The 922,746-nt window shown below is 72.2% G+C and carries 711 protein-coding genes, 1 tRNA gene, 3 rRNA genes, 25 pseudogenes and 3 riboswitches (1 of these 743 running past the window's edge); of the genes and pseudogenes, 370 read left to right on the plus strand and 370 right to left on the minus strand.

All coding sequences use genetic code 11. From position 1 onward, the window contains the following. Positions 1–60 precede the first annotated feature (60 nt). Positions 61–210, plus strand: a complete 150-nt coding sequence (locus BLW14_RS34050) for an SCO1431 family membrane protein (protein ID WP_107468448.1) — start codon at positions 61–63, stop codon at positions 208–210. Positions 211–274: 64 nt separating this feature from the next. Here the strand turns inward: BLW14_RS34050 and BLW14_RS27055 are convergent, their stop codons facing one another. Continuing rightward, the gene (locus BLW14_RS27055; RefSeq protein ID WP_093709755.1) at positions 275–1,549 is read right to left on the minus strand and encodes a glycoside hydrolase family 18 protein; all 1,275 of its coding nucleotides are present in this window, start codon (positions 1,547–1,549) and stop codon (positions 275–277) included. Between the two features lie 383 nt (positions 1,550–1,932). Here BLW14_RS27055 and BLW14_RS27060 point away from each other — a divergent pair, with 383 nt between their 5' ends. Beyond that, on the plus strand, positions 1,933–3,105 hold the full coding sequence (locus BLW14_RS27060) for an acyl-CoA dehydrogenase family protein (protein ID WP_093709756.1): 1,173 nt from the start codon (positions 1,933–1,935) through the stop codon (positions 3,103–3,105). A gap of 398 nt (positions 3,106–3,503) precedes the next feature. On the opposite strand, the gene BLW14_RS27070 is transcribed toward BLW14_RS27060, so the two are convergent. Further along, on the minus strand, positions 3,504–3,899 hold the full coding sequence (locus BLW14_RS27070; protein ID WP_093709757.1) for a hypothetical protein: 396 nt from the start codon (positions 3,897–3,899) through the stop codon (positions 3,504–3,506). A gap of 201 nt (positions 3,900–4,100) precedes the next feature. On the opposite strand from BLW14_RS27070, the gene BLW14_RS27075 reads away from it, so the two are divergent. From BLW14_RS27075 to fxsA, 4 genes are all read left to right on the plus strand, one after another. Then, positions 4,101–4,541, plus strand: a complete 441-nt coding sequence (locus BLW14_RS27075; protein WP_018103953.1) for an Lrp/AsnC family transcriptional regulator — start codon at positions 4,101–4,103, stop codon at positions 4,539–4,541. 139 nt (positions 4,542–4,680) lie between these two features. Continuing rightward, positions 4,681–6,282: an amidohydrolase gene (locus BLW14_RS27080; protein WP_093709758.1), complete on the plus strand. Its 1,602-nt coding sequence runs from the start codon at positions 4,681–4,683 to the stop codon at positions 6,280–6,282. 527 nt (positions 6,283–6,809) lie between these two features. Then, entirely contained in the window at positions 6,810–7,577 is a 768-nt protein-coding gene (locus BLW14_RS27085; RefSeq protein WP_018524286.1) for a polyprenol monophosphomannose synthase, read from the plus strand. A gap of 55 nt (positions 7,578–7,632) precedes the next feature. Further along, the gene (fxsA, locus tag BLW14_RS27090; RefSeq protein ID WP_093709759.1) at positions 7,633–8,214 is read left to right on the plus strand and encodes an FxsA family membrane protein; all 582 of its coding nucleotides are present in this window, start codon (positions 7,633–7,635) and stop codon (positions 8,212–8,214) included. A 181-nt stretch (positions 8,215–8,395) separates the two neighbouring features. Here fxsA and BLW14_RS27095 read toward each other — a convergent pair whose 3' ends face one another. From BLW14_RS27095 to BLW14_RS27110, 4 genes are all read right to left on the minus strand, one after another. Continuing rightward, positions 8,396–8,770, minus strand: coding sequence for an RNA polymerase-binding protein RbpA (locus BLW14_RS27095; protein WP_003959706.1), 375 nt, complete (start codon positions 8,768–8,770; stop codon positions 8,396–8,398). Positions 8,771–9,044: 274 nt separating this feature from the next. Continuing rightward, complete coding sequence (locus BLW14_RS27100; protein ID WP_093709760.1) at positions 9,045–10,430, minus strand: MFS transporter; 1,386 nt, start codon at positions 10,428–10,430, stop codon at positions 9,045–9,047. Positions 10,431–10,482: 52 nt separating this feature from the next. After that, positions 10,483–11,247 carry a glycerophosphodiester phosphodiesterase family protein gene (locus BLW14_RS27105; RefSeq protein ID WP_093709761.1) on the minus strand — a complete coding sequence of 255 codons (765 nt, stop codon included), beginning with the start codon at positions 11,245–11,247 and terminating at the stop codon, positions 10,483–10,485. Then, positions 11,244–11,906, minus strand: coding sequence for a membrane protein YczE (locus BLW14_RS27110; RefSeq protein ID WP_093709762.1), 663 nt, complete (start codon positions 11,904–11,906; stop codon positions 11,244–11,246). The genes BLW14_RS27105 and BLW14_RS27110 overlap by 4 nt, the downstream gene beginning before the upstream one ends. 102 nt (positions 11,907–12,008) lie before the next feature. Here BLW14_RS27110 and BLW14_RS27115 point away from each other — a divergent pair, with 102 nt between their 5' ends. Further along, positions 12,009–13,508, plus strand: a complete 1,500-nt coding sequence (locus BLW14_RS27115) for an SCO1417 family PLP biosynthesis transcription factor (protein WP_093709763.1) — start codon at positions 12,009–12,011, stop codon at positions 13,506–13,508. 236 nt (positions 13,509–13,744) lie between these two features. Here the strand turns inward: BLW14_RS27115 and BLW14_RS27120 are convergent, their stop codons facing one another. Together BLW14_RS27120 and BLW14_RS27125 are read right to left on the minus strand one after the other, a co-directional pair. Next, positions 13,745–15,361, minus strand: coding sequence for a hypothetical protein (locus BLW14_RS27120; RefSeq protein ID WP_093709764.1), 1,617 nt, complete (start codon positions 15,359–15,361; stop codon positions 13,745–13,747). Between the two features lie 44 nt (positions 15,362–15,405). Then, complete coding sequence (locus BLW14_RS27125; protein WP_018103962.1) at positions 15,406–15,600, minus strand: hypothetical protein; 195 nt, start codon at positions 15,598–15,600, stop codon at positions 15,406–15,408. A gap of 243 nt (positions 15,601–15,843) precedes the next feature. Here BLW14_RS27125 and BLW14_RS27130 point away from each other — a divergent pair, with 243 nt between their 5' ends. From BLW14_RS27130 to BLW14_RS27155, 6 genes are all read left to right on the plus strand, one after another. Beyond that, positions 15,844–16,236 carry an ankyrin repeat domain-containing protein gene (locus BLW14_RS27130; protein ID WP_093709765.1) on the plus strand — a complete coding sequence of 131 codons (393 nt, stop codon included), beginning with the start codon at positions 15,844–15,846 and terminating at the stop codon, positions 16,234–16,236. Between the two features lie 219 nt (positions 16,237–16,455). After that, positions 16,456–17,877, plus strand: coding sequence for a hypothetical protein (locus BLW14_RS27135; protein WP_093709766.1), 1,422 nt, complete (start codon positions 16,456–16,458; stop codon positions 17,875–17,877). A 177-nt stretch (positions 17,878–18,054) separates the two neighbouring features. Continuing rightward, complete coding sequence (locus tag BLW14_RS27140; RefSeq protein WP_093709767.1) at positions 18,055–21,684, plus strand: hydantoinase B/oxoprolinase family protein; 3,630 nt, start codon at positions 18,055–18,057, stop codon at positions 21,682–21,684. A 72-nt stretch (positions 21,685–21,756) separates the two neighbouring features. After that, on the plus strand, positions 21,757–23,283 hold the full coding sequence (locus BLW14_RS27145; RefSeq protein ID WP_093709768.1) for a hypothetical protein: 1,527 nt from the start codon (positions 21,757–21,759) through the stop codon (positions 23,281–23,283). Between the two features lie 73 nt (positions 23,284–23,356). Beyond that, on the plus strand, positions 23,357–24,280 hold the full coding sequence (locus BLW14_RS27150; RefSeq protein WP_093709769.1) for a hypothetical protein: 924 nt from the start codon (positions 23,357–23,359) through the stop codon (positions 24,278–24,280). 57 nt (positions 24,281–24,337) lie between these two features. Next, positions 24,338–29,080: a coiled-coil domain-containing protein gene (locus BLW14_RS27155; protein WP_093709770.1), complete on the plus strand. Its 4,743-nt coding sequence runs from the start codon at positions 24,338–24,340 to the stop codon at positions 29,078–29,080. A 50-nt stretch (positions 29,081–29,130) separates the two neighbouring features. Here the strand turns inward: BLW14_RS27155 and BLW14_RS27160 are convergent, their stop codons facing one another. Next, positions 29,131–29,595, minus strand: a complete 465-nt coding sequence (locus tag BLW14_RS27160; protein ID WP_371128092.1) for a hypothetical protein — start codon at positions 29,593–29,595, stop codon at positions 29,131–29,133. 399 nt (positions 29,596–29,994) lie between these two features. Between BLW14_RS27160 and BLW14_RS27165 the strand changes: the two genes are divergently transcribed. From BLW14_RS27165 to BLW14_RS27180, 4 genes are read left to right on the plus strand one after another with little or no spacing between them, the layout of a single operon-like run. Beyond that, on the plus strand, positions 29,995–32,760 hold the full coding sequence (locus tag BLW14_RS27165) for a sensor histidine kinase (RefSeq protein WP_177154110.1): 2,766 nt from the start codon (positions 29,995–29,997) through the stop codon (positions 32,758–32,760). After that, positions 32,757–33,200, plus strand: coding sequence for a roadblock/LC7 domain-containing protein (locus tag BLW14_RS27170; RefSeq protein WP_093709773.1), 444 nt, complete (start codon positions 32,757–32,759; stop codon positions 33,198–33,200). Before BLW14_RS27165 ends, BLW14_RS27170 begins: the two co-directional genes overlap by 4 nt. 9 nt (positions 33,201–33,209) lie before the next feature. Then, positions 33,210–33,632 carry a DUF742 domain-containing protein gene (locus BLW14_RS27175; RefSeq protein ID WP_093709774.1) on the plus strand — a complete coding sequence of 141 codons (423 nt, stop codon included), beginning with the start codon at positions 33,210–33,212 and terminating at the stop codon, positions 33,630–33,632. After that, a complete protein-coding gene (locus BLW14_RS27180) occupies positions 33,613–34,218 on the plus strand; it encodes a GTP-binding protein (protein ID WP_093709775.1) in 606 nt (201 codons plus the stop codon). The genes BLW14_RS27175 and BLW14_RS27180 overlap by 20 nt, the downstream gene beginning before the upstream one ends. Here BLW14_RS27180 and BLW14_RS27185 read toward each other — a convergent pair. Both BLW14_RS27185 and BLW14_RS27190 read right to left on the minus strand, forming a co-directional pair. Continuing rightward, on the minus strand, positions 34,215–34,565 hold the full coding sequence (locus BLW14_RS27185; protein WP_093709776.1) for an Mpo1-like protein: 351 nt from the start codon (positions 34,563–34,565) through the stop codon (positions 34,215–34,217). The genes BLW14_RS27180 and BLW14_RS27185 overlap by 4 nt on opposite strands. A gap of 122 nt (positions 34,566–34,687) precedes the next feature. Continuing rightward, positions 34,688–35,494: a M15 family metallopeptidase gene (locus BLW14_RS27190; protein WP_093709777.1), complete on the minus strand. Its 807-nt coding sequence runs from the start codon at positions 35,492–35,494 to the stop codon at positions 34,688–34,690. 57 nt (positions 35,495–35,551) lie between these two features. Here BLW14_RS27190 and BLW14_RS27195 point away from each other — a divergent pair, with 57 nt between their 5' ends. The 3 genes from BLW14_RS27195 (at position 35,552) to BLW14_RS27205 (ending at position 39,285) form a co-directional block, all read left to right on the plus strand. Next, complete coding sequence (locus BLW14_RS27195; protein ID WP_093709778.1) at positions 35,552–36,130, plus strand: NUDIX domain-containing protein; 579 nt, start codon at positions 35,552–35,554, stop codon at positions 36,128–36,130. A 190-nt stretch (positions 36,131–36,320) separates the two neighbouring features. Continuing rightward, entirely contained in the window at positions 36,321–38,297 is a 1,977-nt protein-coding gene (locus BLW14_RS27200) for an acetoacetate--CoA ligase (RefSeq protein ID WP_093709779.1), read from the plus strand. A gap of 40 nt (positions 38,298–38,337) precedes the next feature. Next, complete coding sequence (locus BLW14_RS27205; protein ID WP_093709780.1) at positions 38,338–39,285, plus strand: hypothetical protein; 948 nt, start codon at positions 38,338–38,340, stop codon at positions 39,283–39,285. Positions 39,286–39,353: 68 nt separating this feature from the next. Here the strand turns inward: BLW14_RS27205 and ptsP are convergent, their stop codons facing one another. Both ptsP and BLW14_RS27215 read right to left on the minus strand, forming a co-directional pair. After that, positions 39,354–41,024 (minus strand): phosphoenolpyruvate--protein phosphotransferase, encoded by a 1,671-nt coding sequence (ptsP, locus tag BLW14_RS27210; RefSeq protein WP_093709781.1) that lies wholly within the window; start codon positions 41,022–41,024, stop codon positions 39,354–39,356. Positions 41,025–41,103: 79 nt separating this feature from the next. Further along, positions 41,104–41,553, minus strand: coding sequence for a PTS sugar transporter subunit IIA (locus BLW14_RS27215; protein WP_093709782.1), 450 nt, complete (start codon positions 41,551–41,553; stop codon positions 41,104–41,106). 687 nt (positions 41,554–42,240) lie between these two features. Between BLW14_RS27215 and BLW14_RS27225 the strand changes: the two genes are divergently transcribed. The 13 genes from BLW14_RS27225 (at position 42,241) to BLW14_RS27285 (ending at position 57,518) form a co-directional block, all read left to right on the plus strand. Then, positions 42,241–43,766, plus strand: a 16S ribosomal RNA gene (locus BLW14_RS27225). Between the two features lie 305 nt (positions 43,767–44,071). Beyond that, positions 44,072–47,197 (plus strand): 23S ribosomal RNA (locus tag BLW14_RS27230). Positions 47,198–47,273: 76 nt separating this feature from the next. Next, a 5S ribosomal RNA gene (gene rrf, locus BLW14_RS27235) occupies positions 47,274–47,390 on the plus strand. Together the 16S, 23S and 5S rRNA genes form the textbook arrangement of a ribosomal RNA operon. A gap of 148 nt (positions 47,391–47,538) precedes the next feature. Beyond that, positions 47,539–48,147 (plus strand): cardiolipin synthase ClsA, encoded by a 609-nt coding sequence (locus tag BLW14_RS27240; RefSeq protein WP_093709783.1) that lies wholly within the window; start codon positions 47,539–47,541, stop codon positions 48,145–48,147. Positions 48,148–48,259: 112 nt separating this feature from the next. After that, entirely contained in the window at positions 48,260–50,755 is a 2,496-nt protein-coding gene (locus tag BLW14_RS27245; protein WP_093709784.1) for a mannose-1-phosphate guanyltransferase, read from the plus strand. Between the two features lie 127 nt (positions 50,756–50,882). Continuing rightward, entirely contained in the window at positions 50,883–51,785 is a 903-nt protein-coding gene (locus BLW14_RS27250) for a DUF881 domain-containing protein (protein ID WP_018522494.1), read from the plus strand. Then, positions 51,782–52,114, plus strand: coding sequence for a small basic family protein (locus tag BLW14_RS27255; RefSeq protein ID WP_018522495.1), 333 nt, complete (start codon positions 51,782–51,784; stop codon positions 52,112–52,114). The genes BLW14_RS27250 and BLW14_RS27255 overlap by 4 nt, the downstream gene beginning before the upstream one ends. A gap of 5 nt (positions 52,115–52,119) precedes the next feature. Next, the gene (locus tag BLW14_RS27260; protein WP_093709785.1) at positions 52,120–52,908 is read left to right on the plus strand and encodes a DUF881 domain-containing protein; all 789 of its coding nucleotides are present in this window, start codon (positions 52,120–52,122) and stop codon (positions 52,906–52,908) included. A gap of 82 nt (positions 52,909–52,990) precedes the next feature. Then, on the plus strand, positions 52,991–53,854 hold the full coding sequence (locus BLW14_RS27265; protein ID WP_239077934.1) for an FHA domain-containing protein: 864 nt from the start codon (positions 52,991–52,993) through the stop codon (positions 53,852–53,854). A 42-nt stretch (positions 53,855–53,896) separates the two neighbouring features. After that, on the plus strand, positions 53,897–54,637 hold the full coding sequence (locus BLW14_RS27270; RefSeq protein ID WP_093709787.1) for a transcriptional regulator FtsR: 741 nt from the start codon (positions 53,897–53,899) through the stop codon (positions 54,635–54,637). Positions 54,638–54,690: 53 nt separating this feature from the next. After that, positions 54,691–55,167, plus strand: a complete 477-nt coding sequence (locus tag BLW14_RS27275; RefSeq protein ID WP_026171779.1) for a bifunctional nuclease family protein — start codon at positions 54,691–54,693, stop codon at positions 55,165–55,167. A 166-nt stretch (positions 55,168–55,333) separates the two neighbouring features. Then, a complete protein-coding gene (locus BLW14_RS27280) occupies positions 55,334–55,951 on the plus strand; it encodes a MerR family transcriptional regulator (RefSeq protein ID WP_093709788.1) in 618 nt (205 codons plus the stop codon). A 91-nt stretch (positions 55,952–56,042) separates the two neighbouring features. Continuing rightward, a complete protein-coding gene (locus BLW14_RS27285; protein ID WP_093709789.1) occupies positions 56,043–57,518 on the plus strand; it encodes a DNA polymerase IV in 1,476 nt (491 codons plus the stop codon). Here BLW14_RS27285 and BLW14_RS27290 read toward each other — a convergent pair. Next, complete coding sequence (locus tag BLW14_RS27290) at positions 57,443–57,811, minus strand: PRC-barrel domain-containing protein (RefSeq protein WP_093709790.1); 369 nt, start codon at positions 57,809–57,811, stop codon at positions 57,443–57,445. The two genes, BLW14_RS27285 and BLW14_RS27290, sit on opposite strands and share 76 nt — an antisense overlap. A 116-nt stretch (positions 57,812–57,927) precedes the next feature. Continuing rightward, positions 57,928–58,025, plus strand: a riboswitch (glycine riboswitch). Positions 58,026–58,218: 193 nt separating this feature from the next. On the opposite strand from BLW14_RS27290, the gene gcvP reads away from it, so the two are divergent. Beyond that, positions 58,219–61,104, plus strand: a complete 2,886-nt coding sequence (gene gcvP, locus BLW14_RS27295; RefSeq protein ID WP_093709791.1) for an aminomethyl-transferring glycine dehydrogenase — start codon at positions 58,219–58,221, stop codon at positions 61,102–61,104. 124 nt (positions 61,105–61,228) lie between these two features. Here the strand turns inward: gcvP and BLW14_RS27300 are convergent, their stop codons facing one another. After that, the gene (locus BLW14_RS27300; protein WP_093709792.1) at positions 61,229–61,435 is read right to left on the minus strand and encodes a DUF5999 family protein; all 207 of its coding nucleotides are present in this window, start codon (positions 61,433–61,435) and stop codon (positions 61,229–61,231) included. Positions 61,436–61,758: 323 nt separating this feature from the next. Then, on the minus strand, positions 61,759–62,355 hold the full coding sequence (locus BLW14_RS27305) for a hypothetical protein (RefSeq protein ID WP_093709793.1): 597 nt from the start codon (positions 62,353–62,355) through the stop codon (positions 61,759–61,761). A gap of 480 nt (positions 62,356–62,835) precedes the next feature. On the opposite strand from BLW14_RS27305, the gene BLW14_RS27310 reads away from it, so the two are divergent. Next, positions 62,836–64,341, plus strand: coding sequence for a glutamate-cysteine ligase family protein (locus BLW14_RS27310; RefSeq protein ID WP_093709794.1), 1,506 nt, complete (start codon positions 62,836–62,838; stop codon positions 64,339–64,341). Positions 64,342–64,421: 80 nt separating this feature from the next. Here BLW14_RS27310 and BLW14_RS27315 read toward each other — a convergent pair whose 3' ends face one another. Continuing rightward, positions 64,422–66,209, minus strand: coding sequence for a substrate-binding domain-containing protein (locus BLW14_RS27315; RefSeq protein ID WP_177154111.1), 1,788 nt, complete (start codon positions 66,207–66,209; stop codon positions 64,422–64,424). 184 nt (positions 66,210–66,393) lie between these two features. Here BLW14_RS27315 and BLW14_RS27320 point away from each other — a divergent pair, with 184 nt between their 5' ends. Next, positions 66,394–67,173 (plus strand): CPBP family intramembrane glutamic endopeptidase, encoded by a 780-nt coding sequence (locus tag BLW14_RS27320; protein WP_093710858.1) that lies wholly within the window; start codon positions 66,394–66,396, stop codon positions 67,171–67,173. Between the two features lie 9 nt (positions 67,174–67,182). Here BLW14_RS27320 and BLW14_RS27325 read toward each other — a convergent pair whose 3' ends face one another. After that, positions 67,183–68,001: a PhzF family phenazine biosynthesis protein gene (locus tag BLW14_RS27325; protein WP_093709796.1), complete on the minus strand. Its 819-nt coding sequence runs from the start codon at positions 67,999–68,001 to the stop codon at positions 67,183–67,185. 130 nt (positions 68,002–68,131) lie between these two features. Here BLW14_RS27325 and BLW14_RS27330 point away from each other — a divergent pair, with 130 nt between their 5' ends. Together BLW14_RS27330 and BLW14_RS27335 are read left to right on the plus strand one after the other, a co-directional pair. Then, positions 68,132–68,800 carry a HEAT repeat domain-containing protein gene (locus tag BLW14_RS27330; protein WP_093709797.1) on the plus strand — a complete coding sequence of 223 codons (669 nt, stop codon included), beginning with the start codon at positions 68,132–68,134 and terminating at the stop codon, positions 68,798–68,800. Positions 68,801–68,806: 6 nt separating this feature from the next. Next, on the plus strand, positions 68,807–69,808 hold the full coding sequence (locus tag BLW14_RS27335; RefSeq protein ID WP_177154112.1) for a HEAT repeat domain-containing protein: 1,002 nt from the start codon (positions 68,807–68,809) through the stop codon (positions 69,806–69,808). Between the two features lie 13 nt (positions 69,809–69,821). Here the strand turns inward: BLW14_RS27335 and BLW14_RS27340 are convergent, their stop codons facing one another. After that, positions 69,822–70,244 (minus strand): nuclear transport factor 2 family protein, encoded by a 423-nt coding sequence (locus tag BLW14_RS27340; RefSeq protein ID WP_093709799.1) that lies wholly within the window; start codon positions 70,242–70,244, stop codon positions 69,822–69,824. An 84-nt stretch (positions 70,245–70,328) separates the two neighbouring features. Between BLW14_RS27340 and BLW14_RS27345 the strand changes: the two genes are divergently transcribed. After that, on the plus strand, positions 70,329–70,919 hold the full coding sequence (locus tag BLW14_RS27345) for a TetR/AcrR family transcriptional regulator (protein WP_093709800.1): 591 nt from the start codon (positions 70,329–70,331) through the stop codon (positions 70,917–70,919). Between the two features lie 11 nt (positions 70,920–70,930). Here the strand turns inward: BLW14_RS27345 and BLW14_RS27350 are convergent, their stop codons facing one another. Both BLW14_RS27350 and BLW14_RS27355 read right to left on the minus strand, forming a co-directional pair. Further along, positions 70,931–71,818: an aminoglycoside phosphotransferase family protein gene (locus BLW14_RS27350; RefSeq protein ID WP_093709801.1), complete on the minus strand. Its 888-nt coding sequence runs from the start codon at positions 71,816–71,818 to the stop codon at positions 70,931–70,933. 61 nt (positions 71,819–71,879) lie between these two features. Further along, a pseudogene (locus tag BLW14_RS27355) lies at positions 71,880–72,844 on the minus strand (DUF1152 domain-containing protein). Positions 72,845–73,019: 175 nt separating this feature from the next. Here BLW14_RS27355 and BLW14_RS27360 point away from each other — a divergent pair. Continuing rightward, on the plus strand, positions 73,020–73,634 hold the full coding sequence (locus tag BLW14_RS27360) for a PadR family transcriptional regulator (protein WP_093709802.1): 615 nt from the start codon (positions 73,020–73,022) through the stop codon (positions 73,632–73,634). An 85-nt stretch (positions 73,635–73,719) separates the two neighbouring features. On the opposite strand, the gene BLW14_RS27365 is transcribed toward BLW14_RS27360, so the two are convergent. After that, positions 73,720–73,920: a hypothetical protein gene (locus BLW14_RS27365; protein ID WP_093709803.1), complete on the minus strand. Its 201-nt coding sequence runs from the start codon at positions 73,918–73,920 to the stop codon at positions 73,720–73,722. Between the two features lie 158 nt (positions 73,921–74,078). Between BLW14_RS27365 and BLW14_RS27370 the strand changes: the two genes are divergently transcribed. After that, positions 74,079–75,083: an EamA family transporter gene (locus BLW14_RS27370; protein WP_093709804.1), complete on the plus strand. Its 1,005-nt coding sequence runs from the start codon at positions 74,079–74,081 to the stop codon at positions 75,081–75,083. Here BLW14_RS27370 and BLW14_RS27375 read toward each other — a convergent pair. After that, positions 75,065–75,760, minus strand: coding sequence for a pyridoxamine 5'-phosphate oxidase family protein (locus BLW14_RS27375; RefSeq protein ID WP_093709805.1), 696 nt, complete (start codon positions 75,758–75,760; stop codon positions 75,065–75,067). The genes BLW14_RS27370 and BLW14_RS27375 overlap by 19 nt on opposite strands. A gap of 35 nt (positions 75,761–75,795) precedes the next feature. Between BLW14_RS27375 and BLW14_RS27380 the strand changes: the two genes are divergently transcribed. Then, positions 75,796–77,127 carry an aminotransferase class I/II-fold pyridoxal phosphate-dependent enzyme gene (locus tag BLW14_RS27380; RefSeq protein WP_093709806.1) on the plus strand — a complete coding sequence of 444 codons (1,332 nt, stop codon included), beginning with the start codon at positions 75,796–75,798 and terminating at the stop codon, positions 77,125–77,127. A gap of 16 nt (positions 77,128–77,143) precedes the next feature. Here BLW14_RS27380 and BLW14_RS27385 read toward each other — a convergent pair whose 3' ends face one another. Next, on the minus strand, positions 77,144–78,130 hold the full coding sequence (locus BLW14_RS27385; protein WP_093709807.1) for a DMT family transporter: 987 nt from the start codon (positions 78,128–78,130) through the stop codon (positions 77,144–77,146). A 73-nt stretch (positions 78,131–78,203) separates the two neighbouring features. Here BLW14_RS27385 and BLW14_RS27390 point away from each other — a divergent pair, with 73 nt between their 5' ends. Beyond that, positions 78,204–79,118 (plus strand): LysR family transcriptional regulator, encoded by a 915-nt coding sequence (locus tag BLW14_RS27390; RefSeq protein ID WP_093709808.1) that lies wholly within the window; start codon positions 78,204–78,206, stop codon positions 79,116–79,118. A gap of 64 nt (positions 79,119–79,182) precedes the next feature. Here the strand turns inward: BLW14_RS27390 and BLW14_RS27395 are convergent, their stop codons facing one another. The 6 genes and pseudogenes from BLW14_RS27395 to BLW14_RS35305 all read right to left on the minus strand — a co-directional run. Next, positions 79,183–80,784, minus strand: coding sequence for an MDR family MFS transporter (locus tag BLW14_RS27395; RefSeq protein WP_093709809.1), 1,602 nt, complete (start codon positions 80,782–80,784; stop codon positions 79,183–79,185). A gap of 106 nt (positions 80,785–80,890) precedes the next feature. Next, positions 80,891–81,493 (minus strand): acyl-CoA-like ligand-binding transcription factor, encoded by a 603-nt coding sequence (locus BLW14_RS27400; protein ID WP_093709810.1) that lies wholly within the window; start codon positions 81,491–81,493, stop codon positions 80,891–80,893. 64 nt (positions 81,494–81,557) lie between these two features. Then, positions 81,558–82,526, minus strand: coding sequence for a DUF6215 domain-containing protein (locus BLW14_RS27405; RefSeq protein ID WP_093709811.1), 969 nt, complete (start codon positions 82,524–82,526; stop codon positions 81,558–81,560). A gap of 146 nt (positions 82,527–82,672) precedes the next feature. Further along, positions 82,673–82,810: pseudogene (locus tag BLW14_RS34615) on the minus strand (beta-galactosidase); the annotation flags it as partial. A 68-nt stretch (positions 82,811–82,878) separates the two neighbouring features. Beyond that, entirely contained in the window at positions 82,879–82,989 is a 111-nt protein-coding gene (locus BLW14_RS35300; RefSeq protein WP_371128132.1) for an RICIN domain-containing protein, read from the minus strand. A gap of 319 nt (positions 82,990–83,308) precedes the next feature. Then, a pseudogene (locus BLW14_RS35305) lies at positions 83,309–83,821 on the minus strand (cellulase family glycosylhydrolase); the annotation flags it as partial. Here BLW14_RS35305 and BLW14_RS35310 point away from each other — a divergent pair. Together BLW14_RS35310 and BLW14_RS27425 are read left to right on the plus strand one after the other, a co-directional pair. After that, a pseudogene (locus tag BLW14_RS35310) lies at positions 83,763–83,942 on the plus strand (Tat pathway signal sequence domain protein); the annotation flags it as partial. The pseudogenes BLW14_RS35305 and BLW14_RS35310 overlap by 59 nt on opposite strands. Before the next feature lie 153 nt (positions 83,943–84,095). After that, a complete protein-coding gene (locus tag BLW14_RS27425; RefSeq protein WP_256332886.1) occupies positions 84,096–85,202 on the plus strand; it encodes an aldose epimerase family protein in 1,107 nt (368 codons plus the stop codon). 64 nt (positions 85,203–85,266) lie between these two features. On the opposite strand, the gene mmsB is transcribed toward BLW14_RS27425, so the two are convergent. Genes mmsB through chvE form a run of 3 tightly spaced genes read right to left on the minus strand, consistent with a single transcriptional unit; the run spans position 85,267 to position 89,245 of the window. Next, a complete protein-coding gene (mmsB, locus tag BLW14_RS27430; RefSeq protein ID WP_093709814.1) occupies positions 85,267–86,514 on the minus strand; it encodes a multiple monosaccharide ABC transporter permease in 1,248 nt (415 codons plus the stop codon). Continuing rightward, complete coding sequence (gene mmsA / locus BLW14_RS27435; protein WP_093710859.1) at positions 86,511–88,082, minus strand: multiple monosaccharide ABC transporter ATP-binding protein; 1,572 nt, start codon at positions 88,080–88,082, stop codon at positions 86,511–86,513. Before mmsA ends, mmsB begins: the two co-directional genes overlap by 4 nt. A gap of 47 nt (positions 88,083–88,129) precedes the next feature. Continuing rightward, positions 88,130–89,245: a multiple monosaccharide ABC transporter substrate-binding protein gene (gene chvE, locus BLW14_RS27440; protein WP_093709815.1), complete on the minus strand. Its 1,116-nt coding sequence runs from the start codon at positions 89,243–89,245 to the stop codon at positions 88,130–88,132. Between the two features lie 312 nt (positions 89,246–89,557). Here chvE and araB point away from each other — a divergent pair, with 312 nt between their 5' ends. The 3 genes from araB to araD all read left to right on the plus strand — a co-directional run bounded on the left by araB (position 89,558) and on the right by araD (position 93,583). Then, a complete protein-coding gene (gene araB / locus BLW14_RS27445) occupies positions 89,558–91,264 on the plus strand; it encodes a ribulokinase (protein WP_093709816.1) in 1,707 nt (568 codons plus the stop codon). A 61-nt stretch (positions 91,265–91,325) separates the two neighbouring features. Then, complete coding sequence (gene araA, locus BLW14_RS27450) at positions 91,326–92,834, plus strand: L-arabinose isomerase (RefSeq protein WP_093709817.1); 1,509 nt, start codon at positions 91,326–91,328, stop codon at positions 92,832–92,834. Positions 92,835–92,869: 35 nt separating this feature from the next. After that, positions 92,870–93,583, plus strand: a complete 714-nt coding sequence (gene araD, locus BLW14_RS27455) for an L-ribulose-5-phosphate 4-epimerase AraD (RefSeq protein WP_177154113.1) — start codon at positions 92,870–92,872, stop codon at positions 93,581–93,583. A gap of 62 nt (positions 93,584–93,645) precedes the next feature. On the opposite strand, the pseudogene BLW14_RS27460 reads toward araD, so the two are convergent. From BLW14_RS27460 to BLW14_RS27470, 3 genes and pseudogenes are all read right to left on the minus strand, one after another. Then, positions 93,646–93,840 (minus strand): annotated as a pseudogene (locus BLW14_RS27460) (AbfB domain-containing protein); the annotation flags it as partial. A gap of 190 nt (positions 93,841–94,030) precedes the next feature. Beyond that, positions 94,031–94,876, minus strand: a pseudogene (locus tag BLW14_RS27465) (family 43 glycosylhydrolase); the annotation flags it as partial. A gap of 320 nt (positions 94,877–95,196) precedes the next feature. After that, the gene (locus BLW14_RS27470; RefSeq protein ID WP_093709819.1) at positions 95,197–96,297 is read right to left on the minus strand and encodes a LacI family DNA-binding transcriptional regulator; all 1,101 of its coding nucleotides are present in this window, start codon (positions 96,295–96,297) and stop codon (positions 95,197–95,199) included. A 266-nt stretch (positions 96,298–96,563) separates the two neighbouring features. On the opposite strand from BLW14_RS27470, the gene BLW14_RS27475 reads away from it, so the two are divergent. From BLW14_RS27475 to BLW14_RS27500, 6 genes and pseudogenes are all read left to right on the plus strand, one after another. Beyond that, positions 96,564–97,514: an ABC transporter substrate-binding protein gene (locus BLW14_RS27475; RefSeq protein WP_093709820.1), complete on the plus strand. Its 951-nt coding sequence runs from the start codon at positions 96,564–96,566 to the stop codon at positions 97,512–97,514. 67 nt (positions 97,515–97,581) lie between these two features. Beyond that, positions 97,582–99,129: a sugar ABC transporter ATP-binding protein gene (locus BLW14_RS27480; protein ID WP_093709821.1), complete on the plus strand. Its 1,548-nt coding sequence runs from the start codon at positions 97,582–97,584 to the stop codon at positions 99,127–99,129. Further along, entirely contained in the window at positions 99,126–100,133 is a 1,008-nt protein-coding gene (locus tag BLW14_RS27485) for an ABC transporter permease (protein ID WP_093709822.1), read from the plus strand. Before BLW14_RS27480 ends, BLW14_RS27485 begins: the two co-directional genes overlap by 4 nt. Further along, entirely contained in the window at positions 100,130–101,113 is a 984-nt protein-coding gene (gene yjfF, locus BLW14_RS27490; protein ID WP_093709823.1) for a galactofuranose ABC transporter, permease protein YjfF, read from the plus strand. Before BLW14_RS27485 ends, yjfF begins: the two co-directional genes overlap by 4 nt. 101 nt (positions 101,114–101,214) lie before the next feature. Then, positions 101,215–102,408: pseudogene (locus BLW14_RS27495) on the plus strand (LamG-like jellyroll fold domain-containing protein); the annotation flags it as partial. Between the two features lie 176 nt (positions 102,409–102,584). Next, on the plus strand, positions 102,585–102,914 hold the full coding sequence (locus BLW14_RS27500; protein WP_093709824.1) for a hypothetical protein: 330 nt from the start codon (positions 102,585–102,587) through the stop codon (positions 102,912–102,914). A 281-nt stretch (positions 102,915–103,195) separates the two neighbouring features. On the opposite strand, the gene BLW14_RS27510 is transcribed toward BLW14_RS27500, so the two are convergent. Further along, complete coding sequence (locus BLW14_RS27510) at positions 103,196–103,798, minus strand: TetR/AcrR family transcriptional regulator (RefSeq protein ID WP_093709825.1); 603 nt, start codon at positions 103,796–103,798, stop codon at positions 103,196–103,198. Between the two features lie 183 nt (positions 103,799–103,981). Here BLW14_RS27510 and BLW14_RS27515 point away from each other — a divergent pair, with 183 nt between their 5' ends. Both BLW14_RS27515 and BLW14_RS27520 read left to right on the plus strand, forming a co-directional pair. After that, positions 103,982–104,908, plus strand: a complete 927-nt coding sequence (locus BLW14_RS27515) for an acetoacetate decarboxylase family protein (protein ID WP_093709826.1) — start codon at positions 103,982–103,984, stop codon at positions 104,906–104,908. A 36-nt stretch (positions 104,909–104,944) separates the two neighbouring features. Beyond that, positions 104,945–106,540 carry a succinic semialdehyde dehydrogenase gene (locus tag BLW14_RS27520; RefSeq protein ID WP_093709827.1) on the plus strand — a complete coding sequence of 532 codons (1,596 nt, stop codon included), beginning with the start codon at positions 104,945–104,947 and terminating at the stop codon, positions 106,538–106,540. Between the two features lie 13 nt (positions 106,541–106,553). On the opposite strand, the gene BLW14_RS27525 is transcribed toward BLW14_RS27520, so the two are convergent. Beyond that, positions 106,554–107,525 carry an alpha/beta hydrolase gene (locus tag BLW14_RS27525; protein ID WP_093709828.1) on the minus strand — a complete coding sequence of 324 codons (972 nt, stop codon included), beginning with the start codon at positions 107,523–107,525 and terminating at the stop codon, positions 106,554–106,556. Between the two features lie 257 nt (positions 107,526–107,782). On the opposite strand from BLW14_RS27525, the gene BLW14_RS27530 reads away from it, so the two are divergent. From BLW14_RS27530 to BLW14_RS27540, 3 genes are all read left to right on the plus strand, one after another. Then, positions 107,783–108,499, plus strand: coding sequence for a type 1 glutamine amidotransferase domain-containing protein (locus tag BLW14_RS27530; RefSeq protein WP_093709829.1), 717 nt, complete (start codon positions 107,783–107,785; stop codon positions 108,497–108,499). 76 nt (positions 108,500–108,575) lie between these two features. Next, the gene (locus tag BLW14_RS27535) at positions 108,576–109,496 is read left to right on the plus strand and encodes an NAD-dependent epimerase/dehydratase family protein (RefSeq protein WP_093709830.1); all 921 of its coding nucleotides are present in this window, start codon (positions 108,576–108,578) and stop codon (positions 109,494–109,496) included. Positions 109,497–109,603: 107 nt separating this feature from the next. Further along, entirely contained in the window at positions 109,604–110,404 is an 801-nt protein-coding gene (locus BLW14_RS27540; RefSeq protein WP_093709831.1) for an SAM-dependent methyltransferase, read from the plus strand. Positions 110,405–110,480: 76 nt separating this feature from the next. On the opposite strand, the gene BLW14_RS27545 is transcribed toward BLW14_RS27540, so the two are convergent. The 12 genes from BLW14_RS27545 to eccD form a co-directional block, all read right to left on the minus strand. After that, positions 110,481–112,859 carry a glycoside hydrolase family 65 protein gene (locus BLW14_RS27545; RefSeq protein ID WP_093709832.1) on the minus strand — a complete coding sequence of 793 codons (2,379 nt, stop codon included), beginning with the start codon at positions 112,857–112,859 and terminating at the stop codon, positions 110,481–110,483. After that, entirely contained in the window at positions 112,856–113,596 is a 741-nt protein-coding gene (locus BLW14_RS27550) for a beta-phosphoglucomutase family hydrolase (protein ID WP_093709833.1), read from the minus strand. The genes BLW14_RS27545 and BLW14_RS27550 overlap by 4 nt, the downstream gene beginning before the upstream one ends. Before the next feature lie 92 nt (positions 113,597–113,688). Then, a complete protein-coding gene (locus BLW14_RS27555; RefSeq protein ID WP_093709834.1) occupies positions 113,689–114,795 on the minus strand; it encodes an RICIN domain-containing protein in 1,107 nt (368 codons plus the stop codon). Between the two features lie 91 nt (positions 114,796–114,886). Continuing rightward, positions 114,887–133,519 (minus strand): hypothetical protein, encoded by an 18,633-nt coding sequence (locus BLW14_RS27560; RefSeq protein WP_093709835.1) that lies wholly within the window; start codon positions 133,517–133,519, stop codon positions 114,887–114,889. Positions 133,520–133,537: 18 nt separating this feature from the next. Further along, positions 133,538–133,906 (minus strand): hypothetical protein, encoded by a 369-nt coding sequence (locus tag BLW14_RS27565; protein ID WP_093709836.1) that lies wholly within the window; start codon positions 133,904–133,906, stop codon positions 133,538–133,540. Positions 133,907–133,913: 7 nt separating this feature from the next. Continuing rightward, positions 133,914–134,363 (minus strand): YbaB/EbfC family nucleoid-associated protein, encoded by a 450-nt coding sequence (locus BLW14_RS27570; protein WP_093709837.1) that lies wholly within the window; start codon positions 134,361–134,363, stop codon positions 133,914–133,916. A gap of 47 nt (positions 134,364–134,410) precedes the next feature. Beyond that, on the minus strand, positions 134,411–137,929 hold the full coding sequence (locus BLW14_RS27575) for an AAWKG family protein (RefSeq protein WP_093709838.1): 3,519 nt from the start codon (positions 137,927–137,929) through the stop codon (positions 134,411–134,413). A gap of 61 nt (positions 137,930–137,990) precedes the next feature. After that, positions 137,991–138,437 carry a type VII secretion system-associated protein gene (locus BLW14_RS27580; RefSeq protein WP_093709839.1) on the minus strand — a complete coding sequence of 149 codons (447 nt, stop codon included), beginning with the start codon at positions 138,435–138,437 and terminating at the stop codon, positions 137,991–137,993. 116 nt (positions 138,438–138,553) lie between these two features. Beyond that, a complete protein-coding gene (locus tag BLW14_RS27585; protein WP_018522576.1) occupies positions 138,554–138,877 on the minus strand; it encodes a WXG100 family type VII secretion target in 324 nt (107 codons plus the stop codon). A gap of 85 nt (positions 138,878–138,962) precedes the next feature. Beyond that, positions 138,963–139,301: a hypothetical protein gene (locus tag BLW14_RS27590; protein ID WP_018522577.1), complete on the minus strand. Its 339-nt coding sequence runs from the start codon at positions 139,299–139,301 to the stop codon at positions 138,963–138,965. 155 nt (positions 139,302–139,456) lie between these two features. Beyond that, entirely contained in the window at positions 139,457–140,983 is a 1,527-nt protein-coding gene (gene eccB / locus BLW14_RS27595; RefSeq protein ID WP_093709840.1) for a type VII secretion protein EccB, read from the minus strand. Between the two features lie 53 nt (positions 140,984–141,036). Then, positions 141,037–142,437: a type VII secretion integral membrane protein EccD gene (eccD, locus tag BLW14_RS27600; protein ID WP_093709841.1), complete on the minus strand. Its 1,401-nt coding sequence runs from the start codon at positions 142,435–142,437 to the stop codon at positions 141,037–141,039. Between the two features lie 401 nt (positions 142,438–142,838). Between eccD and eccCa the strand changes: the two genes are divergently transcribed. Next, positions 142,839–146,774 carry a type VII secretion protein EccCa gene (gene eccCa, locus BLW14_RS27605; RefSeq protein WP_093709842.1) on the plus strand — a complete coding sequence of 1,312 codons (3,936 nt, stop codon included), beginning with the start codon at positions 142,839–142,841 and terminating at the stop codon, positions 146,772–146,774. Between the two features lie 35 nt (positions 146,775–146,809). On the opposite strand, the gene BLW14_RS27610 is transcribed toward eccCa, so the two are convergent. Next, positions 146,810–148,039, minus strand: a complete 1,230-nt coding sequence (locus tag BLW14_RS27610; RefSeq protein ID WP_093709843.1) for a S8 family serine peptidase — start codon at positions 148,037–148,039, stop codon at positions 146,810–146,812. After that, on the minus strand, positions 148,036–151,374 hold the full coding sequence (locus tag BLW14_RS27615) for a right-handed parallel beta-helix repeat-containing protein (RefSeq protein ID WP_093709844.1): 3,339 nt from the start codon (positions 151,372–151,374) through the stop codon (positions 148,036–148,038). The genes BLW14_RS27610 and BLW14_RS27615 overlap by 4 nt, the downstream gene beginning before the upstream one ends. 243 nt (positions 151,375–151,617) lie before the next feature. On the opposite strand from BLW14_RS27615, the gene BLW14_RS27620 reads away from it, so the two are divergent. From BLW14_RS27620 to BLW14_RS27655, 8 genes are all read left to right on the plus strand, one after another. Beyond that, the gene (locus BLW14_RS27620; protein ID WP_256332887.1) at positions 151,618–152,718 is read left to right on the plus strand and encodes a hypothetical protein; all 1,101 of its coding nucleotides are present in this window, start codon (positions 151,618–151,620) and stop codon (positions 152,716–152,718) included. Positions 152,719–152,892: 174 nt separating this feature from the next. Further along, positions 152,893–153,717, plus strand: coding sequence for a HipA family kinase (locus BLW14_RS27625; protein WP_177154114.1), 825 nt, complete (start codon positions 152,893–152,895; stop codon positions 153,715–153,717). Then, positions 153,714–154,097, plus strand: coding sequence for a DUF3037 domain-containing protein (locus tag BLW14_RS27630; protein ID WP_093709847.1), 384 nt, complete (start codon positions 153,714–153,716; stop codon positions 154,095–154,097). Before BLW14_RS27625 ends, BLW14_RS27630 begins: the two co-directional genes overlap by 4 nt. A gap of 216 nt (positions 154,098–154,313) precedes the next feature. After that, entirely contained in the window at positions 154,314–155,075 is a 762-nt protein-coding gene (gene fabG / locus BLW14_RS27635; protein WP_093709848.1) for a 3-oxoacyl-ACP reductase FabG, read from the plus strand. 20 nt (positions 155,076–155,095) lie between these two features. After that, positions 155,096–155,851 carry an SDR family oxidoreductase gene (locus tag BLW14_RS27640; protein WP_093709849.1) on the plus strand — a complete coding sequence of 252 codons (756 nt, stop codon included), beginning with the start codon at positions 155,096–155,098 and terminating at the stop codon, positions 155,849–155,851. Between the two features lie 117 nt (positions 155,852–155,968). Then, positions 155,969–157,555 (plus strand): ABC transporter substrate-binding protein, encoded by a 1,587-nt coding sequence (locus tag BLW14_RS27645; protein WP_093709850.1) that lies wholly within the window; start codon positions 155,969–155,971, stop codon positions 157,553–157,555. Between the two features lie 107 nt (positions 157,556–157,662). Beyond that, on the plus strand, positions 157,663–158,346 hold the full coding sequence (locus tag BLW14_RS27650) for a uracil-DNA glycosylase (protein WP_018522745.1): 684 nt from the start codon (positions 157,663–157,665) through the stop codon (positions 158,344–158,346). Between the two features lie 95 nt (positions 158,347–158,441). After that, positions 158,442–158,927, plus strand: a complete 486-nt coding sequence (locus tag BLW14_RS27655) for a hypothetical protein (protein ID WP_093709851.1) — start codon at positions 158,442–158,444, stop codon at positions 158,925–158,927. 33 nt (positions 158,928–158,960) lie between these two features. Here the strand turns inward: BLW14_RS27655 and BLW14_RS27660 are convergent, their stop codons facing one another. Next, positions 158,961–159,398, minus strand: coding sequence for a hypothetical protein (locus tag BLW14_RS27660; RefSeq protein ID WP_093709852.1), 438 nt, complete (start codon positions 159,396–159,398; stop codon positions 158,961–158,963). A gap of 133 nt (positions 159,399–159,531) precedes the next feature. Next, positions 159,532–160,119, minus strand: a complete 588-nt coding sequence (locus BLW14_RS27665; protein ID WP_093709853.1) for a TetR/AcrR family transcriptional regulator — start codon at positions 160,117–160,119, stop codon at positions 159,532–159,534. Between the two features lie 80 nt (positions 160,120–160,199). Between BLW14_RS27665 and BLW14_RS27670 the strand changes: the two genes are divergently transcribed. Further along, entirely contained in the window at positions 160,200–161,411 is a 1,212-nt protein-coding gene (locus BLW14_RS27670; RefSeq protein WP_093709854.1) for an FAD-dependent monooxygenase, read from the plus strand. A gap of 19 nt (positions 161,412–161,430) precedes the next feature. Next, a complete protein-coding gene (locus tag BLW14_RS27675; RefSeq protein ID WP_093709855.1) occupies positions 161,431–162,330 on the plus strand; it encodes a Gfo/Idh/MocA family protein in 900 nt (299 codons plus the stop codon). Positions 162,331–162,378: 48 nt separating this feature from the next. On the opposite strand, the gene lnt (BLW14_RS27680) is transcribed toward BLW14_RS27675, so the two are convergent. Together lnt (BLW14_RS27680) and BLW14_RS27685 are read right to left on the minus strand one after the other, a co-directional pair. Beyond that, on the minus strand, positions 162,379–163,956 hold the full coding sequence (lnt, locus tag BLW14_RS27680; protein ID WP_093709856.1) for an apolipoprotein N-acyltransferase: 1,578 nt from the start codon (positions 163,954–163,956) through the stop codon (positions 162,379–162,381). A 92-nt stretch (positions 163,957–164,048) separates the two neighbouring features. Next, positions 164,049–164,915 carry a universal stress protein gene (locus tag BLW14_RS27685; RefSeq protein WP_093709857.1) on the minus strand — a complete coding sequence of 289 codons (867 nt, stop codon included), beginning with the start codon at positions 164,913–164,915 and terminating at the stop codon, positions 164,049–164,051. Between the two features lie 146 nt (positions 164,916–165,061). Here BLW14_RS27685 and BLW14_RS27690 point away from each other — a divergent pair, with 146 nt between their 5' ends. Further along, positions 165,062–165,439 carry a hypothetical protein gene (locus BLW14_RS27690; RefSeq protein WP_177154115.1) on the plus strand — a complete coding sequence of 126 codons (378 nt, stop codon included), beginning with the start codon at positions 165,062–165,064 and terminating at the stop codon, positions 165,437–165,439. Between the two features lie 54 nt (positions 165,440–165,493). On the opposite strand, the pseudogene BLW14_RS27695 reads toward BLW14_RS27690, so the two are convergent. Beyond that, positions 165,494–165,625: pseudogene (locus tag BLW14_RS27695) on the minus strand (undecaprenyl-diphosphatase); the annotation flags it as partial. 638 nt (positions 165,626–166,263) lie between these two features. Between BLW14_RS27695 and BLW14_RS27700 the strand changes: the two are divergent. From BLW14_RS27700 to BLW14_RS35780, 5 genes are all read left to right on the plus strand, one after another. Next, positions 166,264–166,791 (plus strand): MauE/DoxX family redox-associated membrane protein, encoded by a 528-nt coding sequence (locus BLW14_RS27700; protein WP_093709860.1) that lies wholly within the window; start codon positions 166,264–166,266, stop codon positions 166,789–166,791. 5 nt (positions 166,792–166,796) lie between these two features. Continuing rightward, a complete protein-coding gene (locus BLW14_RS27705; protein ID WP_093709861.1) occupies positions 166,797–167,336 on the plus strand; it encodes a TlpA family protein disulfide reductase in 540 nt (179 codons plus the stop codon). Between the two features lie 199 nt (positions 167,337–167,535). Further along, positions 167,536–167,739 (plus strand): hypothetical protein, encoded by a 204-nt coding sequence (locus BLW14_RS27710; RefSeq protein WP_093709862.1) that lies wholly within the window; start codon positions 167,536–167,538, stop codon positions 167,737–167,739. Between the two features lie 362 nt (positions 167,740–168,101). Then, positions 168,102–169,964: an ABC transporter ATP-binding protein gene (locus BLW14_RS27715; RefSeq protein ID WP_093709863.1), complete on the plus strand. Its 1,863-nt coding sequence runs from the start codon at positions 168,102–168,104 to the stop codon at positions 169,962–169,964. A gap of 59 nt (positions 169,965–170,023) precedes the next feature. Next, positions 170,024–170,452, plus strand: coding sequence for a S26 family signal peptidase (locus BLW14_RS35780; RefSeq protein ID WP_371128133.1), 429 nt, complete (start codon positions 170,024–170,026; stop codon positions 170,450–170,452). A gap of 197 nt (positions 170,453–170,649) precedes the next feature. Here the strand turns inward: BLW14_RS35780 and BLW14_RS27725 are convergent, their stop codons facing one another. Together BLW14_RS27725 and BLW14_RS27730 are read right to left on the minus strand one after the other, a co-directional pair. After that, positions 170,650–171,522 carry an undecaprenyl-diphosphate phosphatase gene (locus tag BLW14_RS27725; RefSeq protein ID WP_093709865.1) on the minus strand — a complete coding sequence of 291 codons (873 nt, stop codon included), beginning with the start codon at positions 171,520–171,522 and terminating at the stop codon, positions 170,650–170,652. A 186-nt stretch (positions 171,523–171,708) separates the two neighbouring features. Continuing rightward, a complete protein-coding gene (locus BLW14_RS27730; protein ID WP_093709866.1) occupies positions 171,709–172,419 on the minus strand; it encodes a TVP38/TMEM64 family protein in 711 nt (236 codons plus the stop codon). A gap of 137 nt (positions 172,420–172,556) precedes the next feature. On the opposite strand from BLW14_RS27730, the gene BLW14_RS35315 reads away from it, so the two are divergent. From BLW14_RS35315 to BLW14_RS27740, 3 genes are all read left to right on the plus strand, one after another. Continuing rightward, positions 172,557–172,691 (plus strand): hypothetical protein, encoded by a 135-nt coding sequence (locus tag BLW14_RS35315; RefSeq protein WP_256332888.1) that lies wholly within the window; start codon positions 172,557–172,559, stop codon positions 172,689–172,691. Positions 172,692–172,782: 91 nt separating this feature from the next. Continuing rightward, positions 172,783–173,952: an elongation factor Tu gene (tuf, locus tag BLW14_RS27735; RefSeq protein ID WP_093709867.1), complete on the plus strand. Its 1,170-nt coding sequence runs from the start codon at positions 172,783–172,785 to the stop codon at positions 173,950–173,952. A 68-nt stretch (positions 173,953–174,020) separates the two neighbouring features. Then, the gene (locus tag BLW14_RS27740) at positions 174,021–174,866 is read left to right on the plus strand and encodes a spermidine synthase (RefSeq protein ID WP_093709868.1); all 846 of its coding nucleotides are present in this window, start codon (positions 174,021–174,023) and stop codon (positions 174,864–174,866) included. On the opposite strand, the gene BLW14_RS27745 is transcribed toward BLW14_RS27740, so the two are convergent. Beyond that, positions 174,828–176,141 carry an MFS transporter gene (locus BLW14_RS27745; protein ID WP_093709869.1) on the minus strand — a complete coding sequence of 438 codons (1,314 nt, stop codon included), beginning with the start codon at positions 176,139–176,141 and terminating at the stop codon, positions 174,828–174,830. The genes BLW14_RS27740 and BLW14_RS27745 overlap by 39 nt on opposite strands. 54 nt (positions 176,142–176,195) lie before the next feature. Beyond that, positions 176,196–177,287 (minus strand): DUF8017 domain-containing protein, encoded by a 1,092-nt coding sequence (locus BLW14_RS27750; protein WP_093709870.1) that lies wholly within the window; start codon positions 177,285–177,287, stop codon positions 176,196–176,198. A gap of 155 nt (positions 177,288–177,442) precedes the next feature. Here BLW14_RS27750 and BLW14_RS27755 point away from each other — a divergent pair, with 155 nt between their 5' ends. Then, positions 177,443–177,880, plus strand: a complete 438-nt coding sequence (locus BLW14_RS27755; protein WP_093709871.1) for a DUF4442 domain-containing protein — start codon at positions 177,443–177,445, stop codon at positions 177,878–177,880. Between the two features lie 147 nt (positions 177,881–178,027). Next, positions 178,028–178,690: a DedA family protein gene (locus BLW14_RS27760; protein WP_093709872.1), complete on the plus strand. Its 663-nt coding sequence runs from the start codon at positions 178,028–178,030 to the stop codon at positions 178,688–178,690. Between the two features lie 13 nt (positions 178,691–178,703). On the opposite strand, the gene BLW14_RS27765 is transcribed toward BLW14_RS27760, so the two are convergent. Then, entirely contained in the window at positions 178,704–179,234 is a 531-nt protein-coding gene (locus tag BLW14_RS27765) for a gamma carbonic anhydrase family protein (protein ID WP_093709873.1), read from the minus strand. 166 nt (positions 179,235–179,400) lie between these two features. Between BLW14_RS27765 and BLW14_RS27770 the strand changes: the two genes are divergently transcribed. Beyond that, the gene (locus tag BLW14_RS27770) at positions 179,401–180,138 is read left to right on the plus strand and encodes an acyltransferase (RefSeq protein WP_093710861.1); all 738 of its coding nucleotides are present in this window, start codon (positions 179,401–179,403) and stop codon (positions 180,136–180,138) included. Between the two features lie 14 nt (positions 180,139–180,152). On the opposite strand, the gene BLW14_RS27775 is transcribed toward BLW14_RS27770, so the two are convergent. Further along, on the minus strand, positions 180,153–181,019 hold the full coding sequence (locus BLW14_RS27775) for an EamA family transporter (protein ID WP_093710862.1): 867 nt from the start codon (positions 181,017–181,019) through the stop codon (positions 180,153–180,155). A 92-nt stretch (positions 181,020–181,111) separates the two neighbouring features. On the opposite strand from BLW14_RS27775, the gene BLW14_RS27780 reads away from it, so the two are divergent. Then, a complete protein-coding gene (locus tag BLW14_RS27780) occupies positions 181,112–181,684 on the plus strand; it encodes a helix-turn-helix domain-containing protein (protein WP_093709874.1) in 573 nt (190 codons plus the stop codon). A 43-nt stretch (positions 181,685–181,727) separates the two neighbouring features. Next, on the plus strand, positions 181,728–182,300 hold the full coding sequence (locus BLW14_RS27785; protein WP_093709875.1) for a YbaK/EbsC family protein: 573 nt from the start codon (positions 181,728–181,730) through the stop codon (positions 182,298–182,300). Here BLW14_RS27785 and BLW14_RS27790 read toward each other — a convergent pair. After that, a complete protein-coding gene (locus BLW14_RS27790) occupies positions 182,297–182,704 on the minus strand; it encodes a CoA-binding protein (RefSeq protein WP_093710863.1) in 408 nt (135 codons plus the stop codon). The two genes, BLW14_RS27785 and BLW14_RS27790, sit on opposite strands and share 4 nt — an antisense overlap. Positions 182,705–182,763: 59 nt before the next feature. On the opposite strand from BLW14_RS27790, the gene BLW14_RS27795 reads away from it, so the two are divergent. The 3 genes from BLW14_RS27795 to BLW14_RS27805 all read left to right on the plus strand — a co-directional run bounded on the left by BLW14_RS27795 (position 182,764) and on the right by BLW14_RS27805 (position 187,706). Further along, positions 182,764–183,390 (plus strand): YigZ family protein, encoded by a 627-nt coding sequence (locus BLW14_RS27795; RefSeq protein ID WP_093709876.1) that lies wholly within the window; start codon positions 182,764–182,766, stop codon positions 183,388–183,390. Between the two features lie 114 nt (positions 183,391–183,504). Beyond that, a complete protein-coding gene (locus tag BLW14_RS27800; RefSeq protein WP_093709877.1) occupies positions 183,505–184,671 on the plus strand; it encodes an exonuclease SbcCD subunit D in 1,167 nt (388 codons plus the stop codon). Further along, positions 184,668–187,706 carry an AAA family ATPase gene (locus BLW14_RS27805; protein WP_093709878.1) on the plus strand — a complete coding sequence of 1,013 codons (3,039 nt, stop codon included), beginning with the start codon at positions 184,668–184,670 and terminating at the stop codon, positions 187,704–187,706. The genes BLW14_RS27800 and BLW14_RS27805 overlap by 4 nt, the downstream gene beginning before the upstream one ends. Here BLW14_RS27805 and BLW14_RS27810 read toward each other — a convergent pair. Then, positions 187,696–188,142: an Lrp/AsnC family transcriptional regulator gene (locus tag BLW14_RS27810; protein WP_093709879.1), complete on the minus strand. Its 447-nt coding sequence runs from the start codon at positions 188,140–188,142 to the stop codon at positions 187,696–187,698. The two genes, BLW14_RS27805 and BLW14_RS27810, sit on opposite strands and share 11 nt — an antisense overlap. A 93-nt stretch (positions 188,143–188,235) precedes the next feature. On the opposite strand from BLW14_RS27810, the gene BLW14_RS27815 reads away from it, so the two are divergent. Continuing rightward, the gene (locus BLW14_RS27815; RefSeq protein WP_093709880.1) at positions 188,236–188,724 is read left to right on the plus strand and encodes a rhodanese-like domain-containing protein; all 489 of its coding nucleotides are present in this window, start codon (positions 188,236–188,238) and stop codon (positions 188,722–188,724) included. A 48-nt stretch (positions 188,725–188,772) separates the two neighbouring features. On the opposite strand, the gene BLW14_RS27820 is transcribed toward BLW14_RS27815, so the two are convergent. Both BLW14_RS27820 and BLW14_RS27825 read right to left on the minus strand, forming a co-directional pair. After that, on the minus strand, positions 188,773–190,458 hold the full coding sequence (locus tag BLW14_RS27820; protein ID WP_093710864.1) for a DUF885 domain-containing protein: 1,686 nt from the start codon (positions 190,456–190,458) through the stop codon (positions 188,773–188,775). 35 nt (positions 190,459–190,493) lie between these two features. Continuing rightward, positions 190,494–191,018: an Lrp/AsnC family transcriptional regulator gene (locus tag BLW14_RS27825; RefSeq protein ID WP_093709881.1), complete on the minus strand. Its 525-nt coding sequence runs from the start codon at positions 191,016–191,018 to the stop codon at positions 190,494–190,496. A 59-nt stretch (positions 191,019–191,077) separates the two neighbouring features. On the opposite strand from BLW14_RS27825, the gene BLW14_RS27830 reads away from it, so the two are divergent. Beyond that, positions 191,078–192,364, plus strand: coding sequence for a trans-sulfuration enzyme family protein (locus tag BLW14_RS27830; protein WP_093709882.1), 1,287 nt, complete (start codon positions 191,078–191,080; stop codon positions 192,362–192,364). Here BLW14_RS27830 and BLW14_RS27835 read toward each other — a convergent pair. The 4 genes from BLW14_RS27835 to BLW14_RS27850 form a co-directional block, all read right to left on the minus strand. Next, positions 192,255–193,685 carry a GNAT family N-acetyltransferase gene (locus BLW14_RS27835; RefSeq protein WP_256333025.1) on the minus strand — a complete coding sequence of 477 codons (1,431 nt, stop codon included), beginning with the start codon at positions 193,683–193,685 and terminating at the stop codon, positions 192,255–192,257. The two genes, BLW14_RS27830 and BLW14_RS27835, sit on opposite strands and share 110 nt — an antisense overlap. Positions 193,686–193,847: 162 nt before the next feature. Further along, complete coding sequence (locus BLW14_RS27840; RefSeq protein WP_093709884.1) at positions 193,848–196,505, minus strand: DUF7824 domain-containing protein; 2,658 nt, start codon at positions 196,503–196,505, stop codon at positions 193,848–193,850. Beyond that, positions 196,502–197,878, minus strand: coding sequence for an SWIM zinc finger family protein (locus BLW14_RS27845; protein WP_177154116.1), 1,377 nt, complete (start codon positions 197,876–197,878; stop codon positions 196,502–196,504). Before BLW14_RS27845 ends, BLW14_RS27840 begins: the two co-directional genes overlap by 4 nt. 46 nt (positions 197,879–197,924) lie before the next feature. After that, complete coding sequence (locus BLW14_RS27850; protein WP_177154117.1) at positions 197,925–199,370, minus strand: MocR-like pyridoxine biosynthesis transcription factor PdxR; 1,446 nt, start codon at positions 199,368–199,370, stop codon at positions 197,925–197,927. Between the two features lie 47 nt (positions 199,371–199,417). Here BLW14_RS27850 and BLW14_RS27855 point away from each other — a divergent pair. Then, positions 199,418–200,218 (plus strand): annotated as a pseudogene (locus BLW14_RS27855) (DMT family transporter); the annotation flags it as partial. A gap of 105 nt (positions 200,219–200,323) precedes the next feature. Here BLW14_RS27855 and BLW14_RS27860 read toward each other — a convergent pair. After that, positions 200,324–201,154 carry an alpha/beta fold hydrolase gene (locus BLW14_RS27860; RefSeq protein ID WP_093709886.1) on the minus strand — a complete coding sequence of 277 codons (831 nt, stop codon included), beginning with the start codon at positions 201,152–201,154 and terminating at the stop codon, positions 200,324–200,326. Positions 201,155–201,565: 411 nt separating this feature from the next. Here BLW14_RS27860 and BLW14_RS27865 point away from each other — a divergent pair, with 411 nt between their 5' ends. Beyond that, the gene (locus BLW14_RS27865; protein WP_093709887.1) at positions 201,566–202,333 is read left to right on the plus strand and encodes a GntR family transcriptional regulator; all 768 of its coding nucleotides are present in this window, start codon (positions 201,566–201,568) and stop codon (positions 202,331–202,333) included. Positions 202,334–202,639: 306 nt separating this feature from the next. Here BLW14_RS27865 and BLW14_RS27870 read toward each other — a convergent pair whose 3' ends face one another. The 3 genes from BLW14_RS27870 to BLW14_RS27880 form a co-directional block, all read right to left on the minus strand. Beyond that, positions 202,640–203,797: an ROK family protein gene (locus tag BLW14_RS27870; protein ID WP_093709888.1), complete on the minus strand. Its 1,158-nt coding sequence runs from the start codon at positions 203,795–203,797 to the stop codon at positions 202,640–202,642. Between the two features lie 99 nt (positions 203,798–203,896). Continuing rightward, positions 203,897–204,547 (minus strand): response regulator transcription factor, encoded by a 651-nt coding sequence (locus tag BLW14_RS27875; protein WP_093709889.1) that lies wholly within the window; start codon positions 204,545–204,547, stop codon positions 203,897–203,899. A gap of 4 nt (positions 204,548–204,551) precedes the next feature. Continuing rightward, positions 204,552–205,724, minus strand: coding sequence for a sensor histidine kinase (locus tag BLW14_RS27880; RefSeq protein ID WP_093709890.1), 1,173 nt, complete (start codon positions 205,722–205,724; stop codon positions 204,552–204,554). Between the two features lie 106 nt (positions 205,725–205,830). On the opposite strand from BLW14_RS27880, the gene BLW14_RS27885 reads away from it, so the two are divergent. Then, positions 205,831–206,754 (plus strand): ATP-binding cassette domain-containing protein, encoded by a 924-nt coding sequence (locus BLW14_RS27885; protein ID WP_093709891.1) that lies wholly within the window; start codon positions 205,831–205,833, stop codon positions 206,752–206,754. 2 nt (positions 206,755–206,756) lie between these two features. After that, positions 206,757–207,494 carry an ABC transporter permease gene (locus BLW14_RS27890; protein WP_093709892.1) on the plus strand — a complete coding sequence of 246 codons (738 nt, stop codon included), beginning with the start codon at positions 206,757–206,759 and terminating at the stop codon, positions 207,492–207,494. 445 nt (positions 207,495–207,939) lie between these two features. Here BLW14_RS27890 and BLW14_RS34620 read toward each other — a convergent pair whose 3' ends face one another. Then, complete coding sequence (locus BLW14_RS34620; protein WP_177154118.1) at positions 207,940–208,224, minus strand: type I phosphoribosyltransferase; 285 nt, start codon at positions 208,222–208,224, stop codon at positions 207,940–207,942. Between the two features lie 177 nt (positions 208,225–208,401). Between BLW14_RS34620 and BLW14_RS27900 the strand changes: the two genes are divergently transcribed. Beyond that, on the plus strand, positions 208,402–208,836 hold the full coding sequence (locus BLW14_RS27900; RefSeq protein ID WP_093709893.1) for a hypothetical protein: 435 nt from the start codon (positions 208,402–208,404) through the stop codon (positions 208,834–208,836). Positions 208,837–208,849: 13 nt separating this feature from the next. Here BLW14_RS27900 and mug read toward each other — a convergent pair whose 3' ends face one another. From mug to BLW14_RS27935, 7 genes are all read right to left on the minus strand, one after another. Continuing rightward, entirely contained in the window at positions 208,850–209,395 is a 546-nt protein-coding gene (gene mug, locus BLW14_RS27905; RefSeq protein ID WP_093709894.1) for a G/U mismatch-specific DNA glycosylase, read from the minus strand. A 31-nt stretch (positions 209,396–209,426) separates the two neighbouring features. Beyond that, positions 209,427–210,869 (minus strand): adenylosuccinate lyase, encoded by a 1,443-nt coding sequence (gene purB, locus BLW14_RS27910; RefSeq protein WP_177154119.1) that lies wholly within the window; start codon positions 210,867–210,869, stop codon positions 209,427–209,429. 84 nt (positions 210,870–210,953) lie between these two features. Then, positions 210,954–211,799: an SGNH/GDSL hydrolase family protein gene (locus BLW14_RS27915; RefSeq protein WP_093709896.1), complete on the minus strand. Its 846-nt coding sequence runs from the start codon at positions 211,797–211,799 to the stop codon at positions 210,954–210,956. A gap of 83 nt (positions 211,800–211,882) precedes the next feature. Further along, positions 211,883–212,902, minus strand: coding sequence for a hemolysin family protein (locus tag BLW14_RS27920; protein WP_018522790.1), 1,020 nt, complete (start codon positions 212,900–212,902; stop codon positions 211,883–211,885). Beyond that, positions 212,899–214,236 carry a hemolysin family protein gene (locus BLW14_RS27925; protein WP_093709897.1) on the minus strand — a complete coding sequence of 446 codons (1,338 nt, stop codon included), beginning with the start codon at positions 214,234–214,236 and terminating at the stop codon, positions 212,899–212,901. Before BLW14_RS27925 ends, BLW14_RS27920 begins: the two co-directional genes overlap by 4 nt. A 166-nt stretch (positions 214,237–214,402) precedes the next feature. Further along, positions 214,403–214,840, minus strand: coding sequence for a GNAT family N-acetyltransferase (locus BLW14_RS27930; RefSeq protein WP_093709898.1), 438 nt, complete (start codon positions 214,838–214,840; stop codon positions 214,403–214,405). A 102-nt stretch (positions 214,841–214,942) separates the two neighbouring features. After that, complete coding sequence (locus BLW14_RS27935) at positions 214,943–216,226, minus strand: cytochrome P450 (protein WP_093709899.1); 1,284 nt, start codon at positions 216,224–216,226, stop codon at positions 214,943–214,945. 239 nt (positions 216,227–216,465) lie between these two features. On the opposite strand from BLW14_RS27935, the gene BLW14_RS27945 reads away from it, so the two are divergent. Together BLW14_RS27945 and BLW14_RS27950 are read left to right on the plus strand one after the other, a co-directional pair. Beyond that, on the plus strand, positions 216,466–216,693 hold the full coding sequence (locus tag BLW14_RS27945) for a hypothetical protein (protein ID WP_026242932.1): 228 nt from the start codon (positions 216,466–216,468) through the stop codon (positions 216,691–216,693). Further along, positions 216,690–217,061, plus strand: coding sequence for a fic family toxin-antitoxin system, toxin component (locus BLW14_RS27950; protein ID WP_093709901.1), 372 nt, complete (start codon positions 216,690–216,692; stop codon positions 217,059–217,061). Before BLW14_RS27945 ends, BLW14_RS27950 begins: the two co-directional genes overlap by 4 nt. A gap of 52 nt (positions 217,062–217,113) precedes the next feature. Here BLW14_RS27950 and bioD read toward each other — a convergent pair whose 3' ends face one another. Genes bioD through bioB form a run of 3 tightly spaced genes read right to left on the minus strand, consistent with a single transcriptional unit; the run spans position 217,114 to position 220,327 of the window. Next, positions 217,114–217,803 carry a dethiobiotin synthase gene (gene bioD, locus BLW14_RS27955; protein ID WP_093709902.1) on the minus strand — a complete coding sequence of 230 codons (690 nt, stop codon included), beginning with the start codon at positions 217,801–217,803 and terminating at the stop codon, positions 217,114–217,116. A 3-nt stretch (positions 217,804–217,806) separates the two neighbouring features. Continuing rightward, complete coding sequence (locus BLW14_RS27960) at positions 217,807–219,111, minus strand: adenosylmethionine--8-amino-7-oxononanoate transaminase (RefSeq protein ID WP_093709903.1); 1,305 nt, start codon at positions 219,109–219,111, stop codon at positions 217,807–217,809. Then, a complete protein-coding gene (gene bioB / locus BLW14_RS27965; protein WP_093709904.1) occupies positions 219,104–220,327 on the minus strand; it encodes a biotin synthase BioB in 1,224 nt (407 codons plus the stop codon). The genes BLW14_RS27960 and bioB overlap by 8 nt, the downstream gene beginning before the upstream one ends. Before the next feature lie 142 nt (positions 220,328–220,469). Between bioB and BLW14_RS27970 the strand changes: the two genes are divergently transcribed. Beyond that, the gene (locus BLW14_RS27970; RefSeq protein ID WP_093709905.1) at positions 220,470–221,612 is read left to right on the plus strand and encodes an 8-amino-7-oxononanoate synthase; all 1,143 of its coding nucleotides are present in this window, start codon (positions 220,470–220,472) and stop codon (positions 221,610–221,612) included. A 13-nt stretch (positions 221,613–221,625) separates the two neighbouring features. Here the strand turns inward: BLW14_RS27970 and BLW14_RS27975 are convergent, their stop codons facing one another. Together BLW14_RS27975 and BLW14_RS27980 are read right to left on the minus strand one after the other, a co-directional pair. Next, positions 221,626–221,823: a DUF397 domain-containing protein gene (locus tag BLW14_RS27975; protein ID WP_026242933.1), complete on the minus strand. Its 198-nt coding sequence runs from the start codon at positions 221,821–221,823 to the stop codon at positions 221,626–221,628. Between the two features lie 25 nt (positions 221,824–221,848). Next, a complete protein-coding gene (locus BLW14_RS27980) occupies positions 221,849–222,709 on the minus strand; it encodes a helix-turn-helix domain-containing protein (RefSeq protein WP_093709906.1) in 861 nt (286 codons plus the stop codon). Between the two features lie 203 nt (positions 222,710–222,912). Here BLW14_RS27980 and BLW14_RS27985 point away from each other — a divergent pair, with 203 nt between their 5' ends. Further along, entirely contained in the window at positions 222,913–223,344 is a 432-nt protein-coding gene (locus tag BLW14_RS27985) for an ATP-binding protein (protein ID WP_093709907.1), read from the plus strand. A gap of 18 nt (positions 223,345–223,362) precedes the next feature. On the opposite strand, the gene BLW14_RS27990 is transcribed toward BLW14_RS27985, so the two are convergent. The 3 genes from BLW14_RS27990 to BLW14_RS28000 form a co-directional block, all read right to left on the minus strand. Beyond that, the gene (locus tag BLW14_RS27990; protein ID WP_093709908.1) at positions 223,363–223,836 is read right to left on the minus strand and encodes a C40 family peptidase; all 474 of its coding nucleotides are present in this window, start codon (positions 223,834–223,836) and stop codon (positions 223,363–223,365) included. Between the two features lie 3 nt (positions 223,837–223,839). After that, a riboswitch (cyclic di-AMP (ydaO/yuaA leader) is annotated at positions 223,840–224,036 on the minus strand. Between the two features lie 305 nt (positions 224,037–224,341). Then, positions 224,342–224,650: a hypothetical protein gene (locus BLW14_RS27995; protein ID WP_093710866.1), complete on the minus strand. Its 309-nt coding sequence runs from the start codon at positions 224,648–224,650 to the stop codon at positions 224,342–224,344. A gap of 7 nt (positions 224,651–224,657) precedes the next feature. Then, positions 224,658–225,293 carry an ATP-dependent Clp protease proteolytic subunit gene (locus BLW14_RS28000; RefSeq protein WP_093709909.1) on the minus strand — a complete coding sequence of 212 codons (636 nt, stop codon included), beginning with the start codon at positions 225,291–225,293 and terminating at the stop codon, positions 224,658–224,660. 96 nt (positions 225,294–225,389) lie between these two features. Between BLW14_RS28000 and BLW14_RS28005 the strand changes: the two genes are divergently transcribed. Then, positions 225,390–225,674 carry a type II toxin-antitoxin system Phd/YefM family antitoxin gene (locus BLW14_RS28005; protein ID WP_018522806.1) on the plus strand — a complete coding sequence of 95 codons (285 nt, stop codon included), beginning with the start codon at positions 225,390–225,392 and terminating at the stop codon, positions 225,672–225,674. Between the two features lie 74 nt (positions 225,675–225,748). On the opposite strand, the gene BLW14_RS28010 is transcribed toward BLW14_RS28005, so the two are convergent. Next, entirely contained in the window at positions 225,749–226,741 is a 993-nt protein-coding gene (locus BLW14_RS28010) for a hypothetical protein (protein WP_093709910.1), read from the minus strand. A 108-nt stretch (positions 226,742–226,849) separates the two neighbouring features. Here BLW14_RS28010 and BLW14_RS28015 point away from each other — a divergent pair, with 108 nt between their 5' ends. Then, positions 226,850–227,479 carry a TetR/AcrR family transcriptional regulator gene (locus tag BLW14_RS28015; protein WP_093709911.1) on the plus strand — a complete coding sequence of 210 codons (630 nt, stop codon included), beginning with the start codon at positions 226,850–226,852 and terminating at the stop codon, positions 227,477–227,479. A 35-nt stretch (positions 227,480–227,514) separates the two neighbouring features. Here the strand turns inward: BLW14_RS28015 and BLW14_RS28020 are convergent, their stop codons facing one another. The 11 genes from BLW14_RS28020 to BLW14_RS28065 all read right to left on the minus strand — a co-directional run bounded on the left by BLW14_RS28020 (position 227,515) and on the right by BLW14_RS28065 (position 243,428). After that, positions 227,515–228,564: an NAD-dependent epimerase/dehydratase family protein gene (locus tag BLW14_RS28020; RefSeq protein ID WP_093709912.1), complete on the minus strand. Its 1,050-nt coding sequence runs from the start codon at positions 228,562–228,564 to the stop codon at positions 227,515–227,517. Positions 228,565–228,607: 43 nt separating this feature from the next. Continuing rightward, positions 228,608–229,342 carry a lysophospholipid acyltransferase family protein gene (locus BLW14_RS28025; RefSeq protein ID WP_093709913.1) on the minus strand — a complete coding sequence of 245 codons (735 nt, stop codon included), beginning with the start codon at positions 229,340–229,342 and terminating at the stop codon, positions 228,608–228,610. 111 nt (positions 229,343–229,453) lie between these two features. Then, positions 229,454–231,055: a sigma-70 family RNA polymerase sigma factor gene (locus BLW14_RS28030; protein WP_093709914.1), complete on the minus strand. Its 1,602-nt coding sequence runs from the start codon at positions 231,053–231,055 to the stop codon at positions 229,454–229,456. A gap of 192 nt (positions 231,056–231,247) precedes the next feature. After that, the gene (locus BLW14_RS28035; RefSeq protein ID WP_093709915.1) at positions 231,248–233,377 is read right to left on the minus strand and encodes a glycoside hydrolase family 6 protein; all 2,130 of its coding nucleotides are present in this window, start codon (positions 233,375–233,377) and stop codon (positions 231,248–231,250) included. Between the two features lie 166 nt (positions 233,378–233,543). Then, positions 233,544–236,303 carry a glycoside hydrolase family 48 protein gene (locus tag BLW14_RS28040; protein ID WP_093709916.1) on the minus strand — a complete coding sequence of 920 codons (2,760 nt, stop codon included), beginning with the start codon at positions 236,301–236,303 and terminating at the stop codon, positions 233,544–233,546. Positions 236,304–236,472: 169 nt separating this feature from the next. Then, positions 236,473–238,020, minus strand: a complete 1,548-nt coding sequence (locus BLW14_RS28045; RefSeq protein WP_256332889.1) for an endo-1,4-beta-xylanase — start codon at positions 238,018–238,020, stop codon at positions 236,473–236,475. A 917-nt stretch (positions 238,021–238,937) separates the two neighbouring features. Next, a complete protein-coding gene (locus tag BLW14_RS34625) occupies positions 238,938–239,096 on the minus strand; it encodes a hypothetical protein (protein ID WP_177154120.1) in 159 nt (52 codons plus the stop codon). Between the two features lie 66 nt (positions 239,097–239,162). Beyond that, positions 239,163–240,113, minus strand: coding sequence for a cytochrome c oxidase assembly protein (locus tag BLW14_RS28050; RefSeq protein WP_093709918.1), 951 nt, complete (start codon positions 240,111–240,113; stop codon positions 239,163–239,165). 120 nt (positions 240,114–240,233) lie between these two features. Further along, a complete protein-coding gene (locus BLW14_RS28055) occupies positions 240,234–241,259 on the minus strand; it encodes a 6-phosphofructokinase (RefSeq protein ID WP_093709919.1) in 1,026 nt (341 codons plus the stop codon). A 167-nt stretch (positions 241,260–241,426) separates the two neighbouring features. Beyond that, entirely contained in the window at positions 241,427–242,155 is a 729-nt protein-coding gene (locus tag BLW14_RS28060) for a type 1 glutamine amidotransferase (protein ID WP_093709920.1), read from the minus strand. Between the two features lie 34 nt (positions 242,156–242,189). Further along, positions 242,190–243,428, minus strand: a complete 1,239-nt coding sequence (locus BLW14_RS28065) for a Mur ligase family protein (protein ID WP_093709921.1) — start codon at positions 243,426–243,428, stop codon at positions 242,190–242,192. A 391-nt stretch (positions 243,429–243,819) separates the two neighbouring features. On the opposite strand from BLW14_RS28065, the gene BLW14_RS28075 reads away from it, so the two are divergent. Further along, entirely contained in the window at positions 243,820–244,986 is a 1,167-nt protein-coding gene (locus tag BLW14_RS28075) for an alanine--tRNA ligase-related protein (RefSeq protein WP_093709922.1), read from the plus strand. 42 nt (positions 244,987–245,028) lie between these two features. On the opposite strand, the gene BLW14_RS28080 is transcribed toward BLW14_RS28075, so the two are convergent. Then, on the minus strand, positions 245,029–246,222 hold the full coding sequence (locus BLW14_RS28080; RefSeq protein ID WP_177154121.1) for a right-handed parallel beta-helix repeat-containing protein: 1,194 nt from the start codon (positions 246,220–246,222) through the stop codon (positions 245,029–245,031). Between the two features lie 147 nt (positions 246,223–246,369). Then, a pseudogene (locus BLW14_RS28085) lies at positions 246,370–247,047 on the minus strand (2-phosphosulfolactate phosphatase). Between the two features lie 169 nt (positions 247,048–247,216). Here BLW14_RS28085 and def point away from each other — a divergent pair. Continuing rightward, positions 247,217–247,762 (plus strand): peptide deformylase, encoded by a 546-nt coding sequence (gene def / locus BLW14_RS28090; protein WP_177154122.1) that lies wholly within the window; start codon positions 247,217–247,219, stop codon positions 247,760–247,762. Between the two features lie 7 nt (positions 247,763–247,769). Here the strand turns inward: def and BLW14_RS28095 are convergent, their stop codons facing one another. Next, positions 247,770–248,420, minus strand: a complete 651-nt coding sequence (locus tag BLW14_RS28095) for a TetR/AcrR family transcriptional regulator (RefSeq protein WP_093709925.1) — start codon at positions 248,418–248,420, stop codon at positions 247,770–247,772. A 170-nt stretch (positions 248,421–248,590) separates the two neighbouring features. Here BLW14_RS28095 and BLW14_RS28100 point away from each other — a divergent pair, with 170 nt between their 5' ends. Both BLW14_RS28100 and BLW14_RS28105 read left to right on the plus strand, forming a co-directional pair. Next, entirely contained in the window at positions 248,591–249,817 is a 1,227-nt protein-coding gene (locus tag BLW14_RS28100; protein WP_093710868.1) for an acyl-CoA dehydrogenase family protein, read from the plus strand. Positions 249,818–249,972: 155 nt separating this feature from the next. After that, complete coding sequence (locus BLW14_RS28105; RefSeq protein WP_093709926.1) at positions 249,973–250,371, plus strand: hypothetical protein; 399 nt, start codon at positions 249,973–249,975, stop codon at positions 250,369–250,371. Here BLW14_RS28105 and BLW14_RS28110 read toward each other — a convergent pair. Together BLW14_RS28110 and BLW14_RS28115 are read right to left on the minus strand one after the other, a co-directional pair. Then, a complete protein-coding gene (locus tag BLW14_RS28110) occupies positions 250,368–250,856 on the minus strand; it encodes a glutathione peroxidase (RefSeq protein WP_093709927.1) in 489 nt (162 codons plus the stop codon). The genes BLW14_RS28105 and BLW14_RS28110 overlap by 4 nt on opposite strands. 29 nt (positions 250,857–250,885) lie before the next feature. After that, positions 250,886–251,434: a GNAT family N-acetyltransferase gene (locus BLW14_RS28115; protein WP_093709928.1), complete on the minus strand. Its 549-nt coding sequence runs from the start codon at positions 251,432–251,434 to the stop codon at positions 250,886–250,888. Positions 251,435–251,665: 231 nt separating this feature from the next. Here BLW14_RS28115 and BLW14_RS28120 point away from each other — a divergent pair, with 231 nt between their 5' ends. After that, on the plus strand, positions 251,666–252,100 hold the full coding sequence (locus BLW14_RS28120) for a DUF7144 family membrane protein (protein WP_093709929.1): 435 nt from the start codon (positions 251,666–251,668) through the stop codon (positions 252,098–252,100). A gap of 7 nt (positions 252,101–252,107) precedes the next feature. On the opposite strand, the gene BLW14_RS28125 is transcribed toward BLW14_RS28120, so the two are convergent. The 3 genes from BLW14_RS28125 to BLW14_RS28135 form a co-directional block, all read right to left on the minus strand. After that, positions 252,108–253,859 (minus strand): cation:proton antiporter, encoded by a 1,752-nt coding sequence (locus BLW14_RS28125; protein ID WP_093709930.1) that lies wholly within the window; start codon positions 253,857–253,859, stop codon positions 252,108–252,110. Between the two features lie 158 nt (positions 253,860–254,017). Then, positions 254,018–254,653 carry a hypothetical protein gene (locus BLW14_RS28130; protein WP_093709931.1) on the minus strand — a complete coding sequence of 212 codons (636 nt, stop codon included), beginning with the start codon at positions 254,651–254,653 and terminating at the stop codon, positions 254,018–254,020. A gap of 84 nt (positions 254,654–254,737) precedes the next feature. Continuing rightward, positions 254,738–255,436: a hypothetical protein gene (locus BLW14_RS28135; RefSeq protein WP_093709932.1), complete on the minus strand. Its 699-nt coding sequence runs from the start codon at positions 255,434–255,436 to the stop codon at positions 254,738–254,740. A 68-nt stretch (positions 255,437–255,504) separates the two neighbouring features. Here BLW14_RS28135 and BLW14_RS28140 point away from each other — a divergent pair, with 68 nt between their 5' ends. Continuing rightward, the gene (locus tag BLW14_RS28140; RefSeq protein WP_093709933.1) at positions 255,505–255,717 is read left to right on the plus strand and encodes a DUF6011 domain-containing protein; all 213 of its coding nucleotides are present in this window, start codon (positions 255,505–255,507) and stop codon (positions 255,715–255,717) included. Between the two features lie 4 nt (positions 255,718–255,721). Here BLW14_RS28140 and BLW14_RS28145 read toward each other — a convergent pair whose 3' ends face one another. Both BLW14_RS28145 and BLW14_RS28150 read right to left on the minus strand, forming a co-directional pair. Continuing rightward, positions 255,722–256,606, minus strand: a complete 885-nt coding sequence (locus tag BLW14_RS28145) for an acyl-CoA thioesterase (RefSeq protein ID WP_093709934.1) — start codon at positions 256,604–256,606, stop codon at positions 255,722–255,724. A gap of 17 nt (positions 256,607–256,623) precedes the next feature. Further along, positions 256,624–259,137 carry a DEAD/DEAH box helicase gene (locus BLW14_RS28150; RefSeq protein ID WP_093709935.1) on the minus strand — a complete coding sequence of 838 codons (2,514 nt, stop codon included), beginning with the start codon at positions 259,135–259,137 and terminating at the stop codon, positions 256,624–256,626. A 169-nt stretch (positions 259,138–259,306) separates the two neighbouring features. Between BLW14_RS28150 and BLW14_RS28155 the strand changes: the two genes are divergently transcribed. After that, a complete protein-coding gene (locus tag BLW14_RS28155) occupies positions 259,307–260,098 on the plus strand; it encodes a metal-dependent hydrolase (protein ID WP_093709936.1) in 792 nt (263 codons plus the stop codon). 39 nt (positions 260,099–260,137) lie between these two features. Here BLW14_RS28155 and BLW14_RS28160 read toward each other — a convergent pair whose 3' ends face one another. Further along, positions 260,138–261,994 (minus strand): ABC transporter ATP-binding protein, encoded by a 1,857-nt coding sequence (locus BLW14_RS28160; RefSeq protein ID WP_256332890.1) that lies wholly within the window; start codon positions 261,992–261,994, stop codon positions 260,138–260,140. Further along, positions 261,991–263,814 (minus strand): ABC transporter transmembrane domain-containing protein, encoded by a 1,824-nt coding sequence (locus tag BLW14_RS28165; protein ID WP_093709937.1) that lies wholly within the window; start codon positions 263,812–263,814, stop codon positions 261,991–261,993. Before BLW14_RS28165 ends, BLW14_RS28160 begins: the two co-directional genes overlap by 4 nt. 292 nt (positions 263,815–264,106) lie before the next feature. Between BLW14_RS28165 and BLW14_RS28170 the strand changes: the two genes are divergently transcribed. Then, positions 264,107–264,826, plus strand: a complete 720-nt coding sequence (locus tag BLW14_RS28170) for a hypothetical protein (RefSeq protein ID WP_093709938.1) — start codon at positions 264,107–264,109, stop codon at positions 264,824–264,826. Between the two features lie 16 nt (positions 264,827–264,842). Here the strand turns inward: BLW14_RS28170 and BLW14_RS28175 are convergent, their stop codons facing one another. Together BLW14_RS28175 and BLW14_RS28180 are read right to left on the minus strand one after the other, a co-directional pair. After that, on the minus strand, positions 264,843–267,776 hold the full coding sequence (locus BLW14_RS28175; RefSeq protein WP_093709939.1) for an FAD-binding and (Fe-S)-binding domain-containing protein: 2,934 nt from the start codon (positions 267,774–267,776) through the stop codon (positions 264,843–264,845). 58 nt (positions 267,777–267,834) lie between these two features. Beyond that, positions 267,835–268,278 (minus strand): MarR family winged helix-turn-helix transcriptional regulator, encoded by a 444-nt coding sequence (locus tag BLW14_RS28180; protein WP_018522838.1) that lies wholly within the window; start codon positions 268,276–268,278, stop codon positions 267,835–267,837. Between the two features lie 189 nt (positions 268,279–268,467). Between BLW14_RS28180 and BLW14_RS28185 the strand changes: the two genes are divergently transcribed. Then, a complete protein-coding gene (locus tag BLW14_RS28185; RefSeq protein ID WP_093709940.1) occupies positions 268,468–270,273 on the plus strand; it encodes an ABC transporter ATP-binding protein in 1,806 nt (601 codons plus the stop codon). A 60-nt stretch (positions 270,274–270,333) separates the two neighbouring features. Then, the gene (gene mltG / locus BLW14_RS28190; RefSeq protein ID WP_093709941.1) at positions 270,334–271,206 is read left to right on the plus strand and encodes an endolytic transglycosylase MltG; all 873 of its coding nucleotides are present in this window, start codon (positions 270,334–270,336) and stop codon (positions 271,204–271,206) included. Positions 271,207–271,257: 51 nt separating this feature from the next. On the opposite strand, the gene BLW14_RS28195 is transcribed toward mltG, so the two are convergent. After that, positions 271,258–272,367 (minus strand): NAD(P)-binding domain-containing protein, encoded by a 1,110-nt coding sequence (locus BLW14_RS28195; protein WP_093709942.1) that lies wholly within the window; start codon positions 272,365–272,367, stop codon positions 271,258–271,260. Between the two features lie 103 nt (positions 272,368–272,470). On the opposite strand from BLW14_RS28195, the gene BLW14_RS28200 reads away from it, so the two are divergent. Beyond that, positions 272,471–272,893 carry a YjbQ family protein gene (locus BLW14_RS28200; RefSeq protein ID WP_093709943.1) on the plus strand — a complete coding sequence of 141 codons (423 nt, stop codon included), beginning with the start codon at positions 272,471–272,473 and terminating at the stop codon, positions 272,891–272,893. 226 nt (positions 272,894–273,119) lie between these two features. Here the strand turns inward: BLW14_RS28200 and BLW14_RS28205 are convergent, their stop codons facing one another. After that, a complete protein-coding gene (locus tag BLW14_RS28205; RefSeq protein WP_256332892.1) occupies positions 273,120–273,284 on the minus strand; it encodes a hypothetical protein in 165 nt (54 codons plus the stop codon). A gap of 103 nt (positions 273,285–273,387) precedes the next feature. Between BLW14_RS28205 and BLW14_RS35320 the strand changes: the two are divergent. Further along, a pseudogene (locus BLW14_RS35320) lies at positions 273,388–273,649 on the plus strand (alpha/beta hydrolase); the annotation flags it as partial. A 65-nt stretch (positions 273,650–273,714) separates the two neighbouring features. Here BLW14_RS35320 and BLW14_RS28215 read toward each other — a convergent pair. Then, positions 273,715–274,189 (minus strand): annotated as a pseudogene (locus BLW14_RS28215) (TetR/AcrR family transcriptional regulator C-terminal domain-containing protein); the annotation flags it as partial. Positions 274,190–274,210: 21 nt separating this feature from the next. On the opposite strand from BLW14_RS28215, the gene BLW14_RS35325 reads away from it, so the two are divergent. The 3 genes from BLW14_RS35325 to BLW14_RS28230 all read left to right on the plus strand — a co-directional run bounded on the left by BLW14_RS35325 (position 274,211) and on the right by BLW14_RS28230 (position 277,866). Further along, the gene (locus BLW14_RS35325) at positions 274,211–275,536 is read left to right on the plus strand and encodes an SDR family oxidoreductase (protein ID WP_256332893.1); all 1,326 of its coding nucleotides are present in this window, start codon (positions 274,211–274,213) and stop codon (positions 275,534–275,536) included. Positions 275,537–275,680: 144 nt separating this feature from the next. After that, positions 275,681–276,400 (plus strand): polyprenyl diphosphate synthase, encoded by a 720-nt coding sequence (gene uppS, locus BLW14_RS28225; RefSeq protein ID WP_093709944.1) that lies wholly within the window; start codon positions 275,681–275,683, stop codon positions 276,398–276,400. Continuing rightward, the gene (locus tag BLW14_RS28230) at positions 276,397–277,866 is read left to right on the plus strand and encodes an oxygenase MpaB family protein (RefSeq protein ID WP_093709945.1); all 1,470 of its coding nucleotides are present in this window, start codon (positions 276,397–276,399) and stop codon (positions 277,864–277,866) included. The genes uppS and BLW14_RS28230 overlap by 4 nt, the downstream gene beginning before the upstream one ends. Before the next feature lie 523 nt (positions 277,867–278,389). On the opposite strand, the gene BLW14_RS28235 is transcribed toward BLW14_RS28230, so the two are convergent. Then, positions 278,390–278,800 (minus strand): RrF2 family transcriptional regulator, encoded by a 411-nt coding sequence (locus BLW14_RS28235; protein WP_093709946.1) that lies wholly within the window; start codon positions 278,798–278,800, stop codon positions 278,390–278,392. Positions 278,801–279,418: 618 nt separating this feature from the next. On the opposite strand from BLW14_RS28235, the gene BLW14_RS28245 reads away from it, so the two are divergent. From BLW14_RS28245 to BLW14_RS28260, 4 genes are all read left to right on the plus strand, one after another. Continuing rightward, positions 279,419–279,619: a cold shock domain-containing protein gene (locus BLW14_RS28245; protein WP_093709947.1), complete on the plus strand. Its 201-nt coding sequence runs from the start codon at positions 279,419–279,421 to the stop codon at positions 279,617–279,619. A gap of 241 nt (positions 279,620–279,860) precedes the next feature. Next, complete coding sequence (locus BLW14_RS28250) at positions 279,861–281,372, plus strand: DEAD/DEAH box helicase (RefSeq protein ID WP_093709948.1); 1,512 nt, start codon at positions 279,861–279,863, stop codon at positions 281,370–281,372. Between the two features lie 46 nt (positions 281,373–281,418). Further along, the gene (locus BLW14_RS28255; protein WP_093709949.1) at positions 281,419–281,823 is read left to right on the plus strand and encodes a CBS domain-containing protein; all 405 of its coding nucleotides are present in this window, start codon (positions 281,419–281,421) and stop codon (positions 281,821–281,823) included. Between the two features lie 56 nt (positions 281,824–281,879). After that, complete coding sequence (locus BLW14_RS28260; RefSeq protein ID WP_093709950.1) at positions 281,880–282,191, plus strand: SCO5918 family protein; 312 nt, start codon at positions 281,880–281,882, stop codon at positions 282,189–282,191. A 103-nt stretch (positions 282,192–282,294) separates the two neighbouring features. Here the strand turns inward: BLW14_RS28260 and BLW14_RS28265 are convergent, their stop codons facing one another. The 5 genes and pseudogenes from BLW14_RS28265 to BLW14_RS35790 form a co-directional block, all read right to left on the minus strand. Then, positions 282,295–282,654, minus strand: coding sequence for a hypothetical protein (locus tag BLW14_RS28265; protein WP_093710870.1), 360 nt, complete (start codon positions 282,652–282,654; stop codon positions 282,295–282,297). A gap of 69 nt (positions 282,655–282,723) precedes the next feature. Further along, positions 282,724–283,313: pseudogene (locus tag BLW14_RS35785) on the minus strand (transposase); the annotation flags it as partial. 163 nt (positions 283,314–283,476) lie between these two features. Beyond that, a complete protein-coding gene (locus BLW14_RS28275) occupies positions 283,477–284,952 on the minus strand; it encodes a UDP-N-acetylmuramoyl-L-alanyl-D-glutamate--2,6-diaminopimelate ligase (RefSeq protein ID WP_093709951.1) in 1,476 nt (491 codons plus the stop codon). Between the two features lie 255 nt (positions 284,953–285,207). Beyond that, complete coding sequence (locus BLW14_RS34630) at positions 285,208–285,351, minus strand: hypothetical protein (RefSeq protein ID WP_177154123.1); 144 nt, start codon at positions 285,349–285,351, stop codon at positions 285,208–285,210. 946 nt (positions 285,352–286,297) lie between these two features. After that, positions 286,298–286,408 (minus strand): annotated as a pseudogene (locus BLW14_RS35790) (hypothetical protein); the annotation flags it as partial. Positions 286,409–286,473: 65 nt separating this feature from the next. On the opposite strand from BLW14_RS35790, the pseudogene BLW14_RS28285 reads away from it, so the two are divergent. Further along, a pseudogene (locus tag BLW14_RS28285) lies at positions 286,474–286,914 on the plus strand (DUF2399 domain-containing protein). A 158-nt stretch (positions 286,915–287,072) separates the two neighbouring features. On the opposite strand, the gene BLW14_RS28290 reads toward BLW14_RS28285, so the two are convergent. Together BLW14_RS28290 and BLW14_RS35795 are read right to left on the minus strand one after the other, a co-directional pair. After that, the gene (locus tag BLW14_RS28290; RefSeq protein ID WP_371128134.1) at positions 287,073–288,950 is read right to left on the minus strand and encodes a chitobiase/beta-hexosaminidase C-terminal domain-containing protein; all 1,878 of its coding nucleotides are present in this window, start codon (positions 288,948–288,950) and stop codon (positions 287,073–287,075) included. A 108-nt stretch (positions 288,951–289,058) separates the two neighbouring features. Further along, a pseudogene (locus tag BLW14_RS35795) lies at positions 289,059–289,427 on the minus strand (hypothetical protein); the annotation flags it as partial. A 1,090-nt stretch (positions 289,428–290,517) separates the two neighbouring features. Between BLW14_RS35795 and BLW14_RS28295 the strand changes: the two are divergent. From BLW14_RS28295 to BLW14_RS28315, 5 genes are all read left to right on the plus strand, one after another. Beyond that, entirely contained in the window at positions 290,518–290,922 is a 405-nt protein-coding gene (locus BLW14_RS28295; RefSeq protein ID WP_143052021.1) for an effector-associated constant component EACC1, read from the plus strand. A 130-nt stretch (positions 290,923–291,052) separates the two neighbouring features. Further along, positions 291,053–295,444 (plus strand): caspase, EACC1-associated type, encoded by a 4,392-nt coding sequence (locus BLW14_RS28300; RefSeq protein ID WP_177154125.1) that lies wholly within the window; start codon positions 291,053–291,055, stop codon positions 295,442–295,444. 291 nt (positions 295,445–295,735) lie between these two features. After that, positions 295,736–296,920, plus strand: a complete 1,185-nt coding sequence (locus BLW14_RS28305) for a threonine synthase (RefSeq protein WP_093709956.1) — start codon at positions 295,736–295,738, stop codon at positions 296,918–296,920. Continuing rightward, the gene (locus BLW14_RS28310; protein ID WP_093709957.1) at positions 296,917–297,579 is read left to right on the plus strand and encodes a helix-turn-helix transcriptional regulator; all 663 of its coding nucleotides are present in this window, start codon (positions 296,917–296,919) and stop codon (positions 297,577–297,579) included. Before BLW14_RS28305 ends, BLW14_RS28310 begins: the two co-directional genes overlap by 4 nt. Positions 297,580–297,632: 53 nt before the next feature. Next, positions 297,633–298,016, plus strand: coding sequence for a hypothetical protein (locus BLW14_RS28315; RefSeq protein ID WP_093709958.1), 384 nt, complete (start codon positions 297,633–297,635; stop codon positions 298,014–298,016). Positions 298,017–298,030: 14 nt separating this feature from the next. Here BLW14_RS28315 and BLW14_RS28320 read toward each other — a convergent pair whose 3' ends face one another. After that, a complete protein-coding gene (locus BLW14_RS28320) occupies positions 298,031–298,417 on the minus strand; it encodes an FKBP-type peptidyl-prolyl cis-trans isomerase (protein ID WP_093710871.1) in 387 nt (128 codons plus the stop codon). A gap of 315 nt (positions 298,418–298,732) precedes the next feature. Between BLW14_RS28320 and BLW14_RS28325 the strand changes: the two genes are divergently transcribed. Beyond that, entirely contained in the window at positions 298,733–299,566 is an 834-nt protein-coding gene (locus BLW14_RS28325; protein WP_093709959.1) for a PIG-L family deacetylase, read from the plus strand. 57 nt (positions 299,567–299,623) lie between these two features. Here BLW14_RS28325 and BLW14_RS28330 read toward each other — a convergent pair whose 3' ends face one another. From BLW14_RS28330 to BLW14_RS28365, 8 genes are all read right to left on the minus strand, one after another. Continuing rightward, complete coding sequence (locus tag BLW14_RS28330; RefSeq protein WP_093709960.1) at positions 299,624–301,132, minus strand: DUF4246 domain-containing protein; 1,509 nt, start codon at positions 301,130–301,132, stop codon at positions 299,624–299,626. Between the two features lie 76 nt (positions 301,133–301,208). Then, a complete protein-coding gene (locus BLW14_RS28335; protein ID WP_256332898.1) occupies positions 301,209–302,921 on the minus strand; it encodes a PP2C family protein-serine/threonine phosphatase in 1,713 nt (570 codons plus the stop codon). Positions 302,922–303,107: 186 nt separating this feature from the next. Then, positions 303,108–303,905: a triphosphoribosyl-dephospho-CoA synthase gene (locus tag BLW14_RS28340; RefSeq protein ID WP_093709962.1), complete on the minus strand. Its 798-nt coding sequence runs from the start codon at positions 303,903–303,905 to the stop codon at positions 303,108–303,110. A gap of 137 nt (positions 303,906–304,042) precedes the next feature. Beyond that, positions 304,043–305,758 (minus strand): allophanate hydrolase, encoded by a 1,716-nt coding sequence (gene atzF / locus BLW14_RS28345; protein ID WP_093709963.1) that lies wholly within the window; start codon positions 305,756–305,758, stop codon positions 304,043–304,045. Continuing rightward, positions 305,755–309,336, minus strand: coding sequence for an urea carboxylase (gene uca, locus BLW14_RS28350; RefSeq protein ID WP_093709964.1), 3,582 nt, complete (start codon positions 309,334–309,336; stop codon positions 305,755–305,757). Before uca ends, atzF begins: the two co-directional genes overlap by 4 nt. A 30-nt stretch (positions 309,337–309,366) precedes the next feature. After that, entirely contained in the window at positions 309,367–311,022 is a 1,656-nt protein-coding gene (locus BLW14_RS28355) for a purine-cytosine permease family protein (RefSeq protein WP_093709965.1), read from the minus strand. Between the two features lie 84 nt (positions 311,023–311,106). After that, positions 311,107–311,853 (minus strand): GntR family transcriptional regulator, encoded by a 747-nt coding sequence (locus BLW14_RS28360; RefSeq protein WP_093709966.1) that lies wholly within the window; start codon positions 311,851–311,853, stop codon positions 311,107–311,109. Positions 311,854–311,996: 143 nt separating this feature from the next. Further along, the gene (locus tag BLW14_RS28365; RefSeq protein WP_093709967.1) at positions 311,997–312,980 is read right to left on the minus strand and encodes a polysaccharide deacetylase family protein; all 984 of its coding nucleotides are present in this window, start codon (positions 312,978–312,980) and stop codon (positions 311,997–311,999) included. Between the two features lie 380 nt (positions 312,981–313,360). Between BLW14_RS28365 and BLW14_RS28370 the strand changes: the two genes are divergently transcribed. From BLW14_RS28370 to BLW14_RS28380, 3 genes are all read left to right on the plus strand, one after another. Beyond that, positions 313,361–314,536: a cellulose-binding domain-containing protein gene (locus BLW14_RS28370; protein ID WP_177154126.1), complete on the plus strand. Its 1,176-nt coding sequence runs from the start codon at positions 313,361–313,363 to the stop codon at positions 314,534–314,536. 159 nt (positions 314,537–314,695) lie between these two features. After that, positions 314,696–315,916, plus strand: coding sequence for a chitinase (locus BLW14_RS28375; RefSeq protein ID WP_177154127.1), 1,221 nt, complete (start codon positions 314,696–314,698; stop codon positions 315,914–315,916). 163 nt (positions 315,917–316,079) lie between these two features. Then, positions 316,080–318,287: a protein kinase domain-containing protein gene (locus tag BLW14_RS28380; RefSeq protein WP_093709970.1), complete on the plus strand. Its 2,208-nt coding sequence runs from the start codon at positions 316,080–316,082 to the stop codon at positions 318,285–318,287. 39 nt (positions 318,288–318,326) lie between these two features. Here BLW14_RS28380 and BLW14_RS28385 read toward each other — a convergent pair whose 3' ends face one another. After that, positions 318,327–319,058: an ABC transporter ATP-binding protein gene (locus BLW14_RS28385; RefSeq protein WP_093709971.1), complete on the minus strand. Its 732-nt coding sequence runs from the start codon at positions 319,056–319,058 to the stop codon at positions 318,327–318,329. 116 nt (positions 319,059–319,174) lie between these two features. On the opposite strand from BLW14_RS28385, the gene BLW14_RS28390 reads away from it, so the two are divergent. After that, entirely contained in the window at positions 319,175–319,789 is a 615-nt protein-coding gene (locus tag BLW14_RS28390; RefSeq protein WP_093709972.1) for a class I SAM-dependent methyltransferase, read from the plus strand. Here the strand turns inward: BLW14_RS28390 and BLW14_RS28395 are convergent. Further along, entirely contained in the window at positions 319,786–320,634 is an 849-nt protein-coding gene (locus BLW14_RS28395; RefSeq protein WP_093709973.1) for a hypothetical protein, read from the minus strand. The two genes, BLW14_RS28390 and BLW14_RS28395, sit on opposite strands and share 4 nt — an antisense overlap. Before the next feature lie 216 nt (positions 320,635–320,850). Between BLW14_RS28395 and katG the strand changes: the two genes are divergently transcribed. Further along, positions 320,851–323,082, plus strand: coding sequence for a catalase/peroxidase HPI (gene katG, locus BLW14_RS28400; protein WP_093709974.1), 2,232 nt, complete (start codon positions 320,851–320,853; stop codon positions 323,080–323,082). A gap of 58 nt (positions 323,083–323,140) precedes the next feature. Here the strand turns inward: katG and BLW14_RS28405 are convergent, their stop codons facing one another. The 5 genes from BLW14_RS28405 to BLW14_RS28425 form a co-directional block, all read right to left on the minus strand. Further along, entirely contained in the window at positions 323,141–326,446 is a 3,306-nt protein-coding gene (locus BLW14_RS28405; RefSeq protein WP_093709975.1) for a GH92 family glycosyl hydrolase, read from the minus strand. 256 nt (positions 326,447–326,702) lie between these two features. Beyond that, positions 326,703–328,913, minus strand: coding sequence for a HelD family protein (locus BLW14_RS28410; protein WP_093709976.1), 2,211 nt, complete (start codon positions 328,911–328,913; stop codon positions 326,703–326,705). A gap of 166 nt (positions 328,914–329,079) precedes the next feature. Beyond that, entirely contained in the window at positions 329,080–329,712 is a 633-nt protein-coding gene (locus BLW14_RS28415; protein WP_093709977.1) for an isochorismatase family protein, read from the minus strand. A 32-nt stretch (positions 329,713–329,744) separates the two neighbouring features. After that, positions 329,745–331,412, minus strand: a complete 1,668-nt coding sequence (locus BLW14_RS28420; RefSeq protein WP_093709978.1) for a (2,3-dihydroxybenzoyl)adenylate synthase — start codon at positions 331,410–331,412, stop codon at positions 329,745–329,747. Between the two features lie 56 nt (positions 331,413–331,468). Then, positions 331,469–332,305: a 2,3-dihydro-2,3-dihydroxybenzoate dehydrogenase gene (locus BLW14_RS28425; protein WP_093709979.1), complete on the minus strand. Its 837-nt coding sequence runs from the start codon at positions 332,303–332,305 to the stop codon at positions 331,469–331,471. 487 nt (positions 332,306–332,792) lie between these two features. Further along, positions 332,793–332,977: riboswitch (cyclic di-AMP (ydaO/yuaA leader) on the plus strand. Positions 332,978–332,980: 3 nt separating this feature from the next. On the opposite strand from BLW14_RS28425, the gene BLW14_RS28430 reads away from it, so the two are divergent. The 4 genes from BLW14_RS28430 to BLW14_RS28445 all read left to right on the plus strand — a co-directional run bounded on the left by BLW14_RS28430 (position 332,981) and on the right by BLW14_RS28445 (position 338,159). Then, positions 332,981–333,853 (plus strand): transglycosylase SLT domain-containing protein, encoded by an 873-nt coding sequence (locus BLW14_RS28430; RefSeq protein WP_093709980.1) that lies wholly within the window; start codon positions 332,981–332,983, stop codon positions 333,851–333,853. A gap of 163 nt (positions 333,854–334,016) precedes the next feature. After that, positions 334,017–334,205 (plus strand): antitoxin, encoded by a 189-nt coding sequence (locus BLW14_RS28435; protein ID WP_093709981.1) that lies wholly within the window; start codon positions 334,017–334,019, stop codon positions 334,203–334,205. A 136-nt stretch (positions 334,206–334,341) separates the two neighbouring features. Next, on the plus strand, positions 334,342–336,867 hold the full coding sequence (locus BLW14_RS28440) for a SpoIIE family protein phosphatase (RefSeq protein ID WP_177154128.1): 2,526 nt from the start codon (positions 334,342–334,344) through the stop codon (positions 336,865–336,867). Between the two features lie 77 nt (positions 336,868–336,944). Beyond that, positions 336,945–338,159, plus strand: coding sequence for a cytochrome P450 (locus BLW14_RS28445; RefSeq protein WP_093709982.1), 1,215 nt, complete (start codon positions 336,945–336,947; stop codon positions 338,157–338,159). Between the two features lie 72 nt (positions 338,160–338,231). Here the strand turns inward: BLW14_RS28445 and BLW14_RS28450 are convergent. The 13 genes and pseudogenes from BLW14_RS28450 to BLW14_RS28510 all read right to left on the minus strand — a co-directional run. After that, positions 338,232–341,279, minus strand: a pseudogene (locus BLW14_RS28450) (type I polyketide synthase); the annotation flags it as partial. Between the two features lie 33 nt (positions 341,280–341,312). Further along, entirely contained in the window at positions 341,313–352,859 is an 11,547-nt protein-coding gene (locus tag BLW14_RS28455) for a type I polyketide synthase (RefSeq protein WP_093709984.1), read from the minus strand. 28 nt (positions 352,860–352,887) lie between these two features. Next, positions 352,888–371,478 carry a type I polyketide synthase gene (locus BLW14_RS28460; RefSeq protein WP_093709985.1) on the minus strand — a complete coding sequence of 6,197 codons (18,591 nt, stop codon included), beginning with the start codon at positions 371,476–371,478 and terminating at the stop codon, positions 352,888–352,890. An 84-nt stretch (positions 371,479–371,562) separates the two neighbouring features. After that, positions 371,563–372,477 (minus strand): alpha/beta hydrolase, encoded by a 915-nt coding sequence (locus tag BLW14_RS28465; protein WP_093709986.1) that lies wholly within the window; start codon positions 372,475–372,477, stop codon positions 371,563–371,565. A gap of 2 nt (positions 372,478–372,479) precedes the next feature. After that, positions 372,480–372,674 carry a ferredoxin gene (locus tag BLW14_RS28470; protein ID WP_018522878.1) on the minus strand — a complete coding sequence of 65 codons (195 nt, stop codon included), beginning with the start codon at positions 372,672–372,674 and terminating at the stop codon, positions 372,480–372,482. Between the two features lie 43 nt (positions 372,675–372,717). Beyond that, positions 372,718–373,941, minus strand: coding sequence for a cytochrome P450 (locus BLW14_RS28475; protein WP_093709987.1), 1,224 nt, complete (start codon positions 373,939–373,941; stop codon positions 372,718–372,720). Further along, entirely contained in the window at positions 373,938–375,140 is a 1,203-nt protein-coding gene (locus tag BLW14_RS28480; protein ID WP_093709988.1) for an acyltransferase family protein, read from the minus strand. Before BLW14_RS28480 ends, BLW14_RS28475 begins: the two co-directional genes overlap by 4 nt. A gap of 65 nt (positions 375,141–375,205) precedes the next feature. After that, on the minus strand, positions 375,206–376,834 hold the full coding sequence (locus tag BLW14_RS28485) for a dipeptide ABC transporter ATP-binding protein (protein WP_093709989.1): 1,629 nt from the start codon (positions 376,832–376,834) through the stop codon (positions 375,206–375,208). Then, positions 376,831–377,703 (minus strand): ABC transporter permease, encoded by an 873-nt coding sequence (locus BLW14_RS28490; protein WP_093709990.1) that lies wholly within the window; start codon positions 377,701–377,703, stop codon positions 376,831–376,833. Before BLW14_RS28490 ends, BLW14_RS28485 begins: the two co-directional genes overlap by 4 nt. After that, positions 377,700–378,665 carry an ABC transporter permease gene (locus BLW14_RS28495; RefSeq protein WP_018522883.1) on the minus strand — a complete coding sequence of 322 codons (966 nt, stop codon included), beginning with the start codon at positions 378,663–378,665 and terminating at the stop codon, positions 377,700–377,702. The genes BLW14_RS28490 and BLW14_RS28495 overlap by 4 nt, the downstream gene beginning before the upstream one ends. After that, complete coding sequence (locus tag BLW14_RS28500) at positions 378,662–380,311, minus strand: ABC transporter substrate-binding protein (protein ID WP_093709991.1); 1,650 nt, start codon at positions 380,309–380,311, stop codon at positions 378,662–378,664. Before BLW14_RS28500 ends, BLW14_RS28495 begins: the two co-directional genes overlap by 4 nt. A 59-nt stretch (positions 380,312–380,370) precedes the next feature. Beyond that, complete coding sequence (locus BLW14_RS28505; RefSeq protein WP_093709992.1) at positions 380,371–381,414, minus strand: LLM class flavin-dependent oxidoreductase; 1,044 nt, start codon at positions 381,412–381,414, stop codon at positions 380,371–380,373. 87 nt (positions 381,415–381,501) lie between these two features. After that, complete coding sequence (locus BLW14_RS28510; protein ID WP_093709993.1) at positions 381,502–382,974, minus strand: DHA2 family efflux MFS transporter permease subunit; 1,473 nt, start codon at positions 382,972–382,974, stop codon at positions 381,502–381,504. A gap of 79 nt (positions 382,975–383,053) precedes the next feature. On the opposite strand from BLW14_RS28510, the gene BLW14_RS28515 reads away from it, so the two are divergent. Beyond that, a complete protein-coding gene (locus tag BLW14_RS28515) occupies positions 383,054–383,758 on the plus strand; it encodes a TetR/AcrR family transcriptional regulator (RefSeq protein WP_093709994.1) in 705 nt (234 codons plus the stop codon). Here BLW14_RS28515 and BLW14_RS28520 read toward each other — a convergent pair. Genes BLW14_RS28520 through BLW14_RS28555 form a run of 8 tightly spaced genes read right to left on the minus strand, consistent with a single transcriptional unit; the run spans position 383,748 to position 392,297 of the window. After that, complete coding sequence (locus BLW14_RS28520; protein ID WP_093709995.1) at positions 383,748–384,248, minus strand: flavin reductase family protein; 501 nt, start codon at positions 384,246–384,248, stop codon at positions 383,748–383,750. The two genes, BLW14_RS28515 and BLW14_RS28520, sit on opposite strands and share 11 nt — an antisense overlap. Next, positions 384,245–385,327 (minus strand): alpha/beta fold hydrolase, encoded by a 1,083-nt coding sequence (locus BLW14_RS28525; RefSeq protein WP_093709996.1) that lies wholly within the window; start codon positions 385,325–385,327, stop codon positions 384,245–384,247. Before BLW14_RS28525 ends, BLW14_RS28520 begins: the two co-directional genes overlap by 4 nt. Continuing rightward, a complete protein-coding gene (locus BLW14_RS28530) occupies positions 385,324–386,094 on the minus strand; it encodes a 2-oxo acid dehydrogenase subunit E2 (protein ID WP_093709997.1) in 771 nt (256 codons plus the stop codon). The genes BLW14_RS28525 and BLW14_RS28530 overlap by 4 nt, the downstream gene beginning before the upstream one ends. Further along, on the minus strand, positions 386,091–386,318 hold the full coding sequence (locus BLW14_RS28535; protein ID WP_093709998.1) for an acyl carrier protein: 228 nt from the start codon (positions 386,316–386,318) through the stop codon (positions 386,091–386,093). Before BLW14_RS28535 ends, BLW14_RS28530 begins: the two co-directional genes overlap by 4 nt. Continuing rightward, positions 386,315–388,180 (minus strand): HAD-IIIC family phosphatase, encoded by a 1,866-nt coding sequence (locus BLW14_RS28540; RefSeq protein ID WP_093709999.1) that lies wholly within the window; start codon positions 388,178–388,180, stop codon positions 386,315–386,317. The genes BLW14_RS28535 and BLW14_RS28540 overlap by 4 nt, the downstream gene beginning before the upstream one ends. 4 nt (positions 388,181–388,184) lie before the next feature. Beyond that, positions 388,185–389,216: a 3-oxoacyl-ACP synthase III family protein gene (locus BLW14_RS28545; RefSeq protein ID WP_093710000.1), complete on the minus strand. Its 1,032-nt coding sequence runs from the start codon at positions 389,214–389,216 to the stop codon at positions 388,185–388,187. Between the two features lie 32 nt (positions 389,217–389,248). Then, on the minus strand, positions 389,249–389,653 hold the full coding sequence (locus tag BLW14_RS28550) for an allene oxide cyclase barrel-like domain-containing protein (protein WP_018522894.1): 405 nt from the start codon (positions 389,651–389,653) through the stop codon (positions 389,249–389,251). Beyond that, positions 389,646–392,297, minus strand: a complete 2,652-nt coding sequence (locus tag BLW14_RS28555) for a DUF6531 domain-containing protein (RefSeq protein WP_093710001.1) — start codon at positions 392,295–392,297, stop codon at positions 389,646–389,648. Before BLW14_RS28555 ends, BLW14_RS28550 begins: the two co-directional genes overlap by 8 nt. Positions 392,298–392,541: 244 nt before the next feature. Here BLW14_RS28555 and BLW14_RS35635 point away from each other — a divergent pair, with 244 nt between their 5' ends. Beyond that, on the plus strand, positions 392,542–395,268 hold the full coding sequence (locus BLW14_RS35635; RefSeq protein ID WP_093710002.1) for a helix-turn-helix transcriptional regulator: 2,727 nt from the start codon (positions 392,542–392,544) through the stop codon (positions 395,266–395,268). On the opposite strand, the gene BLW14_RS28565 is transcribed toward BLW14_RS35635, so the two are convergent. From BLW14_RS28565 to BLW14_RS28580, 4 genes are read right to left on the minus strand one after another with little or no spacing between them, the layout of a single operon-like run. Beyond that, a complete protein-coding gene (locus tag BLW14_RS28565) occupies positions 395,205–395,915 on the minus strand; it encodes a 4'-phosphopantetheinyl transferase family protein (protein ID WP_371128094.1) in 711 nt (236 codons plus the stop codon). The two genes, BLW14_RS35635 and BLW14_RS28565, sit on opposite strands and share 64 nt — an antisense overlap. Beyond that, positions 395,912–396,775, minus strand: a complete 864-nt coding sequence (locus tag BLW14_RS28570) for a metallophosphoesterase family protein (protein WP_093710004.1) — start codon at positions 396,773–396,775, stop codon at positions 395,912–395,914. The genes BLW14_RS28565 and BLW14_RS28570 overlap by 4 nt, the downstream gene beginning before the upstream one ends. Then, positions 396,772–397,542, minus strand: a complete 771-nt coding sequence (locus BLW14_RS28575; protein ID WP_093710005.1) for a thioesterase II family protein — start codon at positions 397,540–397,542, stop codon at positions 396,772–396,774. The genes BLW14_RS28570 and BLW14_RS28575 overlap by 4 nt, the downstream gene beginning before the upstream one ends. A 1-nt stretch (position 397,543) precedes the next feature. Beyond that, complete coding sequence (locus BLW14_RS28580; RefSeq protein ID WP_093710006.1) at positions 397,544–398,317, minus strand: AfsR/SARP family transcriptional regulator; 774 nt, start codon at positions 398,315–398,317, stop codon at positions 397,544–397,546. A gap of 173 nt (positions 398,318–398,490) precedes the next feature. On the opposite strand from BLW14_RS28580, the gene BLW14_RS28585 reads away from it, so the two are divergent. Beyond that, positions 398,491–398,706 (plus strand): DUF6059 family protein, encoded by a 216-nt coding sequence (locus BLW14_RS28585; protein WP_093710007.1) that lies wholly within the window; start codon positions 398,491–398,493, stop codon positions 398,704–398,706. On the opposite strand, the gene BLW14_RS28590 is transcribed toward BLW14_RS28585, so the two are convergent. Continuing rightward, positions 398,707–400,029: a geranylgeranyl reductase family protein gene (locus BLW14_RS28590; RefSeq protein ID WP_093710008.1), complete on the minus strand. Its 1,323-nt coding sequence runs from the start codon at positions 400,027–400,029 to the stop codon at positions 398,707–398,709. It lies immediately after the preceding gene. A gap of 144 nt (positions 400,030–400,173) precedes the next feature. Further along, positions 400,174–400,659 (minus strand): potassium channel family protein, encoded by a 486-nt coding sequence (locus BLW14_RS28595; RefSeq protein WP_093710009.1) that lies wholly within the window; start codon positions 400,657–400,659, stop codon positions 400,174–400,176. Positions 400,660–400,952: 293 nt separating this feature from the next. Here BLW14_RS28595 and BLW14_RS28600 point away from each other — a divergent pair, with 293 nt between their 5' ends. Next, positions 400,953–403,610 carry a SpoIIE family protein phosphatase gene (locus BLW14_RS28600; RefSeq protein WP_093710010.1) on the plus strand — a complete coding sequence of 886 codons (2,658 nt, stop codon included), beginning with the start codon at positions 400,953–400,955 and terminating at the stop codon, positions 403,608–403,610. Between the two features lie 79 nt (positions 403,611–403,689). On the opposite strand, the gene BLW14_RS28605 is transcribed toward BLW14_RS28600, so the two are convergent. Continuing rightward, positions 403,690–405,876 (minus strand): discoidin domain-containing protein, encoded by a 2,187-nt coding sequence (locus BLW14_RS28605; protein WP_093710011.1) that lies wholly within the window; start codon positions 405,874–405,876, stop codon positions 403,690–403,692. A 456-nt stretch (positions 405,877–406,332) separates the two neighbouring features. On the opposite strand from BLW14_RS28605, the gene BLW14_RS28610 reads away from it, so the two are divergent. Further along, on the plus strand, positions 406,333–407,772 hold the full coding sequence (locus tag BLW14_RS28610; RefSeq protein ID WP_093710012.1) for a helix-turn-helix domain-containing protein: 1,440 nt from the start codon (positions 406,333–406,335) through the stop codon (positions 407,770–407,772). Between the two features lie 61 nt (positions 407,773–407,833). Here the strand turns inward: BLW14_RS28610 and BLW14_RS28615 are convergent, their stop codons facing one another. Continuing rightward, positions 407,834–411,316 (minus strand): M28 family peptidase, encoded by a 3,483-nt coding sequence (locus BLW14_RS28615; RefSeq protein ID WP_093710013.1) that lies wholly within the window; start codon positions 411,314–411,316, stop codon positions 407,834–407,836. A 219-nt stretch (positions 411,317–411,535) separates the two neighbouring features. On the opposite strand from BLW14_RS28615, the gene BLW14_RS28620 reads away from it, so the two are divergent. Together BLW14_RS28620 and BLW14_RS28625 are read left to right on the plus strand one after the other, a co-directional pair. Then, positions 411,536–412,456 carry an aldo/keto reductase gene (locus BLW14_RS28620; RefSeq protein ID WP_093710014.1) on the plus strand — a complete coding sequence of 307 codons (921 nt, stop codon included), beginning with the start codon at positions 411,536–411,538 and terminating at the stop codon, positions 412,454–412,456. After that, positions 412,453–413,445 (plus strand): aldo/keto reductase, encoded by a 993-nt coding sequence (locus BLW14_RS28625; protein WP_093710015.1) that lies wholly within the window; start codon positions 412,453–412,455, stop codon positions 413,443–413,445. The genes BLW14_RS28620 and BLW14_RS28625 overlap by 4 nt, the downstream gene beginning before the upstream one ends. A gap of 10 nt (positions 413,446–413,455) precedes the next feature. Here the strand turns inward: BLW14_RS28625 and BLW14_RS28630 are convergent, their stop codons facing one another. The 3 genes from BLW14_RS28630 to BLW14_RS28640 form a co-directional block, all read right to left on the minus strand. After that, on the minus strand, positions 413,456–414,616 hold the full coding sequence (locus tag BLW14_RS28630; RefSeq protein WP_256333029.1) for a serine/threonine-protein kinase: 1,161 nt from the start codon (positions 414,614–414,616) through the stop codon (positions 413,456–413,458). Positions 414,617–414,984: 368 nt separating this feature from the next. After that, entirely contained in the window at positions 414,985–415,467 is a 483-nt protein-coding gene (locus BLW14_RS28635; protein WP_093710017.1) for an Lrp/AsnC family transcriptional regulator, read from the minus strand. 141 nt (positions 415,468–415,608) lie between these two features. Further along, positions 415,609–416,199, minus strand: coding sequence for a lytic polysaccharide monooxygenase auxiliary activity family 9 protein (locus tag BLW14_RS28640; protein WP_093710018.1), 591 nt, complete (start codon positions 416,197–416,199; stop codon positions 415,609–415,611). A gap of 517 nt (positions 416,200–416,716) precedes the next feature. Between BLW14_RS28640 and BLW14_RS28645 the strand changes: the two genes are divergently transcribed. Beyond that, complete coding sequence (locus tag BLW14_RS28645; protein ID WP_093710019.1) at positions 416,717–418,225, plus strand: FUSC family protein; 1,509 nt, start codon at positions 416,717–416,719, stop codon at positions 418,223–418,225. Between the two features lie 120 nt (positions 418,226–418,345). After that, positions 418,346–419,392 carry a lactonase family protein gene (locus BLW14_RS28650; RefSeq protein WP_093710020.1) on the plus strand — a complete coding sequence of 349 codons (1,047 nt, stop codon included), beginning with the start codon at positions 418,346–418,348 and terminating at the stop codon, positions 419,390–419,392. Between the two features lie 72 nt (positions 419,393–419,464). On the opposite strand, the gene BLW14_RS28655 is transcribed toward BLW14_RS28650, so the two are convergent. Then, entirely contained in the window at positions 419,465–420,388 is a 924-nt protein-coding gene (locus tag BLW14_RS28655) for a sirohydrochlorin chelatase (RefSeq protein ID WP_093710021.1), read from the minus strand. A 138-nt stretch (positions 420,389–420,526) separates the two neighbouring features. Then, the gene (locus BLW14_RS28660; RefSeq protein ID WP_093710022.1) at positions 420,527–421,540 is read right to left on the minus strand and encodes an N-acetylglucosamine kinase; all 1,014 of its coding nucleotides are present in this window, start codon (positions 421,538–421,540) and stop codon (positions 420,527–420,529) included. An 85-nt stretch (positions 421,541–421,625) separates the two neighbouring features. Between BLW14_RS28660 and BLW14_RS28665 the strand changes: the two genes are divergently transcribed. After that, positions 421,626–422,303 (plus strand): uracil-DNA glycosylase, encoded by a 678-nt coding sequence (locus tag BLW14_RS28665; RefSeq protein WP_093710023.1) that lies wholly within the window; start codon positions 421,626–421,628, stop codon positions 422,301–422,303. 10 nt (positions 422,304–422,313) lie between these two features. Here the strand turns inward: BLW14_RS28665 and BLW14_RS28670 are convergent, their stop codons facing one another. Next, a complete protein-coding gene (locus BLW14_RS28670) occupies positions 422,314–423,402 on the minus strand; it encodes a WD40/YVTN/BNR-like repeat-containing protein (RefSeq protein WP_093710024.1) in 1,089 nt (362 codons plus the stop codon). A gap of 112 nt (positions 423,403–423,514) precedes the next feature. Beyond that, entirely contained in the window at positions 423,515–424,573 is a 1,059-nt protein-coding gene (locus BLW14_RS28675; protein WP_256332899.1) for a LacI family DNA-binding transcriptional regulator, read from the minus strand. A 214-nt stretch (positions 424,574–424,787) separates the two neighbouring features. Between BLW14_RS28675 and BLW14_RS28680 the strand changes: the two genes are divergently transcribed. From BLW14_RS28680 to BLW14_RS28725, 10 genes are all read left to right on the plus strand, one after another. Further along, the gene (locus BLW14_RS28680) at positions 424,788–426,035 is read left to right on the plus strand and encodes an extracellular solute-binding protein (RefSeq protein WP_093710025.1); all 1,248 of its coding nucleotides are present in this window, start codon (positions 424,788–424,790) and stop codon (positions 426,033–426,035) included. A gap of 2 nt (positions 426,036–426,037) precedes the next feature. After that, entirely contained in the window at positions 426,038–426,967 is a 930-nt protein-coding gene (locus tag BLW14_RS28685) for a carbohydrate ABC transporter permease (protein ID WP_093710026.1), read from the plus strand. Between the two features lie 4 nt (positions 426,968–426,971). Continuing rightward, positions 426,972–427,865, plus strand: coding sequence for a carbohydrate ABC transporter permease (locus BLW14_RS28690; protein WP_093710027.1), 894 nt, complete (start codon positions 426,972–426,974; stop codon positions 427,863–427,865). A 52-nt stretch (positions 427,866–427,917) separates the two neighbouring features. Further along, positions 427,918–430,332: a beta-xylosidase/alpha-l-arabinosidase gene (locus BLW14_RS28695; protein WP_093710028.1), complete on the plus strand. Its 2,415-nt coding sequence runs from the start codon at positions 427,918–427,920 to the stop codon at positions 430,330–430,332. Positions 430,333–430,483: 151 nt separating this feature from the next. Next, complete coding sequence (locus tag BLW14_RS28700) at positions 430,484–431,569, plus strand: endo-1,4-beta-xylanase (RefSeq protein WP_093710029.1); 1,086 nt, start codon at positions 430,484–430,486, stop codon at positions 431,567–431,569. Between the two features lie 20 nt (positions 431,570–431,589). After that, on the plus strand, positions 431,590–434,781 hold the full coding sequence (locus tag BLW14_RS28705) for a glycosyl hydrolase 115 family protein (protein ID WP_093710030.1): 3,192 nt from the start codon (positions 431,590–431,592) through the stop codon (positions 434,779–434,781). 36 nt (positions 434,782–434,817) lie between these two features. Continuing rightward, entirely contained in the window at positions 434,818–435,186 is a 369-nt protein-coding gene (locus BLW14_RS28710) for a hypothetical protein (RefSeq protein ID WP_093710031.1), read from the plus strand. Positions 435,187–435,288: 102 nt separating this feature from the next. Then, on the plus strand, positions 435,289–435,567 hold the full coding sequence (locus tag BLW14_RS28715) for a DUF1876 domain-containing protein (RefSeq protein WP_093710032.1): 279 nt from the start codon (positions 435,289–435,291) through the stop codon (positions 435,565–435,567). A 111-nt stretch (positions 435,568–435,678) separates the two neighbouring features. Further along, complete coding sequence (locus BLW14_RS28720; protein ID WP_093710033.1) at positions 435,679–436,776, plus strand: NADH:flavin oxidoreductase/NADH oxidase; 1,098 nt, start codon at positions 435,679–435,681, stop codon at positions 436,774–436,776. Positions 436,777–437,008: 232 nt separating this feature from the next. Continuing rightward, positions 437,009–440,284 (plus strand): LamG-like jellyroll fold domain-containing protein, encoded by a 3,276-nt coding sequence (locus BLW14_RS28725; protein WP_093710034.1) that lies wholly within the window; start codon positions 437,009–437,011, stop codon positions 440,282–440,284. A 95-nt stretch (positions 440,285–440,379) separates the two neighbouring features. On the opposite strand, the gene BLW14_RS28730 is transcribed toward BLW14_RS28725, so the two are convergent. Continuing rightward, the gene (locus BLW14_RS28730; protein ID WP_093710035.1) at positions 440,380–441,384 is read right to left on the minus strand and encodes a LacI family DNA-binding transcriptional regulator; all 1,005 of its coding nucleotides are present in this window, start codon (positions 441,382–441,384) and stop codon (positions 440,380–440,382) included. Positions 441,385–441,523: 139 nt separating this feature from the next. Here BLW14_RS28730 and BLW14_RS28735 point away from each other — a divergent pair, with 139 nt between their 5' ends. Further along, entirely contained in the window at positions 441,524–442,363 is an 840-nt protein-coding gene (locus BLW14_RS28735) for a phytanoyl-CoA dioxygenase family protein (RefSeq protein ID WP_093710036.1), read from the plus strand. A 47-nt stretch (positions 442,364–442,410) separates the two neighbouring features. On the opposite strand, the gene BLW14_RS28740 is transcribed toward BLW14_RS28735, so the two are convergent. Further along, positions 442,411–444,681: an AbfB domain-containing protein gene (locus BLW14_RS28740; protein WP_093710874.1), complete on the minus strand. Its 2,271-nt coding sequence runs from the start codon at positions 444,679–444,681 to the stop codon at positions 442,411–442,413. A 149-nt stretch (positions 444,682–444,830) separates the two neighbouring features. Next, the gene (locus tag BLW14_RS28745; protein WP_093710037.1) at positions 444,831–447,275 is read right to left on the minus strand and encodes an RICIN domain-containing protein; all 2,445 of its coding nucleotides are present in this window, start codon (positions 447,273–447,275) and stop codon (positions 444,831–444,833) included. A 511-nt stretch (positions 447,276–447,786) separates the two neighbouring features. On the opposite strand from BLW14_RS28745, the gene BLW14_RS28750 reads away from it, so the two are divergent. The 6 genes from BLW14_RS28750 (at position 447,787) to BLW14_RS28775 (ending at position 455,011) form a co-directional block, all read left to right on the plus strand. Further along, positions 447,787–448,875, plus strand: a complete 1,089-nt coding sequence (locus tag BLW14_RS28750; protein WP_093710038.1) for an ABC transporter substrate-binding protein — start codon at positions 447,787–447,789, stop codon at positions 448,873–448,875. 118 nt (positions 448,876–448,993) lie between these two features. Further along, positions 448,994–450,649 carry a sugar ABC transporter ATP-binding protein gene (locus tag BLW14_RS28755; protein ID WP_093710039.1) on the plus strand — a complete coding sequence of 552 codons (1,656 nt, stop codon included), beginning with the start codon at positions 448,994–448,996 and terminating at the stop codon, positions 450,647–450,649. After that, entirely contained in the window at positions 450,646–451,620 is a 975-nt protein-coding gene (locus BLW14_RS28760; protein ID WP_018520938.1) for an ABC transporter permease, read from the plus strand. The genes BLW14_RS28755 and BLW14_RS28760 overlap by 4 nt, the downstream gene beginning before the upstream one ends. Further along, positions 451,617–452,681, plus strand: a complete 1,065-nt coding sequence (locus BLW14_RS28765) for an ABC transporter permease (RefSeq protein ID WP_093710040.1) — start codon at positions 451,617–451,619, stop codon at positions 452,679–452,681. Before BLW14_RS28760 ends, BLW14_RS28765 begins: the two co-directional genes overlap by 4 nt. A 108-nt stretch (positions 452,682–452,789) precedes the next feature. Continuing rightward, complete coding sequence (locus tag BLW14_RS28770; RefSeq protein ID WP_093710041.1) at positions 452,790–453,824, plus strand: LacI family DNA-binding transcriptional regulator; 1,035 nt, start codon at positions 452,790–452,792, stop codon at positions 453,822–453,824. Positions 453,825–453,925: 101 nt separating this feature from the next. Beyond that, a complete protein-coding gene (locus tag BLW14_RS28775) occupies positions 453,926–455,011 on the plus strand; it encodes an aldose epimerase family protein (protein ID WP_093710042.1) in 1,086 nt (361 codons plus the stop codon). A gap of 12 nt (positions 455,012–455,023) precedes the next feature. Here the strand turns inward: BLW14_RS28775 and BLW14_RS28780 are convergent, their stop codons facing one another. Then, a complete protein-coding gene (locus BLW14_RS28780) occupies positions 455,024–455,608 on the minus strand; it encodes a YdeI/OmpD-associated family protein (protein WP_093710043.1) in 585 nt (194 codons plus the stop codon). Between the two features lie 135 nt (positions 455,609–455,743). On the opposite strand from BLW14_RS28780, the gene BLW14_RS28785 reads away from it, so the two are divergent. Beyond that, positions 455,744–456,127 (plus strand): ArsR/SmtB family transcription factor, encoded by a 384-nt coding sequence (locus BLW14_RS28785; RefSeq protein ID WP_093710044.1) that lies wholly within the window; start codon positions 455,744–455,746, stop codon positions 456,125–456,127. 139 nt (positions 456,128–456,266) lie between these two features. On the opposite strand, the gene BLW14_RS34275 is transcribed toward BLW14_RS28785, so the two are convergent. The 5 genes from BLW14_RS34275 to BLW14_RS28805 all read right to left on the minus strand — a co-directional run bounded on the left by BLW14_RS34275 (position 456,267) and on the right by BLW14_RS28805 (position 459,689). Continuing rightward, positions 456,267–456,446 (minus strand): hypothetical protein, encoded by a 180-nt coding sequence (locus tag BLW14_RS34275; RefSeq protein ID WP_132903726.1) that lies wholly within the window; start codon positions 456,444–456,446, stop codon positions 456,267–456,269. Between the two features lie 69 nt (positions 456,447–456,515). Continuing rightward, entirely contained in the window at positions 456,516–457,217 is a 702-nt protein-coding gene (locus BLW14_RS28790) for an HAD family hydrolase (RefSeq protein WP_093710045.1), read from the minus strand. A 77-nt stretch (positions 457,218–457,294) separates the two neighbouring features. Next, positions 457,295–457,987: a phosphatase PAP2 family protein gene (locus tag BLW14_RS28795; RefSeq protein WP_093710046.1), complete on the minus strand. Its 693-nt coding sequence runs from the start codon at positions 457,985–457,987 to the stop codon at positions 457,295–457,297. Positions 457,988–458,076: 89 nt separating this feature from the next. Continuing rightward, positions 458,077–459,012 carry a M56 family metallopeptidase gene (locus BLW14_RS28800; RefSeq protein WP_093710047.1) on the minus strand — a complete coding sequence of 312 codons (936 nt, stop codon included), beginning with the start codon at positions 459,010–459,012 and terminating at the stop codon, positions 458,077–458,079. An 86-nt stretch (positions 459,013–459,098) separates the two neighbouring features. Continuing rightward, a complete protein-coding gene (locus BLW14_RS28805; protein WP_093710048.1) occupies positions 459,099–459,689 on the minus strand; it encodes a DUF5134 domain-containing protein in 591 nt (196 codons plus the stop codon). Between the two features lie 233 nt (positions 459,690–459,922). Between BLW14_RS28805 and BLW14_RS28810 the strand changes: the two genes are divergently transcribed. Continuing rightward, positions 459,923–460,477: a GNAT family N-acetyltransferase gene (locus tag BLW14_RS28810; RefSeq protein ID WP_093710049.1), complete on the plus strand. Its 555-nt coding sequence runs from the start codon at positions 459,923–459,925 to the stop codon at positions 460,475–460,477. Between the two features lie 3 nt (positions 460,478–460,480). Here the strand turns inward: BLW14_RS28810 and BLW14_RS28815 are convergent, their stop codons facing one another. Further along, complete coding sequence (locus BLW14_RS28815) at positions 460,481–461,161, minus strand: glycerophosphodiester phosphodiesterase (protein ID WP_093710050.1); 681 nt, start codon at positions 461,159–461,161, stop codon at positions 460,481–460,483. A gap of 296 nt (positions 461,162–461,457) precedes the next feature. On the opposite strand from BLW14_RS28815, the pseudogene BLW14_RS28820 reads away from it, so the two are divergent. From BLW14_RS28820 to BLW14_RS28830, 3 genes and pseudogenes are all read left to right on the plus strand, one after another. Continuing rightward, positions 461,458–462,854, plus strand: a pseudogene (locus BLW14_RS28820) (DUF6421 family protein). A gap of 26 nt (positions 462,855–462,880) precedes the next feature. Next, a complete protein-coding gene (locus BLW14_RS28825; protein ID WP_093710051.1) occupies positions 462,881–463,648 on the plus strand; it encodes an SDR family NAD(P)-dependent oxidoreductase in 768 nt (255 codons plus the stop codon). Next, entirely contained in the window at positions 463,627–464,709 is a 1,083-nt protein-coding gene (locus BLW14_RS28830) for a threonine aldolase family protein (protein ID WP_093710052.1), read from the plus strand. The genes BLW14_RS28825 and BLW14_RS28830 overlap by 22 nt, the downstream gene beginning before the upstream one ends. Positions 464,710–464,766: 57 nt before the next feature. On the opposite strand, the gene BLW14_RS28835 is transcribed toward BLW14_RS28830, so the two are convergent. Beyond that, positions 464,767–465,489: a lysophospholipid acyltransferase family protein gene (locus tag BLW14_RS28835; RefSeq protein WP_073865251.1), complete on the minus strand. Its 723-nt coding sequence runs from the start codon at positions 465,487–465,489 to the stop codon at positions 464,767–464,769. A 219-nt stretch (positions 465,490–465,708) separates the two neighbouring features. Here BLW14_RS28835 and BLW14_RS28840 point away from each other — a divergent pair, with 219 nt between their 5' ends. The 5 genes from BLW14_RS28840 to BLW14_RS28860 all read left to right on the plus strand — a co-directional run bounded on the left by BLW14_RS28840 (position 465,709) and on the right by BLW14_RS28860 (position 470,217). After that, positions 465,709–466,035 carry a TlpA family protein disulfide reductase gene (locus tag BLW14_RS28840; protein WP_093710053.1) on the plus strand — a complete coding sequence of 109 codons (327 nt, stop codon included), beginning with the start codon at positions 465,709–465,711 and terminating at the stop codon, positions 466,033–466,035. 196 nt (positions 466,036–466,231) lie between these two features. Beyond that, on the plus strand, positions 466,232–466,738 hold the full coding sequence (locus BLW14_RS28845) for a flavin reductase family protein (protein WP_093710054.1): 507 nt from the start codon (positions 466,232–466,234) through the stop codon (positions 466,736–466,738). 202 nt (positions 466,739–466,940) lie between these two features. Next, a complete protein-coding gene (locus BLW14_RS28850; protein WP_093705338.1) occupies positions 466,941–467,726 on the plus strand; it encodes an electron transfer flavoprotein subunit beta/FixA family protein in 786 nt (261 codons plus the stop codon). Positions 467,727–467,783: 57 nt separating this feature from the next. Then, a complete protein-coding gene (locus BLW14_RS28855) occupies positions 467,784–468,746 on the plus strand; it encodes an electron transfer flavoprotein subunit alpha/FixB family protein (protein WP_093705340.1) in 963 nt (320 codons plus the stop codon). A gap of 172 nt (positions 468,747–468,918) precedes the next feature. After that, positions 468,919–470,217: a DUF6986 family protein gene (locus BLW14_RS28860; protein WP_093710055.1), complete on the plus strand. Its 1,299-nt coding sequence runs from the start codon at positions 468,919–468,921 to the stop codon at positions 470,215–470,217. 9 nt (positions 470,218–470,226) lie between these two features. Here the strand turns inward: BLW14_RS28860 and BLW14_RS28865 are convergent, their stop codons facing one another. Then, positions 470,227–471,255, minus strand: coding sequence for a LacI family DNA-binding transcriptional regulator (locus BLW14_RS28865; protein ID WP_093710056.1), 1,029 nt, complete (start codon positions 471,253–471,255; stop codon positions 470,227–470,229). 179 nt (positions 471,256–471,434) lie between these two features. Here BLW14_RS28865 and BLW14_RS28870 point away from each other — a divergent pair, with 179 nt between their 5' ends. Further along, positions 471,435–472,400 (plus strand): ROK family protein, encoded by a 966-nt coding sequence (locus tag BLW14_RS28870; RefSeq protein ID WP_093710057.1) that lies wholly within the window; start codon positions 471,435–471,437, stop codon positions 472,398–472,400. Between the two features lie 52 nt (positions 472,401–472,452). On the opposite strand, the gene BLW14_RS28875 is transcribed toward BLW14_RS28870, so the two are convergent. Next, positions 472,453–474,495: an NPCBM/NEW2 domain-containing protein gene (locus tag BLW14_RS28875; RefSeq protein ID WP_177154129.1), complete on the minus strand. Its 2,043-nt coding sequence runs from the start codon at positions 474,493–474,495 to the stop codon at positions 472,453–472,455. Positions 474,496–474,758: 263 nt separating this feature from the next. Here BLW14_RS28875 and BLW14_RS28880 point away from each other — a divergent pair, with 263 nt between their 5' ends. The 3 genes from BLW14_RS28880 to BLW14_RS28890 are packed head-to-tail and all read left to right on the plus strand — an operon-like array spanning position 474,759 to position 477,893. After that, positions 474,759–476,048 carry an ABC transporter substrate-binding protein gene (locus tag BLW14_RS28880; protein ID WP_093710876.1) on the plus strand — a complete coding sequence of 430 codons (1,290 nt, stop codon included), beginning with the start codon at positions 474,759–474,761 and terminating at the stop codon, positions 476,046–476,048. A 16-nt stretch (positions 476,049–476,064) separates the two neighbouring features. Then, on the plus strand, positions 476,065–476,979 hold the full coding sequence (locus BLW14_RS28885) for a carbohydrate ABC transporter permease (RefSeq protein ID WP_093710058.1): 915 nt from the start codon (positions 476,065–476,067) through the stop codon (positions 476,977–476,979). Continuing rightward, positions 476,976–477,893, plus strand: a complete 918-nt coding sequence (locus BLW14_RS28890) for a carbohydrate ABC transporter permease (protein ID WP_093710059.1) — start codon at positions 476,976–476,978, stop codon at positions 477,891–477,893. Before BLW14_RS28885 ends, BLW14_RS28890 begins: the two co-directional genes overlap by 4 nt. 44 nt (positions 477,894–477,937) lie before the next feature. Here the strand turns inward: BLW14_RS28890 and BLW14_RS28895 are convergent, their stop codons facing one another. Further along, positions 477,938–478,510: an excalibur calcium-binding domain-containing protein gene (locus tag BLW14_RS28895; protein ID WP_256332901.1), complete on the minus strand. Its 573-nt coding sequence runs from the start codon at positions 478,508–478,510 to the stop codon at positions 477,938–477,940. A gap of 166 nt (positions 478,511–478,676) precedes the next feature. Between BLW14_RS28895 and BLW14_RS28900 the strand changes: the two genes are divergently transcribed. After that, positions 478,677–478,943: a hypothetical protein gene (locus BLW14_RS28900; RefSeq protein WP_018520967.1), complete on the plus strand. Its 267-nt coding sequence runs from the start codon at positions 478,677–478,679 to the stop codon at positions 478,941–478,943. Between the two features lie 112 nt (positions 478,944–479,055). Further along, on the plus strand, positions 479,056–480,093 hold the full coding sequence (locus BLW14_RS28905) for an NUDIX hydrolase (RefSeq protein ID WP_093710061.1): 1,038 nt from the start codon (positions 479,056–479,058) through the stop codon (positions 480,091–480,093). Here the strand turns inward: BLW14_RS28905 and BLW14_RS28910 are convergent. Both BLW14_RS28910 and BLW14_RS28915 read right to left on the minus strand, forming a co-directional pair. Further along, on the minus strand, positions 480,052–480,762 hold the full coding sequence (locus tag BLW14_RS28910; RefSeq protein WP_093710062.1) for an MBL fold metallo-hydrolase: 711 nt from the start codon (positions 480,760–480,762) through the stop codon (positions 480,052–480,054). The two genes, BLW14_RS28905 and BLW14_RS28910, sit on opposite strands and share 42 nt — an antisense overlap. A 91-nt stretch (positions 480,763–480,853) precedes the next feature. Beyond that, complete coding sequence (locus BLW14_RS28915; RefSeq protein WP_093710063.1) at positions 480,854–482,218, minus strand: dipeptidase; 1,365 nt, start codon at positions 482,216–482,218, stop codon at positions 480,854–480,856. A 184-nt stretch (positions 482,219–482,402) separates the two neighbouring features. Here BLW14_RS28915 and BLW14_RS28920 point away from each other — a divergent pair, with 184 nt between their 5' ends. After that, a complete protein-coding gene (locus BLW14_RS28920; protein ID WP_093710877.1) occupies positions 482,403–483,617 on the plus strand; it encodes a geranylgeranyl reductase family protein in 1,215 nt (404 codons plus the stop codon). Positions 483,618–483,656: 39 nt separating this feature from the next. Here BLW14_RS28920 and BLW14_RS28925 read toward each other — a convergent pair whose 3' ends face one another. Beyond that, the gene (locus BLW14_RS28925) at positions 483,657–484,115 is read right to left on the minus strand and encodes a nitroreductase/quinone reductase family protein (RefSeq protein ID WP_093710064.1); all 459 of its coding nucleotides are present in this window, start codon (positions 484,113–484,115) and stop codon (positions 483,657–483,659) included. Positions 484,116–484,255: 140 nt separating this feature from the next. On the opposite strand from BLW14_RS28925, the gene BLW14_RS28930 reads away from it, so the two are divergent. Beyond that, positions 484,256–484,969 carry a TetR/AcrR family transcriptional regulator gene (locus tag BLW14_RS28930; protein WP_093710065.1) on the plus strand — a complete coding sequence of 238 codons (714 nt, stop codon included), beginning with the start codon at positions 484,256–484,258 and terminating at the stop codon, positions 484,967–484,969. Positions 484,970–485,031: 62 nt separating this feature from the next. Here BLW14_RS28930 and BLW14_RS28935 read toward each other — a convergent pair whose 3' ends face one another. From BLW14_RS28935 to BLW14_RS28945, 3 genes are all read right to left on the minus strand, one after another. Beyond that, positions 485,032–485,787, minus strand: coding sequence for a maleylpyruvate isomerase family mycothiol-dependent enzyme (locus BLW14_RS28935; protein ID WP_093710066.1), 756 nt, complete (start codon positions 485,785–485,787; stop codon positions 485,032–485,034). Positions 485,788–485,807: 20 nt separating this feature from the next. Beyond that, complete coding sequence (locus BLW14_RS28940; protein ID WP_093710067.1) at positions 485,808–486,179, minus strand: SCO4225 family membrane protein; 372 nt, start codon at positions 486,177–486,179, stop codon at positions 485,808–485,810. A 79-nt stretch (positions 486,180–486,258) separates the two neighbouring features. Then, positions 486,259–487,482, minus strand: a complete 1,224-nt coding sequence (locus BLW14_RS28945; RefSeq protein ID WP_177154130.1) for an MFS transporter — start codon at positions 487,480–487,482, stop codon at positions 486,259–486,261. Between the two features lie 144 nt (positions 487,483–487,626). On the opposite strand from BLW14_RS28945, the gene BLW14_RS28950 reads away from it, so the two are divergent. Continuing rightward, on the plus strand, positions 487,627–488,841 hold the full coding sequence (locus BLW14_RS28950; protein WP_018520977.1) for an ROK family protein: 1,215 nt from the start codon (positions 487,627–487,629) through the stop codon (positions 488,839–488,841). Positions 488,842–488,847: 6 nt separating this feature from the next. Here the strand turns inward: BLW14_RS28950 and BLW14_RS28955 are convergent, their stop codons facing one another. From BLW14_RS28955 to BLW14_RS28980, 6 genes are all read right to left on the minus strand, one after another. Continuing rightward, entirely contained in the window at positions 488,848–489,747 is a 900-nt protein-coding gene (locus BLW14_RS28955; protein WP_093710069.1) for a phosphotriesterase family protein, read from the minus strand. Then, positions 489,741–490,322, minus strand: a complete 582-nt coding sequence (locus BLW14_RS28960; RefSeq protein WP_093710070.1) for a DUF4865 family protein — start codon at positions 490,320–490,322, stop codon at positions 489,741–489,743. The genes BLW14_RS28955 and BLW14_RS28960 overlap by 7 nt, the downstream gene beginning before the upstream one ends. Before the next feature lie 10 nt (positions 490,323–490,332). Beyond that, on the minus strand, positions 490,333–490,731 hold the full coding sequence (locus BLW14_RS28965) for a (R)-mandelonitrile lyase (RefSeq protein ID WP_093710071.1): 399 nt from the start codon (positions 490,729–490,731) through the stop codon (positions 490,333–490,335). 29 nt (positions 490,732–490,760) lie between these two features. After that, the gene (locus BLW14_RS28970; RefSeq protein ID WP_256332903.1) at positions 490,761–491,321 is read right to left on the minus strand and encodes a TetR/AcrR family transcriptional regulator; all 561 of its coding nucleotides are present in this window, start codon (positions 491,319–491,321) and stop codon (positions 490,761–490,763) included. Between the two features lie 114 nt (positions 491,322–491,435). Next, the gene (locus BLW14_RS28975) at positions 491,436–491,954 is read right to left on the minus strand and encodes an ATP-binding protein (RefSeq protein ID WP_256332904.1); all 519 of its coding nucleotides are present in this window, start codon (positions 491,952–491,954) and stop codon (positions 491,436–491,438) included. A 186-nt stretch (positions 491,955–492,140) separates the two neighbouring features. After that, positions 492,141–492,482 (minus strand): hypothetical protein, encoded by a 342-nt coding sequence (locus tag BLW14_RS28980; RefSeq protein WP_093710074.1) that lies wholly within the window; start codon positions 492,480–492,482, stop codon positions 492,141–492,143. A gap of 227 nt (positions 492,483–492,709) precedes the next feature. On the opposite strand from BLW14_RS28980, the gene BLW14_RS28985 reads away from it, so the two are divergent. Further along, positions 492,710–493,846: an L-cysteine desulfhydrase Cds1 gene (locus tag BLW14_RS28985; RefSeq protein WP_093710075.1), complete on the plus strand. Its 1,137-nt coding sequence runs from the start codon at positions 492,710–492,712 to the stop codon at positions 493,844–493,846. 4 nt (positions 493,847–493,850) lie between these two features. On the opposite strand, the gene BLW14_RS28990 is transcribed toward BLW14_RS28985, so the two are convergent. Further along, positions 493,851–494,303, minus strand: coding sequence for an SRPBCC family protein (locus tag BLW14_RS28990; RefSeq protein WP_093710076.1), 453 nt, complete (start codon positions 494,301–494,303; stop codon positions 493,851–493,853). Positions 494,304–494,351: 48 nt separating this feature from the next. After that, positions 494,352–495,185, minus strand: coding sequence for a DeoR/GlpR family DNA-binding transcription regulator (locus BLW14_RS28995; RefSeq protein WP_093710077.1), 834 nt, complete (start codon positions 495,183–495,185; stop codon positions 494,352–494,354). A 182-nt stretch (positions 495,186–495,367) separates the two neighbouring features. Here BLW14_RS28995 and BLW14_RS29000 point away from each other — a divergent pair. After that, a pseudogene (locus BLW14_RS29000) lies at positions 495,368–497,736 on the plus strand (hypothetical protein); the annotation flags it as partial. On the opposite strand, the gene BLW14_RS29005 reads toward BLW14_RS29000, so the two are convergent. The 4 genes from BLW14_RS29005 to BLW14_RS29020 form a co-directional block, all read right to left on the minus strand. Further along, the gene (locus BLW14_RS29005) at positions 497,709–500,141 is read right to left on the minus strand and encodes a right-handed parallel beta-helix repeat-containing protein (RefSeq protein ID WP_093710078.1); all 2,433 of its coding nucleotides are present in this window, start codon (positions 500,139–500,141) and stop codon (positions 497,709–497,711) included. The pseudogene BLW14_RS29000 and the gene BLW14_RS29005 overlap by 28 nt on opposite strands. 189 nt (positions 500,142–500,330) lie before the next feature. Next, positions 500,331–500,927: an Rv1733c family protein gene (locus BLW14_RS29010; RefSeq protein ID WP_093710079.1), complete on the minus strand. Its 597-nt coding sequence runs from the start codon at positions 500,925–500,927 to the stop codon at positions 500,331–500,333. A 124-nt stretch (positions 500,928–501,051) separates the two neighbouring features. Beyond that, the gene (locus BLW14_RS29015) at positions 501,052–501,876 is read right to left on the minus strand and encodes an MOSC domain-containing protein (protein WP_093710080.1); all 825 of its coding nucleotides are present in this window, start codon (positions 501,874–501,876) and stop codon (positions 501,052–501,054) included. Between the two features lie 42 nt (positions 501,877–501,918). Further along, positions 501,919–502,395, minus strand: a complete 477-nt coding sequence (locus BLW14_RS29020) for a DUF6643 family protein (protein WP_093710081.1) — start codon at positions 502,393–502,395, stop codon at positions 501,919–501,921. 135 nt (positions 502,396–502,530) lie between these two features. On the opposite strand from BLW14_RS29020, the gene BLW14_RS29025 reads away from it, so the two are divergent. Together BLW14_RS29025 and BLW14_RS29030 are read left to right on the plus strand one after the other, a co-directional pair. Next, positions 502,531–503,205: a hypothetical protein gene (locus tag BLW14_RS29025; protein WP_256332905.1), complete on the plus strand. Its 675-nt coding sequence runs from the start codon at positions 502,531–502,533 to the stop codon at positions 503,203–503,205. A gap of 135 nt (positions 503,206–503,340) precedes the next feature. Further along, positions 503,341–504,660 carry a TerD family protein gene (locus BLW14_RS29030; RefSeq protein WP_093710083.1) on the plus strand — a complete coding sequence of 440 codons (1,320 nt, stop codon included), beginning with the start codon at positions 503,341–503,343 and terminating at the stop codon, positions 504,658–504,660. A 22-nt stretch (positions 504,661–504,682) separates the two neighbouring features. Here BLW14_RS29030 and BLW14_RS29035 read toward each other — a convergent pair whose 3' ends face one another. Further along, positions 504,683–505,855, minus strand: coding sequence for a glycosyltransferase (locus BLW14_RS29035; RefSeq protein WP_093710084.1), 1,173 nt, complete (start codon positions 505,853–505,855; stop codon positions 504,683–504,685). A gap of 58 nt (positions 505,856–505,913) precedes the next feature. On the opposite strand from BLW14_RS29035, the gene BLW14_RS29040 reads away from it, so the two are divergent. Beyond that, positions 505,914–506,696, plus strand: a complete 783-nt coding sequence (locus BLW14_RS29040; protein ID WP_093710878.1) for a glutamate racemase — start codon at positions 505,914–505,916, stop codon at positions 506,694–506,696. Between the two features lie 58 nt (positions 506,697–506,754). After that, positions 506,755–507,318 carry a hypothetical protein gene (locus BLW14_RS29045; RefSeq protein WP_026242879.1) on the plus strand — a complete coding sequence of 188 codons (564 nt, stop codon included), beginning with the start codon at positions 506,755–506,757 and terminating at the stop codon, positions 507,316–507,318. Here the strand turns inward: BLW14_RS29045 and BLW14_RS29050 are convergent. After that, positions 507,266–508,528 (minus strand): O-antigen ligase family protein, encoded by a 1,263-nt coding sequence (locus BLW14_RS29050; protein ID WP_256332906.1) that lies wholly within the window; start codon positions 508,526–508,528, stop codon positions 507,266–507,268. The two genes, BLW14_RS29045 and BLW14_RS29050, sit on opposite strands and share 53 nt — an antisense overlap. Before the next feature lie 194 nt (positions 508,529–508,722). On the opposite strand from BLW14_RS29050, the gene lnt (BLW14_RS29055) reads away from it, so the two are divergent. Together lnt (BLW14_RS29055) and BLW14_RS29060 are read left to right on the plus strand one after the other, a co-directional pair. Then, positions 508,723–510,318 carry an apolipoprotein N-acyltransferase gene (gene lnt / locus BLW14_RS29055; RefSeq protein ID WP_093710086.1) on the plus strand — a complete coding sequence of 532 codons (1,596 nt, stop codon included), beginning with the start codon at positions 508,723–508,725 and terminating at the stop codon, positions 510,316–510,318. Positions 510,319–510,347: 29 nt separating this feature from the next. Then, on the plus strand, positions 510,348–510,827 hold the full coding sequence (locus BLW14_RS29060; RefSeq protein ID WP_093710087.1) for an NUDIX hydrolase: 480 nt from the start codon (positions 510,348–510,350) through the stop codon (positions 510,825–510,827). A gap of 63 nt (positions 510,828–510,890) precedes the next feature. Here the strand turns inward: BLW14_RS29060 and BLW14_RS29065 are convergent, their stop codons facing one another. From BLW14_RS29065 to BLW14_RS29105, 10 genes are all read right to left on the minus strand, one after another. Then, positions 510,891–512,270 (minus strand): MFS transporter, encoded by a 1,380-nt coding sequence (locus BLW14_RS29065; protein WP_093710088.1) that lies wholly within the window; start codon positions 512,268–512,270, stop codon positions 510,891–510,893. 369 nt (positions 512,271–512,639) lie between these two features. After that, on the minus strand, positions 512,640–512,810 hold the full coding sequence (locus BLW14_RS34635) for a hypothetical protein (protein WP_177154131.1): 171 nt from the start codon (positions 512,808–512,810) through the stop codon (positions 512,640–512,642). Between the two features lie 256 nt (positions 512,811–513,066). Next, entirely contained in the window at positions 513,067–514,257 is a 1,191-nt protein-coding gene (locus BLW14_RS29075) for an alkaline phosphatase family protein (RefSeq protein ID WP_371128095.1), read from the minus strand. 35 nt (positions 514,258–514,292) lie between these two features. Beyond that, on the minus strand, positions 514,293–514,931 hold the full coding sequence (locus tag BLW14_RS29080; RefSeq protein WP_256332907.1) for an HAD family hydrolase: 639 nt from the start codon (positions 514,929–514,931) through the stop codon (positions 514,293–514,295). 62 nt (positions 514,932–514,993) lie between these two features. Further along, positions 514,994–515,938 carry a phosphotransferase gene (locus BLW14_RS29085; protein ID WP_093710091.1) on the minus strand — a complete coding sequence of 315 codons (945 nt, stop codon included), beginning with the start codon at positions 515,936–515,938 and terminating at the stop codon, positions 514,994–514,996. Positions 515,939–515,995: 57 nt separating this feature from the next. After that, a complete protein-coding gene (locus tag BLW14_RS29090) occupies positions 515,996–517,000 on the minus strand; it encodes an aldo/keto reductase (RefSeq protein ID WP_177154132.1) in 1,005 nt (334 codons plus the stop codon). Positions 517,001–517,035: 35 nt separating this feature from the next. Beyond that, entirely contained in the window at positions 517,036–517,731 is a 696-nt protein-coding gene (locus BLW14_RS34640) for a hypothetical protein (RefSeq protein WP_177154133.1), read from the minus strand. A gap of 43 nt (positions 517,732–517,774) precedes the next feature. Next, positions 517,775–518,437: a type 2 periplasmic-binding domain-containing protein gene (locus BLW14_RS29095; RefSeq protein ID WP_093710093.1), complete on the minus strand. Its 663-nt coding sequence runs from the start codon at positions 518,435–518,437 to the stop codon at positions 517,775–517,777. After that, positions 518,431–519,132, minus strand: a complete 702-nt coding sequence (locus BLW14_RS29100; RefSeq protein ID WP_177154134.1) for a MazG nucleotide pyrophosphohydrolase domain-containing protein — start codon at positions 519,130–519,132, stop codon at positions 518,431–518,433. The genes BLW14_RS29095 and BLW14_RS29100 overlap by 7 nt, the downstream gene beginning before the upstream one ends. 362 nt (positions 519,133–519,494) lie before the next feature. Next, positions 519,495–520,589: an AIR synthase-related protein gene (locus BLW14_RS29105; protein WP_093710095.1), complete on the minus strand. Its 1,095-nt coding sequence runs from the start codon at positions 520,587–520,589 to the stop codon at positions 519,495–519,497. A 577-nt stretch (positions 520,590–521,166) separates the two neighbouring features. Between BLW14_RS29105 and BLW14_RS29115 the strand changes: the two genes are divergently transcribed. After that, positions 521,167–521,394, plus strand: coding sequence for a hypothetical protein (locus tag BLW14_RS29115; protein WP_256332908.1), 228 nt, complete (start codon positions 521,167–521,169; stop codon positions 521,392–521,394). A gap of 1,068 nt (positions 521,395–522,462) precedes the next feature. Here the strand turns inward: BLW14_RS29115 and BLW14_RS29125 are convergent. Both BLW14_RS29125 and rsgA read right to left on the minus strand, forming a co-directional pair. After that, positions 522,463–522,971, minus strand: a pseudogene (locus BLW14_RS29125) (GNAT family N-acetyltransferase). 59 nt (positions 522,972–523,030) lie between these two features. Continuing rightward, positions 523,031–524,074, minus strand: coding sequence for a ribosome small subunit-dependent GTPase A (gene rsgA, locus BLW14_RS29130; protein ID WP_256332909.1), 1,044 nt, complete (start codon positions 524,072–524,074; stop codon positions 523,031–523,033). Between the two features lie 564 nt (positions 524,075–524,638). Here rsgA and BLW14_RS34645 point away from each other — a divergent pair. After that, on the plus strand, positions 524,639–524,803 hold the full coding sequence (locus BLW14_RS34645; protein WP_177154135.1) for a hypothetical protein: 165 nt from the start codon (positions 524,639–524,641) through the stop codon (positions 524,801–524,803). 181 nt (positions 524,804–524,984) lie between these two features. Here BLW14_RS34645 and BLW14_RS29135 read toward each other — a convergent pair whose 3' ends face one another. Next, the gene (locus BLW14_RS29135; RefSeq protein ID WP_093710099.1) at positions 524,985–525,956 is read right to left on the minus strand and encodes a LuxR C-terminal-related transcriptional regulator; all 972 of its coding nucleotides are present in this window, start codon (positions 525,954–525,956) and stop codon (positions 524,985–524,987) included. Positions 525,957–526,327: 371 nt separating this feature from the next. Here BLW14_RS29135 and BLW14_RS34650 point away from each other — a divergent pair, with 371 nt between their 5' ends. From BLW14_RS34650 to BLW14_RS29185, 11 genes are all read left to right on the plus strand, one after another. Continuing rightward, positions 526,328–526,498, plus strand: coding sequence for a hypothetical protein (locus BLW14_RS34650; protein ID WP_177154136.1), 171 nt, complete (start codon positions 526,328–526,330; stop codon positions 526,496–526,498). 7 nt (positions 526,499–526,505) lie between these two features. Further along, a complete protein-coding gene (locus tag BLW14_RS29140) occupies positions 526,506–526,805 on the plus strand; it encodes a hypothetical protein (RefSeq protein WP_093710100.1) in 300 nt (99 codons plus the stop codon). A gap of 294 nt (positions 526,806–527,099) precedes the next feature. After that, complete coding sequence (locus BLW14_RS29145; RefSeq protein ID WP_093710101.1) at positions 527,100–527,342, plus strand: MbtH family protein; 243 nt, start codon at positions 527,100–527,102, stop codon at positions 527,340–527,342. Continuing rightward, positions 527,339–535,438, plus strand: coding sequence for a non-ribosomal peptide synthetase (locus BLW14_RS29150; protein WP_093710102.1), 8,100 nt, complete (start codon positions 527,339–527,341; stop codon positions 535,436–535,438). Before BLW14_RS29145 ends, BLW14_RS29150 begins: the two co-directional genes overlap by 4 nt. 30 nt (positions 535,439–535,468) lie before the next feature. Beyond that, the gene (locus BLW14_RS29155) at positions 535,469–536,446 is read left to right on the plus strand and encodes a TauD/TfdA family dioxygenase (RefSeq protein ID WP_093710103.1); all 978 of its coding nucleotides are present in this window, start codon (positions 535,469–535,471) and stop codon (positions 536,444–536,446) included. 9 nt (positions 536,447–536,455) lie between these two features. Then, on the plus strand, positions 536,456–537,016 hold the full coding sequence (locus BLW14_RS34655; RefSeq protein ID WP_177154137.1) for a DUF6817 domain-containing protein: 561 nt from the start codon (positions 536,456–536,458) through the stop codon (positions 537,014–537,016). Positions 537,017–537,027: 11 nt separating this feature from the next. Continuing rightward, positions 537,028–540,699, plus strand: a complete 3,672-nt coding sequence (locus tag BLW14_RS29160; RefSeq protein WP_177154138.1) for an ATP-binding cassette domain-containing protein — start codon at positions 537,028–537,030, stop codon at positions 540,697–540,699. After that, a complete protein-coding gene (locus BLW14_RS29165) occupies positions 540,696–546,401 on the plus strand; it encodes a non-ribosomal peptide synthetase (protein WP_093710105.1) in 5,706 nt (1,901 codons plus the stop codon). Before BLW14_RS29160 ends, BLW14_RS29165 begins: the two co-directional genes overlap by 4 nt. Further along, the gene (locus tag BLW14_RS29170) at positions 546,398–553,699 is read left to right on the plus strand and encodes a hybrid non-ribosomal peptide synthetase/type I polyketide synthase (protein WP_093710106.1); all 7,302 of its coding nucleotides are present in this window, start codon (positions 546,398–546,400) and stop codon (positions 553,697–553,699) included. The genes BLW14_RS29165 and BLW14_RS29170 overlap by 4 nt, the downstream gene beginning before the upstream one ends. 25 nt (positions 553,700–553,724) lie before the next feature. Continuing rightward, positions 553,725–554,546 carry a thioesterase II family protein gene (locus tag BLW14_RS29175; protein ID WP_218137688.1) on the plus strand — a complete coding sequence of 274 codons (822 nt, stop codon included), beginning with the start codon at positions 553,725–553,727 and terminating at the stop codon, positions 554,544–554,546. Between the two features lie 196 nt (positions 554,547–554,742). Continuing rightward, the gene (locus tag BLW14_RS29185) at positions 554,743–555,237 is read left to right on the plus strand and encodes a cysteine dioxygenase (protein ID WP_093710108.1); all 495 of its coding nucleotides are present in this window, start codon (positions 554,743–554,745) and stop codon (positions 555,235–555,237) included. 540 nt (positions 555,238–555,777) lie between these two features. On the opposite strand, the gene BLW14_RS29190 is transcribed toward BLW14_RS29185, so the two are convergent. After that, positions 555,778–557,667 (minus strand): ABC transporter ATP-binding protein, encoded by a 1,890-nt coding sequence (locus BLW14_RS29190; RefSeq protein WP_177154139.1) that lies wholly within the window; start codon positions 557,665–557,667, stop codon positions 555,778–555,780. 238 nt (positions 557,668–557,905) lie between these two features. Between BLW14_RS29190 and BLW14_RS29195 the strand changes: the two genes are divergently transcribed. Beyond that, positions 557,906–559,864, plus strand: coding sequence for an acyl-CoA dehydrogenase family protein (locus BLW14_RS29195; RefSeq protein WP_093710109.1), 1,959 nt, complete (start codon positions 557,906–557,908; stop codon positions 559,862–559,864). 6 nt (positions 559,865–559,870) lie between these two features. Here BLW14_RS29195 and BLW14_RS29200 read toward each other — a convergent pair whose 3' ends face one another. After that, positions 559,871–560,692, minus strand: coding sequence for a class I SAM-dependent methyltransferase (locus BLW14_RS29200; protein WP_093710110.1), 822 nt, complete (start codon positions 560,690–560,692; stop codon positions 559,871–559,873). Between the two features lie 49 nt (positions 560,693–560,741). Between BLW14_RS29200 and BLW14_RS29205 the strand changes: the two genes are divergently transcribed. Together BLW14_RS29205 and BLW14_RS29210 are read left to right on the plus strand one after the other, a co-directional pair. After that, positions 560,742–561,338, plus strand: a complete 597-nt coding sequence (locus BLW14_RS29205) for a TetR/AcrR family transcriptional regulator (RefSeq protein ID WP_093710111.1) — start codon at positions 560,742–560,744, stop codon at positions 561,336–561,338. 110 nt (positions 561,339–561,448) lie between these two features. Then, complete coding sequence (locus BLW14_RS29210; protein WP_093710112.1) at positions 561,449–562,111, plus strand: lysophospholipid acyltransferase family protein; 663 nt, start codon at positions 561,449–561,451, stop codon at positions 562,109–562,111. A gap of 18 nt (positions 562,112–562,129) precedes the next feature. Here the strand turns inward: BLW14_RS29210 and dhbC are convergent, their stop codons facing one another. After that, positions 562,130–563,326: an isochorismate synthase DhbC gene (gene dhbC / locus BLW14_RS29215; RefSeq protein ID WP_093710113.1), complete on the minus strand. Its 1,197-nt coding sequence runs from the start codon at positions 563,324–563,326 to the stop codon at positions 562,130–562,132. Between the two features lie 581 nt (positions 563,327–563,907). Between dhbC and BLW14_RS29220 the strand changes: the two genes are divergently transcribed. From BLW14_RS29220 to BLW14_RS29255, 8 genes are all read left to right on the plus strand, one after another. Beyond that, positions 563,908–564,147, plus strand: coding sequence for a phosphopantetheine-binding protein (locus BLW14_RS29220; protein WP_093710114.1), 240 nt, complete (start codon positions 563,908–563,910; stop codon positions 564,145–564,147). After that, a complete protein-coding gene (locus tag BLW14_RS29225) occupies positions 564,144–565,043 on the plus strand; it encodes a siderophore-interacting protein (RefSeq protein ID WP_093710115.1) in 900 nt (299 codons plus the stop codon). Before BLW14_RS29220 ends, BLW14_RS29225 begins: the two co-directional genes overlap by 4 nt. Positions 565,044–565,140: 97 nt before the next feature. Next, positions 565,141–566,142: an ABC transporter substrate-binding protein gene (locus tag BLW14_RS29230; RefSeq protein WP_093710116.1), complete on the plus strand. Its 1,002-nt coding sequence runs from the start codon at positions 565,141–565,143 to the stop codon at positions 566,140–566,142. Beyond that, positions 566,139–567,164 carry a FecCD family ABC transporter permease gene (locus BLW14_RS29235; RefSeq protein WP_093710117.1) on the plus strand — a complete coding sequence of 342 codons (1,026 nt, stop codon included), beginning with the start codon at positions 566,139–566,141 and terminating at the stop codon, positions 567,162–567,164. The genes BLW14_RS29230 and BLW14_RS29235 overlap by 4 nt, the downstream gene beginning before the upstream one ends. Next, complete coding sequence (locus BLW14_RS29240; protein WP_093710118.1) at positions 567,161–568,156, plus strand: FecCD family ABC transporter permease; 996 nt, start codon at positions 567,161–567,163, stop codon at positions 568,154–568,156. The genes BLW14_RS29235 and BLW14_RS29240 overlap by 4 nt, the downstream gene beginning before the upstream one ends. Beyond that, positions 568,153–568,938 (plus strand): ABC transporter ATP-binding protein, encoded by a 786-nt coding sequence (locus tag BLW14_RS29245; RefSeq protein ID WP_093710119.1) that lies wholly within the window; start codon positions 568,153–568,155, stop codon positions 568,936–568,938. Before BLW14_RS29240 ends, BLW14_RS29245 begins: the two co-directional genes overlap by 4 nt. 1 nt (position 568,939) lies before the next feature. Beyond that, on the plus strand, positions 568,940–578,914 hold the full coding sequence (locus tag BLW14_RS29250; RefSeq protein WP_093710120.1) for a non-ribosomal peptide synthetase: 9,975 nt from the start codon (positions 568,940–568,942) through the stop codon (positions 578,912–578,914). Beyond that, on the plus strand, positions 578,911–580,311 hold the full coding sequence (locus tag BLW14_RS29255) for a DHA2 family efflux MFS transporter permease subunit (protein WP_093710121.1): 1,401 nt from the start codon (positions 578,911–578,913) through the stop codon (positions 580,309–580,311). Before BLW14_RS29250 ends, BLW14_RS29255 begins: the two co-directional genes overlap by 4 nt. Before the next feature lie 64 nt (positions 580,312–580,375). Here the strand turns inward: BLW14_RS29255 and BLW14_RS29260 are convergent, their stop codons facing one another. Next, entirely contained in the window at positions 580,376–581,323 is a 948-nt protein-coding gene (locus tag BLW14_RS29260) for a methionyl-tRNA formyltransferase (protein ID WP_093710122.1), read from the minus strand. 246 nt (positions 581,324–581,569) lie between these two features. On the opposite strand from BLW14_RS29260, the gene BLW14_RS29265 reads away from it, so the two are divergent. From BLW14_RS29265 to BLW14_RS29300, 8 genes are all read left to right on the plus strand, one after another. Beyond that, entirely contained in the window at positions 581,570–582,916 is a 1,347-nt protein-coding gene (locus BLW14_RS29265) for a lysine N(6)-hydroxylase/L-ornithine N(5)-oxygenase family protein (RefSeq protein ID WP_093710123.1), read from the plus strand. An 89-nt stretch (positions 582,917–583,005) separates the two neighbouring features. After that, a complete protein-coding gene (locus BLW14_RS29270) occupies positions 583,006–584,064 on the plus strand; it encodes a FecCD family ABC transporter permease (RefSeq protein ID WP_093710882.1) in 1,059 nt (352 codons plus the stop codon). Next, positions 584,061–585,122 carry a FecCD family ABC transporter permease gene (locus BLW14_RS29275; RefSeq protein ID WP_093710124.1) on the plus strand — a complete coding sequence of 354 codons (1,062 nt, stop codon included), beginning with the start codon at positions 584,061–584,063 and terminating at the stop codon, positions 585,120–585,122. The genes BLW14_RS29270 and BLW14_RS29275 overlap by 4 nt, the downstream gene beginning before the upstream one ends. A 38-nt stretch (positions 585,123–585,160) precedes the next feature. Continuing rightward, on the plus strand, positions 585,161–586,003 hold the full coding sequence (locus BLW14_RS29280) for an ABC transporter ATP-binding protein (RefSeq protein WP_093710125.1): 843 nt from the start codon (positions 585,161–585,163) through the stop codon (positions 586,001–586,003). Positions 586,004–586,114: 111 nt separating this feature from the next. Next, positions 586,115–587,173 (plus strand): iron-siderophore ABC transporter substrate-binding protein, encoded by a 1,059-nt coding sequence (locus BLW14_RS29285; protein WP_093710126.1) that lies wholly within the window; start codon positions 586,115–586,117, stop codon positions 587,171–587,173. A gap of 43 nt (positions 587,174–587,216) precedes the next feature. Further along, complete coding sequence (locus tag BLW14_RS29290; protein WP_093710127.1) at positions 587,217–589,022, plus strand: ABC transporter ATP-binding protein; 1,806 nt, start codon at positions 587,217–587,219, stop codon at positions 589,020–589,022. A 42-nt stretch (positions 589,023–589,064) separates the two neighbouring features. After that, positions 589,065–599,948, plus strand: a complete 10,884-nt coding sequence (locus BLW14_RS29295) for a non-ribosomal peptide synthetase (RefSeq protein WP_093710128.1) — start codon at positions 589,065–589,067, stop codon at positions 599,946–599,948. After that, entirely contained in the window at positions 599,935–601,635 is a 1,701-nt protein-coding gene (locus BLW14_RS29300; protein ID WP_093710129.1) for an ABC transporter ATP-binding protein, read from the plus strand. The genes BLW14_RS29295 and BLW14_RS29300 overlap by 14 nt, the downstream gene beginning before the upstream one ends. Here the strand turns inward: BLW14_RS29300 and BLW14_RS29305 are convergent. Beyond that, positions 601,565–602,776, minus strand: a complete 1,212-nt coding sequence (locus BLW14_RS29305; protein WP_256332910.1) for an alpha/beta hydrolase-fold protein — start codon at positions 602,774–602,776, stop codon at positions 601,565–601,567. The genes BLW14_RS29300 and BLW14_RS29305 overlap by 71 nt on opposite strands. A 103-nt stretch (positions 602,777–602,879) precedes the next feature. Between BLW14_RS29305 and BLW14_RS29310 the strand changes: the two genes are divergently transcribed. Then, a complete protein-coding gene (locus BLW14_RS29310) occupies positions 602,880–603,092 on the plus strand; it encodes an MbtH family protein (protein WP_018102801.1) in 213 nt (70 codons plus the stop codon). A gap of 74 nt (positions 603,093–603,166) precedes the next feature. Next, positions 603,167–603,697 carry a GNAT family N-acetyltransferase gene (locus tag BLW14_RS29315; protein ID WP_093710130.1) on the plus strand — a complete coding sequence of 177 codons (531 nt, stop codon included), beginning with the start codon at positions 603,167–603,169 and terminating at the stop codon, positions 603,695–603,697. A gap of 46 nt (positions 603,698–603,743) precedes the next feature. Here BLW14_RS29315 and argB read toward each other — a convergent pair whose 3' ends face one another. After that, the gene (argB, locus tag BLW14_RS29320; protein WP_093710131.1) at positions 603,744–604,586 is read right to left on the minus strand and encodes an acetylglutamate kinase; all 843 of its coding nucleotides are present in this window, start codon (positions 604,584–604,586) and stop codon (positions 603,744–603,746) included. Between the two features lie 97 nt (positions 604,587–604,683). Then, positions 604,684–608,058 carry a pyruvate carboxylase gene (locus BLW14_RS29325; protein ID WP_093710132.1) on the minus strand — a complete coding sequence of 1,125 codons (3,375 nt, stop codon included), beginning with the start codon at positions 608,056–608,058 and terminating at the stop codon, positions 604,684–604,686. A 265-nt stretch (positions 608,059–608,323) separates the two neighbouring features. Here BLW14_RS29325 and BLW14_RS29330 point away from each other — a divergent pair, with 265 nt between their 5' ends. Continuing rightward, positions 608,324–609,073 carry an IclR family transcriptional regulator gene (locus BLW14_RS29330; RefSeq protein WP_256332911.1) on the plus strand — a complete coding sequence of 250 codons (750 nt, stop codon included), beginning with the start codon at positions 608,324–608,326 and terminating at the stop codon, positions 609,071–609,073. 17 nt (positions 609,074–609,090) lie between these two features. Here the strand turns inward: BLW14_RS29330 and ligD are convergent, their stop codons facing one another. The 7 genes from ligD to BLW14_RS29365 form a co-directional block, all read right to left on the minus strand. Next, on the minus strand, positions 609,091–610,059 hold the full coding sequence (gene ligD, locus BLW14_RS29335) for a non-homologous end-joining DNA ligase (RefSeq protein ID WP_093710134.1): 969 nt from the start codon (positions 610,057–610,059) through the stop codon (positions 609,091–609,093). 46 nt (positions 610,060–610,105) lie between these two features. Further along, complete coding sequence (locus BLW14_RS29340) at positions 610,106–610,702, minus strand: hypothetical protein (protein ID WP_093710135.1); 597 nt, start codon at positions 610,700–610,702, stop codon at positions 610,106–610,108. Between the two features lie 2 nt (positions 610,703–610,704). Then, the gene (locus tag BLW14_RS29345; RefSeq protein ID WP_177154140.1) at positions 610,705–610,962 is read right to left on the minus strand and encodes a hypothetical protein; all 258 of its coding nucleotides are present in this window, start codon (positions 610,960–610,962) and stop codon (positions 610,705–610,707) included. A 157-nt stretch (positions 610,963–611,119) separates the two neighbouring features. Then, positions 611,120–611,752, minus strand: coding sequence for a class I SAM-dependent methyltransferase (locus BLW14_RS29350; RefSeq protein WP_177154141.1), 633 nt, complete (start codon positions 611,750–611,752; stop codon positions 611,120–611,122). Between the two features lie 46 nt (positions 611,753–611,798). Then, the gene (locus tag BLW14_RS29355) at positions 611,799–612,812 is read right to left on the minus strand and encodes an NAD(P)/FAD-dependent oxidoreductase (RefSeq protein WP_093710138.1); all 1,014 of its coding nucleotides are present in this window, start codon (positions 612,810–612,812) and stop codon (positions 611,799–611,801) included. After that, complete coding sequence (locus tag BLW14_RS29360) at positions 612,809–613,330, minus strand: isoprenylcysteine carboxyl methyltransferase family protein (RefSeq protein ID WP_093710139.1); 522 nt, start codon at positions 613,328–613,330, stop codon at positions 612,809–612,811. Before BLW14_RS29360 ends, BLW14_RS29355 begins: the two co-directional genes overlap by 4 nt. Positions 613,331–613,343: 13 nt before the next feature. Beyond that, entirely contained in the window at positions 613,344–614,399 is a 1,056-nt protein-coding gene (locus tag BLW14_RS29365; RefSeq protein ID WP_093710140.1) for a type III polyketide synthase, read from the minus strand. 99 nt (positions 614,400–614,498) lie between these two features. On the opposite strand from BLW14_RS29365, the gene BLW14_RS29370 reads away from it, so the two are divergent. Further along, entirely contained in the window at positions 614,499–615,362 is an 864-nt protein-coding gene (locus BLW14_RS29370) for a UbiA family prenyltransferase (RefSeq protein ID WP_093710141.1), read from the plus strand. Between the two features lie 13 nt (positions 615,363–615,375). On the opposite strand, the gene BLW14_RS29375 is transcribed toward BLW14_RS29370, so the two are convergent. Both BLW14_RS29375 and BLW14_RS34285 read right to left on the minus strand, forming a co-directional pair. After that, positions 615,376–616,110, minus strand: coding sequence for an SDR family NAD(P)-dependent oxidoreductase (locus tag BLW14_RS29375; protein ID WP_093710142.1), 735 nt, complete (start codon positions 616,108–616,110; stop codon positions 615,376–615,378). Between the two features lie 145 nt (positions 616,111–616,255). Continuing rightward, positions 616,256–616,438 carry a DUF6381 family protein gene (locus tag BLW14_RS34285; RefSeq protein ID WP_132902517.1) on the minus strand — a complete coding sequence of 61 codons (183 nt, stop codon included), beginning with the start codon at positions 616,436–616,438 and terminating at the stop codon, positions 616,256–616,258. 150 nt (positions 616,439–616,588) lie between these two features. Between BLW14_RS34285 and BLW14_RS29380 the strand changes: the two genes are divergently transcribed. Then, a complete protein-coding gene (locus BLW14_RS29380; protein WP_018524609.1) occupies positions 616,589–617,272 on the plus strand; it encodes a ribonuclease H family protein in 684 nt (227 codons plus the stop codon). 162 nt (positions 617,273–617,434) lie between these two features. Further along, the gene (locus tag BLW14_RS29385; RefSeq protein ID WP_093710143.1) at positions 617,435–618,157 is read left to right on the plus strand and encodes a CDP-alcohol phosphatidyltransferase family protein; all 723 of its coding nucleotides are present in this window, start codon (positions 617,435–617,437) and stop codon (positions 618,155–618,157) included. Here the strand turns inward: BLW14_RS29385 and BLW14_RS29390 are convergent. After that, the gene (locus tag BLW14_RS29390; protein WP_093710144.1) at positions 618,126–618,572 is read right to left on the minus strand and encodes an FAD synthase family protein; all 447 of its coding nucleotides are present in this window, start codon (positions 618,570–618,572) and stop codon (positions 618,126–618,128) included. The two genes, BLW14_RS29385 and BLW14_RS29390, sit on opposite strands and share 32 nt — an antisense overlap. Positions 618,573–618,725: 153 nt before the next feature. Here BLW14_RS29390 and BLW14_RS29395 point away from each other — a divergent pair, with 153 nt between their 5' ends. Genes BLW14_RS29395 through BLW14_RS29405 form a run of 3 tightly spaced genes read left to right on the plus strand, consistent with a single transcriptional unit; the run spans position 618,726 to position 622,971 of the window. Next, entirely contained in the window at positions 618,726–619,988 is a 1,263-nt protein-coding gene (locus tag BLW14_RS29395) for a glycosyltransferase (RefSeq protein WP_093710145.1), read from the plus strand. Beyond that, entirely contained in the window at positions 619,985–621,721 is a 1,737-nt protein-coding gene (locus BLW14_RS29400) for a P-loop NTPase family protein (RefSeq protein WP_093710146.1), read from the plus strand. The genes BLW14_RS29395 and BLW14_RS29400 overlap by 4 nt, the downstream gene beginning before the upstream one ends. Continuing rightward, positions 621,718–622,971: an MATE family efflux transporter gene (locus tag BLW14_RS29405; protein WP_093710147.1), complete on the plus strand. Its 1,254-nt coding sequence runs from the start codon at positions 621,718–621,720 to the stop codon at positions 622,969–622,971. Before BLW14_RS29400 ends, BLW14_RS29405 begins: the two co-directional genes overlap by 4 nt. Here BLW14_RS29405 and BLW14_RS29410 read toward each other — a convergent pair. Further along, complete coding sequence (locus BLW14_RS29410; protein ID WP_093710883.1) at positions 622,931–624,478, minus strand: hypothetical protein; 1,548 nt, start codon at positions 624,476–624,478, stop codon at positions 622,931–622,933. The two genes, BLW14_RS29405 and BLW14_RS29410, sit on opposite strands and share 41 nt — an antisense overlap. Before the next feature lie 109 nt (positions 624,479–624,587). Between BLW14_RS29410 and BLW14_RS29415 the strand changes: the two genes are divergently transcribed. Then, entirely contained in the window at positions 624,588–625,751 is a 1,164-nt protein-coding gene (locus tag BLW14_RS29415; RefSeq protein WP_093710148.1) for a glycosyltransferase, read from the plus strand. A 12-nt stretch (positions 625,752–625,763) separates the two neighbouring features. Here the strand turns inward: BLW14_RS29415 and BLW14_RS29420 are convergent, their stop codons facing one another. From BLW14_RS29420 to gmd, 4 genes are all read right to left on the minus strand, one after another. Beyond that, positions 625,764–626,603 carry a glycosyltransferase family 2 protein gene (locus BLW14_RS29420; RefSeq protein ID WP_093710149.1) on the minus strand — a complete coding sequence of 280 codons (840 nt, stop codon included), beginning with the start codon at positions 626,601–626,603 and terminating at the stop codon, positions 625,764–625,766. Beyond that, entirely contained in the window at positions 626,600–627,322 is a 723-nt protein-coding gene (locus BLW14_RS29425) for a hypothetical protein (protein WP_093710150.1), read from the minus strand. The genes BLW14_RS29420 and BLW14_RS29425 overlap by 4 nt, the downstream gene beginning before the upstream one ends. 3 nt (positions 627,323–627,325) lie before the next feature. Continuing rightward, positions 627,326–629,569, minus strand: coding sequence for a LamG domain-containing protein (locus BLW14_RS29430; protein WP_093710151.1), 2,244 nt, complete (start codon positions 629,567–629,569; stop codon positions 627,326–627,328). Positions 629,570–629,733: 164 nt separating this feature from the next. Then, positions 629,734–630,747 carry a GDP-mannose 4,6-dehydratase gene (gene gmd, locus BLW14_RS29435; RefSeq protein WP_018524598.1) on the minus strand — a complete coding sequence of 338 codons (1,014 nt, stop codon included), beginning with the start codon at positions 630,745–630,747 and terminating at the stop codon, positions 629,734–629,736. A 112-nt stretch (positions 630,748–630,859) separates the two neighbouring features. Between gmd and BLW14_RS29440 the strand changes: the two genes are divergently transcribed. Next, positions 630,860–631,837: a GDP-L-fucose synthase family protein gene (locus BLW14_RS29440; protein WP_093710152.1), complete on the plus strand. Its 978-nt coding sequence runs from the start codon at positions 630,860–630,862 to the stop codon at positions 631,835–631,837. Between the two features lie 93 nt (positions 631,838–631,930). On the opposite strand, the gene BLW14_RS29445 is transcribed toward BLW14_RS29440, so the two are convergent. After that, a complete protein-coding gene (locus tag BLW14_RS29445; protein WP_093710153.1) occupies positions 631,931–633,424 on the minus strand; it encodes a sugar transferase in 1,494 nt (497 codons plus the stop codon). A gap of 424 nt (positions 633,425–633,848) precedes the next feature. Here BLW14_RS29445 and BLW14_RS29450 point away from each other — a divergent pair, with 424 nt between their 5' ends. After that, complete coding sequence (locus tag BLW14_RS29450) at positions 633,849–635,108, plus strand: FAD-binding protein (RefSeq protein ID WP_093710154.1); 1,260 nt, start codon at positions 633,849–633,851, stop codon at positions 635,106–635,108. Between the two features lie 12 nt (positions 635,109–635,120). Here BLW14_RS29450 and BLW14_RS29455 read toward each other — a convergent pair whose 3' ends face one another. Beyond that, complete coding sequence (locus BLW14_RS29455; RefSeq protein ID WP_093710155.1) at positions 635,121–636,116, minus strand: MASE1 domain-containing protein; 996 nt, start codon at positions 636,114–636,116, stop codon at positions 635,121–635,123. A gap of 66 nt (positions 636,117–636,182) precedes the next feature. Next, the gene (locus tag BLW14_RS29460) at positions 636,183–637,016 is read right to left on the minus strand and encodes a PP2C family protein-serine/threonine phosphatase (protein ID WP_093710156.1); all 834 of its coding nucleotides are present in this window, start codon (positions 637,014–637,016) and stop codon (positions 636,183–636,185) included. Positions 637,017–637,246: 230 nt separating this feature from the next. Between BLW14_RS29460 and BLW14_RS29465 the strand changes: the two genes are divergently transcribed. From BLW14_RS29465 to BLW14_RS29475, 3 genes are all read left to right on the plus strand, one after another. Next, on the plus strand, positions 637,247–637,546 hold the full coding sequence (locus tag BLW14_RS29465) for a DUF1876 domain-containing protein (protein WP_093710884.1): 300 nt from the start codon (positions 637,247–637,249) through the stop codon (positions 637,544–637,546). A gap of 31 nt (positions 637,547–637,577) precedes the next feature. After that, positions 637,578–638,234: a DUF6629 family protein gene (locus BLW14_RS29470; RefSeq protein WP_093710157.1), complete on the plus strand. Its 657-nt coding sequence runs from the start codon at positions 637,578–637,580 to the stop codon at positions 638,232–638,234. 342 nt (positions 638,235–638,576) lie between these two features. After that, on the plus strand, positions 638,577–639,068 hold the full coding sequence (locus tag BLW14_RS29475) for a lamin tail domain-containing protein (RefSeq protein WP_093710158.1): 492 nt from the start codon (positions 638,577–638,579) through the stop codon (positions 639,066–639,068). A gap of 124 nt (positions 639,069–639,192) precedes the next feature. Here the strand turns inward: BLW14_RS29475 and BLW14_RS29480 are convergent, their stop codons facing one another. Next, positions 639,193–641,265 (minus strand): SpoIIE family protein phosphatase, encoded by a 2,073-nt coding sequence (locus BLW14_RS29480; RefSeq protein WP_093710159.1) that lies wholly within the window; start codon positions 641,263–641,265, stop codon positions 639,193–639,195. A 194-nt stretch (positions 641,266–641,459) separates the two neighbouring features. Here BLW14_RS29480 and BLW14_RS29485 point away from each other — a divergent pair, with 194 nt between their 5' ends. Next, positions 641,460–643,349, plus strand: a complete 1,890-nt coding sequence (locus BLW14_RS29485) for a rhamnogalacturonan lyase (protein ID WP_093710160.1) — start codon at positions 641,460–641,462, stop codon at positions 643,347–643,349. 52 nt (positions 643,350–643,401) lie between these two features. Here BLW14_RS29485 and pgm read toward each other — a convergent pair whose 3' ends face one another. Beyond that, the gene (pgm, locus tag BLW14_RS29490; RefSeq protein ID WP_093710161.1) at positions 643,402–645,042 is read right to left on the minus strand and encodes a phosphoglucomutase (alpha-D-glucose-1,6-bisphosphate-dependent); all 1,641 of its coding nucleotides are present in this window, start codon (positions 645,040–645,042) and stop codon (positions 643,402–643,404) included. Positions 645,043–645,088: 46 nt separating this feature from the next. Continuing rightward, positions 645,089–645,808 carry a 4'-phosphopantetheinyl transferase family protein gene (locus BLW14_RS29495; protein ID WP_256332912.1) on the minus strand — a complete coding sequence of 240 codons (720 nt, stop codon included), beginning with the start codon at positions 645,806–645,808 and terminating at the stop codon, positions 645,089–645,091. A gap of 171 nt (positions 645,809–645,979) precedes the next feature. On the opposite strand from BLW14_RS29495, the gene BLW14_RS29500 reads away from it, so the two are divergent. From BLW14_RS29500 to BLW14_RS35355, 16 genes and pseudogenes are all read left to right on the plus strand, one after another. Further along, positions 645,980–646,459, plus strand: coding sequence for a GNAT family N-acetyltransferase (locus BLW14_RS29500; protein ID WP_093710163.1), 480 nt, complete (start codon positions 645,980–645,982; stop codon positions 646,457–646,459). Positions 646,460–646,860: 401 nt separating this feature from the next. After that, positions 646,861–651,141 (plus strand): discoidin domain-containing protein, encoded by a 4,281-nt coding sequence (locus BLW14_RS29505; RefSeq protein ID WP_093710164.1) that lies wholly within the window; start codon positions 646,861–646,863, stop codon positions 651,139–651,141. Between the two features lie 214 nt (positions 651,142–651,355). Beyond that, complete coding sequence (locus BLW14_RS29510; RefSeq protein ID WP_093710165.1) at positions 651,356–652,780, plus strand: extracellular solute-binding protein; 1,425 nt, start codon at positions 651,356–651,358, stop codon at positions 652,778–652,780. Positions 652,781–652,871: 91 nt separating this feature from the next. Then, entirely contained in the window at positions 652,872–653,831 is a 960-nt protein-coding gene (locus BLW14_RS29515; RefSeq protein ID WP_018524582.1) for a carbohydrate ABC transporter permease, read from the plus strand. Between the two features lie 16 nt (positions 653,832–653,847). Further along, on the plus strand, positions 653,848–654,807 hold the full coding sequence (locus tag BLW14_RS29520; RefSeq protein ID WP_177154142.1) for a carbohydrate ABC transporter permease: 960 nt from the start codon (positions 653,848–653,850) through the stop codon (positions 654,805–654,807). A 108-nt stretch (positions 654,808–654,915) separates the two neighbouring features. Continuing rightward, a complete protein-coding gene (locus BLW14_RS29525) occupies positions 654,916–656,541 on the plus strand; it encodes a glycoside hydrolase family 13 protein (protein ID WP_093710166.1) in 1,626 nt (541 codons plus the stop codon). A 95-nt stretch (positions 656,542–656,636) separates the two neighbouring features. After that, the gene (locus BLW14_RS29530; protein ID WP_093710167.1) at positions 656,637–656,963 is read left to right on the plus strand and encodes a cupin domain-containing protein; all 327 of its coding nucleotides are present in this window, start codon (positions 656,637–656,639) and stop codon (positions 656,961–656,963) included. Positions 656,964–657,004: 41 nt separating this feature from the next. Beyond that, positions 657,005–657,631 carry a GNAT family N-acetyltransferase gene (locus BLW14_RS29535; RefSeq protein WP_093710168.1) on the plus strand — a complete coding sequence of 209 codons (627 nt, stop codon included), beginning with the start codon at positions 657,005–657,007 and terminating at the stop codon, positions 657,629–657,631. Positions 657,632–657,750: 119 nt separating this feature from the next. Continuing rightward, complete coding sequence (locus tag BLW14_RS29540; RefSeq protein ID WP_093710169.1) at positions 657,751–658,623, plus strand: substrate-binding domain-containing protein; 873 nt, start codon at positions 657,751–657,753, stop codon at positions 658,621–658,623. Between the two features lie 132 nt (positions 658,624–658,755). Beyond that, positions 658,756–659,688, plus strand: coding sequence for a carbohydrate kinase family protein (locus tag BLW14_RS29545; protein WP_093710170.1), 933 nt, complete (start codon positions 658,756–658,758; stop codon positions 659,686–659,688). Between the two features lie 77 nt (positions 659,689–659,765). Further along, complete coding sequence (locus BLW14_RS29550; protein ID WP_093710171.1) at positions 659,766–661,013, plus strand: beta-ketoacyl-[acyl-carrier-protein] synthase family protein; 1,248 nt, start codon at positions 659,766–659,768, stop codon at positions 661,011–661,013. Positions 661,014–661,064: 51 nt separating this feature from the next. Further along, positions 661,065–662,930, plus strand: coding sequence for an acyl-CoA dehydrogenase family protein (locus tag BLW14_RS29555; protein ID WP_093710172.1), 1,866 nt, complete (start codon positions 661,065–661,067; stop codon positions 662,928–662,930). Further along, complete coding sequence (locus tag BLW14_RS34660) at positions 662,927–663,082, plus strand: hypothetical protein (protein WP_177154143.1); 156 nt, start codon at positions 662,927–662,929, stop codon at positions 663,080–663,082. Before BLW14_RS29555 ends, BLW14_RS34660 begins: the two co-directional genes overlap by 4 nt. An 88-nt stretch (positions 663,083–663,170) precedes the next feature. Continuing rightward, positions 663,171–663,413, plus strand: a complete 243-nt coding sequence (locus tag BLW14_RS29560; protein WP_093710173.1) for an acyl carrier protein — start codon at positions 663,171–663,173, stop codon at positions 663,411–663,413. Beyond that, a complete protein-coding gene (locus tag BLW14_RS29565; RefSeq protein ID WP_093710174.1) occupies positions 663,410–664,633 on the plus strand; it encodes a beta-ketoacyl-[acyl-carrier-protein] synthase family protein in 1,224 nt (407 codons plus the stop codon). Before BLW14_RS29560 ends, BLW14_RS29565 begins: the two co-directional genes overlap by 4 nt. Positions 664,634–664,764: 131 nt before the next feature. Further along, positions 664,765–664,973: pseudogene (locus tag BLW14_RS35355) on the plus strand (ABC transporter ATP-binding protein); the annotation flags it as partial. A gap of 90 nt (positions 664,974–665,063) precedes the next feature. Here BLW14_RS35355 and BLW14_RS29570 read toward each other — a convergent pair. Then, the gene (locus BLW14_RS29570) at positions 665,064–666,071 is read right to left on the minus strand and encodes a PRC and DUF2382 domain-containing protein (RefSeq protein WP_093710175.1); all 1,008 of its coding nucleotides are present in this window, start codon (positions 666,069–666,071) and stop codon (positions 665,064–665,066) included. 390 nt (positions 666,072–666,461) lie between these two features. Between BLW14_RS29570 and BLW14_RS29575 the strand changes: the two genes are divergently transcribed. The 8 genes from BLW14_RS29575 (at position 666,462) to BLW14_RS29610 (ending at position 673,941) form a co-directional block, all read left to right on the plus strand. After that, positions 666,462–667,070, plus strand: coding sequence for an adenosylcobinamide amidohydrolase (locus BLW14_RS29575; RefSeq protein ID WP_093710176.1), 609 nt, complete (start codon positions 666,462–666,464; stop codon positions 667,068–667,070). A gap of 54 nt (positions 667,071–667,124) precedes the next feature. Next, complete coding sequence (locus BLW14_RS29580) at positions 667,125–668,030, plus strand: NAD(P)-dependent oxidoreductase (RefSeq protein WP_093710177.1); 906 nt, start codon at positions 667,125–667,127, stop codon at positions 668,028–668,030. A gap of 240 nt (positions 668,031–668,270) precedes the next feature. Continuing rightward, positions 668,271–669,188, plus strand: coding sequence for an NADP-dependent oxidoreductase (locus tag BLW14_RS29585; RefSeq protein WP_093710178.1), 918 nt, complete (start codon positions 668,271–668,273; stop codon positions 669,186–669,188). Continuing rightward, positions 669,185–669,934, plus strand: coding sequence for a GNAT family N-acetyltransferase (locus BLW14_RS29590; protein ID WP_093710179.1), 750 nt, complete (start codon positions 669,185–669,187; stop codon positions 669,932–669,934). Before BLW14_RS29585 ends, BLW14_RS29590 begins: the two co-directional genes overlap by 4 nt. Before the next feature lie 127 nt (positions 669,935–670,061). Continuing rightward, positions 670,062–671,279, plus strand: a complete 1,218-nt coding sequence (locus tag BLW14_RS29595; RefSeq protein ID WP_093710180.1) for a PP2C family protein-serine/threonine phosphatase — start codon at positions 670,062–670,064, stop codon at positions 671,277–671,279. Positions 671,280–671,359: 80 nt separating this feature from the next. After that, positions 671,360–672,037 (plus strand): TetR family transcriptional regulator, encoded by a 678-nt coding sequence (locus BLW14_RS29600; protein ID WP_093710886.1) that lies wholly within the window; start codon positions 671,360–671,362, stop codon positions 672,035–672,037. Beyond that, the gene (locus BLW14_RS29605) at positions 672,034–672,804 is read left to right on the plus strand and encodes an SDR family NAD(P)-dependent oxidoreductase (RefSeq protein ID WP_093710181.1); all 771 of its coding nucleotides are present in this window, start codon (positions 672,034–672,036) and stop codon (positions 672,802–672,804) included. Before BLW14_RS29600 ends, BLW14_RS29605 begins: the two co-directional genes overlap by 4 nt. Positions 672,805–672,900: 96 nt before the next feature. Beyond that, positions 672,901–673,941: an NAD(P)-dependent alcohol dehydrogenase gene (locus BLW14_RS29610; protein ID WP_093710182.1), complete on the plus strand. Its 1,041-nt coding sequence runs from the start codon at positions 672,901–672,903 to the stop codon at positions 673,939–673,941. Positions 673,942–673,980: 39 nt separating this feature from the next. Here BLW14_RS29610 and BLW14_RS29615 read toward each other — a convergent pair whose 3' ends face one another. From BLW14_RS29615 to dhaK, 4 genes are read right to left on the minus strand one after another with little or no spacing between them, the layout of a single operon-like run. Beyond that, on the minus strand, positions 673,981–674,472 hold the full coding sequence (locus tag BLW14_RS29615; RefSeq protein ID WP_093710183.1) for an NUDIX hydrolase: 492 nt from the start codon (positions 674,470–674,472) through the stop codon (positions 673,981–673,983). A 28-nt stretch (positions 674,473–674,500) separates the two neighbouring features. Then, positions 674,501–674,911, minus strand: a complete 411-nt coding sequence (locus BLW14_RS29620) for a PTS-dependent dihydroxyacetone kinase phosphotransferase subunit DhaM (protein ID WP_093710184.1) — start codon at positions 674,909–674,911, stop codon at positions 674,501–674,503. Beyond that, the gene (gene dhaL / locus BLW14_RS29625) at positions 674,908–675,522 is read right to left on the minus strand and encodes a dihydroxyacetone kinase subunit DhaL (protein WP_093710185.1); all 615 of its coding nucleotides are present in this window, start codon (positions 675,520–675,522) and stop codon (positions 674,908–674,910) included. The genes BLW14_RS29620 and dhaL (BLW14_RS29625) overlap by 4 nt, the downstream gene beginning before the upstream one ends. Positions 675,523–675,551: 29 nt before the next feature. Next, positions 675,552–676,538, minus strand: a complete 987-nt coding sequence (gene dhaK / locus BLW14_RS29630) for a dihydroxyacetone kinase subunit DhaK (RefSeq protein WP_177154144.1) — start codon at positions 676,536–676,538, stop codon at positions 675,552–675,554. 153 nt (positions 676,539–676,691) lie between these two features. Between dhaK and BLW14_RS29635 the strand changes: the two genes are divergently transcribed. Further along, on the plus strand, positions 676,692–677,237 hold the full coding sequence (locus tag BLW14_RS29635) for a DUF1697 domain-containing protein (protein ID WP_093710187.1): 546 nt from the start codon (positions 676,692–676,694) through the stop codon (positions 677,235–677,237). Positions 677,238–677,241: 4 nt separating this feature from the next. Here BLW14_RS29635 and BLW14_RS29640 read toward each other — a convergent pair whose 3' ends face one another. Continuing rightward, positions 677,242–677,637: a TOBE domain-containing protein gene (locus BLW14_RS29640; protein ID WP_093710188.1), complete on the minus strand. Its 396-nt coding sequence runs from the start codon at positions 677,635–677,637 to the stop codon at positions 677,242–677,244. 99 nt (positions 677,638–677,736) lie between these two features. Between BLW14_RS29640 and BLW14_RS29645 the strand changes: the two genes are divergently transcribed. The 6 genes from BLW14_RS29645 to BLW14_RS29670 all read left to right on the plus strand — a co-directional run bounded on the left by BLW14_RS29645 (position 677,737) and on the right by BLW14_RS29670 (position 686,367). Continuing rightward, positions 677,737–679,242 carry an MFS transporter gene (locus BLW14_RS29645; RefSeq protein WP_093710189.1) on the plus strand — a complete coding sequence of 502 codons (1,506 nt, stop codon included), beginning with the start codon at positions 677,737–677,739 and terminating at the stop codon, positions 679,240–679,242. A gap of 10 nt (positions 679,243–679,252) precedes the next feature. Continuing rightward, entirely contained in the window at positions 679,253–680,278 is a 1,026-nt protein-coding gene (locus tag BLW14_RS29650) for a glutathione S-transferase family protein (protein ID WP_093710190.1), read from the plus strand. 100 nt (positions 680,279–680,378) lie between these two features. Beyond that, positions 680,379–682,598, plus strand: coding sequence for an NADP-dependent isocitrate dehydrogenase (locus BLW14_RS29655; protein ID WP_093710191.1), 2,220 nt, complete (start codon positions 680,379–680,381; stop codon positions 682,596–682,598). A 178-nt stretch (positions 682,599–682,776) separates the two neighbouring features. After that, positions 682,777–684,507, plus strand: a complete 1,731-nt coding sequence (ctaD, locus tag BLW14_RS29660; RefSeq protein ID WP_093710192.1) for an aa3-type cytochrome oxidase subunit I — start codon at positions 682,777–682,779, stop codon at positions 684,505–684,507. Further along, entirely contained in the window at positions 684,504–684,872 is a 369-nt protein-coding gene (locus tag BLW14_RS29665; protein ID WP_093710193.1) for a hypothetical protein, read from the plus strand. The genes ctaD and BLW14_RS29665 overlap by 4 nt, the downstream gene beginning before the upstream one ends. Before the next feature lie 133 nt (positions 684,873–685,005). Beyond that, the gene (locus tag BLW14_RS29670; protein WP_093710194.1) at positions 685,006–686,367 is read left to right on the plus strand and encodes an NAD(P)/FAD-dependent oxidoreductase; all 1,362 of its coding nucleotides are present in this window, start codon (positions 685,006–685,008) and stop codon (positions 686,365–686,367) included. Positions 686,368–686,401: 34 nt separating this feature from the next. Here the strand turns inward: BLW14_RS29670 and meaB are convergent, their stop codons facing one another. Genes meaB through mutA form a run of 3 tightly spaced genes read right to left on the minus strand, consistent with a single transcriptional unit; the run spans position 686,402 to position 691,469 of the window. Next, a complete protein-coding gene (meaB, locus tag BLW14_RS29675; protein ID WP_093710195.1) occupies positions 686,402–687,400 on the minus strand; it encodes a methylmalonyl Co-A mutase-associated GTPase MeaB in 999 nt (332 codons plus the stop codon). A gap of 11 nt (positions 687,401–687,411) precedes the next feature. After that, a complete protein-coding gene (gene scpA / locus BLW14_RS29680; protein WP_093710196.1) occupies positions 687,412–689,613 on the minus strand; it encodes a methylmalonyl-CoA mutase in 2,202 nt (733 codons plus the stop codon). Beyond that, positions 689,613–691,469 carry a methylmalonyl-CoA mutase small subunit gene (gene mutA, locus BLW14_RS29685; protein ID WP_093710197.1) on the minus strand — a complete coding sequence of 619 codons (1,857 nt, stop codon included), beginning with the start codon at positions 691,467–691,469 and terminating at the stop codon, positions 689,613–689,615. The genes scpA and mutA overlap by 1 nt, the downstream gene beginning before the upstream one ends. A 194-nt stretch (positions 691,470–691,663) precedes the next feature. On the opposite strand from mutA, the gene BLW14_RS29690 reads away from it, so the two are divergent. From BLW14_RS29690 to BLW14_RS29700, 3 genes are all read left to right on the plus strand, one after another. Next, on the plus strand, positions 691,664–692,092 hold the full coding sequence (locus tag BLW14_RS29690) for a DUF1269 domain-containing protein (RefSeq protein ID WP_256332913.1): 429 nt from the start codon (positions 691,664–691,666) through the stop codon (positions 692,090–692,092). A 50-nt stretch (positions 692,093–692,142) separates the two neighbouring features. Next, positions 692,143–692,421: an SHOCT domain-containing protein gene (locus BLW14_RS29695; protein ID WP_093710887.1), complete on the plus strand. Its 279-nt coding sequence runs from the start codon at positions 692,143–692,145 to the stop codon at positions 692,419–692,421. A gap of 220 nt (positions 692,422–692,641) precedes the next feature. Beyond that, positions 692,642–693,445, plus strand: coding sequence for a tyrosine-protein phosphatase (locus tag BLW14_RS29700; RefSeq protein WP_093710199.1), 804 nt, complete (start codon positions 692,642–692,644; stop codon positions 693,443–693,445). A gap of 90 nt (positions 693,446–693,535) precedes the next feature. On the opposite strand, the gene BLW14_RS29705 is transcribed toward BLW14_RS29700, so the two are convergent. Together BLW14_RS29705 and BLW14_RS29710 are read right to left on the minus strand one after the other, a co-directional pair. Continuing rightward, complete coding sequence (locus BLW14_RS29705; protein WP_093710200.1) at positions 693,536–694,210, minus strand: hypothetical protein; 675 nt, start codon at positions 694,208–694,210, stop codon at positions 693,536–693,538. Then, complete coding sequence (locus tag BLW14_RS29710; protein WP_093710201.1) at positions 694,207–694,791, minus strand: hypothetical protein; 585 nt, start codon at positions 694,789–694,791, stop codon at positions 694,207–694,209. The genes BLW14_RS29705 and BLW14_RS29710 overlap by 4 nt, the downstream gene beginning before the upstream one ends. A gap of 217 nt (positions 694,792–695,008) precedes the next feature. Between BLW14_RS29710 and BLW14_RS29715 the strand changes: the two genes are divergently transcribed. Together BLW14_RS29715 and BLW14_RS29720 are read left to right on the plus strand one after the other, a co-directional pair. Then, positions 695,009–695,413, plus strand: coding sequence for a DnaJ family domain-containing protein (locus BLW14_RS29715; RefSeq protein WP_093710202.1), 405 nt, complete (start codon positions 695,009–695,011; stop codon positions 695,411–695,413). A gap of 45 nt (positions 695,414–695,458) precedes the next feature. Beyond that, on the plus strand, positions 695,459–695,950 hold the full coding sequence (locus BLW14_RS29720) for a GNAT family N-acetyltransferase (protein ID WP_256332915.1): 492 nt from the start codon (positions 695,459–695,461) through the stop codon (positions 695,948–695,950). 9 nt (positions 695,951–695,959) lie between these two features. On the opposite strand, the gene BLW14_RS29725 is transcribed toward BLW14_RS29720, so the two are convergent. Further along, positions 695,960–696,787 (minus strand): VOC family protein, encoded by an 828-nt coding sequence (locus tag BLW14_RS29725; RefSeq protein WP_093710204.1) that lies wholly within the window; start codon positions 696,785–696,787, stop codon positions 695,960–695,962. Between the two features lie 171 nt (positions 696,788–696,958). Continuing rightward, positions 696,959–697,291, minus strand: coding sequence for a DUF6479 family protein (locus BLW14_RS29730; RefSeq protein ID WP_093710205.1), 333 nt, complete (start codon positions 697,289–697,291; stop codon positions 696,959–696,961). Between the two features lie 207 nt (positions 697,292–697,498). Between BLW14_RS29730 and BLW14_RS29735 the strand changes: the two genes are divergently transcribed. From BLW14_RS29735 to BLW14_RS29765, 7 genes are all read left to right on the plus strand, one after another. After that, positions 697,499–697,891 carry a hypothetical protein gene (locus BLW14_RS29735; RefSeq protein ID WP_093710206.1) on the plus strand — a complete coding sequence of 131 codons (393 nt, stop codon included), beginning with the start codon at positions 697,499–697,501 and terminating at the stop codon, positions 697,889–697,891. Positions 697,892–697,984: 93 nt separating this feature from the next. Further along, on the plus strand, positions 697,985–698,557 hold the full coding sequence (locus BLW14_RS29740; protein WP_093710207.1) for a 2Fe-2S iron-sulfur cluster-binding protein: 573 nt from the start codon (positions 697,985–697,987) through the stop codon (positions 698,555–698,557). Next, positions 698,554–699,540, plus strand: a complete 987-nt coding sequence (locus BLW14_RS29745; protein ID WP_093710208.1) for an FAD binding domain-containing protein — start codon at positions 698,554–698,556, stop codon at positions 699,538–699,540. Before BLW14_RS29740 ends, BLW14_RS29745 begins: the two co-directional genes overlap by 4 nt. Positions 699,541–699,559: 19 nt before the next feature. Beyond that, positions 699,560–701,659 carry a xanthine dehydrogenase family protein molybdopterin-binding subunit gene (locus BLW14_RS29750; protein WP_093710209.1) on the plus strand — a complete coding sequence of 700 codons (2,100 nt, stop codon included), beginning with the start codon at positions 699,560–699,562 and terminating at the stop codon, positions 701,657–701,659. A 193-nt stretch (positions 701,660–701,852) separates the two neighbouring features. Next, a complete protein-coding gene (locus tag BLW14_RS29755) occupies positions 701,853–702,380 on the plus strand; it encodes an ATP-binding protein (RefSeq protein ID WP_093710210.1) in 528 nt (175 codons plus the stop codon). 199 nt (positions 702,381–702,579) lie between these two features. Then, positions 702,580–703,992 (plus strand): NADP-dependent succinic semialdehyde dehydrogenase, encoded by a 1,413-nt coding sequence (locus tag BLW14_RS29760; RefSeq protein ID WP_093710211.1) that lies wholly within the window; start codon positions 702,580–702,582, stop codon positions 703,990–703,992. Positions 703,993–704,035: 43 nt separating this feature from the next. After that, positions 704,036–706,420: a phosphoketolase family protein gene (locus BLW14_RS29765; protein ID WP_093710212.1), complete on the plus strand. Its 2,385-nt coding sequence runs from the start codon at positions 704,036–704,038 to the stop codon at positions 706,418–706,420. 67 nt (positions 706,421–706,487) lie between these two features. On the opposite strand, the gene BLW14_RS29770 is transcribed toward BLW14_RS29765, so the two are convergent. Then, the gene (locus tag BLW14_RS29770; protein WP_093710213.1) at positions 706,488–707,603 is read right to left on the minus strand and encodes a baeRF3 domain-containing protein; all 1,116 of its coding nucleotides are present in this window, start codon (positions 707,601–707,603) and stop codon (positions 706,488–706,490) included. 163 nt (positions 707,604–707,766) lie between these two features. On the opposite strand from BLW14_RS29770, the gene BLW14_RS29775 reads away from it, so the two are divergent. Continuing rightward, entirely contained in the window at positions 707,767–708,336 is a 570-nt protein-coding gene (locus BLW14_RS29775; RefSeq protein ID WP_177154145.1) for a hypothetical protein, read from the plus strand. 36 nt (positions 708,337–708,372) lie between these two features. Here BLW14_RS29775 and BLW14_RS29780 read toward each other — a convergent pair whose 3' ends face one another. Further along, positions 708,373–709,191 (minus strand): endonuclease I family protein, encoded by an 819-nt coding sequence (locus tag BLW14_RS29780; protein ID WP_093710214.1) that lies wholly within the window; start codon positions 709,189–709,191, stop codon positions 708,373–708,375. Positions 709,192–709,439: 248 nt separating this feature from the next. On the opposite strand from BLW14_RS29780, the gene BLW14_RS29785 reads away from it, so the two are divergent. Then, complete coding sequence (locus BLW14_RS29785; protein WP_093710215.1) at positions 709,440–709,640, plus strand: hypothetical protein; 201 nt, start codon at positions 709,440–709,442, stop codon at positions 709,638–709,640. A gap of 83 nt (positions 709,641–709,723) precedes the next feature. After that, positions 709,724–710,869, plus strand: a complete 1,146-nt coding sequence (locus tag BLW14_RS29790) for a methyltransferase (RefSeq protein WP_093710216.1) — start codon at positions 709,724–709,726, stop codon at positions 710,867–710,869. Between the two features lie 16 nt (positions 710,870–710,885). On the opposite strand, the gene BLW14_RS29795 is transcribed toward BLW14_RS29790, so the two are convergent. Both BLW14_RS29795 and BLW14_RS29800 read right to left on the minus strand, forming a co-directional pair. Then, the gene (locus tag BLW14_RS29795; protein WP_093710217.1) at positions 710,886–712,337 is read right to left on the minus strand and encodes an MFS transporter; all 1,452 of its coding nucleotides are present in this window, start codon (positions 712,335–712,337) and stop codon (positions 710,886–710,888) included. Further along, entirely contained in the window at positions 712,334–713,578 is a 1,245-nt protein-coding gene (locus BLW14_RS29800; protein ID WP_093710218.1) for a M20 metallopeptidase family protein, read from the minus strand. Before BLW14_RS29800 ends, BLW14_RS29795 begins: the two co-directional genes overlap by 4 nt. Before the next feature lie 102 nt (positions 713,579–713,680). Here BLW14_RS29800 and BLW14_RS29805 point away from each other — a divergent pair, with 102 nt between their 5' ends. From BLW14_RS29805 to BLW14_RS29820, 4 genes are all read left to right on the plus strand, one after another. Further along, on the plus strand, positions 713,681–714,745 hold the full coding sequence (locus BLW14_RS29805) for an Lrp/AsnC family transcriptional regulator (protein ID WP_093710219.1): 1,065 nt from the start codon (positions 713,681–713,683) through the stop codon (positions 714,743–714,745). 98 nt (positions 714,746–714,843) lie between these two features. Beyond that, positions 714,844–715,779 (plus strand): oxygenase MpaB family protein, encoded by a 936-nt coding sequence (locus tag BLW14_RS29810; RefSeq protein WP_093710220.1) that lies wholly within the window; start codon positions 714,844–714,846, stop codon positions 715,777–715,779. Beyond that, the gene (locus BLW14_RS29815; protein WP_093710221.1) at positions 715,761–717,833 is read left to right on the plus strand and encodes a serine/threonine-protein kinase; all 2,073 of its coding nucleotides are present in this window, start codon (positions 715,761–715,763) and stop codon (positions 717,831–717,833) included. Before BLW14_RS29810 ends, BLW14_RS29815 begins: the two co-directional genes overlap by 19 nt. Before the next feature lie 48 nt (positions 717,834–717,881). Continuing rightward, complete coding sequence (locus BLW14_RS29820) at positions 717,882–719,426, plus strand: phytoene desaturase family protein (RefSeq protein WP_093710222.1); 1,545 nt, start codon at positions 717,882–717,884, stop codon at positions 719,424–719,426. A gap of 25 nt (positions 719,427–719,451) precedes the next feature. On the opposite strand, the gene BLW14_RS29825 is transcribed toward BLW14_RS29820, so the two are convergent. From BLW14_RS29825 to BLW14_RS29840, 3 genes are all read right to left on the minus strand, one after another. Next, entirely contained in the window at positions 719,452–720,441 is a 990-nt protein-coding gene (locus BLW14_RS29825) for a hypothetical protein (protein ID WP_256332916.1), read from the minus strand. Positions 720,442–720,585: 144 nt separating this feature from the next. After that, the gene (locus BLW14_RS29835) at positions 720,586–722,415 is read right to left on the minus strand and encodes a serine hydrolase domain-containing protein (RefSeq protein ID WP_093710223.1); all 1,830 of its coding nucleotides are present in this window, start codon (positions 722,413–722,415) and stop codon (positions 720,586–720,588) included. 153 nt (positions 722,416–722,568) lie between these two features. After that, positions 722,569–724,989, minus strand: coding sequence for a penicillin acylase family protein (locus BLW14_RS29840; protein ID WP_177154147.1), 2,421 nt, complete (start codon positions 724,987–724,989; stop codon positions 722,569–722,571). Positions 724,990–725,146: 157 nt separating this feature from the next. On the opposite strand from BLW14_RS29840, the gene BLW14_RS29845 reads away from it, so the two are divergent. Beyond that, entirely contained in the window at positions 725,147–726,646 is a 1,500-nt protein-coding gene (locus BLW14_RS29845) for an acyl-CoA synthetase (RefSeq protein WP_093710225.1), read from the plus strand. Positions 726,647–726,651: 5 nt separating this feature from the next. On the opposite strand, the gene BLW14_RS29850 is transcribed toward BLW14_RS29845, so the two are convergent. Then, positions 726,652–727,443, minus strand: coding sequence for an SAM-dependent methyltransferase (locus tag BLW14_RS29850; RefSeq protein WP_093710226.1), 792 nt, complete (start codon positions 727,441–727,443; stop codon positions 726,652–726,654). A gap of 102 nt (positions 727,444–727,545) precedes the next feature. Beyond that, positions 727,546–728,829 carry a phenylacetate--CoA ligase PaaK gene (gene paaK, locus BLW14_RS29855; RefSeq protein WP_093710890.1) on the minus strand — a complete coding sequence of 428 codons (1,284 nt, stop codon included), beginning with the start codon at positions 728,827–728,829 and terminating at the stop codon, positions 727,546–727,548. Between the two features lie 183 nt (positions 728,830–729,012). Between paaK and BLW14_RS29860 the strand changes: the two genes are divergently transcribed. Beyond that, a complete protein-coding gene (locus BLW14_RS29860; RefSeq protein WP_093710227.1) occupies positions 729,013–730,533 on the plus strand; it encodes an alpha/beta fold hydrolase in 1,521 nt (506 codons plus the stop codon). An 18-nt stretch (positions 730,534–730,551) separates the two neighbouring features. On the opposite strand, the gene BLW14_RS29865 is transcribed toward BLW14_RS29860, so the two are convergent. After that, positions 730,552–732,189: an FAD-dependent oxidoreductase gene (locus BLW14_RS29865; RefSeq protein ID WP_093710228.1), complete on the minus strand. Its 1,638-nt coding sequence runs from the start codon at positions 732,187–732,189 to the stop codon at positions 730,552–730,554. A gap of 282 nt (positions 732,190–732,471) precedes the next feature. Between BLW14_RS29865 and BLW14_RS29870 the strand changes: the two genes are divergently transcribed. The 7 genes from BLW14_RS29870 (at position 732,472) to BLW14_RS29900 (ending at position 737,780) form a co-directional block, all read left to right on the plus strand. Further along, positions 732,472–733,593 carry a SchA/CurD-like domain-containing protein gene (locus tag BLW14_RS29870; protein WP_093710229.1) on the plus strand — a complete coding sequence of 374 codons (1,122 nt, stop codon included), beginning with the start codon at positions 732,472–732,474 and terminating at the stop codon, positions 733,591–733,593. A gap of 75 nt (positions 733,594–733,668) precedes the next feature. After that, positions 733,669–734,103 (plus strand): cupin domain-containing protein, encoded by a 435-nt coding sequence (locus BLW14_RS29875; protein ID WP_093710230.1) that lies wholly within the window; start codon positions 733,669–733,671, stop codon positions 734,101–734,103. Continuing rightward, a complete protein-coding gene (locus BLW14_RS29880) occupies positions 734,100–735,359 on the plus strand; it encodes a beta-ketoacyl-[acyl-carrier-protein] synthase family protein (protein ID WP_093710231.1) in 1,260 nt (419 codons plus the stop codon). Before BLW14_RS29875 ends, BLW14_RS29880 begins: the two co-directional genes overlap by 4 nt. After that, entirely contained in the window at positions 735,359–736,597 is a 1,239-nt protein-coding gene (locus BLW14_RS29885) for a beta-ketoacyl synthase N-terminal-like domain-containing protein (protein ID WP_093710232.1), read from the plus strand. Before BLW14_RS29880 ends, BLW14_RS29885 begins: the two co-directional genes overlap by 1 nt. A gap of 35 nt (positions 736,598–736,632) precedes the next feature. Further along, on the plus strand, positions 736,633–736,890 hold the full coding sequence (locus BLW14_RS29890) for an acyl carrier protein (protein ID WP_093710233.1): 258 nt from the start codon (positions 736,633–736,635) through the stop codon (positions 736,888–736,890). Position 736,891: 1 nt separating this feature from the next. Further along, positions 736,892–737,371 carry an SRPBCC family protein gene (locus BLW14_RS29895; RefSeq protein WP_093710234.1) on the plus strand — a complete coding sequence of 160 codons (480 nt, stop codon included), beginning with the start codon at positions 736,892–736,894 and terminating at the stop codon, positions 737,369–737,371. A gap of 76 nt (positions 737,372–737,447) precedes the next feature. Then, positions 737,448–737,780, plus strand: coding sequence for a TcmI family type II polyketide cyclase (locus BLW14_RS29900; protein ID WP_018524503.1), 333 nt, complete (start codon positions 737,448–737,450; stop codon positions 737,778–737,780). A gap of 75 nt (positions 737,781–737,855) precedes the next feature. Here BLW14_RS29900 and BLW14_RS29905 read toward each other — a convergent pair whose 3' ends face one another. Both BLW14_RS29905 and BLW14_RS29910 read right to left on the minus strand, forming a co-directional pair. Further along, positions 737,856–738,917, minus strand: a complete 1,062-nt coding sequence (locus BLW14_RS29905; protein WP_093710891.1) for a methyltransferase — start codon at positions 738,915–738,917, stop codon at positions 737,856–737,858. A 35-nt stretch (positions 738,918–738,952) separates the two neighbouring features. Beyond that, positions 738,953–740,026 (minus strand): right-handed parallel beta-helix repeat-containing protein, encoded by a 1,074-nt coding sequence (locus BLW14_RS29910; protein WP_093710235.1) that lies wholly within the window; start codon positions 740,024–740,026, stop codon positions 738,953–738,955. 117 nt (positions 740,027–740,143) lie between these two features. Between BLW14_RS29910 and BLW14_RS29915 the strand changes: the two genes are divergently transcribed. The 3 genes from BLW14_RS29915 (at position 740,144) to BLW14_RS29925 (ending at position 743,688) form a co-directional block, all read left to right on the plus strand. Further along, entirely contained in the window at positions 740,144–740,551 is a 408-nt protein-coding gene (locus BLW14_RS29915) for an ACT domain-containing protein (protein ID WP_093710236.1), read from the plus strand. 111 nt (positions 740,552–740,662) lie between these two features. Then, positions 740,663–741,163 carry a hypothetical protein gene (locus BLW14_RS29920; RefSeq protein ID WP_018524499.1) on the plus strand — a complete coding sequence of 167 codons (501 nt, stop codon included), beginning with the start codon at positions 740,663–740,665 and terminating at the stop codon, positions 741,161–741,163. A gap of 290 nt (positions 741,164–741,453) precedes the next feature. Continuing rightward, on the plus strand, positions 741,454–743,688 hold the full coding sequence (locus BLW14_RS29925) for a glycoside hydrolase family 95 protein (RefSeq protein ID WP_093710892.1): 2,235 nt from the start codon (positions 741,454–741,456) through the stop codon (positions 743,686–743,688). On the opposite strand, the gene BLW14_RS29930 is transcribed toward BLW14_RS29925, so the two are convergent. Further along, positions 743,664–745,877 (minus strand): terpene synthase family protein, encoded by a 2,214-nt coding sequence (locus tag BLW14_RS29930; RefSeq protein ID WP_093710237.1) that lies wholly within the window; start codon positions 745,875–745,877, stop codon positions 743,664–743,666. The two genes, BLW14_RS29925 and BLW14_RS29930, sit on opposite strands and share 25 nt — an antisense overlap. Positions 745,878–746,225: 348 nt before the next feature. Here BLW14_RS29930 and BLW14_RS29935 point away from each other — a divergent pair, with 348 nt between their 5' ends. Further along, positions 746,226–747,557, plus strand: coding sequence for an N-acetylmuramoyl-L-alanine amidase (locus BLW14_RS29935; RefSeq protein ID WP_093710238.1), 1,332 nt, complete (start codon positions 746,226–746,228; stop codon positions 747,555–747,557). Between the two features lie 84 nt (positions 747,558–747,641). Here BLW14_RS29935 and BLW14_RS29940 read toward each other — a convergent pair whose 3' ends face one another. Beyond that, positions 747,642–748,778, minus strand: coding sequence for an aminoglycoside phosphotransferase family protein (locus BLW14_RS29940; protein WP_093710239.1), 1,137 nt, complete (start codon positions 748,776–748,778; stop codon positions 747,642–747,644). A gap of 231 nt (positions 748,779–749,009) precedes the next feature. Here BLW14_RS29940 and BLW14_RS29945 point away from each other — a divergent pair, with 231 nt between their 5' ends. Continuing rightward, a complete protein-coding gene (locus BLW14_RS29945) occupies positions 749,010–750,506 on the plus strand; it encodes a DNA-binding protein NsdB (RefSeq protein WP_093710240.1) in 1,497 nt (498 codons plus the stop codon). Positions 750,507–750,587: 81 nt separating this feature from the next. Here the strand turns inward: BLW14_RS29945 and BLW14_RS29950 are convergent, their stop codons facing one another. Next, positions 750,588–752,024 carry a PP2C family protein-serine/threonine phosphatase gene (locus tag BLW14_RS29950; protein ID WP_093710241.1) on the minus strand — a complete coding sequence of 479 codons (1,437 nt, stop codon included), beginning with the start codon at positions 752,022–752,024 and terminating at the stop codon, positions 750,588–750,590. A 310-nt stretch (positions 752,025–752,334) separates the two neighbouring features. On the opposite strand from BLW14_RS29950, the gene rpmG reads away from it, so the two are divergent. Beyond that, entirely contained in the window at positions 752,335–752,499 is a 165-nt protein-coding gene (gene rpmG, locus BLW14_RS29955; RefSeq protein ID WP_093710242.1) for a 50S ribosomal protein L33, read from the plus strand. 77 nt (positions 752,500–752,576) lie between these two features. Beyond that, positions 752,577–752,840 carry a type B 50S ribosomal protein L31 gene (locus BLW14_RS29960; protein ID WP_018524491.1) on the plus strand — a complete coding sequence of 88 codons (264 nt, stop codon included), beginning with the start codon at positions 752,577–752,579 and terminating at the stop codon, positions 752,838–752,840. Between the two features lie 120 nt (positions 752,841–752,960). Here BLW14_RS29960 and BLW14_RS29965 read toward each other — a convergent pair whose 3' ends face one another. The 3 genes from BLW14_RS29965 to BLW14_RS29975 form a co-directional block, all read right to left on the minus strand. Next, entirely contained in the window at positions 752,961–753,620 is a 660-nt protein-coding gene (locus BLW14_RS29965; RefSeq protein ID WP_093710893.1) for a DUF1275 family protein, read from the minus strand. 23 nt (positions 753,621–753,643) lie between these two features. Beyond that, complete coding sequence (locus BLW14_RS29970) at positions 753,644–755,017, minus strand: cryptochrome/photolyase family protein (RefSeq protein ID WP_093710243.1); 1,374 nt, start codon at positions 755,015–755,017, stop codon at positions 753,644–753,646. 66 nt (positions 755,018–755,083) lie between these two features. Continuing rightward, positions 755,084–756,613, minus strand: coding sequence for an SDR family oxidoreductase (locus BLW14_RS29975; protein ID WP_093710244.1), 1,530 nt, complete (start codon positions 756,611–756,613; stop codon positions 755,084–755,086). A gap of 230 nt (positions 756,614–756,843) precedes the next feature. Here BLW14_RS29975 and BLW14_RS29980 point away from each other — a divergent pair, with 230 nt between their 5' ends. From BLW14_RS29980 to BLW14_RS30005, 6 genes are all read left to right on the plus strand, one after another. Continuing rightward, positions 756,844–757,392 carry a VanZ family protein gene (locus BLW14_RS29980; RefSeq protein WP_371128135.1) on the plus strand — a complete coding sequence of 183 codons (549 nt, stop codon included), beginning with the start codon at positions 756,844–756,846 and terminating at the stop codon, positions 757,390–757,392. 154 nt (positions 757,393–757,546) lie between these two features. Beyond that, a complete protein-coding gene (locus BLW14_RS29985; RefSeq protein WP_093710246.1) occupies positions 757,547–758,329 on the plus strand; it encodes a DUF4389 domain-containing protein in 783 nt (260 codons plus the stop codon). A 40-nt stretch (positions 758,330–758,369) separates the two neighbouring features. Next, positions 758,370–758,885, plus strand: coding sequence for a DinB family protein (locus BLW14_RS29990; RefSeq protein WP_093710247.1), 516 nt, complete (start codon positions 758,370–758,372; stop codon positions 758,883–758,885). A 79-nt stretch (positions 758,886–758,964) separates the two neighbouring features. Then, entirely contained in the window at positions 758,965–759,678 is a 714-nt protein-coding gene (locus tag BLW14_RS29995; RefSeq protein ID WP_093710248.1) for a DUF4230 domain-containing protein, read from the plus strand. A 115-nt stretch (positions 759,679–759,793) separates the two neighbouring features. Further along, on the plus strand, positions 759,794–760,240 hold the full coding sequence (locus BLW14_RS30000; protein ID WP_018524484.1) for a nitroreductase family deazaflavin-dependent oxidoreductase: 447 nt from the start codon (positions 759,794–759,796) through the stop codon (positions 760,238–760,240). A gap of 67 nt (positions 760,241–760,307) precedes the next feature. Further along, positions 760,308–760,712, plus strand: coding sequence for a DUF6221 family protein (locus BLW14_RS30005; protein WP_093710249.1), 405 nt, complete (start codon positions 760,308–760,310; stop codon positions 760,710–760,712). Positions 760,713–760,740: 28 nt separating this feature from the next. On the opposite strand, the gene BLW14_RS30010 is transcribed toward BLW14_RS30005, so the two are convergent. After that, positions 760,741–760,929 carry a DUF6381 family protein gene (locus BLW14_RS30010; RefSeq protein WP_026243223.1) on the minus strand — a complete coding sequence of 63 codons (189 nt, stop codon included), beginning with the start codon at positions 760,927–760,929 and terminating at the stop codon, positions 760,741–760,743. A 193-nt stretch (positions 760,930–761,122) separates the two neighbouring features. On the opposite strand from BLW14_RS30010, the gene BLW14_RS30015 reads away from it, so the two are divergent. The 3 genes from BLW14_RS30015 to BLW14_RS30025 all read left to right on the plus strand — a co-directional run bounded on the left by BLW14_RS30015 (position 761,123) and on the right by BLW14_RS30025 (position 764,231). Continuing rightward, positions 761,123–762,115: a GlxA family transcriptional regulator gene (locus tag BLW14_RS30015; protein WP_093710250.1), complete on the plus strand. Its 993-nt coding sequence runs from the start codon at positions 761,123–761,125 to the stop codon at positions 762,113–762,115. Between the two features lie 99 nt (positions 762,116–762,214). Next, entirely contained in the window at positions 762,215–762,838 is a 624-nt protein-coding gene (locus BLW14_RS30020) for a cysteine hydrolase family protein (RefSeq protein ID WP_093710251.1), read from the plus strand. Between the two features lie 214 nt (positions 762,839–763,052). Next, positions 763,053–764,231 carry an acyltransferase family protein gene (locus BLW14_RS30025; RefSeq protein WP_093710252.1) on the plus strand — a complete coding sequence of 393 codons (1,179 nt, stop codon included), beginning with the start codon at positions 763,053–763,055 and terminating at the stop codon, positions 764,229–764,231. A gap of 142 nt (positions 764,232–764,373) precedes the next feature. Here the strand turns inward: BLW14_RS30025 and BLW14_RS30030 are convergent, their stop codons facing one another. From BLW14_RS30030 to BLW14_RS30040, 3 genes are all read right to left on the minus strand, one after another. After that, complete coding sequence (locus BLW14_RS30030; RefSeq protein WP_093710894.1) at positions 764,374–766,545, minus strand: TerD family protein; 2,172 nt, start codon at positions 766,543–766,545, stop codon at positions 764,374–764,376. A gap of 70 nt (positions 766,546–766,615) precedes the next feature. After that, entirely contained in the window at positions 766,616–767,587 is a 972-nt protein-coding gene (locus tag BLW14_RS30035) for an aldo/keto reductase (protein WP_093710253.1), read from the minus strand. Between the two features lie 202 nt (positions 767,588–767,789). Beyond that, a complete protein-coding gene (locus BLW14_RS30040) occupies positions 767,790–768,515 on the minus strand; it encodes a DUF4232 domain-containing protein (protein WP_256332918.1) in 726 nt (241 codons plus the stop codon). Positions 768,516–768,805: 290 nt separating this feature from the next. Between BLW14_RS30040 and BLW14_RS30045 the strand changes: the two genes are divergently transcribed. Next, on the plus strand, positions 768,806–769,579 hold the full coding sequence (locus tag BLW14_RS30045) for a VOC family protein (protein WP_256332919.1): 774 nt from the start codon (positions 768,806–768,808) through the stop codon (positions 769,577–769,579). Positions 769,580–769,643: 64 nt separating this feature from the next. Here the strand turns inward: BLW14_RS30045 and BLW14_RS30050 are convergent, their stop codons facing one another. Continuing rightward, positions 769,644–770,414: a uracil-DNA glycosylase gene (locus tag BLW14_RS30050; RefSeq protein ID WP_093710256.1), complete on the minus strand. Its 771-nt coding sequence runs from the start codon at positions 770,412–770,414 to the stop codon at positions 769,644–769,646. A 147-nt stretch (positions 770,415–770,561) separates the two neighbouring features. Here BLW14_RS30050 and BLW14_RS30055 point away from each other — a divergent pair, with 147 nt between their 5' ends. Both BLW14_RS30055 and BLW14_RS30060 read left to right on the plus strand, forming a co-directional pair. Continuing rightward, positions 770,562–770,768, plus strand: coding sequence for a hypervirulence associated TUDOR domain-containing protein (locus tag BLW14_RS30055; RefSeq protein ID WP_093710257.1), 207 nt, complete (start codon positions 770,562–770,564; stop codon positions 770,766–770,768). A 13-nt stretch (positions 770,769–770,781) separates the two neighbouring features. After that, positions 770,782–771,306, plus strand: a complete 525-nt coding sequence (locus BLW14_RS30060; RefSeq protein WP_093710258.1) for a DUF488 domain-containing protein — start codon at positions 770,782–770,784, stop codon at positions 771,304–771,306. On the opposite strand, the gene sigJ is transcribed toward BLW14_RS30060, so the two are convergent. Next, a complete protein-coding gene (gene sigJ, locus BLW14_RS30065) occupies positions 771,288–772,253 on the minus strand; it encodes an RNA polymerase sigma factor SigJ (protein ID WP_093710259.1) in 966 nt (321 codons plus the stop codon). The genes BLW14_RS30060 and sigJ overlap by 19 nt on opposite strands. A 168-nt stretch (positions 772,254–772,421) precedes the next feature. On the opposite strand from sigJ, the gene BLW14_RS30070 reads away from it, so the two are divergent. Both BLW14_RS30070 and BLW14_RS30075 read left to right on the plus strand, forming a co-directional pair. Continuing rightward, a complete protein-coding gene (locus tag BLW14_RS30070) occupies positions 772,422–773,735 on the plus strand; it encodes an ATP-grasp domain-containing protein (RefSeq protein WP_093710260.1) in 1,314 nt (437 codons plus the stop codon). A 35-nt stretch (positions 773,736–773,770) separates the two neighbouring features. Next, positions 773,771–775,810 (plus strand): CocE/NonD family hydrolase, encoded by a 2,040-nt coding sequence (locus BLW14_RS30075; RefSeq protein WP_093710261.1) that lies wholly within the window; start codon positions 773,771–773,773, stop codon positions 775,808–775,810. Between the two features lie 9 nt (positions 775,811–775,819). Here BLW14_RS30075 and BLW14_RS30080 read toward each other — a convergent pair whose 3' ends face one another. From BLW14_RS30080 to BLW14_RS30090, 3 genes are all read right to left on the minus strand, one after another. Beyond that, positions 775,820–777,013: a PP2C family protein-serine/threonine phosphatase gene (locus tag BLW14_RS30080; protein WP_093710262.1), complete on the minus strand. Its 1,194-nt coding sequence runs from the start codon at positions 777,011–777,013 to the stop codon at positions 775,820–775,822. Between the two features lie 192 nt (positions 777,014–777,205). Beyond that, positions 777,206–777,559, minus strand: a complete 354-nt coding sequence (locus tag BLW14_RS30085) for a PRC-barrel domain-containing protein (protein ID WP_093710263.1) — start codon at positions 777,557–777,559, stop codon at positions 777,206–777,208. A gap of 145 nt (positions 777,560–777,704) precedes the next feature. Further along, positions 777,705–777,875, minus strand: a complete 171-nt coding sequence (locus tag BLW14_RS30090; protein WP_018550762.1) for a hypothetical protein — start codon at positions 777,873–777,875, stop codon at positions 777,705–777,707. A 222-nt stretch (positions 777,876–778,097) separates the two neighbouring features. On the opposite strand from BLW14_RS30090, the gene BLW14_RS30095 reads away from it, so the two are divergent. Next, on the plus strand, positions 778,098–778,700 hold the full coding sequence (locus tag BLW14_RS30095; RefSeq protein ID WP_093710264.1) for a flavodoxin family protein: 603 nt from the start codon (positions 778,098–778,100) through the stop codon (positions 778,698–778,700). Positions 778,701–778,862: 162 nt separating this feature from the next. Beyond that, positions 778,863–779,744 (plus strand): RNA polymerase sigma factor SigF, encoded by an 882-nt coding sequence (locus tag BLW14_RS30100; RefSeq protein WP_093710265.1) that lies wholly within the window; start codon positions 778,863–778,865, stop codon positions 779,742–779,744. A gap of 21 nt (positions 779,745–779,765) precedes the next feature. On the opposite strand, the gene BLW14_RS30105 is transcribed toward BLW14_RS30100, so the two are convergent. From BLW14_RS30105 to BLW14_RS30155, 11 genes are all read right to left on the minus strand, one after another. Beyond that, a complete protein-coding gene (locus BLW14_RS30105) occupies positions 779,766–780,218 on the minus strand; it encodes an Asp23/Gls24 family envelope stress response protein (protein WP_093710266.1) in 453 nt (150 codons plus the stop codon). Positions 780,219–780,362: 144 nt separating this feature from the next. Beyond that, entirely contained in the window at positions 780,363–780,641 is a 279-nt protein-coding gene (locus BLW14_RS30110; protein WP_093710267.1) for a gas vesicle protein K, read from the minus strand. Then, entirely contained in the window at positions 780,638–780,865 is a 228-nt protein-coding gene (locus BLW14_RS30115) for a gas vesicle protein (RefSeq protein ID WP_018524463.1), read from the minus strand. Before BLW14_RS30115 ends, BLW14_RS30110 begins: the two co-directional genes overlap by 4 nt. A 2-nt stretch (positions 780,866–780,867) precedes the next feature. Next, on the minus strand, positions 780,868–781,674 hold the full coding sequence (locus tag BLW14_RS30120) for a GvpL/GvpF family gas vesicle protein (RefSeq protein ID WP_093710268.1): 807 nt from the start codon (positions 781,672–781,674) through the stop codon (positions 780,868–780,870). Positions 781,675–781,693: 19 nt separating this feature from the next. Continuing rightward, positions 781,694–782,065: a gas vesicle protein gene (locus BLW14_RS30125; protein ID WP_093710269.1), complete on the minus strand. Its 372-nt coding sequence runs from the start codon at positions 782,063–782,065 to the stop codon at positions 781,694–781,696. Continuing rightward, positions 782,058–783,137 carry an SRPBCC family protein gene (locus BLW14_RS30130; RefSeq protein ID WP_093710270.1) on the minus strand — a complete coding sequence of 360 codons (1,080 nt, stop codon included), beginning with the start codon at positions 783,135–783,137 and terminating at the stop codon, positions 782,058–782,060. The genes BLW14_RS30125 and BLW14_RS30130 overlap by 8 nt, the downstream gene beginning before the upstream one ends. 6 nt (positions 783,138–783,143) lie before the next feature. Then, complete coding sequence (locus BLW14_RS30135) at positions 783,144–783,992, minus strand: histone protein (protein WP_093710895.1); 849 nt, start codon at positions 783,990–783,992, stop codon at positions 783,144–783,146. A 7-nt stretch (positions 783,993–783,999) separates the two neighbouring features. Then, complete coding sequence (locus tag BLW14_RS30140) at positions 784,000–784,254, minus strand: gas vesicle protein GvpG (protein ID WP_093710271.1); 255 nt, start codon at positions 784,252–784,254, stop codon at positions 784,000–784,002. A gap of 1 nt (position 784,255) precedes the next feature. Beyond that, complete coding sequence (locus tag BLW14_RS30145) at positions 784,256–785,005, minus strand: GvpL/GvpF family gas vesicle protein (protein ID WP_093710272.1); 750 nt, start codon at positions 785,003–785,005, stop codon at positions 784,256–784,258. Positions 785,006–785,008: 3 nt separating this feature from the next. Beyond that, positions 785,009–785,449 carry a gas vesicle structural protein GvpA gene (locus BLW14_RS30150; protein ID WP_093710273.1) on the minus strand — a complete coding sequence of 147 codons (441 nt, stop codon included), beginning with the start codon at positions 785,447–785,449 and terminating at the stop codon, positions 785,009–785,011. Between the two features lie 33 nt (positions 785,450–785,482). Next, complete coding sequence (locus BLW14_RS30155; protein WP_093710274.1) at positions 785,483–785,803, minus strand: gas vesicle protein GvpO; 321 nt, start codon at positions 785,801–785,803, stop codon at positions 785,483–785,485. A gap of 126 nt (positions 785,804–785,929) precedes the next feature. Here BLW14_RS30155 and BLW14_RS30160 point away from each other — a divergent pair, with 126 nt between their 5' ends. From BLW14_RS30160 to BLW14_RS30170, 3 genes are all read left to right on the plus strand, one after another. After that, complete coding sequence (locus BLW14_RS30160) at positions 785,930–786,607, plus strand: TetR/AcrR family transcriptional regulator (protein ID WP_093710275.1); 678 nt, start codon at positions 785,930–785,932, stop codon at positions 786,605–786,607. Beyond that, complete coding sequence (locus tag BLW14_RS30165; protein ID WP_093710276.1) at positions 786,604–787,974, plus strand: MFS transporter; 1,371 nt, start codon at positions 786,604–786,606, stop codon at positions 787,972–787,974. The genes BLW14_RS30160 and BLW14_RS30165 overlap by 4 nt, the downstream gene beginning before the upstream one ends. Positions 787,975–788,080: 106 nt before the next feature. Continuing rightward, positions 788,081–789,202, plus strand: a complete 1,122-nt coding sequence (locus tag BLW14_RS30170) for a lipid II:glycine glycyltransferase FemX (RefSeq protein WP_093710277.1) — start codon at positions 788,081–788,083, stop codon at positions 789,200–789,202. Positions 789,203–789,208: 6 nt separating this feature from the next. On the opposite strand, the gene BLW14_RS30175 is transcribed toward BLW14_RS30170, so the two are convergent. Next, positions 789,209–790,759 (minus strand): FAD-dependent oxidoreductase, encoded by a 1,551-nt coding sequence (locus BLW14_RS30175; RefSeq protein WP_093710278.1) that lies wholly within the window; start codon positions 790,757–790,759, stop codon positions 789,209–789,211. Between the two features lie 171 nt (positions 790,760–790,930). Between BLW14_RS30175 and BLW14_RS30180 the strand changes: the two genes are divergently transcribed. After that, positions 790,931–791,458, plus strand: a complete 528-nt coding sequence (locus BLW14_RS30180; protein WP_093710279.1) for a hypothetical protein — start codon at positions 790,931–790,933, stop codon at positions 791,456–791,458. Between the two features lie 22 nt (positions 791,459–791,480). Here BLW14_RS30180 and BLW14_RS30185 read toward each other — a convergent pair whose 3' ends face one another. Further along, positions 791,481–792,041 carry a hemerythrin domain-containing protein gene (locus BLW14_RS30185; protein WP_093710280.1) on the minus strand — a complete coding sequence of 187 codons (561 nt, stop codon included), beginning with the start codon at positions 792,039–792,041 and terminating at the stop codon, positions 791,481–791,483. 149 nt (positions 792,042–792,190) lie between these two features. Then, on the minus strand, positions 792,191–792,808 hold the full coding sequence (gene thpR / locus BLW14_RS30190; protein ID WP_093710281.1) for an RNA 2',3'-cyclic phosphodiesterase: 618 nt from the start codon (positions 792,806–792,808) through the stop codon (positions 792,191–792,193). Between the two features lie 558 nt (positions 792,809–793,366). Here thpR and BLW14_RS30195 point away from each other — a divergent pair. From BLW14_RS30195 to BLW14_RS30210, 4 genes are all read left to right on the plus strand, one after another. Continuing rightward, entirely contained in the window at positions 793,367–793,585 is a 219-nt protein-coding gene (locus tag BLW14_RS30195) for an MbtH family protein (RefSeq protein ID WP_026243230.1), read from the plus strand. Positions 793,586–793,985: 400 nt separating this feature from the next. Further along, positions 793,986–808,328 carry a non-ribosomal peptide synthetase gene (locus tag BLW14_RS30200; protein WP_093710282.1) on the plus strand — a complete coding sequence of 4,781 codons (14,343 nt, stop codon included), beginning with the start codon at positions 793,986–793,988 and terminating at the stop codon, positions 808,326–808,328. After that, positions 808,325–815,872, plus strand: a complete 7,548-nt coding sequence (locus BLW14_RS30205) for a non-ribosomal peptide synthetase (RefSeq protein ID WP_093710283.1) — start codon at positions 808,325–808,327, stop codon at positions 815,870–815,872. Before BLW14_RS30200 ends, BLW14_RS30205 begins: the two co-directional genes overlap by 4 nt. Before the next feature lie 107 nt (positions 815,873–815,979). After that, on the plus strand, positions 815,980–816,429 hold the full coding sequence (locus tag BLW14_RS30210; protein ID WP_093710284.1) for a spore-associated protein: 450 nt from the start codon (positions 815,980–815,982) through the stop codon (positions 816,427–816,429). A gap of 69 nt (positions 816,430–816,498) precedes the next feature. Here BLW14_RS30210 and BLW14_RS30215 read toward each other — a convergent pair whose 3' ends face one another. Together BLW14_RS30215 and BLW14_RS30220 are read right to left on the minus strand one after the other, a co-directional pair. Further along, positions 816,499–819,696, minus strand: a complete 3,198-nt coding sequence (locus tag BLW14_RS30215) for a TIM-barrel domain-containing protein (protein WP_093710285.1) — start codon at positions 819,694–819,696, stop codon at positions 816,499–816,501. A gap of 223 nt (positions 819,697–819,919) precedes the next feature. After that, a complete protein-coding gene (locus BLW14_RS30220) occupies positions 819,920–820,678 on the minus strand; it encodes a DUF1838 family protein (RefSeq protein WP_093710286.1) in 759 nt (252 codons plus the stop codon). Between the two features lie 216 nt (positions 820,679–820,894). On the opposite strand from BLW14_RS30220, the gene BLW14_RS30225 reads away from it, so the two are divergent. After that, positions 820,895–821,629, plus strand: a complete 735-nt coding sequence (locus BLW14_RS30225; RefSeq protein ID WP_093710287.1) for an esterase/lipase family protein — start codon at positions 820,895–820,897, stop codon at positions 821,627–821,629. Positions 821,630–821,686: 57 nt separating this feature from the next. Here BLW14_RS30225 and BLW14_RS30230 read toward each other — a convergent pair whose 3' ends face one another. Both BLW14_RS30230 and BLW14_RS30235 read right to left on the minus strand, forming a co-directional pair. Continuing rightward, positions 821,687–822,751 (minus strand): MFS transporter, encoded by a 1,065-nt coding sequence (locus tag BLW14_RS30230; protein ID WP_177154148.1) that lies wholly within the window; start codon positions 822,749–822,751, stop codon positions 821,687–821,689. Between the two features lie 250 nt (positions 822,752–823,001). Further along, positions 823,002–823,802: a GNAT family N-acetyltransferase gene (locus tag BLW14_RS30235; protein ID WP_093710288.1), complete on the minus strand. Its 801-nt coding sequence runs from the start codon at positions 823,800–823,802 to the stop codon at positions 823,002–823,004. 191 nt (positions 823,803–823,993) lie between these two features. On the opposite strand from BLW14_RS30235, the gene BLW14_RS30240 reads away from it, so the two are divergent. Beyond that, the gene (locus BLW14_RS30240) at positions 823,994–824,932 is read left to right on the plus strand and encodes an aldo/keto reductase (RefSeq protein ID WP_093710289.1); all 939 of its coding nucleotides are present in this window, start codon (positions 823,994–823,996) and stop codon (positions 824,930–824,932) included. On the opposite strand, the gene BLW14_RS30245 is transcribed toward BLW14_RS30240, so the two are convergent. Continuing rightward, complete coding sequence (locus tag BLW14_RS30245; protein WP_093710290.1) at positions 824,929–825,789, minus strand: helix-turn-helix transcriptional regulator; 861 nt, start codon at positions 825,787–825,789, stop codon at positions 824,929–824,931. The two genes, BLW14_RS30240 and BLW14_RS30245, sit on opposite strands and share 4 nt — an antisense overlap. Positions 825,790–825,928: 139 nt before the next feature. Between BLW14_RS30245 and BLW14_RS30250 the strand changes: the two genes are divergently transcribed. From BLW14_RS30250 to BLW14_RS30265, 4 genes are all read left to right on the plus strand, one after another. Beyond that, positions 825,929–826,708, plus strand: coding sequence for an NAD(P)H-dependent oxidoreductase (locus BLW14_RS30250; RefSeq protein WP_093710291.1), 780 nt, complete (start codon positions 825,929–825,931; stop codon positions 826,706–826,708). A 22-nt stretch (positions 826,709–826,730) separates the two neighbouring features. Then, positions 826,731–827,243 (plus strand): NUDIX hydrolase, encoded by a 513-nt coding sequence (locus BLW14_RS30255; RefSeq protein WP_177154149.1) that lies wholly within the window; start codon positions 826,731–826,733, stop codon positions 827,241–827,243. Positions 827,244–827,446: 203 nt separating this feature from the next. Further along, positions 827,447–828,271: an aldo/keto reductase gene (locus tag BLW14_RS30260; protein ID WP_093710292.1), complete on the plus strand. Its 825-nt coding sequence runs from the start codon at positions 827,447–827,449 to the stop codon at positions 828,269–828,271. 84 nt (positions 828,272–828,355) lie between these two features. Further along, on the plus strand, positions 828,356–829,150 hold the full coding sequence (locus BLW14_RS30265; protein ID WP_093710293.1) for an SDR family NAD(P)-dependent oxidoreductase: 795 nt from the start codon (positions 828,356–828,358) through the stop codon (positions 829,148–829,150). Between the two features lie 12 nt (positions 829,151–829,162). On the opposite strand, the gene BLW14_RS30270 is transcribed toward BLW14_RS30265, so the two are convergent. After that, positions 829,163–829,519, minus strand: coding sequence for a winged helix-turn-helix transcriptional regulator (locus BLW14_RS30270; protein WP_093710294.1), 357 nt, complete (start codon positions 829,517–829,519; stop codon positions 829,163–829,165). Between the two features lie 77 nt (positions 829,520–829,596). Between BLW14_RS30270 and BLW14_RS30275 the strand changes: the two genes are divergently transcribed. The 4 genes from BLW14_RS30275 to BLW14_RS30290 all read left to right on the plus strand — a co-directional run bounded on the left by BLW14_RS30275 (position 829,597) and on the right by BLW14_RS30290 (position 834,755). Beyond that, positions 829,597–830,250 carry an NADPH-dependent F420 reductase gene (locus tag BLW14_RS30275; RefSeq protein WP_093710295.1) on the plus strand — a complete coding sequence of 218 codons (654 nt, stop codon included), beginning with the start codon at positions 829,597–829,599 and terminating at the stop codon, positions 830,248–830,250. Between the two features lie 128 nt (positions 830,251–830,378). Further along, positions 830,379–831,827 (plus strand): glycoside hydrolase family 76 protein, encoded by a 1,449-nt coding sequence (locus BLW14_RS30280; protein WP_256332920.1) that lies wholly within the window; start codon positions 830,379–830,381, stop codon positions 831,825–831,827. Positions 831,828–831,902: 75 nt separating this feature from the next. Beyond that, positions 831,903–834,197, plus strand: a complete 2,295-nt coding sequence (locus tag BLW14_RS30285; protein WP_093710297.1) for an excinuclease ABC subunit UvrA — start codon at positions 831,903–831,905, stop codon at positions 834,195–834,197. Positions 834,198–834,251: 54 nt separating this feature from the next. Next, on the plus strand, positions 834,252–834,755 hold the full coding sequence (locus tag BLW14_RS30290) for a GNAT family N-acetyltransferase (RefSeq protein WP_093710298.1): 504 nt from the start codon (positions 834,252–834,254) through the stop codon (positions 834,753–834,755). A 3-nt stretch (positions 834,756–834,758) separates the two neighbouring features. Here BLW14_RS30290 and BLW14_RS30295 read toward each other — a convergent pair whose 3' ends face one another. The 4 genes from BLW14_RS30295 to BLW14_RS30310 are packed head-to-tail and all read right to left on the minus strand — an operon-like array spanning position 834,759 to position 838,954. Beyond that, complete coding sequence (locus tag BLW14_RS30295; protein ID WP_093710299.1) at positions 834,759–835,676, minus strand: SAM-dependent methyltransferase; 918 nt, start codon at positions 835,674–835,676, stop codon at positions 834,759–834,761. Beyond that, positions 835,673–836,785 carry an NAD(P)-dependent alcohol dehydrogenase gene (locus tag BLW14_RS30300; RefSeq protein ID WP_093710300.1) on the minus strand — a complete coding sequence of 371 codons (1,113 nt, stop codon included), beginning with the start codon at positions 836,783–836,785 and terminating at the stop codon, positions 835,673–835,675. Before BLW14_RS30300 ends, BLW14_RS30295 begins: the two co-directional genes overlap by 4 nt. Continuing rightward, the gene (locus tag BLW14_RS30305; RefSeq protein WP_093710301.1) at positions 836,782–838,191 is read right to left on the minus strand and encodes an aldehyde dehydrogenase family protein; all 1,410 of its coding nucleotides are present in this window, start codon (positions 838,189–838,191) and stop codon (positions 836,782–836,784) included. The genes BLW14_RS30300 and BLW14_RS30305 overlap by 4 nt, the downstream gene beginning before the upstream one ends. Before the next feature lie 7 nt (positions 838,192–838,198). Next, positions 838,199–838,954 carry a (5-formylfuran-3-yl)methyl phosphate synthase gene (locus BLW14_RS30310; RefSeq protein WP_093710897.1) on the minus strand — a complete coding sequence of 252 codons (756 nt, stop codon included), beginning with the start codon at positions 838,952–838,954 and terminating at the stop codon, positions 838,199–838,201. 173 nt (positions 838,955–839,127) lie between these two features. On the opposite strand from BLW14_RS30310, the gene BLW14_RS30315 reads away from it, so the two are divergent. Continuing rightward, entirely contained in the window at positions 839,128–839,415 is a 288-nt protein-coding gene (locus tag BLW14_RS30315) for a hypothetical protein (RefSeq protein ID WP_093710302.1), read from the plus strand. A gap of 94 nt (positions 839,416–839,509) precedes the next feature. On the opposite strand, the gene BLW14_RS30320 is transcribed toward BLW14_RS30315, so the two are convergent. After that, positions 839,510–841,408, minus strand: a complete 1,899-nt coding sequence (locus BLW14_RS30320; protein WP_093710303.1) for an RICIN domain-containing protein — start codon at positions 841,406–841,408, stop codon at positions 839,510–839,512. A gap of 228 nt (positions 841,409–841,636) precedes the next feature. On the opposite strand from BLW14_RS30320, the gene BLW14_RS30325 reads away from it, so the two are divergent. Together BLW14_RS30325 and BLW14_RS30330 are read left to right on the plus strand one after the other, a co-directional pair. Next, positions 841,637–842,290 carry a TetR/AcrR family transcriptional regulator gene (locus BLW14_RS30325; protein ID WP_305616345.1) on the plus strand — a complete coding sequence of 218 codons (654 nt, stop codon included), beginning with the start codon at positions 841,637–841,639 and terminating at the stop codon, positions 842,288–842,290. 198 nt (positions 842,291–842,488) lie between these two features. Further along, complete coding sequence (locus BLW14_RS30330) at positions 842,489–842,995, plus strand: hypothetical protein (RefSeq protein ID WP_093710305.1); 507 nt, start codon at positions 842,489–842,491, stop codon at positions 842,993–842,995. 70 nt (positions 842,996–843,065) lie between these two features. On the opposite strand, the gene BLW14_RS30335 is transcribed toward BLW14_RS30330, so the two are convergent. Both BLW14_RS30335 and BLW14_RS30340 read right to left on the minus strand, forming a co-directional pair. Then, positions 843,066–845,927: an AfsR/SARP family transcriptional regulator gene (locus BLW14_RS30335; RefSeq protein ID WP_256332921.1), complete on the minus strand. Its 2,862-nt coding sequence runs from the start codon at positions 845,925–845,927 to the stop codon at positions 843,066–843,068. 238 nt (positions 845,928–846,165) lie between these two features. Then, positions 846,166–846,843, minus strand: a complete 678-nt coding sequence (locus BLW14_RS30340; RefSeq protein ID WP_256332922.1) for a ScbR family autoregulator-binding transcription factor — start codon at positions 846,841–846,843, stop codon at positions 846,166–846,168. Positions 846,844–847,218: 375 nt separating this feature from the next. On the opposite strand from BLW14_RS30340, the gene BLW14_RS30345 reads away from it, so the two are divergent. Beyond that, a complete protein-coding gene (locus BLW14_RS30345) occupies positions 847,219–847,899 on the plus strand; it encodes an HAD family hydrolase (RefSeq protein WP_093710307.1) in 681 nt (226 codons plus the stop codon). A 20-nt stretch (positions 847,900–847,919) separates the two neighbouring features. Here the strand turns inward: BLW14_RS30345 and dhaL (BLW14_RS30350) are convergent, their stop codons facing one another. The 4 genes and pseudogenes from dhaL (BLW14_RS30350) to BLW14_RS30365 all read right to left on the minus strand — a co-directional run bounded on the left by dhaL (BLW14_RS30350) (position 847,920) and on the right by BLW14_RS30365 (position 851,784). Then, positions 847,920–848,582 (minus strand): dihydroxyacetone kinase subunit DhaL, encoded by a 663-nt coding sequence (gene dhaL / locus BLW14_RS30350; RefSeq protein WP_093710308.1) that lies wholly within the window; start codon positions 848,580–848,582, stop codon positions 847,920–847,922. A 38-nt stretch (positions 848,583–848,620) separates the two neighbouring features. Next, positions 848,621–849,619, minus strand: coding sequence for a dihydroxyacetone kinase subunit DhaK (locus tag BLW14_RS30355; RefSeq protein ID WP_093710309.1), 999 nt, complete (start codon positions 849,617–849,619; stop codon positions 848,621–848,623). Positions 849,620–849,982: 363 nt separating this feature from the next. After that, positions 849,983–851,315 (minus strand): annotated as a pseudogene (locus tag BLW14_RS30360) (MFS transporter); the annotation flags it as partial. A gap of 19 nt (positions 851,316–851,334) precedes the next feature. After that, positions 851,335–851,784, minus strand: a complete 450-nt coding sequence (locus BLW14_RS30365) for a MarR family winged helix-turn-helix transcriptional regulator (RefSeq protein ID WP_093710310.1) — start codon at positions 851,782–851,784, stop codon at positions 851,335–851,337. A gap of 104 nt (positions 851,785–851,888) precedes the next feature. On the opposite strand from BLW14_RS30365, the gene BLW14_RS30370 reads away from it, so the two are divergent. The 3 genes from BLW14_RS30370 to BLW14_RS30385 all read left to right on the plus strand — a co-directional run bounded on the left by BLW14_RS30370 (position 851,889) and on the right by BLW14_RS30385 (position 854,321). Further along, entirely contained in the window at positions 851,889–852,401 is a 513-nt protein-coding gene (locus tag BLW14_RS30370; protein ID WP_093710311.1) for an ArsR/SmtB family transcription factor, read from the plus strand. 42 nt (positions 852,402–852,443) lie between these two features. After that, positions 852,444–853,292: a M23 family metallopeptidase gene (locus BLW14_RS30375; RefSeq protein ID WP_093710312.1), complete on the plus strand. Its 849-nt coding sequence runs from the start codon at positions 852,444–852,446 to the stop codon at positions 853,290–853,292. 480 nt (positions 853,293–853,772) lie between these two features. After that, positions 853,773–854,321: a YciI family protein gene (locus tag BLW14_RS30385; protein WP_093710313.1), complete on the plus strand. Its 549-nt coding sequence runs from the start codon at positions 853,773–853,775 to the stop codon at positions 854,319–854,321. A 120-nt stretch (positions 854,322–854,441) separates the two neighbouring features. Here the strand turns inward: BLW14_RS30385 and BLW14_RS30390 are convergent, their stop codons facing one another. Continuing rightward, positions 854,442–855,911, minus strand: coding sequence for an MFS transporter (locus BLW14_RS30390; protein ID WP_093710314.1), 1,470 nt, complete (start codon positions 855,909–855,911; stop codon positions 854,442–854,444). A 157-nt stretch (positions 855,912–856,068) separates the two neighbouring features. On the opposite strand from BLW14_RS30390, the gene BLW14_RS30395 reads away from it, so the two are divergent. Beyond that, a complete protein-coding gene (locus BLW14_RS30395) occupies positions 856,069–856,716 on the plus strand; it encodes a TetR/AcrR family transcriptional regulator (RefSeq protein WP_093710899.1) in 648 nt (215 codons plus the stop codon). Positions 856,717–856,734: 18 nt separating this feature from the next. Here the strand turns inward: BLW14_RS30395 and BLW14_RS30400 are convergent, their stop codons facing one another. The 5 genes from BLW14_RS30400 to BLW14_RS30420 all read right to left on the minus strand — a co-directional run bounded on the left by BLW14_RS30400 (position 856,735) and on the right by BLW14_RS30420 (position 859,376). After that, positions 856,735–856,989, minus strand: a complete 255-nt coding sequence (locus BLW14_RS30400) for a DUF6332 family protein (protein WP_093710315.1) — start codon at positions 856,987–856,989, stop codon at positions 856,735–856,737. 98 nt (positions 856,990–857,087) lie between these two features. Next, entirely contained in the window at positions 857,088–857,549 is a 462-nt protein-coding gene (locus BLW14_RS30405) for an iron chaperone (protein WP_093710316.1), read from the minus strand. Between the two features lie 54 nt (positions 857,550–857,603). Then, the gene (locus BLW14_RS30410; protein WP_218137705.1) at positions 857,604–858,272 is read right to left on the minus strand and encodes a VOC family protein; all 669 of its coding nucleotides are present in this window, start codon (positions 858,270–858,272) and stop codon (positions 857,604–857,606) included. Further along, complete coding sequence (locus BLW14_RS30415; RefSeq protein WP_256332923.1) at positions 858,272–858,760, minus strand: helix-turn-helix transcriptional regulator; 489 nt, start codon at positions 858,758–858,760, stop codon at positions 858,272–858,274. Before BLW14_RS30415 ends, BLW14_RS30410 begins: the two co-directional genes overlap by 1 nt. Positions 858,761–858,836: 76 nt before the next feature. After that, positions 858,837–859,376 carry a CGNR zinc finger domain-containing protein gene (locus BLW14_RS30420; RefSeq protein ID WP_093710318.1) on the minus strand — a complete coding sequence of 180 codons (540 nt, stop codon included), beginning with the start codon at positions 859,374–859,376 and terminating at the stop codon, positions 858,837–858,839. A gap of 158 nt (positions 859,377–859,534) precedes the next feature. Between BLW14_RS30420 and BLW14_RS30425 the strand changes: the two genes are divergently transcribed. After that, on the plus strand, positions 859,535–860,815 hold the full coding sequence (locus BLW14_RS30425; RefSeq protein ID WP_093710319.1) for an MFS transporter: 1,281 nt from the start codon (positions 859,535–859,537) through the stop codon (positions 860,813–860,815). A gap of 133 nt (positions 860,816–860,948) precedes the next feature. Then, positions 860,949–861,413, plus strand: coding sequence for a hypothetical protein (locus BLW14_RS30430; RefSeq protein WP_093710320.1), 465 nt, complete (start codon positions 860,949–860,951; stop codon positions 861,411–861,413). Positions 861,414–861,549: 136 nt separating this feature from the next. Here the strand turns inward: BLW14_RS30430 and BLW14_RS30435 are convergent, their stop codons facing one another. Further along, positions 861,550–862,506, minus strand: a complete 957-nt coding sequence (locus tag BLW14_RS30435; protein ID WP_093710321.1) for a hypothetical protein — start codon at positions 862,504–862,506, stop codon at positions 861,550–861,552. Between the two features lie 131 nt (positions 862,507–862,637). Here BLW14_RS30435 and BLW14_RS30440 point away from each other — a divergent pair. Together BLW14_RS30440 and BLW14_RS30445 are read left to right on the plus strand one after the other, a co-directional pair. Beyond that, positions 862,638–863,003 (plus strand): annotated as a pseudogene (locus BLW14_RS30440) (hypothetical protein); the annotation flags it as partial. 89 nt (positions 863,004–863,092) lie between these two features. Next, on the plus strand, positions 863,093–863,812 hold the full coding sequence (locus BLW14_RS30445; RefSeq protein WP_093710322.1) for a ribonuclease FAU-1 family protein: 720 nt from the start codon (positions 863,093–863,095) through the stop codon (positions 863,810–863,812). Positions 863,813–863,870: 58 nt separating this feature from the next. Here the strand turns inward: BLW14_RS30445 and BLW14_RS30450 are convergent, their stop codons facing one another. Next, positions 863,871–864,707: a LysR family transcriptional regulator gene (locus BLW14_RS30450; protein WP_093710323.1), complete on the minus strand. Its 837-nt coding sequence runs from the start codon at positions 864,705–864,707 to the stop codon at positions 863,871–863,873. Between the two features lie 133 nt (positions 864,708–864,840). On the opposite strand from BLW14_RS30450, the gene BLW14_RS30455 reads away from it, so the two are divergent. Further along, on the plus strand, positions 864,841–865,200 hold the full coding sequence (locus BLW14_RS30455; RefSeq protein WP_093710324.1) for a DoxX family protein: 360 nt from the start codon (positions 864,841–864,843) through the stop codon (positions 865,198–865,200). 108 nt (positions 865,201–865,308) lie between these two features. On the opposite strand, the gene BLW14_RS30460 is transcribed toward BLW14_RS30455, so the two are convergent. Continuing rightward, a complete protein-coding gene (locus tag BLW14_RS30460) occupies positions 865,309–866,142 on the minus strand; it encodes a hypothetical protein (protein ID WP_093710325.1) in 834 nt (277 codons plus the stop codon). Beyond that, complete coding sequence (locus tag BLW14_RS30465; RefSeq protein ID WP_093710326.1) at positions 866,139–867,392, minus strand: glycosyltransferase family 4 protein; 1,254 nt, start codon at positions 867,390–867,392, stop codon at positions 866,139–866,141. Before BLW14_RS30465 ends, BLW14_RS30460 begins: the two co-directional genes overlap by 4 nt. 231 nt (positions 867,393–867,623) lie before the next feature. On the opposite strand from BLW14_RS30465, the gene BLW14_RS30470 reads away from it, so the two are divergent. Both BLW14_RS30470 and BLW14_RS30475 read left to right on the plus strand, forming a co-directional pair. Next, positions 867,624–868,025, plus strand: coding sequence for a DUF6153 family protein (locus BLW14_RS30470; RefSeq protein WP_093710327.1), 402 nt, complete (start codon positions 867,624–867,626; stop codon positions 868,023–868,025). 129 nt (positions 868,026–868,154) lie between these two features. Further along, the gene (locus BLW14_RS30475; RefSeq protein ID WP_093710328.1) at positions 868,155–868,820 is read left to right on the plus strand and encodes a DUF305 domain-containing protein; all 666 of its coding nucleotides are present in this window, start codon (positions 868,155–868,157) and stop codon (positions 868,818–868,820) included. Positions 868,821–868,864: 44 nt separating this feature from the next. Here BLW14_RS30475 and BLW14_RS30480 read toward each other — a convergent pair whose 3' ends face one another. From BLW14_RS30480 to BLW14_RS30505, 6 genes and pseudogenes are all read right to left on the minus strand, one after another. Further along, positions 868,865–869,932 carry a glycoside hydrolase family 43 protein gene (locus BLW14_RS30480; protein ID WP_093710329.1) on the minus strand — a complete coding sequence of 356 codons (1,068 nt, stop codon included), beginning with the start codon at positions 869,930–869,932 and terminating at the stop codon, positions 868,865–868,867. A 118-nt stretch (positions 869,933–870,050) separates the two neighbouring features. After that, positions 870,051–870,884: an ABC transporter ATP-binding protein gene (locus tag BLW14_RS30485; RefSeq protein WP_093710330.1), complete on the minus strand. Its 834-nt coding sequence runs from the start codon at positions 870,882–870,884 to the stop codon at positions 870,051–870,053. Then, entirely contained in the window at positions 870,881–871,960 is a 1,080-nt protein-coding gene (locus BLW14_RS30490; RefSeq protein ID WP_093710331.1) for a FecCD family ABC transporter permease, read from the minus strand. Before BLW14_RS30490 ends, BLW14_RS30485 begins: the two co-directional genes overlap by 4 nt. After that, positions 871,957–872,967, minus strand: coding sequence for a FecCD family ABC transporter permease (locus tag BLW14_RS30495; RefSeq protein WP_093710332.1), 1,011 nt, complete (start codon positions 872,965–872,967; stop codon positions 871,957–871,959). The genes BLW14_RS30490 and BLW14_RS30495 overlap by 4 nt, the downstream gene beginning before the upstream one ends. A 35-nt stretch (positions 872,968–873,002) precedes the next feature. Next, positions 873,003–874,046: an ABC transporter substrate-binding protein gene (locus tag BLW14_RS30500; protein WP_093710333.1), complete on the minus strand. Its 1,044-nt coding sequence runs from the start codon at positions 874,044–874,046 to the stop codon at positions 873,003–873,005. Between the two features lie 93 nt (positions 874,047–874,139). Next, positions 874,140–874,976: pseudogene (locus BLW14_RS30505) on the minus strand (ABC transporter permease). A 136-nt stretch (positions 874,977–875,112) separates the two neighbouring features. On the opposite strand from BLW14_RS30505, the gene BLW14_RS30510 reads away from it, so the two are divergent. After that, positions 875,113–875,943, plus strand: coding sequence for a hypothetical protein (locus tag BLW14_RS30510; protein ID WP_093710334.1), 831 nt, complete (start codon positions 875,113–875,115; stop codon positions 875,941–875,943). A gap of 31 nt (positions 875,944–875,974) precedes the next feature. On the opposite strand, the gene BLW14_RS30515 is transcribed toward BLW14_RS30510, so the two are convergent. From BLW14_RS30515 to BLW14_RS30525, 3 genes are all read right to left on the minus strand, one after another. Beyond that, entirely contained in the window at positions 875,975–876,697 is a 723-nt protein-coding gene (locus tag BLW14_RS30515; RefSeq protein ID WP_093710335.1) for a type 1 glutamine amidotransferase, read from the minus strand. Between the two features lie 116 nt (positions 876,698–876,813). Further along, on the minus strand, positions 876,814–879,114 hold the full coding sequence (locus BLW14_RS30520) for a hypothetical protein (RefSeq protein ID WP_093710336.1): 2,301 nt from the start codon (positions 879,112–879,114) through the stop codon (positions 876,814–876,816). Between the two features lie 3 nt (positions 879,115–879,117). Next, positions 879,118–879,189 (minus strand) — tRNA-Gln (locus tag BLW14_RS30525). Between the two features lie 226 nt (positions 879,190–879,415). Here BLW14_RS30525 and BLW14_RS30530 point away from each other — a divergent pair. Next, positions 879,416–880,015, plus strand: a complete 600-nt coding sequence (locus BLW14_RS30530) for a GOLPH3/VPS74 family protein (protein WP_093710337.1) — start codon at positions 879,416–879,418, stop codon at positions 880,013–880,015. A 16-nt stretch (positions 880,016–880,031) separates the two neighbouring features. On the opposite strand, the gene BLW14_RS30535 is transcribed toward BLW14_RS30530, so the two are convergent. From BLW14_RS30535 to BLW14_RS30560, 6 genes are all read right to left on the minus strand, one after another. After that, a complete protein-coding gene (locus tag BLW14_RS30535) occupies positions 880,032–880,283 on the minus strand; it encodes a helix-turn-helix domain-containing protein (protein ID WP_018524384.1) in 252 nt (83 codons plus the stop codon). Continuing rightward, on the minus strand, positions 880,283–880,783 hold the full coding sequence (locus tag BLW14_RS30540; protein WP_093710338.1) for a DUF2975 domain-containing protein: 501 nt from the start codon (positions 880,781–880,783) through the stop codon (positions 880,283–880,285). Before BLW14_RS30540 ends, BLW14_RS30535 begins: the two co-directional genes overlap by 1 nt. A gap of 68 nt (positions 880,784–880,851) precedes the next feature. Next, positions 880,852–881,358 (minus strand): mycothiol transferase, encoded by a 507-nt coding sequence (locus BLW14_RS30545; protein WP_177154151.1) that lies wholly within the window; start codon positions 881,356–881,358, stop codon positions 880,852–880,854. 8 nt (positions 881,359–881,366) lie between these two features. Then, the gene (locus BLW14_RS30550; protein ID WP_093710340.1) at positions 881,367–882,632 is read right to left on the minus strand and encodes an RNA polymerase sigma factor; all 1,266 of its coding nucleotides are present in this window, start codon (positions 882,630–882,632) and stop codon (positions 881,367–881,369) included. Between the two features lie 61 nt (positions 882,633–882,693). Continuing rightward, a complete protein-coding gene (locus BLW14_RS30555) occupies positions 882,694–883,095 on the minus strand; it encodes a YciI family protein (RefSeq protein WP_093710341.1) in 402 nt (133 codons plus the stop codon). Between the two features lie 218 nt (positions 883,096–883,313). Continuing rightward, positions 883,314–884,459 (minus strand): PP2C family protein-serine/threonine phosphatase, encoded by a 1,146-nt coding sequence (locus tag BLW14_RS30560; protein WP_093710342.1) that lies wholly within the window; start codon positions 884,457–884,459, stop codon positions 883,314–883,316. 273 nt (positions 884,460–884,732) lie between these two features. Between BLW14_RS30560 and BLW14_RS30565 the strand changes: the two genes are divergently transcribed. The 5 genes from BLW14_RS30565 to BLW14_RS30585 all read left to right on the plus strand — a co-directional run bounded on the left by BLW14_RS30565 (position 884,733) and on the right by BLW14_RS30585 (position 891,832). After that, a complete protein-coding gene (locus BLW14_RS30565; RefSeq protein WP_093710343.1) occupies positions 884,733–886,847 on the plus strand; it encodes a cellulose binding domain-containing protein in 2,115 nt (704 codons plus the stop codon). A gap of 233 nt (positions 886,848–887,080) precedes the next feature. Beyond that, the gene (locus BLW14_RS30570) at positions 887,081–888,331 is read left to right on the plus strand and encodes an NAD(P)/FAD-dependent oxidoreductase (RefSeq protein WP_093710344.1); all 1,251 of its coding nucleotides are present in this window, start codon (positions 887,081–887,083) and stop codon (positions 888,329–888,331) included. Continuing rightward, positions 888,328–889,551: a lycopene cyclase family protein gene (locus tag BLW14_RS30575; RefSeq protein ID WP_093710345.1), complete on the plus strand. Its 1,224-nt coding sequence runs from the start codon at positions 888,328–888,330 to the stop codon at positions 889,549–889,551. The genes BLW14_RS30570 and BLW14_RS30575 overlap by 4 nt, the downstream gene beginning before the upstream one ends. Then, on the plus strand, positions 889,548–890,282 hold the full coding sequence (locus BLW14_RS30580) for a methyltransferase domain-containing protein (RefSeq protein ID WP_093710346.1): 735 nt from the start codon (positions 889,548–889,550) through the stop codon (positions 890,280–890,282). The genes BLW14_RS30575 and BLW14_RS30580 overlap by 4 nt, the downstream gene beginning before the upstream one ends. After that, the gene (locus tag BLW14_RS30585; protein ID WP_093710347.1) at positions 890,279–891,832 is read left to right on the plus strand and encodes an FAD-dependent oxidoreductase; all 1,554 of its coding nucleotides are present in this window, start codon (positions 890,279–890,281) and stop codon (positions 891,830–891,832) included. Before BLW14_RS30580 ends, BLW14_RS30585 begins: the two co-directional genes overlap by 4 nt. A 2-nt stretch (positions 891,833–891,834) precedes the next feature. Here BLW14_RS30585 and BLW14_RS30590 read toward each other — a convergent pair whose 3' ends face one another. The 6 genes from BLW14_RS30590 to BLW14_RS30615 all read right to left on the minus strand — a co-directional run bounded on the left by BLW14_RS30590 (position 891,835) and on the right by BLW14_RS30615 (position 899,193). Beyond that, the gene (locus BLW14_RS30590; protein WP_093710348.1) at positions 891,835–892,845 is read right to left on the minus strand and encodes a Rieske (2Fe-2S) protein; all 1,011 of its coding nucleotides are present in this window, start codon (positions 892,843–892,845) and stop codon (positions 891,835–891,837) included. After that, positions 892,842–893,822 carry a phytoene/squalene synthase family protein gene (locus BLW14_RS30595; RefSeq protein ID WP_093710349.1) on the minus strand — a complete coding sequence of 327 codons (981 nt, stop codon included), beginning with the start codon at positions 893,820–893,822 and terminating at the stop codon, positions 892,842–892,844. The genes BLW14_RS30590 and BLW14_RS30595 overlap by 4 nt, the downstream gene beginning before the upstream one ends. Then, positions 893,809–895,362, minus strand: coding sequence for a phytoene desaturase family protein (crtI, locus tag BLW14_RS30600; RefSeq protein WP_093710350.1), 1,554 nt, complete (start codon positions 895,360–895,362; stop codon positions 893,809–893,811). The genes BLW14_RS30595 and crtI overlap by 14 nt, the downstream gene beginning before the upstream one ends. 120 nt (positions 895,363–895,482) lie before the next feature. Continuing rightward, positions 895,483–896,979, minus strand: coding sequence for a cryptochrome/photolyase family protein (locus tag BLW14_RS30605; RefSeq protein WP_093710351.1), 1,497 nt, complete (start codon positions 896,977–896,979; stop codon positions 895,483–895,485). Between the two features lie 139 nt (positions 896,980–897,118). Next, positions 897,119–898,141, minus strand: a complete 1,023-nt coding sequence (locus tag BLW14_RS30610) for a right-handed parallel beta-helix repeat-containing protein (RefSeq protein WP_093710352.1) — start codon at positions 898,139–898,141, stop codon at positions 897,119–897,121. A gap of 182 nt (positions 898,142–898,323) precedes the next feature. Continuing rightward, a complete protein-coding gene (locus BLW14_RS30615; RefSeq protein WP_093710353.1) occupies positions 898,324–899,193 on the minus strand; it encodes an alpha/beta hydrolase in 870 nt (289 codons plus the stop codon). A gap of 105 nt (positions 899,194–899,298) precedes the next feature. Between BLW14_RS30615 and BLW14_RS30620 the strand changes: the two genes are divergently transcribed. Both BLW14_RS30620 and BLW14_RS30625 read left to right on the plus strand, forming a co-directional pair. Next, positions 899,299–899,595, plus strand: coding sequence for a hypothetical protein (locus tag BLW14_RS30620; protein ID WP_093710354.1), 297 nt, complete (start codon positions 899,299–899,301; stop codon positions 899,593–899,595). Positions 899,596–899,639: 44 nt separating this feature from the next. Beyond that, on the plus strand, positions 899,640–900,359 hold the full coding sequence (locus BLW14_RS30625; RefSeq protein ID WP_093710355.1) for a 3-keto-5-aminohexanoate cleavage protein: 720 nt from the start codon (positions 899,640–899,642) through the stop codon (positions 900,357–900,359). Positions 900,360–900,394: 35 nt separating this feature from the next. On the opposite strand, the gene BLW14_RS30630 is transcribed toward BLW14_RS30625, so the two are convergent. Continuing rightward, positions 900,395–901,693, minus strand: a complete 1,299-nt coding sequence (locus BLW14_RS30630; protein ID WP_093710356.1) for an MFS transporter — start codon at positions 901,691–901,693, stop codon at positions 900,395–900,397. Beyond that, positions 901,693–902,301, minus strand: a complete 609-nt coding sequence (locus tag BLW14_RS30635) for a winged helix-turn-helix domain-containing protein (protein ID WP_093710901.1) — start codon at positions 902,299–902,301, stop codon at positions 901,693–901,695. Before BLW14_RS30635 ends, BLW14_RS30630 begins: the two co-directional genes overlap by 1 nt. A 184-nt stretch (positions 902,302–902,485) precedes the next feature. Here BLW14_RS30635 and BLW14_RS35360 point away from each other — a divergent pair, with 184 nt between their 5' ends. Both BLW14_RS35360 and BLW14_RS30640 read left to right on the plus strand, forming a co-directional pair. Continuing rightward, the gene (locus BLW14_RS35360) at positions 902,486–902,614 is read left to right on the plus strand and encodes an LPFR motif small protein (protein ID WP_256332924.1); all 129 of its coding nucleotides are present in this window, start codon (positions 902,486–902,488) and stop codon (positions 902,612–902,614) included. A gap of 73 nt (positions 902,615–902,687) precedes the next feature. Next, the gene (locus BLW14_RS30640; protein WP_093710357.1) at positions 902,688–903,299 is read left to right on the plus strand and encodes a TetR/AcrR family transcriptional regulator; all 612 of its coding nucleotides are present in this window, start codon (positions 902,688–902,690) and stop codon (positions 903,297–903,299) included. A 124-nt stretch (positions 903,300–903,423) separates the two neighbouring features. Here BLW14_RS30640 and BLW14_RS30645 read toward each other — a convergent pair whose 3' ends face one another. After that, entirely contained in the window at positions 903,424–904,149 is a 726-nt protein-coding gene (locus BLW14_RS30645; RefSeq protein WP_093710358.1) for an alpha/beta fold hydrolase, read from the minus strand. Positions 904,150–904,384: 235 nt separating this feature from the next. On the opposite strand from BLW14_RS30645, the gene BLW14_RS30650 reads away from it, so the two are divergent. After that, on the plus strand, positions 904,385–904,609 hold the full coding sequence (locus tag BLW14_RS30650; protein ID WP_093710359.1) for a hypothetical protein: 225 nt from the start codon (positions 904,385–904,387) through the stop codon (positions 904,607–904,609). A 24-nt stretch (positions 904,610–904,633) separates the two neighbouring features. On the opposite strand, the gene BLW14_RS30655 is transcribed toward BLW14_RS30650, so the two are convergent. Further along, entirely contained in the window at positions 904,634–905,329 is a 696-nt protein-coding gene (locus BLW14_RS30655) for a response regulator transcription factor (RefSeq protein ID WP_093710360.1), read from the minus strand. Continuing rightward, complete coding sequence (locus BLW14_RS30660) at positions 905,317–906,528, minus strand: sensor histidine kinase (RefSeq protein ID WP_093710361.1); 1,212 nt, start codon at positions 906,526–906,528, stop codon at positions 905,317–905,319. Before BLW14_RS30660 ends, BLW14_RS30655 begins: the two co-directional genes overlap by 13 nt. A gap of 222 nt (positions 906,529–906,750) precedes the next feature. On the opposite strand from BLW14_RS30660, the pseudogene BLW14_RS30665 reads away from it, so the two are divergent. Next, positions 906,751–907,258, plus strand: a pseudogene (locus BLW14_RS30665) (ABC transporter ATP-binding protein); the annotation flags it as partial. A gap of 606 nt (positions 907,259–907,864) precedes the next feature. Further along, positions 907,865–909,418 carry an alpha/beta hydrolase gene (locus tag BLW14_RS30670; RefSeq protein ID WP_093710362.1) on the plus strand — a complete coding sequence of 518 codons (1,554 nt, stop codon included), beginning with the start codon at positions 907,865–907,867 and terminating at the stop codon, positions 909,416–909,418. Between the two features lie 24 nt (positions 909,419–909,442). On the opposite strand, the gene BLW14_RS30675 is transcribed toward BLW14_RS30670, so the two are convergent. The 7 genes from BLW14_RS30675 to BLW14_RS30705 form a co-directional block, all read right to left on the minus strand. Continuing rightward, positions 909,443–909,838, minus strand: coding sequence for a Rid family hydrolase (locus BLW14_RS30675; protein WP_093710363.1), 396 nt, complete (start codon positions 909,836–909,838; stop codon positions 909,443–909,445). Positions 909,839–909,946: 108 nt separating this feature from the next. After that, complete coding sequence (locus BLW14_RS30680; RefSeq protein WP_093710364.1) at positions 909,947–912,964, minus strand: alpha-mannosidase; 3,018 nt, start codon at positions 912,962–912,964, stop codon at positions 909,947–909,949. A gap of 39 nt (positions 912,965–913,003) precedes the next feature. Next, the gene (locus BLW14_RS30685) at positions 913,004–915,070 is read right to left on the minus strand and encodes an endo-beta-N-acetylglucosaminidase (RefSeq protein ID WP_093710365.1); all 2,067 of its coding nucleotides are present in this window, start codon (positions 915,068–915,070) and stop codon (positions 913,004–913,006) included. Between the two features lie 55 nt (positions 915,071–915,125). Then, positions 915,126–916,382, minus strand: coding sequence for a glycoside hydrolase 5 family protein (locus BLW14_RS30690; protein ID WP_093710366.1), 1,257 nt, complete (start codon positions 916,380–916,382; stop codon positions 915,126–915,128). Between the two features lie 46 nt (positions 916,383–916,428). Next, on the minus strand, positions 916,429–917,289 hold the full coding sequence (locus BLW14_RS30695) for a carbohydrate ABC transporter permease (protein WP_093710367.1): 861 nt from the start codon (positions 917,287–917,289) through the stop codon (positions 916,429–916,431). After that, positions 917,286–918,203: a carbohydrate ABC transporter permease gene (locus BLW14_RS30700; RefSeq protein WP_093710368.1), complete on the minus strand. Its 918-nt coding sequence runs from the start codon at positions 918,201–918,203 to the stop codon at positions 917,286–917,288. The genes BLW14_RS30695 and BLW14_RS30700 overlap by 4 nt, the downstream gene beginning before the upstream one ends. A gap of 8 nt (positions 918,204–918,211) precedes the next feature. Next, a complete protein-coding gene (locus BLW14_RS30705) occupies positions 918,212–919,498 on the minus strand; it encodes an ABC transporter substrate-binding protein (RefSeq protein ID WP_093710369.1) in 1,287 nt (428 codons plus the stop codon). Between the two features lie 365 nt (positions 919,499–919,863). Between BLW14_RS30705 and BLW14_RS30710 the strand changes: the two genes are divergently transcribed. The 4 genes from BLW14_RS30710 to BLW14_RS30725 all read left to right on the plus strand — a co-directional run bounded on the left by BLW14_RS30710 (position 919,864) and on the right by BLW14_RS30725 (position 922,558). Next, entirely contained in the window at positions 919,864–920,898 is a 1,035-nt protein-coding gene (locus tag BLW14_RS30710) for a LacI family DNA-binding transcriptional regulator (protein ID WP_093710370.1), read from the plus strand. A gap of 153 nt (positions 920,899–921,051) precedes the next feature. Next, on the plus strand, positions 921,052–921,474 hold the full coding sequence (locus BLW14_RS30715; RefSeq protein WP_093710371.1) for a hypothetical protein: 423 nt from the start codon (positions 921,052–921,054) through the stop codon (positions 921,472–921,474). 96 nt (positions 921,475–921,570) lie between these two features. Then, a complete protein-coding gene (locus tag BLW14_RS30720; RefSeq protein ID WP_093710372.1) occupies positions 921,571–922,104 on the plus strand; it encodes a DUF7822 domain-containing protein in 534 nt (177 codons plus the stop codon). Positions 922,105–922,174: 70 nt separating this feature from the next. Continuing rightward, positions 922,175–922,558 (plus strand): hypothetical protein, encoded by a 384-nt coding sequence (locus BLW14_RS30725; RefSeq protein WP_093710373.1) that lies wholly within the window; start codon positions 922,175–922,177, stop codon positions 922,556–922,558. 37 nt (positions 922,559–922,595) lie between these two features. On the opposite strand, the gene BLW14_RS30730 is transcribed toward BLW14_RS30725, so the two are convergent. Next, positions 922,596–922,746 carry the end of a vWA domain-containing protein gene (locus BLW14_RS30730; protein WP_093710374.1) on the minus strand. 1,679 nt of this gene lie beyond the right edge of the window, so only the last 151 of its 1,830 coding nucleotides appear in the window; the start codon falls outside the window, past its right edge — the gene reads right to left on this strand; it ends in the stop codon at positions 922,596–922,598.

Consider the following 922,746-nt stretch of genomic DNA (forward strand, 5'->3'; position numbering starts at 1 on the left):
TGGTCGGGTCCCGGCCGGGTGCCGGGTACATCTTCTGCCCGGCCGACCGAACGAGATGCCATGAGCGCGACTGCCGCCACCCTCACCGCCGCCCGCCGCCGCGCCCGCACCGGTGGCCCCGACGACGGCCCCAAGCTCCTCGAGCACGTGATGGGCTGGACCCTCGTGGTCGTCGTCGCCATGCTCGTCACCCAGCTCGGCCTGCTCTAGGACGCAGGTGAGGGGCGGAGAGCCCGACCGGCTCCCCGCCCCTGGTCCTCATCGCGCCACCGGGTCAGTCGATCGCCTTGATCAGCTCGCCGTCGGTGGTGTCACCGCTCAGCTCCCAGAAGAAGGTGCCGCCCAGGCCCTGCTGGTTCTTGTACGCCATCTTGGTGCCGATGGTGGCGGGGGTGTCGTAGCTCCACCAGTTGGTGCCGCAGTGCGCGTACGCGGTGCCGGCGACGGTGCCGGTGGTGGGGCAGGTGTTCTTGAGGACCTTGTAGTCCTCGATGCCGGCCTCGTACGTGCCGGGGGCCGCGCCGGTGGCGGTGCCGCCGGGTGCGTCCTGCGTGACGCCGGTCCAGCCGCGGCCGTAGAAGCCGATGCCGAGCAGCAGCTTGGAGGCCGGGACGCCCTGGGCCTTCAGCTTGTCGATGGCCGCCTCGCTGTTGAAGCCCTCCTTGGGGATGCCCTCGTAGGAGGTGAGCGGCGAGTGCGGGGCGGTCGGGCCCTTCGCGTCCCAGGCGCCGAAGAAGTCGTACGTCATCGGGTTGTACCAGTCGACGTACTCCGCCGCGCCGCCGTAGTCGACGGCGTCCAGCTTGCCGCCGTCGGAGCCGTCCGCGCTGATCGCCGAGGTGACCAGGTTGTCGGTGCCGAACTTCGTACGCAGCGCCGACAGCAGGTTGCCGTAGGCGTCCCGGCCGCTGGTGTCACAGGTCGGGCCGCAGGCGTTGGGGTACTCCCAGTCGATGTCGATGCCGTCGAACACGTCGGCCCAGCGCGGGTCCTCGACCAGGTTGTAGCAGGAATCGGCGAACGCGGCCGGGTTCTTGGCGGCCTCACCGAAGCCGCCGGACCAGGTCCAGCCGCCGAACGACCAGATGACCTTCAGGCCGGGGTGCAGCTTCTTCAGCTTGCGCAACTGGTTGAAGTTGCCGCGCAGCTCCTGGTCCCAGGTGTCGGCGATGCCGTCGACCGACTGGTCGGCCGTGTACGCCTTCTCGTAGTCGGCGTACAAGTCGCCGACGGTGCACTTGCCGCCCTGGACGTTGCCGAAGGCGTAGTTGATGTGCGTGAGCTTGTCGGCCGAGCCGGAGGTCTCGATGTTCTTCACGTGGTAATCGCGGTCGTAGACACCCCATTCCGTGAAGTATCCGACCACCTTGTCACCGGCCGCTGTGGGGGCGGCGGGTGCTGCTGCCGGTGCGGCGGCCCGGGGCGCGGCGGGGGCCGCGCCGGCGGAGCCGGTGCCGGCGACGCCGAGCAGGGCTGCGCCCAGGGCGGCGGTACACGCGGCAGCGGCGACAGCCCGAAGCCGGGCTCCCGGGCGATGCAGTCCGGTCATGGTTGCTCCTCGTGGGGGAGGGGACGTGCCAGTGGACGACCGGCTTCCGGCGCTCGTACAGGGTTGGCATGAACGCGGAGAGCCGGTTCGCTGGAGACCGTAGGTGGACTAGACCAGTCGGGTCAATGGTTCGGACCAATATCGATGATCGCCGCGGCCCGGAAGCCCGTTGATCCGTATGTCCGGTCGACCGGTGACGGATACCGTCCGATCGGGCATACTCGACCCGCCACAGCCGCCTGCCTGCGCCTCTCGTAATCCGGGAGGGCAACATCGGCTGGGCAGCAGTGAATTCGGGCATCGCCCGGAGATCCCCCCGGCGGCGCCGCTCACACCCCGCGCGCGCGACCGCCGCAACGCCCGACAGGGAGGAGAGCGCCGTCATGTCCGACCGTGCCCCGCAGTGGGTCGAACGCCGACTGCCCACCGAGGAGTCCAGCCAGCTCGTCGACCTCGTGCGCGACATCGTCCAGCGGGAGATCGCGCCGCGGGCCGCCCAGGAGGAGGAAGCCGGCCACTTCCCCCGCGAGGTCTTCACCCTGCTCTCCGAGTCCGGTCTGCTCGGACTGCCCTACGACTCCGAACACGGCGGCGGCGACCAGCCGTACGAGGTCTACCTCCAGGTCCTCGAGGAGCTCAGCGCCGCCCGGCTCACCGTCGGCCTCGGCGTCAGCGTCCACTCCCTCGCCTGCCACGCGCTCGCCGGCTACGGCACCAAGGACCAGCGGACCGAACACCTCCCGGAGATGCTCTCCGGCGGCCTGCTCGGCGCCTACTGCCTCTCCGAGCCCGCCTCCGGCTCCGACGCCGCCTCACTGCGCACCAAGGCCGTCCGGGACGGCGACGACTGGGTCATCACCGGCACCAAGGCGTGGATCACGCACGGCGGCATCGCGGACTTCTACACCGTGCTGGCCCGCACCGGCGCCGAGGGCGCCCGCGGCATCACCGCCTTCCTCGTCCCCGGCGACGCCGCCGGGCTGAGCGCGGCCGTCCCCGAGAAGAAGATGGGCATGAAGGGCTCGCCCACCGCCCAGCTCCACTTCGACGGCGTACGCGTCCCCGACGCCCGGCGCATCGGCGACGAGGGCCAGGGCTTCGCCGTCGCCCTGTCCGCCCTCGACTCCGGTCGGCTCGGCATCGCCGCCTGCGCCATCGGGGTCGCCCAGGCCGCGCTGAACGAGGCCCTCGGCTACGCCACCGGCCGCGAGCAGTTCGGCCGCCCCATCGCGGACTTCCAGGGGCTGCGGTTCATGCTGGCCGATATGGCCACCCGGATCGAGGCCGGCCGCGCGCTCTACCTGGAGGCCGCCCGGCTGCGGGACGCCGGCCGTCCCTTCTCGCGCCAGGCCGCCATGGCCAAGCTCTTCTGCACGGACGCCGCGATGCAGGTGACCGTCGACGCCGTCCAGGTGCTCGGCGGCTACGGCTACACGCAGGACTTCCCCGTCGAACGCCTCATGCGCGAGGCCAAGGTGCTCCAGATCGTCGAGGGCACCAATCAGATCCAGCGGATGGTCATCGCCCGCCACCTCGCGGGCCCTGAGTCCCGCTGACCCGCAGCGGGCGCTCCGACCACACGGGTGTCGTCATGATCCGGTTCCAGTCCTGGTCATGGCGGCCCGGCAGCGTCCGGCCGGTGCTCTCCCAGTGCCGCAGCAGCGCACGGTAGATGGGCGGATCCGTCGAGTGGGGCACCGCGCGCGGAACCGAGCGCGGCGGTTCGGACTGCGAAGCCGGTACGGATCCGGACTGCGGAACCGATTCTTCGGCGGCCGGAGCGGCGAGACGGCGGCGACCGGGGCCGGCCGTGGGGTGCAGCAGCGTCATACCGGGCCAACGCCGGGGGGCGCGGCGGGGTCACTGCCTGTTTGATTCGGGCGCATGTTCACCCGCTTCTCCCCGGCTGCCGGGCCGCTCTCGCACCCCGGCCGCACGTTCGGGAGGGGGAGGTTCAGGCGGCCTCGCGCCGGACCTGGCGGGGCACCCGGATCGGGCGGGAACCCGCACCGCCGGCGTGCGAGAAGGGCTGCGTGCGCCAGTCGAGCCCCTGTGGGAGCGTCAGCAGCAGCGCGGTTTCCTGCTCCTGCGCACCGTCCGCCTCCGCGGGCCGGGCCCCGGCGGCACGCCCCGTACCGGGGCACACGGTGAGCACGAACGGATTCCACGGGGACGGGCACAGCGCGTGCTCCGGAAGCACGTCCTCGTCCGCGAGGAGTGCGATGGGCTGCGCGCAGTCCGGGCAGACGACCCGGTGCATTTCGAAGAAGTCGTACGCGTCGGGAGCGGCGTCGTCGAACGGATCAACAGGCTCCGGTTCGATGCGCGTGGTGAGCTTCAGGCTTGGCATGGGAATCCCCCCTCGGATGGGCCGTCAAGGCGCTGTGGCCCCGGCCACAGCAAGCACTTCCCGCCGCCGATCGGCCGTAACCGTTCCGTGTCCCACTACTGGCGCGTAAACCTGTGGTGTTGGTCACATGCCTGCCGCAGGTGTCGTCCCAAGGGCTGGGCAGCTGTGCCGGGAACGACTCAGGGCCATAGATTGATCCATATGGAGGAGCTGGACCGTCACATCGTGGAGTTGCTCGTCAAGGACGGGCGGATGAGCTACACCGACCTGGGCAAGGCCACCGGCCTGTCCACCTCGGCGGTTCATCAGCGCGTCCGCAGGCTGGAGCAGCGCGGGGTTATCCGGGGCTATGCCGCGGTCGTCGACCCCGAGGCGGTCGGCCTGCCGCTGACCGCGTTCATCTCGGTCAAGCCCTTCGACCCGAGCGCCCCGGACGACATCGCCGAACGCCTCGCCGGGGTCCCCGAACTGGAGGCGTGCCACAGCGTCGCCGGCGACGAGAACTACATCCTCAAGGTGCGCGTGGCCACCCCGCTGGAGCTGGAGAACCTGCTCACCCGCATCCGCTCCCTCGCGGGCGTCTCCACCCGCACCACGGTCGTGCTGTCGACCCCGTACGAGGCGCGCCCGCCGCAGATCTGAGGGGTGTCCGATGGGCCCCGCGACGCTGCGGGGACCCATCAGACACCCCCTCCAGGGGGGCGCGCACGGAGGGTGTGCGCGCAGGCGGGAGACTGGTGCCCATGACCGAGAGCACCGCCCCCAGAGCGAACACCGCACCGTGCTGCTGCGCGGTGGAGACGTCCACAGCCCCGCCGACCCCTTTGCCACCGCCATGGTGGTCGAACGCGGCCATGTCGCCTGGGTGGGCTCCGAGGGGGCCGCCGACGCCTTCGCGAGCGGCGTCGACGAGGTGATCGACCTCGAAGGGGCCCTGGTCACCCCCGCGTTCACCGACGCGCACGTCCACACCACGTCGACAGGCCTGGCCCTCACCGGACTCGACCTCTCCGGCGCCCGCACCCTGGGCGACGCCCTCGCGCGCGTCCGCGCCCACGTGACAGCCCACCCGGCCGGCAGGGTCGTCCTCGGCCACGGCTGGGACGCCACCCGCTGGCCCGAGCAGCGCCCGCCCTCGCGCGCCGAGCTCGACGAGGCGGCGGCCGGCCGGCCCGTCTACCTGCCCCGGATCGACGTGCACTCGGCGGCCGTCACCACCGCCCTGCTCGACCTCGTCCCCGGTGTCACCGCGATGGCCGGATACCACCCCGAGGGCCCGCTGACCGGCGCCGCCCACCACGCGGTCCGCGCGGCCGCCCACGGCGCCGTGGCGCCCGCACAGCGCGCCGAGGCCCAGCGGGCCGCGCTGCGCCACGCCGCCTCCCTGGGCATCGGTACCGTCCACGAGTGCGGAGGGCCCGACATCTCCGACGAGGAGGACTTCACCGGGCTCCTGAAGCTCGCCGCCGAGCAGCCCGGCCCCCGGGTCTTCGGCTACTGGGCCCAGCAGGTGGCCGACGAGAAGGACGCCCGGCGCATCCGCGAACTCGGCGCCGTGGGAGCGGCCGGCGACCTCTTCGTGGACGGTTCGCTCGGCTCGCACACCGCCTGCCTGCGCGAGCCGTACGCCGACGCCCCGCACACCGGCACCGCCCACCTGGACGCCGGGCAGATCGCGGCCCACGTCACCGCCTGCACCGAGGCCGGACTCCAGGCGGGCTTCCACGCCATCGGCGACGCCGCCCTCACGGCGGTCGTCGACGGCATCAGGACCGCGGCCGAGAAGGTGGGTCTCGCCCGGGTGCGCGCCGCCCGGCACCGCGTCGAGCACGCGGAGATGCTCACGCCCGAGACCGTGGCCGCCTTCGCCGAGCTGGGCCTCACCGCCTCCGTACAGCCCGCGTTCGACGCCGCGTGGGGCGGTGAGGAGGGCATGTACGCGCAGCGCCTCGGTGCCGGACGGGCCGCCACCCTCAACCCCTACGCGGCGCTCCTGCGGGCCGGTGTGCCCCTCGCCTTCGGCTCCGACAGCCCGGTGACCCCGCTGGACCCGTGGGGGACCGTACGGGCCGCCGCCTTCCACCGGACGCTCGAGCACCGCGTCTCCGTACGGGCCGGCTTCACCGCCCACACCCGGGGCGGCTGGCGGGCCGTGGGCCGGGACGACGCGGGGACCCTGGTGCCCGGCGCCCCGGCGGACTACGCGGTCTGGCGGACCGACGAGCTGGTGGTCCAGGCTCCGGACGACCGGGTCGCGCGCTGGTCGACCGATCCCCGGTCCGGGACGCCGGGGCTGCCCGACCTCAGCCCCGGCGCCGACCTGCCGGTGTGCCTGGGTACGGTCGTCCTCGGACAAACTGTCTACGTAAGGCCGAACGAGTGACGTGCGGGTGCGCCGCTCCGCCGATCGGAGGCGGTCCGGCTCTTCCGCCACCTGGGGATCTTCGGGACTGACCAGGCAATTTCGGTAATCGATGCAGGTCAGGCAACTATTGACAGAATGCGGCCATCGGCCGGTAGGTTCGGCCGAGTCCACCACAGGACGTCCGACCGGTGAAGCCTCCACGCAGTCGTCGAACGCCGCTGGGTCACGGGGTGGTGTGCCGCACCGGCGCACCACCACTGACAGCCAGGTTCAGCGCCCGCGCCTCGGGGGCGAGGGAAGGTTTCAGCCGGACGGAGGGTGCGACCCGGGTGGGGCCCGGACGTTCAGTAGACAACGGCTCTAGGTCGACCCGCAGCCAGCGGGTCCCAGGTCGGCCCGAAGGACACCGGGCCCCGATCCGCACTTCTGTCCCTGATTCCGCTCTTCTGTCCGCCGCGGCTCCCGCGCCACCTCCACCGGGTCGGCATTCCGCGCCGTCGCGCTCGATATGGTGTGCATCTGCGTACGGACGTGAGGGGCAGTAAGTGAACGACGGCGGTCAGCGGCGATTCGGCCCGCTCGGCAGTGTCTTGGTGATCATCCCGACCTTCAACGAGGCCGAGAACATCAAGCCGATCGTGAGCCGGGTGCGTGCTGCCGTCCCGGAGGCCCACATCCTGGTCGCCGACGACAACAGCCCCGACGGCACGGGCAAGCTCGCCGACGAGCTGGCCGCCGCCGACGACCACGTCCACGTCCTGCACCGCAAGGGCAAGGAAGGGCTCGGCGCGGCCTACCTCGCCGGCTTCCGCTGGGGCATGGAGCACGAGTACGGCGTCCTCGTCGAGATGGACGCCGACGGCTCGCACCAGCCCGAGGAGCTGCCCCGGCTCCTCACCGCGCTCAAGGGCGCGGACCTGGTCCTCGGCTCCCGCTGGGTGCCCGGCGGCCGGGTGGTGAACTGGCCCAAGTCCCGCGAGTTCATCTCGCGCGGCGGCAGCACGTACTCCCGGCTCATGCTGGGCCTGCGCACCCGTGACGTCACCGGCGGCTACCGCGCCTTCCGCACCGAGACCCTCAAGGGCATCGGCCTGGACGAGGTCGCCTCGCAGGGCTACTGCTTCCAGGTCGACCTGGCCCGCCGCGCGGTCGAGGCCGGCTTCCACGTCGTCGAGGTGCCGATCACCTTCGTGGACCGCGAGGTCGGCGACTCCAAGATGAGCAAGGACATTCTGGTCGAGGCGCTGTGGCGAGTGACCGCCTGGGGCGTCACCAGCCGGACGAACAAGGTGCTCGGCCGCCGCACCCCCTGAGCCTGCCCGTCACCCCCTTACGGCGTACGGACGCCTGGCCAGGCACACTGGGGGCATGACGACCGGCACACCGCCTCCGACCGCCCGCGAGCGCTCGCGCGCCCGGACCCTCGTACCCCTCGCCGTCGCCGCCTGGGCGGTGCTGGAGATCTGGCTGCTGATCCTGGTGGCGGACACGGCGGGCGGCCTGACCGTCGTGATCCTGCTGGCCGCCGGGATCGTCCTCGGCGCCGCGGTGATCAAGCGGGCCGGCCGCCGCGCGTTCCGCAATCTCACGGAGACGCTTCAGCGGATGCCGGGGCAGCCGGGCGCGGACGACTCCGCGCCCGCGGCTCCGGAAAGCAGCCGGGGCAACGGCTTCCTGATGCTCGGCGGGCTGCTGATCATGATCCCCGGCCTGATCTCGGACGTGGCCGGGCTGCTGCTCCTGGTGCCGCCGGTACGCACGGCGCTCAGCCGGTACGCGGAGCGCTCGCTGGACCGTCGCATGCGCGCCGCCGCGCCCGGCGGCTTCTCGGACGCCTTCCAGCAGGCCCGCATCCACCGCCCGGACGGCAAGGTGGTCCAGGGCGAGGTCATCCGCGACGACCCGCCCCGCGACCACCGGGGCCCGAACGACGAACCCCGCCCCCGCTGACGCCCTGACCGCTCAAGCCCGTCCGGCTCTTCCGCGGTCCCGTCCAGCCACATCAAGCCCGTCCGGCGACTGAGGACATCTTTGACCTCGGCCGGACGGGCCGCCACGACACGACAAAGCCGCGGGCCCGGCACGCTTACGTACCAAAACCCGCGGCTTGTCGCGGAACCGTGCTAGCCGGTCAAGCAGACTTCCTGCTGTCCCGGGGGTGCACAGCGATGTTCATCGCGCCGGAGCGCAGGACCGCCAGCCGCTCGGCCAGCACTTCCTCCAGCTCCTCGCGCGTACGCCGCTCCATGAGCATGTCCCAGTGCGTACGCGCAGGCTTGCCCTTCTTCTCCTCGGGGCCGTCCCCGTCCACCAGGAGTGCCTGGGCGCCACACGCCTTGCACTCCCACTCCGGCGGAATTTCCGCCTCTACCGAGAAGGGCATCTCGAATCGATGTCCGTTCTGGCATGCGTACTCCACCGCCTGGCGCGGGGCCAGATCGATGCCGCGGTCCGTCTCGTAGCTGGTAACCACGAGTCGCGTGCCGCGGAGAGCTCGCTCACTCATGAATCGTGCCTCCCGGGCTTGTCGCCCACAGGACAGGTGTCGCTGTCGTCGTCAATCGGTCAACGTCCGGTCGGCGGCAAAGATTCCCGTTGCCGGTCATGCGTCGCCCGTCGAACCGCTGATTTTCAGGTTTCCCAGGGTTCAAGTACCCGCCCATACCCGGTTTGTCACCTTTGACGGAAGTTGTCACCCAACGGTTCGCGAAGTTCCACTCGCCGTAGCGGTCACCCGGGGCAGGCCAAAGGCGTACACTACCGGCCTTTCACTTCAACGTCTAAATCCGCTCGGGTACGGGGTTTCCCGCCGCCACGACCGCCTCCCTGACCGGGACCCGGGCGAGCAGCACCGAACCGACGACGAAGAAGACCACCAGCGAGATGATCGCGTCGCGGTAGCTGCCGGTCAGCTGGTACGCGAGGCCGAACACCAGGGGCCCCAGCCAGCTCAGTCCCCGGTCGCTCATCTCGTACGCCGAGAAGTACTCGGCCTCCTTGCCGCGCGGCACCAGGTGCGAGAACAGCGAACGCGACAGCGCCTGGCTGCCGCCTAGCACCAGCCCGATCGCCGCCGCGAGCACGTAGAAGAAGACGGGAGAGCCGGCCGGCAGGAAGTACCCGGCGAGCAGGATCAGCGTCCATACGGCCAACGAGCCCAGGATCGTGTGCTTCGCGCCGTACACCCGGGCCATCCGGCCCATCGCCAGCGCCCCGGCGACCGCCAGCACCTGCACCAGCAGCACCGCCGTGATCAGCGTCGTCTGGCCGAGGCCCAGCTCCTCGGAGCCGTACACCGACGCCTGCGAGATCACCGTCTGTACGCCGTCGTTGTAGACGAGGTAGGCGAGCAGGAACGACAGGGTCAGCGGATGGCGCCGCATGTCGGCCAGCGTGGCACGCAGCTGCCGCCACCCCGAGCCGACCGCCCCCCGGCCGGGCGCACCCGCCGGGCCCCCGCCCCTCGTCACCGCGCGGTCGCGCAGCCGGAGCAGCGGGATGACCGTGAAGACGCCCCACCACAGGCCCGCCGACGCCAGACAGATCCGTACCGCCTGGGACTCCGACAGGCCGAAGGAGTCGTGGCCCGAGTAGAGGACCAGGTTGAGGACGAGGACCAGCGCCCCCGAGGTGTAGCCGAACGCCCAGCCCCGCGAGGAGACGTCGTCGCGCTCGTCCGGTTCGGCGATCTGCGGCAGGAACGCGTTGTAGAGCATCATCGCCACCGCCGTCGCCGCGTTCGCCACGATGAGCAGGAAGGCGCCGAGCAGATAGCGCTGACCGTCCAGGAAGAACATGGCCGTCGTCGCGGCCGCCCCGGTGTACGCGGCCGCCGCGAGGAGCGGTTTCTTGCGCCCCGTACGGTCGGCCGCCGCGCCCACGACGGGCATCAGGACGATCGCCAGGACGAGCGAGGCGGAGACCGAGTACGCGAACAGCGACCCGGCGCGGACCGGGATGCCGAGCGGGTGGACGAAGCCGTCGGGGTCCGCCGCGGCCTTCGCGACCGAGGTCAGATAGGGGCCGAGGAAGACCGTGATGACGCTCGTCGAGTAGACGGAGCACGCGAAGTCGTAGAAGTACCAGCCGCGCTGCTCCCTGCGCCGTTCGGCCGGGCCGTCCGTACCGTCGGCCCGTCCGGCGGTGTCTGCGGTCTCGGCCGTCATGCTGCCCCCTGGAGGTCTCCCCGTGCGGACGCCGCCCGGCCGGCGGGGCGGGTCAGACCCAGGCCCCGCGCTCGCTCAGCACCGTGCGCAGCGTCTCGATGTGATCGGTCATGATGCCATCCACACCGAGGTCCAGGAGCGCGGCCATCCGCTCCGGTTCGTTCACCGTCCACACGTGCACCTGGAGCCCCCGCGCGTGGGCCTCGCGGACGAAGCGCCGGTCGACGACCCGCACCCCGTTCTGGCTCTCCGGCACCTGCGCGCACACCGCCCCGGCCCGCAGCGGAGCCGGGACGCCGTACGAGCGCAGCCGCAGGCCGAGGATGCCGCGCACGCCGTACGAGGTGGCCAGGCGCGGGCCGGCCAGCCGGTGCGCCCTGGCGACCCGCGCCTCGGAGAACGAGCCGACGCACACCCGGTCCCAGGCGCCCGTCGCGCGGATCAGCTCCACCAGCGGCTCCAGGGCGGCCTCCGCCTTGATGTCCACGTTCCACCGGGCCTCCGGGAACGCCTCCAGCAGCTCTTCGAACAGCGGCAGCGGTTCGCGCCCCGCGACCCGGGCCCGGCCTATCTCGCTCCACGGCAGCTCCGCCAGGCGGCCCCCGGCGTCCGTCACCCGGTCGAGGGTGGCGTCGTGGAAGGCCACCAGCCGGCCGTCCGCCGAGGCGTGCACGTCGGTCTCGAAGTAGCGGTAGCCGGCGTCGGCGGCGCGGCGGAAGGCGGCCGCCGTGTTCTCGATGCCGTCCGCCGCGCCGCCCCGGTGGGCGAACGCGAGCGGAGCGGGGTGGTCCAGGTACGGGTGGCGTTCGGAAGTCACCGCCGCAGTATGGACTGCCGGGGCGTCGGGGTCCCGGCCGAGGTGCCCCCGTCCTCCGGGATCGCGAAGACGCGCAGGAAGACCTGGGCGAGCGGCCCGATGGCCAGCGCGTACAGGACCGTGCCGACGCCGAGCGAACCGCCCAGCACGAACCCGGTGACCACGACCGCGATCTCGATCGCCGTGCGCACCAGCCGGATCGACCGGCCGGTGCGCCGGTGCAGCCCGGTCATCAGGCCGTCCCGGGGGCCGGGGCCGAACCGGGCGCTGATGTAGAGGCCCGTCGCCACGCCGTTGAGGACGATCCCGGCCGCCATCACGCCGGCCCGCGCCACAAGGCCGTGGACCTCCGGGACCAGGGCGAGCGTGCCGTCCATCGCGATGCCCACGGCGAAGACGTTCGAGACCGTGCCCAGGCCCGGCCGCTGCCGCAGCGGGATCCAGAGCAGCAGCACGATCGCGCCGATGATGATGGAGACCACGCCGATGCTGATCCCGGTCCGCTCCGCGAGCCCCTGGTGCAGCACGCCCCACGGCTCCAGACCGAGGCCGGCGACGACCAGCAGGGCCGAACTCGCCCCGTACAGCGCGAGACCCGCGTACAGATGGACCAGCCGTCGGGTGAGGTGCGCCCGCTGCGGGACGAGGGTCTTGGACATGAGGTGCCCCCTGGAGTGGTGGTGTTGGACTGCTCCGTGTCACTCTGTGGCAGGCGATTGGTCGCCAACCATGGCCAATCCGAGGAAGGTGGACCGATTCTCATGGCGCAGTGGACTTCGGCGGTCGGGGCGGCCCAGCTGGCCCGGCAGCTCCAGGCCCAGCAGCAGCGGCCGGCCGGGCCCGGCAGCCGCCGCCCGCCCGCCTACCGCGCCCTTGCCGACGGTATCCGGCTGCTCGTCCTGGAGGGCCGGGTCGCCGTCGCCGCCCGGCTCCCGGCCGAACGCGAACTGGCCGTCGCCCTCGCCGTCAGCCGCACCACGGTCGCCGCCGCCTACGAGGCGCTGCGCGCCGAGGGCTTCCTGGAGTCCCGGCGCGGCGCCGGCAGCTGGACCGCCATCCCAGCCGGCAACCCGCTGCCCGCCCGCGGCCTGGAACCCCTGCCGCCCGAGGCCCTCGGCTCCATGATCGACCTGGGCTGCGCCTCGCTGCCCGCCCCCGAGCCGTGGCTGACCCGGGGCGTCCAGGGCGCCCTGGAGGAGCTGCCGCCGTACGCCCACACTCACGGCGACTACCCGGCCGGGCTTCCCGCCCTGCGGCAGATGATCGCCGACCGCTATACCGCCGGCGGCATCCCCACCATGCCCGAGCAGATCATGGTCACCACCGGTGCGATGGGCGCGATCGACGCCATCTGCCACCTCTTCGCCGGCCGCGGCGAGCGGATCGCGGTGGAGTCGCCGAGCTACGCCAACATTCTCCAGCTGATGCGGGAGGCGGGCGCCCGGCTGGTGCCGGTGGCCATGGAGGAGGGGCTCGGCGGCTGGGACCTGAACCGGTGGCGCCAGGTCCTGCGGGACGCCGCGCCCCGTCTGGGGTACGTCGTCGCGGACTTCCACAACCCCACCGGCGCGCTCGCCGACGAGGACCGCCGCCGGGCGCTGGTGGACGCCGCGCGCTCGGCCGGCACGGTCCTGGTCGTCGACGAGACGATGCGGGAGCTGCACCTCGACGAGGACGTGGCGATGCCGCGCCCGGTCTGCGCGTTCGACCCGGCCGGCTCCACGGTCCTGACCGTGGGCTCGGCCAGCAAGGCGTTCTGGGCGGGCATGCGGATCGGCTGGGTACGGGCCGCGCCGGACGTGATCCGCAGCCTGGTCGCCGCCCGCGCGTACGCCGACATGGGCACCCCGGTCCTCGAACAGCTGGCGGTGAACTGGCTGATGCGCACCGGCGGCTGGGCGGAAGCGGTGCGGCTGCGCCGGGAACAGGCCCGCGAGAACCGCGACGCGCTGGTCGCCGCTGTGCGCCGGGAGCTGCCCGAGTGGGAGTTCTCCGTGCCCGCCGGCGGGCTGACGCTCTGGGTGCGCACCGGCGGCCTCTCCGGCTCGCGGCTCGCGGTCGCCGGGGAAGGGGTCGGGGTGCGGGTGCCGTCCGGTCCCAGGTTCGGCGTGGACGGGGCCTTCGAGGGCTACGTACGGCTGCCGTTCACGGTCGGCGGCCCGGTGGCGGAGGAGGCGGCCCAGCGCCTGGCCCAGGCGGCCCGCCTGGTCGGCGCGGGCGCGGGGGCGGGCATGGAGGCGCCGCGCACATTCGTCGCCTGAGCGACGGAGGCACGGCCGTGGCGTGCCGACCCGGGGCGGGGTGGCGGCCTCCGGCCCGGTTCGTCCGCCGAACTGCCGGGCTCAAGGGTGCCGCCGTGGCGTGCAGCCCTTCCAGGGGTGGCCCCCGACGCGCGGCCGTGGCCGCGTCGCCCCGGCACGGGACGGCTGCGGCTCCGTCCCCGAATGGTGGCGGAGGGGGCGCCGCGCGCCGCCGGGCCCCCTCCGCCGTTCCCGTCTCAGTCGCTGAAGGCCACGGCCTCCACCCCGACGGGCGCGGCCACGGCTTCCGTCCCGACGGCCACCGTCTCCCTCTCCACCGGCGCCGGCTCCGGCGCCCCCGCCTCGACCGCCGTGCGCCGTTCCGGCAGCAGGCTGAGCACCGCCGCGCGCTGCGCCTCGCTGGTGGCGTCGTCGTACGGGTCGGGCGTGGCCGGGACCTGGAGGCGCAGGACCGCTCCCGCGCCGAACCGGGCGTAGCCGCGGCCGGGCGGGACGTCCGGGGGCGGGGTGGTGTGCGGGCCCGTACCGAGCACCGCCTCGATCTGCTCGGCGGAGCAGCGGCCGAGCACCACGCGGGCCCGGGTGTGCGTCCTGACGGTCTCGCCGAGGCCGTCGATGTGATCGAACGCCTCCGCCAGCACCACGACGACGTTGGCGGCCCGCCCGTGCCGCAGCGGGACCTGGAGCAGTTCCGGCACGCCGGGCGTTCCGTCACCGGCCGGCCGGGCCAGCGCGCTCGGGCGGTCCAGCAGGATCCACAGTGGCCGCGTGAGGTCCTCGGGGACGGGGTCGCCGGCCTGCCGGGCGCGGTTCGCCTCGATGAGCCGGCGTTCCGTCTCGTTGGCCGCCCACTCCAGGGTGGACAGGGCGCCGGCCGGGCCGCACTCGACGGCCAGGACGCCTTCGCGCCCGGTGAAGCAGGCGTACTCGCCCGTGCCGCTGCCCTCGACGATCAGGATGTCGCCGTGTTGGAGCGCCTGGAGGGCGACGGACCGCAGCAGTGAGGTGGTGCCACTGCCGGGCTGCCCCGCGACGAGCAGGTGGGGCTCGGTGGAGCGGGGGCCGGTGCGCCAGACGACGCCGGGAGCGTCCCGGGTGCCGGTGTCGTCGTTCACGGGGAGCGTGCGCTGCACGGCGTCCTCGTCCGTGAAGCCGAGGACGGTCTCCCCGGGGGCGGTGACGAAGCGCTGTGCGGTGAGCGAGGTGGGCAGGGCGTCGAGCACGCTCATCACGAGCCGGTTGCCCTCCTCGTCCCAGTCGAAGCGGTACTCCCGGCCGCGGCCCGACTTGGCGTGCAGCAGCTGTTCGATCCGGGCCCGGGACTCGGGCTCGCTGTCGGTGAAGTACGCGGGGTACGAGACCTGGAGGCGCGAGACGCGGCCGTCGCCGTCGAACTCGTAGCCGCTGAAGGCCTTCTCCCACTCGCCGCCGTGGCTGAACAGCGGGCTGGGGTCCTCGGCCGTGGAGAAGTACGGCACGAGCGCCTCGTACAGGGACCGCAGACGGGTGGTCTCCGCCTCGTCGGGTCCGGACTTGACGGGGGTGCGATCGCGTCCCGTCCATGCGGCTGCGCCCATCACCACGACGAGGGCCAGCAGCGGCCCGTACGGGATGAGCGCGACCACGAGTACGCAGGCCGCGACGAGGAACAGCGTGGGACCACGCCGGTCCTTGGGCGTCGCGGCCCACTTGTGCCGTCCTGCGCCGGCCAGCATCCGCAGGCCACGCGTGAGCGTGATCAGCGGATGGAGCACGTCGGTGGCGCTGTCGGCGGCCGTGCGCGCGATCTCCCGACTGCGGGTGATCGAGGCGCTGCCGCTGCTCAGAATGCGGGGGAGTGGTCGCCGGGCCACGTCTGTCTCCTGTGTCTCCTGAAGGCCGGTGCGGGGGCGGAGGGTCAGAACTTGATCCCGCCCAGGAGTCCGGCCAGGCTCGCTCCGCCCGCGGTGATGCTCGGTGCGATGGCGGTACCGGCCAGGTAGAAGCCGAACAGGGCGGTGACGAGGGCGTGCGACGCCTTGAGGCCGTCCTTCCTGAAGAACAGGAAGACGATGATGCCGAGGATGACGACGCCTGACATGGAAAGGATCATGAGTGGTTCTCCTGGTTGGGGGGACAGTCACCATGAGTCCTTCCAGGCTCACCCCAAGTATCCATAGGATAAAAGGCGCAATCGGGTGAAAAGGGTGATTATCCACTCGATCGGCGGACGTGGCGCCCGAACCGGATCACACGCCTGTGCGGGCAGTACCCTGTCGGTTCACTCGTACGGTTCCCGCCGTGCGTGTCCCCGTCGCCGGCAGCGGCGCGAACGGTCAAGGAAGGCGGTACCCCGATGAGCGAGACCCCCGATCCCGAGGTGGTCGAGCTGGCGTCCAAGGTGTTCGACCTGGCGCGCAGTGGCGACGGTGACGCCCTGGCCGCCTACGTGGACGCCGGGGTGCCCGTCAACCTCACCAACGACCGGGGCGACACACTCCTGATGCTCGCCGCCTACCACGGGCACGCCCCCGCGGTCACGGCCCTCGCCGCCCGCGGCGCCGACCCGGACCGGGCCAACGACCGGGGCCAGACGCCGCTCGCCGGAGCCGTCTTCAAGGGCGAGGAAGCGGTGGTGCGCGCCCTGCTCGACGCCGGGGCCGATCCGGCCGCCGGAACGCCCTCCGCGGTCGACACCGCACGCATGTTCGGCAAGGACGACCTGCTGGAACTCTTCGGCGCCCGCTGAACGGGTTCGCCGTAAATGTGGTCGCGGTGGCGAAATGGCTGGGTCATCATGACGTCGCGGGCCCGATCCGGGCCACCCGACGAGAGGCAGAGGAAGATGTTCTACACCAGGCGGAAGACGGCGGTCGGCGAATCATGTTGCTGCGCGGCCTAGTGCTTACCCGGCACATGGAACTGCACAGTCCCGGTTGCGTCGACAGCTTGATGTGAGGCCTTCCCCATGTTCGATCCGTTCATAGCGCCGAGCGGCACCCTGCTCGGCCTGCTGCAGAGGGGCCGCGGTGACGGCACGCTCCACGCGCTCGCCGCACCGCGCTCCGAGGCCCTGGCGGCTCTCCACCACTGCGTCCTGAGCGACCCCCGCCACGACTGGCAGGTGGAGAACCGCTCCCTCTACTACGCACGCCTCTACCTCGACCTCGACGGGGGCGTCGAGGAGATCGAGCGGCATCTGTCCGACCCCGAGGACCACCTCGACACGGACGACTCACGGACCGGCCTCGCCCTGTCCGTCCTCGGTCATCTCGCCGCCTACGGGCGCGACGACGCCCTCGCCGTGCTGCGGCGCTACGCCGCGACCGGCTCCAACTGGGCCTGGGCCCTCGACGAGCTGGCCCTGCGCGACGACGACGCCGGTCTGCGCTCCCTCGCCGAACCCGTGCTCGCCCGTTTCGCCGACGATGCCGAGGGACGCGCCGAGCTGGCTGCCACCGTGCGGGACGCCTACGAGCCCCGGCCCTGGCGCCTGTGGGCCGACGACCCGCGCGAGACCGTCGGCGCCCGCGTCCGGGCCGCCTCCGAACAGGGGTCCTTCGACCGCTGGCAGCGCCAGATGCGCCCCGGCGGCCCCCGGCCCGGCTGGAGCGTCCAGGCGGTCTTCGACTGGGCGCGCCAGGGGCTGGAGCGCGGCAGCCTGCTGCACGTGCCCGCCGCCCGCTGCCTCGCCGCAGTCGCCGGCCCCGAGGACCGGCCCGAGATCGTCGAGGCCGCCCGCAGCGGACCCGACGCCGCCCGCTGCGCCGCCCTCCACTACCTGGCCGCCGAGGTCCGCGACCCCGCCGTGCTCGACCTCATCGAGGCCGCCGCCACCGAACCCCGGGGCACCGTCGCCGACGCAGCCGTCACCGCCTTCGAGCGCATGTGCGGCGAGGACGCCGTGGAGCGCGCCCGCCGCTGGGCCCGCAGGCCCGACGCCCTCGGCGCCTCGGCCGCCGGAGTGCTCGCCGGACGCGGCGGACCGCAGGACGCCCCCGCCGTGCTCGGCGCCCTGCGCGACGCCGTACGCGGCGACGGCCCCGACGCACCCCGGCTGTGGCCACTCGTCGACGGCGCCGGCCGGCTGGGCATCGTCTGCGCCGCCCCCGTACTGCGCCACATCTACCGCGAGACGTCCTCCTCCCAGCTGCGTGGCCGCACCGCCCGCGCCCTGGCCGCCACGGACCCCTCCTTCGCCACCGGGTTCGCCGTCGAGTGCCTGTGGGACTGCGAGGAGACGACCCGCGAGATCGCCGCGCTCCACGCCGAGACCGGGGACCTGCGAGTGGCCGAACGTCTGCGCCGGCTGGCCGCCGACCCCGCCGAGGAGGCCGAGGTCCAGTCGGCGGTACGCAGCAGGATCGGCCCGGACGCCCCGGCGGTCTGAACCGCCGGACACCATTTCGTACGAGGGCCGTGGCAGGCCCGCAGGAGTGCAGCGCGTCGGGGGCGCGCCGCTCCGGCCCGCCCGGCATTCCACCGCCGGGCACCCGCACCACCGCTCCGCCCACACGCCGCCGCGCCCTGCTCCGTGATCACCGGACGGCGGGCCAGTATGGGGGGCATGACCGGGCGCTGGGAGTTCTGGATCGACCGTGGCGGCACCTTCACCGACGTGGTGGGACGGCGCCCCGACGGGCAGCTCGTCACCCGCAAACTCCTCTCGCACGACCCGGACCGCCACCGGGACGCCGCCGTCGCCGGAATCCGGCTGCTGCTCGGCCTCGCGCCGGGCGAACCGGTCCCCGCCGACCGCGTCGCCGCCGTCAAGATGGGCACCACCGTCGCCACCAACGCCCTGCTGGAGCGGCGCGGTGAACCGACCGTCCTGGTCGTCACCGAAGGGTTCCGGGACGCCCTGCGCATCGCGTACCAGAACCGTCCCCGCCTCTTCGACCGCCGCATCCTGCTCCCCGAAGCCGTGTACGACCGGGTCATCGAGGTTCCCGAGCGCATCGACGCCCACGGCCGCACCGTCACCCCGCTGGACCGGCAGGCCGTCGCCGCGCGGCTGCGCGAGGCCCGCGCCGACGGGCTGAGCAGCGCCGCCGTCGTCCTGATGCACGGCTACCGCCACCCCGCCCACGAGCAGGCGGTCGCCGCCGAGGCCGGGGCCGCCGGGTTCACGCAGATCAGCTGCTCCCACGAGGTCAGCCCGCTGATCAAGCTCGTCCCGCGCGGCGACACCACCGTCGTCGACGCCTACCTCTCACCGATCCTGCGCCGGTACGTCGACTCGGTCGCCGCCGAACTCCCCGGCATCCGCCTCATGTTCATGCAGTCCAACGGCGGGCTGCGCGAAGCCGCGCACTTCCGGGGCAAGGACGCGGTGCTCTCCGGGCCGGCCGGCGGGGTCGTCGGCATGGTCCGCACCTCCGGGCAGGCCGGCCACGACCGGGTCATCGGCTTCGACATGGGCGGCACCTCCACCGACGTCTCCCACTACGCGGGCGAGTTCGAACGCGAACTGGGCGCCGAGGTCGCCGGCGCGCGGATGCGGGTGCCGATGATGAACATCCACACCGTCGCGGCCGGCGGCGGCTCGGTCCTGCACTTCGACGGCCGGCGCTACCGGGTCGGCCCCGACTCCGCGGGCGCGGTGCCGGGACCCGCCTGCTACCGCCGTGGCGGGCCGCTGACCGTCACCGACGCCCAGGTCATGCTGGGCCGCATCCACCCGGCGCACTTCCCGGCCGTCTTCGGCCCGGACGGCGACCAGCCGCTCGACGCGGACATCGTGCGCGAGCGCTTCGAGGAGCTGGCCGAGGAGGTCGCCCGGGCCACCGGCACCAGGCGGACGGCGGCCGAGACCGCGGCCGGCTTCCTGGAGATCGCGGTCCTCGCCATGGCCGGCGCGGTCAAGAAGATCTCCGTGCAGCGCGGGCACGACATCACCCGCTACGCCCTCACCGGCTTCGGCGGGGCCGGCGGCCAGGCCGTCTGCGCCGTCGCCGACGCCCTCGGCATCGACACCGTCCTCGTACCGCCGCTGGCCGGTGTGCTGTCCGCGTACGGCATCGGGCTCGCCGACGCCACCGCGATGCGCGAGCAGTCCGTCGAGGCCGTCCTCGACACCGGCACCGAGACCCGGGTGCGGGAGCTCTGCGACGGACTCGCGGACCGTACGAGCGCCGGCCTGCGGGCCGACGGCGTGCCCGCCGACGCCGTCTCCACCCGCGCCCGTGTGCTGCTGCGGTACGAGGGCACCGACGCGAGCCTGCCCGTCGCCCTGGACACGGCCGACGCCATGACCGAGGCGTTCACCCGCGAGCACCGCGCCCGCTACGGCTTCACGGCCGACCGGCGGCTCGTCGTGGAGACCGTCTCCGTCGAGGCCACGGGCGCGGCCGGCGGCCACGCCGAGATCCGGCCGCCCGGTCGTGCCGGGGGCGCGGCCACCACCCCGCGCCCCCACGACACCGTGCGGATGTTCGCGGACGGCCGGTGGCAGGACGCCCCGCTCCACCGCAGGACCGACCTCCGGGTCACCGACACCGTCCCGGGGCCCGCCGTTGTCGCGGAGGCCGACGCCACGACCGTCGTCGACCCCGGCTGGCAGGCCGAACTCGCCGCCGGCGGGCACCTCGTCCTCACCCGGACCCGCCCGCGCCCGGCCCGGCAGGCCGTCGGCACCCGCGTCGACCCGGTGATGCTGGAGGTCTTCAACAACCTCTTCATGTCCATCGCCGAGCAGATGGGCGTGACCCTGGAGAACACGGCCCGCTCCGTCAACATCAAGGAGCGCCTCGACTTCTCCTGCGCGCTGTTCGACGCGGACGGCAACCTCATCGCCAACGCCCCCCACATCCCCGTGCACCTCGGCTCGATGGGCGAGTCCATCAAGGAGGTTCTGCGCCGCAACGCCGGCACCCTGCGCCCGGGCGACGTCTACGCCATCAACGACCCGTACCACGGCGGCACCCACCTGCCCGACGTCACCGTCGTGACACCGGTGTTCGACGAGAGCGGCGACGGACCGGTGCTGAAGTTCCTGGTGGCCTCGCGCGGCCACCACGCCGAGATCGGCGGCATCACCCCCGGCTCCATGCCCGCCTTCAGCCGCACCATCGACGAGGAGGGCGTCCTCTTCGACAACTGGCTCCTCGTACGCGACGGCGCCTTCCGCGAGGACGCCACGCGCGCACTCCTCACCACCGCCCCGTACCCCTCCCGCGACCCCGGCACCAACCTCGCCGACCTGCGCGCCCAGATCGCCGCCAACGAGAAGGGCATCGCCGAACTGCGCGCCATGACAGAGCAGTTCGGCACCGAGGCCGTCGACGCCTACATGGGCCACGTGCAGGACAACGCCGAGGAGTCGGTGCGCCGCATCATCGCCGGTCTCGATGACGGCCACTACCGGTACGAGACCGACAACGGCGCCGTGATCGAGGTGACCCTCACCGTCGACCGCGAGGCCCGCAGCGCGGTCATCGACTTCACCGGGACCTCGCCGCAGCAGCCGGGCAACTTCAACGCCCCGAAATCGGTGGTCACGGCCGCCGTGCTGTACGTCTTCCGCACCCTGGTCGCCGAGGACATCCCGCTGAACAGCGGCTGCCTGACCCCGCTGGAGATCCGCGTCCCGGAGGGCTCCATGCTCGCCCCCGCCCCGCCCGCCGCGACGGTCGCCGGCAACGTCGAGACCTCGCAGGCCGTCACCGGCGCGCTGTACGCGGCCCTCGGCGTCCAGGCCGAGGGCTCCGGGACCATGAACAACCTGACCCTCGGCAACGACCGGGTGCAGTACTACGAGACCGTGGCAAGTGGATCGGGCGCGGGCGAGGACTTCGACGGCACCGACGCCGTCCAGACCCACATGACCAACTCCCGCCTCACCGACCCCGAGATCCTGGAGTGGCGCTACCCGGTCCTGCTGGAGAGCTTCCGGGTGCGCGAGGGCAGCGGGGGAGCGGGCCGCCACCACGGCGGCCGCGGAGTGGAGCGCCGCATCCGCTTCCTCGAACCGGTCACCCTCGCCCTGCTCACCGGACACCGCCGCGTGCCCCCGTACGGCATGGCCGGCGGCGCACCCGGCGCGCTCGGCAGCCAGCACATCGAACGCGCCGACGGCGGCCGCACCGAGCTGGCCGGCTGCGACAGCGCGGACGCCGGAGCGGGTGACGTACTGGTGCTGCGCACGCCCGGGGGCGGGGGATACGGGGAGCCGGACGCGGACGACGCGGAGGCATGACCGGCTCCGCCGGGGGGTGGCCCTTCTGCGCCGTTTCGACCGTTGTCGGTGCGAGGACCTAATCTGTGCACCGTGACTTCGCCTGCCTACACGGACAACGCTGCGCCCCAGCTCAGCGCGGGGCCGCGGCCCGCACCGGGCCCGGCCGCCGACGAGGGGCTGTCCCGGCGGCTGCGCGCGCTCGCCTGTACGGCGCCGCTGCACGACCTGGACGTGCGCAAGGCGAACCTCGCCGGTGAGTACAGCGGATACGCGATGGCCGAGGTCGCCCTCGCGGCGATCGACCACGTCACGCTGAACATGGACTTCGACACCGGCGCGGACCACGACCAGATAGTGACCAGGCTCCTCCCGCGCGTCGCCGCCCAGGCCCCCTCCCGCCCGGCCGCAGAGCACGAACGGGTCGCCCGCTGGGTCCTGGAGAACCTGATCAACGTCGGCAGCGTGGACCGCGGCTTCCGCGCGGTCTACGGCACCTTCGGGCCCGACGGCGCCTACGTCCGCCGCGACTACGACTTCAAGCTGATCGAGGAGGTCCCCGGGCACGGCGGCAGCGTCTACCTCAGGGCCACCGACGAAGCGGTCAACGTCCTCGTCGGCGCCCTCGACACGGACGTCACCAGCGCCCAGATCGCCGCCGAGGTGAAGCTGGAGGTCCTCATCAGCCGGGGCAGGCTCGCCGACGCCCAGCTCGCCGCCGAGCAGGCCCGCTACCGGACCGTGCAGTACGCGGAGACGCTGCGCAAGACGCTCGACGCGACCCGGCGCAACGTCCGCGCGGTCGACTGGCTCAACGCCGTGCCCGACATGATCGCCGAGGCGCTCGACCACGTCGCCGACCGCTACCGCCACGAGAACGCGATCCTCACCAACATCCGCAAGGCCCGTGACGAGGCCGAGGACCCCGAGCACAAGCGCCGCGCCGCCGAGCTCGTCGACATCGTCAAGGACTGCATCCGCCGCCACACCCAGCTCCAGTCCCGGCTGCTCGAGGCCGGCCCGCTCTTCCGCGCCGAGCAGGACCGCCAGGCCTTCGCCGCGCCCGCCGCCCGCACCGGCCTCGACCTGTACGGGCAGCTCCTCGGCCCGCTGCTGCCGCTCCCCGTCGAAGAGGCGAGCCGTGCCACCGACGCCTTCTTCGCCCACGGCACGGGCCTGCGCACCCCGGTCTCCGTACGGGTGGGAGACCTGGTCGACCTGCTCCTCAGCCCGCCCCCGGCCCGCGAACACCTCGGCGCGGAGATGCCCGAGCCGGACCTGATCGCCACCCCGGACGACAGCCGCTTCAGCGAGGAGCAGCTGGCCGCCGCGATGGAGCTCCTCGACCTGGAGCACGACGCGCCGCGCCGCCTCTCCGGTCTCCTGGCCGACGCCCGCCGCCGCGACCCGGATCTGCCCTACCTGGTCGCCCTGCTCGCGGTGCACGCCGCGAGCCCCCCGGTCGGCACCGCCTACCGCCAGGGCGAGCGCCGCCTGCTGTTCTCCGTCGACGACGGCACCCCGCTCGACGACGCGGAGTTCGGCGGCGCCGACCTCATCGTGGGCACGGCCCTGCTCGACGCCGTCGGCATGGCGGCGGACCGCTCGGAGGCGCCGTGACGGCCCGGCCGCCCCGTCCCGGGCCCACCCGCAGCATCTTCCGCAGTACCTTCCGCACCGAGGAGCGAGTGTCGTGAGCGACCACCGCGCAGAGCACGCCGACGCGTGGGGCGAGGCCGCCGCAGACCGGCCCGCCTCCGCCCACGAGCCCGACCGGCCCGCGCCCGCGGCGGCCGCCGTCACCCCGGCGGACGCGGCCGACGCCGCCCGGCTCGTCGCCTTCGGCCTCCAGCCCAAGCTGCTGCCCGCCCGCGACGCCGAGTACGCCGAACTGCTGCGCCGCTACCGCGAGGACCCCGCCTTCGCCCGGCTCGCCGACGCCGTCGCGACCGGCCTCGGCCTGATCGTCCTGGAGGTCTCGCCCCGGGCCGGCATGGCCGTCACGGCGGGCGAGGACTCGGTGTTCGCCGTCCGCATGGGCGACTACGCGCGCCGCGCCTCGTCGGACAGCGCCGACCGCTTCCTGCACGGCCTCGCCCACCTCGCCGTCGCCGCCATGGCCTTCCCGCGCCCCGAGGACCTCGCCGACGACGCCTACATCGGCCGGATCACGGTCAACGGCGTCGACGCCTTCGTCCGCCAGGCCTGCAACCGCCTGGAGGAGCGCGCCGAGGAGCAGGGCGACAACACCGACCCGGCCAGCGACGCCCCGGGCCTGGAGGCCGGCTGGCGCGTCTACGCCCGGCGCAGCGCCACCGGCGCCACCAAGGACGCCCGCCGGCTCGCCGGCTCCACCACCGGCATCATCGGCAAGGCCGTCGCCTTCCTCACCGACTCCGGCTTCCTCCAGCGCACCGGCGACGACGCCGGAGGCACGTACCGCACCACCGCCCGCTACCAGCTCCAGGTACGCGACATGGCCGGCAGCGCCGCCATGGCCGAACTCCTCGACCTGGGCGTCGTCCCCGTCACCGACGGCAGCGCCACACTGCTGCCGCCACCGGACCCCGACGACCTGGAACTGGTGGCCGACGCGGGCCTGCCGTTCCACGGCTGACCGCCGCCCGTCACCGCCGTCTTCCCTCCGCTCCCCGAACGACGAGAGTCCGCCGCCATGTACGAGCTGTCCCGGGTCCGCCTCTACTCCATCGGACCGGCCGGCGCACGCTACGCCGACACCGTGCTCGACCTGCGCGGCGTCGGCGAGCCCGTGCCCCGTCCCGCTCCGGCGCAGGCGGAGTTCTTCGAGGACGAGCCGGTCGGCCCGCCGCGCAGGCCCGCGCCCGCCGGTGTCCTCTTCCTGGAGAACGGCGGCGGCAAGTCCGTCCTGCTGAAGCTGATCTTCTCGGTGATGCTCCCGGGCCACCGCAACACCCTCGGAGGCGCCAGCTCCGGCGTGCTGCGCAAGTTCCTGCTCGCCGACGACTGCGGGCACGTCGCGCTGGAGTGGCAGCACACGCTGACCGGCGAGTGCGTGGTCGTCGGCAAGGTCAGCGAGTGGCGCGGGCGCCAGGTCTCCAACGACCCCCGGAAGTTCGCCGAGGCGTGGTACTCGTTCCGGCCCGGCCCCGGGCTCGGCCTGGACTCGCTGCCCGTCGCGGAGTCCACCGCCGTCGGCCGCCCCGCCGAGGGCGTCTCCGGCGCCCGTGGCAGGCGCCGCACCATGAAGGGCTTCCGGGACGCGCTCACCGAGGCCGGGAAGTTCTACCAGCACCTCGACGTGCACTGGGAGGAGATCCACGACCGCTGGAACGAGCACCTCGGCGAACTGGGCCTCGACCCCGAACTCTTCCGCTATCAGCGCGAGATGAACGCCGACGAGGGCGAGGCGGCCGGCCTCTTCGCGGTCAAGAAGGACTCCGACTTCACCGACCTGCTGCTGCGCGCCGTCACCGACACCCGCGACACGGACGGCCTCGCCGACCTCGTCAGCGGCTTCGGCAACAAGCTCGGCCGCCGCGCCGAACTCACCGCCGAACGCGACTTCACCGCCGGCTCCGTCGACCTGCTCGGCCGCATCGTCGAGGCCGCCGGCACCCGCGCCCGCACCCGCGACATCCACGCCGGGGCCGAGCGCCGCACCCGCACCCTCGCTCGCCGGCTCTCCGCCCGGGCCGGTGAGGAGCGCGGCCGGGCCGCCGAGCTCGCCCAGCAGGTCACCGGCGCCGCCCACACCGTCACCGGTGCCGAGGAGACCCGCGGCCGCAGCTCCCTGATCGCCGCCGAACTCGCCTACCGGCACGCCTCGCTGGCCCTGACCGCCGCAGAGAAGAGCGCCGCCGCCCAGCGCCGCGAACTGGTGGACGCCCGCACCCTGCACTCCGCCTGGCAGGCCGCCGAAGCCGTCCTGCGCCACCGCGCCGCCGCCGACCGCTCCGCCCGCGTCGCCGCCGCGATCCTGGAGGCCGAGCGCGACGCCGCCCCCGCCCTCGCCGCCCGCGCGACCGCCGCCGCCGACCTCGTACGGGCCCTGCACACCGCCGCCGAGGCGGGGGAGAGCCGGGCCAACGAGGAGGAGGAGCGCTCCGACGCCCTGCAGAGCGCCGGCGAGGCCGCCCACCGGGACGCCACCACCGCCGCCACCGAGGCCCAGCGCGCCCGCAGCGAGGCCGGCCACCTGCGCCAGCGCCTGGCCGAGGTCGAGCAGGAGACCGCCGAAGCCGTCCGGGCCGGCTGGCTCGACGACACCGCGCCGCACGCCGACCCCGCCAGGGCCGCCCTCGCCGCCAACGACGCCGAACAGTCCGCCGTCGCCGCCTGGGACACCGCCCGCGAGGCCGCGGGAGCCGCCGCCGACCGGTCCCGCCAGGCCACCGCCGACGAGGGCCGCGCCGAACTGGCAGCGGCCCGCGCCGCCGACGCCGCCCGCGCCGCCGAGCAGGCGTACGAGGCCGAGCTGAGGGCCGCCGATGCGCTCGCCGCCGAACCCCGCCTCGCCGAACTCCTCGGCCTGCCCCTCACGGCAGGCGGCGTCCCCCGCCCCCGGCAGGGCGCCGCGCCCGGCACGGAGCCCGCTTCCGACGACCAGCAGTGGCCCGACGAGGGCACCGGTCCGGGACCCGCTGCCTCTGACGGACAGCCCCTCACCGCCGACGAGTTCGACCGTTCCGCCGACGAGCTGCGCGAGCTGCTCGACCAGAGCGTCACCACCGCCGAACGGCGCCTGTTCGAGCTGCGCACCGCAGCCGCCGACGACTCCCGGATCCTGGGCGCGCTCGGCGACGGCGGGCTCCTCCCGCCGAGCCCCGACGTCCTGGCCACCGTGGAGTACCTGGGCGAACAAGGCATCCCCGCCCTGCCCGGCTGGCGCTACCTCGCCCAGGCAGTCGACCCCGCCGACCACGCGGCCGTCCTCGCCGCCCGCCCCGAGCTCGTCGACGGCGTCGTCATCACCGACCCCGACGCGCACGCCCGCGCCCGCGACGTCCTCGGCGCCGCCGCCCTGCTGCCCCGGTCCGCCGTCGCCGTCGGCACCGCCGCCGCCCTCCTCGCCCCCGTGCCCGCCCCCGGCACCGGCGCGTCCGGCACCCCCGAGGACGTCTTCCTCGTCCCCCCGAACCCGGCCATGCACGACGAGCACGCCGCCGACGAGGAGCGCCAGGCGCTGCGCAGCCGGGCCGCCGCCCGCGACGAGGACATCCGGGTGCTCGCCGCCCGCCTCGGCGCCGACCGCGCGCTCGCCGCCCGCATCGGTTCCTGGCGCGCCGACTGCCCGCCCGGCATGCTCGCCGAGCTGGCCGAGGCCGCCACCACCGCCCGCACCGCCGCCGAAACCGCCGAGGCCGCTCTCGCCGAGGCCCGCACCGTCCGCGCCGAGGCCGACGAGGCCGCCACCGACACCGCCCGGGTCCGCGAGGAGCGCCAGGAGGCCGCCCAGCGCGCCCGCCGGGCCGCCGACGCGCTCGCCGGACTCGCCTTCCGGCTGCGCGAACGGGCCGGCTGGCAGGCAAAGCTGCGCGAACTGACCGACGAGGCGGGGGAGTCCGAGGCCCGCGCGACCGTCTTCCTGGAGCGCGCCCGGGCCGCCGACGAGGACCGCCGCGCCGCCCAGCGCGCCGCCGACGACGCCCGCCGCACCGCCCGCGCCCTGCGCGCCGAACGTGCCGAGATCGCCGGCGCCCCCGAACAGCTACCCGACCTCGGCGAGGACGCCCCGCGCCAAGCGCTGCCCGCACTGCGCGAGGCGTACCGGGCGGCCTCCCAGCTGTACGAGAAGGTGGGCGTCGGCGCCGACCTGCGCGCCGAACAGGCCCGCGCCGAGAGCGACGAGAGCGCCGCGCTCGCCGAGCTGGACCGCCTCACCAACAAGGTCCGCACCCGGGCCGCCCAGCTCCTGGAGGGCACCGACGGCGCCGACGGCCCGTCCCGGCAGGCCGCGGCCGCCCGCGCCGAATCCCTCGTCCAGCTCCTGGAGACCCGCGCGTCCGCCGCCAGCGAGCAGCTGGGCCGGCTGCGCGGCGAGGCCGAGCGCCTGGCGCCCGCCGACGGCGACAGCCTGCACACCGAGCTGCCCGACGACCAGGTGCCCGCCGACGCCGAACAGGCCCAGGCCCTCCTGCGCACCGCCACCGCCGAGCTGGCCGCCGCGACCGCCGCGCTGGACACCGCCCGGGCCGCCCACGCCGAGCTGCTGCACGCCCACCGCACGGCGGAGGACGCGGCGGGCGGCTTCGACGAGACCGCGGCCCTGCTGCGCGACCTCCTCAGGGACCACGGCGCCGAAGACGACCCGGAGGAGCCCGAGCCGTACCCGGGCAGCCTGGAGGAGGCCCGGCAGTCCGCCGCCGAGGCCCGCCGCTCGCTGCGCGGCTGCGCCGCCGACCTGTCCGCCGCCGAGGCGGCCGTCCGGGAGGCGAGCGACGTCCTCGTACGGCACGCCAACTCCACCCGCTACGAGCAGGTCCGCACCCCCGCCCGCCAGCAGATCCGCGAACTGCCCACCGCCGCCCTCCCCGAGCACGCGGAGAAGTGGGCCACCGCCTTCGCGCCCCGGCTGCGCGTCCTCACCGACGAGCTGGCCCAGCTGGAACGCAACCGCGACTCCATCGTCGACCGGCTGCGCGGCCTGGTGGAGTCCGCGCTCACCACGCTCCGCTCCGCACAGCGGCTCTCCCGGCTCCCCGAGGGCCTGGGGGAGTGGTCCGGGCAGGAGTTCCTCCGCATCCGCTTCGAGGAGCCGGACCAGGCCACCCTCACCGAACGGCTCGGCGAGGTCATCGACGAGGCGACCAGGGCGGCCCTCAAGAAGAACTCCGATCTGCGCCGGGACGGTATGTCCCTGCTCCTGCGCGGCGTGCAGGCGGCGCTGGAACCCAAGGGCATCGCGGTGGAGATCCTCAAGCCGGACGCCGTCCTGCGCGCCGAGCGCGTGCCCGTCGGACAGATGGGCGACGTCTTCTCCGGCGGACAGCTGCTCACCGCGGCGATCGCCCTGTACTGCACGATGGCCGCCCTGCGCAGCAACGACCGGGGCCGCGACCGCGCTCAGCACCGGCACGCGGGCACGCTCTTCCTGGACAACCCGATCGGCCGGGCCAACGCCACCTATCTGCTGGAGCTCCAGCGCGCGGTGGCCGACGCGCTCGGCGTGCAACTGCTCTACACGACGGGCCTGTTCGACACGACGGCGCTCGCGGAATTCCCGCTCGTCATCCGCCTGCGCAACGACGCGGACCTGCGGGCCGGGCTGAAGTACATCAGCGTCGAGGAGCACCTGCGCCCCGGGCTGCCGCAGCAGGACCCCGGCAGCGAGACGGTGCACGGCGAGATCACCGCGACCCGCATGTTCAAGCGGTCCGCCCCCGCCCCGCGGACACCGGACGCCTCCGAGACCATCGAGGAGACCCGGACCCCGTAGGGCCTGTCCGGCGGATCATGGCCGGGCAGGCTCTGACGCGACGGGCGCGGTCAGGCGCGCGAGAGGCGGCGGTCCGCGCCCCGGCGGCCTATCCGCGCCGCGTCCCGCTGCGCCGCGCGGGCCTCACGCCGCGCCCTGCGCCGTTCGCGCCTCAGGGCCCGCGCCGAGCTGCTGGGCTCGGAGACCACACCGTTGCGCTGATTCCACACCTGGCGGGTGACCCAGACGTCCAGCACCGCCCACGTCGCGACCACCGTGCTCGCCACCCCGCTCAGCACCATCGGGAAAGAGAGCCAGGACCCGGCCAGCGCGGTCAGGAACGCCACCATGGCCAGAATCATCGTCAACGACATGACGAGCACCGCCCGCACGGCCGCCGTACGCACCGGATCCGGCATGCGCCTGCGCGTCGCCGGCTCCTCCACCCACAGCTGCTGCCGGGGGACGTCCGCCCGCTCCCGGGCGCTCACATCCTCCGCCGGCTCCACCACGCCCTCACGCTCCTGTGTGTCCAAGGCCCTTCACTCCCACCGCTGTCCGACTTCAGGGTTGCTGCCCGGCATACACCCCTTCTACGCGGACCGTCCGTCCCGTCCGCCCGAGCGTGCCCCGTTGGTCCCCCTACCCCCGTACAGGCAGACGAATGGTCAGGGGTGAAGATTCCCCCCACCCGTCACGAAACGAAGAATTCCAGCCAACCGGGACGTGAAGGAACGTGCCACTCCTCAGGGTGTCTTCTGTCGCTTTCGTGAATTTCATCTCCCGGAATACCGGGACAAGCCATGGTCAACTCCCGGCAAGGCGGCCGAAAATCGTCCGGACATGCCTTCGAGTTGTCTGTGTGTCAGTAGTAGGCTCGCGCCGTTTGTTGACGAAACCCGTCCCCGCCCCACGGGGATGACCTGGGGGAGGCCATGCGCTTTCGCGGAAAGTCCATCCGCAGGAAGATCGTGGCGTTGCTCGTGGTGCCGCTCGTCTCGCTCACCGCTCTCTGGGGATTCGCCACCTATCTCACCGGGCGCGAGGCCGGGAAACTGCTGAGCGCGAGCACGGTCGTCGAGAAGGTGGGCCACCCCCTGGAGGACACCGTCCGGGTCATCCAGAACGAGCGCCGCCAGACCCTCGTCTTCCTCGCCGACCCGCGCGCGTCCGACGCCCAGCCCGTGCTGAACCGGCAGCGCGCCGCCACCGACCGGGTCGTGGCCCGGGTCCGCAGGAGCGCCGGTGAGAAGGACATCCGCGACGCGCTCGGCCCGACCGCCGAGACCCAGCTCACGTCGATAATCGGCGCCGTCGAAGGACTCGACGCCCTGCGCGAATCCGTCGACAAGCGCACCATCGGCCGGCTCAAGGCGATGGCCTACTACAACCGGCTCATAGACCCCTGCTACCGGTTCCTGACCGGCCTGCACACCATGGAGAGCGTCTCCATGGACCAGCAGGTCCGGGCACTCACCGGGATATCGCGCGCCCGCGAAATGCTCTCCCGGGAAGACGCCCTGGTCGCCTCCGGCCTCCTCGCCGGCCGGCTCACCGCACCGGAACTCCGCCAGATATCCGACCTCGTCGCCCAGCGCACCCTGCTGTACGAGACCAACCTCGACCTGCTCCCCGCCTCCGAACGACGGCGCGTCGAGCAGTACTGGCAGGGCCCGGACAGCGAACCGCTGCGCTCCGCCGAGGAGCGGATCATCGACCAGGGCCCCACCACCAGCCCGCGCACCGCCGACGCCGCCCGCTGGCAGGAAGTCGCCCCGGCCGCCCTGGACCGGCTGGCCAACGACTCCACGGAGATGAACAACCGCTTCCAGGACCGGGGCAAGCCCGCCGGCTACGGCATCCTCATCAAGGCGGGCATCGCCGGCGTCCTCGGCTTCCTGGCCCTCGTCGTCTCCGTCTTCGTCTCCGTACGCATCGGCCGCGAACTCGTCCGCGACCTCTCCCGGCTGCGCAAGGACGCCCACGAGGTGTCCGGCGTACGGCTGCCGAGCGTGATGCGCCGCCTCGCCGCGGGAGAACAGGTCGACGCGGAGACCGAGTCCCCGCACCTCCAGTACGAACGCGACGAGATCGGCCAGGTCGGCCAGGCCCTCAACACCCTCCAGCGCGCCGCCGTCGAAGCCGCCGTCAAACAGGCCGACATGCGCCGCGGCGTCTCCGAGGTCTTCGTCAACCTCGCCCGACGCAACCAGGTCCTGCTGCACCGCCAGCTCACGCTCCTGGACGCCATGGAGCGCCGCACCGAGAACACCGACGAACTCGCCGACCTCTTCCGCCTCGACCACCTCACCACCCGCATGCGCAGGCACGCCGAGGGCCTGGTCATCCTCTCCGGAGCGGCCCCCTCCCGGCAGTGGCGCAAGCCCATCCAGCTGATGGACGTGGTCCGCGCCGCCGTCGCCGAGGTCGAGGACTACGAACGCATCGAGGTCCGCCGGCTGCCCCGGATCGGCGTGGGCGGCCCCGCCGTCGCCGACCTCACCCACCTGATCGCCGAACTCCTCGAGAACGCCACGGTGTTCTCGCCGCCGCACACCGCGGTCCAGGTGCACGGCGAGCGCGTCGCCAACGGCTTCACCCTGGAGATCCACGACCGCGGCCTCGGCATGCCGCCGGACGTCCTGCTCGACGCCAACCTCCGGCTCGCCGAGACCCCCGAGTTCGAGCTGTCCGACACCGACCGCCTCGGCCTCTTCGTGGTCAGCCGGCTCGCCCAGCGGCAGAACGTCCGGGTGTCCCTCCAGACCTCCCCGTACGGCGGCACCACCGCGGTGGTGTTCATCCCCGCCGCGCTCCTCACCGACGCACCCGAGTCGCACGGCACCGGCTTCCGCCTCGACCGCAGGTCCGAGAAGGCCATCGCCAGCGGCAGGCCCGGCTCCGCCGCGGGCCGCCCCGAGGCCGACGACCACGTGCCGGGCCGCCCGAGCGGCCTCTCACCGGTGCCCACCGGACTGGCCGACCCCGCTCTGCTGGACGGCCCCGTCGAGCTGGAGAGCGACGAGCCGCTGGACTTCACCCGCGACCCGGTCCTCGAAGCGGTGGCGGGCCCGGGGCTCGACCCCGTGCTCGACGGCGTCGCCGACCTGGAGGACACCGAGAGCGAACGCGGCGGCATCTTCCGGGCCCGCGCGCTGCGCCGCGACGGGGACCGGGACCAGCACCAGCAGGCCGACGACGGCGTACGGGCGCTGCACCCCGAGGGCACCAGGCCGCTGCCCCGCCGGCGCCGCCCGCCGACCCTGGTCACCGACCGGGGCCGCCGGGTCGACGGACCGGGCCGCGCCCACCCCGGCTCCGAGGACCGCGAGCCGGTCCGCCCGGTGGACCGGCGCCGCCCCGCCGAGCCCCCGCAGCCCACCGGTCTCCGCGAACCCGGCGGGCCCACCGTGCCCGCACCGCGCACGCCCGAACCGGCCCCGGACACTGTGGGCGGACTGCCCCGCCGCGTCCGGCAGGCCAGCCTCGCCCCGCAACTGCGCGAGGGACCGGACAGCCGTACCGCGCGTCCCGCCCCGGTCGAGAGCGCCGACCACATGGAGCGGGACGCCGACGAGGTACGCAGCCGTATGGCCTCGCTCCAGCGCGGCTGGCAGCGAGGCCGCCAGCAGAACGCCGAGGACGTGACCGGCCACGGCGACACAGCACCAGGAACCACTCCGGGAAGGGACGGTCCATGACCGCACCGAACGCCGCAGCAACCGAATCCGCACGCCATGGGTCGGGCGAACTCAACTGGCTCCTCGACGAACTCGTCGCGCGCGTCGCCAGCATCCGCAAGGCGCTGGTGCTCTCCAGTGACGGCCTGCCCACCGGCGCGTCCAAGGACCTGACGCGGGAGGACAGCGAGCACCTGGCCGCCGTCGCCTCCGGTTTCCACAGCCTCGCCAAGGGCGTGGGCCGGCACTTCGACGCGGGCCGGGTCCGCCAGACCGTCGTCGAACTCGACGAGGCGTTCCTCTTCGTCACCGCGGCCGGCGACGGCAGCTGTCTCGCCGTACTCGCCGAGTCCGAATCGGACGTCGGGCAGGTGGCGTACGAGATGACGCTCATGGTCAAGCGCGTGGGCAGCCACCTGGCCAATGTGCCCCGGACGACCGGTCAGCCCTCCGGGGGGTGAGCGGACGCCATGAGCGCCGCATCGCCCGGCTCGCCGGAGACCCCGGAGAGGCCGCGGACCCCACGCTGGTACGACGACGACGCGGGGCCGGTCGTCCGGCCGTACGCGATGACCCGGGGGCGCACCGGCAGCGGGTCGCGCCACCGTCTCGACCTGATCGCGATCGTCGTGCCCGAGCCCGCGGCCGACGACCCGGACAGGGACCAGCTGCTCGCTCCGGAACACGTCGAGATCCTCGAACTCTGCGGCGAGTTCCCGCAGTCGATCGCCGAGCTGGCCTCGTCACTGGACCTCCCGGTGGGGGTGGTCCGGGTCCTGGTGGGCGACCTCGTCGACGAGGAGCTGGTGCACGTGACCCGTCCCGTTCCGCCGGCCGAGCTGCCGGACGTGAACATTCTCCGTGAGGTGATCAATGGCCTTCGGGCGCTCTAGCCGCAACAGGCGGCCCGTGGAGCCCGTCACCCTCAAGATCCTGGTGGCGGGCGGCTTCGGCGTGGGCAAGACGACGCTGGTGGGCGCGGTCAGTGAGATCAGGCCGCTGCGCACGGAGGAGACGCTGAGCGAGGCGGGGCGCCCGGTGGACGACCTGGACGGCGTCGAGGGGAAGACCACGACGACCGTCGCCATGGACTTCGGGCGGATCACCCTCCGCGAGGACCTCGTGCTGTACCTCTTCGGCACGCCGGGCCAGGATCGGTTCTGGTTCCTCTGGGACGAGCTGGCCCAGGGCGCGCTGGGAGCCGTGGTGCTCGCGGACACCCGGCGCCTGGCGGACTGCTTCGCGGCCGTCGACTACTTCGAGCGCCGCGAGATCCCGTTCGCCGTCGCCGTCAACTGCTTCGAGGGCACGGAACGTTTCCCCGAGGCGACGGTACGGGCCGCGCTCGACCTGGACCCGGGGGTGCCGCTCCTGATGTGCGACGCGCGGGACCGCCCGTCGGCCCGGGACGTGCTGGTGGCCGTCGTCGAACACGCGCTGGCCCGCGCGGACCGCCCGCGCGAGCCCGTGAACACCTAGCGGCCGTTCTCCGCGAGCCACTTCTCGGCGGTCTGCGCCAGCTCGTGGTCGCGTCCGGCCAGCATCATCCGGATCATCTGCGCGTCGCCGCGCAGCGACCAGGCGGGGTGCCCGAAGGTGGCCGGGTTGTTCTTCTCTATCAGGAAGTGCGCGGGCCAGGCCGTGCCGTACCCGACGAGCGGCAAGGCGGCCAGATACCGCTTGCGGCCGCGCGCCAGCCCGTACGCCGTGATGGCGAGGCCGGTCAGGGTGCCGGTGAGATGCACCCAGCGGGTCGCGGCCCGCGAGTGCATCGCGACGTAGTACGGCCAGAACTCTTCGTACGAGTCGAACGTCTGCTGTGACATACGGGCACCGTAATGGCTCACCCGGCAACCGGAAACGGCTGTACCGCGTCCGGAAAGGAGAACGGGCGGTCGGATCCCACGGGGGTGGTCCCGGCCGCCCGTTCCCCGCGCGGCGGGCCGGCTCAGTGCCCGGCCACCGACCTGCGGGCCACCGGGAAGTCGAAGTAGGTGCCGGGGAACGTCTCGGGCTGGAAGGTGTAGTGCCACCACTCCTCGGCGAGGTTCACGAAACCGGCCTCGGTGAGCGTCCTCTTGAGGAACTGCCGGTTGGCGCGCTGGACACCCAGGATGCGGGGATCATCCGTGTGCGAGAGCGTGTCGAAGCAGTCGAACCCCGTGCCCATGTCCACCGAGTTGTCGGGGAACCGCTCGCCCTTCGGCGCGTAGCACGGCGCCAGCCTCTCGCCCGGACTGTACGGCCTGGTCGGCAGGGCGGGCAGCCGTACCAGTGTCAGGTCCACCGTGCTGCCCCGGCTGTGCCCGGACTTCTCCGCGATGTAACCGTCAGCGAACAGCCGGGTCTTGTCGACCCGCGGGTAGAACTCGCCCTTCATCGTCTCGTCTTCGAGGTCCTTCGCCCACCGCACGAAGTGGTCGACGGCCCGCTGCGGGCGGTAGCAGTCGTACACCTTGAGCGAGTAGCCCTGCCGCAGCAGCCGGAGCTGGGCGCGGTGCAGGGCCTCGGCGGCCGGCCGGGTCAGGATGCAGAGGGACTGGCGGTAGCCGTCGACGGGTTCGCCCATGAAGTCGTGGACGGTGGGATAGCGCATCTCCTGGATGATCGTGGGATCCACCGAACGCAGCGGGACGAACTCGCCGGGTGCCTTGGGCTCGGGCTCCGCCCGCGCGACCGGCGCGGTGACGGTCACGGCGAGCAGGGCGGCGGCGGTGGCCGCCAGGACACGGAAAGCGGTCGCGATACCTGTCATGAGCACATCCTCCATCGCGAGGGGCCGCCCGGAAGGGGGATCAGGTACAGTCCGCGCGTGTCCGTCACCGGTTCCCCGCCCGGTCACCACGAGGACCGGTGGCCCCACGAGGAAACGGAGCAGCCCGTGAACCACTCCCACTGCGCCGCCTGCGGAGCCCCGTACACCGGCCTCCCCACCCCCGACGCCTGGCCCCGCACCTGCCCCGCCTGCGGCGAGACCGCCTACCGCAATCCGCTCCCGGTCGCCGTCGCCCTGCTCCCCGTCACCGACGGCGACACCACCGGCCTCGTCGTCATCACCCGCACCATCGAACCCGCACGCGGCGGCCTCGCCCTGCCCGGCGGCTTCATCGACCACGCCGAGGACTGGCAGCACGCCGTCGTACGCGAACTGCGCGAGGAAACCCGCGTCGAGGCCCGCCCCGAGGACGTCCGCCTCGCCGACGCCCTCAGCTCACCCGCCGGGCACCTGCTCCTCTTCGGACTCCTCCCCGAACGGCCCGCCGCGGCCCTCCCGCCGTCCGCGCCCACCGACGAGACCTCCGGCCACGCCCTCCTCACCGCCCCCGCCTCGCTCGCCTTCCCCCTCCACACCGAGGCCGTCCACCGCTGGTTTGCCGGCCGCTACCGCTGAACCCCCGCGCGCCGGACCCGCACCGGACGTGGCGGGAGCACATAACCGGACACGGAACCATGTACGGGCAACCCTGGTGCGAGAGACGATCACATGGCATCGTCCGTGACGTCGCCTCACGCGCACACCCCAGCACGTGCGCGCGACCTGCGCACACACCGCGTACCCGCTACAGCCAGGGAGCCGCCCCATGACCTCAGCAGCCGACGAAGCCCCCCTGTGGCAGCCCGGCCCCGACCGCATCGCGGCCGCCGCCGTCACCCGCTTCCAGAGCTGGGCCGCCGAACACCACGGCGCACCGGCCGAGGGCGGCTACGCCAGTCTGCACCGCTGGTCCGTCGACGAGCTGGACGCCTTCTGGCAGGCCGTCGCCGAGTGGTTCGACGTGCGCTTCTCCACCCCGTACGAGCAGGTGATCGGCGACCGCTCGATGCCCGGCGCCACCTGGTTCCCCGGCGCCACCCTCAACTACGCCGAACACGCGCTGCGCGCGGCCGAGGACTCCCTGCGCGCCGACGCGCCCGCACTCTTCCACGTCGACGAGACCCACACCCAGACCGCCACCTCCTGGTCCGAGCTCCGCCGCCAGGTCGGCTCCCTCGCCGCCGAACTGCGCGCACTCGGCGTCACCCCCGGCGACCGCGTCAGCGGCTACCTCCCCAACATCCCGCAGGCCGTTGTCGCCTTCCTCGCCACCGTCGCCGTCGGCGGCGTCTGGACCTCCTGCGCACCCGACTTCGGCGCCCGCAGCGTCCTCGACCGCTTCCAGCAGGTCGAACCCGTCGTCCTGTTCACCGTCGACGGCTACCGCTACGGCGGCAAGGAACACCACCGCGCCGACACCGTCGCCGAGCTCCGCCGCGAGCTGCCCACCCTGCGCGCCGTCGTGCACATCCCGCTGCTGGGCACCGAGGCCCCCGAAGGCGCCCTCGACTGGTCCGCCCTCGTCGCGGCCGACACCGAACCCGTCTTCGAACCGGTCGCGTTCGACCACCCGCTCTGGGTCCTTTACTCCTCGGGTACGACCGGCCTGCCGAAGGCCATCGTCCAGTCCCAGGGAGGCATCCTGCTCGAACACTTCAAGCAGGTCGGCCTCCACTGCGACCTCGGCCCCGAGGACCGCTTCTTCTGGTACACCTCGACCGGCTGGATGATGTGGAACTTCCTCGTCTCCGGCCTCCTCACCGGCACCACCCTCGTGCTTTACGACGGCAGCCCCGGCTACCCCGACGTCAGCGCCCAGTGGCGCGTCGCCGAACAGACCGGAGCCACCCTCTTCGGCACCTCCGCCGCCTACGTCATGGCCTGCCGCAAGGCCGGCGTCCACCCCGGGCGCGACTTCGACCTCTCCCGCGTCCAGTGCGTCGCCACCACCGGCTCCCCTCTCCCGCCCGACGGCTTCCGCTGGCTCCACGACGAGGTCGCCGACGACCTGTGGATCGCCTCCGTCAGCGGCGGCACCGACGTCTGCAGCTGCTTCGCCGGCGCGGTGCCCACCCTCCCCGTCCACATCGGCGAACTCCAGGCCGCCTGCCTCGGTACGGACCTCCAGGCATGGGACCCCGCGGGCGGACCGCTCACCGGCGAGGTCGGCGAACTCGTCGTCACCGAGCCGATGCCCTCCATGCCCGTCCGCTTCTGGAACGACCCCGACGGCAGCCGCTACCACGACAGCTACTTCGACGTGTACCCAGGCGTCTGGCGCCATGGCGACTGGATCACGATCACCGACCGCGGCTCCGTCGTCATCCACGGCCGCTCCGACTCCACCCTCAACCGGCAGGGCGTCCGCATGGGCTCCGCCGACATCTACGAGGCCGTCGAACGTCTCCCCGAGATCCGCGAGTCCCTCGTCATCGGCCTGGAGGAACCCGACGGCGGCTACTGGATGCCGCTCTTCGTCCACCTCGCCGAAGGCGCCACCCTCGACGACGCCCTCCGCGACAGCATCAAGAGCACCATCCGCGAGAACCTCTCCCCGCGCCACGTCCCGGACGAGGTCATCGAGGTCCCCGGCATCCCGCACACGCTCACCGGCAAGCGCATCGAGGTTCCGGTCAAGCGCCTGCTCCAGGGAACGGCCCTGGAAAAGGCCGTCAACCCCGGCTCGATCGACAACCTCGAACTCCTCCACTTCTACGAGAAGCTGGCCCGCGAACGCCGCTGACCGCGCCACTGTCAGTGCCCTTGATTACTCTGAGTGAGCAATGTTCGACAGCGCACTGGGGGAAATCATGGCGCAGGCCGGCAACAAGCGGACCACCGTCCACGGACGGACCGCCACCACCACCATGCGACGCACGCTGCGCCGCGAAGCACCCACCACCATCGGCCTGCTGACCGATGAACAGGACTTCGCGGCCATGCGGCGCTACCGCACCTTCACCTTCGACGACCACCGCGTCTACCTGGAGCAGGTGGAGGCCCTGCTCAAGGGACTCACCGCCCAGGGCGTGCACACGACGCTCGCCCTCTTCGACCCCGACGAGTACGCGCACTACTGCGCGGAGGCCGGGCTCGCCCCCGACACCCCGGCCGGCCGCAGCCGCTTCACCGCGGAGATCGCCGCCTGCGGAGCCACCGTCCCCTACGACGGACAGCCCCTCGACACCCTGATTCCGGTGCTCGTCGGCCGCGCGGTCCGCCGGGCCACCTGGGAGTACGCCACCATGCTCCTGGCCAGGCTCGGCGACTGCGCGGACTGCGGCCAGGACATCGGCCACGCTGCCTTCGACCGCGCCTCCCACCTCCTGGAACGGACCCTGGAGGCGGCCGGACCGGGCATCCACCACCTGGTCTGCAGCACCCCCACGGACCACGACCAGCTGCTCGCCGCCCTGCACACCGACCGGGCCACCGCGGGGGCGGTGCTGCTCGACTCCTCGGAGGGCGCCGAGTTCGTGAGCGTCCTCGCCGTCGGCATCGCCCTGGAGAGCCACGGCGGAGTCGTCCTGCGTACGAGCACACCGGGCGCCCCGGACCGGGTGCACGGCTGGCGGCTCAGCCGGGGCAGCCTCGCCCCGCTCACGGCGGGCGAGGTCTTCAGCGCCTACTGCACCGACGCCGACACGGGCGAACCCGTCGCCCCCGAATCCGGCGTGGAGTACTGCGCGGGCTTCGACATCGGAGCGGACGAACCGGAACAGCACCACTGACACGGCGAAGGGGCTCTCCGCCGGTCATCGGCGGAAAGCCCCTTCACCACTCGGCGTCCGGCGCCGGACTACTCGCCCGACAGCACCGCCTGCGCCGCCCGGCGCGCTTCCTCGGCGGAGTCCGCCGCACGCGCGGCCGACGCGGCCCGCTCGCACTGTGCGAGCGTGTACTTGGCCAGTGTGGCGCGCACATAGGGAATGGAGGCCGCACCCATCGACAGGGAGGTGACACCCAGACCGGTCAGCACACACGCGAGCAGCGGATCGGAGGCCGCCTCGCCGCACACACCGCAGCTCTTGCCCTCGGCCTTGGCTGCCTCGGCGGACAGCGCGACCAGATCGAGCAGCGCCGGCTGCCACGGGTCCTGGAGCCGGGAGACGGCACCCACCTGACGGTCGGCGGCGAAGGTGTACTGCGCCAGGTCGTTGGTGCCCAGCGACAGGAACTCCACCTCCTGGAGCACCGAGCGCGCCCGCAGCGCGGCGGACGGGATCTCGACCATCGCACCGAACTTCGCGTTCAGTCCGGCTTCGCGGCAGGCATCGGCGAAAGCCTTGGCGTCCGCGCGGTCGGCCACCATGGGCGCCATGACCTCAAGGTGGACGGGGAGCCCCTCGGCCGCCTTCGACAGGGCGCTCAACTGGGTACGCAGCACGTCCGGGTGGTCCAGCAGGCTCCGCAGCCCGCGCACGCCCAGCGCCGGGTTCGGCTCGTCGGCCGGGGTCAGGAAGTCGAGCGGCTTGTCCGCCCCGGCGTCCAGCACCCGCACCACGACACGGCCCTCGGGGAAGGCCTCCAGCACCGCGCGGTACGCGGCGACCTGCTTCTCCTCGGACGGCGCCTGCTTGCTGTCGTCCAGGAAGAGGAACTCGGTACGGAACAGGCCCACGCCCTCCGCACCAGCCTCGACGGCCGCCGGCACGTCGGCGGGACCGCCCACGTTGGCGAGGAGCGGCACCTTGTGGCCGTCCGACGTGGCACCGGGACCGGTCGCGGCGGACAGCGCGGCCTTGCGCGCGGCGGCGGCGCTCTCCAGCTCGGCCCGCTTCTCGGCGCTCGGCTCGACGAAGATCTCGCCGGTGCTGCCGTCCACGGCGATCATCGTGCCCTCGGCCAGCTCACCGGCGCCGGGCAGAGCCACCACGGCGGGCACACCGAGCGCCCGCGCCAGGATCGCGCTGTGACTGGTCGGCCCGCCCTCCTCGGTGACGAAGCCGAGGACCAGCGTGGGGTCCAGCAGCGCCGTGTCGGCGGGGGCGAGGTCCCGGGCGATCAGGACATAGGGCTCGTCGCTGTCCGGGACACCCGGCATCGGCACGCCGAGCAGGCGCGCCACGATGCGGTTGCGGACGTCGTCGAGGTCGGCGACACGGCCGGCCAGATATTCGCCGGCACCCGCGAGCAGGGCCCGGTACGAGGCGAACGCGTCGTACACACCGCGCTCGGCCGTGCTGCCGACGGCGATGCGGCGCTCGACGTCGGCCATGAGCTCGGGGTCCTGGGCCATCATGGCCTGGGCCTCCAGCACGTGCTGGGCCTCGCCACCGGCCAGGTTGCCGCGCGCGATGAGGTCGGCGGCCACTGCCTCCACGGCCTGCCGGGCCCGTCCCTGTTCGCGCTCGGCCTCCTCGGCCGGGATCTGCTTGGCCGGCGGTTCGAGCACCGCGGTGCCCATGTGCCGTACCTCGCCGATCGCCACACCGTGGCTCACCCCTACGCCTCGCAGCGTTGTCTCCATTTCACCCGTCTCCGGTCGTGCGGCGGCCGTTGCCTCCGCGGTGGTGGATATCCAGTCGGCTTTCACTGCGCCGATCGCGTTACTGCCAACCGAACAGCGTGTCGCCGACCGCCACGTCGCCGCTCTCCACGAGGTCGGAGAGGGAGTCGGCCGTCGCCTCCAGCGCCACGATCGGGCACACCGGGGACTTGCCCGCCTTCTCGACGGCGGAGGGGTCCCACCGGACGATGCCCTGGCCGCGGGTGACGGTGTCGCCCTTGCTCACGAGCAGCTCGAAGCCCTCGCCGTTGAGCTGGACCGTGTCGATGCCGAGGTGCGTCAGCACACCGTGGCCCTCGCTGTCGACGACGACGAACGCGTGGGGGTGGAGGGAGACGACGATCCCGTCGACCGGGGCGATGGCCTCCGAGGCCTCGCGCACGGGGTCGATGGCGGTGCCGGGACCGACCATCGCGCCGGCGAAGACGGGGTCGGGTACGGCAGCGAGCCCAATGGCACGTCCGGCAAGAGGGGACGTAACAGTGGTCATGGGGGGCCTCCCAGTGGAGCTTCGAAGGTGCCGCCGCGGCTGGACAGGAGGACGGCGTACTGCTCAGCAGAGTAAGTCATAAGAAGTCCCGGTTCCGCCCGAGTCCGGACGGTTCGAGGACCTAGGGGCGCACCGGAAACGGTTTGCCTCGACTCCCGGCAGCCTGTACTGTCGTACTCCTGCCTGGCCCCAACGCGACTTTGAGTCGGGGGTCGGCAGCGGCTTATTGAGCCCAAACCCTAACCCGAAATCGGGCACCCGCATGTCTGCGGGGGGCCGGTCAGGGAGAGTGAAAAGGTTTGATAGAGTCGGAGTCGCCGGAAAGGGAAACGCGAAAGCGAAGAACTGGAAAGCGAAAATCGCTTGACCCGCTTCGACCGGGAATCGGACACGAAAGAGTCTGATAGAGTCGGAAACGCAAGACCGAAGGGAAGCGCCCGGAGGAAAGCCCGAGAGGGTGAGTACAAAGGAAGCGTCCGTTCCTTGAGAACTCAACAGCGTGCCAAAAGTCAACGCCAGATATGTTGATACCCCGGCCTGCTACGGCAGGTTGGTGGTTCCTTTGAAAGTCCTGCGAAACCTTCGGGTTCGGCAGGCAAAAACACAGCGAGGACGCAGTGGACAACGGGTCTTATTCCGGCCTTGTTGTTCCGCTCTCGTGATGTGTTCCCCGATTACGGGAAAACATTCACGGAGAGTTTGATCCTGGCTCAGGACGAACGCTGGCGGCGTGCTTAACACATGCAAGTCGAACGATGAAGCCCTTCGGGGTGGATTAGTGGCGAACGGGTGAGTAACACGTGGGCAATCTGCCCTTCACTCTGGGACAAGCCCTGGAAACGGGGTCTAATACCGGATAATACTTTCCTCCTCCTGGAGGAAGGTTGAAAGCTCCGGCGGTGAAGGATGAGCCCGCGGCCTATCAGCTAGTTGGTGGGGTAATGGCCTACCAAGGCGACGACGGGTAGCCGGCCTGAGAGGGCGACCGGCCACACTGGGACTGAGACACGGCCCAGACTCCTACGGGAGGCAGCAGTGGGGAATATTGCACAATGGGCGAAAGCCTGATGCAGCGACGCCGCGTGAGGGATGACGGCCTTCGGGTTGTAAACCTCTTTCAGCAGGGAAGAAGCGAAAGTGACGGTACCTGCAGAAGAAGCGCCGGCTAACTACGTGCCAGCAGCCGCGGTAATACGTAGGGCGCAAGCGTTGTCCGGAATTATTGGGCGTAAAGAGCTCGTAGGCGGCTTGTCACGTCGGTTGTGAAAGCCCGGGGCTTAACCCCGGGTCTGCAGTCGATACGGGCAGGCTAGAGTGTGGTAGGGGAGATCGGAATTCCTGGTGTAGCGGTGAAATGCGCAGATATCAGGAGGAACACCGGTGGCGAAGGCGGATCTCTGGGCCATTACTGACGCTGAGGAGCGAAAGCGTGGGGAGCGAACAGGATTAGATACCCTGGTAGTCCACGCCGTAAACGTTGGGAACTAGGTGTTGGCGACATTCCACGTCGTCGGTGCCGCAGCTAACGCATTAAGTTCCCCGCCTGGGGAGTACGGCCGCAAGGCTAAAACTCAAAGGAATTGACGGGGGCCCGCACAAGCAGCGGAGCATGTGGCTTAATTCGACGCAACGCGAAGAACCTTACCAAGGCTTGACATACACCGGAAAGCATCAGAGATGGTGCCCCCCTTGTGGTCGGTGTACAGGTGGTGCATGGCTGTCGTCAGCTCGTGTCGTGAGATGTTGGGTTAAGTCCCGCAACGAGCGCAACCCTTGTTCTGTGTTGCCAGCATGCCCTTCGGGGTGATGGGGACTCACAGGAGACTGCCGGGGTCAACTCGGAGGAAGGTGGGGACGACGTCAAGTCATCATGCCCCTTATGTCTTGGGCTGCACACGTGCTACAATGGCCGGTACAATGAGCTGCGATGCCGCGAGGCGGAGCGAATCTCAAAAAGCCGGTCTCAGTTCGGATTGGGGTCTGCAACTCGACCCCATGAAGTCGGAGTTGCTAGTAATCGCAGATCAGCATTGCTGCGGTGAATACGTTCCCGGGCCTTGTACACACCGCCCGTCACGTCACGAAAGTCGGTAACACCCGAAGCCGGTGGCCCAACCCCTTGTGGGAGGGAGCTGTCGAAGGTGGGACTGGCGATTGGGACGAAGTCGTAACAAGGTAGCCGTACCGGAAGGTGCGGCTGGATCACCTCCTTTCTAAGGAGCACTTCTTACCGGGTTTTGCCCGGTCAGAGGCCAGAACACCGGCGAATGTCCGGTGCTGGTAGCTCATGGGTGGAACGTTGACTACTCGGCACGGCAAGTTGTTTGTCACTAGTACTGCTTCGGCGTGGAACGTGTAGGACAACTGGTCGGGTCGGGCACGCTGTTGGGTATCTGAAGGTACGGGCTCGTTTGAGTCTGTCCTTCGGTTGCCGGCCCCAGTGCACTCACCTGGTAAGGGTGGGGTGATGGGTGGCTGGTCGTTGTTTGAGAACTGCACAGTGGACGCGAGCATCTGTGGCCAAGTTTTTAAGGGCGCACGGTGGATGCCTTGGCACCAGGAACCGATGAAGGACGTGGGAGGCCACGATAGTCCCCGGGGAGTCGTCAACCAGACTTTGATCCGGGGGTTTCCGAATGGGGAAACCCGGCAGTCGTCATGGGCTGTCACCCGCTGCTGAACACATAGGCAGTGTGGAGGGAACGAGGGGAAGTGAAACATCTCAGTACCCTCAGGAAGAGAAAACAACCGTGATTCCGGGAGTAGTGGCGAGCGAAACTGGATCAGGCCAAACCGTATGCGTGTGATACCCGGCAGGGGTTGCGCATGCGGGGTTGTGGGATCTCTCTTTCACAGTCTGCCGGCTGTGAGACGAGTCAGAAACCGTTGATGTAGGCGAAGGACATGCGAAAGGTCCGGCGTAGAGGGTAAGACCCCCGTAGCTGAAACATCAGCGGCTTGTTTGAGAGACACCCAAGTAGCACGGGGCCCGAGAAATCCCGTGTGAATCTGGCGGGACCACCCGTTAAGCCTAAATATTCCCTGGTGACCGATAGCGGATAGTACCGTGAGGGAATGGTGAAAAGTACCGCGGGAGCGGAGTGAAATAGTACCTGAAACCGTGTGCCTACAAGCCGTGGGAGCGTCGCTGTGTGTGCTTGCACATGCAGTCGTGACTGCGTGCCTTTTGAAGAATGAGCCTGCGAGTTTGCGGTGTGTTGCGAGGTTAACCCGTGTGGGGAAGCCGTAGCGAAAGCGAGTCCGAATAGGGCGATTCAGTAGCGCGCTCAAGACCCGAAGCGGAGTGATCTAGCCATGGGCAGGTTGAAGCGGAGGTAAGACTTCGTGGAGGACCGAACCCACCAGGGTTGAAAACCTGGGGGATGACCTGTGGTTAGGGGTGAAAGGCCAATCAAACTCCGTGATAGCTGGTTCTCCCCGAAATGCATTTAGGTGCAGCGTCGTGTGTTTCTTGCCGGAGGTAGAGCACTGGATAGGCGATGGGCCCTACCGGGTTACTGACCTTAGCCAAACTCCGAATGCCGGTAAGTGAGAGCGCGGCAGTGAGACTGTGGGGGATAAGCTCCATGGTCGAGAGGGAAACAGCCCAGAGCATCGACTAAGGCCCCTAAGCGTACGCTAAGTGGGAAAGGATGTGGAGTCGCAGAGACAACCAGGAGGTTGGCTTAGAAGCAGCCACCCTTGAAAGAGTGCGTAATAGCTCACTGGTCAAGTGATTCCGCGCCGACAATGTAGCGGGGCTCAAGCGTACCGCCGAAGTCGTGTCATTCCAGCATGTACCCCCAACGGGGGCTGGGATGGGTAGGGGAGCGTCGTGTGCCGGGTGAAGCAGCCGCGGAAGCGAGTTGTGGACGGTTCACGAGTGAGAATGCAGGCATGAGTAGCGATACACACGTGAGAAACGTGTGCGCCGATTGACTAAGGGTTCCTGGGTCAAGCTGATCTGCCCAGGGTAAGTCGGGACCTAAGGCGAGGCCGACAGGCGTAGTCGATGGACAACCGGTTGATATTCCGGTACCCGCTTTGAAACGCCCAATACTGAATCAGGCGATGCTAAGTCCGTGAAGCCGGCCCGATCTCTTCGGAGTTGAGGGTAGTGGTGGAGCCGACGAACCAGACTTGTAGTAGGTAAGCGATGGGGTGACGCAGGAAGGTAGTCCAGCCCGGGCGGTGGTTGTCCCGGGGTAAGGGTGTAGGACGCACGGTAGGCAAATCCGTCGTGCATGTAAGTCTGAGACCTGATGCCGAGCCGATTGTGGTGAAGTGGATGATCCTATGCTGTCGAGAAAAGCCTCTAGCGAGTTTCATGGCGGCCCGTACCCTAAACCGACTCAGGTGGTCAGGTAGAGAATACCGAGGCGTTCGGGTGAACTATGGTTAAGGAACTCGGCAAAATGCCCCCGTAACTTCGGGAGAAGGGGGGCCATCACTGGTGATCCGATTTACTCGGTGAGCTGGGGGTGGCCGCAGAGACCAGCGAGAAGCGACTGTTTACTAAAAACACAGGTCCGTGCGAAGCCGTAAGGCGATGTATACGGACTGACGCCTGCCCGGTGCTGGAACGTTAAGGGGACCGGTTAGCTGCTCTTCGGGGTGGCGAAGCTGAGAACTTAAGCGCCAGTAAACGGCGGTGGTAACTATAACCATCCTAAGGTAGCGAAATTCCTTGTCGGGTAAGTTCCGACCTGCACGAATGGCGTAACGACTTCTCGACTGTCTCAACCATAGGCCCGGTGAAATTGCACTACGAGTAAAGATGCTCGTTTCGCGCAGCAGGACGGAAAGACCCCGGGACCTTTACTATAGTTTGATATTGGTGTTCGGTTCGGCTTGTGTAGGATAGGTGGGAGACTTTGAAGCGGCCACGCCAGTGGTTGTGGAGTCGTCGTTGAAATACCACTCTGGTCGTGCTGGATGTCTAACCTGGGTCCGTGATCCGGATCAGGGACAGTGTCTGATGGGTAGTTTAACTGGGGCGGTTGCCTCCTAAAGAGTAACGGAGGCGCCCAAAGGTTCCCTCAGCCTGGTTGGCAATCAGGTGTTGAGTGTAAGTGCACAAGGGAGCTTGACTGTGAGACCGACGGGTCGAGCAGGGACGAAAGTCGGGACTAGTGATCCGGCAGTGGCTTGTGGAAGCGCTGTCGCTCAACGGATAAAAGGTACCCCGGGGATAACAGGCTGATCTTCCCCAAGAGTCCATATCGACGGGATGGTTTGGCACCTCGATGTCGGCTCGTCGCATCCTGGGGCTGGAGTCGGTCCCAAGGGTTGGGCTGTTCGCCCATTAAAGCGGTACGCGAGCTGGGTTTAGAACGTCGTGAGACAGTTCGGTCCCTATCCGCTGTGCGCGTAGGAATATTGAGAAGGGCTGTCCCTAGTACGAGAGGACCGGGACGGACGAACCTCTGGTGTGCCAGTTGTTCTGCCAAGGGCATGGCTGGTTGGCTACGTTCGGAAAGGATAACCGCTGAAAGCATCTAAGCGGGAAGCCTGCTTCGAGATGAGTATTCCCACCCTCTTGAAGGGTTAAGGCTCCCAGTAGACGACTGGGTTGATAGGCCAGATGTGGAAGCCCGGTAACGGGTGGAGCTGACTGGTACTAATAGGCCGAGGGCTTGTCCTCAGTTGCTCGCGTCCACTGTGTTAGTTCTGAAATAACGAACAGCCGTGTTGTTGCCCGGTGTTCAAATTTCAAGTGTTTCGGTGGTCATTGCGTTAGGGAAACGCCCGGTTACATTTCGAACCCGGAAGCTAAGCCTTTCAGCGCCGATGGTACTGCAGGGGGGACCCTGTGGGAGAGTAGGACGCCGCCGAACTCCTTTTAGGAAGAGCCCCGTGCCCTTGTGGCACGGGGCTCTTTCGCGTTTCCCCGGGGTACCCCCCGACCCCTGTGCACCGTCGGCGAGGGCTGAGGGTAGGGTCAGGGGGCATCATTGGCACGTTCTTGACACAGGAGGCCCCCCGGTGGAGGTCCAGGAGACCCGCGTTCAGACGGACCGGGTACTCACCATCCCCAACATCCTCAGCATGGCGCGTCTCGTCGGCGTGCCTGTCTTCCTGTGGCTGATTCTCCGCCCCGAGTTCGGCGGGCCCAAGAGTGATAGCTGGGCGTTGCTGGTCCTGATGTTCAGCGGCGTCAGCGACTACCTCGACGGCAAGCTCGCACGCCGGTGGAACCAGATCAGCAGCCTCGGCCGGCTTCTCGACCCGGCCGCCGACCGGCTCTACATCCTTTCCACTCTCGTTGGACTCACCTGGCGCGAGATCCTGCCTCTCTGGCTCACCATCGCCCTCCTCGCCCGCGAGCTGATGCTCCTCGTGATGGTGGGAATCCTGCGCCGGCACGGCTATCCGCCGCCCCAGGTGAACTTCCTCGGCAAGGCGGCCACGTTCAACCTCATGTACGCATTCCCCTTGTTGCTGCTCAGCGACGGGCATGGTTGGCTGGCAGAGGTGGCCACTGTTTTCGGATGGGCGTTCGCAGGGTGGGGTACAACCCTCTATTGGTGGGCAGGAATCTTGTACGTGGTTCAGGTCCGCCGCCTCGTCAAGGCGGATGCAGTAGCCGATTGAGCTCGTTCATGTGGTGCCGTGCAGCGTTGCCGGCCCGCAGCTGATGTCACAGAAGCTGCCCTGACGGGTCAAGTCGGCTCGACCGTCGTCTCTCAAGGAGGACGTTTCCGACATGAAGGCCGTCGTGATGGCTGGCGGCGAAGGCACTCGTCTTCGCCCTATGACCTCGAGCATGCCCAAGCCGCTCCTGCCTGTGGCCAACCGGCCGATCATGGAGCATGTGCTCCGACTGCTGAAACGGCACGGGCTCAATGAGACGGTGGTGACCGTCCAATTCCTCGCCTCACTGGTGAAGAACTACTTCGGGGACGGCGAAGAGCTCGGTATGGAGCTCAGCTATGCAAACGAGGAGAAGCCACTCGGCACCGCTGGCAGCGTCAAGAATGCCGAAGAAGCACTGAAGGACGACACCTTCCTCGTCATTTCCGGTGACGCGCTCACCGACTTCGACCTCACGGATCTGATCGCCTTCCACAAGGAGAAGGGCGGCCTGGTCACCGTCTGCCTCACCCGCGTTCCCAATCCCCTCGAATTCGGGATCACGATCGTGGACGAGGAGGGCCAGGTCGAACGGTTCCTGGAGAAGCCCACCTGGGGCCAGGTCTTCTCGGACACCGTGAACACGGGCATTTACGTCATGGAGCCCGAGGTCTTCAACTACGTCGAGGCCGATGCCTCCGTCGACTGGTCCGGGGACGTCTTCCCGCAGTTGATGAAGGAGGGCAAGCCCATCTACGGCTACGTCGCCGAGGGCTACTGGGAGGACGTCGGCACGCACGAGAGCTACGTCAAGGCCCAGGCCGACGTCCTGGAGCGCAAGGTCGACGTGGAGATCGACGGTTTCGAGATCTCCCCGGGCGTCTGGGTGGCCGAGGGCGCCGAAGTGCACCCCGACGCCGTGCTGCGGGGGCCGTTGTACATCGGGGACTACGCCAAGGTCGAGGCCGGCGTGGAGATCCGCGAGCACACGGTCATCGGGTCCAACGTCGTCGTCAAGAGCGGCGCCTTCCTGCACAAGGCCGTGGTCCACGACAACGTGTACATCGGCGACCACAGCAACCTGCGCGGATGCGTGGTCGGCAAGAACACCGACATCATGCGCGCGTCCCGTATCGAGGACGGCGCCGTCATCGGCGACGAGTGCCTCGTCGGCGAGGAATCGATCATCCAGGGGAACGTCCGCGTCTACCCCTTCAAGACCATCGAGGCCGGCGCCTTCGTCAACACCTCGGTGATCTGGGAGTCGCGTGGCCAGGCCCACCTCTTCGGAGCGCGCGGTGTCTCCGGGATCCTGAACGTCGAGATCACCCCCGAGCTGGCCGTGAGGCTGGCCGGCGCGTACGCGACGACGCTCAAGAAGGGGTCCACCGTCACCACCGCCCGGGACCACTCCCGAGGCGCCCGGGCCCTCAAGCGCGCGGTGATCTCCGCGCTCCAGGCCAGTGCCATCGACGTACGGGACCTGGAGAACGTACCGCTGCCCGTCGCGCGACAGCAGACCGCGCGCGGGAGCGCCGGCGGGATCATGATCCGGACCTCTCAGGGCGTGCCCGACTCCGTCGACATCATGTTCTTCGACGAACGCGGGGCGGACCTCTCCCAGGCCCGGCAGCGGAAGCTGGACCGTGTCTACGCCAGGCAGGAATACAGGCGCGCCTTCCCGGGCGAGATCGGGGACATCTACTTCCCGTCCAGCGTCTTCGACTCGTACACCGGATCGCTCCTGCGCAACGTCGACACCACGGGGATCGCCGACGCCCAGCTCAAGGTCGTCGTCGATGCCTCCAACGGCAGCTCGGGGCTCGTGCTGCCGAGCCTCCTGGGGCGGCTGGGCGTGGACGCGCTCACCATCAACCCCGGGCTCGACGAATCCCGTCCGACCGAGACGGCCGAGGCCCGGCGCAACGGACTCGTGCGCCTCGGCGAGATCGTCTCCTCGGCGCGGGCGGCCTTCGGTGTCCGCTTCGACCCGGTGGGCGAGCGGCTCTCGCTGGTCGACGAGCGGGGCCGGATCGTGGAGGACGACCGGGCCCTGCTGGTCATGCTCGACCTCGTCGCCGCCGAGCGGCGCAGCGGGCGGGTGGCGCTGCCGGTGACCACCACCAGGGTCGCCGAGCAGGTCGCCGCGTACCACGGCACACAGGTCCAGTGGACGACGACGTCGCCCGACGACCTGACGCGGGTGGGGCGTGAGGAAGGCACCATCTTCGGTGGAGACGGCCGCGGCGGCTTCATCGTTCCCGAATTCGCCGGCGTCTTCGACGGAACGGCCGCGTTCGTGCGGCTCATCGGGCTCGTCGCCAGGACCCAGCTCACGCTGAGCCAGATCGACGCCCGGATCCCGCGCGCCCATGTCCTGCGCCGTGACCTCGCGACGCCCTGGGCCGTGAAGGGGCTCGTGATGCGCCGGGTCGTGGAGGCGGCCGGGGACCGGGACGTCGACACGACGGACGGAGTACGGGTCGTCGAGGCGGACGGGCGCTGGGTCATGGTCCTGCCGGACCCGGCGGAAGCCGTCACGCATCTGTGGGCCGAAGGGCCCGACGACGCCTCCGCCGAGGCACTGCTCGACGAGTGGGCGGCCGTCGTCGACAGCGCGGGCGACTGACGCGGAGCCGCCGGGGCGGGTGAGTGAGAGCTCGCCCCGGCGGCGCACCGGCCGCCCCTTCCCGCGGGCGGCCGGCATCGGTGGGGCCATTCGGCGTAAGCCGCCGCGACATGCGACGATGTGCGGCATGTCGCAGCAGCCCCCCGGTCGGAGCACGGCCCCGCCGCCCAAGCGCCCCGACGCGTCCATGTTGCTGCTGACCAACGTGATGGAGCACAGCCTGGACGACGGGTACGCCGAAGCGGCGGCCCGGCGCGAGGCCGACGGACGTGCCGGCATGCCCCGTACGCTCAAGGCCAAGCTCGGCTTCGCGGCCTGCCTGGTCCTGGCCGCCCTGGTCGTCACGCTCGGTGCGGCCCAGGCGCGGGTGACCGCGCCGGTGCTGGCCAAGGAGCGGCAGGAGCTCATCGACCGCATCGACGCGGAGACGGCGGCGGCCGACACCCTGGAGACCCAGGTGGAGGAGGTCCGCGACGACGTGAGCAGGCGCCAGCGCAAGGCCCTCCAGGAACACGGGGGCGACCAGGGCGAGCTGGTGGCGCTGCTCTCCGGGGCGACGCCCGTGCACGGCCCCGGGATCAAGGTCGTCGTCGACGACGCCGAGGACACCGACCAGGGCGGCGGCGGGCCTCGCGAGACCAGCGGCTTCTCCGACACCGGACGCGTCCGGGACCGGGACATGCAGCGCGTCGTCAACGGCCTGTGGGAGTCCGGTGCCGAGGCCATCTCGATCAACGGACAGCGGCTGACCGCCCTGTCGGCGATCCGGGCCGCGGGTGACGCCATACTGGTCGACAACAGACCGCTCGTGCCCCCGTACACGGTGCTCGCGGTGGGGGACGGCAAGAAGCTGGCCGCGGCCTTCAAGGACAGCGCCGACGGCCAGTACCTTCAGACGCTCAAGGACAGCTTCGACATCAGGACGGCCATCTCGGTCCAGGAGAAGCTGAACCTCCCGGCCGCCCCGAGCCTGATCGTACGGACAGCAGAGCCATACAAGGCCGCAGACACAGGGAAGGGCACATCGTGATCGCCGTACTGGGCCTCGTCGTGGGAGTCGTGGTCGGACTGTTGGTCCGGCCCGAAGTTCCGGCAATGGTCGAGCCCTATCTGCCCATCGCCGTCGTCGCCGCGCTCGACGCGGTCTTCGGCGGGCTGCGGGCCATGCTCGACGGGATCTTCGTCGACAAGGTCTTCGTGGTCTCGTTCCTCTCGAACGTGGTCGTGGCGGCGCTCATCGTCTTCCTGGGCGACAAGCTGGGCGTGGGCGCCCAGCTCTCCACGGGTGTGGTGGTCGTGCTGGGCATCCGGATCTTCTCCAACGCCGCCGCGATCCGCCGGCACGTCTTCCGGGCCTGATGCCGATGAGCAACGACACGTTCAACGACGGCGGCGAGCGTCCGGACCGCCCGCGGGCCGATGCTCCCGAGGAGCTCACCGGGCGGCAGCGGCTGATGGCCGGTATCTGGCCGCCCCGGGTGACCCGCGCCCAACTCATCGTCGCCCTGCTGCTGTTCGTCCTCGGACTGGGGCTCGCCATCCAGGTGCGGTCCAACAGCGACAACAGCGCCCTGCGCGGTGCCCGCCAGGAGGACCTGGTGCGCATCCTCGACGAGGTGGACGACCGCACCCAGCGGCTGGAGGACGAGAAGCAGCGCCTCGACGCCCAGCGCACGGAGCTGGAGAACAGCTCCGACCAGGCCGAGGAGGCCCGGAAGCAGACCGTCGAGAAGGAGCGTCAACTCGGCGTGCTCGCGGGCACCGTGGCGGCCCACGGCCCGGGCATCACGCTCACGGTCGACGACCCCGGAGGCGCCGTGCGGCCCGACATGCTGCTCGACGCGCTCCAGGAGCTCAGGGCGGCAGGGGCCGAGGCCGTCGAGGTCAACGGTGTACGCGTGGTGGCCAATACGTACTTCTCCGGTGACGGGGGAGCGGTCAAGGTCGACGGCAAGAAGATCTCCGCGCCGTACGTCTTCAAGGTCATCGGCAAGCCGCAGGATCTGGAACCGGCGCTGAACATCCCCGGGGGTGTGGTGCAGACGCTGGAGAAGGAGCAGGCCACGGTGCATGTGGCCCGCGCCGACGACATTGTCGTGGACGCCTTGCGACCGGCGGAGCGGCCTGACTACGCTCGGTCGTCGGGCCAGTGATCCCCCGGCGCCCGTGCGTCGGGGAACACGAGCGGACGGTTGCGGGGGGTCGCCGCATCGTAATCGTGGCGCGTGGTGGAAACTGTCGAGTGGATACGGACGTTGTGAAGATGTCCGGGTCGGCAGGTGTGTTCATTCAGGGTTCGTCCTGCCCCACGGGCGGGTCTGTTTCGGTCAAGGGGAATCGCCCGTGAAGTTGTTTGGGAAGTTGTTCGGCAAGAGCGCCCGCGATGAAGCCGCACGTCATCGCGCGCCGCGCCATGGTCAGCCCGACGAGCAGGGCGCGGAGCGCCCGCTCTTCCGCGACCAGGTGGCAGGCCAGGGGGGTGACTACCCGGGTGGTCCCGGCGCGTCGTCCGTTGACCCTGCCGGTCCCGGCGCAATAGGTTTCGGAGCCCCGAGCCAGGAGGCTTCGTCCATGCCGGTGTGTACGAGGTGCGGCCACCGCAACGCCGAGGCCAGCCGTTTCTGCTCCAACTGCGGCGCGCCGCTGCGGGGCGGGGTCCCGGAGCGCGCCTCGGAGACGACGTCGACCATCTCGATCTCCGGCCTGGAGGCGTACGAGGCGGAGGCGACCGGCCAGACGGCCGTGCCGTCGCTGTCACCCGAGGCGCAGGCCGCGGTCGATGCCCTGCCGCTCGGCTCGGCGCTCCTGGTGGTGCGGCGCGGGCCGAACTCCGGCAGCCGCTTCCTGCTGGACGGTGAGCTGACCACGGCCGGCCGTCACCCGCAGAGCGACATCTTCCTCGACGACGTGACGGTCTCGCGCCGGCACGTCGAGTTCCGTCGCAACGCCGACGGCAGCTTCACCGTCGGGGACGTCGGCAGCCTCAACGGCACCTACGTCAACCGTGAGCGGATCGACTCCGTCGCTCTGTCCAACGGCGACGAGGTGCAGATCGGCAAGTACCGGCTGGTCTTCTACGCGAGCCAGCGGGGCATCTGACCCGCCCCCGGACACCGTCCGGGGGGAACCCCAGGAAGGTCCATGCTGAGAACACCGAGCGGCGGTGCCGGCCACGGCACCGCCGCCGACGACCGGCCGATGAGCATCGGCACGGTCCTCCTGCAGCTGCGGGAGGAGTTCCCCGAGGTCACCATCTCCAAGATCCGCTTCCTGGAGGCCGAGGGGCTCGTCGAACCGCAGCGGACCCCGTCCGGCTACCGGAAGTTCGTCGCGGCGGATGTCGAGCGGCTCGCCCAGGTACTGCGGATGCAGCGGGACCACTACCTGCCGCTCAAGGTCATCCGCGAGCACCTGGACGCCCTCGCCCGCGGCGAGCCGGTCTCCCTGCCCTCCCAGGACGGTGAGGGCGGGGAGACGGAGGGCGAGGGGCCCGGTGTGCCGGGCCGAGCCACGGCCGCCCGCATCGGGCGTGCCGAGCTCCTCGTCGCCGCCGAGGTCACCGAGAGCGACCTCGACGACTGGGAGTCGTACGGCCTCGTCGCACCCGCGCCCGACGGCGGCTACGACGCCGAGATGGTGACCGTCGCCAGGCTTGTGGCGGATCTGGGGCGATTCGGTCTGGAACCTCGTCACCTGAGGGCCATGCGGGCGGCCGCCGACCGGGAGGCGGGACTCATCGAGCAGGTGGTCGCGCCGCTTCGCCGGCACCGGAATCCGCAGACCAGAGCCCATGCCGAGGCGACCGCGAGGGAGCTGGCCGAGCTCTCCGTACGGCTGCATTCCGCCCTCGTGCACACAGCTCTGCGGGTACGGATGCACTGAAGCCGGACCAGCCCGACTACCCAAACCTGCCGAGCACGTCCTAGGGTTGCTGTGTGAACGAGCTCGACGTTGTGGGTGTCCGGGTGGAAATGCCCTCCAACCAACCGATCGTGCTTCTGCGTGAAGTGGGAGGCGACCGGTACCTCCCGATTTGGATCGGTCCTGGCGAGGCGACCGCGATCGCCTTCGCCCAGCAGGGCATGGCTCCGGCCAGGCCGCTGACCCATGACCTCTTCAAGGACGTGCTCGAGGCCGTCGGCCAGGAGCTGACCGAGGTCCGTATCACGGACCTGCGTGAAGGGGTTTTCTACGCGGAGCTGGTCTTCGCCGGCGGTGTCGAGGTGAGCGCGCGGCCTTCGGACGCGATAGCGCTCGCCCTGCGCACGGGCACGCCGATCTACGGCAGTGACGGGGTGCTCGACGACGCGGGGATCGCCATCCCCGACGAGCAGGAGGACGAGGTGGAGAAGTTCCGCGAGTTCCTCGACCAGATCTCTCCGGAGGACTTCGGTACGAACAACAGCCAGTGACGTCGACGGGGCCATCATCGGCACAAACGATGAGCCTTTCCCCGTCAACGGTCACGCGAAACCACCCTCAGGGTGATTATCACTCGGCGTGCCGAGTGTGGCGATCGTTGACGCACCCCTGGTGACTGCCTACCTTCGAGTGGGCAGGTCAAGGACGGAGGTCGGCGTGAGAAGCAGCGGCGACGGTACGGCAGCGGGTGCGCCGTATTCGCAGCAGGGGAGTACGGCCGACCGAACCATGAGGCAGTCGGCCGCGCCGGCTGCGGTGGTGGGGGGCGGCGTGGCATCGGCCGACGACATCGGCTATCGCGGGCCCACGGCGTGCGCGGCGGCGGGTATCACTTACCGGCAGCTCGACTACTGGGCCCGCACCGGTCTCGTCGAGCCGAGCGTGCGACCGGCGTACGGGTCGGGTACCCAGCGGCTCTACAGCTTCCGGGACGTCGTCCTGCTGAAGATCGTTAAGCGGTTCCTCGACACCGGCGTGGCGCTCCAGAACATCCGGACGACGGTCCAGCACCTGCGGGCCCGCGGTTTCCAGGACCTGGAACGCATGACGCTGATGAGCGACGGCGCGACGGTCTACGAGTGCTCCTCGCCGGCCGAGGTCGTCGATCTGCTCCAGGGCGGTCAGGGCGTCTTCGGTATCGCGGTCGGCGTGGTCTGGCGGGACGTGGACGCCGCGCTGTCCCAGCTGCACGGGGAGCGCGTGGATACGGGGGAGACCCTCGTGGGGCACAACCCCGCCGACGAGCTCGCCCGGCGCCGCAACCGGGCCGTCTGAGCCGCCCGGAGCCCGCCCCGGGGCGTGAACCGCGGGCGGCAGGGCCGTGCGGCGGGGCGATTGTCAGTGCCGTAGGGCAGCATCGGCAGGTGTGAGAGCCGCGCCCACCATCCTCCATCTGGACATGGACGCCTTCTACGCCTCGGCGGAGCAGGCGGCGAAGCCCAGCCTGCGCGGCAAACCGGTCGTTGTGGGCGGTCTCGGGCCGCGCGGGGTGGTCGCGACCGCCTCGTACGAGGCACGGCGGTTCGGGGTGCACTCCGCCATGCCGATGGCGCAGGCCAGACGGCTGGCGCCGAATGCCGCGTATCTGGTGCCGCGCTTCGCGCTGTACCGGTCGGTGAGCGACCAGGTCATGGAGCTGCTGGGGCGGCTCTCCCCGCTGGTGGAACCGCTCAGTCTCGACGAGGCGTTCGTGGACCTCGAAGCGGGCGGCACGGCCGATGACACCGCCTCGGCCCTGGAGATCGGCCGGCAGCTGCGCGAGGCGATCGAGGCGGTCACCGGACTGAGCGGGTCCGTCGGGCTCGCCGGCTCCAAGATGCTCGCCAAGATCGCCTCCGAGGAGGCCAAGCCCGACGGGATACGCCTGATCGCCCCCGGAACCGAGCGGGAGCACCTGGCGCCCATGCCGGTGCGCACGCTGCCCGGTGTCGGCCCGGCCACCGCGGATCATCTGCGCCGCGCCGGAATGACGACCGTCGACGACCTCGCCGAGGCCGGTGAGGCCGAGCTGGTGCGGCTGCTGGGGAAGGCGCACGGCGCCTCGCTGCACCGGATGGCGAACGGCCTCGACGACCGGCCCGTGGTCGCGGAGCGCGACGCGAAATCCGTCTCGGTCGAGGACACCTTCGACATGGACCTGCATGACCGGGTCCGGGTGCGCACCGAGGTGGAGCGCCTGGCCGACCGGTGCGTCCAGCGGCTCAGGGGCGCCGGCCGCTCGGGGCGCACGGTGGTGCTGAAGGTGCGCCGGTACGACTTCTCCACGCTGACCCGCTCCGAGACGCTGCGCGGGCCCACGGACGACCCGGCGGTGGTCCGTGAAGCCGCCGCCCGGCTCCTGGAGTCCGTGGACACCACCGGGGGAGTACGCCTGCTGGGCGTCGGCGTCACCGGGCTCGCCGACTTCACCCAGGAGGACCTGTTCGCCCAGGCCGCCGGGGAGCGGGCGGCAGCGGTCCCGCCGGAGGATGCCGCCGAAGCACGGCCCCAGGACGACACAGGCGGCCATGAGGGGGCCGCCGAGCGCGAGGCGGGGCAACAGGGCCGGGGCAACGCGGAGCAGCTCGCGGCGCGGCGCTGGCCGGCCGGGCACGACGTGTGCCACGAGGTCCATGGGCACGGCTGGGTGCAGGGCAGCGGGGTCGGCCGGGTGACCGTGCGATTCGAGGAACCGGGGTCGCCTCCCGGGCGGGTGCGTACGTTCCGCGTCGACGACCCCGCGCTGCGGGCCGCCGAGCCCCTGCCGCTCGTCCGGGACGCGCCGGACTACTCCTCCTGGCCCGCCAGCCGGCCGAAGTCGCGGTCCGGGGCCGGTTCGCCGGGGGCGGCGTCCAGCCCGTAGTGCCGGTAGAGCTGGAGCTCCTGCTCCGGCGAGAGGTGGCGGCCCACGCCGAAGTCGGGCGCGTCCTTGATCAGCGCCCGGTCGAAGGGGACGCGCAGCGTGTCCTCGACGAACTCGCTCGGCTCCAGCGGGACGAAGGCGTCACGGCTGAAGAGGCCGGTGCGCACGGCAGCCCATTCGGGGACCCCGGTCGCGTCGTCGAGGTACACCTCGTCCACGGTTCCGATCTTGGTGCCCTTGCGGTCGAAGGCCTTGCGGCCGATCAGGCTGCGCGGGTCGATGTCGGTCTGCACGGTCCCTCCCACACTGGTCGCGGCTGGTCCACAGGGACTACAGAAGTGCAGTTCCGTGGTCTTGGCCACTCGAGAATTCCCGTCGTGTACCCCGCTGGTAGGCTGGCCATGGCTGCTGACCCCGTGCGGGAGAGTCGCCCGGAGCCGATCCGGACGACGCCGAAGGAGCAAATCCTCCCCGGAATCTCTCAGGCCCCCGTACCGCACGGACGAGGTCACTCTGGAAAGCAGGGCGGGTTGCGCGCGGCCGATGGGCCGGACGGAACCTCGCCCTCACCGACGGTGAAAGCCGGTGCCCGCGTGGCGCCGGTGAAGCTCTCAGGTTGAGATGACAGAGGGGGAGGCCGTACGGGCACCCGGCGCCGCGGTGCCCCTCGCAGGTCGTGACAGACCAGGAGGCCTCCACCATGACCCCCCGTCGCACCCCGCTCTCCCAGCTGGAACAGGGCATCCCCTTCGAGCAGCGCCACATCGGCCCGGACGCCGGGGCGCAGGCGAAGATGCTCGCCCAGGTCGGCTACGGATCGCTGGACGAGCTCACCGCGGCCGCCGTGCCCGACGTGATCAAGAGCGCCGAGGCGCTGAACCTGCCGGGGGCCCGGACCGAGGCCGAGGTGCTGGCCGAGCTGCGCCGGCTCGCCGACCGCAACCAGGTCCTCGCCCCGATGATCGGGCTCGGCTACTACGGCACGTTCACCCCGCCGGTGATCCTGCGCAACGTCATGGAGAATCCCGCCTGGTACACGGCCTACACGCCGTACCAGCCCGAGATCTCCCAGGGCCGCCTCGAGGCCCTCCTGAACTTCCAGACGATGGTCGCCGAGCTGACCGGCCTGCCCACCTCCGGCGCCTCGCTGCTCGACGAGGGCACCGCCGCCGCCGAGGCCATGGCGCTGGCCCGGCGCGTCGGCAAGGTCAAGAACGGCGTCTTCCTGGTCGACGCCGACGCCCTGCCGCAGACCGTCGCCGTCATCGAGACCCGCGCCGAGCCGACGGGCGTCGAGGTCGTCGTCGCCGACCTCACCGACGGCATCCCCGCCGAGGTCGCCGAGCGCGGGGTCTTCGGCGTACTGCTCCAGTACCCCGGCGCCTCCGGTGCCGTCCGGGACATCAAGCCCGTGATCGACCAGGCGCACGAGCTGGGCGCGATCGTCACCGTCGCCGCCGACCTGCTGGCCCTCACCCTGCTCACCTCGCCCGGCGACCTGGGCGCCGACATCGCCATCGGCACCACGCAGCGCTTCGGCGTGCCGATGGGCTTCGGCGGTCCGCACGCCGGCTACATGGCCGTCCGCGACAAGTTCGCGCGCAGCCTGCCCGGCCGCCTCGTCGGAGTTTCCGTGGACGCGGACGGCAACAAGGCGTACCGGCTGGCCCTCCAGACCCGCGAGCAGCACATCCGCCGCGAGAAGGCCACCAGCAACATCTGCACCGCGCAGGTGCTGCTCGCCGTCATGGCCGGCATGTACGCCGTCTACCACGGCCCCGAGGGCCTGCGCACGATCGCCCGGCGCACCCACCGCTACGCCGCGATCCTGGCCGAGGGCCTGCGCGCCGCCGGCGTGGACGTGGTGACCGGGTCCTACTTCGACACGCTGACCGTCCGCGTCCCCGGCAAGGCCGGCGAGGTCGTCGCCGACGCCCGCGAGCGCGGCGTGAACCTGCGTCTGGTCGACGCCGACACCGTCTCCCTCGCCTGCGACGAGACCACGACCCGGACGCAGGTCGCCGCCGTCTGGGCGGCCTTCGGCGCCGACGGGGACGTCGAGGCGCTGGACGCGACCGCCGAGGACGCGCTGCCCGAGGCACTGCTGCGCGACGACGCGATCCTGACCCACCCGGTCTTCCACCAGCACCGGTCCGAGACCGCGATGCTGCGTTACCTGCGCAAGCTCGCCGACCGTGACTACGCGCTGGACCGCGGCATGATCCCGCTCGGCTCCTGCACCATGAAGCTGAACGCGACCGCCGAGATGGAGTCGATCACCTGGCCCGAGTTCGGCGCGCTGCACCCGTTCGCCCCGGCCGAGCAGGCCCAGGGCTTCCTGACGCTCATCCGAGAGCTGGAGGAGCGGCTGGCGGAGGTCACCGGCTATGACGCGGTCTCCCTCCAGCCGAACGCCGGTTCGCAGGGCGAGTTCGCGGGGCTGCTGGCCGTCCGCGCGTACCACCGCGCCAACGGCGACGAGAACCGCACCGTCTGCCTGATCCCGTCCTCCGCGCACGGCACCAACGCGGCGAGCGCCGTGATGGCCGGCATGAAGGTGGTCGTCGTCAAGACCGCCGACGACGGCGAGGTCGACATCGAGGACCTGCGCGCCAAGATCGCGCAGCACCGCGACGAGCTGGCGGTGCTCATGATCACCTACCCGTCGACGCACGGCGTCTTCGAGGAGCACGTCGCCGACATCTGCGCCGAGGTGCACGACGCCGGCGGCCAGGTCTACGTCGACGGTGCCAACCTCAACGCGCTGGTGGGCCTCGCAAAGCCCGGCCGGTTCGGCGGCGACGTCTCGCACCTGAACCTGCACAAGACCTTCTGCATCCCGCACGGCGGCGGCGGCCCCGGCGTCGGCCCGGTCGGAGTGCGCGCGCACCTGGCGCCGTACCTGCCCAACCACCCGCTGCAGCCCGCCGCCGGTCCCGAGACCGGCGTGGGACCGATCTCGGCCGCCCCGTGGGGCTCCGCCGGCATCCTCCCGATCTCCTGGGCGTACGTACGCCTGATGGGCGGCGAGGGCCTGAAGCGAGCGACGCAGGTCGCCGTGCTCGCGGCCAACTACATCGCCAAGCGCCTGGAACCGCACTACCCGATCCTGTACAACGGCCCGGCCGGGCTGGTGGCGCACGAGTGCATCGTGGACCTGCGGCCCATCTCCAAGGCGACCGGCGTGAGCATCGACGACGTCGCCAAGCGGCTCATCGACTACGGCTTCCACTCGCCGACCATGTCGTTCCCGGTCGCCGGGACACTGATGATCGAACCGACCGAGAGCGAGGACCTCGCGGAACTCGACCGCTTCTGCGACACGATGATCGCCATCCGCGCCGAGATCGAGAAGGTCGCGTCGGGCGAGTGGAGCGCGGACGACAACCCGCTCGCCAACGCCCCGCACACCGCCGCCGCGCTCGGCGGGGAGTGGGAGCACGGCTACAGCCGCGAGGTGGCGGTCTTCCCGGCGGGCGTCTCGGCCGCCGACAAGTACTGGCCGCCGGTGCGCCGGATCGACGGTGCGTTCGGCGACCGCAATCTGGTCTGCTCGTGCCCGCCCCTGGACGAGTACGACAACTGATCCGGTGCGCGTGATCGAAGCGGTGTGACGCGGATACGCGTCGGGGCCGGTGCGGAGACTTCTCCGGGCCGGCCCCTTTCTTTTCCGTACGGGCCTTTCCGTACGGGCCTTTCCGTACGGCCGCTCAGGCGGCCTTCATCACCCGGCTCGCCGCCAGGGGCCTGTGCGGGGCGATGATCTTCCCGTCCGGGAGCAGCTCACCGGTGTCCTCGAAGAGCAGGACGCCGTTGCACAGCAGGCTCCAGCCCTGCTCCGGGTGGTGTGCCACCTGGCGGGCGGCCTCCCGGTCGGCGGAGTCGGCTGTCGGGCAGGGTGGCTGGTGCTGGCACATGGCTGGGTTCTTTCGCTGCGTCGAGTTGAGTGGCGTGCGGTGTGGCGCGGTGTTCATGACCGCCCCCGTATCAGTCGGTCGGATCCCAGTGTTGCCCTACGGGCCTCGATCCGCAGGGATTTCGCCGCAGTGCTTCCGCTCCTCCGCCGACGTGTCACCCGGGCGGAGGGCTCGACTCAACTGCACTGTCACTTCGGGTGGTTCGGGGTGGCCGGATGGGACTAGTCCGGATGGGCCGATCGCCCCATGCCGGTGAGCGCGCTGTGCCCCGTCGCCGGGCGAGGGCGACGGGGCACAGCGCGCTGCACGGACGGCCGGCCTCTTCAGGCGGGGGCGGGGGAGCCCAGCAGCGGGCCCGGGCCGGGCATGATGCGGGTGGTGATCACCGGCAGCAGGTCGGCCGCCCGGTGCGGGCGGTGGGACGCGAAGCCGGGCGGCGCGGGGGCCAGCGGCACCAGCAGGTCGGCCGGAGCGGGGGAACCGCAGGACGCGTCGGCCTCCGGGTCGCCGTGCAGCCACAGGGCCAGCATGTAGAGGTCGGGGATGGACAGCAGCCTCGGCTGGTAATGGCCGCCGACCCCCTCCGCCTGGCGCAGGGCCAGCTCCGTCGAGGCGATGTACGGGCCCTCGAAGAAGTGCGAGAAGGCCCAGCCGTCCGCGGTCAGCATGGTGTCCGCCGCCGCGACCGCCCGCTCCGTGCTGCGGATCTGGAAGCGCCAGGCGGCAAGCCGGGTGGCGGGGGCGATTCCGCCCGGGGCGAGGTCCAGCACATGGACGGGCAGCGGGTGTTCGGGGCTCAGCGGTCCGTGAGCGGACCGCAGGGCGGGCGTACGGGCCTCACGGACCGCGGTCGGTGAACCGAGCGCCGCGAGAACGCTGCGCAGCGCGGGCGCGGGGGCCGGGGGAACATGCAGCGGCATATTTGGGTCGCCTCTCACTTCGGAGACACGGTGGTGCGCGGGCGGGTGCAGACGGCGCTGTCGGCGTGCGGGGCCAGAGGAGGCCGGTGACTGAGCCGGTGCGTCAACTCTCTGCCTCGTCCGCGGAGTTTATACGACACGTGTTCACGCGGTGTTTCCACTAGCTGCCGCGGCTATCGCCGGCAAGGCGGTATCCGGACTTTATTATGCGGAGATCATGCTGATTCGGCGCGAGCGGCGCAGCCGCCGCCTCGGGTTTTTCCCGCACTGCGGTCGGCCGAAACCCATCGGGGCTTTACCGGCCGCCGTACGGGGAAACCGGCCGCTGCCTCATGCCGAGTGAATGTGCCCGGGGCCCCGGCGCTCAGATTAGCGGGTGTGCGCCCTCCGCGGGGCGTTACGGATCACGTCCTGCGGGCATTATCGATCGTGATGCGAGCGGCCCGGGCCGCGTGCTGGCCACTCGAGGAGGGACATTCGATGGGGGAGAAGGTCGTCGCGGGCGCCTTTGACCTGTCCGACCGCCAGAAGTACCGGAAGAAGCTGCACCAGTGCCTGGAGGCACTTTCCGGGCTGCTGTCGGAGCGACGGTTCGACCGGCCGCGCAACCTGATGGGCATGGAGATCGAACTGAATCTCACGGGCGCCGACGCCATGCCGAAGATGTTGAATGGGGAGGTACTGGAGCGCATCGCGAGTCACGATTTCCAGACGGAACTGGGGATGTTCAATCTGGAAGTGAACATAGTGCCCCACCACCTGTCGGGGCGCGTTCTGGATCAACTGGCCGAAGAGCTGAGGACCGGACTCGGATATGCCGACCGGAAGGCCGGTGAAGTCGATGCCGGGATCATGATGATCGGAATCCTTCCGACGCTCGGCCGTGACGACATGGTCCGGTCCAATCTCTCCGACGTCGACCGCTACGCCCTCCTGAACGATCAAATGGTGGCGGCCCGCGGCGAGGATTTCTCCCTCGATATCGAAGGCGTCGAGCGTCTGGTCGCCACCGCCGGATCGATCACCCCGGAGGCGGCCTGCACCTCGCTGCAACTGCACCTGCAGGTGACGCCGGAACGCTTCGCCGAAGTGTGGAACGCGGCGCAGGCCGTGGCCGCCGTCCAGGTGGCGCTGGGGGCCAACTCGCCGTTCCTGTTCGGCCGGGAGGTGTGGCGCGAGTCGCGGCCGCCGCTGTTCGAGCAGGCCACGGACACCCGGCCGCCCGAGCTGCGCAACCAGGGCGTGCGGCCGAGGACCTGGTTCGGGGAGAAATGGATCGGCTCGGTCGAGGAGCTCTTCGAGGAGAACCTCCGCTACTTCCCGCCGCTCCTGCCCATCTGCGACGAGGAGGAGCCGCTGCGCGTCCTCGCCGACGGCGGGGTCCCCCAGCTGAAGGAGCTGGTGCTGCACAACGGCACGGTCTACCGCTGGAACCGCCCGGTGTACGGGATCGCCGACGGCGTCCCGCACCTCCGTGTGGAGAACCGGGTGCTGCCCGCCGGCCCGACCGTCGCCGACGTCATCGCCAACACCGCGCTGTACTACGGCCTCGTCCGCGCCATGGCGGAGGAGTCGCGTCCGGTGTGGACCCGGATGCCGTTCTCCGCCGCCGCGGAGAACTTCGAGACCGCGTGCCGCCACGGCATCGACGCCGAGCTGCTGTGGCCGCGGCCCGGCCGCTCGGGCGGGCTGACCCGGGTGCCGGTGACGAAGCTGGTGCGCGACGAGTTGCTGCCGCTGGCCGCCGCCGGGCTCGACAGCTGGAACATCGAGCCCGCGGACCGGGACCACTACCTCGGCATCATCGAGGAGCGGTGCAAACGGCGGACGAACGGGGCCTCCTGGCAGGCGGACGCCTACCACCGGGCGCGCGAGGCGGGTCTGGACCGGGGCGCCGCCCTCGCCGCGATGACCCGGCGCTACGGCGAGCTGATGCAGGGCGGCGACCCGGTGCACAGCTGGCCCGCCGGCATCCCGGAGCCGTGACCGGGCCGGCGGCGCCACGCGCGTGAGCCCGCGGCACGGGTACGGGTACGGGGACGCCCCCGTACCCGTACCGCATCGTGTTACTGCTGGGCCGCGCGGACGCCCTGGCCGGCGGTCATCACGGCCTGGAGGATCACCGCCTGGATCTCGGCGGGGTCGTTCACCTGGTAGCCGCCGCCCCCGGTGACCTCGGCGATCTCGTCCAGTTCCTCGCTGTCCGCCTCGGGCCCGACCGCGATGGCCAGCAGCGGGACGGGGCGCGTCGGGTCGGCGAGCGACTTCAGCCGGGCGACGAGGTCGGAGCGCGAGATGGACCGGTCGTCCTGGTTCGAGCCGTCGGTGAGGATCACGACCGCGTTGAACTTGCCTTTCACATACGTGCGCTGCGCTTCCTTGTACGCGGCCAGCGCGGTGTCGTACAGACCGGTGGCGCCGTCCGGCACCGGTTGCAGTGCGGCGAACGCGGCGGCGAGCTTCTCCCGGTGGGTGCCGCCGCCCTTCGTGTCGTCACCGAGCCGGGCGGTCGTCACGAGCCGGCGGTAGTCCTTCTCGCCGTCGAGCCCGGTCGCGAACTCCCAGAGTCCGATCTCGTCGTTCGGAGTGAACTGGTTGAGTGCCTGGATCAGCGACGCCTTGGTGACGTCCATCCGGGACCGGTCGCGGCCCGGCACGATCGCGGCCATCGAGCCGGACGCGTCGACGACGGTGGTCAGCCGCGCGCTCTGGACCGTGATCGTCCACATGCCGAGCGTTTCCTGGAGCGTCCCGTCCGACGGAGCGGCCGGCTGGGGCGCGTCGTACGGCTGCGGGGATCTGCCACCGGCCGCGGCGACCAGCTTCTCGTCGGCCGCGCCGTCCGTGGTCCGGAAGCCGTGCTCCTTGAGGGTGTTCAGGGAGTCGTCCTCGAAGAGAAAGGTCATGAACCGCAGCGCGGCCCGGCCCTCCTCGGTGCTCCGGTGCTGGTTGTCGACCAGCGTGAACGGATAGTCGAGCAGGGGCGTGCCGTCCTCGGGATAGAACAGGTCGAGCTTCCCGTCGCCCGTCGACTCGGCGTTGTGGGCGAAGGCGGCCTGTTCGGAGAGCAGCACCGCGTGGTTGCGCGCCGGGTTGCCCTGCTCGGCGTCCGAGCCGTCCTGCGGCAGGGTCGCCACGACCTGGGTGTCGCCGTCCGACATCCGTTGGGCGAGCAGCTTCGCGGTGGCCGCGACCCGGGTGTCGCTGTCGCCGCCCTGCTTCGCCGAGGAGGCGCCGATGCTGGTGAGGGCCAGCAGGCCGGTGGCCGAGCGTCCGGGGTCGGCGGCCCCGAGACGTACCTGGTCGGACTCCATGGCCGCTCCCGTCAACCCGGCCCACGAGTACGTCTTCTTCGGCCAGCCGAGGCTCTTGGCGGCGGAGGGCACCGCGGCGAGTGCGACCGGCGAGGTGGCTATGGACTCGCCCGAGGTGATCGGGACGCCGTCCCCCTCGCCCTTGGCGCGGCCGATCCACAGATCGGAGTCGGGGAGCCATATCTGGTAGTCCGGCGTGGTGGTGCCGTTCGCGAGCGCGTCCGCGACCTTGTACGAGTCGCGGGCCACGACGTTCACGTCGAAGCAGCGGCCGTCGGAGCGCACCTCGTCCTCACGTGCCCGGTCGGCGACGGCACGTACGGCGGGGGCGATGTCCGGCGAGGCCATCATGGTCAGGTGGACCGCGCTCTCCTCGCACGACTTCGAGAACGGGAGCAAGCCGCCCTGGGCCGCGATGGCCGTTCCCCCCGCCACCGTGAGAACGAGCAGGGTGGCGATGACCACGGTACGGCGGCGGCGCGGTGGACGGTCCCCGCCTCCGGCCGCCGTGCGGTCATCGGGCAAGCTGTGACGTCCCATGTCGGTGGTGCCCCTCCTTGGAGATGTACAAGGAAAAGGGGGACCACACCATCGGCAATGGTGCTCGTCCCCCGGCCTGTCGCGCATGATCTTCGTACCTGCATTCGAGACCCTAGCGGGGCGGCGGGGGACTTGGGATGCGAATGCACAACTGAGAGCAGGTGTACAGGTGGAGGCGGGGTACGTGGCTGATTCCTTTCCCCAGGAGGCCGTGTCACGACGGATTCTCCGGTCCGAGACGGTGCTGGTGCTGGCGCTCTCGCTGGGGGCGAGCGGCGTGTCTGCCCTCATCAGTTTTGTCGGATCGCTGACGAAGCCAGGGGGTTTGAAGGATCAGGCGGCGACCCTCAACAGCTCGGCCGCCCCGGGTCGCCCCTGGCTTGATCTGGCCTGGCAGCTCTTCGGAATCGCGAGCGCGCTGGTGCCCGTCGCCCTGGTGGCGCACCTGCTCCTCAGGGAAGGGACGGGGCTGCGGGTCCTCGGCTTCGACCGCACCCGGCCGGGGCAGGACACCGCGCGCGGCGCGGCGGTCGCGGCGTGCATCGGCAGCGCCGGACTGGCGTTCTATCTGGTGGCCAGGGCCGCCGGGTTCAACCTCACCGTCGTCCCCGAATCACTGCCCGACGTGTGGTGGAAGTTCCCCGTCCTCATCCTGTCGGCCCTCCAGAACTCCGTACTGGAGGAAGTGATCGTCGTCGGGTACCTGCTGCGCCGGCTGGGGCAGTTGGGGTGGACACCGACGGCGGCGCTGGTGGCGAGTTCGGTGCTGCGCGGCTCGTACCACCTCTACCAGGGCATCGGCGGGTTCATCGGCAACATGGTGATGGGCGTCGTCTTCGTGCTGCTGTACCGGCGCTGGCAGCGCGTGGGCCCGCTGGTCGCGGCACACGCGCTGCTCGACATCGGCGCGTTCGTCGGGTACGCGCTGCTCGCCGGAAAGGTGGGCTGGCTGCCCACGCCGTGAGGCCGCGCCCTAAGGCGTGACGAGCAGTTCGCCGTCCAGGACCGTGACCGCGTGACCCGTCAGGAGGGTGCGCGCGCCGCGCAGCGAGGTCCGTACGAGGCCCGAACGGGCCGAGGTTTGGAGCCCGGTCAGCTCGTCGCGGCCGAGACGGGCCGACCAGAAGGGGGCCAGCGCGGTGTGGGCGCTGCCGGTCACCGGGTCCTCGTCGATGCCCACGGCGGGGAAGAAGCCCCGCGAGACGTAGTCGTACCCATGGCCGGGTTCCGCCGCCGCAGTGGCGATGACGCCGCGCCGGGAGAGGCCGGCCAGCGCCGCGAAGTCCGGGGCCAGGCCCCGTACGGCCGCCTCGTCCGTCAGCTCCACGAGCAGGTCCCCGACGTGCGGGCCGGTGTCGTGCACCGAAACGGGATCCGCGCCCAGGGCCTCGGCGAGACCGGCGGGAGCGGGTTCGGGGGTCAGCAGGGCGGTCGGGAAGTCCAGCGTCAGCGAGCCGTCCGCGTGGGCGGTCGACGTCAGCGTGCCGCAGCGGGCGGCAAAGCGGACGGTGCCGGTCGCCGCGCCGGTGGTGTGCAGGACATGGGCGGTGGCCAGCGTGGCGTGGCCGCACATGTCCACCTCGGCGACCGGGGTGAACCACCGCAGCGCCCAGTCCGCGTCGCCGCCGGGCGGCAGCGGGTGGGCGAACGCAGTCTCGGAGAGGTTCAGCTCGGCGGCGATCCCCTGAAGGAAGCCTTCCTCGGGGAAGCCCTCGGGGCCGAACAGCAGGACGCCCGCGGGGTTGCCGGTGAAGGGGCGGTGGGTGAACGCGTCGACGGTACGAATCCTCATGCGCCCGACCGTAGGCGCGGTGGGCGGCGGGGAACCAAGGCCAATCGCGGGTCGGTGGCCCCGAATCGTGCGGCGGCTTGACCTTGTCACGGTGGCAAGGTCTTCACTGGGCCGCGAGGAGGTGGTCCGGATGACCATGCCGAACGAGGACACGGCCATGACGCGCGCCCTGCGCGGGCTGGAGCACGATGACGCGTCGGTGCGGCTGCGCACCGCGATGGCGGTCGGCTCGGCGCCGGACGCGCGGCTCGTCGGCCGGCTCGTGGAACTGTGCGCGACCGAGCCCGACTTCTCCGTACGGGAGATGCTGACGTGGGCCATCACCCGGCATCCGCGCGAGCTGACCGTGCCCAGGCTCGTCGACGAGCTCCGCTCGGAGCGTACGCGGGCACGCAGCCAGGCCCTGCACACCCTGTCCAAGACCGGCGACCGGCGGGCATGGCCGGCGATCACCCGGGTGCTGCTGACCGACCCGGACGACGAGGTGGCGCGCACGGCCTGGCGGGCCGCGGTCGTCCTCGTCCCCGAGGGCGAGGAACCCGGGCTGGCCGATGTGCTCGCCGGACAGCTCGGGCGCGGCGGGCGCGAGACGCGGCTGAGCCTCAGCCGGGCGCTGATCGACCTCGGCGCGCCGGCCGGACCGGCGCTCTACGCCGCCGCCGCGCACCCCGAACCCCGCGTCCGGGAGCACGCGCTCGCCACCGAGGAGCTGCGGCGCGACCCGGACGCCGGGTTCGACCTCGCGATCGAGGAGGCGAAGCGGAGGGTCGCGCTCGGGGCGTACGGTCAGGAGGGGTGAGAGACGGTGTTGATCGGTGAGGTGGCGCGGCGGTCCGGGGTCAGCGCGCGCATGCTCAGGCACTACGAGTCGCTGGGGCTGGTGCGGCCCACGGGACGCAACGACGCCGGGTACCGCGAGTACTCCGGCGAGGACGTCCGGCGGATCTTCCACATCGAGAGCCTGCGGTCGCTCGGCCTGTCGCTGCGCGAGGTGGGGCGCGCCCTGGACGATCCCGGCTTCAGCCCGGCGGACCTCGTCGACGACCTCGTACGGCGGACCCGGGAGCGGATCGCGAGCGAGACGGAGCTGCTGACCCGGCTGAGCAGGATCGGGGCCGCGGAGCCGGAGGGCTGGGAGGAGGTCCTGCGTACCGTCGCCCTCCTCCAGGCCCTCGGGTCCAGCAGTCCCGGCACCCGCCAGCGGGCGGCGCTGTCCTCGGGCGGTGAGGCGCCGGTGCCGGTGGAGGCCCTGGTCGAGGCGGTGCTGAGCGAGCGGGATCCGAGCGTGGCCGGCGCTCTGCGGTGGGCGCTGGCCCGGGCGGGCGACGGGCTCGCGCTGCTGGCCGAGGGGCTGGACTCGCCCGTGGCGGAGGTCCGCGCCCGTGCGGTGCGGGCGGTCGCCGGGATTCCGGGCGAGGCGGCGAGCGCGTTGCTGCGGGAGGCTCTCGGGCACCCCGATGCCGCGGTGCGCCGGTACGCGGCTCCGGCGCTGGGGGCGCGCGGGGTGGCCGAGGCGGTCCCGACGCTGATCGACATGGTCGCCGAGGCGGTCCGGGACGTGGACGCGGCCGACGCGCTGGGTGTGCTGGCCGCCGAACCGGGGACGGCCGAGCGCATCGCCGCCGGACTCGTCGACCGCCTCGCCGACGGCACCCTCGACGCCGCCGCCCGCCGCCGCGTCACCCAGGCGCTCGCGGACATCCCGGGCCCGAAGGCGTCGCGCGCTCTCGCGGAACTCGCGCGGGACGGGGACCGGGGGGTGGCGGTGACAGCGGTGTACCTGCTCGGGCTGCGGGGCGAGGGGTGACGCCGGCTGGGCCTCAGCCTCTGGCGGCGGTGAGGGCGGCTGTGTCCATGTAGTCGCGGACGTGGGTGATCAGGCCGTCGCGGACCCGGACCACGAGCAGGCCCGGCACGGTGAAGGTGCCGCAGCCGGGGAGCCTGCCGACGACCACGTGCTCGGCGACGATCACCTCCGGGTCGGCCGTCTCGTACGAGGACACCGTTCTGACCTCGTCGATCCGTACAGGGCTCGCGCCCCAGACCGCGCCGTAGCCCGTGCGTACGGCCTCGCGGCCCTCGTAGCGCGGCGGAAAGCCGGGGGCCGTGAAGGGGAACTCGTGCAGCGCGTCGGGTGCGTACAGGTCGGCGAGATCGTCGGCGGACTTGTCGAGCATGGCGCGGTGGTAGGCGGCCAGGGCCTGGCGGGGGGTGCGGACAGCGGCGGTTTCCCGGTGGGGCATGGGACGGCTCCATTCGCTCAACGTCTGTTGAGCGTGACCGTAGGGCGGGGGAGGTTGTTCGGTCAACGGCTGTAGAGTCGCGGTGTGACCTCGCCTCGTCAGACCCGCGCCGACCGTCGCCGTGCCACCGAGGAGCGCATCCTCGACAAGGCGCGGGAGGAGTTCGCCGCCAGGGGGTTCGACCGGACCACCATCCGCGCCGTGGCGGGTGCGGCCGGTGTGGACCCGGCCCTGGTCATGCAGTACTTCGGCTCGAAGCGCGAGCTGTTCGGCCGGGCCGTGCAGACCTTCACCGCACCGGCGCCGGAGGCCGCGGACGCGGACGCGTTCGCCGACCGGATGCTGGCCACGCTGGGCCTGAAGCTGGGCGGTCTGCCCGAGGGGACGCTCGCGGTGCTGCGGTCCATGCTCACCGATCCGGCGGCCGCCGATCATGTGCGTACCGCGCTCGGCGGGCAGATCGCCGGTGCCGGTGCAGCCGTCCCCGCGCACGACGACCGCGAACTGCGCGCCGCCCTGGCCGTCACCACGCTGCTCGGGGTGACGATCGGTCACCAGCTCCTGGGGCTTCCCGCCTTGCGCGAGGCGTCGCCCGACCGCATCGCCGCGTTGCTGCGGCCCGCGCTCAACGCGCTGGCCGAGGCCGCGCCGGGGCCCGACGCCGCCGGAGCATGACCGGACCGGCCCTACTCCAGCAGGCGGTCCAGGGTCCGGCGGCCCAGCGCGCTCATCGTCGGGTTGCTCTCGGCGTAGTACCAGACGAGGCCCATCGCCTGTTCGAACGCCCAGGCCCGGCCGCGTTCCCATTCAAGGTCGTCGCAGGAGAGGGCGCGCCGGAGTACGTTCCGGGGCCCGGCATCCAGCAGGTGCCAGGCGCCCACCAGGTCCAGGGCGGGGTCGGCCGGGGCGAAGCCTCCGGTGTCGAGTACGCCGGCGAGGCGGCCGTCCGCGACCAGGACGTTGCCGGGGATCAGGTCGCCGTGGCTCATCACGTCGGGGCTCGTACGGGGCAGCTCGCGGAAGTCCTGCCACAGCCGGCGCAGGCGGTCCACGTCGAGCAGGCCCTCGCTCTCCCCGAAGCAGGTCGCCATCCAGCCGTCGTGGCCGGCGATCACACCGCCTCGGTTGTCGCCGTCGAACCGGCGTCCCCGTGTGTCGGCGCCCCGGAGACCCCCGATGAAGCCGGCCAGGTCCAGCGCGAAGGCGTCCGACGCGCCAGGGTCGGCGTCGAAGGCGTTCGTGCCCGGCAGCCAGGTCTGGACGGACCAGGGCATGGGGTAACCCGCGCCGGGGCGCCCCAGCGCGACGGGTTGCGGGACGGGGAACCGCGAAACCGCCGCCAGCTCCGCGGCCGCCCGGGCCTCCCGTTCCAGGGCCGCCAGCGCCTCGCCTGTGCCGGCCGGGCGCAGCGGGAAGCGCGCCGAGAGGTTGTCGCCGATGCGGAAGATGGCGTTGACCGTCCCGGTCGAGGTCAGGGGGCGGACCGCCTCGCCGCTCCACCGGGGGAACTGGTCCCGGATCAGGGCGGCGACGGTCCCGGTGCTCAGGTCGAGTTGGTCGGCGTGCATGGTCAGCCAGTATGGGGAGGCAGGAGCGAGGGGGCGACCGGGTTTCGCGGACGCCGGTTCAGGTACTTCAGTGCGGGAACGCCCTCGGCGGACGCTGTCGGGGCAGTGTGGTGCGGAACTCCTCGATCACGGAACTCACCTGCCGCGTCAGCGCGGTCCGTTCCAGCAGCCCGAGGTAAAGGTGGCGGCGGGCCGGTCCGGGCAGGTCCACACAGAAGTACAGCGCCATCAGCGGGTTGATGAACAGCTCGCTGTCCTTGGTCCTTTCCGTGAACCGGAGGTTGCCGAAGTCACCGCGCACGGCGGCGGCCACGGAACCGTTCACGATGCTCGGGTGGCTCGCGGTGTGGCGCTGGGCGTGCGCCACCGCGTCGAGGTACAGCGCGCCCTCCCGGCCCGACCCGAGCAGTGAGAACGCGCCGAGATAGGAGCCGTCCCGGTCCGGAGCGGCCAGGTTCTCCAGTACGAGCGAGTGGTTCACGCCGTGTACGCGTCCACCCCGAAGCCGAGGCAGGCCACCAGCCGGTGCGCGACCTCGTCCAGTCCGCTCACGGCGGCGAGGCTGGCCATGTCCTCCTCCGGGGTGCCGAGGCCGTGCTCGGCGCCGCGCATCAGGATGTCGGTGCCGCCGTCCACCACCACGATCGCGTCGACACCGCCGAGGTGCTCGATCACCGTCCGGTAGGCCGCCCGCAGCGGCCCGACCCCGATGCTCGGGAAGGCGTACACGGTCGACGGCAGATCCTGCGTCACGAGCCACTGGGCGAGCGTGCGTTCCGGGAAGTAGTCGCCGCGCACGGGGGTGTCGGGTCCGATGGCCGCGACGTCCTGGTCCACCCACACGTCGGGGTCCAGACCGTACAGGTCGGCGAAGGACAGGTTGGCGAGGTGTACCTCCTTGCCCGACGACCGCAGCGCGAGAGCGAGCGGCAGACCCGCGTACACGTCGAAACCGCCGCCCGCACCGGCGATGAGTACCCGTCGCGCGTCGCGCAGGCGAGTGAAGAATGCGGGTTCCCCCAGAGAAATCAGCGCATGACGCCAGCAAGGGGGCGGGGCGGCACCGGGGCGATCGGGCCTCATGAAAACGGTGACGGATCGGTGCGACGGCACAGGAGTTGTCATGCGACTGATCCCGATATATCGTTGAAGCATCGCGACAGTACAGCGATACCGTAAAGAGCAACGCAGGAAAAGGAGAACGGTCATGCGTTCACATGGATTCGAGCATGGACATGGACATGGCTACGGGCGTGGCCCGGGCGGTCCCGAGGGGCGACGTGGGGGATTCGAAGGGCAGCGGGCGGCGTTCGGGCCGTTCGGTCCGCCGTTCGGCGGAGGGCCGTTCGGTGGCGGGCGGAACCGTGGTGGCGGCCGGGGGAGGGCGCGGCGCGGTGACGTACGCGCCTCGATCCTGGCGCTGCTCAAGGACCGGCCGATGCACGGGTACGAGATGATCCAGGAGATCGGCGAGCGCAGCGGCGGGGCCTGGCGGCCCAGTCCCGGTTCGGTGTACCCGACCCTTCAGCTGCTGGAGGACGAGGGGCTGATCAGCAGCGAGAGCGAGGGCGGCAAGAAGCTGTTCACGCTCACCGACACCGGGCGCACCGAGGCGGAGACCGGGCCCGAGGCGCCCTGGGAAGAAGCCGGGCGCGGTGTCGACTGGGAGAGCATGAATGAGATCCGGCAGGCCGGGTTCGGTCTGATGGAGGCGTTCGGCCAGGTCTGGAAGACCGGCACGGCCGAGCAGCGCGAGAAGGCGCTCGCGGTCATCAACGACACACGCAAGAAGCTGTATCTCATTCTCGCCGACGAGCACTGAGCCCCGCCGTGGGCCCGGTGACAGCCGCAGAGAGAACCGGGAGGAGCCCGGCGGTTCAGGCCGCCGGGCTCCTCCCGTTCACGCCTCAGTTCTGATGGGCCTGTTCGGGGCCCGTCCGCCAGATCAGCGCCGCGTCGAAGCAGTCGGAGGCGCGCGGATGCGGTCCGTCGTCGTGGCAGTGGAACGCGGACCAGAACAGATCCGCCGGCAGCGCGTCGAGCGGTGCGTGGACCCGGTAGACGTAGTCGCGCCCGTCGAGTGCCGGCAGGGACACCAGCCAGCTCACCCCTGCCCCCTCCCGCCGCGCCGCGCACAACCGCTCACGTCTGTGGGACGTGTACGGGAGGGCCGTCGGTTGCCCCGGGTCCGGCTCGATGTGCGGGGCAGTGTGCCGACAGGTGTCACCGGGGTGACGCTCCTGACCGCAGCTGTCATGATGTGCCGATGCACGCGTCTCAGGGGAGAAGCGCCGGCCTGGGACTCGCCCTCGCCTCGGCCTTCGCATTCGGCGGTTCCGGAGTGGCGGCCAAGCCGCTCATCGAGGCTGGGCTCGACCCGCTCCACGTGGTGTGGCTGCGGGTGGCCGGCGCCGCGCTCCTCATGCTTCCCGTGGCCTGGCGCCACCGGGCGCTGGTGCGCGACCGGCCCGTGCTGCTGCTCGGCTTCGGGCTGCTCGCCGTCGCCGGTGTGCAGGCCTGCTACTTCGCCGCCATCTCCCGTATCCCGGTGGGCGTCGCGCTGCTGGTGGAATACCTGGCGCCGGCGCTCGTCCTCGGCTGGGTTCGCTTCGTCCAGCGACGGCCGGTCACCCGGGCGGCGGCCCTCGGGGTCGTCCTCGCCGTCGGCGGCCTGGCCTGCGTGGTCGAGGTGTGGGCCGGGCTCGGCTTCGACGTCGTGGGCCTGCTGCTCGCGCTCGGGGCCGCCTGCTGCCAGGTCGGCTACTTCGTCCTCTCCGACCAGGGCGGCGGCGAGGCGTCCCCGGGCGGCGCCGAACCCGCGCATCCGGTCGGCGTCATCGCGTACGGGCTGCTGATCGGCGCCCTCGTGCTCACCGTGATCGCCCGGCCGTGGGGCATGGACCGGTCGGTGCTCGGCGGCTCCACCGTCATGGACGGTACCGCGGTCCCGGCCTGGCTGCTGCTCGTCTGGATCGTGCTGCTGGCCACCGTCATCGCGTACGTCACCGGCGTGATCTCCGTACGGCTGCTGTCCCCGGCGGTCGCGGGCGTCGTCGCCTGCCTGGAGGCGGTCATTGCGACCGTGCTCGCCTGGGTGCTGCTCGGCGAGCACCTGGCCGCCCCGCAGCTCATCGGCGGGGCGCTCGTCCTGGCCGGCGCCCTGATCGCGCAGTCGGCCACGCCCCGGCCGCCGTCCGGCCCCGTGGCCTCGGGGACGGGCGCGCCGGACGCGGGACGGGCGGACGCCCGGAGTCAGGACGCCGTCAGGTAGGCGGGTACGTCGATCGACGGGTCCAGGTCGTCCGCCGGGACCGGCGTGGCGTACGCGGGGGCCACCGGGACGACGCCGGCCCAGTACGGCAGGCCGGTGTCTCGGGGGTCGTCGTTGGGCCCGCCCGTACGGATCTTCGCGGAGACCTCGCGCAGGTCGAGGCGGATGACGGCCGTGGCGGCCAGCTCCTTGCCGTCTGCCGGGCGCGAGTCCTCCGAGCGGCCCGGCACCACCTGGTCCACGATCGCGTCCAGGGCGATGCGCCGCTCCTCGGGGTCGGTGACCGGGTACGCGGTGCCGTGGACGACCACCGAACGGTAGTTGAGCGAGTGGTGGAAGGCGGAGCGGGCCAGTACCAGGCCGTCGACGTGCGTCACCGTCAGGCACACGGGCAGCCCCTCGTCGCCCCGCCCGGCCGACCGCAACGGCCGCGAACCGGTCGAGCCGTGGACGTAGAGCCGCTCGCCGACCCGGCCGAAGAGCGTCGGCAGCACGACCGGCGCGCCGTCGCGCACGAAGCCGAGGTGGCAGAGGTAGGCGTCGTCGAGTATCGAGTGGACCGTCTCGCGGTCGTACGCGGCCCGGTCGCGCGACCGGGTGGGGACCGTGCGGTCCGTCGGCTCGTAGCCGGAGGCGGCGTCCGGGGACATGGTCTGCTGGGGTGCGGTCTCCGGCATTGCGGACTCCATTGCACTAGTGCATACTGTCGTTTGTGCTAGGAGAGTATCGGATCAGTGGCCGGCGCGCACAGGAAATTGCCGCCAGCGTCGAGCGCGGGGTCGGTTCGGGAGAGCTGGCGCCGGGCGAAGTGCTGCCTCCCATGCGGGAGTTGGCCGTTCGGCTGGAGGTGAACCCCAACACCGTCGCGGCCGCCTACCGCATCCTGCGCGAGCGCGGGGTGATCGAGACCGCGGGCCGCCGGGGCAGCCGCATCAGGCCGCGCCCCGCGAGCACCGCGCGCGGTTCGATGCGGGTCGAGGCGCCGCCGGGCGTACGGGACCTGGGCGACGGCAGCCCGGACCCGGCGCTGCTGCCGCGCCTCGGCGAGGCCTTCGCGGCGGTCGCCGAGCGGTACGCGCGCGAGCCCGGCCTGTACGGGGAGGCCCCCGTCGACCCGGAGTTCGCCGCGCTGGCGCGCGCCGCCATGGACGCCGACGGGGTGCCCGCCGGGCCGGTGGCCGCGGCCTCGGGCTCGCTGGACGCGATCGAGCGCGTCTTCCTCGCCCATCTCAGGCCCGGTGACCTGGTCGCGGTCGAGGACCCCGGCTGGGGCGGGCTGCTCGACCTGGTGCCCGCCCTCGGCATGCGGCCGGTCTCCGTGGCGCTCGACGACGAGGGGCCGCTGCCCGACGCGCTGGAGGCGGCGCTCCTGGCGGGGGCTCGGGCCGTCGTCGTCACGGACCGGGCGCAGAACCCGACGGGCGCGGCCGTCTCCGAGGCACGCGCGGCGGAGCTGCGGGCCGTCCTCGCCGGGCACCGGGAGGTCCTGCTCATCGAGGACGACCACGGCCACGCCATCGTCGACCTGCCGGTGTACCCGCTGGCCGGGGTCACGGACCGCTGGGCGTTCGTCCGCTCGACGGCCAAGGCCTACGGGCCCGACCTGCGGGTCGCGGTGCTGACCGGGGACGCGGTGACCGTCGACCGGGTGTCCGGGCGGCAGCGGCTGGGGCCCGGCTGGGTGAGCCGGCTGCTCCAGCGGACCGTGGTGCACCTGTGGCGCACCGGCTCCGTGGACCCGCGTGAGGTGGCCCGGTCCTACGCCGGCCGCCGGGACGCCCTGGTGCGGGCGCTGGGGGAGCGGGGCGTCGGGGCGTACGGCCGCAGCGGGATGAACGTGTGGGTGCCGGTGAGCGACGAGACCGGGGCGGTGGCCGGGCTGTTGCAGGCGGGCTGGGCGGTGGCGCCCGGGGCCCGGTTCCGTATCGACGCGCCCCAGGCGATCCGGATCACGGTGTCCCCGCTCGCCGACGCCGACATCGGACCGCTGGCCGACGCGGTGGCCCGGGCGGCGGGTCCGGCGAGGCCGCTGAGCTACGGGTGAGGGCGGGCCGGACCGGTCACGCGCGCCGTCTGCTCTGGGTCAGGGCGGCGCCCGCCAGGACGATCAGCGCGCCGACCGGGGTGTTCCAGCTCAGCCGTTCGCCGAGCACGGCGACCCCGGCGGCGGTGGCGATGACCGGGATGAAGTAGGTGACCATCTGCGCGGTCGTCGGCCCGACCTCGTTGACCAGGCCGTACTGGAGCAGCACCGCGAGCCCCGTGCCCAGCGCCCCGAGCGCGACGACGGCCAGCGTGGGCAGAACGGGGAACCTGCCGGGGACGGTGGTGAACAGCGGAGTGACGACCGCGAGCTGCACGGTGCCCAGGAAGAGCTGGCTACCCGTGAGCGCGAGGGTCGAGGCGCCGCTGCCCGCCAGCGTGCGGCGCACGTAGATCCAGCCGACCGGGTAGCTGAGCGAGGCCAGCAGGGCCATGGCCGTACCGCTGAAGTCCAGGCCGGAGAAGCCCTGCCACGCGCCCAGCACCGTCAGGACGCCGAGGAAACCGAGCCCGAGTCCGGCGACGCGGCGCCGGGTCGGCCGGTCCTCCGAGAGGGCGACGAGCGAGAGCGCCATGCCCCACAGCGGCGAGGTCGCGTTGCAGATCCCCGCCAGTGTCGACGGGATGCTCAGCTCGGCGTAGGCGAACAGGGAGAACGGCAGGGCGTTGAGGAAGAACGCCGCCACGGCCAGATGGCCCCAGGTCCGCGCCGAGCGCGGCAGCCGCTCCCGCTTCACCACCATCACCACCGCCAGGACGGCGGTCCCCGACAGCAGCCGCCCGAGTGTCACCTGGAAGGGCGCGTAGGCGTCGGTCCCCACCTTGATCAACAGGAAGCTGAAGCCCCAGATGAGCGAGAGCGCCGCGAACCGCAGCCGCCAGTCGAGGGCCGGGCGGCGGGCGGCACCCGTGGCGGAAGCGGGGGCGGTGGCCGGAGCCTCGGGGGGTGCGGCCGGGGAGGCGGACGGCTCGGTGGCGGGTCTCGGTGCGGTCGGGGCGCTCATGAGGCCACGATGACCGCGTTCACCTCGTAGCACAAGTGAGATTTCGTGCGCTCGGTCGCGTAGCATCGCTTACATGTTGAACCTGGAGCGCCTGCGCACCCTGGATGCCCTGGCCAGGCTCGGTTCGGTCAGCGGCGCGGCCGAGGGGCTGCACGTCACGACGTCGGCCGTCTCGCAGCAGATGGCCAAGCTGGAGCGCGAGGTGGGCCAGCAGCTCCTCGCCAGGAACGGGCGCGGCGTGCGGCTCACCGACGCGGGGCGGCTGCTCGCCGACCACGCGGCGCGCATCCTCTCGCAAGTGGAGCTCGCCCAGTCCGACATCGAGGCCCAGCGCGGCGAGGTGGTGGGCGAGATCCGGCTCGGGGCGTTCCCGACGGCGGCGCGCGGCCTCTTCCCCGCGACGCTCCTGTCCCTGCGCGCCGGCCACCCCGAACTGCGGGTGCGCACGCTGGAGCTGGAGCCCGAGGCCGGCATCCGGGCGGTGCTCAGGGGCGACGTCGATCTGGCGGTGGTCCTCGACTGGAGCAACAAGCGGCTCCCGGTGCCCGGCGGACTGACCCGGGCCGAACTGCTCGACGACGCGCCGGACATCGCGATGCCCGCGTGCCATCCGCTCGCCGGCCGGTCCGAAGTGGACCTGGAGGAGTTCGCCGACGACGACTGGGTCTCCTGGCCCGAGGGCGAGTTCTGCTACGACTGGCTGATGTTCACGCTCCGCTCGAAGGGCATCGAACCCCGCATCGCGCACCTCGCGGGCGAGCACCACACCCAACTTGCCCTGATCGCGGCCGGGATGGGGGTGTGCGTGGCGCCCCGGCTCGGCCGGGGGCCGGTGCCCGACGGGGTGCGGCTGGTTCCCGTGCGCCAGAAGATGCGGCGGCACGTCCACGCGGTGTGGCGGACGGACGCGGACCGGCGGCCGTCGATCCGGGCGGCGGTCGCGGCCCTGCGCGAGGCGGGCCGGGAGCTGGACGAGCCCTTCGGGTGACTGGTGCGGGGGCTGGAACGCCGCTCCGGGGCCCGTCCGCCGTGGACGGGCCCCGGAGCGGGCGTCAGTGCGTGGGAGCCGCGGCGGGCTGAGCCGCCGCCGTCTCCTCCGCGAGGCGCTCCATGCCGCTCTGGGTGCGCAGCGGCTTCTCCTTGATGAACAGCACCGCGATCAGCGCCAGGAACGCGAAGGGGGCGCCGATCAGGAACACGTCGGCGGTGGCCACGCCGTACGCGTTCTCGACGATGACCCGGGCCGGCTCGGGAAGCTTGCTGAGCTCGGGGACACCGCCGCCGGTGCCGCCGCCGGCCGCACCGCCGAAGCCCTTCTCCAGCTCCTCGGCCACCCGGTGACCGAGGACGGCGCCGAGCGCGCTCGTACCGATGGCGCCGCCGAGGCTGCGGAAGAACGACAGGACCGAGGTGGCCGCGCCGAGTTCGGAGGCGGGGACGTCGTTCTGGGCGGCCAGCACGAGGTTCTGCATCAGCATGCCGACGCCGACGCCGAGGACCACCATGTAGACGCTGAGCAGGCCGAACGAGGAGTCGGCGCCGATCGTGGAGAGCAGTCCCATGCCCGCGGTCATGATGATGCCGCCCGCGATGAGGAAGCCCTTCCACTTGCCCCGGGCGGAGATGATCTGGCCGGCCACGGTCGTCGAGACCATCAGACCGAGGATCATCGGCAGGCTCATCAGGCCCGCGATCGTCGGGGACTTGCCCAGCGAGATCTGGAAGTACTGGGAGAGGAACACCGTGCCGCCGAACATGGCGACACCGACCAGCAGGCTCGCCACCGTCGTCAGCGCGACGGTGCGGTTGCGGAAGATGTCCAGCGGGATGATCGGCTCCGCGACCCGCGACTCGACCCACACCGCGGCGGCCAGGAGGACCACACCGGCGGAGACGAGTGCGGCGGTCTGCCAGGACGCCCAGTCGAAGCGGTTGCCCGCGAGGGTCACCCACAGCAGCAGCGAACTGACACCGCTCATGATCAGGACGGCGCCGACGTAGTCGATCCTCACCTCGCGGCGGATCGTGGGCAGCTTCAGGGTCAGCTGGAGCAGCACGATCGCGAGCAGCGCGAACGGTACGCCGATGAAGAAGCACCAGCGCCAGCCCAGCCAGGAGGTGTCCACCAGGACTCCGCCGATGAGCGGCCCGGCGACCGTGCCGACGGCGAAGACGGCGCCGAAGATGCCGGAGTAGCGGCCGAGTTCGCGCGGCGGGATGATCGCCGCCATCACGACCTGGGCGAGCGCGGTGAGACCGCCCGCGCCGATGCCCTGCACGACACGGCTGACGATGAGCAGCCCGACGCTGTGCGAGAAGCCCGCGACGAGCGAGCCGATGACGAACATCGACAGGGAGAGCTGGATGAGCAGCTTCTTGTCGTACAGGTCGGAGAGCTTCCCCCAGATCGGCACGGTCGCCGTCATGGCGAGGAGTTCGGCCGTGACGACCCACGTGTACGAGGACTGGGTGCCGTGCAGGTCGGCGATGATCCGGGGCAGGGCGTTGGAGACGACCGTGGAGGCCAGGATGGCCACGAACATGCCGGCCATCAGGCCCGACATGGCCTGGAGTATCTGGCGGCGCGTCATGCCGGACGCGGGCCCCTCGGTCGGACCGGCGGCGCCGGTTTCGGGTGTGACGGCAGCGGTCATCGGCTGACGTTCCTCATTCTCTGGTGACTGGCTCCGCGGTCGGTGGTGCCGCCGAGTGGTGGTGCGGGGTGGGGAGCGGGGCTCGGCGGGACGCGCCGGGCCCCGCTCAGGTCTTCAGGCCGGCGGCCAGCGACGCGAACGCCTCGCGGTACAGGCTCTGGAAGGTGCGGGTACGGCCCGTGGCCACCCAGACCTCGACCGCGGCCCGCACGGCGGCGACGGCCACGTGCGCTAGGAGCCGGGGATACAGGTCGGTGTCCGGGTCCCGGCCGAGGCGTTCGGCGACGACGGCGACCATGGCGGTCTCGTCGGCGCCCCGCGCGGCCAGGAAGTTCGGGAGCAGGGCCGGGCTCTTTTTCAGGACGGCCATCTGGAGCTCCCAGCGCTCGTGGTCCTCCTCGATGGAGGCGAGCTCCTGGGCGATGGCCTCGCTGAGGGCTTCGAGCGCGCTCAGGTGCTCCGGGGCGTTGAGCACGGCCCGGCGGGTCCGCTCGGCGTTCTCCTGGGCGGGGCGCGTGATCGCGTCCTCCAGGCACGGGAAGTAGTTGAAGAACGTGCGCACGGAGACGCCGACCGCGTCGGTGACCGCTTCCACGGTCACGTGCTCGAAGCCGCGGTCGGCGGCCATGCGCAGGGCCGCGCCGGCCAGGGCGTCACGCGTGGCGCGCTTCTTGCGTTCACGCAGCCCCAGGGGCGGATCGTCGCTCATGAAGGTGCATGCTATGCAATTTTGCAGGCTGGGCAAAATTCCGGAACGGTGCCTGCGGAAGGGCCTACCGGGAGGCCGGGAGCGTCGGGAGGATCTTCTCCACGATGCCGAGGATGACGTCGTCCCCGGGCAGGACCGCCCCGGACTCGCTCCACACGGTGAAGTCGAAGGTGCCGCCCGGGTCCTTCCGGTCGAGGGCCACGGTCAGCGTTCTCGCCAGGGGCCCTTCCATGGCGGGGCTGGTGGATCCTACGCCCCCGAAGCGGAACTGCATGAGGTGGTCCGAGGTGAAGACCGCTGGCCGGCCGAGGACCTTGCCCTCCCGGTGCTCCAGCGTCTGGGGCGCCAGCACCTTCGTGTAGAGGGCGATCGTCATGTGGTTGTACGTTGCCGAGAACTCCACGGTGTACGTGTCGAACTGGACCCGGGCCTCCGATTCGGGGACCTTGTCGGCGGTCAGGGACGCGGTGCCGCTGTTTCCGTACGCCACCAACGGTGTTTCACCGGGCGTGCCGAGGAGGGCCGCCAGGTCGGAGCGGTTGAGCGCCTTGCACAGGTCGCCGCCGGTGACCGCGCCCGGCGTCAGGGCGTACGCCTTCGGCAGCTTCTTCCCGGCGGCGTCGTCCGAGCAGGTGGCGGGCTGCCGTGAGGTGGCGGTGGCGTCCCCCGTGACGCGGGGAGCCAGCCACACCGCGCCCACGAGGGCCCCGACCAGGGCCAGGGCCAGGAAGACCTGCGCCGCGGTGTTGGGTTCCTTCTTCTGGGGCGCCGCCGGCCCGGCGCCGGGGCACGGCTGCGCCTGCGACGCCGGGCCGCCCGCCACCACCTTGCGGGCGTGCCAGGCATGGACCACCGTGCGGATGCGGTAGGCGGTGACGAGGAGGAGGGCCGCGCCGAGCCCCGCCATGATCCACCGGTTCTCGGGTTCGGTGACGGCGTTGAGCACCATGCCCGCGCCGAAGAGGGAACCGAAGAGGATCAAGAGAGGTTCGCGTACCCAGAAGGGAAGAACGCGGACGATGAGACCGAGCATCCGGTGATCTCAGCAGAGCGTGATCATTCCTGCTGTGACGGAGGCCATAATTCCGGGCAGGTTCGGACCTGGTGGTCGAATCGTGATCAGCCACCCGTCCGGCGCATCACGGCCACCCCTCTCGGCTTCAGCGTGAGGGCGCCCTGGTCGTTGGAGACGAAGTCGATCTCTTCCGCCCAGTCCGGGTAGTTCATGCCCCGGGTGGAGCCCATCACCATGAAGTTGGTGGTGACGGGGACGCCCGGTGAGAGCTCGCGCAGGATGTCCCGCTCGGCGCGCGGATGCACGGCCGGGCCCGGCCGGCGGGGCGCGGAGTAATCCGGTCCCGTCGGCCGGGCGGGCTGATGGGGCGTCAGGCAGTCAGCTTCCAGCGCTGGTTGTCCCTGCCCCAGCGGGAGTAGAGCTGGAGCTTCGAGGTGGCGCGGTCCACATCCAGGCAGAGTCCGGACTGCGCCCCGCGGATCGTGCCGTCGGAGTGGAACGTCCAGGCAGTCCTGGGTGCCGAGGCTGGTCAGGGCCGTGGTGGGCGAGCCGGAGCGGGTGCCCCAGGCGTACGCGAGGCGGTCGAGGCCCGTGGTGTTGTGGACGCGCAGGCGCGGGGCCGATGCGGTGCCCTCCAGGCGGTACAGCGCGTACCAGTCGTAGTCGGGCCGGTAGGTGTGCTTGCCGCCCAGGCCCGGCCAGTACACGCTGCCCTTGCCCAGCGAGTGGGCGATGTCGGTGGCGGCCCTCAGATACCGGACGAAGTTGTCCGTGCTCGCCGCGTCGTTGTAGTCGCGCCCGTCGTCCATCGGCGCGCCGAACTCGTCCAGCACCGTGCGCGCCCCGCAGGAGCCGATGCGGTTGTTGAACTCCGTGATCCACTCGTCGTACGTCTTGTACAGGTGCAGGGAGAGGCGCGTGCCCGTCAGGCGCTGGTCGGCGCAGACCGAGGTGACCTCGCCGTCGTAGCCGGAGCCGCTGACGACGATCCGGTCCCGGGGGACGGAGGGGTGGGCGGCGACCCAGGACGCGGCCACGTCGGCCCAGGCGGCGGCGGTGTAGCCGTGCGGCTCGTTCATGGGCTCGAAGTAGACGTGGGAGTCGGCGCCGTACTTTGCGACGACCGCGTTCCGCATCGCGTCGAGGGCCGCCGTGTTCACGACCATGCCGCCCGAGGAGGTCCCGTCCTCCCAGTAGGACAGGATGACGTCGAAGCCCAGGCCGGTCGCGGCGTCCACGGTGCCCGCGTAGGCGTCCTCGGGGGCGTGGCAGAAGACGGAGCTGCCCGTCGCGCCCAACTCCAGCCAGCGCACCAAGCTCGTCCTCGACAAGTACGACAACGCCTACAACGTGCTCTCCGTCATGTACCAGGAGAAGTCCACCGGCACCACACCGTCAGCCCTGCACGTGGTCGACTTCAAGCTGCCCGCCTGACGGGGGGCGCGTACGGCGGGGCCTGTCGATCACCGGATCGGGCGGGCCCCACCGTCTGTATATTGTTATCGCTCACGCAACTAACTCCCTCTTATAAGCAAGTCACTTGATGAGGGGTTGAGGGAGATTGAGTTAGCGCTCACAATGATAGGTGTGTATCAGTCCGAGAGAACTCCTCCGACCTCCTCCACGGCCCTCTTCGCCGGAGGCCCGCCCGTCTGCCGCCCCGACGCGTACTCCGGGCAGCGGTGGACCTTCGGCTTCCCCGGCGGGCTCGTGGCGGAGGTGCACACGCGCGGTGCCCGCCTCCACGGCCTCTGGGTGCCGGACCGGAACGGCGACATGGCCGACGTCGTCCTGGCGCCCGCCGACCCGGCCCAAACGGCCACCGCCGCCCGGTACTTCGGCGCCACCGTCGGCCGCTACGCCAACCGCATCGCGCGCGGCCGGTTCACCCTGGACGGCACGCCCCACCGGCTGACGACACAGGAGAACGGCCACTGCCTGCACGGCGGGACGGACGGGTTCGACAACAGGGTCTGGGAAGCCGAAAGCGTGCACACCCCCGACCGGACCGGGGTGCTCCTGCACCTCCGCAGCCCCGACGGCGACCAGGGCTTCCCCGGCAACCTGGACGTCACGGTGGGCATGCTCATCGGCCGGGGCGGCGACCTCACCTTCTCCTACGCGGCGTTCACCGACGCCGCCACCCCGGTCAGCCTGACCAACCACGCCTACTTCAACCTCGACGGCGAGGGCGTCGGTGACATCCTCGGCCACGAACTGGCCGTCGAGGCAACCCACTTCACGCCCGTCGGCCCGGACCTCATCCCGCGCGGCGACCATCTCCCCGTCACCGGCACACCGTTCGACCTGCGCAGGCCGCGCGTGATCGGCGAGGCGCTGACCCGGCCGGCTGAGCAACTCGACGTGACAGGCAACGGGTTCGACCACAACTTCGTACTGAAGGCGCGCCGGGACGACGAGCCGCGCACCGCCGCCGTCCTGTACGCCCCGGCCACGGGCCGCTCGCTGGAGGTGCTGACCACCGAACCCGGCCTCCAGGTCTACACCGGGGGACAGCTGGACGGAGCCGTCGTCGGCAAGGGTGGTACGCGCTACCGGGCGGGCGCCGGCATCGCGCTGGAGACCCAGCACTTCCCCGACTCGCCCAACCGCCCCGGCGACCCGTCCACCGTGCTGCGGCCCGGTGACGAGTACCGGTCGAGGACGGTCCTGCGGTTCGGCACCCGGGACTGAGGAGACATGGCTGTGCCCGCCGGTTCACCGAACCGGCGGGCACAGCCATGTCAGCAGCGGGTCGTCAGGCGCCCGCCCGCCGCTTGTTCCATACGTCGAAGCCGACCGCGGCCAGCAGCACCAGGCCCTTGATGACCTGCTGCCAGTCGGTGCCCACCCCGACCAGGTTCATGCCGTTGTTGAGCACACCGAGGACCAGGCCGCCGATGATGGCGCCCAGCACGGTGCCCACACCGCCGCTCATGGACGCGCCGCCGATGAACGCGGCGGCGATGGCCTCCAGTTCGAAGTTCACCCCCGCCTTCGGCGAGGCCGCGTTGAAGCGCGCAGCGAAGACGAGACCGGCCAGCGCGGCGAGCATCCCCATGTTGAGGAAGACCGCGAAGGTCACCTTCCGGTCCTTGACCCCGGACAACTTCGCGGCGGGCAGGTTGCCGCCGATCGCGTACACATGGCGCCCGATGACCGCGTTGCGCATCACGTAGCCGAAGCCGACCAGCAGCACGGCCAGGATGAGCAGGACCACGGGCGCGCCCTTGTAGCTGGCCAGCAGCAGCGTCGTGACGAGCACGGCGGCGACCAGGGCCGTCACCTTCAGCGCGAACAGGCCCGTGGGCAGGGTGTCCAGCGTGAACTCCCGTTGGCGCCGGCGGTCCCGCAGCTCCTGGAGCACGACGTACCCGGCCAGTCCGAGACCCAGCAGCAGGGTGATGTTGTGGTAGTTCGTCTCCGGCCCCACCTCGGGCAGGAAGCCGTTGGCGACCCGCTGCATGCCCTCCGGGAACGGACCGAGCGTCTGGCCCTTGAGGAAGATCTCCGTCAGCCCGCGGAACAGCAGCATCCCCGCGAGCGTCACGATGAACGACGGGATACCGACGTACGCGATGAAGAAACCCTGGAGCGCCCCGGCGACCGCCCCCAGCAGCAGCGTGAGGAGCACCGCGACCGGCCAGGCGAGATGGTGCTCGACCATCAGCACCGCCCCGACGCCCCCGACCAGGGCCATCAACGAGCCCACCGACAGGTCGATGTGCCCCGAGATGATGACGATCATCATGCCGATGGCGAGGATCAGGATGTAGCTGTTCTGCAGCACCAGGTTGGAGACGTTGCGCGGCAGCAGCAGGTCGCCTCCCGTCCAGATCTGGAACAGCAGCACGATCAGACCGAGCGCGAAGAGCATCCCGTACTGGCGCATGTTCCGCCGTACGCCGTCCAGGAGCACCCGGACCACCGGGGTTCCCGTCGGTGGTGCCCCGCCCTCGCCCGAGGGCGGAGTGGCCTTCGTGTGGGTGCTGACGTCGGTGCTCATGCGTGCTGTCCTTCGGTGGGGGCGGTGCCCGCGGTGGCCACCGGTGGTACGGGGGTGTCCTGGGTCATGTGCCGCATCAGGACTTCCTGGGTGGCGGCCTCGCGCGCGACCTCGCCGGTCAGCCGCCCGGCGGCCATGGTGTAGACGCGGTCGCACATGCCGAGCAGTTCGGGCAGCTCGGAGGAGATGAAGAGGATCGCCTTGCCCTCGGCGGCGAGCCGGTCGATCACGGTGTAGATCTCGAACTTGGCGCCCACGTCGACGCCGCGTGTGGGCTCGTCGAGGATGAGTACGTCGGGTCCGGTGAGGATCCACTTGCTGAGGACGACCTTCTGCTGGTTGCCGCCGGAGAGGCGGCCGACCGGTTCGAGGACGTTCGGCGTCTTGATGTTCATCGTCCGCCGGTACCGCTCGGCCACCTTGCGTTCCTCGTGGCCGTCGACGACTCCGCGCCGGGCGAGGTCGCCGAGCGAGGCGAGCGAGACGTTCCGGGCCACCGAGTCCCCGAGGTCGAGGCCGTAGTGCTTGCGGTCCTCGGTGACGTACGCGATGCCGTTCGCGACCGCCTCGGGGACCGTACGGGTGCGCACCTCGCGGCCGTCCTTGAGGACCGAGCCCCGCTCGTAGTGGCCGTAGGAGCGCCCGAAGACGCTCATCGCGAGTTCGGTCCGGCCGGCGCCCATCAGCCCGGCGATGCCGACGATCTCCCCGCGGCGGACCTGGAGCGAGACCCCGTCGACGACCCTGCGGCCGCGGTCGAGCGGGTGGCGCACCGTCCAGTCCCTGACCTCCAGGGCCGGGCGGGCGTCGGTCTCCCCGGTGTACGGCGTGCGGTCGGGGAAGCGGCTGTCGAGGTCCCGTCCCACCATGCCGCGGATGATGCGTTCCTCGGTGGTGCCCGGGTCGTTGACGTCCAGCGTCTCGATGGACCGCCCGTCGCGCAGGATGGTGACGGAGTCCGCGATCCGGGCGATCTCGTTCAGCTTGTGCGAGATGATGATCGAGGTGATGCCCTGGTCCTTCAGCTCCCGCATCAGCCGCAGCAGCTTGGCGCTGTCCTCGTCGTTGAGCGCCGCGGTGGGCTCGTCGAGGATCAGCAGCCGGACGTCCTTCGCCAGCGCCTTCGCGATCTCCACCAGCTGCTGCTTGCCCACCCCGATGTCGGCGACCCGGGTCTCCGGGTGGTCGTCGAGGCCGACGCGCTTGAGCAGCGCGGAGGCGCGGCGCAGCGACGCGCGCCAGTCGATGATCCCGCGCCGGGCCGGCTCGTTGCCGAGGAACACGTTCTCGGCGATCGACAGATGGGGGACCAGGGCGAGTTCCTGGTGGATGATGACGATGCCGCGCTGCTCGCTGGCCCGGATGTCCTTGAAGTGGCACGGTTCGCCGTCGAAGAGGATCTCGCCCTCGTACGAGCCGTGCGGGTGGACGCCGGAGAGCACCTTCATGAGCGTCGACTTGCCGGCGCCGTTCTCCCCGCACAGGGCGTGCACCTCGCCGCGCCGCACGGACAGGGTCACCTCGGAGAGCGCCTTGACGCCGGGGAACGTCTTGACGATGGAGCGCATTTCGAGGACCGGGCCGGGCGGGGCTGGGGACCCGGGCGCGGCGGAGGTCACCCGAGCTCCTTGGCGTTGATGTAGCCGGAGTCGACGAGGACCTTCCGGTAGTTCGACTTGTCGACGCTGACCGGGTTCAGCAGGTAGGCGGGCACGACCTTCTTGCCGTTGTTGTACGTCGAGTCGTCGTTGATCTCGGGCTTCTTGCCGTTCAGGACGGCGGTCACCATGTTGGCCGCGACCTCGGCCAGCGCGCGGGTGTCCTTGTAGACGGTCTGGGTCTGCTGGCCCGCGATGATCGACTTCACGGAGGCGACCTCCGCGTCCTGGCCGGTGACGACCGGCAGCGGCTTGGCCTTGCTCCCGTAGTCGTCGGACTTCAGCGCGGACAGGATGCCGATGGAGATCCCGTCGTACGGGGAGAGCACGGCGTCGACCCGTGCGGTGGAGTACGAGGAGGTCAGCAGGTCGTCCATGCGCTTCTGCGCGGTGCCGCCGTCCCAGCGGAGCGTGGTGACCTGGTTGAGCCGGGTCTGCTTGGAACGTACGACCAGCTGCTTCTTGTCGAAGTAGGGCTTCAGCACCTTCATGGCGCCGTTGAAGAAGTACTTCGTGTTGTTGTCGTCGTTGGACCCGGCGAACAGCTCGATGTTGAAGGGGCCCTTCTTCGCGCCGTCCTTCAGCCCCAGCTTGTCCACGATGTAGGTCGCCTGGAGCTCGCCGACCTTCTCGTTGTCGAAGGAGGCGTAGTAGTCGACGTGCGGGGAGCCCAGGATGAGCCGGTCGTACGAGATCACCGGGATGTCGGCGTCCGCCGCCTGCTGAAGGACGTTGGACAGGGCCTCGCCGTTGATGGCGGCCACGACCAGCGCGTCGACGCCCTGCGTGATCATGTTCTCGATCTGGGCGACCTGCTGGTCGGGGTCGTCCTCGCCGTACTGGAGCGTGGTGGCGAACCCGGCCTTCTTGAGGCTCGCCGTCATGTTCCTGCCGTCGGCGATCCACCGCTCGGAGGACTTGGTGGGCATGGCGATGCCGATGGTGACGTCCTTCTTGTCCTTCTTCTCCTGGCTTCCCCCTTCGCTGTCCTGTCCGCAGGCGGTGAGCAGCAGGGCGCAGCCGGTGGTCACCGCCACGAGGGCGGACGCGGCTCGGAAGTTCTTCTTGGGCATGACCTGGCAATCCCGTCGTCGCGGCGGCCTTGGTGGAGCTCGATTGTTAGCGCTCGCATCAGTGGGTTGCAAGGGGCGTCGACGTCTTTTCTTGCGCCGCCGCACGGCCGTAACCGGAGGAAAGGGAGGTAATCGTGGCGCACCTCGCACGTTCGACCTGTGGGTCGCGCTACGCGCGATGGCCGGTGGCGCCGCCGGGCCGGCCGGGAACGACAAAAGTGCACGCAACCCTTGCCTCCAGGGATTGTGAGCGCTAACAATCAACGGGGTTCCCTTGCTGCCCCGATCACCCCTGACGAGAGAGACCGCATCGTGACGCCACACGCCTCTTCCGACTCCGTCGACCCGCACCACCCCGAGGCCTGCACGGTCGGCGTGGACTTCGGCACCCTGTCCGGGCGCGCCGTGGTGGTCAGGGTCCGCGACGGCGCCGAACTCGGCTCGGCGGTCCACGACTACCGCCACGCCGTCATCGAGGACCGCCTCCCGCTCGCCGGCGTACCGCTGCCCCCCGACTGGGCGTTGCAGCACCCCGAGGACTGGCGCGACGTGCTCCGCACCGCGGTCCCGGCGGCAGTCACGGCCGCAGGCGTCGACCCGGCCCGCGTCATCGGCATCGCCACCGACTTCACCGCCTGCACCGTCCTGCCCACCACCGCCGAGGGCATTCCGCTCGCCCTGCTCCCCGAGTGGTCCGACCGCCCGCACGCCTGGCCGAAGCTGTGGAAGCACCACGCGGCCCAGGAGCAGGCCGACCGCATCAACGCCCTCGCGCACGACCGGGGCGAGAAGTGGATCAGCAGGTACGGCGGCCGGATCTCCTCCGAGTGGCAGTTCGCCAAGGCCCTCCAGGTGCTGGAGGAGGACCCCGAGGTCTACGCGGCCTGCGCACGCTGGATCGAGGCGGCCGACTGGATCGTCTGGCAGCTGACCGGCGCCGAGTCGCGCAACACCTGCACCGCCGGCTACAAGGGCATCCACCAGGACGGCGCCTACCCCTCGCCCGGCTACCTCGGCCGGCTCCACCCGGACTTCGCGGACTTCCCCGCCACCCGCCTGGAGCACCCGCTGTCGGCCCTGGGCTCGCGCGTCGGCGGCCTGAGCGGGCGCGCCGCCGCCTGGACCGGCCTGCCCGAGGGCATCGCCGTGGCCGCGGGCAACGTCGACGCGCACGTGGCCGCCCCCGCCGCCGGAGCCGTCGAGAACGGGCGGCTCCTCGCCATCATGGGCACCTCCACCTGCCACGTCCTCAACGGCGCCACCCTCGCCGACGTCCCCGGCATCTGCGGGGTCGTCGAGGGCGGCATCGTGGAGGGCGCCTACGGCTACGAGGCCGGGCAGAGCGCGGTCGGCGACATCTTCGCCTGGTGGCTCCGCCAGGGCGTGCCCGACGACTACCGCACCGAGGCCAGGGACGCCGGCGAGGACCTGCACCAGCTCCTGACCCGCAAGGCCACCGGCCGCCCGGTCGGGGCGCACGGACTGGTCGCCCTGGACTGGATGAACGGCAATCGCTCCACCCTCGTCGACCACCACCTCTCCGGCGTCATCGCGGGGCTCACCCTCGACACCCGCCCCGAGGACGTCTACCTGGCCCTGCTCGAATCAACCGCGTACGGCACCCGGGTCATCGTCGAGGCGTTCGAGGCCGGCGGGATTCCCGTGGAGGAGTTCATCGTCACCGGCGGGCTGAGGAAGAACGCCCTGCTCATGCAGATCTACGCCGACGTCCTGCGCCGCCCCGTCTCCCTCGGCACCTCCGAGCAGGGGCCCGCGCTCGGCTCGGCCATCCACGCCGCCGTGGCCGCGGGCGCGCACCCGGACGTCCGGACCGCCGCCGCCCGCATGGGGAGCGTCCGGCGGCACGCGTACACCCCCGACGCCGACCGGGCGGACGCCTACGACGCGCTGTTCGCCGAATACCGCGCCCTGCACGACCACTTCGGCACCGGCACGGACCTGCTCCTGCACCGGCTGCGGCGCATCCGCAACGCCGCGCGCACCGCGACGGCCGGCTGACCGTCAGGACACCCCCCGGGCCCAGACCTTTCCTTCCCGCACAACAAGGAGCACACCCGACATGACGCTCGCCCAGCCCGACCGCGAGATCTGGTTCCTCACCGGCAGCCAGTCCCTCTACGGGGACGAGACCCTGACCCAGGTCGCCGACCAGTCACGGGCCATCCACGACACCCTCGCGGACCAGCCGCAGATGACCGTGCGCCTCGTCTGGAAGCCGGTCCTCACCGACGCGGCCGCCATCCGCCGGGTCTGCCTGGAGGCGAACGCCGACGACCGCTGCGTAGGCCTCATCGCATGGATGCACACGTTCTCCCCGGCCAAGATGTGGATCTCCGGCCTCGACGCCCTGCGCAAACCGCTGCTGCACCTGCACACCCAGGCCAACCGTCAGCTGCCCTGGTCCACCATCGACATGGACTTCATGAACCTGAACCAGGCCGCCCACGGCGACCGCGAGTTCGGCTTCGTGCAGACCCGCCTCGGCGTCCCCCGCAAGACCGTCGCCGGCCACGTCACCACCCCCGAGGTCGTCGACCGCATCGCCGGCTGGGCACGAGCCGCCCTCGGCCGCGCCGAGCTGTCCGGCCTCAAGCTCGCCCGATTCGGCGACAACATGCGCGACGTCGCCGTCACCGAGGGCGACAAGGTCGAGGCCCAGCTGCGGTTCGGGGTCTCGGTCAACACCTACGGCGTCAACGACCTGGTCGCCGCGGTCGACACCGCCGACGAGGACACCGTCACCGCCCTCGTCAAGGAGTACCAGGACCTCTACGCCCTGGCCCCCGAACTGCGCCCCGGCGGCGAACGCCACGACTCCCTGCGCTACGCCGCCCGCATCGAGGCCGGGCTGCGCGCCTTCCTCACCGAGGGCGGCTTCCACGCCTTCACCACCAACTTCGAGGATCTCGGCGGACTGCGCCAGCTGCCCGGGCTCGCCGTGCAGCGCCTGATGGCCGACGGCTACGGCTTCGGCGGGGAGGGCGACTGGAAGACCTCGGTCCTGCTGCGCACCCTCAAGGCCATGGCACACGGGCTGCCGGGCGGCACCTCCTTCATGGAGGACTACACCTACGACCTGACGCCCGGCCAGGAACTCATCCTCGGCGCCCACATGCTGGAGGTGTGCCCCTCGCTCACCACGGCGGCCCCGTCCTGCGAGATCCACCCGCTCGGCATCGGCGGCCGGGAGGACCCGGTCCGGCTCGTCTTCGACGCGGCCCCCGGCCCCGCCGTCGTCATCGGGCTCGCCGACATGGGGGACCGGTTCCGCCTCGTCGCCAACCACATCGACGTCGTCACCCCGCCCGAGCCGCTGCCGAAGCTGCCCGTCGCCCGCGCCGTCTGGCGTCCCAGCCCCGACCTGCGTACCTCCACCGAGGCGTGGCTGACCGCGGGAGCACCGCACCACACCGTCCTGACCACCGCGCTCGGCGGCGAGGAGCTGGAGGACCTGGCGGAGATGCTGCGCACCGAACTCGTCGTCATCGACCAGGACACCACCATCCGCCGCTTCACCCGCGAACTGCGCTGGAACCAGGCCTACCACCGTCTGGCCCAGAGCCTGTGACCACCGCCGACACCCCCACCAGGACGGAGCCCACCGTGGCCGGGACCGTATCGAAAGAGCTGCGCCGGGAAGTGCTCGAAGCCAACCTCCGCATCCCCCGGGCCGGGCTCGCCACCCTCACCTGGGGCAACGTGAGCGGCGTCGACCGGGAGGCCGGGGTCTTCGTGATCAAGCCGTCGGGGGTCTCCTACGACGCGCTGGGTCCCGACGACCTCGTCGTCGTCTCACTGGCCGACGGGAGCGTCGTGGAGGGCCGGCTGCGTCCGTCCACCGACACCGAGACCCATCGCAGCCTCTACCTGGCGTTCCCCTCGATCGGCGGGGTGACCCACACCCACTCCACCCACGCCGTCGCCTTCGCCCAGGCCCGGCGCGCGATACCCGTGCTCGGCACGACCCACGCCGACACCTTCAACGGACCGGTCCCCGTCACGGCCGCCCTCACGCCCGAGCAGTGCGCCGAGGACTACGAGTACAACACCGGGCAGGTGATCGTGGACCTCCTGGAGGGCGACGACACCCGGGCGAGCGAGGTGCCCGGCGCCCTGGTCGCCCACCACGGCCCCTTCACCTGGGGCGCCGACGCCACCAAGTCCCTTGAGCACGCCATCATCTGCGAGGCCGTCGCGGAGATGGCCCTGCACACCATCGCCCTCGGCACGGTCGAACCCCCGCAGCACCTGCTGGACCGCCACTTCACCCGCAAGCACGGCCCGGGCGCCTACTACGGCAACCCCGGAGCCGCGTAACGCCGCACCGCACAACTCCCGTGCCCGGGCCCCGCACACCGTGTGCACGGCCCGGGCACCGGTCATTGCACGACGTCGAACGTGGCGTCGCCGTGCCCGGTGACGTCCGCGACGGGGTCGAGCCGCAGCTGGAACGCGTAGTGCCGGAGGTACCGCTCGGGTGCGTCGTACGACTGGAAGGACGACTGGGCGGTGTCGGCCAGCCCGGCGACCCGCCGGAACGTCGAGGACTGCGCGAAGGCGGCGGTGCCGTCGTTCAGGTACGCGCACGTTCATGGACGGACTCCTTTGCCGGATCGGCGGATGGTCCGCAGAGCAGGGCGGGGCGGCGGACCGGCGCGCTGTACGGCGCCGGTCCGGAGCTCGCGGATCTTTGGGGGCCTCGGGGGCCTCGGGGGCCTCGGGGGCCCAGAGCGTCGGCACGACCGGGTTGATGGAGCCGTCGGCGGCGAACGTCAGCCGGTCCAGAGCGACTTCACGGTTGGTCCCGTTGCCGGCCGGCACGGCGAAGCGGTGGTACGCGATGTACCAGGTGTCGGAGTCCGGTGCCTTGACGACGGAGTGGTGGCCGGTGCCCTTGATACCGTCCTCCAGCCGCTTGTGCAGGATGACGCCGCGCCGGGTGAACGGGCCGAGCGGGGACGTACCGGTGGCGTAGGCGACCTGGTAGTTCTCGTCCCGGGTGTCGTTCTCGGACCACATGAAGTAGTAGACGCCGTCGCGCTCGAACACGAACGACGCCTTGCGGTAGCCGCTGGGCGTGATCGTGCGCACGGCGGCCGGGTCGAACGAGGTCATGCCGGCGTTGAGCGGCACGACGTGGGCGGAGCCGTTGCCCCAGTAGAGGTAGGACCGCCCGTCGGTGTCGGTGAACACCATGGGGTCGATGGCCTGGCCCGCGTAGGAGCCGGACCTGATGAGCGGTTTGCCCGGCGCGTCGTGGAACGGGCCGGTGGGGGAGTCGGAGACGGCGACGCCGAGATGCTTCCCGGTGTCCGGTGGCGGCCCCACCGCTGAAGTACAGGTAGTAGCGGCCGTTCCTGGCCACCACGGCGGGCGCCAGGCCGAGTTGTCCGCCCAGGAGTTCTTGTCCTGGGTCCCGGAGGCCGACGTGACGGGGGCGATGCCGGCCAGGCCGTCGCCTGGCGGACGTACCGGCCCGGGAAGTTGAGCGACTCCAGCGAGTGGGCCCCGGTGGGCAGGGGCGGGGCGCGCCGCCCGGGCCGGTGAGGGCTGGAGGGTGGCGGCGAAGAGAGCCGGCAGAAGTGCGAGTACTCGTCCTCGGTGACGCATCGGTTCTCCTGATCTCGAAGGTGGGAGAGAGAACGCGTTCGATGGGATGCGAAAGCCGAGCTCACCAGCAGATCGTTAGCGATAACAGTTCTAGCAGGCGGAGATGTCCCCTGTGCCGGGTGGGCGTGGGGCATGGCGAGACCGGGGTGCGGCTGGCACCTCTTCCTTGCAACGCTGGGGAGGCGACGTGGAAGAGGGTTGGGGCGTGCGAGCCCGCCCAGGGGTGTACCCCGGGCCTCGGAGCCCCGTCAGTATGGAAGGATGTTCGCGCTCACATCAATACGCGCGGCACGGATTGATGTGAGCGCGGGTGGTACGGGTCAGTCGCCGAGGGGTGCCCGCACGCTCTCGCGCCGGACGAGCTCCGGGGTGATGACGGGCTGGGCGCCCTTCGTCTCGGCGCCGTTCATCAGGCCGAGCAGGAGGTCGAGCGTGGTGGTGGCCACCGCGCCGAAGTCCTGGCGCACGGTCGTCAGCGGCGGCGAGTAGTACGCCGACTCCGGCACGTCGTCGAAGCCGACGATGCTGACCTGCTCCGGGACGGAACGCCCCCGCTCGGTCATGGCCCGCAGGGCGCCGAGGGCCTGGTGGTCGTTGGCGGCGAACACAGCGGTGACCTCGGGCATCCGCGCCAGCATCTGCCCCGCGCGGTACCCGGAGGCGGCGGTCCAGTCGCCCGTGCTGATCGGCGGCACCTCCGCGCCGGCCTCCTGGAGCGCCCGGCGCCACCCCTGGATGCGGCCGGCCGCGTCGAACCAGTCCGGCGGGCCGGAGATGTGCCACACCGTCTCGTGGCCCGCCTCCAGCAGGTGCTTGGTGGCCTGGTGGGCGCCGTGCTCCTGGTCGACGGCCACCATCGGCGCGCCGCGCTCGGGGTCGCCGTCGATCGTGACCAGGGGGACCTCGGCGGGCACCCCGGCCAGCGCTTCGTCCGCCGAGGCCGTGGGCGCGATGACCACGATGCCGGCCACCCGCTCGTCGCGGTGGCGCTCGACGGCGGCGGTGATCGAGGCCGGGCCCAGCTCGGGCACCCGGTGCACGCTGACCGCGAAGCCCTGGCGGGCGGCGGCGATCTCGAATGCGGCGAGGAGCGAGGAGGGGCCGTAGAGCGTGGAGTTCTGGGCGATGACGCCGATCAGCTGGGACCGCCCGGTCACCAGGGCGCGCGCCGCGCGGTTGGGCCGGTAGCCCAGCTCCTTGACGGCCGCGAGCACCCTCAGGCGGGTCTGTTCACGCACGTTGGGGTGGCTGTTGAGCACCCGGGACACCGTCTGATGGGACACGCCCGCGAGCCGCGCGACATCGGTCATCGCGGGTTCCCGCACCACTGGACTCGTCGCCGTGGCGTCCTCCACACCCATCTCCTCCTGACGGTGACCTCCCCGCTCCGGCTGCCGGCCGGGGACACGGGTGATCCGCATTGAACGTTCAATCTACGCCCCGGCCGAGGTACGGCCCCGCGATGCGGTGGCCGTCGCCCGGTGCCCGTCCTGCGCAGACCCATAGTGAGCGCTAACACTCTGGACCACAACAAGTCCGTCCCGATGCCGAATTGTGGTTTCCCCAGGGGTTGACGCGGTAAATGTTAGCGCTCACTGTTGACGCCCGTGGCCCCCGATCGCACGAGGTCGGTGGCAGGGACGCACGGTTCACGATGGAGGACGACGCTGTGTTCAAGAAAATTGCCATGATCGGCTGCGCCCTGGCGCTGGCCACGCTGACGGCCTGCGGGAGCGGCGACGGCGGCGGGTCCAAGGGTTCCGGCGGCGACAAGCTGGTCATGGGTTTCGCCCAGGTGGGCGCGGAGAGCGGCTGGCGTACCGCCAACACCAAGTCGGTGCGCGAGTCCGCCAAGAGCGCCGGCATCGAGCTGAAGTTCTCCGACGCGCAGCAGAAGCAGGAGAACCAGATCAAGGCCATCCGCTCCTACATCCAGCAGAAGGTCGACGTGATCGCCTTCAGTCCGGTCGTCGAGACCGGCTGGGACGCCGTCCTGCTGGAGGCCAAGCGCGCGAAGATCCCGGTCATCCTCACGGACCGGGCCGTCGACTCCTCGGACACCTCGCTGTACAAGACCTTCCTCGGCTCCGACTTCGTCGAGGAGGGCCGCAAGGCCGGCAAGTGGCTGACCGAGAACACCGACGGCCCCGCCAAGGTCGCCGAGATCCAGGGCACCACCGGCGCCGCCCCGGCCATCGACCGGCAGAAGGGCTTCAAGGAGGCCATCGCCGGCAAGTCCGACATCAGGATCGTGGCCTCGCAGAGCGGTGACTTCACCCGGGCTGGCGGCAAGCAGGTCATGGAGGCGCTGCTGAAGTCGCACCCCGACATCAACGTCGTGTACGCCCACAACGACGACATGGGCCTCGGCGCCATCGAGGCGATCAAGGCGGCCGGCAAGAAGCCCGGCACCGACATCAAGATCATCACGGTGGATGCGGTCAAGGCCGGCATGCAGGCCCTGGCGGACGGCGAGATCAACTACATCGTCGAGTGCAACCCGCTCCTCGGCGACCAGCTGATGGACCTGGCGAAGAAGGTCGTCAAGGGCGAGAAGGTGCCGGAGCGCGTGGTCACCGAAGAGACCGCCTTCACCTCGGAGCAGGCGGCCAAGGTCCTCAAGGACCGGAAGTACTGACAGGCGCCGCGGCCCCGCCGCCGGGACGGGTGGCGGGGCCGCTCCCCCCTTGACGAAAGCACGGGTCATGACCGATTCCCCAGCGGCCGGCGACAGCCCGGTCGTCGACATGCGCGGCATCACCGTCGAGTTCGCCGGCATCAAGGCGCTCGCGGGCGTCGACTTCCGCCTGTTCCCCGGTGAGGTGCACGCCCTCATGGGCGAGAACGGCGCGGGCAAGTCCACCCTGATCAAGGCCCTCACCGGGGTCTACCGGCCGACGGCCGGAACCATCCGGCTGAAGGACGAGCCGGTCGAGTTCACCACCCCCGGCCAGGCGCAGGACGCCGGGATCAGCACCGTCTACCAGGAGGTCAACCTCTGCCCGAACCTGTCGGTGGCCGAGAACATCCTGCTCGGCCACGAACCGCGCAGGCTGGGCGCCATCGACGGCCGGGCCATGCGGGCACGCGCCGCGGAACTCCTGGCCCGGATCGGTCTGACCATCGACCCGGCATCCGTACTGAGCAGCCACTCCATCGCCGTGCAGCAACTGGTGGCGATAGCCCGTGCGCTGGTGGTGGACGCCCGGGTGCTCGTCCTGGACGAGCCGACCTCCAGCCTCGACAGCGACGAGGTCGAGGAGCTGTTCCGGATCGTCCGGGTGCTGCGCGACGAAGGCGTGGCGATCCTGTTCGTCTCGCACTTCCTCGACCAGGTCTACGAGCTGTCGGACCGGATGACCGTGCTGCGCAACGGCACGCTCGTGGGGGAGTACCTGCCCAGGGACCTCGACCGCATGGGCCTCGTGTCGGCGATGCTGGGCCGCGAGCTCGGCGTCCTCTCCGAGGTCGAGCGCCGCTTCGAGGAACGGGCACCGGGCAGCGCCCCGGTCCTGGTCGCCCGCGGCCTCGGCCGGACCGGCGCGATCGAGCCGTTCGACCTGGAGATCCACGAGGGCGAGGTCGTGGGCCTCGCCGGCCTGCTGGGCTCCGGCCGGACCGAGCTCGCCCGGCTGCTGTGCGGTGCCGACCGCGCCGACAAGGGCACACTCTCCGTCGACGGGGAGACGGTCCGGCCCCGGGGGCCGCGCTCGCTCATCGCCAAGGGCGTCGCCTTCTGCTCCGAGGACCGCAAGGCCGAGGGCGTCGTCGCCGACCTGAGCGTCCGCGACAACCTGATCCTCGCCACCCAGGCGTCCCGGGGCTGGGCGCGGCCCGTGCCCCGCCGCACCGCCGAGGCGATGGTCGCCGAGTACATCGAGCGCCTCGACATCCGCCCCGCCGACCCCGACGCCGTGATGGGGAACCTGTCGGGCGGCAACCAGCAGAAGGTGCTGCTGGCCCGCTGGCTCGTGACCCGGCCCCGGCTCCTCATCCTCGACGAGCCCACCCGCGGGATCGACGTCGGAGCCAAGGCACAGATTCAGAAGGTGGTCGCCGAACTGGCGGCCGAGGGCATGGCGGTGCTGTTCATCTCCGCCGAACTGGAGGAGGTGGTACGGGTGTCCGACCGGGTCGTGGTCCTGCGGGACCGGCACAAGGTGGCCGAGCTGTCCGGCGGGGACATCTCCGTGGACTCCGTCATGTCGGCCATCGCGGCCGACGCCCACGGCGAAGTGGCGGTGGCCTCGTGATCCGCGGACGTCTGCTCTGGCCGCTGATCGCACTCGCCGGCCTCATCCTGCTCAACGTCGTCTTCACGCACTCCTTCCTGGCACTGCGCATCCAGGACGGCCACCTGTACGGCAGCCTCGTCGACATCCTGCGCAACGGCGCCCCGACCATGCTCATCGCGGTGGGCATGACCCTGGTGATCGCCACCCGCGGCATCGACCTCTCCGTGGGCGCGGTCGCCGCCATCGCCGGGGCCATCGGCTGCACCTGGATCGCCGACGGCGGGGACGTCCCGACCGCGGTCCTCCTCGCCCTGGCCGTGTGCGTGCTGCTCGGGCTGTGGAACGGCTTCCTGGTCTCCGTACTCGGCATCCAGCCGATCATCGCCACCCTCGTCCTCATGACGGCCGGACGCGGCGGCGCGATGCTGCTCACGGAGGGTCAGATCGTCACCGTCGACAGTTCGGCGTACCGGCAGATCGGCGCGGGCTTCCTCGTCCTGCCGATCGCCATCCTGATCAGCCTCGCGGTCCTCGGCGGGGTCGCCCTGCTGACCCGCCGCACCGCCCTCGGGATGCTGATCGAGGCGGTGGGCGCCAACCCCGAGGCCAGCAAGCTGGCCGGTGTGCGCTCCCGCACGATCACCTGGACCGTGTACGTGTTCGCCGCGTTCTGCGCGGGCGTGGCCGGCCTGATGATCAGCTCCAACGTCAGCGCCGCGGACGCCAACAACGCGGGCCTGTGGATCGAGATGGACGCCATCCTGGCGGTCGTGATCGGCGGCACCTCGCTCGCCGGCGGCCGCTACTCCCTGGGCGGCACCCTCGTCGGCGCGCTCGTGATCCAGACCCTGACCACCACGGTCTACACCATCGGTGTGCCGACCAACGTGACCCTGCTGTTCAAGGCCGTCGTGGTGATCACCGTGTGCCTGCTCCAGTCACCGCGCACGGCGCGGATCATCGGCGGCCGGCGCAGGACCCCCGCAACCGCTCCCCGATCCCAGAAGGTGGCCGCCGGATGAGCACATCGGCCCTCGCGTCCCTACGACCGCGCCTTCCCCAGCGCTTCCTGCCCGTCGTCGCGACCCTCGTGGTGTTCGCGGTGACCTTCGGGGTCGGCTCGGTGCGCTACCAGGACTTCGCCTCCGGGCAGGTGGTGGCGAACCTCTTCATCGACAACGCCTTCCTCATCGTGCTCGCCGTGGGCATGACCTTCGTCATCCTCACCGGCGGCATCGACCTCTCCGTGGGCGCCGTCGCCGCGCTGTCCACCATGATCGCCGCGTCCACCCTCCGGGCGGGCTGGCCGCCCCTGCTGTCCGTACTCGCCGTCCTCGTGGCCGGAACGGTCCTCGGCCTGCTGATGGGCCTGGTCATCCACTACTTCGACGTGCAGCCGTTCATCGTCACCCTGGCGGGGATGTTCCTGGCCCGGGGGCTGTGCTTCCTCATCAGCGTCGAGTCGGTGTCCATCGACGACCCGGCCTTCCGCGACTTCGCCACCGGCACGATCGAACTGCCCGGCGACGTCACGGTCACCTACAGCGTGCTCGTCGCCCTGGCCGTGGTGGCCGCGGCGGTGTACGTCCTCCACCTCACCCGCTTCGGCCGCACGGTGTACGCGGTCGGCGGCAGCGAGACCTCGGCGCGGCTGATGGGGCTGCCCACCACGAGGGCCAAGGTGGGCGTCTACGCGGTGAGCGGCTTCTGCTCGGCCCTGGGCGGCCTGCTGTTCGCGCTGTACATGCTCTCCGGCTACGGCCTGCACGCGGTCGGCATGGAGCTGGACGTCATCGCCGCTGTCGTCATCGGCGGCACCCTGCTGGCCGGCGGGGTCGGCTATGTGGCCGGCTCGATGGCGGGCGTGCTGGTCCTCGGCACCGTACAGGCGCTGATCTCCTTCGAGGGCACCCTCAGCTCCTGGTGGACCAAGATCGTCATCGGCGCCCTGCTGCTGGCCTTCATCGTCCTCCAGCGCGTCATCGTGCGGCAGCCCCGGTAGTCCGTCCTGCGAGGACGCCCGTCCGTGAACACCGAGGAACTGCGCATCCGCCCCACCGGAGCACCACCCTCATCCGACGACGAGACGAGGAGCGCACACCCATGAGCCCAGCACCCTCCCGGCGCACCCTGCTGCAAGCAGCGGTGTTCACGGCGGCCGCACCCGCCATCGGTACCGCCCTCCCCACGCCGGCGGCCGCCGCACCCCTCGCGGCGGCCGCCCCGGCCATCCCGGTGCCGTCCGCCTGGACGGTCCGCCCCTTCGCCCTCCAGGACGTCGCACTCGGCACCGGACTCTTCGCCGAGAAGCGGCAGTTGATGCTCGACCACGCCCGCGGCTACGACGTGGACCGGCTGCTCCAGGTCTTCCGCGTCAACGCCGGCCTCGCCACCGGCGACGCCGTCGCACCCGGCGGCTGGGAAGGGCTGGACGGCGAGGCCAACGGCAACCTGCGCGGCCACTACACCGGCCACTTCCTCACCATGCTCTCCCAGGCGTACGCGAGCACCGGAGACACCGCGTACGCGGACAAGATCCGCACCGTGGTCGGCGCGCTGACCGACGTACACGAGGCGCTGAGCCGCGAGCCCCGCATGCTCGCCGTCCCCGGAAAGTTCGGCACCGGGCAAAACAACGTCCGCGGCTCCTACCAGTACGTGGACCTGCCCAAGACCGTCCTCGGCACCGGAGCCGCGCTCACCCTCTCCGCCTGGATCAGGCCCACCCACGCGGACAACTGGGCCCGGGTCGCCGACTTCGGCAACGACACCACCCGCTACCTGTACCTCGCGGCCCGCGACGCGAAGGGCCTTCCCCGGTTCGCGATCACCACCAACGGCCCGGCCGGCGAACAGTCGCTCACCGGAACCGCCGCGCTGCCCCTGAACCAGTGGAGCCACCTCGCCGTCACCCTCGGCGGCAACACCGGCACCCTGTACGTCAACGGCACGGCTGTCGCCCGCAACACCTCGATGAGCCTCGACCCGGCCGCCCTCGGCGCCCTCGCCGACCACTGGCTCGGCCGCTCCCACTTCGCCTCCGACCCCGTGTTCGCGGGCGCATTCGACGAGTTCAACCTCTGGTCCCGGGCGCTGACGGCGGCCGAGATCACCTCCCTCCAGTCCCGGCGCGCACCCGAAACCGCCGCCGGGCGGGGCAACCTCGCCTCGTACGACTTCTTCGAGACCACCGGCGGCACCTTCACCGACGCCTCGGGCCGGAACCTGCACGCCACCCTCCGTCGCACCTGGGGTGCCCCCAGCCATCCGGGCTTCCTCGCCGCCGCCCCGCCCACCACAAGGCCGGCACCAAACCCCGGCGCGGATCTGTCGCTGAGAGTTGACAGTTGTTGTCGGTGAGTGCGGACATCGTCTGTGGTTGGGTGGAGGGGTGTCGCTGAGATTTGAGCGGCGGTGCGGGCTTGCAGTGGAGGGGGCCGCGATGACGTCGCAGTCCAGGATCGAGGGGGACCATGACCAGACGTTGGTACACACCACTCGGCATCAATCTACTACTGGGCATACCAGCCATCGTGCCCATGCTGATGCTCTGGTTTCTGCTGTCGAACTGGCCGCTCGCCGGCATGGGGCTGACGACAAGAATTCCGAACAACGAGCATGACGACAGTCCGAATGCGGCACTTCTCTTCTTCGGCCCCATGATCGCTGCGAGCGCCGTCCTCTGGTGGATCGCCAACCGTCCTCTCGCCCGCCGAACTCAACTCACCGCACTCCGCTACTGGCTCCTCTCCTTCACGGGCATTCTCATCCCAACCGCCGTCGCCATCACAGTTTGGCCCTAACGCATCCATTACTGCTGTCAGCAGTCATCTGCAGAGCCAGGTGGGGTTAAACAACAAGTTCAGGGCGTGTCCGCAAAGTCCCGTCTGGCCCGCGACGCCTGGCACGCACTCTCGCCGCACCGGCCGAAATCCCAAGTACGTCCAGTACGAGGGATGTCGGCCGGCGCACCGAGGAGTGGGGTCTCCCCTGTTCGAGCGAAGCCGAGAACTTGGGGATGCACCGGACGTCGCAGGCCACGCCCTTCGGGCGTACGACGGGACTTTGCGGACACGCCCTGGCGTCAGCGGGTGTCGGCCGCCGCTTCGAGTGCGGGGGAGGCCGTGAACAGAGCCTGGACGGCGGCGGTCACCCGGGCGGCGACCACCTCGGGTGTGGAGGCGTCCAGCTTGCCGTCCAGGTGCAGGAACGCCAGTCCGTGGACCAGGGCCCACACCGTGGTCGACAGGGCCTCCGGGTCGGTGCCCGGGAAGGCGGCGCGCACGATGCCGCGCACGTACTCGGAGATGGCGGCCGTCGCGGCGACCCGCTCCTCGCTGGCCGGGTCGCACGGCTCGGCGAACATCGCCCGGAAGAGGGCCGGGTGCTCCAGGGCGAACCGCACGTAGGCGACGGCGACGGCCGCCATGTCGTCCGGCGTCGACGGGGCGGGGTGGGCTGCCGCCAGTGACCCGGCGAGTTCGCGGTACCCCTCCGCGGCGACCGCCGAGACGAGCGCCTCGCGGTCCGCGTAGTGGCGGTAGGGGGCCGTGGCCGAGACGCCGGCCCGGCGTGCGACCGCGCGCATGGACAGGGCCGCGCTGCCGTCCTCCTCCAGCAGCTCACGGGCCGCCCGCAGACAGGCGGCGCGCAGATCGCCGTGATGGTACGTGCTGGTCTGTGCCATGGGTCCTTCTCGGTCTTCCGGTGCGTCCACAGCGCGCAATCGATGTAAATGGTGCATACATCCTAGGTGATCCGGGCCCGGAAACGGAATGCCGGGCAGCTCGCTCCCTCCATTGTTGACGGTGCTCACATTGGGTCGTACGGTTATGTGTACGCCGCTTACATGAGAGTGAGGAGGACCGTCATGTCTCCGTCCGCCCCGCAGCAGGACACCGTGGCCGTCGACCTGGGAGGCCGCGAGGTCCTTGTGCCCCAGGGGGGCCTGTACGACAGCTACCGGATGAACCCCGACCTCGACCTGATCGCCCGGGACCCGCGCGTCGGCGGGGTGGACTTCTTCCGCAAGCTCCCCAAGATCCGGGTCGACTCACCGGTCGGGCCCACGCTCACCCCGAACTTCTACTACGCGATCTCGACCGCCCGGCTCACGATGGCGGCGTCGTCCCGCGCGATCCGCGACCGGCTGCCCGAAGAGCTGTCGCCGCTGGAGATCGTCCCCGGTCTCGGCCTGGTCTCGGTCATGTTCTTCCGCTACGACGTGTGCGACATCGACTTCTACACCGAGGCCGCCGTGGGGATCGCCGTGAAACCCGCGCGCCACGGCGGGCTCGGGTTCTTCGACCTCGTCTCCGGCCTGAAGAACGAGAGCCTCGATTCCTACGTCCTCTCCCTGCCGGTGAGTTCGGACATCGCCCAGGTCCGCGGCCACGACGGCTACGGCTTCCCCAAGTGGGTGACCGGTCTCGACGTCGACATCGACCGGACCCGGACGACCGCGCGCGTGGCCGACCCCTCCGGCGGAATCGACCTGTCCCTCACCGCGGACACCCCCGCCCAGAAGTCGTACCCGAGCGGCGAGCGCGTCGGCTCGCTGACCTCGTACACGACGATCGACGGCGCCTGGCACTCCACCCTGAACCAGACCAACGTGCTGAGCGCCGGCACGACGCGCAGTGCCCGTGGCATCGCCCTCCGCCTCGGCGAGGGCCGGATGTCCGACGACCTGCGGTCGCTGAGGCCCAAGCGGATCATCCAGTTCGACGTGATGACCGAGGGCCAGGCCGCCCTGCACATGCCGGTGCCCACCTCGGTCCGGAGCCGGCACAAGTAACCGGACCGGCCCACGCAACGAAGGAGCCCCCCCGCCATGGCCACCGCACAGGCCCGCCCCGCCACCGCCCGCGGACCCCGCCTCCCCGCGACGCTCACCCCGCACGTGCTCCAGCGCCTCGCCGGCCGCGTCTCGGCGGCGCCCGACGCCGCACGGGTCACCACCAGCGCCCCCTACACCGGCGTCCCCCTGGCCGACCTGCCCGTCTCCACCCCCGCGGACGTCGAGGACGCCTTCGCCCGCGCCCGGACGGCCCAGAAGACCTGGGCCGCCACCCCGGTCGCCGAGCGCGGGAAGATTCTGCTGCGCTACCACGACCTGGTCCTGGCCCGGCAGGAAGAGGTTCTCGACCTGATGCAGGCCGAGAACGGCAAGACCCGCCGCGACGCCTTCCTGGAAGTCGTCGACATCGGCATCGTCTCCCGCTACTACGCCCGGAACGCCGCCAAATACCTCGCCCCCAAGCGCCGGCGCGGCGCGTTCCCGCTGCTCACGCATGCCACGGAGGTGCGCCACCCCAAGGGCGTCGTCGCGGTCGTCTCGCCGTGGAACTACCCGCTGAGCATGGCCGCGAGCGACACCATCGCCGCTCTGGCGGCAGGCAACGCGGTCCTCCAGAAGCCCGACACCCAGACGGCGCTCACCGCGCTGTGGTCGATGGAGCTCATGTACGAGGCCGGGCTGCCCGAGAACGTCTGGCAGATGGTGACCGGCAGGGGGAGCTCCATCGGCGGCGCGCTGATGGACAACGCCGACTACATGATGTTCACCGGCTCCACCGCCACCGGACGGCAGATCGCGAGCGACGCCGGCAGGCGCCTGATCGGCGCGTCCCTGGAACTCGGCGGCAAGAACCCCATGATCGTCCTGGACGACGCCGACATCGAGAAGGCGGCCGCGGGCGCCGTCGCGGCCTGCTTCCCCTCCGCCGGACAGCTGTGCGTCTCCGTGGAGCGCCTTTACGTGGCCGATTCGGTCCGGGACCGCTTCCTCGACGCGTTCCTCGCCCGCACCCGGAAGCTCGCGATCGGTGCCGCGTACGACTACGGCGTCGACGTCGGGAGCCTCACCACGCCCGCCCAGCTGAAAACCGTCACCGAGCATGTCGACGACGCCGTCGCCAAGGGCGCCACCGTGCTCGCCGGGGGCAGGGCGCGCCCCGACCTCGGCCCGCTCTTCTACGAGCCGACCGTGCTCACCGACGTCACCCCGGACATGACCCTGCATTCCCACGAGACCTTCGGGCCGGTCGTCTCCGTCTACACCTTCCAGGACGTCGACGACGCCGTGGAGCAGGCGAACGCCACCGCGTACGGCCTCAATGCCAGCGTCTGGTCGCGCGACGGCAGGCGCGGCCGGGCCGTCGCCGCCCGCGTCCACGCCGGGACCGTCAACGTCAACGAGGCGTTCGCGGCCGCTTGGGGCAGCGTCGACGCCCCCATGGGCGGCATGGGCGACTCCGGACTCGGCCGCCGCCACGGGGCCGAGGGCATCCTCAAGTACACCGAACCCCAGACCATCGCCCACCAGCGCGTCCAGGGCTTCACCCCGCCGAGCCGCATCTCCCCCGAGACCTGGGCCGCACTCCTCACCGGAGCACTCAAGGCCCTCAAGGCGCTCGGTGTCCGCTGACGGGACCGCGCTGTCAGTTCCTGAGCGCGTCGGCGAGGAAGTCGACGGCGAGCTTGCGGGCCACGTTGGCGGCGCGGGTGTCGCGGAGGCTGTCCAGGAGAAGGAAGTCGTGGACCATGCCGGCGACCCGGACGGACGTGACGTCCACCCCCGCCTCGCGCAGCTTGTTGGCGTACTTCTCGCCCTCGTCCCGCAGGACGTCCGCCTCGTCGGTGATGACCAGCGTGGTGGGCAGCCCCTTCAGCTGGTCCAGGGAGGCCCGGAGCGGGGAGGCGTGGTGCTCGGCGCGCTGGGCGGGATCGGTGGTGTACGCGTCCCAGAACCACTTCATGCCGTCGCGGGTGAGGTAGTAGCCCTCGGCGAACTGGTGGTACGACGGGGTGTCGAAGTCGGCGTCCGCCACCGGGTACAGCAGGCACTGGGCCCGCAGATCGATGCCCCCGCGCTCCTTGTTCATCAGCGCGAAGACGGCGGACATGCAGCCCCCGACGGACTCACCGGTCACGGCGATCCGCGAGGTGTCGAGCCCGTGCTCGGCGCCGTGCTCCAGAACCCACCGGCCCACCGCGTAGTTCTGCTCGACCTGCGTGGGGTACCTGGCCTCCGGGGCCCGGTCGTAGACGGGGAAGACGCCCGCCGCGCCGGCCCCCACCGCGAGTTCACGGAAGAGCCTGTCGTGGGTCTTGTCGTCACCGAAGACCCAGCCCGCGCCGTGGATGTAGAACAGCACCGGCAGCGGCCCGGTGGTCCCCGCCGGGCGGATGATCCGGGTACGGACCGTGCCCCACTCGCCCGCGTCGACGTCGACCCACTCCTCGTCCACCTCGGGACGGGGCACGGATTCGTCGCTCTGCAGGCCGAGCAGGATGTCGCGGCCCTTCTCCGGAGGGACCTCGTAGATCCGCGGATGCGGGTCCGTGGCCTCGCACAGCTCCTTCGCGGCCGGTTCCAGATAGGGGGTGATCGGAGGAGGAAGGTCAGTCATGTCCGCTCCTTGTCAGGGGCACCGGGTGCCCGGCTCGTACGGCTGTCCCGACCGCGGCCCATGAGCCCCCGAGTGGGCGTCGACGGTCCGAACCTCATCGTTCGCCCCCCTCCGCCCCTCCGCAACCGGGCTGGAGCGGCCCGGACCGCGATGTGCCCCGTGGCGCTGCCCGGACCCCGGACAGATGATTGGTTCGTACCGATCACACCGTTTGAGCCGAATATTCAGAGAAATTCAGAGGCAGAAGGAGGCCCGTGGTGACCAGGGTGTTGTTCGTCGTGTCTGCGGCAGACCGCTGGACGTTGCGGGACGGGGAGGTGCATCCGTCGGGGTTCTGGGGCGAGGAACTCGCCGTGCCGCACAAGATCTTCTCCCGGGCCGGCTGGGAGATCACGATCGCGACCCCGGAAGGGAAGGTCCCGACCCTGGACCGGCTTTCCATGTCCAGGACCGCCGGGCGGCCCTCCAGGCTCCGCGAGGTCGCCGCGTACCTGGAATCCATCCGGGGCGAGCTGAACAGCCCCCGCTCCCTGAGCGACATCGACCCGGACGACTTCGACCTCGTCTTCTACCCCGGCGGACACGGCCCGATGGAGGACCTGTCGGTCGACCCCGTGTCCGGCGCGCTGCTGACCCGGGTGCTCGCCTCCGGCAAGCCGCTCGCGCTGCTGTGCCACGCACCGGCGGCAGCGTTCGCGGCACAGAACGCGGACGGGTCGTGGCCGTTCGAGGGCTACCGGATGACAGGCCTGTCCAACCTGGAGGAGAAGTTCAACAGCTTCGGCCGCAAGGCCGTCTGGCTGCTGGAGGACCGGCTCCGGGAGAGCGGAGCGAAGTACTCCAAGGCCCGCCTGCCGCTGCTGCCGTACGTCGTCGTGGACCGCAGCCTCTACACGGGGCAGAACCCCCCGTCGTCCGAACGCCTCGCGGAACGCCTCGTCGCCGACGTCGAAGCGGCGTCGAAGACCGGCTAGCGGCAGCCGCGCAACGCACACCCGGCGGCCCCGGACGGGCCCCGGCATCAAGAGACAAGAAAGAGTGACGCAACACATGCACGCAGTTCTGGGCGCCAACGGACCGATCGGCGAGGAGCTCACCCGTGAGCTGTACCGCACCTTCACGCGGGACATCCGGCTGGTCAGCCGCAAGCCCGCCAAGATCCACGACACCGATCAGCTCGTCCCGGCCGACCTGACGGACCCCGCGGCCACCGACCGCGCCGTCGAGGGCAGCGAGGTCGCCTACCTCACCGTGGGCCTGCCGATGGATTCGGCGCTGTGGGAGCGGCAGTTCCCCGCGATGATGCGCAACGTCATCGACTCCTGCGCGAAGTACGGCACCAAGCTCGTGTTCTTCGACAACACGTACATGTACCCCGGGACCACCACCCCGCAGACCGAGACGACCGGCTTCGAACCCAACGGCCGCAAGGGCCGGGTGCGTGCGCAGATCGCCACGATGCTGCTGGACGCGATGGCGGAGAAGTCCGTCGAGGCCGTCATCTGCCGCGCACCGGAGTTCTACGGGCCGGGCAGGACCAAGAGCCTCACCAACTCGCTCGTCTTCGACCGGATCAAGGCGGGGAAGCGGCCGCTCGTACCCGTCGGCGCGCACACGGCCCGCTCCCTGATCTGGACCCCGGACGCCAGTCGCGCCATGGCTCTGATCGGCAACACCCCGGACGCCTACGGCCAGACCTGGCACCTCCCGGTCGCCCCGGACCGCCTCACCTACGCCGATATGGTCGAGGTAGCCGGGGAGGTCACCGGCCGCCGGCTCCGGTACACGGTGCTGCCCGAGGCGCTCTTCCGGATCGGCGGGCGCTTTGTCGGCCAACTCGGCGAAGTGCAGGAGCTGTTGCCCCGCTATCGCGGCGACAACATTTTCGACACCACGAAGTTCGCGACCCGCTTCCCCGATTTTCCCGTCACCTCCTACCGCACGGGAATCACCGAGATCCTGGGCTCCTGAAGGGAGTTGCCCCATTTCGGGCTGGTGCGGATGTGGCCCGTGAGGAAACATGGGCCCGCGTGGCACGGAGTCGCACGTGCCACCTTCGTACGAAGTGAAGAGGGCCGATGACTGACGGGCAGGGCAACCAGGTGGCGGTGGACGGAATCGACACGGGCACACCGCATTCGGCGCGCGTGTGGAACTACTGGCTGGGCGGCAAGGACAACTACGAGGTGGACCGCCGCCTCGGGGCCACGATGGAGGAGTTGTACCCCCAGATCATCGAGATAGCGCGTGCCTCCCGGGCGTTCCAGGCGCGGGCCGTGCGCTATCTGGCCGCCGAGGCGGGCGTCCGGCAGTTCCTGGACCTCGGCACCGGCCTGCCGACGGCCAACGCCACCCACGAGGTCGCCCAGGGCGTCGATCCGGCGGCACGCATCGTGTACGTGGACAACGACCCGATCGTCCTCGCCCACGCCCGGGCCCTGCTGACGAGCCGGCCCGAGGGTGCCACGGACTACGTGCACGCGGACCTGACGGACGCGGAGACGGTCCTGCGCGAGGCCGCCCGCACCCTGGACCTCAGCCGCCCGGTGGCCGTGATGCTGCTCTCGACGCTGGGGCACGTGGCGGAGGCGGACGACGCCGCGGCCCTGCTCCGCGGCTACCTGGACGCGCTGCCCGCCGGCAGCCATCTGATGCTGTGCGACACCATCGAGACCCCGGAGACACGGGCCGCGTCCGACGAGTACGCCAGCGGCGGCGCCATGCCGTACATCTCGCGGCCCAAGGAGATCGTCGCGTCGTTCGCGGACGGGCTCGACCTGGTCGAGCCGGGCTTCGGCTCGATCAGCCACTGGCGCCCCGAGGAGCCGCTCACCGGGGCCCCGGTCGACCAGTGGGGCTTCGTGGCCGCCAAGCGGTAGCCGCCCCGGCCCGGGGTGGCCGGGCCCCCGGGCCGCTCGTGCGGCTGTCCGGGGAGCCCGGCCGATTGCCCCCGTCTCAGCCCTGCCCGGGGCCCGGCCGGTCGGCGTCGCCCGGACGGCGGTGCAGTGGCTGTTCGGGCGTGGGCCGCCGCTCCGGCGGGGAGATCGCGAGGGTGACGGGCTCCTCACCGTTCACGTGCGCCTCCGTGCCGTGGTGGTGGATCGTCAGCGGTTCACCGATCAGCAGGGAGTACGTCGCCTTGTCGGGCCCGATCTCCACCTGGAGGCACCGGCCGCGGAACTGGAGCCGGAAGGCAAGGCGGCTGAACTTCTCGGGCAGCCGGGGCGCGAAGCGCAGGCTGTCACCGTCCCGCCGGGTGCCGCCGAATCCGGCGACCAGAGCCATCCACGTACCGGCCAGCGAGGCGATGTGCAGTCCGTCGCGGGTGTTGTGCTCCAGGTCGGCCAGGTCCATCAGCGCGGCCTCGGCGGTGTAGTCGTAGGCCAGCCGCAGATGCCCGGTCCTGGCGGCGACGACGGCCTGGCAGCACGCCGACAGGGACGAGTCCCGTACGGTCAGCGGCTCGTAGTAGGCGAAGTTCGCGGCCAGCTGCTCCTCGTCGCAGTGGGCGTCGAACCAGGTGCCGCAGGTGTACATGGCCAGCACGAGGTCGGACTGCTTGATCACCTGCTTGCGGTAGATGTCGAAGTAGGGGAAGTGCAGCATCAACGGGTACTGGTCGGCACGTGTGCTCGCGAAATCCCAGCGCTGGTGGTGGGTGAAGCCGGCGTGCTGCTCGTGCACGCCGATCTCCTCGTTGTAGGGGATGTGCACGGCCTCGGCGGCGTCCCGCCAGGCGGCGCTCTCCTCCTCGTTCACACCCAGCCGGGCCGCCTCCTCCGGGTGGCGTTCGCACACGTCGGCCGCGGCGAGGAGGTTGGAGCGGGCCATGAGGTTGGTGTACGTGTTGTCGTCCACGACGGCGCTGTACTCGTCCGGCCCCGTGACGCCGTCGATGTGGAACACACCGTGCGGGTCGTGATGGCCCAGCGAGCGCCACAACCGCGCCGTCTCCACCAGGAGTTCCAGGACGGTCTCGCGTTCGAAGGCGGTGTCGCCGGTCACCGCCGCGTGGCGCACCGCGGCGTGCGCGATGTCGGCGGCCACGTGGAAGGCGGCGGTGCCGGCCGGCCAGTACGCGGAGCCCTCCGAGCCGTCGATGGTCCGCCACGGGAACGCGGCACCGCGCAGTCCGAGCTGGGTGGCCCGGTCCCGGGCGGCGGGCAGGGTGCCCTGGCGCCAGCGCAGCGCCTCGGCGACCGCCCTGGGCTCGGTGTAGGAGAGGAGGGGCAGCACGAACATCTCGGTGTCCCAGAAGGCGTGGCCGTCGTACCCGGAACCGGTCAGCCCCTTGGCCGGGATCGCCCGTTGTTCGGCGCGGGCACCGGCCTGGAGCACGTGGAAGAGAGCGAAGCGGACCGCCTGCTGGATCTCCTCGTCGCCGTGCACCTCGACGTCGGCACGGGCCCAGAAGTCATCGAGGTAGGCCCGCTGCTGGGCCACCAGTTCGTCCCAGCCGCCATGCGCGGCGGCAGCCAGCGCGGCCTCGACCTGATCGCTCATCGCGGGCCGGGAACGGGCCCCCGACCAGCCGTGGGCGACGGTCTTCTGCACCCGCAGCCGCTGTCCCGGGTCCAGGACGGAGGTGATGGTCAGACGCGCGACGTCCGTGTTGCTCTCGCTGCTGGTGGTGATGTCCCCCGGGGCGTCCACGACGTGGTCGGCGGCCACGGCGACCCTGAGGCCGCTGCGCCGCGTGCGGTGCACCAGGCGCAGCCGCGACCCGACGGCCTGGTCCTCCTCGGGCTCCAGCGGGGACTGCAACGCCTGGGCCGTCCGCGGGTCGCCGTCGGACGAGGGCAGGCTCTCGTTGGTGACCAGCTCCGACTGGATGACCACCCTGGTCCGGCTGTCGACGGGCTCCACCTCGTACTGCACGGCGGCGATGGCGCGCTGGGTGAGGGAGACGAGACGGGTGGAACGCACCCGGACGGTCGTACCGGCCGGGGAGGTCCACTCGCAGCTCCGCTCCAGCACGCCGCGCCTGAAGTCCAGGGTGCGCTCGTGCTTGCGGAGGCGCCCGTAGCGCAGGTCGAAGGGTTCGTCGTCGACGAGCAGCCGCAGCAGCTTGCCGTTGGTGACGTTGATGACGGTCTGGCCCGACTCGGGGTAGCCGTAGCCCGCCTCGGCGTAGGGCAGCGGGTGCAGTTCGTACACCCCGTTGAGGTAGCTGCCGGGCAGTCCGTGCGGTTCGCCCTCGTCGAGGTTGCCGCGCCAGCCGACATGCCCGTTGGACAGGGCGAAGACGGATTCGCTCTGCGCCAGGAGATCGAGGTCGAGAGCCGTCTCGCGCACGCGCCAGGGCTCCACGGTGTACGTCCGGTTGGTGATCACGCGCCGCCTCCGAGTTCGGCGAGGTCCTTGACGACACGGTCGGCGCCGTGGGCGTACAGCGCGTCGGTCTGCCCGACGCGGTCGACGCCGACGACGAAGCCGAAATGCCCGGACCTGCCCGCGTCCATGCCGGCCAGCGCGTCCTCGAAGACGGCGGCCCGGGACGGCTCGACGCCGAGGTCCCGGGCGGCGGCCAGGAAGGTGTCGGGGTGCGGTTTGCCCGGCAGTTTCCGTTCTCGGGCCACCACGCCGTCGATCCGTACGTCGAACAGCTGCTCGGCGGCGATGGAGTGCAGTACGTCGCGGGTGTTGGCGCTGGACGAGACGATCGCGGTGGCGAGCCCGGCGGCGCGGACCGCGTCGATGTAGTGCAGCGTGCCCTCGTACGGCTCCACACCGTCGGTACGGATCTTCTCCAGGAGGAGCTCGTTCTTGCGGTTGCCGACACCGTTGACGCTCCGCGTGTCCGGCGGGTCGTCGGGGGTGCCCTCGGGCAGTTCGATGCCCCGGGAGGCGAGGAAGGAGCGGACGCCGTCGGCCCGGGGGCGGCCGTCGACGAACTCGTCGTAGTCGGAGTCGGAGAAGGGGCGGAAGTCCGCTCCGTCCCGCTCGCGCAGGAAGGCGTCGAAGGTCGCCTTCCAGGCGGCGGCGTGTACCACCGCCGTTTTGGTGACCACCCCGTCGAGATCGAAGAGACAGGCCTGGATGCCTTCGGGAAGTCCGAGCTGTGTCGTCATGACCCCACAGTTCCCCGCCAGGGCGGGTCCGATCGGATGACACGCTGTGAGGTACGCCGCCTACCTGCCCGGACTCAGGCCCGTCGGCGCACTCAACGCCTGCTCCACTTCTGGTTGTCCCGGCCGTTGCAGTCCCAGAGCTGGAGGCGGGCGCCGCCGCCGGTCTGCGCGTTCTTCACGTCCACGCACTTGTTGGCCTGCGGGTTGACCAGGTCGTGGTCGGCGCTCAGCACGAACTGCTGGGCCGGGTTCCCGCTGCACCATGCGATCTGGATCACCGCGCCGTTGTCGTGCGAGCCCCAGGCAACGTCCATGCAGAGGCCCATCGAGCGGATGGTGCCGTCCGGGCGGAAGTCCCATTTCTGCCAGTTCTTGCCGGTGCAGTCGGCGATCTGGAGGGGGGAGCCGTCCGCCCCCTTGTGGGCCACCATTTCGATACAGCGGTTGGAGGCGTGGCCGAAGAGCGTGGTGCCCGGCGCAGCGGTCACCGTGGTGGTGACAGCGGGCTTCGGGGCCGTCTTCTTCTTCGGCTTTTGCGGCGTCTTCGACGGCTCCGGGTTCTTCGGTGCCTTCTGCGTGCTCCTCGGCACCGCCGGGCCCCCCGCCACGGCGTCCGTCTTCGGCTTGTGCTTCCCGTCGGCCTCCTTGCCCTTGCTCGCGGACGGCGACGGAGACGGTGACGACGGGGCCGGGTCGGCCGATCCGTAGACGCCGGGTGCCGCGCCGTCGCCCGAGTCGTTCAGCACCGTGCCCGCGTCGGCCACCCGGTCCGCCGGTCCGCCGCTCCCCGGCCCCGATCTGTCCAGTGCCCCCGACACCAGGAACGGCACCCCGACCAGCAGTGCCCCCGCGATGGCCGCACCGGCCAGCAGGCCCCGGGACGGACGGCCGGAGGGCCGGGGGGCCGCGGACTTGCCGCTGCCTGCAGTGTGGGCCTCGGGCTCGGCTTCCGCCTCGGCCTGAGCCTCCGCCGTGGCCGCCGGTTCGGTGTCCGGAGCCGCCTGCGCGGCCGCCGCGTCCGGTGCCTCCGGTGCGGGCGTGCTCTCCGGGGTGGCCGGCTCCGGCTCCGCGGTCTTCGCCGGTTCCGGAGACGCCGCTGCTGCCGGCGCTTCCGGAACCGACACCTCCGGCTCCGGTGTGGTCGGCGTCGCCGACTCGGCCGCCGCGGCCTGGTGCTGCGGTTCGTTCTTGCCGGACATGGTCTTCCTTTCGGGGTGGTGGTGCGGGGTCGGGCCGTGCCCGTGCTCAGCCGCCGGGAGGTGGTGGTGCGGGGTTGATCCGTACCTGTGGTCAGCCGCCGGGAGGGGCGGCCGAGAAACGGCGGCCGTCGAAGTACAGGTTCAGCGGCTCGCCCTCCTCCGGACCGAACGCGCGGACGCCGTCGCCGGGTCCGAGCACCCGCACCGGGCGTCCGGCCTCCCTGGCGACCAGCGCGGCCAGGGTCGCCACGTACGCCGGGGAGTCGGGGCGTGCCAGGACCAGCGCCAGGCGCGCGGCGTCGTCGAGCCCGGCCTCGTCCACGGTCAACCGGCCGCTCTGGAGGATCGACTGGGCGCGCAGCGCGTCCGTGAGGGCATCGATCCGGGCGAGATCGTCGATGCTCACCAGCGTCTCGCCCTCGGGGAGTTCGGCGTCCTCCGGAGCCCGGCGTGCCGCCACGTCCGTACGCGCCCACGCGCGCAGCGCGCCGTGCGGGTCGCGCGACCGGGTCCACGCCGGGGCATCGCCCGACGCTGTGAGCAGCCGGGAGAGCGAGGCCACGAAGGAGTCCGGACGCTCGCCCCGGGGGACGGGCGGCGGGCCGCCCGTGTCCTCGGCGTCCTCCTCGTCGCCGTCGTCCTCCGAGTCCGTGTCCGAGTCGTCGGAGTCCTCGTCGGACTCCTCCTCGATCCTGGGCGGCGCCGGCCGGCCCGTGCGGATCGGCCAGCCCGCCGGTGTACGGGCGAACGAGCCCGTCGGGAGCGGCACCGTGCCGTCGCCCGCCGCCGCGCGCTCCGCCTCCAGGAGGGTCACGAGGTCGGTCAGGCCGTTCTGCGCGTTGCGCTGCCGGTCCGCCTGGCGGGCCTGTTCGGCGAGGGCTTCGCCGACCCGGCGTTCGAGGCCGTTGACGCCCTGCTGGGCCGTGTCGAGTGCCGTGACCGCGGCGTCGTGGCGTTCGGTGGCCGCGGTCAGGGCATCGCGGGCCTCCCGGTCGGTCCACGACGCCGTCGCGGCCGTGTCACGGGCGCTGGCCAGCGCGGTGGCCGCGGCGCCCGCCGCGTCGCGGGCCATGTCACGGCGCCTGGCGGCGTCCTCGGCCGCGTGCCGGGCGGCGTCGGCGGCGCGCTCGGCCGCCCCGGCCGCCGTCCGGGCCGTCTCCAGCGCGGCGCGGGCACCGTCCCGGCGTACGGTGCGACGGGCGACAGACCCGCTGGAGCGGCCGGACCCGTGCGACCCGCCGGACCGATCCGACCCGCCGGAACCGCCGGACCTGGCACCGCCGCGCGAGGCCGCCTCGGCCACCGCCTCCCGCAGGCCGCGTTCCGTCGCCTCCAGATGCTCCCGCGCGGCGCGGACCGCCTCCTGGGCCTCCTCCGCCTCGCGGGTCGCCGCCGTCGCTCGGGCCCGGCGGTCCTGGGCGTCGGCCGTCAGCTCCGCGACGCGGGTGCGCCGTTCCCGGTCGGTGCGTTCGGCGGCGGTGACCGCGTGGTCGGCGGCCGTACGGGCGTCCCGGGCGTCGCGCGCGGCGGCCCGGGCGTCGTCCAGGTCCCGCCCCGCACGCGCCACCGGGGGGCGGGCCTCGTCCAGCGCCCGGCGCGCGCCGGGCAGTTCGGCCTGGAGCCCCGCCTCAGCGGCGCGGGCCGCCTCCTCCGCGTGCGCCGCCGCGTCCAGCGCCCCGACCTGTTCCCGGACTGCCGCCCAGCCGGCGCCGTCCTCCTCCGGGCCGGCCGGCTCCGGCTCGCCGTCGGCGTCGAAGCGGCGGAAGCGCACGCCCTCGTCGTCGCGCAGCGCCAGCTCCACCGGGCGGCGCAGCAGCGCTGCCGCGCCGGCGGCCGAGTACAGCGCGCGGGCCGTCTGCCCGGGGCCGCCGTCCACGGCCAGCCAGATCTGCACGCCCTCCACGGCCGCCCCGCCGTCCGCCCGGACGCCGTCCGCCAGCAGCGCCGGCAGGTCGCGCAGCGGCACCGTACGCCAGTCGCGCAGTACGGCGTCGGCGACGGCGTCGGCCGGGGCCCCCGCCGCGTGGGCGCGGGCGTCGGCGGCTTCCCGGACCAGGGCGGCACCGTCGAACGTCCCGGCGTCGGTGTGGGCACCGGTCACACCGAGGCCCAGCAGATCGCGCTCCAGGGGGCGCATCCGCACGGTGCCCGTCACGTACCGCACGCCGCCCGGGCCGTGCACGGTGATCAGCGCGTCGGCGAGGATCTCGTGGCTGCGGGTGCCGCGAGATCCCTCCGGGGCGCTGGTGTTGCCGTGCTTGAGCCAGTCCCGGCGGGTGCCGCTCACGGCGGCGCCGGGGCCGGGGGCCTGCGGCTGGCGGGCCAGCACCGGGACGGTGAAGTTGACGATGTGCCGGTTGTCGTCGGTGGCGGCGAGCCCGCCCTGTGCCGCGAGCCCGGCGGTGACGCCCGCCTGCGAGGAGGACGCCGCGCCGAACGTGCTCAGCCGCAGCCGGTCCACCGTCACATCCCCCGTGTCGGTGACCGGGCGCGGTCGGTACAGCTCCACCGTGAGACGGGGCGGGGTGCCCGGCGCGCCCTGGAGGGGGTAGGCGCCCGGCATCGTCGTTGTCGGCCCGGCCGGGCCGCGCGGGTGGTCCAGCGAAAGGGTGCCGGACTGGATCAGCTCGCCCATGCGCACGGCCGTGGCGTCCGCCGATCCGGAGGCGGTCAGGGAACGCCAGGAGCGGGTCAGCGCCGGGGCCACCTCGCCCAGCGCCGCGGCCAGTTCCGCCCCGCCGTCGAAGGCGTACACGGGGGCCGGGCCGTGCGGCACGAAGCGGTCCCCGGTCATCGCGGGCCGCGCGGTGTGCCGGGCCACCGGCAACGGCGCGGGGGCGGGGGCGGGGTCGCCGGTCTCGCTGCCGGTGAACCGCAGCGCGGCGGCGGTGTACACGGTGGTGGTCCGCGCCGGCCGGCCGCCGAACAGGTGCGCGATGCGGTCGGCGAGCGTGGCGTCCGCCTCGGTGAGGCTCAGCACGCCGTGCTGGAACAGGCTGCCCGGCAGGTCGAGCAGCCACTGCGCGGCCGGGGTCGACCGCACCTCGGCCACCACCCGGTACGGCACGCCCTCGAAGTCGGCGGCGTTGTCGGTGCGCTGCCAGAAGCGGTCCTCGGCGGAGCGGGTGACGCGCGCCGCGTTGCCGCGAGTCGTGTCGGCGCTGAGCAGCGCGCCCGCCCGGTCGGTGCGCGGGCCGCCGGTAGGCCGCGGGAAGCGCGACTGGAGCTGCACGAACCCGGCGTGCCGCACACTGCGCGCCGTCCGGTCGGTCACCGAGGAGGGCACGTGGCCGAGGAACTGCTCGATGCCCGAGCCCGCCGCCGCCGGATGCCCGCGCAGCGCACGCAGCGCGTGGTCGTCGGCGTCCGGCTCGGTGCGCAGCGTCACCTCGACCAACTGGGCGCCGCCGTAGCCGAGATAACGGAACCGGAAGCGCTGCACATGGCCGGGTCCGCGACCGGCGAGGGTGCGCAGGCCGGCCGTCGACGACAGGTCCGCGACACGGGTCGCCACGCCCGGCAGGTGCGAGGAGTGGCCGGGCCGGGTGATGCCGGGCGCCTCCTCCTCGATCAGTGCGAGGAGCCGCTGCCGCAGCACGTCGGGGCGCTGCACCGTGCGCGTCGCGTCGGTGAACTGATCCACCGCGAGCACGCTGCCCAGACCCACTTCGCGGGAGGCGGTGAAGCGGCGCGGCAGCGGCACCGAGCCGACCGTCGGGCCCGGTACGGCGAGACCGGCCACGCTCGCGAACCACGCGGCGTGGCGCCGGATCTGCGCCGGGGTGGCCAGGAACCGCACCCCGTCCGTCAGGTCCACCGCCACCGTCACCGCGCGGCCCTCGCCCTGCCCGAACGCGTTGCCGACGACGTTGCGGCGGCCCCGGCGGAACGTCACCAGCAGCGTCGCGTCGGCCGTGATCCGGTGCTGGGTGCCGCTCTCGGTGGCGGTCCGGTAGGCGGTCGTCGTGGAGCCCAGCGCCCGCGAACGCTCGCTCCGGGCGGTACGGGTGTAACGGCCCGACGGGTTCAGCGTGCTCGGCCGGGACGCCGGCGGCGTGCCCTGCTCCTGACCGGGGCGGTCGGCTCGGGTCACCAGGACGTCGTCGAAGTCGTTGCCCGCCGCCTGGTCGGCGGCCGGCGTCTGGCTCGACGACGTGTTGCGGACCGCGCGGAAGCCGCCCGCCCACTGCGAGGTGCCTGCCGCGCCGCGCTGCTGAGCCGCTCCGTCGGTGGCGCTCAGCCCGGTCTCGAAGTACTGCGCGAACCCGTCCGTCGCCCTGGGCCGCCGCAGCACGCCGCGGATCTCCACCGACAGCACCTCGTCCGAGGCGAGCCCCGGAAGGGTCAGGCCCTCCACCACGTAGGCGCCCTTGAACACCTGGTGCCCCCGGGCCAGCAGCGCCGCGGGGCTGCGCGCGGCCGACAGCATCTCCGCCGCCACCGTCGTCGGATCGGTGGCGGCCGCGCCCGCCAGCGACTCGCCCAGCGCCCGGCCGGCCCGCGCGACCGGACGCGGGGTGTGCCCGGCGACCGCGTCCCGCACGTCGTCCAGCAGACCGCGCGCCGGATGCCCCGGGTAGGTGTTGCCGAGCACCGCGCGGAACGCCGAGTCCAGCGCGGCGGACGCCTGGAACACCTCCATGATCGCGTCGTCCGGCAGCAGCACCGTGTCCGGCAGCGCGGCGCCGTCCTCGTCGGTCAGGTCGAGCAGGTCCCGGTCGGCGTCGGTGGCCGCGCGCAGCACCGGCGCCGGGGGAGCCGCCGGCACCGGCGCCCCGGCGGGAAGCGTGCGATGCGTCGGCACCGACAGGCGCAGCGTGCCCGGCACCCGGTCCGGCGGCGGGCCGGGCGGCTCGGCCGGCGGGGCACCGTGCGGCACGAACGGCACCGCCACCGTCTCGTGCGCGAAACGCACCGACGGTTGCTCACCGGGGCCCTCGTACAGGTCCAGCGCGAGATCGGCCGGCACCTCGAAGACCTCGCTGCGCTGCCCGGCCCCGCTCCCGATGAACAACTGGTCGTGCCCGACGCCCAGTTGCACGCTGTTGTCGTGCCGCACCTGGTTGCCGCGCACATAGTCGCCGCTGCCTCCCAGCGTCCACGACCCCTTCGGCAGCCCGAACGAACCGCCACCGCCGTACGAGAGCCCGTACGACGAACCGCGGTGGTCGGCGCCCGCCGCCGACAGCGACGCCACGCCCATGCCCTGCACGTCCGGCAGCACCCGGCTGTGCACGCTGTCGCCGTCGCCGCGCACCGCGCTGAGCACCAGCCGCACCCGCCGCGCCCCGGTCGCCGTCGGGATCTCCAGGAACAGGGAGTGGCCACCGTCCAGCATGGCGTCCGTGGCGGCCCGCTGCCCCACCTCCGAACGCCCCTGCTCGAACCGGCGCAGATTGTTCAACTGCGCCTGCACCAGAGCCTCGTCGGGCAGCACCCGGTTGCGTCCCGGTGTGTCGCCGGGCAGGAAACCCTCCCGCCGCAGCCAGTTCTCGGCGTGTACGAAGAGTGGCGCGGCGCCGTCCACGGCCAGCGGTGTCGCCGTCGTGCCGACCGACCGCAGGTGCTCCAGCTCCGCCGGCAGCCGCCGCAGCTCGTCCGCCGCCGGCGCGTGTCCGTTGGCGTCCTCGGCGGTCAGCAGCCGCAGGTGCATACCGCGCGGCCAGGCGTCCGGGGTGAACTCCCGCCGCCCGCCGCCCGGCAGGTGCAGGACCAGCGTGTGCCGTACCTCGGCGGGGGCCAGCAGATGGCTGCGGTTGGTGCGCACGGCGTGCATCAGCGCCGTACTGCCGCTCTGCGCCAGTTCCTCGTGCGTGCCCGCCTGCGCGGACACCCGCCCCAGCGCACCGCCGCCAGGCCGGTGCGAGGCGTTCGGATGCCCCTGCGACCGGTCCGCGGTGAGCGCCGGTCCGACGCTCCCGGACAGGGAGAGCCCGCTGCTGAACCGCGACTGCGAGTCCAGCTTGACCACCTGGGTCAGATGGCTCTCCAGGTTGATCTTCCCGGCCACGCTGCGCCGCAGCGGTTCGCCCACGACGACCTCGGTCCGCAACTGGAACATGCCCAGGGCGCGCCCCGAGGTGTCGAGCAGCACCGGCGAGAACACCCCCCGGTCCCGCTGCATGGGCAGGGTGCCCCGCAGCAGCGGCTCCGACAGGAACGTCTCCAGCTCCGCCGCCGAGTCCTCGTCCAGCGTGCTCAGTTCGGTGCCGAAGAAGCCCAGCGCCTCCGCGAGAAGCCGCTGCGGCTCGGCGACCGTGTCCACGCCCCACACCGGCAGGTCGTCCAGACCGGCCGCCTCCGGCAGCTCTTCCGCCTCGTCCCGCGCGAGGTGCTGCGGGAACCAGAACGTCACCGGCCCGTGCGCCTGCGGCGGCCCCCAGGTGACCGGCGGCGCCAGCCGTGGGGCGTCCACCCGCACCTCCCACGAGGCGGTGAAGTCGTACGGCTCCGAAGGCTCGTTGCTGCGCTGCGCCGACGTGGTCTGCACGACCGTCGTCACCGACGACGTCGAGGACAGCTGGTTCAGGGTCATCGCCAGCGTCAGCGCCACGTCGACACCGCGCACCGGGATGGCCCGTGTCACCGGGAAGAGGCCCGTCCACGGCAGCAGCAGGGTGCGGACCGTGCCCGACGCTTCAGCGGACACCGACTCCTGGGTGCCGATGCCGCGCCGCTCCACACGCACGTCCCGTTCGGCGCCCTCCGTCTGCCCGTACCGCGCCGACGCCACCGGGTCCGACAACCGCATCCGCACGTCCACGGTCCGGTCGCGGCCGTCCACCCGGACGGTGAACCGGAAGCCCAGACTGCCGCGCACATAGGGCAGGTTGAGTATCAGCTGCTCACCGCTCGCCACCGCCCGGAGCTGTTCCCGCACCGGGTGCGTGTCCGGGGCGTGCGCCAGCCCCAGGGCGCCCATCACCTGCTGGTGCAGCCCCTCCACCACCGCCGGTGGCAGCGGCTCCAGGTACACCAGGCCCACGTTTCCGTCCAGTTGGGCGCCGTAGGCGAGCACGTAGGTGGAGGACGGTGCGGGCACCGGCGCCCGTGAGGTGGGCCAGGCGGGGGCTTCGGTGGCCGGGACGGGAGTGGTGTCGGGATCCGTGGGGGTGTTGGTGACCGCGTCCGTGTGGTCGTGGAGGCGCGGCCCGGCGTCGGTGACGTTCTCGATGGTGGCGAGGTAGCGGTGGGGGAGGGAAGCGGGCGCGGGGGTGTCGATGGTGGCCATGAGGCCGTCGGTGCGGACGGCGGTGGCGTCGGGGTGGTTGCGGAAGAGGAAGTCGTTGTCGCGCTGTTCGTCGGGCAGGCCGAGGTAGTGCAGGAGTTCGTGGAGGAGCTGGCTGTCGGTGTGGTTGAGGTCGAGGTGGGTCTGGTCGGGCCGTGCGGGCTTGTCCGTGTGCGTGAGGGCGATGGCCTCCGGGTGCTCCGGGCTGTCGACGAGGTTGACGTTGACGTGGAGCTGGTCGCCCGAAGCGGGCAGGGCGTAGCCGGTGTTGAGGTGGTGGTCCACAAGTTGCCCGAGGCGTCGCGCGAGCCGGGCGGTGTGCTGGGGATCGGCCGCGTTGACGGGGAGGTTGAGGGTGTGGTCGCGTACCCATTGGCCGCTCGGGGCCTGGATACGGCGGATCTGGGCGCGGACGAGGGTGGTGGCGCCGGAGAGGAGTCCGGGCCGGGGGGCGTCGGCGGTGGGGTCGGCGTGGGGGTCGAAGCGTTCGGTGCGCAGGGTGGCGGGGCGTGCGTGGGGGCGGAGGTGGTGCCAGGTGTCGGGGTGCGCGGGCTCGGCGACGCGGGGTGCGGGCCGGTCGTCGCGGGGGCCGCGGCGGGGCGCGGGGCGGCGTCGTCCGGCGGGCCGGGTGCTGGGCGCGTCCTGCGGGCCGCGCGGCGCACTGGACGTCGGGATCGCGGTGAGCGGGGCCGCGTCGCTGGCCGTGTAGTGGTTCAGCCCCCAGTAGTGGACCTCCAGGACCCGGCCCGCGGTGGGTGAGCCGACGCGGGTCACCGTGCCGAGGCCGGTCGTGGGATCGGGCCGCAGCACCTCCACCGTGACGCCGAGGGTGTCGGCGAGCAGCGGCAGGAACATCTCGCCCTGGTCGCTCTGCCAGGCGCCGGACCAGTTCCGCACCGCGGCGAGGGCGTGGTTCAGCTCCTCGTCCGTGAAAGGGACGGTGCTCTCGGTGTAGGCGGAGTCGATGACCTGACGGAGCTGGGCGTCGTCCAGTTCGTCGAGGGAGGGCAGCCGGCCGGTGTCGCGGAGGTGGTTGAACATCTCGATGACCCCGGGGTCGGCCGGGCGGTCGGTCACCCCGTCCTCGGTCAGCGCGGCGTCGTAGCGCGTGTTGAGGTCGCTCAGCTCCTCGGGCCGGCGCACCCCGTCGATGCCGTAGCGCCTGGCCGTCGCGAGCAGCTGGGGCCGGTTCATGGCGGCCGTGGCCCGGGTGAAGCGCGGTGCCAGCGTCTGCCGGACCTGGCCCACCACGTCCTGCGGCAGCGGCCGTCCGCCCCGGTGTGCGTCCAGCAGCCGCTGTTCGGCTGCCGAACGGAGGTGGTCGGCGGCGATCAGCAGATGGTTGCGGGCCTGCCCGGCCGCGGGGGAGGTGTCGCCGCGGGCGGCCAGGCCCAGACCGGTGCGCACGTCGTCGGTACGTCCCAGCCAGGCGTACGTCTCCGGGGCCCGGGTGCTCAGCCCGGGCACCCGCTCGCGGACGCGCTGCGGGTCGGTGCCGATGAACGTGTAGAGGATGCAGCGGCCGTCGTCGATCGTGGGCACGGTGTTGCCGCGCGGCGCGCGCACCTGGAAGGGCTCGGAGAGGGGTGGCGGTGCCGCGGTCTCGGGGGCGGGGTCGGAATCCGGGTCGGGGTCGGGGTCTGGGTCGGTGTCGGCGGCGGATTCGGGGCGGGTGTCGCTGTGGGTGTCGCCGTCCTCGCCGTGCTCGGACGTGCCCTCGCTCTTGGGCGGGACCGAGGATGCCGGGTCCGGCACGGTGAGCGTGGTCTCCGCCTCGGACGGGTCGTCGCGGTCGTCGGAGCGCGCGTCCGAGGTGACCGAGGCGGTGGAGTCCGGCTCGGCGTCGGAATCGGTGTCGTCCCCGGTGGCGGGGGTGTTGCCGGTGGAGGGGCCGGACGTCCTGGGCAGCCCGGAACCCGGCGGGTGCGGGGGCATGGCGGACAAGGACGACCGCGAGGGCGGCACCGCCGCGGGCCCGTTCGCCAGGACGGGCCCCGCCGCCGCGGGCAGGGCGGTCTCCGCGGCGGCGCGCCGGGTGGCGGCGTCGTCGCGGCGGCCGAGGATGTCGTCCAGCGCGTGGTCGATCTCGCGGAGGCGCAGCTCGGCCCGGTCGTGCGACTCCTGCGCGTCCTGGCGGACCAGCTCGGTGTCGTCGGCGTGGCCGCGCGCCGCGTCGGCGTCGGAGCGCAGGGCGCGTGCGGTGCCGCGAAGGTCCGGGAGCTGCGCCCCGAGGTCCTTGAGAGCCGCCTCGTCCCCAGCCAGGGAGATCTCGGACTGCCGGAGGTTCGTGCGGTCGAGCGCCACCTTTTTGCGGACGCCGTCCAGCTCGGCGCCGAGCCGGGCGACCTCGGCGGTCGCGGCGTCGATGCGCTCGGTGAGCCGCGGATCGACGGCCGGGGGCGTCGCGGGGGCGGCCGGGGGTGTGGACGAGGTGCCGGTGTCCGTGGGCTTCGATGAGCTGCCGGGCCTGGTGTCCGGGGGCACGGACGAGGTGCCGGACCCGGTGTCCGTGGGTGTCGACGAGGTGCCGGTGTCCGTGGGCTTCGATGAGCTGCCGGTCCCGGTGTCCGCGGCCGGCGCTGCGGCGGCTTCGTTCAGGGCGTCGAGACGGGCCCGCGCTGCCTCCAGGTCGGCGTCGAGATTACTCTGCCGGCGCCCGCCCTCGGTGAGGGATTCCGTGAGCGCGTCGATGGTGCCGCGGTTGGTGGCGATGCCCGTGGTCAGCTTGTCGATCCGGCCTTCGAGGTCGCGGAGGTCCTGCTCGGCCGCGTCGGCCTCGGTCTCCGCCGTGCCGGCCGCCCGGTCGGCGTCGTCGGCCGTCGTCCGCGCGTCGTCCAGCGCCGTGACCGCGCCGCGCAGGCCGTCCACCGCGTCCGACCGCAGCTTCCGCATCTCGGTCTCGTCGGCGAGGGCCTGTACGTGGTCGCCGTGGGCGCGGTGCAGATCGTTCGCGATGGTCTCGAAGCCGGACCAGGCGCGGTCCAGTGCCGGATCGCCGAGGGGCAAAGTGCCCTCCGTGCCCGGCGCCCCGGCCGGGGTGGTCCTCAGGGCACCGTCCGGACCGAACGACCAGAAGCGCAGTCCCTCCGGGCCGCGCGTCACCAGCTCCACCGGATGCCCGGTCAGCCGGGCCGTACGGGACGACCCGTACAGCGCGAGGGCGAGCTGGGAGCCGTCCGGGTCCGCACCGGTCGCCAGCCAGAACTGGTACCCGTCGTCGTCCGGATCGACCCCGGCGACAAGGGCGTCCGGCAGGTCGCTCGGGGGTGTGGACGCCCACTGCCCCGGTGCCGCGCCGGTCTGCGAGGCCAGCAGCGCCGGCAGGTCGTACACACGCGGGAGTGGCCGGGGCGGGGTGATGCCGTGGCCCAGCGCGTCGCGCTCCTCGATGCGGAGGGTGGCCGTACCGGTGACGTGCCGCACCCCCTCGGGGCCGCTGACCTGGATGTGCACGTCCGCCTGGACCTCGTAGCCGCGGGTGCCGCGCCCCTCGGCCGGTGCGCTGGTGCTGCCGGTCTTGAGCCACTCGCGGCGCCCGCCGGAGACGTTGCCGCCGAAGTTGCCCGGGTCGATGGGCCGTTGCAGTACGGGCGGAGTGGCGCCGACCAAATTGCGGTCGGGGTCGTCGGCGCTCAGCACGAACGGCAGGGACAGGCCCAGGGCGGTGTCGTTGCCGGACACCGTGCCCGAGGTGTCGGTGACGATACGCAGCCGGTCCACGGCGATGTCGCTGCTATCGGTGACCACCCGGGGCCGGTACAGGGACACCGTCAGGGTGGGCCCCTCCGGGGTGTCCAGGAGCGGGAAGGCACCCGGCATCGTCGGCAGCATGCCGCCGACCTGACGCGGGTTGTCCAGGGCGATCGAACCGGCCTGGAGCAGCTCCCCGAGACGCACCGAGGCGTTCTCGTCCGAGGTGGACGCCGGCTGCGCGCGCCAGCCGCTGCCGGTGGCCGGCGCCACCTGGTCGAGAGCCGTGTAGAGCTGGTCCCAGGCGTTGAAGCCGTACACCGGGACGTTGCCGTTCGGGTGGAACAGCCCGTCGTCGCGCAGCGCGGGCTGCCCGTGCGGCGCCGGCCGCGGGTCGACCCGGGACACCGAGACGGGGACCGGCAGCGGGTTGCCGCCGCGCGGGTCGGCCGTCTCACCGCCCGCGAACCGCAGGCTGACGTGGGCCGGGACCCGGGTGCGGCCGCCGATCTCGCCGGCCAGGGTGCGGCTGATCCAGCTCCGGGTCGGCGAGTCGGCGTCGCTCCACGCGATGAATCCGCGCTGCACCAGCGCGCCCACCACGTTCGGCGGCCAGTCCGTGACCCAGGTGGAGCGGACGGTGGCGACCAGTTCGTAGTCCAGGCCGTCGAAGTCGGCGGCGTTGTCGGTGCGCAGCCAGAACCGGTCCTCGGCGGTCCGGCCCCGTTTGTCGGTCTTGACACTGGCCGACGTCCACTGGGGCGAGGGGCCGAGCCGGTCGGTGCGGTCGTCCGCGTCGGGCCGGGTGAACCGGGCCGTCGGATTGAAGGTGACCCGGTGCTGCCGGCTCACCGTGTTCGCGGTGGACCGGCCCGCCGGGGTCTGCGATGTCCAGCTCTCCAGCCCCGACTTGTCGCCGGGGACGGCGGTGCCGCGGCGCGCGCCCCGGCTGGCGGCGGTGGTCGTGGGCCGGGCCGAGAACGTCACCTCGACCAGCGCCGCGCCGCCGAACCGGTGGTGCCGGAAGCTGAACCGGGCCTGTCCGCCGCCACGCCCGATCAGCGCGCGCTTGCCCGCGGTGCTCGTCTGGTCGGCGATCAGGGTGGCGACGCCGGGCAGGTAGGAGGCGTGGCCGGGGGTCGTGACGCCGGGTGCGTACCGGTCCAGGAGGCCGCGCACCTCGTTCTGGAACCGCTGGCGCTGCGCGGTGCCCGGCCGGCCGGTCGGGCCCAGTTCGGTGACCGAGGTGACCGAGGCCAGGCCCAACGTGCCGTCCCGCACATAGCGGCTGGGCAGCGGCGGGCTCGCCAGGCCGGTGGGCGGCACGTCGGCGGGCAGCCCCTCGACGCCGCCCATCCACTGCCGGTCGCGGCGCAACTGGCTGTCGGTCATCAGGAATTGGAGGCCCTGCGGCACGTCCACGGCGAGCTGGACGGTCTGCCCGTTGGTGTAGCCGACGAAGTTCGCGAACGCGTTGCGGTGCCCGGAGCGGATGGTGATGACATAGGTGAGGTCGGCTGTGACCCGGTGCTGGATGCCCGTCTGGGTCGGTACTCGGTTGGTCGTCGTCGTACTGATCGAAGTATCGGACTTGTCGGCCTTGCGGTCGTACTGGTAGCGCAGGGACGGGTTGAAGCGGGACGGCTGCCGGGTCTCCGCCGTGCTGGGCTGCGGCGTGGAGGTGGCGCCGTCCTGCTGTGTGTTCGGCTCCGGGTCGGTGGCGGGGGCGGGCGACTTCGGGTTGTTCTGTGTTGCCGTGCCCGCCAGCCCGAACTGGTGCGTCTTGCCGAGGCCCTTGAGCTGCTGCGCCGAGTCGGCGGCGGCGACGTCCGACTCCATGTACTGGCTCGTGCCGGACGTCAGCCGCGGGTGGTGCGCGACGGCCTGGATCTCCACGGAGAGCTGCCCGTCGGCCCCGAGACCCGGCAGGGTCAGGCCCTCCACCACGTAGCTGCCGCCGAGTATCTGCTGGCCTCGCGCGACCAGCGAACCGGGCGAGAGCGCCGCGGTCCGGGACTCGGCGGCTACCGTGGTGGGATCGGCGAACGGGTCGCCGGTGAGCGAGCTGCCGACGAACCCGGTGAAGCGGCTCAGCAGCGAGGGCGCCGGGGTGGGGGAGACCGGGCCGGGGGCCGGAGCGGTGGCGCCGGAGGTGGGTGCCGCGCCGGTGACGATGCGCTGGAAGGCGTCCTGGAGGGCCGCCGAACCCCGCATCACGTCCACCAGGGCGTCGTCCGGGACCCGCACCACGTCCGGGCGCGGCCGCCCGGTGCCGTCCGTCAGGGCGAGCCGGTCCCGGTCGAGCCGCGAGACCGGGCGTACGGTGAACGGCTCGCCGGCCGGCTCCGGCGCCGGGGCGTCCAGGGTCCGGCCGTGCGGCACGCCCAGCCGGACGGTGCCCGGCACCCCCGCCGGCACGGTCCCCGGCGCGGACTCCAGGTCACCGGGCGGGTGCGGCCGGGGCTCCGGGGTGCCGAAGCGGACCCGTGGCCCGGGGGCCGTGCCCTCGTACAGATCGAGCGTGAGACGGGCCGGTACGTCGAACTCGTGGGCGTCCTGGCCCGAGCTGATGAAGAACTGGTCCTGCCCGACCGTCGACGAGGTGGTGTTGCCGAGCGAGGCGTTGCCGACGTACTGGTAGTCGCCGGTGCCGCTCAGCGTCCAGGAGCCGTTCGGCGTGGGAATACTGGGGCCGCCGCCGAAACCGAGGCCGCCGCTGTAGCTGTTGCCGAGTCTGCCGTTGCCGCCGGCCGTCGACGAGGACACGCTGATGACGGCGACGCCGGGGAGCACCCTCCTGTGTACGGGCGGCCGGTCCCGGTCCGCGGTCGCGCCGAGCACCAGCCGCACGCGACGCCGCCCCGTCGACGAGGGCGTCTCCAGGAACAGCGAGTGCCCGCCGTCCACCATGGAGTCCGTCGCGCCCCGCAGCCCCAGCCCGGAGCGCAGCTCCTGGAGTCGCCGCAGGTTGTTCAACTGCGCCTGCACCAACGTTTCGTCGGGCATCCGGCCCCGGCGCGGCGCGGTCGCGGGCGGTGGCAGGAAGCCCTGGTCGCGCAGCCAGGTCTCGGCCTCCGCGAACAGCGGGGCCGCGCCCTCCACACCGAGCGGCGCCGTCGACTGCCCGATCGAGCCGAGCGAGGCCAGCTCGGCGGGGAGCTGCCTGACCTCGGACTCGGCCGGCGTATGGCCCCGGGCGTCGTCCGCGCTGAGCATGCGCAGGTCGAGGCCGTGCTGCCAGGTTCCCGGCGTGTACGAGTCGGTGCTGCCGTCCGGCCGGATCAGGGTGACGGTGTACGAGACGTCGGCCTCGGTCAGCAGGTGGCTGCGGTTGGTGCGCAGCGCGTGCACGGAGGCCGCCGACGAACTGGTGCCGAACGCGTTCTGCGCGCCGAGCTGGAGGGTGCCCTTGCCGCTGAAACTTCCTCCGACGGAGCCGGTGGCGTCCGGGTGGTCCGGCCGCGTGTCACCGGTGAACGACGGGCCGATGCTGCCGGCGAGGGCGACACCGCTGTTGAACGTGGTGTTCTGGTCGTTCTTGACCGTGTTGACGAGATGGCTCTCCAGGTTGATCTTCGCGTCGATGCTCTTGGCGACCGGCGCGGTCGGCGTGACCCGCGCTTCCAGCCGCACCATGCCGACGGCCCGGCCGTTGCCGTCCGTCAGCACGGGCGAATACAGCCCGCCGTCGCGCTGCATCGGCAGTGTGCCGCGCAGCACCGGCTCGGAGAGGAAGTCGGCGAGCTGCGAGGAGGACGTGGCGTCGAGATCGGCGCGGAAGTGCGCCGCCGCGCCCTCGTACAGCCGCCGGGGGTTGAGCACCGAGTCCACGCCCCACAGCGGCAGGTCGTCCAGGGCGGCCGGGGCGGGCAGTTCCTGGGCGGGGTCGGCGTCCGCGTCCACCAGGTGCTGCGGGAACCAGGCGGTGACCGGCCCGTGCTGCCGCACCGGCGACCAGCCGACCGTGGGATCGCCGTCGGTGGCGTCGCCGTCGGTGGTCGGGGCGGTCGGCGCGGGAGCGTCCACGCGGACCTGCCAGTTGCCGTCGAAGTCGTAGGCCCGGGACGGCTCGGCGCTGCGCTGGGCGGTGGTGGTCTGCGTGACCTGGGTGACGGTGACGGAGCCGTCCGCCTGGTTGTGCGTGATGGTCGCGGACAGCGCCATGTCCAGCGAACGGACCGGGCCCGACGCGGTGATCGGCAGCGAACCCGTCCAGGGCACCGGGATGGTCGAGAACGTGCCGGACGGCTGCGCCGAGACGTTCTCCCGGGTCCCCTGGCCGCGCCGCTCCACGTGCTTGTCGGGGTCACTGGTGTCCAGCTCACCCTGGCGCGCGGACGGCCGCCCCCCGTCCAGGGCCAGCCGCACGTCCACGCTCCGGTCGGTGCCGTCGACGCGCAGCGTGACGCGGTGGCCGCCGAGGCTGCGCAGGTACGGCAGGTGCTGGGCCATCTGCGCCGCCGACAGCACGTCCCGCAACTGGGCGAGGACCGGGTCGTCGGGGCGCGGGGCCGGCCGGCCGAGGGCGGTGATCACTTGCCGGTGCACGGCATCCACCACATCCGGCGAGAACGGCTCCATCAGCACGAGCCCGACCTGCCCGTCGTGCCGCCGACCGTAGCCGCCGAGGTACGAGGGGCGGGGCCCGCGTCCACCGGTCGTCTCGGACTCCGGCTCGGGGTCCGGGTCCGGATCGGGCAGGGGAGCGGTGTCACCGTCCGCCGTGGTGAGCGTCAGCTCCGGTACCACCGGCGGGAGCGTCGCCTCCTCGGAGATGACGACGGGCGGGGGTGCGGTCGTGTCGTCCGGGACCGGCGCGGACGTGGTGCTGATCGGGACCATCGGCACGGCTTCGGAGTCCGAGGCCGGGTCGACGACGGGCGCGGTGGCGGACGTCGTGGCGGGCGGGACGACCGGTGCCGGCGGGTCCGCGCCGAGGTCGCCGGTGAGCGGGGCGGGCGGCGTCGAGGCTTCGCGGCGCTCGCCGTCGGGGCGCGGCCGGGGCGCGTCGGCGGGGTCGCCCACCAGCGTGCCGATGAGCTGGAGGTGCCGGGGCCGCAGCCCGCCCGCCCGGTAGCCGGGCGGCTCCGGCGAGGGAGCGGGCACGGGGACGCCGGTGACCGGGGGCGCGTTGCCCATCAGGCTTTCGTTGCCGCCGCGGTGCGGCGCGGCCGGGTCGAGGCCGCTCTCGTCGCGCAGGCCGAGCTGGTGGCCGATCTCGTGGGCCAGCGCCGAGTCGGAGATGTCCGCCGGCCATGAGTGGTGCGTGGTGGGCACGCCGTCCGCCGGGTCGGTCAGGGTGACGTCCAGGTGCGGCGTCCGGTCGGCGGCGGCCGGAACGACGGTGACGTGCAGCCGGCTGCCGTCGGGCAGGCGGTGGTCCGGGGTGTTGAACACCCTCCGCACACCCTCTTCGAGCCGCTGCCGCACCCCGTCGACCTCCGGGCCGAGCTGCGGGTCGCCCGTGACGCGGTAGGTGACGGTGAGATCGGTGACGGGCTCACCGTCATGCGTGAACTGCCGTACGTCGAAGGAGGAACGCACCACGTACTGCGTCGGCCTGCCGTCCGGACCCGTGGGCCGCGAGACCGGGTCCACCCACGTGTGACTCCGCGGCGTCGGCGTCGCCCCGTTCCGCGCCTCCCCGAAGCTGCCCGGCGCGGGGTGGGACGCCGGGGTGACGGGCGGCGTCGGGGTCAGGACCACCGGCTCCCGTATGCCGTCGGCCACGGGGTCGGGTGTGTCGTTCCGCGCGGGGTCCGTCGTCGAGTCCGAGGACGAGTCGTTCCGGGCGGGGTCCGTCGTCGAGTCCGAGGACGATGTGTGCACGGGCGTCGGACGGGGGGCGGGGCTGACGGCCGGTGCGTTGACGGGTATGCCGTCCGGGGCGGTTCCCTGGGGGACACCGTTCGGGGCGGTTCCCTGGGGGACACCGTTCGGCGGCGGTGCGGTGCTGCCGGTGACGATCGGCTTGGGCGCCTCGGTGACGGGGGCGTGGACGTCGGTGCCCCCGGTGCCGTCGGGATCGGTGATGTCGCTCCCGGCGATGCTGTCGGTGTCACTGAACACGGAGTCCGTGTCCGAGTCGCTCTCGGTGTCGGAGTCGGTGTCCACGCCGGTTCGGGCGTCCGTGTCCGTGTCGGTCGTCGTCGTGTCGTCGGACCGCGGCGAACTCCCCGGACGAGCCGTGCCGTTGCGTGTGTGCGGCTGCTGCTGCGCGGTGTGCACCGGAGGCGGATCGCTGGGCGCCGTCACCGGCGGGGCCGTCGTCGGCTTCTGGACCGCCGACGGATCGGTCGCCGGGTGAACGTCGGAGTCGGTGACCGTGACGTTCCCGTCGAGGTCCGGGACATCGCTGTGGACGTCCACCCCGTCGATCTTGACGGGCTTCACGTGCACGCCGTCGAAGTGCACGCCGGACGGACCGCCGGCGGTGACCTTGCCGCCGGTCACCTCCACGTCCAGGTCGGACGACTGGGTCGGAGGCCGCACGGTGACCGGCCCGTTCCGCCCGTCGCCCGTCGGGGACGGGCCCGGCGTCGGCACACCGTTGCCAGGACCCGGGGTGGCGCCCGGACCCGGGCCCTTGCCGTCGCCGCTGCCGGGGCGGGGAGCGTCGTCCGCCGTGGAGTCGTCCGGCGTGTCCGGGAGGTGCGCGGTGTTCACGGTCGGCGGCTTGGTGAAGTTGAACTTGTTGCCGAGGGCGGACGCCCCCTGCCCCAGGTGCCGTTCGCTGACCGCGCTCAGCCCGCCGCCCAGGAAGGTCATCGGGCCCTCGACGGGGAGGTGGAAGATCGCCGCCGTGGCGAGCTCGCCCAGTGCCTCCGCGCCGCCCTCGGTGAGGAAGTGACCGATGTCCTCACCGAGCTCGTGCTTGATCCTGTCCCCGAGGCCGGGGGGCGGGGTGGGGGGCGGTTTGGGCAGCGGGACCGGATTGGGCTTCGGCGTGGGGGTCGGCTCGGGGCCCGGCTTCGGCGTCGGCTTCGGGTCCGGCCGGTGGGAAGGCCCGTCGTTGAGGTGGTGGTCGTCGAACTTGTTGTTGTGGAACTTGTTGCCGTTGCCGTCGATGCTCTTGAACGGGTTGTTCCCGCTGCCCCAGAGGTTCTTGAAGTTCTTCTTCAGGTTCTTGAGGATGTCGTTGAGGAACCCGTGGAACAGCCCGGTGAACGCGCCGAAGACACCGTCCTGGACGATCTGCGACCAGTCGAAGCCGTCCGGCCGCCGCCCCTTGGGCGCGCCCAGCATCATCGCGAGGCGGACCGCGAACGTCGTGAACGCCTCTTCGATCATCTCGGAGAGGGTCGGCAGCAGGTGGGTGCGCTTCATCAGCCAGTCGAGCAGCGTGAGGATCGCCACCCGGCTGCGCGCCTTGGCGACCGCCGCCTGGCTGGAGGCCGAACCGCCGGTGAAGATGGACAGCGCCATGATGATGGCCAGTTCGATCAGCAGCCGGATCAGCTCGGCGATGATCTGCCACTTGGCCTCCATGATGTCCATGGAGGACTTGGTGCGCGCCTTCTCCAGGTCGTCGAGCTGGTCGGCGAAGTCCTTCAGGTAGTTCTTGCCGCCACTGTCCAGGAACAGGTGCATGGCCTTGACGTACTGGTTGCCCACCTGCGGCGGCAGCGAGCGCCCCACGCCACCCGCGGTCTGCTCGATCAGGTCCGACAGGTCCCGCACCCGCCGCCCCAGCCGCCCGTAGGGCCGGCCGTTGGCGAAGGCCATGTCCTCGTCGGCCTGCAGCATTTTCTCACCGATCAGCACGAACAACAGATTGTTCAGCTGCGGTGAAACCTGGATGCTCATGGGGCGCGGTCCGGTCCGTCAGTGCCTGCCGCCGCCGTGCGTGCCGCCGGAGACGTTGCTGTTGTCGATGTGGGACTCGTGGATCGCGTCGAGGTTGCCGCCCAGGGTGGTCAGGACGCTCTTCAGATTGGCGAGCGTGCCGTCGCCCACGCCGACGATGGCCTCGGTCAGGGCCTTGCCGGTGCTCACCGCGCCCTCCCGCTGCTTCTTCTCCTGCGGGACCATCGTCTTGGCGTAACTGTCGTCCTTGCCGGGCCAGTCGCTGGTCGCCGACACGTCGTGGAAGAACTCGTTGAACATGTCGACGGCGTAGTCACTGATCGCCTGGAGCTGCCGGGTGCCGCCGGTCAGGCCGGGGAAGTTGGCGTAGTACGCGTTTTCCGTCATCGTCTCCTCAGTCCTCCGGGTCTTCGCTGATCTCGTCACGGAGCCGGCCGGAGCCGCGGCGGCGGTCGCCCTTCGGGCCCTCCAGCACACCGGGCCCGAAGATCTTGTTCCAGTCCACGTCGAAGCCGGTGAGTTCGGGCGTCTCCGCGTTCGCGTGGGTGAAGGGCTCGAAGGTGGACATCACCCGCCGGGCCATCCGGGCTCGCGCCTCCTGCGCCGCCTCCAGCACGCTGGCAGCGAGCTGACCTGCGGGCATCGTACGGTACTTGTCGTCCAAGAAGGTCAGCGCGGTCATGTCGCCCTGGGCGGAGACGGTCACCTCCACCGAGCGGTCCGCGGAGCGCACCGTCGCTTCGGCGTGCGCCAGTTCGCTCTCGGCGCGCGCCACGGCGGCCTCGGTCTCCTCCAGTTCCGCCATCGCCTTGGCGAGCCGCTGTTCGATCGACTCACTGTTCACCGCGCACTCCCTCTCCGGTTCTCTCTTCCGTGGCCCGGCCCGCGTCCTCAGCGTCCGATGACCGCCGGGGCGCCGCCGTCGTCGGTGCCCCACACGTCGTCGTCCTCGGCCAGCCACGCCTCGCGGGCGCGGTCGCCGCTCTCCGTGGACGTGCCACCCTGGCCGGCGGCGCCGGGCCCGCCCACCGGGTACGGGGAACTGGAGGTGGTCGGCCGCGTGTACACGATCTCCTCGTCCTCGTCGACTCCCGCGGGCCGTCCGACGCGTCCGCCCCGTGCACCGCCGACCGGGTCGGTGAGGACGGCCCGGGTGCGTTCACTGGTGCCCTGGCCACCACCGCCCGCGCCGCCCATGCCGGGCATGCCGCCGCCCCCCATGCCCATCGGGTTGAGCGGGGTGCCGTTCGCGGATTGCGCCGCCGGGTTGCCGGCGAGCGCGGCGGCGCCGGGGTTGGCCGACCCCAGGGAGCCGCCGCCGTACGGGGTGCTGTCGTAGTCGTCGTAGTAGTCGTCGAGGCCGGCGTCCGGGCCGCCGGGCGCGTTCAGCGAGCCGCCCGGTCCATGGGTGTTCAGGCCGGACGTGTGGGTGAGCGGCGACGAGGTGTGCGGGCCGTCGAGGCCCTGGGTGTTGAGCCCGTCGGTGTCCGGACCGTTGTGGTTGAGGCTGTCGAGGTCCGGGATGCGGGTGTTGAGCGACGGGCCGTCGCCGTTCAGGTCGGTCGTGGTGGTGTGTCCGGCGGGGTCGGTGGTGGTGAGCTGCCCGGTGTCCGGGTTGAGGGTCTGCGTCGAGCCGTCGGGGAACTCCGTGGTGAGCGTGCCGTCGTCGTTCAGGGTCGTGGTGGACCCGTCCGGGTTGGTGAACGACTCACCGGGGTTGAGCTGGTGGGTGGTGACGTTGCCCGAGGGGTCGGTGACGGTGACCTGCCCGGTGTGCGGGTTGAGGGTCTCTGTCGAACCGTCCGGAAAGTGGGTGCTGACGGTGCCGTCCGGGTTGATCTGCGCCGTGGACCCGTCCGGTGTGGTGAAGGCGTTCGGGGCCGGATTCAGGTCGGTCGTGGTGGTGTGTCCGGCGGGGTCGGTGGTGGTGAGCTGGCCGGTGTCCGGGTTGAGGGTCTGCGTCGAGCCGTCGGGGAACTCCGTGGTGAGCGTGCCGTCGTCGTTCAGGGTCGTGGTGGACCCGTCCGGGTTGGTGAACGACTCACCGGGGTTGAGCTGGTGGGTGGTGACGTTGCCCGAGGGGTCGGTGACGGTGACCTGGCCGGTGTCCGGGTTCAGGGTTTCCAGCGAGCCGTCCGGGAACTCCGTGGTGAGCGTGCCGTCGCCGTTGAGCTGGGACGTGGAGCCGCCCGGGTTGGAGAAGGCGCCGTCGGTGGGGTTCAGCGTCGACTCGGACAGGCTGCCGTCCGGGTTGAGGGTCTCCACATGGCCGGTCTTCGGGTCGAGGGTCTGGCTCGAACCGTCCGGGAAGGTGGTGGTGAGCGTGCCGTCGTCGTTGAGCGTGGTGGTGGATCCGTCCGGGTTCAGCAGGCTGGTGCCCGGGTTGAGCTGCGAGGTCGACGTCACGCCCTTCGGGGAGGTGCTGGTGACCAGACCCGTACGCGGGTCGATGGTCTGCGTCGAGCCGTCGGGGAACTTCGTGGTCAGTGTGCCGTCGTCGTTGAGCTGGGTGCTGCCCCCGAGGGGGGTGTTCAGCAGCGACGAACCGCCCTTCCCGTCCTTGTCGCCGAGGCCGTCGGTGTTCAGGGCGTTGTTCAGCAGCGAGGTGACCGGAGGCACCGGTGCGGCCGGGTTCGGCCCTCCGAGCGGGGAGTCCGGGTCGCCGTTCAGGCCCAGGCCGTCGCCCGGACCGAGCCCGTCGCCCAGTCCGTTGTTCAGCCCGTCGTTGAGCGTGGTGAAGTTGTCGTTGATGCCGTCGCCGAGGTTGTTGACGCCGTCGCCCAGGCCGTTGAGACCGTCGCCGAGGCCGTTCAGGCTCTCGTTGAGCCCGTCGTTGATCCCGTTCAGGCTGTCGTTGAGCCCGTCGTTCAGCCCGTTCAGGTTGTCGTTGAGGCCGTCGTTGAGGTCCTTGAACCCGTCGCCGAGGCCGTTGAGGCTGTCGTTGAGCCCGTCATTGAGGTCCTTGAACCCGTCGCCCAGGTCGTTGAGGCTGTCGTTCAGCCCGTCGTTGAGGTCGTTGAGACCGTCACCGATCGTGTTGATGTTGTCGTTGAGGCCGTCGAGGTAGTCGTTCAGCTTGTCGTTGTTCGCATTGGCCTCGTCCTCCGCGATGTCGGCCTCCTCCTTGGCGAGGACCTCGGCCAGCGTCTCGGAGTTCTTGTCGGTGACCTCCTGGTCGAAGGCGTCCGTCACATCGGCCCACGCGGACTTCACGTTGCTGAGGGCGTCGATGGCCGGCTGCTTCAGCATCGAGTCGGCGTGGTCCGACCAGCTCTTGACGGCCGCGTCGGCGATTTTCTTCCAGGTGGTGTGCTGCGTGAGGTCGCCGTACGCGGAGGTCTGCTTGAACTCGGACGTGGTCGAGTAGGTCTTGTACGTGCCGCCGCCGCCGTAGCCACCGTAGTACTGGGTCTTCACGTTCACGTGCTGGATGTTGTCCCTGAGGACGAAGCCGGACACTTCGTCCAGCACCTTCACCAGGTGCCTGTGCGGGTCGTGCTTGCCGTCCTTGGCCCAGTTGTTCCACGCCGTCTGGAGGTCGGTGACGGCGTCCTTGAGCGCGGTCTGCGCGGCGGCCAGGGCGTCGCTCAGTTTCGACTTCGGGACGTAGCCGCCCACCGTGGTGTTCTTCGGGCTGTAGTCGCGACCGCCCAACTGGGATACGTATCCGTCGTAGTTGGTCTTCAACTCCTTCAGCAGGTGCCAGAAGAGGCTGGCCGCCTTTCCCTTCCACGCGGCCTGGTCCTCGCCGAGCGATTTCATCCATCCGTTGACGACGTCCGAGTGGTCCTTGAAGAACTGCATCGCCCGGTCGAAGGACTGACCCGTCTCCTCGAAGGACTTGAACTCGACAGCGTTGCCATCGAGGACCGACAGGTTGCTGAAGCTCCAGCCCTTGGTGGTGTGGTTGTTCAGCAGCTCGTCCAGAGCGAGTTTGCTGCCGGAGATGTACTGGGCCATCGGGCCGGAGTCCCACTGGACGTGCGAGTACGAGCCTTCGAACTCGCCGCCGCCGGAGATCGCCCCGTCCCCCCACAGGTCGGCGCGGCCGTCGTCGCCCACGCCCACGCCGATCATCACGATCCGCGCCTTCTTCAGGCTCACGCTGTTGTGCGCGCCGTCGCCGCCCGCGTCGTAGAAGGCCAGGTCGTAGTCCTCGCCCTTGCTCTTCTGGAACCCGCTGAGCGCCGTGTAGTCCTCGGTGGAGACCGCACGCATGGTCTGCCCGGAGATCTCCATCCGGAACAGCTTGAGGTCGGAGAAGTCGTCGCCGCTGTCGCTGCTGAGGGAGTTGAACAGGCTGGAGCGGGCCGGGATGGTGTAACCGGTGAAGTTGGTGATCGCCTGGGCGTAGTAGTCGTCCGGGTCGTAGGTGGGCGTTCCGGAAGTACTTTTGCCGTCGTCGGCCATGGCACGGACTCCGCTGCTGGGGCTGAGGGGGGTGGGGGAGAGGAGGACGCGGGGCCCGGCGTCAGCTGTCGGAGCCGGTGCCGCTCATGTCGTCGTCGACCGTGTCGAAGATGTCCATCAGCTTCTCGCCGTCGATCGAGGTCAGGCTGTCGCCCTGCGTCTTCAGCAGCGTGGTGATGGTCTCTTCGAGAGCGGACTCGATGTCGTCGAAGAGGACCTTCTGGCTCTTGAAGATGCCGTCCAGCGCGCCGCCCTGCGTCTTCAGCGCCTCGATCAGTGCCGAGCCGCCGGTCGGGTCCTCGCTGTCGCCGCCCCCCATAAGCCCGATGCGCAGCATCTTGGCGTCGCCCGACGCCGAGCCCTCACCGGTCTCCGCGACCAGGTTCTTCAGCGAGCGGACACCCGCGTTGTCCTTGCGGATGTTGAGCAGGTCGGTGATGAAGTCCCCGACATCGTTGTTCTTGAAGTTCTTGAGCGCCGTCGAGTCCAGATGGGTCAGGTCTGCCATGGGTGCCTCCGGTGGCGGGACGCGCCGGACCTGCGTGCGGCACGGCGACGGTACGGGGAGATGCCTCTACCGCGCCGACCGAGGGCGGACCGGTCGGCGCGGCCGTGACGGCCTGCTCAGCGGCCGATGGTCACCTCGGACCACATCTGGCTGAGCGAGTTCTCGCTGTACTTGTAGTTGCCGGAGATGTCGCTCAGGAGCTGCGCGTGCGAGGTGAGCAGCGTCTCCATGTTCTGCACCGCGCCGTCCCAGGCGGCCTGCTTCCGGCGGTACGTGTCGGCGTCGTTGCCGTACCAGGTCTTGGACAGCTCGCTGAGCTCTGCCTCAAGGTTGGACAGCGTCTGGGCGATCGCCTTGGTCTGCATCACCATGTCGTCTGCGGCGTTCGACATGTGGTTGTAGCTGACGTAGATGAAACCGTCGCTCAGGTTGTCTGCCACGGTCTGCCTCTTTCACACAGTGTTGAGGGTGGGGGGCTGCCTGTCCGGTAGGGCACCGGGGGCGTGGCGCCGATGAGGCGTCAGGTCATCCGGCCAGCTGATCGAAGGCCGACTGGGAGGCGTTGTACGCCTGGTTGATCGCGTCGTTCGACGAACCCTGGGTCTTGTTGTGCTCGACGAGGCTCTGGTTCAGCCGGTCGATGACGTCCTCGAGGTTCTTGAGGATGACGTTGCACTGGCCGTCCCACTGAGCGAGGAGCTGGCCGTACTGGCCGCCGTCGCTGCCCTGATAGCCGGAGCCCAGGGTGGACTTGGTGCCGTCGACGTCCTGGCGGATCTTCATGATCCCGCTGAAGGCCGATTCAAGGGCCTGGATGCCGTTCCGGGTTGATGACTCGCTTGACTGCTGGCCGTCTCCCGCCATCGTCCCACCTTTCGTGAGTCGGATCTTGGTACGAGCAACTTGAGCCTAAAGTGAGACAAGTTGAGAAGACAACAAGCTGAGGTAGATCTGAGGTTGGCGCTCGATATCTTTCCGGGTCATCACCCGACGGGAAACCTCTCCGGTGCCGGGGGAGTTCAGGAGTCGGAAGCGGCCTTTCCGGTACTCGAATCGGCCCCCCGGACACCCGGTGACGCGATGTCGGTCCGGCACTGCGTCGCGGGACCCGGCGCGGCCTTCTCCGCACCCGTGCCCGGGTTGGACCGCGCCGCGGCCTCCGTGCTCAGGTCAGGGCCGGTGGGCAGCAGCGACAGCAGCGTGGACGGCACCCGTACCGCATCGCCGTCGGAGTATCCGAGGGCGGCCAGCGCCTCCGCGTCCGCGACGCGGTACTTCACCCCGTCGTCGCCCACCAGGAACGTGGTGTTGCCGACCGTCGCGCCGGCCGCGCCCAGCACCCGCACCAACGTGCCGTGCCCCGGGCGCGTCACCACATGGTCCACCGCCACACAGGCCGGGACCAGTGCCGTGGGGTCGGCCGCGGCGTAGGGCGACAGCGCGACCTGGTCGATCCGCACCGATGTCACCCGTACCTCGCCGCCGTCCGGATCGACCCGGGTGCACGCCGCCTGCCCGGCGGGCAGCCGCAGCGCCGTCGGCGGGCTGTCCGGCAGCCCGGCCACCGACGGGTCGGTGCCCGCCGTGCCCGGCGCCTGGTGGGAGCGCAGATCGGAGACGCCGATGGCGACGGCTTCCGGGGACGCGCCGTCGTAGGCCTTCCTGCGGGTGTCCGGGTCGCCGAGCAGCAGCGCCGCCTGAGTGGCCGTGACCGCGTGCAGGCCGTCCGTCTGGAGCACGTAGTCCTGACTCACGGAGCCGGCCGTCATCCGGAACACCTGTCCGACCCGGGTCTTCCCGCCCGCCAGCGCCGGGCCCGCCCCGCCCCGGCCCGCGACCTTAGGGGTGGCCAGCTTCGGGCCGCTGACCAGAGCGTCCAGGAACGCCGCCGACACCGGACGGGGCGTCACCGCGCCGTACCCCAGCGACTCGGCCGCACCCGACCTCAGGTCCAGCTCCAGCCGGCTGCCCTGCCACATCAGGTACGTGCGGTCGTCCGGCCCCCGCACCACCAGCGCCGATCCCGCACCGACCGGCCGCGTCTCGACAGGGGCGCCCGGCACCAGGGTCGTCTCCTCGCCGTCGCCCGTGGAGCACACCTCCCACGCCGACGTCTCCAGGTCGCCCGGGCCCGGTACGCCGTCCGGGGCGCCGGTGATGCCGACCGGTGTGCCCACCGGGGTGCCCTTCAGCGACTTCGTGCCCACCGCCGTGGTGTCCAGGTCCGCGCCGCCGATCAGCAGCGCCGACGCGTAGTTGCGGACCGGCCGCAGCCGGCCGTCCGCGTACAGGTAGCGGGCGCCCGTGTCCTTGTTGACGATCAGGGTGTCGCCGCCGCGCCAGGCGTCGTTGCCGCCCGGCCGGAGCAGCCCGTACACGAATGCGCCGGCCGAGACGAGGATGGCGACGATGATGCCGATCAGCGCACCGCGGGTGGTGCGTCCCAGCGGGCTCTCCGGGGCGTCCGGATCGGCCAGCAGCATGCCCGAGGTCAGCCGCCCCATCATGAACGTGTGCGCTTGCACCTGGTCGCGCTTGGACCGCACGGTCGCCTCCTGCTCTCAGTGGTTCGTCGTCGTCACGGTGCCCGGCCGGCCCGTCATCCGTTCCAGCCGCGCAGGGCGCCGAAGACGCCCAGCAGCCAGAGGGTGAGCGGCAGCAGGGAGACCGCCAGAAGGGTGTGCAGCAGCTCGGCGGCCCGGCCCCAGTACGGCACCAGACGGCGGCCCGGCACCGTCCACACCGCGATGGTCAGCACCGTCGCGACCAGCAGCAGACCCACCACCAGGAGCACCCGTTCCACGCCGGTCAGCGCCAGGCCCCAGCCGAAAGCCAGCAGCAGCAGACCCCACGCGCCGGGCAGCACCAGCACCAGCCGCTGCGTGGTGTTCACCAGGCCCCGGCCGTGCAGGAGCAGCAGCAGCGAAAGAACCAGCGCGCACAGCAGCGCGGGCAGCGCGGGCCGGTGCGCGAGCGCCACCAGGCAGGCCGACGCCAGCACGCCCGTCGCCCCGTACAGCGCCGTCATCCACTCGCCGGCCAGCTCGGTGCGGACCGCGACATCGTTGCCGCGGTAGGGCTCGATACCCTCCTGGAGCTGCTGGGCGTTGGTCGGCAGCGCCGGCATCCGCATCCCCGCGAACCGGAACGACAGCGCCGGCACCAGACCGCCGAGCAGCACCGTCAGCATCGCCACCACGCCCGCCGCGGCGGCCGCCCGCAGGTCGAAGAGGGTCATCACCGCACCGCCCACCGCCGTTGCGAACGCGGTGAGCGCGGAAGCCAGGAAGAGCGGCGTGCGCACCGCGGTGGCCGCCAGCGCGAGTACCGCGCCGCCCGCCCAGGCCGCCGCCGCGCCCAACAGCCGCGCGCCGAGCACCTGGTGGGCCTGGGGCCCGCTCAGCTCGCCGCCCGGCACCAGCCAGCCCGCCAGTGCCAGAGCCGGAGCCGCCAGCAGACCGAGGACCGCGCCGGTCGCGCCGTCGTCGACCGCCCGGCTCGCCGAGGCCGCTCCGGCCAGCAGCAGCGCGCCGGCAGCGACGGCCGCGCCCGCGCGCAGCGTCACCGACGTACCCGGCCACGCCAGCAGCGCCAGGCCGGCCAGCACGGCCACCGCGACCAGGGCGCGCAGCAGGTGCCGAGCAGCTCCCTCGCTCCAGTCGTGCAGCCGGTCCCGGGTGACCGAGGCGATCCCGTCGACCAGGTCGTCGAGGCGCACCTCGGGCAGTGCTTCGGTGCGCGGTCGCAGATGCAGGACGTCGCCGTCGGTCAGCCCCAGCGCCGCCAGCGTCGCCTCCTCGTCCAGCGGCCGTCCGCCCAGGCGCTGGAGTATCCAGCCGTCGTGTTCGAGGCCGGTCTCCTCGATGTCCTCGCCCGCGTACCGCAGCACCGTCGGCAGCAGGTCGGCCACCGGCACGTCGGAGGGCACGGAGAGGTCGATGGTGCGGCCAGGGGCGCGCACGGTCAGGTGGCACAGGTCGGCCACGGAGGTGTCGGTCATACCGGGGCTCACGTCTCCTGAGCGTCGGAACGGAGGGCGTGGCGTGCGGTGTTGCAGGCCACTGAGGGGGAGGTGGCGCGAATGAGATGGACGACGGTCGAACGGTCGGGAGCGTGCGGAGGGAGGGGGTGACGTGGACTTACGGAGTTGACGGGGTGCACACTACTGTCACTCCCGGAGGCCGTCGTAACGGGAGCCCCCGGTAACGTGCACGGCACACATACCGGCCGGCCGCCCCAGGGCTCCGCCGTCCGTACGGCCTGCCCGTACCGCGCCCGTCGGCGTCGGCACCCGGACCGTGAGCCTCCTCCACGTGCCGCCGCGTGCGCGAAGACCACTAAGGAGCCCCAGCGTTGAGCGTGGTCCTGTTCCGTCGTCCGGCCCGTCGCCGCGGACCCGACATGCCGAGCGGCGAGCTGACCCTGCAGGAACCGCCGACCCTGATGGAGACCGTGCCGGACACGTCCGCGGTGTGGACGTACCTGCCGATGGCCATGATGTCGGTCTCCATGATGCTCATGTTCCTGCGCATGGGCGGCCAGGGGTCCGGCATCTTCATGTACATCGCGCTCGGCATGATGGTGCTCGCCGCCGCCGCGATGATGGTCGGTCAGGTCATGCGCAAGGCGGGCGACCGCAAGCAGCGGCTGCGCGGCGAGCGCCGTGACTACCTGCGCTACCTGGCGCAGAGCCGCCGCACCGTGCAGCGCACCGTCGTCGAGCAGCAACTGGCCCTGGCCTGGCGCCACCCCGAGCCCAACGTGCTGCGCTCCATGGTGCGTACCACCCGGCTGTGGGAACGTCGCACCAAGGACGTCGACTTCGCCGAGCTGCGCGTCGCCGTGGGCGACCAGCAGTTGGCCCTGCGGCTCAACCCCGTCTCCACCAAGCCCGTCGAGGACCTCGAACCGCTGTGCGCGCACGCCCTGCGCCGCTTCATCCGCGCCTACAGCACCGTGCCCGGCCAGCCCATCGCGCTCTACCTTCGCTCCTGGTCCCGGGTGCTGCTGCGCGGCGACCAGGACGCCGCGCGGGGCATGCTGCGCGCCGCGCTGAGCCAGCTCGCGGTCTTCCACCCGCCGGAGGAGGTGTGGATCGCGGTCTGCGCCGACGACGAGCACCGCGCCGAGTGGGAGTGGGTGAAGTGGCTCCCGCACAACCAGCACCCCCAGGAGACGGACGGCGCCGGACCGCTGCGCATGGTCGCCTCCGCCTTCACGGACCTGGAGAACCAGCTCGGCAGCGAGTTCTCCGAGCGGCCCGCCTTCGACCCGGACGCCGTGCCCGGCCGCGACGAGCCGCTCGTCGTGGTCGTCGTGGACGGTGCCACCGTCCCGGCCGGCCACCGCTTCGACGGCCCCGGCTACCGCAACGCCGTCGTCCTCGACCTCTCTGGCACCCTCACCTGGCGCCCCGGCCGCACCACCCTCCGCCTCGACGTCACCCCCGAGACCGTCGCCCTGGTGCGCACCGACCGCAGCCGCAAGGAGCAGACGACCGTCCTCGGCCGCCCCGACCAGGTCGGCCCGGTCGCCGCCGAGACCCTGGCCCGGCTGATATCCCCGTACCGGATGAGCCTCACCGCCGACGCGGTCGAGCCGCTCTCCGCCGACATGGAGCTCACCACCCTGCTCGGCATCCCCGACCTGCACCGCCTCGACCCCGCATCCCTGTGGCGGCGGCACAAGGGCTCCGCACGGCTGCGGGTGCCGGTCGCCGTCGGCGCGGACGGCCGCCCGGTGGAGCTGGACATCAAGGAGTCCGCGCAGGGAGGCATGGGCCCGCACGGCATGCTCATCGGCGCCACAGGCTCCGGCAAGTCCGAACTGCTGCGCACCCTCGTCCTCGGACTCGCCCTCACCAACTCCTCCGAGACGCTCAACTTCGTCCTCGTCGACTTCAAGGGCGGCGCCACCTTCCTCGGCCTGGACGAACTCCCGCACACCAGCGCCGTGATCACCAACCTCGCCGACGAGGCCGCCCTGGTCGAGCGCATGCAGGACGCCCTCCACGGCGAACTGCTGCGCCGCCAGGAACTGTTGCGCGCGGCCGGCAACTACACCTCCGCCCTGGAGTACGAGCGGGCGCGCGCCGGCGGCGCCGACCTCGCCCCGCTGCCCAGCCTCTTCGTCGTCGTCGACGAGTTCAGCGAACTGCTCGCAGCGCACAGGGAGTTCATGGAGCTGTTCGTGATGATCGGCCGCCTCGGCCGGTCCCTGGGCGTACACCTGCTGCTCGCCTCGCAGCGCTTGGACGAGGGCCGCATGCACCAGCTGGAGTCGCACCTGTCCTACCGGATCGGGCTGCGCACCTTCTCCGCGATGGAGTCCCGCGGAGTCCTCGGCGTCCCCGACGCCTACGAACTGCCCTCCCAGCCGGGCAGCGGCTTCCTCAAGAGCGGCGTCGAGGCGCTGACCCGGTTCCGCGCCGCCTACGTCTCCGGGCCCTACCGCCGTCGTGGCGGCGCCGTCGCCCAGGCCCGCGTCGCCAGCCAGATCGTGCCCTGGACCGCCGAGTACGTGGTGCCCCGCGCTCCCGCTCCGGCCACCGTCGAACCGGAGGCGGAGGAGACGGACGACAGTTCCAGCCTGCTGTCGGTCGCCCTGGACCGGCTGCGCGACGCGGGCCCGCCCGCCCATCGCGTGTGGCTGCCGCCGCTGGACGCCCCGTCCCCGCTCGACGTCCTGCTGCACGGCCTGACCGTCGACCCGGAGCGCGGACTGACGGCGCCGCGGTGGAACGGCACCGGCAAGCTGCGGGTCCCCGTCGGCCTCGTCGACAAGCCCTTCGATCAGCGCCGCGACCCCCTCGTCGTTGACCTCGCGGCGGCCGGCGGCCACGTAGCCGTCGCGGGCGGCTCGCAGAGCGGCAAGTCGACCGTGCTGCGCAGCCTCATCATGGGCCTCGCGCTCACCCACACCCCGCGCGAAGTGCAGTTCTACTGCCTCGACTTCGGTGGCGGCACGCTCTCTCAGCTCACCGGGCTGCCACACGTCGCCGGTGTCGCCGCCCGTCTCGACGCGGACCGGATCGGCCGCACCGTGGCCGAGGTCACCGCCGTGCTCACCCGTCGCGAGCAGTTCTTCCTGGAGCACGGCATCGACTCGATGGCCACCTACAGGCGCCGCCGCGCAGCCGGGGAGTTCCCCGACGAACCGCACGGCGACATCTTCCTGGTGATCGACGGCTGGTCCACGGTCCGGCAGAACTTCGACCAGTTCATCCCCACGTTCAACCAGATCGCCACCGGCGGCCTCAACTACGGCGTCCACCTGATCGTCGCGACCTCGCGCTGGCTGGAGCTGACCGCCCCGGTGCGCGACCAGGCCGCGACCCGCCTGGAACTCCGGCTCGGCGACACGATGGACTCCGTGGTCGACGTCCGCAAGGCCGCCGGCGTGCCCCGTACGCCTGGCCGGGGGCTCACCGTCGACGCCAAGCTGCACTTCCTCTCCGCGCTGCCCCGAGGCGACGGCTCCAGCGACCCGGAGACGCTGAGCGAGGGCGTCGGCGACCTGGTCGAGCGCATCGCCGCCGCCTGGCACGGGCCGCGCGCACCGCAGGTGCGGATGCTGCCGCACCGGCTGCCCGCCTCGGAGCTGCCCGAGCCGGAACTCGGCCAGGGCCGAAGCCTCAGGCTGCCCCTGGGCCAGGACGAGGAGGCGCTGGACACCGTCTGGCACGACTTCTCCCGCACCCCGCACCTCGTCGCCGTCGGCGACACCGAGAGCGGCAAGACCAACCTGCTGCGCGTGGTGGCGGACGCCATCGTCGCCCGCTACTCGCCGACCGAGGCCCGCATCCTCGTCGTCGACTACCGCCGTGACCTGGTGGAGGCGGTGCCCGAGGAGTACCGGCTCGGGCACGCCGTCTCCGTCGACGCCCTCAAGCAGCTCGTCGGCGGCTCCGCGAAGGCGCTGCGGACCCGGCTGCCCGGTCAGGAGATCACGCCGGCCCGGATGCGCAGCGCCGACTGGTGGACCGGCCCCCGGTTGTTCGTCCTCGTCGACGACTACGACATGGTCGGCGGCGGCACGGTGATGGACCACCCGTTCGCACCGCTCTTCGACCACCTCGCGCTCGGCCACGAACTGGGCCTGCACATCGTCGTCGTACGGTCCGCCACCGGCGCCGGACGCGGCCTCAACGACCAGCTGCTGCGACGCCTGGACGAGGTCAACACCCCGGGCGTCCTGATGTCGACACCGCCGTCCGAGGGGTACGTCTTCGGGAACGTGAAGCCGCGAGTGCTGCCACCGGGGCGCGCGCTGCACATCGTGCGGCGCAAGCCGGTACTGATCCAGACGGCGCTCGCGGGCGGGACGCAGGAGGCATAGGAGGCGTAGGAGGCCCTGGGGCCCCGCCGTCTCTCTCAGGGACGTCGGGCAGACGGCCGCCAGCCCGTGCGGCGGCCCCGGGGGATGATCACGGCGAGCCAGACGACCGTGACCACCACGGCCACGCCGGCCAGCGTCGGCCACATGGCGCGGCGCAGCGGCCCGGCCGCCCGGTCCTCCGGCATCCGCAGCGGGGCGGCCGACTCCTTGACCGCGGCCGGTCCCGCCGGCGCGTTCGCGGCGGTGGAGGCGGAGGCGAGGACCGCGGTGACGGCGGCGTACGGGTCGACCCGCGGCACGGCGTCCGGGTAGGCCGAGGACCGCAGCAGTGCGGCGGTCTGCCCGGCCGTCAGCTCCGGGTGCACCGACCGCACCAGCGCCGCCGCCCCCGCCACGTAACCGGCGGCCAGCGAGGCCCCCGAACCGATGTAGTGGCCGTTCTTCGACGGACCGATTCCGACCACGCCGTCACCGGGCGCCGCGAGCTGGGCGCTCCCGGTGGTGTACGAGCCGGCCGGCCGCTCACCCTTGACGTCCACGTCGAGTACGGACAGCACCCCGTCACTGGCGGCCGGGTAGTAGTCCCGGGCCGGTACCTCCTGGCCCACCCCGCCGGCCGGCGAGTCCGGCACGGCGGCGGCGACCAGCAGTACGTCCTTCTTCGCGGCCAGTCGTACGGCGGACCTCAGGGCGGCCGTGTCGCTCGGGAAGGCCGCCGACACGGTCACCACCTCGGCACCGGCCCCGACGGCGGCCTCGATGCCCGAGGCGACCCGGCCGGGGGTGGCCGCGCCGCGCTCGTCAGTCCCGCGCACCGCGACGATGGCCGACCGCCGGGCGACGCCCGCGAACTTCACGCCCATGTCCGACTGCGCGGCGATCAGCCCCGCCACGAAGGTGCCGTGCCCGACACAGTCCTTCCCGGCCGCGCCGACCGTCGTCACGCGGCCCTTCAGCGCGGGCGCCGAGGTCGAGACGCCGGTGTCCACCACGCCGACCTTGACCCCGGAGCCGGAGGCGAACTGCCAGGCCCGCCCCAGCTGCAGGCTGACCTGCTCCCACGGCACGGCGGTGGCCTGGCGCCCCGAACCCTCGGTGCAGTCGGCGTTGCCCGTCAGCTTCGTCCTGAGCACCGGCAGCTCCACCGTGTTCCCGCCGGCCGCCGCGGCGCTCAGGGCACCGGCACCGCTCAGAGCGGCCGTCACCAGCAGCGCCAGCGCACCGGCGGCGGGCCGGGACAGGTTCCTCCCGCGCATCGCCGTCAAACCCCCGCCCCGCCGGAGGCGGACGCCGACACCGCGTCGGGGAGGTCCTCCGGGAGCAGCAGCCGCAGATCGTCGAGGCTGGGCGCGGCCACTCGGCTGAGCCGGCCCGCCTGCCGGGTCATCATCCGCTCCAGCACCTGGCGTGCGGTGCGCGCGTTGCCGAACGACCGGTCGCGCGGCAGGGTGTCGAAGTGGTGCCGCAGCACCGAGCCGAGCCCGGTGCCGCACTCGTACCCGGCCTGCAACGCGTGCTGGCGGACGATGGTGACGAGCTCGTCGGACGTGTAGTCGGCGAACTCGATCTTCCGCGAGAACCGCGAGTGCAGGCCCGGGTTGGAGGCGAGGAAGCCCTCCATCTCGCTGGTGTAGCCGGCGACGATGACGACCACCTGGTCGCGGTGGTCCTCCATCAGCTTCAGCAGCGTGTCCACGGCCTCCCGGCCGAAGTCGGCGCCGGACGCCTCGCGCGGGGTCAGCGTGTACGCCTCGTCGATGAAGAGCACGCCGCCGAGCGCCCGCTCGAAGACCTCCTTGGTGAGCTGCGCGGTGTGGCCCACGTACCGCCCGACCATGTCGGCGCGGGACACCTCGACGAGCTGACCCCGCGGCAGCACGCCCAGGGAAACGAGGAGTTCGCCGTAGAGCCTGGCCACCGTCGTCTTGCCGGTGCCGGGCGGACCGGTGAAGACGAGGTGGTGGCTGAGGCGCGGCACCGGCAGCCCGGCGGCCTCCCGCTGCCGGGCCGTCGAGACCAGGTTGACCAGGTCGGTGACGTCCCGCTTGACCGCGGAGAGCCCGACCAGGGCGTCCAGGCGGCTGAGCGCGTCGTCCCCGGCGTCGGCGCCGTCCGGACCGGCCTCGGAGTCGCGGGCGGCCTCCTCGCTGATGTCCTGCGGCAGCAGCAGGGTGAGGTCCTCCTCGGTGACCTGGGCCTGCGAGGCCAGCCGTACGGCCTGCCGGTCCACCATCTCCTCGAAGACCTGCCGCGCCGCACGGCCGTTGCCGAATCCGGCGTCCTTCGGTATCCGGTCGAAGTGGGTCGCGAGCGCCTTGCGGGTCTCGTCGTTCAGCACGTACTGGTGGCGCCCGCACATGCTCTCCACGATCTCCACCAGCTCGGGGACCGAGTAGTTCTCGAACTCCACGGTCCGCGAGAACCGGGAGGCCAGGCCCGGGTTGGAGCCGAGGAAGCCGCGCATCTCACCGGAGTATCCGGCGACCACGACAACCACGTCGTCGCGGTGGTCCTCCATCAGCTTCAATAGCGTGTCCACCGCCTCCCGGCCGAAGTCGGCGCCCGAGCCGCGCGAGTCGGAGGTGAGCGCGTACGCCTCGTCGATGAAGAGCACGCCGCCCAGCGCCCGTTCGAAGGTCTCCGTGGTCTTGATGGCGGTACCGCCGATGACCTGCGCGACCAGATCGGCCCGGGAGACCTCGACCAGGTGCCCGGACCGCAGCGTCCCCAGCTCGGCCAGGATCGTGCCGTAGAGCCGCGCGACCGTCGTCTTTCCGGTGCCGGGCGGACCCGCGAAGACCAGGTGCCGGCTCATCGGCGGCGCGGACATGCCGAGTTGGGCGCGGCGCCGGGCGAGCTGGGTGAGGTTGACCAGCGTGCGGACCTGTTCCTTGACGTTGTCCAGGCCGATCAGGTTCTCCAGCGCGGCCATCGGGCCGTCCGGGCGGCCGGGACCGTCCGACTCGGGGACGGTGCCCGCCGGATCGGTGCCCTCGGCCTCGCCGTAACCCCAGGCGTCCCGGGCCTCGTTGCCGGTGCTGTTCAGGTTCTCCACCGCGAGCCGGCCGCTCGCCCTGGACTGGACGAGCCCGCCGCCCTTGTTCTCGCGCACGGTGCAGCCGACCACCGAGACCGGCGACTCGGTCTCCACCCGGATGCCGTCACGGCCGTTCCCCGCCGCCTCGCAGCCGTTGAGGTTGGCCCGGCCGCCCTCGCGGACCAGGAAGCCGTGGTCGGTCGCGGCGGCGGCCCGCACCCGGGTCGCCGTGAGCTCGCCGCCGTTGTCCACGACGACGCCGCAGCCGCCCGCCGACACCAGCTCGCCGTCGCGCAGCGCCGCCGTGCCCTCGCCGCCGATCTCCAGACCGGCGCCGCCGGGTCCGGTCACCTTCAGGCCCGCCAGATAGACGTTGCCGCCCGAGGCGACCGTCACTCCGGCGCCGCCCGGCGACTCCACCGAGCAGTCCTCCACCCGGCCGCGCCCGCCGTCGGTCACCGAGACGCCGGTGCCGCCCGTGCCGGTGATGCGGGCCCTGCGCAGCAGCGGGTTGGCGCCGCCCTTGACCACCACGCCGGTGCCCCTGACGTCCAGGATCTCCACGCGGTCCAGCTCGGCCGCCGAGTCCTCCTCCAGCAGCACGGCCTCGGCCTCGCCGTCCCGGACGGTCAGTGAGGTCAGGGTGGGCGAGGAGGAACCCGCCACCCGCAGCGCCGGTGCCTGGGCGCCGCTCAGCCAGCAGTCCTCGTACGTGCCCCGCGAACGGTCCGTGACGAACAGGCCGTTGCCCGCCGTGCGGGACGTGCGGCAACGGCGCAGCACCGGGTCGGCGCCGTGCGACACGATGATGCCCTGCCCCGTGGTGCCGTTGACCCGCACATCGTCGAGCTCGATCCGGGCGGCGCTGGTCAGGTGCGCGCCGATCGCGGTGTCGTGGATCACGGTCCGCAGCACCCGGACCGCGCTGCGCTCCTCCAGCGCCAGCGCGGGCTTGTCGGTCGAGGAGAGGTCGCAGTCCTCGACGGAGACCTGGGCGTCGCCGTTGGCCAGCAGGCCGTTGCCGCGCGCGTCGCGCACGGTGCAACCGCGTACCGTCGCCCTGCCGCGCTCGCCGATCACCACGCCGCTGGTGCCCAGGTGCTCGAAGGTGCACGACTCCAGCGAGCTCTCGCTGGCCGAGGTGACGACGACGCCCGCGCCGGTCCGGCTGGAGACCCGGCACTCGCGCATGGCCAACGAGCCGGAGTTGCGGGCGAGGACGGTGGCCCAGGACGCACCGGAGACGTCGCAGCCCTGCATCGCGACCTGCCCGTGCGAGGCGTCCACGACGGGTGCCTCCTCGTCCTGGCCCTGCACCACCAGATCGGTCAGCATCAACGCGTCGGCACGCAGCGACACCGCGGTCCCGGTGCGTGGCGCCAGGCGGACGCTGCCGCGTGACTGCTCGGCGACGATGGTCACGCGGGTGGTGACGACGAGGTTCTCCTCGTACGTCCCCGGGCGCACACTGAGCACCGCCCCTCCGCGCGCCCTGGCCAGGGCCTCTGAGATCGTCCGGGCGTCCCCGGTGCCCTCCGGACAGATCGTCAGTACCTGGCGCACTCCGCTGACCTCCTCGTATCGGCACCCATGGGTTGCGGTCGGCCCCATCATGCCTTCCTCCCACCTGCGATCCCACCCCGGTCCGGCCGCCGGGGCGACCGGGACGGTGAGCTCCGTGGTGCGGCGGAGGGCGGCGTACCGCGCATTACGGGATGTTCCGCAACACCCGTACCGGGGCCGGAATTTTCCCGGGACCCATTGTTCATTCCAGAGATATGACGTGCCCCCCACATGTGTGCGTGAATGAGAGCGCTCGCAGGGACGTACGACGAACTACGGGACGGATGGGGCCAGATGACGGACCGGACCGGAACGGCCGCGAAGGCGACGACCGAAGGGGCTGCGGCGGCCCGCGCTCCCTCCTCCGAGTCCGCCCCCGAGCCGGAGACGGCAGCCGGGACCGCCGCTGCCGGCACCGCCGCTCAGGAGGAGATTTCCGCCGGTACACGCCCGGCGCAGGCTCCGGACAAGGGGGACGGGACCTCGGCACCCGAGCCGGAGGCCGGGACGTCCGCTTCCGCCCCCGAGGCGGCGGCGGAGCCGGGAGCCGCCGAGCCGGGCGTCGCCGAGGCACTGGCCGCTTCGGCGTCCGAGGATCCCGAACCCGGCGCGGCCGCCCCGGCCGGGCGCCCGAGCCGCCCCCTCCTGGCGGGCGCCGCTCTGCTGGGCGCCGCACTGGTCGCCGTGCCGGTCCTCCTCATGAGCCGCCAAGGTGAGCCCGAGCGGCACGACACCGCCGTCGTCAACCAGGCGGGCACGCTGCTGGGCGGCGGGGAGCCGACGCGGGAGGGGGCGCAGGCGTACGCGTCGTCGAGCGCGTCGCCCTCGAAGCCGGCGAAGCCGAAGAAGACACCCACACCGAAGGAGGTCGTGCCGAAGCGGGCCCCGGTCGTGGCCCCCGTGACGCCGTCACCGTCCCCGACGAAGAAGCCCCCGCCCAAGCCGACCCCGAAGAAGGCCCCGAAGAAGACCCCGAAGCCCACCCCGAAACCGGTGAAGAAGCCGTCCCGGGCGGCGGACATCACGGTCACGGCCACCAGGGTGCTGCGGGCCGGCGAATCCATCGAGGCGAACAGGACGAGGCTGCGGATGCAGCGCGACGGCAACCTCGTCGTCTACGACGAGAACGACAAGCCCCGCTGGGCCACCATGACCTTCGGCAACAACTACCAGGCGGTCTTCCAGGCGGACGGCAACCTGGTCGTCTACACCGCCGACAGCCGCCCGGTCTGGGCCAGCAAGACCCAGGGCCACCGCGGCGCGATCCTGCGCCTCCAGAAGGACGGCAACCTGGTGATCTACTCGGGAGGCGCTCCGGTCTGGGCGTCGAAGACCCAGCACTGAACGCGCCGCCCGTCGTGCGGGCACACGTCCGCACGACGGTCCCGCCCCTCCGGCGGCGCCCCTCGACGGCGGTCACCCTCGGTTACGATGCTCACTTCATACCGGAGGGTGGCGGCGAGCGACGCCGTGCCACCGACGGTCCGCTCGGGCAGAAGAGATGGGTGGCCTGGGAAAGTGTTGCAAGAGGTTGTAGCGACCCGCTACGTCACGCCCCTGCGTGAAGGCGGCTCGCTCCCCGGGATCGTCGAGGCCGACGACCTCGGCACGTACGTCATGAAGTTCACCGGCGCGGGCCAGGGCCGCAAGACCCTCGTCGCGGAGGTGATCTGCGGGCAGCTCGGGCGGCGGCTCGGGCTGCGCGTGCCCGAGCTGGTGCAGATCCAGCTCGACCCGGTCATCGGCCTCGCCGAGCCCGACCAGGAGGTGCAGGAGCTCCTCAAGGCGAGCGGCGGGCTCAACCTCGGGATGGACTTCCTGCCCGGCTCGCTCGGCTTCGACGCCCTCGCGTACGAGGTCGACCCGTGCGAGGCCGGCCGGGTCGTCTGGTTCGACGCGCTGATCAACAACGTCGACCGGTCCTGGCGCAACCCCAACATGCTGGTCTGGCACGGCGACCTCTGGCTCATCGACCACGGCGCCACCATGATCTGGCACCACAACTGGCCCGGCGCCCAGGCGTCCGCCGCCAAGCCGTACAACGCCTCCGACCACGCGCTCGCCCCCTTCGGCCCCGACATCGCGTCGGCCGCGGCCGAGCTGGCCCCGCTGGTGACGCCCGAGCTGCTCGCCGAGGCGGCGGCCGACGTGCCCGACGAGTGGCTGGTGGACGAGCCGGGCTTCGACTCGACGGACCAGCTGCGCCGGGCGTACACGGACGCCCTGCTCGCCCGGGCAGCCACCATCCACGAGCGGATCATCATGGACGCGCCCACCCCCGACAAACCGTCCCAGGCCCCGGGCTGGATCACCGAGCGCCTCGCCCCGGGCGGCCGCGCATGAGCGAGCGCCATGTCTTCGAGTACGCGCTGCTGCGCGTCGTCCCCCGCGTCCAGCGCGGGGAGTGCTTCAACGCCGGGGTGGTCGTCTACTGCCGCGCCAAGGGCTTCGTGGCCGCACGCACCGAGCTCGACGAGACCAAGCTGAGGGTGCTGGACCCCGGCGCCGACGTGACCGGGGTCCGGGCAGCGCTGCACGCCGTCGAGGGCGTCTGCCGCGGCGGTACGGACGCGGGCCAGGCCGCCGGCGACGACGCGGGCCGCCGCTTCCGCTGGCTGATCGCGCCGCGCTCCACCGTCGTACAGCCGGGGCCCGTGCACAGCGGCCTGACCGCCGACCCCGAGGCCGAGGTGCAGCGGCTGCTCGACCTGCTGGTGCGCTGACGCCCGCGCCGGGCCGCCGTCCGAGCACCGCGTGACGGCGGCCCGGCGGAGTGTGACATGCGCCGCTGCGCCCGTGTGCCGTTGACACCGGGTGCCAGGGCTTCTAGCGTCACGTCTGCTGAAGGTACTAAGCGGTTGCTCAGCCATCGGGCCGGTTCTCTCCGGGAACACCCCGACGTCCGCTGAGCCGCTATCCAAGGGCGAGGAGAGCCAAGCATGTCCACCAGCGAGCAGCGCGTAGCCATCGTGACGGGAGCGGCCCGGGGCATCGGTGCCGCCACCGCGGTACGTCTGGCGGCCGAGGGCCGCGCCGTCGCCGTACTCGACCTCGACGAGGCGGCCTGCAAGGACACCGTCGAGAAGATCACCGCCGCCGGGGGCAAGGCGATCGCCGTCGGCTGCGACGTGTCGGACAGCGCCCAGGTGGAAGCCGCCGTCGCGCGGGTCGCCGCCGAGCTCGGCGCCCCGACCATCCTCGTCAACAACGCGGGCGTGCTCCGCGACAACCTGCTCTTCAAGATGAGCGAGTCCGACTGGGACATCGTGATGAACGTGCACCTCAAGGGCGCGTTCCTGATGGCCAAGGCCGTCCAGAAGCACATGGTGGACGCCAAGTTCGGCCGCATCGTGTCGCTGTCCTCCTCCTCGGCCCTCGGCAACCGCGGCCAGGCCAACTACGCGGCGGTCAAGGCGGGCCTCCAGGGCTTCACCAAGACCCTCGCCAAGGAGCTCGGCAAGTTCGGCATCACCGCCAACGCCGTCGCGCCCGGCTTCATCGTCACAGAGATGACCGCGCAGACCGCCGCCCGTGTCGGCATGGGCTTCGAGGAGTTCCAGGCGGCCGCCGCCACCCAGATCCCGGTCCAGCGCGTCGGCTTCCCCGACGACATCGCCAACGCCATCGCCTTCTTCACGGGCGACGCCGCCGGCTTCGTCTCCGGCCAGGTCATGTACGTCGCCGGCGGACCGCTCAACTGAACCGAAGGGCTGCGGACATCATGACTGTGCAGGACAGCGGCAAGGTCGCGCTGATCACCGGAGCGAGCCGGGGCATCGGCTACGGCATCGCGCAGGCGCTCGTCGAGCGCGGCGACCGGGTGTGCATCACCGGGCGGAACGAGGACGCCCTGAAGGAGGCCGTCGAGACGCTCGGGGCCGACCGGGTCATCGGCGTCGCCGGCAAGGCGCACGACGAGGCGCACCAGGCGACGGCCGTCGCCCGCACCATGGAGGCGTTCGGCCGGGTCGACTTCCTGGTCAACAACGCCGGGACCAACCCGGTCTTCGGGCCGATCGCGGAGCTCGACCTGAACGTCGCCCGCAAGGTCTTCGAGACCAACGTGGTCTCGGCGCTCGGCTTCGCCCAGCAGACCTGGAAGGCGTGGCAGAAGGAGAACGGCGGGGCGATCGTCAACATCGCCTCGGTGGCCGGCGTCTCCGCCTCGCCCTTCATCGGCGCGTACGGGATGAGCAAGGCGGCCATGGTCAACCTGACCCTCCAGCTGGCGCACGAGTTCGCGCCGGTGGTCCGGGTCAACTCGATCGCGCCGGCGGTCGTCAAGACCCGCTTCGCCCAGGCGCTGTACGAGGGCCGCGAGGAGGAGGCCGCGGCCGCCTACCCGCTCGGCAGGCTCGGGGTGCCGGAGGACATCGGCGGCGCCGCCGCCTTCCTCACCTCCGACCAGTCCGCCTGGATCACCGGCCAGACCCTGGTCGTCGACGGCGGCATCTTCCTGAATGCCGGAGTCGGCTGATCCGGCCTGGGCCGATATGGCCGCGAATGCCTCAAGTGCCCCGCCGGGTCTGCGGATTGACCTGGTGGGGCGCTGCGGTATGGTCTGCCGACCCACGGCTGATCGAGGAGCGTGCACGTGTTCTACCGGGCCAGTCTGCAAGCCGCTGCAGCCATTGCGTCCCTGTCCTTGCTGGCCGGTTGCGGGCTGCTGCCCGGCGACGGCTCGGAGGTGGACCAGAAGCTCGCCGTCGGGACGACCAGTGAGCCCTCGACCCTGGATCCCGCGGCCGCCTGGGACGGCTCCTGGGAGCTGATGCGCAACGTCTTCCAGACCCTGGTGAGCTTCCCCACCGGCAGTACGAAGCCCGAGCCGGACGCGGCGCAGGAGTGCAGGTTCACCGACCGCACCAGCACGGCCTACCGCTGCAAGCTCCGCAAGGGGCTGAAGTTCTCCAACGGCGACAAGCTCGACGCCGAGGCCGTGAAGTACTCCATCGACCGGATCTCGGAGATCGGCGTCAAGGGCGGCCCCGTCGGCATGCTCGGCTCGCTCGACCGGGTCGAGACCAAGGGCGACGACGTGGTCATCTTCAACCTGAAGAAGCCCGACGCCACCTTCCCGTTCGTGCTGGCCACCCCGGCCATGTCGCTGGTCGCGCCGAGCGCGTACTCCGAGCACAAGATCCGCGACGACGGCGGGGTCACCGGCTCCGGCCCCTACCTGCTCGACTCCTACAAGCAGGGCGACCGCTCCGAACTGGTGAAGAACCCCGACTACAAGGGGTTCGCGGACCGCAAGAACGACGCCGTCACCATCCGGTACTTCAAGGAGTCCGGCGCCATGGTGGACGCGCTCAAGAAGAACCGGATCGACGCGACCTACCGCGGTCTGTCCGCCGAGGACGTCGTCAGCATCGAGGACAGCAGCGACAGCGACAAGGACAGCGACCTCCAGGTCGTCGAGTCGACCGGCGCCGACATCCGCTTCCTGGTCTTCAACCCGGACGACCCGGCCGCCGGGAAACCCGCCGTCCGCCGGGCGATAGCCCAGCTGATCGACCGCGACGCGCTCGTCTCCAAGGTCTACAAGGGCACGTCCGAACCGCTGTACTCGATGGTCCCGAAGGGCATCGCCGGGCACGCCACCAGCTTCTTCGACACCTTCGGAAACCCCAGCAAGGACAAGGCCCGCCAGATCCTGGCCGACGCGCACATCACGACCCCCGTCGCCATGACCTTCTGGTACACGACCGACCGCTACGGATCCTCGACCGCGCCCGAGTTCGACGAGCTCAAGCGCCAGCTGGAGACGTCCGGGCTCTTCCGCATCACCTTGAAGCACCGGCCGTGGAAGACCTTCCAGGAGGGCTTCAACAAGGGGGAGTACCCCGTCTTCGGCCGCGGCTGGTTCCCGGACTTCCCGGACCCCGACAACTTCATCGCCCCGTTCGTGGGCAAGAACAGCGTCACGGGCATGCCGTACGTGAAGGACGAGATCACCAAGCAGCTGCTGCCGCTGTCCCGCAAGGAGAGCAACCGGGGCGCGGTCGGCAAGGAGTTCGAGCGGGCGCAGAAGATCCTGGTCGACGACGTGCGGCTGCTGCCGCTGTGGCAGGGCAAGCTGTACGTGGCCGCCGGCGACGACATCGGCGGCGGCGAGCGCGCCCTGGACCCGCAGACCGTCATGCAGATGTGGGAGCTGTACCGCAAGGCCAGCTGGTAGCACCACCGCGCGGGCGGGCCCCCCGCGGCCCGCTCGCGCACGGCGTTGTCAGTGGCGCCCGGTAGGTTCTGGGATCAAGAACGGATTGCCTACCGGAGGTTGTTCACGTGACCGTCACCGACCTGCTGCCCGAGTCCTGGCGCGGCGTCCTCGGCGAAGAGCTGGAGAAGCCGTACTTCAAGGAGCTCACCGAGTTCGTCGAGGAGGAGCGGTCCGCGGGACCGGTCTACCCGCCCCGGGAGCAGGTGTTCGCGGCCCTGGAAGCGACCCCGTACGACAAGGTGAAGGTCCTCGTCCTCGGGCAGGACCCCTACCACGGCGAGGGGCAGGGCCACGGCCTGTGCTTCTCCGTGCGCCCGGGCGTGAAGACCCCGCCCTCACTGCGCAACATCTACAAGGAGATGCAGGAGGAGCTGGGCCTGCCCGTCCCGGACAACGGCTACCTCATGCCGTGGGCCGAGCAGGGTGTTCTCCTGCTCAACGCCGTGCTCACCGTCCGCGCGGGCGAGGCCAATTCGCACAAGAACAAGGGCTGGGAGAAGGTCACCGACGCCGTCATCCGTGCCGTCGCCGCCCGCCCCGACCCGGCGGTCTTCGTCCTCTGGGGCAACTACGCGCAGAAGAAGCTCCCGCTGATCGACACCGAGCGCCATGTGGTGGTGAAGGGGGCGCACCCCTCGCCGCTCTCCGCGAAGAAGTTCTTCGGCTCCCGCCCGTTCACCCAGATAAACGAGGCCGTCGCCCAGCAGGGCCACCAGCCCATCGACTGGCGCATCCCCGACCTGGGCTGAGCCGTCCCCGAGCCTCCCCGCGTCCGCCCGCCCCGGCGGCTAGCGTCGGGTGCCGGGCCGGGCGGTTCGGACGGGACGGGTGCGAGGAGGCCGTGGTGACGGAGCAGCGGGAGGCGTCGGAGGACGTCTTCATGACCAGGATCGGCCAGGCGATCATGCTGCTGCACGGAGGGGACCGGGAGGAGGCCCGCAACCGCTTCACGGCGCTCTGGTCGGAGATCGGCGAGGACGGCGACGCCCTGCACCGGTGCACGCTGGCGCACTACATGGCCGATACGCAGGACGACCCCGCCGACGAGCTGGCCTGGGACCTGCGGGCCCTGACCGCAGCCCGGGCACTGACCGACGAGCGCGTCGCCGGGCACCGGGACGCGCTCGCGGTCCAGGCGTTCTACCCCTCGCTGCACCTCAACCTCGCCGCCGACTACGTGAAGCTCCAGCGCCCGGCGGCCGCCCGGGACCATCTGGAGCGGGCCCGGGCCGCCTCCGCGGTGCTGGCCGAAGACGGCACGGACGACGGGTACGGGGGAGGCGTCCGGGCGGCGATCGGCCGGCTGGAGCGGCGGCTGCGCGACTGGTGACGCGTGCTGGGGGCGCGCGTCACCGATTCCGCGTCACCGGCCGTAGGTACGGTCGCAGATACGGGACTGAGCGCTGCCCGCCGGCCAGTGGCCGTAGCCCCGGCCGAGGGCGCAGACCCCCGTCGCACCGCCGGGCGCGGGCAGCACCGGCGCGGGGGCGGCCGGGGCGATCCGGCGCGGCAGCGGAGCGGCCGGGGCGGGCTCGGGCCGCTGCCGCGGCCGGCTCGGCTCGGCGGGCCGCGCGGCCGGGGGCACCGTCGCCGGTCTGTGCGCGGCGGACGGCGACGCCGAAGGGGAGCGCTTCGCCTTCGGCGCGGCCTCCAGGGTGTCGTGGACGGGCGGCCCGGCGGTCTGCGGGGCCACGTCGTGCGCAGGCAGGCCGGCACCGGGGCGCGGCGGGGCGGCCGGCTGCGGCTGGACGGACACACACCCCGACAGGGCCGCGACCGCGAGGCAGGCCAGGAGTTTCACGGCGGTTCTCGTTCGTTGCACGTGATCAACTCTGCGGGGCCGGTGACCGGCCGGTGAGCCCGTACGCGGCAATTGGCCCGCACGAGTGACACCGGTCAGCGCCGTGCCCGGACCACCGGCCCCGGTGGGAGCGTCAGCGGCCCAGCATCCCGCGCAGCAGCTCCTCGAAACCGGTGCGCAGCTCCGCCTCGCCCGGTACGGAGCGGTGGTAGGAGCCGGCCGCGCACGAGAACATCAGCCCCTCGCACCAGGCGACCAGGGACAGCGCGTGCCGCTCCGGCTCGGGTGACCCGGCCGCCGTCATCAGCGCCACCAGCGGCGCGCGGAACTGCAGGCCCGTCGCGTCGAAGAACTCCCTCAGCTCGGGGCGCCGGGTGGCCTCCAGTGCCAGTTCGTACCGGCAGACGAGCAGGTCCGGGTGGTGCGTCAGATAGCGGTGCAGGGCCCGGGCCAGCGCCGCCACCAGCTCGTCGGTGCCGCCGCCCGCCGGGAGGCCGCCCGGGGCGAGGACCCGGGCCTCCCGCTCCGCCAGCCGCCGCACCGCCGCCTCCAGCAGGGACTGCCGGGTGCGGGCGTGGTTGGACGTCGAGCCCTGCGGCAGCCCGGCCCGTTCGTCGACCGCGCGATGGGTCAGGCCGCGCATGCCGCGTTCAGCGAGAAGCGCGAGCGCGGCGTCGGCGATCAGTTCGGCCCGGTCGGAGCCGGTGGGACGTGCGGCCATGGGGCCAACCTACCGTTGTAACTACAGGTGTAGTACGTTGGAGGTGTCACTACAGATGTAGTTTCGGTGGAGGGAAAGTCATGGACATGCCCCGTGCGGTCGTCATCGGCAGCGGGATCGGCGGCCTCACCGCCGCCCTGGCCCTGCACCGGTCGGGCTGGCAGGTCACCGTGCTGGAACGCGCGGAGTCGCTGGAGCCCGTCGGCGCAGGCATCGGCCTCGCCCCCAACGCCCAGCGCGCGCTCGACGTCGTCGGCCTCGGCGACGAGATCAGGTCCCTGGCCGCCTGGCAGGGCGAGGGCGGGATGCGCGCGCCGTCCGGCCGCTGGCTCTCGCGCACCGACGCCACCGCCGCCGCCGAACGGTTCGGCGGCCCGCTCGTCCTCCTGCACCGGTCCGTCCTCATCGACCGCATCGCCGCCCGGCTCCCCGCGTACGCCGTACGCACCGGCTGCCCGGGCCGGCTGATCGACCCGGGCACGGCGGGCGGCGCCCCCGCCGTCGTCGCCACACCGGCCGGAACGATCGCGGCCGAACTCGTCGTCGGCGCCGACGGCATCCACTCCGCCGTACGGACCGCGCTCTTCCCGGACGCCCCCGGCCCCACCTACGCCGGCTTCACCACCTGGCGCGTCGTCGTCCCGGCCCCGGACCGTCCGTTCCCGCCGCACGAGACCTGGGGACGCGGCGCGCTGTGGGGTACCCAGCCGCTCAAGGACGGCCGGATCTACGCGTACGCGGCGGCGACCGCCTCCGCCGGAGCACGGGCCGAGGACGAGAAGGCGGAGCTCCTGCGCCGCTTCGGCGACTGGCACGACCCGGTCCCGCAGATCATCGCCGCCACCGCACCGGAGGGCATCCTCCACAACGACGTGTACCGGATGGACCGTCCGCTGCCCGCCTTCCACCGGGGCCGCGCCGTGCTGGCCGGGGACTCCGCCCACGCCATGGCCCCCACCCTCGGCCAGGGCGGCAACCAGGCCATCGAGGACGGCATCGTCCTCGCCCACCATGTGGCGGCCGGCCGCGACCTGGGTGCGGGCCTCGCCGCGTACACCGCCGACCGGCTGCCGCGCACGGCCGCCGTCGTCCGCAAGGCCGACCGCGTCTCCCGGCTCATGAGCCTCAGCAGCACCCCGGCCGTCGCCGTGCGCGACTTCCTCATGTCGACGGTCTCCCGCCTCGGCCCCGGCCTCGTCCTGCGCACCTTCGACGGGATCGCCGACTGGTGCCCGCCGGGGGACACGTATGCTGCCGGGACGACGACGGAGGCGCCCGGCACACGGCGCTGACCAGCGAGAGGAACACCCTGTGAAGGTCGGCTGCATCGGGCTCGGGGACATCGCGCAGAAGGCGTACCTGCCGGTGCTCGGCAGCCTGCCGGGCATCGAGCTGCACCTCCAGACCCGCAACCCGGCCACCCTGGCCTCGGTCGCCGCCGCCCACCGCATCCCGGAGGAGCGCTGCCACCGGGACCTGGACTCGCTGCTCGCCCAGGGGCTCGACGCCGCCTTCGTGCACGCCGCGACCGCCGCCCACCCGGAGATCGTCGGCCGGCTGCTCGAAGCGGGCGTCGCCACGTACGTCGACAAGCCGCTCGCGTACACGCTGGAGGACTGTACCCGCCTGGTCCAGCTCGCCGAGGCGCGCTCCACCGGTCTCGCCGTCGGCTTCAACCGCCGGCTGGCCCCGGGGTACGCCCAGTGCGCCGAGCACCCGCGCGAGCTGATCCTCCTGCAGAAGCACCGGGTCGGGCTGCCCGAGGAGCCCCGGACCATGGTGTTCGACGACTTCATCCACGTCGTGGACACCCTGCGCTTCCTCGTGCCCGGCCCCGTCGAGCGCACCGTGGTGAGCGGCAGGCTCGTCGACGGTCTGCTGCACCACGTCGTGCTCCAGCTGTCCGGCGACGGCTTCACCGCCATCGGCGCGATGAACCGGCTCAGCGGCTCGGCCGAGGAGCGCCTCGAAGTCTCCGGCCAGGACTCCAAGCGCGAGGTGCTCAACCTCGCGGAGGTCGTCGACCACAAGGGCCGGCCCAGCGTGCGCCGTCGCGGCGACTGGGTGCCGGTGGCCCGTCAGCGCGGCATCGAGCAGGCCGTGCTGGCGTTCCTGGACGCCGTGCGCGAGGGCCGCCCGCTGAGTGCCCGCGACGCCCTGGAGACCCACGAACTCTGCGAGCGCGTCCTGCGCGAACTCGACGCCGCCTAGAGGCTCCGGCGGATCTTCGCGGGCCCGCGAAGATCCGCCGGACAGCCCCTAGGCAGCCGTCGCCGTCTCCATGGGCCGCGTACGCCTCCGGGCGCGCACGGCCCGGAAGCCCTCCGAGGCGCCGTACACGGCCAGCGCCCCCAGCGCCCCGTACACCGCCCAGTCGCCGAGCCGCACGTAGAGCGTCGTGCCCCGGGCCAGCGGTACCCCGTAGACCGCGGTGCCGCTGGTGTCCGTGCCGAGCCGGGGCCCCACCGCCTCGCCGTGCGGGCCGTACACCGCGCTCACGCCCGTGAGGGTGGCGTGCACCATCGGGCGGCCGCTCTCCGCCGCCCGCAGCGCGCCGAGCGAGGCGTGCTGGGCGGGCGCCCAGCCGTGCTGGAAGGACGACGTGGAGGACTGGGCGATCAGCAGCCCGGCCCCGTCCCGGACCAGCCGCCGGCTCATGTCGGGGAACGCGGACTCGAAGCAGACCAGCGGGCCGACGCGCAGGCCGTTCGCGCCGGGCACCCGCATCGTGACCGGACCCGTGCCGCGCAGCCGGTCCTCGCCCGCGGCGCGGCCCATCGAGGTCGCCCAGCCCAGGGCCGACCGGGCCGGGATGTACTCACCGAACGGCACGAGCCGCATCTTGTCGTACCGGTCCCCGGTGAGCCCGTCCGGCCCGATCAGCACGGCGCTCTTGAAGATGCCGGTCCGCCCCGCCGCGTCGGTCTGCCGGGCGTCCACGTTGACCAGGACGTCCGCGCCGACCGTCCGCGACAGCGCCGCGAGCCGGGCCGCGATCTCGGGCCGCCGGGCCGGATCCACGCCGACGCTGCTCTCGCCCCACACGATCAGGTCGACGTCCCGCCCGGCCAGCGACCGCGTCAGCTCCTCGCTGAGGGCGAACCTGCGCTGAATGCTGCCCGGACCCGCCACGATGCCCGGCTGCACGACCGCCACCCTGGCCGTGCCCGTCCGCTCGGGCTGCGGAGCCCACATCCAAGCTGCCCCGACCACGAGCGCCCCCACCAGGAGCGACACGGCGGCCGCGGCCCGCGCGGCGGAGTGCACCAGCAGCACGGTGAGCGCGGTGTTCACCGCCACCACCAGCAGGCTCACCAGCCACACCCCGCCCACCGAGGCCAGCCGCAGCGCCGGCTCCACCTGCCACTGGCTCGCCCCCAGCAGCCCCCAGGGGCCGCCCAGCGCCTCCCAGGACCGCACCAGCTCGATCATCAGCCAGCCGCACGGCACGAGGACCACCGCCGCCAGGGCCGACCGCCCGGTCACCGGCCCTCGCAGCAACCGGCCCACCAGCACGCCCCACGGCGCCCACAGCAGACCGAGCAGCGCCGCGAGGATCACGATGAACACGTGCAGGCTCGGCATCAGCCAGTGGTGCACGGCGATCATGTACCCGGTCCCGCCCAGCCAGGCGTCCCGCGCCGCCGCGCGCCCCGTACCGGCCGACCGGATCAGCAACAGCAGCGGCACCAGGCAGACATAGGCGAACCACCACAGCGAGGGCGCCGGGAAGGCCAGGGCCGGCAGCGCACCGGCCACCAGCGCGGCGGCCGCGCGCCCCGGCGTCCGCTCCAGCGTCCGTGCGCCCCGCCCGCGCCACCCGGCCCACGACCCCATGCCCCGCCTCCTCGCCCCACCCGCCGGCAGGTCCGTCCGCATCCGATCACGCTCTTCTTCCCCAGTGTGGACCGGCGGACGCGGCCCGGTCCTCAGCAGGGGACCACGGCCACCGGGCCCATCGCGTGCGTGAGCGTCGTGTGCGCCACCGGAGACAGCCCGAGCCCCAGCGACTCACCACCGCGCCGTCGCCCGATCACCGTCAGCGAAGCGGTCGCGGAGGCGGTCACCAGGGTGCGCGTCGCGGAACCGTTGACCGGCTCCTTCATCACCTCGACCTGCGGATAGGCCGCCCGCCAGCCGGCCGTCAGCTCCGCAAGCGACCGCTCGGCCGCGTCGGACGCCGCGTTCCGGTCGAAGACGGGCCCGCCTGACAGCATCGAGGAGAACATCGTCCAGCCGTGCACGATCCGGAGCCGGGCGCCCGGATGCGCCGCCGCCGTCTCGAAGGCGAAGTCCAGCACCCCTTCGCTGCTCTCGTCGGCGGCCACCCCGGCGACGATGTCCGGGAAGACCTCTCCCGTACCGCCGTCTGCTTCCTCGTCGTCGCGGCCCTCGTGCACGATCACCACGGGGCACTTCGCCATGGACGCCGTCGCCAGGCTGTTGGACCCCAGCATCAGGGAGCGGAACCCGCCGAGCCCCCGCGAGCCGAGCACCACCAGCGAGGCGTCCCGGCTCAGCGAGACCAGCGCCGCCGAGGGGAAGTCGAGCGGCGCGAGCGTCGTGGGCCGCAGCCCCGGAGCGGTCCCGGCGACCCGGCGCACGGCCGAGGCCAGCAGTTCGCCCGCCTCCCGCTCCTGCACTTCCTGGTCGGTGCGCCGGGCGAGCTGCCGCACGTGCACGATCAGCAGGGGAAGCTTCCGGGCGACCGCCTCACGGGCCGCCCAGTCCAACGCGTCCATGCTGTGCGAGGAGCCGTCGACCGCCGCGATCACGGGAAGCTCGGTGCCGCTCATGGGTTCCTCTCCGCCGGTCCGGACCTGCTCCGTACGCTACGGCCGTCGGGGCGCCGGTGCCGAGGCGGAAGCGGCCGTCCGGGCCCCGGCACGGCATACCGTCGCACGTCGTAGTACCTGTGGGCCGGGCCGCTTATGCTCACGGGATGGAGCAGAGCGAAGTGGTGAAGCGCGTGGTCGGCATCCTCACCGAGGCGGGGGAGATGCGCCGGCTGCTGGAGGAGAACCCCGACCGCGACGACGCCGACACCGACTCGACCGTGGTGACCGCCCTTCTCAACGAGACGATGCCGCGCATCGCGATCCCGGAGGACGCCACCGTCGAGGACGTGGTGGTCGTTGTCGGACGAGAGGTCGGCGGAGCGGTGGAACAGCTCGTGGGGGCGTTCACGCTGGCGTTCGCCATGCTGGCCCAGGTGCACGACTCGGGGCAGACGGACGTCACCTCGGCGGACGTGCTGCAGGACCTCGCCCTGCGCGCCGAACAGTTCGGCACCGAGGGCCCCGGCGACGCGGAGATCTGACGAAGAACGCCGCCCCCGGCCTCGGCCGGGGGCGGCGCCGCGAAAGCGGGCGGCTCAGCCCGCCGACTCGCCCGCGTGCGGGCTCAGCGCACCGGCGCCGACGAGGATGAACAGCAGCACGCCCAGCACGATCCGGTAGATCACGAACGGCATGAAGCTCTTCGTCGTGATGAACCTCATGCACCAGTTCAAGTCGCAGTCTGAGCGGCTCTGACCTGCTGTTTCCACCACTCATCAAGATTGAATGGGAAGCAGTGGATGATGGCACCTTCCCGCGCTCTCGCTCGCCGGCCATGAAGCGACCTCGTGGCCCATTCGGGTCCCCACGGCGATGCGACTGAGCTTCTCCAACCTCACGCTGACGCGTGGTGAAGACGAGAACGGCCCGGAAGATCGTGGCAGCCCCGGACAGGGCGGGTGACGCCCACAGCAGCCGTCCGAGCGGATCGGCGAGTACCGCGGGCTTCGTCGCGGCGCAAAGCCGTCCAACTGACGAACAATGCCGTCGAATTGGAAACAGCTCAGTCAATCCGCTTGCCCGCTACCTCAAGAAGGGCTCAAGTCCATTGGGGGGCGACTTGACGGCGTGTAGGTTCACTTCGTCGCCTCCGCCGGCAAAAAAATCGGGTGGAACGGGCGACTTTCATTGCGCTTGAAATCAGGGAGGAATTGCCGTCATGTCGGTAACCGTGCCTGAGATCGACCTCGCCCAGGGGCGACGAGACGTTCCAATTCATGGTCATGGCGACCGGTGGTCGCGACTCCCGGGAGCCGCCGACCAGCGCCTTCCTCTCGTCCCATAAGAAGAGGAAGGCGCTCGCCCGGTGAATTACGTCATCGCGGGACTTCAGTTGTCCCTCCTCGGCACATTGCTGGTCTCCGGTATCGGGAAGATTCGCGCCCCAAGGGACTCCCGGGTCATGGTGGAGGAGGTGTTGGGGCGTACGGCTCCAGGGCTACGGCGGTATGCACCGATCGGTGCGGGTGCGCTGATCGGTGCGGAGCTGGTCACGGCGATCGCCCTGATGCCCGGACTCCCTTTCCGTGGCTTCGGGTTCGCCACCGCACTGCTTCTCTTCTCGGCCTTCACCGGGGTGGCCGTCCACTCGTCCCGGTCCCGATTGAAGATCGTCTGCGCCTGCTTCGGGCGGGCCGCCTTCCCTCTCGGTGTCCGGCACGCCGTACGCAACGCCCTGCTCACCGCGCTGGCAGCCGGCGGCCTCGCTCTCGTGCTCACGACGGGTTCCGGCACAGGAGAGGTCGCCGGCCTGGCTCTCGCCGCAGCCTTCGCCCTCATCTTCACCGTGGTCATCACCTTCCTCGATGACATCGTCTCTCTCGTATCGGAGTAGCAGAAATGGTCTTTGTCGTCGTGGGCCTGGTCCTCGTCGGTGCTCTCGGTCTGCTCAACCTGGCCCTCTCCATCGCCATCGTGCGCCGATTGCGACGCCAGGAGGAACAACGCCGGGCCATCGCCCCCGACGCGTCCTCCGGCCCGGAAGTGGGCACGGCCGTCCCTGCGTTCACAGCCCCCACCCTCGGCGGCAAGGTGTTCGCTTCGGCATCACTGGCGGGCGGCACCGCGGCCCTGTCGTTCATCACCACCAGCTGCGGCGCCTGCGATGAATTCGTCTCCGAAATGCCGCAGTTCGCCGCGAAGACCGGCCTGGACGACTCCCGAATCGTTGTCGTCATCGCCGGCGAACAGGGCAAGGCCCGTCAGATGGCCGACCACCTGGACGGCCTCGCCACGGTCGTCTACGAGGCGGCTCCCGGTGACATCTCGTCCCTCTACTCGATCACGGCGACACCGACCACCGTGATCACGGACGCCCACCAGAACGTCACCGCCACGCACACCGGCACGAAGCCGCATCTTCAGGAACTTCCGGCGTAGTCGACGCCGGTTGCACGCGATGAGGAAGACAGAGGAGATCGCCGACGGAGACCAGCCCCACTCCGCTCGACAGACTGGCAACGGAGACCCGGACAGGCGCCGCATGCGCTACTACGACGGCTCCAAGGGGGACAGCGTTCGGGCCTCCTACGGTCCGAACCTGTGAAGTGTTCCATTCGACAGAAGGCGAGATCGATACATGAACCTGTTCACCCGGCTCGGCAACACCATCCTCGACCGGCTGGCTCCCGAGACGTCGGCAGCGGCGTCCTCGCCGTGCACCATCGGCTGCAGTGGCTACATGAAGCAGACGAAGTGCGTCGGGGCCACGCTGTACGTCCGCTGCTGCAAGCTGTTCGACAACTGCACTCCCTGGTACAGCTGCGGCCCGCAGTGCGCCTGATCTGAAGCAGCCCGTGCTTCACCGGAGATCGGCCCCACTCCGCTCGGTATTGCGGGCACCGAAGGTGTTCCGCTCGACAGAAGGCGAGATCGACACATGAACCTGTTCACCCGGCTCGGCAACACCATCCTGGACCGGCTGGCACCGGAGACATCAGCGACCGCGGCCTGGTCAGCGTGTACCTCCTGCGGCGAATGGCTCGCGCGCTACGAGTCGAAGTGTGTAGGCGCAACTCTGTATGCCCGCTGCTGCTCGCACTACAACTGCAGCGAATGGTTCAGCTGCGGTCCTCAGTGCGCCTGATCTGAAACGGCCCCCCCTCCCGCCGATCCGTCGGCGGGAGCGAGGGCGGAGGGATTCCTATGACCACCGTCGGAGGCTGGCGGGAGTTCCTCTCCCGCACGGTCAGCATCGTCGCTCTCACCTGGCGCGCCAGTCCGTGCGCCTTCCTCGTCTATCTCTTCTCCACCCTCGTCCAGGGACTGATACCCGCCGGTATCGCGCTTCAGCTGAAGTGGCTCCTCAACCAGATCGGCCAGGACCCCGCTCAGTCCGATCCGGGCCGCCCCGGTCCCCTCGGCCTCGTCATCGGCATGGCTGTGCTGGGACTGCTCGCCGGTGTGCTGCCCCTGACGACCCAGTACGTACGCTCACGACTCACGCGCAGTATCGCGATGCGCGTACAGAACGACCTGTTCTCCTCGGTGAACAGGTTCGACGGCATCGAGCGGTTCGAGTCCCCCCGCTTTCTCGACAGCATCCAGCTCGCCCAGCAGTCGGCGATCGGGGCACCGGAGGCGATCACCCAGTCCCTCTTCGGGCTGATCCAGAACACGCTCTCCGTGTCCAGTCTCCTCACGGTGCTCTACTTCATTTCCCCGACGATGACGGTCCTGACGGTGGCGGCCGCCCTTCCCGCGCTGGCCATTCAGCTCCACCTCAGCAAGCAGCGCGCGAAGATGGTGTGGACGATCAGCCCACGCAACCGGCGCCAGATCTTCTACCAAAGCCTGATGACCAACGTCTCCGCCATCAAGGAGACCAAGCTCTTCGGGATCGGCCCGTTCCTCCTCGACCGGATGAACCGCGAGACCCGCGCCATGAACGCAGCCGAGGAGCGGGTGGACCGCAAGGCGCTCCTCACTCAGGCTCCCCTCGCGCTTCTCGGCGCCGTGATCGCCGGCGCCGGCATGATCTGGATAGTCGACGCCTCGACATCCGGCGCCTTCAACGCCGGCGACATCACCGCCTTCATCACTACGATCGGTGGCGTCCAGGCCTCGCTCACCGCCACCGTCTCCATGGTGACGAGCTACCACCATGCACTGGTTCTCTACGGGCACTACGTGGAGGTGACCACGACCGCCCACGACCTGCCGGCCGCGGGCACCTCCGGCACCACCCCCGCGCTGGCACAACGCATCACGTTCGACGACGTCTGGTTCCGCTACGGCGAGGACGGACCGTGGGTGCTCCGCGGCGTCAGCTTCACCATCGAGCAGGGAAGCTCCCTCGCCCTCGTCGGGCTCAACGGAGCTGGGAAATCAACCCTCGTCAAGCTGCTCCTGCGCCTCTACGACCCGGAGAAGGGCTCCATCCGCTGGGACGGCACGGATCTGCGCGACCTTGATCTCCAGACCCTGCGCGACCGGATCAGCGCAGTCTTCCAGGACTTCGTCCGCTACGACCTCTCCGCCGCGGAGAACATCGGCATCGGAGACGTACAGCGACTGAACGACCAGTCCCGTGTCGAGGCATCGGCGAAGGAGGCCGGCATCCACAACCACCTCATAGGCCTCCCTCGCGGCTACCACACCCTGCTCTCCCGCACGTTCCCCGACATGGACGGCGACCCCGACGCGGACTTCGCGGGCGTCACACTCTCCGGCGGACAGTGGCAACGTCTCGCCCTGGCGCGTGCCCTCATGCGGGTCGGCCGGAACCTCCTCGTCCTGGACGAGCCCAGTTCGGGCATGGATCCGGCGGCGGAGCAACAGCTGCACGACCAGCTGAAGGTCTACCGGGAGGGGGCCACGAGCCTCCTCATCTCCCACCGCCTCGGTGTCCTCCGCGACGCGGACCGCATCATCGTTCTGGAGGACGGTCGCATCACAGAGTCCGGCTCTCACGACGAACTCATGCGGATCGACGGGGAGTACGCGAGACTCTTCAACATCCAGGCGGCGAACTACGCTGTTACCGGTGAATCCGGGGCAACGCTGTGAATACACGCATCCGACCCTGGCACCTGCTCGGAGTCGTCCCTGTGTCGGCGGCTGCCGCCGTGTGGTGGATCAAGCGTACTTACGTAGCCGTCAACGTCGTCGGAAACAGCATGGAACCTACGCTCCGCCCCGGCGCCCGGGTCATCGTCCGCAGGGGGGCCGGGCGCCTGAAGGCCAATGACCTGGTCGTCATCGCCGAGCCCGACCCCATCACCGGCTGGCCGCAGATCGGTCGCCCCGCGCCGAGAAGTCTGGACGAGTCGCCGTGGAACATCAAGCGGGCGGTGGGAATGCCCGGTGACCCCATGCCCGTCGGATCGTCGCAGCGAGGCCCCGTCCCTCCCGGTCACATCGCCGTCAAGGGCGACAGCGTTTACAGCAGCGACTCGCGGCAGTTCGGACCGTGCCCTCGAGACCAGATCCTGGGGCGGGTGGTGCGTGTCCTCCGGACCCGAGCTCCGCACAATTCAGCGCGGCCAGAGGCTTGATTGCGGGCCCGAGCTGGGGAAACCTGCCCGGACATGCGGGGAAGGCGTCTCCCTGGGCGGGGGTATCGGTGCTGGTCAGCGGGGTGCCGGAAACGAAGCTTGGCCGGCTGCCGGCCCGCTCCACCCTTTGCGCGGAAGGGCCCGCACGGCCGTGCGGGCCCTTCCGCGCTGGATAGCGCTACCTGTGCGGCCCGGTTTCAGCCGCCGGACTCGCCCGCGTGCGGGCTCAGCGCGCCCGCGCCGACGAGGATGAACAGCAGCACGCCCAGCACGATCCGGTAGATCACGAACGGCATGAAGCTCTTCGTCGTGATGAACTTCATGAACCACGCGATGACCGCGTACCCCACCCCGAACGCGATCACGGTCGCGAAGATCGTCGGGCCCCAGGACACATGTCCCTCGCCCGCGTCCTTCAGCTCGAAGACGCCCGAGGCGAGCACCGCGGGGATCGCGAGCAGGAACGAGTAACGCGCCGCCGCCTCCCGGGTGTAGCCCATCAGCAGACCGCCGCTGATCGTGGCGCCGGAGCGCGAGACGCCAGGGACCAGGGCCATCGCCTGGCAGAAGCCGTAGATCAGGCCGTCCTTGACGCCCAGTTCGCGCAGGGTCTTGCGCTGCTTCCCGGCGCGGTGCCGGCCGCCCGACTCGTCGCGGGCCGCCAGCCGGTCCGCGACGCCGAGCACGATGCCCATGACGATCAGCGTGGTCGCGATCAGCCGCAGGTCGCGGAAGGGGCCCTCGATCTGGTCCTGGAACGCCAGGCCGAGCACGCCGATCGGGATGGAGCCGACGATGACCAGCCAGCCCATCTTCGCGTCGTGGTCACCGCGCATCGAACGGTCCGTCAGCGACCTGAACCACGCCGAGACGATCCGGGCGATGTCCTTGCGGAAGTAGATGAGGACCGCGGCCTCCGTGCCGATCTGGGTGATCGCGGTGAAGGCCGCACCCGGGTCCTGCCAGTCGGCGAACGCCGCGGTGAGCCGCAGGTGCGCGCTGGAGGAGATCGGCAGGAACTCGGTCAGTCCCTGGACGAGTCCGAGGACGAACGATTCGAACCAGCTCATGGGGCTTGGGCCATCCCGGAGTACTCGTGCACCGGCCACCGGCGTCGGACGCCGGCGCGTGCGGGTTGCGGTCGTGCGAGGACAGGGCCGCGCCGGGCCCGGTCTCGTCTGTCGGTCGCGGGCAGCGTATCGCCCCCGGGTGAACAGCCGACGACAGCCCCCGCGCGGCCCGGCCGGTCGCGGTCCTCAGGCGCCCAGGCTGTGCCGGCGCCGCCAGGCCACGACCGCAGCCCCGGCGCCCGTCAGGACGATGAACCCCATCGCGGCGAGGAACGCGGGCGAGGTCGGCGAGGACGCCTCGCTGCCCGCCACCACGTAGGCGGCCGTGTTCGGGATCGACCCCAGGCCCGTCGCCACCAGGAACGGCGGATAGCCCATGCGGGAGACGGCGGCGCAGTAGTTGGCGGCGGCGAACGGAACCCCGGGGAAGAGCCGCAGCGCCAGCATCGAGCGGAAGCCGTGCCGGCTCAGCTGCCCGTCCGCGGCCCGCAGCCAGCGCCCGCGCACCAGCGTGCGCAGCGCGTCCTGGCCCAGGACCCGGCCGAGCATGAACGAGATCCCCGCGCCCAGCACCGTACCGCCGAGCGCCGCCGCGAGACCGGCCTGCGTGCCGAACAGCGCGCCCGCAGCGAGGTTCAGCAGCGGGCGCGGCACGAACGCCACCGTGCAGACGCCGTACGCGAGTCCGAAGAAGAGCGCCGCCGTCGAGCCGCCGCTCAGCTGACCGAGTCTTCCGGAGGTCAGCAGCTGCTGCGGTTCGAGCAGCAGCATGGCCGTCGCGGCGGCCACCAGGACGGCGACGAGCAGTGAGAGCCGGGACCACGGCGAGAGCAGCACCCGCGTGCAGCGCACGGCGAGGCCGGGGGAGGGCCGGGTGTCGGGGACGACGTCGAGCATTCGGGGAGAGTAACCGACAAACGTGTGTGATCGCCGTAATGCGCCCCCGCCGGCCTCCGGGGATCCGGCGCCCAATCCCCGTACGGCCCGCCGTAATTCGCTCGACGGGCCGACAGGCCGTCGGGGATGATCGGGCCATGTTCCGGTACGCCCTCCTCGCAGCGCCGTCCGCAGTCGCGGACGCGCCGAAGGCTGCCGTGACCACCCTCGCAGCAGTTGTCGCCGCAGCGCTCACCGCTGCCGCAGCGCCCGTCGGCGGCGCCCGAAGCTGACCCTCCCCCGGCTGTCCGGCGGACCCCGCGAGGGGAGGGTCGGCCGGGCCCCGGGGTCCCACGTCAAGCTTCGCATCCCAAGGAATGAACCATGCCCAAGACGGCATACGTGCGCACCAAGCCGCACCTCAACATCGGCACCATGGGTCACGTCGACCACGGCAAGACCACCCTGACCGCCGCCATCACGAAGGTCCTCAGCGACCGCGGCACCGGCACCTTCGTCCCCTTCGACCGCATCGACCGCGCGCCCGAGGAGGCGCAGCGCGGCATCACCATCAACATCGCGCACGTCGAGTACGAGACCGGCACCCGGCACTACGCGCACGTCGACATGCCCGGCCACGCCGACTACATCAAGAACATGGTCACGGGCGCCGCCCAGCTCGACGGGGCGATCCTCGTCGTCTCCGCGCTGGACGGGATCATGCCGCAGACCGCCGAGCACGTGCTGCTCGCCCGCCAGGTGGGCGTCGATCACATCGTGGTCGCGCTCAACAAGGCGGACGCGGGTGACCCCGAGCTGACCGACCTGGTCGAGCTCGAGGTGCGCGAGCTGCTGTCCGCGCACGGCTACGGCGGCGACACGGTGCCCGTCGTACGGGTGTCGGGGCTGCGGGCGCTGGAGGGCGACCCACGCTGGACAGGGGCCGTGGAGGCGCTGCTCGACGCCGTCGACACCTATGTACCGTTGCCGGTGCGCTACACCGACGCGCCGTTCCTGCTCCCGGTGGAGACCGTCCTGACCATCACCGGCCGGGGCACGGTCGTCACCGGCGCCGTGGAACGCGGCACGGTCCGGGTGGGCGACCGGGTGACGGTGCTCGGCGCGGACACCGACACGGTCGTCACCGGCCTGGAGACCTTCGGGAAGCCGATGGAGTCGGCCGAGGCCGGTGACAACGTCGCGCTGCTGCTGCGCGGCGTCGAGCGCGACCGCGTGCGCCGCGGCCATGTCGTCGCGGCGCCGGGCAGCGTCACCCCCAGCCGGCGCTTCACCGCGCAGGTGTACGTCCTGTCGGGGCGCGAGGGAGGCCGCACCACCCCGGTCGCCACCGGCTACCGGCCGCAGTTCTACATCCGCACGGCCGACGTGGTCGGCGACGTGGACCTCGGCGGGGCGGGGATCGCGCGGCCCGGGGAGACGGTGACCATGACCGTCGAGCTGGGCCGTGACATCCCGCTGGAGCCGGGCCTCGGCTTCGCGATCCGCGAGGGCGGCCGCACGGTCGGCGCGGGCACGGTCACGGAGCTGCTCTGAGCCGTACGAGGAAGGTGGGCCCGCCGCCCCGGACACCCGGGGCGGCGGGCCCACCGCACAATGGGGGAGTGAACGAGTCGATACCCGTCATCCGCGACGTGGACCACGGCACCGCACGCCTCCTCCCCGACGTGGACCGGGAACGCGCCTGGCTGCTCACGGTCGACGGCGCGCCGCAGTCCTACGTCGACCTGGACGCGCCCGAGCACCTGGAGTTCGAGTACGTCAGGCGGCTCGGCCATGTCGTGGACTGCGCGGCGGAACCGGGCGAGCCGCTGGACGTCCTGCACCTGGGCGGCGGCGGCCTCACGCTGCCCCGCTACGTCGCCGCCACCCGTCCCGGCTCCCGGCAGCAGGTCGCGGACGCGGACCGCGGGCTGCTCGGCCTCGTCGCCGAGCACCTGCCGCTGCCCGACGACGCCGGCATCACCGTGCACGCGGCGGACGCCCGCGCGCGGCTGGAGGAGACGGCCCCCGGCTCGCTGGACCTGCTGATCGCTGACGTCTTCGGCGGTTCCCGGGTTCCCGCACACCTCACCACCGTGCCCTACGCCCGGGCCGCGGCGCGGGCGCTGCGGCCGGACGGGATCTATGCCGCCAACCTCGCGGACGGGCCGCCCTTCGGCTTCCTGCGCTCGCAACTGGCCACGTTCGCCGCCGTCTTCGGCGAGCTGGCGCTGATCGCTGAGCCGGGCGTGCTGCGCGGCCGACGCTTCGGCAACGTGGTCCTCGTCGCCTCCCGCGCCCCGTTCGACATACGGGCCCTGGCCCGCCGGTGCGCGGGGGACGCGTTCGCGGCGCGGGTGGAGCACGGGGAGGCGCTGGAGGCGTTCGTCAACGGGGCCCGGCCGGTCGGCGACGAGGACGCGGTCCCCTCACCCGAGCCGCCCGACGGCGCCTTCAGCCTCGGCTGAGGTGGGCGGGACGAGCGGGGCGGCGGCCACCTCGACCGAATCGGACCTGCGGGTCAGGTTGCGTACGTCCGGCACGAACAGCACCGCACCCGTGACCAGCACGACCAGGCCCGCGCACCCCCAGAGCGCCTGGCTGCGCCCGACCAGCGACTCGACCGGTCCGGCGAGCGCTGTGGCGACGGGCACCATGGCCACCGAGCCGAACCAGTCGTAGGCGGAGACGCGCGACAGCTTCTCCTCGGGGATCTCCTGGTGCATGGCCGTCATCCAGGAGACGCCGAACACCTCGATCGCCGTACCGCTGACGAACATCACCACGCAGAGCGAGGTCGCGGAGAGCGGCACGGCGAGCCCGGCCGACGGCAGGGCGAGCGGGAAGACGCAGAGCGTTCCGGCCAGCAGCAGCCGGCGCGGCTTCCACCGCATCATCAGCAGCGCCCCGGCCAGGTTGCCGACGCCGAAAGCGGCGAGCGCGAAGCCCCAGGGGCGTGCGCCGCCGAGCGAGTCCCGGGCGACCAGCGGGCCGTAGACCGCCTCGGCCGCTCCGACGGCGGCGACCACCACGGAGAACTGGGCGACGACGGCCCACAGCCACGGCCGGCCGGTGAACTCCTTCCAGCCGTCCCGCAGGTCGGCGAGCAGCCCGCCCCCCGGCTCGCGCTCCGGGATGTGGCTGACGTCGAGGAAGGCGCGCAGGGCCCCGGCGACCGCGAAGGCCGCGGCGTCCACGGCGAGCACCCAGCCCGGGTCCATCGCCGCGATCATCGCGCCGCCGAGGGCGGCACCACCGATCGCCGCCCCCTGCGTGGACATCCGGAACAGGGCGAAGGCGCGGCTCGCCTGCTCGCCGCTGACGCTCGACATCAGCATGCCCTCGGCGGCCGGGCTGAAGAAGGCCTGCCCGGTGCCGCACAGCGCGGTGAGCAGCATCATCTGCCACAGCTGGGGATCGCCGGCCAGGACCAGCAGGGCGAAGAGGCCCTGCGAGACGCAGTTGAGGGTGTTGGCCGCGACCATCACCCGGTGACGGGGCAGCCGGTCCGCGATCGCCCCGCCGATCAGCAGGAAGAGCACCAGCGGCACGGTCCTTGCGGCCGCGACGAGACCGACGTCACCGCCGCCGCCGCCCGCCTGCAGAACCGCGAACGCCGCCGCGATCAGCGCGCCGTGGGTACCCAGGGCGGTGATGATCGAGGCGGCGGTCAGCAGCCTGTAGTTGCGGCCCGCCGGGACGGGTCGGGTGGAGCGGGAGGCGGGGGCGGCTGCGTCGGTCACCTTGGGACTATCGCGGTCCCGCCCCCGCCCGCGCAAATGGGTTCCCGCAGCGGCTCAGGACTCGGAGTCGGTGTCGGTGATCGGCACGGTGCGCACCGTGCTCAGGATCTTCTGGATCGTCGCGTCGGGCAGTTCGTCGTCGACCCCGGTGACGGCGTACAGCACCCAGGACGAGAACTCGCCCTTGGTGTTCTTGAACGTGAAGGCGTACGTCTTGCCGTCAGTGGTGCACTTCGACTTCTTCTTGACGTTGGGCGCCGTCGCGGTGACCAGGCTCCCGGTGAGCCCCGACTTGGTGGTGTACTGCTTGGCCTTGCTGATCTTGATGGACTTCTTCGGCATGTGCTGCGCGAACGCGGCCCATGCCCAGGTGCCCGCCTCGTTCCGGGCGTTCACATCGGCGTCCTTGGCGCCCTGCGCGCCCCGGGTGCCGGCGCCGGCCAGGCTGTAGTTCTCCTCGGTGCCGTCCTTGTCGGAGTCCTCCGAGCACCACTTGTCCTTGAGGTCGGCGGGCCCGGTGAAGCCGATGAGCGGCGAACCGTCGCCCTTCTTGTCGTCCTCGAAGTACGTGAGCACGCTGGGGGGCGAGACCTTCCAGTCGCCGGGCACGTCGAACTGCGTGCCCCACTTCGGGTTGGTGACGACCTTCCAGCCCGCGATCTGCGGCTTGGCCTCGTCGTCGCCGCCGCGCGGGTTGGCCTCGGAGACGGACGGGGACGGCTTGGCGGGCGCGGACGACTTCTTGTCGTCGGCGACGTTCTTGGAGTCCTTGTCGTCGTCCTTGTTCAGCACGATGACGCCGGTGACCGCGGCGGCCACCACGACCGCGGTCGCGGCCACGATCGCCACGACCGTCGTCTTCTTCTTGTTGCCGTCGCCGCCGCCGGGCTGCGGAGCGCCGGGAGGCCCGGGCACCGCGTACTGCGGGGCCGTCGGCTGCTGGTACGGGTTGGGCTGTCCATAGCCCCCCTGCCCGCCCTGCTGCGGGTAGCCGTACCCGGGCTGCTGGCCCGACGGCTGGCCCTGCTGCTGATATCCCGGCTGCTGATAGGGATTCGGCTGCTGGTAACCCGGCTGCTGGTACGGGTTCTGATTCTGGTCCTGCGGGTTCTGCTCGCCCCCGGGCGGCTGCTGTCCTGGCCACATGGCCAGTAACGATAGAGGGGCCCAGCCCTGCGTGCTACGGCCGCCCCCGTGTGCGAACGGTGAAGAGCGGGCGGCCGCCGGGCGGGGAGTGGCCGCCGAGGCATGGCCAAAGTCTCCTACTCGTGAGTAACATCTCGCCCATGAGCGCTGAACAGATGACCGCGGGCGAGATGCTCGCAGCGACGGTCCCCATGGTCCGGACCCTCAACCTCGAATTCCTGGAGTCCACCGCCGAGCGAGCGGTGATCCGCATGCCGGACCAGGCCGATTACCACAACCACGTCGGTGGACCCCATGCCGGAGCCATGTTCACGCTGGCGGAATCGGCGAGCGGCGCGATAGTCATCGCCGCGTTCGGCGACCAGCTGGGCCGGGCCGTGCCGCTCGCGGTGAGCGCCGAGATCGGCTACAAGAAGCTGGCCATGGGCGAGGTCACCGCCACCGCCGTGCTCGGCCGCCCCGCCGCCGAGGTCGTCGCCGAACTCGACGCGGGCGAGCGCCCCGAGTTCCCGGTGACCGTGGAGATCCGGCGCGGAGACGGCGCCGTGACCGGCGAGATGACCGTGGTCTGGACCCTGCGCCCCAACTCCTGACCCGTGCGACCGAAGGGCCGCCCCGCGCCGGCCGGTGCCGGGCGGCCCTTCGCGCTGTCCGGCCCGGCGGTGCTGAGGGTAGGCTTCCCGCGGTGCGCCGAGGAGTTGTCCGGCGGGCGACAGGACATCACACGTAAGGAAACGGCGTTGCACATCCAGGAGTGGCTGGAGACCGTCCCCGCGATCAGCGTGTACGTCCTGGTGGGCGTCGTCATCGGGCTGGAGAGCCTGGGCATCCCGCTGCCCGGCGAGATCGTCCTGATCAGCGCCGCGCTGCTGGCCGCGAGCCACGACGGCATCAACCCCTGGATCCTGGGGGCCTGCGCCACCGCCGGGGCCGTGATCGGCGACTCGATCGGTTACGCCATCGGCCGCAAGGGCGGACGGCCGCTACTGGCCTGGCTGGGCGGAAAGTTCCCCAAGCACTTCGGCGAGAGCCAGATCGCCATGGCCGAGCGCTCCTTCCAGAAGTGGGGCATGTGGGCCGTCTTCTTCGGCCGCTTCGTCGCGCTGCTGCGCATCTTCGCGGGGCCGCTGGCCGGTGTGCTGCACATGCCGTACTGGAAATTCCTCGTCGCCAACGTGCTCGGCGGGATCGCCTGGGCGGGCGGCACCACCGCCGTCATCTACTCGGTGGGCGTTGTCGCCGAGGCCTGGCTGAAGCGTTTCTCCTACCTCGGCCTGGCCATCGCGGTCCTGATCGGCCTCGCCTCGATGCTCGTGCTCAAGAACCGCGCCAAGAAGGCCGCCGCCGCGCACTCCGAGGCGGCCGCCGAGCCGGAACCGGGGACCGTGCCGGTCGCCGACTGAGCGGGGCTCCTTCTCAGCCCTCGCAGGCTTCGCGGTGGGCCTTGGCCAGCTCCACGTACCCCACCGCGTTGAAGCGGACGCCCTCCAGCTCCTCCTCGGTCAGCTGCCGCTTCACCTTTGCCGGGACGCCCGCGACCAGGGAGCCCGGCGGCACGCGCATCCCCTGCGGGACCAGGGCCTGCGCCGCGACCAGCGAGCCCGCGCCGATGTGGGCGCCGTTGAGGACGGTGGCCCCCATGCCGATCAGCACGTCGTCCTCGATGGTGCAGCCGTGCAGGACCGCGTTGTGCCCGACCGAGACGCGTTCGCCGACCCTCACCTCGAAGCCCGGGTCGACGTGGACGCTGCAGTTGTCCTGGATGTTGGAGTCCGCGCCGATGACGATCGGGCCGCAGTCCGCGCGCAGCACCGCCTGGTACCAGAGGCTGGAGCCCGCCGCCATGGTGACGTCGCCGATCGCGACGGAGGTCGGCGCGGTGAACGCGTCCGCGTCGATGGAGGGCTCCTTGCCGCCCATGCCCATGATCAGCGCCTGCTCCGCCATCGCGCGTTCCTCCGTGCTCCGGTGCCGTGGGTCGCGGGGGCCACGGTGACAGCCGGCCGTCCGCCGGGGAAACCGTATGCGACGCACCGTCGCCCCGGGACCGTTGGGGTGAAGATCACAGGCCGGGGCCGCCGCCCCTCCCATGGGCGCGGACTACCGTGAGCGCGTGCCCAAGAACCGAGACGCGTTCTCCTCCCTGACCGCTTGGCGGCGGCGCGTCCTGTCCGGGGCCGTCCACCGCTGCTGGCGCTGGGCGCGGGAGGCGGGCGCGGTCACCGCCGAGCACCCCGGGGGGCTGCGGTTCGCCCGGATCGGCGAGGGCACCCGGCTGGCGTTCCCGCAGGGCACGGTCTTCGGAGAGCCCTGGATCGAACTGGGCGGCCACTGCATCATCGGCGAGCAGGTGACGCTGACGGCGGGACTCATGCCGGACCTGGACCTCGGCCCCGAGCCGATCCTCACCCTGGGCGACGGGGTCGTGCTCGGCCGCGGCAGCCACGTCGTCGCCGACACCACGGTGACGATCGGCTCGGACACGTACTGCGGTCCGTACGTCTACATCACCTCGACCAACCACAGCTACGACGACCCGCACGAGCCGGTCGGCAAGCAGTGGCCCCGGATGCAGCCCGTGTCCATCGGCCCGGGCTGCTGGATCGGCACCGGCGCGGTGATCCTGCCCGGCGCACGCCTCGGCCGCAACGTGGTCGTCGCCGCCGGCGCGGTCGTCCGCGGCGAGGTCCCCGACCGCGCGGTCGTGGCCGGCGCGCCCGCCCGGGTCGTACGCAGCTGGCACCCCGACAAGGGCTGGCAGCCGCCCCTGCGCACACCGGCCCCGGTGCCGATTCCCGCGGGCGTCACCCCGGAACAGCTGCTGGCCGTCGCGGAGCTCGAAGAGAGCTGACCCGGCCCGCGCGCTCACCCGGTCGCCAGCAGCACCGTGCCCACCAGTGCGAGCCCGGCGCCCGCCGCCTGCACGCCCCGCAGCCGCTCCCTGAGGAAGCCGCGCGCCGCGAGGGCGGTCACCACCGGGTAGAGCGAGGCCAGCACGGCGGCCACGGTGATCGGGCCGTGCTGTGCGGCCATCGCGTACGTGCCGTTGGCCGCCACGTCCGCGAGCCCGACGAACGCCAGCGCCGGAAGAGCCGCCCGCACCGCCTCCGCGCCACCGTCCTCGGGCAGCGCCCGGCCGCCGCGCCGCACCGAGACGTACAGGGCGCCGCCGCCCACCGCGATATTCGTGAGTCGCTGCACGAACAGGGCCAGGAACAGCCCGGTCACCGTCGTCGACGCCTCGGCGATCAGCGTCATCACGGTCCCGAAGCCGAAAGCCGCCGCCATCGTCAGCAGGATCGCCCGCCGTTGCACCGGCGCTCCGCGCAGCTGCGGGCCGCCCGCCATCACGATGCCGGCGACGGCGACCGCGACCCCGGCGCCCTGGAGGAGGTCCGGGCGCTCCCCGGCGATCAGTCCGATGCCCACCGGCACGGCGACGCCGAGCGAACCGAGCGGCGAGACCACGCCCATCGGCCCGAGGGCGAGCGCCTTGTAGAAGCAGAGCATCGCCATCGGCCCCACGACCCCCGCCCCGACCGCGAACCAGAGCCGGGGGCTTGCCTCGCTCCAGCCGCCGGTGGCGGTCACGATCACCCCCAGCACCGTCGCCGCGATGATCTGCGAGACCACGACCACCGTGAGGGCGGGCGTGCGCCGGGTCAGCAGGCCGCCCCCGAAGTCGGCCAGTCCCCACAGGAGGCTCGTGGCCAGGGCGAACAACGCGGTCATCGGTGCCTCGCAGTACAGTTCGGCGAACGGGTGGGTACACCACACCGTAGTACAGGATGCTCGACGAGTTCATACAAAATATTGGACGGAACGTGACTGACCTCGATCAGCTGACCCAGTCCCTCGCGCGCAACCTCAAGCGCTGGCGCGGGGAGCGAGGCTTCACCCTGGACCAGTTGGCGGCCCGTGCCGGAGTCAGCCGCGGCATGATCATCCAGATCGAGCAGGCCCGCACCAACCCCAGTGTCGGCACCACGGTCAAGCTGGCCGACGCGCTCGGCGTCAGCATCACCACGCTCCTGGACTACGAACAGGGCTCCCCGGTCCGCCTGGTCCCCGCCGACCAGGCCGTACGCCTGTGGTCCAACGATGCGGGCAGCGCCACCAAGCTGCTGGTCGGCACGGAGGCCCGAGGCCCCCTCGAACTCTGGTCCTGGCGGCTGATGCCCGGCGACGGCAGCCGGTCCGACCCGCACCCGGAGGGCACGGTCGAACTGCTCCACGTCACCGCCGGCGCCCTCACGCTCGTCGTCGACGACATCTCGTACGCCGTCCCCGCCGGCACCTCCGCCACCTTCGAGGCGCACCACCCGCACGCCTACCGCAACGAGGGCGCCGAACCGGTCGAACTCACCATGGCCGTAAGCATTCCGCCCGTCAGATGAGACGCCGCACACCCCCGCGTACGGTGCTGTTAGCGTGACGCGCATGCGCGCACCCATCGGCTCCTTCGAGGACGCCCGCCCCGCCGTCGACCGTCAGGACCTGCTCACCGCACCGGTGGCCGAGGCGGTGCGCACCGGCTGGGGAGGCATCACCCCCGACCAGGTCCTGCACGTGGACACCGACCCGGAGATCGCCGACACCGCGGCCTTCGTCGCCCACCACGGAGCCGACCTGCTGAACCACTCGGCGAACTGCGTGGTCCTCTCCGGCAAGCGCGGCGGCGAGGCCACGCTCGGCGCCTGCGTCGTGCTGTCCCACTCCCGCGTGGACGTGAACGGCGTCGCCCGCAAGCACCTCGGCCTGCGCAAGGCGCGCTTCGCCTCGATGGACACGGCAGTCGGCGAGACCGGCATGGAGTACGGCGGCATCACGCCCGTCGGCCTGCCGGCCGCCTGGCCGCTGCTCATCGACTCCGCCGTCGTGGACGAGGAGTGGGTGCTGATCGGCAGCGGTTCACGCCGCGGCAAGCTGATCCTCACCGGCAAGGCGCTGGCCGCACTCCCGGGCGCGGTGGTGCTGGAGGGCCTGGGCGTACGCGCGCCGGAAGCCGCCTAGCCGAGCCGCGGGATCTCGATGGCCGGGCAGCGGTCCATCACCATGTCCAGCCCGGCCGCCCGGGTGCGCTCGTACGCCTCCTCGTCGACCACGCCGAGCTGGAACCAGACGGCCTTCGCCCCCGCGGCGACCGCCTCGTCGGCCACCGCACCGGCCAGGTCGCTGTTGACGAAGACATCCACCACGTCCACCGGGAACGGTATGTCCGCCAGCGAGGCGTACCCCTCCTCGCCGTGCACCCGTTCCGCCTTCGGATGCACCGGGACCACGCGCTTGCCGAAGCGCTGTAGCACCTCGGCGACCCCGTAGGCCGCGCGGCTGCGGTTGTCGGACAGCCCCACCACGGCCCAGGTGTCGCCGCTGTCTTCCAGAATCCTGCGGATCGTCTCCGTGTCTGCGTACATGATCCGCACAACCTGCGGCCCGCTCCGGCCATTCCCGCAGGTGCGCATAGGGTGGCGGGATGCAGGAGCAGTACCGGACCGTCGCCCGCGCGGGCGTCCACGAGAGCGAGATCAACCGGTCCCGCTTCCTCTGCGCGCTCGCCCCCGCGGCCACCGAGGAGGAGGCGCAGGAGTTCGTCGCCCGCGTCCGCAGGGAACACCCGACGGCCACGCACAACTGCTACGCGTACGTGATCGGCGCCGACGCCTCCGTACAGAAGGCCAGTGACGACGGCGAGCCCGGCGGCACCGCCGGAGTCCCCATGCTCCAGATGCTGACGCGCCGCGAGGTCTGCTACGTCGTCGCCGTCGTCACCCGCTACTACGGAGGTGTGAAGCTGGGCGCCGGCGGACTGATCCGGGCGTACGGGGGAGTGGTCGGCGAGGCCCTCGACGCCCTCGGCACCCGCACCCGCCGCCGCTTCCGGCTCGCCACCGTCACGGTCGGCCACCAGCGGGCGGGCAGGCTGGAGAACGAACTGCGGGCCACCGGACGGACCGTGCGCGAGGTCCGGTACGCGGCCGAGGTGACGATCGAGATCGCGCTGCCCGACGCCGACGTCGAGGAGTTCCGCCGCTGGCTGGCCGACGCCACGGCGGGCGAGGCGCGGGTGGAACTGGGCGGTGAGGCGTACGACGACGCGTGACGCGGGTGTCCGGAAGGTCCTTCGCGGACGTGCCCCGGGCCCCCGGCGTGATGGGACACTGTGGGACGTGAGGGCACAGGGGCGGAGGAAGCGCATGCGGACCGGAGCCGGGTCTTGAGGATTCTGCACACATCGGACTGGCACCTGGGCCGGTCGTTCCACCGGGTCCCCCTGCTCGACGCGCAGGCCGCCTACCTCGACCACCTGGTGGCGGCCGTCCACGATTACGAGGCCGACGCCGTCGTCGTGGCGGGTGACGTGTACGACAGGGCGGTGCCCCCGCTCAGCGCCGTGCGCCTCTTCGACGACGTCCTGCACCGGCTCGCCGACGCCGGAGTGCCCACGGTGATGATCTCCGGCAATCACGACTCGGCCCGCCGGCTCGGCGTCGGCGCCGGGCTCATCGGCCGGGCGGGCATCCATCTGCGGACCGACCCCGAGCACTGCGCCACCCCCGTCGTGCTCCCCGACGCACACGGCGACGTCGCGTTCTACGGGCTCCCGTACCTGGAACCCGCCCTGGTCAAGGACACCTTCAAGGCCGAGCGCGCCGGGCACGAGGCCGTACTGACCGCCGCCATGGACCGAGTCCGCGCCGACCTCGCCGGACGCCCCGATTCCACCCGGTCCGTCGTCCTCGCCCACGCCTTCGTCGCCGGCGGCGAGCCCAGCGACAGCGAACGCGACATCACCGTCGGCGGCGTCGCCGCGGTCCCGGCCGGCGTCTTCGACGGCGTCGACTACGTGGCCCTCGGCCACCTCCACGGCAGCCAGGCCGTCACCGACCGCGTCCGCTACTCGGGCTCACCGCTCGCGTACTCCTTCTCCGAGGCCACCCACCGCAAGACCATGTGGCTCATCGACCTGGACGCCTCGGGCGCCGTCACCGGCGAACGCGTCGACTGCCCGGTGCCGCGCCGCCTCGCCCGGCTGCGCGGCCGGCTCGACGACCTCCTCGACGACCCCGCGCTCGACCGCCACGAGGAAGCCTGGGTCGAGGCCACCCTCACCGACCCGGTCCGCCCCGCCGACCCCATGGCCCGGCTCACCGAACGCTTCCCGCACACCCTCAGCCTCGTATTCGAACCGGAGCGGGCACCCGACGACCCGGACGTCTCGTACGCCCGCCGGCTGCGCGGCCGCGACGACCAGAGCATCGCGGAGGACTTCGTGGCCCACGTACGCGGCGGCTCCGGGACCGACGAGCACGAACGGGCGGTGCTGCGCGGCGCCTTCGACCACGTACGCGTCGACGACGGCGTCCGCGAGGTGAACCGATGAGGCTCCACACCCTGCGCGTCACCGCGTTCGGCCCCTTCGGCGCCACCCAGGAAATCGACTTCGACGTCCTCTCCGCCGCCGGCCTCTTCCTGCTGCACGGACCGACCGGAGCCGGGAAGACCTCCGTCCTGGACGCCGTCTGCTACGCCCTGTACGGGGCGGTCCCCGGCGCCCGGCAGAGCCCCGGCACCTCGCTGCGCAGCGACCACGCTCCGGTGGACCTGCCGACCGAGGTCCAGCTGGACCTCACCGTCGGCGGACGCCGCCTGGAGATCACCCGGCGCCCGGCCCAGCCCCGCCCCAAGAAGCGCGGCGGCGGCCACACCACGGAGAAGGCCCAGACCTGGCTGCGCGAGTACGACCCGGAGGGCGGCTGGCGGGGGCTCAGCAAGTCGCACCAGGAGATCGGCGAGGAGATCACCCAGCTCGTCGGCATGAGCCGCGAGCAGTTCTGCCAGGTGGTCCTCCTGCCGCAGGGCGACTTCGCGCGCTTCCTGCGCGCCGACGCCGAAGCGCGCGGCCGGCTCCTCGGCCGCCTCTTCGACACCCGGCGCTTCGCGGCCGTCGAGGAACGCCTCGCCGAACTGCGCCGCACGGCCGAGGCGCAGGTCAAGGCCGGTGACGACCAGATCCTCGCCCTCGCCCAGCGCATCGCCCAGGCGGCCGGCCCCGCCGCCCGCGAGTGCCCGATGCCCGACGTCCAGCCCGGCGACCCCGGCCTCGCGGACGCGGTCCTCGACTGGGCCGCGACCGCCCGCAGCGGCGCCCGCGAACGGCTCGACATCGCCGCCTCCGTCCTGGCCACGGCGGAACACCGCCACGCCGCGGCCCGCCGCGTCCTGGACGACGAACGGGAACTCGCCGCTCTCCAGGAGCGGTACGCCGAGACCCGGCGCCGCGCCGACACCGTGGAGGCCGGCCGCGCCGCACACGAGGAGGCGCGCGAACGCCTCGCGCGCGCCCGCAAGGCGGACCTCGTCGGCCCGGCGCTCGACCTGCGCGAGGAGGCGGAGCGAGCGCACCGGCGGGCGAGTGAGGCCCGGGGCCGCGCCCGGGCACGGCTGCCCGAGACCCTGGCCGACGCGGGCGCCGAACAGCTCGCCGCCCTGGAGCACCGGCTCCGCGAGGAACTGGGCGGTCTCGAATCCGCGCGCCGGGCCGAGCAGCGCAGCGCCGAGATCGACGACGAACGCGCCGCCCTGGAGCGGCAGGCCCGCGCCGACGACGAACTCGTCCGCGACTCCGAGAGCTGGCTCGCAGGATGGGAGACCGCCCGCCGAGACCTCCAGGCCCGCCTCGACGCGGCGCTGGAAGCCGCGACCCGTACCGAACTGCTGGCCCGCCGCCTCGACCCGGCCCGCCGCCGCCTCGACGCGGCCCGCCGCCGGGACGCCCTGGCCGTCGACGTGACGGCCGCGGAGCAGCGGCTCGCCGACACCCGCGAACACGCCGTCTCCGCCCACGAACGCTGGCTCGACCTGCGGGAGCGCCGACTGCGCGACATCGCGGCCGAACTCGCCGGACAGCTCGCCGCCGGTGAACCCTGCGCGGTCTGCGGCGCGCCGGACCACCCGGCCCCGGCACGCCCCTCCGACGGCCACGTCGACCGGGCGACGGAGGAAGCGGCCGAACGCACCCACCGCGCGGCGGAGGAGGCCCGGGCGGAGGCGGACCAGGCCCTCGCGCTCGTCCGCGAACGCCACGCGAGGGCCGGCGCGGAGGCGGAGGGGACCGACGACGACAAGAGCGGCACCGCTCCCACCGTCGCCGCGCTCGCCGCCCTCGTGGACACCCTCTCCGGTGAGCACGCCGAGGCCTACCGCACCGCCGCGGGGGCGCATGCCGCCCGGGAGGCCCTGGCCGCCGCCGAGCGGGAGCAGCGGCGGCGCTCCGAGGAGCGGCAGCGGGCCGATCAGCGCGCCGCCGCACGCACCTCGCGGCGCGAGTCGCTGGACGGCGAACGGGCCTCGCTCGACGAGGTGCTGGACCGGGCGCGCGGCGGTTACGCCGGTGTCGCCGAGCACGCCGCAGTCCTTCAGCGACGGATCGCCCTGCTCGTCGAGGCGGCGGGCGCGGTGCGCGAGGAGGAGGCCGCGGCGGACCGGCTGAAGGAGGCCGACGACCGGCTCGCGGACGCCGCGTTCCGGGCCGGGTTCGAGACCCCGGAGGCAGCCGCCGCGACGCTGCTCGACGACGCGGGGCAGCGCACGCTCCAGCACCGGATCGACGCCTGGCAGGCCGAGGCCGCCGCGGTCGCGGACCGGCTCGCCGAGACCGCGGCCCGGGACGCCGCCGACCGACCGCCCGCCGCGCCGGACACGGCCCGGGAGGCGTTCGACCGGGCCGAGCGCGCGCTCCGGGAGGCAGCCGCCGGACTCGACGCCGCCCGGGAGCGCTGCGCCGAACTCGGCAGGCTCTCGCGCCGAGCGGCGGACGAGGTGCGCGGGCTGGGTCCGGTGCGCGAGGAGTACGAACGCGTCGCCCGGCTCGCCGGGCTCACCGCGGGCACCTCGGCGGACAACGCGCGCAAGATGCGGCTGGAGGCGTACGTGCTCGCGGCCAGGCTGGAGCAGGTCGCGGCGGCGGCCACCGCCCGCTTGCAGCGCATGTCCTCCGGCCGCTACCAGCTCGTCCACTCCGACGCCCGCACCGGAGGCCGCCGGGCGGGGCTCGGCCTGCACGTCATCGACGCCTGGACCGGCCGTGAGCGAGACACCGCCACGCTCTCCGGCGGCGAGACGTTCTTCGCCTCGCTCGCCCTGGCGCTCGGCCTCGCCGACGTCGTGACCGACGAGGCCGGAGGCGTACGGCTGGACACGCTGTTCATCGACGAGGGGTTCGGCAGCCTCGACGACCAGACGCTCGACGAGGTACTCGACGTGCTCGACTCGTTGCGCGAGCGGGACCGCAGCGTCGGCATCGTCAGCCATGTCGCGGACCTGCGCCGCCGTATCCCCATCCAGCTGGAGGTGGTGAAGGAGCGGCACGGGTCCGCGGTGCGGCTCCGCGCCGGGGCGGACGGGCTCAGCGACTGATCGGCCGTCCCGGCAGCGGCGAGGAGTAGACGACGCTGGTGGTGACGGACCCGAGCGCGCCGATCTTCCCGGAAACGGTCTCCAGATGACTCATGGAGCGCGCCGTCACCTTCAGCACGAAGCAGTCGTCACCGGTGACGTGATGGGCCTCCACGATCTCCGGCGTGGTGTCGAGCAGGTCGTGGAACGGCTTGTAGTTGCCGTTCGGATACCGCAGGCGTACGAAAGCGAGGATCGGCAGCCCGAGCCGTTCCGGATCGACCACGGCCGCGTACCCGCTGATGATCCCGGCCTCCTCCAGCCGGCGGACCCGCTCGGTCACGGCGCTCGGCGACATGGCCACCGCCCGCGCGAGCTCCGCGAACGAGGCGCGGCCCTCGCGCTGCAGCACATCGAGAATGCGCCAGTCGGTGGCGTCCGGGGAATAGTCGCTCATAGGGACAGAGAACCGGGGAATCCCCGGCGGATCAAGCTCGCTGCCGGGAATCCCGCCTTCCGGACCGGCGGCGCCGATCATAGATTTTCAGGCATGACCTCCCAGCCCGGCGCCCTTGCCGCCCACCCCGTCCTGAGCGTCCCGCCCGCCGAACCGGCCGCAGCGGCCGCCTACTTCGGCGCCTCGCTCGCCTTCCACGCCGACGTCTCGGACGTCGCGGCCGCCCTCGCCGGCGGAGGCGACCCCGGCTTCGTCCTGCTCGACTCCCGGTCCACCGAGTCCTGGGACCAGGGGCACATCCCGGGCGCCGTGCACCTGCCGACGGCGCTCATCGCCGAGCAGGCACCCCGGCTCCTCGATCCGGCCGTGCCGGTGGTCACGTACTGCTGGGGCCCCGGCTGCAACGGCGCCACTCGCGCCGCACTCGCCCTGGCCCGGCTCGGCTACCGGGTCAAGGAGATGCTGGGCGGCTTCGAGTACTGGGCGCGCGAGGGATTCCCGTACGAGACCTGGGAGGGCGAAGGGAAGCGCGCCGCCGACCCGCTGACCGCACCGGCCGGCACCGACGACTGCGGCTGCTGACGACGACCGGTCCCGGGGAGGGTTCCCCGGGACCGGCCGCCGGCGGACTCAGAGGTTCGACAGCTCCTCGACCAGATCGTCCAGACCCAGCGGGCCCTGCGACAGGGCCGCCATGTGCCACGCCTTGAGGTCGAACGCCTCCCCGTGCGCGGCGCGGGCGTTCTCCCGGCCCAGCAGCCAGGCGCGCTCGCCGAGCTTGTAGCCGATCGCCTGGCCCGGCATCGAGAGGTAGCGGGTCAGCTCGCTCTCCACGAAGTCGGCCGGCCGGCTGCTGTGCGTGCCGAAGAACTCCTGCGCCAGCTCCGGCGTCCACCGCTCACCCGGGTGGAACGGCGAATCGGCCGGGATCTCCAGGCCCACGTGCATGCCGATGTCCACGATCACCCGGCAGGCGCGCATCATCTGCGCGTCCAGATAACCGAGCCGGCGCTCCGGGTCGGGCAGGAAGCCCAGCTCGTCCATCAGCCGCTCCGCGTACAGCGCCCAGCCCTCGGCGTTGGCGCTGACGATGCCGACGGTCGCCTGGTAGCGCGACAGGCTCTCCGCCACGTGCACCCACTGGGCGAGCTGCAGGTGATGACCGGGAACGCCCTCGTGGTACCAGGTGGACACCAGGTCGTACACCGGGAAGCGGGTCTCGCCCATCGTCGGCAGCCAGGTGCGCCCGGGGCGCGAGAAGTCCTCGGACGGGCCCGTGTAGTACGGGGCGGCGGCGCCGCCGGGCGGGGCGATCCGGGACTCCACCCGGCGGACCCGCTCGGCCAGTTCGAAGTGCGTGCCGTCCAGCGCTTCGATGGCCTCGTCCATCAGCCCCTGGAGCCACGCCTGGACCTCGTCGACGCCTTCGATGTGCTCGCCGTGCACGTCGAGATGGGCGAGGGCCTCCCAGGGCCCCGCGCCCGGCAGCACCTTCCCGGCCTCGGTCTTCATCTCGGCGAGCAGCCGGTGGTACTCGGACCAGCCGTACGCGTACGCCTCGTCGAGATCCAGGTCGGTGCCGTTGAAGTAGCGCGACCAGCGGGCGTACCGCTCGCGGCCCACCGTGTCGGGCTCGCCCTCGATCCCGGGGGCGTAGACCTCGCGCATCCATCGCCGCAGTTCGTCCAGGGCGCCGGTGGCCTGCGCGGCGGCCTCGTCGAGCTCCGGACGCAGGCTGTCCGGGCCGCCGGCGGCGAAGTCCCCGAAGAAACCGTTGGTGCCGTCCCCGACCCACTCGTCGAGCTGCTCGATGAACGTGGCGGTGGGGCGCGGACCGCCGTACAGCTTGCGCTCCAGACCGAGCGCGAGCGACTCCTGGTAACCGGCCAGCGACGCCGGAACCGCGCGCAGCCGCTCGACCACCGCTGCCCAGTCCTCCTCCGTCTCGGTGGGCATCAGCGTGAAGGCCTGACGCACCGAGTGCGCCGGGGAGTGCAGGTTGGAGACGGCCCGCAGCCCCTCGTCCGCCTCGTGGACGGCGAGCTCGGCCGTCAGGCGCTCCCGCAGCAGCCGGCCGCAGCGGCGCTCGGCGTCGTCGGCCGCGCCGGGCAGCTGTTCAGCGGCGTCCAGCCTCGCGAGGGTGTCCCGGGCCAGCGCGGCCAGCTTCTCCTGGCCGGCGGGGGAGAAGTCGGGAAGGCGACGCGAGCTTGCCGCGACACCCAGATAGGTGCCGGAGATCGGGTCGAGTTCGATGAATGCGTCGACGTAGGCGTCGGCGACCTGACGCGGCAGTGCGCTGTTGGAAGAGTCTGACATGTGGACATCCTCGTACGCGAAGGGGCTCCACGTCACTATCGATCGGCGTGACGGACCTGACCCGGGACCGGACCGGCCGTCGTTCCGGGCCCGGCGGGGAGCAGCGGGCCGCACTCCCACTGCTGGAAGATCAGCCGTGTCTCCACCCGTGCCACCTCGCGGCGCGAGGTGAACTCGTCGAGCACGAGCCGCTGGAGATCCGCCGTGTCCGTCACGGCCACATGCACCAGATAGTCGTCCGGGCCGGTCAGGTGGAACAGGGCACGCGACTCCGGCAGCGACCGGATCCGCTCGACGAACGGCCCGATCAGCTCCCGGCGGTGCGGACGTACCTGTACGGAGAGCAGCGCTTCGAGCCCCCGCCCGAGCCGGGCCGGGTCCAGCCGCAGCTGATGCCCGAGGATGACGCCGGTGCGGCGCAGCCGGGTCACCCGGTCCAGGCACGTCGAGGGGGCGACGCCGACCTCGGCCGCCAGCTCCCGGTAGGTCGTCCGGGCGTCGTTCTGCAACAGCCGCAGAATGTGGAGATCGACCGTGTCGAGAGCGACGGAATCAGTCATTCGCCGAACGTAGCACGGGGTTTCGGCAGGCTGTTCCGGTGAGCGTTCAGAGTGCTGGCATGGACACCGAATCCGTGCTGCCGCCCTCGACGACAACCCAGTCCCGGGCGCTCGCCACCGAAGCCGTGCACGCCGGACGCGACGACCTCGCGGCCCTCGGCCTGCACGCCGCACCGATCGACCTGTCGACCACCTACCCCTCGTACGACTCCCGGGCGGAGGCGGAGCGGATCGACACGTTCGCCACCACCGGGGCACGGCTCGACGGGCCGCCCGTCTACGCCCGGCTCGACAACCCGACGACCGCCCGCTTCGAAACGGCACTGGCCCGGCTCGAAGGCACCGCGAGCGCCGTGTCGTTCGCCAGCGGCATGGCCGCTCTGACCGCCGTCCTGCTCGCCCGCGCGAGCGCGGGACTGCGCCACGTGGTCGCCGTGCGTCCGCTGTACGGATGCAGTGACCACCTGCTGGGCGCCGGGCTTCTCGGCACCGAGGTGACCTGGACCGACCCGGCGGGCATCGCGGAGGCGATCCGGCCCGACACGGGCCTGGTGATCGTGGAGACGCCCGCCAACCCGACGCTCGCCGAGATCGACATCAGGGCCGTCGCGCACTCCTGCGGATCGGTGCCGCTCCTCGTCGACAACACCTTCGCGACGCCCGTCCTCCAGCGCCCCGTCGAACACGGTGCGCGCATCGTGCTGCACAGTGCGACGAAGTACCTGGGCGGGCACGGTGACGTGATGGGCGGCGTCGTCGCCTGCGACGAAGAGTTCGCCGCCGTGCTGCGCCAGGTGCGCTTCGCCACCGGAGGCGTCCTGCACCCGATGGCCGGCTATCTGCTGCTGCGGGGCCTGTCCACCCTGCCGGTACGGGTCCGGGCCGCGTCCGCGAGCGCCGCCGAGCTCGCCCGCCGGCTCTCCGCCGACCCGCGCATCGCCCGCGTCCACTATCCGGAACTCGGCGGCGCCATGGTCTCGTTCGAAGTCTACGGCGACCCGCACCAGGTCGTCGCGGGCGTACGGTTGATCACTCCCGCCGTCAGCCTTGGCAGCGTCGACACACTCATCCAGCACCCGGCCTCCATCAGCCACCGCATCGTGGAAGAAGGAGACCGGCACGCGTCGGGCGTCGGTGACCGGCTGCTGCGCATGTCCGTCGGCCTGGAGGACGTCGAGGACCTGTGGGCCGACCTCTGCCAGGCGCTGAGCGGCGAGGAACCGGGACGCCGTGGGCTCAGCGCTCCGCCTGTTCGTACGGCGTCCGCGCCTGCGCCCGCGTCTGTGTCTGCGCCTGCGTCTCCGTTTGCGGGGCCCGTGCCGGGGCCGCGGCAAGGCGCGCGCTGATCACGAGCGTGCCCTCCTCGATCTGGTAGTCGAGCGGCAGCGAGAGCGCGCGCATGGCGGCGACCATGCCGGTGTTCGACGCCTGGGTGACGGCGTAGACGCTCTCGCAGCCGGCCTCGCCGGCCATCGCAACCAGGCGGGCCAGCAGTTCGGAGCCGATGCCGCGCCGCTGCCACTCGTCCTCGACGAGGAGGGCCACCTCGGTCTCGTCACCGTCCCAGAGCAGATGGCCGAGGGCGACCAGCCGTCCGGAGGCCGTCTGCACCGCCAGCGTGCGGCCGAAGCGCGGGCTCAGCAGGTGGTCCAGATAGCGGTCCGCGTCCCGGACCGGCCCGTGGTAGCGAAGCCGCAGCGTCTGCTCCGAGCAGCGCCCGTGCATGGCCACGGCCGCTTCGTGGTCGGTCCGGTCCGCCCGGCGCACGGTGATCTCGTTGCCCTCGGGCAGCGTCAGCACCTGCTCGCCACGGGGGACCCGGGGGCCGAGCCGGGCGTCGAGCTCCACCAGTGCGCGGGCACGCGCGAACTCCGTGGGCGTGAACGGGAGATAGGGCCGCTCGACGGTGATGACGCCCCCCGACGGATCGCGCAGCCGCATCACCGTCTCCTCCAGCACCCCTTCGACCGGGGCGCTCTCGCCGGTGGCGCGCCCGCTGACCGACACCGCCGGCAGCGAGTGGATCGTGCACCGGCCGAGCAGCTGGCGCAGGGCGAGGGGGAGTTCGGCGGCGTCGAGGGCGGTGCGGGTGGCGAGGCCGAGCACCCGCGTCGGGGCGTCGACCAGGTCGTGGGCGTCGGCCCGCTCGGTCCAGGTGGAGCTGCCGCCGGCGGCGGACACCGCGCGGGCCAGCTGCTGGGCAGGCAGCGAGGCGGGCACCCGCAGCAGGAACTCGTCGACCGTGCCCTGCGCCAGCGGGTGCGTCTGGAGCGTCAGGATGTCGATTCCGTGCCGGGCCAGCACGGTGCACAACGCGGCCAGGCTGCCCGGGGCGTCCCGCACGGTGGTCCTCATCCGCCACAGCACGGTGTCGCCGGGGACGCCGGACGGCCGGGCCTGCTCGCCGGACTCCACGTCCGCCTCGGTTCCCGAGGATTCGGGCAGCGGGGGCGGGGCGTGGCTGTGGCGCCGTGCCCACCACGTGTGGAACGCGGCGGTCGCAGTCAGCGCCACGGCGGAGGCGATGAGCAGGTACGGGCCGTCCGGCTGGTGCCCGATCAGGTTGGCGATCGCGTCGGCGACCGCCACCGCCGTGAAAAGCGCGGCGAGTTCGATCATGTCCCGCCGCCAGTGGTGGGGGCGACGGGCACTCTTCGCGGATGTCACATCAGTCATGAATCCACTGTGACCGTACCGTGTTGCCTGATCACGAACGCTTTGTGACCGATGGGTTAAAGGGCAATCGGGCTTACTGTCGTCGATTTCGAAGGCGTTGGGGGTGTGTTTCGAAGGGCGCCCCGGCGAACAGGCGCGAGCGCCGTGCGGGCCTCAGCCGGCCGCCACCCGGCACGCGGACTCTAGGCGTATCGCCTGTCGCACCAGCTGGGTCGTCCCGCCGCGTGCGGCCGTCTCCGCGAGGCCCGGCACCGGCCCGGTCGTCGGCGGGCCGCTGTGCTCCGCGCACTCCGCCGCCACGGCGAGCAGGTCGCTCAGGCCCCGGGGCGCCTTCTCCCGGGCCAGCAGTGCGGGCAGCACCGGTGCCAGGACGGACAGGACCGTCCCGTACGCCCCGGTCCCCGCCGCCGTCCGGGCCGAGTCCGCCAGCCGGTTGGACTTGACCGAGTTCTGTTCGAGCAGCACGTCCAGCTCGCCGCCGAGCAGCCCGGTATCCAGCCGTCCCCGCGCCGCCAGCACCAGGAGGGCGTCGACCGCCGCGAGCCGGTCCTCCGCGTGCCGGGCGCCCAGCCCGTAGGCCAGGGCGAGATGGATCGCCCCGGCGGCCGGGCCGCCGGTCTCGGCGAGCGCGGGCAGCAGCCAGGCGGTGCCCCGCTCTTCCTGGACGCACGCCGCGACGGAGGGCAGCAGCCAGGCCGCGAGCGTCTCGCCGTCCTCCGGGAGGGTGGCCGTCCACTGCGGGGACTCCGCTATCCAGCAGTAGCAGTTCTGGTTGCGGGGGGAGTGGGCGCTCCCGAGCCAGTGGAAGGGCCGCGGAAAACTCTGCCGGACGAGCGGGTTGTCCCTGGTGGTGAGCAGCACGCGCCGTGCCTTCACCGTCTGCCGCAGCCAGTCGCGGCCGATTTCGACGTCCGTGTCCACGTGGCGGGGGATCACGGCCGCCAATGGTTCGAAGGCCAGGAGCCAGGCGGCGAGGCGGTCGCCCTCCTCTGTGCCCAGCGCGGACGCCTCCTGTGCGGCCTCCTTCGCGTCCGTACGCCGGACCCGCAGGAGCGCCTGGGCGAAGTCCACCGGTCCGGCCCGCAGGCCCAGCGCCTGGTAGCCGCGCAGCCGTTCGACCAGGTCCCCCGCGTCGATGGTCCCCGTGTGCCAGGTGGGAGTTGCCAGCAGATACGGCAGCCGGCCGGACCGGACCTCGGCGGCCGCCTCCCACAGCCGGGCGTACAGGATGCCGTTGAGTGCGTCGTGGCAACAGCCGCCCGCCCCCGTCGGGCGGGCCTGCCCGTCGTGCACGCTCTGCCGCGATACCCGGCCCAGCAGGGACGCCACGACTACGTGCAGCCCGTAGTGGTTGCGGGACATCCGCCACTCCACCTCGCCCTTGGGCGCGGTGGCCCACCACTGTCCGGCGAGCGCGGGCTCCAGGGCCGCGACCAGCTCCTCCCGGTCCGTGCGGGCGCACCGGACGAGCCCGTCCAACGCCCGTTCGAACGCGGTGATGTCCTCTGCGTCAGGGCTGAGCAGAGCCGCCGTCACCTCCTCGGTCAGCTCGGCCACCGAGCCCGGCGGTGGTCCGAGCGGACGCGGGGCGGGCGGCGGCGGGAGGACCTCCTCGTACGCCACCTCCGGCTCGTCCTCCAACAGGTCACCGAACACGGCGCGTGCCGCCTCCCGGTGTACCGGGGCCAGCAGGCAGGCCATCCGGGCCGCCTCCTCCCGGACCTCGGGCGTCGCGGCGGGAAGGGCGCGCGCGGCCAGCTTGAGCGCCCGCTCCTGGGCATCGGTGTCCGGATGCCCGAAGCCGTCCGCGATCACCGGCAGCAGCTCCTCGGCCGCCGAAGGGTTCCGGCGCAGCACCTTGCCCAGCTGGATCAACTGGGCGCGCACCAGCTTCTTCTCTGTGCGGAAGAGTACGGCGCCGGACACCTCGGCCAGCTGCCGGACCGACAGCGCCCCCTGGGCGTCGAGCCGGGCCAGCACCTCCTGGGCGTGGCCGGCCACCGGGGAAGGACCGTCGGCCGCCATCGCCATCCACTCGGCGGCCCGTGCCGCCTCCTCCTCGGAGGTGGGGACGAGTCCCCGTACGACCAGCAGGCAGAAGCGGAGATCGATGGGCTTCCCGCCGCGCAGCAGCCGTGCGGTACACGCGTCGAGCAGGTCCGCGCGGTCGAGCAGGCCCTCCGCCGCCAGGGCGGTCAGCGCGGCCGGCCAGGAATTGGCGGGGAAGTTGCCGTCGACCCAGGCCACCACCGGAGGCAGCTCCGGCATCGTCAGGAGATGCGGCACGAGGACGTCGAGACGGGCGTCCGCCCGCAACACGTCGATCAGGGGCTTCTCGGACCCGGCCTGCCGGCGCGAGCTGTTGACCCGCTCCGCCCACGCCAGGACCATGCCGTCCGAGACAGGCAGCGGACAGCCCGCCCGGCGGGCCAGCTCCTCGACCAGCCGGTACTCCGCGTCCGACTCCACGGCGCGCGCGGCCAGCCGGCGGGCGAGATCGGCGAGCCAGTCCGGCTCGCGGTCGCCCAGCACCTCCAGGACCCATGGGTACGGCGAGTGAACCCAGTCCCGCATGTCCCTGCCGCCGAGCCACGTGGCGCAGCCCGCCGCCCCGGTGTGGCAGCCCGCACCGGCCACCAGGATCGCCTTGCGGACCCGGGTGCGCTCGCCCCAGCGCCAGCCCCGTGCCTCCTTGCGCAGGACCTTCAACTCGTCGAGGACGGTCTTGCGCCCGCCCCGGTCGAGCCGGGCCAGCAGGGGCCGGATGTCGTCCATGCGGCCCTCGCGGACCGCGTCCAGCAGTGTGTTCATCGCGCACCTCCGGCGACCTTCGCGCCACGGCGGACCATCCGGACCGCGAGGGCGTGCTTGCACGGGCCCCGGCGGCCCCGGTAGTCGGCCCACCACTGGCAGGTGCAGCTCAGCGTCCCCGACCGCTCGCGGACCTGGTACCGCCGGTCGCCCGAACGCACCGCCGCCACCTCGCCGTCCAGGACCACCGCGCCCTCCCGGGCCAGCCGGCGGGCCGCCACCAGCCGCGGGTTGTGCCGCTCGGCGCGGTCCGCGTCGTACGGCAGCTCGCGGTGGAAGTACGCCGCGTCCGCGAGGTCGTAGCCCACCCGCCCGGCCGTGCCCAGCCGGACCAGCGCGGCCCGGACCCGCTCCACCGGAAGGCCGGACTCCGCCGCCAGCCGGTCCGGCTCGATCCGCGGCTCCCACGCCAGCAGCACCGAGACCAGGTCCGCGTCGGCCGCGGCGTCGTTCGTGGCCAGCGCCTCCAGGACTCCGCCTTCTCCGGAGAACCCGCGCGAGGCGTCGGGCGACAGGGTCAGCGTGAGCCGCATCCCGGGCAGCACGACCTCCCAGGCGCTCGCGGTGGCCGCGCCGTCGGCCACCGGCCCGTACACGCGCAGCGCCGACGCGTACCGCAGGACGCGTTGCAGAGCGGCCAGCCGCTGAGGGCCGGGAAGGCAGACGGCACCGCGAACCGGGCGGGTCGTCGGCCGCAGCGTCTTCCCGGCCGGCACCACCCACTGCGCCCCACGCGTGGCCGACCCCGACGACGACCTGGGCAGCGACCTCAGGAACCGTACGGCCTCCGCCGCCGGGAGCTCCGCCCGCAGATCGAAGGAGGCGGACACCACCTGCGCCTCGGCGAAGCCCCGCAGCCAGCGGTCCGGCAGCGGCACCTTCTTCTCCACGACGGAACCAGCCGTCGTCGTGACCGCCATCTCCTGCGGGCCCACCCGCAGATGCAGCGGTTCGTCGCCGCCTATCCGCGAAAGCGCCTCGCGCAGCGGATTGTTCACGTCCACATTGGTGGTGCCGTGGCCCGTCCCGACACCCTCCAGGCCCTCGCTCAGCACGTCGAGCCGCGCGTACACCCCACAGCAACCGGAGAACGACTCGAAGCGCAGCCGGTCGCCGTTGCCCGTCACCACGGGGTCGAGCGAGGACAGCAGCGTCCGCTGGTAGTAGCGCGTGGCCGCGACGTCCGCCACGGCGAGCAGGCCCCGCGCGGCGATGTGCGGCGAGGCGAGGAAGCCCGCGAAGAAGCGCGGATGGGCCTCGGCACCGAGCGGAGTGGAGCCGCCGGCTGTCTCCAGGCCGAGCAGCCGCCCGGCCTGCGAGGAAGCCAGCGCGGAGGGACGTGAGTAGGCCAGGGCCTGCACGGTTCGGGTCATGGAAAAACCGTAGAACCCGCCACTGACAATCGGCCTCCGCCGCAGGTCAACTGGGTTTCCGGCCAAGGCCGGCGAGCGCGCGCACCCCACGCACGATGTCCGCCGGAGCCAGGTGCGCGTAACCGAGCACCAGCCGTACGCAGCCTTCCGCCGGCCGCGCGGTCCCGTACTCGCGCAGCAGGCGTACGGCGATCCCCGCACCGGCCGCACGTTCGGCGAACTCCGCCTCCGGGCCCCAGCCTTCGGGCAGCCGGGCGATGGCGTGCAGACCCGCCGCCACCCCGCTCACCTCGGAGCCGGGAACGTGCTCGGCGAGCGCCCGCGTCAGCACGTCGCGGCGCTCGCGGTACGCGCGCTGACAGCGCCTCAACTGACGGTCGTAACCACCGCCCGACACGAAGTCTGCGAGCACCGCCTGATCGAGCGCCGGATTCCCGAGGTCCATCGTCCGCTTCCGGTCGACGAGTTCGTCGGTCATCGACGCCGGCGCGATCAGCCAGCCCAGACGGAGCCCCGGAGCCAGCGACTTGCTCACGGAACCGGTGTAGGCGACGCGTTCCGGATCGAGGCCCTGGAGCGAGCCGACGGGCGCCCGGTCGTAGCGGAAGTCGCCGTCGTAGTCGTCCTCGACGACGAGCCCGCCCGTCTGGCGCGCCCACTCCAGGAGCCGGCTGCGCCGGGCGGCGGAGTACGCCACTCCGGTCGGGAACTGGTGGGCCGGGGTCGTCACCACGGCCCGCACACCGGAGCGCGCCAGCGGCTCGAGGGCCAGCCCTTCTTCGTCGAGCGGGACGGGGGCCGTCGCCACCCCGGCGGAAGCGAAGAGCGCCGTGTGCTCGGGGCTTCCCGGGTCCTCCACCCCGACCGTCCGGATCCCGCGCCCGTGCAGGACGAACCCGAGCAGGGTCGTCGCCTGCGCCACCCCGGAACAGACCAGCAGCCGCTCCGGATCGGCGACCACCCCGCGCCGCCGCGTCAGCAGCGCGGCCAGGGCGTCGCGCAACTCCGGCAGACCGCGCGGGTCCGGGTAGCCGAGCGCGCCGTGCGGCAGCCGGCCGAGCGCGGAACGGTGCGCGGCGGCCCAAGCGCTGCGCGGGAAGAGCGAAAGATCCGGCGTGCCCGGACGGAAGTCGACGCTGACACGACGGGCGCGCGGCGCCAGGTCCCGCGCACCGCCCGCCGCCGCCCGCGCGGACCCGCTCACCCAGGTCCCCGAGCCCCGTCCGCTGCGCAGATAGCTCTCGGCGGTCAACTGCTCGTACGCCTCGGTCACCAGGCCGCGCGAAACCCCGAGATCGGCGGCCAGTTCACGGCTGGCCGGCAGCCGGGTCCCCGGCGCCAGACGGCCCGAGCGGACGGCCTCGCGCAGCGCCGTCTGGAGCGCCCGGCCACGGCCACGTGCCGGAGCGGAGGCCACCGGCAACAGCAACTCCCAGGCCGCCGAGACGGACGCACGGCCCCCAGCGGGCGAATTGGTCCCCGAAGCTGTCATGGAAGTGGACCTTAATCCGGGCCACCGTGCTCCCTAGCGTCGGTCTCATGAACGTGACCTCTCTGCGCGGCCCCCTCCTCGCCGCCTTCGCCTGCGTCCTCGTCGGCGCCTCCTTCACCGCCAACAGCGTCCTCGGCGACTACCCGTACGCCGGCGGCCAGGCGCTGCGCTACGGCCTCGCGGCGCTGCTCCTGCTGCCCCTCATCCACCGGGAGGGCGAACCGCGCCCCACCGCCACCCTGCGCGGGCTCACCGGCCGCCAGTGGGGGCGGCTCGCGCTGCTCGCCGCCGTCGGCATGGTCGGCTTCAACCTCGCCGTCCTGACCGCCGAACGTTCCGCCGAACCCGCTGTCCCGGGCGTCTTCGTCGGCTGCGCCCCGATCGTCGTGGCGGTGCTCGTACCCCTGCTGGATGGACGGCGGCCGACGCGTCCCGTGCTGTACGCGGCGGCTCTGGTCGCCGGGGGCGCCTTCACGGTCCAGGGCTGGGGGCGCACCGACCTGGCCGGAATCCTGTGCTCCGTCGGGGCGCTGGCCGGTGAGGTGGGCTTCGCCGTCCTCGCGGTGCCCGTGCTGCGCCCGCTGGGCCCGAAGCTGCTGTCCGCGACGGTGTGCGCGATCGCGGCTGCCGAGTCGGCGGTGCTCGGCCTGGTGCTGGACGGCGGCGGCTTCCTGCGGATGCCGACGGGGGCCGAGACGCTGGCGCTGATCTGGCAGGCGGCCGTCGTGACGGTCATCGGGTTCGTCTGCTGGTACATGGGCATGCAGCGCATCGGCGCCGAGCGCGCCACCCTCTTCTCCGGCCTGATCCCGGTCTCCGCCGCGCTCACCGCCCCACTGGTGGGCACCGGCTCGTACGGTCTCGCCCAGGCTGCGGGCTCCTGCCTCGTCGGCGTCGGCGTGGCTATCGGTTCGGGAGTGCTGGGGCGGCGCGGCGAAGGCCCGGCGGCCGGTTCAGCGACTGGTGTCGAGGATGACCCGGGCCACCAGAGCGGGGTCGTCGTTCATCGGGACATGGCCGCAGCCGGGGAGCCGGACCAGCCGGGCGCCGGGCAGGGTCTGCTTCGCCCGGACGCCTTGGCGGCGCAGCAGCAGCCGGTCGCGGCCACCCCAGGCGATGGTTATCGGTAGCCCCGGTATGTCGTCGGTGAACAGCACGTTCCGGCCGACGGCCAGGGTCTGGTGGAAGCCCGTCGCCCCGCGCAGGGCCAGGGTCTCGGAGGCGGCCGCCGCGGGGGAGCGACGGCCGGGCCGGGCGTAGATGGTGCTGGTCAGCGCTGTCCGCCCGGTCGCCGTCCGGGACAGCCGTTCTATCAGGGGCAACGGCATCGACTCCGCGGCCAGCCGCATCGCGCGCAGCGTCCCGAACGCGTAGACCCGCTCGCGTTCGGTCCAGAAGCCGGCGGGGGAGAGCGCGGTCACCGAGCGGACCATCTTGGTGCGGCCCAGCTCCAGGGCGAGGAGCCCGCCGAGCGAATTGCCCGCGACGTGCGGACGGTCCACCCCGATCGCCTCGCAGAACCCGGTGAGCACCGGCGCCACGGTCGCCAGGTCGTACGGAACACCGTCCGGCAGCGCCGGGGAGGCGCCGAAACCGGGCAGGTCAACGGCGATGACCTCGCGTTCCACGGCGAGAATCGGTATCACCGGGTCCCAGGCCTGCCGGTGGTGGCCGATGCCGTGGAGCAGCAGCAGGGGCTCCCCGGAACCGCTGCGTTCGTACGCCACGGACACGGTCCGGGGCCCTCGGGGGGTGTCGACGCTGAACGAGACCGTGCTGGCCATGGCGGTGCTCCCGGTCGTTGCGACACGGGAGGCCGTGCCGGCAAGCGGCTAGACATTGCGTCAACAACAACTACCGCCAAGTAGCTTCCAGTTCAAGAGGCCCGTGCGCCTTCCTTGCCGGTGAACCCCCACCCGGTTCATTTCGTTCGATATGGCAGGTTATTTCCCTATTCGCGGTAATGGTTCCGTAGCTCCACGTATCTGCCCCGGTGTGGGGCTTTGTGCTGCCTTTGGCGCACCGGTCCGCGAACGTCCTGTGAACGCTGTGCGGCGCACCATCCATTCACAGGGTGCTCGGCGCAGGATTGGTCTTGACCAAGGGGGTCCGCCGTCCTATGGTCTCAACGTTAAGACAGGAACCTTTAATAAATAACGTCGCGGAAAAGCCGCTGGGCGATTGCGGAGGACAGGGTGGGGACCACGCAGCTGGAAACGGTGCAGGAGCCGAAGTACTGGCACCTCAAGACCGTGCTCAGTGAGGCACTCGACTCGGACTTTGCGGTGGGGGAGATCCTTCCCAACGAGCGTGAGCTCGCCGCCCGGTTCGGAGTCGCCCGGGCCACGCTCCGGCAGGCCCTGGAACAGCTCGAACTCGAAGGCCGGCTGCAGCGCCGCCGCGGCGTCGGCACCACGGTCGCCCCGCCGCGCGTCGGCGTGGCGGTATCCACGGCCCGCGACGACTGGAACGAGGGCGAGGCCGGCGAGGCATGGCAGCCGGTGGACTGCGAGAGCGCTTCCGCCCCGGCCGCCGTCGCCGCGACGCTCAACGTCGGTGCCGAGGAGCCCCTGCACATCGTGCGCCGCATCCGGACGACCCACGGCCAGGTGGTCGCCGCCGAGCTGCTCTACGTACCGGCGTCCTCGGTGCCCGACCTGTCCGGCATAGACGCCCCGTCCGGCGCGGCCCGCGCCCGCAATGTCGTGCGCGAACTGCACCGGCTCGGCCTCGACGGCCAGGACCGCTCCGTCGAGCTGGGCTCCGCCCGCGCCGACGACGCCAAGGAGCTGGACCGGCTCCCCGGCGCCCCCGTCCTCGTCGTCACCACCCGCTACCTCGCCGCGGGCGGCACGGCGGCGGTCTCGATCGCCACGTACCGGGCCGACACGTGCCGCCTCACCTTCGGCGACTCGGGCGACCTGGAGATCAGCCACCCTGCCGAGGAACGCCAGGCGTCCTGACCCGGAAGGCCACCGGGCGTGAGCGTCTCCACCTCGGGCCCTGCGGCCCGTCGCCCTGAGCGGCGGCCCATCGCACTGGCTGGGAGTCCCCACGGATCCGGCCCCTGGCCCCGCGGCCCGTCGCCCTGAGCGGCGGGCCATCGCCATACGCGCCCATCGCCATACGCGCCCATCGCCATACGCGCCCATCGCCATACGCGCCCATCGCCATACGCGCCCATCGCCATACGCGCCCATCGCCATACGCGCCCATCGCCATACGGGTCTGTCAGGCCCCGGACGTCGCCCCCTCACGGCCCGTCGCACTCAGCGGCGGGCCGTCACCGTTCCCTCGACGGCGAACAGCTGCTCCTCCACGTGATCGAGCGCGAGCCGCAGCGCACCGGTCGCCACCGCGGCCTCGCCGAGCAGCGACAGGGCCACCCGCGGGGGCCGCAGGCAATAGCGGGCCAGCTCACTCCGGAGCGGGTCCAGCACCCCGTCCAGCCCGGCCGCCCAGCCCCCGACCACCACCAGCTCGGGGTCCAGCGCCAGCACCAGCGCCGCCACGTCGTGGACCAGGCGCTGGATGAACCGCTCCACCGCGGCCTGCGCCTGCTCGTCCCCGTGCCGGGCCTTCGCGAAGACCGCCGCGACCGCGTGCTCGTCGAGCGGGTCCAATGGGGTGTCCGTCGTCGACAGCAAGTGCTCCGGCGTCACGTCCCGTCCGAGCAGGTGCAGCGCGCCGATCTCCCCGGCCGCGCCCCCGAACCCCCGGTGCAGCCGCCCGCCGATCAGGGAACCGGCTCCCGGACTCAGCCCCGCCAGCACGAACACGATGTCGTCGGACTCGGTGGCCGCGCCCTTCCAGTGCTCGGCGACCGCGGCCGCGTTGGCGTCGTTCTCCACGAGGACGGGGCAGCGGAACGAACGCCGCAGCCGCTCGCCCAGCGGTAGCCCCGTCCAGTCCGGCAACGCGGTGCCCAGCCGGACCGTGCCGTCGGCTTCCACGATGCCCGGACTGCCCACCCCCACCGCCCGCAGGCTGCTCCGGGCCACGCCGGTGCGACGCAGGACGTCCGCGACGACGGCTCGCACCCGGTCGAGCCGGTCGTCCGCGCCGGCGGTCTCCGACACCTCTCGCGAGCCGGCTCCGATGATCCGGCCGTCCAGCCCCGAGAGCAGCGCGGAGACACGGTGCGGGCCGATCTCGATGCCCAACAGGTGCCCGGCCTCGGCCCGGAAGCGGAAGCGCCGGGCCGGACGGCCCTGACGCCGGGCCTCGGGTCTGTCCGGGGCGCACTCGACGACCAGCCCCGCCTCGAAGAGCCCTTCCACGACGCCTTCGACCGTCGGGCGGGACAGGCCCGTGATGCGGGTCAGATCAGTGAGAGTCGAGGAGGACGCGCCCCGGAGGGCATGCAGTACCACCGCGGAATTGATCCGTCGCAGCAACGACGGGTCCCCACCGGTCAGCCGGCCCACGGTGTGTCCTCCCAGCTCGTGCGCATGTCAGGCGGATGGTACTCGCTGCTCAGGGGGAGGGCGACCGTGGGCCGCGGTGCTGTTCGCGAGCGCCCGCGATCAAGCCGGAGCGACGAACCCGGACTCGTAGGCGGCGATCACCGCCTGGGTGCGGTCACGAGCGCCCAACTTCGCGAGCACCGCGCTGACATGGGTCTTCACCGTCTCCACCCCCACCACGAGCTTGTCGGCGATCTCCGCATTGGTCAGGCCCCGGGCCATCAGCCGGAGCACCGTCGCCTCACGCTCGGTGAGCGCGGCCCGTTTCAGCGCCTCGCGCGCCTTGTTCGTACCGTACTCGGCGGCGAGCTGCCGGACCGCCGCAGGGAACAGCAGGGACTCACCCTCCGCCACCAGCCGTACCGCATGGACGATCTCGGCCGGCCGGGCTCGCTTGAGCAGAAAACCGTCCGCCCCCGCGCGGAGCGCCTCGTACACGTACTCGTCGTTCTCGAAAGTCGTCACCACCAGGATCTTCGGAGGTTCGGGCACGGTACGCAGCACTACCCGGGTGGCCTCTATGCCGTCCATGAGCGGCATGCGGACATCCATCGCCACCACATCGGGGCGCAGCTGCCGCACCAGGGGGATGACCGCTGCGCCGTCCCCCGCCTCACCCACCACCTCGATATCGGGCTGGGCCTCCAGGACCGCCCGCAGTCCCGCGCGGACCAGGGGCTCGTCGTCGACCAGAAGAACGGTTACCGGCATCGCGTCAGCCTATTCCGTGCAGCGGGAGGCTCGCGTGCACCGTCCACTCCCCGTCCGAGGGCCCTGTCCTGGCCCTTCCGCCCAGGAGAGCCGCGCGTTCCCGAATGCCCCGCAGTCCGCTTCCGCTGCCCGGCGCTCCGGGGGAACCCATGAGCGGATTGCTCACCTCCAACTCCAGCCGGCTGTCCGCGACCCGGATGCGGACGCGGACCGGGACCGCTCCCGAGTGCCGCAGGACGTTGGTGAGGGACTCCTGAAGGATGCGATAGCCCTCCCGGGACACCGGCCCCGGCACCAGCTCCAGCGGCCCGGTCACCTCGGCGTCGACCTCGGCACCGGACCCCCTAGCGGAATCGAGCAGCCGGTCGGCCTCGGTCAGTGACGGCCGCTTACCGGGCGGCGCGTCCGTCTCGCGCAGTACCCGCAGCACCCTTTCCAGATCGTCCAGGGCATCCCGACCCGTCTCCTCGATCACCGCCAAGGCCCTGCCGGTGAAGTCCGGGTCCTGGGCCGCCCTCGCCGCACCCGCCTGCACCACGGCCACGGTCAGCGCGTGCCCGATCGAGTCGTGCAGTTCGCGGGCGATCCGATTGCGTTCGAGGAGCTGCTCGGTGCGCTCCTCCAGTGCGGTCAGGCGCTGCACCGGTGTCGGACCGAGCAGCCACCGGGCTGCCGCGGTGATGATCTCGCCGCAGCTCACCACCACGGCGAACAGCATCACGACGGGTACGGGCGCCAGCACCGCGGCCCACCAGTGCGTCCCCAGCCCGACGGCGGACCCGGGCCCGGACGGTGCCGTGCCGAAGGAGGACCGGACGAGGTCGACGGTCGTCGTCGACAGCGTCACCGTGGCAAGGCCGGCCAGGCCCGCACCGAGCAGTCGTATCTCCAGCCAGAGAGCGGTCCTCCATCGCTCCGACCACGAGGTCGACGGAGCCACGGAGATGGAGGCGTCCGAAGCACCGCGTTCCGCGGGAGTGAGCAGCAACTGCGCCTGGATGCCCTCCGCGAGGCGCATTCCCGGTATCAGGCCGACCATCGCCGCGAGAACCATGGGCACCCAGGGCGTCTCCATCGAGATGAACAGCCACACGCTGACGACCGCGGCGGGCATAAGCAGATGCAGCCAGCGGGTGTATGTGACCGAGCGGGTCAACGGGCGAAGGAAGTGGTGCATGCCGTCATCGTGCCAGTGGGCGGGGCACGCCAACTCCCCGAGCGAGGGAGGTGATCCACACGCGCGGGGGAGGATAGGGGCCGGCCCCGGCGGCGAGGCTGAGGACATGACCAGCATCGATGTCCACGAGCTCACCAAGGACTACGGCGGCACCCGTGCCGTGGACCATCTCACCTTCCAGGTACGGCCGGGCCGTGTGACCGGCTTCCTCGGCCCCAACGGCGCCGGGAAGTCCACCACGATGCGGCTGTTGCTCGGCCTCGACCGTCCCACGAGCGGCACCGCGAAGATCGGCGGACAGTCGTACGCGGCACTGCCCGAACCGCTGCGGCACGTCGGGGCCCTGCTCGATCCGCAAGCCGCCCACGCGGCGCGGACGGCACGCGACCATCTGCTGGCCCTCGCCGTGAGCAACGGCCTCGGTGCTTCCCGGGTCGAAGAGGTGCTGGAGGAGACGGGTCTCGGGCCCGTAGGCGGGCGAAGGATCAGGACCTTCTCCCTCGGGATGCGCCAGCGCCTCGGTATAGCGGCGGCGCTGCTCGGGGACCCGGCGGTCGTCATGCTGGACGAGCCGTCGAACGGGCTGGATCCCGAAGGCATCATCTGGATCCGCGAACTGATGCGGAGACTCGCCCGCGAAGGGCGCACGGTGCTGGTCTCCAGCCACCTGATGAACGAGACGTCCTCGTTCGCTGACCATCTGATCGTTCTCGGGCAGGGGAGGCTCCTTGCGGATCTCCCGATGCGTGTCTTTCTGGAATCCCGCAGCCAGCCCCGAGCGAGGGTGCGTACGACCGAACCCGCCCGCCTCGGCGAGCTTCTGGCCCGTGAGGGGTACCGTGCCGCGCCGGGTGAGGACGGCCGATGGATGGTGGAGGACGTCAGAGCAGAGGAGATAGGCGCGATGGCAGCAAGGGAAGGCATTCCGATCGTGGAGCTGATGGACGAGCACACCACCCTGGAGCAGGCATACCTCGACCTCACCGCCGAAGCGACGGAGTTCGCGTCCGCCGGCCGACAGGAGGTCTGACCATGCCGGGCACCGCAGTTCTGCACTCGGAATGGATCAAGATCAGGTCGGTGCGATCCGTGTTCGGATCGCTGGCGGCCGTCCTTCTCGTGACGATGGCGATCACCGTGCTCACCGCCGCCACTGTCGGTCAGGCGGAGGCGGACGACGCCGACGCGGAGCTGCTCTTCGGGGCCTTCTACGCGCTGAACTTCGGCCAGATCGCCGCCATAAGCTTCGGCGCGACAGCGGTTTCGACCGAGTACGCCAACGGCGCGCTGCGCATGTCGCTCACCGCGGTCCCGGACCGCACTCGCTTCTTCGCGGCGAAGGTGTCCCTGATCGGCGCCGCAGGGCTGGCAGTAGGGATTGTCACAAGCTTCGGCGCGTTCCTCGTGGGCCAGCTGTTCATGGGGGAGTACGCGATAGGGCTGGGCGCACCGGGTGCACTGCGCGCGGCGTTCGGTGGTGGCGTCTACCTGGCGCTGATGGCCCTGTTCGCAGCAGGTCTGACGTTCCTGTTGCGAAGCGCGGTCGCTGTCCTCAGCGTGCTCATACCGTTCATCCTCATCGTCTCGTTCGTGGTCGGAGATGTCGCAGGCAGCGCGGCGGACTACCTGCCGGACCGAGCGGGGCAGTTGATCCTGCACCAGCACGCCGAGGGCAGCCTCGGCCCCTGGTCGGGGCTGGCAGTCACCGCGGCCTGGGCCGCTGCGGCGCTGCTCGCCGGCTGGTGGGCGCTGAAGCGCCGGGACGCCTAGGGCCCGACTTCGAACTCCCCTCGTCGCCCGTAGGGCGGCCTCCGAGTCGGCATAGCCTCAGACGACTGCCAACCTGCGCGGACGGCTTTGGGTAAAGCACGGATGCCCCGACGCCGCAGGCGGGTGCGGATGGCGCGTGAGGAATACGAGACGTTTTCCGTCCACCGAGTAACCAGCCAGGGGGCGAGGTGTCAGGACTGCCCATCCAAGCCGGAAGTTCGGCTGCAGTGACAATGCTGCGGGCGCCCAGGTCCGCCCGCCGGGCCGGCGCTGTCTGGTCAACGACGACGGAGCAGCCGACCCACTGCCCGCCGCATTCCTCGACCATCGACCGCACAGCCGATGCCTGGCTACCCGTTTCGATCCAGTGCTCGGCCAGCAGCAACCGGTCCGTCCGCAGGGCCTACCGTCATCCGCCGCAGACGCAACTCCTGGCGAGCACCCGTTAGTCGGGGTCACTGCACCTGGTGGCCTTTTTCCCGGGGCAGATCCCCTCGCCCTTGCGTACCGCGACGAAGCCGACGCCGAGCTCGACGGCAGATGCCGCGCCCAGCAGGAACCCCAGCGACTCAACGCCGCAGACGGCCGTGACGCCGTCCTCCCGGAACGGCTCAGCCAGTCCACGGACCACTGCGGCAAGAGCCTCGGGGGCGCGAAAGACCTGCCAGACATCAGCGTGACCACCCATCCATCGGAAGCGGTCAAGGATCAGGCCGCGTGCGTGAGACATCGCGATCGCGAGTCCGCGGACGAACTGGCAGCTCAGGCAACCGGATTCCCCGCTCGCAGAATCCCGATCCGGATGACAGGCTCCCACCGGGTTTGTTCGCAGGTACGAGATGGATGAAACCGTCTCAAAGTACGGAGCGCGGCTCCGATTGTCAGTGGCGGGAGGTTTACTGACGGCATGACCACCGCACATCACCTCCGCCTCATCGACGGGATGCGCACCCGAGATTTTCCCGCGGAACGTGTCCGGTCGGGTTCGGGAGTCAGCGGTCCCGGCTACCACATCGTGTATCTGCACCCGGACGACGTCTGGGAGGACGACGAGGCGGGCCGGCTTGAGAGGCGCGCTCAGTGCGTCGCGGACCACGAGGCGTTGGTCACGCTGCTCACCAGCCGCTGGGGCGAGCCGGAGCCGGTCAGTCTGTTCAGTGCCCGGGAGCGGATGGTGTCCGGGGAGGAGATACCCGCGCCATGGGCGGACACCGTCGCGGGGTGCGAGTATCTCCAGCTCTGGCACATCGAGGAGCGCTGGATGGCGTTGGTCCTCTGCCTGGAGGAGGGCGGCTCCGGCTGCGAGCTGAGTGTGGTGGTGACGGAGATGGACCCGCCCTGACCGGGACCGGGTGCTACGGGGTGCCGGCCTCCACGGCGGCGCGCAGCCGGGCGTACTCTTCGGCCATGGTCTGAGTGGTCCAGTGCGCGTTGAGGCCGCTGGGATTGGGCAGGGCCCATACGCGGGTTCCGCCGACCGTCCGCTCCTGGGGGCCGATCGCGGCCTTGCGGTCGCCGAAGGCCGTACGGTAGGCGGTGATGCCCACGACGGCCAGCCATTGCGGGCGCAGGCGCTCGACCTTGTCGTTGAGGATCCGCCCCCCGGCCCGGAATTCCTCGGCGGACAGCTCGTCGGCCCGGGCGGTGGCCCTGGCGACGACGTTGGTGATGCCGAGGCCGTGGTCGAGCAGCTCGGCCTGTTCGGCGGGGAGCAGCCGGCGAGGGGTGAAGCCCGACAGGTGGAGGACGGGCCAGAAGCGGTTGCCGGGAAAGGCGAAGTGGTGGCCCGTGGCGCCCGTCGTCAGGCTCGGATTGATCCCGCAGAACAGGACGCGCAGGCCACCCGCGGCCACGTCGGGAACAACGCGGTCACGGGCGGCCTGGAGCTCTTCGGGCGTCATCTGCCGGATGCGGATGCGGATGCGGTGGCCGTCAGAGGATGGAGCCCGGGGTGTACCTGGCGGCCTCGGGGTGCTGCTTGGTGATCTCCTCGATCCGCGCGACGAGCGCGGTGACCTGGTCGCCCGCGGCTCCGGTGAAGGAGAGCTTGTCGGCCATCAGCTCGTCCAGCTGGGCGCGGTCCAGTGGGATGCGCTCGTCGGCCGCGAGCTTGTCCAGCAGCTCATTGCGCTCCGTGCCCTGCTCGCGCATGGCCAGGGCGGAGGCGACGGCGTTCTCCTTGATGGCCTCGTGAGCGACCTCGCGGCCGACGCCGGCGCGTACCGCGCCCATCAGGACCTTGGTCGTCGCGAGGAAGGGGAGGTAGCGGTCCAGCTCGCGGGCCACGACGGCGGGGAAGGCGCCGAACTCGTCGAGCACGGTCAGGAACGTCTCGACCAGCCCGTCGAACGCGAAGAACGCGTCCGGCAGAGCCACCCGGCGGACCACCGAGCACGAGACGTCACCCTCGTTCCACTGGTCGCCGGCCAGCTCACCGGTCATCGACGCGTAGCCGCGCAGGATGACCATGAGGCCGTTGACGCGCTCGCAGGAGCGGGTGTTCATCTTGTGCGGCATCGCGGACGAGCCGACCTGGCCCGGCTTGAAGCCCTCGGTCACCAGCTCGTGGCCCGCCATCAGCCGGATGGTCTTCGCCACGGAGGAGGGCGCCGCGGCCAGCTGGACCAGCGCGGTCACCACGTCGTAGTCCAGCGACCGGGGGTAGACCTGACCGACCGAGGTGAAGGCGTGCGCGAAGCCCAGGTGGCCCGCGATGCGCTCTTCGAGCTCGGCCAGCTTCCCGGCGTCGCCGCCCAGCAGGTCCAGCATGTCCTGCGCCGTGCCGACCGGGCCCTTGATGCCGCGCAGCGGGTAGCGGCCGAGGAGGTCCTCCAGCCGGCCGTATGCCACCAGCAGCTCGTCGGCCGCGGTCGCGAAGCGCTTGCCGAGGGTGGTGGCCTGCGCGGCGACGTTGTGCGAGCGGCCGGCGACGACCAGCTCGCGGTACTCGGCGGCGAGCTTGCCGAGGCGGGCCAGGACGGCCACGGTGCGGTCGCGCATCAGCTCCAGGGAGAGCCGGGTCTGCAGCTGTTCGACGTTCTCGGTGAGGTCGCGGGAGGTCATGCCCTTGTGGACGTGCTCATGGCCGGCGAGGGCGTTGAACTCCTCGATCCGGGCCTTCACGTCGTGCCGGGTGACCTTCTCGCGCTCGGCGATCGAGGCCAGGTCGACCTGGTCGAGGACGCGCTCGTAATCGGCGAGGGCGGCGTCGGGCACCTCGATCCCGAGGTCCTTCTGGGCGCGCAGCACCGCCAGCCACAGCCGGCGTTCCAGCTTCACCTTCTGCTCGGGGGACCAGAGGACGGCCAGCTCCGTGGAGGCGTAGCGGCCGGCCAGGACATTGGGGATGCGAGGCTTCGCAGACACAGCAGTCACGTGTCCTGATTCTACTGGCGGTTTCTGCAGCTCAGCGCCGCGGTCCGGTTTGTGGGTTGCTACGAACCGGCGCGGAACCGCCCCTCAGCGGTCGCCGCTCTCCAACCGCCGCCACGAAGCCACCGGTGCCGCCACGCCGTCGCCCTCCGGGGTGACCCAGAAGGCCCGCCCCAGCTCGGCGTTGAACTGCGCCCCCGCCCGTCCGTCGCCCGAGGAGCGTCCCGTGAGCCGCCGGCCGATCCAGGGCAGCAGGTGGTGCCGGGCGAAGCGCACGTCCTCCACCCGCCGGGCGGCCCAGCGCGGGGGGACGGAGGCGGGCAGCGGGGCCTGCCAGTCGCTCTCCGGAGGCAGTCCCAGGGCCTGCCAGACCGCTTCGGCGACCCGGCGGTGCCCCTCGGCGGTCAGGTGCAGCCGGTCGACGTCCCACATGCGCTGGTCGCCCAGCGCCGGAGCGCCGTACAGGTCGACGACCACCGCGTCGTGCCGCGCCGCCAGGTCGTCGATCAGGGCGAACAGCTCCTCCATGCGAGGCCGGAACCGTTCCATCACCGGGCCGTTGCGGCCGGGACTGCGCATCAGCACCAGCTGCTTGCACGACGGCGCCAGGCGCTCCACCGCCTCCTCCAGGCGTCCGCGGACCACGCCCATGTCGCACTTGGGGCGCAGGGTGTCGTTGAGGCCGCCGACCAGCGTCACCACGTCCGCCCGCATGGCCGCCGCCACGTCCACCTGCTCGTCCACGATCTGGCCGATCAGCTTGCCGCGCACCGCGAGATTGGCGTACCGGAAGCCGGGCGTGCGGGCGGCGAGGCGGGAGGCGAGGACGTCGGCCCAGCCCCGGTACGAGCCGTCGGGCAGCAGGTCCGACATGCCCTCGGTGAACGAGTCGCCGACCGCGACGAGACTGGTGTATGAGGCATTGATTTCCATGGCGATGCGATCGTATCGCGGCGCCGTGCAAGGCCGGCGGGCAATGGGTGGCTCCGGGACGAGGCCCGGAGCCACCCATCGGTTCACCGGCTCTGGGGGCGCCCCACCAGTTCCCGGAGCACGTCCTCCATCGTCACCATGCCCGCCAGCCTGCCGTCCTCGTCGAGCACCGCCGCCAGGTGCGTACGGCTGCGCCGCAGCGCGGTCAGCGCGTCGTCGAGCGGCGTCGCCGCCCGGACCCGGGCGATGGGCCGCATCGAGGACACCGGGAACGGCATGTCGCGCGGGGTCACGTCGAGGGCGTCCTTCACATGGAGGTACCCGAGGATGCGCTGCTCGGCGTCCATCACCGGGAAGCGCGAGAATCCCGTCTCGTACGACAGCCGCTCCAGCTCCTCGGGCGTCGCCCCGACCCGGATGTACATCACCCGGTCCACCGGCAGCACCACGTCACGTACCGGCCGCCGCCCCAGCTCGAGGGCGTGGTGCAGCCGCTCGGCCGCCCGGTCGTCGACCAGACCGGCGTCGCCGGCGTCCTTCACCAGACGGGCCAGCTCGTCGTCCGAGAACGTCGCCGCCACCTCGTCCTTCGTCTCCACCCGCAACAGCTTCAGCAGCCCGTTGGCGAAGGCGTTGATCGCGAAGATCACCGGGCGCAGCGCCCGGGCCAGAGTCACCAGCGGAGGGCCGAGCAGCAGCGCGGACCGCACCGGCTCGGCCAGCGCGATGTTCTTCGGGACCATCTCGCCCAGCAGCATGTGCAGATAGGTCGCCACCGACAGCGCGATCACGAACGAGATCGGGTGGACCAGGCCGTGCGGCACGCCGACCGTGTCGAAGACGGGCTCCAGCAGATGCGCGATCGCGGGCTCGGCGACGATACCGAGGACCAGGGTGCACAGCGTGATGCCCAGCTGTGCCGCCGCGAGCAGCGCCGAGACGTGTTCGAGCCCCCAGATGACGCTGCGCGCCCGCCGGTTGCCTTCCTCGGCCTGGGGTTCGATCTGGCTGCGGCGCACCGAGATCAGGGCGAACTCGGCACCGACGAAGAAGGCGTTCACCACCAGCGTCAGCAGACCGATGAAGAGCTGTACGGCGGTCATCGCTCGTCCTCCGACGGCTGGTGGGAACCGGTCAGCGGGGCGTGCAGCAGGGCCCGGGCGGCGCGGCGCCCGGAGGCGTCCACCACGTCGAGCCGCCAGCCGGCCAGCTCGATCGAGTCGCCCACGGCCGGGATGCGGCCCACCTCCGTGGCGATGAGGCCCGCCAGGGTCTCGTAGGGGCCGTCCGGCACGCGCAGCCCGATCGCCTCCAGCTGGTCCGTGCGGGCGGCGCCATCGGCGGACCAAAGGACGCGTCCGTCGGCGTCCTCACCGGCCGGTGCGAGGTCCGGTGTCTCGTGCGGGTCGTGCTCGTCGCGCACCTCGCCGACGACCTCCTCGACGATGTCCTCCAGCGTCACGACGCCCGCCGTGCCGCCGTACTCGTCGATCACGACCGCCATGGCGAGCTTCCCGGACAGCCGGTCGAGCAGCCGGTCCACGGTCAGCGTCTCGGGGACGAGGACCGGTTCGCGAAGCATCTCGGACACCCGCTTGCGGGGCCGCTGCTCGGCGGGGATCGCCAGGACGTCCTTGATGTGGGCGACGCCCACGACGGTGTCGAGGCTGCCCCGGTAGACGGGGAAGCGGGAGAGGCCCGTGGCCCGGGTCGCGTTGGCGACGTCCTCGGCGGTCGCGCCGACCTCCAGGGCGGTGACCTGGACGCGCGGGGTCATCACGTTCTCCGCGGTGAGCTCCGGCAGGTTGAGCGTACGGACGAACAGCTCGGCGGTGTCCGCCTCCAGCGCGCCCGCCTTCGCGGAGTGCCTGGCGAGAGCCACCAGCTCCTGCGGGCTGCGCGCGGAGGCCAGCTCCTCGGCGGGTTCGAGCCCGAAGCGGCGCACGATCCGGTTGGCCGTGTTGTTGAGGTGGCTGATGAAGGGCCGGAAGACGGCCGTGAAGACGCGTTGCGGGGTGGCGACGGTCTTCGCCACCGCGAGCGGCGAGGAGATGGCCCAGTTCTTCGGGACCAGCTCGCCGACCACCATCAGGAACACCGTGGACAGGGCCGTACCGATGACGAGCGCGACGGACGACGCGACACCGGCGGACAGGCCGACGGCCTCGACCGGCCCCCGGATGAGCTTCGCGATGGACGGTTCGGAGAGCATGCCGACGACCAGATTGGTGACGGTGATGCCGAGCTGCGCGCCGGAGAGCTGGAAGGTGAGGCTGCGGACCGCCTTCATCGCGCTCGCGGCCCCGCGCTCGCCCTGCTCGACGGCCTTCTCCAGCTGGCCGCGTTCGACCGTGGTCAACGAGAACTCCGCCGCGACGAAGGCGCCGCAGGCGAGGGAGAGCAGTACCGCAACGAGCAGCAGAAGCACTTCGGTCATCGGTTCACCTCCGTCCCATGATCGGGCAGGGACTGGCGGACCGCGCGATCTCGGCGGCTTCGGCTACTGGGAGGCTCGCCCATGGGCGGACGCTCACACCTCTCGTCTGAAGGGGCAGGACTGAATCCTCATAGTAAAGGATCGGCAAAGTGGTGGGGGGGTCCGATCACTTCTCTGTGCCCGTCCGGAGGGGCTTCACCCACCTCCGCCAGTGGTTCTCGCGCTGGTAGCCGGCCGCCTGCCAGGTGTGGTGCGCGCGCTCGTTCTCCTCCAGGACCATGGCGTCCACCCGCCGTCCCCCCAGCTCGGCGAAGCGGCGCTCCGCAGCCTCCAGCAGCGCGGTCGCGATGCCCTTCCGGCGGTGCTCGGGGTGTACGGCCAGCCGGTACGCGGAGCACCGCCAGCCGTCGAAACCGGCGATGACGGTCCCCACGAGCGTCCCTTCCCGCTCCGCGAGCAGCAGAGCCCCCGGGTCGCGGTCGATGAGCCGGGCCACGCCGTCGTGGTCGTCGCTGATGCTCGTGCCTTCGGCCGCCGACCGCCAGAACCGCAGCACGGTGTCGATGTCGGAAAGGGCGGCGCCGCGTATGTCGAGATCACTCATGCGGTGAGCCAATCAGATGATCGTTTCCCGGTGCGAGCGGATTCCCGCCTGCTACGGGGAGAGCTCGGCGTCGTACAGGGCGGCACAGTCGTACGGCGCGGCTCAGCGCAGTCGTACGGGCAGTGCGTCGACGCCGTACACGATCGACAGCTTGCGGAAGGCCAGATCCTGCGGCGGGACGGCGAGCCGCATCTCGGGAAACCGCCTGACCAGGGCCGGAAAGGCGGAGCGCAGCTCCATCCGGGCCAGCTCCGCGCCTATGCAGCGATGGATGCCGTGGCCGAAGGCGAGATGCCCGGCCGGAGTGACCCGGTCCACGTCGAACCGCCCGTCGTCCGTGACGTACGCCGAATCCCGGTTGGCGCCGCTCAGCGAGCAGAGCACCATGTCGCCGCGCGGGATGACGACCCCGGCGATCTCGATGTCATCGCGGGCGAACCGGGGGAAGGCGATCTGCACGGCGGAGAGATAGCGCAGCACCTCCTCCACGAAGGGGGCCGTCACACCGTCGTCCGTACGCAGCCGCTCCGCCACCTCCGGATTGCGCAGCAGTACGAGGGAGCCGAGCGCGATCGTGCTGGCGGTCGTCTCGAAGCCGCCGGTGAGCACCCCGTCCGCCAGGCCCGCGAGTTCCTCGTCGTCGACGCTGTTCCCGTGCTCCCGCACGATCATGCCGAGCAGGCCGTCGCCGGGGCTGCGGCGCTGGGCCCGGACGACGCCCCGGAAGTAGTCGAGCGACGCCGACATGGCGCCGAACGGCGCAGTCGTCCCGGCGAACAGGTCGAAGCGGTCCATGGCGAGCTTCTGGAAGTCGTCGCGGTCCTCGTAGGGCACCCCGAGCAGTTCGCAGATCGTCAGGGAGGGCACGGGCAGCGCGAAGGCGTGCACCAGGTCGACCGGCCCCGGCGCAGCGGCCATCGCGTCCAGGCGCTCCGCGACGATCGCGTCGATCCTGGGCGTCAGGCGGCGCAGCCGGCGCATCGTGAATTCCGGGGTCAGGATGCGCCGCAGCCGCGTGTGCACGGGTGGATCGCTGAAGCCCAGTCCGCCGGGGCTGTGTTCGGCGACTATGCCCGCGTTGCCCGCCAGGTGCGCGAAGTCGGTGCTGAAGCCCTCGGTGGAGCCGAGTACCGCCTTCGATTCCTCGTACCCCGTGACCACCCAGGCGTCCATGCCGAAGGGCAGGGCCACCCTGGTCACCGGGGCGCTCGCCCGGACCTCGGCGAGCCGCCGGACCGGGTCGAGGCCCTCCCTGCGCAGCGGCATCAGCAGTTGCTCCGGGAGCAGTTTCATCGTGGAGGACCCGAGTCCGTGCTTCTGGATCCGCGCCAGGTAGCTGCGCCCGAGCCGGGCCGTGATGCGGGAACGGAACGTCGTCGTACTCAATGTCACTCCATGAGTCGTCGCGAGATCTGGTCGGTCGGCGTGCGGGGCGCCAGTACGTGGCCGACTGCGGTGACTTCGGCTACCTGAGCAGGAATTATGACCACGTGTTCGACCGTTGGGGGACCGGGGTGGGGAATACGGCCGCCATCCTCGGCCGCGGCGGGCGCGCGATGCCGACGGGGCACCCGCCCGCGCCCCACCTCTTGCCGGTGCTAGCGGTTGCGCGCTAGCGTGATGGGGTGCCCAAGACACAGCTGAACGTTCGAGTGGACGAGGCCACCGCGGAGGCCGCGAGGCAGCGCGCGCTCCAGAGGGGGATGAGCGTGAACCGCTACATAGAGGAGCTCGTCAAGCAGGACGCGGGCGAGGTGGGACACACCTTCGTCGAGGCCGCGGCGGACTTCATGAAGCAGTACGAATCGGTGTTCGCCGAGGAGTTCGGCACGGAGGGCAAAGGCACCCGTTGAACCTCCGGATCCAACTCTCCTGGCTTCTCATGGTCGCGGAGCACAAGACGCCCGGCGACCCGCAGGTGACCGACTGGGGCGCCCTGGTCGCGGCGGTCGCGCGCCAAGAGGCGGAGATCTTCGGCAGCCCCGTCTACAGCGATCCGCACTCCAGGGCCGCGGCCCTGCTGCAACTGCTCCTGCACGTCCCGGCGCTGGAGCGGTCCAACGCCATGTTCGCCTCCGCCGTCGCCTACGGGTACCTCGTCGCGTCCGGCATCAAGGTCATCACGTCGCCCGAGCAGGTGCGGGACCTCGCCCTGCTGGTGAAGCAGGGCGAGGCGGACGTCCGCGCCATCGCCGACGAACTGCGCCAGTGGAGCCTGTGACAGGAGCCGTGCCCGTCCGCCCGGCCGGATCATCTCGTACGGGCCCTGCCGCTCAGACCGGCGGCCGGTGCCCGCCCAGCGGTTCGGCCAGCCAGTCCACCGCCCGCGCACGGAAGTCCGCCGGTGCGAGCGATCCCGCGCCCTCGGGGACCATCCCGAGCAGCGGGGCACCCGCGGCCACCGGCAGATCCGCCACATTGCAGCGTGCCGCCAGGTCCGGTGCGGACGGCATGCTGCCGATGACCACGCCCAGGCAGTCCAGCCCCCGGGCCCGCAGCGCCTCCGCCGTCAGAGCCGTGGAGTTCAGCGTCCCCAGACCGGCCGGGGCGACGACCAGCACCGGGGCTGCCAGCAGCCGGGCCGCGTCCGCCAGGGTCGCGCCCTCTTCGTCGAACCGTACGAGCAGCCCGCCCGCGCCCTCGACCAGGACCAGGTCGTGGTCGGCGGCCAGCTTCTCGGCGGCCTCGGCCACCTCGTGCGGCCGTACCGGGCGCATGCCCGCCCGGCGGGCCGCCGTCGCGGGTGCCAACGGCTCAGGGAACCGCGCCAGTTCGACCGCCGTCACATGCGCGCCCGCCAGCCGCACCACCTCGGCCGCGTCGCCCGGCTCGCCCGGCTCCAGACCGGTCTGGGCCGGCTTGAGCACCGCGACGCGGCGGTCCGCGGCAGCCGCCGCCACGGCCGCGGTCACGATCGTCTTGCCGATCTCCGTGCCGGTACCGGTCACCACCAGAACGCTCATGTCTCAGCCCTCCCGCGCCGCAGCGCATACAGCGCGGCAGATCCGTGCCACGTCGTCGTCACCGGTCACATACGGCGGCATGGTGTAGACGAGGTCGCGGAACGGCCGCAGCCAAACCCCCTCGCGCACCGCCGCCGCGGTCGCCGCCGCCAGGTCCACCTCGTGGTCCAGCTGGACCACCCCGATCGCGCCGAGCACCCGCACATCGCGGACCCCGGGCAGCTCGCGCGCCGCCGCCAGGCCTTCGTTCAGCCCTGCCTCGATGCGCTTGACCTCCTGCTGCCAGTCCTGGCCGAGCAGCAGGTCGATGGAGGCGCAGGCCACCGATGCGGCGAGCGGGTTCCCCATGAACGTCGGACCGTGGGCGAGCACCGGCACCTCGCCGCGCGAGATGCCCTCGGCGACCTCGCTCGTGCACAGCGTCGCCGCCATCGTCAGATAGCCGCCGGTCAGCGCCTTGCCCACGCACATCACGTCGGGGGAGACCCCCGCGTGCTCGGCCGCGAACAGCTTCCCCGTACGGCCGAAGCCCGTGGCGATCTCGTCGAACACGAGCAGCACGCCGTACGCGTCGCACGCCTCGCGCAGCACGCGCAGATAGCCGGGGGAGTGGAAGCGCATCCCGCCGGCCCCCTGGACCACCGGCTCCACGATCACGGCCGCCAGTTCGTCCGCGTGGAGCCCGATCAGCTCGCGCAGATGCGCCGCGTACGCCGGGTCGGGCTCCGCCTCGTAACCGGCGGGCGGTTCACCGGCGAAGACCTGGCGGGGCAGGGCTCCCGACCACAGCTCGTGCATCCCGCCCTCGGGGTCGCACACCGACATCGGCTGCCAGGTGTCCCCGTGGTACCCGCCGCGCCAGGTCAGCAGCCGCTTCTTGGCGGGCCGCCCGGCCGAGCGCCAGTACTGCAGGCACATCTTCACGGCGACCTCGACCGACACGGAGCCCGAGTCGGCGAGGAAGACGTGGCGCAGCGGCTCCGGGGTGATCTCCACCAGCCGGGCCGCCAGCCGGACGGCGGGCTCGTGCGTGAGCCCGCCGAACATCACATGGCTCATCCGGTCCAGCTGGCCGCGGGCCGCCTCGTTCAGCACCGGGTGGTTGTAGCCGTGGACGGCGGACCACCAGGACGACATCCCGTCGACCAACTCGTGCTGCCCGTGGGCGGGTTCGGCGAGCCGCAGCCGGACCCCGGACGCGGACTCGACGACCAGCGGCTCCTGCCGGCCCGGCATCGGACCGTACGGATGCCAGACGTGCGCCCGGTCCAGGTCCCGGAGTACGGCGGGGGAGAGCGGCTCAGGCATTGGGGGCGAGATCCGTCCCCGCGCCACGGCGGCGGACCGCCACCAGATCCGTACGGGCACCCGGAACCTGGGTTTCCGGCGCCTCGGCGGCGGGAACGGCCTCCGCCTCCGGCGCCTCGCCGCACGGCCCGCAGCCGCCCTCGTGCGAACCGCAGCCCTCCGACTCCGTCACGCAGCCGCCCGCGTGCGAGCCGCAGCCGGCCACGGCGTCCGCGCGGTGCCGGGGGAGCGTGGTCGTACCCGCACCCTCGACCTCGAAACCGGCGTCCGCGATCATGTCCAGGTCCGCCTGGCCCGCCTGGCCCTCGCTGGTCAGGTAGTCGCCCAGGAAGATCGAGTTGACCAGGTTGAGGGCGAGCGGCTGCATCGAGCGCAGATGGACCTCGCGCCCGCCCGCGAGCCGCACCTCCACGTCCGGGCAGACGAACCGCACCATCGCCAGGATGCGCAGGCACCGCTGCGGCGTCAGGTTCCACTCCTTGGCGAGCGGCGTCCCCTCGAACGGGATCAGGAAGTTGACCGGCACCGAGTCCGGGTCCAGCTCGCGCAGCGAGAAAACCACGTCGACCAGGTCGGCGTCGCTCTCGCCCATGCCCGCGATCAGCCCGGAGCACGCGGAGAGACCGGCCGCCTGCGCCTGGTGCACGGTGTCGACACGGTCGGCGTAGGTGTGGGTGGTCGTGATCTCCCCGTACGTCCCCTCGGACGTGTTGAGGTTGTGGTTGTACGCGTCGGCGCCCGCCGTGCGCAGCCGGTCGGCCTGCCCCTCGGAGAGCAGACCGAGGCAGGCGCACACCTCGATGCCCTCGTTCTCCTCCTTGATGGCCTCGATGGTCTTCGAGACCCGGTCGACGTCCCGGTCCGTCGGGCCCCGGCCGCTGGCCACCAGGCAGACGCGCTTGGCGCCGCCGGCCACCCCGGCGGCGGCCGCCTTCGACGCCTCCTCGGGCTTCAGCCACGTGTACTTGAGGATCTCGGCCTTGGAGCCGAGCCGCTGCGAACAGTACGAGCAGTCCTCGGGGCAGAGCCCGGACTTCAGGTTCACCAGATAGTTGAGCTTCACCCGCCGCCCGAACCACTGACGGCGCACCTTGCCGGCCGCGGCCACCACGTCGAGCAGTTGGTCGTCCGGGGTCGCCAATACGGCGAGCGCTTCTTCACGGGTCGGCAGCTCGCGCCGCAGCCCCTTGTCCACCAGCGTGTTCAGGAGGTCCATGGCGACGATCCTGACGCACGGCACCGCCCGGAGCCAAGGAGGAACCGGACAACACAGCTCACGGGGGGTGTGTGCATTGCCACACCGTGTCTTCGTGTGACCGCGGTTAGGGTCTGTGGGCTGCCTACAAGAGGGATCGCCCATGCCCGCCACTCCGTTCGACTGGATCGACGACGAGGCGCGCCGGCGCGCGGACGCGGGGCTCGTCCGCAGGTTGCGGCCCCGGAACGCCGAAGCGGAGCCGCTGGACCTCGCGAGCAACGACTACCTCGGCCTGACCCGGCACCCCGAGGTGACCGCCGCCGCGGCCGACGCGGCGCGCCGGTGGGGCGGCGGGGCGACCGGCTCCCGTCTCGTCACGGGCTCGACCGCGCTTCACGCGGAGCTCGAAGGGGAACTCGCCGCGTTCTGCGGGTTCGAGGCCGCGCTCGTCCTGTCCTCCGGTTACGCCGCCAACCTCGCGGCGCTCACCGCGCTCACCGGGCGCGGCGCCCTCATCGCGTCGGACGCAGGCAACCACGCCTCCATCGTCGACGGCTGCCGGCTCTCCCGGGCGGAGACCGGCGTCGTCCCGCACGCCGACCCGGAGGCCTTTCGCAAGACGCTGCGCGGGCACGAGGGGCGGAAGCTGGCCGTCACCGACTCGGTGTTCTCCGTTGACGGCGACGCCGCACCGCTGGACGCACTGGCCGCCGTCTGCCGGGCGGAGAAGGCCGCGCTCCTCGTGGACGACGCGCACGGGCTCGGTGTGCTGGGCGACGGCGGACGCGGCGCGCTCGCCGCGGCCGGCCTCGCGGGCGACGAGGACGTGGTCGCCACGCTCACCCTCTCCAAGTCGCTGGGCAGCCAGGGCGGCGCGGTCCTCGGACCGGCCCGGGTCATCGAGCATCTGGTCAACACCGCCCGTACGTTCATCTTCGACACCGGACTCGCCCCCGCGGCCGCCGGCGCGGCCCTGGGCGCACTGCGGCTGCTGCGCCGCGAACCGGGACGCGCGCTCAGGGCGCGTGCGGTCGCCACCGCGCTGTACGAGGGGCTGACGGCGGCCGGGCTGATCGCGGTGCGGCCCGACGCGGCGGTCGTCTCGGTGCGGGCGCCCTCGCCCGAGGCCGCCGTCCGCTGGGCCTCCGACTGCCGTACGGCCGGGGTGGTGGTGGGGTGCTTCCGGCCGCCGTCCGTGCCCGACGGCATCTCCCGGCTGCGGCTCACCGCCCGCGGCGACCTGACGGACGAGCAGATCGCGCGGGCGGTGGCGACGGTGCGGCAGACCGCGCCCCGGAACTGAGGCGCGGCCCGTCTCAGCGTTTCAGGCCGGAGACGAAGGACGTCCAGGCCGGGGCGGAGAACTCCAGGGGTGTCCTGGCCACATCCTTGGAGTCGCGCACGGCCAGCAGCCGTCCGCTCCCCAGGGGCGCGGTCTCCACGCAGTTGTTCATCCCTGTGCTGCGGCTGCTGCGCCGCCACCGTAAGGCGTGCTGGGCGAGGCGATCGGGCATGACGCTTCCTCCGGGCGGTGGGGGGTCACCGATCGTCGCGGTCGATCGCGGCGATCAGGTCCAGCGTGTGCTCCGGCGACAGCGCGTGTGCCTGAAGGGTTCGGAAGGCCGAGCTGTACGCCGCAAGGTCTTCTTTCCGCTCCAGATAGAGGCTACTCGTCAAGTGGTCAAGAACGACCACGTCAAGGTCGGAAGCGGTCGGAAAGGAGAAGATGACGAAAGGGCTGGTGAGGCTCACATACCCGCCGACCGAGAACGGGAGCAACTGAAGTTGCACGTGGGGCAGTTGTGCCACCCGGGCGAGATGGCGCAGCTGCTCCCGCATCACCCTTCGGCCACCGACCTCCCGACGCACCACCGCCTCGTCGAGCACGGCGCTCAGCCGCAGCGGCGGATCGCTCCGCAGCACCCCCTGCCGGGCCAGCCGCACCTCCACCAGCGAGTCCAGCTGCCCTGAAGGCAGCCCGTCGAGCGAGGCCCGGGTCACCGCGCGGGCGTAGTCGGCCGTCTGCAACAGGCCCGGTACCACGGAGGTCTCCAGCGTGCGGGCGGTGCGCGCCTGCGACTCCAGGCTGATGAAGTCGCGGTACTGCGGCGGGATGAGACCCCGGTACGCGTGCCACCAGCCGGCCCCGCCCCCGCCCGCCGAACCGGCGAGCGCGCCCAGGACCTCGCGCAGCTTCGGATCGTCCATCCCGTACGCGTCCAGCAGCCGGTTCACGTCATCCGGCCGCACCCCGCTGACACCTGTCTCGATCCTGCTCACCTTCGACTGGTGCCAGCCGAGCAGTCCCGCGGCCTCCCGGCTGGTGAGCCCCGATGCCTGGCGCAGGCTCCGCAGCTCCTCGCCGAGCTTGCGGCGCCGCACCGCTGGACCGTGCTGCATCTGATGGCTCCCTCCACTGGCTGCCGAGGGGACAGTGTGGCGCCCGTGCGGGGCCGGGCGGGGAGAGTTCACCGGTTTGAGCGACAGATATATGCATATCTTGGTGGATCGCTGCCGCTGGGGGCAGCATCGGTGGCAATCTGGCGCGAAGCACAACCGGACCGCTCGGCGGTCCGGTACCGGGTGGGAAAGGACGGCTCGCCATGGCAGACCATCAGGAAGCACGTGTCACTCTGCCGAGCGAGCCGGTCTCGGTCTCCGCGGCCCGGAAGTACGTCGCCCGGGTGCTGGCGGAGTGGGGCCTGCCCGACGACGCGGAGACCGCCGACACCATGCGGCTCATCATCTCGGAGCTGGCCACCAACGCCGTCCTGCACACCTTCGGGCAGTCGCCCACCTTCACTGTGGACCTGCGCCTCGAACGGGACGAGCAGCTGCGCCTCGGCGTGACGGACAGCCACCCCCGCAGGCCGCAGCGGCTGCCCGCCGCCGTTCAGCAGGACAACGGGCGGGGCATGGTCATCATCCGCTCACTGGCCAAGGAGTACGGCGGCCGACTGACCGTCACACCCACCGCCGACGGCGGCAAGACCGTCTGGGTCGCGCTCCCGTGGCAGGTCCCGGTTCAGCCCTGAGGCCCGGACGGGCCCGCGTCAGTTCACCCGGCCGTACAGGACGCTCCTGGTCCAGATCTTCTCCAGGCGGACCACGGCGCCGGTCTTCGGCGAGTGCCAGATCTTTCCGCTGCCGGCGTAGATCCCCACATGGTAGACACTGCTCCCGGAATGGAAGAAGACCAGGTCACCTCGTTTCCGCTGCGAAGCCGAGATGTGCCTGGACCTGTTGTACTGCTGCTGGGCCGTCCGGGGGAGTTTCTTGCCGGCCTTCTTGAACGAGTAGAGCGTCAGGCCGGAACAGTCGAAGCTCCCGGGCCCGGTGGCGCCCCATCGATAGGGCGCTCCCTTCTTCGACGCCGCGATCTTCAGCGCCTTCATCGCATGGCCGGCGGCATGCGCCTCGGTCGCGGCACCGGGAACGAACAGCGTGCCGCCGACGGCGGCGAGAGTCATGACCGAGGCCGTCGTGGCCCGGGCGAGCAGAGACGGGACATGAACCTGCGCACTCATGCGCAACCCTTCGTCAGCCGCCTGTGAAGGATGACCTGTCGGGTTCGGGCTGGCGAAGTTGCCCGGCCGCGCGCGGCGGCTTCACCCCGAGGGACAGCCGGTGGTCCGGCGGTCCCGTAGTGCTCGGGTCCTCCACTCCTGCCGATCCACTCCTGTCGACCAGTCATCCGGACGGCGGCAGGACTCGGCGTCCGCCCGGACCGCCCCGCCGCGGTGGCGGGGGCTTGTCGTCCCAGGGATCTTGACTCACCTCGTGCCGGATTTCCGAGGTGAAACGGCCATAAGTGAAGATCGTCACTGATGGTCCGTTCAGGTGGACACGGGCCGTCCGGCCTCCCCGGCCCGCTCCCGGAGCCCTGCCGGTACCAGCGGTGTCGCGATGTAATCCGCCCCACGCGCATCAGGAAAAGGCAAATCGGACCGTCGCTCGTGAGAGGGAACGCCTACGCCGAACGAGCGAGGAAAACCTGTGCGCCCGTCGGGCGTGTCGTCGCGACCCGGTGCGTCAACTCGGGGGATCCGGCGGCAGGGTGACCCGCGCCGCCCGCCGCTCCCCGTCCAGCACCCGGAGCGCCCGGGCCAACGTGGTGCTGTGGATGCGGGTTTCGCCGCGCCGGTGCATCACCGCCAGCGCGTCCCGCAGCGCCGCCGCGTGCGAGGCGAGCGCCTGGGCGGCCCGCAGCGCCGTGTACGTGTCGTCGCCGCGCGCCGGGTTGATACGGCCCACCTGGTCGACGACGTGCAGATACAGGTCGATGAACTCGCTCTCGGCCCGGGTCAGCGCGGGCAGCGGCGGGAACTCCGGTGGCTGCACCACGGTTTCACCTAGCGGAGTGCGGCGGCACCGGGACGCGGCTCCGCACGACGTGGTCGACGATCCCGTGGGCCACGGCCCCTTCCGCGTCCAGGACCAGGTCGCGCTCGGTGTCCTCGGTGATCTGCTCGACGGAGCGCCCCGTGTGCCGGGCCAGCATGCCGGTCATGGTCCCGCGCATCCGGGTCAGTTCCCGCGCCTCGATCTCCAGGTCGGACGGCTGGCCCTGCACCGGATCGTCCAACGCGGGCTGGCTCAGCACCACGGTGGCGCCCGGCAGCATGTACCGCCGCCCCGGTGCGCCCGCGGCGAGCAGCACGGCCGCGCCGGCCCCCGCCCGGCCCAGGCAGTAGGTCTCCACCTCGCAGTTGAGGAACGCCATCGTGTCGTAGAGGGCCGTCATCGCGCCGAACGAGCCGCCCGGCGAGTTGATGTACAGCGAGACGGGCCGGTCCGGCGCGTCGTACTCCAGGTACATCAGCTGGGCGACCAGGTCGTTGGCGGCCGTCTCGTCGAGAGCCGTACCGAGGAGGACGATGCGGTCGGCCAGCAGCTTGGAGTACGGGTCGAGGGTGCGGGACCCCCGGGAGGTGCGTTCGGTGAACTCGGGCAGGACGTGACGGGCGACGACGGGACGGTACACGGCTGAGCCTCTCCTCCGGTCGCGCGGGCACAGCGGTGCACTCGCGCTCGCTTCCGTAAAAAATGTACAGGACGTACAGAAGGTTATGATGGGAGCATGGCCTACGAGATTCCGGTGACGCAAGCCCGGGCTGAACTCGCCGAACTGATCAACCGCGTCGTCTACGGCGGCGAGCGCGTCGTCGTCACGCGGCACGGCAAACCGCTCGTCGCCCTCGTTTCGGCCGCCGACCTCGAACGACTCGAAAAGGAGGAGGCCGCGGAGCAGGAGCATGTGATCAGCTCGGTGTCGTCGATCGGCTCCACCGCGTCCGCTCCCGGCGAACGGCAGCGTTTCGGCATCGCCGCCGAGCACCGCGGGCACCACGGCCGGGACGACTGAACCTCCGTACGCGGCGAAGCGCCCCCGTCCGTCGGGACGGGGGCGCTTCGCGTTGCTGTGCGGGTGTGCGCGGATCAACCGGCGAGTGCGGGCTCCCGTGCGGCCGCGGTCGGTGCGGTGTCCGGCGTGGCGGTCCTGCGGCGGCCGCCGATGAGGACGGCGGCCAGGCCGAGCACCGCCCACACGCCGAGCGTCAGGGCCGCGCCGCCCGCCGCGGCGCCGTCGAAGAAGGAGACCGACCGCAGCAGCGACCCGCTCGCCCCCGGCGGCAGCAGCTGGCCGATCGTGCCGATGGGCCGGGGGAGCAGCTCGGGTGCGCTGGTCACCCCGGAGAACGGGTTGCCCAGGAGCACCATGAGCAGGGCGCCGATGCCGATGCCAGGAGTCCCGATCAGGGCGGCGAGCCCCGCGACCGGTGCGCCGATGGCGAGCACGGTCAGGGCGATGGCCCCGGCCTCGCTCCACCAGTCGCCGGTGAGGGCGCCGAGCCAGCTGTCCGTGACCGCGGTGGCCAGGAGCCCCACCGCGACGGCCACGCCCAGCAGCGCGGCCCCGGCCCGTGCGCCGCGCAGCCGCAGCATGGTCACGGCCGCACCGGCGGCGACCCCCGCGATGGCCAGCGGCATGATGCTCGAACCGAGCACGGCGCCCCTGGGGTCGGCGGCGGGGGCGGCCACCACGTCCGTGACCGGTACCGCCGTGCCGGCCGGGGCTCCGGCGCTCACGGCCTCGTGCAGCAGCTGGGCGACCACGGGGCCGGCCGCGCTCGCCGTGAGCAGTGCGGGGCCCTTCTCGGAGACGACGACCGCGCCGTACACGGCCCGGTCCTCGATCGCGTCCCGGGCCGCGGCCTCGGAGTCGTAGCGGTGGATGTCGAAGGCGCCGTCGCGCTCCTCGAACCGCTGCTGGAGGCGGTCCGCGGCCGGCGCGGACCCGGCGATCCCGATGGGCAGGTCGCGCGGGGCCGTCCGGGCGGCGGGCCAGGCGAAGGCCCACAGGGCCAGGGTCACCACCACCGGCACCAGCAGGACGACCCCCACCATGCGGCGGTTCGGGGTCAGGGGCATGGGTCGTGCCTCGATTCAAAGAGAATGATCGTTCGTTTTATGACTCTGCCACTGTCGCCCCGCTGCCGCTTCCTTGTCAAGAATGAATGTTCGTTTTAAGTTGGGTGCATGGCCCGTGTATCCCAGGAGCACCTCGATGCCCGCCGTCGGCAGATCCTCGACGGCGCCGCGCGCTGCTTCGCCCGCGACGGCTTCCACGGCACCTCGATGCAGGACGTGCTGGGGGAGGCCGGCCTGTCGGCGGGCGCGGTCTACCGCTACTTCGGCGGCAAGGAGGACCTGATCGCGGCCATCGCCACCGAGGCCGTCGAGGGAGTGCGCCGGGCCTTCGAGGGGGCGGCGCGCGACACCCCCGTCCCCGCCCCGGACGTCCTCATCGGCAGGGTGTCGCGGGCGCTGTTCCAGGACGGAATGGAATCGGGGCGGGGCCTTGAACCCCGGGCGTACGCGGGGCTGATCATCCAGGTGTGGTCGGAGACCCTGCGCAGCGAGCGGCTGGCGGCCACCCTCGCCGAGGCGTTCGGCGGGCTGCGCGGGGCGTGGACCGAGCTGGTCGGGCTGTACCGGGAGGCCGGGGTGCTCCGCGCGGACGTGCCCGACGAGCACGTCGCCCGGGCCCTGATCGCGACCGCCCAGGGGTTCATCGCCCAGCTCGCCATGTTCGGCGACACCGGCCCGGAGGTTCTGGAGAACGGTCTGCGCGGGCTGATGTCGATGGACGCGGTGAAGGCGGGCTGACCGCGCCCGCCCCGGCTCACCGCGCCGACCCGGGCTCACCCCCTCCGGTCGTGCTCCGCCAGCCAGGCGTCCTCCGCCGCGTAGTCGAACAGGCTCGTGCCGTACGACCGCAGCATGGCCGGATACGCGTCCTCCCAGTCCCGCCCCGCCAGCTGCCCGGCGATCCACTCGACGGTCTCCGGCAGCGACTCGGCGTACCCCGTCACCGGCCGGTAGCCGAGTTCCCGCTCGGCCGCTGACATGTCGAACACGATGGGGTGCGGCGCACTCCAGGGCGTCGCGCCGACGCCCTCGGGGGACGGGTCGCCCGGCATCAGCACCGTCTCCGTGCTCCGGCCAAGGACCGCGTCCACCGCCTCACCGATCTCCGCGACCGTAGGCGCCTGCGGGTCGGCGGCGTTCAGCACCCGGGAACCGGGCACGGCGGCGGCCAGCCGGATCAGCTCCGCCAGGTTCGCCGAGTGCACCGGGTGGAAGCGCGAGGTCCCGCCGTACGCCAGCACGCGCCGGGGCCGGCCGTCCAGCGCCCGCTTCACGAAGTACAGCTCACGCGGTGAGCGGCAGTGCGGTCCGTGCACCGCGCCCGCCCGCAGCAGCGTGGCGGGCAGCGCGTCGCCGGCCGCCAGGAGATCGCGCTCCAGCCGGATCTTGCGCGCCGCGTACGTGTCCTCGCCCGGCGCCACGGTGGCCAGTGACTCCGGGATCGGCACCGGATAGCGGGGCTCCCCGCCCGGTTCGGCCTGGGTGTCGAAGCTGTGGCCCTTCTCGTCCTCGTACACCGCGCCGCTGGATACGACCACGGCCGAGCCGATCCTGTCGGCGAGCCCGGTCAGCTGCCGGGCGTGCTGCCGCCCGTACGCCACCATGTCGACCAGGACGTCGCATCCCGGCCCGAGCGCCGACGCGAGCGCGCCCTCCTCGTCGCGGTCCAGGGCCACCGCCCTGACCCCGTCGTCCCACGCCTCGTCACGGCCTCCGCCGCGCGAGGCCGCCGTCACCTCCCAGCCGTCCTCCGACAGCGCGCGCACAGCGGCCCGCCCTATCTGCCCCGTTGCTCCCAGTACCCATGCGTGTCCCCTGCTCATACCCCGAACGCTAGGCCCGGTCCGCACCCCTGACCAGCGCCGTTCACTGCTCGCGAATACGCTGTCGGCGTCGTCGGCCGGGGAACCGGCCCGGCTGCGTCTCCTGGGCCGCCTGCTTGGCCTTCACGGCGTACTCGTCGACGTACTCCTGACCGGAGAGCCGCAGGATCGCGTACATGATCTCGTCGGTCACCGCCCGGATGGCCGCCTTCTCGTTCTCCAGGCCCGCGTAGCGCGAGAAGTCCAGCGGTTCGCCGAAGCGGATGGTGACCGGCTTGATGCGGGGGAGCCTCCTGCCGGGCGGCTGGATCTCGAAGGTGCCGACCATCGCGCAGGGCACCACCGGCACCTGGGCCCGGATGGCCATGACCGCGACCCCCACCTTGCCCTTGTAGAGCCGCCCGTCGTGCGAGCGCGTCCCCTCCGGGTAGATGCCCAGCAACTCGCCCCGCTCCAGCACGCCGAGTCCCTCGCGGATCGCGGCCTGCCCGGCCTCCTTGCCCGACCGGTCCACCGGGATCTGGCCCGCGCTGCGGAAGAACGCGGCGGTCAGCCGGCCCTTGATGCCGGGGCCGGTGAAGTACTCCGCCTTGGCCAGGAAGGTGATGCGCCGCTTGATGATCGCGGGCATCAGGAAGTGGTCCGAGAACGACAGGTGGTTGCCCGCGACGATCGCGGCGCCGTCGTCCGGGATGTGCTCCGTGCCCTCGATGGCCGGGCGGAAGAGCAGCCGCAGCACCGGCCCGAGGACGACGTATTTGAGGACGTAGTAGAACACGGTCTCTCCCCGGTCTGCGGAATCAGCGGGTCGGTGGGAGAGACATATACCCCGTGGTCGCAAGGCGACGCCGCGACCCCGTACAGCGGCGCGCCCCGGGCGGTCCCGCGCTCACATCGCCGCACCGAAGTCCTGGGTCCACACGATGCCGCCCGGGCTGTCCTGTATGCCCACGCCCAGCTCCTTGAACGAGCAGTTCAGGATGTTCGCCCGGTGGCCGGGACTGTTCATCCAGGAGTTCATCACGTCGGCGGGCGTCCGCTGGCCCTTGGCTATGTTCTCCCCGTACGTGCTCCAGCGGTAGCCGGCGGCTGTGATCCGCTCGCCCGGGCCCGACCCGTCCTGCGAGGTGTGCGAGAAGTAGTCGTGCGCGGCCATGTCCTCGGAGTGCCGCTGGGCGGCGGTCGTCAGCTGGTCGTTGCCGGTCACCGGGGAGCAACCCTCCTTGGTCCGCTCGGTGTTGACGAGCGCCAGGACCTGGTCCGCGTCCGACGACGCGCTCGGCGTCGGCTGCGCCGGGGCCGGCCGGGTCACCGGGGCCGACTTCGGCGCGGGCGGCTGCTTGCTCGCGGCCGCGGTCTTCTTCGGCTTCGGCGCGGCCTTCCTCTTCTCGGCCTTCGGGCTCGCGCTCCTGCCGGGGGAGTGCGAGGGCGAGGCGGACGGCGTCGGCGACACCGACGACTCGGCCTGCGCGGCCGCGGTGGCGGGACCGGATGCCTCGGGGGCGGTCGCGACGGAGACCTCGTCGTCGCCGTCGCCCGTCGACAGGTGCACGGCGGCGCCACCCGTTCCCAGGACGCCCACCGCGAGGACGGACGCCACCACGGCGTTGCGCCGACGGCGCCGCTGCGCCTGGTCGCGCCGCAGCTCCGCCCGGCCGGGGCGGCCGGACGCGGCCAGGGGCGTCGTGGCCGCGACCTCGGTCAGCCGCGGCGCCCGGCCCGCCGCGGCCACCGCGAGCGGTACCAGCGCCAGCCCCACGAGCAGCCCCTCGGCCGGGATCAGGCCCGAGCCGAACCCCGAGCAGACGGTGCAGCCGCGCGCGTGCCGTGCGATGCGCTTGCGCCACAGCGGCGAGGGCGCCCCGTCCCACCCGATGAGGATGTCGTCGAGGAGCACGCACCGCGGCTGCGCGCCCAGCGCGCCCACCACCACGCGGGCGGTGTCCAGCTGCGCCTTCATCCGCTGCACGCGTACGGCGGTGTGCTCGGGGGACAGCTCCATCGCGGCGGCCACCTCGGCCCGCGTCAGCTCGCCCGCCGCCTCCAGCCACCACAGCGAGAGCAGCGCCCGGTCGTCCTCGTCCACCCACCGGGTCGCCTCGGCGACCTGTCGGCGCTGCCCGGACAGGCCGAGGCGCAGGATCGTCACGTCCACGAAGTCGGCTGCCGGGTCGACCCGGTCCTGGCCGTGTGCCATGGGCTCGACGGGTATGGCCGCGGACTGCCGGTCGCGCCAGTGTCCGCGTATCTCGTTCATCGCGATGGCCACCAGCCAGGAGCGGAAGCGCGCCGGATCACGCAGGCCGGGCAGTGCCCGCAGCATGCGCAGGACCGTCTCCTGGACGACGTCGTCCACGTCCGCGTGGCCGTTCAGCGCGCGCCCGACGATGTTGTAGAGCAGCGGCAGACAGGACGCGACGAGTTGGTCCTTGGCGCGGGCGTCCCCGGCCCGCGCCGCCTTGATCAACGCCCGTTCGCGGTCCTGGCCCATGCTGTGCTCACTCTTCCGGAGTCCTGTTCTGGCTTCACGCACACCTGGGAGATGCGGCCCGGCGGGGACCATAACAAAAACCCGTCGCTCATTTGTACGTAGTGATGCTCGGTAGCTGTACGTGAAAGGGGTCCGGCCCCGCCACGGAGGTGGCGGGGCCGGACGAGGTCACCGGATCGTCCGGCGGGTGTTTCAGGGCGCGGTGCCCCAGGAGAGCGTGCCTGCCGTGTACACGCCGACCTTCGACGCGTCCGCGTACGAGGTGCCCGTGCCGTGGCTGTAGTCGTCCGCCTCGTTGAAGTTGGACCAGTCGCTCTTGTTCAGCCGCAGCTGCATCTCACCGGTGGAGGCGCCGGCCGCGAGGCTGCCGCTGCCGAAGGAGACCTCCAGGTAGTGGCTGGCACCGGCCGCCGAACCGTTCGTCTTCACCGCCAGGCTCAGCTTTCCGCAGCCCAGGACCGCGTAGTCGCACGAGGTGCCGAAGGTGGAGGAGCCGGACTCGGGGGTGAACCAGTAGCGCAGCTTCACCGTGGACAGGTCCACCGCCGTGCTGCCGGTGTTGACCAGCTGGAGACCGAACCGGATCTGGTTGTCGGTCGCGGAGGAGTCGTTGTTCTTGTACTGGACCTTCAGCGCGCCCGTCCCGGTGCCACCGCCGGCGGATGTGGTGACGGAGAGGGCCGAGGAGGCCGCCGAGACGTTACCGGCCGCGTCCTTCGCCTTGACCGTGTAGCTGTAGGCGGTCGAGGCCGACAGACCCGAGTCCGTGTACGAGGTCGTGGTGGTCGATCCCACCTTGGTGCTGCCCCGGTACACGTCGTAGCCGGTCACCGCCTTGTTGTCGCTAGACGCGGTCCAGGACAGCGAGACGCTGCTGCTGGTCTTCGCCGTGGACGTCAGCCCCGTCGGCGCGGTCGGCGCCTGGGTGTCGTCGTCGCCACCGCCGGGGTTCTCGCCGCTGCCGTCGATCGGCGGGTAGGCGTTGCGCACCAGCTCCTGGAACTGCGCGGAGAACCAGTGACCGGCGACCGGTGCGTTCGGCAGCGCGCCGGACATGCTGTTGCCGTTGCGACCGTTACCGGTGTACGTGGGGTCGCACATCCGGTCGAAGCCCTTGCCCTCGTCGTTGTCCTCGGGCTCGCTGTTGCCGTCCGACTCCCCCGGGGGCTTCGCCCACACGTAGGCGTCGATCCCTGCCTCGGGGGCGGCGGTGGGCCGCTCGCCGATGCCGGCGCCGGTCTGGTTGCACCAGTTGCCGGCGTGGATACGCCGGTCGACACGGCCGCCGTTGACGTAGGCGTCCACACTGGTCAGCGGACCCGCGGAGGTGGGCCGGTCGGCGCCGCCCCAGCCGTTGCGGGCCGTGTCGATGAGCATGCCGATGTTGGAGTTGAAGCCCTGGCCCACCAGCTGGGTGCGCAGCGCCTGGGCGAACGTCAGCTCATCGGTGTAGTAGTTCCAGTCGATCCACTTGGACTGGCGCACCGTGGTGCCGTTCACCGAGTCGGTGATCTTGAAGTTCGGCTCCTTGAGAGCCGAGTAGTTGGCCGTGTTCACGATGAAGCCGGAGACATCGTTGACCGTGGCGCCCTCGGAGGTGGCTGCCTTCTTGAACTCCAGGCCTGCCGGGGCCATGTTGCTGTCCCAGCCCAGCCAGCCGTGGTGGGCGGCGTCGATGTAGTTGTAGACGTTGGGGATGGCACCCAGGGTGTGCAGGGCGTAGCCCACACCCTTCTCGTAGTTGCCATTCGCCTTCATCGTCGCGCAGTCCTCGGTCGAACCGGCCGTACCGCCCGCATTCGTGACGATGTTGGGCAGCGAGTCGGGCTCGATGATGGTGACGATGCGGAGGTCGGCGTACGCCGGGTCGGCGAGGATCTCGGAGATCGGGTCGATGTACTCGTCCTTGTACCGGTCGAGCTCCGTGGGGCCGAGCTCGCCGTGGGACGCCAGGGCGGCACAGTCGCGTCCCGGCAGGTCGTAGATGACGACCTGGAACAGGTTCGCGCCCTGGGCGAGGGCGGTGTCCAGGTGGTCGCGCAGGCTCCTCTTGCCTTCCGTGCCCTCGATGGCCGCGATGCGGTCCATCCACACGAAAGCGGGCGTGTTCGCGATGGCCGCGCCACCCGGCTCGGCTGCCGCCAAGGCGGACCAGTCCGGGTTCACGTACGCCTTGGCGCCCACGTAGGGGTTGTCGACCCGGGCCGCCGCGGCGTCGGCGGTGGTGGGGAGGGCCACCGCCAGGGCCGCGCCCATGGCCAGGGCGGAGGCTGCGGCCAGCCTCCCGCGCATCCGGTTCTTGATGGTGCCTCTGGTACTCATTGCGGCTCCGTGCTCCTCTCGTACGCCTGCGGAAACTCCCCGCAGACGGGTTCATGGGGGGTGCTGCCCGATGGCGGGTTCAGCGGGGTGAGTGGTAGACCCGCCATCGGGAGTGGGTGGGGCGACCGGCGCTCCGGCCGGTCACGGGGGAGGCGCCGAGCGTCTGCTACGGCTCGACTCCCCAGGCCAGCGCGCCGGCGACATAGGCGCCGACCTTGGTGGAGTCCGCGTAGGAGGTGTTGGTGGCCCGGCTGTAGTCGTTGCTCTCGTCGAAGTTCGACCAGTCGCTCTTGTTGAGCCGCAGCTGGATCTCACCGGTGGACGCGCCGGCGGCCAAGGTGCCCGCGCCGCCGGTGAAACCGACCTCCAGGTAGCGGTCGGCACCGGTCCTCGGGCTGGAGACGGCGACCACCGTGTGCGTGACGGTGGAGGAGCCGAGCGCGGCGTAGTCGCAGTACGTGCCGAAGGTGCTCGGTCCGCCGTCCGCTGTGAACCAGTACCGGACCTTGACCGTCGACAGGTCGACCGGCGCGCTGCCGGTGTTCACCACTTGCAGGCCCAGCCGGATCTGGTTGTCGGTCGCGGAGGAGTCGTTGTTCTTGTACTGCACCTTCACCGCGCCGGTGCCGGTCGAGCCGCCTGTCTTCGTCTTGGCGAGGACCGCGTCGGACAGCGCCGAGGTGTTGCCGCCCGCGTCCCGCGCCGCGACCGCGTAGGTGTACTCGGTGGCGGCGGCCAGCCCGGTGTCGGTGAACGTCCGCCCGGTCGCGTTGCCCGCCAGCACACCGTTTCGGTACACGTCGTAGCCGGTCACCGCGACGTTGTCGGTGGACGCCGACCAGGAGAGCGAGACGCTGTCCTTGGTGGTCGCGCTCACCGTGAGGCCGGCCGGTGCGGTCGGCGGTTCGGTGTCGCCGCCCGGCTCACCGCCGCCGCCCTCCACCAGCAGCTCCGCGTAGATCGCGAAGGCCAGGGCGAGCGCGGCCTGCGCCCAGAAGCGGTGGTACGTGAAGACGGGCGCGTCCCCGCCGTCCAGGTACGCCTGCACCTTCGGCCAGTCCGGGTCGTCCTTGTACCAGCTGCGGATCGAGATGAACGTCGAACCGGGCCTGACCGGGTCGCCGTTGGGCATGGTGCCCGACCAGCCGGACGGGATGTACACCTCGTCGTCGAACCGGTTGTAGTCCCGCCGGGTCTCCGGCACCGAGATGCCCTTGTCCGTGGTGTTCGTCGCCATCGCGTCCAGCAGCGCCTTCGCCAGCGCCGCCGCGTCCTCGTCACCCGACTTCGCGGCGTAGTAGGTGAGCGTCTTGACGTACGCGGCGCCCACGCCGACGTCGTTGGCGTAGTCCACCACCGAGACGTGCAGACCGGAGTTGTCCCCGGGCGAGGAGGCGTTCCAGGTGTCGGGCTCGCCGGTCCAGTTGAGGGTGGAGGGGAAGCGGAAGCTGCCGTCGGCGCCGATGGTCGTCTCGCTCGACGCCCACGCGACCCACTTCGAGAGGACGGCCTCGGCGGCCGCGTTGCCGGTCACGTAGTAGTAGGCGGCGACGCGCTCCATGCCCCAGGCCTGGAAGCCGAACCAGTTGTTGCTCGCCGGGTCGTGGTACACCGGCTGCCAGTCGTACGCCATCCCGTAGAACGTGGGCGTGCCGGCCGGGGGCGCGCTGTAGCTGCCCTCCCAGCTGTTGGTGCAGCCGCCGGCAAGGGCGCCCTCGCTGGACTGGAGCCAGGTCAGGAATTCAAGCTGCCGGGTCAGGCTCTTGGACCAGTCGGACCTGGCCGTCGCGGACTTGGGGGTGAGCGAGGGCACGTTGGACAGCGCATACGCGGCGAGCGGGTTCTGGTAGCCCTGGTGCGAGGCGCTGTCACCGATGCGCCAGGCCCAGCCACCCCCGCTGCCCGAAGACCCTCCCCAGGCGTAGTACCACGACAGCAGGTAGTGCTGGGAGTCCCTGCCGGAGGCGGCGGGGCAGGAGTTGGGATCGGTGCAGCTGCCGATGCGCTTGAAGTACTTGTCGAACATGGCGTAGCGGAGGTAGTCGCCCATCTTCGCGGCCTTCGCCACCGACGCTGCGACCTGGCTCTCCTTGCCCTGCTCCGAGGCCCAGCGGTACGCCCAGTAGGCCGCCTGCACCGCGCGGGCGTCGGCGTCCGGCGCGTTGGTGTACTTCCACTGCTTGGCGTAGCTGGAGTCCCCGACGAACAGGTCGAGATACCCGTTGGGCCCGCCGTATTTGAAGAGATCAGTGGTCGGCTGCGGCACCGTCTCCCATACCGACTCCTGCGCACCGCGCTGATAGGTGTTGATGAAGGAGGCGCCGGCGCCGGGCCCGGACTCGCCGCCGGTACCCGGCTTGTTGCCGTAGCCGTAGACGTTGTCCAGGTCCATCAGCCAGTGCATGCCGTACACGTCCATCGTCCCGTAGGAAGAGGCGAGTTCGGCCGAGAGCGGGTCACTGCCCACCGGCACCGAGCCGTTCATGGCGGAGGGGTAGCCGCTGGGGAGCGGGTGCTCGGCCGCGAAGGTCGCGGGTGCCGAGGGCTTGTAGGAGTCACTGGTGGGCTGGTCGGCGTGCTGCGGGATGATGGTCTTCTCCGCCACCGCCCAGGCCGCGTTGAACGGCGCCCAGTCACCCGTCACCCTGCCGTACGCCGCCTCCAGCCACATCCAGAAGCTGACGGCCTCCGATGTCGTCTGGTGGCCGTGGTCCGGCGCCTCGACCATCAGGGTCTCGACCGAGTGGTACGGGAGACCGTCCGGGCTGAAGTAGCCGTTGGCGGCGTCCTTGATCTTGCCGTACTGGGTGAGGAAGGCCTGGGTGTACGGGTCGTCGGCCGCGGCGGCCGTACGGGCCTTGGCGCCGGCCTGTGCCGAGGCAGGCCCGGCGACCGCGGTGCCCTGCGTCAGGCCGAGGGCCAGCACGCTGCCGCCGAGGGCACTGCTGAACGTTCTACGTGATATCGACACAAATCCTCCAGTGGCGGGTGTCGTCGAGGGGGAGGGGAGGAGGGGAAGCGGTGGGGACGGGGTGCGGCGGAAGTGCGGGGAGGGTTTACGCGGGGGAGCGGGGGCCTGAGCGGGGCCCCCGGGATCAGGGCGCGACGCCCCAGACCAGGTCGCCGCCGGAGTGGACGGTGATCTTCGAGGTGTCGGCGTACGTGGTGCCCGTGCCGTGGCTGTAGTCGTCCGACTCGTCGAAGTTCGACCAGTCGGTCTTGCTCAGGCGCAGCTGGATCTCACCGGTCGAGGCGCCCGGGGCGAGGGTGCCGCCCGTAAAGCCGACTTCGAGGTAGTGGTCGGCGCCGGCCTTCGGGGTGCCCGCAGCGACCACCCGGTGCGTGATCGTGGAGCAGCCGAGCGGAGACCAGTCGCACCAACTGCCGTACGTGGAAGCGCCGTTGTCACCCGAGAACCAGTAGCGGACGGTCACGGAGGACAGGTTGACCGCGGTGGTGCCGGTGTTCACGAGTTGGAGACCGGGCTTGATCTGGTTGTCGCCGGCCGAGGTGTCGTTGCTGCGGTACTGCACCTTCAGCGCTCCGGGGGTGGAGCCGTCGTCACCCCCGTCGTCACCGCCGTCCTCGGCCCCCAGTGCGGTGCGCACGGCGGCGTAGGCGGGCTTCGGCGAGAGGTTGTCGTCGTACAGGTTGGCCGCGCCCTCGCCCGGGAAGGTGCTCGGGACCCAGGAGTACTTGTCCGTGTAGTCCCAGACCGTGATGCCGACACAGCGCTCGACGGCGAGGCAGGCGTCGACCACCTGCGCGTAGTACGAGGACTGGGTGGCGAGCTTCGTGGCGTCAGCCGGAAGTTGCATGCGCACGTCAAGCTCGGTGACGGCGACGTCCAGGCCGAGATCCGCGAACCGCTGCATGTTCGCCTGCATCTGGTACGGGAATCCGTACTGGATCGCCAGGTGGGCCTGCATCCCGACCCCGTCGAGCGGCACACCCTCGTCGAGCAGGTCGCTCACCAGGTCGTACAGGGCGTCGCTCTTCGCGCCCTTGCCCTCGACGTTGTAGTCGTTGATGTAGAGCTTCGCGTCCGGGTCGGCGGCGTGGGCCGCGCGCAGGGCCTTGGCGATGTAGTCCTTGCCCATCGCGTTGTAGAACGGGCTTGTCCGGAAGGTCCCGTCCTCGTTGAACGGCTCGTTCACCACGTCCCACGCCGTGACCTCGCCGCGGTAGTGGGTGGTCTCCGCGGTGATGTGGTCGGTCATGGCCGTCTCCACCTGCGCGGCCGGCAGTGAGCCGACCCAGCCGGGCAGCTGGTTGTGCCAGACCAGCGTGTGGCCGCGCACGGTCTGGCCGTGCTGCTGGGCGAAGTCGGTGATCACATCACCCTTGGCGAAGTTGAACTGACCCCGGGTGGGCTCGGTGGTGTCCCACTTCATGGAGTTGCCCGGGGTGATCTGCCCGAACTCGGAGCCGAGTTTCGCCGCGTAGGCCGCGTCGGGGAGCTCGGGGTTGTCGGTGGCGGAGCCGAAATACCTGCCCTGGGCCGCGGCGAGCTCGTGCAGTGTGTCCTGCGGTGCGGCCGACGCCGGCCCGCCCGCCAGGCCGGTGGCCAGGGCGAGTGCGCCGACCACGAGGGCCGGGAGCCCCGGGGTGCGGCGGGGCCTACAACGCTTCACCAAGCTCATGACAAACGCCTTCCTCTGCCGGGCAGTGCGGGACATCACGGGGAGCGCGGCTGCGCCCCGTAACGCCCTTGCCGCACAACGGCGTTGGGGGAGAAGGGAGGGTGTGGAGTGTGCAAGTCTTGATTGTGGGAGCGCTCCCAAGGTGGCGTGGCGACAGGCACCTGTCAAGGGTTGAAGCGCAACTGGCTTACGGGCGTGTGAACGCGGCCATACGTCGAACGGTGGCGCCGCGTACCGCAGTTGACGGGCGGGTAACGACCTGCGGCCGGCTCCGCGGTGATGCCCGCCGACACCTTTGCGGGGCGTTCGCAATCGCATGCGCGGGGTCGCCGGTGCGGCCGTGAGTGGTGCTGCGACGCGCGTCCGCGTGGGCACCGAGGGTGACAAGTGGCGGGCCCCGCGGCAGCCCCGAGCGGTTTCGGTCAGGAAGGTGAAGGGGCAGGCGGCCGCACGCGGGACGCCGATCCCGGGGCACGTCGGATCACCCTGAGGGAACCGCTGAAACCGCGCGGCCATGGACGGCGCGTGACGAGAGGGGCGCCAGGGGTGGCAGGCGTACGCGGGGCGGTTACGACGTTCGCGCCGTACGCGAAGGTGTACACGTCAACCAGCGGTGAGCCCCCGCACAGGTCTGCCGACCCCCGTGCGACTGGGGGCGCGCCCGCCCTCATGCGCTCCGGCCGCCCCGAACAACGGGCTGAGAACCGGTCACCGTATGCAGTGGTTCACCCCGGCGCAATGTCACCGGGGCGTCGCGCGCCGGTCCCGGAACATGCCATGGGAGCGCTCCATGCAAGCGCTGGGGCTCACCCGGACAACCCGATTCTCCGCCCCCGGACAACAACCCCGACTCACGCGGCAGGGCAGGCCCGGCGATGCGGCGCCGTAAAGGGCGAGGGGCGGCCACCGGCCGCCCCTCATGTCTCCCGCGTGGCCGCCATACCGATCGTGATCAGCCCCAGCAGCACCCAGCCGAACCAGAGCCAGCCGTTGCTTCCCAGGGCCACCGTGTAGGCGGTCACCGCCACCAGGGCTCCGGCGGTGAGCATCCCCATCGTCTTCGTGTATCCGGACATGCGCGCACCCTCCTCGTCGGCCGCGCGGCCGCAAAGACCATCGTCACCCGAAAGGAGGGTCCGCCGCTACTGTCCGCGCGCCTGCAACGACGCGAGATACGCGTTGTAAGCCTGGAGCTCCTGGTCCCCGTCGCGGTCCGCGGCCCGGTCCGTGCGCTTCGCCGTGCGCTGTTCCGAGCGGTACCACTGGAACACCAGGGCCACCAGGACCACCACCGAGGGGATCTCGCTGAACGCCCACGCGATGCCGCCGGCGGCGCTCTGGTCGGACAGGGAGTCGATGCCGAGCGAGACCGGCGGGTTCTTGTACACCTCGACCATCGGCGTGGAGGCCATCATGAGCGCGATCCCGAAGAACGCGTGGAACGGCATCCCGGCGAACAGCTCCAGCATCCGCATCACATAGCCGGGCCGGTGCGGCCCCGGGTCCACGCCCATGATCGGCCAGAAGAAGAACAGGCCGACCGCCAGGAAGTGCACCATCATCACGAGGTGCCCGGTCGTCGAGCCCATCAGGTAGTCGAAGAGCGGAGTGAAGTACAGGCCGTAGAGGCTGGCGATGAACAGCGGGATCGTGAACGCGGGATGCGTGACGATCTTCATGTACCTGCTGTGCAGCAGCATCAGGAGCAGCTCGCGCGGCCCCTTCGTCCCGCGCGGCGCCACCGGCAGGGCACGCAGCGCGAGCGTCACGGGAGCGCCCAGCAACAGCAGGATCGGCGACAGCATACTGATCACCATGTGCTGCACCATGTGCACGCTGAACATGACCATGCCGTAGTCGTTGAGCCGGGTGCACATCACCAGCGCGATGGTCAGCACGCCCACGACGAACAGGACCGTGCGGCCCACCGGCCACTCGTCGCCGCGCCTGCGGAGCCGCAGCACCCCGTACCCGTACAACAGCACGGCGAGGACGCAGCCGACCAGGAAGAACGGGTCCGCGGAGAACTGCAGCCCGCGTCCCAGCGTGAACGGCGGCAGGTCCATGTCCATGCCGTGCCCGCTGTGATCCATCTGTTCACTCCCGATGGGAACGCCGGGACGTCCCCGTTTCGTGCTGGTTGTCCCGACCAGAGTAGAACCGCCCCCGGCCGCTGATGCGGCCGGGGGCGGTCTCGGGTCGGGGTGTCGCGCTCAGAGCACGCACTCCGCCTCGGCGTACCGGGCGGCGGGCACCGTCTTCAGCGTCTCCACCGCGTGCGCCAGCGGCACCAGCGTGATGTCCGTGCCGCGCAGCGCCGTCATCATGCCGAACTCGCCGCGGTGCGCCGCCTCCACCGCGTGCCAGCCGAAGCGGGTCGCGAGGACGCGGTCGTACGCGGTCGGCGTGCCGCCGCGCTGGACGTGCCCGAGGATCACCGGGCGGGCCTCCTTGCCGAGGCGCTGCTCCAGCTCGACGGAGAGCTGGGTCGCGACGCCCGTGAAGCGCTCGTGGCCGTAGACGTCCTTGGCGCCCGACTGGAACTCCATGGTGCCCTCGCGCGGCTTCGCGCCCTCCGCGACCACGACGATCGCGAACTTCTTGCCGGCCGAGAACCGCCGGCCCACGACCTCGGTCAGCTCGTCGATGTCGAACGGGCGCTCCGGGACTACGACGGCGTGCGCGCCGGCCGCCATGCCCGAGTGCAGGGCTATCCAGCCGGTGTGGCGGCCCATGACCTCGACGATCATCACGCGCTGGTGGGACTCGGCGGTGGTCTTCAGCCGGTCCAGCGCCTCGGTGGCGACACCGACGGCGGTGTCGAAGCCGAAGGTGACGTCGGTGGAGGCGATGTCGTTGTCGATGGTCTTCGGGACCCCGACGATCGGCAGCCCCGCCTCGGACAGCAGGTTCGCCGCCTTGAGGGTGCCCTCGCCGCCGATCGGGATGATCGCGTCGAGCCCGAGATCCTTGACGTGGCCCCGGGCCGTCTCGACGCCCCCGCGCAGGTGTGCCGGCTGGACCCGGGAGGAGCCGAGGATCGTACCGCCACGGGCCAGGATGCCGCCCACGGCGTCCAGGTCGAGCTTGCGGTAGTCGCACTCGAGGAGGCCCCGCCACCCGTCGTGGAAGCCGATGACCTCGTCGCCGTGGTCGACCACAGCGCGGTGGACGACGGACCGGATCACGGCATTGAGGCCGGGGCAGTCGCCGCCGGAGGTGAGCACACCAATTCGCATTGCCCGGGAAACCTTTGCAACGTGGGCCGACGACCGGACCACGTCGTCCGGTTGGATCCCCGCCACCCTACCGGCGCAGGGTGGCGGGACCGAACCCGGCGTCCGCCTGCTGGACGCCGCTCATCCGAGCCCTGCGCCACTCATCGGACAACCAGCGAAATGCCTGGTCAGGCGGGCTGTGTGGCCGCGGCGACGCGCTCCGCGCGCAGCGCCTCGTACCACCGGTCGTCGGTCGGCGGGAGCGCGTTCACGTCGAGGGCCAGCTTGAGCAGCAGGTCCGCGATCATGGGGTTCCGCGCCATCACCGGACCGTGCATGTACGTGCCGAACACGGTGTCGTTGTACGCGCCCTCGGTGCCGTCGCCCGTGCCGTTGCCCCGGCCGAACCGCACCCGGGCGAACGGCCGTGCCGTCGGGCCGAGATGCGTGACGCCCTGGTGGTTCTCGAACCCGGTCAGTGGCGGAAGGCCGAGCTGGGGGTCGATGTCCGCGAGCACGTCGCCGACGCACCGCGCCCCCTCGCCGCGGGTCGACACCACGTCCAGCAGACCGAGACCCTGCTCGCGCTCACCGAGGTCGTTGATGAACTCGTGGCCGAGGATCTGGTAGCCGGCGCAGACCGAGAAGATGATCGCGCCGTTGGACGCCGCCCGGCTGAGGCCGCCGTCGCGGCGCAGCCGCTCCGCCGCCAGCCGCTGCGGCCGGTCCTCGCCGCCGCCGATCAGATAGATGTCGCCCGACGTGGGCACCGGCTGGTCGCTGCGCACGTCGACGCGCGACACGTCCAGGCCGCGCTGACGGGCCCGGCGCTCCACCACGAGGGCGTTGCCCTGGTCGCCGTAGGTGCTCAGCAGGTCCGGGTAGACCCACACCAGCCGCAGGCTGTTGTTGCTCATGCTTCGTCCTCTCCGGAGGGGCCCGGGGCCGGGGTCAGTTGCCGACACGGCGGCGCAGATCCTGGAAGGCGGTGTAGTTGGCGATGACCTCGATGCGTCCGGGCGGTGCCTGCTGGACGGCCTCGTCGAGGTTCTCGCAGACCCGGAAGTCGAGTCCGGCCACTTCGAGGCGGACCGCGAGGTCCAGCTTGCGGTCGCCGAGCACGAAGATCGGGTGGCCCGCGAGCTGCGTGTAGTCCACGTCCCACAGCCACGAGGTGTCCGTGCCGTCCGCGCCGCGCGCGTTCACGGAGAGGATCACCGGGGTGGGCGGCGGGTCGATCAGCGAGAACGTCTCCAGCCAGCCCGCCGGGTTCTTCGCCAGCAGCAGCCGCAGCTCACGGCCGAGGAAGCCCACCACGTCGTAGCGGCCGGCGACGGCCTGCACCTGGTACATCCGCTCCAGCGCCACCTGCGGCGGCACCCCGAAGACGGCGGCGACGGCCGCCGAACTCGTGGCGTTGGCCTTGTTGGCGCGGCCCGGGAGCTGGAGGTGGATCGGCCACGCCGAACCGTGCGGGTCCAGAACGTAGTCGCCGTGCAGCACCCAGCTCGGCGGCGGACGGCGGAAACCGCACTCGCCGCAGAACCAGTCGTCCCCGGGGCGCTGCATGACACCGCCGCAGGACGGGCAGGACCAGGCGTCGTCCTTCCACGCCTGGCCGGCCGCGACCCACACCACATTGGGGGAGGAGGACGCCGCCCAGACGATCAGCGGGTCGTCGGCGTTGGCGACGATCACGGACTTCGAGCCGGACAGCCCCTCGCGCCACTTCTCGGCCAGCATCCGGGTCTCCGCGGCCCGGTCCAGCTGGTCGCGCGACAGGTTGAGCAGCGCGATCACCTTGGGCGTCGTGTCGCGGGCCACACCGGCGAGGTACTTCTCGTCGACCTCGATCACGCCGTACTGCGCGTCCGAGCCGCCGGCCAGCGCCGAGGTGATGCCCGCGGGCATGTTGGCGCCGAGTGCGTTCGAGACGACCGGGCCCGCGGCCCGCAGCGCCTCGGCGATCAGCCGTGTAGTGGTGGTCTTGCCGTTCGTCGCCGACACGAGGATCACGTCCAGGTGCTGCGCCAGCCGCCCGAGCAGGTCGGGGTCGAGCTTGAGCGCCACCCGGCCGCCGATCACCGATCCGCTGCCCCGCCCGGCCGCCCGCGACACCGCCGCAGCGGCCTTGCCCGCCGTCACGGCCAGCTTGGCCCGCGGCGACAACGGCTCCGTGTTGCCTGCCATCGTCCTAGATCCTCCTTGCATCGGTCCGCCGCCCAGCCTATCGATGTCCGGCACTATGACCGTACGGCGGCACCGTCCGGCACGTGGACATCCCGTGGAATGGAGGACGCGTGAGCGGGCCGTCGCGTTCTCCACGGGCTTCGCCGGCGTCGGAAATCCCGGTGCGCGGGCGGCCGGGGGAGCGTTACCTTCGACCCATGGACGTCAACGGCATCACCACCACCGCGACCGCGCGAGCGCCCCGCTCGCCGGTTGCCGCCGTCTGACTTTCCCTTCCCCCGGCGACCGGAAACGGTCCGTCGGTGGTGTCGCGGTGTTCTCGCCCGCGGCCGGGTGACTGAACGGTTCCGTTCTCCGGCGCCTCCCGCGATCACGCGAAGGAGCCGTCCCCATGGACACCGAACAGCTGGCCCGTACCTTCATCGAGTACTTCGAGGAGCGCGGCCACCGCCGCATCACCGGCTCCACCCTGCTGCCGCCGCCCGGCGACCCCGTGCTCTTCACCACATCCGGGATGCACCCGCTCACCCCGTACCTGGAGGGCCGGCCGCATCCGCTGGGCAGCAGGCTGGTCAACCGGCAGCGCTGTCTGCGCACCACCGACCTGGACGAGGTCGGCGACGCCACCCATCTGACCGTGTTCGAGATGCTCGGCAGCTGGTCGCTGGGCGACTACGAGGGGCCGCAGAGTCTGGAGTGGGGATACGGGCTGCTCACCGAGGGCCTGGGGATCGACCCCGGCCTGCTGCACGCCACGGTGTACGCCGGTGACGAGCACACCGAGCGGGACACCGCCTCGCTGCGGGTGTGGGAGCACCTCGGCGTGCCGGTGGAACCGACCGCGGAGGACAACTGGTGGTCCAACGGGCCGGTCGGGCCGTGCGGCCCCGACTCGGAGATCTTCCTGTGGAGCGGCGAGGGCCCGCCCGTGTCCACGCCCACGGGGGACGACCGCTGGGTGGAGATCTGGAACCACGTCACGATGAGCCACCGCAGGCTCGACGACGGCTCGCTCGTGCCGCTGCCGCAGCGCAATGTCGACACCGGGCTCGGTCTGGAGCGGCTGGCCTCGCTGCTCCAGGGCCGGCGGTCGGTGTTCGAGTGCGATGTCTTCGACCCCTGGCGCCGGCTCGTGCCGGCCCTCTGGCCGCTGGACGAGCCCTCGCTCCGGCTGGTCTGCGACCACCTGCGCTCCGCCGTGGTCATCCTCGGCGACGGGGTGCGCCCGGCCGCCAGCGGACGCGGGTACGTGCTGCGCCGCCTGCTGCGACGGGCCCTGACCGTGCTCCGGCGCGACGACCCCTCGCGCACCCTGGACGACCTGCCGCCCGAGCTCGTCCGGCACACCCTGGACCGCTTCCGGCAGGACGCCGACCCGGGCGAGGTGCTGCGGGTGCTGACCGGGGAGGAGAGCCGGTTCGTCCGGCTCCTGGAACGCGGGCGACAGGTGCTGGCCCGGCCCCGGTTCCGCGGGCCGCTGACCGAGGAGGACCTGCACTACCTCCACGACACCCACGGCCTGCCGCGCGACCTGATCACGAGCCTGCGCGAGGAGTGAGCCGGCAGCGGTGCCGGGGCCGCCCCGGCACCGCTGGAGGTGTTATGGAGTGACAACGTTCCCGCCGAAGGACACGACCAGGTGGCCGTCGGACGCGAACGACCAGGCGAGAGCGCCGGAGTAGGCGGAGCACCGGGAGCCGTTCGACCCGGACCAGAACTGGTTGGAGCCGTCGGCGTCCCCGACGGTCTTGTCGTTGGAGCCGTCGCCGCTGCGGCAGGAGGTGTTGGAGCGGAACACCGAAGTGCCCTTGTCGAAGGAGAAGTTGCGCTCCTCGTTGTCGATGCCGACGTTGTCGGACACGGTCATCGAGCCGGGGTTGCTGTTGTACGTGAAGCCGTGGTGACCGTTGTTGTAGGCGATGTTGCGCCGCACGACGTGGTCGACCTCGATGCCGTCGCCGCCGAGCTTGAAGCCGTTGCGGTCGCCGTCCTCGTTCACGGTCCCGTCCGAGAGGGTGCCGTTGTCGTAGCTGAGGGAGTCCTCGATCGTCACCGGTCCGATGGGGCCGGTGTCCTTCTTGGTGTACAGGTCCCAGCCGTCGTCGATGTTGTTGTGGGAGACGGTGTAGCGGAAGACGTTGCCGGGGCCCGCGGTGAGCTTGGCGGCGAACCCGTCGGCGTCCTCGCCGTCCGAGTCGGCGTTGTCGTGCGACTCGGAGCTGAGGACGAGGTTGTTCGCGGGCCACTCGTCGTCGGGGGTGCTGGAGGAGATCCGGGAGATCTGCAGGCCCGAGTCGTGGTTGAAGCGGGTCACGACGCGCTCGATGACGTTGTCGCTGCCGCCGACGAAGATGCCGTTGTCGCCGGCGTGCTCGACCGTGATGCCGTCGATGTGCCAGTAGTCGCCGTTCACGGCGAGCCCGCGGTTGGCCGGGTCCTCGCTCATCTCCGAGAAGTTCAGCACCGGCTTCTCGCCCGGGTAGGCGGCCATGGTGGTGCGGGCGCCCGATGTGCCGTCGTTGCCCGGCGGGATGGTGACCGTCTGCCCGTAGCGGTACGTGCCGCCGCGCAGGTAGATCGTCCCGCCGGCGCCCACCCGGCTGATCGCCGAGGCCAGCGTGGTGGGGTCCGATTCGCTGCCTGCCGCGTCGGTGGTGCCGTCCGGTGCCACGTACAGCGCGGCGGCCGTGATGGAAGCGTTTTCCTGACCGGGCGCGGCTTGCGCCGTGGCGCCCAGGGCGGTGAGAGATCCGGCCAGCAGGCCGATACATGCAAGAACAGGCTTGTGCTGCATCTTCGACTCCAGGTGGGGGGAGTGAACCGAACGGGGCTGCCGCCCGGCTTGGTGCAAGCGCTTTCCGTTGACCGTAGAGTGACAGCATGGGCACGTCAATGGTCATGCATGTGTTTGCTGATCCAGTATGTGAACGCCGGGATGGTCCTACGTGAAGGTGTGCGGGCGCAGCATCACGAGGGAGTCCTCCTGCGTCGCGACGATGGCGAAGGAGAACCGGTCAAGTTCGAGGCAGTAGCGCCACGTCCTCGGGGTGGGCCCCCGCGCGCACCCCCGTGCCAGCTCGGCAGCGGCGCGCGAATCGCCTGCCCGACGCAGAAATGGCTCCGCGTCCACCGCCTCCCCGGCCGCCCGGCGGGCGATGTACTGGGCGCACGCCAGGTCCTCCTCGGCGCGACCGTCCTCACCGGTGACCACGAAGGTGACGTCCCCGCCCGTGCGCTGCCGCAGCAGCCGCGCCGTCGCCTCCGCCACCACGAAGCCGGCGCACAGCACCAGGGGTGCGTCCTTCACCGCGAGGGCGCCGACCGTCCCCGCCGTGGTCTTCTGCACCACGGTCCGGCCGCTCGGGTCCCGCGAGCGCAGCTGCCCCGGCGAGTTGACCGCGTCGACCCCGGGCGCGGGGGCGCCGTCCTTGAGTGCCACCCAGTCAGGGTGACGGCTCTTGAGCGCCGGCGCCTCGTCCAGTGAGCCGGCGAGCACGATCTTCTCCGTGCCCCGGGCGAAGGCCCAGGCGGCCACGGTGCAAGCGCGCATGACATCGACGACGACCGCCACGGAGGGGGCCGCGGACAGCTCGGCGATACCGAGGAAGCGGGCGTCCATCCGACCATGGTCACCCCTGGCCGGTCGTGCCCGCCCGGAGAGTGGTGCGCATCATGCCGACGGCCCCGGAAAGGCCGCCCGGGTGACCGGGGCGACGGTGTTGACACAGGTCCGAGACCGGGAAGTCCGGCGTCTCCGGCGCCATCCCCCGGAACGTACGATGTCCGCCATGCGCAACCGCCCGATCCCCGGCAGCTCCGGAATCGTCCGCACCATGAGCCTGCTCGGCGACCCGGTCCTGCACGCGCCCTGTGAACCGGTCACCGACTTCGGTCCCTCGCTCGCCCGGCTCGTCGAGGACATGTACGCCACGATGTACGAGGCGCGGGGCGTCGGGCTCGCCGCCAACCAGATCGGTGTGGCCTCAAGGGTGTTCGTATTCGACTGCCCCGACGACGAGGACGTGCGCCACCTCGGGCACGTGGTCAACCCGGTCCTGGTCGAGGCGGACGGGATCACCGTGCGCGGGGCCGAGGGCTGCCTCTCGCTGCCGGGCCTGGAGGCCGGTACACCGCGTTACGACCACGCGGTCGTCGAGGGCGTCACGATGACGGGCGAGCCGGTCCGGATCGACGGCACCGGCTTCTTCGCCCGCTGCCTCCAGCACGAGTGCGACCACCTGGAGGGCCGGGTCTACACCGACCGGCTGACCGGGCTGCGCCGGGCCCGGGTGCTGCGCGTGGCCCGCCGGGCGCCCTGGGGGCGTACCGGCTGACGGGCCGTCAGAAGCCGGGGCCGTCCGCGCGGTCGCCCGCCTCGGCCAGCCTGCCCCAGAGGAGGTCGGCCAGGCTGCGGACCAACTGCTCGCGCGAGCAAGGGCGTTCGCCGAGCCACCAGTCGCCGGCCGCGTGCATCATGCCGACGATGCCGTGGCCCCAGATCCGGGCCATCGCCTCGCTGTCCGGGCCGAGGTCCACCCGCTCCGCGATGACGGTGGCCAGTTCCTCGCCCAGCCGGCGCAGCAGCGGTGCGGAGTGCCTGCCCACGTCGAAGCCCTGCTCGGGGGAAGGGGCCGCGTCGTCGGACGGGTGCATCAGGAAGCGGTACACCTGGGGGCGCGCCTCGATCGCGGCGAGGTAGGTGTCGAGCGTCGACTCGACCCGTGCGCGCCGGTCGGCGGGGGCGTCGAGCGCGGCGCGCAGGGCGCTCAGCAGCGCATCGGTGTGCCGCTTGGCGAGGGCGCGGTAGAGCCCGCCCTTGTCGCCGAAGTGCCGGTAGAGGATCGGCTTGGTGATCCCCGCCTCCGCCGCGATGGCGTTCATCGAGGCGCCGGGGCCGTCCCTGAGCACCACGCGGTCGGCGGCTTCCAGCAGCTCGCGGCGGCGCCCCTCGGCCGCGCTCCGCTGGCGCGCGGCCTGTCGTGTGGTCTCCATGTCGTCTCTCCCACCCCTGACCGTGCTGTCCGTCGTGCCTGCGCAACGTAACACCCTGTCCGGCGCGGTGCGGATGGCGTCTCATCCGGTTGACAGAGGCTACTTGCCAGTAACAGACTGTTGTTACCGCAAGTAACGAAGCGTTTCGACGACAGCACGTGGAGGGGAACATGGCCGAGTTCACGCTTGAGCTCAACGATGACCAGAAGCAGGTCCGTGACTGGCTCCACGGCTTCGCCGCGGACGTGATCCGGCCGGCCGCCTCCGAGTGGGACGAGCGTGAGGAAACGCCCTGGCCCGTCATCCAGGAGGCGGCGAAGGTCGGGATCTACTCCCTCGACTTCTACGCCCAGCAGTTCTTCGATCCTACGGGGCTCGGCATCCCGATGGCCATGGAAGAGCTGTTCTGGGGCGACGCGGGCATCGCCCTGTCCATCGTCGGTACGGGCCTGGCGGCCGTGGGCGTCCTCGCCAACGGCACCGAGGAGCAGATCGGCACCTGGATCCCGCAGATGTACGGGGACGCCGACGACGTGAAGGTCGCGGCCTTCTGCTCCTCCGAGCCCGACGCCGGCTCCGACGTCGCGTCGATGCGCACCCGCGCGGTCTACGACCAGGCCAAGGACGAGTGGGTGCTCAACGGCACCAAGACCTGGGCGACCAACGGCGGCATCGCCAACGTCCACGTGGTCGTCGCGGTCGTCGACCCCGAGCTCGGCTCCAAGGGGCACGCCTCCTTCATCGTCCCGCCGAACACCCCCGGCCTCTCCCAGGGCCAGAAGTTCAAGAAGCACGGCATCCGCGCCTCGCACACCGCCGAGGTCGTCCTGGAGGACGTGCGCGTTCCGGGGCACTGCCTGCTCGGCGGCAAGGACAAGCTGGACCAGCGCCTCGCCCGCGCCCGCGAGCGCGCCGCCACCGGTGGCGAGCGCGTGAAGAACGCGGCGATGGCCACCTTCGAGGCGTCCCGCCCGGCCGTCGGCGCCATGGCAGTCGGCACCGCCCGTGCCGCGTACGAGGTGGCGCTCGACTACGCCAAGACGCGGACCCAGTTCGGCCGTCCGATCATCGACAACCAGGGCATCGCCTTCCAGCTCGCCGACATGCGGACCCGGATCGACGCGGCCCGGCTGCTGGTCTGGCGCGCCTCCTGGATGGCCACCACCGGCAAGCCGTTCGAGTCGGCCGAGGGCTCCATGTCCAAGCTGTACGCGAGCGAGACGGCCAAGAAGGTCACCGCCCAGGCGGTCCAGATCCTCGGCGGCAACGGCTTCACCCGCGAGTACCCGGTGGAGCGCATGCACCGCGACGCCGCGATCTACACGATCTTCGAGGGCACCAGCGAGATCCAGCGGCTGGTCATCGCCCGCACCCTGTCCGGCATGCCCATCCGCTGACACCCCTGGCGGCCCGCACCCACGAGCGGCCCCCGGCCCCCGGTTCACCACCGGGGGCCGGGGGCCGCCCGCGTCCGCCGTCACGATGGTGTGCGCCTGCCATGTACCTGTAGATTCCCCGTGGAGATCGTGACCGGGACATGGAGGGGGCAGCGATGGTGGGGTCCGGTGCGGGACGGATCGCGGCAGTCGCCGCCACGGCGTTCGGGCTCGTCGTCACCGTACAGACGACGGCGTCCGCCGAGCCGCGGACGGTCGACGCGGTCTTCGGCGGCTACGGGGAGTGGAACGCCGATCCGTACGGCTCCGCCCCCGGGGACTCGATCCGCGCCTGCGACACCGAGGCCGACGGCTGGAGCGTCGAGGTGAAGCTCGACATAGACCGCGACGGCACCTGGGACCGCGTCGCGACCACCCGAGGCCACACCGCGCCCTACTGCACGCCGTGGAAGACCGGCAACATCAAGGAGGACACCCCCGTCCGCGTCCAGGTGACGAACGTGGGCGGAGATGCCACCTACCCCAAGGGCTCCCTGCTGCTGAGCCGCGCCTAGGCGGGCAGCTGGGCCTCGATCGCCGCGACCAGTTCCGGGGCGTCCGGCTCGGTGCGGGGGCGGATGCGGGCCACCGGCTCGCCCGCCGGGGAAATCAGGAACTTCTCGAAGTTCCACTGGACGTCCCCGGCCTCGCCGTCGGCGTCCGCGAGCCGGGTCAGCTCCACGTACAGCGGGTGCCTGCCCTCGCCGTTCACCTCGGTCTTCTCCAGCAGCGGGAAGCTCACTCCGTACGTCGTCGAGCAGAACGTCTCGATCTCCTCGGCGCTCCCCGGTTCCTGGCCGCCGAACTGGTTGCACGGCACACCGAGCACGGTGAGGCCGCGGTCCCCGTACTCCTTCTGGAGCCGCTCCAGACCTGCGTACTGCGGGGTCAGACCGCACTTCGATGCCACATTCACCACCAGCACCGCCCGGCCCCGGTAGTCGCCCAGCGACGTCGGCTCGCCGCCCAGGGTGCGCAGCGGAATGTCGTACAGCGTCATGGATGTCTCCTCATCGGTGTCTTCGGGGATCATTCTCGTCCCCGGCCGCCCTCCGGTACGAGACCGGCCGCCTTGTAGTAGAAGGTCGTCGGCTTCAGCACTCCGGCCGGGTCGGCCGCGTAGTCCGGGACGGACCCGCACTCCGTCCAGCCCGCCGCGCGGTACAGCCGCTCCGCCGGGCTGCCGCTCTCCGTGTCCAGGACCAGCAGCGTGACACCCTCCTCGGCCGCCGCGCGCTCGACCGCGGCCAGCAGCTCCCTGCCGAGACCGCGCCCGCGCGCCGACGGGCGGACCATCAGCTTGGCCACCTCCGCGCGGTGGCGGGCATTGGGCAGCGGGGCCCGCACCAGGCCGATCGTCCCCGCGATGCGTTCCCCGTCCCGGGCGATCCACACCTCCAGCTGCCCCGCCTCCACGGACGCGGCCCTGGCGCGCCACCACTCGGCGGCGGCGGCCCGGTCCAGCGGCGCGAGGAAGCCCACCGATGAGCCGCCCTCGACGGTCTCCACCAGCAGTGCGGCCAGCTCATCGGCGTAAGTGACCAGCTCGGGTCCGGACACCGGGACGATCTCGGTCATGGGGCAGTCCTTCCACGGGACGAGGGGGCGGCACCGGCGGGGGCCGTACGCCGGCCCGCGCGGAGAGCGGCGTGATCATAAGCCGCCGCCCACCGCGGGGGCGAGCGGCGCTCCCACGGCCCCCTGCCCGCCGTGGTGCCGGGCACGCACGCTCGTGCCACGCTGGAACCGGGACGCCCGGTGCGGCACACCGTTCCCGCCGGACGCCCGTTCCAACGAAGGAGGCCCGACATGGCCGGCACCGGCAGTGCAGCACAGACGACGCACGGCACCCACGGATCGCACCACCCCTTCAGAACGGGCTGGACCGCGTTCGCCGCGGTCCTGATGATCTTCGGCGGTGCGATGGCGATCCTCCAGGGGATCTCCGCCATCGCCAAGGACGACGTGTTCGTCGCCACGCGCAACTACGTCTTCCAGTTCAACCTGACCGGCTGGGGCTGGATCCATCTCATCCTCGGCATCGTCATCGTGATCGCGGGCTGCGCCCTGTTCACCGGCGCCTTCTGGGCCCGCGTGATCGGCGTGGTTCTCGCCGGTCTCGGCGCACTGGCCAACTTCGCGTGGCTGCCGCACTATCCGCTGTGGTCCATCGTGCTCATCGCCGTCGACGTCTTCATCATCTGGGCGCTCTGCACGGGCGGGGACAACCGCGCGAGGGGGTGAACGGGGCTCACGGCTCTCTCAGCAGCACGAGCGTGTCGCCCGGGACCGGCTCCGGGCGCTCGTTGTCCGTGACCGGCACGAGCCACCCCTGCGGACGTACCACGAACAGCACCTGCTCACGGGGCGCGGGCGGGCCGGCCGCCGGCCGCGTCACCACCCGCGCCCCGGCCGCGTGCTTCCTCGCGATCTCGGGCCGGGTGAGGCCCGCGCCGAACAAGGGCTCGCCCCCGGCGTACGGGGCCACTGCACCCTCGCTCGCCGCGGACGGCGCGAGACGGCGTACCGTCCCCTCGACGCTCTCGCGGAGAGTCAGCGAGGCCAGTGCGTTGAAGTCGTCCTCACCGGTGAGCAGCAGCACGTCGGTGATCCCTTCGAGCACCATGCCGATGCCCTCCGCCGAGGCCAGCAGCTCGCCGGGCGCCAGCTCCAGCCCGGCCGCCTCGATCCGCGCCCGCTCCTCGTCCGCGCCCGCCCACATCAGCACGTCGAGACCCGCCGTTCTCAGGGCGCATGCCAGGTCGACCGCCCAGGGCGCTCCGCCCACCAGCAGGGGCCGGGAGCGGGCGGACCGCAGTACCCCGAGCCGCCGCGCCACGGGAAACGCCGTCAGGCCGTAGAGCATCACCGTCGCGACGATCACCACGAAGGTCGCGGGCAGGATGCGCTCGGCACCGCCGATGTGGTGCGCGGCGAGTTCGGCCGAGAACGTGGAGGCGGTGGCCGCCGCGACGATGCCCCGGGGCGCCATCCAGCCGACGAACCACCGCTCCCGGACCGGCACATCGGTGCGGGCCGCCGCCAGGTGCGCGATCAGCGGCCTGGTCACCAGGACCAGCAGCGCGACCAGCGCCAGCGAGGGCAGCACCACGTGCCGCAGCGACGCCGGGGTCACCGTCGCCGAGATGGAGACGAACAGCAGCCCGATGATCAAGGAGACCAGCGTCTCGAAGAACGGCCGGCGCGTGGGCAGCTCCAGGCCCGGCAGGTTGGCCATGGCCATCCCCATGACCACGGCGGAGATCAGGCCCGTGTCGTCGCGCAGCGCGTCACAGGCGGCTGCCACGCCGATCACGGCCGCCAGTTGCACCGACGTCGCCAGCTCCTCGCCGATCCGCACCCGCCACAGCACCAGCCACAGCACCCCCGCGCCGACCGCGCCCGCCCCGACGCCCAGCGCCGCGCTGGCCAGGAAGTGCCCGAGGCCGCTGCCGAACCCCGGCCTGCTGCCCGCGAGGACCCCGTGGAAGACGAGTGCACCCAGAATCCCGCCTACCGGGTCGATCAGCGAGCCCTCCCAGACCAGGATCCGCTGCAAGCGCTCGGTGGGCCGTACGAAGGCGAGCAGCGGCCCGACCACCGTCGGCCCCGACACGACGAGGATCGCCGCGAGCATGACCGCCGCCTGCGCCGACATGTCCAGCACCGGTACGGCGAACAGGGCGGCGGACACGACCGTCAGCAGCGCTCCCAGCCACAGCAGCCGGATCACCACCCGCCGGTTGTGCCCCTTCAGCCGCTTCAGGTCCAGCCCCAGCCCGGCGTCGTACAGGATCACCGCGACCGCCAGCGACACCAGCGGCGAGAAGGAGGCCCCCAGCAGCCGTTGCGGATCGACGTCGTCGGTGAGCGCCCCGGCGGTGAACCCGGCCGGCAGCAGTACGAGCAGCGCCGGCACCCGCAACCGGCTCGCCAGCAACTGCGACCCGACCGCGAGGACCACGATCAGCCCGAGCCCCACGTACACCTGATCCGCCGTCATCGACCCGCCTCCTCCGGCGCACCCCGGGCGCCGGACGCGACCCGCACAGCAGCGCGCGTTCCAGCTTCCGTGCCGCGGGGCGGCGGAGGTGCGAGGGCTCGCGTCCCGGGCGTCCTCCGCGGCCCCGCATCCCCCGGACGGACCAGGCGGCGGCGCCCTCAGACCCCGGCGGCCCGCCCCTTCGGGTACCAGTGCGCTTCGGGCCAGTCGTACTCGTCGAACCCGTCAGGGGTCTGCCCGCAGGGCGCGTAGACGCTGATGAAGAGGGTCGTGGTCGAGTCGTTCCACTGGACGTCGACCAGGTCCCCGCCGTCGGGACTCTCGAAGCGGAAGCCCAGCTCACGGAAAGTCGCACCGGCACGATCACCCTCGTGCGTGAGCTTCCAGCCCTGCTTCGCCAGCCGGTCGCGCACGCGCCGCTGTGCCTCCCGGGCGGTCGGCTCGGGCACGCCGGGCACGCTCCAGTCGAGGCCGAAACTGTGGACGTCTGTGCGCGCCTCGTCGATGTGGGCGAGGCTGTCCAGTCCGCGGTAGTAGCAGCTGCCGGTGTCGATCCTGCCCGGAGTGGCGGCGTACGTCCCGGGCAGCGCGAAGCCGTCGTACACCCGGTCCGACCGGTCCTTGACCCGTCGTGCGACGGAATCGGGGTCGACGGATGGGTACGGCGCACCATGCCATGCCCAGTTCCCCGCCAGGGCGGCGCCGACGGCGAGGGCCACCGTCACCACGCCGACGACACTACGGAGGAGGGGCCGTGCGGGGGTACGGATGCCGCGTACCGGGGTCTTGAACATGCGGTCGACGCTATGTGCCGGGATGTGCGCGACGTATGAGTAGCCGTACCCATCCGGGCCCTGAGTGACCCCGGCCCCGGCCCGTCACTCCCGCTTGTCGTCCCACGGCATGCCCAGCCAGCTGTCGAACGACGTGATCAGGGCGACCAGCGCGGCAGCCAGGCGCTGGTCGACCCACGGGGCGTGTACGACGACCTCGCCGTCCGACCGGAACTCCAGCGGAACCTCACCGGCGGCGCGCCAGCGGATGCGCCGGGGGCCGCGCGGTACGTCGCCGCCGCCTCCCAGCAGGCTCCCCACCCCGATCGCCAGCCACAGGGGGAACAGCAGCCACCACACGTACCACCAGAAGATCCGGCCTTTGAGGCCGACGGCTTCCGGGCAGCCGGTCTGCGTGACCGTCCAGCGGGTCCGCAGGCCCTTGCCCGAACACGCCTTCTCGCGGACGACCGTGCCGAGAACCTCCCCGTGACCGCCCAGCACCTGGAACGCCGACACCCCGTCACCGGCCGCCGCCGTCACGACCGTTGCCAGCCGGGAACGGCGCTCCGGGTCGGCCCACAGGACGAACGAGCGGGCGCCGTTCTTGCGGGCCGCGAGGTACGCCGGTATGCCGCCCGGCGGCAGTTCGCGCTCCAGATGGGCCGGCGTCCGCGACTCACCGGCGGGTTCGTCCCTGACGGTGACGACGTGACTGAAGGGCGGGACGGGGGCCGTGACCGCCGCACCCTTCCGCGCCTTCTTCCCTGTCGCGACGGGACTCACTTTCAGGACGGTGGCCACCTGCGTACTCCTCCGTTGTGGTGATCGGGAAGTCGAACACTAGCCCCGCCGCCTGAGAGGATGACGGGGTGGAATCACCAGAAGCCGAGCCGCTGCCCGGCACCGCCGAGGCGACCGGCCCCCGCGTCGTGCGCTGCCGTCTGTGCGGCCGCCCGCTCACCGGCACGGAGTCCCGACGCACCGGCCTCGGCCCCACCTGCGACGCCCGACTGCACCCCGCGTCGCCGGACATCCGTCACCGGCGGCACGAGGTCGAGCAGGACGTCCTCCCCGGCACCTGAGCCGTTACGCGGACGCCGCGTCGCCCAGCCGCCGGAACAGGCCCTCCTGCACCACCGACACCAGCAGATTGCCCGCCCGGTCGTAGATCCGGCCGCGCGCCAGCCCCCGCCCGCCCGTCGCGACCGGCGACTCCTGGTCGTACAGGAACCACTCGTCCGCCCGGAACGGCCGGTGGAACCACATCGCGTGGTCCAGGGACGCCATGTCGAAGCCGCGCGGACCCCACAGCGGCTCCACCGGGATGCGGACCGCGTCCAGCAGCGTCATGTCGCTCGCGTACGTCAGCGCGCACGTGTGCACCAGCGGATCGTCGCCCAGCGGCCCCACCGCGCGCATCCACACCGCGCTGCGCGGATCCGCGTCCTTGATCTCGTCCCGCGTCCAGCGCAGCCGGTCCACGTACCGGATGTCGAACGGCTGACGCCGCGCCATCCGCTCCAGGGCCTCCGGCAGACCTCCCAGGTGCTCGCGCACCTCCTCGGCGACCGTCGGCAGCTCCTCCGGATCCGGCACCACCCGGGCCGGCGGCAGCTGGTGCTCGAAGCCCGCCTCCTCCGGCCGGTGGAACGACGCCGTCAGGTTGAAGATCGTCCGGCCCTGCTGGACCGCCGTCACCCGGCGGGTCGTGAACGACCTGCCGTCCCGGACGCGCTCCACGTCGTACACGATCGGCACGCCGGGACGGCCCGGCCGCAGGAAGTATGCGTGCAGCGAGTGCACCGGCCGGTCCCCGTCCGTGGTGCGACCCGCCGCCACCAGCGCCTGACCCGCGACCTGGCCGCCGAAGACCCGCTGAAGCGACTCGTCGGGGCTGCGGCCCCGGAAGATGTTGACCTCGATCCGCTCCAGGTCGAGCAGGTCGACCAGGCGCTCGGCCGGATTCGTCATGCCGTCGTTCTCCGCTCTCACAGCTGGCCCACGGACGTGACCCGCACGACCGCCCGGCCCTCCTCGTCCGACGCGGCGAGGTCGACCTCCGCGCTGATGCCCCAGTCATGGTCGCCGTTCGGGTCGGCGAACGTCTGCCGGACCCGCCACACACCGTGCGCCGCGTCCTCGTCGATCTTCAGCAGCTTCGGACCGCGGGCGTCGGGACCGGTGCCCAGCTCCTCGTACTCGTCCCAGTACGCGTCCATCGCCTCGCCCCACGCGTCCTCGTCCCAGCCCGCCTCCGCGTCCAGCTCGCCCAGGTCACGGACCCGGTCCAGCGCGGCCAGCTCCACCCGGCGGAACATCGCGTTGCGCACCAGCACCCGGAACGCGCGGGCGTTCGCCGTGACCGGCTTGACCTCGTCCGCCCGCTCCTGCGCCTGCTCGGCGGTCTCCACCTCGGGGTTGGCCAGCTGCTCCCACTCGTCCAGGAGACTGGAGTCGACCTGCCGGACCATCTCGCCCAGCCAGGCGATCAGATCCTCCAGGTCCTCGGACTTGAGGTCGTCCGGAATGGTGTGCTCCAGCGCCTTGTACGCACTCGCCAGATACCGCAGCACAATGCCCTCGGTGCGCGCCAGCTCGTAGTTCGAGGTGAACTCCGTGAACGTCATGGCCCGTTCGTACATGTCACGGATCACCGACTTCGGCGACACCGGATGGTCGCCCACCCACGGGTGGCTGCGCCGGTAGACGTCGTACGCGTGCCACAGCAGCTCGCTCAGCGGCTTCGGGTACGTCACCTCCTGGAGCAGCTCCATCCGCTCCTCGTACTCGATGCCGTCGGCCTTCATCTGCCCGACCGCCTCGCCGCGCGCCTTGTTCTGCTGCGCCGCCAGGATCTGGCGCGGGTCGTCGAGCGTCGACTCCACCACCGAGACCATGTCCAGCGCGTACGACGGCGAGTCCGGGTCCAGCAGCTCGAACGCGGCGAGCGCGAACGTCGACAGCGGCTGGTTCAGCGCGAAGTCCTGCTGGAGGTCGACGGTCAGCCGCACGATGCGGCCCTCCGCGTCCGGCTCGTCCAGCTGCTCCACCACACCGCCGTCCAGCAGCGACCGGTAGATCGCGATGGCCCGGCGGATGTGCCGCAGCTGCGCCCGGCGCGGCTCGTGGTTGTCCTCCAGCAGATGCCGCATCGCCTCGAAGGCGTTGCCCGGCCGGGCGATCACGGACAGCAGCATCGTGTGCGTGACCCGGAAACGCGAGGTCAGCGGCTCCGGATCGGACTGGATCAGCTTGTCGAACGTGGTCTCCGACCAGGCCACGAAGCCCTCGGGGGCCTTCTTGCGGACGACCTTCCGCTTCTTCTTCGGGTCGTCACCGGCCTTCTTGACCGCCTTCTCGTTCTCGATGACGTGCTCCGGGGCCTGTGCCACGACGAAGCCCGCCGTGTCGAACCCCGCCCGCCCCGCCCGGCCGGCGATCTGGTGGAACTCCCGCGCCCGCAGCGTCCGCACCCGGGTGCCGTCGTACTTGGTGAGCGCCGTGAACAGCACCGTCCGGATCGGTACGTTGACGCCGACGCCGAGCGTGTCCGTACCGCAGATCACCTTCAGCAGACCCGCCTGCGCCAGCTTCTCCACCAGCCTGCGGTACTTGGGCAGCATGCCCGCGTGATGCACGCCGATCCCGTGGCGCACGTACCGCGAGAGGTTCTGCCCGAACTTGGTGGTGAAGCGGAAGTTGCCGATCAGATCGGCGATCTTCTCCTTCTCCTCCTTCGTGCACATGTTGATGCTCATCAGCGACTGCGCCCGCTCCACGGCCGCCGCCTGCGTGAAGTGCACGATGTACACCGGCGACTGCCGGGTGTCCAGAAGCTCGGTGAGCGTCTCCGTGATCGGCGTCAGGCGGTACTCGTAGCTCAGCGGCACCGGACGCGTCGCCGAACGGATCACCGACGTCGGGCGGCCGGTGCGCCGGGTCAGGTCCTCCTCGAACATCCGGACGTCGCCGAGCGTCGCCGACATCAGGACGAACTGCGCCTGAGGCAGCTCCAGGATCGGGATCTGCCAGGCCCAGCCGCGGTCCTGCTCCGCGTAGAAGTGGAACTCGTCCATCACGACCTGGCCGATGTCCGCGTACTTCCCGTCGCGCAGCGCGATGGAGGCCAGCACCTCGGCGGTGCAGCAGATCACCGGGGCGTCGGCGTTGACCGAGGCGTCCCCGGTGAGCATGCCGACGTTCTCCGTGCCGAACAGCTTGCACAGGTCGAAGAACTTCTCCGAGACCAGCGCCTTGATGGGCGCGGTGTAGAAGGTGACCTTGTCCTGGGCCAGCGCCGTGAAGTGCGCACCCGCCGCGACCAGGCTCTTCCCGGACCCGGTGGGGGTCGACAGGATCACGTTGGCCCCCGACACCACCTCGATCAGCGCCTCCTCCTGAGCGGGGTAGAGGGTGATCCCCTGCGTCTCGGTCCAGGACGAGAAGGCCTCGAAGAGAGCGTCGGGATCGTCGGTCGGGGGCAGCTGATCGATAAGGGTCACGCCCCCATCTTGCCTGTCTTCCGCCCGGATGAGGGAACCGGACGACGGCCCGAAGATCACGGACGATACGCTGCCCTCTCAACTCGGCCACGCCGCAACGGCGCTGGCCGGATCACGCGCCCGGGCACCACCCGGGGCACACGGCGACACCTACGGGGGCTCGGCAGTCATGATGGGACCGGCACACTCTCTGTCAGGGGCAGCGGCCTGGCTGGGGGTGGGCGCCGCGGCGGCCGCGACCGGCTACACCATGCCGTGGCCCGTCCTCGTGGTCGGGGCCCTGATCAGCGCGGGTGCCGCGCTCGCCCCCGACCTCGACCACAAGTCGGCGACCATCTCGCGCGCCTTCGGCCCCCTCTCGCGCGGGGTGTGCGAGATCGTCGACAAGCTCTCGCACGCCGTCTACAAAGCCACCAAGCTGCGGGGCGACTCCAACCGCAACGGTGGCCACCGCACCCTCACCCACACCTGGGTATGGGCGGTGCTGATCGGGGCGGGCGCCTCGGCCATCGCGATCACCGGCGGCCGGTGGGGCGTCCTCGCCATCCTCTTCGTCCACCTCGTCCTCGCCGTCGAGGGGCTGCTCTGGCGCGCCGCCCGCGTCTCCAGCGACGTCCTGGTGTGGCTGCTCGGCGCGACCAGCGCGTGGATCCTCGCCGGCATCCTCGACAAGCCGGGCAACGGCGCGGACTGGCTGTTCACCGACCCCGGCCAGGAGTACCTGTGGCTCGGGCTGCCGATCGTGCTCGGCGCCCTCGTCCACGACATCGGCGACGCGCTGACCGTCTCGGGCTGCCCGATCCTGTGGCCGATCCCCCTGGGCCGCAAGCGCTGGTACCCGATCGGCCCGCCGAAGGTCATGCGCTTCAAGGCCGGCAGCTGGGTGGAGATCAAGGTGCTGATGCCGGTCTTCATGATCCTCGGCGGCGTGGGCGCGGCGGCCGCGATGAACGTCATCTGAACCGCCCGGGGGCCGGTGGACCGGCCCCCGGGCGCCGTGTCACCCGTGCCAGGACCGCCAGAGCGCCGCGTACGCACCGTCCGCCGCGACCAGCTCGTCATGGCTGCCCAGCTCACTGATCCGGCCCTGCTCGACCACGGCGATCACGTCCGCGTCGTGCGCGGTGTGCAGCCGGTGGGCGATGGCCACCACCGTACGGCCGTCCAGCACCCTGGCCAGCGACCGCTCCAGGTTGCGGGCCGCCCGGGGGTCGAGCAGCGAGGTCGCCTCGTCCAGGACCAGCGTGTGCGGATCGGCCAGGACCAGCCGGGCCAGCGCGATCTGCTGGGCCTGCGCCGGGGTGACCACCAGACCGCCCGAGCCGACGTCGGCGTCGAGCCCGTCCTCCAGCGCCCTCGCCCAGCCGTCCGCTTCGACCGCGGCGAGCGACGCCCACAGCTCCGCGTCCTCGGCGTCCGTACGGGCCAGCAGCAGGTTGTCCCGCAGCGAACCGACGAACACGTGGTGCTCCTGGTTGACCAGCGCCACGTGCGACCGCACCTGCTCCGTCGGCATCCGCGACAGTTCCGCGCCGCCGAGCGTGATCTCACCGGTCCTGGGCGCGTAGATCCCTGCCAGCAGCCGCCCCAGCGTCGACTTGCCCGCACCCGACGGGCCGACCAGCGCCAGCCGCGTACCCGGCGCGACGTCCAGCGACACCCGGTGCAGGACGTCGACCCCGTCCACGTACCCGAAACGAACCTCGTCCGCCCGCACGTCACGGCCGTCCGGAGCGACCTCGGCGTCGCCCGCGTCCGGCTCGATCTCCCGGACGCCCACCAGCCGCGCCAGCGACACCTGGGCCACCTGCAACTCGTCGTACCAGCGCAGGATCAGACCGATCGGGTCCACCATCATCTGCGCGAGCAGCGCACCCGTGGTGAGCTGGCCGACGGTCATCCACCCCTCGATGACGAACCAGCCGCCCAGCAGCAGGACCGCGCCGAGAATCGTCGCGTACGTGATGTTGATGACCGGGAAGAGCACCGTGCGCAGGAACAGCGTGTACCGCTCCCACGCGGTCCACTGCCTGACGCGCAGATCGGACAGGGCGACCCGGCGTGCCCCCAGCCGGTGCGCCTCCACGGTCCGCCCGGCGTCCACGGTCTCCGCCAGCACCGCCGCGACCGCCGCGTAACCGGCGGCCTCGGAACGGTACGCCGACGGCCCCCGGCGGAAGTACCAGCGGCAGCCGATGAGCAGCACGGGCAGTGCCACGACAACCGCGAGGGCCAGCGGGGGAGCGGTGACGGTGAGGGCGCCGACGAGCAGCCCCACCCACACCACGCCGATCGTCAGCTGCGGAACCGCCTCGCGCATGGCGTTGGCGAGGCGGTCGATGTCCGTGGTGATCCTGGACAGCAGATCGCCCGTACCGGCCCGCTCCAGTACCCCCGGAGGCAGCCGTACCGACCGGACGAGGAAGTCCTCGCGCAGGTCGGCGAGCATCTCCTCGCCCAGCATGGCGCTGCGCAGCCGCATCATCCGCGTGGCCGCCGTCTGCACGACGAGCGCCACCGCGAACACCACGGCGGTGCGCTCCAGATGCAGGTCGCGCACGCCGTCGGACAGGTCCTCGACGAGCCCGCCCAGCAGGTACGGGCCGACGATCGACGCGATCACCGCCAGCGTGTTGAGCAGGGTCACCAATACGAACGGCTTCCGGTGGCGCCGCAGCAGCTCCACGACGTACGCCCGTACGGTCGTGGGACCGGCGACCGGCAGGGTCGTCGCCGTCTCCGGGGCCGACGGGTCGTAGGCGGGCGGCTGGTGCGCGGGTGTACTCCGGGCCGTTGTCCCGTGGTCCGGTTTCTCGTGGGCCGGTGCGGCGACGCCGGTCACTGCCTCTCCTCTCATGCCCGTTCCTCGACTTCCTGGTTGGTTCCGATGCCCTCGCGCCGCTCGGGTGCGGCCGCGGGCGCCATCTCGTCGTCGGTGTCACGGGTGACGACCGCCCGGTAGCGCGCCTCGGAGCGCAGCAGTTCGCGGTGCGTGCCGACCGCCACGACCGTGCCCCCGTCCACCAGAGCCACCCGGTCGGCCAGGTCCAGCAGCAGGGGCGAGGACGAGAAGGCGACGGTTGTACGGTCCGTCCGCAGCGCCTTGACGCCCGCGGCGACCCGGGCCTCGGTGTGGGAGTCGACCGCGGAGGTGGGCTCGTCCAGGACGAGGGTCTCCGGGTCGGTCAGCAGCGACCGGGCCAGGGCGAGCCGCTGGCGCTGGCCGCCGGACAGGGACCGGCCGCGCTCGGTGATCCGGGTGTCCAGCGGCTCGCAGTCCGGGTCGGGGGACGCCTGGGCCAGCGCGGCCAGCACGTCGTCGCACTGCGCCGCGGTCAGGGCGGCCTCGGGCTCCACCCGCCCGGACGACGGCACGTCCAGCAGTTCGCGCAGGGTGCCCGAGAGCAGCACCGGGTCCTTGTCCTGGACCAGGACCACGGTCCTGGCGGCGGCCGGTTCCAGGTCGTCGAGCGGTACGCCGCCCAGCAGGACGGACGGCGGCTCGTAGGCATCGGCGTCGGCGTCGGGCTGGGCGTGGCCGCCGAGCCGTTCCGCCAGTCGGCCCGCCTCGTCGGGGTCGCCGCAGACCACGGCGGTGAACAGGCCCCGCGGGGCGAGCAGACCCGTGGCCGGGTCGTACAGGTCGCCCGACGGGGCGGTGGTGGCCGTGGCCTCCCGGGAGGTCCGGCGCAGCGACAGCACCCGTACGGCACGCTCGGCGGAGGGCCGCGAGAAGGAGTAGGCCTGCGCGATCTCCTCCACGTTCCGCAGGGGGAACAGCATCAGTGTCACCGCGCTGTACACCGTCACCAGCTGACCGACCTCGATCACGCCGTCCCGGGCGAGCGCGGCGCCGTGGATCACCAGGGCCAGCAGCAGGGCGCCCGGCAGCAGCACCTGGACCGCCGAGATCAGCGACCACATCCGGGCGCTGTGCACGGCGGCCTTGCGGACCTCCTGCGAAGCGCGCCGGTAGCGGTCCAGGAAGAGCTGCTCGCCGCCGATGCCGCGCAGGACGCGCAGCCCGGCCACGGTGTCGGAGGCGAGTTCGGTCGCCTTTCCGCCCTTCTCGCGCTGTACGTCGGCCCGTCGGGTGGCGCGGGGCAGCAACGGCAGCACGGACAGGGCGAGGAACGGCACGGCGATCGCCACGAGCATGCCCAGGGGCGGGAGATAGAGAAGGAGGCCGACGCTGATGATGACGAGAATCGCGGCGGCGGCCAGGAAGCGCGAAAGAGCCTCGACGAACCAGCCGATCTTCTCCACGTCACCGGTGGACACCGCCACCACCTCGCCCGCCGCGACCCTGCGCGTCAGGAGCGCACCCAGCTCCGCGGTCTTGCGGGCCAGCAGCTGCTGCACCCGGGCCGCGGCCGTGATCCAGTTGGTGACGGCGCTGCGGTGGACCATGGCGTCGCTCGCCGCGGTCAGCACGCCCAGCAGCGCGGTCAGCGCACCGGCCAGCGCGAGCCGGCCCCCGGACCGGTCGACGACCGCCTGGACGGCGAGCCCCACCGCGAGCGGGTAGCCCGCGATCGAGCACTGGTGCAGCAGCCCCCACAGAAGGGACTTGAGCTGGCCGCGGATCTGATTGCGGCCCAGCCAGATCAGGAAGCGGGGCCCCGAACGGACGTCGGGGTCGCCGGGGTCCGAATACGGAAGATCGCGAATGTGCATGACGTCCCAAAGGATCGGAAGACCGGGCCCGCGAGGCGCGGTGGAAGCGCGTCGGGGCAGCACTGGATCGCCTGCGGGGGTGCGCAGACGGGGGAACCAAACCGTGCAAGCCTCGCGTAGCGCCGGGGACGCGGCAAACGGTTTTATGCCGGGGGAGAGGACAGCCCGTACCGCCGCGGGAGAGCGGGCGGGTAAAGATTGGGCACGCTTTCGCCGGGCCGGCCCGGGGCGGGCGAGGGCGCACATCGCCGGGTGCGAGCATGGATGGATGCATATAGCCGGTGCGGTACGAGTGGTGGTCTCGGCGGCCGCCTGTGGTGTCCTGCTCACGACCCTGACCTCCTGCGGCGACGGGAACGAACCGCGGAAGGGCGGCGCCGACAGCTCGGCCGCCGCGGAAGGCGGCCGGTCGAAGGCCCCGACCACCGACCTGAAGCGCATCCCCGATGTGGGCGACCGGCTCCGGTCGAAGATCCCGGCCCGGTCCCGCCAGGTCGTCGCCGTCTACGGCGAGGGCAGGAACTCCCCGGACTCCACCGTCGTGCTCTACACCAAGTCCGGCTCCACCTGGGACAGGAAAGCCGCCTGGAAGGGCCACAACGGCAAGAAGGGCTGGACGGCCGACCACCACGAGGACGACAAGCGCAGCCCCGTCGGAGTCTTCACCCTCAGCGACGCGGCCGGCGTACTGCCCGACCCGGGCGCACGTCTCCCGTATACGCAGACCACCTCGATCCAGGCGCCGCACTACTGGGCGAAAGCCGCCTGGCACGACTTCGACTACGTCATCGCCATCGACTACAACCGCGTCAAAGGCACGCCGCCCAACGACCCGACGCGCCCGCAGGGCCGGTCCAAGGGCGGCAGCATCTGGCTGCACATGGACCACGGCAGCGGCACCTCGGCGTGCGTGAGCGTCTCGAAGCAGGCCATGGAACACATACTGCGCACCCTGGACCCGAAGCAGCACCCGGTCATCGTCATGGGTGACCGGGCCGACCTCCGCGCCTGAGGGAGGCGCCCGAGCCTCAGGCCGGGCCCGGGCGGGTCGCCCACTCCAGTTCCATCAGAGCCGAGTGGTACGAACGGCCCGTCGCCCGGTCCATGCCGATCTCGCACATCCGGTTGGCCGAGAGATACGCGTCGTACTCCCGGGGCCGCACCTCGGCCGCCTCCTTCGCGGTGGCGGACTCCGTCAGCTCCTTGTGCAGCATCCCGCGGTCGCCCGCGAATCCGCAGCACGCGGCGTCGTCAGGGATCACGGCCTCGTGCGCGCACGCCTCCGCGACGGCGCGCAACTGGGCGACATCGTCCAGGTGCTCCATGGAACAGGTCGGGTGCAGCACGGCGGCGTCCGACTTCCGGAGCACCGTCAGCGCCGGCAGCAGCTCGTCCGCCGCCCAGACCAGCGAGTCGACCACGGTCAGCTCGCGGTGCAACGCCCGGTTGTCCTCGGTGAGATACGGCACCACCTCATGGGCGATGCCCAGCGTGCAGGACGAGGCGTCGACGACCAGCGGCAGCTTCCCGCCGGCCGTCCAGCCCCAGGCGGCCTCCACGATCCGGTTCGCCATCACGGCGTTGCCGGAGTCGTACCCCTTGGAGTGCCAGATCGTGGCGCAGCAGGTCCCGTTGACGTCGTCCGGGATCCAGACGGGCTTCCCCGCCCGGGCCGAGACGGCGACCACGGCCTGCGGCAGGGACGGGCCGCGGTGACTGTCCGGGCTGCCGAAGATCCGGTTGACGCAGGCCGGGTAGTAGACCGCGCTCGCCCCCGCCCGGGAGGTGCGCGGCAGTTTGCGGGACGCGGCTCCGGGGATCTCCGCCAGCCACTCGGGGACCAGGTCGGGGCTCACCGCGCGGCGGGCGAGCCGGGTGACGCCCCGCAGCAGCCGGTCGTCGATCCGGCTCGCCGCAGCGACCGCGAGCCGCGCCGCCGTCTCCGCCTTGCCGAAGTGCTTGGCGGCGAGCGCGGCGATCCGCTCCTCGCGCGGCGTGTGCCGCTGGTGGCGGAAGTCCTTCATCATGGCGCCCGTGTCGATCCCGACCGGACAGGCGAGCTTGCAGGTGGAGTCACCGGCGCAGGTGTCCACCGCGTCGTAGCCGTAGGCGTCGACGAGACCCGTCTCGACGGGTGAGCCGTCCGGCTGCCGCATCATCTCCCGGCGCAGCACGATGCGCTGGCGCGGTGAGGTGGTCAGGTCGTGGCTGGGGCAGGTCGGTTCGCAGAAGCCGCACTCGATGCACGGGTCGGCGACCGCCTCGACCTTCGGGATGGTCTTCAGGCCGCGCAGGTGCGCCTTCGGGTCGCGGTCGAGGACGATCCGCGGGGCCAGGACCCCGTCGGGGTCGATGACCTGCTTCGTACGCCACATCAGCTCGGTCGCCCGCGGGCCCCACTCCAGTTCGAGGAAGGGGGCGATGTTGCGGCCCGTCGCGTGCTCCGCCTTGAGCGATCCGTCGAACCGCTCCACCGTCAGCCGGCAGAAGTCGTCCATGAAGGCGGCGTAGCGGTCGACGTCGGACGGGCGCGCCGCGTCGAAGGCCAGCAGGAAGTGGAGGTTGCCGTGCGCGGCGTGGCCGGCGACGGCGGCGTCGAAGCCGTGCTCCGCCTGGAGGGCCAGCAGCGCCTCGCAGGCGTCGGCCAGCCGGGACGGCGGGACGGCGAAGTCCTCCGTGATCAGCGTCGTGCCCGAGGGGCGGGAGCCGCCGACCGCGGTGACGAAGGCCTTGCGGGCCTTCCAGTAGCCGGAGATGGTGCCGGCGTCCCGGGTGAACTCGTTGGTCACCGAGGTGACGGGCCGGACCAGCTCCAGCTTCCGCACCACATCGGCCGCCGCCCGCTCGTACGCCTCCTGACCCTCCTCGTCCGGGGCCCGGAACTCCACCAGCAGCGCGGCGGTCTCCTTCGGCAGCCCGGCCCAGTCGGCGGGGACGCCCCGCACGCTGACGGAGGCGCGCAGGGTGTTGCCGTCCATCAGCTCCACGGCGATGGCGCCCGCCTCGTTGAACAGCGGCACGGCGGCGGCCGCGGCGGTCAGCGAGGGGAAGAACAGCAGCGCCGTGGAGATCCGGCGGTCGAGCGGCAGCGTGTCGAAGACGACCTCGGAAATGAAGCCGAACGTCCCCTCGGACCCGACCATGAGGCCGCGCAGGATCTCTACCGGGGTCGAACCGTCCAGGAACGCGTCGAGCCGGTAGCCGTTGGTGTTCTTGATCTCGTACTTGGCCCGGATGCGGGCGGTCAGCGCGGCATCGGCCTCGATCTCCGCCTTGAGCGCCAGCAGCCCCTCGCACAGGTGCGGCTCGGCCCGCGCCAGCTCCTCGTCGGCGGCCGGGTCGCCGGTGTCCACGACCGTGCCGCCGGGCAGCACGACGGTGAGCGAGGAGACGGTCCGGTACGAATTGCGGGTGGTGCCCGCCGTCATGCCGGAGGCGTTGTTGGCGACGACCCCGCCGATCGTGCACGCGATGGCGCTCGCCGGGTCGGGCCCGAGCAGCCGGCCGTACCGGGCGAGGGAGGCGTTGGCCCGTACGACCGTCGTCCCGGGGCGGATGCGGGCGCGGGCGCCGTCGTCCAGGACCTCGATGCCCGCCCAGTTCCGCCGGACGTCGACGAGGATGTCCTCACCCTGGGCCTGGCCGTTGAGGCTGGTGCCGGCGGCGCGGAAGACGACGTTGCGGCCCCTGCCGTGCGCGTACGACAGGATCGCGGAGATGTCGTCGATGTCCTCGGGGACGACGACCACCTGGGGCACGAACCGGTACGGGCTGGCGTCGGAGGCGTACTTCACCAGGTCGGAGATCTTCCAGAGCACCTTGTGCGCGCCGAGCAGGGCGGTCAGCTCGTCGCGCAGCGTCTCCGGAGTGCCCTTGGCCCGTGCGTCGGGGACGCGGTCGTGGGAGGGCGGGCGCACCGCCGCGGGGCGCAGGGTGTCGGGGTCCGGCTCCAGCAGCGGCATGGTGGTTCTCCTCGGCGGCTTGTCGGTCCGGCGGCCCGGCGCCGCTTCCCGTGCCCGGTCAGCAGCGGCGCTCCGGCATTCCGTTGACCAGGGCGGTGAGCAGGCCGCCGAGCACCTCGCGCTGGTCGGCGGTCAATGGAGCCAGGATCTCCTCCGCGGCCGCCCGGCGCGCGTCGCGCAGCGAGCGGAGCGTGGCGATGCCCTCGTCCGTGATCTCGATCCTGACCACCCTACGACTGTCCGGATCGGGGACGCGGCGCACCCTGCCACCGGCCTCCAGAGCGTCCACCAGCGTCGTCACGGCCCGCGGGACCACGTCGAGACGGTGCGCGAGATCCGCCATTCGGGGCGGTCCGTCGTAGTGCGCGACCGTGCGCAGCAGCCGGAACTGCGCCGGTGTGATGCCGATCGGCTCCAGCTGACGGCTCTGGATGCGCTGGAGCCTGCGCGTCAGCCGCAGCAGCTGTTCGGCGAGCACGCCGTCGGGGTCGGGGGAGTCCATGGGGGCAACACTATCAGGACTTGGTTCATTGTGAGTATGGGTAACAATGAGCTATGCTCTCATTCGGCTCGACTGCCAAGGTCGCGATTCCCGCGTACGGGCAGCCCTGCCCGTACGCCGTGCAGGCGCGCCCGCCACCCGCGGCCGCGCCCGTACGGCCCCGTCGCCGCACGCCCCACGAAGGAGCACATGAAACCCGACGAACCCACGTGGACACCGCCGCCCGATGACACGGCCCAGCCGCCCGCCGAGCTGCGCCGGATCCTCCGCCTCTTCCGCCCCTACCGCGGACGCCTCGCGATCGTCGGACTGCTCGTCGGCGCCTCGTCGCTGGTGTCGGTCGCCTCGCCGTTCCTGCTGCGCGAGATCCTGGACACCGCCCTCCCGCAGGGGCGGACCGGGCTGCTCACGCTGCTCGCCCTCGGCATGATCCTCACCGCCGTGATGAACAGCGTCTTCGGCGTGCTGCAGACCCTCATCTCCACCACCGTCGGCCAGCGCGTCATGCACGACCTGCGCACCGCCGTCTACGCGCAGCTCCAGCGGATGCCGCTCGCCTTCTTCACCCGGACCCGCACGGGCGAAGTGCAGTCCCGGATCGCCAACGACATCGGCGGCATGCAGGCCACCGTCACCTCGACGGCGACCTCCCTCGTCTCCAACCTCACCGCGGTCATCGCCACCGTCGTCGCCATGCTCGCGCTCGACTGGCGGCTCACCGTCGTCTCGCTGCTCCTGCTGCCGGTGTTCGTCTGGATCAGCCGCCGGGTCGGCCGCGAACGCAAGAAGATCACCACCCAGCGCCAGAAGCAGATGGCCGCCATGGCCGCCACCGTCACCGAGTCGCTCTCCGTCAGCGGCATTTTGCTCGGCCGCACCATGGGCCGTTCCGACTCGCTCACCCGGGGCTTCGCCGAGGAGTCCGAGCGGCTGGTCGACCTCGAAGTGCGCTCCAGCATGGCCGGCCGGTGGCGCATGTCGACGATCGGCATCGTCATGGCCGCCATGCCCGCCGTCATCTACTGGGCGGCCGGCATGGCCCTCCAGTCCGGCGGACCCGCCGTCTCGATCGGCACCCTGGTCGCGTTCGTCTCGCTCCAGCAGGGCCTTTTCCGCCCCGCCGTGAGCCTGCTCTCCACCGGCGTGCAGATGCAGACGTCGCTCGCGCTCTTCCAGCGGATCTTCGAGTACCTCGACCTCACCGTGGACATCACGGAGCCGGAGAAGCCGGTGCACCTGGACACGATCCGGGGCGAGGTCCGCTTCGAGAACGTCGACTTCAGCTACGACGAGAAGAGCGGCCCGACCCTCAGCGGCGTCGACGTGACCGTGCCCGCGGGAGCGGGACTGGCTGTCGTCGGCCCAACCGGCTCCGGCAAGTCCACCCTCAGCTACCTCGTGCCCCGGCTCTACGACGTGACCGGCGGCCGGGTGACCATCGACGGCATCGACGTGCGCGACCTCGACTTCGACACCCTCGCCCGGGCCGTCGGCGTCGTCTCGCAGGAGACGTACCTCTTCCATGCCTCGGTCGCCGAGAACCTGCGCTTCGCGAAGCCGGACGCGACCGACGAGGAGATCGAGGCGGCGGCCCGCGCGGCGCAGATCCACGACCACATCGCCTCGCTGCCCGACGGCTACGACACCCTCGTCGGTGAACGCGGATACCGCTTCTCCGGAGGTGAGAAGCAGCGCCTGGCCATCGCACGGACCATCCTGCGCGACCCGCCGGTGCTGATCCTCGACGAGGCGACGAGCGCCCTCGACACCCGTACCGAATTCGCCGTGCAGGAGGCCATCGACTCCCTCTCCGCCGGACGCACCACGATCACCATCGCCCACCGGCTCTCCACCGTCCGCGACGCCGACCAGATCGTCGTCCTGGACGGCGGCCGCACAGCGGAGCGCGGCACCCACGAAGAACTGCTTCAGCAGGACGGACGGTACGCGGCACTGGTCCGCCGGGACACCGAACTGACCCCGGTCGGCGGCTGATGACCGCCCGCCGGGAATGGCCTCCCCGGAGACGCGACCGGCGCGGGTTAGCGTGCCCGCATGGCGCACCAGACCCCGGAAACCCCGCCCTCGGTCACCCCGCCCCACCCCCGCCGCAGAACGCGCTTGACCCGGCGCGGCCGTCTGACGCTGCTCATCGGTGCCGTCCTCGTCCTCGGCGTGGCCGCAGCAGTGCTCGTCCCCCTGCTCACCAGGGGACCGAAGACCGAGGAGGCCGCCCGCCCGCTGGTCATCCCCGAGGGGTGGCGCGCGACCCAGGTCTACGCGGCCGTCGACAAGGCCCTCGGCGAGCCCGCCGGCACTACGGGAAAGGCCGCACCGGCGGCGGACCTGCCGCTCCCGGCCGGCGCGAAGGGGAACCCCGAGGGCTACCTCTACCCGGCGACGTACCCGGTCACCTCCGCGACCACCCCGAAGGGCCTGCTGCGCTATATGACCGACACGGCGGTCGAACGCTTCGGCGCGGACCACATCACCGCCGGCGCCCGGCGCAACGACGTGACCGTCTACCAGACGGTGACCATTGCCAGCATCGTCCAGGCCGAGGCGGACACCGAGGCGGACATGGGCAAGGTGGCCCGGGTCATCCACAACCGGCTCGACCGGGGCATGCCGCTCCAGATGGACTCCACCCTCAACTACGCGATGAACCGCAGCACGCTGGACACCAGCACGGGGGACACGAAACTCGACAGCCCGTACAACAGCTACGCCCACAAGGGCCTCCCGCCCACTCCGATCGGCAACCCGGGTGAGCAGGCGATGGCCGCGGCCATCAACCCCACCGCGGGCCCTTGGCTGTACTTCGTCACCGTGGCCCCGGGTGACACCCGCTTCACCGCCGACTACGCCGAACAACAACGCAACGTCGCGGAGTTCAACCGGAACCGACGGGGGACGGGGGAGGGGTAGACGGCCGCCGGCCACGGCATGCGGGCTGGGCGTACAGCCCCCGCTGGTACGTCAGACGTACGCGGATTCCTGGGTGAGCACCGGAACCGGCGCCCCGTCGCCCGACGCTTCCCTTCCCAGCAGCTCCACGATCTCCCGCACGGCGGCGCGCCCGGCTCTGTTGGCGCCGATGGTGCTGGCGGAGGGGCCGTAGCCGACGAGGTGGATGCGCGGGTCGCGTACGGCGCGGGTGCCCTCGACCCGGATGCCGCCGCCGCGCTCACGCAGCCGGAGCGGGGCGAGGTGGTCGATGGCCGCGCGGAAGCCGGTGGCCCAGAGGATGACGTCGGCCTCGATGCGGCGGCCGTTGTCCCAGACGACACCGGACGGCGTGATCCGGTCGAACATGGGCAGCCGGTCGAGCACCCCGGACTCGCGGGCGCGACGGATGGCGTCGTTGACGGGCAGCCCGGTCACACTCACCACGCTCTGCGGCGGCAGCCCCCGCCGGACCCGGTCCTCCACCATGGCCACGGCCGCCCGCCCCTGGTCCTCACCGAAGGGCCCTTCCCGGAAGACCGGCGGCCGGCGGGTGACCCAGTGGGTCTCCGCCGCCACCTCGGCGATCTCCATCAGATGCTGGGTGCCGGAGGCCCCGCCGCCGACGACGACCACCCGCTGCCCGGCGAACTCGGCCGGGCCCGGATAGCCGGCCGTGTGCAATTGCCGGCCCCGGAAGGTCTCCTGCCCCGGGTAGCGGGGCCAGAAGGGCCGGTCCCACGTCCCCGTGGCGTTGATCAGGGCACGCGTCGCGTACGTACCCTCGGAGGTCTCGACGAGCAGCCGGCCGCCCTCGCCCTCGCTTACGGCGCCGACCTCGACCGGCCGGTGCACACGCAGCCCGAAGGCGCGCTCGTACCGGTCGAAGTACGCGCCGATGACCTCGGACGAGGGCCGCGAGTCGTCCGCACCGGTCAGCCGCATACCCGGCAGCGCGTGCATGCCGTGCACCTTGCCGTACGTCAGCGACGGCCACCGGAACTGCCATGCGCCGCCGGGCGCCGGCGCGTGGTCGAGGACCACGAAGTCGCGGTCCGGCTCCAGGCCCACGCGTCGCAGGTGGTACGCCGCCGACAGCCCCGCCTGTCCGGCGCCGATCACCACGACGTCCACCGAGCGCATCCCGATATCGTTCACGCTTCTACCAACTAGGACGGCCCCTCAGAACTTCCCTCAAGCCGGTCGCTCAGCGGTTTCGGTCCCGGGCCACGGCAGGATGGGGCTCATGTCTTCTGCTTTCACCACCACGGTCCTGCAGATCACGACCGGTTCGACGGAGACCGTCACCGACCTGACACCGGACTGCGAACAGTTCCTCGCCCGGGCGGCCTCCGGCCGCGACGGCCTGCTCAACATCTTCGTCCCGCACGCCACCGCAGGCATCGCCGTCCTGGAAACCGGTGCGGGCAGCGACGACGACCTCCTCGCCACCCTCCACACCCTGCTCCCGGCCGACAACCGCTGGCAACACCGCCACGGCGCCCCCGGCCACGGCCGCGACCACGTACTCCCGGCCCTGGTACCCCCGCACGCGACACTCCCGGTGATCGCGGGCAGTCTGGAGCTGGGGACGTGGCAGTCGGTGTGCCTGGTGGACACGAATATCTCTAATCCCAACCGTCAAGTTCGGTTGAGCTTCCTGAGCTGATCGCACAGCTCCGCAGGCCATGCCGGGGCTACGAGGTGCGCGACGAGGGGAAACTGCTCGTCGCGTTCGGGCCTGAAGCTCGGCTTGGAGGGCTCGGGCTGTGAGCCCGAGCCCTCCAAGCCGCCGAAGAACGCGTGCTGAGGGACGGCGGACTGTCACGTGGCCGGATCCACGGTTCGGGTGAAGTAGCGGTGCCCGGTGGGGCCAAAGCTGCGCTCATCCATCGTCACTGCCCCGTGGCGGAAGCGTGTGCCTCGATTGCCGCGTCGGCAGCGGCCAGGTGATGTGTGACCGGGCCGAAGGAGACCAGGCCGCTGCCCGCGCCGGCGTACTCGGCTGCGACGCGGGCGAGTTCGTCCCGGGCGCGGCGTAGTACCGGCAGGTGTCCCACGGACGCTGCGGTTCGGGCGATTACTTACCACAGGGCTTCCTGGAACCGATGATCCGGGCGGCCAGTTCCGGATCGCCGGTCCTCTTCGTCACCTCGTCCTCCCCCCTCCGTCGTCGCCGACTACCGCGCCTCGGCCGGGGTGGACGTCGACCACGACACCACCGACATGGAGAACGGCAACAAGCCGGCCATGCCCGTCACCGTCCTCCAGCAGGACTGGGGAACCGCTCTCGGCTACCCCCCAGGGCCTCTGGAGCGCCTGGACCGACGACCTCCGCCACCAGACCGTCTCCCGCGGGCACTTCATGGCCGAAGAAGACCCCCAGCTGATCGCATCCGAGATCCGGGCCCTCACCGACCGCTGAACGAGCCCGCACGGCCACCCTTCGCCGCCCCAGGCTGAACAGAGAGAGGCGAAACGGTCGCCGTCTCAGGCGGCGTACCTGGCCGCCATCATCAGGACGGCCTCGTCGACGACCGCCTCGACGGCCGTCCCGTCCGGAGCCCAGTGGGCCAGGAGCAGGCGGGGCCCAGAAGACGTAGTTGGAGATCATGCCGAGGAACTGGGTCGCGGCCAGCTCCGGATCCTCCAGCCGGATCGTGCCCGCTTCGCGCTCCGCCTCCAGGTAGCGGCGCACCGAATCGAAGTAGGGCATCTTGCCGCGGTGGAACTGCCATTCGGCCAGTTCCGGGAAGCGCGGCAGCTCGGCGATGACGATCCGGAAGAGGTCGGTCATGCCTGGACGCGTGAGCAGGGCGGCGTAGCGCCGGCCGAACAGGGAGAGGCCGGCCCGGAGGTCGCCCGGGGGCGGGGCGTCCTCATCCCCGTCTCCCGCCTGCCAGGACGCGGTGACGATCGCGTCGAACAGCGCTGCCTTGGTCGGGAACTGCTTGAACAGAGTGGCATCAAGGCGGCGGCCCCCTCGATGCGCCGGCACGGCGGCGGCGTCATCGTCAACATCGCCTCCACCTCCGGCGTGGGCGGCACCGCGATGTACGCCCCCTATGTGGCCAGCAAGTGGGCCGTCCGGGGCCTCACCAAGACGGCCGCCCTGGAACTGGGCCGCGACCACATCCGCGTCAACGCCATCAACCCAGCGTCATCGCCACCCCGTTCATCACCGAACCCGCCGCAGGCAGCGACACTCCGATCTCCGACTTCCACTCGGCCGAGCCGTTCGCCATCCCCCGCCTGGGCGAGCTCGCAGACATCACCAGGCTCTGCTCTTCCTCACCTCCGACGAGGCTTCCTTCGCCACCGGCTCGGAGTTCGTCAACGACGGCGGTCTCCTCCTCGGCCCCGCACTCAAACACGAAGCCGCCTGACCTGTCTGTACCACCTGGCATTCACGAAAGGAGCGCCTCGGAGGCGGTCTTGGCAGAGTGAGGGTGAGCACGCTGGTCGGTGTTGCCGTGCGAATCGGTCCCGGTGCGGTTCGGGAGTCGGGTTGGCTGCGGGGAGAGGACCGGCGAATGACCCAGCTGGTGTAGAGAAGTCCTGCGGTACGGGCCTCGATGCGGTCGAACGACCCTGTGGCGGATGTGGCAAGTGCCTGCTCGGAGTGCGGCGGCTGGCGCGTGTGAAGCTGGCGACGCCTTCGTCTGAGCGCCAGGGCGAGAACGTGCTCACGGCCGCCGTCGGCGGGGCCCCACATCATCGGCTGGGCGGACGATCGGGAGGTCTCCGGCGGCCGGCCTGTACGACGCCGTGTGGTTTCCGGGACTGGTATGCCGAGCTGGGACGGGAGCTCACCGCTCTCGAGGCTGAGCCGTGGCGGGCGACGGGCATGATCCGGCGGCCGCCTGGCGAGACCGGTTGCGGGCCGTTGGTTCCGTGCTGCGGATGTACAGGCGTGAAAGGAGCTCCTGATCGACCTCGGCGTACGGCTGACGCTCTTCCGGCCCGCGCTCTCCTTCGCTGGGTGCCCGGGCTTCCTTCACCGCCCCGAGCAGGGCTGAGCTGGGTATGGCACCCGGCCGGCATCGACCGGTTGAGAGCGGCGGCGACGCTGCGCGCCTGCTCTCCAACGCCCCGCGGTTGGAGGAGGCCGCGGCCCGGAGACGGGGGCATGGCAGACCTCGCCGAGGAGGTGTGGTTACCGGACAGAGCTGCCGTTGCCGAAGGGAATCGGGCATCTGCGCCAAGGGTGACGGGCCCCCGTTCGGCCGGTCAGCGCCCTTCCGTGCCGCCAGACTCCGAGGAGGGAACGCTCCGGTGGAGCGTGGGTATGGGCGATACGGGGCGGGCGTGATCGAGCGGGGTAGAACCGATCGTGCCGCCCCGGGGAGACGGGGCTGGGTTGACCGATCACGGTGTTCATCGCGCATACAAGGCAACGGGAGGCGGGCCGGGTGGGCGACGGTCCGGCAACGACCAACGCCGGGACACTGGGCTGGTGCGCGCGGTGCCGCGGCACGTGGCCTGCGTGATGGACGGCAACGGCCGCTGGGCCCAGCGGCGCTCGCTTCCACGGACGGCGGGCCATCGGGCTGCCGAAGCCACCGTCATCGACATCATCGAGGCGGCTCGGGCGGCCGGAGTCGAGTGGCTCAGCCTGTACGCCTTCTCCACCGAGAACTGGAACCGCCCCGGCACCGAGGTCGACTACCTGATGCGGCTGGTCCGCCGGGTTGTGCGCAAGCACGCACCCCTGCTGCTCGCCCGCGGCATCCGCTGCCGTTTCCTCGGAGCCGCCGACCCACGCATCCCCCGGGAGCTGGCCCAGGATTTCGAGGACCTGGCCACGCTGACCGCCGACAACCGGGGGATGACGCTCACCGTCGCTTTTGACCACGGCGGCCGCCGAGACATCGTCGAAGCCGCCAGATCGCTGATCCGCAAGGGGACACAAGCCGACGACGTGACCGAGCGGCTCTTCGCGGACCACCTGCCGTTTCCCGACACCCCCGACGTCGACCTCGTCATCCGCACCTCCGGCGAGCAGCGCATCTCCAACTTCATGCTTTGGCAGGTCGCCTACGCCGAGTGGGTCTTTCCCGCCGTGCTCTGGCCGGACTTCCGGGCCCCTGACTTTCTCACCTGCCTGCACACCTACCGCTGCCGTGACCGCCGCTTCGGCGGCATCCCGCCCCAGACGAACGGAGACCTGTCATGACCACCGGAACCACCGGAACGGCCGACGAGGCCCCCCTGCTCGCCACGCAACCGCCGTTCCGCGCCTTCTTCGACGACCCGCGCTGGGCGCTGGCCATCATCCGCGCCACCGTGCTGGAAGCCGCCCACCCGCAGATCGGGGCCGCTCTCGCCGACAACTCCACCTTCGTCGCCCACCCCTGGCGCCGACTGCGCAACACCTTCCTCAGCATGCGGCGCATGTTCGACGCCGACCCAGCGGTACGAGACCGGGAGGCCGCCCGGCTCAACAGGCTCCACGCCCGCATGAGCGGCTCCGACTCCCGCGGCCGCGCCTACGACGCCATGGACCGCGCGACCCGCGCTTGGGTGGTCGCCACCCTCTTCGAGAGCGCCGTCACCATGTGCCGGCTCAGCGGCCAGCCGCTCGACCAGGCCACGATGGAGCGGCTGTACGGCGAGTACCGCGCGTTCCTCGCCGCACTCGACGGCGACGCCGGTGAACTGCCCGAGGACCTGCACGACTTCTGGCGCTACTTCGACAGGGTCGTCGAGGACGAACTGGAGAATACTGAGGCCGCCCGCCTCATCCTCTACCGGCTCTTCGACCACCTGCCCGCCCCGGCACTGCTGGACGGCATGCCGGCCCTGTGGGCGGCCGGCCGCGCTGTCGTCGGTCCCCTCCTCGGCGCGATCACCGTCGCCTCGCTCCCCGAGCCCTACCGGCGCAAGGCCGGCCTGGCCGAGATGCCGGGAACCCCGACCCTCATGCACGGCGCCTACCTCGCGGCCGGGCTTACCCGGTTCCTGCCCGATGGCTGGATCAACGCCGAAACCATCATCGAGACCCTTTCCCTCTCGCCCGACAGCGACGACCCCCGCGCCCGGACCGTGACCGCGCTGCGCGCCCGCATGACACAAGCCTCGGCCCTGCTCCGCCTCCTCACGCCACTGAGCGGCGACGCAGGCCCCGGCCCGGACCCCACTGCCTCGAAGACCACGGGCGAAGGCCGACGCTCGGCGGAGGAGTTCTTCCGCACGGTGCTGGACCAGACCGGCGACGGCTACCTCGACTGGCCCGACCTCGCCGCCATGGCACGCGAACTGGCCACCCGACTCGACCTGGACGAACCCGAGGAGACCCGGCTCTACGACGCCTTCGCCGCCTGGTGGCGTGAACTCCAGGCCGCCCTCGACACAGACGGAGACGGCCGTGTCAGCGCCGACGAGTACGCCGCAGCCGTCCCCTCCCTCGCCGGGCCCGCGCTGATCCGCGTCGCCGAGGTGCTCTTCGACGCGACCGACAAGGACGGCAGCGGCACAATCGACGCAGACGAACACCGGACGCTTTTCCGCACCGCCTTCCAGCGCGACCTCACCGTCACCGCCGGCACCTACGACCGCAGCGCCTTCGTGGGCGACTTCCTCACCTTCATGGCAGGCCGACGCAGGAACACCGCGTACGACGCCCTGCTGGCCGAGGCCTGACTAACTCGTGCAGGTCGGCGGCCACGGCTGCACGCTCTCCTGCGGGACGGTGGTCGGCGCGATTGTTTCGGTGAGGCCTCGGCCTAGGGCGGTCAGGTGCGGCCGGTGCAGGTCAGGGCGTGTCAGACGCGGTGCACCCCTCGGGGCGATGGGCCGAACTGCCCCAGGGAACGCCTGATCGGTGTCCAGGTGTATGGGCCGGACGCCCGATCACGGGCACGACGGGGGGCTCGGGCGCCGACCGGGCCTGGAGCAGTTTCCGGCCCCGCTCGGTGCCGAGGATGAGCCGGCCGTGGCCCGGCCTCGTCACCGAGCGGTGGCGGCCGCCCGCACCGTACGCACTGCGAGCCGTGGATGGCCCGTACGGGGCGGGTGACGGAGTCCCTCGTGCCGAGTGTGCTGGAGCAGCGGATCACCACCGGCACCGCCCACTGCACCAGGCGGCGCTTGCTCATGCATGAGGCTGGTCCGACCGCCGAGGCGCCTCAGCGGTCCGAGCCCCGCCCGTGCCGGGTGGTGGTGCTCAGGCGCTGGCTGTGTTCAGCCAGGTACTGATCCTGCCCAGAGCCCCGGGACCGGAGTCGGAGGTGACGTCGGCGGCGAGGTCGGCGACGGTGATCGAGCGGAGGGTTTCCCACCAGGCAGTCTCGGCCCGGCCCATGGCGCGTCTGATGGCGCAGGGTACGGCGCAGGCTTCCGGGGGAGTGGCCATCGGGCCGCGCTGTCGGATCTCGGTGCAGACGAACGCGGGTCCCGGGCCGTCGACCGCCTCGACGACGTCGAGCACTGTGATGAGCGCGGGTGGCCGGGTGAGGATGTAGCCGCCCGCCTTGCCCTGGACCGACTGGACGAGACCGGCCCGCGTGAGGGCCTGCAGCTGCTTGGCGAGATAGCTGGGCGAGACGTTGTGCAGCTCCGCCAGCCGAGCGGTCAAGCAACCGCGATCCCCGCCGGCACTTCGATAGAGGCGGCCTGCCGCATCGTCATCCTCGAAGACCGGCGCGAAGAAGACCACCGCAGCAACGCCGAACTCCAGCGAGGCGTCGGCCCGTCCAACGCGCCACCCGCCGCCTGAAGTCCGGTCGAGGCCGGGAGAAGTCCAGCCAGGCTGTCCACCCTCGGTGATGCGCGCGAGGCCTCTCCAGCGGTGCCTTCGGGTCTCGAAGGCGCGCTCTCGTCCGGGGGCTGGGCGCGCCTTGCCGCGCCTTGCTCATTCGAGCAAAAGGCCCACCGGCTGGTCGCAGCGGTGTCTACGCGTTGACTTCGGTGGGCCAATATCTATGGCCACGGTGTCAGGTTTTAATGCGTGGCGCCAGGAGCGTTACTGCAGCGAAAGGTTCAGTGGAATTATTCAGCGTACGCAGATTGCTGCAGCGTGCTACTGCCAGTCTCGGTTGCAGTTGTGGTTCCCAGTAAATTTAGCTTCTGTGTGGGTGTTTTCGACCAGCAGACGCTTCACTTTTTCGGGGCTTCTCCGGTCGGGGCATCATCGCGGCGACGCGGGATCCGCACTCGCGGGTCTCGGCGTACTGCCCCCTGAAGGAGATGTCGCATGGCGTCAAGAATCGTGAAGTGGTTCAGTGCGGCCAAGGGTCTCGGCTCCATCGAACAGGGCGGCGGCGCTGATGTTCCCGCCCACCCCTCTAACATCGCTGCCGAGGGATTCCGTGAACTGATGGAAGTCCAGAAGGTCACCTTCGGTATCGCGACCAGCCCGAAGGGGCCGACGGCCGAGAATATCGTTCCCGTCTGAGACTGGCACCCGTGCAGCACCTTTGCTTCCGGGTTTCCTGCCCGGTCTCTGGATACCCGCTCGGCGGTGACAGAGATTCTCGATCCGCGGCGTCACTTGCCTCGTGGCCTGCCTCCCCATGCGGGATCAACCGCATGCCGTATTTGATTCCCCGTTACGCTCGGCCCGTTCTTGTGATTCCCCGCGTTGTTCTTTCGCTGCTGGAATTACTTGATGCGTGTCGTCTCAAGGAAGGTTCTGAATGAACCCCACGCGTACGAACAATCGCGCTACCCGCGCACGCAGCCGAACCGCCGACTCCATTCGTGGCGGCAGCCGCGTCAACTCGACCACTGCGACCTGTTCGGCCGCTCCTGCTGGCTCCGGAGGTTCGAGTCGCCCGGGTGGCCCGGGACGGCGGCCCGTCGCGGTCCAGGGCGAGTTTGCCCTGCCGGTCACGGTCACTCCCGCACTGCCTGCTGCCGAGGCGTTCGCCGACCTCGACATGCCCAAGCAGTTGCTGGCGGCGCTGACCGCGCAGGGGGTGAGCGTTCCGTTCCCGATCCAGGGGGCGACCCTGCCCAACACTCTCGCGGGCCGTGAGGCCCTGGGCCGGGGGCGCACCGGGTCCGGCAAGACGCTGGCCTTCGGCCTCGCCCTGCTGGCCCGTACTGCCGGTCAGCGGGCCGAGCCGCGACAGCCGTTGGCCCTGGTCCTGGTACCGACGCGTGAGCTGGCCCAGCAGGTGACCGACGCACTGGCTCCGTACGCCCGTGCGGGTCGGCTGCGGCTGGCCACGGTCGTCGGCGGAACGTCGATCGGGAGGCAGGTCAACGCGTTGCGCGGCGGTGCCGAAGTCGTCGTGGCGACGCCTGGACGACTCAAGGATCTCATCGACCGCGGTGACTGCCGGCTCGACCAGGTCGCGAGCAGCGTCCTTGACGAGGCCGACCAGATGACCGGCATGGGCTTTATGCCCCAAGTCACCGAACTCCTCGACCAGGTCCGCCCCGAAGGGCAGCGGATGCTCTTCTCCGCCACCCTGGACAGCAACGTCGACCGCCTGGTTCGCCGTTACCTCAGTGACCCGGTCGTCCACTCCGTAGATCCTTCCGCCGGAGCGGTCACGACGATGGAGCACCACGTGCTGCACGTCCACGGCACCGACAAGCACCGCACGACGACCGAGATCGCCGCGCGCGAAGGTCGGGTCATCATGTTCCTGGCCACCAAGCGCGCCGTGGACAAGCTCACCGACCACCTGCTGGCCAGCGGGGTGCGGGCCAAGGCTCTGCACGGCGGGAAGGCGCAGTCCCAGCGCACCCGGACCCTGACCCAGTTCAAGACCGGGCACGTCACCGTACTCGTGGCCACGAACGTCGCCGCCCGCGGCATCCACGTCGACAACCTCGACCTCGTCGTCAACGTTGACCCGCCGACCGACTACAAGGACTACCTCCACCGCGGCGGCCGGACCGCGCGGGCAGGGGAGTCCGGCAGCGTCGTCATCCTGGTCACCCCCAACCAGCGCCGCGACGTGGCCCGCCTCATGACGGCCGTCGGCATCGTGCCCCAGACCACCCAGATGCGCTCCGGCGGGGAGGTACTCGGCCGCATCACCAACGCCCAGGCCCCCACCGGCATTCCCGTGACGATCACCGCGCCGGTGGCCGCGCGGCCTCAGCGCAGCACGTCCTCACACGGCCGACGTCGCCCCGCCTCCGCAACCCGGCGCGCGAGCGCACATCAGGCGGCCGTCAACGCGGCGGCCTGAGAACTCCGTGATCCGGAAGCTGACACACTTGTGCAGGAGGCACCCATTGACGCTCGTCCAGATGCAGCCCCGCTCGACCAAGGCCACAGCCGTGGGCAGGACGGTGGCCGAGGCCATGGACACCGCCGGCCTTCAGGTGTACGACGACATGACCGTCGAGGTGGCCCTGTCCGTCATGGCCAGTGCCCGTACCGGACATCTGCTGGTCTGCGACGACAACAGTCTGTGCATCGGACTCATCACGCACGCCCGGCTCACAGCATTCCGCATGAGCCCGGCGTACTCGGACAGAGTCCGGCTGCGGGACATCTTCCGCGCCCGAGGACCCTTCACCTCACCGTGGGCCACCATGGCCGAAGCCGGGCACATGATGCGCCACAGCGACGTCGATGCCCTGCCGGTGATCGACGAACACGGCAGTGCCCTCGGCGTGTTCGCTCTGGCCCGCTGAGCTGTCCCATCCGCAGCGTAACCACTCCATCGTCGCTTCTCTCCCCGTGAGGCATCATGCGCTTCGTCATCGCCCGCTTCCCGTTCGACCTGACCAGGAGCGGCGTCCTGGAATCGATGAAGGGCGTCAAGCCCGAGCATGCCGCCGGCGAATCGGTGATCATCGGCCGACGCACCTACCCCGTCAAGCAGGTCGGACAGGTCATCACACGTCAGGACCGCCGCGACTTCAGTGCCGGCGAGGTCCTACGGGCCATGACCCAGCTCGGCTTCACCTGCCGCAGCCTGGTCCCTGCCCCTGTCCCCACACGGGTTCCCACGTCGGTGGAGCAGGCATCCGCGATGCTCGGCGCACCTCTGCCTGCCTGACGAGTAGGCGGACGAGTGCTGTCGGCCAGAACATGGGTAGGGGTCGGCCGGAGTGTTCCGGCCGGCCCCCACGGCGTACGGAGATACCCGGCGGGGCAGCGGTTCAGTGGTCGGAGTAGCTGAAATCGCCCATGGTCCAGGCACTGACGTCCTCGATCGCGACCCGGTACATGCCACCCGTCTCCGGGATTCCCACCGGTCCCTGCAAAATCCGAGCCACGTGAAAGTGCAGATGCGTGGGGGGCCCTTCCCCAGGTGCGGGAGTGGCGAACATGGCGGAAAAGTCGCTCAGCTGAGCCGAGTCCGCAAGGACCTCCGACACCCGCTGCCTCCAGACGGCTTCCGGTGCCAGCCGGCCCGTGATGACCGCTCCCCCTGTTACTACGGTCAGGGGCATCTGGTTGCTCCGCCCGGACTCGACCAGAGCGGCAATGTCCACGAGCAACCCATCATGCTTCGGCATGAGGCCGATCATATGCGTCGAGGCCCCTGCTGCTCTCCTGTGGGGTGAGGCTTCGACGACGGCGCTGAGGCGCCGCAGGTAGGCCTGCCAGAGCCGGTGCCTGATCATCACAGCCGGACCGGCTTCGGCGAGGCACCGCTGGGCAGATGGTCGATGTCCAGGCGGATCACCCTCATCTCGACGACTGGAAGGGTGCTGTCGGCCGCGGCCCAAGACGACCGGTGGGTGAGTCTGGGATGCAGCCGGCCCCGGGAGTGTGTGACGGCGGTGCCGCGGATACGTGTGTCGGTGACGTCTTCGGTGTCCGGGGCGTCCCAGGTGCCGGGCTGCGCGAAGACCGAACTCGCTACCGGGGCTGCGGCCCCTGGTGTGAGGCTGCCGTGTCGGGGCCGACCTGCGCAGGACACGGTCCGAGCGCATCCGGGCCAGCACCTGCAGCGGCAGGTCCCGCAGGAGGCGGACCAGACAAGGTGCGTCGTATCGGGCGTCCGCGAGGACCAGGGCGTCCGGGTTATCTGCCTGCCCCTGGGCTGTGGTGGTCAGCTGCTGGATCAGCGCAGCCGGCGGGCAATAGCGGTGGCGGATTCGCCACCCGGGGAGAGGCGTATCGCATCCAGCGGGGCGGTCCAGGAGCTGCGCCCCGGCTCCAGCGCGCAGACGCTCGGTGCCGCGGCCCGGGCGTCCGACAGCCCCGGGCGAGGGGCGTAGAGCCCTCCGTGGTCGGAGCGCATGCTCGGACGAAGACCGCTTCTGTGTACGGCTGTTGCCGAACCGAGTGGTCGAGTACGACGCAGCGTTCGACGACGTGCGTCGAAGATCAAGTTAGGTGGCGATCAGCTCACGCACGGTGGCCATGTCGCTGAAGGGGAGCAGCTCGCCCCGGATGCTCTGGTGAGGTTCGCTGCCCTTGCCCGCGATGAGCACGATGTCGTCCGGCCCCGCCTCCGCCAGCGCGGCGGCGACGGCCGAGCGGCGGTCGGTCAGCCGCTCGAACGGCGTCCCGGTCGACACGATGCCCTTCGCGATCTGGTCGAGGATGCCCTCGGGGTCTTCGTAACGGGGGTTGTCGGAGGTGAGAACACACAGGTCGGAGTAGGTGCCGGCGATCGCGCCCATCTCGGCGCGCTTGGTGGTGTCGCGGTCGCCGCCACAGCCGAACACGGTAATGACCCGCCCCCGGGCGAAGCCCCGGATGGTGGTGAGGACCTTGTCGAGGGAGTCCGGCGAGTGGGCGTAGTCCACGATCACCGAGGTACCCCCGGGAACCTGGAGGCGCTCGAAGCGGCCGGGGATCTGCGGCATCTGCTCCAGCGCGTCCACCAGCCCGGCCAGACCGTGGCCCAAGAGGTGGCAGGCGGCCACTGTGGCCAGCGCGTTGGAGACGGAGAACCGGCCCGGCGACGGGATCGCCGCCGGATACTTGCGACCGTCGTGGTGCAGGGTGAACCGGGAGCCCGAGGCATCCACGGTCAGGTCGCTCGCGCGGTAGTCCGCGGCGCCGTCCAGTGAGTACGTGGTCACCGCGCCGGGCATCAGCTGCCGGATCCCGGCACCCACCGGGTCGTCGGCGTTGACCACGGCGCGCCGGCACAGGCCCTTGAAGAGGCGGAGTTTGGCGTCCCGGTAGTTCTCCATGGTGCCGTGGTCGTCGAGGTGGTCCTGGGTCAGGTTGGTGAAGACGCCGACGTCGATGAACGTCCGGTCCAGACGGTGCGTCAGCAGCCCCATCGACGTGGCCTCCAGGACGACACTTCCGCACGCCCGGTCGCGCATGTGCCCCAGCAGGTACTGGAGATCGGGCGATTCCGGAGTGCTGAGCACCGAGGGCGGCATCGGGATGACCTCGTCCCCGATCCGGCTGCCCGCGGTACCGATCACTCCGACCCGGGCCTGCTCGGCGAGCCGCAGCACCGACTCGGTCATGTACGAGACGGATGTCTTTCCGTTGGTCCCGGTGATGGCGATCAGGTCCATCGCCCGGCCCGGTTCGCCGAAGTAGCGCGAGGCCACCACCGCCGCGGCCTTGCGGACATCAGGGACGCGTACGGTGCACACGTCGCCCAGGGCCGCGGGCAGGGGTGGCGCCTGTTCGTCGACGAGTACGGCGACCGCGCCGCGCGCGACAGCCGGAGCGACGGCGTGCGGGCCGCCGGCGGCATGGCCGGGCACCGCGGCGAACACGGAGCCGGGGGTGACCCGGTCCGCGTCGATCGTCACGCCGGCGGTGACGTCCGTGCGGTCGGGGGTTCCCCGCAGCACGTGGTGGTCCTGCCCGGCCATGAGGTCGCTCAGCTTCACGATGATCCCTTCGAGTGCGGCGTCGGCCGGTTGGTGCGCCGTTGCCGGAAAGCGGCACAGGCGGATGCGCCGTGAGCCGCGTGGTGCTGTGGAGCCGATCGTGGAACGCACGCCTGCGGCGAGCGCCGGAGGCGACGGGGGCTCCGGCGCTCGGCGCGCCGGAGAGGTGGTGTCGGTGCGGGGGTGGCGGGGCGGGCAGTCACGCGGGGGGCGTGGAGCGCCGGATGCCGCTGCCGGGAGCGGGCGCGAAGATCGCTAGCCGTGGCCGTGCAGCGCGGTACGGCCCGTTCCGGGCGCCGCGTCCGCGGGCGCCGGAGGCACGGCCGCGCGGGCGGCGAACGGGGGCAGCGCGGAGCAGGCCCGGTGCAGGCACTCACTCGGCTCGGCGCTGTGTCCCATGGGCCGAGTGTACGGGGTGGAAGGAACGGGCCCCGTTCCGCGTCGGCCTCCCCAGCGGCACCTGTGACCCGGTGGCCTCGGTGATCGTCCGCACATACGCGGTGACCAGCAGCGAAGGTAAGGCCCCGTCGCGGCGCACGTCCCGGGTCTGTTCTCGCCCGGCGATGCGCTCCTCAGCGGAGCTGAGAGGGCTGGCGAGGGCAACGAGCCCACCCGCCCTTGCTCGCGCCGCCAAGGGCTTCCATCGCCGAAGCCGACAGGTGAGGGCTACCCTCGGGTTGCCTTAACGGAGTTTGGTGGACACGAACACGAGCAACACCAACCGCAGCGTCCGTCTGAGCTTCCTCGGCCAGTGAGCTGCTCTGATGTGACTGTGCGGAAACGGTCGTGATTCGACCGCACCGCAGGCGGCTGTTCCGAGTATGGCCCGGATCTTGGGCAGAGAGCAGTGGGCCACTGGCCGACAGCCCGTGACGGTGGCAAGCCGGCACACAAGGGGGGAGGGGCCGACAGGTCTCCACAAAGGAGACCTCGGTCAAAAGGGTTACGAGAGAGGAAGGCATGAGGACTTGTACGGCGGAGTGGGTATCCCACCGACTGACGCCGCGTCCTAGGAGTGAAGCTCCTTCATCTTGGCCATCTGTCGGACCAGGACGACCTCGGAAGCGGGGGCGCACGCCTGCTGTGGCAGGTGGTCATCCACCCCGGTGCACGGGTTCCGAATAGTCGCCTTGAGCCTCCACCGCTTCCCGCACTCGCTGGTCCTCGCGCAGAGAGCCGACATCGCGCTCCAAGACGGTGCGGCTCACGGCTGTCGCAAGGCCCCCCGGGCCTCGCAGCCCTGGAAACCAGCCCTGTACGGCTCGATGCCCCACGCGTCGGCAGCCTGACGGAGGATGCTCGACTCAGCTGAGGCTTGCGGGACGTCCATTCGACCCTGCCGAGGTCAGAAGCCCCGGAAGACACCGTTGTCGGTGGCGTTCTCGAAGTCTTCCCAATCCATGTTGGCGAGGGAAGTATTGTTCTCGACCGACCACAGTTCTGTGGCTACGACTCGGAGTTGGCCGTGCTCCTGCCTGGCCTCACCCTCCCCGCGTTCGTCGTCCTCTCATCGTCCATGTAGTGGAGAACCCCAGTATCTTGGCCCTCGCCCTCCGTCGCTTCGGCTCCGACTGCCCACCGCTAGTCTGCGCGTCCGGCTGACCCGACGGCGCAGCTTTCCAGTTCCTGCGCCTACTCGCGGACCGAGGTGCTGCTCTCCGCTACCACGGTGACTTCGACGGCGAAGGCATCCGCATTGCCGCGTACATCATCGAAAAAACAGGGGCGCACCCCTGGTGCATGACGGCGCGAGACTACCGATCCGCGATCGTCCGCAACGCGCACGGTCCTCAACCGGGGCGCATCACCGGAGCACCGTGGAATCCCGAGCTGGCCGAAGCCATGGCGGAGCACGACATCGCCCTGGTCGAGGAGCTGTTAGCCGATGTGCTGTTGGAAGATCTCGCTGCTGCGGCACGCCGGCAGTACCCCTTGCGCCGTGCCAGCGCTCCAGGCGATTGAAGGGCCGTAGGGCGCTGCCGACCTGTGGGAAGGCCTCCTCGTTCTGGACGAGGAGGCCCCCAGCGGCGTCGCAGCCCTCGCCGGCGCCGCATACTGCAATGACCGGGCTCCTCGCAACCGCGAGGAGCCCGGTCCACCTTTCACGTCAGGTCATTGCCTCATGGGTAGGCGACCACATTGCTGGGAGTGGTGTTCGAGGCGGTCACCGCCCCCGTGTCGTTGATGACGTGGGTGATGGTGCCCACGCCGCCGAGTGAGACCGTCAGAGCGTTGTGGAACTTCACGCCGGGGGTGTTGGGCACTTCGAAGGCGTGGTAGCTGTTCACCGCGGGGTTGACGTTGAAGTAGCAGTAGCTTCCGAGTCCCCACGCCTCGTGGGTCGTGACGCCCGCGCCCACCTTGTAAGCGGCATATCCGTTGACCCCTGCCGCACTCATCCACGCGCCCTGATTGGGCACGTCGTACGGCATCTCGTTCTGGAAGAAGATCGTCTTGCCGTTCTGGCCGTTCCAGACGACTTCGTGCTTCTGGTAGTGCTCGACGAAGAGACCGGTCGCCAGAACGCTGCTGCCGTTGACGATCACCCCGGTGTCCGCCGTGTTGGCCGTCCAGCCGAAGCTTCCTGCCTTGCCGTGGTCGGCCCGCCAGGCCCAGATGTGGTCGATGATCACGTTGTTGCTGTTGACGATCAGGCTGGTCGTCGCCTTGCCGGCGATCTGGCCACCGATCCGGAAGAACACGTCCTGGACGGTCGTCGGGTTGCCCGCGTGGCTCGCGGACGATCCGGACGGGCCGACGGTCAGCAGCGCCGCCGAGTTGGTGGTTCCTGCGTCGATCAGCAGGCCCTTGAGACGGACTCCGTCCACGTCGGCGACCTGGATCGCGTTGACGCCGTTGTCCGGGACGAAGGTCGGGTAGCCGATGCCGAGGACGACCGTGTTGGCCCGGGTGATGTTCAGCGTCTGGTTCAGGTGGTAGACGCCCGGCGTGACGAACAGGTTGCAGCCCTGGGAAAGGGCGTTGTTGATGGTCGCGGCAGAGTCGCCGGCCTTGACCACGTAGAACTGGCTCATCGGCTGAGAGGTGCCGGGAGTGCTGCCGTTCGCCCAGCTCGCCCCCGATGCGTTGGTGCGCAGCGACGGAAGGAACACGCGGTACTTTCCGGCGCCGTCGACGTACAGATACGGCACGTCACGGGAGACCGGCGTGGTGGCCAAGGTGGTCTCGGGCGGGTTGGGGAAGGTGTTCGCGGGAGCACCGGTGGTGCCGGAGAAGACCATGTTCCACACGCCGCCGGCCCAGCTGCCCAGGTTGCTGTCCCGGGTATACCACTGCTGCTGCGAGATGGACGCCGCCTGGCCGCTGACTTTGGTGTCGGCGATGTAGCCGCCGCTCGCCCAGCCGTAGCTGGCCGGGTAGAGCTGCAGGTCGCCGCGGACGTCGATCCGGCGGAACGGGGCCGCCTGGGCCACGGCCCAGCGGTTCCCGCCCACCGGATTGATGGCCAGATTCTCGGCCGAGCGCCAGAAGTTCTGCGTCGCGTTGCCGGCGTCCGAGGCGTTGAAGGCGTCCACGGTGACGTGTCCGTTGATCGTCACGTCGCCCGGATTCTGCCCGAGACCCGCCACCGAGGTGTAGTAGCCGACATTGTCGTCGACGGCGTACGTACCCGGCTTGAAGAGTTGTGCCACCCGGTTCTCGCTGAACTGCGCGGAGGCGGTGTCCTTCATCTGGGCGAACTGCGCGTCGAGCTGTGCCTGAATGGTGGCACTGGACATGCTCGGGTCGTAGATGTGCACGTTCGGGCCGAAGTTCGGCGTGTCCGACTGGGTGGGGCAGCTTGCCGATGTGCCGATCGTGTACGTCGCGCTGGCGACGGCGGAGTCGGTGAGTCCGGACTTGATGGCGATGGCCTTGATGGTGGCAGTGGCGGTGACGCTGATCGGCCCGCTGTACAGAGTGGACGCCGCGGTGGGGGTGGAGCCGTCACGCGTGTAGCGGATGCTCGCGCCCGCGGTCGCGTCGGCGAGTGTCACGCTCTGGGCCGACGCGTAGGTGCCCGCCGCGGGAGTGAAGGTGGGGGTGGCAACAGTGCCGGTTCCACCACCGCCCTGGGTGTACGTGAAGTGGGGTGTGTCGTACTGCGGCCCGCTCTTCTCGTAGGTGAACCAGTACTCCAGGACCGTTCCGTTGGCGAGCGAGCCGACGGTCTGGGTCCATGTGCCCGCATTGTTCGTCATACGGACGTTCTGTTGGTTGGCGGAGTCGACCAGGTAGTGCACATCGACGTAGACCGCGGACGTGGTCGGTGTGAACGAGATCTGAGCTTGCGTGGAGCTCAGTTGAGTGACGCTCTGGGTGTAGTCGGGCGAGACTGCCGAGGCGGGAGTGGCGCTCTGATCGAGGCCGAGCAGGCCGACGAGCGCGAGCATGAGGGCACTCAGTAGAGCGATGACGCGGTGCTTCGGACCTTGCAGGGGTCTCATTCGGCCGGGGGGGACGGTTGTGCGCATGGCGGAACTCCTTTCACCTGGTTTCGTGAAGTGAACGCCGGATCAACGCGGAGGACAGGGTGCAGACAGTCTCGACACCCTGCAGGAATAGCCTTGCCAACTCTGCAGACCTTTGAATAAACCTCTTGAAAACGCTCTCAATCAACGAACGCGAGAGATGTTGGGTCCGTCAAGGCAGTGTTGAGTGACAACGGTGAACCGTCAAGAAGATGCACAAACTTCAAGTCTTGAACGCTTTAGACGTGCCAAGTCGTATCTGACTTCAGCCCAATAGCGGTGAGCTCGCGAATAGTCGTACCTGGCGTCAGTGGTTCGACTCCCTAGGATTCGGGTCCCGCGCGGATGGTGCTCTTGCCGGCTGACGTGATCCAGCCATGTGTGCGAGGTGCGGCGGCGGTAACGGTCCGGTTCGGGTGAGGAACGGTCGGCGCGGGCAGAACCGGTCCGCAGGGCATGAAGACAGACGGTGACGAGCGCTACCTGCGGCGGAGTGACGAGGCGACGACGTGAGGAGAGAGCCCCATGGCCGATTTTTGCGCGCTGTGCCCGATTGAGCCGCAGTGCGCCCCCGCACGGTGTTGACGTCGGAGGGGCTCGGTGTGTGGTGACATCCGGATAGGCTGGGGTTGCCTTGACGGAGTTCGGTGGACACAAACGTCGACAATGCGGATCGGCGGGTGCGGCTGAGCTTCCTCGGCTGGTTCGCCCATCGGGAGTCCGTCCTCGGCTGGTTCGCCCATCGCAAGTCCGTCCTCGGCAATCGCCGGGCGGCGCCGGTGCGGACTTCGGCAGGCGTCGAGAGGCGCGAGCTGTTTTGTGAGACCAGCGCCTTGTTCGAGAGGGCGCCGGGGAGCGATTCGGCCAGAACCTTCCAGCAGCCCGAGGCGCCCCCGTCCCCGACCGTGAGGACGGGGCGCCTAGGCCCCGGGGAGCGCAGTCGCCCAGCACTCGGTGCACCCTCCAAGGGCGCTGTCTTTGTCCGATTCCGCATGCGGAGAGCACGTGGGCTGGGAGCATTGCCGTCTGCGGAGAAAGCCTGCGGATGCTTCGGTCTCCAGCGGGGGCCGAGTACGGGGGAGGGAAACCAGTGGTGCCGGACATCGTGACGTTGTCGGTCAGTGACGGAGCGAAGGAGACCGCTGATCTGGCTGCCTGGCTGGAGGAGGAGGACGATCTGCGTGGGCTGGTCCGACGTGAGGCGGGCACTGTCCCGGAAGGGGCCCTGGGCGGAGAACTCCAGCAGCTGGTTGTCGGCCTGACCTCCGGTGGGGTCGCGACAGCTGTGGCCAGTGTGGCCGTGGCCTGGCTGCGGCGTCGTACGGGGAGCGTGACGGTACGCGTCTCGGGGCGTGACGGGACTGAGCTCGAAGTGAGCGCGGACCAGGTCCGGAATATGGACGCTGACCAACTGCGCGCACAGGTAGCACAGTTGGTCTCCGTCGCGTGGGCCGGTGATACCCAGCGGGAACCGGGCGAGGGCGCCGACGGTGAATGATGGCGGCGGTGCATCCGCCGGGAGGTACCCGAGCGCGCTCGCCCGAAAGGGATCTCGCGTCCTGCTCGTAGGGACAAGCTCGCACCCGCCCGGATCGCCGTTGCCTTCGGTTCCCGCGGTGGGCCGGTCGGTGGAGGAGCTCGCGACGGTTCTGCGACAGCAGGAAGGCGTGCCGGACGAGAACCTGCGCGTTCTGGTGGATCCGGCCAGCCCGCTGGAGTTCGGAGCGGCGGTCGACGAGGTGGCGGCGGAGGCGTCGGACTCCTTGCTGGTGCATTTCGTCGGCCATGGTCTGGTGGGGGCGGACAATGGGCTGTACCTGGCGACGTGCGCCTCCGACGACCTTGTGGACGGCCTCTCGTACAAGGCACTGGCGTACTCGGCGCTGCGGCAAGCGGTCCAGCGCAGCAGAGCTCGCGCCGTCGCCGTCATCCTGGACTGCTGCTTCGCCGGCCGTGCCGAAGGGTTGCTGGGACCGCCCGCACTGGCCGCGGCTTTCGAGCAGACCCTCGTACGTGGTGGCTTCCTGCTGGCCTCCGCCGCGCGGGAGGAACACGGGCTGGCCCGCCCTGGTGAGGAGTACACCGCCTTTACGGGCTCCCTGATCCAGCTGTTGTGCCACGGTGATCCGGCCGGGCCCGAACACCTGACACTCGATCACGTCTACCGCTACCTCAACCGGGTGCTCCCCGCGGAAGGCGCCCCGAGGCCGCGACGGCACAGCAGTGACCGGGCTGGGGAACTGGTCCTGGCCCGTAACCGCGCCTATACGCCCCGCCGCCCGCCGCCTGCCACGGAGGCACCCGATGCGGACGCCGGACCGGACGATGCGGTGTGTCCCTACCTGGGTCTGCGGCCCTTCGGGGCCGAGGACGCCCGGTACTTCTTCGGCCGGGGCGAGACGGTCGCGGACCTGACCCGCCTGGTGCGAGGCGGCGGACTGATCACCGTGGTGGGAGCGTCCGGCAGCGGGAAGACCTCCCTGCTGCGCGCCGGCGTGATCCCAGCCCTGGAGGCGCTCGCCGGAGAGTGGAACGTAGCCACCATGACGCCAGGCTCGGCCGCCCCCACCGAAGCGCTTTCACGGTGCTCGGCCGCGCTCGCCCGGTGCGAACGATCCATGCTGTTGGTCGACCAGTTCGAGGAAATCTTCACCGCGGACGTACCGGAGGACGAGAAAGAACGGTTCGTCGCCGAGCTCGTGGCTCTGGCAGGAGGGCCGACCACCGTCGTGCTCGCCGTCCGAGCTGACTTCTACGAGGCCTGTACGCGTTACCCGGGTCTGCTGGCTGCACTGCAGGGCCGCCAAGTGGTAGTGGGCCCCCTCCGTCCGGAACAGTTGCGGAAAGTGATCGAACGGCCGGCGAAGGCGGCAGGGCTGCTGCTGGAGGAGGGGCTGGCCGACACGCTGCTCCACGACGCCCGGGTACACCACGCCGGGGAGCACACCGCTGTGCTGCCACTGCTCTCCCACGCGCTGCTCGTCACCTGGCAGCAGAAGTCGGGTGCCCTGCTCACCCTGTCCGGTTACCGGGCCACCGGCGGAATCGACGAGGCGATCGCCCGTACCGCGGAGGACACGTACAAAGCGCTGAGCCCCGGGGACCGGCCGCATGTGCGCGGCCTGCTGCTGCGGTTGGTGCGTCTGGGCGAGGGCGTGGAGGACACCCGCCGCAGGCTGCCCCTGGACGACCTGGCCACCGTCGGTCACCGAGAGGCGGCCGGGCGGGTACTGCGGTCGCTGGCCGCCGCCCGGTTGGTCGCCGTGGACGCGGACAGTTTCGAGATCACCCATGAGGCCCTGTTGCACGCCTGGCCGCGGCTGCGCGCGTGGATCGAGGAAGACCGGGCAGTCCTGCTCACGCTCCAGCAGCTCTCGGACGCCGCCCGGGTCTGGGACCAGGGCGGACGGCAGGAGGCGGATCTGTACGGCGGGCCTCGCCTGGACGCGGCTGCCGAGGCAGCGCGAGGGCAGCAGCCGAACGACGGGACGGACGGTGTCCTCGGCCCCGTCACACGGGACTTCCTGGACTGCAGTCAGGTACTCGAGGACAAACGGCAGCACGTGGCGAGACGCGCTCGCCGTAACCGCCGCACGGTCATCGCCGTCCTCTGCGTCCTGGGGTTGCTGGCGTCCGTGGTCAGCTTCATCTCTGTGCGTGAACACCAGCGGTCCGAACAACACGCTGCCGAGATCCGCTCTGCCGAACTGGCAGCGGAGGCGAGTGCGGTCAGATCCACCGACCCGGGCCTGGCCGCGCAACTCGCCGTCGCGGCCTACCGCTCGGCGCCCACCGTGGACGCCACCACCCAGCTCTACACCTCGCTCGGCGAGCCGTTGGACAGAATCGTCGGCGACACCGGTCATCAGATACTGCGCATCGCGACTCAGCCGGACGGAGAACTGGTAGCGGCCTCCAACACAGACGGTTCCGTGCGTGTCTGGGACATGGCCGACCCCTCCGCGCCGGTCCTGGACGCGACGCTCCGCACGGCGGGGGCAGCCGCAGTGGCTCTTTCGCTGCGCGGCAGCCTCATGGCAGCCGCATGTCCCAAGCAGCGCGGTCTGTGCATGTGGGACCTGGCCGACTCCCGCAAGCCCAGGGTCATCGGGCATCTGCCCCACCCCGCCGACACCTCACGAGGCCGTCTCAAGGTCATGTCGTTGGCCATGAACGCCGACGGGACGTTGCTGGCTGCGGCGGCATCCCGGGGCAAGGCGTTGGTGTGGTCCATCGCCGACCCCGCGCATCCTCACCTTGTCGCTGAACTGCCGACGCCGACGAGCAGGAAGTCCGGCGGGCTGGCCGCTGTGGCCTTCTCTCCGACGCAGGATCTGCTCGCTACCACGGTTCTGGACGGCAAGACCCAGCTGTGGGATCTCGCCCGCCCCTCCAGCGCCACCTCCACAGTCACGGTCCCCGAGGGGTACGCCACTGTCGCCTTCAACCGGGAAGGCACGATGCTCTCCGCAGCAGGAGACGGTGAGTTCGGCCTATGGAGCGTTGGCAGCGCGTCCCGTCTCCGGAAGGTCAAGGTCGCCGACTACGCCTTCCCCATGGACCTGACGAACCTCATGGCCGTGGCCTTCAGCCCGGACGGGAACCGACTGGCGGTCAGCGGTGTGGGGAGTAGCGAGAAGGACGGGCAGTTGTGCCAGATCAGCCTCGCTGCTGTGACGCTGAAGGACGTGGTGGAACCCACCTGTACCCCGACCGGATTCGGCACCCTGGCCTTGGCGTACCTTCGCGGCGGTGCTCTCGTCAGTGGCGGCCCGGACGGTGTTGTGCGGTCGTGGCGCAATCCTCAACCCCAGGTCCAGGACGTCGACGTGTCCTATCTGCCCTCCGGATGGGGCTTCAGCCGCGATGGGCGCCTCATGGCAGGTCGTGCGGACACGGCTTCCGCCTCGGCCGTCGGAGTCTGGGACATCTCCGCCCGGCCGCACCGTGCCGCCACAATCGAACTGCCCGACATGGTGCAGCAAGCAGAACTCATCGGCCGGGACCGCAACACGCTACTGAGCGTCTCGCACGACGGCAAGGTCCAATTGTGGGACCTGCGCGATCCGCGCCACCCCGCGCGGGGGGTGTCTTTGGGCAAGGCCGAGTTCCCCGGCCGAGGCGGCCTGATCATCAGCACGGGCGTCTTCGCGGACCGTGCGGGCAGGCTCGTGACGGTCCCTGGCAGCGACGGCCGCGCACATCTGTGGCGCATCACCGACGCGCGTCACGCGATCAGAGCCGGCTCCTACAGCCTCGGCTCACCCGACGATTGGAGCGGCATCATGGGCGACGGCCGTACGGCCTTCGTCGCCACGGCCGACGGCATCCAGTGGTGGGATGTCAAAGACCCCTGGAACCCGGTCCGCGGCGACACCACGAAACTCGCTCACGCGAACAGCGAAGGCATGGACGTCCAGGGCAATGTGATGGCCGTTCTCACTCCCCGACCGTCGGATCTGACGGGAGGCAACACCGTCCGCCTGCTCGCGGTGTCCGCCGGCACCGTGCGCGCCTCGACCACCATCGAGGGAGTCATCGGCTCGAAGGCGGAGCTGAGCGATGACGGCCGACTGCTGGCCACCACCGGCAGCGGTGACGGCACCGTGCGGTTGTGGGACATCAGCGACCCCCGGCGCCCGCGCACCGGAGCTACCTTGCGCACTCTTGAGGACACCCAGGGTATTGCGTTCGACAAGCGCAACGACCTCATGGCCGACTGGAACAGGGACGAGGGCATTCAGTTGTGGGACATCCACGATCCCGCTGGGCCGGCCCTCAAAGCGACGATCCCGGCCTCGGAGGACGACACGGTTTCCCAAGTCGAGTTCCTCCCTTCCGGCGGCACTCTCGCCGCCGCTCGACGGAAAGGTGTCACCTTCCACAGCACTGACCATGCTGGGCTCGCAGAACTCATCTGCTCCTACACGGGACCGTCCATGCCCAAGGCGCAGTGGCGCAGGTACGCCCCCGGCATCCCCTATCGCGACCCGTGCCCCAAGTCGGAGCGACGGGGATGACGTCGTGGCCGAAGGGAACGGCCGGCCGGTCGTGACTCTTCGCGCCGTTCGGCCGTCGGCCGCGTGACCAGGACTGCCCCAGGGCGCCGAGGTCGTGCACGCGCCGTGGTGAAAGTCCGGACAGGCAGGCCCATCTGCCGGGAAGCTCTCTGACCTGCGGCAGCCGGGGACGCGGGGCCACGGCCGCTGAGTGGCGGGTGCGGCAGAGCCCCTCGGCCGACGGCGGGTTTGGATAGGCTGTCCATATCTGGATGATGTGTCCATTCCGAGCGAGGGGGAGCCGTACCGCCCATGAGCGACGAACAGCATTCCGCGGCAGCCGTGGCCCACCTGTACGACCGGTCCGGGCGGCGCTATGCCCTGGACGATCCCCGCTGGCGGGGCGACGACGGTGGTCCGCTCGCCGTCAGTACGCTGCCCGGGCTGCGGCCCGGGCGGATCGACACCGCCGAACGGTCGCTGTGGCGCTATCACGCGGCCCTTCCCGTCCCCGTCGCCCACCGGGTGAGCCTGGGGGAAGGGTGTACGCCGATGATCCCGGTCGACTGGTCGGGTCGGCGCGTTCACTTCAAGCTGGAGTGGTTCAACCCGACCTCCAGTTTCAAGGACCGCGGAGTGTCGGTGATGATCTCCCACCTCGCGGCGCAGGGCGCGGATCGCGTGCTTGAGGACAGTTCGGGGAACGGCGGTTCCGCGGTGGCCGCCTACGCCGCCGCTGCCGGAATCCGTGCCAAGATCATCGTGCCCGCGGCCACCTCGGCGGCCAAGATCCTCCAGGCCCGCGCCTACGGAGCCGAGATCGAACTCGTGGAGGGCACCCGCGACGAGGTCGCGGACGAGGCGGTCCGGCAGTCGCGGCGGATTCCGTACGCCAGCCACAACTGGCACCCCATGTTCATCCAGGGCACCAAGACCGTCGCGTACGAGATGTGGGAGTCCCTCGGCTTCACCGCGCCCGACAACGTGGTCCTCGTGGCCGGGGCCGGCAGCAACGTCATCGGGTGCGACCTGGCGTTCGGCGAACTGCTCGACGCCGGGCAGATCGACAGGCGCCCCCGTCTGTTCGTCGGGCAGCCCGAGCACTGGGCGACCATCGCCGACACGCTCAACGGCGTCGCCCCGGGCGCCCGCGGCGAGCGGGTCCCGACGATCGCCGAGGGTGCCTCCATCGCCCATCCGGTCCGGCTGCCCGAGGCGGTGGAGGCCGTCCGCCGGTCCGGCGGGGGCGCGTACGCCGTGCCCGAGGCGGAGATCCATGCCGCGGTCCGCGCCCTGAGCGCGCGCGGGCTGTACGCCGAGCCGACGAGCAGCGTCGCCGCGGCGGCCCTGGACCACTTCATCGCGACCGGGGAGATCGCGCCGGACGAGACGACCGTGGTCGTGCTCACCGGGGCGGGCCTGAAGTCCGCCGAGACGATGGCCGCGGTGTTCGCCGGGCACGGCGACGACGGCCGGGAAGCGGGCGGCGTACGGTGACCGGCCGCACCGACCGGCCCGCGGGCGGGGACGACGAGCACCTCGTACGGGAGGCCGAGCGCATCGCTGTCGCCATCGGACGCATGTTCCCCGGCCTCTGCGAGGTCGTCCTGCACGATCTGCGCCGGCCCGATCACGCGATCCGGGCCATCGAGAACAACCTGTCCGGGCGGCAGGTGGGTGACCCCGCCACCGAGCTGGGGCTGCGGCGCATCGCGGACCCCGACTATCCCGGCGTGATCCAGAACTACAGCAACCGGTTCCCCGACGGGCGCCCCGCCAAGAGCACGTCGATCGGCATCAAGAACGCCGAGGGGCGCTATGTCGCGGCCCTGTGCCTCAATCTGGACGTCAGCACGCTCTCGCCGCTGGCACTGACCCTGGCCAACCTCGTCGCCACGGATGTCGAGCACGGGGGCGAGGTGCTGGAGACCCTGCGCGACCGCGGCGGCCGTGAACTCCGGTCCGTCATCGACTCGTTCGCGGCCGAGCGCTCCAGCACTCCGCGCGGCCTCAACCGCGACCAGAAGAGCGAACTGGTCCGGCAGCTGCATCGCGAGGGCTTCTTCGGGACCCGCGGTTCCGCCCAGCTCATCGCCGACCAGCTGGGTGTGTCCCGGGCGACCGTGTACAACTACACGAAGCAGCAACCCCGATGAGGGTCGTCGGTCGGTGCCTTCGGCGATCCGCCGTTCGGGGCGGAGTGACGAGCATGGGAACGGAGCCCTCGGCGCCTCCGCGTGGTTGGTCCGGAGCGATCGGCCTCGGGGTCGTCTTCGGCGGGCTGATCGCGCTCGCGTCCACCGTCGCGATCGGGAACGCGTGGGCCGCTTGTGGCGTCGGCAACGGCCCCGGCGACGGAATGACCCTGCTGCTTCTCGGGCCCCTCATCCGGGTCGCCGCCGCGGTTCCCTGGGCGCTCCTGCGGGGCATGCCAGGGAGACGTCATCGCGGGGCGGCCCTCGTCGTGGGGCTCGTCTTCACCCTCTGGCTCACCTGGTTCCTCGTCACCTGGCTCGGAATGCCGGACTCCTACCCCGCCCCGTCGTGCCCCGGCAACGTCCCGCCCTGGTGGCCGGACTTCATCCCCGCGTGACCGGGCCCCGCGCCTCAGGGGCCGACGACCGTGAGCAGGTCCACGACGAAGACCAGTGTCGAGCCCGGCGGGATCAGGTGCGAGGGTGACTGCTTGCCGTACCCGAGGCGCGGGGGAACGATGATCTCGCGGCGGCCGCCGGGCTTCATTCCCCGTACGCCACGGTCCAGGCCCTTGATGGCCTTGCCGCCGCCGACGGCGAACTTGAACGGGCGGTTCTGCTCCCAGGACGAGTCGAACTCCCGCCCCGATGCGAACGCGGCCCCTACGTAGTGAACCTGGACGACCCTGCCGGGCCGCGCCTCCGGACCGTCCCCCTCCACGAGGTCGCGAGTCGTGAGTTCGGTGGGCGCGTCCCCCTCGGGGATCGTGATCTCGGGCTTCGCCGGTTGTTCGTTCATCGTGGTCCCCATCGCTCGCCACCGTCCCTCTTTGCCGGAGGGTGGACGCATGGACATTCATGCGGCAGGTGATCACGCTATCGGCCGACGAGGACCTCGGCGTCGTTCGACTGTCAGTGGCGGGAGGCAGGATGGGGGAGGGGATCGCGGCACGTCGGCTTCGCCGTGTCGGGAACAGCGGGTCCGGCCGGGGAGGTTGCATCGAGCGAGGACCGGAACCGTACGGGGGCGGGAGCACCGCCCGGGTCCGGGCCCGGGAGCGCGGCGCGTCGCCGCGATCCGTATCCAGACGTAATCAAGCAGAAGGACCGTGACATGACCGACCGGCCGTTGACGTTCATGGCAGTGCACGCCCACCCCGACGACGAGGCCACCAGTACCGGAGGCGTCCTCGCGCGCTATGCGGCGGAAGGCATCCGCACAGTGCTGGTGACCTGTACCGACGGCGGTTGCGGTGACGGGCCCGGAGGCAGCAAGCCGGGCGACCCCGGGCACGATCCGGCGGCCGTCGCCGCGATGCGGCGACGGGAGCTGGAGGCCAGTTGCGAGGTGCTGAAGATCAGCGACCTGGAGACGCTGGACTACGCCGACTCCGGGATGATGGGCTGGCCGAGCAACGACGCACCGCATTCCTTCTGGCGGACCCCCGTGGAGGAGGGCGCCGCACGGCTCGCGGCGCTGATGGAGCACTACCGGCCCGATGTGGTCGTCACCTATGACGAGAACGGCTTCTACGGCCACCCCGACCACATCCAGGCCAACCGCATCACGATGGCGGCACTGGAGATGACCGAGCTGACGCCGAAGGTCTACTGGACGACGGCGCCTCGCTCGATGATGCAGCGCTTCGGGGAGACGATGCGGGAGTTCGGCGAGGACATGCCGGAGCCCGACCCCGAGGAGGCCGCCGCGCTGGCCGAGATCGGCCTTCCCGACGAGGAGATCACCACCTGGGTGGACATCACCCCGTTCAGCGGCCAGAAGTTCGACTCGCTGGCCGCGCACGCCAGTCAGGGCGAGAACATCTTCTTCCTCAAGATGGGCAAGGAGCGGTTCGCCGAGCTGATGGGCATGGAGACCTTCGTACGCGTCAAGGACACGACCGACGCCGCCCTGCCCGAGAACGACCTCTTCGCCGGACTGCGCTGACCCTGCCGGCGGGCAGTCGCCTCCGGGCCGGATCCGGCCCGGAGGCGTGCGCGCGGCTCAGTGCTCGCAGAGGGAGAACTCCCGCTCGTAGAGCTGCTCGTTGTGCTCGTCCACGAAGAACTTCCGCTCCCGCATGAGCTGTTCGCGGTACTCCTCGGCCTGTTCGAGCGTCATGGTAGACGTGTCGGACCACGGCTGCTGCGGCGGTATGTCGGAGGTCGAGACGATCGTACGCTCCGGGTCGACCAGGAAGAACGCGAGGATCTTGCGGTGCCCGGGACGGGCGGGGTCCGCGAGACGGAACGAACCGACCCGGTGCTGGAGGACGTTCGGGAACGCCAGGCAGCGGCCCGCCGGGGTGGATGCCGATCCCAGCAGCTGGTTCAGCGCGTCATCGTCCTCCAGGCCGTACACCTCACGCACGCCGTCGTCGTCGTTCTGCTCGTACTCGGGCTCGTCGAGCGCGGTACGGAAGCTCAGCCGGCTGTCCGTGATGTTCTCGCTGTCCCAGTAATAGATGCCGGTCGACACGATCCGCTCGTTCAGCATGCCCTCGACATGCCAGGAACCCCCGGCATACTCGGGCTTCTCCGGAGTCAGGTGGATGGTGGCGAGCTTGACGATGACCTGGAGGCGGCGTCCGCGCAGGTCGACCGGGGCGAATCCGTCCGGCAGCGCGGGCGGGGCGTAGTCCGGGGCGTCCGGGATTGCCGGCCGCCGGTTCTCGTACCAGTCGTCCAGGGCCTCCTCATGCGCCTGGACTGCTTCTTCGTACGCCTCCTTGTCGTTGAACTCCTCCTCCTCCGGGTACTCCGGCTCGTCGTCGTACCAGCCGTACGGGTCGACCGTGATCCGCAGGGGCCGCGGGTTACGCAGATCCGTGAGTACGTTCTCCAGCAGCGGGCGCATGCGGGCGAACAGGTCGGGCAGGACGTCGGTCAGTTCGCGATGGTCCTCGGGGTGGACGTTGTTCACGTACGAACGGAACGCCACCTCGCCGTCCGCGCCGACCTCGACATCCGAGGGCAGCCACTGGAACATGTCCGAGAACTCGTGCTTCGAGTAACTGCTCGTCGGGTTCTCCCAGGCGCGCTCCGGTCCGCCGCTCACGCCTCGTACCAGGCAGAACAGCGAGGGGTGCACCAGGTCGAGCACCTGGCCGTCCGAGCCCGGGTGCCAGTCCTTCTCCTCCTCGGGGACCTCCTCCAGCACCCGGACAGCCTCGCGCAGCCGTGACCGCAGCTCGTCGTCGATCAGCGTGTCCGACTGCCAGACGCCGTCGACTGCGGAGACCTCGATCCCGGTCCGCTCGTCCCGCAGCCGCGCGTAGTGCGCGAGCTCGGCCAGCACGTAGCGGATCTGGGCCTCGGTGAGCCCTTGGGCCATCGCCTCGCACGTCCACCGGGCCACGATGCCGGGGTCGTTCATCTTGTCGAACCATCCCGGCTTCGCCCGGAGGTGCGCGCTGCACCCGATCATCTCCAGCTCCCGCAGGGTCCGGGGCGTCGCGTACAACGCGGAGCGGGAGGCTTGGAACGGCAGCGGAAAGGCGGTCGGGCCGGTCAACTCTTCGGTTCCTTCCAGGCGGTGAGCAGTGGCCGGAAGAATACGGGAGCCGACTGACAACGCCCCCGGGCGCCGTTTACGCGGTCCGGCGCAGTGCCAGGAGCGTCGCGTCGTCCGTGCGGTGCGGGCCGTCCAAGTGGGCGACGAGCCGTTCGACGTAGCCCTGGAGACCGGCATGGCCGAGGCCCGGGGCGGCCTCCCGGAAGCAGTATTCCGCCGCCTGGAGGAATCGGCGCGTGTCCGACTCCGGGTCGGCCGGACGGCGCTCGGTCAGACCGTCGGAGTACATGAGCACGATGTCGTCGGTCTCCAGCGGCGTCTCCGTGGCGCTGTAGACCGTGTTCGGCATGACGCCCAGCGTGAGGCCGGGGCCCCCGGCGGGCGCCGGGAGTTGGGACGCGCGGCCGTCGCGCAGGAGAACCGGGCGCGGATGCCCGGCACAGGTCCACCGCAGCAGGCTGAGATCCGGGTGGTAGCGGGCGATGATCGCGGTGGCCGTGGACTCCCTGTCGTCGGCGCAGGCCACCTCGTTGAGCCACTGGGTCAACAGCTCGACGGGCTGAGAGGTGTACGCGAGGCCCGCGAGCGCGTACCGGAGCTTGGCCATCAGGGTGACCGCCGCCAGGCCGTGGCCGCGGGCGTCGCCCAGCGCGACCAGGAGGCGGCCGTCGGGCAGGCCGCGGGCCTTGTACCAGTCGCCGCCGACCCCGGCCCCGGGTGCGTCGGGGCGGTAGACGGCCGCCGCCTCCAGCCCGAAGTTCTCCAGTTCGTCCTGGAAATGGGGGAGCACCGCGTCGCGCAGGACGTCGGCGACCTCCGCGACGGCCTCGGCACGCTCGTGCTCACGGCGCGCGTCGCGTTCGGCGCGCCGTGCCGCCTCGCGCCGCCACCGGTCCGTGGTGACGTCGATGAGGACGGCCCGCAGCGCCCACACCAGGCCGCCGGGGACGATGCGCACGGGCTCGGCGACCATCCGGAACACCCGCTCGCCGCCCCGGAAGCGCAGCTCGCAGTCGGTGGTGCGCTTTCGCAGGATGACGTCGTACAGCGCCTGGTACAGCGTGGACCGGCTGTCCGGTGTGACGGCCGTGGCCAGCTCGCACAGGCTGGGCTCGGGCGCGTCGTCGGCGAGGCCGAGGATCTGACGGAAGCCGCGGGAGGGCTGGACGCCGTCGTCGGCGAGGTTCCACTCCACCCAGCACGTGCGTACGAGCTGCTGGGCCGCGGCGGCCATACGGAGCCGGCCGCCCGGTTCCCAGGTCAGCAGGAAGTGGTCGCCACAAGGTGCGACGCGCACCTCGGCGCTGATCCGCACCGGCCCGGTACGGGTCCGCACCAGCCACTCCACCGTGTCGCTCTGCTGCGGCGCGCGCTGGTGGTACGCGTCGGCCAGCATCCCCGGAATGGCCGTGGAGGCCAGCGAAGGGATGCGTTCGAACAGCGGCACCGGCCCCGTCCACGGCGGCACGGCGTCATCGGGGAACCGGGAGGCCGCGTACTCACGGGCCGTGGCGTTGCGGGCGAGTAGGACGATGTCTTGGACCTCGCCGTCCGCACCGACCACGGGGGCCAGGAGCAGGGCCGCCATCGGGAGGGCGTCGAGCACGTCCTGGCAGGTGGGCGGGACCGCGAACGGGACGGCCGGGGGTGCGGGATTGGGCAGGCCGGGCCCGTAGCGCTCGGTGTACGCGGTGACGCGGCGCCGCTGCGCGTCCAGCAGGGCCCGGATCGCCCGCAGTTCCAGACGTGCGCGCGGGCCCTCCGCCGGAGGGGGAACGTCCACGGGCATGTCGTGCCTCTCGGTGCGGGTGTACGGGCGGCGCCGGAACAGCATCGGGGCGGGTGGGCGGGGGTGCCAGTCGGGATAGGCCGGTGGTGGCGGCGGCGGTGCGTTGCGGTGGAGCGGGGCCCGTCGCCCGGCCCGGGATCCGCACCCGCGACCGCCCCCCGGCCCCGCATCCCGCGACCGCCCCGCTCAGGCCGCCGCGGCCGGCAGCCGGCTGTCCACCGAGTCCAGGAACAGCACGACGGTGAGCAGCGCGCCGCTGGTGGCCGGGCAGATCGCGTACCGCGTCATCTGCTCGTCCAGCTCGGACAGCAGGCGGCGGCCCTCGGGCATCCCCGCGCCGCCGGCGGCCAGGACCGTGGCGGCGTCCTCCTGGACCATCCGCAGCGCCAGCGGCCCCTTGTCGCGTACCACCCGCTCGTCGTCCATCGCCGCCATCAGGGTCAGCAGCGCGTCGAGCTGCGCGGTGTCCTCGGTGACACCCCGCGTGCGGGCCTCGCGCACGGCGGAGAGCGCGGCCTCGGTGGCGGTGAGGCCGTCCCATGTGGTCCGGCCCGACAGCAAGGGGCGGCTGTCTCGGACGTCCTCGGACGGTGCGACCTGCTCGTCGAGGGCGACGGCCCGCGTACAGGCGTCCCGGGTGCCGGCGGCGCCGCGCGTCCACGCGGCCGTCAGCAGGCACAGCGCGCGGGCTGCCGCGTCGAAGCCGTGCAGGGACGCGGTGTGCGGCACCTGGTCCTGGGCGGCGCGGCACGCGTCGGAGAGCCTGCCGATGTCCGTCCCGGCCGCGGCGGCCGCGCGCAGCGGGCCGTGGAGCCGCACCCCGACGTCGACGAGTGACGAGAACACCGAGTTGGCGGGCGTCTGCGCGGTACGGCAGTCGGGCAGTCCCGGCTTGGGCGTCAGGAACACCTCGCGGGTGAAGGCCGCGACGGCGAGGTCCGCGAGGCCGTCTGCGTCGATCCGGGGCAGGTGCTGGGAGGGCATGCGTATCGCTTCCACTGGGCGGGGCGGGCGGACAGGCCCGGCGGCGCGGCCGGGCTACCGCTTCATGCCCGCTGCCGGAGGGGCAAACCGGGACGAAAGGCCCTCCGGTGCGGGCCCTCCGCCCCCACCCCGCACCGTCAGCCGGTCGCCGCCTCCCCAGCCGAGTCCAGGTAGGCCCGCCAGCCGCCGTGCTCCGTGATGTCGGTGCCCCCGGCCGCGGAGTCCGGGTCGCACTGGAACCCGAGGACCCAGCTCCCCTCCGCCAGTTCGACTCGGCCGAGGGACATGGGCGCGGGGAGCGCGGCGAGGAAGCGCCCGAGGGCGGCGGGGGAGAGGGTCCACCGCTCACCGCCGATGGGTGCGCCGCCCCCGGGGCCGACCCGGACGAGGCCCGGCTTGGGCGGCGTGGTCCCGAGCGCCGTGAGCCGGTAGGCGGCCGTGGTGGTCACCTCACCGGCGTACCGGGCACCGGAATCGGTGAGCTGGTGGTTGAGCGGCTGCCCGGACAGATGGGCACCGAACACCGCGAGGTCCACGCCGCACCCCGGCAGGGGCTCCGGTGCCTGCTCACCGGTGAGCAGGGCGGCGATGTCCAGGGCCGGCTGGTCCTCGAAGGCGCGGGTGACGACGCTGACGCCGAACGGGCTGCCGTCGGCCTCCCCGGCCGGGACGGCGACCGCCGCCATGTCCAGCAGGTTCACGAAGTTCGTGTAGGTGCCCAGCCGCGAGTTGACGGCCACCGGGTCGGCGAGCACCTCGGCGATGTCGGGGTGCCCGGTGGTTGTGGGCAGCAGCAGCGCGTCGTAGCCGGAGAGAGCCCGGCGCGCCATCGCCCGATACCGGTCCAGGCGCTCCTGGTCGGCGGACAGGGCGTGGGCCGGCAGACCGGCGGCGCCGAGAATGATCCCGGCGACCGTGGGGTCCGCCGCCGACGGATCGCCGGCGATGAACTCGCCGACGGCCGCGTAGCGTTCGGCGACCAGCGCCCCGTCGTAGAGCAGCCGGGCCGCCAGCAGCAGCGGTGACACGTCGACGACTGCGGTCGTGGCGCCGGCGGCCTCCACCTGTTTGACGGCCGCCGCGAACGCGGCGCGCCCACCGTCCGACAGCGGGGCGAGGTCCTCCTCGCGGGGCACGGCGATCCGGGGCCGGGACGGGGCCGCCAGACGGACGTCGTCCGGCCAGGCGCGGCTGCGGGGATCGCCGTCGTCCGGGCCCGTCATGACGCCGACGGCCCGCTGGGCCCCGGTGAGCGTCCGGGCGAACACCGTGACCGCGTCGTAGGAGCGGGCGGCGGGGACCACCCCGGTAGTGGGCACCAGGCCCAGGGTCGGCTTGATACCGACGATGCCGTTGAGGGCGGCGGGGACGCGTCCGGAGCCCGCCGTGTCGGTGCCGAGCGCGATGTCCGCGATCCCGAGGGCCACGGCGACCGCCGAACCGGAACTGGAGCCGCCGGAGATCTTTTCGGGGCGCAGGGCGTTGCGCACGGGTCCGTAGGGGCTGCGGGTCCCGACCAGGCCGGTGGCGAACTGGTCCAGATTGGTCTTGCCCAGCACGACCGCGCCCGCGTCCAGCAGCCGCCGTACGGCAGGCGCGTCCGCCTCCGGGGTGTACGCGAAGGCCGGACAGGCGGCCGTGGTGGGCAGCCCGGCGACATCGATGTTGTCCTTCACCGCGACCAGGACGCCCGCCAGGGGCAGCGGCTCCCCTGCGGCCAGCCGGGCGTCCAGGGCGGTGGCCTCCGCCAGGACGTCCGCCTCCGGGCGCAGGGTGATCCACACCTCAGGGCGGTCGGCCCCGGCGATGCGGCGGTAGGCGGCGGTGACGCGTGCGACGCAGCTCTGGGTCACGCTGCTTCCTCTCGTGCGACGACGGCCAGCGGGGTGCCGGCGTCGATCTGCTGTCCGGGGGTGACGAGGACGTCGGTGACGACGCCGTGGGCGGGAGCGCGCACGACGACCTCCATCTTCATGGCTTCCAGGACCAGAAGGGCCTGACCCGCCTCGACCCGGGTGCCCGGCCCCGCCTCGACCTTCCATACGGTGGAGCTCAGCGGCGCCTCGACCAGCCCCGAGCCCGGCGGCAGGGCGAGCGCGGCGACGGACTCGGCGGCCTGCTCCGGTTCGGCGCGCGGGGCGAACTCGCCCGCCGCCTCCCACGCCAGGCGCTCCGTCTCGAAGGCGGCGGACTGGCGGGTACGGAAGGCGGCGATGTCCTCCGCGTTCTCCCGCAGGAACGCCTCGTGCTCCGCGAGCGAGAAGACACCCGGGCGGATGTCCAGGGCGGTCCGCCCGGAGGCGAGATCGGCCCGGATGTCCAGGAGTTCGGCCGCTTCGACCGGGTGCCAGATGATCCGGTCGAAGAACCGCAGCAGCCACGGCGTGCCGTCGGCGAAGGAGCGGGGCGGGCGCAGACCGCCCCACACGGGGACCGTCCGGCCGATGAGCTGGTAGCCGCCTGGGCTCTCCATCCCGTAGACGCACAGGTACGAGCCGCCGATGCCCACCCCGGCCTCCGCCGTCCAGGTGCGCGCCGGGTTGTACTTGGTGGTCACCAGGCGGTGGCGCGGATCCAGCGGGGTGGCGGCCGGAGCGCCGAGATAGACGTCGCCGAGGCCGAGGACGAGATAGCGCGCGTCGAAGACGGTACGGCGTACGTCCTCGACGCTGCCCAGCCCGTTGATGCGGCGGATGAACTCGATGTTGGACGGGTTCCAGGGCGCGTCGCCGCGCACCGACGCGACGTAGCGGTCGATGGCCTCGTCGACGGTCGGGTCGTCCCAGGACAGCGGCAGGTGCACCTCCCGGCTCGGCACGCGCAGTTCGGCGGTGGCCGGCAGCTGCTCCTCGGCCTCCCGGAGAAGACCGAGCAGGGTGCGCAGCGGCAGCATGTCCGGGTCGGTGTGCAGATGCAGCGACCGTACGCCCGGAGTGGCGTCGACCAGTCCCCGTGGCGCCAGGGCCCGTATGTGTTCGGCGAGGGCGTGGACGCGCATCCGCAGGCCCAGGTCGAGGGTCATGGGGCCGTACTCGACGAGGATGTTGTCGTCGGCGCCCCGACGGTACGTGACCTCCGGGGCCGTGCCGGTTGCGGGGCGGCGGCCGAGCATGCCGTCGTCGCCGTCCGGGCCGCCGGGCGCCGGCAGCGTGAGGAGCGCGGGGGTACGGCGCAGGGCATCGGCGGTCCGCTCCGTGACGGGGACGAACTGCACGGTGTCGCCCGGCCGCAGCTGACCGGTCTTCCAGCGTTCGCCGCGCACGACGGTGACCGGGCAGGCGAACCCTCCCAGGCTCGGCCCGTCGGGGCCGAGGATGGCCGGGGTGTCGCCGGTGAGGTTGACCGCGCCGACGGAGTACGCGGTGTCGTGCACGTTGGACGGATGCAGTCCCGCCTCGCCGCCGTCCGGCCGGGCCCACTCGGGACGGGGACCGACGAGACGCACACCAGTGCGCGCCGACTGGGCGGAGACCTTCCAGTGCGTCCCGTACACCGTCGCGATGCCGTCACGGGTGAGGAAGTCCGGTGCGGCGTGCGGGCCTTCGCTGACCGCGATACGCCAGTGGGCCGTGAAGTGCGGACGCGAGCCGCCGGGAACCGGGGCGGGCGGCAGGGCGTCCGGCGCGGGGGCGGCCGGCCGCAGCACGTCACCGGTGCGCAGGGCGCGGCCGGCGTGGCCGCCGAAGGCCCCGAGGGCGAAGGTGGCCGCGCTGCCCAGGTAGGCGGGGACGTCGAGACCGCCTCGGACCAAAACGTAGGTGCGCATCCCGGGGCCCTGGGCGGTACCGACGTCCAGCAGTTGCCCGGCGGCGATTTCGAGCGGCTCCCACAGGGCGGCGGGGCATCCGTCGACGGTGACCGCGGCCGGGGCGCCGGTGACGCAGACGACGGCCGGCGAGGAGAAGCGCAGCGCGGGCCCCTCCAGCGTGCATTCGAGACCGGGAGCACCCTCCGGGTTGCCGACGGCCGTGTTGCCGAGGCGGAAGGAGAGGTCGTCCATCGGGCCGCCCGGCGGGATGCCCACCTCCCAGTAGCCGGTGCGCCCCGGCCAGTCCTGCACCGTGGTCTGGGCGCCGCCGCGCTCCACGTCGACGCGCGGTCGGGGGTCGCGCAGCCCGGCCAGGGTGGCCGTGGTGTGCCGGGCGTCGAGCACCACCGGCTCGCGGCAGGCGGCGCGCAGCAGCCCGAGGTTGGTCTCCACCCCGTCCACCACCGTCCCGTCCAGCGCCTCGGCCAGCCGCGCGAACGCCTCCGCCCGGGTGTCACCGGTCGCGACGACCTTGGCGAGCATCGGGTCGTACGCGGAGGAGACGTGCTGCCCGGTCTCCGCCCAGCCGTCCACGCGTACGCCCTCCGGGAAGCCGACGCGGGTCAGCAGACCGGAGCTGGGCCGGTGGTCCCGGGCCGGGTCCTCGGCGTAGATCCGCGCCTCGACCGCGTGGCCCCGGGCGTGCGGCTCCGCCAGGAAGCCGCTCTCGCCGCGCGCCAGGCGCAGCATCCAGGCGACCAGGTCGATGCCGTGGGCCTCCTCGGTCACCGGATGTTCCACCTGGAGGCGGGTGTTGACCTCCAGGAAGTACGCCTCCTCGCGCACCGGGTCGTACACGAACTCGACGGTGCCGGCCGAGCGGTAGTCCACCGAGGCGCACAACTCCCGGGCGGCGGTGTGGAGTCCGGCGCGCACATGCGGGGGCAGGTCCGGTGCCGGGGCCTCCTCCAGCACCTTCTGGTTGCGCCGCTGGAGCGAGCAGTCGCGGTCGCCGAGCACCACGACGGACCCGGCGCCGTCCCCGAAGACCTGCACCTCGACGTGGCGGGCGCGCTCCACGTACCGCTCCAGGAAGACCCCGCCGTCGGCGAAGCTGCCCCGGGCCAGCCGCGACACCCCGGCGAACGCGTCCCGCAGCTCCGCGGGCCCGGCGCACGCCCGCATGCCGATGCCGCCTCCGCCGCCGGTCGCCTTGAGCATCACCGGATAGCCGGTCCGCTCCGCCGCGCGCAGGGCCTCCTCCTCGTCGGCGAGGAGCCCGCTGCCGGGCAGCAGGGGCACGCCCGCCGCGAGCGCCGCGTCCCGTGCGGTGTGCTTGGCGCCGAAGACCTCCAGCTGGGCGGGCGTGGGGCCGACGAATGCGAGGCCCGCCTTCTCCACGGCGGCGGCGAACTCCGCGTTCTCGGACAGGAAGCCGTACCCGGGGTGGATCGCGCCGGCCCCGGTGGCGAGGGCGGCCTCCAGGACCGCGTCGGCGCGCAAATAGCTCTCGGCCGCGGGTGCGGGGCCGAGGCGCACGGCCTCGTCGGCCATCCGGACGTGCGGGGCGGTGCGGTCGGCATCGGAGTACACGGCCACCGTGCGCAGGCCGAGGGCCTCGGCGCTGCGGATGACACGGCAGGCGATCTCTCCGCGGTTGGCGATGAGCAGGGTGTCGAACATGGCGGCAACTCCTCGGTAAGGCACCGGGGTTCAGGCGGTACGCGGCTGGGCGGGCAGCACGTGGTCGCCGACGCCGTCGGTGCTCAGGCAGAGCGAGCAGACCAGCGCGTCGTGCGTGGCGCAGGCGGCGAGGTCGGGGCGCTCGTACGGCTGGTGGCAGACGTGGCAGTCGAGGGTCGCCGCGCTCGGGTTCCCGTCCGCGTCGAGCATCGGCTCGTCCAGGCCGTCGTCGGTGCGGCGCAGGTAGTACCGGCCCCTGGTGACGACCGCGACGAGAGGGGTCAGGACGAAGGCGAGGACCGCGGCGGCGACGGGGGAGTACGGCTGGAGGGTGTCGCCCAGGGCGTGGAAGTACATCGCGATCGACAGCCCGGACGCGGCGGTGAAGGCGACGACGCCGACGGGGTTGACCGCGTACAGCATGCCCCGGCGGAACTCCGGACGGAGCGGCGAGATCCGCAGCAGGTACTTGTTGACGCCGATGTCGGTGGCGACGGTGACGATCCAGGCGATGGCGCAGTTGGAGTAGAAGCCGAGGATGTCGTTGAGGAAGCTGAACATGTCGGCCTCCATCAGCGCGAGCGCGAAGCCGAGGTTGACCAGGACGAAGACCAGCCGGCCGGGGTAGTGCTTCGTGACCCTGGTGAAGGAGTTGGTCCAGGCGAGCGAGCCGGAGTACGCGTTGGTCACGTTGATCTTGATCTGGCTGATCACCACCAGGACCACGGCCAGCGGCACGACCAGCCAGGACGGCAGCATCGCGTCGAAGGCGCCCCGGAACTGCCGGATCGGCTCGGGCGCGGCAGCCGGTCCGACCTCGGCGATCACGTACACCGCGAGGAACACACCGATGGCCTGCTTGAGCGCGCCCAGCACCACCCATCCGGGACCGGCCATGACCACGGCGGTCCACCAGGTGCGCCGGTTGGCCTCGGTCTTCGGCGGCATGAAGCGCAGGTAGTCGATCTGCTCGCCGATCTGCGCGATGAGGGAGAGGCAGACACCGGCGCCCAGCAGCACGGACGCGGTGTCCAGGCCGCCCTTGCCGTCGGTTCCGGCGTACGAGAGGAACCGGTCGACCGTGCCGGGGTCGGTGGCGACCAGATAGACGAGCGGGCCGACCATCAGCAGCAGCCAGATCGGGGTCGTCCACACCTGGAGCTTGCTGAGCGCCGACATGCCGTAGATCACCAGCGGGATGACCATCAGCGTCGAGACCAGATAGCCGAGCCAGAGCGGCAGCCCGAGGCCGAGTTCGAGGCCCTGGGCCATGATCGAGCCTTCGAGGGCGAAGAAGATGAAGGTGAAGCTGGCGAAGATCACGCTGGTCAGGACCGAGCCGTAGTAGCCGAAGCCGGAGCCGCGGGTGATCAGGTCGAGGTCCAGGTTGTACCGGGCGCCGTAGTACGCCAGCGGGAAGCCGGTGGCGAAGATGACGACGGCCGCCACCGCGATCGCGACCAGCGCGTTTCCGGTGCCGTGGGCGAGGCCGATGCCGGCGCCGATGGAGAAGTCGGCCATGTAGGCGATGCCGCCGAGGGCGGTGGTGGCCACGACCGCGGGGGTCCAGCGGCGGTAACTCCGGGGCGCGAAGCGGAGGGTGTAGTCCTCCAGGGTCTCGCGCGTCGCCCGGCTCTTGGAGGCGGTCGGTGGTGTGGAGGTCGCGCGTGACTCGGTCGTACTCATGGGCAAGCCCTTCGGGGAGGCGGTGATCGGAGGGAAGGCCGTGCTGAGGACGGGCGGGGCGGGAACCGCCGGCTGCGGGGGATGTCAGAGGCGGTCGGCGTGCAGGGCCATCTGCGTCATGGCGCGCTGGGCCCGTTCGAGGACGACGGCCATGGAGTCGCCGACGTGGGCGTGCAGGGCGCGGTGGGCGTCGTCGAGGCGTCCGTCGCGGACGGACTCCATGATCTCGATGTGCTCGGTGATGGTCGTCTCCACCCGGTCCCGGGTGAGGAAGTCGTACATCCGCACTCGGCGGATGCGCTCGCTGACGGCGACCAGGGCATCCGTCAGGGCGGGGTTCCCGGAGGCGCGGGACAGCTCCGCGTGGAAGCGCTCGTCCTGGACGACGAAGCGGGGGTCGGGGTCCGAGGGCTGCTCGCGCATGGCGTACCAGCGTTCCAACTCGGTCTTCAGCACGGCCGGTTCGTGCCGGACGGACGGGTCGTCGATCGCCCGGGCGATGCCTCGCAGTTCCAGGGTGACCCGCAACTCGTACAGGTCGCGCAGCTGGGTCAGGTTGGGGATCGTGACGAAGAAGCCGCCGTCGCCGCGTTCGATCAGGCCGTCCGCGAGGAGACGCGCCAGGGCTTCGCGCACCGGGGTCCGGGACACGCCGAACCGTGCGGCGAGCCGCATCTCGGCCAGCCGCTCGCGCGGCCCGAAGTCACCGTCGAGCACGGCCGCGCGCAGCCGCCCGTAGACCATGTCGCGCAGCGGGAGCGCGGGTGCCGAGCTGGTGTCCCGCTCTGTGTCCGGGGGCGTATACAGCGTCGAATCCAGCGTGGAATCCATGTGCGGAGACGCTAGGAACCGCTTGTTTCACCGAAGGCCGCGATGCGGTGAACGACTCGTTTCCGGCAACTCACCCCCGCTCCGCACATGGTGAAGCGCCCCGCGCGCGGGCGCGGAGCGCTTCACCGACAGGGCCCGCGCGGTCAGCCGGTGGCGCAGGAGACCGTCGGCCAGGTCCAGGAGCCGTTGGTCTGGATGGTCACGCCCCAGTTGTTGCCGCTGCCGTTGGGCTTCGCGGTCAGCACCTGGGCGCTCGGGTAGGTGGCGCTGACGTTCCAGGTGGTGAGGACCTTCTCGGGTGCGGGGACGCGCATGGTGACGGTCCAGTCGCTGCCGCCGGTCACGGAGACGTTGAGGTTGTAGCGGTCGCCCCACTGCTGCCCGGCGGAGAGGGTCGCCGTACAGCCGCCGGTGTTCCCGCCCCCGCCGCTGTTGCCGTCGGGCGCGACCGCCCGCCCGGTCTGCGGCGAGATCATGCCCGAGCACAGGCCGTGGGAGGCGAGCGACTGGGCGATGCGGGGGATGGCGGCCAGTGTGTTGGCCGGCCACTCGTGCATCAGGATGACCTGGCCGTTGGAGAGCCGCGATACGGCCTGCACGATCGCGTCGGTGCTCGCACCGTTCCAGTCCTGCGAGTCGACGTCCCAGATCACCTCTGTGAGGCCGTACTTGGCCTCGACCGCCTTGAGCGTCGCGTTGGTCTCCCCGTACGGCGGCCGGAACAGCTTCGGAGTGCCGCCGCCGGCGGCCGCGACGGCCTGCTGGGTGCGGGAGATCTCCGAGTCCATCTGAGCCTGGCTCTGCTGGGTGAGGTGGGGGTGGGTGTAGCTGTGGTTGCCGACCCACATGCCCGCGTCGACCTGGGCCTTCACCTGCGCCGGGTAGGACGTGGCGAACTGGCCCTCGTTGAACATCGTGGCCCGCAGGCCGTTCTGCTTGAGGGCGTTGAGCAGGGCGGGGGTGTGGTCGTTGGACGGGCCGTCGTCGAAGGTCAGGCCCACGTAGCCGTTGCAGGTGGCCGCCTGTGCCGGGGCGGCGGCGGTGGCGGTCAGGCCCAGGGAACTGGCAGCGGTGAGCACGAGGCCGGTGGCCAGGACGGCGGGTCGGCGGCGGGGACGGAGACGCATGGAAGTCCTCCCGGTGAGGGGTGCTCCGGCCACGCCGGGGGCGGCCGGTCCTGAGCACGGAGTGTTTGGTGGCCCTCCCGGGCTGTCAATGCTTTCGGCAGATCTTTCGAAAGCGTCGGACCGGTGGGGTGGTTGCCATGGGGGATTACGTTGCACGTCAGGGGAGTGTGGTGCGGGGCATAGGCCGCAGATCCTTCGACTCGGGGCCGGTGATGCGTGCCGGAGAACGGACCTCCGTCGAAACTTTCGACTGCGCCGAGCGGGTCGCCCGGCTAGGGTAGTGGTCGCCGTATTGACAGTGGGCAGTCAAGTTCGGTGTGATGAATGGGAGCGCTCCCATTCATGAACTGCCCTACGGTTCCCCGCCCGAGGAGGCGCACATGCCCATACCCGTCCCGCGATTGCCACGCAGAGCCTGGACCGCCGCCGGAGCCGTGTGCGCGCTGGCCCTCTCGCTGCTCGTCGCGGTGCCCGCCAGCGGTTCGGCCGCCGCGTCCGGCTGCCAGGTCGACTACACCGTCAACGAGTGGAGCGGCGGCTACACCGCCGAACTGCGGGTCACCAACGAGGGCCCGGCGCTCAGCGACTGGCGGCTGACATGGACGTACGAAGGCGACCAGCACGTCACCTCCGCGTGGAACGCGACCGCGACGCAGGCCGGCCACGCCGTGACCGCCGTCAACACCGCCTGGAACGGCGCTCTGGCGACCGGCGGCACCGTCGGCTTCGGGGTCCAGGGGACCTCCGGGTCGGGTGGTCCGGCACCCACCGACTTCGCCCTCAACGGGGTCTCCTGCGGCGGTGACGACACCGCGCCCCCGACCACCCCGCCTCCCACGACGCCGCCCCCGACCACCCCGCCGTCCGAGGACTGCGGCGACGCCGTCGTCTGCGACGACTTCGAGAACCAGGCCGGCTCCGCGCCCGCCGGGAACTGGAAGTTCACCGCGCCCGACTGCCAGGGCACCGGAACGGCCGCCGTCGACACGGAGATCGCGCACAGCGGCACGCGGTCGCTGCGGCTGGACGGGAGGGCCGGCTACTGCAACCACGCCTTCGTGGCCTCCACCGCCGACCTCTCCGCGGTCGGTCCCGTGCTGTACGTGCGCATGTGGGTGCGGCACACCACGGCGCTGCCGGCCGCGCACGTCGCGTTCGTGTCCATGCCCGACAGCTCCCAGGGCGGCAAGGCGCTGCGCATCGGCGGGCAGAACGGCGCGTTGCAGTGGAACCGCGAGAGTGACGACGCGACGCTCCCGGCGCAGAGCCCGACCGGCGTGGGCCTGAGCCGGCCGCTGCCGACGGGCACCTGGCAGTGCCTGCGGTTCGCGGTCGACACCACGGCCCCGGGGCTCGATACCTGGCTCGGCGACGAGCAGGTGCCCGGACTCCACGCCGATGGTGTGCCGACGAGGGACATCGACGACCAGTGGCTGTCCCGGACCACTCCACCGCGCCCCACGTCCCTGCGGCTGGGCTGGGAGAGCTACGGAGTCGGCGACGACACCCTGTGGTTCGACGACGTGGCCGTCGGCTCCTCGCCGGTCGGCTGCTGAGGGGCGGCCGCACCGGGATCCACGGACCGGCGCGGGCGCAGGGAAGGCCCGCGCCGGTCGATCAACCTTCAAGAAAGCGCAATGGTCTAGGCCAACGCATTGACGTGAATGCGTCACCCTTCGATTCTTGGCGGCACCTTCTCCCCGACAGGAGCTTCCATGAGACGTCTTCGCGCTCTGCTCTCCGGTGTGGCCACCGCCGCCCTGGCCACCGCAGGGCTCGCGGCCTTCGCCGCGCAGCAGGCCTCGGGCGCGTCCGCCGACGCCACCGCGCTCAGCAACCGGTGGTACGCCGCCGCGCCCTATCTGATGCCGCACGACAACAATCCGCCGGACGCGGGCGCCATCATGGACGCCAGCGGTCTGAAGGCGTTCCAGCTCGCCTTCATCCTGGCCCCCAACGGCGGCGGCTGCAGCCCGACCTGGGACGGTACGTCGCCGGTCTCGTCGGACACCGCGGTCGCCTCCGTGATCAGCGCGATCCGCGCCAAGGGCGGCGACGTCTCGGTCTCCATCGGCGGGTACGGGGGAACGAAACTCGGCCAGACCTGTTCCGACGCCACCGCCACCGCCGCCGCGTACCAGCAGGTCATCACCAAGTACCAGCTCAAGGCCATCGACTTCGACCTGGAGGAGCCCGAGTACGAGAACACGGCCGCCATCGCCCGCGAGATCGGCGCCGCCAAGATCCTCCAGCAGAACAACCCGGGCCTTTACGTCTCCGTCACCACGGCCGGGACCGCCGACGGCACCGGCTGGTTCGGCAAGCAGATGCTCAACGAGGCCAAGGCGCAGGGCTTCACGCCGAACAACTTCTCCATCATGCCGTTCGACGGAGGGTTCAACGGGGCCGCCGCCCAGACGAGCGCCCTGACGAACTTCAACGCGATCCTGCGCTCCACCTTCGGCTGGGACGAGGCGACCGCGTACGCGCACGAGGGCTTCTCCGGCATGAATGGCCGCAGCGACACCGGCGAGTACTTCACCCAGGCCGACTTCCAGACCGTCCTGGACTTCGCCACCGGCCACCACATGGACCGCTTCACCTTCTGGTCCCTCAACCGCGACCGCCAGTGCACGCCGCCCGACAACAACGGCAAGACCTCCGGCACGTGCAGCAGTGTGGCGCAGTCGGACTGGGACTTCGCGAAGTACTCGGTGAAGTTCGCCGGCGTCACTCCGCCCACCACCACCCCGCCGACCACGCCGCCCCCGACCGGCAGCTGCACCGCCGCCGCGTGGAGCAGCAGCGCCGTCTACACCGGCGGCACCACCGTCTCGTACGGGGGCCACACCTGGAAGGCCAAGTGGTGGACACAGAACGAGACACCCGGCAGCACGGGTGAATGGGGCGTCTGGCAGGACCTCGGCCCCTGCTGATCCGCTCCGCCGCCCCGGTTCCGGCCGGGGCGGCTCGTACCCCGTGGGTGCCTGCACGTGTCACCCGCTTTGCTCACCCCCACCACCCTGCGGCTAGTTTGTGTCCAGCACAGACGGGCGGTCCGTGACGGCAGAGGTGCACGGGGACGAGAGGTCGGGAAGAGTGTCGCTGCGCGCAGGCGATCCAGCCGAGATCGGCGGATATCCGCTGGAGGCACGGCTCGGTTCAGGTGGCATGGGCACGGTCTTCCTGGCCCGTACGAGTTCCGGCCGGCCCGTCGCGATCAAGCTGATCCACCAGCACTTCGCCGGCGACAGCGAATTCCGCACCCGCTTCCGGCAGGAGATCGCTGCGGCACGGCGGGTGAGCGGCGCGTTCACCGCCGCCGTGGTGGACGCCGAGCCCGAGGCCGAGCAGCCGTGGATGGCGACCACGTACATCGAGGGCCCCACGCTCGCGGAGCGCATCGCCGACGACGGACCGCTGAACGGAGCCGGGCTGCGGAACCTGGCCATCGGGCTCGCCGAGGCGCTGCGCGACATCCACCGGGTCGGCGTCGTCCACCGCGACCTCAAGCCGTCGAACGTCGTGCTCTCGCCCGAGGGGCCGCGCGTCATCGACTTCGGCATCTCGCGCGCCGCCGACCAGCAGACGCTGACGATGACCGGACGCGTCATCGGTACCCCGCCCTTCATGTCACCGGAGCAGTTGCAGGCGCCGCGGGGCGTCGGGCCGCGCTCCGACGTCTTCTCGCTCGGCACCCTGCTGGTGTACGCGGCCACGGGCCACGGCCCCTTCGACGCGGACAGCCCCTACCTCACCGCCTACCAGGTGGTGCACGACGAGCCGTCGCTGGACACCGTCCCGACGGAGCTGCGCGCGGTCGTCGAACCGTGCCTGGCCAAGGAACCCGAGGGCCGCCCCTCGGCGGACCAGCTCCTGGAGCTCCTGCGTGACCTCCCCGCCGACCTCGGCGGACAGCTCACGGGCGCGGGCGCGACGGGCCGCACCCGTGACGTCGACACCCAGCACCACCTCGCCACCCGGGACACCCAGGCACCGGGGACCGGCTCCCGCGTCGGGCACGGGCTGCGCGGGCGGTGGCGGCCCGTGCTGGCGGCCGCGGTCGCGGTGGCGGCGGTCGGCGGGGGAGCCGCCGCCGTGCTGCAGTCGGGCGCCTTCGGCGAGGACCCGGCCGGAGGCGGGGGCACCACGGTCGCGGCGTCCGGCGCCTCGCTGCCGGACGGCTTCCGGCCCTGGCGCGTGACCGTGCCCGGCGGGCAGGAGGACATCCCCGACGAGCTGCGGTGCGTCGCGCGCGGCGACGCCGTGTTCTGCGGGGGCGGCGGGGTCGTCGCCACCCGGATCAACGTCCGGGACGGCTCACGCGCGTGGACGGTGAAGAGCCCGGGCGTCCCCGTCCAGGGCATGCACATGGTGGGCGCCACCGACGACACCGTGATCGGTTACCGGATCGCCGTGCAGGGCGACCCGCAGGGGCGGGGCGACGAGGTGGTGGCCGTCGACGCCGACAGCGGCAAGGAGCTGTGGTCCACGACCTCCGGCGCCCAGTCGACGGCCGTCACGGGCCGGACCCAGGACGCCGTCGTCACCGGCTCCACCGTGATCACCGTCAACGCCTCGGACGACGCCTTCGAGGCCCGGGACGCGCACAGCGGCGAGCTGACCTGGACGGCACCCTTCCCCGGAGGTTCCCGGTGCGCCCCCGTCCTGGCGGGCGACGCACTGCTGGCCATGTGCGTGACGGACGCGGAGATCCAGGGCCAGACGGTCCGCCGCCCGGTCGTCCACACGCTCGACCCGGCCGAGGGGAGCTGGGGCAGGGCCACCGCGCTGGACGGCCCCGGCGTTCCCGTGGGCGCCGCCGACGGCCGGCTCGTCCTGCTCCAGGAGCACGCCGAGGGAACGGCGCTCACCGGCTACGACGCGGTGACGCGGGTCGACCCGGCCTCCGGGAAGGTCACGAACACCCCGCTGGACACCACGTACGAGGGCACCCCCGGCATGGCGGACGGCACTGTGTACGTGAGCTCGCAGACCGGCCGCGTCACCGCGTTCGACCCCGCCACCGGCCGCAGGAAGTGGGTCCGGCAGACCAGCGTCGAGGGGGCGTCGGGCCCCGTCGCCGGGGACGGCGCGCTGTTCTTCAGCTCCGCCACCGGACGTGTGGTCGCGCTGTCGCCGTCCGATGGTTCGACGCTGTGGGCGACGGACCCCCGGGCCGACGGTCTCACCGGCGAGGAGGGCGCGAGCCCGCGCGTGGTCGTCGCGGGGCGCGCGGTGGTGGTGGCCGCCGACGGGAACACCCTGTTCGCCTTCGACACGGCACACCCACCCAAGTCGGGCTGAGCTCCGACGGCCCGTCCCACCCCGTCCGGCGGGCCCGCCTCACCCGCCCAGCAGGCCCAGCCGCTCACCGATGCGGGCGGCGCCCGGCCGGTGCAGCTCGTCGACGAGGCGGCCACCCGCGAGCAGCAGCACCCGGTCCGCGTAGGCGGCGGCGACCGGGTCGTCGGTCACCAGCACACAGATCGGCCCCTCCCGGTCCACCCCGTCCCGCAGCAGCGCGGCGAACTCCCGGCCTTCGGCCGCGCCGAGGGCGCCGGCCGGCTCGTCCGCGAAGAGCACATCGGGGCGCGCCGCCAGCGCCCGGGCAATCGCCAGCCGCTGCTGCCGGTCCCCGGACAGCTGCCCGGGCCGGTGCCGCTCGTACCCGGTGAGCCCCACCCGGGCGAGCACCTCCCGGACCCGGTCCTGACCGGCGTACAGCCCGGCATTCTCCTCCACGGTCATCGACGGCACCAGGTTGAACGCCCGGGACACGAACCCGACCCGGTCGCGCCGCAGCACCGCCAGCCGCCGCTCGGGCAGCCGGGTCAGCTCCGTACCGCCCCAGCGGACCGAGCCCCGGGACGGCCGGTCCATCCCCGCGAGGCAGTGCAGCAGGGTGGTCCTGCCGGAGCCGGCGGGCCCCATGACCGCCGTGAACGTACCGGGGGCGAGGTCCACCGACACCCCGCGCAGTGCCCGGACGGCGGCGCTGCCGTGTCCGTACGTGCGGTGCAGGTCCTGTGCCCGGACGGTGGTTCCGGCGCCGATGCGCGTCGCTGTCGAAGTCATGGCCTCATCCTGGCCGTCCGGGCAGCGCCGATCGATCCTGCCCGCACCCGGACCGGGGGTACGGGAAAGTGAACCACCGCCGGGGTGAAGACCCCGCCCCGTCTACAGTGGGCCGCATGAACCGCTGGACGGAGCTGACCGGAGACACGTCCGGAGAGGACTACGCCGCGCGCTTCGCGGCCCTCGCCCGCAGTGGCAAGGACATGCACGGCGAGGCGAGGTTCTGCTCCGCCCTGGTGCCCGCCGGGGCGCGGGTCCTGGACGCCGGCTGCGGCACCGGCCGCGTCGCGATCCGGCTCGCGGAGCTCGGGTACGACTGCACCGGGGTGGACGTCGACGCCTCGATGCTCGCCGTGGCGCGGAAGCAGGCCCCCGCACTGCCCTGGTACCGGGCCGACCTGGCCGGGTTCGACCCGGACGCCCTCGGCATCGGGACGGGCTTCGACCTCGTCGTCGCCGCCGGGAACGTCATGGCGCTGCTCGCCCCCGGCACCGAGGCCGCCGTCGTCGCCCGCCTCGCCGGAGCCCTGCGCCCGGGCGGCCTGCTGGTCGCCGGGTTCGGCCTGGACGCGGCCCACCTCCCCGTACCGCCCGGCCTCACGCTCGCCGAGTACGACGACCACTGCGCCGCCGCGGGCCTCGCCCTCGTCGACCGCTTCGCCACCTGGGACGCCGCCCCGTACGACGGCGGCGGCTACGCGGTCGGCGTGCACCGGATGGGCGACCGTTAGGGCCCGTCTGCGAACTCCCCTCGTCGCGCGGCAGAGGGGAGTTCGAGGCCCTGACGCGTCAGCGGTTCCAGCGTCGCGCAGAGTGCCTCCGGGAAGGCGGGCTCCACGCGGTGGACGTCACGGCAGCCGCCGGTGCTCGTCCGGGTGAGGGGCTGCCAGCCCGTCTTCGCGGCCCGATAGAACCAGCGGCTGGCCTGCCGTGCCGAGCAGGCCGGGTCGGTGTCCCCTTCGCAGGCCGGCCCCATGCGCGTGGACAGGTCCATCACCAGCCACTTCCCGTCGCACTTCTCGCCGCTGCGGCCCGTGTGCATGGGTACGTCGGTCGCCTGCACCGCCTGCTGGTAGGAGGCGGGCGTGCAGCCGGTGGGCGCCGGGTGGCAGCCCAGCTCGCCGCACCTGCGGAGCGCGGGCGGCTTCGCGCCCTCGGCCGTGAAGTGGGCGGAGCCGTCGACGAGCACGTCCCGGCCGTCGAGCGGCGCGGGCAGCTCCAGCTTCGCCGTGGCCTTCTCCTCCTCCGCGCACCCGGACGCCCGGTCCCCGGACGGCGAGACGAAGGTGACCTGCACCCGGGCCAGTTCCGACATCGGTTCGGTGAGCACCGCCTTCAGATCGCGCACGCAGGCGGCGGCGCCGCTGGGCACCGAGGTGTCGACCAGGAGCGTGCGGTCGCCGCCGAGCCGTACCCCGTGGACCCCGGCGGGCTGCATCGTGGTCCACGGGATCGGCGTGGCCGTCGCCGCCTCGGATCCGGCCCGCTCCGTCCCGCAGCCGGCGAGCAGCAGCGCGGCGAGGGCGCAGAGCAGGACGGCCGCGGCCGGCCGACGACGTCTTCGATCTGATCGCACGAGCGCGTAATCCCCCTGGTCCGAACCATTGTTCCCCCGGGGCAATATACGGCGGCCGTTGATCCATTCAATCGCGTGTTCGTATTGACTTGGACTAGGTCCATCGTAGGATCGGTTCCGGCCGAAGCCAGGGCAGGACGCCCACGGGGGCGAGACCGGTCAGGCCAGCCCCACCTTCTCAGAGCACCGAGATCCGCCCCGTCCGGAAGGAATTCCATGACTGAGAACCACGACGCGATCGTCACCGACCCCAAGTCGGAGGAGGCCGGCGGCTGCCCCGTCGCTCACGGTCGCGCGCCGCACCCCACCCAGGGCGGCGGCAACCGCCAGTGGTGGCCGGAGCGGCTCAACGTGCGGATTCTCGCCAAGAACCCCGCCGTGGCCAACCCGCTCGGCGAGGACTTCGACTACGCCGCGGCGTTCAACGCCCTGGACCTGCCCGCCGTCAAGCGGGACATCGCCGAGGTGCTGACGACGTCGCAGGACTGGTGGCCCGCCGACTTCGGCAACTACGGCCCCTTCATGGTCCGGATGGCCTGGCACAGCGCCGGCACCTACCGCATCAGCGACGGCCGCGGCGGCGCCGGCTCCGGCCAGCAGCGCTTCGCCCCCCTCAACAGCTGGCCGGACAACGCGAGCCTCGACAAGGCACGGCGCCTGCTGTGGCCGGTCAAGAAGAAGTACGGCAAGAACATCTCCTGGGCCGACCTTCTCGTCCTCACCGGCAACGTCGCCCTGGAGACCATGGGCTTCGAGACCTTCGGCTTCGGCGGCGGCCGTGCGGACGTCTGGGAGCCCGACGAGGACGTGTACTGGGGCCCCGAGACCACCTGGCTCGGCGACGAGCGCTACACCGGTGACCGCGAGCTGGAGAACCCGCTCGGCGCGGTGCAGATGGGCCTGATCTACGTCAACCCGGAGGGCCCCAACGGCAACCCGGACCCGCTCGCCGCGGCCCGCGACATCCGCGAGACGTTCCGCCGCATGGCGATGAACGACGAGGAGACCGTCGCCCTGATCGCGGGCGGCCACACCTTCGGCAAGACGCACGGCGCCGGCCCCGCCGACGCCGTCGGCCCGGACCCCGAGGCGGCCCCGATGGAGCGCCAGGGCCTCGGCTGGGAGAGCTCGTACGGCACCGGCAAGGGCGGCGACGCCATCACCAGCGGCCTCGAAGGCATCTGGACGGACACCCCCACCACCTGGGACAACAGCTTCTTCAACATCCTCTTCGGCTACGAGTGGGAGCTGTTCAAGAGCCCCGCGGGCGCCCACCAGTGGCGGCCGAAGGACGGCGCCGGCGCCGGCACCGTGCCCGACGCGCACGACCCGTCGAAGAGCCACGCCCCGACCATGCTCACCACCGACCTCTCGCTCCGCTTCGACCCTGCGTACGAGCAGATCTCGCGGCGCTTCCACGAGAACCCGCAGGAGTTCGCCGACGCGTTCGCCCGCGCCTGGTACAAGCTGACCCACCGCGACATGGGCCCGGTCGTCCGCTACCTCGGCCCCGAGGTCCCCGAAGAGACGCTGCTCTGGCAGGACCCGCTGCCCGAGCGCACGTACGACCTGATCGACGCCGCCGACGTCGCGGCGCTCAAGGAGAAGGTCCTCGCCTCCGGCCTGTCCGTCTCCGAGCTGGTCTCCACCGCCTGGGCCTCCGCCTCGTCCTTCCGCGGCAGCGACAAGCGCGGCGGCGCCAACGGTGCGCGCATCCGCCTCGAACCGCAGAGCGGCTGGGAGGTCAACGACCCGGACCGCCTCGCGGGCGTCCTGCGTACGCTCCGGTCCGTGCAGGAGTCCTTCAACGCCGAGCAGCAGGGCGGCAAGCAGGTCTCCCTCGCCGACCTGATCGTCCTCGCGGGCGCCGCCGGGGTCGAGAAGGCGGCCAAGGACGCCGGAAGCGCGATCGAGGTCCCGTTCACCCCGGGCCGCGTCGACGCCTCGCAGGAGCAGACGGACGTCGAGTCCTTCGTCGAGCTGGAGCCGGTCGCCGACGGCTTCCGCAACTACCTCGGCAAGGGCAACCGGCTCCCCGCCGAGTACCTGCTGCTCGACCGGGCGAACCTGCTCAACCTGAGCGCGCCCGAGATGACGGTCCTCGTCGGCGGTCTGCGCGTCCTGGGCGCCAACCACCAGCAGACCTCGCACGGTGTGCTCACCGACGCCCCCGGCACACTGACCAACGACTTCTTCGTCAACCTGCTCGACATGGGCACGACGTGGAAGGCCACGGCCGACGACCAGAGCGCCTTCGAGGGCCGCGACGCCGTCACCGGTGAGGTCCGCTGGACCGGCACCCGCGCCGACCTGGTCTTCGGCTCGAACTCCGAACTGCGCGCCGTCGCCGAGGTCTACGCGAGCGACGACGCCAAGGAGAAGTTCGTGCGCGACTTCGTCGCCGCCTGGGACAAGGTCATGAACCTGGACCGGTTCGACCTCGTCTGAGCGCGACGTGAGGGCCGGCCCCGCTGCGGGGCCGGCCCTCACGCGTGTCCGGGTGGCGTCAGGCGGTGGCCACCGCGAAGACGTGGATGATCCCGCCGTCCGTGGTGGACGGCAGCGTCACGCTCGCGAGCCGCTTGCCGGCCTGGAGCGCGATGGGCGCGGTCGTGAAGACCTCGGTGCCCACCGGGTCCTTTCCGCCGCCCTGCACATCGCGGTACTCGGTGTGCACCGCGACCGTGTTCCCGTACGACGGCTGCTGCGAGCCGCCGCCCAGCGTCCAGTCGCTGAAGCCGATCTCCGCCTGCTGCGTGGAGCCGTCGGTGTACGTGAGCGTCACCGTGCCCGACGCCTGGCCCTCCGCCGCGCTCCCGAGGAACGCCAGCTTCGTGTCGCCCTCGCCGGAGGGGACGTTCAGCACCTGGGGGCTCGTACCGACCACCTCGATGTTGTCCGGGTCGCCGGCCGCCACCTTCGGCCAGGTGAAGTCGAAGCCGCCCGATGAGACCGTGCCGCCCGCCTTCGCACCGGCCGCCGCCAGCGCCTCGCCCGAGTAACTCCAGCCCTCACCGTCGAAGTTGGCCTGCGGATTCTTGTCGTCCGCCGAGATTCCGGTGCTGTTGCGGTTCCACAGCAGGCCGTTCTTCTCGGCGACCGTCACCGCCGCCGACGTCTTCGGCAGCTCCGTACCCGTCGAGGACGTCAGCGTCACCGGGACCGTGTAGTAGCCCTCGGCGGTGTCCTTCCCGGCCGACACGGTGAGCTTCGCCTGCGCGGCGCCGTTCGCCGGGACCGTGAAGTCGCCCTCGGACGGTGTCACGGTGACCCCGTCCGGTGCCTGCGCCTTCCAGCGCACGGTGGTGGCCTTCGTCTCCAGGCTCTGCACCTTGACGACGGTCTGCGCGCCCTCGGCGCCCGGCTCGACCTTCAGCTGGCCGGGGGAGGCCCCGGTGAAGTACTTGAGGCCGCCGCCGGGGAAGGACGGCGGGGCGTCGGCCGGTGCGCTGCCCCAGGAGGTGTCGGGCGTCGTGCCCAGCGTGAAGTCCAGCCGGCCGCCGCGCCCGACGAGCGAGTCACCGACCCACGGCCTCGTGGACGTACGGCCGTTCACCTTCAGGCCGTGGACGTACGTGTGGTCCGCCGACGCGGCCGGCGCCTCGATGGTGATCCTCTTGCCGTGCCCGGTGTGCACCACCGCGTGCGGGAACAGCGGGGCGGTGAGCGTCAGATCGGCGCGGCTCGGGTTCTGCGGATACATGCCGAGCGCGGAGAAGACGTACCAGGACGACATGGTCCCCGCGTCGTCGTTGCCCGGGATCCCGCCGGGACCGTCGGTCCACAGCTGGTCCAGCTCGGCGCGGACCGTCTCCTGCGTCTTGTACGGGGCGCCGAAGTAGTTGTACAGGTACGGCGCGTTGATGTCGGGCTCGTTCGTCGGGTCGTAGCGCGTGTCGTCCTTCGCCGAGAAGTCGAACTTCCCGTCCGGCGTACGGAAGAATGCGTCGAGCCGCTCCGTGGCACGCTCGTTGCCGCCCATCGCACCCGCGAGGCCCGCCACGTCCGAGTAGACCATCCAGGTGTACCGGGCGCTGGTGCCCTCGACGAAGCCGGCACCGGTGCCGGGGGTGAAGGTGCCCGCCCAGCTGCCGTCGGACTTCCGGTCGCGTATGTACCCGCCGTGCTCGGTGGCGTTGGCGTCGAAGACGTTGGTCCAGTTGCCCGACCGGTCGAGGAACTTCTTCGCGTCCGCCTTGTTGCCCAGCCGCCGCGACAGCTCCGACAGGCCGTAGTCGGCCGCCGCGTCCTCCAGCGTCTCGGCCGCCCCGCCCCAGCAGTGGCAGTTGTCCGCCGGTACGTAGCCCAGCTCCAGGTACTTGTCGAGCGCGGGGCGCTGGCCCACGCATTCGACGTTGCAGCCGGAGCTGTCGGAGTCGTTCGCGGTCGGCACGGTCGCCGCCGTGACCAGGGACTTCAGCGCGCCCTTGACGTCGAAGTCACGGCCGCCGAACGCGTAGATCCCGGCGAGCGCCGCGTCGGACGGGTCGCCCGACATCACGCTCGTCCTGCCGTTCTCCAACAGCCAGCGGTCCCACTCGCCGTCCCGCTGGTTCGCGTAATTGAAGAGGGACTGCGCGTAGTCGCTGCCCGCCCTCGGGTTGAGCAGGGCCATCAGCTGCACCTGCGCCCGGTACTGGTCCCAGCCGGAGAAGGTGCCGTACTGCGCCTTCTGGCCCTTGGACAGCCGGTGCGGCTTGCGGTCGGCGCCGAGGTAGCGGCCGTCCACGTCGCTGGTGAGGGTCGGCTCCAGCATGGAGTGGTAGAGCGCGGTGTAGAACGCCGTGCGCCGGCTGTCGGAGCCGCCGCCGATCTCGATCGACTTCAGCGCCTTGTTCCAGTTCGCCGCCGCCTGCCGCTTCACCGAGCCGAAGCTCTTGCCCGGCCCGTTCTCCTTACGGAGGTTGGCCTCGGCGTTCGCGGCGCTGACGTACGAGACGGCCACCTTGGCACCCGCATCGGTGGTGCCGTCCGCGAAGGTGACGTATGCGCCGGAGCCCTTGCCCTCCACGGCGTTGCCGGAGGAGCTGTAGCCCGTACCGCCGGACGCGGAGGTGGAGCCGGGGGTGAGGGTGGCGTCCTTCCAGGTGCCGACCTTCGCGAAGGGCTTGTCGAAGTGGGCGGTGAAGTACAGCGTGTACAGGTCCTTGCGGTTGTTGGCGCTCTGCGGCCCGCAGAAGTTGCCCGCCGTCACGGAGCCCGTCACCGTCCGCGCGGCCTTGTCGATCCGCACGGTGGCGTCGGTGCTGCCGGTCTCCGAGTTGGAGGTGCGGAAGAGCACGCTGGCGGGCTTGTCCGCCGGGAAGCCGAACTGCCCGGACCCGGTCCTGGCGGTCGTGGTCAGCGCCGCCGACGCGCCACTGGCCAGGCCGACCTTGTAGTACCCGGCGGTCGCCGTCTCGTCGTCGTGCGAGAAGTCGCTCGCGTACTTCGCGTCGGTGGTGTCCGAGGTGGGGGAGGAGTCCACGTCACCCACGTACGGCATGATCGGGATGTCGCCGTTCGCGCCCGAGCAGCCCACGCCGTTGAGGTGGGTGAGGCTGAAGCCGCGGATCTTCTTCGCGTCGTACTGGTAGCCGCCGGGAGCGGGCGTCGAGACCTGCTTGCCCCTTGAGCTCTGCGGGCTCCACGCCAGCATGCCGAACGGCTGCACGGCGCCCGGGTACGTGTTGCCCGCGTTGGACGTGCCGATGAGGGGGTCGACATACGACACCGGGTCCTCGACGGTGCCCCGGACCGGCGACGCCGATGCGGGGGCGGCCGCGACCGCGAGCCCCGCCACGGCCATGGCGGCGGCCGTGACGGAACCCATGGCCCGGAGCACGGTGTGCGTACGACGTTTGTACGTCTGTGGCACCGTTCCTGCCCTTCTGATGTGACGGACGGTCAACGCGGCGGGAGCCCGGCGCCGTGACCGCGGAGGAACGGCGTCGCCCCGACAACGTTGTCAACGACGTGAGGATGCTCCTCCTGCCGGTCCGGCGTGTCAAGGTTCCCCGGAACCCGTCCGTCCGGCCGGGCTGTTCGCGCGCAACAGCCCGGCCCGTGGACCCGGTTGAACTGGCCCGTCAGCGCAGGGACGCCGGAAGTGGCTCCCGGTGCAGGATGCCCAGCCGCTGCGTGGCGCGGGTCAGCGCCACGTACAGGTCGCTCGTCCCGAACCTGCCCGGCTCCACCACCAGGACGTGGTCGAATTCGAGGCCCTTGGCCTGCCGGGGCCCGAGCAGCACCACCGTGCGGGTCAGATCGGGCTCGGCGCCGGGCACGACCCCGTTGAGCGGCGCCGCGATCTCCTCGTGCAGCTCGCCCGGCGCGATCACCGCGAGGCGCCCCTCGGTGGGCGTCAGCTCGGCGACCGCCCGCGCCACCGCGCCCGCCAGGTCCGCCCCGGAGTCCCGGGCCCACGGCACCTCGCCCGTGGACCGCACCGACCCCGGCGGCTCGAACGACGGGTCCTCGGCCCGCAGCACCTTCGCCGCGACCTCCATCACCTCGGCCGGCGTACGGTAGTTGACCCCGAGCCGCACATGCTCGTACCGGTCGCCCACGTACGGTGCCAGGATCTCCTGCCACGAGCCGACGCCCGCCTCCTCCGAGGTCTGCGCCGGGTCGCCCACCAGGGTCATCGACCGGGTCGGCGAGCGTCGCATCAGCAGCCGCCACGCCATCGGCGACAACTCCTGCGCCTCGTCCACGATGATGTGCCCGAACGCCCACGTCCGGTCGGCGGCGGCCCGCTCGGCCGCGCTGCGGTGGTCGGCCTCCTCCTGGCGCTCGGCCATCCGTTCCGCGTCGATGATGTCGTGGGCGGCGAGCAGCTCCGACTCCTCGTCCTCGAACTCGAAGGACTCCGAGCCCCGGGACAGCTCCAGCACACCCTGGGCGTACGCGATCCGTTCCTGGCGCTCCGCCTCGGCGGCGGCCCGCTCGGCGCTGTCGTCGAAGCCGAGCAGCTCGGCCGCCTCGTCCAGCAGCGGCACGTCGGCCGGTGTCCAGGTGTCCTCGCCGGGCGCGCGCCTGACGGCCTCCGCGTCCGCCTCGGGCAGATGGACCGGCTCGGCCAGGTAGTCGGCGAGGAAGCCCTGCGGGGTGAGCGGCGGCCACAGCTCGTCGATCGCCGCGTGCACCTCCCGGCTGACCGCGACTGCCTTGCCGAGCTGGGCGATGTCGTCGGGACCCAGGAAGTTGGGCCCGCCGTACGGGTCGGCGCCGATGCGCTCGGTGAGCTGGGCGGTCAGCGCGTCGATGATCCGGAACGCGAAGTGCGGCCGGGCCAGGTTGTGGGGCAGCCGGGTGTCGCGGGCCGCCTGCCGGGCCTCGTAGGCGATCTCCCAGTCCAAAACCAGGTCGCCGTCGTCGTGCGGGACGATCAGCGGGGCGCCCGGCTCGGGCAGCAGCTGCCGGTCGCGCACGGCGAGCTCCAGCGCCTCGGCCATGGCCGCGCCGCCCTTCACCGCCGCCGCCCGGGGCGTGTCCGTGCCGCGCGCGTGGACGCCGGGGAAGAGCTCGGCCTGCGTGGCGAGCAGCACCCCGGTCTCACCGAGCGCCGGCAGCACCTCGCCGATGTAGCTGAGGAAGGCCGGGTTGGGGCCCACGATCAGGACCGCCCGCTTGGCCAGCAGCTCCCGCTCCTCGTACAGCAGGAACGCCGCCCGGTGCAGCGCGACCGCCGTCTTCCCGGTGCCCGGGCCGCCCTCGACGACGAGGACACCGCGGTGCGGCGCGCGGATGATGCGGTCCTGCTCCGCCTGGATGGTCCGCACGATGTCGGCCATGCGGCCGGTGCGCGCGGAGTTCACGGCGGCCAGCAGGACGGAGTCGCCGCTCGGGTCCTCGAAACCGGTGCGCTCGTGGTCCTCGATGTCGAGGATCTCGTCGTGCAGCTCGGTGACCGCGCGGCCCTCGGTGGTGATGTGGCGGCGCCGGCGCAGTCCCATCGGGGTGTGGTTGGTCGCGAGATAGAAGGGGCGGGCCACCGGGGCGCGCCAGTCGATCAGCAAAGGCGTGTGTTCCGCGTCGTCCTCGCGGATTCCGATACGGCCGATATGGTGCGCGGCGCCGTCCGAGAGATCGATGCGGCCGAAACAGAGCGAACCGTCGACCGCGTTCAGCGCGGCCAGCAGGCCCGAGCGCTCGGCGACCAGCACATCGCGTTCGAGCCGGGCCTGCTGCCCGGTGCCGACCGGCGTCAGGGCGTCCTGGACCTGCTCGGCGGCGACACCACGCAGCACGTCGACACGGTCGTAGAGCCGGTCGACGAATTCCTGCTCCTTGTTCAATTCGGCGCTTTCCCGAGTTGACAATTTAGCTCCCTGACGGCTATGGTGATTCTTGTTGGCCCCCGGTGAGGGGCCTTTTCTGTGGGTGCACAGAACCACTCAATATACCTGGAGAAATCCCCGGTCCGCAATTGCGGACCGGGGATTTCTCTTTACCGTACGGGGCTCAGATCTCCTTGAGGAGCACGTCCGTCGTCGTCACGACCGCGCAGCGGCCCGCCGCCCAGCGCAGCGCCATGTCGTGGTCCTCGCGCGAGAAGTCCGCGACGGCGTCGGCCACGACGAACGCCTGGATGTCGCGCATCCACGCGTCCGCGGCGCTCATCAGCACCCCGATGTGCGCGTACACCCCGGTGATCACCAGCTGGTCGCGGCCGTCGTCACGGATCAGCGACTCCAGCTCGGTGCGGACGAAAGCGCTGTACTTCCACTTGGTGAGCACCGTGTCCCCCGGTGCGGGCGCCACCGCCTCGGGCGCCGCCAGGGCGTCCGGGTCGTCCGCCACCCCCGGCCCCCAGAAGTCGAGCTGGAGACCCCGCTCCTCGGCGCTCTGACCGCCGCGCTGCGCCGAGTGCACCACCGGGATCCCGGCGCGCCGGCTCGCCCCGATGATGCGGGTGGTGTTCGCGAGCATGCCGGTCAGCGGCTCCTCGCCGGGGCGGTACGCGCGCAGGAAGTGGTTCTGCAGGTCGTGGACGAGCAGCACGGCGCGGGCCGGGTCGACGGTCCAGCCGACCCGGTTCGCCGGGAGCTCGTCCGCGCCGGGCAGGGGATAGGGGGCGATGGCGGGGAGTGCCATGTGGGAGCCTTTCGGTGCCGCTCGGGGCGGAATCAGTGCTGTGTGACCGGGGCTGACGGGGCGTCGGAAGCAGGCGGCCCGGATTCGGTGCGCAGGCCCTTCTTGCTGACCTTGCCGATCCCCGTCTGCGGGAAGACGTCGACGAACTCGACGAGATCGGGCACCTTGTACGCGGCGATCCCGCGCTCGCGCACATGCCGTTTCACGGCGAGCGCCCCGAGCGGTTCGGCGCCCTCTCGCAGGATCACGTACGCCAGGGTGCTTTCACCGAGATACGCGTCTGCCACCCCGACCACCGAGACGTCGTGCACGGACGGGTGGGCGAGGATGATGTTCTCGATCTCCTCCGGCGCGACCTTCTCGCCGCCCCGGTTGATCTGGTCCTTCGCCCGGCCCTCGACGACGAGATGGCCGCTCGGGGTGCGGCGCACGATGTCGCCCGTTCGGTAGAAGCCGTCTCCGGTGAACGCCGACCTGTTGTGCTCGGGGGTGCGCCAGTAGCCGCGGATGGTGTACGGGCCCCGGGTCAGCAGATGCCCGAAGTGCCCCTCGGGGACGTCCAGTCCGGCGTCGTCCACGATGCGGATCTCGTCGTCCTCCGAGATCGGCCGGCCCTGGGTGGTGACCACGGTCTCCCGGTCGTCGTCGAGCCGTGTGTAATTGACGAGGCCCTCGGCCATACCGAAGACCTGCATCAGCCGGCAGCCGAGCGCGGGCTCCAGCCGGCGGGCCGCCGTCTCGCTGTACTTGGCGCCGCCGACCAGGATCAGCTCCAGGCTGGAGAGGTCCTGCTCCGCCGCCGGGGCGGCGTCGGTCCACAGCAGGGCGAGCGGCGGCACCATGCCCGTCATCGTGACGCGCTCGCGCTCGATCACCGGGAAGGCCGTCGCCGGGTCGGGGCGCGGGCACATGACGACCGTGCCGCCGGCGTACAGCGTGCCGAGCCAGCCGGGGGAGCTCATCGGGAAGTTGTGCGCCGCGGGCAGGACCACCAGGAAGCGGGTGTCCGCGTCGACGCCGCAGATCTCGTTGGAGCCGCGCAGCGAGTAGATGTAGTCGTCGTGCGTACGGGGGATGAGCTTGGGCACTCCGGTGGTGCCGCCGGACAGCTGGAGGAAGGCCAAGTCGTGCGGCGCGGGTCCGTCGGCCGGCTCATCCGTCTCCTCGCACGGCACATCGGACAGGGCGGTGTGCTCGCCCGGGTCGCCGACGACGAACACGTGCTTCAGCGCGGGCGACTGCTCCTTCACCGCGGAGGCCAGCGCCCGGTGGTCGAATCCGGCGTGCCGGTCCGGGACCACATAGGCGACGGCCTCCGCGAAGGAGCAGAAGTAGGCGATCTCCGTCTCCCGGTGCGCGGGCAGCGCGTAGACGGGCAGCGCGCCGATGCGGAAGAGGGCGAAGACGACCTCGGCGAACTCGGCGATGTTGGGCAGCTGGACGACGACGCGGTCGCCCTTGGCTATCCCGCGCGCCCGGAAGCCGGCCGCGAGCCGGGCCGCGCGTTCGTCGAGTTCGCGGTACGTCCAGGCGCGGCGTTCGGGGGCCGGGTCGACGATCGCGACCCGGTCGCCGTGGGCCGCGGCCCGTTCGCGCAGCATGCCGGTGAACGTCTCGCCGCGCCAGTGACCGGCGGCCCGGTAGCGGTCGGCGAACTCGGCGGGCCAGGTCGGGGCGTCTTCGTACGGTGAGGCAGTCATCGTTTCCAGGTCTCCAGAGGGGGACGGCCCGCTCTCGGGGGCGCCGGGCGGACGGGTCAGGCGCGCAGGGTGGCGCCGCCGTCGACGTACAGGTCGTGCAGGGTGATGTGGCGGGCCCGGTCGGACACGAGGAAGGCGACCGCCTCGGCGATGTCGGACGGCTCCGCGATCCTGCCCAGCGGTATGCCCGTGCGGTAGCTCGCCAGGTCCCCGGCTATGACGCGCCGCGCGGCGGGCCCGTCGTCGCGCGCCTCGCCGGCCGGCCACATGCCGCGCTGCATGTCGGTGAGGGTGGAGCCCGGCGAGACCGTGTTGCACCGGACGCCCAGGGGCGCCAGCTCCAGCCCGAGGCACTTGGTGAACATGACGGCGGCCGCCTTGGACGCGGCGTACGCGGCCATGGTCGTCCGGGGGATGCCGGCGGCGTTGGACGCGACGGTGACGATGCTGCCCGCGCCGCGCGCGGCCATACCGCGTGAGACGGCCCGCGATACGTGGAACACCCCGTCGGTGTTGACGGCGAACGTGGCCGCCCAGTCCGCGTCGGTCAGCTCGGCGACGGGTGAACACCGCAGAATCCCGGCGACGTTGACCGCGATGTCGAGGGCGCCGAGCGACTCCTCGGCCTCGGCCACGAGGGCATCGACGGCCGCCGCGTCCGTCACGTCCAGCCTGCGTGCGACGACGCTCGGGCCGTACTCCCGGGCGAGGGCGTCCACGCCTTCGGGGGCCGCGTCGGTCGCCAGGACCCGGCAGCCGCGTGCGGCCAGGTCGCGGACGACCGCCTCGCCTATGCCGCGTCCGGCTCCCGTCACGAGGGCCAGGCGGCCGGCGAGTTCCGGTTCGCCGGAGGGGACGGAACGGCCGGAATCATGCGTGCAATGCGGCGCCATGGCCTGGGGTCTCCATTTGCAAACGAGGGGTGAGTGTGGCCGTGCCGGAGGATTGACGTCGTTTCAGGGCAGGGGCGTGCCCCGGTGCCGCCGCCAACACCCCGACACACTTAGGTAAGCCTAACCATGTGTTGATCGCGTGGGCGAGGGGGCCGGAAGGCGGGTTCCGGCCTTCCGGCCAGACCGAAATGCCCCTTTTGCCCCTTTATTTGGCAAAGGTCAAAGGTGGGCGATTGGGGGCGCTTTGATGCCCCCTAAGGCTATCGAAACGGACTAATGCCCCACTTCGGTCTCAGTGGGCAGCGTCACGTTCGGCGTTTCTGACGCGCAATCCGATCTCGCGGTTCCCAGGCGTGCCAAGAAATTTGACTTCCTCCGCCGCGGGCGATCATGAGTATTTCCTTTGATTGATCTTGCAAAACAATTGTGATCAGCAATTCCGGGCTTGTTCCGGCCGTCGTTTCTCGCTTACGGTCCCGTCATCAATCCGGATGGAACGCCGAATCCTGCCGCCGTCCGGGAACCCGACCACTCACGTACGGCAGGAGCGGGGGACCCAGGTTTGCCGCCGGTCCGGAATCCGGAGCGGCTAGGGGTGAAGTCGCCATGTGCGACCGGACATCTCCAGTCCGAACCCGACAGCTCACCTCGTAGGCGACGGAGAGGAAATACGCCATGCCCATCACGGGTAAGCACCGTCGTGCCAAGTCCGCGTCCCTGACCCGCGGTTTCATCGCCGTCAGCGCGGGCGGAGCCGTTCTCGCGCTCCCCCTGATCGCCGCCGGATCGGCCTCCGCGGCCCCCGCCAAGTCCGTCGTCGCCGAAAAGGCCGCGGCCCCGACTTCCGTCGCCGGCAAGGAAATTGCCGCGCACAAGGCCACGCCCACCACGTATTCCGTGGTCTCCGGTGATTCGCTTTACAAGATCGCCCAGGGGCATTCCCTCGGCGGTGGCTGGGAGCGGCTGTACAAGGACAACCGCAGTGTTGTCGGCAGCAACCCCGACCTCATTCACCCGGGGCTGAAGCTCACCATCGGCGCCAAGTCCGAGGCCGCCGCCCCGAAGGCCGCGAAGAAGAGCGCATTCAAGGCGGAGACCGACGACAAGAACGGCGACACCGCCCCCCGGACCGAGAGCGCCGACCGCGCCGACCGCTCCGAGCGCACGGCCGTCCCCCTCGCCGAGAAGACCGCCGCCGCGCCCGCCGAGGCCAAGACGGTCGCGTACACCGACGACCTCGACGGCTGGATCAAGGAATCGCTGGCCGTCATGGCCGAGCACGGCATTCCCGGCAGCTACGACGGCATCTACCGCAACATCATGCGCGAGTCGTCCGGCAACCCGTTCGCGATCAACAACTGGGACGTCAACGCCGTCAACGGCACGCCTTCCAAGGGCCTGCTCCAGGTGATCCAGCCCACCTTCGACGCTTACCACGTGGACGGTACGTCGACGGACATCTACGACCCGGTCGCCAACATCACGGCCGCGTGCAACTACGCCGCCGCCACGTACGGCTCCATGGACAACGTGTTCGGCGCGTACTGATCCCACCGGCCCCCTGCTCGGGGCGGAGCCGTGACAAGGGGCGGAAGAAGCGAATGCGCTTCTTCCGCCCTTTGGCGTGTGCACGCGAAGGGGCCCGCCCCGGAATGCGTCCGGCGGACCTGGCGTGGATGCTGGAACGGTCAGCGTCTCTAGGAGGTCAGTCATGAGCATGCTCGACAAGATCAAGGGCATGATCAAGGGGCACCCCGATCAGGCCCGGCAGGGCGTCGAGAAGGGCGGGGACTTCGTCGACAAGAGGACCGGCGGCAAGTACGAAGGCCAGGTCGACTCGGCCCAGCAGAAGATCAACGACCAGCTCGGTGACCGCCGCCCGCCCGACGAGGGCCGGTAGGAGCCTGTACGGACCGTGAGGGAGCGGTGACCGCCACAGCCGTGCCGGCCACCGCTCCGCCGCGTCGGGCCCCCGGAAGCACGTATCCGGCCCCTCCGACGTGCGCGTACCGGCCGGGCGGGAGCATCCTGGCTGTGTGACCTGGCACGGTGCGGCCGGGCCGGTACCGCTCGGTCCGGGCGACGGCCCTCCCGGGAGACCCGACGACGGACGGGCGCCGGACGATCTGTCCCTGGTGCTCGCGCAATCAGTCGTGAGCGCCATCGACGCCGTCGGCGGCCGGGCCGGCGGGATCTACCTGCCCTCCAGCACCCCCGGCCTGCTCCGCCTGGCCGTCCTCGCCGGGCTTCCCGGACCTCTGTTCCGCCCCTGGTGGCGGATGCACGTGAACCGGCCGTTCCCGATCGCCGAGGCGTTCCGCACCGGCAGCCCCGTCTACCTCGCCGACGCCGAGGACGCCATGCGCCGCTTTCCGCAGCTCATGGCGGGCCTGCCGTTCCCCTTCGGCTCCCTGTACGTGCCGGTCCTGCGCGGCCACGAGCCGGCCGGCGTCCTCGTCGTCCTGCGCGCCGCGACCGCTGACGAGCCGGTGCCCGCCGCCGACCGGGACCGGCTCCAGCACATCGCCCGGAGCCTCGGCGCCGAACTGGCCGCCCTCGCGGACTCCGGCACCCGGCCGGAGTGGGACGGGGAACCGCTGCCCGTCCAGCTGCCCGCCGGGACCTCGCCACCTGTGCGCATCGGCCGCTTCGACTGGAACCTCGGCACCGGCGCAGTCCGGGCGGACGCCGACCTCGACGCGATCCTCGGCACCGGCACCGGCGGCTTCCCCGGCACCATCGGGGCCCTGGTGGCCAGACTGGCACCGGAGGACGTCTACGGCCTCTGGGCGCTGGCCCGGCAGGCGGCGGGCTCCCACGGCCCCGTCGTGCGCCGGATGCGGCTGCGCGGCCCGGACGGTCGCTCCCACCTGCTGGAGGTCTCCGGGCGCCGGGACGACGAGGCCGGGCCCGCAGGGCACCTCGCCGGCTTCCTGGTGGACCTGGGCATCGGCCCGGTCGTCGCGGAGGCCGCCGACCGGCTGCCGCGCGGCATCTTCTCGCTCGACCGCTTCGGCCGGATCACCTACGTCAACCCGCTGGCCGAGGAGATGCTCGGCCGGGCCCGCGCCGAGCTGGTCGGGCGGGTCTTCTGGGAGGCGCTGCCCTGGTCGGCGAACCCCGCGTACGAGGACCACTACCGGGCCGCGATGATCTCCGACGCCCCGGTCCACTTCCTCGCCCGGCGCGACCCGCCGCCCTGGCTCTCCGTCTCGCTGTACCCCGGCCACGACGGGCTGACCGCCGTCCTCACCCCCACCGACGAGCCCGCCTACGCCCCGGACTCCGTCGTCTCGCCCGGCCTGGGGCTCGGCTCCCCGGCCGACCGGTCCGCGGCCCTCTACCGCCCGGTCGCCCTCGCCATCGCGCTCACCGAGGCCGTCACCGCCCGCCAGGTCTCCCGGGTGGTCACCGAGGAACTCCTGCCCGCGTTCGGCGGCCGGCAGCTGGCGATCTACCTGCTCAAGGAGGGCCACCTCTACCTGGAGTGGGAGACCGGCTTCCCGCAGGGCTTCCTCGACAGGTTCGACGCCGTCAGCCTGGACGCCCGCATCCCGGGCGTGGAGACGCTCACCACCGGGCGCCCGATCTTCTTCGAGTCCATGCAGCGCCTGGGCGCCGCCTACCCCGGCATCCCCATGGACGCGGACGTCGGCGCCCGCGCCTTCCTGCCGCTCATCGCCTCCGGGCGGCTCGTCGGCTCCTGCATCCTCGGCTTCGACCAGCCGCGCGGCTTCAGCCCGGAGGAGCGCACGGTCCTCACCGCCCTGGCCGGCCTCATCGCCCAGGCGCTCCAGCGCGCCCAGCGCTACGACACCGAGGCCGCCCTGGCCCGGGGCCTCCAGGACGCCCTGCTGCCCCATCGGCTGCCCGCCGTACACGGCATCGACACCCAGGGCCGCTACCTGGCCGGCACCCAGGGCATGGACGTCGGCGGCGACTGGTACGACGTGATCGAGACCCACGGCCGGCTCGCCCTCGTCATCGGCGACGTCCAGGGCCACGGCGTCTCCGCCGCCGCCACCATGGGCCAGCTCCGCAGCGCCGTACGGGCCTTCGCACTCAGCGGACACGACCCGCAGGAGGTCATGAGCGGCACCAACCGCCTGCTCATCGACCTCGACACCGGCCAGTTCGCGAGCTGCTGCTACATCGTGACGGACCCCGCCACCGGCCGGACGCACGCCGTGCGCGCCGGACACCCCCAGCCCGTCCTGCGCCGCCCCGACGGCACCACCGAGGTCATGGAGCTCCCGGGCGGCATCGTCCTCGGCATCGACGCCGACGCCGCGTACCCCGTCACGGAGCTGCACTTGGACCCAGGCGCGACGCTCGCCCTCTACACCGACGGCCTCGTCGAGCAGGCCGGCATCGACATCGACATCGGGGTCGAGCGGCTGCGCGGCACGATCGCCGGCCTCGGAGCGGTACCCCTGGCCGACACCGCCGACCACGTCATCAGCCGGGCCCGGCTCGCCGCCGACCGGCCCGACGACATCGCCCTGCTGCTCGCGGCCCGGTGGACCGACGACGACGGCGAGGTCGTGCGCGGGCGGCTTTAGAACCTCTTAACCGGCCCTCCCGACAATGCCGGTCCCACACCGGAGAGCCGGCTGTGGACCGAGCGCCTGGGGGCCGCATGACCATCGACACCGTGACCGACGAGACCGTGGGGCTGCCGCAGTTCCCCATGACGCGCGGCTGCCCCTACCACCCGCCCGCCGGATACGCGGAGCTGCGCAAGGAGGGCCCGCTCGCCCGGGTCCGCCTCTACGACGGCCGCGTGGCCTGGGTGGTCACCGGCTACGAGGAGACCCGCCGGCTGCTCGTGGACCCCCGGCTCTCCTCCGACCGGACCCGCCCCGACTTCCCGGTACTCGTCCCGCGCATGGCGGCCGCCAAACTGACGGCCCTCGTGGGGACGGATCCGCCGGAGCACGACATCCAGCGGCGCATGCTGATCCCCAGCTTCACCGTGAAGCGCGTCAACTCGCTGCGCCCCGCCATCCGCCGCGTCGTCGGCGAGAAGATCGACGCCCTCCTCGCCGGCGGCAGGACGACCGCGGACCTGGTGCCCGAGTTCGCGCTCCCGGTCCCGTCCACCGTGATCTGCGAACTCCTGGGCGTGCCGTACTCCGACCACGACTTCTTCGAGCAGCAGACGAGCCGGATGGTGCAGGCGACGAGCACCGCGCAGGAGGCGTCCGACGCCGCAGCCGCCCTGGTCGGCTACTTCGACGAGCTCATCACCGCCAAGGAGGAGAAACCGGGAGAGGGCCTGCTCGACGAGCTGATCAACGGCCGGCTGACCACCGGAGAGCTGAGCCGCCGGGAACTGGCCTCCATCGCGATGTTCCTGCTGGTCGCCGGTCACGAGACGACCGCCAACATGATCGGTCTGAGCGTCCTCACCCTGCTCGAACACCCCGACCAGCTCGCGGAGGTGCGCGACGACCCCGATGTGGCCGCCGGGGCGGTCGAGGAACTGCTGCGCTTCCTCTCGGTCGCCGACGAACTCCAGCGGGTCGCGGCCGCCGACATCGAGATCGGCGGGGTGGTGGTGAAGGAGGGCGACGGCGTCTACCTCCCGAACGCGGCGGCCAACCGCTCCCCGCACGTCTTCACCGACCCCGACACCCTCGACGTCCGGCGCGGCACCCGCCACCACCTCGCCTTCGGCTACGGCGTCCACCAGTGCATCGGCCAGAACCTCGCCCGCGCCGAGCTGGAGATCGCCCTGCGCGAACTCGCCGTGCGTATACCGACGTTGCGGCTGACCGAACCCCTCGAAGCCCTGGGCGTCAAACCGGGCGGCTCCGTCCAGGGGGTGTTCCGCCTCCCCGTCACCTGGTGATCGACCCGCACACGTCATACGGACGAGGAAGCCGGGGCCCTGTCCGAGGGCCCCGGCTTCCTCGTACCCCCGCTACGCGGCGGCCAGCTCGTCCCGGATGAACCCGGCCACCGCCGACGGAGTCGGGTGTTCGAACAGCAGCACCGGCGGCAGCACCAGACCGGTCGCCTCGCAGAGCCGGTTGCGGACCTCCAGCGCGGTGAACGACGAGAAGCCGATGTCCAGGAAGTTGTCCTCGGCCGCGATCGACTCCGGTGACGCGTGACCGAGCACATCCGCCGCGTGCAGCCGTACGAGATCCAGCAGCGAACCGCCGTCCGCCGGCACCGGCACCGGCCCGGTCTCCGGCGCGTGCCGCACCTCGGGCGCCCGGCCCGCCGGGACCGGCCACCAGTGGTGTGTGTGCTCGAAGGGGTACGTCGGCAGCTCGGCCGGAGCCGCCGACGTCTCCGTGTACCAGCTCTCCCACCGCACCCCGGCCCCCGCCGCGTGCAGAGCCGAGAGCGCCACCGCGAACGTCTCCTCGCCGGGACGGTCCCGGACCTGCGACGGCACCGCCAACGGCGTGGCCCCCGGCAGGCAGACCGCCACCAGCGGGGTCAGCACGGCGTCCGGCCCCACCTCCAAGAACGCCTCCGCGCCCCCTTCGGCCAGCGCCGCCACGGCGTCCCCGAACCGCACCGGTGAACGCAGCTGACGCGCCCAGTAGTCCGGCTCCCGCAGCTCGTCCAGGCCCGCACGGCGCCCGGTCAGATCCGAGACGACCGGGATCAGCGGCTCATGGAACCGCAGCCCCGCCGCCACCGCCCGCACCTCGTCGAGCGCCCCGTCCATATGGGGCGAGTGGAACGCGTGGCTCACCCGCAGCGCGCGCGTCCTGCGCCCCCGCGCCCGGAACACCCCGGCGACCTCGTCCACCGCATCCGCGTCGCCCGAAACCACGGTGGAGCGCGGCCCGTTGACCGCCGCCACGTTCACCCGGTCCGCGTACCCGGCAAGGGCCTCGCGCACCTCGTCCTCCGTCGCCTCGCACGCCGTCATCGCGCCGCCGTCCGGCATCCGCTGCATCAGCCGCCCCCGGGCGGCGACCAGCACGCAGGCGTCCTCCAGCGACAGCACCCCGGCCGCGTGCACGGCCGCGAGCCCGCCGATCGAGTGCCCGGCGACCTGCCCCGGCGCCGGAAGCGACTGCCGCAGAAGCCGGAACAGGGCGGTCTCCACGGCGAACAGCGCCGGCTGCGCGTACTCCGTGCGCTCCAGCAGTCCCGCCTCCGCACTGCCCTCGTCCGCGAACAGCAGGCTCTTCAAGGGGCGGGACAGCAGCGGCTCGAACGCCTCGCACACCTCGTCCAGAGCCTTGGCGAAGACGGGCCGGGACTCGTACAACTCGGCGCCCATGCGCGGGCGCTGGCTGCCCTGCCCGGTGAACAGGTAGGCGGTGGACGGGGCCCCCGCCGCGTCACCGCGCGCCACCCCCGCCGGCCTGCTCCCCGACGCCAGCGACGCCAGCGCGGCCAACTGTCCGGCGCGGTCGCCCGGCAGCACCACCGCGCGGTGCCGGAACGCCGTACGGCCCAGGGCCAGCGTCCGGCCCACGTCATGGCCCGACAGCTCGGGGGCCGCGACGAGGCACGCGTGCAGCCGGCCGGCCTGGGCCCGCAGCGCGGACTCCGTACGGGCCGACAGCGGCCACGGCGCGGGCGGCTCCGGCAGCAGCGCGTCCGGCCCGGCATCGCTCGCGGCCTGTTCCAGGATGACGTGCGCGTTGGTGCCGCTGATCCCGAAGGACGACACCCCGGCCCGGCGCGGCCGGTCCCGGTCGGGCCAGGCGACGGACTCCGTGAGCAGTTCCACGGCGCCGGACGCCCAGTCGACGTGCGGAGTCGGCTCCGTCACGTGCAGGGTGCGCGGCAGCACTCCGTACCGCATCGCCTGCACCATCTTGATGACTCCGGCGACCCCGGCCGCCGCCTGGGTGTGGCCGATGTTCGACTTGAGCGAGCCGAGCAGCAGCGGTTCGCCCTCGGGACGCCCCTGCCCGTACGCCGCCAGCAGGGCCTGCGCCTCGATCGGGTCGCCGAGCCGCGTGCCGGTGCCGTGCGCCTCCACCGCGTCCACCTGCTGTGGAGCCAGCCGGGCCGAGGCCAGGGCCTGCTGGATGACCCGGACCTGGGTGGGGCCGTTGGGCGCGGTGAGTCCGTTGCTCGCCCCGTCCTGGTTGACCGCCGAGCCCCGCAGCACGGCGAGGACGCGTCGGCCGTTGCGGCGCGCGTCGGACAGCCGCTCCAGGAGCACCAGGCCCACGCCCTCGGCGAAGCCGGTGCCGTCGGCCGCCGCGTCGAACGCCTTGCAGCGGGCGTCGGGGGCGAGCCCCCGCTGCCGGCTGAACTCGACCAGCAGCACCGGCGTCGCCATCACCGTCACCCCGCCCGCCAGCGCGAGATCGCTCTCGCCGCGCCGCAGCGACTGGGCCGCCAGATGCATCGCCACCAGCGACGACGAGCACGCGGTGTCGAGCGTCACGGCCGGGCCTTCGAGCCCCAGGTGGTAGGCGATCCGCCCGGACGCGACACTCGTCGCGTTGCCCGTCATCAGATGCCCCTCGTACCCCTCGGGGACCCGGTCCGGCGGCGGCACGTACGCCTGCGAGACCACCCCCGCGAAGACGCCCGTCCGGCTCCCGCGCAGGGAGTCCGGGGCGATCCCGGCACGTTCCAGCGTCTCCCAGGCCACCTCCAGGAGCTGGCGGTGCTGCGGGTCGGTCGCGACCGCCTCCCGAGGGCCCATCCCGAAGAACGAAGCGTCGAACCCGCCCGCACCCTCCAGGAACCCGCCCTCGCGCGTGTACGCCGTCCCGGGCCGGTCCGGATCGGGGTCGTACAGCCCCTCCAGGTCCCAGCCCCGGTCCTCCGGCAGATCGGACACCGCGTCCGTCTCCGCCGTCACCAGCCGCCACAGAGCCTCCGGCGAATCGACACCGCCCGGAAAACGGCAGCCCATGGACACGATCGCGATCGGCTCGTGATCCTTGTCCTCCAGCTCCTTGATCCTGCGCCGGGCCTGCCGGAGGTCGGCCGTGGTCCGCTTCAGATAGTCGCGGAGCTTGTCCTCGTTACTCATCGCCCTTGCCCTCTCGTACGCGGAAACGACCGGTCATGACGCGCCGAGCTCCTCGTCGAGCGCGCGGAAGAGCTCCTCGTCCGTGGCCGCCTCCAGGTCGTCGTCCGGTTCCTCGGCGGCCTCCGGCTTCGCCGCCTGCTCGTCCCAGAGCCAGAGCGCCGCCCGCAGCCGCTCCCGCAGCTCCTCGAAGCCCTCGCCGCCGACCGCGACCGACTCCAGCAGCCGTTCCAGCTCGTCGGCGTCCGTCCGCTCTTCCGGGGCGAGGAGCTCGGACAGCCGCTCGGCCAGGGCGGTGGGCGTCGGGAAGTCGAACACCGTGGTGGTCGGCAGCCGCAGCCCGGTCGCGGCCGAGACCCGGTTGCGCAGTTCGACCGCCGTCAGCGAGTCGAACCCGATCTCCTTGAACGCCCGGTCGGCGGTGATCTCGTCGGCCGTCAGATGGCCGAGCACGGCCGCCACCTGCTCCCGTACGAGTGCGAGCAGCGCCTGTGTCCGCTCGGGCCCGCGCAACGCGGCCAGCCGGTCCGCCGCCGACGCGGCCGTCGTCCGCACCCCGCCCGCCGCCCGGCGCACCGCGGGTGCCCGCACCAGCGACCGCAGCACGGCCGGCACCCCGCCGGTCCCGGGCCCGGCCTCGGCCAGGGACCGCAGCCCGGGGCCGTCCAGCGGTGCGGGTACGAGCAGCGGCCGGCCGTCGGCCAGGGCGGCGTCGAACAACGCCATGCCCTCGGGCACCGACATCGGGACGAGCCCGCCCCGCGCGATCCTGGCCCGGTCCGCGCCGCCCAGATGCCCGGTCATCCCGCTGGCCGCCTCCCACATGCCCCAGGCCAGGGACACCGCGGGCAGCCCGCGCTCACGCCGGTGAACGGCCAGTGCGTCCAGGAAGACGTTGGCGGCCGCGTAGTTGCCCTGCCCGGCCCCGCCGAGCAGACCGGACGCGGAGGAGAACAGCACGAAGAACGACAGGTCGAGCCCCCGGGTCAGCTCGTGCAGGTTCCAGGCCGCGTCCGCCTTGGGCCGCAGCACCGCCCGCACCTTCTCGGGGGTCAGCGAGGCGAGTACCCCGTCGTCCAGGACCCCCGCCGCGTGCACCACCCCCGTGAGCGGATGCCCGGGCGGTACGGACTCCAGCAGCCCGGCGAGCGCGTCCCGGTCGGCGGCGTCGCACGCGGCGATCCGCACCCGCGCCCCCAGCCCGGTCAGCTCCTCGGCCAGCTCGGCGGCCCCCGGTGCGTCGGGGCCGCGGCGGCCGGTGAGCAGCAGGTGGCGCACGCCGTGCGCGGTTACCAGATGGCGGGCCAGCGCGGCGCCCAGGGTGCCGGTGCCGCCGGTGATCAGGACCGTGCCGTCAGGTGCCTCGCGCGGCGTCAGGGTCAGGACGACCTTGCCCGTCTGGCGGGCCTGCCCGAAGTGGCGGAACGCGTCGGGCGCGCGGCCCACGTCCCAGGTGGTGACGGGAAGCGGCGCCAGCTCACCGGTCTCGAAGAGGGCGAGCACCCGCGCGAGCGTGTCCGCGACCCGGTCCGGGTCCATGTCCAGCAGCTCGAACGGCCGGTACGCCACTCCGGGCCGCACCGCTGCGATCTCCTCCGGGTCCCGCAGGTCCGCGATGCCCATCTCGACGAACCGCCCGCCCTCGGACAGGAGCCGCAGGGACGCGTCGATGAACTCCCCGGTCAGCGAGTTCAGGACCACGTCCACCCCGCCCGTGTCTCCCGTCGCGTCCCGGACGTGCTGCTCGAACGCGGTCGTACGGGAGGAGGCGATGTGGTCCGCGTCGAGCCCGAGGGCCCGCAGCGCACCCCATTTCGCCGGGCTCGCGGTGGCGAACACCTCGGCCCCGATGTGCCGGGCCACCTGGAGCGCCGCCATACCGACACCGCCGGCCCCGGAGTGGATCAGCACCCGCTCTCCCCGGCGCAGCCCGGCCAGCTCGACCAGACCGTGGTAGGCCGTCGTGAACACCGCGGGCACGCCCGCCGCCTGTGCGTACGACCAGCCCTCCGGGATACGGGCGATCAGCCGCCGGTCGGCGACGGCCAGCGGCCCCACCGCCCCCGGCACCAGCCCGAACACCCGGTCCCCGGCCGCCAGTCCGGTGACGCCGGGACCGGTCTCCACGACGACACCGGCGGCCTCCGTGCCGAGCGGGGTGGCGTCGGGAACCATGCCGAGGGCGGTCAGGACGTCGCGGAAGTTGAGCCCGGCGGCCCGCACCTCGATCCGCACCTGCCCCTCGGACAGCGGCGCCTCGGCGGCCGGGTGCGCGGCGGCGCGCACGTCGTCCGGCGAGCCGCCGGGCGTCTCCAGCCGCCACGTGGCCACGCCCTCGGGCACCACGACCGCCACGGGCGCGGATTCCGCCCTGCGCAGCCGTGGCACAAGCACCCGGCCGTCCCGCAGCGCGAACTGCGGCTCCCCGGTGGCGACGGCCGAGGGCAGCGCGTCCAGCGAGGACCGCTCTCCGTCGTGGTCCACCAGGACCAGCCGCCCGGGATTCTCGGTGGCGGCCGACCGCACCAGCCCCCACAGCGGGGCGGCGGCGAGGTCGACCGGATCACCGGGACGCGCCGCCACCGCACGGCGGGTGAGCACGACGAGACGGCCGTCCGGCCCGCCCTCGTCGCCCACATGATCCCGGAGACGGCCGAGCAGCCACTCCACGGCCGCCCCCGCCGCGACCGGCGCCGCACCCTCGAACGGCGCGGACGCATCCAGCACGTCGAACGCCGCCCCATCCGCCGGCACCGGAGGCGCGTCCAGCTCCGTCCAATCCAGGCCGTACAGCGACTCGGCGGCGGAGGACCCCGGCGCCGCGGGCAGCTGGCCGGGGGAGAGGGGGCGCAGCGTGAGGCTGTCCACGCTCACCACCGGCGCCCCCGTGGGATCGGCGACCGAGACACGGACCGTGTCCCGGCCCCCGTCGCCGGGGGAGACGGTGACCCGCAGCGCCGTGGCCCCGGTGGCCCGAAGCACCGCCCCCGACCAGGAGAACGGCAACCGGACGCCCTCGCCGAGGAAGTCACCGAGGCCCAGCGTGTGCAGGGCCGAGTCGAGGAGCGCCGGATGGAGGACGAACCGGGCCGCCTCCGCGTGCAGCTCCGGTGCCAGCGACACCTCGCCGTGGACGGAGTTCCCCGCACGCCAGGCGGCTGTCAGGTTCTGGAACGCGGGCCCGTACTCGTAGCCCAGCGAGGTGAGTTCGCCGTACAGGTCGCCGGTGTCCAGCGGGACGGCGCCCGCGGGCGGCCAGGCTTCGTCGTGCGTCCCGTCCCGCGGCGGCACGGCGTCCGCCGGGGCGAGGACGCCCGTGGCATGACGGGTCCACCCCGGCGCGTCGCCCAGGACGTCGTACACCGGGGCGTCGGGCCGGGAGTGCACGGTGAGCCGCCTGCGCCCCTCCTCGTCGGGTGCCTCCACGGACACCTGGATCCGCACCCCGCCGCGCTCCGGTACGAACAGCGGTGCCTCCAGCGTCAGTTCGTCGACCGTTCCGGACCCGGCCTCCCTGCCCGCCTGGAGCGCCAGTTCGAGATGGGCGGTGGCCGGGAGCAGGGGAGTCCCGTTCACGGCGTGGTCGGCGAGCCAGGGGTGGGTGCGCAGCGAGATCCGGCCGGTGTGCAGGAGCGTCCCGTCCTGGGCGAGCGTGGTCGACGCCGTCAGGAAGGGATGATCGGCCGCGTCCACACCGAGGCTCCCGGCGTCGCTGTGCGCGGCGGGCCCCTCAAGCCAGTAGCGCTTGCGCTGGAACGGATAGGTCGGCAGATCGGTGGCGCGGCCGGGGGCAACGGGGAGAGCGGGGGTCCAGTCGACGGGGATGCCGTGGGTGTGGAGGTGGGCGAGGGAGTGGTGGAAGCGGGTGAGGGTGCCTTCGTCGCGGCGGAGTGTGCCGGTGACGAGGGCGGTGGTGTCGGTCGTGTCGGCGGTGTCCTGGAGCGCGGTGGTCAGGACGGGGTGCGGGCTGACCTCGACGAACACGGAGTGGCCGGTGTCGAGGAGGGCGCGCACGGCCGGTTCGAAGAGGACCGGGTTGCTCAGGTTCCGGTACCAGTAGCCGCCGTCCAGCTCGGTCGTGTCCAGGAAGGTGTTGGTGAGCGTCGAGTGGAAGGCGGTGGTGGTGGACCGGGGAGTGATGCCGTCGAGGAGGGCGTGGAGCGTCTGTTCCAAGGGGTGTACGTGGGGAGTGTGGGAGGCGTAGTCGACGGGGATGGTGCGAGCCCGGACGCCCTGGTCGTTGAGGTTCTGGACGAGGGTGCCGAGGGAGTCGGCGTCGCCTGCCACCACGGTGGTGGAGGGGCCGTTGTGGGCGGCGATGTGCAGGTCGGGGTGGTCGGCGAGGAGGGTTGCCGCGTCGTGGTGGCCGAGCGGCAGGGAGGCCATGCCGCCGGTGCCGGCGAGCTGAAGGATGGCGTGCGAACGGAGCGCCACCACCTTTGCCGCGTCGTCGAGGGTGAGGGCGCCCGCGATGTACGCGGCGGCTATCTCGCCCTGGGAGTGGCCGATGACGGTGTGGGGGTGGACGCCGTGGTGCTGCCAGAGCTTGGCCAGGGCGGTCATGACGGCGAAGAGCGCGGGTTGGATGACATCGACGCGGTCGATGGGCGGAGAGTCGGGCTTGCCGTTGAGGACGTCGAGCAGGCTCCACCCGGTGTACGGCTGGAGGGCGTCGGAGGCGGCGGCGAGGTGCTCCGCGAACACCGTTGAGGTGGCGAGGAGTTCGCGGGCCATGCCCTCCCACTGCGAACCCTGCCCCGGGAAGACGAAGACCGTCCTGCCCGTCTCCGTGACCGTCCCGCGTACCGCGTCGGCACCGACCGCGCCCCGCTCCAGACCGGCCAGGTTCTCCAGCAGCCGTTCCCGGTCCCGCGCCACGACGACCGCGCGGTGGGCGAGCCCGGCCCGGCCTGTGGCCAGTGCCTTGGCGGCCGGGGCGGGGTCCGTTTCCGGGTGCTCCAGGAGATGGCGGTGCAGCTGCCCCGCGTGCGCCGCCAGGGCTTCGGCGGTGTGCCCGTACAGCAGCCACGGCAGCGAGGTGCCGCCGTCCGTGGGCGGTCCCCCGACCGGATCCGGCTCCGGCGCCTCCTCCAGCACCACGTGCGCGTTGGTGCCGCTCATGCCGAATCCGGAAACCCCGGCCCGGCGCGGCCGTTCGCCCGGCTCCCATGCCCGTGCCTCCGTGAGCAGGCGTACGGCTCCGGCCTCCCAGTCGACGTGCGGGGACGGCTCGTCCACGTGGAGCGTCTTCGGCAGCAGGCCGTTGCGCATGGCCTGCACCATCTTGATGACCCCGCCGACGCCCGCGGCGGCCTGGGTATGCCCGATGTTGGACTTCAACGAGCCCAGCCACAGCGGCTGTCCGTCCGGCCGGTCCTGCCCGTACGTGGCGATGAGCGCCTGCGCCTCGATCGGGTCGCCGAGCGTCGTCCCGGTGCCGTGGGCCTCCATGGCGTCCACGTCGGCGGCCGTCAGCCCCGCGTCGGCGAGGGCCTGGCGGATCACCCGCTGCTGGGAGGGGCCGTTGGGCGCGGTGAGACCGTTGCTGGCCCCGTCCTGGTTGGTTGCCGTGCCCCGGACGACCGCGAGCACCTCGTGGCCGTTGCGACGGGCGTCCGACAGCCGCTCCACCAGAAGCAGACCCACGCCCTCGCCGAAGGCCGTACCGTCCGCACCGGCCGCGAACACCTTGCACCGCCCGTCCGGAGCGAGCCCGCGCTGCCTGCTGAAGCCGATGAAGATGTCCGGGTTGGCGAGCACGGTCGCCCCGCCGGCCAACGCGAGGTCGCACTCGCCCCGGCGCAGCGACTGCACCGCGAGATGCAGCGCCACCAGCGACGACGAGCACGCCGTGTCCACCGTCACCGCCGGGCCCTCCAGCCCGAGCGTGTAGGCGATCCGCCCCGAGGCGATGCTGCCCGCGCTGCCGATGCCGAGATACCCCTCCATGTCGGCGGGCAGCTTGACCCGGGACCCGTAGTCCGTGTACACCACCCCCGCGAACACCCCGGTCCGCGAGCCCTGCAACGACATCGGGTCGATGCCCGCGCGTTCGAACGCCTCCCAGGCGCTCTCCAGGAGCAGCCGCTGCTGCGGGTCCATGCTCGTCGCCTCGCGCGGGCTGATCCCGAAGAACCCGGGGTCGAACCGGTCCGCGTCGTGCAGGAAACCGCCTTCGCGCGCGTACGAGGTCCCCGGGTGCGCCGGGTCCGGGTCGAAGAGGCGGTCGAGGTCCCAGCCCCGGTTGTCCGGGAACGGCGAGATGACATCGCTCTCCGACGCGACGACCCGCCAGAGGTCCTCCGGGGTCCGTACCCCGCCCGGGTAACGGCAGGCCATCGACACGATCGCGATGGGTTCGCCGTCCCGGACCGTGGCCCGTCCGGCGGCAGGCGCCGCCCCCTCCGCGACACCGTCGCCGAGCAGCCGGTCCCGCAGATGGGCGGCGAGGGCGGCGGGGGACGGGTGGTCGAAGACGAGGGTCGCGGGCAGCCGCAGCCCCGTCACCGTGTTGAGCCGGTTGCGCAGCTCGACGGCGGTCAGGGAGTCGAAGCCGAGGTCCTTGAAGGCGCGCGAGGCGTCCACGGTGTCCCCGGCCGAGTGCCGCAGCACCCCCGCCACCTGCTCGCCCACCAACTCCACGAGCGCCCCCAGCTGTTCGGGCTCCGGCCGGCCCACCAGGGCCGATACCAGCGAGCCGGCCGCGGCGGCGTCCGCACGGGCGGCGGTCCGCACGTTACGGACCAGGGAGCGCAGCACCGGAGGCAGCAGCCCCGTCCCGGCCTGCGCGGCGAGCGCGGCCCGGTCCAGACGGGCGGCGAGCAGGACGGGCCGGGAAGGGGTGCGCAGCGCAAGACCCAGCGCGGCGGCCACCTGGTCCTCGTCGAACCGGCCCAGCCCGTGGAACGCGGTGTCCCTGGGCCCCCAGGAGACGGACAGCCCGGGCAGCCCGAGCGCCACCCGGTGATGCGCGAGCGCGTCGAGATACGTGGAGACCGCCGCGGCCTGCGCCCGCCCCGTTCCACCGAGCGCCGACGAGGCGTCGGGGGCGAGCAGCACGAACGCGGCCAGTTCGGTCCCCAGGGTCAGTTCGTGCAGATTCCAGGCCGCCGCCCCGGCCGCGCGCAGCCCCTCCGCGAACTCCTCGGGCGAGGCGGAGAGCAGCACCGCACGGTCGGGTCCGGCCGGTGCGTGGAAGACGGCACCCACCGACTGCGAGGCCAGCGCGCCGGCCAGGAACTCCCGGTCCGCCGGGTCGCCCTCGGCCACCACGACCTCGGCACCCAGCTCCTCCAGCCGCTCGGCCAGGCCCGGGGCGGGGGAGAGGAGCAGCAAGCGGCGGGCGCCCAGAGCGGTGACGGCGTGGACGGCCGCGACCGCAGCGAGGTCCCCGCCACCGGACACGACGACCGTCGAGCCCTCGGGAAGCACGGGCATCTCACCCACGTCCTGCGGATCGGAGGCGGCCAGCCTCGGGACGCGTATCTCCCCTTTCCGCAACACCAGTTGGGGTTCATCGGCGGCCAGGGCGGCCGGCAGGGCGGTCAGCGATGCGGGCTCGGCGTCCATGTCGACCAGGGTGATCCGGCCCGGGTTCTCCGCCTGGGCGGCGCGGACCAGCCCCCAGACCGGTGAGGGCACGAGATCCTGCACGTCGTCGGGGCTCGTGGTGACGGCGTGATGGGTCAGCACCACGAGGTGTGTGTGGCTGTTCGCCTCGTCGCCGGTCCAGGTGCGCAGCACGGGCAGCAGTCCGCTCGCGGACGAGGCGTGCAGCAGGACCAGGCCGGGCGCCGCCCCCTCTTCCGGCGTCGGCTCGTAGGGGACATGGGCGGTGGCACCGAAGGCGTCGCGCAGTTCGGCGGCGGGTTCGGCGGACGACGTCCACTCGGTGTACGGAACGGCCGCCCCGGTTGCCGGCACGCCCGCCCACTCGGTGCGGAGGAGCCAGTCGTGGCGCTCCCGGTCCGCCCGGCCCAGTGTCTCGACGGCCGGCGGCCGCAGGACGGCCGAGTCCACGGAGGCGACCGGGGCACCGGTCGGGTCGGCCAGCAGGACCGCGAAGCCCTCCCCGCGCCGGGACACCCGCGCCCGCAGGCCGCCCGCGCCCACGGCGTACAGGCTCACCCCGCTCCAGACGGCGGGTTCCAGCAGCTCGTCGCCCGCCGCGAGATCCGCCGCCTGCACGACCGCCGTGAGGAGGGCCGGATGCAGCCCGTACCGCCCGGCCTCGGCTGCGACGCCGTCCGGCGCGGAGACCTCGGCGTACACCTCGTCGCCCCGGCGCCACAGCCGGGACAGCCCCCGGAACGCGGGGCCGAGCCCGTGCCCCCGCGCCTCCAGCCGCGCGTGCACCTCGCCGGTGTCCACGGCCGTCGCCCCGGCCGGCGGCCAGGACGTCAGCGGCTCGGGGGCGGAACCGGAGCCGGGGGCGAGCAGACCGGTGACATGGCCGGTCCAGGCCCGGTGCAACGAACTTTCGTCGTCCACGTCGTCGTACGCACGCGTGTGCAGGCTCAGCTCACGGCGGCCGTCGCCGCGCGGCGCCCCCGCCGTCACCTGCACGTCCACGCCCCCGTGGGCGGGGATCGCCACCGGGGTGTCGAGCGCAAGCTCCTCCACCGCGAGGTCGCCCAGCAACCTGCCCGCCTCGAAGGCGAGTTCGAGGACTGCGGCGGACGGCAGCACGACCGTTCCGTCGAAGGTGTGGTCGGCGAGCCAGGGGTGGGTGCGCAGCGAGATCCGGCCGGTGAGCAGCAGGGCGTCGCCCTGGGCGAGCGTGGTGGCGGCCGTCAGCAGGGGGTGCTGGGTGGTGTGCAGTCCGAGGCTCTCCGGATCGCCGTCGGCCGCGGCGTCCTCCAGCCAGTAACTCCTGTGCTGGAAAGGGTAGGTGGGCAGATCGTGCGGAGTGTCCGCGACGTCGGGGACGGCCGGTGTCCAGTCGACGGGGATGCCGTGGGTGTGGAGGTGGGCGAGGGAGCGGTGGAAGCGGGCGAGGGTGCCTTCGTCGCGGCGGAGCGTGCCGGTGACGAGGACGGCGGTGTCCTTGGTGTCGGCGGTGTCCTGGAGCGCGGTGGTCAGGACGGGGTGCGGGCTGACCTCGACGAAGACGGAGTGCCCGTCCTCCAGCAGCTTTTCGACGGTGGGGTGCAGCAGGACGGGGTTGCTCAGGTTCTCGTACCAGTAGTCGCCGTCGAGTTCGGTGGTGTCGAGGAGGCGGCCGTGAAGGGTGGAGTAGAAGGCGGTGGTGGTGGGGCGCGGGGTGATGTCGTGGAGAAGGGTGTGCAGGGTTTGTTGCAGGGGGCGGACGTGAGGGGTGTGGGAGGCGTAGTCGACCGGGATGGTGCGGGCTCGGGTGCCGTCGTTGTTCAGCTTCTCGACCAGCGCGTTCAGTTCCCGCGCGTCGCCCGCGACGACGGTGCCGGCGGGGCCGTTGTGTGCGGCGATGTAGAGGTCGGGGTGGCCGGAGAGGAGGACGGATGTGTCCCGGTGGCCGAGAGGCACGGACGCCATACCGCCCGTGCCGGCGAGTTGAAGAAGGGTGCGGGAGCGCAGGGCGACGATCTTGGCGGCGTCGTCGAGGGTGAGGGCGCCCGCGATGTACGCGGCGGCTATCTCGCCCTGGGAGTGGCCGATGACGGTGTGGGGGTGGATGCCGTGGTGCTGCCAGAGCTGGGCCAGGGCGGTCATCACCGCGAACAACGCGGGCTGGATGACATCCACACGGTCGACCGGCGGCGCCCCGGGCTCGCCGTTGAGGACGTCGAGCAGCTTCCACCCGGTGTACGGCCGGAGGGCGTCGGAGGCGGCGGCGAGGTGCTCCGCGAACACCGTTGAGGTGGCGAGGAGCGCGCGGGCCATGCCCTCCCACTGCGAACCCTGCCCCGGGAAGACGAACACCGTCTTTCCGTGATCAGTGGCGATCCCCTCCACCACATCGGCCGACGGCACGCCTCCGGCCAGCGAGTCCAGCGCGGGCACCAGCTCCTCGCGGCTGCCCGGCACGACCACCGCCCGGTGGCCGAGCACGGCCCTGCCCCGGGCCAGCACCGCGCCGACCGCCGCCGGGTCGAGCTCCGGACGCTCCGCCACGTACGAGCGCAGTCGCGCGGCCTGGTCCCGCAGCGCCTCCGGATCGTGCGCCGACAGCAGCCACGGCACCGCCGACCCCTCCGGTGCGGAGTCACCCGGTGTCTCGGCGGCGGGCGCCTCCAGGATGACGTGCGCGTTCGTCCCGCTGATCCCGAACGAGGACACGGCGGCCCGCCGCGGACGGTCGCCCTGTGCCCAGTCCCGGTCCTCGGTGAGCAGGCGTACGGCCCCCGCCTCCCAGTCGACGTGCGGGGACGGCTCGTCCACATGCAGGGTGCGGGGCAGCACCCCGTGGCGCATGGCCTGCACCATCTTGATGATGCCGCCGACGCCCGCGGCGGCCTGGGTGTGCCCGATGTTCGACTTCAACGAGCCGAGCCACAGCGGCTGTTCGGCCGGCCGGTCCTGTCCGTACGTCGCGAGGAGTGCCTGTGCCTCGATCGGGTCGCCCAGCCTCGTGCCCGTGCCGTGCGCCTCGACCGCGTCCACCTCACCGGTGGTCAGTCCCGCGTCCTCCAGGGCCTGCCGGATCACCCGCTGCTGCGACGGGCCGTTCGGCGCGGACAGCTGCCCGCTCGTCCCGTCCTGGTTGACGGCGGACCCCCGTACGACGGCGAGGACCCGGTGGCCGTTGCGGCGGGCCTCCGACAGCCGCTCCACCAGGAGCAGCCCCACGCCCTCGCCCCAGCCCGTGCCGTCCGCCGCCGCCGCGAACGCCTTGCACCGGCCGTCAGGGGACAGCCCGCGCTGCCGGCTGAACTCGACGAAGAGACCAGGGGTCGCGATGATCGTCGCCCCGCCCGCCAGCGCGAGGTCGCACTCGCCCCGGCGCAGCGACTGCACCGCCAGATGCAGCGCCACCAGCGACGACGAGCACGCCGTGTCGATCGTCACCGCGGGGCCTTCGAGCCCGAAGGTGTACGACAGCCGTCCGGAGGCCACGGACCCGGCGCTGCCGGTGCCGATGTACCCCTCCAGGCCGTCCGGGGCGCGGCGGATGCGCCCGCCGTAGTCCCCGTACATCACCCCGGCGAACACCCCGGTACGGGAGCCGCGCAGCCTGTCCGGGTCGATGCCCGCCCGTTCGAACGCCTCCCAGGCGGTCTCCAGGAGCAGCCGCTGCTGGGGGTCGATGGCGACCGCCTCGCGCGGGCTGATCCCGAAGAACGCCGGGTCGAACCGGTCCGCCTCGTGCAGGAAGCCGCCCTCCCGGGCGTAGCTGCGGCCGGTCCGCTCCGGGTCGGGGTCGTAGAGCGCGGCCGTGTCCCACCCCCGGTTCTCCGGGAACGGGGAGATCGCGTCGGTGCCGGAGGCGACGACGTCCCACAGCTCCTCGGGGGAGCGCACGCCGCCCGGGTAGCGGCAGGACATGCCCACGATCGCGATCGGTTCGTGCCGCTCGGCCTCGGCCTCGGTCAGCCGCTGCCGGGTCTGGAGCAGGTCACTGGTCACGCGCTTGAGGTAGTCGCGGAGCCTGGCCTCGTTCGTCATGCGACGTCAACTCTCCTCGTCGTACGGGTCATTCGGAGCCGAGCTGTCCGTCGATGAGCTGGAAGAGCTCGTCGTCGGACGCCTGGTCCAGCCGGGGAACGGCAGGGATGTCGGTGGTGGTTACGGGCGGTTCACCGGCCGCCGTGAGCCGGGCCTGCAACGAGGCGAGCCGGGCGGCGACCCGCTCCCGGGCCTCCGTGTCGAGGGCGGCCCCGTCGAACGCGGCCTCCAGCTCGTCGATTCGGGCGAGGGCCGAGGCGGGTCCGCCGGGCAGCCGGTCGGTCAGCTCCGCGTGAAGGTGGGCGGCGAGCGCGGTCGCGGTCGGCCGGTCGAACAGCAGGGTCGTGGGCAGCCGCAGCCCGGTCTCGGCGCCGAGCCGGTTGCGCAGCTCGACGGCCGTCAGGGAGTCGAAGCCCAGGTCGAGCAGGCCCCGGTCGGCGGGCACCGGCCGGTTCGGCGGGTGGCCCAGCGTCTCGGCCACCGCCGCCCGCACCAGGTCGAGCACCAGGCGCGGCCGCTCCTCCTCGGCCGCCTCGGCGAGCTTGCGGACCCAGGGCGCGTGGCCGTCCGCGCCGGACACCGTCACCGGCCGCCGCTCCGGCAGGCCCACCAGGGACCGCAGCAGCGGCGGCACCCGGTCCGGGTCGCCGAGCCGGCGCAGCGACGAGACGTCCAGCCGGGCCGGCACCAGACCCGGGAGCCCCGAGGCCAGTGCCGCGTCGAACAGGTCAAGGCCTTCCCCCGTCGTGAGAGGGGCGATCCCGGTACGCGCGATCCTGGCCAGATCCGCCGGGCCGAGGGCGTCACCGAGGCCGCCGGACTGCTCCCAGAGCCCCCACGCCAGGGAGGCGGCGGGCAGCCCGAGCGCGTGGCGGTGATGGGCCAGCGCGTCCAAGTAGGTGTTGGCCGCGGCATAGTTGGCCTGGCCGGCGTTGCCGATGATCCCGGCCACCGAGGAGAACAGCACGAAGGCGACCGGTTCGATGCCGCGTTCCACGGTCAGCTCGTGCAGCAGCAGTGCGGCGTCGGCCTTGGGCCGCAGGACGGCCGTGAACGCCTCGGCCGTCAGCGCCTCCAGTGTCGCGTCCGCCGTGACGCCCGCCGCGTGCACCACGGCGCTCAGCGGATGGGCGTCCGGCACGGAGTCCAGCAGTTCCGACAGGGCCGCCCGGTCCCCGAGGTCGCAGGCGGTCAGGGTGACCTCGGCCCCGAGACCGGTGAGGTGGGCGACCAGCTCCCCGGCGCCCGGGGCGTCCGGTCCGCGCCGCCCGGTCAGCAGCAGCCGCCGCACCCCGTGCCGGGTGACGAGGCGTTCGGCGACCAGCCGCCCCAGCGCACCCGTGGCACCGGTCACCAGCACCGTGCCCGGCAACTCCGTGCGGCCCTCCACCGGGAGCGGCACGCGGGCCAGTCGCGGGACGAGCACCGCCCCTTCGCGCAGGGCGAGTTGGGGCTCACCGGTGCTCAGCGCGGCATCCCGCACACCGCCCGAGACATCCGCCCCGTCCGTGTCGACCAGGACGAACCGTCCGGGGTGCTCGGTCTGGGCCGTACGCACCAGGCCCCACCACGACGAACGGTCGAGCCCGGACACCGGGTCGCCGTCCTCGACGGCCACCCCCCGGCGCGTCGTCACGACCAGCCTGGCCCCGCCGAACCGGTCGTCAGCCACCCAGTCGCGCAGCACCCCCGCGAGAGCGGCCAGGGAACGGGGCTCTTCTCCCAGCAGGGCGTCGCCCGCGAACCGCCCCTGCGCCTCCGCGATCCTCAGCGCCTCGTCGTACCCGACCGCGGCCGCCCCGCCGGCCGGGACGGACCGCGCCGCCCACTGCACCCGGTACAGCCCGCCGTCGCCCCGGCGCGCCCGCGCGAACCGGGCCGGGTCGGCCTCCCGTACGACCAGGGCGTCCACGGAGAGCACCGGCGCCCCGGACTCGTCGGCGAGCAGCAGCGCTGTGGTGTCGGGCCCGGCCGGTGACAGGCGCACCCGCGCCGCCCCGGTCCCCGGCCCGTGCACCCGCACCCCGTTCCAGGAGAACGGCACCGGCAGCCCGCCCGAGGGACCGGGGCCGGCGAGCGCGAGCGGGTGCAGGGCCGCGTCGATGAGCGCGGGGGCCAGGAGCCGGCCGCCGGCCTCCTCCACGTCGACCGCGACCTCGGCGAACCACGTGCCGTCCTCCTCATCGCGCCAGGCGGCCCGCAGGCCCTGGAACGCGGGGCCGTACGCGTACCCCAGCGCGGCCAGCCCGGCGTATGCGTCACCCACCTCGACGGGCTCGGCCCCGGCCGGCGGCCAGGCACCCGTCAGGGGACCGGGCCGCGCACCGGCGTCCGCCGCGAGGACCCCGGAGGCGTGCGGCGTCCACGGCTCACCTTCGGCGTCCGCCGCCCGCGAGTGGACCGTCACCGGCCGACGACCGTCCACACCCGGCGCTCCCACGCTCACCTGCACCCGCACGGACCCCGTCTCCGGAATCAGCAGCGGGTCGCTGAGCGTCAGTTCGTCGAGTACGGGGGTGCCGGCCTCCCGGCCCGCGTACAGGGCGAGTTCGAGCAGAGCGGCCCCCGGCAGGACGACGACACCGAGCACCGCGTGGTCGGCCAGCCACGGATGGGTGGCCGTCGACAGCAGCCCGGTGTGGACCGTACCGGCGTCACCGGCGAGTTCCACCGCGGCCCCGAGCAGCGGGTGGTCGGCCGTCCCGAGCCCCGCCTGCTCGACCCGGGTCGTACCGGCCGGTGCCGCCGGGCGGTCAAGCCAGTACCGCTCGCGCTGGAAGGGATACGTGGGCAGCTCGACGGGGCGGCGGGCGTCCCGTACCCCGTACACCGCCCGGCCGACCGTGCCACCGGCGGCGTGCAGGGCGCCCAGCGCCTCCGGCAGCGTGCGCAGCTCGGAGCGGTCGCGGCGCAGCAGCGGCAGCGACACCGCGTCCGGGAGCGTGTCGGCGGCCATGGTCGCGAGCACCGCGTCGGGGCCCAGCTCCACGAAGGCGCCGATGCCCAGCTCCCTGAGCGTGCCGACGCCGTCCCCGAAGCGGACCGCCTCACGGGCGTGCCGGACCCAGTAGTCGGGCGACGCCAGTTCGTCGGGGGCGACGGCGGCTCCGGTGAGGTCGGAGATCACCGGAAGGCGCGGCGGCCGGAAGGCGAGACCGGACAGCACCTCACGGAACTCCGCGAGCATCGGCTCCATCAGCGGCGAGTGGAAGGCGTGACTCACGCCGAGCCGGTGCGTCCGGGCGCCCGACTCCCGTGCGCGGGCGGCGATCTCGTCCACCGCACCGGCCTCGCCCGACACCACCGTGGCGCGCGGCCCGTTGAGCGCGGCGATGCCCGCCCGGTCTTCGAGACCGCTCAGCAGCCGCGTCACCGCGTCCTCGTCGAGCGCCACCGCGAGCATGGCGCCCCCGGCCGGCAGTTCCTGCATCAGGCGCCCCCGGGCCGCCACCAGCGTCGCCGCGTCGGCGAGCGACAGCACGCCGGCCGCGTGCGCCGCGGCCACCGAGCCGATGGAGTGCCCGAGCAGCGCGTCCGGCCGCACACCGAAGTGCTCGAGGAGCCGGAAGAGCGCCGTCTCCAGGGCGAACAGGGCGGGCTGGGTGTACCGGGTCTCGTCGAGCAGGGCGGCCTGCGGCGTGCCCGCGTCGGCGAACACGATCTCGCGGAGCGAGCGGCCGATGAGCGGGTCCAGCGCGCCGCAGGCCGCGTCGAAGGCGGCGGCGAACGCGTCGTGCTCCGCGTACAGCTCACGGCCCGCCCCGGCGCGCTGGCTGCCCTGTCCGGTGAAGAGGAACGCGGTCCGGACCCGCTCCGCCGCCACGACCAGGGGTGTCTCGCCCGACGCGATGGAGGCGAGAGCGCGCCGAGCCTCTTCGCGGCCGGCCGCGACGAACGGGACGCGGTGCTCGAAGGCGCCGGGGCCGGCCGCGAGGGCCGCCGACACGTCGGCCGGGTCCGGGTGGGGGCTGCGGTCGAGTACGTCGGCCAGTTGCGCGGCCCGCGCGCGGAGTGCGCCGGGCGTGTGTCCGGACACCAGCCACGGGACCGGGCGCAGGGCGGTGGCGAACGCGTGCCCACCGGCGGCCGGTGCCCCCGGGCTCCGTTGAGCGTCGGCGCGCGGCGCGCCCGCGTCGGCCGGGGCCTCCAGGATCACGTGCGCGTTGGTCCCGCTGATCCCGAACGACGACACCGCGGCCCGCCGGGGCCGCTCCCGCTCCGGCCAGGGCGTCGTCTCGGTGAGGAGCGCGACACCGCCCTGCGCCCAGTCGACGTGCGGAGTCGGCCGGTCGATGTGCAGGCTCCTGGGCAGAGTCCCGTGCCGCATGGACAGCACGGTCTTGATCACGCCCGCCACACCCGCCGCGGCCTGGGTGTGCCCGATGTTGGACTTCACCGAACCCAGCAGCAGCGGCTGCCCGTCCGGCCGGTCCTGCCCGTAGACCGCGAGGAGCGCCTGCGCCTCGATCGGGTCGCCGAGCTTCGTCCCCGTCCCGTGCGCCTCCACGGCGTCGACGTCCCGGGCGGCGAGACCCGCCCGGTCCAGCGCCTCACGGATGACCCGCTGCTGGGACGGGCCGTTGGGTGCGGTGAGGCCGTTGCTCGCCCCGTCCTGGTTGACGGCGGAGCCCCGCAGTACGGCCAGCACCTCGTGGCCGTGGCGCCGGGCGTCCGACAGCCGCTCGACGAGCAGCAGCCCGACGCCCTCGCCCCAGCCCGTGCCGTCGGCGGCCTCCGCGAACGGCTTGCACCGCCCGTCGGCGGAGAGCCCCCGCTGTCGGCTGAACTCCACGAATGTCGCGGGCCCGGCCATCACCGTCACCCCGCCGGCGAGCGCGAGGTCGCACTCGCCCTGCCGCAGCGCCTGGGCCGCGAGATGCAGGGCGACCAGCGAGGAGGAGCAGGCCGTGTCCACGGTCACCGCCGGACCTTCGAGACCGAAGGTGTACGCGACCCGGCCGGAGGCGACACTGCCCGCGCTCCCGCTGACGAGATACCCCTCGACCTCACCCGGCGCGTTCGGCGATTGGTGCAGCCGCGCGCCGTAGTCGTTGTACATCACCCCCGCGAACACCCCGGTACGGGAGCCGCGCAGCCCGGCCGGGTCGATCCCGGCCCGCTCGAACGCCTCCCAGGCCGTTTCGAGCAGCAGCCGCTGCTGCGGGTCCGTGGTCAGGGCCTCGCGCGGGCTCATCCCGAAGAACTCCGGGTCGAAATCGGCGGCCGTGTGCAGGAACCCGCCCTCCCTCGCATACGAGGTGCCGGGCCGGGAGGCGTCCGGATCGTAGAGCCTGTCCAGGTCCCAGCCCCGGTCGGCCGGGAAGCCGGAGACGGCGTCCGCCTCCTCGCTGACCAGCCGCCACAGCTCCTCGGGAGTGGCCACCCCGCCGGGGAACCGGCAGGCCATGGAGACGATCGCGATCGGGTCGTCGGTGACGGTGGTACGGGTGGTGGCGGCGGCCGGTACGGGTGCGGGCCCGGCCACTCCGAGTTCGTCACGCAGCAGCGCGGCGAGCGCCTGCGGGGTCGGGTGGTCGAAGACCAGGGTCGTCGGCAGCCGCAGCCCCGTGGCCGTCCCGAGCCGGTTGCGCAGATCGACCGCGGCGAGCGAGTCGAACCCGAGATCGGTGAACGCGCGCGCCTCCGGCACGGCTCCCGCGTCCGTGTGCCCGAGCACCCTGGCCGTGGTGGCACGCACCAGCTCCAGCAGCCTCCGCTCCACCTCCTCGGCCGGCAGCCCGCCCAGCTGCTCGGCGAACGTCGAACCCGAGGCCGAGGGAATGGAGTTGACCGCCTTACGGGGACGCCTCGGCACCAGCGAACGCAACGGAGCCGGGACCGGCGTGCCCCCTTCGCCCAGTGTGGCGGTGGCGAAACGGGAGGCGACGAGCACTGGCCGCCCGGAGCCGAGCGCGTCGTCGAACAGCCGCAGCGCGCTCTCGGCCGGGAGCGGCGCGATGCCGGTGCGCGCCAGGCGGGCGAGGTCGGCCGCGCCCAGCCGCGACCCCATGCCGTCGCTCTGGTCCCAGAGCCCCCAGGCCAGCGAGGTGGCGGGCAACCCCTGGGCGTGGCGGTGCTGGGCGAGGGCGTCCAGATACGCGTTGGCCGCCGCGTAGTTGGCCTGCCCGGCCGTGCCGGTCGTCCCGGTGACCGAGGAGAAGAGGACGAACGCGGAGAGGTCCAGGCCGAGTTCACCCGCGAGCTCGTGCAGCAGCAGTGCGGCGTCCGCCTTGGGCCGCAGGACGCTGTCCAGCCGCTCCGGGGTCAGGTCCTCCAGCACCCCGTCGTCGAGCACCCCGGCGGCATGCACGATCGCGCTCAGCGGGTGCGCGGCCGGGACGCCCGCGAGGAGGGTGGCGGTGGCGTCCCGGTCGGCGGTGTCGCAGGCGACCAGGGTGACGTCCGCCCCGAGCCCTGTGAGGTGTGTCAGCAGCTCGGCCGCCCCGGGGGCCGCCGGGCCGCGTCGGCCGGCGAGCAGGAGGTGCCGGACGCCGTGGTGGGTGATGAGCCGCTCGGCGATCGTGGCGCCGAGCGCACCCGTGGCGCCGGTGAGCAGCACGGTGCCCCGGCCATCGGGCCCGGCGACCGGTGTCGGGGATCCGCCATGGATGCGGCGCAGCCTCGGCACCAGCATGCGCCCTTCGCGCAGGGCCAGTTGGGGCTCCTCCGCCTCCAGTGCGGCGGCGAGAGCCCGCTCACTGGCCGCGCTGCCGTCCGTGTCGACGACGACGAAGATCCCGGGGTGCTCCGACTGGGCCGTTCGCAGCAGCCCCCATACCGCGGCCGCCGACAGGCCGGTCACCTCATCGCCGTCCCGTGTCGCGACGGCGCCCGAGGTGACGACGGCCAGCCGGGAGCCCGCTGCCTCCTTCCGCGCCGCCCATTCCTGGACGAGAGCCAGGGCATGGTGCGCGGCCTCCGCAGCGGACAGGCCAGGGGCGATCCGCACGATCTCCGCCCCGGGCCGCACGTCACCGGCCCGGCCCGCGCGGGCCACCGGCTCCGTCCACTCCACCTCGTACAGCGGGTCGGTGTGCGCGGCGGCCACGGCGGGGGCGGGCAGCAGACGCACCGAACCCACGGAGGCCACGGGGCTCCCGGCGGCATCGGTCAACGACAGCGACACGGCCTGCCCGTCGCCGTCCGGCTCCAGGCGGACCCGCAGCGCATCGGCCCCCGTGGCGTGGAGGCGGATGCCGGACCAGGAGAACGGCAGCTTCAACTCGTCGCCGCCCCCTCGGAGCGGCAGCAGATGCAGGGCGGCGTCGAGCAGCGCGGGATGCAGCGCGAAGTCCCCGGCCCGGTCGCGCAGTTCGCCCGGCAATGCGACCTCGGCGAAGAGGGTGTCCCCGACCGCCCAGGCGTCCCGGAGGTTGCGGAAGGCGGGCCCGTAGCCGTAGCCCAGCGCCGCCAGCCGCTCGTAGACCTCGGCGGCATCCGTGCGCTCGGCACCGGCCGGAGGCCAGGGGGCTTCGGGGTCCACCACCTCGGCGTCCGCCGGTGCGAGCCACCCGGAGGCATGCCGGACCCAGGGCTGCCCCTCGCCGGACCGGGCATGCACCCCGAGCGACCGCCGGCCCGTCTCCTCCGGAGCACCGACCGCCAACTGGAGCGTCACCATCAAACCGTCGTCCGGCAGGGGCAGCGGCGCCTCCAGCGTCAGCTCGTCCACCACCGGGACGTCCGCCTCCTCGCCCGCGCGCAGGGCCAGTTCGATGAGGAGTGCGGCCGGGACGAGTGCCGCCCCGCCCATCACGTGGTCGGCGAGCCAGGGGAGCGAACGCGTGCCGACCTCGCCCGTGAACAGCAGCCCGCCGTCCCCGGCCAGCTCGACGGCCGGTGCGAGCAACGCGTCGGTCGCGGGGGCGTCCAGCCAGTAGTGGGTGGGCCGGAAGGGGTAGGTGGGCAGGTCGGTGTGTCCGGCTCCGCCCGTCGTGAGAGGGGTGCCGTGGGCGTACGTCGTGGCGAGAGCGGTCTCGAAGGTGTGGCGTTCGCTCTGGTTCTTGCGCAGGAGGGGGGTGGCGTGGGGTGTGTGGGTGGTGAGGGATGCGTCGGGGCCGAGTTCGAGGTAGGTGGTGATGTTCTTTCCGGCCAGGGCGGTGATGTTGTCGTGGTGGCGGACGGTGTCGCGTATCTGGTCGACCCAGTGGTCGGGGGTGGCCGGGTCCCCGGTGGTGATCAGAGGGACGCGCGGCGGGTGGTAGGTCAGGGACCGGGCCGTTTCCCGGAACGCGTCGAGGACCGGGTCCATGTGGTGGCTGTGGAAGGCGTGGCTGACGGTCAGCGGGTGGACGCGGTGCCCCTGCCGCTTCAGCGTCTGCGTGACGTCCTCCACGGCCTGTCGGTCTCCTGAAATGACCAGTGTTGTGGGGCTGTTCACGGCAGCGAGCGCCACGTGCGCGCTGAGGTGGGGCCGGATCTGCTCCTCGGTCGCCTCGACTGCGGTCATGGCTCCGCCTGACGGCGCGGACTGCATCAGTCGCGCGCGGGTGGCGATGAGGCGTGCGGCGTCGGGGAGGGTGAGGATGCCGGCCACGTGTGCGGCGGTGAGTTCGCCGATCGAGTGCCCGGTGACGTAGTCGGGGGTGACGCCGTGGTGCGCGAGGAGTCGGTGGAGGGCCGTCTCCAGGGCGAACAGGGCGGGCTGGGTGTAGCGGGTCTCGTCGAGCAGCGCGGCATCGGCGGTCCCGGCGGAGGCGAACATGACGTCCCGCAGGGGTTGTTCGAGATGCGGATCCAACGCGTCGAAGACCTCGTCGAGCGCGGCGGCGAACACCGGGTATGCCGTGTACAGCGTGTGGCCCATCTGCGGGCGCTGGCTGCCCTGCCCGGTGAACAGGTAGGCGATACGGGGGGTGGGCGCAGCAGTGCCCCGTACGAGTGCCGGATGATCCTCACCGGCCGCGAGTGCGGCCAGCGCGTCGAGTGCCTGCCCCCGGTCGTCCGCGAGCACCACCCCGCGGTGTTCCAGCGCGGCCCGACCCGTCGCCAACGTGCGGCCGATCGCCTCGGCCGGCGCGGGGTTCTCCCGTACGAAGGCGGCCAGGCGGGCAGCCTGTTCCCGGAGCGCGGCCGGGCTGTGCGCGGAGAGCGGCCACAGCGCGACCGTACTCTCGTCGGGCTCGGGTTCCTGCGGGTCCGGTCCCTGTTCGAGGATGACGTGGGCGTTCGTCCCGCTGATGCCGAAGGAGGAGACCGCCGCACGGCGCGGCCGGTCACGCTCAGGCCAGTCGGCCTCGTTCGTCAGGAGGCTGACCGCCCCCGACTCCCAGTCGATGTGCGGCGACGGCTCGTCGGCGTGCAGGGTGCGGGGCAGCACACCGTGGCGCATCGCCTCGACCATCTTGATGATGCCGCCCACCCCGGCCGCCGCCTGGGAGTGCCCGATGTTGGACTTCAACGAGCCCAGCAGCAGAGGCTGTTCGGCCGGTCGGTCCTGCCCGTACGTGGCGAGCAGCGCCTGCGCCTCGATGGGGTCCCCGAGCCGCGTGCCGGTTCCGTGGGCCTCGACGGCGTCGACCTCCGAGGCCCGCAGCCCCGCACCGGCCAGGGCCTGGCGGATGACGCGCTCCTGCGAGGGGCCGTTGGGCGCGGTGAGGCCGTTGCTCGCGCCGTCCTGGTTGACCGCCGATCCCCGGACGACCGCGAGCACCCGGTGGCCGTTGCGACGGGCGTCCGACAGCCGCTCCACCAGGAGCAGGCCCACGCCCTCCGACCAGCCGGTTCCGTCGGCCGACGCCGAGAACGACTTGCACCGGCCGTCGGGGGAGAGCCCGCGCTGGCGGCTGAACTCGACGAACGTGTCGGGGCGCGCCATCACGGTCACTCCGCCGGCCAGCGCGAGGTCGCACTCACCCTGCCGCAGAGCCTGGGCTGCCAGGTGCAGAGCGACCAGGGAGGACGAGCAGGCCGTGTCGACGGTCACCGCCGGGCCCTCGAGGCCGAAGGTGTAGGCGACCCGCCCCGAGATCACGCTCGATGTGTTGCCGGTGAGCAGATAGCCCTCCAGGTCGCGGGGCGCCTTCGCGAGCCGCGATCCGTAGTCGTTGTACATGACCCCGGCGAAGACACCCGTCCGGCTCCCGCGCACGCTGCCCGGGTCGATCCCGGCACGCTCGAACGTCTCCCAGGCCGTCTCCAGGAGCAGCCGCTGCTGCGGGTCGGCGGCAAGGGCCTCGCGGGGGCTCATTCCGAAGAACTCGGCGTCGAACTCCCCTGCTTCGTAGAGGAATCCGCCTTCGCGGGCGTACGAGGTGCCGAGGTGGTCCGGGTCCGGGTCGTAGAGGCCCGCCAAGTCCCAGCCCCGGTCGGTGGGGAAGCCGCCGATGGCGTCCCGGCCCGACGCGACGAGGTCCCACAGGTCGTCGGGCGACGCCACGCCGCCCGGGTAGCGGCAGGCCATGCCCACGATGACGACGGGGTCGTCCTGGCCGACGGGCCGCGCACCGGTGACGGGGGCGGGGGAGCGGGTGGTGCCGCCGGGCAGCAGGGTCAGCAGGTGGGCGGCCAGCGACCTGGGCGTGGGGTGGTCGAAGACGGCCGTGGTGGAGATCCGCAGCCCGGTGGCGGTGGCCAGCCGGTTGCGCAGGTCGACACCCGCCAGGGAGTCGAAGCCGAGGTCCCGGAAGGCGCGCGAGTCGTCCAGCGCGGCCGGGCCGGTGTGACCGAGCACGGTGGCCACGGTCGCCCGCACCAGGTCCGTGACGGCGGCCCGCCGTTCGTCCTCCGGGAGGGCGGAGGTCTGCTGGGCCCAAGTTCCTGCCTCGGAGTTCCCGGCCGTCGCCGCCGAGGCGCGGGGCCGCGGAGGGCGTACCAGCCCGCGCAGCACGGAGGGCAGCGCGCCGTGTTCCGCCCGCGCCCGCAGCGCGGGTGTGTCGAAGCGTACGAGGACCGGGGCCGGGTCCTCGCCCGCGAGGGCCGCGTCGAGCAGGGCGAGCCCGTCGGTGACGGACAGCGGGCCGAGCCCGGAACGCGACCAGCGGGCCAGCTCGGTCACGCCGAGGGTGCCGCTCATCCCGTCCGGCTGGTCCCAGAGCCCCCAGGCGAGCGAGGCGGCGGGCAGGCCGTGGGCGCGACGGTGGTGGGCGAGGGCGTCGAGATAGGCGTTGGCAGCGGCATAGTTGGCCTGCCCGGCGTTGCCGGTGACCCCGACGACCGACGAGAACAGCACGAAGTCGCTCAGGTCGTCGTCGGCCGTGAGCTCGTGCAGATGGGCCGCCGCGTCGGCCTTCGCCCGGAGCACGGCCTCCAGCCGGTCCGGCGTCAGCCCCTCGACCGTTATGTCGTCCAGCGCACCGGACAAGTGGAAGACGGCCCCCAGGGGGTGGTCGGCGGGAATCGATTCCAGGACCCCGGCCAGCTCCTCGCGCGAGGAGGCGTCCACGGCTGCGAACCGCACCTCGGCGCCGGCGTCGGCCAGCTCGCGGGCCAACTCCCGCGCCCCCTGAGCCTCTTCGCCGCTGCGGCTCACCAGCAACAGGTGACGGGCGCCATGCCGTTCCACGAGGTGCCGGGACACCAGCCGGCCGAGCCCACCGGTTCCGCCGGTGATCAGGACCGTGCGGTGGCCGTAGTCGCGCGGCTCCGGGGCGTCGATGGCGCCGCCACGGGTGATCCGGGGAGCGGACAGACCGCCTCCGCGCACGGCGAGTTGGGGTTCGTCGCGGGTCGCCTCGGCCAGCCTGCCCAGGTCCGGTGCGTCCTCGTCGACATCCGCCAGGGCGAACCGTCCGGGGTGCTCCGACTGCGCCGACCGCACGAGCCCCCAGGCGGCGGCCGACCAGGGGTCGGGTACGGAGTCGCCCTCCGCCACGGCCTGCGCGCCACGCGTCAGGAGCAGCAGTCGGGCGTCGCCGAAGCGGTCCGCGTTCAGCCACTCCCATACCAGCGCCAGCGTGTGCGCGGCGGCCGCACGGCCCTGTGGCACGGAGACGGCGACCACGTCCGGGACGGGCGCGTCGGGCGCGAGGTCCGTGAGCGCGTCGACGTGCACCGCGTGTGCCCGGGGTGAGGCGTGTCGCGGGACGGGCGTCCAGTCGATGCGGTGGGGTGCGGGAGTCCGGCCGGCCGGGGCGCCGAGTGCGGCGGCGTCGACCGGAAGCAGGGTGAGGGATTCGGCGGACAGCACGGGGTTGCCGGCCGGGTCGGTGACCGTGAGCCTGCCGGACGACCAGCGGGCGCGCAGAGCGGTGGCGCCGGTCGCGAAGAGCTCGACGCCCGACCAGGCGAAGGGAACCGGCAGCCCGCCGTCCTCCCGCGCCTCCTCCCGGCCGACGAGCGGGTGCAGGGCCGCGTCGAGCAGGGCGGGGTGGAGCGGGAACCGAGCCGCCTGCTCGTCCGGTTCGCCGGGGAGCGCGATCTCCGCGAAGAGGTCGTCGCCGTCGCTCCACGCCGCTCGTACGGCACGGAACGCGGGCCCGTAGCCGTACCCGAGCCGCTCCAGCCGGGCGTACAGCGCCTCCACGTCGAGCGCGTCGGCGTGCGCCGGAGGCCAGGCGGTGTCCGGGGCGGCGGAGGGCGCGGCGGACGACGGGGCCAGAGTGCCCGTGGCGTGCCGGGTCCAGTCGGCCGCCGGGTCCGGCCGGGTGTGGACGCTGAGGATGCGGTGTCCGTCGGCGTCGGCCGGGCCGACGGCCAGCTGGAGCGGGAGCGAGCCCTCGGCGGGCAGCACGAGCGGGGCTTCGAGCGTAAGCTCGGCCACTCTCGGCGCGTCAACGGCCTCACCGGCGGCGAGCGCGAGATCCACGAAGGCCGTGCCCGGAAGCAGGGCGTGGCCCAGGATCTCGTGGTCCGCGAGCCAGGGGTGCATGTTTGGGGACAGCCGGCCGGTGAAGACCCATCCACCCTGCTCGGCCAGCTCGCCCGAGGCCCCGAGGAAGGGGTGCTCGGCGGCCACGAGCCCCAGTGACTCCGGACCGGCCGTGACCCGGCTCGGCAGCCTCCAGTAGCGGGTGGTGCGGAAGGGGTAGGTGGGGAGGGCCGCGTGTCCGCGTCCGCCCAGGTCGAGAGGGGTGCCGTGGGCGTGGGTGGCGGCGAGGGCGGTGCGGTAGGTGCGGTTCTCGTCGCTGTTCTTGCGCAGGAGCGGGGTGGCGTGGGGTGTGTGGGTGGTGAGGGAGGCGTCGGGGCCGAGTTCGAGGTAGGTGGTGATGTTCCTGTCCGCCAGGTTGGCGAGGTTGTCGTGATGGCGGACCGTGGTGCGTATCTGGTCGACCCAGTGGTCGGGGGTGGCGGGGTCTCCGACGGTGATCAGCGGTGTACGGGGTGGGTGATAGGTGACCGTCCCGGCCACTTCGCGGAACGCGTCCAGGATCGGGTCCATGTGGTGGGAGTGGAAGGCGTGGCTGACGGTGAGCGGGTGGATGCGGTGCCCCTGCTCCTTCAACGTCCGCGCGGTGTGACGGACGGCGTCCGCATCGCCCGAAATCACCAGGGAGGTCGGGCTGTTCACGGCAGCGAGGGCCACGTGCTCGTTGAGGTACGGCTGTATCTGTTCCTCGGTCGCCTCGACGGCGGTCATGGCTCCGCCTGCCGGTGCGGACTGCATGAGCCGGGCGCGGGTGGTGATGAGGAGTGCGGCGTCGGACAACGTGAGGATGCCGGCGACGTGTGCGGCGGTGAGTTCGCCGATCGAGTGCCCGGTGACGTAGTCGGGGGTGACGCCGTGGTGCGCGAGGAGTCGGTGGAGGGCCGTCTCCAGGGCGAACAGGGCGGGCTGGGTGTAGCGGGTCTCGTCGAGCAGCGCGGCATCGGCGGTCCCGGCGGGGGCGAACATGACGTCCCGGAGGGGCCGTTCCAGGTGCGGGTCGAGCACGTCGAAGGCCTCGTCGAGCGCGGACGCGAACACGGGATGGGTGGCGTACAGCGTGCGTCCCATTTCCGGGCGCTGGCTGCCCTGCCCGGTGAACAGGAAGGCGATACGGGAAGTGGGCGCCGCAGTGCCCCGTACGAGTGCCGGATGATCCTCACCGGCCGCGAGCGCGGCCAGCGCGTCGAGCGCCTGCTCCCGGTCGTCCGCGAGCACGACCCCACGGTGCTCCAGCGCGGCCCGCCCTCGGTGCAGCGACGAAGCAATCCGGCCGGGTTCGGCCTCCGGGTGCTCCTCGACGTACGCCCGCAGCCGCGCGCCCTGCTCCCGCAGCGCGTCGGGGTCCTGGGCGGACAGCGGCCACAACGCGACCGGGTCGGTCTCGGACTCGGACTCGGACTCATGCGGAGCCTGGCCCTGCTCCAGGATGATGTGCGCGTTCGTCCCGCTGATGCCGAAGGAGGACACCGCCGCGCGGCGCGGCCGTTCGCGCTCCGGCCAGGGCGTGTCCTCGATCAGCAGCCGCACCGCCCCCGACTCCCAGTCCACATGGGGCGACGGCTCGTCCACGTGCAAGGTGCGGGGCAGCACACCGTGGCGCATCGCCTCGACCATCTTGATGATGCCGCCCACCCCGGCCGCCGCCTGGGTGTGCCCGATGTTCGACTTCAACGAGCCGAGCAACAGGGGCTGTTCGGCCGGGCGGTCCTGCCCGTACGTGGCCAGCAGAGCATCGGCCTCGATCGGGTCGCCGAGCCGTGTGCCCGTGCCGTGCGCCTCCATCGCGTCCACGTCCGCCGTCCCCAGGCCGGCCTGGGCCAGGGCCTGGCGGATGACGCGCTCCTGCGAGGGGCCGTTGGGCGCAGTGAGGCCGTTGCTCGCGCCGTCCTGGTTGACCGCCGATCCCCGGACGACCGCGAGCACCCGGTGGCCGTTGCGGCGGGCGTCCGACAGCCGCTCCACCAGCAGGAGCCCCACGCCCTCCGCCCACGCCGTGCCGTCGGCCGACGCGGCGAACGCCTTGCAGCGGGCGTCCGCCGCGAGGCCGCGCTGCCGGCTGAACTCCAGGAACATGCCGGGCGTCGGCATCACCGTCACCCCGCCCGCGAGCGCGAGGTCGCACTCGCCCCGGCGCAGGGCCTGGGTGGCGAGATGCAGCGCCACCAGGGACGAGGAGCAGGCCGTGTCCACGGTCACCGCCGGGCCTTCGAGGCCGAAGGTGTACGCGATCCGGCCCGAGGCGACGCTCGCGGTGCCGCCGGTCAGGAGGTAGCCGTCCAGCCCCTCGGCCGGCTCGTGCAGGCGGGGCCCGTAGTCCTGGGCGGTCGCGCCGACGAACACCCCGGCCGCGCTGCCGCGCAGGCTGTCCGGGGCGATCCCGGCCCGCTCGAACGCCTCCCACGCCGTCGTGAGCAGCAGCCGCTGCTGAGGGTCCATCGCCGCTGCCTCGCGCGGGCTGATCCCGAACAGTCCGGCGTCGAACTCCCCGGCGCCGTAGAGGAATCCGCCCTCCCGCACATAGGCGGTCCCGGGCCGGTCCGGGTCGGGGTCGTACAGCGCGTCCAGGTCCCAGCCCCGGTCCGTGGGGAACGGCCCGATGGCGTCCGTGCCCTCCGACACCACCCGCCACAGGTCCTCCGGCGACGCCACCCCGCCGGGGTAGCGGCACGCCATGCCCACGATGGCGATCGGTTCGTCCGCGTGGACGCCGGAGGCGCCCGGCCGCGCATGTGCGGCGCTGTCCGAAGGCCCGTCGAGCCGGTCGCGCAGCAGGCGGACCACGGCCTCGGGCGTGGGGTGGTTGTAGACGAGCGCCGACGGCAGGGAGAGGCCGGTCGCGGTCTGGAGGCGGTCGCGCAGCTCGACCCCGGCCAGCGAGTCGAAGCCCAGGTCCTTGAACGCGTGGCCCGGGTCGACCGCCTCGCCCGTGACGTGCCCGAGCACGATCGCGACCTGTGTCAGGACCAGATCGAGCAGGTCCGCGTCGGGCTTCGCGTCGGGCGCGGCCTCGCGAGGGGCCGCCGGTACGGGAATCTCCGGTGCCTCCAACGGGCCGTCCAGCCAGTGGCGTTCGCGCTGGAACGCGTACGTCGGCAGTGGTACGGACCTGCCGCCCCGGTCCGCGAGCGCGTCCGCCCAGTCGACCCGGGCGCCCCGGACCTGCGCTCCGGCCAGGGCGGCGACCAGGGTCTCCGGCTCGGGCCGGCCGCGCCGCAGGACGGACAGTGGCGCCGGATCGCCCTCGCCGAGGGTCTCTCCGGCCATGGCGGTGAGGACGGCGTCCGGGCCCAGCTCGACGAAGACGCGTACGCCCTCGTCCCGCAGGGTGCGCAGACCGTCGTGGAAGCGGACCGCGTCGCGGATGTGGCGGGTCCAGTAGTCCGGGGAGGTGAGTTCCTCCGGTGTCGCGATGCGGCCCGTGACATTGGAGACGAGCGGGATGCGCGGTGCCCCGTACGTGATGTCCGCGGCGACCCGGCGGAACGCGTCGAGAGCCGGGTCCATCAGCGGGGAGTGGAACGCGTGGCTCACCGCGAGGCGCCGGGTGCGACGGTCCCGCGCGGCGAACGCGTCCTTGACCCGCAGGACGTCCGGCTCGTCGCCCGAGACGACGACGGAGCGGGGCCCGTTCACCGCCGCGAGGGACACCCGGCCGGTCAGGAGCGGGGCGACCTCCTCCTCGGTCGCCTCCAGCGCCGCCATCGCACCGCCCACCGGAAGCTCCTGCATCAGCCGGCCCCGGGCCGCGACCAGGCGCGCGGCGTCGTCGAGAGACAGCACCCCGGAGACATGGGCCGCCGTCAGCTCCCCGATCGAGTGCCCGGCCAGCCGGTCCGGGCGCAGCCCCAGGTGCTCCACCAGCCGGAACAGCGCCGTCTCCACGGCGAACAGCGCGGGCTGGGTGTACCGCGTCTCGTCCAGCGGCGCCGCGCCTTCCGGCGCGAGGACGAGTTCCGCGAGCGGCCGGTCCAGATGCGGCGCGAAGGCTGCGCAGACCTCGTCGAACGCCGCCGCGTACTCCGGATACGCGGCGTACAGCTCGCGCCCCATTCCGGCGCGCTGACTGCCCTGACCGGTGAACAGGAACGCGGTCAGCGGGGGGTGCGCCTCCGCCCTGCCGCGCACGAGCGCCGGGTCGTCCCGGCCCTCGGCCAGCGCGTCGAGCGCACGCAGCAGCCCGTCCCGGTCCGCCGCGATTGCCACGGCCCGCTCGTCGAAGAGGGTGCGGGTGGCGGCGAGGGAGTACGCGGTGTCGAGCGGGGAGGGCGCGGTACCCGCGAGATGATCGCGCAGCCGGGCGGCCTGCCCGCGCAGGGCGCCGCCGTCACGAGCACTGAGCAGCCAGGGCAGAGGGCGGACGTCGGACGCGACCGCCGCATGAGCCTTCGTCTCCGTACCGGCCTTCGTCTCCGTACCGGCCTTCCTCTCCGTACCGGCCTGCGTCCCCGCACCGGTCGCCACGACGCCCGTGGCCTCGCGGGCGTCCGGCCCGGCGTCGGCGCCCGACGCGGGCACCGCACCGGCCTCCGCCCCGCCGCCCGTCTCCGCACCGGCCCGCGGCTCGCCCACCACCACATGGCAGTTCGTCCCGCCCATGCCGAACGAGCTGACCCCCGCGATCAGCGGAGCCTCCTCGCGCGGCCACGGCCCCTCCTCCGTCCGGACCCGCAGGCCCAGCTCCGTCAGGGGGATCGCCGGGTTCGGGCGCTCGAAGTTGAGGCTCGCCGGGAGCCTGCGCCGGGAAACGGACAGGGCGGTCTTCAGCAGGCCCACCAGGCCGGCCGCGCCCTCCAGATGGCCCACGTTGGTCTTCGCCGAGCCCACCTGGAGCGGTGCCCCGGACGGGCGGTCCGTGCCGAGGGCAGCACCGAGCGCGGCCGCCTCCACCGGGTCGCCAACAGGCGTACCCGTGCCGTGCAGTTCGACGTACTGGACCGCGTCGGCCGTGACACCCGCTCGCGCGTACGCCTCGCGGAGCACCGCCTCCTGCGCGGCCCGGTCCGGGACCGTCAGGCCCTCGGAGGCGCCGTCGTTGTTGACCGCGCTGCCCAGGATCACGCAGTGCACCCGGTCGCCGTCCGCGCGGGCCCGGTCCAGGGGCTTCAGGACGACCGCGACGCCGCCCTCTCCGCGTACGTAGCCGTTGGCCCGGGCGTCGAACGTGAAGCAGCGCCCGTCCGGCGACAGGGCGCCGAACTTCGCGCTGTCCGCGCTGCTGCCGGGGGAGAGGATGAGGTTGGCGCCGCCGACGATCGCGAGGTCCGACTCCCCGGCGCGCAGGCTCTCGCAGGCCAGGTGCACCGCGACCAGCGACGAGGACTGCGCCGAGTCCACGGTGAGACTCGGACCGGTCAGGCCGAGGACGTACGACAGCCGGTTGGCGAGGATGCCGCGGTGCAGCCCGGTCACGGAGTAGCGGTCGGCGCCCGCCTCGCCCCGGCGGTGGTGGAGGGCCGCGTAGTCGTCCCAGATGGCACCGGCGTATACGGCGGTCCGGCTGCCGGCCAGCGTGCCCGGGACGATGCCCGCCTCCTCCAGCGCCTCCCAGCCCAGTTCGAGGAGCAGCCGCTGCTGCGGGTCCATCGCGGCCGCCTCGCGGGGCGGGACGGAGAAGAAGCCGGCGTCGAACCGGTCCACCTCGTCGAGGAAGCCCCCGCGGGCCGGGGCACCGGCGGCCCCGCGGTCCGCAGGTGCCTCCCCGACGGCGTCCCCGCCGCGGCTGAGCAGGTCCCAGAACGCGGCGGGACCGGCCGCCCCGGGGAGGCGGCAGGCGAGACCGATGACGGCGATAGGTGCCAAGTGGGCGCTACGCATGATCTGTGACGTACTCCCTCGTCGAGGACGACCCGGCGGAGCCACCACCTTCACCGGCCGCGCTAACGGCGGCCTTTGCGCGTTCTAAATCGCCCCCGACCCTCCCGCGTGCAGCCCGCGCCTCAGCGCGGTCAGGTGCTCCAGCGCGACGCGGTGCGGCTCGTCGCCGTCCGCCTCCGGGCCGTCCGCCCAGCCGCCGAACGCGTGGTACGCGCCGGGGAAGTTGTGCACCTCCACCGGCACCCCCGCCCGCGCCAGGCGCAGCCCGTACAACAGGCCCTCGTCGCGCAGCGGATCGAGCCCCGCCGTCGAGATGTACGCCGGGGGCAGCCCGCGCAGGTCCGCCGCGCGCGCCGGAGCGGCGTGCGCGGGGAGTTCGGCCAGGCCGCCGAGGTACAGCTCCCAGCTCTCCTGCGCCAGACGGCGGTTCCAGATCGGCGTGTCCGTGAACCCGGCCATCGAGTCCGTCTCCAGCCGGTCGTCCAGCACCGGGGTGCTCAGGTGCTGGAGGACGAGGGCCGGGCCGCCCCGGTCCCGGGCGAGCAGGGTCAGACCGGCGGCCAGGCAGCCCCCGGAACTGGCCCCCGCCACCGCAAGCCGGCCGGGGTCCGCGCCGATCTCCGCCGCGTTCCCGGCGGTCCACTCCAGCGCGGCCCAGCAGTCGTCGAGCCCCGCCGGGAACGGATCCTCCGGCGCCAGCCGGTAGGACACCGCCACGACCACCGCCGACGCGAACACCGCCGCCTGGGCGGCCGAGTGGTGCACCGAGTCCACATTGCCGAGGACGAAACCCCCGCCGTGGATCCACACCACGGCGGGCAGCCCCGGCCCCGCCCCGGCCGGGCGGTAGACCCGCACTCGCACCCGGGGCGCCCCGGGCGCGCCCGGAATCCATCGCTCCGACACCTCGGCCCCCGGAACCGCCGGGAGTTCACCCAGCGGCCGGGGGCCCGCACGGTGGTCGGCGACCGCGTCGGCCAGCCTTCCCGTCACCGGCATGATCAGGCCTCCAGAGCGATGGCCTGCGAGGGGCAGAGCGCCACGGTGTCCCGCAGCCTCGCCTCCTCGGCCGGACCGTCCACCCGGTCCTCCAGGACCAGGACCGTGCCCTCGTCGGACTGGTCGAAGCGGTCGGGGGCGGACAGGACGCACTGCCCCGCGCCCAGACACCGCTGTGTATCGGCCTTGATGTGCATGGCTTCCGGTTCCCTTCTGATCATCACGTGGCGGCAGGCGTGCTCACCAGGTGACGGGCAGGCGCCAGATGCCCTGGACCCCGCCCGGTTCCTTGACCGGCAGCTGCCCCGAGGGTTCGGCGAGGCGCAGCCCCGGCAGCCGGCGGAAGAGTGTGGACAGCGCGATCTCCATCTCGGCCCGCGCCAGGTTCTGGCCGATGCACTGGTGGACGCCGTGCCCGAACGAGATGTGGTGGCGCGCGCCGCGCCCCACGTCGAAGGCGTCGGCGGCCGGGAACGCCTCGTCGTCCCGGTTGGCCGAGGAGATGACGACGATCACCCCGTCACCCGCCTTCACCTGGTGCCCGCCCAGCTCCGTGTCGACCGTCGCGAACCGGGCGACCCCGTCGGCGATCGCCATGTACCGCAGCAGCTCCTCGACGGCGCCCGGCAGCAGCGTCTCGTCGGCGCGCAGGGCCGCCAGCTGCTCCGGGTTCTCCAGCAGGGTGAGCACACCGAGCGCTATGGCGCTGGCGGTGGTCTCGTGCCCGGCGACCAGGAGCAGCAGCGCGATGTCGACCAGGTCGCGCCGGTTCAGCGCGCCCGTGGACAGCTGCTCCGCGATCAGGGTGTCCAGCAGCCCGTCGCCGGGCTCCTGCTCCTTGCGACGGATCAGCCCGTCGAGGTACGAGGCGAGCTGCGCGAACGCGTCGGCGCTGTCCTCCAGGCTCGTCGTCCCGGTCACCACCCGCCGCGACTGCTGCTCGAAGAAGGCGTGGTCGGTGTACGGCACGCCGAGCAGTTCGCAGATGACGACGGACGGCACCGGCAGGGCGAAGTCCGGGACGAGGTCGGCGACCGGGCCCTTGGCCTCGATCGCGTCGATCAGCTCGTCCACCAGCCGCTGGATGCCGGGCCGCAGTGCCTGCACCTTGCGGACGGTGAAGTTGGTGAGCAGCATGCGCCGCTGCACGGTGTGCTCCGGCGGGTCCATGCCGATGAAGTTGCGCACCTTGCGCGCCGACTCGAAACGCGGGGCGGTGGCCGGATAGTGCGGGTGGACCCGGTCGGAGGAGTACGTGGCCGCGTCGAGCAGGACCTGTCGCGCCTCCGCGTGCCCGCTCACCGCCCAGACCCGGCGCCCGTTGTACAGCTCCACCAGGGAGACGGGCCCCTGGTCGCGGTAGGCGTCGTAGCCGGCGGGCGGCTGGTAGGGGCAGCCGCGGGCCTGCGGGTAGGCGGGCAGTTCGCGTGCGTCGGCGGGTGCTGCGGTGCTGGTCTCGGTCATTCCCCGGCCTCCAGGGCAGTGAGTGGGACGACGGCGGGCGCCGGGCCCGCCGGCTTCTGCGCGCGAGGAGCGCTGAACCGCCGTACGGCGGGCGCTTCGACCCAGCTGTACAGAGCCAATGCCAGGGCGAGGGCGGTCAGCAGAGCGGCGAGCAGCAGCGCGGCCGCCGCGGCGCCGGGCAGGTTCTCGTCGGCCACGAGCCACTTGTGGCCGTACGCCACCACCAGCCCGTGCACCATGTAGAACGCGAACGACAGCTCCCCGAGCCGCACCAGCACCCGCCCCCGGAAGGGCGAGGTGGTCTCCCGGACGTCGGCCTGCGCGGCGGCGACGACCAGCGGGGCCAGCCACAGGGCGCCGGTGCCGGCCACCCCGTACAGATACGGAACCGAGGAGTTGAGCACGTACCCGCCGACGGCGATCACGGCGGCGGGCAGCAGTCCGATACGGGGCAGCGCACCGGTCAGCACCAGCCGCGCGGCGATCATGCCGAGCACGAACTCGATCGCCCGGACCGGCGGGAAGAAGTAGACGGACCAGATCTGCTCGAAGGACAGCGAGCCGTCCGCGATGAACGGCAGCGGCGTCCCGGCCACCGTCCAGCTGCTGACGGCCGGCACCAGGACGGTGAGGGCGGCGAGAACCCCGGCGAGGGTCCACAGCCGACGGGCCGAAAGCCGCTCCAGGACCGGCAGCAGGAACGGGAACGCGAGGTAGAAGAACAGCTCGCACGAGAGCGACCAGCTGACGGCGTTCATCGTGTTGGGGACCTGGATCTCCGGTATCCACGCCTGGACCAGGAAGAGGTTGGCCAGGACGCCCTTCGTGGTGAACATCTCGGAGGCCGCCGCCATCAGGAAGGCGGCGACGGCGAATGTGACCAGGTGGTTGGGGAAGATCTTCACCAGTCTGCGCCGCCAGACCCGGGGCGCGCCTTCCGCGGGCCGCGCCGACCACGTCAGGACGAAACCGCTGAGCACGAAGAAGAACGTCACCCCGTAGAACCCGGCGTTGGCGAAACAGTCGCTCAGCGTGTCACCGAGTCCGCCACCGATGAACCGGGTCTGGAACGTGGTGTGGAAGGCGAAGACCAGCAGGGCCGCCAGGAAGCGCATCCCGGTGAGGGACGGCAGCCTGGCGGCCCGCGGCCGGTCCGGTGCGGACGGGGTGGCGGTGGATGGGACGGGTGAGCCTGGCATGGCTTATGACCTCCGGCTTGTCCGAAACTGGCCCGTCGAGGCTCGCAGTCACGTGTTGGCCGGTTCTAAAGCCGCTCTACGGCGGCACGCGCCCGTCGCGGCACCGCCTCCAGCAGGGCGCGCGTGTACGGATGCGCCGGCTCGGCGAAGACCCGCTCCACCGGACCGGACTCCACGATCCGGCCGTCCTTCATCACCAGCACCCGCGCGCACACCTCTCGCACGACCGCGAGATCGTGCGAGATGAAGAGCGTCGCCAGCCCGAGCTCCTCCTGCAACGACCGCAGCAGGTCGAGCACTTGGGCCTGCACGGACACGTCGAGGGCCGATACCGGCTCGTCGCACACCAGCAGCCGGGGCGAGGGTGCCAGGGCCCTCGCGACGGCGACCCGCTGACGCTGACCGCCGGACAGCGCGAGCGGCCGGCGCTCCAAGTGCTCTACGGAAAGCCCCACTTGCTTCAGCAGTCGTACGGTGCGCTCCCGGCGTTCCGCGCGTGCCACCCCGGCGGTGGCCAGGGCCTCGCCCACGATCCTGGCGACGCTCCAGCGCGGGTCGAAGGCGCTGAGCGGGTCCTGCGGCACGAGCTGCACGGTGTGCCGCCGCTCCCGGCGGTCCCGCTCGCGCAGGCCGCTCCACGGCGCCCCGCCCAGCTCCACCGTGCCCCCGTCGGGCGCGGCCAGCCCCAGCACCATGCGGGCCAGCGTCGACTTGCCCGAACCGGACTCGCCGACCAGCCCCAGCGCCTCGCCCGGCCGCAACGCGAACGACACCTCGTCGACCGCCGTCCTGCGGCTGCCCCGAGCCCCCTTGAACACCTTGGTGACCCCGGAGACGTCCAGCAGCGGAGCGCTGCCGTCGCCCGGTGCCACCACGGTTCGCTCCCGGCGCGGACCGCTGCCGGGAATGGCCGCCAACAAGCTCTTGGTGTAAGGGTGTTCCGGCGCCTCCAGCACCCGGCCGACCGGGCCGGACTCCACGATCCGGCCGTCCTTCATCACGGCGACCTCGTCCGCCAGCGCCTCGACGACCGCCAGGTCGTGGCTGATGAGGAGCAGCCCGGTGCCGCTCTCCTTCAGCTCGCCCAGGAGCGCCAGGACGCGTGACTGGACGGAGGCGTCGAGGGCGGTCGTCGGCTCGTCCGCGATCAGGACACCGGGCTCGGCGGCGATCGCGGAGGCGATGAGCGCCCGCTGTCGCAGCCCGCCGGACAGCTGGTGGACGTACGCCCGCGCGCGTTCCGCCGGTTCCGGCACCCCGACCCGCTCCAGCAGGGCGAGGACGCGCGCCCCGGCCTCCCTGCGCGGGACGACGCGGTGGGTCAGCAGCGGCTCCGCGATCTCCTTGCCGACGGGCCGCAGCGGGTCCAGGGCCACCAGCGCGTCCTGGGCGACGAGGCCGACGCGCCGGCCCCGTACCGCACGCCACTCGCGGGGGCCGAACTCCCGGGCCTCGTGGCCTGCGACGCGCAGCCGGTCCGCGGTGACCCGGGCGGTCGGGCCCGCGAGGCCGAGCAGGGAGCGGGCGAGCGCGCTCTTCCCGGAGCCCGACTCGCCGACGATCGCCAGGCACCGGCCGGCGTCGAGCGAGAACGCGGCGTCCCGCACCGCGTGCACCTCGCCGGGTCCGGTGCCGAAGCGCACGTTCAGGCCGGCGACCTCGAACAGGGGCTTCGTGGTCGATGCGGTCGTCATGAGGCGGCCCGTCCTTCGGCTCGTGCCTGTGCGTGGCGGCCCACGACGGTGACCGCGAGGACCGTGGAGACCAGCAGGAGCCCCGGGAAGAGCGCGATCCACCACGCCTGCTCCAGGAACCCCTGGCCCTCCGTGAGCATCGCCCCCCACTCCGGCGTCGGCGGCTGCGCGCCCAGACCCAGATAACTCAGCGCCGCCCCCGTCGAGATGGACGCCCCGAGCGTGACCGTGGCCAGCACCAGCAGCGGCCCGAGCGTGTTCGGCAGCACATGGCGCAGCACGATCAGCGGACGCGGCACCCCCAGCGCCACCGCCGACTCGACGTACCCGGACCGCCGCACCACCAGAGCCTGCGCCCGCACCACCCGGGCGAACCCGGGTGCCGTCCCCACCGCGACGGCGATCGTGGTGCCCAGCACCCCCTTACCGGCGATGAGGACCACCATCAGGGCCAGCAGCAGCCCCGGCAGCGCCAGCAGCGCGTCGGCGGCACGCATCAGCACCGCGTCACCGAACCGGCCGGACAGCGCGGCGGCGAGCCCCCACACCACGGCGAGCCCGACCCCGGCACCCGTCGCCGCCGCCCCGATGGCCAGCGAGTAGCGGGTGCCGTGTACCACCCGGGCGAAGACGTCCCGACCCAGCTGATCCGTACCGAACCAATGCGCCCCGCCCGGCGCCTGGAGCGCGTGCACCGGGTCCGTGTCGGTCGGGCTGCCGTGGGCGAGGAGCGAGGGGGCGAGCGCGGCGAGCAGGATCAGCCCCAGCAGCACCGCGGCGGCCAGCACCCCTGGCCGCACCCGGCCGCGCCGGGCTCTGCGGACCGCCGCGATCGGTGCCCCGGCCCGTACGGCCTGTTCGACGCTCATGCGGCGGCCACCCCCGTACCCTTGCGCAGCCGGGGATCCACGACCACGTACAGCAGCTCCACCACCGCCCCCACCAGCACGAACACCACCGCCGACAGCGCCACCACGCCCTGCACCACCGGCAGGTCGCGGTCGCTGACCGCCTGGAGGGTGATCCGGCCGATGCCCGAGCGGGCGAAGACGTTCTCCACCACCACCGCGCCGCCCAGCAGCGTCCCGGTGAACCAGCCGGTCAGGGTGAGCGCCGGCAGTGCGGCGTGGCGCAGCGCGTGGCGCGAGCGCACGGTGTGCTCGGCGAGCCCCCGCGAGCGCGCGGTCAGGCTGAACGGCTGCTCCAGCGCCCCGAGCAGCCCCTCCCGCATCACCTGGGTGAGTACCGCCGCGATCGGCAGCGCCAGTGTGATCACCGGCAGGACCAGCGAGCGGGCGTCGCCGCTGTCGGAGACCGGCAGCCAGCCCAGCCGGAACGAGAACACCGTGAGCAACATGATCCCGAGCCAGAACGAGGGCGTGGACACCACCAGCAGCTCCACCGCCGACGACACCCGGCGCGGCCACCGGGAACGCCCCGACGTCAGCACGGTCACGGTCGCGGCCAGCACCACCGCGACCAGCGAGGACCAGAGCGCGAGCTGCGCGGTCGGCCCGATCTGGTCCGCCAGCAGCGAGGAGACCGGCTGCTGCAACTGGTAGGAGTCGCCCAGCTCACCGGTGGCCAGCTGCTTGAGGTACGCGCCGTACTGGACGAGCGGCGACCGGTCCAGGCCGTAGTGGTGGCGGATCTCCTCGCGCTGCTCAGCGCCGACCAGGGCGTTGGACCCGACGATCGCGCTGACCGGATCGCCGGGGATCAGGTGGAGTGCCAGGAAGGCGCAGGTGGCGGCCCCCCAGACAACGAGGACGGCCGCCCCGGCCCGGGCCGTGACGGCCCGGACCGCGGCGGATATGTGCGGTGGTGTCATCGGCCGGCCTCGACCCAGGCGGCGTAGAACTCCGGCCACGCCGACAGGGACAGCCGCAGCCCGTGCACCTTCTTGTTCACCCCGACGGACGCCTTCTGGACGTAGGCGGGGACCACCGCCGCATGGTCGATCGTCCACTTCTGCACCTGCGCGTAGTACGCGGCGCGCTTGTCCGGCGAGGTAGCGGCCTGTGCCTTCTTCAGCCAGGCGTCGACCTGCGGGTCGGTGACCTTCGCGAAGTTGTGCCCGCCGCCCTCGGACGACTCGGTGGAGAGGAAGAAGCTGCTGAGGATGTCGCCGTCGCCGCGCGCCCAGGACGTCTCGACGACGTCGTAGCGCCCCTCGTCCAGCTGGGCGGAGACCGCGGTCGCGTCGGTGGAGGCGGCGAGCTTGAGATGGATGCCCGCCTTCTTCAGGTCGCCCTGCACGGCCTGCGAGAAGACCGACGCCTTGCCGTAGACCGGCGCGACCACCGTCAGCCGCTTCCCGTTCTTCGTGCGGTAGCCCTCCGCGTCGCGGCCCTTCCAGCCGGCCTGGTCCAGGAGCCGGCCGGCGAGCGCCCGGTCGGAGGGCCAGCTCCTCTCCAGCGCGGAGTCGTAGCTGTGCGGGGTGGCGGGTGACAGGGTGCTCCAGGCGCGGGTGCCGGTGCCCTGGAACACCGACTTCACCAGGGCGTCCAGATCAACGGACCGCTGGAACGCCTTGCGTACACGCTCGTCCGTGAACAGCGGGCTCTTGGTGTTCAGATAGAACGTGTCGACCGCGCCCGGCACGTCCTTCGTGACGACGTCCAGCCGGGTGTTGCGGCGTACGGCCGCGATCTGGTTGGCCGGCAGCGCGGCCGCCGCGTCGACCTGACCGGACGTCAGCGCGCCGACCCGCGTGGCGTCCTCGGTGAGGAAGCGGATGGTGAAGCCGTCCAGCCGGGCGGGCCCGCTGTGTCCGGCGTCCTTCGGTGCCCACGCGTAGGCGGCGTTCCGGGTGTAGCCGCGCTTCTGGCCCCGGGTGTAGGCGCCGGCCTTGAACGGCCCGGAGCCGACGGAATCGGTGCCCGCGCAGAGCTTGTCGGCGCCCGCCTTCAGGGAGGCGGGCGAGGCCATGCCCAGGTAGGTGGTGCTGGCCGCCTGGAGGAAGGGGGCGTACGGGCGGCTGAAGCGGACCTCGACCTCGTACTTCCCCTTCACGGCGGTGCCCTTGTACGGGCCGAGCAGCCCGGCCGCGTACTGCGACTGGGTCGCCTTGGCGGTGATGTGGTCGAAGTTGGCCTTCACCGCCGCCGCGTCGAGGTGCTTGCCGTCGTGGAAGGTGACGTCGTCGCGCAGCTCGAAGGTGTACGTCCGGCCCCCCTCGGAGGTCTTCCACGACTTCGCCAGCCACGGTTCCAGCTCCCCGTCCGGGGTCTGGTAGACGAGCGAGTCGAAGACCGGACGCTGGACGAAGGCGGTCACGTCCTGCGCGCTGGTGTGCGGGTCCCAGCAGTCCGGCTCCTGCTGCGCCGCGTAGGTGAGGCTGCCGCCGCTGCGGGGCTTCGCCTGCGCGGCCGGTGCGACCCCGTCGTCGGAGCTGCACGCGCTGACGGCGGCGAGGAGCAGGACGGAGAGCAGAGCGGTTCTGCGGGGAGTACGGCGCGGGTGGGGCGGGTGCATAGGGGACTCCGGAACGTGAAACGGGGTGAGGGGGGCCGGACGTACTGTCGCCAGACCGTCTAAAGCCGGGCTGAAACGCCCTCCGCGGAGCCGGGCCGCACTTCCTGGGCCGCGTGCGCCAGCAGCTCGAACGAGCGCAGCCGGTCCGCCTGGTCCGGTACCACGGTCAGCGCCATCAGCTCGTCGGCCCCGGTGCGCGCCACCAGCTCCGCCAGCTTGTCGCGCACGGTGTCCGGAGCGCCGATCAGCTGACGCTCGGCCAGCTCCTCCAGGAACTGCAGCTCCGGCTCGGCGTAGGTGTACCCGGCCGCGCTCCGCGCCGAGGGGAACGCGTCGAATCGGCGTACCGTCCGCATCTTTATCTTGCCGAGCAGGTAGGGCGCCGCGACCTCGCGCGCGGTCCGGTCGGTGTCGGCGACGGTGACCAGCGCGGAGATGAGGGTGCGCGGCCGGTCCAGGTATGCGGAGGGCCGGAAGGACTGCCGGTAGCGGTCCAGGGCGTACGTGGTCGCGTGCGGGTTGATCTGGTGGGCGAAGGCGTACGGAAGCCCCAGCGAGGCGGCGAGTTCGGCGCTGGCCGGGCTGGACCCGAGCAGCCACAGCTCCGGCCGGCCGTCGGCGGCGGGCACGGCGGTGATGGGCGAGGCGGGGTCCCCGGGCGCGAAGTAGCCGTTCAGCTCGGCCACTTGCTCGGCGAAGTCGTCGGCGCCGCGCTCCGGGGCGCGGCGCAGGGCGCGGGCGGTGTGCGGGTCGGTGCCGGGCGCCCGGCCGAGCCCGAGGTCGACGCGGCCCGGGTGCAGCGCCTCCAGGGTGCCGAACTGCTCGGCGACCACCAGGGGCGCGTGGTTGGGCAGCAGGACACCGCCGGAGCCGACGCGCAGGGTGGTCGTGGCGGCGGCCAGGCGTCCGGCGAGGATGCCGGGCGCGGAGGTGGCGAGGCTGGGGGTGCTGTGGTGCTCGGCCACCCAGTAGCGCAGGTAGCCGAGCTCCTCGACGCGCGGGGCCAGGGCGACGGTGTCGCGCAGGGCCTGGGTCGCGGAGCCGCCCTCGAAGACGGGCACCACGTCGAGCACGGACAGGGGAATGCCGGTGGGACGGCTCATGGAGACCTCCGGAAGGGGCGCGCCGCCGGGCGGGTGGCCCGGCGGCGCGGGGCGGACGTACGGGTGAGGGGAGGAGCGGGGCCGGTCTCAGGCGTGGTCGGTGACCGGCTCCGCCTCGGCGGGCGTCTTCTCGGGCGCGTCGGCGGCGGCCGGTTCGGGCTTGGGCTTCCCGGGCAGCAGGAGGCCCGCGGCGAAGACCACGACGGCCGCGGCGACCGGCCACCAGAAGGCGTTGGAGAAGGAGGCGGCGGTGGGGGCGGCGTGGGAGCCGCCGCCCTGGAGGATCAGGGCGACGACGGCGATGCCGAGCGAGGCGCCGATCTGGTTGAGGATGAAGACCGCGCCGGTGGCCCCGGCGACCGACTCGCCCGGCACCGTCTTGTAGACCGACCCCATGGTGGGCGCACCGACCAGGCCCATGCCGAAGCCGGCGGCGAACTGCGCGGCGGTCAGGGCGAACTGGGAGGTGCCGGAGCCCGATCCGGTGAAGACCAGGGCGCCGACGCCGATCAGCAGAGCGCCGGTCGGGACCAGCCTGCGGGCACCCACCTTGTCGGCGAGGTTGCCCGCGATCGGCATCCCGATCAGGGTGCCGAGGCCCAGCGGGGCGAGCAGCAGCCCGGACTCCAGCACCGAGTGGCCGTGGACCTGCTGGTAGTACAACGGCAGCAGGAAGAGCAGCGAGAACAGACCGCCGCCGAGCAGGAACATGGTGGTCACGCTGGCACTGAACCCCTTGCTGCCGAACAGCCGCAGGTCCAGCAGCGGTGTGACCGAGGTGCGCAGCGCGTGCACGGTGTACGCGACGAACAGGGCGACGCCCACCGCGAGCCCGACGATCACCTTCGTGCTGCCGAAGCCGTCGCCGCCCGCCTGGGACAGCGCGAACACGATCGCGGCGAAACCGGGGGAGAGCAGCGCCACGCCCAGCGCGTCGAACGGCACGGGGTCGCCGCTCGGCGGCGGGTCGGCCGGCAGCACCCGGACCGCCAGCACGATCGCGGCCAGCGCGAACGGGATGTTGACCAGGAACATCCACTCCCAGGAGAAGTTGTCCAGCAGCAGTCCGCCGATGATGGGGCCGACCACCGGGCCGAGCGTGATCGGGACGGAGACCAGGCCCATGACCCGGCCGATCCTGGCGGGTCCGGCGGCGCCCGCGACGACGGTCATCATGATCGGGTCGACCATGCCGCCGCCGAAGCCCTGGACGATGCGGAAGGCGATCAGGCTTTCGGCGTTCCAGGCGAAGGCGCAGAGCGTCGAGCCGATCAGGAACACCGACAGACCGAGCAGCCACATGCGCTTGGCGCCGTAGCGGACCACGGCCCAGCCGGCCAGCGGGATCGCCAGGGCGACCGCGAGCAGATAGCCGGTGGTGACCCACTCGATGGTGGCCAGCGTCGCGTGGAACTCGCCGCCCAGCGTGCTGATCCCGACGTTGACGATCGTCGCGTCCAGGTACGACATCATCCCGCCGAGCACCATGACGCCGACGAGTGTGAGCAGTGCGGCATCGAGCCGGGCAGGCCCGCTCTCCGCCGGCTTTGTTTCAGACACGGCAACTCCTTTGAACCACTCTACCCAGAAAATTTAACTGGGTAGTTAAAACAGGTGGCTGGCACGGTAGCATGGGTGCATGAGCGTTGGCGAGAACGAAGAGACGGCCGGGCGCCCCGCGGAACGGGGGCGCCTCGACAAGCGACGGGCGATCGTGGAGGCGGCCCTGCGGGTCTTCGCGCAGGTCGGCTACGCCCAGGCGAGCCTGGACGTGATCGCCGCCGAGGCCGGGGTGTCGAAGCCGACGATCTACAACCACCTGGGCTCGAAGGAGAAGCTCTTCCGGTACGTCATGACGGAGACCGCCGCCCGGTCCAACGCCAAGACCCTCGACGTCCTCACCGCCTTCCCCGCCGACCCGGCCCAGCTCCGCCCCGGCCTGGAGGACCTGGCCACCAAGCTCGTCGACTGCTACTGCGACGAGCAGTCCGAGGCCGTGCGCCGGCTGCTGTACGCGGAGGCCGTGCGCTTCCCGGACCTCTTCGACGCGGTACGGGCCAGCGGACCCAACCAGTTCACCGAGGCGCTCGCGGGCCGCCTCGCCCGGCTGGCCAACGCCGGGCACCTGCGGGTCGAGGACCCGGTCAGGGCGGCCAACCAGTTCATCGCGCTGGTCTACGACGAGCTGCCGGGGATGAGCGCGCTCGGGACGCGGCCGCTCGACCCGGCGGAGGTCGCGGAGGTCGTCACGGCGGGTGTCGACACCTTCCTGCGCGCCTTCGGTACGGACGCGAAGGCCCCCGGCGCCGCGGCACCGGGGGCTCCCGGCGCGGTCAGCGGCTGAGCCGCCCGTACGAGCCCCGGAAGAACAGCAGCGGGTCGCCGTCCTCGACCGCGTCCAACCGGTGCACCCGGGCGACCACGATCACGTGGTCGCCCGCCGGGTGCTCCGCCTCGATGGAGCACTCCAGCCAGGCCAGCGCGCCTTCGAGCACCGGTGCCCCGTCCGGCGACCGGCCCCACGGCATCCCGTGGAACTTGTCCCCGCCGGTCACCGCGAGCCGGGACGCGGCCTCGCGGTGCCCGACACCGAGGATGCTGATGCCCAGCAGCCCGCCGGCCCGGATGCGCGGCCAGCTGGTGCTGGTCTCCGCCACACAGAACGAGACCAGCGGCGGATCGAGGGACACCGAACAGAAGGAGTTCGCCGCCAGCCCCGACCGCACACCGGTCACCGGGTCCTGCGAGGCGACGGCCACCACACCCGTCGCGAACCGCCCGAGCACGTTGCGCAGACATCGGGTGCCGCCCTCAGGGGCTCTCGTGCCGGTCATCCCCGCTTCCCTCCGTACCGCAGCCGTGCGAACTCGCGTGTGAGCGCGACCCGTTGTTCTCCGTGACCGCCGCGCATGCGCAGCACCGACAGCAGCGTCCACAACCGCGTCTGCGCGAAGTGCGACGGGGAGCCGTGCACGTCGTCGTGGGCCAGCAGCCGCACCCCGCGCACCCGCTCCCGCAGCAGCCGGGCGTCGCCCGGCGGGATGATCTCGTCCCGCAGGCTCGTCACATGCGCCACCGGAATCCGCAGCGCCGACAGCTCTTCGGGCGTCAGCGCCCAGTCCCGTATGAGCCCGTACACCTCGTCCGGCTTCGTCCGGGTCAGATGCGCGAGCGTGTCCGTGGTGACCCGGGGCACCGTCCGCTGCCACGCCGTGTCGGTGAAGAAGTCGCGCAGCGGCGCACCCGCCCCGACGACCCCGCTGATGCGGGAGTCGTGCAGGGCCGCCCGGAGCGCCAGATGACCGCTGAAGCTCAGCGCCAGCGCGTACGTACGCGAGGTGTCGGCCCGGTCGCCGACCGCGTCGAGCAGCGCCGGGAACATCTGCCAGCTGTCCGCCCCGTACGACAGGGTGTTCTCGCCGACGCCGGGCATCTCGGTGACCACCCCGGCGAAGCCCAGCGCCGCCAGCTGGAGCAGCACCGGAGCCCACTGCTCCTTGATGGACACGATCCCGCCGGTCATCACCAGGAGCGGCTTCGGGTCCGAGGCGTCGAAGCCCGCCGTCCAGCAGCGGATACGGCCTCCGGCGAGGTCGACGTCCAGTCGTCGCACCGCCGGGAAGTCCGACCGCCAGGTGTCGAAGGCCTCCGTGCACCGCTCCAGCGCCTCTTGCCGCGCGGCCCCGTCCACGAACGGGAAGCGGGCCATGTTGTAGTGCACACAGGCGTCCAGTGGTTTCCCCTCGGCCTCCAGCCGTGCGCCCTCGGCGCTCCACTCGTGCACCCAGGAGCCCGGTGTGCCGTCCCCGTCGTCGGAGATCCGCGCGAGCAGGGGGTCGTAGTGCTCGGGTGGCAGCCCCTGCGAACGGGTGTGCGCGACCACGAAGTTCTTCAGTTCCGCGATGTCGTTCATACGCTTTCCAGCGCCTCCTTGACCTCGGTCAGTACGTCCGCCGCCTCGGCCCCGTCGATGACCCGGTGGTCGAAGGCGAGACTGAGCCGCAGCACCGGTGCCACCACGATCCGCCCGTCCCGCACGACGGGCCGGTCCAGGACCCTGCCCACCCCGAACGTGGTCGTGGTGCCGCCCACCGAGTGGAAGGAGTCCACCGCGCGGTGGCCGAGCGAGGTGACCGCGAACGTGCCGTTGAGGTGGGGACGCAGGGCGAGCGAGTGCGCCGCCTTGCGGAACGCCCTGCGGCCCTCGGTCCAGCCCGCCCGGTGCAGCTTCCGCACCCCTTCGAACTCGGGCAGCCTCTCCGGGTCGCCGTCCCTGATCCGTGCCAGATGTGCCTGGATGGCGGGCAGTTCCGCCTCGTGGACGTCGGGCACGATGGTGCCGAGGACGACCCGGCGGCCGTCCAGGACGCGGTCCAGGGCGACCTTCCCGTTGACGAACGGGTAGTGCGCGATCCGGGGCCGGAGCGGTCCTCCGCTCACCGCCGCGTTGGCGTCCGGATGCTTCGCGAGGACCCGGCCGGCCGCGCGCAGCACGTACGAGGTGGTCGAGTACCGCACGCCCCCGCTCTCCTGCGCGGACGCCCGGTGGGCGAGTACCCGGCTCATGTCGACCTCGGTGTCGAGGAACACCGGCGAGAAGTCCCGGATCACCTCCAGGAAGAACAGCGTGTGCCGGCGCTGCCGGGGCAGCGGCGCACCGGCCTCCGGGGCGTCGCTCACGGCGACACCGCCAGCAGGTACACGTCCCGCAGACTGGTCGCCTCCAGGACGTCGGCCAGCGGCAGCGAACGGCCGGTCTCCCGCTCCAGCACCGTGCACAGCGCCAGCAGGTGTACCGAGTCCCAGGACTCCACGGTGTCCAGCCCACGCCCCAGGTCATCGGCGGTGACGGGCAGGGCGAGTTCGTCGCGCAGGAGCGTGACGAAGTCATCGACGGTCTTCACGGGAGGTCCCTTTCGAAACGCGCGGTCAGTCGGATGTGGTCCACGGGGGTGGCGGTCGGCCGGGACGTGAGCCGGAAGTCGGCCGAGGCTTCGTCGGCGCGCACCGTCTCGAAGCCCGCCTGCGGGTAGAAGTCCGCCACCTTGCCGTTGCGGGCGGTCCGCACATAGCCGGCCCGCACCTCCTCCGCGCCCTCGTCGAAGGCGTGCTCCAGTACCGCGTCCAGCACCGCCCGCTCGATACCGCGCGAGAAGACCCGGCAGCTCAGCAGGAAGTTCTCGACGTGCAGCACCCCGGCATCGCGCCGCAGCAGCACAGCCCCGACCAGGCCGTTGTCCCCGAAGCGGTCCGCCGACTCGATCGCCAGCACCCGCGCCGCCGGGTCCTCGCGCAGCGCCCTCACCTCGGCCGGCTGGAGGCGTCGGGTGGTGAGATTGAACTGGTTGGTGCGCAGGGTCAGTTGCGAGATGCGGTCGGTCCGGGACGCGTCCACGGGGGCGAGGGTCACGGAGATGTCCAGCTCGCGCAGATAGCCGTCGAGCGAGTCGAAGGTGTGCAGGAAATCCTGCCGGGCCTGCTCCTCGCGGTAACGGGCCGGGCGGGCCCGGTCCTCGGCGGTCAGCGCCCGTACGTCGAACCAGCCGTCGGCCAGGAGACGTTCGACGTGCAGCGCGGGTTCCCCGCCCACCTGGAGGACCGCGACACCGGGCAGCTCGCGGCGCACGAGACCGCACTCGAAGGCGCTGTCGTCCACGAACACGAAGCTGTCCGTGGAGAGGTTGAGAGCGGCGGCCAGCTCGGCCAGGTTCTCGTGCTTCGGCCGCCAGTTGGCCCGCACCTGTACGAAGTCGTCCTCGCGCAGTGTCAGTTCGGGGTGCTCGCGCAGGGTCTTCACCACCGGCTCACGGTCGTTCTTGCTGACCGCAGCCAGCAGCACGCCCTGCGAGCCCAGCTGCTTCGCCACCGCCTGGAAGCGTCGGAACGCCTCCCCGCGATAGCTCCCCGCCACCTCGATCCCCTCGGGACCGGCCTCCCCGAGCACCCCGCCCCACACCGTGTCGTCCAGGTCCAGGGCGAGCACCTTCTTCGCACCGCCCGCCGCCTGCCGCGCCAGATGGCCGACCTCGCGGGCGTACCCGGCCAGCAGCGCGTCCGACAGGTGCGCCTTGGCGTAGACGCTCTGCCGTACGTCCCGGGCGGGCGTCCCCTCGGCGAGCAGCGGGTCCAGATCGACGGTGACCACCTCGGGCCGGGTCTCCGTCAGCCGCAGCAGCCGCGCGTTGGCCTCCCGCCACACCGCGCCGAGCCGGGCACGGGCCCCCAGGTCCACGAGCTGGGCGGTGAGTGAGCGGGGGAGCGGCACGGTGTTGAGGACGAGCGTGGCGCCCCGGGCGGCCGTCGCGAAGACCTCGGCGGCCCGCTCGACCAGCGCCGTCTTCTCGGCCAGGACGCGTTCCACGTCCTCCACCCGCCAGGGCAGCGGCAGTTCACCGGCCACCAGGTCAGCGTCCAGCACGCACAGGACGAGCGAGGGCCCGGCGGCGTACAGCGCGCTGCCGGGGTCCGCGAGGTCGAAGACCCAGCTGTCGAAGTCGGAGAGCCGCACCCGTGCCAGCAGCCCGTGCCGGGCCAGCTCGCCGGTGAGCGCGGGCACCAGCGCGGACAGCGTGCCGTGGCCGGTCACCGCGATCAGCGGCGCGGGTACGGCGGGATGGGCGGCGAGCACCCGGTCCGGGTCGAGCCGGGCCAGCAGCCGGCCCGCCCGGACGAGCGCGTCCCCGGAGAGCCCGGCCACCAGCCCCCGTACGGCGGGATAGTCCTCGGCCGTGATCTCCCGCAGCTCCTCGGCGGTCGCGTCGGTCACGGTGTCAGTTCCCTTCCAGGGCGAAGCCCGCCTTGAGCCACTTGCTGGACTCGATGGAGATGCCCACCGCGCGCCGCCCGCCCGCCAGCCGCGCGAGCGCCCGCTCCAGCTGGAGGAAGACGATGGCGTTGCCGCAGTTCCCGGCGTCGTCCACGCAGGAGACCGCCTCGGCGCCCGGCAGCCCGAGCCCCTCGGTGATCAGCCGGGTCATCCGGCCCGACAGCTGCGGGGGCAGCAGCAGGTCCACGTCCTCGCGCGCCCAGCCCAGGCCGTCCAGCAGCTCGTCCAGCACCTCGCCGGCCATCACCGGTACGTACTTCTCGATCGCCTTGTAGTCCTCGGTCGCCGCCGGGCGGTCGCTGTCGCGGTCGGCGGGGCCGAACCACTCCAGGACCGCCCCCGGCTCCCGGCCGAGCCCCACCAGCCGGCTGAACAGCGCCCGCACCGAGGCGGACCCGGGGCCCGGCTCGGTGGACAGCACGGCGGCGCCGGCCGCGTCCCCGAACAGGACGTAGTTCACCAGCTCGGCCGGGGCGGTGGTGCGCAGATCGGCGTCCAGGTCGTAGAACCTGGCGATCACGTCGCCGCCGAGCACCAGCACCGTACGGGCGCTCCCGGCGCGCAGCAGCTGCTGGGCGAGGTCGAGCGCCTGGACCGCGCCGGAGCACCCCGACTGGAGCTGATAGCTCCGTACACCGTCGATGCCCAGCCGGTCCGCGACGATGTTGACCGTCGCCGGCATCAGCCGGTCCGGTGTCGCCGTGCCCAGCACGACCGCGTCCACGGCGTCCGGTGCCAGACCGGCCCGGTCCAGGGCCGCGCGCCCGGCCTCCTCGGCCAGGTCCGCCAGCGAGGCGGTGAGCTTCCCGGAGTCCAGATCCAGCGCCAGGTGGCGCGAGGCGGTGCCGATGAAGACATCCACCCACTGCTGCCACAGCGCGTCCATGCCGAACCGCTCCGCCAGCGTGGCGTTGTCCAGCGGCGGGCCGGGAAGCGCGGAGGCCGCCGACCGTATGTACACGTCCCGACCCGTCATGAGGGCCCTTCCTCGCTCGTACGGAACCGGCCTCAGTCGGACAGCAGGATGCGCGCCTCGGCGGAGGCCCTGACCCCGGTCATCCGCCAGGTGCGGAAGCCGCGCAGCCCCTCGTAGCGGCCGCCGGTCCCGGTCGCCGGATAGTGCACCCACTCGCTGGTGCGCACGTCGTTGAAGTCCGCCCACCCCTCGGCGTGGATGGTGCCGTCGTCGAGCGTGATGTCCTCGGTGTAGTAGGTCAGCAGCCCGCCGTCACCCGGCCGCACGTACTCGATGCGGAACGAACCGTGCGAGGTGCCGATCAACTTGCCGTCCTCGTCGAACAGTTCGTCGTCGAACGTGCCGGTCTGGCCCACGCTCGGATCGGCGACCTCGACGTCGTCGACCACCTTGACCACGACTTCCCTGGGGACGCGCAGCACGATCTGGTCAGCCATCTGACGGTTCCTCTCGATAGGAAGGGGATACGGACCCGGGCGGTGGCGCCCAGGCGATCAGGGGAGGCGCGGCGAGACGCGCGCCCGGTCCGGTGAGGGCATCCGTCGCGGCCCCGGCCGCGTCCGGGGAGTGCGCCGGCGGGAAGAAGACCTCTGCGGCGGGCTCGTGCGGCCGGGCGAGCACGGACCAGAGGCCGAGCCGCGTCCAGGTCCCGCTGTTCACCGGGTCGTTGTCGGAGAAGGTGTACGGGGCGTACTGGGCACCCGTCGGGTCCGGCTGCGTGAAGCGCCCCCAGAACCCGTTGTAGAGGTGCTGGTCCAGGAGGTGCGCGCTGCGCAGCAGCTGATACGCGCCCCGGTAGCGGAACGGGTTCACCGCCGCCGCCTCGCCCGACGCCGATACAGCCCCGTGCGGGGTGTAGCGGTAGCGGGCGGCGAGCCCGCCCTCCTCGTCGATCAGCGCGAGGACGGAACCCTGCTGGTCGGTCACCGCCCAGTAGTGGCGGCCCGTCGAGGTGAGGACGGCGAGCAGGGTGCCGTCCGGGGTGCGCACGTAGTCGGTCGGCACTCCGTCGTCGCTCGTGCGCACGATGCCGAGCGCGGAGTGGGTCAGCACATGGGTGACGGTGCGCCCGTCCACCGTGGTCTCGGTGATGCGGCGCGGTGTCTCCTGGCCGAGCCCGTCGTAGTCCACGTCCACGACCCGGACGCCGCCGAAGACACCGGTCAGCGTCTGGTGGGTGGCGCTGTAGCGGAACGAGCCGGTGGGGTTCGTCTCCTCGGTGAAGTTGCCCGCTCCGTCGTACGCGAACCGGGTCTCGCCGAACCGGACGACCTGGCCCGCGTCGTTGAGCGTGAACTCCGTCGATCCCAGCCGGCGCAGATGATGGGCGCCGTCGTACGCGAACGTGGTGTCGCCCGCCCGCACGAGGCGCCCGAGCCCGTCGTACGCGTAACCGGTGAACTCCCCGTCGGCCACGGTCCATCGAAGCCGGTCGCTGTCCGCGCCGCCGCCCGAGCTGTACCCGTACTCCGCCGACAGCAGCGTCTCGCCGCCCGGCCCGCGCACCGTCAGGGCGGTCCGGCGGCCAGACGCGTCGTAACGGAACTCCTGTACGGCCGCGCCCAGTTCGACGTGCACCGGACGCCCGGCGGCATCGCGGACGAACCGCGCGGTGCGGCCGGCCGGAGTGGTGACCGTCTCGGTGCGGCCCGCGCCGTCCAGGCCGTAGCGGGTGGTGCCGCCCGGGGTGGTGAACGAGGTCGGCGCGCCCTCGGAGTCGTACACCGCACCCGTCGCCTCCGGAGCCGAACCGGCCTCGCCGGTGCGGACCGAGGCCGTCAGCCGGTCGCCCCCCGCCGTCCTGACCCAGCCGAACGCATAGGACCAGCCGGGCCCCGACTTGCGGATCACCCGGCCGAGCGCGTCGCGCGCCAGGACGAGCAGCGTGCGCCCCGCGTTCTCGTCGGTGACCTCCGTCAGCCGGCCCGCCGGGTCGTGGCGGTGGCCGATGCGGTCACCGGCCCCGCCGGTCACCGAGGTGACCCGGGACAGCCCGTCGTACCCGAAGACCGTGCGGCCCAGCGGAGCGGGCGGGGTGACGGAGGTGAGGTCGCCGGCCTCGTCGTAGCCGAAGCGGGTCCGGGCGCCGTTGCCGTCGGTGATCTCCGTGAGCCCGCCGTGGACCGGGTCGTAGCTCCGCCGGTCCACGTCCGCTCCGCGTCCGGCCGCCCGGCTGCGGACCGGGCGGCCCGCCGCGTCGTACTCCAGCAGCAGTTCGTCACCCAGCGGACCGCGCAGCGCGGTGAGCGTCCCGCCGCCCTCCAGCGGGGTGTACGAGACCCGGGACAGCGCCCCCGTCGGCAGCCGTAGTGACACCGGACGGCCCTGGTCGTCGTAGGTCCGGGTGAGCGTGGCGCCGGTCGTGTCGGTGACGGAGATCCGGCGGCCACCGGCGTCCCGGGTGCGGACGAGGACCTGGCCGGACGGGTGCTCGACGGCCGTCGGCCGGCCCTGCGCGTCGAAGACGTACCCCGTGCGCAGCCCCGTGGGCCCGGTCACCAGCGTGCGGTCCGCCCCGTAGTCGAACGCCGTACGCGCCCGGCCGTCGGGACCGGTCCAGGAGAGTTCCGAGACGGCGAACATGCCGTCGTAGGAGAGGTCCACGGTGTCGCCGAGCGCGTCGGTGACGCGCACCAGCCGCCCGTCCGCGTCCCAGAGGAAGGCCGTGGTCGCCCCGTCCGCCCCGGTATGCCGCTCCAGCCGTCCGGCACGGTCGTACGCGAACGACGCGGCCTCGGCCCCCAGCGGGTCGACGATCTTCGTCACCAGGCCGTCGGCGTCACGGTGCAGCGACACCACCCGGCCCCGGCCGTCCGTGAACGTCACCGGCTCGCCCGTGGTGTCGGGCTCGAAACCGGGGCCCGCCGCGTACGACCAGCCGGGGCCGAAGCCCAGCTCCGCCCGGGAATGGCTGCGGTATTCGCGCACCAGACGCAGATGGCGGGAGCCCCCGGCGACGACCAGGTCCAGCTGGCGCACGATCAGTTCGCCCTCGTGCAGGTCGACCAGCAGCTCGCAGCGGTCTCCGAGGGCAAGGCGCCGCACGGCGCGATGGGCGGGCAGGTCCCGGGGCGTGGTCACGGGCGGCTCCTCAACTGGACCGGCGGGGAGGCGAATCAGCGGGTTTCGACGGTCGCCAGGCTGCCGGGGGCGTCTAAAGCACCCCTAAGGTCACCGGCCGCGCCCATCCGGAACGCACCATGAAGGTTCTGTTACAGAACGATTCACGCCGTCACCCGCGCCTACTCTGGCGAGGGCCAAGGCAGTTGGGCGTCTCCGTGCGCCGGGAGAGCGGTCGCGCGGACCGGGGGAAGGGACCTGCTTCATGGGCATCACCACCATCACCGGGCCGGGCACCGCGGCGGCCGTCCGCGTCGCCGAGACCGCACGGCTCGGCAGCCTCCTCCGGGCGGCCCGCGACGGCCGCCCGGCCATCGTGGAACTCGCGGGAGACCCGGGAACCGGCAAGACCGCGCTCCTCACCGCACTCACCCGGGAGGCACGCGCCCAGGGACTTGCCGTGCTCCACGGACGCTGCACCGAGGCCGAGACCCGGGTGCCGTTCCACCCCCTCGTCCAGGCCCTCACCATCTGGCAGAGCGCCGCCACCCGGCCGGCAGCGGTCACGGCGGCCACCGCCGTCCTCGTCGAGGCCCTCACCGAACTCCCGCCCGGCGCCGAACAGGACGCCTGGCGCTCCCCGTTCCTCGCCGAAGCGCGCCGCCTGCTCGCGACCGGGCCCGCCTCCGCACCCGACGGCACCCTGCTCGTCCTCGACGACTTCCACTGGGCCGACCCCGGCTCGATCCGGCTCCTGGAGACCCTGATCCGCTGGCCCCTCGACCGCGGCCTGCTGGTCGTCGTCGCCCACCGCCCCCGGCAGGCCCCCGTCCCCCTGCGCGCGGTCCTCCAGCAGGGCGGCGAGACCGGGGCCGTCGAGTCCATCGGCCTCGGCCCGCTGACCGAGGAGCAGTGCGGCGCACTCCTCGGCCTGGACCCGGACGACCCCGCACTGCCCCGCCTCCACGCCCGCGGTGACGGCAACCCGCTCTACCTCACCGCCCTCGCCGAGGCCGGGCCCCGGACCGGGGACACCCTCGACCTCGGGACCGCCGGCGCGCTCGGCGCCCGGCTGCTCGCGGAGACCGCGCTGCTCGCGGGCACCGCCCGCACAGTGGTGCACGCCGCCGCCGTCCTCGGCAGCGTCTTCGACATCGACGCCGTCGCCGAGGTGGCCGGCACCACCCGCGACGACGCCTGCCGGGAGCTGTCCGGCCTGCGCCGCCGCGACCTGGTCCGCGCCACGGACCAACCCGGTGTCCTCGCCTTCCGCCACCCGCTGCTCCGGGGCTGCCTGTACGCCGACGCCGACCCCTGCTGGCGCTCCGCCGCCCACCGCCGTGCCCGGGACAGGCTCACCCGCCTCGGACTCCCCGCCCTCGACATCGCCCCGCACATCGAGCGTGCCGGATCGGGGGTGCACCCGGCCGACGGAGAGGTCCTGGCCGCCGCCGCCCGCACCTGCGTCCAGGCCGGCCGGGCGGCGGACGCGGCGCACTGGCTGACGGCCGCGCTCCGCCTTCGGCGCCGGACGGGGGGCGATGCCGGAGCCGGAGGCACGGACCTGTGGAAGCAGGTGGTCCGGGCGCTGGCCGCCCAGGGAGACGCCGAGCGCATCATGTCGCTGCGCGCGGACATCCTCGCCGGACCCGACGGCCGGTCACCCGAGGCCCGCGCCCGCACCGCCGCCTTCCTCGCCGCCGTGCTCGCCGGCACCGGGCACGACGAGGGGGCGCAGGCCCTGCTGGCCGCCGAACTCCCCGCCGCCCAGGCCGCGTCGCCCGGTTCCGGACTGCTGCTGCGGGTCCACCAGCAGCTGGCCAAGGTGCTCGCCGGCCAGGTGCCCGCCCGCACCGAAGTCGAGATCCTCACGCACCGCACGTTCGGCGCCGACCCCGTCACCCTCGGCGGCGCCCTCAGCCTCGCCGGGCTGTGCGCGGTGCTCGACGCCGACATGTGCGCGGCCGAGACGTCCCTGGACGCGGCCGCCCACGCCCTGGACGAGCTGGACACGGGCCGCGCGGCGGGCGACGCGGAGGCCGGCTACCTGCTGGTCCTCAGCTGGGCCGAGGCTCTGATGGGCTGGTACGGGCCCGCCCACGGGCATGCCGAACGCGCCCTGACCGCGGCGCGCGACCGGGGCGACGCCCACCTGCTGCCGCCCCTGCTCGACACGCTCGGCTACGTGCACTACCAGAGCGGCCGGCTCGCCGACGCCCTCGGAGCCGTCCAGGAGGGCACCGCCGTCTCCCGCGCCATGGGCCGCGGCGATCACGCCGCCCTGTCCGACGCGGTGAGCGCCGCCGCCTGGGCCCAGCTCGGCCGCACCGCCCCGCACCCCGCCCCGGCGGGGCGTACGGTTCCGGAGCCCCGGACGCCGCTCAACGCCCTGCTCCTGGCCGAGGCCGCACTCGCCTCGGGCGACCCCGGAGCCGCGCTGGCCCTGCTGCTGCCCGAGCGGGAGGCGTGGCGGGTGGCCGAGCCGGTCGCGGTGTTCGCCGCCCGCAACTACGAACTGCTGGGCGCGGCGGCGGTCCAGGCGGACGGCGCGGGCACGGCCTGCCTGGACGCCTGGGCGGAGCGCGCCACCGAGGCCGCGTCCGCCGTCGGCCTGATCGAGCAGAGCGGACACGCGCTGCTGGCCCGGGGGCACGCCCTGATGGGCCGCGGACTCCCGGCGGAGGCCGCCGCGTGCTACGAGGAGGCCCGGGTGCTGTTCGGCGACGCCAGCCCGGCGGGCGCCCGCGCCCGTGAACTGGCCCGGTCCGCCGGGCGGATGGCGGAGCGGTGCGAGGACGACGGTCTCGGTGAGCTGACCCTGCGCGAGCGTGAGGTCGCCGAACTCGCGGGCGAGGGACTGAAGACGAAGGACATCGCCGGCCGGCTACGGGTGAGCCCGCGCACCGTGGACGTCCATCTGACGCACATCTACAGCAAGCTCGGTGTGAACTCGCGCGCCGCGCTCGTCCGGCTGATGGCCCTGGCCGGCTGAGGCACCCCGGTCGCGGTGACCAGCAGCCCACGGCCGGCCGCCCACCGGCCGTGCAGGACCCGGACCGCCCGGCCCCCGACCACGGGGCCGGGCACCAGCAGCACCGCCCGGAAGGTGCCCCCGGCGTCGATCCGTATCTCCGCCTCCGGGAAGTCGAGCAGCCGGCCGGTCAGCGGGAACCACGCCTTGTACACCGCCTCCTTGGCGCTGAACAGCAGCCGGTCCCACGCCAACCCGGGCCGCTCCGAAGCCAGTTCCGCAAGGCGTGCCCGCTCCGCCGGCAACGCGATGGACTCCGGCATGCCCGGCCGCAGCGGACGGTCGGGCTCGGCGTCGATGCCGACGGACGCCAGCACCCCGCTCCGCGCCACGGCGGCCGCCCGGAAGCCCTCGCAGTGCGTCATGCTGCCGGTCACCCCGTCCGGCCAGCGCGGAGCGCCGAGGCGGCCGGGCACCAGCGGCTCGTAGCCGACGCCGAGCCGGGCGAGCGCGAGGCGCGCGCAGTGGCGTACGGAGGTGAACTCCCGGCGCCGGGACGCCACCGCGTGCGCCATGGCCGCCTCCTCCGCGGGGTGCAGCCGCGCGCCGGGCGGGTCGTCGTACACCTCGGCCCCGACCGCTCCCACGGGCAGCAGTGCGCCGATCACCGCCGGGCCTCCGGCGCGTCCGCCCCGACACCGGGCAGGATCACGCGTGGCCGGCCCGGGCCGTCGCTCCGGCGGCTCCACTCCCGGGGGTAGCCCACTGACACCTCCTCGAAACGGACCCCGTCGTGCCAGGTGGTCCGCGGGATGTGGAGGTGCCCGTACACCACCGCGCGGGCGTTGAACCGGGTGTGCCAGTCCGCGGTGGCCTCGGTGCCGCACCACAGTGCGAACTCCGGGTGCCGCAGGATGCGGGTGGGCTCGCGGACCAGCGGGAAGTGGTTGACCAGCACCGTCCCGGTTCCGGGCGGCAGCTCCGCGAGCCGGCGCTCCGTCAGCGCCAGGCGGGCCCGGCACCAGGCGTCGATCGAGGGGTACGGGTCAGGGTGCAGCAGCGCTTCGTCGGCGCCCACGATGCCGCTCTCCCGGGCCCGTTCCAGCGCCTGTTCGCGGGTCCGGGTGCCGGACGGCCGGAAGGTGTAGTCGTACAGGACGAACAGCGGGGCCACGGTCACCGGGCCGCTCGGCCCGTGCCACACCGGATAAGGGTCCTCGGGCGTCAGGACGCCCAGGTCCCGGCAGATCCGCACCAGATGCTCGTACCGGGCCAGGCCTCGCAGGGTGAGCGGGTCCTGGCGGTGGGTCCACAGCTCGTGGTTGCCCGGCACCCACACCACCTTCGCGAAGCGCCGGCTCAGCAGTTCCAGGGCCCGGCCGACATCTCCCGCGACCTCGCCGACGTCCCCGGCCACCAGCAGCCAGTCGTCCGGGTGCCCGGGGCGCAGCCCTTCCAGCACCGTCCGGTTCTCGTCGAACGCCACATGCAGGTCGCTGATGGCCAGCAGCCGTCCGGCCCCGCTCACGAGCGACCCACCGCCCGCCCGTGCGCCGGGGCCTGCGAGGACAGCGCGACGGCGAGTTCCGCCAGGGCCGGCATGTGGTCGTTCAGGGAAAAGTGACCGCCCGGCAGGACCCGCAGCTCGAAGGGGCCCGTGGTGTGCTCGCGCCACGCCCGTACGTCCTCCGGCGGCGCCTCCGGGTCGCTGTCCCCGGTGACGGCGACGACCCGGCACGAGAGGAGGCCGCCGCCCGGTACGTAACCGGCGACGGCCGCGTAGTCGGCGCGCAGCGCGGGGAGGATCACCCCCAGCAGATCGGGATCGGCGAGCACGGCGGGGTCGGTGCCGCCCAGCGCGCGGACCCGGGCGATCACCGCCTCGTCGGTCTCCAGCCGCTCCCCGGCCCCGAGTCGCGAGGGAGCCCGGCGGCCGGAGACGATCAGCGCCGCCGGCCCGTGGCGCCCGGACAGCCGCAGCGCCACCTCGTGGGCGAGCGAGGCCCCCATGCTGTGCCCGATGAAGATCCGCGGCCCGGCCGGCGGCGGCCCGGACGCCAGCGCCCCGGCGACCAGATCGGCGAGCCGGTGCAGATCGCGGACGGGCGGTTCGCGGTAGCGGTCCTGGCGGCCCGGGTACTGGACGGCGCGCACGTCCAGCGAGGCGTGCACGGCGGCGGACAGCGGACGCCAGAAGCCCGCCGCGCCGCCCGCGTGCGGGAAGCAGACCAGCTCGGCGCGGGCGTCCGTGGGGTGATAGCGGCGCAGCCAGGCGTCCTGGTTCACGGCGGCCACGTCAGCTCGCCATCGGCAGGTCGAGGAGGCGGTCCGAAGTGAGGATCGCCTGATGCAGCCTGCGCAGCGACCGGCAGGGCTCCAGGCCCAGCTCGGACCGCAGGACGCGCTGGGCCGAGCGGTACACCTCCAACGCCTCCGCCTGCCTCTCCGAGCGGTACAGGACCAGCATCAGCTGGCGGTAGAAAGCCTCGCGCAGAGGATGTTCGGCGGTGAGGGTGTTCAGCAGGCCGATGACCTCCCGGTGCCGGCCGAGTGCCGTGCTGGCCTCGACGGACAGCTCCAGGCAGGCGAGCCGCTCCTCCTCCACCCAGGTCGCGAAGCGGGTCAGGACCGGGCCCTCGGGCGTGCCGTCCAGAACCGGGCCGCGCACCAGGGACAGCGCCCGCCCGAAGGCGTCGAGCGCGGCCTCGTACCGGCCGGCCTGCTGGAGGCCGCGGCCCTCGCGCACGGCGGTCCGGAAGTCGTCGACGTCGTAACCCGCTCCGTCCAGCCGCATCAGGTAGCCGGACGGCTTGGTGACGATGGCGCTGCCCCCGTCGCCGCCGGCCGCCGTGAGGAACTTGCGCAGCTGCGAGAGGTAGACGTGGACGGCGGCCGAGGCGCGCCGGGGCGGCCCCGAACCCCACAGCTCCTCGATGATCTGATCCTTGGTGGTCACACGTCCGGCTCCGACGAGCAGGGTGGCCAGAGTCATTTCCATCTTGGGGGCGCTGAGGGAGCAGCCCCGGCCTTCGTGGGAGACGCGGAGCGGGCCGAGCAGTTCGTAGCGCATCGAAACCTCGTGCGATAGGGGGAACGGACTTTCGTTCGTCCGGCTCCAGTCACTTTCGAGGGCGCGCGCCTGTCCGCACATCGGGGAAACTGCGTACGTATACCGATTGGCCGAAACGCATGGGGTGCGGCCGGCTTTGGAGTGGCTTTGGCGCGGACGGGAACGCTGACGGCATGCGCCTCGCCCTCGCCCGGTATCTGCGGTCCTTCGTGTCCTCATTCATCGCCTTCGGTCAGATCTGGGTGTACATCCCGCCCGTCGACGAGCGCCGGACGGGCCCCGCCGAGGGGCCGCCCCCCGGCCATCCCGAGCGCCTGTGCCCCGAAATCCCGCTCAGCCCGGCCGAACTCGCCTGGGGGCGGCAACTGCTCGGGACGCCCGAGCCCTAGTCAGCGACGCCGGAGGCCCGGCGTGGGCACGAGCCGGACCGCCGTGTTCAGGACATGGTCGATCGCGTCGCGCGACGGGTGCTCCGTGAGGTTGGTGAGCAGCCGGGCCAGCGTGTTGAGCAGGGCGGGCGAACCCATCACATAGCGGTTCAGCACCGGCTGGAAGCCCGACCGGCTGAAGATCAGGTCGGCGGCCGTGTTGCCCAGCCGGTAGTAGCGGCCCCAGCGGCGGTTCATCTCGGCCGGGTAGTGGCGCAGCGCCCGCTCCCGCCTCGGCCCCGGCGGCAGGGCCAGTGCGAGCGCCGTCGTCTCGGCGGCGACCTCGCCCGCTTCCAGGGCCTGCCCGATGCCCTCGCCGTTCCACGGGCTGACCATGCCCCCGGAGTCACCGACCAGGAGGAGCCCCCGGGTGTACAGCGGATGGCGGTTGAAGCCCAGCGGGAGGGCGGCGCTGCGTACGGGCCCCTCGGCGTTCTCCTCCCGCAGCCCCCACTCGGCCGGGGTGCGGGCCAGCCACCGGTCCAGCGTGGCCCGCAGGTCGGCGCTGCCGAGCCGGCGGTGGGGGAGCGCCCCGAGACCGACGTTGACCCGGCCGTCGCCCATCGGGAAGATCCAGCCGTACCCCGGCAGATAGGCGTCGCTCCTCGGGAAGCGCAGGTCGGCCCAGAGCTCCAGGAAGTCCTCCCGCGAGCGCTCCGGGCTGCGGTAGTAGCGCCGGGCGGCCGTGGCGATCTGCCGCTTGGCGTCCCGCTCCAGGCCCATGGCCAGTGCGATCCGGGCCGAGGCGCCGTCGGCGGCGATCACGACGGGCGCCCGGTGCACCGCCGTGCCCGCCCCGGACACCGCCGTCACCCCGGTGATCCGCCCGGCCCGGTCGGTCACCGGCTCCTTCACCTTCACCCCGGTACGCAACCGGGCACCGGCCGCGACCGCGTGCCGGGCCAGGATGTCGTCGAAGTCGTGCCGGCTGCGGGTGAGCCCGAAGTTCGGGAAGCCGCCCAGCGCCGGCCAGTCGATCTCCACCTGCCGGGGCCCGGCCACCCAGCGCATGCCCCGCGACCGGGTCCAGCCCGGGGCCTGGATGTCGACGCCCATGCGGATCAGCTGGTGCACCGCGCGCGGGGTCAGGCCGTCCCCGCACACCTTCTCGCGCGGGAAGCGGGACTTCTCGAGCAGCAGCACGTCGACCCCGGCCCTGGCGAGGTGGTAGGCCGCGGACGAACCGGCCGGGCCCGCACCCACCACGATGACCTGGGCCTCCTCGGCCGCGCCGTGAGCGGCCTCCTCGTCCGACGGCGACCGCTCTGCACGCGTCTCCCGCATGGGGCTCCTCTCCTCGGTGGGGCACCGCCGCCGGGACGACGGCCCTGTACACCGACATCCTGCCGGTTTCGAGGGCCCCGGGGCGGGTGATCGAGAAAGGGGTGCCCGGCACCGCGCCGTTCACACGCGAAGCGGCCCGACGGCTCAGCCCGGCGGCCTGCGGCCCGAATCGGCGAGCAGCCGCTCGATGCGGTCGAAGCGCTCGTGCAGCAGCCGCTCCGTGTCGTCCCGCATCCGGCGCGCGGCGTGCTCGGCGTCGGCGGCCAGCCGGTGCCGGCGTCGCTGCTCGTGTCCCACGAACCAGGTCGCGAGGGCGGCCGTGACCATCCCGTACGTCGTGATGCCGACGCCCATCACCACGGCGGCCACGACCCGCCCCCACAGCGTGACCGGGAAGAGGTCCCCGTAACCGACGGTCGTCGCGGTCTCGACCGACCACCACAGCGCCCGCGGATACGAGGTGATCGTGGCGTCGGGCGCGTGCCGCTCGGCCAGGACCACCAGCCAGGATCCGAGCAGCATCGTCACGGCGAGCAGCACCGTCGCCCAGCCGGCCGCCTTGAGATGCAGCGAGCGGTTCTCCCGGCCGAGCAGCAGCTCGACCGCCTTGGTCAGGAATACAGGCACCATTTCCGGATCATCGGGCGGCCGCGGCGCTCCCGGCGGCCGGGCACGCGACGGCCGCCCCCCGCGTCACCCGATCGCACCGGGCCGGGACCGCCCGGGAAAGCGGCCGGGGCCCGCACGCCGATCGCCCCGCGACGATCCGTGTTAAACCTGGATACGTGGGTGGTACAGGTCGATTCCGGGCGAGGTTTCACCGCTCCGCCCGGCGTCCGCATCGACATGATGGCGGCCGCCCGGGCGGTGACACACCCGCGCCCTCCGGACCGCCGCCCGAGCGGGCCTCACCAGGGCGCCGATTGCGCGCCCTGTTCAGTGTCCGCACCGTCGCCGGCCAGTTCTTCATCCTCATGCTCGGCATCGTCGTCCTGCTCGACGCCGCCGCCGTCGTCGCCCTCGTCGTGCAGGGCCGGCGCGACAGCATGAGCGCGGCGCGCACCCAGTCGCTGAGCGTCGCGCAGACCTTCGCCCACGCCCCGGGCGTGGCGGCGGCGCTCGACAGCAAGGACCCCACGGCCGTCCTCCAGCCCCGCGCCGAGGAGATCCGGCAGAGCACCGGTGTCGAGTACGTGGTCGTGGCCGGCTCCAACGGCATCCGCTACACCCACCGCGACCTCGCCCTCATCGGCAAGAAGATCCCCGGCCCCTACAAGGAGGCCCTCGACGGGGAGGCCGTCACCCGTACCGTCTCGGCGAGCCGGGGCAGATCCGTCGCCTCGGCGGTGCCGGTCGAGCGCCGGGACGGCTCCGTGGCCGGACTCGTGGCGGTCGGCATCAAGGTCGAGGCCGTCAACCGGCTCGCCTACCCGAGCGTCCCGCTGACCATCGGCGCCGGAGTCACCGCCCTCGCCCTCACGACGGTCGGCGCCACCCTGGTGGGCCGCCGCCTCAGCCGCCAGACGCGCGGCCTCGGCCCGGCCGAGATCACCCGGATGTACGAACACCACGACGCCGTGCTGCACGCCGTGCGCGAAGGCGTCCTCATCATCGGCCCCGATCACCGGCTGCTGCTCGTCAACGACGAGGCCCGGCGACTGCTCGACCTCCCGCCCGACGCCGAGGGCCGCGCCGTGACCGACCTCGGTCTCGCGGCCGGCACCGCGGAACTGCTGGCCTCCGGACAGGTCGCCACCGACGAACTGCGCCCCGCCGGGGACCGGCTGCTCGCCGTCAACCTCCGCCCCACCGAGGAACGCGGCGGCCAGCCCGGTATGGTCGCGACCCTGCGCGACACCACCGAACTGCGCGCCCTCACCGGCCGCGCCGAGACCGTGCGCGAGCGGCTGACGCTGCTCTACCGGGCGGGCGCCCTGATCGGCACCACCCTCGACGTGACCACCACCGCCCAGGAACTCGCGGACGTCGCCGCGCCCGGCTTCGCCGACTGCGTCACCGTGGACCTGTCCGACTCCGTCCTGCGCGGCGAGGAACCGCACCCGCCCACCGGCGACACCCTGGACCTGCGCCGCACCGCCGTCAGCGGCGCCGTCGAGGGCCACCCGTTCTACCCGGCCGGGCGCGTCATCGGCTACCTGCCGGCCAGCACCGACGGCCTGGGCACCGGCGTCGGCCACACCTGGATCGTCTCGGACCTGGCCGCCTCCCGGCAGTGGCGCGAGGCCGACCCGGAGAAGGCCGTCCGCGTCATTGAGGAGGGCTACCACTCCCTGCTCTCCGTCCCGTTCCGGGCGCGGGGAGTCATCCTGGGCGTCGCCAACTTCTGGCGCGCCGGGAACGAGGAGCCCTTCGACCTCGACGACCTCTCCTTCGCCGAGGAACTGGTGGCCCGCGCGGCGGTCAGCGTCGACAACGCCCGCCGCTACACCCGCGAGCACCAGATGGCCGTCACCCTCCAGCGCAGCCTCCTTCCGCGCGGCCTGCCCGAGCAGAACGCCCTCGACGTCGCCTACCGCTACCTCCCCGCGCAGGCCGGCGTGGGCGGCGACTGGTTCGACGTGATCCCGCTGTCCGGCGCCCGGGTCGCCCTCGTCGTCGGCGACGTCGTCGGACACGGGCTGCACGCCGCGGCCACCATGGGCCGGTTGCGCACCACGGTCCTCAACTTCTCCACGCTCGACCTCGCCCCCGACGAACTCCTCGGCCACCTCGACGAGCTGGTGGTCAGGATGGACCAGGACGAGGGCTCGGGCGGCGCCGCGATCACCGGCGCCACCTGCCTGTACGCGATCTACGACGCGGTGTCCGGCCGCTGCACGGTCGCCCGGGCCGGCCACCCCGGGCCCGCGCTCGTGCTGCCCGACGGGACGGTGAGCTTCCCGGAGATCCCGGCCGGGCTGCCCCTCGGCATCGGCGGCATGCCCTTCGAGATGACCGAGCTGGAGGTGCCCGAGGGCAGCCGCCTCGTCCTGTACACCGACGGCCTGGTCGAGCGCCGCGACCGGGACATCGACGACGGCCTGGAAATGCTGCGCCGCTCGCTCGCCGACCGCGACCGCACCCCCGAGGAGACCTGCGACGACGTGCTGGACGCCATGCTGCCCAGCCGCCCCGGCGACGACGTGGCCCTGCTGGTCGCCCGGACCCGCACCCTGGACCCCTCCCGGCGCGCCCAGTGGGAAGTGCCCCGGGACCCCGCCGCCGTCGCCGGTGTCCGCAAGCAGGCCATCCGCTGGCTTTCCGACCAAGGGCTGGACGAGGAGGGGTTCGTCACCGAACTCATCCTGAGCGAACTGGTCACCAACGCCATTCGCTACGGCTCCGAGCCCATCAAGGTCCGGCTGCTGCACGACCGGTCCCTGATCTGCGAGGTCTCCGACTGCAGCAGCACATCCCCGCACCTGCGCTACGCCGCCACGACCGACGAGGGCGGCCGGGGCCTCTTCCTGGTCGCCCAGTTCGCCCAGCGCTGGGGGGCCAGATACACCGACCGGGGCAAGGTCATCTGGTCCGAGCAGGCGCTCGGAGGGCCGCCCCCGACGGCCGAGTGGCCGCTGTGACCACGACGACGCGGGGCCCGGCACCGCCGGGCCCCGCGCCGCTCAGTCACCTCGTACGAACGGTGTCACCTGCCGTACGTCACGGGAACGACACCACGTTCGACGGGACGGTGGAGGTCCCGGACGTGGGCGATCCGGTGTTGTTGATGACGTGGTTGTACTGGCCCTGGCCGCCGAGTGAGACGACGAGCAGGTCGTGGAACTTCACGCCCGACTTGACCGGGGCCTCGAAGCCGTGGTCCTGGCGGATGCCCGGGTCGACGTTGAAGTAGCAGTAGCTCCCCAGCCCCCAGCCCTCGTGGGTGTTGACCGAGTCGTCGACCTTGTAGGCGGCGTATCCCTTGACGCTGCCGTTCTGAACGGCCGCCTGGTTGGGGGCGTCGTAGGCCTTCTCGTTCTGGAAGAAGATCGTCTTGCCGTTCTCGCCGGACCAGCGGACGTCGTACTTGTTGAAGTGTTCGACGAACAGGCCGGTGGCCAGGACGTTGTCGCCGTTGACCTGGAGGCCGTAGTCGGAGCGGTTGGTGTCCCAGCCGATGCCCTCGCCGTGGTCGGCGCGCCACAGCCAGGTGTGGTCGATGATCGTGTCGTTGCTGTTGATCACCATGCCCGTGGTCGCCTTGCCGGCGCCCGCGCCGCCGACCCGGACGAACACGTCCTGGACGCTGGTCGGGTTGGCGGAGTGGTTCGCGGAAGCGTTGTCCGGGCCGACCTGGACGAGCACCTGCGAGTTCTGCGGGCCGGCGTCGACCAGGAGTCCGGCGAGCTTCACGCCGTCCACGTCACCGACCTTGAGGGCGGTGACCCCGTTGTCCGGGATGATCGTGGCGAGACCGAGGCCCAGCACGACCGTGTCCGCGCGGTCGATGTTGATCGTCTGGTTCACGTGGTAGATGCCGGGCGTGAACAGCAGGTGCAGGCCCTGCTGGACGGCCGCGTTGATGGTGGCGGCGGTGGCCCCCGGCTTGACGACGTAGAACTGGCTCAGCGGGATCGACTCGCCCTGCGGGGTGCCGCTGCCCCAGGAAGTGCCGCGCGCGTTGGTGCGCTTGGCGGGGACGAACACCTTGTAGTCGTTGCCGTCGAGGTAGAGGAACGGCTTCTCGCGGGAGACCGGGGTGTTCTGGAGCGTGGTGTAGGGCGGCTCCGGGAAGCTCTGGGCGGGTGCGCCCTCGACGCCGGAGAACGTCATGTTCCAGACGCCGTTGCCCCAGCTGCCGATGGAGCTGTCGCGGGTGTACCACTGCTGCTGCGAGTACGGGCCGACCTGCCCGTCGATCTTGCTGTCGGCGATGTACCCGCCACTGGCCCAGCCGTAGCCGTTCGGGGCGAGGTTGAGGCCGCCCTTGACGTGCATACGGCGGAACGGTGCCGCCTGGGACACGGCCCAGCGGTCGGTGCCGCTGACCGGGTTGAGGGCGAGGTTCTCGGCCGAACGCCAGAAGTTCTGGGTGGCGTTGCCGTTGAACCAGCCCGCGTCGACCGTGACGTCACCGTTGAATGTGGTGTCGTCGGGCTTGAGGCCGAGACCGGCGATCGAGGTGTAGAAGCCGATCTGCGCGTTGATGTTGTTGTACGTGCCCGGCTTGAAGAGCAGCGCGTAGCGGCCGGTGCCGAACTGCGCCGACTCCTGCTGCTTGAAGATCTCGTCGACCTTGCCCTGGATGTTGGGCGTGGAGGGGTCGAAGACCAGGACGTTGGGGCCGAGGTCGCCGCCGCCCGGAAGCTGCGGGCCGCCGTCGCCGCCGGTGGTGCCGAACACCTGGAACTCCCACAGCGAGTAGCCGTAGCCGGTGGCGCGGGCGGTACCGGTCAGCCGCACGTAGCGGGCGGTGCCCGAGACGTTCAGCGTCTCATTGCCGCCGGGGCCCGTGGCGGTCGAATAGGCCGTGCTCCAGGTGCTGTCGTCCTTGGAGAACTCGATCTTGTAGCTCTTGGCGTACGCGGCCTCCCACCTCAGCGCGATCTGGCTGACCGAGGCGGAGGTGCCCAGGTCGACCTTGATCCACTGCGGGTCGGAGAACGCGCTCGACCAGCGGGTGCCGTTGTCGCCGTCGACGGCGGCGGTGGCGGGGGTGCCGGAGCTCTCCTGGCTGGACGTGGTCACCGTCTTGCCCTGCGACAGCAGGGAAGGGGCCGCGTTGGCCGAGGTGGAGGGCACGAAGGCGAGAAGCGAGACGACGAGGCCGGCGACGGCGGCCAGCACGCCGGTGCGTCTCCTTCCCGAGGAAGGTGAGGGTCTGCGGAGCGAGGGGGGTCCATACATGGGGGCTTGTCTCCTGAGTCGCGGAACGGGTGCACGACACGAAGCCGGAGAGCGCTCTCTCCGGCGATGGGGATACTTCACCTCCGGCTCACGAAACGTCAATAGGTGTGCACCGACGGCTTGTTCTGGTGGACTTGAGAACAACAGTTGACGACGGAAAGCTCACGTGTGTCCGTGTTGCGGCCGTCTTGAAGGCGCCCTTCGCAAGGCAACTGACGGTTCGTCGTTTCAGGTGATGACGGGGCACGTAGGAGGAGTGCGTGGGGCGACGCGGATCGTTGCCACCGCAATCACCGAGCGGGTACGGAGTGCGCTGGGGGCCGAACGGCCGCACCTGTTACCGGACATGTTCCTCCCGCCCCGGGGACAGCGGGCCCGGGCCCTCGCTATCCTCCGGGGCATGAGCCGTGAGCGTGGCGCCGGAAGCGGTGCTGACCAGGCACGACGAGGCCCCGGGTGACCGAGGTGACGGGCCCCGCGCCGGCGGACGCCCGGAGTGTGAGGGCATGGCGCGTCTTCGGCGCCCGGCTGCGTCACTGGCGCAGGCGGGCCGGTCTCACCCAGGCCCAGGTGGGGGCCCGGGTCGGCTACGACCACACCGCCATCAGCAAACTCGAACACGGCAGCCGCAGGACCCCGCTGCCGCTGGCCCGCCGCCTGGACGACCTCCTGACGGCCGCCGGGGACCTCGTGGGCGCCTGCGAGGAGGCCGAGCGGGCCGACGCGGGTGAGCGGGCGACCGCCGCTCCCGCGCCCCCGCCGGTCCCGGTCGGACAGGGCCCGCTCCCCGGCGAGCCGGCCGGCGGGGCGCTCGCCGCGATGCTCCCGCCCGGGGCCGTGCTGCCCCCGCGGCTGCCCGCGTACGGGCTCGTCTGCCCGCTGCACGGCCGGGACGGCTGCACGGTCCCGGCGCTCACCGACGTGGTCGCCCTGCACGCGCGGTTCTGCTCCCTGGGCCCGGACACGTTGTCCTGTCCGCCCCTGGACACCGACACCGTGCACGCCCTGACCGCGCTGCTCGCCGTCTGTCTGCGCGCCGACGAGGAGCATTCCTGGCCCGGCGCGACCGCCGTCGTCGAGCGCACGCTGCATGCGATGCTCCGCTGGATGGCGCTCCCGGCAGCCCCGTACCAGCACCAACTCGCCCCGCTGGCCGCCGAGTACGCGCAGTCGGCCGGCTGCCTCAGGCTGCTGTGGGGCCGCAACGGGACGGCGATGGCCTGGCTCGACCGGTCCCTGGTGTGGGCGTCCATGGCGGGCCACGTCGGCGCGCAGGTCGCGGCGCTCAGCGACATGAGCACCCTGGCCCGGCTCGAAGGCGACGGCCCCTCCGCGCTCGCCTACGGCGAAGCCGTCAGCCGGGCCGCCGCGGGCCGGCACTGGGCGGGGGCCCTGAGCGACCTGTACCAGGCACGCGGCCACGCGGTGCGCGGCGACGCCGACCGCACGCTGCACCACATCGCCCGCGCCTGGTCGCGGATGGACCGGGCCGACGAGGAGGACGAGGCGGAGGCGCCCTGGCTCTCCGTCGCCTCCGTGCGCCTGCGGGTGGAGTCCGGGGCCGCCGGCGCGCTGCGGGACCTGGCCGCCGCGACGGGGGAGCGGCGCTTCGCGCTCCGCGCCCTCGACGCGGCCGGTACCGCGATCAGGCTGCTGCCGCCGGGCATGCATTCGGCCCGGATGCTGTTCCTGGCCCGGACGGCGGACGCCTATGTCTGCGCGGGTGAACCGGCCGCCGCGCCGTCGGTGGCCGGACCCGTCCTGGAGGGGGCGGTGCATCCCTCGACGCTTCTCGGCCAGGAGCTGCGCGGACTGTACGGACGGTTGGCCGCCCGCGGCGGCGGCGGGGCGGAGACCGACGACTTCGTCCGCAGGCTGGCCGCCGCCGTCCGCTGAGAACGCGCCGAAGGGCGGGGCGTGTCACCACGCCCCGCCCCTCTCGTTCACTCCGGCCGGGTCAGCTCACGTCGAGGGCCACATCGTCCACGACGAAGCTGGTCTGCAGATAGGCGTCCTCCTTGCTGGCGAAGTTCAGCGTCACCGTCTGCCCGGCGGCCGACGCGACATCGAAGGTCTTCAGCACGTAGCTGTTGGTGGCGTCGAGGTTCGAGTACGTGGCCAGCGTCCGCGACCCCAGCTTCACGGTGAACGTGTCGTACGCGTTCCCGTCGGGCGTCTCTGCGGTGTCGGTCCGCAGATAGAACGACAGGCGGTACGTCGAGCAGCCGGCCGGAACGGTCAGCGACTGGGTGGCGGTGTCGCTGTGGGTGCTGCCCCAGCCGCCGAACCACGCCTGGTACGAGCCGCTGTGCGCGGGCTTCTCGGCGGTCCGGTTGTTGATGACGCCACTCGTCTGAGTCCAGGGCGAAGTCCCGTTCTCGAAGCCGCCATTGGCCACCACCTGCTGGGGCTGGCAGTTGCCGCCGCCACCGACCACCAGCGAGTACGTGGTGGTGTGGGCGGCCGTGCCGGTTCCGGTCACGGTGAGCGTGTACGTACCCGCCGCGGCCTGGGCGCTCGCGGACACCGTCATCGTGGCCGACGAGCCCGACTGCACCGAGGTGGGCGAGAACGAGACGGTGACACCGCTCGGCGCGCCGGACGCCGTCAGCCGGACGCTCTGCGCGGAGCCGCTGGTGGTGGCCGTGGACACGGTCGCGGTGACCGAAGCACCCGGCTGGACGCCGCCCGAGACCGGGTTCACCGAGACGGAGAAGTCGTCGGCCGGCGCGGTGGAGCCGACGGCCGTCTTCCACAGCGTGTAGGCGACCCCGTCGGCGCTGCGGTCGAGCGCGGTGGCGTTGATGTTGGAGGTGGTGTCGCAGGACTGGTGGTAGCACGGGTCGTACGAACGGCCCGCCGTGCCACCCCACTTGGAAGCCTGCGCCGAGGTCTTGGTGTCACTGGCGCCGGTCGCGTAGCCAGAGGTGGCGATTCCGCCCTGCTGGAAGGAGTAGTCGTCGGAGCGGCCCTGGCCCTCCACGTTCTCCTCCGGGGCGAGCCCGAGGGAGGTCCAGTACTCCTTCATCGGCGCCGAGGCGGCCGAGTTGAGGTTGTTGATGAAGTAGCCGCCGTTCACCGAGGCGACCATGTCGAAGTTGTAGTACGCGGTGATGGCGCCGCGCTGGGCCGAACTCAGCTGGCTGACGTAGTACTTGGAGCCCTGGAGCCCCTGCTCCTCGCCGTTCCACCAGGCGAACCGGACGTGCTTGGTCATGGTCGGGTTCTGCTGGGCCAGGGCGAGCGCGTTCTCCAGCAGGGTCGCCGACCCGGAGCCGTTGTCGTTGATCCCGGGCCCGGCGGAGACGCTGTCCAGGTGGGCGCCGAACATCACGGTGCTGTCGGAGGGCCCGCCGGGCCAGTCCGCGATGAGGTTCTTGCCGGTGTAGGTGCAGGTGGCGCAGGTCTGCTCGGTGACGGTGTAGCCGGCCGTCTGGAGCTTGCCCTTCACGTAGTCGAGCGAGGCGGTGTACCCGCTGCTGCCGGCCCGCCGGTTGCCGCCGTTCTGCGAGGCGAGGGCGTTGAACTGGGTCAGGTGAGCCTGCACGTTGGCGACGCCGATGTCGGGCGCCGTACCGCCGGGGTTGCCACCGCCGTTGTTGACGGTCAGCGTGTACTGGGCGGTGTGCTCCTGGGTGCCCGCGCCCTTCACCGTGAAGGTGTACGAGCCGGGGGTGGCGGCCGACGTCGTCGACACGGTCATCGTGGACGTGGCGCCGGACTGCACCGAGGAGGGGCTGAAGGAGACGCTCACGCCGGCGGGCAGGCCGCTCGCGGACAGGTTCACGGTCTGGGCGCTGCCGGAGGAGACCGTCGTACGGACGGTGGACGTCACCGAGCTGCCCGGCTTCACCGAGCCGGAGGCCGGGTCCAGGGACATCGAGAAGTCGTTGTTGCCGCTCGGCGAGCAGGTCGGGTCACCGCTCTGGGCGGGCACGCTGACCGCGTCCCACGCCGCCTTCGCGCGGTTGTACAGCACGCAGGTGGCATCGAGGTTCTTCGCAGCGGTGAGGGTGGCCGTGCGGTAGCGCTTGTACGTCATGCCGCTCGTCTTGAGGAGCATGCCGCCGTAGAAGACCTTGCCGGCGCTCTGGATGCCCACACCGGTCACCGTGGAGCTGTTGCAGGTGGGGCTGGAGGGCTTGCCGCCACCGGGGTTCGAGCCCTCGGCGAGCAGGTAGAACCAGTGGTTGAGGGGCCCGGCCGCCGCGTGCTCCTCGGTGTTGGGTATGGAGGAGCTGTAGCAGTTCGGGTCGCCGATCTGGCCGGGGTTGTACATGATCCGGATCGGCCCGTTGCCGACGAGGTTGATCTTCTCGCCGACGGTGTAGTCCGGGTCGTCGTACGGGGCCGGCTCATTGGTGTACGCTTCGGTCAGCGCGCCCATGATGTCGCCGGTGGCCTCGCCGAGCCCGGACTCGTTGTTGGCGCCGCCCGGGGTGTACTGGTCGATGCCGTGGCCGAACTCGTGGCCCACGACGTCCATGGCGCCGATCCACTGGTTGGCCTGGTTGTGGCCGATCGAGACCGTGGAGCCGTCCCAGTAGGCGTTGACGTCGTTGAGGCCGACCTTGACGGGCCAGCTGCGGCCGTTGCCGTCGTGGCCGTTGCGCCCGAGCCAGTCGCGCAGCATGTCCCACTCGTGCTGGGCCGCCCACATGACGTCGACGCAGCCGGTCTCCTTGCTGGACGCGCTGCCTGTGCCCCAGGAGTCGGTGGACTTGGTGAACACGCTCCCGGTGCTGTAGTCGGCGCAGCTCAGCCCGGGGCGGTTCGGGTCGCGCAGCGAGTAACTGCCGCCCGAAGAGGTTGTGTTGATGGTGAGCGGCGAGGGCCCGTTCCACTGGCTGTTGCCCGTGCCGGCCCGGACGTCGTCGTAGCTGTCGATGACCGCTCCGGTGCCCGCGTCCACGAACACGTGGAGCCGGCTCGGCGCCTTCGCGGTCCGGCCGGTGAGCACGGTCTCCCAGGCGAGCCGCGAGCGCTTGTCGGTGGCCCGTACGACGAGCCGGTGGCTCTCGACCTTGTCCACCGTACGCAGCTGCTTGCGCGAGGTGGACTCGGCGGTCTTCGCGGAGACGGTCGCTGTGGTGGGCACGTTGATGCGGCGCGAGACCGCCGACTGCGATCCGCGCACCCGGCCCTTGGAGTCGGCCACCACGACGGCGTCCCCGCCGATCACGGGCAGGCCGCGGTAGGTGCGCTCGTACGCGACGGAGTAGAGGCCGTTGACCCACGGGGTGACCATCCGGCGCTCGTAGCGCTCCTCCGGCCCCTTCGCCAGGGTGTCCAGGCCGCTGGCGGCAGCCTTGTCGGCGGCCGAGACGGCGGCGGTGAGTGCCTTGGGGGCCGGCGGTGGCGTGGGTTCCGCGGAGGCCGGCTGACCGCTGACGGCGACCAGCATTCCGGCGAGGACGGCCAGGGTTGTCCCGGCCGTCATCGGTCTGCGTTTCATCGAGGCTCCTCATGGTGTCCGTGATCGAGCGACCGAACACTCACATGTGGTCATGACCCCGTCAACGAACTGAGTGCGCCTGCAAGGGGGTTGGCAAGTCTCGTCAAGTCGGGCGCAGACGCCATGGGAAGTGCACAGGAGTTTCCTGCCTCCCTTCATGTGTCACCCTTCTTCTCGACCGAATCCGCGAGGAAGGCACCACCTTTGACCTCGCACTCCCTCACCGCAGCGGCCGCCGGCACCTGGCGGCTCGGTGATCTGACCGTCAACCGGATCGGCTTCGGCGCCATGCGGCTGACCCAGAACGGCGCGGCGTTCAGCGACGAACGCACCCCGCACGACCGGGACCGGGCCGTCGCGGTGCTGCGCCGAGCCGTCGAGCTGGGCGTGAACCACATCGACACGGCGGCCTTCTACTTCTCACCCCTGCGCTCGGCCAACGAGCTGATCAACCGGGCGCTCGGTCCCTACCCCGACGACCTGGTCATCACCACGAAGGTCGGACCCGGCCGCGGCCCCTCCGGCGACTGGACCGACTGGGCCCGCCCCGAGCAGCTGCGCGGCCAGGTCCAGGAGAACATCCGTCAGCTCGGCCGCGATCACCTCGACGTCGTCAACCTCCGGATGAACGGCAACCGCCCCGTCTCGGAGCTCTTCGGCGCCCTGGCCGAGCTGCGCGAGGAGGGCCTCGTCCGCCACCTGGGCCTCTCCAACGTCCGGCCGGAGCAGATAGACGAGGCCCGGGCCATCGCACCGGTCGTCTGCGTACAGAACCGCTACGGCATCGGCGAGCGGCGCGCCGACTCCCAGGAGGTGCTGCGCATGTGCGGCGACCTGGGCATCGCCTTCGTCCCCTTCTTCGCCATCGCGGGCGCAGGCCGCGAGTCCGGCGCCGTCCCCGAGCACGAGGCGGTGGTCGACGTGGCCCGCGCCCACGACGCCTCGCCCGCGCAGGTCCGGCTGGCGTGGACGCTCCAGCAGGGCACGCACGTCCTGGCGATCCCCGGCACCGGCGACCCGGCCCACCTGGAGGCCAACGTGGCGGCGGGCGCCCTGCGGCTCACCGACGACGAGACGGCACGGCTCACCGCGCTCGGGCAGCCCACCGGAGCGGACGTAGCATGATCCCCATGGAGCAGCGCGAACTGGGCAGGACCAAACGGAACGTATCGGTCGTCGGACAGGGCACCTGGCAACTCGGCGGGGACTGGGGCGACGTCCGCGAGGCGGACGCGCTCGGGGTGCTCGACGCGGCCGTCGAGGCGGGCGTCACCTTCTTCGACACGGCGGACGTGTACGGGGACGGGCGGAGCGAACAGCTCATCGGCCGCTATCTCAAGGAACGGCCCGACGCCGGGGTCTTCGTCGCGACGAAGATGGGCCGCCGCGCCGACCAGGTGCCGGAGAACTACACCCTGGAGAACTTCCGCGCGTGGAACGACCGTTCCCGCGCCAACCTGGGCGTCGACACGCTCGACCTCGTACAGCTGCACTGCCCGCCCACGCCCGTCTACTCCTCGCAAGAGGTGTACGACGCGCTGGACACGCTCGTCGCCGAGCAGCGGGTCGCGGCCTACGCGGTAAGCGTCGAGACGTGCGCCGAGGCGCTGACGGCCATTGCCCGCCCGGGCGTCGCGAGCGTCCAGATCATCCTCAACCCGTTCCGCCTCAAGCCGCTGGACGAGGTGCTGCCGGCGGCGCGGGAGGCCGGTGTCGGCATCATCGCCCGGGTCCCGCTGGCCTCCGGGCTCCTGTCCGGCAAGTACACCGCGGACACCGTCTTCGCGCCCGGCGACCACCGCACGTACAACCGGCACGGCGAGGCGTTCGACCAGGGCGAGACCTTCTCCGGCGTGGACTACGGGACCGGGGTGGCCGCCGCCGCCGAATTCGCCGCGCTCGCCCCCGAGGGTGCCACCCCGGCGCAGACCGCGCTGCGCTGGATCATCCAGCAGCCGGGCGTCACCAGCGTCATCCCGGGCGCGCGCTCGACGGAGCAGGCCCGGGCCAACGCGGCCGCCGCCGCGCTCGACCCGCTGCCGCAGAGCACGCTGGACGCGGTGCGCGACCTGTACGACCGCCGGTTCCGCGCGGCGGTCCACGACCGCTGGTAGCCGTCGGCCGCTACCGTCCGGCCCCGGGGGCCGCCGGCGCGGTCGTCGAGGTGCCGTCGTCCGGCGTGGTGGCCGAGCCGGTGTCGGGGGAGAACAGGCTCATCCCGAGGAACACGGCAGCCAGGAAGGCGATCGCGCCCGCGATGGCGCTGGCCACCCGGGGCCGGCGCCGGATCGCCTCACCCGCGGTGCGCCGCCGGGGCTTCGCGGTCCGGGCCGCCGCCCGCCGTCCGTGCCCCTGACCGTGCCCGGCGGGGGCCTGCGGCAGCCGGTACATGGTCGGCGCGGCGGAGTCCGCCCCGGAAGCCGGGGCGGGCACGGTGGCGAAGGGGGCGGGCGTCGCCGGGTGGGAGGCGTGGGCGACGGGCTGGTGCGCCGGGGCCGGGCGCTGCTGGGGCAGCGGCTCCGCGTGGCCCCGCCAGGCATCGCCGTGGAACCAGTCGGCGACCTGCTGGGCGGTGGGCCGGTCCTCCGGCTGCTTCGCCAGCAGACCGAGCAGGTACGCGTCGAAGGCGGCGGATACGTCCACGCCGCGCTGACGCAGCGGCACCGGCGGTGTGTCCACGTGCTGGTAGAGGGTGGCGGTCGCGGTGTCCGAGCGGAACGGCGGCTGCCCGAGCAGCAGTTGGTAGATCACACAGCCCAGTGAGTACATGTCGGACGCGGCGTCCGCCGTGCGGCCGAGCGCACGTTCCGGGGCGAGGTACAGGCTCGTGCCGACGATGTGACCCGTCGTCGTCAGCGCGGCGGACGGATCGTCGACGAACTGCGCGATGCCGAAGTCCCCGATCTTGACGGTGCCTTCGCCGTCCATCATCAGGTTTCCGGGCTTGATGTCGCGGTGGACGATGCCCTGCCGGTGCGCCGCGGCGAGACCGGCGGCCGCCTGGCCGGCGATGTGCGCGGCCTGCTCGGGCCCCAGCCGCTCCTGAGCCAGCAGCAGGTCCGCCAGGCTCCGGCCCTCGACCAGCTCCATGACGAGGAAGAGCCGGTTCTCCCACGCCCCGAAGTCGAAGACGGCCACCAGATGAGGGTGGCTCAGCCGGGCGGCGGTCTGGGCCTCCAGCCGGAACCGGGCGGTGGCCGACTCGTCGGCGTGCTCGCCCAGCAGCAGCTTCACGGCGACGGCACGCCCGAGGACTTCGTCGGTGGCCCGCCAGACCTCACCCATCCCGCCCCGGCCGATGGCGGATATCAGCCGGTACCGACCAGCAACCAGCACCTGTGCACACCTGTCTCGATAACTAGGGCCTGTATTGAGTTGTGGCGCGGCGTCGCGACGCCCGGCACGCACGCTCACGGCACGGCCGAAATGCCCAAGTAGCTCCGCTACGAGGACATCCCGACCGCACCGTGATCGGACGCACCGAACGCCGCTCCTTCTTCCGCGCCACAACTCAATACGGGCCCTGGGGCGTCGGCCCGGACCGAGGGCCGCTTCGACTGCCGCGGCGGCGGCCTCGCCGGGGCGAGGTCGGGTGGGGGGAGCGCGGCAAGATCAGGATATCCGGCGCGCGGACCCCGTACGACCGTCTGCCGTCAACGGCCGCCCGCGGCCGACCGGCCCACCGACTCGACGAGCGGCAGCAGCCGGTGCGGCACGCGTTCGCGCAGCGCCACCTCGGTCCGGGTCCTGACCACGCCGGGCAGCCGGATGAGGCGCTGGATGACGTCCTCCAGATGCCCGTTGTCCCGGGCGACGACCCGGGTCAGCAGGTCGCCGCCACCCGTCGTCGAGAAGGCCTCGACGATCTCCGGCACGGCGGCGAGCGCGTCACCGACCTCGTCGAGATGGCCCTGGGTGACCTCCAGGTGCACGAAGGCGAGGACGGGGTGGCCGAGCGCGGCGGGGGAGAGGAAGGGGCCGCTGCCGGTGATCACACCGTCCCGTTCCAGCCGGTCGATCCGCGCCTGGAGGGTGCCCCGGGCGATGGACAGGATGCGTGCGTACTCGCGCACGCTCGTCTGCGGCTGCTCGATGAGCAGCCGCAGGATACGGGTGTCGAGCGCGTCCACCGCCATGCTTCGCCGGCCTCTTTCGGTGCGTCCTCCGGGGGCCAGCGACTGTACCAACGGCATCGGCGCGCAGCCGGTCGCCCCGTGGCCGTCACGGCCGGATGTGCCCCGCACACGGGCGGGTGGCGCGGGGCACGGACCGGACGGTCAGAACTGCACGTCGGAGCAGGCGTAGAAGGCGTTGCCGGTGTCGGAGATCGTCCACACGCCGAGGATCAGGTGCTTGCCCGACTTCTGCGGCAGAACGCCCGAGTGGCTCACCGTCGAACCCGGCAGCCTGCCGCCGAAGGGCACGGTGAGGAACGGCTGCGGCTCCAGGTCGGCCCGGGTCAGCGGCTTCGTCGGGTCGTAGCCGTCCTTGGTGATGTAGTAGCGGAAGTCGGTCGTGGCGTGACGCGCCTCTATCCGCCAGTTGAAGGTGTAGTTCTGGCCGGCGGTGACCTTGGTGGCGGGCCAGGCGCCGCCGCGCGGGTCGTCGAGCTCGGAGAAGCGGCCGATGCCGCCCGAGCAGATGTGTCCGTCGGCCGGGCCGCGGGTGGGGAAGCCCTTGGGGCCCTCGACGCTCGGCGGCTCCCACTGGATCTGCCCGCAGCGCTTGACCGTGCCGATGCCGCAGAGCTGCTGGCGGCTGATGGGGGAGTCGGTGTAGCCATGGCTCTGGGCGGGGGCCGAGGTGGCCAGCAGGGCCGCCCCCGCGATCCCGAGCCCGGCCAGTAACGAGGTGATCTTTTTGCGCATCCGTCGCTCCTGGAGATGTGGGGTGGTGTCCGGAGAGTGCTGCGGTCTAGACCAAGGGTGAGCGTAGCGATGTCAAGTTGACATGTCTAGACCAACGGCTTTCCGGTGGGCTGCGCGGCGGACGGTGGCCGCGCAGGCACTCGGGGCGAAGGGGTTCTGGCGGCGGGACGCGGTGACCTTTCAGGTGGGCCGTTCGGTGGCCGTCCGGGACCAGCGCGCTCGGTGCCCCCTCCCGACCGCCCGCCGTTCACTTCCTGCACCTGGGGGCGGGGAGCGCCCGTCCGGCGGGGTGGCCGTCCGCAGAGGTGTCGTGCGCGGCTGGTCCGTTGGTCCTGCCGTGGCCGAGACGATGGTGTAATTCTGGGCCATTGGCTCAAGGAAGGGAGTTCGGTTTGAACCAATCACCTGTCGGATGCTGAGATATGAGAGTCAATGGCGCTGCGGGTCCCTCGGGGGACCCATGCGGCGCCTTTCTCATGTCCGGACATGGTCCAGGTGCGAAGAAGGGCGGGGCAACTTGCTGAAGAGGGCGTTCGTCGCTCCGGATCCGGGCCGGATCCGGTTCCGGTTCGCGTCCCGGGCCGTGCTCGGTATCGGGCTCGCGGTCGTGGTGTGCGGGCTCGTCGGCCACTCGCTCGTGGCGGCCATCACCGGCGGCCTGGCCGCGCTGCTCGCCCTCTTCACCGTGACCGACCCCACCGTCCGGGGACAGGCGGTCACCACTGCCCTGCTCCCCGCCGTCGGCTTCCCGGTGCTCGCACTCGCCGCCGTCCTCCACGGCCACCCCGTCGCGCGCGACGCCGCGTTCCTCGCGGTCATGGGTGCGGGGGTCTACGCGAGGCGGTGGGGGCCGCGCGGACACTCCCTCGGCGTCTTCGCGTTCATGGCCTTCTTCAGTACGCAGTTCCTTCACACCCTGCCCCAGCAGCTCCCCGAGCTCTACTCCGCCGTCGCCCTGTCCGTGCTCTGCGCGGCGGCCGTCCGCTTCGGCCTCTGGTGCTACGAACGCCGGCTGACGGCCCCCGCCGTCCCGGCCCCACCCGCCGGCGCCGGCCTGGCTCGCGTCACCACCCGCCAGGCGGTCCAGGCGGTCACGGGCGGAGCCGTCGCGCTGCTGGCCGGACAGCTCATGTCGGACCAGCGCTGGTACTGGGCCGTCGGCGCCACCTGGTGGGTCTTCGTGAACACCGCCTCGCGCGGCGAGACGCTGGTACGCGGCTTCCGCCGGGTCCTGGGCACCCTCATCGGCATCCCCGTAGGCCTGGCCGTCGTGATCCCGGTGCACGGCGCGCCCGTCCCCACCGCCCTGATCGTGGCCGCCGGGATCTTCGGCATCTTCTACACGGCCGCCGTCTCCTACACCTGGATGATGTTCTCCGTCACGGTCATGGCCGGCGCGCTCTACGGCTCCCTCGGCGTCCTCGACCCCGCGCTGCTCGCCCTGCGGCTCGGCGAAACCGCCGTCGGCGCACTCGGCGCGATGCTCGCGGTGCTGGTCGTGCTGCCCGTCACCACGCACGCCACGACCGACGCCTGGATCCAGCGCGCCCTGCGCTGCGTGCACGCCTGCACCGAGGAGGCCGCCGCCCGGCTCTCCGGCTCCGCCACCGCCGACCCGGCCCCGCGCGTCGCCGAACTGGAGGCTCTCCTCGGGCGCGTCCGGCTCTCGCTCGCCCCGCTGGTCCATCCGCTCAGCCCGCTGCGCGCCCGCCGGGCCAGGGCCGGGCACGTCCTCGCGCTGCTCGACGAGTGCGCGCGCGAGGTGCGCGGCCTCGCCTCGGTGGCCGCCGACCCGGAGGCGTCCCACGACGCCCGGCTCGCCGCCGCCTGCTGGCGCGTCGAGAACGCGGTAGAGGCGCTCACGGCCCCCGAGCGGCCGGCCCGTGCGGCCGTCACCGCCGCGCTTCCCGCGCACCCCGCGGTGACCGAGCCCGCCCTCGCCCACCTGCACAGCCTGGAACGCGCGCTCGCCGAACTCGCCGCGCCGCTGCACAGCCCGCCGAGCGCCCCCCTGGTCACGGCCTGATCCCTTCGGCGCGACCCGCACCGGCACCCTTGGTCCAGACCGCGTCACCGCACTGCTACCGTCGCGACGGAAGATCACGACGGCACGTCCGCCGCGCGCAGCCGGCGGGGAGGAGCAGCGGTGGACAGCAGCAGCGGAGCGGGACGGGCATTCATCGGGTCGTTCACCTCGGCGGGCGGGCGCGGCGTCACCGTCGCCGCCGTGGACCCGCAGACCGGCGCGCTCACGGTCCTGGGCGCCACCGACGCCGTACCGGACCCCTCCTACCTGGCTCTCGGCCCCGGCGGCACGGTCCTCTACGCGGTCAGCGAGACCGAGCCGGGGGCCGCGGCGGCCCTGGACGTCACGGCGGACGAACCCCGCCCGCTCGGTGAGGTCCGGGCGGTGGACGGCGACGGACCCACCCACCTCGCCCTCGCCGCGAACCACCTGGTCACCGCGAACTACGGCTCGGGCAGCGTCAGCGTGCTGCCCGTCGCCGGGGACGGCACGCTCGGCCCCGTCGCCGCGGTCCTCGCGCACGAGGGCGGCGGACCGGTCGCGGACCGCCAGGAGGGCCCGCACGCCCACGAGGTCCTGCCGGACCCCTCCGGGGAATGGGTGCTCAGCGTCGACCTCGGCACCGACTCGGTACGCGTCTGCGCACTCGACCCGGCCACCGGGGAGCTGCGCCCGCACGCCGAGACGGCTCTGCGCCCCGGCACCGGCCCCCGCCACCTGGCCTTCCACCCCTCGGGCCGGCACGCCTACGTGCTGAACGAGCTGGAGCCCACCCTCACCGTGTGCCGATGGGACGCGACCGCGGGCGTCCTCGAGCCGGTCGGCGAGACGCCGGTGCTCCCCGATGGCGTGACCGGCGAGAGCTACGCCTCCGAGGTCGTCGTCGCCCACGACGGGCGGTTCCTGTGGGCGGCCAACCGGGGCCACGACAGCATCTCCGTGTTCGCGCTCGACGCGACCGGCGAGCACCCGTCCCTGGTCACCACCGTGGACTGCGGCGGGCACTGGCCGCGCGACCTCGCCCTCGACCCGGCCGGACGCCGGCTCTACACGGCCAACGAGCGCAGCGGGAACGTCGCCTGGTTCACGGTGGATCCGGAGACCGGCGTCCCGCGCCCCGACGGCTCCCTGGAGGCGCCTGCGGCCTCCTGCGTGGTCTTCGGCTGACCCCTCCGGGGTACGTATGAGGCCCCGTACGGGACTGCCGTCCGGTACGGGGCCTCACGCATGCCGAAAAGGTCAGCGGGCCTGCGCCCCCTGGGCCACCGGGGGAGCGATCCCGAGGGCCGAGGTGTACATCGAGAGCACCAGCTTGCCGATCGCCGGGTACGCGCCCAGCGGCTCGGCGGTCGCGCAGCCGGCCTCCTTCGCCGCGGCGTCCAGCAGACCCTCCGCCACCTCGGGGCCCACCAGGTACGGCGCCACGGCCAGCTGAAGCGAGCCGGAGCCCTTCAGCTGCTCCGCGATGGCGGCGACCGAACCGTCCACGTCGAGCGCGGCGGCCATCACCGGCACCGCGAGCCGGGCCGCGAGCAGCATGCCGGTGATCCCGGCGGCCTGCACGGCCTCCTCGCCGCCCACCGTGGCGAGCACGATCCCGTCGGCGGCCGTCGCCACCGTGAAGAGCCTCGCCCGGTCGGCGCGGGCGAGCCCGGCCTCCGACAGGCGCACGTGCAGCGCCTCGGCCAGCAGCGGGTGCGGGCCGAGCACGTCGGCCAGCTCCGCCGGGGCGCCGCTGTCGGTGATCGCCTGACGTATGCGCTGCACCAGCGCGCTGTCCGGACCCACGAGCAGCGGGACCACGACGGCGGCGGGGCCCTCCGGCTCGGCGACCTCACGGCCCACGGCCAGCGCCTGCTCGTAGCGCGCGGTGCGCTCGGAGGCGGAATGCGAGACCACGGAGGTCAGCGTCGGGTACTCGGCGTCGTCGCCGTCGACGTATCCGATCAGGGCGTTCAGACCGGGCAGCTCGGAACGGGCGATGCTGATGACTTCCTCGGCCAGACCACGGCTCTCCGGGGAAGGGGTACCGGGAACGGCGAGAACGAGCGCGGCAGCGCCCTCGGGTGCGACCACGGGCTCCGGGCGGCGGTGCCGTCCGGACTGGCGAGGTCGCGGCATTCGTACAGGCAGGCCGGAAGCGGGCCCAGTGGGGGTGCTCATGGCGCCGCATGCTACTGGTTTCGGACGGCTCCCTGCGCGGGGAGGGTCCGGTCGAGCGGCCTCTGTCCGCTTTTATCCGATCGGCGGCTTACCGGGCAACTGCCCTGATCTGTCGTCGGTGTTCATGGGCCCGTCACCCTACGGCCGCGGCGCGGGCGCCGGAACACGGAGCAGCGTCGGGTGGTGCGGCAGCCGCAGACCGCCGGTGGCCAGGGCCTGGGCGATGCGCAGGGCGCCGATCAGCGGATCACCCGAACCGGGGACCGCCCGTGTCCCCGGCAGCAGTTCCGCCAGTTCCTCCCGAAGGGGTACGAGCAATGGCTCGCCCATCCGGAACAGCCCGCCCGTCAGCGCGACTTCGTACGCCTCCTCGTCCGCCTCCGACTCCGGGCACACCGCCGCCGCGGCCTCCGCGATGTGGACGGCGGCAGCCCGCAGGATGCCCTCGGCGACCGGGTCGTGGTCCGCGCACGCGGCCACCTCCGGAGCGAACGAGGCCAGCAGGGCGGGCCGGTCGGCGCGCGGATAGAGCAGACCGGGAAGCTCCTGCGGCGGCCCGAAGACGGCCTCCAGCCGGTCCAGCAGCGCCGGTGACCCGCCGCGCCGCCCGTCGAGGGCGCGCATCGCCGCGTCCAGGCCGGCCCGCCCGATCCAGGCCCCGCCGCCGCTGTCGCCCAGCAGGTGCCCCCAGCCGTCCGCCCGCCGCCACGCCGTCAGGTCCGTGCCCAGCGCGATCAGCCCGGTGCCGGCGGCCACCACCGCGCCGGGCCGCTGTCCGACCGCCCCGGCGTACGCGGTCACCGCGTCCGCCGCCAGCGCGATCCGGCGTACGCCCAGTGCGTCGGCCAGTGCGCCCGGCAACTCGGCGCGCAGCTCGTCGCCGAGCGTGGCCATGCCCGCGGCACCGATCGCGGCGGCGGTGATCCGGGCGCCGCCGTCGCCGAGCCCGTCGAGCAGGCCGCGTACGGCGGGCAGCACCTGCTCCAGGAGATGGGCGGCGTCGATGCCGCGCGGCCCGGTGCGTACGGGACCACCGCACTCGGCGGTCTCCGACGGGGCGTCCGCCTCCGCCGTGCCCAGCGCCACCCGGAGGCCGGAGCCGCCGGAATCCACTCCCAGTACGTACGCGCCCGGTTGCCCGTCTGACGTCATGGACCGGCTCCCGGGGGCGAAGAGGTAAGGGACGGGCAGCACCCTATCCCCGGGGCACCCCGTTGCGCCGGTAGGGTGATCTTCCGTGACAGCGCGACCCTTGAACGAAGTAGTCGAGCCCGGCTGGGCCGACGCCCTCGCCCCCGTGGCAGGGCGCATCGCCGAGATGGGCGATTTCCTGCGTGCGGAGGTCGCGGCGGGCCGCACCTACCTGCCGTCCGGGTCGAACGTGCTGCGCGCGTTCCAGCAGCCCTTCGACGACGTACGGGTCCTGATCGTCGGTCAGGACCCGTACCCCACACCGGGGATGGCGATCGGGCTGAGCTTCGCGGTCTCCCCGGACGTCCGCAGGCTCCCGGGCAGCCTGGAGAACATCTACCGCGAGCTCCACGACGACCTCGGGCTGCCCCGGCCGTCGAACGGCGACCTCACCCCGTGGACCCGGCAGGGCGTGCTGCTGCTGAACAGGGCGCTGACCACCGCGCCCCGCTCGCCCGGCGCCCACCGCGGCAAGGGCTGGGAGGAGGTCACCGAACAGGCCATCCGCGCCCTGGTCGCCCGCGGCAAGCCGCTGGTGTCCGTGCTCTGGGGACGCGACGCCCGCAACCTGCGCCCGCTGCTCGGCGACCTGCCGGCCATCGAGTCCGCGCACCCGTCCCCGATGTCCGCCGACCGCGGCTTCTTCGGCTCCAAGCCGTTCAGCAGGGTCAACGAACTCCTCGCCGCGCAGGGCGCCCGGCCCGTCGACTGGCGGCTCCCGTAGGAAGTACGCCTCACACCTCGACCGCCGCCGCCCGTACGCACAGCACGTCCGGCAGATGTGAGGCGAGCTGCTCCCAGCTGTCCCCGTCGTCCGCGCTCGCGTACAACTCGCCGTTGCGGTTGCCGAAGTAGACCCCGGCCGGGTCCGCGTCGTCCGTGCAGAGCGCGTCGCGCAGCACCGTGCCGTAGTGGGCGCCCTCGGGCAGGCCCGCCGACAGCGGCTCCCAGTGGGCGCCCGCGTCGGTGGTCCGGAAGACCCGGCAGCGGTGCTCGGCGGGCACCCGGTCGGCGTCGGCGTTGATCGGGAAGACGTACGCCGTGTCCGCGCGGTGCGGGTGGGCGGCCACGGCGAAGCCGAAGTCCGAGGGCAGGCCCGCTCCGATGTCCGTCCAGTTGCCCCCGGCGTCGTCGCTGCGGAAGACGCCCCAGTGGTTCTGGAGGTAGAGGCGGTCCGGGTCGGCCGCGTCCCGGCTGACCTTGTGCACGCACTGGCCGAACTCCGGGTCCGGGTCGGGCAGGAAGACGGCCGAGACCCCCTTGTTGGCCGGGGTCCAGCTCGCGCCGCCGTCGGTCGTCCGGAACACCCCGGCGGTGGACACGGCGACCGTCACGGCGCGGGCGTCCCGCGCGTCGGTCAGGATCGTGTGCAGCCCCTCGCCGCCCCCGCCGGGCACCCAGCGTGAACGCGTCGGGTGCTCCCACAGCGGGCGCACCAGCTCGAACGACTCGCCCCCGTCCTCGGACCGGAAGAGCGCGGCCGGCTCCGTGCCCGCGTAGACGACGCCCGGCGCCTCGGGTCCCGCCGGCTGCAACTGCCACACCCGCTCCAGCGAGGTCCCGGTGAACTCCGGAAACTTCACGGCCGGGGTCTTCGGCTCGACCCAGCTCGCGCCGAGGTCGTCGGAGTGGAAGACGGAAGGTCCCCAGTGCGCGCTGTCGCCGCCGACCAGCAGCCGGGGCCGGTCGCCCCGGGAGTCGATGGCGACCGAGTAGATCGCCTGGGCGTTGAAATGAGGCCCCTCGAACTCCCATGCCCCGCCGCGCCTGCGGCCGATGAAGAGCCCCTTGCGGGTGCCCACGGTGAGCAGTACATCGGTCATGACCGAACCTCCCGAAACGCCGTTGTGCCGGATATCGGTCAGTCTGCACCCCGGCACTGACAGCGGCCCGGACCACGGCCCGGGGTGTCCCCCGGTCCGGGCGGTCCGCCTCTCAGCGGCAGGGCGGCGCCGTACTGCTGCGGACCACCAGATTCGTCGCCAGGTCCACCCGGGTCGTCGCGGGCTGCCGGCCTCGGCCCAGGTCCAGCACCAGCCGGGCCGCCGTCTCGGCCATCTCGATCAGGGGCTGGCGCACCGTGGTCAGCGGCGGCCCGATCCACCGGGTGAGCGGCAGGTCGTCGAAGCCCACGACGCTCAGGTCCTCCGGGATGCGCAGACCGAGCTCGCGCGCCGCCTCGTACACGCCCAGTGCCTGGAGGTCGTTGCCGGCGAAGACGGCGGTGGGCCGGTCCGCCGAGCGCAGCAGCTCCATCCCGGCCGCGTACCCCGCCTCGTGCGAGAACTCGGCCTCGCGGATCAGTGACTGGTCGATCGGGACGTCCGCCGTCTCCAGGGCGGCCCGGTAGCCGTCCACCCGGGCCCGGCTGCACATCATCCGGGAGGGTCCGCTGACCACGCCGATCCTGCGGTGGCCGAGGCCCGTGAGGTGGCGGGTCGCGGCGAGACCGCCCTGCCAGTTCGTGGTGCCGACCGAGGGGATGTCGTCACCCGGGTCCCCGGCCGGGTCCACCACCGCGTACGGGATGCTGCGGCTGGTGAGCTGCGCGCGCTGAGCGGCGGTGAGGTCGGACAGCACCAGGATGACCCCGACCGGCCGGCGGGCCAGCACCCCGTCGACCCAGGTCTGCCCGGGGGAGAGGCGGCCCGCGCTCTCCGAGAGGACGAGGCTCAGCCCCTCCTCGCGGGCGACGTTCTCCACCCCGCGTACGACCTCCATGGCCCACGCGCTGTCCAGCTCGTGGAAGACCAGGTCGATGAGTTGCGACTGCGTGGTCGAGCCGCGTCTGCGGCGGTAGCCGTGCTGGAGCAGCAGCTCCTCGACCTTGGTGCGCGTACCGGGCGCGACATCGGCGCGCCCGTTCAGCACTTTCGAAACTGTCGGAGCCGAGACTCCGGCCGCTCGGGCGATTTCCGCCAGCGTGGCAGTGCCGTCCGACGGCGCTGCGGCAGGCGCATTCTCCTGATGTGACTGGACGTTTGCGGGGCTCATACAGCGAATCGTAACCGCCAGGCGCCCGAACGGGCGCGGGAGCCCGGGCGAAAAATTCACGGTCCGCGACCTCTTGACTGGCCGGAAACCCAACCGTACGGTTCCGGCAACATTCGCAAGCAACTCCGAAAGATTCGACAGAGGTGCGGTCATGCGGTCGGGAATTTTCACTCAGGGCAAGCGTGCGGCGAGATGGACCGCGGCCGGTGCGGCCATGGTCATGGCGGGAGTCCTGGCGGGCTGCGGGTCGGACGGTGGCAGCGGCGGTGGCGGCGGAACGCTGACCGCGTACGTCTACGGCGATGACGCCGTAAAGGTTCAGCAGGCAGCGGTCAAGGAGTTCAACAAGACCTCCGACGTCAAGGTCAAGCTCGTCTCCGTACCCGGCACCGACTACGTCAACAAGCTGCGCAGCGCCATGGGTTCGCCCAGTGCCCCGGACATCTTCTTCAACTGGGGCGGCGGCTCCATCAAGCCGTACGTGGACGCGAACCAGCTGGTCGACCTCACCTCGACGTTCAAGAACGACGCCACCCTGAAGGACGGCTTCCTCCCGTCGATCGTCACCGCGGGCAGCCTCGACGGGAAGGTCTACGGCGTCCCGATGCGCGGTATGCAGCCCGTGATGCTCTTCTACAACAAGACCCTCTTCGCGGAGAACAACGTCACGGTCCCCAAGACGTGGGAGGACCTGCAGCAGGCCATCAAGACCTTCAAGGGCAAGGGCATCACCCCGTTCGCCCTCGGCGGCTCCGACAAGTGGCCCGAGCTGATGTGGCTGGAGTACCTGCTCGACCGGATCGGCGGCCCCGACGTCTTCCGCAAGATCCAGAACGGTGACAGCTCCGCCTGGGGCGACCCGGCCGTCCTGAAGACCGCCCAGACCGTCAAGCAGCTCGTCGACGACGGCGCGTTCGGCAAGAACTTCAACTCGGTCGACTACGGCAACGGCGGCGCGCCCACCCTGCTCAACAAGGGCAAGGCGGCCATGCACCTGATGGGTTCGTGGGAGTACTCCACCCAGCTGGGCAAGGCGCCCGAGTTCGCCAAGAAGGACCTCGGCTGGACGAACTTCCCGACCGTCGCGGGCGGCGTGGGCGACCCGGCCGACGTGGTCGGCAACCCCACCAACTACTGGTCGGTGAACGCCCGCACCAAGCACAAGGACGCGGCCATAGCCTTCCTGAAGACCATGGCGTCCAAGTCGTACGCCCAGTCCCTCGTGGACAACGGCGACGTGCCCACCACCTCCAACGCCGCCTCCATGCTGAGCGGATCGCCGAACCCGAAGTTCGCCACCGACCAGTACGAGATGGTCCAGAAGGCCCCCGACTTCACCCTGTCCTGGGACCAGGCGCTGGAGTCCAAGATCGCCACCCCGCTGCTCACCGAGATCAGCAAGCTGTTCGCCGGCAAGTCCACGCCCGAGCAGTTCGTCGCCGCAATGAAGGCCGTCAAGTAACGATGTCGCACGTCTCCTCGTCACCGAAGGTGCGCGGAGGACGGAAGGCGGCCGTCGGAAACGTCGGCCGCCCCCCGGTCGCCTGGGCGCTGCCCGGCATCCTCTTCTTCGCCCTTTTCGCGATCGTCCCGCTGGCGATCGCCGTGTACCTCTCCTTCTGCCACTGGGACGGGCTGAACTCCCCGACCTCCGCCGGCACAGCCAACTGGACCCGGCTCTTCAAGGACCCCGAGTTCCGCCAGGCCGCCTGGCTCAGCCTGCTCCTCACCACGATCAGCTGGGTCTTCCAGACCCCGGTTGCCCTGCTCCTCGGCGTCTGGGCGGCCGGGCGGCAGCGCAGCCGCGCCGTGCTCTCCGCGATCTTCTTCGTCCCGCTGCTGCTCTCCACCACCGCCATCGCAATGCTGTTCCACGCGCTGCTCGACCCCAACTTCGGGGTCATCAAGGAGATCGGGCCCTGGTTCGGCATCGACCCGAACATCATGGGCTCGTCCACCGGCGCCCTGCTCACCGTGGCGTTCGTCGGCGGCTGGCAGTTCATGCCCTTCCACACCCTGATCTACCAGGGCGGCACCCGGCAGATCCCGCAGGTCCTCTACCAGGCCGCCGAGATCGACGGCGCGGGCATGTTCCGGCAGTTCTTCCACATCACCCTGCCGCAGCTGCGCAACACCATCACCACCTCCTCGGTGCTGATGATCGTCGGTTCGCTGACCTACTTCGACACGGTGCTCATCATGACCAAGGGCGGTCCGGGCACGGACACCACCATCCTGCCGTACCTGATGTACCGCACCGGTTTCCAGACCTACGACCTCGGGTACGCCGCCGCGATCGCGACCGCCCTCGTCGTCGTGGCCACCGCCATCTCGCTGATCCTCGTCCGCTTCAGCGGCTTCGGGAACATGCGCTCCACCCGGGAAGGTATGTGACGCGATGTCGATCGACACCCGCCCCGTGACGCGCCCCGCACGGCCCCTGAACCGCACCCGCCCGGCCGGCGCCGCGCGCCGCCGCAGGTGGGGCAACCCGCTGGCCGGCCTCGGCTCGCTGGTCTGGCTCGTGCTGGTGATCGTCCCGCTCTACACGCTGGTCTCGTCCTCGCTGATGCACCAGGACGAGGCGCTGAACGGCGACCCGCTGGCCTTCCCGACCAACCCGACGCTCGAGAACTACCGCACGGTGCTGGACAGCGGCTTCTTCACGATGCTCTCCAACACCGCGATCGTCGCCGTGGCGACCACGGCGATCGTGCTGGTCCTCTCGATCCCCGTCGCCTACGTCGCGGTACGCACCCGGAGCAGGCTCTCCGGACTCGCCTTCCGCACCTTCCTGCTCGGCGTCGCCATCCCCGCCCAGGCCGTGATCGTGCCGCTCTACCTGCTCATCAGCAAGATGGGCCTGTACGACAGCCTGCCGGCCATCATCCTGCCGACCGCGGCGTTCGCGATGCCGGTGGCGGTGCTGATCCTGAGCGGCACCATGCGCGACGTCTCCGAGGAGATGTACGAGGCCATGGCGCTCGACGGCGCCTCGCCGCTGCGGATGCTGTGGCAGCTGGCGATCCCGATGTCCAAGGCGGGCATCAGCACGGTCGCGATCTACACGGCGCTCCAGGCGTGGAACGGCTTCCTGTTCCCGCTGATCCTGACCCAGTCGGAGGAGAACCGGGTGCTGACCCTCGGTCTCTTCAACTTCATGTCCCAGTTCGGGGTGAACATCCCGGCCATACTCGCCGCGATCGTGCTCTCCGTCGTACCGATCTTCGCCGTGTACCTCGTGGCACGGAAGGCACTGGTCAACGGACTGATGGGGGTGGGCGGCAAGTAGCGCACCCATGCCGCCGCGTACCACCGCACTCTTGAGAGGAATCCCCGCCGCCATGGCAAACCCCCCTGTTCCGCATGCCCGCAGGACCGAAGCGGCCACCGCCGTCGACGGCCCCTGGCAGGACCCCGCGCTCGCGCCCGAGGAGCGCGTGGCCGACCTCGTCTCCCGGATGACCCTCCAGGAGAAGACCGCCCAGCTGTACGGAATCTGGGTGGGCGCCGACGCCGACGGGGACGGGGTCGCCCCGCACCAGAACGAGATGGTCGACGACATCGACTGGGACGCGCTGATTCCGCGCGGCCTCGGCCAGCTGACCCGCCCCTTCGGCACCGCCCCCGTGGACCCGGCCGTCGGCGCGATCTCGCTCGCCCGCGCCCAGCGGGCCATCGCGGGCGCCGGCCGCTTCGGCATCCCGGCGCTCGCCCACGAGGAGTGCCTGGCCGGCTTCACCGCCTGGGGCGCCACCGCCTACCCCGTCCCGCTCTCCTGGGGCGCCGCCTGGAACCCGGACCTGGTCACCGAGATGGCCCACCGGATCGGCAGCGACATGCGGTCCGTGGGCATCCACCAGGGCCTCGCCCCGGTCCTGGACGTGGTGCGCGACCTGCGCTGGGGGCGCGTCGAGGAGACCATCGGCGAGGACCCCTACCTCGTCGCGACCATCGGCACGGCGTACGTGAAGGGCCTGGAGTCCGCCGGCATCGTCGCCACCCTCAAGCACTTCGCCGGGTACGCGGCGTCGGCCGGCGCCCGCAACCTCTCGCCGGTCCGGGCCGGGGCCAGGGAACTGGCCGACGTCATCCTGCCGCCCTTCGAGATGGCCCTCATCGACGGCGGCGCCCGCTCCGTCATGCAGTCGTACGCGGAGATCGACGGCGTCCCGTCGGCCGCCGACCCCGCCCTGCTCACCGGGCTGCTCCGGGACGCCTGGGGCTTCGAGGGCACCGTCGTCGCCGACTACTTCGCCATTGGCTTCCTGGAGACGCTGCACAAGGTCGCCGAGGGCCGCGCCGACGCCGCCCGCCTCGCCCTCAGCGCCGGGGTCGACGTGGAGCTGCCCACCGTCCGCAGCTACGGCGACGAACTCGCGGCCGCCGTCCTGGCCGGTACGGTCCCCGAGGAACTGGTCGACCGCGCGCTGCGCCGGGTCCTCCTCCAGAAGTGCGAACTCGGGCTGCTCGACCCCGGCTGGTCCCCGCTCCCCGCGCTCCTGCGCGACACCGACCTGGAGCAGGCCCGCGAGACCATCGACCTCGACCCGCCGCGCAACCGCGCCCTCGCCCGCGAACTCGCCGAACAGGCCGTGGTCCTGCTCGCCAACCCGCGAGGGGCGCTGCCGCTCGCCGGGACCGGGCGGATCGCGGTGATCGGCCCCCGCGCCGACGACGCGCTCGCGATGCTCGGCTGCTACTCCTTCCCCAGCCATGTCGGCGTCCTGCACCCCGAGACCGCCATGGGGATCGAGATCCCCACCGTGCTCGACGCGGTGCGCGGCGAATTCCCCGCCGCCACGGTCACCGCCGCCGCCGGCTGCGAGGTCGACGGCACCGACACCTCGGGCATCGCGGAGGCGGTGGACCTGGCCCGGGACGCGGACGTCTGCGTCGCGGTGGTCGGCGACCGGGCCGGGCTCTTCGGACGCGGCACCTCGGGCGAGGGCTGCGACGCCGACGACCTCTCGCTGCCCGGCGTGCAGGGCGAACTGCTCGACGCGCTGCTGGAGAGCGGCACGCCGGTCGTCCTGGTCCTGCTGACCGGCCGCCCGTACGCGCTCGGCCGCTGGGCGGACCGCGCCGCCGCCGTGGTCCAGGCGTTCTTCCCCGGTGAGGAGGGCGGTCCGGCCCTGGCCTCCGTGCTCTCCGGCCGGGTCGGCCCCTCAGGCCGGCTGCCCGTCTCGGTGCCGCGCCACCCCGGCGGCCAGCCGTGGACGTATCTCCAGCCGCCGCTCGGACTCGCCAACGGGGTCAGCAACCTGGACCCGACGCCGCTCTACCCCTTCGGCCACGGGCTGACGTACACCTCCTTCGCCTGGGAGCCCGGCACCCCGCCACCGGCGGAGATCCCCACCGACGGCTCCGCCGACATCGAGCTGACCGTCCGCAACACCGGCGACCGGGCCGGTGCGGAGGTCGTCCAGCTGTACGTGCACGACCCGGTCGCCCAGACGACCCGGCCCGACAACCGGCTCATCGGCTACGCCCGGGTGCCGCTCGAGGCGGGCCAGGAGGCGCGAGTGCGCTTCCGCTTCCACGCCGACCTGGTGTCCTTCACCGGCATCGGGGGGCGGCGCGTCGTGGAGCCGGGCGCGCTGGAGCTGCGGCTCGCGGCGTCCAGCGGTGCCAAGGACATCCGGCACACGGTGCACCTGCGCCTCACCGGTCCCGAGCGCACCCTCGACCACCGGCGCCGGCTGGTGTGCGAGGCGGAGGCCGAAGCCGTGCCGGCGGCCGCCCCCGTACAGGGCTGACCGCACCCGTACCCCGGGCGGGGCGCCGCGGCCCTTACCGCAGCGCCCCCACCCGGTCCACAGATCCACGAAACTTTCGAAACACCCATAGCCGTGCACGCCCCCCGGTCTCCCGGGGCCCGGATGTGCGCACTCTCGAAGGGTTTCTGTCATGCGCAAGCCAATCAAGGCTGTCCTGGTCGGCACCGCCGCCGCGGCACTGCTCGCCCCGTGCACCATCAACGCCTTCGCCCACGAAGACCACGGACGCGGGTCCAGGGACGCGCAGGCCGACACCCTCGGCGCCCTCGGACTGAGGGCGGACGTGCGCATCGGCACCGCCGTCGACATGGCGGCCCTGGCGGACGACGAGCCCTACCGTGCCAAGGCCGCGAGCGAGTTCAGCTCGGTCACCCCCGAGAACGTCATGAAGTGGGAGGTCGTCGAGCCGAACCGCGGCCAGTACGACTGGAAGGAAGCCGACAAGCTGGTCGACTTCGCCCGCGTCAACGGCCAGCTGGTGCGCGGACACACCCTGCTCTGGCACAACCAGCTGCCCGCCTGGCTCACCACCGGCGACTTCACCGCCGACGAGCTGCGCGCCATCCTCCGCAAGCACATCACCGACGAGGCCCGCCACTTCAAGGGCCGCATCTGGCAGTGGGACGTCGTCAACGAGGTGTTCAACGACGACGGCACCCTGCGCGACAGCATCTGGCTCCAGAAGCTGGGCCCCGGCTACATCGCGGACGCCTTCCGCTGGGCCCACGCGGCCGACCCCAAGGCCAAGCTGTTCATCAACGACTACAACATCGAGGGCGTCAACGCGAAGAGCACCGCCCTCTACAACCTGGTCGTGAAGCTGCGCAAGCAGCGCGTACCGATCGACGGCGTCGGCATCCAGGGCCACCTTTCCGTCCAGTACAACGCCCCCCACGACATCGCCGAGAACATGAAGCGGTTCGACGACCTCGGCCTGGAGACCGCGATCACCGAGGCCGACGTCCGTGTCCCGATGCCCTCCGACAGCACCAAGCAGGAGGCGCAGGCGGAGGGCTACGACGTACTGCTGCGCGGCTGCCTGCTCACCCGCAAGTGCACGGACTTCACGGTCTGGGGCTTCACCGACAAGTACTCCTGGGTGCCCGACACCTTCGAGGGCGAGGGCGCGGCCAACCTCTTCGACGAGGACTACAAGGCCAAGCCCGCCTACAGCGCCCTGCGCGACGACCTGCTGCTCGCCGCCGGCCGCAATTGAGCACGGAGGAGGAGAGCAGCATGGACAGCGACACCCCCGGTACCCCCGGGCGGACGAGCCGCAGAGCGGTCCTCGGCCTCGGCCTCGGGCTCACCGCACTCACCGCCACGCCCCTCGGCTCCCTCGTCGGACTCACCGGTGAGGCGTCCGCCACCGGGCACGGCCCCGCGCCCCGGCCCACCGACCCCGGCGCCTACATCTCGTTCACCGCACAGCGCGGCAGCTTCCCGCTGGTCAGGGAGGGACGGGCGACCCCGGTCCTGGTCAGCGACCAGGACTGGCCGGGCATCGTCCGGGTCGCCGGCGATCTCCGCGACGACATCGCACGCGTCACCGGAGTCCGCCCCGCCCTCTCGCACGGGGCGGTGCCCGAGGCCCGCGAGATCACCATCGTCGGCACCGTGGGCCGCAGCCCTCTGATCGACCGGCTCGTCGCCGACGGCCGGCTCGACGTCTCCACGATCCGGGGCAGGTGGGAGACCAGCCTCCAGGCCGTCGTCGACCACCCGCTGCCCGGCGTCGAGCGCGCCCTCGTCATCGCGGGCAGCGACCAGCGCGGGACCATTTTCGGCGCGTACGACGTCTCGCGCGGCATCGGCGTCTCGCCCTGGTACTGGTGGGACGACGTCACCCCCGTACACCGCGACGAGATCCACGTACTGCCCGGACGCCACACCCAGGGCACCCCGGCCGTGAAGTACCGCGGGTTCTTCGTCAACGACGAGAACCCGGCGCTCGGCACCTGGGCTCCCGCCCACTTCGGCCCCGGCAAGGCGCCCGGCTTCGAGGGCGGCTTCAACGCGGACTTCTACGCCCGCGTCTTCGAGGTCATGCTCCGGCTCAAGGCCAACTACCTGTGGCCGGCCGTCTGGGGCCGCGCCTTCGCCGAGGACGACCCGCTCAACCACGCCACCGCCAAGGCGTACGGCGTCGTCATGGGCACCTCGCACGAGGCACCGATGATGCGCGGCATCGAGGAGTGGAACCGGCACGCCGTCGCCGCCGTACGCGACAGCGACGGGAACATCACCACCCCCGGCCACGACCCCTACGGCGGCACGGGGGAGTGGTCGTTCCGCCGCAACGCCGAAGCGCTCAAGGCGTACTGGGCGGACGGCATCCGCCGGATGAAGGACGAGGACTTCGAGGGCGTCGTCACCCTCGGCATGCGCGGCAACGGCGACGTCAGCCTCCCCGACGGGGACGGCATCGAGCTGATGACCGAGATCATCGCCACCCAGCGGCAGATCCTCGCCGAGGTCTCCGGCAAGGACGTCACCACGATCCCGCAGGTCTGGACGCTCTACAAGGAGGTCCAGCGCTACTGGGACCGGGGCCTGCGCGTTCCCGACGACGTCACCGTCGTCCTCACCGACGACAACTGGGCCAACATCCGCAAGCTCCCCGATCCCGCCGACGCCCCGAGGGAGGGCGGCTACGGGCTGTACTACCACTTCGACTACGTCGGCGTCGGCCGCAACTACAAGTGGGTCGACACCGCGTCCCTCCCCAACATGTGGGACCAGCTCCACCAGTGCCACGCCTACGGCAACCACGGCCTGTGGGTCACCAACGTTGGCGACCTCAAGGGCAACGAACTGCCCACGCAGTTCTTCCTGGAGTACGCCTGGAACCCGGAGCGCTGGACCCTGGACCGGCTGCCGGAGTGGGAGGAGACGTACGCGCGGCAGAACTTCGGAGAGCGGCAGGCCGCCGAGATCGCCGCCGTCCTGCGCACCTACGCCCGGCTCCAGTCGCGCCGCAAGCCCGAACTCCTCAACCGCCGGATCACCCTCGACCCGGCCAAGGACCCCGCCACCGACAGCTCGGCCGTCGTGTACGACGACCAGGCGTCCCCGTTCAGCCTCGTCCACTACCGTGAGCTGGAACGCGTCACCGAGGAATGGCGGCTCCTCGGCGAGCGGGCCGCGCGGATCGCACGCCGGCTGCCCGCCTCAGCGCAGGACGCCTGGTACGAACTCGTCGGCTACGAGGTGGCGGCCACCGCCAACCTGTACGCGCTGCGCGAGGCCGAGTTCACCAACATCCACTACGCGTCCCAGGGCCGGGCCCTCACCAACGCCCTGGCGGCCACCGCCGAGGCACGGCTCGCCGACGACTTCGCGCTGGCCGACCGCTTCAACGCCAAGATCGCCGGCGGCAAGTGGCAGGGCTTCCAGACCCAGCCGCACATCGACTACGGCGACGTCGAACGCTACGGCCCCAACGCCCCCTGGCAGCAGCCCGAGATCGACAACGTCGCCATCAAGGACGTGCTCTTCCCGGCCGTCACACGCATCGACCTGCCCGCGGGGGCCCGGATGGGCGTCGCCGTGGACGGCTCCACGGCCTGGTGGCCGCACGAGGCCGCGCCCGCCGTGCTGCCGGTGTTCAGCCCGTACCAGACCCGGCCCGCCCAGTACATCGAGGTGTTCAACCGGGGCCGCGACCCGTTCGACTACCGGGTGCGGACGGGAGCTTCCTGGCTGACCGCCGACCGGGTGCGCGGCCGGGTGACCACGCAGGACCGGATCACCCTGCGCGTCGACTGGGGCCGGGCGCCCAAGGGGGTCACCCGCGTGCCGGTCACGGTCGGCGGGCCGGACGGGGCGGAGGTCGTGGTTACGGCGGTGATCGACCGCCCGGCGCTCTCCCGCTCCCGCCTCGGCGGCTTCGTAGAGGCCGGCGGCTACGTGTCCATCGCCGCCGACCACTACCACCGGGCCGTCGGCGGCCGGGGCATCACCTGGCAGCGCATCCCGGACATCGGACGGACCGGCGCCGGGATGGAGCCCTTCCCGGTCACGGCCGCCCGGCAGACGCCCGGCGGCCGGAGCCCGCGCCTGGAGTACCGGGTCAGCCTCTTCACCACAGGGCCGGTCATCGTGCACGCGTACCTCTCGCCCCGCAACAACGCGCTGCCGACCGACGGACTGACCTACGCCGTCTCCTTCGACGACGACGCCCCGCAGCGGGTGAACGTCACCGAGGTGACCGGGGCCGACGACGGGACCATGAACCCCCAGTGGGCCCGGAACACCTCCGACAACGTCACCCGTACCACCACGGCCCACCGCGTGACCGCCCCCGGTACGCATGTGCTGAAATTCTGGATGGTCGATCCGACGGTGGTCCTCCAGAACCTGGTGATCGACACCGGCGGCCTCGAACCCAGCTACCTGGGCCCGCCGGAGAGCCTCCGGCTGGACTGAGCCCGGGGGACCGGAACGCGTGGAAGGTACGGAGCGATGACGAACGAGCGCGAGGACACCGGCATCCTGGACGTCGCCCCCGCCGGGGCGGAGGTCGCGATCCGGGCCGCCACGCCGTCCGGCGAGCTCACCTTCCTGTGCACCCCGGCCCGCGCCCGGGAACTGGCCACCGCCCTCGGCTTCGCGGCGGACGAGGCCGAGAGCGGCCCGGCGGACCACGTCACCGTCAGGGCCGACGAGCTGCGCCGGGGCGACGTGCGCGACGGCGACCGCCCCATGACGGTCGACGCCGTCCGCACCGACGGGGGCACCGCCCATGTCAACTGGTCCTCGGGCGCGGGGCGCAGCTGGAACCAGATGTACGACGCGGCCGCCTCCATCCCTCTCCGCCGCCGAGGGGCGTGAGGCGGGCGCCTGAGCAACCCCCGGCCACGCGCCCGGCCCGCTCGCGCGCCGCCCCCGCGTGAGGCGCACCCTGGAGGGGAGACCTCACGGAGGTGAAGCGCCATGACCCGAACCGCTGTCGGCTGGCACATCGAGCTCGAATTCGAGGAGGACACCCACCGCACCCGTGCGGCCGCCCTGGTGCGGCTCTCCGACGGAAAGGAGGTACGCGCCCACGGCTACGCCAGCCGCCATCCCTCGGACTCCGAGCAGCCCCGGGTGGGGGAGGAGATCGCCGGAGCCCGCGCCCTCAACGAACTGGCGATGAAGCTGCTGACCAAGGCCCACGACGAGATCGACGAGGCGGCCGGCCGCAGCTCGTACCCTCTGAAGCCCCGCTGACCGGGATCCGCCGGACGACTTGTACGAGAGCTGCCGTAATTTGACGGGCATCGTAGTACGGGATGTATCGTACTAGCGAAACCTTCCGTACCCGGCGAAACGGAGTCCGTCGTGAGTGCCCTCTTCGAGCCCTACACCCTCAGGTCGCTTGTGGTGCCCAACCGGGTGTGGATGGCGCCCATGTGCCAGTACAGCGCCGCGGTGGAGGGGCCCGAGACGGGTGTGCCGGGCGACTGGCACTTCGCCCACCTCGCGGCCCGCGCCACCGGCGGCACCGGCCTGATCCTCACCGAGGCCACGGCGGTCAGCCCCGAGGGCCGGATCAGCCCGGCCGACCTCGGCATCTGGAACGACGCCCAGGCCGAGGCGTTCCGGCGCGTCACCGACTTCGTCAAGGCGCAGGGCTCCGTGGTGGGCATCCAGCTCGCCCATGCCGGCCGCAAGGCGTCGACCGCCGCGCCCTGGACCGGTGGCGGCCCCGTCGGCCCGGACGCGCACGGCTGGACCCCGGTCGCCCCGAGCCCGCTGCCCTTCGACGAGGGCTACCCGGTGCCGCACGAGCTGACCGCCGACGAGATCGCCGGCGTCGTCGACGACTTCCGCGACGCCGCCCGCCGCGCTCTCGAAGCGGGCTTCCAGGTCGCGGAGGTGCACGGGGCGCACGGCTACCTCATCGGCCAGTTCCTCTCCCCGCACACCAACCGCCGCACCGACGAGTACGGCGGCAGCTACGAGAACCGCGTCCGCTTCGCCCTCCAGGTCGTCGACGCCGTGCGCGAGGTGTGGCCCGAGGACCTGCCGGTCTTCTTCCGCGTCTCCGCGACGGACTGGCTCACCGAGAACCCCGAGGACGAGCGCGAGGGCTGGACCGCCGACGAGACCGTGCGCCTCGCGGCGCAGCTCAAGGAGCACGGAGTCGACCTGCTCGACGTCTCCACCGGCGGCAACGCGCCCCGTGCCCGCATCTCGACCGGCCCCGGCTACCAGGTGCCCTTCGCCGAGCGCGTCAAGAAGGAGACCTCGCTGCCCGTGGCGGCCGTCGGGCTCATCACCGACCCGCAGCACGCGGAGAAGATCCTCACCGAGGGGCGCGCGGACGCCGTCCTCCTCGGCCGCGAGCTGCTGCGCAACCCCTCCTGGGCCAGGGACGCCGCCCGTGCGCTGAACGGCACCGTACACGCTCCCGTCCCGTACGGCTACGCGATCTGACCCAACCTCAGGGCATTCCGTTTCGCCCTCGGCCGCCCCCTTCGCACCCATGGTGTGCGAAGGGGGCGGTCTGCGTGGACCGTCTGCCGGGCTCGCGGCGACCATATTTTCTATCGTTGAAAAATCCTCGCGCACGACTGTTGTTTTGCGTTTGATGCTGTGGCTCAATGTTCGATTGTGTGCTGTGCCTCACAGGTTCGAGGCACTTCAGCTCTCTCGACAGGACGACGCCTTGAGACCACAAACGCCCCGCCCCCGCGCACTGTTCAGGACAGCGGCCTGCGCCGCCGCGCTGTTGATCCCCCTCGGTGCGACCCTCGTCCCGGCCGCCGCGGCCGCTCCGGCGAGCGCCGCCTCGACCACCTTCAAGGCCGGTGACCCGGCCACCACCGTCCACGGGCTGAAGGGCGAGTACTTCAGCATGTCCGCGCCCGGCGCGCGGGACTTCGCCAAGCTCGGCGGGGTCGCCCTCGACCCGAACATCAACTTCCCCGGCCTCACCGGCACGTTCGAGTCGACCACCGGCCAGACCGAGAACACCACCGCCCGCTGGACCGGTTTCCTCACCGCCCCCGAGGACGGTGACTACACCTTCTCCGCCAGTGGCGACAACGGCTTCCGGCTGTTCATCGACGGCAAGGCCGTCATCGACCACTGGGAGCCCGACTGGGACAACGAGCAGACCAGCAAGCCGATATCGCTGAAGGCCGGCGAGGCGCACGAGTTCAAGCTGGAGATGTTCCAGGACACCGGCGGCGCCAACATGTTCCTGCGCTGGTCCAGCGCGAAGCTGGCCAAGCAGTTCGTCCCGGAGTCCGCCTTCACCCCGCCCGCCGACTTCGAGGTCTACCCCGTCGGGCTGAGTGTCGCGGACAACGGCACCGAGCTGCACGCCGTCTTCGACGACAAGGTCAGCGACTACGCGGACCTGAAGAACCACCTCACCGTCGAAGCCGACACCACCCCGATGCCGGTCAAGTCCGTCACCCGGGCCCGCGGCGGCAAGGAACTCGTCGTCAAGCTGGACGCGGCGGTCCTCAAGGACCAGCGCGTCAAGATCGCGTACGACGGGAAGGCCGGCCTCAAGGCGGGCGGCGAGACCGTCCCCGAGATCAACCGCACGGCCACCAACAACTCCACGCACCGTCTCACCACCAAGTGGGGCGACAAGGTCGACCGCAACCACCCGCTGCCCGAGTACCCCCGGCCGCAGCAGGTGCGCGACAAGTGGAAGAACCTCAACGGCCAGTGGGAGTTCGCCGGCGCCAAGGCGGGCGAGAAGCCCGTCTTCGGCAAGAAGCTCGACGAGCGCATCACCGTTCCGTACCCGGTCGAGTCGCAGCTCTCCGGCCTGGAGCGCCACGAAGACCACATGTTCTACCGCAAGCTCGTCACCGTCCCGCAGAACTGGGCCGTCAAGGCGGACAAGCACGGCAAGAAGAACCGGCTCAAGCTCAACTTCGGTGCCGTCGACTACCAGGCGACCGTCTGGGTCAACGGCAAGAAGGTCGCCGAGCACACCGGCGGCTACACCGCCTTCACCGCCGACATCACCGACGCGATCAAGGGCAGCGGCCCCCAGGAGATCGTCGTCGGAGTCACCGACACCACCGGCGCCGACCAGCCCACCGGCAAGCAGTCGGCCAACCCGGGCGGCATCTTCTACACCGCCTCCTCCGGTATCTGGCAGACCGTCTGGATGGAGCCCGTCGCCCCGGCGGCCGTCGACTCCCTGACGACCACCCCGGACATCGGCAAGGGCAACCTCGCCCTGACGGTCAACTCCGACAACGCCTCGAAGTCCGCGACGGTCACCGCCGTCGCCCGGGACAAGAAGGGCAAGGTCGTCGGCAGGATCAGCGGCCCGGCCAACCGCGAGCTGAGCCTCCCGGTCGCCAAGCAGCACCTGTGGTCGCCCGACGACCCGTACCTGTACGACCTGGAGGTCACCCTCAAGGACGGCAGCTCCAAGGACACCGTCGACAGCTACTTCGGCATGCGGTCCGTCGGCATCGCCGACGTCGGCGGCTACCAGAAGATCGTCCTCAACGGGAAGCCGTTCTTCTCGCTCGCCCAGCTCGACCAGGGCTTCTACCCGGACGGTCTGAACACCGCGCCCAGTGACGACGCGCTGGTCTTCGACCTGAAGGCGCAGAAGGACCTCGGCTTCAACTCCGTGCGCAAGCACATCAAGGTCGAGCCCGCCCGCTGGTACTACCACGCCGACCAGCTCGGTCTGTTCGTGTGGCAGGACTTCGTCTCCGGCAACCTCACCAACGAGAAGGGCCACCAGGCCTTCATCGACCAGGGCGCCGAGGAGATGGAGCAGCTCCACAACTACCCCTCGATCGGTTCCTGGATCGTCTTCAACGAAGGCTGGGGCGAGTGGGACCGCACCGAGACCGGCAAGATCACCGAGAAGGTCCAGGCCGCCGACCCCTCCCGGATCGTCAACGCCCACAGCGGTGTCAACTGCTGCAACTCGAAGGGTGACTCGGGCAAGGGCGACATCATCGACCACCACGACTACAACAACACCGACCCGGCCTTCCCGGACGCCACCCGCGCCGCGATGGACGGCGAGCACGGCGGCTTCACCCTGCGGATGCCCGGCCACATGTGGCCCGGCGCCCCGACCGCGATCTACAGCGGTGTCGCCGACAAGGCCGCGCTGACCGCCAAGTACGTCGAGAACACCCGCAAGTACTACCTGGAAGCGGCCGGCGCCGAACTCTCCGGCTCCATCTACACCCAGGTGACCGACCTGGAGAACGAGCTCAACGGCCTCTGGACGTACGACCGCCGCGAGATCAAGGTGGACGCCGCCCAGGTCCGTAAGATCAACCAGGAGGTCATCGCCGCCGGCGCCGCGGCGGGCACCCGCACCCCCGTCAAGGGCGGCGGCTCCTGGTCGCTGGACGAGAACAAGGGCACCAAGGCCGCCGACAGCGGCCCGAACCACAAGGACCTCACCCTCTCCGAGGGCACGTCCTGGACCACCGGCGTGCACGGCTCGGCGCTGAAGTTCAACGGTGAGGGCCAGTACGCGGAGACCGACGGACCGGTCGTCGACACCACCGGCGACTACACCGTCTCGGCCTGGGCCTCCCTGGACGCCCTCCCGGGCAACTACGGCACCGTCGTCAGCCAGGACGGCCGGCGCCAGGAGAACCCGTTCTACCTCCAGTACGGCCAGGGCGCGTTCGCCTTCTCCACCCCCGGCGCCCACCGCGCCCGGGCGGAGATGACCCCGGAGCTCGGCCACTGGTACCACCTGGTCGGCGTCCGCAGCGGTGACCAGATCAAGCTGTACGTGGACGGCAAGCTCGCCTCCACCGCCGCGGCAGGATCGGCCGACGTCAGCAGCGGCGCCCTGTCCGTGGGCCGTGCCAAGTGGTCGGGCAACGACACCGACTTCTGGAACGGCTCCGTGGACCAGGTGCAGGTGTACGACAAGGCGCTCACCGACCAGGAGGTGACCGCTCTGTACGACGGGGGGAAGGCGTAACACCCCGCCTGTAGCACCCCGCCCCTCAGGACCGCTCCCGGCGGTGCGCGGCACGAGCCCGCACCGCCGGGAGCTTCCGGCTGTTCGCGCCCCTGCTACGCCCCGCTGCTCTCCCGCACCAGCAGCCGGTGCGGCACCACGATCCTGCGCGCCGGCAGCTCCGCCAGCCGCCCGAGCACACGCTCGCTGAGGCACTGCACCGCCCGCTCCGCGATCTGCGCCAGGTCGGGCGAGACCGTGGTCAGCGAAGGGGTCGAGAACCGCCCGTCCTCGATGTCGTCGAAGCCCGCCAGAGCCAGGTCCTCGGGCACCCGCACCCCCTGTTCGCCGCACGCCCGCAGCGCCCCCAGGGCCAGTTCGTCGCTGAAGCAGAACACCGCGTCCGGGCGCTCCGGCAGAAGCAGCAGTTCGCGCAGCGCCCGCGTCCCCTCCTCACGGTGCAGATCCGCCACTTCCACCTCGGCGACCGGGGCGAGCCCCGCCTCCGCGAGGCCCTGCCGGAAGCCGTCGGCGCGCAGCTCCGCCGTGCCGTGCCCCAGCGCGGACTGGAGCCCGATCGCGGCGACCCGACGGCGGCCGGCCGCCACCAGGTGCCGGGCGGCGTCCCGGGCCGCCGCCACGTTGTCCAGCGCCACGTGGTCGATGGACCCGTGCGGATCGAGTTCGCCGAGGACGACGAGCGGCAGCCCGCCCGCGAGCGAGGCCAGTCCGGCCGGGGGAGTCGACCAGGGGCTGATGATCATCCCGTCCACCTGGTGACCCTCGGAGCCGTCCAGCAGCCGCCGCTCCAGCTCCGCGCGGCCCCCGGTGCGCTCCAGGAGCACCGTCCAGCCGCGCTCCTGGGCCGCGTCGATGAGGAGGCCCGTCAGCGCCCCGAAGTAGGGGGAGTGGATCTCCGGGACGGCCACGCCGATGAGGCCCGTGCGGCCCTGACGGAGGTTGCGGGCGGCGAGATTGGGCCGGTAGCCCAGCTCCTCCACCGCGGCCATGACCCGGGCCCGGGTCGCCGGGGCGACGGCGGCCGCGTTGCTCACCACGTTGGAGACGGTCCTGACGGACACGCCCGCGAGCGCGGCGACGTCCTTGAGTCTCGCTGCCACGTTCGGTGCTCCTGCTCTCTGCCGGGGGCTGTGCGCAGTGACCGTAACAGGTGGTGCCGGATCCGCTCGCACAAGGTATTGCCACGTTGTTTGCAACGTTGCAATATGGGGGTGCTCCGAACGAAGGAAGGACCACACCATGACCGAGACCGCGACCACCACCGCCCCCTTCCCGCCTGCCGGGGACGCGGTGCGCGACCTGTACGGCCCGGGGATCACCGCTTGCCGCGGGGCGTTCGGCCCCGAGTGGGCGGACCGGATGCGCGAGGACATCGACGCCGCCTTCGCGGAGGCGCGCGGACGGGAGGGCGGCGCGGTCGGCCGCGGCCCCCACCGCTACTACGTGGAGATCCACCCGGAACAGCTGCGGGGCTTCGTGGACCTCGTCGACCACCCCTGGGTCCGCGCGGTCAGCGAGGCGGTCCTGGGGGCGGACTACCGCATCGTGGAGCTGGGCTTCGACGTGCCGCTGGCCGGTGCGGTGAACCAGCCCTGGCACCGCGACTTTCCGATGCCGGAGGAGACCCGCCGCGACCGCAGGCTCACCTCGCTGGCGTTCAACCTCACGGCCGTCGACACCAGGGAGGACATGGGCCCGTTCGAGATCGCGCCCGGCACGCAGTGGGACGACGACGCCCGCTTCGGGCACGCGATGTTCCCGCGCCGCGAGGACTACCCGCGCTACGAGGCGCTGGCCGAGCGCAAGTACCCGCAGCGGGGCGACATCTCGGCGCGGTCGGCCCTGACCATCCACCGGGGCACGGCCAACCAGTCGCAGGACCCGCGCCCGGTCCTGGTGCTCGGGGTGGACGCCCCGGGCGCGGGGAACGACGGCCACCACGACATGGCGGTCACCCGGGGCTTCTGGGAGTCGCTGCCCGAGCGGGTCCGGGCACACCTGGCCTGCCCGGTGGTCGATGAACTCGCGCCCATCGTGCAGAAGCACACCATCGAGGGCCTGGTGATGGGCGACGCATGACCGAACCGGGGCCCGGCGGGCAGATCCGCCGGGCCCCGGTGCTCATCTCAGGGAGCCCAGGGCGCCTCCACCGCCCAGGTGGTGTCCTCGGTGAACGTGGCCGGGTTGTCCCAGTCGTGTCCGCCGCCCGGGGTGGCGAGCCACACCTCCGACTTGATGTGCCGCAGATAGCTGCCCGGCAGGTTCGCGCTGGTCAGCCGCACACCGCCGTTGCCGGCGACCGCGCACCAGGTGGCGTCGGCGTTGTAGAGCGAGGAGCCGTCGTTCGCTTCGCGGCGGACCCGGAAGTCCCGGTGGCGCAGGTACTCGCCGGGGTAGTTCCGCGACTCGAACGAGTAGCAGTTGCCGTTCGCCAGACCGGGGACGATCTTCCAGGTGGCGTCGTTCTTCAGCAGCGCGCTGCTGTTGCCGTCGACGACCTCGGTGAAGGCCAGCGAGTCCTGGTGGCGCAGGTACTTGTTGGTGTATCCGGGCGTGGTGACCCGCAGCGACTTGTAGCCGCCGGTGGGCAGGGTCACCGGCGGGGCCGGGTTCTTGGAGGCGTTGATGAGGGCCTGGTTCGCGGCCCGCACCCGGGCCGTGTCCACCTTGACGACCTGGCGGTCGTAGGTGAGCAGGCCGTTCGCCTCGTTCTCCACGTCGGTGATCTCGGTGTAGACGGAGGCGGACAGGCCCGCCGGCAGCTGGCCGACCCGGATGCCGTCGATGAGCCCGGTGAACCGGTCGTTCAGCGCGGAGATGCTGGGCTGGTCCTCGTAGCTGAAGCCGCCGCCGGGGAACCACTCGTGCCCCGGGACCTTGTAGCCCAGGCCGCCGAACTCGCCGAGGACGGCCGCCCTCGTCGCGGTGGGCGCGGTATTGCCCGGGCCGACGTAGATGTGGTTGTCGACGACGTCACCGTTGCCGCCGTCCACCGAGCCGCAGCAGTTGACCCCGCTCATGTTGTCGACCAGCCGGGTCGGGTCGTACGCCTTGACCTCGTTCGCGATCCTGGCCTGGTCGTACTGGCCCCAGCCCTCGTTCTGGTCGACCCACATGACCAGCGACGGGGAGCTGCGGTGCTGGTCGATGATCGCGTGGAACTCGGCCTCCCACTGGGTGCGGGCCGCCGAGGACGGGGCCTTGCCGGTGTCCATGGCCGGCATGTCCTGCCAGACCAGGAGGCCCAGCTTGTCCGCCCAGTAGAACCAGCGCTGCGGTTCGACCTTGATGTGCTTGCGGACCATGTTGAACCCGAGGTCCTTGTGGGCCTGGAGGTCCGACTTGAGCGCGGCGTCGGTCGGCGCGGTGTAGATGCCGTCCGGCCAGTAGCCCTGGTCCAGGGTGCCCGTCTGGAAGACGAACTTCCCGTTGAGGACCGGCCGCAGGACGTTGTCGACCTTGGCGACCGCGATCGAGCGCATACCGGTGTAGCTGCCGACCGAGTCCGTCACCGCAGAGCCGTCGAGCAGCTCCGCCTTCACGTCGTAGAGGAACGGGTCGTCAGGGGTCCACAGATGCGTGTTCGGCACCGGCACGGAGATCTGGGAGCCGACCGTACCGGTGGCCGAGCCGACCACGGTGCCGCCGCTGGACACGGTGACCCTGGCCGTACGCCCGGACGCCGAGTCGGCCTGCACCTTCACCCGCAGGGTGCTGTCGCCCAGGTTCGGCGTCATGTCCAGCCGGGTGATGCGCGCGGCGGCGGCCGGTTCCAGCCACACCGTCTGCCAGATGCCGGAGGCGGCGGTGTAGAAGATGCCGCCCCCGTTGTGCGGCTGCACGTCGTTGATCCGCTGTTTGCCGACGGCCTGGCCGCCGGTCTGCGTCGGGTCGTAGACGGACACCACGATCGTGTTCGTACCACCGTTGAGCTGGGGGGTGATGTCGTACGAGAACGAGTCGTACCCGCCCTTGTGCGCGCCCACCTGGGTGCCGTTGACCCAGACCGTGGTCTGCCAGTCGGAGGCGCCGAAGTTGAGCACGGTCCGGCGGCCGTTCCAGTTCGAGGGGACGGTGAAGTTCCGCTTGTACCAGAGCTTGTCGTTCTCGGTGATCCTGCGCTGGATGCCGGAGAGCGCGGACTCGGCGACGAACGGCACCCGGATCTGGTCCGGCCACGACGACGGCTGCCCGGCGTCGCGTCCGGTGACCGCGAAGTCCCAGATCCCGTTGAGGTTGGCCCAGTCGGACCGGGTCAGCTGCGGGCGCGGGTACTCCGGCAGCGGCTTGTCGACCGGGACCTGGTTGGTCCAGGGCGTCGTCATCGGCGGGTTCTTCGGCGACCAGGACGCGGCGCCCGCCGGCGAGGCGCCGACCCCGACCAGCGCGGAGGACACCAGCGCCAGCAGGCCGGCCGTCGCGATCGTCCGTCTCCACCACGGCTTGCGGCCGGGTTCTCGTAAACGGCTCACAGGTTCGTCTCCTTGACTCGGTTCGGCCCCCGGGGGACGGGAGCGGTAGGGGGAGGTGCGGGAAGCACCGGGAATCAGACGAGCTGCCAGAGGTGGTCGTCGGTGCCGTTGTCGTCGAACTGGACGACATGGGCGCTGTCGGCCGTGGACATGTTGTCGACGCCCAGGACCTTGCCGGAGTGCCGGTTGCGGATGCGGTACCAGCCGCCGCCGTCCGGCACGAGCTGCCAGAGGTGGTCGTCGGTGCCGTTGTCGTCGAACTGGACGACATGGGCGCTGTTGTCCATGGACATGTTGTCGACGCCCAGGACCTTGCCCGAGTGGTGGTTGCGGATGCGGTACCAGCCGTCGCCCTCCGCCACGAGCCGCCAGTCGTGGTCGTCGGTGCCCGTGTCCCCGAACTGCACGACGTGCGCGCTGTTGGCGGTGGACATGACGTCGACGCCGAGGACCTTGCCGGAGTGCCGGTTGCGGATGCGGTACCAGCGGTCGGCGAGCCACGGCTCCGCGCCCGGGTCCGTGGTCGGGAACGAGGTGATCCGCAGCCGGGCCGCCCCCATCGGGACGAGGGTGACCTCCTCCACCGGCTCGGTGCTGCGGGCCGGCGAGTCCTGGAGCGGGCCGACCACGTGCTCGTCGTCGGCCGTCCACTCCGGGATGCGGCGGGCCTTCGCGGTGATGGACAGCGGGGTGCCGTCGAGCGTGAACGGGTTGGCGGCCTTCACCCGGCGCGCGCCGTGGTGGCGCAGGGACGCGGCGGGCTTCTTCGCGTCCAGGACGAGCCCGTAGTTCCAGGGGCCCGTCGCGTGGACCGCGTACTCGGGGAACTGGTCGCTGCCGCCGATGCGCTCGTACGTCTCACCGATGCGCAGCGAGTACGTGAGCGGGCCGTGGTCCACGCTGACGGAGCCGTGGTTGTCCGCCCAGGTGCGTACGGTGGTGCGCTGCGGGAGGCGCAGGGTGACCCGGTCCCCGTCGGCCCAGGTGCGGTCGACGCGGGTGAAGGCGGGGCCGGCCGGGGCATCGACGCGCCGCCCGTTCACGGCGATCTCCGGGGCTTCGCACCAGGCGGGGACGCGCAGCACCAGCGGGAAGGCCAGCCGCTTCGGAGCCTTCAGGGCCAGTGTGACGGTGTCCGTGAAGGGGTAGTCCGTCTCCTCGGTGAACGTGACCTCGGTGCCGTCGGCGACCTTGGCCGTCACCTCGCAGGCGGCGTACATCGCGGCGGCGAGCCCGCCGTCGGGGGTGGCGAGCCACAGCTCCTCGGTGAAGTACGGCCAGCCCATGCCGTAGTTGTGCGGGCAGCAGCGGTACTGGTCGACGCCGGGCAGGAACGCCTGCATGGCAAACCCGTTCTGGAACTGGCGCTCCGACTTGGGCACGTTGTCCAGGTCCACGCTGTTGGCGCTGGTGATGTAGTGGATCGCCCTTCCCGAGGGGTCGAGCGAGGCGGGCAGCGAGTTGAACGCCAGCTCCTCGCAGCGGTCGGCCCACAGCGGGTCGCCGGTGATCCGGGTCAGCAGCTGGTGGCTGGCCATGAACTCGACGATCCCGCAGGTCTCGAAACCCTGGCGGGGGTCGCCGTGCCCGGGGCGGGCGTTCTCGTCGCCGGCGAAGCCGCCGCCGGGGAACTGGCCGTACTGGTCCATGGCCTTGCCGTACGTCCCGTACGTGTCCCGGGTGTCCTGGGCCGAACCGCTGCGCAGCGCGTACTGGGCGGGCTCGCGGAAGCCCTGGGCGATGTTCACGTTGTGGGGGTTGACCAGGTTGTCGCCCCAGTCGGCACCGTACGTGTGGATCTTGTCGGCGAGGTCCAGCAGGAAGGCGTCGCCGGTCCGGTTGTACAGCCAGAAGACGCTGTCCAGGCCGTCGCCCCAGCGCAGGGCGATCCAGCTGGTGTTGAAGGCGCCCGGGCCCTGGGCGTTCATGTACCGGAAGAAGCGGCTGAGGAAGGGGATGATCCGGGCGTCGCCGGAGTACTCCTGCCAGGAGCGCAGGGCCTGCACCAGCGGCAGGAACGGCCAGAAGTCCGGGCCGCCGTTCAGCGAGGTGCGCAGGGCCTTCGGACCGAAGAACCCGTCGGACTGCTGGGTGGCGAGGATGGCGTCGAACCAGCGGCGCACCGAGGCCAGCGCCTTCGCGTCACCGGTGACGATCGCCAGGTCGGTGTAGCCGCGCAGCCAGTACGGGACCTCCTCCCAGCCGCCGATTTCGGGGCGGACCCAGCCGGTGGCCGAGAAGTCCAGGAAGTGCGAGAACTCCTCGTACCGGCCGCACAACCCGTCGAGCTGGAGCTTCAGCTGTCCGGCGAGCCAGCCGCGCGCGGTGACCGTGCCCGGGGGGAGCTTCAGGAAGGCGCTGGGCTTCAAGGGCGCGGCGTTGGGGGAGTAGTGGCCGCCGGGTGCCGGCCGTACCCGGTGTTCGGCGGCGGTCGCGGTGGCCGACCAGCGGCCGGCCGCCGTGGTGGCGGCGACGGTGGCGAGGGCGCCGGTCATGAGTTGTCTGCGGTTCAGGGGCATGGGGGAGGGCTCCTGCTCTGCCGGACACGGGCCTCCGGCGTAGGTATGCGCATGACAAGAGAGGTGTCGCCGCGGCGCAGCGGTAAGGACCGGATGCGCGCATGGCGAAGGGCGCCGTCGCGGTCCGTACGGAGGGTGCGGCACTTTTCTGCAACGTTGGAAAATGAGGTTCCGGCGGTATGACAGCACGCTGTCAGGCGGCTGTCCAGAGGTGCGACGGCATCGCCCGGCTCGGGGTGCCCGAGTCCGGCGGAGCGGCTCCGACACATTTTGGAAACGCATCGACAACGCTCTTGCCGCCCGTGCCGCGCCGCCTATATAACGTTGTAAACCGAGCCGCCGAGAGGCCGCGCAGGCTCTCACGACCACAGTTTGTGCAGCTAGGGGCCGTCTCCTAGCGGGGCCGTGAGTGCAGTGACATCAGCCGCCGTGCAGCGGCCGATGCATCGTCCAGCCATGACCGACCGCACGCCCCTCGGCGTGCCGTCAACCCGCCAAGGAGCTCCCGCGCATGATGATCCAGCGTCGATCCCGTACCCTCGCCGTGGCCTGCGTCCTCGCCGCCACCGCCACGCTGGCTGTTTCCGGCTGCTCCAAGTCGGAGGGCTCGGACAACAACGCGAGCAGCGACAGCAGTCAGGCAGCGCAGGCGGCCAAGACCCCCGAGTCGTCGTCCGGTTCCGGCTGCTCGCTGCAGAGCTACGGCGCCCCGAAGCTCGACCTGAAGAACGCCGTGGTCGGCTTCTCCCAGTCGGAGAAGGAGGCCAACCCGTTCCGTATCGCCGAGACCCAGTCCATCAAGGACGAGGCGGCGAAGCTCGGCGTCAAGAAGCTCCTCACCACCAACGCCCAGTCGCAGCTGCCCAAGCAGATCAGCGACATCCAGGACATGCTCGCCCAGGGCGCCCAGTTCCTCATCATCGCCCCGCTGAACTCGGACGGCCTGGAGCCGGCGCTCAAGGCCGCGGCCGCCAAGAAGGTCCCGGTCCTCACCATCGACCGCAAGCTCAACTCCACCGCCTGCAAGGACTACGTGGCCTTCCTGGGCTCCGACTTCGTGGAGCAGGGCAGGCGCGCCGCCGACGCCATGATCAAGTCGACCGGCGGCAAGGGCAAGGTCGCCATCCTCCTCGGCTCGTCGGGCAACAACGTCACCACCGACCGCACCAAGGGCTTCGTCGACCAGCTCAAGGCCAAGGCCCCGGACATGAAGATCGTCGCTCAGCAGACCGGTGAGTTCGCCCGCGACAAGGGCCAGCAGGTCATGGAGCAGCTGATCCAGTCCAAGCCCGACATCTCCGCCGTCTACGCGGAGAACGACGAGATGGGCCTCGGCGCCGTCACCGCGCTGAAGGCCGCCGGCAAGAAGCCCGGCAAGGACGTCAAGATCGTTTCCGTCGACGGCACCCGCAACGCCGTCCAGGCCATCGTCAACGGCGAGTACAACGCCGTCATCGAGTCCAACCCGCGCTTCGGCCCGCTCGCCTTCGCGACCGCCCAGAAGTTCTACGGCGGCGAGGAGATCCCCGAGAACGTCATCATCAGCGACCGCTCCTACGACGAGACCAACGCCAAGTCCACGGTCGGCAACGCGTTCTGACCCGGCCGGGACCCCCCTGCCCGTACCGGCTCCGTCGGTTCAACGCCGCCGTGCCGTTCCCCCGTCACGGCGGCCACCGGGCCCACACCCCTGGAAGAGCGGAAGGCCAAGACCAGCCATGGCACCACCCGAAGCAGTACCGCAGCCGCCGGAGCCGGCCGCAGACGTGAAGGAGACGAGCGCGGCCGCCACGGCCCTCGCCGAGGAACCGGGAGCGGCACCGGCCGTCCTGGAGGCCCGCTCGGTGAGCAAGCGGTTCCCGGGCGTCGTCGCCCTCGACGGCGTCTCCTTCTCCCTGCGCGCCGGCGAGACCCACGCCCTGGTGGGGGAGAACGGTGCCGGGAAGTCCACCCTCATCAAGGTCCTCACCGGCGTCTACCGCCCCGACGAGGGCGAGCTGCGGCTGGCCGGCGAACAGGTCTCCTTCAGCCGGCCCTTCGAGGCACAGCAGGCCGGGATCTCCACGATCTACCAGGAGGTCAACCTCGTCCCGCTGATGAGCGTCGCGCGCAACATCTTCCTCGGCCGCGAACCGAAGAACCGTTTCGGCCTCATCGACTTCCCCCGGATGTACCGCGAGACGAGCGAACTGCTCGACGGCTTCGGCGTCCGCGTCGACCCGAAGCGCCCCCTGCACACCCTGGGCATCGGCACCCAGCAGATGGTCGCGATGGCCCGCGCCGTCTCCGTCAACGCCCAGGTCGTCATCATGGACGAACCGACCTCTTCCCTGGAGCCCCGCGAGGTCGAGACCCTCTTCCGGGTCATCGAGGACCTGCGCGGCCGCGGCATCGCCGTCCTCTACGTCAGCCACCGCATGGACGAGCTGTACCGGATCTGCGACCGGGTCACCGTCCTGCGCGACGGCAAGCACATTCACACCGGCGACCTCGCCGACCTCGACCGGATGCAGCTCGTCTCGATGATGCTCGGCCGCGACATGGCCGAGGTACGCCGCGAGGGGCTCACCAACTTCGACTCCGAGGGCCACGAGGCCGCGCGCACCCCGGTGCTCACCGCCACCGGCCTCTCCCGCGACCACCAGCTGCACGACATATCCCTCGACCTGTACGCGGGTGAGGTCCTCGGCCTCGGCGGGCTCCTCGGCTCCGGCCGCAGCGAGACCGCGAAGGCCATCGCCGGAGCGCTCTCCCTGGACTCGGGCGAGGTCGGCATCGCCGGACGCACCCTGCGCCGCCTCACCTCCGCGGGCGCCATCCGCGCCGGCATCAGCCTGCTGCCCGAGGACCGCAAGGCCGAGGGCATCGTCCCCGGCCTCTCCGTCCGCGAGAACATCGTGCTGGCCGCGATGCCCCGGCTCTCCCGCGCCGGCATCGTCTCCCGCGCCAAGCAGGACCGCGTCGTCGACATCTTCATGAAGCGGCTGCGGATCAAGGCGGCGAGCCCCGAGCAGAAGGTCGGCGAACTCTCCGGCGGCAACCAGCAGAAGGTCCTGCTGGCCCGCTGGCTCTGCCTGGAGCCCAAGGTCCTGCTGCTCGACGAGCCCACCCGGGGCATCGACGTCGGCGCCAAGGCCGAGGTCCAGAGCCTCATCGACGACCTCGCCCGCGAGGGCCTCGCCGTCCTGCTCATCTCCTCCGACATCGAGGAACTGATCGAGGGTGCCGACCGCATCGTCGTTCTGCGCGGCGGCGCGGTCGCGGGTGAACTGTCGGGCGACGAGGTGGCCGAGAGCCATCTGCTCGAAGTACTCGCCGACCACTCACCGGCAGCCGCGGACAAGGCGCCGGCCGCCAAGGAGGACCCCCGATGACCCAGGCCGCAGTCACCACCCCCGCGGCGCGGCCACTGGCCCGCCTGCGCGACCCCGCCTGGTACCAGGAGTACGGCGTCTACCTCGCCGTCGCGGTCGTCCTCGTCTTCAACGCCCTGTTCACCGAACACTTCATGACGGTGGACAACCTCCGCACCCAGCTCGTCCAGGTCGCCCCGATCGTCATCGTCGCCCTCGGCATGGCGCTCGTCATCGGCACCGAGGGAGTCGACCTCTCCGTCGGCTCGACCATGGCCCTGGCCGCCGCGCTGCTGCCGCTGTACCTCGGCTACGGACTGGTCCCCGCACTCGTCATGGCGCTGCTGGCCGGCGCCCTCGTCGGAGCGGTCAACGGCACCCTGGTCTCGCTCGTCGGACTCCAGCCGATCGTCGCCACACTCGCCCTGTTCGTCGGCGGCCGGGGCATCGCCCTGGTCATGGCGGACAGCCAGCTCAAGCAGATCGTCAACCCCGACCTGCTGTCCCTGGGCACCGGTTCCTTCCTCGGCATCCCGCTGGTCGTCCTCATCGCCGGCGTCCTCGCCGTCGCCGTGGCCTTCCTCGTCACCCGGACCACCTTCGGCCGCCAGGTCGTCGCCATCGGCGGCAACCGCTCCGCGGCCGCCCTGGCGGGGCTGCCCGTGCGACGAGTGCTGATCGGCGTCTACGTGCTCTGCGGAGTGCTCGCCGCCCTCGCGGGCGTCCTGGCCACCGCCCGGCTCACCGCGAGCGACCCGTCCTCGCTCGGCACCCTCATGGAACTCTCCGCCATCACGGCGGTCGTGGTCGGCGGCACCCCGCTCAACGGCGGCTCCATCCGGGTCCTCGGCACCGTCGCCGGCGCCCTGCTGATGCAGCTGCTGCGCGCCACCCTCATCAAGCACGACCTGCCCGACTCCACCGCACAGATCGCCCAGGCGGCCATCATCATCGCCGCCGTCTACGTCGCCCGGGAGCGTCGGTCCCGATGAACGAAACCTCACCCGCCCCGGTGGCCTCCGCCCCGGCCCCGCGCAAGACCCCCGCGACGTCCGGCGGCACCACGCCGCAGCCCGGCGCCACGGCGCAGCGCCCGACCGGCCGGAGGATCGCCGAACTCCTGCAGCGCCAGGGCGTGCTGGTCGTCCTCCTCACGGTCGTGGTCGTCGCGTCCTGCATCTACCCGTCGACCTTCGCCACCCTGGACAACACCCGCGGGGTGACCGTCCAGGCCTCGTTCCTGGCCGTCGTCGCGCTCGGGATGACCATGGTCATCATCACCGGCGGCATCGACCTGTCCGTCGGCTCCGTCTTCGCCCTGGGCGGAGTGCTCGCCGCCTGGGCCTCCCAATGGGGCATCCTGCCCGCCCTCTTGGTCCCCCTCGTGGTCTGCGGCGCGATCGGCCTGCTCAACGGCTTCCTCGTCGCCCGGGCCGGAATGGCCCCGTTCATCGTCACGCTCGCCACCCTGCTCGGTGCGCGCGGCCTGCTCCTCGCGATCACGGACGAGGGCGCCACCACCTACCTGGTGCCCAAGGACTCGGCTTTCGCCGAACTCGGCCAGGGCGCGCTCTGGGGCTTCGGCCACCCGATCTTCATCGCCCTCGCGCTGTTCGGCCTCGGCGGACTCCTCCTCCAGCGCACCTCGTTCGGGCAGTCGATCTTCGCCGTCGGCGGCAGCAGTGACGCGGCCACCCTGATGGGTCTGCCGGTCGCCCGGACGAAGATGCTCGTCTACACGCTCAGCGGACTGCTGGCCGGACTGGCCGGCGCGCTCAACGCCGCCCGGCTCTCCTCCGGAGTCACCATCATCGGCGTGGGCATGGAGCTCGACGCGATCTCCGCCGTCGTCATCGGCGGCACCCTCCTCATCGGCGGCGCCGGCTCGATCAGCGGAACGCTCTGGGGCGTCCTGCTCCTCCAGGTCATCCAGAACCTGATCAACCAGATCGGCTCGCTGAACTCCTCGTACCAGTCGGTCGTCAGCGGAGGGTTCCTTATCGTTGTCGTCGTGGCGCAGCGCTATCTGGCGCGCAGCCGCAGAACCACCTGAACCGGTGCCGGGGCCCCACGGCCCCGGCACCGTTCGAGCCGTTCGAGCCGAACCGGCGCAGCCGGGCCACCGCGCCTCACCGCGCGACAAGTCGATTCAGGGAGTGCCGTGGGCGTCAGCCTCAAGGACGTTGCGCAACGGGCGGGCGTGTCCATCAAGACCGTGTCGAACGTGGTGAACAATTATCAGCACGTCACACCGAAGATGCGCGCCAAGGTGCAGCAGGCCATCGACGAGCTCGGCTACCGGCCGAACCTCACCGCTCGCCATCTGCGCAAGGGCCGCACCGGGATCATCGCCCTCGCCGTCCCCGAGTTCGGCAACCCCTACTTCGCCGAACTGGCCGGCGCGGTCGTCGACGCGGCCGCCCGGCACGACTACACCGTGCTGGTCGACCACACCGGCGGACTGCGCGAAAAGGAACTCCTGGTCAGCCAGGGATTCCGGTCCCACGTCATCGACGGACTCATCCTCAGCCCGATCCACCTGGAGACCGAGGACCTGATGGCGCGCACCGAGACCGCGCCCCTGGTCCTGCTCGGCGAGCGCGAGTACGAGGCCCCGTACGACCACATCGCCATCGACAACGTCGCGGCGGCGCGCGAGGCCGTGCGCCACCTCATCGGCCTCGGCCACCGCCGGATCGCCTTCCTCGGCTCCCGCACCGGCCGCGAACGCCAGCCCGCCCACCTCCGGCTGCGCGGCTGGCGCGAGGAACTGGCCGCCGCCGGCATCGAGCCCGACGAGGCGCTGGTCGTCGTCACCGACGGCTACGGCCGCGAGGACGGGGCCTCCGCCATGGCCGCCCTGCTGGACCGGGGCGAGCGTCCCGACGCCGTGTTCGCGTACAACGACCTCATCGCCATCGGCGCCATGCGCACCCTCTCCGAGCGCGGCCTGCGCATCCCCGAGGACGTCGCAGTCGTCGGGTTCGACGACATAGAGGAGAGCCTCTACGGCGCCACCACGCTCACCACCGTGGCACCCGACAAGGAGGCCATCGCCCGGCTCGCCGTCGACAGCCTCGTCGAGCGGCTCTCCGGCGACCAGGTGAGCGAGCCCAGGAGGCCCCGGCCCGGCTACCGGCTCGTCGTCCGCGAATCCACCGTTCCCCGGCCCGCCGCCGGACCGGCGGCACCGTAGGTACGGACCGGACGTCCCACCACCCCCGGGGGAGTCCGCCGTCCCCGTCCACGGCCCGCCCGTCCGGCCCACCGGCCGTCCGATCGCCCCAAGGATCATTGATGCCTCGCCCCACCGTGCACAGCAAACCGTTCGGCGCCCACGGGCCCACGGACGTCGACATCTGGACGCTCGACACCGGCACCGGAGTCCGGGCCGAGATCCTCACCTACGGCGGCATCCTGCACCGGCTCACCGTGCCCGACACCGCCGGCACCCCGGCGTCGGTGGTCCGCTCGCTGCCTGCCCTCGACGACTACACCGGCAAGAACCCGTTCTTCGGCGCCCTGGTCGGCCGCTACGCCAACCGCATCGCACACGGCAGGTTCACCCTCGACGGCACGGAGTACCGGGTGCCCGCCACCGACCGGGGCCACGCGCTGCACGGCGGCCCCGACGGCTTCCACACCCGCGTCTGGGAGGCGGCCGGATCCGCCACCGACGAGGCGGCCGTCCTGCGGCTCACGCTGCACAGCCCCGACGGCGACATGGGCTTCCCCGGCGCCCTGGACGTGACCGTGACGTACACCCTCGACACGTCGGGCACCCTCGCGCTCGACTACGCGGCGACCACCGACCGGGCCACCGTCGTCAACCTGACCAACCACGCGTACTTCGACCTGACCGCCCGGGGCGACATCCTCGGCCACACCCTCCAGGTGGACGCCGGGCACTATCTGCCGGTCGACGAGGAGGGCATCCCCGAGAGCCCGGCCGCTCCCGTCGCCGGCACCCCGTTCGACCTGACGTTGCCCCAGGTCCTGTCGGAACGCGTCTGCCTGACGAGCGAACAGCTGCGCAGGGCAGGCGGGTTCGACCACTGCTGGGTGCTCGACTCGCCGGACGCACCCGGCGGACTGCGACGCGCCGCCCGCCTCACGGCCCCGGACGCCCGGCGGGTCATGGAGGTGTGGACGACCGAACCCGGCATCCAGGTCTACACCGCCAACCAGCTGGACGGCACCCTGGCCGACCCCGACGGCGGCCACCACGAACGGCACAGTGCCGTCTGCCTGGAGACCCAGCACCTGCCCGACTCGCCCAACCGCCCCGACCAGCCGCCCACCGTCCTGCGCCCGGGCGAGGACTTCCGCAGCCGCACCGAGTTCCGCTTCCCGCACCTGGCGGACGCGGCAACGGGCGCGTGAGGACCGGGCCCGTCAGGTGACCTTGCGGCCCTCGGCCATGGCGGCCACCGCCCGGCCCAGCCGGGCCGCCCTCACCTCGGGCGAGGGGGCCGTCATCAGCCGCAGGAGCACCGGATAGCGGTCGGACCTGCCGAGCCCCGCGTAGAACCGCCCCGCCGCCTCGTCGGCCGCCAGAGCAGCGGCGAGGTCGGCGGGCACGGTGGCCCGGCTCTGCGAGGGGTACGCCGCCTCCCACCGCCCGTCCGCGCGTGCCGCCTCGACCTCCGCGAGCCCCGGCGCGCGCATCCGCCCGTCCGCGATCAGCGCCGCGACCTTCTCCACGTTGACCAGCGACCAGACGCTGCGCGGCCGGCGGGGCGTGATCCGCTGGAGGTAGTACACCTCGTCGCACGACCTGCGCTGCCCGGTGATCCAGCCGTAGCAGAGCGGGGCGTCGGTGTACTCGTCGACGGTCACCGACGCCACCCCGGAGTTCTGCTTGGCGATCTTCATCCAGATCCCCGTGCTGTCCGCGTGGTGTTTTTCCAGCCAGGCGTCGAGAGCCGCGACACTCGTGAAGGCCAGGGCGTTCTCCTGGATGTCGGCCGTGCCCGTCATGGCTGCGCCTTCCGCTCGGGGCCGGCTCCCGTCGCCCGGCCACACCTCCACGCTAGGCACCCTTCAGGTCAGTTCCCGTCCTATACGTGAAACTACGACGGGCCTCGTAGTATGGGAGCCCCATACGGAGCGACGATGCGGAGAGCGACCGTGAGCCCTGGCAGCACCACCGACCCGGCGGCGGGCGCGCGCACCCTGGCCCACCCCGCCCGCGAGGACATCAGGCTCGAAGCGGTCCTGCACGCGCTCTCCGACCCCGTGCGGCTGTGCGTCGTACGCGAACTGGCGGCCGCCGAGGGTGAGCTCACCTGCTCCTGTTTCGACCTCCCGGTCACCAAGTCGACCACCACGCACCACTTTCGGGTGCTGCGCGAGAGCGGCATCGTCCGGCAGACGTACCGGGGTACCGCCAAGATGAACGGGCTGCGGCGGGACGCCCTGGAGGAGCTGTTCCCCGGGCTGCTCGACCGCGTACTCGAAGCCGCCGCCCGGGAGGCGGAGCGCCTCGGTGAGAGCTGACGCGGGGGTTCATCACCCGACGTCACGCCCGCTGCACGGGCCGTAGTACTTCATTGACCGATCAGCCGCGACGGGACATGCTGTACCCCCGCCACGGCCCGGTTCCGGCGACGCAGGGGATCGCCGGAGCCGGGACGTCTCAGGCCGCGGGCCTGTCGCCGCCCTTGGTAGCGGCGGCCCACTCGACCAGCAGACGCTGGTACTGCTCCTCGTCCTCCGGGGAGAGGTGGCCGCCCGAGCGCCGCCACAGGTCGCGAATGTCTGCATTCACCACAGCTGCGGGGCGTACGGAACCGGACGGGCACTGAGTCGGGGACATGGCTCCAGGCTAAGGCCACGATGTGACAATCCGACCCATTGGGCGTCAGGGACATCTCTCACATGTGTCTCAGGCAACCTTCTCGGTCAGTCCGAGCTCCAGCAGTCCGTACGGCCGCTCCCGCACCGGCAGATGGCGTACGAAGCGCACCTCGCAGCCCAGCGCCGCGGCCCCGCCGTCGGCGGCGCGGTCGTCGCCGACCATCACCACATCCGCCGGGTCCTGTCCCAGAAGTGTGCACGCGGTGTGGAAGAGGCGTGCGTCCGGCTTCTGGACACCGTGCTCGAAGGAGAGCACGTACGCGTCCACGTACCGGTCCAGGCCGTGCGCCCGGAAGACCGGCCGCAGATCCCAGCCGATGTTGCTGACCACTCCGATCCGGACGCCGGCCTCGCGCAGCTCCGCCAGGACCTCCGCCGCGTCCGGGTAGGGCCGCCAGGCGTCCGGGCTCAGATGGCGGTCGTACAGCGCGTCGTACAGGCCCTCGTCGGGCAGCGGGACCTGACGGGCCAGTCCGGTGTACACCGCGCGGTGCAGCTCCGCGCTCTCGTCGCGGTGCGCCCAGCCCTCCGCGAGTTCCCCGGGCATCCGCCGCGGGCCGGGACCGCCCGGCAGCGCGCCGAACGCCTCCAGTTCCGTCGCGTACCGCTCGAACGCGGTCTCGTACACGCCCACCCCCCGCTCGGCCAGGGCCGCGGCGAGCCAGGAACGGACGGATTCGATCCGGAACAGCGTCCCGGAGAAGTCGAAGAGGGCACCCTTGATCGGCATGGCACCGATCCTCGCCGACCGGCCGGCAGCGGGCAAGGGTGCCTGGCCGGCCCCCGGCGGCGCCCGAGAACCAATGGTCAGGCGCTTCGGCGCTCCGCGGAGGCGGCCTGCCACCGTTCGAAGCCGCACACCGCGAACGCGGCCAGTGCCGCCCCCAGGAGCCACCCGCCCAGGACGTCGGACGGCCAGTGCACGCCCAGATACAGCCGGGTGAGACCGACCCCCAGCACCGAGACGGCCGCCGCGCCCACCGCCACCCGCCACAGCCGGGGCCCGGCGCCGGACCGGTGCAGCAGCCACAGCAGCAGCCCGCAGCTCACCATCGCCGTCATCGCGTGACCGGAGGGGTAGGCCGCGTACGAGGCGGAGTCCACCGGGTCCGCCCACCGGGGCCGCTCCCGTCCCACGGCGGCCTTGACGCCCTGCTGGAGAAGCGCGGAGAACAGAGCCGTCGCCGCCACCCACACCGCGAGCGGCCGCGCACCCCGCCACCACAGGGCGACCACGGCGACGGCGATCAGGGCGCGGAAGGTCCACGGATCCCACAGCCAGTCCGTCAGCAGCCGGTTGACGTGGACGAAGCCGGGTTCGGCCACAGCCCGCCGGTGCAGCGCGACCGCCACCTCGCGGTCCAGGCCGGTCAGCGGCCGCCACCGCGCGACGACCAGAGCCGTCACCGCCCCGCCGAGCACCGCGCAGACGGCTCCTGCCCGCGAGAGGGGCGAAGCGACGCGGACGCGGCCGACAGGGGAGAGCAGCGGGAGGCGCATGACACGATCCTCGCCGACGGACGCCCCACCGGCCCCTTCAGCGCGCCGGAAAGCGGAAACGCCGGTTCGTTGCTTCAGGGCGCCGAGCGCTACTTCAGGGCGCTGAGACCCGGGACGAACGCCACCAGCAGCGGCACCACCGGGACCAGGGCCGCCGCCGCGGTCAGCCGCAGCCGCCGTCCCGCCGTCAGCCTGCCCGCCGGAGCCAGCAGCCGGTTCACCCGCTGCGGCAGCTCCGCGTCCGCGGCCGGACAGGGGCCGAACACCCCCCGGTCCTCGTTGAGTTCGACCAGGGCCAGTGCGATCGTCAGCCGCCCGAAGCGCCGCGAGGCCACATCGTCGGCGGCCAGCTCGACCAGCCGGTGCATCTCGTTCCGGAACGCCGCGAACACCGGCACCTGCGGGAAACCGGAGGCCAGCGCCTCCGAGCAATTGAGCAACCAGTCGTGCCGCGCCTGCGCGTGGCCCTCCTCATGCGCAAGGACCGCGTCGAGCTGCCGCCCCTTCAGCCGGCCCAGCGCGGCCGTGGTGATGACGAGTTGGGGCGCGGCCCCGGGAAGCCACCAGGCGTCGGGGCGCTCGCCCTCCAGCACCACCAGCCGCCCGCCCTCGGGCTCCTCGCCGGGCATCAGCGGTGCGCGCACCAGGAGTTCGGCCCGCCGCTGCCTGCGCCGCGACTGCGCGCGGTGGATCACCCGGGCCAGCATGGCGGCCGTCCACACCCCGCCGAGGGCCAGCAGCACCGCCATCACCGCCGACCACGGCCCGTGGCCCGCGAGCGCGTACGCGTCGACGACGGCGTGCGGAGCGGGGGCGAAGACATGGCCGCGCACCGCCTGCCATGCGACGGCGGCGCTGAACGTCATGGAGAGGGCGAACGAGAGCAGCACCGCGGCCACCACGCACTGCCACACCCACAGGGCCACCACGGGTTCCCGCTCCGGCCACTCGGCCCGCGCCATCAGGCGCGGGGCCACGACGGCGGCCAGCGCGCCGATCAGCAGCAGTGCCAGGGAGACCCACATGGCGCCAGCCTATGAGGGGCGCGCCACACAAGGATACGGGTCCGCTCGCCAAGTGACGCACACCACGAAGGGCGGCCCTCCCCGTCTCACAGGGTGAGCAGCATCGCGAACATGGCTATGCCCATGGTCAGCCGGCAGGCCAGCGCCAGCTCCGGGCGCGCCCCCCAGCCCGAGGGCGGGGGACCGCCGCCGGTGGCCACCGCTGCCACCGGCACCAGCCGGGCGCCCGAGCGCAGCACGTACACCGCGTAGTAGGCGAGGAGCAGTCCCGTCACCAGGGGGATGCCGCCCGCGGCGGCCATGCCCTGGCCGCCCATCGAGTGCGCGGCATGGCCGCCGTGCGCCCCTCCGCCGGCCCGGGCCATCACGACGGCCATGTAGACCATTGCCGAGGAGCCGACCAGATGGTGCAGATGGTGGCCGCTGCGCCGGGAGAACCACAGGGCCCGCAGCGCCGCCACCCCGAACAGCACCGCGTACACCCCCCACCCCCAGGTGGGCGGGGCGACGGCGGCCGCCGGCACTGCCATCGCGGCCATGCCGAAGCCCATCAGCGCCTCCGCCCGCGCGGTCCTGCGCTCCTCCTCGCTTCCCGTACGGGTGCGCAGCAGGCAGTACGAGCCCGTCACCGCGCACAACGCCATCAGCAGCCATCCGGACGTCGCCGGTCCGTGCACAGCGGCCCTCCCCCCGGGCGAACGACATCGCCGTCGGTTAGTCGATGCCCGGGGCCGCACGCCCGTACGCGGCGCACTGGGGTACAGGGGGAGCGCGCGGCGGGAGTGTTTCCGCGATGCGCCTGGTGCGGGCGCCCCCGAGCGCCCCTGGGAAGTGGCCCGGAGCAGGGGCGGGACCGGCGGCGTTACGCTGCTCGGGCACCGCCCTCTGACGAATTCGGAGAAACACCGCCATGGACACCGCGCCGCCCCGAGACACCGGGAAGCTGACGTTCCGCGACGCCACCGAGGCGGACGTGCCCGCCCTCGTGGAGCTGATCGAGTCGGCGTACCGCGGCGACAGCAGCCGCGCCGGATGGACCACCGAGGCGGACATCCTCCAAGGTCAGCGGACCGACCCGCAGGGGGTGCGCGAGGTGGTCGAAAGCCCCGGCAGCAGGCTGCTCGTGGTGGAGCGGGACGGCGCCCTCGTCGCCTGCTGCCAGTTGGAGCACCGCGGCGAGGCCGCCTACTTCGGCATGTTCGCGGTCCGTCCCCTGCTCCAGGGCGCCGGCCTCGGCAAGGTGATCATCGCCGAGGCCGAGCGCTCCGTCCGGGAGGGCTGGGGCGCGCGGGAGATGCACATGACCGTGATCTCCGCCCGGGCGGAACTCATCGCCTGGTACGAGCGCCGCGGCTACCGCCGTACGGGCCGGCTGTCCCCGTTCCCGTACGGGGACGAGCGCTTCGGCATCCCGCAGCGCGACGACCTCGCCTTCGAGCTGCTGGTCAAGGAGTTCGAAGGCTGACGGTCAGGCGGCGCCGCCGCCGCGCTGGATGTCCGGGTGGTCGGTGGTGACGCCGTCGAGCCCGAGGCCCCGGGCCAGCCGCAGCTGGTCCCGGGTGTTGACCGTCCAGCCGAACACCGTGAGCCCTTCGGCGTGGGCCTTCTCGACGAGTTCGAGCGTGATGCGCCGGATGTTCAGCACCAGCCGGGCGGCGCCCACCGCCTTCGCGCGGTCCAGCAGGTCCTTGTCCCACCGGCTCGCCACGAGGGCCGTTCGCACACCCGGGACCAGCTGCGCGATCTCGGCGATCGCCTCGTCGTGGAAGGAGATCACCTCGACGCGCTCGACGAGACCGCGCTCGTGCATCACCCGGGCCAGGGTGCGGGCGGCGGCCACGTCCTTGATCTCCGCCTGGAGCGGGGAGCGCACGGCGTCCAGGACCTCCTCGAAGACGGGCACCGGCTCGCCCAGGCCCGCGTCGAGCGCGCGCAGCTCGGCGAGCGTCTTCTCCGCGATCGGCCCCTCGCCGTCCGTCGTCCGGTCCACGTCCGCGTCGTGCATGACGGCCAGCGCGCCGTCCTTGCTCAAGTGCAGGTCGAGCTCGATGAGGTCCACGCCCTCCCGCTCGGCGCGGACGAACGAGCGCAGGGTGTTCTCCGGCTCGATCCCGGCCGCTCCGCGATGACCGATCGTGAGAAGAGACAAGGCAGGCTCGCTTCCGTCGACACTCTGTTTCCCGTGCGCCGCTCCTGCCCGCACGGCGCGGTGCTCCGCCCGCGGTCGGCAGCCTAATGGCCCGCGCAGACGGGGCCCGGGAGGTGTGGGGCCCGCTCGCGCAGCGCGTCGGAATGCCGCCGAAGAAGCCGCCGGGGCGGCACGGCACAGGAAAAACAGCGGTGACCATGGGGGTCGGCAGGACGATTTCCACAACCCCACTTGTCCCCGGGACTCGCGCGCGGATACGGTGGTGAGACGCGAGGTTCTCCCGTGGAGGAAGTGTGATGACGGAAATTCTTGTGCACGAAGCCGAATCCGGCGACATAGCTGCTGCCGCACGGGTGATCGAGCACCCGGCCTGGCCCGCGCTCAAGAATGCCGTGGAGGAGATCCGCCCCTGGCAGTCCAAGGACGGCTCCATCGACTTCGACGCCGAGGGCGCGCCCGCCCCGGCCTTCGCCGAGGCCGCTGTGGAACGGGTGATCGCCGCCGTCGAGCAGCTCTCCCCGCTGCTCCCGCACGACGCCGCGTACCACCGCGCCCTCGTCAAGGACCTGCGCGGCTGGGTCGGCGGCGGCTTCGACGTCCCCGACTTCCTCGACTCCCTGCTGGCCTTCCAGCCTGCCAAGGGGCGCGCCGACGGGCTCCAGCACCTGGTCGTCTTCGCGATGTACACCCAGAACGGCAACCCCGACCGCAACCTCGAAGCGGTCGTGCTGCGGATGGTCTGGCCCGAGTGGCTCGCCGAACTGGAGGCGACCCGCTACGACAACCCGCTGTTCTGCGGCATCACCTTCGAGGACTTCACCTCCGGCTACGACACCAACTCGGCGGTCCTCTTCCCGGAGACCATCGCCGTCCGCGAGGCCCCGAGCGTTTCAGCTGGGGCGGCATCTTCTGCGACCGCGAGGCCGCCCGCTTCCGCCGCGTCACCGAGGCGTCCGTCGACCTGCTCGGCGTGGACCTGCCCGACGACATCCGCGCGATGATCGACGACCAGCAGCGCTGCGAGCAGGCATTCGTGCTCTGGGACATGGTCCACGACCGCACCCACAGCCACGGCGACCTGCCGTTCGACCCGTTCATGATCAAGCAGCGCCAGCCGTTCTGGATGTACGGCCTGGAGGAGCTGCGCTGCGACCTCACCGCCTTCAAGGAGGCCGTGAAGCTGGAGGCCGAGGGCAACGCCCACGGCCGCGACGTGCAGTACGCGGTGCTCTTCGACCGGATGTTCCGCTTCCCGGTCACCGGCGAGCGCGTCCGCAACTACGACGGTCTCGGCGGCCAGCTCCTCTTCGCGTACCTCCACAAGCACGATGTCGTCCGCTGGACCGACAACAAGCTGCGCATCGACTGGGAGCGGGCCCCGCAGGTCACCAACCAGCTCTGCGCCGAGATCGAGAAGCTCTACCGCGACGGCATCGACCGCCCCAAGATCGTCCACTGGTTCGCGGCGTACGACCTCGTCTCCACCTACCTCGCCCCGCACCCCGGCTCCCGATGGGCCAAGGGCCCGGACGCCCTGGACCTCTCACAGCCGCCGCGGAAACTCGTGGACGACGTGCTTCCGGACGAGTTTCCCCTGAGCATGTTCTATGAGGCCCTCTCCAAGAAGCTGAAGAACGTGATCGCCTCCACCAAGGGCATCACCGCCTCGGACGCGGGGAAGGCTGCCGCGTGAGCACAGGTCCCAAGGAGGCGGAGGCCATGAACGGAACAAGCACGGGCGACGCGAGCGGCGTGCTCGAGGGCGCCGTGGTCGCCGTCGCGGGAGCGGCCGGCCCGGCCGGCCGCGCCACGCTGCTGCGGCTCGCCGAGGCGGGCGCCGTCGTCGTCGCGTCGGACTCCCACCCCACCCGGCTCGCCGAGGCCGTCGACGCGGCGCGCTACGCCCACGGCGGCGCGACCGTCACCGGCGACACCGTCGACCTCCTCGACCTCGGAGCCACCCGGGAATGGGCGGCCAAGACGGAGAAGGAGTTCGGCCGCGTCGACGGCGTCGTCCACCTCGTGGGCGGCTGGCGCGGCAGCGCGAACTTCGCCGAGACCGACCCCGCAGACTGGACGCTGCTGGAGAAGCTGCTGATCCGTACGGTGCAGAACACCTCGCTGGCCTTCCACGACTGCCTGCTGCGCAGCGACCGCGGGCGCTACCTGCTGACCAGCGCGGCGGGCGCGAGCAAGCCCACCGCGGGCAACGCCGCCTACGCCGCCGCCAAGGCCGCGGCCGAGGCGTGGACCCTCGCGCTCGCCGACTCCTTCCGGAAGGCGGGGGGCGAGGACGGCCCGCGCAGCGCGGCTGCGATCCTGGTCGTGAAGGCACTGGTGCACGACGCGATGCGCGCCGAGCGCCCGAATGCGAAGTTCGCGGGCTTCACCGACGTCACGGACCTGGCCGATGCCATCGCCGGCGTTTGGGACCGGCCCGCCCCGGAAGTGAACGGAAAGCGCCTGTGGCTGACCCCGCAACCGTAAGGACCGACGCGCGTCGCCACCACGACCCGCAGGTACGCGGTTTCGCCAGTGACAACTACGCGGGAACGCACCCGGAGATCCTCGCCGCCCTCGCCCTCGCCAACGGCGGTCACCAGATCGCCTACGGCGAGGACGAGTACACGGGCCATCTCCAGCGCGTGATGCACAGCCACTTCGGCCCCACCGCGGAGGCCTTCCCGGTCTTCAACGGCACCGGTGCCAACGTGGTGTCGCTCCAGGCCATGACCGACCGCTGGGGTGCCGTCATCTGCGCCGAGTCCGCCCACATCAACGTGGACGAGGGCGGCGCTCCCGAGCGGGTCGGCGGCCTGAAGCTGCTCACCGTCCCCACCGAGGACGGCAAGCTCACGCCGGAGCTCATCGACCGGCAGGCGTACGGCTGGGACGACGAGCACCGCGCCATGCCGCAGGTCGTCTCGATCACGCAGAACACCGAACTGGGCACCGTCTACACGCCCGACGAGATCCGCGCGATCTGCGAACACGCCCACGGGCACGGCATGACGGTCCACCTCGACGGAGCCCGCATAGCCAACGCGTCCGCGTCCCTGGACGTGCCCATGCGTACGTTCACCAACGCGGTCGGCGTCGATGTGCTCTCCTTCGGCGGCACGAAGAACGGGGCGATCTTCGGCGAGGCCGTCGTGGTCCTGAACCCCGACGCGGTCCGCGCGATGAAGCACCTGCGCAAGCTGTCCATGCAGCTCGCTTCCAAGATGCGCTTCGTCTCCGTACAGCTGGAGGCGCTGCTCGCGGGCGACCTCTGGCTGCGCAACGCGCGGCACGCCAACGCCATGGCCCAGCGGCTCGCCGAGGGCGTGCGCGGGGTCGACGGCGTGGAGATCCTCTACCCCGTGCAGGCCAACGCCGTCTTCGCGCGGCTCCCGCACGCCGTGAGCGAACGGCTGCAGAAGCGCTTCCGCTTCTACTTCTGGGACGAGCAGGCCGGTGACGTGCGCTGGATGTGCGCGTTCGACACCACGGAGGAGGACGTCGACGCGTTCCTCCTCGCGCTCAAGGAGGAGATGGCCGCGGCCTGACGGCCACCGGAACAGCACCGGGGTGCGGACGGACCGTCCGCACCCCGGTTTGACGTTTCAGCCGCGCTCGCGCACCTCGGCCGGCGTCGGCGCCGTGCCGCCCAGGTGGGCCGGGACCCACCACGTGTCACTGGCGTCCTTCGGCCGGACCGGATAGGCCCGCTGGGCCGCTTCGAGCAGCTCCTGCACCCGCTCGCGCAGCCGCCGCGTGATGGCGCCCGCGTACTGGTCGGTGGGGGCCTCCACGGGCTCGCCGACGCGGATGGTGATCGGGGTGTGGTTGCGCTTGAAGCTGCGCGGCCGGCCCTTGGTCCACAGCCGTTGCGTGCCCCACAGAGCCATCGGGACCAGCGGCACCCCCGCCTCCTGCGCCAGGCGCGCCGCACCCGACTTGAAGCTCTTGAGCGTGAAGGACTCCGAGATCGTCGCTTCGGGGAACACGCCGACGATCTCCCCGGACCGCAGCGACTCCAGCGCGTGCGCGTACGCGTCCTCGCCCTGCTTGCGGTCGACGGGAATGTGCTTCATGCCGCGCATCAGCGGTCCGGAGACCTTGTGCCGGAATACCGATTCCTTGGCCATGAAACGGACCAGCCGCTTCTGCGGCAGTGCCGCGAGGCCGCTGAAGATGAAGTCCAGATAACTGATGTGGTTGCTGACCAGAACAGCGCCACCGGTCTTCGGGATGTGCTCCGAACCCTGAGTGTCGATCTTCAGGTCGAGCGCCTTGAAAAACGTGCGAGCGGCGCCGATGACCGGCCGATAGACGAGTTCTGCCATCTGGGGAAGACCCTTTCTTCAGCGACCGCGGAGGTTCTCCCGGCGGAAGTTACGCAGCCGTAGGTTTTCGGCATTGGGGCGATCGTGCCCCATACGGTGACGCGGTGGCCAGTCCCGGCGGCCCCGGGCCGCGAGATTCTCGTCACGTAGGGCGGTGGGGAATGCCCGCGCCGCCGCGGGTGCTGACCCCTTGCGTGGAACTCTGACAGGAGGACGGCAGTGGACGGGCAGGCGCGTACGGAGAGGCTGGACGCGGCGGAACTCGGCGCGGAACTGGGGGAGCGGGCCACGCTCGTGCAGTTCTCCAGCGCCTTCTGCCAGCCGTGCCGGGCGACGCGCCGCACGCTCGCGGAGGTGGCCGGGATGGTCGACGGGGTCGCTCATGTGGAGATCGACGCGGAGTCGCACCTCGCGCTCGTACGCGCCCTCGACATCAGCCGCACCCCGACCGTGCTGGTCCTCGACGCCGGGGGCCGGATCGTCCGCCGGGCCGTCGGGCAGCCACGGACCGTCGACGTCGTCGCCGCCCTCGGACAAGCGATGTGACGGGCCGTGATGCTTCTCCCACCTGGTGGGACGCCCTTGACTGCACGTGCCGCGCATCGTCAGTGTGACGCTATGCCGTCAGATCCCCTGCTCCATGGCCGGGAGTACATCGACCTCGCCCGCACCGCCGGCGCGCGCTGTCCGGATGCCTGAGCATCCACGACCCCGCATCCCCGACGCGCAGAAGGACCTTTCCATGACGGCAGCACCCGAGCTCGGCAACCCGCGCACCGCGTCCCCGGACCTCCTGCGTGCGGTGTTCCGGCAGCACGCCGCCGGAGTCGCCGTGATCACCGCCGCCGGCGAGCGCCCCGTCGGCTTCACCGCCACGTCCCTCAACTCCGTGGCCGCCGAACCGCCCCTCGTCTCCTTCGGCGTCGGTACGTCGTCCTCCAGCTGGCCCGTGATCGCCACGGCCGAGCACGTCGGCGTCCACATACTCGGCGAGCACCAGCAGGAGCTGGCCGCCACCTTCGCCCGCAGCGGCGCCGACCGGTTCGGGCCGTCCACCTTTTGGCGCAGCGGCCCGGAAGGCGTTCCACTGCTCGACGGCGTCCTGGCCTGGCTGGTCTGCCGCGTCGTGGCCCGGGTTCCGGCGGGCGACCACCGCATCGTGATCGCGCAGGTGGTCGGGGGCGACCCGGCGGGCGGCGGCCGGCCGCTGGTCTATCACCAGGGCCGATTCACGGCTCTGCGAGACTGAGGCCGCACCGGGTGGTTCCCGCATGTCGCGCGTTGGGCAGATCACAGTGCAAAGCGCTTGCTCATCGGACGTCCACTCGGTGTACTGGCGAGTAATATGACGGTCGGAGCGTCGGTCGCCCCGACCGGAAAACGCCCCATCAGGCGCCTATGCTGCGTGCAACAAGGCAGCCCGGAAATGACGATGCAGTAGGAGAGCCGGCGTGAGCTTGAGGATCGTTGTCACTGTGAAGTACGTGCCCGACGCGACCGGTGACCGGCATTTCGCCGATGACCTGACGTTGGACCGTGAGGATGTCGACGGTCTGCTGTCGGAGCTGGACGAGTATGCGGTCGAGCAGGCGTTGCAGATCGCGGAGGCGGCTGATGATGCGGAGGTCACCGTGTTGACGGTGGGTCCGGAGGATGCCAAGGACGCGTTGCGCAAGGCGTTGTCGATGGGTGCGGACAAGGCGGTTCACGTCGAGGACGACGATCTGCACGGTACGGACGCGCTGGGTACGTCGCTGGTGCTGGCGAAGGCGGTCGAGGAGACCGGGTACGACCTGGTGATCTCGGGTATGGCGTCGACGGACGGGACGATGGGTGTGGTTCCGGCGCTGCTCGCGGAGCGGCTGGGTGTGCCGCAGGTGACGCTGTTGTCGCAGGTGTCCGTCGAGGGCGGTGTGGTGCGTGGCCGTCGTGACGGTGACAGTGCGTCGGAGGAGCTGGAGGCGTCGCTGCCGGCGGTGGTGTCGGTGACGGACCAGTCGGGTGAGGCCCGGTATCCGTCGTTCAAGGGGATCATGGCGGCGAAGAAGAAGCCGGTGAAGTCCCTGGACCTGGATGATCTGGGGATCGACGCGGACGAGGTGGGTCTGGCGGGTGCGTGGACCGCGGTCGACTCCGCGACCGAGCGTCCGGCCCGTACCGCGGGAACGATCGTGAAGGACGAGGGCGAGGGCGGCAAGCAGCTGGCCGAGTTCCTGGCCGGCCAGAAGTTCATCTGAGCCCCGCGCCCCTCTCGTCACCCCGCCTACTTCGCACACGCAGGAGATTGAAGTCCCATGGCTGAAGTTCTCGTCTATGTCGACCACGTGGACGGTGCCGTCCGCAAGCCCACCCTGGAGCTGCTGACGCTGGCCCGCCGCATCGGCGAGCCCGTCGCCGTCGCCCTGGGCAACGGCGCCGCGGACACCGCCGCCGTGCTCGCCGAGCACGGCGCGGTCAAGGTGCTGACCGCGGAGGCTCCCGAGTTCGCCGAGTACCTCGTCGTACCGAAGGTGGACGCCCTCCAGGCGGCGTTCGACGCCGTGTCCCCGGCGGCTGTGCTGCTGTCCTCCTCGGCGGAGGCCAAGGAGATCGCGGCGCGTCTCGCGGTCCGTATCGGGTCGGGCATCATCACCGACGCGGTCGACCTGGAGGCCGGCGACCAGGGTCCGGTCGCCACGCAGTCCGCGTTCGCCGCCTCGTACACGACCAAGTCCCGTGTTTCCAAGGGTGTTCCGGTCATCACGGTCAAGCCGAACTCGGCCCCGGTCGAGCCGGCCGCCGCGGCCGGTGCGGTGGAGGCCCTCGCGGTGTCCTTCTCGGCGCAGGCCACCGGCACGAAGGTCCTCTCGCGCACGCCGCGTGAGTCGACCGGGCGTCCGGAGCTGACGGAGGCCGCGATCGTGGTCTCCGGTGGCCGTGGCGTCAACGGCGCGGAGAACTTCGGGATCATCGAGGCCCTCGCCGACTCGCTGGGCGCCGCGGTGGGCGCCTCGCGTGCCGCGGTGGACGCGGGCTGGTACCCGCACACCAACCAGGTCGGCCAGACCGGCAAGTCCGTCTCCCCGCAGCTCTACATCGCCAACGGGATCTCCGGCGCGATCCAGCACCGGGCCGGCATGCAGACCTCGAAGACCATCGTCGCGGTCAACAAGGACGCCGAGGCCCCGATCTTCGACCTCGTCGACTACGGCGTCGTCGGCGACCTCTTCGACGTCGTCCCCCAGCTCACCGAGGAGATCAACACCCGCAAGGGCTGATCCTCGGAGGCAGCAGGAACAAGCAACGGCCCGGGGCCGCACGGTGAACGCACCGTGCGGCCCCGCACCGTTTCCGGGCACCGTTGACTCGGATGCGGCGGCCTTATAACTTCACTATACGGATTGTTGTTTCCGGGAAGCGGAAACGGCCAGAGTGTGGAGGGTGCGGACGATGGGTCAGCAGGAGAAGGTGGCGACGAGCCTCGCCGGTGCGGTCAGCGACGGGATCAGCGCGTCCCTCGCGGCGGTGGACGCCGAACTCGCCCGCCGGTACCCGGGCGACCCCGGCACACGCCAGCCCGTGCACACGGTCTACGTACCGGGCGACACCTTCACGGCCGGCACCCTGCGCACCTGGGGCGACGAGGCCCTGGAGGCGCTCGACGAGCACGCCCCGGACGCGTCGGCCCTCGCGCGCGTCCTCGGCATCCCGGACGAGCTGGCCGGCCCCGTGTACGACCGGGTGCGCGCCAAGCTGGAGCGCGAGCCGGTCGAGGACCTCAGGATCGACTTCGAGGACGGCTACGGACCCCGTCCCGACGCCGAGGAGGACGAGGCGGCGGCCCGCGCGGCCCGGCTCGTCTCGGAGGCGTACGCGAACGGCACGGCGGCGCCGTACATGGGCATCCGGATGAAGTGCATGGAGGCCGCGGTCCGGGACCGGGGCATCCGCACCACGGACGTCTTCCTCACCGGTCTGATGGAGGCGGGCGGGCTCCCCGAAGGGCTCGTCCTGACCCTGCCGAAGGTGACGTACCCCGAGCAGGTCACCGCGTTCGTCCAGCTCCTCGAAGCCTTCGAGGAGGCGCACGGGCTGCCCGCCGGGCGGCTCGGCTTCGAGATCCAGATCGAGACCAGCCAGTCCATCCTCGCCGCCGACGGCACCGCCGCCGTGGCCCGCATGATCGACGCGGCCCGGGGCCGGGCCACCGGTCTGCACTACGGAACGTTCGACTACAGCGCCTGCGTCGGCGTCAGCGCCGCGTACCAGGCGAGCGACCACCCGGCCGCCGACCACGCCAAGGCCGTCATGCAGGTCGCCGCCGCGGGCACCGGCGTACGTGTCTCCGACGGCTCCACCAACGTCCTGCCCGTCGGGCCCACCCCGCAGGTCCATGAGGCGTGGCGGCTGCACTACGGCCTCACCCGCCGCGCCCTGGCCCGCGCCTACTACCAGGGCTGGGACATGCACCCGGGCCACCTGCCGACCCGTTACGCGGCCGTCTACACGTTCTACCGCGAGGGCCTGGAGCAGGCCGCCGCCCGGCTCGCCGCGTACGTCTCCAAGGCCGGCGGCGACGTGATGGACGAGCCGGCCACCGCCAAGGCGCTCAGCGGCTACCTGCTGCGCGGCATCGACTGCGGTGCCCTGGACACCGACGAGGTGGCGAAGCTGACCGGGCTGACCCGCGCCGACCTCGACGCCTTCGCCTCGCCCCGGCGCGGCACCCTGACGGTCACCGCGCCCTGAGGCGTTCCCTCAGGCCGGCGCGATCTCGCCCGAGCCCCGGGCGATCAGCCGGGTCGGGAGCTCCACGCGCGCCGGGGTGTGATCGGCGCCGTCGAGGCGCCGGAACAGGTGCTCGGCGGCGGTGCGGCCCACCGCCGCCGCGTCCTGGGAGATGACCGTGATGCCGAGCAGGTCCGCCAGCTCGATGTCGTCGAAGCCGACCAGGGCGACCGGCCGCTCCCGCTCGGCCAGTACGCGCACCGCGGTCACCGTCACCCGGTTGTTGCCCGAGAACAGCGCCGTCACGGGTTCCGGGCCGTCCAGCATCCCCTCGGCGGCGGCGCGGACCCGGTCGGCGTCCGTGGAGCCGAGCGACACCCAGGAGTCCTCGACGGTTATCCCGGCCTCCGTCATCGCCGCGTGGTAGCCGCGCAGACGCTCGGTCGCCGTGTGGATACGGGGCTGGTCGCCGATGAAGCCGATCCGGCGGTGGCCGTGCGCGATCAGATGGGCGACGCCCTCGCGCGCCCCGCCGAAGCTGTCCGACAGCACCATGTCCGCCTCGATCCGCCCGGCCGGGCGGTCCACGAACACGGTCGCCACCCCGGCCTTGATCTCCGGCTCCAGGTAGCGGTGGTCGTCGGCGGCCGGGATCACGATCAGCCCGTCCACCCGGCGCGCGCACAGCGCGAGGACCAGTTCCTGTTCGCGCTCCGGGTCCTCGGCGCTCGACCCGTTGATGAGCAGGGCGCCGTGCGCGCGGGCCACCTCCTCCACCGCGCGGCTCAGCGGCCCGTAGAAGGGGTCCGCGAGGTCCTCCAGGACCAGGCCGATGGAGGCGGTCCTGCCCTTGCGCAGCACGCGCGCGCTGTCGTTCCGGCGGAAGCCCAGCGCCTCGATGGCCTCCTGCACCCGGCGCTCGGTGTCAGGGGTGACCCCGGGCTCGCTGTTGACCACCCGCGAGACCGTCTTCAGGCCCACCCCGGCCCGGGCGGCCACGTCCTTCATGGTCGGCCGGATGCCGTAACGGGGCTCGGGATGACGGGTGGTCTCGGCCACGGTGCGCTGTCCTGTCGTCGGTGCGGGCGGTCCCGGCGGGCCGCGGCTGCCGCCGCGCAGGCTCCCGGAGGGTGTGGCGTCGAGCATAGGCCCTGGACAACGTTGTCAAGGGAATGGAGACTGGGCAGACTGTTCACCTGAGCCGCAGGTCCCGCCCCTCACCACCCGGAGCCACACCGATGCATACCGACCTCGTCGCCGCCCTGGACATCGGGGGAACCAAGATCGCCGGCGCGTTGGTGGACCGGGACGGCACCCTCGTGGCCCGCGCGCAGCGCCCGACGCCCGCGCGGGAGAGCGGCGAGCGCGTCATGGAGGCGGTCGGCGGCGTCCTGGCCGACCTGGCCGCGTCGCCGCGCTGGAGCGATGCCGCGGCCGTCGGCATCGGCAGCGCGGGTCCGGTGGACGCGGCAGGGGGCACGGTCAGCCCGGTCAACGTGCCGGGCTGGCGCGGCTTCCCGCTGGTCGAGCGGGTCGACGACGCCACGGGCGGCCTCCCGGTCACGCTGGTCGGCGACGGCGTCGCGATCACCGCCGCGGAGCACTGGCTCGGCGCCGCGCGGGGCCACGACAACGCGCTGTGCATGGTCGTCTCGACGGGGGTCGGCGGCGGGCTCGTCCTCGGCGGCGCCCTGCACCCCGGGCCGAGCGGGAACGCCGGCCACATCGGGCACATCAGCGTGGACCTCGACGGCGACCTCTGCCCGTGCGGGGCGCGCGGCTGCGTCGAGCGGATCGCGAGCGGCCCCAACATCGCGCGCCGGGCGCTGGACCGGGGCTGGCGGCCCGGCCCCGACGGCGACGCGTCCGCTGTGGGCGTCGCGGCGGCGGCCCGGGCGGGCGACCCGGTCGCCCTGGCATCCTTCGAGCGCGCCGCGCAGGCGCTGGCCGCGGGGATCGCCGCGACGGCGACCCTGGTCGAGATCGACATCGCGGTGATCGGCGGCGGGGTGGCCGGGGCCGGCGACCTCCTGTTCGCCCCGCTGCGTACGGCGCTCCGCAGGTACGCCACCCTGTCCTTCGTCCAGCAGCTGACCGTGGTCCCCGCCGTGATGGGCAACGACGCGGGCCTGGTGGGCGCGGCGGCGGCCGCCCTCGCCGCGCGGACGGGCGCGGGGGAGGGCGTACCGGCGCGGGCACTCTGACGCCCGGCGCGGAGGGCGGCCCGGTGTCGAGGGGCCGCCCCCGGCCGACGGCTCAGCACGTCATCCGCAGGTCCCCCCAGTCCGCGTGGTCCGAGTCGATGCCGTCGCCTCCGTCGGTGACCACCAGGCGGACGACCTGCGCCCCGGTCACGTCCGCCGAGAGCGGCTGCGGGGGCATCGCGTTGGTCAGGACCCCGGTGGACGCGGCCTTCGTGCCGTCCGCCCAGATCTCGAAGGCCACGCTGCCCTTGGTGCCCTTCTCGTCGTCCACACCCACCTGGGCCGTCACGGAGCCGCACGCGCCGCCCGCGTAGAACTCGACGCTGCTGGCCGCGTGGACCCCGAGGCCCTTGGCGTACACCTGGCCCCCGACGGTCAGCGGGTGGCCGTCGCCCGCGGCGCTCTCGCCGTTGCTGGTGTCCTTCTCGACGGGCCCGTAGCCGTTCGACGCGCTGAGCTGCGGCAGGTCACTCAGGTAGCCGCCGCCCGCGGGTGGTGGCACCACCACGTGGGCCTGGAACGGCACCGACGACCGCACCCTCTCACCGGTGGGGGAGCGGTACCGGGCGGTGAGCTTCAGGTCGTAGCCGCCGGGAGCCGTCCCGGCGGGCGCCGTCACCTGCCAGCGGGTGCGCAGGGCCCGGCCGGTCGGCAGCGCCGCCGTTCCCGTCGCCGAAGCGGCCTTCACCCGCCAGCCGGACGGGCCGGTGAGCGCGGCGGACACCGTGAGGGCGGGCGTGCGGCCCAGGTCCGTCACCTCGGTCGTCAGCGACGCGGTGCGGCCCGCCTCGACCAACGGGCTGCCCTCCTGGGCGAGTTCCACGGCCGGTGGATGTGCGGACCAGCGCCGGTCGGCGGCGACGCGCAGCAGCACGGTGCCGTGGGCGGGAACGGTCGCCGAGAGGCTGCCCGCCGTGTTGCGTGTGGTGTGGTCCCACAGGTCGCGCACGGTGTATCCGGAGGCGTGCGGCAGGCCCACCGCGGCGGCCGTGGTGGAGATCCGCTGGGCGCTGCCGGTCTCGTTGAACAGCGCGACGGCGCGGCTGCCGTCCTCCATCTCCTTTGCGACGACCCAGCGCCCGCCGTCCGAGGAGAGCACCTCACCCTGCTTGCCCAGGGGGTCCTGGTCGACGGCGATGACCTCCTCGTTGGAGAGGATGTCGAACGTCTCCCGCGAGGCCGTTCGCAGATCGGACCCGATGAGCAGCGGCGCCGCCATCACCGACCACATCGAGAAGTGGGTGCGGTACTCGGTGTCCGTCATCCCGCCGTTGCCGACCTCCAGCATGTCGGGGTCGTTCCAGTGGCCGGGGCCGGCCGCAGCGGACAGCGGGAGGTTGTGCTTCATGATCGACAGCATGCTGCCCCAGCTGTCGTTGATGTCGCCCGTGGTGCGCCAGAGATTGCCCAGTTCGGCGGCCCATTCCCAGGGCTTGTTCTGGCCCCATTCGCAAATGCTGTAGACGATGGGCCGGCCGGTCGCGGCGAGCGCGTCCCGCATCGTCGTATAACGCTCCTTGGCATCCACGCCCTGGTTGTTGCAGTTGTCGTACTTGAGATAGTCGACGCCCCAGTCGGCGAACTGCCGCGCGTCGCTGAACTCGTGGCCGAGCGCGCCGGGAAGTCCGACGCTGTCACAGGTCCTGGTGCCCGCGCTGGTGTAGATCCCGAGTTTGAGCCCCTTGGAGTGGACGTAGTCCGCGACCGCCTTGATGCCGTGCGGAAAGCGCACCGGATCGGCTTCCAGCTTTCCTTCCGCAGTGCGCTGCGGTACCGCCCAGCAGTCGTCCAGATTGACGTACTCGTACCCGGCGTCCTTCAGCCCCTTCTCGACGAAGATGTCGGCGATTCCCTCGACCATCTCCTCGTTGAACTCGGCGCGGCAATGCGTGGAGTTCCAGTTGTTGAACCCCATGGGCGGGGTGAGGGCGAGACCGTTGGCGGCGCGGGCGTCGGCGGCCGGCGCGGGGGCGGACGCGGGCGTGTGCGCGGCGGCGGGAACGACGGCCCCCGCCGTGCACAACAGGCCCGCCGCCAGGGCTCCGAGGATTCTGCGGCGGCTCGCTCGGCTGGGAGCGCTTGGAAGATGACGCATCGTTACGTTCCTCCGTACTCGTGCCGGATCAGATGGCGACATGTGCACGCCAGGACGAGCGATTACGTTAGAGCGTGTTGAAGTCTGTTGGAAGAGGGCGTGTGTCCGGTGGGCTGCATCTCGTCAGAACCCTTGACTGCGCCCCAAGTTGGGGGTGAGATCCAAGCGCACGTTCGGTTGTGTTCGGTTGCCTTCCGGAGGACGGGGTCATGGCACACGCGTACGACAGATCGGATCTGCCCGGCAGCGTCGCGGGACATCGGATGTCCCGGCGGAGCCTGCTGCGGGGTGCGGCGCTCGGTGCCGGTGCGGTCACGCTCCCCGCCCTGCTCACCGCCTGCGGCGGCGGCCCCGGCGGCGACGGCAAGACCATCACTCTGGGATCGAATGCGTCCGACCCCGTTCCGAAGAAGGCGTTCGCCGACGCGTTCAAGGCGTACGCCGGACAGTCGGACGGCCGGAAGGTGAAGGTCAACACCGTCGACCACAACACGTTCCAGGAGAACATCAACCGCTATCTCCAGGGGAAGCCCGACGACGTCTTCATGTGGTTCGCCGGGAACCGCATGCAGTTCTTCGCCAAGAAGGGCCTGCTGCACGACATCAGCGACAACTGGCAGCACTACACGGGATTCTCCGATGCCCTCAAGGACCAGTCCACCGGCGAGGACGGCAAGCAGTACCTCACCCCGTACTACTACTATCCCTGGGCCGTCTTCCACCGGAAGAGCCTGTTCACCGAGCGCGGATATCAGGTGCCGAAAACGCTGGACGAGTACGTGGCGCTCGCCAGGCGGATGAAGAAGGACAAGCTGGACCCCATCGCGTTCTGCGACAAGGACGGCTGGCCCGCCATGGGCACCTTCGACTACATCAACATGCGCACCAACGGATACGAATTCCACAAGAGCCTGATGGCCGGCGAGGAGGCCTGGACGGACAAACGCGTCCGGGAGGTCTTCGACACCTGGCGGCGCCTGCTCCCGTACTGCCAGCCCGGTGCCAACGGCCGCACCTGGCAGGAGGCCGCCACCAGCCTCCAGAAGCGCGACGCGGGCATGACCGTCCTCGGCCTCCCGCACCCCGGCGCGCAGTTCCCCGAGGGCGAACAGGCCGACCTCGACTTCTTCCCGTTCCCCGTGATCAACCCCGAGCACGGACAGGACGCCGTCGAGGCGCCCATCGACGGGTTCCTGCTGGCCAAGAAGTCCAAGAACCTCAAGAACAAGAAGTCCCTGGAGAGCGCCAAGGACCTGCTGAAGTGGCTCGCCACCGGCAAGGCCGAGGACGCCTACCTCAAGAGCGACCCCAACAACATCGCGGTCAGCGACGAGGCGGACACCTCCGGGTACTCCGCGATCCAGAGGAAGGCCGTCGAACTGGTCTCGGGCGCCAAGCAGATCTCGCAGTTCCTGGACCGCGACACCCGCCCCGACTTCTCCTCCACGGTGATGATCCCGGCGATCCAGAAGTTCATCAGCAGTCCGAACGACGTGGACGGCCTGGTCAACGACATCGAACGGCAGAAGAAGACCATCTTCGCCTCGGACTGAACCGGGAGTACGCACCGTGTCGTTCATCTCGGGGCGGCGCACCGGGCGACGGGGTTCGCGGCGCTACACCCGCCGCGACCTCGTCGTGCTCGGCGCCCTGCTCGGCCTGCCCGTCCTGCTCGACCTCGCCATCGTCTGGGGGCCGACCCTGGCCTCCGTCGTCCTCTCGTTCACCAGCTGGGACGGGATCGGCGACATCGAGTGGGTCGGTACGCGCAACTACGTGAACCTCTTCACGAACTACCCGCAGTTCTGGCCGGCCGCCCGGCACAACCTGCTCTGGCTCGCCTTCCTCGGCCTCGTCGCCACCCCGTTCGGGCTGCTGCTCGCCGTACTGATCGACCGGGGGGTTCGGTTCAGCCGCTTCTACCAGTCCACGCTGTACATGCCCGTCGTGCTGTCGCTCGCCGTGGTCGGCTTCATCGCCCAGCTGGTGTTCTCCCGCGACCAGGGGGCGCTCAACGCCGTGCTGGGCGACACGGACTCGCCGACCGACTGGCTCGGCGATCCCGACCTCAACATCTGGATGATCCTGCTGGCCGCCGCCTGGCGCCACACCGGCTATGTGATGATCCTCTACCTCGCCGGGCTCAAGGCCGTGGACCCGTCCCTCAAGGAGGCCGCCGCCATCGACGGGGCGAGCGAGGCGCAGACCTTCTTCCGGGTCGTCTTCCCGACCCTGCGGCCGGTCAACGTCATCGTCGGCGTCATCACCGTCATCGAATCGCTGCGCGCCTTCGACATCGTCTACGCGGTCAACCACGGCCGCAACGGCCTCGAACTGCTCTCCGTGCTCGTCACCGACAACATCATCGGCGAGGCCAGCCGGATCGGCTTCGGCTCCGCCATCGCCGTCGTCCTGCTGACCGTCTCCCTCGGATTCGTGGTGACGTACCTGGTGCAGGAGCTCCGAGGGGAGAAGGACCGATGACCACCACGCAGGCCGCCCCCGTGCGCCCGGCCTCCTCCGCCCCCGTCACGGCCCGCCGCAGGATCCGCCCGGGGAGGCTCGGCGTGCACGCCTTCCTGATGGCGGTCTCGCTGGCCTTCCTCGCCCCGCTGCTGCTCGCGGTGTACGCGTCCCTGCGGCCGTACGACGAGACCTCGGAGCACGGCTACTTCTCGCTGCCGCGTCATCTCTCCCTGGACTACTACCGGCAGGCGTTCACCGACTCCGGCATGACGAAGTACTTCGTCAACACCATGATCATCGCGGTACCGGGGGTGCTCGTCACCCTCTTCCTCGCCTCGTTCGTGGCCTTCGCGCTCGCCCGCCTGAAGATGCGCGGCGGGCTGGTCCTGCTGATGCTCTTCACGGCCGGCAACCTGCTCCCGCAGCAGGTGATCGTGACCCCGCTGTACGTCGTCTTCAACCGGATCCCGCTGCCCTACTGGATGTCCGACTCGATGACGATGTTCGACTCCTACTGGGCCGTCGTCCTGGTCCAGATCGGGTTCCAGCTCGGCTTCTGCGTCTTCGTCCTGGCCAACTTCATGCGCACCCTCCCCAAGGAGATCCTGGAGGCGGCGGTGGTGGACGGGGCCGGTGTGTGGACGCAGTTCTGGCGGATCACCCTGCCGCTGTGCCGCCCCGCGCTCGCCGCGCTGGGCACGCTCCAGTTCACCTGGATGTACAACGACTTCCTCTGGGCACTGGTCTTCATCTCCGACGGCGACAAGCTGCCCATCACCTCCGCGCTGAACAACCTGCGCGGTCAGTTCTTCACGGACTACAACCTGCTGGCCGCCGGTTCGGTGATCGTCGCCCTGCCGACCCTCATCGTGTTCCTGCTGCTGCAACGGCACTTCATCGCCGGTCTCACGCTGGGGGCCGGCAAGGGGTGACCGGGCCTGTCCGGCGGAGCGCCGCCGGACAGGCCGGAAGCGTCCTACTCGCAGGCGACGCCGTCCCCGTCGCGGTCGAGGTGGCGGCCGTATCCGGGGTCGCCCCGGTGGATCGGAGCCGCGCCGGCCGCGCGTACGGCGGTGCAGTTCGCGTAGTACGCCGGGCTGCCGCCGCCCGAACCGCTGCCGCCGGAGCCCGAGCCGGACCCGGAGTCGTCCGAGGAACCGGCCGGGGCCTTCGGCGTCACCGTGACCTTGACGGTCTTCGTCTTCGTGACGGTCGGCACCGGCTCCGGGCTCGCGGTGACGGTCTCCGTGACGGCCGGCTCCGGCGCGGGTGTCACCGAAACCGTCGCCGTGACGGTCGGCGCGGGCGAGGCCTTCGCCGCGGCCTCGGTCCTGTCGGCCTCGGGTTCCCCGCCGGCGGCGCCCATGCCCACGCCGACGAGGAAGAGCACGGCTGCCGCCGGGATGATGATTCGTTTCCTCGCCCAGCGGGGCGCGCCGCCCCGGGGGCCGGAGGGGCCGCCGGGACCGGCGGGGCCCTGCGGTCCGAACGGGGCCGGCTGCGGGGGCTGCCCCCAAGGCGGCGGCTGCGGCGACGGGTTGTGCGACATGGGACCCCCCAGGAGTTGCGTGGAGAGCCGACCGTAGCCAGGGCCCGGGACGCGCGGGAGGGTAATCCTCCGCTAGTGATGGAGTTGTGACCGAAGTGTGGAGACGGTGACTCGCCACGGTCCGTGGAGCCCCGCCGATGTCAGTGCCGGGTGCGATCCTGCTGGCATGGACGAGATCATGCGACGGCGGGTGTACGGCGCCGACCACGACGACCCCGACCCGGGCCCCCGGCCGGGGCGCGAGTACCGCGAACTGGTGGGCGGACCGCTCGACGGCCTGCTCCTCGACGTGACCGGATGGACGCCGGTCGCCCTCTCGGACGGCTCCGCCCTGGTCACCGAGATCGGCGCCTACGGGCCCGGCGGCCGCGCCGAGTACGGGCCGCGCGCGGACGAGCCGGACAAGTGGGACTGGCGGGGCGATACGCCGTAGCCGGATCGTGGCCGCCCTCACTCCCGTACGCGCAACGCGTCGCCCCGGGCGGGTTTCCGCAGCGGGGTGTTGCGGGCAAGCCACAGGGGGCTGCTACGGAAGAGGGGGAACCGTGATCGTCTGGATCAACGGTGCGTTCGGCGCCGGCAAGACCAGCGCCGCGCGTGAACTGATCGATCTGATCCCGAACAGCACCTTGTACGACCCGGAACTCACCGGGACGGGGCTGCGGAACCTGCTGCCCCAGAAGAAGCTCGCCGAGGTGACCGACTTCCAGGACCTGCAGATCTGGCGGCGCCTCGTGGTGGACACCGCCGCCGCGCTGCTCGCCGAACTCGGCGGGGTGCTGGTGGTGCCCATGACACTGTTGCGACAGGAGTACCGCGACGAGATATTCGGCGGCCTCGCCGCCCGGCGCATATCGGTGCGCCATGTACTGCTCTCACCTGAGGAAACGATCCTGCGCGAGCGTATCGCCCACCGGGCCGAATTCCCCGGTGACGCCGAGGACGTGGACCCGGCCGGCCACTGGGCGTACGACCGCATCGAACCGTACCGCTCGGCCCTCGGCTGGATCACCGGGGACGCGCACACCATCGACAACAGCGCGCTCACGCCGCGCGAGACGGCCGAGCACATCGCGGAGGCCGTTCGCACCGAGGCCGCCCCGGCCTGCGAGATCGTCCAGACACCCGAGCCGACCGCGGAAACCGTCGCCGCCGGGGTGCTGCTCTTCGACGAGCACGACAGATTCCTGCTCGTCGACCCCACCTACAAGCCCGGCTGGGAGTTCCCCGGCGGCGTGGTGGAGGCCGGGGAGGCGCCCGCACAGGCCGGCATCCGGGAAGTGGCCGAGGAGATCGGTATCCAGCTCGATCGGGTGCCCAAGCTCCTCGTCATCGACTGGGAAGCCCCGGACCCGCCCGGATACGGAGGGCTGAGGCTGCTGTTCGACGGCGGTCTGCTGCCGCGGGCGGACGCCGAGCGGCTGTTCCTCCCCGGCTCCGAACTGCGCGGCTGGCGGTTCGTCACCGAGGCGGAGGCGGCCACCCTGCTGCCGCCCACCCGCTACGAACGGCTCTGCTGGGCGCTGCGGGCCCGCGAACGGTCAGCCGTGCTCAACCTGGAGGCCGGCGTCCCCGTCGGCTGAGGCCCGCAGCACCGCGGCGGCGTCCTCGGTTAGGGGGCCGCCGTGACCGAAGCAGACCGTGGCCGGTTCAAGCGCGGCCAGCCGCCGGAACGAGGCCGCGGCCTGCTCGCGGTCGATGTTGAAGACCCCCAGCATCACCTGGCCCACCCCGGCCACGCAGTCGCCCGTGAACAGGACGCCGTGCCCCGGAAGATGCAACCCGATGGAGCCCGGCGTGTGCCCGGGGGAGTGGACCACCCGCGCCCCGCCCCCGAACGGCAGGGTCTCGCCGTCGGACAGCTCGGTGTCGACCCGGGTCGGGGGCGCCGGAGGCACGGTGAGCGCGTGCTCGTACAGCGGGCGTTCCCAGTCCAGGAGCGCCGGCTCCCCGACCTCCTCCTCGCCCCGGATCACCGGCGCGTCCAGGCGGTGTGCGAGGATCTCGGCACCATGCCGGTCGGCCAGCTCCTGGGCGGCGCCGTAGTGGTCCCGGTGGCCGTGGGTGATGACGATCCGGGCGATGCCGGCGGGGTCGTGGCCGAGGCCGCGCACCGCCTCCTCGATGGCGGACGCCGCGTTCACGTCGCCCGCGTCGATCAGGGTCAGCTCGGTCCCGTCACGCCAGAGGTACGCCTGGCCGATCGGGAAGCGGAACATGTGCAGCTGCGGAAGCACCTCGACGAGATCCATGCGGCGAACGTACGGCGAGCCGCCCGGCCACCGCACGGATCTACGCTCTCGGCGAGCTTCGCTCAACGCGTAGCCCGTTCCCGACGCGGGCTCAGACCGCCTTGGACGCCGCGTAGTTGCGCAGGAACAGCGCCTCGGTCACCGACAGCCGCTCCAGCTCCTCGGGCGAAACGCTCTCGTTCACCGCGTGGATCTGGGCCTCCGGCTCGCTCAGCCCGATCAGCAGGATCTCCGCGTCCGGGTACAGCTCGGCCAGCGTGTTGCAGAGCGGGATCGAGCCGCCCATGCCCGAGGACTGCATCTCCTGGCCCGGGTACGCGACCCGCATGGCGTCGGCCATCGCGGTGTACGCCGGGCTCGCGATGTCCGCGCGGAACGGCTGCCCCTGGCCGACCTGCTCGACCGAGACCTTCGCGCCCCACGGGGCGTGCGCGAGCAGGTGCGCGGTGAGCAGCTTCGTCGCCTCGTCCGCGTTCTGCCCCGGCGGCACCCGCAGGCTGATCTGGGCCCGCGCGCTCGCCTGCACGGAGGGCGTCGCACCGACCACGGCCGGGCAGTCGATGCCGATCACGGTGACGGCGGGCCGCGCCCAGATCCGGTCGGCGACCGTTCCCGTGCCGATCAGCCCGACCCCGTCGAGGACCTTGGCGTCCTTGCGGAACTCCTCCTCCGGGTACTGCAGTCCGTCCCACGCCGTATCCGCGCTCAGACCGTCGACGGTCGTCGAACCGTCCTCGGCGCGCAGCGAGGCGAGCAGCTGGATCATCGCGGCCAGCGCGTCGGGCGCGGCACCGCCGAACTGCCCCGAGTGCAGGTTGCCCTCCAGCGTGTCCAACTGCACCCGCAGCATCGTCATGCCGCGCAGCGTCGACGTGACGGTCGGCAGCCCCACCCGGAAGTTGCCGGTGTCACCGATCACGATGGTGTCGGCCGCCAGCAGCCCGGGGTGCGCCTCGGCGTACCGCTCCAGACCTCCGGTGCCCTGCTCCTCCGAACCCTCCACGATCACCTTGACCGAGACGGGCACCCCGCCGTCGGCCTTGAGGGCGCGCAGCGCGAGCAGGTGCATGATGAAACCGCCCTTGCAGTCGGCCGTGCCCCGGCCGAACCAGCGGCCGTCGCGCTCGGTCAGCTCGAACGGCGGGGTGAGCCAGGCCGACTCGTCGAGCGGCGGCTGCACGTCGTAGTGCGCGTAGAGCAGTACGGTCGGAGCGCCCTCCGGGCCCGGCAGGAGACCGTAGACGGACTGGGAGCCGTCCGGGGTGTCGAGCAGTTCGACGTCCTGGAAGCCCTCGGTGCGCAGCGCCGCGGCGACCCACTCGGCGGCGGCCTCGCACTCGCTCCTCGGAAAGACCGCGGGGTCCGCCACCGACTGGAAGGCCACCAGCTCGGTCAGCTCCGCCTTGGCGCGGGGCATCAGCGAGGCGACGGTCTCGGAAATCGGATGGCCGGTCATGGGGCACGCTCCTGGTAGGTGCGACGTTATGTGTACGTTTCCGGGTACTCGTACGCCTGGAGTGCGGCATCGCGGGCACGTCGGAGACTCGGCCGATCCTCCCACAGCGGATCTCGGCCACAACGCGCCGTAGGATGCCGTGAGCAGCTTGGGCCACTGGTCGGATCGGGAGCAGAAGCACATCGTGAGCAGCGAGAACGCAGACGCCGGACATGAGCACGAAGAGTCGTCCGTGTGGGACGTCGTCGTAGTCGGCGCCGGACCGGCGGGAGCCTCCGCGGCATACGCGGCGGCCGTCGCCGGCCGCAAGGTACTGCTCCTGGAGAAGGCGGAGCTGCCCCGTTACAAGACGTGCGGCGGCGGCATCATCGGATTTTCGCGCGACGCGTTGCCGCCCGGGTTCGAACTGCCCCTGAAGGACCGGATCCACGCGGTGACCTTCTCGCTCAACGGCAGACTGGCGCGCACCCGCCGCTCCAAGCGGATGCTCTTCGGGCTCATCAACCGCCCGGAGTTCGACGCGGGGCTCGTCGAGCAGGCGCAGAAGGCCGGTGCGGAACTGCGCACCGGGGCGACCGTCTCCCGGGTGGAGCAGCACGGTGCCGCGGTGCCCGACCGGCGCACGGTCGCCGTCGTGCTGGCCGGCGGCGAGACCGTCCTCGCCCGCGCGGTGGTGGGCGCGGACGGCAGTGCCGGGCGGATAGGAGCCCATGTCGGGGTCAAGCTCGACCAGGTCGACCTCGGCCTGGAGTCGGAGATCCCGGTCCCGCCCACCGTGGCGGAGGACTGGGCGGGCCGCGTCCTCATCGACTGGGGTCCCATGCCCGGCAGTTACGGCTGGGTCTTCCCCAAGGGCGACACGCTGACGGTCGGCGTGATCTCCGCGCGCGGAGACGGCGCCGGCACCAAGCGGTACCTGGAGGACTTCGTCGCGCGGCTCGGCCTCGCCGGGTTCGAGCCGACGGTCTCCTCCGGCCATCTGACGCGTTGCCGCAGCGAGGACTCGCCGCTCTCGCGCGGCCGGGTGCTGGTGTGCGGGGACGCCGCGGGCCTGCTGGAGCCGTGGACCCGCGAGGGCATCTCGTTCGCGCTGCGGTCGGGTCGGCTCGCCGGTGAGTGGGCGGTGCGCGTCGCCGAGGCGCACGACGCGGTGGACGCCCGCCGCCAGGCGCTCAACTACGCCTTCGCCATCAAGGCCGGGCTGGGCGTCGAGATGGGCGTGGGCCGGCGCATGCTGAAGCTGTTCGAGCGCCGCCCGGGTCTGCTGCACGCCGTGCTGACCGGCTTCCGCCCCGCGTGGAACGCCTTCGCGGGCATCACCCGCGGGACGACCTCGCTGGCCGAGCTGGTCCGTTCGCACCCGCTGGCCCAGCGGGCGCTCTCGGCGATGGACCGTTAGGACGCGGGTTTCCAGGGGGCTGACGCGCCGTCCGGTGCGTCAGCCCTCTTCGCTGATCAGGAAGACCGGGTGGTCGGGGCAGGCCGCCAGGAGTTCGGCGTCCGTGGACTTCGCCGTGATGCCCTGGAAGTACTGGTTGACCTCCCAGCCCCAGCGCTCCAGGTAGGCGCGGACGACGGCCGCCTTGTGCGCGTCGTCCGCGATCTCCACGGCCATGAAGGTCCGCGTCCTGCGGCCGGTCCGCAGCTCGCCGCCGCCCGCCGCCCGCATGTTGCGCACCCACTGCGAGTGGCCGCGGGCGGAGACCAGGTAGCGCGCTCCCTCGTAGGTGTGCGGGTTGACCGGGACGCGCTGCATCTTGCCGCTCTTGCGGCCCCGAACCGACAGCTCCTGCGAGCCGAGCAGGCTGATCCCGTGCCGCGCGAGCCAGCCGACGAGGCTGTTGAAGCGGACGTTGAGCGGGCTGCCCTGCAGGTAGTACGGCTGCGTCTGCGACATGGTGTGACCCCAACGGTGGAGAGAGCATTTCCGAGAGCAGTGCTCTCGCTTGAGATCAGTGTGCACGGGAGTGGTGCTCAAAAGCAAGAGCGGTGCTCTCGTTTTTGTTCGGCGCTCTGCGCGCGTGGCAGACTGAACCCATGAGCGCTATCCGGGGAGCCAGGGAACGGGCCCGCATCGAGGTCACCGCCGCCATTAAGGACGAGGCGAGGAAACAGCTCGCCGCCGAGGGCGCGGCGAAGCTGTCGCTGCGCGCCGTCGCGCGTGAGCTGGGCATGGTCTCCTCGGCGCTCTACCGCTACTTCCCCAGCCGCGACGACCTGCTGACGGCTCTGATCGTCGACGCGTACGACGCGGTCGGGGAGGCGGCCGAGCGGTCCCACCGCGCCGCGACCGGGGCGGCCGGCGCGCCCGGCACCGGTCTCGCCCGCTGGGTGGCCGTCGCCTGCGCCGTACGCGACTGGGCCCTGGCCCACCCCCACGAGTACGCGCTCATCTACGGCTCGCCCGTGCCCGGCTACACGGCACCGCAGGACACCGTCGGCCCCGCCGCACGCGTCGGCATGGTACTCATCGCCATCGTCGAGGACGCCCACCGGGACGAGGGCCTGGCGCTCCCGCCGCTCCCCGACGAGCTGCGCCCGGAGGCCGAACGGCTCGCCGCCGACATCGCTCCCGGTCTGGCCCCGGCGGTGGCCGCACCGCTCGTCGCGGCCTGGGCGCAGCTGTTCGGGCTGGTGTCCTTCGAGGTGTTCGGCCAGTTCAACCGGGTCGTGGAGGCCCGGGAGGTCTTCTTCCGTCAGGCCGTCACCGAACTGGCGCGCACGGTGGGCCTGCTGGGAAGGCGCGGCTGAGGGCGGCGGACGTCCGCCGCGGCGCAGGGCGCGCCCCGCCGACTGAGCCCGGGCTCAGGCCGTCACGACCAGGTGATCGACGAGTTGTCGCGCCACAGCCGGGCCAGATCCTCGTCGCCCGCCACCGTCAGGGCCGTGAGCGGCAGCCGGTTCCACAGGGTGAGGTAGAGGGTCTCGGCCGGAGCTCTCAGCTCGCAGTCCACGGCGGCCTCTGCGACCGGCCCCTCCTCCCGCACCGCCGACGGCGGCTCGGCCGACAGCCGTACGGTCCACACGGTGTCCGTGTCCGTCGCCCGGACCCGCAGCATGCGCGGGGTCCCGGTGCGCACCCGGCTCTTGGGGCGGGCGTGCATCCCCCGCAGCAGTTCGTCGATGCCGTCCAGCGCGTGGTCGGGTGCGACGGGGGAGAGAGCGCCGCCGCGCGCGGACTCGGCGTCCACCCGGTGGATCGTCGTCTCGTGCGCCTGGCGGCGCGCCCAGAAGGCGAGCGGCGACGAGGCGGGGAGGAACGACCAGCACTCCACGTCGAGCGGCGCGTTCGCCAGTACTTCCACCAGGTGCCGGTGTCCCTCGCGGAAGTGGGCGACCAGCTCCGGGCCGTCCAGCTCCGACTCCCCGGCGTCTGGGACGTACGAGGTGTGACCCTCGCGTACGAGGGCGGCGGCCCAGGCGTGCACCATCGCGGTGTGCCTGAGCAGATCGCGCACCCGCCAGTCCGGACAGGTGGGCACCGGCGCCCCGGCCCCGGCCGCGTCGGCCGCGTCCGCGAGGAGGCGGCCCTCGGCGGCCAGGGTCTCTATGTGTTCCGTGATCTTCATGCCCGGATTGTGCCAGCCGGTCAGGCGCCCTGGGGGTGGGCCGCACGGGTCCGGCGGGCACCGCCGAGTACGAACCGTACGAACCAGCCCAGCGCCAGCGACTGCACCAGCACGGACACCGTCAGCGCCAGGTACATGAACCAGGCCGGACCGAAGGACTCGGCCCCCGCCATCGAGCCGCCGAGCAGGAACAGGAAGACGGTCGGCGCCGCCAGCAGGAACAGCCAGACCCCGGCGAGCGAGGCGTCCTCGTGGGTGACCAGCAGGGTATCCACGGTGACGAACACGGCGGCCGCGACGACCGCGCCCAGGTAGATCAGCGACGCGGCGTTACCGAAGGTGAGCCGCGCGAGCGTGCGGATCGTCGGCTGGTTGATGACCGGCATGTTCATGGTGTGCTCCCCGTCGATGGCTGTGTCTCCATCGTGCGCGCGGGGAATCGTTCCTGCCTGAGTACCGCTACTCATTCGCTCAGTTGTGCGCTGCCTTGCGGGCGCCGTACCCCAGCGCCGCCGCCGCGCCGGCCAGCACCGCCACGGTGGTCAGGGCCACCGGCAGCGAGAACCAGTCGGCCAGGAAGCCGATCGCGGGCGGCCCGAGCAGCATGCCCCCGTACCCGAGCGTCGAGGCCGCGGCGACTCCGCCGGGGCCGGCCAGCTCGCCCGCCCGGCCGACCGCCACCGGGAAGATGTTGGCGAGCCCGAGCCCGGTCACCGCGAAGCCGAGCAGCGCCAGCCAGGCCGTCGGTGCCAGCGAGCCCAGGATCATTCCGGCGGCGGCCGTGGCGCCGCCCGCCACCAGGGTGCGGGTCTGGCCGAGCCGTTCGAGGAGAAGGGTGCCGCTGAGCCGGCCGGCCGTCATCGCCAGCGCGAACAGCGAGTATCCGGCTGCTGCGATCCCGGGCCGTGCGTGCAGGTCCTGCTCCAGGTGCAGGGCGCCCCAGTCCGCCAGTGCGCCTTCGCCGTACGCGGTGCAGAGCGCGATCACGCCGAACAGCAGCACCACCTTGCGCGCCCGCCCGTCGAGCGGCCGGGCGGGCTTGCCGGCGGACGGGGCGTCCGCCTGCTCCGGCGCCCTGGGCGCGGGGTGCCGCAGAAGTTCCGGGCCCGCGAGGGCGGTGACGACCAGTCCGATTCCGGTCAGGAAGAAGAGGTGCAGAGCGGGTGACAGGCCGCCCGCGACGAGCCCGCCGAGGCCCGCGCCGATCATCCCGCCGAGGCTGAACGCGGCGTGGAAGCCGGGCATCACGGGGCGGCGCAGCGCGGCGACCAGGTCCACCGCCGCGCTGTTCATCGCCACGTTCATCCCGCCGTACGCGGCACCGAAGACCAGGAGCACGAGCCCCAGTGACAGCGCCGAGTGCGTCTGGGCGGGCAGCGCGATGCTGAGGGAGAGGAGGACACCGCAGACCACGGTCACCGCGTGGCTGCCGAACCGGTGGCAGAGCCGGCCGGTGAGCATCATGGTGATCACGGCACCGGCGGAGACGCCGAGGAGTGCGAGGCCGAGGGTGGAGGCCGAGGCGCCGGTCTGGTGCTTGATGGCCGGGATGCGGACCACCCAGCCGGCGAAGAGGAAACCGTCGAGGGCGAAGAACACGGTCAGCGCGGTACGGAGACGGGCCGGCGGGAGCGCGGCGGTGTTGCCGCCAGGTCCCCCGGGGAGTGCCGTCCGCAGTTTGTTTAGTTGCGGCACAAACTCAGCATAGGGGCGGCCGGACGGCCGACGCAAGACGGATGCCCCGCCCGGCCCGGAGCGCGAGGCCCGCAGGCGCACACCCGGGGCAAGTCGGCCACCACGGCGTCAAACGCACCTCCGGATCATGGGAGACTCGCCCCCATGAACGGCAAGGTGACCACCACCCGGACGAAGTTGGAGAGGGGCCGCAGCGCGCTCGGACCCGCCCTGGAACTGGTCCACACCGGACGCGCGCCCACGCGTGCCGTCCTCACCTCCGAGCTGGGGGTCACCCGGGCGACGGCAGGCGCGGTCGCAGCCGAGCTGGAGGCACTCGGCCTCATCCGGGTCGACTCCAGCCCCGGTTCGGCCGCGGGTTCGCAGGGGCGGCCCTCGCACCGGCTGGCCGTACGGGAGTCCGGCCCCGTGGCCGTCGCCGCCCAGGTGCACGCGGACGGCTTCCGCGCCGCGCTCGTCGGCCTCGGCGGCCGGCTCGTCGCGACCGCGCCCGGCTGTACCACCATCACCGCCGACCCCGCCCAGGTCATCGGCGAGGTCGTCGACGACTGCGCGCGGCTGCTGCGGGACAGTGGACTGCGGTGCGTCGGGGCCGGCCTGGCGGTGCCGTCGGCGGTCGCCGAGCCCGAGGGCACCGCCCTCAACCCGCTGCACATCGCCTGGCCCGCCGGTGCCCAGGTCCGCGAGATCTTCGCCACCTGCGTACGCGAAGCGGGCATCGAGGGACCGGCGTTCACCGGGAACGACGTCAACCTGGCCGCGCTCGCCGAACACCGGCACGGCGCCGGGCGCGAGGCGCAGCACCTGCTGTGCGTCGCCACCGGACACCGCGGCGTCGGCGGCGCGCTCGTCCTCGACGGCCGCCTGCACACCGGGAGTTCGGGCCTCGCCCTGGAGGTCGGCCACCTCACCGTCAACCCGGAGGGCCGCCCCTGCCACTGCGGGGGCCGCGGCTGCCTGGACGTCGAGACCGACCCGCTGGCCTTCCTCACCGCCGCCGGACGCACCCCGGGCCCCGAGGAGTCCCTGCTCAAGCAGTCCGGTGACCTGCTGCGCAACGAGTACGAGGACCCGGCGGTGCGCACCGCGGCCGAGGAGCTGATCGACCGTCTGGGCCTCGGGCTCGCCGGACTCGTCAACATCCTCAACCCGGACCGGATCATCCTCGGCGGGCTGCACCGCGCCCTGCTCGACGCCGACCCCGAACGGCTGCGGGCGGTGGTGGCCGACCGCAGCCTCTGGGGGCGCAGCGGGAGCGTGCCGATCCTGCCGTGCACCCTCGACCACAACAGCCTGGTCGGGGCGGCGGAACTGGCCTGGCAGCCGGTCCTGGACGACCCGCTGGGGGCGCTGGCCTGAGCGGGCTCAGACCCCCGGCGCCTCGAAGGCGAACGCCCGGGCCGCGTTGGCTACCAGCATCGCTTCCACGGCCTCGGCGCCCAGTACCTCCTCCAGCCGGGGACGCAGCCGGCGCAGCAGGTACGGCATGCCGGGGGTCTCCGGCACCGTCGTGTCACCGCCCAGCAGCAACTGCCCGGCGAGCCCGGCCCCGGCCAGCTCCGCCAGCTCGTCCGGCAGCCGCCAGTCCGTCGCGTGGTTGGCCCGCGAGGGCCCGTCGAACGCCAGGAAGGCCCCCGCCCGAGCCGCCTCCCGCTGCACCGCCCCGTCCGGGGAGCGGCCGAGATGGCCCAGGATCACCCGGTGCGGCGGGACGCCCGACTCCCCGCACAGCAGCTCCAGGACGTCGAGCGCGGCCGTGCCCAGCTCCAGGTGGACGGCGATCGGCGCACCGGTGCGGTGATGGGCCTCGGCCGCCGCGGTCATGGTGAGCCGGGCGTGGGCGTCGAGCGTGTGGAAGGCGCCGGCCACCTTGATCAGCCCGGCCCGTACCCCCGTTGTGCCGATGCCCTCGGTCAGCTCCGCGACGAACAGCGCGGCGAGGTCGTCCCTGATCCGGTTGAGCAGTTCCGGCGGGTAGTGCACCGCCTGGTGCAGCCCGGTCGCGGCCACCACATGCGTGCCCGTGCTGCGGGACAGCTCCGCCAGCGCGCCGGCCCCGCGGCCCATGCCGTGCGGCGTCCACTGCACCACCGCCCGGCCGCCCAGCGCGTGGAAGGCGCGCAGCCGCTCGGCCGTCGAACCGGCGTCGTCCAGCTCCTGGCCCGGCAGTACGGGGCTGCGGAGGAAGAGGTGGTCGTGCGCGTCGCAGACTCCCAGCTCAGCGGGCGGGATGTCTCCGAGGACGGTGCGGACCAGCGCTACCACTGCTGTCCCTCCCCGAGCTGGTCCTGCTCGGAGCTGCTGAGGTGCAGCACCTGGTAGCGCTCGCCGGGCGCCTCCGGGGCGGGGCCGTCCCAGAGCGTGAAGTGGAGGAGTTCCCAGTGGCGGGGATCGGCGGCCAGGGCCGTGGCGACCGCGCCGGCGGTCTTCGCGAGCCGCCGGCTCTCCTCCACCGCGGCCTCCACCGCGTCCGCCGGGGCGACCGACTGCGGCACGGCCGAGCGGTGGCGGGTGGCCGTGCGGGGGAGCGCGCCCGACGCCGGGCCCCTCTGGTACGAGAGTCCGGTCCAGTGCTGGACCACGGGGCGGCCGAAGTCCTGGACCATGCCCTGGAATCCGGCGCCCCAGAGGAAGGCGTTCATGCCTTCGGGCCGGGTCCACAGGTAGAACGGCGCGTACTGGTTGACCGGGGAGTCCTCGCCCCGCTCCCGCATCAGATACGCCTTGATCCCGAGCCCGGGGAAGTCGTCCAGGAGATGGCCCCTGGTCGCCACGCGGTGGCGGATGACGTCCATGTCGTAGTCGGCGGGCAGGGTGATCTCGTACTGCATGGCGTGCATCGAAGGCTCCTCAGGATGCCGGATAGTCGGCGACGCGGGCGTCGGTGTGCCAGCGGATGGTGCTGCCGTCCTCGGCGGCCTCGACGACCGCGAGATGGGTCATGAACGTGCGCGGCGATGCCCCGTGCCAGTGCCACTCGTCCGGCTCGATCCACACGGTGTCGCCCGCCCGGATCGTCTCGACCGGGCCGCCCCTGCGCTGCACCAGGCCGTCGCCCTCGGTGACGTGCAGGACCTGGCCGTGCGGATGGGTGTGCCACGATGTGTGGCCCCCGGGCGCGAAGTGCACGCTGAACATCCGCAGCCGGGAGGGCGGTTCGGGGGCGGCGATCTCGTCGAGCCAGACGGCGCCGTTGAAGTGCGCGGACGGGCCCTGCTGGGTGTCGGGGCGGTTCCTGGTGATGTGCATCTGCGGCTGCTCCTGGAGGGGCGGGCGGGTCAGGCGTTCGGGGTGAGCAGGGCGAGCAGGCCGCGGACGCCCGCGTCGAAGGCGTCGGCCGATCCTGCGGCGCGAGCCAGTACATAGCCGCCCTGTACCGTCGCGACGATCGACGCCGCGACGTCCTCGGGCACCAGGCCGGGAGGGAACTCGCCCGCGTCGACGCCCTCCCGGACGATCGCGGCGAGCCGGCCGCGCAGCCAGGTGATGGTCTCGTCCACCGGCTCCCGCAGCTCGTCGTTCGCGATGATCTCCGGGTCCATGGTCAGCCGCCCCACGGGGCAGCCGCGCAGGACGTCGCGCTCGCGCAGGAGGTAGGCGGAGATCCGCTCGTACGCCGACCCGGGCGCGTCGAGCACCCGGCCCGCGGCCTCCCGCATCTCGTCGGCGGTGCGGCGGATGGCGGTAAGCGCCAGGTCCGGCTTGCCGGTGAAGTGGTGGTACATGCTGCCCTGGCCCACCTCGGCGTGCTGCTGGATGGCCTTGGGGCTCGTGCCCACGTAACCGCGCTCCCAGAGGAGCTCCCTGGTGGCCTCGATCAGACGGTCCTGAGTGCTCATGCAGAGAGTGTACATACTAGTAGGTACAGAATGGGGGTGGTTTTCGCGGAGAGGTCGACCGCAGTGCGACACGGAAGCGGGGCATCCCCCGTGGGATGCCCCGCTCCTGTGCTCTCAGCCCACGGCGGCCGACCGTGCCGTCGACGGCGGTGAACCCTCCAGGTGCTTCAGGCCGCTCAGGTCGAACGGCCCGTCGGTCGTCGCCCCGTACACGAGGGTCGACGGCCGGACGGTCCGGTCGGGTGCGGGGAGCGTGAACCACACGACCTTCCCGGAGTCGCCGCGGGGGCGGACGCCCCAGCTCTCGCTGACCGCGGCGATCAGTGCGAGCCCGCGCCCCGAGGTGCTGGAGTCGTCGGCCTCGCGCACGGTCGGCAGCCGTGGGTCGTGGTCGTGGACGGACACCGTGAGCCGTTCGAGCAGCAGCTCGATCTCGACGGTGCATGACTTGTCCGGCTGTGCGTGCCGGTGCACGTTGGTGAGGAGCTCCGTGACGCCCAGCGCTGTCTGGTCGATCAGAGGATCGAGATGCCAGTAGCGCAGTTGCGCCGAGATGATTCTGCGGACCTGACCGATCCGCGACGGCAGGGCCTGGAGCTCCACCGTGCAGTGCCTGCTTGGCTCGCTGATCACGGCTGCGACTCCCCGAAATAGGTCCGGAAGAAGACGAAGGGACGGATCCAGCACATGGCTCGCTGCTGAGTCCGGGCCGGCGGCCTGGATCACAGTGTCACCGCCGGTACACCATGAGTGACGCGACTCCAATGTCGCTCAGGGCATACGGCTCCGCAACTCGCGGTGCCGCCCGCCGCGCCGCTCTCAGGTCCGCCGCCCTCCCGCGTTGTACAACGCCTGCAGGAAGCTGTGCGAGGGCGCCGTGTCACCGGGTTTGCCGTCCGGCGGCCGCATCGTCAGCCGGTACCGCGTCCCGTTGACCCACGCCACCGTGGCGTCCGCCCCCGCGAACCAGGGTCTGCCCGCGCTCACCGTATCCACCGGCGCGCTGTCGATCTCCCGCCCGTAACTCGTCAGGAGGGCCACCCGGCCGTCCTTGACGGTCACCTGCCCCGCCCTGGTGACCGAGCGCGCCCACCGGTCGATGCGTACGCCCGTCGCGCTGAACTCCGTCACGCCCGCGGTGCTGAACTCCGTTTCGGACATGGTCCCTTCGCCCCCTTCGTCCTGCCTCTGAGTCGAAGTGTGCCCATCCCCGGGCGTCCGCACCAGAGCGGGACGGTACGTAAACGGCGCATTCGGGCCGTGCGGGGGCACCGGGGTCCGGCCGCGACGCCAAGGCAGCCCTATGGACCATCAAAGTCAACGTTTGTGCAGGTGGGGGGCCTATCGTGGGCACCGACGAGGCCGGTCGTACGAGGGGAAGCGCGCAGATGGACACCAGTGAGCACGGGCACGGCGGCGCAGCCGCGGCGACCGTCGACATCGACCGATCCGACCCGGCCTACCGCGCCTGGCTCAAGGAGGCCGTCCGCAAGGTCCAGGCCGACGCCAACCGCTCGGCCGACACCCACTTGCTGCTCTTCCCGCTGCCCGAGAGCTGGGGCATCGACCTCTACCTCAAGGACGAGTCGACGCACCCCACCGGCAGCCTCAAACACCGGCTGGCGCGCTCGCTGTTCCTGTACGGGCTCTGCAACGGCTGGATCCGGCCCGGCAAGCCGGTCATCGAGGCGTCGAGCGGTTCGACCGCCGTCTCGGAGGCGTACTTCGCCAAGCTGATCGGGGTGCCGTTCATCGCCGTGATGCCCCGCACCACGAGCCCGGAGAAGTGCCGCCTCATCGAATTCCACGGTGGGCGCTGTCATTTCGTCGACGACTCGCGCCGGATGTACGAGGAATCGGCCCGGCTCGCAGCGGAGACCGGCGGCCACTACATGGACCAGTTCACGTACGCCGAGCGGGCCACCGACTGGCGGGGCAACAACAACATCGCCGAGTCCGTCTACCAGCAGCTGAGGCTCGAACGGTACCCGGAGCCCACCTGGATCGTCGCCACCGCCGGCACCGGCGGCACCTCCGCGACCATCGCGCGCTACGTGCACTACATGCAGCACGACACCAGGATCTGCGTGCCCGACCCGGAGAACTCCTGCTTCTTCGACGGCTGGACCCACCACGACCCGCACGCAAGCAGCGACTGCGGCTCCCGCATCGAGGGCATCGGCCGGCCGCGCATGGAACCGAGCTTCGTGCCCGGGGCCATCGACCGGATGATGAAGGTCCCGGACGCGGCGAGCGTCGCGGCCGTCCGCGCCCTGGAACGGGCCATCGGGCGCAAGGCCGGCGGCTCCACCGGCACCGGACTGTGGAGCGCCTTCAAGCTGATCGCCGAAATGGTCGCCCAGGGCGCCCGTGGCAGCGTAGTCACCCTGATCTGCGACCCGGGGGACCGCTACCTCGACAAGTACTACTCCGACTCCTGGCTTGCCGCGCAGGGCCTCGACATCGCCCCGTACACCCGGACCATCGACCACTTCCTGGTGACCGGCAACTGGCCGGAGGGCTGAACCCTCAGCCGTACCCGCGTGCGGGCCGGTCCAGCAGGGCGTCGAGCACCCGGCCGAAGACCCGCTTCCCCGCACCGGCCAGCACCGGGTCGGCCCAGCGCGGCAGCAGCCGCACGCCCAACTCCTCCACCCAGACCACATGGGACCCGGCCCGGTTCGGATACACGTCGATCGACGCCCGGCCCCGCACCACCCGGCCGCGCTTCTCCAGCCGGCACATGCCCGCGCGGCTCCCGGCGGGCGGCGACCAGCGGACCACTTCCATCGGGTCGTCGAACGCCAGCGGACCCATTCCGGTGCGGGCCACGAAGACCGTCCCGACCCGGGTCGGCAGCCCCGTCGGCACCGTGATCGTCGTCAGCGGCACATGCGCGGCATGCCGTTCCCAGTCCGTCACCCGGCGCCAGGACTCGGCGGCGGGCAACGGCGTGAAGCGCTCGATCCGGAAGACGGCCACACCACGATCCTAGGGGGTGACGGACCCGCCGCGATCGGAGCGGAATCCTCAGCCCTCGGCGGACTCGTCGTTGCCGGCCACCAGCAGCCCCGGGAGATGCTCCTCGATCTCCGCCCGCGCCCCCGCCGGCAGACCGGCGTCCGTCACGAGCGTGCTCACCTCGTCCAGCGCGGCGAACGAGCTGAGACCGACCGTGCCCCACTTGGTGTGGTCGGCGACCACCACCACCCGGCGCGCCGACTGCACGAACCGCCGGTTCGTCTCCGCCTCCGCGAGGTTCGGCGTGGAAAGACCCGCCTCCACCGAGATCCCGTGGACCCCGAGGAACAGCACGTCGAAGTGGAGCGCCGCGATGGCCCGGTCCGCGACCGGGCCGACCAGCGAGTCGGACGGCGTACGCACCCCACCGGTGAGGACGACCGTCGCCGCCCCCGGACGGCCGCCCGGCGCGCCGGGCCGCTGCGCCGCGTGGAACACGTCCGCGACCCGCACCGAGTTCGTCACGACCGTCAGGTCCGGAACATCGAGCAGATGCTGGGCCAGCGCATACGTCGTGGTGCCCCCGGACAGGGCGATTGCGCTGCCGGGCACGGCCATCGCGGCGGCGGCGCGGGCGATGTCCTCCTTGGCGGTGAGCTCCAGCGTCGACTTGGCCTCGAAACCGGGCTCGTGCGTGCTCGCCTCGACCACCGGCACGGCACCGCCGTGCACCTTCTCGATCACGCCCTGCCGGGCCAGCGCGTCCAGATCGCGGCGCACGGTCATGTCGGAGACGTTCAGCTTCCGGGTCAGCTCGTTGACCCGCACCCCGCCGCGCCGGCGCACCTCGTCGAGGATCAGCGCACGCCGCTGCTCTGCGAGCAGATTCTGATTCTCGCTCAACGCCGGGCCCCGCCCTTCCCTCTGGCCGTACAGGAGTCCGTATCGACGGAGTCATCCTGCCACGCGGTGTCGCCTACCGTCGCCCGGGGGAGATTCGATAGGAACGATGCTGCCATCGGCGCCCGTCCGCGATCGCGGTGACCGGGCATCAGCCGCCTTCCCCCTGCGAGAGCGAGACCCACGTGCCCCCTCCCACCCCTGCCCAGCGCAGCACCGGGCCCGCGCTGGAATTACTGGTCCACGGGGTGGGCGGGACCACCCCCCAGGACATGCTCGTCGACCCGAGCACGGTCCGCGTCACCGGCGACGCCACCGCCGCCATCTACCGGCGCTCCGTGGACGTCGACGCCGAACAGCACCCCGAGCGGTACCGCGAGAAGCCCGTCGCCGAGGCGTACTGCTGGTCCAACCTCACCTCCGGCAACGGATCGCGCGCGCTGTGGCTGCTGCTGCTCCCGTTCATGGTGATCAACCTCGCCCACTGGATGCGCCCCACCGCCAGGCGGCGCCCCCGCGCCATCCGGCTCTACGGCGTCCTCGTGCGGCTCGTCGCCCTCAGCCTCACCGTGCTGCTGACCGCCGCCGCCTGCGAGGTGGCGCTCGACCTCACCGCCTGGCAGTGCGCGGGCGTGCCGGTCTGCTCGGGACGGCGTTCGTGGCTGGGCTTCCTCTCCGCGGAGCAGGGCGGCTGGTGGTCCCAGCCCGGCCGCCGTCTCGCGCTGGCCGCCGTGGTGCCGGCCGCGCTGGTCGGGCTGCTCTGGTTCCTGTCCAACCGCACCTGGAGCGCCTACGAGTCCCAACGGCCGCTGACCGGGGCCGTGGACGCGGACGACGACGAGCCGGGCGAGGCACCCGCCCCCGACCCCGTGCGCCCCGCGCTCGGCCGGCCCGGCTTCTGGTACGGGCGCCGCCTCGTCGCACGGCTGCGAGCCGCCCACACCGCCGCCGGCTTCCTCACCGTGGCCGCGGCCGTCACCGAGGCCGCCGCCCGCCACGACCGTGCCGTCGCCGGACCGGTCTCGCCGGTCCTCGGCCGGCTCATCGAGGGCGCGCTCGTCGTCGGGCTGGTCGTCGTGCTCTGGGTCGTCTGCCGCCGGGGCCGCAGCGAACGGCGCCTCGACAACCGGCTCGACCGGGCCGTCATCACCTGGCTGCCCGGCGCCGCGCTGGCGCTCCTCGTCCTCGCCGCCGTCCACGCCGCTTGGTCGCGCCCCGGCTGGACCTCCTCCGGACGGCTCCCCGGTGACGTCACGCTGTTCCGGGCGGTCAGCGTCGCCGAGGGCATCCTGGTGGTCCTCCTCGCGGCGATCTCGCTCCACCTGTACCGGCGCTGCCCCGAGCCGCGCACCGTCCTGCGCGGCCTCGGCGGACCGGCGGTCGCGATGCTCGCCTGCGCGCTCGGAGGCGTGATGACCGGCGGCGTCGCCCAGCGCGTCGCCGACTGGCTCGACGGACCCGGCAGCCCCGGCATGGGGCGCAGCGCCTTCATAGAGGGACCGCCGGTCCTGCTCAGCTGGCAGGCGTCCGTCATCCCCGTCCTCCTGCTGCTGCTCCTGGTCCCGGGCGCCTGGCTCGGCCTGCGGACCTGGCTGGCCTCCCGTCGGCTGGAGTCCGTGGTCGACGCGGAGTACGGCGAGCCCTTCCCCGACCCGTCACGGACCAAGCGGATCGCCCGCATCCGGGCCACGGCCGCGCTCACGGACTCGGCGCCCGGCATGCTTGGGCTCGTCTCCGGCGCCACCCTGTTCCTGGGTGCGGCGGCGGTGGTCGGATCGTGGGCCACCGGCGAGGTCCCCGGGCTCGCGCTGGACGACAGCGGCCCGTTCCTCGAATTGGTGGCCGAAGCGGCACAGTCCACTGGCTCCTGGCTGATCGGCTTCGGATTCCTCGTCTTCGTCGCCTGCGGCAGACGCGCCTACCGCGACGCCTCCGCCCGCCGCACGATCGGCATCCTGTGGGACGTCGGTACGTTCTGGCCGCGCGCCGCCCACCCCTTCGCCCCGCCCTGCTACGCGGAACGGGCCGTGCCCGACCTGGCGTCCCGCATGTCCGGATGGACCGGCCGCACCCGGGGCCGCCTCGTCATCTCCGGTCACTCGCAGGGCAGCGTCCTGGCCGCCTCCGCGGTCTGGCAGCTGCCCGCCCGCACCCGCTCCCGGGTCGCGCTGCTCACCTACGGATCACCGATCGAACGACTCTACGGCCGGTGGTTCCCGGCCTACTTCGGGCCCGGGCAGCTCCACGGGCTGCACCGCTCCGTGCACTGCTGGCGCAATCTGTGGCGGGCCACCGACCCCATCGGCGGCGAGATCCGGCTCGGTGAGGGATCCGGTCCCGAGGTCGACCGTGGCCCGCTCAGGGACCCGCTGGTCTACGGGCGGACCCCCGAACACCCGCTGCCCGAACCGGTGCTCGGCCACTCCGACTACCAGGCCGACCCCGTCTTCGCCGAGGAACGCGCCGCCCTCCTGGAACGGCTCGACCCCGTCCTGCCCCAGCAGGCGGACCCGGTCGGCGAGGACCTCAGGGCAGTTCCGGGAGGTCCTCCGGGTACAGCAGAGTGAGATCGTCCGTGCTCGGATCGGCGAGCTGGGCGACCCGGCCGGCGTGCCGCTCGACCATCGACTCGAAGGTCTGGCGGGCGGTGCGCCCGTTGCCGAAGGCCGGGCCCTTGGGCAGCTCGGTGAAGTACTTCAGCAGCGCCTCCCCGGTGCCCGACGCCAGGCTGTACTCCTGCTCCTGGGACTGCTGCTCGACGATCCGCAGGAGCTCGGCAGGGTCGTAGTCGCTGAACGTGATGGTCCGCGAGAACCGGGACGCCACACCGGGGTTGACGGTCAGGAACCGCTCCATCTCCCGCGTGTACCCGGCGACGATGACGACCACCGCGTCCCGGTGGTCCTCCATCAGCTTCACCAGGGTGTCGATCGCCTCCCGGCCGAAGTCCCGGCCGGAGTCCTCCGGCGACAGCGCGTACGCCTCGTCGACGAACAGCACCCCGCCGCGCGCCCGGTCGAACGCCTCCTGCGTACGGATGGCGGTCGAGCCGATGTGCTCACCGACCAGGTCGACCCGGGACACCTCGACGAGATGGCCCCGCTCCAGCGCACCGAGCGCGGCCAGGATCTCGCCGTACAGCCGCGCCACCGTGGTCTTGCCGGTGCCCGGGGAGCCGGTGAAGACGAGATGGCGGCGGACCGACGCGGCCTTGAGGCCCGCCTCCCGGCGCCTGCGCCCCACCTCGATCATGTCCGTGAGAGCCCGCACCTCGCGCTTGACGCTGTCCAGGCCGACCAGCGCGTCCAGCTCGCCCAGCACCTCCCCGGAGGTGCGCGCGGGCTCGGCCGGTGGAGCCGGCGCCGCCGCCTCCACGGGGCGCGGAGCGGGGACCGATCCGAGCAGCCCGGGCGAGGACTGCGCGGCCGTCAGGACGGTGGCCGGCGGGGGAGTGGCGGTGCGCAGCCCGCTCTCGTCGCTCGTGCAGTCCTCCGCGACCGGCCCGCTTCCCGCGCCGCTCCCGTGGCCCGTGCCCTCGGGGAACTCGTAACCGCCGCGGGCACACCGCTCGGTGCGGCACCGGGCCAGCGTCGTCCGGCAGCCCTCCATCACATGGAAGCCGTACCCCTCGCTGCCCGTCACCCGGCAGCCGTTGAACGTCCCGCGGCCCTCGGCCGACACGTAGAACCCGGCCTCGGCGGGCGAGGTCACCGTGCACCGTTCGATCACCGGGTCGGCGCCCTTGGTGACGATCACGCCCGTCTGCACCGCGTCCACCGTGCAGTTGTTCAGCGTGCCGCCGCTCCCGTGGTCCCGGAACCAGGCACCGGTCGACGCCTCCCGGATGCGGCAGTCGTCGAGTTGCGCGGTCGCCCCGTCGCTGACCGACACCGCGGTGTTGCGGACCTGGGAGAGATCGCTGTCCACGACGTCGGCGCGGGAGCCCCGGTCGAGGACGAACAGCGCGTCCGGCACGTCGTGGACCCGGCAGGAGTCCAGTATCACCGTCGCCCCGTCGCTGACCCAGACCGCCGGGTAGTCTCCCGTGCTGTCGTGGATCTCGCACTGGTTGGCGTCGACCCGGGTGCCCGGGTCCCACACGGAGAGGCCGTTGCGGCCGAAGCGGCGCACCGTCGAGCGGGTCAGCGTCAGCACCGCGCGCGAACGCAGGTCCACCGCGTTCTCCGGGATGTCGTGGATGTCGCAGTCGGCCAGTGTCAGCACCGCGTCGGTATCCAGCGTGACGCCGTCGGCCGAGGTGCGGTGCACGGTGCAGTCGGTGAGGTGGGCGGCGCCGCGGGCCGTCACCTGAATCCCGCTGCCCTTGATCTCGTACACCTCGCAGCCCAGCGCCTCCAGGCCGCTGCCCTCGCCGGTGACCGACAGGCCCGCGCCCGAGGCGTGGTGCACCCGGCAGCGTTCCAGCCGGGGACGACCGCCGTCCCGCACGGCGACCCCGGACTGGCCGGCCGAGACGATCTCGCACTCCTCGAACACGCCGCCCGCGCCGTCGAGTACGGCGATGCCGACGCCGGCCGGGTTGTCCACGGTGCACCGGCGCACGGTGGGCCGGGCAGCGCCCCGCACCTCGACGCCCGCGGCGGACCGGGTCACGACCCGCACGTCCGCTATCTCCGGGGCGCCCTCCTCGATGAGCACGGCCGGGGCCGCCGAGTCCTGGCCCTCCACATGGAGGTCCTGGACGATCGCGGAGGCGCGCAGCGTCAGCGGCACCCCGTCGGCGGGGGCGATGCGCACGGAGCCGACGGAGCCCTCGGGGCCGCGCAGCGTCACCGCGCGGGCGATGACCAGGTTCTCCCGGTAGGTGCCGGGCGCGACGGTGAGCACATCACCGTCCGCCGCCGCTTCGAGCGCCGCGGTGAGGGAGGCGTATTCGCCCGTGCGGCGCCGCCACCGCGATGTGCCGGTGTGCGTCACCTGGACCGTGCCCTGTGCCATGGCGCTGTCGTGCCCCCGCCTCGTGCGTGTGTGGTGCCCGTGTCACCGGCCTCGCGGCAGCGACCAGCCGGGGTCCGCCTGCCGGAGTGAGCGACGGGCGGGCCGGTCCACCGTAGCGCGCGCGGAGACCCGGAGTTGACCCGATCCGCAGGTCCGGGCACCCGCCCGGCCTGATGCAAACGAAAGGCCCTAGCTGCCCGTGCCCGTCCTGCCCCAGTCCGGGCCGACCGCGGCCCACGCCCGGTCGATCCGTTCGTACCGCCGTCGCGTCATGCGCCACATGAGCAGGCGCCGGCCGCACTCGATCAGCAGGGCCGCGAGCATCGCGGCACCCGACCCGGCCAGCACAGCGTGCGTGTGCGCCGTCGGCATGTCCATCGGCCGCAGCGCCGGGTCGCCGTCCCGGCCGGTCCAGATCCGGACCCGCTTGCCGGGCTCCGCGTCGCGCGAGGCGGTCGTCACCTTCGCGGTGCGCGGGGTGCCGTCCGGGGCCTGCCACCGCGCGACCACCTCGGTGCGCGTCGCGCGGCCGCTGGATATCTCGGGGTCGGAGACGAGGCGGGTGGCGGCCGCACGGCGCACCACGACGGCGGTGGTGAGGTGACGATCGGCCCGCTGGGCGCGCACCGACGCCTGCAGCGCCGCGTCGGTCCTCGCCCCGCAGAGCCAGCCGAGCGCCGGAGCCGCCAGCACGAGCAGGAAGAACGCGAGCAGCGCCAGCCACGCCTCGCACCGGTCCGTCGCCCGGCGAAGCGGGTTGTGCCGCCAACGCCAGACACCCGACATGGTCCGCACCGTCCCCCACCCCCTTCCGTGTCCGGCCCCGATCCGCCGGAAAGGCCCGGGCCGCGCAGTGGGGGCGGCCCACTGCGGTCAACGCGCGGCCCGCCGCACTGAGTTCCCGGCGCCCTCAGCCGAGTATGCGCACCGGGTCGCCGATCCGGACGACCCCCCGGGCGTCGGGGATCAGATTCTGGCCGAACAGCAACTGCCTGCCGACACGGCGGTGGCGGGCGAGCGTGCGCAGGGGCTCCCTGCCGCGCTCGGCGGTCTCCTGGTCAGTTGTCGTGATGACGCAGCGGCCGCAGGGCTTGGCGACGCGGAACGGCACGTCACCGATCTCGATCCGGCTCCAGCCGTCCTCCGCCCAGGCCTCCGTGCCGCTCACCACCACATTGGGCCGGAAACGGTCCATCGGCAGCGGCCCCTCCCCGGGGCGGTCGCCGCACGCGATGAGCGCGTTCAGGGCGTCGAGCGAGGCGTCGGTGGTGAGCAGCAGCGGGAAGCCGTCCGCGAGGCCGACGGGCTCGCCCGGCCGCGCGTACACCGTGTCGATGTGCCGGCGCCGGTCCGGGGCGTCGAGATGGACCAGCCGTACCGGCACGCCGAGGCGATCGCCGAGCCAGGCGTGGGCCTCCGCGGCGGCCTCCACCACCTCGACCCGGTCGCCGTGGAGCCGCACTCCGACCGTCTCCCCGGGCTTCGGGACCTCCACGGTCAGGGCCGCCCTCCCCGGCGCGGACAGGACGACACCGCCGTCCGGGGAGGGCACGGCGGACACCAGTGCCATACGGGCCAGTTGGCGCTGCGTGACGGCCGTGCCCCCGGCGTCCACGAGCATCCAGCGGCGGTCACCGTCGAGTCCCCATGGCTCGACGGCGGCCTCGCACACCGCGTACGCGGTCAGCGACTTGACCGGGTGAATGCGGAGGGCGCTCAGCTCAGGACGGTGCATGCGCCCATTTTGCCAGGAATGACGCCCCGGGCCGCGCTCCGGCTAGTAGCCCCGGCCACCCTGGTAGGGCCGGCCGTACGGGTCGTCGTACGGGGACTGCTGGGGAGCCGGGCGCGGAGCCGCGGGGCGCATGGCCTCGTAGCCCGTGCTCGGGGCCGGCCGCTGCTGCTGCGGCGGGGGCGCCTGGTACATCCCGCGGCCACCGGAGGGCTGCTGCGGGATGTAGGGCGCCGGCGCGTGCTGCAGCTGCGGCGACTGCATCGGCGCGTAGCTCTGCTGCGCGGCCTGCTGCGGGTAGCCGTAGGACGGCTGGGGCTGGGAGGGCGCCGCGGGAAGAGCCGGCAGGGCCGCGGGGAGCGCCGGCAGGTAGCTGTTGCCGGTGTCGTAGGCGGCGGGCACTCGGATCGGTGCGATCTGAGGGGTGCCCCGCTCCGCGACCAGGGAGTCGTAGATCGGGGTGTCGGGGAACGACGGCGCGGCGTAGTAGCCGCCACCGTAGGTGGAGCGGGGGGAGGTCATGACACCTAAGTTAAGCCCACGATGTGCAGATTGGGGAGTCCCAATTTTGTGGTCATCGGATTTACCCTCACTCTGGCTGCCTGACCTGCCGAAACATCGTTGTCATCCCAGGCTTGTACTCAGAGGAATCCACCCTTGATTCACCGCCGAACCGCGCCTCTCATTGCGGTGCTCACCGCGCTGGTACTCACGGCATGCGCACCGGACTCGACCGGGCGGCCCGAAACCGGTCGCGAGGCGGTGAGCGAACGGCTGGCCGCAGCCGACGACGCCCCCTACTCGGCGGCCCTCGAAGCCGTGACCCGCTCGGGGGCGGAACGGCTCCAGCTCATGGAGGGCCGGATCAACCTCAACGCGCCGCTGACGGGGCGTACGAAGGACACGACCGCCCAGTACACCGAGGACGTCGTGATGACCCGGCAGAAGGTCTACCGGCGCGCGGTGGGAACGAGCGGAGCGTGGCAGGAATTCCCCGCGGCCGCTGCCAAGGGCGGCATTCCCGTCGACCGCCTTCCGCAGTTCGTGCGCCTCATGCTCGACCACGGCGCTTCGGTGGAACGGGGGAGCGAACCGCTGCACGTGTCGGCCCGCCTCACCCCGAAGCAGATCGAATCGGTGGACCGGGCCGTCGGCCGCAATCTCCGCCCCGCCGCATCGGTCGACGCGGAGGCGTGGATCGATGAACGGGGCCGGGTCGTCCGCGTGCGCCAGAAGATGCACTGCGCGTCCTCCGCCGACATTCGCGGCTCGCTCGAACTCACCGATTTCCGAAGCGCAATTGCGGTGAGCGCGCCCACCGGGCGGTCATGAGGTCCCGAGAACGCCGAAGCCCGCGAAAACAGCCGCCGCGTCCACGCCTCCGGACACCCGGACACTTACCTCTGTGGGTTCCGCGGCGGAGCTGGCATTAGGTTGACCCGGAAAGGTCTCGGCAGCGGACTCGTGATGGGGGCGAGCATGACCATGCAAAAGGGAACCAATGTCCCAGTGGCGGCCCAGGCCGTGCGTGTCGAACTGGGGTGGCGCACCGCCCCCGGGACACCGGACGTGGACGCCTCCGCGCTCCTCCTCCTCGGTTCGGGCAAGGTGCGCGACGACGGGGACTTCGTCTTCTACAACCAGCCGTCCCACGCCTCGGGATCGGTGCGCCACGAGGGCAAGCGCACCGCGGGCGGTGCCGCGACCGACACCCTGGCCGTCGACCTGGCGCGGGTGGAACCGGCCGTCGACCGCGTGGTGCTTGCCGCTTCCGCGGACGGCGGCACGTTCGGCCGGGTGAGCGGACTGTACGTTCGGATCCTGGACGCGGCGAACGGCGCCGAACTCGCCCGCTTCGACAGCTCCGACGCCACCGTGGAGACGGCCTTCATCCTCGGCGAGCTCTACCGGCGCCAGGGTGCCTGGAAGTTCCGCGCGGTCGGCCAGGGCTACGGCTCCGGACTCGCGGGGCTCGCCACGGACTTCGGGATCTCCGTGGACGAACCGCAGCAGCCGCAGACGCCCCACCCGGCCACCCCGCCGCCTCCGCAGTACTCGCAGCCCCAGCCGACGCTCGCCGCACCGATGGCGCCCCCGACGGCTCCGCCGGTCCCGCCGGCCCCTCCGGCGCCGCCCGCTCCGCAGCCCGTCCGGCTGACCAAGGTGACGCTCACGAAGGAAGCGCCGTCCGTCTCGCTCACCAAGCAGGGCGGCACATCGGGCGCCATGCGCGTCAACCTCAACTGGGAGGTGCGCAAGCAGTTCAAGGGATGGGGCAGCAAGCTCGGCAGGGCCGTGGCGAACCACTCGGACCTCGACCTCGACCTCTGCGCCCTGTACGAACTGACCGACGGCCGCAAGGGAGTCGTCCAGGCGCTCGGCAACGCCTTCGGCGCCCTCCACCAGCCGCCCTTCATGCAGCTCGACGGCGACGACCGCACCGGCGCCGTCTCCACCGGCGAGAACTTGACGATCAACCTCGACCACAAGGCGCAGCTCCGCCGGGTCCTCATCTTCGTCACCATCTACGAGGGGGCGCGCAGCTTCGCCGACCTGCACGCCACGGTCACCCTCCAGCCCCAGCACGGCGCCCCGATCGACTTCTCGCTCGACGAGTGCACCGTCCCGTCGACCGTCTGCGCGCTCGCGCTCATCACCAACACCGGGAACGACCTCACCGTGCAGCGCGAGGCCCGCTACCTGGTGCCGCAGCGCGGGGTCAGCCCCCAGCGCACCATCGACCACGCCTACGGCTGGGGCATGAACTGGACCCCCGGCCGCAAGTGACCCCGTCCGGGTGCCACCGGCGTCACTGATCCGGTGCGGCCTCGGGACGGGCGTACGTACGCCCCTTCCAGGCCGCACCGCGGCCCCGGTAGTGCCGCACCGCCGAATCGACGGTCATCAGCAGATACAGCAGTGCGGTGAACGGCAGCAGCGGGGCCATCCACAGCGACTGCCGGTAGTAGCCGAGCATCGGCATGTACGTCCCCGCCATGACCGCCCACGCCAGCCCCCCGGCCCACGCAGCCACCGCGCTCCCGCCCAGCACCCCGGCGACGAGCGTCACCGGCGGGGCGAGGTAGACAAGCGCCAGCCCGAGCACCGTGCCCAGCAGCACCAGCGGACTGTGCCGCAGCTGGGCGTACGCGCTCCGCGAGACCATCCGCCACAGATCCGCCAGACACGGGTACGGCCGCACACTGTCCACCCGGTCCGCGAGCCCCAGCCAGATCCGGCCCCCCGAGCGGCGCACCGCGCGGGCCAGCGACACGTCGTCGATCACCGCCTGCCGGATCGACTCCGGTACCCCCGCCCGCACCGCCGCATCCGCCCGCAGCAGCACACAGCCCCCCGCGGCGGCGGCGGTCCGGCCGCCCTTCCGGTTGATCCACCGGAACGGGTAGAGCTGCGAGAAGAAGTAGACGAACGCCGGCACGACGAGCCGCTCCCAGACGCTCGCCACCCGCAGCCGCGCCATCTGCGAGACCAGCTCGAAGCCGCCCGACTCCGCCGCCGCCACCAGCTCCCGCAGGCTGTCCGGCTCGTGCGCGATGTCGGCGTCCGTGAGCAGCAGATACTCCGGCTCACGGGTACGGGCCAGCGCCATCCCGTGCCGTACGGCCCAGAGCTTGCCCGTCCAGCCGGGCTCGGGCTCACCGGGCGAGACCACCGTCACCGGCAGGCCCCCGTACCGCACGGACAGGGCACGGGCGACGTCCCCCGTGCCGTCCTTGCTGCAGTCGTCGACCAGGAAGATCTCGGCGGCCCCCGGATAGTCCTGCGCCAGCAGCGACGGCAGGCTGACCGGCAGCATCTCCGCCTCGTCGCGCGCCGGCACGACCACCGCGACCGAGGGCCAGACGTCCGGGTCCGCGCGGCTCGGCAGCCGCTGGTCGGTGCGCCAGAAGAAGCCCTGGCCCACCAGCAGCCAGACCCATGCGACAAGCGAACCCACGGCGATCCAGGCAACGGCGCTCATTGGCGGAAGTCTGCACCACTGAGCGGGGACCGCAAGGGTGGTCGACTATGGTGACCGGGTGAAGATCGCGCTCATGGACTCCGGAATCGGACTGCTCGCCGCCGCCGCCGCAGTACGCCGGCTGAGGCCGGACGCCGATCTGGTGCTCTCCTCCGACCCCGACAACATGCCCTGGGGCCGCGCCCCCGAAGGTGTGAAGGCCCACGCGCTCGCGGTTGCCCGGGCCGCCGCCGAGCACCGGCCCGACGCGCTGATCGTCGCCTGCAACACCGCCTCCGTGCACGCGCTGGAGCTGCTGCGCGCCGAGCTGGAGCCCGGTCTGCCCGTCATCGGCACCGTCCCGGCGATCAAGCCCGCCGCCGCGGCCGGCGGCTCCGTCGCGATCTGGGCCACCCCGGCCACCACCGGCAGCCCCTACCAGCGCGGGCTGATCAGCGACTTCGCCGGGTCCGCCGCCGTCACCGAGGTGCCCTGCCCCGGACTCGCCGACGCCGTGCAGTACGCGGACGAGGCCGGCATCGAGAAGGCGATCGCCGCCGCCGCCGCGCTCACCCCGCCCGACGTACGGGCCGTGGTCCTCGGCTGCACCCACTACGAGCTCGTCGCCGAGCGCATCCGCGCCGCCGTCGGCACTCCCGGCCGGCCCCCGGTCGCCCTGCACGGATCAGCCGGCGCCGTGGCCGCCCAGGCGCTGCGCCGGATCGGGGCCGAACCCGCTCCGTCGGCCGAACCCTCCTCCTCCATCGCGGTCATTCTCAGCGGACGCGCCGCGGAGCTGCCGCAGGCCGCTCTGGCCTACCCGGAAGGGCGTGGACTGGCCGCCGTCGGCTCCGTCCACTGACGTCCCGGCGTCCCCGCCGGAACCCCTCGCGCGCCCGTTCTTCAGTACGCTGCTGGGCATGAGGGAGCACGCCCGAGAGCCGAAGCGCACCGGAACCGGAACCCACTCGCAGGTCTGGGTCGGCCGGGCCACCAACCGCACCCAGTGGGTTCTCGCGGCCCTGGGCGCCGCCTGCCTGGCCCTGGGCATCCAGCTCGCGGTCAGCTCCAACTGGACCTCCGGCATCGCCCCGCTGCTGATGTCGGTGATCGGCTGCGTGGCCGCAGGCCTGCTCATGCTGTTCGGCACCCTCGCCTTCGTGAACGTTGCCGTCCGCGTCGACGGCGACGCCCTGGAGGTGCGCTGCGGCCACATGGGACTGCCGCGCCGCCGCATCCTGCTCACCCATGTCGTGGCCGCCGAGTTCGCGCCCCAGGTGACCCCCCGGCAATGGGGCGGCTGGGGCTACCGCTGGCGCCCCGAGAAGGGCACGGCCGTGGTCGTGCGCCGGGGCGAGGGGCTGGTGCTGCGGCTCGGCGACGGACGCACCTTCACCATCACGGTGGACGACGCCGAGGCCGGCGTACGGTTCATCCGCGCCCGCCTGCATCTGCCGTCCTCGGGCTTCCCGGCCGGGGCCTGACGCTCTCCCGCGCGCCCGGATCCCGAGGCGCGCCGGCTCCGCAGGACGCGCCGGTTCCGCAGGACGTGCCGGTTCCGCAGGACGTGCCCGCCCCGCATCGCCCGTCCTGCCCGCTCTTCCCGTGGGGTCCACCGGGCCCGCCCGGCACGCCCACGCCGATCGGCCGCCGCGCCGACGCCAGGCCCGCCAGCAGCCCCGCGCCCGCCGTCACCGGCGTGAAGCTCAGCGCGTTGCCCACGCTCGCCAGCGCCGCCAGGGCCGTGAGCGTCGCGCCCGCCGTCAGGACCACCGCCGTGGAGCGTGGCGAGCGCCACAGCGCGTACAGCAGCCAGCCGAACGCGGCGCCCAGCAGCACCACCCCCACGCCCCCCTGCTCGGCGGCCTGCTGCCAGAGCGCCGAGTGCGGCTTCCCGTCCGAACCGAGGCTCTGCTGCGCGGTCGGGCTCAGCTCGTCGAAGCGGCCGGGACCGATTCCGAGCACCGGATGCCGCTCCGCCAGCCGTGCGGCGTCCTGCCACAGATCGACCCGGTTCCGCGTGAGCTGACCCTCCAGGGAGACCGTGAGTCCTTCGGGCAGCGCATCCTCGGCCACCGCCCACGAGGTCCCGACGATCAGCCCGGCCACCAGTGCCAGGCCGGTGAGCCCCAGCAGACGGCGCCGCGTCCTGGTGGCGGCCAGCGAGCACACCAGCACCCCGAGGGCCGCGGCGAACCCCGCCACCGAGCCCAGCGCGAGCGAGGCGCCCGCCGTCCCGAGTGCCAGCAGCCGCAGGACCGTGCGCCACGGCCCTCTCCCGGCGGCCGCCGCCGCGCAGCAGGCGGCACCGGCGGCGAGCACCAGCAGCGCGGCGGCGGCACCGGTCTGCCCGGGCGCCAGGTCCGCCGCAGCCGTCGCCCCCGGCATCCCGTGCCGCCAGGCGAGGGCCAGCAGCAGCGCCACCAGAGCGACGCCCCCCGCGGTGGCCACCGGCAGCAGCGTGCCGCAGATGCGCCCGCAGGCGAAGCCCGCCGCGACGGCCAGCAGCGCCAGCAGCACCCCCTCGGGCCGGGTCTCCCGGCCCGCCGCGCTGATCAGCGACCAGACCACGCAGGCGGCGAGGATCAGGGCACCGGCGGCATCCGAAGCGGAATGGTCCCCCGGCGTCTCCGCGAAGTCGCGCCCGGTTCCGGCCGTCCGGCCATCGGGCCCCCGCCGCACTGATTCAGCCATCACGTCCGTCTCCCGGCCTGTGACCGTCCCGTACGCCAGGGCCGGAGCCGGCCCGCCGGCGGGGGACTGGCGCACAGGTTAGCGGCCACGCCGGGCATATGGGCGGAAGATGCGGAGAAATGATGTGGTGGTCGGGATTCCGCCATCAGGACGGGGCTCCCCGGCCCACAGCCGGCCACCGTAGACTCCGCCGGGTGAGCACCACCATCGCCCAGGTCGGCGAACCGCAGAGCCCCGCCCCCGCTCCCCGGACACGCGGCTTGCCGAAGCGCCTTGTACGGCCCGGGGCCGCCGTCCTTTCCGGGGTGATGCTGTATCTCAGCTTCCCGCCCCGGCCCCTGTGGTGGCTGGTTCTGCCCGGGTTCGCCCTGCTCGGCTGGGTGCTGTTCGAGCGCCGGGCACGCGCCGCCTTCGGGCTCGGACTGCTCGCGGGGCTCGGCTTCATGCTGCCCCTGCTGCACTGGACCGGCGAGGAGGTCGGCCCGGTCCCGTGGCTGGCCCTCGCCGCCGCCGAGGCGCTGTTCATCGCGGTCGGCTGCGTCGGCATCTCCGCCGTCTCCCGGCTCCCCGGCGGACCGCTGTGGGCGGCCGCGGTCTGGACGCTGGACGAGGCGGTCCGCGCGCGGGTGCCGTTCGGCGGCTTCCCCTGGGGCAAGATCGCCTTCGGCCAGGCGGACAGCTTCTTCCTGCCGCTCGCCGCGCTCGGCGGCACCCCGCTGCTCTCCTTCGCCGTGGTGCTCTGCGGCTTCGGTCTCTTCGAGGCGGTGCGCCGCTTCGCCCGCCACCGGACCACCGGCGAACTGCGTATCGCGGCGACCACCGTGGCGGCGGCGACCGTCCTCGTGCCGGTGGCGGCGGCCTTCGCGTCGCTGCCGCTCGTGGACGACTCCGCCGAGGACGGCACCGCGACCGTCGCCGCGATCCAGGGCAACGTGCCCCGCCTCGGCCTCGACTTCAACGCCCAGCGCCGCGCGGTCCTGGACAACCACGCCAAGCGTACGGAGCAGCTCGCCCGGGACGTGAAGGCCGGCAAGGTCCCGCAGCCGGACCTCGTCCTGTGGCCGGAGAACTCCTCCGACCTCGACCCGTACCGCAACCCGGACGCGCGGATCGTCATCGACGACGCCGTCAAGGCCATCAAGGCCCCGACCGTCATCGGCGCGGTCGTCGAGCCCGACACGGGTCCCCTGCGCAATACCCTCATCCAGTGGGACCCGGACAAGGGCCCGGTCGCCACGTACGACAAGCGCCACATCCAGCCGTTCGGCGAGTACATGCCGATGCGCTCCTTCGTACGCATCTTCAGCTCGGACGTCGACCGTGTGCAGCGCGACTTCGGCCCCGGCAAGAAGGTGGGCGTCTTCGACCTCGCGGGCACCTACACCGGGCTCGTCACCTGCTACGAGGCCGCGTTCGACGACGCCGTGCGCGACACGGTGGAGCACGGCGCCCAGCTGATCGCCGTACCCAGCAACAACGCCACCTTCGGCCGCAGCGAGATGACCTACCAGCAGCTCGCGATGTCCCGGGTGCGCGCGGTCGAGCACAGCCGGTCCGTCGTCGTCCCCGTCACCAGCGGGGTCAGCGCGGTGATCCGCCCGGACGGCACGGTGGCGCAGAAGACGAAGATGTTCACCCCGGACGCCCTGGTCGACGAGGTGCCGCTGCGCTCGTCACTGACCCCGGCGACCCGGATGGGACCGCTGCCCGAGGGCATCCTGATCCTGCTCGCGCTCGGCGCGCTCGGCTGGGCGGGCGCGTCGGCGGTGCGGGCACGGCGGGTCCGCTGAACCGGATGCGCTCCGCGTAGGGTCGGAGCATGGCAATTCCTGACTTCATCCGCGAGATCCGTGCCACCGCCGGGCAGCAGCTCCTCCTGCTGCCCGGCGTCACCGCCGTCGTCTTCGACGACGAGGGCAGAGTGCTCCTGGGCCGTCGTGCCGACACCGGCGAGTGGTCCGTGATCGGCGGCATCTCCGAGCCGGGCGAGCAGCCCGCGCTGACGGCGGAGCGCGAGGTGTACGAGGAGACCGCCGTGCGCTGCGTGGCGGAGCGGGTCGTGCTCACCCAGGCGCTGCCGCCCGTCCAGTACGACAACGGTGACCGCTGTCAGTTCCTCGACATCACCTTCCGCTGCCGCGCCACCGGCGGCACGGCCCGCGTCAACGACGACGAGTCGCTGGAGGTGGGCTGGTTCCACGTCGACGCGCTGCCCGACCTGGCCGAGTTCGCGCTCCTGCGGATCAAGCAGGCGCTGACCGACGGACCCACCTGGTTCGAGTCCAGCAGCCTGCAGTAGGGCGACGCGAGGGAGCCGGGCGGTCCGCGTGCGGCCCGCCCGGCTCCTCCGTCTTTTCCGGGATCAGACGCTGTGCGCGGCGTCCCGGGGCGCCTCGGCCGCGATGTCGGACCCGGGTCCGACATCGGCGAGGTTCCGGTGCCGGGTCTCCTTCGCGCAGACCAGGGCCAGCACCGTGAGCAGCGAGGCGGCGATCACATACAGGGCGATGGGCGTCGAGCTGTCGTAGTCGGCGAGCAGGGCGGTGGCGATGAGCGGCGCCGGCGCGCCCGCCGCGACGGACGAGAACTGCGCGCCGATCGAGGCACCCGAGTAGCGCATCCGGGTCGCGAAGAGCTCCGAGAAGAACGCCGCCTGCGGCGCGTACATCGCCCCGTGGAAGAACAGCCCGACCGCGACGGCCAGCAGCAGGTTCCCGAAGCTCCGGGTGTCGATCAGCGCGAAGAACGGGAACATCCACAGCCCCACGCCGACCGCGCCCACCAGATAGACCGGCTTGCGGCCCACCCGGTCGGAGAGCGCGCCCCACAGCGGGATCACGGCGAAGTGGAAGGCCGACGCGATGAGCACGGCGTTGAGCGCCGTCTGCTTGCTCAGGTCGGCGGCGGTCGTCGCGTAGACGAGGATGAACGCGGTGATCACGTAGTAGCTGATGTTCTCCGCCATCCTGGCGCCCATGGCGACCAGCACGTCGCGCCAGTGGTGCCGCAGCACCGCCACGACCGGCATCTTCTCCGCCGCCCCGGAAGCGGCCTTCCGCTCGCCGGCACGGGCCAGGGCCTCCTTGAACAGAGGCGATTCATCGACAGAGAGACGAATCCACAGACCGAGCATCACGAGCACCCCGGACAGCAGGAACGGGATGCGCCAGCCCCACGACTCGAACGCCGCGTCCGAGGTCAGCGCGGTGAGCGCGGAGAGCACCCCGGTGGCCAGCAACTGCCCGGCCGGCGCACCGGTCTGCGGCCACGACGCCCAGAACCCGCGCCGCTCCGCGTCCCCGTGCTCCGACACCAGCAGTACGGCCCCGCCCCACTCACCGCCGAGCGCGAACCCCTGCACCAGCCGCAGCAGCGTCAGCAGCACGGGCGCGGCCACCCCGACGGTCGCGTGCGTCGGCAGCAGCCCGATCGCGAAGGTCGCCCCGCCCATCATCAGCAGGCTCAGCACCAGCAGCTTCTTGCGCCCGAGCCGGTCGCCGTAGTGCCCGAACACCAGCGCCCCGATGGGCCGTGCGGCGAAGCCGACCGCGTAAGTGAGGAAGGACAGCAGCGTGCCGACGAGCGGTTCGGAGTCCGGGAAGAACAGCTTGTTGAAGACCAGCGCGGCCGCTGACCCGTAAAGGAAGAAGTCGTACCACTCGATCGTCGTGCCGATGAGGCTGGCGGCGACGATGCGGCGGAGGTTCGACGGTGCTGGTGGGGAGGTTGCTGGGGCGGCCATGGGCACCACTTCCGGACGTTTGGCGGGGACGTTGCTGTGTCGCCATACCGTAGGAAGGACCAGTTCAGGGGCGTATGTGGCCGGACACCATAGTTCGGGTTGCCGGTGTGCGGGCCGTTGCTACGGGGAGGGGGCGCGAGCTCGTTCCCGCTTCATGGGGTGGGCGAGAGAGGGCCGTCCGAGTTGCACTGTTCAGTATGTTTCGTGAGGGCGGTGCCGGCAGGCCTGCCCGGCGCCGATCGAGAGGATGATCCACGCGTATGCCTCGGTGGTGACGTAGGCGCAGGCGACGACGATGGTCAAGAACGCACCGGGGACTGCGATTGCGGCGGTGGCCGTGCACGGGGCTGGGAGTGCAAGGATCGGGAGCTACCCGCCCAGGAACGCGGCGGTGGCGACGATCAGCTGTCTGGTGGCGGTGCCCGACCAGGTGCGGTGTCCGTAGATCAGGCCGCCGACGAAGCTGCCGGTGGAGAACGTGGCGGGGATGATGCCCGCGTGCATGTCCTGCTGGTAGTGCTTGGCCACGGAGATCACCACGCGGTCATCGCGCCGACAGCGAAGCCGATGCCGGTGAGCGAGACGAACAGCGTTGTAACGGCGGGGGTGGCCAGTCGGCTTACCGGGGCGGCGTCCTGGTCCTCGGATCGGTGGGGGTGCCAGCGCCGTGATGGGTCGGCCTGGTCGCAGTAAGGTTCTGGGTCGCTGGTTAGGGTGGCCAGGAACAGCCTGCGTTGAGGAGTGGGCGCCATGGTCATGGTGGGGTCTTCGCTGTGGCGGTGGCATTCTGGTACGGCTATAGGCGGATGTGCAGGAGCGGAACGTTGAGTTCGGTGTCGGTCAGTGCTCCATGGAGACCGGGCATGGCGCTGGCGCCGGGCTCTGTCTCCGTGGCGATGACCGCGATGTCTGCGTGGGCCACGGCGACGATGTCGCCGATGCGTCCCAGGACCCGGTTCTCGGCTTCGGGGCCGAACCAGCCGGCCTCGACGGCCTGGTCGCGGGTGGCCACCCACATGGTCTCGCCCAGCCTCTCCTTCCAGGCGGCGTGGACGTCGGCGGTCGCCCCGGGGAGCGTGTAGACGTGGCGGGCGCGGGCTTCGCCGCCGAGGAGCGCGACGCCGTGGCGCAGGGCCCACTCGTGGTCGTAGTCGATCCGTTGGTGCGGGGCGATGTCGATCATGCCGTGGTCGGAGGTGATGTAGAGGGCGGAACGGGGTGGAAGCCGGTTGGCCAGGCGCTGGGCGAGGCGGTCGGCGCGGATGAGCTCGTCGCGCCAGGTTTCGGAGTCGACACCCTCCCGGTGTCCTGCCGCGTCCAGGTCGTTGAGGTAGGTGTAGACGAGGGTGCGGTCCGCTGCGGCGGTCTCCTCGGCGGCGCGGTCCATTCGGGCGTCGGCGTCGTCGGCTGGGATGAAGCGGCCTCCGGAGAGGGCGACGCGGGTCAGGGCGGTGGTGGCGAAGCGGCTCGGGAGCACCTGGGCGGTGTGGATTCCGCGGGCGTGCAGTGTCCCGAAGACGGTGGGGTGCGGCTGCCAACGGGTGGGCTCGGTCCAGGGTTCCCAGCGCAGCTGGTTCATCAGGATGTTGCGGCCCGGCACTGCGACGGTGTAGCCGACGAGTCCGTGCCGGCCCGGGGGCAGCCCGGTGCCGAACGAGGCGAGCGAGGCGGCCGTGGTCGAGGGGAACCCGGCGGTGAGCGTCCTGGTCCCGTCGGCCTGACCTGAGTCGAGGAGTGATGCCAGGAACGGTGCGTAGGCGGCGTGTGCGCGCAGTTGGGCGAGGCCGAGCCCGTCGATGAGAAAGACGCAGACGCGGTCGGCGGGTTCGAGGCGGAGCCCGGTGGAGGGGATGAAGGGGCCGTGGTGCGAGGCGAGGCCGAACCCGGCGGCCACGGCGGGCAGCAGGTCGCAGAGAGCCCGGGTGCCGTAGGCGGGGACGGGGGCGTCCTTGGGGTCCAGCAGGGCGGAGGAACGCATGGGGAGCATTTCGTTCGAGGGCGGAGGCGGGTGCGGCGCGGAGGTTAACGGAGCAGGGGCAGGAGGTCGCGCAGGTCCTCGGTGTCCAGCACGTGGTCGGCGACCGCCCGGGCGTCCTCGGTGGCGTTTAGGGCGATGGAAGTGCCCGCGGCCCGGAACAGCGGGATGTCGGAGCGGGAGTCGCCGACGGCCACGATCTCGTGCAGCTCCACGTCGTGGGACCGGCACCATGCCTCGACGAAGGCGAGCTTGCCGTCTTCGTCGATGTGCTGGGCGACACGGCCGGTCAGCGCGCCGTCCTCCAGGTCCATTCCGGCGCCGGAGACGGCGGTGAACCAGGGCCGGTACTCCAGTTCCTCGGCGGCGAACCGCCAAGCGAGGGTGGCCAGGAGAAGCGTGCAGCCGGCCTCGGTGAGCGCGGTCAGCGTCTCCTTCACACCGGTGATCCAGGGCGCGGGACGCAGGTGTTCACGGATCTGCGCGGGGGTGGCTCCGGCGAAGAGGGCCGCCTCACGGCTCGCGAACTCGAAGTTGTCGATCTCGTAGGCGCTGTAGAGGCGTTCGAGTTCCTCCACGGCGTGCCGGTGTCCCATGGCCTCCGCGAGGACCAGGGAAGTGGTCGTTCCACGGAGCAGGGTTCCGTCGAGATCGAAGACGATCACCGGGTGGGGCGTACGGCTCAAGGAGTTCACTCCTGGCGGGGGAAGTAGGGAAGGCGGGGAAGCGGGGGGGTGGTGCCTCGTGGTCATGACCAGCCGGTGCGGCGGGCCAGCCAGTCGCGGCACAGTCTGCCGTACCACGCCTCGTGGGTACGGATGTGCGGCGACCACGACGGGGCGGGCAGTGAGCCGCTGAGGGTGTAGAAGCCGGCGAGTGCGCAGACGAAGGCGTCGATGGCCGACGGGTCGGCGCGGCGCGTGAGCGGATGGGCCGCCGCGATCCGCTCGGGATCCCTGCCGGCTGCTGCGACCGCGGGCAGCAGATAGACGAGTTCGACCCAGGCGGCGCCCACGCAGGCCCAGGCCCAGTCCACGGCAAGGACGGTCCCGTCCCGGGTGAGCAGCATGTTGTCGTGGCGCAGGTCGGCGTGGAGCAGGGTGTTGCCCTCGGTGGCCTCGGCCCAGTGGCTTTCCAGGTCGGCCAGGCGGTCCAGGTTGCGGGCGGACCACGGGTCGAGGCCGGCCGGGGCTTTCTCCTCCTTCAGGGTGAGCCAGCCGCACAGCAGGGGGCCGAGCGGGGTGGTGAGGGGCACCGCCCGGGGCAGCGGGTTGGGGGTGAGTACAGAGGTCATGCGCTCCACGCAGGTGAGGGCTGCTGCGAGATCCCCGGGGCGGGCGAAGTCGGGGTGGCGGCCCTCCACGTCGTCGTAGACCAGGACGATCCAGCCGTCGGCCTCCAGGCTGAACCGGAGGCGGGAGGCGGGCACTTCTGCGGGCAGGGCTGCGGCGGTCCGCGCCTCGGTGCGGTAGTCGGGTGCCAGTTCGTGGTCCGTCGCGAGGGCTTTGACGAAGGCCTTGGTGGTGTCGCCTAGCTGCACCCGGGCGGCGATGCCGTCGGTGAAGCCGCCGTTCTGGCTCGTGGCGGCCAGGACGGGGGCGCCGAGCCCTTGTTCGATGGCCTCCCGGACGCCTCGGGGCAGCTGCGGCCACGTCAGGCGGCGTGCTGTGGCCGTCGGCAGGGGTCCTGTCACGGGCGCGGTCTCTCTTCTCGTCGGCGGGACGGAGGGTGGTGGGAATCATCCGTCAGGTCAGGACTGCTGCGGCTCTTCCACCGTTGCGAACGCACCTTCGACTGCGAGTAGTTCATCGATCCGTCGGAGCGTAGCGGGCGACAGGTCTTGCTTGGCGGCAAGGGCGTTGTCCACGGCGTGCACGGGATTGCGGGTGCCAACGACGGCGCAGGTCACGTTGGCCTGTGCCAGCAGCCACGTCAGCGCTGTCCGGGCCAGGGAGACGCGTGCCTCCTCGGCCACGGGCCGCAGTACGTCCACGGCGCGCAGGTGCCAGGCGCGTGCGGCGGGCGCGAAGAAGCGGGCGTAGTTCTCGACACAGAAGAAGTCGTCCGAGCCGACCTCCCCGCCCCGCCAGTCGGTGAACGCGCTGTCCGGCCCCAGGGCTCCGGTCAGCAGCCCGTACGCCAGCGGCCCGTACGTCATCAGCCCCGTGCCGTATCGCGCGCAGAGCGGACCGAACTCGGCGAGCTCCGCGCGGTGGAGCAGGGAAGCCTGGATCTGGAGGTAGTCCAGTCCGCCGGTGGCGGCGCACGCGGCGACGTCTGCGGCGGGGAAGTTGGACAGGCCGATCGCGCCCACCAGTCCCTCGGCCTTGAGACCGGCCAGGGTTTTCCACGGCTGCTCGACCGGAATCGTCTCGGCCGGCCAGTGCAGGAGGTAGACGTCGATCCTGTCCCGGCCGAGACGGGTCAAGGACGCCTCCAGCGCGGCACGCATGCCCTTGTCGCTGTAGTGGTCCTCCTGCTCGGGCGCGACCTTCGTGCACACCTTGATCTCGGGGCGTCCGGTGATGGCCTCGCCGACGATGCGTTCCGAGCCGCCACCCCCGCCGTAGACCTCCGCGGTGTCGATCCAGTTCACGCCCGCGTCGAAGGCGGCGTGGACCGCGCGGATCACGTGGTCGGAGGATTCGTTGGGTCCCCACGTGCCCCCTCCTCCGGCCTCCCACGCGCCGAATCCGATGGCCGAGAGACCGGCCGGGTTCCTCTGTTCGCGTATTCCTGCGTGCTCGCGTGTCACCGTGTCGCTCTTCTCTCTCTGCGGGTCCGGGTGGCTCAGATCAGGACGGGTATCGGCTGCTGCGCGTGGATGTCGGCCCAGATGCGGGCGCCCGAGGAGTCCTCGGCGGCGGAGGCCGCGATGACGCCACGCCGGTAGGCGTCCCGGTGGGTGCGCACGTGCTCCGTCAGCCGTGCGCGGCATGCCCGGATGCCGTACGGGTCGTCGGGCACGGCGTCGAGCAGCCGGAAGAGGAGACGGCCCCAGCCATTGATCCTGCACTGCCGTTCGAGGCCGTGCGTGCCGCGGAACTTGTAGGCGACCGGGAAGCGGTAGAGCAGCTCCAGGGCGTGCAGCTGTTCCAGAATTTCGGCCAGCCGGTCGGCGGCGGCCGGCTCGATGGTGTGGGCGGTGTGCAGCAGGACGCCCACCGAACGCTCTGAGGCCAGATAGATGTTGCCGCCGTAGACGCCGCCCTCCCTGATCACCTCGTCCCACAGTGCCAGGGTGATCACCAGGCGAAGCGGCTCCGCGAGCACATGAGCCGACTCCGGCGAGGTCAGCAGGGCGTCGAGCGGGCTGTCCCCGCCGCTCGGGCGGTGCGCGACCCGGACCGCTCGGCTGTAGCAGGCCAGTGACGGCGGGGAAGCGGCCAGTTCCGGGGGCACGGTCACCGTGACGCCTTCAAGGGCGCCCAGGCGGTTGATCACCGGCCAGGCGACCAGCCGTTGGTGGGGCGGGAGGTCGCGCAAGGATGCCGAGGGCAACGACGGTGCGGGTGTCGAGGGAATCACGTCAGTGCCTTCCGTTCAGTGCGGACACGGTTATTGCGCCGGGCCTGGGGATCGCGGCGGATATGGCCACACTTTCGTGACCCGGGGGGCGGTCCAGGGCCACGGCTTCGGCCCAGCGCTTCAGCCGGTCCATGACCGCCCCGTCACGAGCGGTGCCATGGGAGCAGACCATCCAGACGTCCGCCTCGAAAAGCGTCTCCGTCGCGACGAGGCCCTTGCGGCGCATGGACTCTCCGGTCTCGACGCACTCGACGGCGACATCCGCGAGATCGGGCAGGTAGTGCTCGACCGATCCGCGGACCGTCCGCAGCGAGAAGTCCTCGCCCCACCGCGCCCGTCCGAAGTCATGCGCGATCCGCGGGTACTCGGAGACCACCCGAACCGGTCCGTCCTGCGGTGCCGAGCCCGGGAGGTGCAGCGCGCAGATCCGTACGTGGTACCAGCACAGCGGAGCCACGCGCACGACGTCGGCGCCGCTGTCCACCAGCCACTCCTCGCCCGCTATCCCCACGTCCAGGAGCCCTTCGGCGACCAGGTCCGGGATGTCCGGCATACGGAGGAAGCGATGGCGTGCCGGCATATCCCCCGCGATCTCGCCGTAGGCCGTGACGGCGGCCTCCGACCGGGGCAGCAGCCGGCCTTTGGGCAGACCCGTCCTCAGCACGGCGGGGCCGCCCTCCGGTAGGGCTTGATGGTGCCGTGCTTGCGTAGCTGCCGCTCGTACTCGCCCGAGAAGCCCTTCGCGAAGGCGTGGGCGGCGTCGGTGCGCGTGACGTTCGCCAGGCACAGCGCCCAGACGAGCACCTGCCCCAGCTCCTCTTCCAGACGTACGGCTGATTCGCCGCGGCGCATCGCCTGCGACAATTCGCCGAGTTCCTCCAGCGCCCAGGCCAGAGCGCGCTCCGGCTCCAGGCGCCCGTAGAGGTCGCGGCACCGCTCCTGAAGCCGTCGCAGTGCGCGCAGATCATCGAGGACACGCGCATCGCCGCCGGGCACAGTGACCGCCGTCCCGGCCAGATCGCCGCACGCGCCGGCCAGCGGGACCAGTGCCTCCCGTTCAGCCTCACGGACGCGACAACGTTGCCCGGCGGTCAGCACAGTGTCCTCGCCCCGCTGGGCCGCGAGCAGCTCCAGAGCATCGAGGCCGGCCTGTTCGAGGACAGTGATGCGCGCCGCCAAGGGGAGTGCGGCCAGGTCCAGCGAGGAGTCGTCCTCGGCCCGCGCGGTGATGGCGATCAGCGGCAGCCATCCGGCGGACGCTTCGGGCGTGCCCGCCGCGTAGGCCATCGTGCCCCGCAGGACCACCGGGCAGGCACCGGGAAGAAGGATGGTGCTCCCCGGCGCGGCTACCTCCAGCACGCACCTGACACCCTCCTCGTCTGCAGTGAGACGGCCCACGAGGCACACGTCCGCGTAGTCCGCGGCGCGCAGGGCGACGGTCAGGGCACTGTCGTCGGGGCTGCCCGAAGAGGCCGCGCCCGTGAAAGCGGCGGGGCTGGCGGAAGTGTCGCCGTTGTACGGCGAGAGAGGGGCGAGCGTCGCGGCAGCGGCGTGTGACAGCCCCGAGGCGGTCGGCCCGGCCTGCGGCCGAGGCTGTCTCTGCCCGGGTAACCCGGGTAATTCTCCGGGCACTCGTATGCGCTCCGTACTCATTTCTACCCCCTGCTGTAGGAAACTTCAGGGCCCCGACCGCCGGTCCTTCGGGGCAGTTCCGGACAGCCTCAGCTGATCCGCAGTTCCTCGCCGCCGTACGCGATCCCGAGAGAGGGAACGGAAACCGACTTGTCCCCGGCCACGACCTCACCCGCCACGAACGCCTCGTACCCGGCGGCCCGGGCGATGTCCACCGTGCGGTCAGCATCGGCGGCGGCCACCACCGCGACGTACCCGAAGCCCATGTTGAACGTCGCGTACGCCTCCGCAGGCGACATGCCGCTGCTTGATGCCAGGAAGCCCAGGACCTCGGGGACGTCCGGCAGCACGTCCAGGACGTAGCGCACGTCGGCCGCCGGGCGCATCATCTTCAGCAGACCGTGCCCGGTGATCGGGTTGAGGAAGTGCGGCTCGACCGGTGAGTCCAGCAGCGCACGGACGAACGCCGGATAGAGCACCGACGGATCCAGCAGCGCCGCGCCCAGGGCGCGACCGCTCGGCAACGGGGTCAGCAAGCCCTCGCTCAGCCCGTCGGCGACGCGCCGGGCCAGCGAGGCACCGTTCGTGTGCAGCCCTGAACTCGGCAGCACCACGATCCGGTCACCGGGCCGCACCTCGTTGCCCAGGACTGGACGGCGCCCGGGCGGGACCAGCGCCAGCGCATTGCCGCCCAGCTCGATGCCCGCACCGGTCAGCAGCCCCGGGAGGGCCGGCGACTCGCCGCCGCCCCAAGTGGCACCGGACTGCTCACAGGCCCGCTGCCAGCCGGCGAGCAGCTCCAGGGACTTGCGCTCGTCGTTGTACCAGGCAGCATCGCCCGTGGCGAAGTACGCGGTGACGACCAGCGGATTCGCGCCGACGGAGACCACGTCATTGACGATGGAGGCCACCGCGTCCACGGCAAGGTCGGCGAACCGGCTCTCTCCGGACACCTGGAGATACTGCTCGGCAATGACGGACTTGGTGCCCAGCCCCTCGGTCACCGTCGCGAGCGTCAGCCCGCCCACCTCGAAGACATAGGCCGTCGCTCCCCGTGAGGCGGTGAACTCCCGGCCCCCCGAGGCGCCCAGCAGCCCAGCCGTGGCAGCCGCCCGCTCGACGGCCGCCCGCTTGACCCGGTCGAGGACCGAGTAGTCGACACCCGCCTTCTCGTACTGCGACATGTGGGACAACCGCCTGTCTGCATCGTGGATGTGACAGGGTCACATCGTCGTTGGCCGTCGTGGGACCCACGGTGCCGGCGCAATACCGGGTGATCACGGTGGGGAGCGAAATACAGACACACGGTAATCGATCGGTTCCCCGGGGCAAGGCACCGTTCATACAACGTCCGGATGTGAGCGGCACCGGCCGAAGACTCGCCCTTGCCCACCGGGCCCGAACCCACTACCCGCAAGCTGCTTACCCGCAGGCAAGTCCGCCGCATGACCCATCAGGCAGCCCCTGGTCGGACGCCGGCCGGGCACAAGCGGAAGACTGATCTCTTCCAGAGTGGCCACTGAGCGTTTTCAGCGTTGACGCTCCAGGGTGAATGGCTGTGGCGATGACGGTCATGCGGTTGGGGCTGCAGGCGGGCGGGCTCTGCGAAAGCAGGGGACGCACGCCGTGCCGGAGCAGCAGCACCGTCAATGGCTCCGCGAGCGACGCGGCGCACACGGTGAGCGTGCCTGAGTCCGGGTCGAACCATCCGGCCTCGGGAAGTCGGCTCCGGGGCACGCCCGGCTTGGAGAGCCGGATCGAGTGGCTGTTGTCTACGACACGCGTGCCGTGTCGGTCACCGCACCACCCGGCCACGGCGGGTCTGTTCTCGACCGGCACATGGGCTATCTCTACAGCAGCGCCCTGCACGTCACGAGCCAGAGCATCCGCGACCTCGCCGAGGAGACCGGGATGCCCGTCGGCTGCCACGGATGGATAGAGCTCTACGACCTTGAGAGGACGAACGCGCGCAGAGCGGGGACGGAGTAGTCGAAGACCGCGAACCCCGGGGAGAAATCCTTCGCCGGATCGCCCGGAATCATGAGGAGACCCACGTCGGGGGCGTACTGAATCGTCTCGCGGCTCGGCTTGCCCGGATTATGCCAAGGGCACGAGCAGCCGGATTTTCGTAGGGGCGGTGGAAGCCGAGCTCGGTCGCCGAGTGGAGTGCTGCACGTTGTCGTCCAGGCACGGTTCGGCGTCCGATTGGGTGAAATTGTTACGGAGGGTGATCTTCTGAGAGGTCTGTCGTAGATTTCCGAACCGGCCTGCGCCTGCTTTCCCGCTCTCCCACCCGGCGGGAGGATCTCCGTGCTGGTTCGGTGCTGACTTCGGCAGGTAAGTGGCGGGAAAACAGCAGGTCGTAGCTCTCATCGGATGAGTTGTCGTACCACTCGATCGTCGTGCCGATGAGGCTGGCGGCGACGATGCGCCGCAGGTTCGAGGGCGGTGGGGGAGCGGATGCTGCGTCGGCCGTGGGTACCGCTTCCGGACGGTCGGCGGGGACGGCGACGTGTCGCCACACCGAAGGAAGGAGCAGGTCAGGGGCGTATGTGGCCGGACAGCATAGTTCGGTTTGCCGATGTGCGGGCCGGTGCTAAGGAGGGGGCGCGATCCAGTATTGGTGCCGACTACGCTGCGTTGCGGCCGGGCAATTCGGTGCGGAGCGGACGGCTGAAGCTTCCGTCTGGACGCGTCCTTGCTGCAGATCCGCGAGGCGCGTCGCTCAGTCTCGGGCACGGCTGAAGAAGGGCTGGAGAAGGGGGGCGGCGCAACGCGCGGGCGAATCGGAGCCGGAACCCGCCAGCGGCCCCCGGTCCCGGCTCCGGCGTTGCCGGACGCGGCGCTGAAGCCGGGGGAGGGGGGCTCCGCTGAGCTGGGGCTCTTCGCTCCTGAGCATGGTCGCCGGGCCGGTCCCCGCAGGCCCAGGTCGGCGGCGTGAGCAGACGCGGATTCGCCGGGCCGCCCCGGATACGCGTACGGATGATGCCGCAGCCGCACAGAGCGGCACAGCAGGCGGGGGGCGCCCCGGAGCGTTTCCGGGGCGCCACAGGAGGGTCAGACGCCGAACGCGGCGGGGTACTTGATGGTGCCCGTCGGGGTCGGGCGGGTGTCGTCCAGGACCAGGGCCATCATGGCCTCGTCCGGGACGTCGAAGGGGGCCCGGATGCCGAAGCCGGAGGCCGGCGTGAAGCCGAACCGGGGGTAATAGGCGGCGTGACCCAGGACCAGGACGAGGTTCTCTCCCCTGGCCCGGGCGGCGGCCAGTGCTGCCCGGATGGCCGCCGAGCCGGCACCGGTGCGCTGGGTCGAGGGGAGGACCGCGCAGGGAGCCAGGGCGAGGGCGGGTTCGCCGTCGACGTGGCAGCGGGTCAGCAGTGCGAGCGCCACCGGGGCGTCGTCGGGGCCCGTCGCGACCATGGAAAGGCCGTCGATCCACGCCTTCGGGTCGGCGCGCAGGGCCTCGACGATGCCGGCTTCCTGGGGGTCGGGAAGGCCGCGAGGTTGATCTCGCGGATGGCGGGGATGTCGTCGGGGGTCTCGGGGCGGGTGGTCCAGGTGGTCATGGTCGTTCCGTTCTCGGCGGCGAGTGGGGTGGAGCCGGCGGCGGCGCTGTGGTCGTCGCTCACCGCCGGCGGTCCCGGAACCGGTACGTCGCGCGCAGATGCTGCGTGATGTCCTTCTTGGCGGCCTCGCGGTCGGCCCGCAGGCGGGCGTCGGTGCGCGAGGCCGCGTAGGCGTTCTCCCTCAGCAGCCGGTGGTAGCTGTCCAGTCGGCGCCGGGGAATCTCCCCGGTCTCGACGGCGGCCAGCACAGCGCAGCCCGGCTCGCTGCCATGCCCGCAGTCGGTGAACCGGCATTCCCTCGCGAGGAGTTCGATCTCCGCGAAGGTCTGCTCAAGCCCCATCCGGGCATCATGCAGACCGATCGCCCGCAGGCCGGGGGTGTCCAGCAGGACCCCGCCGCCCGGCAGCGGGACCAACTCCCGCCACGCGGTGGTGTGCCGGCCCTTGCCGTCCGCGTCGCGCACGGCGCCGGTCGCCAGCCGCTCCTCGCCGAGGAGTCGGTTCCCCAGAGTGGATTTGCCCGCCCCGGAAGGGCCGAGCAGCACGATGGTGCCGTTCAGGACAGCCGTCAGGGTGTCCAGGCCCTCCCCGGTCACGGCGCTGGTCACGAGCACGTCCGCGCCGGGTGCCACCTCGGACACCTCGGCCGCGGCCTGCTGCGGGTCGGCGCACCGGTCGGCCTTGGTGAGCACGACAACGGGCTGGGCACCGCTCTCCCAGGCCAGGGCGAGCATGCGTTCCGTCCTGTCGTGCTTCCGCGGCACAGCCAGCGACACCGCCACCACGACGGTGTCGACGTTCGCGGCCAGGACCTGGCCCCGGGAGGTCCGCGAAGCGGTGGACCGCACGAGCGAGGTGCGCCGCTCCAGTACCGCGTGCAGCACCGGTCCGCGACTCGTGGTGGCGGGAGACAGGGCAGCCCAGTCGCCAGTGGTGGGCGGTACCTGCTCGGCGCCGCCGGGAATCTGCGCGTGGAGGATTCCGGCGTCGGTGACCGCTTCGCACGAGCCGTGTTCGGCGCGCACGACGCGGGCGGGGATCAGCCCGGCCTCGCGACAGGGGGAGAAGGCGCGATCCCACGCCTCGTCCCAGCCGTAATCCACGAGGGAGTACTGGCGGGCATGATGGTGTTGCGAGAATTGAGACAACGTAAAGACCCTAGAACGAGGGCCCCGTGGAGGAGCGTGAAGCTCAGGTCAGACCGGGGCCCGGGACGTGAGGATGGTCCGGAGGGCGCTGCGTGCGGCAGCCGTCTCTACGGCAGTCATCAATCTCACCTCCCACTTCATCCGGCATCGACCCAGTTGTCTCTGCACCGTGACAGTAACATGGCCTCGGCCGTTTCTCCCGCCCCCGACGATTGCCGAGATCGTCAAGATCGGGGAGGCACGCACCGGAGCCGTTCGAGTGGTTCTGCCCCCGATCGCGGAGGCGCCGCCGCCCTGTGCGGCGCGGCTGCCTCGGGCCCCGGGAAGCGGCGTCGTACGCCGACGGCCGCCCCCGACGCCGGACAGGAGCGGCCCCACACGTTCATAGAGTGGTGAAGGAGGGGAAGGCGCGGCGGACACGCCCAGCCGGTTTGCGCGCTGCCTCCTTCATGTCGCGGCTGCCAGACGGAACTTGGCGCCGGTCGTCCACCCAATCGGGAGTTCGTACGTGACACCTCAGTGCTTCGCACGCAGACCCTGCTGTTCGCCGCCGAACTCGTCCAGGACAACGGCACCTACACCCTCGTGGTGGAGGACGTGACTGCAGGCACCGTCCAGTCCACACCGGTCCCCAAGGCGATGGTCGACAAGCTCCCGGTCTTCCTCGCGGCACTCACCGCGTAACGCGGCCCGGTGCGACCGCGCCGCGGCCGGTAGCCACCCGCCCCGTCCTGCCGCGCCCGTCGGCGCGCCGCCGTCGTTGTCGCGCCCGACGCCAGATCGCCAGGGGCGGGCACGTCCACCGGCAGGAAGGCAGGGTGCTGTCGCGTCCGCTGTGGGGCCACGGGCCGGTTTGGCCCTCTTGTCAGAGCCAGCCGCGCTGTGCTGCTTTGATACCGGCTTCGAAGCGACTGGAGGCGTTGAGCCGTTCCATGATCGAGGCCACTTGCCGCCGGATCGTGCGGTCGGTGAGGCCGAGGCGCTGCCCGACCGCTTCGTCCGTGAGACCGGTGCCCAGCAGCCGCAGGAGTTCACGTTCGTGGTCGGTGAGGCCGTGCTGTGGGTCATCGACGCGGGCTGTGCCGAAGGGGGCGGCGGTGTTCCAGCCCTGCTCGAAGAGTTCGAGCAGGGCGGTGACGATCCCCGGTTCGGTGACGTGCAGCGCACCCTGGCGGTTGTCGGCGGGATCGGTCGGCACCAGGGCTTGCGTGCGGTCGACGATGACCATGCGCTGGGGAATGGTGGGCGCGGTACGGACCTCCCCGCCGTGACTGAGGAGCGTCCGGGCGTAGTCGGAGATGTGGGTGTGCCTGCGGACGTGGTCCTGATAGAGCGACCGTATCGCGACCCCGCGGCTGAGGGCGGCGAGGTCGTGGTCGCGTCCGGCGGCGAGGTCGTCGGGACGCTGGACGCCGGGCTGGACGCCGGCGATCTCGGTGCGGGCGCCGCGACACAGACGTTCGAGCCGGTTGTGGATGGCGTCCATGCCGAGCAGGCGTTCGCCATGGCCGCGGTGCTGCTGGGCGCGATCGGCCACCATGCGTGTGACCGCGGCGCGGGAGGCGGCGAGTTGAGCCTGTTGTGCCGCGAATTCGGCCTCCTGGCGGGCGACGATGCCGGCCAGGCCGATCTCCGGATCGACGGCCCGCATCTGTCCGGGGTGTTCGCTGGAGGCGCGGACCAGCATCACCTGTCCGAGCTCGTCGAGGCAGTCGTGGACCTGTGTGGGAGCCAGGCCGCATACCTGGGCGATTCGGTCGACGCTGTGGCCGGGGTGGTCGAGCATTGCCTGATATACGTCAGCGGCTTTGGTGCTCAACCCGAGCGCTTGGAGCATGGTCTTGTCTTCCCCCTCTGAACGCTGCCCCCCGGCAGCGCGCTGGGCGGAATTATTCCAGTCCAGAACAGCATCGCTCAAGAATTCGAGACATTCACGCAGGCCGAAGTCATGTAAGAAGGCATGTTCCGGGTGTATCGGTCAGGGCCGGCGCAGCGGGAGACCGGAAGTTCGCCGGAACGAGTGCGGCGGCATGTCCTGATCCGGATAAGCCCTGTTCAGGACTCCCGAAGGGTCTTCCACGGGACTTGCTCTGCGGCGAAGCTACGTATCGCCAGTAGGGACCAGTCGAACGGCAACCGGACGAAGCGTCAATCGCGGGAAACGGGTACCGGACGATTCGCCTCCTCATTCCGAAAGGAACGATCACCGTGATCCGCGCCCGTATCGCCCAGGCCACCGCAGTCGTCACCCTTGCGCTGGGCGTCGCCGTGCTTCTGCCCTCCGTCGCGGTGAAGGCAGCGCCTTCTCCGTCGGCCGCGGCGGCCCAGGCCCCCGCCACCCAGCCGATCACTCCCGGCACGGGCACCTGGGGCGGCTGACCAGGACATGGATGTGGTGTATGCCAGCCTCCACCGTCGCATCAAGGTCCTTGCCGACCCCACGAGCGAGGTCTCCGAGGTCCTGGACGCCCTGTGGGCGCACGCGACACTCGAGGACGGTCTGGAACACGCTTCCGGCCGCGCGGGGACGGACCAGGTCGATCTGCTGATGTACCTGCTCACTCTCGACCCCACCGTGCCCGGGTTTCGCAGTGTGACCCATCGGGTCAGCTCCTTGCTTCATCGCTGCCATGCGGGATCACCGCTGATGCAGGGCCGCTACCTGCCGCCTGACGGGCCGTTCTAGCCGCGCCACGGCACGCCTGTGAGATGTGCGGCTTCTTTTTCTTTGCGCATGCCCCTTTGAAAGGGCTTAACAGCCATGCCCGCCGCCGCGCCCCGAGCCGCCCGGTGCGTTTTCGACGGGCCATGGCGGCGTCGGCGCGGTGCTGAAGGACAGAGACGACCGGGACCGGGGTCCGCGCCGACCGGCTCGTCCCGTCGTAACCGGCCGGTTCGCAGTGCGGCGTGCGAACGGCCTGAACCATGACCGGCCCAGTGGCCGGCGCAATCCACGAAACATCAGGCTAAGCGAGGTGTGATGTCGAACCAGCTCGACAACCCCAATGGCAGTTTTCACGTCGTCGTCAACGGTGAGGGCCAGTACTCGATCTGGCCCGAGTCCGCGGACGTACCGGCCGGATGGACGGTGAGCCACGGCCCGACCGACCGGTCCTCCGGCCTCGACTATATCAACGCGCACTGGACCGACATGCGTCCGCTGAGCCTGGTGGCCCACATGGAGCAGCAGACCGCCGGTGACTGTCCGAAGGAGCTGCGATGATCTCCGACGGCACCGGAGCCTTCGGCGAGGCGGCGGCCCCCGGCCGGCAGGCGCCGGAATCGTCGGCCGGGACGGAAAGGACGCGCTCCCGCCTGGAAACGATGTCTCCGGCGAAACGCGCGCTGCTTGCCAAGCGGCTCGCCGCGCGACGAGGTGCGGACGGGGACGCCCTCGAGCCGGTGTCGCGGGACGGGCAGCTGCCGCTGTCGTACGCCCAGCGCCGCCTGTGGTTCATGGACCAGGTGAACCCCGGCGGGGCGATGTTCAACGTCTCGGTGGCGCTGCGTTTCGAGGGTGCGCTGCGGCCGGACGTACTGGAGCGGGCGATCCGCGACGTGTTCCGTCGTCACGAGTCGCTGCGCACCTTCTTCCCGTCCGTCGGCGAGGGCCCCGTGCAGCGGATCCTTCCGGACCTCGATGTGGACCTCACGCCGGTCGCTCTGCCCGCGACCGCGGAGAGCAGCGACGAGGACGTCCTGCGGGAGGCGCTGGTCGCCGAGGCGTCGCGGCCGTTCTCCCTGGAGGACGGACCGCTCGCCCGCGCCACCCTCTTCCGAAGGGGCGCCGAGGACCACGTGCTGCTGTTGGTCGTCCACCACAGCGTCTGTGACGGCTGGTCGATGAGCATCGTCATCGACGAGCTGTTCGAGCTCTACGCGGCAGGGGCCAGGGGCGACGACGCTCTTCTGAAGCCGCTTCCGCTCCAGTACGCGGACTACGCCGCCTGGGAAGCCCGGCCGGAGCGCACCGCGCGGCTGGACGAGGGGCTCGCCTTCTGGCGGAAGTCCCTGGAAGGCGCCGTACCGGTCATCGAGTTGCCGGCCGACAGGCCGCGTCCGGCGGTGCAGAGCTTCCGTGGCGCTCGCCACCGCTTCTCGCTGCCGGCCGGCATCTGGCAGCGGGTGGAGGAGATCGCGGCGCAGGAGCGTGCGACTCCGTTCATGGTTCTGCTCGCCGGCTTCGCCGCGTTGCTGTCGCGCTACACCTCGCACTCCGAGGTGACGGCGGTGACTCCCGTGGCCAACCGGCCGCGTGCCGAATGGGAGTCCCTGGTGGGCTTCTTCGCGAACTCCCTCGCGCTGCGTGTGGACATCTCGGGCGAACCGGACTTCCGTGAACTGGTCGGCCGGGTCCGTGACCTCACCCAGGAGGCCCTGGCACACGGCGACGTGCCCTTCGACCGAGTCGTCGAGGCGGTCGACCCCGACCGCGACCTCAGCCACACGCCGATCGCCCAGGTACTGTTCGCGCTCGTCCATGATCCCGCGCTGGACATCACCCTGGACGGGATGAAGGTCAGCGTGGTCGAGCAGCACACCGCGACCGCGAAATACGACCTGAGCCTGGAGGTCTGGCCCGACGCCCACGGCGTCCTGCACGGCGTCTTCGAGTACGCGACCGACCTGTTCGACGCGGCGACCGTGGAGCGGATCGGCACGCACCTCGGCATTCTTCTCGACGCGCTCACCGAGGACCCCGCGACCCGGATCGCGGACGCCCCTCTCCTGACCGGGGAGGAGCTGCGGGAGCTGGTCGTCGACGGCAACCGCACCGCGGACCCGTCCATCGGCAACCGCCCCGCCCATCTGCTCTTCGAGGACCAGGCGGGCCGTACGCCGGGCGCGGTCGCCCTCGTCGCCGGCGAGCGCCGGCTGACATTCGGGGAGCTGAACACGCTCGCCGACCGCCTGGCCCACCACCTCCGGAGCCAGGGCGTCGGACCGGAGGAGCGCGTCGCGCTGTACCTCGAGCGCGGCGTCGACCTGGTGGTCGCGGTCCTGGCGACGTTGAAGGCCGGCGGCGCCTATGTGCCGCTGGACACCGCCGACCCGGCCGACCGCATCGCCTACATGCTCGCCGACGCGGCCGCGCGGGTGGTCGTCACCGACGCCCGCCGTGCGGCGGAGCTCCCGCAGAGCGGTGCGCGCGTGCTGGTCGCGCAGGAGGCCCTCGGATCCCCGGTCCCCGCGGACGCTCCGGGCCACCCCGTCCCGCACGTGGACAACGCCGCCTACGTCATTTACACCTCGGGTTCCACCGGACGCCCCAAGGGCGTCGTCGTCACCCACCGAGGGCTCGGCAACTACCTGGAGTGGAGCGTGCGCGCCTACCGGGTGGCCGACGGCGGTGGCGCCCCCCTGGTCTCCCCGCTGCGTTTCGATCTGTCCGTCACCACGCTCTTCTGTCCGCTCCTCGCGGGCCGGCCGGTGGTCCTGGTGGAAGAGGGCCGGGAGCTGGACCGGCTCTCCGGCATGCTCGGCCGGGACGTCGAGCACGGGCTGATCAAGCTCACCCCCGCCCACCTCGAAGCGCTCGACAAGTCGGTGCCGCCCGTCGAGATCCGGGCGGACGGCTACCTGGTCGTGGGTGGGGAGTCCCTGCACGGCCGTACGGTCGAGGCCTGGCGCAAGCGCGCCCCCGGCCTGCGCGTGGTCAACGAGTACGGCCCCACCGAGACGGTCGTCGGCTGCTGTGTTTACGAGGTGGACGACCGCACCGACCTTTCCGGAACCGTCCCGATCGGCCGGCCCATCGCCAACACCGGGCTCTACGTTCTCGACACCAACCTGAAGCCCGTCGCCCGCGGCGCGGTCGGTGAACTCTTCATCGGTGGAGCGGGAGTGGCCCGCGGCTACTGGAACCGTCCCGGACTCACGGCGGAGCGGTTCGTTCCCGACCCCTTCGCGGCCGAACCCGGCGCCCGCCTGTACCGCACCGGTGACCTCGTCCGGATGCGCCCGGACGGTGAGCTGGAGTGCCTCGGCAGGGCCGACACCCAGGTGAAGGTACGCGGCTACCGCGTCGAGCTGGAGGAGATCGAGGCCGCCCTGACCCGACTCGCGGCTGTCCGCGAGGCCGTGGTCCTGCTCCGCGAGGACCGGCCCGGTGAGCACAGGCTCGCCGCCTACGTCACCCCGGCGGGTGACGGTGCCGGCTGCGCGGAGGACGGGCTGCGTGCCGAACTCCGCTCCGGCCTTCCCGAGTACATGGTCCCCGACCATTTCGTGGTGCTCGACGAACTGCCGCTCGCCCAGAGCGGCAAGGTGGACCGCCGTGCGCTGCCCCAGCCCACCAGGGACGCCCCCGTCGTGGTGCCCGACCTGCCGGCGTCGCCGTTGGAGCAGGTCATCGCGGATGTGTGGGCCGACGTCCTCGGCCTGTCCTCGGTCGGACGGGAGGACAACTTCCAGGCACTGGGCGGGCATTCGCTGCTGACGGTGCAGGCCGCCGCCCGCATCCGCAAGGCGCTCGACATGGATCTGCCCCTGTCGCTCTTCCTCGAGGCCCAGTCCCTCGCCGACCTCGCCGTGCGCATCGAGGCCCTCGGCGGTCGTGCGCCGCGCCCCCGCCTGGTGAGCGCTCCGCGCACCGGCCCGGTGCCGCTGTCGTACGCGCAGGGGCGGCTCTACTTCATGAGCCGCCTCGCCGAAGGCAGCTCCTTCTACAACGTTCCGATCGCCCTGCGTTTCGACGGTGCCTTCCGGCCCGACGCCTTCCGGGCCGCGTACGCCGCGCTCTGGGGCCGCCATGAGGGGCTGCGGGTCCGATTCCCCTCGCCTGACGGGGACCCGGTCCAGGAGTTCCTGCCGGCCGAGGACTTCGCCTTCGAGGAGCACGACCTGACCGGCACGGCGAACGCAGGGGCCCGGCTCGCCGCGCTCGTCCAGGAGGAGGCCGGCCGGCCGTTCGACCTGGCGCGCGGGCCGTTGCTGCGCGGAGGTCTTCTCCGGCTCGCCCCGGACGCCCACGTGGCCCTGCTCACGCTGCACCACGCGGTGTCCGACGGCTGGTCCGTCTCGATCCTGCTGGACGAACTCATGGCCCTCTACCGGGCATTCGCCGCCGGTCAGCCGTCGCCGCTGCCCCCGCTGTCGTACACATACGTGGACTACACGCTCTGGCAGCGTTCCTGGCTGGACGAGGAGACCCTCGACGCACAGCTCGGCTACTGGAAGCAGCAGCTCGGCGGGGCGCCCATGCTCGATCTGCCCACCGACCGGCCGCGTCCCGCGGTTCAGAGCTACCGGGGCGCCCGGCACGAGGTGGCCTGGTCGCGCGAACTGCTCGACGCGGTCGCGGAGCTGTCCCGCCGCGAAGGCGTCTCGCTGTTCATGACACTGCTCGCCGGTTTCGACGTTCTCATGGCGCGCGTGAGCGGCCGAGAGGACGTCACCGTCGGAACGCCCATCGCCAACCGGACGATGACCGAGCTCGAGAGCATCGTCGGCTTCTTCGCCAACACCCTGGCGCTGCGTGTCGATCTCGCCGGCAACCCGGCCTTCACCGAGGTGCTCGCGCGCGTCAAGGAGACCGCCAACGGTGCGTACGCGCACCAGGACGTTCCCTTCGACATGGTGGTCGACGCCGTCGCGCCCCAGCGCAGCCTCAGTCATTCGCCGCTGTTCCAGGTGCGGTTCGCGCTCCAGAACATGCCGGGTGACATGCCCGGCGCAGGTGAGGGGCTCACCCTCACCGAGATCGAGAGCGAGCAGGTCACGGCGCGGTTCGATCTGGTCGTCGACCTGTGGGAGACCGAGGACGGTCTCCAGGGGCACGCCGAGTACAGCACCGACCTCTTCGACGCGGACACGATCGCCCGTCTGATGGGACGCTTCGAAACGCTGCTGGGACGCCTCGCCGCCGACCCGGGACAGCGGATCCTCGACGCGGACGTCCTGCTCCCCGGCGAACACGCCGAGCTGGACGCCCTGGCCGGCAGGGACGCCGTCACCGATCCGGACGACCGCACCTTCCTGGAGCGCTTCCGGGAGCAGGCGGCGCGTCGCCCCGAGGAGCCCGCCGTCACCTGCGGCACGACCACCCTCTCGTACGGAGAGCTGGGACGCCGCAGCGAGCACCTCGCCCGGGTGCTGCGCGCTCACGGCGTCGGACCCGAGATGACGGTCGCGGTGCACCTGGAACGCGGGACCGACCTCGTCGTCGCCGTACTGGCGGTGCTGGAGGCGGGCGGCGCGTACCTGCCACTGGATACGGCCTACCCACCGGACCGCCTGGCCGAGATCGTCGCCGACGCGCGTCCCGGACTCGTCCTGACCTCGCGCGCTCTGGAAAACAGGGCGCCGACCGTACCGGGCGGGCCGCTCCTCCTGGAGGACATCGGCAACGCGGCCGTCGGCGAGCTGCCTCCCGCGCACACCCTGTCGCCGGAACGCCCCGCGTACATCGTCTACACCTCGGGCACCCAGGGGAAGCCCAAGGGAGCGGTGCTCACCCACACCGGTCTCGACGCCTACGTGCGCTCACTGCCCCGTGCCCTGGAGCTGCCCGAGCGCCCGGTGGTCCTGCACACCGCTTCCTTCGCCTTCTCCTCCTCCGTGCGCCAGCTGATGCTGCCGCTGGCCCACGGTGGCCTGGTGGTCGTCGCCACGCGGGAACAACTCGCCTCACCCGACGACCTCCTGGCCCACGCGGCCCGCAACGGCGTGCAGGTCCTCGACTTGGTGCCGTCCTACCTGCGGGTCGTCGCACCGGCACTCGCCCGCCAGGACTGGCGGCCCGAGATCGTCCTGACCGCCAGCGAACCCCTGCTGTACGACCTGCCGGAGACGATCCGCGCCCAGGTCGGTGACACGCCGCGCATGGTCAACATGTACGGCCAGACCGAGACCACCGGCATCGTCGTCACCGCACCGGTCGGCCCCGACCGGGTGGGCCGCGGTGTGGTGGTACCGCTCGGGCGCCCGATCGACGGGGTGCGCGTCCATGTCGTCGACGAGGAGCTGCGCCGTGTCCCGCCGGGGAACCCCGGGGAGATCGTCGTCACCGGCCCCGGCCTCGCCCGCGGCTACCTGGGCGACCCGGCGCTGACCGCCGAGCGGTTCGTTCCCGACCCGTGCGGTCCGGCGGGCGGCCGCCTCTACCGCACCGGTGACCGCGGGCGGTTCCTGCCCGGCGGAGCGCTGGAGTTCCTCGGACGCGTCGGTGACCAGGCCAAGATCCGCGGCCACCGGGTCGAGCCCGGCGAGGTCGCCTCGGAGCTGGCCGCGCTCGACGACGTGCGCGAGTGCGCGGTGTTCTGCGTCGAGGACGGCCCGGACGAGCGGCGCCTGGTCGGCTACGTCACGCTTCGCACGGGCTCCTGCACCACGGCCGCGGAGCTGCGGGCGGGCCTCGCGGAGAAGCTTCCCGACTACATGATTCCCACGATCGTCACGGTCGGTTCCCTGCCGCGCCTGTCCAACGGCAAGGTCGACCGCGTGACGCTCCTCGCAACGGAGGCGACACCGGTGCAGAACCTGTCCACACGCACGGCCGGGGCTTCCCGCCCGGCCACCGACGACTCCGACTACCTCGACCGGGTCGTGGAGCTGGTCTCGATCTGGAAGGAGGTGCTGCGGCTGCCGAAGGTCGGGACGAACGACGACTTCTTCGAGGTCGGGGGCGACTCGCTGCACGCGATCCGAGTCGTCGACCGGGCGCGCAAGGCGGGTATCGGGATCACGCCCGCGCAGTTCATCGCGAACCCGACCATTGCCGGCCTCGCCGCCGTCGCCACCGATCCGGATGCGCCCGGCTACCGCCACCGGGAGACCCTGGCGGAGATCTGGAAGGAGGTGCTGCGACTGCCGGAGATCGGCCATGACGAGGACTTCTTCGAGGTCGGGGGCGACTCGCTGCACGCGATCCGAGTCGTCGACCGGGCGCGCAAGGCGGGTATCGGGATCACGCCCGCGCAGTTCATCGCGAACCCGACGATCGCCGGCCTCGCCGCCGTCGCCACCGATCCGGATGCGCCCGGTGAAGGCCCGGCCGAGACCGGCACCGTCCCGCTGGTGCCGTCGAACCTGGCCTTCCAGGAGCGGGACTTCGCCGACAAGCACCTCTACACGCACATCTTCATGTTCGAGACGCTCCAAACGCTCGACCCCCGGCTCATGGAGCGCGCGATCGCCGCGGTGGTCTCCCACCACGACTCGCTGCGCATCTCCTTCCCGAAGGACAGCGGCGCCTACCGGGTGAAGGTCCACGAGCGCTTCGAGCAGCAGCTGTTCACCTTCGTCGACCTCTCCGCACTCGACCCGGCGGCACAGGACGTCGCCTTCCGGCGACTGGACGCGACGCTGCACCGCAAGGTGGACTTCGAACACGGGCCGCTCCTGCATTTCGCCCTGGTGCGCTTCGGCGCCGGCCGCCCCGACCGGTTCGTCGCCATCGTCCACCACCAACTGATGGACAACAGCTCCTGGGGCGTGCTGACCGAGGACCTCCAGGCCGCCTACCTCGCCGTGGCCGAAGGCGAGGAGCCGCGGCTCGCACCGGTCACCGCGTCCTTCGCCCAGTGGGCGCGTAACCTCGACGCCCTCGCGCACTCCGCCCAACTGGACGAGGACGCCGCCTACTGGAGCGCCCTCGCCGAGCGGGCCGTCCCGGACTGGCCACTGGACCACCAGGACGGCGTGGACAGCATGGCCTCCGAGGAGTCGGTGTTCGTCGAACTGAGCGGAGCGGACACGGCCTCGCTGCGCCGGCTGATCCGGCGGGACTACGGGCTGACCCTGAACGACCTGCTGCTCGCCGCTGTGCTGGGGGGCTTCGCCGAGTGGACGGGTCAGAAATCGGTCCTCGTCGACCTGGTCTCCCGGGGCCGTGAACTCGGGGGCGAGGACCTCGACCTGTCCCGGGCCATCGGCCGGTTCTCCATGACCTCGCCACGGCTGCTGGACCTGCCGGCCACCCCGGGGGCGCGCGGTCTGCTCGACTCGGTCGCCGCACAGCTGCGGGCCGTGCCCCGCAGCGGCCTCGGCTTCGGCCTGCTCCGGCACGTCGGCGCCCGGCCGGACGTCGCCCGGGCACTCGCCCCGCTCGGCAAGCCGGACATCCTCGTCAACAACTGGGGCGAGATGGCGAAGTTCACCGACGAATCCCCGCTGTTCGGCGCCCCCATCGAGGACACCTGGCCCGCGCCGGAACTCCAGCGGATGCACCGGCTCATCGTCGACGGCCGGGTGTACGACGGCGCGCTCCGCCTCGGCTTCCGTTTCAGCCGCAACCTCAACGACCGCGACAGCATCGCGAAGCTCGCAGCCCTCGTGGAGGGCGTACTCCGCGAGATGGCAGACGGCGCCGAATCCTGACCCACGCACTCAGAGAACGGATCACACGAGATGACCAGCAACGTGAAGGAAAACCTCCTCTTCCCCGACGAGCAGCTCGTGGCCCTCTTCGAGGCCACGGAGCCCGGCCTGTCCCCGGTGGCGTGGGCCGAACGGAACCGCGACCTGGTGGCCGAGCGGCTCGCCTCGGCCGGCGCCTGTCTGCTGCGCGGCTTCGACGTCCCGGACGAGACCGTCTTCTCCCGGTTCGTGCGCGTCTTCGGCGACGAGCTCAACGAGTACACCTACCGCTCGACCCCGCGCACCAAGGTCGGCGACGTCTACACCTCGACGGAGTACCCGGCCACCGAGGTCATCCCGCAGCACAACGAGATGGCGTACACCAGCACCTGGCCCGAGCGGCTCTGGTTCTACTCCGCGATCGCGGCCGCCTCCGGCGGCGAGACCCCGCTGGCCGACAGCCACGCGGTCTACGAGCGCATCCCCGCCGATGTCCGCGAGCGGTTCGAACGGCACGGCGTGCGCTACGTCCGCAACTACCGCGCCGGCCTCGGCATCTCCTGGCAGGAAACCTTCCCCGGCATGAGCCGGGAGGAGGTGGAGCGCTTCTGCGCCGAGCGCGACATCGTCGTCGAATGGCTGGAGGGCGGTGAGTCGCTGCGGACCACCGAGACGTGCCAGGCGGTCACCGTCCACCCGGTGACCGGCCGGACGCTGTGGATGAACCAGGCCCACCTCTTCCACGTGTCCAACCTCAACGAGGCGACCAGGCTCGCGCTGTTGGAGCTGATGAAGGAGGAGGACCTCCCGAGGAACGCGTACTACGGCGACGGCAGCCCCATTCCCGACGCCGATCTGGCCGCGGTGCGCAAGGCCTACGAGGCGGGGACCGTCGCCTTCCCCTGGCAGCCCGGGGACCTCCTGGTCATCGACAACCTCACGCTCTCGCACGGACGCAACCGGTTCGAGGGGCCTCGCAAGGTGCTCGTCGCCATGACCGGCTCGCTGTCCAGCCGACAGGAAGCGTGACGGCCGGTCATGAACACCACCGCATCCTTCGAGGACAGGGTCGCGTTTCTCCAGCAGCACGGAACCGACGCGCTCGCGCACTCCAGCGCGGACCTTCTCGCGCACCTGAAGGGCGTCCACGATCTGCTGGAGGCGTGGGGTTCCCGCCCACAGCTGTGCGACGCCGGGCTGTTCCACTCCGTCTACGGCACCGAGATCTTCCCGACCGGGGCCGTCCCGCTCGAACTGCGCCCTGTCGTGCGCGATCTGATCGGGGAAGAGGCCGAGACCCTCGTCCACCTCTTCGGCACCGTCTCCCGGGCCGGCATCTTCGACGCCGCATTCGAAGGCGCTCCCTTCCTCCTGGAGACCCGTACGGGAGGGCAGGTCGGCACAACCGACCAGCAGTACTCCGACCTCGCCGTGCTCACCGTGGCCAACTGGCTCGAACAGCGGCCGCGCTTCCCGGAATCCAGTCGGATGAGCCGGGCGCGCGAGTTCGACGCAATGCGTCGCTTCCTGCCCACCACCCCGCGGCAAGCGTTGGAAGAGGCCTACGGCTTCGACCCGCTGTCCCCGCCGATTATCTGAAACGAGACGACGTGGCGAACACAGACACACTGTCGAGCCGTCCGAGTGCCGAAGGAAGCGCGGGACTGATCTCCCGCATCTTCATCCATTGGCCGGCCGCTCTGGTGGCCACCGGGTCCGGGCGCTCCCTGAAACCGACCGACAGCCTGGTGCCCCCGACGTACGACCACCTGGAACGCGTCGCCCCCGTGTTCGAGCGCGCCTGGTCCAGGCGGCGCGGGGAGAAGGACGGCCTGCGCCGGGCGCTCTACGACACGTACCGGCGGCGCTTCTGGCTCGCCGCGCTCGTCTTCCTCGGTTACCAGCTCTGCGCCACCCTCGGGCCGCTGTTCGTGCGCGAACTCGTCCAGTGGTTCGAGGGCAGCGGGCGCGGAGTGATGAGTCAGGGCCTGCTCATCGCCGCCGCACTCGGCCTCTTCCACGTGGCCGACTCGCTGGCGCACAAGCACCAGTGGTCGGAGACGTGGAAGACCACCCACTCGATCAACGCCCTGTTGCGCACCCAGATCCTGCGCAAGTATCTGCGCATGGACCGCGGGGCGCGGCTGACGCACCCCACGGGCGATGTCGTCACCCTCGTGGCGAGGGACTCCCTGAAGGCCGGACAGCTCGCGTTCACCCACATGGCGTGGGCGGTGCCGCTCGGCATCGCGGGCTCCTGCGTGATCCTCTGCGTGCTGCTCGGCTGGGCGGGCCTCGTCGGCCTAGCCGTTCTCATCGGCGGACTCAAGCTGTCGAGCATCGCCAACGACCGGCTCTTCGCGGTCGAACCGGAGATCCGCGACGCCAACGGGGAGCGCATCGGGCTCGTCAGTGAGTACCTCGGTGCCATGCGCACCCTGCGCTCGCACGGCTGGGAGGACGTCGCCGAGCGTGCGGTCACCCGTGAGCGCGCCAAGCTGAACGTCCTGCTCGTGGGCCGGCAGAAGCGGCTCGCCACGCTCTACCTGGTCAACGCCGCCACACCGGTCCTGATGGTCACCGCGACGCTGGTCACCTACGTCGCCCTCGGCAACCCCCTGCAGGCCGCCGACGTCTTCGCTTCCATCGCGGTGCTCTCCGTGCTCCGCTCACAACTGCCCGAACTGGGACGCTACCTCGACCTGCGCAACGGATGGCGGGTGGCGCTCGGCAAGGTCTCCGCGTTCCTCGACACGCCCGACGCCGTCACGTCGGCCGCGCCCGGCGAGGCCGGAACCTCCGCGGCACCCGCGGGCACCGTCCAGCTGACGTCAGCCTCCTTCGCCTGGCCCGGAAACGACGAGCAGCCCGCGCCCTGTCTGGAGGACGTCGACCTGCGGATCGCGCCCGGCGAACTCGTCTGTGTCCTCGGAAGGGTCGGCAGCGGAAAGTCCGCGCTGCTGAGCGCCCTCGCCGGAACCATGCGCCCGCTCTCCGGAATGGCCCACACCCACGGCAGCGCCGTCTACCTGCCGCAGCGGCCCTGGGTCATGCAGGCCAGTGTCGCGGACAACATCCGGTGCTTCGCCGCAAACGATCCCGACCGGTACGCCGCCGTGCTGCGCGCCACGGCCCTCGACACCGATCTCGCCGCCCTGCCGAACGGGGACGCGACCGTCCTCGGCGAACGCGGCGCCACCCTTTCCGGCGGCCAGCGCCAGCGCATCGCACTCGCCCGCGCCGCCTACGAGGACGCCGACGTCTACCTCGTCGACGACCCGACCAGCGCCGTCGACGACACCGTCGCCGTTCGGATCATGAACGCGCTCTTCTCCGAGCTGCTCGCCGGCCGGACCAGGATCGTCGCGACCCACCGGCTCGACCTCGCCCGGCGTGCCGACCGCGTCGTCGTCCTCGACGGTGGCCGGGTGGCCGCCGTCGGTGCCTTCGACGAGATCCAGGCCCGGATGCCCGAGCTGCTGCCCGAGGCCCACGCCGACGCGGCCGAACGCGCCGCGGCGGAGGCCGCCGACGCGGCGGAGGACGTCGCGGAAGCCGAAGCGGACACGGCGGACGAGACGAACGAAGAGGTGCGGAGCGGCAGCGTGCTGCGCGACACCTACCGTGGCTACCTGCGGGTGCTGACCCCGGGCGCCCTGCTCCTCGCCCTGGTCGGCCTGGCCGTGGCGGGACAGGGCATGCTCGGTGCCTCCTCCTTCTGGCTGGGCCGCTGGACCGAGCACACTGACGCGGACACCGCGCTGTACGCCGGAGTCTTCGCGGGGATCGGCCTGCTCACCCTCGTACTCGACCGCACCTTGTTCACCTTCGGATTCGCGCGCGGCGTCAAGGCCGGCAAGACCCTGCACGACTCGATGCTGACGCGAGTGCTCCGCGCGCCGCTCTCCTTCTTCGAGAAGAACTCGTCCGGCCGCGTCCTGACCCGTTTCTCCGCCGACACCGAGACCATCGACCTCGAACTGCCCGAGTACACGATGGACACCCTCAAGATCGCTGTCGGCATGGTCATCCCGCTGCTGCTGCTCGTCTTCACCAGCCCTGTCACCGCGGTCTTCACCCCGGTCGTGCTGCTCGTCTACCTGCGGTGGCAGCGGCGCACCCGCTCCAGCACGGTCGAGGCCTCCCGGCTGGCCAAGCAGGCCAAGGAGCCGGTGATCGCGCTGCTCACCGAGGCGATCGAGGGCGTGGCGTCCATCGAGGGCCGCGAAGCGCGCGTCAAGGGTTACGAAGCCACCTTCCGGGTCCGCGCGCAGGCCGCGCACCACGCCGACTACACCGTCAACTCGCTTTCCCGGCACTTCAACCTGCGGCTCGACCTCATGGGCGCCCTGGTGCTGTTCGGCTACGCCGGGCTGCTCGTCGTCCAGGGCGGCATCGGAGCCGGCTACGCCGGCGTCGGGATCAGCTTCGTCTACATGCTGATCGAGACGTTGGCCATGAGCTTGATGACCGTCCAGATGATGGATCTCGCCCTCGCCAGCTACGAACGGGTCCACGACTACACGCAGGTCGAGGTCGAGTCCGAGGCGGGCGTGGCCGCACCCGAGGGCTGGCCGTCCGCCGGTGACATCCGCTTCGAGGACGTCACCCTGCGGTACGAGCCCGGCGCGCCCGCCGCACTGGACGGCATCACCTTCCATGCTCCCGCCGGACGCAGGACCGGCATCGAGGGGCGGACCGGCAGTGGCAAGTCGAGCCTGTTCACCGCGCTGCTGCGGTTCACCGAGTGCGAGAGCGGCAGGATCCTGATCGACGGTGTCGATGTCGCCACCCTGCGACCGCGCGACCTGCGCGCCCGGATCGAGACCATCCCCCAGGACCCGGTGCTGCTGCCGGGCACACTGAGGGAGAACCTCGACCCCTACGGAACCTTCACCGACGCGGAGCTGGAGTCCGCACTGGAGAAGGTGGGCCTCGCCGGCAAACTGCTGGCCCTGCCCGATGGTCTCGCCCACGTCGTCACCTCGGGTGGCGCCCGGCTGAGTACCGGCGAACGCCAGCTGCTCTGCCTGGCCCGCGCCCTGCTCCGTCGGGCACGGATCGTCCTGATCGACGAGGCGACCGCCAGTCTCGACGCGGAGACCGACGCACGCATCCGACGCACCTTCGAGACGGAACTCAAGGACGCCACCGTTCTCGTCATCGCGCACCGCCGTGACGTCCTGCTCGACGCCGCCCGGATCGTGCGTCTGGACGGGGGCCGTGTCGCGCGCATCACCGAGAGCGGTGACGTGCCCTCCGTGACAGGAGTCTCGGCATGAGTGACTTTCCCGAGCTGATCGCCGACCGGGCCCGGCCCCCGGTGGGCCGGCCGGCCGACGGCCGACTCACCCTCGCTCTGGGCGAGGAGCGGGCCTGCGGGCTCGATGAGCTGGCCCGTGCTCACGGCACGACACGTTTCGCCATCCTGCTCACGGCCTATCGGCTGTTGATCGGCCGCTCCACCGGCACCCACGACGTCACCGTCGTCGCCGGGCCCCCCGGCGTGGACCTGTACCCGACCCGCGAAACCTGGGACGACGGGACGACGTTCGCCGCCCTGCTCGACGGCGCCCCCGGCGAGCCGGACGCCGCCGCCGACATCGCCGGGCCGGGAGCGGTCGTCTTCGCGGCAGGCGGCCCCGGTCTGCCGCTGGGCGGCCGATTCGATCTGGCATGCCTCTGGGAGGGACAGGCGCTCGACTCGACCCAGCCACACGGCCTGCTCGCCTACAACACCGACCTGTTCGAGCGGGCGACCGTCGAGCGGTTCCGCGGGCACTACCTGGCGCTGCTCGACTCCGCGCTCGCCACGCCCCGCGTGCCGGTCCGCGACCTCACCCACACCACCTCCGAGGAGCGCGAACTCCTCGCGTCGTGGGGCACGCGGCCCGCTGAGACGAGCGCGCGCACCGTCGTGGAGACCTTCCGCGCCCAGGCCGGGAAGACTCCCGACGCCGTCGCGCTCCGCTTCGCCGACGGGACGCTCGACTACGGCGCGCTCCAGGAACGCGCCACGCTGCTCGCCGAGCGGCTGGTCGGGGAGGGCGTCACCCCCGAGAGCGTGGTCGGACTGGCCATGGAGCCGTCTGCCGCGCTGGTCACCGCCATGATCGCCGTCCTGACCACCGGCGCCGCCTATCTTCCGCTCGACCCGGGTCATCCCGACGCCCGCCTCGCCCACATGCTGGTGGACAGCGGCGCCTGCCTGGTTCTTGCCGACCGGGACCTCCCCTTCGCCGGCGACGTTCCCGTCCTGCGCACCGACCGACCCGCCCACGACACACCGGACGGGCCGGGCACGGCCCCCGCGGCCGGAAAGGCCCGCCCCGTCACCGGCCCGCACCCGGACCAGCGCGCCTGCGTGCTCTACACGTCCGGCTCCACCGGTCGCCCCAAGGGCGTGGCCATCACCCACCGCGGCATCGTGCGCCTGGTCCACGACGCCGAGTACCTCGGGATCGGCCCGTCCGACGTCGTCGCCCAGGTCGCCAACACATCCTTCGACGCGGCCACCTTCGAGATCTGGGCCGCCCTGCTGAACGGAGCCCGGCTCGTCGGCGTCGCCAAGGACGACGTTCTCGCACCCGAGCGGCTGCGCGAGCGGATCGCCGAGCACGGTGTCACCGCCATGCTCCTCACCACGGTCCTCGCCAACCGCTGCGCGGAGCACGACCCGGCCATGTTCGCCCCGCTGCGCACCCTGTTCTTCGGCGGCGAGGCCGCGGACACCCGCCGGGTGACCGCCCTGCGACGCGCCAATCCCGGGCTGCGCCTGATCAACGCGTACGGCCCCACCGAGGGCACAACCATCGCGGCCGTCCACCCCGTGTCCGCCGTTCCGCCCGACGGCTTCCGTCTGCCGATCGGCCGGCCGATCGCCGACACCCGACTGCACGTGCTCGACCCGTGGGGCCGGGAGACCGGCATCGGTGTGCCCGGTGAACTCCATCTCGGCGGTGCGGGCCTCGCCCGCGGCTACGTCGGGCGGCCGGACCTCACGGCCGAGCGATTCGTGCCCAGCACCTTCGGCCACGGCGAGCGGCTCTACCGCACCGGTGACATCGTGCGGTGGCGCGAGGACGGGGAACTGGAGTACCTCGGCCGTGCCGACTCCCAGATCAAGATCCGCGGGGTGCGGATCGAACCCGAGGAGATCGCCGGGGCCCTTATCGACCTGCCGGCCGTGCGGGCCGCCGTCGTCGACGTGCGGGGCGAGGGCGACGACCGCCGTCTCGTCGGGTATGTCACCACCCACGACGGTCTCCCCGCCGATCCGGCCGCCTTGCGCGCCGGTCTCGCCGCCCGGCTGCCCGCCGCCATGGTCCCGTCCTGGTACGTGACCCTCCCGGCACTGCCGGTCACCCCGAACGGCAAGGTCGACCGCCGAGCCCTTCCGGAGCCGACGGACGGCGACCGTGTCCGGGCCGCCGAGCACGTCGCCCCGCGCAACGCCGCCGAGGAGACCGTCGCGCGGGTCTGGGCCGAACTGCTCGGCCTGCCCCGGATCTCCGTCCACGACGACTTCCTCGCTCTCGGCGGTCACTCCCTCCTCGCGACCCAGGCCGTCGCCCGGCTCGCGGAACGGCTCGGCGTGGAAATCGGCGTCCGCGACCTGTTCGAGGCCCCCACCGTGGCACGGTTCACCGCCCGTGCCGCCGGCCTCCCGTCGGCCGCCGCGCATCCCTCCGTCCCGCGCCTCGGACCCGGGCCGCACCAGTTGTCCTTCGCTCAGCAGCGGCTCTGGTTCCTCGACCGCCTCACCCCGGGGAGCGCGCTGTACAACGTGCCCCTCGACCTGGAGATCACCGGTCGCATCGACCTGCCGGCGCTGCGTGCCGCCCTTCGGGAGCTGCTGGACCGCCACGAGGTGCTGCGTACTCGCTTCGCCGGTGGGCACACCGAGCCCCGCCAGGTCGTCGACGAGGTCACCGACCGCCTGGAGGTCACCGAACTCGCACAGCTTCCCGAAGACCTCCGCGCACAGGAGGCAAGCCGGCTCGCCCGCGAGGAGGCCCGGCGCCCCTTCGACCTGGCCACGGGGCCCCTCTTCCGGGCTCGCCTGCTGCGTCTGGCGGAGGACCGCGCACGCCTGCTGCTGACGATGCACCACACGGTCTTCGACGGCTGGTCCGTGGGCCTCCTGGTCCGCGACCTCGGCGCTCTCTACGCCCCCGCCGGGGGCGGCCGGCCCGCCCCGGCGCCGCTGCCCGTCCGGTACGCGGACTACGCCGCATGGCAGCGCGAACACCTGGCCGGCGGGGTCGGCGAACGGCAGCTCGCATACTGGCGTGAGCGTCTGCACGACGCGCCGCCCGCGCTGGACCTGCCATTGGACCGCCCCCGCCCGGCCGTCCCCCGGTACCGGGGCGACACTTTCCCGGTACGGCTCGGACCGGCGCTCACCCGCCGCCTGGACGAGGTCTGCCGCACCTTCGGGGTGACCAGGTTCATGGTCCTGATGGCGGCGTTCCAGCTGCTGTTGGGCCGCTACTCGGACACGCGCGACGTCACCGTCGGGGCCCCGGTCTCCGGCCGGGTGCGGCCCGAGTTCGAGGACGTCGTCGGGTTCTTCGTCAACACAGTGGTGATCCGAACCCGTTGGGAGGAGGAACTGACCTTCGCGGCCCTGCTCGGCAGGGTCAAGGAGGTCACGCTCGGCGCATACGCCCATCAGGACGTGCCCTTCGAGCAGGTCGTCGACGCGGTCCGGCCGCCGCGCGAGGCCGGCCGGGCACCCCTGTTCCAGGCGATGCTGGCGATGCAGAACGTGCCGCGGACCACCACGGCCCTGACCGGGCTCGACGTGACCGTCCACGAGTCGGCCATCCGCGCGGCCAAGTTCGACCTCACCGTGGTCTGGGACGAAGGCACCCTGCCCTCCGGGGCCCTCGGCGGCTACCTCGAATACGACACCGACCTGTTCGACCCGGCGACGGCCGAGCGACTCGCCGGGCACTATCTCCACCTGCTGGAGGCGGCGCTGGGCGCACCGCGGACCCCGCTGCGCAAGCTGTCCGCCATGAGCGGGCAGGAGACCGCGGAACTGGTCGGAGCGACGGACCGCGTTCCCCGGTCGTCCGGCGAAGCGGCCCGGCCGGTGCACGAACTGATCAGCGCGGTCGCCGCAGCCCGACCCTGTCAGCCCGCGATCAGCCAGGCCGGCCGGACCCTCAGCTATGCCGAACTCGATGAACAGTCCGAGCGGATCGGCGCGTTCCTGCGCGCCCGGGGCATCGGTCACGGCGCCACGGTCGTCGTCCGGCTGGAGCGCACCCCGCTCTGGCCGGCCACCCTGCTCGGCGTCCTCAAGGCCGGCGCGACGTATGTGCCGACCGATCCGCAAGCGCCACAGCGGCGCTTCGCCGCCATGCTCGACGATGCCCGTGCCGCCCTCGTCCTCGGCTCGCACGCCGACACCCCGCCCACCGGGACGACGGTGCCCTTCGCCGCCGTGGAGGACGTGCTGCGGGAGACCACCGCGCGGGCACCGGAGCCCGCCGCGGCCGTCCACCCCCAGACCCCCGCGTACGTGCTCTACACCTCCGGCACCACCGGACGGCCCAAGGGAGTGGTCGTCAGCCACTCGAACCTCACGCACACCATCCAGGCGGTGGCCGACCGCTACGGCCTCGGACCGCGCGACCGTGTGCTCCAGTTCGCCGCGCTCACCTTCGACGTGGCCGCCGAGGAGTTGTTCTCCGCGCTCGTGCGTGGCGCAACGGTCGTCCTGCCGCCCGGCGGTCCGGTGCCCGGAATCGACGAACTCACCTCGCTCGTACGGAGCGAGGGGCTGACGGTGCTCAACCTGCCCGCCTCGTACTGGCACGAGTGGGTGGCCGTGATCGACCGGCACCCGCCCTCCTCCTGTCCGACCCTGCGGCTGGTCGTCACCGGCAGCGAACGCGTCGACGGCGGCAGGCTCGCCATCTGGCAGGCAGCCGCACCCGGGCAGGTCCGCTGGCTGAACGCCTACGGCCCCACAGAGGCCACCATCACCGCCACTCTGTACGAGCCGGACCGCCCCGCCGAACGCCCGGGTGCCGACGCGACCGTCCCCATCGGCCGCCCCCTGCCCGGTGTGCGCGCCTACGTGCTCGACGCCGAATTGCGGCCCGTGCCGATCGGCGTCCCCGGGGACCTCCATCTGGCCGGCGACGGCGTCGCCCAGGGCTACCTGGGCGACCCGGCCCGCACCGCCGCGGCCTTCCTTCCCGACCCGTGGGGCCGCCCCGGCGCTCGCATGTACGCCACCGGCGACCGCGCACGCCGCGGCCCCGACGGAGAGCTGGAGTTCCTCGGCCGTGGTGACGACCAGATCAAGTTGCGCGGTTTCCGCATCGACCTCGGTGAGATCGAGGCGGCCCTCGCCGCGCACCCGGACGTCCGCGACGCCGCCGTACTCCTGCGCGAGGACACCCCGGGCAGGCCCCGGTTGGTCGGCTACATAGCCGTCGACGCCACAACGGCGGCCCCGGACCTACAGGCCCACCTCGCGCAACGGCTGCCCGGCTACATGGTGCCGAGCACCGTCGTGCCACTCGACCGGCTGCCGCGCGGCGAACGCGGCAAGACCGACCGGCGTGCGCTCCCCGCGCCCGGCCCGGCCACCAGCACCCCGCGGCACGGCGACCGGCCCGACACCGGACTCGGGCGGACCGTCGCCGCCATCTGGCGTGACGTGCTCGGACTCGAACACATCGGCTCCGACGACAACTTCTTCGATCTGGGTGGCCACTCCCTGCTCATGCTGCGCGTGCAGACACGGCTGGCCGAGGAGCTGGGACGGGACATCCCCGTGGTGGATCTGTTCGGTCACCCGACGGTGCGCACTCTCGCCAGGCACCTCGCCGACGGCGATCGGCCCCGGTCGGCCGGAGGCTCCGCGGGCCGTCGCCGCGCCGCGGAACGAAAACTGCAGAACGGCGCGCGAACGCCCCGACGCCGGTTGGCCACACCCCGAGACACTGGAGACAAGCGATGATTGACGACAATTCGATGCCGGCCGACGCCGTCGCCGTCGTCGGGATGGCACTGCGCGTCCCGGGCGCCGACACCCTGGAGCAGTTCTGGGACAACGTGCGCGGCGGCGTGGAATCCATCAGGTTCTTCACCGACGAGGAATTGCTCGCCGTCGGCGTGGCCGCCCAGGACCTCGCCGATCCCGCCTACGTGAAGGCGTTCGGCGCCCTGGAGGGCGTCGGCGACTTCGACCTCCGTTTCTTCGGCTTCTCCCCGCGCGAAGCGCAGATGCTCGACCCGCAGCACCGCCTCTTCCTCGAATGCGCCTGGCGGGCCCTGGAGCACGCGGGCTGTCCCGCCGACCCCGAGACCACCGTCACCGGCGTGTACGCCGGGGTGGGCGAGAGCTCCTACCTGCACCACAACCTCCTTGCCAACGAGGGCCTGGTCGAGCGCATCGGCGCCTTCCAGAGCGCCCTCGGCAACGACAAGGACTTCATGCCGACCCGGGTGTCGTACAAGCTCGACCTTCGCGGCCCCAGCGTCAGCGTCCAGACCGGCTGCTCCACCTCCCTGGTCGCCGTCCACCTGGCCTCCCAGGCACTGATCAACGGTGAGTGCGACGTCGCCCTCGCCGGGGGTGCCACCGTCAACGCCCTGCAGCAGCAGGGCTACCGGTACGAGGAGGGGGGTGTGCTGTCGCCCGACGGGCACTGCCGGGCCTTCGCCGACGACGCCGGTGGCGCCGTGCCCGCCAGCGGCTGCGGCGTCGTCGTCCTCAAGCGCCTCGACAAGGCGCTGGCCGACGGAGACGTGATCCACGCCGTCATCCGCGGAACCGCCATCAACAACGACGGCTCGCGCAAGGTCGGCTTCACCGCCCCCAGCGTGGACGGGCAGGCCGACGCGGTCGCCGAGGCGCTCTCCGTCGCCGAGGTCGACCCGTCCACCGTCACCTACGTCGAAGCCCACGGCACCGGCACCCGGATCGGCGACCCGATCGAAGTGGCGGCTCTGCACCAGGCCTTCGGGCACACCGGCGCGGACCACCGCTGCGCCCTCGGATCTGTGAAGACCAACATCGGCCATCTGGACACCGCCGCCGGTGTCGTCGGCCTGATCAAGGCCGCCCTGGCGATGCGCGCGCGCGAACTGCCGCCGTCGCTGCACTGCCCCACCCCCAACCCCGGCCTCGCCCTCGGCGAAGGGCCGTTCTACGTCAACACCGAACTCGTCCCGTGGCAGGGCGACGTGCTGCGCGCCGGAGTGAGCTCCTTCGGGATCGGCGGCACCAACGCCCACGTGGTTCTGGAGGAGGCGCCGCTGCCTTCCCCCGCCGGTCCGGGCCGGCGCGGCCGGCACGTACTGCCCCTCTCGGCCGCCACGCCCACCGCGCTCGGCACCGCCGCCGCGGAACTCGCCGCCCATCTGCGCGCCCACCCGCAGGAGCGCCTCGACGACGTGGCGTACACCCTGCAGCGTGGCCGCCGGACCCTGCCGTACCGTCGCTCCGTCGTGGCCGGCAGCGTCCAGGAGGCGGCCGAGGCCCTGACCGGGCTCGGCCCGGTACGCCACGCCGGGCCCGAGACGGACCGTGACCGGGACGTCGTCCTCGCCTTCCCCGGGCAAGGCGCCCAGCGCGTCGACATGGGCCGCGCCCTGTACGAGTGCGAGCCGGTCTTCCGTGCGGAGGTCGACCGCGCCGCCGGGATCCTCCTGCCGGTGCTCGGCGAGGACCTCCGCGGCCTGCTGTATCCCGCCGAAGCGGACCGTGAGACCGCGCGGGAGAGGATCCGGCAGACCGAGTACGCGCAGCCCTGCCTCTTCGTCGTGGAGTACGCCCTCGCCACGCTGTGGGATTCCTGGGCCATCCGCCCGGCGGCCATGATCGGTCACAGCCTCGGTGAGCTCGTCGCCGCGTGCCTGGCGGGCGTCGTGTCGTACGAGGACGCGCTGCGCCTGGTCGCCGTACGCGGGCGACTGATGGCGGGCGCGCCGTCCGGCGTGATGGCGGCGGTGCCCCTGCCGGAAGACGACGTCACGCCGCTCCTGGGCACCGAAGCCGTTCTCGCCGCGGTGAACGGACCGCGCGAGTGCGTCGTGTCCGGACCCTTCGAGGCCGTGGCGGCCGTCGAGGCCCGCCTGGCCGAGAGCGGCGTCACCACCAAGCGGCTGCGTACGTCGCACGCCTTCCACTCCCGGACGATGGACGATGCCGCCGACGCGTTCGAGGCGGAGGTCGCCCGCGTCGGGCTGACGGCGCCGCAAATACCCTTCGTCTCCAACGTGACCGGCACCTGGATCACCGACGCGGAGGCCACCAGCCCCGCTTACTGGGCACGCCAGCTGCGGTCCACGGTGCGGTTCAGTGATGGTCTGCGCACGGTGTGCCGCCCCGACGCGCTGCTGCTCGAGGTGGGCCCGGGCGGCGTCCTGACTAGCCTCGCGCGCGGGAGCGAAGGGCCGCACGGGGCGGTGGCCTCGCTCCCGTCGGCCACCCCGGACACCGATGCCGAGCAGGAGGTGCTGACCGCCGCCGGCGAGCTGTGGCGGCTGGGAGCGCCGCTCGACTGGGACGCGCTGCACGGCGGGGAGACACCGCGTCGCACCGTCCTCCCCACGTACCCCTTCGAACGCGAGCGGTGCTGGATCGACCCGCCGCGCAGCGGCCCTCGCACGGCGCGCGCCAACCCGGACGGTCTGGCGGTGCGCGGCTTCCGTACGGCCGGCCCCGCGACCCCCGCGGCCACGCGCGAGGACGCGACCCCGGCCACGTGGCTGGTCGTCGCGGACGGGGCGGGTGTCCTCCACGGCCTCGCCGACCGCCTGCGCGGCACGCACCGCCGCACGGTCGAGGTCCCGGCCGGTGCCGTCGGCGCCGAGGACGACTGCGCCCGGTTCCTCGCCTCCGCGTTCCCGGACGACGAGCGGATCGCGGGAGTGATCCACACGACCCTGCTCGGCACCTGTGGCGAGGCCGGGGCATCCCGCGCGATGGACGAACTGGAGGCATGGGAGCGGGCCCTCGCGGCCCGAGGCGATGACGGCACACGGCTCGTCACCGTGGCGTGCGACGCGCTGGACGTCACCGGTGAGGAACCGCTCGTACCCGGCAAGGGCGCGCTGACCGCGTGGGCCCGCGCGGGCCGGGCCGGATGCCGGACGCTCATCGACGTCTCCGCACCCGGCACCGCCGCAGCCGTCCGCCGGCTGTCCGACGCGCTCCTCGCGGAGCTCGACGGCACGTTCGAGGAGCCCGTGGTGGCGTTCCGCGGCGCGCACCGTTTCGTACCCGAGCTGACGCCCCTGGCCTCGGTACCGGGCACCAGCACCGCCCGGCACATCGGTGCGACTTACGCGCCGGTGGGCGACGGGGAAATCGTGGCCGCCTTCACCCGGGCCCTGTCGTCGGCCGGTGCCGCGGTGAACCCGCTGTCGGCCGTCCGGGAACCGGCGGCACCGGCCACCGTCCTCCTGCTGCTCGACGCATGCACTCCCCGGCACCAGGTGCTCAGGACACTGGAGCACGCCACGGCAGAGATCGCACGGCTCCCCGCGGGTGCTGTGCGCGGGTGCGAGGTCCATCTAGTGGGCGACGCCCTGGAGCCGTCCCTCTCGCCCGTCGCCGCCCAGGTGGAGGCGCACGTCGCACGCGCGCGCCGTGAGTCCGAGTTCCCGTGGAGCGGCTTCGTCTGGTCGCACGCGGATCCCGACACAGCCGAACGCTGGGCAGCCCGCGTGGTGGGCGCCGCCCCCGGTGGCTGCCAGGCCGTCGTGGAACCGGCGGCCGAGCTCGCGAAGGACCTCGTGCCCGCGGTGCCGGACGCGGCCACCGAGTCCTGTCCCGAGTACGCCGACGACATCGAGCGTCAGGTCGCCTCGGTCTTCATCGACCTCCTCGGCGTTCCGGACGTCACACCGGACAGCAACTTCTTCGAGCTCGGCGGGCACTCCCTGCTCGCGGCGCAGTTCGTCGCGCAGGCCCGCACGGTCTGCGGCGCCGAGGTCCCGCTGCGCGCCTTCGTCGCCGAGCCGACGATCCGCGGGCTGGCCGGCGCCGTGCGCACCGCCCTGGCCGAGGCCGGGGACACCGTGCTCGAGGCGCTGCCGTCCGTCGACCCCGACCCCGCGAACGAGGGCGTGCCCTTCCCGCTGACGGACGTCCAGCAGGCGTACTGGATCGGCCGCACCGGTGTCTTCGAGATCGGCAACGTCGGCATGCACGGGTACGAGGAGTTCGACGTCCAGGACCTGGACCTGCCCCGGATGGAACATGCCTTCCGCCGGCTCGTCCAGCGGCACGGCATGCTCCGCGTCATCGTGCTCCCGCACGGCGAGCAGCAGATACTGACGGACGTCCCCGACTACGTCATCGAGGCGGAGGACCTGCGCGGGCTGCCGGGGAACCAGGTGCACGCGGCGCTCACGGACACCCGCGCGGCCATGTCCCACCAGAACTTCCAGGCCGACCGCTGGCCGCTGTTCGAACTGCGCGCCTCGGTCCTGGACGGCGGCCGCACCCGGCTGCACTACAGCATCGACGGTCTCGTCACGGACGCCCGGGCCTCCAACGTGCTGCTGCGCGAACTCGCCCACCTCTACGAGAGGCCGGACGTCGAGCTTCCCCCGCTGGAGCTGTCCTTCCGTGACTACGTGCTGGCGGAGAAGAGCCTGGAGTCCTCCGAGCTCTACCGCCGTGCCGAGGACTACTGGAAGGAGCGGATACCCGGCCTGGCGCTCGCCCCGGAGCTTCCGCTGGCCTGTGACCCGCGGACCGTCGACTCCCCCCGCTTCAAGCGGGTGGAGGGCACGCTTCCCCGGGAGGCCTGGCAACGCCTCAAGGGATGCGCGTCGCAGCGCGGCATCACGCCCACGGCACTGCTCCTGGCGGCCTACAGCGAGGCGCTCGCCACGTGGTCGAAGAACCGCCACTTCACGCTCAACCTCCCCATGGCGAACCGGCTTCCGCTGCACCCGGAGGTCGACGCCATCGTCGGTGACTTCACCTCGGTGACGCTGCTCGAGGTCGACGCGGCGCGCGAGGCCACCTTCGAGGCACGTGCCTGCGCCGTACGGGACCGCCTCATCACCGACATCGACCACCGTCTGTTCAGCGGTGTCCGCGTGATACGGGAGATGAAGAAGGTGCGTGGCGACGCCGCAGCGGCCATGCCCGTCGTGTTCACCAGCCTCTTCCTCGACCACGGCCAGGACACCCCGATCGGCGAGGTGGCCTACAGCATTTCGCAGACCCCGCAGGTGTGGATCGACGCGCAGGTGTACGAGGTGGACGGCGCGCTCGCGTTCGACATCGACGCCGTCGAGCAGCTCTTCCCCGAGGGCCTGACCGCCGCGATCCACTCGGCCACCCTGGAACTGCTGAGGTGGCTCGCCCGGGACGAGGAGAACTGGAGCCGTCCCGCGCCCCTGCTCGTCCCGCAGACGGAACTGGCCGGGCTGGAGGCGTACAACCGGACCGAGGGCCCGCTGCCGTCGGGGCTGCTGCACGCACCGTTCTTCGACACGGCGGCCCGGATGCCCGAGCGCACCGCCGTCGTCACCCCGGGCCGCACGCTCAGTTACGGGGAACTGGCGGCCCGGGCCGGCGGCATCGCCCACCGCCTGACCGCCCTCGGGGTGCGCCCCAACGACCTGGTCGCCGTGGTGATGGAGAAGGGCTGGGAGCAGTGTGCCGCCGTTCTCGGGATCCTCGCCGCCGGCGCCGCCTACCTGCCCGTCGACCCCGAACTGCCTGACGAACGCGTCCGGCTCCTGCTCGAACACGGGCAGGTCCGGGTGATCCTCACCCAGCGACGGGTCGCCGAACGCGGCGAGGACCGCTTCGCCGGTGTGCCGGCCGTCTTCCGGGTCGACGAACTCCCTTGGGAGGAGGACGGGGCCGACGGCGTGCGGCTGGACGGTCCCGCCACTCCGGAGGACCTCGCGTACGTCATCTTCACCTCCGGCTCCACCGGGCGCCCGAAGGGCGTGATGATCGACCACCGCGGCGCCCTCAACACGGTCGCGGACGTCAACGAACGCTTCGGCGTGGGTGCCGACGACCGGATCCTGGCCCTGTCCTCGCTGAGCTTCGACCTTTCGGTGTACGACGTCTTCGGCCCGCTGGCGGTCGGTGGGGCCGTGGTCATGCCCGATGCGAGCGCGCACCGGGACCCGGCGGCCTGGCTCGACCTGATGGAAGCGGCCCGGGTCACCCTCTGGAACTCCGTGCCGGCGCTGATGGAACTGCTCGTCGAGCACATGAGCGTGAAGGAGGCACGAGGTTCGGCGCTGCGACTGGTGCTGCTCAGCGGCGACTGGCTGCCCGTCACGCTGCCGGACCGCATCCGGCAGGTGCTCGGCGCCCCCGAGGTCGTCAGCCTCGGCGGCGCGACGGAGGCGTCGATCTGGTCCATCCTCTACCCGATCGGCGAGGTACCGGCCGGCTGGCCGAGCATCCCGTACGGCAGGCCGATGCGGAACCAGACGTTCCATGTCCTTGACGAAGAGCTCCGGCCGCGGCCGGTGGGAGTGCCGGGTCAGCTCTACATCGGCGGCGTGGGCCTGGCCCAGGGCTATCTGCGCGATGAGGCCAGGACGAAGGCCGCCTTCGTCCTCCATCCGGAGACGGGCCGGCGCCTCTACCGCACCGGAGACCTGGGACGTTTCCTGCCGAGCGGCGACATCGAATTCCTCGGCCGGGAGGACTTCCAGGTCAAGGTGCAGGGGTATCGCATCGAGCTCGGCGAGATCGAGGCCGCGATCACTCAGCACCCGGATGTCCGGGCAGCGGTGACCGTGGTCCACGGGGAGCCGCGCGGCGCGAAGCGGCTGGTCGCCTTCGTCGTCCCGCAGGCCGCGCACGGTCTTCCGCGAGACCTCCGCGACTTCCTGGGGACGAAGCTGCCCCGCTACATGGTGCCGGACGTGTACGTGGAGACCGACGCACTGCCGCTCACCGCCAACGGGAAGGTGGACCGGCGGGCGCTGGTGGTGCCCGAGCAGGTGGCCGAAGAGGCCGCACCGCCCTACGAGGCCCCGCGCACGCCGGTCGAAGAGGCCGTCGCCGAGGTCTGGGCGAACATGCTCCAGGTCGAGCGCGTCGGCATCCACGACAACTTCTTCGCCCTCGGCGGGGACTCGCTCATGGCCATGCGTGCCGTGGTCCACCTGCGCAAGGCGCTCGGCACCGAGCTGCCGATCCGTGTCCTCTTCGACAACGAGACGCTGGAGGACACCGCGCTCGTCATCGAGGACCACCTCCTCGCCGAGATCGAGGAACTGACCGAGGAAGAAGCTCAGGCACTGCTCGCCGACTGAGCCGATCTGTCACGGAGACCTTCACGTGAACCGAACCACAACCCCCCGAGCGACGCGTGCCCACGGCTGGATCGTGGGCGCGCGGCGCCCGGCCGCACCGTCCCTCCGCCTCTTCTGCCTCCCCTACGCCGGAGGCGGGGCCTCGGCCTACGCCGCGTGGCCCTCCCTCCTTCCGGACGACGTCGAAGTCTGCCCGGTCGAACTGCCCGGTCGGCTGACCCGCTGGGGCGAGAAGGCCTTCGAACGGGCTGAACCGCTCGTCGATGAGCTCGCCACCGCGCTGTCCGGCGAACTCGACGTCCCCTACGCGCTCTTCGGGCACAGCATGGGCGCGCTGCTGGCGTTCGAACTGGCCCGGGCGCTGCGCAGACGCGGTGCCGCCGAGCCGCGCGTCCTCTTCGTATCCGGCGGCCCGGCTCCCCAGCTCCGGCGCCGGAGCCGGCAGATCCACGATCAGCCGGACGACGTCGTGGTGGCCAGGCTGCGCGAACTGGGAGCCGTCCCGGAGGACGTGTACGCCGAACCGGAGCTGCTCGATCTGCTCATGCCGACGATCCGCGCGGACTTCTCGGTCGTCGAAACGTATGCACACCGGCCCGAGCCGGCGCTCGGGTGCCCCGTCGTGGCCTTCGCCGGAACGGAGGACCGGGAGGTGCCGGCCGATCAGGTGGACCCCTGGCACGAGCAGACGACGGGCGGCTTCACCCGCCATCTCCTGCCCGGTGGCCACTTCTTCCTGCACAGCGCGCGGACCGCGCTCCTGGACTCGGTCCGCGCCGCGCTGACGGCGGCCGCCGGGCGCCCGGCCGACCTGTTGGACCGACCCGAACGAAAGGCACATCGATGAACACCACAGACGGCCCCGACCTGCTGTCCCCCCAGTGCTGCGCTCACCTCACGTCCTTCCGGGGCGACAGTTCGCACACGTCCGTCACCGGCTTCGCCGCCCCTTCGAGCCTTCCGCCCGGGCTCCGGTCCCCGAAGCCCGAGCCGATCGCCGAGTCCGGAGCTTTTCAGCCGTCCGCGCATCGGGTGCTCGACGCATGACCGACAGTGACCTCCAGATCGCCGGCGACATACTCGAGGTCCCGCATCTCCTGCCGCCGCCGCGGAAACACCCGTCCACGGTCGCGGAGTTCGCCGGACTGGCCTGCGCGATCGCCGCGGACCGCGATCGGTGGGCACACCTCGTGCGTCACGACGCCACCAGCCGGTGGTATCACCGGCTGAGCGCCGGCCCCGGCCATGAGGTGTGGCTGCTGTCCTGGGTGCCCGGGCTGAGCGGCGAGCCGCACGGTCACGGCCGCTCCTCCGGAGTGCTGACCGTCCTGGCGGGCACGCTGACGGAGCGGACGGCCCACGGGAGGCGTGTACTGCGGTCCGGTACGCAACGGGTGTTCGCGCCCGGGTACGTGCACCAGCTCGTCAACGACGCGCTGGAACCGGCGGTGAGCCTGCATGTCTACTACCCCGGCCTGACCGGGATGCGGACTCGCACGGCCACGAACTGCGGGAAGTCCGTACAGCCGGCTGCCTGACGTCGTGTCCAGGAAGCCGTCCTCGGTGGGCGCGCATGTGCTGCCCGCCCACCGAGGACCTGTGGGAGGCCTTCCAACGGGGAGCCGTTCACTGGAGCAGGCCGGGCGGCATCCACGTGTTCCGCCTGCGGCCGGCACTCCTGGCGAGGCGATCGCCGCGGCCGACGGCGCCATGACCGCGGCCGGCTGCCACACCAGGATCGGCGAGGGCACCTGGGGGCCGTACCTCGCCGCGACGCAGGGCGGCTCCCTCAGCAGTCGGGGGCGGGCCGGCTGGACGCGCGGGGGAAGGCACCCATCGTCTGGTTCAACAGCACCTGGACACGTCCACCGCGCGCGGCCACGCCTTTGACGGATACGCCCGGATACGAGGTGTGCCGCTGGTGCGACGGCTGGGGCACGTGTCACACGTGCGAGGGGCTGGGCTTTTGGGAGGGCCTGACGTGCCCGGACTGCGGTCTCGGCATGGACTGCTGGAAATGCCGGGGCACCGGTCGGCTGCTCGTCGACGGGTGACCCGGCAACGCGGCCCGGACGCGGTCAGCGGTCCTGGGAGAGCCGCAGGAGTTCCGCGAAGACCCCGCCCGCGTGGACGAGGTCGTCGTACCGGCCCTGTTCGGTGATCCGGCCGTGCTCCATCACGACGATGTGGTCGGCGACCTTCGTGTTCTCCAGGCGGTGGGTGACCACGATGGTGATGCGGCCGGCGGCGATGGCCTTGATCCGCTCGAAGATCTGGTGCTCACCGCGCGGGTCCATCTGGGACGTCGGCTCGTCCAGGATCAGCAGCCCAGGACGCCGGTACAGGGCCCGGGAGCAGGCGATGCGCTGCCACTGGCCACCGGACAGCTCCGAACCGCCGAAGACCTCGCGGGACAACAGGGTGTCCAGGCCGGCGGGCAGGTCGTCGACGGCCTCGCGCAGACCGACCGCGTCGACCACCTCCCAGACCGGTGCGTCGTCGTGGCTGCGGGGCTGGCCCAGCGTGATGTTCTCGCGTACCGGCATCGGCCATTGGGCGAAGATCTGCGGGACCAGCCCGGTCTGCGCCCACACTCCGGCGGGGTCCACCTCGGCCAGGTCGGTGCCGTTCCAGGTCACCTTGCCCTTGTCCGCCAGGTAGATGCCGGTGAGCAGCCGGGTGAGCGTGGACTTCCCCGAGCCGTTCGCGCCGACGATCGCGAGGATCTGCCCGCGCTCCAGCGTGAGGGACACACCGTCGACAGCCGGCTTGTCCTTGCCCGGGTACTGGTAGACGACCTCGTCGAGCCGGATCCGCTCGACGGCGTCGCAGGGAGTGGCAGGTCCCCGCTTCGGCGTGCGGGCCGCGGCGTCGTCGAGGAACGCCTGCATGTCGCCCAGGTAGAGGCTCGTGTGGAAGACCGCGGCGCCGTTGACGACGACCTGCGAGAGCGCGGCGAGCGTGGTCTGAACGGCGATGACGGCCGTGGCCGCGACCGACAGGGCGATCCGGCCCGAGACCGCGAGCCACGCCAGGACCGACCAGGTCGCCACGAGGAACACCCCGCCGGCCAGCGCGGAGAGCGCCGCGATCCGCAGTGTGCGCGGCGCGGCGGCCAGGGTCCGGCGGTCGCACCGGTCGGACAGGGCCCGGTACCAGTGGACGAGGTACCCGGTCATGGAGTTGGCGCGGACCTCGTCGCCGTACTTCGGCGTGGTCGCCCACCAGCGCGTCATCCCGCGCACATTGCGGTCGGCGATGTTGGCGTAGTGGATCTCGTAGTCGACGCGGGCGGTCAGGACCGCGCCGAAACCGGCGGGCAGTACGGCGAGCAGGAGCAGCGGCAGCATCAGCGGGTTCAGCACCGACAGCACCCCGCCGGCGGTGACCATACGGATCAGCGCGGACAGGAACCGCTGGGCGTCGCTGACCATCACCTGGGTGCGGATCACCCCCATCTCGGCGGCCTCGTGCCGGTCGGAGAACCCCTCTTCCGCGTACGCGGACGCCTCCACCCGGCAGACCGCCTCGACCAGCGCGCTGTCCGTCTCCGTCATCAGCCGGGGCGTGATCCTGCGTTCCGCGTACATGGCGACCGCCGTCGAGCCCCGGCCCAGCGCGGCGGCGAGCGCGACCACCAGCAGGGCCGGCAGGGCGCCGTGCAGCCGGTCGGCGGCCGGACCGGCGCCCAGGACGGGCTTCATGGCGTGGGCGGTCGAGGCGAGCAGTACGGCGGCCGAGACGCCCGTGACGGCCTGGCAGCCGAGGAGCAGCTGGACGGCGAACCGGTCGGTCCGCCACGACAGCCGCGCGATGCGGCCCAGGACGGCCGGGATCTGCCCGCACATCCTGCGGAACGACACCTCGGCGAGCGGATTGACGGAGTACTGCCCGCTGTAGGTGATCTCCGCCGGGGGCGGGGGAGGGGGCGCGGTGGACTGCGGTGCGTGCGTGGCGGCTGAGGTCAACGTGGTCCTCCTGAGGTGGGTCCGACGTGGATGTGAAGCTCAACGACCGCGCGGATATATCGAACACATGTGTTTCGGTCGGCCTCGGAAGCCCGGGGTTGAGCGGGCGGAGGCGCGTGGGGCATGCACGGACCCGGACCCCGCAACAGGTCGGGGAGGAGCGCGGTTGGCCGAATCGCCGAGGGCGGCCCCCGCACGGCCGTAGCGTGAGCGTCCCCGTCCGGGGTAGCGAAGGGGCATGGCCACTGAGAACACAGCCGCCACCGGCGGTTACGTACAGCCCGAGGTCGACGTGCGGGCGCTGACCGAGGTGCTCGACGGCGACTACGCGGACATCCGCGACCTCGTCCGGACCAATCTGGTGGCGTACGCCTCCGTGCTGGAGGAGGCCGAGGAGCTCGGCTTCGACGCGTTCCGCGAACGGGTGCGGGAGATCGTGGTCGAGATGGCCGCGACCGGGCAGACCGGGATGGGGTTCCCGCGGGAGTACGGCGGGGGCGGGGACGTCGGGGCGTCCATCGCCGCGTTCGAGACGCTGGCCTACGGTGACCTGTCGGTGCTGGTGAAGGTGGGGGTGCAGTTCGGGCTCTTCGGCGGCGCGATCCTCCAGCTGGGCACCGAACGCCACCACGAGGCGTATCTGCCGGACCTGATCGCCGGGCGCCTGATGGGCTGCTTCGCGATGACCGAGACCGGGCACGGCTCCGACGTGCAGTCGCTCGGGACGGTCGCGACGTACGACCCCGGCACCCGGGAGTTCGTCCTCACCACCCCCGGCGACGAGGCGTGCAAGGACTACATCGGCAACGCGGCCCGCCATGCCGAACTCGCGGTCGTCTTCGCCCAGCTGGAGGTGGCCGGGAAGGCCGAGGGCGTGCACGCGTTCGTCGTACCGGTCCGGCGGGACGGCGAGGTGGTGCCCGGCGTCCGGATCGAGGACGACGGCCGCAAGATGGGTCTCAACGGCGTGGACAACGGCCGCATCCGCTTCGACGGCGTACGCGTGCCGCGCGAGGCCCTGCTCAACCGGTTCGCCGACGTCACTGCCGACGGCGGCTACGAGAGCCCGATCGAGAACCCCGGGCGGCGCTTCTTCACCATGCTCGGCACACTCGTCCAGGGCCGCGTCAGCGTCGCCGGCGCCGGGATCGGAGCGGCCAAGGTGGCTCTCGCGATCGCCGTCAAGTACGCCGTGCGGCGGCGGCAGTTCGCGGCGGCCCCGGGTACGGACGAGCAGCTGCTCCTCGACTACGGACTGCACCAGCGGCGGCTGCTGCCGCTCCTCGCCCGCACGTACGCGCTGCACTTCGCGCAGGACGTCGTACGCACACAGCTGCACGACGTCTTCTCCGGCATCCGGGACGACGAACAGGCGCGGCGCCTGCTGGAGTCGCGGGCCGCCGGCACCAAGGCGCTCGCCACCTGGCACGCCACCCGGGTCGTCCAGGAGTGCCGCGAGGCGTGCGGCGGCGCCGGCTACCTCAGCGTCAACCGGTTCGCCGCGCTCAAGGCGGACAGCGACATCTTCACCACGTTCGAGGGCGACAACCACGTCCTGCTGCAACTCGTCGCCAAGGGGCTGCTCACGCACTACGCGAGCGAGTTCGAGGACCTCGACCAGCTCGGCACCGTCCGCCATGTCGCCGGGATCGCCGTCGAGACCGTCATGGAGAAGACCTCGGTCCACAAGATGCTGGAACGGGTGCGGGACCTGCTGCCGGGCGGCGACGAGTGGGACCGCGAAGCCGGGCTGCTCGACTCGGAGTACCAGCTCGCCATGGTCCGCTTCCGCGAGGAGCACATGCTCGCCGGGGTGGCCCGCAGGCTCAAGCGCGGGATCGACGAGCACCGCGACCCGGGTGCCGTCTTCTCGTACGTGCAGGACCACGTCATCGCCCTCGCCCGCGCGCACGTCGAACGGCTGGTCCTGGAAGCGTTCGTCGAAAAGGTGCGCGCGCTGCCGGAGGGCGGCAACAAGGAGGCGCTCGGCCTGCTGTGCGACCTGTTCGCCCTGTCCACGATCGAGGGGGACCGCGCCTGGTTCATGGAGCACGGCCGGCTGACGGTCCAGCGTTCCAAGGCGATCAGCCGCGAAGTGAACGACCTCTGCCGCAAGGTCCGTCCGCTGGCCGTAGATCTCGTCGACGCCTGGGGCATCCCGGACGAGATGCTGCGCGCCCCGGACCTGGTGGGCTGAGCCGCGTCAGGCGGCCCCGGCGCGCACGGCCGAGGTCGCCAGGGTGGTGTACCGCATCGTGAAGCCGCCGCCGAGGGCGTCGACGGCGTTGCCGACCGCGGACAGGACGGCGGTCAGCGGGCCGGCACCGAGGCGGGTGAGGCCCCCGGTGGTCGGGAGCAGGTTCAGCCACTCGTCCCGGGTGTAGGGCCGCTCCCAGTCGAACTGCCACTGCTCCGGCTCGTGGAACCGCCCGGTCGCGCGCACCTGGTCGGCGGTCTTCGCGTAGCCCGCCCGGTACGCGTCCAGCGGGCGCCGCGCCGGCTGACCGTTGAACGGCGAGTCGGGCGCCGCCCGGCGGAGGGCCGCCGCGAACGCCTCGGCCACCTCGGCGGGCGGTTCGAAGACGTGGCCGAAGACGGCCAGGCGCCCGCCGGGACGCAGCACTCGGGCCGCCTTGGCGGCGCCGACGGCCGGGTCCACCCAGTGCCACGACTGGGCGGCGGTCACTGCGTCGAAGGTGCGGCCGGCCGCGTCCCACTCCTCGAAGGACGCCACCTCGACCGGCAGGCCGCGGGTCCGTGCGAGGCCGGCCATCCGGGCGTCCGGCTCCACACCGAGCACAGTGCAGCCCGCCTCCTGGAACTGGCGGGCGGCGATGCCGGTCCCGCAGCCGACGTCGAGCACGTCGGTCCCGGGGCTCCCGGCGACGATCCGGGCCACCAGGCCGGCGGGGTAGGAGGGGCGGGCCTCGTCGTAGCGCCGCGCGTCCGCACCGAAGGACTCGGCCGTTCGGCGGGCGCGATGGGGCTCGGGCGGTCGGGGCTGCTCCGGCGGTAGAGTGGGCATGCGTTCACCTTAGTGGGCAAGCGCCCACAAGCCAAGAGAGGACGGAACAGTGCCGACCGGAGTGCATCTGCGCGACCCCAGGCAGCACCTGTTCGACGCCGCCGAGCGGGTACTGTTGCGGGACGGTGCGAACGGGCTGACCAGCAGGGCCGTGACCGACGAGGCCGCCTGCGCCAAGGGCGTCCTGCACCGGCACTTCGCCGATTTCGACGCCTTCCTCGTCGAGCTGGTGCTCGACCGGGCCGCGCGGATCGAGGCGCAGGCACGGGAGTTGCGCGAGAGCGCAGGCACCGGGACCGTGGCCGGGAACCTCGCGGACGCGCTGGCGACCCTGTTCGGTCCGGTTCCGGTGGCTATCATTCCGCTCATCACGTTCCGGGACGAGCTGCGTGCGCGGCTGCGGCAGGCCGCACCCGGCGGCGGCATCGCCGTGCTCGCCCAGATCACGGCGGCGGTCTCCGGCTACCTGACCGAGGAGCGCGCGTTGGGCCGCGTCGCGGCCGGCGCCGACATCGACTCGCTCACGCTCTCCCTCGTCGGGGGTGGGCACCTGCTGTTCGCGGACAGGGAGCCGGGCCCGCCGGACGCGGTGGCGGTCGGCAGGTTGGTGACCTCGGCGCTCGCCGACGTCGTACAGGGGCCCTGACCGGGGCGCCACCCGTCCGGATACATACGGCGGATGAGTACGAGCGCTCAGCCGTACGGGTGTCCCGGCGGCAACGATGGGGGTTCGTCCCGAGGGAACCGGAGAACCCCGTGCTCAGCCGCCTTGCCGGTCAACTTGTCCCCGCTGTAGGACGGTTGACGCTCACCACCGACGGCGGCGCCGGCCTGCCCCCGGCCGGGATCATCGCCGCGAACCACACGTCGCTCGCGGACCCCGCGATCGTCCTGGCGGCGCTCCTCCGCCTCGGCGCCCGCCCCGTCGTCATGGCGACGGCGGGCCTCTGGAGCGTGCCCCTGCTCGGCCGCGCGCTCGCGCGGGAGGGCCACATCCCCGTGCGCCGCGGCGACCCCCGCGCGGCCCGGTCGGTCGACCTGGCCGAGGAGGCGCTGGAGCGGGGCCGGCACATCCTGATCTATGCCGAGGGCGGCCTGCCCCGGCGCACGGACCCGGCCGAGGCCGAGCCGGGCGCGTTCCGGCGCGGCCTGGCGGGGCTCGCGCACCGCACCGGCGCGCCGGTGATTCCGGTGGGCCAGGCCGGGGCGCGCCGCGTCACCTCCGGCTCGGCCGTCAAGCAGCTCGCGGGCCTGGCCACCGCTCCGGTGCGGCGGCCCCGCCTGCACGTCCACGTCGGGCCGCCGCTGTGCCTCGACGGCGAGGGGGCGGCGGCCACCGAGCAGGCCCGGCTCGCCGTCACGGCCGCCTGGCGGACCGCGGTCGCCCGGCTGGGCGAACCGGCCGGCCCGGCGGTCTGAGGCCGGGCTGCCGGACGCTCACAGCTCGGCGCCCACCGCGCTCAGGAAGGTGCGGAACTTCGCGGCGGTCTCGGCGGTTTCCGCCTCGGGTTCGGAAGCGGCGACGACGCCCGCGCCGGCGTAGAGCCGGAGCATGCGCTCCTCGGCCTCGGCGCAGCGGATCGTGACGACCCACTCGCCGTCCCCCTCCGCGTCGCCCCAGCCGACCATGCCCGTGAAGTAGCCGCGGTCGAACGGCTCGGTCTCCGTCAGCACCTGCCGGGCCGTGGCCGTCGGCGTACCGCACACCGCGGGCGTGGGGTGCAGGGCGCAGGCCAGGGTGAGGGCCGAGGTGTCCGGGTCGGTGAGTGTGCCCGTGACCGTCGTGGAGAGGTGCCACATGGTGGCGGTGCGGATCAGGGTCGGCCGGGGCGGGACGGTCATCCCGGAGCAGTGCGGAGCGAGGGCCTGGTGGACGGCGTCCACGACGACGGCGTGCTCGTGGAGGTCCTTCGCCGACTCCAGGAGCGCCGCGGCCCGGCGCACGTCCTCGGCGAGGTCGTCGCTGCGCGGGGAGGAGCCGGCGAGGGGGTTGGCGACCACCTGGCGGCCCCGGCGGGAGACGAGGAGCTCCGGGCTGGCGCCGATCAGGGTGCGGCCGGGTCCGGTCGGGAGCGCGAAGGTGTAGCCGGTCGGGTCGCGGCGGGCCAGGCGCTGGAGCATGGCGGGCACGTCCAGCGGTGCGGGGGAGGTGAGTTCGAGGGTGCGGGAGAGGACCACCTTGCTGAACTCGCCGCGCCACATGCGCTCCACGGCCGAGGCGACGCCCGCGGCGTAGACCTCCGGCTCGGGTACCGGGCGGATGTGCCAGCCGGGCGAGTCCACCCCCCTGGAGGGCAGCGCGACGAGCGGGTCGGACGAGAGGGGCGGGGCGACGCGCAGCGCCGCGGGCACGCTGAGGGCGGCCGGCGCGGTGTGGTCGAACGGGATCGCGCCGATCACCACCGGTGCCTCCTGGCCGGCGTCGGCGGCCTCGGCCAGCGCGAGCGACACCCGCTGGTCCACCGGCCGGGCGCCGTGCGGCACTTGGCGCGCGGGGCCGTGGGCCAGCAGGGTGCGCCGGGGGGTGGCGAGGAAGCGTGCGCCGGGCGTGAAGTCGTCCAGGAGGGAGGTTGCCGCCCCGGTGGCCGGGTGGGCCGCGGATATGTGCGTGGCGACTCGGGATGCCGTCGACACGGGGACTCCGTTCTGGCCCCGTCAGGGGGGGCCAGGGATGAGGATGCGGGTAGGAGCTGCGCCGGACCGGCGGGGCGGGACGCCTGCGGCGGGTCTTCACCCGGGACAGCACCTACGGTAGGTTAGGTGAGGGTAACCTAAGTTTACTTGTTCGTGCAGGAGGGGTGGCGGTGGCGCATCGTGTGGTCCGCATCCGAACTGCGCGTATCGGCGGCCCGATTGGCGGGCGGGGTGCCCGCGCCGCGCATGTCGATGTTAGGTTAGCCTTGCCTTGGTGCTAGGGGGGCTGCGTGGGGGCGTGCACTGTGGGGGAGGCCGGTCCGCTCGGTAGTGGGGGTCCGTGGCGCGCGTCCCCCGGCTTTGGGTGTCGCGCGCAAGGCGGTAGGCGGTGTCCGTGATGCCCCGCCGCGCGCCGTCATGGCCGCCCGCCGGGCCGGCCGAGCCGTCGCCTCCTCTTCCTCCTTCGTGAACAGCCCTTTCCCGGAGGGCTGTTCACGTGCGCGCCCCGGCGCCCGGCCCCGTACGCACCGCAACTGCCGCTCCGACCCGCTGTCGGCGCCCACCCCCGAAGGAGAACTCCGATGAGTCAGACCTTGTCGCCCGACCGTGTCAGGGCCGACATCGCCGAACTGCTGGGCTGCGAGCCCGGCGAGATCGCCCCCGACGAAAACCTGGTCGACCTCGGTCTCGACTCGATGCGGATCATGGTCCTGGTCGAGCGCTGGCGTGCGGCGGGGGCGACCTCGCTGGAGTTCCCCGACCTGTTCGAACAGCCCGAACTCGGCCACTGGCAGGCCCTGCTGGCGGGTGAGTCCGCATGAGCCGCACCGACGGCCGCGACCGCCACCTGGACCGGATCGCCGAGGTGCGCGCCGGCCGGCACGCCGAGAAGGTCGGCTATCCGATCGGCATCCGGGAGGCCGAGGTCGTACGTACGGTCGGCGTCGGCGCGGGCCTGCTGCGCGTGACGCTCGGCGGACCCGGCACCGAGGGCTTCGAGGCCCACGCGCCCGACGAGCACGTGAAACTGATCTTCCGCGAGGCCGACGGAACCCTGCGGCTGCCCGAGCGCAACGGCGCGATGCTGCGCTGGCCGAGGCCGCTGCCCACCTCGCGCGAGTACACCGTGCGCCGCTACGACTCCCTCACCGGCGAACTCGACATCGACGTCGCCGTGCACGAGGGCGGACTCGCCTCGGACTGGGCCGGCAAGGCGCAGCCGGGCGACACCATCCACATCGCGGGCCCGCCCGGCGGACTGATCGTCCCGCACAGCTACGACCGCTATCTTCTCGTCGGCGACCTCACCGCCCTGCCCGCCGTCGCGCGGTGGCTGGAGGAACTGCCCCGGACCGCCAAGGGCTGGGCGTTCGTCGAAGTCGCGGACGGCGGCGAGGAGATCGAGCTGGCGGCGCCCGAGGGGGTCGAGGTCCGCTGGCTGCACCGCGGCGGCGCTCCCGCCGGATCCGGTGACGCGCTCGTCCGGGCCGTGACCTCGGTCACCGTCCCCGAGGGCGAGCGGGTGTACGTGTGGGTCGCCGGCGAGGCCGGGCAGATCAAACCGCTGCGCCGCTGGGTCCGGGACGAACTGCGCCTGGAGAAGGCCGACTACGACATCACGGGCTACTGGAAGCGCGGTGTCGCGGACTTCGACGAGGACCACGAGCACGAGCCCGGGCACGACCACGGCGACCACGACCACAGCCACGACCACTGATCCGCCGCCGGGACTCCGGGGTGAACCATCCTCGGGTTGTCCTGCCGAAAGGCCATCAAATAAGGTGAGCCTTACCTAAGTAGCAAGGAGCTCGGAAATGTCCATACGCAGATCGTCCGGTCTGGTCGGCGCCCTCGCGCTGGCTCTCGTGCTGACCGGATGCGGGTCATCCTCCGACGGCGGTTCGGACTCCGCCTCGGAGAAGAGCGAGACCCGGGTGTTCACCGCGGACAACGGCAAGATCACGATCCCGGCGAACCCGAAGCGTGTGGTGGCCACCGGCTATGCCGTGCCCGCCCTGATCGAGGCCGACGCGCCGCTGGTCGGCATCTCGTCGTGGAAGCGCGGCGAACCGATGATGACCAAGGACGACCTCGCCACCTACAAGAAGCTCAAGAAGATCGCCGGCGAGCAGGCGGCCGAGACCAACTACGAGGCCATCGCCGAGGCCGAGCCCGACCTGATCGTCATCGGCGTGCCGGCGCCCGTGCTCGGCGACATCGACATGAAGCGGCTGAAGTCCATCGCCCCCGTCGTCGCGATCGGCCCGAGCCTGCCGTCCGCCTGGCGCGACCTCTCCCGCAAGCAGGCCGACGCGGCCGGCGCGGTCAAGCAGTTCGACGCCCAGAAGGAGACGTACGACACCAAGGCCGCCGAACTGACCGACAAGTACAAGGACGTACTGCCGAAGCTGAAGCTCGGCCACGTCGGCGCGTACGGCGACGCCGCCAAGGGCACCTTCCAGCGCGAGTTCAACGGCTCCTGGGGCACCAACATCGCCGAGGACCTGGGCGCCACCTACTACGGCAAGGTCAAGAAATCCGGTCCGGGATCCGCCGCGGTCAGCGAGTACCCCTCGATCGAGGAGCTCCCCGCCGCCTTCCGCGATGCCGACGCCCTGACGTACTCCGTCAACGCCGACGGCAGCGTCCCGCCCTCCGTCAAGTACGTGCTGGACTCCAAGCTCTGGAAGAACCTGCCCGCCGTCAAGGCCGGCAAGGTCTTCCCGTACCGCTACACCGAGGCCGCCACCTACGGTGAGGGCCTGTTGACCCTGGACGCGATCGACGAGTCGCTCGCTCCGCTGCTGAAGCCGTGAGCGTCGCGGGCCGCGCGTCCGAGACGGCGGGAAGGAACCGGCGGGCCGTCCCGCGGACCGCCCTGCTCGTCGGCGGACTGGTACTGCTGGCAGCTCTCGCCGTACTCAGCATGGGCGTCGGGGCCCGCCACGTCGCCACCGGCGAAGTCGTGCGCGCACTCTTCGACTACCGGGGCACGGACGACCACGTCGTCGTACGGGACGTGCGGGCACCGCGTGCGCTGCTCGCCGTCGCCGTCGGTGCCGCGCTCGCCGTCGCCGGCGCGCTCATCCAGACGCTCGCCCGCAACCCGCTGGCCGAGCCCGGCATCCTCGGTGTCACCGCGGGCGCCGGGTTCGCCGTCACCCTCGGGTCGGCGGCGGGCCTGGCCGGCGGACAGGCCGGCGAACTCGGCTTCGCCGTCATCGGCGCCGCGGCCGCGGCGCTCCTGGTCGCCGCGGTCGGCCGCAGCTCACCGCTGCGCCTGGTGCTCACCGGCGTGGCGGTGACCGCGGTGCTCAACGGCGTCGCCCTCGGGCTGCGCCTCATGCTCCCCGATACCTTCGACCTCTACCGGTTCTGGTCGGTGGGGACGCTGGCGGGGCGCGAACAGGCGCCGCTTCCCTGGCCGTTGACCGCCATCGCGGTGTCCCTGGCCGGTGCGCTGCTGCTGAGCAGGGCGCTCAACGCCCTGACACTCGGCGAGAACGTGGCGCACACCCTGGGCGCCAGCGTGGGCCGGGTCCGCCTCACCACCCTCGTCCTCATCACCGTGCTCAGCGGCGCCGCGACGGCGGTGGCCGGACCCATCCTGTTCATCGGGCTGATCGTGCCGCACCTGGTGCGCAAGCCGGCCTCCGGATCGGTGCCCTGGCTCATCGCCTACAGCATGGTCCTCGGCCCCGTCCTGCTCCTCGCCGCCGACATGGCCGCGCGGGTCCTGCTGCCCACCGGCGAGGTGCCGGTGGCCATCGTGACCGCCTTCCTCGGCGGCCCCATGCTGATCTGGGCGGTCCGCCGCTACGGGGCGGGGTCCCTGTGAACGTACTGAGATTCCACTTCGAACGGCGTACGGCGATACTCGTCGTCGTCCTGGTCGCGCTGATGCTGGGGCTCGGCCTGCTGGGGCTGTGCTACGGGGCGTCGTGGGCGCCGCCCGGCAAGGTGTTCGCCGTCCTCAGCGGCTCCGAGCACTCCGTGGTGATCCGCGACTGGCGGCTGCCGCGCGTGCTGGCCGGCCTGGTCTTCGGCGCCGCGCTCGGCGTCGCCGGAGCCATCTTCCAGAACCTCACCCGCAACCCCATGGGCAGCCCCGACGTCATCGGCCTGGACGCCGGCGCCTACACCGGCGCCCTGGTCGCCCTCACCGTACTGTCGGGCACCTCGGCGCAGCTCGCCGTCGGCTCCGTGACCGGCGGACTCGTCGTCGCGGCCGCCATCTACCTGCTGTCGCTCGAAACCGGCTTCTCCGGCCTCCGGCTGGTCGTCATCGGTATCGCCATCAACGCGATGGTCACCGCGATCAACTCGTGGATCGTGCTCCGCGCCGACCTGGAGGTGGCGATCGCCGCCGTCGGATGGAGTGCGGGCTCGCTCAACGGCGTGGGCTGGGACGACCTCGGCATCCCGTTCACCGTGATCGCCGTCCTGCTGGCGCTCATGACCACCAGGGCGCACGCCATGCACCAGGCGTCGCTCGGCGACCCGATCGCCGTCACGACCGGCGTCGGTCTCGACCGGCTGCGGCTGCTGATGGTCCTGGTCGGCGTCGGCTGCACCGCCACGGTGACCGCCGTGGCCGGACCCATCGCGTTCATCGCGCTGGCCGCCCCGCAGATCGGCCGCCGGCTCGCGGGCGCCGCCGGAGTGCCGCTGCTCCCGGCCGCGCTGACCGGGGCGGTGCTCCTCCAGGGCGCCGACCTGCTGGCCCAGATGCTGCTGGCGCCCGTCGCCCTGCCCGTGGGCGTCGTGAGCACCGCGATCGGCGGTTGCTACCTGATCTGGCTGCTGACCAAGGAGGTGAGGCGCGCGTGACCGCACGCCTGACGGCGCGGGACATCACCCTGCGCTACGGAGACCGGGTCGTGTCCACACGGCTCACCCTCGACATACCCGACGGCGCGTTCACCGCCATCGTCGGCCCCAACGCCTGCGGCAAGTCGACGCTGCTGAGCGCCCTGGTACGGCTCCTCAAGCCGCACTCCGGACACGTCGAGTTCGACGGGCGCGAGGTCGGCGCCTTCGGCACCAAGGCGCTCGCCAAGCAGCTCGGCTTCCTCCCGCAGGACCCGATGGCACCCGACGACATCAAGGTCCGCCAGCTGGTCGCCCGGGGACGTTTCCCGCACCGGTCGATGCTGGCCCTGTGGTCGCCCGAGGACCAGAAGGCCGTCGACGGGGCGATGGCCGCCGCCGGGGTCTTCGACCTCGTCGACAGGCCCGTGCAGGAACTGTCCGGCGGACAGCGCCAGCGGGTCTGGATGGCGATGGTCCTCGCCCAGCAGACGCCCTACCTGCTGCTCGACGAACCCACCTCGTTCCTCGACATCACCCACCAGTACCAACTGCTCGGCCTGCTCGCCAAGCTGCGCGACGAGGGCCGCACCGTCGTCACGGTCCTGCACGACATCAACCAGGCATGCCGGTTCGCCGACCACCTGGTGGCCATGAAGGCCGGCTCCGTGGTCGCCGAGGGCGACCCCGGGGACATCGTGGACGCCACGCTGATCAAGGACGTGTTCGACCTTCCCAGCGTCGTCGTCCCGGACCCCGTAACCGGTACTCCGATGGTCGTACCCACACTGCAAGGAGAGTAAGTTGACCACCGCGAGCGTGTCCCCGGACGGCCTCCTTCCCCTGACCGGCGCCCAACTCGGCATCTGGAACGCCCAGCGCATCGAGCCCGACTCGCCGTACTACGTCGTCGGCGACGTGGTGGAGATATCCGGCGGCGAACCGGTCGACCCGGACGCGCTCGCCCAAGCGGTCCGGGCCACCACCGAGGAGGCCGAGAGCCTGCGGCTCAGGGTGTACGAGACCGCCGAGGGGCCGTGCCAGGCGGTCGACACCCGGCCCGTCGCCCTGCCGCCGCTCGTCGACGTCAGCGCCGAGGCCGACCCCGCCGCGGCGGCCCAGGCGCTCGTCGACGCCGAACGCGCACGCCTCGCCGAGGACTGCCGGGCCATGACGGACCGCCCGCTGTACTCGCGGACCGTCATCAAGCTCTCCGACCGCGAGGTCTGGTACACCCAGCTCGGCCACCACCTCGTCTTCGACGGCTACACCGCCGCCCTGCTCGCCCGGCGCACCGCCGCCCACTACACCGCCCTGGTACGCGGCACCGAGCCGCCCCGCTCCACGTTCGGCGCGTTCGCGACCCTCGTCGCCGAGGACACCGCCTACCGCGAGGGCGAACAGGCCGCCGAGGACCGCGCCTACTGGGTCGAACGCTTCACCCCGCTGCCCGACGTCGACGCCCAGGACGGCCCCGGCACCGGCGGCGCCACCGCCCGTACGCTCACCGCACGGGCCGAGCTGAGTCCGGAGGAGACCGCGTCGCTGCGTGCCTTCGCCGACGCCGAGGGCGTGGCCTGGGGCCAGGCGCTCATCGCCTGCTACGCGGCCTTCCTCCACCGCATGCTGGGCCGCACCGACGTGGTCTTCGCGCTGCCGCTGATGTGCCGGACCGGCTCGGCCGCCCTGCGCACCCCTTCCATGGCGGTCAACGTACTGCCCATGCGGGTGACCGTGCGCGGCGGCGACGGGCTCGGCGACCTGAGCCGCCGGGTCGCCACCGCCATGCGCGAGATGCGCGACCACCAGCGCTACCGGGGCGAGGACCTGCCCCGCGACCTCGGCGTACCCGGCGCGGGCGCGCTGCTGCACGGACGCGGGATCAACCTCAAGGCGTTCGACCTGACCCTCGACTTCGCCGGGGCGGCCGGCATCATGCGCAACGTCGCCGGCGGACCGCCCGAGGACATGGGCCTCAGCGTCCTGCCGACTCGCGACGGCGGGCTCCTCCTCGGCTTCGAGGTCGACGCCCGCAACAAGGACCAGGCCGCGGTCGACCACCTGATGAGCGGGCTGCGCGCCCTGCTCTCCGGACTGCTTGAGGGCCGGCCCGTCGGCCGGATCGCCCTCGCCGAAGACGTCGACGGACTGCTCGCCGGATGGAGCCCGGCCGCCCTGCCCGGCACCCCCCTCGACGTGCCCGCCGCGTTCGACGCGATGGTCGCGGCCGGACCTGATCGCACCGCCCTCGTCTGCGGCGACGAACGGCTGACCGCCGCCGAACTCGCCGTCCGGGTGCACCGGGTGGCCCGCGCCCTGCGCGCCCGGGGCATCGGTGCCGAGGACGTCGTGGCGCTCGCCCTGCCGCGCTCCGCCGACTTCGTCGTGGCCCTGCTCGCGGTGCTGGACGCGGGCGCCGCGTTCCAGCCGCTCGACGCCGCACACCCGCCCGAGCGGCTGCGCGAACTCGTCGCCGACACCCGCCCCGCCCTCGTCCTCACCGACGGCACGGTCGACGGACTGCCCTGGAAGGCCCTCGCCGACGAGGCCGCCGCACTCTCCGGCGCACCGCTGACCACCGCCGAACTCTCCCGGCCCCGCGACCCCGGGCACCTCGCCTACGTCATCCACACCTCGGGATCGACGGGCCGGCCCAAGGGCGTGCTCGCCCGCACCGGCGGCCTCGCCTCGCTGCTGCACCACCAGCGGTCCACGGTCGTAGCGGAGGCCGAACGGGCCACCGGACGCCGGCTGCGCGCCGCGCACACCTACTCCTTCGCCTTCGACTCCGCCTTCGAGCACCTCGTCTGGCTGCTGTGCGGCCACGAACTGCACGTGTACGACGCCGACACCGCCCGTGACGCCGACGCCCTGCTCGCCGCGTATGCCCGGGACGGCATCGATATCATCGACACCACGCCCTCGATGGCCGCCCCGCTCATCGACGCCGGCCTGCTCGACCTGTCCCCGGCGCTGCTGCTCCTGGGCGGCGAGGCCACCCCGCCCGCCCTCTGGCGCCGCGTCGCCGCATCGGGCGTACTCGCACGCAACATGTACGGGCCCACCGAGGCCACCGTCGACGCCACCACCGCCCGCATCGACGACGGCGAACCGACCATCGGACGCCCCCTCGCCGGCACCCGCGTCCACGTCCTCGACAACGCCCTCCAGCCCGTCCCGCCCGGCACGACCGGCGAACTGTACCTGGCAGGACCGCACCTGGCCCGCGGCTACCTCGGCCGGCCCGGGGCCACCGCCGAACGCTTCGTCGCCGATCCGTTCGGCGCGCCCGGCGAGCGGATGTACCGCACCGGGGACCGGGCCCGCTGGGTGCCCGGCCGCGGCCTGGAGTACGGCGGCCGGGGCGACGGACAGGTCAAGATCCGCGGTCACCGCGTGGAGACCGGCGAGGTCGAGGAGGCGCTCGCCGCGCTGCCCGGCGTCACCGCGTCCGCCGCGCGGGTCCTCTCCTCCCGGCTCGTGGGCTACATCGTGTCCGCCTCCCTCACCGGCGACGAGACACGCGCCCTGCTCGCCGAGCGGCTGCCCGAACACATGGTGCCCGCCGCCGTCGTGGTGCTCGCCACCCTGCCCCTCACCCCCAACGGCAAGCTCGACCGCGCCGCCCTGCCCGCGCCCGCCCTGGCCGGCGGCGGCCGGGAGCCGAGCACCGAACGCGAACGGTTGCTGTGCACCGTCCTCGCCGACGCGCTCGACGTCGAACGGGTGAGCGTGGACGACGACTTCTTCGCCCTCGGCGGCGACAGCATCACCGCGATCACCGTCAGCAGCCGCCTGCGCGCCCTCGGCCTCGGCCTGCGCCCGAAGGACCTGCTGGCCCGCCGCACCTTCGCCGTGCTCGCCGCCTCCGCCGAGCAGCTCGCGGAGACGGCCGGCCCGGCGGACGAGCCGGTCGGCCCCGTGCCCGCCCCGCCCATCGTGCGCGCCCTGCTCGACCCGCACCCGGACATCGACACCGTCGCCGGATACGCCCAGTGGACCGCCCTGCACGTCGACGCGCTCACCCTCGACGCGCTGACCAGGGGCGTGCAGACCCTCGTCGACCACCACGACGCCCTGCGGCTGCGCGTCGCCGACGGACCGGAGATCCTGCCCCGGGGCACGGTCCGGGCCGCCGTCGAAGAGGTCACCGGCGAAGAGGTGACCGCCCTGGCCGAACGGCTCGCCGGCCAACTCGACCCCCGCACCGGCGATCTTGTGCGCGCCGCCCTGCTCCGTACGGGAGAAGGCACCGCCGACCGGCTGGTCGTCGTCGTGCACCACCTCGCCATGGACGGCGTGTCCTGGCGCGTCCTGCTCCCCGGCCTCCACACCGCCTGCGCGGGCGGAACCCCCGAGCCCGTCGGCACCTCCTGGCGGCGGCACGCCCAGGTCCTCGCCGAACAGGGCAGCACCGGCGCCCGGCGCGGCGAACTCGCCCACTGGCGTACGGCACTGGGCTCCGCGCCCCGGCTCGGCGCCCGCCCGCTGGACCCCGCACGCGACACCGTGGCCACCGCCCACCGCTCGGTCACGACCGCCTCGCCCGAGGCCACCGAGGCCCTGCTGACCACGCTGCCCGCCGCCTACCGGGCCGGCGTCGACGAGGTCCTGCTGGCCGCCCTCGTCCTCGCCCTGCGCGGCTGGGGCCTGCGCGGCGACGCCCTCACCGTCACCATGGAGGGCCACGGCCGCCAACACCTCGACCTGGCCCGCACGGTCGGCTGGTTCACCAGCGAGTACCCCGTCCGCGTGCCCGCATCGGACGACGTGCGCGAGACGCTGCGCGCCGCCAAGGAGGCCCGCCGCGCCGTCCCCGACAGCGGCATCGGCTACGGAGTGCTGCGCCACCTCGACCCCGAGGCCGGCCCGGAACTCTCGGCGGTCCCGCCGCCGGACGTCCTGCTCAACTACCTCGGCCGGTTCGCCCCGTTGGCCGCCGACGGCTGGCGGCTGCCCGACCACGACGCCTTCTCCGTCACCGAGCCCGACGCCAAGGCCCTGGAACAGGTACTGGCCCTCAACTGCTTCGTCCACGAGGGCGACGAGCCCCGGCTCGCCGTCGAGTGGACCGCCGCCGGACAGGTCCTGGGCACCGACGCCCTGGCCGCGCTCCAGGACTGCTGGGCCGCCGCGCTCGACGCGCTGGCCGCGCACGCCTTGCACACCACGGGCGGGCTCACCCCATCCGACCTGCCGCTGGTGGCCGTCGACCAGGACGCCATCGACGCCCTGGAGCGCACCGGCCGGATCAGCGACGTGCTGCCGGCCACCCCGCTCCAGGTCGGCCTCTCCTTCCACACCCTGGTCCGGGACGAGGCGGACGCCGACGTCTACGTCGTCCAGGCCGTGACCACCCTCTCCGGCGAGCTGGAACCTGCCCGGATGGAGCGCGCCGCCCGCGAACTGCTGCGCCGCCACCCCGCCCTCCGTGTCCACCTGGGCACGGTCGGGGACGACGTGGTGCAGGTCGTCCCCGCCGACGTCACCCTGGACTGGCGGCAGGACGACGACTTCGCAGAGGCCGCCCGCGCCGACCTGGAGCGCCCCTTCGACCCGGCCCGGCCGCCGCTGATCCGCTTCCTGCTCTCCCGCGTCGGGCCCGCCGAGCACAAGCTCGTCATCACCAACCACCACGCCCTGCTCGACGGCTGGTCCATGCCCATCGTCGGCCGCACCCTGCTCGCGATCTACGCCGAACTCGGCGGCGGTCCGGCAGCCCCCGTATCGCCGCCGCTCTCGGAGTACTTCCGGTGGCTGGCCGGCCGGGACGAGGAGGCCTCGCTCACCGCGTGGCGGGAGGCGCTCGCGGGCGTCGACGACGCGACCCGGCTGGCACCCGCCGGCGCCGGCACCGCCGTCGAGCGGCCGGGCCGCGAGACGGTCGCGCTGAGCCGCGAGTTCAGCGACCGGCTGCGCGCATTCGCCCGGGAACAGGGCATCACCCTGACCACGGTCCTCCAGACGGCCTGGGGCCTGCTCCTCGGCAGGCTCACCGGCCGGCGCGACGTCGTGTTCGGCTGCCCGGTCTCCGGCCGGCCCGCCGAGGTCGACGGCGTCGAGTCGATGATCGGCCAGCTCGGCACCACGGTCCCGGTCCGCGTCCGGTACACCCCGGACCGCACGGTCACCGACCTCATGGCCCGGGTGCACGACGAGAGCGTCGCCCTGGCCGAGCACCACCACGTCGGGCTGCCCGGCATCCAGCGGGCCGTGGGCATCGGTGAACTCTTCGACACCATGCTCGTCATGGAGAACTTCCCGCTCTCCAGCCGTACCCGGACCCCGCTCGCCCCCGGGCTCGACCTCACCGGCGTCGACATCACCGACGCCACCCACTACGCCCTCACCGTCATCGTGATCCCGGGCGACGAGATCACCGTCGGCCTCGGCTACCAGCCCGGCGCCTTCGACGCGGACACCGTGCGCGACTACGGCCGCTGGCTGCACCACCTGCTGCACGAGATCACCGAGGACCCGGCACGGCCCGCCGTCGCGCTGCCCGCCCTCGACGCCGACGAGCGCGCCCGGATGCTGCGTACCGGCACCGAGATCGTCGCCGCGAAGGAACGCGGCCACTGGCTGGGGGAGTTCGCCGCCTGGGTGCGGCGCAAGCCCGGCGCCGAGGCACTGGTCTGCCGCGACCGCAGCCTCTCGTACGAGGAACTCGACCGACAGGCCAACCGGCTCGCCCACGCGCTGATCGCCCACGGCGTCCGCCCGCAGGACCCGGTCGCGGTCCTCATCGGCCGGGACGTCGAGATGACCGTCGCCCTGTTCGGCGTGGCCAAGGCGGGCGCGGTGTACGTGCCGATGGACGCGAGCTACCCGCGCGAACGGCTGGCGTACATGTTCGACGACATCACGCCGGCGGCCGTCGTGACGACCGGTGCCGAACTGCCCGTCGACCGCGAGATCCCCGTCCTGCGCCTCGACGACCCGGCCACCTTCGCCTCCGTACCGGACACCGACCCGGCCGAGGCGCGCGCCCGGCTCACCGACGACGCGCTCGCGTACGTCATCTACACCTCGGGCACCACCGGCCGCCCCAAGGGCGTCGGCGTCACCCACCGGGGCGTGCCCGACCTGATCGCCCTCCAGGAGGAGGTCGTCGGCGTCACCGAGCACGACCGCTACCTGCACTTCGCGTCGACGGGCTTCGACGTGGCGTTCTGGCAGACCATGGTGCCGCTGCTGTCCGGCGGTACGTCGGTCATCGCGCCCGAGGAGGTGCGCGTACCCGGCGACGAACTGCTCGACTACATCGTGGAACACCGCGTCACCGGCGTGAACCTGCTCCCGTCGTTCCTCGCCGCGATGCCCGACGACCGCACCGTCGACCCCGACGTGTTCTTCGTCGTCGGCGCCGAACGGCTCGACCCGGAGCTGGCCCGCCGCTGGGGCCGGGGCCGCGGGGCGCTGTTCAACGCCTACGGGCCCACCGAGGTCACCATCAACTCCACCACCTGGCACTACGACCCGGACGACGCCGGACCGCTGCCCATCGGCCGCCCCGACCCCAACGTCCGCGCGTATGTGCTCGACGGCGGACTCCAGCCCGTCGGCGTCGGCGTCACCGGCGAGCTGTACCTCGGCGGCCCGAGCGTGGCCCGCGGCTACCTCGGTCGTCCCGGCCTGACCTCCGGCGCGTTCGTCGCCGACCCGTACGGCCCGCCCGGCACCCGCATGTACCGCACGGGCGACCTGGTGCGATGGCGCCACGACGGGCAGCTGGTCTTCCTCGGCCGCGCCGACCACCAGATCAAGGTGCGCGGCTTCCGCGTCGAGCTGGGCGAGATCGAGACCGCGCTCACCGGCCACCCCGACGTCCGCGCCGGCGCCGCCGTCGTCATGCGCGGGGGCCGGCTCGTCGGCTACGTCATCCCGACCGACGACGCCGACCTGGACACCGCCGCGGTCCGCGCGCACCTCGCCGAGCGGCTGCCCGACCACATGGTCCCGACCGCGCTCGTCCCGCTCGACCGCCTCCCGCTGAGCCCCAGCGGCAAGCTCGACGCCTCGGCCCTGCCCGCCCCGGCCACCGTCGCCGCCGCCCGCCGCGAACCCGCCACCGAGGCGGAGGCGCTGCTGCTCGCCGTGTTCCGGGACGTGCTCGGCCGCGACGGCATCGGCCCCGACGACAACTTCTTCGACATCGGCGGCGACAGCATCGTCTCCCTCCAACTGGTCTCCCGGGTCCGCCGCCAGGGCCTCGGCCTCAGCCCGAAGGACGTGTTCGACGGCGAGACCGTCGCGGGCATCGCCGCCCGGGCCCGCGCTCTGGACGGCGAGGCCGCCCCGGCCGTCGGCGACGCCCCGCTGACCTCCGTCATGCGCGACCTGCTGCACCGCGCCGGGAAGGCCGCCGACGGCTTCTGCCAGTGGGTGGAGGTCTGCGTCCCGGCCGGCGGCGACGAGAAGACCTGGACGGCCGTGCTCGACGCCCTGCTGACACGGCACGACGTGCTGCGCGCCCGCCTCGGCGACGACGTGCTGAACATCCCGCCGGCCGGCGAGGTGACCGGTGCCGACGTCCTGACCCGCGTCCCGGCGAACGGCGACCCGCGAGCCGCCGCCGCCGCCGCGACCGCGGCCGCTCGCGCGGCCATGGACCCGCGCACCGGTCCGATGCTGCGCGCGGTCTGGGTGGACGCGGGCCGCGACCGGCCCGGCCGGCTCGTCCTGATCGCCCACCACCTGGTGGCCGACGGCGTCTCCTGGCGCATCCTCCTCGACGACCTCCGGCACGCCCACGACGGCGGAGAGCTGACCCGGCACGGGCAGTCCTTCCTCGGCTGGGCCCGCACCCTGCGCGAGGCCGACCGGCGCCCCGAACTCCCGCACTGGCGGCGGATGACGGCGACCGAGCCCCTCGCCCGGCCGCTCGACCCCGCCCGGGACACCGTGGGCACCGCCGCGCACCACGAGATCCGGCTCGACGCGGACACCACCCGCGCCCTGATCACCACCCTGCCCGCCGCCCACCGCACCACCCCCGACGCCGTGCTCCTGACGGCGCTCGCCCGGGCGGTACGGGACTGGCGCGGCACACCGGAGCTGCTGGTCGCCCTGGAGAGCCACGGCCGCCCCCGGGAGGTCGACCTCTCGCAGACCGTCGGCTGGTTCACCGCCGTCCACCCCGTCCGGCTCGACGCCGACGACGACGTGCGCGCGGTCCGGGAGCGGCTGCGCGCCCAGGGCGACGGCCTCGGCCACGGCATCCTCACCATGGCCGGCCTGCTCGACCCGGTCCGCCCCGAGATCGCCTGGAACTACCTCGGCCAGTACCCCGGCGCCCCGGAGACGGAGACGCCCTGGCAGCCGGCCCCGGACGCCGACCCGCTCGGCTCCGACGGCTCCGGCCCGATGCCCCTCCCGTACAGCCTCATGGTCAACGCCCTGGTGCGCGACGACGCGCTCGGGGTGCGGATCACCTGGCCGGGCGCGTTGTTCAGCGGTGCGGAGATCGAGGAGCTGGCGGAGCACCTGCGGGCGGCGCTGCTGCGGGTCGCCGCCGCGCCCGAGATCCGTGCGCTCGGAGGCCGGGAGATCGCCGCCGTACAGCCGCTCGGCCCCCTGCAGGAGGTGATGCTGCGGCACTCGCGGACCGAGCGCCCCGACCCGTACACGGTGCAGTCGGTGTTCTCGCTCGCGGGCCCGCTCGACACCGAGGCGCTGCGGGGCGCGGGCGACGACCTGCTGGCCCGGCACCCGAACATGGGCGCGGTGTTCCCCGCATCCCTCGGGGTCATCCCCGAGTCGCCCCGGCCGGAGTTCCGCGTCACCGACGCGCCGGCCGACGAGGTGCTGGCGGCCGACCTGGCCGAACCGTTCGACCTTGCCCGCGGCCCGCTCTACCGGATCACCGTCGTCCGGCTGGGCCCCGAGCGCGCCGACCTCGTCCTGACCAGCCACCACGCGCTGTCCGACGGCTGGTCCGCCCCGCGCATCCTCGGCGAGTTCTTCGCCCTGTACACCGCGCGCACCGAGAACCGTGCGCACGGACTGCCGGACCCCGTCCCGTTCGCGGACTACCTCGCCTGGTGCGCGGAGCACGAACCGGACCTCGACGCCTGGGCGGCCGAACTCGACGGACTGCCCGAGGGCGACTACCTGGGCGGCGGAGAGAGCGGCCCGGCCTGGCAGGAGCCCGAGGTCATCACGTTCGACGCGGCGCTCGTGGACGGGCTCACCCGGCTCGCCGCCCGGCGCGGGCTGACCCCGAACACCCTGGTGCAGGGCGCCTGGTCGGTGCTGCTGGCCCGGCGCTCCGGGCACCGGGACGTCTGCTTCGGCGCCATGGTCTCCAGCCGCCCCCCGACCCTGGAGGGCGTGGAGGAGATCATCGGCCTGCTGGCCAACACCGTGCCGGTACGGGCCCGGCTCACCGGCACCCTGGCCGCCGCGCTCACCGACCTCCAGTCCCGCCAGCGCGACCTGGTCGACCACCACCATGTGGCCCTGTCCGACCTGGAGCGGCTCGCCGGACGGCGCCGGCTGTTCGACAGCATGGTGGTGTTCGAGAACTACCCGGTCGACCCGGACCGCCTGCGCGAACCCGCCCCCGGCCTCACGGTGCTGGGCACGCGCTTCCGGGAGTCCACCCACCACCCCGCCACCCTCACCGTCATGCCGGACGGCGACGGCTGGGCCGGCGTGCTCGCCCACCGGGCCGGCACCGACGTCGACGGGCTGGCCGGCCAACTGGTCGAGCTGCTGCGGAACATGGAACAGCACCTCGACGAGGACGTGTGCGGCCTGCTGGAGGGGGACCGATGACGGGGCAGACCGCGCCGCCCGCCGAACGCGTGGACAGGGAACTGCTGCGGATCGCGTTCATCCTGGTCCTCGGCACGTTCATGGCGTCGCTGGACGCCACCATCGTCAGCGTCGGACTCGACCGCCTCACCGACGAGTTCGACGCGTCCGTGGCCGAGATCCAGTGGGTTTCGACCGCCTACCTGCTGGCGATCGTCGCCGCCGTCCCCGCGTCCGGCTGGCTGGCCGGCCGGTTCGGCGGCCGCCGGACCTGGATCGCGGCGGTGGGCCTGTTCCTGCTCGGCTCGGTGCTGTGCGCCTCGGCCTGGTCCGCGACCAGCCTCATCGTGTTCCGCGTGATCCAGGGCATCGGCGGCGGACTGCTGCCCGCGACCGGGCAGGCGCTGCTGGCCCGGGTCGCGGGCCCCGGCCGCACCGGCAAGGTGATCAGCATCGTCGCCGTCGTCCCGCTGCTCTCACCGGTGTTCGGGCCGCTGGCCGGGGGCTCGGTGCTCGCCGTGGCGCCCTGGCCGTGGCTGTTCCTGATCAACCTGCCGATCGGGGCCGCGGCGATGCTGCTGGCCCACCGTTACGTACCGGTGGTGCCCCCGGCGTCGCAGCGGACGGCGTTCGACCTGCGCGGGGCGCTGCTGCTCTCACCGGGCCTCGCGGTGCTGGTGTACGGGCTGACCGAGGTCGCCCACGACCGCATGATTCCGGCCATGATCGGCGTGGTGGCCGGGGTCGTGATGCTCACCGCGTTCACCGCGCACGGGCTGCGGACCCGCGGCACCCCGCTCGTCGACCCCCGACTGTTCGCACGGCCGCCGTTCGGCGCCGCCGCCCTCGCCCTGGTGGTGCTGGGGGCCTCCGTGTTCGGCACGATGTTCCTGCTGCCGCTGTACTTCCAGTCGGGCCGGGGCATGTCCGCGTGGGAGGCCGGGCTGCTGCTCGCGCCCCAGGGGCTTGGAGCGGCGGCCGGTTCGGTGCTCGTCAACCGGACCATCACCAAGGTCGCGCCGAGGACCCTCGTCGTCACCGGCATCGTGCTGATCCTCGCCGGGACCGCCCCGTTCACCCTCCTCGGGCACGGGGTCCCGGACGCGGTGATCGCGGCGGCGCTGGTGGTGCGGGGCTTCGGGATGTCGATGATCGGCGCGCCCGTGATGAACATCGTCTACAGCCGGATCGAGCCGGAGCAGCTGCCCCGGGCGGCCGGCGCGCTCAACCTGCTCAACACCGTGGGCGGTTCGGTCGGCACGGCGGCGTTGGCGGTGATTCTCCAGGACCGGCTCGCCGCCCGGGGCACGGACATCGCCGCGGCCTTCGGCGACACCTTCCGGTGGGTGCTCGGCTTCTGCCTGTTCGCCGCGGCCGCCGCGACGCGGCTGCCGCGTACCCAGCCCCGGAAGGGGTGACCGGCGAGGTACATGGGTGTGCCCCCGGCCGAGGACCGGGGGCACACCCATGTCGGAGCCGGGATCATGGGCGGCTGGTGAGGTACCCGCCCATGGAGGTGAAGTACTCCGTCGCGGGCAGCTCGCGGCCGTCCTCGGTACGGACCCGGGTGACGGCCAGGCCGCGGTTGCGGCCGGTGCGGGCGTCGGCACCGGCGACGATCACCACGCCCTCGCCCTCGCGGTAGAAGATCCGGCCGGGCGTGCCGCCATAACGGCCCTCGGACACCACACTTGCCACGATTTCGATCCGCTTGCCGCGGTGGAAGGTGAAGGCGCTGGGGTACGGGGCGGACTGGGCGCGGACCAGGCGCTCCAGGTCCTCGGCCGGCCAGCTCCAGTCGATCCGGATGTCCTCCTCGGCACGCTTGTGGAAGAAAGTGGCCTGCGAGCGGTCCTGCGGGGTGAACTCCGTCTGCCCGTCCGCTATCGCGGCCAGCGCCTTGGTCGTGACGGGCGCGATGAGGTCGACGGTCTTGTGGAAGAGGTCGGTGGCGGTGTCCTTCGGGCCGACCGGGACCGACTCCTGCCGGACGATGTCGCCGGCGTCGAGCTCGTCGTTCATCATGTGCGCGGTGACGCCGACCTCGCTCTCGCCGTTGATGAGCGCCCAGATCAGCGGCGAGAAGCCCGCGTACTTCGGCAGCAGCGAGTCGTGGACGTTGAGGGTGCCCCGGGTGGGGAGCGCGAAGATGCGCGGCGGGATCCACGTACGCCAGTTGTTGGCCACGATGACGTCGGGCCCGGCGGCCTTCAGGGCTTCGTACAGCTCGTCGTCGTCCGGGCGGTTGCGGATCAGGACCGGGACGCCGTGCTCCTCGGCGAGATCGGCCACGGAGTCGCTCCAGATCTTCTCGTACGCGTGCTCGCTTCTGGGATGGGTGACGACCAGTACCACGTCGTGCTCGGAGTCCAGGAGGGCTTGCAGGGTGCGGTGCCCCCAGGTCTGGTAACCGAACATGACGACCCGCATGGGGTTCCTCCTCGACGTAGCAACAAAGACAGGTAAGTAAAGCAAGGCTTACCTTATCTTGCAACGGACTTGCCGAGTGCCTCAGTTGACCCGGACGCGATCCGGGCGTGTCCGGATCGCGCCTGTCGACAGGCGTTGACGGATTAGCTTAGGCTCACCTAAGTTCAATGGGCCGCTGTTTCGGCGTGCCCGTTCCACGCCGTTCCCCACATCCGACAGGCGGCTTCCCCGCACGATGGGAGTGACATGTCACAGGCTCGTCCTGGCGACGCAGCACCGGTCCACGACCTCATTGGCATCGGCTTCGGCCCCTCCAATGTGGCCATGGCGATCGCGATCAGCGAGCACAACGCGCGCTCCGGGACGCGGGAAGCGGTGACCGCCCAGTTCTTCGAGCAGCAACCGGCCTTCGGCTGGCACCGGGGCATGCTCATCGACGACGCCACCATGCAGGTCTCGTTCCTCAAGGACCTGGTGACACTGCGCAATCCGGCCAGTGAGTTCAGCTTCCTCTGCTACCTGAAGAGCAAGGGGCGGCTGATCGACTTCATCAACCACAAGAACCTCTTCCCGCTCCGGGTCGAGTTCCACGACTACTTCGAGTGGGCCGCCTCCCAGGTCGACGACATGGTCTCGTACGACCACGAGGTCGTCGGCGTCACCCAGGTCGTCGAGGACGGCGTCGTCGAGTTCCTGGACGTCACGGTCAGGTCGGGGGAGGGGCTCACCGTCCACCGCGCCCGCAACCTCGTCATCGGCACCGGGCTGCGCCCCCTCGTGCCGGAGGGCGTCGAGCGCGGCGACCGCGTCTGGCACAACTCCGAACTCCTCACCCGGGTCGAGGAGCTGGACGGCACCTCGCCCTCCCGCTTCGTCGTCGTGGGCGCCGGCCAGAGCGCCGCCGAGAACGTCGCGTACCTGCACCGCCGCTTCCCCGGCGCCGAGATATGCGCGGTGTTCTCCCGCTACGGCTACAGCCCGGCCGACGACAGCAGCTTCGCCAACAAGATCTTCGACCCGGACGCGGTCGACGAGTTCTACGCGGCGCCCGAGAACGTCAAGCGCCGGCTGATGGACTACCACGGCAACACCAACTACTCCGTCGTCGACATCGACCTGATCGACGACCTGTACCGGCAGATGTACCAGGAGAAGGTGCTCGGCACCGAGCGACTGCGCTTCCTCAACGTGTCGCGGCTCACCGCGGTCGAGGAGACCCCGGACAGGGCCCACGCCACCGTGAAGTCCCTCGTCACCGGCGAGGAGACCCGACTTGACGCCGACGTCGTGGTGTTCGCCACCGGCTACAGCCCGGCCGACCCCCTCGGACTGCTGGGCGAGGTCGGCGCGCACTGCCTCCGCGACGAGGCGGGCCGGATCCGCGTCGAGCGGGACTACCGCATCGCCACCGGCACCGGGCTGAACTGCGGGATCTACCTCCAGGGCGGCACCGAGCACACCCACGGCATCACCTCGGCGCTGCTGTCCAACACGGCGATCAGGGTCGGCGAGATCCTGGACTCGCTGCTGGACCGGGGCGTCAAGTCCGCGCCGGACGAGGCCCGTCCGGTCGCCGACGGCGGCACCCGCTAGACAGGCCGGCCACCGGCACGGGCCCTGCGAGGGATCCGTACCCGGCCTCCTTCCGGTCCCGGCGGACCAGAGAGATGACGTACGCGGACATGAGCACAACTGCAGTGGAGCGCCCCATACCCGGGGGCGTGACGGCGACCCGTCGCAGGCGGGTCACCGGACTGGCCGCCCTCGCGGTGACGGTCCTGGTCGTGGGCGCGCTGTCGCTCATGGTCGGGGCCCGTTCGCTGAGCCCGGGGGAGGTGTGGCACGGCCTGTTCGCGGGGCCGGAGTCCGACCAGCGGCTCTCCGACATCCGGCTCATCGTGCAGACCGTGCGCGTGCCCCGCACGGTGCTCGGAATTGTGGCGGGCATCGCGCTCGGGGTCGGCGGCGCGCTGATCCAGGGCTACACACGCAACCCGATCGCGGACACCGGCCTCGTCGGCGTCAACGCCGGCGCCTCGTTCGCCGTGGTGTCGGTGATCGCCGTGTTCGGGCTCACGGACCCGGTCCACTACATCTGGTTCGGCTTCTTCGGGGCGGCGGTCGCCGGTGTCGTGGTGTTCGGCCTGTCCAGCATCGGCCGGGGCGCGGGCAACCCGCTGACCCTCGCCCTCGCCGGACAGGGCGTCACCGTCTTCCTCGCGGCGATGACCACGGCCGTGGCACTGTCCGACAGGGACTCCCTGAACGTGCTGCGGTTCTGGAACTCCGGCTCGCTGACCGGGCAGGGCTTCGACGTGATCTGGCCCGTCACCGCGTTCGTGGTGGCCGGTCTGGTGCCGGCCCTGGCCATGCTGCCCTCCCTCAACCTGCTCAACCTCGGCGACGACGTGGCGCGCGGGCTCGGTGTGAACATCGCGCTGAGCCGCACCCTCGGCATCGTCTCCATCACCCTGCTGGCGGGCGCGGCCACCGCGGCCTGCGGCCCCATCGCGTTCCTCGGGCTCATGGTCGCCCACGTGGCCCGGTACCTGACCGGGCCCGACTACCGCTGGCTCGTGCCGCACGCGGGTCTGCTCGGCGCGGTCGTCCTGCTGGTGTGCGACGTCGTCGGGCGCCTGGTGGTACGGCCGGGCGAACTCGACGCGGGTGTCGTCGTCTCCCTGGTCGGTGCCCCGTTCTTCGCGGCGCTGGTCTGGCGCGGAAAGTTCAGGAGCGCATGAACGCCACGGAAATGAAGCACCCGATGGCCGCGGGCCTCCGCCTGGGCCGGGTCTCGTTCGTCTGGCGGCCCTGGCTCGCCCTGGTCACCCTGGTGCTGGCGGCGGCGGCCTTCCTGGTCTTCTGCCTGTCCATCGGCGTCGGGGACTTCCCCATCGGCCTGTCCCGGGTGATCGCGACGATCCTCGGACGCGGCGAGCAGGTCGACGAGTTCGTCATCATGGACCTGCGGATGCCGCGCGCCCTGGCCGGCGTCGTCGTCGGCGTCGCGCTCGGGGTGTCCGGCGCGATCACCCAGTCCGTCGCCCGCAACCCGCTCGCCAGCCCGGATATCCTGGGCATCACCGGGGGCGCGAGCGCGGTCGCCGTGTTCCTGGTGACGGTCTCAGGCGGCACCGCGGCGGCGGTCACGCACTCCATCGGGCTGTCGGCGGCGGCGCTCCTCGGCGGTCTCCTGACGGGGCTGCTGGTCTACTTCCTGGCCTGGCGGCGCGGCATCGACGGCTTCCGGCTCATCCTCATCGGCATCTCGGTCAGCGCCGCGATGGAGGCGATCACGACGTGGCTTCTGACGTCGGCCGACATCCGGGACGTGGCGCGGGCCCAGGCGTGGCTGGTCGGTTCCCTGGACAACCGGTCCTGGGAGGACGTCCGGGTGGCGCTCTGGTGCACCGTGGTCCTGCTGGCCGCGGTGACCTGCCTGGCCTTCCAGTTCAAGCCGCTGCACCTCGGCGACGACGTCGCGGCCGGGCTCGGCGTCCGGTTCACCCGGGTGCGGGCCGCCATGCTGCTGTGCGCTGTCCTGCTGGCCGCGGCGGCGGTGAGCGCGGCGGGCCCGGTGCCCTTCGTGGCGCTCGTGGCCCCGCAGGTGGCGATGCGTCTGGCCCGGCACCCCACGCCGCCGATGGCGGCCTCCGGCCTGGTCGGCGCGCTGCTGCTGACCGGATCCGATCTGATCGCCCGTACGGCACTGCCCGTCGGTCTGCCGGTCGGTGTGGTCACCGCCGGGATGGGCGGGCCCTTCCTGGTGTATCTCCTGGTCCGGGCGAACCTCAGGTGATGACAGACGAGTCGGACCGACCGAGCAGAGGGGGGCCAGTGGCCGCGCAACGCACCATCACCCAGACCGAGGCGCCGGGCGGCGACGCCCCCCGGCTGGCGGCCAGGGGCATCACCGTCGGGTACGGCGGCCGGAACGTGATCGAGGAGCTCGACGTCGAGATCCCGTCGGGGGTGGTCACCACCATCATCGGCCCCAACGGCTGCGGCAAGTCGACACTGTTGCGCACCCTGACCCGGCTGCTGAAGCCGGCGGGCGGCGCCGTCGTGCTGGACGGCGAGGACATCGCCCGGCTCAGGACCAGGGACGTGGCCAAGAAGCTCGGCCTGCTGCCCCAGTCGCCGGTCGCGCCGGAGGGGCTGACGGTCTCCGACCTGGTCGCCCGGGGGCGCCACCCGCACCAGAGCTGGCTGCGGCAGTGGTCGTCGGACGACGCCGACGTCGTACGGCGGGCCCTCGCGATGACCGGGGTGTCCGACCTCGCGGACCGGCCCGTCGACTCGCTCTCCGGCGGGCAGCGGCAGCGGGTGTGGATATCGATGACCCTGGCTCAGGGAACCGATCTCCTGCTGCTGGACGAACCCACGACCTATCTGGACCTGGCCCACGCCATCGACGTGCTCGACCTGGTGGACGACCTGCACGAGTCGGGATGCACGGTGGTGATGGTGCTTCACGACCTCAACCTCGCCACGCGTTACAGCGACAACCTCGTGGTGATGCGGGAGGGCGCGATCCTGGCGCAGGGCCACCCGCGCGACGTGATCACCGCCGAGCTGCTCGACGAGGCGTTCGGGCTCCGGGCCGAGGTGATCGAGGACCCGGTGGGCGACCGGCCGCTCATCGTGCCCATCGGCCGGACCCACGTACGCCTCAATTAGTTTCAGGATCAGCGAAGTTCAGAAGTAAGGGTAGGCTGCCCTCACCGGGCGGGGTAAGGTTTGCCTGCCCTTCCAGGGCCTCAGCGAACAGCGTGAAAGCAAGGGATTCGGATGCTCCTCGACAGAACGACGCCCACCAGGTCACGGCGGCGGCTCGCGGCGGTCATGGCCGCGGCAGCCCTCGGCGTCGGCCTCCTCGCGGGCTGCGGCTCCGACTCCGAGGACAAGGCGGCCGGCAAGGCCCCCGCCGCCTCGGCGGACGGCGCCTTCCCTGTCACCGTGGAGCACGCATTCGGGTCCACGAAGATCACCAAGGCCCCGCAGCGCGTGGTCTCCGTCGGCTACACGGACGACCAGGACGTCCTGGCGTTCGGCATCAAGCCCGTCGGCATGGTCGACCAGTACCCGAACCCCGAGGGCAAGACCCCCGACATCAACACCCAGTGGCCCTGGACCAAGGACAAGTGGGGGGACGCCCGCCCCGAGGTCATCATGAAGAACGGTGACGCGGGCCCCAACTACGAGAAGATCGCGAGCCTCCGGCCGGACCTGATCGTCGCCGTCTACTCCGAGATCGACCAGGCCGCGTACGACAAGCTGTCGAAGATCGCCCCCACGGTGGCCCGCACCAAGGGCGAGAAGGAGCCCTTCAGCGCTCCGTGGCAGGACAACGCGCTGCACATCGCCAAGGCTCTCGGCAAGGAGAAGGAGGGCAAGGAGATGGTGGACGGCATCCAGGAGAAGCTGGACGCCGCCAAGAAGGCGCACCCCGAGTTCGCGGAGCAGACCGCCGTCGCCCTGTCCTGGTACGACGGCTCGGTGGCACCGTTCACCACCACCGACGTGCGCGGACGCCTGCTGACGGGCATCGGCTACAAGGGCGATACGGCGGTCGACAAGGTCGCCGGCGGCAAGTTCTACACCAAGCTGTCCCCGGAACGCATGGACCTCGTCGACGTCGACCGCGTCTTCGTCATCAACGACAAGGCCGACACGGAAGCCCTGAAGAAGTCCGAGCTCTTCAGCAACCTCAAGGTGTTCAAGGAGGGCCGCGTGACCTACCTCCTCGACAGCGAGGGTCCGGCGGTCGGTGCCGCCATCTCGCAGGGCACGCTGCTGTCCATGCCGTACGCGGTCGACGAGCTGGTGAAGGCGGCGTCCGCCAAGTGACCGACGCCGCCCCCGCCCTCCTCCGGCACGGCCCGGCGTCCGAGTGAGCGCCGCCGGCATCCGCGCCGCCTCCCCGTCGGCCCTGCGTACGGCGTCGGGCGGGGAGGCGACCCGCTGGCTCGTCGCCCACTGCCGCGCGGTGCCGTGGCTGACCGCCGCGACCCTCCTCACGACCGTGGCCGGGGCAGCGCTCCAGGTACTCCCGGTACTGCTGCTCGGCCAGGTGGTCGACGGGGTCGTGGACGGCGAGTCGCGCACGGTGCTGGTCCGGGTCGGGGCCCTCATGGTGGCCGCCACGCTGCTCGGCGCGGCGGCCACCGCGGCATCGACGTATCTCATCGGCCGGCTCGGCGCCGACCTGCTCGCCACCCTGCGGGAAGGCGCCGTCCGGGCAGTGCTGGGCATGCCGAGCGCCCGGCTGGAGCAGGTCGGCCGCGGCGATGTGCTCTCCCGGGTCGGCGACGACGTCGCCGTGCTCTCCCGGGGCATCAGGAGCGCGATCCCCACCGTCTTCTCGGCGGGCGTGCTCGTCGCCATCGCAACCGTCGGCATGTTCGGCCTGGACTGGCGGCTCGGGCTCGCGGGCGCCGGCGCGCTGCCGGCGTACGCGCTGGCCCTGAGCTGGTACCTGCCGCGCTCCGCCCCCCTCTACCGCAAGCAGCGCACGGCCCAGGCCGACCGCGCCCAGGCGCTGATCAGCGGCCTCGACGGGATCGACACGGTCCGGGCGTACCGCCTGGAGGGCGCGTTCCGCGAGAAGGTCACCACCGAGTCCTGGAGGGTACGCGAGCTGGGCGTCGAGGTGTTCCGGTTCTTCGGCCGGTTCGTCGGCCGGGAGAACCGCGCCGAGTTCATCGGGCTCGTCCTCATCCTCCTGGTGGGGTACGCCCTGCTGGAGGGCGACGCGGCCACCCTCGGCGAGGTCGCGGCGGCCCCGCTGATGTTCCACCGGCTGTTCACCCCGCTGGGCGCGATCATGTTCACGTTCGACGAGGCGCAGAAGTCGGGCGCCGGCCTGACCCGCCTGGTCGGGGTCCTGGGGGAGGGCGCCGAGGACCGGCTGGTGGGCGACCCGGACGTGGCGCCCGCTCAGAACGTGCCGTACCAGGTGACGGTGGAGGGGCTGACGTATCGCTACCCCGGCTCCGAGGAGCCGGTCCTGCGCGACGTGAGCCTGACCATCCCGGCCGGCGGCTCCCTCGCCCTGGTCGGGGCCACCGGCGCCGGCAAGTCGACTCTGGCCGCGCTGATAGCCGGCATCGGGACCCCGGAGTCGGGCTCGGTGCGCATCGGGACGACCGACCTGGCGCACGTGGACGAGGCGGGCGCGCGGGCCCTGGTGAGCATCCTGACCCAGGAGACCCATGTGTTCTCCGGTCCGCTCGCCGACGACCTGAGACTGGCCTCCCCGGCCGCGAGCGACGGCCGGCTGCTGGACGCCCTGCGCACGGTGGGGGCCGAGGGCTGGGTCGAGGCGCTCCCCGAGGGGCTGCACACCGCGGTCGGCGAGGGCGGTGAGCGGCTGGACGTCACCAAGGTGGCCCAGGTCGCCCTGGCCCGTCTGGTGCTCGCCCGTTCACCTGTCGTGGTCCTCGACGAGTCCACCGCCGAGGCGGGCAGCGAGGGCGCCGCGGAGCTGGAGCGCGCCGTGCTGGCGGCCTGCGCGGGACGCACCACGCTGTTCGTCGCGCACCGGCTGACCCAGGCGATGGCGGCGGACCGGATCGCCGTCCTGGACGCGGGGCGCGTGGTGGAGCAGGGATCCCACCAGGAGTTGGTCGCTCTGGGCGGCCGGTACGCCCGTCTGTGGCGAGCATGGCGAGAAGGAAGTCAGGCCGCGCATAGTTAGGTTAGGCTCAGCTAAATATCCCGGAGAGAAGCGGAGTCCTCGATGTCGGAACCGAGCGGTCACCACGTACGGCTCTCTCCCCGGGGACTGGCCGACCTGCGCCGGCGGACCGGCGACCGCGACGACCGGACCCTGGCGGAAGCCTGCGCCATCGGCCTGGCGTACTGGGCGAGCGGCCGGAGCCCGGAGGGAATCGACCTCACTCCCGCCACCCTCTTCGCCGATGTGCTCGCCTGGGCCGACAACGGCGGCACGGCGCCCGTCGGTTGGCGGACGGGCGCCGACGGCCGCAGCATCGGCCTTCCCGAGGGTGTGGAGCCGGGCGAGGCGCAGCTGGCCCTGGACGACCTCGCGGACTTCCCCGACCGGCCGCTCGGCACCATCGCGCCCTCCGGTCACGCCGCCCGGATCGAGGCCCTGGCCCGCTGGAACGACACCGGCGCGGACCGGGAGCGGCCCACCGTCGTGGAGCTGTTCCGCGAGCAGGCGCGGCTCCGGCCGGACGCCGTCGCGATCGTGGACGAGCACCGCGCCCTGACGTACCGCCAGGCAGCCGCACTGAGCGCCCAGTTGGCCCACCACCTCGTCGATCGCGGCCTCACCGCCGAGCAGGTCGTCGGGATATCCCTCGGCCGCTCGGCCGAGATGGTCATCGGCCTGCTCGGAGCCCTCCAGGCGGGGTGCGCTTTCGTCCCGCTCGACCCGCTGTGGCCCGCCGCCCGGCGCGCCGTCGTCGTCGACGACGCCCGGATCGTGCTCCAGCTCAACGGCTCGGGCGAGCAGGCCCCGGGAGAGCCCGAGGCCGTGCGCGTCGACCTCGACGACTGGGTCTTCGCCGGCCACCCCACCGCCCCGCCCGCCGTGGCCGTCGCGGCGGAAGCACTCGCGTACGTCATCTTCACCTCCGGTTCGACCGGCCGCCCCAAGGGCGCGATGATCCGCCACGAGGCCATCAGCGAACGCCTGTTGTGGCAGTCCCGCGAGGTCCTCGGCTTCGGCCACGACGACGCGTCGCTGTTCAAGGCGCCGCTGTCCTTCGACATCTCCATCAACGAGATCTTCCTGCCCCTGGTCACCGGCGCCCGCCTGGTCGTCCTGCGCCCGGGCGGCGAGCGCGACCCGCACCACCTGCTGAGCGTGATCGCCGAACACCGGGTCACCTTCACCTACCTGGTCTCGTCCATGCTCGACGTGCTGCTGGAGATGACCGGCGACACCGGCCTGCTCGACAGCCTGCGGCACGTGTGGTGCGGCGGCGAACTGCTCACCCCCGAGCTGTACGAGCGGTTCCGCACCCGTCTCGACATCCCGCTGTACCACGGCTACGGCCCCGCCGAGACGACGATCGGCGTCTCCCACGTCATCTACCGGGGCGAGGCCGAGCGCCTGTCCACCTCCATCGGCAAGGCGAATCCCAACACCCAGCTCTACGTGCTCGACGACGAGCTGCGCCCCGTGCCCGTCGGCGTCGGCGGCGAACTCTACGCGGGCGGACTCCTGCTGGGCCGCGGATACGTCAACGCGCCGGGGCTGACCGCGTCCCGCTTCGTGGCCAACCCCTTCGCGCGGGACGGCTCCCGGCTCTACCGCACGGGCGATCTCGCCCGGTTCATGCCGGACGGCTCGCTGGACTTCCTCGGCCGCGCCGACAACCAGATCAAGATCCGCGGCATGCGGCTGGAGATCGAGGACGTGGAGGCCGGCCTCGCCGAGCACCCCCGCGTACGGCACACCTGCGTCGTCGCCCGGAAGAACACGGCGGGCGGGACCTACCTCGTGGCGTACGTGATCCCCGCCACCGGACACGAGGAGCTGACCCCCGAGGACGTCCGGGCGTGGGCCGAGGCGCACATGGTGGAGTACATGGTGCCCACCCACACCGTCGTGCTCGACGCCTTCCCGCTCACCGCCAACGGCAAGACCGACCGGGCCGCGCTGCCCGAGCCCGTGCTCACCACCGGGCCGGTCACCGTGCCCGCCACCGACGAGGAGCGCGCCGTGTGCGCGGCGGCGGCAGAGGTGCTCCGGCTGGACGCGGTCGGCGTCGACCAGGACTTCTTCCGCCTCGGCGGCGACAGCATCCTGGCGATATCCCTGCTGAGCGCGGTGCGCAAGGCCGGGTTCCACGTCACCGCACGCCAGATCTTCACCCACAGCGTCCTCGGCGAACTCGCGGCCGTCGCGAGCCGCGAGGACGTCACCACGGCCCCGGACGACGACGAACCGACCGGACCCGTCACCGGAACGCCCATCGTGCGATGGCTCGGCGAGACCACCGACGCGATCGACGGCTTCGTGCAGTCCGTCGTGCTCAACACCCCGGCCGACCTGACCGCAGGCGCGCTCGACGACGTCCTGACCGCCGTGATCCGCCGGCACGACATGCTGCGCGCCCGGCTCCTACGCGGCGAGCGGTTGAGCTTCCACATACCCGGGGCGGACGGTGCCGTCGCCGCCTGGGAGGAGAGTGACGAACCGCTCGACGCCTGTGTCGCCCGCGCCACCGCCGGGCTCGACCCGGACCACGGCGTCATGCTGCGCGCCGTCTGGCGCCGCGAGGCACGCCAACTGGTCCTGGTCGCCCACCACGTGGTCGTCGACGGCGTCTCCTGGCGCGTCCTGACCGAGGACCTGGCCACCGCCTGGGAGCAGTCCGCCGCAGGCGCCCCGGTCGCACTGCCCCGCGAGGGCACCTCGTTCCGCCGCTGGGCCGAACTGCTCGACCGCACAGCCTTCGACGCCGACCGCGACCACTGCCTGCGCCCCCTGCCGGGCCCCGACGGACCGCTGGGCCGCCGCCCCCTGTCCGAGAACGACACCGTCGCCCGGGAGCGCGAGCGGACCTTCACGCTCGGCCCCGCCACCACCTCGGCCCTGCTGGGCGAGGTCCCCGCCAGGTTCCACGCGGGCGTCAACGACGTCCTGCTCACCGCGCTCGCCGTCGCCCTCGCCAGGTGGCGGCGCGACCACGGCCAGGACCAGACGTTCGCGCACATCGAGCTCGAAGGCCACGGCCGCGAGGGCCAGGCGGTCGCGGCCACCGCCGGATTCGAGCCCGACCTGTCGCGCACAGTGGGCTGGTTCACCACCCTCTTCCCCGTGACCGTGGACCCCGGCCGGGCAACCGACCTCACCGACCCCGGTTATCTGGCCGCCGCCCTCAAGGCGGTCAAGGAAGACCTCGCCCGCGTCCCGCACAACGGCCTGTCCTACGGCGCCCTGCGCCACCTGCGCGGCGCCCTCGGCTCCACGCCCGCACCCCAGGTGCTCTTCAACTACCTCGGCCGGTTCGACGCGGGCACCGGCGGCGACTGGCAGCTCGCCGGCACCACCGGGCAACTGGGCGAGAAGCGCGACCCGCGCATGCGGCTGCCGCGCGCCCTGGAGTTCAACGCCATCGCCGAACCCGACGCGAGCGGCGCCTACGGTCTCGCCACCACCGTCTCCTGGCCCGACGGCATGTTCACCGGCGAGGACATCGACACCCTCGGCGGATACTTCCAGGACGCCCTGACCGCCCTGGCCGCGCTCGACGGCGGCGGGCACTCGCCCAGCGACTTCGCGCCCGTCCCGCTCACCCAGGCCGACGTCGACGCGCTCGACGGACCCGCCCTGCGGGACATCCTGCCGCTGACCCCGCTCCAGGAGGGTCTGTACTTCCACTCGGTCTTCGACGACGACTCGGCGGGCAGTTACGTCGAGCAGCAACTCCTCACCCTGGACGGCGAGGTGGACGCCGGACGGCTGGCGGCCGCCGCCACCCGGCTGCTCACCCTGTACCCGAACCTGGCCGCGCGCTTCACGGCCCTCGCCGACGGCCGGGTCGTCTCCGTGCTCGTGAGCGGCACCGAGGCCCCCTTCACCGTCGTGGACCGGCCCGGCATCACCGTCGAGGAGATCCGCGACCTCGCCGAGCGCGACCGCCGCGCCGGGTTCGACCTGGCCGCAGGACCGCTCATGCGCTACACCCTCGTCCGGGGCGGCCCCGGACACACCGTTCTCGTGCAGACCGTGCACCACATCGTCGCCGACGGCTGGTCCGTGCCGCCGATGCTCCGCACGCTGCTGGCCGAGTACCACCGGCCCGGCGCCGCCTACCGCGTGGGCGGCTTCCCCGACTACGTACGCCTGCTCGCCGCCCGCGACGACGAGGAGAGCGACCGGGTCTGGGGCGAGCAGCTCGCCGGACTGCCCGGCCCGTCGGTGGTCGCCGAGGGCCACACCCCGTCCGACACCTTCGCCGACACCGCCGTGGAACCCGACCACGACATCGAAACCGCCGCCCGCGAGGCCGGGGTGCCGCTGAGCGTGGCCGTGCACAGCGCCTGGGCGGTGACGCTCGGCGGCCTGCTGCACCGCGACGACGTGGTCTTCGGCTCCACCGTCTCCGGCCGCGACGCCGATGTGCCCGGCATCGCGGACATGGTGGGCCTCTTCATCAACACCATTCCGGTACGGGCCCGTTGGGCCGCCTCCACCACCGCCGGTGACCTGCTCGCGTCCGTACGCGACCACCAGAGCGCCGTCCTCGCGCACCAGCACGTCTCACTGTCGCGCATCGGCCGGCTGGCGGGCGCCGGTGCCCGGTTCGACACCCTGGTGGTGTTCGACGTCGCCACCGACGTGGCCGCCCTGCGCGGCCCGGACGACGAGCTGTTCATCACCGCCATCGTCAACGAGGGTGCGCCGCACTATCCGCTGACCCTGGTGGTGGAGCGCGCGTCCGACGGCCGCCCCCGCTTCAACCTGATCTACGACGGCGCCCTCCTCCGGGAACCCGGCGCCCGGCGCATCCTCGACACGTTCACCCGCACCCTCACCGGCCTGCTCACCCGGCCCGGCACCCCGGTCGGTGAGCTGGCGACGGCGAGGACCGCGCCCCCCGCCACCACCACGCTGGACGCGCTGTTCGACGCCGCCGCCCGGCGCGACCCGGCCGCCACCGCCGTCACCCGGTGCGGCCTCGACGGCACCACCGACTCGCTGACCTACGGCGAACTCGCCGCCGCCAAGGACCGGTTGGCCGCGACCCTGCACGCCGCCGGTGTCCGGCCGGGGCTGCGCGTCGCCGTCGCCGTCCCGCGCTCCCTGGAGCAGGTCACCGCGCTCATCGCCATCGTCTCGGCGGGCGGCGCCTACGTACCGCTCGACCAGGCGTATCCGGACGAGCGGCTGGAGTACATCCTCGGCGACGCCGCCCCGCAGGCCGTCCTGGTCGGCCCCGACGAGCGCGAGCGCTTCACCGGGCTCCTGGAGCGGGCGGGCGTCCCGGCCCGGGTGCTCGTCCTCGGTGACGAACCCGACCCCGGCGAGGTACCTGCGACCCGGACGGGGCCCGCCCCGCACCACCCCGCGTACGTCATCTACACCTCGGGATCGACCGGCCGGCCCAAGGGCGTCGTCGTCCCGCACCTGAGCGTGGTCGCGCTGCTCGCCAACACCCGCGCCGACATGGACTTCGGGCCCGACGACGTGTGGGTGCAGTTCCACTCGTACTCCTTCGACTTCGCCGTCTGGGAGCTGTGGGGCGCCTTGGCGCACGGCGGGGAGCTGCTGGTTCCGGACTACGGGCTGACCCGCTCCCCGGTCGACTTCCACCGGCTGGTGCGCGAGCGCGGGGTGACCGTGCTCAACCAGACCCCGTCGGCTTTCTACCAGTTCATCGAGGCCGACCGGCACGCCGGGGAACGGGCCACCGCGCTGCGCCGGGTCATCTTCGGCGGCGAGGCGCTCGATCCCGTACGGCTGCGCGGCTGGGTGGAGCGGTACGGCACCGGGTCGCCCGAGCTGGTCAACATGTACGGCATCACCGAGACCACCGTCCACGTCACCCACCGGGTCCTCACCGACGCGGACTTCGGCGCCGACGTCAGCCCCATCGGCGGCCCGGTCCCCGGCCTGGCCACCTACCTGCTCGACGACCGGCTCCGCCCGGTCCCGCCGGGCACGGTGGGCGCCATCTACGTGGCCGGTGACCAGGTGTCGCTCGGCTACCTGGGCCGCCCCGGTCTCACCGCCGGGCGGTTCGTGGCCAACCCCTTCGCGGACGACGGCTCCCGGATGTACCACACGGGCGACCTGGCCCGCCGCGCGCTCGACGGCGAGCTGGAGTTCGCCGGACGCGCCGACGACCAGGTGCAGCTCAAGGGCTTCCGGATCGAGCTCGGCGAGGTCGAGGCGGCGGTCCGGGAGCTGGACGGCGTGGTCGACGTGGCGGTCTCCCCGTCGGCCGACGGGGACCAGCTGATCGCGCACGTCGTGGGCCGGCTCCCCGGCGACCTCGGCGCCCTGCTCGCGGCGAAGCTGCCCGTGCACATGGTGCCCGGCCGGGTGCTGACCGTCGACGCCCTCCCGCTCACGGTCAACGGCAAGCTCGACCGCAAGGCGCTGACCGCACAGGCCGCCACACACGCGGACACGGCCCCCGCGCCGGCGGCCGACTCCGCGCTCACCGCGCTGACCGCGATCTTCGCCGAGGTACTGCCGGGCGCCGCCGTCGACGAGGACACCGACTTCTTCATGGCGGGCGGTGACAGCATCGTCGCGATCACCGTCATCAACCGCGCCAGGGCGCTCGGTCTGGCCATCGCGCCCCGTGACGTCTTCCTGTGCAAGACCCCGCGCGCCCTCGCCGGGGAGCTGCGCTCGCGCGCCCCGCACACCGCCGCCCCCGAGCGGAAGCGCCGCGACGACGGGCCCTTCGCGCCGACGCCCATCATCCTGCGCCGCCGCGAACTCGGCGGCAGCCTCGACGGGTTCGCCCAGGCCCGGACACTGGTGACGGCCGAGGGCACCACGCCCGCCGACATCGAACGCGCCGCGCACGCCGTCGTGGCCGCCCACCCGGCCCTGCGCATGCGCCTGGACACCGCCCACGGCGTCTGGACCCCGCACATCGAGCCCGCACGCGAGGTCACCGTCGTCCACGCGGACACCGGCGAACCCGCGGTCGCCGCCAACGAGGCCGCCGCACGCCTGAACCCCGCGACCGGCGAGGTCGTCGCGTTCACCTGGCTGGCCGCCACCCGGACCCTCGTCGTCACCGCGCACCACCTCGCCGTCGACACGGTGTCCTGGCTGATCGTCCTCGACGACCTGGCCACCGCCCTGCGCGGGGAGGCCCTGCCGCCCGCGACCACCTCCTACGCCGAGTACGCCGACGCGCTCACCGCGCAAGCCGCGCATACCACCGAGGGCCTGGGCGACTGGATCACCGTGCTCGACGCCCCCGCCGCGCTGCCCGGGACGGGGGAGCTGCGCGAGACGACCGTGGTCCTGGACCCCGAGGTGAGCGACCGGGTGACCCGCACCGCGCCCGCCGCACTGGGCATCGGCGTCACCGAACTGCTCTGCGGCGCCCTGCGCACCGCCCTGACCCGCGTCCAGCCCGAGCCCACCGACCTCGCGGTCGATCTGGAGCGGCACGGCCGCGTCCCCGCCCTGGACCACCACGACTACACCCGTACGGTCGGCTGGTTCACCTCCATCGCCCCCGTACGGCTCACCCCGCACACCGACCCCGTCGCGGCGGCCCGGGAGGCCGCGGCCCGGCACCCCGACGAGCACGGACACGTCGCCTATGGCCGGCTCAGATACCTCAACCCGCAGACCGCGCCCCTGCTGACCGCCCGCCCGCAGGTGCTGTTCAACTACCTCGGCCGGGGCGGCGAGTCCGACGTCCCGCAGATCACCGGAGGCGAGGGCCACAGTCCGTACGCCGTCGAGGTCAACGCCTGGACCGACGCCACCACCGGCAGCCTGCACGCCGCGTTCACCCTCGCCGACGGCGTCCCCGACGCGCTCACCGGCCACTGGCGTGCGGCCCTGGAACACCTCGCGGACACCGCCGCGACCGCCGAGCGCACCGCACCGGTCACCCCGCTCCAGCGCGGCCTGTACTTCCAGGCCCAGCTGACCGGCGCGACCGGGCACTACGTCGCCCAGAGCCACTTCACCTTCGACCGGCGCCTCGACACCGGCTCACTGGCCGACGCGATGGCGTACGTCATCGCCCGGCACCCGGTCGTCGGCGCCGGGTTCACCACCGACGACGACGGCAACCCGGTCCAGATCCTCCGGGCCGGCACCCGCGTCGCAGTCCGCACGGTCGACGCAGAGTCCGAGGCCGAGGCCGACGCGCTGCGCGCCCGGGACCGCGACACCGGGTTCGACCCCGGCGAGCCGCCGCTGATCCGGCTCACCGTGTTCCGCCTGCCCGACGGCCGCGACAGCCTGCTGCTCAGCTATCACCTGCTGCTGTGGGACGGCTGGTCCCGGGAGATCCTGCTGCGGGACCTCTTCGACGCCTACGCGACCCTCGTCGCGGGCGAACCCCTGACCGACGCCACGCCCCGTACACCCGGCTTCGAGGACTACGCCCGCGAGCTGGCCGCCAGGGATTCCACCGTGTCGGAGCGCTTCTGGGCGGAGCACTTGAGCGGCCTGACCGGCCCGACGCTGCTCGCCGGGCCCCGGCCGCCCCGCACGGACGAGCTGCCGCACGCGATCCTGCACACCCTGTCCACCGAACTCTCCGACCTGCTGCGGGACGCCGCCAAGGCGCACGGCGTCACCCTCAACACCGTGCTCACCGGCGCGTTCGGCCTGTTGCTCGGGGCACACACCGGCCGCGGTGACGCGGTGTTCGGCGTGACCGTCTCCGGGCGCGAGGGCGAGGACCTGTCCGACGTCGTCGGCGTCCTCCTCAACACCGTGCCCATGTGGACCCGCGCCCGGCCGCAGGACACGGCGGGGGAGTACCTCGCCGCCGTCCAGGCCGCCCGGGTCGAGGCGATGGAGCACGAGCACCTGGGACTCGGCGAGATCCAGCGCGCCGGCGGCCACGGCACCCTGTTCGACAACATCTTCGTCCTCCAGAACTTCCTGGACCTGGACGCCCTCGCCGGGATCAACGCCCGGCACGGCATCACCTCCGTACAGGCCGACGACTCGACGCACTACCCGTTCACCTGGGTGGTCACCCCCGGCGACCGGCTCACCGTGAAGCTGGAACACCGCGACGACGACCCAGCGGGCGCCCGCCGCCTCCTCGACGACTACATGCGGGTGCTGGAGGACCTGGCCCGGGCCACCGGCCCGCTCGGCGCCCTGCCGGGCCTCGAACCGGCGCCCGAGCCCGCCGTCCGCACCGACGTCGGCACGGACACCGTCGTCGACCGCTTCGACCGGGCGGCCGACCGCCACCCCGACCGCGTCGCGCTCGTCGCCGGCGGCGCGGCCATGACCTTCGGCCGGCTCCGGGACCGCAGCCGCGAGGTGGCCGGGGTGCTCGCCGGACGCGGCATCGGGCCGGAGACGGCGGTGGGCATCGCCGTACCGCGCTCGCTGGACTCCATCGTGGCGCTGTTCGCCGTGCTGCGCACCGGCGCCGCGTACGTGCCGCTGGAGCTGGACCACCCGGACGAGCGGATCGCGGCGATCGTCGCGGATGCCCGGCCCGAGGTGACCCTCACCGTGAGCACCGTCGCGCCCCGCCTCACCGGCGAACTGATCGAGCTGGACCGCCCGTTGCCCGTCGCCGAGCCGCACACCACCTTCGCGCCCGGCGACCCGGACCGGCTGCGGCATCCCGCGTACACGATCTACACCTCCGGCTCCACCGGCCGGCCCAAGGGTGTGGTGACCGAGTACGCCGGGCTCACCAACATGCTGATCAACCACCAGCGCCGGATCTTCGAACCCGTCCTGGCGGAGCAAGGCCACCGCACCTTCCGGATCGCGCACACCGTGTCGTTCGCGTTCGACATGTCGTGGGAGGAGCTGCTCTGGCTCGCCGACGGACACGAGGTGCACATCTGCGACGAGGAGCTGCGCCGCGACGCGCCCCGGCTCGTCGCGTACTGCCTCGACCACGGCATCGACGTCATCAACGTGACCCCGACCTACGCGCAGCAACTGGTCGCGGAAGGGCTGCTCGACGACCCCCGGCGGCGGCCCGCGCTGGTGCTGCTCGGCGGCGAGGCCGTCACCCCGGGCCTCTGGCAGCGGCTCGCGGACACCGAGGGCACCGTCGGCTACAACCTCTACGGGCCCACCGAGTACACCATCAACACCCTCGGCGTCGGCACCTTCGAGTGCCAGGACCCGGTGGTGGGCGTGGCCATCGACAACACCGAGGTGTACGTCCTCGACCCGTGGCTGCGACCGCTGCCCGACGGGGTCCCGGGCGAGCTGTACGTGGCGGGCGTCGGCATCGCGCGCGGCTACCTCGGCCAGTCCGCCCAGACCGCCCACCGGTTCGTCGCCTGCCCGTTCGGCGCGCCCGGCGAGCGTATGTACCGCACCGGCGACCTGGTCGTCCGACGGCCCGACGGCAACCTCGCCTACCTCGGCCGCACCGACCAGCAGGTCAAGATCCGCGGCCACCGCGTCGAACTCGGCGAGGTCGAGGCAGCGTTCGCCGCGCACCCGGCGGTCCGGTTCGCCGCCGCCGTCGCCCAGCCCGACCCCCAAGTCGACGGGGCCCATCGGCTGGCCGCCTACCTCGTGCTCGACGGCTCCGATCTGGCGGCCGTCGCCGCCGAAGTGGGCGTCGCGCTTCCGGACTTCCTGCGCCCCTCCCACTACGCCGAGGTGGACGGCATCCCGCTCACCGTGAACGGCAAGGCCGACACCAGGGCACTGCCCGAGCCGAAGCCGCTCGGCGTGCTGGCCGGGGCGGGGGAGCGCGCACCGGAGACCGGGACCGAGATCACGGTGTGCGAGTTCTTCGCCGAAGCGCTCGACCTGGACGACGAGGAGGTGAGCGCGGTCAGCGACTTCGTCTCCCTCGGCGGACACTCCATGCTGGCGGTCCGGCTGATCGGGCTGCTCCGGCGGGAGTACGGTCCAGTGATCACCGTCCGCGACCTGCTCACCCTGCGAACCCCCGAAGCGATTGCCGGCCACATCGATGAACACTCCTGACACCCCCCGGCCCCGTCAGGGCGCCGCCATCCTGCGTACCGCCCTGCGGCGCAACGTCGGCGCCATGGCCTGGGGCACCGTCCTCATGGGCCTCTACCAGGCCGGGGAGACCGCCTTCCCGATCGCGCTCGGCCTGATCGTCGAGCACACCCTGCAGCACCGCAGCGCGACCGCGCTCGGCCTGTCGATCGGCGCGCTGGCCGTGATCATCACGACCGTCTCGCTGTCCTGGCGGTTCGGGATGCGCGTCCTCCAGAAGGCCAACACGACCGAGGCGCACCGGTGGCGGGTACGGGTCGCGGGCTGCGGGCTCCAGCCCGTCGCCCGGGACGTGGACCTGAAGTCCGGCGAGGTCCTGACCATCGCCACCGAGGACGCCGACCAGACCGCAGACATCATCGAGGTGGTGCCGCTGCTGATCAGCTCGATGGTCGCGGTCCTGGTGGCCGCCGTCGCGCTCGGGCTCGCCGACATACGGCTCGGGCTGCTCGTGATCGTCGGCACGGTGGCGATCCTGTCCGTGCTGAGCGTGATGTCCCGGCGGATAGGCGCGAGCACCCAGGAGCAGCAGGCCCGGGTCGCGCGCGCCGGTGCCAAGGTCGCCGACCTGATCACCGGTCTGCGCCCGCTGCACGGCTTCGGCGGCAACCACGCCGCGTTCGGTTCGTACCGCCGCGTCAGCACCGAGGCCAAGCAGCAGTCGGTCACGGTCGCCCGGATCAACGGGGTGTACGCGGGCACGGCACTGGCCCTGAACGCGGGCCTCGCCACCGCCGTCACCCTCACGGCCGGGTACCTGGCCTTCGCCGGGCACATCAACATCGGCGAACTCGTCATGGCGGTGGGCCTGGCGCAGTTCATCATGGAGCCGCTGAAGCTGTTCTCCGAGATGCCCAAGTACGTGATGATGGCGCGCGCTTCGGCCGAGCGCATGGCTCTGGTCCTCTCTGCGCCCCCGGTCACCACACCGGGGACCGGGAGCCCCGAGCCGGGCGGATCGCTGGAGATCGACGGCCTCTGCCACGGGACGCTGCGCGGCCTCGAGTTCGAGGTGGCCGCCGGGGAGTTCGTGGCCGTCGCCGCCTACCAGCCGCGCGCCGCCGCCGACTTCGCGGCGGTCCTCGCCCTGGCCGTGCCGCCGGAGGCGTACGAGGGAGTGGTACGGGTCGGCGGCCAGGAGCTCACGGACCTGTCGGCCGAGGCGGTCCGGGAGCACCTGCTGGTGAACCCGTACGACGGGGAGATCTTCGCCGGCACCCTCCGTACGAACATCGACCCCTCGGGCACCAGCACCATGTTGCCGGAGGCTGTCGAGGCGTCCATGCTGACCGACGTCGTCGCCCTCCACCGCGAGGGCCTCGACTACGCCATCCGCGACCGGGGCGCGAACCTCTCCGGGGGCCAGCGCCAGCGGCTCTCACTGGCCCGCGCCCTGGCCGCCGACGCGGAGATCCTGGTGCTCCACAACCCCACCACGGCGGTCGACGCGGTGACCGAACAGCTCATCGCGCGCAACATCGCGAAACTGCGCCGGGGCCGGACCACCGTGGTCGTCACCAGCAGCCCGGCCGTCCTGGACGCCGCCGACCGGGTCCTCGTCCTTGACGACGGCGTCATCACGGCCGAGGACACCCACCGCAACCTCCTGTCCACGAACGAGGCGTACTGCCTGGCCGTGGCGCGGTGACGCCTGGCTTCCTCCTGCTCTGGGCGAGCGCCCAGGCGACGTCCCGGAGGAGCGCGTGCCGCCAGCCCGCGCGGTCGTGATCCGAGGGGGACCGCTCCACCTTCACGACCGCTCCGGCCCGCTCGGTCAGGGCCTCGACCTCCGCGCAGTGCGGGAGCATCCGCGTCTCGTGTTCCCCCACGTCGAACGCGATGCGCAGGCCCGACAGGTCGGGGCGCTCCCGCAGCCGGCCGGCGAGGGCGCCGCCGACCGGGCCGTCCAGCAGGTCCGTGCGCTCCGCGCAGTCGGGCGCCCACCAGAACGACCCGGACTGGCAGGCGACCCGGGTCACCAGCTCCGGGAACTCCAACGCGGCGTACAGCGCGCTGAGTCCGCCGAGGCTCTGCCCCGCGACCACCAGCGTCCCCGGGTCGGCGGGCACGCCGGACTCCGCGACCAGGGGCAGCAGTTCGTCGCGGACCGCCTCCCACAGCTCCGGCCGGCACGTGAACTCGCCCACCCGGTCCTTGGCCGGCAGGAAGACGAGCGTGACCGGCGGCAGCGCCCCGTCCGCGACGGCCGCCTCGAACGCGGTCGTCGCCGGGTGCAGATACAGCCAGTCGTCCCCGTCGAGCAGCAGCACCACGGGCCCGCCGCCGGCCACCGGGTGCACGCGCACCGTGCGGCGCCCGCCGAGCCGTGCGGAGGCCCAGCGCAGCCGGGCACTGGGCACGGGCAGGACGTCGTCCGCGCCGACGAGGGGCCAGTAGGGCTGTGCCGGGGCATCCGGGGTGGCCGCGATCGAGCGGTCGCCACCGGCGGCGGACGGGTTGAGCGGGTCGGCGTGCGCCCCCTCGTCCGTGATGAACCGGTAAGTCACCCGCATCCGCGCGGGCATCGGCACCTCCGCGTACCAGCAGTCGGTGGCGCCCCACCGGCGCAGCGGCAGCGGGTCCCGCGTCCAGCTCTCGAAGACTATGTCGGCCGGGCCGCCGCGCCAGAGGAACAGCGTCGTCCAGCCGCTGTTCGCACCGGGCCGCGAGGCGGGCGTCCGGGCCGCCGCCCAGAACGCCTCGGAACCGGGTTCGCCCGGCAGCCCGAACGCGGCGAAGGGGCTCTCGGCGGCGGCCACGACCTGATCCGTGGGATCGGCGGAGGGCATGAGGGGTCTCCTTGTGCAGGGGGGAAGGAAAAGGCTAAGCTCACGACCAGTTAGGCGAGCCTAACCTAAGCTTGTTTTTCCTTGATGAGGAGGCACTGCCCGTATGAGCACCAACCCGTTCGACGACCCCGAAGGCCGGTTTCTGGTCCTGGTGAACGACGAGGGCCAGCACTCCCTGTGGCCGTCCTTCGCCGAGGTGCCCGGTGGCTGGACGGTCGCCTTCGAGGAGAACACACGCGAGGCGTGTCTGGAGTACGTGGAGGCCAACTGGACGGATCTGCGGCCCCGTTCGCTCGCCGCGTCGATGGACGCCTGACCTCCGCGACGACACGCTCCGGCGGGACGGCCCGCCGGAGCGCACCTGCCCTGTGGCACCGAGGAAGGACCGTCTTGACCACGGCCGCGCCGCGCCCCGTACCCCTGCCCGCCCCGTCGCTCCGGCGGGCGCCGCGCGTCCGGGCCGCCGCGTCCGGCGACGCCGCCGCGCTCGCGGAGCTGTCCCGGCCGTTCGCCCGCTCGGGCGCCCTGCGCGAGCGGCCCGACTCCCTCTACGCGGCCCGCGCCGCCGAGTTCCTCGTGGTACCCGGCACCGACGGCGGCCTGGACGGCTGTGTGGGCCTGCGGGTGTACGCGGGGGAGGGGGCGCCGGTGGACGCGCCCGAGGCGCCCGTGGGCGTCCTCTACAACTTCTGCGTCGCCGGGCACCGGCAGGGACGCGGGACCGGGGCCGCGCTCCTGCGGACCGCGCTGGCCATGGCGCGCACCCAGTCGCTCGGCGCCCTCTTCACCGCGACCACCGGGGACGGCAGGCTGTTCCGCCGGTACGGCTTCGCGCCCGCGACGGCCCGTCAGGCGCCGTGCGCCTGGGCCGGATCGCTGGATCCCCGGCGCAACGCGCTGATTCTCACCCGCACCCCCTGAACCGGGCGCCGGGCCGCACGTGAGCCCGGTCCGGCGCCCTTTACCGTCAGACCGGGCTCGCGACGTGGTCCTCGTCCAACACCACCGTGGTCCCCGTGGCGTTCCCGTCGAGGACGCCACGCAGCACCGCGTGCGGCGCCCGCCCGTCCAGCACGTCCGCCCGGCCCACCCCGCCCCGTACGGCCCGCAGGCAGCCCTCCATCTTCGGCAGCATCCCGCTCGCCAGGCCGGGCAGCAGCCCGTCCAGCGCGTCCGCCGTCAGATGGGTGATCACCTCGGTGCTGTGCGGCCAGTCCGCGTACAGCCCCGCCACGTCCGTGAGGACCACCAGCCGTTCCGCGCCGAGCGCCACGGCGAGGGCCGAGGCGGCGAGATCCGCGTTGACGTTGTAGATCTGCCCGTCCTCGCCCCGGGCCACGGGGGAGACCACAGGTATGTGACCCTGCGTCAGGAGGGCGCGCACCATGGCGGGGTTGACCTCGGCGATGTCCCCGACCTGGCCGATGTCCACCGCTACGCCGTCCACCCGGGCGGCCCGCCGCACGGCCGTCATCGTGTGCGCGTCCTCGCCGGTCAGGCCGACGGCGTACGGGCCGTGGCTGTTGATGTGGCCCACCAGTTCGCGCTGGACGCGGCCCGACAGGACCATGCGGACGACCTCCATGGTCTCCGCGGTGGTCACCCGCAGGCCGGCCTCGAAGCGGCTCTCCAGTCCGAGCCGGTCCAGCATCGCGCTGATCTGGGGTCCGCCGCCGTGCACGACGACCGGACGCAGGCCAGACCGTAGCAGCTCCACGACGTCCTGGGCGAAGGCCTGTTGCAGCTGTGCGTCGACCATGGCGTTGCCGCCGAACTTGATGACGACGACCGGTCCCGATTCCTCTTCCATTTAGCTTAGCCTAACCTTAATTGCCTTGGTGGTGGTCAAGAAGAAGCCCGCCGGCGGAGGACGTTTCCTCCGCCGGCGGGCGTTACCCGGGGGTCGGTCAGCCGATCTCGATGAGCAGGTCGCCGGCCTCCACCTGCTGGACCCGTCCGATCGCCAGGCGGCGCACCACCCCGGCCGACTGCGCGGTGATCGACGCCTCCATCTTCATCGCCTCGATGGTGGCGACCGTCTGGCCCGCCGACACCGACGCGCCCTCCTCCACCTGGAGCGTCACCACCCCGGCGAACGGCGCCGCCACATGGCCCTGGTCGGAGCGGTCCGCCTTCTCGGCCGCCTTCACCTCGGTCGCCACCGACCTGTCCCGCACCGACACCGGCCTCAACTGGCCGTTGAGCGTGGTCAGTACGCTGCGGAAACCGCGCTCGTCCGCCTCGGAGATGGCCTCCAGCTCGATCAGCAGCGTCACCCCCGGTTCGAGGGTGACCGGATGCTCGGTCTCCGGCTCCAGCCCGTACAGGAAGTCCTGCGTCGACAGCACCGAGGTGTCGCCGTACGCCTCCCGATGGGCGGTGAACTCCTTGGTCGGGCCCGGGAACAGCAGCCGGTTCAGCGTCGCGCGCGGCGACTCGCGCAGCGCCTCGCGGTCCTCGTCCGACAGGTGCGGCGTCTGCGCCTTCTCGGGCCGGCCCTGGAGCGCCCGGGTGCGGAACGGCTCGGGCCAGCCGCCGGGCGGGTCGCCAAGCTCACCGCGGAGGAACCCGATCACCGAATCCGGTACGTCGAACTTGCCCGGGTCCGACTCGAAGTCGGCGGCCCCCACACCCGCGCCCACCAGGTGCAGCGCCAGATCACCGACCACCTTCGAGGACGGGGTCACCTTCACCAGCCGGCCCAGCATCCGGTCGGCCGCCGCGTAGCAGTCCTCGATCAGCTCGAAGCGGTCCCCGAGGCCCAGCGCGATGGCCTGCTGCCGCAGGTTGGACAGCTGGCCGCCCGGGATCTCGTGGTGGTAGATCCGGCCCGTAGGCGAGGCCAGCCCCGACTCGAACGGGGCGTACACCTTGCGGGTCGCCTCCCAGTACGGCTCCAGGTCGCCGACCGCCTGGAGGGACAGGCCCGTCGCGCGCTCCGTGTGGTCCGTCGCCGCCACCAGCGCGGACAGCGGCGGCTGGCTGGTGGTGCCGGCCATCGACGCCACGGCCGCGTCCACCGCGTCCACCCCGGCGTCGATCGCGGCGATCAGCGTGCCCAGCTGACCGCCCGCCGTGTCGTGGGTGTGCAGGTGCACCGGCAGGTCGAACCGCTCGCGCAGCGCCGTGACCAGGGTGCGCGCGGCCGGCGGGCGCAGCAGCCCCGCCATGTCCTTGATGGCGAGCACATGGGCGCCCGCCTCCACGATCTGCTCCGCGAGCCGCAGGTAGTAGTCCAGCGTGTACAGGGTCTCGCCCGGGTCCGACAGGTCGGCGGTGTAGCACAGCGCCACCTCCGCCAGCGAGGTTCCCGTGGCGCGTACCGCGTCGATCGCCGGACGCATCTGCGACACGTCGTTGAGGGCGTCGAAGATGCGGAAGATGTCCATCCCGGCCGAGGCCGCCTCGGAGACGAACGCCTCGGTGACCTCGGTCGGGTACGGCGTGTATCCGACCGTGTTGCGGCCGCGCAGCAGCATCTGCGTACAGATGTTGGGCACCGCCTCACGCAGCTTGACCAGCCGCTCCCACGGGTCCTCCGCGAGGAACCGCAGCGCCACGTCGTAGGTCGCGCCGCCCCAGCACTCCAGGCTCAGCAACTGCGGCACGGTGTGCGCGACCTGAGGGGCCACGGCCAGCAGGTCCCGGGTACGGACCCGGGTGGCGAGCAGCGACTGATGGGCGTCGCGGAACGTGGTGTCCGTGACCGCTACGGCCGACTGCGCCCGCAGCTCGGCCGCGAACGCCTCCGGACCCAGCTCGGCGAGGCGCTGCCGAGAACCGGGCGGCGGCGTCCCCGGCGGCAGGGCGGGCAGCTTGTCCGCCGGGTCGATGACCGAAGGCCGCGGCCCGTACGGGCGGTTGACCGTCGTCTCCGCCAGGTAGCTGAGCATCCGGCTGCCGCGGTCGGCCGACGGACGGGCCCGGATCAGCTCCGGGTGCTCGTCGATGAAGGAGGTCGTGATGCGCCCCGCCCGGAAGTCCGGGTGGTCGAGGACCGCGCCCAGGAACGGCAGGTTCGTCGCCACCCCGCGAATGCGGAACTCGGCGATGGCCCGGCGCGCCCGGCGGGCCGCGTTGGTGAAGTCGTGGCCGTGGCAGGTCAGCTTCACCAGCATCGAGTCGAAGTGCGCCGACACCTCCGCGCCCGTGTGGACGGTCCCGCCGTCCAGCCGGACGCCGGGGCCGCCGGGGGAGCGGTACGCGGAGATGGTGCCGGTGTCCGGGCGGAAGCCGTTGACCGGGTCCTCCGTCGTGATGCGGCACTGCATCGCGGTCCCGTTGAGGGCGATGTCCTCCTGGGACAGCCGCAGTTCGGGCAGCGTCATGCCTGCCGCGATCCGCAGCTGCGCGATCACCAGGTCCCGCCCGGTGACCTGCTCCGTCACCGTGTGCTCGACCTGGATGCGCGGGTTCATCTCGATGAAGACGTGGTTGCCGCGCTCGTCGACGAGGAACTCGACGGTGCCCGCGTTCACGTACCCGATGTTCCGGGCGAAGGCGACCGCGTCCGCGCAGATCCGGTCCCGCAGCTCCGGGTCCAGATTCGGGGCCGGTGCGATCTCGACGACCTTCTGGTGGCGGCGCTGGAGCGAGCAGTCCCGCTCGTACAGGTGCACCACGTTGCCCTCGGCGTCGGCCAGGATCTGCACCTCGATGTGGCGGGGGTTGATCACCGCCTGCTCCAGGAACACCGTCGCGTCCCCGAACGCCGACCGCGCCTCGCGCATCGCCGCGTCGATCGCCTCGCGCAGCTCGCCCGGCTCCGCCACCCGGCGCATGCCGCGCCCGCCGCCGCCGGCGACCGCCTTCACGAAGACCGGGAAGCCGATCTCCTCCGAGGCGGCGACCAGGGCGTCCACGTCCTCCGACGGCTCGGACGACTTGAGGACCGGCACACCCGCGTCCCGGGCCGCTGCCACCGCGCGGGACTTGTTGCCCGTCAGATTCAGCACCGAGGCCGGCGGCCCGACGAAGGTGATGCCCGCCTCCGCGCACGCCGCCGCCAGGTCCGGGTTCTCCGACAGGAAGCCGTAACCGGGGTAGATCGCGTCCGCGCCCGCCTTCCGGGCCGCCTTCACCACCTCGTCCACCGACAGGTACGCCCGCACGGGATGCCCCGGCTCACCGATCCGGTAGGCCTCGTCCGCCTTCGCCCGGTGCAGGGAGTTGCGGTCCTCGTGCGGATACACGGCCACGGTGGAGATGCCGAGCTCGAAGGCCGCGCGGAACGCGCGGATCGCGATCTCCCCGCGGTTGGCGACCAATACCTTGTCGAACATCAAACTCCCCAGTCGTGTCACGAGCGTGTGGCGTCAAGGACGGGCGGTACGGCGAGGACACGCGATTCCGCGTCGGAGACCGTACGGCGGTGGCGAGGTGCTCCGTAACCCTCCGGGACCGGAGCGTTCGACACCGTACCGGAGACTTCCCCCGAGATCGCGAGCGCAAAAGATGGCTTGCGTCACGCCCCAAAACGTCCCCCGGACGCACTGCTCCCACGAGGACGTTTTGCCGGTTCTTGGCAGCCGGGCCATGCTGGTGGTCATGGCCGACCACGCCGGCCCCGAACCCGTCGCCGCCGTGCGGCGCGCTCTCCGCCTGCTGGAGGCCGCCGGGGCGCACGGGGGCGAGGCCACCGCGCAGCAGCTGGCCCGGGAAGCGGGGCTTCCCCCGGCAGCGGTGGGCGAACTGCTGCCCATGCTGGTCGGCGACGGCTACCTGAGGGAGCTGGAGGACCACACCTTCGTCCTCGCCGACACCGCCCCGGGCGGCGGCCCCGGCACACAGCCGGTGCCCGCCCGCGTACGGCCCGCCCTCACCGCCCTGCGCAACGACACGTGGGCCGCCGCCTACCTGACGCTCTACGTGGACGGCGAGATCCGGGTCATGGAGATCGTCGACAGCGTCCGCACCCCGCGCGTGGACCTCTGGGTGGGCCTCGACGAGGCCGGACACGCCACGGCCCTCGGCAAAAGCGTGCTGCGCGAGCTCGACGAGGAGGCCCGCGCCGACTACTTCTCCCGGCACGACCTGACCGGGCTCACCCCCCGCACCATCACGCACAAGGACGAGCTGGTCCGGGAGCTGGACGGCTCGCCCGCGCCGGTGGTCATGGACCGCGAGGAGTACGTGCGCGGCACCACCTGCGTGGCGGTGCCGGTCTACAGCGGCGAGCAGGTGGGATCGCTCGGCATCTCCTTCCGCTCCGACCGGATGTACCGCCCCTCGCAGGTCCGCCAGGAGCTGCTGTCGGCCGCAGTCCTCGTGTCCCGCAGGCTCACGCTGCCCCACTGACACGCCCTGCCGCGCCCTCAGCCCAGCCGGGTCAGGTCCGGCCGCAGCCGCTGCCACACCGGGTGCCGCAGCCGCCCCGCCGCCGTCCACTGCGACGCGCTGACCTCCGCGACCAGCCGGGGTTCCACCCAGTGCGCCCCTGCCACGTCGACCGGACCCGTGAACGGGGAGGCCGGACGCGCGATGACCCTCAGGTACTCCCGCAGGTCGCCCAGCTCCCGGTCCGACATCCCCGACCCCACGGAGCCCGCGTACCGCAGGCCGGCCGGGTCGTCCACCCCGACCAGCACGGCCCCCGGCACACCCGTGGGCGCGCCCTTGCGCTGGGTCCAGCCGCCGATGACCACGTCCAGCGTCTCGACCCGCTTCGTCTTGCGCCAGTCGGGTGAACGCAGCCCCGGCGTGTACGGAGAGGACAGCCGCTTGGCCACCACCCCCTCCAGACCGCCGCGCACGACGGTGTCCCACGCCTTCGCGCCCTGACCGCGCACATAGGACGGCACCGACCAGTGCGGCCCCGCGGACAGCACCCCGGCGAGGACCGCGCGCCGCTCCTCGTAGGCCAGGGAGGTCAGCACACGGCCGTCGAGGAACAGCACGTCGAAGACGACCAGATGCGCGGGGAAGTCCAGCGCCAGGCGGGCGGCGCGGCGGGCGTTCATGATGCCCATCCGGCGCTGGAGCAGCCCGAAGTCGGACCGCCCCGACCCGTCCAGGGCCACGATCTCGCCGTCCAGGACCACGCTGCGCCCGCGAAGCACGTCTGCGAGGGCGTGCAGCTCCGGATAGGTCGGCGTGACGTCGTTGCGGGCCCGTGAGGTCAGGCGCAGCGTGCCGTCTCCGGGTGCCGTGACGACGCAGCGGGCCCCGTCCCACTTGGCCTCGAACGCCCACTCCGCGTCCGGTACGGGCAGCGGTCCCGGCACGGCCAGCATCGGTGCGATCGAGGGGAGCGCCCCGGAGGCGTCCGAGGAGGTGGGGGCCATAGCCTCCATGATCGAACGGCCGGCCGGTCCTCGCAGTCCGGGACGGTCAGGCCGCCCAGGCCGACACCGTCAGGGTGGCGGCGAGGACCCGCCACAGCGCCCAGGCGCCCGCCCGGCTCGCCGCGCCGCACGGCACGCTCCTGGTGCAGGAGGTCTCCCGGTCCTGCCACGCGGCGACGTCCAGGTAGTGGAAGCCGAAGGTGCGCGTGAAGGTGAACCGGATGTGCAGGCCCGCGCCCAGGTCGTGACCGCGGAGCGTGGCGATCTGGAGGTGGTCGCCGGCGGCGGACTCCACACGCACCGGATTGGTGCCGAGCAGGTCGCAGGTGTCACCCGAACGGACGCGGTCCGGGCAGTCGCCGCTCACCGGGAACAGCCAGAAGTGGCCGGTCAGCTGCCGGCGCACGGCCTCCGGTGTGGTGAACGGGTGCACCCCGAGCCCGTAGCCGTACCAGTACAGCAGGCGCTCGCCGTCCAGGCAGCGCTCGCGGTCCGGGTCGCAGGCACCGGCGGTGTGCCGCGCGGGAGCCGCCTGCCGGGGCCCGGCGTCCGCGCGGGCCGCCGGGGCGGCGAGCACCAGCGCGAGGCAGGGCGCCACCGCGAGCGCCAGGGCGCGCCGGGCGCTCCGGCGCTCACGGGGCACGCTCAGCCCGGCGACTCGTCCGGCACCGGGTGCTCCGGATGCACCCCGGCGTTGCGGGCCTCACCGCGCCCGGACCCGGACTCGTCCGGATCGGGAAGGTCGCGGGAGTCGTCCCCGTCGCGCCCGGCACGCGGCGGCGGCGGCACGTCCATCGGGTCCTCGCCCTCCTGGACCTGCTGGTCGGGCATGTCCGCGGGCACCGGAGGGGGACTCGGGGACGCACCCTCGTGAACGGGTCCCTCTGGTCTGCGGTCGGTCATGAAGATCCTCCGTCGTCGTCCCCGCGGGCAGGCGGCGGGGTCATCGGTAGCCTCGCGGCGCCGGGTACCCGCAGCGCGCCCGCCAATTCATTGTGGTCCGGCCGGGACGGCACGGCATGTCCGCCCGGGCCCGGGACGACGGGGACCGCTGCCCGGCTCAGCGCCGCCGGGCGAGCAGGAACATCTGCGGTTCGGGGACGGCCGCCGGGACGGCGGGGACGAACATGGTGCTCGTGCGCGACAGCACGCTGAACCCGGCCTCCTCCACCAGAGCGGTGAACGCGTCCTCGCCGAAGCTGGTGACCTCCACCGGCTGACCCATGAACGTGCCGCCGACCCCCTCGACGTCCAGCGGCACCGTCGCCACCGCCAGATGGCCCTCCGGCCGCAGGACGCGCGCGGCCAGCCGCAGTACGTCGCCCTGCTCGGAGCGCGACATCTGCAACAGCGCGAAGTACATGCACACCGCGTCGAACGCGCCGTCCTCCAGCGCGAGCGTGCGGATGTCGGCGCACCGGAATTCGGCCGCGGGCACCTGGCGCGAGGCGATGTCCACCATCACCGGCGAGACGTCGACCCCCAGCACCTCGTGGCCGGCGTCGACGAGGGTCTGGGCCGTCGGCCGGCCCGTGCCGCTGCCGATGTCCAGCACCCGGCCGTGCTCGGGCAGCACCGCCAGGAGCCGGTCCAGCGATGCCCGGTGCGCGGCCGAACCGGCGAACGCCTCCTCGTATACGGTGCCCAGGGCGTCGAACACCGCCGCCGCTGTGCGAGGTTGTCCCGCTGACATGGCAGACCCCTTCCTGCTCCGGTCGTGTTCCGGTACTCCCACACTTCTACTGCAACGCGCGCACCGCCGCCGCGAAAACCGCCGGAGCCCGGTGTGCCGCCGGTACGACCAGCCGGGCCGTGGCGGGGCGCCGGGCCGCCGCCAGCAGCCCGGCCGTCAGCAGCCGGTGACGCAGCGTCAGCCGCTGCCAGCGGGCCGGGTACGCCTCCGGCCGGCCGGCCGCCAGCGCCTCCACGGCGGCGCCCGCCGTCGCCACGGCCAGCGCGACGCCCTCGCCGGTCAGCGCGTCCAGGTAGCCCGCCGCGTCCCCGACCAGCAGCACCCGCCCGGCCCGCCGCGCCCGCGCCCGCTGACGCAGCGGCCCGGCACCGCGTACGGGCCCCGCCTCCCGGCCCGTCAGCAGCTCGGCGAGCCGGGGGAAGGCGGCCAGGTGACGCCCGTACGGCAGGCGCTCCCGGCTGAGCACCGCAACCCCCACCGAGCCGTCGCCGAGCGGTGTCACGTACGCCTCGCCGTGCCGCGACCAGTGCACCTCCACGAAGTCCGCCCACGGGTCCACGCGGTAGTGGCGCCGCAGCCCGTACCGGCGCACCGGCGCCGGTGGCCCGTCGAGCCCCAGCTCCCGGCGCAGCGGCGAGTGCAGCCCGTCGGCGGCGATCAGCCAGCGGGCCGAAAGACCGCAGGCCGTCACCCGGTCCTCCTCCTGCCGCACACCGGCCACCTTGCCGGGGACGATACGGACGCCCAGCTCCAGCGCCCGTCGGTGCAGCGCGGAGTGCAGGACGGTGCGCCGGACCCCGAGCCCCGATCCGCCCCGGAACGGGGCGACCGCGCTGCGCGGGCCCGCCACGTACCGGATGCCGTGCAGCGGCCGCCCGCCCACCGGGACACCGAGGGCCGCCAGCGCCGCCACGCCGCTGGGCATGATCCCCTCGCCGCACGCCTTGTCGACAGGGGCCGGGCGGGGCTCCACGACCACGGCCTCCATGCCGAGCCCCGCGGCCCGGATCGCCGCGGCCAGCCCGGCCGGGCCGCCTCCCGCCACCAGCAGGTCGATCACGCCGGCACGCCCGAAGCGGAGGCGAGCGCCGCCTCCTCGCACCGCACCCGTACGGCCATCAGCACCGCGTTGCACACGGTGAAGACCGCGGCCGTCACCCACGCGCCGTGCACCAGCGGCAGCGCGATGCCCTCGGCCGCGACGGCCACGTAGTTGGGGTGGCGCAGCAGCCGGTACGGGCCGCCCGTCACCAGGGGCAGACCGGGCACCACGACGACGCGCGTGTTCCAGCGGTGTCCGAGCGTACGGATGCACCACCAGCGCAGGCCCTGCGCGGCCAGGACCACCGCCACCATCGCCCAGCCGGGCAGTGGCACGAACGGCCGGTCCGCCACCGCCGCCTCGACCAGGCAGCCCGCGAGCAGCGCCGTGTGCAGGGCGACCATCGCCGGATAGTGGCCCCGGCCCGACTCGACACCGCCCCTCGCCCGGGCCCAGCGGGTGTTGCGCAGGGCGACGGCGAGTTCGGCGACGCGTTCCCCGGCGACGGCCAGCACCAGCGCGGCGTACCAGACCATGTTCTTCTCCTGTCTACCAGCGCAGAAGCACGAGTTCGCTGCAGAAGCCGGGGCCCATGGCCATCAGCAGACCCGGCGAGCCCCGCTCCGGACGGCGTTGCTCCAGGGTGTCGCGCAGCACGTGGAGCACCGAGGCCGAGGAGAGGTTGCCCACCTCGGCGAGCGACCGCCAGGTCACGTCGAGCGCCCCCTCGGGCAGCGACAGGACGTCGGACACGGCTTCCAGGACCTTGGGGCCGCCCGGATGGCACACCCAGTGCGCCACGTCCTTCGGCTTCAGCCCGTGCTCCGCGAGGAATTGGCTCACGTCGTCCGCCAGATATCGGCGCACCACGTCCGGCACGCCGGGGTCGAGCATCACCTTGAAACCGGTGTCGCGGATGTCCCAGCCCATCACGTGCGCGGTGTCCGGATACATACGGCTGCGCGTGGCCACCACCTCGGGGCCCTCGCCGGACCCCCGGCCCGCGCCGAACGCCACGACGGCGGCCGCCCCGTCACCGAACAGCGCGGTCGCCACCAGGTTCGCCGGGGCCGCGTCCCACCGCTGGAACGTCAGCGAACACAGCTCCACCGAGAGCAGCACCGCTACGTCGTCGGGCCGGCCCAGCAGGTAGTCGTGCAGCCGGGCCACCCCGGCTGCCCCCGCCACACAGCCGAGCCCGAACACCGGCAGCCGCTTCACATCGGGCCGCAGCCCGAGCCGCCCCACGAGCCGGGCGTCCACGGAGGGCGCGGCCACGCCCGTCACGGACGTGAACATCAGCAGGTCCACGTCCTCCGGCCGCAGCCCCGCCGTCCGCAGAGCCCCGCGCAGCGCCTCGGCGCCCAGATCGACCGCCGCGCCGATGAACACGTCGTTGGCTTCCCCGAAGCCGCGCAGGTCCCCGTACCGCTCCAGGGGAAGCACCATGTTCCGGGCGCCCACCCGGGCGTTGGCGTGCAGCCGGTCCAGGACACGCCGGTCCGCACCCGGTGGCAGACACGTCCGGGCCACCATGTCGGTGACCTCCCGCTGCGTGTGCCGGTACGGGGCCGGGGTGCCGTGCACGGCCGCGATCCGGGTCATCGCGGGTCCCGCTGAGGATGCGTCATGCGCTCATCCCTGCCCCACGAGAGGGACGAACCACCGCAAACAACCCATGCGGGTGTCCCCTACGATCACGCCATGGGCACCCCGGAACCTCCGCTCACCTCCGCCGCCCCGGCCCAGCCCCTCCGCAGCGCGGCCGCCCTGGCCCGCTCCTGCCACCCGGGCCCGGTGGTCGCGGTGACCGTGATCGCCGCGCTCCTCGCCACGGGGGCCGGTCTCGACGGGGTGCGGCGTGCCCTGCTGGTCGCCGCCGTGCTCACCGGTCAGCTCTCGGTGGGCTGGTGCAACGACGCGTTCGACGCCGGGCGGGACGCGGTGGCCGGGCGGCGCGGCAAACCGGTGGCCGACGGCTCGGTGGGCGCGCGTACGGTGTGGACGGCGGCCCTCACCGCGGCCCTGCTCTGCGTCCCGCTCTCCCTGACCTGCGGCCCGCTCGCCGGAACCCTGCACCTCGCGGCGGTCGCCGCGGCCTGGGCGTACAACCTCGGCGTGAAGGCGACGCCCCTGTCCTGGCTGCCGTACGCGACGGGCTTCGCCGTCCTCCCCGCCATGGCGGCCCTGACGGTACCCGGCGGTCCGCCCCCGCCCTGGTGGCTGCCGACCGCCGGCGCCCTGCTGGGCGTCGCCGCCCACCTGGGTGACGTACTCCCCGACATCGAGGACGACCTGCGCGCGGGCGTACGCGGCCTGCCCCAGCGCCTCGGCCCCACCGCGACGGCCGCCCTGCTCCCCGTACCGCTCCTGGCAGCCTCCGCCACCCTCGCACTGGGCCCCCCGGGCCCACCCGGCCCCTGGGGCACGACCACCCTGACCCTGGCCCTCCCCACCGCCCTGACCGGCCTCCTCCTCACCCCCAATTGGCGCAAGGCCCCACTGGCGGCCGCCGCGATCGTGGCAACGGCGGACGTGGCGCTGCTGCTGGTACGGGGAGCGGGGTGACCCGGAGCGGCGGCTACCGGCCGCCTGCCACCCGCATCACCGTTCCCGTCGCGTACGACGCGTCCGGGGAGAGGAGCCAGGCCACGGCGCCGGCGATCTCCTCCGGGAGGCCGGGGCGGCCCAGGGGGGTGGCGGGGCCGAGTTTGTCGGGGCGCTCGGGGTCCGCGTGGAATTCGGTGCGGATGACGCCGGGGGCGACCGCGTTGACGCGGATGCCGGCCGGGCCGACCTCCTTGGAAAGGCCGACGGTCATCGTGTCGACGGCGCCCTTGGCGGCGGCGTAGTGCACGTACTCGCCGGGGCTGCCCAGCGTGGCGGCGGCAGAGGAGACGTTGACGACCGCCCCGCCGCCCGAGGCCGTCATGTCGCGTACCGCGCGGCGCGCGCAGAGCAGGTAGCCGAGGACGTTGACCTCCAGGGCGCGCCGCATGCCCGCCGCGTCGGCGTCGGCCAGGGGACCGACCGGGCCGCTCATGCCCGCGTTGTTGACCAGGCCGGTGACCGGGCCCAGCTCGGCGGCCGCGGTGTCGAAGAGCCGGTCGACGTCCGCCTCGTCGGCCGTGTCCGCCCGGACCGTCACGCAGCGCCGGCCCGTCGCGCGTACCGCTTCGGCGACGGACTCGGCCGCCGAGGAGTCCGAGTGGTAGGCCAGCGCGATGTCATGGCCCTCACCTGCCAGCCGTACGCAGACCGCCGCACCGATGCCGCGGCTGCCGCCGGTGACCACAGTGACCGATTGACCGTTCATGGCAGGCCCCGCCTTCCGTCGTACTCACTCGCGGGGCCATCGTAGGCGGGGGTGATCAACGACCCGGCGGCGCCCCGCGAACACGACGGTGGACTGCCACCCACTCATGGAAGAGTGACAGTCCACCGGTCTGTGTGCCGTGTCGTCACACGGGCAGGCCGTTGTTCTCCCGGCCGTCCTGCTGCTCGCTCTGCTCCTGGAGCTTTCGGGCCTTCTCCTGCAGCCGGCGGCGCTGCTCCGGGTCGCCGGTGCGCTCCGCGGCCTCGGTCAGGTGCCGCGCCTTCTCGCGCATCTGCTGGGCTCGGTTCACCTCTCGTGCAACGCTCATCGTCACTCCTCGGGGACGGTAGGGGAGAGCGGGCTCCTTCAGGGAAGCAGCGCGCCGTCACCAACGCACGCCGAAGCATCACCCACCGTGATGGCCGCAGGTGGGAGTGGGCGGCAAGGGCCGGGTCCCGGCGCTGGCATGATCGGGGGTATGAACGAGCGCAAGATCGCCGCGTGTGACGGGGCGTCGAAGGGTAATCCGGGGCCCGCGGCCTGGGCCTATGTGGTGGCCGACGCCGAGGGGCGGCCCCAGCGGTGGGAGGCGGGGCCGCTCGGCACCGCCACCAACAACATCGCCGAGCTCACCGCCCTGCAGGAGCTCCTGGAGTCCGTGGACCCGGCCGTGGCGCTCGAGGTCCGGATGGACTCGCAGTACGCGATGAACGCGGTCACCAAGTGGCTGCCCGGCTGGAAGCGCAACGGCTGGAAGACCTCGGCCGGCAAGCCCGTCGCCAACCGCGAGCTGGTGACCCGCATCGACGAACTCCTCGGCGGACGGGCCGTCACCTTCGTCTACGTACCGGCGCACCAGGTGGACGGCGACCCGCTCAACGCACTCGCCGACCAGGCCGCCAGCGAGGTGGCCGTCAGCCAGAGCGCCGCCGGCACCTCGCACGGCTCGGCCACCCCCGTCCCCGCGCCCTCCCGCGCCACCGAGGGCCGCCGGACCGGCACCGCGGTGAAGAAGGCGGGCGGCACGGGGCGCACCGGCGCCACCATCCGGGCCAAGTTCGCCGGCCGGTGCCACTGCGGGAAGCCGTACGCCGCCAAGGACATGATCGCGAAGAACGACCACGGCTGGGGCCACCCGGAGTGCCGCACGGCCTCCGCCTGACCGGCTCCGGGGCGGCGGCTTCCGGTCAACCGCCGCCGTGCGGGCACCAGGTGGGGCGAACCACCCGCGCGGGGCGGCGGCCCGTGCCATGATGCGGCTCCGGCGGTGCACGGTGTGCGCCGCCGGGGGAGCGTTGGGGAACGCCGACACGCTGGGGGGCGTATGGAGAGCACGTCGACGGTGCTGCGTCAGCTGCGCAGTGCGCAGAAATCGGCCAAGGGGGTATCGCTCTACTCCCGGTACGTGAACCGTCCGGCCGGGAGGGTCTTCGCCGTCGGCGCGTACCGGCTCGGCATGACGCCCAATCAGGTCACCCTGGTGAGCGCGGTTCTCACCTTCGGCGCCCTGGCAGGTGTGGCGCTCGTCCGCCCGGGTCCCTGGCTCGCCGTGCTCGTCTACCTCGGGCTCGCCGTGGGTTTCGCCCTCGACTCGGCGGACGGGCAGCTCGCGCGGCTGACCGGGCGCGGCGGGCCCGACGGCGAATGGCTGGACCACGTCGTCGACTGCGCCAAGATGGTCCTCGTCCACACCGCCGTACTCGTCTCGTTCCAGCGCTGGTTCGCCCTGCCGGGCGACGGCTGGCTGCTGCTGCCGCTCGGATTCCTGTTCGTCGCGGTGCTGACGTTCTGCGCGGGGCTGCTGCGCGAACAGCTCGGCAAGGCGGCGGCCGCCCCCGCACCCGCCCCTGCCGCGCCTACGTCCCGGCTGCGGGCCGTGGCGCTGCTGCCCGCCGACTACGGGGTGTTCTGCCTGGTGTTCCTGCTGCTCGGCGACGAGACGGCGTTCCGGGTCGGATACGCCGTACTCGCCGCCGTGCACGCGCTGTTCCTCGTCCTGTTCCTGGGCAAGTGGTTCAGGGAGCTGAAAGCGCTCCGGGCGCACTGACGAGCGTGTCCAGCGCCCGGCGCAACTGGGTGCTTGAGGTATGCACGGTGTAAGGGAAGTACACGACCTCCACGCCGACCTCGGCGAAGTCGCGTTCGAGCTTCCTGCCCTTGTCCGTGTCCCGCCAGTCGTCCCCCTTGAAGATGACGTCGAACCTGACCTGCTGCCACGTCTCGACCTTCTCCGGGACGGTCTCGACGAAGGCAGCGTCCACGTACCGCACGCTCCGCACGATCTCCAGCCGTTCCGGGAGCGGGATCACCGGACGGTGTCCCTTGGCCAGGGCGGCCATCTCGTCGGAGACCACCCCCGCGACCAGGTAGTCGCACTGGCTCCGCGCATGACGAAGGATATTGAGGTGTCCCACATGGAACAGGTCGTAGACCCCCGGCGCGTAGCCGACCCTGTGCACCATCCGTTCTCTCCCCCCACGGTGAACGCGATGTCCGCGATAGTCCAACGACCTTACTGTGAAGACCACTTGCTCATCTCATGAACGGATAAGCTCGCTTTTGGGGCTGTTCCTCGGTGGAACACTGATGGCTCCGGGGGGGAAGGCGATCGTCCGATGGAAGACCCAGAGCACCGCAGACCGTTCGAGCACCGGCGCCTGCTGGTGGTGTCCACGAACTACGCACCGGAGCTGACCGGCATCGGCCCGTACGCCGCCCAGCTCGCCGAGCACTGGGCCGCGTCCGGCGCCGACACCCACGTCCTGACCGGCATGCCGCACTACCCGGCCTGGCGCACCGACGCGGCCTACCGGGGTGTGTGGCGCACCGAGGAGCGGCGCGAGGGCGTCACCGTCCACCGCAGGCGCCACTACGTGCCGGCCCGGCAGAGCGCGTTACGCAGAGCCGCCTTCGAGGCGAGCGTCCTGGCGCACGGCCTCCTCGCCCCGCCCGGCGTGCGCCCCGACGCGGTGGTCGCCCAGATGCCCAGCCTCGCCGGCGGCGTCATCGGCGCCCGTACCGCCCGCAGCCTCCGGGTGCCGTACGTCCCGGTCGTCCAGGACCTGATGGGCGCCGCCGCGGCCCAGAGCGGCATCCGGGGCGGGGACAGGGCGGCGGCCCTCGCCGCGAGGGCCGAGCGGTTCGCGCTGGGCGCCGCCACCCTCGTCGGCGTCATCCACGAGAGCTTCGTCCCCCGCGTCACCGCCTACGGGGTGGACCCCGGCCGCATCCGGGTCGTCCCCAACTGGAGCCATGTGCGCACCCCTTCGGCCGGCCGCGCCGCCACCCGGGCCCGGCTCGGCTGGTGCGAGGGCACGCCCGTCGTCCTGCACTCCGGGAACATGGGGCTCAAGCAGGGCCTGGAGGTCCTGGTCGACGCGGCCAGGCTCGCCCCCGAGATCCGGATCGTCCTGATGGGCGACGGCAATCAGCGCGACGCCCTGCGCGCCGGCGCCGCCGGACTGCCCAACCTGGACTTCCTGCCGCCCGCCGACGCGGAGGATTTCACCGACATCCTGGCCGCCGCCGACGTCCTTGCCGTCACCCAACGGGCCTCGGTGCTCGACATGAGCGTGCCCTCCAAGCTCACCTCCTACTTCGTGTCCGGCCGCCCCGTCGTCGCCTCCGTGGCCGACGAGGGCGGCACCGCCGAGGAGGTACGGCGCTCCGGGGCAGGACTCCTCGTCGCGCCCGAGGACCCGGCCGCCGTGCTCGGCGCCGTACGCAAGCTCATCGAGTCACCCGCCGAGGCCGACGCACTCGGCGCCAACGGACCGCGGTACGTGGACAGGTATCTGGGCCGGGAAGCCGCACTCGCCCGGTTCGACGCCCTGCTCACCGAGGCCTTGCGGGACCACCGAGAGGGACGCCGCCGATGACCGAACCGATCCGCACGCTGGACGAGCAGGACGAACCCGCACTGCTCAGGGACCAGTTCCGCCAGCTACTGCGCTACCGGACCCTCCTCGTCACCGGTGTGCTCCTCGGGCTCCTCGGCGGCGGCTGGCTCGCCCTGAGCGGCGAGGACACCTACGCCGCCACCGGTGAGGTGTCCGTACGCTCCGCCGCCTCCGACCCGTTCGCCGCCGGGGCCTCGGCCGACAAGGGCATCAACATCGGCTCCGAACGCCAGACCGCCGTCAGCGACGCCGTGGGCACCATCGCGGCCGGCACCCTCGCCAAACAGGGCGACACCGTGGAGGTCGGCGCGCTGCTCTCCGGGCTCCAGGTCACCAACCCGCCCAACACCCTCGTCCTCAAGTTCGCCTACACCGGCCGCACCCCCGAGGAGGCCAGGGCCAGGGCCCAGGCGCTCGCCGAGGCCTACCTGGAGATACGGCGCGAGCGCACCGAGGACAGCATCGACAACATGGTCGACGGCTACCGCGCCCAGCTCAAACCGCTCACCGAACAGCGCGACCGCCTCGCCGAGCAGGAGACCGGGACGAGCGGCGACGACGTCACCAGCGCACGCGCCAACCTGATCGTCGCCATCTCCGCGCTCAACCAGAAGATCTCCGAACTCCGCGCCCTGGACACCACGCCCGGCTACCTCAACAAGAAACCCGTCGCCCCGCAGCACCCCACCGGGGCCGGGCTGCCACTGCTGCTCGGACTCGGCGGCGTCGTCGGACTCGCCCTCGGGCTGCTGATGTCCTGGGTGCGGCTCGTCTTCGACCCGGCCGTCCGCTCCACCCGGGAACTCGTCCGCTCGCTGGGCGCCCCGCTGCTCGGCACCCTCCCCAGGGAGCGCGCGGGAGCCCGCTCCCTGCTCGCGATCGGCCGCCCCGGCAGCCGGCTCGCCGAGGAGTACCGGGCGGTCGCCTTTCGGCTCGCCTACGACCCCTCCTTCGCCGAACGCCGCCGGCTCCTGGTCACCGCGCCCCGGGGCGACAACGACATGGCGCGCGCCGCCGCCGCCAACCTCGCCGCCGCGTTCGCCGAGATGGGCCGGGACGTCCTGCTCGTCGAGGCCGACCTGCGCACCCCGTCCCTGGCAGCCGAGCTGGGCGTGGCCCACCCGGGCACCAAGGGCCCCCGCTGGGCCACGGGCCAGCAGGAACGCGGCTGGCCCGCCGACAGCCGCGCCAACGTGGACGTCCCCGGCTCGGGCGCCTTCACCCTGGTCGCCGGCCGCCGCACCGAGAACGTGCCGCGCGCCCTGACCTCAGCCCCCGTCAGCCGAATCCTGGCGGAGGGCGGCAGACCCGGGGCGGTCGTCATCGTGCTCGCCCCGCCGGTCCTCTCGTACGCAGACGCCGTCGCCCTCGTCGACCGCGTCGAAGGCGTCGTCATCGTCTGCCGGCCGCGCGAGGTGCACCGCAGCGACCTGGAACGCATCCGCGAGGTCATCGGCGCGGCGGGCGGCTCGGTCCTGGGCACCCTGCTCCACCCCGGCTACGGCCGAGTGGACCGGCGGGCCCGCCGCAACGCCCCCCGGGACGGGCGCGGCCGGCAGCCCGCCGTGCAGGAGCCCGCCGCCCCGCCGGCCAGGTACGGCGACCCGGACGTGGCCGCCGTCCACGGCGACCCGGCCGAGACGCTCGGGCTGCGCACCGTGGACGACGGCCACGGGCGCGGCGGCCGCAACAGCGCCGCCGGACACAGATGAGGGCCCGTACCGCGGTCGTCTGCTCGGTCGCGGACCAGGGGGTGGCGGCCCTCACCAACATCCTGGTGCTGGTCGCCGCCGCCCGGCTCTCCACTGTCGCCGGCTTCGCCCGCTTCTCCGCCGTCTACCTCGTCTTCACCGTGCTGCTCGGCGTCTCCGGCGCCTATACGGGCCAGCCGCTCGTCCTGCGCCGGGGCGGGGGAGACGACACCCGCGGCGCCTGCCGGACCGCCGCCTGCTTCACCCTCCTCGCGGCCACCGTCCTCGGCGGACTGCTCGCCGTCGTCTGCGCGCTGCTGCCGGGCCCCACGGCACAAGCCCTGATGGCACTGGGCCTCGTCCTGCCCGTGGTGCTCGGGCAGGACATCGTGCGTTACGCCTTCGCCACGCTGCACGCCCAGCACCTGGCCCTGGCGGCCGACACCCTCCGGCTCGTCTGCGTCATGGGCGCGCTGGCCGTGCAACCGCACGGAGCGCCGGCCGCCCGTCTGGTTGCCGTCTGGGGGCTCTCCGCGTTGCCCGCGCTGCTGCTGTCGGCCGTCGCCCTGCACTGCAGGACCGCCGGCGCACCGGTGGCGCTGCGACCGCTGCTCGCCAGGGGACACCTCGGCCGGAGGTTCGTCGTCGAGTTCGGCGTCGGCAACGCCACCTCACAGCTCTCCGTGCTCGGCCTCGGCGCCGTCGGCAACCCGCTGGTCGTCGGCGCCCTGCGCGGCGCCACCACCCTCTTCGGCCCGCTCAACGTGCTGTTCACCTCCGCCACCGGCTTCGGCCCCCCGCTCCTCGGACGGCTCGCCACCGACCGGCTCCGGGTACGCGCCACCGCGGCGCTGGCCGCCGTCCTCGCCCTGACGGCCGCCTCCTGGGCCACCGTCCTCGCCCTGCTGCCCGGCTCCGTCGGCCGCCGCCTGCTCGGCGCCACCTGGCCCACGGCCGCGGAGCTGCTCCCGGCCACCGGCAGCCAGTACGCGGCGATGGCCGCCGGCACCTGCGGCCTGCTGGCCCTCCGGCTCCTCGACCCGCGCACCACGTTGTCCATCCAGGTGGTGTTCTCGCTCGCCTCCGTGGCGTTCCTCGCATGCGGTTACGTCGTCGGGGGCGTCCCGGGCGCCGCCTGGGGGCTGTTCCTGGGCTCCCTCTGCAAGGCAGCCGCCACCTGGGTCAGGGTGGCGCGGCTGCGTCGGCGTACGCCTGCCCGCGACGAGGACGTCAGCGCCGACGCCCTGCCCGCCGCTCCCGGAACGTACTGATCGCGGCCAGACACAGCGCGGCGATCGCCAGCTTCCCCGCCGCCTGGAGGAGCGGCCCGCGCAGCAGGATGAAGGTGTAACCGGCGATCAGCGGCGCGGCGATGGCCAGCACGCTCCCGGGGCCCGGCCCCGCCCGGGTGACGGCCAGGGCGTAGCGGCGGTCGGTGCGGGCCGACGCGTAACCGATCAGCGCCATCCCGCCGATCATGCCGGTCGCTCCGAAATCGACCCAGAACTCCGTCCACAGCGGGGCCGACAGATTGGTCATCCGCAGCCCCATCCACTGCCCGACCCGGACCCCGGTGTCCTCCGGCTTCCCGCTCCACACCGCGCGAGGCACGAAGAACAGCCCGGAGCCCGCCAGTTGGCGGCCATAGGTGTGGCCCCGGGTGCCGACCCACGAGATGGTGTTGGCGAACATCACCATCTGGTCGTAGTCCTTCGTCACCAGCGGATCGAAGACCGAGGCCGACTGCACGGCCCGCTGGCTCCCCTCCTCGTACCGGAACCTGTCCGCGTACGGGAACAGCACCAGCGCCCCCACCACGCCCGCCGTCAGCACCGTCCGGTAGACCGCCGCACTGCTCGGGAACGCGGCGAACACGAACGCCACCACCACGGTGAGGAACCAGTAACGGGCGTTGGAAACCGGGTTGTTCACGAGCAGGTTCAGCGCCACCAGCGCCACCCACACCAGCACCGTCGACGGTGTGCGCCGGGCCCGGTACGAGGTCGCCAGGCGGCGGGTGTAGAAGAGGAGCGCCAGCAGCGCGGGGACCTGCCCGAATCCCTTGAGGAACGCCGAGCCCACATTGGACCCCTCCGCCGCCACCCCGCTCGCCGCGACCGTCTCGTTGATCTCCTGCCGGCTGGCGAAGAAGACCGCGGGCCCGCCCAGCTTCAGCACGTAGAACGCGCTCGCCGTGAACGCCAGCAGCACCAGCAGCCGCAGCCGCAGCGGATGGGCCACGGCGGGCCCGCTGCGGCCCCGCGCCGAGGGAGTCCGGCGGCGCAGCGGGCGCCGGGACGCCAGCAGCGCCCCCAGGTCGTAGGCGGCACACCCCACCAGAACCATCGCGACGGCCGTGACCAGGTCCTCGCGCGGCCCCACCATCGGTGTCGGCGTCTGCCCGATCACCACCTGGGCGAACGGCGCCACACCCATCGCGATGTACACGAACATCCAGAAGACGCCCTGGAGCAGCCGCCGCCGGGTGGAGAGGATCATCGTGGCGAGCCGGGCCCCCGCGTAGCAGGTCAGCACCAGCTGGAGCCAGTACGCCGTGTCCCGGACCTCACCGCCGGGCTGGGCGGCGATCACGGCGGGCAGGAAGCAGACCAGGCCCAGGGTGAGCGGCACCGACAGCGCCCGCGACAGCATCGACCAGGCGATCGGCCGCTCCGGCCGCTCCGGCGGCTTCGGAGGGCCACCGGACCCTCCCGGCTTCGGCGCGCCCGCGACCGTGGGCACGTCCCGCCCCCGCGCCGACGTGTGCACCGACGTCATGCGCCCCCCCGGGATCAGCGAACTGCTGAACACTCTAACGAATCAGCCCACTTGAGGGTGACCCGATGACTACGCTGTGAATACTTGGCCATGGTGGAGGGGAACTCTGGTGAAAATCCTGCATGTTGTCACGCTCCACACACCGGACCACGCCTTCGGCGGTCCGACGCGAGTGGCGTTCAACCTCTCCGGAGTCCAACGGGCGCACGGCGACGACGCACGCGTCATGGCCCTCGGCGACGGCTTCCCCGACGGCGAACTGCCCAGCCACGTCGAGGGAGTTCCGGTCCACCTCTTCCAGGCCCGGCACCTCCTCCCGATGTTCGAGGTCAGCGGCATCACCTCCGCCGCGCTGCTGAACACCGCCCGCCGCATGATGCGCGGCGCCGACCTCGTCCACGTCCATCTGATGCGGGACCTGGTGACCCTGCCCGCGGCGCTCCTCGCGCTCGCGACCCGTACGCCCCTGGTCGTGCAGACCCACGGCATGATCGACCCCACCGAGAAGAGGGTCGCCCAGCTCACCGATCTCCTCGGGGTCCGCAAGGTGCTGCGCGAGGCGGACGCCGTCCTGCATCTGACCGAGATGGAGCGGCTCGATGTGAACGCCGTCGCCGCCCCCGTCCCGCTCACCCGCACCGTCCGGCTGGTCAACGGGGTCCGCCCGCAGGAGCGCAAGCCCGCCCGCGAGCCCGGCCGGCCGTTCACCGTGCTGTATCTGGCCCGCATCCAGGCGCGCAAGCGGCCGGAGGACTTCGTCGCCGCGATGCCGCACGTCCTCGCCCGCCACCCGGACGCCCGCTTCGTGCTGGCCGGCCCCGACACCGGGGCGCTGGCCGACACCCTCGCGCTCGCCCGGAGGCTCGGGGTGGCCGAATCCCTCGACCACGTCGGCCCGTTGGAGCACGACGAGGTGCTGGCCGCCGACCGCGAGGCCGATGTGTACGTGCTGCCCGCGATCGAGGAGCCGTTTCCCGTCTCCGTTCTGGAGGCGATGTCGGTCGGCACCCCCGTCGTGATCACGCGCACCTGCGGGCAGGCCCCCGATGTGGCCGGGGCGGGCTCGGGCCGGGTGATCGACAGCCGGGTGGGCGAGGACGCGGCCAACGCCCGCAAGGTCGCCGACGCGATTCTGGAGCTGCTCGAGCCGGAGGCTGCCGAGCAGGCGGGCAAGGCCGCCTGGGAGCTGGTGAACGAGCAGTTCACCATCGAGGCCGTCACCGCCACCCTCCGGCGCACCTACGAAGACGTGGTCCGCCGGAGGCGAGGGTGAGCGTCCCGCGCATCAACGAAGAGGCTTCTCGCGGGACTTGAGCGCGATCTGCCAGCGGTAGAAGCTCATCGCCAGCGCGAAGTCGAAGCCCGCCCGGCCGTCCAGGAAGCCCCGCTTGTAGAGATACATGTAGGCGAAGGACACCACCGGTTTGAACGGCGCCTTGTGGAACAACTGCCCCTGGCGCGACTTGACCTGGCGGACCTGTTCCTTCACCTGGGGGTGGTGCTCCAGCCAGGCCTCCCAGTCCGAGTAGCGGTTGTGCCGTTCGAACCAGGCGGTCACCGGGTCGAGGTCCTGGTGCTCGATGGGGTGGGTGAGGGTGCCCACGCCGGCCGCGACCGGCTGGTAGTGGCCCTCCACCTCCCCGATCCCCGGCGCGTCCAGGTCCCCGACTTCCGGGTAGTGGCAGCGCGTCCGGTCGGTCAATGACCGTTTCCGGATCGTGTATCCGTGTCGCAGCCGCTTGCCCGAGAACCAGTAGCCGAGCGGAATGTCGTACGCGGCGGGCTTCGGTGCGTCCGGGTCCCGGAAGGTGTCCCGCAGCTCGGCCAGCAGCCCGGGGCTGAGCCGCTCGTCGCCGTCGAGCAGCAGGATCCAGTCCAGGTCCGTGCGGACGTTCTCCAGACACCACTGCTTCTTGCGCGGATGGCCGCCGTCCCAGGTGTACGTGACCACCTCGGCCCCGCACTCCTCGGCTATCTTCACGGTGTCGTCGGTGCTGTGGGAGTCCACCACGACGACCGCCTCGAAGTGGCCGAGCACCGATCTCACCGCCTCCGCGATGTTCAGCCCCTCGTTCTTGGTGGGGATCGCCACGGCTATCGGGAGTTTCGGCGTATCTGCGGTCATCCCTCGGCTCCTTCGGGCAGCCAGGCGTAGCAGCCTGTGGACGTGAACGTACGGGCGGCAGCGGGGATGGTGATCTTCCGGGACTTCCCGGTGTCGGAGGTGCCGGAGGCCAGCTCCTTGCCACCCGCCCCCTCGATGCTCCAGGAGCAGTCCGTGGTGGGGGACGCCGAGCGGTACACGCCCGGCCGGAGCTTCTTCCCGGAGTGCTTGCCGTCCGGGTAGCCGTACGCGGCCTCGTCGACCAGGTCCTGGTGCTGGGTGCAGAGCCCGGCGACGGCGTCGTTCGCGTCGGGGATCTCGCCCGTCACGATCGCGCCGACCGCGGTGTCCCGGTCGGTCTTGACGAGGTAGCGCAGTCTGTCGCAGGTCTCCTGGCCGGTCTGGAGCACGGCCGCCGGGTCGGTCCCCTCGGGCACCCGGTCCTTCAGATACTCCTTCTCCTTCTTGGTGAACGTGCCGGTGGCCGGGGTGATCCGGTCGACGGGTGTCTTCTGGCCCTCGGACTCGGCGGGCGGAGCAGGCGCCTCCGGAGCCGCCGGATCCTCGGCGGGCGATGTGGCGGGCCCGGTGGTGGACGGTCCCGGAGCGGCGGGCCCGGAGGCCGCGGGGCGCTGGGCGCCCGCGGCCTCCGGGTCGTTCCCCTCCGCGGACGAGCCGCAGGAGGCCAGCGCCACCGCCGTCAGGACGACGACGGCACCGGCCAGGAACGGGTTTCTCATCTCTCAGCCGTTCCTCAGGGCGTAGTGCGCGCTGATCCGGGAAGCGCTCAGCGCGGTCGGGTAGACGGCGGTCTCGTCGATCTGCCCGGCGAAGAAGTTGCTCGTCGGACGGTTCGGCCAGCCGGAGAGGTTGTCCCCGCCCACCCGCCAGTGGCCGGTGTAGCTCTCGTTCTTGGTGTAACGGGTGTTCGAGGCGCGGAGCTGGCCGTCCACGTACAGGGCCATGCCGTTCGGGCCCTGGGTGGCGACGACATGGTGCCAGGCGCCGTTGTTGTAGGCCCCGGTCGTGGTGATGGTCTGGGTGCCGCTGTTGGAGGTGCCGAAGGTCAGCCGCCCGTTGTTGAGCATGTACACATGCTTGTCGTCCTTGCCGCTCAGCTCCATGGTCTTGTTGCCGAAGCCGATGATCTTCCCTCCCTTGGTCGTCGTGGTCTTGATCCAGGTCTCCACGGAGAACTGCGTGAGCTGGGACCGGCTCCGGTTGCTGTACGCGTACTGGGTGGACCCGTTGAACCCGATGGCGGTCGAGGGCCCCGGCACCGCGGCCGGGGTCTGCCGGTAGGAGGGCGTGTTGCGCAGGAAGCCGTTGTCGAGCCCCGTCCCGGTGTCGGCGGCGAAGGTGGACGTGCCCTCGTCGTAGCGCCAGTACAGGTTCGCCCCGTCGGCGAGCACGCCGGCCGGATAGCTTTCGGCCTTGGCCGCCACGGTCGCGGTCACGGCCGGCGACTTGGCGCTGGTGTTGATGCCGTCGCTCGCGGTGATCCGGTACGTGTGGGTCTCACCGGGCGCCACATCGGTGTCCGTCCACCGCAGCTGCGGACGGTCCCAGAACACGGAGTACCCCGTCGTCGTGTGGACGGGGGTGCTCGCCCCGTCCTTGTAGATCCGGTACGTGAGCGTCCCGTCGTCGGTGTCGAAGCTGGTCTGCCAGTTCACCTCCACCTTGTTCGCGGCGACCGTCGACACGCTGACGTTCGGCACCCAGGGAGCCCCGGTGTCCGGGCCGTCGGCGAACCGGGTGAGCCCTTGCTGCCCCTTGCTGTTGACCGTGGTGAACTCGCCGCCCACCCAGAGGTAGTGGCGGCCGCCCTTGTCGGTCTGCGCCATCACGCGCGGCCCGACCGGCTCACCGATCCCGTCGTTGGTGTCCGGGAACCAGGGAAGCAGCTTCGGGTCGTCCACCGACTGGGCCAGCAGGTGCTTGCGCGGCTGGTCGGGGAACTCGTCCATGGAGGAGCAGTCATGGGCGTGACTGCCGCTGTAGAGGACCCCGTCGTGCACGAGGAGGGCCTGGGTGGCGCCCAGGCAGGTGTCCCGCCAGCGCTGCTCGAAGTTGCTGAGGTTCAGGGCGATGCGGCCGTCGAACACACCACCGCCGGTCCCCTCGTTGCCGGTGTAGAAGCCGCCCGCGTCGGTGGTGATGTCCTGGACCGTGGAGTTGTTGTCGATGAACCCCGGGTAGGACTTGGTGAGTTGTCCGGTAGTGGCGTCGACGACGGCCAGGGCGTGGGTGTTCGTGCCGTTGATCTGGAAGAAGTCCCCGCCGAGCAGCACGTGCCGCCCGTCTTGAGTCACCTCGACGGCCCGTGCGACTTCGTCGGCGTCGGCTGTGAAGGGCAGCAGCGAGGCCCCGGTCGTGACGGCGGCGAAGTGGCTCCTGGGCTGCCCGCCGACCTGGGTGAAGTCCCCGGCGAGGTAAACCGTGTCACCGGTGACCGCGAGAGCCCGCACGGTGGCGGAGACGGCGACCTTGAAGTCCTGGCGCGGGGTGCAGGTGGCGGTGTCGATGGCCGCGATGTTGCTGACGCCCTCCCCGTTCACCGCCCCGAACCGGCCGCCCGCGTACAGGGTCCTGCCGTCCGGGGACAGCACGAGCGAGCGGACGGTCGCGGTGCCCGAGGAGACCGTGAACGACAGGGAGCAGTCGGTCGGCGCCCCCGTCGCCGCGTCGAACGCGGCGAAGTTCACCGCGGGCTGCTCGGAGGTGCCGGCGGCGGCGCCCGGCGGCCGTACGGTCGAGAAGGTGCCGCCCGCGTACACCACGCCGTCCGCCGACGCGGCCATCGACCACACGATGCCGTTGGTCTGCCAGGTGGACAGGTCGTCCGCGGTGATCGAGACGGGCGCGGTGAGCGCGGAGGCCGGGGACCCGGCCGCGGCGGCGCTCAGGGCGCCGGCGAGCAGGCCGAGCGCCGCGGCCGCGGCGCGTGTCCGGCCGCGCCGGCGCGCCGTGGTTGCTTTCATCATTCAGCTCCGAAGGTGAGAACGAGCTGCGGCCCGTGGGCCGCGGTTGCTGCCCCGCCCGGCTGCCGCCGGGGGCGGGTGGGGAGGCGGAGCCAGGGCCCCGCCCGTACCGGCGCGTTCTGCCCCACCGCGTCACCGGTGGGGGTGGGGGTGCGCGCCGGAGTCGGTTATCTGTCGACCCGCACGGCGGTCCCGGCGAGTTCGTCCGCGAGCCGGCTCACATCGGCGTCGACCATGATCCGGGCCAGTTCCCGCGCCCGCACGGCCGCCTTCCAGCCCAGCAGCTGCCCGGCCTTCGAGGCATCCCCGATCAACGCGTCGACCTCGCTGGGGCGTTCGTACTTCGCGTCGTAGCGGACGTACTCGCGCCAGTCGAGGCCGACGTGCTCGAAGGCGTACTCCAGGAACTGCCGCACGCTGACGCCCTCGCCCGTGGCCACCACGTAGTCGTCCGGGGTGTCGCACTGGAGCATCCGCCACATCGCGTCCACGTACTCGGGGGCGTAACCCCAGTCGCGGACCGCGTCCAGGTTGCCCAGGTGCAGCCGGGTCTGGAGCCCGGCCTTGATCCGGGCCACACCGCGGGTGATCTTCCGGGTCACGAACGTCTCCCCGCGCCGGGGCGACTCATGGTTGAACAGGATGCCGTTGACCGCGAACATGCCATACGCCTCGCGGTAGTTGACCGTCGCCCAGTACGAGTAGACCTTGGCCACGCTGTACGGGCTGCGCGGGTGGAACGGGGTCAGCTCGTTCTGCGGGGGCGGACTGGCGCCGAACATCTCGGACGAGGACGCCTGGTAGATCCGGGTGTCGATGCCGCTGGCCCGTACCGCTTCGAGCAGCCGGATCGTACCGAGCCCCGTGACGTCACCCGTGTACAGCGGTGCGTCGAAGGAGACCCGCACATGCGACTGGGCGCCCAGGTTGTAGACCTCGTCCGGCCGTATGTCCCGCAGCAGGTTCACCAGCGCGACGCCGTCGGCCAGGTCGGCGTGATGTAACACGAACGAACGGTTCTCCTGCTCCGGGCCCTGGTAGATGTGGTCGATCCGCTCGGTGTTGAAGCTCGACGAGCGGCGGATCAGACCGTGGACCGTGTACCCCTTCTGGAGCAGGAGCTCGGACAGGTACGAACCGTCCTGTCCGGTCACCCCGGTGATGAGCGCGGTCTTCGCCACTTTTCCCCCTTCTGTGGTTGCCCGTAAGGCAGTTGGTCATGGAATGTCAAGGTCTGAGCGATCAGCGCTAAAACGTCACCGTTTCACCCGGCTGCTGGCACAATCCGTCAGCATGACGACTGATCTCCCCGGCTCCTCCCGGGAACGAGTCCCGTCCCTGTTACGCCCCGGCGCCCGCGTGTTCGTCGCGGGCCACCGGGGCCTGGTCGGGTCGGCGGTGGCGCGCCGCCTCACCGCCGACGGCCACGAGGTGATCACGCGCGGCCGCGACCGCCTCGATCTGCGGGATGCCGACGGGACCGCCGCCTTTCTGCGTGACGTACGCCCTGACGCCGTGGTGCTGGCCGCCGCCCGGGTCGGCGGGATCATGGCCAACAGCACGTATCCCGTGCAGTTCATCGAGGACAACCTGCGCATCCAGCTGAGCGTGATCGCGGGCGCGCACGCGGCGGGCACGGAGCGGCTGCTCTTCCTCGGCTCCTCGTGCATCTACCCGAAGCACGCCCCGCAGCCGATTTCGGAGAGCGCCCTGCTCACCGGCACCCTGGAGCCCACCAACGAGGCGTACGCGCTGGCGAAGATCGCCGGCATCGTGCAGACGCAGTCCTACCGGCGCCAGTACGGCGCCTCCTACATCAGCGCCATGCCGACCAACCTGTACGGACCCGGCGACAGCTTCGACCTGGAGACGTCGCACGTCCTGCCCGCCCTGATCCGCCGTTTCCACGAGGCCCGCGAGTCCGGCGCACCGGCGGTGACGCTCTGGGGGTCCGGGAACCCCCGGCGCGAATTCCTGCACGTCGACGACCTCGCCGCCGCCTGCGTGCTCCTGCTGGAGCGCTACGACGACGACGCGCCCGTCAACGTCGGCTGCGGAGAGGACCTCACCATCCGCGAACTCGCGGCTGCAGTCGCCGAAGTGACGTCTTATCAGGGCGAGACCGTCTGGGACACCGGCAAGCCCGACGGCACCCCGCGCAAACTCCTGGACGTCTCCCGGCTGTCCTCCCTGGGTTTCGCACCGCGCATCCCGCTCAAGGAGGGCATCGCGCAGACGTACACCTGGTGGCTCCGGCAGTCGGCCGCCTAGCCGCGGCCGTCCGGCCGGGTGGTCCGCCGCCGTCCACGACGGTTGGGCGACCCGGCCCCGGCACCTGTCTTCGGCGCGCATCCGCCCCCGCTCTCAGTACGCCCCGCGGCCGTCGGTGACGGCGCGCAGCGTACGGGCCATGAGCCCCATGTCCGTGGCCACCGACCAGTTGTCGACGTACCAGAGGTCGAGCGAGACCGTCTCCTGCCAGGAGAGGTCGGACCGGCCGCTGACCTGCCACAGGCCCGTCAGCCCCGGTCTCACCGCCAGGCGCCGCAGTTCGCGCTCGTCGTAGCGGGACACCTCGTCGGGCAGCGGCGGGCGGGGGCCGACCAGGGACATGTCACCCTTCAACACGTTGATGAGCTGCGGGAGTTCGTCCAGCGACGAGCGGCGCAACAGGCGGCCCAGCCGGGTGACCCGCGGATCCCTGCGCATTTTGAACATCGGGCCGTCGTTCTCGTTCGCCGCGGCGAGCCGGGCCTTGAGCCGCTCGGCGTCCACCACCATCGTGCGGAACTTCCACATGACGAACGGGTGGTTGTGCCGGCCCTGCCGGGTCTGCCGGTGGAACACCGGCCCCTTGGAGGTGAGCCGGACCGCCGCCGCGATCAGCAGCAGCAGCGGGGACAGCGCGATCAAACCGCACGCGGCACCCGTCCGGTCCACCGCCGCCTTCAGGGCCGGCTGGAGCCCCCGGCGCAGCGGCGGAACGATGTGGAGCAGGGTGAGACCGGCCGCCGAGGAGGGGCGTATCCGGTCCGCCGCCGTTTCCAAGAGGTGCGAGACCACGGACAGTTCGAGACCCCCGTCGTGCAGCCCCCAGGACAGCCGCCGCAGTCGTTCCTCGGTGAACCCGGGGCCCGGGACCACCAGCGCCAGGTCCGCGTCGTGGGCGAAGGCCGCCCCCAGCACCGTCGACGCGTCGTCGTCGGCGGGCGCCGGAGCCAGCCGCCCCGGCACCGCGACCTCGCAGCTCAGCGCTGCCGGGCCGACGGGCAGGGCCGCCACGACGCGATAGCCATGGTCCTTCCGCGAGGTCAGCAGCCGCACCGCCCGGTCCACCCCCGCGGCCTCGCCGACCACCAGGACCCGGCGCGCCGTCCGGCGCCGCCCGGACCGGGCCAGCCGCCGCACCCACGAGGTGCCCGCCGCGGTGAGGAGGCCGGGGATCAGGGCCACCACGGCCGCCGCCGGGTCGATGGTCGGGTCGACGGCGGTCCACAGCACCGCCAGCACACCGATGAGCAGCAACCAGTCCGCGGGCGTGGTCAGCGCCCCCGGCCGGTCCGGCACACGTAACGCGTACCGCCCCCGGGTGGCGCGGACCCCGCACCACACCAGGGTGGCCGCGAGCGCCCCGGCCAGCGCCTCCGGCTGCCCGTCGGCGCGGAGCACGAGCCAGCCGGGTAACCCGAGGCCGGCGGCTTCGACGCACACCACCAGCGGCAGCAGGCCGGGACCACCGCGCGGCGCACCCGCACCGCGTTCGCGCCGTACGGTCGGGGCCTGCCGCGGGTGGCCGAAGCCCTGGCCCCGCGGAAGGCCGGACGAGGTCCGTGGTCGTGGCGCCCCCGCCAGTCCCACATGCCTCGGTATATCGGATTCGGGTAGCTCGACATGCCCCATGAACCCCCCAGTCACAGTTGCATCGCCACAAACGGGGCGCACCCGCCGATCCCGTGGACCGACGGATGCGCCTTCGCCCGGTGCACGATATCCACACACATGGCATTTCGCTGGAGTTCCGGTGAAGTTCAGACAGTCTCGGTGATCCGTGACTCGTCCCGATCCGTACCGGATCTCAGGTTCTGTGCGCACCTGTTGGTATGTGGGGCCTGCCTCAATCGGTTGGTGTGCGGATATGTACCTCGGTCGGTCAGCTACGGTACGTGCTCAAGTGGTTGCGGGGGAGGTATTCGGACCGATCGCCTCCGGGACCTGCCGGACGGTCTGGGAGAATGCGGCGTCGGGAGCACGTGCCCGGCCACGAGTGGAAGAGGGACGTACGGTGACCCCCGCGGAGAAGAACTGGGCCGGCAACATCACCTTCGGCGCGAGGCGGCTGTGCGTACCGCGCTCGGTCCGCGAACTGCGCGAGGTGGTGGCCGCCTCCGACGCGGTACGCCCGCTGGGCACCCGGCACTCCTTCAACACCGTCGCCGACACCACCGGCGACCACGTATCCCTCGCGGGGCTCCCACGCGTCGTCGAGATCGACGTCCCGGGGCGCACGGTCGCCGTGTCCGCGGGGCTGCGCTTCGGTGAATTCGCCGCCGAACTGCACGAGGGCGGGTTCGCCCTGGCCAACCTGGGGTCGCTGCCGCACATCTCGGTCGCCGGCGCCGTCGCGACCGGCACCCACGGCTCCGGTGTGGGCAACCGCTCGCTGGCGGGCTCCGTGCGCAAGCTCGCCCTGGTGACGGCCGACGGCGGTATGCGGACCCTGTGGCGTACGGACGAGGACTTCGCCGGGGCGGTGGTGTCCCTGGGCGCGCTCGGTGTGGTGACCTCGCTCGAACTGGACCTGGTGCCCGCCTTCGAGGTACGGCAGTGGGTGTACGAGGACCTGCCCGAGGCCACGCTGACCGCGCGCTTCGACGAGGTGATGTCCGCCGCCTACAGCGTCAGCGTCTTCACCGACTGGAGCCCCGGACCGGTCGGCCAGGTGTGGCTGAAGCACCGGGTGGACAGCGGGGAGCCGGCGGAGGTGCCCGCCGAGTGGCTCGGCGCCCGGCTCGCCGACGGCCCCAGGCACCCGATCCCCGGTGTGCCCGCCGTGAACTGCACGCGGCAGCAGGGCGCGCCCGGCCCCTGGTACCGGCGGCTGCCGCACTTCCGGATGGAGTTCACCCCGAGCAACGGCGACGAGCTCCAGTCGGAGTACTTCGTGGCCCGCGCGGACGCCGTGGCGGCGTACGAGGCCCTGGCCCGGTTGCGGGACCGGATCACGCCGGTGCTCCAGATCTCCGAGATCCGCACTGTCGCGGCCGACGACCTGTGGCTGAGCCCCGCCCACGGCCGGGACTCGGTGGCCTTCCACTTCACCTGGGTGCCCGACGCGGCGGCCGTCGCCCCGGTGGTCGTGGAGATCGAGGCGGCCCTCGCCCCGTTCGGCGCCCGCCCGCACTGGGGCAAGGTCTTCTCGACGGACCCGGAGGTGCTGCGCACGCTCTACCCGAGGTACGCGGACTTCGAGGCGCTGATGGCCGGCCACGACCCGGAGGGCGCCTTCCGCAATCCGTTCCTGGACCGGTACTTCCGGCGCTGAGAGCGGGCCCGGTCAGCGGTTGCCGCGCTCGTCGCGTGCCCGGGACGGCCAGGCGGCCGCGGACCTGCCCGGGGCGAGCTGGTCGACGACCTCGGCCAGCTCCTCGCAGGCGCGCTCGATGCGGTGCCGCACGTTCTGCTGTTCGGCGACGACGGCGGCGAGCAGCAGGGCGGTGAGTGCCACGGCGCCGTTCAGGACCGTGAGGTTGACCATCACCTCCACGATGGTGTGCCCCGCGAACGGGCCGGCCCCGTCCGTCCCCGCCACGATCGCCAGGACCGACACCAGCAGGGCACAGGGCGCGCTGCCCGCCAGCTGGAAGCGCAGGGCGGCCCAGACGAGGATCGGGAACACCAGGTAGATCATGGAGAGCGAGCTCTGGGTCGCCACGACCGTGCCGACGACCGCGACCACCAGCAGCGCCCCCGCCTCCGCCCACCGGTCCGTGATCCGGGGCATCCGCACCCGGCGCAGCACCAGCAGAACGGGGGTGACCATGAGCACCCCCATCACGTCACCGGCCCACCAGGCCGCCCAGACGGACCAGAAGTTGGACGCGGGCAGTTTGCCGTCCACCACGAGCATCCCGGCGCCCGCGGTCGCGCTGATCACCATGGCGGCCATCGCCCCGAGGAACACCAGGGCGACCCCGTCGCGCAACCGGTCCAGCTCCCGGTGGAACCCGGCCCGGCGCAGCAGCAGGTAGGCGGCCACGGGCGCCAGCGTGCTGCCGGCCGCGACGGCGAGCGTGGACAGCGTGACCGTACCGCCCAGCATCGCGACCACGGCCAGCGAACCGACGGCGATTCCGGGCAGCGCGCGCATGCCCAGGTAGAGCAGGCACCCCAGCGCGATCCCGGACGGCGGCCACAACGGGGTGACCACCGCCCCGTGCACGGTCACCTGCCGCAGCAGCCCGAGGCGGGCCGCCCCGTAGTAGGCGGCGGCGACGACCACGACACGCAGGGCCGCCACCAGGTACGGGCGGGTCTTCTCGCTGCGGATCACGGTCTCATCAGACACCGGCCCGCGGTGGACGGCGGTGTGACACGCACGGGCGTTCGCGTGCCGGGCTCATCCTCCGTCGGACGCGCCGGCCTCGTGGCGCAGGACGAGCACCGCCGCGTCGTCCTCGTGCCCGGTGTGCTCGGCGGAGCCCAGGATCGCGTCGGCCAGGGTGTCCGCGTCCTCGGTCACCCGGGCGCGCACGAGCCGCATCACCGCGTCCAGCCCGTCGTCCAGGGAGTACGAGGGGCCCTCGACGACCCCGTCGGTCAGCAGCACGAACGCGCCATCGCCGGCGAGCCGGCGGGCGGTGACCGGGTACTCCTCGCCGGACTGCACACCGAGCGGCAGCCCGCCCTCGTCGTCCGTCGAGCCCGCCTGCCCGTCGGTGGTGGCCCAGACGGCGGCCACGTGGCCGGCCCGGGCGCTCCGCAGTTCCCGGGTGGCGGGGTCGAAGTGGACGAAGGTGCAGGTGGCGAGCAGGCCGGCGTCCTCGGCGAGGAGCAGGTCGTTGGTGCGGCTCATGACCTCGCCCGGGTCGGCCGCCGCCAGCGCGAGCGCGCGCATCGCGATGCGGATCTGGCCCATGAAGGCGGCCGCCTCGACGTCGTGGCCCTGTACGTCTCCGATGGCGAACGCCAGCGAACCGTCGGGCAGCGCGAACCCGTCGAACCAGTCGCCGCCGATGTCCAGGCCGCTGCGCGCGGGCGTGTAGCGGGCGGCGGTCCGCAGTCCGGGCAGCGAAGGCAGGGCGGCAGGGAGCATCTCCCGCTGAAGCGCCTCGGCCAGCTCCACCCGCGCCTGGTACAGCTCCACCTCGCGCCGGGCCCGGGAGGTGAGGTCGTGGAGGGCGGTGAGCAGTTCGTCGGAGCTGGCCGACCGGGGAGGACGACGCCGGTTCATGGGCCGCTCCGCAGTGCAGGGGGTGCCGCTCCGGACACCCTTGGCCGGTCGGTCCGGCAGCCGTCCTGGCACGGCCGCCGCGGTCGTCGCTGTGCCAGCATCCTATTTCGGCCGGGGAGCGCCCGCAGGCCGGGACGGTGGAGGGGCGGGGGAGGCCGGTCGGGTGGATGCTGGAGGTGGACCCGTGCGGCGGCCCGCGCCCGCCGGCCGGCGCGGGCGGGAGGTATGCGATGAACCGCACGCTGGAATGGACGGTGCGCGTCGAACTGTCGGAGGACGACGGGACGACCAGGGCGGAGGCGGTGCTGGACACCGGCGCCGCGAAGCTCACGGGCCAGGGAATCGCCCGGTGCAGTCCCCAGGACCCCGACGTGCCCAAGATCGGTGACGAGGTCGCGGCGAGCCGCGCGATGCACGACGTCGCGGGGCAGCTGATGAGCGTGGCCGACCGCGCCATCACGGAGTCCGGCGCGGGGCGGCCCGACAGCGCGGCGCGGCCGCCGTACGCCTGGTCGGACGCCACGGCCTGAGAACACGCCCGCCGGCCCGTAGCGTGGCCACATGTGCTGGAGCCCGACCGCCGACCTCGTGGCAGGCAGTGCGGTGGCGGCGATCGGTGTGGCCTGCGTCGTACGCGCCCGACGGGCGGGGGACCTGCCGCTGGCGGCGCTGCCCCTGCTGCTCGGGGCCCACCAGATCATCGAGTCCGCGGTCTGGCGGGCGGACGGCGGCAGCGGACCCGCCACACTCGCCTGGGCGGTGATCGCCCTGCCGTTGCTGCCCCTGTGGGTGCCGCTGGGTGTGCTGTGCGCCGCGCCCGCACGCGCGCGGCGCCGTCTCTCCGTGCCGCTCGCCGCCGGTGCCGTGACCGGCGGGGTTCTCGCGTACAGCCTGGCGACCCGCCCGGTGACCGCGCACGTGCGCGGTCACGCCCTCGGCTACGCGGTGGACCTCCCGTACCCGCTGCTGCTGGTCGCGGGCTACCTGGTGGCGACCATCGGCTCGCTCCTCCTGTCCGGCGACCGCCGACTGGTAGGGCTCGGGGTGCTCGTCGCGGGCGGGGCGGCGGTCTGCGCCGCGCTGTGGCGGTATGAGTTCGTCTCCACGTGGTGCGCGTTCGCCGCCGCCTGCTCGGTGGTCCTGCTCGGCTGGACCGGCCGGCCCGACGCGCACGGGGAGGGAGAGCAGGGAACACCCGTGCGCCCGTTCCGAGGGTAACGAAACAGGCGTTCAACAGGCATTATGGTCTGTTTGTTACAAACCCCCTGGTCGGGTATGCCGGCACCACGAATGAGGGAACGGGTCCGTCGCCCGTACGACGGACCCCGTCAATCCCGTGCCGTACGGCTGGTTGCAGCGGACAGGGATTGACAGGTACCCGTGAATTTCCCTCCATGCCGCCTACAGTCGTGTGTGACGGAAATGTCCGTACTTTGTAACACGCCCCGATGCCGTTCCCACGGCCCCGCCGGCGGGGCCAAGGTGTGGCTCCCGGAATCACACCGGGAACGAACAACCACCCGGACCCGACCGGTCCGGGCCTGCACCTGAGGGGTCTTCATGTCCCGTAACGCACGGCGGATCACCGCCGCCGTCCTCGCTTCCGGCGCGCTGGTCGCCGCCGCCGCCCTCCCGGCGGTCGCCGACGGCCACGGCCACGGCCACGGCCACGGCCGGGGTCACCACGACCCGCGCCCGACCGTCGTCCTGGGCGAGATCCAGTACGACAGCCCCGGTCGCGACAACGGCTCCAACCGGAGCCTGAACGGTGAGTGGGTCACCGTCACCAACACCGGCCGGCACACGGTGAACCTGCGCAACTGGACGCTCAGCGACGAGAGCCACCGCACCTACAAGTTCGACCTCCGCCTGCCCGGCCGCTCCTCGGTGCGCGTCCACACCGGCGTCGGCCGCGACACCCGCCACGACGTCTACCAGGACCGGCACAACTACGTCTGGGACAACAGCGACACGGCCACCCTGCGCGACGCGCGCGGCCACAAGGTCGACTCCAAGTCCTGGGGCCGCCACCACCACGGTCCCCGGCGCTGAACCACCGGCGGCGGCCCGCTGAACCCGGGCCGCCGCCGATGGCCTCTCCCCGCGGCGCGTCCCGGCCCACCGGCCGGGGTGCGCCGCACCCGTATGCGCGCGGACGTACGGGAGGCGCCGGGCGTCAGAGATCCTCGTGCGGGATCTCCTGCTCCGTCCACAGAACCTTGCCCTCGGTGCTGTACCGGGTGCCCCAGTGGCTGGCGAGCTGCGAGACGATGAACAGGCCGCGCCCGCCCTCATCGACCGTTCGCGCGTGGCGCAGGTGCGGGGCCACCGGACTGGTGTCGTGGACCTCGCAGGTGAGCGTACGGTCCAGCAGCACCCGCAGCTGGAGCGGCGGGGTGCCGTAGCGGACGGCGTTGGTGATCAGCTCGCTGACGATCAGTTCGGCCGCCTCGATGGTGTCCTCGTCGAGGTTCCAGCCCTCCAGCCGGTCCCGGACCAGGGTGCGCGCCACCGCCGGCGTCGTCCGCTCGTGGGCCAGCTCCCAGGTCGCCACCCGCTCCGGCGGCACCACCCCGGTCCGGGCGAGCAGCAGCGCCGCCCCGTCCGGATCGGCCTCTTCCGGCAGGTTGTACACGATGGCGTCGCACAGGTCCCGCAGCGGCCGCTCCGGATAGGCCAGGGCCTCTTGCACCCGCTCCACCGAATGCTCCTCGGGCAGCAGCGACCCGGTCAGGAACGCCAGCACACTGCCCTCGTCCAGCCGGACCGAGCCGGTCGCGAAGGGCGCGCTGTCCTCCGAGAAGAGCGCGGGCCCCTCCGGCACGTCCAGCGCGAGCGGCCGGCCGTCCGGCCCGATGGCCACCGGTGCGGGATGCCCGGCCCGCGCCACCGTGCACACCTGGGTGAACGGGTCGTAGACCGCGTACAGGCAGGTCGCGGTCAGCGGCTGGCGGTGCAGGGCGTCACCTGGCGGCAGTGACCGGCGCTCCTCCGTCAGCCGGTCGGCGGTGTCGTTGAGCCGGGCCAGCACCTCGTCCGGCTCCAGGTCGAGCCCCGCCAGGGCGTGGATGACGGTGCGCAGCTGGCCCATCGTGATGGCGGTCTGCAGCCCGTGCCCGGCCACATTGCCGATGATCAGCGCGGTCCGGGCGCCGGAGAGCCCGATGGTGTCGAACCAGCAGCCGCTGTTGCGGCCGGGCAGCAGGACCTGCGCGGTCTCGATCGCCACCCGGTCGCCGTCGTGCTGGGGGAGCAGCCGGCGCTGGACGGTCGAGGCGATCACGTGATCGCGGGCGTAGCGCAGCGCGTTCTCGATGCTCAGCGCCGTGTGGGCGGCCGCGGTCAGTGCGAGGGTGAGGTCGCGCTCGTTGTACGGATCGCCCCGGTGCCGGTACAGGCTCACCAGGCCGAGCACGGAGCCATGCAGCTTCAGCGGGGCCACGATCAGGGAGTGCGCGCCGGTCGCCTCGATCATCCGCCGCGTCGCCGGGTCGGCGTCCAGCCAGGGCGTGTCCGGGCCCAGTTGGACGAGCCTGGGCCGCAGATCCGTGACCGCCAGGGCGTACGGGGTCGAATCGGGCAGCCGGCGAAGCTCACCGACCAGGTTGTCCGACGCCGTCTCCGTCCCCCGCACCGCTGCCCGGCGCAGCGGGACGTCCCGGGCCAGCGGGCTCAGCGGCGGATCGGCGCCGCGCAGCACCTCGTCCACCACCTCGACCACGGCCAGGTCGGCGAACTCGGGGACCAGCGCGGACACCAGGCCCTCGCAGGTCGCCGCCACGTCGAGGGAGTGGCCGGCCCCCCTTCGCACGGCGGTGAGCACGTCCGCCCGCACATGCGCCTTCTCCCGTTCGTTGACGTCGACCACGGCCGCCAGCAGGCCGAGCACGCGTCCGTCGTCGGCGTCCAGCCGGTGCAGGGTGACCGTCAGGCTGCGCGAGGGGCCCGGGGCGAGCGCGACGCGCCCCCGGACCGGCTGGTTCAGCATCGGCGCGCCGGTCTTCAGGACCTGGCGCAGCAGGCGCTCCGCCTCGTCGGGGTCGTCGAGCAGATACGCCTGGGTGAAGTACAGACCGATGAGCTCCGCAGGGTCGACCTCCTCGGTGAGGGCGTTGACGCGTACCACCCGCAGCTCCGTGTCCAGGACGTGCAGGCCCACCGCGGACTGGCTGAACAGGGTGTCGAGAAGGGCCTCGGCCATGTCGTCGCCCGTGTCCGCGCCAGGGGCCGTAGTACCGGTGTCCGACACGTCGCACCCCCAACGGGTCACGCCACCCCTGTCGATCGGCAGCTCTCCGGACAGCCTGCGCGCGGCCGGACCGGGCCCGCCACCGCGCGGCGCCGAACGGGTGAGCGCGGGGAATCGCGCGGGGCGGCAACCTTTCCGCGCGCGGCGGCCACTGAGGAGTACCCCACCCGCCCCCAATCCGGAAGGCACGTACCGTGGCTCTCGCGCATCCCCGTACATCCCGCAGACGCCGTACGACCCGGACCCGAACCCTGATCGGCGCCGTCACCGCCGGAATCCTCGCCGCAGCCGGACTGGTCGTCACCGGCCAGACCTCGCACGCCGCGACCGCGCGCCAGGCCGAGGCGCTCGACCGGGGCGTCGTCAGCGTCCACACCGACGCCGGCAACCTCATCAGCTGGCGCTGGCTCGCCACCGACGCCGACTCCGTGGCCTTCAACGTCTACCGCGCCGGTACGAAGGTGAACACCTCGCCCGTCACCGGGTCGACCAACTACTTCCACGCCGGCGCCCCCAACTCGGCCGACTACACCGTGCGCGCGGTCGTCGGCGGCGTCGAGCAGGGCGACTCCGCGCACGCGATCCAGTTCCGCGCCGGCTACAAGGACGTGCCCATCAGCCCGCCCCCGGGCGGCACCACCCCCGACGGGGTCGCCTACACCTACGAGGCCAACGACGCGTCCGTCGGCGACCTCGACGGGGACGGCGCACTCGACTTCGTACTCAAGTGGCAGCCCACCAACGCCAAGGACAACTCACAGTCCGGTTACACGGGCAACACGATCCTGGACGGCGTCAGGCTCGACGGCACCCGGCTCTGGCGGATCGACCTCGGCCGCAACATCCGCTCCGGCGCGCACTACACCCAGTTCCAGGTGTACGACTACGACGGCGACGGCCGGGCCGAGGTGGCGACGAAGACCGCCGACGGCAGCGTCGACGGCCGGGGCACCGTGATCGGCAGCGCGTCGGCCGACCACCGCAACTCCTCCGGCTACGTGCTGTCCGGCCCCGAGTACCTCACCATGTTCAACGGCCTGACGGGAGCCGCCATGGGCACCGTCGACTACGTCCCCGCACGCGGAACCGTCTCCTCCTGGGGCGACAGCTACGGCAACCGCGTCGACCGCTTCCTCGCCGGCACCGCCTACCTGGACGGCAGCAGGCCCTCGCTGATCATGGCGCGCGGCTACTACACGCGTACGGTGATCGCCGCCTGGGACTGGCGCGGCGGGGCGTTCACCCGGCGCTGGACCTTCGACACCAACAGCTCGACCAACACCGGCCGCGGCTACGACGGCCAGGGCAACCACCAGCTGTCGGTCGCCGATGTCGACGGCGACGGCAAGGACGAGATCGTCTACGGCGCCATGGCCGTCGACGACAACGGCAGCTCCCTGTGGACCACGAAGAACGGCCACGGCGACGCGATGCACGTCGGCGACCTGGACCCCGCGCGCCCGGGCCTGGAGGAGTTCAAGGTCGACGAGGACGGATCGAAGCCCTCGTCCTGGATGGCCGACGCGAAGACGGGGCAGATCATCTGGTCGACGCCCGCCGGCGGCGACAACGGACGCGGCGTCAGCGACGACATCTGGGCGGGCAGCGCCGGCGCCGAGTCCTGGTCGTCCGCGGCTTCCGGACTGCGCGACCCGCACGGCACGGTGGTCGCGAGCCGCAAGCCCTCCAGCACCAACTTCCTCGCCTGGTGGGACGGTGACACCACCCGGGAACTGCTGGACGGCACCCACATCGACAAGTACGGCACCGCCGGCGACACCCGGCTGCTGACCGGTGCCTCGGTCCACTCCAACAACAGCACCAAGGCCACCCCGGTCATCTCCGGCGACCTGTTCGGCGACTGGCGCGAAGAGGTGGTCTGGGCGACGACGAACAACACCGCGCTACGGATCTACTCCACGCCGTACGAGACCGGCACGAGGATCACCACCCTGCTCCACGACACCACCTACCGCACCGCGCTGGCCTGGCAGAACACGGCGTACAACCAGCCACCGCACCCCGGCTTCTTCATCGGTGCCGGCATGGCGACCGCCCCGAGGCCCACGGTGTGGATCCCCTGAGCGGAGCCCGGCCCTCCCCGCACAGCCGCGGGGAGGGCCGGGCCCGGCCGCCTCAGGCCTCCAGCGCCGCCGAGACCACGGCCTTGGCCTCCTCCTGGACCTGCGTCAGGTGGTCGGCGCCCCGGAACGACTCCGCGTAGATCTTGTACACGTCCTCCGTGCCGGAGGGACGGGCGGCGAACCAGGCGTTCTCCGTGGTCACCTTGATGCCGCCGATCGCGGCGCCGTTGCCCGGGGCCGAGGTCAGCACGGCGGTCACCGGCTCGCCCGCGAGGGTGTCCGCGTCGACCTGCTCGGGGGAGAGGCGCGCCAGCACCGCCTTCTGCTCGCGGTCCGCCGGCGCGTCGATGCGCGCGTACGCGGGCTCGCCGAACCGGGAGGTCAGCGCGGCGTAGTGCCGGGACGGGGACTCCCCGGTGACCGCCTGGATCTCGGAGGCGAGCAGGGCGAGCAGGATGCCGTCCTTGTCGGTCGTCCACACCGAGCCGTCCCGGCGCAGGAACGACGCCCCCGCCGACTCCTCACCGCCGAAGCCCAGCGACCCGTCGGCCAGCCCGTCCACGAACCACTTGAAGCCGACCGGCACCTCGACGAGCCGACGGCCGAGGTCGGCGGCGACGCGGTCGATCATGCCGGAGGACACGAGCGTCTTGCCGATGCCCGCCCCGGCCGGCCAGTTCTGCCGGTGCGCGTACAGGTAGTTGATGGCCACGGCGAGGTAGTGGTTGGGGTTCATCAGCCCGGCGTCCGGGGTGACGATCCCGTGCCGGTCGGCGTCGGCGTCGTTGCCGGTGGCGATCTGGTAGCGGTCGCGCTGCCCGATCAGCGAGGCCATCGCGTGCGGCGACGAGCAGTCCATCCGGATCTTCCCGTCCCAGTCCAGCGTCATGAACCGCCAGGTGGGATCGGTCAGCGGGTTGACGACGGTCAGGTCGAGCCGGTGCTGCTCGGCGATCCGTCCCCAGTACGCGACCGACGCCCCGCCCAGCGGGTCCGCGCCGATCCGTACGCCCGCCTCGCGTACCGCGTCCAGGTCCAGGACGGAGGGCAGGTCCGCCACGTACGTGCCGAGGAAGTCGTACCGGCCGGTCGTCGGCGCGGCCAGCGCCCGGGTGTACGGCACCCGGCGGACCTCCTTGAGCCCGCCCGTGATGATCTCGTTGGCCCGGTCCTGGATCCAGCCGGTCGCGTCCGACCCGGCCGGACCGCCGCTCGGCGGGTTGTACTTGAAACCGCCGTCGCCGGGCGGGTTGTGGGACGGGGTGACCACCACCCCGTCCGCCAGGCCCGAGGTGCGGCCGCGGTTGTACGTGAGGATGGCGTGCGAGACGGCGGGCGTCGGGGTGTACCCGTCCTCGGTGTCGATGAGTACCCGTACGTCGTTGGCGGCGAACACCTCCAGTGCGGTGACCCGGGCCGGCTCCGACAGGGCGTGGGTGTCCGCCCCGAGGAACAGCGGCCCGTCCGTCCCCTGCTGGGCCCGGTACTCGCTGATGGCCTGGCTCGTCGCCGCGATGTGGTCCTCGTTGAACGCGGTGGCCGTCGACGAACCGCGGTGCCCGGACGTGCCGAACGCCACCCGCTGGCCGGGCTCGGCCGGATCGGGGTGCAGCGCGTAGTACGCCGTCACCAGCCGTGCCACGTCGGTCAGGTCCTCGGGGCGCGCCTGCTGTCCGGCTCGTGCGTGCGGCATCTGCCACTCCTCCGTATCGGTCGGTCGGTGCGATGTGCCCGTGCGGTCATTTTCGCGGGTCCCGGCCCTCGCCGGGTGCCCGCCCCGCCGTCCGGACGGCCACCGCCGCCGCGTACCCGGCGGGGGCGGCCACATCGGTGACGGTCCAGCCCGGCGGGCCCAGCGGGCGCGGGCCGGTGCCCACGTGCTCCCGGTTCAGACCGCCCGCGAGGCCGATGCCCTCGCCCTTGAGGTACGCCTCCTTGCGGGTCCACACCCGGGCGAAGGCGGCGGGCCGCCCCTCCCGCGGAAGCTCGGCCAGCTCGGCAGCCTCCGCCGGGTGCAGCTGCCCCGTGATCTCGGCCACGACCCGCGCCTCGGGGACGCGTTCGACGTCCACGCCGACGGGTACGTCCGCGAAGGCCAGCAACGCGACGTCCCGGGTGTGCGAGAGCGAGAAGTGCACCCCGCCGTCGGTCGCCGGCCTGCCGTGCGGGCCGGCGCAGGACGGGCAGCGCTCCCGGGTCAGCCGTACGGCTTCCGGGGCGACGCCCTGGCGGGCGCCGAGCAGCAGCCGCAGAGCCACGTGGGCGGCGGTGTAGCAGTCGCGGTCGGCCGGGAAGGCGAGCTTCTTCACGCGTTCGAGCTCCGAGGCGTCGAGGATGCGGGGCGCCAGCGACCGGGCGGTCCCGGCGACCTGCTTCGTGTCCACCTGCCACACGGAGGGAGTGCCGGCGGGCCAGCAGGGTGCGGGCCCCCGGTATCCGTCCTCGGTCAGTGTGAACACATGGGGCTGGTACACCGTTACGTCGTTTCCTCGGCGGGGGCGGGTGCCGCGGGCGGGCACCGGGTGGGACAGGGCGCTCTTATCCTATGGAGATCCGGACCGGGCCCGACGTACGTTCGATCACCGTGTGCCCCGCGCCCCGGCGGCGGCCCCTCGGACAGGAGCGAACCCATGCCGTCGGACAGCATTCCCGCCGTGCTCCGCGCAGCGCGTGCGGACGATGCCGGCCCCCTCACCGGGCTCTTCCTCGAATCCCGCGCCGCCGCCATGCCGTACCTGGCCCGGGTGCACAGCGACGAGGCCACCCTCGCCTGGCTGACCCATGTGGTGCTCCCCGGCACCGACGTCCTGGTGGCCGAGACTCGTGAGGGCGGGGAGACGCGGATCGCAGGCTTCGTCTCGCTGGACGGTACCGAGCTGGAGCACCTCTACATCGCCCCCGGGCTGCGCCGCCGAGGCATCGGTTCGCTCCTGCTGGAAGCGGCCAAGGCAGCCCGCCCGGAGGGGCTCGCCCTGTACACCTTCCAGCGCAACGCCGCGGCGCGGGCGTTCTACGAGCGCCACGGGTTCACCGCGGTCGCGTTCGACGACGGCAGCCGCAACGAGGAGAAGGAGCCGGACGTCCGGTACCGGTGGAGCCCCGCCAGGTGAACCGTTCCGGCTGACGGGCGAAGAGAACGAGGGGCGGGTCCGCGGAGGCGGTCCCGCCCTTCTTCATGCCCGGAACACCCCGGGGGATCACCCCCTCCCAACTGGCAGCTTTCAGCGGTTTGCGTAGACGCGCAAATTCCTTGCGTTGAGGGGCGGTGGTAAAGGACACCGTCGGCGCGGCATCAATTGCCCTTAATGTCACGCTAGTTGGCTCCGGTGCACCCGTCCTGCGGAGTCGCCGACTTCTGCCGGAACGGTGGACTCCATGTCAGTTCTCTGCAACTCTCTGACCGCAAAACGCAAAAGGCCATCCTGTCGGTGCAGGAATTCATGTACGGGCAGGTTTCGCAGACTGAGCCGCGCCTCGGCCACCCCGTGCCGAGGCGGCAGATCGGGGACAGATGAGAACGCGACGCTGGAGATGGCGGATCCTTTCCGCGACCGTCTCCACCAGCCTGATGATGGTCGCCTGGCCGGCGCTGAACGCCTCGGCCGCCGGCGGCCCGGACATCGCGGCCGGCCACCGCACCGCCGCGAGCAGCGGGAAGTCCGCCGGGAACATCGCCGACGGGCAGCAGTCGACGTACTGGGAGGGGTCGGGCAAGTCCCTGCCCCAGTGGGTGCAGAGCGACCTGGGCAAGGTCACCCGCATCGACCAGGTCACGCTGAAGCTCCCCGCCGACTGGTCGGCCCGCCGCCAGACGCTCTCCCTCCAGGGCAGCGTCGACGGCACCAGCTTCTCCACGCTGAAGACCTCGGCCTCCTACAGCTTCGCGCCGGGCAGCTCCAACACGGTGACCATCGGCTTCCCGGCCACCCGGGCCCGTTTCGTACGGGCGGACATCACCGCGAACACCGGGGCCGTCAACGGCCAGCTCGCCGAGATGGAGGTCCGGGCCGCGGCGGAGTCCTCGGTCAACCTCGCAGCCGGGCGCCCCCTCACCGCCAGCAGCTACACCCAGACGTACGTCGCGGCCAACGCCAACGACAGCAACCGGGCCAGCTACTGGGAGAGCCGCAACAACGAATTGCCGCAGTGGATCCAGGCCGACCTGGGTTCGTCCGTCCGGGTCGACCGCGTGGTGCTGCGGCTGCCCGACGGCTGGGAGACCCGCAGCCAGACCCTGAAGATCCAGGGCAGCGCCAACGGCTCGGACTTCAGCGACCTCACCCAGGCCAAGGCGTACTCCTTCAGCCCCGGATCGGGCGAGACGGCGACGGTCACCCTCGACGCCACCACCACCCGCTACGTCCGCGTCCTGGTCAGCGCCAACACCGTCCAGCCCGGCGCCCAGGTCTCCGAGCTGGAGATCTACGGCCCCGAGTCCGGTGACACCCAGGCACCGAGCGCCCCGACGCAACTGGCGTACACCGAACCGGACACCGGCCAGATCAGGCTGGCCTGGAAGGCGTCGACGGACGACACCGCCGTCACCGGGTACGACATCTACGCCGACAACACCCTGCTGACCAGCGTCGCCGGTGACGTCACCACGTACACCGACACCCGCCCCGCCGGTGCCACCGTCTCGTACTACGTGCGGGCCAAGGACGCGGCGGGCAACGTCTCCGGCAACAGCAACACCGTCACCCGCAAGGGGGACTCCGGTGACACCCAGGCGCCCACCGCACCGGCGAACCTGAGCTTCACCGAGCCCGCCTCCGGGCAGATCAAGCTGGCCTGGACGGCGTCCAGCGACAACAAGGGCGTCACCGGGTACGACATCTACGCCAACAACGTGCTGCGCAAGAGCGTGGCCGGCGATGTCACCACGTACACCGACACCCAGCCCGCCGGTGCCACCGTCTCGTACTATGTGCGGGCCAGGGACGCGGCGGGCAACGTCTCGGGTGACAGCAACACCGTCACCCGCAACGGCTCCACCGGCACCGCCTCCAACCTGGCCGTCGGCAAGCCCGTCACCGCCTCCTCCGTGGTGCACACCTTCGTCGCGGAGAACGCCAACGACAACCAGCTCTCCACCTACTGGGAGGGCGCGGGCGGCAGCTACCCCAACACCCTCACGGTGAAGCTGGGCGCCAACGCCGACACCCAGAGCGTCGTCGTCAAGCTCAACCCGGACAGCAGCTGGGGGGCCAGGACCCAGAACATCCAGGTCCTCGGGCGTGAGCAGAGCGCCTCGGTCTACACGAGCCTGGTCGCCGCGAAGGACTACGCGTTCAGCCCGGGCAGCGGCAACACGGTGACCATCCCGGTCGACGCGCGGGTCGCCGACGTCCAGCTGAAGTTCACCTCCAACACCGGCGCGCCCGCCGGGCAGGTCGCGGAGTTCCAGGTGCTGGGTGCCCCGGCTCCCAATCCGAACCTCCAGGTCAGCGCGTTGACGGCGAGCCCGGCCGCACCCGTCGAGTCGGACCCGGTCACGCTCACCGCGACGGTGCGCAACACCGGCGCCGTCGCCGCCCCGGCCGGCAAGCTCGAATTCCGGCTCGGCGGCACCAAGGTCGCCACCGCCAACGTGGGTGCGCTCGCCGCCGGGGCCTCCGCACAGGTCACTGCCGACATCGGGGCGCGCGACGCGGGCACGTACACGCTGAGCGCGGTCGCCGACCCGGACAACCAGATCATCGAGCAGAACGAGACCGACAACACCTACACCAGCGCCTCCGGCCTGGTCGTGAAGCCGGTCGCCAGCTCCGACCTGGTGCCCACCGCGGTCACCACCTCGCCCTCGGCCCCGGCCCAGGGCGACAACGTCACCTTCACCGTCGCCATCAGGAACCAGGGCACGGTCGCTTCGGCCTCGGGCGGTCACGCCGTCACCGTGACCCTGCTCGACTCCAAGGGCGCCACGGTGAAGACCCTCACCGGAAGCTACAACGGCTCGATCGCCGCCGGCGCCACCAGCGCCCCGGTGAACCTCGGCTCCTGGACGGCGGTCAACGGCTCGTACACCGTGAGGACGGTCGTCGCGGACGACGCCCAGGAACTTCCGGTCAAGCGCGAGAACAACACCGCCAGCAGCTCCTTCTTCGTCGGGCGCGGCGCCAACATGCCGTACGACACCTATGAGGCGGAGGACGGCGTCACCGGCGGCGGCGCGAAGGTCGTCGGGCCCAACAGGACCGTCGGCGACGTCGCGGGCGAGGCGTCCGGCCGCAAGGCCGTCACGCTGAACGACACCGGCAACTACGTCGAGTTCACCACCAGGGCCAGCACCAACACCCTGGTGACCCGCTACTCCATCCCGGACTCCGCGGGCGGCGGCGGGATCGACTCCAAGCTCAACATCTACGTGGACGGCGCCTTCCTCAAGGCGATCGACCTGACCTCGAAGTACGCCTGGCTGTACGGCGCCGAGACCGGCCCCGGCAACTCCCCGGGCTCCGGTTCACCCCGGCACATCTACGACGAGGCCAACGTGATGCTGGGGAAGACCGTCCCGGCGGGGAGCAGGATCCGGCTGCAGAAGGACGCGGCGAACACCAGCACCTACGCGATCGACTTCATCGGCCTGGAGCAGGCCACCCAGATCGCCAACCCGGACCCGGCCGCCTACGCCGTTCCGACCGGATTCACCCACCAGGACGTCCAGAACGCCTTGGACAAGGTGCGGATGGACACCACGGGCAAGCTGGTGGGCGTCTACCTGCCGGCCGGCGACTACGAGACCGCCAGCAAGTTCCAGGTGTACGGCAGAGCGGTCAAGGTGATCGGTGCGGGGCCCTGGTACACCAGGTTCCACGCGCCCTCGACGCAGGAGAACACCGACATCGGCTTCCGGGCCGAGGCCAGTGCCAAGGGGTCGACGTTCGCGAACTTCGCGTACTTCGGGAACTACACCTCGCGCATCGACGGACCGGGCAAGGTGTTCGACTTCTCCAACGTCTCGGACGTGGTGATCGACAACATCTGGGACGAGCACACGGTGTGCCTCTACTGGGGCGCCAACACCGACAGCATCACCATCAAGAACTCCCGTATCCGCAACACGTTCGCCGACGGCATCAACATGACCAACGGTTCGACGGACAACCACGTCGTCAACAACGAGTCGCGGGCCACCGGTGACGACAGCTTCGCGCTGTTCTCGGCGATCGACTCCGGCGGCGCGGACATGAAGAACAACGTCTACGAGAACCTGACGTCCCTCCTGACCTGGCGCGCGGCGGGTGTGGCCGTCTACGGCGGCTACGACAACACCTTCCGCAACATCCGCATCGCGGACACCCTGGTCTACTCCGGGATCACGGTCAGCTCGCTGGACTTCGGCTACCCGATGAACGGTTTCGGGACCGGTCCGACGACCATCGAGAACGTCTCCGTGGTCCGCTCCGGCGGCCATTTCTGGGGCTCGCAGACCTTCCCCGCCATCTGGCTGTTCTCCGCCTCCAAGGTCTTCCAGGGCATCCGGATCAACCACGTCGACATCGTCGACCCGACGTACAGCGGCATCATGTTCCAGACCAACTACGTGGGAGGCCGGCCGCAGTTCCCGATCAAGGACACGATCCTGACCGACATCTCCATCTCCGGCGCACGCAAGAGCGGCGACGCCTTCGACGCCAAGTCCGGCTTCGGGCTGTGGGCCAACGAGATGCCCGAGGCCGGCCAGGGGCCCGCCGTCGGTGAGGTCACCTTCAACGGGCTCAGGTTCAGCGACAACGCCCAGGACGTGAAGAACACGACGTCCACCATGAAGATCAACATCAACCCGTAGCAATTCCCGCGTACAGGGGCGCCGTCCGGTCCGCCGGGCGGCGCCCCATGCTGTCCACGCGCCTGATTCCGCATGCGGCGTACCCATGGCTGTCAAACTTTTACGAAAACTGCGCGAGATATTGCGTTCACATGTCGACGCTGGTTGAGTGTGCCTCGCCCCGGCAGTCAGTCGGCCGAGGGCCATCCACGCTCATGCCCGAAGGGGACCATCGATGAGAAGTGCTGGGTTGCGCCGCACACGCCGTATCAGCCGCGCCTCCGCGGCTGCCCTTGTCACCGCACTTGCCCTGACCTCGCTCGCCTCCTGCGGCACGAGCAGCAGCAAGGACGACGACTCGAGCAGTTCGTCCAAGGGATCGTCCGACCCTTCGGCTCCGCTGGACCCGAAGACCAAGGTGACGATCTCGATCGACTGCATGCCGCCGGCGGCCAAGGCGGCGGAGCTGCGGGAGTGGAAGGAGGACATCAAGACGTTCAACGAGAAGTACCCGAACGTCACGATCAACGGGAAGTCCACCCCGGGTCAGTGCAACGAGCCGCCCCGCTTCACCGCCATGCTGAAGGGGAAGTCGCAGCCCGACGTCTTCTACGCCTATTTCAGCGACCTCCAGCAGGTCCTGGACAACGACGGGGCCGAGGACATCTCCGCCTACGTCACGGACAAGACGGTCCCCGCGCTGAAGGACATCCAGCCCCAGGTCGTCGACGTGGCCCGCAAGGACGGCAAGCTGTACGGCCTGCCGACCAGCAACTACACCATGGGCCTGATGATCAACCGGAAGCTGTTCAAGCAGGCCGGCCTCGACCCGAACACCCCGCCTGCCACCTGGGACGAGGTCCGCGCCGCCGCCAAGAAGATCGCCGGCCTCGGCAAGGGCATCTCCGGCTACGGCGAGTACAGCGCCGGCAACAACGGCGGCTGGCACTTCGCCGCCACCCAGTTCGGGCTCGGCGGTGATGTCGTCGACGCCACCGGCAAGAAGGCCGCCTTCAACAACGAGACCGGCAAGCAGGTCCTCCAGCAGCTGCACGACATGCGCTGGGAGGACGACAGCATGGGCAAGACCCAGCTGCTCAAGTGGGGCGACCTCCAGAAGCAGATAGCCAGCGACAAGCTCGGCATGTTCCTCGCCGCCCCCGACGACATCGCCTACATGGTGCAACAGCTCGGCGCCTCGTACGAGACCTTCGGCCTGGGCCCGATCCCCGGCGCCAAGGGCACCCTCTTCGGCGGCAACAACTACCTGATCAAGAAGGGCAGCTCGCCCGACCAGATCAAGGCCGCCATCGCCTGGCTCAACTTCAAGAACCTCACCCCCGGCAAGGGCCAGTTCGACTGGGCCCGCACCAAGGCCGACAAGCTCCCCGTCGGACTGCCGCAGCCGAACTTCTTCCTCGGCGAGAGCAAGACCAAGGACGACGCCGCGCGCGCCGCGAACGCGACGATGCCCGTCGAGAACTTCAAGGCCTTCATGGACAACCCCGTCCCCGGCAAGGCCGAGCCCCCGAAGGCCCAGGAGATCTACAAGATCCTCGACAACGCCATGTCGGGCGTCCTGACCAACAGGAACGCCGACGTCGACAAGCTGCTCTCCACCGCCGAGCAGCAGGTCAACCAGGTCCTGGCGAACCAGTAACGGACGCGCGGGGCCGGGTCACGCGGACTCGGCCCCGCATCCGCCCCCGTCCGCTGCCGCGCTCGCAGCACACCGGCACCGAGGAGACACCATGTCGGCCCCAACCCTGTCCCCCCGCAAGGCGACCAGGCCTCGCCCAGGACACCCAGGCCCCGCCCGCCGGGACTCCGCCCGCGAGGAGTTCCTGCGCGCCCTGCGCCGCAACATCTCAGCGCACGGCTTCCTGATCGGAGCGGTGCTCTGCTTCTCGCTCTTCTCCTGGTATCCGATGGTCCGGGAATTCATCCTGGCCTTCCAGAAGAACGAGGACGGCACCACCACCTGGGCCGGCTGGTCCAACCTCACGTACGTGTTCAACGACCCGGCCTTCTGGCAGGCCTGGCGCAACACCCTCCTTTTCACGGTGCTCGCCCTGCTCCTCGGCTTCGTCGTCCCGTTCGCCGTCGCCGTGGTGCTCAACGAGTTCCGGCACGGACAGGGCTACCTGCGGCTGCTCGTCTACCTCCCCGTGATGCTGCCGCCGGTCGCCTCGGTGCTGCTCTTCAAGTACTTCTACGACCCCGGCTACGGCCTCTTCAACCGCATCCTGGGCATCTTCCACCTGCCCGAACAGCAATGGCTCCAGGACACCAGCACCTCCATGCTCTCCGTCGTCATCGCGGCGACCTGGATGAACATGGGCGGCGCCACCCTCATCTACCTCGCCGCGCTCCAGGGCATCCCCGGCGAGCTGTACGAGGCCGCGGAACTCGACGGCGCGGGACTGCTGCGCAAGATCTGGCACGTCACCATCCCGCAGACCCGCCTCATCCTCTCGCTCCTGCTGCTCATGCAGATCATCGCGACGATGCAGGTCTTCACCGAGCCGTTCCTGCTCACCAACGGCGCCGGCCCCGAGGGCTCCACCACCACCGTGGTCTACCTCATCTACCAGTACGCCTTCAACTTCAACAACTACGGCAGCGCGGCGGCACTCGGCCTCGTCCTGCTCGTCGTCCTCGCGGGATTCTCCGCGGTGTACGTACGACTGAGCCGCAGCAGCGAAGACTAGGACGGGAGCCAGGACCATGGCATCGAACACGCTTGTCTCCCGGCGCGGGAGCACCTCACGCAAGTCCGCACGGCGCAGGTCCGAGGGCGGCGCCGAGCGCGCCCGCCAGCGCACCCTGATCTCGCCGGCCCAGCTCGGCAGGCCCCGCGGCAAGGCCGTCTACTGGATCGTCTTCGGTCTGGTGATGGTCGTGTTCACGGCGGTCTTCCTGGGGCCCCTGTACTGGATGGTCACCGGTGGCCTGAAGACCACCCAGGAGGTGGTGCAGAGCCCGCCCACGGCCTTCCCCAGCTCCATCCACACCGAGAACTACAGCCAGGCATGGACCGTCATGGACCTGTCCAAGCTGCTGTTCAACACCCTGTACTACGCCTTCGGCGCGCTCGCCTTCCAGCTGATCTTCGACGTCGCCGCCGCCTACTCGCTGTCCAAGCTGCGGCCGGTCTTCGGCAAGGTCATCCTCGGCATGATGCTGGCCACGCTGATGATCCCGGCCACCGTGCTCGTCGTCCCGCAGTACCTCACGGTCCTCGACGTCCCCCTGGTCCAGCGCAACCTCGTCAACTCGCCCTGGGCGATCTGGCTGCCGTCCGTCACCAACGCCTTCAACATCTTCCTGCTGAAGCGGTTCTTCGACTCCATCCCCGGCGAGCTCCTCGACGCCGCGGCCATGGACGGCGCCTCACCGCTGCGCACCCTGCGCTCGATCATCCTGCCCATCTCGCGGCCGATCCTCGGAGTCGTCTCCATCTTCGCCGTCGTCGGCGTGTGGAAGGACTTCCTCTGGCCGATGCTCACCCTGCCCGACCCCGGCAAGCAGACGCTCAACGTGGGCATCTACTCCCTGGCCAGCGGTGTCCCCGAGAACGTCCTCATCGCCGCGCTCACCATCGCGTCGATCCCGACGCTGCTGATCTTCCTGCTCTTCCAGCGCAACATCATGAGCGGTCTCACCGCGGGCGGCCTCAAGGGCTGACGCCCGCCCCACCAGCCGCCAACCCCTCAGCACTCCGCCGCCGGCCCACCCATCCTGCCCCGCCTGCCGGGCCGGCGGCGGAGTCCCACCTGCCCGAAAGGAACGTCAGTGGCAGCCAACCGTCCGTCCGAGGCCACCGCACAGTGGTGGCGCGACGCCGCCATCTACCAGATCTACGTACGCAGCTTCGCCGATGGCGACGGCGACGGCACCGGCGATCTGGCAGGGGTACGGGCCAGGCTGCCCTACCTCGTCGAACTGGGCGTCGACGCCCTCTGGTTCACCCCCTGGTACCTCTCACCGCTGGCCGACGGCGGCTACGACGTGGCCGACTACCGCACCATCGACCCCGCGTTCGGCACCCTCGCCGAAGCCGAGAAACTCATCGCCGAGGCCCGCGAGCTGGGCATCCGCACCATCGTCGACATCGTGCCCAACCACGTCTCCGACCAGCACGCCTGGTTCCGCGCCGCCCTCGAAGCCGGCTCCGGCAGCCCCGAGCGCGACCTCTTCCACTTCCGCAAGGGCCGCGGCGCGAACGGCGAGATCCCGCCCAACGACTGGGTCTCCGAATTCGGCGGCACCCCCTGGACCCGGCTCGACGACGGCGAGTGGTACCTCCACCTCTTCGCCACCCAGCAGCCCGACCTCAACTGGGCCCACCCCGCCGTCCGCCGCGAACACGAGGACGTGCTGCGCTTCTGGTTCGAACGCGGCGTCGCCGGCGTACGCATCGACTCCGCCGCCCTCCTCGCCAAGGACCCCGCGCTGCCCGACTTCACCCTCGGCAGCGACCCGCACCCCTTCGTCGACCGCGACGAACTCCACGACATCTACCGCTCCTGGCGTGCCATCGCCGACGAGTACGGCGGCGTCTTCGTCGGCGAGGTCTGGCTGCCCGACACCGAGCGCTTCGCCCGCTACCTGCGCCCCGACGAGCTGCACACCGCCTTCAACTTCAACTTCCTCGCCTGCCCCTGGGAGCCGGAGAAGCTGCGCGGCGCCATCGACGACACCCTCGCCGAGCACGCCTCCGTCGGCGCCCCCGCCACCTGGGTGCTCTGCAACCACGACGTCACCAGGACCGTCACCCGGTACGGGCGTGAGGAGACCGGCTTCGACTTCGCGGCCAAGGCCTTCGGCACCCCCACCGACCTGGCGCTCGGCACCCGCCGCGCCCGCGCCGCCGCCCTGCTCTCGCTGGCCCTGCCCGGCGCCGCCTACCTCTACCAGGGCGAGGAACTCGGTCTGCCCGAGGCCGACATCCCGCTGGACCGCATCCAGGACCCGATGCACTTCCGGAAGAACGGCACCGACCCGGGCCGGGACGGCTGCCGCGTGCCCATGCCCTGGGCGGCGGGCGAGCCCTACGCCGGATTCGGCGCCACCGCGGAACCCTGGCTCCCGCAGCCGGAGGGCTGGTCCGGATACGCCGCCGACATCCAGAACGGCGACCCGGACTCCATGCTCGGCCTCTACCGCGAGGCCCTGCGGCTGCGGCGCACCGAGCCGGGCTTCGGTACGGAGGGGGAGCCCGGCATCCAGCGGCTGACCTGGCTCGACGCCGCGCCGGGGGTGCTCGCCTTCGCCAGGACCGACGGACTGCTGTGCGTCGTCAACCTGGCCGCCGAGCCTGCGGAGCTGCCCCCGCACAGCGCGCTGCTGCTCACCAGCGGGCCGCTGGACGAGGCGGGCCGCCTCCCGCGGGACACGGCGGTGTGGCTGCGCGCCTGACGAGGCCACGGGCGTACGGGGCCGGGCGCGTGGGAGCGCGTCCAGCCCCGTACGGCAGGTTCGCGGGCGGGCCGGGGCTGCGGCACAGTGGGCATATGGACGCTCCGAACGATCTGAATGCCCTCGCCGCCGAGCACCTGGCCGCCGCCCGCGAAGCCCCGCACGGCCGCAGCGCCCACCTCCTGCTCCACCAGGACCCGTTGCGGCAGACCGTCATCGCCCTGACGTCCGGCTCCGCGCTCGACGAGCACAACGCCCCGCCCGCCGCCTCGCTCCAAGTCCTGCGCGGCTCCGTCCGGCTCACCGCCGTCTCCGGCGACGTGGAACTGACACCCGGACGGCTGCACCCGATCCCGCAGGAGCGGCACGGGCTGCTCGCCCTGGAGGACGCCGTCGTCCTCCTCACCGCCGTCAATCCCTGAGACCCTTGTGGGAGCGCTCTCCGGGTCGGCAGGATGAGCCCGTGACGATCCTTCCCGGCCCACGGGCCTACCGACCCGACGACAGCGCGGCGCTCGCGGACATCTGCATACGCACCGCCGCCGGCGGCGGCGACGCCCGGGACATCTACCCGGACCACGAACTGGTGCCGGCCATTTTCGCCACGCCCTACGCCCACCTCGAACCCGAGCTGACGTTCGTCCTCGACGACGGCACGGGCCGCGCGGTCGGCTACATCCTCGGCACGGCCGACACCCCGCGCTTCGTCAAGGAGTTCCGCGAGCACTGGCTGCCCCGGGTCGCGGACCGCTACCCCCTGCCTGGGGGCCCGCCCCGGAGCCCCAGCGACGAGATGACCGCCCTCCTGCACAACCCGGAGCGCATGGTCCTGCCCGAGGTCGCCGACCACCCGGCCCACCTGCACATCGACCTGCTGCCCGACTGGCAGGGCAAGGGGTACGGGAGGGCGCTGATGAACACCTTCCTCGCGGCCCTGCACGCCCGGGGGGTGCGGGGCGTGCACCTCTCCATGCTCACCTCCAACACCCCCGCCAGGGCCTTCTACGACCGGCTCGGCTTCACCGAGATCCAGGTCCCGGACCCGGGCCCCGTCACGTATCTCGTACGCGGCACGCAGCCGGATTCCTAGGCCGTCTCCGGCGCACCTCCAGCCGGTTTCCATCCCGGCGGGTGCCGCCCGCATCTGCTGGGCAGGTACTCGTCGACCGCCGTCACCCGGGCGGCGGGTCCCGGTGGGAGGCGTGTGACGTGAGCGAGCAGACCGTGTGGCAATTCACCGATGACCGGGGGCAGTTGTCGGCAACCGGGGAGCGCCCGCAGCGGGTGCTCGCCTATATCCAGGCCGGGGCGACCCTGTGGGACCACGGGATACGCCCGGCCGGGCTCTTCGGCTCCGGCCACGACGCCCCGGCCGCCCCGGACCCCGCGAAGACCGGGTCGCTGCCCCTGGACGGCATCGCGTACGCCGGTGCCGGCACCGCCCTGGACGTCGACGCCTTACTGAGCGGCGCGACCGACCTCGTCGTCGCCGTCAGCTACGGCGGCGGCCAGGTCTACGGCCTCGACCCGGAGACGGCCAAGCACCTGGAGGGCCACGTCCCGGTCGTCGTCATCGACGTGGGCCAGGCCCGTACCCTCGCCGAAGTCGGCGACCGTTTCGCGGAGCTGGCGCGCTCGCTCGGCGCCGAGGAGCCCGCGGCGGCGACCGCGGAGCTGGACGTGGCGAGGGCGCGGCTGCGGGCGCTCACCGAGGGCCCCGACAGGGCGAGGGTCCTCGCCCTGTCACCGGCCGGCCAGGAGCAGGCGCACCTCGCCCGCCCCCGCATGTGGCCCGAGCTGCGGGTCCTCGCCGACCTGGGCGTCTGCCTCCTGGAGCCCGCCGACGGCCCCGGCGTCAACTGGTCCACGACCGGCTGGGCCGACGCCGCCGCGCTGCGCCCCGACGTCGTCCTCGCCGACATCCGCTCCAACGCCACCCCGCTCGACGAGTTGCGCGACAACCCCGATTGGGCGGCCGTCGCCGCAGCGGCCCGCGTGGTTCCGTGGAACCCGGAGCCGGTGTGCAGCGCGCACGCCCACGCGCGGTTCCTGGAGCAGGTGGCGGACGCGTTGGAGGGGTAGCCGGCCTGCGGCGCGCGGCGCCCGCACACGCGTCCGTGGAGCGTCGCGTGCGAGGGTGCTGGGGGCCCGGGACGCCGTAGCGGCGGCCGGACCCCGCCATTCCGTCACCGCACCGAGGGAGACCACGCCCCCATGCCCGACCACCCCGACTTCCTGGTCATCGGTGAATGCGTCGCCGACATCGTCCGGCTCCCCGGCGCCCCTGACCGGGTCCACCCCGGGGGCAGCCCGGCGAACGTGGCCCACGGGCTCGCCAGGCTGGGGCACGACGCGACCCTGCTCACCCAGCTCGGACCGGACGACAACGGACGGCTGATCCGTGCGCACCTGGCCGGGGGAGGGGTGGAGGTGCGCACGGACGGTGCCCCGGGCCCCACCCCGTCGGCCGTCGTCACCCTGGACGGCGAAGGGCGGGCCTCGTACGCGTTCGACATCGCCTGGACGCTCGGCCCGGTCGTCCTCGACCGGCGCCCCCGGCACGTGCACACCGGGTCGATCGCCGCGGTGACCGAGCCCGGGGCGGCCGCCGTGCTCGCCGCCGTCGAGTCGCTGCGGGAGGCCGCCACGGTCAGCTACGACCCCAATGTGCGGCCCGCGCTGATGGGGGACCACGAGGACGCCGTGCGCAGGGTCGAGCGGTGCGTGGGCCTCAGCGATGTGGTCAAGGCCAGCGACGAGGACCTGGACTGGCTGTATCCGGGCCGGGACGCGACGGAGGCCGCCGAGCGGTGGCTCGACGCCGGTCCGGCCCTGGTCCTCGTCACCCGGGGCGGCGACGGGGCCACGGCTCTGCTGCCCGGCGGGTGGGTGTACACCGACGCGCTGCCCGTCGAAGTCGTCGACACCGTGGGCGCGGGGGATGCCTTCATGTCCGGCACGCTGCACGCCCTCGCCGCCCACGGCCTGCTAGGCGGCTCCGGCCGGGAACGGCTGCGCTCGGCGGACCGGGACACCGTGGGCGACGTGCTGCGCCACGCAGCTGCGTCGGCGGCCGTCACCGTCGCCCGGGCCGGGGCGAACCCGCCCGACGAGGCGGAACTGCGTGCGGCCCTCGACCTGGGGTGACGGAAACCGCCCGCACCCTTCCCAGCCCCCGCGCGTTGCCACTGAGAGAACCGGACGACACAGGGGAGGGCCGTGGCATGGAGCGGGACGCGAGGACGACGACCGTGGTGACGGGACTGGGCCTGGTCACCCCCGTGGGCGACGACGAGCACGCCTTCTGGGCGGGGCTGTGCGCGGGCCGTTCGGCGGCCCGGCGCTGCGAGGAACTGGCCGGGCTGCCCGCCGACTTCGCCTGCCGGGCGGACGCGACCGACCTGGACGAGGCCGTGGGCGGCCGGTCCAGCTGGCGGATGGCGAGGTTCGTCAAGATGGCCCTGGTCGCCGCGCGCCGGGCCGTCGCCGACGCCGGACTGCGCCCGGAGAGCTGGGACGGCGGCCGGGTCGGCGTCGTGCTCGGCGTCGGCGTGGGCGGGGTGGCCGTCCTCGTGGACAACGTCCGCCGGCTCGACGCGAGCGGCCCGCAGGCCGTCTCACCGCTCCTCGCGCCGATGATGATGCCCAACGCGGCCGCCGGCGAGATCGCCGTCGACCTGGGGGCGTACGGCCCCAGCCTCGCCCCGGCCACCGCCTGCGCCTCGGGCGCCACCGCCCTCGCCACCGCACACGACCTCCTCGCGGCCGGCCGGTGCGACATCGTCGTCGCGGGCGGCGCGGAGTCCGTCCTCACGCCTCTTGTGGTCGCCGCCTTCGCCCAGCTGGGCGCGCTGTCGACGCGCACCGGCGATCCGGCGGGCGCCTCCCGCCCCTTCGCCCCCGACCGCGACGGCTTCGTCCTGGGCGAGGGCGCCGCCGTGCTGGTCCTGGAACGCGCCGGGCACGCGGCCGCCCGGGGCGCCCGCGCACGGGCGGTGCTCGCCGGGTCCGGATCCGCCACCGACGCCCACCACCCCACCGCCCCCGACCCCGCGGGCCGGGGTGCCCGCCGCGCCGCCGAGGCCGCCCTGGAATCGGCGGGCTGGGACGGACACCAGGTCGACCACGTCAACGCCCACGGCACCGCGACCCCGCTCAACGACGCGATGGAGGCCGCGCTGATCGCCGGCCTCTTCCCGCACCGCCCCTCGGTCACCGCCCCGAAAGGCGTCCTCGGGCACACGCTCGCCGCCGGCGGGGCGATCGAGGCCGCCGCCACCGTGCTGACCCTGGAACACGGGCTGGTCCCGCCGGTCGCCAACCTGGACGCGCCGCCCGCCGAGTGGGACATCGACTGCGTGACCAAGCAGCCGCGCCGCCAGGAGGTCCGGCGGGCGGTCAGCCACTCCTTCGGCTTCGGGGGCCACAACGTCGTGCTCGCCTTCGAACGCGCCCGGCACGCCGACAGGTGAACAACTGCGCGACCCCGGTGTCCTGACCGTGCGCCGGTCGTTCAGCTTTGTATGACCACCACGCTCACCGGCACCGGCGCCACGGGGACCGGCGCCGAGCCCCTCGAACGCCCGCTCACCTCCGTACTCCTGGGCGCCGACGCCCGCCGCGAGCACGGCTTCTGGCGGCGGCTCGTCGCCACCGAACCGTTCCGCCTGCCCCCCGGGCCGGAGGCCGGCGGCACCCCCGAGGAACGGCTCGCCCGGGCGTACGCCCGGCTGCGCACTCTCAACGACGCCCTGGACAGCGCCGCCCGCCCGGCCGCCGATCCCCGGGCGCTGGCGGCGCTGCACGAATGGCTCGCCCCCGTCGACCCGGCCCTCGCGACCATCGCGGGCATCCACTACAACCTGTTCCTCGGCAGCCTCCTCGACCACGGGGCCGACGGCCCCCGCGACCTGTCCGACTTCCTCGACCTGCGGCGCACCGGGACCTTCCTGTGTACGGAGGTGGCGCACGGGAACGACGCGGCCGCCGTCGAGACGACCGCCGCCTTCGACCCCGTGCGCGGCGGGTTCGTGCTGCACACCCCGCACTGCGGCGCGCAGAAGTTCATGCCCAACACCGGCCCCGCCGGCGGCCCCAAGTCGGGGCTGGTCGCCGCCCGGCTGCTCGTCGACGGCACCGACCACGGGGTGTTCCTGCTGCTGGTGCCCCTCACCGACGCCACCGGGCCGCTGCCCGGCGTACGGGTGCGCAGGCTCCCGGCGCGCATGGGCAGCCCCGTCGACCACAGCCTGACCTCCTTCGACCACGTCTTCGTGGGCCGCGACGCGCTGCTGACGGGGCCGCAGGGGCGGATCGACGACGACGGGGTCTTCCGCAGCGCCGTCGAGGGCCGCAGGCGCCGCTTCCTCGCCTCCATCGCCCGGGTCGTCGCGGGCAGGATCTGCATGAGCGCCAGCGCCGTCGGCTCCGCGCGCGCCACACTGGCCGTCGCGGTGCGCTACGGCGGCCACCGCCATGTCTCCGCCGGGCGCGGGGCGCGGCTGCCGGTGCTCGCGTACCGCACCCACCACGGGCCGCTCGCCGAGGCCATGGCGACCGTCTTCGCCATGAGCCTGCTGCACCGCCGCGTCCTGGCCCGCTGGGAGGCGGCCGAATCCGGGCCGGAGTCCGCGCGCGAGGCGGCCGAACGGCTGGTCGACATCGCCAAGGGCTGGATCACCTGGCAGGCCCGCGCCGTCATCGTGGAGTCCCGGGAACGCTGCGGTGCCCAGGGGCTGCTGGAGAACAACGGGATGTCCGTGCTCGTCACCGGCGTCGAGGGCGCCATCACCGCCGAGGGCGACAACCTCGCGGTCCACGCCAGGGCCGCCGCCGCCCTGCTCGCGGCCGGCCCCGCGCACGAGCCGCCCGCCCCGGCCGCCGGCGACCTCACCGACCTGCGGTTCCTGGCCGGGCTCCTGGCACGGGCGGAGCAGCTGTGGTTCGCGCGCGCCGCCGCCCGCATGGCACCGGTCGCCCACGGAAACCCGCTGGAGCGGTGGAACGCCGCATCGGGCCCCGCCCTGCGCGGCGTCGACGCGCACGCCTGCAGGGAGGCGGCCGAGGCGTACGCCGACGCGGTCGAGGCGCTGCCCGCCGGGGCCGACCGGGACCGGCTGGACGAGCTGGCCCGGCTGTTCGCTCTCGGCCGGATCGCCCGCGTCAGCGGCGACCTCCTCGCGGCCGGCCACCTGAGCGCCGGTCAGGTCGAGGCGCTGACGGACCGCACCGAACAGCTCATCGCCGCGGTGGCGCCCCATCTCCCCGAACTCGCCGACTCCTTCGCCTTCCCCGACGAGATGCTCGCCGACTGGCCGATCACGGGCGCCCGCTACGCCGACGCCTACGACGATCCCGACGCCCACTGGCACCGGGAGGCGGGGCGATGAGGGGCACCCGGACGCCCCGCGCCGCGCGGACCGTACAGGGGCTCGGGACCGGGGCCGTACTCCTCGCGTACTGGACCACCGTCGCCCTGCTCGCACGCTGGACCGGAGAGCCGCGGACGAGCGGTGCCGAATCGGTTCGCCGCAAGGCGTAACCGGATCGACGCTGCTCAGTTGTTCCGGCGTCGGGCCGTGTGCACCGGCCCCGGAGACCGCACGCGATGCCATGAGGAAAGGAAGACCATGAGCACGATCGACCCCCGCATCACCGACGTACTGAGCCGTACCTTCAAGGTTCCGGTGGCCGAGATCCACCCGGAAGCCACGATGGACGGCCTGGACATGGACTCCCTCGCGGCCGCGGAGTTCGCCGTCGTCCTCCGGGAGACCACCGGCGTCGAGCTGGCGACCGGCACGCTGACCCGGGGGACCACCCTCGCCGAACTCACGGCGCACCTCCACGCGGCCGCGGGCACCGCCCGATGAGGACACCGGCCATCGCCGTCACCGGGCTGGGCATGATCACCCCGGTCGGCAACGACACCGAGTCCACCTGGGACGGGGTGTGCGCCGCGGTGAGCCCGGCCCGAACCGTTCCCGCGCTCGAAGGGTGCGCGATCGACTTCGCCTGCGTCGTCGACGGCATCGACCTGGACGCCGCGGTCGGCCGCCGTACGGCCTTCCGGATGGGCAGGTACGTCAAGTTCGCGGTCCTGGCCGCCCGGGAGGCCGTCGCCGACGCCGGGCTCGACCCGGCGGGCTGGGACGGCAGCCGGGTCGCCGTCGTCGTCGGCACCAGCAGCGGCGGCTCCGCCCACCTCACCGACCAGGCGCTCGTCCTGGAACGGCGGGGCCCCGAGGCCACCTCGCCCGCCGGTGTCCTGCTGACCATTCCCAACATGCCCGCCGCCGAGATCGCGATCGAGATGCGGGCCACCGGACCCAGCATGGCCCCCTGCACGGCCTGTTCGTCCGGTGTCACCGCGCTGTCCGTCGCCCGCGACCTGCTTGCCACCGGGCAGTGCGACGTGGCCATCGCGGGCGCCACCGAGTCGACGGTCTTCCCGATCGCGATGACCGGGTTCGCCCGGTCCGGGGCCGCCGCCCACGCGGACGGCGACCTGTCCCGGCTCAGCCGGCCCTTCGCCGCCGACCGGGCCGGACTCGTCATGGGCGAGGGAGCCGCCGTCATGGTGCTGGAACGTGCCGCCGACGCCGAGGCCAGGGGAGCCGAACCCAGGGCCCTGCTCGCCGGCACCGGCGCCACCACGGACGCCCACCACCCCACCAGCCCGCACCCCGACGGACGGATCGCCCGCGCCGCCGTCGAGGCCGCGCTGCGCGACGCGGGGTGGCGGGCCGACGAGGTCGAGCACGTCAACGCCCATGGCACCGCGACGGTACGCAACGACGCCGCCGAGGCCGCGCTGATCAGCCGGGTGTACCCGCACCGGCCGCCCGTCACCGCCCCCAAGGGTGTGCTCGGCCACTGCATGGGCGCGGCCGGGGCGATCGAGGCCGGGCTGACGATCCTCACCCTCCAGCGCGGGGTCGTCCCGCCCGTCGCGAACCTGGACGCCCCCGCACCCGGCTTCGACATCGACTGCGTCACCAAGGTGCCCCTGGTGCGCCCCGTCGGCCGGGCCGTCAGCCACTCCTTCGGCTTCGGCGGGCACAACGCGGTGGTCGCCCTCCAGCGCCCGTGAGCGGCCGCCCCACGACGGCCACGGGCGCCGCTGAGCTGCGCGGACGCCCGTGGTGGCGTGCCCGGGCCGGTCGAACTCCACCGCAGGGGCGTCCGGTAAACCCCCTGGCGTCGGGGCGCCTGCCCCGCACACTCGCGGCGTTGCCGAGGACCGCCGTGTGCTGCTCGGTTCCGGCCGCCATGTTCTGCGACCGGATCGTGGTCCTGAGCGGGGTCGGGCGGTCGCGGGCGTATCGCCCGGGCAGGTGATCACCGGGGAGCTGATCGAGGAGGTCCACCGGGTGCGGGCCGTCGTGACCCCGGAGGGGCCGCGGGGCAGGCCCTCCGTACGCTTCCTGCCCCTGGCACCACCCGGGGACGCGAGAGGGCGGGCCCGTCGGCGGGCCCGCCCTTCGCTTGTGGTGCGGTGCGGCAGTCATGCCGGCGGGGGGTCAGCGGTGGCGTCCTCGGCCCATGTCGCCGCCGCTGTCCTTGCCGGGCATGTCCTTGCCGCCCTTGGTGGTGCCGTCCGCGTAGTCGATCTGCTCCTTGCGCAGTTCGGCGGAGACCTCCTTCTGCTCGGTCACCCTCTGGGTTTCCATCCGGACGCGCTCGACCGGGACGGTCTCCTTGCGCGTCGTGGCGCGTTCCGCGTGCAGGGTGACCTCCACGTCCTGCTCCGTGAGGTCCCCGCGGGCAGCCGTCCTGTCGCCCGGCTGCAGCGGCTCACGGACCACGCGTACCTCCTCGTGCGAGACCGGCACACTGCGCGTGACGTTCTCGGTGACGACGTACTTGTGGAGGCGGGCCCTGCCGCTCTCGTACTCCTCGGTGCCGATGTGCAGCTGCTCCTCGGAGCGGATCATCTCCTCCTTGCCGCCCAGGTCGGCGCCGGACCGCTGGGTGCCCGCGCCGGCTCCGGCCAGCGGCCGGCCCGTGGCGGTACCCGCGGCGTCGGTGTCCCGGTGCCTGCCGGTGCCGGCCGCCTGGGTCCGGTTTGTGCCGGAGGTGCCTGCCGCACCCATGGCCCCGGCTCCGGCACCGGCCGCAGCCCCGGTTCCGGCCGCGCCCATGGTCCCGGTGCCCGTGGTCGTCGGTGCGCCGGTCCCGGAACGCTCGCCGAGGTTGCTCTTGCTGTTCCGGGTCAGACCGTAGTGGCGGTACAGCTCCTCCTCCTCGGACACGGACAGATGCGCGTCCGCGTCCACCCTCGGAGCTTCCTTGACCTGGTCCTTGCCGTGGGAGATGTGCAGGTCGGAGCCCACTCGACGGGCTCCGGCGAGAGGCACGAAACTCTCCTTCATGCCGAACAGGCCGGTCTTCACCGTGATCCAGTCCGGGCGGCCGGTGCTGTCGTCGACATACACGCGGCCCACGTTGCCGATCTTCTCGCCCTCGGTGTCGTACACCGTCAGGCCGTCGAGCTCTCCGGAATCCGTGAAACCGTCAGCGGCTCCCATATCCGATTCCTCCTCGCCCGGGCGCGTCCTGTGGGTGGGTCCAGCAGAGAAGACGCGTCCGGATTCCATCGCGCCTCACCCGGATGGGCGCTGCAACCGCCCGGCCACCGGGGGCGGGGCGCGGTATCCGCCCCGGACCCGCGCAGCCCCCGCGTGAAGCGGCTGCGCGGCTCTTGCGCCGGTTACGCCATCCGGGTGAACGGGGCCGGGTGGCGGGGGCGCGGGGAGGGGTCCGGGGCGGCTCCCGGCGGCCCCGGACCCGGCACATATGATCAACGGGTCCGTGCCGACCGGCGTCCTGCCGCGCCATTCCGGGGGTGCCCCATCCGTTCCGTACGCATCCGGCTCCCCGGACCACGCGGGGAGCTGCTCGCCCGGCGCGAGGACGGCGTGGACCTGCACCACCTCGTGTGGCGGCTGGGGCCGGGCTGGCGGGTGTGCAGCAGCGCGGTCCTGGGCGGCGGCATCGGCCCGCGCGGCTGGATCCTCAACGCCCAGGTGCCCGGCGGCTATCCCCGCACGGACCCGGACCGCCACCTCGCCGAGATCGCCGCCGCCGCACACCTCGACGGCCCCGGCGCCGGCCTGATGACCGCCGCCGACGTCACCGCGTACACCACCGCGGCCGACGAGGGCGTGCACGCCACCGCCACCTGCGGCCTCGGCGTACGCGGCTGGGCCGCCGTCCCCGGCGAGGGCACCGGCGGACCGCCGCCTCCCGGCACCGTCAACATCGTGGTGATATTCCCGGTGCCGCTGTCCGACGCCGCCCTGGTCAACGCCGTCGCCACCGCCACGGAGGCCAAGGTGCAGGCGCTCCTGGACGCCGGGCTCGACTGCTCCGGCACCCCCACGGACGCCGTGTGCGTCGCCGCGCCCGCGGCCCCGCCGGACACCGGCGCCGCCGAACCGTTCGCCGGGCCGCGCTCCCGCTGGGGCGCGCGACTCGCCAGAGCCGTACACGCCGCCGTCCTGGAGGGCGCGCTGCGGCAACCCTGAGAAGCCGAATTCGCCGCGCACCGGGCCCGGTGCGCGGCCGACGAAGGGAACCCCATGACCTCAGCAGTCCCCGCAGCACCGCAGCGGCCGGTCGTCGCCGTACTCGGCACCGGGATCATGGGCGCGGCGATGGCCCGCAGCCTGCTCCGCGCCGGCCTGGAGGTCCGGGCCTGGAACCGCACCCAGGAGAAGGCCGCCCCGCTCGCCGCCGACGGCGCCACCGTCACGGAGACGGCGGAGGAGGCCGTGCGCGGCGCCCACGTCGTGCTCGCCGCGCTCACCGACAAGACGGCCGTCGCCGGCGCGCTCACCGCCGCCTCCGAGGGGCTGCACCGGGGGCAGGTCCTCCTCCAGACCTCCACGGTCGGCCCGGAGGGCGCCGTCGAACTCGCCCAGCGCGCCGCCGACCTGGGGCTCGTCGCCCTCGACGCCCCGGTCGTCGGCACCCGGCAGCCCGCCGAACAGGGCGCGCTGACCGTCCTCGTCTCCGGCCCCGAGGCCGCCCGCGCGGTGGTCGAGCCCGTGCTGGACGCGATCGGGCAGCGCACGGTCTGGGCCGGTGAGGAGCCCGGCGCGGCCTCCCGGCTCAAGCTCGTGGTCAACGCCTGGGTGATCAACATGGTGGGCGGCGTCGCGGAGTGCCTGAACCTCGCCGAAGGGCTCGGCGTCGACCCGCGCGCGTTCCTCGGCCTGGTCGAGGGGGGTCCGCTCGACTCGGGCTATCTCCAAGCCAAGTCCGCCGCCGTGCTCGACGGGGACCTCACCCCGAGCTTCGCCCTGTCCACGGCCCTCAAGGACACCCGGCTCATCCTCGACGCGGCCGCACAGGCCGGCGTCCGGCTGGACCTGGCCGCCGCGTCGGCCGCCCGCTTCGAGCGCGCGGAGGCGGACGGGCACGGCGACGAGGACATGGTCGCCACCTACTACGCGGGCCGGGCCCCCGGGCACGACGCCGGCTGAACCGGCCCGGGGCGGTCGTCGCCGTACGACGGAGACCGCCCCACCGGTACGGGGGAGCCCGGTGGGACGGCCACGGCCAGCGTGCCACAAAGCCGCGCGCGGCAGGGACCGACCGGCTCATATGCGGCTGTAGTTGAGTCGAAATCGACGGTACGGGAATAGCCGCGCGCCACGCGTCCTTGCCGCTGCAGTGGCGCCGCGCAGCCTGGCGCCGGAGCACGGAACAGGGAGAAGGAGCTCATGCCGAAGGCGTACGTGTTCACCCGCAACGGCGGACCGGAGGTGGAGGAGATCACCGACGTGGAACGGCCGGAACCCGGCCCCGGCGAACTGCTCGTCGCCGTCCGCGCCGCGGGCGTCAACCCGGTGGACTGGAAGCTGCGCACCGGCTACGCCAGGCCCGGCAGCGACCCGCAGCCCTTCCCGACGGTCTTCGGCAGCGAGGCCGCGGGAGTCGTCATCGCGACCGGCCCCGGCGTCGAGGGCTTCGCGCCCGGCGACGACGTCTTCGGCAACCCGCTCACCGGCGGGTACGCCGAGTACACGCTGATGCCCGTCGCGGTCACCGCCCACAAACCGGCCGGCCTGCCGTTCACCGACGCCGCGGTCCTGCCCGTCGCCGCCGCCACCGCCTACGACGGGGTGCGCCAGCTCGCCCCCGCCCCCGGGAGCACGCTCCTGATCACCGGCGCCGGCGGCGGTGTCGGCAGCGCAGCCGTCCAGCTCGCGCGCCACGCAGGCGTACGGGTCCTGGGTGTCGCGGGCGACGCCAAGAAGGACTTCGTCGAGTCCCAGGGCGCGGAGCACATCCCGTCGGGACCCGGCCTCGCCGACCGGGTGCGGGCCGCCGCCCCCGAGGGCGTGGACGCCGTCTTCGACCTCGTCGGCGGCGAGACCCTGCGCGAAGCGGCCGCCCTCGTCGACCCCGCCGCGCTCATCAGCGCCGGCGGCAAGCCCCTGGTGGCCGAACTGGGCGGCGAACCCGTCCGGCGGGCCCGCACCGCGGCTGTCCTGGACGAGGTGGCACGGCTGGTCGTCGAGGGGGTCCTGCGCACCCATGTGACCCGGACCGTCCCGCTCGACCGGGCGGGCGAGGCGCTGCGCGCCGTGGAGGACGGCCACGCACTCGGCAAGACCGTGATCGAGGTGACCGCGTGACCGCGCCCCTGGACCCCGGACACCCGCTGGACGACCCGGTGGGTACCGCCCTGCGCGGCCCGCACGCCCACTTCGCCGAGCGCCGGGGCCGCGTCCTGCGCTACCCGGCCGCGGTCGCCCCCTGGGTGGCGCTCCCGCCGGACCCGGGCCCCGCGGACTGGGCCGATGCGGCGGCGCTCTCCGGACCCGGGGGAGCCGTCACCATCACCGCGTTCCGGGAGCCCCCGCCGGAGGACTGGGAGATCACCTTCCACGCGGAGGGCGTCCAGCTCGTGGACGACGGGGTGGACGCGGGCCCGCTCCCGGAAGCCGTCCGGCTCGGCCCCGCCGACGTGCCGGAGATGCTCGGCCTGGTCGCCCGCACCCGGCCGGGCCCCTTCGAGCCCCGGACCGTCGAGCTCGGCACCTACCTGGGGGTGCGGCGGGACGGCGTGCTCGTCGCCATGGCCGGTGAGCGCATGCGCCCGCCGGGCTGGAGCGAGATCAGCGCGGTCTGCACCGACGAGTCGGTACGCGGCCAGGGCCTCGGCGGCGGACTCGTGCGCGCCGTCGCCCACGAGATCCGGCAGCGCGGCGACACCCCGTTCCTGCACGCGGCCGCCGCCAACACCGGCGCCGTCCGGCTCTACGAATCGCTCGGGTTCGCGCTCCGCCGCCGGACCGCCTTCCTCGCCGCCCTCGTACCGGACGGGGCGACCGCTCCCGCGCCCGGCGAACGCGCCGGTACGGCCACGGCGGCGCGCTGACCGGGCCGCTTCCGGGACCTTCGGCAGGGCGCTCGGGGCCGTAAGCCTCGTGTGCGCCCTGCCCTCCTCCGGGTCGAATGGAGGTAAGCGCCGGCACCCCGTCGGCAGATCCCGGAAGGAGAGCGTCGTGACCCCAGGACTCCTGAGCCGGCCCGAGCCCCGTGTGGCGCTCCCCGGCACCGAGGCGTGGGAGGCCGCCGTGCGTGCCCCGCGCGTCGGGAACGGGGTGCTGTTCGGTGCGCTGGCCCTGCTGACCGCGCTGATCGTCGGCCTGGACGTCCTGTCCGGCCAGGATCTGCGGCTGGTGCCGCTCCTGGTGGTCGTCCCGGCGTTCGTCTCGGTCTTCGGCACGATCAGCCAGACCGTCGGCGTCGCCTGCTTCGTCATGGTGGTGGCCGTCGGCTCGCGGCTGGTCGCCGGCGGGACCTTCTGGGACGTCGCCAGCAGCGTCGTCTTCACCTTCCTGGCCTGCCTCCTCGGAGTCGGCGCGTGCGTCCTGCGCATCCGGCACGCCACCGAGATCGCCAGGCTGCGTTCCGCCGCCGTCGCCCTCCAGCGCCAGATCCTGCGCCCCCTGCCCATCCCCACCGACCAGATCACCGCCCACGGCACCTACACGCCGATCGAGGAGGACCACCTCGTCGGCGGCGACATCTACGAGGTCGTCCAGTCGCCCTACGGCACCCGTGTGATCATCGGCGACGTCCAGGGCAAGGGGCTCCCCGCCATCGGAGCGGGCTTCGCCGTTCTCGGCGCCTTCCGCGAGGCGGCCATCCGCGAACCGTCCCTCACCGGCGTCGTGGACCGCCTGGAGGACGCCGTCGTACGGCAGAACGCCTTCTCCGCCCAGACCGGCGAGACGGAACGCTTCGTCACCGCGCTCGTGCTCGGCTTCGACGGCGACGGCCGGGCGCAGGCCGTGAACTGTGGGCACCTCCCGCCCCGCCTGGTGCACGAAGGGGTCGCCGTCCCCGTGCCGCTGCGCCGGACATCGGTACCGTTGGGGATGGCGGAACTCAGCAACGAGGGCCGCACCGCCGAACGGCTCGACCTCCCGCCCGGCGCGACGCTCCTGATGTTCACCGACGGAGTGACCGAGGCCCGCGACCCCGAGGGACACTTCTACCCCCTCGACACCCGGCTGAGCCGCTGGGCGCGCCTGGCCCCCCGGGAGCTTCTCGACGCGCTGGAACACGACCTGGAGGAGTTCTCCGGCGGCGTACGGCGCGACGACGTCGCCGTGCTGGCCCTGCGGCGGGTCCCCGCTCCCGCCGGCGCACCCGCCCCGTCCGCGCCGGCGGGGCACGGCGCGACGCGCTCCGCCGAGGCGCTCAGCGGGCGGTAGTCCGCGCCCACCACGAGGCACTTGATGTCCCGACGAGACTTCTGTCGCGTCGGGACATTTTCGGGTGTACGGTGAAGAACATGCAAGCGGAACAGAAGCTTCCGGAAAGGCGGAGCCGCAAGGCCCGCCGGACCAGGGACGCACTGGCCGGGGCCGCGTTCGAGCTCGTGCTCGACCGGGGGCTCCGGGAGGTCACGGTCGAGGAGATCGCGGAACGCGCCGACGTCGACCGCCGCACCTTCAGCCGGTACTTCGCGAGCAAGGAGGACGCCGTCCTGGACTCGGTCCGGGGCGACGGGGACCGGATCAACGACGCCCTGCGCGCCCGCCCGGCCGACGAGCCCCCGCTCACCGCCTACCACCGCGCCGTCCAGGACTGGCTCGACGACCCCGGGACGCCGGCCTGGCACCGCCGCCCGTGGATCTACGAGCTGCTCGTCCTCGCCGAACGGGAGCCGACCCTCTACGCCGCGTTCCACCACATCCGGGTGGACGCCCAGGCGGACTCGGTCGCCGTTGTCGCGGAACGGCTCGGCACCGACCCCCTCACCGACCTGCGGCCCGCCGTCACGGTCGCCGCAGGGGCCGGCGCCCTCCTCGCCGCCCAGGCCGCCTGGGTCCGCGGCGACCGCCCCGACGAGCTGCCCCGGCTCGTCGAGCGAGCCTTCGACGCCCTGTCCGGAGAGCTGTTCACCCGGCCACCGGCACCGGCGCCGCACAGCACCACCAGCACCACGGAAGGAAACGGCACACCATGAGCACCACCACCCCCACCGACCAGGAGTTCGCCGGCCGCACCGCCCTCGTCACCGGAGGGGCCTCCGGCATCGGACTGGCCCTCGCCCACCGGCTCGCCGGCGCCGGTGCCTCGGTCGTCGTCGCCGACTACAACGAGGCGAGCGCCCGCGAGGCGGCCGCAGCACTGGAGAGCGCCGGAGGCAGGGCCGCCGCCGTCGCCATGGACGTCACCGACCCAGCGTCCGTCGAGGCGGGCGTGCGGTTCGCCGTCGACACCTTCGGCGCCCTGCACCTCGCGGTGAACAACGCCGGCATCGGCGGCCCCAGCAGCCCGACCGGCGAGTACCCCGTCGAGGACTGGGACCGGGTCGTCGCCACCAACCTCAGCGGCGTCTTCTACTCGATGCGCTACGAACTGCCCGCCATCCTCGCCGCGGGCGGCGGCGCGATCGTCAACATGTCCTCGATCCTGGGCACCAACGGCTTCGCCGGTTCGCCGGCCTACGTCGCCGCCAAGCACGGCGTCGTCGGCCTCACCAAGACCGCCGCCCTGGAGTACGCGGCGCAGAACGTCCGGATCAACGCGGTGGGCCCCGGCTTCATCGACACCCCGCTGCTGCGCAACACGGAGGGCCCGGCCCGCGACCACCTGATATCGCTGCACCCCGCGGGCCGCCTCGGCACCTCCGAGGAGGTCGCGGAGCTCGCAGCGTTCCTGCTCTCCGACCGCGCCTCGTTCATCCACGGCAGCTACCACCTCGTGGACGGCGGCTACTCCGCCTCCTGAACCCGGAGGGCACGGGGGAGGGGACACGGAGGACAACGGGGGCGCGGGGGGCATCGGGGGGTCAGCACACCAGCCAGAGAGGTCAAGGAGGACCCCATGAAGGCAGTCCAGTACCGCGAGATAGGCGCCGCACCCGAGGTCGTCACCGTCCCCGACCCGGAACCGGGCCCCGGACAGGTGCTGCTGAAGGTCACGGCGGCCGGCGTCTGCCACTCCGACATCGCCGTGATGAGCTGGCCCGCGGACCAGTTCCCGTACCCGCTGCCGCTCACCCTCGGCCACGAGGGCGTCGGCACGATCGCCGCGCTCGGTGACGGCGTCACCGGCCTGGAGACCGGCCAGTCCGTCGCCGTCTACGGCCCCTGGGGCTGCGGCACCTGCATCAAGTGCGCCGAGGGCAAGGAGAACTACTGCCTGCGCGCCGCGGAGCTGGGCATCAACCCGCCCGGCCTCGGCTCACCCGGCGCCATGGCCGAGTACATGATCGTCGACGACCCGCGCCACCTGGTGCCCATCGGCGACCTCGACCCGGTGAGGACCGTGCCGCTCACCGACGCCGGCCTCACCCCGTACCACGCCATCAAGCGCTCCCTGCCGAAGCTGGTGCCCGGGGCCACCGTCGTCGTCATCGGTACCGGCGGCCTCGGCCACGTGGCCATCCAGCTGCTCCGCGCCCTGACGTCCGCCCGCGTCATCGCCCTCGACGTCACGGAGGAGAAGCTCGCCCTCGCCCGCACGGTCGGTGCCCACCAGGCCGTCCTGTCGGACGAGCACGCGGCGGACCGCATCCGCGAACTGACGGGCGGCATCGGCGCCCAGGTCGTCCTGGACTTCGTCGGGGCCCCGCCGACCGTCGCCACGGCGGGCGCGGCCGCCGCCATCGACTCGGACGTCACCATCGTCGGCATCGGCGGGGGAACGCTGCCCGTCGGCTTCGGCGTCCTGCCGTTCAACACGACGGTCACCGCCCCGTACTGGGGCTCGCGCTCCGAACTGGCCGAGGTGCTCGACCTGGCCCACGCCGGCGCGGTGGACGTCCACGTCGAGACGTACACGCTGGACGAGGCACCGCTGGCCTACGAGCGCCTGCACGCCGGCAAGATCACCGGCCGGGCGGTCATCCTCCCGCAGAGCTGACCCGACGGCCGCACCACGGGGGGAGGGCGGGCGCCGATGTCAGGCCCCGCCCTCCGCCAGGTGCTCGCGCAGCCGGTCCAGGAAGACCCGCTGCCCCTTGACCAGCCTCCCGGCCGCCACTTCCGGCGTACACCACGCGAACCGGTCCATCTCCGGGAACTCGCGCAGCGCCCCGGACCCGCGCGGCCACTCCATCGTGAACGTGCCGGGCACCGCCCCCGCCGGGTCGATGTCCGCCTCCACGGCCCACACGGTCACCGTCTTCCCACTGGGCTGCCGGGCCTCCCCGAGCTCCACCCACGCACCGTCCGGCGCCGGGTGCCCGAACTCCTCCTCGAACTCCCGGCGCGCCGCCGCCCCCGGCTCCTCGTCGGGCGCGTACTCACCCTTGGGGACCGACCACGCGGCCTCCTCGCGGCCCGTCCAGAACGGGCCGCCCATATGGCCGATGAACACTTCGAGCCCGCCGCCGTCGCCCGTGCGGAACAGCAGGAGGCCGGCGCTGCGGCGGGCGTTCTTCTTGGCCGTCATACCGCCAAGTGTGCGCGGCGCCCGCCGCCTACGCCTTGCGGTAGTCGTACGCCTCCGAGGCCGCCGCCTGCACCGCGTCGAGGTCGCCGCCCGCCGACGCCGTGACCACGGCGGCCACCGCACCCTCGACGAACGGGGCGTCCACCAGCCTCGCCCCGGCGGGGAGTTCGTCCCCCTCGGCGAGCATCGCCTTGACCGTGAGCACCGCGGACCCGAGGTCCACGAGCACCGCCACCCCCGCCCCGGCGTCCACCGACCGGGCGGCCTCCGCGATCAGCTCCGTACTCGTCCCGAGCCCGCCCGCCAGGGTGCCGCCCGCCGCGGCCACCGGCGCCGTCGCACCGCCCGCCGCCAGCCCCCGGGCCAGTTCCGCCACGGAGTCGGCCACCGGCCCGCTGTGCGAGACCAGCACGATGCCCACCTGCGCGTCCCTGCTCACGCCTCGCCCCCGGCTGTCTCAGCGGTGTCCGCCAGCGCGGCGATCAGGAGCGCGGCCGACGTGGCCCCCGGGTCCTGGTGCCCGACGCTGCGCTCGCCCAGGTAGCTCGCCCGCCCCTTGCGCGCCCGGAGCGGCACCGTGGCCTCCGCCCCGGCGCGCGCCGCGTCCCGGCCCGCCGCGAAGGAGGTTCCGAGCGCGTCGACGGCGGGCAGCAGCGCGTCGAGCATCGTCTTGTCACCGGCCTGCGCCCCGCCCAGCTGCGACACCGCGGCGACGCCCTCGCCGAGCGCCCGCGCCAGGTCGGCTCGGGACACGGCGGGGGCGCCACCCAGTGCCTTGCCCGTACGCCGCAGCAGCGTCCCGTACAACGGTCCGGAGGCCCCGCCCACGGTCGAGATCAGCTGCCGTCCGGCCAGCGACAGCACGGCTCCCGGGGTCTGCGGCGGTTCCTTCGCCAGGGCCGCGGAGACCGCGGCGAACCCGCGCCGGAGGTTGCTGCCGTGATCGGCGTCCCCGATCGCGGAGTCCAGCTCGGTCAGATGCTCCGCGTCGCGGTCGACGAGACCGGCGGCCGCGATCATCCAGCGGTGGAAGAAATCGGCGTCGAGCACATGCTCTCCTTCGCTCCGTCGCGTACGGATCAGCGGCCCCAGCGCAGCGCCGGCGTCTCGACCGGCGCGTCCCAGAGCCGCACCAGCTCCTCGTCCGCCCGGCACAGCGTCACCGAGCAGCCCGCCATGTCCAGCGACGTCACATAGTTGCCCACGAGCGTACGAGCCACCACCACACCCCGCTCGCGCAGCACCCGGTGCACCTCGGCGCCGAAGCCGTACAGCTCCAGCAACGGGGTCCCGCCCATGCCGTTGACCAGCGCGAGCACCGGGCCGCCCGGGCGCAGGTCGTCCAGGACGGCGTTCACGGCGAAGTCCGCGATCTCCCGCGAGGTCATCATGGCGCGCCGCTCACGGCCGGGTTCCCCGTGGATGCCGATGCCCAGTTCCAGCTCACCGGCGGGCAGGTCGAAGGTGGGGGAGCCCTTCGCGGGAGTGGTGACGGAGCTGAGGGCCACGCCGAAGCTGCGCGAGGATTCGTTCACCCGGCGGGCGATCGCGGCGACCCGGTCCAGCGGGGCGCCCTCGTCGGCCGCCGCGCCCGCGATCTTCTCGACGAACAGTGTGGCCCCCGTGCCCCGGCGCCCGGCCGTGTAGAGGCTGTCGGTCACCGCGACGTCGTCGTCGACGAGGACCTGCTCGATCCGCAGCCCCTCCTCGTCGGCGAGCTCGGCGGCCATCTCGAAGTTGAGGACGTCACCGGTGTAGTTCTTGACGACGAACAGCACGCCCTCGCCGCTGTCCACGGCGGCCGCGGCCCGCACCATCTGGTCCGGCACCGGCGACGTGAACACCTCGCCCGGACACGCCGCCGACAGCATCCCGGGCCCGACGAACCCGGCATGCAGCGGTTCGTGCCCCGACCCGCCGCCGGAGACCAGGGCCACCTTCCCGGCCACCGGCGCGTCCCGGCGCACGACGACCCGGTTCTCCACATCCACGGTCAGCTCGGGATGGGACGCGGCCATCCCGCGCAACGCGTCGGCCACCACGGTTTCGGGGACGTTGATCAGCATGCGCAACGGAATCTCCCAGGAGAGCTGTCGGACCCGGACGGCGTGAACCGTTCCCACCGTAGGCCGTGATCACGCCGCTGCGAAGACGGCGGGGCTACGCTGTCGGCGTCCGCCGCGCCCCGCGCTCCCTCCAGGATGAACAGGTGACCGGATTTGCTGTACATCGCGCTCCTCCGGGGGCTGAACGTGCCGGGCCGCTCCGTGAAGATGGAGCGCCTGCGGGGGCTGTTCACGGAGCTGGGTCTCGCCTCGGTGCGCAGCTACATCCAGAGCGGCAACGTCTTCTTCGAGTCCGACGAGACCGACCGGCAGGCCCTCGCCGCCCGCATCGGCGGCCACCTCGCGCAGGCGCTCGGCTACGACGTCGCGGTGTGCCTGCGTACGGTCCCGGAGCTGGAGGCGCTGATCGCGCTCGACCCGTTCAAGGACGTCACCGTCACCGACGACATCCGCTGCTGCGTCGTGTTCACCACAAAGCGCGTGGATCCGGACCTGGCGCTGCCGATGCTCTCCCCGAAGAAGGACATGGAGATCATCGGCACCACCGACTACGACGCGTTCGTCGTCTGGCACCTGATCAACGGCAAGGCCCCCGCCGCCAAGGGTTTCCAGGAAGGCATCCTGGGGCGGGACGCCACGACCCGCTTCTTCCACACCGTCGTGAAGATCCTCGCCGCCGCCCGGAAGGGTCTGGACTGACCGGTCAGGAGCGGTCGATGTGCACGCTGGTCGACTTCACGCGGGCGGTGGCCTGCACGCCGACCTCAAGGCCCAGCTCCTCGACGGCCTCCCGCGTCAGCAGGGACACCAGCCGGTGCGGTCCTGCCTGGATCTCGACCTGCGCGGCCACATCACCGAGCTTCACGGCGGTGACGATGCCCGCGAACGCGTTGCGCGCGGAGGTGTACGACGCCTCCTCGTCGCCCGCGCCGTTCTGCGCGACCTCCACCGAGAACGCCGCCAGGTCGCGGCCGGCGATGAGGCGGCGGCCGCCCTCGTCGCGGTGGGTCGCGACCCGCCCCGCGTCGGCCCAGCGCCGGGCGGTGTCGGGGCTGACGCCGAGGAGCCGGGCCGCCTGCCCGATCGTGTAGGACTGCATGCGCCGTACCCTAACCGGCTGGTCCACCCGCCCCGTCCCGCACGGCCGGGTGGACCAGCCGGGATGAGGAATCACAGCGCGCGTCCTAGGGTGCCAACCATGGCAGACAGCGCGGCGGACCGGGGCTCTGCGGGGCAGGACGCGGACCCGGGGTCCGGGCACGGCACGCCCGACCCGCGACGGTGGCGGGCGCTCGCCGTCTGCCTGGTCGCGGGCTTCATGACCCTCCTCGACGTCTCGATCGTCAACGTCGCGCTGCCCTCCATCAAGGAGGGGCTGCACACCCCGGAGTCCGACCTCCAATGGGTCCTGTCCGGTTACGCCCTGGCCTTCGGCCTCTTCCTCATCCCGGCCGGACGGCTCGGCGACGCGCGCGGCCGGCGCGCCGTGTTCATGGCGGGGCTCACTCTCTTCACCCTGGCGTCCGCGGCCTGCGGAGCCGCCCAGTCGAGCCTCTGGCTGGTGATCGCCCGACTGGTCCAGGGGCTGGCCGGCGGCATGGTCTCCCCGCAGATCTCCGCCCTCATCCAGCAGATGTTCCAGGGCCGGGAACGCGGCCGGGCCTTCGGCATGTTCGGCACCGTGGTCGGCATCTCCACCGCCGTCGGCCCGCTGCTCGGCGGCCTGCTGATCCAGGCCGCCGGGGCGGACGAGGGCTGGCGCTGGGTCTTCTACGTCAACCTGCCGCTCGGCCTCGTCTGCCTGCTGCTGGCCCGCCGGCTGCTCCCCGACACCCCGTCCGCCGGTCCGGTCCGGCTGCGGGACCTCGACCCGCTGGGCGTGCTGCTGCTAGGCACCGGGGTCCTGGCCCTGCTGCTGCCCTTCGTCCAGTCCCGCCAGTGGCCCGGCAACGACAAGTGGCTGCTGCTGATCCTGGCCGTGGCGCTGCTCGTCGCCTTCGTCGGCTGGGAGGCGCGGTGCGGCCGGCGCGGCACCCAGCCGGTCGTCGACCTGCGGCTGTTCAAGGTGCGCTCGTACTGGCTGGGCTGCCTGCTGATCCTGCTGTACTTCGCGGGCTTCACCTCGATCTTCTTCATCACCACGCTGTACCTCCAGAGCGGCCTGCACTACACGGCCCTCCAGGCGGGCCTGGCGATCACCCCGTTCGCCCTGGGCTCCGCCGTCGCCGCGAGCCCCGGCGGCCGGCTCGTCGGCCGCTTCGGCCGCCCCCTCGTCGTCGTCGGACTGGCCGCCGTGGCCATCGGGCTCGGGGCCACCGCGCTCGCCGTCCACCTCGTGCCGGGCCGGGGCGCCGGCTGGGCGATGGCGGCCCCGCTGCTGTTCGCCGGGCTCGGCAGCGGCCTGGTCATCGCGCCCAACCAGACCCTGACCCTCTCCGAGGTGCCGGTGGCCACCGCGGGCAGCGCGGGCGGCACCCTGCAGACCGGGCAGCGCGTCGGCTCCGCCATCGGGATCGCCGCCGTCGGCGCCGTGTTCTTCGCCCAGGTCGGCGGCGACGGCTGGTCCGACGCGTACGACCACGGGCTCGTCGTGTCCGTCGCCTTCGTCGTCGGCGCCCTGCTCGTCGCACTCGCGGACGTGGGCGGCGGCCGACGGGGCAGACGCCGTACACGGCACGCCTCACCTCCCGCAGCCGCCTCGTAAGGAGAACGCGATGAACGACTCCGCCGGCACCGACGGCAACAGCTCGTACGGCCACAAGCCCTTCAAGCGCTCCCGCAGCCACTTCGCGGACCGGATCACCGCCGACGGCCGCGACGGCTGGCCCGTGGAGGCGGACCGCTACCGGCTCGTCGTCAGCCGCGCCTGCCCCTGGGCCAGCCGCTCCCTGGTCTCCCGCAGGCTGCTCGGCCTGGAGGACGCCCTCTCGCTCGCCGTCACCGACCCGCTCCAGGACGACCGCAGCTGGCGGTTCACGCTCGACCCGGACGGCCGCGACCCGGTGCTCGGCATCCGGTATCTGAGCGAGGCGTACGACGCCAGGGAGCACGACTACCCGGGCGGCGTCAGCGTCCCGGCGATCGTCGACGTACCCAGCGGCAAGCTGGTCACCAACGACTACCAGCAGATCACCCTGGACCTCGCCACCGAGTGGACCGCCCTGCACCGCCCCGGCGCTCCCGACCTCTACCCCGAGCCGCTGCGCGCGGAGATCGACGAGGTCATGGAGGGCATCTACCGGGACGTGAACAACGGCGTCTACCGGGCCGGATTCGCGGACGGCCAGGACACCTACGAGGAGGCGTACGAGGCGCTCTTCCGCCGCCTGGAGCAGATGTCCGAGCGGCTCGCGGACCGGCGCTACCTCGTCGGGGACACCATCACCGAGGCCGACATCCGGTTCTTCACCACCCTGGTGCGCTTCGACGCCGTCTACCACGGCCACTTCAAGTGCAACCGCCGGAAACTGTCCGAGGACCCGGTGCTGTGGGCGTACGTCAGGGACCTCTACCAGACCCCCGGATTCGGGGACACGGTCGACTTCCACCACATCAAGCAGCACTACTACCGGGTGCACACCGGCATCAACCCCACCGGAATCGTGCCCGCCGGCCCCGATCTCTCCGGCTGGCTGACCCCGCACCACCGCGAACAGCTCGGCGGGCGCCCCTTCGGCGACGGAACCCCGCCCGGGCCGGTGCCGGCGGGGGAGGAGATCCCGCCGGAGGGCCGCCCGTAGGACGGGTTCAGGCCGGTGTGGGCAGGGCCCTGTCGAGACGGCGCCGCTCACGAGATATCTTGATGTCAAGCAATGTTGCAGACGTGGAGCGGAGCACAGGGTGACTGACTCGACCATCATCTATACACACACCGACGAGGCCCCGGCCCTGGCGACGTATTCGTTCCTGCCCGTGATCGAGGCGTACGCCTCAAAGGCCGGGGTCACCGTCGAGAGCCGGGACATCTCCCTCGCGGGCCGGATCATCGCCGGCTTCCCCGAGCGCCTCCGCGAGGACCAGCGCATCGACGACGCTCTCGCCGAGCTCGGCGAGCTGGCCACCACCCCCGGGGCCAACATCATCAAGCTTCCGAACATCTCGGCCTCGATCCCGCAGCTGAAGGCCGCGATCGCCGAGCTCCAGGCCCAGGGCTACGCCCTGCCGGACTACCCGGACGACCCGAAGACCGACGAGGACAAGGACGTCCGCGCCCGTTACGACAAGGTCAAGGGCAGCGCCGTCAACCCGGTCCTGCGCGAGGGCAACTCGGACCGCCGCGCCCCCGCGTCGGTCAAGAACTACGCCAAGACCCACCCGCACCGCATGGGTGCCTGGACCGCCGACTCGAAGACCAACGTCGCCACCATGGGCGTCGACGACTTCCGGTCCACCGAGAAGTCCGCGGTCATCGCCGAGGCCGGCACCCTGCGCATCGAGCTCGCCGGGGACGACGGCACCACCACCGTCCTGCGCGAGTCCGTACCCGTCCTCGCGGGCGAGGTCGTCGACGCCTCCGTCATGCGCGTCGCCGCCCTGCGTGAGTTCATCACCGCCCAGATCGCCCGCGCCAAGGCCGAGGGCGTCCTGTTCTCCGTGCACCTCAAGGCCACGATGATGAAGGTCTCCGACCCGATCATCTTCGGCCACGTCGTGCGCGCCTTCTTCCCGAAGACCTTCGCCGAGCACGGTGACGCGCTCGCCGCGGCCGGCCTGACCCCGAACGACGGTCTGGGCGGCATCCTCAAGGGCCTGGAGGCCCTGCCCGAGGGCGCGAAGATCAAGGAGTCCTTCGAGGCCGAGCTGGCCGAGGGCCCCGCCCTCGCCATGGTCGACTCCGACAAGGGCATCACCAACCTGCACGTCCCGAGCGACGTCATCGTAGACGCCTCCATGCCGGCCATGATCCGCACCTCCGGCCACATGTGGGGCCCGGACGGCAACGAGGCCGACACCATCGCCGTCCTCCCGGACAGCAGCTACGCCGGTGTCTACCAGGTCGTCATCGACGACTGCCGCGCCAATGGCGCCTTCGACCCGGCCACGATGGGCTCGGTGCCCAACGTCGGCCTCATGGCTCAGAAGGCCGAGGAGTACGGCAGCCACGACAAGACCTTCGAGATCCCCGCCACCGGCACCGTCCGCGTCGTGGACGCCGCCGGCAACGCCGTGCTGGAGCAGGCCGTCGGCGCCGGCGACATCTTCCGCATGTGCCAGACCAAGGACCTGCCGATCCAGGACTGGGTCAAGCTCGCCGTCACCCGCGCCCGCGCGACCGGCAACCCCGCCGTCTTCTGGCTCGACGCGGACCGCGCGCACGACGCGCAGCTCATCGAGAAGGTGAAGACCTACCTCGCCGAGCACGACACCGAGGGCCTCCAGATCGAGATCATGACCCCGCAGGAGGCCACCGCCTTCTCGCTGGAGCGCATCCGCCGGGGCGAGGACACCATCTCCGTCACCGGCAACGTGCTCCGTGACTACCTGACGGACCTCTTCCCGATCCTGGAGCTCGGCACCAGCGCGAAGATGCTCTCCGTCGTCCCGCTGATGAACGGCGGCGGCCTCTTCGAGACGGGCGCCGGCGGCTCCGCCCCCAAGCACGTGCAGCAGCTCGTCAAGGAGGACTACCTGCGCTGGGACAGCCTGGGTGAGTTCCTCGCCCTCGCCGTCAGCTTCGAGCACCTCGCGCAGACCACGGGCAACGCCCGCGCCCAGGTCCTCGCCGACACGCTGGACCGCGCCACGGCCACGTTCCTCAACGAGGACAAGTCGCCCAGCCGCCGCCTCGGTGGCATCGACAACCGCGGCAGCCACTTCTACCTGTCCCTGTACTGGGCCCAGGAGCTGGCACAGCAGACCTCCGACGCCGAGCTCGCCGCCGCGTTCGCCCCGCTCGCCAAGACGCTGGCCGAGCAGGAGCAGACCATCGTCGACGAGCTGATCGCGGTCCAGGGCAAGCCGGCCGACATCGGCGGCTACTACCAGCCCGACCCGGCCAAGGCCGCGGCCGTCATGCGTCCGTCCGCGACGTTCAACCAGGCGATCGCGAGCCTCGCCTGACCCGACGCGCACCCGACGCCCCGGCCGGCCCCCGCCGCGCCGGGGCGTCCCCGTGTCGTGTCCCCAACCCCCTGACGGGTGAATGTCGCGCCCCGGCGGGTGCCGGGCCGCGCCCCGGGACCGCATCGCTGGTTTGCTGCATCCGGTAACACGGATGCACAAGCGAAGGAGCGGCCCCGTGACGACGACGGGCACAGCAGGTACGGCGGAGGACGAGGAGTCGTACTCCAACGAACTACCGGTGCGCAGCAGGGAGCCCGGCAACGTCGTCATCAAGTGGGCGACCACCACCGACCACAAGACGATCGGCACGCTCTACCTGGTCACCTCGTTCGCGTTCTTCCTCGGCGGCGGTCTGCTCGCGCTCTTCATGCGCGCCGAACTGGCCAGGCCCGGCATCCAGATCATGTCGAACGAGCAGTACAACCAGGCGTTCACGATGCACGGCACGATCATGCTGCTGATGTTCGCGACGCCGCTGTTCGCCGGATTCACGAACTGGATCATGCCGTTGCAGATCGGCGCGCCCGACGTGGCGTTCCCCCGCCTGAACATGTTCGCGTACTGGCTCTACCTCTTCGGCTCGCTCATCGCGGTGGCCGGCTTCCTCACCCCGAACGGTGCCGCCGACTTCGGCTGGTTCGCCTACTCCCCGCTGACCGACGTGGTCCGCTCGCCCGGGGTCGGCGGTGACCTGTGGATCATGGGCCTGGCCTTCTCCGGCTTCGGCACGATCCTCGGTTCGGTCAACTTCGTCACCACGATCATCTGCATGCGCGCGCCCGGCATGACGATGTTCCGCATGCCGATCTTCGTCTGGAACGTCCTGCTGACCGCCGTGCTGGTGCTGCTGGCGTTCCCGGTGCTCGCCGGGGCGCTCCTGGCGCTGGAGGCGGACCGCAAGTTCGGTGCCCACGTCTTCGACGCGGCCAACGGGGGAGCGTTGCTCTGGCAACACCTCTTCTGGTTCTTCGGGCACCCGGAGGTGTACATCATCGCCCTGCCGTTCTTCGGCATCGTCTCCGAGATCATCCCGGTTTTCAGCCGCAAGCCGATCTTCGGCTACATCGGCCTGGTCGCTGCGACGACCGCCATCGCCGGCCTCTCGATCACGGTGTGGGCGCACCACATGTACGTCACCGGCGGGGTGCTGCTGCCGTTCTTCTCGTTCATGACGTTCCTCATCGCCGTGCCCACCGGGGTGAAGTTCTTCAACTGGATCGGCACGATGTGGAAGGGCTCGTTGTCCTTCGAGACACCGATGCTCTGGTCCGTGGGCTTCCTCGTCACCTTCCTCTTCGGCGGTCTGACCGGCGTCATCCTGGCTTCCCCGCCGCTCGACTTCCACGTCTCGGACTCGTACTTCGTGGTCGCGCACTTCCACTACGTCGTCTTCGGCACCGTGGTGTTCGCGATGTTCGCCGGGTTCCACTTCTGGTGGCCGAAGTTCACCGGGAAGATGCTGGACGAGCGGCTCGGCAAGATCACCTTCTGGACGCTGTTCGTGGGCTTCCACGGCACGTTCCTGGTGCAGCACTGGCTGGGCGCGGAGGGCATGCCGCGGCGTTACGCGGACTACCTCGCGTCGGACGGCTTCACCGCGCTGAACACCATCTCGTCGATCTCCTCGTTCCTGCTGGGCCTGTCGATGCTGCCCTTCCTGTACAACGTGTGGAAGACAGCCAAGTACGGCAAGCAGATCGAGGTCGACGACCCGTGGGGCTTCGGCCGTTCGCTGGAGTGGGCGACCTCCTGCCCGCCGCCGCGGCACAACTTCGTCACCCTGCCCCGTATCCGCTCCGAGTCCCCGGCGTTCGACCTGCACCACCCCGCCGTACGGCAGCTGGAGGAGGCCGCCACCCGGCCGCACACCTCCGTCACCGTGGCGCCCGGGGACAAGCAGGCGTGAGCGGCGAGGAGAGGCGGGCGGCGGCCGACCCGGACGCCGAGAGCGCCCGGGGGCTGGCCCAGGTGGAGGGCTACCTGTTGTGGAACGCCGAGGTCGAGCAGGCACGCAGGCTCGCCCGCCGCTTCACCGAACAGCTGCCCTGGCTCACGACCGCCCAGCGCGAGGACGTGGAACGCGTCTACACCGCGGAGCGGACCGCCGAATCACGGGTGGTGCTGGCGCGGATCTCCGCCCGTGCCCTGCAGTTGCGCGGTGAGTACACCGCGCGCTACCGCAGGCTCCGCGCCCGCTGCGTCGCCGCCGCCCTGGTCTGCGCGGGCGCGGCGGGCGGCGCCTGCGGCGTGGTCGGCTACCTGGCCCGTTGAGCCGGTCCGGTCGTCCGTTCTGCCGTCCCAGCAGGCGAACTTGCCGCCCGGTCGTGAAGATGAGAGGTGACGGGCGCGTGTGACGGGGCAGGCGAACGGACGACCGTGCAGACCCCCAGAAGGGACGATCACTGTGGCACGACCCAGGATTCTCGTAGTCGGAGCCGGTTTCGCCGGGGTCGAGTGCGTACGCCGTCTGGAGCGGGGGCTGCGGCCCGGTGAAGCGGACATCGCGCTCGTCGCCCCGTTCTCGTACCAGCTCTACCTGCCCCTGCTGCCTCAGGTGGCCTCCGGGGTGCTGACCCCGCAGTCCGTCGCGCTGTCCCTGCGCCGGAGCAGCCGCCACCGCACCCGCATCATCCCCGGCGGCGCCATCGGTGTGGACCCCGCGGCGAAGATCTGCGTGGTCCGCAAGATCACCGACGAGATCGTGAACGAGCCGTACGACTACCTCGTCCTCAGCCCCGGCAGCGTCACCCGGACCTTCGACATCCCCGGGCTCCTCGACCACGCCCGCGGCATGAAGACGCTGGCCGAGGCCGCCTACGTACGCGACCACGTGATCGCGCAGCTCGACCTCGCGGACGCCAGCGACGACGAGGAGGAGCGCGCCTCGCGGCTCCAGTTCGTCGTGGTCGGCGGCGGCTACGCCGGCACCGAGACCGCGGCCTGCCTCCAGCGCCTCACCACGAACGCGCTGCGGCACTACCCCCGCCTCGACCCGAAGCTCATCAAGTGGCACCTGATCGACATCGCACCCAAGCTCATGCCCGAGCTCGGCGACAAGCTCGGGGCCAGCGCCCTCAAGGTGCTGCGCGACCGCGGGATCGAGGTGTCGCTCGGCGTGTCGATCGCCGAGGCGGGGCCCGACACCGTGAAGTTCACCGACGGCCGGGTGCTGCCCTGCCGGACGCTGATCTGGACCGCCGGGGTCGCCGCCAGCCCCCTGGTGGGCACCTTCGACGCGGAGACCGTCAAGGGCCGGCTCGCCGTGACGCCCGAGATGGTACTGCCGGGACAGGAAAGGATCTTCGCGCTCGGCGACGTGGCCGCCGTGCCCGACCTGGCCAAGGGCGGGGGCGCGGTGTGCCCGCCCACCGCCCAGCACGCGCAGCGCCAGGGCCGCAAGCTCGCCGACAACCTCCTGGCCAAGCTCCGCAACCAGCCGTTGCAGCCCTACGTCCACAAGGACCTCGGGCTCGTCGTGGACCTCGGCGGCAAGGACGCCGTGTCCAAGCCCCTCGGCATCGAGCTGCACGGCATCGGCGCCCAGGCCGTGGCCCGCGGATACCACTGGTCGGCGCTGCGCACCAACGTGGCCAAGGCGCGTGTCATGGCGAACTGGCTGATCAATGCCACCGCAGGCGACGACTTCGTACGTACCGGCTTCCAGATGCGCAAGCCGGCGACGCTGCGGGACTTCGAGTACACCGACAGCTATATGACACCGGAGCAGGTCCGCAAGCACACCGAGGCCCTGCACGCCCGGATGTGACCCGGGCGCGGGGCCCGGGTCACGCCCGGCGGACTCAGTCCGCCGGGCCGGGCCCCCGGAACGCGGCGAGGATCTCCTCGGCGGCCAGCGTCGCCGGCAGCGTCCCCTCGCGTACCCGCCGCTCCAGGTCCGGCGCCAGCGCCCGCACCCCGGCGTGGGCGCGCAGACTCTCCAGCAGCTCGTCGCGCACCATCGTCCAGGTCCAGTCGACCTGCTGCTCGGCCCGCTTGGCGGCGAGCCTGCCCGTCGACTCCAGGAGCGACCGGTGCTGTTCCAGCCGCTCCCACAGCGTGTCGAGGCCGGTCGACTCGCGGGCGCTGCACGTCAGCACCGGAGGGGTCCACGCCGCGTCCGCCGGGTGCATCAGCCGCAGCGCGCCCGCCAGTTCACGGGCGGCGGCGCGCGCGTCCCGCTCGTGCGGGCCGTCCGCCTTGTTGACGGCGATGGCGTCCGCGAGTTCCAGGACGCCCTTCTTGATGCCCTGCAACTGGTCACCCGTACGCGCCAGGGTCAGCAGCAGGAACGTGTCGACCATGTTGGCGACCGCGGTCTCCGACTGGCCGACCCCGACGGTCTCCACCAGGACCACGTCGTAGCCCGCCGCCTCCATCACCACGACGGACTCGCGGGTCGCCTTCGCCACCCCGCCCAGCGTGCCGGCGGTGGGGGAGGGGCGCACGAAGGCGTCCGGGTCCACCGCCAGCCGCTCCATCCGGGTCTTGTCGCCCAGGATGGAGCCGCCCGTACGGCTGGACGACGGGTCGACCGCCAGCACGGCGACCCGGTGCCCGAGCCCCGTGAGCATGGTGCCGAGCGCGTCGATGAACGTCGACTTGCCGACCCCGGGCACCCCGCTGATGCCGACGCGCCGGGCGTGGCCCGAGTGCGGCAGCAGCCGGCGCAGCAACTCCTGCGCCAGCGCCCGGTGGTCGGGGCGGGTGGACTCGACGAGGGTGATGGCGCGCGCGATGTGCGCGCGCTTCCCGTCGAGGACGCCCTTCACATAACTGTCGAGATCGATCCTCGGGGCCATGGTTCAGCGGCTCACAGCTCGTGGCCGAGAGCGGAACCGAGCCGCGTCACCAGGTCGTGGGCCGCCTCCGGGATCACCGTCCCGGGCGGGAACACGGCCGCGGCGCCCGCCGCCAGGAGCGCGTCGACGTCCTGCGGCGGGATCACCCCGCCCACCACGATCATGATGTCCTCGCGCCCCTCGGCGGCCAGCTCCTCGCGGAGCGCCGGGACTAGGGTGAGGTGGCCGGCGGCCAGCGACGAGACGCCCACGATGTGCACGTCCGCCTCGACCGCCTGCCGGGCGACCTCGCCCGGCGTCTGGAACAGCGGGCCGACGTCCACGTCGAAGCCCAGGTCGGCGAAGGCGGTCGCGATCACCTTCTGGCCCCGGTCGTGCCCGTCCTGGCCCATCTTGGCGACCAGGATGCGCGGGCGCCGGCCCTCGGCCTCCTCGAACGCGTCGACCAGCGCGCGGGTGCGGTCCACGGACGGCGACTCCCCTGCCTCGTTGCGGTACACACCGGAGATCGTACGGATCTGGCCCGCGTGCCGGCCGTAGACCTTCTCCAGGGCGTCCGAGATCTCGCCCACCGTCGCCATCGCGCGAGCCGCGTCCACGGCCAGCGCCAGCAGATTGCCCTCCAGACCGGGACCGGGGTCCCGCCCGGCGGCGGCGGTCAGCGCGCGCAGGGCGTCCTGGCAGGCCTGCTCGTCGCGCTCCTCGCGCAGCCGGCGCAGCTTCTCGATCTGCTGGGCGCGCACCGAGGTGTTGTCGACCTTGAGCACGTCGATCTGCTCGTCGGTCTCGACCCGGTACTTGTTGACCCCGATCACCGGCTGGCGGCCGGAGTCGATGCGGGCCTGGGTGCGGGCGGCGGCCTCCTCGATGCGCAGCTTCGGGATGCCCGCGTCGATGGCCTTGGCCATGCCGCCGGCCGCCTCGACCTCCTCGATGTGCTGCCAGGCCCGCCGCGCCAGGTCGTACGTCAGCTTCTCCACGTACGCGCTGCCGCCCCACGGGTCGATGACCCGGCCGGTGCCGGACTCCTGCTGGAGCAGCAGCTGGGTGTTGCGGGCGATGCGCGCGGAGAAGTCCGTGGGCAGGGCCAGCGCCTCGTCGAGCGCGTTGGTGTGCAGCGACTGGGTGTGGCCCTGGGTTGCGGCCATCGCCTCCACACAGGTGCGCGTGACGTTGTTGAACACGTCCTGCGCGGTCAGCGACCAGCCGGAGGTCTGCGAGTGCGTCCGCAGCGACAGCGACTTGGCGTTCTTCGGCTCGAACTGCTGCACCAGCTTGGCCCAGAGGAGCCGGGCGGCGCGCAGCTTTGCGATCTCCATGAAGAAGTTCATGCCGATCGCCCAGAAGAATGACAGCCGGGGCGCGAACGCGTCGACGTCGAGCCCCGCGTTCTGCCCGGCGCGCAGGTACTCCACCCCGTCGGCCAGGGTGTATGCCAGCTCCAGATCGGCCGTGGCCCCGGCCTCCTGGATGTGGTAACCGGAGATGGAGATCGAGTTGTAGCGCGGCATCTTCTGCGAGGTGTACGAGAAGATGTCGGAGATGATCCGCATCGAGGGCTTCGGCGGATAGATGTAGGTGTTGCGGACCATGAACTCCTTCAGAATGTCGTTCTGAATGGTCCCGGCCAGCTTCTCGGGCGGTACGCCCTGCTCCTCGGCGGCCACGATGTACAGGGCGAGGACGGGCAGCACGGCGCCGTTCATCGTCATCGAGACCGACATCCGGTCCAGCGGGATGCCGTCGAAGAGCTGGCGCATGTCGTAGATCGAGTCGATCGCCACACCGGCCATGCCGACGTCGCCCGTCACCCTCGGGTGGTCGCTGTCGTAACCGCGGTGCGTCGGCAGGTCGAAGGCGACCGACAGGCCCTTCTGCCCGGCCGCCAGGTTGCGGCGGTAGAAGGCGTTGGACTCCTCGGCGGTTGAGAAGCCCGCGTACTGCCGGATCGTCCAGGGCTGGTTGACGTACATCGTCGGATACGGACCGCGCAGGTACGGCGCGATGCCCGGGTACGTACCGAGGAAGTCGAGCCCCTCCAGGTCCCGGTCGGTGTACAGCGGCTTGACCGCGATGCCTTCCGGGGTCTCCCACAGCAGATCGCCGTCGGAGCTGCCGGAGGACTCCTTGACCGCGGCGCGCCACTGGTCCTCGGTGACCTCGGGGGAGCCGTCCGGCCCGAGCCCGATGTCGGAGAAGTCGGGGATACGCATTACGCCACACCCATCCGGTCGAGAAGCGAAGAGAGCACGTCCACCGCGTCGCAGCCGGCGAAGACGTAGTCGTCGACACCGTCGTACGCGCCGGGCCGCCCCGCCAGGTACACGCGCCGCGCGCCCGCCGCGGCCAGCGCCTCGGCGACCTCCGCCGCCTGTTCGGCGTAGAGCGCGTCGCTGGAGCACAGGCACGCAACGTCCGTCCCCGAGGCGGCGAACGCCTCGGTCACCGTCGACGCGTCCACCCGCACCGGCTTGTGCACGGCTTCGATCCCGCCCGCCTGGAACAGGTTCGCGGCGAAGGAGGCCCGCGCGGTGTGGGCCGCCGCCGGGCCGAGCGCGGCGATGAACACCTTCGGCCGGGCGCCGGTCGCCGCCAGATGGGCGTCCGAGCGGACACGCAGCGCCTCGAACGCCTCGTCGCGCCGCACGACCGGAAGCCCGCCGCCCGCGGGGGCCGGCGGCACAGGCTCGCGCTCCACCGGACGCTCGTCCAGCAGCGGGAACTCGCTCACTCCGGTCACCGGCTCCTTGCGCCGCGCCAGGTCCTTCTTGCGTGCCTCCCAGGTCGCCGCGATCCGCTCCGCGACCAGCCCCGAGCCCAGCGCGGCGGCCTGGCCGCCCGCCCGCTCGATCTCCTGGAAGAACGACCAGGCCGCTTCCGCGAGTTCGTCGGTGAGCCGCTCCACGTACCAGGAACCGCCCGCCGGGTCGATGACCCGGGCCAGGTGCGATTCCTCCAGCAGGATCGTGGAGGTGTTGCGGGCGATGCGCCGGGCGAACGCGTCGGGCAGGCCCAGCGCGTGATCGAACGGAAGCACCGTCACCGCGTCCGCCCCGCCGACACCCGCGCCCAGACTCGCCAGCGTGGTCCGCAGCATGTTCACCCACGGATCGCGCCGCGTCATCATCACCGGCGAGGTCACCGCGTGCTGCCGCTGCGCCCCCGCGCCGGGGGCCCCGCACACCTCGGCGACCCGCGCCCACAGCCGGCGCGCCGCCCGCATCCTGGCGATCGTCAGGAACTGGTCGGCGGTCGCCGCGTACCGGAACTCCAGCTGCCCGCACGCCGCTTCGACGCCGAGCCCGGCATCCGTCAGCGCCCGGAGGTAGGCGACACCGGTGGCCAGCGAAGCACCCAGCTCCTGGGCCGCCGAAGCGCCGGCCTCGTGGTACGGCATCGCGTCCACGACGATCGCCCGCAGCCCCGGGAACTCCTCGGCGCACCGCAGCGCCCAGCGCACGGCGTCGGTCAGATCCGGCTCGCCGCCCTCACGTGCCGCCCGCCCCAGCGGATCGGCGCCGAGGCTGCCCCGTACCTCCGCGGCCGGGACACCGCGCTCCGTGTGCAGGCGCAGCAACTCCGTGGCCGCCGCGTCCAGTTCGGCGCCCGCGTCCAGCGCGATGGGGGCGAGGTCCAGCAGGACGCCGTCGAGTGCCCGCTCCAGACCGGACACCGGCACGCCGCAGGCGCCGCCGACGGCCAGCCACAACGAGGTGACGCCGTTCTCCAGGTCCGTGAGCACGGCCTCGTTGAGCCGGGCCGGGTCGGTGTACGCGTGCCGCTGCCGTACGCCCCAGCCGCTCGCCGTACCACCCTCCGGCCTGCTGCCGCGGGTGAAGGGGGCGAAGCCCGGGAGACCGGCATCGGGCGCGTCGTCGCGCGAGGTGTAGAGAGGGCGGGTGATGAGCCCGTCCTCCACCGTGGTGGACAGTGCTTCCTCGGCGGCCGGTCCCGACACGTCCTTGCCCGATTTGCGCAGCACGCCCTCGACGAGGGTCTGCCACTGCTCATGGGCGGGGTCGGGGAATCCGGCGGCCAGCGAAAGCCCGTCAGCAGGCTGGACCGTCATGGCCCAGATGCTAGGACAGCTCCCGTGGCAGCAGCAGTGCGTCGGCCTGTGACCTTGCCCTCCCCCAGCGCACTTGATCCTTTACGTACTGTCGCGTAGCCGCGTCCGCCCTTATGTGGTGATTGGCCGCAGTGCGTCAGGGAATGCCCAAAGTTATGCTGCTCACAATCCATCCATGCGGAGAGGACACGCCCGTGACCGTGGGACCAGTGGAGTACCTCGTCGTCGCCTTTCCGGGCAGCCGGTTCACCGGCGCCATCGCGCCGGCGCTGGCCGATGCGGTCGCCTCGAAGGCGGTGCGCATCCTGGACCTGACCTTCGTGCAACGGGCCGAGGACGGCACCATCCAGGCCGTGGAGCTGGACGATCTCGACCCCGACGACCTGGTCTCCTTCGAGCCGGTCGAAGGCGAGGTCAGCGGCATGCTGAGCAGCGAGGACATCCGGATGCTCGGCGAGCGCGTGCCGCCGGGCAGCTCCGCCGCGCTGATCGTGTGGGAGGACCTGTGGGCGGTCCCGCTGGCCGAGGCCGTCCGCGCTTCGGGCGGTCAGGTCATCGCCCACGAACGCATTCCCGCCGAGGTCGCGGAGGCCGCCGCCTCCGCCGCCGGCCACGAGAGCTGACGCCCGCACCGGAAGGGGAACACACCATGCCGATCTTCCGGGGACCCGGAATGAACCGCCGCGGACCCGGCCTCATCGGGGCCGCCGCCCGCACCGCCGTCGTCGCGGGCACCGCGTCCGCCGTGTCCGGGCGTGTCCAGCAGCGCCAGCAGGCCAGGTTCGCCGAGCAGGAGGCCGCCCAGCAGCCGACGCCGACCGCCCCGCAGCCCGCCGCCTCACAGGGCGACGACATCATCGGGCAGCTGGAGCGGCTGGCCGCGCTGAAGGAACAGGGCGTCCTGACCGAAGCCGAATTCGAGGCCCAGAAGGCACGGCTGCTGGCAGAGTGAGAACGGGGGCCGCTCCGCAGCCTTTCCGCCTCTCCGGACCCCGCGACCGCCCGGCCGGACACCGCCGGTAGCGGCCCGCGTACGACGAGGCCGCGGCCTGTCCGCGCCCGATCGATGATCTCCGGCGTTTTACTTTGTCGATGTGACGACATCATGCGACTTTTGATCCGGCCAGGCCGAAACGCATTCGGGCGCGTGCCGGGAAAAGGGGAAATCCATCGTGCAAACCGTCAGGGCCGTCCCGACCGTTTCCGCCCTCAATCTGCGCGATCTGGGAGGCATCACCCTGGGGCCCGGCCGACAGGTCCGGCAGGGTGTGGTGCTGCGCTCCGGCCGGCTCGGCGGTCTGGACCCGGTGGACGCCGCGGCCGTGGCCGCACTCGGCATCCGTACGGTCGTCGACCTTCGGACCGCCGACGAGCGGTCCTCCGCCCCCGACGCCCTGCCGCCCGGCGCCCGGCTCTTCGTGGCCGACGTGCTGGGGGACAACCCCGGCGTCACCCCCGCCCGCTTCCGCGCGCTGCTCGCCGACCCGGTCGAGGCGGAACGCCTCCTGGGCAACGGCAAGGCCGAGGAGGCGGTGGCGCAGTCGTACCGCCAGATGGTGCTGTCGCCGGGGGCCGCGGCCGCGTACCGCGCCTTCATCGACACGGCCGCCGACCCCGCCGCGCGGCCGGTGCTCTTCCACTGCGCGACCGGCAAGGACCGCGCCGGCTGGGCCGCCGCCCTGCTGCTCCTGATCCTCGGCGCCTCGCGGGACGTCGTGCGGCGGGAGTTCTTGGCGGTCAATCCGGTGCTGCGGGTCGTCGGCCGGCCGTACGTGCAGGGCTTCCTCGACGCGGGCGGCGACCCGGAGATCGCCTCGGCGATCATCGAGGTCCGCTCCCGCTACCTCGACACGGCCCTGGCCGCCATGGACGAACGCTGGGGCGGCCTGGACGGCTACGTACGCGACGGTCTGCGCGTCCCCGGCCCGGCGCTGCGACGGCTGCGCAGCGACCTGGTCGTCTACGCCGACGCGTAGCGGCTGCCGCAGCGCGGCCCGCACAGCCCTCTGCCCCCGGCACCGATGCGGTGCCGGGGGCAGAGGGCGAAGGGGACGGCCGGAGAAGTCTCAGACCTTCAGAAGCCGTTCGGTGAGGTCGCGGTAGTGCTGGAGCGTGATCCGCAGCTCCTCGGTGCGCGAGCCGGGGTCGCCGCCGTCGTGGTCGTCGACGTGCAGGGTGCTGCGGCGCTTCTTGAGCGCGTCCGTGAGACCGGCGACCACCGCGTCGAACGTGGACTCGGCCTCCTCCACCGCGCGGTGCGGGCTCTCGACGAAGTCGGTCACCGCCTGGTGGAGGCGGTGGGCCAGCTTGTCCTGGTCACCGGTCGGCAGGAGGGGTTCGGCGCCGTCGTGCGCCGAGTGCGTCCGGCTGTCGCGGTCCGGTTCGTGCGGGGCCGTCGTCGTACGGAAGGTGCGGGTGTCGGTGTCGGTGCCGGCGCCGGTCGTGCCCGCCTGCGTGTGACGGGGCGGGGTCTCCGGTGTGCCGAGCCCGGTGCCGGTGCGCTCGGTGTCCGTGCGGCCGGTGCCCGTGTGCCCGGAGTCCGCGCGGCCGGTGTCCTTCTCGGCGAGGGGCACCGGGGCGGTGGCCGGGGGAGTGGAGGGGGCCGTCCGCGGGGAGCGGTTCCGGGTGTCGTCCGAGAAGTGCGAGGACGGGGACCCGGTGCCGGCGGTCCGGTCATCCGTGGCCGGCGGGCTCACGGGCGCGGCCGGGGGCTGCGGTGTGCGATCGGTGTCCTTGTTCATGCCGTGCCACTTCCTTCCGCGTGGTGCTTGTCCCGGCGGGCCGGTCGGTCCGCGCCGTTGGATACGAGGACGTCGAAGAGGCCCCGGGCCTCCACGAGAGCCGTCCGCAGCTGTTCCGTGTCGCCCTCGCCGTGCTTGGCGTCGTGCACCCGGCGGTAGCCGTGGACGTGCTCGGCGTGGTGGACGGAGAGCGCGTCGCTCTGCTCGCCGAAGTCCTTGCCGTCGGGGAAGCCCAGGTCACGGGCCAGCTCCGCGAGGAGTGCGTCGGCCTCGGCCACCGCCTGCTGCGGCGAGTCGACGAACCGGTCCTGGACCCGCGCCCAGCGGGCCAGGTACTCCTCCCGGGCCTCCGGCGTCAGCGGCCGCTCGTCCAGCGAGCCGTGCCGCTTCAGCCGTTCGTTCAGTTCCTGTTCGGCGGCCTTGGTGTCGCCCTTGTGCCGCGCCACGGTACGTTCGTACTCGGGTCCGAAACGCCGCCGCAGTCCGTGGCCGCTGTTCTTCCGGCCGAAGACGAGGAACGCTCCGGCGGCCACCACCACGACGACCGCGAGGATGATCACGAGAGTCGTCATCGTCACCACCCCCGGCGGTAGTCGGTCCGCAGGTCGCTGAGTTCCACTCCCACCATCCCTTTCGGTTCGTTGCCCGGCTCCGTTCCGACCGGGCGTGTCGCTCGTGTACCCCCGCGAACGCGTTCGAGACGCGCCACGTACACGTCTCCCGCCCAACAGGCTTTCCGGGGCGCCTCGGTAGGCTGGGAAGGGCCGCAGCAGGAGTACTCCGGGAGGGCGGATCACGGTGACCGAGCGCAAACCCGCGGGTGTCGGCTTCGAATCATGGGTGGACCAGCAGATCCGGGAGTGCGAACAGCGGGGTGACGTCTCCCGGCTGCCCGGGTTCGGCAAGCCGATCGAGGCGCTGAGCGCCCCGTACGACGAGACGTGGTGGATCAAGTCGAAGATGCAGCGCGAAGGGGTCTCCGTGCTCCCGCCGGCGTTGGCGCTGCGCAAGGAGGCGGAGGACGTCCTCGCCCTCCTGCCGGAGATCCGGACCGAGGCCGAGGTGCGCCGGTTGCTGACCGAGGTCGACGACAAGATCCGGGAGGCCGTCCGCAGGCCGCCGCCGGGACCGCTCCTCAATCTGCGGCCGTTCGACGTGGACACCCTCGTCGAGGAGTGGCGCGAGGCCCGCGCCGCCTCCTGAAGGCCCCCGGGCCGGTCGCCGGTCCGGATACGTAATACTCACTCCATGAGATCAAGCGTTACGCCGACGGGTCGCCGGGCATCCGGCGGACCGGTCCGCGTCAGGCGGGCGACCGCGCGGGACGCCAGGCGTCTCACCCGTCTGGTCCGGTCCTCGCGCGCGTACGAGGGCCCCTACGCGCCGATGGTCGCCGGATACCGGGTGGGACCGGACTACATCGAGGCCCACGAGGTCTTCGCCGCCGTGCAGGAGACGACGGACCGGGTGCTCGGCTTCTACGCGCTGATCCTGGACCCGCCCGAGCTGGACCTGCTCTTCGTCGCCGACGACGCGCAGGGCACCGGCACGGGGCGGCTGCTCATCGGTCACCTGCGGGTCGAGGCGGAGGCCCGGGGGCTGCCCGGTGTACGCGTCGTCTCGCACCCTCCGGCCGAGGGGTTCTACCTGAGCATGGGCGCGGAGCGGACCGGCACCGTACGAGCCGCGCCCCCCGCGGTGATGTGGGACCGGCCCGAACTGGTCCTGCCGGTCGGCTGAGGCACGTCCTCAGGACGGTTCGTCGTCCGAGGCGCGGTGGACGTCCGTGACGGTGAAGAGTCCGCCGTCCGGGTCGAGCAGCGTCGCCTCCCGGCCCTCGGGGCGCGTCAGCTCCTCCACGAGCGAGCCCCCGTGCTTGCGGGCCCGCTCGACGGTCTGCGTCACGTCGTCCACGGGGAAGTTGACCTGCCAGTGCGGGCGGACCAGCGGGTCGGGGGCGGCCTCGACCGCGCCGGAGCTGATCCGGGCCAGCTGGCGGCCCCCGCACTGAACGATGACCTCGTCCTTCGCGTACGACACCTCGCACGCGCCCGGCTGCCCGCTCGCCCAGTCCAGCACCTCGCCGTAGAAGATCGCGGCGTCGAAGGCGCTCCGGGTCCGCAGCCTCAGCCAAGCGTGCGCGTGGCCGTCCGGCGCGGGCGGTGACGTCGCCGGCTCGGTCCGCTCCCAGATGCCGAAGCCGGCTCCGTCCCGGTCGGCGGCCAGCGCGCCGCGCCCCTTGCCGAGCGTCAGCGGCCCCACCGCCACCGTGCCGCTGCGCTCCCGGATGCGGGAGGCGGCCACATCCGCGTCCTTGACGGCGAAGTAGGGCGTCCACGCGACCGCGACCCGGAAGGCGGTGGCCACGGCGCCGATGCCGGCAACCGGCACGTCGCCGCGGCGGGCCACCGAGAAGTCCTGTCCGAGCCGTCCCGGGCGGAAGGTCCAGCCCATCACCGGGCCGTAGAACTCCTGGGCGGACGCCAGGTCCAGGGTCATCAGATTGACCCAGCAGGGAGCCGCGGACCCGGTCAGGGCCGCGCGCGCGGGCGCCGTGCCGGAGGTGCTTGGGGTCATGGTGCAACTGCCTTCATCGGGGGTGCGGCGCGGATGCCGGAGGCCGTCGGGGCCGTCACCAGCCTCACCGGGGGCGGCCGCTCCCGCAACACGCGGAGCATCCGCCCGCCGCGACCGCACGGGGCCCGGACGGGCATGCCGTCCGGGCCCGGCCCCCGAGCGGGGAGTGGGTCAGTCGCGCTTGTCGTCGTCCTCATGGCGGATCGGCTCGTTGCCGTGCTCACCGAGCTCGTACGGCGACAGGGCGCGGCCGTCCTGAGGGAAGTGGTCGTCGCCGTGGACGTCCCGCTTCTCCTCGTGGCTGCGGTGGTCGGGGCCGACCGGCTGCTCGTCCGGCCGGGGCGGGGGCAGCTCCTGGTCGTGCCGTCGCTTGCCCAGCACGAAACCGCCGATCAGCAAGAGCACCAGGAGCACGCCGATCACGCCCATCACGACTCCCGTCGCGCCGCGTCCGTCCGCGAGAGTGACCGCCAGGGAATTCAAAGCTCCATCCGAAACGTCCATGCTTGCCGGATACCCCGGGACGGGCCCGCCACTCGGGCTGGCAATCGAATTCATGTTTTAAGTGGATATGAGTGCGGAAAATGTTTCGATCCGTGTGAGCCCCGGCCGCTCCGGGCACGCGGGGATTCCGGGCCGCTCCTGTCGCAGCCGACTGCCGGTGGGGTCAGCCTGGAGATGACGGCATTGCCCCCTTCGTAAGGAGCAGCGGTGAACAGCGCACAGGACAAGCGGCAGACCACGGAGGACCACCACGACCAGGAGGTGTCGGTCGTCCTCAGCGGCTGCCCCGAGGAGGACGCGCGCACGGTCTTCGACGCGTTGCGGGCCGCCTTCACCACCGACCGCTCGTCGTCCGACGTACCCCATGAGGCCGAGGGCAGGCGTCCCACCGCCTGGGCCGCGACCGTCGACGTGTCCGAAGCGCGGGTGATCTCGGGGTCCGTGACGCTCGGCGGTCCCGTCACGGTCGACGTGCAGGGAGGCTACCGGGCCGTCGACCGGCTCCGGGCGGGTCTGGCGGACGCCTTCGCCGTCCGGGTTGTCGGCACGGTTTCGGGGGACCAGGAGGAGGAAGTGCGACTGCGGCTGGAGAACAAGTAGGCCGAACGCTCGGCCGGGGCCCCGACGGGACACGGAACGACAGTCGCATCTGGTAGAAATCGGACAAAGTGACTTCGTCGAAAGGTGCCGTACGTGGACCCGACCAGTACGTGGGAGGGCGGCGCCGGAGAACCGCAGGCGCCCGGCGACCTCCCCTCCGCCACGCTCACCCTGCACATCAACGGCACCGAGCACACCCTCACCCTCGACCACCGCACCACCCTCCTGGACGCCCTGCGCCACCACCTGGACCTGACCGGGGCGAAGAAGGGCTGCGACCACGGCCAGTGCGGCGCCTGCACCGTCCTGGTGGACGGCCGCCGCGCCAACAGCTGCCTCCTGCTGGCCGTCTCCCAGGAGGGCTCCCGCATCACCACGGTCGAGGGCCTGGCGGACGGCGACCGGCTGCACCCGCTCCAGGAGGCGTTCCTGGAGCGGGACGCGTTCCAGTGCGGCTACTGCACGCCCGGCCAGCTCTGCTCCGCCGCCGGTGTCCTCGCGGAGGCCGACTACGGCCACCCCTCCCACGTCACCCCGCACGACGCCCCCGTGGGCGTCCCGGCCCGGCTCGGCCCCGAGGAGATCCGCGAGCGGATGAGCGGCAACCTCTGCCGGTGCGGCGCCTACCCCCGGATCGTCGAGGCCGTCGAGGACGTGGCGTCGTGAAGCCCTTCGCCTATCTGCGCGCCGAGACCGTCGCCGACGCGGTCCGCGCCTGCGCCGCCCACCCCGGGGCCAAGTTCCTCGGCGGCGGCACCAATCTGGTCGACCTGATGAAACTGGGCGTGGAGGCACCCGGCCTGCTCGTCGACGTGAGCCGGCTGCCGCTGGACCAGGTCACGGACACCGCTGAGGGCGGCCTGCGCGTCGGCGCCACCGTACGCAACAGCGACCTGGCCGCCCACCCCGCCGTACGCACCCGCTACTCCGCCCTCTCGCAGGCTCTGCTGGCCGGCGCGTCCGGGCAGCTCCGCAACATCGCGACCACCGGCGGCAACCTCCTTCAGCGCACCCGCTGCCCGTACTTCCAGGACACCTCCAAGCCCTGCAACAAGCGCGAACCCGGCACGGGCTGCCCCGCCCGCGAGGGCGCCCACCGCGACCTCGCCGTCATCGGGTACTCCGAGGACTGCGTCGCCACCCACCCCTCCGACATGGCCGTGGCGCTGGCCGCGCTCGACGCGGACGTCGTGCTGCACGGACCGGAGGGCGAACGGACCGTGCCGGTCACCGGCTTCCACCGGCTGCCCGGCGACAACCCCGACGCCGACACGGTCGTCCGGCCCGGCGAACTCGTCACCGAGGTGCTGCTCCCGCCGCTGCCCGACGGCACGGTCTGCCTCTACCGCAAGGCCCGCGACCGCGCCTCGTACGCCTTCGCGCTGGCTTCCGTGGCCGCCGTGCTGCGCGTACGCGACGGGCGCATCGAGCACGCCGCGCTGGCTTTTGGAGGCCTCGCCCACCGGCCCTGGCGGGCCCGCGCCGCCGAGGAGATCCTGCTCGGCGCACCCGCCACCGAAGCCACCTTCCTCCGGGCGGCCGACGCCGAACTCGCCGCGGCCCGCCCGCTGCGCGACAACGCCTTCAAGGTCCGCCTCGCCCGGCACCTGGCCGTCGACGCCCTCGCCGAACTCACCGCCCGCACCTGAAGAGCCGAGGACTCCCGCCATGAGCCACGCCCCCCAGCCACTGGGCGCGCCCGCCGTCCGCCGCGAGGGCCGCGCCAAGGTGACCGGCACCGCGCGCTACGCCGCCGAGCGCGGCCTGCCCGGCTGCCTGTACGCCTGGGTCGTGCCCGCCACCGTGCCGGCCGGCCGGGTCACCGCCGTCCGCACCGTCGACGCCCTGGCCCAGCCCGGTGTCCACAGCGTCCTCACCCACGACAACGCGCCCCGGCTCCACGAGCCGGACGACCCGATCCTCGCCGTGCTCCAGGACGACCGGGTGCCCCACCGCGGCTGGCCGGTCGCGCTCGTCGTCGCCGACAGCCTGGCGAGCGCACGGGCCGGCGCCGAGGCCCTGCACATCACGTACGAGACGACCGAGCACGACGTCGTGCTCACCGAGGACCACGCCGGGCTCTACACCCCCGAGGAAGCCAACGGCGGCTACCCGGCCGTCCGTGAACGCGGCGACTTCGACCGGGCCTTCGCGGAATCGCCCGTACGCGTCGACGTGACGTACACCCTGGAGCCGCTGCACAACCACCCCATGGAGCCGCACGCCTCCACCGCCCGCTGGTCGCCCGAGGGGCACCTCACCGTGTACGACTCCAGCCAGGGCGCCACGAAGGTCCGCGACAGCCTGGCCGCCGCCTTCGGGATCGGGACCGACAAGGTCACCGCCGTCTCCGAACACGTGGGCGGCGGCTTCGGCTCCAAGGGCACCCCGCGCCCGCAGGCCGTGCTCGCCGCGATGGCGGCGCTGCACACCGGCCGCCCGGTCGAACTCGCCCTGGCGCGGCGCCAGATGCCGGCACTCGTCGGGCACAGGGCGCCCACCGTGCAGCGCGTCAGGCTCGGCGCCGGGCCCGACGGCACACTCACCTCGGTCGCCCAGGAGATCATCACCCACACGTCCACGATCAAGGAGTTCGTGGAGCAGGCCGCCGTGCCCGCCCGCGTCATGTACGGCTCCCCGCACAGCCGGACCACCCACCGGGTCGCCGCCCTGAACGTGCCGAGCCCCTCGTGGATGCGCGCCCCGGGCGAGGCCCCCGGCATGTACGCCCTCGAATCGGCCATGGACGAACTCGCGGCGGAGCTCTCCCTCGACCCCGTCGAACTGCGGCTGCGCAACGACCCGGCCGACGAACCCGACTCCGGCAAACCCTTCAGCAGCCGCGGCCTGGCCGCCTGTCTGCGCGAGGGCGCCGAACGCTTCGGCTGGCAGGACCGCGACCCCGCCCCCGGCATCCGCCGCGAGGGAGCCCTGCTGCTCGGCACGGGCGTCGCCTCGGCCACGTACCCCGTCTACGCCAGTCCCGGCCACGCCTCGGCGCACGCGGCCCCCGACGGCACCTATCGGATCGCCATCAACGCCACGGACATCGGCACCGGCGCCCGCACCGTCCTCGCGCAGATCGCCGCGGACGTGCTGGGCGCACCGCTGGACGACGTGGCCATCGACATCGGCGACAGCGATCTGCCGGACGCCTCGCTGGCCGGCGGCTCGTCCGGCACCGCTTCCTGGGGCTGGGCCGTGCACAAGGCCGCCTCCGGGCTCGCGGAGCGGCTCGCAGCGCACACCGGGCCGCTGCCCGACGCGGGAGTGACCGTCACCGCCGACACCACCGAGGAGACCGCCGAGAAGTCCCCGTACGCCCGGCACGCCTTCGGGGCGCACTTCGCCGAGGTCGCCGTCGACACCCGTACCGGCGAGGTCAGGATGCGCCGCATGCTCGGCGTCTTCGCGGCCGGCCGTATCCTCAACTCCCGTACCGGACGCTCGCAGTTCATCGGCGGCATGACGATGGGCATCGGCATGGCCCTCACGGAGGGCAGCACCCTGGACCCGGTCTTCGGCGACTTCGTCGAGAGCGACCTCGCCTCGTACCACGTCCCCGTCTGCGCCGACGTGGCCGCCATCGAGGCGCACTGGATCGACGAGGACGATCCCCACCTCAATCCCATGGGCAGCAAGGGCATCGGCGAGATCGGCATCGTGGGCGCCGCCGCGGCCGTGGGCAACGCCTTCCGGCACGCCACCGGCGTACGGCTGCGCACCCTGCCCCTCACGCCCGACCGGGTGCTCACCCACCTGGCGTGACCTCCGGGCCGCGCACCCCGATCGGGCGAAGGCGCCGGTCACCCGGGGTGCGCGGTCCGATATGTTGCGCGACCGGCCCAGCCGGGTCACCCTGTGGAGTGACCCAGAAGAGACATCTGCTCACTCTTCGTATTCGGGGGTCGTTGGTTCAACGGGGCGAAGAACGTGGGCCTCGATGTGAGGAGCCTCGACGATGACCGTTCCACTCGACCGGCACTATCTGGTCGAACTCCAGGTTTCCGCAGAACGTGTGGACCAGCTGCGACGGATAGTCGCCGCACATCTGCGCCACTGGAGTCTCGAACTCCACGTGCGGCCCGTGTGCCGTGCCGTGGAGGAGCTGCTGACCAATGTCCACCGGCACGTCGGTGACGACAACCGCTGCGTCGTCGAACTCCGCTGGTCCGGACGGCACCTCACGGTCTCCGTCGCCGACAACGGCTCCGAGATGCCGCGGCTGCTCCACGAGGGCGGCGGCCTGAGCCGCGTCATGGCCCTCAGCGACAGCTGGGGCACCTGCCGCACCGCCGAGGGCAAGGTCGTCTGGTTCACCCGGTACGCCCAGGAGCCGCAGCACATCGAGCTGGTGCCGCTGCCGCCGCTGCCCGGCGTCCGCGAGTTCCGCCGCCCGCCGGCCGCGGTCGCGGAGATCCCCGAGCCGGTCCCGGCCGGCATCGGCGAGACCGTCCCCGAAGCCGCTCCCGCCCCCGCCCTCGTCTGAGGCGTACGGCCCACGCGACACGGGAGCACCAGCCCCCGCCACCGCGGACCCCCGCCGGCGCGGACCGCATGCCCTGGCATGCATGATCCGCGCCGGCCGGGTATCCGGTGGCGGGGGCCGGCCGTGCCCCGGCCCCCCGCGTTGCGGCCGGGCCCGGTGCGCGGCACGGTCGAAGTACCGAGGCAAGGAGGCCACAGGCATGCCCATCGCGACGGTCAACCCCGCGAACGGCGAGACGCTCAGGACGTTCGACGCGCTGGAGGACGACGAGATCGAGAAGCGGATCGCCGCGGCCGACGCCGCCTTCCGCGACTACCGCACCACCACGTTCCGCGAACGGGCCCGGCTCCTCAACCGCGCCGCCGACCTGCTGGACGAGGACCAGCAGGACATCGCGCGCACCATGGTCCTGGAGATGGGCAAGCCGGTCACGGCCGCCCGCGCCGAGGCCGCGAAGTGCGCCAAGGCGATGCGCTGGTACGCCGCCCGAGCCGAGGAGCTCCTCGCCGACGAGCACCCGTCCGCCGCCGACGTCGAGGACTCCGGCGCCGTGCGCGCGTACGTCCGCTACCGTCCGCTCGGCCCGGTGCTCGCCGTCATGCCGTGGAACTTCCCGCTCTGGCAGGTCGTCCGCTTCGCCGCCCCCGCCCTGATGGCCGGCAACACGGGCCTGCTGAAGCACGCGTCGAACGTGCCGCAGACCGCGCTGTACCTGGGCGATCTCTTCCACCGCGCCGGCTTCCCGGCCGGCTGCTTCCAGACCCTGCTCGTCGGCTCCAAGGCCGTCGAGGGCATCCTGCGCGACCCCCGCGTCGTCGCGGCCACCCTCACCGGCAGCGAACCGGCCGGACGCTCCGTCGCCGCGATCGCCGGTGACGAGATCAAGCACACCGTCCTCGAACTCGGCGGCAGCGACCCCTACCTCGTCCTGCCCTCCGCGGACGTCGCAAAGGCCGCCCGTACCGCCGTCACCGCCCGCGCCCAGAACAACGGCCAGTCGTGCATCGCCGCCAAGCGGTTCATCGTGCACACCCAGGTCTACGAGGAGTTCGCCGAGCGCTTCACCGTCGGCATGCGCGAGCTGACCGTCGGGGACCCGCTGGAGGAGTCCACCGACGTCGGACCGCTCTCCAGCGAACAGGGCCGCACCGACCTGGAGGAGCTCGTCGACGACGCCCTGAACCGGGGCGCCGAGGCCCTGTGCGGCGGCGGCCGGCCCGAGGGCCTGGGCGGCGGCCTGGAGAACGGCTGGTTCTACGCCCCCACCGTCCTCGCCGGCATCACGCCCGATATGCGCATCCACCGCGAGGAGACCTTCGGCCCGGTCGCCACCCTCTACCGCGTGGACGGTGTCGACGAGGCCGTCGAGGTCGCCAACGACACCTCCTTCGGGCTCAGTTCCAACGTCTGGACCCGCGACGCCGGCGAGGCCGAGCGCTGCGTGCGGGACATCCGGGCCGGCGGCGTGTTCTTCAACGGCATGACGGCCTCCCACCCCGCGCTGCCCTTCGGCGGGGTGAGGCGCTCGGGCTACGGGCGTGAGCTCGCCGGACACGGGATCCGCGAGTTCTGCAACGCCACCACCGTCTGGTACGGCTCCGAGCCCCGGTGACCGTGCGCGCGACGCCCCCGATCCCGCCCGCAGAGAGGTGACCATGAGCGACGCCCCACCGCCCGCGCCGGCCAGCCCTTCCGACGAGGAGCTCGACGCCCTCGACGCGCACTGGCGGGCCGCCAACTACCTGGCCGTCGGGCAGATCTACCTGATGGACAACCCCCTGCTGACCCGGCCGCTCGCACCCGAGCACATCAAACCCCGGCTGCTCGGCCACTGGGGAACCTCACCGGGGCTCAACCTCGTGTACACCCACCTCAACCGACTCATCGGCGCGCGCGGCACACCGGCGCTGTGCATCTGGGGCCCGGGCCACGGCGGACCCGCCGTCCTCGCCGGTTCCTGGCTGGAGGGAAGCTACTCCGAGGCGTACCCGGACGTCAGCCGGGACGCGGAGGGCATGGGGCGGCTGTTCAAGCAGTTCTCCTTCCCCGGCGGCGTCCCGAGCCACGTCGCGCCCGAGACCCCGGGCTCCATCCACGAGGGCGGCGAACTCGGCTACTCCCTCGCCCACGCCTACGGCGCAGCCCTCGACCACCCGGAACTGCTGGTCACCTGCGTCATCGGCGACGGCGAGGCGGAGACCGGGCCGCTCGCCGGGTCCTGGCACGCCAACAAGTTCCTCGACCCGGTGCACGACGGGGCCGTCCTGCCCGTGCTCCACCTCAACGGCTACAAGATCGCCAACCCGACGGTGCTCGCCCGCCTCCCGCACACCGAACTCGACGCCCTGCTGCGCGGCTACGGACACGACCCCCTCTACGTGGAGGGCGACGACCCGCGCGCCGTGCACCGGGCGATGGCCCTCGCGATGGACCGCGCCGTCGACCGCGTCGAGGAGATCCAGGCGGCCGCCCGCACCGGCGGTGAAACCGAGCGGCCGCGCTGGCCGATGATCGTGCTGCGCACCCCGAAGGGCTGGACCGGCCCCGCCGAGGTGGACGGGCTCCCCGTCGAAGGTACCTGGCGCGCCCACCAGGTCCCGCTGCCCGGCGTCCGCGACAACCCGGACCACCTGCGCCAGCTGGAGGCGTGGATGCGTTCCTACCGGCCGGACGAACTCTTCGACGCCGAGGGCCGCCCCACCGCGCAGGTCCTGGCCTGCGTCCCCGAGGGCGCCGCCCGCCTCGGCGCCTCCCCGTACGCCAACGGCGGCCTGCTCCTGCGCGACCTGCCCATCCCGGACCTGGACGGCTTCGCCGCCCCCGTGGACCGGCCCGGCACCACGCTGCGGGAGCCGACCAAGGTGCTCGGCGGGCTCCTCGAAGCGGTCATGGCGGCGACGGCCGACCGCAGGGACTTCCGGCTCGTGGGCCCGGACGAGACGGCGTCCAACCGGCTCGACGCGGTGTACGAGGCCAGCGGCAAGGCCTGGCAGGCCCGTACGCTGCCGACGGACGAGCACCTGGAGCGCGACGGCCGGGTCATGGAGGTGCTGTCCGAGCACCTGTGCCAGGGCTGGCTGGAGGGCTATCTGCTGACCGGCCGGCACGGACTGTTCTCCTGCTACGAGGCCTTCGCGCACATCGTGGACTCGATGGTCAACCAGCACATCAAATGGCTGCGCACCTCGCGCCGGCTCACCTGGCGCCGTCCCATCGCCTCCCTCAACTACCTGCTCACCTCACACGTCTGGCGCCAGGACCACAACGGCTTCTCGCACCAGGACCCGGGTTTCGTGGACCACATCCTCAACAAGAGCCCGGAAGTCGTACGCGTCTACCTGCCGCCGGACGCCAACACCCTGCTCTCCGTGGCCGACCACGCGCTGCGCAGCCGCGACTACGTCAACGTCGTCGTGGCCGGGAAGCAGCCGAGCTTCGACTGGCTCACCCTCGACCAGGCCCGGGTGCACTGCGCGCGCGGCGCCGGTGTCTGGGACTGGGCGGGCACCGAGGACGGGAGCCGTGAGCCCGACGTCGTCCTCGCCTGTGCCGGGGACGTACCGACGCTGGAGACCCTGGCGGCCGCCCAGCTGCTGCGGCACCACCTCCCGGAGCTGGCCGTGCGGGTGGTCAACGTCGTCGACATGGCCCGGCTCATGCCGCACTCGGAGCACCCGCACGGCATGCCGGACTCCGAGTACGACGCCCTGTTCACCCGGGGCAGGCCGGTCATCTTCGCGTACCACGGCTACCCCTGGCTGATCCACCGGCTGGCCTACCGCCGGGAGGGTCACGCCAACCTGCACGTGCGGGGCTACAAGGAGGAGGGCACGACCACCACGCCCTTCGACATGGTCGTCCGCAACGACCTGGACCGCTACCGGCTGGTCATGGACGTCATCGACCGGGTCCCCGGCCTCGGCGTCCGCGCCGTGGCGGTGCGTCAGGAGATGGCGGACACCCGCACCCGCCACCACGCCTGGATCCGCGAGCACGGCACCGACCTGCCCGAGGTAACCGACTGGTCCTGGGAGGGCTGAGCACCGGCATGCGGCGAGGGCCCTGACGAAGATCTCCGTCCGGGCCCTCGCCGTACAACGTGCGGGCTCAGAAGCGCAGTTCGGCCGCGATCCGCCCGTGCCCCTTCAGCGAGTCGTCCGCGACGAAGTAGACCTCGGCGCCGCTGTCCAGCGCTGCCTCCACCAGCTCGTCGACGATGTCCTCGCGGACGTTCTCGTCGGCCGGGTCCACCACGTCGTCGGTCACCGGCTTCAGGTGTTCCTGGTCGACCCGGACCGTCTGCTGGTAGTGCTCCTCCACCGCCAGCAGGCCCACCCGGCCCTCTCGCACCGCCGCCCACACCTCGTCGAGCCCGCCGGCGAACGCCTTACGGCCGCGCGCCGCGTCGAGCCGGCCCTCGATCTCCCGTGCGAAGTGCGCGCGCCGGGCGTCCAGGGCCGGGCGCAGCTCGGTGAGGAGGTCGCGGGGCGCGTTGTCGGCCGGCGCTCCCTTGGTGACCCGGCCCACCGCGTCCTTCGCGCACTGGCCGGCCTCGTCGAACAGGGCGAGCGCCGGGGCGATGCCGACCAGGTACAGCGGACGGGGGTCGGTGGCCAGGACGGCGCGCAGCTTCTCGTCCACCGTGCGCAGGAACAACTTGGTGTCCTCGTTGGCGAAGTTGCTCGGGGTGTCGCCGGTCCGCTCCATGCGCTGCGGGTTGAACTCCTCGCGCGGGGCCTCCAGCGGGAAGCCGCCGACGCGTGCCTCCTGCGCGGACTCGGTCGTGCCGCTGAAGAGAGCGGCGTGGTCGGCGGCCACGGTCAGCGCCCAGAAGGGCCGGGCCTGCGCCTTCGCGGCGACCAGGTTGCGGGTGAGGTAACTGTCGCTCAGCACCACCCGTTCGGGTGCGGTACGCGGCAGCCGCCAGATCTGGAACTCGTCGGCCGTCGCGAGCAGCACCAGCGAGTCCAGCGCCCGGCGGGCGTCGAGCTCGTCGACCGCGCGTTCCAGCTGCCGCTCGATCGCGGCGCAGGTCTCGCGGCTGACCGCCGGGTCGGCCTCCAGCCTGTTGTGCGCCTCGGACAGCAGGTTGCGCAGCCGAACAGCGTCCTGGGCGTTGTCCGGGGCGTGCCGGTGGGTCGGCATGGTCAGGGACAGGGCCGGATAGGGCTTGGCCGCGCGCAGCTCCTGCAGCAGGCCGGCGGTCAGGGCGTCCGTGTCCATCAGTTCCCTCCCGGGGAATTGCGCACCGCGTGCGGAGCGGGTGATGCGGAGCGGGTGATTCAACGAGTCAATTCATACCTTTTGATCCTAATATGGGCGAGTTGGTCATTCCGGGTGCGAGAAGCCCTGCTTCCCCGTGCCCGCTTCAGTGGACGGAGCGTTTGTGAACCGGACCCGCCCCCTGCGGCGCCCCCTCCGAGGCCGGGTGTCCCGCGGCCCGGCCCCCGCCGCCGCTCTCGTCGCGGTCCTCGTCGCAGGCGCGGCCGCCTGCGGTGGCTCCGACACCTCGTCCGCGGGCACGGCCCGCAGCACCCGCACGGTGTCCGCCGAACCGACGGCGAGCCCGAGCCCGGCCCCGAGCGAGCGTACCCAGGACGAGTTCGCGGCCTCGGTCTCCGCCGACGTCGAGCGCAACCGCCAGAAGGCGGTGTCGACCCTCAAGGGGGTCGACGGCAAGGGCAACGCGGTGGACGACGTCTCCGTCAGCAGCGTCGCGGTCCGGCCCGGGGAGCAGTTCCGCAGTGCCCTGGTGCGGGTGACCAACGCGGGCGACAAGCCGGCGTTCTTCGCCGTGCGCGTGGAGTTCGTCGACGCGTCGGGCGAGGTGCTGGACTCCGTGGTGCTCGGCTTCCCGGACGCGCCGACCGACCGGACCGTCAGTCAGCACGCCAACAGCCGCAAGGCCGCCGGCGTCAAGTCCGTCCCCCGGATCGCCCAGGCGCAACGGAGCTGATGGCCGACGGCCCCGTGGTGGCTCAGTGCGGGGCCGTCACCAGATGGCCTCCACCCACTCCGGGTGGTCCACGAACGGGTTCCGGTTGTGCTGGTAGTCCTCGTATATGACGTCGTTGCGCCGCTTCTCGAAGGTGTCCGGCGGGTCCTGCTCGCTCCACGCCTTCAGTACGGAGAGCCGGCCGATGTGCGGTGAGGAGCCGTTCGACACGCTGTCGTTGGGCTCCAGGTCGGGGAACGCGTCGTCGCCCTCGTAGCGCACCGCCATGTAGAGGATCATGCGGGCCACGTCGCCCTTGACGGCGTCCCGCGGTTCGAAGGAGTCGCTGTCGGTGTAGTTGCCCGGCGCGTCGCTCAGCTCCGTTCCGCCGTTGTCGAAGTCCTTGTTGCCGCGCGTGGAGTTGACCTGGACGTCGGACGGGCGCAGGTGATGGATGTCGGTACCGGGGCCGGTGGCCGTGCCGAAGTCGCCGTGGGACTTGGCCCAGACGTGCTCGCGGTTCCACTGGCCCGTATTGCCGCCGTTGTCGCTCTTGGGTTCGGAGCGGCCGGTGTAGAGCTCGATGATGTTCGAGGAGTCGGCCGGATCCTCGTCGGTGTCCTTCAGGGCGTCCCAGACCTGGCTGTACGTGAGCTTGCTCTGGTCGCTGATGATCGTGTGCAGGGCGCTCTTGAGCGCGGCGCCGGTCTTGCCGGTCGCGTCCTGGTAGTACGTGTCGTCGAGCGCGGAGAGCGGGGAGACCGCGGTCGGTGGTGGCGTGGGGGAGGGTGCGGCGGCGGCCGTGCCGGTCAGCACCGCGAGCGCGGCGAGCGCGGCGGGCAGGGCGCGGCGCAGGGGAAGGTGACGACGGGACATGTGGGGTGTCCTCTCCGGGAATACGCGCACCGCGGCGTCGTCACGGGATGGGGGAACGGCGCCGCGGTGGTCGTGTCCGCTATGTGTACGCGGGAGCCTTCCATGCGGACCGTCACGATGTGTGAACGCCTCGTATCTATCATGCGCAGGTCAAGTGAGGGCCCGTAACCGCCTTCGTGACCCCGCCCGGCCTCGGATGCGCGAGCGCCGGTGGCGGGCGAGAATGACGGGAAGGACAAGGAGGCGGCATGAGCGACGAGTCCGATTCCGTATCCAGCACCCGGGGCGTGACTCCGGACGACCTCTTGCACACCGGCGCCACCGACAACCCGTCCCCCGAGGACCTGGTACTCGCGTCGGGGAAGGACCTCACCCCGGAGAACCTGGAGTGGGCGGAGCGCACCCTGGCCAGGGAGGGCCGGGCGGCCATCGACAAGCGACTGCCGTAGACGGCGGTACGGCGCGGCGGCCCCGGCCGTCGCGCCCCGGCAGGTACGGGCGACGGGCGCCGCTCGGTTAGCCTGAACGCACAATGAACCGTTTGACGACGTCAGAGGGCGATTACGACCTCGCCCGCTTCCCCGAGGACCCCCGCGACCCGTTCCGTGCCTGGGACGCGGCCGACGCCTATCTCCTCCAGCACTTGGAGGAGGAGGCCGTCGACCTCTCGGGGAACGTCGTCGTGGCCGGGGACCGCTGGGGCGCCCTGAGCACCGTGCTCGCCGCGCACCACCCCGTGCAGATCAGCGACTCCTTCCTCGGACAGCGGGCGACCGCGACGAACCTGGCGCGCAACGGGCTGCCCGCCGGCGCGGTGCGCCTGCTCTCCCCGCGCGACACGCCGCCGGACCGCATCGACGTGCTGCTCGTACGCGTACCGAAGAGCCTCGCGTTCCTGGAGGACCAGCTGCACCGGCTCGCGCCCGCCGTGCACGCCGGGACCGTCGTCGTCGGCACCGGCATGGTCAAGGAGATCCACACCTCCACGCTCAGCCTCTTCGAGCGGATCATCGGGCCGACCCGGACCTCCCTCGCCGTCCGCAAGGCCCGGCTCATCCACTGCACGCCGGACCCGGCCCTGCCCCGTACCCCCAGCCCCTGGCCGCTGCGCTACGAGCTGCCCGCCGACGCCGGACCGGCCGCCGGGCACACCGTCACCAACCACGCCGGCATCTTCTGCGCCGACCGCCTCGACATCGGCACCCGCTTCTTCCTCAAGCACCTGCCGGACCGCACCGGCCCGGACCGGGTCGTGGACCTCGGCTGCGGCAACGGCGTCGTCGGCCTCGCCGCCGCCCTCGCCAACCCCGACGCCTCGGTCACCTTCGTCGACGAGTCCCACCAGGCCGTCGCCTCCGCCGAGGAGACCTTCCGGAGCAACACCGGGCCCGGCGCCGAGGCCCGCTTCGTCGTCGGGGACGGCCTGTCCGGCGCCGAGCCCGGCAGCGCGGACCTCGTCCTCAACAACCCCCCGTTCCACTCCCACCAGGCCACCACGGACGCCACCGCCCGCACCATGTTCCACGGGGCACGGCGCGCGCTGCGCCAGGGCGGCGAGCTGTGGGTCGTCGCCAACCGGCACCTCGGCCACCACACCACCCTGCGCCGCGTGTTCGGCAACTGCACCACGGTGGCGGGCGACCCGAAGTTCGTGGTGCTGCGCGCGGTGAGACGCTGAGCCGGACCCCACCCGTTCACGGCCGCGCGCCGCGCCGCGCGAAGGCCGCCGCCGCGGCCGCGCCCAGGGACAGCAGCGCGCACAGCAGCCAGACCGCGACGTACCCCGACTCGCTCGCCGCCTCCTCGGCGTCGGCGACGGCGCTTCCCGTCTCCGTCGCCGGGGTCGCCAGGATGACGGCGATGACGGCTCCGGCGATCGCGCCGCCCAGGGTCTTCACGTTGTTGTACAAAGCCGTCGTGATCCCCGTACGGGAAGGGGCGCCGGCCTCCGCGATCACCGTGGGCAGCGCGCCGAGCGCCACGCCGATGCCCGCCCCGGCCAGCACCTTGGCCGCCACCAGCTGCCAGATCGCCGTGTGGAACGCGGCGGTGGCCAGGAAGCTCGCACCGATCAGAGCGAACGAGGCGATCAGGGCGGGGCGGTAGCCGAGGCGTCCCGCGATACGGGCGGTCAGCGAGGAGCCGATGACGGCCGCGACACCGGCGGGCAGGATGATCAGCGAGATGGCGAGGGCGGAGAGGCCGAAGCCGTAACCGGTCAGGTCCGGGTCCGCCGCCAGGAACGTGGAGTCCGGGGCCATGCTGCCGAAGTAGACGACGCCGAAGGCCGCCGCGCACAGGAAGTAGGGGGCGACACTGCGGTCGGCCAGCGCGCGCAGGTCCACCAGCGGGTCGGGCACCCGCAGCTCGCGTACCGCCCACACCGCGCCCGTCAGCAGGGCGAGCGGAATCGGGACGAGCACCGCGCCGGAGAGCAGCGGACCGCTCTTCGCCGCCGAGATCCCCGCCAGCAGCAGGAGCATGGCCAGGCTCAGTAGGCCCACGCCCGGCCAGTCGAGCCGGGCGCCGGGCGCCCGCGTGGACTCCGGGATCGCGAGGAACGAGACCGGCACGCACAGCACCGCCAGCGCGGCTGGCAGGAGCAGGGTGATCCGCACATCGCCCGTCGCCTTGTGCGCCAGACCCATGACCACGCCGCCGAGCAGAGTCCCGAGGGTGAGCGCGCCGACGAGGCGCGCGATGGCGGCGCGGGCGCGTTCCACCGAGAGCCGGTCCCGTACGAGGGCGATCTCCAGGGGGAGGAGGGCGGCGAGCGGGCCGAGCAGCACCCGGCCGGCCAGCAGCACGGGCAGCGACGGGGCGAAGGCCACCAGCAGCGAGCCCACGGCGACGCAGATCAGCGAGACCCGCAGCATGAGGCGGTGCCCGTACACGTCGCCGAGCCGGCCGAAGGCGGGCACGGACACGGCGGCGGCGAGCAGTTGGGCGGCGACGACCCAGTTGAGGTCGGCGTCGGCCATGCCCAGTTCCGTGCCGATGTCCGGCAGCAGCGGGGCGATGCCGCCCTGGAGGAATCCGCTGGTCATCTCGAAGAGGATCAGGAGGCCCACGACCGCGCCGACGGACGCGGACGGCGGGGGAGCGGCCCCGGCTGAGGCGGGCCGCGCGGACTCGGTTGTGCTCATGAAGCCTCCTCGGTGGTGACGGCGGCGGCACGGACGGCCGACCGGTCCGCAGCCTGCCGGAGACGGCTCGCGGCAAGCCCGGCCAGCAGCAGAGCGGCGTCCGCCACCGACCGGTCGTCGTAGACCGCCTGCGCGGAGTGGTTCATCGGCGCGGCCGACGGATCGCGGCCCGGCGGGCACGCGCCGAGGCCCAGGAACGCCCCCGGCACCTCGCGCAGCACGTACGAGAAGTCCTCGGAGCCGGCCATCGGGCGCGGCGCCTCGAAGACCTGCGTGGCACCGAGGAGTTCCCGCGCGGTGCGCAGGGCGAACGCGGCCTCGGCGGCGTCGTTCACGGTGACCGGGTAGCCGTCCCGGTAGTCGACGGCGACGTCCAGGCCGTGTGCGGCGGCGATCCCCCGCACGGTCCGCTCGACGCCCGCCCGGACCCGGGCCCGGGTCTCCTCGGAGAACGAGCGGACGGTGGCGGTGAACTCGGCGGTCCCGGGGATGACGTTGCCGGCCGCACCGGCGTGCAGCGAGCCCACCGTGATGACGGCCGGGTCGAAGATGTCGACGGTGCGCGTGACCATCGTCTGGAGCGCGGTCACCATCTCGCAGACCGCAGGCACCGGGTCCTGCGCCAGGTGCGGCGACGAGCCGTGGCCGCCGGCGCCCGTCACGCGCACGGTCACGTCGTCGGAGGCGGCGAGCACCGGACCCGGCCGTACGGCGGCCGTACCGGCGGGCAGTACCGCCGAGGTGACGTGCAGCGCGTACGCGGCGACCACCCGGGAGCCCGCGGCGTCGAGCACGCCCTCGTCGATCATCAGCCGGGCACCGCCCATGCCCTCCTCGCCGGGCTGGAACATGAACACCACATCGCCCGCCAGCTCCTCGCGCCGCGCGGCCAGCAGCCGGGCCGCCCCCACCAGACCCGCGGTGTGCACGTCGTGGCCGCAGGCGTGCATCCGGCCGGGGACCTCGGAGGCGTACGGCACACCGCTGTCCTCGTGTACGGGCAGCGCGTCCATGTCGCCGCGCAGCAGCACGGCGGGGCCGGGCAGGCCGCCGCGCAGCACGGCGACGACCGAGGTGAGCTTCTCGCCCGTCGTGATCTCCAGGGGCAGTCCGGCCAGGGCGTCCAGGACCGTCTGACGGGTGCGGGGGAGGTCGAGGCCGAGTTCCGGCTGCCGGTGCAGCGCGTGGCGCAGCCGGATCAGGGAGTCTTCGATGGCGAGGGCGTCAGTGCGTTCGAACATGCCTGGTATGGTGCCGATCCGGCCGATCGCACCAGCCACCGTGCGCGTATCCTCCGGTTCGGGCTGATCGTTTGCCGACAACCACCACCCGGAGGGTGTCCCGTGCTCGACGAACTCGATCTGCTCCTCGTCACCGCGCTCCAGATCGCGCCGCGCGCGGACTGGCGGACCATCGGCGAGGTCCTGGACATCGACGCCTCGACGGTCGCCCGGCGCTGGGCCCGGCTCACACAGGCCGGCCACGCCTGGATCGGCGTGCACCCGGCCGTCGCGGCGACCGGCCCGGACTCCGCGGCCCTGGTGGCGTTCATCGAGGTGGACTGCGTCTCCGGGCGGCTCCACGAGGTGGCGGGGCACATCGCCGACGACCCGCACGTGTTCAACCTGGAGCACGTCAGCGGCAGCCGGGACCTCCTGGTCACCGCCGTCTTCGAGGACAACGCGCAGCTGGCGCGGTACGTCGGGTTCCGCCTCGGCGCGCTCGACGGCGTCGCGGCGTCCCGCACCCAGGTCGCCACCACCCTGCACACCGAGGGCAGCCGCTGGCGGCTCGACCGCCTCACCGACGAGCAGCGCCGCAAGCTCGCACCGCCCGCCCCGAACCGGCAGCCCACCCGCACCGTCCCCGAACGCGACCTCGGACTGGTCCGGGTCCTCGGCGAGGACCCGCGCCGGCCCGTCGCCCACCTCGCGGAGCGCACCGGGCTCAGCCCCACGACCGTCCGCCGCCGCCTCGACCGGCTGGACGCGGACCGGGCGCTCGCCTACCGCTGCGAGGTGGCCCGGTCGCTCTCCGGCTGGCCGGTGTCCGTCTCGTACTGGGCGGCGGTGCCGCAGAGCAGGGCGCCCCAGCTCGCCAAGAGCATCAGCCAGATCCGCGAGATCCGGCTCTGCGCCTCGCTGACCGGCCCGCACAACCTGCTCCTGGCCGCCTGGCTGCGCTCGGTCGACGACATCGGCGCCTTCGAGTCCCGGCTCACCGCCCGTCACCCCGAACTGGCGGTCGCCGACCGGGCGCTCACGCTCTGGCCGATGAAGCTCGCCGGCCACCTCCTCGACCCCCAGGGCCGCCATCTGCGGGCCGTGCCCCTGACCAGCTGGGAGGACACGGGATCGGACACCGCGGAGGCGGCCCTCCTGGACCGTCTCCGGACCCCTCCGGCGTGATCGCCTCGCGCGGGGTGCCCGCCGCAGCCGTGCTCGGTCACACTGGAAGCGGCCGACGCCCCGGCGCCGGGCCGCCGCCGAGCGGGAGGGACACGCACATGACGGACGCCGACCCCGGGCTCTTCGGGCCCGCATCGGTCACCTGGCAGCTGCACGGCGACCCGATGATGTGGGTCGCCGGGGTGCGCGCCCTCTACCTCCAGGCGCTCCACCCCCTCGCCGTGCGCGGTGTCATGCAGAACTCCGACTTCCGCGAGGACGCCTGGGGCCGGCTCATGCGCACGGCGGGGTTCGTCGGCACCATCACGTACGGCACCACCGAGGCCGCCGAGAAGGCGGGCGCCCGGGTCCGGAAGATCCACCGGCACCTCAAGGTCACCGACCCGGCGACCGGCCGCACCCACGGTGTGGACGAGCCCGGGCTGCTGCTGTGGGTGCACTGCGCCGAGGCGGACTCCTACCTCCAGGTCCTGCGCCGATCCGGCTACCCGCTCACCGCCCGGCAGGCGGACCAGTACATCGGCGAACACCGGCACAGCGCCCGCCTCGTCGGCCTCGACCCGGACGACGTACCGGCCACCACCGCCGAGCTGGCCGACTACTTCGCCCGCGTACGGCCCGGGCTCGCCCGGACCCCGGAGGCGATGGACGTCGACGACTTCCTGCGACGGCCGCCCGTACCACCCCTTCTGGTACCGGCGCGCGCCCTGCTGTGGCGGCGCGTGGCCACCCTCGCCTACCAGTCGCTGCCGCCGTTCGCCCATGAGCTGTACGGCAGGACGGCGCCGCCGCCCGCCGCCGTCGACCGTCGGCTGCGGGCCACCGGGGCGCTCCTGCGCGCCGTACCCGCGCGGCTGCGCTGGCGGCTTCCGCCGGGTCACATCATGAACGCGATGGCACGGCTCGGACCCGCCGTCCGCCCCACCCCGTACACACTGAAGAAGCAGGCAGCCATACTGGACGGGCCGGGGAGGGCGCGGCGGCAGCAGGCGGAAAGACGGGGGCGGCAAGAGGGATGGCGGAAACCAGGCTGATCCAGAGCCGGTACCGGCTGCTCGACCTGATCGGGCGCGGCGGCATGGGCGAGGTCTGGCGCGCCCGCGACGAGGCACTGGGCCGCCAGGTCGCCGTCAAGTGCCTCAAGCCCGTGGGCGCCCAGCACGACGAGGACCACACCCGCATCGTCCGCGAACGCTTCCGCCGCGAGGCCCGGGTCGCCGCCGCCCTCCAGCACCGGGGCGTCACCGTCGTCCACGACTTCGGCGAGTACGAGGGCGTGCTCTACCTCGTGATGGAGCTGCTGGACGGCCGCAACCTCAGCCAGCTCCTGGAGGACAACGAGCAGCACCCGCTGCCGGTCGACGACATCGTGGACATCGCCGAGCAGGTCGCCGACGCGCTCGGCTACACCCACCAGCAGGGCATCGTCCACCGCGACCTCAAGCCCGCCAACATCATGCGGCTGTCCGACGGGACGGTGAAGATCTGCGACTTCGGCATCGCCCGGCCGGGCCACGGCATTCCCGTCACCTCCCGGCTCACCGGCGTCGGCGTCGCCATGGGCACCCCGCACTACATGTCGCCGGAGCAGATCAGCGGCGGCCAGGTCGACCACCGCAGCGACCTCTACTCGCTGGGCTGCGTGCTGTACGAGATCGCCACCGGCGCCCCGCCCTTCGACCTGGGGGACTCCTGGGGCATCCTGGTCGGCCACCGCGACACCGCGCCCGAGCCGCCGCGCTCCCACCGCGCCGAACTGCCCGGGTTCTTCGACCGGGTGGTCCTCGACCTCCTCGCCAAGACCCCGGAGGAGCGCCCGGCCGACGCCCACGACCTGCGCCGCCGCATCGCCGTCGGCCGCACCGGCGAGCACCCCTCCGTCGAGCCGACCGGCCGGGTGCTGCTCGCCCCGCCCGCCTCCGTTGCCCTGCCCGGCCGGCCCCCCACCCGGCCGCTGCCCGCCTGGGCGCACACCATGACCGGCGGCCACAAGGCGACGGGCGCGGTGGCCCCCTTGGCACCGCCCGACCACTCGGCGGGCCTGACCCTCAGCTGGACCACCGGCGCCCGGCCCGGCCCTGCCCCCCTGACCGGCAGCCAGAGCGTGGGCGCCGGCCCCGACCGCCGGAGCCGGGCGGAGAACGCGCTGCGCGAGTTCGGCCGCCTGGCCGAGGAGCGCGCCCGCGCCCTCGGCCCGGACCACAGTGAGACCGTCGCCGCCCGGCAGCAGACGGCGTACGCCCTCGGCCGCCTCGGCCGGCACGCCGAGGCCCACGAACTCCACGCCGCCGTGCTCGCGTCGCAGGAGCGCGCGACGGGCGCCGACCACCCCGACACCCTGCGCTGCCGCCACAACCTGGCCTTCAGCCTCAGCAGACTGGGACGCCTGGAGGACTCGTACCACATGGCCCGTGACGTGGCGTCGGCCCGCGCCCGGGTGCTGGGGGCGGACCACCCCGACACCCTGGTCACGCTCTACGAGGTCGGGTACGCGCTGGGCCGGCTCGGCCGGTGGACCGAGGCGTTGCACACGTACCGGCAGGTCGCCGAGGCCCGGACCCGGCTGCTGGGTGCCGACCACCCCGACACCCTCGCCACCCGCTACGAGGTCGGCATCAGCCTGGGCCGCCTCGGCCACAGCGTCGACGCGCTGGAGCTGTACCGCGCGCTCGTCGCCGACCGCACCCGGGTCAACGGCCCCGCCGACCCGGAGACCCTGCGCGCCCGCCACGGTCTGGGCGTCAACCTCGGCCGGCTCGCCCGCTGGGACGAGGCCCTGGCGGAGGCGCGGGCGGTGTGCGCCGCCCGGGAGGGCGTCCTCGGGCCCGACCACCCCGACACCCTCGTCAGCCGCCGCGAGGTCGCCGTCGCTCTCGGCTGGCTGGGCCGCTGGGCCGACGCGCTCACCGTCTACCGGCAGGTCGCCGACGCCCGGACCCGGCTGCTGGGCGCCGCCCACCCCGACACCCTCGCCGGCCGCGACGACGAGGCGCACTGCCTCGAACAGTTGGGCCGCACCCGCGAGGCGGCCGACCTCTACCGCGAGGTGGCCGCGCTCCGGCAGCGGGCCGGCCGCCCGCAGCCCTGACCGGCCACACGCCCTGGCCCGGCCGCCCGCGCCGTGTTAGCAAGGGGCATGACGGTACGGGACAGCTATGACGCGGTGATCGTGGGCGGCGGCCACAACGGCCTGGTCGCGGCGGGCTACCTGGCCCGAGCCGGCCGGCGGGTGCTGGTCCTGGAACGCCTCCCGGCCACCGGGGGAGCGGCCGTCTCGACCCGCCCCTTCGCCGGGGTCGACGCCCGGCTCTCCCGCTACTCCTACCTGGTCTCGCTGCTCCCGCGGAAGATCGTCCGCGACCTCGGTCTGGACTTCGCCGTACGCAATCGGACCGTGTCCTCGTACACCCCGGCCGTCCGCGACGGACGGCCCACCGCCCTCCTCGTCGGCGGCGACGGAACCCGCGACTCCTTCGCCGCACTCACCGGTTCGGACCGCGAGTACGAGGCGTGGCAGCGCTTCTACACGATGACCGGGCGGCTCGCCGGCCGCGCCTTCCCGACCCTGACCGAACCGCTGCCCACCCGCGAGGCGCTGCGGGAGCGGATCGGCGACGCGGACGCCTGGCGCATGCTGTTCGAGGAGCCCATCGGCGTCGCCGTCGAGGAGCACTTCGCGGACGACCTCGTGCGCGGCGTCGTCCTCACCGACGCGCTGATCGGCACGTTCGCCGACGCCCACGACGCCTCACTGCTCCAGAACCGCTGCTTCCTCTACCACGTGATCGGCGGCGGCACCGGCGACTGGGACGTCCCGGTCGGCGGCATGGGCGCGCTCACCGACGCCCTCGCCGGGGCCGCCCTGGCCGCCGGCGCCGAGATCCGTACCGGCCACGAGGTGCTGCGGGTCGACACCGACGGGACGCGCGCCGAGGTGACCGTACGCACGGACGACGGCGAACACACCGTCGGCGCACGCCGGGTCCTGGTCAACGCGTCCCCGCAGGCCCTCGCCGCCCTCCTCGGGGACGAGCCGCCGACCCCCGCCGAGGGCGCCCAGCTCAAGGTGAACATGCTCCTCACCCGGCTGCCCCGGCTCCGCGACCGGTCGGTGGACCCGCGCGAGGCGTTCGCCGGTACGTTCCACATCGCCGAGGGGTACGGGCAGCTCGCCGCCGCACACCGGGACGCCTCGGCGGGACGCCTGCCCGCCGCACCGCCGTCCGAGATCTACTGCCACTCGCTGACGGACCCCTCGATCCTCGGCCCGGACCTCGCCGCCCGGGGCTACCAGACCCTGACCCTCTTCGGCCTGCACACCCCGGCCCGCCTCTTCGCCGACGACAACGAGACCACCCGCGCCACCCTGCTCCGGGCCACCCTCGCGGAACTCGACGCGCACCTGGAGGAGCCGCTCGCCGACTGCCTGGCGCTCGATGCGAACGGCGAGCCGTGCATCGAGGCGAAGACCCCGCTCGACCTCGAACGCGACCTGCGCCTGCCGGGTGGCCACATCTTCCACCGCGACCTCGCGTTCCCCTACGCCACGGAGGCCACCGGCCGCTGGGGCGTGGAGACCGCGCACCCCAACGTCCTGCTGTGCGGGGCGGGCGCGGTGCGCGGCGGCGGGGTGAGCGGGGTCCCCGGCCACAACGCGGCGATGGCGGCGCTGGGGTTGTGACCCCGGGGGCCGCTGAAGACAGGCGCTAGCGGCCCAGCGCCTGACGCACGCTCACGTCGTGGTACTTGCCCAGCCGGTACAGCTCCCAGCACGACAGCACCGTCACCGACACCGGTCCGCCGAGCAGGAACGCGATCCGGGCCAGGGCGGGGACATCCGCGTTCTCGTTGTTGAACACGGCGAGGGCCGCCATCACCCAGACCAGCAGGGTGGCGAGGACCGGCGGCAGCACCTCGTGGATGTCTGCCGTGCGGAACACATGCGTGAGGCAGAGCCAGATCCCGTACAGGGCGAAGCCCAAGGACCACGCGCAGAGCGTGATGATCACGACCTTGCCGGGAGTCCCGACGGCGTCGCGGAAGGCGGTGGTCGCCGCGTCGGGCGCCATGGCCAGCGGGAACGTGGCCATCGACCCCATCAGCGCCGCCACCGCCCCGAAGGACTTGAGGGACCTCCGAAGGTAGAGCCCGCGCAGAGCGCCCCGCGCGGCGAACGCGAACAGGGCGATCACGAACGGGAACGCGCACACCAGGACGAGCGTGCTGATCCAGCTGTCGCCGAACTTGTCGTCCGCCACCTCCCCGACGCCCTTGGCGCTGTCGACCGGCTTGTACGACATGACCAGGACGAGCCAGGCGACAATCCCGAGGCCGGTCCGCCAGTTCTGGATCCTGCGCACCGTCGGGTCCTCGACGGTGTCCGGGCGGGAGGGGCGGAAGGCGCGCTGGGCCGCGTAGAACGGGTTGTAGACGCACTTGAGGATCCGCTGTCCGCGCGACAGCGGCGGCCGGGGCGGGAGCGGCGACGGGGGCTGCGGACCGTACGGCCCCGGCGGGTACGGGCCCTGGGGCGGCACTGTTCCGCCCGGCGGGTAGGGCCCCGCGCCGGGACCGCCCGGTCCACCCGGCCCGCCGGGGTACGGGTGGGGGTACGGGCCGGGTCCGGGACCCGGGCCGGGCTGTCCGGGGCCGGGCCCGCCGGGCGGTCCCCAGGGGCCGTTGCCGTAGGTACTCATGCCGCGCATCCTCGATGGTTCGGTACCGGGCCGTACGCGGCGCGGCCAGGACCGCCCGCTCGGCGTGCGGCGTGAGCCTACCCATCCCGGAGGCCGGACGTGCGCGTTCCGGCCTCCGGGACCGGTTCCCCGGAGGAGCGGCGGTCAGTCCGCCGACGCGGCCCAGCCCACGGCCGTGATGCGCCGGGCGTCACCCGGCCGGTTCTCGTCGAAGACCGTACGGCCGCCGTCCTCGACCCGGACGGCGTCCACGTACACCCCGCGGCCCACGTACAACTGGTCCGTCGTGTACCGCCAGCGCAGCACGGTTCCGGTGCCGCGCCACTGTGCGAGGTCCGCGTCGAGGTGGTGCCAGACCCGGCCCGACCAGCCGGAGAGCGAGCCGTCCGGGTGCGACTCGGATTCCGGGTCGCGGCCCCGGCCCGTCGGGGTGGTGGTGAACGGGACCGGCTGCCAGGTGGCGCCGGCGTCCGTCGACGCCTCCAGGTGGAGGAAGTCGGACGCCGGTTCGGTGTCCCACCACAGCGCACAGCTCAGCCGGGCGCGCGAGGAGGACAGCGGCAGCGACGGCAGCGCCAGGGTGGCCGTGGCGGCGCTCGCCATTCCGGAGAACCAGGCCGTACGCCCCCGTTCCGGCCGGACCGCGACCGCCCGGGCCATCTGGTTGGCCGTGGCGACACGCGGCGCGCTGCCGGAGCGCCAGCTGCGGACCGGATGCACGGAGTTGCCGAGCACGATCAGGAACGAGTCCGTGCTCGGGTCCAGGACCAGGCTGGTGCCGGTGAAGCCGGTGTGCCCCGCCGTACGGGGCGTGGCCATGGCTCCCATGTACCAGTGCTGGTAGAGCTCGAAGCCGAGGCCGTGCGCGTCACCGGGGAACGCCGTGTTGAAGTCGGTGAACAGCAGGTCGACCGAGTCCTCCGAGAGGATGCGCGCCCGCCCGTACACCCCGCCGTTGAGCAGGGTGCGCGCGAGGACCGCGAGGTCCCAGGCGCACGAGAACACCCCGGCGTGCCCGGCGACGCCGTCCAGGCTGTACGCGTTCTCGTCGTGCACCTCGCCCCACACCAGGCCGCGGTCGAGTCCCGACCAGGGGAGCCGGGCGTCCTCGGTCGCGGCGATCTTCGGCTTCCAGGAGGCGGGCGGGTTGTACCGGGTGCGGTGCATTCCGAGCGGCCCGGTGATCCGCTCGCGCAGCAGGACGTCCAGGGGGCGTCCGGTCAGCTTCTCCAGGACCAGCTGGAGCGAGATCAGGTTGAGGTCGGAGTAGAGGTAGACCGTGCCGGGCGGGTTGGCCGGCACCTCCTTCCACAGCAGCTCCAGCTTCCCTTCCCGGGTCGGCGCGCTGTACAGCGGGATCCAGGCGGTGAACCCCGAGGTGTGCGTGAGCAGCTGACGGATGGTGACGTCCTGCTTGCCGCCGCCCGCGAACTCCGGGAGGTACGAGGCGACCGTCGCCTCCAGCTCCAGCGTGCCGCGCTCGATCTGCTGCACGGCCAGGATCGAGGTGAACAGCTTGGAGACCGACGCCAGGTCGAAGACCGTGTCCTCGGCCATCGCGATCTGCTGGTCCGCGGGGAACTCCACACCGGTGTCGGTGGTCTCGTCGTACGCCGAGTAGCGCACCGCCTTGCCGATCGGGTGGTGCAGCGCAACCGTCCCGCCCCGGCCCGCGAGCAGCACCGCGCCCGCGTACCAGGGGTGTTTGGGCGAGGCGGCCAGGTAGCGCTCCGCCTCGGTGACCAGCTGGTCGAGCGGTCCCTGCGACAGCCCGGCGCGGGAGGCCGGACCGTGCCGCAGCGTCGGCTTCGCGTCCCGGCCCGTGTGCATCCCCGACGACTCCGTCCCCGACTCCGTGGCAGACGCCGTGCCCGCGAACGGGATGGGCGCCAGGGCGAGTGCTCCGCCCAGGGCCAGCATCCCACCGCCGACCCGCCGCCGGCTGATACCCCCACCCGCCGTGTCCTGCGTCATGCGCTGCCCCTTCCCACTGCCTGAAAGTAACTTTCGGAATTCCGTCCGGGCGTGAAACTTCCTGCCGAGCTGAGAGGTTACTGTCAGGACCCGCCGTCTCGTAGGGGCGGGAGCCACAAAGAATCTGATGTCCCATCAACAACTGTCGTGGCGTCAGTGGTGCGAGGGACCCCGCCCCTCGTGCACCCGCACCACCCGCAGGGCGGGCGACCGCAGGATGTCCTTCTCGCAGAACCGTGACGTCACCCAGCGCCCGCGCGAGAACAGCTCGGTCTGGTCACTGAAGTGCGGCGAGCCGGCATTTGACGACTGGGAGTACGTGAGCAGCGTGCGCGCCACCGGGCAGGGGCCGCCGTCCCAGCCGACGGCCTGGATGTAGCTGGACCCGGTCGACACGTCCGTATACGCGCCCGCCGACGCGTCCCACACGCCCTCGGTCTTGTTCCAGACGCCCAGCGCCTCCGTACCTCCGCTCAGCGCGATGCGCTCCGAGCCCCGCCGTACCCACTGGTGCTCGCCCAGCGGCGCGTCCAGTGCGACCCCCGCGCCCCGCAGTTCGCCCACCGCGTCCGCGAGGGCCGCGAGGACCCCCGGGGCCGAGGTGTCGAGCGTGTTCGGCGTGTGGACGGGGTCGGCGGGGGAGAAGGGCACCTTCCACAGCCGGTCGGCCGGCACCGCCACCGCCCTGCGCCAGAACCGGTCGAAGAGCAGCGCGCCCCGGCTCGACGTACCGGCCGTGCGGTCCCAGTCGCGCAGGACCGGGCACGCGGCCGACACGTCAATGTCCTTGCCGTCGCTCCCGGCCGCCGTCCCGCCGGGCAGCGCCGCACACGCCTCGGCCACGGCGGACGCGGCCAGCTCCCCGGCAGGCACCCGGTTCGCGAACTGCTGGTGCTGGAGGCTCGCCACGGTCAGCCCGCCGTCCCGCGCCATCGCCGACACGTCCCGGAGCGCGCCCCGGGTACGGACCGAGCGCGGCGTGGCGACCGTGCCGAAGATCCGCCCGTAGCCGGTGAGCGGCTGCCCGGCGTTGGCCAGCCAGGCGCTGTCGTTGGAGTTCTCCACGTACGGCACGTTCTCCAGGACCGGCATATGGCCGGGGCCGAAGATGCCGGGCTGCACCGCGTCCGGATCGGAGCCGGTGGCGCACTCACCGCGCGAGCCGTCCAGCACCGCCAGGCCCGACGCCGGGAACGTCGCCCGCCCCAGCGGCGTCGAGCAGCGCTCCGCCAGCTCGTCGGTGACCCTCGGCAGCACCTGCGCCTGCGAGAAGAACGTGTGTCCCGAGGAGTCCGCCGCGATCGTGTTCACCCACGGCAGGCCCTGGGTCCGCCGCAGCGCCTCCTTCACCCCGGCCGTGGACCGGGCCGTGCTGAACCCGAGCGCGGTGTCGCCGGAGCGCAGATTGGCCGCGTTCGGATCGTCCAGCGCGTACGCGGTCGTCCCCGTCCACGGCAGCGGCAGGCCCGTGCCGAGGGAGGTGACGACCGGGCCGTACCGGGTCCACCACTGCGTACGCGTCACCGTGGCGCCGCCCGCCACCGCGACGGCCACCGACCGCTTCGTCATCCGGTGCCGCCTGCCGTCCACCAGGTAGACGGTCGGGTCGTCCGGAGCGAGCGTGAGCTGCCGCAGATCCATGGTGACCCCTGTGGCCACGGTGTGGCTCCACGCGATGTGCGCGTTGTGCCCGATCGAGACAGTCGCCGATCCCAGCAGCGAGCCGCCCGCCACGTCGAGCCTGCCCGGGATGGTCTGCTGCGACTGCCAGAACCGCCGCCCGCCCTCCCACGGGTAGTGCGGGTTGCCGAGCAGCAGCCCGCGCCCGTTCGCCGTCGTCCCGCCGCTGAACGCCACCGCGTTGGACCCCATGTCCGCGTCCCGCGCCGACAGCAGCCGCTCCGCCGCCTCCGCCGCGCCCGACGGCGACGGGGGAGCGGATTCCGGCGCGCCGGCGGGCGGCCGCGCGGTTGTGATCCCGTCGACGGCCCGCCCCTGCCCGCCGAGGACCGACAGGGCGTACGAGCGTGCCGCGACGTCGACAGCGGTGACCGGACGCACCCACCGGGCGCCCCGGCACGCCGGATCGGTGATCCGGTTCTGCGCCAGCCAGGCGTTGTACCCGGCCGCCCACCCTCGTTGCAGCTCCTTCACCGAACGGCTCGGACCCGCCGGCGCGGGCGTCCTCAGCAGCTTCTCCACCGTGCGGTCGTCGCGCACCCCGCGGAAGTACAGGTCACTGGCTAGGTTCTTCGACGCCGACGACAGCGAGCCGTCGGGTGCCGCGTCCGGCCCGAACCAGCGGGAGCGTTCGCCGCGCAGCGTCACGAAGCCGTCGGCCAGCACGCACACCTGGTCGGCGGCCTGCGCCCAGCCGTTGCCGAAGCCCAGGTCCGCGTAGTCCTTGCCCACGATGTGCGGAATGCCGTACTCGGTGTAGCGGATCACGGCGGACAGCCCGCCGCCCGACGGATGGTGGGTGCGCGGGGCGTGCGCCGAGGCCGGTGGCAGCGAGGCCGACACGGTGAACAGGGCGAGGCCGGACACGGCAAGGATCCTCAGACGGTTCCACAAGGGAAACGGTCCTCCCAACTCTGCGGGTACGAAGGCCGGTTGCTCAGGAGTTCCAGATGTCGCGGGCAACTCAGCCAGCACCCGCCCACCCGTGTCAACAGCGCCGGGCGGGTTCCGGACCCTTGACCACCGGCCCCCGGCCGCACAGGATCACGCCATGACCGGTGTACGCAGCAGCACAGTCGACGGCGTCGTGACCCGCAGCGCGCGGCGCACCCCCGAACGCACCGCCCTGCGGTACGCCGGCCGGGCCTGGACCTACCGCGAGCTCGACGAGGCCGTCACCACCGCGGCCGCCGTCCTCACCGAGGGCCACGCGCTCAACCCCGGGGACCGGGTCGCCGCCTACGCGCACAACTCCGACGCGTACCTCATCGCCTTCCTCGCCTGCGCCCGCGCCGGGCTCGTCCACGTGCCCGTCAACCAGAACCTCACCGGCAACGATCTGGCGTACATCCTGCGCCAGTCCGGCAGCTCCCTGGTCCTCACCGACCCGGCGCTCGCGGACCGGATCCCCGAGGGCTTCGCCGTACGGGCGCTGCGCGACGACGAGGGCTCGCTCCTGGCCGGGCTGGGCACGCCGCGCCCCTTCGCCGCCGCGCGCGAACCGGCCGCCGACGACCTGGTCCAGCTGCTGTACACCTCCGGGACCACCGCGCTCCCCAAGGGCGCGATGATGACGAACGGCGCCCTCGTCCACGAGTACGTCAGCGCTGTCACCGCGCTCGGCCTGAGCGCCGGGGACCGGCCCGTCCACGCGCTGCCGCTGTACCACTCGGCGCAGATGCATGTGTTCCTGCTGCCCTACCTCGCGGTGGGCGCCGAGAACACGGTGCTCGACGCGCCGGACGCGGCCCGGATCTTCGACCTGGTCGAGTCGGGGCGGGCCGACAGCCTCTTCGCCCCGCCCACCGTCTGGATCGGCCTCGCCAACCACCCCGAGTTCGCCACCCGCGACCTCGGCGGACTGCGCAAGGCGTACTACGGCGCGTCGATCATGCCCGTGCCCGTCCTGGAACGCCTGCGCGACCGGCTGCCCGGACTGGCCTTCTACAACTGCTTCGGGCAGAGCGAGATCGGCCCGCTGGCCACCGTGCTCGGACCGGACGAGCACGAGGGCCGGATGGACTCCTGCGGCAGGCCCGTCCTCTTCGTCGAGGCGAAGGTGGTCGACGAGAACGGCAAGGACGTCCCCGACGGCACCGCGGGCGAGGTGGTCTACCGCTCGCCCCAGCTGTGCGACGGCTACTGGGACAAGCCGGAGGAGAGCGCGGAGGCGTTCCGGGACGGCTGGTTCCACTCCGGTGACTTGGCCGTCCGGGACGCGGAGGGCTACTTCACCGTCGTCGACCGGGTGAAGGACGTCATCAACTCCGGTGGGGTCCTCGTCGCCTCCCGGCAGGTCGAGGACGCCCTCTACACCCACCCCGCGGTCGCCGAGACGGCCGTCGTCGGGCTGCCCGACGAGCGCTGGATCGAGGCGGTCACCGCCGTCGTCGTCCTGAAGGGCGAGGCCGGCGAGGAGGAGCTGATCGCACACGCCCGTGAACGGCTTGCCCACTTCAAGGCGCCCAAGCGGGTCGTGTTCGTGGACGCCCTCCCGCGCAACGCCAGCGGCAAGATCCTCAAGCGCGAGCTGCGCGACCGCCTCGCCTGAGCCCCCTACGCGCGGACGCGGCCGACCCCCACATGGAAGCTGTCGGTGGTCTCCCGGCGCTCCGGCGCGGGCGTGCCGCAGTGCCACTGCGGAGCGGTCACCACCCCCGGTCCGACCAGGTCGAGCCCCTCGAAGAACCGGGCCACCTCCGCACGCGTACGGGGCCGCAGGGTGATGCCGCTCGCCCGGTACTCGTCGGTCTTGTCCTGCTCGGCCGAGAGGAAGTCCTTGGTGAAGTGCGAGAGCACCAGGCAGCTGCCGGCGGGCAGCGCGCCGAGCAGCGTGCGCGTGATCCCGTAGGGGTCGTCCTCGTCGGCCAGGAAGTGCATCAGGGCGATCATCGAGAGCGCCACGGGCCGCTCGAAGTCCAGCCTCGCACGGGCGTGGGCAATGATCTTCTCCGGGTCGCGCACATCGGCTTCCAGGTAATCCGTGGCGCCCTCGGGGGCGCTGACGAGCAGCGCCTCTGCGTGCCGCAGGACGATCGGATCGTTGTCCGTGTAGACGATCCGGGCCGCCGGGTTGACCTCCTGGACGATCTGGTGGAGGTTCGGCCGGGTCGGGATGCCGGTGCCGATGTCGAGGAACTGGTCGATGCCCGCCCGCGCCGCCCAGCCGGCCGCCCGGTGCATGAACGACCGGTTCTGCGCGACGCCCACCTTCGCCAGCTCCGGCATCCGCTCACCGAGTGCCTGGTCGACGGGATAGTGGTCCTTGCCGCCCAGCAGGTAGTCGTAGACGCGCGCCGGATGCGGCCTGCTGGTGTCGACCGGTGTGCCGGCCTGCCCTGCCGTCATGGTGTGCTCCCCAATCACTCGGCGGGAGAACACGAATCCCCCTGCGGACGACGGTCGTTCCGGCACATCCTGTCACAGCGACCCCACTGACCAGCAGGGCAGTCAGGAACGCTCGTCCACGATCCGCCGGAACTTCCCCACCGAACGCTCCAGGGTCTCCGGGTCGAGGATCTCGACGCCGACCGACACCCCGATGCCGTCCTTGACCGCCGCCGCGACGGAGGCGGCGGCCGCCGCCCGCTGCTCCGGCGTCGCCCCCGGCCGGGCCTCCGCCCGCACCGTCAGCACGTCGAGCCGGCCCTCACGGGTCAGCCGCAGCTGGAAGTGCGGCGACACCCCCGGGGTACGGAGCACGATCTCCTCGATCTGCGTAGGGAAGAGGTTCACCCCGCGCAGGATGACCAGGTCGTCGCTGCGCCCGGTGACCTTCTCCATGCGCCGGAAGACGCGCGCCGTGCCGGGCAGCAGCCGGGTGAGGTCCCGCGTCCGGTACCGGACGACCGGCATGGCCTCCTTGGTGAGCGAGGTGAACACCAGCTCCCCCTGCTCCCCGTCGGGCAGCACCTCGCCGGTGAACGGGTCGACCACCTCCGGATAGAAGTGGTCCTCCCAGATGTGCAGCCCGTCCTTCGTCTCCATGCACTCCTGAGCCACACCCGGGCCCATCACCTCGGACAGGCCGTAGATGTCGACCGCGTCGATCGCGAACCGTTCCTCGATCTCGCGCCGCATCTCCTCGGTCCACGGCTCGGCCCCGAAGATCCCCGCCTTCAGCGAGGTCGTGCGCGGATCGACGCCCTGCCGCTCGAACTCGTCGAGGACGGTGAGCATGTAAGAGGGCGTCACCATGATGATGTCGGGCCGGAAGTCCTGGATCAGCTGGACCTGGCGGGCCGTCATGCCGCCCGACGCGGGAATCACCGTGCAGCCGAGCCGCTCGGCACCGTAATGCGCACCGAGACCACCGGTGAACAGCCCGTATCCGTACGCCACATGGATCTTCTGCCCCGGCCTGCCGCCCGCCGCCCGGATGGAGCGGGCCACCACGTCCGCCCATGTCTCCAGGTCTCTCTCCGTGTAGCCGACGACGGTCGGCCGGCCCGTCGTGCCGCTGGACGCGTGGATGCGGCGGACGTCCTCCTCCGGCACCGCGAACATCCCGAACGGGTAGTTGTCCCGCAGATCCGCCTTGGTGGTGAACGGGAACCGGGCCAGATCGGCGAGGGAACGGCAGTCATCGGGGCGCAGCCCCGCCCGGTCGAACGCGGCCCGGTAGTGCGGCACGTTCGCGTAGGCGTGGTGCAACGTGGCGCGCAGCCGTTCCAGCTGGAGTGCCGCCAGTTCGTCGCGGCCCATCCGTTCCGCCGTATCCAGCAGAGTCGTCACGCGGGCCTCCCTCGTTCCGTACACGTGGTGCGGACGACCGATCATTCGGTCGTTTCCCTCCGGAGCAGTAATTCAGGATCTTGCACCGCCTGGCAAGAGGCGTGACGCACATCGCCCTCCGACCCGGCTACGCCCGTACCGAACACGGCTGCGTCACCCGGACGGCCCTGTTTGGATGGGGTCATGCCGACCTTCCATACGTACGACGGGACCGAGCTCGCCTATCACCTCGTGGGGGAGGGGGCGCCGCTGATCTGCCTGCCGGGCGGTGCCATGCGGGCGAGCGCCTACCTCGGCACCCTCGGCGGACTGTCCTCCTGCCGGCAGCTGGTCCTCCTCGATCTGCGGGGCACCGGCGACTCCGCCGCCCCCGACGACTCCGCCACCTACCGCTGCGACCGGCAGGCAGAGGACGTCGAGGCCCTGCGAGCCCACCTCGGCCTGGAACACGTCGATCTCCTCGCCCACTCCGCGGCCGGCGACCTCGCCGCCCTCTACGCCGCCCGGTATCCGCACCGGCTGCGCAACCTGGTCCTCGTCGCGCCCACCACCCTGGCCACCGGCCTCCCCACCGCCGTGGGCGATGCCCGCGCGGCGGCCGCCCTGCGTGGCTCGGAACCCTGGTACGAGGACGCGCTCGCCGCCCTGGAGGAGATCTGGGCCGGCCGGATGACCGGTGGACTCCGCGCCAGGACAAGGCCGTTCCTGTACGGGCGCTGGGACGCCGCCGCCCAGGAGCACGCCGCCGCCTCATCCGCGCAGATCAACGCCGAGGCAGCCGCCCGGTACGCCGGCGAAGGCGCCTTCGACCCGGCCGCGACGGTTCCCGCCCTGCGCACGCTGGAGGCGCCGGCCCTCGTGCTGGCCGGTGAGTACGACAGCATTCTGACGCCCGACCGGGCCGCCGAACTGGCCGCGCTCTTCCCGCATGCGGAGTTCGCCGTGCAGCGCGGCGCCGCGCATTTCCCGTGGATCGACGACGCGGGAGCCTTCGCCCGTACGGTCGAGGCGTTCCTCGACCCGGAGGTGCACAGCGTCCGGGCCGGCGGGATCCGGCTCGCCTACCGGGTGTGGGGCGACCCGGCCGCGCCGCCGGTCGTCCTGGCCCACGGCCGGTGCGGCAGCAGCGGCGACTGGGCCCACATCGCCGCCCGGCTCGCCGGCACGCACCGGGTGTACGCCTTCGACTTCCGGGGCCACGGGCTCAGCGACTGGCCCGGCCGCTACTCCTTCGAGCTGTTCCGCGACGACCTGCACGGCTTCCTGGAGGCCCGCAACCTCGCCGGCGCCACCGTCGTCGGGCACTCCATGGGCGGCGTCGCGGCCTACCTGCTCGCCGAGCGCCACCCCGGACTGATCGGCCGCCTCGTCATCGAGGAGGCGCCGCCGCCCTTCCCGCTCGACCCGCCGCGCCCCGTCCCCGAACACCCGGACGGGGAGCTGGGCTTCGACTGGCCGCTCGTGCCCTCCACCGACGCCCAGCTCAACGCACCGGACCCGGCCGGCCGCGAACTGCTCGGCGACATCGGTGTACCCACCCTCCTGGTCGGCGGCGGTCCGAGCAGCCACGTCGCCCAGGGGGATCTGGCCAGGATGGCCGCCCGCATCCCCGGCGCCGAACTCGTCACCATCGACGCGGGCCATCTCGTACACACCGAACGACCGGAGGAATTCCTGTCCGCCCTCCGGGCGTTCGGTATATAGCGGACTGCTGAGGGAGCGTCAGTTGCGGTGCAACAGCGCCGCCAGGACGTCGTGCAGCGTCACCTCGGCGTCCTCGGCGTCCTCGGCGGCCGACTCCGCACGCCAGGCGACGAAGCCGTCGGGGCGCACCAGGACCGCACCGTCCCGGCGCGTCCCGTGCGCTTCGGCCCAGTCCGCCCCGTCCTCCGGCTCCAGATCGCCGCCCGCGCCGATGCCGAACGCGTCGAGCCGCACCCCGAGCCGGCCGGCGGCCCGGGCCGCTGCCCGCAGCCACACCGTGTCCGCGCCGTCCGCGAGCAGCACGAACGACCGCTCGTACAGGTCCAGGGTCGAGATCCGCTCCCCGGCCCGGCGCACCCACAGGTGCGGCGCCCTGCTGCCCGGTTCGCCCGTCAGCCGCATCCCCTCCGGGACCACCGGCGCGTCCGGCGCCACGCCCAGCACCGCGCCGGCCGTGTACCGGTAGCCCAGCGCCACGTTCAGCATCCCGCCCCGCTTCCCGCCGCCCACCGAGGGCGGGGGAGCGTAGCCGGGGTGGCTGTGCTCCTCGGACCGCGCCGACGCGCGCTCACCGGTCGCCCGGGCCACCGGCAGCCGCTCCTGCCCGTACGTCTCCAGCAGTCCGCGGCCCGCCTCGCCCCGCAGCACCGCCGCCAGCTTCCACGCCAGATTGTGCGCGTCCTGGATGCCGGTGTTGGAGCCGAACGCGCCGGTGGGCGACATCTCGTGCGCCGAGTCACCGGCCAGGAACACCCGGCCCCGTGAGTACCGGTCGGCCACCCGCTCCGCCGCGTGCCACGGCGCCTTGCCCGTGATCTCCACGTCGATGTCCGGCGCGCCGACGGCGTCCCGGATGTGCCGGGCACACCGCTCGTCCGTGAAGTCCTCCAGCGTCTCGCCGCGGTCCGGCTGCCACGGGGCGTGGAACACCCACTCCCGTTCGTTGTCCACCGGCAGCAGAGCACCCTCCGCCTCCGGGTTCGTCAGGTAGCAGACGATGAAGCGCCGCTCGCCCAGCACATCGGCCAGCCCGCGCGACCTGAACGTGACGCTCACGTTGTGGAACAGGTCGCCCGCACCCGAACGGCCGATACCCAGCTGCTCGCGGACCGGGCTGCGCGGTCCGTCCGCCGCGATCAGGTAGTCCGCCCGCACCGTCGTGTGCTCACCGGTCTCCCGGTTCTTCAGGGTCGCCGTGACGCCCGAGGCGTCCGGGTCGAACGACATCATCTCCGTGGAGAACCGCAGATCACCGCCCTGCTCCCGGGCCCGCTCCAGCAGGACCGGCTCCAGGTCGTTCTGGCTGCACAGGCACCAGCCCGTCGGGCTGAACCGCGCGAGCGCGCCGCCCGGGTCGATCTCCTTGAACAGCCACTCCTGGTCCTCGCCGGTCAGCGAGCCGGCCTGGAGGATGCCGTGGTTGTCCGCCAGCACCGAAGCGGCCGCCCGGATCTCCTGCTCGACACCCGCACGGCGGAACACCTCCATCGTGCGGACGTTGTTGCCGCGGCCGCGCGGATGCGTCGAGGTGGCCGCGTGCTTCTCGACCAGCAGGTGCTCGACGCCGAGCCGACCGAGGAAAAGGGACGCGGACAGGCCCACCAGCGAGCCGCCCACGATGAGGACCGGTACGTGGAGGTCGACGTTCTCGTTCATCAGTTGCTCCAGCTCCGACGCCGTACAGATGCACTGTCCATGCCCGGGCGGGGGCCGGGTCGGAGCGCTTCGGACGATCGCTCACCTGAACGGTTCATAAATCTCGCGTCGGGCGGACCAGCGTTTCACGATCGGTCACGGAGACGACGCCCTCGGACCAGGGCGGGCCGTGCGCGATCGCCGGAACTCCCCGTTCCGATTCCCCTCGGCAGCCGACGGCTCCCACCGCTCCGGCCGGCTCTCCCAGCGTCCCTGCCCCACAGCGTCGAAGGAGTTCGCCAGATGACCACCACCCTCTCGGAACGGATCTCACAGTCCGCCTTCGACGGATCCCGGCTGCGCGTCGTGCTGCTGCTGGACCTGCACGACGGCGCCCAGAAGCAGTTCCTGGAGGCGTACGAGCACATGCGCAACCAGGTCGCCTCCATCCCCGGCCACATCAGCGACCAGCTGTGCCAGTCCATCGAGAACCCCTCGCAGTGGCTGATCACCAGCGAGTGGGAGAGCGCCCCGCCCTTCCTCGCCTGGGTCAACAGCGAGGAGCACGTCGCGACCGTGCAGCCCCTGCACAGCTGCGTACGCGACACCCGGTCGCTGCGCTTCAGCGTCCTGCGCGAGACGGGCAAGGGCTTCGAGACCGTCCCCGACCCGGTCAGGGGCGGTCTCCAGACCTCCCCGCGCCTCGGCGACGGCGTCGTACGCCACGCGCTCACCTTCACGGTGAAGCCCGGCACCGAGGACATCGTGGCGAAGCTCCTCGCCGACTACGAGTCGCCCCGCTCCCGCGTCGACGACCAGACCCGGCTGCGCCGCACCTCGCTCTTCATGCACGGCAACCGGGTCGTGCGCGCCGTCGAGGTCGAGGGCGACCTGATGGCCGCACTGCGCCACGTCTCCCGCCAGCCGGAGATCCGCGCCGTCGAGGAGGCCATCAACCCCTACCTCGAACAGGACCGGGACCTCTCCGACCCCGACTCCGCCCGGATGTTCTTCACCCGCGCGGCCCTGCCGACCGTGCACCACGTCTCGGCCGGCCGCATCGACCCCGGCAGCCTGAAGCGGCACGCCGTGGTCTACCAGGCCAAGGAGGGCTGCGGCATGGCCCTGGCCCGCCTGCTGGCCGAACACGACGAGGAGGCCGCCGACGACACCGGCAGCCCCATCGACAGCAGCACCATCTTCCAGCGCGACGACGTCGTCGTCCGCCTCCTGGAGGCGAGCGGCCCGCTCGACGCCCAGCCCGCCCAGGCGCTCGGCATCCACGGCCCCGGGAAAGCGGCCCGCCTGGCCCGCCTCCTGGACGGCGAGGCCAACGCCGTGCCCGCCACCGACCAGGACGCCGCACGCTTCCTCGCCCGGTCCGAGATGCGGCTCATCACCGACCGGCGCGCCACCGATTCCTGAACCGCGCTCCGGCACCCGGGGCCCTCGCCCGACCCGACACCACAACGCGCCCTGCGCCCAGGAGGAAAAGCAGAGATGACCACCCACCGGCCACGCATCGTGGACCTCAGTGAGACCCAGCCCAACACCAGGCGCGGAGGCGACCTGCGCGCCCTGCTCACCCCGACCGCGGTGGGCGCCACCAGCGGCTTCATGGGCCTGGCCATCGTCGAGCCCGGCGACCGCATCGGCGAGCACTACCACCCGTACTCGGAGGAGTTCGTCTACGTCGTGCAGGGGCTCCTGGAGGTCGACCTGGACGGGGAGACGCACGCGATGCGCCCCGACCAGGGCCTGCTGATCCCCCCGCACGTGCGCCACCGCTTCCGCAACGTGGGCGACACCGAGGCCCGCATGGTCTTCCACCTCGGCCCGCTCGCCCCCCGCCCGGAACTCGGCCACGTCGACACCGAGGTGACCGAGACGGCCGAGCGCGGCGCGCCGCCAGAACGAACCGAGGCCGCCTCATGACCCGGCGCGTGGCGGTCACCGGAGTCGGCGTCGTCGCCCCGGGCGGCATCGGGGCCCCGGCCTTCTGGGACCTGCTCTCCAACGGCCGCACCGCGACCCGGGGCATCACCCTCTTCGACCCGGCGGGCTTCCGCTCCCGGATCGCCGCCGAGTGCGACTTCGACCCGGCGGCCCACGGACTGGACGACGAGGACACCGCCCGCGCGGACCGGTACGTCCAGTTCGCGATGGTCGCCGCCCGCGAGGCGCTCGCCGACGCCGGCCTGGACGCCGAGCACATCGACCCCTGGCGGATGGGCGTCTCCCTCGGCACCGCGGTCGGCGGAACCACCCGGCTGGAGCACGACTACGTCGCCGTCAGCGAGAGCGGCGCGCGCTGGGACGTCGACCACCGCCGGGCCGGCCCCCACCTGGAGCGCGCCTTCTCGCCCAGCTCGCTGGCCTCGGCCGTCGCCGAGCAGGTCGGCGCCCATGGCCCCGTGCAGACCGTCTCCACCGGCTGCACCTCGGGCCTGGACGCCATCGGCTACGCCTTCCACTCCATCGAGGAGGGCCGGGTCGACGTCTGCGTCGCCGGCGCGTCCGACTCGCCGATCACCCCGATCACCGTGGCCTGCTTCGACGCGATCAAGGCGACCTCCCCCAACAACGACGACCCGGAGCACGCCTCCCGGCCCTTCGACGCACGCCGCGACGGCTTCGTCATGGGCGAGGGCGGCGCCGTACTCGTCCTGGAGGAGCTGGAGCACGCCAGGGCCCGCGGGGCGACGGTGTACTGCGAGATCGCCGGTTACGCGACCTTCGGCAACGCGTACCACATGACCGGGCTCACCCCCGAGGGCCTGGAGATGGCCGAGGCCATCAACAGCGCGCTCGGCCACGGCCGGATCTCCCCGCAGGACATCGACTACGTCAACGCGCACGGCTCGGGTACCAAGCAGAACGACCGGCACGAGACCGCCGCGGTGAAGCGGGCGCTCGGCGCGCACGCCCACAAGGTGCCGATGAGCTCCATCAAGTCGATGGTGGGCCACTCCCTCGGCGCCATCGGTGCGATAGAGATCGCCGCCTGCGTCCTGGCCCTGGTCAACCAGACAGTGCCGCCGACCGCGAACTACGAGTCCCCGGACCCCGAGTGCGACCTCGACTACGTGCCGCGCACCGCCCGCCCCCTGAAGCTGCGCAGCGTCCTGTCGGTCGGCAGCGGCTTCGGAGGCTTCCAGTCCGCGGTGGCCCTGACCCGTGGGAGGACATGATGAGCACCCGAAAGGCCCGGCGCACCGTCGTCACCGGCATCGGCGTCGTCGCCCCCAACGGCACGAACACCGAAGCCTTCTGGAAGCGGACCCAGGAGGGCATGAGCGTCCTGGGCCGGGTCACCCGCGAAGGCTGCGAGGACCTGCCGCTGCACATCGCCGGCGAGGTCCGCGGCTTCGACCCGGTCGCGCTCATCGAGGAGCGCTACCTCGTCCAGACCGACCGTTTCACGCACTTCGCGATGGCCGCGGCCGACATGGCCCTGGACGACGCCCGGCTCGGCCGCGCGGACTACGAGGAGCGGCCGTTCGGCGTGGGCGTGGTCACCGCGGCCGGCTCCGGCGGCGGCGAGTTCGGCCAGCGCGAGCTGCAGAAGCTGTGGGGCCAGGGCTCCACGTACGTCGGCCCCTACCAGTCGATCGCCTGGTTCTACGCGGCCAGCACCGGCCAGATCTCCATCCGCGGCGGCTTCAAGGGGCCGTGCGCGGTGGTGGCCAGCGACGAGGCGGGCGGCCTCGACGCGATCGCGCACGCCGACCGCTCCGTGCGGCGCGGCACCGACGCGGTCGTGGTCGGCGCCGCCGAGGCCCCGCTCGCGCCCTACTCCGTGGTCTGCCAGCTCGGCTACCGCGACCTGAGCGCGGCCGAGGATCCGACACGTGCCTACCGCCCGTTCACCTCGGACGCCTGCGGATTCGTGCCCGCCGAGGGCGGCGCGATGTTCGTGGTCGAGGAGGTGGAGTCGGCCCGCGAACGCGGCGCCCGGGTCCGGGCGGAGGTCGCGGGCCACGCCGCCACCTTCACCACCGCCGCGCACTGGGAGGAGTCCCGCGAGGGCCTCGCCCACGCCATCGAGGGCGCACTGCGGGAAGCGGGCTGCGCCCCGGACGAGGTCGACGTCGTCTTCGCGGACGCGCTCGGCTCGCCGGCCGCCGACCGGGCCGAGGCGCTTGCGCTGGCCGACGCGCTCGGCCCGCACAGCCGGCGCGTCCCCGTGACCGCTCCCAAGACCGGAATCGGCCGCGCCTACTGCGGCGGCCCGGTCCTGGACGCGGCCGCCGCGGTTCTGGCGATGGAGAACGGCCTCGTGCCGCCCACGCCCAACGTCTTCGAGGTCTGCCACGACCTCGACGTCGTCACCGAGCGGGCCCGCCCCGCCGAGCTGCGCACCGCGCTCGTGCTCAGCCGCGGCCTCATGGGCTCGAACGCGGCCCTGGTGCTGCGGCGCCCCGCGTGAGCCCGTCCACCCCTGGTGAGAAGGAGAAGTCCCTCATGACCGAACGACTGACGTACGAAGAGCTCGCCGCCCTGATGAAGAAGGGCGCCGGACTCTCCGTCGACCCCCGCGAGATGGAGAACCGCTCCGAGACCCCCTTCGACGAGTTCGGCCTCGACTCGCTCGGCCTGCTCGGCATCGTCGCCGTACTGGAGAACCGGCACGGGCAGCCGCTGCCGGCCGACGCGGACCGCTGCAAGACGCCCCGTGAGTTCCTCGACCTCGTCAACAACAGCCTCATGACAGGAGCCTGACGTGTCCGGACACACCGAGAACGAGATCGTCATCGCCGCCCCCATGGACCTCGTCTGGGACATGACGAACGACCTGGAGAACTGGCCGCAGCTCTTCAGCGAGTACGCGGCCGTCGACGTCATGGAGCGGGACGGCGAGCGCACCACCTTCCGCCTGACCATGCACCCCGACGAGAACGGCAAGGTGTGGAGCTGGGTCTCCGAGCGCACCACCGACCGCCCGGGCCGCACCGTCCGCGCCCGCCGCGTCGAACCCGGGCCGTTCCAGCACATGGACATCCGCTGGCAGTACTCCGAGGTGCCCGGCGGCACCCGGATGCACTGGCAGCAGGACTTCGCCATGCGCCCCGACGCACCGGTCGACGACGCCTGGATGACCGACAACATCAACCGGAACTCCAAGGTCCAGATGGAGCTCATCCGGGACAGGATCGAGCAGCGCGACCGTGAGCGCCGCTCCGCCGCCGTCCCGGCCAACTGACCGGTCCACCGTCGCAACCCGGCGCGCCCGGCCCCCGGGCCGGGCCCCGGCCCGGGGCAGCAGAAAGGCACCACCGATGCACCACGCTCTGATCGTCGCCCGGATGGCGCCGGGATCGGCCCCGGACATCGCGGAACTGTTCGCCGCGTCGGACAACAGCGAACTGCCCCACCTGGTGGGCGTCACCCGCCGCAAGCTCTTCCAGTTCGGCGACGTCTACCTGCACATGATCGAGTCGGAGCGCCCGCCGGGCCCGGAGATCGCCAAGGTCACCGAGCACCCGGAGTTCCGGGCCATCAGCGAACGGCTCACCGCCTTCGTCAGCCCCTACGACCCCGAGACCTGGCGCGGGCCGAAGGACGCGATGGCCCAGGAGTTCTACCGCTGGGAGCGCGGCGCCACGGCGTGAGCGCCCGTACGACGAGGACCGCCCCGGTCCCGGCCGCGGAGCCGGAACCGGGGCGGTCCCCGTACGGGCCCGGACTCAGCCGGGCACCACGCACTCGAACGCGTGCAGATACGGGTTGACCGGCCGGACCGTGTCGATCCGCAGCCCCGCCTCGGTCAGCCGGTCCACCAGGCTCTGCCGGGTGTGCTTGGCCCCTCCCACGTTCAGGAGCAGCAGCAGGTCCATGGCGGTCGTGAACCGCATCGACGGGGTGTCGTCGACCAGGTTCTCGATGACGACGACCCGGGCGCCGGGGCGGGCCGCCGCGACGACGGAGCGCAGCGCCCGGCGGGTGCTGTCGTCGTCCCACTCCAGGATGTTCTTGATGATGTAGAGGTCGGCAGCGACCGGGATGCCCTCACGGCAGTCACCGGACACGATGCCCGCCCGCCCGGCCAGCGCGCCGCCCTCCCGCAGTCGCTCGTCGGCCCGGGCGATCACCCCCGGCAGGTCCATCAGGGTGCCCCGGACCGACGGGTGCTTCTCCAGCAGGCTCGCCAGTACATGCCCCTGGCCGCCGCCGATGTCGGCGACCACCGAGACCCCGGTGAGGTCGAGCAGGCCGGCGACGTCCAGCGCCGACTGCACGCTGGAGGTGGTCATCGCCGCGTTGAACACCTGCGCCGACTCGTGGGCGTCCTGGTGGAGGTAGTCGAAGAACTCCTTGCCGAACACGTCCTCGAAGACGTTGCCGCCGGTGCGCACCGCGTCGTCGAGCCGGGGCCAGACCTCCCAGGTCCAGGGCTCCGTGCACCACAGCGAGATCGCCCGCAGGCTGTTCGGGTCGTCCTCCCGCAGCAGCCGGGACATGTCGGTGTGCGCGAAGGTGCCATCGGCGTTCTCCGTGAAGACGCCGTAGCAGGCCAGGGCTCGCAGCAGCCGCCGCAGCGGACCGGCTTCGGTTCCTACCTCCGCCGCCAGCCGCTCGGCGGTCTCGGGCGTCTCGCCCAGCGCGTCGGCGACGCCCAGCCGGACGGCCGCGCGCACGGCTGCGGAACGTGCCGCGCCGAACACGAGCTCGCGCAGCCGCATCGCCGGCTGGGGGGTGGGAAGGGGCTGGACGGGAGTGGTGCCGGGGGTCGTGCTCACGGTGGTCATGCCGTCTCGCTTCTCCTCGTGCGGGGGGTCACCGGTCAGCACATCCCGGCCGGTGCGGAGGTCGTGCAGACATTGCCGGTGAACCGGTTGCCCGTGCCGGTGTCCCGGTCCGCCAGGTCCGCCGGCTGGTTGCCGAGGACCACGTTGCCGCTGACGGTGTTGTCGGTGTTCTTCGCGCCCACGAAGCTCTTGAACAGCACGACGCCACCCGACAGCGGGGTCGAACCCACGTTGTCGCGGATCTCGTTGGACCGCACCTCGGTGGACGCCGTGCCGGTCAGGACGATCCCGGAGCCCTGGATCGCGGGCAGCCGGTCGGTGGCGGCGCAGAACTTGTTGTTGCCGGTGATCCGGTTGGTGCGCACGGACATGGCGCCGGCCTGCGGGGTGCCCTCGTCGCCGACGACGAACACGCCGCTGCAGTTGGCGGTGAAGGTGTTGTCGCGCACCGACAGGTTGCGCACCCGGCGCGCCGTGAAACCGATGCGATTGTCGGTGAGGGTGTTGCGGCGGACCCGGGTGCCGCCGGTGTCGGTGGCGCCGCCCTCCTCGTCGACGCTGTTGGCGACGAAGATGCCCGCGTCACCGTTGGAGCGGGCGGTGCTGTCCCGGATGTCGGAGCGGGTGGAGCGCTGCTGGGCGATGCCCCAGACCCCGTTGGTGTCGGCGGTCACCGAGCGCACGGTCAGCCGGTCGGTCCAGGAGGCCCAGAGGCCGCTGCGGGCGAACCCGGTGACGCGCAGGGACCTGACGGTGACCCCGTCCACGGTGCGGTCCGCCGCCCCGAGTACGCAGATCCCGTTGCCCGCACCGGCGCAGTCGTCGCCGGACGCGGCCCGGCCGGCGGCGGGCATGATGACGGTGCGGTCCCCGGAGCCGCGCAGGGTCAGTCCGGGCGTGCTGATCCGCACGCTCTCGCGGTACGTGCCGGGCCGGACCACGATGGTGTCGCCGGGCCGTGCGGCGTCCACCGCCGCCTGGATGGACTGCCCGGGCGACACCACGTGTGCGCCGGCCGCGGCGGCCGGTACGGACGGCGCCGCCGCGGCCAGTCCGGCGGCCGATGCGGCTGCGATGCCCACGAGGCGTGTGATGTGTCGTTTCCTCATGATCCGAAGCTATGGGCGATCCCCCTCCGGTGCCACGTACGGTGAGCGGTTGGTCGCGGGACGTGCCCGAATGGCTCACGTCCGCGCCCGCACGGCGCCCGTGGGTAGCGTGGTGGTGTGACAGCCGAGAGCGATCTTCGAGTCCTGCTGAGCAACCTTCGCCCCGAGCCGCACCCCGGCCGCTACGTCTACGCCACCGCGCCCGACGGTGCCCTCCCCGATGCCGTGACCCCCGTCGTCACCGTCCGCGAGAGCGAGGGGCTCACGCTGGTGCTTCCGGAGGCGGAGGCCGTCGCGGCCGGGCTGCCGTACACCTATGCGGCGGGCTGGATCACCCTGCGGGTGCACTCGGCGCTGGAGGCGGTGGGGCTGACCGCCGCGGTCTCGCTCGCCCTGACCGATGCCGGGATCAGCTGCAACGTGGTGGCGGGGTTCCACCACGACCACCTCTTCGTGCCGTACGGGCGCACCGGCGAGGCCGTGGCCGTCCTGGAGCGGCTGGCGGGGGAGTCGCGCACGGCGTGACGGTGTGCGGTTCACGAAGGTATGCGGTGTGCGTGGGTGCGCCGCGTGCCTGCGCATATGCCGGTCCGGGCCCGGCTCGGCGAGGTGAGCCAGGACACGTAACATGTGTGCATGTCCTTCCTCCGCCGCCGTAGCGCCGCCACACCCGCGGGCCCCGACTTCGACGTCCTGGCCATGGACCCCGGTGACTGGCCCGGAAACCTCGGCGCCGGTCTGCTGCCGGCCCCCGACGGCAGTTGCCAGGGTGTGTTCCTGCGGTACGACCTGTTCGGCGGGCGCGGCCCCGCGATGATCATCGGCAACCTTCCGGAGGGATCGCCCGCGCGGGAGACCGAGGAGGGGCAGGTCCCGTTCGAGGTGGCCCAGCTGCTGCTCGCGCTGGAGAACGACGAGCCGGTGGAGGTCACCGCCACCGAGGACATGCCCGTCATGCAGGGCGACAACCTGTTGATCGTGCGCCGTGTGAAGCTCTCCGAGAGCCGTATCTCCTGTGTGCAGTTCGACCGCAGTGACGGTGTGCTCGTCACCATCGCCAGCTGGGACCGGCCCATCACCGACGACCTGTACACCCTCCTGAAGCCGCTGCCGGCCGAACTCTTCCAGCAGGGCTGAGTCCGACACGGTCACCGGGCGGCCCCGCCCGGTGATCCCAATTCCGTCCAACTGCGCGCGGCCTCCGTCCAAGAGGCCGCTTTGTCATGTCTATTGTCCGGTCAGTCATCGGACCTCTAGCGTCTCCGTGTATGACATCCGGAATGACGCGACGTACCACGATGAAGACGGTGATCGGCGCAACCGGCGCGCTGGCTCTGGGAGTTCCCGTCCTCTCGGGCGCCGCAGCCGCCGCCGGTACCTCCGATGAATCGGCCGGCCGTGCACGAGCCACCCCGCTGCCGGACCCGGTGCTCCACTACCGCGCCCCCGCCGCCGACTGGGAGCGCGAGTCACTGCCCATCGGAGGCGGGGCGCTCGGCGCGAACGTCTGGGGCACCCTTGCATCCGAGCGCCTCACCTTCAACGAGAAGACCCTGTGGACCGGCGGACCCGGCTCGGCCGAGGGCTACGACTTCGGCAACTGGACCACGCCCCGACCCGGCGCCCTCGACGACGTGCGCGCCCGGCTCGACGCGGAGGGCGTACTCGGCCCCGACGCCGCGGCCGCCGAGCTCGGCCAGGCTCGCCGGGGCTACGGCGCCTACCAGGTCTTCGGCGAACTGCGGCTGGACACACAGGGAGCACCGGCCGCGCCCGACGCCTCCTACCGGCGCTCCCTGAACCTGCGCACCGCGCTCGCCACCGTCACCTACACCCACGAGGGCGCCGCGCACACCCGCGAGTACTTCGCCTCGCACCCGGGCGGCGTCATCGGCGGACGGCTCGCCGCGGACCGCCCCGGCCGGGTCGCCTTCACCCTGCGCTACACCTCACCGCGCGACGACTTCACGGCGACCGCGAAAGGCGACCGGCTCACCGTGCGCGGCGCGCTGAAGGACAACGGCCTGCGCTTCGAGGCCCAGATCCGCGTCCGCACCGCCGGCGGCACGGTCACCGCCAACCCCGACGGCAGCCTCACCGTCACCGGCGCCGACAGCGCGTGGTTCCTCCTCGCCGCCGGCACCGACTACGCGGACAGCTACCCCGACTACCGGGGCGAGGACCCGCACCGCAGGGTCACGGCAGCCGTCGACACCGCCGCGGCCCGCCCGTACGAGAAGGTGCGCGAGGCCCACACGCGCGACCACGGCGCCCTGTTCGACCGGGTCGTGCTCGACATCGGCCAGCAGCTCCCCGACGTACCCACCGACCAACTTCTGAGCGCGTACACCGGCGGGTCCTCGGCGGCGGACCGGGCGCTGGAGGCGCTGTTCTTCCAGTACGGCCGCTACCTCCTCATCGCCTCCTCGCGCGCCGGCTCACTGCCCGCCAACCTCCAGGGCGTCTGGAACAACTCCACCACCCCGCCCTGGTCCGCCGACTACCACAGCAACATCAACCTTCAGATGAACTACTGGCCCGCCGAGGTCACCAACCTCGCCGAGACCACCGCCCCCTACGACCGCTACGTCCAGGCCATGCGCGAACCCGGCCGGAGAACGGCGAAGGAGATGTTCGGCACCGCCGGCTGGGTCGTCCACAACGAGACCAACCCCTACGGCTTCACCGGCGTCCACGACTGGTCCACCGCCTTCTGGTTCCCCGAGGCCGCCGCCTGGCTCACCCAGCAGATGTACGAGCACTACCGCTTCGGCGGCTCCACCGACTACCTGCGCACCTCCGCCTACCCGGCCATGAAGGAGGCCGCCGAATTCTGGCTGGCCAATCTGCGCACCGACCCGCGCGACGGCCTCCTCGTCGTCACCCCCAGCTACTCGCCCGAGCACGGGGACTTCACCGCCGGCGCCGCGATGTCCCAGCAGATCGTCCACGACCTGCTCACCAGCACCCTGGAGGCCGCCCGCACCCTCGGCGACGCCCCCGCCTTCCGCGACCGGCTCGAAGCCGCCCTGGAGCGCCTCGACCCCGGCCTGCGCACCGGCTCCTGGGGGCAGCTCCAGGAGTGGAAGACAGACCGCGACGACCCGGCCGACACCCACCGCCACGTCTCCCACCTCTTCGCCCTCCACCCCGGGCGTCAGATCGAGGCCGGAACCGCCTGGGCCGAGGCGGCCGAGGTCTCGCTCACCGCCCGCGGCGACGGGGGCACCGGCTGGTCCAAGGCATGGAAGATCAACTTCTGGGCCCGGCTGCTGGACGGCGACCACGCCCACAAGATGCTCGCCGAGCAGCTGAAGAGCTCCACCCTGCCCAACCTCTGGGACACCCACCCCCCGTTCCAGATCGACGGCAACCTCGGCGCCACCTCCGGTATCGCGGAGATGCTCGTCCAGAGCCAGCACGACACCATCGACCTCCTCCCCGCGCTCCCGTCGAGCTGGCCCGAGGGATCGGTACGCGGACTGCGCGCCCGGGGAGGCTTCACCGTCGACATCGAATGGGCCGGGGGCGAGGCCCGCCGCGTGGTGTTCACGGCGAGCCGCAGCCGTACGGCGACCGTACGGTCCACGCTGTTCGCGAACGGCCGCATGACGCTCAGGGCCCGCGCCGGGCGCCGCTACACGTTCACCCCCGACGACTGACCGAACAGCGCCGCCACCTGCGCCGCCGAAGTGCCCAGCCCCGTGGGACCGTTGAGGTGCCACGGGGCGCCGGTGCCCCGTCGCAGATCCTCCTCGCGGTAGCGTCGGCAGCCCCGGTGCCAGATCAGGATGCCCGCCAGCCAGTGCTTCAGCTCCTGCACATAGCCCGCCAGCGTCTCCCGTGCCTCGGCGTCGAGCCCGAAGTCGTCGTACAGCACCGGCAGTTCGTTCTCCGCGACATGGAGGAACTGCCGCAGCCGCGACTTCATCAGGTCGTACAGGATCGCCATCCCCGTGGGGTAGTCCACCCCGAAGAAGTTCTGCACCACCAGGACGCCGTTGTGCACCTCACCCTCGTACTCGATCTCCTTCTGGTACGAGAACAGGTCGTTGAGCAGCGCCGCGTAGTCGGCCGCCGCGTTCTCCAGGGAGCGCAGCGGGCCGCTCTCGTAGATCTCCGGCGGTACCTTCCTGCCGTGCCCGATCCGGCACAGGCTCATCGTGAGATCCGAGCCGAAGGTCATGCGCCGCATCTCGACGTAGTCCACCGGGTCGGGGATCCGGTGCTGCGCCTGGTTCGCCAGCTCCCACAGCCAGCTCGCCGTCATGTCCTCGACGGACTTGCGGAACGCGCGCCGCCCCGCGTCGTCCATCGGTCCCGTCGTACGCTCCCAGAGGTCGCCGAGAGCCCGCTCCAGAGCGTTGACCGGCTCCGGGGCCGGGCTCCCGTCCAGCGGCATGAACAGCGACAGCCGCTCGTTGGCCAGCCGGGCGCCGGTCAGATCCCGGGACCGGCCGTGCACCACCGGGAACCAGTCGTCGCCGTACGTCCCCCAGGCCAGCCACCCCGAGGACAGGTCGAGCCCGTCCGGTGTCGCGTCCGGATGGATACCGGCGGCGCAGAGCGGCAGGTCGATCGCCCGCAGCCGCTCCTCGTCCCAGATGTGCGAACCCGGCACCCCCGGCTGCGGGCCCAGGATGCCCATCCGGCCGGCCCAGACCACCAGGCGCTCCCGGGCGCCCTCCAGATGTGGGCTGAGCGTCGTACCGAACGGCAGGTCGAAGTCGGGCAGCAGGGACGGGCCCACGTGCTGGAAGAGCACATGGCTGTGACTGCGCAGCCGCGCCGACTCCGACCGCCTGGTGAAGCGGATCGACGCCGCGGACATCCCGAAGCCGGGCTCCGCCTCGCCGGCCCCGCCGTCGTTCATGTAGCGGCTGGAGCGCATGTGCCACTCGTGGCCGCCGGACTGCCAGTCCTGGAGCCCCTTCACGTACGCGCCTACCGCCGCCGTCTGCGCGGCGTCCAGTCCCTTGGCCGCGCAGAGCGGGCCCACTTCCGTCAGGGCCGTGTTCTCGAACTGCTGGAGCCTGGAGGTCAGCAGGTCGTTGACCGCCTCAGCCGCCTCCTGCGTCGAGCAGCCGAGGAAGCGTTCGAGCACCAGCACCCCGTTGCTGTTCTCACCCTCGTCCTCCACCTCGCGCTGGTACGAGAAGAGGTCGTTGCGCAGGTGGACCCCGTCCGAGAACGCGTCACTCAGCACCCGCAGCGCCCGTTCACCGGCCACCGCTTCCGGTACCTCGGCACCCGCTGCGTACTCCACCAGACCGGCCGACCACGGGGCCCCGCCCACCTTGCGGCGCATCTCGATGTACTCGACGGGGTTCGCGATGCGGCCCTCGTTGATGTTGGCGAGCTCCCACAGCGACTCGTTCAGGAGGTTCCGTGTCGACTCCGCGAACCGCACCCGCCACGCGTCCGACATCGCGGGCACCGTACGCGCCCACAGATCCGCGAGACCCGCCTCCACCGGGTTCTCCGGCTCGGGCACCGGCGCATCCCGCTCCATCGGCATGAATGCCGGCAGCCGGTCCAGGTACCGCTTGCCGCCCTCCCGGTCCGGGGTCCGTTTGAAGAGCTCCAGGAAGTGGTCGTCGAAGAAGAAGACCCACACGTACCAGTCGGTGACGAGGGACAGCGCCTCGGCCGAGCAGTCGGGATGGGTGTACGCGCACAGCAGCGCGTAGTCGTGGGCGTCGAGGTCCTTCTCCTCCCAGATACCGGACCCCTCCAGCATCCCCATGGCCCGCGCCCATGACTTCGTGTGCTGCCGGGCCTCCTCCACATGAGGGTTGAGACGCGCCGGATACGGAACATAGAAGTCCGGCAGGGTGAACGGCTGAGCCATGTGTGTCCGGCCTTTCCGAGAGACACCGCGCGAATGCCACGCGTATCGGTCCTGTCGGCGCGAGCACTACCCTTGGTCCGTTCGGGGCACGCACCCCCGCGATTAGTCACACCGCAGAGCGCCCGTTCGAGGGACACCCGTACCGGTCCACGCGCGTAAAACCCTGGTAACGCGTCACCGCCAGAGCCTCGCCCCTCCCCGCCCTTCGCAGGTCACGGCTCCTGTCAGTGGTCTGGTCCAGTGGCTCAACGCGCTGCCCTTCCAGCACTCTTGACGGCCGTTCACCTCAGGTCACAGAGTGTGCGCGCACGTCCGCAACGGCTCCACCCGGCTCTATGAAGGGTTGTCATGACGTCCAAGCAGAGGACCAGGCTCGCACTCGCCTTCACCACCGCCGGAGCACTGAGCCTCGCGCTGCTCAGCCCGGCCGCCGAGGCCGGCGCCGACGGAGTCCGGCCCGAGTGCCCGCGCGGTCTCGCCTGCGACTGGGTCCCGGCGGCCTACCAGCAGACCGGCGACCCGGCCGACAAGGAGACTTACGGCAACTACGACACCGCCGACCGGCCGCACACCAACAAGATCAAGTTCATCGTGCTGCACGACACCGAGGAGGACTTCGACACCACGCTGAAGATCTTCCAGAACCCGCTGAAGCAGACCTCGGCCCACTACGTCGTACGCTCCGCCGACGGGCACGTCACCCAGATGGTCAAGAACAAGGACGTCGCCTGGCAGGCCGGGAACTGGTACGTCAACAGCCACTCCATCGGCATCGAGCAGGAAGGCTTCGCCGCCGACGGCTCCCACTGGTACACCCCCGAGATGTACCGCTCGACCGCCGCCCTCGTGCGCTACCTCGCCGCCGAGTACGACATCCCGCTCGACCGCCAGCACATCATCGGCCACGACGGCGTCCCGCCCACCAGCGCCGCCGGCACCAAGAACATGCACTGGGACCCGGGCACGTACTGGGACTGGAACTACTTCATGACGCTGCTGGGCAGGCCCACCGTACCGACCGCCCTCCCGGGCAGCCGACTGGTCACGGTCAGCCCCAGGTTCAAGGACAACAAGCAGGCGTTCCGCGACTGCGAGAAGAACGTCGACCTGCCCGTCCAGGGCTCCAGCGCCGTCCCGCTGCACACCGCGCCCTCCGACGACGCGCCCCTCTTCTCGGACCCCGGCATCCACACGGACGGCTCGCCCGGCACCAACTGCGCCGCCGACTGGGGCAGCAAGATCAGCGCCACCCAGCAGGCCGTCGTGGCCGGCCGCGCCCCCGGCTGGACGGCGATCTGGTGGTACGGCGAGAAGGCGTGGTTCCGCACCCCCGCCCACACCCGCACCACCGTGCCCACCTCCGGCTACGTCGTCCGCCCGAAGGCGGGCAAGGCGGAGGTGCCGGTCTACGGAGTGGCGTACCCGGAGAAGTCCGAGTACCCGGCGGACTTCGCGGACCAGCGGGTCGGCACACCGCTCCAGTACACGATCAAGGCCGGCCAGTCCTACCCCGGCGGCGGCGAGGCGCCCACCGGCTTCTTCTACGCGCCGACGATCGACGCCTCCTACCCCTTGGACCACGCGTACTTCAAGGGCAAGGAGAAGTACGTGACCGTCCAGATCGGCCACCGCGTCGCCTTCGTCAAGGCATCCGACGTGGACATCGTGCGCGCCCGCTGACCCGGGGAGCGGGTACGCACAACAGCGCGCCGCGGGACCGGTGTGTCGGCACCGGTCCCGCGGCGCGCCCCGTGGAGCAGCCGGTCAGCGTGTGCCGACCGCGGCCCGCACGGCGTTCCGGGCCATCGCGCAGTCGTCGTGCAGCCGGCGCAGTAGCAGCCGCTGCTCCTCGCCGGGGGCGAGCGCGCCCGGGCGGTCCTGTCCGGCCCTGGTGGGACCGGCGTCCCGCATGGCCCGCTGCACGGCCGTCTCGTACCTGCGGATCTCCCGCGTGAGGACGAGCATCAGGTTGACCAGGAACGCGTCCCGCGCGGCCGGTCCGGCGACCTGCGCCAGCTTGCTGATCTCGCGCCGCGCCACCGGGGCGTCACCCAGCACGGTCCACAGCGTCGCCAGGTCGTATCCCGGCAGGTACCAGCCCGCGTGCTCCCAGTCCACAAGCACCGGGCCGGTGGGCGACAGCAAGATGTTGGACAGCAGCGCGTCCCCGTGGCAGAACTGGCCCATGCTCTGCCGCCCGCCCGCGTGGGCCACACCGTGCAGCAGCTTCTGCAGGTCGCCCAGGTCCCGGTCGGTGAAGAGACCCAGCTCGTGGTAACGGGAGATCCGCGCCGCGTAGTCCAGCGGCGCCTCGAACAGGCCGGCCGGCGGACGCCAGGCGTTCACCCGGGCGACCGCCCCGAGCACGGCACGCAGGTCCGCGCGGGGCGGGGCCTCGGACGGATGCCTCGTCAGGGCGGCGACGCGGCCGGGCATCCGCTCGATGACCAGCGTGCAGTTCTCCGGATCGGCGGCGATGAGCCGGGGCACCCGGACCGGCGGGCGGTGCCGGACGAACGCCCGGTATGCCGCTATTTCGTGCCGGAACCGCTCCGACCACGCGGGGGAGTGGTCCAGTAAACACTTCGCGACCGCCGTCGCACGCCCCGTGGAACCGACGAGCAGCACGGAGCGTCCGCTGCGACGCAGTACCTGCACCGGATTGAACTCCGGGCAGATGCGGTGCACGGACGCGATCACCATCCTCAGCTGGGCACCCTGCGGGCCTGACAGGTCCAGCCGCCCGCCGAGGGAGGGGGCGCCGGGCCCTGCCGGCCGCCGGGGCCGGCCCATGCCGGGAGCCGGGACGGTGGCGCGCGGGTCGAGGTACGGTCCGCCGCCCGCCTGGAGCGGACGCAGCGGCCGGGGCGGGGCGGACACGGAGGACGATGCTGTGTACATGGGCGAACCAGATCCCTTCGTGCGCCGACAAGTTGCGTGCGCCACCCCGGCCGGCGGCCCTTCGGCACCCTGGGGAGTACCTAGGGCTGCCGGGCGGGGTTGCGCTTTCCTACCTGACAACAGCGCGAGGGTGTCTCTCGACATAGCGCACCCTGGCGAACCCTGGCGAATAGTCGCAAGGCATCTGACACGGGGTTACTGTCAACACAGCCGAGAACCTGGGGGCTTGACGTGACCGGAGAACCCAACACCCGCCTGTCGGACCTGTTCGGCCTTGCCGGCTGGTCCAAGGGCGAACTCGCGAGAATGGTGAACCGGAAGGCGGCGGCCATGGGCCACCCCCAACTGGCCACCGACACCTCGCGCGTGAGGCGCTGGATCGACATGGGGGAGTCCCCCCGCGATCCCGTGCCGAAGGTGCTGGCTGCTCTGTTCACCGAGCGGCTCGGCCGTGTCGTGACCATCGAGGACCTCGGGTTCGGCCGACGCGGGCGTGTGGGGAAGCGGCGAGAGGCCGGGACGCAGGACAATCCCGACCAACTCCCGTGGGCGCCCGAGCGGACGGCAGCGGTCCTCACCGAATTCACGGGAATGGACCTCATGCTCAACCGACGCGGCTTGGTGAGCGCGGGCGCCGCGCTCGCCGCCGGCTCCACCATCGCCGGCCCCATGCACGACTGGCTGCACACCGACCCCGTACTGGCGGCCGACGCCCCGCGCGCCGACAGCCCGGTACACGCGGACCCCGCCGGCTTCGACCGGTACGAGGCCGCGCCCATCGGCTCCGAGGAGATCGAGGCGCTGGAACGCTCCGTGGAGGTGTTCCGTGCCTGGGACGCCTCCCGCGGCGGCGGCCTCCAGCGCAAGGCCGTGGTGGGCCAGCTCAACGAGGTGGGCGGCATGCTCTCGTACCACCACCCCGCCCACCTCCAGAAACGACTGTGGGGCGTCGCCGCCAACCTCGCCGTCCTGGCGGGGTGGATGTCGCACGACGTCGGCCTCGAACCCACGGCGCAGAAGTACTTCGTCATCGCCGCGCACGCGGCCCGCGAGGGCGGCGACCGCCCGCGTGCCGGCGAGGCCCTGTCCCGCGCGGCCCGCCAGATGGTCCACCTGGGCCGCCCCGACGACGCCCTGGACCTGATGAAGCTCGCCAAGTCCGGCTCGGGCGACAGCGTCCTGCCGCGCACCCAGGCGATGCTCTGCACCATCGAGGCGTGGGCCCAGGCGTCCATGGGCCGGGGACAGGCCATGCGGCGCACCCTCGGACGGGCCGAGGAACTCTTCGTCTCGGACAAGAGCGACGTGCCGCCGCCCAGCTGGATGCAGATGTTCGACGAGGCCGACATGCACGGCATGCAGGCCCTGGCCTTCCGGACGCTCGCCGAGCACGACCCCTCCGCGGCCGTCATCGCCCAGCGGCACGCGAAGCAGGCCCTGGAACTGCGAGTCAACGGGCGCCAGCGGTCCAAGATCTTCGACTACATCTCTCTCGCCTCGGCCTGCTTCATCGCCGACGACCCGGAACAGGCCGACCGCTACGCACGGCTCGCCCTGGTCACGATGGGGGAGACCTCCTCCCACCGGACCTGGGACCGGCTGCGCGAGATGTACCGCCTGACCGGGCAGTTCGCGGGCTACGCGAAGATCGAGGACCTGCGCCAGGAGATCCAGCTCTCACTGCCGCCGAGCCAGCGCGTCAGGAAGCCGAGGAGCGCGGAGATCTGAGGAGCACCGGGACGCGACAGGACCCGGGCTCCGCCGAGCAGTCGAATCTGCGCCCCGACGTGGGCCGCCGTCGCTGCTGCCCTACGCCCCGACGCGGGCGATCAGCACACACGCGTCGTCCAGCCGTTCGGCCGCCCCGAACTCCTCGACGACGGCCCGTACGCACTCCTGTGCCGAACGGGCCTCGGCGAAGCGGGGGGCCAGACCGAGCAGCGCCTCCGTGCCCGGGCGCGCACCACCGCGCCCGGAGGTGTCGTCCCTGGCCAGTCCGTCGGTGTGCAGCACCAGCACGTCGCCGGGCAGCAGGCGTGCCTCGTCCTGCTCGTATGCGACCCCGGAGGCCGCGCCGAGCAGCACTCCGTCAGGCAGGGGCAGCGGGCGTCCGGACCCGGCACGGAAGAGCAGCGGTGCGGGGTGTCCGGCCTGCGCCCAGTCCAGGGTGCGCGTCGCCGGGTCGAACCGGCAGCACACGGCGCTGCCCAGGGCGGGCTGAACGGAGGTCTCCAGCAACTGGTTGAGATGGCCGAGCAGGGCACCGGGCTCGGTGCCGGCCACCGCCATGCCGCGCACGGCGCCCATGACCACCGCCATGGCGGAGGTGGCCTGGATACCGTGGCCGGTCAGGTCGCCGACGGTGAGCAGAGTCCTGCCGTCCGGCAGCTCCATGGCGTCGTACCAGCCGCCGCCGACCAGGGCGCTCGTCTCGGAAGGGAGGTAGTGGGCGGCGATGTCCAGGGTGCCCGGGCCCTGGTCCGGGAGCCGCAGCGAGCTCTGCCACGGGGGGAGCACGGCTTCCTTGAGCTCCACCGCGACCCGGTGTTCGGCACGGGCGATGTGCTGCTCGCGGCGCAGGGACTCATGGGTGCGGTGCACTACCTGCTGGCTGCGCCGAAGCGCGCTGACATCGCGCAGGACGGCCCACATGGAGGCTGTGCGGCCGTCCGTGTCGAGCACGGGTTCGCCCATCATGTGCAGGGTCCGGACGCGCCCGTCGGTGTGCCGGATGCGGAACTCGCCGTCTATCGGCTTGCCGTCCACCAGGCAGTCCGTGACGAGCGCGGTGAGTAAGGGCTGGTCCTCGGGGAGCAGGGTGGAGGGCAGGTCGTCGAGCGACAGCCCGCCCGCCTCCGGCGCCCGGCCGAAGATGCGGAACAGCTCGTCGGACCAGCTGACCTCGTCGGTCAGCAGGTTCCACTCGGCGCTGCCCACCCGGCCGATGAGGGAGCCCTGCGGTTCGTCGGCGGCGGCTTCTTCACGCGTGTGCCGCTCGGGTTCCTCGGGCAGGCCCTCCCGGAGCTGTCCGAGGTGGGTGCCGAGATCGTCGAGGTGGTGCACCGCCAGCTCGCAGAGCGCGCGGTGCCAGCGCGCCCGCGGATCGTCTTCGTCGACGCGCACGGTGTCGCGCCGCACCGCGTCCACGTCACCGCGCAGCCGGCGCGTCCGGTCGATCAACGCGTCGACGGCATCGCGCTCCGGCGGCTGTGGGGCGGAGCGGTCCGCAGAGAGGGGGGACGGCATGTCGTACTCCGATACAGGGCGGCACAACCAGTGACGAAGGGTGGACCGCATACGACTTTCGCACAGCCGGAAGGGGCCCGTAAGGGGTTTGGCAACACTCGATGCGTTCTTGCATCCGGCATATGCCAGCGGCTGACTGTAGCCCATTTTCTTCGAACAGCCTTGCTGCTCAAGGCGGTTGGTGCAAGTCGGGACGGGTTGCCGCGTGCGGGAATGGGGCCGGGGGGTGCCGTGTTGTACGGGCAGAACGAAAACGAATCCCGTTCCCACCAGGGTGCGGGGCTCGTGACCGACGATCCCGGAGGTGCTCATGGCCCGCAGTGAGATCCGTCCCGTAGTCACGCTCCGCTCGACCGCGGGGACGGGGCAGAGCTATGTGACGCGCAAGAGCCGTCGCAACAACCCCGACCGCCTCGTCCTGCGCAAGTACGACCCCTCCGCCGGCCGGCACGTCCTGTTCCGCGAGGAACGCTGAGGACTGCTGAGGGGCGCCGACCGCACGGCCCGACCCGCACGCCCCGTTCGCGCCCGTTCGCCAAGGAAGGAATGCCCATGAAGCCCCGCATCCACCCCGTCTCCCGTCCGGTGGTCTTCCGTGACCGTGCCGCCGGGACCGCCTTCCTCACCCGCTCCACCGCCGACTCCGAGCGGCGCGTGACGTGGGAGGACGGCCGCAGCTACCCCGTCATCGACGTGGAGACCTCGTCGGCGAGCCACCCGTTCTACACGGGGACCAAGCAGGTGCTGGACACGGCGGGCCGGATCGAGAGGTTCCACCTCCGGTACGGCGCCGAGGCACCCGCCGCTGGCGAGTAAGCACTGTCGGGCCGCCCGGTGCCCGTGCCCTGGATCACAGCTCGGGGCGGGGATTGCAGGGAACACCGCGCAGTGGTTTATCGTTCACCTATATGTGGATGACGCACTGAGCGCCCGCACTCAAGCCGCCCCGGCTGGATTCCCCCGATCCGGCCGGGGCTTCCCCTCTTCCGGTCCGGCCCCCGCCCGCCCCGGCCCCACCGAGGTCTCCACCAGGAGCGCGGCCACCGCGAGCGCCGCGGCCGCCACCGCACCGGCCGCGGACCACAGCCGCACGGTCAGCGCCGCGAGCGCGGCCCCCGCCACCACGGCGGCCAGCCGCCCCGCCACCCAGCCGTCGCCACCGCGCCACGCGCCCACGGCCAGCCGGCCGACGAGCGACGTCAGGGTGCCGGTGAAGTAGTTCGTGGGCGTGGCCCGCACCCGCCCCTGGATGCCCATCGCGAGCCCCATCAGCCCCAGCAGCCCCAGCCGGTCCGCATCCGACGCCACGAGCCCGGCCGCCCACAGCGCCGCCCCCGCCGCGAGGAGTACCGCCTCGGCCAGCAGCATCACCGGCACCCGCCGCCACATCCGTTCGCCGACCACCGCGGCACCGGCCACCCCGCAGCCGTACGAGAGCAGCGCGGTGACCACCCGCAGCGCGACGCCCTCCTCGCCCGCCCCGGCGGCCGAAGCGCCCAGCAGCACCAGGTTCCCGGTCATCACCCCGGCGAAGACCTGGCCCACGCAGATGAAGACGAACGCGTCCGCCGCCCCGGAGGCCGCCGACAGCAGCAGTAGCGCGCTGCCCTCCCGCGCCCTCACTCCAGCCCACGCGCCTGCCGGAACCGCGTCAGCCCCTCGGACAGGTCCACCACCGGCTCCGGATAGTCCAGCCGGCCCCGCTCCTCGCCGCGCAGCTTCCACGGCTCGTGCACGGCGGACCCGGACAGCGAGGCCAACTCCGGCACCCAGCGCCGCACGTACGCCCCGTCCGGGTCGAGCCGCTTGCCCTGCACCACCGGATTGAGCACCCGGTTGGGCCGGCTGTCGGTCCCCGTACCGGCCATCCACTGCCAGTTCATCTGGTTGTTCGCGATGTCGCCGTCCACCAGCAGATCCAGGAAGTGCCGCGCCCCGACACGCCAGTCCACGTACAGCGTCTTGGCCAGGAAGGAGGCGGCGAGCAGCCGGCCCCGGTTGTGCATCCAGCCCTCGTGGCGCAGCTGGCGCATCGCGGCGTCGACCACCGGATAGCCGGTGCGTCCCTGCCGCCATGCCTCGACCTCGTCGGCCGCGTCCTTCTCGGAGCGCCAGCGGTCCCGCTTGTCGCGGTAGTTCTCCCAGGACGCGGCGGGCCGGGCCGCCAGGACCTGGTAGTGGAACTCGCGCCAGCACAGCTGCCGTACGAACGCCTCGGCCCCGGCGCCGCCGGCCTCCCGCGACCGGTGCACCAGCTCGACGGGGGACAGGGTGCCGAAGTGCAGGTGCGGCGAGAGGCGCGAGGTGCCGTCGCCCGCCAGGTCGTCGTGCTGCTCCTCGTACGCACCGAGCCCGCGCCGCCGCCAGGCCGTGAACTCCTTGCGCGCCGCCTGCTCCCCGCCCTCCGGGAGCCCCTCCGACACGCCGGCCACGCCGCCGCGGTCCGGGATCTGCTCCGACCGGGGCCCCGTGGGCACCCGTACCGCACGCGGCGCACCGAACACATCGCGCAGACGCTCCCCCGACCAGCGCCTGAAGTACGGGGTGAAGACGGCGAAGTGGTCCGAGGAAGCGGGCGTGACGGCGCCGGCCGCCACCGCGGTGACCACCCCGTCGTGGACGCGCAGCCGGCGCCCGGCGGACTCCAGCGCCTCGCGCAGCCGTTCCTCGCGGTGCCGGGCGTACGCGCTGACGCCCGCCGCGACGTGGACCTCGTCCGCACCGGTCTCCGAGGCGATCGCGCACACCTCCTCGGCCACGTCCCCGGACCTGACGACGAGCCGGCCGCCCCGGTCGCGCAGCCCCGCGTCGAGGTCGCGCAGGCAGTCGGCGAGGAAGGCGCGCCGGTTCGGGGCGTCGAAGCCGGCCGCCTCGATCGCGCCGTCCCGGACGAACAGGGGCACGATCTCGTCGGCGGACGCGAGCGCGGCCCGCAGCGGCGGGTGGTCGTGCAGGCGGAGATCGGCGGTGAACAGGACGACCGCAACGGTCATGGGGCAACTCCAGAAGAGGCGGGGACAGTCATGCTGCCGCTACCCTGCCGCCCCGGGGCGCACCGCTCAGGGCGACACCGCGCCTACCGCCCGTCCGGGTGACGTACGGGTCTCCGCGGCCCGCGCGATGTTGCGTGCCATCCCTCCGAAGACGAGGGCGTGGAAGGGCGAGACGCTCCACCAGTACGCGTGGCCGAACAGCCCGCGCGGATGGAACAGGGCCCGCTGCCGGTAGCGCGACCGGCCCTCGCCGTCCGGCTCCACGTACATCTCCAGCCAGGCCGGGCCCGGCAGCCGCATCTCCGCGCGCAGCCGCAGCAGATGACCCGGTTCGATCTCCTCGACGCGCCAGAAGTCCAGCGAGTCGCCCACCCTCAGCCGGTCGGTGTCGCGCCGGCCGCGCCGCAGGCCGACCCCGCCCACCAGCCGGTCGAGCCAGCCGCGTACCGCCCAGGCCAGCGGGAACGAGTACCAGCCGTGTTCGCCGCCGATGCCCTCCACCACCCGCCACAGGGCCTCGGGCGAGGCGTCGACGGCCCGTTCGCGCACATCCGTGTACAGGCTGCCGCCCGCCCAGTCCGGATCGGTGGGCAGCGGGTCGCTCGGGACGCCCGGCACCGAGGCGGACGACCAGCGGGTGGTGACCCGGGCCTCCCGGATGCGTTGCAGGGCCAGCCGCAGCGCCGTCTCGAAGCTGAACGGCTGCCCCGCGCCGTCGGGGACGTAGCCCGCGATGTCGTGCTCCCGGCACACCACCTCGTACCGCAGGGACTCGGCGAGCGGCCGGGCGATCGACGCGGGCACGGGCGTGATGAGCCCGACCCAGTGGCTGGACAGCCCCGGGGACAGCATCGGCACGGGCAGGATCAGCCGGTGCGGCAGCTCCGCCACCTCCGCGTACCGCTGCATCATGTCGCGGTACGTGAGGACGTCGGGGCCGCCGATGTCGAAGGTGCGGTTCACGTCCCGGGGCATGCGGGCGCTGCCCACGAGGTAGCGCAGCACATCGCGTACGGCGATGGGCTGGATGCGCGTCGACACCCAGCTCGGCGTCACCATCACCGGCAGCCGCTCGGTGAGGTAGCGCAGCATCTCGAAGGAGGCGGAGCCCGATCCGATGATGACGGCGGCCCGCAGCGCGGTCGTCGGCACACCGGACTCCAGCAGGATGCGCCCGACCTCGGCGCGCGAACGCAAGTGCGGCGACAGCTCCTGCTCGGACACTCCTTCGGGGGTGAGGCCGCCGAGATAGACGATGCGGCCGACACCCGCGGCCCGCGCCTGCTCGGCGAAGGCGGCGGCCGCCCGCCGGTCGGTCTCCTCGAAGCCGGCCCCCGTGGTCAGCGCGTGCACCAGATAGTACGCCACGTCGATGCCGGCCATCGCGGGGGCGAGTGACGCCGCGTCCGTGACGTCGCCCCGGACGCTCTCGACCTCCCCGGCCCATGGCTGGTCACGGAGCTTCGCCGGGGTGCGGGCCAGGCACCGCACCCGGTGGCCCGCGGCCAGCAGTTCCGGGACCAGCCGGCCGCCGATGTAGCCGGTGGCGCCGGTGACCAGGCAGTTCAGGGGCGCGTGGGTGTGGTCGCCGGCCATGAGTTCTCCGCATCGTCGGGAGGGCCGGCCACCGAGCGACCGGTCCGTTCAGACCAGTCTCGTGCCCGGACCCGCGCCTCGCACCGCACGGCGGGTGTGGTCTCGCGGTTGCGGGGCATCCGTCGCCCATGGACGCAGCGGCGGCAAGACCTGAACGCGACGGAACGCGGAGCAGAGGGTGGGGGCGGCTCCTGCTGCGCGTCTCCATTCTCGTTCTGGCCTTCGTGGCCATGGTCGGATTCTCGGTGGTGCTGGCGAAGGTGACGCTGACCCCGTCGCCCGCCTCCGAGGACCTCGTGAAGTCGAACCTGCACCCGGGCCGCTCGCTGCGGCAGTACGCCGAGGACTACACGTTCCTCGCGGCGTGCAAGCAGGCCGGGGGCAACCTGCTGCTCGGCATGCCCTTCGGCATCCTGCTGCCCATCCTCGTGCCGCGACGGCTCCGGATGCTCCGCATGTTCGTGCTGACCGTGATCGTCATCGTCCTCGTGGAACTGGTGCAGGGAGCGGTCGTCACGGGCCGTGCCTTCGACGTGGACGACGTCATCCTCAACACCGCGGGTGCCCTGCTGGCCTACCTGCTGGTGGGGCGGCGCCTGAGCCACCGCTACCACGTCCTCGCGGAGGATCCGGAGCCGGTGCGCACGCAGGCCCGGCCGGCGGCCCGGCGGCCGAAGGCCCCCGCCCGCCGCACCGGGCGCCGGCCCGCCTCCGTCTGGACGCGGATGCGCCACGGCGTCCGCCGCACGGCCGCGCGCGGCCGTTCCCGCAAGCGCTGACCCGGGTACCCGATCGGACCGCCGCCGATTGCGGGGTGGCCCGGCCGGTTTGACGGTGGGACGACACCGGGCGTCCCGCTGTACGACGCCCGGCCGCCAAGGTCGCGGGCGGGCGCGGGCCCGGTCGCGCGGGTCACAGCCGAAGAGGAGCGACATGACGGACGCCCAGTGGAGCCCGGGGCCACGAGCGGGGGACGCGGACGAGTTCCGGCCCGTGCTGGACATCGTCGAACCCGCGCGCCAACGGCGGCTCACCGTCTTCTTCCGGCTGCTCCTGCTGATCCCGCACGCCGTCGTGCTGTTCTTCCTGGAGATCGCGGCGTTCTTCACCCTCGTGTTCGGCTGGTTCGCCGCGCTCGCGCTCGCCCGGCTGCCCGGGCCCGTCTACCGCTTCCTCGCCCAAGTCCTGGCCTACCGGACCCGGGTGGGCGCGAGCGTCATGCTCCTCGTCGACAGCTACCCGCCGTTCTCGCTGGCCCAGCCGCCGGGGTACCCGGTGCACATCGACGTCCGGCCGACCCGGCTGAACCGGCTCGCCGTCTTCTTCCGGTTGTTCCTGGTCATCCCCGCCGCGATCGTGCAGGGCCTCGTCACCTCCGGCTGGTGGGCGCCGGCGGTCCTGTGGTGGCTGATCACCCTGGTCCTCGGCCGCATGCCCCGGCCCCTGTTCGAGGCCACGGCGGCCACCCTGCGCTACGAGATGCGGGTCTCCGCCTACCTCTCGCTGCTCAGCCCGGTCTATCCCAAGGACCTCTTCGGCGACGACGCCCTCTCCGTACCGCAGGGGCACCCGCGCTCCGCCACCAGGCCCCTGGTCATGAGCACCGGAGCCAAGGCCCTGATCGTCCTCTTCCTGGTCCTCGGGCTGCTCGGCGGCGTCACCACTTCCGTGACCCGTCCGTCCTCGGACGAGACCGAATACAGCGCCGGGCGATAAAGGACTCGTGCGGGCGGCCGTTCGGCGGCATGATCACCGGATGACCTGGACAGCACCCGAAGTCACCCGTACGCCCGGTTCGCTCGTCGCCGACGAGCGGGAGACGCTCACCGGATACCTGAACTGGTTCCGCTCCACCCTGCTGCAGAAGTGCGCCGGCCTCACCGGTGAACAGCTCGCCGAGCGGACCGTGCCCCCGTCGAACCTCAGCCTCCTCGGCCTCGTGCGCCACATGGCCAAGGTCGAACGCACCTGGTTCCGGCAGCGGTTCGCCGGACAGGACCTGGAACCCATGTACGACCCGGCCAAGGGCAAGGACGCCGACTTCGAGGACCTCGACCCCGCCACCGCCGCCGAGGACCACGCCCGGCTCATCGAGGAGATCCGGCTCGCCGGCGAGGCCGTCGCCGGCGCATCCCTCGACGACACCTTCACCCACAACGGCGCCGTCTTCTCCCTGCGCCTCGTCCACGTCCACATGATCGGCGAGTACGCGCGCCACCTGGGCCACGCCGATCTGGTACGCGAGCGACTGGACGGCGTCACCGGGGACTGAGGGAAACGCGTGAGGCCGAAAGACGGGCCTGGGACCGTCCGCCCGGCTTGAACCCGACGGGCCGGGTCATACGAGCACTATGACCTCCACCGACTCGGCGACAGAACCGTCCAGAAAGCCCGAACCGGCCGACGACGGCGTCCGCCGCCGTCGCAACCGCCGCTGGGGCCGCGCCGCCGCCTTCTGCGCGGCCGCGCTGGCCCTGCTGTTCATCGGCACGCGCCTCAGCCTGCTGCCCGGACTGGGCGACTTACTGGGCGAGGAGACCCACGACCGCTCCGGTCCCGCGGTGCTCAAGTCCATCCAGGACATGGACCGCTACGAGGCGGCGGCCGGCAACTTCCAGGTCGTCGTCGACCTGGAGAAGGACACCAAGTTCGTCCCCGACGTGATCCGTGGCAAGCGCACGCTGTACGTCGGCGCCGGCACCGTGTCCGCGTACGTCGACCTCGGACAGGTGACCAGCGGCGGGGTGAAGGTCGACAAGGACCGCACCACCGCGGAGATCCGGCTCCCGCACGCCACCCTCGGCAAGCCGGCGATCGACCCCGACCGCTCCTACGCGGTGTCCAAGCAGCGCGGCATCCTCGACCGGCTCGGCGACTTCTTCTCCGACAACCCCGGCAGCGAACAGGCGGTCAACCAGCTGGCCGCACGTCACATCGGCGACGCCGCCAAGGAGAGCGGGCTGACGCAGCGCGCCGAGAAGAACACCACGGCCATGCTCAAGGGCCTGCTCGGTTCGCTCGGCTTCGAGACGGTCACGGTCCACTACGGCACCGCCGGCTCCTGACCGCGACACGACGGCGGCGGGGATTTTCCCGGCACCGCAAGTCGTTGAAGCCATGATGAGGTGCCCCGGCCGGCGACACGCCACGGCCGGACCGAACGACGATGGGACAGCACGCATGCCTCTCCAGGGCGAGTACGAACCGAGCCCCTCGCAGTGGGTTCGCGACCAGGTCGAGCAGTACGAGAGCTCGGGCGGCACGGAAGGGACGACGATGCGCGACATGCCGGTCATCGTCCTGACCACCCTGGGCGCCAAGTCCGGGAAGATCCGCAAGACCCCCCTGATGCGCGTCGAGCACGACGGCCTGTACGCGGTGGTCGCCTCCCAGGGCGGCGCCCCGACCCACCCCGTCTGGTACCACAACCTCAAGGCCGACCCGCGCGCCGAGCTCCAGGACGGGCCGGTGCGCCGGGACATGACGGCACGTGAGGTCACCGGCGAGGAGAAGGCCCGGTGGTGGGAGCGCGCGGTCGAGGCGTTCCCCGACTACGCCGACTACCAGAAGAAGACCGACCGGCAGATTCCGGTCTTCGTACTGGAGCCTGTCGACGGGAGCCACTGAGCCCCGGCGGGATAGTGTCCAGCTCGGCCCCCAGGGGGTGGGGCCGAGCGGAAGGATGCGAGACCAGATGACAGACAACTCCGACCTCGTCGCGTTCGTCCGGGCACGCCTCGACGAGGAAGAGGACCTCGCGCGGGCGGCCGGCGGCGAGGCATGGCGGTGCCCGGCACAGACGCCCGGCGAGATCCACGACCGGGGCGGCGCTATCGCCTTCACCCTGCGCACCCACGGCCACGACTACGACCGCCACATCGTCCGCCAGGACCCGGCCAGGACTCTCCAGCGCATCGAGACCAACCGGGTCCTCCTCGACGAGTACGCCGAGGTCGCCGCGCTCGACGTCGACCGCCCGCAGCGCGACTTCGCGTCCGGCCGGGCCTTCGGGCTCGGCTTCGTCGTCCGGCAGCTGGCCGCGGAGAGCGCCGGCCACCCCGACTACCAGGTGAAGTGGCTTCCCCGGTTCACCCAGTAGTCCCGAAGGGCCGCCGGCTCCGGGCGGATCAGAGCGCGTTCGTCCCGTGGTCGCCCTGGGTGGTCACCTGGTCGCTCCGCTCCCGGAGCCGGCGCGCCTTGTCCTGGAGGCGCTGCCGCTCCCGCGGGTCCGCCGCCCGGTCGGCGGCCTCCTGCATCTCCTGCGCCTTGGCCCGGATGCGCTGGGCCCGTCCGCCGGTTTCGTCCGCAACGCTCATGATCACTCCCGGTGCTCGGTGGACAGCCGACCACTCCAGCGAATCAGCGCGCGCCGGGCCCCGCATCTCGAACCGCCCCGGGCCCTCCGTCGTGCGGACCTCCCGAAGCCGCCTGCCCGTCGTCCCGCCCGGTGTCCGAATGTGACAGAGAACCGTCATTGCGGCCAACGCCGCGGTTGACGACGATGGGGACATGTCCACCGCACACCGCGTCGTCATCGCGGTCTTCCCCGGCGTCGACCTCCTCGACGTCTCCGGCCCCGCCGAGGTCTTCGCCCTGGCCAACAGGGTCTCCGAGGGCCGCGCCGGCTACCGGGTCCGGCTTGCCGGGCCCGAGGCGGGCGAGGTGCGGACCTCGGCCGGGGTGCGGCTGCTGACCGACCTGACCTTCGACGAGGTGGGCCGGGAGGTCGACACCCTGCTGGTGCCCGGAGCGGTCGACATGACCGACGTGGGGCCCGTCGCCCGGATCGACCCGGACATCGTGACGTGGGTGCGGGAGACCGCCCCGCACGCCCGGCGGGTGGCGTCCGTCTGTGTGGGCGCGCACCTGCTGGCCGCCGCCGGGCTCCTTGACGGCAGGACGGCGACCACCCACTGGTCGACCGCCGCCCAGCTCGCCGCCGCGCACCCGGAGGTCACGGTCGACGCGGACCCGATCTTCGTACGCGCCGACCGGGGGAGGGTGTGGACCGGGGCCGGCATCAGCGCCTGCCTGGACCTCGCGCTCGCCCTGGTGGCCGAGGACATGGGGGAGGACACCGCCCTCGCCGTGGCACGGCAGTTGGTGATGTACCTCAAGCGGCAGGGAGGGCAGAGCCAGTTCTCCGTACCGCTCAGCAGACCGGCGGCCTCGCGGCGCGACATCGACGAGCTGCGGCTGTGGATCGCCGACCACCTCGACGAGGACCTCTCCGCGCCGGTGCTCGCGGCACGGATGTGCCTGAGCGAGCGGCACTTCGCCCGGGTCTTCAAACAGGAGACCGGCGTCTCTCCCGCCGCCTATGTGGAGTCCGCCCGCGTCGAGGCGGCCCGCCGGCTCCTCGAAACCACCGACGACCCCCTCGACCGGGTGGCGGCCGTCGCCGGACTCGGGTCGGCTGAGACCCTGCACCGCGTATTCCGCCGGCAGATCGCCACCACACCCGCCGCCTACCGCCGCCGCTTCCGCACCCGCGCGGTCTGACCGCTCCAAATCTCCAACCCCCCGCCGTCACCGGCGACTTCCACGCACCCGGGCACGACGGACGGCTCCGCCATGCCCTCATCCGAGAAAGGCACCACCATGACCACCCACCAGCCCTCCGCGACGCTCCGCCAGGTGTCGGGCCTCGACTCCCGACTGCCCCGGCTCGCCGATTCCGTCCTCGTCCTGATCGACGTCCAGAACACGTACCGCACCGGCGTCATGGCCCTGGAGGGCGCCGAGGAGGCCGTCGCGGCCTGCGCCCGCCTGCTGGAGCGGGCCAGGGCCGCCGGCACCCCCGTCGTCCACGTCATACACGACGGCGGCGAGGGCTCCCCGTACGACATCCGGGAGTGGATCGGTGCGCTCAGCGACGAGGTGGCACCCCGGGACGGCGAGACGGTCGTCGTCAAGCAGTTCCCCAACTCCTTCCACCGCACGGAGCTGGAGAAGACCCTGACCGCACTGGGCGCGGAGCCCGGCAGCGGCAAGGAGCTGGTGCTCGCCGGATTCATGACCCACATGTGCGTCACCCACACCGCACAGGGCGCCTTCAACCTGGGCTACCGCCCCGCCGTCGTCGCCGAGGCCACCGCAACCCGCAGCCTCCCCGCCCCCGACGGCACGGTCGTACCGGCCGCGGCCCTCAAGACCGCCGCCCTGACCGCCATCGCCGACCTCTTCGCGCCCGTCGCCCTCACGGTCGACGACATCCCCGCCTGACCGGGCCCGGCCGCACCCCCGCGCGAGGGTGCGGCCGGTGGCGTCGCACTCCATAACACGGGGACCGGGCCTTCCCCCGTGGCTGCGAGCCACCTCATAGACGGTCTCAAGTGGTCCCCGAGCAAGGGCGCATACAAAGAGCGGTGAGCCTTCCCGGACCGCCCCCCCAGCTCCCCGCATCCCTCGCAGGACCATCCCCGAGATCGGAAAGCCCATGGCCACGGACCACATACTGACCCGCCCGGCACCACCCGTCACCGTCACCCGGGCCACCGACCCGAAGCCTCCCGCCATGTCCCGGCTGCCGTCGCTGACCGGTCTTCGGTTCCCCGCCGCCCTGGCCGTCTTCGTCCACCACGCCTTCCTGCCGATCGTCCCGCTCCGGCTGCTCGCCGACGACGGCACCGCGGACCGGCTGGCCGGCTGGTTCACCCAGGCCGGCGGGCTCGGCGTGACGTTCTTCTTCGTGCTCAGCGGCTTCGTCCTGACCTGGTCCGCCCGGGACAACGACACCACCAGGGGCTTCTGGCGGCGCAGGTTCGTCAAGATCTACCCGTTGTACGTGGTCACCTGGGCGCTGGCGGTCTCGCTGTTCGCGATGTACTACACCTCGGTCCGGCTGGCCGTCGCGAACCTGTTCATGCTCCATGTGTGGGTGCCGCAGTACATGACCAACTTCAGCGTGAACGCGCCGAGTTGGTCGCTCGCCGTCGAAGCGGTCTTCTACCTGGCCTTCCCGTTCCTGCTGCGGGCCTTCCGCCGCATCGACCCCCGCAACCTCAAGTACTGGATCACCGGAGCCTTCGCCGTGATCGCGGCCACCCCGGCACTGGCCTACGCCCTGTTCCCGGACTCCCCGCGCATCACCAGCGGCCACGAGAGCTCCGTCTCGCAGTACTGGTTCAGCTATGTGCTGCCGCCGGTCCGCATGGCCGACTTCGCCCTCGGCATCCTGGTCGCGCTCGCCGTCAAGCACGGGCGCTGGCGCAACATCGGCATGGCCTGGTCGGCCCTGCTGCTCGCCGCCTCGTACGCCGCGACCGCCTACGTGCCCTACCTCTACGGGCAGCGCGCCGTCATGATCGTGCCGATCGTGCTGCTCATCGCCGCCACCGCCACGGCCGACATCGAGGGCCGCGCCACCTGGTTCCGCGGCCGCGCCATGATCTGGCTGGGCGAGGTGTCGTTCGCCTTCTACCTGGTCCACTACATCGTGCTGTGCTCGCTGCGCTGGGCACTGGGGGAGGACCGGATGTTCTCCACCCCGGCCACCGTCGCCATGATGGCCGGTGCGGCCGTCACCTCGCTCCTGATGTCCTGGGCGCTCTACGCCTGGGTCGAGAAGCCCTTCGTACGCAAGTACAGCCGCCCCCGCAAGGCCGCGCGGGCCTGAGGCGACCACACCACACGACGACGCCGGGATGCCCTCGGGGCACCCCGGCGTGATGTCGGCGGCGAGGAAAGCGGAAGGACTATTTCGTAAGAGGAATGAGAAGGAAGTCCCTCCATGGCCTCGCCACGGGCAACGTTAGCAGTCAGGCCGGGATCAGGTCGCGCAGATTTTCCGGCGTGACGACCGCGGAATCCGGGTGCAGCCCGTCGGGCCGTTCCAGACCGATGTACGTGACCGGTCCGTCCGGGACCGACATGCCGTCCCACAGCGCGACCGTCGCCCCGCGCCCCTCGCGCAGGCCGGTGAGGTACCCGACCGTCAGGTACTCGCGTTCGACGATCCCGCTCAGCAGCGCCGCTACGGACACCCGGTTCCCCTCGACCCGGTTGGCGTTCGGCGCGCCCGTCAGGTACAGGTGCAGCCACTTGGCGCGCCAGCGGCCGTCGTCCCCGCGCAGGAACGCCAGCGGAAGTGCGACCCCTCCCCGCCCGCGCAGCTCGGACTTCATCCGGACCGTACGCGGCTCGAACGGGCGGCCCGCCTGCTCGGCGTCACGCGTCATGAACCCGAAGAACGACTCCTCGACGGCCTCGAAGCTCTCCCCGGAGAAGATGTTGACCTGCGGCACGATGAAGTCACCACGTACCGCGCCCAGCCGCAGATTGATGAACTCCGAGGCCCCGTCGGGTGCTTCCGTGATGTCTCCGGAGTGCTCGCCCTCGATCTCGGTGAGCGCGGTGTACGACAGCCAGCACACCGTCGCGTAACGGGCGTTGAGCATCAGCGCCGACAGATCGAAGTCGGTGGTGTGCTTCGCCTGCTTCCAGTACACGAAGAAGCGCAGCAGCTCGCCGTCCACAGGGGAGAGGGAGCCCCGGGGCAGCACCCCGAGGCCGGTCGCCGTCGACTTGCCGCTGAGCGGGAGCGCCACATCGAGGATGTCCGGATCGACCAGCAGCCGACCGCCCCCGGGCAGGCGGCGGGCCGCCTCGGCGTCCAGCGCGGCGACGAGGTGTTCCCGCGCGGACTCCGGGACCGGGGCGCGCCTGTCCTCGGCGACCCAGGCGCGGGCGCGCTGGTTGACGAAGAAGCGGCGCCCGGCCGGCTCCGTCCCCCGGTTGTGCAGGTGCTCGCGGACGGACAGCAGCACGCGGCCGGAGACCCGCGGGGCCACCCGCTCGGCGGCGGCCACGACGGCGTCGCGTTCCTCGTCGGTGCCGCAGACGCGCAGCAGTCGGTCCAGCGCGCGGAAGAGCTTGCCGGGCGCCGCCGCCAGGAGGTGTGCCGCGCCCGCGATGTCACCGGCGGCGAGCAGTTCCTCGACGCGGCTGTCGAAGGTCCGGGCCTCCTTCTCGCCCCGGGCGACGGCGAAGACCTCCGCTGCGTGCGGCCGGTCCGGGTACTCGTGCGGGTGCAGCCGCTCGCCGAGGCGCTTGAACGCCTCCCGGTGCGCGGAGACGTCGGCCAGCTTGGCGGGGGCCGCCGCGATCACGGCGTCCAGCCCGGCCATCAGGGCCCGGCGGACCGGCCGCGACAGCGAACGGAACCGGGTCGGTTCCACCAGGCTCACATCGCCGTCGCTCAGCGCGCACGCCAGGCGCAGCACATCGGTGACGGTGTCCAGCAGGAGGGCCCGGCCGGCGGCGAGGCGCGCCGTGTTGACGACGGCCCGGTTCTCGCGCACGGGTATCGTCTCCGGCTGCTCGCCGTCCACGCAGTGCGCGGCGAGCACACCGAGGTCGAGCAGGTGCTCCTCGTTCAGCGGGGTGCTGCTGCCGGCGAGGGCGAGGTAGAGCGCGGAGACCTCCTCGTCCGGGGAACCGCCCAGGTGCAGCACGGTCGTGCGGTCGCCCGCAGCGGCGATCAGCTCATCCTGGACGGCGAGCATCTCCTCGTACGTGTGCTGGTAGCGGCCGTAGGACGGCAGGGTCAGCAGGTCGACCGCCCCCGCGCTCAGCTGCTCGATGACGGCCGGGCGCGAGGTCTCGTCGAGCAGCGCGTCGGCCACGCACTCCCGCCAGAAGTCGAACGTGTCCGGCACGCCCGCCGGGAAGTCGATGAAGTAGCTGTTGTGCCGGACGTGGTCGCCCACCATCCCGCGCACGACGTCCAGCGTGAGCCGGGCGGTCTCCGTCACCGTCTCACCGGACAGGGCAGACAGATGCTCCAGCACCGGACCCGAGAGCTTGAAGCCCACGGACATGAGCGCGGAGTCGAACTGCCGGGCCGCCGCACCGCCTTGGCCGGCGGGCCCGGAGGGGGCGGGCAGGCGGAGGGTGTGCCGGATGACCAGAGGGTCGAGAACGTGTGACATCCGGGCATGCTCGCAGAACGCGCCGGGGCGGGGCACGCGAGTTTCCGTGCCCCGCCCCGGCGCTGCGGCGTCACTCCTTGATGAGGAGCTTCGCGATGTCCTCGTCCGTGCGGTTGCCGTGGATCTCGATGCCGGCGAGTGCCGTCTCGATCCGCGCGAACTCCTCGGCGGTCAGCTCGACATCGGCGGCGCTCAGGTTCTCCTCGACGCGCTCGATCCTGCGGGAGCCGGGGATCGGGACGATGAAGTCCTTCTTGTGCAGCATCCAGGCCATCGAGACCTGAGCGGGCGTAGCGTTCTTCTCGCGCCCGAACTCGGTGAGCAGGTCGAGGAGGGGTTGGTTCGCGCGGATGTTGTCCTTGTCGAAGCGGGTGATGACGCGGCGGACGTCCGCTCCCGGGTACGTGTCCTCCGCGGTGATCCGGCCGCTGAGGAAGCCCGTGGCGAGCGGCGAGAAGGCGACGAAACCGATGCCCAGCTCCTCGCAGGCGGGGATCACGTCCCGCTCGAACATCCGCTCCATCAGGGAGTACTCGCTCTGGATGGCGGTCAGCGGCGTCACGGCGTGTGCGCGGCGGATCTGCTCCTCGGTCGCCTGCGACTGTCCCCAGCCGAGGATCTTGCCCTCGGCGATCAGCTCGCCCATGACACCGGCGACGTCCTCGACGGGCACCGAGTCCGGCACCCGGTGCTGGTAGTACAGCTCCACGTGGTCGGTACGCAGACGGGTCAGGGACGCGTCGATCTTCTCCCGGATCTGCTTGCCGAGTTCGGCGGGGGAGATGGGTCCGCCCAGGTAGAACTTGGTGGCCAGGACGACCTGGTCACGGATCGGGGCCAGGGCTGGACCGACCAACTCCTCGTTGGCGCCGGCCGCGTAACCCTCCGCGGTGTCGAAGAACGTGCACCCCAGGTCGAACGCCTTACGGATGAGCCCGGTGGCCTCTTCGGCGCTCACGCCGGACCCGTAACCCTGACTGAGGCCCATGGCCCCCAGGCCGACGGCGGAGACGTCGAGGTGTCCGATGGTCCTGGTCTTCATGTGCGGTGGTCCTCTCCGACGGCACCGGGACGACCCCACGCGGGGGAGGGGCGCGTGGGGTGGTTCCGTCCGCCGCGGTCTGGGTCGGCCGGGGTGGCGGCGACGGGGCGGAGCCGCCTCCGTACGCCGGTTCGACGGTGCCCCCGAACACCGGAGTCCCGGTCGAGCCCCGGTCGCGAAGCCACGCCGACGCGCCCGGGGGTCAGCCCTCCACGGAGGTGGTCGTGAACCGGTTGCCGCAGACGCGGACCTGGGGGTCGCGCAGGGTGAGCGCCTCCTTGGAGCCCGGCGGGTAGACCCGCAGGTAGGCGGCCTGCTTCCAGCAGCCGCCGTCCGCGATGCCCTGGTTCAGCGTGTGCAGGACGACATGGGCCGTCCTGCCGGCGCCGATCACCGTCGACCCGTGCGAAGCGCCGTCGCGCTTGGCCGGTTTGCCGATGACGCTGCCGTCGCGCTGGATCAGGGACACGCCGGGGAAGCCGTTGAGGGTGCAGGAACGGGAGGACTTGTTCACGAAGGTGAGGTCGTAGTAGACCTGCCCGGCGCCACCGTCGCCCTGCTTCACGCTCATGCCGAGGCCGTCCGCCGTGCACCGTCCCGGGCCCGCCGCGTCGGCGTCCGAGCCGCCGCTCGCGCTGGGCGACGAGGCCGGCGGCGCGGAGTCCGAGGGCGCGGGATCGGTCGACGGCTGTGACGAGGCCGGCGAGGGGGTAGTGGACCCGGCGTGGGCCGCGGGCGAGGCCGAGGCGTCCGAGGCGGAGCCGCCGTCGTCGCAGCCCGCCGCGACGACCGCGAACGACATCATCGCGACGGGCACGAGGAGGCGACGGCGGAGCCTGCGAGCTCTCCCGGCGGCCTCGCGGTCTCGCGGACGAGGCGCGTGCTCGAACGGGTCGGAGGTGGCGTTGATGCGAGAAAGTGAGCCCATAACGGACGCCTGCTCGATATTCGGTACTCCGAACCTGATGATTTCGCAAAATCGCCGCCAGGCCCGGATGGGTACTCCGGACGGCTCCCGCAGCGACTCCAGGGCCGCTCCATCCGCACACCACCGGGGCCGCGCACCGTGCCCTCTACCGGCCGTCGGCCCACCTGGGCGCCGTGGCGGGAGGGGCCGTCCCTGCCCACCGCGAGCTCGTCCCGCGCACACGGGCCGCAGTCTGGGCTCACGCCGCCGGGCGGGGCGCGGTGCGGAACAGTGGCTGTGGAGGAGAGCTGATGTCTGCGTCTGCCGCGGAGCATGTGGTGCCCGCGCCGGGTGTTCCGTGCTGGGTCAACCTGATGGTCGGCGACCTGCCGGCCGCCACCGCCTTCTACACGGCCGTGCTCGGCTGGGAGTTCCGGTCCAGTCTGCTGGGCGATCAATTCCTGGTCGCCTCGCAGGACGGCTCCCCGGTGGCCGGGATCGGGGCCCGCCGGCCCGGTCTCGCGCCGGCCTCCGTGTGGACGCCGTACTTCGCCGTACGGGACGCCGACGTGACGGCGGCCCGCATCAAGGAGCGCGGCGCCACCCTCGCCGTGGGCCCGATCGCGCTGGGCGACGGGCGTGCCGGTCTCGCCGCCGACCGGGACGGGGCGGCCTTCGGCTTCTGGCAGGGCCCCACGCTCGCCTGGGTGTACGGGCAGGCGGGCGCCGCCCCCTCCCGGCTCGACCTGCGGACCCGGGACGCGGCCGAGGCGACCGCGTTCTACGCCCAGGTCTTCGGCTGGGCCGCGGAACCGGAGATCGCCGTCGCCCACCACCCCGACCGGATCCTGGTCGAGCGGGCCGGACGCGCCGTCGTGGCGCTGCGCGGGGGAGCGGCCCACACCTCACCGGAGCCCCTGCTGCGCCCGCGCTGGCTGGTGAACTTCGCCGTGGACGACGTCGAGCGCGCCGTGGCCGCCGCCCTCGCGGCCGGCGGGAGCAGTCCGGGCCCGGAGGAGGGGGCGTCGCGGACCCTGCGCGACCCGGACGGCGGCCTGTTCAGCCTGAGCCCCCGGACACCGTGAGCCCCCGGACACCCTGACACTTCGGACACCCTGGTCGGGCACGCCGACCCCCGCACCGGCCGGCTCACTCCGGGGCCGGCCGCACGACGGGCAGCCCCGCCGTCCCGGCCGCCTCGGCCAGCACCTCGCGGAGCATCGCCGGAGTGAGGCGGCCGGTGAAGACGTTGCGCTGGCTGACGTGGTAGCAGCCGAACACGGTCAGCGGGTCGTCCGCTCCGTCGGCCGGGGCCAGCACCGTACGGACACCGTGGCCGAACGCCGGCCTCGGCCGCGGCACTTGCCGCCCGGCCCGCTCCAGGGCCGCCAGGGTCGCCTGCCAGCCGAAGCCGCCGAGCACGACGAGGGACCGCACCGTGGGCCGCAGCAGCTGGAGCTCCCGGGCCAGCCACGGGCGGCAGGTGTCCCGCTCGCCCGGCGTGGGCCGGTTGTCCGGCGGCGCGCAGTGCACGGGGGACGTCACCCGGACCCCGTACAGCTCCAGGCCGTCGTCCAGGTCCGTCACCGTGGACCGGGATGCCAGCCCCAGCTCGTACAGCGTGGCGTACAGGAGGTCGCCGGCCCGGTCGCCGGTGAACATCCGGCCGGTCCGGTTCCCGCCGTGCGCGGCGGGCGCCAGGCCCGTGATCGCCAGGGAGGCGTCGGGGGGCCCGAAGCCGGGTACGGGGCGCGCCCAGTACTCCCAGTCGCGGAACGCGGGGCGCTTGACGCGTGCGGTCTCCTCCCGCCACTCCACGAGACGGGGACAGGCGCGGCACCGGACCAGCTGCTCGTCGAGGGCGGCCAGCGTACGAGAGCCGGCGGCAGCCCGTACGGGGTAGTCCTCGGCGGTGCACATGATGGACCCGCTTCCCCGTCCTGCCGACGCGTTGACGGCGGCCGCGCCCCGGTGGCGTACCGCTCGAAATGAGCGTACCCACGGCGGATGGGACCATGGCGGGTGAAACGGATCCGCTCGCCACGAGAAGAGAAGGGAAGCCGGACCATGAAGGATTTCGCCGTCGGGGACCATGTGCGATGGAACTCCGAAGCCGGTCACGTCGAAGGCGTCATCACCGGCAAACACACGAGCGACGTCGAATTCAAGGGGCGCACCCGGCACTGCAGCAAGGAGGAGCCGCAGTACGAGATCAAGAGCGACAAGACCGGTCACCTCGCCATGCACAAGGGCAGCGCGTTGAAGAAGGCCTGATGGGGGCGGTGCGGTGAACCGGATCTGCACGATCGGCCATTCGACGCGCGAGTTCGGCGAACTGGTGGACCTGTTGCGGCGGAACGACGTCACCCTGCTGGCCGATGTGCGCTCCTATCCGTCGTCCAGAAAACTCCCGCAATGGAATCAGCGGAACATCATCGATTCCCTGCCGCCCGATATCGGCTACCGGTGGCTGAAGAAGCTCGGGGGCCGCCGCCACACCCCGAAAGGCGTGGAGAGCGAGAACGGCGCCTGGCGGGTCAAGGCCTTTCGCGACTACGCCGATTACATGGCGACGGACGCCTTCCGGGAAGGGCTGGACGAGCTGCTGGCACTCGCCGAGCACGAGCGGCCCGCGATCATGTGCAGCGAGGCCGTGCCCTGGCGCTGCCACCGCCGGCTGATCACCGACGCGCTGATCGTCGCGGGCGCCGGGGTCGTCGACATCATGTCCCCCACATCGACGCGGCCCGCGTCTCTGAACGAGGACGCGCGGGTCCGCGACGGACGGCTGACCTACCCGCCCCACGACTGAGGGCCGTGCCCGGGCCACGGCCGCAGCTTCTCCGGGTTGCGCACCGCCCAGATCCGGTGGACGCGGTCCCCGGTGAGACCGAACGCGGCCACCGTGACGGTGACCCCGGCGTGCTGGGCGACCAGCCCCGGCCTGCCGTTCACCGTCCGCTCCAGCAGGACGAGATCGGGCAACTTGTCCGCGAAGTGGCACAGGTATTGGGCGACGCGCTCCCCGCCCTCCACCGGACGCAGCGCCGCCCCGGCCAGCCCGCCGCCGTCCGTGACCATCGTCGCCTCGGGGTCCAGCAGGCCGATCAGGGCCCCGATGTCCTTCGCCTCCCACGCCTCCTTGAAATCCCGGACGAGGGCCCCCTGCCCGGTCGCCGGCCCCGTTCCGGCCCGGGCGTCGCGCAGGCGCCGCCGGGCCGAAGCGGCGAGCTGGCGGCAGGCCGGGGCGCTGCGGCCGACGATTTCGGCCACCTCCGCGAAGGGGTACCGGAAGACGTCGTGCAGGATGAACGTCACCCGCTCCGCCGGTGTCATGGACTCCAGCACGACCAGGAAGGCCATGTTCACGGACTCGTCCAGGGTGACCCGGTCCGCCGGGTCCGCCGGCTCGTCCCGGCCGCTGCCGGTGCGCCCGCCCACCCACTCCGAACGGTCGGGCAGCGGCTCCGGTATCCACTCGCCGACGTAACGCTCCCGTCTGACCCGCGCCGAGCCCAGCACATCGAGGCAGACCCGGCTGGCCACCGTCGTCAGCCATGCCCCGGGCGACGCGACGGCCTCCTGCCGCTCCGGTGACATCGCGTACCAGCGGGCGTACGTCTCCTGTACGGCGTCCTCCGCCTCGGCGACCGAACCGAGCATCCGGTAGGCGAGGTTCATCAGCTGCCGGCGCTCGCCGACGACGGCGCTCAGCTCCGGTTCGGACCGCTCGTTCCCCGCGTCGGAAGGTGTGCTCATGTGCGTGACCGCTCCTGGTTCTCGTCGTCCGTTGTCCCGTCGAGGGTTCGACGGAACAGCGTGCCGGAACGTGAGGCGCAGTCCACCCCCTCCGAGGGCGGGCACCGGTCCGGCCATTGATCCGGCCGATGGAGGGTACGCGGCGTGGACCCCACGAAAGGACGACGCGTGTCGCCACAGCGCAAGAACATCTTCGTCATCGGCCTCGACGAGGCGAACCTGCCGACCCTGAACGCCGTCCCCGACGCGGACGCCTGCCACTTCCACCCCCTGCTGAGCATCGAGGAGTTGCAGGGTGGCGAGGTGTCCGTCGACGACCTGATGGACCGGGCGCGCGCGGTCCTCGACGCGCACGAGGGCAGCATCGACGCGATCGTCGGCTACTGGGACTTCCCCGTCAGCACCCTCGTACCGATGCTCGGCCGCGAGTACGGCACCCGCACCACCAGCCTCGAATCCGTCGTCAAGTGCGAGCACAAGTACTGGAGCCGGCTGGAACAGCGGAAGGCCGTTGACGCCCTGCCCGCCTTCGGCCGCGTCGACCTCGACAGCGACGACCCGCAGCCGCCGGAGGGCGTGAGCTTCCCCATGTGGGTCAAGCCCGCCCTCGCGTACTCCTCGGAACTCGCCTACGGAGTCGAGGACATGGAGGAGTTCCGCACCGCCGTCGAGACCATACGCAAGGGCATCGGCCGGGTCGGCAAGCCCTTCGACGCCGTGCTCGAACTCCTCGACCTCCCGCCGGAGATGGAGGGTGTCGGCGGACAGGTCTGCCTCGCCGAGGAGGCCATGACCGGCATCCAGGTCGCCGTCGAGGGCTACGCGAACAACGGCGAGGTGACCGTCTACGGGGTGCTCGACTCCATCAACTACCCCGATTCGCCCTGCTTCCTGCGCCACCAGTACCCGAGCACCCTGCCCCCGGCAGTCGTCCACCGGCTGCACGACGTGAGCGAGCGGACCATCCGGCAGATCGGCATGGACGCCGCCACCTTCAGCATCGAGTACTTCTACGACCCGAAGACCGGCGAGGTCAGCCTGCTGGAGATCAACCCCCGGCACTCCCAGTCCCACGCGGAACTCTTCCAGTACGTCGACGGCGTCCCCAACCACCACCGTATGATCCGCCTCGCCCTCGACGAGGACCCCGTCGTGCCCGGCGGCGACGGCCCGTACCGCATGGCCGCCAAGTGGTACTACCGCTGGTTCGGCGAAGGCACCGTACGCGAGGTGCCCACCCCCGAGGAGCTCGCCGCCATCGAACGCGAGATACCCGGCGTCCGCATCGACATGGTTCCCTCGGAGGGACAGAAACTGTCCACCGTGCCGGGGCAGGACAGCTACAGCTACGAGATCGCCCACATCTTCACCGGCGCGGACGACGAGGAGGGCCTGCGGCGCAAGTTCGACCAGTGCGTCGCGGCGCTCGGCCTCAGCTTCGACGACACCGCACCGGGCGGCCGCGACGTCAAGGCGTCCTGAACCCGGCCGTGAAGAGGAAGGAGCAGAGCACGAGTATGCGACACGTCGACCGACTGCCGTACGAGGTAAGCCAAGAGGACCACGTCACCATCACCATGTCGGACGGGGTCCGGCTGTCGGCGAGGATCTGGCGCCCCACCACCTCCGACCGCCAACCGGTCCCGGCGATCCTGGAGGCGATCCCCTACCGCAAGAACGACCTGACCTCCACCCGCGACGCCATCCACCACCCGTACATCGCGGGCCACGGCTACGCCTGTGTACGCGTGGACCTGCGGGGGACCGGTGAATCCGAGGGCGTCCTGCTCGACGAGTACCTGGAACGGGAACAGCGCGACGCCGAGGAAGTGCTCGCCTGGCTGGCGGCACAGCCCTGGTGCGACGGCCACACCGGCATGATGGGCATCTCCTGGGGCGGGTTCGCCGCACTCCAGGTCGCCGCCCGCCGGCCGCCGAGCCTGGGCGCCATTGTCATCGCGTCCTTCACGGACGACCGGTACGCGGACGACATGCACTACGTCGGCGGCGCGATGCTCTCCGACAACCTGGCAGAGGCGGGCACCATGTTCGCCTACTCCACCTGCCCGCCCGACCCCGCCGCCGTCGGCGACCGCTGGCGGGACATGTGGCACGAACGTCTGGACTCCGCCCGCCCCTGGGTCCTCGAATGGCTGCGCCACCAGGAACGCGACGACTACTGGCGGCACGCCTCGCTCAGTGAGGACTACCAGGCGCTGCGGTGCCCCGTACTGGCCTCCAGCGGCTGGGCGGACGGCTACTCCAACGCCGTCACCCGGCTCCTGAGCCGCGTCGACGTCCCCCGTAAGGGACTCATCGGGCCCTGGTCGCACAAGCTGCCCCACCTCGGCGAGCCCGGCCCGGCCATCGGGTACCTCCAGGAGGTCGTCCGCTGGTGGGACCACTGGCTCAAGGGCGTCGAGAACGGCGTCATGGAAGGCCCCATGATCCGCGCCTGGATGCAGGAGAGCGTGCCCCCGTCCACCTCCTACCAGGAGCGTCCCGGCCGGTGGGTGGGGGAGCCGAGCTGGCCCTCCCCGCACATCGCGGAGGTGCCCCACCCCCTCCGCGACCACCGCATCGTCCGCGGCGACGGGGCGCCGGCTGCCCAGCCCGGGGTGGAGCGCGTCCACACCGTGCAATCTCCCCTGTCCGTAGGTCAGTTCGCCGGCAAGTGGGCCTCGTACAACGCCCCGCCGGACCTGCCCTACGACCAGCGCGAGGAGGACGGCGGCTCGCTGGTCTTCGAGACCGATCCGCTGGAGGAACGCGTCGAGATCCTCGGCGCCCCCTCGGTGGACCTGCTGGTCTCCTCCTCCCGCGAGACCGGCCAGGTGGCGGTGCGCCTGTCCGACGTGGCACCCGACGGCCGGGCCACCCGGGTCACCTACGGGGTGCTCAACCTCGCCCACCGCTCCGGCGCCGACCGGCCCGAACCCCTGGAGCCCGGCGAGGCATACCCCGTACGGGTTCCCCTCAACGGTGTCGCCCAGGTCTTCCCGGCCGGTCACCGCATCCGGCTCTCGCTCTCCACCTCGTACTGGCCGCTGGTCTGGCCCGCCGCCGCGCCCGTCTGCCTGAGCGTGTACGAGAGCGGCAGCCGCCTCACGCTGCCCGTGCGGCCCGCCGAGGCGCCCGACGAGATGCCTCCGGTTCCGTTCGGCGAGCCGGAGGGATGCCCACCCCCCGACGTCACCCAGCTCACCGAACCCGAACAGGCGTGGAGGGTGACGAGGAACCTGGTCGACTACCACTCCGCGCTCGACATCGCGAAGGACCGGGGACTCCAGCGGTTCGAGGACAATGGCATCGAGGTCGGCCTGCGGGCCTGCGAGAGGTACACCTCCGTCGCGGACGACTTCGGCTCGGTCAGCGGCGAGTCCGCCTGGACCATGCGGTTCCGGCGCCCCGGCTGGGACGTACGCGTGGAGACCCGCACCATGATGACCTCCGACGACACCGCGTTCCACGTGGACGCCACCCTCGACGGCTACGAGGACGGCCGCCGGGTCTTCTCCCGCACCTGGAACGAGAGCGTGCCGCGGGCGAGCCTCTGAGCGCCGGCCTCAGGCCGACGGCGGGCTGGGGCGCCACTCCAGCATCATGATCGTGGCGTCGTCGCTCAGCCGGTCGTGCTGATACTCCCGGATGTTGTGGATGAGCTGCCGGAGAGCCTCCGAAGCGGGCTCTCCGGCAGCGGTGGCCCGGATGATCGACGTCGTGAACCGGTTCAGACCGAACTGGCTGCCGTCCGCCATCCGGGCCTCTGTCACGCCGTCGGTGTACAGCAGCACGCGGTCCCCCGGTTCCAGGGGCACCTCGTGGAGCACCCGTTCCGCCTCGCCGATCACTCCCGGGGTGCCCATGGGCGGCTCGCTGGGGCGGGCGAGCGCGTTGTCCAGGACTCGGTTGTTCCGGATCAGCAGCGGCGGCGGGTGGCCGCAGTTGATCCAGCTCAGGATCCCACTGGACATGTCCAGCTGCGCGGCGATGCCGGTACAGAACTGGTCGGGCAGCCACTCGGCCAGGACGTCGTCGACGGTCTTGACGAGTTCCCGCAGCCCCGACCCCTTGCGGCGGGAACTCCGGCAGCCGGCCATCGCGAGGGCGCTGGTCATCCCGGACGCCAGGTTGTGGCCCATCGCGTCGAGGATCACGGCGTGCAGCGTCGACTCGGTGAGCGAGTGGTCGAAGGCGTCGCCGCCCAGCTCGTACGCCGGCTCCAGCACGGCGGTGGACAACGCGCGCTCCTCACCGACCGCACGCGGCGGCAGCAGGGCCCGGACCATCTCGGCGGGGAGCGTCATGGTCTCGGTCCTGGCCCGCTGCACGAACCGGTCGCTGAACGCGCGCTTGGACGTGATGGCCATCGCCAGGACGGACGCCAGGCTCCGGCACCGCTCCAGCGCGGTCCTGTCCAGCGCGTCGACCTGGACGCCGATGACTCCCAGCCGTTCCACCCCGTCCACCAGCGGCAGCCAGGCGATCAGCGTCTCGGTGTCGGTCGTCTCGACGCGCAACGCCAGTGAGCGGAAAGCCGAACCGGCCAAGGAGGCGTCCACCCGGAGCTGGGCCTCCCCCGAGAGCGGGGACAGGCATTGCTGCTGAAGGTCGACGATGTAGATCTCGACCCTGCGCAGACCCAGCAGCCCCGCGTACCGGTTGACCAGAGCGGGAATATCGGTCGGTGCCGTGGCGTGCACCTCGGCCATGAACCCGTGTAGGAACCGCTCACCTTCACTGGTGGGGGAGTTGTTCATCAGGGTTATCACCCGTCCGGCAGATGTGTGTGCGCACTGAGGAAAGCCAACAGCCCTCCCGCCCCCGCCCGCCAGTCGGGCGAGCCATTCGGCTGACCGGCCCGGCCCGCCCGGTCCGAGGGTGCCGCAAGGAAGAAAGAAAGGAGGGCCGCCCGGGAATTCCCGGGCGGCCCTCCTTTCACGCTGTGTGGATCAGGCGCGACGGTGGCCGTGGTAGTAGCCGCCGATCTGCTCGTGATATCCCGGGTCGTTCGTGTGCTTGTCCTTGTCGAACTCGGGCGAATCCTTGATCTGCTCCTTGGTGAGGTCGACGAAGATCTTGCGCTCGTCCGCGTCGACGCTGCGCACGGTGCCGGCCGGCAGCAGGACGTGCTTGCCGAAAATCCAGACACCGGTATCCACCACGAGGTACGAGGAGTCGACTTCGTCCGAGTGCTTGTCGACCTTGCCGATGCTCCCGTCGGCGGCCTCCACCTTGAAGCCGATCAGGTCGGTCCCGGCGATGTGGCCGGCGGTCGGCTGGTAGCCCCAGATGTTGTCACTCATAAAACGCTCCTTCGTCGTGATCCACTGTTTCTCGGAACTCCGCGTGCCCCTCATCGCGAGCCGTACACACGGGAATTGAAAAGAAAAATGGGAGGTCCCGGCGCAGGTGCCGGGACCTCCCATTCTGTTGGTCCGGGTCGATCAATTACCAGCGGTACCAGCGGCCACGCTTTCCGCCGCCGCCCGCCGGGCGGACGACGAAACCGAGCAGCCACACCACAAGTACGGCGATGGCTATCCACCACAGGGCCTTCAGGGCGAAACCCGCCCCGAAGAGAATGAGTGCAAGCAGAAGAACCAGAATGATCGGAACCATGGGTATCAACCTCCGAAGCATCGGATGCCCCCGCCCCTGCCCAGTATTCCTGCCGGGTTCACGACTTTCTCGGAGAAGGGCGGGAAGGCGATACCGCAGCCCGTTGTACCGGGCGCACTCCACGGGCGGGAGCCATAGTGGAGAGGGCGCCGGACCGGGCGTCCGAGGAGCGCCCCCGGCCGCACCTCGCGCAACGACCGCACCACCCTGAGGAGCCCTTCCATGACCCGAGCACTCGCGCTCGTCTGCACCCTCTCCCCGTCGCCCAAGCCGTCGAGCAGCCAGCTCCTCGCCGACCAGATCATGGCCGAACTCTCGGACCTGAACGTGCGGGGGGAGACCGTGCGGATCGCCGACCACGACGTGAAGCCCGGGATCGCCCAGGACATGGGTGACGGGGACGAGTGGCCCCGGCTACGCGAGAAGGTGATGGCGGCGGACATCCTGCTGCTGGCCACCCCCATCTGGCTGGGGCATCCGTCCAGCCTGTGCCAGCGGGTGCTGGAGCGGCTGAACGCGGACATCTCCGAGACCGACGACGAAGGAAGGCAGTTGACCTACGGCAAGGTCGCCATGGTGGCCGTCGTCGGCAACGAGGACGGCGCCCACAAGGTGAGCGCCGACGCCTTCCAGGGCCTCAACGACCTGGGCTTCACCCTGGCGCCCGGCGCGGTGAGCTACTGGGTTGGAGAGGCCCAGCACGGCACCGACTACCAGGACCTGGAGGAGACGCCCGAGGCCGTCAGGTCCACCACCCACTCGATGGCCGTCAACGCCGCACACCTCGCCCGGGCGCTGGCCGGCGCGCCCTACCCTCCGCGCTGACCGCGTCCCCTTCCCGCCGTTGCGGCCGCCGCGTCAGGGCGCGCCGGCGGCAGAACTTTTGCCGCGCGACAACTTTTGCCGCGCGGCCGTGTGTGGACTGCATGGCTCCGGGTAGTCGCAGCTTCGCGGATGCGTAAGCAGTCGCTGTCCGACGGAAGGGGAATGATCGCGATGCCGACAACCGAATCTGTGCAGGTCGCGGGGACCGCAACAGGTGTGCCGACGGCACTCCCGGAGATCGCCGATCCGCTGAAGGTCGCGCCCAAGGACGCGCGAGCACTCAGCAAACTGTTCTTCGACCGGTTGCAGACCCTCGAAGAAGGCACTGCGGAGTACCAGTACGCCCGCAACACGCTCATCGAAATGAACCTCACCCTGGTGCACTTCGCGGCCGCCCGCTACCGCAACCGCGGCAACGGGCAGATGGAAGACATCATCCAGGTGGGCACCATCGGGCTGATCAAGGCCATCGACCGTTTCGAACTCACCCGGGAAGTCGAGTTCACCTCGTTCGCGATTCCCTACATCGTCGGCGAGATCAAGCGGTTCTTCCGGGACACCACTTGGTCCGTCCACGTGCCGAGGCGCCTTCAGGAACTGCGGGTGACCCTCGCCAAGGCCAAGGAGGAGCTGGCCACCACGCTCGGCCGGGAAGCCACGGTCGCCGAACTGGCCGCACGCCTCGGCATCAGCGAGGAGGACGTCATCGAGGGCCTGGTCGCCTCCAACGGCTACACGGCGCACTCGCTCGACGTGCCCCTGGACGGTGCGGAGTCGGACAGTCCCAGTGGGGTGAACCGCACCCACGCGGACATCACCGGTGAATGCGACCCCGGGATCGAACTGGTCGAGAACCTGCACGCCCTGGCGCCCCTGCTGGAGACGCTCGACGAACGAGAACGCGCCATCGTCCAGATGCGCTTCGGGGAGGAGATGACGCAGTCCCAGATAGGGGAACGTCTCGGCCTGTCCCAGATGCACGTCTCGCGGCTGATCGCCCGCATACTCGGCAAGCTCCGGGAGGGCATCCTCACCGAGGACTGAGACCGCCGGAGTTCACCCGGGTCAGCGGACCCGCTTGCCGGACGTCTCGTCCTGGTCCTCGTCCTCGTCGTCGTCACCCGGCACATGCACGTCCGTGACGTTGATGTTGATCTCGACCACTTCGAGGCCGGTCATCGTCTGGACGGCCTCCGTGACGTTCGTACGGATGGTGCGTGCGGTCTCCACGATGGTGGCGCCGTACTCGACGACGATGTCGAGGTCGATGGCGGTCTGCTTCTCGCCGACCTCCACCTTGACGCCCCGCCCGGGGTCGCTGGAGCGGGAGACCCTGTCCTTGACGGCACCGAGTGCTCGGGAGGCACCCTTGCCCACGGAGTAGACGCCATCGGTCTCTCGTACCGCGATGCCGGCGATCGTCGAGACCACGTTGTCCGCGATGGTCGTCGTCCCTCGCGTGCCGCCCGTCGCACCGCCTTCGAGCTTGGTGCCGCTGACGCTTTCGTTGGTCGCCATGAGTTCCTCACACGGAAGCTTGTCGGGAGAGGGGGCCGGGCGGGCGAAGCCGATCCGCCGCGTTCCGCCCCCTCTCCACTCTCCTCCGGCTCCCGCGCCCCCGCCATTCGGGTGGCCGCCCGCCGGGGGCACACCCGCCGGTGCTCAGTCCCGCGGCAGCAGCGTCCCGAGCGGCCCGAGGTCCAGGTTCAGGTCCTCGGGCCGTACGCCGTGCTGCTCGCAGAGCTCCGTCATCCGCTCCTCCAGGAGCATCAGCGTCGTACCGATCTCCTCGGTCTGCTCGTCCGTGAGATCCCCCTCGTCGATGCGCCGGATCGCCTGCCGTTCCATCAGCTGGCGCAGGAGCTCCACCACGGTGAGCACCAGCGTGACGAGGTCCTTGCCCACCTTGTCGGAGTCCAGATCGACCCGCGCGTCCGTCACAGCGGCCCCCCGTCCGCCCACGGCGCGGGTACACGCTCGCTGACCGACGACAGCAGCGCGTGCAGCGACAGCCGTACGAGAGGCACGTCGGCGATCGCGATGACCAGGTCCCCGCTGATCACGACCCCGGTGGCCAGCACCCGGTCCAGCAGATCGACCAGCGGCACCCCGATCGGCCCGCTCAGCGGCTCGGGCCCGTCCCACGGCACGACGGCGCGTTCCACCCCTACACCTCGCCGACGAAGGAGTACGGAACCCACGGTCCCGACAGCTCGACCTGCGCCCCCGTACGTTCGCGGAGGTTCCGGGCCAGCCGCGCCAGTTCCGCCGCGCGCTCCCCGGCCACCAGATAGGTGGCGTTGAGCACCTGCGTGCGCCGCTCTTCCGGGGCGCGTCCCCCGTGCGGCGGCAGTCTGCGCGACGCGGTGGCCAGAGCGCTGACGTCCGCGTCCACGGCGTCGGCGATCCGCAGTGCGTCCGAGCGCTGCCGTTCGCGCCGGTCCCGCAGACTCCGCTTCCGGTCCAGATAGGCTCGGCCGGCCCCGGCCCCGGCAGCGGGCGGCTGCGGGGCGGCCCCGGCGGCCTGCCCGGCCGGTGCGTCGGTCACGTACACCTTCACGCCCCACTCGGAGTGGTTCGCCGTACGCTCCAGTGCGGCGTGGAACCGCCGCGACTCGCGGCTCAGCGCGGCCCGGGCCCGTTGCTCGTCGTGGTACAGCGTGGCGAGCGGCAGCGGCACCGTCGGCAGGCGGGCGGCCACCGCGCACACGACCTCGTGATGGGCCCGCGCGTACCGTTCGAGCTCGGGTTCGTCCGCGAGCCGCGCCTGCCACGCCTCGTCGGTGAAGTCCGCCGCCCGCACGGTCTGCACCACCGCGGTGAGCGCGGGGCCCACGGCCAGCGGGCGCAGTGGGCTCTCGCACGAGAGGCCCGCCGGTCCGGTGAGGTCCGGAGGTTCCTCGGCACGGCACACCGCATAGACGTAGACGGCCTCGGTGCCGGCTTCGGCGGGTGCGGGGATGTCCTCGGTCATGTACTCGGTTCTCCTCGGGTCATCTCCGCGACGACGGGTTCGTTTCGGACTCCTGCTCCTGCTGTTCCGGCGCGTCGGACGACCGCGACTCCAGGGCTTCCAGACGGGCGCGCAGCTCCCGGTTCTCGTCCTGGAGGGCGTTGCGCGCCGCGTGCGAACTGAGCGCGGGATCGGTCTCCCACCAGTCGATGCCGGCCTTCTTCGCCGTGTCGACGGAGGCGACGAAGAGACGCAGCCGGATGGTGAGCAGCTCGATGTCCAGCAGGTCGATCTTGATGTCACCGGCGATGACGATGCCCTTGTCCAGGACGCGTTCGAGGATGTCGGCGAGGTTCGTCGTCTGAGGGCCGGACGGCGCGTACGCCTCCTGCCGGAAGTCGAGATCAGTCACGCCGGGACCTCCGCCCGCGCCGCCCGGTGGAAGCGGGCTCCTCCTCTTCTTCTTCCTCCTCCTCGGGTTCCTCCTCGTCTTCCTCTTCTTCCTCCGGTTCCTCGTCGTCCTCCCACTCGTCCTCGTCGTCCTCCCCGTCGCCCTCGTCGTCCTCTTCGTCCCCCTCGTCCTCGCCGTCGTAGCCCTCGTCGTCCTCAGGCTCCTCCTCGTCGCCCTCGGACTCCTCCTCGGCCACGGCGTCCTCGTGGGAGACGACGACCTCGCCGTCGCGGATCTCACCGCGCCAGCCGTCGGGCTCCTCGTCGGTGAGCGTGACGTACCGCTGGAAGTGCTTGAAGTCGAGGCGGATACGGCGGCCCTGGGCGCGCCAGAGGTTGCCCGTCTTCTCGAAGAACCCCGACGGGTAGTACTCGACGACCAGCACGATGCGGGTCAGGTTCGGTGTCAGTTCATGGAAGCTGACGGCGCCTCGCGTGGTGCCCTTGGAGCCTTCGGACGTCCAGACGATGCGCTCGTCGGGGACCTGCTCCTGCACGGTCGCCTTGAAGCTCCGCGAGGAAGGGCCGATCTTGACCTTCCAGTCGCTCGTGGCCTCGTCCTCCGTCGACACGTCCTGGACGCCCTTGGCGAAGCTGCTGAAGCGGTCGTACTGGGTCCAGTAGTCGTACGCCGTACGCAGGGGCACGCCGACGTCGAGCACCTCGACGATGTTCATCGACTTGCCGCCCCCGCTCGACTTGCTCTTGCCCTTGCCGCCACCGAACGCCTCCTTGGCCTTCTCCGTGACGTTGTCCTTCACGCCCTTGGCCTTCTCGGAGACGAACGACTTCAGCGGGGACTCGCCCTGGAGCACGCGGGAGGCCACGGCCGGCAGGGAGCCGCCGTTCTCCGCGGAGTCGGTGAGCTGCTGCGCGACGTCCGTCAGCTTGCCGCTCGCCTTCCCCGCCAGGTCCTCCATCTTGGCGCTGAGGAAGCCCGACAGCTCCTCGCGGATTCTGTCCAGTCCCCCCGACTCCTGTGTCCCGGACTCGTCCGGCGCGTCGGCGCGCTCGTCCTGATCTGTCCTGGCCATGACTCGCTACCTCCGACGATCGGTGCGCTTGGAAGCGGTCCGCTTGGACGAGGACGACGTCTTCTTGGAGGTGGTCTTCTTCGCCGGAGCGGTCTTCTTGGCCGCGGCCTTCTTCGCGGGTGCCGTCTTCTTGGCCGCCGTCTTCTTGGCGGGGGCGGTCTTCTTCGTCGCCGTCTTCTTCGCGGCGGACTTCTTGGCAGGGGCCGGCTTCTTCGCCGGAGCGGCCTTCTTGGCGGGGGCGGTCTTCTTCGCCGCCTTCTTGGCGGTCTTCTTGGCCGGTGCCTTGCCGGCTCCGCCGCTCCTTCCGCCTGACCGTCGAGCGGGCGGCGATTCCGGTTCTGGTTCCGGTTCGGGTTCCTCTTCTTCCTCGCCCTCGTCTTCTTCCTCGTCCTCGTCCTCGTCCCAGGGCTCTTCCTCGTCCTCGTACTGGTCGTCCTCGCCCTCCGGCTCGTCCTCGTCCTCCTCGTCCTCGCCGTACTCGTCCTCGTAGTCGGAGTCGCCGTCCTCGTCGTCGTCCTCATACGTGTCGTCGTCGCGCGGGCCCTCGACGAGCCGGGCGGTGCGGTCGCCGATCGCGTCGGCCAGCGATGCCATGCCGCGGTTGGCCGCAGCCGTCACGGCCTTGCGGCCCGCGTCCATGACCTCGCCCCGCAACTGCTCCTGGAGCTCCGCGACCTGAGGGACACCGCCGAGACGGCGCATCCCCTCCGCGGCGAGCTGGCGGGGTTCGAGCCCGAACCGTCTGCCTGCCAGGTACGTAGCGACGGTCAGGGCCATCCGGCCCTTCTTGGTCCGGCCCAGCACGTAGCCGCCGACCACCGCGGCTGCGAGCGCTACCTTGGCCTCGTCATCCATGAGCACGTCACCTTCGATCGCTTGCCACTCGGCCCGCCCGAACGGCGTGCAGCCGGTCGAGCAGTCGCTCCTCTTCCCGTTCGAATTCCTCGATCGTGATGTCTCCTGCCTCCAACTCCTGGTTGAGTTCTGCAAGTTGAGCGCGGAGCACCTGTGGGTCGTGCAGCTCGCGCTCGGCGGCGTCCTGAAGCTTCTCCGCCACCCAGACCACTCCGCGTACGGGTGCGACGGGCAACGTCAGCAGACCCGTGATCAGGCCCATCTCAGCCACCGCCCACGGGCACCGGGCGCGCCTCGGCGGCGACGAAGCTGTAGCAGGGCAGTGGCCCGGCGAGCCGGAGCTCCACATGGCCGCGGTTGGCGCTCGCGAACCGGTGCGCCTCGGCCAGGAACGCGTCACCGGCGTCGCGCTCGACCAGGAACGACACGTTGAGGGCACACCCCTGGACCTCTGGGCCCGCCGCCACGGCCCGCGCTCTCGGCGTCAGCTCCCGCAGCACCCGCCGCCCGGCGTCGGAGGCCCGGCGCGCGAGGGCGGCGGCCACCGCCTCGCCCAGCCGCAGACTGGCCTCGTAGCCCGGACGCCGGCGCGCGGCATCCCGCAGCCTGCGTACGGTGCCGTCCTCGGCGACGACGTCGGCGAGCGCGTCCTCGGCCGCCAGCGCCTTGAGGTTGATCTCGTGGCAGCCCGCGAGCCGCTTCAGGGCCGCCGCGTGCCCGCTCTCGTCGGCCGCCAGCTGCCGCAGTACGGCGTCCTCGCCGGGTGCGACCATGCCGAAGCGCATCGGCAGCACGGGTCCCTCGTCCATGAGGCGCATCAGCAGGTCCTGGTGGGCCAGCAGATCGCGGCGGCGGGCGCGGAGATCCGGGGGAGCGTCGCTGATCACGGCCGCGAGCCGGCCCTGCCGGACGGACCGCAGACGTGCGGGCGGGCTGCCCACACCGCCCTGCCCCTCCGGGAGGGCGGTGCCCGCCCGGGTGATCGCGTAGACGTACACGCCGTCGGCTGTCACGGCTCAGGCCTCCACACGGCGGCGCCGGCTCTCGCTGCCGCGGGCCGGGGCGCGCCGCTTCTTCGGCCGCTCCTCCGGCTCCTCGTCGTCGTCACCGCCGACCGCCTTGCGTACGGTGTCGCCCACCGACTCCGCCGCCCTGCGCACCTTCCGCTTGCCGATCGACTTGGCGGCACCGCCGCCGATCAGCTCCGGAACCGTGGTGCTGCCGGAGTCCCGCTCCAGGTCGAGCCGGTTGCACGCCTCGGCGAACCGCAGATACGTGTCCACGCTGGCCACGACGATGCGCGCGTCTATCTTGAGGATCTCGATGCCGACCAGGGAGACCCTGATGAAGACATCGATCACCATGCCCCGGTCGAGGATCAGCTCCAGGACGTCGTACAGGGTGCCGGCGCGCGGCGGGCAGGCGACGACTTCGTCGGAGTAGGTGGTCGCGGTCATGGAATGTCCTTCCGGCAGGGGAGTGGGCGCCGCTCACTCGTCGGCGGCGCCCCGGCGGTACCGGCGGACCCTGCGGTATTCCAGGAGCTCACCGGACCGGTCCAGCTGCACCTCGTAGGAGGCAAGGAGGCTCGTGGTGTCCGGGATCCGGGGCACTTCGAGAACGTCCACGACGACGCACCAGCCGTCGTCGGTGCGCCGGACCGCCGACACGCCCTCCGCGTGGTGGTCGATGAGACCCTCCAGGCTCTTGCAGGCAGCGCGGGCCGCGTGCTCGGGGCCCCGTGCTGACGAGGCGCGACGAGTGGTCGCCGTTTTCGTGGTTCCGGCGTGGGAGCGCCGCTGATCTGCCATGGCACCCAGTCTGCTCACTCTCACCGGCCCCGCATCTTGGGCGAGGGCATTGGGACGTGTGCCGCGCGGGCGCCGTGGGAACCGAGGCGGTAGACAGTGTCTACAGGCACGTGGTAGACAGTGTCTATGGATCACTCGAATTCGTTGCGGGAGCGCCTGATCGACGCAGGCGTCGACCTCGTCATGACCGACGGCTCGGCCTCGCTCGGCCTCCGCGAGATCGCCCGGCGTGCCGGGGTGTCCCACGGGGCTCCGCGCCGCTATTTCCCGACACACCACGCGCTGCTCTCCGCCATCGCCCGACGGGGCTTCGCCGACCTCGCGACCCGTCTGACGGCGGCTACGGAAGGCGGGCAGACCCCGCGTGCCCGGCTGAGGGCCCTCGCCGACGCGTTCCTGGAGTACGCGGGGGAGCACGGCGGCATGTTCGAGCTGATGTTCCGCCACGACCTGCTCGACAGCGAGGCCCATGCGGGTGACGTGGAGCCGGACGCGGGGCCCGGGGCGCCGCCCCCCTCACGCCTGCGTGACTCGACGCTCCCGCTCTTCGCGCAGCTCGTCGAACTCGTCGCCCGCGACCGGGCCCACCACAGGACACACGGCGCCGGCCCCTCGTACGAGTCCGCCCCGCCGCCGGCCGTGACCGCGGCGGCCCTGTGGACCAACCTGCACGGCATCGCCGTACTCCGGGCGAGCGGCGCCCTCCCTCTGGCCCTGCACGCCGCGCTGCCCGAGGGGAGCGGCGGGCCGGACCCGCTGGTCACGGCGGTGCTCGACGCCCATCTCGGGCGGGTGCAACCGTGACGGCCACCGCTGTGCGGCCCCGGGCCGCCCTCCTGGCCTCGGTGGCGGGCGCGATGATCGTGGCCCTGGACGGCACGGTGCTGCTCGTCGCACAGCCGGAACTGCGACGCGATCTCGGGGCGAGCGTCACCCAGGTCCAGTGGACGAGCACCGGCTATCTGCTCGCGGTCGCCGCCCTCCTCGTCGTCGCCGGGCGGCTCGGCGACCGCTACGGGCACCGGCGGCTGCTGTGCGTGGGCGCGCTCGGCTTCGGCGCCGCGTCGGCGGGCATCGGGCTCGCCCGGGGCATCGGCTGGGTCATCGCTCTGCGCGCCGCCCAGGGCGTCTTCGGCGCGCTCCTGCAACCGGCGACACTCGCCCTGCTCCGGCTCGTGTACCCGGCCGACCGGCTCGGCGCGGCCGTTGCCTTCCGCACCAGCGCGATCGGGGCGGCCGCCGCGGCGGGCCCGGTGATGGGGGGACTGCTCGTCACGCACTGGGGCTGGCCGGCGGTGTTCCTGATCAACATCCCGGCCGCCCTCGCCATCGCCGCTCTCGCCCTCGCCGTACGCGTCCCCGACGTGCCGCGCGCCGCGTTCCGCCGCTTCGACCTCGCCGCCGGTGCCCTGCTGGCCGCCGCGCTCGCCGTCCTCGTCCACACCCTGGCCGGCATCCCGGACCAGGGCTGGACCGGCACCCGGACCGGGCTCGGGCTGCTGCTGAGCCTGCTGCTCGGGACGGCGCTCCTCGCGTACGAATGCCGCAGCGCCCAGCCGGTCGTGCCCCGTGCGGTGACACGCTCGGTGCCCGTGATGGCCTCCATGGCGCTGCTGCTCACCACCTCCGGCGGGTTGTTCGGCGCGCTGTTCGTCGTCACCTTCTTCCTGCAACAGGGCCTCGGCCTCGACCCGCTCGCCTGCGGACTGAGATGCCTGCCGCTGACCCTGCTCATGATCGCCGGAGCGCCCGTGGCCTCGGCCGCCCTTGCCCGCTACGGACCGCGCCGCACCGCGATCACGGGCCAGATATGCGTCGTCGTCGCCGTCCTCGGTCTCTCCCGGCTGTCCCCGGCGGCCTCCTGGGCGGAGACGAGCCCGGTCCTCGCCGTACTGGGCGCGGGCTTCACCGCCGTCATGGTCACCGCCACCGGCACGGTCGTCGGGGACGCGCCGCCCGGTTACGCGGGGGTGGTCGGGGGTCTCAAGCAGACCGCCATGAACGTGGGCCCGACGCTCGGGATCGCCGTGGCCGCCGGGCTGATGCCTCTCACCGCACCGGCCCAATCGCCCCACGCCGTTCCGGGGCCCGTCATGGGCCAGGCGCTGCCGGCGGTCGCGGCCCTCGCCGCTCTCGGCCTCGTACCGGCGTCACTGCTGCCGCGGCGCTGACACGGCGGGCCGGCCCTGCCCGAGCCCCGGCCCGCTCGCGTCGTGGGCGGCGACGAACGCCCTTACGCTGCCAGAGGATCACGACCCGTGGACGAGGAGCAGACCGATGGATCTCCGCCTGAGGACGATCAGCCGGGACGAGCACACGGCGTACGTCGAGAGCCTGCCGTCGGCGAGCCACATGCAGGTCCCCTCCTGGGGCGAGGTGAAACCCGACTGGCGGGCCGAGAGCCTCGGCTGGTTCGACGGGACCGGCCGCATCACCGGAACGGCCCTGGTCCTCCACCGGCCGCTCCCGAAGCTCAAGCGCTCCCTCGCCTATCTGCCCGAGGGCCCGGTCATCGACTGGTACGACGACGACCTCGGCCGGTGGCTCACTCCGCTCCTCGAACACCTCGAGGGCCAGGGCGCGTTCAGCGTCAGGATGGGCCCGCCCGTCGTGGCCCGCCGCTGGGACGCGGCCACCGTGAAGGAAGCCGTCGCGGACCCGGACGCGCACCGCCTCGGCGAGGTCGAGCCGACGGAGCGGGACCCCCGCGCCTTCGCGCTGATGGACCGGCTGCGGACTATGGGCTGGCGGCAGTCCGGCGGCGACAGCGAGGAGGGCTTCGCCGCCGGCCAGCCGCGTTACGTCTTCCAGCTCCCCCTCGCGGACCGCTCGCCCGAGGAGATCCTGAGCGGCTTCAACCAGCTCTGGCGCCGCAACATCAAGAAGGCGGACAAGGCCGGCGTCAAAGTGGTCCAGGGCGACTACGCCGACCTGGAGACCTTCTACGCCCTCTACACCGAGACCGCCGAACGCGACCGGTTCATCCCCCGCCCCCTGGCGTACTTCCAGCGCATGTGGAAGGCGCTCACCGCGGAGGACCCCGACCGGATGCGGCTCTACCTCGCCGCCCACGACGGGGAGGTGCTGGCCGCCGCCACCATGCTCACCGTCGGCGGGCACGTCTGGTACTCGTACGGCGCCTCCACCAGCCGCAGGCGCGAGGTGCAGCCCAACAACGCCATCCAGTGGCAGATGATCCGCGACGCCCACGCCCTGGGCGCGCACGTCTACGACTTCCGGGGCACCACCGACACGCTCGACGAGAGCAACCACCTGCTCGGCCTGCTCCGCTTCAAGGTGGGCACCGGCGGGCAGGCCGCGGAGTACGTCGGCGAGTGGGACTTCCCCCTCAACAAGGTCCTGCACAAGGCGTTCCAGCTGTACATGGCCCGGCGCTAGGGCCGGTCACCCCTCGCTGCCCGGGTCCAGCACCTCCAGCGGCCGGACCGCCGGCCCCTGGAGCACCGTGCCGTCGACGGCGAACCTCGAACCGTGGCACGGGCACTCCCACGCCGTCTCCGCCTCGTTGAACGCCACCAGGCATCCCAGATGCGTACACCGCGCGGACACCGCACGCACCGTGCCGTCCTGTTCCCGGTACACCGCGCAGCGACGACCGTTCACCCGGACCACCGCCCCCGTGCCGGGCGGTACCTGGCTCACCGAGTCCAGGTGACTCACGCCCAGCCGGTCGCCGACGAAGTGCTTCGCCACCTCCGCCTGGGCGCCCAGCAGCGACCCCGCCTCGCGGACCGCGCTGCCCAGCCGTCGCGGGTCGTACAACTCCGCCCACGGCAGCGCCGGCGTCCCCTCGGAGATCAGCGAGGTCAGCAGCCGGCCGGCGAGCACCCCGCCGGTCATGCCCCAGCCGCCGAAACCGGTTGCCACATAGGTGTGGCGGGCCCCGATGTGGAAGGGCCCGATGAGCGGCACCGTATCGCTGGGATCGTTGTCCTGCGCCGCCCACCGGTACGCCGTGGGCTCCACCGTGAACCGCTGGTGCATCCAGTCGTCCAGCCGCCGGAACCCCTCCGCGGGATCCCCGGTGCCCGGCGTGAAACTCTCCCCGGTCACGATCAGCAGCCGCCGGTCATCGTCGAGCGGGGTGGAGCGCACCGAGCGCTTCCCCTCGTCCTCGGTGATGTACATGCCCTTCGGCGCCCGGTCCGCCGCGATGGGCGCAGCGACGACCAGTTCCCGCCGGGGCGACAGCCGGGCGAACAGCATCGCCCGGTCGAAGACCGGGTAGTGCGTGGCCACGACCACGTCCCGGGCCGTCACGGTCCGCCCCGACTCGCACGTCACCCGGCAGGGCGTCCCCTCCGTCAGGCCGGTGACCCGGCTGCGCTCGAAGATCCGGCCACCGCGCGCCACCAGGTCCTCCGCCAGCGCCAGCAGGTACTTGCGCGGGTGGAACTGGGCCTGCCCCTCGGCCCGGACCGCGCCGGCGACCGCGAACGGCAGCTCCGTCCCGGAGACGTACGCGACATCGAGACCCGCCTCCGCGGCGGCACGCGCCTCCGCCTCGATCAACGGGCGCGACTCCGGCACGGCCGCGTAGCTGTACGCGCTCACCCGCTCCAGGTCGCACGCGATCCGCAGCTCCTCGACGATGTCCGCCACCCGGTCCACCGCATCCTGCTGCGACGCCGCGTACAGCCGGGTGGCGTCCACGCCCCTGGTCCGCCGCAGCCGCTCGTACACCAGGGACTGGAGCGCCGACACCTTGGCCGTGGTGTAGCCGGTGACCCCGGAGGCGATGCGGTCCGCCTCCAGCACCACGACGCTGCGCCCCGTCCGGCTCAGCTCCCACGCCGTGCTCAGGCCCGCGATGCCGCCGCCGATGACGACGACGTCCGCATCCGTGTCCGAGGCCAGACGCGGGTGGTCCGGTGCCTCGGTGCTGTCCATCCAGAAGGACTCGTCCAGCCCGGGAAGGGGGCGGGGGTGGGTCATGGTGTGCTCTCCCAATCGTTCCGGGCCGACGGCCCGCTGCTTCCTGGTCCGGCACTTCGGCGGCGCGGGCCCATGACGCACACCACGGCCGCAACGTGCCCTGCGTCATACGGGGCGCACGGGACGGCGCAGTAGTCTGCACGGCGATCCAGCACCCGAGGGGACGCCCCGATGCCCGCAGACCTTTCCCCGCTCATCGCAGCCACCACCCAGTGGCTGACGCGCGCGTTCCCCGCCGGCGGAGGACCGCTCACCGCCGCCCTGGCCGAGGCACAGGCGCGCCAGGCCGTCACCGTCGCCACCTGGCTGCGCTACCCCACGGACCTGGACGCCGCCTTGGTGCTCCTCACCGGACCCGGCGGATCGGCCCGTCTCGACGAGGTCACCGGCGTCCCCGGCCTCTCGGCGACCGGCCCGCAGGACCTGGTCTGGCGCGGCTGGGTGGACGAGGTCGTCGCCAGCTGGGCCGCCCACCTGCTCACCGCACCGGACGCGGCCAGGGAAGCGGTGAAGGCGCTGGACCGCAGCGAGCACTCCATGGCCTGCCCCGCCGAGTTCCGCCGCCTGACCGAACCGAACGCGCACGACCTGGCGGCCACCGCGCTGCTGCGCCACCCCGACCTGCTGGAGCCCATAGCCCGCCTGCACCACGCGGACCTGCTCGACCGCCTGCGCCTCGGCCCGGCCCGCGCCCGCTGAAGACCGGGGCGCCGAAAACCGCTCAGCCCTTGCCGCGGCCCGTCAGCAGGTCGCGGGCCCGGTCGACAAGTCCGGCGCCGGGGCCGAGGACCTTGTTGCCGGGCGGGGTGTCGGGGGCGGAGGGGTGCGGACGGGTGGGGGCGGTCTTCTTCGCCGCACGGATCTTCTCGCCCAGCTGGTCCAGGGTCTCCGGGGAGACGGCTGCCGCGAGCAGCGGGAACAGCCGGTTCTCCTCGTCGCGGACGTGCTCGCTGACCTCCAGCTTCAGCTTCGCCACCAGATGGTCGAACTGCGGGTCGTCCGCAGGCAGCCCCTCCAGGTCCTTGAGGTGCTGTTCCACCTTTGCGTGATCCTCCAGCTCCTTGTCGGCCATGTCGTCGCCGTCGTCCACGTACCGGCGCACCGCCGGGTACAGGTGCATCTCCTCCGCCACGGAATGACGGACCAGCTCGATCGTCAGCTCGTCGGCGAGCTTCCTGCGCTGCTCGTCGCCGACCGGCTGGGCCTCGATCCTCGCGAACAGTTCGTCGACCTCGCGGTGGTCCGTGGTGAGCTCCGCGATCACATTTCCGCCGTGTCCCATCAGTGCAATCCCTCTCCGCTTGTGCGGCGTCCGCCTGTGTGGTGCGAGCCGAAGTCAGCTCACCGTTCCACAGGGGTACCCCCGAACCCCAGCAACACACGGAGCCACGCCCCACGCTGCGCAGGCTGGCGTAACGCCCTGCCGAGACCTCACGCCCCCGCGTCGGGCTCCGCCGTGCCGAGGGGCCACGCCTCGATGTCCCGGTAGCGGATCTGCCCCGGGCTGCGCCCCGCGTTGCTGCCCACCAGGTGCAGGCGCTCGGCGGGCCACGTCCGGCCGCGGAAGTCCGTGAGTCGCGCCGCGATCTCCCCGGCCGACGTGTGGTCGCCGCGGCGGACCCGCGCGAGGGTCAGATGCGGGCGCAGCGGCCGGCCCTCCAGAGCGATACCGCAGTCCTCCACCACGGTTCGCACACCGGCGGCGAGCCGGTGCAGTCCGTCGAGGTCCCCGGCGATCCCGCTCCACGCCACCCGATCGTCGAACGTGCCGCCGCCGTGCAGCGCCAGGCGGGGAGCGGGGTGGGACGCGGCGAGAGCGGCGAGCGGCGGACGCAGCAGCGGAACCGTCGCCACCGGGAGCTCCCCGAGGAACGCCAGCGTGATGTGCCAGTCCTCCACACGGTTCCACCGCACCCGCGGATGCGTGTCGTAGACCGGGCGCAGCTCCCGCGTCAGCTCGTCCTTCGCCGTGTCGGGCGGGGCGAGGGCGATGAACACGCGAACGGTCGCGGGCGGCTTCTCTTCGGTCACACGGCATTCGTACCGCATGCGAAAGAAGCCGTTCCCGCCGGGTGGACGGACCCCACGAGCTGAACATCACGCTGCGTGACAAAATAGGCCATTGCTTGAGTATGGGGCGCGCACCCGGCGCACGGGAGCGCGGCGCGATCAGTACGTGCCCGGTGATGAGGGGGCGTACGCCGGTGGTTATCCGGATTTGCGCGGGTCGTATTCAGCGAAACATGCACAATCGGGACATCGGGTGGCCGAATATTTCCTGGGGAGCGGCGCTGGCATATGTCTCCGGCCGACCTTCGCGCACGTCGCAGCCGTGCGCCTCCATAAGTAATGGGCCGAATTCGTCTCTTCGGTCGGGTGAGGTCATCTATGGTGATTGACGTGAACGGGCGAAGCCGGAAGACCGATCGGCCATCGGCGTCACGTCGGTATCCCGAGGCGTAACGTATCTCCGTCCCATGTGGCAGAGGTCGCGCGGAAGGGGCGGACGGTTCGGTGGTGGGGGTGCGGTGAATCCGCGCGGTGGGCCCGCATATATCTATCTGAGGAACATGCGGTGGCATGTGGGAAAACAAGTGGGGGACGGTCGTGACCAATCCTTTCGATGACGAGTCGGGACGGTTCGTGACGCTGGTGAACGGCGAGGGGCAGTACTCGTTGTGGCCCGCGCACATCGAGGTTCCGAGCGGGTGGAGCGTCGGCGGCCCGGAGGGTTCGCGACAGGAATGTCTCGACGCGATCGAGGCGGAGTGGACGGACATGCGGCCCGCCGGCCTGGTAAGGGCCATGGAGGCGGACGCCGGGTAGGGCGGCGCGGAGACCGTCGAGTCCTGCGGGCCGCCCGGTCCGGGCGGCCCGTCACTCCTGTCTGAAGCGATCAATTTTGCTCCAACCCGAGCAAGACCGATCAGCGTGGAGTGGTGATCGATCTAGCGCCGACTGAAAGTGTTCATGCCGCTGTCACGCGGCTTTACCACCTCATTGCTGGACTGCTCTGGAGCACGTCCGCAATACGCGAAGAAAACGAGTGCGCTCCCGGTTTTCGAAACGGGTGGCCGCTGAGCCGGCGTCCGATGCCGTGGGGCCGGTGGTGTGCGTCTTCGCCCATCCCCGCCCGTTGTCGGCCATGGACGCCGCACCGGCATGACCGGCTTCGTCCTGCCCACTTCGTCCCCCCGAAAAAATCTCCCCGAAGGTGTGTCCCGGCATGCGCGAAAACGGCTCTGTCCCCACGGAATCCGTACCCGAAGAGTTCTTCGGGACGACCGCAGCCCAACAGGGTGTCTGGTACGGGCAACTCGTCGACCCGGACAGCCCGAAATACAACATCGGGGAATGCTTCGAGATCCGGGGCGACCTCGACGGGACGTTATTCGCCGCAGCGGTCGACCGGGCCCTCCAGCTGTGCGACAGCCTCAACCTGGAGTTCGTCACGGAGGGCGACGACGTCCTTCAGCGCATCGTCCCCCACCCTGCCGACGCCCCGGGCCGGCTCCGGACCGTGGACATGTCCCACGCCGCGGATCCGGCGGCCGAGGTCGAACGCTACATGGCGGAAGACATGGCCACGGTCGACAGCCTCCACCGCCCCCGGCACCACTTCGCCCTGCTGCGCGCCGGGAGCCGGTTGCACTACTGGTACGCCCGCTTCCACCACATAGCCGTCGACGGTCTCGGCGGCGCCGTCTTCACCCGCGCCGTGGCAGACCTCTACGGACGCGCGGTCCGGGGTGAGGACCTGGCCCAGGCCGAGCTGCCCGCCGCACCCCTGCGCGCACTCGTCGCCGACGAGACCGCCTACCGGAACTCCGGCCGCTACGAGGCCGACCGCGCCTACTGGACCGGCAGGTTCGCCGACCTGGCAGCCGACGCGGAAGACCCCGCTGCCGCCAACGGCTCCGACGCCTCCGGCGGTGACGCGCACAGCGGCAGGACGCTCATCCGCCGCCGCACCGACCTCCCCGCACCCGGGTCCGAAGGGCCCGGCATCCGGCTGCACACCGGCGAGTCGCTGTCCGCGAGCGTCTTCGACGACCTGCGCCGCCTCGGCTCCGCACACCGCACCACCTGGAGCGCGGTCCTGGTAGCCGCGATCGCCGCTTACACGGCCCGGGTCACCGCGACCACCGACGTCACCGTGGGCCTCGCCTCCAACGGCCGGCACGGCGGACTGCGGCACATCGTGGGCATGACCGCCAACATCCTGCCGCTGCGCCTCACGCTCACCCCGGACATGACCGTCGGCGCCCTCGTCCGTGACGTCGCGGACGAGATGCGCGCCGCCCTGCGCCACCGCCGCTTCTCGCGGGAACAGCTCGCCCGCGAACTGAACATGGGCGACGACGCGGCCCGCCTCACCGGCATCGTCGTCAACATCATGGGCTACGACTACGACCGCGACTTCGGCGGCATCCAGGCACCCTCCCGGGTTCTCTCCGTCGGCCCGGTCGACGACGTGTCCCTCTTCGTCTCGGAACGGGCCGAGGGCAAGGGCCCGTTGATCGGGTTCGACGCCCGGTCCGACCTCTACCGCCCCGAGGACGTACGCCTGCACGAGCAGGCCGTCGTGTCCTTCGTGTCCGCCCTCGCCACCGCCGACCCCGGCCTGCCCCTGCGCGACCTCCCCCTCGTGGACGAGACCGCCGCCCCCGCCCTGCGCGCCCAGGGACGCGGCACCGCACTGCCCGAGCGGGCTGTCGCCACGACGCTCCCCGAGGCGTTCCGGGCCCAGGCGCTCCGGACACCGGACGCCCCGGCCGTCGTGGACGGGGCCCACACCCTCTCGTACCGGCAACTCGACCGCGCGGCCGACGACCTGGCGGGCGCGCTCACCGGCTGGGGCATCGGCGCCGAGGACGGCGTCGGGGTGCTCCTGGGCCGGTCGGCCGCCGTGCCCGCCGCCAGCCTCGCGGCCGTCGCCGCGGGCGCCGCGTACGTACCGATGGACGCGGCCTGGCCCGCGGAACGGCTCGACCGCGTCGCCGGGGCCGCCCGCGTCCGCGCGCTGATCGCCGACGAGACGACCGCCCGCGAACCCTGGGTCCGCGAGGCCGCCGCGCATCTGCCGCTCCTCGTCGTGGACGCGCGCGGCCGGCTGCTCCACGGCGCCCCGGAGCGGCCCGGACCGCTGCCCCGGACCACCAGACCCGACCGGCTCGCGTACGTCATGTTCACCTCCGGCTCCACCGGCCTGCCCAAGGGCGTCGGCGTCACCCACGCCGACGTACTGGCCCTCGCGGCAGACAGCAGCTGGCACGACGGCGTGTCCGACGCCGTTCTCATGCACTCCGCGTACGTCTTCGACGCCTCCACCTTCGAGATCTGGGTGCCGCTGCTGAACGGCGGCAGAGTGGTCGTCGCCCCCGGCGGCGTCCTGGAGGCACACGCCGTCCGCCAGGCGGTGGAACGCCACGGGGTCACGGCACTGTTCCTGACGACGGCCCTGTTCAACGTCATGGCCGAGGCGGACCCGGCGGTGTTCTCCGGTCTGCGCATGGTCGCCGCCGGCGGCGAGGCCGCCACACCCGACCTCATGCAGCGGGCAGCGGCCGCCTCGCCCCGCACGCTCGTCCTGCACGTGTACGGCCCCACCGAGACCACCACCTTCGCCGCCCGCCACCCCGTCACCGCCGACAGCACCGGTGTGCCGCCCATCGGCCGCGCACTGGACGGGATGAGCCTCTACGTCCTCGACGACGCCCTCGGCCTGGTGCCGCCAGGTGTGGTGGGGGAGTTGTACGTGAGCGGGCACGGCGTCGCCCGCGGATACCAGGGCCGCGCCGCGCTCACCGCCGGCCGCTTCGTCGCCGACCCGTACGGTGCGCCCGGCACCCGCACGTACCGCACCGGCGACCTCGTGCGCTGGACCGCCGCCGGCGACATCGAGTACGTGGGCAGGGCGGACGGACAGGTCAAGCTCCGCGGCTTCCGCATCGAACCGGCGGAGACCGAACACGTCCTGCTCACCGACCCCGACGTGCGCGGCGCCTGCGTCGTCGTACGCGAGGACACGCCCGGAGACCGCCGGCTCGTCGCCTACGTCGTGCCCGCCCCCGGCGCCCGCCCGGACACCGCCGCGCTCACGCGACGCGCCGGGCGCACGCTGCCCGCGTACATGGTGCCGTCCGCCTTCGTCGTGCTCGACGCGCTGCCCCTCAACCCGAACGGCAAGGTCGACCGCCGCGCCCTGCCCGCACCCCGTGTCCACACCGGCGCGGGACGCGCCCCGCGCACCGCGTATGAGGAGGTGCTGGCCGGACTCTTCGCCGACGTCCTCGGCGTCGGCGCGGTCGGCATCGACGACAGCTTCTTCGCCCTGGGCGGCCACTCGCTGCTCGCCACCCGCCTCACCGGCCGGGTCAGGGCGGCCCTCGGCGTCGAACTCCCCCTGTCCACCCTCTTCGACCACCCCACGGTCGCCTCCCTGGCCGCCGCACTCGACACGGCCGGGGCCGCCCGGCCCGTCCTCGTCCCGCAGGACCGGCCCGACGTGCTGCCGCTGTCCTTCGCGCAGCAGCGCCTGTGGTTCCTGAACCGGGCCGAGCGCCTCGGCGACACCTACAACGTGCCGCTCGTCCTGGAGCTCGACGGCCCCCTGGACACCGAGGCGCTGCGCGGCGCGCTGGCCGACGTGGTCGCACGGCACGAGAGCCTGCGCACCGTCTTCGCCGAACACGACGGCGTCGCCCGCCAGCGGATCGTCGACGCGGACGAAGCCGCGTCGCTCGTCCCAGTCACCGTCGAACACCCGCCCGCGGACCGGGACATGGACACCTGGGCGGCGGAAACGGTACGCGGCCTCAGCACCGCCCCCTTCGACCTGAGCCGGGACGCGGCCGTCCGCGCCCACCTGCTCCGCCAAGGGCCCGCCCGGCACACCCTGGTGCTCGTCCTGCACCACATCGTCGCCGACGGCTGGTCCCTCGCCCCGCTCGGCCGCGACCTCTCCGCCGCCTACCTGGCCAGGACCGACGGCACGGGCACACCGGACTGGGCGCCGCTGCGCGTGCAGTACGCCGACTACACGCTCTGGCAGCACCGGCTCCTCGGCGACGACGGCGATCCGGACAGCCTGGCCGCCCGGCAGACCGCCTTCTGGCGGGAGGCGCTGCACGGGGCCCCCGGCCTGCTCGACCTGCCCCTGGACCGGCCCCGCCCGGCCGTGCCCAGCCACCGGGGCGCGTCCGTCCCCTTCGAGCTGCCCGCCCCGGCGCACGCCGCGCTTGTCCGGCTCGCCCGCGAGGCCGGCTGCACGCCGTTCATGGTGCTCCAGGCCGCCCTGGCCGTGACGCTCGGCGCCCATGGCGCGGGCACCGACATCCCGCTCGGCACCGCGCTCGCCGGGCGCACCGACGAGGCGCTGGACGATCTGGTCGGCTTCTTCGTCAACACCGTCGTCCTGCGCACGGACCTCTCGGGCGAGCCGACGTTCCGCGAACTCCTCGACCGCGTGAAGCGGTTCGACATCGCGGCGTTCGGCAACAGCGACCTGCCCTTCGAGCGGATCGTGGAGGCCCTCAACCCGGAGCGGTCCGGCGACCACCACCCGCTCTTCCAGACGATGCTGGTCCTCCAGAGCCAGGACCGGGCCGAGCCCGAGCTGCCCGGCCTCACCGTCCGCGACCGCTCCGGGCACCCCGGGGGCAGCAAGTTCGACCTGACGTTCTCCCTGACCGAGACCACCGGGGAGGCCGCCGCGGGCATCGGCGGCTATTTGGAATACGCCACCGACCTCTTCGACGCCGCCACCGCCCGTGCCCTCTGCGACCGCTTCGCCCACGTCCTCACCCTGGCCGTGACCGAACCCGGCCGCCCCATCGGCGACCTGGACCCGCTCACCGCCGGCCGGCGCGCCGACCTTCTCGCCCAGGGGCGCGGCCTCTCCCGGCCGCTGCCTGAGTCGACCGTCCCCGAAGCGGTCCGGGAACAGGCCCTGCGCACGCCCGACGCCGTCGCCGTACGCGACGCGCACACCCGCCTCACCTACGCCGAGCTGGACGCCCGGGCGGACACCCTCGCCCACGCGTTGCGCGAGCGCGGCGCGGGCCGGGAGACGCGGGTCGCCATCGCCGCGCCGCCCTCCGCGCACACCGTCGTCGCCATGCTGGCCGTGCTGCGCTCCGGCGCCGCTTACCTGCCGGTCGACCCCGGGTACCCGCACGCCCGGATCCGCCACATGCTGGGCGACGCCCGGCCGGTCCTCGTCCTCACCACCGAGGACGTGCGGGCGGACCTGCCCACCGGCGGCATACCGCTCCTCACCCTCGACACCCCGCTGCCGATGCCCGTACACCCCGGCACGCCGGCCCCGTACACAGCCCACCCCGCGGATCCCGCGTACATCATCTACACCTCCGGGTCCACCGGCCGCCCCAAGGGCGTGGTCGTCACCCATGAGGCCCTGGCCAACCACATGGACTGGATGACCCGGTATCTGACGGCCGGTCCGGACGACCGCGTGCTCGCCAGGACGTCCACCAGCTTCGACGCCTCCGTGTGGGAGGTGTGGCTGCCCCTGATGACCGGGGCCGAGGTGTGCGTGCTGCCGCCCGGAGCCAACACCGAACCGGACACGCTGGTCTCCTGGATGAGCCGGTTCGGCGTCACCGTCGCCCAGTTCGTGCCCTCCCACCTCGCCCTCGTCCTGTCCGAGGCGGCCCACGCCGCGCCCCTGCCCGCTCTGCGCGCCGTCCTCTGCGGCGGGGAGCCCCTGCCGCGCGCCCTCGCCCAGGAGGCGGCCGCGCTGTGGGGCGCCGAGGTGCACAACTTGTACGGCCCGACCGAGGCCACCATCGAGGTGATCGCCCACCGCGTCCCCGCCATCCCGGACGCCTCGCACGAGACCGTGCCGATCGGCCGGCCCGTCGACACCATGCGCGCCTACGTCCTGGACCACCGGCTGCGGCCCGTGCCGTCCGGCGTGACCGGCGAGCTGTACGTCGCGGGCCCCAACCTCGCCCGCGGCTACCTGAACCGGCCCGGCCTGACCGCCGCCCGGTTCGTCGCCGACCCCTTCAACGGCCACGGCGCCCGCATGTACCGCACCGGCGACCTCGTCCGGTGGAACACGGCCGGGCAGCTGGACTACGTCTCCCGCGCCGACGACCAGGTCAAGCTGCGGGGCTTCCGCATCGAACCCGGCGAGATCGAGGCCGCCCTGCTCGCCCGCCCCGGGACCACCGCCGCCTGCGCCGTGATCCGCGAGGACACACCGGGCGACCGTCGCCTCGTCGCCTACGCCGTCACCACGGACCCGGGCGCGCGCCCGGCCGGTCTGCGCGAAGCCCTCGCGGAGGCGCTGCCGCACTACATGGTGCCCGCCGCCGTCGTCGTCCTCGACGAGCTGCCGCTGCTGCCCAACGGCAAGGCGGACCGGCGCGCCCTGCCCCGGCCGGACGACGAGGCCGGGACCGCGCTCGAAGGCACCGGCGCGCGCGGCCCCCGCGAGGACCTGCTCGCCGGGATCTTCGCCGATGTGCTGGGCCGCCCGGGCGTCGGAGCGCACGACAGCTTCTTCGACCTCGGCGGACACTCGCTCCTCGCCATGCGCGTGGTCAGCCGTGTCCGCACGGTCCTCGGCGCCGACATCGCCGTACGCAGCCTGTTCGAGCACCCGACCGTCGCCGGGCTCGCCCGGGCCCTCGACAACGAGGAGCGCTCCCGGCCGCCCGTGCTGTCCGCCGCCGAGCGGCCCGACCCGCTGCCCCTGTCGTACGCACAGCAGCGGCTCTGGTTCCTGAACCGGCTCGAAGGACCCAGCTCCTCCTACAACATCCCGCTCGTCCTCGACATCGACGGGCCCCTGGACACCGACGCCCTGCGCGACGCCCTGCGGGACGTCGTGGAGCGGCACGAGGCGCTGCGCACGGTGTTTCCCGAACGGGACGGCGTGCCGCACCAGTCGATCCTGCCCGCCGAGGTCGTCGCGCCCCGGCTGACCGTGGAGAGCACGGCCCCCGCCGCGCTGGAGGCGGCGGTCCTGGACGCGGTGAGCGAGCCGTTCGACGTGCTCACCGATCCGCCATTGCGAGGCAGGCTCCTGCGCACCGCGCCCGGCCGCCACGTCGTCGTGCTGGTCCTGCACCACATCGCGGGCGACGGCTGGTCCCTGGCCCCGCTCGCCCGCCACCTCGGCGACGCCTACCGGGCCCGCCTCGCCGGGCGGGAACCGGAGGCCGGCAGCGGACTCCAGTACGCGGACTACACCCTGTGGCAGCACACCGTCCTGGGCGACGCGGACACCCCCGGAAGCGTCCTGCGGGCACAGCTCGACCACTGGCACACCGCGCTCGCCGGACTGCCCGGACTCATCGATCTCCCGCTCGACCGCCCGCGCCCCGTCACCACCGACCCCTCGGGGGACGTCCACGCCTTCGACGTACCGCCCGAGCTGCACGCCCGACTCCTGCGCGTGGCGCGCGAGTCGGGCACCACGCTGTTCATGGTGCTGCAGGCGGCCGTGGCGACGCTGCTGCACCGGCACGGCGCGGGCGACGACATCCCGCTCGGCACGCCCGTCGCGGGGCGCACGGACGAGGCGCTGGAGGACCTGGTCGGGTTCTTCGTCAACACCCTCGTCCTGCGCACCGACCTCTCCGGTGCGCCCACCTTCGGCGAACTCCTGGCGCGTGTGCGGGAGTTCGACCTCGCCGCCTACGCGCACCAGGACGTGCCGTTCGAGCGGCTGGTCGAGAGCGTCAACCCGGTCAGGACCCGCAACCACCACCCGCTCTTCCAGACCATGCTGGTCCTCCAGAACCAGGAGGCCGTCCGCCCCGACCTGCCGGGGCTCTCCGTCGAGGACCGGCTGGTGCACAACGGTCTGAGCAAGTTCGACCTCACCTTCGCCTTCGGTGAGGAGCGCGGCGCGGGCGGACTCACCGCCGGTATCGAGTACGCCGCCGCCCTCTTCGACCGCGTCACCGTGCGGGCCCTGGCGGCGCGCCTGGTCCGGCTCCTCGAACAGGTGGCGGCCGACCCCTCCCGGCCTCTCGCGGAGTACGACCTGCTGACGCCCGACGAGCGCGTCCGCGCCGCACAGTGGGGCACCGGCCGCGAACTGCCCGCGCCCGCACCGGACACCACCCTGCCCGCGCTGTTCGCCGCGCAGGCCCACCGCACCCCGGAAGCCGTAGCCGTGTCCGGCGACGGCACCACCCTCACGTACACCGCACTCGACACCGTCTCCGCCGAGCTGGCCCGTGCCCTCGCCGGCCTGGGAGCCGGCCCGGAGACCGGTGTCGGTGTCCTGCTCTCCCGGTCACCGGCCGTCGTGTCCGTCTCCCTCGGCGCGGTCCGTGCGGCTGCCGCTTACGTCCCGATGGACGCGCGCTGGCCCCGCGAACGGCTCGACCAGGTCGCCGAAGTGGCGGACGTGCGGGTCCTCGTCGTCGACGAGCAGGCCGCCTCCTCCGACTGGGTGGCCGGGACCGCCCGCCGCATCCCGGTCCTGGTCGTGGACCGGACCGGCCGCGTCCTGCGCGGCGCGCCCCCGGCCCCCGGCCGGCCCGCCGCCGTACCGGGCCCCGGCTCACTCGCGTACGTCATGTTCACCTCCGGCTCGACCGGTCTGCCCAAGGGCGTCGGGGTCACCCACGCCGACGTGGCGGCGCTCACCGAGGACTCCGCCTGGCGCGCCGGCGCGGCCGACGCGGTCCTGATGCACTCGGCGTACGTCTTCGACGCGTCCACGTTCGAGATCTGGGCGCCGCTCCTGCGCGGCGGCACGGTCGTCGTCGCACCCGACGGCGTCCTGGAGGCCCGCACCCTGCGCGAAGCGGTACGCGAACAGGGCGTCACCGCGGTCTTCCTGACGACTGCTCTGCTCAACGTGATCGCGGACACCGATCCCGGCGCCTTCGCCGGACTCCGCCTCGTCTGCGCCGGGGGCGAACTCGCCTCGCCCGACGCCATGCAGCGGGTCGCCGGCGCCGCGCCCGGCGTACGCGTCCTGCATGTGTACGGCCCCACCGAGACGACCACCTTCGCCACCCGTTACGAGGTGGCCGCCGACCTGCCGGCGGGCCCTCCGCCCATCGGCCGGCCCCTGGACGGCATGCGGCTGTACGTGCTCGACGGCTCGCTGGGCCCGGTCCCGGCGGGTGTGACGGGGGAGCTGTATCTGGCGGGGCGCGGCGTCGCCCGGGGATACACCGGTCTGGCCGCTCTCACCGCCACCCGGTTCGTCGCCGACCCGTTCGACCCGGACGGCGGACGCATGTACCGCACCGGAGACCTCGTGAAGTGGACGCCGGACGGACAGATCGCCTACGTCTCGCGCGCCGACAGCCAGGTGAAGCTGCGCGGCTACCGCATCGAACCAGGCGAGATCGAGTCCGTCCTCGCCTGCTGCGAGGGCGTCGCCGACTCCTTCACCGTCGTACGCGAGGACGTGCCGGGCGACCGGCGGCTCGTCGCGTACGTGGTACCCGCAGGGGCCGTCCGCCCCGACCCGGCCGAGCTCGCCGAGGCCGTCGGGCGGTCGCTGCCCGCCTACATGGTGCCCTCCACGTTCGTCCTGGTCGACGCGCTGCCGCTGACCGTCAACGGCAAGGTGGACCGGCGCGCCCTGCCCGCGCCCGAGCAGCACGCCGCGCCACGCGGGCGCGCCCCCCGCACCGCGCGCGAGGAGATCGTCTGCGGCCTCGTCGCCGATGTCCTGGGCCTCCCGGCCGTGGGCGCCGACGACGACTTCTTCGCCCTGGGCGGGCACTCCCTGCTCGCCACCCGCCTCGTCGCCCGCATCCGCGCCGCCCTCGCCGTGGAGGTCCAGGTCAAGGCGGTCTTCGAACACCCCACGCCCGCCGCGCTCGCCGCGGCCCTCGACGGTGCCGAAGCGGCCGCCCTGCCGCTGGAACGCGCCCCGCACCGCCCCGACCCGCTGCCGCTGTCCTTCGCGCAGCAGCGGCTGTGGTTCCTCAACCGGTTCGAGGGCCCCAGCCCCACGTACAACGTGCCGCTGGTGCTGCGCCTCGACGGCCCGCTCGACGCGCCGGCCCTGGAACAGGCCCTGGTGGACGTGGTGGAGCGGCACGAGAGCCTGCGCACCGTCTTCCCCGAGACCGGCGGTGTGCCGCGCCAGCTCGTCCTGGGCGCCGACAACGCCGACCTGGACCTGACCCCCCGGGACATCCGCCCGGACGGTCTGGACGAGGCGCTGGCCGCCGAGGTGGCGCACGCCTTCGACGTCACCGGCGACCTGCCGGTGCGGGCCCGGCTGCTCAGGCTCGGCGCCGAGTCCCACGTCCTGGTCCTCCTCGTCCACCACATCGCGGGCGACGGCTGGTCGCTCGCCCCGCTGGCCCGCGACCTGGGTGACGCCTACCGCCGGCGCCGTCTCGGCGAGGCGCCCGACCGGCCCGAACTCCGCGTCCAGTACGCCGACTACACCCTGTGGCAGCGCACCCTCCTCGGCGACGCGGACGACGCCGGCAGCCGGGCCGCCCGCCAGCTGGACTTCTGGCGCACCGCGCTGGCCGGCGCCCCCGGCCTCCTCGAACTGCCCCTGGACCGGCCGCGCCCCGCCGTCCTGACCTACCGGGGCGACGCCTTCGCGTTCCCCGTCGACGCGGACACGCACCGGGCGCTCGCGGAACTGGCCCGCGCCCGGGGATGCAGCCTGTTCATGGTGCTCCAGGCGGCCCTGTCCGTCCTGCTCTCCCGGCACGGGGCCGGCGAGGACATCCCCCTCGGTACCGCTGTCGCCGGACGCACCGACGAAGCGCTCGACGACCTGGTGGGCTTCTTCGTCAACACCCTCGTCCTGCGCGCCGACCTCACGGGCGACCCCGCCTTCACCGAGGTCCTGGACCGGGTCCGGGCGTTCGACCTCGCCGCCTACGCACACCAGGACCTGCCGTTCGAACGGCTGGTGGACGCCCTCGCCCCGAGCCGCGCCCAGGACCACCACCCGCTGTTCCAGACCATGATCGTCCTCCAGAACCAGGCGGACACCACGCTAGGCCTGGACGGTCTCACCGTGACCGAGCAGCCCGTGCGGACCGGCATCAGCAAGTTCGACCTCACGTTCACCTTCACCGAGACCCGCGACGACGCGGGCCGGCCCACCGGGCTCGACGGGAACCTGGAGTTCTCCACCGATCTGTTCGACCCCGCCACCGCGCACGCCCTGGCCGCGCGCCTGACCCGCCTGCTCGCCTCGCTCGCCACCGACCCCGACGGGCGCGTCCGCACCGCCGCGTTCCTGGACACGGCCGAGCGCGCCGAGCTGGACCGGGCCGCCCCGGGCCCCGTCCGGCAGGTGGAGGCCCGCACGGCCCCCGAGGCGTTCCGCGCCCAGGCCGCCCGTACCCCCGAACGGACCGCCGTCCGGGCCGGCGCCCAGCGGCTGACCTTCGCCGAACTGGATGCCCTCTCCGACGACCTGGCCCACCACCTCCACGACCGGGGCATCGGGCGCGGCGACCTCGTCGCCCTCGCAGCCGACGGCACCGCCGACCGGGTCGTCGCGATGCTCGCCGTGGCCAAGGCGGGGGCGGCCTGCCTGCCCGTCGACCTGGACTACCCCGAGGCACGCGTCGCCCACATGCTCGACGACGCCCTCCCGGCGCTCTTCCTCGTCCACGACCCGGCGCGCGCCGCTCGGTTCGCCGCCGTGCCGCTTCTCGCGCTCGGGGACCGGAGCGCATGGCCGGCCGGACGCGCCGTGCCACCGGCCGCCGCTCCCGGCCCGGACGACGCCGCGTACGTCATCTACACCTCGGGGTCCACCGGCCGGCCCAAGGGCGTCGTCGTCACCCATGGCGCGCTCACCAACCACATGGCCTGGATGGCCGGCCACTTCAACCTCACCGACGACGACCGGATCCTCGCCCGCACCTCGCCGAGCTTCGACGCCTCGGTATGGGAGACCTGGCTCCCCCTGCTGCACGGCGGCGCCACCTGCCCCGTACCGCTCGCCCTCAACCACGACCCGGCGGGCCTGGTGGCCCGGATGCGCGACGAGGGCGTGACCATCGCCCAGTTCGTGCCCTCCCACCTCGGACTGCTGCTCACCGAGACCGGGCCCGGCGCGGCGCCCACGGCCCTGCGCGCCGTCGCGTGCGGCGGGGAGCCCCTGACCGGGGCCCTGGCGGCCCGGGCGGCCCGCGCCTGGTCGGCGGACGTGCACAACCTCTACGGCCCGACCGAGACAACGATCGACGCCACCGCCCACGTCACCGCCCATGCCACCGCCGGGGGAGAGGCCGGCGGCGTCCCCCTCGGCCGCCCCGTCGACAACACCCGCGCCTACGTCCTGGACACCGCGCTCCAGCCCGTGCCCGCCGGTGTGACCGGCGAGCTCCACATCGCCGGCGACGGCCTCGCCCGCGGCTACCTCGGCCGCCCCGGCCTCACCGCCACCCGCTTCGTGGCCGACCCCTTCGGCCCGGCCGGCAGCCGCATGTACCGCACGGGCGACCTCGTCCGCCGGGACGCCGACGGGCTGCTGCACTACGTCTCCCGCGCCGACGACCAGGTCAAGCTGAACGGGTTCCGCGTCGAGCTGGGCGAGATCGAGGCCGCCCTCACCGCCCTCGACGGCGTCACCGCCGCCTGCGCCCTCGTCCGCGAGGACCGGCCGGGCGAACGGCGCCTGGTCGCGTACACCGTGGGCGCCGCCGCAGCCCTCGCCGACGGCGAACTGCGCACCCGGCTCACCAGCACCCTGCCGCCGTACATGGTGCCCGCCGCCTTCGTGGCCCTGGACGCCCTGCCGCTGCTGCCCAACGGCAAGACGGACCGGGCCGCCCTCCCGGAGCCGGAACGCCCGGTCGCCGACCGGCCTGGCCGGGAGCCGCGCACCGCGTCCGAGCGCGTCCTGTGCGAGGCGTTCGCCTCCGTGCTGCGCGTCCCCGCCGTCCGCACCGACGACGACTTCTTCGCGCTCGGCGGCGACAGCATCCTCTCCATCCAGCTCGTCAGCCGCGTCCGGGAAGCCGGACTCGTAGTCACACCCCGCGACGTCTTCGTCCACCGCACCCCGGAGGCCATCGCGGCCGCCGCCGCGCCGCTCGACGGCAGCACGGGCGAACCGGCCGGCCACGGCACGGGCACCATGGCGCCCACGCCCATCGCGGCCTGGCTCCTCGAACGCCCCGGCACCACCGACGGCTACAACCAGTCCGGTGTGCTGAGCACCCCCGCCGGGGCCACCGAGGACACCCTCGTCGCCGCACTCCAGCTCCTCGCCGACCACCACGACATGCTCCGTCTGCGGGTCACCCGCACGGCCGGGGGTGACCCCGTACTCGAAGCACTGCCCCCCGGTTCCGTCACCGCCGGGAACCGCTTCACCCGGGTCGACCTCACCGGACTCGACGCCGAGGCCGCCCGCGCCGCCCTCACCGAAGCGGGCGAACGCGCCCGCAGGCGTCTGCGGCCCACCGCCGGAGCGGTCTTCGAGGCCGTCTGGGGCGACGCGGGCCCCCACGCGCGCGGGCGGCTGCTCCTGGTCGTGCACCACCTGTCCGTCGACGCGGTCTCCTGGCGCATCCTCGCCGACGACCTCGCACACGCCTGGCGGGCGGTCACCCGGGCGGCCGGCACCACACCCGCACTGCCCGCAGCGACCACCTCGTACCGGCGCTGGTCCCAGCTCCTCACCGAACAGGCCCACGCGCCCGCGCGGATGAGTGAACTGCCCCTGTGGGAGGAGGTGCTGAGGACCCCGGACCCGCAGCTCGGCTACCGGCCGCTCGACCCGTTCCTGGACACCGCCGACGGCACCCGCACCCTCACCACCCACCTGCCCGCCACCTGGACGAAGCCCCTGCTGACCACCGTCCCGGGCGCCTTCCACGCCGGGGTCGACGACATCCTGCTCACCGCCCTCGCCCTCGCCGTCAACGCCCGGCGCGGCACGCACCCCGGCGGAACCCGGTCCGACACCGCCGTCCTGCTCGACCTGGAGAGCCACGGCCGCGAACAGATCGCCGACCACATCGACCTCTCCCGCACGGTCGGCTGGTTCACCAGCCTCCACCCGGTCCGGCTCGACCCGGGCCCCCTCGACGCCCGCGACCCGGCACGCCTGGACGCCACGCTCGTTGAACGTGCAGTGAAGCGCGTCAAGGAACAGTTGCGCACCGTGCCCGACCACGGCGTCGGCCACGGCATGCTGCGCCACCTCAACCCCGCAACCGGCCCCCGGCTGGCCGCCCCCGCACCTCAGATCGGCTTCAACTACCTGGGCCGGTACGCCGCCCCCGACAAGGCGGCGGGCGGCGACTGGGAGGTGCTGCTCGACGCGGGCGGGCCGCGCAGCCAGGACCCCGACATGCCCGTGCACCACGTGCTCGACATCAACGCGCACACCGAGGACCTGCCCGAAGGACCGCGCCTGGTGGCCCGCTGGACCTGGCCCAGCGACCTGCTGAAGGAGGAGGACGTGGGCGCGCTCGCCGAGGCGTTCAACCGCGCCCTGCGCACCATCGCGGAACACGCCGAACAGCCCGGAGCAGGCGGCTACACGCCGTCCGACCTTCCCCTGGTCTCGCTCAACCAGGCCCAGATCGACCGACTGCAGAACAAGTGGGGTGGACGCAAGTGAACGGGTTCCAACTGGAGGACGTACTCCCGCTGACGCCGCTGCAGGCCGGGATGTACTTCCACGCCCTCTACGACTCGCACGCCGTGGACGTCTACACAGCGCAGTTCGTCTTCGACCTGGAAGGCCCCGTCGACGTCGCGACGCTGCGCGCCGCCATCGCCGGCCTGCTGCGCCGCCACGCCAACCTGCGAGTCGGCTTCCTGTCCGAGGACCTCGACGAGCCCGTGCAGGCGGTCGCGGCCGAGGTCCCCGTGCCCCTGGAGGAACTGGACCTGACCGGCGCCGACGAGGTGCCGGACCGGCTCACCGCCTTCCTCGCCGCCGACCGCACCCGCCGCTTCGACCTCGCCACCCCGCCCCTGATCAGGTTCACCCTCGTACGGACCGCGCCGGACCGGCACCGCCTGGTCATGACGAGCCACCACATCCTGTTCGACGGCTGGTCGCTGCCCCTGCTGGTACGGGAGCTGTTCGAGCTGTACGCGGCCGGCGGCGACGACGGCGGGCTCCCGCGCGTCACCCCTTACCGGGCCTACCTGGTCTGGCTCTCTCAGCAGGACCGGGCCGCCGCCCTCGACGCCTGGTCTGCCGCCCTGGCCGGCATCGAGACGCCCACGCTCCTCGCCGAGGGCGGTTCGGACGGCGCCGTCGAGCTGCCCGAGACGCTCGTCCTCGACCTGGACGCGGACACCACGGAGCGACTGCGCGAGACGGCCCGCGCCCACCGCCTCACCCTGAACACGCTGGTCCAGGGCGCCTGGGGCCTGCTGCTCGGCCACCTCACCGGGCGGTCCGACGTGGTGTTCGGCACCACCGTGTCCGGGCGGCCGCCGGAGATCCCGGGTGTCGAGTCCATGGTCGGCCTGTTCATCAACACCGTGCCCGTACGGACCGGGCCCGCGGCCGGCGAGACCCTGGCCGAGTTCCTTACCCGGCTCCAGGCCGAGCAGGGCCGGCTCCTCGGCAGCCAGCACGTGGGCCTGAGCGACATCCGGGGCGTCACCGGCCTCGACGAACTCTTCGACACCCTCGTCGTCTTCGAGAACTACCCGATGGACGCCGAGGCCCTGCGCACCGCCCAGCACGGACTGCCCGGCCTCGCCGTCACCGGGTTCAGCGGCACCGACGCCGCCCACTACCCGCTCACCCTCACCGTCGCCCCCGGGGACACTCTGAGGATCACCTTCGGCTACCGGGCCGCCGTCCTCGACCGGCAGCAGATCGCCGAGACCGTGTCCCGCATGCGGCAGCTGCTGACCTCCCTGGCCCAGGACCTCGGCCGGCGCGCCGACACCGCGCCCTTCCTCCTCGACGGCGAACGCGAGGAACTCGTCGCCCGGGGCACCGGCGCCCCCCTCCCCGAGGGCATCACGACCCTGAGCATCCCGGACGCCGTCGCCGAGCGGGCCGCCCGCCGGCCCGACGCGGTGGCCGTCTCGGGGGCCGGTGAGCCGCTGACGTACCAGCAGCTCAACGGGCTCGCGGGCCGCCTCGCCGCCGCCCTGACCGGCCTCGGGACCGGCCCGGAGGAGGGCGTCGGCATCCTCGTCGCCCGCTCGGCCGCCACCGTCACCGCCTCGCTGGCCGCCCTGCGCGCCGGAGGCGCGTACGTCCCGCTCGACGCGCGCTGGCCGACCGAAAGGCTCAACCGGGTCACCGAGGTCGTCCCCCTGCGCGTCCTCGTCGTCGACGCGACGACCGCCGACCTCCCGTGGGTCCGAGGGCTCGGAGCCGAGACGGCCGTGCTGACCGTCGACCCGGCCGGCCGGGTACTCGCCGGGGGACCGGTCGAGCCGGGCACGCTCCCGGAGACAGCGGGCGGCAGCCGGCTCGCGTACGTCATGTTCACCTCCGGGTCCACCGGACTGCCCAAGGGCGTCGGCGTCTCGCACGCGGACATCGCCGCCCTCGCCGCCCACCGGGGCTGGGACGGCGGCGCCGCCGACGCGGTCCTGCTGCACTCCGCGTACGTCTTCGACGCCTCCACCTTCGAGATCTGGACGCCGCTCCTGCGCGGCGGACGCGTCGTCGTCGCCCCCGAAGGACCGCTCCAGCCCGACGTCCTGCGCAACGTCGTCACACGGCACGGCGTGACCGCCGCCTTCCTCACGACGGCCCTGTTCAACGTCCTCGCCGAGACCGACCCCGGTTCCCTCGGCCAGTTGCGCCTGGTCGCCGCCGGCGGCGAGGCCGCCGCCCCCGGCGTCATGCAGCGCGTCGCCGCCGCCCACCCCGCGACCACCGTCCTGCACGTCTACGGGCCCACCGAGACCACCACCTTCGCCACCGCCCACCAAGTCCGCCCCGACCACGACCCCGAGGGCGCGCCCCCCATCGGCCACCCCCTCGACGGCATGCGCGCCCACGCCCTGGACGCGGCACTGAGCCCCGTACCGCCCGGCGCCGAGGGCGAGCTGTACCTGGCGGGCCCCGGCGTCGCACGCGGCTACCTGGGCCGGGCCGCCCTCACCGCCACCCGCTTCGTCGCCGACCCCTTCGCGGGCGACGGATCCCGCATGTACCGCACCGGCGACCTGGTCCGCCGCGACGCCGACGGCACCCTGCGCTACGTCGCCCGAGCCGACCAGCAGATCAAGCTGCGCGGCCACCGCATCGAACCCGCCGAGATCGAAACGGTCCTGCGCGACCACCCGACCGTACGCGCCGCCTGCGTCCTCGTGCGCGAGGACCTGCCCGGCGACCGCACCCTCACCGCCTACGTCGTCCTCGCCCCCGGCGAGCACCCGGACCCCGGGCTGCTCGCCGCCCACGTCGGCCGGCTGTTGCCCGCGTACATGGTCCCGGCCGTCATCCAGCCGCTGGACGCCTTGCCGCTGACCCCCAATGGCAAGATCGACCGGGCGGCCCTGCCCGCACCCACCGGTCCCCGCACGGTGGCCGGCCGGGCGCCGCGCAGCGCCATGGAGGAGATCCTCGCCGGGCTGTTCGCCGACGTGCTCGGCGTGGACCGCGTCGGCACCGACGACAGCTTCTTCGCCCTGGGCGGCCACTCCCTGCTCGCCACCCGCCTCGTCGGCCGCATCCGCACCGCCCTGCACACCGAGACCGACATCCGCACCCTGTTCGAACACCCCACCGTCGCCGCGCTCGCCACCGCCCTGGAGGGCGCCGAGGGCGGCACCCGGCCCGCGCTGGTCCCGCAGCCGCGCCCCGCCGAACTCCCGCTGTCGTACGCCCAGCAGCGGCTGTGGTTCCTCCACCGGCTCGACGGCCCCTCCGCCACGTACAACATCCCGCTCGCCGTACGGATCGACGGACCGCTCGACGCCGACGCCCTGTGCACCGCCGTGGCCGACCTCATCGCCCGGCACACCGCTCTGCGCACCGTCTTCCCCGAGGGCGAGGACGGGCCTCACCAGCACATCACCGCGCCGGACGACGTCGTCATCCCCTTCGCCATGGAGAGCGTCGAGGAGGCGAAGCTGCGCCACCGCGTCGCCGCCGCCACCGCCGAGACCATCGACATCGAGCGCAGCCTGCCGCTCCGGGCGACCCTCCTGCGCCTGGCCCCCGACGCCCACGTCCTGGTGCTCGTCGTCCACCACATCGCCGCCGACGGCACGTCGCTGGCTCCCCTCGCCCACGACCTGGGCGCCGCCTACCGGGCCCGATCCCGCGGCGAGGAACCCAACTGGGCTCCGCTGCCCGTCGACTACGCGGACCACACCCTGTGGCAGCGAGACCTTCTCGGCGACGAACAGGACCCCGACAGCCTCGTCTGCCGGCAGCTCTCCCACTGGCGGCGCGCGCTGGCCGGGCTCCCCGAGGCGGTCGAGCTGCCCTGGGACCGGCCGCGCCCCGCCACCTCCCGGCACACCGGCGCCACCCTCGGCTTCTCCGTCGACCGCGACACCACCCGCCACGTCACGGAGCTGGCCCGCACCTGCGGCTCCAGCGTCTTCATGGTCCTCCAGGCCGCCCTGGCGACCGTCCTGTCCCGGCACGGCGCGGGCGACGACATCCCCCTGGGCACGGCCGTCGCCGGACGCACCGACGAGGCCGCGAACGGGCTGGTCGGGTTCTTCGTCAACACCCTCGTCCTGCGCACCGACCTGTCCGGCGACCCCACGTTCCGCGAACTCCTCGGCCGGGTCAGGGAATTCGACCTCGCCGCCTACGCCCACCAGGACGTTCCCTTCGAGCGGCTGGTCGAGCTCCTCAACCCCGCGCGCGCCCAGAGCCACCACCCGCTCTTCCAGACCATGCTGGTCCTCCAGAACCAGGCGCCCGCCGCCGTCGACCTGCCCGGCCTCACCGTCTCGGGCGTCCCCGCCGAGGCCGAGGTCAGCAAGTTCGACCTGTCCTTCGCCTTCACCGAGGCGTACGACGACACCGGCGCCCTCGACGGCCTGCGGGCCACCGTCGACTACGCCACCGAACTCTTCGACGAGTCCACCGTCCAGGCCCTCGCCGACCGGCTCGTCCTGCTCCTCGGCGCCGTCACCGCCGACCCCGACCGCCCCCTGCACACATACGACCTGCTCACCCCGGCCGAGCACGGCCGCCTCGCCGCGCTCGGCACCGGGCCCGCCGACACCCTGCCCGCCACGACGGTCCCCGCGCTCTTCGAGGCGTGGGCCCGGCGCACCCCCGCCGCCCCGGCCGTCCGCGACGCGCACACCACCCTCACCTACGGCGAACTCGACGCCCGAGCTGACGCGTTGGCCCGGCACCTCACCGAGCGGGGCGTGGGCCCCGAGGACCGGGTGGCCGTCGCCCTGCCCCGGACCCACGAGCTCGTCGTGGCTCTGCTCGCCGTCCTCAAGGCGGGCGCCGCCTACCTGCCCCTCGACCCGGACTACCCCGCCCAGCGCCTGGCGTACATGCTCGACGACGCGCGGCCCCGGCTGCTCCTCACCACCCCGGAACTCCACCGCCGCCTGCCCGAGCACACGGTGCCGCACCTCCACACCGACGACCTCGGCGCGGGCGACGGCACCCCCGCCGCCCCGCGAGCCCGCGTGCACCCGGCCAACCCCGCGTACGTCATCTACACCTCCGGGTCCACCGGCCGCCCCAAGGGCGTCGTCGTGACCCACCGGGGTGTGCGCGCCATGGCCGCGACGCAGAGCGAGCGGCTGCGCGTCGGACCGGGCAGCCGGGTGCTGCACATGGCGTCGGTCAGCTTCGACGCCGCGTTCTGGGAGCTGTGCATGGGGCTGCTCACCGGCGCCTGCCTGGAGATCGACGAACGCGACGCCCTGCTGCCCGGCCCCACCCTGGCCGGCCTCGTCCGCGACCGGGGCGTCACCCACCTCACCATCCCGCCCGCCGCCCTCGCCGTGATGCCGCCGGGCTCCCTGCCCACCGGCCTCACCATGGTCCTCGCCGGCGAGGCATGCCCGCCCGCCCTGGTCCACGCCTGGGCCCGGGACCGCTTCCTCGTCAACGCCTACGGCCCGACCGAGACCACCGTCTGCGCCACCATGAGCCCCTTCCAGCACGCGGAGGGCCCGCTCGCCCCCGACCGCAGCGTCCCCATCGGCGGCCCCGTCGACGGCACCCGCGTCCATGTCCTCGACGAGCGGCTGGCCCCCGTGCCGCCCGGTGTCACCGGCGAGCTGTACGTCTCCGGCGAGGGCGTCGCACGCGGCTACCACGGCCGGGCCGGTCTCACCGCCTCCCGCTTCGTCGCCGACCCGTTCGACCGCGCGGGCGGCCGCATGTACCGCACCGGCGACCTGGTGCGCTGGACCCCCGACGGGCGCCTGCTCTACGTGTCCCGCGTCGACGACCAGGTCAAGCTGCGCGGCTTCCGCATCGAACTCGGCGAGATCGAGGCGGCGCTCACCTCGCATCCCGGCATCGCGGCCGCCTGCGTCACCGTGCGCGAGGACCGCCCCGGCGACCGGCGCCTCGTCGCCTACACCGTCCCGGCCGACGGCGCCGAGGCCCCCGGGTGGGCCGAGCTGCGCGCCCACCTCGCCGAGACGCTGCCCGACCACATGGTGCCCACCGCGCACGTCCGGCTCGACGCCTTCCCCGTCACGCCCAACGGCAAGACCGACAAGCGCGCCCTGCCCGCCCCCGACCACGCGGTGGCGGCCGGCGGGCGGGCCCCTCGCACCGCCCGGGAACGCGAGCTGTGCGAGGTGTTCGCGCAGACCCTCGGAGTGCCCGAAGTCGGTGTCACCGAAGACTTCTTCGCGCTCGGCGGCCACTCCCTGCTCGCCGTGACCCTCGCCCGCCGGATCGGGGAGCGCTGCGGCCTGCGCCCCTCCCTGCGCGCCCTGTTCGCGACGCCCACCGTGGAGGGCGTCGACCGCCTGCTCGGCCGGGGACCGGGAAAGGAGGACCACGAGGAGGCGCCCGCACCCGACTTCGGCGCCGAGACGCGGCTCGCGCCCGACATCACCGGCGAGCGCCGTCACGCCGGGGAACGCCGTCACGCCGGGGAACGACGGGCCGCCCGGCCCACCGCGCGGCCCCTGCTCACCGGTGCTTCGGGCTTCCTCGGCGCGTTCCTCCTGCGTGACCTCATCGAGGCCACGGACGGCCCGGTCGACTGCCTCGTCCGGGCCGCGAGCCCCGACAGCGCGGCCCAGCGCATCCGGGCCAACCTGGAGCACTACGGCCTGTGGCAGGCCCGGTACGCCGACCTGATCCACCCCGTCCCCGGCGACCTCGCCGCCCCCGGCCTCGGCCTCGCACCGGACGAGAGGACCGCCCTGGCCCGCCGCCTCGGCCCCGTCCTGCACAACGGGGCACGCGTCAACTTCGCCGCCCCGTACGGCGATCTGCGTGCGGCCAACGTGGCCGGCACCGAGGAACTGCTGCGGCTCCTCGCGGACTCCGGCTCGCCCGGCCTGCACTACGTGTCCACCACCGGCGTGTACGCCCCGTCGCGCGGCACGGACCCCGCACCGCTCACCGAGTCGTCCCCGACAGGACCGGCGGACGGCCTGCCCGACGGGTACGCCCAGAGCAAATGGGTCGCGGAGCAGCTCGTCGGTCTGGCCCGCGAGCGCGGACTTCCGGTGACGGTCCACCGACCCGGCCGCATCAGTGGTGACACTGCCACCGGGGCCTGCCAGGACCGCGACCTGCTCTGGCAGCTCATCAAGGGCTGCCTCCAGGCCGGCGCGATCCCGGACCTGGCGCACGGGACGACCGACTGGGTGCCCGTCGACTACGTCAGCGCCGCCGTGGTGGCGCTCAGCACCGCCGACCGGGCCGGGGAGGACGCGTACCACTACACCAACCCGGACGCGCCGGGCCTCGACCGCGTCTTCGAGGCGGCCGGCCGCCTCGGGTACGAGCTGCGGCCGGTGACCCCGCAGGAGTGGCGGGCCTGCGTTGCCGAACACCCCGACAACGCGGCGCAGTTGTTCCTCGGTGACGACGGGGGGACCGGCGAGGACGAGACGGACCACCGCCGCTTCGACTCCAGCCGTACCGCCCGGGCGGCAGCGGAGGCGGGCGTCCGCCAACCGCCGCTCACCGACGAGGTCCTGACGCGCTATCTGACGTACTTCCAGGTCACCGGCTTCCTGCCCGCCCCCGGAGCGCGCCCCGGGGCGTAAAAGATCACCAACCGCCGGGTCCCCGGCAATCCGCATACAACCATCCGTGTCCCTCGGAGGTCCCACCAAGTGGGAGCAAAACGCTCCTGGAGCTACAAGGGGGAAAAATGCGAAACATCCGTACTCTCGCGGCCGTCGGGGCCCTGACCACCCTGATGGCCGGCGCGACGGCCGCCTTCGGCCCGGCTGCCTCCGCCGCACCCAACACCACCCCGCAGAAGGTCTGCGGGAGCGCCTACAAGACCGTGAACTCCGCCGCCGTGGGCTCCCTCGGCACGGTCTACCTGACGTACAACGCGTCGAACGGCAGGAACTGTGTGGTGACCATCCGGTCCACCCCCGGTGCGGCGAAGGACATGTCCACGTACATCTACGTCACCGACACGGACGAGTCGGCCGGGGACTACGGGAGGTACACGTCGTACGCCGGTCCCGCCTACGTCTACGGCAAGGGCCACTGCGTCAGCTGGGGCGGCCAGATCGCCAACGTGTCCGTCTCCGTGGACAACTCCAACTGCGCCGCGTTCAAGGAGCGCCGGACCCTCGAAGTCCGCTGATCCGCGCCGCTCGCAGGGCCCGCCCCCGGTTCGCACCGGGGACGGGCCCATCCCATTCGCCGGGCCGCTCTACCAGTACGTCACACTCACCGGCGCGCGCACGCCGGTCCTCGGCAGGGTGACCGTCAGCGTCCCGGTGTAGGCGTCCCATGTGTACGCGTGCGCGGACAGGTGCGCGCCGGCCGCCTCGACCCGCTTCGGCGCGTGATCCGCCTTGACGGACACGGTCCACGTACGGCTCTTCGCCTGGCCCTGGAACGACCCCTTCGCCGGGCCGATGGACACCGTGTGGCGCCCGCCCGCCACCTTGTACGAGACCTTCGTCGTGGCGCTCCGGGCCTTCCCCGGGGCGCCCCCGTCGTCCTCGTACACGCTGAAGGAACCGGAACCGCCGGAGGCGATCGTGAGCGTGAGGTCGTCCGCACCGGCCGCCCCGTCGTGCGCGACGTCCCTCGTACGGCTCGGCACGATCGCACCGGCCCGGACGAACACCGGCATCGTGTCCAGCGTGGTCGTCACGTCCTGCGTGGTGCCGCCCTCGTACGTCCTGCCGGTGAAGTAGTCCGTCCACTGCCCGGGCGGGAACCACACCGACGTCTTCGCGGACGTGCCGGGCGTGGTGACCGGGGCGACCAGCATGTCGGAGCCGTAGAAGTACTCGCTGCCGGCGGTCGCGTACGCCTGCTGCTCCTCCGGGTACTCCAGATACATGGGCCGCACGATCGGCACGCCGGTCCGGTTCGCCTCCTCGGCGAGCGTGTACGTGTAGGGCAGCAGCTTCTCCCGGAGGTTGAGGAACTTGCTCGCGGAGGCCGATGCCTCGGCCCCGTACTGCCAGGGCAGCCGGTCGCTGTGGTTGCTGTGCAGCCGGTCGACGGGCTGGAAGGTGCCGAACTGCACCCAGCGCGCGTACAGATCGTCCGGCAGCTTCGTCGTGGTGTGCGTGCCGCCGCCGTCGGTGTACGTCTCCGAGCCCTTGAGGCCCGTCGTGTCGTTGTGGCCCCCGATGTCATGGGTGACGTTGGCCATCCCGGTGGCCGCCGATTCGGCCGGTGTGTATCCCACCTCGAACTTCAGGGTGCCCCACGTGGAGGAGGTGTCGCCGGTGAAGTGGACCGTGGTGCGCTTGTCCGCCCAGGGGCCGGTGGGCACCGCCTGCTGGCCGCTGTAGCCGCCGGCCTGGAGCGAACCGTAGGCGCGCGAGAGGACGAACGGCCGGTCGAGGTGCTCGCCGGTGGCGTCCGCGTACTGCTGGTTGATCCAGGCGTCCGGGGTCACACCCGGCAGCGACGACTGCGCCGCGTCGCAGCACCAGTCCAGCCACCAGAAGTCGTTGCCCTGCTCGTCCATGGTCCGGTGCAGATCCATGTACGCCTTCAGCTGATCCGGGTCGCCGAAGTCGAAGGTGTAGCAGTCGTCACCCGCTCCTCCCGCGCAACCGCCCTTCTCCAGCTTGCCCTTGGCGGTCTTCTGGGCCTGCGCGAACTGCGGATCGGCGGCGAGGATGCTGGGGTGCACATTGAGGGTGTTGTGCAGTCCCTGGGCCTCCGACCAGTCGAAGAACCCCTTCGGATCGGGGAACTTGTCCGGGTCGATCTCCCAGCCGCTCCACGCGTTCACGGCCTTGTAGTCGGTGTCCGTCACCAGCACGTCCAGCGGCACGCCCTCGGACCGGAACTTCGGCAGGATCGTGTTCCGGTAGTCCGCGTCGGTGCGGTCGATGTACTCCGAGTACCAGACGCCGTACACCCAGGAGGGCAGCAGCGCGGGCGGCCCGGTGAGCTTGGCCAGGTCGCCGAGACCCCGCTTGTAGTCGTGCCCGTAGCCGAAGAGGTACCCGTCCTGGTAGGGGGCGCCGCCGTGGTCGGAGCGCTGGGTGACCTTGCGCGAGGCGGTGTCGTAGAGCGCCGACGGGGTGTCGTCGAGGAGGTACCAGCCGTCCCGGTTCAGGAGGCCGGGTGTGGTGACGGGGGCGGCGCCGTTGCCGGTGACGCCGTCGAGGCCGCGCCGGTAGCCGCCGAGGGCCACATGCGGCTGCGGGGCCGGATCGCCGGTCGCGGCGACGGACACGGTGTCCGCGTTCACATGGCAGCTCTCCGCGTCCGGGCAGCTCAGCGTGACGTCGTTGGCGCCCGCCTTCAGGCGGACGGGCAGGGTGGCCGTCGACCAGGTGTCCCAGTCGTCCGTCGCCGGGAACGACAGGGTGCCGGTGGCGCCGCCCGCGGACACCGTCGCGGTGCGCGTCTCGTGCCGGCCGTCGCCGCCCGCCCCGTTGGCGTAGCGGACGCGCAGGGTGTACGTGCCGTCCGAGGGGACCTCCACCATGTGCGTCGTCAGCGAGGAGCCCTGGTTGAGTTCCGCGACGAAGCCGCTGCCCGCGAAGCCCTGGTGATCCGTCGCCGCGGCTGCCGTACCGCCGATGCGCCCGGTCTCCGCCTCGCAGCTCACGCCGAACCGGCAGTCCGGGACCGCCGTGGTGGACGCGGGCGGGAACGCCTCGCCCTCGCCCAGCAGCGCGACGCTGTCGACGTTGACGCTGCCGGAGTCCTCGGCCGTGCGGGTCAGGGCCACCGTGTGGTGCCCGGCGTCCAGCCGCACTCCGGCGGAGGCGACGTCCCAGGTGTCCCAGTCAGCCGTCGGCGCCAGGGTCAAGCGCTGCTCGTCACCGCCGTCCACGGACACGGTCAGCGTGCGCGGCTCCGTCTGCCCGTCACCGCCGCGCGCGTTGGCGTACCGCACGGCGAACCGGTAGGAGCCCGACTCCTTGACATCGATGTCAGACGACAGGGAGACGCCGGTGCCCTCGAAGCCGGCGGCGAACCCCGTCCCGGTGTAGCCGCGGTGGTCGGACGCCACGGAGACCCCGCCGGCCCGCAAGCTCTCCGCCTCGCAGAGCGCCCCCGGCGCGCAGGTGATCCGGTGCCAGGGGGTGGTGGTCACGGGGGCGTCGCCGGCGTTGAGCCGGACGGACAGGTTGCTCGCGTCGAAGGGCCCGGAGCCGACCTTGTACCGCAGCGTCACCGCGCTCGTGGTGAGGGTGAGCCAGCCGCCCGAGGTCTTCGCGGTGTACGCAGCCGGGGCGAAGGAACCGCGGCCGATCGCGTTGAACGTCGCCTCGTCGGTGAACTCGCCGTCACCCGCGTACTCGGTCCGGATCAGCGTCGGCGACAGGACCTGGAACCGGGCGTCGCCGGAGGTGACCGTGGGGATGCGATGGCTGTGCGCACCGCCCGCCGACGCCGGCGCGGCCGTGCCCGTCACCGTCATGGCCGCGGCGGTGCCGAGGACGGCGGCTCCACCGATCCACCGGCGCAGCCCCCGCCACCGCCTCGCGGATGGAGGTTTCATGTGCGACTCCGTTCTCACGCCGACCGGCCGGCCCGTCCGCACCGCTCGTTGTGCATCGTTGGAAAAGGCAAGTGGCATGAGAGCACGGCCACGGCCCGGTGTCCATAAGGCCGCCGCTACCGGGCGCGAGAACCGACCCCGCTCACGCGCCCTGCCGCGACGGCGGGTTGAGCTTGCGGAAGTAGGTCCAGCTGGTCTCGTTCGGTTCGGTCCACCGCTCCGGCGCATGTGCGAACTCGGGGTGCCGGTCGGCGATGTAGGCGCGGGTGCGCTCCGGCACCTCGGTGTAGGAGCCGAGCTTCCGGCCCCGGCAGTGGAAGGTCAGTCCGCCCGGTGCCTGGCCCCGGGCCATCCACGGCAGCCACGGGGACATCCTCGTCCACGACATGGTGGCGGGCACACCGGGCGCCGAACCGGCCAGGTCCGCCCGGTCGGCGAAGAACTGGAACAGCTCCAGCGCCCGGTAGGTGTCCCCGGACGAGTGCCGCGGGTACTCCGCGACGGGCAGCGGCGACGGGTAGGACAGCGGGATCTCCAGGCTGAAGCACACCTGTCTGCCCAACTCCGTCACCGGCACCGGGAAGGGCCGCCACTTCTGGTTGGCCGGGTCGTTCCAGACGTGCACCACCGGCAGGTTCTGCCAGGTCTCCAGGATCTCGCGGGTGAGCGGGTCCAGGTAGAAGGCGGCCTCGCGGGTGAGCAGTCGGTAGGCGTCGGGACCGGCCTCGGCATCCTGGACGAGGCGGGCCACATTGACCCCCTCGAAGCCGAACAGACGCTGGTAGGGCTGGTCGGGAGCCCAGGAGTACACATCGCCCGACCACCAGTACGTGACCTCCTCCCCGTCGAGGGAGGCCCGGGTGCGGGCGAGGGAGCGGAGCAGTTCGGCGGGTGTGGTCATACGCAGCACTCTGCGCGAGGGCCGCGCCGGCCGGGGGCGGAACACCGCCTCGCGGACCCGAACGGCCGAAAACCGCCGGTCCGTGGCCCGGCCGACCCCGGACCACGGAGCTCCAGCTGCGGAAGACCGGTGAATTAGCCGATGGCGCGGCTGTCCCGCGCCCGGAACCTTGAGCGGGCAGGCAACCCCGAACTCGCATCCCCTCAGGAGTGCCCCATGCGTCGTCGTTCACCGCGCCGGCTCCTCGGCGTCCTCGCGGCCGTCACGGTCGCGTTCACCCTCTTCTCCTCGGCGTCCACGGCCGGTGCCGCCGAGACGTCGGCCCCGGCTACGGCCCGCGCGGCCGCCGTGCAGCCGCTGTCGACCGGCACCCCGGTCGTCTTCGTCCACGGCTACACAGGCAGTGCCTCCAACTGGGTCACCGCCATGAGCGTCTTCCGCCTCAACGGATGGTCCAGCTCCAACCTGTTCGCGTACGAGTACGACTCCTACGGCAACAACATCACCAACGCGCAGGGCCTCGCCGCCTTCGTCAACGGAGTGAAGTCCCGGACCGGCGCGAGCAAGGTCGCGATCGTCAACCACTCCATGGGCGGCCTGGTCAGCCAGTACTACCTGAAGGTGCTGGGCGGCAACAGCAGCGTCAGCCACCTCGCCTCCATCGCCGGCGCCAACCACGGCACCACGGCCGCCGGTGCCTGCCTGATCTACACGACCTGCCAACAGATGTACCCGGGCTCCTCGTTCATCTCCCAGCTCACCTCCGGTGACGAGACCCCGGGCGACACCAAGTACGCCACCTGGTACTCGGCGTGCGACGGCGTCATCCTCCCGTACACCAGCACCCGCCTGACCGGTGCGACGAACAACAACGTGATTTGCCAGAACCACATCGGATACCTGGCGGACACGGTTGTGCTCGGCCGGGTCGCGCGGTTCATCGCCTCCTGACCCCGCGCGTCCCGGAAGGGTCCGGTCCCCGACGCCGCGTCGCCGGGGCCGGACCCCTCACGTGCGCCGACGGGCCCCGCTCAACCGGCCCGTTGCGAGCACGGCCATCGCCGAGGTGGCCGCCGCCCCGACCGCGAAGCCGCCGTGCGCGCCGTACGCGTCCACCGCACTTCCCGCCGGCGCCGCCGCACCGGCCGACCCGGCGCCGCCGCACCGGCCGACCCGGCGCCGCCGCACCGGCCGACCCGGCGCCGCCGCACCGGCCGACCCGGCGGCGCTCGCGGAGTTCAGCCAGGTGAACGCCCGGGTGAGCGCGGCGGGGTGCACCGATGCGGAGGTGATCACTGAGGAGAGGACCAGCACCGGTGGGACCGCGAGGCCGGTCACGGTGAGCGCGATCCCCATCCCGGCGGGAGTGCCGACGATCAGGAGGGGTACACACGCCACCACCGAACAGGCTGTGATCACGGCGAGCTGAGCGTCCGACGAGCCGTGCCACCGCCGCAGTCCGTAGAGCCACCCGGCCGGCAGACCGGCGCAGTTCGACACCGCGTGCAGCGGCGCGGCCGCACCCGGCTCTCCGTGCTGTACCGCGAAGGCCGTCACCGAGACCTGCATCGCACCGAAGTACAGCCCGAGGGCCAGGTTCACCCCGAACTGTGCCGCGAAGCCAGCCCGCAGCAACGAGCGCCCCGCGTCGCGGCGTTCGGCGGCGGCGGCAGGTGCGGGAGCCGTGCGGCGCTGTGCGGCGAGGGCCGGCCCGCCGCCCGCCACCAGGGCCGTGGCCGGCACCATGCCGTACGCCGGATCGCCTCCCGCCCCGGCCGCGGCGACGAGAGCGGGACCGGTCAGGTAGCACGCCCCGTTGGCCAGCGACTCCAGCGCGAAGGCGGTGGGCAGGGCCTCCCGCCCGTCCCGGAGCAGCGCGGACCAGCGGGCGGCGGACAACGCCCCCAGCTGCGGGATCGTGCCGCCCGCCAGCGCCCCCGCCGCCGCGAGCACGCCGGGCGGTGCGCCGGCCGAGGCGAGGGCCAGCAGCGAGGCCACGGAGGCGGTGTGCGCGAGGAGGCGGGGCCGACCGCACGGGGTCGTCGGCGTCCTGAGCTGCCGACCCGTGGTCATCGCCTGGAACCGTCCAGTGCTGGCGCGGGGCGGGGACGCGCACCCCACGCCGGCTCCGTCACCGGGCAGTGGTCTCTCGAATGGTTGCGATGGCGACCGGCGGGCCGAGCGCTCCCGGCCGCCGATGCGGCGAGCGTAGACGGGGCAGCGGACGACGTCCACCCTCACCGGCCACGCGACGGGCCGTCCGGGGCCGGGGGGCTCTCGCCCCGAACGCCACGATTCCGTGACAGGCCCGGCGCCCCGCCGCTCACCCCCGCAACCCGTAGAAACGCATCGCCGAATTCGGCTCGAACCCGATCCGCGGATACACCGGCGCCCCGGCCGCCGTCGCGTGCAGGGTGGCGCGTGTGAGGCCGGTCGCTCTGGCCCCCTCGTACAGCGCCTTGCGCGTCACGGCCTCCCCGTACCCCCGGCGCTCCCAGCGCGGATCGGTCGCGACCAGGACGACGAACAGCCGGCCCGCCGCCTCGACGGTCGCCGCACACGTCACCGGCTCACCCTGCCGAAGCCCGAGATAGGCGTGCACCCCGCTCCTCCACAGCGCGGACCCCGCGAGCCCGTCGCGGCCCGCCTCCGGAGGGAAGCCGTAAGCACGCGAGTTGAGGTCCGCGTAGGCCAGCAGCTGCTCCTCCTCACTCACGCGTACGAACTCCAGCTCGGGGTGGGCCGGTTCGGGAAGCGGGAACAGGTCGCCCGCCATGCCCGTACCGGGGAAGGCGTACTCCAGGCCCGCCCGCTCGGCCGCCTCGTCCAGCGAGGCGCGGGCCTCCTCGTCGAGGAGGTCCTCGAAGACCCAGAGGAAGCCGGGCCGCCGCTTGGCCCGCATGATCGCAGCCGCCTCGGCCAGGCGGCGTTCGGCGAGCCGGGCGTCCGCGCCGACGTCGGTCAGCGTGACGCAGTTCCAGAACGCGAAACCGCAGTCGGCCCAGCGCACGGCGATCCCCGGCAGGTCCCGTACGTCCGCGCCGGCGTCGCGGTCGAGCACCATGGCCCGCCAGACGACGGCGAGTTGTTCCATCGACTCCACCGATGCGGCGAGATCCGCCATCTCGACTCCCCAGGTATCGGGCGCGCGCGAGGAGTCGTCCGGGCGTGGACGGCCCTCCGCCCGCCGTCACCGGGAGCCTAGGTCCGGGCCGGCCGCCCGCGGGGGTGATTCATGGACCCGTGCACCTTTCGAGGCGGCCCCGGGAGAACGGGCTTGACCTGGAGCGCACTTCAACGCAGAGCATGAGGGACATGAACAACACGAACCCCGGCATCGTCCTGGGCACCATGGGCTTCGGCACGCAGGTCGACTCCGACACGTCCTTCGCGATCCTCGACTCCTTCGTCGCCGGCGGCGGCGACTGGCTCGACACCGCGAACTGCTACTCCTTCTGGGCAGACCCGAGCGGCGTCGGCGGCGCCAGCGAGCGCGTGATCGGCGCCTGGCTCCGGGCCCGGCCCGGTGCGCGCGACTCCGTGCGCATAGCGACCAAGGTCCGGCAGAACCCGCTCGTCCCGCACTCCTGGCCGCAGAGCGCCGAGGGTCTCTCCGCCCGCGCCGTCCACGCGGGCATGCGGGAGAGCCTGGAACGCCTCGGCGTCGACCACGTCGACATGCTGTGGGCGCACGCCGAGGACCGCACCGTGCCCCTGGCGGACACCGTCGGGGCCTTCGGAGAACTCGTCGCCGAGGGAACCGCCCTGCGGGTCGGCGCGGCCAACCACACCGCCTGGCGCGTCGAGCGCGCCCGCTCGCTCGCCCGGGAACAGGGCGCCGAGCCGTGGACCGCTCTGCAACTGCGCCACTCGCTCGTCCAGCCGCGCCCCCTGACCCCGCTCGCCGAGGGCGGCCACCGACACCTCACCCCCGATGACCTGGACCTCGCCGCGTCCGAAGGGCTCGACGTGTGGGCGTACAGCTCCCTGCTGTGGGGCTCCTACACCCGCCCGGACAAGCCCTTCCAGGACATCTACGACCATCCCGGAACCTCCCGGGTGCTCGCGGTCCTGGACGAGGTGGCCGAGGAGGTCTCCGCGACGAAGAACCAGGTCGTCCTGGCCTGGCTGCTCCACCAGGGCATCGCCCCCATCGTCGGCGTCAGCCGCGTCCAGCACGTCGAGGAAGCGCTCGCCGCCCGGGACGTCCGGCTCAGCGGCGAACAGATGGCGCGCTTCGAGGCGGCGCGCTAGCGGGGGCGTTCCTCGCGGGCGCGGGGCAGGGCGGGTGCCTCGTCGTCCTCCGCCTCCACGCCCAGCCCGGCCAGCAGCCGCAGCCCGTCCTCGGCTGCGCTGCCCGGGGCGGCGGAGAGCACGATCATCTCCCCGCCCGGCGCGTCCGCCAGGGCGAAATTCTCCTGGTGCAACTCCAGCAGCCCGACCAGCGGGTGCCGGTACACCTTGCGTCCGTGCGTCCGGGCGCGCACGTCCGCGCGGGCCCACAGCCGGCGGAAGCGGTCGCTGCCCATCGACAGCTCCCCGATGAGCGAGGCCAGCCGCGCGTCGTCGGGGTACTTGCCGGCGGCCAGCCTCAGATGACCGACCGCGTCCAGGGTGCACTGGTCCCACTCGGCGTACAGACCCCGCTCGGTCTCCTCCAGGAACAGGTGCCGGGCGGTGTTCAGCCCCGGCAGCGGCCGGCCGTACAGCAGCCGGGCGAGGCGGTTGCCCGCGAGGATGTCCATGCGGTGGTCCATGAGCACCGCGGGGGCGTCCACGACCAGGTCGAGGACCCGCAGCACCTCCGGCCGTACCCGCCCGCCCGGAGCCTTCGAGTGCCGACGGCGCTGCCGGGCCAGCCGGTCGAGGTGCTCGCGCTCGGTGTCGTCCAGGCCGAGGACGCGGGCGAGCGCGTCCAGCACCTGCTCGGAGGGCTGGGTGGCGCGGCCCTGCTCCAGGCGCACGTAGTAGTCGACGCTGACCCCGGACAGGTGCGCGACCTCCTCGCGGCGCAGCCCGTTGACCCGACGGCGGCTGCCGGCGGAGATACCGGCCGTGGCCGGGTCGACCCGTGCGCGCCGGGTCCGCAGGAATCCCGCGAGATCGTCCATGGCCCCAGTATGGCCACGCCCGCCGCGCACGAGGGTGGCCCTGCCGGTACCAGGAAGTCCCGTCCGACGGAAGCGGCGCCCCTGAACAAGGAGCGCCGGGGCGGCCAGGATCGAGGCATCCGATCCGAAGGAGCCCGCCATGAAGACGCTCATCGTCCACGCCCACCCCGAGCCGCGGTCCCTCAACAGCTCGCTGAAGGACCTCGCGGTCTCGACGCTGGAGGCCGCCGGGCACGAGGTACGGGTGAGCGACCTGTACGCGATGGGCTGGAAGGCCGTCGTCGACGCCGCGGACTACGGTCCCGAGGCCTCGACCCCCCTGAAGGTGGCGCGCGACTCCGGCCGCGCCTTCGACGCCGGGACGCTCACCCCGGACGTGCGCGCCGAGCAGGAGAAGCTGCTGTGGGCGGACACCGTCATCTTCCAGTTCCCGCTGTGGTGGTACTCGATGCCCGCGATCCTGAAGGGCTGGGTGGACCGCGTGTTCACCTTCCACTTCGCGTACGGCGTCGGCGAGCACAACGACACCGAGTACGGCGAGCGCTACGGCGAAGGCACGCTCGCCGGCCGCCGGGCCCTGCTGTCGGTGACGGTCGGCGGCCTGGAGTCCCACTACTCGTCCCGGGGCATCAACGGCCCCGTCGACGACCTGCTGTTCCCGATCCAGCACGGCATCCTCTACTACCCGGGCCTGGAGGTACTGCCGCCCTTCGTCCTCTACGGCACCGACCGGATGACCGAGGCGGACTACCCGGAGGTGGCCAAGGCATGGGAACAGCGCCTGCTCACCCTGGAGTCGACCGACCCGGTCCCGTTCCGCCGCCAGAACTCCGGCGACTACGAGATCCCCTCCCTGCACCTCAAGGAGGGCTTGGAACCGGTCGGCCGCACAGGCTTCGGCCTCCATGTGAAGCGGTGAGGTTCCGCTAGCCTCGGCGCCCATGATGCGGAGGAAGCGGTCGACGTCCCGGGTCCTGCTGGTCGACGAGGAGGACCGGCTGCTCCTGCTGTGCGGTCGCGACCCGCGCAGACCGGGCGCCAGGTGGTGGTTCACCGTCGGAGGAGGAGTCGAGCCGGGGGAGAGCCCCATACAGGCCGCTGTCCGCGAGACCTGGGAGGAGACGGCCCTGAGGATCGCGGGCGACAGGCTGGGCCCGCTCGCCTGGACGCGGCAGACGCTCTTCAGCGTCGACGGCCGGTTCTACGACCAGTACGAGGAGTACCGCCTGGCCCGCGTCACGGCGGACGAGGTCCGCTCCATGAACGTCGAGACGGAGGAGGCCCGCTACGGGCACCGCTGGTGGACCGTGCCGGAGCTGGCGGTCACCGTCGAGACCGTCCGGCCCAAGGGGATGGCCGCCCTCCTGCCCGGCCTGCTCACCGCTGCCGAGGCGGACACGGGCCGGGCGCCGCTGCATCTGGGGGACTTCGACGAGGACGCCGATCCGGAGTGAGCGCAGGTTCCTGAACCCGGTCATCGACCGTACCGGCGCGGGAATAGGTGCCGACGCGGGGAGTTGTCGATTGCATTAGTGCGCGTCTGCAAGTATTGTCGATGCATGTAAGAGGCGCTTGCATTTACGTGCGCGAGTCGGCGGCGATCCAGGTCGCCGCCCGCGCCGCAGCGCGACGTCGAGGACGAAAAGGACCACCCCCCATGACCTCCGCACCCCACATCACCCTCAACAACGGCGTACGCATGCCCCAGCTCGGCTTCGGCGTCTTCCAGGTCCCCGACGACGAGACCGCCGCCGCGGTCGGTCACGCCCTGGACGCCGGCTACCGCAGCATCGACACCGCCGCGGTGTACGGCAACGAGCGCGGTGTCGGCCGGGCCATCGCCGATTCCGGCGTGCCGCGCGAGGAGCTCTTCGTCACCACCAAGCTGTGGAACGCCGATCAGGGCTACGACCAGGCCCTCGACGCCTTCGACGCCTCCCTGGCCAAGCTGGGCCTGGACCACGTCGACCTCTACCTCATCCACTGGCCCACCCCGGCCCGCGACCTGTACGTGGAGACGTACAAGGCCCTGGAGAAGATCCTCAGCGACGGCCGCGCCCGCGCCATCGGGGTCTCCAACTTCCAGGTCCCGCACCTGCGGCGGCTCATGCAGCAGACCGGCACGGTCCCGGCGGTCAACCAGGTCGAGCTGCACCCCGGCCTCCAGCAGGCCGAGCTGCGCGCCTTCCACGCCGAGCACGGCATCGCGACCGAGGCGTGGAGCCCGCTGGCCCAGGGCGCGGTGCTGGAGGACGGGGCGATCACCCGTATCGCTCAGGCCAACGGCGTAACCCCCGCGCAGGTCGTGCTGCGCTGGCACCTTCAGACGGGCAACATCGTGATCCCCAAGTCCGTCACGCCCGCCCGCATCCGGCAGAACCTCGACGTCTTCGGATTCGAGCTCACCGGCACCGACCTGGCCGACATCGCCGCCCTCGACCGGGGACTGCGGACGGGACCGGACCCCGACACCCTCAACTGACGCAGTGCGGCGCCCGTCCGGCCGGACGGGCGCCCGACCGCCCACCCGCGCGGGCAGCGCCCCGGGCACGAGGAGGACCCGCCCATGCACATCGATCTCTCCGGCCGCACCGCCCTGGTGACCGGCTCCACCCAGGGCATCGGCGAGGCCATCGCCGTAGGGCTGGCCCGCGCCGGGGCGCACGTCGTCGTGAACGGCCGCGGCCGGGAACGCGTCGCCGAGGCCGTGCACGCCGTGCGGACCGCCTCGGGCAGCGACGAGGTCACCGGCGCGGCGGGCGACCTCGCGACCGAGGACGGCACCGCTGCCGTGCTGGAGGCCGCGCCCGCGGTCGACATCCTGGTCAACAGCCTCGGCGTCTTCGGATCCGCCGCCCCGCTGGAGATCGACGACGCGGAGTGGCGCCGCTACTTCGAGATCAACGTCCTCTCCGCCGTCCGGCTCATCCGCGCCTACCTGCCGGCCATGAAGGAGAAGGGGTGGGGGCGTGTCCTCAACATCGCCAGCGACTCCGCCGTGGTCATCCCCGCCGAGATGATCCACTACGGCATGACGAAGACCTCGCTGCTCGCCGTCTCCCGTGGCTTCGCCAAGGACGCCGCCGGCACCGGAGTCACGGTCAACTCCGTCATCGCGGGCCCCACCCACACCGGCGGCGTCGGGGACTTCGTCCGCGAACTCGTCGGCGACGACCTCCCCTGGGACGAGGCCCAGCACGAGTTCATGGTCAGGCACCGTCCCCAGTCGCTGCTGCAACGCCTGATCGAGCCGGAGGAGATCGCGAACATGGTCGTCTACCTCGCGTCCCCGCTCGCCTCCGCGACCACGGGCGGCGCACTCCGCGTGGACGGCGGGTACGTCGACTCGATCCTGCCCTGAGCCCGCCCGCCGCTACCGCTCGTCCGCGCCGGCGTCCTGCGCCGCCATCACCTCGTCGCCGTGCTCGAACGCCCACGCCCCGATGGCGTCGATGGGCCCCAGCAGGGTGCGCCCCAGAGGGGTGAGGGCGTACTCGACGTGGGGAGGGGAACCGGGGTACGCCTGCCGGGACACGAGCCCGTTGAACTGGAGGCGGCGCAGCGTCTCGGTGAGCACCTTGGAGCTGATCGACCCGATGTGCTCGCGCAGTTCGACCGGGCGGCGGGGGCCGTCGCGCAGCGACCAGAGCACCACGGCGTTCCACGTGTGGGAGAGCAGGTCGAAGGCCAGGCGTGCGCGGCAGTCGGCGAGGAAGGCGTCGGTGGTCACGTACCAGATGGTGCCCGAGCGGCGTTCTAGCGTCGACGCGAACGGCTGAACGGGCCGCCGTCGAAAGGACATGCGTGATGAAGATCGGCGTACTGGGCGCGGGGAACATGGCGCAGGCGCTCGCCACCCACTGGGCGCGGGCCGGACACGACGTGGTCGTCGGAGGCCGCGACACGGACCGGGCCCAGCGGCTCGCGGCGCGTCTCGGCGGCGGCGCGAAGGCCCGCGGGCTGCGCGAGGCGGCCGCCTACGGTGACGTGGTGCTGGCCGCACTGCCCTTCGGTGCCGGGGCGGAGGTGGTGGGGGAGCTGCGCACGGCTCTGGAGGGCAAGGCGCTGATCGACTGCTCCAACCCCGTGGGCCCCGGCTTCCGGCTGCTGACCCGCGACGGCCGCTCCGCGGCGGAGCGACTGGCCTGCGCGGCTCCGGGAGTTCATGTGGTCAAGGCGTTCAACCTCTGCCACGAGGACGTGTGGCGCATGGCCCCGCCCGTCTTCGACGGCCGGCCGCTGGCCGTACCGGTGTGCGGGGACGACGAACCTTCCCTCGCGCGCGTACGCCGGCTCGTACGGGACACCGGGTGCGAACCCGTGCCGGGCGGCGGGCTGGAGCGCGCGGGACTCCTGGAGGCCACGGCGGCGCTGTTCATCGGCCTGTGGGTGGGCGAGGGCGCGGACGCCCAGGCGATCGCACCGCCGCTGGCGTACGCGGCAGGCCCCGCGCGCGGGTGACGGGGCGCCGGCCTCGCACCACCCCGCATCGTTGACGTGCGCATGGCGCTTCGCTAACTTCGGAGAGCGTTCTCCTGCTCGCCGGCGGAGCGCCATCCGTCACCCCCAGACGTTCCGGGAGCCCTCCCATGAAGCCTGCGCGATCCAGGGCAGCCCTCTTCGGTGCCGTACTGACAACGTTGTCAGCCCTCCTTGCGGGTGCCGTGCCCGCCGCCGCCGCACCGGAGGCGGCGGTGTGCAACAAGTACTGCGACGCGCGGGACCCGGCGCTCAGCCCGCAGGAGCGGATCCCCGTCACTGCCACGGTGTCCTCGCGCACGATCGCCCTCCATATCGACGACACGGACGCGATGGGCTGGGGTTCCATCGACAACGGGGGCGAGGGCGACCACGTCTGGCTCGACCGCTCCATGGACGGCGGCAGGACCTGGGCCTCGGGCAGCAAGCTGGGCGAGACCGCCGTGCCGGCCGGGGGACGGGGCTGGCGCACCCAGATGTACAACGTGGACGACTGGAACACGCAGGGCGTCGGCGCGCTGCGGGCCTGCGGGCAGCCCGCGGGCGGCAGTGCCATCGCGTGCACCCCCTGGGCCCGCACCACCTGGAACGCGGGCAGCAGGAGCACCGCCGCCGCGACCGCCCTGATGATGTCGTACGACCGGGGCACCAAGCTCTTCGGCGGCAACGGCTGGTGGACGGCCGCCAACGCGCTGACCGCCGTCGTCGACAACATCCGGATCACCGGCATGGGCAGCTACCGGTACGCCATCGCCGACACGTACGAGAAGAACATCAACGCCCAGGGCGGGCAGTTCCGCAACGAGTACCTGGACGACACCGGCTGGTGGGGCCTCGCCTGGATCGCCGCGTACGACCTGACGGGGGAGAGCCGCTACCTCGACACCGCACGGGCCGACGCGGACCACATGTTCGCCAACTGGAACGGCACCTGCGGCGGCGGGGTCCGGTGGAACACCGACGGCAACTACAAGAACGCCATCACCAACGAACTCTTCCTCCGGCTCACGGCGGCCCTGCACAACCGCATCCCCGGCGACACCGTGTACCTGGAGCGGGCGAGGAACGAGTGGGACTGGTTCCGGCAGAGCGGCATGATCAACGGTGACCGCATGATCAACGACGGACTCGACGGCAACTGCGCCAACAACGGCCAGCCGACCTGGACCTACAACCAGGGTGTCGTCCTGGGCGCGCTGACCGAACTGCACCGGGCCACCGGCGACGCCGGCCTCCTGACGACCGCGCGCGGCCTGGCCGACGCGTCCACCGTCCGCCTCCAGACCGACGGCGTCCTGCGCGAACCCGGCGAGGGCGACGGCTGCTCGGGGGACGGCCCCAGCTTCAAGGGCGCCTACGTGCGCGGCCTCGGCGTCCTCGACCGCGAGCTCTCCGATCACCCGTATGCCGCGGCCCTCACCCGGTGGGCGGACAGCGCCTACACCCGCGACCGCAACGCCCTCGACCAGTACGGCCCGCACTGGAACGGCGGCGGCGGGTCGACCGACTACGGCTGCCAGCAGAGCGCGCTCGACCTGCTCAACGCCGCCACCGGCTGACCCCCCGGGGCGCCCGTTGCGCGAAATGCCGGGCGCCGTCACCCGTGCAGGGACTGGGGCTAGTACGATCCTCTGATGAGCAATGCGGATGCGGCCGGAGTGATCCGCGTGGTCGGCGCGGCGACGAACAACCTCAGGGACGTCACCCTCGATGTGCCCAAGAAGGCGCTCACGGTCGTCACCGGGGTGTCCGGCTCCGGCAAGTCGTCGCTGGTGCTGGACACGATCGCGGCCGAGGCCCAGCGGCTGGTCAACGACGCCTACCCGACGTTCGTACGCAACCGGCTGCCCCAACTGCCCGCGCCCGAGGTCCAGTCGATGGACGGGCTCACCTTCACCGCACTCATCGACCAGCGCCGCTTCACCGGGAACGCCCGCTCGGTCGTGGCCACCGCCTGCGACGTCGCACCGCTGATGCGGCTGGTGTTCTCCCGGATCGGCGAACCCTCGGCCGGCTACACACCCGCGTACTCCTTCAACGACCCGACCGGGATGTGCCCGGAATGCGAGGGCATCGGCACCGTCGTCGACATCGACCCCGACGAACTCATCGACCCCGACAAGTCCATCAACGAGGGGCCCGTCCGGTTCAGCCAGTTCCGGCGCGGCGGATACCGGTGGAAGCGGTTCGCGTACAGCGGCCTGTTCGACCGGGACAAGCCGCTGAAGGACTACACGGACGAGGAGATGGACCTCTTCCTGCACGCGGAGCAGCTGAAGCTTCCGGACCCGGACCCGGAGTTCCCGAAGACCGCCCGCTTCGACGGCGTCATCACCCGCATGCGCGACACGTTCGTCAAGAACCACCCGACGAAGATCTCCGCCCAGGTCCGCGCGGAACTGGACCGTATCACCACCCGCCACACCTGCCCGGAGTGCCGCGGCGCCCGGCTCAACGCGGCGGCCAGGGCCAGCCTCATCGACGGCCGTTCCCTCGCGGACTGGTCGGCCATGTCCGTCACCCGGCTGCGGGAACTGCTGGCGGAGACCCACGACCCGCGCGTCGAACCCGCGCTCGACGGCATCCGCGCCACCCTCGACGCCCTGCGCTCCGTCGGCCTCGGCTACCTGTCCCTGGACCGGACCTCGTCCACGCTCTCCGGCGGCGAGGCGCAGCGCGTGAAGATCGTCCGGCACCTGGGCAGCGCCCTCACCGACGTCACCTATGTGTTCGACGAGCCCTCGGTCGGCCTCCACCCCGTGGACGTCCACCTCCTCACCCATCTGCTGCTCCAGCTGCGGGACGCGGGCAACACCGTGCTCGTCGTCGAGCACCACCGGCAGATGATCGGCATCGCGGACCACGTCATCGACGTCGGGCCGGGCGCCGGGACCGAGGGCGGGCGGATCGAGTTCGAGGGCACGCCCGACGCGCTCCGCGCGAGCGGTACGGTTACCGGGCGCCTGCTCGGGACCCCGCTGGAGGTCGCGACCACCGCCCGCCCGTGGCGCGGCTCCACCGTCGTCCGGAAGGCCGGGGCCAACAACCTGACGGGCTTCGACGCCGAGATCCCGCTCGGCGTCCTCACCGCCGTCACCGGGGTCGCCGGCTCAGGCAAGAGCTCGCTCGCCACCCGGGAACTCCCCGCCCAGCACCCCGGATTCACCGTCGTGGGCCAGGACCCGCTGCGCGGCGGGGCGCGGTCCACCTCGCTGTCCATCCTCGGGGTTGCCGACCACGTCCGGGGCGCGTTCGCCCGCGCGTCGGGCCTCGACCCGTCCTGGTTCAGCTTCAACTCCAAGGGCGCCTGCCCCGCCTGCCGCGGCAAGGGCCACCTCACCACCGAGCTGGCGTTCCTCGACGACGTCTCCACCCCGTGCGACGTCTGCGGCGGCCGGCGCTTCAACGACACCGCCCTCGGCGTCACGGTCAACGGCAGCACCATCGCCGACGTCCTCGGCATGGCGGCACACGCGTGCGCCGAGCAGTTCCCCGACGATCCCGACATCGTCGCCGCGATGTCCTGGCAGGAACGCGTCGGGCTCGGCTACATCGCGGTCGGCCAGTCGCTCGACACCCTCTCGGGCGGCGAGAAGCAGCGGCTCCTCCTGGCGCGCCACGTCAGCCAGGTGGAGGACATGGCCGGCGAGCGGATCGTCCTGGACGAGCCGACCACCGGACTGCACCCCAGCGACGTCGACCGGATCAACGTGCTCTTCGACGACCTCCTGGACGCCGGTGCCACGCTCGTCGTCGTCGAACACAACCTCCGCGTCGTCGCCCGCGCCGACCACGTCATCGACATCGGCCCCGGCGCCGGCACCGACGGCGGCCGGGTCGTCTTCACCGGCACCCCCGCCGCGCTCCTCGACGACGCCGCCTCCCTGACCGGCCGCGCGCTCCGCCTCGCCTCCTCGCCGGACTCCTGACCCGACGCGGACCCGCGCGCCGGCGGGCCCACGCCCGTACGGCACAGTGGGGCCATGACCGGCTACGAGACGATGTCCTACCACCTGGAGACCGAGCGGCTGATCCTGCGGCCCTGGGCCGAATCCGACGCCGCCGACTTCAGCGAGCTGCTGTCCGAGCGCGGCGGGGCGACCTACACGGTGGAGCGCGCCCGGCAGGCCATCGCCGGTCTGCTCGCGGGCACGGAGAACACCGGCATCGCGCTCCTGCCCATCCAGCGCCGCGACGAGGGCGACTTCATCGGCTACTGCGGCCTCATCATCGGCCGCTCCACCCTGGAGGAGCCCGAGATCGCCTACGAGCTGTTCCGCCGCGCGCACAACCGGGGTTACGCCACCGAGGCGGCCCGTGCCGTGGTCGCGGCCGCCGCCGCGACCGGGCGGCAACGGCTCTGGTCGACCGTCGCCACCTGGAACGAGCCCTCGCTCCGTGTCCTGGAGAAGCTCGACTTCGTACAGGACCACCTCTCCACCGAGGAGAACGGCGAAATCGTCTGGCTCACCCGCGAGTTGCCGTAGCCCCTACGGTCGGCGCCGGTACGCGAACACCCATCGGTTCCCCTCCAGCGCGTCGTTCGGCTCCGGCAGCGGACCGCGCCCGTGCCGGCGGGTGAACTCGAACGGCGTGTGCGTCGAGGCCGACCACCCCCTGGCCTCCAGGCGGCCCGCGGAGTCGGGGCGGGGGCCCTTGTCGAAGAGGTCGAGCAGGTCGATGCCGATCTGCTCCCGCGTCGCCGTGTAGATCGCGCTGTCGCGGTACGCCATCAGGTCCGCCTCCAGCTTCGCCTCGAACGCCAGGGCGCTGCCCTCGGCGGCCAGCAGGTCCACGGTGTCGACGAGATACGTCTCGGCGGGCCCGGGAAGGTAGAAGAGCAGGCCCTCCGCCAGCCAGATGCTCGGCGCGGCCGGGTCGAAGCCCGAACCGGTCAGCGCGGTCACCCAGTCGTCCCGCAGATCGACCGGCACCGGCACGCGTCGCACCCTCGGGGCGGCCGACAACTCCGCGAGCACCTGGTGCTTGAAGGCCAGCACACCCGCCCGGTCCACCTCGAAGAACACACAGTCCGACGGCCAGTCCAGCCGGAACGCCCGCGTGTCCAACCCGGCACCCAGCAACACCACTTGGCGGACACCGGTGAGCACCGACCGTACGACGAAGTCGTCGAGGACCCGGGTGCGCAGCCCGAAGTAGCGGGCGAACCTGCCCCACAACGCGTTGTCGTCCCCGTCCGGGACCTGCTCGATGCGCACCGGCCACCCGGCACAGGCCGGTGCCGCCCGTACGAAGTGCTCGGCGTAGACGTCCTGGGCCAGACTGTCGCCGCGGTGACTCTCGATCGCCCGGGACGCGGCGACCAGGAGGGCGGTCAGCCCCACGCCGCCGTCCACCCCCTCCGTGTCCGGGTGCGGTGATGCGGTGGTGCCGATTGCCTCGTTCATCGGGTTCTTCCCTCCGGGAGCAGGACGGGTTTGACCACCCGGCCCTCCTCGCAGTCGCGTTCGGCCTCGTTGATGTCGGCCAGGGGGTAGGTACGGATGAGCTGGTCGAAGGGGAAGCTCCCGGCCCGCCACAGCCCCGTCAGTACGGGGATCAGCAGCCCCGGGACCGCGTCCCCCTCGCAGATGTGGCGGATGCTCCGGCCCCGGTCGAGCGTGCCCGGTTCCAGCGGCAGAGCGGTGTGCAGGCGGGCCACCAGGCCCAGGGTGCCGGTCGGGCGCAGCGCCCGGAGCGCGTCGTTGATGAGCGTGGGCGACGCCGTGGTGTCCAGCGCGAACCGCGCGCCGCCGTCCGTCAGTCGGCGGACATGCTCCGGGAGCCCCGCCGTGCCGGCGTCCAGCGGGACCGCGCCGAACCGTTCGGCGAGTTCCAGGCGTTGCCGATGCCGGTCCACCGCCACGACCGGGACACCGGCAGCCCCCGCCGCCATGACGGCGGCCAGCCCCACCGCCCCGGCGCCGAGCACCAGCAGCGTGTCGCCGGGCCCGGCGCGGAAGGTGTTCAGCACGGCCCCGGCCCCGGTGAGGAAGCCGCAGCCGAGCGGCCCGAGCAGTTCCACGGGCAGGGCGGGGTCCACGCGGACGGCGTTGCGGGCGGACACCAGCGCGTAGTCGGCGAACGACGACTGCCCGAACCACCGGGGAGCCAGCACCTTGCAGTCCGCGTCCGTCAGCCGGGGCGGCTCGTCCGCCCGCCCTCCGAAGAGGTTGAGCGCGGCGAAGGAGTCGCAGTACGCCGGCGCCGCGCCCCGGCAGTTCCGGCAGTGTCCGCAGGAGTCGAAGCTCAGCACGACGTGGTCGCCGACCCCGATCTCCGTGTCCGGTCCGCCCCCGGCCCGGACGACGACTCCCGCCCCTTCGTGGCCGAGTACCGCCGGCAACGGGCTGCGGCCGGCCGACCGCCGTACCGCGAGATCCGTACGGCACATCCCGGCGCCCGCGATCTCGACCAGGATCTCGCCCGGCGCCGGTTCCGTGTCCAGGACGACGTCCTCGACCGCGAACGGTTCCTCGTACGAGCGCAGCACCGCCGCCCGGAATCTCGTCGTCATGCGTCCTCCGGGCGGTGGACGACGAACGGGCGCAGGTTGCCGTACAGCCCCCACGGCCCGCCCGCGACGCCGACCCCGCTGTCCTTGATCCCTGCGAAGGGCTGGGCGAGGGACAGCTCGGCGTGGTGGTTGATCCAGGCCGTCCCGCACTCCAGCCGGTCCGCGACCGCCTCGGCCCGGTCCAGGTCGGTGCCCCAGACCGAGCCGCCGAGCCCGAAGCCGGTGCCGTTGGCCGCGTCGACGGCCTCGTCCACGCTCCCGTACGGCAGCACCGGCAGCACCGGCCCGAACTGCTCCTCCGTCACCACCGCGCTGCCGGGCGGCACATCGGTGAGGATCGTCGGGGCGAAGAAGTAGCCGGGCCCGTCGAGGCGGTGGCCGCCCGCCGCGGCCCGGGCGCCGTCCGCGAGGGCCCGTTCGGTGACCTCCTCCACCCGGACCAGCTGCGGGGCGTTGTTGAGGGGCCCCAGCCGGGTGTCGGGGTCCAGGCCGCTGCCGACGGCGACGGACTTCGCCCGCTGGGCGAGCGCCTCGACCACCTCCGCGTGCAGCCGGGCCGGGGCGTAGACGCGCTTGACCGCCATACAGACCTGCCCGCAGTTGCGGAACGCGGCCCAGAACAGCCGGTCCGCGATCCGCTCCACGTCGACGTCGTCCAGCAGGAGCGCCGCGTCGTTGCCGCCCAGCTCCAGCGTGACCCGGGCGAGGGAGGCCGCCGCCCCCGCGGCGACCGCCCGGCCGGTGGGCACCGAACCGGTGAAGGTGACGTGCCGGATCCCCGGATGGGAGGCCAGCCGCGCACCGAGGGGTTCGCGTCCCGTGACGACGGTCAGTACGTCCTCGGGCAGGGCGGCCGCGAGTACGGACCCCAGCAGCCGGGTGGCGAGCGGGGTGAAGGGGGACGGCTTGAGGACCATGGTGTTGCCCGCCGCCAGCGCGGGCGCGAACTTCGCCGCCGCCAGTTGCAGCGGGAAGTTCCACGGCACGATCGCGGCGACCGGCCCCAGCGAACGCCAGCGGACCTCGCTGCGTACGGGCCGGCCGTCGCTGATCCGCCGCGTCCGCGGGGCCAGCTCCGCGAAGTACCGCAGCCGGGCCGCCGTGCGGGCGGTCTCCGCGTACGACTCGGCCAGCGGCTTGCCCTGCTCCCGGGTGAGCAGCCGGGCGAGGTCGTCGCCGGCCGCCTCCACGGCTTCGGCCGCGCGGAGCAGCGCGTCAGTCCGGGCGGCGGGGTCGGCCCGCCAGCCTGGCCAGGCCCGGCGCGCCCGGCCCACCACGGCGTGCAGTTCTTCCGGCCGCATGTCGGGGGCCTCGTCGAAGGGCTCCCCGGTGGCCGGGTCGACGACCGCGAACCGCGCGGCCCGCCCGGGCACGCGGTTCGCGGCCACCGCGTCGAAGGTCGGCATCCCGCGGTCAGCCCGCGACGGTGACGGCGGCCGCGTGCTCCCGGGCCTGCCGGTCCATCTCCGCCCGGAACGAGGCCACCAGATGCGGCTGGATCCGGCCGGCATTGCGGTCGCCGCCCTCGCAGACCGCCCCGCGAACCCCCACGATGTCCGTGCCGATACGGGTCAGCGTGGGGAGGTCGGCCTGCTTGACGCTGCCGGCGAGCGCCGCGAGCAGACCGGCGGCATGGGTGCGCGCGACGAACTCGGCGCAGACCTCCGGCGGCACGTGGTCGAACAGCCGCGTCCCGTCCTTGATCGCCGTGTCGAGCATGGCCGCGTCGGCGCCGGACCGGGCCGCGATGTCGGGCAGGGCGAGCGGATTGACGCACCCGACGCGGTGGGCGTCGGCATACCCGGAGGCGACGACCAGCGCCTCCGGACGGTAGTCCTTCACCGCCCGGACGACGGCCCGCATGACGTCGATGCCCTGATCGGGCGTCGTGCACCCGTAGAGACCGACCTTGATGTACGTGGCTCCGGAGACCACGGCCCCGAGCGCAGCCTGCGCCACCGTGCCCGGCTTGTACGGGACGTCTCCCACGGTCGCGGACACCGGCTTGCCGGCCGGGACCGCCTCCCGGATCTCCCTGATGACCCAGGGGAAGTTCGCGCCGAGCGACCCCTCGTCGGGCTTCTTCACGTCGACGATGTCCAAGTACTCCGCCGCCTTCGCACAGTCGATGGCTTCCTCGACGCTGTCCGGAGAGATGAGAAGCAACACCATTGGCTCCTTCCACCGCGGAGGTGCGGATCACCTCGTCGACCTGCGGTGCGCTCATCATTTCCGCCGCCCGCGGGCCCCGGTAGGGCGCGCGGGCCCCCCTGGGAGCACGGCCCCCGACCGCAATGCGCCGCACACCCCGGCGCAGGGGAGCACCGTGGGATCATGCGCGGATGAGCGACGACCTGGAAGTGAGCGCGTTGGCGATCAACGTCACTATCCCCACGGAGCTGCGCTGGACAGACACCCGGCGCGGCACGGAGTTCCTCCTCAGCACCCTCAACGTCCGCCTCCTGCCCGACGGCCACCTCGCCGTGAAGGCGTACGGCCGCCCGGCCGAGGGCGGGCGAGGCGCCTACGTGTCGTTCCCGGTGCCCGACCGCCCGGAGCTGACGGCCCTGGTGGCCGAGGCGGCGAGCCGCGCCGGGGCCCTGTGGGCCGCGCACCGGGGTCTCGGCTGAGCGCGCGCCTCGCACGCGCGACGCCCCCGCGAGCGGACCGCTCGCGGGGGCGTCACACAGTCCGGCCCCCGGTCAGGCGAGGGGCGGACGCGGCTCAGCGGTCCAGCGTGAACCTCTGAGCCGCCGATCCGTCGCAACTCTGCTGCGACAGGTGCGCCCCGTTCGCCGTGGAAGCCCCGTCCACGGCCAGGCACTTGCCGCTGTTGCGGGCGACGAAACGGTACTGGCCGGCCGCGCCGGAGGACTCGGCACGCCACTGCTGGTTGGTGCCGCCCACGTACGACCACAGGTGCACCTTGGTCCCGGCGGCGGTCGCCCCAGGTCCGCCGTCGACGTCCCAGACCTTCGTGTTGTGCCGGTTCACGACCTGGTAGGTGCCGTCACCTGTGCTCCGGAACTGCCAGCTCTGGTTGGCGCCGGTGGTGCAGCTCCACTGCTGCATCGCGGTCCCGTCGGCGGTGCCCCAGTCGGCGGCGTCCAGGCAGGCACCGCTGTTGGTGTTCCTGACCCGGTACCAGGCGGACGAGTCGATGGAGCCCGCGGGCGGCTCGGTCGTGCCGTCCGTGCCGTTCCACAGGAAGGTGGCGACCGCGCCGGCGGGCAGCGTGTAGACGAGCGATCTGCCGTTGTCGGTCAGCGAGAACTTCTGCGCGCTCGCGGCCGAGTTGACGACGTACGCGGCACGGGTGCCGTCCGGGTTCTGGAAGGCGACGTTCTCCACCCCGCCGTTGCCCTGGCTGGTGGAGCCGATGCGGGTGGCGCCGGGCTTGACGAACTTGGCGACGTGACCGAGCACGTAGTACTCGGCGTTGCGCGTCACGTTGCCGTTGGCGATCTCCACGACCCCGTTGCAGCGGTCGGAGCAGCCGCCCTGGTGAGGGCCGCCGTTCTGGTCGAGCGCCAGGTTCCAGTCGACGACGGTCTCGCCGCCGTTGCGCATGTTCTGCACGACGAGGTTCTCGGCGTGCCACTTGAGGGTGTCGGCGAACGTCGTGGACCGGTCGGCGCTCTCGGTGCCGGAGCACTCCGTGAAGAAGACGCGCTTGCCGGCGTCGACGACCTGCTGCTGGGCGGAGGGGTTGCCGCCGTAGCAGTGGAACGCCGCACCGATCACCCGGCTCATGCCCGGCGTCCCGTTGAACACCTCCAACGGGTAGTTGGGGTGGTCCCAGTTGTGGTCGAAGGCCAGCAGGTTGGTGGGCAGGCCCGCGGCGGTCAGCGTACGGTCCAGCACCTTGAAGAAGTCCGCCTGCTGCGAGGACGTCATGGTCATCGACGGGTAACTCGCCGCGAACTCTGGCTCGTTCTGCACGGTGAGGTCCGTCAGTGTGATGCCCTGCTGCCCGTAGGCCTTGATCGCCTTGACCAGGTAGTCGGCGTACGCCTGATAGCTCTCCGGCTTCAGGCTGCCGCCGTTGAGCGCGTTGTTGGTCTTCATCCAGGCGGGCGGCGACCAGGGGGTGCCCATGAAGCGGATGGCCGGGTTGACGGAGGTGGCCTGCTTGAGGACCGGGATGATCTCGGCCTTGTCCCGGTCGATGGAGAAGGACCCGGGGCTGTCCTCGTACGTGTAGAGGCTGCTGTCCGCGTTGAAGTCGCTGCTGCCGAGCGGCTGACGCAGGTAGCTGAGCCCGATGCCGTCGCCGCCGGTCGAGAACAGCGAGGTCATCAGCGCGTTGCGCTTGTCCTGCGGCAGGCCCTGGATCAGGTGGGCCGAGGCCCCGGTGACCGAGGCACCCGCCCCGGTGAACCGCTGGCCCTTGCTGTTGGCGTCGACGCGGATGTCGACGCTCTGCGCCGAGCCCGTGAAGGCGACGGTGCCCTCGGCGGACAGCTTCTTCGCGCCGTCGGGGGTGGTGACCCATACCTGCGCCGTGGGGTCGGCGGCCTGGGCCGGCGTGCCGCTGCCGGCCAGGCCGATGGCCGCGACGGCCATCGCCAGGGCGGCGGCTGCGGCGCGCGCCCGGGGACGCGGGGGACTGTCGTGGGACATGTGCGGCTCTCCTTCGGTCATGTCTGGGGGAGGACATGGCGCATCCGGCGGAGCCGTGGCGGGGCGTGGCTCCCTCGGATGACGGCGATATGAAAGCACACCCACTAAGTAGTTAGTAAGTAGCGCGACCGGCTTTGCCGCACGCCGCGTGCCGCGCCCCCGAACGCCCCCAGGTCAGGGCCCGGAGGCCCCGGCCGCCCCGCGTTGTGGCCGGTCTAAGCTGTGCCGGTGAGCAACCAGTCAGCGGGCAGGCCCGGCCGGCCGGCCAAGCCCCGTACCCCCCGAAGCCCCGAAGCCCGGCAGCGCCAGCGGGACATTCTGCACATCGCGATGGACACCTTCGCCGCCCGCGGCTACAACAACGCCTCGCTCGCCGAGATCGCCGACCGGGCCGGCCTCACCCAGGCCGGCGTCCTGCACTACTTCCGGTCCAAGGCGCTCCTGCTCACCAGCGTCCTCGAACTCCGCGACCAGTCGGACATCGAACAGCTGGGCCCGGACCGCCCGCACGGCCTCGCCTTCCTGCGCCACCTCGTCGACACGGCGACCCGCAACGCCGAACGCGAGGGCATCGTCCGCCTCTACGCCGTCCTGTCGGCGGAGTCCGTCACCGACGACCACCCGGCGCAGGAGTACTTCCGGGACCGCTACGACGGACTGCGCACGTTCGTCGCCGACGCCCTCCGCGAGGTGTGCGACCTCCCCGACGGCGAGCCGGAGAGGGTCGAGAACGCGGCCAACGCCGTCATCGCCGTGATGGACGGCTTGCAAGTGCAATGGCTCCTGGCGCCCGGCTCCGTGGACATGGCCGCCTCGACGGACCTCGTACTCACCGCCCTGCTGAGGTCCCTGGCCCCGCACCGGTTCGGCGCGGCGGACTGAACACCGCCACCGGTCATGCCTCCCGGTCCATATGGCGCCGGCAGCCCCGGGGTGCGTCTTCGTAGGCGCAACCCTGGCAAGGCGACTCCTGCGTTCCGGTGATCTTGCGCTCGAGGGCGCTCCGTTCCGCCCGCGGGCGCCGTTACCCGTGGGGCGCGAGCGCGCACCCCACGCACACGACGAGCAAGGATGACCCCCATGGACCGCAGAAGCATGCTCCAGCTGACCTCGGCGGCGACGATCGCCGCAGGACTGGCCGCCGGAGCGGCCGGAACCGCCCACGCGACTCGCAGGGCCGACCGGCAGATCACCCTCAAGGGCACGCGCACGGGCGCGAACATCCCGGACATCCTGACCGCCGGAGTCCCGTACTACGTGCGCTACGACCTGATGGATACCGAGGGCCGCGGCGTGGGAACCGAGAACGCGCACTGCTTGCCCGTGAACGTGGGGCCCGACGGCTCCTACGTCATGGCGACGCTGGTCCTCAGCCTCGACGACGGCATGATCACGGCCTCCACCGCCTTCCAGCGCCCGCTCCCCGCCGTGACCGAACTGCCCGTCAACTCACGCCGGTGGACGCACGAGTTCGCGATCACCGGCGGCACCGGAACGTACAGCGGCGCGGAGGGATCGATCAGCATCGAACACCTCACCCGCGACGAGGACACGCTCACCGTCACGCTGACGGACGGTGCCGCGTAGGGCGCCCGTACGGTACCGGGCCTGCCACCCGGGCAGGCCCTCACCCGGCGAGGCGCCGCGCCGACTCCCCTCAGGACAGGGCGGCGAGTTCTTCGCGGGTGGTCTCGATGTGCTGGGCCATGTTGTGCCGGAGCGCGAGCTCCAGGCACTGCTCCCAGTCGGCGCGGGCCGCCTCTCGGTCTCCGAAGTGGAGGTGGGTGCGGGCCATGGAGTCCAGGCAGTCGGCCGTGCCGCCCGGGTCGCGCATCTCCCGTCGGATGGACAGGGCCTCCGTCTGCGCGTTCAACGCGGCCTCCCTGTCGCCCAGTTTCCGCAGGGAGTCTCCGAGGTTCGTCAGGGAGGTGGCCAGGAAGACCCCGTGGCGCTGCTCGCGCAGCATGCGGACGACCTTCCGGTGGTACGTCGCGGCGAGCGCGTGGTCACCCAGCAGGTCATGGGCTTCCGCGATCCGGTTCAGGGCCAGCGCCTCGCTGCGGTCCCCGGCCGAGTCGCGGTACAGCTCGTAGGACCGTTCGGCGAGGACCAGCGCCTGCGCACCGGCCCCGGACTGGGTGTGCACCGCCGCCATGTTGCCGAGGATGGAGGCCTGGGCCAGGACGTCGCCGGTCTCGGCGAAGAAGCCCAGGGCCGCGCGGAGATGCTCCAGGCATTCCGCGTTGCGCGAGGCCATGCCGTGGGCGACGGCGATCCTGCGGTGGAGCCAGGCCTGGCCGAGCACGTCGTCGTGAGCCACCGCGATCTCCATGGCCTGCCGCAGGCACGCGTCCCACTCGCCGGTCCACCAGTGGGTGGTGGCGTACCCGAACAGCCCGGTGGCCAGGCGCCAGGCGATGTCGGAGCGCCCCGCCCGCCCGGCCCGGCCGATCGCCTCCCGGATCGTGGGCAGTTCGTCCCTGGTCCACGCGATGGCCTGCGCGTCCTCCGTGAAAGCGGGCAGATCCGGGCTCGCGGGCCCGTCGAGCGGCGGCGGCGACTGCGTCTCGTGGCTGGCCACGGCGCTGGCCGCGACCACGGCGCGGGCGTACCAGGTGAGCATCCGTACGACGGCCTCGTCCCGCTCCCGGGCGGGCTCCTCCTCCGCCACGCGCTCGGCCGCGTACTCGCCCAGGAGATCGTGGAGGGCGTACCGGCCGGGTGCCGGGCTGTGCACGAGGTTCGCGTCCACCAGCAGTTCCAGGGCGGCCGCCGCCTCGCCTTCCGCCACCCCCAGCAGCGCCGCTGCCGACCCGACGCCGAACGCGTGCGGCTTCCACACGCCGAGCAGCCGGAACGCCCGCGCCGCAGCCTGCTCCGAAGCGTTGCCGCTGTCACGTATCACGCGGTAGCTCATGTCGAAGGTGTCCTGTACGGCGACCGCGCCCATCGCCAGGGCCCGCAGGCGGCCGGGGCTCGGGGCGAGCCGCTCGGCCAGCAGCTCCAACGGCCAGGAAGGGCGGGAGGCCAGGCGGCCGCCGACGATCCGCAGAGCCAGCGGAAGACCGCCGCACGCCGCCAGGATGCCTGCCAGGGCCGCGGGTTCGCGCTCGATCCGGGCTGCGCCGCACAGCCGGGACAGCAGGGCCAGCTGCTCGTCGGGGCGCAGGGGCTGCAGGGGCATCAGCTCCACGCCCGGCAGCTCGGCCAGCAGATGGCGGCTGGTGACCAGGACCGCGCTCGGGCCGTGCGGCGGCAGCAGCGGGACGACCTGCGCCGCGTCCCGGGCGTTGTCCAGGACCAGCAGCACGCGACGCCCGGCGACGGCCGACCGGAACAGCGCGGCCCGGTCGTCCGTGTCGTCCGGCAGCGCGGCCGGACGGGCCCCGAGGTCCCCCAGGAACCGGGCGAGCAGGTCATGGGCGGTGCGCGGACCCGCGCTGCTGAACCCGCGCAGGTCCGCGTAGAGCGTGCCGTCGGGGAAGTCGTCCCGGAGCAGGCGCGCGGCCTGCACGGCCAGAGCTGTCTTGCCGACACCACCCATCCCCGAGACCACCACCGGCCGCAGGGGCTCGGGCGCTTCCTCGCCCCCGTGGCCCGGCCCGGCCGCCGCCCGGCGCAGAAGGGCCACCACGGCGGCCGCCTCCGCCTCCCGGCCGGTGAACTCCGGTACGGCGGACGGGATCTGGTACGGGGAACGCGGCGCGTCGCCCCCACCGCTCGACGGGACGGGCGCGGCAGCGGGAGGCGCGGGGGAGTCCTCCCCGTTCAGCAGCTGCTGGTAGGTACGGTGGACCGCGGCCCCGGGCTCCGTGCCCAGCTCGTCCACGAGCTGCCGGCGCAGGGCGTGGAACACCTCGAACGCCTCGGCCTGGCGCCCGGTCCGGTGCAGGGCGACCATGAACTGGCGGTGCAGCTCCTCGCGCAACGGGTTCTCGGCGGCCAGGACGCCGAGTTCGCCCAGGACCTCGCGATGGTGGCCGAGGCGCAGACCGGCGTCGAAGGCCCACTCGTGCACCTGGAGGCGCAGCTGATCGAGCTGGTGGACGCGCAGCGACGGCCCGCGCTGGTCGCGGAACCCGGGCAGGTCCGAGAGCGGGGCGCCGCGCCACAGGGCCAGAGCTGCCGCGCACTCCTCGCGGACCTCGTGCCAGTCGCCCGCCCGATGGGCGAGGCCGGCGGCGCGCGCCCGGGCCTCGAACACCTCGATGTCCAAGTCCCCTTCGGCGACGAGCAGTTGGTAGCCGGGCGCCACGGTCCGCAGGCGCTCGCCGCCGGCCGGGGCGAGGATGCGGCGCAGCCGGGTCGCGTGGTTGGCGAAGGACGCCCCGGCGCTGGAGGGAAGGCGCTCGTCCCACATCGCGTCCATGAGCGCGTCCTTGGACACGACGCGGTTCGCCGAGAGAAGCAGGGCGGCCAGCAGGACGCGGACCTTGAGCCCCGCGACCGGCCGCAGCGCCATCCCGTCGTCGACCACCAGGGGCCCGAGCAGCCCGAACCTCAGCACCACGTCCCCCATAGGCGTCAACGGTCGGCGTCCACATGGACGAGGGACCGGCTGGGGACATGGTAAGCCGTGTGACGAGGGCGGACTTCGCAGCCCGGGGCGGGTGCGGGCGCACCCCCGTGCCGCCCGCATCCACCGCGTACACCGGCGCGGGGACGGCCGGTACGGGCAGCGGCCGCTGCCGTCACCGCCCTTGGTCCCGACGACTTTGCCGGAGCGCGCCAACGGCACGCCAACGCGGGGCCAACGCTCAGCCGCTCGAATGCCGGCAGAGGTCGTCGGCGCTCGACGCGTCGGTCTGTGCGGGGATCCGTGCCCGTGCCCGGGCGAGCAGGCCCATGGGGTCGGGTTTCGCCTGAAGGGACGCGAGGACCAGCCGCCACCACTGCTCCAGCCGCTCCGTCCAGTCCCTCCCGCCCGGCATCTCGTCGGTCAGCGTGCAATGCCCGAAGAACCCGCACACCAGCGCCACGGCCGCCGCCGACGGCTCGACGCCCTCCGCGAGCTCGCCCCGTGTCCGGGCCTGGGCGAGGAGCCGGGCGCAGGCCAGCGTCCAGGCGCCGAACGGTGTGGGCACGGGTGCCTCGATGGCGCGGCGCTCCGCCCACAGGCGTGCGCCGGCCCGCGCCAGGACGTCCTCGCTGAGGGACCGGGCGACGCGGAAGCTGAGGACGACCAGCTTCTCCAGCGGCGGGACGCCGGGTGCGGCGTACGCGACGGCGAGCTGCGGCCAGCTGGCGAACTGTTCGCGGACGACGGCCAGCGCGAGCTTCTCCTTGCTGGAGTAGTGGAAATAGATGGCCCCGCTGGTCTTTCCCGAGTGGTCGCTTATGTCATTGACGCTCGTTCCCGCATATCCCCGTTCGACAAATAGGTGTGCTGCCGATTCCAGCAGCACTTTGCGGGTTGCGCGCGCTCTGTCCTGCACCTGTTCCACCTTCGCTCATACGTGCTGGCGCCGCGACGTGAAAATCCATTCCGCTCATCGGCGGAAGGTGTAGTCGCATCGCGCGAAGATCTTATTATCCATCGCCCGGGCCGGTGCCTTCTCGGGCTTTTCGGTGCACTCGAATTGGTGATTGCGGAATGGGCGGGGGCCGAATTAACGTAATGACCATGATGTTTCGGACGGTCTGATCCGAGGGTCCGAGTCCGCGCGGTGCACTCAGCGATTCCGGCCCGGCCGCAGTGGCCGTGGAGCAACGCCCGCGTCCGATACCTCCCTTCCTTTTGTGTGCCTCCCGGCACGTGTCTGCGTCCTGGTGCCCAACCGGCCGGCGCAGCCTCCGAGAACGGCGGTTACATGACAGCTCAACGAATCCTTTCCTGGTCCCCGTCGGCCATCGTCTTCGACTGCGACGGCACCCTGATGGATACGGAAAGGCACTGGCAGGAGGCCCGCAACATCACCTTCCGGCTCTTCGGGCTGACCCCGCCCGCCGGGTTCGCCGAGCGCGCGAAGGGCGTCCACTACACCGAGTGCGGGGCCCTGATGGCGCAGGAGACCGGGAAACCGGACCTCGGCGACGAACTCGCCGGTACGCTGCTCAGCACCTTCACCACCCTGGTCGAGGAGGACCCGGTCACCATGCCGGGCGCCGCCGCACTGGTCCGGCTGGCCGCCCGCCACCGGCCGCTCGCGGTGGCGAGCAACTGCCCCCGGGCCACGGTCGAATCATGCCTCGACCGCGCCGGACTCCTCAGCTGCTTCGAACACGTCGTGGTCCCGGACGGGGAGGTACGGCCCAAACCCGAGCCGGACGTCTACCGGGCCGCCGCCCGCCTCTGCGGCGTACCGCCCGAAGACGCCCTGGCCGTGGAGGACTCGCTGACCGGCATGGAGTCCGCCCGCCGCGCCGGTCTCCGCGTCATCGGCATCGGGACCCGCCCTCCGGGGCCGGACGCGGAACAGGCAGACCTGTGGGTCACCACCCTTGCCGACCCAGAACTGCTCAGCTGGGCCCGCAGCCGCCTCGGTCCGTGAAGGCGGCCGCGGAACCGCGGTCAGTCGCCGCCGAGGCGGGGTGCCAGCGACCTGACCGTCCCGACGGCGGAGGAGAAGAACAGGGCGATGCCCACGGCCCCCGGGTCCGGGACGCCGGTCGCACGTTCGCCCAGATAGCTGGCGCGCCCCATCCGCGCGGCCTGGGACGCGGTCTCGCGCACCCCCCGCCACGCCTCCTCCGCCGCCGCGGCGAGGGCGTCGGCGGGCGGTGCCTCCCCGGCCGCACCGAGCGCGTCGGCCGCCGGCGCCAGCGCGTCGACCAGCGTCTTGTCACCGGGAGAGGCGTCGCCCACCCGGCGGATGGCGGCCAGACCCTCGGCGGTACCTTCGCGGAGCGCCTGCGTCGTCAGCTCCGGTCCCGGCCCGGCGGCCCGCCCCATCGCCTGGAACAGCAGGCCGAACAGCGGGCCGCTGGTCCCGCCTACCTCGTCGAGGAAGGCCGTGGCCAGGGCGCCGAGGTACTCCGCCGGGCCGGCCGACGCCTCCACCCGGTCGAGCAGCGGACCGGCGGCCCTGACCCCGGCGGCCAGATTGGCACCGAAGTCGCCGTCCCCCGCCTGCTGGTCGAGCGCGGTCAGCTCCGCCTCGGTGGCGTACACCGACTCCGCGAAGCGCCCCGCCCAGTCGCGGGTCCGTTCGCCGTCGAATGCGCTGCTGGTCATGGGCCCTCCTCGTACGTCCGCCGCGTGGAGCGGACCGGTCACCACCGCAGTGCCGGTGTGTGCACCGGTGCGTCGTAGAAATCCAGGGTGGCCCGGTCGGCCGCCATGAGCGTGAGGGAGAACCCCCGCATGTCCAGCGCCGTGACGTAGTCACCCACCAGATGCCGTGCGAGCCGCACCCCCCGTGCGTCGAGCACCCGCCCCAACTCGCCGAAGACCCCGTACAACTCGAGCGAGGTGACCGACCCCAGCCCGTTGACGAGAGCGACGACGGAGTCCTGGGACCCGGGCCGCAACGCCTTCAGCAGGGCGTCCGTCATCTCCTCCACGAGCTCGCCCACCGTCGCCTGTTCCCGGGTCCGGGCGGCGCGCTCCCCGTGGATCCCGACGCCGTACTCCAGCTCACCGGGCGGCAGTACGAACGCGGGCTCACCGGTGGCCGGCGCGTGATGGGCGGCCGAGGCGACGGCGAGCGTACGGCACCGGCCCGCCAGGCCCGTACCGAGCTCCACCAGTCCGTCGAGCCCCATGCCGGTGTCCGCCGCGGCGCCCAGCACCTTCTCCAGCAGCACCGTGGCGCCGGTACCGCGGCGCCCGGCGGCGATGTCCTCCGAGTCGGTGGCGAGGTCGTCGTCGACGAGGACCCGCGCGCAGGCGATCCCCGCGTCCGCGAGGCGCTCGGCCGCGATGCCGAAGTTGATCCGGTCACCGGTGTAGTTCTTCACGATGTGCAGCACGCCCCCGGGCCGCGCCACCGCGCGGGAGGCCCGGAAGATCTGCCGGTTGTGCGGGGAGGCGAAGACCCTGCCGGGGCAGGCGCCGTCCAGCATGCCCGTACCGACGTACCCGGCGTGCAGCGGTTCGTGCCCGGATCCGCCCCCGGACAGCAGCCCCACCCGGCGCGCGGGGGCGGTGTGCCGGGCGGTGACGAAACCGTCCGCCGCGTCGTAGCGCACCAGATCCGCGTGTGCGCGGGCGAAACCGGACAGCGCGTCGGCCACGAGTTGCCCGGCGCCGTTCTCGAAGTACCTGGCCATACGCCGTACCCATCCCGTCCCTGGCGGTGAGGCCGGACGAGCCGGCCCGGACGACAGTCCCATGGTGCCGGTAACGATCCGCATGCGGCAACTCGCACAGCGTGCGGCCCCGGGCCGGTGCCGGCACCGCCCGGATCAGCCGAGGCCCGTGATCCAGGTGTCGATCGTCGTGACCTCGCCCTGGTGCGGGAAGACCTTCTCGGTCAGCACCCGGTGCACACCTCCGCGTCGCGGTCCGCGCAGCCGTCGGCGAGGACGGTGAGGCGGTGGTCGACGGCCTGCTGGACGTCCATCACGAGCAGGGCGGGGCGGGTCATGAGCCTTCCTCGTCGTTCTCGGGGTTGCGGGGGTTCTCGCTGAGTGCCGCAGCGAGCGGTCGATGACGGTCAGCACCAGGAACAGGACGCTGGCCGCGAGCATGAACCAGGCCAGGTCGTGCAGGCCGCCGGTGTCGGCGCGCTGACCGAAGAAGGCGCCGTTGGCGGCGGACGCGGTGATGGCACCGAGGTAGCCGAAGGTGCGCAGCAGTCCGGCGGAGGAGCCGATGCGTTCGGCGTCCGCCTGGTGGTACACGGCGTTCTGGAGGGCGAGGCTGCTGAGGCCCTGCGGGACGCCGAGGACGATCATGACGGCCGGCAGCATCCATACCGGGCTCCCGTCGCTCAGGAGCAGCAGCAGGGCAGAGGCCGCGACCTGGCCCACCGCTCCCACCAGGAGCTTCCCGCGTACGGCCTGCCGCCGGCCCGTGAGGGTGGAGACGACGATCGCCGTGGCGAGCAGGGGGAGCTGGACCAGCCCGGCCTCGGAGGCGGACAGCCCGCGGCCCTGCTCGGTCCACTGGGTGAACCCGTACAGGAAGGCGTAGGTGATGACGTAGCAGAGCAGCGCGCGGCCGTAGGTGGCGACCAGCGGCAGGTTCCCGCCGAGCACGCGTACGTCGATGAACGGCTCCGCCGTACGCAGCTCCCGCCAGGCGAAACCGGCCCCGGCCGCGAGGGTGAGCACCAGCAGCTACCAGGCGCCGCTGCCGATGTCCATCAGGAAGAGCAGCAGGCAGAGCAGCGCCACCGCGAACAGCGCCATCCCCGGCAGGTCGAGACTGCGCAGCGGATGGCGGCCGTCCGTGCGGGCCGTCCCGGGCAGACCCGGAATGCGGCGCGCCCCCGGGTACAGGCCGAGGAGCGCCAGCGGGATGTTGACGGCCAGCGTGGCGCGCCCGCCGCCGACCCCGACGAGCAGTCCGCCGAGGGCCGTGAGCACCGCGGCCGGGCTCTTCTCCCCGGTGCGGCGGGCCTCGCTGCGGATGAGGTACATGGCGGCCGGATAACCGGCGCAGGTACCGAAGCCGAGCAGCACCCGCGCCGCGATGAGCACGCCGAGACCGGGCGCCAGCATGCCGACGACTCCGGCGACACCGGTCAGCGCGGCCCCGGTCAGGAACAGGCGCCGGGCTCCGAACAGGTCGATCAGCCGGCCCATGACCGGCTGGCCTATCGCGGTGGCCAGGTACAGCGCGGAGATCAGCCAGGCCGTCTCGGAGGGGGTGCGCCGAAGGCGGCCCCGATGGGGACCAGGGAGACGGAGATGATCGAGGAGTTGACCGGGTTGAGGGCGGCCCCGGTCATCATCGGTGCGAGGAGCCGGCGGTCGAAGCCGCTCTCCGGGCCCTTGTCCCGCCCGGGCGCCACCGTCGGACGACGGTGTCAGGGCCGTACTCACGAGTTGACGATCCGCTCCAGCACGGCGGTCGCGGCCAGCAGGGCCCGGCGCTCCTCCTCCGTGCACTGCTCGTCCAGGGCCCGGGCGAGCCAGCTCTCCCCGGCGCTGCGGCGCTCCTCCAGGAAGGCGTGCCCGCTGTCGGTCACGTACACCAGCTGCCGGCGGCCGTCCTCGGGGTCCCGGCGGCGGCCGGCCAGGCCCCGTTCGACGAGGGCGCCCACGGTGCTCGCCACCGACTGGTGCCGGACGCCCTCGGCCGCGGCCAGGTCGACGACCGACGCCTCGCCGTCCTTGTCGAGCCGGCTGAGGACGGAGGTCTGGGAGGGGGTGAGGTCGGCGCGGTCGTACGTCTCCCACAGGCGCCGCCGGAGCCGGCTGTACACCAAGCGGACCTCGTGCGCCGTGTGCGCGGCCGTCGCGGAGACGGCGTGTTCGTTCGGGGGCATGCGTCCAGCCTGGATTGCGCAGGCTGAACTGCGCAATCGAATCTGCGGGTATGAGTGGCGTGCTGTCGCTTGAACGTAACTCCGTAATTACGTAACCTTGTGCCATGGGTCTGGAAGAGCGTGTCGCCGAGCTGGAGCGACGCATGGCGGAGCTGGAGGCGGCGCCGCCCGCGCCGCCGGCGCCTCCCGTGGGGGAGGGCGACTTCTGGGCGCTCGACGCGCTGAAGACGCGGCATCCGGTGACGCCGGAGGCGGACGGCGCAGTGCTGTTCGCCGGCGCGGTGCGCGTACCGACCGGGCACCATTACGAATGGCAGTACGGCCTGCCGGCCGAGACGCTGTTCGACGGCAACTGGTCGGAGGCGGCCACGTCGTTCGCCGCGCTCGGGCACCCCGTGCGACTGGCCCTGCTGCGCGCGATCCTGGACGGCCTGCGCACCGCGGCCGAACTGGCCGCGCTCGACGACGTCGGGACCACCGGCCAGATCTACCACCACCTGCGCCAACTCACGGGCGCGGGCTGGCTGCACTCCCCGGAGCGCGGACGCTACGAGATCCCGGCGGGGCGCGTCGTGCCGCTCCTCGTGGTGCTCACCGCCGCGCGCCCCGTGACCTGACCGCACTCCGTACACGTTCTGTACAAGGGGGAGAACATGTCCATGAACCGGAGGAAGATCGCCACCAAGGTCCAGTACACGCTGTGGGTGGTCTTCCTGGCCCAGGTCGCCGTCGGGCTCTTCGTGGAGCTGCCGTACGACTACTGGCTGAGCTGGCTCCCGGCGCTCGGTGCGCTGGGGATCGGCCTGGTCGGCGAGCGCTCCGCCCGTCGGCGGATCGAGACCCGGCCCCCGGCGCCCGTCGCCGTGGCACCCCCGGTCACCGGCCGCTGGTCCGCGGTCAACAGCCCCGCCGACAAGGTGCCGAGTCACGGGACGCACAGCCTGGGCCAGACGTACGCCATCGACATCGTGGCCGAGCCCGAGGAGGGGCCCGCGCGTCCCGCCCCCGTCTGGTTCCGGCCCGTCTTCCGGCGCAACCGGGACTACCCCGCCTTCGGTGCACCCGTGTACGCCGTCGCCGGCGGGACCGTCGTCCACGCGGAGGACGTCCAGCGCGACCACCTGAGCCGCAGCTCGCTCGCCGGATTCCTGTACTTCTGGCTCGTCGAGGGGATCGGCAGGGCCGTGGGCGGAAGCCGTCGCGTGGTGGGCAACCACATCGTCCTCGACCTGGGCGACGGAACATACGCCCTGTACGCGCACGTCCAGCGGGGCTCCCTGCGCGTCCGGCCGGGCGACGCGGTCGGGGCCGGCCAACTCCTCGGCCTCTGCGGGAACTCGGGCAACTCGACCGAGCCCCATGTGCACTTCCAGCTGATGGACGGGCCCGACCTGGAGGCGGCGCGGGGAATTCCCTTCAGCTGGACCGGAGTCGGCGTGCCCGCCGCCGGCGAGACGTTCACCGTCGAGGCGGACACCACCGCTTCGGCGCGGTCCCAGGACGCCTGATGGCGATGAGGGGCGGCCAGCGCAAAGGCGAGCGCGTTCGCCGGGAGGCACCGGAGGGCCGGGCCGGCCACGGACCGGAAGCGGTCCGGCCCCGCGTCCGACGGGGAGGCGGCCGGCCCGCCGAGCGACGCGAGGCGCCGCTGCAGGCGGCCGGCGGCGGACGCGTTGCCGGTCACGGCCAGCACCAGCGCGACGACGGTGACGGGCAGGGCCGGCAGCGCGTGGGCCAAGAGCAGCGCCGCCCGCCGCGGCAAAGGGGGGCGGTACGCGGGGGAGGGGGCGGGCGTGAGCGGCATGGGGATCCCCTCCTCGGGTTCGGTGCGGTGACCGGAGAGTAGGGGCACGGCCGCGCCGGCGGCGTCATACCGGGGAGCCAACCCGGTGGTCGGACCTCAGTAGCGCCCCGAGCCGTCAGAACTCCGCGTCGGCCGGACGGAAAGTGGTTGTGCGCGCGCCGTCGACGAGGAAGGGTCTGTGCCCATGGAGTACTTCTGCTACCACCGAGACCGGCCGGGCTCCCGCGCCCTGCGGGAAGAGCTGCTGGAGGAGCACTGGTCCTACATGGACCGGTACGAGCAGGAGCTGATCGCCCGCGGCCCGACTTTCGCCGCCGACGGTGAGACGCCCACCGGAAGCGTGCACATCGTCGACCTTCCCGACGCGGCCGCCGTCCGCGCGTTCGCCTTCGACGAGCCCAACTACCAGGCGGGCGCCTATCGGGACGTGCTGGTGCGCCGGTGGCGCAACGTGCTGGGCCGCACCATGTGGGAGTACCCCGGAGATCCGGAGGAAGGCAACCGGTACCTGGTGCTCGGCCTCGGGGAAGGCCCCGCCGCCGACCTCGGTCTGCCGCCCGCCCGGGACGGGTTGATCGCGTACGGGCCCCTGCTGGCCGACGACGGCGAGACCTGGCTCGGCGCGGCCGTCCTGCTCGGGGCCGCGGGCCGGGACGAGGCACGTGCCGTCCTCACGGCGGACCGGTACGCGGACGTCGAGGTCCACGACTGGGACTTCGGCGGCCGGGGATGAGCCGGCGTTCGCCCGGCCGTGCAGTGGCCGGGCGAACGCCCTTCCCGCGACCGCGGGTCCCGCCTGCCGCCCGCCCGGCACCGGGCCCGGGACCGACGGGCCGGGTGCCGGGCAGGCGGGTCAGGCGGGTTCCTCGACGGGGTGCTCCTCCACCGAGTGCGAGTTGGTGAGGCTCAGCGCGCCGCCGGCCGCGATCAGCCCGACGACGACGGCGAGCAGCGCGTAGGTGATCCGCTCGCCGTGGAAGAACGACGACACGAGGTCGCTGCTCCAGACGCCCGCCGGGAGCCGGGTGGTGACCAGTGCGGCGATCAGCGTGCCGACCACCGCGGTGCCGACGCTGGTGCCGACCTCCTGAGCGGTGTCGTTCAGCGCGGCGGCGATCGAGGTGCGATTGCTCGGCATCGCGTCGACCAGGGCGACCGCGCAGATCGTCATCACGGTGCGCAGGCCCACGGTCATGAGCACCATGCACACCGCGATGACCGCGTACCCGTGCTCGACGCCCCAGGAGAGACCGGCCAGCGAGCCCGCCAGACAGGCCGCGCCCACCAGGCAGGCGATGCGGTGCCCGAACCGCCGGGCCAGCCACTCGGACAGCGGCGTGGCCATCAGCATCGTCACGATGATCGGCAGGTTGGCCAGGCCGGCCCGTACCGGGCTCCACCCGTACGCGTACTGGAAGTGCAGGATCAGCCCGAACATCACACTGGCCATCGCGATGGACGTCCCGATCTGCGCGATGGCGGCGCCGCGGACGGTGCCGTTGGAGAAGACGCGCAGGTCGAGCATGGGCGCCGCGGTGCGCCGCTCGTGGCGGACGAACGCGAACCCGGCCGCGAGGGCACCCACGACCGACGCCAGGGTGATGCCGGAGAGCCAGCCGTGCTCGACACCGCTGGTCAGCGAGTAGCAGGCGAGACCGATGGCGGCGACGCTCAGGGCGGCGCCGGGCACGTCGAGCCGGTCCTTGGTCAGGTCCTCCGGCCTGTCGGCCGGTACGCCGAGCCGGACGCCGATGCACGCGATCAGCGCGATCGGGGCGTTGACGATCAGCAGCCACTCCCACCCCACGTGCGCCAGCGCCGTACCGCCCAGCAGCGGGCCCAGGACGAAGCCGGACATGCCGACGATGATCATGACGGTCATCGCACGCATCCGCAGCGCCTTGTCGTCGAACAGTCGGAAGACCAGCGAGTTCGTGATCGGCGCCATTGCCGCGGCGGCCACGCCGAGCGCGGCCCGCAGGGCGATCAGCTCGCCCGTGGTGCTCACGAGGACGACGCACAGGCTGAGCGCGCCGAACACGCCGAGCCCGATCAGCAGCACCCGGCGGCGGCCGAGCCGGTCCGCCATGGACCCGGCGGTGAGCAGAAGGCCACCGAACGTCAGCGAATAGGCGCCGGTGACCCACTGCAGCGCGGTCGTCCCGCCGCCGAGGTCGCGGCCGATGGTGGGCAGAGCGATCGACAGCAGCGTGTTGTCGACCATCTCGACGAAGAAGGCCAGGCACAGGGCGGCCAGGGGTATCCAGGCGGCTCGCAGCGAGGGATAGGCGCGAGGCCCGGTTCGGGGCGGGGCGGTAGTCATGGCGCGGTCCTTTCGATCGAACAACGTTCGGCTATCGAACGCCGTACGATGAGTTACGATAGAACAGCGTTCGATGAGATGCAAAGAGCGAGAGGAAGAGGCCATGGCACAGCAGCGGAGCCGCACCGACGGAGGGCGCCGCCGGGCTTCGCACTCGATGGAGTCCGTGCTCACCGAGGCGGTGGCCCTGCTCGACGAGGCCGGCGCGCCCGCGCTGACCTTCCGCGCGCTCGCCCAGCGCCTGGGCGGCGGTGTCGCCAGCATCTACTGGTATGTCGGGAGCAAGGACGAGCTGCTGGACCGCGCCACCGATCATGTGGTGGGCACGGTGCTTGCCGACATCGAGAAGCTGCCGCCCGGCGACGACCCCATCGACGACCTCCGCGCGATCGCCGTCACGCTCTTCGACGCAATCGTGGAGCGGCCCTGGCTCGGCGCGTACTTCATGCGCAACACCGAGCTCCAGAGCAATTCACTGCGCCTGTACGAGAAGCTCGGCCGGCAGACGCTGCGCCTGGAGCTCGACGCGCGCCAGCGGTTCCACGCGGTTTCCGCGATCGTCGGGGTCGTCGTCGGTTCCGCCGTCGACATCGGGCAGGAGCCGCCGCAGGAGATCCTCGACGGCGCCGTGGACCGCGACGAGTACCTCGGCCGCTTCGCCGACACCTGGCGCGACCTCGACCCGGCGGAGTTCCCGTTCGTGCACGAGATCGTCGACGAGTTCGACGGCCATGACGACGTCGACCAGTTCCGCTCCGCACTGGAGCTGACACTGGCCGGGCTGCGGCTGCAGGCGGGGGCGTAACCCCGGGGCTCCCCGCGGTCAGTGCCCCTTACGGCGCTGCGCGTCGAACCGGAGCAGCACCCGCACCACGCGCCACACGCCTGCTGCCGCTCCGAGCGCCGCACCGCAGGTCAGCGTGGTGTGCCGGGCCGGGCCGGAGATGCCGAAGGCCAGGACCGGAGCGAAGGCCGCGGCGAACACCGCCGCGGCCAGTACGCAGGCGGTGACGAGGGCGAACACGATCTCCACCGTCATCGCGTCCTTCTCCCACCGCGACTCCCGCCCCATGTCCATGTGGCAAGTCTCCCATCGCGGCCCAGGGCCTGGACCGAACGAGAGGCCCTGGCCCCGACGCCGGTCCGGCGCGGGGCTGTGACCGATGGCGGGCCGGTTCAGCCCACGGCCTTCCTGATGAGCGCGGTGATCTGCTCCTCGACGGCCGCGGTCATCTCCGTCAGGGCGTAGGCGGCCGGCCACATCGCGCCGTCGTCGAGCGCCGCCTGGTCGCTGAAGCCCAGCGTGGCGTACCGGGACTTGAACTTCTCGGCGCTCTGGAAGTGGCAAACGACCTTGCCGTCCCGGGCGTACGCCGGCATGCCGTACCAGAGCTTGGGCGCGAGCTGGGGAGCGGCCTCCTTGATGATCTTGTGGACGCGTTCGGCCAGGGCGCGGTCGCCGTCCTGCATCTCGGCGATCTTCGCGAGGACGTCCTGCTCGGCGGCGGCCTCCTTCTCCGCACGGGAGGCGCCGCGCCGGGAGGCCGCCTTCTTCTCCTCGCTCGCGTGCTCCTTCATCGCGGCCCGCTCCTCGGCGCTGAATCCGCTGTAGTTCTCGGTGGACTTCGTGGATGCCATGACTGGGGTTCCTCTCGTACGGAAAAGGGCTGTGGCGGGGGAGCGGGACGGGGATCAGCCCTGGTCGGCTGCGGTGGACGCGGCGGGTTCCCAGGCGAAGCCGTCCGGGTCGGTGAAGGCGTGGCCGGTGCTGCCGAGGACGATGTGGTGGGCGCGGCTGTCGTCGTCGGCGACGCCGAGGTCCTTGGCGAGGCCGCGGCGCTTGTAGAGGGCCAGCTTGACGGTGTCGGATTCGCCGGGGACGAACTCGGCGTACTTGCCGCCGAAGCTCTTGCCGACGGTGAGTCCCCGGTCGGCGTAGAACTGCTTGGTGGCCTTCACGTCCTGGACGCCGATCAGCAGGACGACCTCGTCGATCTCGCGGGTGGCGGGGCCGGTGTCCTTCTTGGCCGAGGTCGCGATCTTCCAGATCGTCCCGTCCGGGGCCTGTACGACGCCGCCGTACCCCCACAGCGACTTGGCGGCCGGCTTCAGGACGGTCGCGCCGGCGTCCACCGCGCGGGCGACGAAGCCGTCGACGGTCGCCGGGCCGGACACGGTCAGCGCCAGCGTGAAGCCGCGGAATCCGGTGCCGGGCGGCTCCTCGGAGGCCCGCAGTCCCACGTACGTGTCCACGCCGAAGGCGCTGTAGAAGCGGCGGGCCGCCTCGGTGTCGGCCACCGTGAGGGTGACGGAGGAGAGGGAGGTCGTGGCCTTGGTGGCGGTGTTGGTTTCCATGAACATCACGCTAGAGGCCGTCCCGGTGCCGGGGCTTCTTGATTCCTGACCGCTCTCGCCACCCGCTGCGCCACGCAGGCCGGCATGCTCTCGATTCCGGCCCCGGCCGAGTCCGACGCGAGGCCGCGGAACGCCTCCGGCGTCAGGCCCACCAGCTCGGCGAAACGGGTGACGAAGATCCCCGGCGTCGCACAGCCGACCGCGGAGCAGACGGCGTCGACGCCGAGATCGCCGCGCAGCAGGAGCGTCGCGCGGTCCATGCGCCGTGCCGTCAGATAGGCGTACGGGGACTGCCCGTAGGTGGCCCGGAACGCCCGGCTGAGCAGGCCGGCGGGCATGTTCACCCCGCGGGCGAGCGCTGTCACGTCCAGCGGCTTCGCGTACTCCCGGTCGATCCGGTCGCGTATGCGACGCAGCCGCTTCACGTCGGTCAGGCGCTGCGACTCGACGGCCGTACGCTCCGGCCCGGTACTCCGTGTGTGTGAGATGTCCATGCCCGGCAGGCTAGGTACGCGCCGGGGGGCCGTGCTTCTCGATTCCTGACGGACCGTGCCGCGCCCGTCGCCCCGGTCAGGCGGTCTGCCGCTTCCGGGAAGCGTAGGTGCGGGACTTGTTGCGATTGCCGCAGACCCGCATGGAGCACCAGCGGCGGCTGCGGTTCTTCGAGACGTCCCAGAACGCCCAGGCGCAGGTGTGTTCAGCACAGCGCTTGAGCCGGGTCGCGTCACCGGTGGTGGTCAGCTCGTTCCAGGCGATCGCCAGCACGGTCAGGGGCCGGCGCTCCGGAGGCAGTCCCGGGACGGTGGTGAGCGGGCCGCGTGCCGTGACCAGTACGGGGTGCGCGGCGAGCACCCGGTCCGCTGCCGTCAGCAGCTCGGGGTCGGGGGTGTCGCCCACATGCGAGCCCAGCTCCTCGCGGAGCCCCGCGCGCAGGGCGAGGTAGTCCGCGTGGACGTCCGCGGTGATCTCGGCCGGCTCGTCGAGCAGGCCGCGGCCCACGAGCCAGGCGGACAGCGCGGCCGGGGCGGCGATCTCGTCGCTCGCTTCTTCCACGTCGACCGTGTTGACGAAGGCTTCGACCAGGACGGCCGAGGCCGGCGGCTCCAGCATGCGTGTCACCCCTTCCCCTTCAGTGCCACTCTACCGTCTAACCGTTTTACCGGTTGCGTGGCGAGAGTGCCGTGATGCAGAGTGCCCTCACCGGCTAATGCGTTAGCCGGTGAGGACCCGTGTTGCTGAGATTCCGCGTCGCTGAGACGACCAGGGGGATGGCCATGACCACAACCGCGCCCGAACAAGCGGACTTCGGCGACGTACCGGAGCCGGTCGCGACGGGACGGGACGCGAGGGCGGACTCCGGGCGCCGCAACACCGCGGTCCTGGTCGCCTTCACCGCAGCGACCAACCTCGCGGACGGCGTGATGAAGATGGCGCTGCCGCTGCTCGCCGCCCAACTCACCCGTTCACCCGCGCAGGTCACCGCGGTCTCCCTGACGCTCACGCTGCCCTGGCTGCTCATCGCCCTGCACATCGGCGTCCTCGTCGACCGCTTCGACCGCCGCCGGCTGCTCTGGCTCGCGAACGGCATGCGCCTGGCCGCGATGGGCTGGCTCACCGGCTCGGCCGTGTCCGGCGGCGTCACGCTCACCGAACTCTTCGCCGCCGGCGCGATCCTCGGCGTCGCCGACGTGGCGGCCTCCACCTCGGCCTCCGCCCTGGTCCCGGCCGCGGTGCCCCCGGCGGGACGCGAACGCGCCAACGCCTGGATGGTGGGCGCCGAAACCGTGGGCCAGGAATTCGCGGGACCGTTCGTCGGCGGGCTCCTCCTGGCCGCGGGCACCAGCCTCGCCCTGGGCGTCATCGGGGCCTCCTACGCCCTCGCCGCGCTCGCCCTGCTCCTCCTCGTGGGCCGCTTCCGCCCGGCCGCCCCGGCCCCGGACGCGGCCCCGGCGTCGGTCAACAGCCGCATCGCGGAGGGCGTCCGTTTCCTCTGGAGCGACCGCCTGCTGCGCACCCTGTCGGTGATCGTCGCCATGCTCTCCGCGGTCTGGGGCGCCTGGCTGGCCCTCATGCCGCTCCACGCCCAGCGGACCATGGGCCTCGGGTCCGAGGAGTACGGCATCCTGCTCAGTGCCCTCGGAATCGGCGGCCTGGCGGGCGCGCTGACGGCGACCTGGGTGAACCGGGTCCTCGGCGCCCGCCGCGCGATGTTCGCCGACCTGATCGGCACCATCGCGATGGTGGCCCTGCCCGCGCTCACCACGAGCCTCTGGGCGGTCGCCGTCGGTGCGTTCCTCGGCGGCATGGGCGGCACCCTCTGGTCCGTCAACGCCCGCACCCTCACCCAGCGCCGGGTCCCGGACGAGATGCTCGGCCGCTATGGCGCGGCGTCCCGCCTCTTCAACTTCGGCGCCATGCCGCTGGGCGCCGCCCTGGTGGGCCTCCTGGCCGAACTGGGCGGCATGCGCCTCGCGTTCGGCCTCTTCGCGGCGGCGACGGCGATCACCCCGGTGCTGTTCGTGCGGAACGTGCCCCGGACCGTCGAGTGATGTTCCGCCATGCCACACGACCGCGCCCGACGGAGTGTTGCCGAAGCCGGGGCCGGTCCGGCGGATCGGGGGAACCTCGCCGGAGCCCCGACCGTTGGCCCCAGGTGTTCTCGTACGAGGGGCGGCACAGACGGTGAACGGATCCGGGACGAGCGATGCTCCCACCACGCTTCTGCTCAGCACGAGGCGTACGTTCCGCGCCCTGCGCTACGGGGTGGGCCACACGCGACTGCTTCTGGGCTCCTTGCCCGATGAGGAGCACACCGACCATCTCGTCCTGCACTTCGTTGGTGTCCACGCCATGCAACTGGTCACCCGCTCGTACAGGGCGCTGGAGGTTCACGCCGTCGTCGAGCCGGAGCTCAGCACGATCCATGAGCTGTCCGGGACGCCCACCCGGTGGAGGGCCCACAACCTCATCGTGAAGTTGAGGTCCGACAGCGGCACGGGGTGGGTGCTGTGCGGACGCGTCACCCTTGAGCGCGCTGACGGCGGCCCGGGCCGTGAGTTCGGCCTGCCTGAACTGCGCGATGTCATCTGGTCCCTTCGGCCGTCCGACCTTCGCCAGGGTGGCTACGTCCGCCTGGAGGGCGGCTAGGGAACGCCGTGGAGAGGTCCCCGTTCCGCCACATGAGCGCTTACTCGATGGGAGCGGCGTCGTCGATCGGTACGTACGCGATGTCGGGCGGCACGTAATACGTAATGCGTACCGGCGGCGACTGGGTGAGCGCCTTTCAGGCGAGCACCCAGCGGGGCGCGTGCCCCGCGTCGGCCGGGCATACGAAGACGTGCAGGTCCCGGTCCCGGCCGAAGCGGAGACGCGTGGGCCGGGCGACGGACCGGCCGCCCAGAATGGATTCCTTGCCGCTCAGGGCGGGGTCACGGTCCTCCAGGGGCACCCAGCTGTGCGAGCCGCCGTCCATCTCGTTTCCCTCCGCCGTCAGCAGCAGCCGCATGGGACTTCCGCAGGACGCGCAGTCGATGGCCATCGGGCCCGTCGACGCCCAGGTGGGCCAGCCGCCGACACGCCAGCCGGGCGGGATCGACAGGTCGTACTGGTAGCTGACGGCGTCGGGGCCGTGTTCCGCCGCCTGGGCGTCGTCCCACGCGTCGATCCGCGCGATCAGTGAGGCGGGCAGTGTGTCGCCCTCCGCCCAGGGATACGTGTCCACCTCTTCCGGATGCAGGACACACGGCTCGGGGAGCTCGTGCTCCCACCGGAGCAGGGGCACTTCGGGCGGTGCCGCGAGGAAGTGCTCCGCACGCTCGGTCCGTACGGCATCCCGCCACCTCAGGGTGTAGCGGCGATCCAGGTACGGACCGTGGGCCGACGGGCACCGGAAGAGCTGCACCAGATCCGCGCCACCGGGCCCACAGACAAGGCCCGGGATGTCACGGCGGAAGAGCTGCGCCAGCGCCACGAACGGCACCGGACCGTCCTCGCCGCGAGGCCTCGGCCGGCTCGACGGCCAGGCGCCCGCGGCCCGGGAACGCCGGATGTCGTCCGGGGCGTACCCGTCGTCCTCGCTCCGGTGCGGCTCATGGCAGAGCGGCCACGGCTCGTCGTCCGGCCACAGCATCGGCCCGCCCACGTGGCTGTCATGCGTCGCCGGACGCCCCGGCCTCGGATGCAAGCGGGTCGTCCGGGCCCGGTAGGGGACCAGTTCGGGGAAGACGGCCCCCACGGACACCGGTCTCGCCGGCGTGGTCCTTGTCACGCCCAGACCGTACGCGGCAGGTGCGAGCCACGACAAAGCGAGGAACCACTCGTCCACGATTCGCGACAGGACGTTTCCGTGAACCCTGTCCTGCGCGGACTTGCGTGGCGAAGCCCATCGCCCCGCATCCGGGCCTCACGGACAGCCGGCTGAGCGCCATGCTCGACCGGTACGGCAGCCAGGTCGCCGCCAACCCGGATGCGACACCAGCGCTTCTGGAGACCATCGCCCGCCACGGGCCGGCGGCGCGGAAGGCGCTCCGCGAGATCGCCCGGCACCGCCACGCGCCGGCGCCGGCACTGCTCGCCTGTCTGCGGGACGCCCGGGCAAGGCCCATCGCCGCCGGCCACGCGGCCCTTCCGCAGGCGGTGATCGAAGAGTTGCTCACCGACGCCGAGGTGGCGGAGGCGGCGGCGGCCAACCCTTCACTGCCGCCCAGCGTGATGTCGGAGCTGGTGTCCCGGCCGTAGCCGCGGCCGATAGGTGGCGACGCGTTGCCGTCGTCCCTGTCGGCCAGGGGCGGTTACCATCCGCCCGCCCCGGTTGCCCCGCGCTCCGAATGGGCGACCATGACCTGGCCAGGCCGGTGGAAGAGGAGGACGCGGTGCGCGGTTTCGGGGTGGGAGAGACGGTGGTGCGGCGCGATGTGTACCGTACGGGCCGGGTTTGGAGCGAACACGCGTTGCGCGTCGTCGCGGACACCGACGAGGCGCTGGTGACCGCGTGCGCGCCCGGGGCGGAGGTCCGTTGGCCCGCCCTGTACTCGAAGGCCCGTGACAGCGGCGACCGGTCGGCCCGCACGAGCGCGTTCGATGCGTTGGCGGAGGGGCAGTGGGACCTGACCGCGGCCGTTTGGCAGGAGACCGACCTGCTGCTGTGGAAGCCACCGGCCACCTGGTTCAGCGTCAATGCCTTCTTCGTCCCGGACGGCGAAGGGCGCAGACTGCGGAACTGGTACGTCAACTTCGAGCACCCCACCCGCCGTACCGCCGACGGCTTCGACACCTTCGACCTCACCGTCGACCTGCTCATCGGCCCCGACCTCGCCCTCTGGAAGTGGAAGGACGAGGACGAATACGCCCACGTACGCCGCCTCGGGATCATCTCCGACGCCGAGCACCGGGCCGTGGAGGACGCGCGCGACCAGGCGCTGGCCATGCTCGCGGCCCGCGCCGGCATTTTTGCCCAGGCGGACCGCTGGGCGCGCTGGACGTGGGAGCCGACCTGGCCCGCACCACGCCTGGCGGACGCGCGGAGGCATGCACCGCACGACGACTGAGCCGCTGCCTGGGCGGCTGCGCGGTGCCGTGCGCCGGGCAGGCAGCCGACGGCGGCGCTCAGCGCCCGTACGCGGCCGGAGCCATCTCCACGAGCGACCGGATCAACGGATTGCCGTCGCCCTCGTTCCACGCGACCACCACGCGGCTCGGCGCCATGTCGGGCATCGGGACCACGGCGAGTTCGGGCGGCAGGTCGTGCCCGAGAGGGGCCAGGCCGATCGTGCCGTTCCACAACACGGCCTGAAGACACTTCTGAACGGCGCGCACCACCGGCCCCTGGCGCGGACGGCCGCCGTTCCAGTAGGACTGCCAGACGGGATCGGTGCCCGGCGGGAACTGGAACCAGCGGCGCTCGCTCAGCTCGGTGGGCCGCAACCGGGCACGCCCGGCGAGCGGATCGTCGGCGCGCAGGACCACGCCGACCGGGTCGCTTCGCAGGGTGCGCACGGTCAGGGCCGTCTCGTCGAACGGTGCCCGGGTGAGCGCGACATCGACGAGCCCGGCGCGCAGCCCGCACGTGGGGTCGGCCAGGTCGGTGTCGCGGATGCGGATGTCGACACCCGGATGCTTCCGGCGGAAGGCGGCGGCCAGCCTGGACGCTCCCGGGTCGGTGCCGTCGCCCAGGATGCCGACGGTGAGGGTGGTGGTCCCTGCCGCGGCGTTCACGCGGACGCGGACGCGGTCGGCATGGTCGAGCAGGTCTCGCGCCTCGCCGAGCAGCACCGTACCGACCGGCGTCAGCGTGACCCCTGCCGGCGAGCGGACGAGGAGGAGGGCGCCGACCTCGGCCTCCAACTGCCTCATCGCCCGGCTCAGCGGCGGCTGGCTCATATGCAGTCGGGTGGCGGCCCGGCCGAAGTGGAGTTCCTCGGCGACCGCCACGAAATAGCGCAAGCTCCGTAGCTCCACGCTGCAACGATACCCATGGGGTATCGGCCCCGCAGGATGGGTCTTGGACAGGCGCGGAGCCCCGGCTGTGCACTCGTACCGACAGGGCCCCGCGGATCGGCGGCCCGGAACGGAAGCGATGAACATCGTCTACTGGATCGTGGCGGGGCTGCTCGCACTCTTCTACCTGTACGCGGGCACACTGAAAGTGATCCGCGGCCCTGACCGGCTCCGGCCGATGATGGCCTGGGTCGACCGCATACCCCTGCCCGCCCTCAGGGCGCTGGGCACCATCGAGATACTCGGCGCGATCGGCCTCGTCCTGCCGCCGCTGACCGGCGTCATGCCCTCCCTGGCAGTGGCCGCGGCGATCGGCTTCGTCCTCCTCCAAATCGGCGCGATCGCCGTGCACCTGACCGGCGGGGACCGTCGGATCGCCCTCAACATCGCTCTCGCCACGGCAGCGGCGGTGACCATCTGGCCGGCCACCACGCTGTGATCGGAGGCGAGGCTTCGGACCGGGGTGAGTGAATGCAGCACCGACGGCCTCCTCCGGCGCGTCCCAGACAGGCCGGGCCGGAGGAACCGCCGCCGACGCGCGGCACGTTCAGCGTGGCCGGAGCGGCGCCACCTCCACGGCCAGGTCGTTGTCCACCGTGAAGTACGGGCGTGCCGACACCCCGTCGAGCGTGGTGGACGGGTAGACGAAGACCTGCTTGCGGTCCGCGATGTCGTCCAGCAGGCGGGCGACCCGGACGCGCGGGGCGTCGGTGTCCGGGCTGACGTACACGTCCCAGATCACCGGCGTCTCCGCGACCGCCGGCCGGAGGTCCGTGTAGTCGACGGTGAACGAGAAGTCCTGCTCCTTCCCGGCCCGGAGCGGGAACTGTGTCTCCGCTCCACCCCGGCCGCGCCGCTTCAGGGACACCGCGGCCCCGTCACCCAGCCGGGCGCCGAAAAGCCGCGCCGCCACGGTCACCGAGTCACCCGCGACGACGATCCGGCCGGCCTCCGCGTGCGCGGCGCGGCGCCAGGCACGTACGGCGAGCCGGCCGTCCTTGGTGGCGTACGGAATCCGGACCGCCAACGGCATGGCCGGTGCGCCCTCCCCGCCGGACACCAGCGTGCGCACGTCTCGCGGGCCGGGGAGCAGCGGCACACGATCCTCGCCCGGCGCGCCCACGACGTACGCGTCCCAGCGGCCCTCCTCCAGGGGCGGGGCCGCCTCCACCACGGCCTGCCATTGGTCCCGCCCCGCCGGCTCGAGCGCGAGGGACCGGCTGATCTCCTCGGGCTTCCCCTTCTTCGGGCGCAGTTGGAGCAGCAGGTGCGGCCGTGCCGAGGTGGGCAGGGGCGAGCGAACGCGTACGAGGAGACACCCGTCCTCCCGCACCGTCACCGCTCCGTACGACTTCTCGTCCTCGCCGCCCGTGACGCTCATCCTCGTGCCTTCCGTGCGGCCCTCACGACGCTGCTCGCCGCGACGAGCACGGTGTCCTTCGCCGCGTACCCGCTGCTCGCCAGGGCGCGGTCCTTACCGGCGACCGCTCTGCCGTCCCTCCGGGCCGCCAGCAGGTCCTCGAACAGCCGCTCGGCCTGAGCCATGATGAGGGCGGGGCCGTAACGCCGGGAGTTGTCCAGCGCGTTGTGTGCCATGCGTCGGCGCAGCTCGTCATTGCCCACGAGCTCCAGCAGGGCGCCGGACAGCGCCTCCCGGTTCCCGACGGGGACCAGCCGGCCGTCCTCGCCGTCGGTGATGATCTCGCCCGGGCCGTACGTGCAATCGGTGCTCACGACCGGCAGCCCGCAGCGCATCGCCTCGACGATGGTCATGCCGAAGGGCTCGTAGTCGGAGGTCACGGCCCCGATCGCCCCCTTCACCCACTCGGCCTCCATCGGGGTCACCGCGCCCATGAGGAAGACGTTGTTGTACAGCCCGAGCCGGTCGATGAGCGCGCGCAGCCGCTCCCGCTCCTCCCCCCTGCCGTAAATGCGCAACGTCCAGTCGGGATGCGCGGCGGCGACCGGGGCGAATGCCTCGATCAGTACGTCGAACCGCTTCATCCGCGCCAATCGGCCGGCGGCGACCACGATGCGACCGCGACCGTCCGACGGCGCGAGGGCCGGGGCGGGGACGCTGTTGGGCAGTGCCTGCAGACGTACGCCCGGCAGGCGCATCTTGCGCCGGTAGACGGCGGTGTCGGCCTCAGTGACGGGTGTGATCGCGTCCAGTCGCGGATACGCCCTGCGCAGCGCGTTCCGCAGCCGCGGGGGGTGGTGGTCGAGCGTCAGGTGTTCCTGGCCGACGCGCACCGTCCGCGCGGGAGCCTGGAGCGCCAGGTGGATGTTGAGGCCGGGGCGGGTGCCCACGACGACGTCGGCGTCGAGGGAAGCCAGCGCTTGACCGATCCGCTCATCGGTGAGAGCGCTGTACTCCCCGTAGCGGTACTCGGACGACGGGAAGATCTTCGCCGGTGTCCGGTGCCGCGGGTCGTCCTTCTCGTGCCGCAGGTCCACCAGGTGCCGCAGTCGCACGCGCGGATCGAGCACCATGCTCGGCCGTTCCCGGCTCCGGAGCACGGAAATGATCTCCACATCGTGCCGATCGGCCAGGGCCCGGGCCAAGTTGAACGTCGTCGTGATGGTCCCTCCGATCCCGTACACGTTGTGGATGAGGAATGAGATTCTCATGCACTACAGGACCGTCGGCACCCACGAGAGGTTGCCCGCGCGTGCGTCAGAGCGGGAGCACCGGCCGGACGGAGAAGTCCTCGTACATGTCCTCGCCGTCCGGTCCGTACACGTACTCCACCATGGAGGCATTCGGAACAGCGTTTCCGCACCCGCGCCGCACGCGCGTACGACAGTCCCTCGCGCGCGGCCGCTCGCGGGGGAGTACCCAGGCCGACGTACGATGAGGCCGTGACCGTCCGCAGCCGCTCCCTCAGCCACCGCGCCGGGTTGCTGTACGCGCTGCTGGTCCTGACGGTGCTGGGGGGCATCCTGGGCATGCACGCCCTGCCTTCCGGTCCCTCCCCGGCGATCCGGAGCGGCCACGGCCACATGGCGGTCACGGCCGACGCGGAGTCCGGCTCCGCTGCGGCCGGGCTGTGCGCACACACTGCCGGTGGGACGGACCATCTTCACCACGCCGACCAGACGTGCGCGGCCGCCGGTGTCGGATCCCCGTACACCCCGCCCGCGTTGAGCACCGCGTTCAGCGATTCCCCTTTCGCCGCCCCCTGGTCCGCGAGCGTGCCGGAGTCGGCCCTGGCCGCCCGGGCTCCGCCCGACCTCTCCGAACTGCAACTCCTGCGGATATAGAGCGAGGCCCGCACGGCGCCCCTTCGCCCGGTTCTTCCGGGTGCGGTGCCGATGCCACGTCATGCCCTCTCTCGAATTCCGCTACCGCGCAGGCCCTTCCGGGGCCGCGCTCCAAGGAGTTGCACCACGATGACCGTCAACCACGCGGCGATCCGCCGAACCGCCGCCCTCGCAGCCGCCGGCGCCGCGGCCCTGGTCCTTGCCGCCTGCGGCAGCAACGGGGACGGCGGGCCCGGGCACGGCAGCCACGCCTCGGCCCCGGCGTCCTCCTCCGATTCCCCGGGCCGGCACAACGCCGCCGACACCGCCTTCGCGAAGGGGATGATCCCCCACCACCGCCAGGCCGTCGACATGGCGGAGCTCGCGCCGGGCCGGGCACAGTCACCGAAGGTGAAGAAGCTCGCCGAGGACATCAAGGCGGCTCAGGACCCGGAGATCAGGACGCTGTCCGGATGGCTCACCTCCTGGGGGCAGGACGTCCCCGCAGAGGGCTCCACGGCCCACTCCACGCACGACATGGACGGCATGGACGGCATGGACGGCATGGACGGCATGGACGGCATGGACGGCATGATGACGGCCGGCGACATGGCCACGCTGGAGCACGCGAAGGGCCGGGCGTTCGACCGGGCCTTCCTCCGGATGATGGTCGAGCACCACGAAGGCGCGGTGGACATGGCCCGCACCGAGCGGGCCGGCGGCACGTATGCACCGGCCAGGAAGATGGCCGGGCAGATCGTCACCTCGCAGAGCGCGGAGATCGAGCAGATGAACCAACTGCTCCGCCGGAGCTGACCCGTTGGCCCGCCGCACCGCGGTGCGGCGGGCCCCTAGGGAGGTCACTCGAAGAACTTCAGGCTCCATCCCGTGTCGGTGTTCGCGCCGGGGACGTTGGCGCGGCTGTAGGTGGTGTTGCCCCACCAGCAGAAGGAGCCGGTGTACCAGGAGCGGTTCTCCCAGCTGTACGGGGTTCCCTTGGGGACTCCGTGGTACATCAGGGGGAACGTGGGCCCGGCCGGCGGGCTGGTGGCGATGTCGCCGTCGAGCAGGACGAAGGTGTGGTGACCGGGACCGTTCACGTACAGAGTGGGGTCCCAGCCGGCCATCATCGTCGCGCGGTTGGAGCCGAAGAGGCAGCCGTTGGACTTGTACCAGTCCCATACGTAGGTCGGGTCGCCGCCCGCCTTCAGCCGGAGCTCCGCGATGCAGTACTGCTCGCTCCAGCTGCCGTTGGCGGAGTACGTGATGTGCAGCTGCCCGTTCGGGTCCCTGATCGCTTCGGGGCCCTCGTTGATGAAGGGGTTGCCGACGACGCGCTCCCAGCTCTCCCTCGGCTGGGAGATGATGTACCGCCCGCCCGTGGGGGTGGTCGGGTTGCTCATCCGGGCGATGTAGAGGTTCTGCTCCACGTTGGTGGTGCCGGCCCAGCCGGACCAGACGAACCAGCGCTGGCCGTTGAAGGTGAACAGGGTGCCGTCGATCGCCCACTTGTCGTCGGGCAGGGCGAGTTTCGTCGCGGCGCCGTACCCGCTGTCCGGGTAGGCGGAGCCGATCACGTACATGCGGTGCGCCGCCCCGCGGCCGGCCGAGAAGTAGATGTAGTAGCGGCCGCCGTCCCGCACGATCTCCGGGGCCCAGACCTCACCCAGGTTGCCCGTGTCCGACCACACCTGCCGGGCCGCGGCCGACGCCAGACCGCCGGTGGAGGACGCCTGCCGGACGTTGATGCCGGCGCCGGTCGACTGGACGGAGATGTACGTCCCGCCCACGCGGAGCACGCTCGGGTCGGCGCCGCGGATGCCGGTCTGGCCGGCCTGCGCCGAGGGGGCGGTCATCAGCGACATGGTGAGGGCCAGGAGTACGGACAGCGCGAAGGCCGTGATGCCGGACGTACGAGGAAGTCTCATGGTTCCTCTTTCCCGTGTGGGGTCGGGGTCGGGCTGACACTCCGACCCTATCCAGAAAGAGGCGTGGGCATGTCAACTCCGTCGCGCCCTTCCCGGGCGGACTCACGAACGCCCGCGGTCAGCGCGCGATCGTCTTCGCCGTCGCCGCCGACGGCTGCCGGCTGTACCCCGGCACGACGAGCCGGCCACCCGTGACGGGGTCCGGGATGATGACGGACGACAGCCCGAACACCTCCTGGACCAGCTCCGTCGTGACGACCTCGTCCGGCGCACCCTGCGCGACGACGCGGCCGTCCTTCATGGCGACGAGGTGATCGGCGTACCGGATGGCCTGGTTGAGGTCGTGGAGCACGGCGACGACGGTGCGGCCGCGCTCCACGTTGAGGCGGCGCACCAGGTCCAGGACCTCCACCTGATGGGCTACGTCCAAGTACGTCGTGGGCTCGTCGAGCAGCAGCAGTTCGGTGTCCTGCGCCAGGGCCATGGCGATCCACACGCGCTGGCGCTGCCCGCCGGAGAGTTCGTCCACGAGGCGGTCCGCGAGGGCGGCCGTGTTCGTACGTTCCAGAGCCTCGCCCACGGCGTGCTCGTCGGCCTCCGACCACTGCTGCCACCACTTCTGGTGCGGCTGGCGGCCCCGCGCCACGAGATCGGCGACGGTGATGCCGTCGGGCGGCGTGGGGGACTGCGGCAGTACACCGACGAGCCGCGCGATCTCCTTGGCGGGGAGGCCGGCCAGTTCGGCGCCGTCCAGCAGCACGGCACCGCGCCGAGGCTTGAGGAGCCGGCCGAGCGCCCGCAGGAGCGTCGACTTCCCGCAGGCGTTGGGCCCGACGACGATGGTCACCTTGTCGTCGGGTATCTCGAGATCCAGGCCCTCGACGACCGTGCGGTCCTCGTAGGCCAGGGTGAGGTCGCGCGCCGAGAGTCGGCTGGCGGACGGACGGCTCATGACGGGGTGCCTCCGGAACGGCTGCGGGTACGGACGATGAGCCACATCAGGTACGGCGCGCCCACCACGGCGGTGAGGACGCCGGTCGGCAGCTCGATCGGGGAGAACAGGCGACGGGCCAGCAGGTCCGCGACCACGACGATCAGCGCCCCGGCCAGCGCCGACGACAGCAGCGGGGTCTGGGCCGTGCGGGTGAGCCGGCGCGCGATCTGCGGGGCGAGCAGCGCGACGAAGTCGACCGGCCCCACCGCGCCGGTGGCCACCGACGCCAGGACCACGCCGAGCGCGGTCAGCCCGAGCCGGACCCGGCCCAGCCGGACGCCGAGCGCCGTCGCGGTGTCGTCGTCGAACGACGCCCCGCGCTGCGCCCGCGCCGCCCACAGGGCCGCCGGCAGGCCGATCAGCAGTACGAGGGCCAGTGGCCCGGCCTCCTCGTAACCGCGGCTGTTGAGCGAGCCGGTGAGCCAGACCTTGGCCTGCTGGGCGACCAGATAGTCGCCCTTGGTCAGCAGCAGCTGGGTCAGCGACCCGAGCGCGACCGACACACCGATGCCGACCAGCACGAAGCGGGAGGAGTGCAGTCCGCCCCGCCACGCGAACACGTACACGAGCAGGGCCGCCGCCAGACCGCCGGCGACGGAGACATAGGGCAGCGCGTCGGCGGCGACCGCGTTGAAGCTCAGCGCTGCCACCGTCGCCGCGCCCGCCCCGTGCGTGACGCCGATGACGTCGGGGCTGGCCAGCGGGTTGCGGGCGACGGTCTGCACCAGCGCCCCCGCGACACCGAACGCGGCCCCCGCGAGGATGCCCACGACCAGACGCGGCAACCGCAGCGTTCCCACGACGAGTTCGTCGGGGCTCGGGCGCCCGAACAGCACGCGTACGACCTCCGACGGCGCCACGAACGACTCGCCGACGCACAGGTAGGCCACGACCGCGCACGCCAGCAGCACCGCCAGCGCCACGGCGACGACGGCCGCGCGGCGGTGTACGAGGAAACTCGCCCGCCCGCGCCGCAGCACGGCATGCCCGCCGGGGCGCAGACGCGGGGTGACGGTGGCTTCGAGGTCGCTCACGCGGCCACCACCTTCCGGCGCCGGACCAGCGCGATCAGGAACGGCACACCGATCAGCGCGGTCATGACCGCCACCGGCACCTCCGAAGGCGGGAAGAGGACGCGCCCCAGCACGTCGGAGCCGAGGATCATCACCGGACCGAGCATGGCCGCCAGCGGCAGCACCCAGCGGTGAGCCGTGCCCACCAGGGCACGCGCGATGTGCGGGACGGCCAGGCCGGTGAACGCGATCGGTCCCACCGAGGCCACGGCCGCCCCGGTGAGTACGGTCGCACCGAGCGCACCGAGGGCCCGCAGCCGCCCGACGTCGTTGCCGAGATTGCGCGCGGCGTCGTCGCCCAGCGCGAGCGCGTCCAGCCCTCGGGCGATCACCGCGACCAGGATCATCCCGATGACCACGAACGGCCATACCTGGCCGATCACTTCACCGTCGCGGCCACTGATCGAGCCGACCTGCCAGAACCGGAACTCGTCGAGAGCTCGCGCATTGGTCGTGGCGATACCGGACACGAGCGAGGCGAGGAACGCGTTCATCGCGGCCCCCGCCAGGGCGAGTTTGACCGGCGAGGCCCCGCCGCGCCCGCCGCTGGCGACCGCGTACACACCCACTCCGGCCAGCGCCGCACCGGCGAACGCGAACCACACGTAGCCGTTCAGCGAGTGCACCCCGAAGAACGCGATCGCGGCCACCACGCCGACCGAGGCGCCCTGGCTCACGCCGAGGATGCCCGGCTCCGCGATGGGGTTGCGGGTGATCCCCTGCATGACCGTTCCCGCGAGAGCGAGCGCGGCCCCCGCGAGCACGCCGACCACCGTCCGGGGCACCCGCAGGGCGCGTACCACCTGGGCGTCGTCGCTGCCGCCGTCGTGGAACAGGGCCTGCAGCGCGTCGCCCGGCGCTACCTGGCGGCTGCCGACCATGAGGCTCAGGAGGACGGCCACCAGCAGCATCGCCGCTCCGGCCAGCAGCCAGCCCGCCCGCCGGCGGGTGAGGTTGGGTGGCGACATGCGCCGGGCTCACTCTCTCTTCTCGGTCCGCGGCCTCAGGCCGTCAGGTGCTTCTCGAGGTCGTCGAGCACCACGTCGGCGGCGGTGACACCGAGACCCAGGTACCAGGTCTCGTCCGGTACGTCGTAGGCGTGGCCGTCCTTGACCGCCTTCAGGTTCTTCCACAGCGGGTTGGCCTGCGCCTTGCTCTTGTCCGTGGCCCTCACATCGCCGTACACGCCCGTGAAGATGTAGTCGGCGTCGGCCTGGTCGATGTTCTCGGCGCTGACCTCGGCGGCCAGGTCCGCGATGTCCTGGTTCTTCGGGCGCGGGATGCCGACGTCCTTGAGGATGGTGCCGATGAACGAGTCGTTGGCGTAGAGCCGGATCAGGCCGTCGGGCAGGTAGCGGACCATCGACACGGTCGGCTTGTCCGCCCCGAGCTTGTCCCCGAGAGCCTTCGCCTTCTTCTTGTACGCGGTCAGGTTCGCCTCGGCCTGCGCGGTCCTGTCCAGTGCGGCGGCGTTGAGGAGGTAGTTCTCCTTCCACGTGAAGCCGGGCCGGATGGAGAAGACGGTGGGCGCGATCTTCGACAGCTCGTCGTAGGAGTTGGCGGCGCGCAGCTGGCTGCCCAGGATCAGGTCGGGCTTGAGCGCGGCGATCGCCTCCAGGTTGAGGCTGTTGATCGTGCCGATGTTCTTCGGCGTGCCCGCGTCCTTCTTGAGGTACGAAGGCAGCTCCGGCGACCCCTCGGTCGGCGCGAGACCGACCGGCTTCACACCGAGCGAGACCACGTTGTCGAGTTCACCGACGTCGAGCACGACGACGCGCTTCGGCTGCTCCTTGATCTCGGTGCTGCCCATGGCGTGCTTGACCGTACGCGGCCACTGACCGGGCTTCGCGTCCGTGCCGAGGGCCGCGGTCTTCGCGGCCGCGTCGCCGAAGTCCTTGCCGCCCTTGGCGACCGACTTCGAGTCCTTCGACCCCTGGGAGGACGAGCCGCCGTCCTTCCCGGAGGAGTCGGCGCCGCACGCTGCCAGCGACAGCGCGGCAGCGACGGCGAGGGCGACTGCGGCTGTACCACGGCGCCGGTGTGACATGAGCGTGCTCCTCGTTCTGTTCAGCCTCAAAAGATTAGGCGAGCCTCACCTTATGCCAACGCTATCCATGGGATGTACACGGGGTAAGACCGCTCACGAGCGTCGCGTGAACCGTGTGCGCCGTGCCGGGGAGGCCGCCGCACCGCGGCGGGGTGCGGTGATCCGGGCCCGCGCGACGAGTTCGAGGGTGACGGTCACGGCGACGGCCTGCACGGCCATGAGGGCGTGAGGACGAGGAGCTGGACGGCCCCGGCGGTCAGCGCGTCCGCTCCGCCCAGGAGCATGCCGACGAATGCGCCGGGCAGGGTGACCAGGCCGACGGTACGGGACTGATCCAGACCGGGGACCAGGGAGTCGGAGGCCGCCGGGCGGGCTGTCTCGATCCGGGCGTCGCGCTCCGTCATACCGATGGCGAACCCCGCCTCGACCTCACCGTGCCGCTGTTCGAGAGCGGCCAGGCCCTGACGCCCGGCCAGGACGGTCGCGGTGAGCGCGCCTCCGATCAGGATGCCGGTCACGGGAATGAGCGCGATACCGCGCGGCGGGAGCAGCCCGGTGGCCAGCAGCAGTACGACGGCCGGCAGGACCCCGGCCACGATGGGCATCCCGGCCCACCACCAGGTGGAGTCGGAGGTGATCCGGCGGCCCGCGGTGCGCACCGCGGCCGCGTACATCAGCAGCACGAAGCCGAACAGGGCGGCTTCGTGGTGGACGACCCACCCGATGACGGCGGAGACGGCCGCCAGTTGGGCGGCGGCCCGCGCCCCGGCGGCCCGCGCCCCGGCGGTCAGCACCTCGGCCGCGGCCGAAGCCATGGTCCGGCGAGAGCCGCGCCGTCGCCGTGACGACCACGGCGACGGCCAGGAGTACGGCCAGGACCCAGCCGAGCACCGGATTGACCGGCAGCAGCGCGGCGGACGCGGATTTCACGAGCTCTCCTCCTCGGCGTCGGAAGCGGAACCCGCAGGCTACCGGCGTGGTGAAGGGCGTCCGCGGTGTACGAGCGCGATCTCGGGGAACCGCTCTGAGGCGGAACCGCGACCGGAGTCGAATCGGGAGAACAGGCGTGACCGACGATCAGGAAGACGCTCAGCAGGTGAGGGACGACCTCGAATCCGCCATCGGCCACTACATGGCGACCGTGGCGGGCCGGCTCCTCGACGAGGGTCTGCCCGTGGCCGCGATCTCGGCGTACGGGGCCTATGACGACGACAGTCAGGACGACTTCGGCGCGGACGTGGAAGGGAGCGTGGAGTTCACCGGCGGGTTCTGCCGGGCCGCCTTCGGCGGGGGCCGGGACGCGGGGCTGCTCTGGTGCGGGGTCTCGGGCTGGTGCTTCTTCTGCATACCCGAGGGCTCGGGCCAGGGTCTGCACGAGTCCGCCCGCTGGATGGGCGGCGGCCTGACGCCCGAACCCGGCCGGGTCGCCGCGTTCTTCTCCGAGGCCCGGCTCGACCCGTACTTCGCGGGCAGCGAGGACCGGCCGTTCTACCGCACGTCCCACACGGATCCGGAGGCGTTGCTGGGGCGGCTCTCGGTCTTCGACACGTACGAGGGCGCGGCCCAACCCCGTGATCACGAGCGTCGGTTCGCGAGCCTGCGCGCCGACGCGTACGGGAGGCGTGTGCGGAGCGCTCTGGCGGCGGGGGAGCAGGAGGTGGTCGACATGGCCCTCCGCACGGGCGAGTTGCACGCGCTGCGCACACTTCTGGAGTACGTGGAGGGGTCGGCGCCGCGAGGTGAGGCCCGGGGGCTCGCGCGGAGACTGGCCTCGGACCTGTCGCTGCGGGCCCGGCACGGCGGGAAGGACGTGGACGAGCACTGCGCGGCGTTCGTCTACGCGAACGAGCCGCGCCAGGACCTGTCCGGCGGTTCAGGGTCGCGACCCCAGCCATGATCCGCCGGACAGGCCCTGGACGCACGGGCTCCTACGGCCGACGCGCCCGCCCCGCGGAACGGCACACGCCCGCGAACCGTTCGGCGAAGACGGACCACGTCGCGACGGCGGCCTCCTCGTCGGCCACGGCCCGAGCATGGAGCAGGTCCCGGTCGATGCCCTGGGCGGTCAGCCAAGTCCGGTCCCACGCACTGATGTTCCGGGCTTCCGCCTCGGGGTGGAACTGCACGCCCCAGGCCCGTTCGCCCACCCTGAAGGCCTGGTACGGGCAGCTGTCACCGGAAGCGAGCCAGACCGCCCCCGCTGGAAGCCGTGTGATGGCGTCGACGTGCCGCTCGATCGCGGGCACCGTCTCACCCAGGCCCGCGAGAAGGGGGTCGTCCACCGCTTCGGGGCGCAGGTGGATGGCCGTGCTGCCGTACTCGGGCTCGCCGTACGACGCGCGCACCGTCCCGCCCGCCACCTGGGCGAGCATCTGACCGCCCAGGCAGATCCCCAGCATCGGTGTGCCGTCCGCCAGCGCCTGCGCCACCAGGCGACGGGTGGCGGCGAGCCAGGGCGCGCGTGCGTCGTCGTCGGGAAGGAAACCGCCACCGAGCACGAGCAGCGGCCGGCCCCCGAGACCGGAGGGCAACTCCTCACCCGCGTACGGCCGCAGCACCTCCAGTTCGAGCCCTGCCGCGCCCAACCACGCCCCGAGCCGGCCGGGACCCCCGTACGACGTGTTCTGCACGACCAGGACGGACACGGACATCGCCTCCCCTACGCTCGGCCGAACTCTAACGAACGCCGGCTGGGGGACAGGGGGCGGAGCGATGGGTGTGGTGGACGCGGCGGTCGGAGAGGCTGCCGCGCCGCCCCGCCCCGACTTCACCGCATCCAGTGCCGTTCGGTCGTCCACCCCGTGAAGCGGCGGGCGCGTCCCGCCTCCGCCGTCCCGTCCTCGCCGAACGCGGCGCCCTCCGCGACCAGGGCCAGGCCCGCCAGCACCGGGGCCAGCCGGGTGGCCACTTGGGCGGGGTGGCGGCCCGTCTCGGCCTCCAGGCCCGCGAGGAACCGCCGCTGCTCGGCCGGCGGGCACAGCGACAGGTAGAACATCATCTGGCGCCACGCGTACGCCGCGTCCTTGATCGTGCGCAGCGGGCGCGGGTTGTGGTGGACCCGGGCGGTCAGCCGGCACACCGTCACGAAGCATTCGGCCGCCAGATCGGCCCACCCGGACCGCGGGACGATACCCACCCGGTCGACCAGCGTGGCCAGGTTGTGGGTGGTGAGGATCTGCGCCTGCTCGATCACCATCCCGTTCGCCGCGACGGACCAGTGCCGCGACGTCACCGCGGCCCGCTCCGCGCACAGCGCCGCGAACCCGGGATGGCTGCGGGCACCGGCCGAGCCGGTCAGGGCCTGGCCCGCCGTGACGATCGCCAGGTTGCGGATCGCCGCGTAGTCGATGCCGTAGTAGCGCTCGTACAGCGTGCCGCGCAGGAGTTCGGCGGCCACCCGCGCCGCCTTGAGGAACTTCGGGCCGAACGTGCCCATGAAGATGTCGGCGGCCAGCTCCTCCACGAACGGCACCCCGAGATCGCAGTTCCGGCCCAGCACACCGAACTCGCGAACCAGGGGATTGGGCAGAAGCGTTCCCGGGAAGGCCTGCACGGCCACTTCACCGACCTGCCGCAGCACGGCGAGCGCGCCCTCGTCGTCCGACGCGCCCAGTACGGCGGACCGCTGCCCCGACACCGCCCGCACCCAGGGAAGTTCCTCGACGCGCACCTGCTGCGCCAAGTCGAGCAGGAGCAGGGAGCGGCGCTTGCGGAACGCCCGGTAGTTCGCCGCCATCACACCCCGCAACGCCTCGTCGCCGTACGCGTGGGCCGTGGCGGCGGCGACAAGTTGGGGCACCAGCTCGGCCATCATCTCGGCGGACGGAACGACTCCCCGCTCGACGAGCGTGTCGAGCGGCGCGCTCATCGCGGACTCGACGGCCTGGCCGATCCCGGCCGGTACGACGGCTCCGGCGGGCAGACCGGTTTCCCGGCTCTCCTCCCCGCTCACCGGGCCCAGCAGCGCGGTGACATCGGTGATTCCGCCATCCTGAGGGAGCACGGCGAGCCGGCCCAGCATCAGCTGGACCAGGGCGTAGTGGGAGGGGCGCGCCGCATGGTCGGCCTGGCCCCGGCGCAGGGCTGTGTGAGCCTCCGACCCCGGCAGCCCGCGCCGCTGGACCATGGACCGCACGGCGTGCCGCAGCAGACCGAGCCGGCGCGCCTCCAACGGCCGTCCGGCGACGACCTCTTCCAGCGCCCCGCGCAGAATGCCCAGGTTCTCCTTGGGCTTGCGGTGCTTGGTGCACAGGGTGTGCTGCTCCGCGAGCACCCGGTACCGGCCGAGCAGGGCCTGCCCCCGGGCCAGCCAGTCGGCGTCGGGGGCGGCCTCCAGTACCTGGCCGTCCCCGGCGTTCCGCAGCCAGTGAACGAGCAGTTCGTCCCCGAACGGCTGCCACACGGCGAGTGCCTCGCGCTGGGCTTCGACGGCCGCGTTGGGCCGCCGCCGCACCAAGGTGTCGACGGCGTCGGAGACGGTACGGCGGTGGACCGCCGCACCGGCGGCCGATGCGGATGCGACGGCCGGGCGGGGCAGGAAGCGCAGCCGGTCGGCGAACGGCTCCAGCTCCGCCACGAGGTCGGCCGCCGCGTCGCTCTCGCCGTGGCGCACCAGCCACGCCACGGTCAGCAGCGCGGCCTCCTCGGGCACACCGATCTCGTACCCGCCGCTGTCCAGCAGGTCCCACAGCCGGGCGAGCCCCGGCTCGGTGAGGCAGTACGCGAACAGCGCGCGCCGCTCGGCCGGTACGCCGAAAGTCCGTGCGGCATCGGTCTCGTGGGCCTGCAACGGGCCACCGGCGCTCACGGCCCCGGTGGAGAAGCCGCCCCGCATCACCTCGGGGGTCACCCAGGCCGGATACCCGGTCACGGGTGTACGCGAACCGACCGTCACCCGGCCCGCGGTCATGGCTGAGAGCACCTGCCGCCAGCGCTGCCCACGCGCCTCGGCGCGCTGCCGGGTGTCGGCGTCCTCATGGGTCAGCGCCGTCACGAAGGCCTGGGCCAGCAGGCTTTCCGGATAGGACGTGGTCACGGTGAGGGGCTGCTGCTCAGCGTTGTCATTCATAAGCCGACGTGGCAGGTTCCGCCCCTGCGCCCTCCGGGTTCAGAGCCCGGCGCTCTACTGCTGAGCTACACGTCGTCGGTTGTCGATGATAGGCGTCGTGGTGATCACTTCACAACCGGCTTTTCGGAGCGTCATATGTACGCGCCGGGGCACGTGGACGAGCCGGGTGGGTCGAGACGCCCCGGGCTCGGCGAAACGGCGCGATACTGATCGTGACAGCCGTCCGTTCGTGGACGGCCCCGCACGGGCCGGGCCGGCCGACGGGCGCTGACCTTCGTCGATGTTTCAGAGGAGGCCGTTCATGACCACGGCGAAAGATCTGTTCATCATCGCCATGAACCCTGAGCATTCCGTGGGCCAGGGCGACCTGTCGCTCGCCCTGGCGGGAGCCGAGCTGATCGATCTCGCCGGGTCGGGCGCGGTCGTCGTGGAGGGCGACCGCATCATGCCGGGGGAGCCCGCGGCGCCGGAGGACCGGCTCATGCGCGCCGCGGCCGACGGGCTCGTCCGCGAGGCGCCGTACGAGCGGGTCGAGGACTGGCTCTGGCGCCGGGGCGAAGACCTGGCGGCCACGTACCAGGCGGCCCTGGAGGAGGACGGCGAGCTGACGCAGAAGCGGACCGGCCGGCTGTCCTTCGGATCGGACCGTGTGCAACCGGCCGACACGCCCGCGCGGAGCCGCGCGGCCGGCCGCTGGAAGGAGAACGAACCAGTCCTCACCGCCCTGGCTTCAGCCGTGGGCATCGGGGACGGACAGGCCGACGAGGAGCCCGGCTTCGACGACGAGACGGCGACGATCGTGGTGGCGGCCGTTCACGACTCGCTGATGGAGCTGGAGGCCGTACGCCAGAGGCGCAGCATCGAGAACGCGGCCTTCGCCAACGTCTGGCGGGGCCCGTGAGCCGGGCCCCGCGCCCTCAGCGGGGGACCGGTGCGTCCTGGGCGGGCAGGCCGTCCAACTCGTCCGCGGCCTCCCAGCGCAGCAGCTCTCCCGGCTGACAGTCGAGCACCTCGCAGAGCGCGGCGAGGGTGGCGAAGCGCACGGCCTTGGCGCGGCCGTTCTTGAGGACGGCCAGATTGGCCGGGGTGATCCCGACGCGTTCGGCGAGTTCGCCGACGGACATTTTGCGCCGGGCCAGCATCACGTCGATGTCGACGACGATCGGCATCAGATCACCCCGGCCAGCTCGGCCTGCATCCGCGAGGCCTCGAGATCACGCGCGACCGCTTGAGCGAGCAGCACCCGCAGCACGAGGACGATGAGTGCGACCCCGAGAACCGCCAGGCCGGCCACGCCGATCAGGAGGACGACGCCCGGTGCGACGGCCTCACCCGGCGCCAGGACGGCCCCGAGCACCCACAGCAGGACGGCGGCTCCCCCGAAAGCGCCGGTCACTCTGTCCACGTGCCGGAAGGCGGGGCGCGAGAAGACCGTTCCGCCACGAGCCATCGTCAGCAGCCGCCACACGGAGACCAGCACGGTCTCGGCGCAGGCGACCCCCAGGACGATGATCAGCGCGACGGGGACGAGGGGGAAGTCCGCGGTGTCGCCGCCGGCTTCACCTCCGTCGCGGAACAGCAGCACCCCCATCACCCCCTGGAGGCACACCGAGCCGACGAGCAACGCCACGATCACCGAGCGCAGAGCGAGCGCTGTCGGTTTTCCCATGGACCCCTCCTTCTGTCGAGATTCGATTCTAATCTATCGTTTCTCGATAGAACGTGGAATGGGGTTCTTCAGGTCAGGACCATCCAGCGCCGGCCGTCCACGAGTTCCCGCGCGGCGTCGAGGTGCCCGGCGTGGCACGCGGTCTCGGTGATGACGTGGAGCAGTACGTCCCGGACGGTGTGCAAGTGCGGTTCGCCGAAGAGGTGGTGGGGCCACCACGCGAGAGTGGCGTCCGGGTCCGCCGCGGCGACGGCGGCGTTCGAGAGACCCGCCTCCGCGCGGTACCGGTCGAGCACCTCGGTATGCGGTACGTCGGGGCCGACCCGCCAGGCGTCGTCGATGTCGTCGAGGGCTTCGACGACGGCGGCATCACCGGCGCATACGGCACGGAACCAGAACCGCTCGACGTCGAGCGCGAGGTGCTGGACGAGCCCCAGGCAGTTCCATCCGGACGGCAGCACAGGCCGTCGCAGGGCCTCCTGGTCCAGGCCGTCGAGTATGCCGAGGATGTGTCGGCGCTGTCCGTCCAGGCACGACAGGAGTGCCTGCACTTCGGGGTTCGATGTAAAGGACACGGACGCGGTCACTGTGCGATCTCCCAGCTGTGGTGGCCCGCTTCTCCGTGCTGGAGGCGCGCGGCGCACATGATCAGGTAGCGCTGCTCGGGTGTGCTGGTGGTGCGGGCGGCGGCGGCCCGGTACTGCTCCGCGGCCGCCGTGACGTCACCGGCGCGCTCCAGGAGATGAGCGCGTACGGCGTGCAGCCGATGGTGCCCGGTGAGCGGGCCGCCGTCGGCGTCGAGGCCGTCGAGGAGGGCAAGGCCGGCGGCCGGACCCTCACTCATCGCGACGGCCACCGCCCGGTTGAGGGTGATCACGGGGTTGGCCGCCCCCGCCACCCGGTCGAGCAGCGAGTACAGGGCGGCGATCTGCGGCCAGTCCGTGTCCTCGGCGCGGGCCGCGTCGTCGTGCAGGGCCGCGACGGCTGCCTGGATCCGGTACTCACCGGGGCGGCCGCCGCCCAGCGTGCTCGCCAGCAGCGCGGACCCCTCCCCGATGAGCCGCCGGTCCCAGCGGGAGCGGTCCTGCTCGGCCAGCGGGACCAGTTCGCCGGCCGGACCGGTGCGGGCGGGGCGCCGGGCCTCGGTGAGCAGCATGAGGGCGAGCAGCGACGTCGCCTCGCCCTCCGCCGGTAGGGCGCGGTGCACGCCCCGGGCGAGCCGGATCGCCTCGGTGGCCAGGTCCGCGCGGTGCAGCTCCGGCCCCCGCGTGACCGCGTACCCCTCGTTGAACATCAGGTACAGCACCCGCAGCACCGAGCCGAGCCGCGACTCCCAGCCGTCCGTGCCCGGTTCCGGTACGTCGAAGGAGGCGCCCGACGCCTTGAGCCGCTGCTTGGCACGGCTGATGCGCTGCGCCATGGTCGCCTCGGGTACGAGGTACGCCCCGGCGATCTCGGCGGTCGTCAGCCCGCCGACCGCCCGGAGGCACAGCGCGATGGCCGAGGCCGGGGTGAGCGCGGGGTGGCAGCACATGAACAGCAGCGTCAACGAGTCGTCCTGCCCGGTGGCGGCTCCCGCGGCCGGCTCCCGGGCGACCACCTCCTCCCGCCGGCGTCGCGCCAGTTCGCTCCGTACGTGGTCGATGTAGCGGCGCGTGGCGACCTGGATCAGCCAGCCGAGCGGGTTGCCGGGCAGTCCGTCGGCCGGCCACGATGCGGCCGCGTCGAGGAGCGCCTCCTGCACCGCGTCCTCGCACGCCGCGAAGTCCCCGCGACGCCGTACGAGCGTGCCGAGGGCCTGCGGCGCGAGCGTGCGCAGCAGGTCCTCGACGCGTCCGGAGCCGTTCACCGGGCGGCCCTCCCGCCGTGGGGCGCTCCGGGGGCGCGCCCGCTCGTCCCGCCGCTGCTGCTCACAGTTCGCCGTGCTCGTCGGCCATGACCTGCCGCACCTCGACCGGCTGCTGGACGGGGACACCGCCGGGCCCGGGCACGGCCGAGATGCGGGCGGCGATTTCCAGGGCCCGATCCTCGGACTCGACGTCGAAGACGTTGAAGCCGGCGAGGACCTCCTTGGACTCGGCGAACGGCCCGTCGGTCACGACCGGCGCCGCGACGCCGTCCGCGCGGACCGTGCGGGCCTGCCGCGGATCGGCGAGCGCCATGAACTGGACCATCTCACCGCTCTCGGTCAGCTCCTTGGTCAGCAGCGCGTAATAGTCGAAGTGCGCCGCGATGTCTCCCGGCTGCCAGGTGTCCATGGGCTCCTCGAACACTCCGCCGTCGTGGTTGACCAGCAAGATGAACTTCGGCATTGCCTACTCCGTTCTCCGTCACGACGGATCCTCACGACCCGCTCGGCCCCACCGTTCGGGGCCCCTTCACCCCTCTGTCGTCACCGGATCCGGGTTCTCTACATGCCGACGCGGAATCCTCCGGGAGTTTTTTCGCCCTCACTGTTCAGGGATGCGAGGGTCGCGCCGGCGCACCCCGTGAACGCCGAACCCACCGGCTCCCCTCCCCGGGCGCCAGCCTAGCGAGCGGTGTGATCGCCGGACACACCCGCGCGGTCAGTCCGCAGAGTGCCCGCGTACCCGATCGCGATCATGGCCGCGTCGTCGTCCAAGTGCCCGCCGACATGGTGCAGCAGGTCGTCGCGGAAACGGTCGATGAAAGTCTCGGGGGCGCTGTGGGGCCAGCCGGTGATGCGTTCGGCGAGGGGGTAGAAGGCGCGGGAGCCGTCCCGGGCCTCGGTGACACCGTCGGTGTAGAGCAGCAGGAGGTCGCCGGGGGCGAACCCGTAGCTGTCGATGTGGTAGCGCGGCTGCGACAGCGTGCCCAGGCCCAGCGGGGGAGCGGGGCGAGCGGCGTCCAGCGTCATCGGCCGTCCGTCGCGCAGGACGATCGGCGGTGGGTGCCCGCAGGAGACCATGTCGATGCGGGCGTGCCGGTCCGGGATGTCCAGGACCGTGGCCGTGATGAACGACTCCCCGTGGCCGGCCCCGCTCGCCTCCGCCAGCCCCCACGACACGCTCCGGTCGAGGTACGCGACCAGCTCGTCCAGACTCGCCCGGTGGCGGGCCGCTGCGTGGAAGGCCCCGAGCAGCAGAGCCGCGTCGCTGACCGCGCTCACCCCCTTGCCCCTGACGTCGCCGATGATCAGCCGGGTGCCGGTGTCGGTGCGCGCCGCCGCGTACAGGTCCCCGCCGATCTGCGCCTCCGCCTCCGCGGCGAGGTAGAGGGAGGCGGTACGCAGGGGACCGAGGCGCCGGGGCAGCGGTGGCAGGACCACCCGCTGCACGGCCTCGGAGACGTACCGCACCTGCGCCAGCTCCTTCTCGCGGCGCTCGCGCAGCACGCAGAACACGACCAGGCTCACCCCCACCAGCGCCAGGGCGGCGATCTGGGCCTCGTGGTTGGCGGAGAGGACTTCGTCGGGATCGCGGATGATGCCGACGGCCGTCTGCGCGATCACCGCCAGCACGGCCACGAACCCGACCGCCCGGGGCCCGCCGATCGACGGCGTGATCGCCGGGGCCGCGACGAGCAGCGGACCCAGATGGATGCCGGGCGGCGCGAGTATGTCGATCACGAACACCGCGACGATCCAGCCGACGGGGATGGCGAGCATCGCCCGCCCTCGCAGCGGCTTACGGACCTTCTGGGCGTGCTGCGACATGCTTCCTCTCTACACCGCGCACGCGCGGCCCGCACCGCCAGTCGCCCGCCTGCGGTGCGTACCGCTCCCCGCTGCCGTACGCGGGTGTCACTGGGCGTTGACAGGGCGTCGTACCCCTCCCATGATGGGAGCGCTCCCACGCGCGTGGATCAACGCCCCGCGCGAGCACCACCGCTCCGCCCGCAACGCCTCGTCGCCGCAGCGGACTTCGCGTGTCCGGCGGCACGTACCCGCACTCCGCCCGTGCCGCCGAGATCCCAGGGAGGATCACCCATGGCGCCCTCGCACAGACCCCCGCACGGCCTGCGTCCCCTCGCACGCGCCGCCGCGGTCCTGACCGCCTCGCTGGCCCTGCTGACCTCACTGACCGGAGTGGCCCCCGCCGCGACGACGGCGACGGACGGCGCCGACGTCGACGTACGGGTGAACGCCCAAGCGGCGCTCGGCACGCTGACCGGCGCCGCCCGGGGCGTCAACACCGCCGTCTGGGACTCGCACATGAACGACCCGGAGGTCGCGGACCTGATGAAGGCGGCCGACGTCGGGGTGATGCGCTACCCGGGAGGCTCGTACGCGGACATCTACCACTGGGAGACCCACACGGCACCCGGCGGATACGTCGCCCCGGGCACCGGCTTCGACGCGTTCATGGGCACCGTCCGCGCGGCCGGGGCGCAGCCGATCCTCATCGCGAACTACGGCTCCGGCACCCCGCAGGAGGCGGCCGGCTGGGTCAGGTACGCGAACGTCACCAAGGACTACGGCGCCAAGTACTGGGAGATCGGCAACGAGATCTACGGCAACGGCCACTACGGCAGCGGCTGGGAGAACGACGAGCACGAGGACAAGAGCCCCCAGGAGTACGCCCGCGAGGTGCGCGCCTACGCGGCGGCGATGAAGGCCGTCGACCCCACGGTCAGGATCGGCGCGGTCCTCACCAGCCCGGGGGAGTGGCCGGACGGAGTCGTCGGCACCGGCGACTCGGGGGACTGGAACCACACCGTGCTCCCGGCGGTGGCGGACGTCATCGACTTCGTGAGCGTCCACTGGTACGCGGGAGGATCGGACACCACCGCCGACGCCGCCCTGGCCAGGCTGGCCAAGCTGCCGGGCGAGCTCCGCGAGGTGCGCAACCAGATCGACCGGGTCGCGGGCGCGCACGCCCCGGACATCGAGATCGCCCTCACCGAGATCAACACCAACACCGGAGGAGCCCGTCTCACCGCACGCCCCAACGGGCTGTTCGCGGCGGACGCGTTCATGACGGCGCTGGAGAACGGCGTGTTCAACGTCGACTGGTGGAACACCCACAACGGTGCCGGTGAGATCACGACCGTCGACGGCGAGACCGACTACGGCGACATGGGCATGCTGTCCAGCGGAGCCTGCACCGGTGACGTCTGCGAGCCGGCGCCCAACACGCCGTTCGCCCCTTACTACGGGATGAAGATGACCAGCCAACTGGGCACGGCCGGCGACACCATGGTCGCCGCCGAGTCCTCCGCGCAGGACGTCTCGGCGCACGCCGTGCTCCGGGACGACGGGCGGCTGAGCGTCATGCTCGTCAACAAGGACCCGGACAGCGCACGGACCGTCGCCCTCGACTACGCGGGCTTCACCCCCTCCGCGACCGCGCCGCAGGTCAGCCGATACGCGCGGGGCGACAACGACATCGCCGAGGTCACCGACGGCCGGGCATCCGCGTCACAGGTCACCGTGCCCCCGTACGCCCTGCTCACCGTGACCCTCGAACCGAAGGCCGGCACCGGTCCGGCCGCCTCCGCAGCCGGTACACCGGGCACCCCTCGCCTTCAGGCGGTCACCGACAGCACCGCACGCCTGTCCTGGACGGCGGCGACGGGCGCGACCCGCTACCTCGTCCAGGAACGCGACGGCGCGCACACCCGCCTCGTCGGCGAGGCCACCGGCACGTCCGTGACCCTGCGAAACCTGCCGCCGGGCAGCACCCACACGGTCAACGTGCTGGCGGCGGACTCCTCGGGACGGATCTCCGCACCGTCCTCGCCCCTGACCTTCAGCACCGGCACCCCGGCGGACGCGTCCTGCGCGGTGACGTACCACCGGGACACGAGCTGGGGCAACGGCTTCGTGACCACCGTGACCGTCACCAACCTCGCCGATACCCCGATCACCGGCTGGACCGTGGACTGGGACTGGCCGACCTCGGGCCAGTCGGTGGACTCCGGCTGGAACGCCTCCTTCGACCAGACCGGAACCCATGTACGGGTGACCGCTCCGGAGGGCGCGGGACCGCTGGCCCCCGACGGCGGTTCCACGGCCTCCTTCGGCTTCGTCGGCGCCAACGACGGACCCAACCCCGACCCGGCCGCCTTCCGCCTGAACGGCACGGTCTGCTCCGGCGGCTGACGCACCGGCATACGGGGTAGCGGCCCCGGTCCGCTCGCGGGCCGGGGCCGTTACCTGCGCGTCACCCGGTCCGCTCCGCCGTGGCTCCTGGCATCGACCGGCCGTACGTGGTCGGCTGGACCGGCGGTCACGACCGCGACGCCTGACGCCGCACCGGCACCGGCGTGCTCCGAGCAAGCGGCCCACGGGCGCCCCCGTGCGTCGGCCGCGCCCCGCGTCGACCGAGGAGCAGCATGACCGACGAGCACCGCCGGGCAGCCGACGCCGTCGTGGTGGGAGCGGGCCTGGCCGGCCTGGCCTGCGCACTGGATCTCAGCCGATCCGGACTGCGCGTCGCCCTGCTGGAGGCGTCCGACGCGGTGGGCGGCCGAGTGCGCACGGACCGCCGGGACGGGTTCCTGCTGGACCGCGGCTTCCAGGTCTTCAACACCTCGTACCCGCAGGTGAAACGGCGACTGGACCTGAGGGACCTGCGACTGTGCCCGTTCACCGCGGGAATCATCGCCCACACCCGGACGGGCCCGGTCCGCCTCGCCGACCCGACGCGGGAGCCGGGCGCGGCCGGGAGCCTGCTGCCGGGCCGCGTCCTCTCCGCACGCGACCTGGCCGCACTGGCGGTGCTCACGGCACAGGACGCCGTACTCCCCGCCTCCTTCGTGAGACACCGCAAGGACGGCCCCACCTCCGAGGCCCTGGCCCGGGCCGGCCTGTCGGAGCACGCGATCGACGAGGTCCTTGGGCCCTTCCTGGCAGGGGTGTTCCTGGAGGACGGGCTGGAGACCTCCGTTCGCTTCTTCCACCTGGTCTGGCGGAGCATGGTGCGCGGGACGCTGTGCCTGCCGGCGCGGGGGATCGGCGCCGTACCCCACCAGCTCGCCCAGGGCCTCCCCGACGGGGTGCTGCGGCTCGGTGCCCCCGTCGCCGAACTCACCGACACCGGCGTCTCCCTGGCGGACGGGAGCGAAGTGCCCGCGCCCGTCGTCGTGGTGGCCACGGACCCGGCCACCGCCGCCCGCCTGCTGCCGGACCTGACCGTGCCGGACACACGCACCGTCACGACCTACTACCACGCCGCCGACCGTTCGCCGCTGTCCGAGCCGACGCTGCTGGTGGACAGCGCGGGGACGGTCCTGAACACCTGCGTACTCAGCGAGGTCGCCCCCTCGTACGCCCCTCCCGGCACCGCGCTGATCTCCACCTCCGTTCTGGGTACCGATCTCCCCGGCCGGTCGCTGCAAGTGCTCCGGCGGCTGGCCGAGCTGTACGGCACCGACACGGCCGGCTGGCAGCAGATCGCCGCCTGCACGGTCGACGGGGCCCTGCCGGCCATGCGCCCGCCCTGGCCGCTGAGCCGCACCCCCCGGACCGGCCCCGGCAGGTACGTCTGCGGGGACCACCGCGCGACCGGCTCCGTCCAGGGCGCCCTCGCCTCGGGCACCCGGGCCGCCCGGGAGGTGGCGGCGGACCTGGCGCGCCGGACATGACGGCGCACCGCGAACGGCCGTACGGCTGGACCGATGTGGCCGTCGTCGGGGGCGGCGCGGCCGGCCTGAGCCTCGCACACCGGCTGGCGGAGACCGGGGCCGCCGGCGTCACCGTGATCGAGCCGCCGGAGGGGCCGCTGCGCCCGGCGGACCGGACCTGGTGCTACTGGCACGCGGGCGCGGACGGCCTCGAAGACGCGGCCAGCGCCTCTTGGCCCGTGCTCCGGGTGCACGGCGCGGACGGCCGCCCGGTCACGGTCGATCCGGCCCCCTTCACGTACCGGATGCTGCGCTCCGGGGACTTCGAGCGGCTCGTCCACGACCGCCTGACCCGTACGAACGACGGACGCGTCCTGCGGGCGACGGCGGACGCGGTGCGCGGTGTGCCCGGCGGCGCCGAAGTCCGCTGCACGCTGCCCGGGGGCGACACGGTGACACTGCGCGCCCGGCGCGTGTTCGACTCGCGGCCCCTGCCGGCCCTGCCCCCGGCCCGTACCCGGCTGCTCCAGCACTTCCGGGGCTGGTTCGTCCGCACGGCCACCGGCCGCTTCGACCCCGAGGTCGCCGATCTGATGGACTTTCGCGTCCCCCAGCCGGCGCGCGGACTCGCGTTCGGCTACGTGCTGCCCCTGGCACCGGACCACGCGCTCGTCGAGTACACGGAGTTCTCTCGCCACCCGCTGACCGTCCAGGCATACGAGGCGGCCCTCGGCCACTACTGCCGCGACGTGCTCCGGCTCGGCGCGTACACGGTGGAGCGTACGGAGCAGGGCGTGATCCCCATGACCGATGCCCGCTTCCCGCACCGGGCCGGGCCGTCCGTGTTCCGCATCGGCACCGCGGGAGGCGCCACCCGCCCGGCCACCGGCTACACCTTCGCCGCCGCGCAGAGGCAGAGCCGCGCCGTCGCCGCCGGCCTGCGCGCCGGACGATGGACCGTCCCCGCACCTCACGGGCGGCGGGTGCTGGCCATGGACGCGATCGTGCTCCGCGCCCTGGACACCGGCAGGATCGACGGACCCGACTTCTTCACCGGCCTGTTCCGCCGCGTGCCCACCGAGCGCCTGCTGCGGTTCCTCGACGGCACCGCCTCGCTCGGCGAAGAGTGGGGCATCGGGCTGCGCACCCCCGTCCGGCCCATGCTCGCCACAGCCGCCGAACTCCCCTTCCTGCCACGCCGGTCCCGGCCCCACGCCAGTGACGGAGAAAGCCACCGATGAGCCTCCTGCGGGACCACGACCTGGCCCGCGCCTTCGACCACGCCTCCCACACCTACGACGGCCTCACCGCCCTCAACCCCGGCTACCGCACCGACCTCCTGCGCTCCGCCCGCCGCCTCCGCCTGCCCGACGACGGCGCCGGACTGCACCTCCTGGACCTCGGATGCGGCACCGGCGCCTCCACACGCGCCCTGCTCACCGCAGCGCCCAGGGCCAGGATCACCGCCGTGGACGCCTCGGCCGGCATGCTGCGCCGCGCCCTGGCCAAACCCTGGCCCGCGCGCGTGCGCTTCGCCCACCTGACGGCCGAGGAGCTCGGCACGGCCGGAGAAGGCCCGTTCGACGCGGTCTTCGCCGCCTACCTGTTCCGCAACGTCACCGACCCGGACGCGGTCCTGGGATCCGTACGGACCCTGCTGAAGCCGGGCGGACGCTTCGCCGCACACGAGTACAGCCTCAGCGGCTCCCCGGCGCACCGGGCGCTGTGGACGGCCGTCTGCCACGGCGTGATCATCCCCGCGGGCACCTTCACCGGCGACCGCGCCCTCTACCGCCACCTCTGGCGCAGCGTCCTCGCCTTCGACACCGCACCCGGCTTCGCCGACCGGCTCGGCCGCGCCGGCCTCACCTCCGTGCGGATCGCCCCTGTCGCCGGCTGGCAGACCGGCATCGTGCACACCTTCCTCGCCCGCAACGGCCGACCGGCCACGACACCGGAGCACGCACCGTGAACGCCCCACGTCCAACCGCCCGACGAGGCCGCGACCGCAAGGCCGAAATCCTGCTGGCCGCACCCGGCGCGGAACGCTTCCGGCGAGGCGACGAGCCGTCCGTCGCGGTCGTCGGCGGCGGCATCGCCGGCCTCGCGGCCGCCACCCTGCTGGCCGAGCGCGGGGCCCGGGTCACCCTGTACGAGAGGGACGACGCACTCGGCGGCCGCCTCTCCGGCCACCGCACTCTGCTGGCCGACGGCTCCCCGGTGACCATGACGCGCGGCTTCCACGCCTTCTTCCGTCAGTACTACAACCTGCGCGGCCTGTTGCGCCGCACCGACCCCGGCCTCACCCGCCTCACACCGCTGCCCGACTACCCCCTGCGGCACAGCGGCGGCCTGACCGACAGCTTCGCCCGGGTCCCGAGGACGCCCCCGCTCAGCGCCCTCGGGTTCGTCGCCCTCAGCCCCGCCTTCGGCTGGCGGGACCTGGCCGCCATGGACGCCCGGGCCGCACTGCCGCTCCTCGATGTGCGGGTCCCGGAGGTGTACGAGCGCTTCGACGGCGTGACCGCGACCGGTTTCCTGGAGAGCGTGCGCTTCCCGGAGGCGGCCCACCATCTGGCGTTCGAGGTGTTCTCCCGCAGCTTCTTCGCCGACCCGCGCCGGCTGTCGGCTGCCGAACTGCTGCTGATGTTCCACATCTACTTCCTCGGCTCGGCCGAGGGCCTCCTCTTCGACGTGCCCACCGAACCCTTTCCGCAGGCGCTCTGGGAGCCTCTCGCGGAGTACGTCCAGGGCCTCGGAGCGACGATTCGCACCGGGGCGCCCGTGTGCCGGATCGCCCCGCGCGACGGGGGAGGGGCCCACGTGCACACCGAGAACGGCGTCGACGGCCACGACGCCGTGGTGCTCGCCCTCGACACCGAGGGCCTGCGGCACACCGTCGCCGCGTCGCCCGGTCTCGGCACCACCCGCTGGCGCGACGCCATCGCAACCCTGTGCACGGCACCGCCGTTCCTCGTCTCCCGGCTCTGGCTCGACCGCCCGGTGCGCGCCGACCGGCCCGGCTTCCTCGGCACCAGCGGCTACGACGGGCTCGACAACATCAGCGTCCTGGAGCGGTACGAGGGCGAGGCCGCCCACTGGGCCGCGCGCACCGGAGGCTCCGTCGTGGAGCTGCACGCCTACGCCGTCGACCCGGCGACCGAGCGCAAGGACGTACAGGAGACGCTCGTCGACCGGCTGCACCGGGTGTACCCGGAGACGCGGGACGCCCGAATCGTCGACTCCCGGCACGAGTGGCGCGCGGACTGCCCGTTCTTCGAGGCCGGCACCTACCTCCTGCGCCCCACCGTGCGCACCCCGCACCCCTGGCTGACCCTCGCCGGGGACGCGATCCGCTGCGACCTGCCCGTCGCCCTGATGGAACGCGCCGCCACCACGGGGTTCCTGGCCGCGAACGCCCTGCTCGCCGACCGGGGGGTGCGCGGGCAGGTGCTGTGGACCGTGCCGAGGGCGGGCCGCTCCCGCGCCCTGCGCGCGCTCGCGCGCCTGGGGCGGGCCTGAGCTCAGCCGGGGAACCGCCCCGTGCTGCGCAGTGTCCAGCGCCGTTCCGCGTACGCCAGGTCGTCTACCCACAGCCGCCCGGCCGTGCGGCGCATGAGCGGCCGCAGCACGGGGGCGGCGGCCCGGGCGAGCGCGAAGCCCCTCCGGTCCGAGGTGGCGACCGTCGCCTCGATCACCGCGGTGCGCGGGCACTCGTGATCCGGCCGGCTGAGCGGCGTCGCGTGCGTCTCCACCACGGAGGACACCCCCTCGCCGTCCGTGATGCGCATGACGACGGTACGCGGCTCCGGCGCGGTGAACTCGGCCCGCACCGGCACCACGAGCCGCCCCGCCACCCGGAACGAGACGTCGACGACGAAGGCGTCGTCCTCGTCGCCCTGCGGCTCCCGGACCACCGACAGATCGACGAACGAGTACGGGTGGAACCACGAGCCGTGCCACGGATCGAGCCGGTTCGCCAACACGTCCTGCGGTTCGCACCGCCCGACCGCCGTGAACACCGCGTCCAACGGGCCGCCCCGCGTGGGCCGTTCGGGCACCACGGGCCGCTCGGTGGGGTCCTCGCCGCCCACCTCGTCCAGCCGCACCCACACGAGTACGCCGTCGTCGTGCACCGGGAAGGGCTGCCAGCCGGCGAACGGCGCACCGTCCAGGGCGAGTCCGTGCCAGTGGCACACCAACGTGCCGCACACCACCCGGCTCTCCCGCAGAGGCGCCCCGAGGTGCGGGCAGCTCCCGGGCCCGGCCCTCAACTCGCCGCCGTCGGCGCGCCACAGCACGACCTCCGTACCCGCGACCGTCCTGCCGTACGGGCGTTCACCCGCACGCACCTCGCGGGAGGCGCCCACCACGTACCAGTTGCCGGACGGGCGGGCGGTGGCCCGCTTCAGCGCCTCGGCGATGAGCACGGGTCGCGCCTCGCGCCAAGTGGGATTCTGCTGTTCCCAGTTGGCACCGGAGCCCCTCAGCCGGAGCGGGGCCGACCACCGCCTGCCGTTCGCCCGTCGGCTCAACGCACCGGTTCCTTCCGCTCGAGTCCCGTGCCCGCATTCGGGGTTCGCGCACGCCACCGGGCCCCGGCCACCCGCAGCACCCCGAGGGCGGCGGTGGCGGCGCGGCGCCGCCGGGGGACCACCGCGCGACGGTGCAGGACGCGGTAGTCCTGCTCGGCGATCACATCGAGGATCCCGGCGTAGAGGGTGTACGCGGCGCGGATGCAGGGGCGTACGCGCGGATCGAGCATGGCGATTCCGGGCTCCGCAGTCCGGTACACCTCCCGCGTCATCGCCGCAGCGGCAACGAGGGCGGCCCGGATGCGCGAGTCCCCGCGCCCGGTGCGCCGGCTCCACTCCAGCAGAGGCCGGTCCACACCGTGCGAGGCCAGCAGATCGCCGGGCAGGTAGACGCGGCCCCGGTCCAGATCCTCACCCACGTCACGCATGAAGTTGGTGAGCTGGAACGCCACACCGAGCGCCGCCGCGTGCGGCTCGGCCTCCTCCCGGGGAACGACCGTGCCGAGGACCGGCACCATCTGAAGCCCGATCACCGCGGCCGAACCGTGCACATACGTCTCCAGGTCCGCATAGGTGGGGTAGTCGGTGACGGTCAGGTCGGCCCGCATCGAGGACATGAAGTCGGCGAACAGGCCGTGCCCGATGCCGTACCGGGCAGCCGTGTCCGCGACGGCCCGCACCACCGGCTCGTCGCCCGTGCCGGTCGCCAGCCCCCGCGCCAGATCGCGCTCCAGGCGGAGCAGCAGCCGGTCGCGCTCCGCGGGCTCCTGGTGCCGGTCAAGGTCGTCGACGATGTCGTCGGCCCAGCGGGCGAAGCCGTACAGGGCGTGCACGGCCGAGCGCCGCTCGGGCGGCAGCAGCCGGGTGGCCAGGAAGTACGTCCGGCCATGACGGGCGTTGAGTTCCCGGCACCGGCTGTACGCGAGGCGCAGACCGGGGTCCGTGATGCCGGCTGCGTCCAGTTCACGACGGGTCATCGGCACCCGCCCGGACCAGGAGGGAGGGGCTGGTTCGCGCGCGGCCGGGCCGGAGCCCCGGAAGTCCCGTGATCCGTGCGGCGGCCAGCTTGCCGCTGATGAGCACCGTCGGCACGCCGACGCCCGGCGCGGTGCCGCACCCCGCGAGCACCACGTTCTCCGTCCCCCGCACGAGATTGCGCGGACGGAACGGGCCGGTCTGGGCGAAGGTGTGGGACAGGGAGAACGGGCTGCCGGCGGCGTGTCCCCGCGCCGTCCAGTCGAGGGGTGTCACCAGAAGCTCCCTCTCGATGCTGTCCCCGAACCCCTCCAGGCCCCGTCGTTCCAGTTCCCGGACCAGGCTGTCGCGGTAGCGCGGACCGAGGCCCCGCCACGCGGTGGCCGCCGGACCGGTCGTGGTGTTGGGGCACGGGGCGAGGACGTAGTGCAGATGGCTGCCCGGCGGCGCCAGGGACGGATCGTGCGCCGTGGGGCGGGTGATCAGCAGGGAAGGATCGCTCATCAGCTCGCCCGTACGCGTCAGCTCGTCGAAGGTCCGCTCCCATGCGGCTCCGAACGAGAGGGTGTGGTGGGCGAGTTGAGGCCAGGTGCGGTCCGTCCCGGCGTGCAGGACCACGGCGGACGGCGAGTGGCGCGGCCGCACCGGACGCCGGGGCCGGCGCCCCAGCAGCTCGTACGCCACTGGCAGTTCGCACGTCAGTACCACCGCGTCGCAGGCGATGCGCTCACCGGTCGCCAGCCGCACGGCCCGTACGCGCCCCGCCGAATGCTCCAGCGCGTTCACCTCGGCCGTCCAGCGCAGCTCGGCACCGGCTTCCGCTGCGGCGTCGGCCATGGCCCGGGGGAGCGCGTGCATGCCGCCCTTCGGGAACCAGACACCGGCCACGGTGTCCATGTAGGCGATCACGGCGTAGGCCGCGAGCGCCCTGGCCGGGGCCACCCCCGCGTACAGCGACTGGAAGGAGAAGACACGGCGCAGGCGCTCGTCGGAGAGGAAGCGGCGGATCCGGCCGTCCAGCCGCCCGAACCCGCCCAGCGCCGCCAGCCGTGCCAGATCCGGATGCAGCAGCTGGAACGGGGAGTCGAAGTTCGTGTCGATGAAGCGCCTCATCTGCGCCCCGTACAGGCGCTCCAGCCACCGCCGCAGGTCGCGGTAGCCCGCAGCCTGCGCCGGTCCGGCGAAGCGCCGCACCTCCGCCTCCATCGCCTCGCCGTCGGTGTGCACGTCGAGCGAGGACCCGTCCGCGAAGCAGGCGCGGTACGCCGGGTGCAGAGCCGTGAGTTCGACGCGGCGGTACAGGCTGTCACCGACGGCGGCGAACGCCTCGTCGGCCAGGTGCGGCATGGTCAGCACCGTGGGCCCGGTGTCGATCTCGAACCCGCCCAGCCGCAGCCGTCCGGCCCGGCCGCCGGGGCCGGTGTCCCGTTCGACCACGGTGACCCGGCGGCCCGCACCCAGCAGATGCAGGGCACAGGCCAGTCCGGACAGCCCCGCGCCCACCACGACGACATGGCCGGTGGGCCCTGGCACGCCCTTCACGCGACCTCCTCCGCGCGGCGCCGGACCACGCCCGTCGCCGATGCTCCGTCACGGATGCGCCGGCCTCATGCCGTAACGCGTGTCGGGTGATCTCATCCCGGCAGGCGGCGGATGCGGCGCTCACGGCGGCGTGTCGCCCCGCGCGTCCTCCTGTCGGCGTACGTCGTCGAGGTCCGCGAGCCGGTCGAGCTGCCGCAGGGGCTGGGCGACGCGGTGGTTCCCCGCCAGCGGGTCGCGGTGGCGGTCGAGGAAGTACCAGTAGCCGGCGGTGTACGGGCAGGCGTGCTCGCCGGTGCGCTCGCCCGGCCGGTAGGCGCAGGGGCCGCACAGGTCGCTCATGCGGTTCACGTAGGCGCCGCCCGAGGTGTAGGGCTTCGTCGTCATCCGGCCGCCGTCGGCGTACTGGGACATGCCGACCACGTTGGGCAGCATCACCCAGTCGTAGCCGTCGACGAAGGAGCGGTGGAACCAGTCCGTGACGGCGGCGGGGTCCCAGCCGCGCTGGAGCGCGTGGCTGCCGAGGATCATCAGCCGGGGGATGTGGTGCGTCCACCCCGTGTCCCGCACCTGGGCCAGGACGGTGCGCAGGCAGTTGGCCCGTACGGCGTCCGCGTCCAGGTCGTTCCACCAGTCCGGCAGCGGAGCGGTGTGCCGGAGGGCGTTGGAGCGCCGGTAGTCGTCGCCGAAGTACCAGTACAACTGCCACACGTACTCTCGCCAGCCGGCGATCTGCCGTACGAAGCCCTCCACGCTGTTCAGCGGCGCCCGGCCCTCGCGCCACGCCTTCTCCGCCGCCTCGACGCATTCGGCGGGGTCGAGCAGCCCGAGGTTCAGGGACGAGGAGAGCAGGCTGTGGCTCATCACGGGGTCGTCGGCGAGCATGGCGTCCTCGTACGGCCCGAACGTGGCGAGCCGCTGCTCGACGAAGCGGCGCAGAGCCCGCCGTGCCTCCGCGCGGGTCGCGGGGAACTGCCGGGGCCCGTCCCGGCCGACGAACGAGACGTCTCCGTCGCGCACCCAGTGGTCGAGATCGTGACGCACCTCCTCGTCGATCTCGTCCTCACGCGGCCGGTAGGGCCGGGCGACCTGCAGGGTGGAGGTGTCGCGGGGCGGCGGCTCCCGGTTGTCGTGGTCGAGGTTCCACCGGCCCCCCGCGGGCCCGTCGCCGTCCATCAGCAGGTCGTGTCCGCGGCGCACCCAGCGGTAGAAGTCCTCCTGCCGCAGGCGCTTCCCGCCATGCCCGTCCGCCCAGGTGGCGAAGTCGGCCGGCGGTACGAGAAAGCCGCGTGCGGGCCCCACCGTCACCTGCGGGAGGGACTCGACCAGGCGCAGGGCCGCGTGCGAGGTCGGGTGATGGACCCCGACCGGCCGCCCGCGCGTCGCCCGGTCCAGACCCTCGCGGTAGGTGTCGGCGCGCACATACGTGACGCGGTCGCCGAGCTCGGCCGCGCGATGGCGCATCGCGGACAGGACGAGGTGGGCCTTGGCCCGGTGGAACCGCCGCCGCCGGAGGACGGAGCGCGCCTCGATCATGAGGAGGGGAGCGTCATGGGCCGGGCCGGCTTCCCCGGGGGTCAGGAAGTGGGGGCCGAGCTGATCGCCGAAGAGCCAGTGCACGGGGAGCGTCTTCCCGGTCGGATCCGGTGGGGGCGGTTCATGACGGTATCGCCCCCACCGGGGAAATCCCGGCAGCGCCGTGCGCAGACCGCTCGCGTTCCCCGGCCCACCGCCCGGGCGAGCGAGGCCGTCCGGACGGTCAGCTGACGGGGATGCCGGGGTTGACCAGCCCCGCGCCCCCGGTCACCCGGTTGTCCGGGGTGATGGTGACGGGGCAGTTCGCCGGGTCGTAGTTGGTCACGTCGATGGCGAACCGGGTGGGGCCGGTGGCACCGGTCAGGTCCGCGGTGTTGTTGCGGAACACCGTGCCGCAGCCCCAGCCCGGGTCCTGGGTGTGCGTCTGGAAGCCGTCGTTGGTCGTGCCCGTTCCCCGGTTGTTCTCCACGGTGTAGCCGTTGCCCTTGATGTCGACCCAGGAGTCGTCGTAGTTGGCCCCCGTGAGGCCGTCGCCGTCGAAGGTGTTCCCGGAGATCAGGCCGCCGTTGGTGCCTTCCTTGATGTCGATGTTCTCGCCGCCGACGCCGGGACCGATGCGGTTGTTGACGATCTGGACGTGGTCGCTGGCATCCGTGAGGGTGTTGGCCGTCCCCACGTACACGCCCTCACCCATCCCGTTCCCGGACGTTCCTGTGTCGTGGATGAACGAGTTCCTGACGACCCCGTAACTGCTCGACGTCCGGAAGTGGATGCCCTCCATGGTCGTCTGGTGGATCTCGACCGAGTCGGCGACGACATGGTCGGACGCGTCGACCATGATCCCCTTCTGGCCGCCGGTGACGGTGATGCCCTTGATCACCCAGTACGGGGCGGCGGTGAGCTGGATCCCGTTGCCGCCCCCCGACGGTGTGGTCAGCACGGCGGCCCGTGAGCCGGTCAGGGTGATCGGGGCGCTCGACGTGCCGCCGGTCGTGATCTTGAAGTTCCCTACGTAGGAGCCGTCGGCCAGCTCGATCGTCCGGCCCGGTACGGCGGCGGCCAGGGCGGCCTTCAGCTCCTTGCCGTTCGTCACCCGCACCGTCGTCCCGTCGGAGGCCGCGGCCGGGACGTCCGCCGACGCGGCTCCGGACATGCCGAGCAGCCCGGCAGCGACGAGCGCGGCGGCGACAGCGGCGCGCTGCCTCCGCCGCGCGGGCGGGCCGGCGGGGGAGAGGACGTGGAACATGGCGGCACCTCCGGTCGGGCGACCGCAGGGGCCACCAACTTGGCAGGGACACAACACTGTGATGGGTGCCCAGATTGGACTGGACCAAGGTGGGCGTCAAGGGGGTGCCCGCAGCGGAGCGAGGGTCCTGTGCGACCGGTGCAGTGAGCCGGCATCGGCACCGGTCGCACAGGACCGGCGGTCTACGAGGCGTCCTCAAGGACCTCCCGCAGGCGCCGCGCGAACTCTTCCGGCTTACCCGCGTATCCGGACTCCTCGCCGCAGAAGCCGCCGTGGTGGCTCGGGAACACGGTGACGGACTGTCCGAGCAGTTCGGCGGTCGCCACCGAGGTACGGCCCGTCTGCACGTTCCGGGACTCCTCGCCCACGGCGATCACGACGCGGGCCGGCGCGGCGGCCAGCGCATCCGCGTCCGGCCGGAAGTCGCTGATCGCCCACGACCGGTCGGACAGCAGAGGGTCGTCCCGCGAGCCGTCGTCCTCCGTGGGCATCCCGAACGCGGCGGGGTCGGCCGGCGGCTGGGCGAAGTACGCGTCCGTGAACTCCCCCTCCCACGAGGTCATCGCGATGAACGCCGCCATCCCGGCCCCCCATCCCTGCTTCTCGTACGTGTCCCGGAGGGCGACCCGGGCCCGTACGGCCGCAGGGCCGTCCGGGGTGAGGGTGATGAGCGGCGGCTCGTGTGCGACCAGGGTGGTCACGTCCTGCGGATACTTCGCGACGAACGCGAGCGCGGTGACCGCTCCGCCGCTGCTGGCGAACATCTCCACCGGCCCGGCGCCCAGGGCCTCGACGACGGCGTGCACGTCATCGGCCTGGGTCTGCGGCGAGTGGTCCACCCGGCCGTCCTTGCGGATGCTGCGCCCGAGACCGCGCGGGTCGTACGTGATGACGGTCCGTTCGGGGAAGAACGCGGCGAGGGTGGCGAAGCCGGAGGCGTCCATGGGTGAACCGATCATGAACAGCGGCGGGCGTCCGTCCGAGGCCGGCAGGGGGCCGCGCACGTCGTAGGCGAGGTCGGCGCCGGGCGTTTCGAGTGTGTGGGTCTTCATACCTGTGCAGACCCGCTCCCTCCCGGAAACTCATCGGTCGCGGTGACACCGGCCGGTTCCGGAAACGCCCCGATGACTCCGGGACATCGGGGTACACGGGTGCGCATGGCACCGAAGAAGATCGAGCGCATCCAGTTCCTGCGGGCCCTGCGGCAGCTCCACCGGGCACGCTCCTTCTACGCCGTGGGAGCACTGCTGTGGGCGGCGTCCGTCGCCTGGACCGGCTGGCAGGCTCCCGGAAGCCGTCAGATGTGGGTGTCCGCCATCCTGCTGACCGTCTTCACCGGCCTCCTCATCACCGCCGCCGTGTCCCTGCGGCGCCTCGCGGGCCGCACCACGTACCGGCCCGCACACCACGCCGCCCCCCACAAGGCGTCGCAGCCGCGCCAGGCACACGCCTGAGACAGTTGCGGGGGCCGCGACTCGCCGTCTGCGACCATGACGGCATGCTCCAGGTCTGCCTCAACGGTGCCCGTGGCCGCGCCGAGTGCTCCCATCTGCCGTTGACCGCAGCCGAGTTGGCGGTGGCGGCTCGTGAGGCTGTCGCCGCCGGCGCCGCGGACGTCCATCTGCATCCCAAGGACGGCGACGCGCGGGACACGCTGGAGGCGACCGCTGTCGCCGCCGCGGTGAGCGCGGTGCGGGCCGCTGTGCCGGGCGTCGCGGTGGGGGTCACCACGGGTGCGTGGGCGGTGCCGGATCCGTATGTACGTGCCGCCCAGGTCCGGTCCTGGACCGTACTGCCCGACCACGCGTCGGTGAACTGGCACGAGGACGGCGCCGCCGAGGTGGCCCGGGCCCTGCTGGACCGAGGCATCGGCGTCGAAGCCGGCATCTACTCCGGCACCCCCGCGGCCGAACGGTTTCTCGCCTGGTCCGGATCCCGCCGGGTCCTCCGTGTCTTGGCCGAGGTCACCGAGACCGGCGCGCAGGACGCGCTCCACGCCGCCGTCGGGCTGCTGGAGGCACTGCGGCCGGCGGCCGCGCCGATCCTCCTGCACGGCGAGGACGCCGCAGCCTGGCCCGTCCTGCGCCTCGCGGCCGCCCGCCGCCTGCACACCCGTATAGGCCTCGAAGACGTACTCCACCTCCCCGACGGCGAATCCGCCGCCGACAACGCGTCCCTCGTCCGCGCGGCACACGGGATCATCCACGCCACGCCGTGACCCACCTCGCCGGGACGCGACTTTGCGGACACGACCTACGACGGCGACGGCTGGGAGTGTGCCGTGGCCGAGGTGTCCGTGGCGTCGGGAGCCGTCGGCAGGTCGCGGGTGCGGCCGATGGGGGAGAAGAGAAGGACGAGGGCGGCCAGGGGCACTCCCGCCGTCGTGATCCACATGGCCGTACGCAGATCGAAAGCCGTTCCCAGCCAGCCGCCGAGCAGAGCACCCAGGGGCATCGTCCCGAAGTTGAGGAAGGCCGTGCTGGCCGTGATGCGCCCGAGGAGCTCCGGCGGGCAATAGCGCTGCTGAAAGCTCGACTTGATCACGTTTCCGGCCACGACACCTGCCGCCACGCAGAACCCGCCGGCCGCGAAGAGCACCAGCCCGACCCCTTCGGACGCGGTCGGGATCAGCAGTGCGAAGAGCGCGAACCCGAGCTCGAACATGAGCATCGCGCGCGCGGTCCCGACACGGTCGGCGAGGCGGCGGGCGACGAACGCACCGGCGACACCTCCCGTGCTGGAAACAGCGATGAGCCCGCCCACCGCACCGGGCGCCAGGCCCACCGTGTCGACGAGGAAGACGACCTGGATCGACTGGTACCCCATGAGGGCCAGGTTGGAGGACGCCCCGAACAACATCAGCGTGCGGATCCAGGGGTCGCGGGCGACCAGCCGAAGGCCCTCGCCGACCTCGCTCAGCAGAGCCGCGGGGCGGTCGGCCTTCCGCTCGCGGCGCGGCTCGCTCCTGCGGATGCTCGCGATGCAGAGGAAGGAGACGAGGAACGTCGCCGCGTTGGCGAACATCGCGTTGACCACACCCACCGCCTGCACGATCAGGCCGGCGGAGCCGAGACCGCCGATCTGCGCGGCGGACGCGCTGCCGTGCAGCTTCGCGTTGCCCTCGGGCTGGTCCTCGGGGTCCAGGATGCTGGGAAGGTAGGCGGTGTACGCGGTCTGGAAGAACACGGCCGCGGTACCGGTCAGCAGGGCGATGGCCACCAGCAGCGCGACGCTCAGATGACCGCTCCAGGACGTGACCGGGATCAGCGCGAACAACAGGAAGGAGACGGCCGCGGAGCTCAACATGACGGGCCTGCGTCGCATCCGGTCGACCCATGCTCCGGCCGGCAGGCCGATGAGCAGCCACGGCAGCCACGCCGAGGCGCTCAGCAGCCCGACCTCCCAGGTGCTGGCGTGCAGGGTCGAGAGGGCGATCAGGGGCATCGCCACGGCCCGGACGGAGGAGCCGAACTTACCCGTGACCTCGCCGCACCACAGCAGACGGAAATCCCGGTGCCGACGCAGCAGACCGACTCGTATCCCGTCGCTCATCAGTTGTCCCGTTCCTTGCGGGGGAACGACTGGATCTGCACGATGACCGGCAGCGCCCCCGGTGCCTCCTCGGCGTCCGGTGTGACCTTGTGACGCGCAATCACCTCCATGAACTCGGCGTTGAGCGCCTTGAGCTGATCAGGCGTCATCCGCAGGTCACACCAGTCGGAGATGGTGCCGGAACGGTGCCACTCGGCGTCCCAGTCCTCACTCAGGTAGTGCGTGACCCGGCTGAAGTACTGCTGCACCAGCTCGTGCATGTAGACCGACAGGGCGCCCTTGGTGTCGGGGTCGTCCCGGAACTCGGAGGTCTCCAGGATCTTGGTGTCCTCGACGACGCGCCACCAGCGCTCGCGCTTGGTCCCGCGGTCCGTCTCCTCCTCGATGAACCCGTGCTGGGCGAGGTGCCTCAGGTGCCAGCTCACCGTGCCGGTGTTCTCGCCGAGGCGCGCGGACAACCCCGTGGCCGTGTACGGCCCGTCGAGGGCCAGCATTTCGAGAATGTTCATGCGCAAGGGGTGCGCCAGGCCCCGCAGGCTGCGGGCGTCGATGCGCCGGACGGGTTTGCGCCGGGCGGCGGCCGCGCCTTGCTCCGCTTCGTCTGTCATGCCCACAGAGTAGGTTGCAGAGGACACTCTGCATAGAGTTCTCTGCAATCAGTCCGTCGATGCCGGCCAGATACGTGGCCGCCTCCCTCGCCGCCGTGCCCCGGCCGCGTTTTTCCGGAAAGTGCCTGGGTACGCGGGTGGATAGAGCACCCCGGGAGGGGGTGTCATCGAACGGAGGTTTCCCATGCTGAAGGCCATAGCGGATGTGCTTCGTTCCGTCGGCGGTGCCATCGCCACGGTTGTCACGCTTCCGTTCCGGGCTGTCGCCCGACTTTTCGGCGGTGCGTCGAGCACCGCCCACGGTCACCACTGAACGCATGAACCGGACAACGGAGTGAGTGCTCACTCATTGACGGAGTGAGCACTCACTCCATATCGTCGTCTCCATGACCACCTCCAAGGAGAACGGGACGAGGCGCCGTCGCGCCCCCGCCATGTCGCCGGACGAGCGGCGCACGATGATCATCCAGACCGCGATCCCGCTGATCGCCGAGTACGGTGCCGCGGTGACCACCGCGAAGATCGCCCGCGCCGCGGGCATCGGAGAGGGCACGATCTTCCGTGTCTTCGCCGACAAGGACGAACTGATGCAGTCGTGTGTGGCCGAGGCGCTCTCACCCGACCACGCGATCCGCGAGCTCGACGCCATCGACGTTTTCCAGCCGCTGCCCGACCGGCTCGTGGAGGCGGCCGAGGCGCTGCAGGCGCACATGAACAGGATGGCAGCGATCCTCGGCTCGCTGGGTCACGGCGGCGGCAAGCACCCCGGCCCGGTACGCGGCGCGGGACGCAACGAGTCGACGACACGCGTCCGCTCCGCGCTCGCGGAGCTGTTTGAGCCGGAGAGGGACACCCTGCGCCGGTCCCCTGAGCAGATCGCGGCCCTCTTCTTCGGGCTCCTCTTCACCCAGCGGCGTACGGACGACGAGCCCGATCTGAGTCCGCGGGAGCTGGTGGAGGTCTTCCTCTACGGTGCGGTCTCGGGGAGCGCCGAGTGAGCGTGCGGGAAACCGTGTGAGGGTGACGGCCCTGGCGGTCCTCTTTCTCGCCCGGTGCAACCGCCCGCCGACAGCCGCGACGAGGGGCCCTGATGGCCCACTTGCCGCCCGGCCGGCTCTAGCGTCAGGGCCTCCAAAGGACCGGCCGGCCGTCCCATGCGCCGGCTTCCCCGAGCGGGGCGGGAAGAGGAGTGAGCCCGAGGAGCGCCGTCGTCGCCTCCGTGGCGACGCGCTGCCACCGGCGGGCGTGGCGGATCATGGTGTGACCCCCGTCGGGCATCCGGAGCCCGTGGACCTGCGCTCCGGCCGCCCGGGCGCGGGAGAGATAGCCCCAGGTGTCCCCGGCGCGGGTGATCCGGTCGGCCTCGTCGTGCAGGGCGATCACCGTACGGCCTCCCAGGTGCGGGGCCCGCTCGCGCGGCGGGCACCACGGGGCCAGCGCGATCACGCCCCTCACCTGCGGGTCGTCGGCCGCCCGCAGGGCCGCCCGGGCACCCATGGAATGGCCGACGAGCACCACGGGAACGGGGCCCACGGCCTCGTACAACTCACTCAGAGCGCGTCGGGTGTCCGCGACGGGATGTGCGTTCCCGCCGTTCCAGCCGCGGTGGAGGTAGTGGACGCGGCCCACGAAAACGTCCTCGTGGGCGACGGCCCGCCGGATGCTCGCGGCGAAGGGCCTCATGCGCAGCGCGGGGAGGTTGAGCATCGCAGGAGGTTCCAGCGCCTCGGCGCGCCCGCCGTGCAGCAGAAGCACCGCGGCTCGGGCGCGCCGCATCGCGCGTAGGCCGCGGACGGGGCTCAAAGCGGTGCTCTCGCCGCTGCCGTTCACGTGGTCGGGGAAGGCCATCTCCTGATCCTTACGCATGCCAGGGACTGTTCACCTGTATTTCGCCGCACCCGGGAATCCGGATTGGTCGAGGACGGCGAATTCTTCGGCCGGTGCGGAACCGCGGACGGTGGTGCAGGCTTCACCCCGGTTCGGGTGTGCGATGCACTGACCCGCACGGTCCGGCCGGGCAGCATGGAGGGGACGACGCGGAGGACCGCGTGACGCTACGAGCGCGGGTGGAATGGGAGTTCTCATGGCACGCTCGACCGACTACGACGACGATCACCGCTCCCGGAAGGCCACGGGAGCGTGGTTCGTGCCGCCGCTCCTGTTGTTCTTCGTGGGCGCCATGCTCACGTCCGTGATCTCGCACGCCGTGGACGGTGGCACCTACACCGCCGTGATGTGCGCTGGGTTCGCCCTGGACGCGATCGCGGTGATCTGGGCGGTCGTCCGCCGGCGGCGATTCACGAGCTGAGCGGGCCGTCGGGGGGAGTTGACGCTACCGGCGCCCGTTCTGCGGGGCTTCCCGTGACGCCGTGCCGGAGATGTCGTTGCCCAGGTACGTGAGGACCGCGAGGACCCGGCGGTGGACGCTGGTGCCCTCCGCGGGAAGGTTCAGCTTGTCGAAGATCCCCCGGATGTGCTTGCTGACGGCTCGCTCCGTGATGAACAGCTTTTCCCCGATGGCCCCGTTGGCCAGCCCCTGGGCCATCAGCCCCAGCACCTCGTGTTCGCGCGCCGTCAGCTCCTCCAGCGACCGCGTCGACGCCTTCTGCCGGATGATCTCGTTGACCACCTCGGGATCGAGGGCGGTGCCGCCCTCGCTGATGCGTTCCAGGGCCTCCAGGAACTGTTCCACCCGCCCGACCCGGTCCTTGAGCAGATAGCCGATCCCGCGCGCGCCGAGGGCCAGCAGTTCTGCCGCGTAGGCCTGTTCGACGTACTGCGACAGCACGAGCAGGGGCAGTTCGGGGAACTCCCGCCGGGCCTCGACCGCCGCGCGCAGGCCCTCGTCGCGGAAGCTCGGCGGCAGCCGCATGTCCAGCACCGCCGCGTCCGGCCGGGTGCGTCGCAGGGACGGAATGATCTCGGGCCCCGCCACACACGTCGCCACCACCTCGTGGCCGTTGTGGGTCAGGAGCAGCGTCATCCCCTCCCGGAGCAGCGCGTTGTCCTCCGCGATCAGGATCCGCATGGCAGCTCCACCTTCATTCTCGTCGGCCCCCCGGGAGGGCTGGTGATCTCGGTCGTTCCGTCGAGCGCGGCGACCCGGCGGCGTATGCCGAGCAGCCCGCTTCCGCCGTGTTCCTCGGCCCCGCCGCGGCCGTTGTCGGTGACGACGACGTGCAGCGACCCGTCGGGCCGCGTGAAGCGTACCGAGGCCCGGGTCGCGCCACTGTGCTTGCGGATGTTCGTCAGACACTCCGCGATCACGAAGTACACGGCGGCTTCGACGGCTGCCGGAAGCCGGCGGCCGTTCTCCACCGCCGCCAGATTCATCTCGACCGGGATGTCCGCGGCAACGGCGAGCGTGCGCACCGCTCCGGCCAGACCGCGGTCCGTGAGCACCGGAGGGTGCACCGTGCGGACGATGCCCCGCAGCGCCGCGAGCGTGGCGTCGATCTCCTCCTGGGCCTCGGCCAGCCACTCCGCCGCGACATCCGGATCGTTCCTGACCTGTTGGCGCGCGAGCCCGACGCGCATGGAAAGCGCCACGAGCTGGGCCTGGACCCCGTCGTGCAGATCGCGTTCGATGCGGCGCAGTTCGGCGCTGTGGGACTCCATGGCACCGGCCCGGGACTCGGCCAGCTCCGCGACGCGTTGGCCTAGTTTCGCCGAGGGCGACGGCTTGAGCAGCGCGGCCGTCCACCGGGCCTGGGCGTCGGCCAGCTTTTCGAACGCGGGAAGCAGCAGCGCGCGCGGGGGCGGGGGAGCGGCGCCGTCGTGCCCGGTGTTCCCGGGCCTCCTCGTCCAGTGGACGACGGCCGCCGTGCCGTCGACGAGCAGCGCCAGGGGCCACAGGGCCAACACGACCGCCCCGCAGCCGAGGATGCTGACGGTCGCGAAGGGCAGCCAGAGCACGTCGCGCCACGTGCCGGGGTCGGTGAACGCCAGCCGCACCCGGTCTCCGGGTGAGCCGTCCAGCGGCAGATACAGCTCCGGAATCGGCTTGCCCAGCCAACCACCGGCGCGGACCCGTTCGTACCCGGCGAACCGGCGCAGCGTGCGTACGATCTCCGGCCAGGCCGGCGCGCCGATGAGGAACAGGGTGAAGAACACCCCGGCCGGTACCGCGAAGCAGCCCAGGAACGCGGCCATGGCCACCGGCAGGCCGAAGAACAGGTGGCAGGACCCCTGCCAGGACCGTTGCAGCCGGGAGGTGAAGTGCTCCATGGAATCACCGTAGTTGGCGGTGGGTCCGCAGTCGGTGTGCTCCGCTCCCCGGAGCCCCGTGGTGCTGGCTGAACCGGGGAGCGGGTGGGCGCTCCCTCGTGCCGCTCCCGCCCGCGGCCCTACGGTCGCCACAGGGAAGGATCTTCCCCCCCGTTTCCCGCGGAACGACGAGGCGGGACGTGTGAACGACACGGTCGACGCCCCCGCCCGGAAGGCGAATCAATGGCACTGCGCATCAGGAGAAGGCCGCCGGCGCCCGTCGGGGACGCGGCGGTCGCCCACGCCCTCACCCTCGACTCCGTCACCCGCAGCCATCGGCGCCGCGGGAAGGACTTCCACGCCCTGGAGAACGTGAGCCTGGTGGTCCCGGAGGGCAGTTTCCTGGCCGTCATGGGCCTGTCCGGCTCCGGCAAGACCACCTTCCTCCAGTGCGCCGCCGGGCTCGACCAGCCCACTTCGGGCACGGTGCGCATCGGGCACACCGACCTGTCCCGGCTGTCCGAGGCGGCGCTGACCCGCCTGCGCCGGGACCGGATCGGATTCGTCTTCCAGTCCCTGAACCTCGTACCGTCGCTCACCGTCGGGGAGAACACCGCCCTGCCCCTGCTGCTGCGTGGCATGAACCCCCAGGACCCCGCCGTGCGCGCGGGCGTTGACGGTGTTGGAGGCCGTCGGTCTCGGCGACCGCGCGGACGACTCCCCGCTCCCGTGCGCCGGTCCGCACCGGCAGGTCCGTCCATGAGGCGGGCCTCTCCGCGACTCACCCGACGGTCCCGCCCGCGCCGTGGCCCGCCCCGCATCCGGTGAGGAGGGAGAGCGCTGCCGCGCACATGACGATGTTTCTGGCGTGGCTGGACAGGTGCATGGATTTCCTTGCGAACGATGATCAGGACTGCTCGGAGGAACGACGCGTCGAAGGACGTCCCGGCGGGGGCCCGAACCCCGTACGGCTCCGTGCACCCCACTATTCCTCAGCCAGGGTTCAACGGTGGCTCCGGATCACGGCATTGATCCAGGTCACGGCGGTGACGGACACTGAACGCACTCCGGCGGCGAGCCGGAATCAGCTCGATCGTGGAGCGCGAACCGATCCGCTGGCCGGAAGGCGCCCGCGTCGCCTCCTACCTCGGGCTGAACGTCGAGCACTTCCGGCTGACTTGCCGAAGCTCCATCCGCACGACAGCCGCCCTCGCCCCCGAGGCGCTCCGAACCGTGCTGTCCGACACGGCTTGTACTCTTCGACGACCGGACGATCACACGTACGGGCATACAAGCGTACGGGCAGCGGGCAGCGGGCACGGGCGGGCGCCCGGGGACGGGAGCGCGGGGGTTTCCGATGAGTGACGCAGATCCGATACGAAGCCGCAGACCGGGTCTGTCGGCCGGTGCGCTCATCGTCGCCGGGATCCTCCTCGCTGCGACCGGAGCCGTCGGCGCCTGGCTGAAGCACGACACCACGGGCCGGAGCGCGGAGCCGCGTACGGAGCTCACCGCGAAGAACCCGCCCGCGGGGCTGCCCGCCGCGCTCACCACCGGCCAGCACCTCCACTGGTCCCGCTGCACCTCGCCGCCCACCGCCCGCAAGGGTTACGACTGCGCCACGATGAAGGCGCCCCTCGACTACCGGAAGGCGGACGGCAGGACGATCGACGTCGCCCTGATCCGCCGCAAGGCCACCGGGCCGAACGGCCGCCGGATCGGCTCGCTCGTCTTCAACTTCGGCGGACCCGGTGTGTCCGGCGTGAGCGGGCTGCCCGACTTCCTCAATCAGTACGAGCCGCTCCTCGACCGCTACGACCTGGTCTCCTTCGACCCGCGCGGCGTGGGCGCGACCATACCCGTGCGCTGCGGGAAGACCTCGGACGACACCGGCTACGAGGGTGCGGAGGCCTGCGCCGAGCACTCCGGGGCGGTCCTGCCGTACATCGGGACCTCGCACACCGCGCGCGACCTCGACCTGATGCGCTACCTCCTCGGCGACGAGCGGCTGAACTACTTCGGTGTCTCGTACGGAACGGCGCTCGGCGCGGTCTACGCCCATCTGTACCCGGAACACGTCGGGCGCGTCGTCCTCGAGGCGTCCGTCGACCCGACCGAGGACCACGTCGAAGAACAGGTGTCGCAGGCAGAGGCGGTCCAGGCCGCGTTCGACCGGTTCGCCACGCACTGCGCGGCCCGCATCCGCCACTGCCCGACCGGCGACGGGCCCGAGGAGGCCGCGCGACGCATGGCGCGCCTGGCCGACCGCCTGAAGAAGAAACCCGCCCCGGCCGGCGGTGGCATGACCCTCGACGCCTACGACCTGGCGTACGCCGTCGCCGACCACCTCGACTACGGCACCGACGAGTGGCCGGCACTCGCCAAGGCCCTCACCGCGCTGATCGACGACAACGACGGCCGTCCGCTGAGCAAGGGGGCGGACGACGTGGGCTCCGCCGACCGCTCGGAGAGCCCGCCCGACAACAGCCGCGCCGCCCAGACCGCGATCACCTGCGCGGACTCCAGCCTGCGCCACGGCTTCGAACAACTCGACAAGGACGAGGCCCGCGTCAAGGCCGCCTCATCCGTCTTCGGCGCCACCTGGTCCGGTGCCGTCTACCTCTGCTTCGAGTGGCCGTTCGACGGCGAGCGCAGCACGCTCCAGGTGAACGCCGACGGCGCGTCCCCGGTCCTGGTGGTCGGCGGCACCGGCGACCCCACCACCCCGTACTCCGGCGCCCGCCACATGGCCCGCGCCCTGGGCGAGGGCGTCGGCGTCCTGCTGACCGCCGAGGAGGAGGGCCACGGCACCTACCCGCAGAACCGCTGCGTCACGAAGAACGTCGACCGGTACCTTCTGACGGGCCGCACCCCGCCCCCGGGGACCGTGTGCCGGGGGAGCATGTCCTGAGGTTCGTACGTCGGAGAGACCCGTTCAGCGCACCGCCACGGCCTCGATCTCGATGAGCATGTCCGGATCGGACAGCGCGCTGACCTCCGCGAGGAGGCTGGCGGGCCGGCAGCCCACCGCCGCGAGTCCGTCCATCAGCACGTCGTACCGGCTGGTGCACGCGGCGAGGTCGGTGGTGGCAATCCGGATCTGCACCACGTCCGCCATCGTCATGCCCCCCTCCGCCACGGTCTCGCCGAGCCGTTGGAGCGTCAGCCTCATCTGCCCGGCCATATCGCCCCGATGGGCGATGGCACCGTCGTCGTCGCGCGCCTCGTGCCCGGACACGAACAGCCAACTGCGCGGGTCGTCCACCCGGACGGCCCGGTTGTACATCAGCCGCCCGTCCACCAGACGCGGCCCGATCTCATGAGTGGTCATGGCGTTCGTATACCGGGGTGCAAAGCACTTCAATCCCACCCGGAACCATCCCGCCCGGTCGCATGACGGGCCGCCGTGCGGCGGCCCGTCATGCGACCGGCCCCGGGGTCAGCCCGTCGTCAGCCGCAGCGTCACCAGCTCGAAGGGGCGCAGGGACAACCGCACGCCCTCCCCGTCGCTCTCGGGCACCGGGGCATCGGTCAGCGGCCGCTCCAGCAGGTCCGTCGCCACGACGCCCGCGGCCCGGAAACCGGTGGCCAGGTTCACCTTCGCACGGCCGCCCGTCGACTCGTAGAGCCGCACGACGACGTCGCCGCTCCCGTCGTCCGCCAGCTTGACCGCGCTGACCACGACCGCGTCGTTGTCGACGCCCACCAGCGGAGCCACCTCGCGCTCACCGGCGACCCGGCGCTCCGGCAGGTTCACGCGGAACCCCTCGCGGACCGCGTCGCCGATCGCCGCTCCGGGCACCAGCGCGTGCCGGAAGCGGTGCACGCCCTGGTCGGTCTCCGGGTCGGGGAAGCGCGGCGCGCGCAGCAGCGAGACCCGCACGGTGGTGGTCGTCCCCGCGTCCGCGTCCCGGACGGTGCGGGTCACGTCGTGCCCGTACGTCGAGTCGTTGACGAGGGCGACGCCCCAGCCCGGCTCCTCCAGGTGCACGAAGCGGTGGTTGCACGCCTCGAACTTGGCGGCCTCCCAGCTGGTGTTCGTGTGGGTGGGCCGGTAGAAGTGCCCGAACTGCGTCTCGGAGGCGTACCGCTCGGCGTGCACGTCCAGCGGGAACGCGGCCTTCAGGAACTTCTCCGTCTCGTGCCAGTCGACCTCGGTGTCGATGTCGAGCCGCTTGGCGCCCGGCTCCAGCGTGAGCAGCTGGGTCACCTTCGAGTCCCCGAAACTGCGGACGATCCGCACGCCGTGCTCCACCGGGGCCAGCTCGTCCACGTCCGTCAGGTCCGTGACCGTGTTGCGGTAGAACGCGTCCACGTCCCACGCGTCCCACATGTTCGGGAAGTCGGGGTGGATCTGGAGCAGGTTCGCGGCCGCGCCCGGCGCCACTGTCTCACGGTCCGCGGCGATGTCGTACGCCGAGACGACCAGGCCCCGCCCGTCGATCTCCACCCGGAGCAGGCCGTTGTCGAGCACATGGCCGCCGCCCTCGCGGGGGGTGGACCGGGTGGTCCCGGGCGTCGGTGCGGTGGCCGCCGCTCCGGCGAGGACGCCGCCGCGGGCGTGCGGCGCGGCGTTGAACGCGAGGGCCAGGCCGCCCGCCGGGTCACCGGCGAGCGCGCGCTGAGCGGCGTCGATGATGCCGGTCAGCTCCTCTGCGACGGCCGCGTACGTCTTCTCGGCCTCACGGTGCACCCAGGCGATCGACGAGCCGGGCAGGATGTCGTGGAACTGGTGCAGCAGCACCGTCTTCCAGATCCGGTCCAGCTGCTCGTACGGGTAGGCGAATCCGGTCCGGACGGCGGCGGTGGCGGCCCACAGCTCCGCCTCGCGGAGCAGGTGCTCGCTGCGGCGGTTGCCCTGCTTCGTCTTCGCCTGGCTGGTCAGCGTCGCGCGGTGCAGCTCCAGGTAGAGCTCGCCGACCCAGACCGGAGGGTTGGCGTACTCGGCCTCGGCCTTGGTGAAGAACTCCGCGGGGGCCTCCCACGTCACCGTCGCCGAGCCCTCCAGGCTCCGCAGCCGGGATGCCTTGGCGATCATCTCGCGGGTGGTGCCACCGCCCCCGTCGCCCCAGCCGGTCGGCGCCAGCGAGTGCTGCGCGACGCCCTTGTCCTTGAAGTTCGTCGCCGCGTGGGCGATCTCGCTGCCCTTCATCGAGCAGTTGTACGTGTCGACGGGCGGGAAATGCGTGAAGATCCGAGTGCCGTCGATGCCCTCCCAGTTGAAGGTGTGGTGCGGGAACTTGTTGGTCTGGCTCCACGAGATCTTCTGCGTGAGCAGCCACTTTGAGCCCGCGGCCTTGATGATCTGGGGCAGCCCGGCCGCGAACCCGAAAGTGTCGGGCAGCCATGCCTCGTCGTTCTCGATGCCGAACTCGTCGAGGAAGAACCGCTTGCCGTGGACGAACTGCCGGGCCATCGCCTCGGAGCCCGGCATGTTCGTGTCGGACTCGACCCACATGCCGCCGGACGGTACGAACCGGCCCTCGGCCACGGCCGCCTTGACCTTCGCGTAGACCTCGGGGCGGTGCTCCTTGATCCAGGCGAACTGCTGGGCCTGCGACATCGCGAAGACGAAGTCCGGCTCGTCCTCCAGGAGGGCGGTCATGTTGGACGTCGTACGGGCCACCTTGCGGACCGTCTCGCGCAGCGGCCACAGCCAGGCGGAGTCGATGTGGGCGTGGCCGACCGCGCTGATGCGGTGAGCGGAGGGCGCGGCGGGCGTCGCGAGGACCTCGGCCAGCTCCGCCCGGGCGGCGGCGGCCGTCCCGCCCACGTCCTGGAGGTCGACCGCGTCCAGCGCGCGGCCGACCGCGCGCAGGACGTCCCAGCGACGCGCGCCCTCCACGGGCAGCTCCTGCATCAGCTCGCCCAGCACCTCCAGGTCCTGGACCAGGTTCCACACGTCCTCGTCGAAGATGGCGAGGTCCATCCGGGCCAGCGTGTACTGCGGCTCGCTGCCGGCGGTCTCCTTGTCACCCAACTGCGTCGGCAGGAAGGGGTGGTAGTCGAGGATCACCGGGTTGGACGCCGCCTCGACGTGCAGCAGCACCTCCTCGCCGCCCGCCACCGGGGCGCCCACCCGCACCCACTGGTTGCGCGGGTTGAGGCCCTTCACCGGGGAGCCGTCAGGGCGGTAGACCAGGCCCTCGCACTGGAAGCCCGGCATGTTCTCGTCGAAGCCGAGGTCGAGCAGCGCCTCCACGGTCCGGCCCGCCCACGCCGCCGGCACCGTGCCGGAGACCTTGAACCAGGAGGTGCCCCACGGAGCGCCCCACCGGTCGCCGACCGCGATCGGTTCGGTGGGACCGGCCAGGCCATCGGCGACGGGGACGGGTTCGCCCGGCGCGTTCCACACGGCGACGTCCAGCGGGACGGACTCCGGGTATACGGCGGGCCGGATGCGCTCGTCGAGGACGCGCTTGAGACGGGCTTCGACCAGGCTGCGGTCGTCGTGCATGAGGGGGCTCCGTTGTGAGTGGGTGGGTCGGGTGGGGGGTTACCAGCGGTGCGCGGTGGAGGCGGTGCCGGAGGTCGTGTACAGCTCGCCAACAGCCCTGACCTGGAAACGAGCGGCCTTCTCACCCGGTTCCCGGCGCAGACCGGGCACGAAGAACGCGGTGGACGCGGTGGCGCCCAGGAAGCGCCGGCTGCCGTCGGGCAGGACACGGTGCAGCTCGTAGTGGCGCGGTGAGCCGGGGGAGCGGTGCCAGCGCAGGCGCAGGTCCGTGCCGTCGGCGCCCCGGGACGCTCCGGTGACGCGCAGCCCGGCCGGCGCGGCGGGCGTCTCGGTCCGGTCCCGTACGGCCAGGGCACCGAGCCGCCAGCGCACCGGGCCGGCCGCCGTGAGGCGCACCCCGAGCGCGTGGACCGTACCGGCCTTACCGGAGAGGGAGTTCAGCCGCAGCGTGGAGGTGGTCCATCCGCCGCCGCCCGCCCGGAGTTCGCCTGCCGGGACGTAGGTGTACGCGACCGGGTCGCCCGGCCGGTCCGGCTCGTGCAGGGCAACGGCCAGCTCGACGGTGACCGGGCCCGACCCCGCGTCGGCGCGGTGGGTCAGCTCCACGACCGTGCGCCGGGACAGCGGCAGCCGGGTGCGGTGGAGCTCGACGGTGACCGGGGCGTCCAACTCCCCGGCGACCAGGAGGCTGCTGCCCCCGCGCCAGGCGTCCGCGAAGTCGAAGCCCACGGACGGGCACCGGCCCTCGGTGCGGACGACCCAGCGGCGGCCCGGCAGCCGGTCCTGCACCCCGAGGTGGTTCCACTCCGCGTCCGAGGAGACCCGGCCGTTCTCGTACCAGCGCAGGCCGTGGCCGGTGTTGAAGGCGGTGGCGAACGGCAGCCGGTCCACGGTTGAGCGGTCGGCCACCGCCGTCGCGGGCGCGCGCCAGCTGTCCGTACGGTCCGGCCGGGCCGGGTCCAGGGACCGCCCGGTCCAGAACCGCTGGTCGGCGGCGTGGAACTGAGCGGGCGTACGGTCCTCCGGGAGGTGGCTGCGGGTCCACTCCGGCCGGTAGAAGCCGTAGCCGACTGTGTGCGGCCGGTCGGCGGGAATGATCGCGTCCCAGTCGACGGAGGCGTTCCAGCCGGTCGACTCGACATCGACGCCCGCCCACAGGGCGTACCGGCTGCGGCCGGCGGCCTCGGCGTTCGCGGCGGAGGAGGCGAGCGACTCGGGCGTCCAGCGGAAGTCCACGAACATCGAGTCCGCCTCCCGGAACAGCGCGGTGTTCTCGGCGTTGAGCGCGCCCTGCCAGCCGACCTCGCCCTTCAACGTCATCGCGTCGTACCAGGTGATGCGCAGCCCCGCCGCTTCGCTGCGCGCCCGGAGCTCGGTGACGAAGGCGAGCATCTCGGCGCCGAGCGCGGCGTCCCCGCCCTCGGTCTCGGCGTTGAGGAACCAGCCGTCGAAGCCGTGCGCGACGGCCGCCTGAACCAACTTCGCGGCCAGCGGGAAGCGCCCGGCCGCGTCGCGCTGCACGAGGTCCCGGGTCCACCGGAGGTCGCCGCCGTGGTGCACGGGCGGCAGGAACACGGTCCCGAGGACGGGGACACCGTGCCGGTGGGCCGCGTCGACGACCGGCGCGTTCGGCGCCAGGATCAGGCCCTCACCGGCCGAGCCGCCCCAGAAGACCAGCTCGTCGATGTATGCCCAGTGGTTCAGGGCGTAGTAGTCGGCGGTGGCCGAGCCCTGTGACGGGTTGCCCGCGGTGTTCCCGAAGGCCACCAGCGAGGTGATCCGCGCCTGGTCGGTCCGGGCCGTGGTGTTGGCCGGGACCGGGGTGAAGCGGTCGGCGAGCGGCACGGACGCGGTGTTGAACGGCAGGTCCGGGTCGGCTTCGGGACGCCACGCCTTCAGGCTGCGCCAGATGATGCCGTCACCGGGCGTGCCGGCGGGCAGCGAGTCGGGAAACCAGTACGAGGCGCAGGGCTGCTTCGCGGCAGGTGCGGCGGCGTGGGCGGTCGTGGCCAGGCCGGGGGTGAGCAGAGCGGCGGCGGTTCCGGCTCCGGCGAGGACCACGGTGCGGCGGGAGGGTGCGGACGGGCGTCGTGGGGACTGGGCCATGGTGTGCTCCGTATCGTGCGGGTTCGATTCCGGTGCGGTGCGGGGTGACGGGGGGTCAATGGACCTCTTCGGGCGTGACGACCTTCGTGATGCCACGGGCGGCCAGGTGGTCCCGGTCGGAGGCCCTGCTCGCCAGGACGGTGGTGGAGCGGACGCCGTCGGCGGTGAGCCGGGCGAACGCCTCGAAGACCGCGCCGCCGGGGGCGCAGACGGAGCGGCGGGGCGCGGTCTCGTCGTCCCCGGTGTCGACGACGAGCGCCGTGGTCCGGGGCGCGGGCCGGTGAGTGCGCCCTCGCCACTCCTCGACGATGCGGGCGATGGTCAGGCCCGCCGGTTTGACCCGGCGGTCGTTGGTCAGCAGCCCGAGGCTGTACTCCAGCTCCGGGAAGTCGGCCAGCGAGCGCGACACGTCGTGGGAGCACCACCAGGTGACGCCCCACACGTCCTCGCAGTCCAGGGCATTGGCCACGGTCGCCTGGGTGAACGCGGCGGCGTGCTCGGCGGGGATCAGCGGGGCGGGCGCGCCGACCTCCTGGAGCCAGACCGGCCGGTGCGGGTCGAGCGCCCACGCCTTGGAGAGTTCGATGAGGTAGGCGGCGTGGTGCTCGGTGGCCGTGCCGGTCCGGCCGTGGCGCTGGGCGGTGCCGTTGAAGACCCAGGAGTGCACGGCGGTGACGGCGCCCCTGCGCGCGGCCTGCGCCGGGGTGAAGGCGTGGCCGTCCTGGTACCAGGCGGCGTCGTACTCCGCGTGCAGGTGGAGCTTGCCGGGCGCCCCCTCCTCGCAGGCCGCCAGCATCCGGGTCAGCCAGGCGTCGGCCTGCTCGGGTGTGATGCGGTCCGGGTCGGGGTGCGGGTCGCCGGAGAACTGGTTGATCTCGTTGCCCAGGGTCATCCCGATGAAGTTCGGCCGGTCGGCGAGGGCGGCGGCCAGGGTGCGCAGGTACTCGGCCTGCCCGGAGAGGACGTCCGGGTCCGTGAAGAGGTTGCGCCGGTGCCACGTACCGGTCCAGGCGGGCAGGAAGTCGAAGCTGGACAGGTGACCCTGGAGCCCGTCCACGTTGACGTCGAGACCGCGTTCGGCGGCGGCGTCGGCGAGCTGGACGAGCTGCTCGACGGCGCGCGGGCGGATCAGGGTGCGGTTGGGCTGGAAGAGGGGCCAGAGCGGGAAGACCCGGATGTGGTCGAGCCCGAGGCCGGCGATCGAGTCCAGGTCGGCGCGCACGGCGTCGAGGTCGAAGTCCAGCCAGTGGTGGAACCAGCCCTGGCTGGGCGTGTAGTTGGCGCCGAAACGCAAGGGGGAGGAGGTGCTCATACGGAACGGGAGTCCTGGTTCTAGTGGTGCGAGGGGGCGGCCGGGGTCAGCCCTTGACGGCGCCTTCGCCGACACCCCGGAAGAAGAAACGCTGCAGCCCCGCGAAGAGGATGATGAGCGGGAGCACGGCGATGATCGTGCCCGCCGCGACGAGCCGTTCGTCGTTGGCGAAGGTGCCGTGCAGGTAGTTCAGGCCGATGGTCAGGGTGAAGTTCTCCGGGTCGCTGAGGACGATCAGCGGCCACAGGAAGTCGTCCCAGGAGCCCATGAAGGCGAAGATCGCGACGACGGCGAGGGTGCCCCTGACGGAGGGCAGCGCGATCCGCAGGAAGCGCTGCCAGACGTTGGCGCCGTCCACGAACGCCGCCTCCTCGATCTCCACGGGGAGGTTCAGGAACGCGTTGCGCATCAGCAGGACGTTCATCGCGCCGACCGACCCGGGCAGCAGCACACCGAGCAGGGTGTTGTTCAGCCCCAGGTCCCGCATGGTGGTGAACTGGGCGATGATGATGCCCTCCACGGGTACGAGCATCGCGAGGATGAACGTCAGCGTCGCGGCCCTGCGCCCCCGGTAGCGGAGCCTCGCCAGGGCGTACCCGGCGAGCGCCGAGCCGACGCAGTTGGTGACCACGTTGGCGGAGGCGACCTTGAGCGAGTTCAGGGCGTAGTCCCAGACCGGGATCGTTTCGGCGACCCGGCTGTAGTTGTCCAGGGTCGGATCGCTGGGGAAGAACTTCGGCGGGGAGCTGAAGATGTCCTCGTTCGGGCCCTTCAGCGAGGTCGACAGCTGCCACAGGAACGGCCCGACGGTCAGGGCCAGGACCGCCAGCAGCAGCACGTACCGCAGCACCAGCTGCCAGCCGGGGACGCGCCGGCCCTCGGCGTCGGTGGTCTTCAGGAAGCTCACGCGTCCTCCTTGCGGTCGGCGCGCAGCACCAGCAGCATCAGGCCGACGGTGACGACGAAGATGACGACCGAGATGGCGGAGGCGTAACCGACCCGCCCGCTCAGCCCGGTGCCGACCCGCTGGACGAGCATCACCAGGGTGGTGTCCTCGCCCGCCGGTCCGCCGGAGGGGCCGGCCATCAGGTAGACCTCGGAGAACACCTTGAAGGCGGAGACCGAGGAGAGGGCCGCGACCAGCACCATCGTGGAGCGGATGGCGGGCACGGTCACCGTGAAGAAGCGGCGTACGACTCCCGCGCCGTCCACCGACGCGGCCTCGTGGAGTTCCCTCGGTACGTTGGCGAGTGCGGCCAGGTAGATGATCATGTAGTAGCCGAGGCCCTTCCAGACCGTGACCGTCATCGCGCTGCCCAGGAGCAGCCACTGGTCGCTCAGGAAGCCGACCTTGCCGATGCCGACGGCCTCCAGGACCGCGTTGACCAGCCCGCGGTCGTCCAGCATCCACACCCAGATCAGGCCGACGACCACGATGGACGCGACGACCGGGGTGTAGAACGCCGACCGGAAGAAGGTGATGCCGGGGATGTGCCGCTGGACGAGCATCGCCAGCAGCAGCGGCAGGATGACGAGTGCGGGGACCACGCCGACGACGTACAGCACGCTGTTGCGCAGGCCGGTCCAGAACATCTCGTCGTGCAGCAGCTCCCGGAAGTTAGCCAGGCCGACGAACGAGCCGGGGACCAGCGTGCGCCGGTCGGTGAAGGAGTTCACCAGCGTGCTGAAGAACGGGTAGAGGCTGAAGGCGCCGACCACGATCAGACCGGGCGCGGCGAACAGCCAGGGGCTGAGGGGCAGATGGCGGCGGATCCGGCCGGAGGGCCGGCCCGCCGCAGTGGTGGGGGAGGGGGATTTCACGAGAGGGCTCAGCTCTGCTGCAACAGCCGGTCACACGCCTTGACAGCGTTGTCAAGAGCTTCCTTGGGGCTCTGCTTCCCTTGGAGTGCCTTGGCGATCTGGTTGCGCAGCTCGGTCTTCATCTGCTCGCTGAACAGCACCGGGGTGTAGTTGACGGCCGTCTTCAAGGACTTCGCGGCGGCGACGCGGACCCGGGTCACGTCCGTCCCGTCCTCCTTGGTGAAGTACGGGTCGTCGAGCGAGCCGGCGGTGCTCGGGAAGATGGCGACCTGCTTGGCGAACTCCATCTGGCGGGTCGCGTCGGTCACGTAGTGGGCGAAGGCCACGGCGGCGGGCTTGCGCTTGGACTGCGCGTTCACCATGACGCCCATGACGTACATGTTGGCCTTGCCGGTGCTGCTGACCTGGTCGGTGATCCCGATGTTCTTGTAGAGGCTCGGGGCCTGCTTCTTGAAGTTGGCCAGGTCCAGCGCGCTGCCCGGGTTCATCGCCACGGACTCGGTGAGGAACTTGTGGCCCGAGGACTCGGGGGTCGCGGTCAGCGCCTGGGAGTCGAGCCCCTTGGCGTCGTACAGCTCCTTGTAGTGCGTGAGGAGCTCGACACCCTTCGCGTCGTTGAAGGCGAAGCCCGTGCCCTCCTTGTTCATCAGCTGACCGCCGTACCGGCCGAAGTCCTCGATGGTGGGGACGTTCGCGAGGGTGGCGACCTTGCCGTGGCTCTTCTCGGCCAGCTTCAGACCGTCCGCGAAGACCTCGTCGTAGGTGGTCGGCGGCTTCTGCGGGTCGAGTCCGGCGTCCTTGAACAGGCGCTTGTTGTAGAACATCGGGCCGGTGTTGAGGTACCAGGGGAAGGCGTACGTGCCCTCCGTGCCGGGTATCTGGTGGCTCTTCCAGGCGCCGTCCAGGTACTCCTTGCGGTACTTCGGCGCGGCCTTGTCGAGGTCGAGGGCGAGGCCGGCCTTGGCCAGCGGGGCCACCAGGTCCGGCGAGACGTTGACGACGTCGGGCAGGGTGCCGCCGGCCGCGTCCGCGCTGATCTTGTCCGCGTAGCCCTCGCCGGGGCGGTCGACCCACTTGACCTCGGTGCCCGGGTACTTCTTCTCGAAGTCCGCGATCACGCCGTTGAAGTAGTCCTTGAAGTTCGCCTGGAGGTTCCAGGTCTGGAAGGTGATCTTCCCTTCGACCTTGCCCGAGGCGTCGGACGAGTCCGCGCCGGATCCCCCGCCGCACGCGCTCAGCGGCAGGACGGTGGCGAGGACGGCGGCAGCGGCGACTGCTCTGCGGGGGATGTGCACGGTGAACGGCTCCTTTGCTCGGACCAGGCGCGCGGACGGAGGCCCCCGGAGTCCCTGACCCGGTGGGCCGCGTTCGCCCGACAGACCCTGCATTGCACTGGCGCTTGAAGTCAATACATTCGACGGAAAATTATCTACACTCACGGTATACGTGCAGGTCAGAGCGTTGAGCGACGCTATTGACGGGCGCTTACTAATGCGCTTTAGGTGCCTTGGGATCAAGCGCATTAGTAGCCCGGCCGCTCTCGCTCGACCAAGCAGTGGGGGAAGCTCTACGATGCTCCCGGGGCGAGCGGGCCCGACGGCCCGTCAGTACCCCGGGCAAGGCAGGAAGTGAGGCACGGGTGGCTCCGAAGAGGCCGACCATGAAGGACATCGCCCAGCGGGCCGGAGTCTCGGAGAGCGCCGTCTCCTTCGCGCTCAACGACCGGCCGGGCGTCTCCGAGATCACCCGCGCCCGGGTGCGCCGCGTCGCCGAACAGCTGGGCTGGCGCCCGAGCGCCGCCGCCCGCGCCCTGTCCGGGGAGGGCTCGGCCACCGTCGGCCTCGTCGTGGCCCGTCCGGCGGCCAACCTCGGCGTGGACTCATTCTTCCTCCAGCTGATCTCCGGCATCCAGGAGGTGCTGTCCGAGCGTCATCTCGGCCTGCTCTTCCAGGTGGTGGACGACGTGGCGGACGAGTGCGGGGTCTACCGGCGCTGGTGGGCCGAACATCGCGTCGACGGACTGCTCGTCGTGGACCCCCGCACGGACGACCCCCGCGTCGCCCTCCTCGACGAACTCGGCCTGCCCGGCGTCGTCATCGGCGCCCTCCCCGGTACCGACACCGGCCCCCACCCCGGCCTCTCCCAGGTCCGCGCCGACGACGCCGGGGCGATGGCGGCCATCGTGGACCGCCTGCACGAGCTGGGGCACCGCCGCATCGTGCACATCGCCGGCCTGCCCTCACTCGCGCACACCGACCGCCGCATCCGCTCCCTGCGCCTGGAGGCCGACCGGCGCGGCCTGACCGGGGCGCACTCGGTGACCACGGACTACTCCGACACCGAGGGCGCCGCCGCGACCCGCCGGGTCCTGGAGCGGGACGACCCGCCGACCGCGCTGATCTACGACAACGACGTGATGGCGGCGGCCGGGGTGGCCGTGGCGACCGGACTGGGGGTCCGGGTTCCGGGCGATGTGTCGGTGGTGTCCTGGGAGGACTCCGCGCTGTGCAGGCTGACCGCCCCGTGGCTGACCGCGCTCTCCCGGGACCCGGTCGCCTTCGGCCGGCTCGCGGCACGCGAACTCACCGCACTCCTCGACGGCGGCCCGCCCCGCACCGTCCGGATGCCCCTGCCCGACCTCATCGAACGCGGCAGCACGGCGCCCGTACAGCAGGACGTGCTGCCGGGGGCCTGAGCCGGTGGTGGCCGGATCCGGGTCGTCCGCCCGTGCCGTCGCGTGTCGGACGGGCGCGTACGGGGAACCGCTCAACCCCGGGGCTCTGTCTCTCCTCGTAGGTGGACGGAGGCCCCGGGTCGCGGAGGCATCCGCATCTCGAAGGGGGACGGGATGAGCGAGTCGGGCAACGACGACGAGGGCACAGGCGTCCTGATCGCACTCGGCATGACGGTCTGCCTGTCCGTGGGCTGGGCCTATGTGGTCAAGGACCAGGAAGACCTGATGACTTGGGGCGCGTTACTGGTGTCCGGTGTCACCGGGCTCGTCGCCGGAACCTACAGCAAGAACAGCCAGACGGTCGCCGTGGTCTGCGCCTTGGCCGCTCCGCTGGGCGCCTACCTGGGCACGCTCCTCGGCCTCTGCCTGCTCGCCGTCGCTCCGTACGGAGGCGACTTCGGCGACGCCTGGCACGTCTTCAGCAACAACACGGGTGAGATGGCGCGCGTGTTCAAGGTGGAGGCCCAGGACCGCGACTGGCTGTTCCTGTTCCTGTCGGCGCCGGTCGGATACGGAGCGGCGATGCTGGACGACTGACCCGTGTGGGACCTCACGGCGGCCGGGGGACTCGCTCGGCTGGGCCGAGGCCCGCAGGGAACGGTGTTGTCGGCCCTCGGTGTTAGCGTCGCCGCCATGGCAAATCGTTCGTATCTCTATTCCGCCGACTCGATGCCGGACGAGGCGGAGATTCCCAAGCGGATCCGGTGCATATCCGAGCACAACTGGGACATTCCGCTTGCGCACAAGCTCCTGGTGGGGCGCGGGACGACGATCGTCCCGTCCATGATCTGGAACCCCCGCATCGGGATCGCCGCGGACTACGCCGGCGGGGCGGCCCTGCTCCGTGGCGTCCTGGACGCGGTCGGCAAGGGCCTGGAGGGGGACGCCGAGTTCGCCGAGTGCGTGGCCAGGACCACGGCCCACCTCGACAAGCAGCAGGCGGCGTACTTCATCCTCGAGACCGGCGAGATCATCTCGATGGACGGCGACGATCCGGTGGCGAGCGTGCGGCGCCTGGTGGCCGACGACATCCCCGGCACCGTGGCCCGGGCCGAAGCGGCGCTGGCCGGACGGAACGAGGCGTGGCTGACCTCCCTGCGTGCCGACTGGCAGAGCCACTTCGCGTCCTTCTACAGCGAGGCGCTCTACTTCTCCTTCCCCGGCTGACCGCACGCCGGCCGGCCCCCTCGCGACGTACGCGGTGTGTCCGGCCGGTGACATGTATGGTCGCGGCCTTATGGAGGCTCTTACAGCGCTGTCCGCCGCGTTCGTCGTCTTCGCCCTGCCGACCTCCCTGGTCTGGCGGCTGGGGCGGCGAGCGAGGATCCCCGGCTGGATGCTGGCCGTGTTCGTACTCGCCGGGTGGCTGACGCTGTTCTCCGGCTGGGCGCTCTCGCAGCGCGCGCAGCCGTTCCTGTTCCCCGATACGTCGCCCTGCCACGGCGCCGACGCCGAGCCCGTCTCGCAGTACTTCCCGCCCGACTCGTTCTGCCGCCACGACGACGGTGAGCTGCGGACGGTCAACGGGCCGGACGCCAAGTTCGTGTTCTGGGCCGCCGCCGGCGTCCTCGCGGGGGTGCCGGCCGCCGCCGCCCTCGCACGTCATCGTCGACAGGCATGATCGCGCTTGCCGAGCAGGGGCGCCCACCGCCGGGCGGTCAGGCCAGCCGGAACACCGGGCCGCGCGGGGTGAACGGCAGTGACGCGCCCTGCGGGACGAGGTAGGCGTGCTCTCGCCGGATCCGCAGGACGTCGCACCAGCCGTCGGTGATGACGAGGACCGGCGCACCCGGCGGGAAGTCGTCCGCC

This window comes from Streptomyces sp. 2131.1 (genome assembly GCF_900105515.1).
Classification (GTDB): Bacteria; Actinomycetota; Actinomycetes; order Streptomycetales; family Streptomycetaceae; genus Streptomyces; species Streptomyces drozdowiczii.

Bases quoted from the DNA above. Each gene is read 5' to 3' on its own strand.
- BLW14_RS34050 (WP_107468448.1), top strand. From the start codon at position 61: ATGAGCGCGACTGCCGCCACCCTCACCGCCGCCCGCCGCCGCGCCCGC.
- BLW14_RS27055 (WP_093709755.1), bottom strand. From the start codon at position 1,549: ATGACCGGACTGCATCGCCCGGGAGCCCGGCTTCGGGCTGTCGCCGCT.
- BLW14_RS27060 (WP_093709756.1), top strand. From the start codon at position 1,933: ATGTCCGACCGTGCCCCGCAGTGGGTCGAACGCCGACTGCCCACCGAG.
- BLW14_RS27070 (WP_093709757.1), bottom strand. From the start codon at position 3,899: ATGCCAAGCCTGAAGCTCACCACGCGCATCGAACCGGAGCCTGTTGAT.
- BLW14_RS27075 (WP_018103953.1), top strand. From the start codon at position 4,101: ATGGAGGAGCTGGACCGTCACATCGTGGAGTTGCTCGTCAAGGACGGG.
- fxsA (WP_093709759.1), top strand. From the start codon at position 7,633: ATGACGACCGGCACACCGCCTCCGACCGCCCGCGAGCGCTCGCGCGCC.
- BLW14_RS27095 (WP_003959706.1), bottom strand. From the start codon at position 8,770: ATGAGTGAGCGAGCTCTCCGCGGCACGCGACTCGTGGTTACCAGCTAC.
- BLW14_RS27100 (WP_093709760.1), bottom strand. From the start codon at position 10,430: ATGACGGCCGAGACCGCAGACACCGCCGGACGGGCCGACGGTACGGAC.
- BLW14_RS27110 (WP_093709762.1), bottom strand. From the start codon at position 11,906: ATGTCCAAGACCCTCGTCCCGCAGCGGGCGCACCTCACCCGACGGCTG.
- BLW14_RS27115 (WP_093709763.1), top strand. From the start codon at position 12,009: ATGGCGCAGTGGACTTCGGCGGTCGGGGCGGCCCAGCTGGCCCGGCAG.
- BLW14_RS27125 (WP_018103962.1), bottom strand. From the start codon at position 15,600: ATGATCCTTTCCATGTCAGGCGTCGTCATCCTCGGCATCATCGTCTTC.
- BLW14_RS27130 (WP_093709765.1), top strand. From the start codon at position 15,844: ATGAGCGAGACCCCCGATCCCGAGGTGGTCGAGCTGGCGTCCAAGGTG.
- BLW14_RS27135 (WP_093709766.1), top strand. From the start codon at position 16,456: ATGTTCGATCCGTTCATAGCGCCGAGCGGCACCCTGCTCGGCCTGCTG.
- BLW14_RS27140 (WP_093709767.1), top strand. From the start codon at position 18,055: ATGACCGGGCGCTGGGAGTTCTGGATCGACCGTGGCGGCACCTTCACC.
- BLW14_RS27155 (WP_093709770.1), top strand. From the start codon at position 24,338: ATGTACGAGCTGTCCCGGGTCCGCCTCTACTCCATCGGACCGGCCGGC.
- BLW14_RS27165 (WP_177154110.1), top strand. From the start codon at position 29,995: ATGCGCTTTCGCGGAAAGTCCATCCGCAGGAAGATCGTGGCGTTGCTC.
- BLW14_RS27170 (WP_093709773.1), top strand. From the start codon at position 32,757: ATGACCGCACCGAACGCCGCAGCAACCGAATCCGCACGCCATGGGTCG.
- BLW14_RS27175 (WP_093709774.1), top strand. From the start codon at position 33,210: ATGAGCGCCGCATCGCCCGGCTCGCCGGAGACCCCGGAGAGGCCGCGG.
- BLW14_RS27180 (WP_093709775.1), top strand. From the start codon at position 33,613: ATGGCCTTCGGGCGCTCTAGCCGCAACAGGCGGCCCGTGGAGCCCGTC.
- BLW14_RS27185 (WP_093709776.1), bottom strand. From the start codon at position 34,565: ATGTCACAGCAGACGTTCGACTCGTACGAAGAGTTCTGGCCGTACTAC.
- BLW14_RS27190 (WP_093709777.1), bottom strand. From the start codon at position 35,494: ATGACAGGTATCGCGACCGCTTTCCGTGTCCTGGCGGCCACCGCCGCC.
- BLW14_RS27200 (WP_093709779.1), top strand. From the start codon at position 36,321: ATGACCTCAGCAGCCGACGAAGCCCCCCTGTGGCAGCCCGGCCCCGAC.
- BLW14_RS27205 (WP_093709780.1), top strand. From the start codon at position 38,338: ATGTTCGACAGCGCACTGGGGGAAATCATGGCGCAGGCCGGCAACAAG.
- ptsP (WP_093709781.1), bottom strand. From the start codon at position 41,024: ATGGAGACAACGCTGCGAGGCGTAGGGGTGAGCCACGGTGTGGCGATC.
- BLW14_RS27215 (WP_093709782.1), bottom strand. From the start codon at position 41,553: ATGACCACTGTTACGTCCCCTCTTGCCGGACGTGCCATTGGGCTCGCT.
- BLW14_RS27245 (WP_093709784.1), top strand. From the start codon at position 48,260: ATGAAGGCCGTCGTGATGGCTGGCGGCGAAGGCACTCGTCTTCGCCCT.
- BLW14_RS27250 (WP_018522494.1), top strand. From the start codon at position 50,883: ATGTCGCAGCAGCCCCCCGGTCGGAGCACGGCCCCGCCGCCCAAGCGC.
- BLW14_RS27260 (WP_093709785.1), top strand. From the start codon at position 52,120: ATGAGCAACGACACGTTCAACGACGGCGGCGAGCGTCCGGACCGCCCG.
- BLW14_RS27270 (WP_093709787.1), top strand. From the start codon at position 53,897: ATGCTGAGAACACCGAGCGGCGGTGCCGGCCACGGCACCGCCGCCGAC.
- gcvP (WP_093709791.1), top strand. From the start codon at position 58,219: ATGACCCCCCGTCGCACCCCGCTCTCCCAGCTGGAACAGGGCATCCCC.
- BLW14_RS27300 (WP_093709792.1), bottom strand. From the start codon at position 61,435: ATGTGCCAGCACCAGCCACCCTGCCCGACAGCCGACTCCGCCGACCGG.
- BLW14_RS27305 (WP_093709793.1), bottom strand. From the start codon at position 62,355: ATGCCGCTGCATGTTCCCCCGGCCCCCGCGCCCGCGCTGCGCAGCGTT.
- BLW14_RS27310 (WP_093709794.1), top strand. From the start codon at position 62,836: ATGGGGGAGAAGGTCGTCGCGGGCGCCTTTGACCTGTCCGACCGCCAG.
- BLW14_RS27315 (WP_177154111.1), bottom strand. From the start codon at position 66,209: ATGGGACGTCACAGCTTGCCCGATGACCGCACGGCGGCCGGAGGCGGG.
- BLW14_RS27325 (WP_093709796.1), bottom strand. From the start codon at position 68,001: ATGAGGATTCGTACCGTCGACGCGTTCACCCACCGCCCCTTCACCGGC.
- BLW14_RS27330 (WP_093709797.1), top strand. From the start codon at position 68,132: ATGACCATGCCGAACGAGGACACGGCCATGACGCGCGCCCTGCGCGGG.
- BLW14_RS27340 (WP_093709799.1), bottom strand. From the start codon at position 70,244: ATGCCCCACCGGGAAACCGCCGCTGTCCGCACCCCCCGCCAGGCCCTG.
- BLW14_RS27360 (WP_093709802.1), top strand. From the start codon at position 73,020: ATGCGTTCACATGGATTCGAGCATGGACATGGACATGGCTACGGGCGT.
- BLW14_RS27370 (WP_093709804.1), top strand. From the start codon at position 74,079: ATGCACGCGTCTCAGGGGAGAAGCGCCGGCCTGGGACTCGCCCTCGCC.
- BLW14_RS27375 (WP_093709805.1), bottom strand. From the start codon at position 75,760: ATGCCGGAGACCGCACCCCAGCAGACCATGTCCCCGGACGCCGCCTCC.
- BLW14_RS27385 (WP_093709807.1), bottom strand. From the start codon at position 78,130: ATGAGCGCCCCGACCGCACCGAGACCCGCCACCGAGCCGTCCGCCTCC.
- BLW14_RS27390 (WP_093709808.1), top strand. From the start codon at position 78,204: ATGTTGAACCTGGAGCGCCTGCGCACCCTGGATGCCCTGGCCAGGCTC.
- BLW14_RS27395 (WP_093709809.1), bottom strand. From the start codon at position 80,784: ATGACCGCTGCCGTCACACCCGAAACCGGCGCCGCCGGTCCGACCGAG.
- BLW14_RS27400 (WP_093709810.1), bottom strand. From the start codon at position 81,493: ATGAGCGACGATCCGCCCCTGGGGCTGCGTGAACGCAAGAAGCGCGCC.
- BLW14_RS27405 (WP_093709811.1), bottom strand. From the start codon at position 82,526: ATGCTCGGTCTCATCGTCCGCGTTCTTCCCTTCTGGGTACGCGAACCT.
- mmsB (WP_093709814.1), bottom strand. From the start codon at position 86,514: ATGAGCACCGACGTCAGCACCCACACGAAGGCCACTCCGCCCTCGGGC.
- mmsA (WP_093710859.1), bottom strand. From the start codon at position 88,082: ATGCGCTCCATCGTCAAGACGTTCCCCGGCGTCAAGGCGCTCTCCGAG.
- chvE (WP_093709815.1), bottom strand. From the start codon at position 89,245: ATGCCCAAGAAGAACTTCCGAGCCGCGTCCGCCCTCGTGGCGGTGACC.
- araA (WP_093709817.1), top strand. From the start codon at position 91,326: ATGACGCTCGCCCAGCCCGACCGCGAGATCTGGTTCCTCACCGGCAGC.
- BLW14_RS27470 (WP_093709819.1), bottom strand. From the start codon at position 96,297: ATGCGGATCACCCGTGTCCCCGGCCGGCAGCCGGAGCGGGGAGGTCAC.
- BLW14_RS27475 (WP_093709820.1), top strand. From the start codon at position 96,564: ATGATCGGCTGCGCCCTGGCGCTGGCCACGCTGACGGCCTGCGGGAGC.
- BLW14_RS27480 (WP_093709821.1), top strand. From the start codon at position 97,582: ATGACCGATTCCCCAGCGGCCGGCGACAGCCCGGTCGTCGACATGCGC.
- yjfF (WP_093709823.1), top strand. From the start codon at position 100,130: ATGAGCACATCGGCCCTCGCGTCCCTACGACCGCGCCTTCCCCAGCGC.
- BLW14_RS27500 (WP_093709824.1), top strand. From the start codon at position 102,585: ATGACCAGACGTTGGTACACACCACTCGGCATCAATCTACTACTGGGC.
- BLW14_RS27510 (WP_093709825.1), bottom strand. From the start codon at position 103,798: ATGGCACAGACCAGCACGTACCATCACGGCGATCTGCGCGCCGCCTGT.
- BLW14_RS27515 (WP_093709826.1), top strand. From the start codon at position 103,982: ATGTCTCCGTCCGCCCCGCAGCAGGACACCGTGGCCGTCGACCTGGGA.
- BLW14_RS27520 (WP_093709827.1), top strand. From the start codon at position 104,945: ATGGCCACCGCACAGGCCCGCCCCGCCACCGCCCGCGGACCCCGCCTC.
- BLW14_RS27525 (WP_093709828.1), bottom strand. From the start codon at position 107,525: ATGACTGACCTTCCTCCTCCGATCACCCCCTATCTGGAACCGGCCGCG.
- BLW14_RS27535 (WP_093709830.1), top strand. From the start codon at position 108,576: ATGCACGCAGTTCTGGGCGCCAACGGACCGATCGGCGAGGAGCTCACC.
- BLW14_RS27540 (WP_093709831.1), top strand. From the start codon at position 109,604: ATGACTGACGGGCAGGGCAACCAGGTGGCGGTGGACGGAATCGACACG.
- BLW14_RS27550 (WP_093709833.1), bottom strand. From the start codon at position 113,596: ATGACGACACAGCTCGGACTTCCCGAAGGCATCCAGGCCTGTCTCTTC.
- BLW14_RS27555 (WP_093709834.1), bottom strand. From the start codon at position 114,795: ATGTCCGGCAAGAACGAACCGCAGCACCAGGCCGCGGCGGCCGAGTCG.
- BLW14_RS27560 (WP_093709835.1), bottom strand. From the start codon at position 133,519: ATGAGCATCCAGGTTTCACCGCAGCTGAACAATCTGTTGTTCGTGCTG.
- BLW14_RS27565 (WP_093709836.1), bottom strand. From the start codon at position 133,906: ATGACGGAAAACGCGTACTACGCCAACTTCCCCGGCCTGACCGGCGGC.
- BLW14_RS27575 (WP_093709838.1), bottom strand. From the start codon at position 137,929: ATGGCCGACGACGGCAAAAGTACTTCCGGAACGCCCACCTACGACCCG.
- BLW14_RS27580 (WP_093709839.1), bottom strand. From the start codon at position 138,437: ATGGCAGACCTGACCCATCTGGACTCGACGGCGCTCAAGAACTTCAAG.
- BLW14_RS27590 (WP_018522577.1), bottom strand. From the start codon at position 139,301: ATGGCGGGAGACGGCCAGCAGTCAAGCGAGTCATCAACCCGGAACGGC.
- eccD (WP_093709841.1), bottom strand. From the start codon at position 142,437: ATGACCGACACCTCCGTGGCCGACCTGTGCCACCTGACCGTGCGCGCC.
- eccCa (WP_093709842.1), top strand. From the start codon at position 142,839: ATGCCGAGCGGCGAGCTGACCCTGCAGGAACCGCCGACCCTGATGGAG.
- BLW14_RS27620 (WP_256332887.1), top strand. From the start codon at position 151,618: ATGAGAGCGCTCGCAGGGACGTACGACGAACTACGGGACGGATGGGGC.
- BLW14_RS27630 (WP_093709847.1), top strand. From the start codon at position 153,714: ATGAGCGAGCGCCATGTCTTCGAGTACGCGCTGCTGCGCGTCGTCCCC.
- fabG (WP_093709848.1), top strand. From the start codon at position 154,314: ATGTCCACCAGCGAGCAGCGCGTAGCCATCGTGACGGGAGCGGCCCGG.
- BLW14_RS27640 (WP_093709849.1), top strand. From the start codon at position 155,096: ATGACTGTGCAGGACAGCGGCAAGGTCGCGCTGATCACCGGAGCGAGC.
- BLW14_RS27665 (WP_093709853.1), bottom strand. From the start codon at position 160,119: ATGGCCGCACGTCCCACCGGCTCCGACCGGGCCGAACTGATCGCCGAC.
- BLW14_RS27670 (WP_093709854.1), top strand. From the start codon at position 160,200: ATGGACATGCCCCGTGCGGTCGTCATCGGCAGCGGGATCGGCGGCCTC.
- lnt (WP_093709856.1), bottom strand. From the start codon at position 163,956: ATGGGGTCGTGGGCCGGGTGGCGCGGGCGGGGCGCACGGACGCTGGAG.
- BLW14_RS27685 (WP_093709857.1), bottom strand. From the start codon at position 164,915: ATGAGCGGCACCGAGCTTCCCGTGATCGCGGCGGTCGACGGCTCCTCG.
- BLW14_RS27690 (WP_177154115.1), top strand. From the start codon at position 165,062: ATGGAGCAGAGCGAAGTGGTGAAGCGCGTGGTCGGCATCCTCACCGAG.
- BLW14_RS27705 (WP_093709861.1), top strand. From the start codon at position 166,797: ATGGTCTTTGTCGTCGTGGGCCTGGTCCTCGTCGGTGCTCTCGGTCTG.
- BLW14_RS27710 (WP_093709862.1), top strand. From the start codon at position 167,536: ATGAACCTGTTCACCCGGCTCGGCAACACCATCCTCGACCGGCTGGCT.
- BLW14_RS27715 (WP_093709863.1), top strand. From the start codon at position 168,102: ATGACCACCGTCGGAGGCTGGCGGGAGTTCCTCTCCCGCACGGTCAGC.
- BLW14_RS27725 (WP_093709865.1), bottom strand. From the start codon at position 171,522: ATGAGCTGGTTCGAATCGTTCGTCCTCGGACTCGTCCAGGGACTGACC.
- BLW14_RS27730 (WP_093709866.1), bottom strand. From the start codon at position 172,419: ATGCTCGACGTCGTCCCCGACACCCGGCCCTCCCCCGGCCTCGCCGTG.
- BLW14_RS35315 (WP_256332888.1), top strand. From the start codon at position 172,557: ATGTTCCGGTACGCCCTCCTCGCAGCGCCGTCCGCAGTCGCGGACGCG.
- tuf (WP_093709867.1), top strand. From the start codon at position 172,783: ATGCCCAAGACGGCATACGTGCGCACCAAGCCGCACCTCAACATCGGC.
- BLW14_RS27750 (WP_093709870.1), bottom strand. From the start codon at position 177,287: ATGTGGCCAGGACAGCAGCCGCCCGGGGGCGAGCAGAACCCGCAGGAC.
- BLW14_RS27755 (WP_093709871.1), top strand. From the start codon at position 177,443: ATGACCGCGGGCGAGATGCTCGCAGCGACGGTCCCCATGGTCCGGACC.
- BLW14_RS27765 (WP_093709873.1), bottom strand. From the start codon at position 179,234: ATGGCGGAGCAGGCGCTGATCATGGGCATGGGCGGCAAGGAGCCCTCC.
- BLW14_RS27775 (WP_093710862.1), bottom strand. From the start codon at position 181,019: ATGACCGCGTTGTTCGCCCTGGCCACGAGCCTCCTGTGGGGACTGGCC.
- BLW14_RS27785 (WP_093709875.1), top strand. From the start codon at position 181,728: ATGCGCGCACCCATCGGCTCCTTCGAGGACGCCCGCCCCGCCGTCGAC.
- BLW14_RS27790 (WP_093710863.1), bottom strand. From the start codon at position 182,704: ATGTACGCAGACACGGAGACGATCCGCAGGATTCTGGAAGACAGCGGC.
- BLW14_RS27795 (WP_093709876.1), top strand. From the start codon at position 182,764: ATGCAGGAGCAGTACCGGACCGTCGCCCGCGCGGGCGTCCACGAGAGC.
- BLW14_RS27805 (WP_093709878.1), top strand. From the start codon at position 184,668: ATGAGGCTCCACACCCTGCGCGTCACCGCGTTCGGCCCCTTCGGCGCC.
- BLW14_RS27810 (WP_093709879.1), bottom strand. From the start codon at position 188,142: ATGAGCGACTATTCCCCGGACGCCACCGACTGGCGCATTCTCGATGTG.
- BLW14_RS27815 (WP_093709880.1), top strand. From the start codon at position 188,236: ATGACCTCCCAGCCCGGCGCCCTTGCCGCCCACCCCGTCCTGAGCGTC.
- BLW14_RS27820 (WP_093710864.1), bottom strand. From the start codon at position 190,458: ATGTCAGACTCTTCCAACAGCGCACTGCCGCGTCAGGTCGCCGACGCC.
- BLW14_RS27825 (WP_093709881.1), bottom strand. From the start codon at position 191,018: ATGACTGATTCCGTCGCTCTCGACACGGTCGATCTCCACATTCTGCGG.
- BLW14_RS27830 (WP_093709882.1), top strand. From the start codon at position 191,078: ATGGACACCGAATCCGTGCTGCCGCCCTCGACGACAACCCAGTCCCGG.
- BLW14_RS27840 (WP_093709884.1), bottom strand. From the start codon at position 196,505: ATGAACACACTGCTGGACGCGGTCCGCGAGGGCCGCATGGACGACATC.
- BLW14_RS27845 (WP_177154116.1), bottom strand. From the start codon at position 197,878: ATGACCCGAACCGTGCAGGCCCTGGCCTACTCACGTCCCTCCGCGCTG.
- BLW14_RS27850 (WP_177154117.1), bottom strand. From the start codon at position 199,370: ATGACAGCTTCGGGGACCAATTCGCCCGCTGGGGGCCGTGCGTCCGTC.
- BLW14_RS27860 (WP_093709886.1), bottom strand. From the start codon at position 201,154: ATGGCCAGCACGGTCTCGTTCAGCGTCGACACCCCCCGAGGGCCCCGG.
- BLW14_RS27875 (WP_093709889.1), bottom strand. From the start codon at position 204,547: ATGCCGGTAACCGTTCTTCTGGTCGACGACGAGCCCCTGGTCCGCGCG.
- BLW14_RS27880 (WP_093709890.1), bottom strand. From the start codon at position 205,724: ATGCACCACTTCCTTCGCCCGTTGACCCGCTCGGTCACATACACCCGC.
- BLW14_RS27885 (WP_093709891.1), top strand. From the start codon at position 205,831: ATGACCAGCATCGATGTCCACGAGCTCACCAAGGACTACGGCGGCACC.
- BLW14_RS27890 (WP_093709892.1), top strand. From the start codon at position 206,757: ATGCCGGGCACCGCAGTTCTGCACTCGGAATGGATCAAGATCAGGTCG.
- BLW14_RS34620 (WP_177154118.1), bottom strand. From the start codon at position 208,224: ATGTCTCACGCACGCGGCCTGATCCTTGACCGCTTCCGATGGATGGGT.
- BLW14_RS27900 (WP_093709893.1), top strand. From the start codon at position 208,402: ATGACCACCGCACATCACCTCCGCCTCATCGACGGGATGCGCACCCGA.
- mug (WP_093709894.1), bottom strand. From the start codon at position 209,395: ATGACGCCCGAAGAGCTCCAGGCCGCCCGTGACCGCGTTGTTCCCGAC.
- BLW14_RS27915 (WP_093709896.1), bottom strand. From the start codon at position 211,799: ATGGAAATCAATGCCTCATACACCAGTCTCGTCGCGGTCGGCGACTCG.
- BLW14_RS27920 (WP_018522790.1), bottom strand. From the start codon at position 212,902: ATGACCGCCGTACAGCTCTTCATCGGTCTGCTGACGCTGGTGGTGAAC.
- BLW14_RS27925 (WP_093709897.1), bottom strand. From the start codon at position 214,236: ATGACCGAAGTGCTTCTGCTGCTCGTTGCGGTACTGCTCTCCCTCGCC.
- BLW14_RS27930 (WP_093709898.1), bottom strand. From the start codon at position 214,840: ATGAGTGATCTCGACATACGCGGCGCCGCCCTTTCCGACATCGACACC.
- bioD (WP_093709902.1), bottom strand. From the start codon at position 217,803: ATGAGCGTTCTGGTGGTGACCGGTACCGGCACGGAGATCGGCAAGACG.
- BLW14_RS27960 (WP_093709903.1), bottom strand. From the start codon at position 219,111: ATGCCTGAGCCGCTCTCCCCCGCCGTACTCCGGGACCTGGACCGGGCG.
- bioB (WP_093709904.1), bottom strand. From the start codon at position 220,327: ATGGACCTCCTGAACACGCTGGTGGACAAGGGGCTGCGGCGCGAGCTG.
- BLW14_RS27970 (WP_093709905.1), top strand. From the start codon at position 220,470: ATGCCCGCCACTCCGTTCGACTGGATCGACGACGAGGCGCGCCGGCGC.
- BLW14_RS27975 (WP_026242933.1), bottom strand. From the start codon at position 221,823: ATGCCCGATCGCCTCGCCCAGCACGCCTTACGGTGGCGGCGCAGCAGC.
- BLW14_RS27980 (WP_093709906.1), bottom strand. From the start codon at position 222,709: ATGCAGCACGGTCCAGCGGTGCGGCGCCGCAAGCTCGGCGAGGAGCTG.
- BLW14_RS27985 (WP_093709907.1), top strand. From the start codon at position 222,913: ATGGCAGACCATCAGGAAGCACGTGTCACTCTGCCGAGCGAGCCGGTC.
- BLW14_RS27990 (WP_093709908.1), bottom strand. From the start codon at position 223,836: ATGAGTGCGCAGGTTCATGTCCCGTCTCTGCTCGCCCGGGCCACGACG.
- BLW14_RS28005 (WP_018522806.1), top strand. From the start codon at position 225,390: ATGGCCTACGAGATTCCGGTGACGCAAGCCCGGGCTGAACTCGCCGAA.
- BLW14_RS28010 (WP_093709910.1), bottom strand. From the start codon at position 226,741: ATGCCCCTGACCCCGAACCGCCGCATGGTGGGGGTCGTCCTGCTGGTG.
- BLW14_RS28015 (WP_093709911.1), top strand. From the start codon at position 226,850: ATGGCCCGTGTATCCCAGGAGCACCTCGATGCCCGCCGTCGGCAGATC.
- BLW14_RS28020 (WP_093709912.1), bottom strand. From the start codon at position 228,564: ATGAGCAGGGGACACGCATGGGTACTGGGAGCAACGGGGCAGATAGGG.
- BLW14_RS28030 (WP_093709914.1), bottom strand. From the start codon at position 231,055: ATGGGCCAGGACCGCGAACGGGCGTTGATCAAGGCGGCGCGGGCCGGG.
- BLW14_RS28035 (WP_093709915.1), bottom strand. From the start codon at position 233,377: ATGAGTACCAGAGGCACCATCAAGAACCGGATGCGCGGGAGGCTGGCC.
- BLW14_RS28045 (WP_256332889.1), bottom strand. From the start codon at position 238,020: ATGAGCTTGGTGAAGCGTTGTAGGCCCCGCCGCACCCCGGGGCTCCCG.
- BLW14_RS34625 (WP_177154120.1), bottom strand. From the start codon at position 239,096: ATGTCCGGATACACGAAGACGATGGGGATGCTCACCGCCGGAGCCCTG.
- BLW14_RS28050 (WP_093709918.1), bottom strand. From the start codon at position 240,113: ATGGATCACAGCGGGCACGGCATGGACATGGACCTGCCGCCGTTCACG.
- BLW14_RS28055 (WP_093709919.1), bottom strand. From the start codon at position 241,259: ATGCGAATTGGTGTGCTCACCTCCGGCGGCGACTGCCCCGGCCTCAAT.
- BLW14_RS28060 (WP_093709920.1), bottom strand. From the start codon at position 242,155: ATGAGCAACAACAGCCTGCGGCTGGTGTGGGTCTACCCGGACCTGCTG.
- BLW14_RS28065 (WP_093709921.1), bottom strand. From the start codon at position 243,428: ATGGCAGGCAACACGGAGCCGTTGTCGCCGCGGGCCAAGCTGGCCGTG.
- BLW14_RS28075 (WP_093709922.1), top strand. From the start codon at position 243,820: ATGGACACCGAACAGCTGGCCCGTACCTTCATCGAGTACTTCGAGGAG.
- BLW14_RS28080 (WP_177154121.1), bottom strand. From the start codon at position 246,222: ATGCAGCACAAGCCTGTTCTTGCATGTATCGGCCTGCTGGCCGGATCT.
- def (WP_177154122.1), top strand. From the start codon at position 247,217: ATGCGCAACCGCCCGATCCCCGGCAGCTCCGGAATCGTCCGCACCATG.
- BLW14_RS28095 (WP_093709925.1), bottom strand. From the start codon at position 248,420: ATGGAGACCACACGACAGGCCGCGCGCCAGCGGAGCGCGGCCGAGGGG.
- BLW14_RS28100 (WP_093710868.1), top strand. From the start codon at position 248,591: ATGGCCGAGTTCACGCTTGAGCTCAACGATGACCAGAAGCAGGTCCGT.
- BLW14_RS28105 (WP_093709926.1), top strand. From the start codon at position 249,973: ATGGTGGGGTCCGGTGCGGGACGGATCGCGGCAGTCGCCGCCACGGCG.
- BLW14_RS28110 (WP_093709927.1), bottom strand. From the start codon at position 250,856: ATGACGCTGTACGACATTCCGCTGCGCACCCTGGGCGGCGAGCCGACG.
- BLW14_RS28115 (WP_093709928.1), bottom strand. From the start codon at position 251,434: ATGACCGAGATCGTCCCGGTGTCCGGACCCGAGCTGGTCACTTACGCC.
- BLW14_RS28120 (WP_093709929.1), top strand. From the start codon at position 251,666: ATGGCCGGCACCGGCAGTGCAGCACAGACGACGCACGGCACCCACGGA.
- BLW14_RS28125 (WP_093709930.1), bottom strand. From the start codon at position 253,859: ATGACGGCGGATCAGGTGTACGTGGGGCTCGGGCTGATCGTGGTCCTC.
- BLW14_RS28130 (WP_093709931.1), bottom strand. From the start codon at position 254,653: ATGTTCAAGACCCCGGTACGCGGCATCCGTACCCCCGCACGGCCCCTC.
- BLW14_RS28145 (WP_093709934.1), bottom strand. From the start codon at position 256,606: ATGACGAATCCGGCCGAGCGCCTGGTCGACCTGCTCGACCTGGAGCGG.
- BLW14_RS28155 (WP_093709936.1), top strand. From the start codon at position 259,307: ATGATGGGACCGGCACACTCTCTGTCAGGGGCAGCGGCCTGGCTGGGG.
- BLW14_RS28160 (WP_256332890.1), bottom strand. From the start codon at position 261,994: ATGAGAGGAGAGGCAGTGACCGGCGTCGCCGCACCGGCCCACGAGAAA.
- BLW14_RS28165 (WP_093709937.1), bottom strand. From the start codon at position 263,814: ATGCACATTCGCGATCTTCCGTATTCGGACCCCGGCGACCCCGACGTC.
- BLW14_RS28175 (WP_093709939.1), bottom strand. From the start codon at position 267,776: ATGCCGCTGCTGGAGCCGGACCCCGACACCCTGCGCCCCGCGGCGGTG.
- BLW14_RS28180 (WP_018522838.1), bottom strand. From the start codon at position 268,278: ATGGACTCCCCCGACCCCGACGGCGTGCTCGCCGAACAGCTGCTGCGG.
- BLW14_RS28185 (WP_093709940.1), top strand. From the start codon at position 268,468: ATGAAACCCGACGAACCCACGTGGACACCGCCGCCCGATGACACGGCC.
- mltG (WP_093709941.1), top strand. From the start codon at position 270,334: ATGGCGCACCAGACCCCGGAAACCCCGCCCTCGGTCACCCCGCCCCAC.
- BLW14_RS28195 (WP_093709942.1), bottom strand. From the start codon at position 272,367: ATGCGCTCGGTGGACGTCGTGGTGATCGGCGCCGGACAGGCGGGGCTG.
- BLW14_RS28200 (WP_093709943.1), top strand. From the start codon at position 272,471: ATGTCTTCTGCTTTCACCACCACGGTCCTGCAGATCACGACCGGTTCG.
- BLW14_RS35325 (WP_256332893.1), top strand. From the start codon at position 274,211: ATGCGCCGGCACGGCGGCGGCGTCATCGTCAACATCGCCTCCACCTCC.
- BLW14_RS28230 (WP_093709945.1), top strand. From the start codon at position 276,397: ATGACCACCGGAACCACCGGAACGGCCGACGAGGCCCCCCTGCTCGCC.
- BLW14_RS28245 (WP_093709947.1), top strand. From the start codon at position 279,419: ATGGCGTCAAGAATCGTGAAGTGGTTCAGTGCGGCCAAGGGTCTCGGC.
- BLW14_RS28250 (WP_093709948.1), top strand. From the start codon at position 279,861: ATGAACCCCACGCGTACGAACAATCGCGCTACCCGCGCACGCAGCCGA.
- BLW14_RS28260 (WP_093709950.1), top strand. From the start codon at position 281,880: ATGCGCTTCGTCATCGCCCGCTTCCCGTTCGACCTGACCAGGAGCGGC.
- BLW14_RS28265 (WP_093710870.1), bottom strand. From the start codon at position 282,654: ATGCCGAAGCATGATGGGTTGCTCGTGGACATTGCCGCTCTGGTCGAG.
- BLW14_RS34630 (WP_177154123.1), bottom strand. From the start codon at position 285,351: ATGGGACACAGCGCCGAGCCGAGTGAGTGCCTGCACCGGGCCTGCTCC.
- BLW14_RS28305 (WP_093709956.1), top strand. From the start codon at position 295,736: ATGAGCGACGAACAGCATTCCGCGGCAGCCGTGGCCCACCTGTACGAC.
- BLW14_RS28315 (WP_093709958.1), top strand. From the start codon at position 297,633: ATGGGAACGGAGCCCTCGGCGCCTCCGCGTGGTTGGTCCGGAGCGATC.
- BLW14_RS28320 (WP_093710871.1), bottom strand. From the start codon at position 298,417: ATGAACGAACAACCGGCGAAGCCCGAGATCACGATCCCCGAGGGGGAC.
- BLW14_RS28325 (WP_093709959.1), top strand. From the start codon at position 298,733: ATGACCGACCGGCCGTTGACGTTCATGGCAGTGCACGCCCACCCCGAC.
- BLW14_RS28335 (WP_256332898.1), bottom strand. From the start codon at position 302,921: ATGCCCGTGGACGTTCCCCCTCCGGCGGAGGGCCCGCGCGCACGTCTG.
- BLW14_RS28340 (WP_093709962.1), bottom strand. From the start codon at position 303,905: ATGCCCTCCCAGCACCTGCCCCGGATCGACGCAGACGGCCTCGCGGAC.
- uca (WP_093709964.1), bottom strand. From the start codon at position 309,336: ATGTTCGACACCCTGCTCATCGCCAACCGCGGAGAGATCGCCTGCCGT.
- BLW14_RS28355 (WP_093709965.1), bottom strand. From the start codon at position 311,022: ATGAGTACGACCGAGTCACGCGCGACCTCCACACCACCGACCGCCTCC.
- BLW14_RS28360 (WP_093709966.1), bottom strand. From the start codon at position 311,853: ATGGATTCCACGCTGGATTCGACGCTGTATACGCCCCCGGACACAGAG.
- BLW14_RS28365 (WP_093709967.1), bottom strand. From the start codon at position 312,980: ATGCGTCTCCGTCCCCGCCGCCGACCCGCCGTCCTGGCCACCGGCCTC.
- BLW14_RS28370 (WP_177154126.1), top strand. From the start codon at position 313,361: ATGCCCATACCCGTCCCGCGATTGCCACGCAGAGCCTGGACCGCCGCC.
- BLW14_RS28375 (WP_177154127.1), top strand. From the start codon at position 314,696: ATGAGACGTCTTCGCGCTCTGCTCTCCGGTGTGGCCACCGCCGCCCTG.
- BLW14_RS28385 (WP_093709971.1), bottom strand. From the start codon at position 319,058: ATGACTTCGACAGCGACGCGCATCGGCGCCGGAACCACCGTCCGGGCA.
- BLW14_RS28390 (WP_093709972.1), top strand. From the start codon at position 319,175: ATGAACCGCTGGACGGAGCTGACCGGAGACACGTCCGGAGAGGACTAC.
- katG (WP_093709974.1), top strand. From the start codon at position 320,851: ATGACTGAGAACCACGACGCGATCGTCACCGACCCCAAGTCGGAGGAG.
- BLW14_RS28405 (WP_093709975.1), bottom strand. From the start codon at position 326,446: ATGGGTTCCGTCACGGCCGCCGCCATGGCCGTGGCGGGGCTCGCGGTC.
- BLW14_RS28415 (WP_093709977.1), bottom strand. From the start codon at position 329,712: ATGGCACTCCCCGCCATCGCCCCCTATCCCCTGCCCGGCGCGGACGAG.
- BLW14_RS28420 (WP_093709978.1), bottom strand. From the start codon at position 331,412: ATGACTGCCTCACCGTACGAAGACGCCCCGACCTGGCCCGCCGAGTTC.
- BLW14_RS28425 (WP_093709979.1), bottom strand. From the start codon at position 332,305: ATGGCGCCGCATTGCACGCATGATTCCGGCCGTTCCGTCCCCTCCGGC.
- BLW14_RS28430 (WP_093709980.1), top strand. From the start codon at position 332,981: ATGCCCATCACGGGTAAGCACCGTCGTGCCAAGTCCGCGTCCCTGACC.
- BLW14_RS28435 (WP_093709981.1), top strand. From the start codon at position 334,017: ATGAGCATGCTCGACAAGATCAAGGGCATGATCAAGGGGCACCCCGAT.
- BLW14_RS28445 (WP_093709982.1), top strand. From the start codon at position 336,945: ATGACCATCGACACCGTGACCGACGAGACCGTGGGGCTGCCGCAGTTC.
- BLW14_RS28455 (WP_093709984.1), bottom strand. From the start codon at position 352,859: ATGACGAACGAGGCCAGGCTCCGCGACTACCTCAAGCGCGTGACCAGT.
- BLW14_RS28460 (WP_093709985.1), bottom strand. From the start codon at position 371,478: ATGCGTAGCGCCCACTTGGCACCTATCGCCGTCATCGGTCTCGCCTGC.
- BLW14_RS28465 (WP_093709986.1), bottom strand. From the start codon at position 372,477: ATGCCGGTGACGGGAAGGCTGGCCGACGCGGTCGCCGACCACCGTGCG.
- BLW14_RS28470 (WP_018522878.1), bottom strand. From the start codon at position 372,674: ATGCACATCAAGGCCGATACACAGCGGTGTCTGGGCGCGGGGCAGTGC.
- BLW14_RS28475 (WP_093709987.1), bottom strand. From the start codon at position 373,941: ATGACCGAGACCAGCACCGCAGCACCCGCCGACGCACGCGAACTGCCC.
- BLW14_RS28480 (WP_093709988.1), bottom strand. From the start codon at position 375,140: ATGCCAGGCTCACCCGTCCCATCCACCGCCACCCCGTCCGCACCGGAC.
- BLW14_RS28485 (WP_093709989.1), bottom strand. From the start codon at position 376,834: ATGACGACCGCATCGACCACGAAGCCCCTGTTCGAGGTCGCCGGCCTG.
- BLW14_RS28490 (WP_093709990.1), bottom strand. From the start codon at position 377,703: ATGAGCGTCGAACAGGCCGTACGGGCCGGGGCACCGATCGCGGCGGTC.
- BLW14_RS28495 (WP_018522883.1), bottom strand. From the start codon at position 378,665: ATGACACCACCGCACATATCCGCCGCGGTCCGGGCCGTCACGGCCCGG.
- BLW14_RS28500 (WP_093709991.1), bottom strand. From the start codon at position 380,311: ATGCACCCGCCCCACCCGCGCCGTACTCCCCGCAGAACCGCTCTGCTC.
- BLW14_RS28505 (WP_093709992.1), bottom strand. From the start codon at position 381,414: ATGAGCCGTCCCACCGGCATTCCCCTGTCCGTGCTCGACGTGGTGCCC.
- BLW14_RS28515 (WP_093709994.1), top strand. From the start codon at position 383,054: ATGAGCGTTGGCGAGAACGAAGAGACGGCCGGGCGCCCCGCGGAACGG.
- BLW14_RS28520 (WP_093709995.1), bottom strand. From the start codon at position 384,248: ATGACCGGCACGAGAGCCCCTGAGGGCGGCACCCGATGTCTGCGCAAC.
- BLW14_RS28525 (WP_093709996.1), bottom strand. From the start codon at position 385,327: ATGAACGACATCGCGGAACTGAAGAACTTCGTGGTCGCGCACACCCGT.
- BLW14_RS28545 (WP_093710000.1), bottom strand. From the start codon at position 389,216: ATGACGGGTCGGGACGTGTACATACGGTCGGCGGCCTCCGCGCTTCCC.
- BLW14_RS28550 (WP_018522894.1), bottom strand. From the start codon at position 389,653: ATGGCTGACCAGATCGTGCTGCGCGTCCCCAGGGAAGTCGTGGTCAAG.
- BLW14_RS35635 (WP_093710002.1), top strand. From the start codon at position 392,542: ATGGGCATCACCACCATCACCGGGCCGGGCACCGCGGCGGCCGTCCGC.
- BLW14_RS28580 (WP_093710006.1), bottom strand. From the start codon at position 398,317: ATGCGCTACGAACTGCTCGGCCCGCTCCGCGTCTCCCACGAAGGCCGG.
- BLW14_RS28585 (WP_093710007.1), top strand. From the start codon at position 398,491: ATGCGCCTCGCCCTCGCCCGGTATCTGCGGTCCTTCGTGTCCTCATTC.
- BLW14_RS28590 (WP_093710008.1), bottom strand. From the start codon at position 400,029: ATGCGGGAGACGCGTGCAGAGCGGTCGCCGTCGGACGAGGAGGCCGCT.
- BLW14_RS28595 (WP_093710009.1), bottom strand. From the start codon at position 400,659: ATGGTGCCTGTATTCCTGACCAAGGCGGTCGAGCTGCTGCTCGGCCGG.
- BLW14_RS28605 (WP_093710011.1), bottom strand. From the start codon at position 405,876: ATGTATGGACCCCCCTCGCTCCGCAGACCCTCACCTTCCTCGGGAAGG.
- BLW14_RS28615 (WP_093710013.1), bottom strand. From the start codon at position 411,316: ATGACGGCCGGGACAACCCTGGCCGTCCTCGCCGGAATGCTGGTCGCC.
- BLW14_RS28625 (WP_093710015.1), top strand. From the start codon at position 412,453: ATGATCCCCATGGAGCAGCGCGAACTGGGCAGGACCAAACGGAACGTA.
- BLW14_RS28630 (WP_256333029.1), bottom strand. From the start codon at position 414,616: ATGGGTGAGGTCTGGCGGGCCACCGACGAAGTCCTCGGGCGTGCCGTC.
- BLW14_RS28635 (WP_093710017.1), bottom strand. From the start codon at position 415,467: ATGGCGGTGGACGCGCTCGACACCCGTATCCTGCGGCTGCTCATCGAG.
- BLW14_RS28640 (WP_093710018.1), bottom strand. From the start codon at position 416,199: ATGCGCAAAAAGATCACCTCGTTACTGGCCGGGCTCGGGATCGCGGGG.
- BLW14_RS28655 (WP_093710021.1), bottom strand. From the start codon at position 420,388: ATGAGCACCCCCACTGGGCCCGCTTCCGGCCTGCCTGTACGAATGCCG.
- BLW14_RS28660 (WP_093710022.1), bottom strand. From the start codon at position 421,540: ATGACGTCAGACGGGCAACCGGGCGCGTACGTACTGGGAGTGGATTCC.
- BLW14_RS28670 (WP_093710024.1), bottom strand. From the start codon at position 423,402: ATGACCGATGTACTGCTCACCGTGGGCACCCGCAAGGGGCTCTTCATC.
- BLW14_RS28675 (WP_256332899.1), bottom strand. From the start codon at position 424,573: ATGAGCCCCGCAAACGTCCAGTCACATCAGGAGAATGCGCCTGCCGCA.
- BLW14_RS28680 (WP_093710025.1), top strand. From the start codon at position 424,788: ATGGTCATGGCGGGAGTCCTGGCGGGCTGCGGGTCGGACGGTGGCAGC.
- BLW14_RS28685 (WP_093710026.1), top strand. From the start codon at position 426,038: ATGTCGCACGTCTCCTCGTCACCGAAGGTGCGCGGAGGACGGAAGGCG.
- BLW14_RS28690 (WP_093710027.1), top strand. From the start codon at position 426,972: ATGTCGATCGACACCCGCCCCGTGACGCGCCCCGCACGGCCCCTGAAC.
- BLW14_RS28695 (WP_093710028.1), top strand. From the start codon at position 427,918: ATGGCAAACCCCCCTGTTCCGCATGCCCGCAGGACCGAAGCGGCCACC.
- BLW14_RS28700 (WP_093710029.1), top strand. From the start codon at position 430,484: ATGCGCAAGCCAATCAAGGCTGTCCTGGTCGGCACCGCCGCCGCGGCA.
- BLW14_RS28705 (WP_093710030.1), top strand. From the start codon at position 431,590: ATGGACAGCGACACCCCCGGTACCCCCGGGCGGACGAGCCGCAGAGCG.
- BLW14_RS28710 (WP_093710031.1), top strand. From the start codon at position 434,818: ATGACGAACGAGCGCGAGGACACCGGCATCCTGGACGTCGCCCCCGCC.
- BLW14_RS28715 (WP_093710032.1), top strand. From the start codon at position 435,289: ATGACCCGAACCGCTGTCGGCTGGCACATCGAGCTCGAATTCGAGGAG.
- BLW14_RS28735 (WP_093710036.1), top strand. From the start codon at position 441,524: ATGACCGAGACCGCGACCACCACCGCCCCCTTCCCGCCTGCCGGGGAC.
- BLW14_RS28745 (WP_093710037.1), bottom strand. From the start codon at position 447,275: ATGCCCCTGAACCGCAGACAACTCATGACCGGCGCCCTCGCCACCGTC.
- BLW14_RS28750 (WP_093710038.1), top strand. From the start codon at position 447,787: ATGATGATCCAGCGTCGATCCCGTACCCTCGCCGTGGCCTGCGTCCTC.
- BLW14_RS28755 (WP_093710039.1), top strand. From the start codon at position 448,994: ATGGCACCACCCGAAGCAGTACCGCAGCCGCCGGAGCCGGCCGCAGAC.
- BLW14_RS28760 (WP_018520938.1), top strand. From the start codon at position 450,646: ATGACCCAGGCCGCAGTCACCACCCCCGCGGCGCGGCCACTGGCCCGC.
- BLW14_RS28765 (WP_093710040.1), top strand. From the start codon at position 451,617: ATGAACGAAACCTCACCCGCCCCGGTGGCCTCCGCCCCGGCCCCGCGC.
- BLW14_RS28775 (WP_093710042.1), top strand. From the start codon at position 453,926: ATGCCTCGCCCCACCGTGCACAGCAAACCGTTCGGCGCCCACGGGCCC.
- BLW14_RS28780 (WP_093710043.1), bottom strand. From the start codon at position 455,608: ATGACGGGCACGGCCGACATCCAGGAGAACGCCCTGGCCTTCACGAGT.
- BLW14_RS28785 (WP_093710044.1), top strand. From the start codon at position 455,744: ATGCGGAGAGCGACCGTGAGCCCTGGCAGCACCACCGACCCGGCGGCG.
- BLW14_RS34275 (WP_132903726.1), bottom strand. From the start codon at position 456,446: ATGTCCCCGACTCAGTGCCCGTCCGGTTCCGTACGCCCCGCAGCTGTG.
- BLW14_RS28790 (WP_093710045.1), bottom strand. From the start codon at position 457,217: ATGCCGATCAAGGGTGCCCTCTTCGACTTCTCCGGGACGCTGTTCCGG.
- BLW14_RS28795 (WP_093710046.1), bottom strand. From the start codon at position 457,987: ATGCGCCTCCCGCTGCTCTCCCCTGTCGGCCGCGTCCGCGTCGCTTCG.
- BLW14_RS28800 (WP_093710047.1), bottom strand. From the start codon at position 459,012: ATGTGGGTCTCCCTGGCACTGCTGCTGATCGGCGCGCTGGCCGCCGTC.
- BLW14_RS28810 (WP_093710049.1), top strand. From the start codon at position 459,923: ATGGACACCGCGCCGCCCCGAGACACCGGGAAGCTGACGTTCCGCGAC.
- BLW14_RS28825 (WP_093710051.1), top strand. From the start codon at position 462,881: ATGAACGGAACAAGCACGGGCGACGCGAGCGGCGTGCTCGAGGGCGCC.
- BLW14_RS28835 (WP_073865251.1), bottom strand. From the start codon at position 465,489: ATGGCAGAACTCGTCTATCGGCCGGTCATCGGCGCCGCTCGCACGTTT.
- BLW14_RS28845 (WP_093710054.1), top strand. From the start codon at position 466,232: ATGACGGCAGCACCCGAGCTCGGCAACCCGCGCACCGCGTCCCCGGAC.
- BLW14_RS28855 (WP_093705340.1), top strand. From the start codon at position 467,784: ATGGCTGAAGTTCTCGTCTATGTCGACCACGTGGACGGTGCCGTCCGC.
- BLW14_RS28860 (WP_093710055.1), top strand. From the start codon at position 468,919: ATGGGTCAGCAGGAGAAGGTGGCGACGAGCCTCGCCGGTGCGGTCAGC.
- BLW14_RS28870 (WP_093710057.1), top strand. From the start codon at position 471,435: ATGCATACCGACCTCGTCGCCGCCCTGGACATCGGGGGAACCAAGATC.
- BLW14_RS28875 (WP_177154129.1), bottom strand. From the start codon at position 474,495: ATGCGTCATCTTCCAAGCGCTCCCAGCCGAGCGAGCCGCCGCAGAATC.
- BLW14_RS28880 (WP_093710876.1), top strand. From the start codon at position 474,759: ATGTCCCGGCGGAGCCTGCTGCGGGGTGCGGCGCTCGGTGCCGGTGCG.
- BLW14_RS28890 (WP_093710059.1), top strand. From the start codon at position 476,976: ATGACCACCACGCAGGCCGCCCCCGTGCGCCCGGCCTCCTCCGCCCCC.
- BLW14_RS28895 (WP_256332901.1), bottom strand. From the start codon at position 478,510: ATGTCGCACAACCCGTCGCCGCAGCCGCCGCCTTGGGGGCAGCCCCCG.
- BLW14_RS28900 (WP_018520967.1), top strand. From the start codon at position 478,677: ATGGACGAGATCATGCGACGGCGGGTGTACGGCGCCGACCACGACGAC.
- BLW14_RS28910 (WP_093710062.1), bottom strand. From the start codon at position 480,762: ATGGATCTCGTCGAGGTGCTTCCGCAGCTGCACATGTTCCGCTTCCCG.
- BLW14_RS28915 (WP_093710063.1), bottom strand. From the start codon at position 482,218: ATGACCGGCCATCCGATTTCCGAGACCGTCGCCTCGCTGATGCCCCGC.
- BLW14_RS28925 (WP_093710064.1), bottom strand. From the start codon at position 484,115: ATGTCGCAGACGCAGCCGTACTACCTGCAGGGCAGCCCGCTCAACGTC.
- BLW14_RS28930 (WP_093710065.1), top strand. From the start codon at position 484,256: ATGAGCGCTATCCGGGGAGCCAGGGAACGGGCCCGCATCGAGGTCACC.
- BLW14_RS28935 (WP_093710066.1), bottom strand. From the start codon at position 485,787: ATGAAGATCACGGAACACATAGAGACCCTGGCCGCCGAGGGCCGCCTC.
- BLW14_RS28940 (WP_093710067.1), bottom strand. From the start codon at position 486,179: ATGAACATGCCGGTCATCAACCAGCCGACGATCCGCACGCTCGCGCGG.
- BLW14_RS28950 (WP_018520977.1), top strand. From the start codon at position 487,627: ATGAACGGCAAGGTGACCACCACCCGGACGAAGTTGGAGAGGGGCCGC.
- BLW14_RS28960 (WP_093710070.1), bottom strand. From the start codon at position 490,322: ATGCACGCCATGCAGTACGAGATCACCCTGCCCGCCGACTACGACATG.
- BLW14_RS28965 (WP_093710071.1), bottom strand. From the start codon at position 490,731: ATGCACATCACCAGGAACCGCCCCGACACCCAGCAGGGCCCGTCCGCG.
- BLW14_RS28970 (WP_256332903.1), bottom strand. From the start codon at position 491,321: ATGAGCACTCAGGACCGTCTGATCGAGGCCACCAGGGAGCTCCTCTGG.
- BLW14_RS28980 (WP_093710074.1), bottom strand. From the start codon at position 492,482: ATGTCCGAAACGGAGTTCAGCACCGCGGGCGTGACGGAGTTCAGCGCG.
- BLW14_RS28985 (WP_093710075.1), top strand. From the start codon at position 492,710: ATGGACACCAGTGAGCACGGGCACGGCGGCGCAGCCGCGGCGACCGTC.
- BLW14_RS29005 (WP_093710078.1), bottom strand. From the start codon at position 500,141: ATGGCACAGGGCACGGTCCAGGTGACGCACACCGGCACATCGCGGTGG.
- BLW14_RS29010 (WP_093710079.1), bottom strand. From the start codon at position 500,927: ATGTCGGGTGTCTGGCGTTGGCGGCACAACCCGCTTCGCCGGGCGACG.
- BLW14_RS29015 (WP_093710080.1), bottom strand. From the start codon at position 501,876: ATGCACCGTCCTGAGCTGAGCGCCCTCCGCATTCACCCGGTCAAGTCG.
- BLW14_RS29020 (WP_093710081.1), bottom strand. From the start codon at position 502,395: ATGACCTCCCCCCGCTCCACCTACGGTGGCGGCTACTACGCCGCGCCG.
- BLW14_RS29030 (WP_093710083.1), top strand. From the start codon at position 503,341: ATGGGGGCGAGCATGACCATGCAAAAGGGAACCAATGTCCCAGTGGCG.
- BLW14_RS29035 (WP_093710084.1), bottom strand. From the start codon at position 505,855: ATGAGCGCCGTTGCCTGGATCGCCGTGGGTTCGCTTGTCGCATGGGTC.
- BLW14_RS29045 (WP_026242879.1), top strand. From the start codon at position 506,755: ATGAGGGAGCACGCCCGAGAGCCGAAGCGCACCGGAACCGGAACCCAC.
- BLW14_RS29050 (WP_256332906.1), bottom strand. From the start codon at position 508,528: ATGGCTGAATCAGTGCGGCGGGGGCCCGATGGCCGGACGGCCGGAACC.
- BLW14_RS29060 (WP_093710087.1), top strand. From the start codon at position 510,348: ATGGCAATTCCTGACTTCATCCGCGAGATCCGTGCCACCGCCGGGCAG.
- BLW14_RS29065 (WP_093710088.1), bottom strand. From the start codon at position 512,270: ATGGCCGCCCCAGCAACCTCCCCACCAGCACCGTCGAACCTCCGCCGC.
- BLW14_RS29075 (WP_371128095.1), bottom strand. From the start codon at position 514,257: ATGCTCCCCATGCGTTCCTCCGCCCTGCTGGACCCCAAGGACGCCCCC.
- BLW14_RS29105 (WP_093710095.1), bottom strand. From the start codon at position 520,589: ATGTCGCAGTACGAGAAGGCGGGTGTCGACTACTCGGTCCTCGACCGG.
- BLW14_RS29135 (WP_093710099.1), bottom strand. From the start codon at position 525,956: ATGCTCCAAGCGCTCGGGTTGAGCACCAAAGCCGCTGACGTATATCAG.
- BLW14_RS29140 (WP_093710100.1), top strand. From the start codon at position 526,506: ATGGATGTGGTGTATGCCAGCCTCCACCGTCGCATCAAGGTCCTTGCC.
- BLW14_RS29145 (WP_093710101.1), top strand. From the start codon at position 527,100: ATGTCGAACCAGCTCGACAACCCCAATGGCAGTTTTCACGTCGTCGTC.
- BLW14_RS29150 (WP_093710102.1), top strand. From the start codon at position 527,339: ATGATCTCCGACGGCACCGGAGCCTTCGGCGAGGCGGCGGCCCCCGGC.
- BLW14_RS29155 (WP_093710103.1), top strand. From the start codon at position 535,469: ATGACCAGCAACGTGAAGGAAAACCTCCTCTTCCCCGACGAGCAGCTC.
- BLW14_RS34655 (WP_177154137.1), top strand. From the start codon at position 536,456: ATGAACACCACCGCATCCTTCGAGGACAGGGTCGCGTTTCTCCAGCAG.
- BLW14_RS29165 (WP_093710105.1), top strand. From the start codon at position 540,696: ATGAGTGACTTTCCCGAGCTGATCGCCGACCGGGCCCGGCCCCCGGTG.
- BLW14_RS29170 (WP_093710106.1), top strand. From the start codon at position 546,398: ATGATTGACGACAATTCGATGCCGGCCGACGCCGTCGCCGTCGTCGGG.
- BLW14_RS29185 (WP_093710108.1), top strand. From the start codon at position 554,743: ATGACCGACAGTGACCTCCAGATCGCCGGCGACATACTCGAGGTCCCG.
- BLW14_RS29195 (WP_093710109.1), top strand. From the start codon at position 557,906: ATGGCCACTGAGAACACAGCCGCCACCGGCGGTTACGTACAGCCCGAG.
- BLW14_RS29200 (WP_093710110.1), bottom strand. From the start codon at position 560,692: ATGCCCACTCTACCGCCGGAGCAGCCCCGACCGCCCGAGCCCCATCGC.
- BLW14_RS29220 (WP_093710114.1), top strand. From the start codon at position 563,908: ATGAGTCAGACCTTGTCGCCCGACCGTGTCAGGGCCGACATCGCCGAA.
- BLW14_RS29225 (WP_093710115.1), top strand. From the start codon at position 564,144: ATGAGCCGCACCGACGGCCGCGACCGCCACCTGGACCGGATCGCCGAG.
- BLW14_RS29230 (WP_093710116.1), top strand. From the start codon at position 565,141: ATGTCCATACGCAGATCGTCCGGTCTGGTCGGCGCCCTCGCGCTGGCT.
- BLW14_RS29255 (WP_093710121.1), top strand. From the start codon at position 578,911: ATGACGGGGCAGACCGCGCCGCCCGCCGAACGCGTGGACAGGGAACTG.
- BLW14_RS29260 (WP_093710122.1), bottom strand. From the start codon at position 581,323: ATGCGGGTCGTCATGTTCGGTTACCAGACCTGGGGGCACCGCACCCTG.
- BLW14_RS29265 (WP_093710123.1), top strand. From the start codon at position 581,570: ATGTCACAGGCTCGTCCTGGCGACGCAGCACCGGTCCACGACCTCATT.
- BLW14_RS29270 (WP_093710882.1), top strand. From the start codon at position 583,006: ATGAGCACAACTGCAGTGGAGCGCCCCATACCCGGGGGCGTGACGGCG.
- BLW14_RS29275 (WP_093710124.1), top strand. From the start codon at position 584,061: ATGAACGCCACGGAAATGAAGCACCCGATGGCCGCGGGCCTCCGCCTG.
- BLW14_RS29285 (WP_093710126.1), top strand. From the start codon at position 586,115: ATGCTCCTCGACAGAACGACGCCCACCAGGTCACGGCGGCGGCTCGCG.
- BLW14_RS29295 (WP_093710128.1), top strand. From the start codon at position 589,065: ATGTCGGAACCGAGCGGTCACCACGTACGGCTCTCTCCCCGGGGACTG.
- BLW14_RS29300 (WP_093710129.1), top strand. From the start codon at position 599,935: ATGAACACTCCTGACACCCCCCGGCCCCGTCAGGGCGCCGCCATCCTG.
- BLW14_RS29305 (WP_256332910.1), bottom strand. From the start codon at position 602,776: ATGCCCTCCGCCGATCCCACGGATCAGGTCGTGGCCGCCGCCGAGAGC.
- BLW14_RS29310 (WP_018102801.1), top strand. From the start codon at position 602,880: ATGAGCACCAACCCGTTCGACGACCCCGAAGGCCGGTTTCTGGTCCTG.
- argB (WP_093710131.1), bottom strand. From the start codon at position 604,586: ATGGAAGAGGAATCGGGACCGGTCGTCGTCATCAAGTTCGGCGGCAAC.
- BLW14_RS29325 (WP_093710132.1), bottom strand. From the start codon at position 608,058: ATGTTCGACAAGGTATTGGTCGCCAACCGCGGGGAGATCGCGATCCGC.
- BLW14_RS29330 (WP_256332911.1), top strand. From the start codon at position 608,324: ATGGCCGACCACGCCGGCCCCGAACCCGTCGCCGCCGTGCGGCGCGCT.
- ligD (WP_093710134.1), bottom strand. From the start codon at position 610,059: ATGGCCCCCACCTCCTCGGACGCCTCCGGGGCGCTCCCCTCGATCGCA.
- BLW14_RS29345 (WP_177154140.1), bottom strand. From the start codon at position 610,962: ATGACCGACCGCAGACCAGAGGGACCCGTTCACGAGGGTGCGTCCCCG.
- BLW14_RS29350 (WP_177154141.1), bottom strand. From the start codon at position 611,752: ATGTCAGCGGGACAACCTCGCACAGCGGCGGCGGTGTTCGACGCCCTG.
- BLW14_RS29360 (WP_093710139.1), bottom strand. From the start codon at position 613,330: ATGGTCTGGTACGCCGCGCTGGTGCTGGCCGTCGCCGGGGAACGCGTC.
- BLW14_RS29365 (WP_093710140.1), bottom strand. From the start codon at position 614,399: ATGACCCGGATCGCGGCCGTGCACGGCACCCCGGCCCCGTACCGGCAC.
- BLW14_RS29370 (WP_093710141.1), top strand. From the start codon at position 614,499: ATGGGCACCCCGGAACCTCCGCTCACCTCCGCCGCCCCGGCCCAGCCC.
- BLW14_RS29375 (WP_093710142.1), bottom strand. From the start codon at position 616,110: ATGAACGGTCAATCGGTCACTGTGGTCACCGGCGGCAGCCGCGGCATC.
- BLW14_RS34285 (WP_132902517.1), bottom strand. From the start codon at position 616,438: ATGAGCGTTGCACGAGAGGTGAACCGAGCCCAGCAGATGCGCGAGAAG.
- BLW14_RS29380 (WP_018524609.1), top strand. From the start codon at position 616,589: ATGAACGAGCGCAAGATCGCCGCGTGTGACGGGGCGTCGAAGGGTAAT.
- BLW14_RS29385 (WP_093710143.1), top strand. From the start codon at position 617,435: ATGGAGAGCACGTCGACGGTGCTGCGTCAGCTGCGCAGTGCGCAGAAA.
- BLW14_RS29390 (WP_093710144.1), bottom strand. From the start codon at position 618,572: ATGGTGCACAGGGTCGGCTACGCGCCGGGGGTCTACGACCTGTTCCAT.
- BLW14_RS29395 (WP_093710145.1), top strand. From the start codon at position 618,726: ATGGAAGACCCAGAGCACCGCAGACCGTTCGAGCACCGGCGCCTGCTG.
- BLW14_RS29400 (WP_093710146.1), top strand. From the start codon at position 619,985: ATGACCGAACCGATCCGCACGCTGGACGAGCAGGACGAACCCGCACTG.
- BLW14_RS29405 (WP_093710147.1), top strand. From the start codon at position 621,718: ATGAGGGCCCGTACCGCGGTCGTCTGCTCGGTCGCGGACCAGGGGGTG.
- BLW14_RS29410 (WP_093710883.1), bottom strand. From the start codon at position 624,478: ATGACGTCGGTGCACACGTCGGCGCGGGGGCGGGACGTGCCCACGGTC.
- BLW14_RS29420 (WP_093710149.1), bottom strand. From the start codon at position 626,603: ATGACCGCAGATACGCCGAAACTCCCGATAGCCGTGGCGATCCCCACC.
- BLW14_RS29425 (WP_093710150.1), bottom strand. From the start codon at position 627,322: ATGAGAAACCCGTTCCTGGCCGGTGCCGTCGTCGTCCTGACGGCGGTG.
- BLW14_RS29430 (WP_093710151.1), bottom strand. From the start codon at position 629,569: ATGATGAAAGCAACCACGGCGCGCCGGCGCGGCCGGACACGCGCCGCG.
- BLW14_RS29440 (WP_093710152.1), top strand. From the start codon at position 630,860: ATGACGACTGATCTCCCCGGCTCCTCCCGGGAACGAGTCCCGTCCCTG.
- BLW14_RS29460 (WP_093710156.1), bottom strand. From the start codon at position 637,016: ATGAACCGGCGTCGTCCTCCCCGGTCGGCCAGCTCCGACGAACTGCTC.
- BLW14_RS29465 (WP_093710884.1), top strand. From the start codon at position 637,247: ATGAACCGCACGCTGGAATGGACGGTGCGCGTCGAACTGTCGGAGGAC.
- BLW14_RS29470 (WP_093710157.1), top strand. From the start codon at position 637,578: ATGTGCTGGAGCCCGACCGCCGACCTCGTGGCAGGCAGTGCGGTGGCG.
- BLW14_RS29475 (WP_093710158.1), top strand. From the start codon at position 638,577: ATGTCCCGTAACGCACGGCGGATCACCGCCGCCGTCCTCGCTTCCGGC.
- pgm (WP_093710161.1), bottom strand. From the start codon at position 645,042: ATGCCGCACGCACGAGCCGGACAGCAGGCGCGCCCCGAGGACCTGACC.
- BLW14_RS29500 (WP_093710163.1), top strand. From the start codon at position 645,980: ATGCCGTCGGACAGCATTCCCGCCGTGCTCCGCGCAGCGCGTGCGGAC.
- BLW14_RS29505 (WP_093710164.1), top strand. From the start codon at position 646,861: ATGAGAACGCGACGCTGGAGATGGCGGATCCTTTCCGCGACCGTCTCC.
- BLW14_RS29510 (WP_093710165.1), top strand. From the start codon at position 651,356: ATGAGAAGTGCTGGGTTGCGCCGCACACGCCGTATCAGCCGCGCCTCC.
- BLW14_RS29515 (WP_018524582.1), top strand. From the start codon at position 652,872: ATGTCGGCCCCAACCCTGTCCCCCCGCAAGGCGACCAGGCCTCGCCCA.
- BLW14_RS29520 (WP_177154142.1), top strand. From the start codon at position 653,848: ATGGCATCGAACACGCTTGTCTCCCGGCGCGGGAGCACCTCACGCAAG.
- BLW14_RS29530 (WP_093710167.1), top strand. From the start codon at position 656,637: ATGGACGCTCCGAACGATCTGAATGCCCTCGCCGCCGAGCACCTGGCC.
- BLW14_RS29545 (WP_093710170.1), top strand. From the start codon at position 658,756: ATGCCCGACCACCCCGACTTCCTGGTCATCGGTGAATGCGTCGCCGAC.
- BLW14_RS29550 (WP_093710171.1), top strand. From the start codon at position 659,766: ATGGAGCGGGACGCGAGGACGACGACCGTGGTGACGGGACTGGGCCTG.
- BLW14_RS29555 (WP_093710172.1), top strand. From the start codon at position 661,065: ATGACCACCACGCTCACCGGCACCGGCGCCACGGGGACCGGCGCCGAG.
- BLW14_RS34660 (WP_177154143.1), top strand. From the start codon at position 662,927: ATGAGGGGCACCCGGACGCCCCGCGCCGCGCGGACCGTACAGGGGCTC.
- BLW14_RS29560 (WP_093710173.1), top strand. From the start codon at position 663,171: ATGAGCACGATCGACCCCCGCATCACCGACGTACTGAGCCGTACCTTC.
- BLW14_RS29565 (WP_093710174.1), top strand. From the start codon at position 663,410: ATGAGGACACCGGCCATCGCCGTCACCGGGCTGGGCATGATCACCCCG.
- BLW14_RS29570 (WP_093710175.1), bottom strand. From the start codon at position 666,071: ATGGGAGCCGCTGACGGTTTCACGGATTCCGGAGAGCTCGACGGCCTG.
- BLW14_RS29580 (WP_093710177.1), top strand. From the start codon at position 667,125: ATGACCTCAGCAGTCCCCGCAGCACCGCAGCGGCCGGTCGTCGCCGTA.
- BLW14_RS29585 (WP_093710178.1), top strand. From the start codon at position 668,271: ATGCCGAAGGCGTACGTGTTCACCCGCAACGGCGGACCGGAGGTGGAG.
- BLW14_RS29600 (WP_093710886.1), top strand. From the start codon at position 671,360: ATGCAAGCGGAACAGAAGCTTCCGGAAAGGCGGAGCCGCAAGGCCCGC.
- BLW14_RS29605 (WP_093710181.1), top strand. From the start codon at position 672,034: ATGAGCACCACCACCCCCACCGACCAGGAGTTCGCCGGCCGCACCGCC.
- BLW14_RS29610 (WP_093710182.1), top strand. From the start codon at position 672,901: ATGAAGGCAGTCCAGTACCGCGAGATAGGCGCCGCACCCGAGGTCGTC.
- BLW14_RS29615 (WP_093710183.1), bottom strand. From the start codon at position 674,472: ATGACGGCCAAGAAGAACGCCCGCCGCAGCGCCGGCCTCCTGCTGTTC.
- dhaK (WP_177154144.1), bottom strand. From the start codon at position 676,538: ATGCTGATCAACGTCCCCGAAACCGTGGTGGCCGACGCGTTGCGCGGG.
- BLW14_RS29640 (WP_093710188.1), bottom strand. From the start codon at position 677,637: ATGCAGTCCTACACGATCGGGCAGGCGGCCCGGCTCCTCGGCGTCAGC.
- BLW14_RS29645 (WP_093710189.1), top strand. From the start codon at position 677,737: ATGGCAGACAGCGCGGCGGACCGGGGCTCTGCGGGGCAGGACGCGGAC.
- BLW14_RS29650 (WP_093710190.1), top strand. From the start codon at position 679,253: ATGAACGACTCCGCCGGCACCGACGGCAACAGCTCGTACGGCCACAAG.
- meaB (WP_093710195.1), bottom strand. From the start codon at position 687,400: ATGGCCCCGAGGATCGATCTCGACAGTTATGTGAAGGGCGTCCTCGAC.
- scpA (WP_093710196.1), bottom strand. From the start codon at position 689,613: ATGCGTATCCCCGACTTCTCCGACATCGGGCTCGGGCCGGACGGCTCC.
- mutA (WP_093710197.1), bottom strand. From the start codon at position 691,469: ATGACGGTCCAGCCTGCTGACGGGCTTTCGCTGGCCGCCGGATTCCCC.
- BLW14_RS29695 (WP_093710887.1), top strand. From the start codon at position 692,143: ATGAACCGCCGCGGACCCGGCCTCATCGGGGCCGCCGCCCGCACCGCC.
- BLW14_RS29705 (WP_093710200.1), bottom strand. From the start codon at position 694,210: ATGAACAAGGACACCGATCGCACACCGCAGCCCCCGGCCGCGCCCGTG.
- BLW14_RS29720 (WP_256332915.1), top strand. From the start codon at position 695,459: ATGAGATCAAGCGTTACGCCGACGGGTCGCCGGGCATCCGGCGGACCG.
- BLW14_RS29725 (WP_093710204.1), bottom strand. From the start codon at position 696,787: ATGACCCCAAGCACCTCCGGCACGGCGCCCGCGCGCGCGGCCCTGACC.
- BLW14_RS29730 (WP_093710205.1), bottom strand. From the start codon at position 697,291: ATGGACGTTTCGGATGGAGCTTTGAATTCCCTGGCGGTCACTCTCGCG.
- BLW14_RS29750 (WP_093710209.1), top strand. From the start codon at position 699,560: ATGAGCCACGCCCCCCAGCCACTGGGCGCGCCCGCCGTCCGCCGCGAG.
- BLW14_RS29755 (WP_093710210.1), top strand. From the start codon at position 701,853: ATGACCGTTCCACTCGACCGGCACTATCTGGTCGAACTCCAGGTTTCC.
- BLW14_RS29760 (WP_093710211.1), top strand. From the start codon at position 702,580: ATGCCCATCGCGACGGTCAACCCCGCGAACGGCGAGACGCTCAGGACG.
- BLW14_RS29765 (WP_093710212.1), top strand. From the start codon at position 704,036: ATGAGCGACGCCCCACCGCCCGCGCCGGCCAGCCCTTCCGACGAGGAG.
- BLW14_RS29770 (WP_093710213.1), bottom strand. From the start codon at position 707,603: ATGGACACGGACGCCCTGACCGCCGGCCTGCTGCAGGAGCTGCGCGCG.
- BLW14_RS29780 (WP_093710214.1), bottom strand. From the start codon at position 709,191: ATGTCCCGTCGTCACCTTCCCCTGCGCCGCGCCCTGCCCGCCGCGCTC.
- BLW14_RS29785 (WP_093710215.1), top strand. From the start codon at position 709,440: ATGAGCGACGAGTCCGATTCCGTATCCAGCACCCGGGGCGTGACTCCG.
- BLW14_RS29790 (WP_093710216.1), top strand. From the start codon at position 709,724: ATGAACCGTTTGACGACGTCAGAGGGCGATTACGACCTCGCCCGCTTC.
- BLW14_RS29795 (WP_093710217.1), bottom strand. From the start codon at position 712,337: ATGAGCACAACCGAGTCCGCGCGGCCCGCCTCAGCCGGGGCCGCTCCC.
- BLW14_RS29800 (WP_093710218.1), bottom strand. From the start codon at position 713,578: ATGTTCGAACGCACTGACGCCCTCGCCATCGAAGACTCCCTGATCCGG.
- BLW14_RS29810 (WP_093710220.1), top strand. From the start codon at position 714,844: ATGACGGACGCCGACCCCGGGCTCTTCGGGCCCGCATCGGTCACCTGG.
- BLW14_RS29815 (WP_093710221.1), top strand. From the start codon at position 715,761: ATGGCGGAAACCAGGCTGATCCAGAGCCGGTACCGGCTGCTCGACCTG.
- BLW14_RS29820 (WP_093710222.1), top strand. From the start codon at position 717,882: ATGACGGTACGGGACAGCTATGACGCGGTGATCGTGGGCGGCGGCCAC.
- BLW14_RS29825 (WP_256332916.1), bottom strand. From the start codon at position 720,441: ATGAGTACCTACGGCAACGGCCCCTGGGGACCGCCCGGCGGGCCCGGC.
- BLW14_RS29835 (WP_093710223.1), bottom strand. From the start codon at position 722,415: ATGACGCAGGACACGGCGGGTGGGGGTATCAGCCGGCGGCGGGTCGGC.
- BLW14_RS29845 (WP_093710225.1), top strand. From the start codon at position 725,147: ATGACCGGTGTACGCAGCAGCACAGTCGACGGCGTCGTGACCCGCAGC.
- BLW14_RS29850 (WP_093710226.1), bottom strand. From the start codon at position 727,443: ATGACGGCAGGGCAGGCCGGCACACCGGTCGACACCAGCAGGCCGCAT.
- BLW14_RS29860 (WP_093710227.1), top strand. From the start codon at position 729,013: ATGCCGACCTTCCATACGTACGACGGGACCGAGCTCGCCTATCACCTC.
- BLW14_RS29865 (WP_093710228.1), bottom strand. From the start codon at position 732,189: ATGAACGAGAACGTCGACCTCCACGTACCGGTCCTCATCGTGGGCGGC.
- BLW14_RS29870 (WP_093710229.1), top strand. From the start codon at position 732,472: ATGACCACCACCCTCTCGGAACGGATCTCACAGTCCGCCTTCGACGGA.
- BLW14_RS29875 (WP_093710230.1), top strand. From the start codon at position 733,669: ATGACCACCCACCGGCCACGCATCGTGGACCTCAGTGAGACCCAGCCC.
- BLW14_RS29880 (WP_093710231.1), top strand. From the start codon at position 734,100: ATGACCCGGCGCGTGGCGGTCACCGGAGTCGGCGTCGTCGCCCCGGGC.
- BLW14_RS29885 (WP_093710232.1), top strand. From the start codon at position 735,359: ATGAGCACCCGAAAGGCCCGGCGCACCGTCGTCACCGGCATCGGCGTC.
- BLW14_RS29890 (WP_093710233.1), top strand. From the start codon at position 736,633: ATGACCGAACGACTGACGTACGAAGAGCTCGCCGCCCTGATGAAGAAG.
- BLW14_RS29900 (WP_018524503.1), top strand. From the start codon at position 737,448: ATGCACCACGCTCTGATCGTCGCCCGGATGGCGCCGGGATCGGCCCCG.
- BLW14_RS29905 (WP_093710891.1), bottom strand. From the start codon at position 738,917: ATGACCACCGTGAGCACGACCCCCGGCACCACTCCCGTCCAGCCCCTT.
- BLW14_RS29910 (WP_093710235.1), bottom strand. From the start codon at position 740,026: ATGAGGAAACGACACATCACACGCCTCGTGGGCATCGCAGCCGCATCG.
- BLW14_RS29920 (WP_018524499.1), top strand. From the start codon at position 740,663: ATGTCCTTCCTCCGCCGCCGTAGCGCCGCCACACCCGCGGGCCCCGAC.
- BLW14_RS29930 (WP_093710237.1), bottom strand. From the start codon at position 745,877: ATGGCTCAGCCGTTCACCCTGCCGGACTTCTATGTTCCGTATCCGGCG.
- BLW14_RS29935 (WP_093710238.1), top strand. From the start codon at position 746,226: ATGACGTCCAAGCAGAGGACCAGGCTCGCACTCGCCTTCACCACCGCC.
- BLW14_RS29940 (WP_093710239.1), bottom strand. From the start codon at position 748,778: ATGTACACAGCATCGTCCTCCGTGTCCGCCCCGCCCCGGCCGCTGCGT.
- BLW14_RS29950 (WP_093710241.1), bottom strand. From the start codon at position 752,024: ATGCCGTCCCCCCTCTCTGCGGACCGCTCCGCCCCACAGCCGCCGGAG.
- rpmG (WP_093710242.1), top strand. From the start codon at position 752,335: ATGGCCCGCAGTGAGATCCGTCCCGTAGTCACGCTCCGCTCGACCGCG.
- BLW14_RS29960 (WP_018524491.1), top strand. From the start codon at position 752,577: ATGAAGCCCCGCATCCACCCCGTCTCCCGTCCGGTGGTCTTCCGTGAC.
- BLW14_RS29970 (WP_093710243.1), bottom strand. From the start codon at position 755,017: ATGACCGTTGCGGTCGTCCTGTTCACCGCCGATCTCCGCCTGCACGAC.
- BLW14_RS29975 (WP_093710244.1), bottom strand. From the start codon at position 756,613: ATGGCCGGCGACCACACCCACGCGCCCCTGAACTGCCTGGTCACCGGC.
- BLW14_RS29980 (WP_371128135.1), top strand. From the start codon at position 756,844: ATGGTCGGATTCTCGGTGGTGCTGGCGAAGGTGACGCTGACCCCGTCG.
- BLW14_RS29985 (WP_093710246.1), top strand. From the start codon at position 757,547: ATGACGGACGCCCAGTGGAGCCCGGGGCCACGAGCGGGGGACGCGGAC.
- BLW14_RS29990 (WP_093710247.1), top strand. From the start codon at position 758,370: ATGACCTGGACAGCACCCGAAGTCACCCGTACGCCCGGTTCGCTCGTC.
- BLW14_RS29995 (WP_093710248.1), top strand. From the start codon at position 758,965: ATGACCTCCACCGACTCGGCGACAGAACCGTCCAGAAAGCCCGAACCG.
- BLW14_RS30000 (WP_018524484.1), top strand. From the start codon at position 759,794: ATGCCTCTCCAGGGCGAGTACGAACCGAGCCCCTCGCAGTGGGTTCGC.
- BLW14_RS30005 (WP_093710249.1), top strand. From the start codon at position 760,308: ATGACAGACAACTCCGACCTCGTCGCGTTCGTCCGGGCACGCCTCGAC.
- BLW14_RS30010 (WP_026243223.1), bottom strand. From the start codon at position 760,929: ATGAGCGTTGCGGACGAAACCGGCGGACGGGCCCAGCGCATCCGGGCC.
- BLW14_RS30015 (WP_093710250.1), top strand. From the start codon at position 761,123: ATGTCCACCGCACACCGCGTCGTCATCGCGGTCTTCCCCGGCGTCGAC.
- BLW14_RS30020 (WP_093710251.1), top strand. From the start codon at position 762,215: ATGACCACCCACCAGCCCTCCGCGACGCTCCGCCAGGTGTCGGGCCTC.
- BLW14_RS30025 (WP_093710252.1), top strand. From the start codon at position 763,053: ATGGCCACGGACCACATACTGACCCGCCCGGCACCACCCGTCACCGTC.
- BLW14_RS30030 (WP_093710894.1), bottom strand. From the start codon at position 766,545: ATGTCACACGTTCTCGACCCTCTGGTCATCCGGCACACCCTCCGCCTG.
- BLW14_RS30035 (WP_093710253.1), bottom strand. From the start codon at position 767,587: ATGAAGACCAGGACCATCGGACACCTCGACGTCTCCGCCGTCGGCCTG.
- BLW14_RS30040 (WP_256332918.1), bottom strand. From the start codon at position 768,515: ATGGGCTCACTTTCTCGCATCAACGCCACCTCCGACCCGTTCGAGCAC.
- BLW14_RS30045 (WP_256332919.1), top strand. From the start codon at position 768,806: ATGTCTGCGTCTGCCGCGGAGCATGTGGTGCCCGCGCCGGGTGTTCCG.
- BLW14_RS30050 (WP_093710256.1), bottom strand. From the start codon at position 770,414: ATGTGCACCGCCGAGGACTACCCCGTACGGGCTGCCGCCGGCTCTCGT.
- BLW14_RS30055 (WP_093710257.1), top strand. From the start codon at position 770,562: ATGAAGGATTTCGCCGTCGGGGACCATGTGCGATGGAACTCCGAAGCC.
- sigJ (WP_093710259.1), bottom strand. From the start codon at position 772,253: ATGAGCACACCTTCCGACGCGGGGAACGAGCGGTCCGAACCGGAGCTG.
- BLW14_RS30075 (WP_093710261.1), top strand. From the start codon at position 773,771: ATGCGACACGTCGACCGACTGCCGTACGAGGTAAGCCAAGAGGACCAC.
- BLW14_RS30080 (WP_093710262.1), bottom strand. From the start codon at position 777,013: ATGAACAACTCCCCCACCAGTGAAGGTGAGCGGTTCCTACACGGGTTC.
- BLW14_RS30085 (WP_093710263.1), bottom strand. From the start codon at position 777,559: ATGAGTGACAACATCTGGGGCTACCAGCCGACCGCCGGCCACATCGCC.
- BLW14_RS30090 (WP_018550762.1), bottom strand. From the start codon at position 777,875: ATGGTTCCGATCATTCTGGTTCTTCTGCTTGCACTCATTCTCTTCGGG.
- BLW14_RS30095 (WP_093710264.1), top strand. From the start codon at position 778,098: ATGACCCGAGCACTCGCGCTCGTCTGCACCCTCTCCCCGTCGCCCAAG.
- BLW14_RS30100 (WP_093710265.1), top strand. From the start codon at position 778,863: ATGATCGCGATGCCGACAACCGAATCTGTGCAGGTCGCGGGGACCGCA.
- BLW14_RS30105 (WP_093710266.1), bottom strand. From the start codon at position 780,218: ATGGCGACCAACGAAAGCGTCAGCGGCACCAAGCTCGAAGGCGGTGCG.
- BLW14_RS30120 (WP_093710268.1), bottom strand. From the start codon at position 781,674: ATGACCGAGGACATCCCCGCACCCGCCGAAGCCGGCACCGAGGCCGTC.
- BLW14_RS30130 (WP_093710270.1), bottom strand. From the start codon at position 783,137: ATGGCCAGGACAGATCAGGACGAGCGCGCCGACGCGCCGGACGAGTCC.
- BLW14_RS30135 (WP_093710895.1), bottom strand. From the start codon at position 783,992: ATGGATGACGAGGCCAAGGTAGCGCTCGCAGCCGCGGTGGTCGGCGGC.
- BLW14_RS30140 (WP_093710271.1), bottom strand. From the start codon at position 784,254: ATGGGCCTGATCACGGGTCTGCTGACGTTGCCCGTCGCACCCGTACGC.
- BLW14_RS30150 (WP_093710273.1), bottom strand. From the start codon at position 785,449: ATGACCGCGACCACCTACTCCGACGAAGTCGTCGCCTGCCCGCCGCGC.
- BLW14_RS30155 (WP_093710274.1), bottom strand. From the start codon at position 785,803: ATGGCAGATCAGCGGCGCTCCCACGCCGGAACCACGAAAACGGCGACC.
- BLW14_RS30160 (WP_093710275.1), top strand. From the start codon at position 785,930: ATGGATCACTCGAATTCGTTGCGGGAGCGCCTGATCGACGCAGGCGTC.
- BLW14_RS30170 (WP_093710277.1), top strand. From the start codon at position 788,081: ATGGATCTCCGCCTGAGGACGATCAGCCGGGACGAGCACACGGCGTAC.
- BLW14_RS30175 (WP_093710278.1), bottom strand. From the start codon at position 790,759: ATGACCCACCCCCGCCCCCTTCCCGGGCTGGACGAGTCCTTCTGGATG.
- BLW14_RS30180 (WP_093710279.1), top strand. From the start codon at position 790,931: ATGCCCGCAGACCTTTCCCCGCTCATCGCAGCCACCACCCAGTGGCTG.
- BLW14_RS30185 (WP_093710280.1), bottom strand. From the start codon at position 792,041: ATGGGACACGGCGGAAATGTGATCGCGGAGCTCACCACGGACCACCGC.
- thpR (WP_093710281.1), bottom strand. From the start codon at position 792,808: ATGCGGTACGAATGCCGTGTGACCGAAGAGAAGCCGCCCGCGACCGTT.
- BLW14_RS30200 (WP_093710282.1), top strand. From the start codon at position 793,986: ATGCGCGAAAACGGCTCTGTCCCCACGGAATCCGTACCCGAAGAGTTC.
- BLW14_RS30210 (WP_093710284.1), top strand. From the start codon at position 815,980: ATGCGAAACATCCGTACTCTCGCGGCCGTCGGGGCCCTGACCACCCTG.
- BLW14_RS30215 (WP_093710285.1), bottom strand. From the start codon at position 819,696: ATGACGGTGACGGGCACGGCCGCGCCGGCGTCGGCGGGCGGTGCGCAC.
- BLW14_RS30220 (WP_093710286.1), bottom strand. From the start codon at position 820,678: ATGACCACACCCGCCGAACTGCTCCGCTCCCTCGCCCGCACCCGGGCC.
- BLW14_RS30225 (WP_093710287.1), top strand. From the start codon at position 820,895: ATGCGTCGTCGTTCACCGCGCCGGCTCCTCGGCGTCCTCGCGGCCGTC.
- BLW14_RS30230 (WP_177154148.1), bottom strand. From the start codon at position 822,751: ATGACCACGGGTCGGCAGCTCAGGACGCCGACGACCCCGTGCGGTCGG.
- BLW14_RS30235 (WP_093710288.1), bottom strand. From the start codon at position 823,802: ATGGCGGATCTCGCCGCATCGGTGGAGTCGATGGAACAACTCGCCGTC.
- BLW14_RS30240 (WP_093710289.1), top strand. From the start codon at position 823,994: ATGAACAACACGAACCCCGGCATCGTCCTGGGCACCATGGGCTTCGGC.
- BLW14_RS30245 (WP_093710290.1), bottom strand. From the start codon at position 825,789: ATGGACGATCTCGCGGGATTCCTGCGGACCCGGCGCGCACGGGTCGAC.
- BLW14_RS30250 (WP_093710291.1), top strand. From the start codon at position 825,929: ATGAAGACGCTCATCGTCCACGCCCACCCCGAGCCGCGGTCCCTCAAC.
- BLW14_RS30255 (WP_177154149.1), top strand. From the start codon at position 826,731: ATGATGCGGAGGAAGCGGTCGACGTCCCGGGTCCTGCTGGTCGACGAG.
- BLW14_RS30260 (WP_093710292.1), top strand. From the start codon at position 827,447: ATGACCTCCGCACCCCACATCACCCTCAACAACGGCGTACGCATGCCC.
- BLW14_RS30265 (WP_093710293.1), top strand. From the start codon at position 828,356: ATGCACATCGATCTCTCCGGCCGCACCGCCCTGGTGACCGGCTCCACC.
- BLW14_RS30275 (WP_093710295.1), top strand. From the start codon at position 829,597: ATGAAGATCGGCGTACTGGGCGCGGGGAACATGGCGCAGGCGCTCGCC.
- BLW14_RS30280 (WP_256332920.1), top strand. From the start codon at position 830,379: ATGAAGCCTGCGCGATCCAGGGCAGCCCTCTTCGGTGCCGTACTGACA.
- BLW14_RS30285 (WP_093710297.1), top strand. From the start codon at position 831,903: ATGAGCAATGCGGATGCGGCCGGAGTGATCCGCGTGGTCGGCGCGGCG.
- BLW14_RS30290 (WP_093710298.1), top strand. From the start codon at position 834,252: ATGACCGGCTACGAGACGATGTCCTACCACCTGGAGACCGAGCGGCTG.
- BLW14_RS30295 (WP_093710299.1), bottom strand. From the start codon at position 835,676: ATGAACGAGGCAATCGGCACCACCGCATCACCGCACCCGGACACGGAG.
- BLW14_RS30300 (WP_093710300.1), bottom strand. From the start codon at position 836,785: ATGACGACGAGATTCCGGGCGGCGGTGCTGCGCTCGTACGAGGAACCG.
- BLW14_RS30305 (WP_093710301.1), bottom strand. From the start codon at position 838,191: ATGCCGACCTTCGACGCGGTGGCCGCGAACCGCGTGCCCGGGCGGGCC.
- BLW14_RS30315 (WP_093710302.1), top strand. From the start codon at position 839,128: ATGAGCGACGACCTGGAAGTGAGCGCGTTGGCGATCAACGTCACTATC.
- BLW14_RS30320 (WP_093710303.1), bottom strand. From the start codon at position 841,408: ATGTCCCACGACAGTCCCCCGCGTCCCCGGGCGCGCGCCGCAGCCGCC.
- BLW14_RS30330 (WP_093710305.1), top strand. From the start codon at position 842,489: ATGGACCGCAGAAGCATGCTCCAGCTGACCTCGGCGGCGACGATCGCC.
- BLW14_RS30335 (WP_256332921.1), bottom strand. From the start codon at position 845,927: ATGGGGGACGTGGTGCTGAGGTTCGGGCTGCTCGGGCCCCTGGTGGTC.
- BLW14_RS30345 (WP_093710307.1), top strand. From the start codon at position 847,219: ATGACAGCTCAACGAATCCTTTCCTGGTCCCCGTCGGCCATCGTCTTC.
- dhaL (WP_093710308.1), bottom strand. From the start codon at position 848,582: ATGACCAGCAGCGCATTCGACGGCGAACGGACCCGCGACTGGGCGGGG.
- BLW14_RS30355 (WP_093710309.1), bottom strand. From the start codon at position 849,619: ATGGCCAGGTACTTCGAGAACGGCGCCGGGCAACTCGTGGCCGACGCG.
- BLW14_RS30365 (WP_093710310.1), bottom strand. From the start codon at position 851,784: ATGCCCCCGAACGAACACGCCGTCTCCGCGACGGCCGCGCACACGGCG.
- BLW14_RS30370 (WP_093710311.1), top strand. From the start codon at position 851,889: ATGGGTCTGGAAGAGCGTGTCGCCGAGCTGGAGCGACGCATGGCGGAG.
- BLW14_RS30375 (WP_093710312.1), top strand. From the start codon at position 852,444: ATGAACCGGAGGAAGATCGCCACCAAGGTCCAGTACACGCTGTGGGTG.
- BLW14_RS30385 (WP_093710313.1), top strand. From the start codon at position 853,773: ATGGAGTACTTCTGCTACCACCGAGACCGGCCGGGCTCCCGCGCCCTG.
- BLW14_RS30390 (WP_093710314.1), bottom strand. From the start codon at position 855,911: ATGACTACCGCCCCGCCCCGAACCGGGCCTCGCGCCTATCCCTCGCTG.
- BLW14_RS30395 (WP_093710899.1), top strand. From the start codon at position 856,069: ATGGAGTCCGTGCTCACCGAGGCGGTGGCCCTGCTCGACGAGGCCGGC.
- BLW14_RS30400 (WP_093710315.1), bottom strand. From the start codon at position 856,989: ATGGACATGGGGCGGGAGTCGCGGTGGGAGAAGGACGCGATGACGGTG.
- BLW14_RS30405 (WP_093710316.1), bottom strand. From the start codon at position 857,549: ATGGCATCCACGAAGTCCACCGAGAACTACAGCGGATTCAGCGCCGAG.
- BLW14_RS30410 (WP_218137705.1), bottom strand. From the start codon at position 858,272: ATGTTCATGGAAACCAACACCGCCACCAAGGCCACGACCTCCCTCTCC.
- BLW14_RS30415 (WP_256332923.1), bottom strand. From the start codon at position 858,760: ATGGACATCTCACACACACGGAGTACCGGGCCGGAGCGTACGGCCGTC.
- BLW14_RS30420 (WP_093710318.1), bottom strand. From the start codon at position 859,376: ATGCTGGAGCCGCCGGCCTCGGCCGTCCTGGTCGAAGCCTTCGTCAAC.
- BLW14_RS30425 (WP_093710319.1), top strand. From the start codon at position 859,535: ATGGCCATGACCACAACCGCGCCCGAACAAGCGGACTTCGGCGACGTA.
- BLW14_RS30445 (WP_093710322.1), top strand. From the start codon at position 863,093: ATGGGCGACCATGACCTGGCCAGGCCGGTGGAAGAGGAGGACGCGGTG.
- BLW14_RS30455 (WP_093710324.1), top strand. From the start codon at position 864,841: ATGAACATCGTCTACTGGATCGTGGCGGGGCTGCTCGCACTCTTCTAC.
- BLW14_RS30460 (WP_093710325.1), bottom strand. From the start codon at position 866,142: ATGAGCGTCACGGGCGGCGAGGACGAGAAGTCGTACGGAGCGGTGACG.
- BLW14_RS30465 (WP_093710326.1), bottom strand. From the start codon at position 867,392: ATGAGAATCTCATTCCTCATCCACAACGTGTACGGGATCGGAGGGACC.
- BLW14_RS30475 (WP_093710328.1), top strand. From the start codon at position 868,155: ATGACCGTCAACCACGCGGCGATCCGCCGAACCGCCGCCCTCGCAGCC.
- BLW14_RS30480 (WP_093710329.1), bottom strand. From the start codon at position 869,932: ATGAGACTTCCTCGTACGTCCGGCATCACGGCCTTCGCGCTGTCCGTA.
- BLW14_RS30485 (WP_093710330.1), bottom strand. From the start codon at position 870,884: ATGAGCCGTCCGTCCGCCAGCCGACTCTCGGCGCGCGACCTCACCCTG.
- BLW14_RS30495 (WP_093710332.1), bottom strand. From the start codon at position 872,967: ATGTCGCCACCCAACCTCACCCGCCGGCGGGCGGGCTGGCTGCTGGCC.
- BLW14_RS30500 (WP_093710333.1), bottom strand. From the start codon at position 874,046: ATGTCACACCGGCGCCGTGGTACAGCCGCAGTCGCCCTCGCCGTCGCT.
- BLW14_RS30515 (WP_093710335.1), bottom strand. From the start codon at position 876,697: ATGTCCGTGTCCGTCCTGGTCGTGCAGAACACGTCGTACGGGGGTCCC.
- BLW14_RS30520 (WP_093710336.1), bottom strand. From the start codon at position 879,114: ATGAATGACAACGCTGAGCAGCAGCCCCTCACCGTGACCACGTCCTAT.
- BLW14_RS30530 (WP_093710337.1), top strand. From the start codon at position 879,416: ATGACCACGGCGAAAGATCTGTTCATCATCGCCATGAACCCTGAGCAT.
- BLW14_RS30535 (WP_018524384.1), bottom strand. From the start codon at position 880,283: ATGCCGATCGTCGTCGACATCGACGTGATGCTGGCCCGGCGCAAAATG.
- BLW14_RS30540 (WP_093710338.1), bottom strand. From the start codon at position 880,783: ATGGGAAAACCGACAGCGCTCGCTCTGCGCTCGGTGATCGTGGCGTTG.
- BLW14_RS30555 (WP_093710341.1), bottom strand. From the start codon at position 883,095: ATGCCGAAGTTCATCTTGCTGGTCAACCACGACGGCGGAGTGTTCGAG.
- BLW14_RS30560 (WP_093710342.1), bottom strand. From the start codon at position 884,459: ATGTCGCAGCACGCCCAGAAGGTCCGTAAGCCGCTGCGAGGGCGGGCG.
- BLW14_RS30565 (WP_093710343.1), top strand. From the start codon at position 884,733: ATGGCGCCCTCGCACAGACCCCCGCACGGCCTGCGTCCCCTCGCACGC.
- BLW14_RS30570 (WP_093710344.1), top strand. From the start codon at position 887,081: ATGACCGACGAGCACCGCCGGGCAGCCGACGCCGTCGTGGTGGGAGCG.
- BLW14_RS30575 (WP_093710345.1), top strand. From the start codon at position 888,328: ATGACGGCGCACCGCGAACGGCCGTACGGCTGGACCGATGTGGCCGTC.
- BLW14_RS30580 (WP_093710346.1), top strand. From the start codon at position 889,548: ATGAGCCTCCTGCGGGACCACGACCTGGCCCGCGCCTTCGACCACGCC.
- BLW14_RS30595 (WP_093710349.1), bottom strand. From the start codon at position 893,822: ATGACCCGTCGTGAACTGGACGCAGCCGGCATCACGGACCCCGGTCTG.
- BLW14_RS30610 (WP_093710352.1), bottom strand. From the start codon at position 898,141: ATGTTCCACGTCCTCTCCCCCGCCGGCCCGCCCGCGCGGCGGAGGCAG.
- BLW14_RS30615 (WP_093710353.1), bottom strand. From the start codon at position 899,193: ATGAAGACCCACACACTCGAAACGCCCGGCGCCGACCTCGCCTACGAC.
- BLW14_RS30620 (WP_093710354.1), top strand. From the start codon at position 899,299: ATGGCACCGAAGAAGATCGAGCGCATCCAGTTCCTGCGGGCCCTGCGG.
- BLW14_RS30625 (WP_093710355.1), top strand. From the start codon at position 899,640: ATGCTCCAGGTCTGCCTCAACGGTGCCCGTGGCCGCGCCGAGTGCTCC.
- BLW14_RS30630 (WP_093710356.1), bottom strand. From the start codon at position 901,693: ATGAGCGACGGGATACGAGTCGGTCTGCTGCGTCGGCACCGGGATTTC.
- BLW14_RS30635 (WP_093710901.1), bottom strand. From the start codon at position 902,301: ATGACAGACGAAGCGGAGCAAGGCGCGGCCGCCGCCCGGCGCAAACCC.
- BLW14_RS35360 (WP_256332924.1), top strand. From the start codon at position 902,486: ATGCTGAAGGCCATAGCGGATGTGCTTCGTTCCGTCGGCGGTGCCATC.
- BLW14_RS30640 (WP_093710357.1), top strand. From the start codon at position 902,688: ATGACCACCTCCAAGGAGAACGGGACGAGGCGCCGTCGCGCCCCCGCC.
- BLW14_RS30645 (WP_093710358.1), bottom strand. From the start codon at position 904,149: ATGGCCTTCCCCGACCACGTGAACGGCAGCGGCGAGAGCACCGCTTTG.
- BLW14_RS30650 (WP_093710359.1), top strand. From the start codon at position 904,385: ATGGCACGCTCGACCGACTACGACGACGATCACCGCTCCCGGAAGGCC.
- BLW14_RS30655 (WP_093710360.1), bottom strand. From the start codon at position 905,329: ATGCGGATCCTGATCGCGGAGGACAACGCGCTGCTCCGGGAGGGGATG.
- BLW14_RS30660 (WP_093710361.1), bottom strand. From the start codon at position 906,528: ATGGAGCACTTCACCTCCCGGCTGCAACGGTCCTGGCAGGGGTCCTGC.
- BLW14_RS30670 (WP_093710362.1), top strand. From the start codon at position 907,865: ATGAGTGACGCAGATCCGATACGAAGCCGCAGACCGGGTCTGTCGGCC.
- BLW14_RS30675 (WP_093710363.1), bottom strand. From the start codon at position 909,838: ATGACCACTCATGAGATCGGGCCGCGTCTGGTGGACGGGCGGCTGATG.
- BLW14_RS30680 (WP_093710364.1), bottom strand. From the start codon at position 912,964: ATGCACGACGACCGCAGCCTGGTCGAAGCCCGTCTCAAGCGCGTCCTC.
- BLW14_RS30685 (WP_093710365.1), bottom strand. From the start codon at position 915,070: ATGGCCCAGTCCCCACGACGCCCGTCCGCACCCTCCCGCCGCACCGTG.
- BLW14_RS30690 (WP_093710366.1), bottom strand. From the start codon at position 916,382: ATGAGCACCTCCTCCCCCTTGCGTTTCGGCGCCAACTACACGCCCAGC.
- BLW14_RS30710 (WP_093710370.1), top strand. From the start codon at position 919,864: ATGAAGGACATCGCCCAGCGGGCCGGAGTCTCGGAGAGCGCCGTCTCC.
- BLW14_RS30715 (WP_093710371.1), top strand. From the start codon at position 921,052: ATGAGCGAGTCGGGCAACGACGACGAGGGCACAGGCGTCCTGATCGCA.
- BLW14_RS30720 (WP_093710372.1), top strand. From the start codon at position 921,571: ATGGCAAATCGTTCGTATCTCTATTCCGCCGACTCGATGCCGGACGAG.
- BLW14_RS30725 (WP_093710373.1), top strand. From the start codon at position 922,175: ATGGAGGCTCTTACAGCGCTGTCCGCCGCGTTCGTCGTCTTCGCCCTG.